Origin of the sequence: Jiangella alkaliphila, from assembly GCF_900105925.1 — a bacterium.
In the GTDB taxonomy this organism is placed as follows: Bacteria; Actinomycetota; Actinomycetes; order Jiangellales; family Jiangellaceae; genus Jiangella; species Jiangella alkaliphila.
The window spans coordinates 2025343-2940864 of the sequence record NZ_LT629791.1 but is presented as its reverse complement, the minus strand read 5'-3'; the positions used below and the strand labels follow the sequence as shown (position 1 = coordinate 2940864).

Genomic DNA, 915522 nt, shown 5'->3' with positions numbered 1-915522 from the left:
TGACGGCGTCGATGAGGCCGCCGGAGTCGTCGCGCGCGGCGATGGCGAGGTCCCACGACGCCGGGTTGCCGATGCGGATGGCGCTGGCCACCGTCTCGGGCGCGGACACCGGGCCGCCGTGCACGAACGGCGCGGCGCCGGCGGCCTGGAAGCCCCACATGCGCGGACGTCGCTGGGCCGGGCCGTCGGCCGCGTACTCGGAGTAGCCGAGCCAGTAGGCGGAGATGTTGCCGGCGTTGCCGACCGGCAGGACGTGCAGGTCGGGAGCGTCGCCGAGGTCGTCGACCACCTCGAACGCGGCGGTCTTCTGCCCGGCCAGGCGGTACGGGTTGACCGAGTTGACCAGCGCGACGGGGTACGTCTCCGCCAGCTCGCGGGCCAGCCGCAGGCAGTCGTCGAAGTTGCCCTGCACCGACGCGATGACGCCGCCGTGCACGACCGCCTGGGCCAGCTTCGGGCCGGAGATCTTGCCGTCGGGCAGCAGCACGACGGGGCGCATGCCGGCCCGGACGGCGTACGCGGCGGCCGACGCGCTGGTGTTGCCGGTGGACGCGCAGACGACGGCCTCGGCGCCCTCCTCGGCGGCCTTCGAGATGGCCACCGTCATGCCGCGGTCCTTGAACGAGCCGGTCGGGTTGACGCCCTCGACCTTGAGGTACACCTCGCAGGACGTCTGCTCGGACAGCCACGGAGCCGGGACCAGCGGCGTCCCGCCCTCGCGCAGCGTCACGACCGGCGTCGCCGGGTTGACCGGCAACCGGTCGCGGTACTCCTCGATGACTCCACGCCACAGCCGAGACTGAGTCACGACAGCCATGGTCACTCGCCTTCCACCCGCATCACCGACAGGACAGCACGAACGGTATCGAGTCGCGTGAGCCCGTCGACAGTCGCCGCCAGTGCGTCGTCCGTGGCCTGGTGCGTGACGATGACCAGTTCGGCGTCGTCGGGGCCCTCGGCGCGCTGCCGGACGGTCTCGATGGACACGTCGTGCTCGGCGAACACCGCGGCGACGGCGGCGAGGACGCCCGGCCGGTCGTCGACGTCGAGGCTGATGTGGTAGCGGGTGACCGTCGCGCCCATCGGTCGCACCGGGCGGTCGGCGTACCACGAGCCGCGCGGCCCGACGGCGTCGCCGAGGCGGTTGCGGGCGGCGGTGACGAGGTCGCCGAGGACGGCGCTCGCGGTGGGCACGCCGCCGGCGCCGGGGCCGTAGAACATCAGCCGGCCGGCCGCCTCGGCCTCGACGAACACCGCGTTGTAGGCGCCGCGGACGCTGGCCAGCGGGTGGGTGCGCGGCAGCATCGCCGGGTGGACGCGGACGCCCACGCCCTGGCCGTCGGGCGACAGCTCGCAGATGGCCAGCAGCTTCACCACGGCGTTCATTGCCTGCGCCGACGCGACGTCGGCGGAGCTGACGTCGGCGATGCCCTCGCGGTGCACGTCGGCGGCGACGACCGGCGAGTGGAACGCGATGCCGGCCAGGATGGCGGCCTTCGCGGCGGCGTCGAAGCCCTCGATGTCGGCGGTGGGGTCGGCCTCGGCGTACCCGAGCGACTGCGCCTCCTCCAGCGCCTCGGCGAAGCTGCTGCCCTCGCTGTCCATGCGGTCGAGGACGTAGTTGGTGGTGCCGTTGACGATGCCGAGCACGCGCTTGATGCGGTCGCCGGCCAGCGACTCGCGCAGCGGCCGCAGCAGCGGGATCGCGCCGGCGACGGCGGCCTCGTAATAGAGGTCGACGCCGTGCTTCTCGGCGGCGGTGTGCAGCGTGACGCCGTCCTCGGCGAGCAGCGCCTTGTTCGCCGTCACGACGGAGGCGCCCCGCTCCATGGCGGCCAGCAGCAGCCCACGGGCCGGCTCGATGCCGCCGATGACCTCGACGACGAGGTCGACGTCGTCGCGCTCGGCCAGCGCGCGGGCGTCGGTGGTGAACAGGCCGGGGTCGACACCGGTGATGGACCGGTCGCGGCCGAGGCGGCGGACGGCGATGCCGGCGAGCTCCAGCCGGGCGCCGGCCCGGGCGGCGAGGTCGTCGGCGTGCTCGTGCAGGAGGCGGGCGACCTCCGTGCCCACCACACCGCATCCGAGCAGTGCCACGCGCAGGCTGGCCATCAGTCCCCCTCCTTCACCCAGTGGACCTTTAGTCTCTGGGAGCCCCGGACGATCTCGCGCCGTCCATCCATGATGCGAGACATCCGTCTCACCATACGTGGCGACACCGCAAGTCCTTCGTTGTCCCGAACGGGCCTCCCTACCCCGTATCATTCCGCGCGTGAGTGTGCTGCAGGTCACCGTCGGCGGGGTGACCCAGCACTTCCCGCCGTCGGCCGGCGAGGTCCGCATCGGTCGCTCGGCCGCCTCCAACGTCGTCGTGCCCGAGTCCAGGGTGTCACGCCGGCACCTGGTCGTGTCGTATGACGGCGGCTGGACCGCCCGCGACCAGGAGAGCTCCGGCGGCACCTGGCGCGCCGGCGTCCAGGTCGGCGAGGTGCCGGTCAACGGAGCCGTCGAGCTGACGCTGGGCGGGCCGTCCGGGCCGGCGGTGTCGCTGTCGGTGCCGCCGCCACAGGCCGCGCCGCCGCGGCCGCCGGGCACGATCCGGATCGGCCGCGCGCCTGACAACGACCTCGTCATCGACGACCTCCTCACCGCCCGCTACCACGCGCGGCTGACGCCGAACGCCGACGGCTGGTACCTCGAGGACCTCGACAAGCACCACCAGACGTTCGTCCGCGGCGCCGACGTCGAGACCGCGCAACTGCACGAGGGCGACGTCGTCACGTTCGGCAAGGTCCGCTTCGTCGTCACGCGCGACGGCGTGCTGCCGGTGCCGGACTCCCCGTCCAGCGGCGGGCTGGACGTCGCCGACGTGCACTACGCACTGCCCGGCGGCAAGGTGCTGACGTCGGGCGTCTCGCTGGACATCGCGGGGCAGCGGCTGGTCGCGCTGATCGGGCCGTCCGGGTCGGGGAAGTCGACGCTGCTGCGGCTGATCAGCGGTGAGCTGGAGCCGTCGCAGGGGTCGGTGCACTACCAGGGCATCAACCCGCACCGGCAGCAGGAGGAGGTGCACGGCCGCATCGGCGTGGTGCCGCAGCACACCATCGCGCACGCCCAGCTGACCGCCCGCAAGGCGCTGCAGTACGCCGCCGAGTTGCGGCTGTCGCAGGACACCACGGCGGCCGAGCGGCGCCAGCGGGTCGACGACGTGCTGGCCGAGCTGTCGCTGTCCGAGCACGCCGACATCCCCGTGCGCCGGATGTCCGGCGGCCAGCAGCGCCGGCTGGCGATCGCGTTCGAGCTGCTGACCAGCCCGTCGCTGCTGATCCTCGACGAGCCCACCGCCGGCCTGGACCCCGCGCTGGTCCGGCAGATCATGACCGGGCTGCGCGAACTGGCCGACGCCGGCCGGCAGATCATCGTCACCACGCACGACCTCGCCCACCTCGACCTGTGCGACGACGTCCTCATCATGCTCCCGGGAGGGCGGGTCGAGTACTTCGGCCCGCCGGCCGGCATCTCGGCGCACTTCGGGACCGCCGACTGGGCGGACATCTTCGAACGGCTCAACGCGGCGACGCCGCCACCACCTCCGCCGGCCGCGGCCGGTCCCGGCCTGGGCGAGTCGCTGCGCCGGCTGAACCCGCTGACCTGGCTGGACCGGCTGAGCGGCTTCGGGCGCCCGGACGCCGGGGACCCGTCGGCCAGCGCGCGCCGGCTGGCCCGCCTGGGCGCGGCCGCCGGACCACTCACGGCCGGCGCCGCGCCGGAGATCGTCGGACCGCAGGCCATCGACCAGCGCCGCCGCCGGCAGCAGTCCTGGGTGCTGATCCGCCGCCAGCTCCGCCTCATCTGGGCCGACCGCGGCTACGCCGGCTTCCTGCTGGCGCTGCCGATGGTGCTCGCCCTGCTGACCTTCGCGATCCCGGACGAGACCGGGCTGGGCCGGCCGACCAGCCCGGGCAGCACCGAGGCGATGCGGCTGCTGGTCGTCATGGTCGTCGGCGCCGCGTTCATGGGCATGGCCGCGACCGTCCGCGACCTCGTCGCCGAGCGGCGCATCTTCCGGCACGAACGCGCCGCCGGCCTGATGCCCGACGCGTACCTGGCGGCGAAGATCGCGGTGTTCTGCGGGGTCGTCGTCGTGCAGACGCTGATCCTGCTGCGGCTGGTCTACTGGTTCCGCGCCGGGCCCGAGGACGGCGTGCTGTTCGGCACCGGCAAGGTCGAGGTCGGCATCGCGCTCGCGGCGACGGCAATCGTGTCGGCGCTGCTCGGCCTGCTGATCTCGTCGCTGGTCGCGACGCCGGAACAGACCATGCCGCCCCTGGTCGTCGCGATCATGGCGCAGCTGGTGCTGTGCGGCGGGCTGATCGAGGTCACCGGCCAGGCCGTCGTGTCGCAGCTGTCCTGGCTGGTCCCGGCCCGCTGGGGCTACGCCGCGGCCGCGTCGACGGTGGACGTCACCGAGCTGATCCCCAGCGCCCCCGACGACGCCCTGTGGAGTCACAACGCGGCGGCCTGGCTGGGCGCGCTGCTGGCGCTGACGGTGCTCGGGACGGCGTACGCCTGGCTGACCCGCCGCCGCCTGCGCGCCACCTGACCGTCGGCGCCCCCATGATCATCGGCTATCCCCCACGTCAGAGCGGGGTGGACCGCCGATGATCATGGAGAAGGTCGGGGTTCCGGGGCGCTGGGAGCCCCCTTTTTCCATGATCAACAGCGGTTCCGGGGGGTGTTCATGCTCATCGGCGGGGAGGAGGCGGACGCGCACGGTGAGCAGGTCGGCGCCGAGGACGCGGACGTTCATGGCGTTGAGCATGCGCAGCGGATGCCACCGGACGATCGAGCGTTGCCGCGCCAGGACGTCGTCGGCGGGGAGGATCTCGGCGACGCCGCTGACCCAGCGGTAGCGCCAGCCCACGCGCAGCCGGATCCGCACGTGCGGATCGCGCTGGATGTTGCGGACGTAGCCGGCCCGCAGACCGTGCTCGGCGATGATCCAGAAGTCGTCGCCGACTCGGCCGTTGCCGACCGGGGTGCGGCGCGGCTGACCGCTCACCCGGCCGCGGGTCTCCAGGATCGCCAGGCCCAGCGGGTTCAACCCGACCCGGAACAGCAGGCGGACCAGCGGGTTGATCAGCCATCGCTGCAGCGTCCGCACGACGGCGACCTTCGTGCGCCGGCTTCGCGCGGTCACCACCAGGTTGGCCACGAAGAGGGCGGTCTGCGTCAGCGCTCCGGCCAGGCCGGGCCATGCTCCGGGGTCCAGCGCGTACAGCCCCCACACCAGCGCGAGCGCCACGGCAGTACCCACCACCAGGCCTCGCGGTGCCGTCATACGATCGTATGGTCTCATACGACTGTATGATGGCACGCATGGCTCAGGTGTCAACCCCCCGGCCGACGAAGGACGTCATCACCGAGGCGCTGCTCGACATCACGGCCGAGCGCGGCCTCGACCAGGTCAGCGTCCGGCAGGTCGCCGCGGCGGCCGGCGTCGCCATCGGCACGGTCCAGCACTACTTCCCCACCAAGGACGCCATGCTGACGGCGGCGTTCACCGAGGTCGTCCTCCGCATCCGCGAGCGCGTCGCGGCCACCGTGCTCGGGCCGGACGTCCGGCGCAACCTGGCCGCCGTGCTGCGGGAGCTGCTGCCGCTGGACGACCACCGGACGGCGGAGGTGCGCATCCAGGTCGCGTTCGCCGCCCGCGCGGCGACGTCGCCCGCGTTGGCCGAGATGCAGGGCGTCATCCTCCGCGACGTCACCGACGCCATCGCCACGGCGTTCACGCTCGCCGGTCACGGCACGACGACGGCCGAGCGGGCCAGCGTCCAGGCCCAGGTGGCCCTGGCTACCGTCGACGGGCTGGCGCTGCACGCCGTCAGCTCGGGCGACTGGCTCGACGCGGAGGCGCAGACGGCGGCGCTGGACCACCTGCTCGACGCGCTGGTGAGGCGGTGAGGGCGGCGAGCGGTCAGAGCCAGCCGTTCCCCTCGGCCACCCGCACGGCCTCGACCCGGTTGCGGGTGCCCGTCTTGCCGATCGCGCTGGACAGGTAGTTCCGCACCGTCCCCTCGGACAGGTAGAGCCGCCCGGCGACGTCGGCGACGCTGGAGCCGTCGCGGGACGCGCGGAGGACGTCGGCCTCGCGCGGGGTGAGCGGCGACGGGCCGGCGGCCAGCGACTCGACCGCCAGCGCGGGGTCGACGACGCGCAGGCCGGCGTGGATGCGGCGGATCGCGTCGGCCAGCTGCTCAGCCGGGCTGTCCTTGACGACGAAGCCGCCGGCCCCGGCCTCGACCGCCCGGCGCAGGTAGCCGGGCCGGCCGAACGTCGTCACGATGAGCACGCGGCAGGTCGGCAGCTGCTCGCGCAGCACCGCCGTCGCCGCGATGCCGTCCAGGCCCGGCATCTCCACGTCGAGCAGCGCGACGTCGGGGCGGTGCGCCAGCGCGGCCGCCACCACCTCGTCGCCGCGGTCGACCTGGGCGACGACCTCGAGGTCGGGCTCCAGCGACAGCAGCGCCGCCATCGCACCGCGGACCAGCGCCTGGTCGTCGGCGAGCAGCAGTCGGATCACGTCACCATCATCGCGGCCGTCGTCCACCCGCCGGAGCCGTCCGGCCCGGCCTGCAACGTCCCGCCGGCCGCCTCGACCCGTTCCCGCAGCCCGACCAGGCCGGACGAGGCCGGCCCCGGCGCCGTCCCGTCGGCGTCGTCGTTCCAGACCTCGATCCGGTCAGGCGTGACGGTGACCCGGGCGTGCCGCGCATGGCTGTGCCGGACGACGTTGGTGACGGACTCGCGCAGCACCCAGCCGAAGATCTCGCGACGTCCGGCCGGGACGTGGTCGACGCCGCCGGGCAGCTCGGCCGCGATGCCGGCCGCCTCGAGCACCGTCGCCGCGCGGACCAGCTCCGACGTCAGCGTGACGTCGCGATAGCCGGCGACGGTGCCGCGGACGTCCTTGAGCGCGTCGCGCAGCAGGCCCTCGACCTCGCGCAGCTCGCCCCGGGCGCGGTCGTCGTCGCCGCCGACCATGCGTCGGGCCAGCTGCGTCTTCACCGTCGCCGCGGTGAGGCTGTGGCCCAGGACGTCGTGCAGGTCGCGCGCGAAGCGCAGCCGCTCCTGCTCGACCGCCATCGTCGCGATCTGCTCCTGCGCCCGCACGAGCTGCCGGTTGCTGTCGCGCAGCCGGAAGATCGCGTCGGTCGCCCACGCCGACCCGAGGATCGCCACCAGGAACCAGACGTTGACCTCCCAGTCCAGCCCGAGCGACCACGGCACGAAGAGCACGGCGACGCAGATGCTGCCGATGGTGGACCACGCCTCGCGCCGCGGCATGACCACGAGCGCGATCTGGCTCAGCGCGAACCAGACGACCACGCCGTTCTCGCCGGCGAACCCGACCACCAGGGCGCCGAGCACGCACAGCGCCGCGAAGCCGAACCGCCCGACCGCGCACGGCGGCAGCTCACCGCGCCGCCGGGCCACGGCCGCCCGGGTGAAGACGTAGAAGAACGCCACGAGGAACGCTGCCAGCACGACGTAGCCGAGGATCTCCCAGCCCAGGGAGTCCTGCTGCTGGTGGACGCCGACGGCGGTCGGAGTCAGCACGACGGCCCACACCAGGGCGACGACCAGCGGCATCCGCCGCTCGCCGTCGCGCGCGACGGGCGCCGCCGTCTCGGCCGGTGTCGTGGGAGCCATCGGCGCCAACCTAGCGCGGACGGTCACCGGTCGGCCCGGCCGTAGCGCCAGCGGACCAGCGCCGCCAGGACCAGCGTCCACGCCGCGAGCGTCGCCACCGCCCGCACGACGTCGACGGACTCGCCGAACGGCGCCTGCGCGAGCGCGTTGAGCCAGTACGACGGGTACCACTGGGCGACCGCCTCCATACCGCTGGGCAGTTGGTCGATCGGCACGAACACGCCGCCGAGGAACGCGCTGCCGAGCAGCACGACCATGCCGCGCGGCTGCGCCGAGCTCGCCGACCCGATCTGCCCGATCAACACGCCGATCAGCGCGAACGGGATGCTGCCGAGCCACAGCAGCAGGAGCGACTCGACCATGGCCGGCAGGTCCGCGCCGCCGCCCTGCACGGCCAGCCCGACGGCGAACACCAGCGTGCCGGCCAGCATGCCCAGCACCAGCGCGACGATGCTCTTGGTCAGCGCGTACGAGAGCGGCCGCAGCGGCGACAGCCGCAGCTGCTTGGTCCAGCCGGCGTGACGTTCGAGCGAGACGCGGCCGCCGGCGGAGATCGTCGCGGCCAGCCCGGCGAACACGCCCATCATCACCATCAGCGACGTCGTGGCGCCGGTGTCGTCGCCCCACATCGTGTTGTACAGCAGGAACAGCCCGGTCGGCAGGCCGGCGGTGAGGATCAGCGCCGCGCGGTCGCGCAGCAGCCGGCGCACCTCGAGGATCGTGTAGGTGGCGTTCATCGGACGGAGCCTCCGGTCCGGGTCGTGAGCGACAGGAACGCCTCCTCCAGGTCGGCGCCGGTCACCTCGATGTCGTGCGCCTCGGGCGAGTGCGCGAGCAGCGTGCGCAGGACGCCGTCGCCGTCGTTGGTGCGGATCCGCACGCCGCCGCCGTCGCCGTCGACCGTCACGCCGTCGGTGCCGAACAGGGCGCGGAGGGCGTCCGCGGACAGGTCCGGCACGGTGGCCCGGACGGTGCGGACGGCGACGATCGACTTGATGTGCCGCGGCGTGCCGTCGGCGACGATGCGCCCGTCGCGCAGCAGCACGATGCGGTCGGCGAACCCGTCGGCCTCGTCGAGGTAGTGGGTCGCGAACAGCACGGTCCGGCCGGCGGCGACGAACCGGCGCATGGCCGCCCAGAACTCGCGGCGGGTGGCGACGTCCATCGCGACGGTCGGCTCGTCGAGGACGACGAGGTCCGGGTCGGGGACCAGCGCGAGGGCGAACCGGACTCGCTGGGTCTGCCCGCCGGACAGCTCGGTGGCGCGGCGGCAGGCGAGGTCGGCGATGCCGGCCCGCTCGAGCACGTCGGCGACCGGCAGCGGGTGCCGGTGGACCGACGCGAACAGCGCGACCAGCTCGCCGACGGTGGCGTCCTCGAGCATCGCGCCGTCCTGCAGCATGGCGCCGACCAGGCCGTCGTCGACCGCCTCGCGCGGGGTACGGCCGAAGACGGCGACGGTGCCGGCGTCGGGGCGGCTCAGGCCGAGGATCAGCTCGACGGTCGTGGACTTCCCGGCGCCGTTCGGGCCGAGCAGCGCGACGATCTCACCGGGAGCGATCTCCAGGTCGACGCCGTCGACGGCGAGCGTGTCGCCGTAGGACTTGCGCAGCCCGGCCAGCCGGACCGCGTGCGGTGTGGGGTGTTCGGTCATGCCTCCAGCGTGCGGCGGCGACGCCCCGGGCGGACGTCACCGCCGTCCGGTCCTGGGCATGACAGTTGTCATGCCTGGTCGGCCAGCTCCACCGGCCGGGCGATGACGTCGACCATGGCACCGTTGCGGAACGTGGTGATCGGCAGCGGCACGTCGATGGCGTCGGCGAACATCCGCCGCTGCAGCGCCTGCGCGTCGTCGACCGGCTCGCCGGCGACCGTCACGACCAGGTCGCCGGGGCGCAGGCCGGCCACCTCCGCCGGGCTGCCCGGCTCGACGTGGACGATGCGGACGCCCTTGGCGCGGCCGATGCGCTCGGCCAGGGCGGGCGGCACCGGCGCGGGCGACGTCGCGACCCCGAGGAACGCCCGGCGCACCCGGCCGTCACGCAGCAGCGTCGTGACGATGCGGTTCGTGGTCGCGTTGATCGGCACGGCCAGGCCCAGCCCGACCCCGGCGACGGCGGTGTTGACGCCCACGACCTTGGCGTTCGCGTCGGCCAGCGCGCCGCCGGAGTTGCCCGGGTTCAGCGCGGCGTCGGTCTGGATGACGTCCTCGATGATGCGGACGGTGCGGCCGCTCTGCGCCGGCATCGACCGGCCCAGTGCGCTGACCACGCCCGCCGTCACCGACCCGGTCAGCCCCAGCGGGCTGCCCACGGCGACCACGAGCTGCCCGACCACCAGCTCGTCGGCGTCGCCCAGCGTCGCAGGTGGCGGCGTCTCGCCGTCGGCCCGGACGACGGCGAGATCGGACAGCCGGTCCCGCCCGATGACGGTGTAGCCGACCTCGGTGCCGTCGGCGAACGCGGCCACGCCCCGGGACGAGGCGCCCACGACGTGCGCGTTCGTCAGCAGGAACCCGTCGCCGGTGAACACCACCGCCGACCCGGTGCCGACGATGCCGGTGCGGCCGCGCCGCTCCCCCTGGACCGCCAGGCTCGCGACCGACGGCAGCAGCGTGCGCGCCACCCCGGTGACCACCTGCGAATACGCGTCGAGCTCATCAGCCACGGCGCACCTCCTGACCTTCGAAGATGCACGGTCAACGCCGGGCCCTCGGCACGCTACTCCCGTGTCCGCCCTGGGCGGACAGCCGTGGCCGCCGGCAGCCGGAAATGCCCGGCCAGGTCCGCGGCGAGTTCGCCGGCGCTCCGGCTCCCGTCCACCTCGACGACCCGCAGCCCGGCCGCCGCGGCCTGCTGCCGCACCTCGGCGTCCCACAGCGCGTCGCGATCCAGTCGCTTGGCCAGCATCGCGGCCGGGTCGTGGTCGCCCCAGTTAGCGCGGGCTCGCTCGGGGTCGGCGTACCGGTCGGTCAGCATGCGACGGCGGAAGTCGGGCCTGGGCAGCAGGAACACCGCCTGCCACGGCTCCAGCAGCAGCGGCGCGACGTCGCGCGGCGGGTTGCCGAACCAGTCCACCAGCACCGGCCGGTCGCCCGGCAGCGCGAGCAGGTCCTCCGTCACGAAGCCGATCGTCTCGCCGTGCCGGCTCGCCATCGCGTCGAAGATCTCGGCCGCCGTGCGACGCGCCCACGACGCGCCGGCCGACCCGGCGTGGACCATCGCGTGGAACCGCGGATGCTCGTCCGCGGTGGCCCGGTCCAGCCAGCCGTGCTCGGCACGGTCACCGTCGTAGACGAGGGCGTCGTGGGTGGCGGCGAGCGCCCGCGCCACAGTGCTCTTTCCCGCCCCGGTGCCGCCGCCGATCCAGCGCACGTGCGCCAACCTCCGGGCGAGTTCCTCGTCGGCCACGGCGGCCAGGCTACCCGGGCGCGTACGAGAGGATCGGTGGCATGAACCCTCGATTCGACGACGTCGCCGACGACCTCCGGGCCGCGTACGCCGGCGGGGTGGGGTGGCGCGAATCGACGCCCAAGGCGGCGTGGAAGCTGGCCGAACGGGCCGCGTTCCGCGACCGGCTGCGGGCCGCCGGTGCGCGGTCGCTGGTCGAGATCGGCGCCGGCACCGGCCAGGACGCGCTGTTCTTCCAGGAGCACGGGTTGGACGTCGTCGCGACCGACTTCACGGCCGAGATGGTGGCCGCCTGCGCGGCGAAGGGCCTGGAGGCGCAGGTGATGGACGTGCTGGCGCCGGACCTGCCGCCGGAGTCGTTCGACGCGGCGTACTCGCTGAACTGCCTGCTGCACGTGCCCAACGCCGACCTGCCCACGGCGCTGGCGTCGGTGCGCACGCTGCTGCGGCCGGGCGGGCTGTTCTTCCTTGGCGTCTACGGCGGCGACGGATCGGAGGGCGTGCACGAGAACGACCGGCACGACCCGCCCCGGTTCTTCTCCTGGCGCACCGACGAGCAGCTGCTCGCCTACGCCGGCGAGCACTTCGAGGTCGTCGACTTCCACGTGCTCGACGGCGACAGCCACCCGTTCCAGTCGCTGACGCTGCGTCGATGATCTTGACGTTCCCTCGGCGCACGTCGGCCCAGCGAGGGCTGGGCCGGGTGCGATCGCGGAGGACCCGCCGGCCGCCTGGTCGGGGCGGCGCCGCGGTGTCTCCGGATCGTGGAGTCGGCTATCCGCCCGCCCTGAGGGCGAGCAGGACCGCGAGGCACAGCACCAGGCCGAGTGCCAGACCGGCCACCTGATACTGGCCACGCGGGCTCACCAGCCACCTGCGCAGGCGAGCTGGCGCGCGTCGCGTACCGGAGCAATACACCACCGGGTTCCTGCCCTTCTGAAATAAGGGCTCCCAGGGGTGAAACCGCTGCTACGGCCGACCGGGAGCCATGTGATGGCGGTCCCGGCCGGGACTCCAGATATTGTGTTGTTCCCATATGCTCGGCGCGCATCGACAACCGGTCAACCCCGCAGTTACAGTGATTTTCACTGGGCGAGGTGCTGCTACACCGACGACCCCGGCGGCGGGTCGCGGCGCGTTTCCGACACCGGGTTTCCGCGCCGCGGCTCAGCCGACGTCGAGGGCGAGCATGTCGTCCTCGGTCTCGCGGCGCATAATCAGCCGGGCGTCGCCGTCGCGGACGGCGACGACCGCGGCGCGCGGGATGAGGTTGTAGTTGCTGGCCATGCTCCGGCCGTAGGCCCCGGTGCCGGGGACGGCGATGAGGTCGCCCGCCGCGATGTCGTCGGGGAGGAACTCGTCCTTGACGACGATGTCGCCGCTCTCGCAGTGCTTGCCGACCACGCGCGCCAGCACCGGCGCGGCCGAGGACCCGCGCGAGGCCAGCGTGCAGGAGTAGTCGGCGTCGTACAGGGCGGTGCGGATGTTGTCGGTCATGCCGCCGTCGACGGCCACGTACCGGCGCGAGTGCCCGCCGTCGAGCGGGACCGACTTGACGGTGCCGACCTCGTAGAGCGTGAAGGTGGACGGGCCGGCGACGGAACGGCCGGGCTCGACGCTCAGCCGCGGCACCGCCAGGCCGTAGCCGGCGCACTCGTGCGCGATGATCTCGGCCATGTTCGCGGCCAGGACGGCGGGCGGCTGCGGGTGGTCCTGGCTGGTGTAGGCGATGCCGAAGCCGCCGCCGAGGTCCAGCTCGGGAAGCTCGACCCGGTGCTCGTCGCGGACCTCGGCCTGCAGCCGCAGGACCCGGCGGGCGGCCACCTCGAAGCCGGCGGTGTCGTAGATCTGCGAGCCGATGTGCGAGTGCAGGCCGAGCAGCCGCAGCGACGAGGCCTTCAGCACGGCCCGGATCGCCCCGGCGGCCTCGCCCGACGCGATGGAGAAGCCGAACTTCTGGTCCTCGTGCGCGGTGGCGATGTACTCGTGGGTGTGCGCCTCGACGCCGACCTTGGTGCGGATGAGGACGTCGGCGCGCAGCCCACGCGCGGTGGCCAGCGCCGCCAGCCGTTCGATCTCTTCGAACGAGTCGACGATGATGCGCCCGACGCCGGCCTCGAGCGCCCGCGCCAGCTCGGCGACGGACTTGTTGTTGCCGTGCAGGCCGATGCGCTCGGGCGGGAACCCGGCCCGCAGCGCCACCGCCAGCTCGCCGCCGGAGCACACGTCGAGGCTGAGCCCCTCGTCGGCGATCCAGCGCGCGACGGCGACGGAGAGAAACGCCTTGCCGGCGTAGTAGACGTCGGCACCGCCCAGGACCGCGCCGAAGGCGTCGCGGAACGTCCGGGCCCGCGACCGGAAGTCGTTCTCGTCGACGACGAACAGCGGCGTGCCGAACTCGGTCGCCAGCTCCTTCACCGACAGGCCGCCGACCCGCAGGACGCCGTCGTCGTCGCGTTCCACCCCGGCGGCCCACAGGCCCGGGTAGAGGGCGTTGACGTCATCGGGCTCGCGCAGCCAGGTCGGCCCGGCTTCGTGTGTGCGCATGGGTTACATCCGATCCGGTGCATCGACGCCGAGCAGGCCCAGGCCGTTGGCGACGACCACCTTGGTGGCCTCGACCAGCCAGATGCGCGCGCGGTGCACGTCGGTGGCCTCGTCGTCACCGATCGGCAGCACCCGGCAGGCGTCGTAGAACTTGTGGAACGTGGACGCGGTCTCCTCGAGGTAGCGGGCCACGCGGTGCGGCTCGCGCAGCTCGGCCGCCGTGGCGACGACGCGCGGGAACTCGGCCAGCGCCGCCAGCAGCAGCGACTCGCGCTCGTGGTCGAGCAGCTCGGGCCGCAGCTCACCCTTGTCGATGCCCAGCTCGGCGGCGTTGCGCAGGATCGACGCCAGCCGCGCATGCGCGTACTGCACGTAGAAGACCGGGTTGTCCGACGTCTGTTTGGTGATCTGCGCGACGTCGAGGGTCAGCGGGGAGTCGGCCGGGTAGCGGCACAGCGAGTAGCGCAGCGCGTCGACGCCGGCCGCCTCGACCACCTGGCCGAGCGTGAGCATGGTGCCGGCCCGCTTGGACAGCCGCAGCTCCTGGCCGTCCTGGACGATCTTGACCAGCTGGCCGATCGGGATCTCGATGTTCTTCTCGGGGTCGTCGCCCGCGCAGGCGGCCAGCGCCTTGAGCCGGCCGATGTAGCCGTGGTGGTCGGCGCCGAGCAGGTAGACGCAGACGTCGAAGCCGCGCTCGCGCTTGTCGACGTAGTACGCGGCGTCGGCGGCGAAGTAGGTGAACTCGCCGTTGCCGCGCCGCAGCACGCGGTCCTTGTCGTCGCCGAAGCCGGTGGTGCGCATCCACAGCGCGCCGTCGGCCTCGAACAGGTGGCCCTGCTGGCGCAGCACGTCGAGGGCGTGCTCGACCCGGCCCCGCTCGTACAGGCTGCGCTCGGAGTACCAGACGTCGAAGTGGGTGCGGAACTCGTCGAGCTGGCGCTGCTGCTCGGCCAGCTGCAGGCGGTAGCCCTCTTCGCGGAACGTGACCAGCTGCTCGTCGCGGGGCCGCTCGAGCAGGCCGGGGTCGGCGGCGACGATGACCCGGGCGAGGTCGTTGACGTACTCGCCGTGGTAGCCGTCCTCGGGCACCGTCTCGCCGTGCGCCCGGGCCATGATGGACGCGCCGAACTTGTCCATCTGGGCGCCGCGGTCGTTGATGTAGAACTCACGGGTGACGGCGGCGCCGGCGGCCTCGAGCACGCGCGCCAGGGCGTCGCCGACGGCGGCCCAGCGGACGTGGCCGAGGTGCAGCGGGCCGGTCGGGTTGGCGGAGATGAACTCGACGTTCATGGTGGTGCCGGCCAGCGCCTCGCCGCGCCCGTAGGACTCCCCCGCCTCGACGACGACGCGGGCGAGCTCGCCCTGCGCGGCGGCGGAGACGGTGATGTTGAGGAAGCCCGGCCCGGCGATGTCGACCGCCTCGACGCCGCCGGCCTGACGCAGGCGGGCGGCCAGCAGCTCGGCCAGCGCCCGCGGGTTGGTGCCCGCCTTCTTCGCCAACTGGAGCGCGACGTTCGTGGCGTAGTCGCCGTGGTCGCGGTTGCGCGGTCGCTCGACGCTCACCTGGGCCGGCACGCCGTCGGGCAGGGCGAGGTCACCTGCGTCGACGGCGGCGGTGAGGACGTCACGTACCGCGGCGGAGAGCTGTTCGGGGGTCACCGGCCAAGGGTAGCCATTTCCGCGGCGTCGCCGGAGGCCAGCCCGGAGAGCAGGTCGTCGACGGACAGGCCGAGCACGTCGGCGACCGCCACGACGGTGAAGAACGCCGGGGTAGGGATGCGGCCGCGCTCGATCTTGCGCAGCGTCTCGGGCGAGATGCCCGCCTGCGTCGCGACCTCGACGATGCTCCGCGCGCCGCGCGCGGTGCGCAGGGCCAGGCCCAGCCGCTCGCCGCGCTCGCGCTCGGAGATGGTCAACGGGACTCGCACCATGACACCGATACTAATACCGGTCGCCCGCAGCCAAGACCTGGCCGCCGTAGCCGATGGTCGCGGCGCGCTCGACTTTGGTCCGATGCGCACACCGCCGCCGCCCGCGAGGCTCGTCACCATGGCCACGACCCCGCAGACCCGGCCCGCCGGACCCACCGCGACGTCCGAGCGGGCACTCGGACCGGACCTCGCGCGCGGCTTCATGCTGCTGTTCATCGCGCTGGCCAACTCGCACTACTTCTTGCGCGGCGACACGGTGCGCGGCGGCTTCCCGATGGACGGGACGTGGCTGGACTCCGCGGTCACCTGGCTGATCGCGACGTTCGTCGACGGCCGGGCGTTCCCGATGTTCGGGCTACTGTTCGGCTACGGCGTCGCGCACATCGTGCGGCGCAACGAGGCGCTCGGCCCGCGCGGCGTGCGGCACCTGCTGTGGCGGCGCAGCCTGGTGCTGATCGTGGTGGGCTTCCTGCACGCGATGCTGCTGTACGTCGGCGACATCCTGGCCGCGTACGGGGTCCTGCTGCTGCTCGGAGCCTGGACGGTGCGCTGGCGGGCCCGCTGGCTGGTGCTGGTGGCGGTCGCGTTCTTCGCGCTGGGGCTGGCGCCGTCGGCCGACTCCCTGTCGGTCTCCGCCGAGCCGCCGGACGCGTCGATGCTTCCGCCGGACCTGGCGGCGATGTTCTCCGAGCGGATCGTGGTGCAGCCGATCATCATGCTGTTCGGGCCGATCGGGTTCGCCTGCCCGTTCCTCATCGGGCTGCTGGCCGGGCGGGCCCGGGTCCTGGAGCAGCCGGAGCGGCACCGGCGGCTGCTCATCGTCACCGCGGTCGCCGGCATCGGGGTGGCCGTGCTCGGCGCCCAGCCGGCGGCGCTCATGCTGGCCGGCGTCACCGACGTGCCGGGCGAGGCCACGCTGGAGCTGATCGGGCCGCTGCACGACGCGGCCGGCGTGCTCGGCGGGTTCGGCTACGCGGCGCTGATAGCGCTGGTCGCGGCGCGGCTCACCGGGCGCACCGGCCGCATCACCGAGGCGATCCGGGCGACCGGCCAGCGGTCGATGACCTGCTATCTGATGCAGTCGGTGGTGTGGGCGGCGGTGTTCACGCCGTTCCTGCTCGACCTGTCCGGCACGCTCACCGTCACCACCACTGCGCTGCTGGCCACCGCGACGTGGCTGGGCACCGTCGCCGCGGCCGACTGGATGCGGCGGACCGGCCGGCGCGGCCCGTTCGAGGTGCTGGTCCGCCGGGTCACCTACGGCCCGCGGCGCACCTAGCACCGTCGAGCGTGCGGAACGACCCCTGTTGATCATGGCGAAGGTCGGGTCCCGAGCGCGGCGGGAGCCGACCTATTCCGTGATCAACAGGGGGTGGGGCGGGAGTGCTGGGGCGCCAATGAGCCGCGACTAGAGGTCGAGGCGGCCGAGCTCGGCCCGCCGGGCGACGCCGAGTTTCGGGTAGGCCTTGTAGAGGTGGTGGCCGATGGTGCGCGGGCTGAGGAACAGCTGGCCGGCGATCTCGCGGTTGGTCAGCCCGCGCGCCGCCAGCCGGACCACCTGCAGCTCCTGCGGGGTCAGCCGGCCGGTGTGGCGCGGTTCCGGCCGCCGCTGCGGTACGGCGCCGCCCAGCGCGTCGAGTTCGGCCCGGGCACGGGGCTTCCAGGCGTGCGCGGCGATGCGGTCGAACGTCTCCAGCGCCCGGGTCAGCTGGTCGCGAGCGGTCGTCGGCCGGCGGTGCCGGCGCAGCCACTCGCCGTAGGCCAGCCGGGTGCGGGCCTCGTCGTACGGCCCGGCGCCGGCGCGCAGCGACGCCTCGAACCGATCGGCCGCGGCCGCGCCGTCGTCGAGCAGGGCGGCGCAGCGCAACGCGAGCGCCGTCGCGGCCGGGCCGGCGGTGCGCGCGGCCCAGCGGTCGAGGTCGGGCAGCCAGGTGCCGGCCCGGTCGCGGTCACCGGCGCGGATCGCGGCCTCGACGTGGTCCGGGATCGCGCGGACATTCACGTCGAAGCGGGCCGGGCCGGTGCAGGCGTCCTCGAGGCGGTCGAGCGCGGCGGCGGGCTCGGCTCGGGCGAGCAGGGCGACGCCGTCGGCCCAGGCGAGCGTCGCGGCGGCCATCCGGTGCCCGCGGGTGTCGCCGACGACGACGGGCGGGTCGCCCCGGACGGCGGCCAGCCAGGCGGCGATCGAGGTGAGGACGGTGACCTCCAGGTGCTGGCCCAGCTCGGTGGCCAGGGCGACCGCCTCCGTGACCGTGACCTCGGCGTCGCGGAACCGCCCGGACACCAGGTGCGCGAGGGCCAGCGTCTCCTGCACGTACGGCAGCCAGCCGATCGCGCCGTCGTCGCGCAGCCCCGCCACCTGCGCCGTCAGCGCCTCCAGGGCGACGTCGTCGGCGCCGATCAGCAGGCCGGCGAAGCCGCCGAGCAGCCGCTCGACGTTGTCCTCGACCCGGCCGTCGCGGGTCGCCAGCAGCAGCGCCCGCAGCGGCTCCGTGGTCGCGGCCGGCTCGCCGCGCAGCAGCGACGCGACGCCGATCAGGCAGTCGCGCACCTCGTCGCGGCCGGCCGGCAGCTCCCGGGCCAGCTCGGCGCAGCGGGCCAGCAGGACGGGGCTGGCGGCGTCACGGGCGCACCAGGCCGCCTCGGTGAGCACGGCCGTCGCGCGGTCCGGGTCGGTGGTGACGATCGGCGCGGCGACCTCCAGCGCGAGCCCGCAGGCCCGGGCCGGCGACTCGCGCTCGTACGCCACTTGGGCGCGGACCCAGGCCGCCTCGGCCGCCTGGCCGGCCGGCAGTCCAGGCGCGTCGGCCGCCGTGGCCAGCGCCTGGGCCCGGTCCAGCTCGCCGGCGTCGTAGGCGGCGCGGGCGGCGTCGACGAGGCGGCCCTCCGGGGTGCCGCCGCTCAGCGCCGCGGCCCGCTCCCAGGCGCGCGACGCGGCCGCGGGCGCGCCCCGCGCCAGGGCCCGCTCGGCCGCCCGGTCCAGGGCGGCCGCGGCGATCTCGTCGGCGCCGGTGGCGGCCGCGGCGAGATGCCAGGCGCGGCGGTCGGCGTCGCGCGCGTCGTCCAGGACGGCGGCCAGCGCCTGGTGCGCGGCCAGCCGGCGGGCGAGCGGGACGTCCTGGTAGGCGGCCGCGCGGACCAGCGGGTGCCGGAACTCCAGCCCGCCGGCCGTCACCCGCACCAGCCGCTGCAGCTCGGCCGGCTCGAGGTCGGCGACGCCCAGGCCGAGCCGCTCCGCGGCCGCCGCGAACGCCGTCAGGTCGGACCGGTCGTCGGCCGCGGCCAGCAGCAGCGCCCACCGCGTCCGCTCGGGCAGCGCCAGCAGCCGGCCGCGGAAGTGCTCCTCCATCCGGCCGGCCGCAGGGAGCGGCGCGACCGGCGCCGGCAGCACACCCTTGGGCCGGTCGGCGGCCAGCTCGACGATGGCCAGCGGGTTGCCGCCGGACTCCCTGATCACACGGCCAGCAACGTCGTGCGGCAGCGTCCGCAGCCCGGCCAGCAGCAGGGCCGCGCTCTCGTCGTCGAACCGGGGCAGTGTCAGGCTCTCGACGCCGTCGGCCGGGAACGGGCGGTCGCCGTCGCGGGCGGCGAGGATCACGACGACCGGGTCGGACCGCAGCCGGCGGGCCGCGAACAACAGCGCGGCCGCCGACGACCGGTCGAACCAGTGTGCGTCGTCGAGCAGGCACAGCACCGGCGCCTCGTCGGCCAGCTCCGACAGCAGCAACAGCGTCGCCGCGCCCACCATCAGCGGCTCGGTCGGCGCCGCCACCGTCCCGAACGCGGCCCGCAGCGCGCGGGCCTGCGGCGCGGGGAGGTCGTCGACGCGCTCGGCGAACGGCGCGAGCAGCAGGTGCAGGGCCGCGAACGGGATCTCCGCCTCAGACTCGACCCCGGACGCGCGCAGCACCCGGAACCCGCCGGCGATCGCGGCCGCGTGGTCGAGCAGCGAGGTCTTCCCGATGCCCGCCTCACCGCGCAGGACGAGCGCGTACCCGCGCCCGTCCTTGGCGTCGGCCAGCGCCCGACTCAGCCGGGAGCGCTCGCTCGCGCGGCCCACGATCGCCGGTGCGGTGCCGGTGCCGTCCTGGTGCACAGGGCGACGGTAGCCGAGGACGGGTTACTCGCCGGTCCAGCCGTCGATGGATTCGCGGACGAGGTCGGCGTGGCCGTTGTGCCGGGCGTACTCGCCGGTCAGCTTCTGCAGGTTCCACCGCAGGCTGCGGCCGTTGCCGGCGCCGACGGAATCGAGCGTGGCGTGCGCGGCGATGCGCTCGTCGGCCAGCGCCTTCTTCTGCTCCCACGCCGCCAGCGACTCGTCCACCACGGAGGCGTCGACGTCGAAGTCCCACTCGGGGCCGTCGTCGGTGTAGTCGCCCCACACGCCGCGCCACGGCCCGCCCGGCCCGAGCGCCCAGGCCGCGTAGGCGTCCTCCATCTCGGTGAGGTGCCGCACCAGGCCGATCAGCGACAACGACGACGGCGGCACCGATCGGGTGGCCAACTGCCCGGCGTCGAGCCCGGCGCAGTTGGCCCGCAACGCGTCGCGGTGGAACGCGAGCCACCCCAGCAGGATGCTCCGCTCGTCGCCGTCAGCCGGCTCCGGCACTCGATCGACCATCGGCACAAGGTAACAGGGCTATGCAGGGCGGCTGCTATTCAGCTAGCCTGCCTAGCGTGGACGACGGTATCCCCTCTCACTGGTTGCACGGTTTCCTCGATCTCGCCCTGCTCAGCCTGCTCGCGGCCGGGCGCGACTACGGCTACGGCCTGACGCAGCGGCTCGCGGCCGCGGGGCTCGGCGAGGTTCCGGGCGGGACGATCTATCCGGCGCTGCTGCGCCTGGAACGGCAGGGCCTGGCCGCGGCGACGTGGGAGTCGTCGGCAAGCGGCCCGCGGCGCAAGTACTTCGAGCTGACGGCGGCCGGCGTGACGGCGCTGGCCGGGCTGGCCGAGCAGTGGCGCGGGTTCAGTGCCAGCATCACCGGCCTGGCCGAGTCGGCGCGGGACCCGCTCCGATGAGCGCCGATCAGCACTGGGCCGACGAGCTGCGCGCGGCGCTGCTCGACCTCGGCGTGCCGTCGGCCGAGGCTGGACAGCTGGCTCAGGACAGCGAGCTGGAAGCGGCGGGTACGGGCACGCCGCCGCGGCAGCTCTACGGACCGGCGCACGCCTATGCCCGCGAGTTGGCCGGCGCGCTGCGGGTCGAGCCGCCCGCGCTCGACCCGGACGACGCCGGCGCGGTGCTGCTCGAGGTCGACGCCGTGACGAAGACCTACCGCGGCCGGACCGTCCTGGACGGCGTCTCGTTCACCGCCCGCGCGGGCGAGATCGTCGCCGTCATCGGGGCGAACGGGTCGGGCAAGTCGACACTGCTGCAGATCTGCGCGGGACTGGTCCGGCCCAGCTCCGGCTCCGTGCGGCGGACCGCGCGCATCGGCTACGTCCCGCAGGCGAACGGCCTGGCCGACAAGCTCACCGCGGCCGAGCACTTCGACCTGATCGGCGCCGGACTGGGCCAACCGCGGCGCAAGGCCCGCGCGGCCGGCGAGCATCTGGCCGGGCGGCTGTCGTGGCGGCCGACCGGCGAGCTGGCCGAGCACCTGTCCGGCGGCACCCGGCAGAAGCTCAACGTCGTGCTCGGCGAGCTGGGCGACCCCGAGCTGATGCTGCTCGACGAGCCGTACCAGGGCTTCGACCAGACGTCCTACGTCGACCTGTGGCGGCAGGTCCGGCAGTGGCGGGCCGCCGGGCGCGGGATCGTGCTGGTCACGCACCTGTTGTACGAGCTCGACGCGGTCGACCGCGTCGTGGAGCTGGGCACGAGGGAGGACCGGTGAACCGGCTGGCCGCGGTGGCGCGAGGCTGCCTGCGGGAGGTGTCGCGGCGACGCGGCGTGATCGTGCTGCTGGTGCTGCTGCCGCTGGTGTTCTACCTGGTCCGCCGCGATCTGCAGGGCCAGTCGATCCGGATGCTTGCGCTCGGCCTGGGCTGGACGGTGTCGACGCTCGCGCTGTTCGTGACGGTGTCCGCGCGCGGCGTCGACCAGCGGCTCCGGCTGGCCGGCTACAGCGCCCAGCAGCTGGTGGTCGGACGCACCCTCGCCATCACGCTCTGCGGGCTGCCGCTCGCCGCGCTGTATGGGCTGCTCATCGCCGTCGACCAGGACGTCAACCGGCTGTGGGCGGCGATGCTCCTGCTGGCGACGACCACGGTGATCGCCGCGCCGCTGGGCGCCGTCATCGCGGCGGTGCTGCCGCGCGACCTGGAGGGCGCACTGGCGCTGCTGGCCATCCTGTCGACGCAGCTGCTGGCCGACCCGGGCGATCGGATCGCGGTCATGCTGCCGTTCTGGTCGACCCGGGAGATCGGGACGTACGCCATCGACGGCACCGGCGACGACTATCTCGGCCGCGGGCTCACGCACTTCGCCGTGACGTGGGTGACGCTGTTCGCCGTGGCGATGGCGGTCAGCGCCGTGCGGCTGCGGCTGGCCCGGATCCCCGTGCCCGGGCCGCTGCCGAACTGAGGACTTGTCTCCTACGTCCGCCCGCCGGATCGCGGCTCGACGGCGGGCGGCGGCGTCGCGTACCGTCTCGGCGCAGCGATGAGGAGGACAGCGAGATGGCCGTCTGCGACGCGTGCGGGAACCGCGTCTCCGAACTGGCCCGGGAGTGCCCCCGGTGCCGCGCCGCGATCGTGACGACCCCGGCGCCGGTGGCGGTCTCGGTCCCGCCGCCACCACCGTCGTCGGCGATCAGGCCGTCGCCGCCGGTCAGGCCGGCGGAACCGCCGCCGCCACGGCAGGGCACCCAGCCGATCGGCATCGCCCCGCCGCCGCCACCACCGCCCGCCGGCCCGGTGCCGCCGCCTCCGGAGCACGACCGGGCGCCGGTGTCGCGGGGCGTCTTGGCCATCGCCGCGGCGGCCGCCGCGATCGTCGTCGTGATGATCGTGGTCATCCTGGTCGGACGCGAGCCGGCCGGCGACGACACCGGCGACGCCGCGCCCCCGGCCGAGGTCGCAGCGCAGGCGGACGTCGACGTGCCCGGCACCGCGCCCGAAGGCGTCGACAGCGCCGGCAACACCATCGGCTACGCCGCAGCCAACCTCGTCGACGGCGACCCGAGCACGGCCTGGCGGGTCGAGGGCGACGCCGAGGACGAGGAGATCGTCCTCACGCTGCCGTCGGCCCGGACCATCACCGAGGTCGGCATGGTCAACGGCTACGCGAAGGTCGACGAGGAGAGCGGCGACCGCCGGTACGGCCAGAACCGCCGCGTCCTCGCCGCCACCTGGATCTTCGACGACGGCACCGAGGCGTCCTTCGAGCTGGAGGAGACGGTCGAGCCGCAGGTCTTCACGCTCGACGCGCCGGTCGAGACGACGACGGTGCGCATCCGCCTCGACGAGGTGTCCGACCCCGGCGGCCGCGACTTCACCGCGATCGGCGAGCTCAGCCTGGTCGGCCGGTAGATGATCAGGTGACGGACGTCGTCTGGCGGCGGCCGCACGCTGCGCGCCGGTAGCCGGCGACACACGCGGACCGTGCCGGGTGAAGCAGTTCCGACGCTGAAATGAAGCAACGAGGGGGTTGGCTGGTCTCGTCAGACCAGTCGACCGATGGGACCGCTCCTTGCCACGCCGGATCAACCTCCACGTCACCCTGACCGGGGACGGCGATCTGAGCGGTCAGATCCACCGGCGCATCCGGCAGGTGATCCTCGACGGCCTGATGGAGCACGGCGAGCTGCTGCCGTCGACCCGCGACCTCGCCGCCCGGCTCTGCGTCTCCCGCACCACCGTGGGCACGGCCTACGACCGGCTGATGGCGGAGGGCCTGGTGAAGGGGCGGGTGGGGGTGGGGACGTTCGTGACCGGGAGCCCGGCGGGCGCCCGGGCCCGGCCGTCCGCCGCGACGTCGCCGCTGCGGCCGGCGCCGCTGTGGCCGGCTCTGCCCGCCTCCTGCGATGCCGCCGCCGGCGACGTCCGGTTCGACCTGCGGCCGGGGCGGCCGGACCCGCGGCAGTTCCCGTTCTCGACCTGGCGCTCGGAGCTGTCGCGGCACACGAACGCCGAGGCGCTCAGCGCCACTTCGTCCGACGTGGCCGGGCCGGTCGCGCTGCGGTCCGCGCTGGCCCAGCACCTCGGCCTCTTCCATGGCGTACCGGCCGAGCCGGACGACGTCGTCGTCACCACCGGCGCGCGGCAGGCGGTGGAGCTGGCCGCGCGGGTGCTGCTCGAGCCCGGCGACCTGGTGGCGGTCGAGGAACCGGGCCATCGCGACCTCGCGGCACTGTTCACGAGCCTCGGGCTGCACGTCGTCCCTGTCCGTGTCGACGCCGAGGGGCTGGTGGTCGACGCGATCCCTTCCGGCGTGCGCTGCGTCTACACCCGCGCGGCCCGGCACTTCCCGCTGGGCCGGCCGCTCTCCGCCGACCGGCGCGTGGCGCTGCTGGACTGGGCCGGCCGCGTCGACGGCGTGATCGTCGAGGACGGCCACGACGGCGAGTTCCGCCACACCGGCCGCCCGATCGACCCGCTGCGCGGTCTCGACCGGTCCGGCCGCGTGCTCTACGCCGGCTCGCTGGCCCGTCTGCTCCGCCCCGACGTGCGCATCGGCTACCTCGTCGCGCCGGCGCCCCTGCACGCCGTCCTGCACAAGGCCAAGCAGGTCCTCGACCCCGAGCCGGCCACGCCCGTGCAGCTCGCGGCGGCCGCCTTCCTCCGCGACGGGCACCTGTCCCGGCACGTGCGGCGGATGCGAGCGGTCTACACCGAACGGCGCGAACGCCTGATCACGGCGGCGACCTGGACGCTCGGTGAGCACGCGACGCTCCAGCCCTCCCCCACCGGCCTGGACGTCCCCGCCCTCTTCCGCGACCCACACCTGGACGACGTCGAGGTCGCCCGGCAGGCCGCCTCCGCAGGCGTCGCCGTCGCGGCCATCTCCGACCGCACCGTCACCGGCCGCCACCGCGGCCTCCTCCTCGGCTTCGGCGCCCTCCCCACCGACCACGTCGAGGAGAGCCTCACCCTCCTGCGCACCGCGATCGAGTCGGTCGCGACCGGCGAACCGGTATAGTTATCGGCGTTCGCTGAACGTAGGGCTCCAACCGCGAGGGTGCCGCATGATCGAGTTGAAGACCGCCGCCGAGATCGAGGCGATGCGGGCGGCCGGCCGCGTCGTCGCCGCCGTCCATGCGGAGATGCGCGCGCAGGCCGTGCCCGGCGTGTCGCTGGCGGAACTGGACGAGCTCGCCCGCAAGGTCATCGACGGCGCGGGGGCGGTGTCGTCGTTCCTGGGGTACCACCCGCGGTTCGGCGCGACGCCGTATCCGGGCGTCATCTGCACGTCGGTGAACGACATCATGCTGCACGGCCTGCCGACGCCGTACCTGCTGCGCGACGGCGACCTCCTCAGCGTCGACTGCGGCGCGCACGTCGACGGCTGGCACGCCGACGCCGCCATCAGCTTCGTCGTCGGGACGCCCGCGCCCGCGGACGTCGCGCTGGTCGAGACCGCCGAGCGGACCCTCGCCGCCGGCATCGCGGCAGCCCAGCCCGGCGCCCACCTGGGTGACGTCGGTCACGCGATGTCCGCGGTCGGGCGCTCCGCGGGCTATGGCATGCAGAACGACTTCGGCGGCCACGGCATCGGCCGGGCCATGCACGAGGAGCCGTTCGTGCCCAACGAGGGCGAGCCGGGCCGCGGCCTGCGGCTGCGCCCGGGGCTGGTCATCGCCATCGAGCCCAGCCTCATGGCCGGCGGCCACGACGGCTACCACACGGCCGACGACGGGTGGTCGCTCGTCACCGACGACGGCAGCCGCAGCGCCCACGTCGAGCACACCGTCGCCATCACCGCCGACGGGCCGCGCATCCTCACGCTGCCGTGAGCTGAACAGGTTCGCCCGGCCCTGCGGAGGGCTGATACCCTTCTCAAGCCCGAGCCCGCGTAGCTCAGGGGATAGAGCGTCTGCCTCCGGAGCAGAAGGCCGTAGGTTCGAATCCTACCGCGGGCACCAGCAGGTCAGCGGTCATGTCGATCACGATCGAACGACCACGTACGCCGGCCCTGCGCTCGCAGCTCATGCGAGCAGCCGCCGGAACGCGCCCGGTGGCATACCCACGACGCCGCCGAAGACCCGGGTGAAATGGGCCTGGTCGGCGAAGCCGAGCAACACGGCCGCCTGGGCGAGCGACACGTCGCCGCGGCGCAGCAGCAGCGCCGCCTGCCGGACGCGCATCGTCCGCACGTACTCGCCGACACTCTGCCTGTGGAACCGGCGGAACACCGCGGCGAGATGGACGGGATGCACGCCGGCCTCGCGCGCCAGCGCCGCCGTGGAGTGCCGCCGGTGCGGCTCGTCGTGCAGCTGCTGCACGACTCGGGCCAGCCAGCCGGGCGGCGACGACGGCGGCCGTTCGGCGTGCCGCAGCGCGCACCCGGCCAGCTCCAGCGCCAGGCTCTCGGCGACCAAGGTGGAGCAGGGCCGCCACTGCCGCAGCTCACGCAGCAGCCGGCAGGCCAGCCAGACGACCCGGGTCCGCTCCTCGTGGAAGTCGCGCCGCGACGGCCCGGCCTGCGCCAGCAGCTGTGTGCCCCCGGCGGTGAGCTCGACGTTGAAGAACCGGCCGCCACCGGTGCCGACCGCGTCGTCGTGCACGACCCCCGGACGGTGCCACCAGACGGTCAGCGGTTCGTACTCGTGGCACCGGCCGTCGTAACGCTCGGCGTAGCGCCCGTCGACGAGCAGGCTGAAGTACGCGGCCCTGTGCGCGTGGGTCGGCAGTGCCCGGCCGCGCGCATGGCTGATCTCGGACAGCACAAACTGCGACGCGGCCTGAGTGCGCAGTACCTCGCCGTAGAACTCGCCGGCGGAGAGATCGCGGCCGCCTGCGGGCACCTTGTGTTCGTTCAAGACCGGCACCCCCGCACAGTGCCAGGCTGGGTGGCCATGGACGCCATGGTATTCGCGCCGGCTGACTCGACCCTGCACTCCGTCCAGCAGGCACGCGCCGTGCTGGAACGGGCGATCGCCGTCGCCGGCGGGGAGGATCGCCTCCGCCGTCTGCGCACCGTCACGCTGCACTACACCGGCCACCGCACCATGATCAACCAGAGTCGGCAGGCGTACCCGCCGTGGGACCGTGAACCCGCCAGCGGCAGCGTCGTCGTCGACCGCGAGGGCGAGCGGATGTTCGCCGAGAACTACACGTCCTACCCGGGGATCGGCCGGTTCGGCGCCGCCTGGGCGGTCCGCGGCGACCAGGGCGTGCACTGGGAGCCCGACCGCAACCACTACGGCAGCGAGGTCATCGCCACCTACTCCGGGCGCGAGACCGCCGGACCCTGGGCGCTGGCCACGCGCTGGATCCCGCCGCTCATCCTGATCGACGCGTGGGACTGCGGCACCAACCTGCGCCGGCTGGGCCGCGTCACGCGCGACGACCTGCCCATGGACGCTGTGGCCTGGACCCAGCGCGACGGCGGCACCGTCACGCTGCTCGTCGAGACGGGCACCGGTGTCGTCCACGGGTTCGAGTCGGTCCGCGGCGACGGCGTGTACGGCGACGTCACCGACCGTGTCGCGTACTCGGACTGGCGCCGGGTCGGCGGGGTGGTCCTCCCCGCCAAGCGCACGGACCGGTGCAACGACGAGGTCGTGCGCGAGCTGGACCTCGAGTACGGCGTCGACCTTGCGGTCGAAGACGACCGGTTCGAGCTGCCGCCCGGCTACACCCGTCCAAGGCCCGCACCGGACCGGCCGGATGAGCGCCTCCGCGAGGTCGCCGACGGCGTGTACCTCGACCCCGACGGCGTCATGGTCGTCGAGTTCGGCGACTTCCTCGCCGTCGCCGACTGCCCCGACGATTACCACCGCTCCCGCTCGACCATTGCCGCGCTGCGCGAGCGGTTCCCGGACAAGCCGGTGCGCTACGTGGTGCCGAGCCACACCCACGGCGACCACGGCGGCGGCGCCAGGGCGTACTTCGAGATCGGCGCCACGGTGCTCACGACGCCAGGCCACGTCGAGTTCTACCGCACGCTGGCCCGGCCCGCGCCGCGGACCATCTCGCCGGACCCTTACGTCGCCACGGACGACGGCCCGCCGATCGAGGCCTTCCGCGGCACGCACGTGATCTCCGACAACGTCCGGACCATGGTGCTCCACGACGTCGGCCCGAACGCGCACTCGGAGGAGCTCACGATCGTTCACCTCCCCGACCAGGGCGTCGTCTGGCAGGCGGACATCTTCTTCTCGCCGGCCACCGGCGGGGGTCTGAACCCGGCGATGCCAATCACCGTCGACTTCGCCGAGAAGCTGGCGGCGCTCGGCATCACCACCTTCACCGCACTGCTCGAAGCGCACCACGGCCGCGTCGTCTCCGTCGAGGAGTTCCGGCAGGCGCTGGCGCTGGCGGACTACCGAGGCTACTGACGCCGTCGCCCCATCCACCAGGGCGCCGCCGTCGTGCGTGCGATGAGGCATCGATCACGCTCACTCATCGAATCGTCGGCGCCGCGTCATGGGTCGGCCGAGGTGCGGACGCTCATTCCGGGACCGTCACGCCGAGGGTCGCCGCTTGGACAGGCGGTCGGGGCGAGGTGTCCACGAGGAGGCGGAAGACGTCGGGCCGGTTGTAGTGCCCGGTCGGATCCATGAGGCGGCGGGCCGACGCGACCTGGCCGAGGTCCAGCTCGGCCAGGAGTGTCTGCTCTCGCTCCCGCACCGGACCGGCGAGGATGCTGCCGCCGGGTCCGACGATGGCGCTGTTGCCCTCCTCGACCCACGGCCCGCTCGATGCGAGGAAGCTCTCCGGCAGGAGGCGGTCCCGGTGCGGAAAGTCGGCGGGCACCATGCCCTCGTGCAGCACCGGGTTGACACCGACGACGTACATCCGGTTCTCCCGTGCCAGGTGCTGCAACGTGGCGATCCATGCGTCGCCGACGGCCAACGTCGGCGCCAGCCAGACGTCCACGCCCTGCGCGTACAGGTGGAACCGCGCGAGCGGCATGTAGTTCTCCCAGCAGATCAGTCCACTGATGCGTGCCGTGCCGGTGTCGACAACCGGAAGCGTCGAGCCGTCCCCCGGTGCCCAGACTGTCCGTTCCGACCCTGTGGGCACCAGCTTGCGGTGCCGCCCGACCAGCTGGCCCGCCGGCGAGAAGTACAGCACCGTGTTGTAGATCGAGGCCCCGGCCGGCTCCCGCTCCTGTATCCCGATCACGAGCCAGACGGCGTAGGTCGCCGCGATCCGCGCCAGGCGATCGCAGTGCGGCGAGCCGACCACGACGGCGTTGGCCACCAGGAGGCGGAACCACTCGTCGTCGCCGTCCCAGATCGGGCGCGTGTCGATCCAGATCGGGGTGCCGGGCACGAATGCCTCGGGAAAGACCACGAGCTGGGCGCCGTGGCTCGCGGCGTCCGCGGTGAGCGCCTCGACGCGGTCGAGGTTCGCCTCGCGGTCCATCAGAACGTACGCGGCTTGGACGGCGGCCACGGTCAAGGTTTCCATCGGAGTCGGCTCCTTGTACTTCGGGGAGGTCGGACGACGATCAGGTCTCGCGCCGCCCGACGCGCCCGGCTCTGGTTCCCTAGCTCTTGGTGCCGATCGACAGCAGGTACTCCTTCTCGAAGCGCGCCCGCTCGTGCGTGCCGCGGTTCCACTTGTCGCAGAAGGCCTCGAGCGCCGCATCGAACTCGTCGGCCCGTCCGTTCTTCTCCGCGTTGTTGCGCGCTGCGATGGTCGGCCCGTAGAAGGCCTTGAAGTGCTCGCCGTAGCCATGGGCGCGGGCGAACGCCGTGATCTCCAACGTGGCCCGTTCGCGCCTGCCGAAGGTCACCCGGTCGCCGAAGAGCTCATCCAGGTGAATCTCGCTGCCCCACAATGGCGGGGACGACACCCCGGCCGGCGGCGGCGGCGCGAACGGCTTCATCGTCGCGAACAGGTCACCGATCATGCCCTCCGGAGTCCAGCTCAGCAGTCCGATCGTCCCGCCCGTCCGGCAGACCCGCACCAATTCGTCGGCGGCCGCTTGGTGGTGCGGCGCGAACATGACACCGATCGAGGACATCACGACGTCGAACTGGTCATCGGCGAACGGCAGGTGCTCGGCATCGGCGGGGACCCAGGTCAGCTGCAGGCCATCCGTCTCGGCCACCGCGCGGCCGGCATCGAGGAGCTCAGGCGTGAGATCGCTGGCCGTCACATCCGCGCCCTTGCGTGCCGCCGGAATGGCCGCGTTGCCGGTGCCGGACGCGACGTCGAGCACGCGGTCGCCTGCCCCGATGCCGCACGCGTCGACCAGGCGTGGGCCGAGCGGAAGCAGGAAGGTGGTGACCATCTGCGGGTAGTCGCCGGAGGCCCACATGGCGCGATGGCGGCTCTTCAATTCCTGGTCGCTGACAGTGCTGGACATGATCGTCTCCCCCTGGGTCGGTGCTGATGAGGCCGACACTAGGCCCGGAACCGGCTCGCGTACGTCGGGGACGCTTCCCTATCTTTCGCCCAAGCCGCGCCGCACGGCCTCGGCGGCGGCCTGGGCGCGCGTGCTCACGTCCAGCTTGCGCAGGACGGCCGAGACATGGTGGTCGACCCCTTCTACGAGCAGACCGAGGTGCTCGCCCCCGACGGCGTCGCCTCCATGGTCACCCGCCCCCGCCACGCCGCCGTCGGCGAACTGTGGATCATGCCCACCGACCAGGCACGACAGTCTCCGCCGCCCGCCGAAGCAACGGTCACCGCGACCTCGGTGGAGCGCTCGAGCCGCGGACCACCAGGCTCGGCGCTGGGTCGCGAACCACCAGGCCACGGGCCTGCTCGCCGTCCGCGTCAGCGTCCAGCCGTTGCAGCAGCAAGGTGACGGCCGCCGATCCGAGCTCGCGCAGGGGCATGGTGACGGTGGTGAGTGGCGGGGTCACGTGCTCGGCGAAGACGACGTGGTGCAGGGCCACCAAGGAGAGGTCGTCCGGTACCGACAGGCCCGCCGCGCGAACCGCGGTGAGCGCCCCGATCGCCGCGAGGACGTTGCCCACCACGAACGCGGTCGGCCGGTGCGCCGCGGGGACGCCGGCGAGCATGGCGGCCATCCCGTCGTGTCCCAGCGAGACCGTGTGTCCGCCGTCGACCAGCCGGTCGGGGTCCGCGGCCAGCCCGGCCCGGGTCAGGGCGGCGCGCCACCCCCGGACCCGGGCGCTGGAGCGGCTGGTCCCGCCGACGGTGAGGTGACCGATGCGGGTGTGTCCCAGCTCGATCAGGTGCTGAGTGGCGAGGTCCGTGCCGGCGGCGTCGTCGAGGGCGACGCTGGGGAGGGTGGTGGAGCGATCGTTCAGCAGCACTGTCGGCACCCGGGCCTTGGCCGCGCGGACGATCTTCTGGTCGGCGGCGGTGCCGGCCCGTTGCAGCAGCAGCCCGTCGATGGCCCCGCCGTGCAGGACGCCACGGAATGCCTCGTCGCCCCTGGCCAGCGCCTCGATGTCGGCCAGCAGCAGCACGTAGCCGGCATCGGTGGCGGCCTTCTGGGCACCCGCGATGATCTCCCCGTACACCGGGTTGGCCATGTCATGGACGGCCAGGCCGAGCGCGTTCGACCGGCTGCGCCGCAGCGCCCGGGCGGCGTGGCTCGGCGTGTAGTCAAGCTCGAGCGCCGCGGCCAGCACGCGTTCTCGCGTCGCGGCGCGCACCTTCAGGGTCGGGTCGCCGTTGAGGACCCGCGAGACCACGGCCGGCGTGACGGCGGCGGCCAGCGCGACGTCGGTGATGCTGGTCTTCACCCCGCGACCCTAGACGCCGAGGCGCGCCAGCAGGCCACCGTCGACCAGGTAGGGGGCGCCGGTGATGGTGGCGGCGTCGTCGCTGGCGAGGAACGCGACGAGGCCGGCGACGTCGGAGGGCTGGATGAGCCGGCCGATCGGGTGCTGGCGGCCCCAGTCGTGCATGGTGGCGCCGGCGTCGCCCTCGCCGAGCAGCTCGGCGCCGTAGCGCAGCATGGGCGTCTCGACCGAGCCCGGGCAGACGCAGTTGACCCGGATGCCGTCGGCGGCGTGGTCGACGGCGAGGGAGCGGGTCATCGCCACGACGGCGCCCTTGGACGCCGCGTACGCCGCGACCAGCGGCTGGCTGGCGAACGCCTGCGCGGAGGCGGTGTTGACGATCGCGCCGCCGCCCCGGGCGCGCATGGCGGGGATGGCGTACTTGCAGGTGAGGAAGGTTCCGGTGAGGTTGGTGCCGACGACCAGGTGCCAGTCCTCGACGGACATCTCGGGCACGGTGCCGTAGCGGACCACGCCGGCGTTGTTGACCAGCACGTCGATGCCGCCGAACGCCGAGACGACGTCCGCGAGGCCGTCGCGCACCTGATCGGGCGAGGCGACGTCGACGACGACCGGCCGGGCGTGGGCGCCGGTCTCGGTGATCGCCGCGACGGTGTCGGCGGCGGCGTCCGCGGCCAGATCGAGGACGGCGACGGACGCGCCCTCGGCCGCCAAGCGGAGCGCGACCGCGCGGCCGATGCCCGCGCCGGCTCCGGTGACGACCGCGACCTTGCCGGCGAACCGTGGCGTCATGGGGTCAGACCTCCTCGTCGAGGGCGGGCAGGATCTCGTCGGTGTGCTGTCCGGCGCGGGGCACGCCGCGGCGCAGCGCCGGTGGGGTGCGCGAGAACGTGAACGGCGAGCCGACGGTGCGGAACGTGGCGCCGTCGTCGCCGACGGGGACGTCCCAGAGCAGGCCCGCGTGCCGGACCTGCGGGTCACGCTCCAGCGCACGATAGTCCTGGACCGGCGCGCACCACACGTCGTGCGCGTCGAGCAGCGCCAGCCAGGCGGCGGTCGTGCCGGTGGCGAAGTGCGCGGCCAGCCGCCGGTGGATGACGTCGCGCCCGGCGAACATCTTCTCGTTGGTGTCGAACTCCTCCAGCCAGTCGACGCCGAGGATCTTCCCCAGCTGAGGGCAGGGCATCATCGCCAGCGCGAGGTGGCCGTCGCTGGTCGGATAGGTGCCGAACGGTGCGGTGGCGCCGACGTGGCCGACGTTCTCCTCGGCGCGCGGCATGGGCCGGCGGTGGTTCAGCCACACCGTCAGCTCCTGCTGCTGGGCGGCGATCGTGCAGGAGAACAGGTCGACGGCGACGCGCTGGCCGATGCCCGTGGCCTGACGGTGGCTGAGTGCGGCCAGGATCGCGACCGCGAGGTGCAGGCCGGTGTACTCGTCGCTGATCCCGATGCCGCTGGGCGTCGGCGGGTCCTCCCGGCGCCCGGTCAGGTGCAGGGCGCCGGCCAGCGCCTGGACCAGCAAGTCCTGGCCGGGCCGTTCCCGGTACGGGCCGGTCTGCCCGTACCCGCTGGAGCTGGCGTAGACGATGGCCGGGTTCACCGCGGCGAAGTCGTCGTAGCCCAGGCCGAGGCGGTCCATGACGCCGGGACGGAAGTTCTCGACGACGACGTCGAACTCGCGGCTGAGGTCGAGCAGCCGGTCGCGCACCGCCGGGTCCTTGAGGTCGGCGGCGACGCTGCGCTTGTTCCGGTTGAAGGCCAGGAAGCTGTCCATCTCGCCGGCGGTGGTGCTGGCCAGGATGCCCCACGAGCGCATCCACTCGCCGTGCGGTTTCTCCAGCTTGACGACGTCGGCGCCGAGGTCGCCGAGGATCTGGGTGGCCAGCGGGCCCTGCAGCAGCTGGGTGAAGTCGAGCACCCGCACGTGGGACAGGGGCCCGGCGGTGTCAGTGGACGGCATCGGCGCTCCGGCGGGTCGGTGGGTCGAGGACGGTCTCCTCCAGGTCGAGGAGCTGGTCGACAAGCTGCTGGCGGTCGGCGGCGCCGACGAGGTCGAGCCGCCGCACGCCGAGCGGGTCGACGACGGTGCGCAGCGCGTGCAGCTCGTCCGGCGTGGGCGGCTCGGTCGTGCCGGCACTCGGCGGGACGACGACGTCGAACCCGGTCCGCGCGCGCAGCTCGTCGACGCTGACGCCGGGGTGCAGGCTGCGCACCCGCAGCGTCCCGGTCGCCGGATCGTCCTCGAAGACAGCGAGGTCGGTGACGACGAGCGTGCGGCCGGGCCGCAGGCCGTACCGGCGGCGCAGGTCGGGGTCGGCCCAGGCGCGCCGCGCGCTCACCGTCTCGACCCCGTCCGGGGTGTTCCGGGTGCTCTGCCGCGGCAGGTAGATCATGAAGTTCGCGTGCAGGTTCGCGACGTCGGCCATGCCGCCCTGCCCGGGCAGCCGCACCCGCGTGCCGTCGCCCTTGCGCACCCACAGGTTGTTGGTCGCGCCCCGCGCGTCGACCTGCGCCGACCCGACCACCTCGTGGGTCACCAGGCCGCGCTGGTAGTACCAGTGGTAGGTCTCGTCGCCGCCGGTGTGCGCGGCGGCCAGCTCGTGGTCGAGCTGCTCCGACGCCGCCAGCGCGAGCGGGCGCACCGGCACGTCGACCAGGCCGCCGTTGTGCGACATCAGCACCACGTCCGGCGCCCACAGGTGCTTGGCCAGGACGTACGCGGCCGTCGGCAGCGGGCTGGCGGAGCCGAACGAGCAGACGTCGCCCGGCCCGATCGTCCGCGCCAGCACCGCCACCATCAGCTCGTCGACGGTGTACGGGGCCGCGGCGTCGACGGTGGTCAGCGCCCGGAAGCCGGTGGCGATCGAGGTCGCCGGGACAGCCGCCCGCCGGGCCAGCGCGGCCTGCGCGTCGGGCGGCGGGCGGAGCGCGGACTCGGGCACCGGCCCGGCCGGGTCGGCGCCGACGACGGCCCGAAGCGCCCGGTAGTCGGCCGGGTAGAACGGCAGACACGACGTCGGATAGGCGCCGAACGGGGCGACCGCCAGGCGGCTGACGAACGTCCGCGGCAGCACGAATGAGCGGGCCGCGCCCAGCGCGCCGCGCGGCACCCGCTCCTCGACGGTGACGAGGACCCGGCGGGCGGCGAAGATCGCGGACATGTCCAGGCCGCGGGCACCGGCGATCTCGACGTTGCCGTCGTCGTCGGCGCGCTGCGCGTGCAGCAGCAGCACGTCCAGCGGCAGCGGCCGGACCGCCCGCAGCGGCGTGCCGTCCGGCCCGTACGGGGACGGCGCAGGCACGCTGAACCCGTCGGTCAGCGACGAGCCGGCCGGCTCGTGGAACACCTCGTACGGCAGGTTCTCGCCGGCCGCGCGCAGCCCGCTGATCAGGCCGAGCGCCGTCCACTCGTCCAGCGCGAGGGCGCCGGACTCCACCGCGCGGCGGAACCGCGGCGCCGGCCCGAGCACGTCGAGGCTGGAGAAGCACAGCGTGGCCCGGGCGACCGCGCCGCGGCCGAGCAGGATCTCCAGCGGCAGCCCGCCGCCCCACGCCACGTAGTGCAAGTCGCGAATGCCGGCGTCGGCCAGCGCCAGCAGCGCCGCGACCGGGGCCCGGGTGAAGTGGAAGCCGCTGACGCCGACGCGCGCGCCCGGCGCGACCTCCGCGACGAGGTCGTCGACGTCGACGGCCCAGCGCGCGGTCACTGTGACATCAGTCGATCGGCCCATGCAGCGATGTCTCCTTCCCACCAGTCGGCGTTCGGTCTCGACCGACGACTCGGCGGGACCTTCGGCCCCGCCTCGCCGTCGGTGCCGCATGAGCCTCACTGGGCACCCCCTCGCGGTGCCGGTCGGCCAGATCGGCCAGCCGGCGGTGGATCGACGCGGCACCGTCGCCGTCCCGCAGCGCCTCGGCCAGCAGCCCGCCGGCCACCCGGTGATAGGCCGGCCACCAGGGGTCGCGCGGCCGGACGTACGCCTGCGCCAGGCTGCGGCGGATGTCGCGGAAGAACGCGCCCGACGCGGGGTCGTCCCAGACCGCCCCGTGCCCCGGCTGCCCGCCCGCCGTCAGCAGCACCGTCCGCTGGACGTCGGCGCTCATGCACCAGGCCGCGAACGCCGCCGCCTCCGCGACGTGGCGCCCGCCCGGCAGCACGGCCAGGCCGGCGCCGCCGAGGATCGCGCCGCGCGGGTGCCCGTCGACACCCGGGACGTCGGTGAATACCAGCGGGCCGCGGGCCGCGACGGCGTAGCCGAAGACGAACGGCGCGTAGACGATGCCGCCGTCGCCGGCCAGGTGCTCGAGCAGCCGCGGCGGCGTCAGCCCGATCGACACCGGGTGCGCCAGCCGGGCCAGCTCGACGAGGAACTCCACGGCCTCCGGACGCAGCCAGGTGGCCGGCTCGCCCGCGGCGAGCGCCGCGTTGGCCGACAGCGACACCAGCGTGCACAGCGCGTCCGCCGGGGCCAGCGTCAGCGCGACCGCACCGGCCGTCCGCCCGGCCAGCGCCAGCACGTCGTCCCAGGTCCGGGGCACGACCTCGAGCCGGTCGGCCCGCACCACGGCGACCTGGCACGCGACGTCGACGCTCAGCGCCCACTGGCGCCCGCCCCACGCGTAGGCGTCGTGCCCGAGCGAGTCCGCGGCGATGCGGGCCAGCCGCTCCGCCGGCAGGACGGCGTCCAGCGGCACCAGGGCGCCCCGTTCGGCCGCCGCGCCGGTCATCGGATGGTCCACGAACGCCAGGTCGTAGCCGTCGCCGAGCTCCCACGGCGGCTGGTCGTTGAACAGCGCCAGCGGCCGGGCCTCGCACCGCACCACGACGTCCGGACGCACCGCCCGGTAGGCGGCCGCGGCCGCCGCCATCGGCCCGGTGCACCGGGGATGGTCCCAGCACAGGACCCGCAAGGTGGTCGTCACACGCCGAAGTAAAACCTTTTACCAACGCGCCGTCAAGAGCCGACCAGGCCGGGCGACCCGGGTCATTCCAGCGGGACGGCAGGGTCGAACGTGACGGCGAGGTCGAGGTGGCTGGTCTCCGGATCGCCGCTGTCGGTGACGCCCAGGACCTCGTAGGTGAGCGGCCCGTGCGTGACGATGTCGCCGGCCGTGATCTCGTCGGCGAAGTCCTGTTCGACGCGGTCGTCGGTGGAGGCGCCTTCGGCGTACCAGAACAGCGTGTACGCGAAGGTGGCGGTCTCGCCGTCGATGGTCGTCGCGCCGGTGCCGGCGTCGGGCCACAGGCCGGTCGCCTGCAGGGTGACGCGCGGTGTCTCGTCGTCGTCGGCCGCGGACCGGGCCTGGACGGAGATGTCCTGGCCGGCCGGCGGGGTGACGTGGACGATGGAGAGGTTGCTGCCCGCGGGGGCGTCGCAGGCGATCAACGCGAAGTCGGAGCGGTCGAGGATCGTGTCGCCCTCGACGTCGGGTTCGCACAGCTCGATGGCGGTCGTCGGCGACGTCGGCTCGCCGTCGGGGATCTCACCCTCGCCCAGGGTCGGGCTCGCGCTCGGATCGGGCCCGTCGCCCTGGTCGTCGTCACCGCACCCGGCGAGGCCGAGCGCGAGCACCGTCACGGCTGCCGCCGCGATGGTCCGGCGGTGTGCCGAGCTCAGGGGGTGTCCTCGGTGAGCGGGACCGACGGGTCGAACCGGACCGCGAGGTCGACGTGGCTGGTGGTGACGTCACCGGTGTCGCTGATGCCGAGCACCTCGTAGCTGAGCGGTCCGTGGGTGACGGTGTCGCCCACCGCGACGTCGTCGGTGTAGACGACGGCGACCTTGGTCCCGTTCTGCAGCGACCGCTTCGGCGTCGGGCTCCAGGCCAGGCGGTAGGTCAGCCTCGCCCGCTGGCCGTCGACCGTGACGTCCTTCCACAGCCCCGTCGTCGTCAGGTGCGCCCACGGCGCGGTCTCGCGGTCGGGCGCGGAGCCCACCTGGATCGACGGCCGCTGGCTGGTCGGCGGCGTGATGTGGATGAGCGACAGGTTCGTGCCCGCGGGCGCGCCGGCGACGACGCGAGCCTTGGCCGTGCGGGTGTGCACGGTCGGGTCGTCCGCCGGCGGTTCGACGAGGTCGACGGCCACGGAGGCGAGCCCGCCGCCGTCCAACGGTCGTGCGCTCATTCGGTCACCGCCACGTAGGTGAAGTCGGGCCAGTCGTCGGCCGGCGGGGGAACTGCCCGGAGTTGAACTGCTCGGGCGTCATCGCGACGACGCTGCCGTCGCCGCCCCAGGGATTCATCACCAGAACCTGTCCGTTCTCGAATCCGACCACAGAATACGCGTGGCCGCCGCCGCCCATGATGATCGGCCGGCCGTCCTCGAACGCCTGCTGCATCTGGGCGAGCAGCAGCTCCGGCGGGATGATCGAGCTCAGCGGCAGCTCGGTGTTGTTGCTGCCGGTGCCGATCGTCGTGGCCAGCCGGTCCGGGGTGTAGGCGCCGTCGATCTCGACGTAGTTGCCGCCCTGGTACTGCGCCATGGCCTTCTCGTAGATGGACGCCCAGGTCAGCTCGCCGTCGAGCTCGTCGCCGTTGTACACCGGGTTGCCGTCGTCGGCCGGGATGTAGCCGTTGACGGTCACCTCGACGGGGTTGCCGGCCTCGTCGTACAGGGTGACGGTGTAGGTGCCGTTCGGGTTCTCCTGGATGTGGCGCTCGAGGAAGGTCGGGTCGGCGGCCTGGGCGGCGGCGATGGAGGCCAGCGTGGCGCAGTCGCCGAGACCGCCCTGGTCGATGTCGGTGAAGCCGTTGCCGCCGTTGGTGAAGTCGGTGTCCGCCGACATGTCGACGTCGCCGTCGACCCAGCCGTCGGCGTCGCCGTGCAGCGTCGGCTCGAGGTTGGGCACGTCCTCGTGGAACTCCGCGATCTGCTCCGTGCTCATGTTCCGCGTGAGGAACGAGCTGAGCCCGAGGGCCGGCTGGCCGGGGTCGGGCTGCTCGTTGTCGGGGTCGCCCTTGTTGTCGCCGAGCCACTGGTCGAGGGCGGCGCGCTCGTCGGCGTCGAGGTTGTCGAGGGCGGCCTGCACCTCGTCGGGCGAGTAGCCGTTGGTCCGGGCCCACTCGTTCCAGTCCGCCGGCGGGTCCTGCCCGTCGGAGAGGCCGGTGATGGTGGTCTCGATCTCCTCGACCTGGGCCGGGTCGATGAGCTTGCCGGTCTCGAAGTACTCGCCGGCGGCCTCGGCGTCGAGCTGTTCGCCGAGGTCCGGCCCGCCGTGGGTCTGGATGGGGCTGAACAGGTAGTCCAGCGGGTCGCCGGCGTCGATCACCGGTTGCAGCTGGTCGGCGAGGTCGACGAGCGAGGTGCGCGCGGTGGAGGTCCGCTCGGCGAACTCGCCGCGGACGGCGTCGGCCTCACCCTCGGAACCGGCGCGGTCGAACAGCGTGCCCTCGTCCCACTCGCGCCGGATCTCGTTGATGGCGGTCGTCGCGCTATCCGCCTCACCGGCGATGGTGCGGCACGCGTCGGCCATGTTCGCCAGCGCGTCGGCCGTTCGCCCCGCGTCCTGCGCCTGCTGGAGCATGCGGTTCAGCCGCTCCTCGGGCATCGGGCCCTTCCAGACCGCCTCGGTGGCCGCGGTGCCGGTGTCGTCGGCGATGGACCTTGCGGCCGCGGCGGCGTTGTCGAACCCGGTCGCCTGCTCGGTCCAGACATCGGCGTCGTGGTCGAACGGGTCGGGCTTCTCGAACCACACGGCGTCAGATGTCCTTGTACTCGTTGTAGGCGGCCAGATCGAGGCGGCCCTGGTGGTCGGCGCGGTCGCGGAGGACGTGCAACACCTCGACGGCCTTGACGCGGGCGTCGGTGACCGACTCCTCGCTGCGCATGCCGTCCAGATCGGGCCCGTAGACATCGGGCAAGGCGTAGTCGGCTTCGGGCGCGACCGCGACCAGACGGTCGCCGGCGGCCTGCACGGTCGGCGGATCGATCTCGTTCGGCGGCACGATCCGCATCGTACGGGGTCGAATCATGCCAACTCAACGCGACATAACCGGCAGTCACGACAGAATTCAGCGCCGGTCCCAGGTGCGGTTGACCTGGCGGACGACCAGGCGGACGAGGAGGGCCAGGGCGACGATTCCGGCCAGGATGCCGGCGACGACGGCCGCGACGGTGCCGGCGCCGAACGCGTCGGCGATCAGGCCGGCCAGCGCGCCGATCAGCACGGACACGATGACGCTGACGAGCAGCGCGATGCTGGAGAGGTACTGGCCGGCCGGGACGCGGCTGTGGCGTCCGCCGTAGGTCTGCATGATCCCGGCGACGTCCTCGCGGTGGCCGGTGATGAAGTACTCCTCCAGCTCCGGTGCGAGGTCGAGGTAACCGCGCCGCAGCCGGTTCATGCCGGCGACCAGCTCGACGTCCTCGCTGTTGAGCTGGACGAGGCGGATGACGGTGGCGACGCCGATGACGACCAGGAGCGGCATCAGCACGAGCGCGAACAGGCGGAACCCGGCGCCGAAGTCGGTGCTGTCGGCGACCAGCGCCAGGGCGACGACGGTCGCCGACACGACGGTCAGGAACCAACTGGCCCGGCTGAAGCTCTCACTCCACGCCAGCCCCCGGGTGGCCAGCAGGCTCCAGTGCTCTGTCGACAGGATCTGCGCGCGGACGGGGATCGGCGCCGGCTCGCGGACGGGGGCGGGGACGGGGGCGGCGGGCTGCTCGTCGGCGGAGGGGTCGGGCACGTCGCGCTCCTGTTCTGCCGCCCCGAGGACCGGCGGCGGACTCCGCAATACCTTATGGTGCGGCCCGGAACGAAAGCGTCGTCTCACCCATTGAGCCGTTCGGCGCGCGCGCCGGCGCCACCGCAGCTAACGTCTTGCTGCGTGGACGCCGCTCGTTATCGTGCTCACTGTCCCAGCTGCCCGTGGACCAGCCGCGATTTCTCCCGCTACACCACCGCCGAGAACGCTGCCCGCACGCATGCGGACGAGAAGGATCACGCCTGTCACGTGATCGACCAGTACGGCTTGCGGGTCACGGGATCGACGGTGCGGCCCGGCGAGGAGATCTGACCGCAAACACACAGGTCAGGCCATCTTTCCGACCCTTCGCCTACGCTGGAGGCATGGCCGTCACGCGCACGGCCGGCCAAGACCTCGCCGGCCTGGTGCTCCCGCTCGCCAAGGCGCTCGCCGCGTTGGAGTCCTCCGTAGCGCGTCGTCACGGCATGACGTCGTGGCAGTGCGCCGTCCTGCGCGCCGCCGCCGAGCCGCCGGGCCGCACGCAGCGCGAGATCGTCGGCGCCATCGGCTACGACCGCAACCGCATCGTCGCCGACCTCGACGACCTCGAGCGGCGGGCGCTGCTGTTCCGCCGCGTCGACGATCTCGACCGCCGGTCCAACCGCGTCGAGGTGACGGCGGCCGGACGGCGTCTGGCGCGGGCCGCGACCCGCGACCTGCGGGCCGGGACCGAGGACCTGCTGGTGGCCGTCGAGCCGGGCGGCGAGCGCGAGACGATGCTCCGCGCGCTCACCGCGCTACGCGACCGGTGCGCCGACGACGCCTGGTCCAGGGCGTGGCTGCGGCCGTGACGATCATGTTCCGGCCGCTGACCCGCGCCGACTTCCCGCTGCTGCACCGCTGGCTGGACCGGCCGCACGTCGCCCGGTGGTGGAACCACGAGACCACGCCCGAGGCACTGGAACGCGACTTCGGCGGCACCACCGACGGCACCGAGCCGGGCGAGGACCTGCTCGCCCTGGTCGACGGCGCGCCGGTCGGGCTGGTGCAGCGGTCGCGGCTGGCCGACTTCGCAGAATATGAGGACGAGTTCGCCGCGCTGACCGAAGTGCCGGACGGCGCGGTCACCATCGACTACCTGGTCGGCGACCCCGCGCGCGTCGGCCGCGGCCTAGGCACAGAGATGATCCGCGCGGTCGTGGTCGACACCTGGGCCATCCGTTCGGACGTGCCGGCCGTCCTCGTCGCCGTCGTCGCCGCCAACACCGCGTCGTGGCGGGCGCTGGAGAAGGCCGGCTTCGGCCGGGTCGCCGAGGGCCCGATGGAGCCGGACAACCCCGCCGACGACCCGCTCCACTTCGTCTACCGCATCGATCGCCCCGCTACGGGCAGCGGATGACCAGGCCCGCATAGGACAGCCCGCCGCCGAACCCGAACAGCAGGACCGGCGCGCCGGCCGGCACCTCGCGCCGCTCGACCAGCTTGGACAGCGCGATCGGGATGCTCGCCGCCGACGTGTTGCCCGACTCGACGACGTCGCGGGCGACGACGGCGTTCACCGCGCCGAGGCGCTTGGCCAGCGGCTCGATGATGCGCAGGTTGGCCTGGTGCAGGACCACGCCGCCGAGGTCCTCGGGCGCGACGCCACTGCGCTCGCAGACCAGCCGGGCGATGCGCGGCAGCTCGGTGGTGGCCCAGCGGAACACCGCCTGGCCCTCCTGGCCGAACGTGCCGGGCCGGCCCTCGATGCGCACCGCGTTCGACATCTCCGGCACCGAGCCCCACGTCACGGGGCCGACCTCGGCCTCGTCGGCGGCCACCAGCACGACCGCGCCGGCGCCGTCGCCGACCAGCACGCAGGTCGAGCGGTCGGTCCAGTCGGTGAAGTCGGTCAGCTTCTCCGACCCGATCACCAGCGCGCGGGTGGCGGCGCCGGCCCGGATCGCGTGGTCGGCGGTGGCCAGCGCGTGGGTGAACCCGGAGCAGGCCGTGTTGACGTCGATGGCGGCCGGCGTCGTCATGCCCAGCCGCTGCGCGACCCGGGCGGCCATGTTCGGCGACCGGTCGATGGCGGTGCAGGTCGCGACGACGAGGTAGTCGATGTCGGTGGGCGCGAGGCCGGCGTTGGCCAGCGCCTTCGCCGCCGCTTGGGCGGCCATGGCGTCGACGGTCTCGTCGTCGGCGGCGATGTGGCGGGTCTCGATGCCCACCCGGGAGCGGATCCACTCGTCGCTGGTGTCGACCATGGTGGCCAGCTCGGCATTGGTGAGCACGCGGTCGGGCTGGTGGTGGCCGACGGCGACCACGCGGGAGCCTGTCATGCTCGCAGCGTAGTCACCCTTCGAGGAGCGCCGATGACAAGGCACCAGTACACGACCACCGTCCGCTGGACCGGGAACCAGGGCACCGGCACCGCGTCGTACCGCGGCTACTCCCGCTCGCACGACCTCGTGGCCGACGGACGGCCGGTGCTCGCGGCCAGCTCGGACCCGGCGTTCCGCGGCGAGGCGGACCGCTGGAACCCGGAGCTGCTGTTCGTCGCCGCGCTCTCGGAGTGCCACCTGCTGCAGTACCTGCACCTGTGCGCCGTGGCCGGCGTGGTCGTGACCGGCTACGAGGACACCGCCGGCGGCACGATGGAGACGACGCCCGACGGCGGCGGCGCGTTCACCGAGGTCGTGCTGCGTCCGGTCGTCACTGTCGCCGACGCCTCGATGGTCGAGCAGGCCGTGGCGCTGCACGAGCGGGCGCACGAGCTGTGCTTCCTGGCGTCGTCGGTGCGGATGCCGGTCCGGCACGAGCCGACGGTGGTCGCCGGTTGACGGCCGCCGAGCTGCGCGACTGGATCGTTGCCGACTTCGGTGTCGTGCCCGGCGAGGTGACGCCGGTCGGCCACGGCGCCGACGCGGCGGCCGCGGTCTGGATGGTCCGCGCCGGCGACACGCGGTACGCGGTGAAGTGGAGCGGCGGCGGCTCGGCGGCCGGCCTGCTGCTGCCCGACCGGCTGGCGTCGCTGGGCGTCGACGGGGTGCCGGCTCCGGTCCGCGCGCTCGACGGCGGGCTCTGGTCCGAGCGCGACGGGCGCCGGCTGTCGCTGCAGCCGTGGGTGTCCGACGTCCGCGCCGTCGACGCCGGCCTGTCGCCGGGGCAGTGGACGGCGTTCGGCGCACTGCTCGCGCGCGTGCACGCGGTGTCGGCGGCGGACGTCGTCGCGCGCGAGCTGCCGGTCGAGGAGCACCGGCCGGACGCGGTGCTGGCGGCCACGGCGGCGGTGACCGCGCGACTGGCCGGCGACGGCTCCGGCGATGACCTGGTCCGCGGGCTGGCCGCCGCCTGGCGCGACGGCGTGGAGCTGCTCGGCGCACTGACCGTCCAGGCCGCCGTGCTGGGCGCCCGGCTGCGCGACCGGCCGGCCCGCGCGGTCGTCTGCCACACCGACGCCCACCTGGGCAACGTGCTGGCCGGCGACGACGACGCGGTCTGGCTGATCGACTGGGACGACGCGACGCTGGCCCCGCCAGAGCGCGACCTGATGTTCGTCGTCGGCGGGCTACCGGGCTACGCGCCGGTCGGCGAGTGGGAGCTGGGCCGGTTCGCCGAGGGGTACGGCGCGGTCGACGTCGATCCGGACCGGCTGTCCTATTACCGCACCGTCCGGGCGCTGGCCGACCTCACCGAGTTCGCCGCGGAGCTCCTCGATCCCGCGGGCGATCGCGCGGACCGGGAGTTCGCGCTGCGCATCGTCCGGGCCGAGCTGACCGGCGCCGGACTGGCCGCCCTCGCCGTCGGTGCCGCGTGAGAACATGACCGCCATGAGGACCTGCACGCACCTGGACACCGTCGCCGAGGTGACGCCGTCGGGCGCCGGCTGCGACGAGTGCCTGCGCGACGGCGGCCGCTGGGTGCATCTGCGGCTCTGCATGGCCTGCGGCCACGTGGGCTGCTGCAACAGCTCGCCGGGCAAGCACGCCACGGCGCACGCGCACGACCACGCCGACCACCCGATCATCCGCTCGTACGAGCCGGGCGAGGACTGGTGGTACTGCTACGCCGACGAGCTGACGTTCGAGCTCGAGGGCCAGCAGCCGGCGCCGTCACACCCGTGAACCGTCGTTGACGATCACCCCGTCGGACCCGGACGGCTCCGCGGCCAGGAAGAACGGCACGTGCACGGTGGTGGCCTCGACAGTTTGCCCGCGGCGAACGCCGCCAGCGCGGCGAACACCACGAAGAGCGCGAGCCCGGCGATCAGCGTCCGCTTGGCGCCGATGCGGCTGGACACCCAGTTCGCGACCAGCATCGCCACCGCGGTGACCACGAGATAGCTGGTGAACAGCAGCGTTACCTGGCTCGGCGTGGCGTCCAGGTCGCTGGAGATGGCCGGCAGGATCGGGTCGACCAGGCCGATGCCGGGTCGCCCGTACGGGTGATTCCTGACACATCAACAGCGCTGCTGGGTTTCCCGTGGGTAACCTCGACCGGCGAAGCGGCCGAACGGCCGCTGATCAGCGATTCGACCGGTTCATCCGGTCTGGGGACTTCGGTCGGAGGGGAAGCGGGACGCCGGTGAACACATCGTTCGGCCGCCGGCTGCGTTGCACCCTCGGCACCGTCGCCGCGCTCGCGGCCGCCGGTGGCGCGCTCGCCGTGCCCGCATCGGGCCTCGAGGTCGACACCACCCCCGTCGCGCCCGACGTCCGGATGCGCGCCTTCGACCCGTCCGACTTCGCCGACCGCGCCGCACAGTTGCCGGCCGGCCTGACCGAGGCGGTCCGCCGCGACCTGGGCCAGTCGCCCGAGGAGTACCTCGCGACGGCGGCGGCCGCGCGGCTGGCCGGCGAGGTCGTCGGCTCGCTCGGCGACGTCGTCCGTTCGGCCTGGCTGGACGGCCAGACGCTGCACGTCGCCGTCACCGACCGCGGCGCGGCGATCGTCGCCCGCACGGCCGGCGCGCAGGTGCAGGTCGGCGACGTCCTGACCGACGCGCTGTCCGCCGCCCGCGCGCAGGACAAGCTCGCCTACATCGACCGCGAGGACGAGCGGGTCGTCGCCGTCGGCGCGGAGGTCCGCGGCGAGCCGGTCGGCCAGGTGCGGCTCTCGGCGCGCAGCGACGACGACCACCGCGGCGGCGCCGGTGCCGCCGTCCGCGGCCCGCTCGCCGACTACCACTGTTCCACCGCCTTCGCGGGCGCCGACGCCGATGGCGAGCCGCTGCTGCTCACCGCCGGGCACTGCGGCACCCAGGGGTCCGGCGTCGACGAGCTCGCGCCGGACGCCCCGCTGTCCGGCGGCCCGGTGATGTGGCCCGGCCTGATCGGCGACCCGCTCGGCGAGTACGTCCCCGACAGCGTCACCTTCGGCGACGGGCACGACGCCGCGCTGATCTCCGTCGACGGTGACGTGCGGCCCGAGGTGGCCGGCTGGAGCCCGGGCGCCGGCGACGAGCCCGCGCTCGCCGTCCACGACTCGATCGGCGCCGTCACCGGCGCGCCGGTCTGCGCGGCCGGCGTCGCGTCGGGCTGGACCTGCGGGCACGTCCTCGACGCCCAGACCACCGTGCCGGTGAGCGGCCAGTCCGTGACCGGCTTCCTGTTCGACGCCTGCGTGCTGCCCGGCGACAGCGGCGGCGCCGTCACCGTCGGGACGTACGCGCTCGGGCTGAGCTCCGGCTCGACCTGGCCCGGCCCGTCCTGCGCCGACGGCGACCCGGCCGCGGCCGGCGACGACCTCAGCGTCGGGTACGCGCTCACCGGCGCCGCCTCCGTCGAGTCGCTCTACGGCTCGGACTGGGAGCTGGCCGTCAGGGTCGGCGAGCCGGAGGTCACCGCGCCCGCCGACGACGCCACCACCGGCCCCACGCCGACCATCACCGGGACGGCCGACGCCGCGGCCGGCGCCACCGTGACCGTCCGGATCGAGGACGGGCCGGAGCTGGCGGCGCCGGTCGGCCCGACCGGCCGCTGGAGCGTGCCGGTCGCGGAGCCGCTCGAACCCGGCCACCATTCCTATACGGCGACCACCTCGCTCCGGCCGGCGACCGGCGACCGCGCCGTCACCTCCGACGAGGCCACCGGCGAGTTCGAGGTCGCCGAGCAGGCCGGCCTCGGCGTGAGCTGGCCCGCGCCCGGCCACGTCAGCCCGGACGGGCGGCTCGCCTTCGAGGGCACCGGCCAGCCCGGCGCCGGCGTCTCGCTCACCGTCGGCGGCGAGGAGCTGGCCCGCACCACCGTCGGCGACGACGGCACGTGGTCGCTGCGCGCCGAACCGGCCCGCCCGGCCGGCCGGTTCGACGCGGTGCTGACGCAAGAGCTCGACGCCGCCGCCGACATGGACTCGGCCGGGACGGCCGCGGCGTCGCCCGGCGCCGGGACCGGGGAGTCCGGCGGATCCGAGACCGGAGCCGGCTCCGACGCGGAGGCCGCCGCCTCCGTCACGGTCGCCGACGTGGGCGTCGCGCCGAGGGCGCCGGTGGTGAGCGCGCCGCTCGGCCGGATCTCCGTCACCGACGCCGGCACGCTCAGCGGCGCCGGCATCCCGGGCGCCGCCGTGACGGTGCGCGTCGCGGACGCCGAGGCGGACGTCACCGCCGCGCCGGAGCTGCACGCCGAGGCCGGCGCCGACGGCGCGTGGACGCTCCGGCTGGACGCCCCGCTGCCCGCCGGCCGCCACGTCGTCGTCGCCACCCAGGCGGTGGACGACCTCACCTCCGAGCCGTCCGACCCCGTCGTCCTCGACGTCGCCGCGACCGCCCGCACCTCCGGCGGCATCGACGGCGGCACCGCCCCGAGCGACGACGACGGCCTGCCCGGCGGCGTCCTCGCCGCGGCCGCCGGGATCCTGGTCGCCGGTGCGGCGGTCGCGGGCGCCATCGCCTGGCGCCGCCGCCGCACCGCAGCCTGACGCCCGCACCGCCGCCTGACGTCCGCCGCACCACCTGCGGCGCCCCGGGCGGCCGGCCCCACTGGCCCCACTCGTCACAGTGGCACCACTCGCACCAGCGGTCGCTATACGCGCGCCATATAACCGCCGACAAGATCGCCGCCAGCGCCCTCTGCAGGCCGCTCGAATGCCTGCCGGGACGGCCGCACCCACCGACGCGACCATGCCCGCCGGCCAGTCCCGAGCCCCGCAACGAGTCCTGCGACACGCGGTGCGACCTTCGCATCTCCTGGTGACACCACCGGTCAACGACCCGGTTGTGTCCGATTCGCACTATTCACCACTTGAGCATTCAATTTTGTCGTCACTCACCGTGATGTCGGACATTCGCCCTGATAGGTGCCGAGTACTTGAATATGGGCCTGAACGGTGCTGTAGGGTGACACAGGTTCCGGAGGTGCCGACGGCAGTTCCACCCCGCCGGCGGTGCACCGGATCCATTCCATGTCAATGACATTTCATTTTGGAGTAACTGTGAGCACAGCCCTGCTGCGCCGTCGCGGCGTCGCACGGGTCTCCGGTGTGCTGGGCGTCTGCGCTCTCGTGAGCACAGGCGTCGTCATCTCTTCCACGGCAGCTTCGGCCGAGGAGGAGACCGTCACCGGGTCCCTGCAGACGTTCGCTGCGGAGGCGTTTGCCCCCCAGGCCGACGAGCTCCCCACCGGCCTCGTTGAGGCCATCCAGCGTGACCTCGGCATCTCCGCCGAGGAGTACCTCGCCAACGCGGCGGCCGCCAAGGTCGCCGCTGACGTGTCTGCTGAGCTCGTCGACGCCGGCGTGAACGTCAACGCCACCGTCATCGACGGCCAGGACGTCACCCTGTACGTCGAGGCCGAGGCCGACGTCGCCGCCGCTGAGGCGGTCGGCGCCAAGGTCGAGATCGGCGAGCCGGAGCAGCACGACTACTCCGACTACGACTTCGAGCCGAAGATCGACCACAAGGGCGGTTACGGCTTCTTCACGCAGGCCAGCCCGGACGGCAGCGGCTACCGCTGCTCGGTCGGCTTCAGCGGCTACACGCCCGACGGCGCCGACCGCTACCTGACCGCCGGTCACTGCGGCCTGGACGGCGAGACCTACGAGCAGCTCGCCGGCCCGGTCTCGCACCTGCCGCTGGACGCTCCGATCGGCCCGCCGCAGGACCCGCCGCCGCCGCTCAACGTCGGCGACGAGATCGGCGACCTCACCGACGGCTCGTTCCACTTCGGCCCGGACTTCGACAACTACGACGCCGGCCTGGTCGACATCACCAACCCCGACTACACCGGTGTCCCCCAGGTCGCCGGCTGGGGTGGCGGCGAAGGCGCTCCGGACGAGAACTCGGTCACCGTCTACGGCACCATCGACGCCGTCCAGGGCGCCGAGGCCTGCAAGTCGGGTTCCACCTCGGGCTGGACCTGCGGCACCATCCAGACCCCTGAGCAGTCCGTCACGTTCGGCACCGGCGAGACCGTCACCGGCTTCATCTTCGACGCCTGCATGTTGGGCGGCGACTCCGGCGGCTCGATCGTCGTCGGCAACTACGCCCTGGGCGTGAACTCGGGCTCGGACTTCGGCCCCGACTGCAACACCGGCAGCTTCGGCATCGGCTTCGCGGTGTCCGGTGGCCAGTACAACGCGCTGGACGTCCTGGGCGACCAGTGGGAGCTCAACGTCGCGGTCAACGCGCCGGCCGTCTCCACCCCAGAGGACGGCGGCGAGACCGGCCAGTCCGTGACCTTCGAGGGCACGGTCGAGGGCGGCACCGCCGACCACCGCGTCTCGGTCTCCGTCGACGGCGGCGACGCTGTCGAGGGCGACGTCGCGGCCGACGGCTCGTTCTCGGTCCCGCTCGAGGGTGACCTCGAGCCGGGCGAGCACAGCTACGCGGTCCAGGCGTTCTACGGCAACCACTCGCAGTCCGAGGTCACCGAGGGCTCGTGGACGGTCACCGAGGCCCCGCCGGTCGAGGAGCTCGCTGTCGACTCCCCGTCCGAGGGCCAGACCACCGGCAACGCCCGTCCGGAGTTCTCCGGCACCGGCCAGCCCGGCGCCACGGTCGCTCTGACGGTCGGCGACGCCGAGTTCGGCTCGGCCGAGGTCGGCGAGGACGGCTCCTGGGCGATCGCCCCGGAGAGCGACCTGCCGGTCGGCGTGCGGTTCGACGCCGTCGTGACGCAGACCTTCGAGGAGGACACCCAGAAGGTCACCGTCGCGGGTCTCGGCATCGAGGCCGCGGACGTCACGATCACGGCGCCCGAGGACGGCTCGTCCGTCGCCGGTGACACGAACTTCGAGGGCACCTCGTTCGGTGGCGCCACGGTCGGTCTGCTCCTCGAGCAGGCTGCCGCCGACGCCGCTGGCGACGACGCTCAGCCGCGCCTGGGCCTGCGGGCCGAGGGCGACGACGACGTCGAGGAGTGGGCCGGCGAGTTCGAGATCGACGACGCCGGCAACTGGACGTTCGACCCGGCCGAGGACCTGCCCGAGGGTGAGTACACCATCACCGCTCAGGCGACCCTCGAGGGCGGCGACCCCGAGCTGGCCGACTCCGAGGCCGTGGCCACCTTCACCGTGGCGAACGGCGGCGGTGACGACGACGGCGACGACGACCTGCCCGACACCGGTTCGTCCGGCACCACCTGGATGATCGTCGGCGGCGTCGCGCTGCTGCTGGCCGGCGGCGCTGCGGTGGCCGTCCGAGCCCGTCGCAACGCTGGCAGCACCACTGCCTGATCACTAGGTAGACGCACCACCAGCTGAACCGAGTGGCCCCGGCCCCGCCTCGTGCGGGGACCGGGGCCACTCGGCGTTACGGAATCGTGATGAGGCCGTCCCCGTCACTCTGGGTGACCGCCGCGGCCCGCCTAGGCTGGACGGTGTGACCTCGCCCACGCCGCGGCCCGACGCCACCGGTCTGCTCCGCCACGACGTGCTGCTCGAGTGGTACCGCTACCCGCCCGGCCCGCCGGTCACCATCCCTCGGCACACGCACGACGGCTACCAGCTCAATCTCAACCTCGACCTGCCCGGCGGCATCCGCTACCGCGGCGAGTACCACGTCGTGCCGGCCCGGCGGCTCACCGTCGTCATGCCCGGCGAGGCACACACGGGGATCGACCCGGACCACCGCGACAGCGACTCCGAGCACCTCGTCCTGTACGTGGCGCCGGACGCCCTCGCCGCCGCGGCCGCCGAGATCGCCGGCCGGCCGGCCGGGCTGCCGTTCTTCCGCGATGTCGCCATCGCCGACGCCCACACCGTCGCCCGGTTCGCCCGTGCCCACGCCGCGCTGTCCGGCGGCCCGGCCACGGCGTCGGTGCTCGACCAGGACGTGCGGCTGCTCGGCTTCGTGCACGGGCTCCTGCACCGGTACGCCCGCGTCCCCGCCGGCCGCCCGCTCCCACCCGCCCACCGCGCCGTCCGCCGGGCCCGCGAGTACCTGCACGAGCACAGCGCCGCCCCGGTCACGCTGGCCGACCTCGCCCGCGTCAGTGAGCTGAGCCCGTACCACCTGACCCGGCTGTTCACGGCGAGCGTCGGGATGCCACCGCACGCCTACCAGCTCCAGTTGCGCGTCGAGCACGCCAAACGCCTGCTGCTGACCGGCCGCCCGGTGAGCGACGCCGGCCACGAGGCGGGGTTCTTCGACCTCAGCCACTTCACCCGGCACTTCCGGCGGTTCGTCGGCGTCCCGCCCGGCACGTATGCCCGCAAGAACGTACATCCCCCGGCCAGGAGCGCTCCGTAGGGTCGGCTGCGTGAACACGAACCACACCACGCGGGTCTGGCTGGTCACCGGCGCGTCGTCCGGACTCGGCCGCGCCGTCGCCCAGGCCGCCCTCGACGCCGGCGACTCCGTCGTCGCGACCGCCCGCAAGGCCGGCGCGCTGGACGACCTCGTGGACCGCCACCCGGACCGCGTCGCCGTCGTCGAGCTGGACGTCGCCGACCTGCCCCCCATCCCGTCCGCCGTCGCCGCCGCGACCGACGCGTTCGGCCGTATCGACGTCCTCGTGAACAGCGCCGGCCGGGCGCTGATCGGCGCGGCCGAGGAGACCACTGACGAGGAGCTGCGCGACCTGATGGAGGTGCACTTCCTCGGCCCGGCAGCACTCGTCCGCGCGGTCCTGCCCGGCATGCGGGCGCGCGGGTCGGGCGCGATCGTGCAGATCAGCAGCATGGGCGGGCGCCTGTCGTTCGCCGCGGTGTCGGCGTACTCGGCGACGAAGTTCGCGCTGGAGGGCTACTCGGAGGCGCTGGCGGCGGAGCTGGCGCCGTTCGGGATCCGGGTGCTCATCGTCGAGCCGGGCGCGTTCCGCACCGGCCTGCACGGCGCGGCGATGCGGATGACCACCCCCATCCCCGCCTACGACGCCGTAGTCGGGCCGATCCGGGCCATGCAGGCCGGGTTCGACGGCGCCCAGCCCGGCGACCCGGCCAAGGCGGCCGCCGCCATCCGCGCCGCCCTCGACGCCGCCGAGCCGCCGCTGCGGCTGCCCTTGGGCAACGACGCCGCCGACGCGGTGGCGGACAGCCTGGACCGCCTGCGCGCGGAGTTCCTGGCTTGGGAGCCCGTGTCGCGGGGCACCGACCTCGACCCCGCCTGACCCTCGGGCGGCGCGATGGCGCGCTCGCCGGCGACCTGGCGCGATGCCGGCACCGGCGCACTGCAAGGATGTCCAGGTGCGCCGGCTGCTGTTGGACCTTACGCCGCTCAAGGTCAGCGTCCCGTACCGCCGGCTCTGGATCGGCATCTCGCTGTCCGGCATCGGCACCCACCTGACCACGGTCGCGGTCGGGTTGCAGGTGTACGACCTGACCGGGTCGACGTTCAACGTCGGGCTGGTGGGGCTGTTCGCGCTGGCGCCGCTGGTGGCGCTCGGCCTGTACGGCGGCGCGATCGTCGACGCGTACGACCGGCGGCGGGTGGTGATCGTCAGCTCGGCGGGGTTGCTGCTGGTGGCGACCGGGTTCGCGGTGCAGGCGTGGCTGGACCTCGGCCAGGTGTGGCTGCTGTACGGGCTGGTCGCGGTGCAGAACGGGTTCTTCGCGGTGAACTCCCCCGCGCGGACGGCGATCATCCCGCGGCTGCTGCCCGGCCCGCTGCTGCCGGCGGCGAACGCGCTGGGCAGCATGTCGATGAGCCTCGGCCTGACCATCGGGCCGCTGCTGGCCGGCGTGCTGATCGACTCGGTCGGCTACGGGTGGACGTACAGCATCGAGGCGGTGCTGCTGACGTTCGCGCTGACGACCCTCCTGGCGCTGCCGCCGATGCCGCCGCAGCGGGGCGTCCGCCGGGCCGGGCTGCGCTCGGTGCTGGAGGGCCTGTCGTACCTGCGCACCCGGCCGAACGTGCGCATGACGTTCATCGTGGACCTGTGCGCGATGGTGCTGGCGATGCCACGGGTGCTGTTCCCGGCGGTCGCGGCGGCGGTGCTGGGCGGCGGCTCGACGACGGTGGGCATCCTGGTGGCCGGGATGGCGGTCGGCGCGTTCCTGGCCGGCCTGTTCTCCGGGCCGCTGGGGCACGTGCGCCGGCAGGGCCTCGCGGTCGTGGTCGCGATCATCGCGTGGGCGCTGTCGGTGATCGCGTTCGGCCTGGTGCTGCTGGTCGTCACCGGACCGGAGGACGGCGTCGTGCACTGGGCGCTGTGGCCGGCGGTGTTCTGCATGGTGCTGGCCGGCGCCGCCGACACCGTCAGCGCGGTGTTCCGGATGACGATCCTGCAGGCGGCCACGCCCGACGAGCTGCGGGGGCGGCTGCAGGGCGTGTTCATCGTCGTCGTGGCGGGCGGGCCGCGGCTGGGCGACCTGGCGCTCGGCTCGCTGGCCGAGCTGAGCACCGAGGCGTGGGCGGCCATCATCGGTGGCCTGGCCTGCATCGTCATCGTGAGCATGCTGGCGGTCACGCAGCGGCGGTTCCTGCGCTATGACGCCCGGCACCCGGAACCCTAGGGTGTGTGCCGTGACCGAACCGAGCGTGTCCGCACACCGCGGCTGGGAGATCGTCCACCTCACGTCCGACGAGCTGAGCGTCGACGTCGTCCCCGGCAAGGGCGGCGACGTGACGTCGGTGCGCTGGCGCCCGATCGACGTCGACGTCATGTGGCGTACGCGGTGGGGGCTGCGCCCGCACGGCGAGCACGTCACCGTGGGCAGCAGCGAGGCGCTGCTGATGCAGGCCTACCCCGGCGGCTGGCAGACGGTGTTCCCGAACGCCGGCGCGCCGAGCCAGGAGCACGGCGTCGAGTGGGGCATGCACGGCGAGGCGTGGCTGGCCTCGTACGACTGGACCGCGACGGGTCCGAGCGCCGTCGAGCTGCGCACCGACCTCGTCCGCAGCCCGTTCTCCATCGTCAAGCGCATCGAGGTCGACGGCCCCGCGGTCACGGTGACGGAGACCGCACGCAACGACGGCGCCGAGCCGGTCGAGGTGATGTGGAGCCAGCACCCGGCGTTCGGCGCTCCGCTGGTCGGCCCGGCGGCGCGCATCGAGACCGCGGCGCGGACCGTCTGGCTGGACCCTGCGACGCCGGCGGCCTGGCCCGGCGACGGGTTCGACCGCGTCCCGGCGCCGGGGTCCGGGGTCAGCCGGCTGGCGTTCCTGGACGGCTTCGCCGAGGGCCGGGCCGGCATCGTCAACGACGAGCTGGGGCTGCGGGCCGACCTCACCTGGGACACGTCGCTGATGCCGCACGCGTGGTACTGGCTGGAGGCCGGAGGGCGGGCCGGCTTCCCGTGGTACTCCGGTGCGTACGTGCTCGCGCTGGAGCCCGCGACCAGCTGGCCCGACGCCGGCGTGGCGGGCGTGCGGTCGACGACAGGCACCCAGGTCACCATCGCGCCGGGCGAGGAGCGCACGGCCACGGTGACGCTGACGCTGGCCGCCACGACGCCGTGACCGATACTGGCGGCATGCCGCACTCCCCCATCACCCGCGTCGTGACCGCCGGCCGTCCCGAGCGTGCGGCCGACGCGCCGCTGAACGAGCCGGTGACCTTCGCATCGACCTTCCACGCCGGCGGCGAGGTCGGCTACGGCCGCTACGGCAACCCGTCCTGGGCGGCGCTGGAGTCGGCCCTCGGCGACCTCGAGGGCGGCCGCGCGCTGGCCTACGCGTCCGGTCTGGCCGCCTCCGACGCGGTCATGTCGCTGCTGCCGGAGGGCGCCGTCGTCGTCGCGCCCGACTGCGCCTACCTGGGTGTGCTGGACCTGCTGCGCGAGCGGGCCGCCCAGGGCCGGCTGACGCTGCGGCAGCTGCCGGTCACCGACACCGACGGCATCGCGGCCGCGGCGAAGGGTGCGGCGATGGTGTGGCTGGAGTCGCCGACCAACCCGAACCTCGACGTCGCCGACATCGCGGCGGTGGCCACGGCGGCCCGCGCGGCCGGCGCGCTCACCGTCGTCGACAACACGTTCGCGACGCCGCTGCTGCAGCGGCCGCTGGAGCTGGGCGCCGATATCGTCGTACACAGCGTCACCAAGCTGCTGGCCGGCCACTCCGACGTCGTCCTCGGCGCCGTCGTCACCAACGTCGACGACGCGTACGAGCGGCTCGACGCGCACCGCCGGCTGCACGGCGCGATCCCCGGCCCGATGGAGGCCTACCTCGCCGTGCGCGGCCTGCGGACGCTGTCGGTGCGGCTGGAGCGGGCCCAGGCGAACGCGACGGAGCTGGCCTCGCGGCTGCGCGCCCACCCGGCGGTGAACGTCGTGCGCTACCCCGGCTCGGGGACGATGTGCTCCATCGAGGTGGCCGGCGGCGCGGCCGGCGCCGACGCGGTCGTGGCGGCGGTCGACCTGTGGGTGCACTCGACCAGCCTCGGCGGCGTCGAGTCGTCGCTGGAGCGGCGGCGGAGCTGGCCCACCGAGAGCACGTCGGTGGACGAGTCGCTGCTGCGGCTCTCCGTCGGCATCGAGGACGTCGAGGACCTCTGGGCCGACCTCTCCCGCGCGCTCAAGACGACGAGCTGACCCGCCGCGTCACCGGAGGCCGGAAGCCGTCTTCAGCCCGCTTTGCAATGAGCACCTATACGCACCACCGGCGGGGTGGTGTTATGCCGGGGTGGTGCGTATTGGTGCTCATTGCAAAGGGCACCGTCACCGCATCCCGCCCGGCGCTACTCCGCCAGCGCGGGCCGCGACGCCCACCAGAGGTCCTGGTAGGCGCCGTCGGCGGCGACCAGCTCGGCGTGGGTGCCGCGCTGCACGACCCGCCCGGCGTCCATCACCACGATCTCGTCGACGGCGTCCAGCCCGGCCAGGCGGTGCGTGACGACGACCGTCGTCCGGCCGCGGGTGGAGGCGAGCAGGTCGGCCATGAGGTCGTCGGCCGTCTGCGGGTCCAGGCCCTCGGTCGGCTCGTCCAGCAGCACGACCGGCGGGTCGGCCAGCAGCGCCCGGGCCAGCGCCAGGCGCTGCCGCTGCCCGCCGGAGACCTGGCCGCCGGACTCGCCGACCATGGTGTCGAGCCCGGCGGGCAGCGACTCGACCCAGTCGCGCAGCCGGGCCGTCCCGAGCGCGGCCAGCAAGGTGTCATCGGAGGCGGACGGCCGGGCGAGGCGCAGGTTCTCGCGGATCGACGTGTGGAACAGGTGCGCGTCCTGTGTCACGCCGGTCACGACGGCGCGCACGTCGTCGCCGTCGTAGCGGCGCACGTCCTCGCCGTTGAGCATGACGGTGCCGGCCGACGGCTCGATGAAGCGCATCAGGCAGGCCAGCAGGGTGCTCTTGCCGGACCCGCTGGCCCCGACGACGGCCACCCGCTTCCCGGGCGTCAGCGCGAGGTCCACCCCGTCGACCGCGTCCACGGTCGCCCCCGGGTAGCGCACGGAGACCGACCGCAGCGTCACCGTCACCGTCACCGGGCCCGACGGCGCCGGCAGGGCGTCGGCGCCGGGCTCGGCCACCGGCGCCGGGGTGTCCAGCACCGCCAGAACCCGGCGCAGCGACGACCGCGACTCCAGCAGCTTCTGCACCGCCGGCACCAGCGGCAGCACCGGCTCGAACGAGATCAGCGCGACCAGAGCGACCACCGGCACCATGACCCCGGCCAGCCCGCCGTCGGAGCGCGCGCCCAGCGCCAGAACCGTCACCGCGACCGTCGTCACGCCCTGGACCAGCATCGACGCCGCACCGCCGAGCGCCGTCGCCAGCGCCGTGCGTCGCTCCAGCCGGGCCAGCCGCTCGCTCGCGGCCTCCGCATCGGCCAGGGCGGCGGCCGTCGCGCCGAACACGGCCAGATCGGCGCTGCCCTGCAAGAGATCGGTGTGGTGCGCGGCCAGCTCGGCCCTGGCCGGCGCCAGCCGCCGAGCGGTGTGTCGTGCCGTCGCCACCATGAGCAGCGGCACGACCAGCCCGGCCAGCGCCAGTCCGGCCGCCAGCACGACAGCCGCGGACGGCAGCACGGCGGCGGTGACCCCGACCGCGACGGCGGCCACCACGACCGCCGTGCTCACCGGCACCAGCACCCGCACGACGAGGTCCTGGACGGCCTCGACGTCGGAGACCATGCGGCTGAGCAGGTCGGAGCTGCGGTAGGCGGGCAGGCCGGACGGCGCCAGCGGCACCAGCGCGTCGTAGACCCGGCCACGCAGCGTGGCCAGCGCCCGCAGCGCGGCGTCGTGGCTGGCCAGCCGCTCGGCATAGCGGAAGACGCCGCGACCGGTCGCGAACGCCCGCACCCCGACGATGGCCAGCGACAAGGCTGCCAGCGGGGGCTGCTCGGCGGCGCGGGCCAGCAGCCAGGCGGCGGTGCCCATCAGCGCCAGCGCGGCCAACTCGGTGGCGACCGACGCGGACACCGCGACGAGCAGCCGCCCCACGTGGGCGCGGAGCAGGCCGGCCAGCCGCCGCACCATCAGCTCACCTCCGCGGCCAGTGGCCCGGCGACGCGGCCGTGCTCCAGCGTCACGACCCGGCCGGCGTCGAGCACCATGGCCGGCCGGTGCGCGACCACCAGCACCGTCCGGCCCGCCATCAGCCGCGCGGTCGCCTCGACGACGACCGCCTCGCTGCCGGCGTCGAGCCCGGCCGTCGGCTCGTCCAGCAGCAGCAGCGGGGCGTCGCGCAGGAACGCGCGGGCCAGGGCGATGCGCTGGCGCTGCCCCGCGGACAGCCCGGCGCCGCGCTCGCCCAGCGGCGTCTCGTAGCCGAGCGGCAACCGGTCGACGAACTCGTCGGCGTGCGCCAGCGTCGCGGCCCTGACGACCTCGTCGTCGGTCGCGCCGGGCCGGCCGAGCCGGATGTTCTCGGCGACGGTGCGGGCGAACAGGTGCGGCCGCTGCGGCACCCAGGCCAGCTGCCGCCGCCACTCGTCCGGGTCGGTGGCGGCGAGGTCGGTCTCGCCGACGAGCACCCGCCCGGACGTCGGCGTGACGAGGCCGAGCAGCACGCCGAGCAGCGTCGACTTCCCGGCGCCGCTGGGCCCGACCAGCGCGACCCGCTCCCCCGCGGCGACGGTGAGCGAGACGCCGTCGAGCGCCGCCTCCGACCGCCCCGGATACCGCACGGTGACGTTCTCGAACCGCACGGCCGCGCGGGCGTCGGGCGCCGGCGTCGGCCCCGCCGGCCGCGGGCTGCCGCCCTCGGCGTCGACCACCGAGAAGCACCGTTCCGCGACGGCCAGCCCCTCGGTGCTCGCGTGGAACTGCGACCCGAGCGCCCGCAGCGGCAGGTACGCCTCCGGCGCGAGCAGCAACACCAGCAGCGCGGTCTCGAGGCCCAGCCCGCCGTCGAGCGTCCGCAGCCCGACCGGCACCGCGACCAGCGCCACCGACAGCGTCGCGACCAGCTCCAGGACCAGCGCGGACAGGAACGCGATGCGCAGCGTGCGCATGGTGGCCGAGCGGTGCTCGTCGGCGATGCGCCGCACCTGCTCGGCCTGCGACTTCGCCCGGCCGAACGCCCGCAGCGTCGGCAGCCCGGCCACGACGTCGAGGAAGTGCCCGCCCAGCCGCTCGAGCGCCCGCCACTGCCGTTCGGTTGCCCGTTTGGCCGACATGCCCACCAGCGCGCCGAAGACCGGGATCAGCGGCAGCGTGACCACGATGATCACCGCCGACGCGAGGTCGGCGACGGCGATGCGCACCAGCACCGCGAACGGGATCACCGCGGCGAGGAACAGCTGCGGGAAGTAGCCGGTGAACCACGGGTCGAGGGCGTCCAGCCCGCGCCCGAGCGTCGTCGTCAGCCCGCCGGTGTGCTGCCCGGACAGCCAGCCCGGGCCGAGCTCCTGGGTGCGCCGCAGCACCTGCCGCCGCAGCGACGCCTTGACCGAGGCCGCGGACCGCTGGGCCAGCGCCTGCTGCGCCCACGACAGCCCGGCCCGGACGGCGAACACGCCGGCCAGCAGCCCCAGCAAGCCCGCGACCGAGCCCGCCGACCGCCCGTCGAGGACGCCGTCGGCGAGCAGCCGTGCCAGCAGCTCGGCCTGCACGAGGATGGCGACGGCCGCGGCCACCGCCAGCAGGGTGAAGACCAGGGCGACGACGCGGTAGGCGGGCAGTGCGGCGAGCAGCCGGCGGGCGAGACGGTTCAGAAGAACACCGCCGATCCGACGCCGACGCGGTGCCGGAACGTCCACCACATCCACGCCTGGACGGCGAGCAGCACCGGGAGCAGCGGCACGACGACGGCGCCCAGCAGGTCGAGCGTGCCCGAGGCGGCGAGGCCGTCCATCAGCCGTGGCGTCGTCGCGAGCCCGGCGGCGAGCACCGGCGCGGCCGCGGCGACGGCGGTGCAGGCGTACGCCCAGCCGTCGCGCTCGCGGTCGAACAGCCGGGTCGCCAGCACCACGGCCGCGACGGCGACGACGCCCAGCACGGCGGCCGGCAGCGGCCGGGCCAGCTCGACGCTGAACGCGGGCGTGGCGGCTCCTGTGGCGGCCAGCAGCGCCAGCGCGGCGGCGGCCGCCTTGCGGACGGTACCGGCGGCGCGCGTGCGGCGGCCACGCGGCAGCTTCAGCGCGGCGAACACCGCGCCGTGCAGCGTGAACACGGCGACCACGACGGCCCCCCACAACAGTGAATACGGCCCGAACAGTGTCTCAACCCCCGGCCGGCCGTCGGTCGGCACCCCCTGGACGACGTTGCCCAGCAGCAGGCCCCAGGCGAACGGCATGACCGTGCTGGCCGCGACGACCACGGTCTCCCAGCCGGTCTGCCAGCCCTTCGAGCGTCGCCGGCTACGGAACCAGACCCCGATGTCGCGCAGCACCCAGGCCACCACCAGGCCGACGACCAGTGGGTAGTAGGCCGACAACAGGTCCTTCTCCAGCCCGGGGAACGCGCCGATCAGGATGCCGGCCGCTGCGACCAGCCAGACCTCGCCGCCGAGCAGGAACGGCCCCATCGCGGTCAGCAGCAGCCGCCGCTCCGGCCCGCTGCGCCCGATGCGCCGCAGCGACGCGCCGAGGCCCAGGTTGGCGCCGTCGAGCACGGACCAGCCGGCCAGCAGCAGCCCCAGCAGCCCGAGCCAGAGGACGTCCACGTCAGCTCCTTTCCGCGAGCACGAGCTCGGGTTCGGCATCCTCGCGGCCGGCGCCGTCGGAGCCCAGCACGAGGTCGTGCGGGCCGCGGCGGGCCAGCCGGGCGATCAGCCACCAGTCCAGCACGGCGAGCGTCGCGAACAGCGTGCCGAACACCACCAGGCTGGCCAGCACGGTGCCGGCCGAGTGCGACGAGACGGCCTCGGCCGTGGTCAATTCACCGTAGACGACCCACGGCTGCCGGCCGACCTCGCGCAGCAGCCAGCCACAGGCCACGACGACGAACGGCCACGGCAGCGTCCACACGTAGAACCGGTGCCAGAACCGGCGCAGCCAGGCCGGGCGGGCGCGGTCGAAGGCGTTCTTGATCAGGAACGGCAGCAGACCGAAGAAGACCAGCATGTACATGATCCCGCTGATCTCCATCAGCGGCCAGGTGAACGAGACCCACGTCGGCGGCGTCCAGTCGCCCGGCCCGTGCAGCGCCTCCATCTCGACCTGGAACTCCGCCCGCTCCACCGCCGACCCGCCGAGCGCCAGCTCCTTGCCCTCGGTCAGGTGGCCGAACTGCGCGAACCCGTTGCCGACGGCGAACAGGGCGGCCACCGCGCCCACGACGACCGCGACCCGCAGCGAGCGGCGGAAGAAGTCGACGTCGGGGGTGCCGCGCAGGAAGTGCCACGAGCAGATGCCGACCATGACGACGCTCCCGGTCAGCAGGCAGACCGGGACGATGTGCAGCAGCGCCCCGACGGCCTGCGGGTTGGTCAGCAGCGCCCCGACGTCGTCGATGCGCGCGACGCCGTCCTCGATCACGTGCCCGACCGGGTCCTGCAGGAACCCGTTGGCGACCATCACCCAGTACGCCGACAGATACGCCGTCAGCACCACCAGCCAGATCAGCGTCGTGTGCACCCAGCGGTTCAGCCGGCCCCAGCCGAAGATCCACATGCCGAGGAAGGTCGACTCCAGGAAGAACGCGACCAGTGTCTCGATGGCCAGCGGCGCGCCGAACACGTCGCCGGCGAAGGTCATCAGCCCGCTCCAGTGCAGGCCGAACTGGAACTCCATGCCCAGCCCGACGACGATGCCCATCGCGTAGTTGACGATGTAGAGCTGGCCCCAGTAGCGGGTCAGGCGCTCGTGGATCTCCTTCCCGGTGATCGCCCAGCGGGTCTGGAGAAACGCCACGACCGGCGCGAGCCCGAGCGTGAGCACCACGAACAGGAAGTGGAAGATCGCCGTCAGCGCGAACTGCAGCCGCGACACGTCCAGCACGCTCATCCTCGCCCCTCCCGCGGGTAGATCTGACTGTCTACCTGTAGTCAGGCTACATGGTGATGCGTAGACTACCGACATGAAGGCCGACGCCCTCCGCGGCAACCTCGACGCGCTGATCCTCGCCGTCGTCCGCGACCGGCCGCTGCACGGCTACGGCGTCTCCGAGGCGCTGCACGCACGCAGCGACGGCGCCGTCGACCTCCCCACCGGCACGCTCTACCCCGCGCTGCGGCGGCTGGAGCGGCTGGGCTACCTGCGCAGCTCCTGGGACACCGTCGGCGGCCGCAAGCGGCGCACGTACGAGATCACCCGCGACGGCAAGGGTTACCTAGCCGCGCAGCAGCAGGCCTGGAGCGAGATGAGCAGCGTCATGAACGCCATCCTCGGCCCGGCGTGACGTCAGCCGCAGGCAGCTCACCGCCAGCCAGGTGATCCACAGGGTCGACCCCACCGAGAGCAGCGACATCGCCACCAGCTCCGGCCCGTTCCACTCGTTCACGCTGGCCGGCGCGTACGCGCTCAGCACGGCGCCGCTGACGACGTGCAGCACGACGTCGACCAGCGTCACCACGGCGATCACCCGCACCACCCGGCGGGTCGGCAGCCGCCGGGCGCCGCGTCCGAGCGCCAGCACCGCGAGCGCGGCCAGCCCGATGAACGCGAAGCTGGAGACGTCGACGGCGCGCGACAGCAGGCCGTACCACGGCGCCGGCTCCGGCCAGCCCTGCGCCGCGGCCGCCGTCGTCCACGTGTAGGTCGACAGCGCGAACTGCGCCGACCCGAGGACGGCGATCAGCCCGGCCAGGTAGCGCGCCGCCACGGCCGCCAGCTCCTCGCGTAGGCCGGCGGCGACCACCTGGACCGGACCGAACTCCTCGACGGCGAGCCGTTCGGCCTCGGCGGCGCCGGCGCCGTCGGACCGGTGCGCGTCGGCGGCGTCGCGCAGGCCGTCGCGCAGCTCGCGGATCATGCTGCGCCGGGGCAGCAGTGGTCCGCGCACCTCGCGGCGCAGCTGAGCCACGTACTGGTCGATCACGACGCCTCCGGATGGCTGGTTCGCCGCCAGCGTAACGGCCGCGCTGACGCGGGCAGAAGGCCCGCTCGCGCATCTCCGGGACCGGTCAGGGATGCCCCCGACCCGCCGCGGCGGGCGGACCGGATGTCGACTTGAGCCACCGCGTGATCTAGGCCACGATGGCGCCGATGCGCGGAGTCGGGGAGCGCGACTAATCTGTACCAGAGCAGCCGCGCAGATTCGAACGGAAGAAGGCGAACGCGACAGTGGCCCCTACCGGCCCGGAATCGGGATTCGGACCGAACGAGTGGCTCGTCGAGGAGTTCTACGAGAGCTGGCTCGAGGACCCCTCCAGTGTCGACCCCCAGTGGGCGGAGTATTTCGCCGAGCGCAAGGCCGCCGGCGCCGCTCCCACCGCGCCGCCGGGTACCGCCACCGCCACGAAGCCCGCCTCCGCACCGACCGCCACTGCCACGTCCCCCGCGAGGACCACCGTGACTTCCACGCCCGCCGCCGCGCCGGCGCAGCCCGCGGCGAAGCAGGCCGCCCCGGCCCCGGCCAGCACCCCGACCAGCACCAAGGCCGCCACCGCGACCACCACCAAGGCCGCGGCCAAGCCCGCGCCCGCCCAGCCGCAGGACACGTCGGCCGACCAGCCCGAGATCGTCCCGCTGCGCGGCGCGCCGGCCCGCACGGTTACCAACATGGAGACCAGCCTCGAGGTCCCGACGGCCACCAGCGTGCGGGCCGTCCCGGCCAAGCTGCTGGTCGACAACCGCATCGTCATCAACAACCACCTCGCCCGGTCCCGCGGCGGCAAGGTGTCGTTCACGCACGTCATCGGGTTCGCGCTGGTCAAAGCTCTGCACCAGATGCCCGACATGAACCAGGCCTACGCCGACATCGACGGCAAGCCCGCGCTGGCCAAGCCGCGACACGTCAACCTCGGCCTGGCCATCGACACCAAGAAGTCCGACGGCACCCGGCAGCTGCTGGTCCCCAGCATCAAGCGCGCCGAGGGCATGACCTTCGCCGAGTTCTGGGCCGCGTACGAGGACGTCGTCCGCCGGGCGCGCGACAACAAGCTGACGGTCGCCGACTTCCAGGGCACCACCATCACGCTGACCAACCCCGGCACCATCGGCACGGTCCACTCGGTGCCGCGGCTGATGAAGGGCCAGGGCACCATCATCGGCGTCGGCGCCATGGAGTACCCCGCCGAGTACCAGGGCGCGGCGCCCGAGACGGTGGCCCGGCTGGGCGTCTCCAAGACCATGACGCTCACCAGCACCTACGACCACCGCATCATCCAGGGCGCCCAGAGCGGCGACTTCCTGCGCATCGTGCACGGGCTGCTGCTGGGCCAGGACGGCTTCTACGACGAGATCTTCCGCGCGCTGCGCATCCCGTACGAGCCGATCCGCTGGGCCACCGACGTCCCGCACAGCCACGAGGACGAGGTCAGCAAGCAGGCCCGGGTGCTGGAGCTGATCCACGCCTACCGCGTGCGCGGCCACCTCATGGCCGACACCGACCCGCTGGAGTACAAGCAGCGCACCCACCCCGACCTCGACGTCAGCACCCACGGCCTCACCCTGTGGGACCTCGACCGCGAGTTCGCCACCGGCTCGTTCGGTGGCAGCAAGCGGTTCATGCTGCTGCGCGACATCCTCGGCGTGCTGCGCAACGCCTACTGCCGCACCGTCGGCATCGAGTACATGCACATCCAGGAGCCCGAGCAGCGGCGCTGGATCCAGGAGCGGGTCGAGAAGCCGGTCGACCTCACCGCCCGCGAGGACCAGCTGCGCATCCTGCTCAAGCTCAACCAGGCCGAGGCGTTCGAGACCTTCCTGCAGACCAAGTACGTCGGGCAGAAGCGGTTCTCGCTCGAGGGCGGCGAGTCGCTCATCCCGGTGCTCGACGAGGTGGTCGAGGCCGCCGCCGAGGCCGGGCTGCTCGAGGCCTGCATCGGCATGGCCCACCGCGGCCGGCTCAACGTGCTGGCGAACATCGTCGGCAAGAGCTACGCGCAGATCTTCGGCGAGTTCCAGGGCAACATCGACCCCCGCACCGTCCAGGGCTCCGGCGACGTCAAGTACCACCTGGGCGCCGACGGCGAGTTCACCGCGCTCGACGGCTCGAAGATCAAGGTGTCGCTGACGGCCAACCCGAGCCACCTCGAGGCGGTCAACCCGGTGCTCGAGGGCATCGCGCGGGCCAAGCAGGACATCCTCGACCGCGGCGAGGAGTTCCCGGTGCTGCCGATCCTGGTGCACGGCGACGCCGCGTTCGCCGGCCAGGGCGTGGTCGCCGAGACGCTGAACCTCTCGCAGCTGCGCGGCTACCGCACCGGCGGCACCGTCCACGTCGTCGTCAACAACCAGGTCGGCTACACCACCTCGCCCGACCAGTCGCGCTCGTCGATGTACTCCACCGACGTCGCGCGCATGGTGCAGGCGCCGATCTTCCACGTCAACGGCGACGACCCCGAGGCGTGCACGCGGGTGGCCCGGCTGGCCTTCGAGTTCCGGCAGGCGTTCAAGAAGGACGTCGTCATCGACATGGTCTGCTACCGCCGGCGCGGCCACAACGAGGGCGACGACCCCAGCTACACCCAGCCGCTCATGTACGACCTCATCGAGGCCAAGCGGCCGGTGCGCAAGCTGTACACCGAGGCGCTGATCGGCCGCGGCGACATCACCATCGAAGAGGCCGAGCAGGTCCTGCTCGACTACCAGAAGCAGCTCGAGCGGGTGTTCGCCGAGACCCGGCAGACCGCGCCCACCAGCGTCACCACGGTCCCGAGCTACCCCGACAAGCCGGCGCCCGAGGGCGAGGTCGTCACGGCCACGACGCCCGAGGTCCTCAAGCGGGTGGCCGACGCCTACCTCACGGTGCCCGACGGCTTCACCGTCCACCCGAAGGTGCTGCCGCAGGTGCAGCGCCGGGCGCAGGCGCTCACCGAGGGCGGCATCGACTGGGCCACGGCCGAGATCACCGCGTTCGGGGCGCTGCTGCTCGACGGCCGCCCGGTGCGGCTGGCCGGCCAGGACTCCCGCCGCGGCACGTTCGTCCAGCGGTTCGCGTCGCTCGTCGACCGCAAGACCGGCGAGTCGTACCTCCCGCTGCAGCACCTCGACGACACGCAGGCGAAGTTCTACGCCTACGACTCCCTGCTGTCCGAGTTCGCGGCCATGGGCTTCGAGTACGGCTACTCCGTCGCCCGGCCCGAGTCGCTGGTGCTCTGGGAGGCGCAGTTCGGCGACTTCGTCAACGGCGCGCAGACGATCATCGACGAGTTCATCAGCGCCGGCGAGGCCAAGTGGGGCCAGTATTCCGGAGTCGTGCTGCTGCTCCCGCACGGCTACGAGGGCCAGGGCGCCGACCACTCGTCGGCGCGCATGGAGCGGTTCCTGCTCATGGGCGCCGAGGAGGCGTTCCGGGTGGCGCAGCCGTCCAGCCCGGCGTCGTACTTCCACCTGCTGCGCTCGCAGGCGCTGGGCGGCAGCCACCGCCCGCTGATCGTCTTCACGCCGAAGTCCATGCTGCGCAACAAGCGGGCGGTGTCCGTGCCCGACGACCTCACCGGCACCACGACGTTCCGGCCGGTGCTGCCCGACCCCGAGCCGCTCGACGCCGCGAAGGTCGACCGCGTGCTGCTGTGCAGCGGAAAGATCACCTGGGAGCTGCTGGCCGAGCGCGGAAAGCGCTCCGACGACCACACCGCGATCCTCCCGGTCGAACAGCTCTACCCGCTGCCGGCGCGCGAGATCGCGGCCGAGGTGGCCAAGTACCCCAACGTGCGCGAGATCCGCTGGGTGCAGGACGAGCCCGAGAACATGGGCCCGTGGCCGTTCATGGCGCTGCATCTCGCGCCGCGGCTGCCCGACGGCATCGTCTTCCAGCCGGTCACCCGGCCGGCCAGCACGTCCCCCGCGGTGGGCAACCACAGCGTCCACCTCGACCAGCAGAAGGCCCTGCACGACGGCGCCTTCGCCTGATCGCCCGACCCATCTCGCCGGGAGCTCGAGGATGTACTTCACCGACCGCGGCATCGAGGAGCTGGACGAGCGCCGGGGTGACGAACAGGTCACCCTGGGCTGGCTGTCCGAGCGGCTGCGCGACTTCGTCGACCAGAACCCCGAGTTCGAGACCGCCGTCGAGCGGCTGGCCACCTGGCTGGCCCGCGCCGACGACGAGGCCGACGACGACGCCGCTGTCGGCGGGGGCGGCTGAATGGCCGGCCGCCGAGACGTCCGGGTCTGCGTCTTCGGCGACTCCTTCGTCGCCGGCGTCGGTGACCCGAAGTCGCTCGGCTGGGTCGGCCGGGTGGCCGCCCGCACGCCGCCGTCCACCGGTGTCGAGCTGACGGCGTACCCGCTGGGGGTGCGCGGCGAGGCCACCGAGGAGGTGGTCGTGCGGATGCCGATGGAGTCCGCGCCCCGCTTCGCCCGCGGCGACGAGCACCGCGTCGTGCTGGCGCCCGGCGTGGCCGACGCCCACCGCGGCGTCGCCGTGGCGCGGTCGGTGGCGGCGCTGGAGTTCGGGCTCTCGTCGCTCAGCGTGCCGGCGCTGGTGGTCGGGCCGCCGCCGGTCGGCGACGACGCGATGGTGGCGCGCATCGGCGAGCTGGACGCCGCCTGGGCCGACCTGTGCGAGCGCCGCGACGTCCCGTACATCGCCACGTTCGGCCCGCTGAGCGCGAAGGACGCCTGGCGGACCGCCCGCGCCGACGACGGCCTGCACCCCGACCAGACCGGCTACGGCCTGCTCGCCTATCTCGTCCTCAACGGCGGCTGGTACCCCTGGCTGGGCGTCGAGGCGCCGCTGACGCCGGTGAAGGACCGCCGGGCGCCCCGCGCCACGTCGTGAGCGCCCGGTGAACCTGCTCGACCGGCGGCCGGTGCGCCGGGTGGAGTTCGACCCGACAGCCGACCCGCCGCTCGACCTCGATCGCTGGCCGTGGACGCTGCCGCCGGTGCGCCAGCTGGTGTCCGGCGGCCTCGACCTCCCGCCGCTCACCGTGCTCGTCGGCGAGAACGGCAGCGGCAAGTCGACACTGGTCGAGGGGGTCGCGCTGGCGTACGGGTTCTCGCCCGAGGGCGGCTCGACCGGGGCCCAGCACTCCACCCGCGTCAGCGAGTCCGAGCTGTGGCGCGGGGCGCTGGTGGCGACCCACTCACCGCTGGTCGCCTCGCTGCCCGGCGCCACCGTCCTCGAGGTCGGCGAGTGGGGCCTGCGCGAGACGGCCTGGGCCGACCTCGACCTCGTCCGCCACTGGCGCGCCTTCCTCGACGCCCCCGCCCGCTACCTCCGCCACGTCACCTGACCCCGCCCCCAAGTTGATCTTGGAGTTGTTCGGGTAACTACCGGACATTTCACCCCGCAATTGCCGAACTACTCCAAGATCAACTTGGGCTTGGGGGTCGATCAGGGGGTGAGGACGACCTTGCCGAAGACGTCGCCGTTGTCGAGGGCCGCGAAGCCTTCGCGGGCGTCCGCCAGCGGTAGGACGCGGTCGACGACCGGCCGCAGCCCGGTCCGCTCGCAGAACGCCAGCAGCCGGACCAGTTCGTCGCGTGTGCCCATCGTCGAGCCCAGTAGCCGCAGCTGCAGGAAGAACACCCGGTTCAGCTCGGTCTCGGCCACGTATCCCGACGTCGCGCCGGAGACGACGAGCGTCCCGCCCGGCCGCAGGCACCGCACCGAGTGCTTCCACGTCGCCGCGCCCACCGTCTCCATGACGGCGTCGACCCGGGCCGGCAGCCGCGCGCCGCTCTCGAAGAGCTGGTCGGCGCCGAGGTCGAGCACCCGGGCCGCCTTCTCCGGATCGCGCGACGTCACCCAGACCCGCGCGCCGGCCGCCGCGCCCAGCGCCACCAGCGCCGTCGACACCCCGCCGCCGGCGCCCTGCACCAGCACCGTCTGCCCGGGCGTGACCCGCGCCTGCGTGAACAGCATGCGGTACGCCGTCAGCCAGGCGGTCGGCAGGCAGGCGGCCTCCTCGAACGACAGCGCCGCCGGCTTGGGCACCAGGTTCCGCGACGGCACCGCGACCCGCTCGGCGAACGTGCCCGGGTGCAGCTCGGACAGCAGCGTGCGCTTCGGGTCGAGCGTCTCGTCGTCGCGCCACTCGGGGTCGGAGACGACGGCGTGGACGACCACCTCACGGCCGTCCTCGGTGACGCCCGCGGCGTCGCAGCCGAGGATCATCGGCAGCCGGCTCGCGTCGAGGCCCACGCCGCGCAGGGACCACAGGTCGTGACGGTTGAGCGCGGCCGCCCGCACCGTCACCGTCGTCCAGCCGTCGGGGACCGATGGCTCCGGCCGGTCGCCCAGGGTCAGTCCGGCGAGCGGGTCGTCGGCGTCCATCGTCGAGGCGTAGGCGGCGAACATCCCCCGAGCCTAAATGAGCGAGTCTGTGAGGCGGACCATCCGCCAACTCGGGTGGCGGACCTGCTGCCGTCGCTGGACGCGATCGTCGTCCACGAGGCCGTCGACATCGTCTCCGAGGGAACGTGGCGACGGCTGGCGTAGGCGGCGAACATCCCCGAGCCCAACGAGTTGATCCGGCCGCACCGGTTCACGCCGACCGGCTCGGATGGCAGGATGCGTCGGGGCGTACGTGGCCGGGGTGTGACACTCTGGTCGGGGGAGCAAGACACACGAGGAGGTTTGGTGAGCGAGTCCGGTTCGTCGTTCGGTGACCTGGTGGAGCTGCAGGTACCGGCGTCCAGCGCTTACCTCACTGTGCTGCGGACCACCGCCGCCCGGCTGGCCGCGAGGCTCGGGTTCACGCTCGACGAGATCGAGGACCTGCGCATCGCGGTCGACGAGGCCGGCGCCATGCTGCTCCCGCTCGCCGTCCCCGGCTCGAACATGCACTGCAGCTTCCAGCTGCACACCGACATCCTCGACGTGGTGGTGTCCGTACCGGCCGCGCAGACCGACCTCCCCAGCCGCGACAGCTTCGCGTGGACGGTCCTGTCCGCGCTGGCCGGCGAGGTGGCCTCGCGGGCCGAGGACGGCCGGGTGTCCATCATGCTGCGCAAGAAGCGAGGTTGAGACAGGCGGTGGGAGCTGCCGAGGCGCGGCTGACCAGCGAGGCCACGGACGAGCCCGCCGGTCCGGTCGTCGACGTCGTCCGGCCGGTGGTGGCGGTCGGGCCGCTCGAGTCCGACACCCCCGAGGGTGAGACCCAGCGCGGCACCGTCGACCGCGTCACCAGCCGGGCGCTGCTCGAGCGGCTGTCCCGCCTCGACGCCGACGACCCCGAGCGGGCCGAGGTCCGCAACCGGCTGGCGACCCTGCACCTGCCGCTGGCCGAGCACCTGGCCCGCCGGTTCGCCGGCCGCGGCGAGCCGTACGAGGACCTCGTCCAGGTCGCCACCATCGGGCTGATCAAGGCGATCGACCGCTACGACCCCGGCCGCGGCGCCGAGTTCTCGACGTACGCCACCCCGACCATCCTCGGCGAGATCAAGCGCTGGTTCCGCGACAAGGGCTGGGCCATCCGGGTGCCCCGGCGGCTACAGGAGCTGCGGCTGTCCATCAGCACGGCCACGACGGAGCTGTTGCAGCAGCTGGGCCGGTCGCCGACCATCGCCGAGCTGGCCCAGGCCACCCGCACCACCGAGGACGAGGTGCTCGAGGCGCTGGAGACGGCGGCCGCCTACAGCACCGTCTCGCTCGACTCCCCTGAGCCGGGCGACAACGCGCCCAGCACCATCGAGACCATCGGCAAGGACGACGAGGCGCTCGAGGGCGTCGAGAACCGCGAGACGCTGGCCCGCATGCTCGACGGCCTGCCCGACCGCGAACGGCGCATCATCGTGCTGCGGTTCTTCCGCGGCATGACGCAGTCGCAGATCGCCGGCGAGATCGGCATCTCGCAGATGCACGTGTCCCGGCTGCTGGCGCGCACCTTGATCCAACTGCGCGAGGGCATGTTCCGCTGACCGGCGGCGGAACCGCGGACCGTAGGCTGTCAACCATGCGCGCCCTCGTCGTCCTGAACCCGAACGCCACGACGACGTCCCTACGCACGCGCGACGTGCTGCTCTCGGCGCTGAGCAACGACCTCGACATCCAGGTCGCCGAGACCACCCACCGGGGCCACGCCACGGAGCTGACCAGGAAGGCCCGCGCCGACGGCGTCGGCCTGGTCGTGTCGGTCGGCGGCGACGGCACGGTGAACGAGGTCGTCAACGGCCTGCTCGACCCCGCGCCGGCCGCCGGCGAGACCATCCCCGACGTCGCGATCATCCCGGGCGGCAGCACCAACGTGCTGGCCCGCAACCTCGGCATCCCCGAGAACGCCATCGAGGCGACCGGACTGCTGCTGGACGCGCTGCGTACCGGCCGGCGGCAGAGCATCGGCCTGGGCCGGCTCGACGACCGCTACTTCACCTTCACCGCGGGGTTCGGGCTCGACGCCGACGTCATCAAGGCCGTCGAGGCCGAGCGCGAACGCGGCCGGGTGTCCACCGTCCAGTTGTACGTCCGCACCGCCATCCGCCGGTTCTTCGCCCAGCCCGAGCGGCGGCACGGCGTCATCGAGCTCACCGCCGACGGCGGGCTGCCGGTGCGTGAGCTGGCGGTCGTCATCGTCACCAACTGCACGCCGTGGACATATCTCGGCGCCCGGCCGCTGCGCCCGACGCCGTTCTCCGACCTCAACGCCGGTCTCGACGTGTTCGGGCTGACCAGCCTGCGGCTGGCGCCGACACTGGTGCACCTGGCCCAGCTGACGACGCGGCGCGGGCCGCGCGGGCGGGCCGTCGTGTCGTTGCACGACCGCAAGGAGATCGTGCTGCGCGCGCCCGAGCCGCTGCCGGTGCAGGTCGACGGCGACTACATCGGCGAGCGGACCGAGGTCACGCTGACGTCGGTGCCGCGAGCGGTGCGCATCGCCTACTGAGCGGAACTCCGTCGATCCGAAGCCGGCGAGCAGGTCGAACCTGCCAGATGCAGGTGCGCAGGACCCTTGCCAGGGCTAGAGGTGCCGGTTATGGTCCCATCTTGGCTGTTTTGAACCGATGCTGTGACCGACGCTACACCGACCTTCATGAGACGGATTACACAAAGCCCTTGTAGATGCATCACGAACTTGTCACCCTGGTAGGGCGACGCGGTCACCCGCGCGCCACGAGCGCGCAGTAGATCGCCGCAAGACTTCGCGTCATCCCCCTCGGCCCCACGGAGCCACAGGGCCGGGCAGGGATTCGTGAACGAATTCACGTACTGCAACGTGGCTGGACGGCCGAGCCGTCCGGCACGACACCATAAGGAGCTGTGAGAACCATGGATTGGCGCCACCGTGCCGCCTGTCGCGACGAGGACCCAGAGCTGTTCTTCCCGATCGGGAACACCGGGCCCGCGCTGCTCCAGATCGAGGAGGCCAAGACCGTCTGCCGCCGTTGCGACGTCCGCGAGTCCTGCCTGAGCTGGGCACTCGAGAGCGGTCAGGACGCCGGCGTGTGGGGTGGGCTGTCCGAGGACGAGCGCCGCGCCCTCAAGCGCCGCAACGCCCGAGCCCGCGCCCGAGCCTACTGACGCCGGAACCCACCCGGCACCTGCGCTGAAACGCTACGCCCCGCCAGAACCCCGGAATGGCGGGGCGTCGGTATGTCCGGACCCGGCTCGCGCCGCCCCGCCAGCGCGCCCTGGTCAGCGCGGCGAGTCGGCCTTGACCGGGAGGTCCAGCACCACCCGGGTGCCGCCGCCGGTCCGCGGCCCGATCTCCAGCGTCCCGCTCAGCTCCCCGACCACCAGGCTCCGGACGATCTGCAGCCCCAGGTTCCCGGTGGTCGTCGCGTCGAAGCCGGGCGGCAGGCCGACGCCGTCGTCCTCGACCGTCAGCAGCAGCCGCCCGTCCGACCGCTCCGCCGTCAGCAGCACCGCGCCGCCGCGGCGGCCGAGGCCGTGCTCGACGGCGTTCTGCAGCACCTCGGTGAGCGTCATGGCCAGCGGCGTCGCCGTCTCGGCGGCCAGGATGCCGAACGTCCCCGACCGCGTGGCCCGCACGTCGGACGTCGTAGCGGCCACCTCGGCGACCATGCCCAGCAGCCGGTCGGCGACGTCGTCGAACGCGACGGTGTCGTCGACGGTCTGCGACAGGGTCTCGTGCACGATCGCGATGGAGCCGACCCGGCGGACCGCCTCGTCCAGCGCCGCCCGGCCCTCGGCCGACGCGATGCGCCGCGACTGCAGCCGCAGCAGCGCCGCCACCGTCTGCAGGTTGTTCTTGACCCGGTGGTGGATCTCGCGGATGGTCGCGTCCTTGGTCAGCAGCTCCCGCTCGCGCCGCCGCACCTCCGTGACGTCGCGGCACAGCGCCAGCGCGCCGACGTGCTGACCGCCCGGGTCGAGCGGGATGATCCGCAACGTCATGACCGTGCCGTTGCCCTCGATCTCGGTGCGGATGTGCTGCCTGCCGCCCAGCACGTCCTCCAGCGGCTCGTCGCGCGCACCCGGCGGCGGCGCCAGGGCTGCGGTGGCCTTGCCCAGGTGCTGGCCGACGAGGTCCGCGGCGAGCCCGAGCCGCCGGTAGACGGAGACGGCGTTGGGGCTGGCGTAGAGCGCGAGGCCGTCGGCGTCCATGCGGACCAGGCCATCGCCGACCCGGGGGGCTCCGCGCCGGCCCATGTCGGTGCGCGTGGTGTGCGGGAAGCGGCCCTCGGTGATCAGCGTGGCCAGCTGGCTGCCGCACTCGAGGTAGGACAGCTCCAGGCGGCTGGGCGTGCGGACCGCGATGAGGTTGGTGTGCCGGCCGATGACGGCGATCACCCGGCCGTCGTGGCGCACCGGGATGGCCTCGACCCGCACCGGGACGTCGTCCCACCACTCGGGGTCGCCCTCGCGGCGGATGACGCCCTCGGTGTAGGCGGTGTCGATGAGCGGACGCCGGCCCTTCACGAGGTACGTACCGACCAGGTCCTCGACGTAGGCCGTCGGGCCGGTGGTCGGGCGCATCTGGGCCACGGCCCGGTAGCCCTCGCCGTCGCGGTCGGGCACCCAGAGCACGAGGTCGGCGAAGGAGAGGTCGGCCAGCAGCTGCCAGTCGGCGATGAGGGCATGCAACCAGTCGAGGTCGGCCTCGGAGAGATCGGTGTGACGCTGGACAACGTCGTTGAGCGACGGCACGTCACCGAGCGTAGCTCTCGTCACGTCGCTTCCCTCCACGGAGGTGGTTCTGCGAGGATTGCTCCGTGCAGCAGTCCTACTGGGAGCAGGTCGTCGCCGACGGCTTCCGGCTACCCCAGGGTGCTGCCCTCGACGAGCTCACGATCGAGCTGGTCACCATGCTCGGCGACACCGACCCGCACGTGCGCGAGGACATCGCCCGGTCGGTCCTGCAGACCTGGATCCGCGAAGGCGTCTACGACGATCTGCTCATCGGGCTCGGCGACGGGCTGGCGCTCGGGCTGAAGAAGGGCCTCGGCGAGGAGGGCACCGACTCCGTCCTGCGCCGCTCCTTCTCGGCGAGCGTCCTGGCCGAGGTCATCGCCCGCGACAACGTCACCCACGGGCTGCACCCCGCCGCGGTGCTCACCTGGGCCGACCAAGCGGTCGGCTGGATCCTCGGCGAGCGCGACCTGCGCGGCTGGACGCCCAGCCAGGGCTGGGCCAACGCCGTCGTGCACGGCGCCGACGTGCTCGGTGCGCTGAGCGCGTCGCGGCACCTGGGCGCCGACGAGCTGCGCGTCCTGCTCGACGTCGTGGCCGAGCGGCTGACCACGCCGACCCGGCACCGCTTCTCCGCCGGCGAGGAGCTGCGGCTGGCGTACGCGACGATGTCGGTGCTGCACCGCGACCTCGTCACCATCGAGCCGCTGGAGGGCTGGCTGGACCGGCTGGCCAAGGCCTGGCGCGACGACGCCCGCCCGCCGTCGTCGCGTGCCGCCGCTCGCGAGAACACCCTCGACTACCTGCGGGCGCTGCACCTGCAGCTGCTGCTGGGCGTCCAGGGCACGCCGGCGCAGAACGTCGCCAGCACCGTCCGGCCGATGCCCGCCGTACGCTCCGACCTGCTGCTGGCCCTGCAGGCGACGCTGCGCTCCAGCGCGACCTGGCTGTACCGCCAGCCGTAGTCACGCGAGAACGGAGAGCGATGTCCGACGACATACCCAACCCGTATCTCGCGGCGTTGCGCGACGCCCGCATCGACGCCGACCGCCTCGCCGGGCACATGCGCGACCACCTGAAGGACGTCAAGACCGCGATGGACAACGGCGCGTGGGTCAGCACCACGGCCGACGAGTTCTACACCGCGCTCGGCCAGCAGAACACCGCGCTCGACACCACCGCCGACGAGGCCGTGGCCGAGGTCGACGACGCGATCCGCGGCCGGCCCGAGATGGTCCCGCCCGACTCCCCCGACGGACGCTGGACGCCCTGATGGCCACCGCATCCATCGACATCGCGCAGATGTCCTCGCTCGTCTCCGCCATGGAGACCGCCAGCAGCACCGTCGGGCAGAGCAAGACCTCCATGTCCGGCGTCCTCGAGGGCGTCGACCTCGACACGTCGTCGGTGAGCCGGCTCGACGGCGTCGACACCTGGGTCGCCGACCAGCTGCCCGGCGTGCGCCGGCGGCTGGCCATGGCCGAAGCCATCGAGGCGCAGACGCCCGGCCAGCAGTTCATCGTCACCATCGACGAGAGCCTGCTCTCGACCCTCACGCCCGAGGAGGCGCGCGAGGCCGCGCGCCGCGCCGCCGAGCTGATCGAGGAGAACGGCCTCGACCCCACCGTCTCCGACGAGGTCCTCGACCAGTACGGCATCCCGCAGGAGCTGCTGGACCTGCTGGAGGCCAACTCCACCGACCCGTACTTCGCTCAGGAGCTGGCCCGCACGACCGACCCCAAGGCCGTCGCGATCCTGGTCTCGGAGGTGTCGGCGTACCGGCAGCGCGCGGTCGACAACCCGCTGGTCGACCACGAGGACGTCGACGCCCAGTACGAGTCGCTGCTGTCCGGGCTGGGCGGCGCCCTGGGCCTGGCCACCCGCACCGACGCCGACCTGCGCCTGCCCAACGACATCCGCGACCGGTGGGTCGAGGCCGTGGCCACCCCGTACACCGGCCTCGACGACGACGCGTTCCCCGGGCAGGCCTCGGCGCTCGCGCTGGTGATCTCGCGCGGCCAGTTCAGCACGCCGTTCCTCTTCTACGCGGCGGAGCAGCTCTACGGCGGCGAACAGCTCATGGGCCGTGAGGCGTGGGGCAACGAGATCCCGCTGGTCGCGCCCGGTGGCGACAGCTTCGGCGACCCGCTGGCCGGCGTCCTGGCCGCGATGGGCACGAACCCCGAGGCCGCGCAGTGGGTCTTCGACGACTCCACCACCGGCACCGTCGAGATCGAGGGCGTCGAGGTCGACACCTCCGGGTTCCTCGAGTACTGCTTGCGCCGCGGCTGGCAGAGCGACGGCGGCGCCGGGTTCCAGGCAGCTCTGCAGGCGGCGGTGACGCCGTTCGAGGGCGGCAGCACCGTCAGCGCCGACATCGCCGCCCATGCCGGCGAGCTGATCGAGACCATCACGACCGAGCAGGAAGAGGCGCAGGCGGAGTACGACCGCAACTGGCTCTCCCGGCTCGGGCACACCATCCTCGACGTCGTCGGCCTGATCCCGCTGCTGGGCGAGCCGGCCGACGCCGTCAACGCGGCCTGGTACACAGCCGAGGGCGACTACGTCAACGCCGGGCTGTCCGCGGCCGGCGTGATCCCCGTCATCGGCTGGACGGCGGTCGGCGGCAAGTGGGTGCGCCGGGCGCTCAGCGCCGACGAGCTCGCCGCCATCAGCCGTCAGCTCGACGGCGCCCGGGTGGTCAACGCCAACCCGGGCGCCGGCGTCCGCATCGCCACCAGCGGCGCGCCGGTCGGCGGCGTGTACCGGCGCGAGATGCCCGAGTGGCTGCGCAACATCATCCGCGGCAACGAGTTCGAGCGGGCCCAGACGCCGGTCATCGAGGGCGCGGGCGGCACCACCCAGCTACGGGTCCAGCAGCGGGCGATCGACCCCGAGACCGGCCGGCCGATGGTCGACGAGGCCGGCAACCCCGTCTACCGCGACAGCTACCCGTACAACATCGTCGACGGCTACATCGACGGCGATGAGATCATCGAGATCAAGTCCACCCAGCTCGCCGAGGTCACCGAGCAGCACGCGCTCACCGAGATCCGGTCGCTCGGGAACAAGTACCCGCCCGGGACGCCGATCGCCGACGTCCCGTCCACCCCCGAGGCCATGCGCGGGGCGACGCTGGACGGCCGGCCCGTCCTGCTCGTCCCCGTGCAGAATGCGCCGATACCGGAGAACATCCTGGCCGAGGCGCGCAGACTGGGTGTCGAGATCCGGGACGACACTGGAAGGGTCTACACCTGATGACCGACGCCATCTCGTACGGCAACCTCTGGAACCGCTCCACGCACAGTTTCGGAGAGAGCCTGACCGAGGACGAGGCCCGCCGGCGGCACGAGGCGCGCGAGCGCTACGCCGTCCTCCTCGAGGACGACGGCCGGCCGGTCGTCGCGCTGGACCTCAACTTCCGGCCGCCGGTCGTCGACGTCTTCCTGCTCGACGAGGAGCGCCGCCCGGCCGGGCAGTACAAATTCGTCGCCGACCCGGGCGGCGACGGCCTGTGGCTCGAGCAGACCCGTCGACGCCAGTTCGAGGGCCCGCGCGACATCACCAGCCAGGAGTCGACGTGGACGCGGCCGAACGGCCTGCTGCGCACCGAGGTGCGGGCGAAGGGCCAGCCCACCGCCGAGGTCATCGAGGCGACGTTCGACCCCGCCGACCACCCCGAGCTGCGTGAGCCGATGCCGGAGTTCGGGGCGTACGACTCCATCGCGCGCTGGCAACGCGGCTGACGCCTGGCCGTTTCGTTCAATCGGGGCGTGCCGGGCGGCCGTAGCGTCGGCGGCATGATCGCTGCGGCCCTCGACGGTGAGGTGTACGAGCCCGGCTCCCCCGGCTACGAGGCGGCCTACCGCCCGGCCGACGTGCGGTTCGCGCACGTGCGGCCCCGGCTCGTGGTGCGCTGCCGCTCGGCCGAGGACGTCGCGCGGACACTGGAGCACGCGCGGGCGACCGGGACACCCGTCGTGCCGCGTGGTGGTGGCCACTGCTTCGCCGGCCGGTCGTCCACCGAGGGCATCCTGCTGGACCTCGGCCTGCTCGACGACGTGTCCGTGGCCGACGGCGGGGTGGCGACGATCGGCGCCGGGGCGCGGCTGGCCGGGGTGTACGGCGCGCTGGCGCGGCACGGGCGGACGCTGCCGGCCGGCTGCGGCCCGACGGTGGGTATCGCCGGGCTGACGCTGGGCGGGGGCATCGGGCTGCTCGGACGGCGCTACGGGCTGACCTGCGACCGGCTGGCCGGCGCGCGGGTCGTGCTGGCGGGCGGCGCCGTCGTCGACTGCGACCGGGACCGCGAGCCGGAGCTGTTCTGGGCGCTGAGGGGCGCGGGCGGCGGCCAGGTCGGCGTCGTCACCTCGCTGGTCTTCGACACCGTGCCGGAGCCCGTGACGACGCGGGTCGGGTTCGGAGCGCCGCGGGCGCCGCTGGCGGAGGTGATCGAGGCGTGGCAGGACTGGGCCCCGGACGCGCCTGACGAGGTCACCGTCGGCCTGGAGGTGCTGGCGTTGCCGGGGCGGCCGGTCGAGGTGCGTCTCGGCGGCGCCTCGCTGCTGCCTGAGGCGCCGACCCACGCGCTGCTCGACGGGTTCCGCGCGGCCGTCGGCGCGCCGCTCGACCTGCACGGCGGGTTGCCGTACTCGCGGCTCAAGACGGTCCTCGCCGGGCCGGACCCGCTGGACGCCGCGCCCGGGGGCCGGCGGATCCGGTCGGAGTTCTTCGCAGGACCGCTGCGGCGGTCGACGGTCGACGCGCTGTGCGCTTCGCTCACCGCCCGGGCCGGCGACGATGACGACGGGCCGCGACGGCTCGCGTTCACCCCGATGGGCGGCGCCTACAACCGCGTCCTCGCCGACGCGACGGCGTTCGCCCACCGTGGCGAGCGGTTCCTGCTCGAGCACGGCGCCGCCGCGTCATCGGCCTGGGCGGACACGTCGTGGGCGATCGCGCACGCCGACGGCTCCGGCCACGTCTACCCGAACTTCCCCGACCTCGCCCTGCCCGACAGCCCGGCCGCCTACCACGGCGCGAACCTGCCCCGGCTGGCCGCCGTCAAGCGCCGGTACGATCCGGCCCGAGTGTTCGGCTTCCCGCCGTCCCTGTGATCCGGATGGAGCACCGATGACCCAGACCGCGCCGATCCGCCTCTACATGTCAATGTCCCTGGACGGCTTCATCGCCGGCCCGGACGACCGCCCCGGGCAGGAGTTGGGGCGAGGTGGCGGGCGGCTGTTCGACTGGCTCGACGACCGCCTGGGCCCGGGCATCAACGGGCAGGTGTACAGCGAGGCGTTGGCCACCGGCGCCGTGATCTCCGGGCGGCGCACGTTCGAACTGGCCGGACGCTGGCAGGGCGACCACCACGACGGCGTCCCGATCAACGTGCTCACCCACCACGTCGACGACGGTGACGTGGCGCCCGGCAGCGCCCGCTTCTACACCGACGTGCTCGCCTGCGCCGCCGACGCCCGGGCCGCGGCCGGCGACCGCGCCGTCATGGTGCACGGCGCGGGCGCGGCCCAGTCGCTGCTGCGGGCCGGCCAGCTGGACGAACTGGAGCTGCACGTGGTCCCGGTGCTGCTCGGCGGCGGCCGCCCGCTGTTCGACAGCGCCGCCGGGGAGCGCGTCGAGCTCGAACTCGTCCGCAGTCTCGAGGGCCGCGAGGCCACCCACCTCCGCTACCGGGTACATCACTGACTTATCCAAGGTAAGTCGCTTATCGTCATGTCGCCTTCGGTGCCTCGGGCGCCGATGATGAGAGGGTGACTGACTACGGACGTCCCCTCACCTTCGGGGTCAGCCTCGACCCCACCGCCGCGGACTTCGGGTCCGCGCTCGACCTCGCCCGGCAGGCCGACCGCGCCGGGCTGGAGTACCTCGCCGTCCAGGACCACGCCTACCTGCCCGGCTACCTGGACGTCTGGACGATGCTCAGCGTCCTGGCCGCCCGCACCGAGCGCGTCGCCGTCGTCCCCGACGTCGCCGACCTGCAGCTGCGCCCGCCCGCCATGCTGGCCAAGGCGGCTGCGTCGCTGGCCACGATCGTGCCCGGACGGGTCGCACTCGGCGTCGGCGGCGGGCCCAGCGCTGCCGCCGTGGCGTCGATGGGCGCGACGCCGCACCACGGCGACGACATGGTGCGATACACCGAGGAGGGCATCGGCATCGTCCGCGCCGCCCTCGCCGGCGAGGCGATCCGCACGAACACCGCCCAGCACCGCATCGCCGGCTACCAGGCCGGCCCCGTGCCGCCGCAGCCGGTCGAGATCTGGGTCGGCAGCCAACGTCCGAAGATGCTCGGCGTCACCGGCCGAGTGGGCGACGGATGGGTGTCGCCGCTGAACATCTACGTGCCGCCGGAGCAGGTCCTCGAGCGGCAGACCCTGGTCGACGACGCGGCTCGTGCGGCCGGACGCGACCCGCGCGACGTGCGCCGGCTGTACAACGTCCTCGGCGCGATTGGCCCGTACAGCGGCGGCCAGGGGCTGGTCGGCCCGGTCGAGCTGTGGGTCGAGTCGCTCACGGAGTGGGCGGTCGAGCTGGGCTTCGACACGTTCGTGCTGTGGACGATCACCGACCCGGCCGCCCAGCTCGAGCTGTTCACGTCCGAGGTGGTCCCGGCGGTGCGCGAACGGGTGGCGAAGATACGGGGAGGTTCGCCGGGGAGTTCGCCGGCGTAGTGCGGACGTTGGCCGAGGGTGTGCCGAGTTGGGCGTTCCCCCTGCTGCCCATTGTCTTAGCCGCGCACCCGCGCCTCAAGCGGACTATTGGCGCTTCGCGCGACGATGACGGGCGTGTTGAATCTTTCGTGTAAGGCCGGGTGGGCCAGGATTGGTCCGGGCGTGTTTGCGTCGTGGCCGCGAGAGGATTCTTTGTGTCGGAGCAGGAGAAGGTTGTCGATTCCTCGGATGAGGCAGCTCGTCGGTTGGCGGCGGTGTTGTCGGATGAGGCGATTGACAATCTGTTGGCGGATGCCGAGTCGTCCGGGACACCGGTTGATGGTGTTCATGGGTTGTTGAATCGGTTGACGTCGAGAGTTCTGGAGCGGGCGTTGGAGACCGAGATGACCGATCATCTCGGTTATGAGCCCGGCGATCCGGCTGGGCGCGGATCGGGGAACTCCCGGAATGGGCGTTCGGCCAAGACGGTCGCGACGACGGCCGGCCCGGTGAACGTGACCGTGCCACGAGACCGGAATTCGACATTCGCCCCGCAGATCGTGCCGAAACACTCCCGGCGTGTCGGCGCGATCGAGGACATCATTCTGTCGTTGTATGCGCGCGGGCTATCGACCCGGGAGATCGAGGCGCACCTGAAGGAGATCTACGACATCAACACGTCGCCGGCGCTGATCTCCAAGATCACCGACGTGGTCGTGGACGAGATCACACTGTGGCAGAACCGGCCGGTCGACGAGGTCTACCCGATCGTCTACGTCGACGCCATCCGGATCCGGGTCCGCGACCGCGGCTCGGTCACGCTGAAGTCCGCACACCTGGTCGTGGGCGTCGACGTCGACGGGTTGAAGGACGTGCTGGGGATCTGGATCGCCGCGGAGGAGGGCGCGAAGTTCTGGGCGCACGTGCTCACGCAGCTGCGCAACCGGGGCCTGCGCGACGTCCTCATCCTGTGCTGCGACGGGCTGACCGGGCTGCCTGACGCCGCGCGCAGCGTGTTCGACAAGGTCACCGTGCAAACCTGTGTGGTGCACGTGATCCGCAATACGATGCGGTTCATCTCCTACGGCGACCGGAAAAAGGTCGCCACGGCGATGCGTCACATCTACACCGCTCCCGGCGTCGCCGCGGCCGAGATCGCGTTGAAAGAATTCGAGCAGAATTTCGGGCAGCAGTATCCCGGCGCGATCGAGGTGTGGAAGAATGCGTGGAACGAGTTCATCCCGTTCCTGGATTACCCGGCCGAGCTACGCCGAATCGTCTACACGACGAACCTGATCGAATCAATCAACTACCAGCTACGGAAGATCACCAAGACCCGCGGCCACTTCCCCGACGATGACGCCGCCATGAAGCTGCTCTTTCTCGGGATCCGTAACATCAGCCGGAAACGAGGAGGAGCATCAGGCACCGGAACCCACGGATGGAAGAAAGCACTCAACTTCCTGGTCGTGGAATTCCCCGGAAGACTCACCTAGAAAAGTCACATCAAGGTAAAGGTTTGCCCTGTCTTACACGAAAAACTTGACAGGCCCACGATGACCGCTTGACCCGCGGCCACGCGGCCTAAGAACTGGCAGCTATCAGGGGGACTGGGAAGAACCGGGCACAGCCCGCCCCGATATGCACCGTTCGCCGGACTCTGCAGCGTTGGCCTCCTGGGTGTGAGGCGCGTCCTGGGTCTCACGCGCGCCGAACACTCGTTTCGAGCCCGAAACCGCGCCTCACACCCAGGACGCGCGTCAGACCCAGGTTGGTGAGTGCCGGGGTCCTGGTCTGCCGTTACGTCCAGGTCTCCAGTCACGCCACCAGCCCCGAATCCACCGTTTCGCGTAACGGCAGACCACGACGTAACGCCAGACCAGGACCCGCACCGCCGTTGGCGTGCCTCCCACTTTCCGGACTGCGGACCTCATAAGGTCCGATCCGGAAAGGAGAAGTGTTCGTGGCGAGGAAGAAGGCAACATTCACGCCTGAGTTCCGCGAAGAGGCTGCTCGACTGGTGGTCGAGAATGACCGTCGTATTGCCGATGTGGCGCGTGAGATCGGCGTGGGTGAGACCACTCTCGGCAATTGGGTGAAGAAGTACCGAGAGGACCACGTCGGCGACGAGCCGCCGCTGGGGTTGTCCGAACGTGCGGAGTTGGCCGAACTGCGACGGCGGACGCGAGACCAGGAGATGGAGCTCGCGTTCCTGAAAAAAGCTGCCGCGTACTTCGCGAAGGAGCAGCGGTGAGCGAGAAGTACGAGTTCATCGCCGCCGAGTACGCGCACAATAGCGCCGACAATGTCAACGACGCTCCGTCTCTCAAGCAGATGTTCACCTGGCTGGGTGTGTCCAGGTCCGGCTACTACGACTGGCGGGACCGGCCACCGTCGGCGACCACGCGGCGGCGTGAGGAGTTGAAGCTCAAGATCGAGGCGTTGTTCGACCACAACGACCGCACCTACGGGTACCGGCGCATCCACGCCGAGCTGCTCCGCGGCGGCGAGCAGACCGGGCCCGAGCTGGTCCGTGACCTGATGCGTGAGCTGGGCCTGGTGCCGTGCCAGCCGCGCCCGTACAAGATCACCACTATCCAGGGCGACGACCGGCCGGCCACCCCAGACCTGGTGCGCCGCGACTTCACCGCCGACGCGCCGGGAACGAAGCTGGTCGGCGACATCACCTACATCCACACCTGGGAGGGATGGCTGTACCTGGCGACCGTGATCGACTGCTTCAACAAAGAAGTCATCGGGTACGCACTCGCCGACCACATGCGCACCGAACTCGTCACCGACGCGCTCGACATGGCCGCCAGGAATCACGATCTCGCCGACCGCTGCATCCTTCACTCAGATCGCGGGACGCAGTACACATCGACTGACTTCTCAGCGAAGATCAAGCAGCTCGGGATGCGCGCTTCGCTCGGCAGGACCGGCATTTGCTACGACAACGCTCTGGCCGAATCGTTCAATTCCATGTTGAAGGTCGAGCGCGTCTACCGCACCGTGTACCCGACACGGAAGAAAGCCCGCGAGGATGTTGCGAACTACATCGAACTCTTCTACAATCGCAGACGAATCCATTCAGGGCTCGGCTACCGGACCCCGCACGAAGTCCGCAACGAACACCTGAATGGCCAGCTCGCAGCATAAGAGACCGCAAACGAAGCGGTCCGGAAAGCTCGGGGCAGCCCACGTCCTCGATGGTCAGGACCGTCCTCGATGGCAGAAACCGTCCTCGACACACGCAGACCACGGCCCCCAACATCGAAGACGACCGGCGCCATCGAAGACGGCCGCCACCATTACGGACCGTCGCCACACCTCCCCCGTCCCCCTGATAGCTGCCGAGTTCTTAAGACCGGGGACGCGCGGGTCAAGTCCAAGCCCGGAAGCACAGCGAAGAGACACCACAGAGGCGCGGACTTGAGGCGCGCGTTCCCGGCTAAGAAAATGGGCAGCAGGGGGACGGCCAACTCGGCAACACCTACGCGAACTCCCGTCAGGCGCCGTCGACCGCCGCGGCGACCGTGGCGACGGTCTCCTCGGTCCAGGGCGTGCCGCGGGTGATGAGGCCGACGTGGTCGAAGCCGCGCTCGCGGGCGACCCGGCAGCGCTGCACGAACGAGTCGGCCGACTCGCCCGGCGCGAGCGCCATGGCCAGCGTCTTCTCGATCTCGTCGAACGGCCTCCCGACAGCGTCGCAGTGCCGGGCCAGCACGTCGAGCTTGTGCCGGACCGTCTGCCCGTCGTCGGGGATGTCGGGCAGGTTGCAGGCGTCGGCGTACTGGGCGACCAGGCGCAGCGTGATCTTCTCGCCGGCGCCGCCGATGAGGATCGGCGGGTGCGGGCGGGTGACGGAGTTGGGGTTGTTGAGCGGCCGCTCGAGCCGGTAGTGCGCGGTCTCGAACGCGGCGTCGTCGCCGGCCCACATCTGCTTCGCGAGCCGCAGGACCTCTTCCAGCCGCGCGAACCGCTCGGCCGTGGGCGGCAGGAACAGGCCCATCATCGCGGCCTCGTCGCCGTGGTAGCCGGCGCCGACGCCGAACCAGGCACGACCGCGCGACAGCACGTCGAGGCTGGTGACGGCCTTGATGAGCAGCGCCGGCGCCCGGAACGTCGCCGCCGACACCATGGTGCCCAGCCGGACGCGCTCGGTCTGCCCGGCCAGGTAGCCGAGCGTGGTGTACGCCTCGAGCATGTCGTCCTCGAGGCGGCAGGTCGGGTCGCCCTGCAGCAGGTGGTCGGCGACCCAGACGGTGTCGATGCCGGCCTGGTCGGCGGCCCGCACCACGCGCGTCAGCTCGTCGGTGAGCCCGCCGCCGGGCCACGTGTAGTTGGTGATACTGATGCTGACCTTCATGCCGCCGACGATAGACATATTTACTTGGATTAGTCAAACTATTGGAGTTATCCAAGCAGTATGCTCGACCCATGGGCACCGACGACCACGCGCGCCTCGCCGCCGACACCTGGCGGGTGATGTTCGACCTCCTCATCCGATCGCGGCCGGAGCGCGACGCCGTCCTGGCGCATCTCGGCCTGACGGCGAACGAGTACAAGGCGCTGCACTCGCTGAACGCCGAGGACGGCCGGACGATGAAGGAGCTGGCCGCCGAGTGGCAGTGCGACGCGTCCACCGCCACCTGGACGGTTGACCGGCTGCAGCGACTCGACCTCGCCGAACGGCGGGTGCACCCGACCGACCGCCGGGCCCGGCTCGTCGTCCTGACGCCCCAGGGCGCACGGATGCGGGCCGAGCTGATCCGGGCCATGTACGCGCCCCCGGCGGAGGTGCTCGCACTCGACGACGCCCAGCTGCGGGCGCTGTCGGCGGCGGTATCGCCGCTACGCCATGATCGGCACATGGATTCCGGTACGGTGACCGCGTGAGTATTTCGCAGCGCAAAGACCTCACCTTGAACGGGCACGCCGGCCAGCACGCCCTGGCCGTCGCCGAGGCGCACGGCGTCGGGACCATGTGGACGCTGTCCGGCGCTCACGTCTTCCCGCTCTACGACGCCGTGGTCAAGGCCGAGTCGCCCACCCGCATCGTCGACGTGCGGCACGAGCAGACCGCCGTCTTCGGCGCCGAGGCGACCGCGAAGCTCACCCGCGAGCCGGGCCTGGTCGTACTCACCGCGGGCCCGGGCGTCACCAACGGCGTCAGCGGCATCGCCCAGGCCTACTTCAGCGGCGTCCCGCTGCTGGCCGTCGGCGGCCGCGCCCCGGCCTGGCGCTGGGGCACCGGCGCGCTGCAGGAGCTGGACCACCCGCCGCTGCTGGCGCCGATCACCAAGCTGGCCACGACGGCGCACAAGGCCGCCGACGTCGGCCCGGTGATCGACGACGCGCTCAGCGTGGCGCGGTCGGCGCACCGCGGGCCGGTCTTCGTCGACGTCCCGATGGACGAGCTGTACAGCTTCGCCGACGTCACGCTCGAGGTCACGCCGCCGGCGCACCGCCCGGAGCCCGACCCCGACAGCCTCACCGCCATCGCCACGCTCATCGGCGAGGCCCGGCACCCGGTGGTCGTGCTCGGCTCGGACGTCTGGATGGACGGCGCCGAACAGGCCGCGCTGCACTTCGCCGACGAGTCCGGCATCCCCGTGGTGGCCAACGGCATGGGCCGCGGCGTGCTGCCGCGCGGGCACCGGCTGCTGGTCAACCGGGCCCGATCGGCCGCGTTCAAGAACGCCGACCTCGTCGTCGTGGTCGGCACGCCGCTGGACTTCCGGCTCGGCTTCGGCACGTTCGGCGGTTCCGACGGCACCGCACCGGCCAAGGTCGTGCACGTCGCCGACTCCCCCGAGGGTCTGGCCACGCACGTCGACCTGGCGGCGAGCGCGGCCGGCGACCTCACGCTGGTGCTCGAAGGCATCCTGACGGCGATGCGCGCGACCCGCCGCTGGGACGACTGGGCGAATGACCTCCGCGACCAGGCGGCGGCCGCCGTCGAGCGCGACGCCCCGCTGCTGGCCTCGGAGGCCGAGCCGATCCACCCGGCGCGCATCTACGGCGAGCTGAACCGCATCCTCGAGGACGACGCCGTGGTCGTCGGCGACGGCGGCGACTTCGTGTCGTGGGCCGGCAAGCTGATCGAGCCCGGCCGGCCCGGCTGCTGGCTCGACCCCGGCCCGTACGGCTGCCTCGGCGCCGGCGCGGGAGCAGCAGCGGCCGCCCGGCTGGCCCGTCCGGACAGCCAGGTCGTGCTGCTGTACGGCGACGGCGCCGCCGGCATGTCGCTGATGGACGTCGACACCCTGGTCCGGCACGACCTGCCGGTCGTCATGGTGGTCGGCAACAACGGCGCGTGGGGCCTCGAGAAGCACCCGATGCGGTTCCTGTACGGCTACGACGTCGCCGCCGACCTGCGCCCCGAGACCGGCTACGACGCCGTCGTCGAGGCCCTGGGCGGCGCCGGCGAGACCGTCACCGAGCCCGGCGACGTCGGCGCGGCGCTGCGCCGCGCGTTCGACGCCGGCGTGCCGTACCTCGTCAACGTGCAGTGCGACCCGAAGGTCGCCTACCCCCGCTCGACGACCGGCGTCTGACCGCGGGTCAGGCGCGCGCCTCGCCCGGGTGGCGGTGGAAGAACGCCGCCCGGTAGGCCTGCGGCGTGGTGCCCAGGCGCTTGGCGAAGTGGTGCCGCATGGCCGCCGCCGTGCCGAAACCGGCCCGTGCGGCCACCGTCTCGACGACGTCGTCGCCGCGCTCGAGCATGCGCTGCGCCGCCGCCAGCCGCGCCGTCAGCAACCATTCGTACGGCGTGGTGCCGGTCTCGGCCCGGAACCGGCGGGCGAACGTGCGCGGCGACATGTTGGCCAGCGCCGCGAGGTCGTCGACGGTGAGGTCCTGGTCGAGGTGGGCGGCCATGTAGTCGACGACGCCGGCCAGCGTGCGGGCCGGCGTGGCGCGGATCGGTGCCTCGATGAACTGCGCCTGGCCGCCGTCGCGATGCGGCGGGACGACCATGCGCCGGGCCACCATGGCCGCGGCGTCGGCGCCGAACTCCTTGCGCCAGATGTGCAGGCTGGCGTCGAGCCCGGCGGCCGTGCCGGCGCTGGTGATGATGGGGTCGTCGTCGACGTAGAGCACACCGGGGTCGACCTTGGCCTCGGGGAACCGGGCGGCCAGCTCGGTGCTGTACATCCAGTGCGTGGTGCAGCGGCGGCCGTCGAGCAGGCCGGCGGCGCCCAGCACGAACGCGCCTGAGCAGACCGACAGCACCCGCGCCCCGCGGTCGACGGCGGACCGCAGCGCCTCGAGCAGGTCGGCGGGGTAGGCGTCGCCCCGCGGCATGGCGGGCACGCCGATGAGGTCGGCCGACTCGAGCCGCTCGAGGCCGTGCTCGATGATCAGCCCGAACCCCATGGACGTCTTGACCTGCTGGGATGGGCCGCACAGGTCGAAGTCCATAGTCGGCAGGCCCTGGTCGGACCGGTCGACGCCGAAGGCCTCGCAGAGCACACCGAGCTCGAACGGGGCGACCCCGTCGAGCACGACGACAGCAACATTTCGCAGCATTCAGACAGTCTGCCAGACAACTGGCAGGAAGTCGATGGCTACTGGCAGTCCTGCCACTCGTGGCAGGATCCCAAGGAGAGTAGATTTACTGCCATGAACACAGTCATCGTTCTTCTCGTCCTGGCACTCGCGATCGCCGCCGCGGTCTCCGCGGCTCGGTGGGCGGTCTCGGGTGGCGGCCCCCGGCTCGACCCGCCCAAGCGGGCCGATGACGACTGGTCGCTGACCCTGCCCACCCACCCCTACGCCCGCTGACCCCAGCGGGCCAGGAACCGCTCGCGCCCCACGACGGCGCGGGTGATGGTCCCACGACCCACCGGCTCGCCGTCGCCGTCCAGCGCGACGACGTAGAACCGCAGGGTCCGCCCGTCGACGGCGGTCAGCTCGCCGCGCACCTCCACGAGGGCGCCCAGCGGACTCGCCGCGACGTGGTCCACCTCGACCCGGGTGCCCACCGTGGTGTCGCCGTCGGCAAGCACGTCGTCGACGGCGGCCACGGTCACGGCCTCCATCCACGCCAGCAGCCGTGGCGTGGCCAGCACCGGGACGTCGCCGGAGCCCACCGCCAGCGCGGTGTCGACCTCGGTGACCGTGTGCGGCTCACGCGCCGACAGGCCCGGCCCGAGCGCCGTCACGAGAGGACGACCAGCACGTCGCCCTCTTGAACGACGTCGCCGGGGCCGACCTTGACCTCGGACACCAGCCCGGCGTCCTCGGACAGCACCGGGATCTCCATCTTCATGGACTCCAGGATCAGCAGGGTCGCCCCCGCATCGACCTGATCACCCACGGATACCGCCACGGAGTGGACATTGGCCACCATCTCGGCGGCAACCAGCTCAGCCACGCGCTGACTCCTCTCGGCTGCTCGCAGCATTCCACCACGAAGCCGCGGGCTCCCGGGCGTGGCATCCCCGGGTTCGGCGCCGGTCCAGGTCAGGATGATGATATGGCGCTCCTCCTGCTCGCCCTGGCCGCCGGCCTGGCGGCAGGGTACGCACGCGGCGGGCGGCTGCACCGGCTGGGCGATCGGCCGCCGGTGCGCAGCCGGCTCATCCTCACCGCGCTGGGCGCGTACGCCCTCGGCGTCGCCGGCAGCTGGGTCTGGGAGCCGCTGCTGCCGGTCATGACGGCGCTGTGCTGGTTCACGCTCGGCTTCTACGCCTGGCTCAACCGCTCCTACTTCGGCGCGTCGCTGATCGCGCTCGGCCTGGCCGCGAACGGCCTGGTCATCCTGCTCAACGGCGGCATGCCGGTGTCCACGTCCGCCGAGCAGCGGGCCGGCGTCGAGACGACGGTCGCGGAGCGGCCCGACGAGGGCGTCGTCACCGTCGCCGGCGACGACAGCCGGCTGCCGTGGCTGGGCAAGACCATCCCGGTCGCGTTCCCGCCCCTCCCCGGCGCGGTCAGCCCGGGCGACGTCGCGGTCGCCGCGGGGGTCGCGGCCGCACTGGCCACGGCGTTGACCGGACGGCGTACGGCGCCGGCCGCCGAGCGCACCGAGGCGCCGCGACGACCCCAGCGGCGGCCCGTGCCGCGGCCGCGGCAGTCCACCCAGCCGCCACCGCCGCCGGAACCGGCCGCCGGTCGTGCGACAATGGACGACGACGCGACCGCCGGTACCGCGCCGGAAACGCCGCGCGTCACCGCCTGACGGCCTCGCCGTCACCCGCGGATCCCGGCGGTTCGCCCGCCAGCAGCACCGAACCCGGAGAGGAGTCAGCTCGCCATGGGCAAGAAGGCACGCAAGCGCCGTTCGCGCAAGAAGAGCAACGCCAACCACGGCAAGCGCCCCAACTCCTGAGGCGCCCCGTAAGACGAGCCCCGGCACCTGCGATGCAGGGCCGGGGCTCTGGTCTGTGCGAAGTCGGTGGTCAGGGCGTCCGGGTCATCTGCACCCGGACCTCCTGGATGCGAGCGCGGATCTTCAGCCGCAGCTCGTCGGGCGCGTGGTCGCAGGCGCACGCACGGGCCAGCGTCTCGCGGATGACCCGCTCGATGTCGTACGTCGACAGGCACGGCTCACAGTCGTCGAGATGAGCCTTGATCTCGTCGTAGGTCAGGGTGCGGTCGTCGAGCTCGCGGTCGAAGAACACGTAGACCCGATCGAGAACCTCAGCGCAGTCGACGTCGTCGTCGTTGCAGCTCATCCTCCGACCTCCTGAGTGACCTTCGGCACCAGCCCACGCTCGCGGGCGTAGTCCTCGAGCAACCCGCGCAGCTGACGGCGGCCCCGGTGCAGCCTCGACATCACCGTGCCGATGGGTGTGCCCATGATGTCGGCGATCTCCTTGTACGGGAACCCCTCGACATCGGCGAGGTAGACCGCGATGCGGAACTCCTCGGGGATCTCCTGCAGGGCGTTCTTCACGTCGGAGTCGGGCAGGTGCGCCAGCGCCTCGGCCTCGGCCGAGAGCAGGCCGGACGAGGTGTGCGCCTCGGCCCGCGCCATCTGCCAGTCCTCGATCTCTTCAGTGGCGCTCTGCTGCGGCTCGCGCTGCTTCTTGCGGTACGTGTTGATGAACGTGTTGGTCAGGATGCGGTAGAGCCACGCCTTGAGGTTCGTTCCCTCCCTGAACTGGTGGAACGAGGCATAGGCCTTCGCGAACGTCTCCTGGACCAGGTCCTCGGCATCGCTGGCGTTGCGCGTCATGCGCAGCGCCGCCGAGTACAACTGGTCGAGGTACGGCAACGCATCGCGCTCGAAACGCTGCGTGCGCTGCTCGTCACTCTCCTGATCTGCCATCACCGACAAGTCTACCGGCGACATGGCCTCCCACGTCTCACGGCTCTCGCTTCCCGCGCCCGCGGACACCGGTCGCTCCAAGCACGTCGCACTCACAGTCAGCTGAACCTCCATGACTCGGTTGTTCCGCTGGCGTCAACGGCGACGGCGCCCGGTTCATTCCCCGACGGTGCCCAGGAAGGCCCCTACAGCAGCCACGACGGCGTCGATCGCCTCGCGCTGCGAATGGCCCTTGAGCACCCGCATCCCGTGGTCGGCGCCGGGGATCGTGACCAGCTGATGCGGGCCGGGCGGGAACTCGTCCGGGCCGCCGAAGGTGTCGCGCTCACCCTGCACGACCAGCACCGGCAGCTTCTCGGCGGCGCCGGTCAGCTCGGGCAGCCGCGACGCCTGAGGCTTGCCGGGCAGGTGCAGCGGGAACGCCAGGCAGACGACGGCGGCGGCGTCCAGCTCGGCGGCCGTGCGGCAGGCCACGCGGGCGCCGGAGCTGCGTCCGCCGAGCACCAGCGGCACGTCGCGCGGCAGCGTCGCGAGCGCCGCCAGCCAGCCCTCGTCGAGCACCGGCGGGCGCGGCGCGACCTTCTTGCCTGCCAGCCGCCAGGGCTGCTCGAACCGGACGACGGTGACGCCCTCGGCCGGCAGCGTGCGCGACAGCGCCTCGAGGTCGGCCGCGTTCGGCCCGCCGCCGGCGCCGTGCCCCAGCACCAGCCGCAGCCGGGGCTCGTCGGCGGCGTCGGTCCAGAAGGCCGCCTCGCCGATCGGGGTGGCGGCCGTGGTCCGGACCGGCGCCATCAGAGCTCCACCGGCTCGACGAGGTGCGGCCCGTTGTTGCCGACCTTGTTGACGTCGGTGGACACCGGGTAGGCGTCGAGGATGCCCGGGACCGCCGGGGTCAGCAGCCGCGTGACGTCGTCGGGCTCGGTGGTGGCGGGGTCGAGCCAGCGCTCCCAGTGGTCGGCCTCGACCAGCATGGGCATGCGGTCGTGGATCTGGCCGACGTCGTCGGTGGCGTCGGTGGTGAGAATGACCACCGACCACACGAACGCGTCGTCGGCGTCCTCGGGCTTGCTCTTGTCGCGCCAGATCTCGTACAGCCCGGCCATGGCCAGCGAACCGTCCTTCGGGTGGATGTAGAACGGCTGCTTGTCGCCCTTCTCGCCGCGCCACTCGTAGAAGCCGTCGGCCGGGAGGATGCAGCGGCGTAGGGCGAACGCCTTGCGGAACGCCGGCTTCTCCGCCGCGGTCTCGACCCTGGCGTTGATCAGGCGGTTCCCGATGGCGATGTCCTTGGCCCACGAGGGCACCAGGCCCCAGCGGAACGTCCGCAGCCGGCGCACCGGCGCGACGTCGGGCTCGTCCTTCTTGCCGCGGGTCATCACCGCGTAGACCTTCTTCGTCGGCGCGACGTTCCAGTCGGGGTCGAGGCGCTCGCGCACCTCGTCCCGCTCGACGCCGAACTCGTCGGCGAGGTCGTCGGCGCTCTGGCTGACCGCGTACCGTCCGCACATACGTCCATCCTCGCACCGGCACGCGCGGGTTTCGTGGTAGGCAAGGGGTATGAGCCTCGTCCGTATGATCGCCCGCCCGATGCTCGCGTCGATCTTCGTCGTCCAGGGCGCGCAGCGCCTGCGCGACCCGGAGCCGGGCCTCGCGGCGGCCACGACGTTCGCCGACCGTTTCGGCCCCACGCTGCAGAAGCGGGCGCCGCAGCTGCCGACGGACCCGAAGACGCTCGTGCGCCTCAACGCCGGCGTGCAGATCGGGGCCGGGCTGGCGCTGGCCACCGGCCGGGTCCCCCGGCTGGCGTCGGTGGCGCTGCTCGCCTCACTGGTCCCGACCACCTGGGCGGGACACCCGTTCTGGACGATCGAGGACCCCGACCTTCGCAACGCCCAGCGGGTCCAGGCGCTGAAGAACGTCGGCCTCGCCGGTGGGCTGCTGCTGGCCAGCGTCGACACCGAGGGCAAGCCGGGGCTGTCGTGGCGGGCGCGGCGCGCGGCCAAGGACGCGAAGCGGGCGACGAAGACGGCCAAGCGCGAGGCCAAGCTGGCCGCCAAGGCCACCGCCGGCCAGGCCAAGGCCGGCCTGCGCTCGGTGCAGCACCGCGTCACGTCCTGACGCGGAGCGTCAGCGCAGGGCGGCGGCCAGCAGGTCGGCGGCGGCCGCGCGGGCGTGCGTCAGGGCGTCGCGCTGCCCGCCGGCGGTCATCGTCACCAGGCCGCCCTCGTGCAGCAGCGCCAGCCGCAGCCCCAGCTCGGTGGCCGCGGCGGGCGGCACGCCGGCCTCGGTGACCAGGCGGACGTAGAGCTCGCGGACGGTCTCCTTCTCCGTCCGGATCACCGCGACGCCCGGGTGGTCGGTGCCGCCGATCTCGGCGTAGGCGTTGACGAACGCGCACCCGCGCTCGGCGTCGCGCTGCCATTCCGCGAGCGCGTCGAACACCGCCAGCACCCGGTCCGGGCCCGGCCGAGGCGCGTGTTCGTCGAGGTAGCCGGCGAGAAACGCGCTCCACCGCTCGAACCGGCGGCGCAGGTACAGCGCGACCAGCGCATCCTTCGAACCGAACCGGTCGTACAGCGTCTTCTTCGTGGTGCCGGCCGCCGCCGCGATGGCGTCGACGCCGACCGCGCGGATGCCGTGCCGATAGAACAGCGCGCTCGCGGTGTCGAGCAGCCGCTGCCCCGCCGGGGTGAGCACACCCGGTTGCCGCTGTGCCATCGCCGCCCTCCTTCCGGACACTGACAGTATACCGACCGGTATGTTTACATCGACAGTATGACGACCACGACGCTCCCCCCACGCACGTCCGCCATGGACGCCGCGGCGGCCGCCGCCCTCGTCGTCTTCTGGAGCTCCGGGTTCATCGGCGCTCGGCTCGGCACCGAGCATGCGCCCGCCGACACCATGCTGGCGTGGCGTTACCTCATCGCCGCCGCGATCCTGCTGCCGGTCGTCGGCCCGCGGCTGGTCCGCCTCGCCCGCCGCGACCTCGGCCGGCACGCCGTCGTCGGGCTGCTGGCGCAGACGCTCTACCTCGGCGGCGTCGTCACCGGCATCGGCCTCGGCGTCCCGGCCGGCACGACCGCGCTGATCGCGGCCCTGCAGCCGCTGGTCGTCGCCACCGCGGCCCGCCGGCTGCTCGGCGAGGCGGTCAGCGTGCGCGCCCGGCTGGGACTGTGGCTCGGCCTGGCCGGCGTCGGCATCGTCGTCGCGGACGACATCGGCGCCGGCGGGTCGGCGTGGACGTACCTGCTGCCGGTCGGCGGGATGCTGGCGCTGTCGGCCGGGACGGTGCTGGAGCAGCGGTGGCGGCCCGGTGGCGGCATCGCCGCCTCGCTGACCACCCACGTCGTGATCGCGGCCGTCGCCTTCACCGCGGAGGCGGCTGTGTTCGGGCGGCTGACCGTGCCGCAGTCCGGCGGGTTCTGGTGGGCCGTCGTGTGGGTGCTGGCGCTGTCGACCGCCGGCGGCTACGGGGCGTACCTGGTGGTGCTGCGCCGCAGCGGGGCGACGCGGGTGAGCAGTCTGCTCTACCTGACGCCGCCGACGACCGCGGTGTGGGCGTGGCTCATGTTCGGTGACGAGCTCGGCATGCTCACACTGACCGGGTTCGCCGTGTGTGCTGCCGCCGTGTGGCTGGTGCTGGGTCGCCGGCCGCTCCCCTGACTCAGACGACGGGTTCGGCGACGCCGGGGCGGAACTCGGGGGCGGACGACCGGACGCCGTCGGCCGCTTGATCGTCGGGCTCGGTCTGCGATGCGCGCTCGGCCTCGACGCGCTTGCGGTAGACGTCGACCTCGCGGGCGATGGTCGCCGCGTCCCAGCCGAGGGTCTCGGCCATCAGCCGGGCGACCGCCTCGGAGGAGTCGAGGCCACGGTGCGGGTACTCGATGCTGATGCGCGTGCGCCGGGTCAGCACGTCGCTGACGTGCAGGGCGGCCTCGTGCGTGACCGCGTAGACGACCTCGACCTGGAGGTAGTCGGCGGCGCCGGGGATCGGCTGCAGCAGTTCCGGGCGGCCGTCGGCGAGCGCGAGCACCTCGTGCACCATCGAGCCGTAGCGGTCGAGCAGGTGCCGCAGGCGGTGCGGGTGGACGCCGTGCTCCTCGCCCAGCCGGTCGACCTGGTTGACGAGGGCGTGGTAGCCGTCGGCGCCGACGAGCGGCACCTTGTCGGTGATGGACGGGCGGATCCAGCCGCGCAGGTCGGTGCGGGCGGCGTCGATGGCGTCCTTGGCCATGACCCGGTACGTCGTGTACTTGCCGCCGGCGATGGCGACCATGCCGGGCGCCGGCCGGGCCACCGCGTGCTCGCGCGACAGCTTCGAGCTCTGCTCGCTCTCACCGGCCAGCAGCGGCCGCAGCCCCGCGAACACGCCCTCGATGTCGTCGTGGGTGATCGGCGTGGCCAGGACGGAGTTGACGTGCTCGAGGATGTAGTCGATGTCGGCCTTCGTGGCCGCCGGGTGGGCGAGGTCGAACGTCCAGTCGGTGTCGGTGGTGCCGATGACCCAGTGGTTGCGCCACGGGATGACGAACAGCACCGACTTCTCCGTGCGCAGGATCAACCCGCTCTCGGCGGCGATGCGGTCGCGCGGGACGACGATGTGCACGCCCTTGCTGGAGCGCACCCGGAACCGGCCGCGGGTGCCGGCCAGCCGCTGCATCTCGTCGGTCCAGACGCCGGTGGCGTTGACGACGACGTCGGCGGGGACCTCTTGCTCGGCGCCGGTCTCGACGTCGCGGACACGGACGCCGGTGATGCGGTCGGCCTCGCGCAGGAACGCGATGACCTGCGTCGACGACCGTACGACGGCGCCGTAGTGGGCGGCGGTGCGGGCGACGGTGAGGGTGTGGCGGGCGTCGTCGGCCTGGGCGTCGTAGTAGCGGACGCCGCCGATCAGCGCGTCGTGGCGCAGGCCGGGGAACAGCCGCAGCGCGCCGGCCCGGGTGAGGTGCTTCTGGCCCGGCACCGAGCGGGCGCCGCCCATGGTGTCGTACATGAGCAGGCCGGCCGCGGTGTACGGGCGCTCCCACCAGCGGTGCTTGAGCGGGTAGAGGAAGCTCACCGGCTTGACCAGGTGCGGCGCGATGCGGGTGAGCATGAGCTCGCGCTCGTGCAGCGCCTCGCGCACCAGGCCGAACTCGAACTGCTCGAGGTAGCGCAGGCCGCCGTGGAACAGCTTGCTCGACCGGCTGGACGTGCCGGCGGCGAAGTCGCGCGCCTCGACCAGCGCCACCCGCAGCCCGCGGGTGACGGCGTCGAGCGCGGCGCCGGTGCCCACCACGCCGCCGCCGATGACGACGACGTCGAAGTGCTCGGAGCCGAGCCGGTCCCAGTTGTCCTGCCGGGCCTGCGGCCCCAGCCGGCTGCTCAGGCCGGCGGTCTCGGGCCGCGCGCTGTCACCGGTCACGTCGATCACGTCTCCTTGCAGCTCAGAGCGCATAAAGCGGTCGAATGCCGCCAAGGCTCGACATGTCGGCACGACCCGTCAGCGGCACCCCGCAACACGCTACCCGCTCAGGTCGCGGAGAACGTAGACAGTTGCTCTACGCACCAGTAAGTTCCGAAGAGACCCTTGGCAACGTTGCCGAGACCAGCCGGGACACCGGGGACGCCACGGCCGTTGTCGTCAACGGAAGCGGAGGTTCACATGGACCTGAGTTTCGGCGACATCTTCCAGCCCGAGTTCCTCGGCACCGCCATGCTGACCCTGTTGGGTTGCGGCGTGGTGGCGACCGCGATCCTCACGCAGAGCAAGGGACTCGGCGGCGGCTGGTTGCTCATCAACTTCGGCTGGGGCCTCGCGGTCTTCGCCGGCGTGTACGTGGCGTTCGACTCCGGCGCCCACATCAACCCCGCCGTGACGATCGGCATGGCGGTCGAAGGCACCACCGAGTGGTCCGACGTGCCGGCCTACCTGCTCGCGCAGTTCGCCGGAGCGTTCGTCGGTGCCGTGGTCTGCTGGCTGGCGTTCAAGCAGCACTTCGACGCCGAAGAGGACAAGGGCAAGCAGCTCGGCGTGTTCTCGACCGGCCCGCAGATCCGCAACCCGCTGTGGAACACCATCACCGAGGTCGTCGGCACCTTCGTCCTGCTGTTCGTCATCTTCTCGTTCGGCAACTCGCCGGCCGACCTCGGCCCGCTGCCCGTCGCCCTCCTGGTCGTCGGCATCGGCGCCTCTCTCGGTGGCCCGACCGGCTACGCCATCAACCCGGCCCGTGACCTCGGCCCCCGCATCGCGCACTTCCTGCTGCCGATCAGGGGCAAGGGCCCGAGCGACTGGGGCTACGCCTGGGTGCCGATCGTGGGCCCGATCATCGGCGGCATCCTCGGCGCCCTGCTCGCCAGGGCGATCTACTGATCGCCTGTCCCCGGATACTGCCTGCCCCCGAACGACGATGTGAGGAGAAGGGATGACTCAGTACGTAGCCGCCATCGATCAGGGGACCACATCCACCCGGTGCATGATCTTCGATCACTCCGGGCGGGTGGTCTCCGTCGACCAGCGGGAGCATCGGCAGATCTTCCCGCAGGCCGGCTGGGTGGAGCACGATCCGGAAGAGGTCTGGCAGAACACCCGTGAGGTCTGCGCGGGCGCACTGGCCAAGCGGGACCTCGTCACCAACGACATCGTGGCCGTCGGCATCACGAACCAGCGCGAGACGGCCGTCGTCTGGGACCGCACGACCGGCAAGCCGGTCTACAACGCGATCGTGTGGCAGGACACCCGCACCGATCGCATCGTCGACGAGCTGGGCAAGGACGGCGGACCGGACCGGTATCGCGCCCGGACCGGCCTGCCGCTCGCGACGTACTTCTCCGGCCCGAAGGTGAACTGGATCCTCGACAACGTCGAGGGCGCCCGGGCCAAGGCCGAGGCCGGCGACCTGCTGTTCGGCAACATGGACACCTGGGTGTTGTGGAACGCCACGGGCGGTCCGGACGGCGGGCTGCACTACACCGACCCGACCAACGCCTCGCGCACCATGCTGATGGACCTCGACACCTTGTCGTGGGCCGAGGACCATGCGGCCGACATGGGCATCCCGCTGTCGATGCTGCCGGAGATCCGGTCGTCGTCGGAGGTGTACGGCAACATCCGCGAGCGCGGCGCGCTGGGCGGCGTCCCGGTCGCCGGGATCCTCGGCGACCAGCAGGCGGCCACGTTCGGCCAGGCCTGCCTGTCGCCGGGCGAGGCGAAGAACACCTACGGCACCGGCAACTTCGTCCTGCTGAACACCGGGACGGAGAAGGTGATGAGCGAGAACGGCCTGCTCACCACCGTCTGCTACAAGATCGGCGACAACGCCGCCGTCTACGCGCTGGAGGGCTCCATCGCGGTCACCGGCTCGCTGGTGCAGTGGTTGCGCGACAACCTCGGCATCATCGGCGCGGCGCCCGAGATCGAGCCGCTGGCGCGCAGCGTCGACGACAACGGCGGGGCGTACTTCGTCCCGGCGTTCTCCGGTCTGTTCGCGCCGTACTGGCGCTCCGACGCCCGGGGGGCGATCGTCGGGCTCACCCGATTCGTCAACAAGGGACACATCGCCCGCGCGGTCCTGGAGGCCACGGCCTTCCAGTCCCGCGAGGTCATCGACGCCATGAACGCCGACTCCGGCGTGGCGCTGACGTCGCTGAAGGTCGACGGCGGCATGGTCGCCAACGAGTTGCTCATGCAGTTCCAGGCCGACATCCTCGGCGTCCCGGTCATCAGGCCGGTCGTCGCGGAGACGACGGCGCTCGGCGCGGCGTACGCGGCGGGCCTCGCGACCGGGTTCTGGGGCAGCGAGGACGACATCCGCACCAACTGGGCGCAGGACAAGCAGTGGGACCCCGACATGGACGACGCCCACCGCGAGAAGATCTACCGCACCTGGAAGAAGGCCGTCACGAAGACCTTCGACTGGGTCGACAACAGCTAGATCTCGGAGGTCGGTCGTCGGGGCACCCGATAGGCTGGGTGCCCGATGACCGACACCACCGCCCCGCTCTGGCCTGCACCGACCGCCGTCACGCCGGTCGACGCGACCATCGAGCTGCCCGGGTCCAAATCCATCACCAACCGCGCGCTCGTGCTCGCCGCGCTCGCCGACGCCCCGTCGCTGGTGCGGCACCCGCTGCTGGCGCGCGACACCCGGCTGATGATCGACGCGCTGCACGCGCTGGGCACCGGCATCGTGGCCGACGGTGACGACGTGCGCGTCACGCCCGCGCCGTTCCGCGGCGACACCGCCGTCGACACCGGCCTGGCCGGCACCGTCATGCGGTTCGTCCCGCCGGTCGCGGCGCTGGCCGCCGGTGACGTCCGGTTCGACGGCGACCCGCACGCCCGCAAGCGGCCCATGGGCACCGTGCTCGACGCGCTGCGGGCGCTCGGCGTCAGCATCGACGACGACGGCCGCGGCCTGCTGCCGTTCACCGTCGCCGGCGCCGGCGCGGTCCCCGGCGGCGACGTCACCATCGACGCGTCGGCGTCGTCACAGTTCGTCAGCGGGCTGCTGCTGTCCGCGCCGCGCTACGACAAGGGCGTCACCGTCCACCACGACGGCAAGCCGGTCCCGTCGCAGCCGCACATCGACATGACGGTGGGCCTGCTGCGCGAGCGCGGCGTCGAGGTCGACGACGCCACGGCGAACACCTGGCGGGTCGAGCCGGGCGTCGTCCGGGCCGTCGACACCGTGGTCGAGCCCGACCTCTCCAACGCAGCGCCGTTCCTGGCCGCCGCCGTGCTGACCGGCGGGACGGTCCGGGTGCCGCGCTGGCCCGCGTCGACCACGCAGCCGGGTGCGGAGCTGCGCGACCTGCTGGCTCAGATGGGCGCCGACGTGTCGCTGTCCGGCAACGGCGTGCTGACAGTGCGCGGCGGCGGCACGGTGCTCGGCCTCGACGCCGACCTGCACGACGTCGGCGAGCTGACCCCCGTCCTGGCGGCACTGGCCGCCGTCGCCACCACGCCGTCGCACCTGCGCGGCATCGCCCACCTGCGCGGGCACGAGACCGACCGGCTGGCGGCGCTGGCCGCGGAGATCAACGGGCTGGGCGGCGACGTCACCGAGACCGCCGACGGCCTCGACATCCGGCCGGTGCCGCTGCACGCGGGCGTGTTCCACAGCTACGCCGACCACCGCATGGCGCAGGCCGGCGCCGTCCTCGGGCTGGTCGTGCCGGGCGTCGAGGTCGAGGACATCGCGACCACCGCCAAGACGCTGGCCGACTTCCCCGGCATGTGGGCCGCCCTGCTCGGCGAGCCGACGGCGTGATGGCCCGGCGGACCGCCGCCTCGTCCTACGACGAGCGCGACGTCAAGGTCCGCCCCGGCCGCGGCTCGCGCCCGCGCAGCAAGCTCCGGCCGGCTCATGCCGACGCCAGGTCGGGCCTGGTCATCGCCGTCGACCGCGGCCGCTACACCTGCGTCGTCGAGCCCGACGGGCACACCGTCACGGCCATGACCGCACGCGAGCTGGGCCGCAAGGCCGTCGTGGTCGGCGACCATGTCGGCCTGGTCGGCGACGTGTCCGGCCAGACCGGCGCGCTGGCCCGCATCGTCCGGGTCGAGAAGCGCACGACAGTGCTGCGGCGCAGCGCCGACGACGACGATCCGGTCGAGCGGGTCATCGTCGCCAACGCCGACCAGCTCCTCATCGTCACCGCCGTCGCCGACCCCGAACCCCGGCCGCGGCTGATCGACCGCGCCCTGGTCGCCGCGTTCGACGCCGGCATCGAGCCGCTGCTTTGCATCACCAAGGCCGACCTCGCCGACCCCGCGCCACTGGTCGACGCGTACGCACCGCTGCAGGTCCCCGCCGTCGTGGCGCGCCGGTCGCCGGGCACCGAGGCGACAGACGTCCGCGAGGTGGCCGAGTACCTGCGCGACCACGTCACCGTCCTGATCGGCCACTCCGGCGTCGGCAAGTCGACACTGGTGAACGCGCTGGTCCCGGGTGCCGACCGCGCCACCGGGCGGGTCAACGTCGTCACCGGGCGAGGCCGGCACACGTCGACCAGCGCGGTCGCGCTGCCGCTGCCGGGCGGCGGCTGGGTCATCGACACCCCGGGCATCCGTTCGTTCGGGCTCGCTCACGTCGACCCGGACCGGCTCATCCTCGCCTTCCCCGACCTCGCCGCCGAGACCGAGGACTGCCCCCGCGGCTGCACCCACGCCGACGGCGCACCGGAGTGCGGGCTCGACGCCGCGCTGGCGGCCGGCCGCGTCGACCCGGACCGCCTGGCGTCGTACCGCCGCCTGCTGGCCAGCCGTGACCGTCAGGTCGGGGATTGACGGGTGTCCGACGGTCCATGGACCCGTCAGACACCCCTCAGCGTGTAGGTTGGCCGATCGTGGCCCACGACGACGACATCCGCTTCGCTCACGTCCTGGCCGACGACGCCGACTCGCAGACGATGTCCCGCTATCGGGCTCCCGACCTGCGGGTCGAGACCAAGGCCGACCAGTCCCCCGTCACCGACGCGGACAAGGCGACCGAGGAGGCGATCCGCCGCACCCTCGGGCGGGCGCGCCCCCGCGACGCCGTCGTCGGCGAGGAGTTCGGCGCCGGCGGCTACGGTGCGCGCCGCTGGGTCATCGACCCGATCGACGGCACCAAGAACTACCTGCGCGGCGTGCCGGTCTGGGCCACCCTGATCGCGCTGATGGTCGAGGACCAGGTCGTCGCCGGCGTCGTGTCGGCGCCCGCGCTGGGCCGGCGCTGGTGGGCGGCGCGCGGGACCGGCTCGTACACCGGCCGGTCGCTGTCATCGGCGACCCGCTGCCGGGTGTCGGACGTGTCGACGCTGGAGCGGGCGTCGCTCTCGTTCTCGTCGCTCGGCGGCTGGGAAGAGCGCGGCCTGCTGCCGAACCTGCTGGACCTCACCCGCGCCTGCTGGCGCACCCGCGCCTACGGCGACTTCTGGTCGTACATGCTGCTCGCCGACGGTGCCGTCGACATCGCGACCGAGCCGCAGCTGGCCCTGCACGACATGGCCGCCCCCTCGATCGTCGTCGAGGAGGCCGGCGGCCGCTTCACCAGCCTCGCCGGCGACCCCGGCCCGCTCGGCACCGACGCCCTGGCCACCAACGGCCCCCTCCACGACGACGTCCTCGCCCGCCTGGGCGCGGCGGGCTGAATCACTCCGGAACGGCGACGGCGACCGGCCGGCGCCGCAGCGCGACCGTGGCGGTCAGCGCGACGATCGCCAGCACGACCGCCCCGACGGCGGCCGTGACGGTGAACCCCTCGGTGAACGCCACCCGAGCCGCCTCCAGCAGCGCCTCCGCCTCGCCCGCGGGCAGCGTGTCGGCCACCGCGACCGCCCCGCCCAGCGACCCGGTCGCCGCTTCCGTCGCGCCGTCGACGGACTGACGCAACGAGTCGCCGTACACCGCCACCGCGACGCTGCCGAGGACCGCGATGCCGGTGGCGGCGCCCAGCTCGCCGGCGGTCTCCGAGGTGGCCGCGGCCGAACCGGAGCGCTCGGGCGGCGCCGACCCGAGGATCAGGTCGATGACCAGGCTGGCCGCCATGCCGACACCGGACACGAGGACCGTGTAGCAGGCGATGACGACACCCACGGCGGAGTCGACCTCGACGGTCATGGCCACCAGCGCGAAGCCCAGCGCGGCCACCGCGGCCCCGATGCCGACGACGACGCCCGGCGCGATGCGGCGCGCCAGCAGGTTCGCCACGGCGATGCCGACGATGGTGCCGCCGACGGTCGGCAGCATCCACAGTGCCGCGGTGAACGGCCGGATGCCGAGCACCACCTGCACGTACTGGACGGCGATCGCCCCCATGCCCGCGGTGCCGAACGTCACGGCGGCGTTGGTCACGACGGCGGCGCTGAAGGCCGGGCTGCGGAACAGCCGGACGTCGATCATCGGGTCGTCCAGGGACCGCTGGCGCCGGACGAAGACGACGCCGAGGACCACGCCCGCGACGATCGCGGCCACGGCGAGCGCCGAGACGGCCGCGTCGGCCGCGATCTCCTTGATGCCGTAGATCACCGGGAGCACCGCGGCCAGTGACAGCACGGCGCTGGCGACGTCGATGCCGCCGTGCCCGGGGTTGCGCGACTCCGGCAGCAGCAGCGGCCCCACGATCAGCAGGAGCACCATGACGGGCAGGTTGATCAGGAACACCGAACCCCACCAGAAGTGCTCGAGCAGCAGCCCGCCGATGATCGGCCCGACGGCCACGCCGCCGGTGAAGGCCGCGGTCCACACCCCGATGGCGGCCCGCCGCTGGTTCGGGTCGTGGAACATGCCGCGGATCAGCGACAGGGTCGACGGCGCCAGCGTCGCGCCACCGATCCCGAGCAGCGCCCGGGCCGCGATCAGCGTCTCCGGGGTGGTCGCGTAGGCCGCCAGCAGTGACGCCGCGCCGAACGCCACGGCGCCGGCAAGCAGCAGCCGGCGGCGCCCGATGCGGTCGCCCAGCGAGCCCATGGTGATGAGCAGCCCGGCCATCAGGAAGCCATAGACGTCCATGATCCACAGGAGCTGCGTGCCGCTGGGCTCCAGATCGGCACTCAGCCAGGGCGCCGCCATGAACAGCACGGACAGGTCCATCGACGCCAGCAGCGCCGGGATGGTGAGGACGACGAGGCCCACCCACTCCCGGCGGCCGGCCCGCTCAGCGATCTCGGTCATGATCGGGACTATACAAATGTCTTATACATATGTCTATGACGGGCGTATAGATTTCCGTCTACACTGGGCCCATGGGACACCGCGAGGAGCTGCTCGCCGCGGCGCAACGGCTGCTGGCGGAGAAGGGCTTCGCCCACATCACCGCCCGCGACCTGGTGGCCGAGTCCGGCACCAACCTGGCCTCCATCGGCTACCACTTCGGCTCGAAGGACGCCCTGCTCAACGCCGCGATCATCGACTCGTTCGACCACTGGGACAACCACATCGAGGCGGCCATGCAGGCGCGCTCCGGTGACACCCCGCTGGACCGGCTGGAGGCGTTCCTCGCCGGGCTGCAGAGCGGGCAGGACGGCAACCGCCCGATGATGGTGGCCAGCCTGCAGGCCATCGCCCAGTTCGAGTACGCACCCCAGCTGCGCGACGACCTCGCCCGCACGTACGCGGAGACGCGGCGCGAGCTCGCGGCGCTGGTGTACGAGCGGGACCCTTCGGCCATCGACGACGAGACGGCGCGCACCGTCGGCTCGATGGCACTGTGCCTGATCAACGGCATGGTGCTGCAGTGGCTGATCGATCCCGCGGCGGCGCCGTCGGCGGCCGACCTCGCCGCCGCGCTGCGCGCGCTGGCTCAGCCCGGCGCGACCGGTGGTGGCCGTTCCCGGGTCGACGCCAGGTAGCTGCCGACGGTGTTGACCAGCGCGATGATCGGCACCGCGATGATCGCGCCGATGATCGAGCCGGCCAGCGTCCCGATGGCGACGGCGACCGCCACGGCCAGCGGGTGGACGCGCACCATGCGGCCGAGGATGAACGGCTGGAACACGTTGCTCTCGACCTGCTGCACGACGATGAGGCCGGCCAGCACGACGATGGCGATCAGCAGCCCTTGCGTCACCAACGCCACCAGCACGGCCACCGTCCCGGTGACGAATGCGCCGATCAGCGGCACGAACGCGCCGAAGAACACCAGTACGCCGAGCGGCAGCGCCAGCGGCACCTGCAGGATGAACAGCAGGACCGTGATGGCGACGGCGTCGAACAGCGCCACCAGCACCGTGCCGCGGATGTACTGCCCGAGCGTCAGCCAGGCGACGTCGCCGGCGGCCGCCGCGCGCGCCCGGGTCCGCGCCGGGAACAGCCGCACGACCCACGTCCAGATGCGCTCGCCGTCGTACAGGAAGAAGATCAGCGCGAACAGCGCCAGTGCCAGCCCGACCAGGATCTCGATGGCGACGGTGGCGGCGGTGGCGGCCTGCTCGGTGACGGAGCTGTCGTCCTGGAAGACGTTGACGGCGCGGTCGATGTAGCTGTCGAGCTGTGCCTCGTCGATGCTGAACGGCGGCCCGGACAACCAGTTGCGGATCTCTTGCAGGCCCTCCTCGGCCTGGTCGACGACGTCCTGGAACTGGCCGCCGACGGCGTTGCCGACCAGTGTCAGCGACCCGACCACGACGAGCAGGAACCCGACGAAGACGACGGCGGCCGCGGGGCCGCGCGCCCAGCCAGCCATGCGCAGCCGGCGGACCAGCGGCTGCAGCCCGGCGGCCAGCAGCAGGCCGGCCACCAGCGGGAAGATCACGACCCGCAGCTCCCACGCGAGCCAGCCCACGCCGGCGACCGCCGCGGCGATGAGGATCAGCCGCCAGCTCCACTCGGCGGCGTCGCGGACCACCTTCGGCACCGGGTGGGTCTCGGGAGGCCGCGGCGCGGGCTCTGACGAGGGCGGCGGCGGAACGGGGCCGGGCTCGGACGCCGCGGCGGACGCGACCGCCTCACCCAGCGAACGCGGTGCGCCGTCGGGCGGCGGGGCCTGCTGACCGGCCGCGGCTTGCGCGAAGCGCTGGCGGACGTCGGTCAGCCAGCGGGTCATTCGCACCATGCGGTCAGGCACAAGGGTCAGCCTGACATACCGATCCGACAGCCTGGGCGGTGCGGTCGGGGGCGGCGGAGAAATTCTTCCCGATCCCGCGTCATGATCCGGCCCGGCCGCCGTCGTGGTGGGAGAAGGGTCGGACGAAGCCTGCGCGAGAACGGGGAGTTCCGAGGATGACGATGTTCAACCACGACGAGGTTCCGGTGACATCGTTGCTGGCAGCCTGGCTGGAGCGGCCGGTGCCGGCGAGCGCGGGCGACGACGGACCCACATCTGCGAGCCGGGCGGAGGAGACGACCGGGGAGTCGCCTCCGCCCGGCGTCGAAGCGGTGGTGGACGCGTTGACGGCCGACGTGCCCAACGCGGACGACATCGCGCACGGCCTGACGGTGTTCGCCTGGGAGCGCGCCACCACGACCCACGACCTCACCTGTCTGCTGGACGAGGTGGACGAGTTGTGGGACGTGCTCGAGACGTCGGCCGGCGCCCCACTCGCACGGCTGACGGCGCGGCACCGGCTGGTCGACGCCTGGGTCGACGCGGTGGCCGCCGAGCGGGGCTCGCCCGGCCTCGATCCGCTCTCCGGGCTGCACACCGCCGGCTATCTCTACGGGCGCGTGCACGAGCTCGACCGGCTGTCCGGGATCGAGCCCATGGCCCTGGTCCTGCTCGTCATGCGGTGGGATCCGGCGGACGGCCCATGGCGGCGGATAGCCCGCGTGCTGCAGGCGGCGTCGGCGCTGCGGTCGCGCGTCCGGCCCACCGCGACGCTGAGCCAGGTCGGCACGACGATGGCCGTGGCCCTCGTACCAGACGATGCGCAGGCACGGGTCGAGCGGATCACCTTGACGAAGGCGGTCGAAACCGGTGAACTGAGCACAGCACATGTGCGGGTCGACGTCTTCGCTGTCCCGGACTCCAGGGCACGATTGCCTGAACTCGTGACTGGGCTGCTTGGGGGGGCTAGTGTCGATCATGAGAGCAGGCCGTCCGGGTTGCGTCATTCAGGGAGTGGTTCCCTGGACTGAGCTGCCTGGGTGTAACCGGGATAGCGAGATCAGGTGACGATTCCAGCAGACGCCGCCAGCGACGAACAGCTCATAGCGCGCACGCGCGAAGGCGACATGGGCGCCTACGACGAGCTGTACCGTCGGCATGTCGACGATGCGTCGAAGGTCGCCCGAATCGTCACGAACAACAGCGACGAGGCGCAGGACGTCGTCGCCGAGGCGTTCACCCGCTGCCTCACCCGGCTGCGCGAGGGCGGCGGTCCCGACCTCGAGTTCGCCCCGTACCTCAAGACGGTGGTGCGGCGGCTGGCCATCGACCGCCACCGCAGCTCGCAGCGCGACGGCTCGCAGACCGACCCGTCCATCCTCGACATACTGCCGCACACCGACGACGCGATGGCCCGCTCGACCGACCGCCGGCTGGTCCGCGACGCGTTCGAGACGCTGCCCGAGCGGTGGCAGCAGGTGCTGTGGCACACCGAGATCGAGGGCCGCTCGCCGGCGTCGCTGGCGCCCGCGCTGGGCAGCTCCGCCAACGCCGTCGCCGCCCTGGCCTACCGCGCCCGCGAGGGCCTGCGGCAGGCCTACCTGGCGGTGAACCTGTCCGCGGAGGTCCAGCCCGACTGCCGGCCGTACGCGCCGAAGATCGCGTCGTACGTCCGCGGCACGCTGTCGGCGCACGACACCCGCGAGATGAGCGCCCACCTCTCCACCTGCACGCACTGCCGCGAGCGGCGCGACGAGCTGTTGCTCCTCGTGTCCGACATGCGCGGCATCCTTTGGCCCGCCCTGCTGCTGCCGGCCGCCGGCGTCGCCGCCGGTGCGGTGGCGGCCGGTGCCGGCGCCGCGGGCGGCGGCGTGCTGGCGTTCCTGTCGCCGGCCACCTGGGGCAAGCAGGCCCGGCAGTTCGCGGCCGCCGGTGGCGCCGTCGCGGCCGCCGCCGCCATCATCGTCGCGGCGTTGGCGCTGACCGGCAACGACGACCCCGCCGACCCGCCGGCCGCCGCGCCGTCCGTCAGCGCCGAGCCGGACCCGCCGGCCGAGGACCCGCCCGCCGAGGACCCACCGGCCGAGGACCCACCGGCCGAGGACCCGCCCGCCGAGGACCCGCCCGCCGAGGACCCGCCCGCCGACCAGCCGGTCGCCGACACTCCCGAGGACGAGCCGGAGCCGCCGGCCGAGGACGACCCGCCGGCCGACCAGCCCGAGGTCGAGCCGTCGCAGCCGTCCGAGACGCCGACCAGCGAGCCCACGGAAGAGCCGACCCAGGAGCCGACGCCCGACCCCACCGAGACGCCGGCCGAGCAGCCGCCGGCCGTCGAGCAGCAGCCGCCGTCGAACCCGGTCGTCGTGGCGGGCGAGCCGGTGGTGCTGACGGTCGAGGTGTCCGGCAACCCGCCGCCCGACCTGCAGTGGCAGTACGCCGAACCGCCGTCCGAGACGTCCGGCGAGCAGCCGGCGTCGACGGCGGTCGCGCAGAAGTCCGCGCCGAGGTTCATGTTCGCGCCGACGACGGGCGGTACGCCGTACGCCGACTCCGGCGAGAACCGCGCCGACGACGAGGTCACCGACGAGCAGGACGTGCCCGACGTCCCGGCCGAGGAAGACTGGGTCGACGTCGCCGGCGCCACCACCGACACGCTGGTCATCGAGGAGCCCGGCCGCGACATCGACGGCCGCCTGTACCGCGTCAAGGCGACGAACCCGCTCGGCACCATCACCACCGAGCCGGCCGTCATCACGGTGCAGTACCCGCCGGCCATCGAGGGGCAGCCCGAGAACGTCACGGTCGTCGAGGGCGGCACCGCCGTGTTCGAGGCGACCGCCGTCGCCAACCCGGCCGCCATGACCATCACCTGGCAGGTGCGCGCGCCGGGCGGCGAGTGGGGCGCGCCCGACCCGACGCTCGCGATGGACCGCCAGGAGGGCGTCACGTCGACGCTCGAGCTGACCGGCGTCGGCTCCGACCGCGACGGCTATCAGTACCGCGCGGTGTTCACCAACGAGGTCGGCGAGGCGACGTCCGAGCCGGCCACGCTCACCGTGCACTGGGAGCCGGAGATCACCGAGCAGCCCGAGTCGGTCGAGGCCGGCCCCGGCGACGACGTCGAGTTCACCGCCAGCGCGTCGGCCAACCCCGAGGCCACCTGGGCCTGGGAGAGCGCCACGTCCGCCGACGGCCCGTGGACCCCGGTCCCCGACGCCACCGGCACCGGCCCCGACGCCACGCTGACCCGCACCGGCGTCACGCTCGAGGACGACCACACGCGCTACCGCGCCGTCTTCACCAACGAGATCGGCACGGTGACCACCGACGCCGCCACGCTCGAGGTCGTGCGGGCCGGCCGGTTCGAGATCGACCTCGGCGAGGCCGGCACCCGCTGCATCGTCGTCGACGGCGGCGTGCCCCGGGCCGGCGACTGCGCCGACGCGCCCAGCCGCGGCTGGGAGGTCCCCGGCGATGGCACGATCATCTGGCGCGCGACCGGCCAGTGCCTCGACGGCGTCCACCCCATCGACGCGGTCGTCCTCACCGAGTGCGACGACAGCAACAGCCAGCAGTGGAACCTCGACCCCGAGACGTCGGCGGCCCAGCAGATCAAGAGCGTGAAGTACCACAACTTCGTGCTCGACATCGAGCAGGTCGCCCCTGACGGCCGGGTGATCCTCTTCCCGTCCCACAACGGCATCAACCAGCAGTTCCGGTACATCCAGCCGTAGCGACGCGCAGCCCGGCACCGGCCCGGTGAGCCCCTGAATGGGAGCTCACCGGGCCGGTCCTATTTCCGGCGTTCCCGACCGGTTCGCACGGCCCTTTCATCCGGTTCGTCCGCGGCGCAGAAATTCCTCGAGAAATTCTTCGTCAGGCGCGTCATAGCCGACCCCGATCTCTGTCTTGTCGATCAAAGGCCCTGATCCACTCGACACGACGGCGAAGGGGGAACTGGCCGCATGACCGCATTGGCCGACCACATGAACACGTACGCAGAGGACTGGTTCGAGCTGCGGGACGCATGGCGGGCGTACGCCGCCTGCCGGGGCATGGACACCGACCTCTTCTACCCCGAGGGCCGCGGCAGCACGCTGCGGGCCAGGGAGCAGATCGCCAAGAACATCTGCACGTCCTGCCCGGTCGCACAGCAGTGCCGGGAGGCCGCCTCGGCCCTCCCGGAGCGGTACGGCATCTGGGGCGGCCTGACCGAGGCGGAGCGGGGCTGGTCGCGCCGCTGACGCGCGCGACCACCCGCCACCCCTCACCCCGGCCCACCCCGGATTCACCGCCCGCACGACGCCCTGAATTGGGTGAAGTCACGCGAACCGCGAAGTCGCGATGAACGTGACACGCACCACAAAAGCATTCCATCGATCTTCGGCTCCCGCCGCATTCCGCGGACCAGGCGGGAGCGCCGTCAGAACAATCGTCACCAGAGAGTTACCACCGGAGTTACCGGTCGGTCCTCCCCGCGCCGCCCCAGTTGGCTACCGTCGGATCATGTTCGCTGCGCTGGGCCGTTATGTCGCCCGTCATCCGTGGCAGGTCATCATCGGGTGGGTGGTGCTGGCGGCCGCGGTGATCGCCACCGCCCCCGCCCTCACCTCCACCACCGACGAGGCAGAGTTCCTGCCCGACCATTACGAGTCGATCCAGGCCGCCGAGCTGCAGTCCGATGCCTTCCCGGACCGCACCGAGACGGCCGCGATCATGGTGTTCGACCGCGACGACGGCGAGCCGCTGACCGACGACGACGTCGCGAACGTCGAGCGGATCACGAGCGAGCTGGGCGACCTCGGGCTGCCCGAGCTCGGCGCGTTCACCGCGAACGACCCGTCGGAGAACCGGCTGGTCCAGACCTCGACCATCAGCCTGGCCCAGGACGCCGACCCGTTCGGCGAAGAGATCCTCGACAGCGTCCGTGACCTGCGTGACGAGGCCGAACCGCTGCTGGACGGCACCGGCCTGCGCATGGGCGTTACCGGGTCGGCCGCGCAGAACCTGGACTCCCAGGAAGCGGCCTCGAACGCCGAGGCGATCGTCGGCGCCGTGACGGTGCTGCTCATCCTGGGCCTGCTGCTGATCATCTTCCGCAGCCCGATCATCGCGTTGATGCCGATCGTCGTGGTCGCGGTCATCTCGCAGGTGGCGACCGGGCTGATCGGCTGGGCCAACGAGGCCTTCGACCTGCAGGCCGACTCGTCCATCACGGTGATCCTGATCGTGGTGCTCTACGGCATCGGCACCGACTACATCCTGTTCTTCCTGTTCCGCTACCGCGAAGCACTCAGGCAGGGCCTGGACAGCAAGACCGCCGTCAGCCACGCCATCGAACGCGCCGGCGAGGCCATCGCCTCGGCCGGCGGCGCCGTCATCGTCGCGTTCATGGCGCTGGTCCTGTCCACCCTGGGCATCTTCCGCTCGATCGGGCCGGCCCTGGCCATCGCCGTCGCGGTGACGGTGCTGGCGGCGTTGACGCTGGTGCCGGCGATCGTGTCGCTGCTGGGCACCAAGGTGTTCTGGCCCTCGAAGGCGTGGAAGACCGAGCCGAAGGCCGCCCGGTTCGGCGCCGTCGGCGACTCCCTGGGCCGCCACCCGGTCCGCTTCGCCGTCGTGTCCGGCCTCGTCCTCGCCGGCCTCACCGTGCTCGCGTTCGGGTTCAAGCCCACGTTCGACCTGTCCGACACCGGCGTCCCCGCCGACGCCGAGTCCTCCGTCGCGCTGGAGACCCTGCAGACCGGCCTCCCACCGGGCGCGACCGACCCCACGTCGGTACTGCTGCACTCCACCACCGGCGATCCCATCGACGCGGCCGATCAGGCGGCGTTCGGCACCGCCCTCGGCCAGGCCACGGGCGTGGCGCAGGTGTCAGAGCCCACCGCGACGCCCGACCAGACCACGGCCATCTACAGCGTCGTGCTGGACTCCGACCCGACCTCCGACGCGTCCATGCAGAACGTCGAAGGACCCATCCGCGACACCGCCCACAACGCCGCACCCAACGGCACCGAAGCACTCGTCGGCGGCACCACCTCAGTGTTCGTCGACCTCCAAGACGCGATGAACCGCGACTACTCCGTCGTCTTCCCCGTCGCCGCCCTCATCATCATGATCATCCTCGCCGTGCTGCTGCGCAGCCTCGTCGCACCCTGGTACCTCATGGCCTCGGTCGGGCTCGGCTTCGGCGCCACCCTCGGCGCCACCGTGCTGCTGTTCCAGACCATCCAAGGCGACGACGGACTCATCTTCATGCTGCCCATCTACATCTACCTCTTCGTCGTCGCCCTCGGCACCGACTACAACATCCTCATGGTCGCCCGCCTACGCGAAGAAGCCCGCAACGGCCTCGAACCACGCCAAGCCGCCGCCATGGCCGTCAGACACGCCGGACCCACCGTCGCCGCCGCCGGCGTCATCCTCGCCGGCACCTTCGCCTCACTCATGCTCGGAGGCAACGCCCTCCTCGTCTCCATGGGCTTCGCCATCTCCTTCGGCATCGCCGTCGCCGCCTTCATCATGGCCATGTTCTTCACCCCAGCACTCACCGCACTCATCGGGCACGCCGCCTGGTGGCCCGGCCACGGCGACCGGCGCGACGAGCCGGCGCCCGGCGGAGGCGAGGACCAGCTGGTCAGGTCCGCGGACTGAGCTCGCGCAGCCGCCCGCGCAGATGCCGCTGCTCGGCCGGGTTGGTGGTGAGCCGGAGCGCCCGTTCGAATCCCGCGCGGGCGCGCTCCGGCTCACCGGCCCGGGCCAGCAGCTCGGCGCGGGCGGCGTGCCAGAGGTGGTAGCGGTCGAGCCCGGCGACGCCGTCGAGCACGGCCAGCCCGGCCCGCGGCCCGTCGGCCATCGCGATCGCCACGGCCCGGTTCAGCGTCACGACGGGTGACGGCGCCAGCTCCTCCAGGCGGGTGTAGGCGCGGGCGACGGCCGGCCAGTCGGTGTCGGCCGCCGTCGGCGCGTTGGCGTGCAGCGACGCGATGAACGCCTGCACCTGGAACGGGCCGGGAACGTCACGGCCCAGGGCCCGCGCCAGCAGCGCGTTGGCCCGGCCGATCAGCGCGCCGTCCCACGCCGTGCGGTCCTGCCGCTCGAGCAGCACGAGGTCGCCCGCGCCGTCCAGCCGGCCGGCCAGCCGGGCCCGGTGGTACAGCTGGAGCGCCAGCAGGCCCTCCACCTCCGGGTGGCCGGGCAGCAGGCCCAGCGTCCGCTCGGTGAGCCGCACCGCGGTGTCCGCCAGATCGGCGCGGACGGCATCGGCGTGCCCGCCACGGGACAGATAGCCCTCGTTGAAGATCAATGACAGCACGGCCAGCAGGACGCCGACCCGCTCGTCCAGCCGGGCCGGCACCCGCAGCGGGATGCCGGCGGCACGGATCTTGCGCTTGGCGCGGACGATCCGCTGCGCCAGGGTCGGCTCCGGCACCAGGTAGGCCGACGCGATCTCCGCCGTCGTGAGCCCGCCTACCAGCCGCAGCGTCAGCGCCACCTGGGTGTCGCGGTCGAGCGCCGGGTGGCAGCACAGCAGCATGAGGCGCAGCTGCTCGTCACCCACCTCACGCTCGTCCACCACGAGCTCCTCCCGCTCCGCGTCGTCCGGCGATTCCGGCGACGGTGTCAGCTGCGGCGCCGCGGCCCGCAGCCGCCGGTCCGCCGCCGCCGCGCGCCGGAGCCGGTCGACGGCGCGGTTGTGGGCGACGGTGTACAGCCAGCCCGGCGGGTTCGCCGGGATGCCCTGCGCGGTCCACGTCTCGACCGCCTGCACCAGGGCGTCCTGCACGCAGTCGTCGGCGAGGTCCAGATCGCCGAACCGCGTGGCGAGCAGGGCGAGCACGTGCCCGCCCTGCTCGCGCATCAGCCGCGTGACGGCGGCGTCGACCTCGTTCAGCCGGCACCGCCCGGTTCGGCGTCGGGCCGGTAGCCGAGCGGCCGCACCTCGACCGTCCCGGCCGGGATCGGGATGGCGGCGGCCAGCTCCAGCGCCTCGTCCAGGTCGGCGGCGCGGACGACGTAGTAGCCGCCGAGCTGCTCCTTGGTCTCCATGAACGGCCCGTCGACGACGGCCGGCTCGGCGCCGAACGCCTTGCGCACCGTCGTGGCCGTCGAGCTCGGCGCCAGCGAGGCGCCGGAGATCCAGTGGCCGCCGTCCATGAGCCGCTTCGCGTAGTCCAGCCAGGGCTGCAGGTACTCGTCGAAGCCAGGCTCTCCGGGTGCGGGCGCGGGGTACTCCTCGCCGGCGATGACGAACATGTACTCCATCATGGTTCCCTTCTCTCCCGGGCCGGTCAGCCCAGCAGTCCGATGATGACAGCCATCACGAGCACCGTGGCGAGCTCGTAGCCGGCGTCGAGCAGCCAGATCCGCGGGTCGCGGCTGGCGAAGAGGTCGTGGACGACCATCCGGGCGGCCGTGAACCCGAGCCACAGCACGCCTGCGGCCAGCAACGCGGCCGGCAGCGCGTCGAGGTCCTGGTCGCGGGCGAGCACGTCCGTGGCGGCGGCGAGCACCACCGCCGTCACGGCCGAGGCCGCGAACGAGCCGCCGTAGGCCAGCGCGCGGTTGGCCGGCGCGTTGGGATCCTTGCCGGTGAGCGCCTGCCACCGCCGCCCGAACACCTCGGGGCGGTACCAGACGGTGCCCACCACCATGGTGCTGAGCGTGGCGAGCACGACGGCCGGCCAGTCGAGCGAGATGTCCATGTCGACGCCTTCCGGCGGGGACCGTCCCCGCCCTCTCGCCCCCATGACGCAGCGGCAGGTCCGGATCGACAGGCTTTCGCCGGAATTTGTTCGGAACGAAAATCCGCAGGTCAGTAGCGGCACGCCGAGGTTTGCGCCACAGTACGAACTATGAAGTGGGGAATCCGCCTGGTACTCGCCGCCGCGGCGCACGGTGTGCTGTTCATGGTCGCCGCCGCGCTGTTCGACAAGTTCAACCTGTCCTTCACCGGCTGGCTGATCGGCACTGCCCTGTTCACCGTCTTCACGATGCTGCTACGCGGGGTCATGTCCTCGCTGGCGCGCAAGTACGCCTCCAGCGCGACGTTCCTCGGCGGCCTGGTGCTGACCTGGGTCGGGCTGCTGCTGACCGACCTGTTCACGCCGCGCGACGACTTCTATCTCGAGGGCTCCGGCACCTGGATCTTCGTCACGCTGATCGTCTGGGCCGGCACCGTCCTCTACGACCAGATCGACGACCGGCTCATCGACGCCGTCCACGCCCGGTCGAAGGGCAACACTGCCAGCGCCTGAGTAAATCGGTCCGGTATCGTGCGGGTCGATTGGCCCTCACGACCGGACCGATCTCTCAATAGCGTCGTGGCATGACCACCGCCACGATCGCCCTCGCACCCGCCACCGCCGCCCTCGACGCACCGCTGATCAGCCGGGCGCTGCTGCTCCGGTTCGTCACCATCATCGGCTCGTCGCTCGGCTTCTACCTGCCGCTCTCGGTCGTCCCGATGGTCGCCGAGGCGGCCGGGTCGGCCGGCACCGCGGGCCTGGCCACCGGCGCGCTGCTGGTCGCGTCCATCGCCGGCGAGGTCGCCACGCCGCGGCTGGTCGCCCGGTTCGGGTACCGGTTCGCGCTGACCGCCGGCCTGGTGCTGCTCGGCGCGCCCACGCTGCTGCTCCTGGCGTCGTCGGACCTGGCGGTCATCGTCGGCGTGAACCTCGTGCGCGGTCTCGGCTTCGGCGTCACCATCGTCGCGGGCGGCGCACTGACGGCGGCGCTGCTGCCCGAGCACCGCCGCGGCGAGGGGCTGGCGCTGGTCGGCGTCGTCGGTGGCGTTCCGGCGCTGGTCGCGCTGCCGTTCGGGGTCTGGGCGGCCGGGCAGTGGGGCGCCGGGACGGTGTTCGCCATCACCGCCGCCGCGACCCTGCTGTGCCTCGTGGCCGTCCCCGGGCTGCCCCGCCGGACGGGCTCGGGCGGCGGGTCGCACGGCGTGCTGGCGGGGCTGCGCGACGCGGGCCTGGTCCGGCCTGCGGCGGTCTTCGCGGCGTCGACGGTCGCGATCGGCGTGCTGGTGACGTTCCTGCCGCTGGCCACGGGCTCGGCGTCGGTGGCGGCGGCCGCGCTGCTGGTCCAGCCGGCGACGTCGACGGCCACGCGGTGGGTCGCGGGCCGGCTCGGCGACCGCTACGGCCAGGGCCGGCTGCTGGTCCCGGGGCTGGTGCTGTCGGGGCTCGGCCTGCTCGGCGTCACCGCGACCGGCGTACCGGCCGCCGTCATCGCCGGCGCCGGGGTCTTCGGCGCCGGGTTCGGGGTGCTGCAGAACGCGACTCTGGCGCTCATGTACACGCGGGTGCGGCCTGAGGGCTACGGCACCGTCAGCGCCATCTGGAACGCCGCCTACGACATCGGCATGGCCGTCGGCGCCACCGGCGCCGGGCTGATCGCGGCCGGGGCCGGCTACCCGGTCGTCTTCGCGCTGACCGCCGCCCTGCTGATCCCCGCGCTGCTGCCGGCCCGGCGCGAGAGCAGCGTCAGGGCGTGACCTGCGCCATCAGGGCCAGCAGCTGATCGTCGACGTCGGTGAAGAGGGCCATCCACTCCTCCATGCCCGAGTCGTGGCGGTGGATCAGGTGCGGCGCCGAGGTGAACACGACGCCGCGCGCGGTCAGCTCGCGGTGGGCCGCCTGGATGTCGCCGACCCGGAAGTAGAGCAGCGACGGCTCAGCACCCGCGCCCTCGTCGCCCGCGCTGAGGAACAGCCGCGTGCCGCCGCAGTCGAAGAACGCGAGATCGCCGAACGTGTAGAGGTGCGGTAGCCCGAGCACGTCGCGGTACCAGGCCACGGCCCGCTCGATGTCCTTCGTGGGCCGGGCGATCTGCCCGATGGGCCCGAGGCGCAGGTCGGTGGTGGTCATGGTGTCCTCACCCTCGTTGGTGACCGCCAGCGCGCTGCCGGCGGGAACGCCGTCCCAGTGGCGCAATGCCCGGCGGTCGGGCAGGCCGAGCTTCGCCAGCGCGTTCGAGACGTGGTACTTCACCGCTTCGACGCTGGTGCCGCGCCGGTCGGCGATCTGCCTGTTGGTCATCCCGTGCCGGACGGCGTCGACCACCCGCCACTCGGCGGGCGTCAGCACGTCTGCGTACCGTGGCCGCCCTCGCGACCTGCTCATGCGTTCACCGTAGCGGCGCGGACCCCCGAATTACCCTCCCCTCACGGCCCCGGCGAGGACGGCGCGCATGTGCCGCAGCCGCGCCGACGACGTCATGCCCATGAAGTGCAGCGCATGCGGGCGCGGCACCGCCGGCCGGTCGGCGTAGGAGGCGACGGCGCTGTTGTAGCACTCCGCGGTGGTCCGCCCGGCGACGTAGGGCTGGTTCCAGCCGGGCGGCAGCCAGGAGGTGCCATCGAGGAACGGAGTGCCGCGGCCCGGCCGGGCCCAGTGGTAGCGCTCGTCGCCGCGATTCCAGCCCAGGGCCAGGAGGACGGCGCCCTGGTCGGCCCACGGCCCAGGCTGGGGACCGGCCGCCTCCACCGCGTCGAGGAGCGCCGTCGCCGCCGGTCCGGCGCGCAGCAGCCAGACCCCGGTGTTGGGGTTGAGCCGGTGCTCGTACGGCACCTGCTCCAGGACCAGCGCCTGGAAGGCGTCGGGGTGCAGGTGGGCGACGACGTCCTCGTCGTCGCGCAGCACCAGGACGTCGGCGTCGAGCCAGAGGGCAATGTCATAGCGCTCCAGCGCGGCACGCAGCAGCGTGATCTTCGCCCACTTGGCCCGCTGCGCCGCCGCGTCGGCCTCGGCGCCGTCGGCGGGCAGCCGCACGGCGTGGACGTCGAAGCCCCAGCGGACGGCGTAGCGGCGGAACGACGGCAGCGCGCACTCCTCGAGCACCGGCCACATCCGTGGCCCGGCCGCCGTCACTATCACCCGGCATCGCGGCGCAACTCCCGCCATGACCGGAAGATGCCCGATTCGTCCGATTTCAACCAGTGCGGCGGGCGCCGGACCCGTCCTCGACGGCGGCGGTCAGCGCCTCGCGGCAGGCGAGGATGGACGGCCGCTGGGCCATGGACCGGCGGGCGGCGGTGAACACCGTCCGGTGCGGGACGCCGTCGAGGTCGACCAGCCGCACGGACGGCGGCCGCCGGGCCCACATGAGGTCGGGGATCAGCGCGACCGCGTTGCCGGTCTCGATCAGCTCGATCTGCGCGGTCAGGTCGGCGGTCTCGAACCGCACATCCGGCTCGAACCCGGCCTGCCGGCAGGCCTGCTCGGCGAAGTGCCGCGACGCCGCGCCGTGCGGCTCGACCACCCACGGCAGCCCGGCGGTGTCGGCCAGCTGGGTGATGTGCGCCCACGCCGCGCCGGGCGGGACGGCCAGCCGGATGGCGTCGTGGGTGAGTCCGACGCGGTCCAGTTCGGGGTGCCACGGCGCGGCGTGGTTCGGGTACTGCTCCGCGACCACCAGGTCGAAGTCGCGGGCGAACGTCTCCATCAGCGCGGTCTCCGGCTCGCGCTGCGTCATCGTGACGCGCAGCCGCGGATGCCGGTCGGCCAGGGTGTGCAGCAGGTCCGGCATCAGCGCCAGCGCGGCGGACTGGAAGACGGCGATGCGGACGGTCCCGGTGGCCTCCTGCAGCGACGCGCGCAGGTCGGACTCGGCCTCCTCCAGCCGCTGCAGGACGGCGGCGGTGTGCTCGACCAGGATCTCCGCCTGCGGCGTGAGCTGCAGCCGCCGGCCGACCTTGCGCAGCAGCGGCACGCCGGCCTCCTTCTCCAGCAGCGTGAGCTGCTGCGACACCGACGACGGGCTCTGGTGCAGGGCCGCGGCGACGTCGGCGACGGTGCCGCGGACGGCCAGCTCGCGCAACAGCCGCAACCGGCGGACGTCCAGCACGGAGCCTCCCTACACTCATAAGTAGATCTGACGAGTACTCGTCAGAAAACATCGCTTTACCTTATGCCAGTAGGTGACCAGACTGTGGACATGGCCGTGACCTGGAACGACACCGACGCACGAGCGGACGGGCTGAACGACCTGCTGGCGCTCTCCGACGAGGTCGTGGCGACCGTCCGCCGCTGGCTGGACGAGGCCGCGCGGCATCCCGCGAGCGCCGCCGCCCAGCGGCTCTCCCAGGTGCTGGCCGACCCCAAGGGGTTGCCGTTCGCGGTCGGCTTCGTCGACGGCGTCATCCGGCCGGAGGACCCGAAGGTCGCCGCCCAGGCGTTGCGCGACCTCGCCGCGGACGTCCCGGCGTTCCTGCCCGCGCACCTGCGCCTCGCCGTCCGCGCCGGCGGGCTGGCCGGACGGGTCGCGCCCGGGCTGGTCGTGCCGATCGCCCGGCGGGTGCTGCGCGAGATGGTCGGCCACCTGGTCGTCGACGCGCGGCCGGCCAAGCTCGGCAAGGCGATCGCCCGCATCCGCCGTGACGGCGCCCGGCTCAACGTCAACCTGCTGGGCGAGGCGGTGCTCGGCGAGCGCGAGGCGCGCCGGCGGCTCGACGGCACGCTGCGGCTGCTGGACCGCCCCGACGTCGACTACGTGTCGGTGAAGGTGTCGTCGACGGTGGCGCCGCACTCGGCATGGGCGTTCGACGACACCGTCGCGCACGTCGTCGAGGCGCTCACCCCGCTGTACCGGCGGGCCGCGGCGGCGTCGACGTTCGTCAACCTCGACATGGAGGAGTACCGCGACCTCGAGCTGACGACGGCGGTCTTCACCACGCTGCTGGGTCGGCCCGAGTTCCAGGACCTCGAGGCCGGCATCGTCCTGCAGGCCTACCTGCCCGACACGCTCGCGACGATGATCCGGCTGCAGGAGTGGGCGGCCGCGCGCCGCGGCCGCGGTGGCGCGCCGGTCAAGGTGCGCGTCGTCAAGGGCGCGAACCTGCCGATGGAGCGGGTCGAGGCGTCGCTGCGCGGCTGGCCGCTGGCCACCTGGCACAGCAAGCAGGACACCGACACCAACTACAAGCGGCTGCTCGACTACGCGCTGCGGCCCGAGCACGTCGCCAACGTGCACGTCGGCGTCGCCGGGCACAACCTGTTCGACCTCGCGTTCGCCTGGCTGCTGGCCGGCCGGCGCGGAGTCCGCGACGGCGTCGAGGTCGAGATGCTGCTGGGCATGGCCCAGGGCCAGGCCGAGGTGGTCCGCCGCGAGGTCGGCAAGGTCCGCCTGTACACGCCCGTCGTGCACCCGCGCGAGTTCGACGTCGCGATCGCCTACCTGGTCCGGCGGCTGGAGGAGGGCGCGAGCGAGGAGAACTTCCTGTCCGCGCTGGCCGGGCTGCACGACCACGAGGAGCTGTTCGTCCGCGAGCGCGACCGGTTCCTCGCCTCGCTGGCGGCGCTCGACCGCGCGGTGCCGCGTCCGCACCGGAACCAGGACCGCCGCGACCCCGTCGGCGACGCCGTCCAGGCCGAGTTCGCGAACGTGCCCGACACCGACCCCGCGCTGCCGGGCAACGTCGCGTGGAGCCGCGACATCCTCGCCCGCGCCGCCGCCAGCACGGCCGGCGTGGCCACGGCCGACGCCGCCGTCGTGCGGTCCGAGGAGGCGCTCGACGAGATCCTGGGCGCCGCCGCCGAGGCGGGACGGGGCTGGGGCGCGCTGACCGGCGCGCAGCGGGCCGCGGTGCTGCGCCGCGCGGCGGTCGAGCTGGAGCGGCACCGGGCCGAGCTGCTGGAGGTCATGGCGGCCGAGGCCGGCAAGACGCTGGACCAGGGCGACCCCGAGGTGTCCGAGGCGATCGACTTCGCGAACTTCTACGCCGGCCTGGCCGAGCGGCTCGACGACGTCGACGGCGCGGTCCGCCGGCCGGTGCCGCTGACCGTCGTGACGCCGCCGTGGAACTTCCCGGTCGCGATCCCGGCCGGGTCGACGCTGGCCGCGCTGGCCGCCGGGTCGGCCGTAGCGCTCAAGCCGGCGTCCCAGGCCGTGCGCTGCGGCGCGGTGCTGGCCGAGGCGCTCTGGGCGGCCGGGGTGCCGCGCGACGTGCTGCGGCTGGTCCGGGCCGGCGAGTCGCGGCTGGGCCGCCGGCTGGTGTCCGACCCGCGGGTCGGCCGGGTCATCCTCACCGGCGCCTTCGAGACCGCCGAGCTGTTCCGGTCGTTCCGCACCGACCTCCCGCTGCTGGCCGAGACCAGCGGCAAGAACGCGATCGTCGTGACCCCGAGCGCCGACATGGACCTCGCGGTCCGTGACGTCGTCCAGTCCGCGTTCGGCCACGCCGGGCAGAAGTGCTCCGCCGCGTCGCTGGTGATCCTGGTCGGCTCGGTGGCGCGGTCGCGCCGGTTCCGCGACCAGCTCGTCGACGCCGTCGCGTCGCTGGTGGTGGGGCCTCCGACGGACCCGACCGCCCAGATGGGCCCGCTCATCGGCCCGGCCGACGGCAAGCTGCTGCGGGCACTGACGACGCTAGGCCCGGGCGAGTCGTGGGTGGTCCGGCCGCGGCAGCTCGACGACGACGGGCGGCTGTGGTCGCCCGGCGTCAAGGTCGGCGTCGCCGACGGCTCGGAGTACCACCTGACGGAGTACTTCGGCCCGGTCCTCGGCATCATGACCGCCGGCACGCTGGACGAGGCGATCTCCCTGCAGAACCGGGTGCCCTTTGGGCTCACCGCCGGCCTGCACACCCGCGACGCTTCTGAGCTGGCGACGTGGCTGGACCGCGTCGAGGCCGGCAACCTCTACGTCAACCGCGGCACCACCGGCGCCATCGTCCGGCGGCAGCCGTTCGGCGGCTGGAAGCGCTCGGCCGTCGGCGCCGGGACCAAGGCGGGCGGGCCGAACTACCTGGTCGGCCTGACCGACTGGACGCCCGCGCCGTCCACCGCCCCTGCGTCGCCGCTGGCCGCCGGGCCGGCCGCGCTGCTGGCCGCCGCGCACGCCGCCGGGCTGGCCGGCACCGACGGTCTGGAGCGGGCGCTGCGCAGCGACGCCGCCGCCTGGCGCGACGAGTTCGGCGTCGCCCGCGACGTGTCTGGGCTGACCGCCGAGCGCAACGTGTTCCGCTACCTGCCGTACCCGGTCACCGTCCGGCACGAGTCCGGGGCGCCGGTGGCGGACCTGCTGCGGGTGGTCGCGGCCGGCGTGCTCGCGGGTGCCCCGGTGACGGTGTCGGCGGCCGGCGAGCTGCCCGCCGTCGTGACATCCGCGATGACGGCGCTCGGCGTCGCGGTGAGTGTCGAGGCCGCGGCCGACTGGCAGCGCCGGGCCGCCCGGCTGACCGGCCGCGTCCGGCTGGTCGGCGGCGACCCGGTGGCGCTGTACGAGGCGGCCGGCGGCCGTCCCGACCTCGCCGTCCACGCCCAGCCGGTGACCGAGGCGGGCCGCGTCGAGCTGCTGCCGTTCCTGCGCGAGCAGGCGGTCAGCGTCACCGCGCACCGGTTCGGCTCGCCCGACCCGCTGGCGTCTACGCTCGCGGGATGACGCAGCGCAACGCCGACGTCCGGGCCGCTCTCGACTTCCACGCCGCGACGCGGTACCTGCGGGTCGGCGACGAGCTGCTCATGGGCACGCCGCCGGACGCCGAGAGCGCGATCTGGGAAGAGGACCGCTCGCTCGAGCCGTACCCGTTCAAGGTGTACGAGACGCTCGAGCCGATCGCGATCCCGCGCGAGTTCGCGCCGTCGTCGGTCCCGGCCCTTCGCGCCGTGTCGGCGTCCGGACACGATGGCGCGGCGGTGCCCGACCTCGCGCTGCTGGCCCGGATCGCGCGGCTGAGCAACGGCCTGCTGGACCGCACCGTCACCGTCCGCGGCACGGTCCTCACCTACCGGACCGCCGGCGGCACCGGCGCCCGTTACCACCTGGAGCTGTACTTCGCCTGCGCGGACCTGCCCGACCTGGCCGCGGGCCTCTACCAGTACGCGGCGCACGACCACAGCCTGCGGCGAGTGCGCGCCGGCGACGTCCGGGCCGCGCTGGCGGCGGCCACCGGTGCCGAGCCCGCGGTGGCGGCCGCTCCGGTCATCATGGCGGTGACCAGCACGTTCTGGCGCAACGCCTGGCGCTACAAGGCGCGCGCGTACCGGCACGCGTTCTGGGACGCCGGCACCTCGCTGTCGCAGGCGCTGGCGGTCGCGGCGTCGGCCGGGGTCCCGGCGGAGCTGGTGCTGGGCTTCGCCGACGACGAGGTCAACGCCGTCCTCGGCGTCGACGGCGTGCGCGAGGCGACGCTCGCGCTGTGCGCGCTCGGCGCCGGCGGCCCGGCCGCGCCGGACGTCGCTGCGCTGCCGCCGGCGGACCTGCCGGTGCGGCCGGTCTCGCCGCGCGAGGTGAACTTCCCCGCGATCGGCGCGATGCACCGGGCGTCGACGCTGACGACCGGCGCCGAGGCGGCGGCCTGGCGCTCCGCTGCGCCACCGGCCGGTGCGCCGGAGCCGGCCGGGCCGCTCACCGCGCTGGACCCGCTGCCGGACGACGCGCTGCCGCCGGAGCCGGTCGAGGACGTGATCCTGCGGCGACGCTCGACCCGCAACTACGACACCGGCGCCGAGCTGGGGTTCCGCGACTTCTCCACGCTGCTGGACCGCTCGTCGCGGGCCTACGCCGCAGACGTCCGGCCGCCGCTGGACTGCTACCTCATCGTCAACGCCGTCGAGGGCCTGACCCCCGGCGTCTACCTGCACCACCCGGCCCGCGGCGGCGTCGAGCTGCTGCGGGGCGGCGACTTCCGCGCCGACGCCGCGCGCATCGCCGTCGGCCAGGAGTACTGCGCCGACGCGCACGTCAACGCGTACTGGCTGGCCGACCTCGGGCCGCTGTTGGACACGTACGGCAACCGCGGCTACCGCGCCGCGCAGCTGACCAGCGCGCTGCAGGCCGGGCGGCTGCACCTCGGTACTCACGCGCTCGGCCTCGGCGCCGTCGGCTCCACGTCGGCCGACGACGAGGTGGTCGAGTTCTTCTCGCCGCACGCAGCCGGCAAGACCTACCTGTTCGTGACGGTGTTCGGCGTCAGGCGTCCGCGAACCGCTTCCCCGCGTCGGTGAGCACCTCGCGCAGGCCGTCGACGATCTCGTCGAGGACCGCGCGGTCGCTGATCAGCGGCGGCGCGATCTGCAGCACGGCGTCGCCGCGGTCGTCGGCGCGGGCGATCAGCCCCGCTTCGAGCAGCCGGCCGGGCAGGAACCCGCGCAGCAGCGCGTCGCGCGCGGCCTGGTCGAAGCGGGTGTTCGCGGCGTCCTTCACCAGCTCGATCGCCCAGAAGAAGCCGGCGCCGCGGACGTCGCCGACGATCGGCAGCGCGAGCAGCTCGCCGAGCCGGTCGCGCAGGTAGGGCTCCTGCGCGCGGACGTTCTCGAGGACGCCGTCGCGGGCCACGATGTCGATGGTGCGCAGCGCGATGGCGGCGCTGGCCGGGTGGCCGCCGAAGGTGATGCCGTGGCGCAGCACCCGGCCGCCGTCGACCAGCGGCTGGACGACGCGGTCGGTGGTGAGCACGGCGCCCATCGGCGCGTAGGCCGCGGTGATGCCCTTGGCCAGGCTGACGAGGTCGGGAGTGACGCCCTCGCGCGCGACGCCGAACCACTCGCCCAGCCGGCCGCAGCCGGTGATGACCTCGTCGGCCATGAGCAGGATGCCGTAGCGGTCGGCGAGCTCGCGCAGCCCGCGCCAGTAGCCGGGCGGCGGGGTCAGGCAGCCGCCGGCGTTCTGCACCGGCTCGGCGATGATCAGCGCGACCTCGTCCGGCCCGGCCGCGACAACGGCCGCCTCGACCTCGGCCAGCAGCCGGGCACAGTACGCGGCCGGATCGGCGCCGTCGGGCGCGCGGAACGCGTTGGTGTTCGACACATGCGTGACGTCGATCGGCGGCGGGCCGAAGTCGTCCTTGAACCGCGGGACGCCGGTGAACGCCAGCGCGCCGAGCGTCACGCCGTGGTACGCGACGTCGCGGGCGATCGCCTTGGTGCGCTGCGGCTGGCCGATGGCCAGGAAGTGCTCGCGGACCAGCTTCCACGCCGCCTCGACCGCCTCGGAGCCGCCGTTGGTGAAGAACGCGCGGGTCAGCCCGGGCGGCGCGAGGCCGGTGAGGCGCTCGGCCAGCTCGATGGCCGGCGGGTGCGCCGTCGCCCAGTTCGTGTTGAACGGCAGCCGCGTGAGCTGCTCGGTGGCCGCGGCCGCCAGTTCGGCGCCGTAGGAGTAGCCGAGCTGGGCGCAGAACAGGCTCGACAGCGCGTCGACGTAGCGCCGTCCGCGGGTGTCGAACACGTACGGTCCCTCGCCCCGCTCGAGCACGAGCAGGTCGTCGGGCCGTTGCTTGGAAAAGTGGAGCAGCAGGTGGTCCGCCGCGGACCGCTGCAGCTCCTCGTGGTTCAGAGTCATGTCGCCTCACCGCCTTGGTGCATAGTCTGGCCTACCCGGGTGACGAGGACGGCGGAGGCCGCGACGCTGACGAGCGCCACGACGAACAGCGCGCGGTAGCCGTCGAAGACGTTGATCACCAGTGCGGCCACCGGCGGGGCGATCGTCTGCGGCACGTTGACGGCGACGTTGAACAGGCCGAGGTCCTTGCCGGCGGCCGCCTCGCGGTCCGGCAGCACGTCGATCGCCAGCGCGTTGCCGCAGGCCAGGTACAGTCCGCCGGCCACGCCCTGGACCGCCGCGAACACCGCCACCGCCGTCGTCGTCGCGGACACGAGTGGTGCGGCCAACGCGAGTCCCAGGATGCCGGCCGCCGCCACCAGGAAGACCGTCCGCCGGCCGGTGCGGTCGCTCCACCAGCCGCCCACCACGATCCCGACCACCGTCGTCGCGAAGCCGAGCACCGTGAGCAGCCCGATCAGCCGGTTGGCGTCGTCGCGCGTCAGCCCCACGTAGTCCGTCAGGATGTACAGCTGGTAGGTCAGCACCAGTTGGTAGCCGAGCACGAAGAGCAGCCGCGACCCGAACACCCGCAGGAAGTCGGCGTGCTCGCGCGGCCGCAGCCAGAACCCGCGCAGCAGGTCCCGCGTTGTCCCACCCGTGGGCGCCTTCGCCGGTGCGTCGTCCCGCAGCGCCCGGCGGTTCACCAGCACGAACGCCGCTGCCGCCGCGACGACCGCCAGCCCGAGCCCGGTGTAGGCGACCGGCCGGTGGTCGGCGGCCAGCGGACCGGCGAACGCCGTCCCCGCCGCCGCTCCGGCCATGCCGCCACCGGCCAGCAGCGCCGACGCGCGGCCGCGGCGGGCCGGTGGCACGCGGTCGGCCACCGTCGCCGCCACCGCGACGTCGGTGCCGTTGAGCGCGAACTGGATGACGACCCAGAACACGCAGATCCACGCCACCGACCCGAGGCCGCCGAGACCCAGCAGGAACCCGGCGGCCACGACCGCCCCGGCCAGCAGCCACGGCGCCCGGCGGCCCAGCCGGCTGTGCGTGCGGTCGCTCAGCGCACCGACCAGCGGCTGGGCCAGGATCGTGAACGCGAACGACACCGACGTCACGATGGCCAGGTTGGTGACCTTGTTGTCCGGGTCGATCGCCTCGACCTGGTTCGGCAGCAGCACCGACAGCAGCGCCGCGTAGTTCGCGACGACGGCGAACATGACGACGGCCAGCGACGGCAGCAGGGCCCGCGCCGTGGCCGGCGGGCGGGCGAGGGTCTCGGGCGCGACCACGTCGGCTCGTCTCGTCCAGGGGTGGGGTCCGGACGATCATGGACGCCGCCGCCCGCCCCCGCAACCCGAACCCCGCGCCCCATGATCATCGGGGCAGGAGGCCGAGCCGGCGGGCCCGCAGCAGCGCAGCGTCCCGCCCACTCGCACCGAGCGCCGCGTACAGCGACCGGAGCTGCTCCTCGACCAGGCTGGGCGCCATGACCAGCGCGTACGAGATCGACTCCGCGTCCTCGTGCCGGGTGAGGGCCTGCAGCACCGCCTGCTGGCGCTCGGTCAGCGTCACCAGCTCGGCCCGCGCCGGGTACGCCGGACGCGCGGCCAGCACGGCCGGGTCCAGCGCGACCCCCGACCGCCGTGCCAGCACGTCGCGGACCTCAGCGGGCAGCAGCGTGTACGGGCGCAGCACCCCGGCGCGGTCGGCGAGCGCAGCGGCCCGGGCGAACGAGCGGTCCGCCGTCTCCCCCGCGTCGAGCGCCTCGGCGGCCGCGGCCTTGATCAGCAGCAGGTCGATCCGGTCCCGCGGCGTCGTGTCCGGCTCCCAGGCCGCCGATTCGGCCACGTGCTCGGCCTGCGCCGGTTCGCCGCGCAGCAGGTGGAACCGCGCCAGCGGCACCCGGGTCCAGGCCGCCTCCGGCCCGGCGGCCCGAAGCAGCGTGTCCACGCGGTTCAGCTCGCCCAGCGCGAGCAGCAGCTCGGCCCGGCACCGGTCGACGATCCGCGCCGCGAGGCCACCGGGCTGCTGCGGGTTCCGAGCCGCGTACCGGTCGGCGTCGGCCAGCGCGAGCAGCGGGTCGCCGAAGCTGAGCGCGTACTGGGTCCGCGCGGCGACGATGAACGGCCACAGCTCAGCCTGCCCGGTGTCGTCCTCGGCCCGCTCCAGGTGCGCGCCGGCGGTCTCGCCGTCCAGCCGGTCCGCGGCGACGAACGCGGCGGCGAGATGCGCGGGCAGCCGCACCAGGTACTCCAGCCAGCGCGCCGGAGCGGCATGCCGCTCGTACACGTCCAGCCAGTACCGGGCATCGACGGTCGCACCGGTGGCGGCATGCAGCAGCGCGAGGTCGGCGGCGATGTGCGCGGTGACGGGGTGCGCGGCGCGGTCGTGCGCCGCGGCGTAGGCCTGCGTCCCGGCGCCGACGGCGCGCGGCCCGTTCCCGCTCAGCAGCAGCGCCTGGGCGGACTGGTGCAGCGCCCACGCCCGATGCATCGGCCAGACGTCGCCGTCGCGGCCGGTGAGCTCGCGGTCCAGCCGGGCGGCTCCGGCGACGGCGCGCTCGTAGCGGCCGTCCATGCGATCGGCGACGATCGCGATCGACAGCAGCTGCAGCTGCCGGTCGCTGGGCCGCCCGGGCGTCGCCTCCTCGGCCCGCAGCACCTGCTCGCCGTCCGCACGGAACGCACTGACCAGCGCCTGCAGCGTGCGAACGCCCGGCGGGTAGGACGTCAGGATGCGGGCGGCCGCGGCCGGCAGCCGCAGGTCCGGCCGGCCGCGCAGCACCGACGCGGGCAGGCCGGCGAACCCGGCGGCGAGGTCGTCGTCGCGCTCGGTGAGCAGGCTCAGCCCGGCCGCGTTCCACGCCTGGGCGAGCAGCGGCCAGTCCTCCGCCGCACGGGCATGCCGGACGGCCGGGCCGGCCGCGCCCGCGTCCAGCAGCGCACGGGCATAGCGGCGGTGCCAGGCGGCCGGCTGCTCGGGTTCGGTGGCGACCAGCTCGGCCCGCAGCGCGTCGCGGAGCACCGGAGGCATCGACCACCCGCCGTCATCGGCCGCCGCCCCTCGCGGCTCCGCAGCCGCAGCTCGCGGGTCGGTCGCCGCCGGCGCCGCTGCTGCTCGGAGGCCCGCCCCTCCCGGCTGGGTGGGCCTCAACTCTACGGCTGCGGACTGACAACCGTCGCCGGCGACCGCCCGCAGCTCGTCCGCCAGGTCGTCGCTCACGCCGGCCGCCCGCAAGTGCACGGACGTGATCGGATCGGCCAGCGCCAGCCGCAGCGCGGCCGCGCGGAGCACGTCGGACAGCCCGTCCAGCGCAACCGCGCGCACGTACTCCGCGGCCGCCCGCCGGCCGTCCTCCGCCGTCGGCGCGTCGATCATCAGGCGGGCCGGGAGCAGCCAGCCACGCGTGTGGTCGTGGACGGCGGCCAGCCCGCGCCCGCCCCAGGCCGCGGCCAGCTCGTCCGGCGTGGCCAGCAGCTCCGGCCCGGTGAGCTGCGTGACCGCCAGCCCGGCCCGGTACGCGGCGGCGACCAGCGGCAGCGGACGGCGGGCGCACACCACCAGCCGCACCTGTGGCACGCGGGCCAGCGCGGCGGCGACGGCGTCCGGCTCGACCAGGCCGTCGACCAGGTCGTTGCCCAAGTCGTTCCCCCGGTCGACGACGAGGACGGCCTCGCCCGCCATGCCCGGCCGGGCGCCGGCCGCGGCGACCAGCCCACCCAGCAGGTCGTCGTCGAGCCATGTCACCGTCGCGCCGGCCGCCGCGCGGCGCCGCGCCCACTCGTCCACCAGCGCGGTCTTGCCCGTGCCCGGCAGACCGACGATCGCGGTGAGCGCCGCCGGGCGGTCCAAGCGATCGAGCAACCGGGTACGCGGCACCCGGCCGTCCGTCCGTCGTTCCACCCGTCCCCCGCGCTCGCTGCTCCCGTTGGGTTCCAGGGCACCAGAGGTCGTGGGTGCGGCCGGATGCGGTCTCGCGGATATCCCCCCGGTTCTTACCCCTCCCCGGACGGCTCAGAGCAGGCCGCGGCGGCGGGCCTCGGCCACGGCGTCGTCGCGGCCGGACACGCCGAGCTTGCGGTAGATCGCACGGCACTGGCTCTTCACGGTGCCCGCCGCCACCCCGAGCCGGCCGGCTATGACCGGCAGCGTGTCCGGCGTCGCCAGCTCGGCCAGTACGGCCGACTCGCGCCGGGTCAGCGACACCAGCGCGTCAGGCTCCGGGAACAGCGCCGGGAAGCGGCCGACGTCGGCGCGCAGCTCGGCGCCGTCCGGGACCGCCGCCACCAACGTCCGGAAGTCCGCCTGCGGCATGGCGGCGAACGGGCTGCGCAGGCCGGTGTCGCGGGACCGCGCGACGGCGCCGGCGAACGCCCGCGCGGCGGCGGCCGGGTCGCCGGAGCGCAGCCGCGCCGAGGCGGCGATCAGGCCGAGGTGCAGACGGTCGCGCGGGGTGCCGCGGTGCTCGTGCTCCGGCGCGACGGTGATCGCCAGGGCCCGCGCGTGGTCGCCGTCGAGCAGCAGGCCGCGCGCCTTGGCGACGGCCAGCCGCGGGTAGGGGCGGATGCGTCGTGACGGGATCAGCCGGCGGGCCTCGGCCGGTCGCCCGGCGGCCAGCAGCAGCTCGGCCCGCACCGCCGTCAACATGGCCCGCATCGCGGCGCCGAGCGGCTTGCGACTCTTCTCCGCGAGGCCGGTCTCCAGCAGGTGCAGCGCCTCCGCCGGCCCCGCGGCGTGCCAGCGCTGCAGCGTCCGGGCGTGCAGCACCATGGGCCACCACTCCACCGTCGGCCAGTGCGGCAACGTCTGGGCGAGCTCGTCGTCGGCGGCGTCCGGCCGGTGGTCCTCCAGGTGCACGTACGCGGCGCCGATGTGCTTGGGGATCGCGTAGAACCCGGCGTTGAAGAACCGCGGCAGGCGAGGGTCGACCAGCTCGGCCAGCGCCGCGCGGGCCTGCGTGATGCGTCCGGCCGAGGCGTGCGCGAGCACCGCCAGCGACTCCGCGTGCAGTGCGCCGCTCCCACCGGCCGCCCTGGACGGCGGTGGCTCGGCCAGCGTGCGGACGGCGTCGTCGACGCGGTCCAGCAGCAGGTGGGTCGAGGCGGTCTGGGTGACGATGATCGGCCGGAGGTGGTCGAGCTCGCCGGCCGGATCGGCGGCCCGCGGCAGCATGGCGTGCAGCCGGCGTAGGGCGGGCTGGACCAGCTCGTCGCGGCCGGCGAACCGCAGCCCGAGCGTGAGCATGCCCTGGATCCAGACGTGGTCGACGCTCACCCGGCCGTGCCTGGACAACCGCTGCCACTCCGCCGTCGCGACGCCGGCGGTGAGCAGCCGGACCGCCTTGGCGACGTCGCCCAGCGCGTAGTGGCCCACCGCGACGAACAGCGCGAGCAGCGGCTGCGCCCGCAGCACCGGCTTGGGCACGTCGACGCGGCGCAGCCACTGCCGGTCCAGCCCGCCCGCGACCTCGCGGAACGCCTGGCCGAGGTGGGTGCGGGCGCGCTGCCACTCCTGCGCGATCAGCGCGGACTCGAACGCCCCGGCGCGGTCGCCGCGGTCCTCGTACCAGTCCACCAGCCGCCGGTGCGCGGCCCGCAGGCGGTCGTCGTCGAGGCGCCCGCGCACGGCGTCGCGGACCAGCGGCTGCAGCCGGAACCGCGGCTCGCCGAGGCCGTCCTCCCAGCCGCCCAGCCCGCGTGCCTCGACGGCGGCGACGATCGGGTGGCCGTCGAGGTGGACGCCGAGCAGCTCCGCCTGCCGCACGCTGACGCCGTCGACCACCGACAGCAGCACGAGATCGGCGAAGCCGGGCAGCTCCTCCAGGTCGCCGACGAGCATCCACTGCAGCCGCGAGAGCGTGTCGACCTCGTGCGCCGCCGGCCACGGGTGCTCGTGCGCCAGCCGCACCCCGGCCCGAACCGCCAGCGGCCAGCCGGCGCTTGCGTCGTGCAGCGCGCCGACCTGCTCGGCGGTCAGTGGGCTGTCGACCTGAGCGGCGAGGCGAGCGGCTTCCTCGGCGGTGAACGCGAGTTGCCGCGGCCCGACGGTGACGGCGTCGATGCTCAGTGCGGTCGCGGGGTCGGTGAGCTCGCCGTCGCGCCGGGTGCCGACGGCCAGCTCGAGGCGCGCGGTGTGCGTGACGAGGCGCAGCAGATCGCCCTCGATCTTCGGGTCGGCCAGCCGCTCGGCGGCGTCGACGACCAGCGTCAGCGGCCGCTCACCCGCGTCGAGCAGCGGCGGCAGCAGGGCCGGCAGGTGGCCGACGGCGTCCGCGCTCACCTCCACGTCGGCCAGCGCGGGGTGGACCGTCCCCAGCAGCGCCACGACCCGCGACCAGAACCCCAGCCGCGTCGCGCACTCGTCGTCGACGGTGATCCAGACGGTCGCCGGGCGGCTGCGCGCCCACTCCGCCAGCAAGGCCGTCTTGCCATAGCCGGCCGGCGCCCGGACCACCCGCAGCGGCAGCTCCCCGTCGCCGAGCGCGGCCAGCAGCCGCGGCCGGCTCAGGTGGTCGCGCGATGGCCGCGGCACGCCGACGGTCGTGGGGTCGTTCATGCCGGCTGCTGGAAGGTGTGCCGGTAACGCAGCGGGCTGGTGCCGAGCCGGCGGGCGAAGTGCTGGCGCAGCGAGGCCGACGTCCCGAAGCCGGTGCGCCGGGCCACCTCCTCGACCGGGAGGTCGGTCGTCTCCAGCAACTCGCGGGCGACGTCCACCCGCTGGCGGATCAGCCACTGCAACGGCGTCGTCCCGCACTCCTGGCGGAACCGGCGGACCAGGGTGCGAGTGCTCATGGCCGCGTGCCGGGCGATATCGACGAGCTGGTGGTCGTCGGCGAGATGGTCGCGCAGCCAGGTGAGGGTCGGCGCGAGTGTGCTGGCGGCGTGCGCGACCGGATCGACGGCCGTGAGGTACTGGGCCTGGCCGCCCTCGCGATGCGGCGGCATCACGATGCGGCGTGCGACGTAGCCGGCGGCCGCCGCGCCGTGGTCGCGGCGGACCAGGTACAGGCACAGGTCGAGGCCGGCCGCGACCCCCGCGGCCGTGAGCACGTCGCCGTCGTCGACGAACAGCACCGACGGGTCGACGTCCACGTCCGGATGGCGCGCGGCGAGCTCGTCGGCGTGCGCCCAGTGCGTCGTCGCCCGGCGGCCGTCCAGCAAGCCGGCGGCGGCGAGCAGGTAGGCACCGGTGCAGATCGACGCGATGCGGGCGCCGCGGGCGTGCGCTCGGCGGAGCGCGGCCAGGACGGTCGCCGGCGGCGTGGTCGCCGACTCCGCCGCCGGCACGATCACGGTGTCAGCGGTGTCGACGACGTCCAGCGGCTCCAGTCCCGCGATCGCGAACGCGGCCCCGCCGGACGCCGTCGTCGCCAGTTCCGGGTGCGGCGCGCCGACCCTGACGTCGTACAGCCGGCCGTCCTCGGTCAGCCGCGGGGTCTGATGGCCGGCCGCCCGCGCCGTCGCGAAGACCTGGAACGGGATGGCCAGCTCGAGCGCCACCACGCCCGGCAATGCGAGCACGACCACCGTGTGCATGGCGTGAATCTATCGAAGATCTGCAATCCTGCCATGGCGGTTCGCGCGCGTCGCCGCGGAGACTGACCGGATGCAGGCCGAGGTGTTGATGTATGACGGCATCGCCGAGATGGACGCGCTACTGACGTTCGATGTGCTGGCGCGCGCCCGGCTGATGGGCGTGGACGTGTCGCCGGCGCTGGTGAGTGTTGACGGGCGGCCCGAGGTAACCGGGTGCTACGGGACCCGGTTCGGCGGCCTGCGGCAGTGGGACGCGGACCGCGCCGATGCGTTGCTGGTCGCCGGTGGGTGGGATGTGGACGTGATCGAGGCCAGCTCGCTGCCGGCGCAGATCCGCGCCTTCAAGGAGCGGGCCGGCTCGCGGCTGCTGCTGGGTGGGATCGACTCGGGGGCGCTGCTGTTCGGCGCGGCCGGCCTGCTCGCCGGCCGCCCGGCGACGACATACCGCCCCGACTTCGGCTACCTGGCCAAGTGGGCTGATGTCATCGACGCCCACATCGTCGACGATGGCGACCTCGTGACGTCGGGCAGCGGCTGGCTGGCCGGCCTGGACCTCGGGCTGTACCTGGTCGCGGAGCGGCTCGGCGCCCCGCACGTCGCGGTGGAGATCGAGCGCTTCATCGGCCACGATCGCCGCGGCACCGTCTGGCGCCGCTGACCGACGACTGCGCCCCACGGTGCGGACTCACCTGCCAAGCCCCAGCAGCCGACCACGCCTCGACATGCAGAAGGCCCGGACCGCGTGGTCCGGGCCTTCATCTGGTAGCGGGGGCAGGATTTGAACCTGCGGCCTCTGGGTTATGAGCCCAGCGAGCTACCGAGCTGCTCCACCCCGCGTCGTGTGAGTTCAGTCTACGCGATCGGTATCGGTGCGCCAAATCGCGCGGACGGCCGTGTCCGGCGCCGGTGGCCGGCAGGCAGAATGTCCGACATGACGGACTTCGAGGTGCGCTCCGTCCGGCCCGGCGACTACGCCGCGGTCGCGGCCATCACGGTCGCGGCCTACGACGCCGACGGGTTCCTGGATGGTGACGAGGAGTACGCCGACGAGCTGTCGGACATCGCTCACCGCTCGGAGCAGGCGACGTTGCTGGTGGCGGCGGACGACGACGGGACGGTGCTGGGAGCGGTGACGTTCTGCCGCCCGCCGAGCCCGTACGCCGAGGTGGCCAAGCCGGCGAGGCCGAATTCCGCATGCTGGCCGTCGACCCGGCGACGCGGGGGCGTGGGGTGGGCGCGGCGCTGGTGCAGGCGTGCCTCGACCTCGCCCGCCAGCACGGCGACGCGACCCTGGTGCTGTCGTCGCTGCCGACCATGCACACCGCGCACCGGCTGTACGAGCGGCTCGGGTTCGTCCGGACGCCCGAGCGCGACTTCGAGCCGATCCCGGACTTCCCGCTGATCGCCTACCGGCGCGCCGTCTGACCCGGAACGCGAACGGAGCCGCCACCCCTTTCGGGTGACGGCTCCGTCGCGGTAGGCGTTACTCGCCGGGCGTGGCCCCGCCGGCGCCCTCGCCGCCGGTCAGCGCCTCGGCCGCAGCGATGGCCGCGTCGAGCCGCTCCAGCGCCGCGCCGTACGCCGCCCAGTCGCCGGTGGCCTGCGCGTCGCGCGCCTCCTGCCAGGCGACCCGGATGGCCTCGAGCGCCGCGGTGAGGTCGGCCGGCTGCTCCGCCGGCGGGGTCGTCGGCGTCTCAGTCGCCGGCGGCGTCTCTTCGTCGGTGGGCGGCGTCTCCTCGTCCGTCGGCGGCGGCTCCTCGGTGACCGGCGGCTCATCGGTGGGGGCACCGGCGTCGCCCTCGAAGATCTGGTCGAGCGCGCCCTGCAGGGTGTCGTCGAAGCCGATGCTGTCGCCGAACTGGACGAGCACGCGGCGCAGCAGCGGGTAGGCCGCCTCGCCGGTGGCCCGGGCGACGTAGACCGGCTGGACGTACAGCAGGCCGCCGCCGACCGGCAGCGTCAGCAGGTTGCCCAGCTGGGTCTCGGCGTCGCCGGACCGCAGCAGCGTCAGCTCCTGCGCGACGTCGGCGTTCGACTCGAAGTCGTTGGCGACCTGGCCTGGACCGTCGATCTGCGTGTTGCTCGGCAGTCTCAGGATCTGCAGCTGTCCGTACTCTTCACTGCGCGTGTCGGCGTTGACCGCCATGAACGCGGCCAGGTTCGGCCGGCCTCGCGGCGTGTACGTCGTGGTGAGCGAGTACATCGGCTGCTCGGCGCCGGGCAGCTGGATGGTCTGGTAGTACGGCGGCTGCTTGACGTCGACGTTCGAGGACGGGTCGGCCGGCACCACCCAGCGGTCCTGGCCGCCGTAGAACGTCGAGGGGTCGGTGACGTGGTACTGCTCGAGCATGTTGCGCTGCAGCTTGAACAGGTCCTCGGGGTAGCGCAGGTGGTCCATGAGCGGCGTCGGGATCTCCGAGCGCGGCTGCACGGAGTCGGGGAACGCGTTCATCCACGCCTGCAGCACCGGGTCGTCCTCGTCCCAGGCGTAGAGAGTGACCGTGCCGTCGTACGCGTCGACCGTCGCCTTCACCGAGTTGCGGACGTAGTTGATGAAGTCGTCGGGCTGCGCGGCCAGCGCCGGCCGGGCGGTCCGCGAGTCGCTGGTGGCCTCGCTCAGCGACACCCGCTGGCTGTACGGCAGCGAGTTCAGCGTCGTGTAGCCGTCGAGGATCCAGACGACGCGGCCGTCGACCACCGCGGGGAACGGGTTCGCGTCGACGGTGAGCCACGGCGCGACCTTCTCGACCCGCTCGCGCGGGTTGCGGTCGTACAGCAGCCGCGACTCGTCGTTGATGCGGTCGGACAGCAGGAAGTTGGCCTCCTGGAACCGGGTGGCGTAGAGCATCCGGTTCCAGAACGAGCCGATCGGCACGCCGCCATCGCCGTCGTAGGTGTTACGCCGCTCCTGGCCGGTGTCGGGGTCCTCCGGGATGTCGTACTCGACGTCGTCGGTGCCTTCGGGCGCGCCGACGATGGAGTAGCTGGGCGAGTTCTCGCCGAAGTAGATGCGCGGCTCGTAGTCGCCGAGGACGCCCTGGGTCGGGATGTCCTCTTCGGCGAAGTTCGGTGACCCGTCGGACTCGCGGGTGTTGCCGTAGGCGGCGACGACGCCGAACCCGTGCGTGTAGACGGTGTGCTCGTTGATCCAGTTGCGCTGTTCGGCGGGAATGCCTTCGGAGGCGACCTCGCGGACCGCGACCACCATGTCCTGCTCGGCCACGACGCCGTCGTCGCCGGCGACGGTGTAGCGGTCGACGTCGAGCGGGTCGCTGAACGTGTAGAAACCGCGGACCTGCTGCAGCTGCTGGAAGGCCGGCGGGATGACGCTGGGGTCCATCAGCCGGATGCCGGGGATGGTGGCCGAGTCCTCGGCCAACTGGCCCTCCTCGACCGACGTCGTGGCCCGGTACTCCTCGGTCGCGACGTCCTCGATGTCGTAGGCGGTGCGAGTGGCCTCGATGTTGCGCTCGATGTACGGCTGCTCGCGGCTCGCCTCGCTCGGGCGCACCTGGAACTGCTGGACGAGGAACGGCCACAGCCCGCCGAGCAGGACGGCCGACAGCACCAGCAGGCCCAGCCCGATGCCCGGCAGCGTCCAGCTGCGCTGCCAGACGTTGACGAAGAACAGGATCGCGCAGATGGACGCGACGAAGATCAGGATCGTCTTGGCCGGCAGCACCGCGTTGATGTCGGTGTAGGAGGCGCCGGTGAAGCGGTCGTTGTCCTCCATGACCAGCGCGTACCGGTCCAGCCAGTAGGCGACGGCCTTGAGCAGCACGAACAGCCCGATCAGCACCGACAGGTGGGCCGTGGTGGCCGGGCTGACCTTCTGTCCGGCGGTCTGCAGCCGGATGCCGCCGTAGACGTAGTGGGTGATGGCGGCGACGACGAGGCCCAGCACCACCACCGCGAACCCGAAGCTGACGATGTAGCGCCACCACGGGTAGTCGAACGCGAAGAAGCCGAGGTCGACGCCGAACTGGGCGTCGGTCTGGCCGAACTCGCCGCCGTTGCGCCACAGCAGGAACGTCTGCCACTGCCCGGCCGCACTGGCGCCGGCCATGATCGCGAGCAGGATCGCGGCCGCCGTCAGCACCCACTTGCGGACCGGGTCGATGGCGTCGCGGTAGCGGTCGAGGCTCTGCTGCTCGACGCTCATCGGCCGGTACCGCGGCCGGACGCGGTAGGCGACCATACCGTTGACGACGACGGACGCGGCCATGAGCAGACCGAAGACCAGGAACAGCCCGATGCGCGTGATCAGCTGCGTCGTGAACACCTGGGTGAAGTCGACCGACTGGTACCACAGCCGGTCGGTCCAGAACGTCACGAGCAGCACGTACGCCGCGATGAGCACGCCGAGCACGATGAGCGTGGGCAAGAGCGCGCGCGATCGTCGTTGGGGCGCGCCGCGGAATGGTCCGGCGGGTCGGGGCATGTCCTGGCTCACCCCTGGAAAACTATCTCACTGGCCATCGCGATTCCGAACCGCGGTCGGAACATCGCTGTCAGCGGACGGTCAATGACGAACCGTGACCCGTTCGACGCCGGGCCGTGACCGGTTTCCCGGGACGTCGCCGCGCATGCGACGATTCCGCCATGAGCACGACGGACGACCAGCCGAGCGCCCTGGTCCGCGCGATCGCGGAGATCGAACAGCACGTCCGCGACGACGGGTGGGACCAGCCGGCCCGGCTGTACGCGCTGGCGCCGACCGCCGACCTGCTGTCGCGCGAGCCCGCGCTGGCCGCCGACATCGGCATCGAGCCGGGCGCGTCCCCCGACTCGCTCACCCCGATCGAACAGGATGTCGCCGGCCGGCCGATCGAGGACCTCCTGCTCGAGATCACCTGGCCCGAGACCGTCACCGGCTGCGCACTGGTGCTCGAGCGCATCGTGCTGCCGCCCGGCGCCGAGGAGCAGATGCCCGACGAGGACGGCGCGGCCGCTCGCTGGGCGGCGCAGCACCCCGACCGCTCCGACGTCCGCGTCGTGGTCGGCGTCCTCCGGGATGGACGCCGGGCCTCGGCGCTGCGCATCCGCGGGCACGAGGCGGACGACGAGCTGGTCCTGGGTGCGGAGTTGTCGCCCGAGTTGGGCAACGCGTTGGCGGAGACGTTCCAGTAAGCCGGTGGGCCGGGGTTCGCCGGGAGTCTGCCTAGTTGGGCGTCCCCCTGCTGCCCATTCTCTTAGCCGCGCACCCGCGCCTCAAGCGGACTATGGGGCGCTTCGCGCCGACGGGACCGCTTGACCCGCGGGCGCCCGGCCTAAGAACTGGCAGCTATCAGGGGGACGGGGAAGAACCGGGCACACCCCGCCCGATATGCACCGTTGGCTTCCTGGGCGTGAGGCGCGTCCTGGGTCTCAGGCGCACCGAACACCCGTTTCGGGCCCGAATTCGCGCCTCACAGCCAGGACGCGCTCCACACCCAGGTTGGTGAGTGCCGGGGTCCTGGTCTGCCGTTACGTCCTGATCCGCAGTCACGCCTCGAGCCCAGAATCCGCCATTTCGCGTAACGGCAGACCACGACGTAACGCCAGACCACGACCCGCCCGTCGCCACACTCCCCCGTCCCCCTGATGGCTGCCCGTTCTTAGACCGGGGACGCGCGGGTCAAGTCCAGAGCCCCCAACCACAGACCACCGCAACCAGCAAAGGCGCCGGGCTTGAGGCGCGCGTTCACGGCTAAGAAAATGGGCAGCAGGGGGACGGCCAACTCGGCAACACCCCCGGCCAACCCCGCAGACCCGATCAGCTGGGGCAACTGGCCAAGTCGTCGGTGTCGCCGGCGACGAACGACTCGATGGTGCTGACGGCGTCGTCGAGGGTTTCGATGGGGACCACCCGCATGTCGCCGTTGTTGCCGCCGACCGCCTCGTCGCAGTTGCTGGCCGGCGCCAGGAACAGTTCGGCGCCGTCGTGGTTGGCGGCGGCGATCTTCTGCTGGATGCCGCCGATCGCGCCGACCTCGCCGTCGGGGCTGATCTCGCCGGTGCCGGCGACGTGGGTGCCGTCGAGGAGCGCGCCCGGGGTCAGCGTGTCGTAGATGGCGACGGCGAAGATCATGCCGGCGCTGGGGCCGCCGATGCGCTCGTCGATGCCGATGGCGATGTCGACCGGCAGGTCGAAGCCGAGCGTCGGGCTGAACCCGACCAGCGCCCGGCCGTCGTCCTCGGCGGCGATGGTCTCGATGTCCTCGGTGAGCTGCTCGCCGTCGCGGTCGATGACGAACGAGACGGTCTCGCCGGGCTCGTGCGCCGTGACGGCGTCGACGACGTCCTCGGGCGCGGCGACCGCGGTGCCGTCGACGGACACCACGATGTCGCCCGGCTCGAGGACGCCGTCAGCCGGTGCGTCGGCGACGACGGCGTCGACGACCACGCTCGCGGGCACGTCGTAGCCGAGCTTGCGCAGCGCGGCGACCTCGGCGTTCTGCTGCGAGTTGGCCAGCATCGCGGCGTTCTGCTGCCGCGACTGCTCGGCCGTCGTGCCCTCGGGGTACACCAGCTCACGCGGGACGACCGCGCGGTCGGGGTCGATCCACGCCCGCAGCGCCGTCAGCAGGTCGAGGTCGGCGTCAGCGGACGTGACGCCGACCGTCGTCAGGTCGAGGACGCCCTCGGTCGGGTAGACGTCGGCGCCCTCGATCTGGATGACCTGCTGGCCGTTCCACTCCCCCAGCGTGTCCTCGACCGGGCCGGGCGAGTACACGACGTAGGGCAGGTTGAACATGGACGCGACCGCGACGAGCGCGACGATCAGGGCACCGGCGACGGCCAGCGTCGCGGATCGGCGGGTCATCGGTCTGGGCGGTCCTCACGGTGAACGGGGCACGGACACCGTAAGAGTACGTGGTCAGCCCCGCTGTTCGGCGGCAGCGGCGGTCACCGCGCGGGCGAGGCCGTCGACCCGCTGCTCCAGCCAGGCGCGGGCTTCGGCCCGACGCTGCGGGGTCGAGACCTCGGCGGGCTCGGCGACCCAGATGCTCGCTCGCAGCAGCAACCCGGCGTCGTCGGCGACGAGGACGCTGACCCTGTCTTCGAGCGACTCCTGGGCGTAGGGGCCGTCCGGCACCGTGCCTCCCCACTGGACGTGCACCGGCTCGCCGCCCGGCGCCGTGTCCGCGACGCAGCCCTCGTTGACGGAGCCCTTCTCCTCGCCGGCGACGCAGAGCTCCGCCAGGGTCAGGCCGGAGCTGAGGTCGTCGACGATCGCCGGACCCGCCGTGTACCCGGAGGGCAACCCCTCCAGCGCCGCCGGGCCAGGCTCGGCGAACCCGTCCGGAGTGGGCACCCAGTCGGGACCGAGGGACGCGGCCAGTGCCTGCGCCGCCACAGACGCCTCGAGCTCGGCGGCTTCCGCGGCGGCAGCCTCCTCCGCGGCGTCCTCCGCGGCGCGCTGCTCGGCCGAATCGGCCGGCACCCCCGCGGTGAGCTCGGCCCAGACGCCGTCGGTGACGACCGCGGCGAGCTGGTCCAGCGACAACGGCGGCTCGTCGCGGGTCGGCTCGGAATCCTTCTCGGTCGGCGTATTCATCTCGCCGAGGGACACGCGCAAGCCGCTCGGCGCCACGGCGGTCGCGCTCCAGAGCAGACGGTCGGGCTCGCGGTCGGGCTGCGGGTAGTACGGCCCCGCCGTGAGCATGAGCACCGTGCCGTCGTCGAGCGTCTGCACCTCGCACGAGCTCCCGTTGACGATCACCGGGCACTCCGGGATCTCCCAGCCCGGGGCAGCCACGACAGCCGACCCCATCATCCAGCTGGCGCCGTCGCCGTCGTCGTAGCGGAACTGGTACCAGGCCGACGCCGGTTCGAGCGTCTCAGCGCTGGCCTCGGTGACCTCGCCGGGCGGCAGCAACGCCACGACGGCGTCGAGGACGGCGTCGGCGTCGATCTCGGCGACCTCGGCGGCCGGCGGCGCCGCGTCAGCGCCGGACGCGACCGGAGCGTCGTCCGTCGTGGCGGGATCGTCGTCGGCGCCGATGAGGGGGGCCGCGACGAGGCCGCCGACACTGGCCGCCACGACCAGGGCGGCTCCGCCCACGGCCAGCCGGGACCGGCGCCGGCGCCGCAACTCGCGGCCACGCGCCACGCCGCCGTCGACGAGGATCTGGACGGGCGGGTCGAGTCGCAGTGCCTCGGCCCGCAGGGCGAGCTCGAGCTCGTCTTCGATGGTCATCGTGCTACTCCGCTCATGGTCGGGTCGTCGGTGCCGAGGACGTCGCGCAGGCGGTCGAGCGCGCGGAAGCAGCGCGACCGCACCGCGCCGGCCGACAGGCCCAGGTCGGCTGCGGTCTGCTCGACGCTGCGGTCCTCCCAGTAGCGCAGCACCAGGACCGCCCGGTCCTTCGCGTCGAGCCGGCCGAGCGCGTCGATGAGCGTGACCCTCAGCGCGACGTCCGTCTCGCCGGCCGGCCGCTCCGGCAGCGAGTCGGACGGCCGCTCGGCCGACCCGCGCCTGCGCCGGTGCGTGAAGAACGTGCGCATCAGCGTCGTGCGGGCGTACGCGGCCGGGTCGTCGGGCCGGGCGCGCTTCGTCCACGCGCCGTACACCTTGCCGAGAGTCTCTTGCACGAGATCCTCGGCCAAGTGCCAGTCGCCGGTCATCAGCCAGGCGGTCCGGAACAGCCGCCCGCTGCTGGACGCGGCGAACTCGGTGAAGCCCTGTGGGTCGCCGGCCACGGCCAGCCTCCGTTCGTCGTCCTCACCATGAAGACGCGACGGGGAGCGGTGCGCGTTTCACCTGAGTTTTCAGGGCGAGCCGACCCACTCCTCGCTGCCGTCGTCGAAGCGCTGATGCTTCCAGATCGGGACCTCGCGCTTGAGGTCGTCGATCAGCTGACGGCAGGCGGCGAAGGCCTCCTGACGGTGGGCCGCGGCGGCCGCGACCACGACGGCGAGGTCGCCGATCTCGAGATGGCCGACGCGGTGGACGGCGGCCAGTGCGCGCAGCGGGTGCTCGGCGGCGACCTTCTCGGCGACCGTCCGCAACACCTCGCCGACAGAGGGGTGCGCCTCGTAGTCGAGGCTCGTGACGCCCCGGCCGCCGTCGGCCTCGCGGACCGTCCCGACGAAGACGACGGTGCCGCCGGCGCCGCGGTCGGACACGGCGGCCAGCACCTCGTCGACGGAGAGCGGACCGGGCCGCACATCGAGCAGCCGGATGACGTCCATCGCTCAGCTCCGCTTCCGGCGGCGCGCCTTGCGGATCACGACCGCCGTCCCGAGGATCGCGACGGTGGCGCCGGCGGCGCCGATGGTGGCCGCGGTGGCGGCGTCGCGCTTGCCGATGCGCCGCGACGCCAGCGCGTGCCGGCCGCCGACCTCCTCCATCAGCGCCCGCAGCGCGCCGGCGTTGTCGTGCTCGGGCTGCCAGCCGGCCTTGCGCAGCCGGTCGCCCGCGACCACCCACGGCCGGGTGACGTAGTGCAGCTCGCTGGCCGGCGCCGGCGTGACGCCGAGGCGGTGCAGCCGCTGCGCGGTGCCGAACGCGAACGACGCGGGCAGCTCGATGCGGCTGCGGCCGGACAGCTCCTCGACGCTCGCCTGGTCGAGGTGACCCTCGCTGGCGACGGCGACCGGGCCGGCGACGCCGTGCAGCACGACGTACTCCAGCGCGGACGCGAGGTCGTCGACGTGGCAGAACTGCCAGGCCGGCTCGCTGCCGCGCACCACCAGCAGCCGGGGCGCCTCGAAGTGCCGGGTCAGGACGGTGTCGATGCCCGGGCCGACCACGGCGGCCGGGCGGACCACCGTCACCGACATGCCCGGGTGCGACCGCGGTGCCCGCGCGCTGAGGTCCTCGATCTCGAGCAGGTCACTGATGACCGAGCCGTCGGGCTCCGCCCGCAGCGGCGCGTCCTCGTCCAGTGGGACGGGGTTGTCGGCCTGCGCGCCATAGACCATCGCGCTGGTGAGGACGGCGACGTGCTTGACGCCGGCCGCCGCGGACGCCGTGAGGATCGTCTGGGTGCCGCGCACGTTGCGGTGCGAGCGGACGGCGGTGTCGTCGGTGATGCCGATGTCGACCGCGGCGTGCACGACGGCGTCGACGCCGGCGAGCCGCGTGACGATGGCGGGATCGGTGAGATCCATCACGCGCCAGGTGACGCCGTCGACGTCGCCGCGCGAGTCGTCGAGGCCCACCACCTCGGCGACGTCGTCGCTGGCGGCCAGCCGTGCGGCCAGCAGGCGCCCGACGCCGGAGGCGGCGCCGGTGACCGCGATCACCAAGCCGTCGCCGCCGTTGCGCCCAGCGCGAACCCGGCCCGACTGTCTGCCCACGAAATCCCCTTCAACGACTACCGTGGAACGCATGAGGCGCTCCCGAACGCTTCCCATCCTGCCCGAGGCGCTGCCATGAATGATGTCCCCTTCGGTTTCAATTCCGAGGACGACCCGGACGACAACCGGCCCGAGAAGCCCGGTCCAGGCTCCGGCGGGGCCGGCGGCTCCGGCCCGAACGATCCGTTCGGCGGCCTCTTCGGCATGTTCGGCGCGGGTGGTCCGGGCGGTCCCGGCGGCAGCCCCGACCTCGGCGCCATGTTCCAGCAGCTGGGCCAGATGTTCTCCTGGTCCGGCGGTCCGGTGAACTGGGACCTCGCCAACCAGGCCGCGCGCGAGGTCGTCTCGGCCTCCGGCGACCGCTCGGTCAGCGGCACCGACCGGCGCGAGGTCGACGACGCGTTCCGGCTGGCCGACACCTGGCTCGACGACGCCACCTCGTTCCCGTCCACCGGCGGGTCGCCGCGCACGTGGAGCCGGGCCGAGTGGGTCGAGGGCACCCAGGCCGCTTGGAAGGACCTCGTCGAGCCGCTGGCCGCCCGGGTCTCCGAGGCGATGAGCAAGTCGCTGCCGCCCGAGGTCGCGCAGGCCGCCGGCCCGCTGGTCGGCATGATGCAGCAGGTCGGCGTCTCCATGTGGGGCGCGCAGGTGGGCCAGAGCATCGGCAAGCTGGCCGCCGAGGTGGTCGGCTCGGCCGACATCGGCGTGCCGCTGGCCGCCGGGCACCCGGCGCTGCTGCCGGCCAACGTCCGCGCCTTCGGCGAGGGCCTCGGGGTCGAGCCGCGCGACGTCACGCTGTACCTCGCGCTGCGCGAGGCCGCCTACGTGCGGCTCTACAGCCACGCGCCGTGGCTGCGCGCACACGTCATCGCGCTGGTCGAGGAGTACGCCCGCAACGTCAGCGTCGACACCAGCGCCATCGAGGAGAAGATGCGCGAGATCGACCCGCAGCGTCCCGAGGCGATCCAGGAGGCGCTCGAGGGCGGGCTGTTCGACGTGCCGACGACGCCCGAGCAGCAGGCCGCGCTCGACCGCCTCGAGCTGGCGCTGGCCCTGGTCGAGGGCTGGGTCGACGACGTCGTCACGCAGGCGACGGCCGACCGGCTGCCGTCCGCGGCGGCGCTGCGCGAGACCGTCCGCCGCCGGCGCGCGTCCGGCGGCCCGGCCGAGCAGACCTTCGCGACGCTGGTCGGGCTGCAGCTGCGCCCGCGCAAGCTGCGCGAGGCGGCCGCGTTCTGGGCCGAGGTCCGCGAGGCGCGCAGCGCCGACGGCCGCGACGCCGTCTGGGCGCACCCCGACCTCATGCCGTCGGCCGACGACCTCGCCGACCCGGCCGCGTTCCTCACACCGGTCGACTTCGACATGTCCGGCCTCGACGACACCCCGGCGCCGCCCGAGGAAGAGAACGGCGGCAGCCCGTCCTGATGACCGACCCGCTGCACGCCGACGCCGTCGCCGTGCTGAGGGGGTGGGCCGCGCCGTCGCCTGAGCAGGACCGGCTACGGACGGGGTACCTCGACGTCCTGAGCGCCCAGCCGCGGGCCATGCGGCGCGACTGCGTCCCCGCCCACCTCACCGGCAGCGCGCTGATCGTCGACCCTGTCGCCGAGCGGGTGCTGCTGCTCCTGCACGGCCGCGCGAACGTCTGGCTGCAGGCCGGCGGGCACTGCGAGGACGGCGACGGCTCGCTCGCGGCGACGGCGCTGCGCGAGGCGACCGAGGAGAGCGGCATCGCCGGGCTGACGCTCGGCGCCGGCGGGCGGCCGATCAAGCTGGACCGCCACCCGGCGCCGTGCCGGCCGGGCGTCGTCGAGGAACACCTGGACGTCCAGTACCTGGCCCTGGCGCCGGCCGGAGCGGTGCCGGCGGTCAGCGACGAGTCGCACGACCTCGGCTGGTTCGGCTACGACGACCTCCCGGAACCGCTCGGTGGCGGCGTCGTGGCGCTGATCGAGGCCGCCCGGGCCGCCCTCTGACCCCAGAGCCGCCCGCGACTCCGTTGATCTTGGAGTTCTTCGGCAATTCCGTGGCGAAATGTCCGATAGATGGCCGAACAACTCCAAGATCAACTCGGGGCGGTTCGGGGGCGGAGCGACGGCGGGTCAGGAGCGGGCCGGCACCTTCTCCTCCGTCGTCCGGCGGCGGGGACGCAGCGCGTCGATGGTGATCCGGCCGCGCCGCACGCCGCTGCGGGAGTCCAGCCAGGCGTCGAGGAACCGCCAGACGGCGGCGGCGTCGGCGGTCTCGCCGCTGACGACGGCCTCGATGACGCTGACGTGCGCGTCGCGCAAGCCGGCGGCCAACGCGCGGTCGCGCCGACCACACCGCGAGCGCACCCGGGCGATCCGCTCGCCGAGGTCGACGAACAGCCGCGCCTCGGCCTCGGTCAGCCGGCGCGCCCCGCCAGGCACCCACGGGCCGTCGGCCGGGGCCGGCGACGAGGCCACGCGCATGACCAGCTCACGCAGCGACTCGACCGCCTCGACGAGCCCCTGCCGCGCGGTGTTACGGGACTGCAGCCAGAACGCCAGCAGCGCCGCGGCGAACGTCGCCGGGACGACGAGCGCACCGGTCAGCAACCCGTCCCAGGTGATGGTGCCCGCGGGGATGCCCCCGAACGCCTGCGTCATCGTCACTGCTGGACGTTACCCAGGATGACCGGCGAATCCACCTCGAAGGCCGTCAGGTCGCGGCGACCTCGGCGGCGCCGTCCTCGTCGTCGCTGTCGGTGACGTCCTCGTCGTCGGCCTCGGACGGGACCGCGCCGGCCGCGTGGCTGTAGCCGTCGAGGAAGCCGCGCGCCCGCTCGGCCCGCGGGTAGCGCCCGACCAGCGCCCAGAACTCCGGGCCGTGGTCGTTGACCAGCAGGTGGGTCAGCTCGTGCACCAGCACGTAGTCGATGACCCAGGTGGGCAGCCCCTGCAGCCGGCTGGAGAGGCGGATCGAGCCGTCGCTGGGGGTGCACGAGCCCCAGCGGGCCCGCTGGGTCGAGCTCCACCGCACGCTGCTGGGCGTCGCCCGGCCGTCGAGGTACTTGCGCGACAGGTCACCGGCCCGGGCCAGCAGCCCTTCGTCGCTGGGGCGGCGGCGTCGCTCCTGCGCCGCCAGCCGGTCGAGCATGACCTGGACCCAGCGCCGCTCCTCGGCCTTGCTGAGCCGTGACGGGAGGCACACCACGATGCGGCCGTTCTCGCGGAACGCCGTGACGGTACGCCGGCGGCGCAGCGAGCGCCGTATCTCGACGTCCGGTGCCTCCATGGATGCACCGTAAACCCATCCGCCGGTGAATGCGTGGATGCAATGTGGATAACTGGCCGAGAATGCCGCCTACGAGGCCAATGCCCGGCTCGATCGCCTTCATCGGCACAGCCTCGGCCACACTTTCTTCGTGCACATGTGGTGGACGGTGTCTCTGCAGGTCAGAGCCGCTGACGATGTGGAGCCGCCAGGTTGTCAACACGCTGCGCACCGGTGGTCCACAAGCACCACGGGAGTCCTGCACAAGTCATCCACAGAGTTATCCACAGCCTTGGGACGGTCCATCGCCGTTCCCGTTGCCGCCACCCGGGGATCGCCGTACGTTCACTGACATGTCCGGCGGCTCGAATCCCTTGCACACCACACTTCGCACGGGCCGCCCGATCTCGCTCGGCGGGATCTCGGAAAACGATGACACCTCCGCGCGTCCGGGGAAGGCGCGCGCACGTCAGCGGAACTGAGATCCCGCCGAGCGCATTCTCGCTCGCCATTTCTGCCTCGCACGATCCGCCGGCTGGCGTAGTGTGTCGGCTCAACTACACGGGGGACGCGGCTGACCTGCTGCTTCCACTCCTGCAACGAAGGAAAGGGAGGCCACGAATGGCTGAGACGTACACGGGGGAGTTCTACTGCGTGAAGTGCAAGGAGAAGCGCGAGGCGACCGGCGACATCGTCGTCAACGACAAGGGCACGCGCATGGCAAAGGCCACCTGCCCGGTCTGTTCCACCAATCTGAACCGGATCCTCGGCCGCGTCTGAGGCCTGATCCAGGAGTCCGGCGCCCGCCGAGGCGGGCCTGTGGACAGTGGAACGCACGGCGGCGCCGAACGGGGCAGGATGCCGCTGTGCGTCCCATCCTCCATCCCGCTCTGAGCCGCACCTGGCGCGACGAGTCCACCTTGCAGGTGGGCGCGACGCCGGGGCTGGCGTTGGTCGTCGGCGGGCTCAGCCGGCCGGAACGAGCCGTCGTCGACGCGATGACCGGCGCCGCCGACCTGGCGGCGCTGCGCGAGCTGGCGGCGGAACTCGGTCTCGGCCGGTCCGCCGCCGATCGCCTCACCGCCCTGCTGGTGGCGGCCGGCGCCGTCGTCGACGGCGACCGGCTCGCCCCGGCGGACCCGCCGGCCGATCCACGGCGGCTGCCGGACCGCTCCAGCGCCGCCCTGCTCACCCGATCAGCCGACGGCGGCGGCGACGTGCTCGCCGCCCGGGGCCGGTCGCGGGTCGACGTGCAGGGCGCGGGCCGGGTCGGCGCCCAGATCGCCCGGCTGCTGGCCGCGGCCGGCGTCGGCACGGTCGCGGTGCTCGACGGCGAACCCGTCCGGCCCGCCGACGTCAGCCCCGGCGGCCACCCGCCCGATGCCGTCGGCGCGTCCCGGCGGCGCTCGCTCGACCCGCTGCTGCGGGCCGACGCCGGGGAGGCCGACGACGGCGGCCGGCCGGAGGCGCCCGGCCTCGTCGTCCTCGCGCCGACCGCCGACACCGGCCGCGCGGAGGCCGCCGAGCTGGTCCGTCAGGGCATCCCGCACCTGTTCGCCCAGGTCGTCGAGGTCACCGGGGTGGTCGGGCCGCTGGTGCTGCCGGGCCGCTCGTCCTGCCTGCGTTGCCACGACCTGCACCGCACCGCCCGCGATCCGCACTGGCCGCTGGTGCTCGACCAGGCGCTGCGCCGGCCGCCGCCGGAGCCGGCTTGCGACGCCGCGCTGGCCGCCGTCGTCGCCGGACTGGCCGCCACGCAGGTGCTGGCGCACCTCGACGGCTTCACTCCGGCCGCGGTCGACGGCACCATGGAGGTCACGCTGCCGTCGGGGTTGCCGCGGCGGCGCGGCTGGACCCGTCATCCGCGTTGTGGGTGCGGCTGGTCGACCCGCGAGGACGAGGCGGCACAATGGGAGATGTGAGCGATCTGCCACGCAATGCCGTCAACCGCGCCATCAAGCTCGCGTCGCTGCCGCTGGGGTTCGCCGGGCGGGCCACGCTGGGCCTGGGCAAGCGGCTGGGCGGCGCGTCGGCCGAGTCCGTCAGCGCCGAGGTGCAGCAGCGCACCGCCGAGCACGTCTTCCGGGTGCTGGGCGGGCTCAAGGGCGGCGCCATGAAGTTCGGGCAGACGCTGTCCGTGCTCGAGGCCGGCATCCCGGAGGAGCTGGCCGCGCCGTACCGCGCCACGCTCACCAAGCTGCAGGAGTCGGCGCCGCCGATGAAGGCCGCGACGGTGCACCGCGTGCTCGCCGCCGACCTCGGACCCGACTGGCGCGACCGGTTCCGGTCCTTCGACGACGCGCCGGCCGCGTCGGCGTCCATCGGCCAGGTACACAAGGCCGTCTGGCACGACGGCCGCACGGTCGCCGTCAAGATCCAGTACCCCGGCGCCGGCGACGCGCTGCGCTCCGACCTGCGCCAGGTCGCGCGGCTGGGCCGCTCCATCGGCGCACTGGTGCCCGGCATGGACGCGAAGGCGCTGGTCGAGGAGCTGCATGACCGCATGGTCGAAGAGCTCGACTACCGCATGGAGGCCGACGCGCAGGACGGCTTCGCCCTCGCCTACGACGGCGATCCCCAGTTCGCCGTGCCCAAGCTGGTCGAGGGCGCCGAGCACGTCCTGGTGTCCGAGTGGCTCGACGGCCTGCCGCTGTCGAAGGTCATCGCCGACGGCACCAAGGAAGAGCGCGACCACGCCGGCCTGCTCTACGTCCGGTTCCTGTTCTCCGGCCCGGCCCGGGCCGGCCTGCTGCACGCCGACCCGCACCCGGGCAACTACCGCATCACGGCCGACGGCAAGCTCGGCGTGCTCGACTACGGCGCCGTCGCGCGGCTGCCGGAGGGGCTGCCGCCGTCGATCGGGCAGCTCATGAGCCGAGCGCTGGCCGGCCAGGCCGACGCGATGCTCGACGGCCTGCGCGAGGAGGGCTTCGTCAAGTCGCACATCGACCTCGACCCCGAGGCCCTCTACGACTACCTGTCGCCGTTCCTCGAGCCGGCCATGGTCGACCGGTTCCACTTCAACCGGCCGTGGATGCGCGAGCAGTTCGCCCGCATCAACGACCCCCGCCGGCCCGGCTACTCCATCGGCCTCAAGCTCAACCTGCCGCCGTCGTACCTGCTCATCCACCGGGTCTGGATCGGTGGCATCGGCGTACTGTCGCAACTGGACTGCGAGGCTCCGTTCCGCGACGAGCTGGAGCGCTGGCTGCCCGGCTTCACGACCTGAGCCACCCGGCGGCCGTCACCACCAAGAATCGTCGAGGCGGGCCTCGATGGCGCGCAGGTTGTCGCGAGCGCACCGGTCGCAGTAGTACAGGGTCCGGCCCCGCTCCACGCTGCTGACCCACGTGAGCGGCAGCTCCGCCGCGGTCGTCCCGCACAGTGCGCACGTCACCGCTTCGGACACACGGCTCTCCCCGGTCGTCGTCATGAGAATCCCCCCACCCATTGCCCCGAGGTACGAGAACCCCGGCCCGACATCGTCGAACTCCGCACCGGCCGACCGCAACGACTGGTCCCGACCACCTGTGCACGCGGCCCGACCCTGTACATGACGAGACCCCGCGCCGTCCGTGGTGGACGGCGCGGGGTCGCTGGGTGTCGGCTACTGCGTGGACGGCGCGCTCACGACCCGGCTCGGGCCGATCAGTAGGCGCGGCTGCGCAGGGCGACCGCCGCGGCGGCCAGGTTCCTGGCTCGCTGCGCCGCCCGGGCGGCCCGCCGGTCCATCCGGCGGGCGGCCAGCACGCGTCGTACTCGCTGTTCCTCCATCGCCCGTTCGCGCTGCTCCGTACAGTGTGCGCGCGCGAGGGCTTCGTTCATGAGATGCATCTCGGTGCTCCTGAAGTCTCGGTTCATGCTGGTGGTCTCGGCCTTCGGGTCGTCTGGGGTGGCCGCATCGGGCCGGAGCGTCGTGGTCATGTCGTGGTCCGTCCATCGGGGTCATCGGTCATCGGCAGGTGCCGTTGGTGCCCAGTTCCGGCGTGTGCTGGTCTCACTACGCCGCGATCTCGTTCTTACGGGGCCGGCCACGCGGCCGCTTGCGCGCCACGATGACCCCGGAGACGAAGAGCTCTCCGCCCCACACGCCCCAGGGCTCGGCCCGGTCCATCGCGCCGGCGAGGCACTGCTCCCGCACGGGGCACTCCCGGCACAGTTGCTTGGCGTCTTCGACGTCAGCCGGCGACTCGGCGAACCACAGCTCCGGGTCCTTCCGGCACGGAATGGACTCGTCGGCCACTACGGCCCGGTCGAGAACGCTGGTCAGCATCATGAGTTCGGTCACCTCCCTTCCTCCATCGGTTCTGGCAAACAAAAAGGCCGCGGATCCCTGTGTGGGGTCCGCGGCCTCGGAGGCGCCGGTCTTGTCATGGCTAGACCGGTGGACCCCAAGTGCGGACACGCACGTCCTGCTTGACCCCATCGACGAGGTGCGTCGTCGCGCCAGTACCTGCCTGCGGACGCACTTCTCCCGTCTGCGGGGCGGTGACGGGCGCGATCATGCGCTCACGGGAGCTCAGGGAGACACCACGCAGAGCAGGCGCATAGGCGAAGCCGACACCGCACTGAGACGGGTTAACAGTCGTGATCTTCATCAGCGTCCTCCTCTCGGGGTCATCCCGAGCCGGGCCTTCCGACTCAAGGGCGCGTCGCATCGCAGCGCGCTCGGACATGCTATTCCGGCCCGCATGTAAGGGGCAACCTATTTTAACGGTGATTCTTTCTGGACTTCCCGGCACAGCTCCAAGACGTCGTCGCCGTAGCGGTCCAGCTTCGTGCGCCCGACCCCCGGAATGGCCGCGAGCTGGGTCTCGTTGACCGGCGTGGTCTCGGCGATGGCGATCAGCGTGGCGTCGGTGAACACGACGTAGGCCGGCACCTTCTGCTCCTGCGACCGCTCCAGCCGCCACGCGCGCAGCCGTTCGAACAACGCGTCGTCCATCGACGACGGGCAGCTGCCGCACCGGCCGAGCTTGCGGTCGACGGCGTCGGCCAGCGGCGCGCCGCAGACCCGGCAGCGAGCCTGCGCGCCGGAGCGGCGGCTCTTCCCGCCCGGCCCGCGCTCGGCCCGCTGGTCGCTGCGCGCGCCGCCACCGGGCCGGACGCCGTCGAGGAACCGGCTGGGCCGGCGGTTGCCGCGGCCGCCGGGCTGGCGGGCCAGCGACCACGACACGGACAGGTGCTCGCGGGCACGGGTGACGCCGACGTAGAGCAGCCGGCGCTCTTCCTCGATCTGCGCGGGCGTCTCGGCGTAGCTCAGCGGCAGCGTGCCCTCGTGGCAGCCGACGACGAAGACGGCGTCCCACTCGAGGCCCTTGGCGGAGTGCAGCGACGAGAGCGTGACGCCGTCGGCGACCGGGGCGTGCTGGGCCGTGGCCCGCGCCTCGAGCTCGTCGACGACGTCGGTCAGCCCGGCGCCGGGCTTGGCCGCGACGACCTCCTCGGCCAGCGACACCAGTGCCGCCAGCGACTCCCAGCGCTCGCGGGCGGCGCCGCCACCGGCCGGCGGCGTGGCCGACCAGCCGACCGTGCTGAGGATGGCGGACGTGGCCGCGGCGGCGTCGGGGGCGTCGGGCGCGCCGTCGGCCGTGCGGATGGCGGCGCGCAGCAGCATGGCCGCCTGGCGCACCTCGCCGCGGTCGAAGAACCGCTCGGCGCCGCGGACGACGTAGGCGACGCCGGCATCGGCCAGCGCCTGCTCGTACGCCTCGGACTGCGCGTTGACCCGGAACAGCACGGCGATCTCGCGTTGCGGCGTGCCGTTGGCGACCAGCTTGGCGATCTGGCCGGCCACCCACGCGGCCTCGGCCAGCTCGTCGGGGTGCTCGACGAACGCCGGCTTCGGGCCGGCCGGGCGCTGCGCCTCGAGGACGACGCCCTGGTGCGCCTCGCGCGCGGCGCGCAGCACCGCGTTGGCGACGCCGACCACCTCGGGCGTGGACCGGTAGTCGCGGAACAGCCGCACGACGGTGGCGCCGGGGAAGCGCTGCGGGAACCCGACGAGGTAGTCGGGCTGAGCGCCGGCGAAGGAGTAGATGGTCTGGGCGGGGTCGCCGACGACGCAGACGTCGTTGCGGTCGCCCATCCACAGGTCGAGCAGCTTCTGCTGGACCGGCGAGACGTCCTGGTACTCGTCGACGACGAAGTGGTGGTACTGCGACCGGATCTGCTGGGCCACGCCTGGCTGCCCGGCCAGCAGACCCACGGCGGCCAGCAGGATGTCCTCCATGTCGAGGACGTTGCGGTCGGTCTTGAGGTCCTCGTACGCGGCGTAGACCTTGGAGACGGACTCGGGGTCGACGTTGCCGACCTCGCGATGCGCGGCCGCGGCGGCTGTGACGTACGCCTCGGGCAGCACGTTGCTGACCTTCGCCCACTCGATCTCGGACGCGAGGTCGCGCAGCACCGTGCGGTCGGTGGGCACCCGGCAGCGCGACGCGGCCGAGCCGACGATGGGCAGCTTGCTGCGGCTGATCTCGGGCAGGTCGACGCCGGTGATCTGCGGCCAGAAGTACCGGGCCTGACGCAGCGCCGCGGAGTGGAACGTGCGCGCCTGGACGCCCTCGGCGCCGAGCGCGCGCAGCCGGCCGCGCATCTCGCCCGCCGCCCGGGTGGTGAACGTGACGGCGAGCGTGCGGCGCGGGTCGAACGCGCCGGTGTGCACGCCGTGGGCGATGCGGTGGGTGATGGCGCGGGTCTTCCCGGTGCCCGCGCCGGCGATGACGCAGACCGGCCCACTGAGCGCGGAGGCGACCGCTCGCTGCTCGGGATCGAGGCCGGCGAGGACGTCGGATGCGCGCATCGCCCCATCCTCGCAGCCGCCACCGACATGATGCGAGGCGCCACGGAACAATCCGGGCGAGCGTCCGTGTTCAAGTACCTGTCACGGCAACCAAGCCAGAGGAGCGCGAGCGTCGATGTCGCAGTTCACGATGTACAGCACCAGTTGGTGCGGCTACTGCCGTCGGCTCAAGTCGTCGCTGAACCGCGAGGGCATCATGTTCGACGAGATCGACATCGAGTCCCACCCGGCCTCCGCCGACCTCGTCATGAGCCTCAACGGCGGCAACGCGGTGGTGCCGACGCTCGTGTTCGCCGACGGCAGCTCGCTGACCAACCCGAGCCCGACGCAGGTCAAGGAGAAGCTGGCCGCCATCACCAGCTGACGTCGACCGGCAGCGGCCGGCCGTACCAGCCCTCGACCAGCTTCCGGGCGATCGAGATGCCGCTCGGCGGGAGCACGTCGCCGCTCTCCATCGCCGCGGTCAGCTCGTCGCGGCTGAACCAGCGCGCCTCGGCGATCTCCTCGCCGTCGGGCGTCGGCTCCTCGCCGCCGGCCGTCGCGTAGTAGCCGAGCATGAGGCTGGACGGGAACGGCCACGGCTGCGCGCCCGCGTAGGCGCACGAGGTCACCAGGACGCCCACCTCCTCGAACAGCTCGCGGACGACGGCGTGCTCCGGCGTCTCCCCCGGCTCGACGAAGCCGGCCAGCGTCGAGAACCGGCGGCCCGGCCAGGCCGCCGAGCGGCCCAGCAGGCAGCGCTCGTCCTGGTCGACGACGAGCACGATGATCGCGGGGTCGGTACGCGGGAAGTGCTGCGACCCCTCGACCTCGCAGACCCTGACGTGCCCGCCCTGCTCAGACCGCGTACGGCCGCCGCAGCGCGGGCAGAACGGGTGGCTCGCGTGCCAGTTCGCCAGCGCGATCGCGTGCACCGCCAGCCCGGCGTCGCGGTCGCCCAGCACGGCGCCGACCTCGCGCAGCGTCGCGGCGCCATCCGGCTTCTCCCCCACGTGGACGGCGACGTAGGCGACGCCGTCGTCGAGGCCGAGCAGGAAGCGGTCGCCGTCAGGCGCGTCGGCCGGCGCTACGAACCGCAGCGCGGCGCCGTCGACCGGCACGGTGCCGTCGCCGACCAGCAGCACGCGGGTGCCGCCGTCGGCCCACAGCGAGTCGAGCCAGGCGGCGTCGGCACGGCGGTCCGCGGCGCGGTCGACGGTGGAGCGGGAGAGGGCAAGGGGTCCGGGCAAGACGTAGGCCTCGTGCACGAGCCACGACCCTACGCCGGATACCGTGTGCACTCGTGAGCACCCACATTGCCGCCGCGCCCGGCGAGATCGCCGAGACCGTCCTGCTGCCGGGCGACCCGCTCCGCGCCGAGTGGATCGCCAAGACGTACCTCGACGACGTCACCTGCTACACGCAGGTGCGCAACATGCTCGGCTTCACCGGCACGTACCGGGGCCGGCGCATCTCCGTCCAGGGCACCGGCATGGGCCAGCCGTCGATCTCCATCTACGTGCACGAGCTGCTCGCCGAGTACGGCGCGAAGACGCTCGTGCGGGTCGGGTCGTGCGGCGGGCTGCTGGCCGACGTCGCCATCCGCGACCTCGTCATCGGCATCTCCGCGGCGACCGACTCCTCGATCAACGCGCTGGCCTTCGACGGCTTCCACTACGCCCCGGCGGCGGACTTCTCGCTGGTCCGGGCCTACGTCGAGAAGGCCGAGGCGGCCGGCGCGAGGTACCACGTCGGGCAGCTGTTCAGCACCGACTCCTTCTACCACGCCCGCCCCGAACTGCGGGACCGGCTGACCGAGTACGGCGTCATGGCGGTCGAGATGGAGGCGGCGGCGCTCTACACGCTGGCCGCGAAGTTCGGCGCGCGGGCCATGGCGGTCTGCACGGTCAGCGACAACCTCGTCACCGGCGAGGAGACGTCGGCCGATGAGCGCGAGCGGACGTTCGCGCAGATGGTCGAGCTGGCGCTGGACGCCGTCGCGGCGTGAGCCCCCGCCGCTGGGCGTGGCTCGCGGCGTCGGCGGTGCTCGCCGCGCTGCTGGCGGTCGTCGTCGTGTGGCCGCAGGCGCTCGGCCTGGCCGGCAGCTACGGCCCTGCCCAAGTGGTGGCGCTGCGCGGCCTGACGGTGGCCGGCGGCGCCGTCGCGCCGGTGCTGATCGTGGCGCTGGCGCTGGCGATCCGGCCGGCGCGGTGGCCGCTGGTCGCCGTCGCGGGCGTGACCGCCGCGGCGACGGTGTTCTCGGGCGTCGTGCTGCTGTCGCGCGGGCTCTCGTCCGACTCCGTCCCGGTGGCGGACGCGCCGGGCGAGGTGCGGGTGCTGGCGTTCAACACGCTGTTCGACGGCGCCGGCCCAGCGGTGGTCGCGGACCTGGTGACGGCCACCGGCGCCGACGTCGTCGTGCTGCCCGAGACCTCCGCGGCGACGACGCAACAGGCGGCCGCGCTGACCGGCGGCGACTTCCAGGTCTTCCATCACCAGGCCGGCACCGGCATCACGTCGGCGACGGGCCTGCTGGTGGCGTCGTCGCTGGGGACCTACGGCGACCCGCAGCCGGACCCGTCAGGCGGGCTCGGCTCGTTCACCGTGCGGCCGGCGCCGGGGTCGGACGGCCCGCCGATCACCGCCGTGCACGCCTGGCCACCCACGGCCGACGCGATGGCCCGCTGGCGCGACGACACCGTCTGGGCCGTGCGCCGGTGCAGGGGCACGGAGGGCGCGATCGTCGCCGGCGACTTCAACGCGACGCTGGACCACCCGGCGCTGCGGTCGCTGACACCGTGCGCCGACGCCGCCGCGTCTCGCGATGCGGCGGGTGCCGGCACCTGGCCGGCCGGCTGGCCGACGTGGGCCGGCGCGCCGATCGACCACGTCCTGGCCGACGCCCGCGCCTGGGACGTCGTGGCGTTCAGCGTCCTCGACGCCGCCGGCGGCAGCGACCACCGGCCCGTGCTGGCGGTCCTGCGTCCGGCCGGATGATGGACTTTCACTCGCGTCTTCGAACAAGTGTACGATAGGCTGCCGGGATGAACCGCCCCGGAGATCACCCCAGCGCGGCGTGGGCGAGCCTGGCCCCCGGCACCGTGCTCAACGCCGTGCTCGAGACGTTCGACGCGCCCGCATTGTCGCGCCGCGACCTCCCCCGTGTCGCGGCCGCCCATCAGCGTCAGGGCGCTCATCTCGACGCCATGCAGGCCCGCGTCATCGCCGAGCTGGCCGGCCGCACCGAACCGCCCGGCGGCCCGGCGACCGCCGTCACCATCGCCGAGACGCTGCACGTCGAGCTCGACGCCGCCACCGAGCTGGTCTCGCTGGCCGTCGACCTCGTCACCGGCCTGCCCGCCACGCTCACTGCTCTCGACGACGGCAGCATCACGCTGCCGAAGGCCCGGCTCATCGCCCACCGCACCCGCCGGCTCGGCCCGGCCACCCGCGCCGCGGTCGAGGCGGTCGCGCTGGCCCGCGCGCCCGAGCTCACCGAGACCCAGCTGCGCCGCTGGCTCGACGACGCCATGACACCCAGCAACGGCGAGAACGGTGAGAACGGCGAGGACCGCGCCTCGTCCTGACCCGTCCGCGGTCAGGAGGCGGCGCGCAGGGCGTCGGTCGTGACGGCGGTGAGCGCCAGCGTGGCGACGTCGGCCGGGTCGAACCAGCGGGCGCCAACCGTCGAGCCGCCGACGTCGGCCAGCACCAGCGCGGCAGGCTCGTCGACCACGACGTCGTAGTAGGGGCGCACGCCGTGCCAGTCGATGGCGAAGCCCTCGGGGCCGACCTGCGCCGGCTCGCGGTGGCTGGCGACGCCGAGCAGCCGCCGGACCCGGCCGACCTGCCCGGTCTCCTCGTGCAGCTCGCGCAGCAGCGCCTGGGCCGGCTGCTCGCCGAAGTCGGTGCCGCCGCCGGGCAGGTGCCAGCAGCCCGCGTCGGGGTAGCCGTCGGCGACCTGGGTGAGCAGGATGCGCCCACGCGGGTCGCGGACCAGTCCGTACGCGGCGAACCGCTGCACGGTGTGCCGGCCGTCAGGCGCCTGCTGGATGTGGAAGCCGGGCAGTTCGGGCATCTGCTCGGGCGGCAGGTCGACCGTCGACAGCGGCAGCTTGAGGATCTGCGCGACGAACGGCCGCAGCTGCAGGGTTGCGGCCGCGTCGAGGCTGACCCAGCGGACGTCGTCGACCATCGGCGAGAGCGGCTCGGGCTCGCCGCTGATCACCTCGGCCTCGAACAGGATGCGGTCGGTGTGCAGGGTGACCTCGCGGTGCGGCCGCGCCCGGGTGTCGGCGAGGACGTCGATGGGTGCGACCGCGCGCAGCAGCAGCCCGGACTCCGCGGCCGCCTCACGGACGACGGCGTCGCGCGGGTGCTCGCCGTGCAGCACGCTGCCGCCCGGCAACGTCCACACGCCCGGCGTGCCCGACCGCACGGACTCGCGGATCAGCAGCACGCGCTTGGTCGCGTCGAGGCAGACGGCGTATGCGGCGATACGGCGCAGCGGTTTGAGCGCGGGGGTCACGAGACAGGAGTCTCACCCGGCGAGCCATGCCGATCAAGGGCTATCTCCGGGACCGAGACAATGAGTCATTTCTGGTGCCAAACGCCGCGCGAGCAGGTATGATGCGCACTTCGACGCTCACCGGACGGCCTCGCGGCCCGGCAGGTCCACCGGGCCTGACGCGTCGCGCCGACGTGCGGCGATCGCCCGTTCCCGCAGCATCGTCTCGCCGCGACGTCACAGAATGCGGCCGATCGTCACAGATCGTCGCGTGACCTGGAGGATTACCCCCGAATTGACCACAGTGGTGGGCATAGGTCCCGTGGCCGCGACTCTCGCGCCGCGGCCGGGACGCGCCTCCCGCGAGTGCTCGACGGGGACGGAGCGGCGGGAGCGCGATGGTTGCCGGACCGGCGCCTAGCAGGGCAGCGCGGTCCGGCGACCATCGTGAGTCACTCATCGGCCGCAGGGACGGCCGCCACCAGCGCCGTCAGCCGCGCCTCGTCCATCAGATCGGCCGGCCGGACGGTGACGTCGTGGCGCACGTGGTGGAACGCGGCGCCGACGTGGTCGAGCGGCAGGTCGTAGAGCCGGGCGAAGGCCAGCCGGTACGCCGCCAGCTGCACGGTGCGCGTGGCGGCCTCCTCGTCGTTCGCCGGCGGCCGCCCGGTCTTCCAGTCGACGACGTCGATGCCGCCGTCGTCGGTGGTGAAGACGGCGTCGACGCGGCCACGCAGCAGCACGCCGGCGACCAGCAGCTCGAACGGCGCCTCGACCTCGACCGGCGTCCGCGCGGCCCACGCGCTGCGCAGGAACGCCTCTTGCAGCGACGCCAGCTCGCGGTCGGGCGCGGCGCCGTCGTCGGCGTAGCCGGGCAGCTCGTCGACGTCGACCAGCCGCAGGGCACCCCACCGCGACTCGAGCCAGGCGTGGAAGAGCGTGCCCCGGCGGGCCAGCGGCGCCGGCGGCCGCGGCACCGGCCGGCGCAGTGCCCGGGCCAGTGACTCGGGGCTCTCGCGTAGCGCCACCAGCTGCGACACCGACAGGTGCTCGGGCAGCGCGACGTCGATGGGCCGCAGCGAGGAGTGGCGTTCCCGCTCGGCCAGCAGCCGCTCGACCTCGGCGTCCCACTCGGTGACCGGCTGCGCGAGGTCGAACAGCACGCCGTCGACGGATCCCTGCGCGGCCCGAACCAGCGCGGCGCCGTCCTCGAGCAACGAACGCCGCTGCCCGAGCGGGTCGTACGGCCAGCGCAGCTCGCGGACCTGCTGCGCCAGCGGGTTGGTGTCGTCGTCCTCGGGCGCCCGCACCCACACGCCGATCTCGCCGGCGCCGTCCTCGCAGGCCACCTTGATCTCGTGCAGGAACATCGACAGTTCGCGCGGCCGGACGCCGTCGTCCCAGCAGAAGCCGGAGCAGACCAGCAGCCGCCGGGCCCGGGTGACGGCGACGTAGGCCAGCCGGCGCTCCTCCAGCCGGGCCGCCGCGGCGGCGTCGCCGTAGAACGCGTCGACGGCGTCGCGGACGCCCACCTGGTCGGCCACGCCGGCGAGGTCGAGCGGCGGCAGCGACCCGGCGTCGCCGCGCAGCGCGTACGGCAGTTCGCCCGGGTCACCCAGCCAGGCCCGCTGCTTCTCGCCGCCGGACGGGAACACCTTGTCGACCAGGCCGGTGACGAAGACGGCGTCCCACTCCAGGCCCTTGGCGCCGTGGACCGTCAGCACCTGGACGCGGTCGCCGGACACCTCGACCTCGCCCGGCGCCAGGCCGCGCTCGGCGGTCTCGGCGGCGTCGAGGTAGGCCAGGAACCCAGAGAGATTGCCAGCGTGGCCATTGTTCTCGAACTCGGCCGCGACGTCGAGGAAGCGGTCGAGGTTGGCCCGGCCGCCGGGCCCGCGGCGCGCGGCCAGCTCGACGTCGAGGCCGAGCGTGCGCTGGACGTCGTGCACCAGCTCGGTGAGCGACTGGCCGGTGCGGCTGCGCAGCTCGCGCAGCTCGGCCGAGAGCGCGCGCAGCCGGCGGTCGCCCTCGGCGGAGAACCAGTCGCCGCCCTTCGGCAGCGCGTCGAGGGCGTCGACGATGCTCAGCTCGTCGACCTCGTCGAGTGTGATGCCCTCGGCGGCCGCCTCGCGCATGGTCGGAGGCCGGCGCGCGCCGCCGGAGTCGTCGTCAGGACGGCCGAGCCGCCGCGCCCAGCGGGCCAGCGCGTCGAGGTCGCGCGGCCCGATGCGCCAGCGCGACCCGGTGAGCAGCCGCATCAGCGCGTCGCCGCGGGACGGGTCGTTGACCACCCGCAACGTGGCCACGACGTCGCCGACCTCGGCCGTGGCCAGCAGCCCGCCGACGCCGACGACCTCGACCGGGAGGTCGGCGGCTCGCAGCGCGGACTCCAGCCGCGGGATCAGGCTGCGGTTGCGCACCAGCACCGCGACCGTGCGGCCGTCGTCGGACGCGTCCCAGAACGCCCGCGCCCGGCGCGCGACGTCGGCGGCCTCGTCGTCGGCGGTGAGGTGCAGCGACGCGACGACGGTGGACGGCGGCAGCCCCGGGAACGCGGTCAGCTCGGGGACGTCGAGGCCCTGGGCCCGCAGCGGCTGCGACAGCCGGTTCGCGACCTGCAGGATCTCGGCGCCGTTGCGGAAGCTGGTGGTCAGCGAGTCGAGCCGGGCGAGGGTATCGCCGTCCCCGTCGTCGGAGGCCTGGAACTCGCGGCGGAACGACGTCAGCGTGCCGGCGCTGGCGCCGCGCCAGCCGTAGATGGACTGGCAGGGGTCGCCGACGGCCGTGACCGGGTGCCCGCCGCCGAACAGTGATCGCAGCAGCACCAGCTGGGCGTGGCTGGTGTCCTGGTACTCGTCCAGCAGCACCACGCCGTACGCCGCCCGCTCGGCCACGCCGACCTCGGGGAACCGGGCGGCCAGGGTGGCGGCCAGCTCGGCCTGGTCGGCGAAGTCGAGCACCTCGTCGGTCTGCTTGCGGGCCCGGAACTCCTCGACCACGGGCAGCAGCGCCACCCGGGCGTCCTGCACGGCCAGGCCCTTGGCGACGTCGGCGTAGAGGAGGTCCTTGGTGCGCTGGCCCGTCGCCTTGGGCAGCGCCTCGACGCCCGCGCGCAGCTCGCGTGCGTACTGCTGGACCTGCGCCGGTGTGACCAGGTGCCCGGCCAGCTCGTTGTGGAGGTCGAGCACCTTCTGCACGACGGTCGACGGCGCATAGCCGACGGCGTCCATGTCGCCGTCGTAGGACGACACGACGCGCTGGGAGTACTGCCAGGTCACCGCCTCGGTGACGAGCCGCGCGCCGGGTTCGCGGCCCAGTCGCAGGGCGTGCTCGGCGACGATGCGCCCGGCGTAGGCGTCGTAGGTGAGGACGGTCGGCTCGCCGTCGAGGACGTCGGGCGGCACCAGCCCGCGGGCGGCCAGCTGGGCCAGCCGGCGGCGGATGCGGGCGGCCAGCTCGCGCGCGGCCTTGCGGGTGAACGTCAGGCCGAGCACGTCCTCGGGCCGGACCAGGCCGGACGCGACCAGCCAGACCACCCGGGCGGCCATGGTCTCGGTCTTGCCGGACCCGGCGCCGGCGACGACGACGCCGGGCGCGAGCGGCGCGGCGATGGCCGCCGCCTGCTCGGGCGTGGGGTCGGGCTGGCCGAGGCGGCGGGCCAGCTCGGCCGGCGCGATGGACGCCCCACCTATGACTTGTGTCACGGCGTCACCTGCTCGCCCTCGGGCCAGACCGGGCAGGACGGCCGGGCCGGGCAGAACCCGCACCAGCCGCCTTTCTCGGCCCGGAACGCCGGCTGCCGCATGCCCTCGGCGGTGTGCTGCATCAGCTCGTGCGCCCAGGTCGGCTCGCCGTCGTCGGGGAGCGCGCCCTGCAGCTGTTCTTTCGCCTGGCCCTTGGCGTCCTTGCCGAGCTGGACCAGGCTCGCTCCCCCGCTGCGCCGCTCGCCGTCGGTGTGCACGTCGAACCCGCCGTGCAGGATGGCCAGCTGGTACGCCGCCAGCTGCGCGTGCTCGGTGACCTCGGCCGTCGTGGGTGCGGAGACCCCGGTCTTGTAGTCGACGACCACCAGCCGGCCGTCGGCGTCGGCGTCGAGGCGGTCGACCCGGCCGACCAGCCGGGCATCGCCCACCCGGACGTCGAAGTCGAGCTCGGCGCCGACCATGCTGCGCGGGTTGTCGCGCAGCCAGCGGCCCAGCCGCTGCACCATGTCGCGGACCCGGCCGTACTCGCGCGCGGCCACCCAGCCCTCGCCGGCGTCGATGCCCGGCCAGGAGTTGTCGAGCTCGGTGAGCAACTTGTCGTCGGACCAGCCCTCGACGGCGGCCCGCTCGGCGAGGTCGTGCAGCAGCGAGCCGATGCCGGCCCGGCGCAGGTCGGAGTCTGTGGCGCCGCACGCCTTGAGCAGCCAGCGCAGCTCGCACCGGTTGAACTCCTCGACCTTCGACGGCGACACCCGCACCGGCCGGTCGGGGTGGCCGAGCGGGTCGGTGACGGAGACCGGGCGCAGGCCGTACCACTCGTCGGGGTCGGCCTGCTGCACGCCGGCCGCGGCCAACCGGGCCAGCTGGTGCGCGGCGCCGTGGCGTCGCGCCTCCGGCTGGGCCGGGTCGCTGACGACGCCCCGCAACTCGGCGACGACGGCGGGGAGGTCGAGCCCGCGCCCCGGCGCCTGCACCAGCCGCTCGACGTCGCCGCCGGCCGGCAGCGGGTCGATGTCGTCGAGGAACCGCGACGGCTGCGACTCCTCGTTGGAGACCGCGGTGACGTACAGGCGCTGCCGAGCGCGGGTGACGGCGACGTAGAACAGCCGCCGCTCCTCGGCCAGCCGGGCGCTGGCCCGGGTGACGGCGGAGTCGTCGCGGTGCGCGACGAGGTCGACCAGCGACTCGGTGCCCAGCAGGCTGCCGCGCTCGCGGACGTCGGGCCAGACGCCCTCCTGGACCCCGGCCGCCACGACGACGTCCCACTCGAGGCCCTTGGCGGCGTGGGCGGTGAGGATGCTGACGCTGGCCGTGGCCGGGCCGCCGGGCTTGTAGGTGTCGGCGGGCAGCTGCTGGTCGCGCAGGTGCTCGGCGAACCCCTCGGGCCGGGCGCCGGGCATGCGGTCGACGAACCTCGCGACCGCGTCGAACAGCGCGACGACGGCGTCGAGGTCGGCGTCGGCGGCCGGTGCGCCCCGGCCGCGGGACAGCGCGGCGCGGGTCCAGCGGGCCTCCAGCCCGGACCGCGTCCACACCGCCCACAGAACGTCCTCGGCGGTGGCGCCGTCGGCGTGGGCCGCCTCGCGCGCGGCAGTGAGCAGGCCGGCGACGCGGGTGGCCGGCGCGACCGCGTGGTCGTCGAGGAACCGCAGCTCGTCGGGGGTGGTCAGGGCCTCGACCAGCAGCTCGCCGGAGGCCCTTCCACCGCCGGCCGTGAGCTCATGGGCGCGCAGTTCCTGCCGCAGCCGCCGCACCGCCAGCGCGTCGGCGCCGCCCAGCGGCCCGGTGATGAGGTCGAGCGCGGTCTCGACGTCCAGCTCGCGCAGCCCGGTGACCAGCTCGAGCACCGTCAGCAGCGCCCGGACCGGCGGCTGGTCGACCAGTGGGACGTCCTCGATGCGCACGCTCACCGGCACGCCGGCGCCGGCCAGCGCGCGGCGCAGCACCGGGATGGCCGGTGCGCTGCGCACCAGCACCGCCATGCGGTCCCACGGCACGTCGTCGAGCAGGTGCGCCGCCCGCAGCCGCCCGGCGACGAACGCGGCCTCCTGGCTGGCGCTGGCCAGCAGGTGGACGGACGCGCGGTCGGCGCCGTGGTCGGCGCCGCCGTCCTGGTGCCCGGCCGGGTGGAGGTCGCGGTGCCGGCTCAGCCCGCCGAGCCGCGCCGCGACCCGGCGCGACGCCGTCAGCAGCCGCGGCCCGCAGCGCCGCGACGTCGTCAGCGCCATCACCGCGCCAGGTGAGCCGTCGGCGGCCGGGAAGCGGTCGGCGAACCGGCGGATCGCCTCGGGCTCGGCGCCGCGGAAGCCGTAGATCGACTGGTCGGGGTCGCCGACCACCAGCAGCTCGCGGCCGCCGCCCGCGAGCAGCCGCAGCAGGTCCTCCTGCGCGGGGTCGCTGTCCTGGTACTCGTCGACGACGACGAACGAGCGCGCCTGCCGCTCGCGCTCCAGCAGCGCGGGGTCGTCGCGGAGCAGCCCGGCCGCGGCGCGCACGAGCTCGGCCTGGTCGAAGGTGGGCGGGTAGCGGAACGCCGTGACGCCGGCGTACTGCCGGGCGAACCGGGCCGCGGCCAGCCAGTCGTCGCGGCCGTGCAGCTTGCCCAGCTCGAGCAGTTCCTCGGGACCGAGGCCGCGTTCGACCGCCCGCATGAGGAAGTCGCGGAGCTCGGCGGCGAACCCGCGGGTCAGTAGCGCCGGGCGCAGGTGGTCGGGCCAGTAGTCGGCGCCCAGCTGCTCGACGTCGCCGCGGAGCAGCTCGCGGATGAGGACGTCCTGCTCGGCCCCGCCCAGCAGCCGCGGCGACGGCTCACCCTGCGCGATCGCCTCGCGCCGGAGCAGGCCGAAGGCATAGGAGTGGAACGTGCGGGCCAGCGGTTCGCGGATCGTCCGGCCCAGTCGTCTCGCGATGCGTTCGCGCAGTTCGCCGGCGGCCCGCCGGCTGAACGTCAGTACCAGCACCCGGCCGGGGTCGAGGTCGTACTTCGAGACCCGATGCGCGACCGCCTCGACCAGCGTGGTGGTCTTGCCGGTCCCCGGGCCGGCCAGCAGCAACAACGGGCCGCCGCGGTGCTGAACGGCCGCTCGCTGGGCGTCGTCGAGGCGGACCGGCGGTGGCGCGGGCCGGACGGTGCGCACCAGACGCACGGCTGCGGGACGCCTCACCGAATGCCGCTCCTTTCGTGTGCTTTCGACGACTGATCTCATCCCACCACGCCGGTCCGACAGGGTCGTGATCCCGCGCCGTTCGCCGGGGTGTGGTCGCTACGTCCGGCGCCGGGTTGATCATGCGGTCCTCACTCGGGTAGGCAGCACCTCACTCGCGTGAGGACCGGATGGCGGCCGGATCGGTGCCGGGTGCGGTCCTGCGGCGGGTGAGGTGCCTCGGTGACGGGTGAGGACACGCCGTCGTGCTGAAGAAACGGGCGGATACTCGAATTTCCGGCGCGTACGGCCCGGATCAGGCCCGCACTCGCCGGAAATTCGAGTAACTGTCGGTTCCGTGCACACCGGTGGAGCGGTGCGACGGCCGCGAACCCAGAGGTGTGCCCGGTTCTTCCCCGTCCCCCTGATAGCTGCCAGTTCTTAGCCGCGAGGGTGCGGGTCAAGTCCAAGCCCGGAAGCACGGCGAAGAGACACCACAGAGGCGCGGACTTGAGGCGCACCCTCGCGGCTAAGACCATGGGCAGCAGGGGGACGTCCAACTAGGCAAACCCCCCGGCGAACCTCACTCCGGATACCACGCAGCACGTCTCAGATCGACCCGCTCACCGTCACGCGTCAACGGCGTCCCCTCAGCCGCGAACTCGGTCAACGCCCGCACCTCGTGCCCCCGCGGCGGCCGGCCGGCCGCCGTCACGACCCGCCACCAGGCCACCGTCCCACCCACCGTCGACATGACCGTGCCGACCTGGCGCGGCCCGCCTCGACCGAGCGACAGTCCAACGACATCCGCGATGGCGCCGTAGGACATGGCGCGGCCCGGCGGGATGCGCTCGACCACACTCAGCACCGCCTCGGCGTACTCGTCGTCCATCCGCCCATGGTGCCTGACCGCCGGACGCCCTCCGGCGTGCGACGATGCTCCTTCGATGAGCGAGCCCATGGACGCAGCCAGCACGTCGGCCGACGAGATCGTGGTCGACGAGCCGCCGCTGCCTCCCCGGACGCGGCGACCGGCCGACGTGTTGTCGCTGCTCATCGTGAGCGGCGTGCTGACGGGCCTGGTCGCGATGTCGATCATCGCCGAGCGGACGATGACGTCGATCACCCAGGACCTCGCCGACCTCCGCACGCGGGTGCCGGGCAGCATCGTCGGAATCATCGACTTCACCGCGAACCTGGCCGGGGTCGTCCTCCCGATCGTGCTGGTCGCCGTGCTGATGATCCGCGGCCGGGTCCGTACCACCGTCGAGCTGCTGCTGGCCGGCGTCGCCGCGTCCATCGCCGCTGCACTGACGTCGGAGTGGCTGACCGGACCGGCGCCGCAGCGGCTGCAGGACAGCCTGGTCCCGTTCGTCGACGGCGCCGAGGGCACGCCGGTGCCGGCCTACCCGGCGCTGCTGGTCGCCGTCGTCACCGTCGTGTCGCAGCTGGACGTGAAGCGCATGCGGCAGGTCGCGCTGTTCGCCATCGCCGGCACCTACGCCGTCCAGCTGCTGCAAGGCGACGCGACGGTGGGCGGCCTGCTCATCGCCACCAGCATCGGCGTCGCGGCGGGGCTGCTGGTGCGCATCGTCGGCGGGCAGCCGTCGATGGCGCCGAGCGGGCAGCACATCGCCGCGACCCTCGAGGCCGCCGGCTACCAGCTGAAGGCGCTGCGCGCCGACCCGTCCGGCGAGCTCCGCCGGCTCACCGCCGAGACGCCCGAGGCGAAGTACAGCGTGCTGGTACTGGACCGCGACCACGAGGGCGCCGGCACCATCGCCCGGGCGGTCGACCGGCTGCGCACCCGCGAGGAGGTGCTGCCCCGGCAGACGCTGACCCTGCGCGACGCGATCGACCGCATCGCGCTGCAGTCGTTCGCGGTGGCCCGGGCCGGCGCCCGCACGCCTGAGCTGCGCACCGTCCTGCGCATCAACGGCGACTCCGCCGCGCTCGTCTACGACTACGTGCACGGCACCGCGCTGGGCGACCTCGACGGCGACCAGGTCACCGACGACATGCTGACCGACCTGTGGCACCAGCTCGGCGACCTGCGCCGCAACCACGTCGCGCACCGGCGGCTGTCCGGCCGCACGATCATGATCGACGACGACGGCCACATCTGGCTGCTCAGCCCGTCCGGCGGCGAGCTGGCCGCCACCGACGTCGCGATGCGCACCGACCTCGCGCAGGCGCTCACCGCCACCAGCATCGTCGCCGGCCCGGACCGCGTCGTCGACACCGCGCTCGACGTGCTGGGCCCGGACGTCGTGCGCGCGGCCATCCCGCTGCTGCAGCCGATCGCGCTGACGCCGGGCACCCGGCAGCACGTGAAGGGCCACCGCGAGGTGCTGATCAGGCTGCGCGACCGGCTGGTCGACCGGCTGGGCGCGCCTGCCGAACCGGTACGGCTGCAGCGGATCCGGCCGTTGTCGCTGCTCACCGGCGTCGGCACGGTGGTCGCGGTCTACCTGGTCGGCACCCAGCTGTCCGATGTGTCGTTCGGTGAGTTGTGGGACCGCACCGACTGGCGGTGGCTGATCCTCGCGGTCGGCCTGATGTTCGCCAACTACATCACCATGGCCATCGGCCTGCTGGGCTTCGTGCCGGAACGGGTGCCGTTCTGGCGGGTCGTCGGCGCGCAGGTGGCGCTGAGCTTCCTGCGGCTCATGGCGCCGACGACGGTGGGCAACGTCGCGATGAACATCCGGCTGCTGACGCGCTCCGGCGTCGCGGCGCCACTGGCGGCAGCCAGCGTCGCGGCCAACCAGGTCGCGCAGGTCGCCATCACGTTCCCGCTGCTGGCCGTGCTGGCGGTCGTCTCCGGCTACACGTCGCTGCCGGGGCTCCCGTCGTCGAGCACGCTGATCGTGGTGCTCGGGCTGCTGCTGGCGGCCGCGGTCGTCGGGATCATCCCGCCGGTGCGGTCGCGGCTGCGCGCGCTGTGGAGCGACTTCGCCGAGCGCGGCCTGCCCCGGCTGCTCGACGTCCTGACGAACCCGCGGAAGCTGACCATGGCGGTCGGCGGCATCCTCGGCCAGACGATCAGCCTGGTGCTGTGCTTCTACGCCTGTCTGCTGGCGGTCGGCGAGATGGTGAACGTGGCCGGCCTGGCCGTCGTCCAGCTGGTCGGCAACACGCTCGGCATGGCCGTGCCGACGCCCGGTGGCCTCGGCGCCGTCGAGGCGGCGCTCACCGCCGGCGTCAGCACCCTGGGCGTCCCGACCTCGGCCGCGGTGACGGCGGTGCTGGTCTTCCGCATCGTCTCGTTCTGGCTGCCGATCCTGCCCGGCTGGGTGCTGTGGACGCAGATGCGGCGTCGCGACCTGCTCTGACTCGCGGGTCGTCGCCATGAGCGACCCGGCAGCATGCGACGATCGGTCTGCGATGACGGAGACGACCGAGGCGACACGCGCGCGGCGGGTTCCGGCCGGGAAGATCATGGTCGAGGAGCCACCGCTGCCCCGCCGTACCCGGCGCCCGATCGACGGCCTGCGCCTGGTGTTCGTCCTCGTCCTCATGACGGCGCTGGCGGCACTCGCCGTCGTGGCCGAGCGGACGCTCACCGGCCTGACCGCCGACCTCGCCGACGTCAACCGGGTCGTGCCGAGCGGCCCGGTCGACTTCATCGCGCTGGCGTCCGAGCTGGCCAGCCTGCTGCTGCCACCGGTACTGGTGTTCATGCTGATGGTCCGCGGCCGCATGCGGACGACCGTCGAGTTGCTGGCCGCGGGCGCGGTGGCCTCGCTCTCGGCGGCGCTGCTGTCGAACTGGCTGGCCGGGCCGGCGCCGGAGCGGCTGCACGACACCTTCGTCCCCGTGGTCGACGGGTTCGACGGGACGGCCGTGCCCGCCATGCCGACGCTGCTGGTCGCGATGATGACGGTCGTGTCGCGGCTGCAACTGCCGCGCACCCGGCAGGTCGCCACGTTCGCGATCGCCGGCAGCTTCGCTGTCTGGCTGTTCCAGGGCGAGGTCACCGTCGGCGGCCTGCTGGTGTCGCTGGGCCTCGGCCGGGCGGTCGGCCTGCTGGTCCGGCTGATCAGCGGGCAGCCGTCGCTCGCGCCCAACGGGCACAAGGTGGCCGCCGTCATGCGCGACAACGGCTACGACGTCACCACGCTGCGCGCCGACCCGGTCGACAAGTACCGCCGCTACATCGCCGAGAGCACCCAGGGCTCGCTCGGCGTCCTCGTCCTCGACCGCGACAACGACGGCGCCGGCGTCGTGGTTCGCGCGGCTGACCAGATCCGCACCCGCGAAGAGGTGCTGCCGCGGCAGATGGTGACGATGCGCAACGCCGTCAACCAGATCACGCTGCAGGCCCTCGCCGTGTCGCGGGCCGGCGCCCGCACACCGAAGCTGCGCAACGTCCTGCGCATCGGGTCGGACGCCGCCGCCATCATCTACGACCACGTGCCCGGCACCATCCTCTCCAAGATGACCGCCGACCAGGTCAGCGACGCCATGCTCGAGGACCTGTGGCGGCAGCTGGGCCGGCTGCGGCGCAACGAGGTGGCGCACCGGCGCATCTCCGGACGCACGATCCTCGTCTCCGAGGCCGGCAAGGTCTGGCTGCTCGACCCGTCCGGCGGCGAGGTGGCCGCGCCGGAGCTGGCGATCCGGGCCGACCTCGCCCAGGCCCTCGTCGGCTGCGCGCTGGTCGTCGGCGTCGACCGCACCATCGAGACCGCCATCCGGGTGCTCGGCCGCGACGTCGTCAGCGCGGCCATCCCGCTGCTGCAGCCGGTGGCGCTGGCCCGCTCGACCCGGCTGGACCTCAAGGGCCGCCGCGACGTGCTCACCAAGCTGCGCGACGGCCTGGTCAGCAGCACCGGCCAGGAGCCCGACGAGCCGGTGCGGCTGCAGCGGCTGCGGCCGTTGTCGCTGCTCACCGGCGTGGGCGCCGTGTTCGCCGTCTACCTCGTCGGCACCCAGCTGTCCGACGTGTCGCTCACCCAGCTGTGGTCGCAGACCGACTGGCGGTGGCTGTTCATCGCGATCGTGCTGATGTTCACCAGCTACATCGGTGCGACGTTCGCGCTGCTGGGGTTCGTGCCCGAGAAGGTGCCGTTCTGGCGGGTCGTCGGTGCCCAGGTGTCGCTGGGGTTCCTGCGGCTGTTCGCGCCCGCCACCGTCGGCGTCGTCGCGATCAACATCCGGGTCCTGACCAAGGCCGGCGTCGCGGCCCCGCTGGCCGCGGCGAGCGTCGCCGCGAACCAGGTCGCCAACGTGTCCATCACGTTCCCGGTCATCGGCATCCTGGGCGTCGTGTCCGGGTCGTCGGCCGCGCCTGACATCGACCCGTCGCTGAACACGCTGATCATCGTGCTGATCGTGCTGGCAGCCGCGGCCGTGCTGGCGCTGATCCCGCCCGTGCGAGTGCGGCTGCGGGCGCTGTGGAGCGACTTCGCCGAACGCGGCCTGCCCCGGCTGCTGGACGTGCTCAGCAACCCGCGCAAGCTCCTGGTGGCGCTGGCCGGCATCGTGCTGCAGTCGGCCAGCCTGATCTTCTGCTTCTACGTCTGCCTGAAGGCGGTCGGCGGCGCGGCGAACCTCGCCGCCATGGCCGTCGTCCAGCTGGTCGGCAACACGCTCGGCATGGCCGTCCCCACGCCCGGTGGCCTGGGCGCCGTCGAGGCCGCCCTCACCGCGGGCGTCAGCACCCTCGGCGTCGGCGCGACGACGGCCGTCACGGCGGTGCTGGTCTTCCGGCTGGTGTCGTTCTGGCTGCCGATCCTGCCCGGCTGGGTGCTCTGGACCTGGATGCAGCGCCGCGACCTGCTCTGAGGTCAGAGCCGGCCGACGGGGACGGCCGGGCCGGCTCGGAGCGGCAGTTCAGCCCTCGGTCTCGCGGACCACGGCCTCGTAGCGGGCGATCGGGTCAAGGTCGAAGTACCGGGCTGCGACAGGGTCCGCCGCGGTCGCGGCCAACTCGGCCGCGATGGCCGCCGGCGACTCGCCGACGAGCGCCGCGCGAGCGGGGGTGTCGGGACCGGTGCCCTCAGGGACGCCGTCGCCGTCCACGGTGAAGAGGGCGTCGGCGGCCAGCGGATACCAGACCGGCCCGGTGCGGTCGTCCGCCGGCGCCTGCATGAGTACCGCGAGATACCGCTCCCCCACCTCGACCCGCACGCCGTAGACCAGCGGCAGGCGTTTGCCGTCCTCGATCGCCCAGCCATCGGCACCCCAGGTGAGCTCGGCGGGCAGGGCCGGGGCGCCGTCGCGGGTCCAGAGCACGTCGCCGGTCTCGGCCGTCACCTCGCGCGGGACGTACCCGTTGCCCTCCGGATCGCCCTCGAGCTGCTCGAACGGCAGCTCGCGCTCGAACGTCACATCGATGTAGGCGACGTGGTCGGCGTAAGAGACCCAGTCGGTCACCGTCTCGCACGGCACCCGGCATTCGATCGACTCGGAGAGGTCGGGCAGCCCGGGGTCGGAACCGCAGCCGGCCGCCACCGCCACGAGGGCGAGGACGGCCGGAAGGCGTCGCATGGGGCCAGGGTGTCACCCCGGCCGGACGGAACTCAGTACGAGGGCTGGGACGGGTCGATCTGGTTGACCCAGGCGGCGACCCCGCCACCGACGTGGACGGCGTCGGCGAGGCCGGCGCCCTTGACGACCGCGAGCGCCTCGGCCGAGCGCATGCCCGACTTGCAGTGCAGCACGACCTGCTTGTCCTGCGGCAGCTTCTCCAGCGCCTCGCCGGTGAGGAACTCGCCCTTCGGGATGAGCACCGCGCCGGGGATGCGGTTGATCTCGTACTCGTTCGGCTCGCGCACGTCGACGAGGAGGAAGTCACGCTGGCCGGCCGCACGCTCGTCGAGCCAGTTCTTGAGCTTGACGACGGAGATGGTGGCGTCGGCGGCGGCCTCGGCGGCCTCGTCGCTGAGCGTGCCGCAGAACGCCTCGTAGTCGATCAGCTCGGTGATCGGCTCGGCGGTCGGGTCCTTGCGGATCTTCAGCGTCGTGTAGTTCATCTCGAGCGCGTCGTAGATCATCAGACGGCCCAGCAGCGGGTCGCCGATGCCGGTGATCAGCTTGATCGCCTCGGTGACCATGATCGAGCCGATCGACGCGCACAGCACGCCGAGCACGCCGCCCTCGGCGCACGACGGCACCATGCCGGGCGGCGGCGGCTCGGGGTAGAGGTCGCGGTAGTTCGGGCCCTGCTCGGCCCAGAACACGCTGACCTGGCCCTCGAACCGGTAGATCGAGCCCCAGACGTACGGCTTGCCCAGCAGGACGGCGGCGTCGTTCACCAGGTAGCGGGTGGCGAAGTTGTCGGTGCCGTCGAGGACGAGGTCGTAGCCGGCGAAGATGTCCAGCACATTGTCGTTGTCGAGCCGCGTCTCGTGCAGCACGACGTTGACGTACGGGTTGACCTCCTTGACGGAGTCGCGCGCCGACTGCGCCTTCGACCGGCCGACGTCGGACTGCCCGTGGATGATCTGGCGCTGCAGGTTGGACTCGTCGACCTCGTCGAACTCGACGATGCCCAGCGTGCCGACGCCGGCGGCGGCGAGGTACAGCAGGGCCGGCGAGCCGAGCCCGCCCGCACCGACGACCAGCACCTTCGCGTTCTTCAGCCGCTTCTGGCCGTCCATGCCGACGTCGGGGATGATGAGGTGCCGGGAGTAGCGGCGGACCTCATCGACAGTGAGCTCAGTTGCGGGCTCCACCAGAGGCGGCAGGGACACGATCGGCTCCGTCAGTTCGAGGCGTGGGTTCTTTCCTCTGCCAACGGTGCCACGGGGTGCCGCATTCCCTGCTCGAGCGTTCGCCTGGTGGACGCCGATGTCCGGATCCTGGACGTGTCGTGGATGAACTCGCGGATGACGCCGGCGACGGCGCGCGGGTGCTCCATCATCGCGACGTGCCCGGTGTTGGGCATGTAGACGAGCCGGGCGTAGCGCAGCGCCCGCCGCCACTTGGTGCGGCCCCAGGCGCCCACCAGCGCGTCGCGCGCGCCCATGATCACCAGCGTCGGCCGCAGGATGTGGCTGGCCGCGTGCCAGGCCGACTGCCGTCCGGGCCGGGTGTACTGCGCGACGATCGAGCGCAGCGCGGCCAGCAGGACGGCGTCGGCGTGCGGCTGGGCGGTCCAGCGGTCGCGCTGCTCGGCGGCGAACGTCAGCTCCGCCACCGGGATCGTCGCCGCGTTGGCGAACAGCATCGCGGTCAGGCGCTCGGCCTGCTTCTCGGCCGGGATCGCCGCCGCAGCGCGCAGGATCCGCTCGCCCAGCCACGGCACCGCCATGACGGCGGACGCCTGGGCCGCCCACGGCAACCGGTACTGCGGCATCGCCGGCGACACCAGGCTCAGCGTCAGCACGAGGTCGGGCCGCCGCGAGGCGACGTGCACGCAGATCAGGCCGCCGAGGGAGTTCGCGACCAGGTGCACCGGCCGGTCGAACGTCGCGAGCAGCGCGATGACGTCGGCGACGTACTCGGCGACGGTGTGGTGGTCGCCGCGGGGCGACTCGCCGAACCCCGGGAGATCGACGGCCCACTGCTCGGCGTCGTCGTGCAGCTCGCGCATGAGCGACGTCCAGTTCGTGGACGAGCCGCCCAGCCCGTGGACGTACACCAGGGGCGTGCGGCCGCCGGCGCCGTCGCCGGACGGCGTGGTGTGGCGGACGAAGACGCGCCGCCCGGTCGAGAGCGTCCGCAGCTCCCCCGGCCAGGCCTCGATCGGTTCCACACTGAGATGTTGGCACACCAACGCCTGTGGGAACGCTGAGCGGGTACCGTCGATGAGAGGACCGGGTCCGGGAGGTGCACTGTGGCCGAGCGTTGGAGCGACGACGATCCCGAGGTCGCCGAGGGCGATCTCAGCGAGCAGCTCCGCGACCTGCTGGACGATCCGGACGACTCCGGCGATGACCCAGCGGCGGGCGTCCCCGACGGCGTCGACCCCGCCGATGCGCAGGAACAACGCCAGCCGGTCGGGTTCGACGACGACGACTATCGCTGAGGGTCCGATGCCGGGAACGATACGATCCGGGCATATATCCAATCCGAGGAGTGCCGTGACGACCGTGCCCGCCATCCCGGCCCGCGGCATCCGCATGCCCCGGGACCAGCGCCGCACCCAGTTGCTCGGCGCCGCCCGCGAGGTGTTCGTCGCGCAAGGCTTCCACGCCGCGGCCATGGACGACATCGCCGACCGCGCCGGCGTCAGCAAGCCGGTCCTGTACCAGCACTTCCCCGGCAAGCTGGAGCTGTACATCGCGTTGCTCGACGCCAGCAAGAACGAGTTGCTGGCGATCCTGCACCGGGCCATGGCGTCCACCGACGACAACAAGCAGCGCGTCATCGCCACCGTCAACGCCTACTTCGAGTTCGTCGACAACGACTCCGGCGGCTACCGGCTGCTGTTCGAGTCGGACCTGCCGAACGAGCCGGCCGTCCGCGAGCGTCTGGACCGCCTGACCGAGCTGTGCGCTCAGGAGGTCAGCCAGATCATCGCCGACGACACCGGCCTGCCGCCCGAGGAGTCGAACCTGCTCGCCGTCGGCATGGTCGGCATCGCCCAGGTCACGGCCCGGTACTGGCTGTCCTCCGGCGGCAGCATCCCGCGCGAGGCGGCCGCCGAGCTCGTCGCGACACTCGGGTGGCGGGGCATCCGCGGTTTCCCCAAGCGCGACGGCTGAAGCGCCGGCCCGATTACGCTGGCGGCGCACACGGCGACGACGGCGGAATCGGCTCGACTAGCCTGAGGTTGACCACATCGACGACACAGGTCCTTGGGCCCGAGGGGAGAAGAGGGTGGCCGTGGAGGTCAAGATCGGCGTGCACAACGCCACGCGAGAACTGGTGCTCGAGAGCAGCGACACACCGAAGGACATCGAGAGCACGGTTCGTTCGGCCATGAGCGACCCCAATGGCCTGCTCGACCTCACCGACGAGCGCGGCCGCCGGCTGCTGGTGCGCACCGAGCACCTGACATACGTCGAGATCGGCGAGCCGGTCGAGCGACGGGTCGGGTTCGGCACCGTCTGAGCGTCACCCCGGAGGGCTGCGGTTCAGCCGCACCCCTCCGGGGCATCAGCGCAGCGGCTGCGCCCCGATGACCGACAGCAGGCTCAGCTTCTCCTGGCTCTCGCTGCCCGGGGCGGCGGTGTAGACCAGCAGGTAGTGCGACTGATCCGGGTCGAGCAGCGTCTGGCAGTTCAGCTCCAGCGCGCCGACCTCAGGGTGGACGTAGCGCTTGACCTCCTGGGGGCGTACGCCGACCTCGTGCTCGTCCCACACCCGCCGGAACTCCTCGCTCTCGGCGAGGAGGAGGTCGGCGTAGTGCGCCGCCCGCGAGCCGGGACCGCGCAGCGTGACGACCTGGCGCAGGCCGGAGGCGAACATCCGGGAGAGGAACCGATGGTCCTCGGGCGCGTAGAGCCGCCGGGTGGCGGGGTCGGTGAACCACCGGTAGCCGAGGCTGCGGGCCGGGCCGCTGTAGTCGGTGGCGTCGCCGGTGAGCGCGACGCCGAGCGGGGTCTGCCGTAGCGTCTCGCCGAGTTCGGTGACGATCTCCGCGGGCGTGTCCTGCAGCCGGTCGAAGATGCGCAGCAGGCCGGGGCCGATGTGCTCACCGGGCGCGCTCCTCGTGGGCGGCTGGTGCCCGGCGAGCAGGAACAGGTGGTCGCGCTCGTCGAGCGTGAGGTGCAGCCCCTGCGCGATGGACGCGAGCATCTGCTCCGACGGCCGCGGCCCGACCTCGCGCTCGAGTCGCGCGTAGTAGTCGGCCGACATGTGGCACAGCGCCGCGACCTCCTCGCGCCGCAGCCCGTCGGTCCGGCGGCGCCGTCCCCACGGGAGGCCGACGTCCTCGGGTTGCAGCGACTTCCGGCGGCGTCGGAGGAACTCCGCCAGCCCGGTCCGATCGATCGTCATGCGTGTTCTCCCTCGTCGCTGCCTCCTTCCTACCGTGAGCACGCCCGGCGTAGCCACGGCTTGGCGATCAGTGGATCAGCGGGCCCTGAATCCGCTCGCCCGCTTCCGCGACGGTGGAGACAACGACGCCATCACCGGGAGTGAACATGCCACGCAAACCCATCGACATCACCGTCCCCCAGCTGTCCGGGAAGCGCGCCGTCGTCACCGGGGGCAGCGACGGCATCGGGCTCGGCATCGCCACGAGGCTCGCCGCGGCCGGGGCCGACGTGCTGCTGCCCGTCCGGAACCCGCGCAAGGGCGAGGCGGCGATCGCCACGATCAGGCGGGCGACCCCCAACGGGACGGTGTCGCTGCACGCCCTCGACCTGTCGTCGCTGGAGTCCGTCGCGGCCCTGGGCGAGACGCTGCGGTCCGATGGCCGCCCGATCCACCTCCTCGTCAGCAACGCCGGCGTCATGACGCCGCCCGACCGGCAGGCGACCGCCGACGGGTTCGAGTTGCAGTTCGGCACCAACCACCTCGGGCACTTCGCCATGGTGGGCCACCTGCTGCCGCTGCTGCGCGCCGGCCGTGCCCGCGTGACGTCGCAGATCAGCGTCGCGGCGAACCGGAACTCGATCAACTGGGACGACCTGAACTGGGAGCGCTCGTACCACGGCATGCGCGCCTACAGTCAGTCGAAGATCGCCTTCGGGCTGGCCGGACTCGAGCTCGACCGGCGCAGCCGGGCCAGCGGCTGGGGCATCACGAGCAACCTCTCCCATCCGGGGGTCGCTCCGACCAGCCTGCTCGCCGCCCGCCCCGAGCTCGGCCGCGCCCGGGAGACCCCCGGCCGGCGGTTGATCCGCGTGCTGTCCGCCCGCGGCATCCTGCTCGGCACCGTCGAAACCGCGAAGCTCCCAGCCCTCTATGCTGCGACGTCCGCCGACGCGCAGAGCGGCCGGTTCTACGGGCCGAGTGGGCCTGGACGCCTCGGTGGCCCGCCCGCCGAGCAGCAGCTCTACTCACGCCTCCGCAGCGCCGGGGACGCTCAGCGCATCTGGCAGGTTTCCGAGGAGCTGACGAAGGTGACGTTCCCCGCGGTTGACGTCTAGGTCGAGGGTTTCGTTGCCGAGTTGGCCTGCCCCCTGCTGCTTTCGATTGTCGGGGGCGCGTCAGGGGGCCGCCCCAAGAATGGGCTCGGCTCCTATGCCCGCTGTGCTTCTGGTCCGCTGGCCGCCTTTGGCCGTGGGTGGCGTTCCGGTGACCGACTCCGCTGTGCGTTGCAGCCCGCTGGCCGCTGTCTGGCCGCACCGCGCGCTCCCATGATCATCGGCGATCGACCACGTGATGGAGCCTGTTGCTTTTTGTCTCGGCGTGGCGTCTGGCCTGGTTGATCATGGTTTGGAATGGTGCGGGTCATGGCGAAGGGATACCGGCCGGTCGATCGTGACCAGGCGTTTCTGTTGCCGCCGTCGATGACGGACTGGCTGCCCGGTGATCATCTGGTGTGGTTCGTGATCGCGGCGGTGAAGCGGATGGACACGACCGCGTTCCACGCCCGGGCCAGGCTCGGCTCGGTGGGCCGGCGGGGCTTCGACCCGGACATGCTGCTCACCTTGTTCATCTACGCGATGGCGCACGGGGTGTCCTCGTCGCGGCAGATCGAACGGTTGTGCGGCACCGATGTGGCGTTCCGGATCATCTGCGCCTCCGATGTGCCCGACCACACGGTGCTGGCCCGGTTCCGCCGCGACCACGGGCAGGCGCTGGAAGACCTGCTGACCGCGTCGCTGCTGCTGGCCACGGAACTGGGCATGGTCCGGCTCGGGACGGTGGCCTTCGACGGCACCAAGATCGCCGCGAACGCGTCGATGGGAGCGAACCGGTCCGAGGCGCACCTGCGCAAACTCGCCCGGCAGTATCTGGGTCGGGCCGCGGCCACCGATGACGCCGAAGATGAGCTGTTCGGCGAGGACCAGCGCGGGGACGAGCTGCCCGAGGACCTGACCGACCACACCCGCCGCGGTGAGCGGATCAGCCAGGCGCTGGCCGAGATCGAACGACGCCGGGCCGCCGAGCAGGCCGGGACCGAGGCCGAGCGGGCCGCGGCGGCGGAATACGTCGCGAAGGCCGGTGACCCGGCCGGCCGGGCTCCGACGGGGCAGGCACCGAAGGCCGCGGACCCGGTGGCGGTGGCTCGGGCCCGCTGGCAGCGTGAACACGACCGCGCGGGCGTGTTGAATCTTTCGTGTAAGGCCGGGTGGGCCAGGATTGGTCCGGGCGTGTTTGCGTCGTGGCCGCGAGAGGATTCTTTGTGTCGGAGCAGGAGAAGGTTGTCGATTCCTCGGATGAGGCAGCTCGTCGGTTGGCGGCGGTGTTGTCGGATGAGGCGATTGATAATCTGTTGGCGGATGCCGAGTCGTCCGGGACACCGGTGGATGGTGTTCATGGGTTGTTGAATCGGTTGACGTCGAGAGTTCTGGAGCGGGCGTTGGAGACCGAGATGACCGATCATCTCGGTTATGAGCCCGGCGATCCGGCTGGGCGCGGATCGGGGAACTCCCGGAATGGGCGTTCGGCCAAGACGGTCGCGACGACGGCCGGCCCGGTGAACGTGACCGTGCCACGAGACCGGAATTCGACATTCGCCCCGCAGATCGTGCCGAAACACTCCCGGCGTGTCGGCGCGATCGAGGACATCATTCTGTCGTTGTATGCGCGCGGGCTATCGACCCGGGAGATCGAGGCGCACCTGAAGGAGATCTACGACATCAACACGTCGCCGGCGCTGATCTCCAAGATCACCGACGTGGTCGTGGACGAGATCACACTGTGGCAGAACCGGCCGGTCGACGAGGTCTACCCGATCGTCTACGTCGACGCCATCCGGATCCGGGTCCGCGACCGCGGCTCGGTCACGCTGAAGTCCGCACACCTGGTCGTGGGCGTCGACGTCGACGGGTTGAAGGACGTGCTGGGGATCTGGATCGCCGCGGAGGAGGGCGCGAAGTTCTGGGCGCACGTGCTCACGCAGCTGCGCAACCGGGGCCTGCGCGACGTCCTCATCCTGGGGCGTGTTGAATCTTTCGTGTAAGGCCGGGTGGGCCAGGATTGGTCCGGGCGTGTTTGCGTCGTGGCCGCGAGAGGATTCTTTGTGTCGGAGCAGGAGAAGGTTGTCGATTCCTCGGATGAGGCAGCTCGTCGGTTGGCGGCGGTGTTGCCGGATGAGGCGATTGATAATCTGTTGGCGGATGCCGAGTCGTCCGGGACACCGGTTGATGGTGTTCATGGGTTGTTGAATCGGTTGACGTCGAGAGTTCTGGAGCGGGCGTTGGAGACCGAGATGACCGATCATCTCGGTTATGAGCCCGGTGATCCGGCTGGGCGCGGATCGGGGAACTCCCGGAATGGGCGTTCGGCCAAAACGGTCGCGACGACGGCCGGCCCGGTGAACGTGACCGTGCCACGAGACCGGAATTCGACATTCGCCCCGCAGATCGTGCCGAAACACTCCCGGCGTGTCGGCGCGATCGAGGACATCATTCTGTCGTTGTATGCGCGCGGGCTATCGACCCGGGAGATCGAGGCGCACCTGAAGGAGATCTACGACATCAACACGTCGCCGGCGCTGATCTCCAAGATCACCGACGTGGTCGTGGACGAGATCACACTGTGGCAGAACCGGCCGGTCGACGAGGTCTACCCGATCGTCTACGTCGACGCCATCCGGATCCGGGTCCGCGACCGCGGCTCGGTCACGCTGAAGTCCGCACACCTGGTCGTGGGCGTCGACGTCGACGGGTTGAAGGACGTGCTGGGGATCTGGATCGCCGCGGAGGAGGGCGCGAAGTTCTGGGCGCACGTGCTCACGCAGCTGCGCAACCGGGGCCTGCGCGACGTCCTCATCCTGTGCTGCGACGGGCTCACCGGGCTGCCTGACGCCGCGCGCAGCGTGTTCGACAAGGTCACCGTGCAAACCTGTGTCGTGCACGTCATCCGCAACACGATGCGATTCATCTCCTACGGCGACCGGAAAAAGGTCGCCACGGCGATGCGTCACATCTACACCGCTCCCGGCGTCGCGGCGGCCGAGATCGCGTTGAAAGAATTCGAGCAGAATTTCGGGCAGCAGTATCCCGGCGCGATCGAGGTGTGGAAGAATGCGTGGAACGAGTTCATCCCGTTCCTGGATTACCCGGCCGAGCTACGCCGAATCGTCTACACGACGAACCTGATCGAATCAATCAACTACCAGCTGCGGAAGATCACCAAGACTCGCGGCCACTTCCCCGACGATGACGCCGCCATGAAGCTGCTCTTTCTCGGGATCCGTAACATCAGCCGGAAACGAGGAGGAGCATCAGGCACCGGAACCCATGGATGGAAGAAAGCACTCAACTTCCTGGTCGTGGAATTCCCAGGACGACTCACCTAGAAAAGTCACATCAAGGTAAAGGTTTGCCCTGTCTTACACGAAAAACTTGACAGGCCCTCATCCTGTGCTGCGACGGGCTGACCGGGCTGCCTGACGCCGCGCGCAGCGTGTTCGACAAGGTCACCGTGCAAACCTGTGTCGTGCACGTGATCCGCAACACGATGCGATTCATCTCCTACGGCGACCGGAAAAAGGTCGCCACGGCGATGCGCGCCATCTACACCGCTCCCGGCGTCGCCGCGGCCGAGATCGCGTTGAAAGAATTCGAGCAGAACTTCGGGCAGCAATATCCCGGCGCCGTCGAGGTGTGGAAGAACGCGTGGAACGAGTTCATCCCGTTCCTGGATTACCCGGCCGAGCTACGCCGAATCGTCTACACGACGAACCTGATCGAATCAATCAACTACCAGCTGCGGAAGATCACCAAGACTCGCGGCCACTTCCCCGACGATGACGCCGCCATGAAGCTGCTCTTTCTCGGGATCCGTAACATCAGCCGGAAACGAGGAGGAGCATCAGGCACCGGAACCCATGGATGGAAGAAAGCACTCAACTTCCTGGTCGTGGAATTCCCAGGACGACTCACCTAGAAAAGTCACATCAAGGTAAAGGTTTGCCCTGTCTTACACGAAAAACTTGACAGGCCCGACCGCGCCCAGGCCCGCTTCGACGCCTACCAGGTCAAGGCCGCCGCCGCGGCCGCACGAGGACACCGGCTGCCCGGCACCCCGGCCGCGGCACCGGACGACCACCCCACGGTGATGCGGCTGCGAGCGGCCTACGACCAGGCACGCACCGCCGCCGAGCACCCCGACACCAGCAGCGGCCCGGACACCACCACCAGCGCTCACCGGGCGAACCTGACCGACCCGGACTCCCGGCTGCTCAAGACCCGCAACGGCTGGATGCAGGGCTACAACTGCCAGACCGCGACCAGCGCCGACGGGTTCATCATCTCCGCCCGCGCGACCCAGGACGCCAACGACGTGCACCAGTTCGTCCCGACCATGAACGACGTCACCGCCACCGCCGGCATGCTGGCCGAGCACACCGGCCGTGACGACCTCGCCGTGGGCACCATGATCGGCGACGCCGGCTACGACAGCCACGCCAACCTGACCGCGCCCGGCCCGGACCGGCTCATCGCCAACGCCACCCGACGCGACCTGAACCAGGCCGCCGCCACCGACCCGGCCACCGGCCCACCACCACCCGACGCCACCACCCGCGAACAGATGGACCACCGGCTGCGCACCGACGACGGGCACGCCCTCTACGCCCGCCGCGCCCCGATGGTCGAAGCCCCCAACGGCTGGCTCAAAGACCGCCGCGGACTACGACGTGGCTTCGCCCGCCGCGGCATCGACGCCGTCCAAGCCGAACTCTCCCTCGCCGCAGCCGTCACCAACCTGCTCAAGATCGCCACCAACGGCATCACCACCACCCAGCTTGCCACCGCCTGACAGGCCACCAGCACCGACCCGACACGCCCACGAAGCCGCGCCCATCAGCCAGAACCACGCCCGCCACCCACAACCCGCAAAGAGCAACGGGCTCGATGGTGGGGGCGATCGTGGATGATCCTGCTAGGCCGAGAGGCCGAGCTTGGTCATGCGGTCGGTGTGCTTCTTCGTGATGCGGGTGAACAGCTGTCCGAGCTCGGCGAGGTCCATGCCCGGGCGATCGACCCCGCCGACGAGCAGGGCGGCCAGGGTGTCCCGGTCGACGGCGACGCGCTGGGCCTGGGCGAGCGCCTCGCCGACCAGGCGGCGGGCCCACAGCGCGAGCCGTCCGGCCAGGCGAGGGTCGGCGGCGACCGCGTCGCGCACCCGGCCGACGGCGAAGTCGGCGTGCCCGGCGTCGGCCAGGACGTCGATGACCAACTGACGCGTCAGCGGGTCGACGGTCTCGGCCACCTCGCGGTAGAAGTCGGCCGCGATGCCGTCGCCCACGTACGCCTTGACCAGCCCTTCCAGCCAGTCGGCCGGCGCGGTGTTGGCGTGGAACTGCTCCAGCGGCTCCCGGAACGGCGCCATCGCCTCGTCGACCGACGCGCCCAGCTCCTCGATGCGGTCGCGGATGCGCTCGAAATGATGGAACTCGGTGACCGCCATGCCGGCCAGCGCGGCCTTGTCGGCCAGCGACGGCGCCAGCCCCGCGTCGGCGGCCATGCGCTCGAACCCCGTCAGCTCTCCCAGCCCCAGCAGGCCGAGCAGGTCGACGACGCCGGAGCGGTAGGCAGGGTCGTCGAAGGCGTCGCTCGCGCTCACGTTCGCAACCATAACGGCGTGGCGCCGATGACGGTGAACAGCACTCCAACCGACTTGCCGTTACACTGGGCGATGGTATAGATGGCGTCCGGGCGAAACGGGCGCCCCCTGGGGACGAACCGGACGTCCGTACGCGTACCACGCGGCCTCTGGGCCCGCCGGCGATGACTGCCGGCGCGCGGCCCGGTTGGCGCGTCGCGTACACGCCGTCTCGCGGCCCTGGGGTCCTGCGACGAATGAGGCGAGACGCCCTGACAACCTTCACCGACTTGGGTGTGTTCCCACCCATCGCCGAGGCGCTCGAGCGCGTCGGCATCACCGAGGCCTTCCCCATCCAAGAGATGGCCATCCCGGTGGCCCTGACCGGCAACGACCTCATCGGTCAGGCCCGGACGGGCACCGGCAAGACGTTCGCGTTCGGCATTCCGCTGCTGCAGCGCATCGTCGCCCCCGGCGACCGCGACTACGGCCTGGCCAACGAGCCGGGCAAGCCGCAGGCGCTTGTGGTCGCCCCCACCCGCGAGCTGGCCGTGCAGGTCAACGGCGACCTCACCACCGCCGCGGCGGTGCGCAAGGTCCGCATCGTCACCCTCTACGGCGGCCGCGCCTACGAGCCCCAGGTCAGCGCGCTCACCAAGGGCGTCGAGGTCGTCGTCGGCACTCCCGGCCGGCTGCTCGACCTCGCCGCGCAGGGCCACCTCGACCTCAGCCACGTCAAGGTGCTCGTCCTCGACGAGGCCGACGAGATGCTCGACCTCGGTTTCCTGCCCGACGTCGAGAAGCTGATCGCGCTGACGTCGGAACTGCGCCAGACCATGCTGTTCTCGGCCACCATGCCGGGGGCGGTCATCAGTCTGGCCCGCCGGTACATGCGGCACCCAATCAACATCCGGGCCGAATCCCCCGACCAGACCCAGACGGTGCCCGCCACGGCCCAGTTCGTGTACCGGGCGCACCAGCTCGACAAGGACGAGATGGTCGCCCGGCTGCTGCAGGCCGAGGGCCGCGGGCTGGCCATGATCTTCAGCCAGACCAAGCGGGCCGCCCAGCGCATGGCCGACGAGCTGCGCGACCGCGGGTTCGCCGTGGCCGCCGTGCACGGCGACCTCGGCCAGGGGGCCCGCGAGCAGGCGCTGCGGGCGTTCCGCAGCGGCAAGGTCGACGTGCTCGTGGCCACTGACGTCGCCGCCCGCGGCATCGACGTCGAGGGCATCACCCACGTCGTCAACCTCACCTGCCCCGAGGACGAGAAGGCCTATCTGCACCGCATCGGCCGCACCGGCCGGGCCGGCGCGTCGGGCGTTGCCGTCACGTTCGTCGACTGGGACGACCTCGCCCGCTGGAAGATGATCAACGAGGCGCTCGACCTCCCCTACCCTGAGCCGGTCGAGACGTACTCCAGCAGCGAGCACTTCTTCCACGACCTCGGCATTCCGCCGGGCACGAAGGGCACGCTGCCGCGGTCCGAGCGCACCCGCGCCGGCCTGGAGGCCGAGCAGCTCGAAGACCTCGGCGAGACCGGCAAGACCCGCACCCGGCAGCCGCGCCGGCGCGGTGGTGGCGGCCGGCGGCGCACCCGCGGCGGTGAGCCGGCCGCGTCCGGCCACAGCCGCTCCGAACCCCGCGACGGCCACCGTGCCGACGAGGAGGCGCGGCCGCGCCGGCAGCGCTCCCGGCGCCGCACCCGCGGCGGCCAGGCCGTCGACGAGGGCGGCAGTGCGGGCCACGCGCCCGAGGCCGATCCCACCGCCACGCCCTGACGGACATGGCGAAGGGATCCGGTGACCCCACGGGGGAGGGAGTCGCCGGATCCCTTCGGTCCGGTGTGCGCCTTCCGATGACCGCCAGCGCAGGGGTGGTGTGACCTCGGGGTGGAGGGTGCCGACGGTCACCGGAAGGCAGCGCGGCCGGTGTCGCAGGCGCCCCCTGCTGATCCGGCCGTGCAGCGGGAGTCCGACGCGGTACCAGCCCGCCGTATCCCGAGCCTGTCTCGCCCGTTGAACGGGGTGACAAGCTGGGCTCAACGCTACGAAGACGGCCACCTCGGCGGCATCCGTAGTCATTACGTAAATTCTTCCGCGCGGATCCCCGCGAACAGGCCCAACTGCCCCTACCGTTGGCGTGCATGCACGCCACTCACGCGCTCAGTCACTGGCCGCTCGTCGGCCGGTACGACGAGTACGCGGCCGCGCTGCAGGTCCTGACCGGCGACGACTCGTCGACGGGGTATGGGGCGCTGCTGATCGGCGAGTCGGGTGTGGGCAAGTCGACACTGGCGAGCCGGCTCGAGGACGCGGTCGCCGACACCGCATATGTGGTGACCGTCACATCGCCCAGCCGAGCGCAGCCGGTCATGCTCGGCGCGCTGGCGCCACTGCTCACCGACGTCGCCGCGCACGCCGACACCAGCCCGATCTCGGTGTTCCAGGCGGCCGCGGACCGGCTCGGCCGTGACGCCGGCGGCCGGCCGGTGGTGCTGCGGGTCGAGGACGGTCACCTGCTCGACGGCGCCAGCGCGGGCGTGCTGCGCATGCTGGCCACGTCGAAGAAGGCCAGGCTCCTGGTCACCAGCCGGCCGAACCCCGCCATCCCGGACGATCTGCTCGCGCTGTGGAAGGACGGCGGGCTGCGCTGGATCGACGTCGCGCCGCTGGACCGGGCCGAGACGACGTTGCTGTTGCGCGAGGCGCTCGGCGGAGTCGTCGGCCGCGACACCGACCGGCGCATGTGGGAGGCGAGTCTCGGCAACCCGCTCTACCTGCGCGAGCTGGTCCGCTCCGCGCTCAGCCGGGAGGAGCTGCTGAACAACCACGGTGTGTGGACGTGGACCGGGCCGGTCGTGCCGGGCCGGCTGATCGAGCTGGTCACCGCGGAGCTGCGCCGCCGCCCGGACGGCGAGCGCGAGGTGCTGGAGATCGTGTCGCTGGCCGAGTCGCTGCCGCTGCCGCTGCTGTTCGAGCTGGCCGACACCGGCGCGGTCGACTCGCTGGTCGAGGCCGGCATGCTGGTCGTCGACAACGCCGCCGCACCGCCGTCGGCGCGGCTGTCGCACCCGGTGTACGGCGAGGCGATCCGCAGCCTGGTCCCGCCCGGACGGCGCCGGGTGCTGCGCGAGCGCGTGGTCCGGCACCTGCCCGCCCCGCACGACGCGTCGCTGCCGGACCTGATGCGGTGGGTGTCGTGGGCGCTCGAAGCGGGATCGGTGCCCGAGCCGGGGCTGTTGGTCGAGGCCGCCGCGCTGGCCAACCGGCTGCAACAGCCCGCCGACGCGCGCCGGTTCGCCGACCTCGCGCTGCTGGCCGACCCCGACGACGGCGTGGTCGCCGCCGCGCTGGCCGAGCGGGCCCGGGCGCACCGGGTGCTCGGCGCCGTCGACCGCGCCCAGGCCGACCTCGTCCAGCTGCACGCGCTGCCCGCCGAGGTGCTCACCCCGCCGCTGGAGGCGCACGCGGCCATCACCGGCGCCGACGTGCTGTTCCACGGGCAGGCCGACCCCGTGGCCGCGGTCCGGCTGCTGGACGAGGCGCTGCCGCGGGTCTCCGCCTGCCCGCAGTCGTCCGCCGTCCTGCGCGGGCACCGGCTGGCGGTGCTGATGAACGCCGGAGGCACCGGCGACGCGCTGGACGAGGCGGTCGAGTTCCTCAGCGACAACACGCTGCCGCTGCTGGCCCGCATCCAGCTGGCCGCGCCGGTGCAGCTGTCGCTGGCCCGGGCCGGCCGGGTGGCCGAGGCGCTCCGGCTGGGCGAGCGGTACATGGACGCCGCCCGCGAGTCGCAGTCCGAGGCGACCGCGTTCCTCATGCCGCTGCGCGCCGCCATGGAGGTCATCAGGCTGTTCGCCGGCGACGTCGACACCGCCGAGCGGATGCACGCCGACGAGTCCGACCTCGACATCGGGCACGTGCACCACCACCGCAACGTGCCGGGGCTGGTCGAGGGGCAGATCGCGATGGCCCGCGGCCGCTGGTCCGAGGCGTCCGGCCATCTGAGCGGGGCCATCGCCGCGCTGCGCGAGGCCGATCCGCGCGGGCTGCTGCCGGCCGTCCTGGCACTGGCGGCGGAGTCCGCCGTCTGGGTCGGCGACCTCGACGAGGCGGCCCGGTTCCGCGAGGAGGCGCTGCGCCAGCCGGTGCACGAGTCGTCCACGATGTTCGGACGGCGCCGCCGCACGCTGCTGTGGGTCGGGCTGGCCCGCCGCGAGAGCGATGCCGTCGACCGCGCCATGGACGCCGCCGACGCCGCGGCCAAGGCGCACCTGCCGCCGGCCGAGCTGGACTCGCTGCACGTCGCCCTGCTCGGGCTGGCGGACGGGTTGCCGACGGCGCGCGAGCTGACGCTGGCCGCCGTCGCCGACCGCATGTCCGCCTCCGCCAAGCAGTGCGACGGCCTGACCCGGGCCGACGCGATGGCCGGCTACGCCCGCGCGCTGGCCGACGGCGACGCCGAGCTGGTGCCGGCGTTCGAGGCGACGCTGGCCGGCTTCGGCATCTGGACCAACCCGCCGCGGCAGCAGACGATCGCCTTGACGCGGCGCGAACAGGAGATCGCGCCGCTGGCCGCCGCGGGCATCTCCTCGCGCGACATCGCCCGCCGGCTCACCATCTCCACCCGCACCGTCGAGAGCCACCTGGCCCGCATCTACGCCAAGCTCGGCATCACCAGCCGCGCGGAGCTGCCCGCCGCCCTGAGCGGCCGCTGACCCACCTCACGGCCGCGGCGCGACCGCGTTGATCATGGAAAAGGTCGGGCTTCCCGGCGGAAACCCGACTTTCGCCATGATCAACTTCGGTGGGGTGGGACGAGGCGGGGAGTGCGGGCGGGTTCAGGTGCGGACGACGACCACGGGGGTGCCGACCTCGGTGTGCTCCCAGAGCGCGACGGCATCCTCGAGGTCCTGGCGGATGCAGCCGTCGGAGAGCGGCAGGCCGAGCTGCGAGAGCGTCTGCACCTCGGCGCCGGTGGCGGTGGAGACCGGGAGGTCGTGGAAGCCGATGTTGGAGTTCTCGCCGCGGAAGAACCGCACCATGTACTCCATGGTCTCGGTGCCGTGCCAGCTGACGGTGTCGCGGGACTTGGAGAACACGTCGAAGGTGCCGGTGGGCAGCTGGTCGTAGCGGCTGCCGGAGACGAAATAGGTGCGCACGACGGCGTCGTCGGCGTCGACCAGCCAGACCTGCTGCTGGGTGATGTCGAACACGACGCGGTGGCCGGTGCCGCTGCCGGCCGGGAGCGCCGCGTCGGCGACCGGCTTCACGTTCGGGTCGACGGGCGCCTCGACCGGGGGCTCGACGACCACCTTGACCATGACCGGCCCGGCGGTCTTGGTGCCGGGGACGCGGTCGGTGCCGCGGGAGGCGTCGTCGCCGTCGCGCTCGGACAGCGGCGGCAGGACGCCCGCGCTGGCCGGGACGTCAGGCCCGGTGGCGGTGCCCGCGAGCGCGAAAACGCCGGCGGTGACCGCGAGGGAACAACTGAGGACCGTGACCCGCACGCCGTGAAAACGCGACCGGCGGCGGACACGGGAACGGCGACGGGACGAGTGCCGCGTGGCCGATCCGGACGAGACGCCGTAGCGCCCTGCCATCCGCGCTCCTTCGGTTCGGGGGTAACCGTCACTCAGCGTACGCCACCCGATCTCTCCCCGATGGCCGCGCCCGCATGATCATGCTCTCGGGCGCGCCCGGATAAACGTGACCGACGGGACAAACCTGATCAGGCCCGTGTCAAGGCCGCGTGGTCACGACGCCTCGAGGCCGGCCCAGGACGCCCGGGTGGACGTCGACGCCCGGCCCTCGGGGCAGTGCTGCTGGAAGTCGCACCAGCCGCACAGTGACGACGGCCGCGGCGGGAACCGGGCGTCGCCGGTGTCGCCGGACTTGAACGCGGCGTCGGCGTCGGCGCACTCGGCGGCGATGCCGTCGGCGCGGTCGAGGTGGCGGGTGAGCGTGCGCTCGTCGTGCTCCCACACCGCGACGGTGCCGGACGGCAGGTGGTGCAGCTCGACCCGGCGGCACGGCGTGCGCAGGGTTCGCGCGGCCGCCGCGGCGTAGACGGCCAGCGCCAGCGAGCTGCGGGCGTCGTCGGTGGTGAGGACGTGCCGGCCGGTCTTGTAGTCGACGACGACCAGCTCGTCGCCGCGCTGGTCGATGCGGTCGATGCGGCCGGTCAGCGACGTGCCGCCGTGGATCAGCCCGGCCGTGCGCTCGACCCCGCGCGGTTCGTCGTCGGGGTCGAGCCGGGCGACGTAGCCGGTCACCATGTCGCGGGCCCGCACCCGCCAGAGGTCGGCCTGCTCGGCGTCGCGGAAGCCCTCGGCCGTCCAGTACTCGTCGACGATGACGCCGACCCGGTGCACCGTTCGGGCGTCGCGGGGCAGCCGCCACCAGCCGGCCAGCGCGTTGTGTACGACCGCGCCCAGCGTGTTGTGCGCCCACGGCGGGCCCTTGGGCGGCGGCGGGCGGTCGAGGTAGGTGAAGCGGTAGCGGCGGGGGCAGTCGAGCCAGGTGTTCAGCCGCGTGGGCGTGGCGCTGTACAGGCGCCGCGGCATGCCGTCGAGGATGGGCTGGCTCATGCGGTCATTCTTCCGCGCCGCACCGACAGGGTCGCTCACCCCGCGCCCGCGATGAACGCCCGGACCGAGTCGGCCACCAGCTGGACGGCGATGGCCGACAGCAGCAGACCGGCGATCCGGGTGACCAGCAGGATGCCCGACTCCTTCAGCACCCGCAGCAGCAGCACGCTGAACCGCATCGACGCCCAGATCGACAGCAGCACCACCACGACGCCAAGTCCTAGCGCCAGGTAGTCCCAGCCGCCGTCGGAGTCCTGCACGAACACCATCGTCGCGACGATCGCGCCCGGCCCGGCCAGCAGCGGCGTGCCGAGCGGCACCATCGCGACGTTGCCGGCGGCCGCGGTGTCCGGCTGGTCCGCCTTGCCGGTCAGCAGCTCCAGCGCGACCAGCAGCAACAGCAGCCCTCCGGCGCCCTGCAGCGCGGGCAGGCTGATGTGCATGTAGTCGAGGATCGTGCGGCCGAACAGCGCGAAGACGGTGATGACGCCGCCGGCGACAGCGACCGCCTGCCAGGCGGCCCGCTTGCGCTCGGCCGGCCGCCGGTTGCCGGTCAGGGCGAGGAAGACCGGCACCGTCCCCGGCGGGTCCATGATCACGAACAGCGTGACGACGACCTCGCCGAACAACTGCCAGTTCATCGAGGCACTCCGGAGGGTCGCGTGGTCGCAGGTCGGCGGTCAGTGCCCGCCGGCCAGCGATCGTAGCCGCTCCCACTCCTCCGGTGCGGTGGTGTTGACGCCCAGGTCGTGATCGAGCTTGCCGGTGCCGTGGTAGTCGCTGGAGCCGGTGACGGCCAGCCCGAGCTCGCGCGCGATGCGGCGCAGCGTCCGCCGGCTGGCGTCGTCGTGGTCCTGGTGGTCGACCTCGATGCCGTCGAGCCCGGCCTCGCGCAGCGCCGCGACCGCCGACGGCGTCAGCGCGCGGCGGGCGCCCTCGCGGCCCCACGGGTGCGCGAGCACGCACACCCCGCCGGCCGCGTGCACGAGGTGGATGGCCTCCTCGATGTCGGGCGCGTACTTCGCCGCCCAGCCCGGCCGGCCCTGGCCGAGCCACCAGGAGAACGCCTCTTCGCGGTCGCGCACGTAGCCCTTGGCGATCATCGCGTCGGCGACGTGCGGGCGGCCGACGGTGGCGGCCTCGGGCGAGTGGGTCAGGATGTCGGCGACGTCCATCGGCAGCCCGGCGGCCGTCAGCGCGGCGGCGATGCGGCCCAGCCGGGTGCGGCGGTCGTGCCTGACCCGGCCCAGCTCGGCGGCCAGCGGTTCGTACTGCGGGTCGACCAGGTACGCCAGCAGGTGCACGCCGTGACCGCGCAGGTCCGTCGAGATCTCCGCGCCGGGCACGACGTCGACGCCGGTCTCGGCGCCGGCCGCGAGCGCCGCCGTCCAGCCGTCGAAGGTGTCGTGGTCGGTCAACGCGACGACGTCGAGGCCGACTTCCTTGGCCCGCCGGACGACGTCCTCCGGGCGGTCAGTGCCGTCGGAGACGCTGCTGTGCGTGTGCAGATCGATGCGCAACCGGGGCACCCTCGATGTGATCGCCGAACGTCCGACCTCACTGATCGTAGCCTTGCACCAGCCACGGCGGGGGCGTTCCGTACGGCAAGAGGTCCGCCTCGTGGCCGAGATCACGTAGATCGACCACCTCGACGTCCTCCAGCAACAGCACGCCGGCCGACTGCGGGTAGAGGATCGCCCACAGCCAGCTGCCGCTCCAGTGCCCCACGTAGACGGCGCGGTCGGCCGGTCCCTCGACGAACCACATCGGCACCGCGCGGCCGTGCACCTGCACCTTGGCCTGCGGCTCGCCCTCGACCGCCTTGCCCGGGTCGGCGCCCTCCAGCCCGGCCAGCCCGGCGCCGAGCCCGACGCCCTGCTCCTCGGCGACGAGCAGGAGGTCACCCGGCCCGCCCATCGGGTTCGGCCCGCTGATCCCGATGCCACTGGCCCGCACCCCGCTTGCGTCGTCGCCGGCGTGGATGACGGCGCCGACGACCCAGCCCCGCGGCAGCGGCCACGGCAGCCACAGCGGCACGTGCGAGTCGCGGGCCAGCTGATGCACCAGGGCCGCACTCGGCGTCGTCACCGGCGCCAGCGGGTACACCTCGCCGTGCACCGAGCAGACCCAGCGGCTGGACCACGCGCCCGGCGGACGGGCCGGCGCGCCACACCGCGGACAGGTTCGTTCGCCTTTCACACGACGACGCTGACGGCTCGCGTCCGGCCCGTCAAGCACCTCCCGCCAACGCGCCCCACCCAACCGAAGTTGATCTTGGAGAAAGTACGGTATCCATCGGACAAATGGGACCGCAATTGCGTCTTTACTCCAAGATCAACTTGGGCGGGGCGGCGGGGCGGAGGCCGGTGGCGGGGCGGATGTGGCGGCGGCGGCCGTCAGGGGGCGTTCCAGCGGCCGATGGCCGGCGTCTCACGTTCCCAGCCGAGGACGGACACCGTGGCGGTGTCCAGGCGCAGGTGCGCGCCGGCGGCGACCGGCCAGTCGCACCACCGCGCGCCGACCACCCGCAGGACGTGCCCGTGCGCGAACACCAGAACCCGCTCCCCCGGCGCCGACCGCAGCCGGACGATCAGCCGGTCCACGCGCGCCTCGACGTCCGCCGGACGCTCGCCGCCGGGCGCGCCGTCGGTCCACAGCGACCAGTCGGGGTCGGTCTCGCGGATCTGCGGCGTCGTGACGCCCTCGTACTCGCCGTAGTCCCATTCGCGCAGGTCGTCGTCGATCTCCGGGTTCGGGAAACCGGCCAGCTCGGCCGTCGCCCGGGCGCGCTGCCGCGGGCTGGCCAGCACCAGGCCGAACTCCGTGCCGTCGAGCCGGGACTTCAGCGACCGGGCGGCCCGTTCACCGTCCGGCGTCAGGGGCAGGTCGGTGCTGCTGGTGTGCTTGCCGTCGCGGCTCCACTCGGTCTGGCCGTGACGGACCAGCCAGACCTCGGGACGGTGCGCCTGCCGATCCGGCTGCCGGGACGTCGCCATGCTGTAACGCTAGCGCTGGGGACGCGCTCGGCGAGGAGGAACCATGACGGTGACGGACTGGACGTTCTACCGCGACGGCCGGCGGCAGACGAGCCAGGAGTACGACGACGCCGTCACCGCGGCGCGGGAGGGGCCGGGGTTCGTCTGGATCAAGCTGCACGAGCCGGGCGAGGACGACCTGAACCACATCGCGGCAGACTTCGGCCTGCACCCGCTCGCCGTCCAGGACGCGCTGGACCCGCGCCAGGGGACCAAGATCGGCCACTACGACGGCCTGGTCTACCTGGTGCTGCGCCGGGTCCGGTACCACGGCGGCGTGCGCGACGCGGGCCGCCTGACGCTGCTGGCCGGGCCGGACGTCGTCGTCACCGTCAGCGAGGGCGACCCGGACCCCGTCGCGGCGGTCGCGGAGCGGCTGGAGGCACAGCCGAAGCTGATCGGTCACGGCCCGGCCGCCGTGCTGTATGCCGCCGCCGACGTGACGGTCGACGAGTACACCGAGACCGCGGAGGCGTTCGAGGCCTACCTCACCGAGATCGAGGCGGCCGTGTTCGACGACGTCAGCGGCAACCAGGCGGGCCGGATCTACCACGCCAAGCGGGAGCTGCTGAAGCTGCAGCGCGCGATCGCTCCGCTGGGGCTGCCGGTGCGGTCACTGGCCCAGCGCGTGCCGGACCTGATCCCGGCGAAGGTGCAGACGTACTTCCGCGGCATCGGCGACCACGTCGACCGGCTGCGCACCCAGCTGAACGGCTACGACGAGATCATCAGCTCGATGCTGCAGGCGAACCTGGCGCAGCTGTCGGTGGCGCAGAACAACGACATGCGCAAGATCACGTCGTGGGCGGCGATCATCGCCGTGCCGACGGCGATCGCCGGCATCTACGGCATGAACTTCCGGGACATGCCCGAACTGGACTGGACCTTCGGTTATCCCGCGGTGATGCTGCTGATGGCCGGGCTGTGCTGGATGCTCTACGTCAACTTCAAGCGGCGCAACTGGCTCTAGGGTTGCGGCGTGCCGGTGCCGGTCTGCAGCGACAGGCGGGCCAGCAGGTTGCGCGCCTCGTCGGCGTGCTGGTGCTGGCAGTAGACCTCGTACCGGCCGGCCACGGTGACGCTCTGGGACGTGAAGTCGCGGCGGCCGCCGGTGAACCAGTACCCGGCCAGCCCGAAGATCATGAAGAACAGGGCGCCCCAGAGCACGCTGAGCAGGATGATCGCCAGCCAGCCCTCGTCGGTGAACAGGCCGAGCAGCAGGCCGATGAGCAGACCGAACCAGGCACCGGTCGCCAGCCCGCCGAGCGCCGCCTTGCCCCACGTCAGCCGGCCGGTGACGCGTTCCACCTGGCGGAGGTCGCTGCCGACGATGGCCAGGTTCTCGACCGGGAACTTCTGGTCGGAGAGGAAGTCGACCGCCTTCTGTGCTGCGGGGTAGTCGTCGTACGTACCCACGACGATGCCGGTCGGAAGACCGGGAACAGGACTCACCATGACGCACCTCCTATGGGCCGACAGTACTCGCGCCGACGATCATCGGACGGTTCATTCGCGCGCGACATGACGGGGAACGTTGCTGCTGAGGGGGCGAATGGGACGAAGACGCAGTGCGGCTATGCCGTCGAGGCGATGAGCCACTCGGGCAAAGACTCGGCCGCGGTGACGCCGAGCGCCAGCACCAGGGCGCGGTGCGCCTTGGGCTCGAACGGGTCGATGAGCAGCGACATGCCCGCCTCGTTCGGCGTGCGGTCGGCCTTGAGCTGGTTGCACGAGACGCACGCCGCGACGGTGTTCAGCCAGCTGCGCTGGGCACCGCCGCGGGAGGTGGGCACGATGTGGTCGATGGAGTTGGCCCGGCCGGCGCAGTAGGCGCAGCGCCGTCCGTCGCGCTCCAGGACCCCGCCACGTGACCACGGCACTTTGCGGCGGTACGGCACCCGGACGAACCGGAGCAGCCGGACCACCAGCGGGGTCGGCAGCTCACGGGTGGCCGACCGGATGAGCTTCTCGGTGTCGGCGTGCTCGACGACGGCCTTCTCGGTGAGGATCAGGATGACGGCCCGGCGCACCGACACCACGGCGAGCGGTTCATAGGAGGCGTTGAGAACGAGTGTGTTCATCGCGCACACGCCTCCTTCCCGAGCCCGTGTCAGGGCTCGCCGCTCTGACTCTAGTGTGGCCTATTCGCTCGGCAAGGAACGGAACGGCAAAATCTGGACCAATCGCTGGCGGTGTCCGCGCGCGCGGACCCGCCTCTACAGTGCAACGACGCCGCCGCGTTCACAACGGTTTTTCCTTCTGGTCCAGGTCGAGCCGTGGCAGCGACTCGCCCGAGACGGAGCGCCACACGTCGGTGACGCGGTCCTGGATGACCTCGACGACGTCGCGCAGCGGGAGGCCGGTGAACTCGTCGGGCAGGATCGGCTTGCCGACCCGCAGCTTGATGGTCGGACGGCGGACGACGGAGCTGAGCGCGCCGCCGAGGCTGCGCGCGATGGACCCGGACCCGATGCGCCGGGCGTCGTGGTGCGCGACGGGCACGACCGGCGCCTTCGCGTCGGCGGCCAGCCGGCCCACGCCGAAGCGGAACCGCCGCGGCGAGCCGTCGTCGGTGGCCGAGACGTCGCCCTCGGGGTAGATGCCGACGACCTCGCCGCGGGCCAGTGCGTCGTGCGCCGCCTTGAGTGCGGCCGCGCCGGCCTGGCGGCCGCCGACCTCGATCATGCCGGCCTGCCGCGCGAGCGGGCCGATGAACGGGTTCGCGAACACCAGCGACGACGCCATGAAGCGGACGTGGCCGTGGGTGACGCCGCAGCCGTCGCGGTGACACGGGACGCTGGGCCGCAGGCCGGCCTTGTAGAGCGTGGCCAGCACCGGCGGCACGTCGGCGATGGTGGTGTGGTTGACGGCGACGATGGCCGGCCCCTGCAAGGGCAGGTGCGACAGGCCGTCGGGATCGACTTGACCAAACCATTTGGTCAGACCCACGGCAACCGCACCCACGAGTTCCACGGGGGAAGATTAACCCATCGGTACGACCGGCCGGTGACGGCGCGGCGTCACGGCGTGGGCGTGGGTGTCGCGGTGGGCACCGGGATCTTGGTGAGGTCGACCACGGCGTCCTCGGCCGGCGGCGTCACGGCGACCTCCGTCCCGTAGTCGGAGAAGGCGATGACGCCGGTCCCGGCCGACGCGCCCTTCTCCTCCAGCCGCAGCGGCAGCGGCTCGCCGGTGGCGGCGACCCAGAGCGTGCCGCCGGTCTCGGGGAAGATCAGGCCGACCGCCGGCTGGCCGTCGACCTCGCGGACCGCGGTGAGCCCCTCGGGGTCGTCGGCGCCGAGCACCGCGGCCGCGAAGGTGGACCCGTCGGAGAAGATCGCGAAGCTGGACGCCGCCTCGGGCGAGATCAGCAGCCACTTGCCGGCCAGCGTGGTGCCGACGTCGGCGCCGACGACCTCGCCCAGCGACTCGTCGCCGGTGACGTAGACCGCACCCGGCGTGGCGACCAGCTGGACGGGGTTCTCGGCGCCGACCGAGCCGACCGAGCCGACGCCGTCCTTGAAGGCGATGTCGATGGTGTTGCCGCTCACGGTGGTGCCGCTGACGCGGTAGGAGCCGGTGGCGCGCATGGCGGCCAGTGACTGCTCGAGCACGTCGGCGGGTGCCATCTCGTCGATGCCGTTGGGTGCCTCGTCGAGGCCTTCCTCGACGCTGAGCTGCGCCAGCGGCGAGACGGCCTGGTGTTCCGGGCCGGATGCACATGCCGTCAAGGCGACGGTCACAAGCGCGACGGAACCGGCTGCAGCCAGTCGGCGAACGACCAGTTGCATGTGCGGCTGACCTCTTCGGTTCAAGGGTCGGCTCGGTGTGAGCGCGAGGCGGCTCCGGCTGGAGCGCCTGATGGAGCATACCCACGGTCGGGCCGGGTCGTCACCGAAACGTGACCTGGCCGGGGCCTGGCGGATACCAGTTTCCGGACGTTACCGCTGATCAACGCCGTTGTGACCAAAGGGTGTAATCTCTTTCACCAGACAACTGAATACCCACGACAGGGGAGCGCTGCAGCGCTGAGAGTGCGGGACATGCCCGCAGACCCTCGAACCTGATCCGGGTAATGCCGGCGCAGGAAGTCGAAACCTCGACCGCAGCAGCGCGTCCCACGGGCAGGGTCCCGTGGCGGCGCGCTGTGTCACGTCTTCGAGGCCCCTCGTCGTACACCGTACGAGAGGAGCTGTCCGATGAGCGAGACGGAAACCGCCCAGCTGCGACGGCACCGGTGGCGCACCGTCGACATCGTCGTCGCGTCCGTCATCGGCGTCGTGTTCGGCGTGGTCTTCGCCGTCTGGAACAACCTGCTGTACTCCGTGATCAACGCACCGCTGGGCGCGCTGCCGATCGCGCCGCTGGCCTCCGGCGTCTGGCTGATCCCGGCCGTGCTGGGGGCGCTGGTGGTCCGGCGGCCCGGCGCCGCGCTGTACACGGAGGTGCTGGCCGCCACCGTGTCGATGTTCTTCGGCTCGGCGTGGGGGCTGTCGGTGTTCCTGTCCGGCGTGTGGCAGGGGCTCGGCGCGGAGGTCGTTCTGGCTCTGCTGGTCTATCGCCGCTGGGGGCTCGGCGCGGCGGTGCTGGCCGGCGGCGGCGCCGGGCTCGCGATGGGGCTCTACGAGATCGTCACCTATGTCCCCACGTACTCCTGGGACTGGAAGGTCGTCTACACCGGGTGCGCGGTGGTGGCCGGGGTGGCCGCCGGCGTGCTGGCCTGGCTGCTGGTGCGGGCGCTGGCCCGCACGGGCGCACTCGCGCCGTTCGCCGCCGGCCGCGCGCAGAACGAGATCTGATGACGCCGTCAGACGGCGGCGCCGCGGTCCGGATCCGCGGGTTCGGCTGGCGCTACGCCGGCCGGAAGGCGTGGGCCTGCCGCGGCGTCGACCTGGACGTCGCCGCCGGTGAGCGCGTGCTGCTGGTCGGCCCTTCGGGCGCCGGCAAGTCGACGCTGCTGCGCGCGGTCGCCGGGCTGCTCGACCCGGAGACGGCGGCCGAGGTCGAAGGGTCGATCGAGGTCGACGGGGCGCCCGCGGCGGCCGCACGGGACCGCGTCGGGATGCTGCTGCAGGACCCGGAGGCGTCGCTGGTGATGTCGCGCTCCGGCGACGACGTCGCGTTCGGCCTCGAGAACGCCGGCGTGCCGGCCGAGGAGATCTGGCCGCGGGTGGACGCGGCGCTCGCGCGGGTCGGGTTCGAGCATGGCCGCGACCGCCCGACGGCGGCGCTGTCCGGCGGCGAGCAGCAGCGGCTGGCGCTGGCCGGCGCGCTGGTCCGGCGCCCGTCCGTGCTCGTGCTGGACGAGCCGACGGCGAACCTCGACCCGGCGGGGACGGCGACCGTGCTGGGCGCCGTCTCGTCCGCCCTGGCCGGAGCCGGGACGACGCTGCTGATGGTCGAGCACCGGGTCGACGCCGCCGCCGGACTGGTCGACCGCGTCGTCGTGCTGGAGCCGGGCGGCGGAGTGGCCGACGACGGGCCGCCGGCCGACGTGTTCGGCCGGCGTGGCGCGTCGCTGGCCGCGGCCGGGGTGTGGGTGCCGGCGCCGTGGGGCCCGGCCGCTCCCCCGTTCCGGCCCGGCCCCGGCGGCGACGTCGTGCTGACCGCGCGCGACCTGAGCCTGACGTATCCGCGCACGCGGCGGCCGGCGCTGTCGTCGGCGTCGCTGTCGGTGCGGCGCGGCACCGCGGTCGCCGTCACCGGGCCGAACGGCAGCGGCAAGTCGACGCTCGCGATGCTGCTGGCCGGCCTGCTGCCGCCGGACAGCGGCGACGTGCGGGTCGCCGGCGGCCCGGACCGGCCGCTGCACCGCTGGCGGCCGCGGGACCTGTGCCGCCGCGTCGGGACGGTCTTCCAGGACCCCGAGCACCAGTTCGTCACGCGCACCGCCCGCGACGAGCTGCTGGTCGGGCCGCGGCGGGCCGGGGTCCCCGCGGACGAGGCGGCGCGGCGGGCCGACGAGCTGCTGGCGCGGCTGCGGCTCACGCGGCTGGCCGGTGCGAACCCGTTCACGCTGTCAGGCGGCGAGAAACGGCGGCTGTCGGTGGCGGCGATGCTGGCGACCGCGCCGGACCTGCTGGTGATGGACGAGCCGACGTTCGGCCAGGACGCGCGGACGTGGGCGGAGCTGCTCGAGCTGTGTGTGGGGTTGCGGGCGGGTGGGACGGCGATCGTGGCGGTGACGCACGACGAGGCGTTCGCCGGTGCACTGGCCGACGTGCGGGTGTCGGTGTCCGGCGGCGCTCTGGTGGCCGGGACGTCGGAGGTGGTGTCGTGACGCTGCTGCAGACCCACCTGACCACCGACCCGGCCGCCCTGCTGGCCCGCCGGAACTCGGTCGCGAAGCTGGCGGCCGCCGTCGTCCCGTCGCTGGCGCTACTGGTCAGCGTCGACCCGGTGTCGTCGGGGCTGCTGCTGACCGCCTGGCTGGTCTCGGTGCCGGCGTGGGGCGTCGGCTGGCCTGGGCTGCTGCGCCGGCTGTGGCCGCTCGGGCTGGCGGTCGTCATGGTGACGCTCGGGAACGCGGTGTTCACCGAGCGCAAGGGCGGCGAGACGCTGCTCGACGCCGGGTCGCTGCTGGTGACGACCGAGAGCCTGGCGACCGGCGCGACGGCCGGCCTGCGGGTCGCGGCGATCGCGCTGCCCGGCGTGCTGGCGGTGCTGACCATCGACCCGGTCGACCTCGCCGACTCGCTGGTCCGGCACCTGCGCGTGCCGGCCCGGTTCGCCTACGGGTCGCTGGCCGCGTTCCGGCTGGCGCCGCTGCTGGCCGCCGAGTGGGAGGTGCTCGGACGAGCCCGGCGGGCGCGCGGCCTGGGCGGCGACCGCAACCCGCTGCGTGCGCTGACGGTGCTCGGCGGCCGGCTGTTCGCGCTGCTGGTCGGAGCGGTGCGACGTGGGACGCACCTGGCCGTCGCCATGGACGCCCGCGGGTTCGCGGCGTCGGCGCACCGCACGAGCGCCCGCCGGCCGGTGTTCGGCCGCGCGGACGCGGCGCTGGTGGCCGCGTCCGCCCTGCTGACGGCGCTCGCCGTCACCGCCGCCGTCGCCGTCGGCGCCTGGTCCCCCGTCCTGTCCTGACCGGCCCGGGTCCGCCACCCCGGCAGGCGGCGGACCCGGGCCGGTGGTTCAGGACGAGCCGACGTCACTCCCGGCGGCGGCCCGGACGATGGCGCCGCGCTCCCGCGGCGTGATCAGCGCCGCGACGTCGGGCTGGTCGAGCACCTCGCCGACGTGGCGGACGAACTCGCCGCTGGCGGCCCACTGCTCGTCGTCGAGGATGCGGTCGCCGATGGTGCAGCCGTCGGGCAGCGTCCGGTTCGGCACCCCGCTGTCGACCCCGCCGACCACCACGGTGGCCCGCGCGTCGGGCGTCGGGCAGGCGGCCGGCTCGTCCTCCGGGTTCACCTTGAAGTGGTCGAAGCCGACCTCGACCGGCGCCGTCTGCGTCCGGCCCTGGTGCAGCGGACCGATCCCGCCATCGGTGATCGCGGTGTTCTGCACCGTCCCCGGCATCTCGATCCACGTGACGCCGTCGACGCTGACCCAGCCGGTGTACGTCGTGCCGGACTTCTGCAGCCGGAACCACCACTCGTCGCCGGGGTTGGCCGGCGCCGGCTGCAGGTTCGGCTGCGTCGTCGACGGCACGTCGCCGGTCTCCGAGCGCAGCTCCACCCGCAGCGTCCGCGGCTGGCCGGGCTGGTTGTCGGCGACGAGGTCCAGCTTCACGTAGTCGCCGTCGTCCTCGTAGTACTGCAGCCCGACCTGCTGGAACCGGTGCGCCAGCGGCGCGTGCACCTTGGTCTGGATCAGCCAGTCCTCGTCCGGGTCGACCGGCTGGAGGAACTGGTTCTGCACGGGCGGGTTGTTGTTGGCGCCGAAGTTGCCGCCCGACGTCGTCCGCACCCAGAGCCGGCCGCCGGCGACGCGGTAGTCGGCGGCCGCCTCACGGACGATCCGCGACCACCGGCAGGTGTCCAGCGCGGCGCCGTCGAACTCGTCGTCGCGGACCGGGCACTCCGATGGCGGCTCCTCGACCTCGACGGCCACCTCGGCCCGGCCGACGCTGCCGGCGCTGTCGGTCGCCGTCAGCACCGCCTCGTACGAGCCCGGCGCCGCGTAGGTGTGCGTCGCCGTCGTACCGGTGGCCGTCCCGCCGTCGCCGAAGTCCCACGCGTACGACACGATCTCGCGGCCGGCCGGGCTGGTCGCGCTGCCGGTGAAGGTCACCTCCAGCGGCGCCGGCCCGGCGGCGGGCGACGCCGACGCCGTCACCACCGGCGCGGACGGGTCCGCCACGCCCATGCCGTTGAACCGCAGCCAGTCGACGGAGAGCAGGTCCGGGCCGCTGGGCGTGTAGCCGGCGCGGGCCTGGAAGACCATGAACAGCTCGAACGAGCCGCCCGGGTCGGCCAGCTCGGCGTCCAGCTCCTGGACGACCTCCCAGCTGCCGTTGCTGAGCACCTCGACGCTGCCGAGCACCTCGCCGTCGGGCGCGTCCTTGCGGAACTCGATGACGCCGCCCTGGCCGCCCGACGACGCGCCGACGGTGACTGAGTCGATGCCGTGGAAGCTCACCGGGTCGTACGACACCCAGTCGCCCGGCCGGATCTCGCCCAGCCGGACGCCGGCACTGGCGCCGGCCCGGGCCAGTGGCGTGACGCCGTTGTTGCCGTCGACGTACTCGGCCTCGGTGCGCTTGGTGCGCAGCTGCACGCCCGACGCGCCGGTCAGCGTGCCGACGCCCTCGCCGCCGCGGTCGACGTAGACGCCCTCGAGTACGTAGTACAGGTTGACGTCGCCGCCGTGGCCGCCGTCGGTCATGGTCGGGACGACGCCCTCGCAACCCTCGACGGTGTCCAGCGGATGCGCGTGCTCGTCGTGGCCGAGCAGCGTCTGCACCAGTACGTCCTCGCAGGCGATGCCGCCGTCGGCGATCGACCCGTCCTCGGCGTCCTCGACCGACACCTCGTACGGCACGAGGTCGCCGAATTCGAAGAACCCGCCGTCGGGTGGCAGCTCGACCGTCACCACGGGCCGGGTGTTGCCGACCACGACCTGCACCGCGGCCAGCGCCTCGCGGCCCTCGTCGTCGGTGACGGTGAGCCGGGCCTGGTAGGTGCCGTTGGCGGTGTAGACGTGCGACGGGTTCGGCTCGGTGGAGCTGCCGCCGTCGCCGAAGTCCCACGCGTAGGTCACCGGCAGGCCCTGCGGGTGACCGCTGCCGTCGCTGGAGAACTGGACGGTCAGCGGCGCCTGGCCGTCGGACGGGGTGGCCGCCGCGTGCGCCGTCGGTGGCCGGTCGCCGGCGACGTAGTCGATGCGGTAGATGCCGGAGTCGTCGTTCGGCTCGCCGCGCAGGGCGCCGCCGAAGTTGCTGCCCCACTCGATGACGTAGAGCGAGCCGTCCGGGCCGAAGTCCATGTCCATCGGCCGGATCCACGTCTGGTCGATGCCCCACGGGTCGACGGAGTAGACGTCGCCCGCCGACGCCGACGGGTAGCGATCGCCCTGGTGGTCCTCCTGCAGGACGGAGACCGTCTTGATCCAGCGCCGGTCCCACTCGGCGATGAACCACCTGCCGTCGTAGGAGGCGGGGAACTTGGTGTCGGAGTCCAGCTCCGCGTCGTAGTTGTAGACCGGGCCGCCGTGCGGTGCGACGCCGCCGGTGCCGAACTCCGGCCAGGCCGGCGTGGCGCCGTAGTTCTCGTACATCGTCGCGCCGACGACCGGCGGCAGCTCGCGCAGGCCGGTGTTGTTCGGCGAGTCGTTCACCGGGTTCGCGCAGTCGAAGGCGGCGCCGGGCGTCGCCGTCGCGAAGTTGTAGTCGTGGAACGGCCGGTTGGGCCCGATGCAGTACGGCCAGCCGTAGTTCCCGGCCTCGGTGATGAGGTTCCACTCGCCGTGCGCCTGCGGGCCGCGGGTCGCGCTGTCGCTGCGGGCGTCGGGCGAGTGCTCACCGAGCAGGACGTCGCCGGTGGCGTCGTCGACGCGGAACCGGAACGGGTTGCGGAAGCCCATCGCGTAGATCTCCGGGCGCGCGTTCGCCGTCCCCGGCGCGAACAGGTTGCCGTCCGGGACGGTGTAGCCGCCGTCGTCGGTGGGCGTGATCCGGATCAGCTTGCCGCGCAGGTCGTTGGTGTTCGCCGACGTCGACTGCGCGTCGAAGTGCGCCCTGCCGCCGCGCTCGTCGATCGGCGCGTAACCGCCCGACTCGAACGGGTCGATGTTGTCGCCGATCGAGACGTACAGGTTGCCGGCCGCGTCGAAGTCCATCGCGCCGCCCATGTGCACGCCGGACCGGTTCAGCTGCCGGTACGTCGGGATCTCCAGCAGCACCTGCTCGGAGGCGAGGTCCAGCTGGTTCTGTGGCGTCAGGGTGAAGCGGGAGATCTGGATCTTGGGTTGCGTGGCGTGCGAATACGTGAGGTAGATCCACCGGTTCGTCGCGAAGTCCGGGTCGACGGCGATGCCCAGCATGCCGTCGGAGTCGGGCGTGTAGACGGGGACCGTGCCCGCCGTCGTCACCCCGAGCGTCGACTGGTCGATGACCTTCACCGCGCCGCCCCGCTCGACGAAGACGACCTCGTTCTCGTTCAGGAAGCCCAGCGCCATCGGGTCGGCCGGGTTGGACGCGATCTGCACCTTGTCGAAACTGTCCTCGACGGTGCCGCCGCAGTCGCCGTCCGCGACACCGGCGGCCCACTCGATGCCGCCCTTGAGGTGCTCGACGAACTGCTCGTCCTGGAAGGCGGCGGCGGAGTGGCCGCCCGCGGTGTACCAGGACCGGCCGCCGTCGTAGATCTGGCACCAGGAGAACGGGTGGTTCGGGCCCTCGGTCAGCCCGGAGACGCCGACCTTGGTGTCGACCCAGGTCAGGACGTGGACGTCACCGACGACGCGCTGGTTCCAGTTGTACCACTCCTCCTCGAACTCCCAGAGCTCCGGCAGGTTCGCCGTCGACGGGTGCACGCGGTCGGTCACCTTCACCCGGCCGTTGATCGTCCCGTCGGGGTTGGTGCCCGGCGGGTGGTTGGTGAAGATCGATCCCACCAGCCCCTCGTACCACTCCCAGTCGCGTTCGGCCGCCGTCGCCGCGTGCAGGCCGGTGAAGCCGCCGCCGGCCTGGATGTAGCGCTGGAACGCCGCCCGCTGGTCCGCGTTGAGCAGGTCGCCGCTCTCCGGGGTCGAGTTCGTGTTGTTGAAGACCACGACGTCGAACGTCGCCAGGTCCGCATCGTTGAAGATCGCAGCGTCGTCGGTGGTGACGACTTCGAAGTCGTGCTCCGCACCCAGCTGCTCGATGAGCGCCTGACCTGCGGGGATCGACTGATGGTAGAAGTTCGTGACCTTGGAGAACACGAGCGCGCGGAACCGTGGTGCGTCCGGTTCCTCGTGCGCGGCGGCGGTGGTCGCGGCCGTGGCGGCGCCGACCAGCGCGGTCAGCAGCAACGCCAGCGCGGTGACGATCGACGTGAGGCGGCGGGTGCTCCGGGACATCGGGCCTCCTTGACCGGAAAGCGCCTTCCCACGAGCCGGAGAGCGGCAGGTGGATGGGATGGTAAGGGCTTTCCGGCGTACGCTAGGGGCTTTCGCCGCTCGCCGTCAATAGGTGCTCACCGCTCGGCGAATCGGGTGAGCTGCGTAGCGTTGCCGGGGAGTTTGCCGAGTTGGGCGTCCCCCTGCTGCCCATTCTCTTGGCCGCACAGCCCGGACCATTTGCGCCGTTCGCCGGAATTCGCCCGGTCGGCCTCGACACCGACAGTCGTCCTCGATGGCAAAAGACGTCCTCGAGCCCCGCAGACCACGGCTCCCGACATCGAGGACGACCACCCCCATCAACGACGGCGTGACCTCACCCGCCACCGAGGCACCTCACCCGCCAAACGACCACACCCGGCGCCGAACCGGCCGCTATCCGGTCCTCACGCGAGTGAGGTACTCCGTACGCGAGTGAGGACCGGCGCCACACTCCCCCCGTCCCCCTGATAGCTGCCCGTTCTTACGACGTTGTGCGCAATAGGGATCGGGGCGTCCTCGGCTGAGGTGTCGGCTGTTTCGGCTACCGGGCGGCGGCGCGGTCGGAGACCAGCGATGCGACGGCGGCGATCGTCTCGGGTAGGTCGTCGCGGCGGCCGATCCAGCGTTGCAGGGGGCGCCAGTGCTTGAGTTCGCCGATGCCGTGCTCGACACAGATCCGGGTCGATGACTGGGCGTGGCGGGCTGCTCGCCAGGCGGCGAGGTCGTTCTCGGTGGCGTCGCCGCCAGGCTTCTTCGGTGGGATGCGCACCTGGCCAGGGTGGGCCTTGGCCAGGCCTTTGTAGCCATCGTCGAGTTCGGCTTCGACCCCCGGGTACAGGTCGAGCAGCTCGTCGATGCCGTCGGTTTTGACCGCGGTCTGGTCATGCATCCGGCCCGGCCGATACCCGCCGGCGAACAAGGTCCGCCCATGGGCGTCGGTGATCTGGCGTGAACTTGATCGTGTTCTGCCGCTTCTTCCCGGACACGAACGCCCGCCGCCCGGGCCGGTTCGCTCTCGGGCGGCGGACCTGGATCTCCGAGCCGTCGATTCGCAGCGTGACCCCGTGATGGGCGGCGTAGGCGAACACGTCGGCCAGGGTGCGCAGCCGGACCCCGGCCGGGGCGGCGTACCCGCGACCGGCCAGCAGCGGACGGACCTGACGCACCGCCCGGGTGATCGTGGACCGGTCGACCCCATACAGCCGGGCCAGCGCGGCATGCGGCAGCTGCAGCCGCAGCACGACCAGCGTGACGATCACCCGGTCGACGAAGACCAGCTCGTGCTTGCGCCCAGCCCCTTCGGCGCGGCCACGGCGTTGTCGGCCACGGCGCTGGGCCAGCTCAGACTCCCGCCGGCCCGCCCATGGCCCGGCCAGCTCGGCCACGAGGCGACCCAGGTGGTGACGGGAGATCCCGATGAAGGCAGAATGAACCAAGGCCGCACGAGCCCATGATCGACTAGACACCGCTTCATGATCTTGTGCGGCCGCCCATCAGCTCCGCAGCGACGCGCCGTGACCAGCAATCACCTGCCGTCACCTCTATTGCGCACCAAGTCGTAAAGACCGGGGACCCGCGGGTCAAGTCCAAGCCCGCAAGCACAGCGAACAATGAACAGCAGAGGCGCGGACTTGAGGCGCGCGTCCCCGGCTAAGAAAATGGGCAGCAGGGGGACGGCCCACTAGGCAACACCCCCGGCAAAACCCCGATCACGGCTCGATGCGCCGCAGCAACTCCGTCAACGTGGCCAACTCGGCATCATCGAACCGACCCACCACGTAATCGTGCACCCCGCGCAGATGCGTCCCGCTGGCCTCTCGCAACCGCTCGTATCCCGCATCGGTCAGGACCGCGTAGAACCCGCGCCCATCCCGCTCCGCCTGGGTACGTTCGAGCAGGCCCTCCTCGACCATCCGGTCCACCAGCCGGGTGAGTCCACTCGGCGAGAGCATGACCCGCTCGGCCAGCTCACTCATGCGCAGCCGCCGGCCGTCGGCCTCCAGCAGCCGCACGAGAACGTCGTACCAGGCGAGCGGGAGGTCGTGCACAGCGAGCAGATCGGCCTCGAGCCGCCGCATGACCCGGGACTGGGCGCGGATGAACAGCCGCCACACCTCGAGCTGCTCGGGTGTGATCCACTGATCGGTGTCCTTGCTGGCCGTCATTCGTCCAGATCCTAGACGCCACCGCCCACGAGGCGGCGCAGAAGCGCGGCGGACGTAGCATCGACCATATGAGTGCGCTCCCGACCGTCGACGACGTCACCGCGGCCCTGGCCGGGGTCAAGGACCCCGAGATCAAGCGGCCGATCACCGAGCTGAACATGGTGAAATCCGTGGACGTGGCCGCCGACGGGCGGGTGCGGGTCGAGGTGTACCTGACGGTGGCCGGCTGCCCGCTGCGCGACACCATCACCCGCGACGTCACCGCGGCGGTCATGGCGCTGCAGGGCAGCACGTCGGCCGAGGTGGTGCTCGACGTCATGTCGGCGGAGCAGCGCAAGGAGCTGTCCCAGCAGCTGCGTGGCGGCGCGCCCGAGCGGGAGATCCCGTTCACCAAGCCCGACTCGCTGACCCGCATCTACGCGGTCGCGTCGGGCAAGGGCGGGGTGGGCAAGTCGTCGGTGACGGCGAACCTGGCCGCCTCGATGGCCGCCGACGGCGTCACCGTCGGGCTGGTCGACGCCGACATCTACGGGCACTCGATCCCACGCATGTTCGGCGTCGAGGGTTCGCAGCCGACCGTCGTCGAGCGGATGATCATGCCGGTGCCGGCGCACGGCGTGAAGCTCATCTCGACGGAGATGTTCAAGCCCGACCGCGACATCCCGGTCGCCTGGCGCGGGCCCATGCTGCACCGCGCGCTGCAGCAGTTCCTCACCGACGTCTACTGGGGCGACCTCGACGTCCTGCTGCTCGACCTCCCGCCCGGCACCGGCGACGTCGCCATCTCGCTGGCGCAGCTGCTGCCCAACGCCGAGATCGTGGTCGTGACGACGCCGCAGCTGGCCGCCGCCGAGGTCGCCGAGCGGGCCGGGTCGATCGCCATGCAGACGCACCAGCAGGTCGCCGGCGTCATCGAGAACATGTCGTTCCTGCCGTGCCCGCACTGCGGGCCGGAGCACCGCCTCGAGCTGTTCGGCAGCGGCGGCGGCCAGCGGGTCGCCGACGGGCTGTCGAAGCGGCTCGGCGCCTCGGTGCCGCTGCTCGGCGAGATCCCGATCGACACCCGGCTGCGCGAGGGCGGCGACTCCGGTGTGCCGCTGGTGCTGAGCGAGGCGGACGCCCCGGCGTCGGCCACGCTGCGCCAGGTGGCCAAACGGCTCTCGCACCGCCAGCGCGGGCTGGCCGGCATGTCGCTCAGCCTCTCCCCCGCCGGCTGATGGCAGGGTCGGCGGCATGTGTCGCGTCGCCGCCCCGCTCGGCCTCCTGCTCTTGACCGGCTGTGGGGACGACGGTGACAGCGACGGCTCGGCGCCCACCGGCGCACCGCCGGGCAGCCCGATCACTGCGGACCTGACCGTCCCGCGGGGTGCCGTGCTGCTGGGCGGGCCGTTCCCACACGAGGGCGGGACGGAGGCGCTGCTGCTGGTCGACGGCGACCCGGTCGCGGCGTTCGCCGACCTCGTCGACCAGGTCCGCGCCGCCGGACTGGAGCCGCTGACCTACCACCCCGACGATGACGCCGAGCCGTCCGCCTGCCTCGTCGCGGACGTCGAGTACCCGGAGGCGACCGGCGAGCGCTGGCCACTCGGCAGCGACGACGTCCCGTCCGGCGACGATCCGCTGGCGCTGGAGTGCGAGACGCACGCGTTCGGCCCGGACGGCTACCGGCTCGACGTGAAGCTGCTGGTCAGCGAGCGCGCCGACCCGTATCTGTCGTTCGTCCGCATCGCCGAGGTCGAAGACAGCCCGTCGTCGCCGCTACCCGACCTGGAGACCGAGGCGCCGACGCCGGAGGGCGACTCGCCGGTCACGCCGCCGCCGGTCCCGGACGACCTCCCCGGTCCGGGCGACCCGATCGGCGCGCCGTTCGCCCCGTCCGGCGAGGAGCACCTCCTGCTGAACGGCTATGAGCTGCTCGCACCGCCGGTCCTGCCGGCCTGCGCCACCGGCGGCTTCGTCGCCGTCGTCCGCGGCACCGAGGGCCAGCGCACCGGCGACGCCGTCTCCGCGTGGGTCGAGCAGCTGGGCCTGGAGTCGTTCGCCGAGGTCCCGGCCGTGGACAGCGATGTCACGACCACGCACGACGGCGTCCAGTCGCGGCGCGTGGTGCTGAGCGGTCCCGGCGCCGGCACGGTGACCGTCACCGGCGCCGGCGAATACGTGCTGCTGGACCGCTGCAACGACTGATCACACGCCCAGGTTGGTGTACCCGAGCCAGCCGTCGCCGTCGGCCACGACGGTGAGCAGCCCGGCGTCGGTGTAGATCGAGTCGCCGTCGTTGTAGGTGTCGCGGCCGGAGTGCTCGCTGTACGGCGACGCGGCGTAGACCTGGTCGCTGAGCTCGTCGTCGAAGAACAGCTGGCTGGTCAGGACGGTCTGCTGGTCGACGTGCACGCGGACGTGGATGTGCACCGTCCGCCCGCGGTACCAGCCCGGGTAGATCGTGGTGAACCGGACGATGCCGTCGGCGCCGGCCACCTGGGCGCCGCGCAGGTACGTGCCGTCGTCGGTCGGCTCGGACTCGACGTCGCCCTGGCTGTACGAGCCGTCGGACGTCGACTGCCCGCCACCACCGGGCGGGCCACCGGACGCGACCTCGAACCCGGAGTACTCCCCGCCGGCGTCACAGTGCCAGATCTCGACGACGCTGTCCGGCAGCGGCGTGTTCTGCGCGTCCTGCACCCGCAGCGCCAGCGTCAGTGTGGCGCCGGGCCGGTCCTCGCGCAGGTCCGAGCGGATCGAGTCGACGTCGAACCAGTACGGTCCCTCGGTGGCCTCCGGCGACGTCCCGGCCACGTCGACCGCGTCGAGCATCGCCACCAGGTCGTTGTCCGTACCGGCCGACGGCGTGGTGGACGGTGTCGACGTCGCGCTCGGCGCCGTGCCCGACGCCGACGCCCCGCAGGCGGCCAGCACCGCGCCCAGTCCGACGGTCCCGCCCATTCCCAGCGCCCGCCGCCGCGCGATCAGGCGGCGGCTGGCGCGTACCTCGTCATGCATCGTTCGTCTCCCCTCCGGTGAGGTCGTACAAGGTGACGCCGTCGACGGTGACGGCGGTGAAGTTCTCGGCCACCCAGTCGGCTATCTCCGAACCACCGCCGGGGCCGGAGCCGCCGATGAAGTAGTGGATCTCGCCGTCGGCGACGTCCTGCTGGAACTGCGCCAGCGTCGGGGCCGGGTCGCTGCCGTTGAAGCCGCCGATCGGCATGACCGACTCCTCGGTGGCCAGTTGGTAGCTCGCGGCGTTCTGCGCGCCGACCGTCGCCGCGATCCACGTGTAGTCGGCCGCGTCCTCCAGCAGCAGGGCGGTGACCTCGGCGCTCGCGGTGCCGCCGCCGAGCAGCCCGCCCATCGCGCCGCCGCCACCTCCGCCACCGCCGCCACCGCCCGGTGGCGCCCCGCCCTGGCCGCGCGGCCCGCCGCCGAACTGCTGCCCACCGCCCTGGCCACCGCCGCCGGGCGGTCCGCCGCGCACGGCCATGCCGCCCGGACCGGAGGACGTGGTCACCGCCGGGCCGGCCGTGACGATCGACCCGGTGTGCGGCGTCGCGACGGTCTGCAGCGTGTAGGCGGCCGGCCCGAGCAGCCCGGCGACCACCGCGAACGCGACGCCGCCCCGGGCCAGCGCACCGCCGCCCCACCGCGCGGCCAGCAGCAGCGCCGCCGCGGCCACACCGGCGACCACGACGACCGGCCGCAGCCACGGCTGCCAGTCGGCGCTGCGGCTCAGCAGCGCGTACGCCCACACCGTCGTCATCAGCGTGGTGCCGGCGAGCAGCGGCAGCGCCCACGTCCGCTCGGCCCGGGCCCGCCACACCAGCCCGCCACCCAGCCCCGCGAGGACGGCGATCGCCGGGGCCAGGGCGACCGTGTAGTACTCGTGGAAGATGCCGGCCATCAGGCTGAACGTCAGCCAGGTCACGACCAGCCAAGCCGCCCACAGCAGCAGCACGGCCCGGATGGCGTCGGTGCGCGGCCGGCCGCGGCGCAGCCACAGCCCGGCCAGACCCAGCACGACGGCGGCCGGCGCGAGCCAGGCGATCTGGCCGCCGAACTGCCCGTCCAGCAGCCGCGTCAGCCCGGTGGAGCCCCAGCCGCCACCCCCGCCGACCGAGCCGACCTCGTCGCCGGTGAGCCGGCCGAACCCGTTGTAGCCGAAGGTCAGTTCCAGGAACGAGTTGTCCTGCGAGCCGCCGATGTACGGCCGGGCCGACGCGGGCACCAGCTCGGCCAGCGCGACCCACCAGCCGGCCGCGACCACCAGCGCGCCCAGCGCCACGGCCCCGTCGCGCAGCCGCCGCGCCAACGGGACCGGCGCGGCCAGCAGGTACGCGGCCGCGAAGCCGGGCAGCACGAGGAACGCCTGGAGCTGCTTGGTGAGGAAGCCGAACCCGATCAGCGCGCCCATGAGCGCCATCCAGCCCATCCGCCGGCGGTCCGACGGCGACTCGATCGCCCGCTGCACCGCGTACGCGGCCGCCGTCATCAGCAGCACGAGCAGCGCGTCGGGGTTGTCGAACCGGAACATCAGCGCCGCGACCGGCGTCAGCGCGAGGACGGCGCCGGCCAGCAGCGCCGGGCCGGCCCCGAGCAGCCGCCGCACCGAGGCGAACACCAGCCCGACCGAGCCGATCCCCATGAGCACCTGCGGCAGCAGGATCGCGAAGGACGAGAGCCCGAACACCCGCACAGACAGCCCCATCGCCCAGAGCGCGGCCGGCGGCTTGTCGACGGTGATCGACCCGGCCGCGTCGGAGGCGCCCCAGAGGAACGCGGTCCAGCTCTGCGAGCCGGCCTGGGCGGCCGCCGCGTAGAACTCGTTGGCGTACCCCGACGCGGTCAGGTTCCAGAAGTACAGCACCGCGGTGCCGGCCAGCAGCGCGCCGAGCACGACGCGGTCGCGCCGCACGACGCTCACCACGGTCGTGATCCGGGCGGCCGGAGCCCAGGTCGTCGTGGTCATCGGAACACCCATCCCCGCAGCAGGACGAACCGCAGCGCGGTCGCCATCAGGTTCGCGACGGTGACGGCGGCCAGCTCCGCGGTGTGCGACACGGCGGCGCCGCCGAGGTCCAGCAGCGCCAGCGCGCCGGCGGTCAGCGCCCAGCACAGCCCGAACACCACCAGGCCCTGGCCGTGGTGGCGGGCCAGCCCGCTCCGGCCCCGCACGCCGAACGTGAGCCGCCGGTTCAGCGCCGTGTTGACCAGCGTGGTGACGAGCAGCGCGGCGAGGTTGGCGGCCTGCGCGCCCAGCGACGGGCGGGCCGCGAGGAACAGCACGGCGTAGAGCACCGTGCAGACAGCGCCGACGACGGCGAACCGCAGCATCTGGGCGGCCAGCGGCACCGGAGTGTCGGCGGTGGACGGCGGCAGCGCGCCGTTGCGGTCCAGCCGCGGCGCCGGCAGCGCCGCCCGGACCCGGTCCAGCGGCACCGTGCCGGTCACCAGGTCGCGGCCGAGGCGGACGATCCCGCGCAGGTCGGCGACGGCGGTGGCGACGAGGTCGACCCGGCTGTCCGGGTCGTCGACCCAGTCGACCGGGACCTCGTGGATGCGCAGCCCGGCCCGCTCGGCCAGCACCAGCAGCTCGGTGTCGAAGAACCAGGCGCCGTCGGCGACCAGCGGCAGCAGCTCGGCGGCCGCGTCGGCGCGGATCGCCTTGAAGCCGCACTGGGCGTCTGAGAACCGGGCCGCGAGCACGCCGTGCAGCAGCAGGTTGTAGGCCCGGGAGATCAGCTCCCGCTTCGGGCCGCGGACCACCCGGGCGCCGCGCGCCAGCCGGGTGCCGACCGCGACCTCGGAGTGCCCCGACACCAGCGGCGCGACCAGCGGCAGCAGTGCCGACAGGTCGGTGGACAGGTCGACGTCCATGTAGGCCAGCACGGCGGCGTCGGACCGGCCCCACGCCTCCCGCAGCGCGCGGCCGCGGCCCTTGCCGTCCAGGTGCAGCACCCGGACGCCGTCCAGCTCGGCCGCGACCCGCTGCGCGACGGCGAGGGTGTCGTCGGTGCTGGCGTTGTCGGCGATAGTGATCCGGGCGCTGAACGGCAGCTTCCGGATGAGGTGGTCATGGGTGCGGCGGACCGCCTCGTCGAGCGTCGCCCCCTCGTTGTGGACCGGGATCACCAGATCCAGGACCGGTGGCCCGGCGGCCGGGACCGCGGGCGCGGCCGGTGCCGGGCGAGTGTTCGTCGTCGTCATACCGCCACGGTCGGCGACCCGGCTCGGGCCGGGCTGTGCTCCACCTGTGCGCCGGCTGTGAGTGCCGGCAGCCGCACGGTGAACGTCGTGCCCTCCCGGCTGTTCCTCCTTTCCCTTGTGGGACTCGCCGCCGCCTGGAACGTCCACGTCGGCGCCCAGCTCTCGGCGGCGATAGTGCCGCCGTGCGCGTGCACGATCGCCTCGGCGATGGCCAGGCCCAGCCCGGTCGAGCCGCCGGTGCGGTTGCGCGCGGTGTCGGCGCGGCTGAACCGCTGGAACAGGCCGGGGAGCTGGTCCGCCGCGATGCCGGGTCCGTCGTCGGCGACGCTCAGCACGACGTCGCCCCCGCGGCGGCGGCCGGACACCGTCACCGTCGTGCCGGCCGGCGTATGCACCCGAGCATTGCCCAGCAGATTGGCGAGCACCTGCCGCAGCCGGGCGTCGTCGCCGTCGACCAGCAGCGGCCGCGGCCGGGCGCCGAGGTCGAGCCGCCAGACGTGGTCCGGGCCGGCGGCGTGCGCGTCGGCGATCGCGTCGACCGCGAGGCCGGCGAGGTCCACCGGCGCCCGCTCCAGCGGCCGGCCGGCATCCAGGCGGGCGAGCAGCAGCAGGTCGTCGACCAACCCGGTCATCCGGCGCGCCTCCGACTCGACCCGGCCGATGGCGTGCGTCGCCGCGGGCGGGACCTCGTCCGGCGAGCGGCGCACCAGCTCCGCGTAGCCGCGGATGGACGCCAGCGGTGTGCGCAGCTCGTGGCTGGCGTCGGCGACGAACCGGCGGACCTGCTGCTCGGACTCGTGCCGCGCCGACAGCGCCGTCTCGACGTGGGCGATCATCCGGTTGAACGCCGCGCCGACGGCGCCGACCTCGCCGCGCTCGGCCGCCAGCGCCGGCGGCACCCGCGGGATGTGCCCGACGGCGCCGCTGTCCAGCGGCAGCTCGGACACCTGGCGGGCGGTGACGGCGACCCGGTCAAGCGGCCGCAGCGCCCGGCGCACCAGCACCGTCGCCGCGACGCCGGCCAGCACGACACCCGCACCGGCCAGCGCGACCTCGACCGTCACGTACGAGCCGACGGTGCCGGTGATGCCGTCGTCGCTCAGCGCCGTGATGACGGCGTCGCCGTGCGGCGCGTGTGCGGTGACGGCGCGGAAGGTGCCCAGGCCGGGCAGCTCGACGGTGTGGATCTTGCCGTCCTGCGGCAGGTCCTCGAGCGCGGCCAGCTGCTCGGCGTCCAGCGGCTGGAACTTGCCGGCGTCGTCGACGTACCCGGCGTCGACCACTTCGCCGTCGTCGTAGTAGACGCCGACGGTGCCGGCGGCCTGGCCGAGCGGGACGTGCTCGCCGCCGGAGCCGGGCGGGCCCTGCGGCGTGGTCGCCGCCCGCTCCGAGGCCAGCTCGAGCTGCTGGTCGAGCTCGTCGGACAGCGTCGAGCGGAGCGCGACGGCCGACACGACGGCCAGCGCCGCGGTGACGCCGAACACCAGCGCGACGACGATCCAGACCAGCCGGCGCCGCAGCGGGTGCCCGGTCACGGCCCGGCCTCGGCGGCGGGTTTGAGCAGGTAGCCGACGCCGCGGACGGTGTGGATCATCGGCTCGCGGCCCTTGTCGATCTTGCGCCGCAGGTACGAGACGTACAGCTCGACGATGTTCTCCTGGCCGCCGAAGTCGTACTGCCAGACGCGGTCCAGGATCTGCGCCTTGGACAGCACTCGGCGCGGGTTGCGCATGAGGAACCGGAGCAGCTCGAACTCGGTCGCGGTCAGCCTGATCGGCTCGCCGGCCCGCTCGACCTCGTGCGCGTCCTCGTCCATCAGCAGGTCGCCGACGGCGAGCACGGACTGCTCGGCCGGGCGCTCGGCCCCAGCCCGGCGGAGCAGTCCGCGCAGCCGAGCCACCAGCTCCTCCAGGCTGAACGGCTTGGTGACGTAGTCGTCGCCGCCGGCGGTGAGGCCGGCCACCCGGTCCTCGACGGCGTCGCGGGCGGTGAGGAACAGCACCGGCACGCCCGGGTGGTGCGCCCGGATCCGCCGCATGACGCCGAGCCCGTCGACGTCGGGCAGCATCACGTCGAGCACGACGGCGTCCGGCGCGTCCTCGATCGCGGCCCGGATGGCGTCCTGGCCGGTGAGCGCCGTCGACGTCGCCCAGCCCTCGTAGCGGAGCGCGGCCGTGAGCAGTTCGGCCAGGTTGGGTTCGTCGTCGACCACGAGGATCCGGGGGGCCTGATCGAGAGTCATGGCTCCGGTCTATCCGGGCAGGTTGAGGAACCGCTGAGAGGTTCCCATGAAGTTCCTGTGAGAGGCGGAGCCGCCGGGACGGCTCCGCCTCGCCGGTCAGGTCGTCGCGGACGACTCCGCCTGGCCGCCGTCCGGGGCCTCGTCACAGCCCTCGCCGCCCTCGCCGCCCGGACCGCCCGGCTGGGGCCGCTCCGCGTCCGGCGCCTCGGGCGTCGTGGTGTCCGGCGCCTCCGGCGTACCGGACTCGGTGTCGGGCGCCGCCGGCTCGCTGGTGTCCGGCGTCGGCGCCGACTCGGTCGCCGACGCGATGCCGTAGCCGCCGAGCAGCAGCCCGCCGGCGACAGCGGCGGACACGATCGGCGTGCGCCATCGACGCAGGCGGTCGCGGGTGTCTGTCGTGGTCATCGAACCTCCCCGTGGTGGGTGGAGCGCGCACCGGGTGGTGCACGTCCTCCCGACCTTCGGCGCGGATCCTGTGCTCAGCCCACGCCGGAGCTGTGCGACCCCTGTGAATCGGTGACGCCGTGAGCGTCGACGTCGACCAACCGGCCGCCGGCCCGCAGACCGCGCAGCCGCGCCCCCGGGTCGACCGCGGCCAGCCGCGACCGCACCGCCAGCGACCCGTCGACGTCGGGCGTGACGCCGAAGAACCCCTCGACCACCAGCGCCGACCACGCGCCGGCCGACGAGCAGGACCAGTCGATGAGGTACGGGAACTGCGGTGGCGACTTCACCGCTCCGCCGTTCAGCGGCTCGGCGGCCTCCTCGACGAAGTGCGCCTGGCCGGGCGGGCCCTGGTTGGCGGTCCGGGCCAGGCCGGGCAGCCAGCCGGCGGCGACGTCGGGCCGGCCCAGCTCGATCAGCGACCGCGCGGCGTCGGCCGGCCAGGCCGGGTAGGCGCCGTTCCACTGGTGGTCCGGGCGGAGGCTGAACGCGGCGTCGTCGTCGTACGGTGACAGCGCCCGCATCCACGACGGCGTCTGCAGCTCGCGGACGAAGAACGCCACCATCTCCTCGCGCCGCCGCTCCGCCAGGTCGGCGGCGATGGTCATGCCGACCGTCGTGAAGTCGTAGCAGTGCCGCACCGGCAGCAGGCGCCCGTCGGGCTGCCGGGCGTGCCAGAACCCCTGGCCCTCGACGTACAGCTCGCCGACGTGCGACACCAGGGCGTCGGCCTTCTTGCGCAGGTCGTCGGCCGGCCCGTCGTCGCCGCGCAGCTCCGCGATGCGGGCCGCGGCCCGCATGCACCACACGTTGGCGGCGTTGAGGCTGGCCACCTCGTGCACGTACGAGCTGACGCACTCGAGCAGGTTGTCGATGCCGCCGTAGTCGGCCAGCGCGTGCTCCTTGCGGAACCCCTCCCAGGCCGTCGCCCAGTCGGCGACGTGCTCGGCCACCGGCTTGGCCGGTACGTCGTGGGCGGCCAGCTCGACGTCCAGGAAGCCGGGCTCGCCGTTCCACCGGACGTAGTCGCGGACCAGCCGGATCATCGCGTAGTCGTTGACGGAGTACCAGTAGCCGGCCGGGCCGCCGGTCTGCCACTCGGTGCCGAAATGCCGGTGGATGTCGAGGGAGATCCAGTGCTCGATCTGCCGGCGCATCGGCACCGGGTCCAGCAGCGCGTGGATCATCGAGCTGAGGCTGAAGTCCCAGATGAACGTGGTGGCCTGCCAGTACCGCGGCATCAGCGTGTCGTAGACGCGGCCGAGGTGGCTGGCCGGGCTGTCGCGGCGGAACCAGATGACGCCCAGCACGCCCCACCAGTACAGCCGGCGCAGCGCGTCGTTCGACGTCTCCAGCGTCGGCACGTGCCCGCTGAACTGGTCGTTCCCGGGCGTGAACGCCGCCTCGATGGTGTCGTTCCAGAGGGTGCGGGCGGCGGCGACCTGCCCGGGCACGTCGGCGACGACGGTGTCGTACGCGGCCAGCGCGCCCTCGGCGTCGGTGCCGACCACGTGCACGTAGCCGAACCGGTACCGCTCGCCGGGCGCCAGTGAGACGTCGACCTCCAGCGACCGGTCGCCGGCCCGGGCGCCGGCGGCGTCCAGGCCCTGCACGCTCACCGCCGCGGTGGTCGTCGCCCGGCCCAGGATCGCTGCCCGGCCCGGCAGCGGGGCCAGCGCGTTCGGCTCGGACGGCGGCTCCGGCACGCGCCACGGCCCGGCCTGCGTCACCGTCGACGCGACCGACAGGCCCAGCCGGACCGCCCGCTCGGCCTCCGACGTGTTCGTCACCACGATGTCGACGACGACGCCGTCGACGCCCGGCGGGGTCACCGTCGTCGACTCGACGGTGAGGTCGCCCAGCCGGGCGGAGCGGACGACGCGGTCCGGCCGCCACTGGATCGTCACCGGCTGGCCGTAGGACCGGAACAGCCGGCCGTCGATCCACAGCGCCCCGGTGACGGTGTCGCCGTGCGAGACCGGCGCGAAGTTCACGCTGCGCACCGCGGTGATGTCGTGGTCGACCTGCACGGCGCCGAGGAAGTTCGTCAGGCCGGGCGGGTTGACCATGTCGTCGTAGGCCTGCACGACGGGGTCGGAGGTGAAGTCGTCGACGGTGGGGATGAGCCGCATCGGTCAGCGTCCTCCGAGGTCCACGGGGCCGGTCACTGCCGGGTCGGCCCAGTCGGCGTTGGGCAGCAACGGGTACCAGCCGGGCCGGCCGGGGTCGCGGTCGTACGGGTAGCCGCCCAGCTCGCGGTAGAGCTCGGCGTACTCGGCGACCTTGTCGCGGTCCAGGTCGACGCCCAGCCCGGGCGCGTCGGGCACGTCGATGCCGCCGTCGCGGTACCGGAACGGCCCGCCGGCGATGACGTCGCCGGTCAGGTGGTGGTAGTGCGCGTCGGCCGCGAACGACAGGTTCGGCACCACGGCGCCGAGGTGCAGCATGGTGGCCAGCTGGATGCCCAGCTCGCCCGACGAGTGCACCGCGACGCCCAGCTGGAACGTCTCGCACACGCCGGCCGCCTTCACGCACGGGCGGATGCCGCCCCAGAACGTGGTGTCGAGCAGGACGACGTCGACGGCGGGGTCGCGGACGTTCGCGGCCAGCTGCTCGAAGTTCACCACGACGGTGTTGGTGGCGATCGGGATGGCGGTGCGCTCGCGGACCCGGCGCAGGCCGTTCATCCCCCACGTCGGGTCCTCGAGGTAGTCGTTGCGCAGGTCCTCGATGGCGGCGGCGAACCGGATCGACTCCTCGGGCGACCACGCGCCGTTGGGGTCGTGGCGCAGCGGGTCGTCGGGGAACGCCTCGGCCAGTGCCCGGTAACACTCCAGCTCGTAGTCGGGCGGGAAGACGCCGCCCTTGAGCTTGTGCACGGTGAAGCCGTGCGCCTCCTTCAGCTCGCGGGCGTGCGCGACCAGCTGCTCGGGGGTGCGCACCTCGCCGCTGCCGTCGGCGGCCGGGTAGCGGAAGAACAGGTAGCTGGCGAACTCGACGTGGTCGCGGACCTTGCCGCCGAGCAGCTCGTGCACCGGCACGCCGAGGTGCCGGCCCTGCAGGTCCAGGCAGGCGAACTCGATCGCGGCGAGCAGCTGGGTGCGGTTGTTGTAGAGGCTGGCCGTCGGGTTGGCCAGCATGAACCGCAGCGCCTCGGTGCGGGCGGGGTCGTGGCCGACGAGGTAGTCGCGCAGGGCGCGGACGGCGTCCTCGGCGCTCTGCCCGCCGCCGCCCATCTCGCCGAGGCCGACCAGGCCGTTGTCGGCCTCGACCTCGACGATGGTGCGGACGAACCGGCCCCAGTGCGCGCCGTTGCTGTGCCGCAGCGGCGCCTCCAGCGGAACCGACACGGTGGTGGCGCGCACATCGACGATCTTCACGAACTCAGTTCTCCTTCGCGGACTCGGGCAGCGCCACCGGCAGGCCGGCCCGCAGGCCGCCGTCGACCACGAGGTCGGTGCCTGTGACGAAGCTGGCCTGTGGCCCGGCCAGATAGGCGACGGCGTCGGCCACCTCGGACGGCCGCGCGACGCGGCCCAGCGGGTGGGAGCGGCCCCACTCGGCGACGACGTCGTCGGCCGGGCGGCCACCGGCGTGCAGGCCGGCGGCCCAGCGCAGCATCGGGGTGTCGACCGAGCCCGGCAGGACGGCGTTGACGCGCACGCCGTCGGGCGCGTGGTCCAGCGCCATCGACCGGACCAGCGCGACCAGGGCGCCCTTCGACGCCGCGTACGCCGCGACCCGGGTCTGCGACTGGTACGACTGCACCGACGCGACGACCACGACGGCACCGCCGCCGCCGGCCCGCAGCAGCGGCATCAGGGAGTGGCAGACGGCGAAGACGCCGCGCACGTTCACGCTGAAAACCTCGTCGAACAGCTCCATGCTGGTCTCTTCGACGGTGCCGTAGCGCTGGATGCCGGCGGCGCAGACCAGGGTGTCGATGCTGCCGAACTCCTCGGTCAGCTCCGCCGCGCACCGCTCGACGTCGGCGGCGTCGGCGACGTCGAGCCGGCGGGTGCGCAGCTGCCAGCCGTGGCGCGCGGCGTCGGCGGCCAGCTGCTCGAGCGCGGCGGGGTCGCGGTCCAGCGCCACCACCAGCTCGCCGTCGTTCGCCAGCCGCTCCACGACGGCCCGGCCGATGCCCGCGCCGCCGCCGGTGACCACGGCCACTCTCATCGCCATGCCTCCTAGAACTGGCCGAGGTTGAGGCCCCGGCTGAAGATCCGCTGGGTGGACAGGAACAGCACCACCGTCGGCAGCGACACCAGCAGCCCGCCGGCGAGCACCGCCGTCAGCTGCAGCCCGCCGTAGGTGTCCTGGAGCGCGGCCGCGGCCGTCATCAGCGGCCTGACCTCCTCGGACTGGCTCAGCGCCAGCCCCAGCAGCAGGTCGTTCCAGACGAACGTGGCCTGCAGGATGAACACGGCCACCAGGGCAGGGATCGACATCGGCAGGTAGATGCGCCAGAAGATCCGCCAGGTGCTGGCGCCGTCCATGACCGCCGCCTCGAACACCGAGTGTGCGACGCCGCCGAGGAAGTTGCGCATGACCAGCGCGGCGAACGGCACGGTGATGGCGGTGTAGATGGCGATCATGCCGAGCCGGGTGTCGTAGATCTCGGTCTCGACGTAACCGACGAACAGCGGCATCAGGATCATCTGCAGCGGGAAGACCGTGCCGCCGAACACCAGCACGAACCAGAAGAAGCCGTGCCTGAGCCGCAGCGCGACGATGGCGAAGCCGAGGGCGGCGCCGAACAGCACCGCCAGCGCGGGCCCGACGACGCTGTAGACGAGCGTGCTGGTGACGGCGTCGCCCAGGCCGCCGATCTCCCAGGCCTCGCGCATGTTGTCGAACAGCGCGAAGTCGCCGATCGGCCGCCACACCTGGTCGGCCGCGTACTGCGCGGGGTCCTTGCTGGCGTTGACCAGCAGCAGGTAGATCGGGGCCAGCCAGATGAGGCCGAGGATGACCAGGACTGCAGGACGGAGGATGCGCGCGGTCATCGGGTCACACCGCCCGCTCAGGCGACAGCTGACGGCGCAGGTAGGTGATCGCCGCGAGGAACGTCACCACGCTGAGGAACACCGCGACCGCGGAACCGGTGCCATAGGCGCTGTTCACGAACGTCTCCTCGTACATGGTCACCGCGAGCGTCTCGGCGTTGCCGCCAGGACCGCCCTTCGTCATGACCCAGACGATGTCGAACGTCTTCAGGCTGGCCACCAGGCTGAGCCCGACGACCACCGTCGTCAGCGGGCGCAGCATCGGCCAGTGCATGTGCCGGAACATCCGCCAGCCGGACGCGCCGTCGAGCCGGGCCGCCTCGATCGGCTCCCGCGGGATCGACTGCAGCCCGATGACGAACAGCAGCGCGTTCACGCCGCTCTGCTGCCAGGCCGCCGCCCCGATCATCACGATCGTGTTCAGCGGTGCGTCGTTCAGCCAGCCGAGGCCCGCGCCCGGCAGGCCGAGTGCGTCGAGCGCCTGGCTCAGACCGCCGTCGTTCTGCAGCACGAACCGCCAGACCACGCCGACCGCGACGCCGGAGATCGCGTACGGGATGAGGAACGGCAGCCGCAACCAGCTGCCGAACCGCATCCCGTGCGACAGGACCGCGATCAGCAGGCCCAGCCCGACCGGGACCGTGATGCTGCCCACCACCCAGAGCAGGGTGTTGCGCAGCGACGTCGCGAAGTTCGGGTCGTCGAACATCGCCCGGTAGTTGTCCAGGCCGACCCACGACGGCGAGCCGAGCCCGTTGTACTCGGTGAAGCTGATCCAGGTGGTCCAGAGGAACGGCAGGTACAGCAGGACCGCGACCACCAGGACCGCGGGGACGCTGAAGCCCCGCGCCGGCCAGCCGTACGTGTTCCGGCGGCTCCCTCGCGGCTTCGGCGGAGCCGAGCCGCTGGGAGGCGTCGTGGGTGCGGCCGTGGCCGGCGCGGACATCGTTCGTTCCTCTCTTACGTGCCGGACGCGGGCGTCAGCCCTGCTCGGCCCAGTAGGCCTCGGCCTCGGCCTCGATGGTCTCGAGGATCGGCATCGGGTCGCCCGGGTTCGTGACGAACGCGCTGAAGCCGTCCAGCGCTGCCGTGAGCACCGGCGTCGGCGTCGCCTCGAAGTACCGCTCGAGCAGCCGGTAGTCGCCGGACGCGGACTGCTCGTTCAGCTCGGCCAGCAGCCGGTCCTGCACCAGCGCCTTCGGGTTGAACGACACGTCGCCGCGGGCGTTCGCCCACGCCGTCTGCGCCTCGTCGGTCATCCACCACTCGGCGTACTGCAGCGCGGAGGTCTCGTTCTCGGCGTCCATGGCGGTGCACATGGGGCCGGTCTCGAAGATCAGCGACGTAGTCGGCAGGTCCGGGTTGACGTTGGGGATGAGGAAGAAGTCGTAGTCGGTGCCGGAGACCATGTCGACGGCGTTGAGCTGCCCGCTGAGGAACGTGCCGAAGTTGATCATGGCGACCGTGCCGGCCTTCAGCTGGTCCTGCGGCGCGGTCTGGTCGCCCGGGTCACCGAAGTAGCCGGCCTCGAGCATGCCGCGCCACTGCTCCATCACCGCGACGACGCCCGGGTCGGTGTAGCTGGCCTCGCCCGAGGACAGCGCGTTGTACAGCTCGGGGTCGGTGCCGGCCAGCAGCGTCTGGAACCAGACGAAGGAGAACAGGATGTTGGTCTCGTAGAACGGCGTGACGCCGGCCGCCACCAGCGTGTCGGCGGCGGCGATCAGCTCCGTCCAGCTGGTGGGCTCCGCGATGCCGTGCTCGTCGAAGACCGCCTTGTTGTAGTACATCACCCAGTAGGCGGCGTTCATCGGCACGCAGTACTGCTCCTCGCCGACGGTGAAGTGCTCGGCCATCGCCTCGGGCACGTCGCCGTTGTCGATCGCCGCGTCCCAGATGTCCGACGTCGGCGCCAGCAGGTCCTCGGCGACGAGGTCCTCCAGCTCGCTGCCGGTGTGCCAGGTGAACAGGTCGGGCTTCTCGTCGGTGCGGAAGGACTGCCGGATGAACGCCGAGTACTGCTCGGCGTCGGAGTATCCGGTGAACTCCAGCCCCATCCCCAGGCTGGTCTCCGACACGTCGGACACCTCCAGGAACTGTGGCTCCCAGGCACCCTTGTCGGTGTAGAAGTTGATCATTCCCGGGCCGCTGGCGCCTTCGGCGTCATCGTCGTCGCCGCCGCCGCACGCGGCCAGGACGAGCGCCGACGCCGCCAGCGCCGCCACCCCAGTTAGACGCAATCTCACGTGAACTCACCTCTTAGCATTCATGTATGACATCGGGTGTAACCGATCGGCAGGTGCCCATGACAGGGCAGTATGCCGCATTCGGGGGTTACCGCCCGGAATCGGGTCTCCTGCTGCGAATGGCCTCGATGACGTGTTCGAGGTGCTCCTTGCTGGCACGGAACGCCTCGTCGGCGTCGCCGTCGAGCACCGCTCTCGCGATGCGCCGATGCTCCTCGAAGTCCTCGCCCTCGTCCCCGTGCAACCGCAGGATCTCGCGCTGTTCCTGGGCATGTACGAGCACGATCGAGTCGACCACCTCGGTCAGGACAGTGTTGCCGGACGCCTGCGCGACCGCCCGGTGAAAGTCGAGGTTGACGACCCAGAGCCGCTCGTTGCGCTCGATGAGACAGCGCTCCGCCTCCCGCAGCGTCTCGGTGATCCGCTCGACGCCGTCGGGGTCACGGACGGTGGCGCCCATGGCCGCGATCGGCGGTTCGATAGTGCTGCGCGCCAGCAACAGGTCGACCAGACTCTCGCTGGTCAGCAGCGGTCCGTGCGGATTCGGGAGCACCGAGCGACGTACGTTCTCCCCCACGTACACCCCGGACCCGTGCCGCAGTACCACCACGCCCATCGCTTCGAGCCGGCGCAACGCCTCGCGCATGGTCGGGACCGCGACGGCGAACCGCTCTGCCATCGACCGGACCGTGTCCATCTGCGCGCCCGCCTCGAGGCGACGCTCCCGGATCAGCGCGACGACACCGGCAGCCAGCTCATCGGCCAGCGTCCGGCGGCTCGCTTCCCCGGCAGTCACAGCCCCGTCCCCTTCGACGTCCTTGCGGCGTTAGAGTGATTAGATCACTTAATCACTTTTCTGTCGATACCCGTGACCGTGCCGTGACCCTGGAGTCACCGATCGTCGCACCCTACTCCTGCCCCACCACAAGCCCGTGGGACAGCCGTTGATCATGGAGAAGGTCGGCTCCCCAGCGCTCGGGAAGCCGACCTTCTCCATGATCAACTCGGGTCAGGGCGCGGCGCCCGGCGAACGTGACGTCAGGTCGCGTCGGGATCGAACCGCGGCGAACGGGCCTCGACGGCCACAGGCTCCGGCTCATCGGCCGGGGAGTCGTCGGCGGAGGCCGGCGAAGACTCGGCTGCGGGGGCGGCCGGCGTCTCTTCCATCGGCGGCGGAGGAACGTCCTCCTCCGGGGCCGGCGGCACCTCGGCCGACGGGGGCGGGACGTCGACGGTCTCGCCGACGCGCTCGCCACTGGTCGCCGCCGAGCGGGCCGAGGGACGGTCGGCGGGCCGGGTGCCGTTCGTGCGCCGGGTCGGCGCGGCGTCATCGTCGTCGTCGAGACCGAGGTCGACGCCGTCGAGGACCTTCTGGCGGACGAAGGACTTCGGGTTGCGGAGGTCGGAGAGGGTCTTCAGATCCTCTTTGTCGATGCCGAGGTCGCCGACGCTGCCGGAGAGGTCCTTGCGGGCGTTGGCCACCATGGCGCGCAGGTCGCGGACGAAGCCGGCGGCCTGCCGGGCCATCTCGGGCAGCCGGTCGGGGCCGAAGACGAGCAGGGCGACGACGAGTAGGACGAACACCTCGCCGATACCTATGTCGAACACTGCCGGCCCCCACGTCCGTTACGTACGTGCATCCGTCCCCGCAAGACTACGTGCCGCGTCAACCGACGGCCGAGCCGAGGGTGAGCGTGAATTCCAGCTCTTCGCCGTCGCGATCGATGACGACCGTGATGTCGTCGCCGGGCTCGTGGGCGCGCAGCCGGACGATCAGTTCGGCCGGCGTGCGGACCTGCTCGCCGTCGATCTCGACGACGACGTCGCCGGACTCGATGCCGACCTCGTCGGCCGGGCCGCCGGGGGTGACGCCGGGACCGTTGTCGCCGTCGTCGGCGACCCGCGCGCCGGTGCCGACGAAGGCGTTGTCGAGCAGCACGCCCATGACCGGGTAGAGCGCCTCGCCGTCGGCGATCAGCTGCTGCGCGGTGCGCTGCACCTGCTCGATCGGGATGGCGAAGCCGAGGCCGATGGACCCGGCCTGCTGGCCCATGCCGAGGCTGGCGATGGCGGAGTTGACGCCGATGACCCGGCCGGAGGAGTCGACCAGCGGGCCGCCGGAGTTGCCCGGGTTGATCGCGGCATCGGTCTGCAGGGCGTTGATGTAGGACTGGTCGTCCTCGCCGCCGGCGGTGACCGGACGCTCCAGCGCGGACACGATGCCGGCGGTGACGGTGGCGTCGAGGCCCAGCGGGCTGCCGATGGCGACGACGGGGTCGCCGACCGCCACGGAGCCGGAGTCGCCGAAGACGACCGGCTGGAGGTCGTCGGCCTCGACGCGCAGGACGGCGATGTCGTAGCTGGGGCTGGTGCCGACGAGCTCGGCGTCGAGCCGGCGGCCGTCGAAGAACGCCAGCTCGATGCCGGCGTCGCCGGCGGTCGCGATGACGTGGTTGTTCGTGATGACGTAGCCGTCCTCGGAGATGACGAAGCCCGACCCGCCGGCGTCGGCCACGCTCACCGAGACGACGCTGGGCAGCACGCTCGCGGCGACCCCCGCGATGGACTCGGGCGGCCGCTCGACCAGCCCGGCGGGGTCGGCCCCGATGACGGTGACCGAGCCGCCGCTGCCCTGGTCGTCGTCGTCGATGGCCTCGGCGACGACGCCACCGGCGCCACCCGCGGCGAGGGCCAGCACGAGGATGCCCAGCGCGGCCAGGCCGCGACGCTTCTTCGGCGGCTTCCGGTACCCGGTGCCGTCGGGCGCCAGAGCCGTCACCCCGGCGACGCCCACACCGGCCGCCGCCACGGCCGACGGCGTGCCGTCGGGGCCGGTCGCGAGGAACCGGGTCGTGCCGTCGGAGACCGCCACCCGGGGCGCACCCGTCCCGTTGCCGGTGACGAGGGGCCGCGTGGCCGCGGCCGGACCGGCCGCCGGAGCGGGCCGGCTGGTCTCGTCGGAGTACTGCCACGCACCGCCCGCCCAGGGGTCGGCGCCCGGGCGCTGCACCGGGGACGCCTCCTGCCCGAGACTGGTCCAGCCTGCCTTCATGGCGCCATTCTCCCAGGCGACGGCGCAGGACGCACCGTCCGGTGGTCGGTGAAAGAGATCAGTCGAACGGGTTGAACCACGAGCCCACCCGCTCCGCGCCCCGGCCGATGCGGTCGAGGAACCCGTCCTGCTTCTCCTCGTGCGTCGCCGCGGGGTCTGGCGGCAGGTGTTCCAGCAGGTCACCGACGCTGTCGAGCGGCGCCTCGGCGACCACGGTGATGACCCGGCCGCCGCTGGACCAGGTGAGCCGGGCCGGCGGACCGGGCCGGGTGTAGACGACGCCGTCCTCGTAGTCGGCGGTGTCGTAGCCGTCGAGCTGGTCGGGGTCGAGCCAGCCGGACTGCTCGAACACCGACACCGTCATGACGCCGTCGGAGTAGCTGAGCTGGATGGCCTCGCCGACCCGCCGCGCCTCGTAGAGGTCCATGCCCTCGCCGAGCGAGCCCGGGCAGTGCCAGCCGTCCTCGCGCAGCTCCTCGATGTCGTCCCAGCGCAGCATCGCGTCGTCGCCGTCGTGGGTGGCCGCGGTGTCGGCGCCGTCGCCGGTCTTGCAGCAGGTGCTCGTGCCGCCGACGACGATGGTGACGAACGCGCTGGCCGACAACGTGTAGCCGTCGCTGGTGTACGACTCGCGGCGCAGCGGCAGCGCGGTCTCGCGGTCGAGCCACAGCTTGGCGGCGATGGAGCCGTCGCCGCGGTAGGCCACGACGACGTCGGTGTAGCGGCCGGCGACGGCGTCCTCGCCGGCCATCCGGACGGTGTACGCACCGAGCAGGAGGTCGGCGGGGTCCTCGCCGGCCAGCCACCGCGACGCGGTGCGGCCGTCGAGGATGGCCGACTGGCGGTCGTGCAGGCGGATCGACGTCTGGCCGCCGGCGGCGTGCTGCACCTGGACGACGGCGCTGGTCGACGCGGCCGACTGGGTCAGCGCGGACCAGGTGGAGACGTACTGCGTGCCGGTGTAGGAGACGTGCTCGCCCGCCGCGGCGGACTGCCGCAGCAGTTGGACCGCCCGCGGGTCGTCGCCGAGGTCGCGCGACGAGGCGGGGACCGCCTGCACGAAGACCGCAAGCGCGCCCATGAGCAGGGGCATGGCCAGGACCGGCACGACCAAGGCGGCCAACCCGCCGGTCCTGCCGTGCCCGACGCGGTTGCCCAAGATCACCAGCCGTCTCCAGTGGACCGGTCGGTGGTGACGAGCAGCGAGGCCGGCTCGGCGAACGGCAGCCCGCCGGTGGAGCGGGCGTGCTCGACGGTGAACTCCTCGAGCGGCGGCACCACGCTCACCGGGGTGTCGGGCGTGCCGGGCGAGTTCGCGCCGGTGCCGCCGAGCGAGGCCAGCAGGATGAGCATGGCGCCGGTGGTACACATGCCCAGCGCGACCACCCGCACGGCGCGGACGCGGCGGCCGGAACGACCACTCGGACGGGAGCCGGACGGGCCGGACGGCGGCCGGGAGTCGCGCGGGCGCCAGCCGGCGACCGGGGCCGGCGTGACGGCCGACCTGGACGGAACGGGCGGCAGCGGCTCGCCGGGCTCGGCCAGCGCCAGCAGGCTGGCGACCAGCTTGTCCGACGGCGCGACGTCAGGCAGCGAGCGCAGCGCGTTGCGGGCGTCGCGCTCGACGTCGACGGCCTCGCGGCAGTGCTCGCAGACCGTCAGGTGGACCAGGGCGCGGTCGCGCTCGTCGTGTTCGAGGCGGTCATCGACGAGATCGCTGATCCGCTCGTCGAGGTGTCTCATGCGGAATCTCCGGGTTCACGCGGCGCCTCGGCCTGGTGGTCGTCGACGACGAGCGCACTGGCGTCGTCGGGCGCACGGTGGTCGAGCGCGGCCCGCAGCTGGGCGCGGCCACGGTGGATGCGGCTGCGGACGGTACCGAGCTTGATGCCCAGCGTGGCCGCGATCTCCTCGTAGGACAGGCCCTCGATGTCGCACAGCACGACGGCCGCGCGGAAGTCGGGCGGCAGCGCCTCGAGGGCACGCTGGATGTCGGCTTCCAGCATGTTGTCGGTGATGACGCGCTCGGGCGTGGGCTCGCGGCCGTGCAGCCGTTCGGCGGCGTCGTCGGCCAGGGCGTCGAACCGGATGCGCTGCTTGCGGCGGACGGAGTCGAGGAACAGGTTCGTCGTGATGCGGTGCAGCCAGCCCTCGAACGTGCCGGGCGTGTAGGACGACAGCGAGCGGAAGACGCGGACGAAGACGTCCTGAGTGAGGTCTTCGGCGTCGTGCGCGTTCCCGGTCAGACGGTACGCCAGCCGGTAGACGCGTCCCGAGTGCTCGCGGACGATCTCTTCCCAGCTCGGCGGCGTCCAGGTCTCAACGTCGGCCACCCGGGATCCTTCCTCGACACGGCTCGCAGGCACGAGCACTAGGTCCATGGTCACCCATTGCCCCTTTCGTGGCCAATCAGGGAAGCCCCCCATCTATTCCCGACGTTCCCTGTCCTCCAGAACGATCCGGGACGCCGATGGGGTTCCGGATCCCACGATGCGGATGCTTGACGGCCTAAGCTCGGGACTGACACAGTTCGCGCGCCAGGCTGCATGTTCCTGACCAGGAGGCCGTCATTTCCACGGGTAGCACCGCGATCACACCGGAGTCGTGGGCCTACGCGGAGGCCTACCTCGACGAGGACCACATCGTCGGGCGGGCCAGGCAGCGCGCCGCCGAGGTCGGCGCCGTCCCCGTCGGCTCGGGCGCCGGGGCCGCGCTGCGCGTGCTGGCCGCCGCGCTCGACGCCCGCACCGTCGTCGAGGTCGGCACCGGCTGCGGCGTCTCGGGCCTCTACCTGCTGTCGGGCATGCGCCTCGACGGCGTCCTCACCAGCGTCGACATCGAGTCCGAACACCAGCGGCTGGCTCGCGAGGCGTTCAGCGAGGCGAGCGTGCCGGCCAACCGCACCCGCCTCATCGCCGGCGCGGCCCTCGAGGTGCTGCCCCGGCTCACCGACGGCGCCTACGACCTCGTCTTCTGCGACGGCGACAAGACCGAGTACAGCGACTACCTGCAGCAGGCGCTGCGGCTGCTGCGCCCGGGCGGCGTGGTGGCCTTCGACAACGCGCTCTGGCACGACCGCGTCGCCGACTCCGCCCAGCGCGACCCCGAGACGGTCGCGATCCGCGAACTGGTCCGCCTCGTCCGCGAGGACGACCACCTGGTGCCGGCGCTGCTCCCGGTCGGCGATGGCCTGCTCGTCGCGGTGAAGCGCGCCGACTGACCCGTCCGGTGGGACCTGAATCGTCCCAATAGTTCACCGCGCCGACCGAGCCTGGTCACCTGGCCGCCCAGCGCGGGTCGACGACGGCCGCCAGGCTCGGCACCTGATGGCAGCCCGGGACCGCCGGGCCGCCCCAGGACCCCGCGGGAGGCCGGACCGTGGCACCAGGTCGCCGCCTGCGTGCCGGCGCCGTCCTCCTGGCCGTGGCCGCCGCGGTCCCGCTGACGACCCTGACGGGCGGCGTCGCGCAGGCGCATCCGTTCGGCGATCCCCAGACCGCTCTGATCAGCGCCGACGGCGAGACCGTCCAGGTCACCTGGCAGGCGGCCGTCGACGACCTGTCGGCGCTGGCGATCGAACTGCAGGTGGTCGAGTCGGGCCGGACGTTCGTCTACCAGGACGGCGCGCTGGTGCCGGAGGAGTCGGACCCGACCGACATCGACGCGCTCGTCGCTGCCCCTGAGTTCGCCGACTACCTGCTGCGCCACATCAGGGTGAGCGCCGCCGGCCAGGACTGCGTCGGCACCGCCGGGGCGTTCGACGGGCTCGGCGACGACGGCGCCGAGCTCTCCTTCGCCTGCGCCGGCCCGGTGCGGACCGCCGAGGTGTCGATCTCGACGCTGACCGACCTGCACGAGTCGTACCGCACGCTCGCGACCGGCTCCGGCGACCAGGGGCACGTCTACACGCTGGCCGACGACACGGCCGAGTGGACGTTCGACCCGGACGCCGCGCCCGCGGCCGCTGGCGGCGCCGGCCTCGCCCGGCAGGCGTTGCCACAGGTGGCCGTCGTCCTCGCCGCGCTGGCCGCCGTTGCCGTCGTCGTGACACTTCGAGCACGCCGCCGGAGGCCGAAGCCGTCCGCCGAGCGCGTCAGCACGACCCATCCGCAGAGCTGAGGAGCGCACACCCGTGAGATCGCATCCCCATCATCATCGACGGCGCCGGACCACGGCGGCCGTCGCCGGGCTCGGCCTGCTGCTGGCCGGCCTGTTCGTGCCGCCCGGCCAGGCCACCCAGGACGTGACGGTCTCGGGCCCGGTGACCACGGCCGCGCCGGTCGTCGTGCCGGAGGCGGACGTCCTCGACGTCGACTTCGAGGACGGCACCCCAGTCGAGCACACCCAGAACCTGCCCGCACGCACGGTCGGCGCGCCGGTCTACGGCACCGACCCGGGGGTGCCCGGCACGGTCGCGACGTTCGACGGCGACGACGCGCTGGTCTACCCGTTCACCGCGCAGTGGAGCAAGCTGACCACGTCGTTCAGCGTGGAGTGCGTCTTCCGGTTCAACGGCAACAGCCCTGACCAGCACGGCAACATCTGCTCCGACGCGGAGGGCGGCGGCGTTGCGATCGACGTCGGCGGCGGCGTGATGGAGGTGTGGGCGCACATCGGCGGCGCCTACAAGCGGATCAACGCCCGGCTGGAGCCGGGCCGCTGGTACCACGCGATGGCGGTGTGGGACGGCTCCACGCTGTTCCTGTACGTCAACGGCCAGGTCGCGTCGCAGATCGCCGCGACCGGCGCGCTGCGGCTGCCGCCGGCGCACGCGCAGAACTGGGTCGTCGGCGCCGACGCCGCCGGCAACGGCGCCGTCCAGTCGTACAGCCTGTCCTCGGTGGAGACCTCGCGGGTCTACAGCCAGGCGCTGACCGCCGAGCAGGTCGCGGTCTCCGCCGACGCCGCCTTCGAGGACGAGGACTCGGTGGTGACGCTGCTGTCGCCGCGCGCCGGTGAGCAGATCGGCGGCGGCACGGTCGCGCTGACCGGTGTCGTCAGCGCGCCGGCGGAGGTGACGTACCGGCTCGACGGCGGCGGCCCGGTGTCGCTCGGCCGGGTCGACGGCACGTTCGACGCCCAGCTCACCGAGGTCCCGACGGGGACGCACACGCTCGAGGTCACCGCGGCGGCGGAAGGCGGCGCGACGGAGACCGAGACGGTCGAGTTCAGCGTCGACGCCACCGGTCCGGAGATCACCGTGCGCTCGCCGCTGGACGGCGAGACCTACGACGGCGTCACCGTCACCGTCGACGTGGTGGCCGACGACCCGGCCGGCGTCGACTCGCTGGAGCTGGAGCTGGACGGCGAGCCGATCGAGAACGGCGCCGTCATCGACCCCGAGACGGTGAACGACGGCGAGCACACGCTGGTCGCCACCGCCGCCGACGGGCTGCTGAACACCAGCACGAAGACGGTCACGTTCAGCACCGCGGGCAACCAGCCGGACGCCCCGGCCGGCCCGTCGCCCGCCGACGGCGCGACCGACGTGCCGGCCGCCACCGAACTGTCCGTCACCGCGACCGACCCGAAGGGCGACGTCCTGGACGTCGAGTTCAAGCGCGGCTACGAGGCGGACGGCGCCGCCGTCGTCCGCGAGGGCTCGTCCACCAACGCCGAGCCGGGCCGCGGCACCGGCGACCCGGCGGCCGACGCGGACGCCGTCGACGAGGCGGACGGCGAGTCCGTGACGACCAGCGCCGAGGGCGCCTACCCGTTCCAGCAGTTCGAGGTCGCCGTCCCCTCGGACGTCGGCGCGTCCCGGTTCACCGTCGAGTGGTCCGGCGAGGTCCCGAAGGGGCACCGCGCGGAGCTGTCGGTGTGGAACCACACCACGCGGTCCTGGCAGCTGCTCGCCGACGGCGACGGCGGCGAGGCCGTGACACTGAGCGGCGAGGCGCGGGCCGACGAGACCGTCCGCGACGGCGTGGCCCAGGTGCTGATCCAGGACGCCGGCGCGGCCGTCATCGACGATGACGACGTCGTCTCGTTCGCGTGGATGAGCGACACCCAGTGGTACTCCAACAAGGAGCCCGAGACCTACCAGAAGATGGTCGACTGGGTCGTCACCAACCGGGCGGCGAAGGACCTCGGCTACGGCGTCCACACCGGCGACATCGTCCAGACCCCCAACGCCGCCATCGAGTGGTCGCGGGCGTCGGACATCATGGCGACCTGGGACGACGCCCGCTTCCCGTACGGCCTGGTGCCGGGCAACCACGACGACGTCGGCGGCGGCGAGTACGGGCCCTACCGCCAGCACTTCGGCGCGGACCGCTACGAGGACAACCCCTGGTACGGCGGCACGGTGGCCGACAACGTCCAGCACTACGACCTGCTGTCGACGCCCGGCGCCGACTTCCTCGTCATGTACCTCGTCTGGACGCTGGACGACGCCGAGATCGCCTGGGCGAACGAGGTGATCCAGGACCACCCGGACCACAACGTGATCATCGCGACGCACTGGTACATCGGCGGCGGCGGTGTCTTCACCGGTCCCGGCCAGCGGATCTTCGACGAGGTCGTCGTGCCGAACGAGAACGTCGACCTGGTGCTGTGCGGCCACATCCACAACACGGCGTACAACATCAAGCACCTCGAGGACGGCCGGGTCGTGGTCGAGGTCCTCTACGACACCCAGGAGCTGCCGACCGCCGGCGGTGGCTGGATGCGGACCATCGACTTCGACACCGTCGAGGGCACGATGACGCACGACTCGTTCTCGGTGCTCACGCCCGAGGCGGACAGCGCGTTCGGCGACCCGGCGGCGGAGAACTTCACCACGCCGCTGCAGCTGGACACGCCCACGCGCAGCATCGCGACCGACCGCGTCGGCGTCAGCGCCTGGGGCGACGCGCGGATCGGCCTGGCGGCGGACGTCGCCTCCGGCTCGCGCGCGACCGTCGACGTCGAGGGCCTGGCGCCGAACACCACCTACCAGTGGTACGCCCAGGCGACCGACGCGGACGGCTTCTACGCCAGGTCGCCGATCTGGGAGTTCACCACCGCCGCGGGCGTCGGCTCGACGCCGGCCGAGGTCACCGTGCCGGCGGTGACGGCGACGTACGGGACGCCCGTGCAGGTGTCGGCGACCGTGTCGCCGGCCGACGCGACCGGGACGATCACGTTCGGCACGGCCGGCGGGGCGCAGTGCACGGCGACGGTGTCGGGCGGCGCGGCGAGCTGCGCGCTGGGCGTCCTGGACGCGGGCACGCACCAGGTGTCCGCCGAGTACTCCGGCGACGCCGAGTACGCGCCGTCCACCCGCACCGCGCGGGTGACGGTCCGGCGGGCGTCGGCCGGCTTCGCGGCGGCCGCGGAGGCCGACCCCGTCCCGTCCGGTGAGCCCGCGGTGCTGACGGCGACCCTGTCGCGGGCGGCGACCGGCGAGGTGCGGTTCACCTCGCGCGGCACGACGCTGTGCGTCGCGGTCGTCGAGGACGGCACGGCGAGCTGCGAGACCGGCGCCGACCTCAAGGCCGGCCCGTACAGCGTCGTCGCGTACTACGACGGCGACCCGAACCACCTGCCGGAGCAGGCGCGGTTCGTCTTCCGCGTCCAGCGGTAGTCCTGGTGCCGGCCGCTCCGCCCGCGCAGGGCGGAGCGGCCGGTCCCGTCCCCAGGGACGCTGTGAATCGGCCCGATTCCGCGGTTCGGGGCGAATGACCGGCTGGTAACCGGGCACGATAGGTCTCGTGCCGGAACTGGTTCGCCCCACAGTCGAGGTCCACGAATCGTGGCTCGAGGCCGTCGGCGAGCCCGGTTACGAGCCGCGCTGGGCCGACGACCTGCAGCTCGCCGACATGGTCCGGCCCGAGGGGTTCGCCGCCTACGTCCGCCGGCAGATCGACGACGAGCGCGACGACGCCCCGCGCTCGCGCGGCATGGTCCCCTCGACCCACCTCTGGTACGTCGACGGCCCACTCTTCCTCGGCCGGCTGTCGATCCGGCACCACCTGACCCCGTGGCTGCGCGACTACGGCGGCCACATCGGCTACGACGTCCGCCCGTCGGCGCGGCGCCGCGGCCACGCGACCGCGATGCTGCAGCAGGCGATGCCCTGGACGGCCAAGCTGGGCATCGACCCCGTCCTCGTCACCTGCGACGTCGACAACGTCGCGTCCCGCAAGGTCATCGAGGCCGCAGACGGCGTCTTCGAGGACGAGCGGCACGGCAAGCTGCGCTACTGGGTCCCCGCGAGCTGACCGCCGATCCCGCTCGATGTGGCCGTTCGACCACATCGCACGATGTTGTCGTTCGACGACATCTGCTAATGTTGCCGAACGACCACATCAGAGGAGGCGTGCCATGCGAGCCCGCACCGTTCGCGACCTGGGCGCCGTGGCCCGCGAGGCCCGGCGCCGCCGCGGCATGACCCAGGCCGAACTGGCCCAGGTGGTCGGCATCTCCCGCGACTGGGTGGTCCGGCTGGAGCGCGGCCACCCCCGGCTAGAGGCGCAACTCGTCCTCGACGCACTCGCGGCGGCCGGAGTCGCCGTCGAGGTCTCCGACGCTGACGGCGGGCCGACGGCCGACGACGATCCGTTCGGCCAGGTGCTCGGCGGCCTGGTGGAGGGGCCTGACCATGGCTGATCGACGACTGGCCGTCTACCTCGACGGCACACCGGTCGGCACACTGGTCCAGAACGGGAACGGCCGCCTCGGCTTCTCCTACCACGACGACTACGCGTCGCCTGCGGCGATCCCGCTGTCCCTGTCGATGCCCATCGGCCGATCCAGCCATCCACCCAAGGCGGTCGGCGCCTATCTCGCCGGCCTGCTGCCGGACAGCGAGCCCACCCTCGAGCGGTGGGGGCGCGAGTACGGCGTGTCACCGCGCAACCCCTTCGCGCTCCTCGCCCACGTCGGCATGGATGCGGCTGGCTCCGTGCAGGTGCTCCCGGAAGGCACGGCGTCTACAGACGCGGCCACTGGACAGGGCGACATCCGGTGGCTGACCGACGACGACGCTCACGCCGTCCTGGCCGGCCTCGCCGAGCATCCGGCCGACTGGAATCCCGGCCGCGACACCGGTCGCTGGAGCCTCGCGGGTGCGCAGACCAAGGTCGCACTGTTCCGTGGCCCGGACGGCCACTGGGGCATCCCGGCCGACTCCACACCCACCACTCATATCCTCAAGCCGTCGATCCCCGGGCTCCGCCACCATCACCTGAACGAGCACTTGTGCCTGCGGGCGGCTCGCCTGAGCGGGCTCCCAGCGGCCGAGACCGAGCTCATCACCAGCGGTGACCTCGAGGTCCTGGTGTCCCATCGCTACGACCGGACGCGGGCGGACGGACGCTGGGTGCGGCTGCACCAAGAGGATCTGTGCCAGGCACTGGCAGTGCACCCGAGCCGGAAGTACCAGAGCGACGGCGGGCCGGGTGTCGCAGACATCGCCAAGCTGTTCCGGAGCCTCGCAGCCGCCGATCGGCAGGCCAGCGCACGCCGGTTCTTCGACGCACTCGTCTTCAACGTGCTCATCGGTGCCACCGACGCGCACGCCAAGAACTACTCCCTGCTGCTCGGCGCGGGGTCGCGGGCACAGCTCGGCCCGCTCTACGACGTCGCCACCGTGCTGCCGTACGGCGACCGCTACGGTCACCGGTCCGCCATGAAGATCGGCGACACCTGGGAGCTGGACCTGGTGTCGCGCAAGGACTGGATCCAGGTCGCCGGGAAGCTCGGCATCGCCGCCGACGAGGCTCTCAGCAGGTTCGAGCACCTGCACGACACCGTTCCCGCGGCCTTCGATCGAGCGGCGCGCGAGTCGGCCGTGCCACCCTCGTTGCGCGAACCCGCGACATACCTCGCTGACCTGGTGTCCGGCCACGCCGAGAAGCGTCGTCTCATCTGATCAGCGGCAAGCTGCGCGACCGGGTCCCCTGACCGCTGGGCTTGGCCCAGACGGAGACATGGGCGCGGCTGTCGCCGGTGAACGGGGTGCGCTGCCAGTCGCTCCACCGATCCGACAGCGTCAGGCCGGCCAGCCGGGCCATGAGGTCCAGCTCCGACGGCCAGACGTAGCGGTGCGGCGACGAGAACGTCCGCAGCTCGCCGTCGACGGTCCAGTAGTGGTGCGAGACCGCGACCTGGGCGACATGGTCGCCGTACTCCTCGAAGCCGAGGTGGTCCGGCGTCCGGGCGAACACATGGATGGTCTCGCCCGGCGGCAACCGGCGCAGCTCGGGCACGTAGTTCTCGACCACGAACCGGCCGCCGGGCGCCAAGTGCGCGGCCGCGGTGCGGAAGCACTCGACCTGCTCGTCCTGCGTGGTCAGGTTGGTGATCGTGTTGCGCAGCAGGTAGACCAGCGCGAACGTGCGACCCGTCGTCACGCGGGCGAAGTCGCCGACCGTGACGCCGACGGCGTCCGCGCCGGGCTGCGCGCGCAGCCGCTCGACCATGGCGGGCGACAGCTCGACGCCGTGCACGTCGACGCCGCGGCGGCTCAGGGGCAGCGCGATGCGCCCGGTCCCGACGCCGAGCTCCAGCGCCGGGCCGTCGCCGGCCAGGCCGGCCAGCACGTCGACGACCGGCTCGATCGCCCCGGGCTCGAACAGCTCGGGCCACAGCCGCTCGTACCGCAGCGCCACCCAGTCGTCGAAGTGCGTCTCCGCCACGTGCGGGCTCAGACGGCGACGCGGACGCGGTCGGCGTGGGTGTAGACGTTCATGCCGCCGCCGCGGACGAAGCCCACCAGGGTGAGGCCGCACTCGTCGGCGAGGTCGACGGCGAGGCTGGACGGTGCCGAGACGGCGGCCAGGACGGGGATGCCGGCAGCGGCCGCCTTCTGGACCAGCTCGAACGACGCCCGGCCGCTGACCTGCAGCACGTGCCCCGCCAGCGGCAGCAGCCCGGCCATCAGCGCCGAGCCGATGACCTTGTCGACCGCGTTGTGGCGGCCGACGTCCTCGCGGACCGTCACCACCGTGCCGGTGGCGGTGAACAGGCCGGCCGCGTGCAGGCCACCTGTGCGGTCGAACACCCGCTGCTCGCCGCGCATGCGGTCGGGCAGCGCGGACAGGACCGCGACGTCGACACGGGTGGGGTCGTCGGTGAGCCGCCAGCGCAGCGAGGCGCGGACGTCGACCACGCGGTCGGCGCCGCAGACGCCGCAGGCGCTGGTGGTCTCGAACGCCCGGGGGCGCGGTGGCTCGACGCCGTGGGCGAGGGTCACCTCGATGGTGTTCGGCTCGTCGACGCACTCCTTCATGCCGGCGACGTCGGTGCGGTCGCCGATGGCGCCCTCGGCGTTGAGCCAGCCGGCGATGAGGTCGAAGTCGTGCCCGGGGGTGCGCATGGTCGACGTGAGGATGTGGTCGCTGACGCGGACCAGCAGCGGCTCCTCGACCGCCAGCGTGTCGGGGCGCTCGGCCGACCGGCCTGGCCGCAACCGGAGGACCGGCCGTCGCGTCGTCATCTGGCCCATGACACCACCGTAAGGTCCGGAGTCGGCCCCCGTCCCCCTCTTTCTTACCCACTTATCGCCATCCGATAAGCACCGTTCCCAATCTGACGCCGGAGACGGCAGATTGCCTGGCACCGGCGCAACGCAGCGACGAGGGAGAGGGTGCCGATGCGAGCGGTCCGCGTCCACGGATACGGCAAGGAGCCATCGATCGACGACGTGCCCGAGCCGGCGCCGAGCGAGCCGTTCGACGTGCTGGTCCGGGTCGACGCGGCCGGCGTCTGCCGCACCGACCTGCACATCGTCGAGGGCCAGTGGGCGGAGAAGAGCGGTGTCGCGCTGCCCTACACGATCGGGCACGAGAACGCCGGCACCGTCGTGGACATCGGGCCCGCCGTCACCAACGTCAGCGCGGGCGACCGCGTCATCCTGCACCCGCTGGTCACCTGCGGGCTGTGCCGCGCCTGCCGCGGCGGCGACGACGTGCACTGCGAGAGCTCGCGCTTCCCCGGCATCGACTGCGACGGCGGCATGGCCGAGCTGCTGCTCACCGGCGCCCGGTCGGTGGTGCGGCTGGACGCGAGCCTGGCGCCGCGCGACGTCGCGGCGCTGGCCGACGCGGGCCTGACGGCGTACCACGCGGTGCGCAAGGCGTGGCCGCTGCTGCACCCGGGCACGCACGCCGTCGTCGTCGGCGCGGGCGGGCTCGGCCACATCGGGCTGCAGACGCTGCTCGCCACGACGGCGGCCGAGGTCACCGTCGTCGACCTGTCGCCGGAGGCTCTGGAGCTGGCCGCCGCGCTGGGCGCGCACCACACCGTCCGATCCGGCGGCGACCACGTCGCCGAGGTGCTCGAGCTCACCGGCGGCGGCGCCCACGTCGTGTTCGACTTCGTCGGCGAGAAGGGCACGGAGGCCGCCGGCGTCGCGATGACCCGGCGGGCCGGCTCGTACTTCGTCATCGGCTACGGCGGGCACGTCGACGTCCCGACGATCGAGCTGATCTCGCGGGAGATCAACGTGATCGGCAACCTCGTCGGCTCCTACAACGACCTCGACGAACTGATGGTGCTGGCCGCCCGGGGGAAGGTCAGGCTGCACACAAAGCTCTACGCGTTCGACGACGTACTGCGAGCGCTGTCGGACCTCGACAACGGCCTGGTCCCCGGCGGCCGGGCCATCCTCGTCCCGGCGCTGTGAGGAGACAGGCATGTACAGCAAGGACGGCCACGACTACTTCGTCGTCGACAGCCACATCCACTTCTGGGACGGCACCCCGGCCAACCAGGCCAACCGGTACGGCGAGGGCTTCCTCAACTGCTTCTACGACTACCACCGCAACCTCAGCCCCGAGGACCAGGTGTGGTCGCTGGAGCACTTCCAGCGCCAGACCGAGGACCAGGTGATGCACGACCTGTTCGACGAGGGCTACGTCGACAAGGCGATCTTCCAGCCGACCTACCTCACCGACTTCTTCGTCAACGGGTTCAACACCACCGAGCAGGACGGCGCGCTGGCCGAACGGCACCCGGGCCGGTTCATCGTCAACGGCTCGTGGGACCCGCGCGACGGCGAGGCCGGACTGGCCCGGCTGGAGCAGCTGGCCGAGCGCTGGCAGCTCCAGGGCGTCAAGCTCTACACCGCCGAGTGGAAGGGCGACTCGAAGGGCTGGAAGCTGTCCGACCCGTGGTCGTACCGGTACCTCGAACGCTGCCAGCAGCTGGGCATCCGCAACATCCACGTGCACAAGGGCCCGACGATCTACCCGCTCAACCGCGACGCGTTCGACGTCGCCGACGTGGACGACGTCGCCTCGGCCTTCCCGGAGCTGCGGTTCATCGTCGAGCACTGCGGGCTGCCGCGGCTGGAGGACTTCTGCTGGATCGCCACGCAGGAGCCGAACGTGTACGGCGGGCTGGCGGTCGCGATGCCGTTCATCCACTCGCGGCCGCGGTACTTCGCCCAGGTGCTGGGCGAGCTGCTCTACTGGATCGGCGCCGACCGCATCACGTTCGCCAGCGACTACGCCATCTGGACGCCGAGGTGGCTGATCGAGCGGTTCGTCGACTTCCAGATCCCCGACGACCTGCAGTCCGAGTACGGCATGCTGACCCCGGAGATCAAGAAGAAGATCCTCGGCCTGAACGCCGCCCGGCTCTACGACATCGACGTCCCAGCCGAGCTGCGGCTGCCCGACGCCGTGGAGTCGGACGAGGCGATCGGTTCCGAACCGGCGCCGGTCGCCCCGGTCGCGCCGTGAACACCACCACCGCGTCGCGTGCTGCCAGCCCCCCGGCGGCCGCCGACGCCGCCCGGGCCGGCGGTCACATCGCCGCCGGCCCGGAGCCGGCGGTCTGGCGCGCGCTGGACACCGTCGTCGACCCGGAGCTGGACGAGCCGGTGACCGAGCTCGGCTTCGTCTCGGCGGTGAGCGTCGAGGACGGCGTCGCCCACATCAGGCTGCGGCTGCCGACGTACTTCTGCGCGCCGAACTTCGCCTACTTGATGGTCGCCGACGCCTACGAGGCCGCCCGCGCGGTGCCCGGCGTCGACGCAGTCGACGTGCGGCTGGAGGACCATTTCGCGGCGGACGAGATCAACGGCGGGGTGGCCGTCGGCGACGGGTTCGCCGCCGCGTTCGAGGGCCAGGTGGGGCCGGGCGAGACCGACCGGCGAGAGGGGGCCGGAGGTCCCTTCGAGTCGTCGGTGCAGGGAGCAGATCAGCAGAATGGTCCAGGACAGCATCGCCCAGACCCACCTTCGAATGTCATGGCCGACGGGGAGCTGCAGGAGCTGCGGGTCACCTTCTGGCGCAAGGCGCACGCCGCGGAACAGGAGCGGGTCGCGTCGCGGCTGGCGAGCGCCGGCACCGACCTCGCCGCCGCGCGGCTGGGCGACGCCGGCGACGTCACCCGGCTGCGCCGGCGGCGGTCCCGGCTGGGTCTTCCGGACGGCGACGACGCGCCGCTGCTGGTCGACGACGAGGGTGCGCCGATCCCGGCCGATGCGCTGCCGCTACGGCTGCGGCTGGCCCGCACCACCCGGATCAGCATCGAGGGGAACGCCGGGTTCTGCCGCGGTCTCCTCAGCACGCGATATGGCCGTTAGGCTGGGTGAATGGGACAGGCAATGGTGCGGTCCTCACCGGGAACCATCGCCTCGGTGGCGAAGGCGCTGCGGGTCCTCGAGGTGGTGGCCTCCGACCCGCGGGGCGTCACGGCCCGCGACATCGCCGGCGAGCTGGGGCTCGCCCTCCCGACCACCTACCACCTGCTCAGCACCCTGATCGACAGCGGTTACGTCGTCCACCTCGCCAGCGAGCACCGCTACGCGCTCGGCTACGGCGTGCGCCGGCTGGACCGCGCGCTGCACCGTCAGCTGGCCGTCGAGGATGACGTCGCGGCGGCGGTTCGGGCGCTGCACCACGAGGCCGACGCCGCCGCCTACTACGCGGTGTTCCGCGAGGCCGGCATCGTCATCGCGCACGTCGCCGACTCCCAGCGCCGCCGCCGGGTGCAGCTGCTCGACGTCGGGTTCGACGAGTCCGCGCACGCCACGGCGTTCGGCAAGGTCATGCTGGCCGGCATGGACCGCGACCAGCTGCACGGCTATCTCGACCAAGCCGGCATGGCCGGCCTGACGCGCTCCACGATCGTCCAGCCCGACCAGCTGGAACGGCATCTGTCGCACGTGCGCGAGGCCAACGTCGCGCTCGAGATCGGCGAGCTGCAGGCCGGGCTGTCGTGCATGGCGGCGCCGGTGCGCTCCCCCGGCGGCGAGGTCATCGGCTCGGTCGCGGTCTCGCTGCCGTCGCCGGAGTTCCAGGCCCGGCGCTGGGACATCGAGCGGGCCATCCGCACCGGCGCCGGCCGGGTCACGAGGGCGCTGCGGGCTGCCCACCGGCGGGCGCCGAGCGCTACCGTCGGTTCATGACCACACCGGCGCCCAACGACGACCACGACGAGGCCGGACTCCGGGTCGGCCCGCCGGCCAAGAGCGCGGCCGGGCTCCCCGGCGTCGTGCACGGGCTGGCCTCGGTGCTCGAGCAGGCCGGCGTCCGCCGCGGCGTGAAGACGCTGCGGCTGGTCAACCAGCAGCGCGGCTTCGACTGCCCCGGGTGTGCCTGGCCCGAGCCGGGCAAGCCGCACCTGGTGGAGTTCTGCGAGAACGGCGCGAAGGCGGTCGCCGAGGAGAGCACGGTCCGCCGGGTCGACGCCGCGTTCTTCGCCGCGCACCCCATCGCCGAGCTGGCCAGGCACTCCGACCACTGGCTGGGCCAGCAGGGCCGGCTGACCCAGCCGATGCTGCGCGACGCCGGCGACGCCCACTACCGGCCGATCGGCTGGGACGCCGCGTTCGGCATCGTCGCCGACGCGCTCACCGGCCTCGACAGCCCCGACGACGCCGTCTTCTACACGTCCGGGCGCACCAGCAACGAGGCCGCGTTCCTCTACCAGCTGTTCGCCCGCACGCTCGGCACGAACAACCTGCCCGACTGCTCCAACATGTGTCACGAGTCGTCCGGCGCGGCGCTGTCCGAGACGATCGGCGTCGGCAAGGGCAGCGTCTCGCTCACCGACATCACCGACCACGCCGACCTCATCGTCATCGTCGGGCAGAACCCGGGCACCAACCACCCGCGCATGCTCACGTCGCTCGAGGAGGCCAAGCGGCGCGGCGCCCGCATCGTCGCGATCAACCCGCTGCCCGAGGCCGGCCTGCACACGTTCAAGAACCCGCAGAAGGTGCGCGGCGTCGTCGGCCGCGGCACGCTGCTGTCCGACCTGTTCCTGCAGGTCCGGCTCGGTGGCGACCTCGCGTTCTTCCAGGCGGTCAACCGCCTGCTGGTCGACGCCGGCGCCGTCGACCACGCGTTCGTCGACGAGTACACGACCGGCTACGACGACGCCGCCGTGGCCTGGCAGAAGCTGGACTGGGACGACGTCGCGGCGGCGACCGGCCTGCCGAAACAGGGCCTGGAGGCGTTCGTCGCCGAGGTGCAGCGAGCCGAGAGCGTCATCGTCTGCTGGGCGATGGGCCTGACGCAGCACAAGAAGGCCGTCCCGACCATCCGCGAGATCGTCAACTTCCTGCTGCTGCGCGGCAACATCGGCCGCCCGGGCGCCGGCGCGTGCCCCGTCCGCGGGCACAGCAACGTGCAGGGCGACCGCACGATGGGCATCTGGGAGAAGCCGCCGGCCACGTTCCTCGACGCGCTCGAGACCGAGTTCGGCATCACCGCGCCGCGGCGGCCCGGCCACGACACCGTCGACTCCATCCGGGCGATGCGCGACGGCCGGGTCGAGGTGTTCATGGCCATGGGCGGCAACTTCGCCGCGGCCACGCCCGACAGCGAGCTGACGGCGGCCGCGCTGCAGTCGGTGCCGCTGACGGTGCACGTGTCGACCAAGCTGAACCGGTCGCACACGCTGCCCGGACGGCGCTCGCTCATCCTGCCGTGCCTGGGCCGGACCGAGCGCGACGTCCAGGCCGGCGGCGAGCAGTTCGTCACCGTCGAGGACTCGATGAGCGCGGTGCACGCGTCGCGCGGCACGCTGAAGCCCGCGTCTGACCAGCTGCGCAGCGAGGTGGCGATCGTCACCGGGCTGGCCCGGCGGGTGTTCGGCGACTCCGGCCCGGTCCCGTGGGTGTCATTCGCGGCCGACTACGCGACGGTGCGGTCGCGGATCGCCCGCGTGATCCCGGGGTTCGACGACTACGAGGCGCGCGTCGCCGTCCCCGGCGGATTCGTGCTGCCGCACCCGCCGCGCGACTCCCGGTCCTTCCCGACGGCCAGCGGCAAGGCACAGTTCAGCGTCAACGAGCTGGAGGTGCTGCGGGTGCCGCCGGGCCGGCTGATCCTGCAGACGGTCCGCTCGCACGACCAGTTCAACACCACCATCTACGGCCTCGACGACCGCTACCGCGGCATCCGCGACGGCCGCCGGGTGGTGTTCGTGAACCCGGCCGACCTCGCCGAGCTCGGTATCGCCGACGGCGCCATGGTCGACCTCGTCAGCGAGTGGACCGACGGCGACCGCCGCGCGGCGTCGTTCCGGGTGGTGTCCTACCCGACGGCGCCGGGCTGCGCGGCCGCGTACTTCCCGGAGACCAACGTGCTGGTACCGCTGGACCACACCGCCGAGGTCAGCAACACGCCGGCGTCGAAGTCGGTGGTCATCCGGCTGGAGCCGGCGTCGGCCTGATCTTCCGCGGAGCGTCGGCCAGCCGCCGCAGCGCGTCGTGGTCGCCGGTCACCGTCAGCCGGCCGGCGGCGACGGCGTCGGCCAGCGGCTCCTCGCCGTCGAGCACCGCCTGCCAGGCCGCCTTCGTCGTCCGGACGACGACGTCGGGCGCGGCGGCCGCGGTGCCGCGGGCCAGCTCGGTCAGCCGGCCGTCCTCGACCCGCAGCCGGTAGACGTCGCGGTCCAGCGTGATCTCGTAGCTCGCCGTCCACGGCTCGCGCGGCCCGCCGTCGCCGTCGAAGAAGGTGCGCAGGCCGAGCATGACGGAGTCGGCGCTGACCTCGCCGGTCAGCGGTAGCACCGGCGACCGGACGCCCCAGCGGGCCAGCGCCTGGAACACCGGCTCCAGCCCGGCGCCCCACTCCGTCAGCTCGTACGCTCGGCCGGCGGCCGGCGGCTGCAGCTCGCGGCGGCGCAGCACGCCGTACTCCTCCAGCTCCTTGAGCCGCTTCGACAGCACCGCCGGCGTGATGCCGGGCAGCGCCTGCTGCAGATCGGTGTAGCGACGCGGGCCGAGCCGCAGCTCACGAACGACGAGCAGGGCCCAGCGCTCGCCGACGATGTCGAGCGAGAGGGCGATGGGACAGCCCTCGCCGTAAGTCCGGGTCACTTGCGCCTCCTCTGAAACTATGGAAAGAATAGTACTCGCTATCTTTTCCATAGTTCAAGGGAGCGGACGATGACCGAGCGGATGATCCCGGCCGGCGACGCACAGGTGTGCGCCGAGGCCTTCGGCTCGCCGGACCACCCGGCGATCCTGCTGATCGGCGGCGCGGCCGCGTCCATGGACTACTGGGAGGGAGAGTTCTGCGCGCGGCTGGCCGACGCCGGCCGGTTCGTCATCCGGTACGACTTCCGCGACACCGGCCGGTCGACGGCGTATCCGGCCGGCGCGCCGGGCTACACGGGTGACGACCTGGTGAGCGACGCACTGGCCGTGCTGGACGGGTACGGCGTGGCGTCCGCGCACCTCTACGCCATCTCGATGGGCGCCGGCATCGCCCAGCAGATCGCCGTCGACCACCCCGGGCGGGTGCTGTCGCTGACCCTGCAGTCGACCAGCCCCACCGGCCCGGGCGGGCCGGGCCGCGACGACCTGCCGCCCATGTCGCCCCAGCTCGCCGCGATGTTCGCGTCGGAGGAGCCCGGCCCGGACTGGTCCGACCGCGGCGCTTCTATCGAGGCGCTGCTCGAAGGTCTGCGGCTGTTCGACGGCGACCTCCCGCCCGACCTCGCGGGGGAACGCGACGTCGCCACCCGCATGTACGACCGCACCACCGACGTCGCCGCCAGCCAGACCAACCACTGGATCCTCGAGGGCGGCGGGCTCGAGCGCCACCAGCTGGCCGACATCACCGCGCCGACGCTGGTCCTGCACGGCACCGCCGACCCGCTGCTGCCGTTCCCGCACGGCGAGGCGCTGGCCCGCGAGATCCCCGGTGCGCGGCTGGTCCCGCTGACCGGCATGGGTCACCAGTACCCGCCGCGGGCCGTCTGGGACACCGTCATCGCCGAGGTCGTCGCCCACACCAATCGCGGGTGAGGTTCGCCGCTGGCCTGCCGAGTTGGCCGTCCCCGGCGTCGAGTTGATCATGGAGAAGGTCGGCTTCCGAGCGCTACCAGGGCCGACCTTCTCCATGATCAACTCGGGTCAGGGACGCCAATGTCACACCGAAACCACGCCAGGCGTCATCGAGGTGTGCCCAGACTCGACCCGCGCGTCCCCGGCCTGAGAACGGGCAGCTGTCAGGGGACCCCCGGGGGGTGTGGCGACGGTCCTCACTCGTGTGGGGAGTACCTCACTCGTGTGAGGACCGGATGGTGGCCGGATTTGGTGCTGGGTGTGGCCTTGTGGCGGGTGAGGTGTCTCGGTGACGGGTGAGGACGCACGCTCGTGCTGGTGAAACGGGCGGGGAGCAGGGGGACGGCCAACGTGGCAACCCCCGGCCAACTCGGCGAACGCGTCTATGCAGGCCCCGGGCCGGCGGCGAAGCCGGAGCCGCCCTCAGCGACCGCGACGACGTCGAACGGCTCCTGCAGGACCGGCGCCGAGCCGATCAGCTTCGAGCCGGGCGACTCCGCGGCGACCTCGGCGAACGACGCGGCGAAGGCGTCACGGGCGGCGGCGGTCTCGAAGACGTAGGTGCCCTCGAACCACTCGCCCGGCCGTGTACGCCAGGTCTTGAACCGCAGCCCGTCCATGCCGGTGAACCGGGCCAGCGAGGTGTCGTGGACGTACTCGCGCAGCGCCGCGTCGACGCCGTCGGGCGCCTCGGCCAGCGACCAGCGCACACTCAGTCCGTACATGGGTCCTCCCGGAGGTGTCAGGCGACCGGCGCGCCGGCCTCGAGCCAGTACAGCAGCGCCCGCACGCCGAACCCCGTCCCGCCCTTGGTCAGCTCGAGCTTGTCGGACTCGGCGCGGGCCGGGCCGGCGATGTCGAGGTGCGCCCACGGCAGGTCGCCGACGAAGCGTTGCAGGAACAGCGCCGCGATGATCGACCCGCCGCCGAGGTGTTCGGTGTCGATGTGCGAGACGTCGGCGATCGAGGACTCCAGCCCGAACCGGTAGTCCTCGACCAGCGGCAGCCGCCACAGCCGCTCCCCCGCGGCCTCGCCGGCCGAGCGCAGCGCGGCGGCCAGCTCGTCCGACGGCGAGTACAGCGCGCCGAGGCCGCGGCCGAGCGCCGTCGTGGCGGCGCCGGTGAGGGTGGCGACGTCGACGATGACCGTCGGCTCCAGCTCGGCGACGGCATAGCCGATGCCGTCGGCCAGCACCAGGCGGCCCTCGGCGTCGGTGTTGCGCACCTCCACCGTGGTGCCGTCGTACTGGCGGATGACGTCGCTGGGCCGCTGCGCTCCCGCGCCGGGCATGTTCTCGGCGGCGGCGACCAGTCCGGTGACGCGGACGGCGACGCCCAGCTCGCGGACGGCCGAGAGCACACCCATGACGACGGCGCCGCCGGTCATGTCCGTCTTCATCGGGACCATGCCCTCACGCGGCTTCAGCGACAGGCCGCCGGAGTCGTAGGTGATGCCCTTGCCGACGAGCACGACGTGCGGCGTGCCGCGGCCGGCCTTCGGCGGCTCGTACCGCAGCGCGATGAGCCGCGGCGGCCGCTCGGACCCCTGGCCGACCGCCAGGATGCCGCCGAAGCCCTCGTCGGCCAGCGCCTTCTCGTCGCGCACCCTGACGTCGAGGCGGTGCTCGGCGCCGATGCGGCGGGCCTGCTCTGCCAGCCACTCCGGGTCCTTGACGTTCGACGGGGTCTGCGCGAGGTCGCGGGCGGTCCAGCTCCCCCCGGCGACCGCGACAGCCGCGGCGACGACGTCCGCGCGGGCGCCGTCGCCGGCCAGCACCAGCGTGCCGAGCGGCCGCTTCGCCGCCGGGGCGGGCTTGTCGCGGAAGCCGCCGAGCGCGTACGTGGCCAGGACGGCGCCCTCGACGAAGGCGCGGGTGGTGGCGTCGTCGGCGGTCGCGGTGACGGCGGAGGCCAGCCGGTCGGTGCCGCGCGCGGCGCGGGCCAGCGCAGCGCCGGCCTTCCGGTACGCCGCCGCCGACCCGTCGCCCAGGCCCACCAGCAGCACCCGGACGACGTCGACCTCGCCGTCGACGCTGCCGGCGCCGCGGCCTTCGGCGTACACCGGGACGGACACGACCTCGCCGGCCTTGCCGGAGCCGCGGTCGCGTTCGAGCGCGGCGAACAGGTCGAGCCCGAGCGCGTCGGCCACCTCGGCGCCGCCGGGACCGATCCACGGCGAGCCGTCGCCGTCGCCGCCGTCCGGGCCAGGTGCGTCGTCGGGCCACACGGCCAGCGCCAGCACGCCGGCCTCGGCGTCCAGCAGCGGCCGGGCGTCGACCATGACCTCGGTGGGGCGAACAGTGCTCTCAGCCGACACGCCTACTCCTCGTCCTGTCTCCCGGTCCTCGGGGCAGAGTAATGCCCCCGCCCAGCGCCACAGGCGCCGGACGAGGGCACCTATTCAATGCTCACGGTAACGACACGTCAGCCGACGACATCCTTCAACGCATCACCAAGCGCGCCGGCCTCGTCAGCAGTGAGCTCGACGACCAGACGACCGCCACCCTCGATCGGGACACGCATGACAATGCCGCGACCCTCCTTGGTGACCTCGAGCGGCCCATCGCCAGTCCGCGGCTTCATCGCCGCCATCCGCGCACCCCTTCCTTCTTCAGGCGCACACCCAAACCCCCTGATGGCCAGGGAGCACCAGCCGTGTGCGTCACGATGGAGGTCATTATCCCGCATGTTGGTCGTCGCGGGGAGACCGCGGTCGGTATGTCCTCACCTGGCGATCCAGGATCGGCCGACGTGGCTGTCGGTGCGGGCTGGCAGGATGGTGAGCTGTGAACGCCAGATCCGCCCTGTTCGACCTCTATGGCGATCACGTGCGCTCGCGCGGCGGCGAGGCCCGGGTCGCCGCACTGGTGCGGCTGCTCGCCCCGCTCGGCATCGCCGCGCCGGCGGTGCGCACGGCCGTGTCGCGCATGGTCAAACAGGGCTGGCTGCGCCCGGTGCGCATCGACGGCTCGCCCGGCTACGAGCTGACCGAGCGGGCCGACCACCGCCTCGAGGACGCCGCCGCACGCATCTACCGCACCAACGGCCGTGGCGACTGGGACGGCCGCTGGCACGTCGTCGTGCCCGAACGGTCCGCGCAACGCGCCGCCCGCGAGCGGCTGCGCAACGGGCTGGCCTACCTCGGCTACGCGCCGGTCGGCGACGGCACCTGGATCGCCGCCCGCCCGTCGCCCGAGCTGGCGTCGCTGCTCGACGCCGAGGAGCTGCGGGCCGAGCGGTTCAGCGCCCGCCACCAGGGCGACGACGCCGAGCTGGTGCGCCGCGCGTGGGACCTCGACGCCGTCGGCCGGTCCTACCTGCGCTGGCTGGCCGACGCCCGCGGGCTGCTCGAGTCGCTGCCCGCCCGGCCCAGCGACGAGCAGGCGTTCGCCGCCCGCAGCCGGCTCGTGCACGAGTGGCGCAAGTTCCTGTTCACCGACCCCGGCCTGCCGCGCGAGCTGCTGCCCGCCGTCTGGCCGGGCGACGACGCAGCCGCGTTCTTCGACCAGCACGCCGCGCGGTTGCAGCCCGCCGCCGGCCGGTTCGTCGACGCGTGCCTCTCCGCCGGATCCCCCAAGGAAGGTGACCAGTGAGCCCCGTGCGCTACGAGGTCGACGACGGCGTCGGCGTCATCACGCTCGACCGGCCCGAGGCCATGAACAGCCTCGACACCGTCACGAAGGTCGCGCTCCGCGACGTCGTGCTGGCCGCCGCCTCCGACGACGCCGTCCGCGCCGTCATCCTCACCGGCGCCGGCCGCGCGTTCTGCGTCGGGCAGGACCTCAAGGAGCACGCGCAGGCGCTCCAGTCCGGCGACTCCGGCCTCGACGCCACCGTGCGCGAGCACTACAACCCGACCGTCAAGGCGCTGCTCACCATGCCCAAGCCGGTGCTCGCCGCCGTCAACGGCGTCGCGGCCGGCGCGGGCGCGTCGTACGCGTTCGCCTGCGACCTTCGCATCGTCGCCGACTCCGCGGGCTTCAACCTCGCGTTCGCGGCCATCGGGCTGTCGTCCGACACCGGGTCGTCGTGGACGCTGCCCCGGCTGGTGGGCTGGGCGAAGGCGCGCGAGCTGCTGTTCCTGCCGCGCACCGTGCCGGCCGGCGAGGCCCTGACGCTGGGGCTGGCGACGGAGGTCGTCGCCGCCGCCGAGGTGCTGCCGCGGGCGATGGAGCTGGCCCGCGGGTTCGCCGCCGGCCCCACGCTGGCCTACGCGGCGCTGCGGCGAGCGCTGGAGTTCTCGGCCACGCACGGCCTCGACGAGTCGCTCGACCACGAGGCCGACATGATGCGCTGGACCGGCGAGTCCGACGACCACCGCGCCGCCGTCGAGGCGTTCCTGGCCAAGCGGCCGGCGGTGTTCCGTGGCAAGTGACCTCGTCGAGGGTCCCGACGGCAAGGCGCGCTGCCCCTGGGGCCTGAGCACGCCCGACTACCTCGCCTACCACGACGACGAGTGGGGCCGCCCGGTCCGCGGCGACGCCGCCCTCTACGAGCGGCTCACGCTGGAGGCGTTCCAGTCCGGGCTGTCGTGGCTGACGATCCTGCGCAAGCGCGACGGCTTCCGCGCGGCGTTCGCCGACTTCGACGCCACCGCCGTGGCCGCCTTCGGCGCCGACGACGAGGCTCGCCTCATGCAGGACACCGGCATCGTCCGCAACCGCGCCAAGGTGGCCGCGGCCATCGCCAACGCCCGCGCCCTGGTCGCGCTCCAGGACACCGACGGCGACGGCGGGCTGGACCGGCTCATCTGGTCGTTCGCCCCCGATCCCGACGGCCGCCCCGTGCCCACGTCCCTGGCCGACGTCCCCGCGGTCACCCCCGAGTCCACGGCGCTGGCGAAGGCCCTGAAGAAGAACGGCTTCGTCTTCGTCGGCCCGACCACGGCGTACGCCGCCATGCAGGCGTGCGGTCTGGTCAATGACCACCTCGCCGGCTGCGTCGCCCGCTGACCCCCGGGTCAGGCGCGTTCGACGAAGCGGGCGAAGCGGCGCAGGGCCACGCCGAGACCGAACCGCACCAGGGGCCGCACGATCAGCCAGCCCACCCGCCCGGCCGCGCCGAACGGCAGGTCCAGCCGCTCCTCCCAGGTCACCGCACACGCGTCCGGGCCGAGCGGGCGCACGGCGAAGATGCCCGGCCCGCGCACCAGCCGGCCGGTGTGCAGCACCTCGCACCGGTGCGGCGGGTCCCAGGAGGTCACGACCATCGTGTCCAGGAACCCGGCCCGCCCGAGACCGGTCCAGGCCTCCAGCCGCGCACCCACCTCGCGGCCGTCGCCGGCGCCCAGCACGCGGACCCGGGTCAGCGGCATCCACGCGCCCTGCCCGGCCCAGTCGGTGAGGACGTGCCAGGCGACGTCGGCGGGGACGGCGACCCGGCGGGACACCGCGAGGTCGGCGGTCATCGCGGGCGCCGCCGGTCGTGCCCTGCTCCACCCTTCACCGCGCACCGCCCAGCTCGCGCAGGCTCAGCCACCGTCGGCGACGTCGCCGGGGTGGGCGGGACGGCGGCGCGGGAGCGGCTCGGCCTCGGCGGCGGGCCGCATCGGGGCCGCGCCACCCAGGCCGGGGACCCGCGACTCCAGCTCGCCCAGCCGGTGGTCGCGCCAGGCCAGTTCGCGCTGCAGCCGGTCGAGCACGGTGTCGACCTGGTCCATGCGGTAGCCGCGTTGGACCACGGAGAAGCGCAGCTCGGCGACGTCGTCGGAGCCGACGGCGCCGTCGGGTAGCAGGTGGGCCGTGCCGCCGGTCACCTCGACCTGCAGCACGTCGCCGCGGCCGAGCACCAGCAGGACCGCGCCGAACAGCACGGCCGCGGCCACGATCACGAAGACGACGAACACGCCTCAAGGGTGCCACGTCCGGCGTTCCGCCTCCGCGCCACACCTGGCGACACGGCGTGCGAGGCTTACTGGCGACCTGTCGCGACCCGATCCGAGGAGTCCTGTGGGTGACCTGCGCCTGGGCCGGTTGACGTTCCCGGCCGGACGGTTCGCCGTCATGGCGATCGTCAACCGCACCCCCGACTCGTTCTACGACCAGGGTGCGACGTTCGCGTTCGACCGCGCGTGGCGGCGGGTGGAGCAGGTGGTGGCCGAGGGCGCGGACATCGTCGACGTCGGCGGGGTGAAGGCCGGCGCGGGCGAGCCGGTCAGCGAGGACGAGGAGATCGACCGCGTCGCGGGTCTGGTCGGCGCGATCCGCGAGACCTACCCGCAGGTCGTCGTCAGCGTCGACACCTACCGGGCCCGGACAGCGGACGCGCTGTGCGAGGCGGGCGCGGACCTCGTGAACGACACCTGGGCCGGCGCCGACCCCGACGTCGCCACCGTCGCCGCGCGGCACGGCGCCGGGCTGGTCTGCAGCCACACCGGCGGCCTGCGCCCACGCAGCCTGCCGCACCGGGTCCGGTACGACGACGTCGTCGCGGACGTGGTCGCGCACACCGTCGCGCAGGCGGAGCGGGCCGCGGCGCTGGGCGTCCCGCGCGAGAGCATCCTCATCGACCCGACGCACGACTTCGGCAAGAACACCTTCCACTCCCTGGAGCTGACCCGCCGGCTGGACGCGCTGGTGGCGACCGGCTGGCCGGTGCTGGTCAGCCTGTCGCGCAAGGACTTCGTCGGCGAGACGCTGGACCTGCCGGTCGACGAGCGGCTGGCCGGCACGCTCGCGGCCACCGCCGTCTCGGCCTGGCACGGCGCCCGGGTGTTCCGCGCCCACGACGTCGCCGCGACCCGGCAGGTGCTCGACATGGTCGCGTCGATCCGCGGCGACCGGCCGCCGTCGGCCCCGCTGCGCGGCCTCACCTGAGGCCTGAGGGCACCTCAGGGCACCGAACCGGCCCCTCAGGCCCCCTCAGACGGCCCTCAGGCACCGAGTAAGGCCCCATTCACCTGGGAAGATGCGGCAGACGCCGCATGCGGCGACCACCCCTTACGGACCAGACTCGTCAGTGTCAGCAAGAGGAAGCACCAACGAGAGGTCCGGTCATGAACGACACGTATGTCGCCCAGCTCGTCCACGAGGAGCGCGCGGGTCGGCTGCGGGCCGAGGCCGACGCAGATCGCCTCGCCCGTACCGCCCGCCGCGGCACCAAGCGCCCGGCCCGCCGGTCGACGTGGGTGGTCCGCCACCTGCCCGGCCGCCACGCGGTCTGACCACAGCATCCCACCACTCCGGCCCCGGTGTCCGCCCAGGACACCGGGGCCGCACTCGTCCCCGGGCGCCCCGGCGTAGCAGGATGGAACCATGGCACTGGCAGCGACGAGTCCCGCGATGGTCGGCCGGAGCGACCAGCTCGACGGCCTGCGGTCGGCGCTGGCCTCTGCCACCGGCGGCGTCCCGGTCACCGTGGTGCTGGGCGGTGAGGCCGGCGTCGGCAAGACCCGGCTGGTGACGGAGTTCGCGGCCGAGGCCGAACGCGGCGGCGCCCGGGTGATCGTCGGCCAGTGCGTGAACCTCGGCGGCGACGGGCTGGCGTACGCGCCGATCACCGGCGCGCTGCGCGAGCTGGCCGGTCAGCTCGGCGCCGACGCGCTGCTGGCCGCCGCCGGCCCGGGACGGGCCGCGCTGACCAGCCTGCTGCCCGACCTCCCCCACGACGGCGACCAGCCGGCCGGCACCAGCCAGGGCCGCGTCTTCGAGGCGGTCACTGGGCTGCTCGAGCACGTCGCCGCCGACCGCCCGCTGGTGCTGGTGCTCGAGGACCTGCACTGGGCCGACCGCGCCACCCGCCAGCTGCTCGGGTTCGCGGTCCGCGCGCTGGGCAGCGCCCGCGTGCTCATCGTCGGCACCTACCGCAGCGACGAGCTGTCCCGCGACCATCCGCTCCGGCAGCTGCTGGCCGAGCTGGAACGGGTCCGGACGGTGCACCGCATCGACCTGCCGCGGCTGACCGAGCACGAGGTCGCCGAGCAGCTCACCGGTCTGGCCGGAGCGCCGCCGCCGGTCGACGCCGTCCGCCGCATCCACGCCCGCAGCGAGGGCGTGCCGTTCTTCGTCGAGCAGCTGTCCGACCTCGACGACGGCACGTCGCTGCCGGAGTCGCTGCGCGACCTGCTGCTCGTCCGGGTCGAGCAGCTGTCCGACGAGTCTCAGCGGCTGGTGCGGCTGCTCGCGGTCGGCAACGACCGGGTCGGGCACGACCTGCTGGCCGCCGTCGCGGCGGTCGACGCGGACGCGCTGGACCGCACGCTGCGCGAGGCGGTGTCGGCGAACGTACTGCGGGTCGACGGCGACGGCTACGCGTTCCGGCACGCGCTGGTCCGCGAGGCCGTCCACGCCGACCTGCTGCCTGGCGAGCACGCCCGGCTGCACGCGCTCTACGCGGCCACGCTGGAACGTCAGCTGGAGTCCGGCGCCGTGCCGCGCCGGGCGGTCACCGCCGAGGCGGCGCACCACTGGTTCTGCGCCCACGAGCACGAGAAGTCGTTCGCGGCCTCGCTCCAGGCGGCCGCCGAGGCGCGCTCGCTGTCCGCATACGGCGAGGCGCAGCGCAACTTCGAACGCGCGCTGGAGCTGTGGGACCAGATCCCCGAGGCCGCGGCGAAGGCCGGCTTCGACCACGCCGAACTGCTGGCCCGCACCGCCGCCGCCGCGAACAACGCCGGCGAGCTGGACCGCGCCCTCGCGCTGGTCGACGCCGCCCTGGCCGAGGTCCGGGCCGCCGCCGACGCCGTCGACCCCGGCCGCATCGCCCGGCTGCTGGGGTTCCGCGGCAGCCTGCTCAGCGAGCTGGGGCGGCCCGGCGCCACCGCGGAGGTCGAGCGGGCGCTGGCGCTGATCCCGGCCGACCCGCCCACGCCGCGGCGGGCCCGGCTGCTGCAGAAGTACGTCTCACGGCTGATGATGGACGGCCGGCAGGCGAACGCCGTCGCACTGGGCCGCGAGGCCGCCGCGCTGGCCCACCAGACCGGCGAGGCCGAGTCGGAGTTCCGCGCGTACGTCGTGCTCGGCCCGTGCCTGGTGCACTCCGGCCACGTCGACGAGGGCATGGAGGCGCTGGAGACGGCGCAGCGGCTGGCCGGCGAGCGGCCGGAGTGGCTGGTCAGCTACCACATCAACATGTCCGACTCGCTGCACCTGCTCGGCCGGTACGGCGAGGCCGAGGAGGTCGCGGAGCAGGGCATCGACCGCGCCGGGGCGGTCGGCCTGGCCCGCACGCTCGGGACCATGCTGGCCGGCAACGCCGCCGAGCCGCTGCTCGCGCTGGGCCGCTGGGACGAGGCCGACAAGGTCATCGTCCGAGCCCTCGAGCTCGATCCGCCCGGTCGGCACGTCTGGCACCTGTCCGTGCTGCGGTCGTGGCTGGCGCTGTGGCGCGGCGACGCCGAGGCCGCGTCGCGGTTCGCGGCGCTGGTGCACGACCGGCTGGCCGGCCACGACCCCGGGCCCCAGTACGTGCTGCCGGCGACCCGCGCGGCCGCCGAGGCGGCGCTCGGCCGCGGCGAGCCGGACCTCGCCTGGCAGCTCATCCGCGCCGCCGTCGACGCGTCGCCCGGCCAGCAGTACGGCTACGAGCTGCCGCTGCTCGGGGCGGCCGGCTGGGCGCTGGAGGCGCGCGCCCGCGCCGACGTCGAGGCTGACGTCGAGGCCGATGCCGACTGGCTGCGCGGCCGGTTGGAGCCGATCGGCGACTGGGGACCGGCGCCGGCCTGGACGCCGATGGTCCGCGCCCATCTCAGCAGCCTGGACGGACCGGCGCCGGACGCCTGGCGCGCCGCGCTGGACGCGGTCGAGGCCGCCGAGGGCCCGGCGCACCTGCGGCCATTCGCCGGCTACCGGCTGGGCGAGGCGTACGTCCTGCTCGGCGACCGCACCGCCGCCGCGGAGCCGCTGCGCCGGGCGGCCGACGAGGCCGACCGGCTCGGGGCCGGGCTGATCCGGCGTTGGATCGACGACCTCGTGCGCCGCGCCCGGCTGGGCCTGGCGCCGTCCACGCCCGACGGCCAGGCCGCCGCGTCGTTCCCGGCGCTGACCGACCGCGAGCGCGAGGTGCTGCGCCTGGTCGCGGCCGGGCGCAGCAACCGGCAGATCGGCGAGGAGCTGTTCATCAGCACCAAGACCGCCAGCGTGCACGTGTCGAACATCCTGGCCAAGCTGAGCGTGTCGGGCCGCGGCGAGGCCGCGGCCCGCGCGCACCGCGAGGGACTGCTGGACGATCCAGCCGCTCGTAGCGTCAGTTGACCGGGCCACCGATGCCCAGGTTCTCGGGGTCTTCCATATCGCCCTGCGACCGGTGCAGCCGCCGGTTGACCAGCCACGTGACGAACCACAGCACGACGCCGATGGCCAGCAGGATGCCGGCGATGCGGTACTGCTCGTTGTCGCGGCCGGTGAGCGGCGTGGCCAGGTAGGCGCAGGTGATGGCGCCGATGATCGGGATGACCGTCGGCGTGCGGAAGTGCTTGTGCTCGACCGGGTTGCGCCGCAGCACCAGCACGGCGACGTTGACGACCGAGAAGACCGCGAGCAGCAGCAGCGCCGTCGTGCCGCCGAGCGCGGGGACCTCGCCGACGAACGTGATGAGGCCGACCGCCAGCACCGTCGTGAAGATGATCGCCACCCACGGCGTGCGCCGGCCCGGATGCACCCGGCCCAGCGGCCCGGGCAGCACCCGTTCGCGGCTCATGCCGTAGACGAGCCGGCTGGCCATCAGCATGTTGATCAGCGCGGAGTTGGCGACGGCGAACATCGTGATGAAGGCGAAGATCTTCAACGGGAAGCCGGGCGCGCCGGCCTCGACCACCTGGAGCAGCGGGGTGTCGCCCTCGCCGAGCTGGTCGACCGGGACCAGCGCGACCGAGGAGATCGCGACCAGCACGTAGATGATGCCGGTGATGATCAGGCCGGTCAGCATGACCTTGGGGAAGATCCGCACCGGATCCTTGCACTCCTCGGCCATGTTGACGGAGTCCTCGAACCCGACCATGGCGAAGAAGGCCAGCGCCGTCGCCGCGGTGACCGCGCCGAACACGCCCTGGCCCTGGGTGTCGAACTCGGTGACGCGCGACAGGTCGGCGTCGCCGCCGCCGATGGCCCACAGGCCGATCATGATGATGATCAGCAGGCCGGTCAGCTCGACGCAGGTGAGCACGACGTTGGCCTTGACGCTCTCGCCGACGCCGCGGAAGTTCACCGCCGCGACCAGCAGGATGAACAGCAGCGCGACGCCGGTGATGCCGACGCCGGTGCTCAGCTCGACGTCGAAGGCCTCGGACAGGTTCGACGCGAACGCGCGCGACGCCGTCGACGCCGACGTGATGCCCGAGCACATGACCGTGAACGCGACGATGAACGTCACGAAGTGGATGCCGAACGCTTTGTGTGTATAGAGGGCGGCGCCGGCGGCCTGCGGGTACTTCGTCACCAGCTCGAGGTAGCTGAACGCGGTGAGGATGGCCACGATGAACGCGACCAGGAACGGCAGCCAGGCCGCCCCGCCCACCTCGGCGGCCACCTGGCCGGTGAGCGCGTAGACCCCGGTGCCGAGGATGTCGCCGACGACGAACAACAGCAGCAGGCTCGGGCCCATCACCCGTTTCAGGCTGGGCTGTTCCGCGGGTTGGCGAGGAGCCTCTCCGGTCTGCACGGGCGCATCTGCCATGTGCCGCCTCCAATCGGTTGCCTTGGTCTACCTCTTGGAGGGTGTGCGGCGCAAGCATCGACGCGGCAACTCAGTGCCCGGAATGTGGGAATTCCGGCGCTATTAGCGGCCCGCCGCCCGGCGCGTCTCCTCGGCCCTGGCCAGCACGGACATCACCTGGTCGAGGTCGTCGGTGACGGTGAGAAGGTCGGTGTCGACAGCCGAGATCTTCTTCTCCGCGACCAGCGTGTCACGAAGCCAGTCGACGAGCCCTTTCCAGTACGACTCACCGACCAGAATGATGGGGAATGCGGTCACCTTGTGCGTCTGGACGAGCGTCATCGCCTCGAACAGTTCGTCGAGCGTGCCGTAGCCGCCGGGGAACACCACGAAGCCCTGCGCGTACTTGACGAACATGGTCTTGCGGGCGAAGAAGTAGCGGAAGTTCACCGCGAGGTCGACGTACTCGTTGATGCCCTGCTCGAACGGCAGCTCGATGCCCAGCCCGACGGAGGTGCCGCCGGCCTCGTGGGCGCCCTTGTTGGCGGCCTCCATGATGCCCGGGCCGCCGCCGGTGATGACGGCGTAGTCGGCGCCCACCAGCCGGGCGCCGAGCTCGACGGCCAGCTCGTAGTACGGGTCGTCGGGCAGCGTTCGGGCCGAGCCGAACACGCTGATGGCCGAGCCGAGCTCGGCGAGCGCGCCGAAGCCCTCGATGAACTCGGACTGGATGCGCAGGACGCGCCAGGGGTCGGTGTGCACCCAGTCGGTGGGGCCGGCGGTGTCGAGCAGCCGCTGGTCGGTCGTCGTCACGTCGTACTGTTTCCCTCGCTTGATCACCGGCCCGGAGTGCTGCTCCGGCGGCCGTTCGAACTCCTCTTGTCCCGTCATCAGCGACACCACACCGGTCGGGCCACGCACGCCATGCTCACTCGCTCCAGTCCCTCTCGCTCTCGACCGACGACTCGTGGGAGCCTCCGGCCCCCAGTCCTCGCCGGTGTGCGCGGCCCTCCACTGGCGCCAGGGTAGTCAGCCACGCCCGCAGCCGTGTCTCACAGGTGACGATCTCAGCCACGTCGACGCGCTCGTCGTCGGCGTGCGCGAGCTGCGGGTCGCCGGGGCCGTAGTTGACCGCCGGGACGCCGAGCGCGTCGAACCGGGCGACGTCGGTCCAGCCGACCTTGGCCCGCGGCTCGCCGCCGACGGCCGCGACGAACGCGGCGGCGACCGGGCGGTCCAGGCCGGGCCGGGCGCCGGGCGCGGTGTCGAGCAGCCGCACGTCGTAGCCGTCGAGCACCTGCCGCACGTGGTCGAACGCCTCGGCCTCGGTCTTCGCGGGCGCGAAGCGGTAGTTGACGGTGACCTCGCAGCGGTCCGGGATGACGTTGCCGGCGATGCCGCCGCTGATGCCGACGGCGTTGAGCCCCTCGCGGTAGTCGAGGCCGTCGACGGTGACCGTGGCCGGCTGGTGGTCGGCCAGCCGCCGCAGCACCGGACCGGCCGCGTGGATGGCGTTGCTGCCCATCCACCAGCGGGCGCTGTGGGCGGCGGTGCCGGTGAGCTCGACGGCGACCCGCAGCGTGCCGTTGCAGCCGCCCTCGACGGCCGCCGACGTCGGCTCCATGAGCACCGCGAAGTCGGCCGCCAGCCAGTCGGGGTGCTCCCGCGCGACGCGGCCGAGGCCGTTGCGCTCGGCCTCGACCTCCTCGTTGTCGTAGAAGACGTAGGTGACGTCGCTGACCGGCGCCGGGACGTGCGCGGCCAGCCGCAGCCCGACCGCGACCCCGCCCTTCATGTCGACGGTGCCGCGGCCCCAGAGCACGCCGCCGTCGAGCCGGGTGGGCTGGTTGCCGGCGACCGGCACGGTGTCGAGGTGACCGGCCAGGACGACGCGGGTCGGCCGGCCCAGCGCCGTGCGGGCGACGACGGTGTCGCCGTGGCGGTCGACCCTGAGATGCCCGACGGAGCGCAGCGCGGCCTCGACGGCGTCGGCCAGCGGACCCTCCTCGCCGCTCGGGGACGCGAGGTCGCACAGGTGCGCCGTCAGCTCCGGCGCGGGGAGGTCGAGGTCCAGGAGAGTGCCCACAATCGCCTTAGCCTAGGCCGTGAAGGCGCAGAACTCGTTGCCCTCGGGGTCGGCCATGACGTGCCAGCCGATGTCGCCGCCGCGCGGCCGCAGCACCGTGGCGCCGCGCTCGGTCAGCAGGGCGATGTCGGGGACCTCGATGTCCCAGTGGATGCGGTTCTTCACCGTCTTCGGCTCGGGCACCGGGACGAAGCACAGGTAGTCGAACGGCAGCCGGCCGTCGCTCTCGAGCGCCGCGAAGTGCTCCTTCGGCTCGCGCTCGGGCACCAGGCCGAGCAGTTCGCCCCACCACGCCGACTGCGCATACGGGTCGGCGCAGTCGACCACCACTTCGTACAGCCGGCCGGGCAGTGAGCCCCGCTCGGGCCGCAGGAACGCGCAGAACTCGCCGCCCTCGGGATCGGCCATGACGTACCAGGAGATCTCGCCGTCGGGCTCACGCAGGACGGTGGCGCCGAGGATGAGCAGGCCGTCGAGGTCACCCACCTCGACGTCGAGGTGCACGCGGTTCTTCGCCGTCCTGGCCTCGGGCACGGCGTCGACCCAGACCTGCTCGCCTTCTTCTTCGCCCAGCAGATGCGTAGGATCGTGTGGGTCTGGCCGGCGGTGCAGCGCCGCCGCCCAGAACCCGGCGAGCCGGGGCTGGTCGCTGGCGTCGAGGCAGAGGGCCTGCCACGTGGCGAGGGGCGAGGTCTGGCTCATGGCGGCAACGTTAGCCGGGCACACCGAGACCCTGACCGCACGATACCCAAGCCTGGTGGACCCTGACGATCATGAGCTCCCTGCCGGCCGCTCCGCCCGACGACCAGCACCTGTGGTCGCGGGCGCGCCAGGGCGACCCGGCCGCGTTCGGTGAGCTGTTCACCCGGCACTCGACGGTGGTCTACAACCACTGCTTCCGGCTCACCGGCAGTTGGAAGATCGCCGAGGACCTCACCTCGGTCGTCTTCCTCGAGGCCTGGCGCAAGCGCGACGACGTCGTCGCCGAGGCCGGGTTCGTGCCGTGGCTGCTGAGCCTGGCCGGCCGGGTGGCGGGCAACAGCACGCGCGCCGTCCGCCGGCACCGCCGGCTGCTGGCCAAGCTGCCACCCGCGGTCATCGCGGGCGGCGCCGCCGACGCCGCGCCGCGGCATGACCCCGCCGACGCCGCGGCCCGGGCCGACGACGAACGGCACATGAAGCAGGTCCTGCGGGTCTTCCGGCGGCTGCCGAAGCAGGAGCAGGAGGTGCTCGCCCTGTGCGTCTGGGGCGAACGCACCTACGCCGAGGCCGCCGTCGCCCTCGGAATCCCCGTCGGCACAGTACGCTCGCGTCTGGCGCGAGCCCGAGCTCACATGGAGCGGCTCACCGAGGCCGCGGCCACGAAGACAGCCGAGCCGCGACCCGGCTCGCGCCCCGAAGGAGCGCACCACACATGAGTTCCACCGGCCTGAACCTCGCGTTCGACCTGCCGCAGCGGCGGGAGCTGCCCGCCGACCGGCGCGACGCCATGCGCCGCCTGCTCGAGGACGCCGTCGCCGCCCGGCCGCGGCCCCGCCTGCGGCCCGCGCTGCGGCGTCCGCAGGTCCGGCCGGTGCTGTGGCCCGCGGCCGGCCTGGTCGCGGCGTCCGCGGTGGCCGCGGCGGTCCTCGTCGTGAGCAACCTGGGGTCCGACGGCGCCGACACCGCCTACGCGGCCACGCCGCCGGTGCTGGCCGCCGAGCTGGCCATGGGGCAGCCGGCCGCGACGGAGCTCCGCTCGCTGGCCACGACGGCCGCGCAGCCGCAGGTGTCGGCCTACGCCGCCGCCGACACCGTCACCACCGAGAGCTGGCTGCTGACGGTCACCGAGACGGGCGCCGCCGACGCACCGCCGGCCGAGGGCCGCGCGCCGGTCGAGGGCGCCGCTGCGAGCCTGGCGCTGGGCGCGCCGGCCGTCACCTCCGCCGTCGTGCCGGTGCTGCGTGAGCAGCGGTTCCTGGCCGACGGCTCGGTGCACGTCCGCGAGACGCAGGGCGAGGCGCGGTTCCCGACCGCGGAGTGGAGCGAGGCCGACGCCGCCGCGACCCCCGGCACCCTCCTGCTCGACGAGACCATCCCGGCCGGCGGCCTGGCCTCGGCCTACCCGGAGCTGCTGGCCACCGACCCCGCCGCGCTGCGGGCGCAGCTGCTCGCCGTCTGGCCGCAGGCCGGCGACCCCGCCGCGGCGCTGTTCCAGGCGCTGCACGAGGTCGCCTCGACCCGGGTGGTGGACGCCTCGGTGCAGGCCGCGGCGCTGACCATGCTCGCCGACGAGCCCGGCGTCGTGGCGCTCGGCGAGACCACCGACCGCCGCGGCCGGGTGGCCGTCGCGTTCGGCACCGACAGCGACGACACCGGGCTGGACCGCCGCCACGTGCTCATGCTCGACCCCCAGACGGGCCGGCTGCTCGGCTACGAGGAGGTCCTCACCGGCGACACCGGCGGCCTCGACGTCGAGGCGCCGGTGGTCGCCACGTACACCGTCTTCCTCTGACGGTCTCTGACGGCGGGCGCCCGGTCAGGCGCTGGTGCAGCTCCAGTAGCTCATCCGGTTGTCGGCGGAGGCGCCGACGTAGGTGTCGCTGGCGCCCGGCGTCATCGTCCACAGCCGGGACCCGCCGAGGTAGTCGTAGGCGTGGTAGTTGCGGCCGGAGTTGCGGTTGACCCACGACGTCGCGGTGTTGTCGAACCCGTACGTGCTGGCGTAGGCCGAGCAGGTGCTGGAGAACTGGTACCGGGCGCCGTCGAAGTTGGTCGCCGTGTAGAAGCAGTAGTAGCCGGACGGGCAGCTCGACGCGCTGCCGCGGGCCTCCGCCGCGCCCGCCGGCCCGGCCAGGCCGGCCAGCTCCGTCACGCCGAGCGCCTCGACCACATCGGAGCGCACGTTGTCGCCCAGCCCGTGCGGCGCCGCGTCGTCGCCGGGGCTCGGCCATACCGCGATGACCCCGCCGTCGTCCCAGGCCATGGCGTTGTCCGAAAGCTGCACGCCGCCCGGCTGCTGCTCCAGAGCGGCCGCCATCTCGGCCGCGAGCGGCCCCGTGGGCGCCGCCTCGCCGGCGACCGCGCCGCCGTGGGCACCGCCCGCCACCAGTACCGTCGTCGCTATCACCGCAAGGGTGCCCAGCAGCCGTCGTCGCACCATCCGGTGCCTCCCAGCTCTCGTGTTCCCATCGGCTCGCGACGCGGCGACCGCCACGCTCGCGCAGCCCCCGTGTTCCGTAGGCTGAGCCCATGACCGACGAGCGACGGGCATGGGGCTTCGGCCTGGCCACCATAGCCGCAGATGGAACGATCTTGGATGTTTGGTACCCATCGCCGGCTCTCGGCAAACCGCCCATCTCGTCCGACGACGCCCTCGTCGAGCTGCGTGACCTGGAGGGCGACGACCGCGACCGTGAGGTCCGCCGGGCCGTCGTCGAGACCGAGATCGACCTCGACGCGCCGCCCGCCGACGCCCAGGACGCCTACCTCCGGCTGCACCTGCTGTCGCACCGCCTGGTCGCGCCGCACGGGCAGAACCTCGACGGCTTGTTCGCCGTGCTCAGCAACGTCGTGTGGACCAACGACGGCCCGTGCGTGGTCGAGGGGTTCGAGCGGACCCGGCTGCGGCTGCTGCGGCGCGGACCGGTCACGGTCTACGGCATCGACAAGTTCCCGCGCATGGTCGACTACGTCGTGCCCGCGGGGGTGCGCATCGCCGACGCCGACCGCGTCCGGCTCGGCGCCCACCTCGCCGCCGGCACCACCGTCATGCACGAGGGGTTCGTGAACTTCAACGCCGGCACGCTCGGCTCGTCCATGGTCGAGGGGCGCATCTCCTCCGGCGTGGTGGTCGGCGACGGCTCCGACGTCGGCGGCGGCGCGTCGATCATGGGGACGCTGTCCGGCGGCGGCAAGCAGGTCATCAGCGTCGGGAAAGGCTGCCTCATCGGCGCCAACGCGGGCATCGGCATCTCGCTCGGCGACGGCTGCGTCGTCGAGGCCGGCTGCTACGTCACCGCCGGCACGAAGGTCGGGCTGCCCGACGGCCGGGTCGTCAAGGCGGTGGAGCTGTCCGGACGCGACGGCCTGCTGCTGCGCCGCAACAGCGTGACGGGCGCCGTCGAGGCCCTGGCCCGGTCCGGCGACTGGGGCGGGCTGAACGCCGTCCTGCACGCCAATTAGCGGCCGGACCACCCGGAACCGCGGGCCCGGCCACGGACGTTCTTCCAGTCAAATGAGTCGTGCTGCCCGCCTGACGGCCACCATCGGGACCCTGCTCGCCCTCGGCGGCTGCGTCGCCGCGCTGCTCATCTGGTGGGTGGGCGGCGACAACAACCCCCTGGTGCGCCGCAACGACTGCCGGGTCACCGTCGACGGCCGCACCGTGGCGCTGGCGCCCGAACAGGCCCGCCATGCCGCCACCATCGCCGCGGTGGCGCTGGAGCGCGAGCTGCCGGCGCGCGCCGTCACCATCGCGCTGGCCACGGCGTACCAGGAATCCGACATCTACAACATCGACTACGGCGACCGCGACTCCCTCGGGCTGTTCCAGCAGCGGCCGTCGCAGGGCTGGGGCACGCCTGAGCAGGTGCAGGACCCCGTCTACGCCGCGGGCGCCTTCTACGACGCGCTGGTCGACATCCCGAACTACCGCGACCTCGAGATCACCGTCGCCGCCCAGGAGGTGCAGCGCAGCGCGTTCCCCGACGCCTACGCCGACCACGAGGACGACGCGCGGGTGCTGGCGTCGGCGCTGACCGGCAACTCCGAGGCGGCGTTCTCCTGCGCGTTCCGGGCCGCCGACTACTCGGCGCAGGCCGAGGGCGAGGACGGGCTCACCGACCGCGCCCGGGCCGTCCGCGACCAGCTGGCCGGCAGGTTCGACGACCTCGACATCGGCGGCTTCGAGCCCGGCGGCGTCGACTCCGGTCACATCGAGGGGTCCGCGCACTACGACGGCCGCGCCCTGGACGTCATGTTCGAGCCGTACGACAACGCCGACGTGAACCGCCGCGGCTGGGCGGTGGCCCACTGGGCCGTCGCGAACGCACAGGAACTGGGCATAGCGACCGTGATCTACGACGACAGGATATGGTCGGCGCGCCGGTCCGACGAAGGTTGGCGCGAGTACACCCACCCGTCCGGTGCCACCACTGACGTCACCCTTCGCCACCTGGACCACGTCCACATCGACGTCGCGGAAGGGTCGTGAGCATGACGGGCAGTCCAGGCGGTGTCGTCGCGACGTCGCACACGCTGAGCACGCGCGCCGGCGTCCAGATCCTGCAGGCCGGCGGCAACGCCGTCGACGCCGCCATCGCCGCGTGCGCCGTCCAGGGCGTCGTCGCGCCGGAGACCTGCGGCGTCGGCGGCGACCTGTTCGCGCTGGTGCACCTGCCCGGCCACAGCACGCCACTGGCGCTGAACTCATCCGGCCGGGCGGGTTCCGGCGTCGACGCGGCGGCGCTGCGGGCGGCCGGGCTGGACGAGATCCCGCGCGCCCACCCGGCCGCGATCCCGGTGCCGGGCTGCGTCGACGGCTGGGCCACGCTGTCGTCGCGGCTGGGCAAGCTGGGGCTGGCGGCCGTGCTCGAGCCGGCCGTGCGGCTGGCGTCCGAGGGCTTCCCGGCCAACGACGAGCTGGTCGCGGCGTTCCGGGCCAGTGCCGCGTCGCTCGCCGGGGTCGAGGCCGCGGCACCGATGCTGGCGGCGTCGCGCGGCGCGACGGTGGTCCGGTCGCAGCTGGCCGCGACGTTGCGGCTGGTGGCCGACGGCGGCCGCGCGGCGTTCTACGAGGGCGCACCCGGCCGGGCCATCAGCGCCGCCGTCGACGGCGTCATCACCGCCGACGACCTGCGCCACGACCAGGCCGACTGGGTCGACCCGCTGTCCGTGGACGTGTGGGGCAGCACCGGCTGGACCGTCCCGCCGAACTCGCAGGGCTACCTCGGCATCGGCGGCTGCGCCGTGCTGGAGCGGCTCGGCTGGGCCGACGACCCCGCCGACCCGCAGTCCTGGCACCTGCAGATCGAGGCGCAGCGGGCGCTGGCCGCCGACCGCGACGACCTCGCCGTCGACCCCGGCCGGGTCCCGGTGCCGCTCGACCGCCTCCTCGACGCCGCCCGCCTGGACACCGTCGCCGCCTCCGTCGACCCCGGCGCGGCCCGCGAGCGGCACTCGGCCGCGCCGGCCGCCGGCGGCACCGCCTACCTGTGCGTCGTCGACGGCGACGGCATGGCCGTCTCGCTGATCCAGTCCAACTTCCACGGCATCGGGTCGCTGGTCGGCGCCGGAGCGGCCGGGTTCCTGCTGCACGACCGCGGCCGCGGCTTCTCGCTGATCCCGGACCACCCGGGCGAACTGGCGCCGGGCCGGCGGCCACTGCACACGCTGTCGCCGTCGCTGTGGACCCGCGGCGAGCGGCTGGCGATGGTCCTCGGCGCCCGCGGCGGCCACGTGCAGCCGCAGCTGGTGCAGCAGGTCGCCGCGTTCGTGCTGGGCGCCGGGCTGGACCCGGACGAGGCCCAGGCGCGGCCGCGGTGGACGATCGAGCCGCCCGAGGGCCCGACCGGCGCGCCGGTGCCGTCCGGTTCGCGGGTGCGGGTCGAGCCCGACGTGCCCGCCCGAGTCGTCGACGGCCTGCGCCGACGCGGCCACGAGGTCGTCCCGGTCGACGGCCCGCAGCCCGGCTGGGGCCCGGTCTCCGTCATCCAGGTCGACGACGCCGGCTGGCGGCTGTCCGCCCGCGATCCCCGGGTCGCGACGACGGCGGTCGCGACGGCCTGACCCCGCGGACGATTTTCCCCTCTCCCTTCTGGGCCTCGTCGCTCGCTGGGACCGTGCGGTCGGTCTCCAGTAGGTTAGGGAGATCATGAGCGACCCCACCCCGCCGCCTCCGCCCCCGCCGTCGTCCTCCAGCAACGGTGGCCCGCGAACCGCGCTCTGGCAGGTCGCCACGGCCATCGCGCTCGCCGTCGGACTGGTGCTTGCCGGCGTCACGTACCTGGTCATGGACCAGCGGGTCGACGACGCGCGGGCCGAGCGCGACGCCGCGCGCGAGGAGCTGGCCGCGGCGGAGGAGTCGTCGGAGTCGTCCGGGCTCGGCGGCCTCGAGGACCTGCTCGGCGGGTCCGAGGAGGGCGGCCTCGGCGGGCTGGAGGACCTGCTCGGCGAGGGCGGTCTGGAAGGGCTGCTCGGCGACATGGGCGGCATGGGCGAGTTCGACCCGATCCTGCTGCAGTGCCTCGGCTCCGGCGGGCTCGGCCTCGGCGGCTCCGACTCCATCCCCGACGCCGACGTCGAGACGCAGGTCGCCGCCATCGCGCAACTGGTCGAGGAGGAGCGCGGGCTGCCCGCCGGCGACGACGTCGACATCGAGTTCGTCAGCCTCGACGAGGTGCAGCGGCGGGCGGTCGAGATCACCCAGGAGGAGCTCGACCCCGAGCGGGCCGCCGTCGACTCCCGGCTGCTGGCCGCACTGGGCGCCGTCGAGCCCGGCACCGACCTCGCGCAGGCCCAGCTCGACGCGCTCGACGCCGGCGTGGGCGGGTTCTACGACCCCGAGACGGGGCAGCTGGTCATCGGCTCGGAGGAGATGGACGGCCTCGGCGCGCTGATCACCGCTCACGAGCTGGTGCACGCGCAGGCCGACGCCGCCATGGGGCTGCCCGACCAGGAGGCCATCGCCACCGAGTCCGGGTCCGACGCCGCCTACGCCGCGCTCAACGCCGTCGAGGGCGACGCCTCGCTGTACAGCCAGCAGTTCGTCGGCCAGCACCTGCCGCTGGACGAGCTGCTCGCACTGCAGGAGGCGTCCGGCCAGACCACGGCCGACCTCGACGGGCTACCGCACTTCATCGCCCGCCAGCTGGAGTTCCCGTACGTCGAGGGCATGACGTTCACCTGCGACGTCTTCCTCGACGGCGGCTGGGAGGCGGTCGACGCCACCTACTCCGAGGTGCCGACGACGACGGCACAGATCCTCTTCCCGGATCGCTACGACGCCGGAGAGGCCGCCGTCGACGTCCGCGCCCCGGTCGGGCCGGGCTGGCAGCAACTGCGCACCGACACGTTCGGCGCGGCCGACCTGCTGTTCCTCCTCGAGGCCCCGGGCGACGACGAGGCCGCGGCGCTGTCCGACCCGAAGGACCGCGTCGCCGCGTGGGCCGGCGGCGAGGTCACCGTCTGGGGCGACGGCGACGCCACGGCGGTCGGGCTGATGCTCGCCGACCGTGGCGACGAGGGCGCCACGCCGCTGTGCGAGACCATCACCGACTTCTACGCGGCCGCCTTCCCCGACGCGACCGCCACCGAGGACGGCGGCCGGACCATCTTCGCCGGGACGGACCAGTCCGCCGTGGTGGCGTGCTCCGGCTCCGAGGTCGCGCTGGGCATCGGCCCGGACGCGGCGACCGCGTCGGCCGCCGTCAGCTGACCCCGTCGTCGAGCCCCTTTGCAATGAGCACCTATACGCACCATCGCCGCGTGGTGCGTATAGGTGCTCATTGCAAGGGCGGTCCGACAGGCTCCGCCACTGCCCCGCGGCGTGCCGCAGGCGGGCGGACTGGCGGCCGTCAGCTGAGCAGGCGCTTGACGGCGGCGTCGACGCGCTCGTCGGTCGCCGTCAGGGCGATGCGGACGTGCGAGCCGCCGGTGGCGCCGTAGAACGAGCCCGGCGCGACCAGGATGCCGCGGCCGGCCAGCCGGTCGACGGTGTCCCAGCACGGCTCGTCGAGGGTCGCCCACAGGTACAGGCCGGCGGTGGAGTCGTCGATGCGGAACCCGGCCTCGACCAGCGCCGCCCGCAGCACGTCGCGGCGGCGGGCGTAGCGTTCGCGCTGCACGTCGACGTGGGCGTCGTCGTCGAGGGCGGCCACCATGGCGGCCTGCACCGGCGTCGGCACCATGAACCCGCCCTGCTTGCGCACCTCGAGCACCTGACGGACCAGCGCGGGGTCACCCGCGACGAACCCGGCCCGGTACCCGGCCAGGTTGGACCGCTTCGACAGCGAGTGCACCGCCAGCAGGCCGTCGAGCGAGCCGCCGTTGACGGCGGGGTCGAGGACCGAGACCGGCCGCTCCTCCCAGCCCAGCTCGAGATAGCACTCGTCGGAGGCGACGACGGCGCCGCGCTCGCGCGCCCACTCGACCACCTTGGCCAGATGCGCCGCCGGCAGAACCCGGCCGTGCGGGTTGGCCGGCGAGTTCACCCAGATCAGCCCCACCCGGCGCGGCCCGAGCGCCGTGACGGAGTCGCTGGCGACCGGGTCGGCCCCCGCCAGCCGGGCGCCGATGTCGTACGTCGGGTAGGCGAGCTCCGGGAACACGACGGCGTCGCCCGGGCCCAGGCCGAGCAGCGTCGGCAGCCAGGCCACCAGTTCCTTCGAGCCGATGCTCGGGATGACGGCGCCGGGGTCGAGGCCCTGGGCGCCGGCCCGCCGGCCGAGCCAGCGCACGGCCGCCTCACGCAGCGCGGGCGTGCCCTGCGTCGTCGGGTAGCCCGGGGCGTCCGCCGCCGCGGCGAGCGCGCGACGGACCACCTCGGGCGTCGGGTCGACCGGCGTGCCGATGGAGAGGTCGACGATGCCGTCGGGATGCGCCGCCGCGCGCATCGCGTACGGGACGAGGGCGTCCCAGGGGAAGGCGGGCAGCTGAAGCCGCTGAGGCACCGGCTCAGGTCTCCTCGTGCTCCTGCGGGGGCAGTGCGGCGATCAGCGCATGGTCCTTGGCGATGGCGCCCAGCTTGGCAGCGCCGCCCGGCGAGCCGAGGTCGTCGAAGAACTCGACGTTGGCGGTGTAGTAACTCTTCCACTCACCGGGGACGTCGTCTTCGTAGAAGATCGCCTCGACGGGGCAGACCGGTTCGCACGCACCGCAATCGACGCACTCATCCGGGTGGATGTAGAGCATCCGCTCGCCCTCGTAGATGCAGTCGACCGGACACTCCTCGACGCAGGCGAGGTCCTTGAGGTCGACGCAAGGCTGCGCGATGACGTACGTCACGGCGGTGTCCTCCTATCGCAAGCCCATCCGGCGCACCGGTTCGGCTACTCATTCGTGCTCAGCCCTAGTATCGCGGTGCCCGTAATCCATCGTGCACCAAGGTCAGCCTATGAGACAGCCCAGTTCGAGTCAGAACCCGTCCGACCTGGTCGGACGGCGTGTCGTGGTCCGGTACCGCCTGCACGGCGACGAGTTCGGCGCCACGGACGTGCTCGGCGTGCTCGAAGCCGCGGGCGACGTCCTGCGCGTACGGCCCTCGCGTGGCGGCGACGTGGTCGCGGTGCCGGCGGGCGACGTCGTCGCCGTCAAGGAGATCCCGGAGCTGACGGTGACCCGCCGCGACGTCCGCGACCTCGAGGCCGCGGCGCTGCGCGGCTGGCGGGCGCTGGAGTCGGAGTGGAGCGGCGGCTGGCTGCTGCGCGCCGCCGGCGGGTTCACCGGCCGGGCCAACTCGTGCCTGCCGCTGGACGACCCCGGGCGGCCGCCGGCCGACGCCGTCGAACTGGTCGAGCGGTGGTACCGGTCGCGCGGGCTGATGCCGGCCTTCCAGGTGCCCGAGCCGCTCGGCCGGGCGCTCGGACCGGTCCTGGACGCGCGCGGCTGGCCGGCGCTGGAGGACCGGACGTTCGTCATGGTGGCGCCGGTGTCCGTCGTGCGCGGCTCGGAGCGGGCCGGGCTGCCGCCGGTCCGGGTCGACGACCGCCCCGACGACGACTGGCTGGCCGGCTACCACTACCGGGGCGGCGAGCTGCCGGCACACGCCGTCGACGTGCTGGTCAACACCGACACCGCCGGGTTCGCGTCGGTGGACGACGACGACGGCGTGCGGGTCGCGATCGCGCGGGGCGCGGTCACCGACGCGCCGAGCGGACGACGCTGGCTCGGGGTGACGGCGGTCGAGGTGGCGCCGTCGGCCCGGCGGCGCGGGCTGGGCGGGCACATCGTCGCCGGGCTGGCGGCGTGGGCCGACCGGCTCGGCGCCACCGACGTGTACCTGCAGGTCGCCGAGCCGAACGGGGCCGCCCGGGCGACGTACCGCAAGGCCGGCTTCGCCGAGCACCACGCGTACCACTACCGCCGGCTGCGCTGAGCCGGCGGGCAGTGGTCGCGCGTCACTCCTCGTCGCTGTCGCCGCCGCCCTGGCCGTTGTCCTCGCCCGGGTCCGGCCCGCAGATGACCCGGTGGTTCGGGTTGTACGTCCACGGGTCGGCCTCGTCCTTGACGAGGTTGCCGTCGGGGTCGAGCACCTGCCGGTACGACGTGATGCTGAAGCCCTGGCTGCCGCCCTGCGCGGAGCAGTTGTCGGACGTGTCGTAGATCGTCTGCGGCGACGTGTAGTTGGAGCGTTCCGACACCGACGTCTCGACCTGGAAGTACTCCGTGCTCCAGATCTTCACGTTGAGCGTGCCCTGGTTGCCGGACGTGCTCGGCGTGAAGGTGGTGTCGACGACGACGCCGTACGGGGTGTCGTTGGCGAAGCGCATGTCCTTCGACCCCCAGGCGACCGTGGCCTCCTGGCCGATCGGGTAGCGGTCGAAGTAGATCGAGTGCGGCCAGTGCTCGACGTCCTCGAGACCGGCCAGGAAGGCCGCGTGGAACGTCGTCGTCGCCACCTGCGAGACGCCGCCGCCGAGGGACTCCTCCAGCCGGCCGCCGTCGATGATGGTGCCGGTGGTGAAGCCGTTGGCCTCGGTGCGCTCGCCGACGATGCCGTTGAGGCTGAACTCGTCGCCGGGCAGCAGCAGCGTGTTGTCGATGCGCTCGGCCGCCGTGCCGATGTTGACGTTGCGGTAGTCGGCGTGCGGGAACCGGGTGGTGAATTCCGCGACCACCTCGGTGACGCCGAGCTCCTCGGCCGCGGCCGTCGTCAGCTCGGGGTCGACCTCGGTCAGCTCGACGGCGGCCTCGCGCGCGTCGCCCTCGGCCGTCAGCACCGGAAGCACCGCGGCGCTCAGCGTCTCGGGCGCGATGCCCATGCCGCGCTCGGCCGGCACGACGACCGGCTCGCCGCCCTCGATGGTGACGGTGGCGTCGCGGCCCTCCTGGCCCACCTCGGTCAGCAGGTCGCGCGCGACCTCCGTCAGCAGCGCGCCGTCGATGGCGGGCTGCAGCGTGCCGGCGTCGTCGGGGGCCATGGTGAGCGCCTGGCCGACGAGCTCGGCCGGCAGCTCGACGCTCTCCTCGCCCGCGACGACCGTCACTGGGGCGGACATCGCCGGCTCGGCGAACTCGGCGACGGCGCGCTGCACCTCGTCGGTGCTGACGGCCGGCTGCACCTCGTCGATGGCCAGCTGAACGTCGCCGACGGGCAGGCTGGACTCGGCGCCGAAGAACGCGCCCTGGAGCCGCTCGATGGTGGCGTCGAGGTTGACCGCGCGGCCCGGCTGCGGCTCGCTGGTGACGACCTCGCCGCCGTCGAACGCGACCGCGCCGTTCACCGGCTCGATGTCGGCCTGCGCGGCGATCTCGGTGAGCGCGGCCTCGAGCGTAGGCCGGTCGATGGCCGGGACCGGCGTGGTCTCGTCGCCGCCGAGCAGCGCCCGGAACAGCGAGACCGGGTTGGCGCTGCCGCCCGGCACCTCGTCGATCGTCGCCGCGACGTCGACCGTCATGCCCGCCGCCGACGGGACCACCTCGAACGAGGTCTCCTCGTCGCCGATGATCAGATGGAAGGGCTGGTCGACGAGGGCCGGCAGCTGCGCGGTGAGCGCCTCCTCGGCCTCCTCCGGCGACATGCCGCCGACCTCGATGCCCGCGACCGTCGCGCCCCGGGCCAGCGAGCCGCCGGCCACGGCGTAGGCGATGCCGTAGCCGATGCCCAGCACCACGACGACGCCGGCCACGACGAGCGCCGCCAGCTTGACCTTGTTGCGGCCGCCGGAGCCCGCGCCGTCGTCGTCGTTGCCGCCGCTGTCGTCGCCGCCGTTGCCGTTGCCGTCGCCGCGCTTGCCGGCGTTCTCCTTCAAGGCGGCCGCGGTGGCGGCCTGGCCGAAGGAACGCTGCTGCTGCCGCCTGGAGGCCCGGCCGGCCGTCGGGTCGGCTTCGGGGGCGGATGTGTCGGGGGTGGACGTGGGCGTGGCCGCGGCGCCGTCGGCGGCCAGGGCCGCGGCGAGGATCGCGGGCATGGCCGAGCCCGGCAACGTCGGGGCGTCGCCGAAGCCGAGCGCCTGGGTCGGCTGGTCGGCGTCGCCGCGGCCCGGAGCGGTGTAGATGCCGGCCGCACGCACGCCGGGCTCCGGCCGCGGCCGGGCCGGCTCGGCGGCAGGGGCGGCCTCGGTCGCCTCCGTGGCGTCGGCGGTGTCGGCGGCCTCGGGGGCTCGCTCGGCGGTGCGGTTGCTCTCGGAGCGGCCCTGCTCCGTGGCACCGGCACCCTCAGCGCTGCCCTGCGCGGCGGCGCCGGCGCCCTCAGCACGGTTCTGCTCGGCGGCACGGGCGGCCTCGGAGCGGCTCGGCTCGGTTGTCGCCGGCCGATCCTGCTCGCCGGTATCCGGCCGGCTCGGCTCGGGCGTCTCCGCACGGCCCCGCTCGGCCGCGTCCGGCGGTCCCCACTGCGCCCGGCGAGCGTCGTCGGCCGGTCGGGAGTCGACGGGCCGGCTCGGCTCGGGCGTCTCCGCACGGCCCCGCTCGGCCGCATCCGGCGGACCCCACTGCGCCCGGCGAGCGTCGTCGGCCTGCGCCGCCTCGGGCCGGGCCGAGTCGGCCGGCCGATCGGCGCTGGGCCGGTCCGCGGCGGACCGGGACCCGCCGTCGTCGGCGCCACCACCAGCGCCGCCACCACCAACACCACTACCAGCGGCAGCGGCCGCGGCGACCCCAGCCGTGGCGGCCGTCGCGGCAGCAGTGGAGCCGCCGCGGGTCTTGGCCGCACGGGCGTCCTGCACGACGCGGGGCTCCTCGTAGCGCTGGCCGTCCTCCTCGGCAGAGGCCTGACCGTCGCGGTCCTTGACGTTCGAGCGGCCGGGCGCGGGACGCTGCGCCGCGGCGGATCCGTTCGCCGGGGCACCCGCCCGCTGCTCCTCCGCGTCGCGGCGGGTGGCGGCCTCGGCCTGCTCGGCGGCGCGGGCCCGGGCACGGGCAGCCTGGGCGCCGGAGAACGCCTGCGCCGTGGCGGCGAACCGCGCTTCGTCGGCGGCGGGGCGGGCCTGCATCGCACCGGCGGCACGTGGCTCGGCCTGGATCGGCGGCAGCATCGACGGCTGCAGCGAGGCCGCGCCGAGCGGCGCCGACGTCGGGCGCTGGCGGGCGGGCAACGACGGAGCGTCGTCGCCGGCAGCGGGAGGCGCCTCAGCCTGGCGGGTCGGCGTCGCATCGCGGGGAGTCTCGGTACGACGGTCGTCGAGCGGACGGCGGCTGGTCTCCGGCCGCTGGGGCTCGCCGGACGGACGGGCGTCGGCGGAGCGCATCGCGCTCGGGCGCGCGTCGATGACCCGCGGCGGCGGCGTGACGGCCCTGACGCCCGGATCCGCCGCAGGGGCGTCCCCGGCGGGCCGAGCCGTCTTACGGGCCTGAGCCGCCGCCTCACGAGCCTGAGCCTCGGCCGTCTCGCGGGCCCGAGCCTCGGCGGCGGCCCGAGCCTCCGCGGCCGCCTGAGCCGCCGCGGCGGTCTGAGCAGCAGCGGCGGTCTGGGCGTCCGCCGCCGCGCGAGCCTTGGCCGCCCGCTTCTCGGCGAGCGCGGCCGCCGACGCGGCGATCTGGGTGCGCCGCACCGGCGCACCACCCCCGCCCGCGGCAGCGCCGGAACGCTCACCCTCGGCGGAGGCCGGTCGGGCGGGTGTGCCGTTCGTCTCAGTGGCGGGGTCGGCCGATGCGTTGCCGGACGGCTCGATAGGGTCGGCCGCAGACGTCACCGCCGACCCGTCGGCGGGCCGGCCGGGCTCGGCGCCGACCGCGTCGCCACGGTCAGTGGATGCGGCCGCGGCACCGCCCCGGCCAGGTGGGTTGTCGGTCACGCTTGGGCACCTATCGGTTTGAATATGCGCAATTCGTCAGTAGTCAGGTCTTGCCCCGCGCATCCTACGTCACTCGTCGAGTCGATCTCGCCTCGACGCCGCGACCGAGTACCACGGCCAGACCGACCGTACCGCCGAAGAGGAACACCAGGCCGTGCTCGTCGTTCAGGATGACGCGGTCGGCGCCCGCCGGCTGCCCCGACAGCACGAGAACCGGCACCAGCCACAGCATCGCGATGACGGCCAGCCCGAAGCGGCTGCGCGCGCACACCCGCGCCAGGATCCCGACGCCCACCGCCCCGCCGACGGCCAGCACGATGCCGGCCGGGCTGGCCCATCGATGCAGGTACGACCCGGCGACGGCGACCGCCACAGCGACCAGGCCGAGGCCCGCGACGGCGAGGGCGGAGAGCACCCGGCCGCGCCGCGACGGACCAGCGGCCCGGCTGGACGGCGTGACGGACGGCGCCGCACCGGGTGCGACGGTCACGGCCCGACGCCGGCGAAGAGGTCGGTCTCGACGGCGGTGCCGGGGTCGGCCGGCCCGCGGCGGCCGTGCGCCAGCCGGAAGTACTCCTGCGCCCAGATGGGCTGCCCGACGTTGTCGGAGAGGGTGAAGTACGGCCAATGCACGTCGATCTGCGTGGCGTGCGCCCGCATGGCCGCCATTTTCGCGTCCAGGTGATCGGAGCCGTCGATGACGGCGTCGACATCGGCGAGGTCGACGACATAGCCGAAGTCGTCGGCCGAGGCGAGGTTATCGAAGCCGGCGCCGCCGCGCTCGCGCAGCGCCGTCAGCGCCTCCTGCAGCACCTCGCGGGGCGTGGCCGTCCAGTACACCTTTGGGACATCCCAGGCAGGGCCGAGGTCGGTGCGGTAGGAGCGGACGGCGGCGAGGTCGCGCGCGTAGGTGGCCACCCGGTGCGCCTGGATGTGATCGGGATGCCCGTAGCCGCCGTGCTCGTCGTAGGTGACCAGCACCTGCGGCCGGACCTCGCGGATGACAGCGACGAGGTGGTCGGCCGCCTCGCGGAGGTCGGCGGACCAGAAGGCCCGCGCGTCGAGCTGGTCGGGCGCCACCGCGCGGCGGCCGTCCGCGCCCCACACCATGCCGGAGTCGCGGTACCGGCCCGGACCACCCAGGAACCGGTGATCGGCCACCTTCAGCTGCGCCATGGCGTCGGCGAGCTCGCCGGCCCGGTGCGGCCCCAGAGCGTCGTCGTGCTCGGGCGCGAGGTGCGCCAGCTCGGGCAGCACGATCTCGCCCTGCTCGCCCTGTGTGCAGGTGACGAGCGTGACGTGGGCGCCTTCGGCGGCGTAGCGGGCCATGGTGGCGCCGGTGCCGATGGACTCGTCGTCGGGGTGGGCGTGCACCAGCAACATCCGGCGGTCGGGAAGCTCGACGGGCATGTCCCCAGCCTATGCAGCCGCTCGGACAGCGCACCGATCGCCGAGGTTCGGCCGTCCCCGGTCGCCGGACGGCCTACTCTAGGCGTGTCCCGCGGACCACCTCCCCAGGAGGAGTGACGTGCCCAGCCTCCAGCTCGCGCTCCCGAACGGCGTCGACCCGGTCAGCCGCTGGCGCCTCACGGCCCAGGCCCACGAGAACTTCCTGCAGTCCGGCCCCGGCGGCGACTCCGAGGTCCGGCCGGTCGTCCTGGAGTCGTGGCGGCGCTCCGCCGCGCTGCACGTCGACCCCGACCGCCGCGACTCCCCCGTCACGCTGATCGACGACGCGCTGCACGAGGCGCGGGCCACGCACCCGCTGCGGCACGCCATGCCGATCGTGCGCCGGCTGCTGGTCGACGACGCCGCCGACGCCGGCGTGCTGGTCATCGTCGGCGACGCCCGCGGCCGCATCCTGTGGGCCGAGGGCGACGACGACCTGCGCCGCCGGGCCGAACGGCTGCATCTGCAGGCCGGCGCCGACTGGTGCGAGGACGCCATGGGCACCAACGCCATCGGCACGGCGCTCGCGGTCGGCGAGACCGTGCAGGTCTTCGGCAGCGAGCACTACGCCCGCAGCGTCCAGCCGTGGAGCTGCACCGCGGCGCCGATCCGCGACCCGCGCACCGGCCACGTCCTCGGCGTCCTCGACATCACCGGCGGCGCCTCGGTCGTGGCGCCGCAGTCGGCGTTCCTGGTCCGGTCCGCCATCGCGGCGGTCGAGGCGGAGCTGCGGCTGCTCGGCGGCGCCGTCGCCGCCACGCCGGGCAGCCGGCTGGAGGTCCTCGGCCGCTCCCGCGGGCTGCTGGTGCACCACGGCCGCAGCCTCGAGCTGAGCCTGCGGCACACCGAACTGCTGCTCCTGCTCGCCGAGCACCCCGACGGCCTGTCCGCCGGCGACCTCGCCTGGCAGCTGTACGAGCACGACGCCGCCGAGGTCACCGTCCGCGCCGAGATGTCGCGGCTGCGCAAGGCGGTGCCCGACCTGGTGTCGCCGGCCGGCCAATACCGCCTGCGCACGGAGCTGCGCACCGACGCCATGGACGTCGCCGACCGCCTCACCCGCGGCGACCAGAGGGGCGCCGTCGAGCTGTACCGGGGCGACCTGCTGCCGCGGTCGGCCGCGCCGGGGGTCGTCGCGCTGCGGTACCGGCTGCACGGCTGGCTGCGCAACGTGCTGCTGCAGTCCGGCGACGCCGATGCGCTGCGGCACTACGCGATGTCGCCGTCGGGCCGCGACGACGCCCAGATCTGGCAGGCCCGGCTGGACGGCCTGGCGCCGGGCTCCCCGCAGCGAGCAGAGGCGGCCGCCGTCCTGGCCGGCTTGGACGACGACCTCGGCCACACCGGCTGATCGAGCAATAGAGTTCGACCGGGCGGGCGCCCATGGACCAGCCGGGCTCGTCGAGTGCTAGAGAGTTCGACCGGGCGGGCGATGGGCGGGCTGGGTTTATGGGCGGCCCGCCCGGTCGTGAGACGAGGGTAGGCGACGACACGTTGCAGTCGCGTTGCGAGCGCGGCCGCCCTGGTCAGCCCCTCAGTGCTGGACGATGACGTCCTCGCGTACGGCGGCGTAGTGGCAGGCGGACTCGTGGTCGCTGCCGGGCCGCACCGTCAGCTCCGGGTCCTCCTGGGCGCACTTGTCGGTGGCCTTCCAGCAGCGGGTCCGGAACCGGCAGCCGCTGGGCGGGTTGGCCGGGCTGGGGACGTCGCCGGAGAGGATGATCTGCTGCCGCTGGCCGCGCACGGACGGGTCCGGGACGGGGACGGCGGACAGCAGCGCCTGGGTGTAGGGGTGGGTCGGCTTCTCGTAGATCTGGCTCTCGCTGCCGATCTCGACGATGCGGCCGAGATACATGACGGCGACGCGGTCGGCGATGTGCCGGACGACGGAGAGGTCGTGCGCGATGAAGATGTACGAGAGCCCGAACTCGTCCTGCAGCTTCTCCAGCAGGTTGATGACCTGCGCCTGGACGGACACGTCGAGGGCCGACACCGGCTCGTCGCAGATGATGATCTCGGGCCGCAGCGCCAGGCCGCGGGCGATGCCGATGCGCTGGCGCTGGCCGCCGGAGAACTGGTGCGGGTAGCGGTTGATGTGCTCAGGGTTGAGCCCGACGACATCGAGCAGCTCCTGGACCCGCTTGCGACGCTGGCCGCGCGGCGCCACCTCGGGGTGGATGTCGAACGGCTCGCCGACGATGTCGCCGACGGTCATGCGCGGGTTCAGCGACGAGTAGGGGTCCTGGAACACGATCTGGATGTTCCGGCGCAGTTCGCGCAGGGCCCGGCCGCGCAGGTCGTAGATGTTCTGGCCGTGGAAGTGCGTCGTGCCGCTGCTGGGTTCTTCGAGCCGCATGAGCAGCTTGGCCAGCGTCGACTTGCCGCTGCCGGACTCGCCGACGATGCCGAGCGTCTCGCCCTTGTGCAGCTGCAGCGAGACACCGTCGACGGCCTGCACGGCGCCGATCTGGCGCCGGAAGAGGACGCCGGTGGTCAGCGGGAAGTGCTTGACCAGGTTGTCGACCTCGAGGACGACGTCACTGCTGGGCGGGTTCGATGTCACCCTCGAGCACCTCCTGTGCGAAGTGGCACGCGCTGAACCGGCCGGGAACGACCTCGGCCAGCGCCGGCCGCTGCTCCTTGCAGATGTCGCGCGCGTAGGGGCAGCGCGGCCGGAACTCGCAGCCGGCCGGGATGTTCGTGAGGTTCGGCGGCAGCCCCTTGATCGCCGACAGTTCCTGGCCCTTGAGGTCGACCCGCGGGATCGACTCGAGCAGCCCCTTGGTGTACGGGTGGGCCGGCGTGGCGTAGATGTCGTGCACCGGCGCCTGCTCCATGATGCGCCCGGAGTACATGACCTCGATCTTGTCCGCGACGTCGGCGACGACGCCGAGGTCGTGGGTGATGAGGATGAGGCCCATGTTGCGCTCGCGCTGCAGATCGGCCAGCAGCTGCATGATCTGCGCCTGGACGGTGACGTCGAGCGCCGTGGTGGGCTCGTCGGCGATGAGGACGTCGGGGTCGAGCGCGATCGCCATGGCGATCATGATGCGCTGGCGCATGCCGCCGGAGAACTGGTGCGGATAGTCGCCGACGCGCTCGCGGGCGGCCGGGATGTGCACCTGCTCCATCAGCTCGACGGCGCGCTTCTTCGCGTCCTTCTTCGACAGGCCCTCGTGGACGCGGAACATCTCGGCGATCTGCCAGCCGACCGGGAACACCGGGTTCAGCGCCGACAGCGCGTCCTGGAAGATCATCGCGATGCTGCGGCCGCGGTAGGCGCGCCGCTCGTCCTCGGGCAGCGTCAGCAGGTCCTGGCCGCGGAAGCGCACCGAGCCGCCCGTGACGTACCCGGGCGGGGTGTCGAGGATGCCCATGATGGCCTGGGCCGTGACGCTCTTGCCGGAGCCGGACTCGCCCAGCACGGCGAGCGTCTCGCCCTCGTGCAGCGTGTAGGACACACCGTTGACGGCCTTGGCCACACCGTCGCGGGTGCGGAACTCCACCCGGAGGTCCTCGACCTCCAGCAGCGGAGTCAGCTCGGCCTGGTCCGGCCGCGGTGCGATGCCGGCTTGCGTGGTCGCCACTCGTCGCCCTCCTCCTGTGATGTCGCTCAACGCAGCTTCGGATCGAGCGCGTCACGTATGGCATCACCGAGCATGATGAAGGCCAGCACGCACAACGACAGCGCTGACGCTGGGAACAACAGCATATGCGGCGACGTCCGGACGTAGTCCTGCGCCCGGCTGATGGCCAGCCCCCACGACACCACCGGCGGCTGCAGCCCGACGCCGAGGAACGACAGCGTCGCCTCGGCCGCGATGTATCCGCCGATGGCGATGGTCGCCACGACGATGACCGGTGCGATCGAGTTCGGCACGATGTGCTTGAGGATCATCCGGGTGCCGCCGGCGCCGAGCGCACGGGCCGCCTGGACGTAGTCGGCCGAGCGCACCTGCAGCACCGACGACCGCATGATGCGCATGATCTGCGGCCAGCCCAGCGCGGCCAGTGCCAGCACGACCTTCGAGATCGTGACCAGCTCCGGCGTCTCGGCGTTACCCGGGAACGAGACCAGCACGATCAGCGCGCCGAGCAGCAGCGGGATGCCGAAGAAGATGTCGCCCAGCCGCGACACGACGGTGTCGGTCGCACGACCGTAGAAGCCCGCGATGGTGCCGGCGATACCGCCGATGACCAGCACACCGATCGCCGTCAGCACGCCCACCATGATCGAGGCCCGGGCGCCGTAGATGGTCTGCGTGTAGACGTCGCAGCCGTTGTTGTCGTAGCCGAACCAGGCCGACCCGCTGGGTCCCTGGCGGGTCAGCGCGAGGTCGCAGTCGGTGGGGCTCAGCGACGTGAACAGGCCAGGGGCGATGGCGATGGTCACGAAGAACACGAACAGCACGCTGGAGATGATGAACGTCGGCTTGCGGACGAGGTCGTGCCAGGCGTCGCGGCCGAGGCTGCGGACGGCCGTCGACGCGGGCGCCTCGGCCTCGGCGACGACGGGAGGGATGGGGTCAGCCATGACTGATCCTCGGGTCGAGCCAGCCGTAGATGAGATCGACCAGCAGGTTCACCAGCAGGAAGACGAGCACGAGCACGGTCACCGCGCCGGTGACCATGACGCCGTCCCTGGAGGTGATGGAGCGGAAGATGAGGTTCCCCACGCCGGGGACGTTGAAGATGCCCTCGGTGACGATGGCGCCGCCGAGCAGCGCGCCGAAGTCGGCGCCGATGAACGTGATGACCGGGATCAGCGAGTTGCGCATCGTGTGGATGCCGATGACCCGGCGCTGCGGCAGGCCCTTGGCGACCGCTGTGCGCACGTAGTCGGCGCGGCGGTTCTCGGCCAGGCTGGTCCGCGTGAGTCTCGCGACGTAGGCGAGTGAGAGTGAGGCGAGGACGAACCCCGGCAGGATCAGGTTGTAGAGGCTGGCGTCACCCCCCACGGTCGCGGGGAAGATCCCCCACCGCATGCCCAGGAACAGCTGCAGCACCGAGCCGATGACGAACACCGGGATGGACACGACGACCAGCGTCGACACCAGCACCAGGTTGTCGATGAAGCTGCCGCGGCGAAGGCCGGCCATGATGCCGGCGCCGATGCCGATGAGGATCTCGAAGACGATCGCGACCAGGGCCAGCTTCAGCGTCGTCGGGTAGGCCCGCACCAGCTCCTCGGCGACCGACAGGCCCTGGAACGTCTCGCCGAAGTCCCCACGGATGAGGTTGCCCAGGTACTTCACGTACGCGATCGGCAGCGGGTCGTCGAGGTTGTACTTGTCCGTCATCTCCGCCACGTAGGCGGCCGGACAGGGCCGGGCGCCGCACCGGCCGGCGAACGGATCGCCCGGCAGCGCCCACACCAGGGCGTAGATGATGAACGTCGTGCCGATGACCACCGGGATCATCTGGAGCATGCGGCGGGCGACGTACCGGCCCATGACCAACCTTTCCGTGCGCAGCGGGGTCTTGCGCCAGCGTGCGGGGCGTCCACCTCGGTGAGGAGGTGGACGCCCCGCAACCGGCCGCTGCGACTCTAGATCATCAGTTCTTCACCGAGATCGACAGCGGGTCGACGTAACCCTTCCAGGTGAACTGCGGCTCGTTGACGTTCTCGGACCACCCGCGCTGGCCGTTGTCGTACCAGAGCGGGATGATCGCCATGTCGTCGGCGAGCAGCGTCTCGGCCTGGTTGTACAGGTCGAGCGCCTCGTCGCCCTCGAGGCCGGCCGCCTCCTGGATCAGCGTGTCGAACTCGGGGTTGGAGTACCCGCCGTCGTTGGCCGAGCCGTTCGTCGTGTAGAGCGGCGCCAGGAAGTTCTGGATCGACGGGTAGTCGGCGACCCAGCCCGTGCGGAACGGGTTGGTGATCTCGTTGGCGTTGACCCGGGCCCGGAACGAGCCGAAGTCGGGGTTGTAGTCGCCCTGGCACTCGATGCCCAGCGTCTCGCGGATCGAGGTGCAGGCAGCCTCGACCCACTCGCGGTGACCACCGTCGGAGTTGCTGGAGATCAGCAGCGTGCCCTCGACGCCGGGCGTCTGCGCGTACAGCTCCTGCGCCGCCGTGGCGTCGAACTCGCACCACTCGCCGCAGGTGCCCTCGACGTAGCCGTCGTTGCCCGGCGGCACCCAGCTGTTGGCCGGGACGTAGTTGCCGGGGCCGTAGGCGGCCGCGATGACGGCCTCACGGTCGATGGCCATGGAGATGGCCTTGCGCAGGTTGGCGTCGGCCCAGGCCTCGGTGTTCGTCAGCGGGAACGTGAGGCTGGTGAACCGGGTGGTCAGCGGCTCCGAAGCGGACCGGCCCTCGAGGTCAGTCTGCCAGACGTCGCCGGCCAGACCCACCGGCGGGATCTTGTCGAGGATGTCGAGCTGGTTCGAGACGACGTCCGCGTAGGCCGCGTCGAGGTCGGCGTAGATGCGGTACTCGATGTTCTCGACCTGCGGCTGCACCTCGCCCGGGTAGTCGGCGTAGGCCCGCAGGTTGATCGAGGTGTTCGGGACCTCCTCGACGAACTCGAACGGGCCGTTGCCGATCGGGTGCTCGATGAACGCCGCCTGGTCGGTGAAGAAGCTCTCCGGCATCGGGTAGAACGCCGAGTAGCCGATGATCGTCTCGAACAGGGAGTTCGGCGACCCCAGCGTGACGGTGAACGACGTCTCGTCGACGACCACGAGGCCGCTCATGGTCTCGGACGTCGCCGAGCCCTCGACGAACGCGCCGGCGTCGTCGGTCGTGCCGGCCACCGTGTCGTAGCCGGCGATGTTGGCGCCGTCGGGGCCGAAGAAGTACTGGTTCAGCTGGGCGTTCGCGCCGTAGGCACCGAAGTTCCAGGCGTCGACGTAGCTCTGCGCGGTGACCGGCGAGCCGTCGTGGAACGTCCAGCCGTCGTGGATGGTGATGGTGAACTCGGTGAAGTCCTCGTTCGGCTCGATCGACTCGGCCATGGCCAGGCCGGGCTCGCCGGTCGCGGAGTCGTAGGAGACCAGGCCGGTCCACATGGCGTCGACGATGTTGCCGCCGCCCACCTCGTTCGTGGTGGTCGGGATCAGCGGGTTCTCGGGCTGGGTGCTGTTGATCGACACCGTGCCGGTAGGACCATCGCTGGAACCGGTGCCCTCGTCGCTCGAACCGCTGTCGTCGCCGCCGTCGTCGTCGCCGCCGCACGCGGCGAGCACGAGCGTCAGGCCGACGGCTGCTGCCACCACGGCTCCTCTGCGAGTAGAGCCTCGCATGGAATCCTCCTCAAACGGGCCTGCGCCCGGTGGTTATCGGGCGTGGCCGATCGGCCTCGCCACCATGGGTGCGGATCTGCGCATAGCCGGGTAGGGTCGCGATCCTGATCCGCGCCCTCATTTCTAAACCCGCGCATCTCTGCGGGCAAGTCTGACCGGACTACCGTCGCACAACGCAACCGGACTGTGACCATACCGGCTGATTGCTGTGATCCTGCCGTGTGAGCTGCGAATTCTTCGACTGAATCGGTCCGATCGCGACGTGTTTGCGGCACTTCGGGTGGTGACGGTCACACGTCACCGCAGCCTGGGATCGAACGCGTCACGGACGGCGTCACCCAGCATGATGAAGGCGAGCACCGTCACCGAGAGGAAGGCGCCGGGGAAGAACAGCATGTGCGGCGACTGCCTGATGTAGGCGCGCGCCTCGCTGATCGCGATACCCCACGAGATCACCGGCGCCTGCAGCCCGATGCCCAGGAACGACAGCGTCGCCTCCAGCACGACGAACACACCCAGGATGATCGTCGAGTACACGATGACCGGGGCCAGCGCGTTGGGCAGGATGTGCCGCAGCATGATGCGCCGGGTTCCGGCGCCGAGACCGCGGGCGGCGTGCACGTAGTCGGCCTGCTTGACCTGGATCACCGACGAGCGCATCAGCCGGGCCACCGTCGTCCAGCCCAGCACGCCCAGCGCCAGCACGACCTTGCCGATGGTCTGCCAGGCGGGGGTGCCGACCGTCGCCGGGAACGTCGCCAGCACGATGACCGCGCCGAGCAGCATCGGCACCGCGAAGAACATGTCGGTGAGCCGCGACAGCAGCGTGTCGACGCGGCCGCCGTGGTAGCCGGCCAGCATGCCGACCACGCTGCCGACGACGGCGATGCCGAGGGTCGTCAGCACCCCGACCAGGATCGACGCCCGCGCACCGTAGATGGTCCGCGCGAACATGTCGCAGCCCTGCAGGTCGTAGCCGAACCAGGCGCTGCCGCTCGGGGGCTGCCGGGAGTTGGCGAGGTCACAGGCGCCCGGGTCGGCGTTGGTGAACAGCCCCGGGACGGCGGCCATCGCGACCAGCAGCACGATGATCCCCGCCGAGATCAGGAAGATCGGGCTGCGGCGCAGGTCGCGCCAGGCGTCGCCGGCCAGCGAGCGCGGGACGGCCGCCCGGTGCCCGCCGCCACGCCGGCGCGTGACCGGGCTAGACATGGCGGATCCTCGGGTCCAGCACCGCGTACAACAGGTCGACCAGCAGGTTCACCAGCAGGAAGACCAGGACGAGCACGGTGACGGCGGCGGTCACGGTCGCACCCTCGTGGGCGTTGATGCCCCGGAAGATCATGTTGCCGACGCCGGGGATGTTGAAGATGCCCTCGACGACGACGGCCCCGCCGAGCAGCCCGCCGAAGTCGGCGCCGACGAACGTCACCACCGGGATCAGCGAGTTGCGCAACGTGTGCACGCCGATGACCCGCTGCCGCGTCAGGCCCTTGGCGATCGCTGTGCGGACGTAGTCGGTGCGCAGGTTCTCGACCAGGTTGGCCCGCACCAGCCGGGCGACGAACGCCAGCGACAGGCTGCCCAGCACGATCGCGGGCAGCACCAGCGAGTACAACGAGCCGTCGGAGGTCACCGGGAACCAGCCGAGCCGCACGCCGAACATCACCTGCGCCAGCAGCCCCAGCACGAACACCGGGATCGATACCACGACCAGCGTGCTGACCAGCACCAGGTTGTCGAGGAAGCCGCCGCGGCGGATACCGGCCAGCACCCCGGCGGCGATGCCGATGACCACCTCGACGAGGATCGCGAGCAGCGTCAGCTGCAGCGTGATCGGGTACCGCTGCAGCAGCTCGTCGGCGATCGACACGCCCGCGAACGTCTCGCCGAAGTCGCCGGTCAGCAGCTTGCCCATGTACTGCAGGTAGGCCAGCGGTAGCGGGTCGTCGAGGTTGTACTCGGCCGTCATGCGGGCGACGTAGTTCGCCGGGCAGGGCCGATCGCCGCACTTCGCCGCGAACGGGTCGCCCGGCAGCGCCCAGACCAGGGCGTAGATGAGGAACGTGGTCCCGATGACCACAGGCACCATCTGGCCGAGGCGCTGGACGACGTACCGAGTCATACCTTCCCTCAGCGGTCAGCGACACGCCGGTGCGCGCCGGAGTCAGACTGTACGGCGCGCGTCCGGCCCGCCGCACGCGAGGTGCTGTGCGGCGGGCGGGACGAAGCGGCGTCAGCCGGTGGTCGTGACGCTGAGCAGGTCGACGGTCTGGAAGATGGTGATCCGCACGTTCTCGACGTGGGTCGAGTAGCCGGCGATGTTCACCCGGTGCCACAGCGGGATGGCCGGCATGTCCTCGGCGAGCAACCGCTCGGCCTGGTGATAGAGCTCGACACCGGTCGCGGCGTCCGGAGCGGCGGCCGCCTGTCCGACGAGCGAATCGAACTCGTCGTCGCTGTAGTCGCCGTCGTTCGCCGAGGCGCCGGTGGCGAAGATCGGCACCAGGAAGTTCTCCAGCGACGGGTAGTCCATCTGCCAGCCGGTGCGGAAGATGCCGCTCATCTCGCGGTTGGTGATCTGGTCGCGGAACGTGGCGAGGTCGACGACGGGCGTGCCGATGCACGGGATCCCCAGGGCGTCGTCGATGTCCTGGCAGACCGCGTCGACCCAGGCCTTGTGGTCGGAGTCGCCGTTGTAGGAGAGTGCCAGCGTCTCGCCATCGGGGAAGCCGTCGGTCTCGGCGTACAGCGCCGCCGCCGCGGTCGGGTCGTAGGTGCAGAAGTCGCCGCACGCGCCGTCCACGTTGTCGGCGACGACGGGCGAGACCCAGCCGGTCGCCGGCGTCCGGGCGCCTGCGAAGATCTGCTCCACGATCTCCGGCCGGTTGATCGACATCGAGATGGCCTGCCGCAGCCGCGGATCGTCGAAGCGGGCGTCCACAGACGAGGGCGCGAACGTGATGGTCTCGAAGACGCCCGTCTCGCGCGAGAGGAACCGGTCGCCGAGGTCGATCTTGTAGGTCTCGCCGGCCAGCGCCGACGTCGGCAGCAGCGGCATGATGTCGAGCTGGTCGGCCTGCAGCGCGTTGTACGCGGCGTCGTCGTTCTCGTAGATGCGGTAGACAGCGCCGTCGATGCTCGGTTTGACGTCGCCGTTGTAGTCCTCGTACGCGGAGATGCGGACGTCGATGTTCGGGTCCCAGGAGTCGAACTGGAACGGGCCGGTGCCGATGGGGTGCTGACCGTACGCTTCGGGGTCGTCGTAGAACGACTCCGGCAGCGGGGCGAACGCCGTGTAGCCCAGGCGCATCGGGAACTGCGACTCGGCGGCGCTGAGCGCGACGGTGAAGGTGAGCTCGTCGACCACCTGCAGGCCGGACATCGTCTCGGCGGCCGCGGACCCCTCGATCGGGTTGCCCTCGTCGTCGACGTCGTTCTGCACGTCGGCGTAGCCCGCGATCGGCTCGAAGAAGTAGCTGTTCAGCGTGGCGTTGTCGCCCAGCGCCGCCCAGTTCCAGGCGTCGACGAAGCTCTGCGCCGTGACCGGGGAGCCGTCGTGGAACGTCCAGCCGTCCTCGAGCGTGATGGTCCAGTTCACGCTGTCCTCGGTCGTGATGTCGGCCGCGATCTCGTTCGTCGGCTGCCCGGTCTCGGGGTCATAGGTGACCAGATACGAGAAGATCTGGTCGAGGATGTCGCCGCTGCAGACCTCGTTGCTGTTGGCCGGCACGAACGCTGCCTGGGGGTTGCAACCGCGGACCGTGACGGTGTTGGCGCTCTCGCCGGCCGCGTCGCCGGTGTCGTCACCGCCGCCGCACGCGCCCAGCGCGAGCGTGACCGCGATGGCCCCCAGCACCACCGACCTGCGTGGCGAGACTGGCATGGAATTCCTCCTGGGTTGTGCCCGAGGCGAGGCTGCGGTAACCCGTCGCCAGCGCCACCCTCGGCCGTTTTGGCCGATTTGGGCACATACGTGCCCGTCACTTTCTATGTGCCGTCCTCGTCCCAGGGCAAGTCCTGTGGATCGCCGCCGTCTTACTCGCAACACGAATGTGACCTCCCCCCGGACGAGCGCCATCATCGCTCACCAGTACTGACGGCGTGCGACCGGGTGGGGCCGGCGGACTTTCGAGCGGATTATCGATCGTGCTTGCGACGGGCCGCCGCGCGGCCGCGGGTGGCGGCGTCGAGCACGACTTTGCGGATGCGGACGGCCTTGGGCGTCACCTCGACGCACTCGTCGTCGCGGCAGAACTCCAGCGCCTGCTCGAGCGACAGCTTGCGCGCCGGCACGAGCTTCTCGAACTCGTCGGCGTTGGAGCGGACGTTGGTGAGCTTCTTCTCCTTGGTGATGTTGACATCCATGTCGTCGGCCCGGGAGTTCTCGCCGACGATCATGCCCTCGTACACCTCGGTGGTCGGCTCGACGAACAGCGTGCCGCGCTCCTGCAGGTTGATCATCGCGTACGACGTGGCCGCGCCGGACCGGTCGGCGACCAGCGAGCCGCTGGGCCGAGTGCGGAGGTCGCCGAACCACGGCTCGTAACTCTCGAAGACCTGGTGCGCCAGGCCGGTGCCGCGGGTCTCGGTGAGGAACTCGGTGCGGAAGCCGATGAGGCCGCGGGCCGGCACGACGAACTCCATGCGGATCCAGCCGGTGCCGTGGTTGGTCATCTGCTCCATGCGGCCCTTGCGGGCGGCCAGCAGCTGGGTGATGGCGCCGAGGTACTCCTCGGGGCAGTCGATGGTGAGCCGCTCGACCGGCTCGTGCACCTTGCCGTCGATCTCGCGGGTGACGACCTGGGGCTTGCCGACGGTCAGCTCGAAACCCTCACGGCGCATCTGCTCGACCAGGATGGCCAGCGCCAGCTCGCCGCGGCCCTGCACCTCCCAGGCGTCGGGCCGCTCGGTCGGGAGCACCCGAAGCGAGACGTTGCCGACCAGCTCGGTCTCGAGCCGGTCCTTGACCAGCCGGGCCGTGACCTTCGTGCCGCCGGACCGGCCGGACAGCGGCGACGTGTTGGCGCCGATGGTCATCGACAGCGCCGGCTCGTCGACGGTGATCAGCGGCAGCGGCCGCGGGTCGTCGATGTCGGCCAGCGTCTCGCCGATGGTGATCTCCGGGATGCCGGCGACGGCGATGATGTCGCCCGGGCCGGCCTTCTCGGCGGGAACCCGCTCCAGCGCCTCGGTCATCAGCAGCTCGGTGACCTTGACCCGCTCGATGGTGCCGTCCTTGCGGCACCACGCGACCTGCGTTCCCTTGGCGATCTCGCCCTCGCGGACTCGGCACAGGGCCAGCCGGCCCAAGAACGGCGACGCGTCGAGGTTGGTGACGTGCGCCTGCAGCGGCGCGCCCTCGGTGTACGTCGGCGCCGGAATGGTCTCGAGGATGGTGGTGACCATCGGCGCGAGGTTCTCGGAGTCGGGCACGGTGCCGTCGGCCGGCCGCTCGAGCGACGCCTTGCCGTCGCGGGCGCAGGCGTAGACGATCGGGAAGTCGAGCGCACCCTGGTCACTGGTGTCGTCGAGCAGGTCGAGGAACAGCTCGTAGGTCTCGTCGACCACCTCGGCGATGCGCGCGTCGGGCCGGTCGGTCTTGTTCACCACCACGACGATCGGCAGCCGCCCCTGCAGGGCCTTGCGCAGCACGAACCGCGTCTGCGGCAGCGGCCCCTCACTGGCGTCGACCAGCAACACCACGCCGTCGACCATGGACAGGCCGCGCTCGACCTCGCCGCCGAAGTCGGCGTGCCCCGGTGTGTCGATGATGTTGATGGTGTTGTCGCCCCAGCGGACGGCGGTGTTCTTGGCGAGAATGGTGATGCCCTTCTCCCGCTCCAGATCACCGGAGTCCATCACCCGGTCGGCGACGTCCTGGTTGGCGCGGAACACCCCTGACTGCCACAGCAGCGCATCGACGAGGGTGGTCTTGCCGTGGTCGACATGGGCCACGATGGCGACGTTGCGGAGGTCGTCGCGGCTGCGCACGGACATGCGGAGAACTCGTTCCTGAATGGGGGGAGATGACAGCCCATCCTACGGCGTGCCGCCCCGCCGACCCGCATCGCGGCGGGTCACCCCGGCTCCCGAGGGGGAACGGTGTGAGATCTCTGCGAGAACAATGTGGCATCGGTGCTGCCCCAGGCGCAGCGAGCTCACATCGATTTCGCAGCGATCCCACATCGTTTCCTCGGCGGAACTCAGCCCGAGCGGCGACGCAGGGCAACGTGGACAGCGGCTTCAATCTCGGCGAGCACGGCCGCTGGCTCCTGGCGCAGCCGCCATGGCGATACCGGCACGACGACCCAGCCGAGTGCCGCATACAGCGCCCGCCGCTGTTCGGTCCGTTCCGCGCCGCCCCGCCGATGCCATTCGGCTGAGTCGACCTCGACCACGACACGCGCGTCGCGCCAGTGTGCGTCGGGAATCAGCGAGCCGGCGGTCGTCGCCGGCAGTGGGCCGTTCCACACCGGTTCGTCCAGGACAAGCGACGTCCGCAGGAGGGCGCGCAGCTCGCACTCCGGCGCCGACCGGCACCCCGCCTGCACATCGCGGAGTGCCAGCCGGACCAGTCCAGACCCGTTCCACTTGGCGTCACCCACGGCGTCGACGATCAGTGCGTGCGTGGTGAGGCCGATCTGCACCGCCTCGCAGAGCAGTGCCCGCACCGTCCGCAACGAGTGCCGGCCGCGGCAGGTGTCGACGACCGCCCGAGCCGGCGACGCCACCGGGATGCCGTCGATCAATCGAGGCGTCGGCAGGGCCGAGGTGCGGCGGTACTCCGCGAAGGCGAGCGGCACCGGCTGCGCACCCACCGGCACCAGGCAGACCAGTGGCGCATCGTCCGGCACGTAGCGCATCCCGTAGGCCCGGCAGGCATGACCTCCGCTGATCATCGAGCCGGCCCCGCCGCGGAGCAGTGCGGCACGCAGCCGATGCCGTGGCGTCAGAGGCCCGGTGAACGTGGCGTAGATGCCTGCGGCCAACCGCTGCCATTGCCCGCCCGGACCCAGCGCATGCCGGATGGCAGCCGTCGACATGCCACAGCGGACGGCTTGCCGGCGGGTCACGATGCCGTCCTGGACCTCGGCCAGGGACGCCAGCTCGTCGGGGACACCCATGCCGATCATCGTGTGGTGGCGGCGTCGACGGCGCCACTGGACAGTCGGCGATTGTGGACGACCCGAGGTGTCGCCGAACACTGTGGAAACCCACCGGGTGGGCAACGACGTGAGAAGGCCGCGGGCCTCAGACGACGCGGGTGTCGATCTCGGCGAAGTGGCAGGCGACGGGGTGGCCGACGCCGGTGTCGATGAGGGGCGGCTCCTTGACGGCGCAGATGTCCTGGGCCTTCCAGCAGCGGGTCCGGAACCGGCAGCCGCTGGGCGGGTCGAGCGGGCTGGGGACGTCGCCGGCGAGGATGATGCGCTCGCGGCGGCGTTCTTCGACCGGGTCAGCGGTCGGCGCGGCCGACAGCAGGGCCTGGGTGTACGGGTGCGCCGGCCGTTCGTACACCTCCTCGCGGGCGCCGGTCTCGACGACCTTGCCGAGGTACATGACGGCGACGCGGTCGGAGATGTGCCGGACCACGGAGAGGTCGTGGGCGATGAAGATGTACGCCAGCCCGAGCTCGTCCTGCAGGTCCTCGAGCAGGTTCACGACGCCGGCCTGCACCGAGACGTCCAGCGCGGAGACCGGCTCGTCGAGCACCAGCAGCCGCGGCTGGAGGGCCAGCGCGCGGGCGATGCCGATGCGCTGGCGCTGGCCGCCGGAGAACTCGTGCGGGTAGCGGTTGCCGTGCTCGGGGTTGAGGCCGACCAGCTCGAGCAGCTCGGCGACCCGCTTCTTGCCGCCGCCGCGCCACTTGCCGTGCACCTTGAGCGGCTCGGCGATGATGTCGTTGACCGGCATCTTCGGGTTCAGCGACGCGTAGGGGTCCTGGAACACGATCTGCAGGTCGCGGCGCACCTCGTTCATGCCGCGCGCGTCGAGGCGGGTGAGCTCCTTGCCCTGGAACACGACCGAGCCCGACGTCGGCTTGTGCAGCTGCAGGATGGCCCGGCCGGTGGTCGACTTGCCGCAGCCGGACTCGCCGACGACGCCCAGGGTCTCGCGGGCGTCGACGTGCAGGGAGACGCCCGTGACGGCCTGGACGTGGCCGACGACGCGGCGCAGCAGGCCGCCGCCGTAGACCGGGAAGTGCATGACGAGGTCGGTGACGTCGAGCAGGTGCTGGCCGGTGCCGGCCTCGGACGCCGCCTGTGGGGAGGTCTCGGTGGAGGTCACCATGTCAGACCGCCTCGCTCTCCGTGCGGAAGTACACCGTCGGGTCGTCGACCTCGGCGAGCTTGTCCCAATGGTGGCACGCCGCGACGTGGCCGAGCTCGTCGGTGGCGGCCAGCGGCGGCTCCGACTCGTGGCAGATGTCCGTCGCCACCGGGCAGCGCGGCGAGAACGGGCAGCCCTTCGGCAGGTTGATCAGCGACGGCGGGGTGCCGACGATCGGGCGCAGCCGCGACCCCTCGCCGCCGCTCTCCAGCGCCGGGATCGAGCCGAGCAGGCCGGCGGTGTACGGCATCCGCGGGTTGTAGAAGATGCGGTCGGTCTCGGCGATCTCGACCGGCTTGCCCGCGTACATGACGAGCACCCGGTGCGCCATGCCGGCCACCACGCCGAGGTCGTGCGTGATGAGCACGATGGCCGCGTTGACCTCGTCCTTCACCTGCACCAGCGTCTCCAGGATCTGCGCCTGGACGGTGACGTCGAGGGCCGTGGTCGGCTCGTCGGCGATGATGACGTCGGGGTTGTTGATGACCGCCATCGCGATCATCGCGCGCTGGCGCATGCCGCCGGAGAACTCGTGCGGGTAGTTGTCCAGCCGCTTCTTCGGCTGCGGGATGCCGACCAGCGCCAGCATCTCTTCGGCCCGGGCCAGCGCCCGCCTGCGCGGCATGATCTCGTGCGAGAGGACCGCCTCGGCCAGCTGGTCGCCGATCGAGTAGACCGGGTTCAGCGCCGTCATCGGGTCCTGGAAGATCATCGCGATCTTCTTGCCGCGCAGCGCCCGCTGCTGCTTCTGCGTCTTCTTCAGCAGGTCGTCGCCGCGGTACAGGATCTGCCCGGCGATGCGCGCGGACTTGGGCAGCAGCCCCATGACCGCCATCGACGACACCGACTTGCCCGACCCGGACTCCCCCACGATGCCCAGGACCTCGCGCTCGTGGACGGTGTACGAGACACCGCGCACCGCGCGGACCAGGCCGTCGTCGGTGGGGAACGAGACGGTGAGGTCCTCGACCCGCAGGACCTCGGTGTCGCCGGGGCCGGCGGTCTCCTCCAGCTTGGTGGCGACGTGCACCTCGGCGGCGGACTCGGTGACGGCGGGCTGGTCCAGCCCGGCGCTCGCCGCGGGGTCGGGCAGCGGGGCGCCGACCGGCATGCTCGGATTCGTCATCAGTCACGCACCCGGTTCTGTCGAGGGTCGAAGGCGTCGCGCAAGCCGTCGCCGATGAAGTTCACCGCCAACGCGATCGCGATGATGAACACGCCCGGGAACCAGAACAGCCACGGTCTCGTGGAGAACGCGGACTGGTAGGTGTTGATCAGCTTGCCCAGCGACGTGTCCGGGTCCTGCACGCCGAAGCCCAGGAACGACAGCGCCGCCTCCAGTAGGATCGCCGCCGCGATGGCCAGCGTCGCGGCGACGATGATGACGCCGACGATGTTCGGCAGCATGTGCTTGACGATGATCCGCCGGGCCGACGTTCCGGCGGCGCGGGCGGCCTCGACGAACTCCTTCTCGCGCAGCGACAGGAACTCGCCGCGCACCAGCCGGGCCAGGCCGGTCCACGTGACCAGGCCGATGACGAGGCCCAGCACGACGATGCCGGAGTCGCCATAGCGGCGGCCGAGGACGGCGGCGACGACCAGCAGCGGGATGGTGATCATGACGTCGGTGAAGCGCATCAGGATGGCCTCGACCCGGCCGCGGAAGTAGCCGGCGGTGGCGCCGATCAGCGTGCCGATGACCGTGCCGACGAGGCCGACGGTGAACGCGATCGTGAGCGACTGCTGCACGCCCCGCATGGTCAGCGCGAAGTAGTCCTTGCCGACGTTGTCCTGGCCGAACGGGTGCTCGCCGAGGTGGATGCCGTCGCCGCCGAGCCAGGACGGCACGACGCTGAGCGTGGGCCGGCCGCCGTTCTCGACGGTGGCGATGGAGAAGTAGTCCTTGTCCCACCAGCCCGGCACGCTGGCGAAGCCGATGGAGCTGAACGCCAGCACGACGATCAGCAGCAGCCCGACCAGGCCGCCCATGGCGGCACGGTGCCGGAAGAACCGGCGCCGGACCATCTGCCCCTGGGTGCGGGCGACGACGGTCATGCCCTGGGCGTCGGTGGCCGCGGGGGTGGTGGGGTCGGGAGTCGTGGGGTCGCTCATCGTGTCATCCTCCTCACGACAACCGGATGCGCGGGTCGAGGAACGCGTACGCGATATCGGCCAGCATGTTGAACAGCACGGCAGCGGTGCCGGCGAGCAGGAAGAACCCCATGACGGGGTTCGGATCGACCCGGGTCAGAGCGTCGGTGAACAGTTTGCCCAGCCCGGTCCAGCCGAAGACGTTCTCGGTGATGACGGCGCCGCTGAGCACGCCGGCGAAGTCGAACGCCATGAGCGTCGTGATCGGGATCATCGCGTTGCGGAACGCGTGCTTGACGACGACGCCGCGCTCGGCGAGGCCCTTCGACCGCGCGGTGCGCACGTAGTCCTGGTTCAGCACCTCGAGCATGCTCGACCGGGTGTACCGGGTGTAGGTGGCGAACGAGATCAGCACGATCGCGATGGTGGGCAGGATCAGGTGGGTGACGCGGTCCAGGCCCGACTCCCAGAACGTGCCCTCGAAGTTCGGGGTGCGCGCGCCGATGGTGGCGATGACACGGCCGCCGACGCGGTCGGAGTAGGTGTCCCAGGCGCCGAGCAGGCGGTCCAGGAACAGCAGCGCACCGGTGCCGAGGCCGGTGAGCACGGCGGCCTGCATGGCCTGCCGGCGCTGCATCCCGCCGAGGGCGTAGCCGATGCCCAGCCCGACGGCGATGGTGACCAGCGCCAGCCCGACGATGGTCAGGCCGCTGGGGTCCTCGAGCACGGAGTCCAGTGCGAAATGGCAAATGATGCCGACGCCGGCCGCCGCGAGCGCGGCGTAGAGGACGTTGCGATAGGTGAAGCCCGCCACGACGGCGGTGGTCAGGAACGCCAGCCCGGCGGCGGTGATGGCGATGACGATGATGCCCAGGCCCGGGTCGGCGAACCACTGGGTCTCCGACAGCAGCCACAACGCGCCCGCGGAGGCGACGAACGCCGCGGCGAACGTCGTGAGGCGTCTACTCCGGTCGCCGGCGACCACCATCATCCAGAACAGGCCGCTGATGATGCCGAGGACCACGGCCACCACGATGGGAATGGACGGATCGGCGAGCCAGTCGTTGAACCGGATCGCGCCGTACTCCTTGAGCAGCACCGCGACCCAGAAGATCGGCAGCGAGAAGAAGAGGAAGGCGCTGAACGTGACGGTGTAGTCGAGGCCGCTGTACTGGCGCAGCGCGGTGACGATGCCGACGGTGATGCCCAGGATCATCGCCAGCACGGTGGCGGCGATGACCAGCTGCAGGGTCTGCGTCAACGCGACGCTGAGCAGCGCGCTGACGTCCTGGCCCTGGATGCTCTGGCCGAGGTCGCACTCGAAGACGAACGGCGCGAGGCAGCCGGCCGCGCCCTTGAGCCAGATGAAGTACCGCAGCGGCGCCGGTGTGTCGAGATTCAGCAGCCTGATGCGGGCCTCGATCAGGGCATCCCGGTTCGGCGCCCGGGACTCCTGCAGGTCCTGCAGCGGATTGCCGGCGTTGGCCGTGAGCATGTACATCACGAACGTCGCGGCGAGCAGGATGAAGAACGAGATGATCACCCTGCGAACGATGAAGACCAGCATGGCTACACCAGCCCGTCGACAGTCATCAAATGAGATCCAACCCTCGTCAGGTCCGCACCACCGCCCGCCCGGTCAGGACGAGACCTCGGCGCAAGGTTCGGGCCAGGAGCGAAGAAGCCCCTGGCCCGAACCATCGGGCCGGTCCGGCCGGGATTCCCGGCCGGACCGGCGAACGGTCAGGACGTACGCGCCCACTCTTCCACGTTGAACGACACCTGGGTCTGGGCGGCATTCTGCTGGACGCCCTCGATGTCCGGCGCGTGCGCCGTGACACCCGGGTGCGCGTACAGCGGGATGCTGAACAGGTCAGCCCAGAGGTTGGTCTCGATCTCGGTCAGCAGCTCCACCTGCCGGGCCTCGTCGGTCGTGACGACCAGCTCGTCCCAGGCCGCGTCGACGTCCGGGTTGGAGTAGCCGTACGGGTTCTGGCCCTCGGCGGTGCGGTAGAGCGAGGCGCCGGAGGTCAGGACACCGGAGCCGGCCCACGCGAACAGTGCGACCTCGTAGCTGGTGACGTCGGTGATGCCGGCGCCCAGGTCAGGGGTCGGGGTGTCGATGATCTCGAAACCGGCCTGGTCGCAGGACGCCTTGATGGCGGCCACCGTGTCGGCACGACGCGGGTTCGGGTCGGACCGGAGGATGCGGATCTGGGTGCCGGTGGCACCGGCCGCGTCGATCAGAGCCGCCGCGCCGTCGATGTCGGGCTCGTCGTACTCGCCGCCGTAGGCCTCGCCCACGACCTGGTCGTACTCCGGGTCCCACGGGAAGAACTCGCGCAGGTTCATGACGACCGCTTCGGGGTTGGCCGGGGCGATCAGGTTCTCGACGATCTGCTGGCGCGGCACGCACATCGCGAACGCCTGGCGCAGAGTCGGGTCGGCCATCACCGCACCCGGAGTCTGGTTGAAGTCCAGGTGCTCCCACGTCATCTCGTCACCGGTGATCATGGTGATCTGGTCGCCCAGCGCCTCGAGCGAGGCCACGAGGTCGACGTTGACCTGCGGCGCGATGACGTCGACCTCGCCGTTGGCCAGCGCCTGGACCTGCTGGTCCTGCGGGATGAACCGGATGACGATGGTGTCGGTGGCCGGCGCGTCGCCGTAGTAGCTCTCGTTGGCGACCAGCGTCAGCGACTGGCCGGCCTCCCAGCTGTCGATCGTGTACGGACCCGAGGACGGGATCTGCGCGGGGTCGAGCAGCGCGCCCGGACCCATGTCCCAGCCGGTGTTCCAGAACTCCGCGACCGGCGCCAGGGCCGCGAGGTCGTCGTTCTGGATCGCGGTCACGAGATCCTCCGCCGTGATGCCGGCCTGCTCGGCCACGATGTGGGCCGGAAGCATGTTCGTGTTCGTCAGTTGCTGCCAGTCGGCGAACGGCTCGGAGTAGACGTAATCGACTTCCTTGTCACCGGGCTGGCAGGTCGGCTTGGCCACCAGGTCGTAGCCGGTGGTACCCGGGACGCGGAACAGCGGGATCGGGTTGCCGTCCTCGCCGATCTCCGCGGTCTCGTAGCCGGCGCCCTGGGTCGCCCACTCCAGCAGGAGGTCGTCACAGTCGATCGGCTCGCCGTCGGACCACACGGCGTCCTCGGCAAAGGTGTAGTGGACCGTCAGGGGGTCCTCGGACGTGACGTCGTAGGTGCCGAACGCCTCGTTGCGGACGACCTCACCCTGCGGACCGTAGTCCCAGAAGCCGTCCAGAACGCCGTTGAGCACGAACGCGTTCCACGTGCCGTTGCCGGTCTCGGAGTTGCCGTTGTAGGACGTGAACTCGGCGTCGGACGCGACCGTGATGGGGCCGCCGCCGCCCGACGAGTCACCCGGGGATTCGGTGTCGCCGCTCCCGGAGCCGTTGCTGTCGTCGTCGTCTCCGCCACATGCAGAGAGCGCCAGCGCCCCTGCCGTGAGGACGGCGAAGAACGCCATACCCCTGCGCTTCGTGGTCAAGGTCTGACTCCTCGTGTGTCGGATCGCAAGGATCGCAGAATGAGTGTGGCTAAGACCATCACCGCTACTGACGTACACACAAGGTGGCAGGGCGCGCTGTTACTGACCTGCAACCCAACTAGGGCGGCAGGATACGAAATCACAACGGATCGGACACGAACCTTCCCGGAAATTCTCCTGTTCAATCGGTATCAGACAGGACAAGAAGGGTTCGGTGCACGACCAATCCTGCGGCCGCGATTCCGATTCCGCCGACGATGAATGGCAGTCTCAGATCGACCGCGCCGAGCAGTCCGCCCGCGAATGTCCCGACCGGCATCAGCCCCCAGCCGAAGGTCCGCCACGCCCCGTGCACGCGGCCGAGCAACCGGCTCGGCACCAGTTCCTGGCGGACGGTGATGCTGACGACGTTCCACGCCGCGACGCTGCCGCCGACGGTGACCATGCCCGCGGCCGCGGCGACGGGGTGTGGCACGAACCCGCAGAGCGCGTAGGACGTGCCCGTGACCAGAACCGCGGCGAGCATGACCGGGCCGCGACGGAACCGCCGGGCCAGCCGGGGCACGATCAGCGCGCCGAGCACCGCACCAACCGCCGCGGCCATGGCGAACACGCCGAACACGGCGGGAGCGAGGTCGAGGCGCTCCAATACATAGAGGACGAACACCGCCTGGGCCAGTGCGTTGAACATCGCCAGCACGACGTTGATCGCCCACAGACGGCTGAGCAGCGGATGCCCGGCCAGGAACCGGATCCCCTCGGCCAGCGACCGACGGGTCAGCGGCTCCTTCGCCTCGCCGTCGGCCCGGGGCGCCCGGGCGGCGCTGAGCGGCAGGGTGAGGACGAGGACGGCGGCCACCAGGTAACCGGCGGAGTGCACGACGAACGGCAGCGCCGCCGCCACCGCGAACAGCACGCCGGCCAGCGGCGCGGCGACGAAGTTCTGCGCGACGGTGTCGGTGGCCTGGAACCGGCTGTTCGCCCGCACCAGGCCGTCGCGCCCGGCCACCGCCGGCACCATGGCCTGCAGCGACCCGTCGGCCACCGTCTCGAACGCGCCGAACACGAACACCGCGGCGATGAGCACGGCGATGACCATGGTGTCGGTCGCGACCAGCAGGCACAGCGTGGCGGCGACCACGGCACGCACCCCGCACGCGACCGCCGCGACGCGGCGCCGGTCGAACCGGTCGACGACGCTGCCTGACAGCACGCCGAACAGCAGCCACGGCAGGAACTGCGCGACGCCGACCAGAGAGATGACGACGGGGTCGCGGGTCAGCGAGGCCGCGAGCAGCGGTGCGGCCGTCGCCGCGAACCCGTCGGAGAGGTTGCTGCCGACGGCGGCGCCCCACAGCCGGGTGAACGCCGGGCCGAGCCCGCGCGCCGGCGCCGCGACCGTCACGGCCCGTCCTGGTGCGCGACCGGGAACGTGTGCAGCTGGACCTCGACGATGCGGGCGTCGTCGGGGGCGGGCTCGCGGCCGGCGACACGCTCGCGCCAGGCGTCGAGGACCGCCATCAGCTCGGCGCCGAGCCGCTCGAACTCGTCCGGGAGCAGCCGCAGGTGCGACGTCGAGTTGACGGCGGCCTGACCCCACTCCTGCGGGACCTGGTGGTAGCCCTCGGCGATCCAGTACTCCAACCGCGCCGACTGCGCCCGCTGGAACTCGTCGACGACCAGCCGGGCGGCCTCGCCGAGGGCGCCCTCGGACAGTTCCTCCCGGTCGAGCTGGCTGCCGCCGGGATAGGCGCGCCAGTACCGCTCGCGGCCGGCGCCGCGGGCCGGGTCCTCCTCGACGAACCCGTGCTTGGCGAGCTGGCGCAGGTGGTAGCTGGTCGACCCGGTGCTCTCGCCGAACCGCTCGGCCAGCAGGGTCGCGGTGGCCGGGCCGTACGTCACCAGCGCGTCGTAGAGCTGGACGCGCAGCGGATGGGCCAGACCACGCAGCGTGGTCGCGTCGATGCGGCGTCGCGGCTGCTCCGGCATGGCGGCAAAATAGCGCGTGCCAACACTTCTTTGCAAGCATCCCTTTGCATAGTGGCACGAATTTGACAACAAGATCGTCCAGAAAATCAAGGGCGGTGCCATGTGATGTTCATCCCATCGCAGACAACCCCTGGATTCGGAGCCTCACCCGTGCCAGGCTGCGGCCTATCGCGACCGCCGACGCTCGCGGGAGGCAGTGATGGGAGTGTCCGAGAGCCGGGCCGCAGTGGCCGAGGCCGTGTCCGCGCTCGACGCGGCGGTGGCCACTCTGCGCCTCCATTACGGCGACACCCTGGGCGTCCGGCGGCTGGTCAGCGACGTGGCACGGCTCGGCGACGATCTCGTCGAACTCGGTGACCCCCAGCCCGGCCATCGGCCGCATCCGGTCCGGCAGCTGGAGATCGTGCCCGACGAGCCGTACGACCCGAGCATGTGGGCCGGCGCCGAGGACGAGGGCCTGGGCGCCCCCGACCGGCGGGCTCCATGACCGGTCGCTCCGCCGCCACGTGAGACCGCCGCGCGAGACCGTCCGTCCCCGTCCCCCGTTCTCTGAAAAGAGCACTTAGAAGACATGGCCGCCCCCACGGGAATCAAGTCTCCGACCCGGGCCCGCATCGCCGCCCGCACCCTGCGAACGGACCGCTGGTGGCTCTATCCCTCGTTCACCGCGCTGGTGCTGCTCGCCTTCGTGGTCTACGCGACCTACCGGGCCTTCGTCGGCGAGCACTACTTCGCCGAGCCGTACCTGACGCCGTTCTACTCGCCGTGCGTCACCACTGAATGCGTCGACGGCTCCCGCCACCTGGGCACCTGGGTGGGCGACTGGTGGCCGTTCTCGCCGGCGGTGCTGATCCTCGTGATCCCGCTGAGCCTGCGGCTGACCTGCTACTACTACCGCAAGGCGTACTACCGGTCGTTCTGGATGTCGCCGCCGGCCTGCGCCGTCGGCGAGCCGCACCGACGCTACAGCGGCGAGACGCAGTTCCCGCTGATCCTGCAGAACATCCACCGCTACGCGCTGTACGTCGCGCTGGCCTACAACGTGCTGCTCACCTACGACGCGGTGATGGCGTTCAAGTCGCCAGAGGGCGAGTGGGGCCATATGGGCCTGGGGACGCTGATCCTCGTGGTGAACGCGGTTCTGCTGGGCCTGTACAGCCTGTCGTGCCACTCGTGCCGGCACATCATCGGTGGCCGCCTGCGCAACTTCTCCAAGCATCCGGTGCGGTACCGGCTCTGGGGCGGGGTGTCGGTGCTCAACGGCCGGCATGCGCAGCTGGCGTGGGCGTCCCTGGTCTGGGTCGGCTTCACCGACTTCTACATCTGGATGGTCGCGTCCGGCACCTGGTCCGACCCGCGGTTCTTCTGAGGAGCAGAGCAGCACCATGGCTGAAATCGAACGGCACAGCTTCGACGTGCTCGTGGTCGGCGCCGGGGGCGCCGGACTGCGGGCCGCCATCGCCGCGCACGACGCGGGCGCGAAGGTCGGCATCGTCTGCAAGTCGCTGCTGGGCAAGGCGCACACCGTCATGGCGGAGGGCGGCATCGCCGCCGCCATGGCGAACGTGTGGAAAGAGGACAACTGGCAGGTGCACTTCCGCGACACCATGCGTGGCGGGAAGATGCTCAACCACTGGCGGATGGCGCAGTTGCACGCGCAGGAGGCGCCCGACCGCGTCCGCGAGCTGGAGGAGTGGGGCGCGCTGTTCGACCGCACCCCCGACGGCCTGATCTCCCAGCGCGACTTCGGCGGCCACCGCTACGCCCGGCTGGCGCACGTCGGCGACCGCACCGGCCTCGAGCTGATCCGCACGCTGCAGCAGCGCGCCGTGGCCCTCGGTATCGAGGTGTTCATGGAGTGCACCGTCACCAAGCTGGTCAAGACATCTCCGTCCTCGACGGAGAAGCGTGTCTCGGCCGAGAGCGAGGGCCGCATCGCCGGCGCGTTCGGGTACTGGCGCGAGTCGGGCCGGTTCATCGCGTTCGAGGCGCCGTCGGTCGTGCTGGCCACCGGCGGCATCGGCAAGTCGTACAAGGTGACGTCGAACTCGTGGGAGTACACCGGCGACGGCCACGCGCTGGCGCTGGAGGCCGGCGCGAGCCTGGTGAACATGGAGTTCGTCCAGTTCCACCCGACCGGCATGGTCTGGCCGCCGTCGGTGAAGGGGATCCTGGTCACCGAGTCGGTCCGCGGCGACGGCGGCGTGCTGCGCAACAGCGAAGGCCGCCGGTTCATGTTCGACTACATCCCCGAGTTCTTCAAGGCCGAGACGGCGGACTCCGAGGAGGAGGCCGACCGCTGGTACGAGGACAAGACGAACAACCGCCGGCCACCGGAGCTGCTGCCCCGCGACGAGGTCGCCCGGGCCATCAACGCCGAGGTCAAGGCCGGTCGCGGGTCACCGCACGGCGGGGTGTTCCTCGACATCGCCGCGCGCCGGACGCCTGAGTACATCCGCCGCCGGCTGCCGTCGATGTACCACCAGTTCAAGGAACTGGCCGACGTCGACATCACGGCCGAGCCGATGGAGGTCGGCCCGACCTGCCACTACGTCATGGGCGGCGTGGCCGTCGACCCGGACACCGGCGAGTCCGTGGTGCCGGGCCTGTACGCAGCGGGCGAGGTGGCCGGCGGCATGCACGGCGCCAACCGCCTGGGCGGCAACTCGCTGTCCGACCTGCTGGTCTTCGGCCGGCGGACGGGGCTCAACGCGGCCTACGCGGCGGGCCGGCGGCGCGAGGAACGGGCGTCGATCACCGACGAGGAGATCCGCGCGGCGTCGGAGCACGCGCTGGCGCCGTTCGGCATCGAGGGCGGCGAGAACCCGTACACCGTCCAGCACGACCTCCAGGAGGTCATGCACAACCTGGTCGGCATCATCCGGACCGCCGACGAGATGGAGCGGGCGCTGACCGACCTCGCGAGCCTGCGCGAGCGGATCACCCGGCTCAGCGTCGAGGGGCACCGTCAGTACAACCCGGGCTGGCACCTGGCCCTTGACCTGCACAACATGCTGCGGGTCTCAGAGTGCATCGCGCGGGCGGCGCTCGAGCGCACGGAGAGCCGCGGCGGGCACACCCGCGACGACTTCCCCGCCACCGACGACACGTGGGGCACGTTGAACCTGCATTGCCGCCTCGACGGCGAGACCGTCGGCGTCACCCGCGAGCCGCTGCCCCAGATGCCCGACGACCTGCGCGAGCTGTTCAACTAGAGATGTGACCGCCGAGGAGGCGTCAAGTGGGATATGACCTGCACATGAAGGTGTGGCGTGGCGACGCCACCGGCGGGGACCTGGTGGAGTACACCGTCCCCGTCGAAGAGGGCGAGGTGGTCCTCGACGCGTTGCACCGCATCCAGGCCACGCAGTCCGGCGACCTCGCGGTGCGGTGGAACTGCAAGGCCGGCAAGTGCGGCTCGTGCAGCACCGAGATCAACGGCCGGCCGCGGCTGGCCTGCATGACCCGGCTGTCGACGTTCGAGGAGGGCGAGACGGTGACGGTGACGCCGCTGCGCACGTTCCCCGTCGTCCGCGACCTCGTCACCGACGTCTCCTACAACTACAAGGTCGCCGAGACGGTGCCGCCGTTCGCGCCGGAGCCGCGGCCCGCCGACGGCCAGTACCGCATGCAGCAGGTCGACGTCGAGCGCGGCCAGGAGTTCCGCAAGTGCATCGAGTGCTTCCTGTGCCAGGACGTGTGCCACGTCATCCGTGACCACGAGGAGAACAAGCAGTCGTTCTCCGGCCCGCGGTTCTTCCTGCGCTACGCCGAGCTGGAGATGCACCCGCTGGACACCAACGACCGCCGCGCGCTGGCCCGCGAGCAGGCCGGCATCGGGCTGTGCAACATCACCAAGTGCTGCACCGAGGTGTGCCCCGAGGGCATCCACATCACCGACAACGCGATCATCCCGATGAAGGAGCGCGTCGTCGACCGGTCCTTCGACCCGGTCACCTGGCTCGGCCGGAAGATCTTCCGCCGCGACCAGCTGCCCGAGGCACAGGTGCCGCAGCCACAGACGGAGTAGTTTCCGGAAGATGGACGTCATCGAGTACACGCCCACCCGCGATCAGTACGCCTACACCTTCGGCGGCGCGGCTCCGGCGATGCGGGTCGCGCCGGGCACGGCGTTGCGGCTGTGGTCCGACGACGCGTTCGGTGGCGTCCTACGCACGACCGACGACCTGTCCAGCGCCAAGGTCGACCTCCGGTTCGTCAACCCGCAGACCGGGCCGTTCTACGTCGAGGGCGCCGAGCCCGGTGACACCCTGGTGCTGCACCTGGCGGCGCTGGAGCCGGCCCGCGACTGGGGAGCGTCGGCGGCCATCCCGTTCTTCGGCGGCATGACCAGCACGGACCGCGTCGTCACGTTGCAGGATCCGCTGGCCGACACCACGTGGATCTACGAGCTGGACCGCGACCGCAACACGGTCGCCTTCGCGGCCCGGCACAGCGACCACCGCATCGAGCTGCCCGTCGCCCCGATGCTCGGCACGGTCGGGGTGGCGCCCGCCGGCGGCGAGGTGCGCTCGTCCCTGGTGCCCGACCGCTTCGGCGGCAACATGGACACCCCGCAGATGCGCGCCGGGACGACGGTCTTCCTCGGCGTCAACGTCGAGGGGGCGCTGTTCTCCGTCGGCGACGGCCACTACCGCCAGGGCGAGGGCGAGGCCTGCGGCACCGCCGTCGAGGGCGCTATGACCACCACGCTCATCGTCGACCTCGTCAAGGGCGGGGCTCCGGGCTGGCCCCGCCTCGAGGACGACTCGCACTGGATGACGGTCGGTTCGAGCCGCCCGATGGAGGACTCCTGGCGCATCGGCAACGCCGAGCTCGTCCATTGGGTCGCCGAGCTCTACGGCCTGCACACGATGGACGCGTATCAGCTGTGCTCGCAGATCGCCGAGGTACCGGTCGCGAACGTCGTCGACGCCAACTACAGCGTCGTGGTCAAGGCGGCGAAGTCGCTGCTCCCGGCCGCCGACGCGTTCGGCGGCATCCACGCCGACCTGCGCGCCCGGGCCGCCACGATCTGACCCTGCTCTCCCTTCACTCCCCTTGGAAAGGGCCGGCCATGGACCTGCAGCTCAGCGGCACCCGCGTCCTCGTCACCGGCGGCACCCGCGGCATCGGACGGGCCATCGTCGAGGCGTTCCTCGACGAGGGAGCCACGGTCGGCTTCTGCGCGCGCAACGCCGACGCGGTCAGCGCGACCCAGGACGCGCTCAGCCAGCGCGGCGCCGTCACCGGCACGGTGGTCGACGTCGGCGACGGCGACGCCATCGCCGCCTGGGTGGACCGGTCGGCCGCATCGTTCGGCGGCCTCGACACGGTGGTGGCCAGCGTCAGCGCTCTGGCGATCCCGGACACCGAGGAGAACTGGCTGGCGAGCCTGAACGTCGACCTCATGCACACCGTCCGGCTGGTCCGCGCCGCCCTCCCGCACCTCGAGCAGGCCCCGGCGCCGTCGATCATCGCGATCTCGAGCGTGTCCGGACGCGAGTCCGACTTCGCCTCCGGGCCGTACGGGACGGCCAAGACCGCCATCATCGGGTACATCAACGGGCTGGCCATGCAGCTGGCCGAGAAGGGCATCCGCGCCAACACCGTGTCGCCGGGCAACACCTACTTCGAGGGCGGCGTCTGGGCGAGCATCGAGAGCGGCGACCCCGACCTGTACCGGACCGCGGTGGACCTCAACCCCACCGGCCACATGGGCACGCCCCAGGAGGTCGCGGCTCCCGTCGTCTTCCTCGCCAGCCCCGTGGCCAGCCGCATCAGCGGCACCAATCTCGTCGTGGACGGCGCGCTGACCCGCGGCGTCCAGGTGTGACGGAGGTAGATCATGACCCTGCTCGACGACGACGGCGTCCGTACCGCACTCGCGGGGCTGCCCGGCTGGTCGGGTGACACGTCGGCCATCACCCGCAGCGTCGAGGCGCCGGACTTCCCCACCGGCATCCGCATCGTCGACGACGTCGCGGAGGCGGCCGAGGCGGCCGATCACCACCCGGACATCGACATCCGCTGGACCAAGGTGACGTTCACGCTGCTCACGTACTCCGAGGGTGGCGTCACGCAGAAGGACATCGACCTCGCCGGCACCATCGACGAGATCGCCGGCCGGCACGCGGCGGGCTGAGCGAGCGCTCAGGCGTTGTCGCCGGCCACCAGGACCTTGACCCCGGCCTCCTCGAGCACACGGCCGAGCGCCGCCGGCGGCGCGGCGTCGGTGACGAGGTAGTGGGCCCGGCCCAGCTCGGCCACCCGGGCGAACAGCCGGCGGTCGAACTTGGACGAGTCGGCCAGCACCGCGACCTGCGTGGCGCGGTCCATCATCTCGGCCATCATGGTGGCCTCGCCGAGGTTGCTGGTGGTGTAACCGCTGGCCGCGTCGACCGCGCCGACGGCGATCAGCGCGAGGTCGCACTGGATCTGCAGGTCGTCGCCGGGTGACATGCGATGGAAGCTGACCGGCCCGACGGTGGCCTGCGCGCTGAAGCGCACCTGGCCGCCGAACACGTAGAGGTCGCGGACGACGTCAGGCGAGATCTCCGCCGGTAGCTGCAGGCTGTTCGTGGCGATCGTGAGGTCGCGCTGGTCGCGCAAGTGCCGGACGACGGCCAGCGTCGTGGTGCCGGCGTTGACGATGATCGCGGCGCCGTCGGTGACCAGCCCGGCGGCCAGCGCGCCGATCTGCTCCTTGGCCGACGCCTGCATGCGCATGCGCACGTCCAGGCCGGTGTCGGGCCGCGGGACGGCGGACAGGCCGACCGCGCCGCCGTGCGTCCGGATGAGCACGCCCTCGGAGTCGAGCTGGTCGAGGTCGCGCCGGATGGTGTCGAGGGAGACGTCGAAGCGTTCGGCCAGCTGGGCGACCGTGACCTGCCCGAGCTCGGTCACGTATGACGCCAGCTCGGCCTTCCGCCCGGCCGGCAGCCGGCGGGGCTGACCGATCGCGTCGCCGCCGGTGGGTGTCTGCGCGGCCATGCGAGATTTCTAGCACAGAACCGCACAACGCGCGAGATCCGGCGTCTTGACGTGCAGCGCAGTGCCGACTATCGTCCGAGCACCAGCATAAAGCTGCACTAAGTCGCACTATCTCGCATACAGAGCTCTGAAGGAGAGTGACGAGATGAGCAACGGCGCCATCGCGAGACGACGAGTCGTCGCCGTCCTCGGTGCATCGGCCATCGCGCTGACCGCCGCGTGCGGTGGCGGCGACTCCGGCGACGACTCCGCCGGCGGCGAGGTGACCCTGGAGTTCAGCCAGTGGTGGGAGCCCGAGCTGCCCGACGGGTCGCTCCGCGCGCTCATGGACCAGTTCGAGGAGGAGAACCCCGGCATCCGGGTCGAGCTGCTCAGCGGGCCGTACGCGTCGACGAAGGAACAGGTCGTCGCCGGTGCGGCCGCCGGCACGATGTCCGACGTCGTCGGCCTCGACGGTGCCTGGGTGAGCGACTTCGTCGACCAGGGCTCCATCGCCAGCCTCACCGACCTCATGGACGACGCCGGCTTCGACGACAGCGCGCTCGCCTCGCAGGTCGAGCTCGAGGGCGCCACGTACATGATCCCGGTGGTCAACTTCGTCTATCCGCTCTTCACCAACGACGACCTGCTCGCGCAGGCCGGCGTCACCGCGCCGCCCACGAACCGCACCGAGTTCGAGGCCGCCGCCACGGCGCTGTCCGGCCTGGGCGAGAACGTCAGCGGCTGGGCGCTCCCGCTCTCGCTGGAGACGCCGAACGGCGTCCAGAACGACGTCATGTCGTGGGTCTGGGCCTCCGGCGGCAGCATGCTCGCCGACGGCCAGCCCGACGTCACCAACGACGACGTCAAGAGCGCGGTCGAGTACATCAAGGGACTCTGGGACGACGGCGCCATCGCGCCGGGCTCGTTCACGATGAAAGAGCAGGACAAGGTCGAAGAGTTCACCAATGGCCGGGTCGGCATGGTGATCAGCTCGCTCGCCCACGTCAACACGATCCGCGAGGCGAACCCGGAGCTGAGCTTCAGCATCTCCGCCATCCCCGCCGAGGACTCCTACACCGGCGATCGCGGCATCCCCTACGCCTCCTGGGGCATCGGCGTCGCCGAGAACAGCGAGCACAAGGAAGAGGCCTGGAAGCTGGTCGAGTTCCTGCTCGGCCAGGACGTCAACGCCGAACTGTCGACGCTGGCCAACGCGTTCCCCGGCAACACCGCGTCGGTGCCCGACTTCGTCGAGGGCGACGAGTTGTTCTCGGCGGCCTTCGACATCTACCAGAGCGGCTACCCGGCCAACGAGTTCACCGGCCTCCCGGTCGCCGAGGAGCTGATGCGCATGTTCAGCGAGGAGCTGCAGCGGGCCCTCGACGGCGACCAGTCCGTCGACGACGCCCTCGACACAGCACAGAACCGCTGGCTCGAGGAGTTCTGACACCTTGTCCCAGCTGACGCTACGACCGGCCGAGGCCGGCGACGGCGGGCCCGACGCCCGCCGTCCCGGCCCCCGGCCCGGACGCCTGCGGCGGTCGCTGACGCCCTACCTGTACCTGCTGCCGACCGTGCTGCTGCTGGTCGCGCTCATGGTGCTGCCGATCGTCATGGTCATCGGCTACTCGCTGATGGACAACGTCATCACCACGCGCAGCTCCGAGACGGTCGGGCTGGACAACTACGTCGAGGTCGTCACCGACCCGGTGTTCCACACGGCGATCCGCAACACGCTGTACTTCACCGTCGTCAGCGTGCTCGCCCACCTCGTGCTGGGGCTGGCGTTCGCGCTGATGCTGAACAGCGCGTTCGTGGGCCGGTGGGCCAAGGCGCTGTTCCGGGCGATCTACGTGCTGCCGTGGCTGTTCACCATCGCCGTCGTGGCCGTGCTGTGGCGGCTGCTGCTCAACCCGAACGGCGTGGTCAATTACCTGCTCGACGTCACCGGCTTCATCGACGGCAACGTCGAGTGGCTGGCCGACCCGGACACCGCGCTGCACGCCGTCACGTTCATCAACATCTGGTGCGGCTACCCGTTCTTCATGATCAGCCTGCTGGCCGGGTTGCAGGGCATCCCGAAGGACCTCTACGAGGCGGCGAGGGTCGACGGCGCCGGCGCGATCAAGCAGTTCTGGCACGTCACCATCCCCCAGCTGAAGCCGATCATCATCGCCATGGCGCTGCTCGACTTCATCTGGACGACGCAGCAGTTCGCGCTGATCTGGATGACCACCGGCGGCGGCCCGATCAACGTCACCGAGATGCTCAGCACGTTCACCTACAAGCTGGCGTTCAGCAAGTACGAGTTCTCGATGGCCTCCACCAGCGCGGTCATCATCCTCGTCCTGTCCATGGTGCTGGCGTTCTTCTACGTCAGGCACCAGAGAGTGCGGGACTGAATGAACCTGCCCAACGTCCGCCATCGCGGCCTCAAGCGGACCGGCGTCTATGCCGGCCTCGTGCTCGGCGCGCTGTTCGCCGGGCTCCCGGTGCTCTGGATGGCACTGAGCTCGTTCAAGTCGAACAGCGAGATCTTCGAGTACCCGCCGCGGCTCATCACCGACAACTTCTCCTTCGACGCCTACACGACCATCCTCACCGACCCGGCCAAGCTGCGGTTCTTCGTCAACAGCTACGTCATCGGCCTGTCGGTGGTGGCGCTGACGCTGGTGGTGGCGATCTTCGCCGCGTACGCGTTCAGCCGGTACGACTTCCCGTTGAAGCGGGTGCTCAACGTGGTGGTCATCAGCGTGCAGGCGGTGCCGCCGATCACGTTGCTGATCCCCTATTTCGGGCTGATGGTGACGCTCGGCCTCTACAACACGTATCCGGGGCTGATCCTCACCTATCTGGTGTTCACCCTGCCCTACGCGATCATCATGATGACCGGCTACTTCAACACGCTGCCGAAGGAGCTCGACGAGGCCGTCAAGGTCGACGGCGCCGGGCCGCTCACCGCGTTGTGGCGCATTCTGGTGCCGATCTCGGTGCCCGGACTGGTGTCGGTGGGCCTCTACACGTTCATGATCGCGTGGAACGAGTTCCTGTTCGCCTTGACGCTGACCCGCACCGAGGACATGCGCACGGTCCCCATCGGCATCCAGTTGCTCATGGGCCAGCACTCGTACGAATGGAACGAGATGATGGCGATGAGCGTCCTGGGCTGCGTCCCCATTCTCGTGCTCTTCCTCTTCTTCCAGCGGTTCTTCATCGGAGGTATGAGTGCCGGCGCCGTGAAGATCTGATCCCTTTCCGACGAACACGCACACCCCCGAACGACCGAGGAGACCTGGAACATGCTGGTGAATGGCCGAGACCTGCTCGCCGTCGCACACGACAACGACTTCGCCGTGCCCGCGTTCAACATCAGTGACCACGCGATGCTGAACGGCATCGTCGAGATCAGCGAGGAGCTGCAGGCACCGCTCATCGTCGCGATCCACCCGGACGAGCTGCGCCACACCGGGGTGGACATGATGGAGTCGGTCATCGCCCGGGCGCACCGGGCGACGGTGCCGGTGGCGGTCCACTTCGACCACGGGGCCACGTTCGAGCAGATCCTGCTGGCCATCCGCACCGGGTTCACGTCGGTGATGATCGACGGCTCGACGCTGCCGTTCGCCGAGAACGTCGCCATCACCCAGCGGGTCGTCGAGGCGGCGCACACGCTCGGTATCTCCGTCGAGGGCGAGCTGGGCACCATCGGCAAGACCGATTCCGAGGCCGAGGACGGCACCGACGCGATCATCTACACCGTCCCCGACGACGCCGTCACGTTCGTCGCCGAGACCGGCGTCGACTCCCTCGCCATCGCCATCGGCACCAGCCACGGCATCTACCCGGCGCACATGAAGCCCGAACTGAAGCTGGACCTGCTGCAGGACATCGCCGCAAAGGTCGACGTGCCGCTGGTGCTGCACGGCGGCTCCGGCAACCCCGACGACGAGATCGCCCGCTCGGTGAAGCTGGGCATCAACAAGATCAACATCTCCTCCGACATCAAGGTCGCCTACCACCTGAAGCTGCGCGAGGTGCTGGCCGACACGTCGCTGCGCGAGCCGAACACCATCCAGCCGCCGGCCGTCGACGCGATGAAGCTGACGGCGGCGCAGAAGATCGAGCTGTTCGACGCCGCCGGCAAGGCCGCGCTCTACTGAGGACGTCGTTCATGACCGGACGGCTGGTACTGGGCCTGGGCGGGACCGTCGACTACGAGATCAGCTGGGACGCCGCGACCATCGAGCGGCTGGTCGTCGAGCACGACATCCGCGCCGCGGAGCTGTCCACCGGCATCCCGGTGGACAGTGAGCGGTCGCTGCTGGTCACGCTGCTGGCGTTCGTCCGCGACGGTGCGGGCGGGGAGCGCTTCGTCGCCTCCTCCGACGTCGTCACCGGCCTCGCGGCGCGATTCGACACCCGGGTCACCCTGGGCGGCACCTGCGTGCGCGCCGCGCTGGGTCTGGCGGCTGTCGGCGTCGGCAGCACGGTGCACCTGGTCAGCATCGACGACCACGTGCGCCGGCTGCTGCCGCCGTCGGTCGACTACCTGTGCAGTGCCGACGCCGACTCACTCGACCCGCACCTGATCGTCCAGTACCCGGCCGGCACGCGCATCCGGGCCGGCGACCTGGACCTGCACGCGCCGCACGCCAACCGGCTCATCTACGTGCACGACCCGCCGAACCGGGAGCTGCGGCTGCACCCCGGTCTCGGCGAGGCGCTGAGCCGGGCGGACGTGTTCCTGGTGTCCGGCCTGAACTCGATCCAGTCCCCGGCCGTCCTGGCGCGGCGGCTGGGCGAGTTGCGTGCGGCCGTCGACCGGCTGCCGGCCGGTGCGCTGACGTTCTACGAGGACGCCGGCTACCACGTGCCGTCGATCGCGGCGGCCGCCCGGGCCGGCGTGCTGGAGCTGGCCGACGTCTACTCGATGAACGAGGACGAGCTGGGCGAGCGCCTCGGCCGGAGCGTCGACCTGCTGGACCCGACGGCGGTGGTGTCCGCCTTGCGCGCGCTGACCGGGCTGGTGCCCGCACCGGTCGTCGTCGTGCACACGAAGTACTGGTCGGTGGCGCTGGGCGCCGACGCCGGCCGGTTCGAGGACGCGCTGAGTGGCGGCATAGCGCTGGCCAGCGCCCGCTACCTGGCCGGCGACGGGCTGACGGCCGACTCGGTGCGAGCGGTGGCGACGCGGCCGGTGCACCCGGGCGGCGCCGCCGTGGTCGCGGCGGTGCGGACGGCGTTCGGCGCGCGCGCCGCCGGGGTGCCGGCGTACGTCCTGGACACCTCGGTTCCGACCAGTATCGGCCTCGGCGACACCTTCGTCGGCGGCTTCCTCGCCGCCACCACCCAGAAGTTGATCTTGGAGTAAAGCCGGAATTGCGGGGTGAAATGTCCGATAGATGGCCGCACTACTCCAAGATCAACTTCGGAGGAGGGCGGGTCAGCGGTGGCGGAGCACGCTGACGGCGAAGTCGGCGTCGTCGTGCCAGCGGCGCAGGTCCCAGGTGGCGAACCGGTGCTCCAGCCGCAGGCCGGCCTCGGCCACGGAGCGGTCGAAGTCGTCGAGGACGAGGTGGCGGTTCGTGTGGAAGCCGACGACCACGAAGCCGTCCGGCACGACGTGCGCCGCCACCCGCCGCAGTACCTCGGTCTCCGTACCGGGCGCCACGAACACCATGACGTTGCCGGCCAGCACCGCGGCGTCGAACGTCTCGCCGAGGTCCACCTCGGACAGGTCGGCGACGACGAACCGCGGGCCGGGGTGGTCGGCGCGGGCGGCCGCGATCAGCTCCGGGTCGGCATCGACGCCGACGGCGGTGTGGCCGCGCTCGTGCAGGACGGCGGCCACCCGGCCGGTGCCGCACCCGGCGTCGAGGACCCTCGACCCCGGCGCGACCATGGCGTCGACCAGCCGGGCCTCGCCGCCGAGGTCGGTGCCGTCGGCCGCCATGGTCCGGAACCGCTCGATGTACCACTGCGAGTGACCGGCCTTGGTGTCGGTCACCCAGCGCGTCGGCTTCGCCACCCGACCATCACATCACGCGAGCACCAGCCCGATGAGGTCCGGGCTGAACCGGACCCCGGTCGAGTCGACCTGCTTGTCGACGACGGTGAAGCGGACGGTGTGCCGGCCGCGGCCGAGCGCCACCCGGCCGACGAGCTCGGTCCGGAACGACCGCACCGACAGCGTCGACGTGTCGAACTGACCGCCCAGCCGCGACCCGTCGACGTCAATGGCGACGACGCCGCCGTTGGGCAGGTGCCGGAACCGCGCGTACAGGTCGTACTGGCCGCCACGGGTGATCTCGATCGTCGCCTCGAGGTACTGGCCGTAGTCGGTCGCCAGCACCTCGACGCGGGCGCCGCCGCTGGCCGCGGCGTCGGCCGGGCGGTTCACCGTCACGCCGGCCGTCGACGTCACCGGCAGCGACTCGACCTCGAAGGACAGCCGGGTGGCCGGACCGCGGCGGCCGGTGTCGGCGCCGGACGTCAGCCAGGCGAGGTCGAACGTCGCGAACACGATGTCGCGGGAGAAGCTCGTCGTGACGCCCGGCACGTGCTCGCGGCCGTACAGCACGCCGATCCGGCCGTCCGGCAGGGCGACGGTGTCGGAGTACGACGCCGGGCCCTCGGTGAGGACCCGGCTGTACGGCCAGCTCATGCCCTCGTCGTAGGAGATCGAGACGGTCATGTTCCGGCGGGTCGGCGAGTCGGTGCGCGAGAACACCAGCCGGCTGTCCTCGCGCTCCCCCAGGCCGGTGAGCCTGACGATGCCGGTGTCGATCGCGTTGACCGGCCGGGCCGCCGCGTCCAGCACCGGCGGCGACCAGGTGGCGCCGCGGTCGGTGCTGACGGAGACGATCCGCGGGTGGGTGCCGCCGGACGCGTACCGGCCGAGCACGACCAGCGCGCCGTCCGGCCGCTCGACCAGCCGGGCCTCGTTCAGCGGGTAGGCGCCGTCCAGCGGGACGCCGCCGCCCGCCTGCCACGTCGCGCCGCCGTCGTCGCTGTGGATGACGGTGACGCCGTAGCGCCGCTCGGCGACCGGGAACGCGATCGCCCGGCGGTGCCAGACCTGCAGCACGAGCCGGCCGTCGGCGAGCTGCAGGCCGTGCCCCGGCCCGGGCATGTGCAGCGTCTGCCCGTTCGGGTCGCCGTCGAACAGCTGGGTCAGATCCTGCGGTTCGGACCAGGTCTGGCCGTCGTCGTCGCTGGTGACGACGTACAACCGGGAGCTGTCCGGCGAGCCGCCGGTGTTGCCCGCGTCGCGGAAGCACTCGGCGTGGAACAGGAAGATCCGGCCGGACTCCCGGTCGACCAGGGGCGTCGGGTTGATGAACGACTGGACGCCGTCGGAGCGGCGCACGTAGCGCAGCGGCTCCCAGGTGCGCCCGCCGTCGCGGCTGCGGCGGACGGCGAGGTGGTGCGGGTCGGCGTCGTGCTGGGTGATGCGGGCCTCGGCGAACGCCAGCACCGAGCCGGCCACTGTCGTCGTCAGGCCGAAGACATGGAAGACCGCCAGGCCGTCATCGCCGGCGCGGAACACCAGCGACTCCTGGAAGTCGCCCTCGGCCGAGTCGGCGGCGAACACCGGCGTGGCCGAGGCCAGCACACCGACGGCGGCGCTGCCGAGAACGAGGGTGCGACGACTGATCGAGGTGCCTTCCACGAGCTCTCCTTAGATCAATGGGGGGTGATCAGGTGCGCGTCGAGCGGGCGGAGCAGGTCCAGCAGCGCGATCCGCTCGGCCGGGGTGACCGGCGCGAACGGGGCGGCGACGTGCGGCGGGCAGAGCCCGCGGGAGTCGAGGACGGCCTTGACCGACGGCACGCCGGGCCGGACGGTGTGCAGCTTGACCACCTGGTCGGCGATCTCCTGCGCGGCGTCGGCGTCGGCCAGCCGCCCGGACCGGAACGCGTCGTACAGTTCCACGCTCGGCACCGGGGCGAGGTTCGCGATGCCCGGCACGATGCCGTCGGCGCCCGCCTCCAGCCCGGCCACCAGCTGCGTCTCCGAGCCTTGGCTGACGCCGACGTCGTCGCGGCGCCGGGCGGCGGCCACCACCTCGCCGAACAGCGCGAGGTCGCCGGAGCTGTCCTTGAGGCCCACGACGTGCGGCATCGCCAGCACCTCGTCGAGCACCGCCGGCGTCATCGGCACGCTGTAGCGCGGGACGTTGTAGGCGACCACCGGCACGCCCGCGGCGGCGAACGCGGCGAAGTGCGCGACCACCTCATCGTCGCGGTGCCGGTAGTAGATCGGCGGGCTGACGACGACGGCGTCGGGCTCGGCCAGGCGGACGGCCGCGGCCCGCTCCAGCGCCTCCGCGGTACCGGCGGCCGTGACGTTGACCAGCACCGGCCCGTCGCCGGTGAGCTGGCGCCACTGGGCCGCGACGCCGGCCGCGAACTCCGTCAGTGCCCCCGTCGGCAGCAGCGGGCCCTCGCCGTTGCTGCCGAACAACATGAGGCTGCGCACACCGGCCTGCGCCAGCGCCGCCAGCAGGTCCTCCGCGGCGCCGGCCGACGGGACCCCGGGCCTGCTCATCGGCGTCACCAGCGGCACCATGACCCCGCTCAGCAGGGCGCGACCGTCCGTCATCAGTACCCCCTGATCTCCGGCCAGGCCAGCTCGACGCCGTCCGCGGCCAGCTCGTCCTGGAACGCCGTCAGCCGAGCGCCGTCCTCGTGCACCTGCCCCGGCTCCAGCCCGCCGGCGAGGCAGTGCGCCGCCAGCGCGCCCGCGACCTCGCCGACGTTCCACTCCACCGGGTGCAGCCGGTAGCAGCCGTTGGTGATGTGCGTCGTCCCGATGTTCTTGCCGGCCGGCAGCAGGTTGCGCAGCCGCACCGGCAGCAGCGCGCCGAGCGGGATCTGGAACGGGCTGCTGGCGACGTCGATATAGGTGTCGCCGCCGGTCGAGGGGTGCAGGTCGATGCGGTACATGCCGACGCCGACGCTGTCCGAGTACTGCACCGCGCCGGCGTCGCCGCGGACCGCCAGCGACAGGTCCTGCTCGACGACGCGGCGGCGGGCCACGATGCGGCGTGACTCGCGGATGTAGGGCGCCTTCGCCAGCCCGTCGGTGGTGCCCATGACGTCGCCGCGCAGCCGCAGCCCGGGCCAGCCGGTGCCGCCGTCGGGCCGCGGCGCCTCGGTCTGCAGCCAGTACAGCATCGACATGGACAGCTCGCGGGCGCCGGCGAGGTGCTTCTCGCGCTCCTCGTTGCTGACGCCGATCAACGGTCCGGGCAGGTAGTCGATCATCGGCCAGTTGACGACGGTGACGTCGCTGTCGGCGAACCCGGGCCGGAACACCGACCGCGCGACGATGCGCCGGAACGCCCACAGCTCGCGGTCGCCGGGATCCTTGCTCTGGTCGGCCACGACCGGGCCGGCGTCGCCGTTGGGCAGGAACGCCCGCTCGAACGTCTCCAGCGTCCGCGGGTCCGGGCCGCTGAGGCTGATCAGCGGGTTCGGCCACTTCGGCGGCTGGTAGTCGCGCCAGGCGGCGTAGCCGGCCGGGCGGTCGACGGTGTGGTCCTCGCCCGCCCGGTGGTCGACGGCGAACACCCACGAGAACGCCTGCATGTTGTCCGGCTGCGCCTCGTCCGGAGCGCTCGGCTCGCCGGTGTCGTGCCGCGACTCGAACCCGGTGACGTGCTCGGTGCCGGTGAGCGGCAGCAGGTCGCCCAGCTCGGTGGCGTCGAGGACGTACGGCGCGCGGACCTCCAGCCGGTCGCCGTCCGGGCCCTCGACCACCACGGCGGTGACGCGGTCGCCGTCGACGCTCGCGGCCACCGGGCGGTGCCGGTACACGACGCGCAGCCGGCCGGCCGCGATCCAGGGCGCCACCATCGCCTCGAGCACGGCGGCGCCGACCCGCGGCTCGAGGCAGAGCCGGCTGACCCGACCCTGGCCGGGGTTGAGGTCACGGGCCTCGCGGGCCCAGTCGGCCAGCGGGTACCACGTGCGGTAGTAGGCACGGACGTTCTCGCGCAGCTCGCGGTAGTTGCGGGTGCTGCCGAACTGCTCGATCCAGGCGTGCTCGTCGGGCGGGACGCCCTGGCTGGTCAGCTGGCCGCCGATCCAGTCGGTCTCCTCGGTGAGCAGGACCGACCGGCCCCGCCGCAGCGCCGCGAGGGCCGCGGCGACGCCGCCCAGCCCGCCGCCCACCACGAGGATGTCGGTCGTCGTTGCCGTCTCACTGCTCACGCGGGGGATCCCTCTCTGACGAACTGGACGTGCCGGGTGCCGCCGTCGACGGTGACGGCTTCCGGCTCGCCTTGAGTGCCTGTGATGCGAACGTCACCCGTGCCGGTGACGGTGCAGCTGACGGCGTCGGCGGTGCGCCGGTACGCGGTGACGACGACGCCCGGCGCGGCGTCCAGCAGGACGGCGCCGTCCAGCGTCACGACCAGCCGGTCGCCCGCCGTCACCGTCAGCCGGCCGTCGCCGAGCGGCAGGTTGCGCAGCTCGGCCGGTTGCCCCGGGTGGGCGAACCGCCAGCCGTCGGCGCGGGCCTCGGCCAGCTCGCCGAACGCGAGGTGGGCCAGCAGCCCGCCCCACGCCATCAGCCCGTCCGACCGCTGCTGGAACCCGGTGAGGTCCTCGCCGTCGAACGCCGGGTAGTTCTCCCGGACCGCGCTGTGCGTCTCCCACTCGGCGAGGAACAGCTCCAGCAGCGCGCCACTGACGGCCAGGCTGTGGGCGCGCAGGTCGTAGCGGCGCAGCCCCTGGACCGCGAGGTAGGCCATCGGCGCCCAGATGCGGCCGCGCCAGTAGGTGGCGGCGAACCCGGCGTCGTTGCGGGCGACGCTGGGCAGCGGGCGTTCGCCGCCGAGCACGCCGGGCGCGAGCAGCGCGTCGGCGATGTCTCGGGCGGCGTCGGCCGTGGGGAAGCCGCCGAGCAGCGGGTAGAGCAGCGTCGGCGAGACGTGCGGGTCGTGGCTGCCGTCGGCGCGGACATTGCGGTAGCCGTGGGCGTCGTCGTCCCAGAACAGCTTCGCCGCCGTGGCCCGGGCCTGCTCGGCCTCGTCGGTCAGCCGGGCGGCGGTGGCGTCGTCGCGCAGGATGCTCGCCATGGTGGCCAGCGCCTCGGCGTCGGCGACGTGCAGCGCGTTGAGGCCGGCGTCGGCGAGGTCCATCGTGTGCGTCGCCGGGTCGTACCTGGCCTCGTCGTACATCGGCGAGTCGTCGAGGCCGGACTCGCGCTTGGTGCGGTCCAGCGTGGCCGACTCGGCGTCGCCGTCGACCGGGTCCGACCCCCAGGTCAGCACGCCGTGCGGCCCGGTGCGGTGCTCGGGCCACCAGTCGTGCCAGGCCAGCAGGGCGGGGAAGGTCTCCTCCAGCAGCCGCCGGTCGCGGGTGTCGTCGGACAGCCCGCCGGCGAGGTACGCCGACAGCACCGTCATCGCGCCCACCGGCGGCTGCGACCGGTCCCACGTGGTGCCGCGCTCATCGCTGACCCGGTTCGGGATCATCCCGGCTGCGTCGGCGAACGGCAGGATCTGGCCCAGGATGCCGCGCGCGTAGTCGCGGTCGACGACGCTCGCGACCAGCCCGGTGAAGAACGTGTCCCACGCGTGCAGCGCCCAGCTGCCGTAGAACCCCTGCCGCTCGACGGAGACGAAGTCGCGCGACGTCGGGGTGAGGACCCGGTCCAGGTCGGGCGCGTGGATGGTGTTCCAGGTGACGGCCCGGCTCAGCGCGTCGGCGGCGTCGCGGTACCAGCCGCCGGACCGGGGACGGACGGCGTCCGCGGTGGCCCGGTGCTCCTCGACCACGGCGCCGACGTCGGCTGCCGTCGCGGTCGAGCCGGCCGGGGCGATCAGGAAGTCGTCGCCGTCGCGGTTGAGCCGCCAGCCGGTCTCCCCCGGCCAGTCGACCACGACGGTGCCGGCCGACTCCGCGCGCACGTACAGCTCGTCGCCGGGGCCTCCGGCCATCGTCAGCCGCAGCTCGACGCCGTCGACCTGCACCGTGACCTCGGCGAACGCGCCGTCGACAGTGTGGTGCCCGAGCCGGACCAGCCCGTGCCGCCAGGTGAACCCGTCGAGCACGGGCGCCCCGGCGGCGTCGAGCAGGCCGAACCGGACCCGCAGCCCGGACGGCAGGTGCGTCATGCCGGTGTGGGTGCGGACGTCCCAGGTGTTCCAGCCTCGTGGTTCGGGGACGGTCATGCCGTCACCGCCGGGCCGGCGTCGTCGAGGTCGAGGGCGGCGTCAAGCAGCGCCTGCGTGTATTCGTGCCGCGGGCTGCCGAGGACGTCGGTGGCCAGGCCCTCCTCCACAACCTCGCCGCGACGCATGACGGCGACGCGGTCGGCGATCTGGTGCACGACGCCGAGGTCGTGCGAGATGAACAGCATGGCCAGGTGGTGCGTACTGCGCAGGTCGACGAGCAGCCGCAGGATCTGTGCCTGCACGCTCACGTCCAGCGCCGACACCGCCTCGTCGCAGACCAGCAGCCGCGGCCGGACCGCCAGCGCGCGGGCGATGCTGACCCGCTGGCACTGCCCGCCGGACAGGTCGCCGGGCCGCCGGTCGGCGACGTCGGCGTCCATGCCCACGTCGGCCAGCAGCGCGTGCAGCGCCTGGGTGCGATCGCCGTCCGGCGCGGTGGACGGGTGGGTGCGCCACGCCTCGCCGATGATCCCGGCGACGCTCATCCGCGGGTTCAGCGACGAGCGCGGGTCCTGGAACACCATCTGGACGGCCCGCTGCAGCTCGGCCGGGCGACGGCCGGCCCGCTCCAGCGGCCGGCCCTCGAACGTGACGGTGCCCGCGTCGGGCCGCTGCAAGCCGGCGACGCACCGCGCCACGGTGGTCTTGCCCGACCCCGACTCGCCGACCAGCCCGACGGTCTCCTCGGCGCCGACGTCGAGACTGACCCCGTCGACGGCCACGAACGGGTCGCGCCGCCGGCCGAACGTCACCCGCAGGTCGCGGATCTCCAGCAACGCCCCGGTCACGACCGTCCTCCTCTGCACGACGCGGCGGCGCGACGACGATCAGGTGACGAACCCACCCGCTGCACCGCGCCTTTGTCACCTGATCGTTTCCGGTCCACATGCTGGAGATGATCAGGTGACCAAACGCCCGCCGCCGGGCTCCACGTCACCTGATCGTTTTCGAGAAGATGATCAGGTGACACAACGGCGCCGGGGCGACGTTCTCGCGCTGGACGGGTCACGGGGCGAGCACCTCCTCGGCGAAGTGGCAGGCGCTGAACCGGCCCGGCGCCACCTCGCGGACGGGCGGGACGTCCACCCGGCAGCGGTCCTGGGCGATCGGGCAGCGCGGGTGGAACGGGCAGCCGGCCGGCCGGTTCGCGGGGGTGGCCGGAGCGCCGGGCAGCGGGTCGGCCAGGGCGGTCTTCGTCCGGACCGCCGGCACGCTGCGGACCAGCGCCTTCGTATACGGGTGCGCCGGGCGGCGCAGCACCTGCGGGGCCGGGCCGCGCTCGGCGACCCGGCCGGCGTACATGACGACGACCTGCTGCGCGACGTTCGCGACCACGCGCAGGTCGTGGCTGACCAGTAGGACCGAGAGACCGTCGGACTCCTGGATGGACCGCAGCAGCCGCAGGATCCGGCCCTGGACGGTGACGTCCAGCGCCGTCGTCGGCTCGTCGGCGAGCAGCAGCGACGGGTTGCCGGCCAGCGCCAGCGCGATCATCGCCCGCTGCCGCAGGCCACCGGAGAACTCGTGCGGGTAGCGGTTCGCCCGCTCGGCCGGGTCCGGCACGCCGGCACGGTCCAGCAGCTCGACCACGCGACGGCGCACCTCGGCCCGGCCGACACCGTCGCGGCGGAGGATCTCGCCGACCTGGCGGCCGATCCGCTGCGTGGGATTCAGCGCGGCCAGCGGGTCCTGGAAGATCATCGAGATCTCGTGGCCGCGGGCCTTCCGCCGGCGGGCGACGTCGGCGTGCAGCAGGTCCTCGCCCCGCCACAGCAGCCGGCCGCCGGTGCGGGCGCCGTCCGGCAGCAGCCCGATGATCGCGTTGGCGGTCATCGTCTTGCCGCTGCCGGACTCCCCGATCAACCCGACCGTGCTGCCGGCCGGGACGTCGAACGACACGCCGTCGACCACCCGCACGTCGCCCCGCGTCCCCGGCAGGTCGACGGTCAGCCCGTCGACCTGCAGCAACGCCTCGTGCTGGGCCACCGGGGAGCCGCCGGTTCGCGCCGTCCGTACCTCGCTCACGAGCCCGAGACCGTCACCGTCGAGAAGTCGGGCAGGCCGCTCGGGTCGGGGGTGAAGCCGGCCAGGTCGCTGTTCCAGGCGTAGGCCAGGCTGACCGCCATCGGGTACATGCCGACGGCGTCGCGCCAGATGATCTCGCTGGCCTGGCCGTACAGCTCGGTCCGCTCGGCCTCGTCGCTGGTGGCGCTCGCCGCGGCGAGCAGGGCGTCCAGCTCCGGGTTGCAGTAGCCGTTGCGGCCGGCCGCGCAGGTGTAGAGGCGGCCGAGGTTGCTGGCCGCGTCGTACGTCGGGGTGGCCAGCTGCTGGAAGTTGACGTCCCAGTTCAGCGCCAGCAGGTCCTCGGTGAAGACGGCCTGCTCCTTCTCCAGCGGCTCGACGGTGACGCCGATCTCGGCGAGGTCGGACACGACGGCCTGGATGAACGGGCGGAACTCGGCGTTGGCGAACTGCAGCCGCAGCGTCTGCGAGAAGTCGAAGCCGGCCGCCGTCAGTGCCGCCTGGGCCGCGTCGGGGTCGTAGCCGACCGGCTCCTGCGGCGAGTACCCGAGCACCAGCGGCGAGACGGGCGCGTCGGCCAGCTCACCGGTCTCCGGGTAGAGCGTGGAGATGATCGTCTCGAAGTCGACCGCCTGCCACAGCGCCCGGCGGACCTCCGGCGTCGACAGCGCCGGGATCGACGAGTTGAACCACATCGTGTAGACGGCCGTGCTGGCCACCGTCTCGACCGTCAGCGAGTCCTCGCCCTGCAGCGCGCCGAGCTGGTCGTCCGGGATGCCCCAGACGACGTCGACCTCGCCGGTGCGCAGCGCGGTGAGGCGCGCGGACAGCTCCGGGATGTTGCGGACGGTGACGCTGTCGACCTGCGGCACGTCGCCCCAGTAGCTCTCGTTCGGCACCAGCTCGAGCGAGTCGCCCGGCGTGAACGCGCCGACGGTGAACGGGCCGGAGCCGACCGGCTCGGCGAAGAACGCGGTGTCGTCGGGCGCGACGCCGGCCGGGATCACGTAGAAGATCAGCAGCTTGCCCGGCACGGCGGCGTCCGGCGCGGGCGAGGTGATGGTCACCTCGGTGTCCGACGCGGCGGTCATCGTGTACTCGGGGAAGTTGCCGGCGTTGGGTCCGTCCAGCGCGATCATCCGGTCGAACGAGGCGACGACGTCCTCGGCCGTCACCGGCTCGCCGTCGCTGAACGTGGCGTCGGCGCGCAGCGTGAACGTCCACTGTGTGACGTCGGCGCTGGCCTCCCACGACTCCGCGAGGTCGCCGACCAGCGAGCCGTCGGGTGCCGGGCGGACCAGGCGGCTGAAGATCGCCTGACCGGCGAACTGGGTGCCGGTCGAGGCGCCTTGGGCGCCGTGCGGGTCGAGGCTCTCGATCGGGTACGTCCCGGCCGCGACGACGTCGCCGCCGGTCGCCTCGCCGGACTCACCGGCGTCGGCCGTGTCGTCACCGCCGGACGTCGTCGAACACGCCGCCAGCAGCAGCGCGGCGGCCGCGGCGACGGTCGTCGCGAGGCGGCGGCCCCTGAATCGGGTCATGGATGGCTCCTTCATGTGCCTCATGGGTCACGGCGGCCGCGCCCGTACCGGGCGGTCAGCTGGTCGCCGAGGATCCCGACGTTGATGATCAGCAGGGACAGCGCGATGCCCGGGAGGGTGGAGATCCACCACGCGGTCTCGAGATAGGCCTTGCCGTTCGCGATGGTCTGCCCCCACGACACCGTCGACGAGGGCAGTCCGATGCCGAGGAAGCTCAGGCCCGCCTCGGCCAGCACGACCAGGGCGAACTCGAGCGTGGCCAGCGCCACGATCGGTCCGGCGGTGAAGGGGAGGATGTGCCGCCACAGGATGGAGCGCTGCGGCACGCCGAGCACCCGGGCCGCGTCGACCCAGGCCCGTTCCCGCAGCGACAGGGCCACGCTGCGGGTGACCCGGGCGAACGAGATCCACGCGGTGGCCGACAGCGCGACCACCACCAGCAGGACGCTGCGCTGGAACGCCCCGGCGATGACGATGGCCAGCAGGATCGCGGGGAACGCCAGGAGCACGTCGAAGATGCGGGCCAGGACGGCGTCGAGCCAGCCGCGTGCGTAGCCGGCGACGGCGCCGAGCAGCAGCCCGACGACACTGGACACGCCCACCGTCGCGACGCCGATGAGCACCGACGTGCGGGCGCCGTAGACGATCTGGGCCAGGATGTCGCGGCCGAGGTCGTCGGTGCCGAGCCAGGCGGTGCCGCCGTCCGCCGTCGTCGAGCCCGGCGAGAGCAGCCGGTCCTCCAGCGGCGTGTGCACCGGGTCGTAGTCGATCAGCAGCGGGCCGACCAGCCCGACCAGCACGTACAGCCCGATGACGACGTAGGGCACCCTGCTCAGCCAGCCGCCGCGGCGGCGCCGGGTGGTCGCCAGCGGCGTGTCCAGGGTGACGGCGGCCGTCATGACACCCCCTCCATCCGGATGCGCGGATCGAGCTGGGTGTACAGCAGGTCCGCGACGAGGTTGAGCACCATGACGATGCCGGCGATCAGCAGCGTCACGGCCTGGACGACGGCGTAGTCGCGGTTGGCTACGGCGTCGACCACGAGCGACCCGAGACCGGGCCAGGCGAACACGTTCTCGACGATGACGGCGCCGCCCATGAGCGCACCCATCTGCAGCCCGACCACCGTCACGACCGGGATCAGCGAGTTGCGCAGCGCGTGGCCGAGCAGCACCTGCGGCTCGGTCAGCCCCTTGGACCGCGCGGTCTGGACGTACGGCTCGCGCATCGCCTCGGCGACGGAGCTGCGGGTCAGCCGGGCGACGATCGCCGTGAACGGCAGCGCCAGCGTCACCGCGGGCAGGATCATGTGCTGCGGCGTGCCGACCCCGGCGCTGGGCAGCAGCCGCAGCCCGAGCGCGAACACCAGGATCAGCATGATGCCGACCCAGAACGTCGGGAACGACTGCAGCGCGATGGTGGCCGCCGACACGACCCTGTCGACCACGCCGCCCGGCTTGCCGCCGGCCACCAGGCCGAGCGTCAGGCCGACGACGACGGCGATCGCGGTGGCCGCGAGGGTCAGCTCGAGGGTCGCCGGCAGCCGGTCGAACACCGCGTCCATCGCGGGCCGGCCGAGCCGGTGCGAGTCGCCGAAGTCCAGCCGGACCGCGTCGCCGAGGAAGCTCAGGTACTGCGCGAACATCGGCCGGTCCAGGCCGAGGGTCTCGTGCAGCCGGGCGATCTGCTCCGGGTCGGCGTCCGGCCCGAGCATGACGGTGGCCGGGTCGCCCGGCGCGACGCGGACGATGACGAAGATCAGCGAGGCGGCGCCCCACATGACGAACAGGCCGATGAGCAGGCGGCGCAGGATGATCTTGATCATGTCCGCCCGCCTCGGGGCGCCGGGCCGATGGAGTCGCCCGGCACGAACGTGCACGGCAGGGTGACCTGCCGCGCGGCCGGCTGGGCGTCGCCGAGCAGGTCGACCAGCATCCGCACCGCCTCGCGGCCCATCTCGGCGCGCGGCAGCGAGAACCGGGACCAGTCGCGCAGCTCAGGCGTCCACGACGGCGGCTCGCCGAGCAGCGCGATCGAGCAGTCCTCCGGGAACCGCACCCGCTCGTTGTCGGTCATCGCCGTCAGCGCGTCGACCAGCCGGTTGTCCTCGGTCGGCTCGACCAGGATCGCGGTGACGCCGTAGGAGCCGATCCAGTGCTGGACGTGCTCGGCGGACAGGTCGGCGGGGTCGGCCAGGCCCTGGATGAGCCGCTCGTCGACCTCGAGCCCGGCGGCGGCCAGGCCCTCGCGGTAGCCCTGCTCGCGGTCGCGGGTCGGCTCGGTGTCCTCGATGGCGCGCAGGTACAGGATGCGCTGGTGCCCCTGCCGGTGCAGCTCGGCGACCATGGCACTGGTGGCGGCGACGTAGTCCGCCCCGACGTAGCTGACCTCACCCTGGTCGACCTCGCGGCGGCCGATGAAGACGAACGGGAAGTCCTCCTGGACCAGCGCGTTCAGCTCCTCGCGGCGGACGTTGCGGCCGAGCAGCACGCAGCCGTCGGCGAGCTTGAGCCGGTTGGCGCCGCCGCCGTAGATCGACCGGTCGGCCGCCGAGGTGACCGAGCTGAACAGCAGCAGGTCGTAGCCCTGGGCCGCGGTCTCCTCCTCGACGCCGAGCAGGAACGGGTAGTAGAAGTCGCGCTGGTCGGTCGGGAAGACCGGCTCGAACGTGTAGAGCCCGAGCAGGTGGTTGCGCCCGCCCTTGAGGCTGCGCGCCGCCACGTTGGCCGAGTAGCCCAGCTCCGCGGCCGCGGCGAGGACGGCCTGCCGCGTCGTCTCGGCGATCTGGTCGCTGGCCGCGCCGCCGCTGATGACCAGCGAGACGGTGGCCTGCGAGACGCCGGCGCGCCGGGCGATGTCCACCTGGGTGGGGCGCCGGCGCCGCGGTCGATCGGTCACGAGAGGCTCCACTAATACGTATAAGTGCCTGACGAAGCACGACTGTAAGGCCGAGGTTTCGGCGGCGTCAACCCCAGATTTCCCGACCATGATCATCAACCTTTTGCGCTGGCATGATGACGCAAAAGGTTGATGATCATGGGAAGGCCAGCGACCAGCCGACGACGGCGGGTGCGTCGTCGGTGGTGTCCATGCCCAGGACGACCACCTGTTCGCCCAGCTCGGCGGCGCCGACGGCGGCGGTCTCGCGCTCGTCGAGGAGGTCGCCGTCGACCGGGAACAGCGCGCCCTCGCGCTCGACCGCGATCAGCGGGTCCTGCCCGGCCCCGCCCCGCCACCACTCCCCGACGACGACGGTGCCGGCGGTGGTGCTCGGCACGGCGGCCCGGACCACCGGGCGGCTCCGGAACCGCTGCTCGGAGACCGCCCAGTCGTCACCGTCGCCGTCGGCGCGCGCGGCGCCGGACGTCGACACCGTGTCGTCCTCGTTCGGCAGGTCCAGCGGCAGACCGGCGGTGCCGGCGACCAGGAAGTCGTCGCCGATCCGCTGGGCCAGGTACAGCTCGGCGAAGTCGGCGCCGTCGAACGGCGCCGGCACCGTCTCCCACGTCTGGCCGTCGGCGGACTCCAGCGCATACGCCTGCGGCGAGTACGAGTAGCCCCCGCCCGGAGACTGCAGGGGTTCACCGGTGTGCCCGACCGCGACGATGGTGCCGTCCAAGCGCACGCCGACGCCGAACAGCACCTCGATCTCCTGGGCCCGGAACGGCTCCTCGGCGGTCGGGACGGCGGCCCAGGTCGCGCCCAGGTCCGTGGAGCGCCAGATGCCCACGTCGCGGTAGCCGCGGCCCTCGGGCTCGCTGGTGCCGACGGCCACGATCGCGTCGCCGGCCTGGGTGACGGAGTAGCCGACGGCGCCCGCGTAGACCAGGTCGGTGAGGTCGACGCGGGCCCATTCGGCGCCGTCGGGCGAGGTCCAGACGCCGAGCCGGTCGTCGGCGTCGTCATCGGGATCCGGGCCGGTCACCTGGCCGACGGCGACCACGCCGCCGTCCTCGGTGACCGTGAGGCCCTCGATCGTGCCGGTGACGTCCTGGAGCGCCGGCGCCTCGACGGGCGTCCAGGCGACACCGTCGGGCGAGGTCCAGACCGCGGGCACGTCGTGGTCGTCGCCGGTGCTCGTGGAGCCGGCGGCGATGAGGCCGTCAGCGGCCGCGACGACCCTCGTGACAGTGGCGCCGGCGGCGAACCCGGTGACCTCGAGCGGTGTGACCTCGACCGGCGGCTCGGCGGGGCCGTCGGCGATGACGACGATCCAGCTCGCGCCGTGCGTGGCCAATGGCGCGGCCGCGACCTCCGCCTCGTCGTCCGCCGGCCGGCGCTGGTCGCTCCCCACGACGACCACCTCGTCGCCGACCGCGGCCAGCCCGGCCGTCTGCTGGCGTCCGCCGCCGGCCAGCTCCGGGTCGTCGAGCGAGCGCCGCCACGTCTCCAGGTCGTCGGTCACCCAGAGCTCGAGGGCGCTGGGGCGACGACCGTTGAACACCTCTCCCTCGGTCCGGCCGGCGACCACCAGAACGCCGGACTCCAGGGTGACCGCGGCGTCGACGATCTGCCGGCCGCCACCGCCGAACGCCGCCGGGCCGGCGTCGACCCGAGCGAACGTGCCGCCGCCGTCGTCGCTGCGCCACGCCGACGCGTCGGTGCCGGCACGGGTGAAGGCCAGCAGCGTGTCGCCATGGCCGTGCAGCAGGTCGAGAGCCTCGCCCTCGAAGAGGTCGGCGGCCGTGCCGAGCGACGTCCACTCCGCGCCGGCCTCGTCGCCCCGCCAGAGGGTCGTGACGACGCCGTCGGCGCCGGGCAGACCGACCGACAGCACCGGGGCGCCGTCGTAGGCGGCCAGCCCGATCTCGCCGGGCGTCGCCTGCTCGAGCATGGCCGGGCCGGTGCCGACGACCCGCAATTCGTCCGGCAGCTCCAGTGCGGTCCAGGTCGCCCCGTCGTCCTCCGACGCCAGGACGTGCAGCACGGCGGACGCGTTCTGCGGATCGTCGCCGCCCTCGACGCTCACGGCGGCGAGGACGACGCGGTCGCCGGTGGTGACGGCGGCGCGAACCCGGGCCGGCCGGTCCCCGTCCTCCGTCGCCGGCAACGGCAGCTCGACCGGTTCGGCCGGTTCGGCCGCGTCGGCGGTGACCCGCACGGCGACCGGCGCGCCGTCGGCGTCGTTGCCGAACGCCAGGACGTCGTCACCGGCCGGCGCGACGGCGGCGAGCGTGCCGCCGGCGACTGGGCCGGGCAGGTAGGTTGCGGTCCACTCGCGGCCGTCGGCGGAGCGCAGCAGCGCCGCCTCGGACTGGTCGCCAGCGTCACGGCGCCGGCCGACCGCGACGACCTCGCCACCGGCCGAGGTGGCGGCGGCGAGCTCCAGCCGCTCGTCGCCCGGGCCGGGGATCAGCGGGCTGCCGTCGGCCGGGAGCACCCGTTCGACGTTGGCCGTGAGGACGCGCGGCACATCGTTCGGATCCGGCGAACAGCAGTCCTCCTGCTCGCCCGAGCAGGCGACCAACGGCAGCATGACAAGACCGGCGACAATCGGTCGCAACGCTCGACGCATGGTGCCCGATCCTGTCAGCTCTGCGCACGATTCGGTGAGACGTGACAGGATTCGCCATCATGCTGCATCGTGAAGCCATGGCGCGCCGGGGCGGGCGGCAGCACGCTGGTGGGTGTTCGCTCGTCGCCGCCTGGAGGTTGCCGTGACCGTCACGCCCGTCGCACCGTCCGCCACCGATGTCTCCACCCCAGGATTCCTCGAAGACCGCTTCGAGCAGGACGGATTCGTCATCCTGAAGGACGCCCTGAACCGCGCGGAGCTCGACGCGCTGCTCGCGGAGACGGCCCGGATCTGCCGCGGCGAGCTGGGCGAGATCGAGGGCGCGGTCGCGTCGTCGCCGGACGAGACCGACGACGAGGTGATCCGCCGGTTCCTCTGCATCCACTACCCGCACAAGCTGTCGTCGCTGATGCTCGACACGATGCGCCATCCCGCGATCGTCGAGCCGCTCACCCGCATCATCGGGGCGAACGTCAAGGCGATGCAGTCCATGCTGTTCGTCAAGGCCGAGGGGAAGCCCGGCCAGGCCTGGCACCAGGACGAGATGTTCATCCCGACCCGCGACCGCTCGCTCACCGCCGCGTGGATCGCGCTCGACGACGCCACCGTCGAGAACGGCTGCCTCTGGGTGCTGCCCGGCTCGCACCGCGACGGCGTCGTCTACCCCAACCGCGAGCACGAGGACCCGCGCTACGACTGCACCGTCGAGTCCTACGACTTCCCCTGGACCGACGCCGACGCCCTCCCCGTCGAGCTGACCGCCGGGTCGGTGCTGCTGTTCAACGGCTATCTGCTGCACAAGTCGCTGCCGAACACCGGACAGCACGGCTACCGGCGGGCGCTGGCCAACCACTACATGAGCGCGGAATCGCTGCTGCCCTGGGCGCTGCCGTACGAGGGCCAGAACATGGCGCAGGCCGACTTCCGCGACGTCGTCCTGGTGGCAGGGCGCGACCCGTACGCCTACAAGGGCGTCGAGCAGCTGCGGACGCCTCGGATCCGGCCCGATCGCGACGGCGGCTGTGACCGCTGAGGTCGCGATGCCGACGGCTGCGTTCGAGGTGGAGCTGATGCCCCGCCTCGGGCCGGCCGTCGCCGACTACCCGCCGGGCTCCACGTTCGGGCCACGCGACGCCCGCACCTACGAGTTCGTCTGGCTGCTGTCCGGCAGCGCGACCTGGCTCTGGGACGACCTGCGCGTGCCGTTGACGCCGGGGACGTTGCTGCTGGTCCGGCCGGGCATGCGCGACTCGTTCCACTGGGACCCGCGCCGGTCCACGCGGCATGCATACGTGCACTTCACGCTCCGCGGCGGGGGCGACGGCGGGGGCGACGGCGGCGCCGCCGCGGGCGGGGTCGCCGCCGCGAGCGGGGCGGCCTGGCCGATCGTGCGGGATCTCGGCGGGCGCCCGGACCCGATGGGCGCGCTGTGCCAGTACCTGCTGTGGCTCGGCGCGAGCTGCCCGCCGGGGTGGCGCGAGCAGGCGGCCGAGACGCTGCGGCTCCTGGTGCTGACGTTCCTCGCCCCGCCGCCGGCGTCGCCGGGCGACGCATCCGGCGGGCTGCCGGAGCCCGTCGTCGCCGCGATGTCCGCCGTCCGCTCCGCCTGGTCCGACGGCGTCGCCCGGCCGGTCGGCCTGGAGCGGCTGGCGGCCACGGCCGGGGTGTCGGTGTCGACGCTGTGCCGCGCTTTCCAGCGCCGGTTCGGGCTCGGGCCGGTGGCCGCGCTGGAGCGGCTGCGACTGGCCCGGGCCGAGCCGCTGCTGTGGATGAGCAACCTGTCGCTGCAGGCCATCGCCGTGCAGTGCGGCTTCGCCGACGCGTACCACTTCTCCCGGCGGTTCCGCGCGGTGTACGGCGTGGCGCCGAGCGCCTTCCGCGCTACTCCGCCGCAGACCGCTCCCCCGTCGCCGCTGGTCGCCTCCGGCCTGGCCGCGCTGGAGCCGCTGACGCCGTCGCTCTAGGGGTCGACCTGCTCGACCTCGTGGTGCGGCTTGATCTCCTCGTTGAGGTAGGCGCCCATGCTGTCGGCCGCCATCATCGCCTCGACGTCCAGCGGGTCGACGTCGAGGTAGCGGTAGACCGCGCCGGACTCGAACTCGACCTCGAGCGTCCACGTCTGCGGGTCATAGCCGACGGAACGCAGCGCGGACGACGACACCGGCCAGCGTCTGATCCTGCCCATCGAGTCGATCGTCGGCGCCACGGCGGGGGCCGGTCAAGAGACCGCTGAATAATACCGCTGCCGTTCAGCGGTCCGGCGCGAGCCCAGTCCAAAATAGATTGCCGCCGAGCGCCGCGGGCGGCTAAGGTCCCGTGTCTTGTGCGGCGCTTTCCCGATGCGGATCCCGGTGAGCCGCGCCAGCTAGCGCCCGGCCGCTACCTGCTCTGGCTGGTCCGCACCCAGCTGCCCATGGTTCTGCTCGGGGCGTTCTACGGCATCCTCTGGCCGACCTCTCAGGCACTCATGCCGTTCGGCGTGGGCCGGGCCATCGACGACGGGCTGACTGGGCACGACCGCGGCGACCTGCTGTTCTGGGCCGGCGTTGTGCTGGCGCTCGGCGTCGTCCAGGCGGCCGCCGCCATCCTGCAGGACCGGTGCGCGCTGACGAACGCGCTCGGGGCGCGGTACCGAACGTTGCAGCTGGTCACGCGGCAGGCGGCCCGGCTCGGCGCGACGCTGCCGCGCAAGACGTCGGCCGGCGAGGTGCTGAGCGTGGGCGTCGCCGACGTCACGCAGATCGGGCGGGCGCTGGATCTGAGCTCGCGGACGATCGGCGCGGCCGCGTCGATCGCCGTGATCGCGGCGATCATGCTGGCGACGTCGTGGCAGCTCGGGTTGGTCGTGCTGGCCGGCGTGCCGGTGATGGTGTGGGCGGTCGCGCTGCTGCTGCGGCCGCTGCACGACCGTCAGGCGCGGTTGCGCGACCAGCAGGCGGAACTGACCGCCCAGGCGGTCGACATCGTGGGCGGGCTGCGGGTGCTGCGCGGGATCGGCGGCGAGGAGCTGTTCGGCCGCCGCTACGACGCCGAGTCGCAGCGGGTCCGGCGCGGCGGCGTGCACCTGGCCGCGACGGAGGCCGCGCTGGAGGCCGCCCGCATGCTGCTCCCCGGCCTGCTGGTCGCGCTGATCGTGTTCCTCGGCGCCCGTCAGGTGCTGGCCGGCGAGCTCACCGGCGGCCAGCTGGTCGCGTTCTACGGGTACGCGGTGTTCCTGGGCACGCCGGTGCGACGGCTGGTCGTCGGCACCGGCGCGATCATGAAGGCGTACGTCGCGGCCCGGCGGGTGGTGACGCTGCTGGCGTTGGAGCCGGAGATCGATCCGGGCGGGTCGGCGCGGCTGGACGGGCGTCTGGGTGCGCTCGCGGATCCGGCGTCGGGGCTGGTCGCCGCCGGCGGCCGGTTCACCGCCGTCGCGTGCGCGTCGCCCGGTGACGCCGCCGTGCTGGCCGACCGGCTGGGCCGGTACGCCGAGTCTGATGTCACGTATGGCGGGGTGCCGCTGCGCTCGGCCGACGTGGACGACGTGCGGCGGGGCATCCTCGTGGCCGGCAACGACGCGCGGCTGTTCGCCGGTCCGCTGCGGACGGAACTGGCGGCCGACGGGGTGGTCGACGACGCCCGGCTGCTGGCGGCGCTGGAGGTCGCGTCGGCCGCCGACGTCCTGGAAGCGCTACCCGACGGGCTGGACACCGTCGTGACCTCGGGCGGCAAGGAGTTCTCCGGCGGCCAGCTGCAGCGGCTCCGGCTGGCCCGGGCCGTGCTGGCGGCGCCGGACGTGCTGATGCTGGTGGAGCCGACCAGCGCCGTCGACGCGCACACCGAGGCCCGGATCGCCGAGCGCCTCGCCACCGCCCGAGCCGGCCGGACCACCGTCGTGTTCGCGACCAGCCCGATCCTGCTGGACCACGCCGACCAGGTCGTGCTGGTCGACGACGGCGCCGTCGTCGCCACCGGCACGCACGCGTCGCTGCTGGACGATCCGCGCTACCGGGCGCTGGTCGCCCGCGAGGAGGGTGGTGCGGCATGACCGGGCTGGGTGAGCCGTCCGCCGGGCTGCCGGATGGGTTGCCGGGTGGGTTGCCGGTCGCGTCGGTGCGCGAGGTGCGCCGGCACGCCCGGAGGCTCGCGCTGGGGCACCGCCGCGAGGTGGCCGGCGCCGTCGCATTGCACGCGCTCGGCGCGGCGTCCGGTCTGGCCGGGCCCTGGCTGATCGGCCGGCTGGTCGAGGACGTCAACGCCGGCGTCGACCACGTCACCCGCGTCACGCTGCTGATCTGCCTGTTCATCGTGGTGCAGGCCGGGCTGACCGCGCTGGCGATGTTCGTGTCGGCGCGGCTCGGCGAGAAGGTGCTGGCCCAGCTGCGCGAGGAGTTCGTCGACAGCGTGCTGGCGCTGCCCCTCGGTACCGTCGAGGAGGCCGGCACCGGCGACCTCATCACCCGCACCACCCGCGACGTCGACCTGCTGGCCCGGGCGGTGCGGTACGCGATCCCGGACACGCTGATCAGCTCCGTCACCATCGTGCTGACGTTCGGCGGGCTGATGCTGCTCGGGCCGTTGCTGGCGCTGCCGGCGCTGGTCGGCGTGCCGGTGCTGTGGGTGGCGTCGCGCTGGTACCTGCGCCGGGCCCGCGACGCCTACCTGCGGGAGAACGCGTCGTACTCGCAGCTCGCCGAGGGTCTGGCCGAGACGGTCGACGGCGCGCGGACGGTCGAGGCGCTGCGGCTGGGCGGACGTCGCTTCGAGCGGGTCAACCGGGACATCGCGACGTCGTACGCCGCGGAGCGGGCGACGATGCGGCTGCGCACGGTGTACCTGCCGACGATCGACGTGGCGTTCGTGCTGCCGGTGTTCGCGACGCTGGTCATCGGCGGGCTGTTGTACCTCGACGGCATGGCGTCGCTGGCCGCGGTGACGGCGGCGACGCTGTACACGCAGCAACTACTGATCCCGGTCGACACGCTGCTGTTCTGGCTGAACGAACTGCAGATCGGCGGGGCGGCGATGGCACGGTTGCGGGGAGTACGGCGCGATCCGGCTGTCTTCGAGGGTGAGCGGGCAGCGCCTCGCGCCGATACCGTCAATTCCGGAGGGTTCGAGGTGCGCGGGGTGAGCCATGCCTACCGGCCCGGCCACGACGTCCTCCATGACGTCTCCCTGACGATCGCGCCCGGTGAGCGGCTGGCCGTCGTCGGGCCGTCCGGCGCCGGCAAGTCCACCCTCGGCAAGCTGCTCGCCGGCATCCACGCCCCGCGCGCCGGCGCCATCACCGTCGGCGGCATCCCCGTGGCCGACCTGCCGCTGGACCGGCTGCGCACCGAGGTCGCCCTGGTCACCCAGGAGCACCACGTCTTCCGTGGCACGCTGCGCGACAACGTCGTCCTCGGCCGTCCGTCCGCCGACGACGCCGCGGTCGAGGCCGCGCTGCGAGCGGTCGACGCCTGGGCGTGGGCGTCGTCGCTGGGGCTGGCGGCCGCGGTCGGGTCGGGTGGCGCGGAGCTGTCGCCGGCGCAGGCGCAGCAGCTCGCGCTGGCCCGGCTGGTGCTGGCCGACCCGCACACGCTGATCCTCGACGAGGCGACGTCGCTGCTCGACCCGAGCGCGGCCCGGCATCTGGAGCGGTCGCTGGCCGCCGTGCTGGCCGGCCGGACGGTCGTCGCGATCGCGCACCGGCTGCACACCGCCCACGACGCCGACCGGATCGCCGTCATGGAGGCCGGTCGAATCATCGAGCTCGGCTCGCACGACGAGCTGGTCGCGGCGGGCGGGGCGTACGCGTCGCTCTGGCGGTCGTGGCACGGCCAGAGCGGCTGAGGCTTCGTCAGCCGCGCGTGTCGGCCTCGTCGGCGGTGCGCTTGAGCCGGTCGACGTAGTCGGCCCACCACCGGGCGTCCTCGTCGGGCAGGTTGCTGTTGCCCGGGCGGAGGCCGGCCGCGCCATCGGTCAGCTCGCGGACGATGTCGGCGTGGCCGGCGTGCCGGGCGGTCTCGGCGATCATGTGCACGAGGATCTGGTGCAGCGTGACCGGATTCCGCTCCGGCGGCCACCACGGCACGGTGCCGGTGTCGTCCAGCCCGAGTGCGTCGATGGTGGCGTCGGCGTGCGCGGTGGCCCGGCGGTAGAAGGCGGTCACCCACTCGAGCGACTGGTCCGCCGTCGCCCACAGGTCGGCATTCATCTCCGCGTCCTCGTCGAGCCACGGCATCGGCTCCGGTTTCGGCCGGTCGAACACCAGCCCGAAGTAGTCGTACTCCATGCTGCCGACGTGCTTGATCAGGCCGAGCAGGTTGGTGCCCGTCGGCGTCATCGGCCACCGGGCGTCGCGTTCGCCCAGCCCGTCCAGCTTCCACAGCAGCCCGTCGCGCTGGGCCTGCAGGTAGCGCTTGAGGGTGTCCTTCTCGTCCGGCATGGTCGCGACGCTACCCGCCGGCGCCGACAGGGTCGCCGTCAGCCGGCGGGCGGCACCGCGGCGACGGCCTCGATCTCGACGAGGGCGCCCGGGACCGCGAGACCGGAGACGAACGCCCCCGTGATGGCCGGCGGGTTCGGCCGCTGCCCCCAGACCTCGCCGAACGCGGCGAAGCCCTCCTGCAGCGACGCACCCTCCTTGATGAGGATCGTCCACTTCACGACGTCCTCGGGCTGGGCGCCGGCCGCGTCGAGCACCGTCAGCAGGTTCGTGAGCGCCTGGCGGGTCTGGCTCGCGATGTCGTCGCCGACCACCTCGCCGCTCGCGTCGACGCCGTTCTGGCCGCCGACGAAGACGAGGTCGGAGCCCGCGGCGACCCGGACGGCCCAGGTGAACGCGGGGTTGCTGTGCATGGACTCGGGGTTGATGTGCGTGAGTGTCATGCGTCTTACCGTAACCAGTTATAGTAGTTTCATGCAACGCCGCGAGGACCTCCCCTTCTCCGATCGCATCCGGTTCCTCACCGGGCGCGTCTCGCTCGACTTCACCCACACCGGCGGCGAGGGCGAGTCCGCGCGGTGGGAGATCGTCCACACGCCGGCCGACCTCGCGCGCTGGCTCGGCGTCATCCTGTCCGTCGACGGGTTGTCCGCCGGGCCGGCCGATCTGGCGGCGATGCGCCCGCTGCGCACCGCGATCACCACGGCCGCCCGGTCGCTGGCCGTGGGCGGCGGAGTTCGGGCCGCCGACGTCGCGACGATCAACGCCGCGGCGGAGGTGCCCCCGCTGGTGCCCCGGCTGGGCGCCGCCGGAGCGGGCGTCGGGTTCGCCGCGCCGACCCCGGCCGCCGCGCTGTCGACCATCGCCCGCGACGCGATCGACCTGTTCGGCGGCCCGCTGGCCGAGCGGATCCGCATCTGCGCCTCCGAGACCTGCGGCCTGCTGCTCGTCGACACCTCCCGTCCCGGCAAGCGGCGGTGGTGCTCGATGCAGCGGTGCGGCAACATCGCGAAGGTGCGCGCCCATCGTCAGCGCGCGTGACGGCGGATCGCGGCGCGCCATGGCATGCCGTTGGGGCTATGCTGGGTGCTGCCGGCGGAGGTGCTTCCACCACCAGTGATGCCGGTCGGCCGCGACGCAGTCCCACACCGGTGCTGTGTCGCGGTCCTTTCTCTGCTCAGGCAGCCGTCAGCGCGTGCTCCCAGGTCGAGGCGGTCTCCGGCCGTACGCTCGGATCGTGCCGTCCCGCAGCCGAGCCGCGACCTATGCGCGTCGCCGGAAGCGTCGCATGGGCGAGGTCGAGCACGACCTGACCGACACCCAGTGGGCGGCGCTCATCGAGGCCTGGGGCGGCTGCGCCTACTGCGGCGCCGACCCGCCGGACCTGCAGAAGGACTGCATGCTCCCCATCTCCCGCGGCGGCCGCTACACCCTGGCCAACGTCGTGCCGGCCTGCCGCTCGTGCAACGCCAGCAAGTGCAATGCCGAGGTCACCACCTGGATGCGGCGCAAGAAGCTGGACGAGCAGGCCTTCCTCGTCCGCCAGGCCGAGATCGCCGGAGCTACGGCTTCGCTCTGACCAGCCCGGCGTCGTACGCCATGATCACGGCCCGGATGCGGTCGCGAGCGCCGATCTTGGCGAGGACACGGCCGACGTGCTTCTTGACGGTCGACTCGGTGAGGACGAGGTGATCGGCGATCTCCGTGTTCGTCCAGCCTTGGGCGATCGCGACCAGCACCTCGCGTTCGCGGTCGCTGAGGGTCCGCAGCAGCGGATCGTCCGGGCCGGGCGGGCCGGCCGGCGCGAGGACCTGGTGGGCGTAGGCGTCCAGCAGGCGGCGGGTCAGCCGCGGGGCCACGACGGCGTCGCCGGTGGCGACTGCGCGGATGCCGGCGACGAGTTCCTCGGGGCGGGCGTCCTTGAGCAGGAAGCCGCTGGCGCCGGCTCGCAGACCTTCGTAGGCGTACTCGTCGAGGTCGAAGGTGGTCACGATGAGCACGCGCGTGCGACCGCCGGCGGCGACGATGCGGCGCGTGGCCTCCAGGCCGTCCATGCCGGGCATGCGGATGTCCATGAGGACGACGTCCGGGCGGAGCTCGGCGGACATCCGGACGGCCTCGGCGCCGTGCTCGGACTCGCCGACCGCGCGCAGGCCCGGCGTCCCCTCGATGAGCATGCGCACGCCCATGCGTTGGAGCGGCTGGTCGTCGGCGATGAGCACGGTGGTCATGGCAGCTGCTCTCCTGGCGGTACGTCGAGCACGACGTCCACCGTCCAGCCATGGCCCGTGTCGCCCGGACCCAGGACGACGGTCCCGCCGTACATGGCGGCCCGCTGACGGATGCCGACGAGGCCGTGGCCGGGAGCGTCGTCGGGTCCTCCCGGCCTCGCGCGTGGAGGTGAGCCCGGCGGAACGCCGGTGTCGGCGGTCCTGATCCGGACCCGTCCTTCCTCGACCACGATGGTGACCTCGGCGGACGTGCCGATCCCCGCGTGTTTGAGGGTGTTGGTCAGCGACTCCTGGACGACGCGGTACACGGTGAGCTGCACGCCGTCACCCAGGGCGTCGAGGTCACCCACCGTCCGGTAGGTCACGGGCAGTCCGGCCGTGCGCACGCGTGAGATGAGCGGGTCCAGGTCCCGGATCCTGGGCTGCGGGCCGAGCAGGCGTTCGTCCTCCTGCTCCTCGCGCAACACGCCCAGCACCCGGCGCAGTTCGCTCATGGCCTGGCGGCCGGTGTCGCCGAGGACGCGCAGCGCCTCGACGGACCGCTCGCTGCGGTTGGCGGCGAGCGTCGCGGCGCCGTCGGCGACGCTGACCATGACCGAGAGGTTGTGGCCGACGATGTCGTGCATCTCCCGGGCGACCCGGGACCGCTCGGCGGCGGCGGTGAGCCGGACCCGCTGCTCCTGCTCGATCTCCATTCGTCTGGCCCGGTCCTCCAGCGCCTCCTGGTACATCCGGAGGATCCGTAGCGCCAGGCCCACGGCGACGGCCGCCGTCGCGGCGCCCAGCAGGAAGAAGCCGCCGATCACGGGGTGATCCGCGGAACCGGGCGCCAGCACGAAGGCGGCCAGCAGCAGTACGGCGGCCGCCAGGGCAACGACCCAGCCCAGCACCCGCAGCGACCCGTAGCGGGCCACGGTGTAGAGGGCGACGAGCCCGGCGATCCCGGTGGGAAGCCACACCCCCAACGACCACTGCACGACGGACACCACCGCGATCACGAGGAACGTGATCGTCGGGGCCTTGCGGCGCCACCACAGAGGAACGAGGTACGCGGCGACCAGTAGCCAGAGGATGCCGGTCGACAGCTCGGGACCGGGTTCGGTGTCGCCGAAGGGGGAGGTCGGGGCCGTGTCGTCCTGGAGCAGCCTGGGCAGGGAGATGGCCAGGATGCCCAGCACCACCGCGGTGTCGAGCAGCCACGGGTACCGGCCGCCCAGCCGCGGCCGCCCGTCGCCCAGCAGCCGGTTCAGGAACGGCTGCGCCCACACGGCGTCGGACCCGGAGAGCGGCGTCTGCGCCGCCCTCCGGCCGGTGTCCGCGGCGGCTGCCGCGTGGTGCGCGCTCATACCACCAGTGTCCAGTACCCGATCAGGCGTCGGTTCTGACGAGCCGCCAAGCCGCCCCGGCCAGGGCCAGGGCCACCCAGCCGGCGAAGACGGCGAGCCCCGCCCCCGGCGAGAGGGAACCGGAGGACTGGTCCAGGGCGTAGACGGCCTGACCCGCGGTACTGGGGAAGTACGGGCTGAGCGTGTCGTTCAGCGATTCGGGCAGCAGGCCGGCCAGGCCGGGCAGGATCAGCAGGACGCCCACCAGGGTCGCGATGGCCCCGGCGGTGGAGCGGATCAGCATGCCCAGGGCGACGCCGAACACGGCGACCAGCGCGAGATACCCGCCCGCGCCGGCCAGGCTGCGCAGCACGCCGTCGTCGCTCAGAGACAGGGCGAACTGCTCGCCGTCCAGGCCCGGTGCCCCGAGCAGGAACGCGGCCAGGACGCCCATGGTGGTGAGGACCAGGGCGACCGGCCCGATCACGGCGACCTTGGCCCACAGGACCGGCAGCCGGCGGGGTACCGCGGTGAGCGTGGAGCGGATCAGGCCGGTGCTGTACTCGCCCGCGGAGAGCAGCACGCCGAGCACGCCGATGGCCAGCGACCCGAAGGTCACACCGGTCAGGGCCAGGCTCACGGCGTCGGAGCCGCCCTCGGCGCCGAGCGGTCCCCCGCCGTCGCCGGCCTGCTCGGGACTGTAGGCGTAGGCGGCGATCGTCCCGAGGAGGAGCAGCAGGAACACCGCGACGCCCAGAGTGATCCAGCTGGAGCGCAGGGTCCAGAACTTGGCCCACTCCGAGCGCAGGACACGCGCGCCGGTCACCTTGTGCACGATCGTGGGGGCCGGGGCCGGGGACAGGTCGATGGCGGTCATCATGCCGCCTTTCGCGTGGTGCCGGCCTGCGCGCTGTGGTACTCGACGGCATCGCGGGTGAGGTCCATGAACGCCTCCTCCAGCGAGACGGCCTGCGGGGTGAGTTCGTAGAGCGCCACCCCGTGCCTGGCCGCGATGGCGCCGATCTCCCGGGCATCGCGGCCGCGAACCATGAGCTCGTCGGCGGAGGAGGACGTGATCGTGACATCGGGGCCGACCAGCAGGGGGCGCAGCCCGGCGGCGTCGGCAGTGGCCACCTTCACGGCCCCGCTGCCGGCGTCGCTGATGAAGTCGTCGACCGTGGTGTCGGCGAGCAGCCGGCCGCGTCCGATGATCACCAGATGGTCGGCGATCTGCGCGGTCTCGCTCATCAGATGCGAGGAGAGCATGACGGCGCGGCCCTCGTCGGCCAGCTGACGCAGCAGGTTGCGCACCCACAGCACGCCCTCGGGGTCGAGTCCGTTGACCGGTTCGTCGAGCATGACGATCGCCGGGTCACCGAGCAGGGCCGCGGCGATGCCGAGCCGCTGGCCCATGCCGAGGGAGAAGGCACCCACCCGCTGGCCGGCCACGCTGGCCAGCCCCGCCAGCTCGATGACCTCGTCCACCCGGCTACGGGCGATGCCGTGGGTGTACGCGAGCGCCATCAGGTGGTTGAACGCGGTGCGCCCGGGATGGACGGACTTGGCCTCCAGCAGGCTGCCGATCTCGTGCAGGGGCGCCTCGTGCCGGGCGTAGGGGCGGCCGTTCACGGTGACCGAGCCTTCGTCGGCCGCGTCCAGGCCGACGACCATGCGCATGGTGGTGGACTTGCCCGCGCCGTTGGGTCCGAGGAAGCCTGTCACCTCACCGGGCTTCACAGTGAAGCTCAGATGGTCGACGACCGTCTTGTCGCCGTACCGCTTCGTCAGCTGACGTGCCTCGATCATGGGGCCTCCCGCGTGGAGCTCGGCCGCGGATACGCCGCGGTGTCTGCTTCCGACGCTAGGAGCGGCGCGGACCCGGACCGTGGGCCCCAGGGGGAATCATCGGCTGGTGAGTGGTACGGCGGTACCACTCACCCAGCACGGCCTGCTCAGACGTTGAAGCGGAACTCGACGACGTCGCCGTCGGCCATGACGTAGTCCTTGCCCTCCATGCGGACGAGGCCCTTCGCGCGTGCCTCCGTCATCGAGCCGGTCGCGACGAGGTCGTCGAAGGAGACGACCTCGGCCTTGATGAAGCCCTTCTGGAAGTCGGTGTGGATGACGCCGGCCGCTTCGGGTGCCGTGGCGCCCTTGCGGATGGTCCAGGCGCGCGCCTCTTTGGGGCCGGCCGTGAGGTAGGTCTGCAGGCCCAGCGTGTCGAAGCCGACCCGGGCGAGCATGTCGAGGCCGGACTCCTCCTGGCCCATCGACTGCAGCAGCTCCAGCGCCTCGGCCTCGTCCAGCTCGGAGAGCTCGGCCTCGATCTGGGCGTCGAGGAAGATCGCCTCGGCGGGCGCGACCAGGGCGCGCAGCTCGGTCTTGAGGGCGTCGTCGGAGAGCTCCTCGTCGTCCATGTTGAAGACGTAGAGGAACGGCTTGGCGGTGAGGAGGTGCAGCTCGCGCAGCGGCTCGAGGTCGAGGCGGGCGGCGAAGACGGTCTGACCGCCGTCGAGGATCTCCTTGGCGCGCTCGACGGCGGCGACGGTGTCCTGCTTCTCCTTGGCCATCCGCGCCTCCTTGACCAGGCGCGGCAGGGCGTTCTCGATGGTCTGCAGGTCGGCGAGGATCAGCTCGGTGTTGATCGTCTCGATGTCGGCCTTCGGCTCGATGCGGCCGTCGACGTGGACGACGTCAGGGTCATTGAAGACGCGGATGACCTGGCAGATCGCGTCGGCCTCGCGGATGTTGGCGAGGAACTTGTTGCCCAGGCCCTGCCCCTCGGAAGCGCCCTTCACGATGCCGGCGATGTCGACGAAGCTGACAGTGGCAGGCACCTGGCGGGCGGAGTCGAAGATCTCGGCCAGCTTCGCGAGCCGCGGATCGGGCACGCCGACGACGCCGACGTTGGGCTCGATGGTGGCGAACGGGTAGTTCGCGGCCAGCACGTCGTTCTTCGTCAGGGCGTTGAACAGCGTGGACTTGCCGACGTTGGGCAGGCCGACGATGCCGATGGTGAGACTCACAGGTGAAGGGTACGTGGCCCGGCGGCCGCCGACGAAGCGGATCTTGATTTGGGACGAAACACCTGTTCCGGGCCTGTTCTCGCCGCGCCTCCCCGACTTTGTCGGAGGTCCCCGGCAAAGTAGCCCCCATGAACGTCTCCACCGTCCTCGCCGCCCTCGTCGCCCTGCTTCTGGGCGGCGTCGTGGGCGCACTGCTCGTCCGCGTCCGCACGGCCGGCCTCGCCGCCACGGTGGCCGCCGAGCGCGACGCCGCGCGAGCCGAGCTCGACACCGTCCGGCGCGAGCGGCAGGACCTGCAGAGCGAGCGTGAGGTCGACCGCGAGCGCATGCTCGACGCCCAGGCCGAGCAGTCCAGGCTGGAGACCGAGCTGTCCCACGCACGCACGAGCGGCGAGGAGAAGCTGGCCATGCTCCGCGCCGAGCAGGAGCGGCTGACGCAGGAGTTCCAGCGGCTGTCCGCCGACGCGCTGCGACAGAACCGCGCCGAGTTCCTCGAGCTGGCCACCGAGCAGTTCAAGGGCTCCGAAGAGCGGGTGAAGACCGAGCTCGAACACCGCCGCCTGGCCGTCGAGGCCATGGTCAAGCCGCTGAACGACCAGCTCGAGAAGGTCACCGACCACGCCAACCAGCTGGAGAAGGCGCGCGCGACGGCATACGGCGAGATACGAACCACGCTCGAGACCATGGGCAAAAGCTCCGAGCAGCTGCGCGTCGAGACCCAGCAGCTGGTCACGGCGTTGCGGGCGCCTCAGGTGCGCGGCCGGTGGGGCGAGCTGCAGCTGCGCCGGGTGGTCGAGGCGGCCGGCATGGTCGAGCACGTCGACTTCGCCGAGCAGGCCAGCGCCGACACCTCCGACGGCAAGCTCCGGCCCGACCTCGTCGTCAGCCTCGCGGGCGGCAAGAAGGTGGTCGTCGACGCGAAGGTGTCGTTCAACGGCTACCTCGAGGCGATGGAGGCCCGCGACGATGCGACGCGCGACAAGCGGCTGGCGGCGCACGCCCGGCACCTCAAGACGCACATCGACCAGCTGGCCGGCAAGCAGTACTGGGAGCAGTTCGCCCCGACGCCCGAGTTCGTGGTCATGTTCGTGCCGTCCGACGTGTTCCTGAACGCCGCCATGGAGCAGGACCCCACGCTGTTCGAGCACGCCTTCGAGCGCAACGTCGTCATCGCGACGCCGTCGACGCTGGTCGCGCTGTTGCGGACGGTCGGCTACACCTGGCGGCAGGAGGCGCTGGCGCAGAACGCGCAGGAGGTGCTCACGCTCGGCCGCGAGCTGCACTCGCGCCTGTCCACCATGGGCGGTCACCTCGGCCGACTCGGCCGCCAGCTCGACGGCGCGGTCAAGGCCTACAACGACGGCGTCAGCTCACTGGAGAGCCGGGTCCTGGTCAGCGCCCGCAAGATGGCCGACCTCAAGGTGGTCGACGAAGAGATCGAGGCCCCGCCGCAGGTCGAACGGGCCGCCCGGCAGCTCCAAGCCCCTGAGATGGTCGACGACGCCCTCATCGCGCTCGAGGACATCCAGGTCGATCCACGGTTCGGCATCGGCCCGGGCAAGGGCCCCGGCGGCGGCTCCCGGCGGCGGCGCAGCGGCACCGACGGCTGAGACTCGACGGCGGGCCGAGGCGCGGGCGGAGGACGGGCAGCGGCATGGGTGAGGTCGCGCTGATCCTGCTCGGCGTGGTCCTCGGCATCGCCGGCGACGAGGGCTACTCGTACGTCAAGTCGCGCGTGGCCGCCCGCCGGACGGGACGGCTGCGCCAGCGGCTCGAGCAGGCCGCCGACCCGGTCCGGCATACGGCGCACCTGCTCGAGATCTTCCGCGCGAACGACCTGTCCGACCAGCTCGTCCGCACCACGACGACGCGCGTGCCGGCCCTACTGCCGCTGGTCGTCGACCGCGACGACCGGTTCGTCGGCGACCGGATCCTGCACGAGTCCGACGCCGCCGACGGCGACAAGCCACTGCTGCTCGGCACGTTCCGCGGCTTCGACGAGGCCGTCGCCGGTCCGCTGCGCCCGGTCGTGATCTCCGCGACCGCCGCCTGCGTCTTCGAGCACGCCGACGGTGGCCGCGAGGTTGCGCTCCAACGCCGGTCCGACCGCGTCGTCACCCCGCGCGGTATGTACGCCGTCGCCCCTGTGTTCGGGCTCGAGCCAAACGTGCTCGGCTGGTCGCGCAGTCGGTTCGGGCTGGTCACGTACAACGTGCTCAAGGAGATCCTGGAGGAGTTCTTCGACGAGGAGGAGTTGTCGCGGGCCGCCGACCAGCCAGTCGCCGCGCACCCCGACTGGGTCTTCCACAGTGAACACGGCCGCCGCCTTGTCGCCGAGCTCGACGCCGGCCGGTTGCGGCTGCGCTGCACGGGTGCGGCCATCGACATCAGCGACGGCAGCGTCGTCCTGGCGGTTCTCACCCACTTCACCTCGCCCGCCTACGCCGACGAGCTCAAGCTGACCGCGCGCGGCAGTTGGGAGTCGGCCACCGCCGGCGGACCGCGCATCGAGTTCGCCCCGCTCGACGGGCGCGAGCTGACCGCGCTGATGACGGCCGACACCATGACAGCGTCGAGCATCTTCTCGCTCGACTGGGCGCCGAGCCGAGCCTGTGAGGTGAGAGCCACCGGCGACGGCGATGGGTGAGCGTCTGGTGTGGCTATAGCGACAGCAGACGCTCACCCATCCCGTGACCGGGTCAGCCGGTCCCGAGATAGGCGCCCAGCGTGTTCGCGAACTGGTAGCCGTTCGTCGCGTCCCAGTTGACCGACCAGGTCATCGCCCCGCCGATCGGTCCCCAGGGATCTGACGGGACGAAGCTGCCGCACCGTGTCGCGGTCGCCAGGCAGTCCAGGGCGGCCGTGACGTTCGACGGCGACTGGTAGCCGCCGCCAGCGGCCTGCGAGGTCGCCGGCAGGCCGAGCCCGACCTGGTGCGGCGCCAGTCCGGCCTCGAGCTGGATACAGGCGAGCGCGGTCAGGAAGTCGACCGTGCCCTGGGCGTAGACCTGCTGGTTGCAACCCAGCATCGTGCCGGAGTTGTAGTACTGCATGTTGACGATCGTGAGGATGTCCCGGATCGCCAGCGCCAGCTTGTAGTACTCGAACGTCGGCGCCTGGAAGTCGATCGTCTGCGGCGCCATGGTGATGATCAGCCCCGGCCCGGCCAGGTTGCGCAGTTGCCGTAGCGCCTGCTCCATGTACGTCGCGTTGATCCCGTGCTCCAGGTCGATGTCGACGCCGTCGAAGCCGTACTCCTGCATCAGCGCGTGGGTGCTCTGCGCGAAGTTGGCCGCCTCGGTCGCGTTGGTGACGCTGACGTTGCCGTTCTGGCCGCCGACCGAGATGACGACGGTGCCGCCGGCGGCCTGCCGGGCGGCGACGTCGGCCTTGAACTGGGCGACGGTGTAGCCGCCGAGCCCGCCGGAGTCGAGGTTGAACGTGATGCCGCCCGGGGTGCCCGCCAGGTTGTCGGCGAACGCGATGGCCAGCAGGTTGTACGCCGCCGGCACCTGCGACACCCGCAGCACGGTCGAGCCGTTGTTGAAGTTGTGCCAGTAGCCGGTCAGCCAGCGGTCACCGGGATCGCCCGGGTCGCCGGGATCGCCGTCCTCGGTGCCGGTGTCGGAGCCGGCCTCGGCCCCCGTGTCGGTGCCGGTGTCGGTGCCCGTGTCCGAGCCGGTATCTGTCCCGGTGTCCGTGCCACCGGAGCAGGGGCCGTCGTCGCGCCAGGGTCCCCACTCGCTGGGTGCGGGCGTGTCGCCCTGGGTCCAGTGCCGGGCGGTCCAGTGGTGGCCACCGTGCGAGACCTGGTTGCCGCCGACGTAGACGGTGGAGGCGTTCCAGGCCGGCGCCGTGCATGCCGTCGTCGGCCCCCCGTTGTCGCCTCCGGTCTCCGTGCCGGTCGCCGTGCCCACGTCGGTGCCGTCGTCCGAGCCGGACGCGTTGCCCGTCGTGCCGCCCTCACCGGAGCACGCTCCGTCGTCGCGCCACGGACCCCACTCGCTGGCCGCGGGCGTGTCGCCCTGGGTCCAGTGCCGCGCGGTCCAGTGGTGCCCGTTGTGCGACACCTGGTTGCCGCCGACGTAGACCGTGGACGCGCTCCAGGCCGGCGCCGTGCAGTCGCCCGGCCCGCCGTCGTCGCCGCCGGTCACGTCGCCGCCTGACTCGTCGCCGCCAGACACGTCACCACCGGAGACGTCGCCGTTCTCGTCGCCGCCGCCCGGATCGCCGCCGGTCGCCAGCCGCGACCCCATCAGGCCGACCAGCTCGTTCTGATAGTCGCCGGCGAGGTCCCACCACATCGCGCCGCCGAAGCCGCCGGCGGTGACGTAGTCGGCCTTCTTGTCCACCAGCCACGGGTCGTCGAAGGACCAGAACTCGGTGCCGTCGTACGACCACGACGCCAGGACGTCCTCGTCGTGGTAGATCTGGCCGCCGCGCAGGTTGCGGTAGCGGTCGGTCCCCGGCTCCTCGGGGAACTCGCCCGGCGCCGCGCCCGTCGCCGGCTGCCACGCTCCGTGTGTCCCGCCGTCCGTGACCCCGGTCCAGCCACGGCCGTACAGCGGGATGCCCATGGTGAGCTGCGCCGGCGGCACGCCACGGTCGACGTAGTAGCTCATCGCCGCGTCGACGCTGAACCGCTGGCCGTCCGGGAGCGGGTTCGCCGGGTCGTCGTTGGTGTTGGCCTGGTGACCGGCAAGGTCCGGCCGCCAGGTGCCGTGCAGGTCGTAGCCCTGCACGTTGCCGAAGTCGAGGTAGTCGAAGATCTGGGTGACGTCCCAGCCCGCGTCGATGAGGACGGGGTTGGCCGGCAGGAAGGCACTCAGTTCGTACGTCTCGCCGGTCTGGCCGCCCAGCGCGTCGAGCTGACGGCGGAACTCGGCCAGCAGCGCGGTGAAGTTCTCCTTGTCGTTCGGCGACCAGTGGTTGCCGGGGTGCTGAAGCTCCTCCGGCACGCCGGGCCACTCCCAGTCGATGTCGAACCCGTCGAAGACGCCGGCGGCCGAGCCCGGCCCGCCCCGTCCGTCGATCACCGGCAGGTTGCCGCGCAGGAAGGTGTCGATACAGGACGACACGAACCGCTGCCGGCTCTCGGGCGTGGCGGCGGCCCGGGAGAAGTGCCGCGACCAGGTCCAGCCGCCGATCGAGACCAGCGCCTTGAGGTGCGGGTACTTCGCCTTCAGTTCCTTGATCTGGTTGAAGTTCCCGGCCAGCGGCTGGTCCCAGGTATCACCGACCCCGTCGACGGAGTCGCCGGCGGCGAACCCGCGGCCGTAGTCGGCCCAGGCGTCACCGGCGTAGTCGCCTTCGGCCGGCGAGTCCTTCGGCCCGTTCGGCCGGTTGGCCTCGAAACAGGTGAGCGTGTCCGGGTGGATGTTCGCGAACGCGTAGTTGATGTGGGTGAGGTCTGACGCCGCGCCGCTGAGGTCGAGATCCTGGACCAGGAAGTCGCGGCCGTAGATTCCCCATTGGGTGAAGTAGCCGACGTTGCGGTAGCCGTTCTCGGCCGCGGCGGCGGCGCGCACCTGCGGCGCCGGATCCGACGCCGCGACCGGATCGCCGGCCCCTTCCGGTGCCTGGCCCGCGAACGCCGCTGCGACGCTCGTGACCAGCAGACCTGCGGCGGCGCCATACGCCACCGCGGTACGCCATCGAGTCTTCATGGGCTGACTCCTTGCGAGAGGTGTCCGTGACAGTGCCTCGGATCCCGCGATCGGCTCGCGGTGACACATCACCTCCACGAGGGCGCACGCAGGCCTGCGCGCATCGGTGACTAGGGGGATGACTCGCCGACGCGGCTGGTGAATCGGCTGATTCACAGCCTTCGGAACATTGCGCCGGAATGACCTCGAATCGAATTGGAAAGAAAGTTAGCAGAAGCGTTGTGGTCTGCCAAGGGGGCCGTGACCGGTTGTCAGGACCACGTCACGGCGGCGGCCGTCCGCCGGGGCCATGACATGAGTCCGCACCGAGCCCTCAGCGGGACCCGGCGCGGACGTGACGGCCGGCGGCTCAGACGAGCCAGCGGTGCTTCTGAACGAGGGGGATCCGCTCCCAGAGGCGGCCCAGCCCGAGGTACCGGCCCGAGGAGGTCAGCGCCAGCACGATCAGCATGAGCGCCTCGGTGAGGTGCTCATCGAGGAACGGGTTGGTGTCCAGCGGCAGCGACGCCAGGTACATCATGGCGAGCATCAGCACACCGGCGACCGCGGCGATCCGCATCCCGATGCCCAGGATCAGTGCCAGCCCGATCCCGAGCAGGCCGATCATGAACAGCCAGTCCACCCAGGTGGTGCCGGCGAGGTCGTTGAAGACGTCCTCGAACGGACCCTCGACGCCGGACAGATAGCCGGTGGTGGGGCTGCCGCCGTCGATCCAGGCGCTCTCGCTCGGGGTCGAATAGCCGAGGCCGAACGTCTTGTCCAGGAACGCCCACAGGAAGGTCCAGCCGAGCGCCAGTCGCAGGAGGCCCAGGACGTACTGGAGCGCGACAGGACGGACGTCGGGGGTTCCGATGCCGACGGCGGCGGGCTCGGCGACGTCAGGCCCGGTGCTCCTGATCGGCACGTCATGGCTGCTGGACGTGGTCATCGTTCCGCCCTTTCTGGAGTCTCGCCGGCTTCTCCGGCGCTGACTCCAGTCCATCGCGGCGGGGTTCCTGGGCGCTGCTGCCCAAGGTCGCCAGAGGGCGGGACGTTGGTCCTCACTCCGGCGAAACGGACAGGTCAGAGCGTGGCCGGACGGCGGATCCGGCGGCCGCGGACGATCTCGGGCCGGACGCGGATGTAGTGCGGCCGGTCCCCCAGCGCCCACGGCGTCAGCCCGAGCCGGGCCAGGCGCCGCCGCTCGGCGTCGTCAGCGACCGCCTCGGCCCGGCCGACCAGCACCACCGACCAGCCGGCCAGCGCGTCCTCGTCGTACTGGTCCGCCTCGAACGCCACGACCGCGGACCGCGTCGCGGCGGCCAGCTTCGAGCCCATGCCGGTCCGGATGATCACGTCGTCGCCGTCGAGGACGAAGTTCACCGGCTGGATCGCCGGCAGCGCGGCCTCGGTGAAGACGATGCGGCCGATCGGCACCGTCCGCAGCAGCATGTAGCAGTCCGAGCGGCCCAGGGTCTCGAGGCCGGCCGGGTCGGCCGGGGCGATCGCGTCCACACCCTTCAGGTTCCACACCCGGCACCGGGGCGGCCAGGGACCAAGGTCCCGCCGCGTGGGCCGGAAGTCCGCCGCGGGCGTTCCACGTGACCGGTCCGGCCCGCCGTCGGTCGTATTCTTGCTCGCACACGCGAAGGGAGAGGCCGAGATGAGCGATCTGCCCGCGCGGCGGCCGGAACAGAGGGCGAGCGACGTCGATCGGGACCTGGTCGCCGAGGATCTGCGCGACGCCTTCGGGGAGGGCCGGCTCGACAACGACGAGTACGAGCGCCGCCTCCAGGCGGTGTGGGAGGCGCGCACCTACGGCGAGCTGGACCGCCTCACCGCCGACCTGCCGCAGCCGTTGCAGCGCGAGCGGCGTCAGGCCGAGGAGAAGCAGCAGAAGGTCGTCGAGGAGCGGAAGAAGCGCGAGTGGCGCGAGTACCTCGACGAGTGGCAGGCGTGGGCCGGCGCGGCGGTTATCATGATCGGCATCTGGGGCATCAGCAGCATCGCGTCGAATGAGGCGCAGAACTTCTGGCCGGTCTGGCCGCTCGGCATCTGGGGGCTGATCCTGCTGGTCGGCGCGCTCGGCGGCAGCAAGGCCGACAAGGACAAGCCCAAGAGCGACTGACGGGGTCAGTCGGCCGACGGCGCCGCCGACGCCTTGAGGTCGCGGCGCAGCTCGCGCGGCAGCGAGAAGATCAGCGACTCCTCGGTGGTGCGGTGCTCCTCGACAGTGGGGAAGCCGCGCTCCCCCAGCCATGCGACGACGTCGGCCACCAGCTCTTCGGGGACCGACGCGCCGCTGGTCACGCCGACCGTCGAGACGCCGGAGAGCCAGCCCTCGTCGATCTCGGACGCGTTGTCGATGCGGTAGGACGCGTCGGCTCCGGCGTCGAGGGCGACCTCGACCAGCCGCACCGAGTTGGAGGAGTTGGCCGAGCCGACCACCAGCACCAGCTCTGCCTCGGCGGCGATCTCCTTGACCGCGACCTGACGGTTCTGCGTGGCGTAGCAGATGTCGTCGCTGGGCGGGCTGATCAGCGCCGGGAACCGTTCGCGCAGCTTGCCCACGGTCTCGTAGGTCTCGTCGACCGACAGCGTGGTCTGCGACAGCCACACCACCCGGGACGGGTCGCGGACCTGCACCTTGTCGACGTCGGCGGGGCTCTCGACCAGCTGGATGTGCTCGGGCGCCTCGCCCGCGGTGCCCTCGACCTCCTCGTGCCCGTTGTGGCCGATGAGCACGATGTCGAGGTCGTCCTTGGCGAATCGGCGGGCCTCGTTGTGCACCTTGGTGACCAGCGGGCACGTCGCGTCGATGGTGCGCAGGCCGCGGTCGGCGGCCTCGGTGTGCACCATGGGCGACACGCCGTGCGCGGAGAACACGACCAGCGCACCCTCGGGCACCTCGGACAGCTCCTCGACGAAGATCGCGCCGCGCTGCTCGAGCGTCTCGACGACATGCTTGTTGTGCACGATCTGCTTGCGGACGTAGACCGGCGGGCCGTAGTGGTCCAGCGCCTTCTCGACCGTGACCACGGCGCGGTCGACGCCCGCGCAGTAGCCCCGGGGTGCGGCGAGCAGGACTCGGCCATCAGCAGTCATGTCTCCCATGGTAGGTGCCGCGACCGTCGGTCCCACCGGGTACGGTGCCCATCGTGGCCCTCGACACATCCCCGGAGAAGCCCGCCCCGGTCCGCGTCATCTCGCAGCTGATCGGCCAGTGGGTGGCCCGGCTCGGCCCGGTCTGGGTCGAGGGGCAGGTGGCGCAGTACTCCCGCCGTCCGGGCACGTCGACGGCGTTCCTCACGCTGCGCGACCCGCACGCCGAGGTGTCGGTGACGGTGACCTGCCCGGTCGGGCTGCTGGACACGCTGGACGCCCCGCTGGCCGACGGCGCCCGCGTCGTCGTGCACGCGAAACCGTCCTGGTACTTCACCCGCGGGACGCTGTCGCTGGCCGCCGACCAGCTACGCACCGTCGGGCTGGGCGACCTGCTGGCCCGTATCGAGCGGCTGCGGAAGATCCTGGCCACCGAGGGCGTCTTCGCCGACGCGCGCAAGCGGCCGCTGCCGTTCCTGCCGCGCGTGGTCGGGCTGATCTGCGGGCGCGACTCCAAGGCCGAGCACGACGTGCTCGAGAACGCCCGGCGGCGCTGGCCCGGCGTCCGGTTCCGGGTCGAGCCGGTCGCCGTGCAGGGGCTGAACGCCGTCAGCCAGGTCATGGACGCGCTGCGGGTGCTCGACCGCGACCCGGAGGTCGACGTCGTCATCATCGCCCGCGGCGGCGGGTCGGTCGAGGACCTGCTGCCGTTCTCCGACGAGGCGCTGGTGCGCGCGGTCGCCGCGGCCGCGACGCCGGTGGTCAGCGCGATCGGGCACGAGGCCGACACGCCGCTACTGGACCTGGTGGCCGACGTCCGCGCGTCGACGCCGACCGACGCGGCCAAGCGGGTGGTGCCCGACGTCCTGGAGGAGGCCGAGCGGATCCGGCGCGCCCGCGAGCGCATCCGCTCCGCCGTCAGGCACCGGCTCGACCGCGAGCGGCACGGCCTGGAGTCGCTGCGGTCCCGTCCCGCGCTGGCCGACCCGCAGCACGGCCTGCGGCTGCGCGCGTCTGAGCTGGACGCCCTCGTGCAACGAGCCCGGCGCACGGTCCGGCACGCGCTCGACCGCGCCGCCGTCGAGGTCGACCACACCCAGGCCCGCATCCGGGCGCTCTCCCCCGCCGCGACGCTGGAGCGCGGCTACGCCGTCGTGCAGAAGGACGACGGCACCGTCGTGCGGCAACCCGCCGACGTCGCGACCGGCGACCACGTGCGGCTGCTGGTCGCGGGCGGCGAGATCGCCGCCGAGATCCGGTAGGTTGGCTTCCCATGCAGGCCGCCGAACCCACCTACGAACAGGCCCGCGACGAGCTCATCCAGATCGTCGCGAAGCTCGAGGCCGGCGGCACCACGCTGGAGGAGTCGCTGGCCCTGTGGCAGCGCGGTGAAGAGCTGGCCGCCCTGTGCGAGCGCTACCTCGACGGCGCCCGCGCCAAGCTCGACGCCGCGAGCGCGGCCGGCACGACCGACGCCGAGGGCTGACTACACCTCGCCCTCGTACGACGTACGCTTGCCCTCGGCGGTGAGCCGGGCAAGCCGGTCGCGATAGTCCTCAGGCGGACGCAGGCGCCATGAGTAGCCGCGCCGGATCTCGGCGTGCGTCAGGCCGCGCTGGGCCAGCCAGGCCCGCTCGGCCTCGGTGCTGTCGGCCTCGTCCCCGACGGCGTACTCGAGGTACGGCGTCTCGCGCGGGTGCCCCCACTCCTCGGGCGGGACGGGGTACGGGTCGCCCGGCGCCGGGTCGGGCCCGAAGAGGTCGTACCAGAGGTTGCGCAACCATTCGTCGTTGAGCCACTGGTCCTCACTCTCGCCCTTCGGCCTCAGTGACGAGTCGCGGACATGCGCCGCCAACTCCTCCTTGAAGGCGGCGAAGCTGTCGGTCCGGTCCGGATCGCTCTCCCACTGCGCGACCGACTCGCAGCCTTCGGTGTAGCTGTCGGGATAGCTGTCAACACCGACAAACCAGTTGCCGTACCAGCGCCTGAAGTTCGCGGTCCGCTCGGTCACGCCTCGGCTCCCATTCGGGTGAAGTCGTTGCCCTGGGCACTCTCGGGAAAGCAGGTGATGAGTACCCACTCTCCGTCGATCTTCCGGAGAATCATCGCAGCCCCTGGACGGTCGTTGTCGGCGATCTGGTCAGTGCGGACGATCGGCATCGGTCCGCCGCCGTTCGCCATGGAGTCGCGCCGCGCGTGCGTCCAGTGTTGTGCCATCCTCGCGGTCGAGGTGCCCGCACCCCGGAACCCGGTCGCGTCGCCCGGCACCAACCTGGCGTCCTCCGCTGCGACGAAGATGAGCGCGAGGCCGTCAGGATAGTGACGATCCAGATGATCGTGCAGGCTCTCGATGGTGCCGCCGGTGTGGGCGAGCAGCGCCTGGAGCGGCTTGGCCAGCGCTTCCACGGTGGTGAACCTCCCGGCGACATGGCCGATGCCGTGCTTGGAGTGGACCGTGCCGTCGTCGGGGTCGCGGCGCCAGGAGTTCTTCGTGTCCGTGCGACCCATCGGGTCCTTCTTCCAGCTCACTCGGGCCATCAACGCCTCGTCGGAGACGTCCGGACCGTGCAGCTGGACGGCGTGGCCGCGGGGATGGCAGACCATGGCCAGGACGTCCTCGCGCACGGACTCGTCGAAGGCCGCGCGTAGCCCGGCGGCCACCGAGAGCGGGATCGCGTTGACAGCCGGCGCCCGCTCGGCCGCCTCGGACGGCTGCCGCTCGTCGACGGCGGCGTCGGCGACCAGGTCGGCGACGTAGGCGCGGCCGTCGCCCGCGGGGAACGCCTCGACGATGGCGTCCGGCCCCGAACCCAGGCCGACCGGCGCGACAGATCCGGCGACGCCGGTGAGCAGCTGCACCAGCGCCCGGCACTCGTCGGCCAGTACGGCGGCGAGCCCGGCCAGCTCGCGCTCGGCGACGGCCACGCCGGCGTCGGCGTGCTCGACCACCTGCCCGGCGGCAGCCGCCCCGCCGACGCGCGCACCGCCGGCGGCCCGAGCGACGTCCATGGCGTCGGCGCGAGCCTGGGCCAGCGCCTCCGCCCCGCGCCGGTCGAGGTCGAGCCAGGCGTCGAGCAGGCCGGTCAGTGCCCGCCTGGTCGGCCCGCTGCCGTCGTTGCCCGCCACACCACCGAAGGTGCGTACAGACCGCCCGCTGTGACGATCAGCGCAGCAGCCGCACGAACTCCTCGAGTCGCTCGTAGGAGACGGTGCCGCGCACGATCGTCAGCGCGCCGCCGTCGATGCGCACCAGGACGCGGTCGGGCTGGTCGTCGTCCTCGAGGAGGCGCTCCCAGCCGGCGCCGTCGATGGTGCTCTCGCCGTCGGGGGCGAAGTCGGCCAGCCTGTCCTCGCGGTAGCTCTCGATCTCGCCGTCGGTCTGTTCCAGGCCGATGAACTGCTCGCCGTCGATGAGGAAACCGAGCCGCCAGAGGTCGCCACTCGCCTCCTGCGCGAAGTCGACGCTGGTGGCGCGCCAGCCGTCCGGGACCGGCTCGGGCGCGAGCACGTCGTAGCCGAACTCCTCACGGGCGACGGCGAGCGCCGGCTCGTAGTCGACGGGGTCGGGCAGCCGCGGCTCGGAGTCGTTGAGCAGGTTGAACACGAGCGCGATCGCGGCGATGACGCCGGCCAGCACGCCGACGCTGCGCAGGATGTCGCCCAGCGAGGGGTTGCCGCGGGTCGAGGTTGCCACCCCAGCATGGTGTCACGCGGGATAGACGCTGATCTCGCTGGCCTTGACCGACGCCCACACCTCGCCGCCCGGCTCCAGGCCGAGATCCGCGACGGCCAGTGGCGTGACGTCCGCGAGCACCGGCACCGCGCCGTCCGCCGTCACCCGAACGAGGTCGCCGTGCGCCTCGAGGTCGACGATGACCAGCGGCCAGGCGTTGCGGGCCGAGCCCTCCGGCCGGCGCGGGCTCAGCGTCACAGCGACCGGCGAGAACGCGATGTGCACCGGCCCGCTCGCGTCGTGGGCCAGCGCGACGACGGCGCCGGACGGCAGCTCGGCGCTGCGGCCCGTCGCAGTGCCCGTCAGCAGGTTCAGGCCGACCAGGCGGGCCACGTAGTCGGTGCGCGGCCGCCGCGCGACCTCGGCCGGCGCGCCGTGCTGGACGACGCGGCCGCGCTCCAGCACGACGACGCGGTCGCCGAGCACCATCGCCTCCAATGGGTCATGGGTGACGACGAGCGTGCAGCCCTCGTAGCCGGCGAGGTGGCGGCGCAGCTCGGCCCGGACCGCCGGGCGGGTGCCGGCGTCGAGCGCGGCCAGCGGCTCGTCGAGCAGCAGCAGCCGCGGCTCGACGATCAGCGCGCGGGCCAGCGCGACCCGCTGCGCCTGGCCGCCGGAGAGCTCGCCCGGACGCCGCCGCTCGTACTCGGCCAGCCCCATGCGGCCGAGCCAGTCGCGGGCCTCCGCTCGCGCGCGGTCGCGGTGCAGGCCGCGCGAGCGCAGCCCGAACGCGACGTTCTCCAGCACGCTCATCTTCGGGAACAGCAGGTAGTCCTGGACGACCATGCCGACGCGGCGGTCGCGCGGCCGGACGTGCACACCCGCGGCGGGGTCGTCGAGCGTGACGCCGTCCAGCTCGATCCGGCCGGCGTCCAGCGGCAGGATCCCGGCCAGCAGCTGCAGTGCGGTCGACTTGCCCGCGCCGTTCGGGCCGAGCAGCGCCACCACCTCGCCGGGCGCCACGGCGAGCCCGGCGTGCAGCTCGAGGTCGCCGCGGCGCAGCGCGAGGTCGGCGTAGAGGCTCATGTGGCCCCGATCCAGCGGTCGCGCAGCCCGATCAGGACCGTCACCGACACGGCGATCATCAGCAGGCTCAGCACGATGGCGACGTCGCTGTCGCCGGCGTTGATCGCGACGTACGCCTCCAGCGGCAGCGTGCGGGTGGTGCCGGGGAAGCTGCCGGCGAACGTCACTGTCGCGCCGAACTCGCCGAGCGCCCGCGCCCAGCACAGCACCGCCCCGGCCAGCACGCCCGGCGCGACGGCCGGCAGCGTGACCCGGCGGAACGTCGTCCAGGAGGTGGCGCCGAGCGTGGCCGCGACGTCGTCGTAGCGGCGGTCGGCGGTGCGCAGCGCCCCCTCGACCGCGACGATGAGGAACGGCATCGCGACGAACACCTGCGCCAGCACGACCGCCTCGGTGGTGAACGGCAGGCTGATCCCGAACGTGTCGTAGAGCCAGCCGCCGACCAGCCCGCGCCGGCCGAACACCATGAGCAGTGCGACGCCGCCGACCACCGGCGGCAGCACCAGCGGCACCGTCACCAGGCCGCGCAGCACCGACCGGCCGGGCAGGGCCGTCCGGGCCAGCAGCCACGCGACCGGAACCCCGCACACCAGCGCCACCCCGGTCGCGATCGTGGCCGTGACCAGCGACAACCGCAGCGCCGTCAGGACCTCGTCGGAGGAGAGGATGGACGGCAGGTCTCCCCACGGCGCCCGCGCGATCAGGCCCACCATCGGCAGGACCAGGATCGCGACGCCGAGCGCCGCGGGGATCAGCAGCCCCGCCGGAACCCGCAGGTCGTCGGTCCGACGGGAGCGGCTCACGGTTCCAGGAAACCAGCCTCGCCGAGGATCGTCTGGCCCGGCTCGCCGGTGATCGCGTCGACGACCGCCTGGGCGCCCTCCGGGTTCGGCGCGTCCGTCAGCACGGCGACCGGGTAGTCGTTGACCACGTCGTCCGACTCGGGGACCGGAACGACCTCGACGGCATCGCCCTCGGCCGCGGCGTCGGTCAGGTAGATCAGCGCCGCGTCGGCCTCACCCAGCGCGATCAGCGACGCCGCCTCCTTCACGTCCGTGGTCAGGGTGTCCGGCGCCGCCACCACCCCGGCGGCGTCGAGGAGGCGCTGGGCCGCGCCGCCGCACGGGACCTGCGGCTCGCAGATCGCGACCCGCAGCTCCTCGTTCGCCAAGTCGGCGAGGCCGGTGACGTTGCCCGGGTTGCCCGCCGGGACCGCGAGGGCCAGCGTGTTGCGGGCGAAGATCCGCGGCTCGCCGTCGACGACCCCGCCGGCGACCGCGTCGTCCATCGTGTTCGTGTCGGCCGTCGCGAGGACGTCGGCGGGCGCGCCGGACAGCAGCTGCTCGACCAGGCCGGAGCTGGGGCCGAACGAGTAGACGATCTCGAGGTCGGGGTACTCGTCGCCGAGCTGGTCGGCCAGCGTCTCGAACGACTCCGTCAGCGACGCCGCCGCGAGCACCGTCACCGTCCCGGCGGGCGCGTCGTCGGCCGGCTCGGTGGTCTCCTGCGTCGCCTCGCCGGACGGGGCCGCCGAGTCGTCGCCGTCGTCGCCCCCGCAGGCGATGGTGAGCAGCGCGGCCGCCGCGACCGCGAGTGCGAGCCGGGCCCGCCTCATGCCCGGGCCGCCGGCAGGTCGACGACGACGGTGGTGGCCTTGACCGACGCGATGGCCGCGACACCGACGTCCAGCCCGAGCTCGTCGGCGGCCTCGCGGCTCATCAGCGACACGACACGGTGCGGACCTGCCTGGATCTCCACCTGAGCCATCACTCCGTCCTTCTTCACCGAGATGACGATGCCGGGGAAGTGGTTGCGCGCGGACTCCCGCGGCGTGGGCAGTGCCGCCTCGTCGGGGCCGATCTCGCGCGCCACCCGCGCCAGCTCGACACCGTCGACGACCATGCGCCCGGCGTCGTCGCGGTCGAGCCGCAACCGCCCGGCGTCGGCCCACCGTCGCAACGAGTCGTCGCTCACCCCCAAGAGGCGAGCGGCGTCAGCGATCCGAAACTGCGGCACATCGGACAGTATAGACCCGCAACTGCGGCGTAGGTGTCTCGTTGCGACCGCGACAGCGAACTCGGCCCTGCGTCGCTAGGCGCGGGTCGAGACACGCTCGCCGGCCTGCCGGCGGCCCTGGACTCCGAGTTGCGGGCCGGACACCTGTTCGATAAGATCATCTTCAGTTGTTCGAGCCGTCACCGGGAGCGGTAGCAGTGGGTTCCCGGGCGTTGAAGCAGGGCATCACGCCAGGTGCTCTCACCTCGTCCACGGTCGCAGGCCGGTCAGTGTGCCTGCGGTCGTCCATCCCAGCCCGACCGGGCCCACGGGGTGACACGCGCCCTTCACACAGGGGCGCCGCATCGTGGACGAGAAGGTGATGGGTGATGTCCGATCCGATCGACCGGCTGGCCACCGCACCACCGGGTGCCGAGCTGGCGGCCCTGCTCGCCCGGGTCGACCTCACCCGGCTGTCCCCGCACGAGCTGATCGTGGTGGCGCTGGCGCGGCAACGTCAACTCGCCCACGAGGAGGCCGCACTGTTGCGGGTGTTCGCCGAGCTGGCCGCCCGGCCGCCCTACCAGCGCTGCGGCGCCCCTGACGAGCTGTCTGGCGGGCATGTGCATCGGGCGGTCGAGGCCGCCGGTGACGAGGTGTCGCTGGCATTGCGGTGGACGCCGGGCCGTGCGACCGGGCGGGTCGCGCTCGCCGTCGAACTGCTCGAGGACCTCCCCGACACCTTCACCGCCCTCGCGACAGGCCTGATCGACGCGGACAAGGCACGGCTGATCGCCGAGCGCACCCGCTGCCTCACCGACCCCGCACTGCGGCGGCGGGTCGAGGCCACCGTGCTGCCCGACGCCGCCACCCGCACCCGCTGGGCGCTGGACCAGCGGCTGCGTCGCGAGGTCATCGCCGCCGACCCCGCCGCCGCGGAAACCCGCCGCACCCGAGCCGCCGACCGCCGCTACGTGTCCCGGCCCGAGCCGGCCGCGCCCGGCGGCGACGACGGCATGGCCACCCTCACCCTGTGCGGGCCGGCTGAGGACCTGACCGCGCTGTGGGTCGCCACCGACGCCGCCGCCCGCCACACCCGCACCAGCGGCGACCAGCGCACCCTCGACCAACTCCGCTTCGACCTGCTCACCGGCCTGGCCTGGACCGCGCTGGACACCGGCCACCTCGGCTGCTGCAACCCCACCTGCACCAACACCCCCGCCGCCGTCGCACCCCCGGCCAGCTCGCCCGCACGCCCGCCCGACCCCGACGCACACGGCACCGATCGCCAACCAGACAGCCTCAACGGATCCACCCCCACCGGCCCGCCAGGCCACGCCCACCCCACCGTGCCGATCCAGCACCCTCCCGCAAGCAGACCCGCCGCCCCCGACAGACCGACCAGCCCAGCCGGGCACGGCGACACCACCGGGCTGAGGTTCCCCCCGAAGTGTGGAGGCATCGGCTATAAGGAGTGGCGATGCCTGAGACGAGACGAAAGTTCGATCCGGAGTTCCGTGAGGGAGCTGTTCGGATCGTTCGGGAGACGAACAAGCCGATCGCGCAGGTCGCTCGTGACCTGGGGATCGGGTCGGAGACGCTGCGTAACTGGGTGAAGAAGGACCGGGTCGAGCGCGGCGAGGCCGATGGCCTGACCAGCGACGATCGGGCCGAGCTGGCCCGGTTGCGCAGCGAGGTCGCGGAGTTGCGGATGGAGCGTGACGTGCTCAAGCGATCCGTGGTCCTGTGGGTGAAGGAGGCGACGCGGTGAGCCTGGCTGCGTTCATCGCCGACCAGAGGACCAGCCACCAGGTACCGCACGCGGTGACGTGCCGGGCGTTGGAGGTGTCGCAGTCGTGGTTCTACAAGTGGCACGACCGGCCACCCACACCCAGGCAGCAGCGCCGCGACGAGCTCGACGCCGCCGTGAAGAAGGCGTTCACCGAGTCGCGTGAATTGCACGGATCGCCGCGTATTCACGCCGATCTGCGTGAGGCCGGCTGGACGGTGGGTGAGAAGACGGTCGCCGATTCGATGAAACGACAGAGCCTGGTCGCGCGGGCGAAGAAACGGCGGAAGAACACCACCCGCCCGGATAAGCGGGCGATCCCGTTCGCTGATCTGGTGAATCGTGACTTCACCGCCGAAGCACCGAACTGTCGGTGGGTCGGCGACATGACCGAGATACCCACCGACGAGGGCAAGTTGTATCTGTCCACGGCGATCGACCTGTTCTCCCGGCGGCTGCTCGGCTACGCCACCAGCCCGCACCCGGATGCCGTCCTGGCAGCTGACACCATCAAGATGGCCGTCGCTGCCCGTGGCGGGGTCGTGGCCGGGGTGGTCTTCCACACCGACCGCGGGTCCACCTACACCGCGCACGACTTCACCGAACTCTGCCGTGATCTGAAGATCACCCAGTCGATGGGAAGGGTCGGGTCGTGTTTCGACAACGCCGCCGCGGAATCGTTCTTCTCCACCCTGGAACACGAGGTATTGTCGCGGCACCACTTTACGACCCGCGACGAAGCGAAACGCGTCATTATCGACTGGGTCGTAGATTTCTATAATTGTCGTCGGCGTCACAGTTCGTGCGGCATGAAATCGCCCATCGACTACGAGAACTCCGCTATGCTGGAAGCAGCGTAAAGGGAAACCCTCCACGATTTGGGGGGAAGCTCAGGGCCGGACCACCTCGCACGACCGGTCAGCCCAGCCGGGCACGGCGACACCGCCGCGCCGGACCACGCCACCCGGCCAGCTCGTTCTGGCGGACCGGTGGTCCTCGGGCGACGCCGAGGACGCGCCGCCACGGTGCACATCACCATGCCGATCACCGCGCTGCTCGGCGACGACGACACGCCCGGCGAGCTCGACGGATACGGACCCATCACCGCCGCCACCGCCCGCCGCATCACCGCCGACGCCACCCTGCGCCGGCTGCTCACCGACCCCGCCGACGGCCGCCTACTCGAATACGGGCACACCACCTACACCCCACCAGCCGCCCTGGCCGCACACGTCATCACCCGCGACCGCACCTGCCGGTTCCCCACCTGCCACCGCACCGCCACCGAAGCCGAAATCGACCACCAGACCCCCTACGCCCACGGCGGCACCACCGCCCCCGACAACACCTGGGCACTGCACACCGGCCACCACCAGGCCAAAACCTGGCACCGCTTCACCATCACCACCGACCCACACGGCACCACCTGGTGGACCACCCCCGCCGGCCACCGATACCCGGTCGAACCCGAAGCCATCGGACCCATCCGCACCCCAGCAGAGCACCATGCGCACCAGGTGCACCCCGCCCCGGCTGGCGACCCGCGCCTCGAGGCGGTGCCCTTCTGATCCGGGGAGTCAGGCGGCGCTGAGAGTAGGCGCTGACCGATGGCCGTCACGTCGCCCATCACGGGGCCTCGGGTGAGCGGAGCAGCGCCAGGCCGGACCTCAGGCTGGTCAGCGGCGGCGGGAGGCTTGGCGGCGCAGCAGGACGGCCGTCACCAGCACGAGGCCGAGCCAACCGAAGCCGCCCCAGACGATGCGCGACGGGCCCCAGCCGAAGTCACCGTCGTGGTCGTCGGCGCCGTCCGGCGAGACGGCGGGGGCACCGGCGGGATCGGCGGGTTCCGACGTCGCGACCGGCACGGGAACGGTTGCCGGCGTAGCGGCGGACGCGGACGCGCCTAGCGTGAGGACGGCAAGCAGCACGAGCACCGGCAACAGCCGGCGTAATGGGCTGGACGCGCTCACCGGCGAATGATCACTCACGTCGGTGAATCCCGTGACGCTGGTCAGTGGCCGAGAAGCGAACGGCGCTTGTCGCGCGGCGGGCGCACGGTGACCTCGCCCAGCAGCACGAAGCCGCGCACCCGATAGACCGGGGCGCCGGGGGTGACCGGCTCGCGCAGCTTCATCTTCCGCTCGCCGAGGATGTTCGTGCCCTCGTCGAGTCGTACGTCGATGCCCTCGGGCACGATCAGCGTGAGGCTGCCCAGCACGATCGCGGTCTGGATCTCGACCTCTGGGGTGCGCACGACGGCCTCGGTGAAGTCGAGCACGACCTCGCCCAGGATCGACGTGACGTCCATGCGGGCGGGCACCTCCCACCGGCCCAGGCGCTTCTCGTTGCTGAGCACGCTGGTGATGCGCTCGGCCGGCCGGACCGGGCCGTCGGACGGCGGCAGTGGCGGCTGGGCGCCCGCGGGCGCGACCCGAGCAGGACCCGCCGCCGGCCGGCCCTGCTGCCAGTTCGCCACCGGGTTACCGCCGGGCAGCGGGTACGGCCCCTGCGGGAGGTCGCGGGTGATCGGCTGCAGCTCGCCGTAGGTGCGCGCCTTGAAGGTCGCCTCCAGCCGCTCTTCCAGCTCGGTGAGCGTGAGCCGGCCGTCGCCGGCGGCCTGGCGCAGCGCCTCGGCCACGCGGTCGCGGTCGACGTCGGAGCAGCGCAGGTCGGCCGGGCTGCGGACGTCGGGGAAGTCGGCGCCAGGCGCCGGCGCCGGCTTGGGCTGGTCGGGGACCTCGCTCATTTCTCGCCTGCCGCCTTGCGCTGGACGTTGACCCCGCCGAAGACGGCCTTGCCGGTGATGCGGACGAGCGGCGCGTCCGGGCCCGGCTGGCCGCGGTGGCTGGCGTCGTCGTTGAACGCGCCGAAGATGCCGTCGCCGTCGACGCTCACGCGGATGTCGGGCGGCACGACGATGTTCACGCCGCCGAAGACCGCCCTGATGTCGATCTCGACCTCGGCCGCCTCGAGCGAGGCGTCGCGCAGGTCGAGGTCGGCGCCGCCGAAGACGGCCTTGATGCGGTAGTGCTGCGGCACGACCCAGTCGCCGCGGCGCTGGATGCCGCTGAACACGACCTTCGCGCTGCGCGACGTGGGAACGCCGCCGACCCGGGCCGGCGACGACGCCGACGGCGCGGGCATCGGCGCCGCGGCGGGCCGGCGCGCGATGACGGCCGACGGCGGCAGCGGGAGGTCGCCGGGGAGGTCGCGGATGACCGGCTCGAAGTCGGCGTACGTCTTGGCGGCGTACAGCGCCTCGATACGATCTTCCAGCTCGGTGAGGCTCAGCCGGCCGTCGGAGGCCGCCTGACGCAGGACGTCGGCGACCTGTTCACGGTCGGCGTCGGACGCCCGCATCGCCCGCTGGTCGCGTGTCTCGTCCACAACTGACGACCTTAGCAACCACCCGGCCGTCCGGATGGAGGAGAATTCCCGGAGATCTACCCCTGAAGAAGGATCAGGGAAGTGTCGGGGCCTCCCCGGTTTCGGACGCCGCCGGCGACGGCTGGTCGCCGTTGCCCGCCGCGTCGGGCGCTTGCTCGCCACGCTCCTGCATCGCCTGGACGGTGAGGTTCGTCTCGGACTCCGGGTCGAAGACGTGCACCCGGCGCAGGTCCAGCCAGAGGCTGGCCGGCGTCCCCTCGGCGATGCGGCTGCTGGCGTCCAGCGAGACCACCAGCTGCGTGCGCATGGCCTCGCTGTCGAGCTCGCGTTCCAGGTCGGCCAGCCGGTTGCGGATGTCCTCGGGCGCCTCGTACGGCACGTAGGCGTACTGCTCGTTGCCGAGCCACTCGGTGACGTCGATGGTCGCGTCGAACACGACGCCGTGGTCGCGGACGGTGTCGGACACCACGGAGGCGTCCTCGAACGCCTCCGGCCGGGCGCCCAGCAGCACGACGTCGTGGCCGCTCAGGTCGAGCGAGCGCGACGGCGGCAGCGTCCACTCGCCGAACGGGGTGTGCAGGCGATCGCCGACGACCGTCGCGGAGATGAAGTTCATCGGCGGCGAGCCGATGAACCCGGCGACGAACAGGTTGACGGGGTTCTCGTACAGCTCGCGCGGGCTGGCGACCTGCTGCACGACGCCGCGGCGCAGCACGACGACGCGGTCGCCGAGCGTCATGGCCTCGACCTGGTCGTGCGTGACGTACACCGTCGTGATGCCCAGCCGCTTCTGCAGCCGCGAGATCTCGGTGCGCATCTGGCCGCGCAGCTTCGCGTCGAGGTTGGACAGCGGCTCGTCGAACAGGAACGCCTGCGCCTCGCGGACGATGGCCCGGCCCATGGCGACGCGCTGGCGCTGGCCGCCGGAGAGGTTGGCCGGCTTGCGGTCGAGGTGCTCGTTCAGCTCCAGCAGGTCCGAGGCCCGCCGGACCCGCTCGTCGACCTCCTTGTCCGGCGTCTTGGCCAGCCGGAGCGGGAAGGCGATGTTCTCGTAGACGGTGAGGTGCGGGTAGAGCGCGTAGTTCTGGAACACCATCGACAGGTTGCGGTCGCGCGGTGCCTTCTCGTTGACCCGCTCGTCGCCGATGCGCAGCTCGCCGCTGCTGATGTCCTCGAGCCCGACGATCATCCGCAGCAGCGTCGACTTCCCGCAGCCGGACGGCCCGACCAGGATGACGAACTCGCCGTCGGCGATGTCGAGGCTCACGTCCTTGACCGCGTGGAAACCGTCGCCGTAACGCTTGTTGATGTCTTTCATCGTGATGGCAGCCATGGGATCTCCTCCAGTCGCAGCGGGGTCAGCCCTTGACGGCGCCCTGAGTCAGGCCGGACACGATCCGGCGTTGGAACAGCAGAACGAGGATGACGACCGGGATGGTGACGACCACGGCGGCCGCCGCGATCGCCCCGGTGGGCTCTTCGAACTGCGAAGCGCCGGTGAAGAACGCCAGCGCCGCGGGGACCGGCCGAGCCGCCTCGGTCGAGGTCAGCGAGATGCCGTACACGAAGTCGTTCCACGCGATGAAGAACGAGATGATCGCTGTCGTGAACACGCCGGGCGTGGCCAACGGGACGATCACCTTGCGGAAGGCCTGCCAGGTGGTGGCGCCGTCGACCTGAGCGGCCTGCTCCAGCTCCCATGGGATCTGCCGGAAGAACGCCGACAGCGTCCAGATCGAGATCGGCAGCGTCAGCGAGAGGTACGGGATGATCAGGCCCGGCCAGGTGTCGTACAGGCCGATGTTGCGCCACAGGTTGAACAGCGGCGTGACGATCGAGATGACCGGGAAGATCGCCACCGCGAGCGCCGTCGTCAGGATCAGCCGCTTGCCCGGGAAGTCGAGCCTGGCGATGGCGTACGCGCAGAACGTCGCCAGCACCACCGAGATGAACGTGGCGATCAGCGAGATGCCGATGGAGTTGCGCAGCGCCGACAGGAACAGGTCCTGAGCGTCGCCGGCGAGGATGTTGTCGTAGTTGTCCCAGACCCAGTTCGTCGGCAGGAACTGCAGGTTCGCGAGGTCGCTGGGCGTCTTGAACGACAGCGACACGATCCACGCGACCGGGAACAGCGCGTAGACGATCACGACGATGCCGGCGACCCACCACCACGCCTTGGTGCCGCGCGAGAGCTCCTGTTCGTCCATCACCGTTCCCCTCTCGCGCTGGCCAGATCGACCTTGAACAACTTGATGAAGAGGAAGCTGATCAGCACGACACACAGGAACAGCAGCACGGAGACCGCAGAGCCGAGGCCGATCTCTAGCCGGCTGATCGTCTGTCTATAGGCGAGGAACGAGACGACCTCGGTGTTGTTGGCGCCCTGGGTCATGATGAAGACGTTGTCGAAGATGCGGAACGCGTCGAGGGTCCGGAACAGCAGCGCCACCATGATGGCGGCCTTCATGTTCGGGATGGTCACCTTGTACAACCGCTGCCACCAAGTGGCGCCGTCGACCTTGGCCGCCTCCTGCAGGTCCTCCGGCACCTGCGCGAGGCCGGCCAGGAGCAGCAGCGAGATGAACGGCGTCGTCTTCCAGATCTCCGACGCGATGATGACGAACACCGACGTGCCGAACTCGCCGAACCAGTTGGTGTTCTCGCTGATGCCTGGCGCCCAGTTGAACCAGGAGTTCACGAACCCGGAGTCGATGCTGAAGGCGTAGAACCACGCGAACGCCGAGACGACGGTGATGATCGCATACGGGACGAGGATGGCCGTGCGCAGGATCGGCCGCAGCGTCGTCAGCGCCCGGTGCATGACCAGCGCCAGCGCGAAGCCCAGCACCGCCTCGATGGCGACCGTGATGACGGTGATGAGCACCGTCACGCCGACCGCCCGCCACCAGACGCCGTCGGTCAGCACCACCACGTAGTTGTTCAGCCAGGTGAACTCGCGGGCATCGGGATCGGTGAGGCGGAACTTGAACAGCGACTCGTAGAACGCCTGCAGGATCGGGTACGCGGTGACCAGCAGCATCACCACGAACGCCGGGCCGGCCAGCCACCAGCCCAGCCGCCGCTCGGCCCGCGCCCGGTCGCTGAGCGGGATCTTGCCGCCACGCCCGTGCCGGCCGCCTTCGGCCGACCGGCCGGTGTCGCCCGCGGTCTCCGTCACGCTCATAGCAGCCTCTCCCCCTTCAAGACCTCAGTGATGAGCGTCGTGGCGTCCTCGGGTGAGGAGTCGGGTGTGACGGAGTTCGGTGGATGCCAGGTGTTCTGCAGGCCGGTCGAGACCTCGTTGTAGTACGGGGTCTGCGGCCGCGGCGCCGCCGCCTCCAGCGACTCGCGGATGAGGTCGGCCATCGGGAAGGCCTCCTGGACGTCCGGGTCGTCGTAGGCCTCGGTGTTCGACGCCGGGTTGCCGTTGGTGACCATGTAGTACGCCTGGTTGTCAGGCTGGACGATGCACTGGGCGGCCTCGATGGCGAGGTCGGGGTGGTCGCTGAACGCGCCGATGCCGAGGTTGATGCCGCCGTACGGTGGACGAGAGTCCTCACCCTCGGTGACCTCGGGGTAGAGCGCCCAGCCGATGTCGTCGACCAGCGCCTGGTCGAGGTTGCCGCCTTCGACGCCGGCCAGCGTGGCGGCCCACACGAACGGCCAGTTGACCATGAACGAGCCGCGGTCGCCCTGGAACTGCAGCATCGACGCGTTCTCGTCCTCGTTCGCCAGCCCTGGCCCGCCCAGCCCGTTGCGGGCGATGTCCTCGATGATCTGAGCGGCGGAGCGGCCGGCGTCGGTGTCGAGCCCCAGCTGGACCTCGTCGGCCGGCGCCTCGGGGTTCTCGAGGATCTCGCCGCCGGCCGACGTGACCAGCGCGTTGATCCACACCGTCAGCGCCTCGGCCCGGATGCCCTGGACGCCGAGGTACTTGTCCTGCGACTGGGCGGCGTCGATGATCTGCTGCCAGGTGACCGGCTCGTTCTCGGGGTCGAGGCCGGCGGCCTCGGCGACCGACCTGCGATACCAGAGCAGCTGGGTGTTGGCCCAGAACGGGACCGCGACCAGCTCGTCGCGCCAGGTGGCGCCGTCGATGGCGCCCTGCACGACGTTCTCGGTGACCGACTCGGCGACGTCGTCGGGGATCTCGGCGAGGAACCCGGCCTCGGCCAGCTCCGGGATGAACGGCGGGTCGAGGCTGATGATGTCGATGGACGAGTCACTCGCCGCGAGCCGCCGGGCCAGCTGCTCACGCTGCGAGGACGCCTCGCGGGGCAGCAGCGACGTCTCGATGCGGTAGGCGCCGTCGGCGGCTTCGGTACATCGGCTGGCCAGCTCGGCCTGTCCGCCGTTGTCGGGATTGATGTACCACGTGAGTGTCGGGGTGGAGTCGTCACTGCCACACGCGGTCAGCCCAGCCAATAGGGCGGTGGCGGCCGCGACGCTGACGGTCCTTCTGACCACATCGCCTCCCTGGAGCGGGTGTCGCTCCAGTGACCGCTACGGCATCGGAGCGTCAGGGTGTGAGTCGAACCTACGACATCGAGTGCCGTGGGTCGAGGACATACGGTGTTCTCGTGTTCGACACCCCTCAGACACTGGTCCGCCACGACGGCGTCGACGGCGAGGTGGTGGTCCGCCGCCGGGCGGCGTCCGGCGGCCCGGTCTACGAGCTGATCGTCAACGGCACGTTCCTCATGGACACCGCCGAGACGTCGACGGAGCGGCTGCTGGGCGAGCTGCTGCTGGACCGGCATCCGGAGCCGGCGACGGTGCTGGTGGCCGGGCTCGGCTTCGGGTTCACCGTCGGGTCGCTGCTGGCCGACGCCCGGGTGCGGCGGGTCGACGTCGTCGAGATCGAGCCCACGCTGGTCGACGTGCTGCGGCGCGGCGTCGTGCCGGGCCTGGAGGCCGTCGTCGGCGATCCGCGCGTGCGGACGGTGGTCGACGACGTCCGCGCCATGCTGCCGTCGGTGCCGCCGTCGACGTACGACGGCATCCTGCTCGACGTCGACAACGGGCCGCACTTCCTCGTCCACGAGGCCAACGCCGAAGTGTACGAGCGGCCGCTGCTCGCCGTCGCCGCCCGGGCGCTGCGCCCGGGCGGCCTGCTGGCGGTCTGGTCGGCGGCGCCGGCGCCGGTCCTGGCCGGCGTGCTGGCCGACGCCGTCGGCTCGGTCGAACAAGTGGTGCGGACGGTCCGGCGCGGGAACCGCGACGTCGACTACCACGTCTACGTCGCCCGCCGCCCCTGAGCCGAAGGGGCGACGGCGTCAGGCCGGGATACCGCGGGCGTCCAGCGCGTCCTCGACGATGTGCAGGCCGGCCAGGCCCGGCATCTTGGCGATGTGGCCGTCGATGGTGCGAGCCGCGTGCCGTCCGTCCGGGCCACTCATGAGGTGGCGCAGCACGTGCCGCACCTCGGTCTCGGCCATGACGCCGGTGCCGACCGGGCCCCAGTACTTGCGCAGCGCGAACCGGGCGATCTTCTGCGCCTTCTTGCTACGGGCCAGCCGGTCGCGGGCTTGGGTGGCGTAGAAGGCGACGTGCCGCGCCTCCTGCTTGGCGATGCGCTGCAGCAGTTCGGCGAGGACGGGGTGCTGCTCCAGCTGGGCCAGCCGGTTGTACGCGGTGATCGCCGACCACTCGTTCGCCGCGCCCCAGATCATGTGCACGGCGACGAAGTCCTGGCCGATCACGTTGGCCAGCACCGACTGCTTGATCGGATCGAGCTTGTCGCGCCAGCCCATGCGCAGCCGGGTCGCCTTGAGGTGGTCGTAGTCGATCTGCAGGCCGTGGAGGTTCAGCACCTCGGCGAGCGCCTCGCCGTGCCAGAACTCCTCCATGTTCCACATCGTCATGAACGCTGTGACCTGCGGGTCCTTGTGTGACGGCGTCACGAGCATGTCGCGCAGGTAGCAGACGGTGTGGTACTCGACGTCGCACATGTAGCGGAGGCTGCGCAACGTGTCGGGCGGAAGCGGGTTGGTCCGGAACTCGTCAAGCGGCAGATCCTGCCACTCCACGGCTCGGGACGTTCGGGTGTAGTCGCGGATGTCGAAGGCCATGTCGTGCCGGGGCGACGTCCGGAGTGGGTGTGCCCGCCCCGTCCCTCCCTCGGTCCTCGTAAAACGAAGGCTCATTCTTTATAGTCCGATTATGCCTGCTTCACATAGTGCCCGGCAATGTGCCCTCGATCACCCGGATTTCCCCTGACAGGACCCTGAGATCTGGGCCGCCGGCGGGAGTACCCCGGCGGGCCGGGAGGGCTGCCGGTCGACGATGATGGGAGCATGAGCGACCAGGAGTACCGCATCGAACACGACACCATGGGCGAGGTCCGGGTTCCCGCGGCGGCGAAGTACCGCGCGCAGACCCAGCGCGCCGTCGAGAACTTCCCGATCTCCGGCACGCCGATCGAGGGCGCGCTGATCCGCGCGCTGGCCTCCATCAAGGGCGCGGCGGCGCAGGTCAACGCCGAGCTGGGGGTCCTCGACAGCGACATCGCGAAGGCCGTCCAGGACGCCGCAGCCGACGTCGCGAACGGCGACCACGACGCCCACTTCCCGATCGACGTGTTCCAGACCGGGTCCGGCACGTCCAGCAACATGAACACCAACGAGGTCATCGCCACCCTCGCCACCGAGCGCCTGGGCCGGCCAGTGCACCCGAACGACCACGTCAACGCGTCGCAGTCGAGCAACGACGTGTTCCCGACGGCCATCCACATCGCCGCTACGCGCGCGGTCGTCGAGGACCTCATCCCGGCGCTGCGCCACCTCGAGGGCGAGCTGTCGCGCAAGTCCGTCGAGTTCGCCTCCGTCGTCAAGAGCGGCCGCACGCACCTGATGGACGCCACCCCGGTCACGCTCGGCCAGGAGTTCGGCGGCTACGCGGCCCAGGTCTCCTACGGCGTCGAGCGGCTCGAGGCCGTGCTGCCGCGGGTCGCCGAGGTCCCGCTGGGCGGCACCGCCGTCGGCACCGGCATCAACACGCCGCCCGGGTTCGCGTCCGCCGTCATCGGCCGCATCGCCACCGACTCCGGGCTGCCGTTCACCGAGGCGCGCAACCACTTCGAGGCCCAGGGCGCCCGCGACGGCCTGGTCGAGCTGTCCGGCCAGCTGCGCACCATCGCCGTGTCGCTCTACAAGATCTCCAACGACGTCCGCTGGATGGGCTCCGGCCCGCGGGCCGGCCTGGCCGAGATCGCCCTGCCCGACCTCCAGCCCGGCTCGTCGATCATGCCGGGCAAGGTCAACCCCGTCATCCCCGAGGCGCTGTGCATGGTGTCGGCGCAGGTCGTCGGCAACGACGCGACGGTGGCGTTCGCGGGCGCGGCCGGCAACTTCGAGCTCAACGTCATGCTGCCGGTCATCGCCCGCAACGTGCTCGAGTCGATCCGGCTGCTGGCGAACATCTCGCGGCTGTTCGCCGACCGCTGCGTCGCCGGCATCGAGGCGAACGAGGAGCGCAACCGCGAGTACGCCGAGTCGTCGCCGTCCATCGTCACGCCGCTGAACCGCTACATCGGCTACGAAGAGGCGGCCAAGGTCGCGAAGCAGGCGCTGGCCGAGCGGAAGACCATCCGCGAGGTCGTCGTCGAGCGCGGCTACGTCGCCGGCGGCAAGCTCACCGAGGAGCAGCTCGACCGGGCCCTCGACGTGCTGAGCATGACCCGCCCGCCGACTGTTTGACCAAGATGCACGTCGCCCCCGTCACCGGAACTCGGTGGCGGGGGCGAGGCGTGTATTGCGCTGGACTCAGTACCAGCCGACGGACTCCGAGTGCGCCCATGCGCCGCACGGGTCGCCGTAGCGGCCCTCGATGTACCAGAGGCCCCACTCGATCTGGGTGACCGGGTTGGTGCGGTAGTCGTCGCCGAACCGGGCCATCTTGTTCGCGGGCAGCGACTGCGGGATGCCGTACGCGCCGGACGACGGGTTCTCGGCCGTGTGCCGCCAGTTCGACTCGCGGGTCCACAGGTTGTCCAGGCACTGGAACTGGTCGTCGCCCCAGCCGTAGTCGGCCATCAGGGTGCGGGCGGCGGACTGGGGGTCCTCGACGGCCCGCTCCAGCGACCGGGCGGCCTCCTCGGCCGCTGCCTGACGTTCGGCCTCCGCGGCGGCGGCCGCCTCGGCCTCAGCCTGCGCCTGGGCTTCGGCCTCCGCCTGAGCCTGAGCGGCCGCTGCCTCGGCCTGCACCTGTGCCTCGGCCGCGGCCGCGAGGTCGCGTTCGAGGGACGGCGGCGCGGGCTCCTGGGCCTTGGCGCCGACCTCGGGGAGCGTCACCTGCTGCGTGCTCGCCACGGTGCTGCTGCTTCCGGAGCCGGCTGAATCGACGAGCCACCCCGTGAAGAGGGTGGCGAGGAGAGCGATCGATGCGACGAGGCCGAGTCCTGCGGCGACTCGGCGCAGACGTCTGCGTCTTCGATGCACGAGTGGGTGAACCTTCCTGTAGGGCCCCACCACATTGCAATGGAAACGTGATCGTTGCCAACTCCATCGCGTGTCACACGGCCCATCGTGACGCTCGGTGGCTAGGTAGGGACCCGGCACGCCGGCCGACGCGGACGCCGTCGCGCCCCGTCCGTCCCATGCGGCTGACCAGCGGCGACGCCCGCGCTACCGCACCGGCGGGTGCGGTAGCACGGGCGTCGCGGAAATAGCTGACGAATCAACGGAATGAGACTTCGCTCACCCGGGCATCCGCTCCAGCATCTCGGTGACCAGAGCGGCGATCGGCGAGCGCTCCGACCGGGTCAGCGTCACGTGCGCGAACAGCGGGTGCCCCTTGAGCTTCTCGGCCACCGCGACGACGCCGTCGTGCCGGCCCACGCGCAGGTTGTCGCGCTGCCCGACGTCGTGCGTCAGGACGACGCGCGAGTTGCTGCCGATGCGCGACAGCACCGTCAGCAGCACGTTGCGCTCCAGCGACTGCGCCTCGTCGACGATCACGAAGGAGTCGTGCAGCGACCGGCCACGGATGTGGGTGAGCGGCAGCACCTCGAGCATGCCCCGCTCGACCACCTCGTCGATGACGTCCTGCGTGGTCAGCGCGCCGAGCGTGTCGAAGACCGCCTGAGCCCAGGGGTTCATCTTCTCCGACTCGCTGCCCGGCAGGTAGCCGAGATCCTGCCCGCCGACCGCGTACAACGGCCGGAACACGACCACCTTCTTGTGCAGCCGGCGCTCCATGACCGCCTCGAGCCCGGCGCACAGCGCCAGCGCCGACTTGCCGGTGCCGGCCCGCCCGCCCAGCGAGACGATGCCGACCTCCTCGTCGAGCAGCAGGTCCAGCGCGATGCGCTGCTCGGCGGACCGGCCGTGCAGCCCGAACGCCTCACGATCGCCACGCACCAGCCGGATCCGCTTGTCCGCCGTCATGCGGCCCAGACCGCTGCCGCGCTCGCTGTGCAGCACCAGGCCGGTGTGGCAGGGCAGATCGCGCGCCTGCTCGAAGTCGGCCGACCCGTTCTCGTACAACTCGTCCAGCAGGCTGCCGGGCACCTCCAGCTCCGCCATGCCCGTCCAGCCCGACTCGACGACGGTCTCGGCGCGGTACTCCTCGGCGTGCAGGCCGACCGAGGACGCCTTGACCCGCATCGGCAGGTCCTTCGACACCAGCGTGACGTCGTTCCCCTCGGCGGCCAGGTTGCGGGCCACCGCCAGGATGCGGGAGTCGTTGTCGCCAAGCCGGAAACCGGCCGGCAGCACTTCGGGATCGGTGTGGTTCAGCTCCACCCGGACCGTGCCGTCGTCGTCACCCACTGGTATGGGATCGTCGAGGCGGCCGTGCTCCACCCGGAGCTCGTCGAGCAGCCGCAGTGCCGCCCGCGCGAAGTACCCCAGCTCTGGATGGTGGCGCTTGGCCTCGAGTTCGGTGATCACCACGATCGGCAGGACGACCTCGTGCTCCGCGAAGCGGAGGATCGCGTACGGGTCGGCCAGCAGCACGCTCGTATCGAGGACGTATGTGCGGCGAGCCGGCTCCTGCCGGATGGTGCGACGACGGGTCTGAGTCTTGGAAGCGGCCACGTCCGTCTCCCTCACGCCTGAGTGCACCCTGACGAATCAGGCGTCTGTGTCGCGCGGAGTGCCGGGACCGAGCCCACTGGGCCGGGTGCCGGCCCTCCGTTCGCGCCATGTGTCAGCACGTAGGACGGGCCTCCCGAGCGGCCGGCTACCCACCGTCCGCCACTACCAAGATTACTGCCAAGCATGATGCCGGCGATAGGACACGCCTGAACGGCCCGTGAACGATGTGTTTCGCCGGTGCGCGTCCTGCACGGTCGGGTCAGCGGGCGCTGTCGCGTTCGGCGTCGCGCTGGCGCTTATACGCCTCCCAATCGGCGGACATCTTCTGGTGGTAGGTCTCAAGCCACTCGAAGTAGGCGTACATATTCTCCATCCGCGTCCGGACCACGTCGTCCGGGGACTCCAGCGCGGCGAGCACCGACGTCGCCAGGCGGCGGCGGGTGGCGAACCACCGGTGTTCCGTTGCGAGGAAGGCGCCCCAGACATCCTCGTCCGCGCGGTAGAAGTGGCCACGCGAGCCTGGCACCGACACCCGGCGGATGAAGCCAGGCTCCGCAAGCGCCCGGGTCGCCGTCGAGATGGAGCCTGCGCTGGCGTTCAGCTCACGCATGAGCTCGGCAGTGGAGACCTGCGGAGTCGTGCTGAGCATGAGGTATCCCAGCACCCGGCCGTTCATCCGGCCTTGCCCCATCTCTTCGAAGAGCAGCCCGAGCTCCTCGACGAAGAACTCGAGCTTGGCCCGGTCGTCCGCCATGAAACCTCCTTTGGCCCACATGGTGGGCCATGACCACCGAGGTCCGCCAGTACGCGGCGCCGGTGGCGTCTGTGGCGTTCCGGGCATGTTCCGCCCTCGACACCAACGATTAAGTCTCAGTAACTTCTGAAAGTTCGATCAGAATATCTCTTGCTTGAAAGTTCAGCGTGTCACTAGATTCACCCACACTTCAAGTGAACGGGCACCCACACTGCCCGCGGCCCACCCCGAGAGGTGACCATGCGCACGTGGCAACGGCTCGCAGCACTCGCTGTCGGTGCTGCTCTCTTCACCGTCACCGCATGTGGCGGCGGCTCCGACGACGACAGCTCCAGCACGGGCGGCGACGGCGGCGAGAGCACCGGCGGCACGTTCTCCGTCGGCATCGACGAACCCGACTTCCTCATCCCGGGCCGAGCCCAGGGCGCGTTCGACGAGATGCACGCGCTCTTCTCCGGCCTGATCAAGTTCGGCGACCAGAGCGAGCCGCAGATGCTGCACGCGGAGTCGATCGAGAGTGACGACAACGTCGTCTGGACCATCGCGCTCAAGCCGGGCTGGACGTTCCACGACGGCACGCCGGTGACGGCGCAGAGCTACGCCGACGCGTGGAACGCGACCGCCTACGGGCCGAACGCCTGGTCCAACAACGCCCAGCTGTCCGGCATCGTCGGCTGGGCCGAACTGAACCCGGCCCAGGGCGAGCCGGCCACCGACACGCTGTCCGGCGTCGAGGTGGTCGACGAGAACACGCTGCGGGTCACGCTGGTCGCGGCCGACAGCCAGTTCCCCTACAAGCTCGGCCAGCCGGGCTTCTACCCGCTGCCCGCCGTCGCGTTCGAGGACTTCGACGCGTTCAACGAGGCGCCGATCGGCAACGGGCCGTACATGATGGACGGCACGTGGGAGCACGACGTCCAGCTGTCGGTGACGCGGTACGAGGACTACCAGGGCCCGCAGCCGAACGCCGACGGCATCACGTTCCGCATCTACAGCGACACCACCACGGCGTACACCGACGCCATCGGCGGCGCGGTCGACATCGTGTCGGTGCCGCAGGAGAAGTACAAGCAGGTCACCACCGACTTCCCGGACAGCTTCGTCGCGTTCAATGCGATCCGGCTGGACTGGCTGGGCTTCCCGCTGTGGGACCCGCGCTTCCAGGACCCGCGGCTGCGGCAGGCGGTCTCGATGGCGATCGACCGGGACGCCGTGAACGAGGCGATCTTCGGCGGCCTGTACACGCCGGCCACGTCGTATCACGGCCCGTCCGCGCCGGGCGGCGGCACCGAGGGCATGTGCGGCGAGTTCTGCGAGTTCGACCCCGACCGGGCCAAGGAGTTGCTGGCCGAGGCCGGCGGCTGGGAGGGCCCGATGGAGATCTGGTTCCCGGGCGGCGTCGGCTACGACCAGACGTTCGAGGCGCTGGCCAACCAGATCCGGCAGAACCTCGGCATCGAGGAGGTCGTCACGCAGAGCCAGCCGGGCTTCGTCCAGTTCCTCGACGCCCTGCGCACCGAGCAGGCCACCGGCCCGTTCCGCGGCGGCTGGGGCTCGCTGTACCCGAGCATGCAGAGCCAGCTGCGCTCGGTGTTCAGCACCACGGGTGACGCCCGCGAAGGCGCCGGCAAGTACAGCAACCCCGAGGTCGACGCGCTGATCGCGGAGGCCGACGCGGCGCCGTCGCTGGACGAGGCCACCGAGCTGTACAAGGCGGCCGAGCAGCGGATCATCGAGGACTTCCCGATCGTCCCGCTGTTCTACGCCAAGTACGTCTACGCGCACAGCAGCAACGTCTCCAACGTGATCATCGGCTTCGACCAGATCGAGCTCAACGAGGTCGTCGTCAACTGATCGCGGCACGCCGCGAACGTCAGCACGCAGAGAAGGGCAGAGAGTGACGATCCCGACGTCCCACCTGGTCGACGAGGCACTACGGGTGCAGCCGCAGGCCGACGCGTTCCCCACGGTCGACGAGTTGGCCGCCGCGCTGGAGCGCACGCACGCGGCCCACCCGGACGTGACGCGGGTTCGCCGGGTGGGCACGTCGCGGCTCGGTGAGCCGATCGAGGCGATCACGATCGGCTCCGCGGACCGGCACGCCGTCGTCTTCGGCGGCGTGCACCCGAACGAGCCGATCGGCAACATCACCGCGCTGCACCTGATCGAGCGGCTGACGTCCGACCGCGAGCTGCTGGACCGCATGGGCTACACCTGGCACGTCGTCCCGTGCATCGACCCCGACGGCATGCGGCTCAACGAGGGCTGGTTCCGCGGCCCGCTGACGAGGGCGGCGTACGGCCGGCGCTTCTACCGTCCGGCCCCGGACGAGCAGGTCGAGTGGACGTTCCCGTTCGAGTACAAGCGGGGCTACTTCGACCGGATGCTGCCGGAGACGGTCGCGCTGATGCGGCTGATCGACGACACCAAGCCGGCGTTCATGTGCTCGCTGCACAACGGCGAGTACGGCGGCGTCTACTACTACCTGTCCCGCCCGGAGCCCGAGCTCTACCCGCTGCTGCACGACATCGCCGCGGGCGTCGGGCTGCCGCTGGACACCGGCGAGCCGGAGGCGCCGTACGTCGAGCGATACGCGCCGGCGATCTTCGGGATGATCCGCACCGAGGACCAGTACGACTTCGTCGAGGCGGCCGGCCTGGACCCGACGGAGCGGCAGGCGGGCGACTCCAGCGCCGCGTACGCCGCCAAGTACGGCACGCTGACGCTGGTCACCGAGATGCCGTACTGGACCCACCCCGACGCCGACGACGACACCCTGCTCACCCGGACGTACGCGGACGTGCTGCGGGAGCAGGCCGAGGGGCTGCGCGACATCCACGTCCGGCTGGACCGCATCCTCGCCGCGGCCCGCCCCGACCTCACCGCGCAGTCGCCGTTCCTGCGCTCGTCCGAGGCGTTCGTCCCGATGCTGGCCAAGGCGGCGCTGCAGAGCGACCACCGGGCCGGCCACCCCGACTCGCAGCGGCCGGCGACGGTGTCGGAGCGGTTCGGCTGCCTCGACATGGTGCACATGTTCCGGCTGCGCTGGGGCGGGACCCTGCTGCGGGCGCTGGACGGCGAGCTGGCGATCGGCAACGGCACGCCGGTCATCCGCGAGCAGCGGGCCGCCATGGACGCGCTCTACGAGACCTGGGCCGCCGAAGCCACCGAAGTGACCCCCGCGCAGGCCATCCCGTACGGCAAGCTGGCGGCCGTGCAGTACGCCGCCATCATCGTCACCGCGGCCCACGCGGCGCGGCGCGGCTGAGGTCGTCAGGCATGGGCAAGTACGTCGTCGCGCGCCTGCTGCAGCTGGTGCTGGTGTTCTTCGGCGTCACCCTGCTCATCTACCTCGCGGTCTACGCGCTGCCAGGCGACCCGATCCGCGCTCTGGGCGGCGACCGGCAGCTGCCGGACAGCGTCGTCAACGCGCTGCGGGCCCAGTTCAACCTCGACGACCCGGTGCTGCTGCAGTACCTGAAGTACCTCGGGAACCTGTTCACCGGCGACCTCGGCACCGACTTCAACGGGCGCCCGGTGGCCGACCTCATGGGGCAGCGCTGGCCGGTCACGATCAAGCTCGCGCTGACGGCGTGGGTGATCCAGGTGGTCGTGGGCGTCGGGCTGGGCGTGCTGACGGCGCTGCGCAAGGGCACCTGGCTGGACCACACGGTGCTGTTCTTCACCGTCGCCGTCATCTCGGTCCCGGTGTTCGTGCTCGCGTACACCGCGCAGATCGTGTTCGGCGTCAGGCTCGGCATCGTGCCGGTGTCCGGCATCGACGACGGCTGGCCGGTGAGCTACCTGCTGCCGTCGATCATCCTGGCGATCTTCGGCCTGGCCTCGGTGGCCCGGCTGGTGCGCGCCAGCATGCTGGAGAACCTGCGCGCCGACTACGTCAAGACGGCGGTGGCGAAGGGCCTGAGCCGGCGCCGGGTCGTGGTGCGGCACGTGCTGCGGAACTCGCTGATCCCGGCCGTGACGTTCCTAGGCATCGACCTGGGCTACCTGCTCGGCGGCACGGTGATCATCGAGGGCGTGTTCAACCTGCCGGGCGTCGGCCAGCTGCTGTTCTCGTCCATCGCGTCGCAGCAGGGACCGGTCGTCGTCGGCGTCGCCACCGTCCTGGTCGTGATCTTCCTCCTGGCCAACCTCGTCGTGGACCTGCTCTACGGCGTGCTCGACCCGAGGATCCGTCATGAGTGACCCCACGTCCGCCATCACGACCGCCGAGCCGGCCTCGCCCGGCGGTGCCGACGCGCCGGCCGCCGGTGGTTCGGGCAGTTCGTCGACGCTGGTCGGCGACGCCTGGCGGGAGCTGCGCCGGCGCCCGCTGTTCATCATCGCGTCGCTGCTGGTGATCCTGCTCATGGTGATGGCGATCGCGCCGCAGCTGTTCGCCGGCTGGTTCGGCAACGGCGACCCGCGCGTGTGCGACCTGTCGCGCAGCATCGAGGGCCCGGCGTCCGGCCACCCGTTCGGCTTCGACAAGCAGGGCTGCGACGTCTACGCGAACGTCGTGCACGGCGCCAGGGCCTCGATCAGCGTCGGCGTGCTGGTGACAGCGTTGACGCTGGTGCTCGCGCTGGTGCTGGGCAGCCTGGCCGGGTTCTTCGGCCGGGTCGTGGACGCCGTCGTGTCGCGGTTCGCGGACGTGTTCTTCGGGTTCCCGTTCCTGCTCGGCGCGCTGGTCGTGCTGACGGCGTTCGAGGCGCGCAGCATCCTGGTGGTCGCGTTGGTGCTGGCCATGTTCCGCTGGCCGTCGATGACCCGGGTGATGCGCTCGAGCGTCATCCAGGTGCGCGACATGGATTACGTGCGCGCGTCGGTCGGGCTGGGCGGCAGCAAGGTGTGGCTGCTGCGCCGGCACGTGCTGCCGAACGCGATCACGCCGATCATGGTCATGGTGACGCTCGACATCGGCACGGTCATCGTCGTCGAGTCCACCCTCACCTTCCTCGGCGTCGGCCTGCAGGCGCCCGCGATCTCGTGGGGGCTGCAGCTGTCGAACGCGTCGACGGACTTCGCGGCCGCCCCGCACCTGCTGATCTTCCCGTCGCTGTTCCTGAGCTTGACGGTGCTCAGCTTCATCGTGCTCGGCGACCTCATCCGCGACGCCCTGGACCCGCGGCTGCGCTGAGCCGGGCGGACGACGCTCGGGTCTCGCGCAGCCGCGGCGCGGGCATGGCTCAGTCGCTCCACGCGCCGGCGGCGGCCGCACCGGCGGCGTACGTCTCGAACGACAGCGGCAGGCGGCCGGTGAGGCGGCGCACGTCGTCGCTGGGTTCGGCGTCGCCGGTCTCGGCGAGGGCGGTGAACGCGGCCGCGGCGCCCTCGGCCGCTTCGGGTGGCACGCCGATCGCCTGCTGCTGCGCGAGGTAGTCGTCGACGGTGCCCAGGTATCGCACCGGCCGCCCGGCCACCCGCGCGATGATCTCGACGGCCGCGGCGAACGACAGCGGCCGCGGGCCGGTGACGTCGTAGCGCCGGCCACCGTGACCCTCCGAGGTGAGCACCGCGGCGGCCGCGGCGGCGATGTCGCCCGCGTCGACGAAGGCCTGGCGGAGGTCGCCGAGCGGCAGCGCCAGCTCACCGGCCATGACAGCCCGCTGGAAGAAGCCCTCGTCGAAGTTCTGGTCGAACCAGTCGGCGCGCAGGATGGTCCAGTCGGCACCGGACCCGCGCACCGTCGCCTCGGCGGCGAGCAACCGCTCGTCGCCCATGGCCTCGATGCCACGGCTGGACAGCAGCACGACGCGGCGCACGCCGGACTCCACCGCCAGCTCGACGAACGCGGGCTCGACCGCGATGCCGTCGGGCGCCATGAGGAACAGCCGATCGGCACCGGCCAGCGCCGGCTCCCACGTCGGCGGCGCGGACCAGTCGAAGCGCACGTCGCCGTGGCGTGACGCCGCCCGCACCGGCGCGCCGGCGTCGCGCAGCCGGGCGACCAGCCGCCGCCCCACGGTGCCGGTGCCACCCAGGACCAGGATCGCTCGCTCGTTCATGATCACAGTCAAGCAGCGGGCACCGACAAGGTCGGCCGCGATGACTTTCCGCGCCGCCGGCGGTCTACCCGAATACGAGACCCGCACGACAAGGAGACCCCCATGAGTGGCGCCACCCTCGCGAGCATCCTGCTGTCCAGCACCGACCCGGACCGCCTGGCCACGTGGTACGCCGCGGCGCTCGCCCCGGCCGACGACGCGCGCGTCGGCGACTACCGCATCCTGCGCTACGGCGACTTCCACCTGATGATCGACCGGCGCGACGACGTCGGGCCGGCCAACCCGGAGCCGGGCCGGGTGATCCTCAACTTCGACGTCGAGGACGCCCGCTCCGTGGCCGGGCGGCTGGACGAGATGAGCGTGCGCTGGCTGGCCCCGCTGGAGGACCGCGACGGCAGTCTGTTCGCCACCGCGATCGACCCGGACGGCAACTACGTCCAGATCATCCAGATCAGCCCCGAGCACCAAGCCCAGATGGCCGCGAACCGCGCATGACGGCAGCGCTCACCGCGCTCCCGTCCATCGCCGACGATCGCCGGCCGGTCCCGTCGGCGGCGTATCGTCGGCAGGTGACGAGGGAGGCGACGGTGCACACCACGACCGACGAGAGCACGGGCGACTTCCAGCAGCTCGCCCAGCCGTACCGGCGCGAGCTGCTGGCGCACTGCTACCGCATGCTCGGGTCGGTCCACGACGCCGAGGACCTGGTGCAGGAGACGTACCTGCGCGCCTGGCGGGCCTACGACCGGTTCGAGGACCGCTCGTCGTTGCGCACCTGGCTGTACCGCATCGCGACCAACGCCTGCCTCACGGCGCTGGAGAGCCGCAACCGCCGGCCGATGCCGACCGGGCTGGGCGGTCCGAGCACCGAGCCGAGTGGCGACCTGCTCGAACGGTCCGAGGTGCCGTGGCTGGAGCCGCTGCCCGACGTCGCGATCGGGGCCGGCAGCACCGACGGCGCCGACCCCGCCGCCGTCGTCACCTCGCGCGAGAGCGTCCGGCTGGCGCTGATCGCGGCGCTGCAGCACCTGCCGCCGCGGCAGCGTGCCGTGCTCGTCCTGCGCGACGTGCTCAGGTGGAAGGCCGCGGAGGTCGCCGACCTGCTCGAGACGTCGACCGCTGCGGTCAACAGCATGCTGCAACGGGCGCACGCCCAGCTGGGCAAGGTCGCGCCGTCCGAGGACGACGCCGTCGAGCCGCTGCCGCCGGAGCACGAGGACCTGCTGGCGCGATACGTCACCGCGTTCGAGGCCTACGACATCGACGCGCTGGTCCGGGTGCTCACCGCCGACGCGGCCTGGGAGATGCCGCCGTTCGCCGCCTGGTTCGTCGGCCCGGCCGACATCCGCGAGCTGATCCTCGTCCAGTGCCCGATGAAGCGCGCCGGCGACCTGCGCATCGTCCGCACGTCCGCCAACGGCCAGCCTGCGCTGGCGCAGTACCTGCGCGACGACGAGGGCGTCTATCGTCCGTTCGCGGTCCAGGTCGTGTCGATCGGTGCGGCCGGCATCACGCACGTGGCGCAGTTCTTCGACGTCGGCCTGTTCCCGGCGTTCGGGCTGCCGGACGTCCTGCCATGACCGAGCCGCCGGCCGACGCGCCCGAGCTGCTCGAACGGGCGCTCGCCTACACGACGGTCAGCCTCGGGCTGGTCCGGCCGGCGCTGCTGTCGCGGCCCACGCCGTGCGCGGGCTGGGACCTGCGCGCGCTGCTGCGGCACATGAACGACTCGCTGCTGGCGCTGCTGGAGGCCACGGGGGCCGGCCGGGTCGCCGCGCCGCGCGCCGGCGACGCCGCGGCGGAGGCCGATCCGGTCGGCACGCTGCGGCACCGCGCCTGTCGACTGCTCGCCCGGTGCGCCGCCGGCGCCGGGCCGGACATCGTCGCGGTCGGGGACCGGTGGCTCGCCGCCCGCGCGGTCGCCGCGGCCGGAGCGCTGGAGATCGCCGTGCACGGCTGGGACGTCGCCCGCGCCTGCGGCGCCGACCGGCCGCTGCCGCCGCCGTTCGCGCTGCGCCTGCTAGGGGTGTCGAACCTGCTGGTCGACGACGCTGACCGGCCGGTGCGGTTCGCGCCGCCGCTGCCCGGGCACGACGCCGACGAGGCCGGCGTGCGGCTGCTCGCCTTCCTCGGCCGCGACGCGCTGGCCGCTTAGATGAATGAATCCGGTTCTTGGTGTGGTCGGCGGCAGTGCGCGCCAGGAAGTGGGGCACGCACTCGGTGAGAACCATGATCATGGCGCGCTTTGTGTCGCCAGGGCAGCAACAACAGCGCCATGATCATGGTCCTCATGGGTGGTAGAGGTGATGTTCGCCGTACCTCACTGCGTGAGTTCGCTGCGTTGGGTGGGGTGGATCACTGTTGCTCTGGCGACAGCGACGCCGCCCGGCAAGCACAGCGATCCCCAAGCGATTTCACCGAGTGATCTCATCCAATGGCTCGACGCGGGTGGGCGCACTGTCGACGCGGTCGTGATCAATGTGAGATCGCCGCGGAAACGATGCGGCATCACGGTGGCGGACACGACAGTGTTCTCACATCGATCGCGCAGCGATCCCACATCGTTGCGCCGAGCCGGCGTGCGGCTGCTCGCCTTCCTCGGCCGCGACGCGCTGGCCGCCTAGAACGGCGTGGTCACGGCTCCGGCGTGAGGACGATCCGCCCGTCGACGGCGCGGCTCTCCATCCGCTCGTGCGCGCGGGCGGCGGCGCTGAACGGGAGCACGTCGACGTCCACCTGGCCCAGCCCGGCGGCGACGACGTCCAGCGCGGCCTCGAGCGCGGGGCGGACCCCCTGCGGGTGGGCCGGCAGGTAGGCACCGGCGTTGAACCCGGCGATGGTGACGCTGCCCAGCCAGAGCTGGTTGCTCGCGACCTGGTGGTCCCAGTCGCCGCTGGCGTTGCCCGCCGCCAGGAGACGGCCGCCCGGCGGCATCAGATCCAAGCTCTGGCTCCGGACCGCCCCGCCGACCGGGTCGATGACCACGTCGAACCTCTCGTCGCCCAGAGCGTCCGGCAGCTCGGCGGAGTCGACGATCAGGTCGTACGGCAGCTTGGTGGCGGCGGCCGCGGCCAGCCTGCTCGCCCGGACCGTCCCCACCACCCGCGACGCGCCCAGCCGCTTGGCCATGCCGGGGAAGGCGGCGGAGAAGCCGCCCAGGGCACCGTGGACCAGCACGGACTCGCCCTCGGACAGGTGCACCACCCGGGTGAGAGCGACGTGCGCCATCGCCGCGTTGGGGACGACCGAGACGGCGAGGGCGGGGTCGAGGTCGTGGCCCTCGGTCGAGACGACGACGGAGGCCGGCGCGACGAACACCGACGCATAGCCGCCGGTCCCGCCGCCCGCCGACATCGAGACGACCCGCTCGCCGACGGCGAGTCCGGTCACGCCGGCACCGAGTGCGCGCACCGTGCCGGCGACCTCGAGGCCCGGGATGAACGGCGGCTGCGGCATGCCGGGCCGGTCCTTGTACCGCCCCTGCCGGAAGAACAGGTCGATGAGGCCGACGGCGGCGTGCGTCACGTCGATCGCGACCTGGCCCGGCCCTGGCGCCGGATCCGGCAGGTCGACGACCGTCAGTACGGCCGGGTCTCCGAATCGGGTGGCCTGGACAGCCTTCATGAGGTGCTCCCCTGCTTCGCTTTACGCATCACGTGATGCGTTAACTCGACGCTAGCACGCGCTCACGCCGTAGCGCACCCCATGACGCGTTAAGCTCCGCCACATGCGCGAGCGAGCCAGGTCGACCGAGGACAAGCGGCAACGCTCCGCGGACCTGCTCGACGCCGCCGAGTCGCTGGCCCTCGAACAGGGCGGCGTGCGGTTCGTGACGGTGGCCGCTGTCACCGAGCGCGCGGGGCTGCACCGGACGGGCGCGCGCCGGTACTACGCCAGCAAGGAGGAACTGCTGCTCGAGCTGGCCGAGCGGGGCTGGAACCGGTGGCGCGACGCGATCGGCGCCGCGGCCGGCGACCGGACCGGCCTGGGACCGGCCGACGTCGCGGCGGTCATCGTCGACACGATCGCCACCCTCCCGGTCTTCTGCGACCTGCTCTCCCATGTCGCGATGAGCCTCGAGGGCGACGTCGACCTCGAGCGCGCTCGCCGCTACAAGACGAACGCCTTCGCCGCGCACGACGAGATCGTCGGCACGCTCGATCGCGCCAGCACCATGACCGCCGGCCAGCTCCAGGGGCTGATGGCCGCGACGATCGCGCTCGCGGCGAGCTTCTGGCAGGTGTCGCACCCGACGCCCACCCTGGCGCGGCTGTACGAGGAGGTGCCGCGCTGGGGGCACGTCGCCCTCGACTTCGAACCCAAGCTCAGGCGGCTGCTCCAGGCGACGGCGACGGGCCTGGCTGCGGCGGTCTAGCGGCCGTAACGGCGTTCGCGCTCGCTGTAGGACCGCAGCGCGCGGAGGAAGTCGACCCGGCGGAAGTCGGGCCAGAGCGCCTCACAGAAGTAGAACTCGGAGTTCGCGCTCTGCCACAGCATGAACCCGGACAGCCGCTGCTCGCCGCTGGCCCTGATGACGAGGTCGGGGTCGGGCTGGCCCTTGGTGTAGAGGTGCTCGGCGATGCCCTCGACGGTGACCACCTCGGCCACCTCCTCGAGCGAGGCGCCCTTCGCGGCGTGCTCGTGCAGCAGCGCGCGGACGGCGTCGGCGATCTCGCGCCGGCCGCCGTATCCGACCGCGACGTTGACGTGCATGCCGTCGAGGTCGCGGGTGCGGTCGGCCGCCTCCTTGATGACCGTGGCGGTGCGCGGCGGCAGCAGGTCGAGCGCGCCCATCGGGTACACGCGCCAGCGCCCAGAGGCGGCGATGTCCTGGATGAGGCTCTCGATGATCCCGAGCAGCGGAACGAGCTCGTCCTCGGGCCGGTTGAGGTTGTCCGTCGACAGCATCCAGAGCGTCACGACGTTGACATCGAGCTCGTCGCACCAGCCGAGGAACTCACGGGCCTTCTCGGCACCGGCCTGGTGGCCGCTCGACGTGGGTGCGCTGAGCGCGCGCGCCCAGCGGCGGTTGCCGTCCATGAGCACCGCGACGTGCTGCGGCAGGCGGCCGCGGTCGAGGTGCCGCTGGATGCGCTTCTCGTAGATGCGGTAAGGGAGGTCGGACAGACCCATCGACCGAGACACCTCCAGCATCGTGGCCGTTCGCCGAACGTCTTTCTCCCCGCCAGAGAGTACTCTCCTGCGCCGCATGTGCGGTGAATTCCCAGGTACGGTGGGGTTCATGACGTTCGACGAGCAGGTGCGCGACGCCGTCGCCGCGGTGAAGCCGCGGCTGCGTGGCTGGCTGCACGCCGGCACGTTCCCCGTCGCGGTGCTGGCCGGCTTGGCGCTGGTCATCGTCGCGCCGACCACGCAGGTGCGGGTCAGTGCGTCCATCTACACCTTCACCGCCGCGCTGCTGTTCGGCATCAGCGGCGTCTACCACCGCGGCCGCTGGTCACCGCGGGTGCACGCGGTGCTGCGCCGGTTCGACCACGCCAACATCTTCCTGATCATCGCCGGCACGTACACGCCGTTCACGCTGCTCGTCCTGCCGCCGAGCCAGGGGACGGTGCTGCTCTGGCTGGTGTGGGCGGGCGCGCTGCTCGGTGTGGCGTTCCGGGTGTTCTGGGACGGTGCGCCGCGCTGGCTGTACGTGCCCATCTACGTGGCGCTCGGCTGGGCCGCCGTGTTCTGGCTGCCGTCGTTCGCCTCGCACGGCGGGGCCGCTGTCGCCACGCTGATCATCGTCGGCGGGCTCATGTACACGCTGGGCGCGGTCGTCTACGGCACGAAGCGGCCGAACCCGTCGCCGCGCTGGTTCGGCTTCCACGAGGTGTTCCACGCGTTCACGCTGGCCGGCTTCATCAGCCACCACGTCGGCATCTGGCTCGCCGCCTTCGGCGTGGGCGCCGTCGCCGCCACCTGACCGACGGCGGCCGGCCGGCCGGCCGGCCGATCATGCGGCGGTGGTCGGGCCGGTGGCGCGGACCTCCTCGACGTGGGTCAGCGCCTCGCGCAGGTCGGCCAGCCAGGTGTCGGCGTTCTTCGCGACCAGCTTGACGCACCAGGCCAGCGCCTCGGATCGGGATCGCGCCACCCCGGCGTCGACCAGGGTGTCGAGGACCTGACGCTCCGGCTGGCGCAGCCGGGTCATGACGGGTGCGGCCAGCCGGGTGAACAGGTCGCGCCGGTCGCCGCAGTCGATGCCCCAGGCGACCTTGCGGCCGCTGCGGTGCTCCAGCTCGCGGGCGATCTCGATGCGCCGCTCGCGGGTGCTCTCACGGAACGCGCTGACGCGGCCGGCCAGCGCCGCGTCGCGCTCGACGTCGGAGACGTCCTCGGTGTTCGGGGCCGGGATGCGGCCGACGACGGTGATCTCCTCACGATCGACGGTCACCTCGACCGAGCCCTCGAACCAGTCGTCCGGCAGCCGGCCGGTGAGCCAGCCCCGGATCCGCTCGACGGTGTCTGTGTCGCTACTCATGTTGCGATGATTACAGAATTACACAGCAACGGACCAGGGCTGTCCGCTCACGGCGTAGCAGCGGCCAGCAGCGCCCGCGACAACCCGCGCCAGCGCGGCTGGAACGCGTACTCCCCGGCGAGCCGGAGCCGCGCCGCCCGCTCGTACGCCGGCACCCGGGCCAGCGTCGCCTCGTCCGGTCGCAGCCCGGCCAGCACCGCCGTCCGCGCCGTCCTCGCCCGCGACGGGGTCAGCTCGCCCTGGGCGACCCGCAGCTCGAGGCCGACCAGCAGGGACGCGAAGCCGCGGGCCAGTTCGCCGACGGTGACCGTCTCGAGCCCGAACAGGCCGATGCCACCGTCAGGCCCGGCCACGACCTGCGCGTCGGTGAGGTCCGGGCACCCGAGCCCGGCCGGCCCAGGAGCACCGGACCGCAGGTCGGCCAGCAGAGACGCCACGTCGACCGGCGGCAGCAGCCCGTACTCCGCGGCCGGGCCGAGCCAGCGCGCCACGAGCGTCACCTCGGCCACGGCGTCGTGCTGGCCGGCGCCGCTCAGCACGGGTACCCGGGGCGCGTCGTGCAGCAGGCGCAGTGCCGAGCCGACCCGTTGCCACGCCGCCGCCAGCTCGCCGGCGCCCACGGACCGATCCGCGCCCAGGGCGGCCAACGTCGGCCCGGGCAGCTCGGACAGCACCAGGACGCCGTCGCCGAGCGGCCAGTCCTGCACCGCCGGCACGGTCGCCGTGCCGTGCAGAAGGGCGGCCAGCCCAGCGAGCCGGCGGCCGAGGTCGGCGTCGAGGCCGGGCCGGACCACCGTCGCGTAGTAGGTGTCGCCGTCGCCGGTGAGCCGCACGACCGCCCGCTGCTCCGGCCGGTGCGCCAGCAGCCGGCTGCCCGGCCACGACACCAGCCCGGCCAGCGCGGTGAGCCGCCGGTCGGCGCCGTCGGGATGCAGCACGATCCCGTGTCGGGGCACGTCCAGTGCGCCGCGGGTCGCCGCGAACACCTCGGCCCGCCGGATGGCGTCGGCGAACCACTGCCCCGCCAGCCGCTGGCCGTCCGGCGTCTCCAGCTCCAGCAGCACGTGCCAGTCGTCGTGCGGCCAGGCGCGGCGCAGGGCGAGCTCGGCGCCGGTGCCGGGATGGGTCAGCCGGTCCGGGTGCCTGACCCGGTCGGCCGGGCGGGCGTGGTACGGATGCCTCACACCGGCACCGCCGTGATCCGCTTCATCCGGCCCACGCTCCCCGCCGGCCGTGGCGTCCGGATGAGCCCGAGATGAGCGTCTTCTCATCAACCGCCGAGCTGGCGGGCCAATGCGACGGGGTCGGTGACCGGCAGCTCGCACACGAAGCCGCGGCAGACGTACGCCGCCGGAACGCCCCCGACCTCATGACGGTCGCGCAGCAGCGGCACCTCGGCGGACGCGGGGTCGGCGGGGTCGCCGGCGACCACGACGGCGCCGGGCGAGCCCGACCGCAGCGCCACCGCATACAGCGCGGCGGTCCGGGGATCGCCGGCCGAACCCACGACCGCGACCTCGGCCGGGCCGGCCAGCCACGCCTCGGCGACCGCCAGTCCCCAGCCGGCGAACCGCGGCGCCCGGACGGCCAGCGCGTCGTAGCCGCGCAGCGCGTCGCCGGCGGCCGTGCGGTGCCGGTCCGATCCGGTGTACGCCGCGAACCCGAGCAGCGCGCCGGCCGCGGCCGACCAGCCGGACGGCGTCGCGTTGTCGGTCGGGTCCTGCGGCCGCCGGAGTCCGGCCAGCCGGACGTCGGTGGTGTCGTCGCCGGTGTCGAAGAAGCCGCCGGCGGGATCGGCGAACCGCGCCAGCACGACGTCGAGGAGCTGCTCGGCGAACGACAGCCAGACCGGGTCGCCGGTGACCGCGACCAGCGTCAGGAACCCCTCGGCGACGTCGGCGTAGTCCTCCAGCACCCCGGCGTGCCCGCCGATCACGCCGTCGCGGGACACCCGGCGCAGGCGGCCGCGCTCGTCGAGGTGCAGGCGGACCAGCAGGTCCGCGCAGTCGACGGCGGCCGCCACCCAGGCCGGCTGGTCGAACAGCGCGCCGGCCTCGGCCAGCGCGGCGATCGCCAGCCCGTTCCACGCCGCCACGACCTTGTCGTCGCGGCCCGGCGCCGGGCGCGGCAGCCGCGCGTCGAACAGCTGACCGCGCACCCGCTCCCACCGGCCGGCCTCACCGGCGGGATCCGGGTCGCGCAGCAGCTGCAGCGTCGACGCGCCGTGCTCGAACGTGCCGGCCTCGGTGACGCCGAGCAGCGCCGCTGCCCACTCGCCGTCCTCGTCGCCGAGGACGTCGCGCAGCTGGGCCGGCGTCCACACGTAGAACGCGCCCTCGACAGGCGCCGCACCCTCGACCGGCGGCGAGTCGGCGTCCAGCGAGCTGGCGAAGCCGCCCTCGGCCGTGCGCAGCTCGCGCAGCAGGAACCCGGCCGTCTCGCGGACCACCCGCGCGGCCAGCGCGGACCCCGTCATCCGCCACAGGTGCGTGTAGACGCGCAGCAGCAGCGCGTTGTCGTAGAGCATCTTTTCGAAGTGCGGCACCACCCAGCCGGCGTCGACGCTGTAGCGCGCGAACCCGCCGCCGAGCTGGTCGTACAGGCCGCCGCGGGCCATCCGCTCGCAGGTCTCCTCGGCCATGGAGAGCGCCCGGCGGTCGCCGGTGCGCGCGTGGTGGCGCAGCAGGAACTCGAGCACCATCGACGGCGGGAACTTGGGCGCGCCGCCGAACCCGCCCGCGGCCGGGTCGAACTCCCCGGTCAAGCGGGCGACGGCGGCATCGAGCCGGTCCGCTGCCGGCGGTTGGCTGCCGGCCGGGCCGGCACCGCCGGCGCCACCGGCACCGCCGAGCGCCGCGCCGATGCGGTCGGCCGACTCCGTGACGTCGCCGCGCCGCTGCGTCCACGCCTCGTCGACCGCCTGCAGCAGCTGGCCGAACGACGGCAGGCCGTGCCGCGGCTGCGGCGGGAAGTAGGTGCCCGCGTAGAACGGCTTGCCGCCGGGCGTGAGGAACGCGGTCATCGGCCAGCCGCCCTGCCCGGTGAGCGCCTGCACCGCCTCCATGTAGACGGCGTCGACGTCGGGCCGCTCCTCGCGGTCGACCTTGATCGCGACGAAGTGCTCGTTGAGGTACCCGGCGACCCGCTCGTCCTCGAACGACTCGTGCGCCATGACGTGGCACCAGTGGCAGGCGGCGTACCCGACGCTCAGCAGGACGGGGACGTCGCGGCGGCGCGCCTCCGCGAACGCGTCGTCGCCCCACTCCCACCAGTCGACGGGGTTGTCCGCGTGCTGCAGGAGGTACGGGCTACGAGCGTCGCGGAGGCGGTTGGGCATCGGGATCCTCTCGGGCCGGTGCCCCAAGCCTAGGCGTCGCGGTCAGGCCCGCCGCGACCGCCAGCGCAGCGCCGCGCCCACGGCCAGCCCGGCTGCCGCGACCATCGCCACCAGGCCCAGCGGCCCGCCGAGACCGGTGTCGGGCAGGTCCGGCTCGCCCGGCGTGGGCGACGGGGAACCGCTCGGCTCCGGCGACGACGGCGGCTCCGACGGCGTGGGCGTCGGTGTCGGCGTGCCCGGCTCCTCGGCCGGCGGGTCGACGAACGTCACCGCGGCGATGTCGGTGCCGGCGTTCTCGGCCGTGATCGACACGATCTCGCTGGTGACGTCGTCGGGCAGCAGGTACCCCTCGGGCGCGGTGATCTCGACCCAGTAGTAGTCGCCGAAGTCGAGGTCGCCGACGGAGCACAGGCCGTCGTCGCCGGTGGTGCAGGTGCCGACCACGAGGTCGCCGTCGGCGAGCACCAGGTCGAAGACGGCGCCGGGCAGCGACTCGCCGGTGTCCTCGGCGACCTTGTGCGCGCTCAGCTCCGACAGCAGCCGCGGGTCGTGGACGACCACCTGGGTGAGCTCGCCGCCGGCGTTCGAGGCGTCGATGACGACCGGCTCGCTGACGGTGTCGTCGGGCAGCGCGTAGCCCTGCGGCGCCGCGATCTCGACCCAGACGTAGGTGCCGAAATCGAGGTCGCCGATGGTGCAGGTGCCGTCGTCGCCGGTGGTGCACTCGCCCACGACCGCGCCGTCGGCGTCGTCGGCGCGCAGCTCGAACTCGGCGCCGGCCAGCGCCGTCCCGTCGACCGCGTCGACCTTCAGCACGGACAGCTCGGACCACAGCCGCGGGTCGCGGAACTCGAACGGTGTCGGGTCGTCGCCGGCGGTGGACTCGTCGACCACGAGCGGGTCGCTGGTGACGTCGTCGGGCAGCGCGTAGCCCTCCGGCGCGGCGGTCTCGACCCACACGTACGTGCCGAAGCCGAGGTCGCCGAGGGTGCAGGTGCCGTCGTCGGCGGTGGTGCAGGTGCCCACGACCGCGCCGTCGGCGTCGTCGGCGTGCAGCTCGAACGTGGCGCCGGCCAGCGGCGCGTCGTCGGTGTCGTCGACCTTGAGCACCGCGAGGCTGCCCGGCTTGCGCGGGTTGTAGAACGTCAGCGGCTCCAGCTCGGTGCCGGCGTTCTCGGCGGTGATGGTGACGGGCGCGCTGTACGGGTCGTCGGGCAGGTCGTAGCCCTGCGGCGCGGCGGTCTCGAGCCAGTAGTACGTCCCGAAGCCCAGGCCGGTGACCGTGCAGAGGCCGTCGTCGCCGGTGGTGCAGTCGCCGACGAGCACGTCGCCGTCGTCGAGGTACAGCTCGAACGTCGCGCCGGCCAGCGGCCCGGCGCTGTCGGACCCGCCGTCCAGCTTGAGCACCGACAGGTCGGTGAGCAGCTGCTCGTCCTCGAACGTCACCGCGACGGTGTCGCCGGCGTTGTCCGGGCCGATCGTGACCGGCCCCTGAACCGCGTCGTCGGGCAGCTCGTAGCCGGTGGGCGCGCCGGTCTCTTCTACCCAGTAGTCGCCGAACAGCAGGCCGCCGACCGTGACCGTGCCGGTCGCGTCGGTGGTCACCTCGCCTGGCGGGTCGACGACGGTGTCGTCGCCGGGGTCGAACTCGCCGTCGCCGTCGTCGAGCCGGACCACGAACGTCGCGCCGGCCAGTTCCTCGCCCGTGCTGGCGTCGGTCTTGACGATCTCGATGGACGAGCGGATCTGCCGGTCGGTCAGGGTCGCCACCGGCAGCTCGCCGCCGGCGTTGTCGCGGCCGATCGTGGTCATGCCGCTGAACCGGTCGGCCGGCAGCTCGTACCCGGCCGGCGCCTCGGCCTCGTACCAGTAGTAGGTGCCCCAGCCGAGGTCGCCGATGGCGCAGGTGCCGTCGTCGCCGGTGGTGCACTCGCCGATCAGCGTGTCGCCGCCGGGCGCGTCCTGCACGCCGTCGGCCGGGTCGTCCAGGTACAGCTCGAACGTGGCGCCGGCCAGCGGCTCCTGGGTGTCGGCGTCGAGCTTGCGCACGGTCAGCTCCGACGGCAGCCGCGGGTCCTCGAACGCGTTCTCGACGACGACGTCGGGGTTCTCGGCGTCGATGACGATGCCGTCGCGGACGGAGTCGGCGGCCAGGTCGTAGCCGGTCGGCGCGACGGTCTCGGTGACGGTGTACGTGCCGGTCGGCAGGTCCTCGACCAGGACGGCGCCCTCGGCCGGGTCGGCGTCGTTCTCACCGTTGTCAACGACGGTGATCGACACGCCCTCGGCGGCGCCGCCGGTGCCGACGACGGTGAACGTCGCGCAGCAGAGCGGGTCGCCGGACTCCGCGTCGAGCTTGCTCCAGGCCAGCGAGCCGAGCCGGTTGACGAACGTGACGGTGGCGGCGCCGAACTCGTCCAGCGTGACGTCCTGCGGCTCGTCGTCGAGCAGGTAGCCGGGCGGCGGCGCGGTCTCGGTGATCGTGTACTCGCCGGGCAGGGCCGGGTCGATGGTGATGACGCCGTCGGCCGGGTCGGCGTCGTTCTCGTCGTTGTCGGCGATGGTCAGGCTGTCCGGGTCGGCCGCGCCGGGGACCGGGTTCGGCTCGACGGTGAACGTCGCGCCGCCCAGCGGCTCACCCTCGGCGTCGTGCTTCTCGATGGTCAGCGGGCCGCATCGAGCCGGGGTGTCGACCGCGCCGGTGACGTAGTCCTTCAGCTCCGCGCTCGGGCTGGCGCCGGGCGCGCTGCGGATCCACAGCGACGAGAAGCCGGCGAACCCGCAGTCGTCGGTGTCGCCGAGCAGCGCGGTGAGGTCGAAGGCGATCTCGACGAACTGCTCGCGGCCCAGCGGCGACTCGTCGCTCGGCGTGGTGACGGCGGAGTCGTTGACGGCAAGCGCGAAGTCGTCGACGTCGCCGGTGGCCACCCACGCGGTGCCGTTCCACCGCTGCACCGCCTCCAGCTCCAACGGCCGGCTGCCCAGGTTGAACAGGCTCAGGCGCAGGTCGCCGACGCTGCGGTCGGGCACCACGGTGTCCTCGCCGTTGACGGTGTTGGGCAGCTGGTTCAGCTCGACGTACCAGCGGACCGAGCCGTTGTCGGAGCCGCGCTCCCACCCGACGTACAGGTACTCGTCGCCCTCGTGGACGCGGTCGTAGAGGTACGCGTCGCCGATGTCGCCCTTGCCGGGCGCGGCCGCGGACCCGTCGTCGTTCCAGGTCGAGGTGTTGGCTTCCTTGCTGCCGCGGTCGAAGACCGTCGCGTCGGTGCCGCCCAGCGGATCGTGGACGACGTCGACCTGCGCCGGGAAGATCGCCTCGCTGCCCCAGTCGACCGGGTCGCCGCCCGGGCCGGTGGCCGTCGTGGCGTTGTCGAAGCCCTCGTAGACATTGCCGTCGATCTCGAAGCCGCCCACGAGCTCGTTGCCGCTCTGGTTCGCGACCGCACCGCCGCCAGCAGCCGTCACCGAACCGGCCACCAGCAGCAGACCCACCACAGCCCGCGCAAACGGACGTCGCACACCGGACATAGCGCCCCTGCCCCCAAGAAAACAATGCCCGGCGCCGAAAGCCCGGGGAACATCAGTAAAAAGGTCAATCGCCCTTCGGCGTCGTACCGCCACGAGAATATCGTGGACCCGACGCCGAAGGGCGAGTGCCCCCCGGCCTTGGAGAATTCTCCGCAGTATGGAAGTCGACCCGGCGAACCCACGGATCACGCGTGTGGACTCGGCCAACGCAGAGCATGCACCCATCAATGCATGGCTGTCAACGCGAACTCACGAGTCACCGTCACGCCGTTCGACGTGACGGTGATCGTGACGAGAATTCACGTACCCATCATGCAAATCCAGGTGATTACCGACCGGTAATGAATTCACCCGATCCGCATGAGCGAGCCCGGCCCGAATACCGGCCCGGTCACATAGAGCCGCCCGTGCGCGCCGGCGTCGACACCGCCGGGCAGGATCAGCTGTCCGTCCGCCAGTTCGGTGCGCGAGCCGCCGGGCCGCACCCGGAACAGCGAGCCGACCGGCGGGTCGGCCAGGCCCAGCTCCCACTGCAGCCAGCTCTGCTTCACCAGCTCGACGGCGTAGACGCTGCCGTGGCTGCCCGGACCGAGGTCGACGATCGAGGTGAAGCCGTCGGCGAAGCGCCGGCAGTCACCCTTGTTCGGCCGCTCCGGGTCGCACACCGCGTTCCGGCTGCCGGGCTTGATCCGCCAGATCTGCGACGTGCCCGGCGTCGCCGGGAAACCGCGCAGCTCGCCGACGTACCAGTAGCCGTCCGACCCGACGGTGACCGACGTGGCGACCGCCTCGGCCAGGATCGGCGTGCCGGCCGGCGGCAGCGGCTCGCCCTCCATCTCGTCGGGCAGTTCCTCCGGCACCTCGACCACGCGCGGCTTCAGCCGGGCGACCGTGACGATGTGGCCGTTCGGGTAGACGCGGAGCAGGTCGTTGCCGGCGGCGTCGGCCACCAGCACGCTGCCGTCCTTCAGCGCCGCGACACCGTACGGGTTCGACTCCTCCGGGACCCCTTCCTGGTTGTACGGGTCCGGATCGCTCACCTGGTAGGCGGCGATGTCCGCGATCGGCTTCGCCGCTCTGCGGTGGCGGAGCAGGTAGAGCGTGGCCGCCCCGGTGCCCGGCGCGCCGGCGGACGTCAGGGCGTAGACCTGGCCGGGCCGGCCGGCGGCGACCGCCGGTGCGATGAAGCCGGCCGGTACCGAGCCGATCTCGTGCACCTTCGGATGGCGGCCGCGGTCGGTGACCAGGCTGACCGTGCCGTCGGCCGCGCCGACGACGATGCGGCCGGCCTGGTCGACGTCAACGCCCCGTGGCCCGTCGAACTGCGCCACCGGCGACGGCCCGGACGAGCCCTTCGCGCCGGCGGCCGGTGCGGCGGCGACGGCCGAGACCGCCAGTGCCCCCGTGGCCAGGAGTGCTGCTGCTGTTCGTGCATGCGATGAACGCACCATGAGAAACCCCCCAGTTTCTCCGTCGCCCGCGTCCCCCGTGAGGCTGATCCTCTGACGCGAGCCCACAGAGAATGACAGCGTGGTCACGGGAGGGGGTCAAGGGGTGCTAGCACGAGGATCAGGGCCGGCCGGGCTCGAACGCCTCCGACATCGCCTCCTGGTCCAGTGCCTTGTCGTTGAGCTCGTTGAGGCTGTACCAGTTGCCGAAGTCGTCGCGGAACACCGCCTCGACGCCGTACGGGCGGTCGGCCGGCTCCTGGATGAACTCCACGCCGCGGGCGGAGTACTCCGCGAACGTCGCGCGGCAGTCGTCGGTGTTCCACGCCCCGGCGCTGAGCGCGCCCTTCGCCATCAGCTCGCGCAGCGCGGCCGCGGTCTGCTCGTCGTGCATCGGCGGCCCGGGCACGGTGAGGTTCAGCTGGAACTCCGGGCTGGCCGGCGGGCCCACCGTCAGCCAGCGGAAGCCGTTCTCCATGGTGACGTCGGTGCGCAGCTCGAAGCCGAGCTTGCCGATGAAGAAGTCCAGCGCCTGGTCGTAGTCGCTCACGTATGCGGTCGCGACGCCCAGTTTGGTGATCATGAGGTTCCTTCCCTTCCGTCGGTGCTTCGACGTTAGGAGGGCTGGGCCGCTGCGGGCTTCTCCGCCGTTGCTGTGTTCGGGCCCTTCGGCAGCGGGCGGCCCCACATGAGGATGTAGCAGCCGGGGATCAGCCGCGGCCTGGACGCGTGCGCGTCGCGCTGGAACCGCGACGGCGACACCCCGACCAGCTCGGAGAACAGGCTGCTGAACGAGCCGAGGCTGGTGAAGCCGACCAGGTGGCAGATCTCGGTGACGTTGAGGTCGGCGACGCGGAGCAGTTCCTGCGCACGCTCGACCCGGCGGCGCTGCAGGTAGCGGCCCGGCGTCTCGCCGTACGCCGCCTTGAACGCGCGGACCAGGTGGTAGCGGGAGTAGCCGGCGGCGGCCGCGATGTCGGCGAGGTCGATCGGGTCGGCGTAATACCTGTCGACGAAGTCGCGGGCACGCCGCACCGCGGCCAGCGTCTCGACGGCGGCCGACCCGTAGGGCCGCCGCGCACCCGCCGGCCGGTCCGGACCGGTGGTCATCGGTCCGGCGGCTCCTGGTGCCCGTGCATGCGCTCGGAGTCGTTGGCGCCGTCGGGATCGAAGTCGACCCTGCGGATCTGCTTGCGCATGCTCCGGTACAGCACGACCAGCGCGACGATCAGGAAGACCATCACCAGGAAGCCGTACAGGCCGGGGCCGACGCCGGAGTCGTCCGCGTCAGACTCCGCCGCGGTGAGCGCCACCGCCTGCACGATGCCCATCAGAAACCTGTCTTCTCCTCGCGTGTCCCCCGCCGCCCCATTGTGGCACCGCACACGGGCACCGTGCTCACCGCAGTCCCGCGAAGAGGTCGTCCTCGGGGGTCTGAGTGGACACGTGCGACGTCACGAGCTCGTAGTCCTCGGTGGGCCAGGCCTGCTGGGCCAGCTCGAGCGGGACGGCGAACCAGGAGCCGTCGGGGTCGATCTGGGTGGCGTGCGCCAGCAGCGCGCGGTCGCGCACCGAGAAGTACTCGGCGCACTCGACCCGGGTGGTGACGCGGTCGTCCCAGTTCTCGTCGCCGTCCCACTCGGCCAGCCACTCGGTGTACGGCGAGGTGAGACCGCGCTTCTCCATGGCGTCGCCGAGCGCCTGCAGGCGCATGCGGCTGAAGGAGTGGTGGTAGTACAGCTTGAGCGGCTGCCACGGGTCGCCGCTGCCGACGTAGCGCGTGGGGTCGGCGGCCGCCTCGAACGCCGCGACGGTGATCTTGTGACACATGATGTGGTCGGGGTGCGGGTAGCCGCCGTTCTCGTCGTAGGTGGTGACGACGTGCGGGCGGAACCGGCGCATGATCTCGACCAGCGGCTCGGCCGCCTTCTCCACCGACATGAGCCCGAAGCAGCCGTCGGGCAGCGGCGGCAGCGGGTCGCCCTCGGGCAGCCCGGAGTCGACGAAGCCCAGCCACTCCTGCTCGACGCCGAGGATCTCGCGCGCGGAGTTCATCTCCTTGCGGCGGATCTCGGAGATGTTGGCCAGCACTTCGGGGCGGTCCATCTTCGGATTGAGGATGGAGCCGCGCTCGCCGCCGGTGCACGTGACGACGAGCACCTCGACGCCCTCGGCGACGTAACGGGCCGTCGACGCCGCACCCTTGCTGGACTCGTCGTCGGGATGAGCGTGGACGTGCATCAGCCGCAGCTGCTCGGACACCGGATACCCCATCGGTCGAACGGAACTCGTCAGGCGTGACGGCGCCCACCGGCCGGTTCGCCCCCGCTGCCCGAGGCGGCACGATCCTGGTGGGGCGGGCGCACCGCGTCCGCCGCCTCCGGAGATAATGGTGCCGCACGCCACTGACAACAACGCCCGCAGCCCCTGGGGACATCCCGCATGAGCGACCACGAGACCGCCGAGAGCGACCTGTTGGCGCAACGCTACGGCCGGTCGGCGGGCGGCGGCGCACCCGGCGCGCGCAGCGGCCGGGGCGTGCTCGTGGCGGTGGTGGCCGGGGTGGTGCTGGTGGCCGCCGTGGTGGCTCTGCTGATCGTGCGCTCGGCCAGCGGTCCGACCGTCGACGCCGAGCTGCTCTCGTGGGACGAGCCGCGCGACGGCGTCCTGACCGCCCGCGTCGAGATCCGCCGCGACGCCGGCCTCGCCGTCACCTGCGACCTCGTCGCCGTCGACCTGCGGCGCATCATCGTCGGCCAGGTCGACCTCGAGGTCCCCGCCGGCCCCGACGAGCACCTGGTCGTCCCCGCCGACATCCCGCTCGAGGGCGACGGCATCGTCCCCGAACTGCGCGGCTGCCACCCCGCCTCCGAGTAGCGCCCGGACGCCCCCCGGCCGCCGCCTTGTGCCCGGCGGCAGATCGCTGACCTGCGACAATCGTCGGCGCGGCGCATTGCTTGTATTCTTGTTCTTTCCCCGTCACCACCTTGACCGGGCGAACCGCCCGGCGGCGAAGCACACCCACACAGCGTGCGGCCGAACCGATAGACACCCGAGGAGCAGTTGCCGTGACCGCTACCAGCGACAACGTTGCTTGGCTCACCCAAGAGGCGTACGACCGCCTCAAGCAGGAGCTCGAGCACCTGATGGGGCCGGCTCGACTCGAGATCGCGCGACAGATCGAAGAGGCGCGCTCCGAGGGCGACCTGTCCGAGAACGGCGGGTACCACGCGGCCAAGGACGAGCAGGGCAAGCAGGAGGCCCGCATCCACGCCCTGCAGCAGCTGCTCCAGCGCGCCCAGGTGGGCGAGCCGCCGGACGACGGGGTCGTCGAGCCCGGCATGATCATCGAGGTCAAGTTCGAAGGCGACGACGACGCCGAGCGGTTCCTGCTCGGCTCGCGCGAGCTGGCGACCCTGGACGACTCCGTCGACATCGACGTGTACTCGCTGAAGTCGCCGCTCGGCGCGGCCATCAGCGGCAAGAAGGTCGGCGACAAGGCGTCCTACCAGGCGCCCAACGGGGCCACCATCAAGGTCAAGGTCGTCAGCGCCAAGCCGTACGGCGCCTGACCCAGCGCCCCGCAGACACCGACGCCGCCCGTCCGGTCCTCGCGACCGCGCGGGCGGCGTCGTTCATGACGTGGCTGCCCTCGTTCCATGATCATCAACCTATTGTGTCGTCATAGAGCCTGTTGCTGAATGAGGCTCCGTCCAGGCGAGGTGGGGGGAACAACGCGAAAACGGGCTGAAAATAGGCCCAAGTGGAGGGCCCTTGATCAAATGGCGAAAGCCCACCTCGCTGACCAGCGCCTTTGCAGCGGCCAAGTTGCCCCGTGGATGAACATCGTTCTCATCTTTCAAAAAGCAACAGGCTCCATAGCAGCCCAGAAGGTTGATGATCATGTTGGGAGGGGGTCGCGCCTGGGGATGCGTGATCATCGGCGATCGCCGGGGCCAGGGAGCCTGTTGCGGAATGGCGTGCGGCGCGGGCGTTGCCGAAGAATCTTCGGCGGCCGCCGTTCCCGCCCCGACGCCCGACCGCCTTGGCTAGGCTGGTCGTCGAACGAGGCCGGGCATATCGGGCGCAATCACGACGACCAGCCTTGCCAAGGGCGGCACCTGGCCGACAGTGCGAGACGCGCACAGGAAGATCTCCCGGCCCATCGCGGCGACAGCCGAAAGCGCAACAGGCTCCAGGACACCGTGATCGCCGATGATCACGGAATCCCCAGCTGCTGACCGGGCCACGGCTGCGAACATTGAGGTGTGCCCAGACTCGCCCCGTCCCCTGATAGCTGCCAGTCCTTTAGACCGGGGACGGCGAACGGTACGCCCCGGCGAACGTCCGCCCGGACAACCGAACCGCCCGCCCGGTCCTCGCGACCGGGCGGGCGGCGTCGTTGCGGCGGCCTCGTTACTTGCTGGACGCCTTCTTGTACTTGCGCACCGCCAGCGGCGCGAAGACGGCGATGATGAGCAGGCACCACAGCAGCGAGGCGAGCACCGGGTTCTGCATGGGCCAGGCGTCGGAGTCGACCAGGCTCTGGTTGCCGAACAGCTCACGCGCGCCGGACGCGATGGCGCTGACCGGGTTCCATTCGGCGATGGCCTGGACCACCGACGGCATGGTCGACGGGTCGACGAACACGTTGGACATGAAGACGACCGGGAACAGCCAGATGAGCCCGGCCGAGGCGGCGACCTGGGGGCTGCCGACCGACAGGCCGATGTAGGCGCCGACCCAGAGCATGGCGAACGCGAACAGCATGAGCAGTCCGACGGCCGCCAGGAACTGGCCGAACCCGTTGTGGAACGTCCAGCCCACGATGAAGCCACAGACGATCATGATGACCAGCACGATGAGCTGGTTCACCAGGTCGGCGATGACCCGCCCGGCGATGACCGCGGACCGCGCCATGGGCAGCGAGCGGAACCGGTCGATGAGGCCCTTCTGCATGTCGTCGGCGAGACCGACGCTGGCCGGCGCACAGGCGAACGCCATGGTCTGCACGAAGATGCCGGCCATGAGGAAGTCGACGTAGTCGACGCCCGGCACGTTGATGGCGCCGCCGAACACGTACGCGAAAAGCAGCACGAACATGATCGGCTGGATGAACATGTAGATCTGGTTGTCCGGGACCCGCCAGCCGGCCCGGATGTTGCGCCACGTCATGGTCATGGCGTCGGTGAACGCCTGGTTGAGGCCGACGCGGCTGGGCGCGGCGGCGGTCGGCATGGCGTCGGTGATCACGATGCCCTCCCCTTGGCCGTCTCGGCCTGCGTGTCCTCGTCCTCTGCGTGCCGGCCGGTGAGCTTGACGAACACGTCGTCGAGCGTGGGCCGGCGCAGCGCGATGTCGTCGATGGCGACCCCGGCCTCGTCGAGGTCGCGGATGACCTGGATGAGGCCCTTGGAGCCGGTGTGCGTGGGCACGGTGAGCTTGCGGGTGTGGTCGTCGCGGAGGCACTGGCCGCCGCTGCCGAGGTTGAGCACCTGCTCGGCCTTCCCGAGCGCCTCGGGGTCGTGCACGATGACCTCGATGCGCTCGCCGCCGATCTGGGCCTTGAGCTGGTCGGCCGTGCCCTGAGCGATGATGACGCCGTGGTCGATGACCACGATGTTGTCGGCCAGCGCGTCGGCTTCTTCGAGGTACTGCGTGGTCAGCAGGATGGTCGAGCCCTCGGCCACCCGCTCGCGGATGACGTCCCAGAGGTCAAGCCGGCTGCTGGGGTCGAGACCGGTGGTGGGCTCGTCGAGGAACAGCAGCTGCGGCCGGACGATGAGGCTGCCGGCGAGGTCGAGCCGGCGCCGCATGCCACCGGAGTAGGTCTTGAGCGTGCGGTCGGCCGCGTCGGTGAGGTTGAACTGCTCGAGCAGCTCGGCCGCCCGCTTCGACGCGTCCTTGCTGGACAGCTGGTAGAGGCGCCCGAACAGCCAGAGGTTCTCGCGTCCGGTGAGGTTCTCGTCGACCGCCGCGTACTGGCCGGACAGGCCGATCTTCGACCGCACCGCCTGCGGTTCGCGGACGACGTCGTGACCGGCGACGACGGCGCGCCCGGAGTCGGGCGCGAGCAGCGTCGTGAGCATGCGGACCGTGGTGGTCTTGCCGGCGCCGTTCGGCCCGAGCAGACCGACCACGGTGCCCTCGGGCACGACGAGGTCGACGCCCCCGACGGCCTTCACGGCCTTCTCCCCGGAGCCGAAGGTCTTGACCAGACCCTCGGCGGTGATGGCGTTCACGGTGGTGTCCTCTCGTGTTGGATGGAGGCATCGTGGCAGGTGCCCCCGACAAGGTCGGGCCGCGATCGGACCGGCCTCGGCGGCTACCAGCGCCAGTGATTACTTATATAAGCGAAGCCTTCTATTATCAAGCGATCAGCCCAGCAGCGTGGTCGCCTCGTCCAGGTCGAGCTCGCCGGCGGCCAGCCGGCGCAGGACGTCTTCGCGGTCGACGGAACCGGCGCGCTCGGCACCGGTCTCGGCCGGCGTCTCGAGGCCGAGCCGCTCGAGCAGCTCGGTGAAGCGCTGCCGGGCGGTCGGGTAGCTGACCCCCAGCTCGCGCGCGAGCTCCCTCATATTGCCTCTCGACACCAGGAAGGTGCCAAGGATTTTCTGGTCCTGCGGGGTGAGCGAGCAGTACGGGCAGGACGCGAACCGGCCGGACAGCTCGGTGCCGCAGGACTCGCAGCCGAGCCGGGTGACGTGCAGCTTCACGCCGCAGACCGGGCAGTCGGACGGCGGCTGGTGCAGGTGTTGGGGCTGCGGGAAGCCGCCGATCATCGCTGCGCCCCTTCGGGCAGCCGGACCGTGATGTCGCCCATGACGACCTCGGCCTGGATCTCCGCGGCGCCGGTGCCGAGGACGACGTCGCGGTCGCGGTCGCGCCCGGTGCGCTCGGGCACCGTGCGGAACCGGCCGAGCTGGACGTCGGAGCGGATGCGGACGTCGGACCCGTCGAGCAGCGTCAGCTGCAGCGACCCGGACTCGCAGCGCATGCGCGAGTGCCCGGCCAGCTGGCGGGTCTCGACCTGCGCGGAGCCGGCCTGGACCAGGAGGTCGACCGGGCTCTCCAGCCCGCGCACCCGCAGCGACCCGGCCGTCACCCTGAGGTGGTCGAGCGCCGGCAGGTGGTCGACCTGCAGCGAGCCGGCGATGACCTCGGCGCCGACCGCGAGGTCGGGGTTGACGCGGACGTGGAGGTCGAGCAGCTGGCCGGGGTTCTGGAACCGGCTGGCGAAGTCGCGCCAGCCGCCGGCCAGCAGCACGAACGCGCCGTCGCCGGGGACCAGCTCGGACTCTCCGGTGACGTGCAGCATGGCGCCGTCGCGCCGCACCGTGTGCTGGCCGTTGACGGCGACCGTGGCGACGCTGGGGTCGCCGACGATGACCACCCGCCGTGAGGTGGCCCGCACCTGCACCCGGGTGATCTTCTGCGGCGTGACCGGGCCGCTCGCTCCGGCCGGGCCGGACCACCCGGTGGGGCCGGCGCCCGCTCCGGCCGCGGCCCCAGCAGCCCCGGCCGGCGCGTCGACGGGTTCGGCCGTCTCGGCATCGGCGGGCTCGACGGTCTCGGCGCCGGTGGGCGCGTCCGCCGTCTCGTCCGCGATCTGGTCGAGCAGGACGGCCGCCCGGGTGGGGTCGAGCCGCCCGTCGGCGACCTGCTCGAGGATCTCACGCACGCTGAGGGTGTCCATGCGCCCATGGTGGAACCTGAACTATCAAAACGTCAAGTGCATCTACCAGATCGGCAAGTCAATCTCCTGAAATGGAAACCGGATAGCCGGACTCGCGCAGCTTGGCCAGCACCCGCTCGCAGTGCTCGGGCCCACGCGTCTCCAGCTGCAGCGCGATCTCGACCTCCTCGATCGACAGCGTCGAGCCGGTGCGCTCGTGCACGACGTCGAGCACGTTGGCGTTGACGGCGGCGAGCTCGGACAGCAGCTGCGCCAGCCCGCCGGGCGCGTCGGGCACCCGGACCCGCAGCGCGAGGTAGCGGCCGGCGGCGGCCATGCCGTGCCGGATGACCCGCAACAGCAGCAGCGGGTCGATGTTGCCGCCGGACAGGACGGCGACGACCGGCGGCTCGTATGCACCGGGGTCGTCCAGCAGCGCCGCGACGGCGGCGCCGCCGGCCGGCTCGACGACCAGCTTGGCCCGCTCGAGCAGCAGCACCAGCGCCCGCGACAGCGACTCCTCGGACACGGTGACGACGGAGTCGACGTACTCCTGGATCATCGCGAACGGGACGTCGCCGGGACAGCCGACCGCGATGCCGTCGGCCATCGTCGACATCCGCTCCAGCGCGACCGGCTTGCCCGCCGCGAGCGACGTCGGGTACGCCGCGGCGCCCTCGGCCTGCACGCCCACGACCCGCACGCCGGGCTTGAGGTGGTGCACGGCCAGCGAGATGCCCGCCGTCAGCCCGCCCCCGCCGGTGCCGACGACGATCGTCCGCACGTCGGGGCACTGCTCCAGGATCTCCATGCCGACGGTGGCCTGACCGGCCACGATGTCGGGGTGGTCGAACGGGTGGATGAGCACGGCGCCGGTCTCGGCCGCGAACGCGCGCGCCTCGAGCAGGGCGTCGTCGATGCTGGTGCCGGCGAACCGCACGTCGGCGCCGTAGGCCCGGGTGGCCTTCTCCTTGACGATGGCAGCGCCCTCGGGCATGAACACCGTCGCCTTCGTGTGCAGCATGCTGGCCGCGAGCGCGACACCCTGGGCGTGGTTGCCGGCACTGGCCGCCACCACGCCGCGGGCGCGGTCCTGCTCGGACAGCCGGGCGATGCGCACGTAGGCGCCCCGGATCTTGAACGACCCGGCGCGCTGCAGGTTCTCGCACTTCAGATGGACCCGGCCGCCGACCCGTCCGGCCAGCCAGCGGGAGTCCTCGAGCGGAGTGGGTCGCACGACGTCGCGCAGCAACTCGCGCGCGGCTTCCACGTCCGCCATGGAGACAGTACTCATACGACGATCCTGTCACCCGGCTGCCTATGATCGCTTCACGACCGGTACGGCTCTAGCCGTAATCAGATACAAGATATAGAGTGAGACAGTGAAACTAGCCTGGTTGTGCAGTCACGAGTCCTACCAGCCCGAGGTCCTGCTGGACCACGCCGTCCTCGCCGAAGAGGTGGGATTCGACGTGGTCACCGGGGCCGATCACTTCCACCCGTGGGTCGACGACGTCTCGGCCGCCAGCTACGTGTGGTCCTGGTTCGGCGCCGTCGCGCAGGCCACCTCCCGCGTCGAGCTGGCCACCAGCGTCACCGCCCCGCTGTTCCGATACCACCCGGCGCTGATCGCGCAGGCCGCCGCGACCGTCGACCGGCTCTCCAACGGCCGGTTCATCCTGGGCGTCGGCACCGGCGAGGCCATCAACGAGGCGCCGCTGGGGTACGCGTTCCCCGGCTACACCGAGCGGATCGCCCGCATGCGCGAGGCGCTGACGATCATGCACGGCCTGCTCGCCGGCGAGAAGCTCGACTTCGACGGCGAGTACTACCAGGCCCGGACGGCGAAGCTGTACAGCCCGCCGATCGGGCGCGCGCCGGTCTGGATGGCGGCCGGCGGCCCGAAGTCCGCGACCTTCGCCGGCGAGACCTGCGAGGGCCTCATCACCAGCGTCAAGGACCCGGCCGAGACCGTCGCGAACATCATCGCGCCGTACCGCGAGGCCGCCGCGGCCCGTGGCGCCGGCACGACGGTCATGGCGACCCGCTGGGTCGTCCTCGCCGGCAGCGACGACGAGGCCTGGGAGGCGCTGGTCTCGATGCGTGGCCTGCGGGCGCCCGGACGGCTCGAGGTGGCCGACCCCATGGTGCTGCGCGAGCGCGCCGACGCCATGGACCGGCAGGAGATCCTCAGCAAGTACACGATCGTCCGCGACCTCGACCAGCTCACCGAGGCGTACCTGCCGCTGGTGACCGACGTCGGGGCCGACTACGTGGCGGTGCAGGTGGCCAGCGCCGACCCGGCCGGCACCATCCGCCGCATCGGTGCCGAGGTGCTGCCGGTGCTGCGCGAGGGCGCCTCGTCCTGACGCGCGACCGGACGGGTCAGGACGGCGGCACCGGCGGCGGTGCGGGCGGTCCCTGCGGGGCGTCGGGGTCCGACGGGGCCGGCTCGTCCGGTGTCGCGCTCGCCCGCTGGGCGAACGGCGACGGCGGCGCGGACTGGTCGGGCTGGGCGGGTTGCTGCGGCGACCAGCCGGCCGGCGTCGCCGACGGCGGACTGGAGGGCTGGGCGTACGGGTCACCGGCCGGCGGCTGCTCGTACGGCGACGGCGGCGGGCCGTAGGACGGCTGACCGTAGGACGGCTGCGCCGGGCCGGCCTGGCCGTACGGAGCCTGACCGTACGGCGCCTGCCCGTACGGCGACCCGGGCGGGGCGGCCGGCCAGGAGCCGTACGGCTGCGCCTGCCCGCCGATCATGGCCAGCCGGGCCCGCAGCGCCGCCTCCTGCCGTGACGTCAGCGTCCGCACCATGACGATGGCCAGCACGGCCGCCGCGACGTAGCCGAGGTTGGCGGCCAGCGAGAGACCGTCGGCGTTCTGCAGCCGGTCGAGGTAGTCGGCGTCCACCTCGTCGGGTGCGCCGGCCGCGGCGCCACGGTCGAGGATCGCGGCCAGCGCGAAGCAGACCGCCCACACGACGACGATCGCCGGGCCGCGTCCGCCGGTGGCGGCGTGCTGGCCGTCGAGGTCGGAGCGGCGGGCGTTGAGGAAGAGGTTGCGCGCCGGGATGATCAAGTTGGCCAGCGGGATGAACCAGCCGCCGACGGCCCAGCCGGGGCTGGTGACATGGCCCTGGGCGCCGAGCACGCGGGCGTTCTTCGCGTGCCGGTACTGCCACACGATGAACACCGCCGCGATGGCGAGGAACACCACGAACCACAAAATCACGGACCCGGCCACGAACGCGTCGGCGTCCTCGGCGCGCTGCCGGTCGATGCTGCCGCTCTCGATGACCTCGTCGACGTAGCCGATGCGGCCGGCGTACGCGGCGACCGAGAGCAGGCTGAACAGCGAGCTGACCACGAACAGCACGGTCAGCGCGGTGCGCAGGCCGCCCAGTGAGGACGGCTCACCGGCCGGCGGCGGGGGCGCCCACTGGGCGTTGCCCCACTGCTGCTCCGGGTGGTCGTTGTAGCTCATGCATCTCCCCGATCCGTGCGGCGTCGGCACACCCTAACGGGCGCCGTGCGGCACGGGGAAGGGTCAGCCCAGCGCCTGGCTGAGGTCGGCGAGGATGTCGTCGACGGTCTCGATGCCGACCGAGAGCCGCACGAGGTCGCCGGGCACCTCGAGCTGGCTGCCGGCGGCACTGGCGTGGGTCATGCGGGCCGGGTGCTCGATCAGCGACTCGATGCCGCCGAGCGACTCGCCCAGCGTGAACAGCTTCGTCCGGTTGCAGACGTCGACCGCGGCCTGCTCACCGTCGCCCAGCCGGAAGGACACCATGCCGCCGAACCGGCTCATCTGCTTGACGGCGACGTCGTGGCCGGGGTGCCCGGGCAGCCCCGGGTAGAGCACCTGCGAGACCCGCGGGTGCCGTTCCAGCAGCTGCACGACCCGCTCGGCGTTGTCGCTGTGGCGGTCCATGCGAACGGCGAGCGTCTTCAGGCCGCGCAGCACGAGCCACGCGTCGAACGGGCCGGCGACGGCGCCCATGGCGTTCTGGTGGTAGGCCAGTTCGTCGCCGAGGGCGGTGTCGGCGACGACCAGCACACCGCCGATGACGTCGGAGTGACCACCGCAGTACTTGGTGGTCGAGTGGACGACGACGTCGGCGCCGAGCGCCAGCGGCTGCTGCAGGTACGGCGTCGCGAACGTGTTGTCGACGACGAACAGCGCGCCGGCGTCGCGCGCGACGGCGGCGAGGCCGGCGATGTCGGCGACGCTGAGCAGCGGGTTGGTCGGCGTCTCGACCCAGATGATCTTCGTCTCGGGGCGGACCGCGGCCCGCACGGCCGCGGCGTCGGTGACCGGCGCCGCGGTCCAGTCGACGCCCCACTTCTGCGCGATCTTGCTGACCAGCCGGAACGTGCCGCCGTAGGCGTCGTCGGGGATGACGATGTGGTCGCCGGGCTTCAGGACGGCCCGCAGCAGGGTGTCCTCGGCCGCCATGCCACTGGCGAACGCGAGCCCCCGGGCGCCGCCCTCGAGCGCGGCGATGCACTCCTCCAGCGCGGTGCGCGTCGGGTTGGCGGTGCGGCTGTACTCGTACCCCTCGCGCAGCCCGCCGACGCCGTCCTGGGCGTAAGTGCTGGTGGCGTAGATGGGGGTGATGACCGCCCCGGTCCGGGGGTCGGGCGCCTGGCCCGCGTGGATGGCTCGCGTCTCGAATCCGTGCACGAGATGCGACTCTAACTCGCCGAGGTCACGGCGGCGACGCGAATCGGCTCACGGACCTGCAACTTCGGCAGCAGCAGGTGTACCAGCGGGCCGATCGACAGCGCATAGACCACGGTCCCGGCGCCGACGGTGCCGCCGAGCAGCCAGCCGGTGGCCAGCACGACCACCTCGATGGAGGTCCGGACCAGTCGCACCGAACGACCGGTCCGCCGGACCAGTCCGGTCATCAGGCCGTCGCGCGGGCCGGGGCCGAGCCGGGCGCCGATGTAGGCCGCGGTGGCGACAGCGTTCAGCATGACGCCGGACACCATGAACACGATGCGCACCGCCAGCGGCTCCGGCGCGGGCAGCAGCCAGATCGACGCGTCGGCGGCCAGCCCGATCAGCAGCGCGTTGGCGATGGTGCCGACGCCGGGCTTCTGCCGCAGCGGGATCCACAACAGCAGCACCAGCACGCCGACCACGATGACCACGGTGCCGATGGTCAGGCCGGTCCGCTCGGCGATGCCCTGGTGCAGGACGTCCCACGGGTCCAGGCCGAGGCCGGCCTCGATGAGCAAGGCCATGCTGAAGCCGTAGAGCAGCAGGCCGGCGAAGAGCTGGGACAGGCGGCGGGTCATCACGCGACCATTCTCACCGACGAGTGGCCTGTTCTTCCATAGCCAATCGTGCCAGAGTGGACTGGTGCGCACCGTCACAGGCTCCCAACTGGCGACGTTGATCGGCGACCGGTCCGAGGCCGGCGGACCGGCGTACGCCCGCGTCGCGGCGGCGATCCGGCGCCTGGTCCTCGACGGACGGCTGCCGCTGGAGACCCGGCTGCCCGGCGAGCGCGAGCTGGCGGCCGCGCTGGGCGTCAGCCGGACCACCGTCACCGCGGCCTACGACGAGCTGCGCGGCGGCGGGTACGCCGTCAGCCGGCAGGGCTCGGGCACCCGGACCGCGCTGCCGCCGTCGCGAACCTCCCGGCCGGGCGGCTCACGGGTGGGCGGCAGCGGCACGGGTCCGGCGTGGACACCGTGGGCGGCCGACGGCTCGGACCTGCTGGACCTCGCGCACGCCGCGCCGGAGGCCCCGGCCGAGGTGCGCCGGGCCTACGACGCCGCGCTCGAGCAGCTGCCGCTGCACCTGCCGGGCTCGGGTTACCACCTGTTCGGGCTGCCCGACCTGCGCGCGGCTGTCGCTGACCGGCTGACGGCGCGCGGCCTGCCCACCCTGCCCGGCCAGGTGCTCGTCACGTCCGGAGCGCAGCACGCGTTCACGCTGGTCCTGCAGCTGGTCACCGGGCCGGGCGACCGCGTGCTCGTGGAGCAGCCGACCTACCCGAACGCGCTGGACGCGATCGGCCGACACGGCGCCACCGCGGTCCCGGTCGCGCTGGCCGGCGACGGCTGGGACCTCGGCGCCGTCGCGGCCGCCGTCCGGCAGACCGCGCCCCGGCTGGCGTACCTGATGCCCGACTTCCACAACCCCACCGGGCTGCTGGCCACCGAGGCTGAACGGCGCGAGCTGGGCGCCGTCCTGACCCGCAGCCGCACCCTCACCGTCGTCGACGAGACGCTGGTCGAGCTGGCGCTGGACGGGCCGGTGCCGCCGCCGCTGGCGACCTTCCTGCCTGACGACCTGACGGTGACGGTCGGCAGCGCGAGCAAGACGCTCTGGGGTGGGCTGCGGATCGGCTGGGCGCGGGCCGGCACCGCGCTGATCCGCCGGCTGGCCGCCGTCCGCGCCAGTGTCGACATGGGCTCGCCGGTGGTCGAGCAGCTGGCGGTCGCGGAGCTGCTGCGCGGCCTCGACGCGGCCCTGCCGGCCCGTCACGCGGAGCTGCGCATCCGCCGCGACGCCCTGGTGGCGGCGCTGGCGCAGCGGCTGCCGTCGTGGCGGGCGCGGGTGCCGGCCGGCGGGCTGGTGCTGTGGTGCGAACTCGGCGCGCCGGTGTCCAGCCGGCTGGTGGTGGCCGCGGAGCGGCACGGCATCAGGCTGGCGGCCGGCCCGCGGTTCGGCGTCGACGGCACGTTCGAGCGGCGGCTGCGGCTGCCGTTCACCTATCCCGCCGACGTGCTGGGGTCCGCGGTCGGCGCGCTGGAGCAGGCCTTCGGGGCGGTGACGGCCGAAGGCGGGGCGGCCGCCGAGCCCGTCCACGCCGTGGCCTGACGACCACGGGGACGCCACGTGCGGCGCTAGCAGACGCGGCAGGTCCAGTCGAAGGCCCAGTAGCCGCCGGTCGAATCGACGTACGGGTAGCAGGTGCTGACCCAGGCCCAGCTGCTGTACTGGCGGCGCACATGCTGACACTTGTCCAGGTTCAGCGCGACGTACGTGTGGTCGTAGGCCATGGCCGCCGTGGCGGGCGCGGGCGTGGCCTGAGCCGGGCCGGACGCGGCGAACAGTGTCGTGGCGGTCAGCCCGGCCGCGAACGCCGCACCGGCCAGCCGTCCCATCGTCCGGCGGCGCGCTCGCGAGTGTGTCGTCAGCATGTGCCGATCCTCCCGTTGGTGTCACCACGACCGTAGGGAGACCGGTCCGGAGCCGTGAAGGTCCGGTTGACCCCCAGTCGGCCGGGACGGTCACGACGGGGTCACGGCCCGTCAGGGATGCGGCCAGGCGTTCGGGAGGCAGCCGTCCAGGCTGTAGGTCTGCTGGAGCATGACCGGCGCGACCTGGCCCGGCGCCGGGCAGTCGACGTGGCCTTCGCCCAGTGCGTGGCCGACCTCGTGGTTGACCACGTACTGGCGGTAGCCGGCGACGTCGCCGTTGTAGTGGGGGACGGCGACCGCCCAGCGCAGCGCGTTCAGCACGACGTTGTCGCCGTTGCGGCAGGACACCTCGCCGTTGGTGCGCAGCGGCGCGCACAGCTGATCGGTGGTGCCCGGGGTGGCGATCAGGATCCGCAGGTCGCCGCCGGCCGGCACTCGCTGGAACGAGAAGTCGCCGCCGGCGATCCAGCTGCGCGGGTCGGCCAGCGTGGTGTCGACGACGGCGGCCACTTCGATCGGGTCGAACGGCAGCCCGGTCTCGACCTCGACGGTGTAGGTGAGCAGCGTGCCCTCGGTGCCGGCCCGGCCGCTCTGGCCGGGCGTGACGGTGAACGTGCCCGGCCCGGTGGCGGGGATCTGCGGGGCCGACGGAGTCGGCGGCGACGTTGGACGCGCGGCCGGCATGACGACGAGGGTCTTGGGCGGGCGGGCCTGCGGGTCGGCCGGCTGGCCGGCGAGCGGCGCGGCGGCCCGCTGGGGCGCCGGCTCGCCGGAGGGCGCCACCGCCCAGCCGACGACGGCGAGCGCCGCCAGGCACGGAACCAGGAGGCCGAGCCCGCGGCCGCGGCGGCCTGACGAACGCTCCGGCGTCCGGTTGCGTCCCCGATCGGGGAGACCGGCACGACGCGCTCCGGAGGCCATGCCGATCATGCTCTCACACGGTTCTCAGAGCGCTCTCAGTCGCCGGCCCGGCCGCCGCCGGCTCAGCCGACCGGCGCGCACTCCCCCGGCTGCGCCGGTGTCCACACCTGGGCGATCTCGTCGCCGCCGGCGTCGTAGCCGCGCACGACGTAGCCCGGGGAGAGCTCGTCGCCGGCAATCGGGTCGTCGGCCGGGCAGCTCGGGCCGCCGAGGATCCACCGCTGCGAGGGGTAGAACCAGAAGTCGCCCCACAGGGCGGCGTCGCGCTCCGGCTCGCCGGGCGGCTGCACCGTCACCCGGGTCACCGGATCGGTGAACCGGCCCCCGCTGAGAGACGGGTCGAGCACGCGCAGGTGCTCCGCCTCCTCGGCGGCCATCGCGACGGGGTAGACGGCGGGGTCGCCGTCGGCGGTCAGCGCGCACTCGATGACGTCCTCGCCGCCGGACCGGGTGATCACCCAGGTCGCCACCGCCTCGGGGGCGGGCGGGTCCTGCACCTGGACGCCGTGGATCGGCTCGCCCGTGGGAGCCGGCGGCAGCCCCGGCCCGCCGAAGCAGTGGTCCAGGGCGGCGGCCAGCTCGTCGTCGGTCAGCTCGCGAACCTCGGGCGCGGGCAGGATGTCCGCGTCGCCGCTCGCCACCGCCGAGGAGTCGCGGCCGGACGCGGCCAGGCCGGCCGGCACCGCGACCGCGGCCACCGCCCCGGCCGCCACCGCGCTCCGTGCCGCCGTACGCCGGCGACGGGCCTGGCGCAGCGCGGCGGCCGCCAGCCCGGGGACCGGCGCGGCGTCGGCGGCCGCGTCCTGGAACGCCTCACGCAGGATCGTCTCGATGCTCATCGTCGCAGCTCCTCCACGTCGTCGATCCGTTCGTCCAGCTCCGGCACGAGGGTGCGCAACCGGGCCAGCGCGCGGTGCGCCTGGCTGCGCACCGTGCCGACCGAGCAGCCCATGATCTGGGCGACCTCGGCCTCGGGCAGGTCTTCCAGGTAGCGCAGCACCAGCACCGCCCGTTGCCGCGGCCCGAGCTGTTGCAGCGCGGAGCGCAGGTCCAGGCGCCGGACGGCGTCGGCGGAGCGGTCGGCCTCCGGCCGCTCCGGCACGGCCGGACCGAGCACCTCGGACCGGGCCGAGCGACGGCGCCACCAGCGGGCGTGGTCGTGATAGATGATGCGCCGCGTGTAGGCCTCCGGGTCGTCGACCTTCCGCCAGCGGCCGGCCAGCTTGGCCAGCGCGCCCTGCACGAGGTCTTCGGCCCGGTGCCGGTCGCCGGTCAGCACCACGGCGGTCCGCAGCAGCGCCATCGACCGCGCCGCCACGAACTCCGTGAACTCGCGTTCCGCCGTTGCGTCCACGCTCACACCTCTCGCGCCCGTCGTCTCTCCTCTGAAGAGGACGCGGCAGCGACACCACTATGCATGCCGGCAGACGACGACGGCGGCGCCGCCCGCGAGTGGGGCGGCGCCGCCGTCGTTCGTGCAGCGCGTGGTGCGGTGCGTCAGCTCCCTGCCATCAGCCGCTGCCGGGCGAGGAACGCCACGGCGGCGCCGCCGGCCAGCAGCAGCGCCAGCGCGACGCCGGTGCCCGTGCCGGCGCCGGTGTCGGGCAGCTCCTCGCCGTCGCCTGGGTCGTCGGTCGGGGTGGACGTCGGCTGCTCGGTCGGCTCCGGCGTCGGCTCCTCGGTGGGCGTCGGGGTCGGCGTCGGCGCCTCGCCCTCGACGGTCACCGTCACCGCGGCCGGCGCGGAGTCGATCTTGCCGTCGTTGGCGACGACGTGGAACGTGTCCTCGCCCTCGAAGCCGGCCGCCGGGGTGTAGGTGAGCACGCTCGGGTCGTCCTCGTCCTGGGTCAGCTCGCCGAACTCGGGCGCGTAGACCTTGAACTCCAGGTCGTCGCCCTCGGGGTCGCTGCCGGCCAGCTCGATGGTCACCGGGGTGTCGATGGTCGTCTCGGCCGCGGTGGTCTCGACGACCGGCTCGGTACGGACCTCGGCGGTCTCGGCGATGGCCGCCGCGACGGCGCTCACCTGCGTGTAGATGCCCGGGTAGTTCGGCCGGGCGCAGCCGTTGCCCCAGCTGACGATGCCGACCTGGACGGGCTCGCCGTTCTCGTCGTCACGGAACAGCGGGCCACCGGAGTCGCCCTGGCAGCTGTCGATGCCGCCCTCGGCGTACCCGGCGCACAGCTCGACGTCGGCGGCGAAGCCCCAGCCCTCGTCGTCGGGGTAGGAGGCCAGGCACTCGTCGTCCGGGACGAACGGCACGTCGGCCTCGAGCAGGAACTGCTGCTGGTCGCCGCCCTCGGCGTCGGCGCCCCAGCCGGCCACCGTGAACATGCCCTCGTCGTACTCGTCGCTGGTCGCCAGGGCGAGCGTCGGCACGTCCTCGACCGGCTCCTCGAGCTGGATCAGCGCCCAGTCCGGGAACCCGCCGCCGATGCCCTCGGCGTTGGCCGACCAGACGTACTCGCCGCCGACCTCGACGATGTCCTCGCTGGCGAGGTCGACCGAGCCGATCAGCGCGGTGATGTCGGTGTTCGGGCCGGTGCCGGGCGCGACGCAGTGCGCCGCCGTCAGCACCAGGTCCGGCTCGTACAGGGCGCCGCCGCACAGCCCGCCGCCGATGTCGAGGCGGACCATCCAGGGATAGTCGCCCTCGGCCGCCGGCTCACCGCCGATGATCCGCGGCAGCACGTCGAGGGTCTCGAAGGTCTGGTCGAGCAGGGTGACCGCGGGGTCTGGCGTCTCGTCGGACGACGCGACTCCGGCGGTGCCGAGCAGGCCGGCCCCCGCCAGTGCGGTGGCCAGCAGCGCGCCCGCGACGCGGGCACCGTGACGCAGGTGGTAACGCAACGATTCTCTCCGATTCGGCACGTGGATTCGCATTCGATGATCACTGTTCGCCCAGGGGCGGAGGCGAAATTCGTCCGGCCCCGGAACCGCGGGGAACGGTACCGGAAGCCGGCACCTCGTCCACCCCGACAACCCGCTTCCGACCAGGAATTTCACCGCGCCGGACCGGCTCGTGGGGCAATGCCCGGATTCGTCCGCGACTGAGCGCGCGACACGTTGCCATCGCGTCAATAGACACAAAAGCGGCGCTGGTCAATAAACTTCGGCCATGCAGTCGTTGTGGGACTGGTTCAGTGACCACGCCTGGGTGCTGGGATGGGCCGGCACCGCCCTCGTCCTGGGCACGATCGAACTGACGACGCTCGACTTCTTCTTCCTCATGCTGTCCATCGGCGCGGCCAGCGGCGCCGTCGCCGCCGGCATGGGCGCGGAGTTCATCGTGCAGCTGCTCGTGGCGGTCGGCGTCAGCGTGGCCCTGCTCGGCGTCGTCCGGCCGATCGCGAAGAAGCGGCTGCTGAAACCGACGCCGTCCTCGTTCGGCGCCGCGGCCCTGGTCGGGCTGAACGGCGTGGTGATCGAGCGGGTCGACGCGCACCGAGGGCTGATCAAGCTGGCCGGCGAGGTGTGGTCGGCGCGCAGCTACGACGGCCGGTCGACGTTCGAGGAGGGCACGACCGTCGGCGTGGTCGAGATCCGCGGCGCCACCGCGCTGGTCCTGGAGGAGAGCTGATGTCGCTGGCCGGCAAGGCGGCGCTCGTCACCGGCCAGAACCTCCGGGTGACCGGCGGCTACCTGATCTGACCGCCGTCAGGTCGTGGCGACGTAGCCCAGCAGGTCGGTGCGGGTCAGCACGCCCACCGGCTTGCCGTCGCCGACCACCAGCAGCGCGTCGGCCGTGCGCAGCGCCTCGACGGCGGCGGCGACCGCCTCGCCGGCGCCGACCATCGGCAGCGGCTTGGACATGTGCTGCTCGACCCGGTCGGTCAGGTGCGCGGCGCCGGTGAACAGCGCGTCGAGGAGGTCGCGCTCGACGACGGCGCCGGCCACCTCCGCGGCCATGACCGGGGGCTCGGCGCGCACGACCGGCATCTGCGACACGTTGTACTCGCGCAGGATGTGGACGGCGTCGGCGACGCTCTCGGCCGGGTGGGTGTGGACGAGCGCCGGCATCTCGCCGGACTTGCGGCGCAGGACGTCGCCGACCGTGACGCCCTCGACCGGCGGCAGGAAGCCGTACGACGTCATCCAGGCGTCGTCGAACACCTTGGAGAGGTAGCCGCGGCCGCCGTCGGGCAGCAGCACGACGATGACGTCGTCGGGCCTGGCCCGCTCGGCCACCCGCAGCGCCGCCACGACGGCCAGCCCGCAGGAACCGCCGACCAGCAGACCCTCTTCGCGGGCCAGCCGGCGGGTCATCTCGAAGGAGTCGTTGTCGGAGGCCGCGATGATCTCGTCGCAGATGTCCGCGTCGTAGGTCTGCGGCCAGAAGTCCTCGCCGACGCCCTCGACGAGGTACGGCCGGCCGGTGCCGCCGGAGTACACCGAGCCCTCCGGGTCGGCGCCGATGATCTTCACCTTGCCGCCGGAGACCTCTTTGAGGTAGCGGCCGACACCGGTGATGGTCCCGCCGGTGCCGATGCCCGCGACGAAGTGCGTGATGCGGCCGTCGGTCTGCTTCCACAGCTCCGGGCCGGTGGTCTCGTAGTGCGAGCGCGGGTTGGCCGGGTTGGAGTACTGGTCGGGCTTCCAGGCGCCGGGCGTCTCGCGGACCAGGCGGTCGGAGACGGAGTAGTACGAGTCGGGGTCCTCGGGCGCGACCGCGGTCGGGCAGACGACGACCTCGGCGCCGTAGGCCTTGAGCACGTTGCGCTTGTCTTCGCTCACCTTGTCGGGGCAGACGAAGATGCAGCGGTAGCCCTTGCGCTGCGCGACCAGCGCCAGCCCGACGCCGGTGTTGCCGCTCGTCGGCTCGACGATCGTCCCGCCGGGGCCGATGAGACCGGCCTTCTCGGCGTCCTCGATCATCCGGGTGGCGATGCGGTCCTTCACCGAGCCGCCCGGGTTCAGGTACTCGACCTTGGCGAGCACCGTGGCCGGCAGGCCTTCGGCGACCGTGCCCAGTCGGACCAGCGGGGTATCGCCGATGAGGTCGAGGACGTTCTCGTAGTACTCCACGATGCCGAGATTAGCCGAGGGCGCGGCTGACCTGGGCCGGGCCTCGGGTTCGTCTGAGGTCGGCCGGCAGACGACATCCAACGACTAGAGTCGAACGGTGGTCGGCATGGTCAGCGCTCAGACGGCACGTCGTCTCGCCGCGTACGGGGGTGGTGGCCTCAGCCTGCTGGGCGCGGCCGGCTACGGACTCCTGCGGCTGCAGGCGAAGCTGGCTCGGCGCAGTATCACCGGCCGCCCGCTCGGCGGCCCGCCCGACCCCGACGGCGTCTACGGCACCGGCGACGACCCGCCGCTCTCGTTCATCGTCGCCGGTGACTCCGCGGCGGCCGGCTACGGCGTCCGTCATTCCGACGAGACGCCCGGCGCGCTGCTCGCCGCCGGGCTGGCCGAGGTGGCGCACCGCCCGGTCGCCCTCACCACCGTCGCGCAGGTCGGCGCGCAGACGGCCGACCTCGCCGACCAGCTCGACCGCGCGACGGCCGCCGCACCCGACGTCGCGCTGCTGATCGTGGGCGGCAACGACATCACCCACCAGGTGAAGCTGACCGAGTCGGTCCGGCTGCTCGACGAGGCCGTGCGGCGGCTGCGCGCGTCCGGCTGCCAGGTGGTCGTCGGGACGTGTCCCGACCTCGGCACCATCCGCCCGATCCGGCCGCCGCTGCGCTGGCTGGCCCGGCGGGCGAGCCGGCAGCTGGCCGCCGCCCAGACCATCGCGGTCGTCGCGGCCGGCGGCCGCTCGGTGTCGCTGGGCTCGATCCTGGGCCCCGAGTTCGAGGCGGCGCCGGGCGAACTGTTCAGCGAGGACCAGTTCCACCCGTCGTCGGCCGGCTACGCGCACGCGGCCGCCGCCGTCCTGCCGTCGCTGATCGGCTCGCTCGGCCTCTGGGCGCCCGGCGACGAGACGCCGGAACTCGGCCGCGGCGACGGCGTGCTGCCGGTGTCGCTCGCCGCGGTGGCCGCGGCGGACCATGCCGGCACCGAGGTCGCGGCGGCGACGGTCGAGGGCCGGACCCGCGGACCGCGCGGCCCCTGGGCGCAGCTGCGCCACCGCCGCCGGCGGCCACTGCCCGACGCGCCCGAGCGGGTCTGACCCGCCCACCGGCGGGTATCGTAGAGTTACCAGCGAGTAACCCCCGGTCGAAGGAGCCCGCCATGCCCGAGGCAGTCATCGTCGCCACCGCGCGGTCGCCGATCGGGCGGGCGTACAAGGGGTCGCTGATCGACGTGCGGCCGGACGACCTCGCTGTCGCGACGATCCGCGCGGCGCTCGACCAGGTGCCGGCGCTCGACCCCGCCACCATCGACGACCTCTACGTGGGGTGTGCGGAGCCGCGCGACGAGCAGGGCGGCAACGTCGCCCGCCGCATCGCCGTACAGCTCGGGCTGGACGAGCTGCCGGCGGCGACGATCAACCGGTTCTGCGCCTCGTCGGTGCAGACGGCGCGCATGGCGTTCCACGCGATCAAGGCCGGCGAGGGCGACTTGTTCGTGTCGGCAGGCGTCGAGTGCGTCTCGCGCTACGTCGGCTTCGGCGGCGCCGGCGTCGACCCGGTCGAGACGCAGAACCCGCTGTTCGCCGACGCGCAGGCGCGCACCGTCCGGTATGCGGAGACGAACGAGACGTGGCACGACCCGCGGGCCGGCGGCGGGCTGCCCGACGTGTACATCCAGATGGGCCAGACCGCCGAGAACGTCGCCACCTACGCCGGCGTCACCCGCGCCGACCAGGACGAGTTCGCCGTCCTCTCGCAGTCGCGGGCCGAGCAGGCGGCGAAGGACGGGTTCTTCGCCCGCGAGATCGTCCCGATCACCCGGCCCGACGGCCAGGTCGTCGACAACGACGACAGCCCGCGCCCGGGCACCACGCTGGACAAACTGGCCGCGCTGCAGCCGGTGTTCCGGCCGGACGGGACGGTGACGGCGGGCAACTGCACGCCGCTCAACGACGGCGCGGCGGCGGTCGTCATCATGTCCGACACCCGCGCCCGCGAGCTCGGGCTGACGCCCCTGGCCCGCATCGTCGCGACGGCGGCGTCGGCGCTGTCGCCGGAGATCATGGGCCTCGGCCCGGTCGAGTCCTCGCGGCGGGCGCTGCAGCGAGCCGGCATGACCATCGACGACGTCGACCTGGTCGAGATCAACGAGGCGTTCGCCGCCCAGGTGGTGCCCAGCGCCCGGCAGCTCGGCATCGACTACGCGAAGCTCAACGTGCACGGCGGCGCCATCGCGCTCGGCCACCCGTTCGGCTCCACCGGCGCGCGGATCATGACGACGCTGGTGAACGGCCTGCGCACCCGCGACGCGTCGATCGGGCTGGAGACGATGTGCGTCGGCGGCGGTCAGGGCATGGCGATCATCCTCGAGCGCCTCGGCTGACGCGCGGCGGCCGGCCGGAGGGCCGGCCTGGGGCCGCCCCGATCCGGAGTTGGTCTTGGGGAAAGGGTTGTGTCACCCGGGGTCGTGCGGCACAGTCGATATACGGAGACCTCGACAGCCTCGGAGGCAGCCATGAGCCTGAATCACTCCGACGAGACCCATCGCAACCTTCTCGCCCGTGTTCCCGGCGTCACCGGGCGAGAACTCCCGGAGTGGTTCGCGGCCTTGGAGGCCGGACCTGCCTTCCTGCGGTTCGACGACCGCGTCAGGTGGCTCCGCGACGAGCACGGCCTGGCTCATGGCCACGCGACGGCCATCGTGCACGAGGCCGACCTGCGCCGCGCCGCCCGCAACTTCGGCTGAGCCGCGCCCGAGCCGCGCCCCGCGGCCCCACCGCACACCTGAGGCGGACACCCCACAGTCGTCCGTCCGCGACCGAACGACACGGTCCCCGGGCCGCAGGCCGGACGGACACCAACGAAGAACGGCCCGTCCCGTGAGCTCACGGGACGGGCCGTCTGTGTCAGACGCTGCCTACTGCGGCGCGCTCATTCACCCCGGAGGATGGCGAGCAGGCGCAGGATCTCGAGGTAGAGCCAGACCAGCGTGACGGTGAGACCGAACGCCGCCGTCCAGGCGTACTTGGCCGGCAGGCCGCCCTTGACGCCCTTGTCGATGAAGTCGAAGTCGAGGATGAGGCAGAACGCCGCCAGGCCGACCGCGAACACGCCGATCAGGATGCCGAACCAGCCGTCGCGGAAGCCGAACGCGCTGTCGGACGAGCCGAACCACATGAACGTCAGGTTGACCAGGCTGAAGATGCCGTAGCCGATCAGCGCGATCATGACGCCACGCTGGAACTTCGGCGTCACCCGGATGCGGCCGCTGCGGTACGCGAACAGCGTGGCCGCGAACACACCCAGCGTGCCGAGGACCGCCTGCGCGACGATGCCGTCGAGCGGCTGCCCCGAGACGGCGTAGTTCTCGAAGACCTGGCTGATGCCGCCGACGAACAGCCCCTCGAAGCCCGCGTAGAGCAGGATGAGAACCGGCGACGGGTTGCGCTTGAATGCGTTGACCAGGCCGAGCACCAGACCCACGATGAGGCCGATGAAGGCCAGGCCCGGGTTCAGCCAGCCGACGACCGCGCCGGCGAGCAGCACCGCGAAGGTGATGCCGGTCTTCATGATGACGTCGTCGTACGTCATCCGCCCGGTCTGCGCGGGCGACGCCGACGGAGCGGCGTACATGTCCTGCAGTTCTTCAGCGCTCGGCGCGGCGGCGTCATAGGTCGCGTGCCGTCCGTTGAAGCCCTCAGCCCGGCTGAAGATCGGGTTGTTTCCCTGCATCGTTCTCCTCCAACGCCCCACGGCGGGGCGAATCAGATTCGTTCGACAAGTCTACTGATCACCTGCGGTGCGGACGAGTCCAGGGCGCATTGCCGCAACACTTCTCATCGTCGGCCGGGCGGACCCGGCCGCGGGGCCCGTCGCCGGGCACCATACCGCCGCATCCACGACATCGCGTGTACACGTTGCCACAACCCATGAATCCGGACTTTCCGCTACCCTGAGCGCGTTCGGCGCGAGCCGACGCTACGGGGGAAGGCGAGGTCAGCATGGTGTACCCAGGGTCGCCCACGGGCCCGGACGAGCAGCCCGGCGAGCAGCCGCACGGCGCCGGCCCCGGCCCCGTCCCACCGCCGCCTCCGCCGGCCACCCAGCCGCTGGCCTACCTCGACGACGCGGAGGCCGGACCGGCCATCGTGCCGCGCAAGCGCCGCGGCCTGCTCGCCGGCGGCATCGCGGCGGCTGTGCTGCTGGCCGGATCCGGCGGGGTGTTCGCCTGGCAGGCTCTCGACGGCGGCGGCACGCAGCCGCACGACGTGCTCCCGGCCGACGCCATCGGCTACGTCCGGCTCGACCTCGACCCGTCCGCCGGGCAGAAGATCGAGGCGTTCCGGTTCCTGCAGAACTTCCCGCTGTTCACCGAGGCCACCGGCATCACCGACGAGAACGTCGACCTGCGCGAGCGGTTCATCGACGAGCTGGCGTCGGCCACCGGCTGCGACATCGACTTCGCCACCGACGTCGAGCCGTGGGCCGGCGAGCGGGTCGGCGCCGCCATGACCCCGGCGGCGGGCGACAGCGGCCAGCCCGGCTACGTCGTCGCACTCCAGACCGGCGACGAAGAGGCCGCAACCGCGGCGATCGACCGCATCCTCGGCTGCGGTGGCGCCGAAGCCGAGTCCGAGGGCCTCGGCCACGCCTACGTCGACGGCTACCTGCTGGTCACCGACACCCAGGAGAACGCCGACACCTACGCGGACGCCGCCGCCGACTCGTCGCTGGCCGACAACCCCGAGTTCGCCTTGGCGATGGACCAGCTCGGCGAGCAGGGCATCGCGTCGGCGTGGTTCTCCGGCGCCGCCATGTTCGACGCCTTCGACGGCTCGGCCAGTGCATTCGGCATCGGCGCCGGCGCGTCCGGCAACGACGTGCCGACGATGGACGACGCCCGCGAGCTGATCGACGAGACCTACCGCAGCGTCGCGCTGTCCGTCCGCTTCGACGACCGGTACGCCGAGCTGGCCGGCGTCGTCACCGGCAGCTCGTACCACGCCCTCGACGGCGGCGGCGTCAATGCCTCCGTGCCCGACGACACCAGCTTCTTCCTCGGCGCGCACGACGCGGGCCAGTACGTGCGCGACAACTGGGACGCCTCCTTGGAGTCGCTGCCCGGCGGCGGGGACATGCTGGCCGAGCTGGAGGCGCAGACCGGCCTCGTCCTGCCCGACGACCTCGCCACCCTGCTCGGCGACGAACTCCTCGTCGCCGCCGACGCGGGCTCCGCCGACATCGACGCGCTCGCCGAGAGCGGCGACTTCTCCTCCATCGACATCGGCGCCCGCGTCGTCACCGACCCCGACGCCTTCGCCGACCTGTGGGAGCGGCTCCAGGGCCTGGCCGCCGACGCCGGCGCCCCGCTGGACGAGCTGCCGCTGCAGACCACCGACGACGGCTTCGTGCTGGCCACGTCCGAGGACTACGCGGCGCAGCTGCTCGACGGCGGCGGCCTCGGCGACACCGACGCCTACCGCACCGCGGTGGCCGACGCCGCCGACGCCGACTCCGTCTTCTTCCTCAACATCGACACCCTCGAGCACCTCCTCGACGGCGCCGGCGACTCGCTCGGCGAGGCCGAGCGGCAGTCGATCGAGGCGGTCCAGGCCATCGGCATGGCGATGCACTACAACGAGGGCAACATGGAGCTGAGCCTGCGCGTCACGACCGACTGACGGGGGACGTCGCCGCCCGGTTTCGCGGCATTCCGGTGTCGCGTACACCGCGGCGACGCCACCTCGCCGCCTCGCGTTAAACCAGTTCTCACCTGCGACGCAGCAGGACGCCTGGCTGTTACGGGACCGTCACGTCGCGATGGTTCCGCCGTTCACCGCGGCAATGCTGACATCGAGTCACGCCCACCTGAAAGGTGCCGCCGTGACCGAACGACCGTCGCTCAGCCGCCGCCATTTCCTGGCGAGTACGGGAGCCGCCGCCGGGCTGGTCGCGTTGCCGCAGGCCGTGACCACGCTGTGGCGCCCGGCTACGTCCGCCGCCGCCGACACGTACCCGTTCACGCTGGGCGTCGCGTCGGGCGACCCGCTGCCCGACGCCGTGGTGATCTGGACCCGGCTGGCGCCCCAGCCGCTGGAGCGGGCCGGCGGCATGACCGACGAGCCGGTGCCGGTGCGCTGGGAGGTGTCGGCCACCGAGGACTTCCGCCGCCCACTGCGCCGCGGCACGACGCTGGCCGTGGCGGCCGAGGCGCACACCGTCCACGTCGACGTCCGAGGGCTGGACCCGCACACGTGGTACTGGTACCGCTTCCAGGCTCAGGGCGAGGTCTCCGCCGTCGGACGGACGCGGACGGCGCCGGCCCGCGGCAGCATCGCGCCGGTCGCGTTCGCGTTCGCCTCGTGCGCGCAGTACGAGCACGGCTGGTTCACCGCGTACCGGCGCATCGCCGAGGAGGACCTGGACGTCGTCTTCCACCTGGGTGACTACGTCTACGAGTTCGCCGGCGGCGACTACCAGGCGCCCGCCGGCAACGTCCGCACCCATGCCGGCGGCGAGCTGGTCACGCTGGACGACTACCGGCGCCGCTACGCGCAGTACAGCACCGACGCGGACCTGCAGGCCGCGCACGCCGCCGCGCCGTGGATCGTCACCTGGGACGACCACGAGGTCGACAACAACTACGCCGCCGCCGTCCCGGAGTTCACCGACGCCGCCCAGGGCAACGGCGACGAGGCGAGCTTCCTGGCCCGCCGGGCGGCCGCCTACCAGGCGTACTGGGAGCACATGCCGCTGCGCCCGGAGAACCGCGCCGTCGGGCCGGACCTGCAGCTCTACCGCGGCTTCACCTACGGCGACACCGCCTCGTTCAGCGTGCTGGACACCCGGCAGTACCGCACCGACCAGCCGTGCGGCGACCCCGGACCGGCGGCCGGCTGCGGCGAGGAGTCCGACCCGCAGGCGACGCTGCTCGGACAGGTGCAGGCGGGCTGGCTGGAGGATCGGCTGGCGGCGTCGGCGGCCACCTGGAACGTGCTGCCGCAGCAGGTCTTCATGGCCGGGACGGACGCCGAGCCGGGCGGCGCTCTGCCGGACGACCCGCGCGACGCCGGCGGGAGCGACAGCTGGGACGGCTACCGGGCGTCGCGGCACCGGCTGCTGGACTTCGTCGCCGGCCGGGGCATCGAGAACCTCGTGGTGCTGACCGGCGACGTGCACAACCACTGCCTCGCCGACCTGCGCCGCGACTTCGAGGACGAGATGTCGCCGGTGCTCGGCACCGAGCTGGTGTGCACGTCGATCGCGTCCGGCGGCGACGGCACCGACCGCTCTGCGGGCTTCGAGCGGCTGCTGCCGGAGAACCCGCACCTGCGCTACAACAGCAACCGCCGCGGCTACGTGTCCTGCCGGGCCGACCGCGAGACGCTGCGCGCGGAGTTCCGCGTGCTGGACCACGTCTCGACGCCGGGCGCGCCCGTGCGCACCGACGCGGCGTTCGTCATCGAGGCCGGGACCGCGCGGGCGGAGCCGGCCTGAAGCAGCTTGCGTGTGCCCGGCAATGGGGGTTCTTGGGAGGGACAACACACCCCATTGCCGGGCACGACCTGAGGGCGCCGGCTACGCGGCGCCGATCCGCCAGGCGCGGTCGATCTCCTGCCTGACGGTGTTGCCGGCGGCGTCGGTGACGGTCACCCGCAGCGAGGCGAACCCGTCGCCGGCGGCCGGGACGGCGGCACGCAGCACCCCGTCGCCCGCCGGCGTCACCGGCGCGGGCTGCCAGCTGGCGCCGTCGTCGAAGGACACCTCGGCGGTCGCGGTGAACCCGCCCGGCGCCTCGACGCCGGCCGGGTAGGACGGGCGCAGCTCCAGCGGGTACGACGCACCGGCCGGGACCTCGTTGTACAGCCCGGTGTCGAGCCCGTACGCCAGCTGGATCAGCGGCAGCACCTCGCGGTCCGCCGCCGGCCGCGCGGACCGGAAGCCCCACGTCGTCGCGGTGTGCGTCCACAGGTCGGAGAAGTTGCCCCGCCCGGCGGTGGTCTCCAGCGACAGCTCGAAGTCCGCCGCCGCTCCCGGCACGGTGAACTGCCCCTCCGACCACGAGGCCCGGCCGACCTCGACGCCCTCGCGACGCAGCACCAGCTCCGTCGAGTCGCCCAGCTGCTCCTGGTTGAACCCGTACGTCGACGGGCCGTAGAGGTACTGCGGCAGCGAGACGCGGATCGCGTCGCGGAACCGGGCCGCCGGCAAGCCGTACTCCTCCGACCCGGTCAGCGCCGGCATGCCCGGCGCGATGAGCGGACCCCACCACACCTGCTCGGTGCTGGTCCCCACCGCGTACGGCTCGATGCTGGACCACGTCCAGTACATGTTCGGGAACTCCGGGTGCGGCTGGGCGAAGCGCTGCCAGTCGACGCCGTCGGCGCTGAGGTACTCGGTGCGGTGGACCGGCCCGTTGCGGCTGATCGACAGGCTCGACCCGAGGGCGGACGCGCCGGTGTACGGGATCCACGCCTCGCGCCGGCCCATCCGCTCCGACGCCTGCCGGTAGTCGGACTCGACGACGGCGAGGTCGTCGTGGTCGGCCACGTACGTGACGCCGCCGGGCAGACCGTCCTCGGTGAACGCGAGCTGGTAGCTGTACTCCGAGTCGCGCCGGCTGGTGAGGTCGAGCTCCAGGTCCGGGTCGGCCGCCAGCGCGGCCCGCAGCTGCTCGCCGAAGGCACGGTCGACGGTGTACGTGGGCAGCGCGGCGTTCCAGAACGACTCCGACCACTCCTCGTCGGCGTCGTTGGCCATGAGCAGCAGCGCGGCGCCGGCCTCCGTCGCCAGCCGCTGCTGCTCCCCCGGCGTCTCCCAGTCGCCGTGGCGGCTCACCAGCACCGCCTTGCCGGCGACATCGGCGGCGGCGAACTCGTCAGGCGTGCCGGTGCCGACGTCGACCAGCGGCAGCCCGTCCGGGCCGGCGTACACCGTCGGCGCGGAGGCCAGCCGCGGCGACGGCAGCAGCCGCTCCCCCGCGGCGCGCACCTCGAGCAGCGGCTGGGGTCGCTGCCACGTGGTGGAGAACTCGAACGTGCCGTTCTTCGGCCGGCTGCTGGGCAGGGTGTAGAGGTCGGCGCCGTCGTAGCCCTGCGCGATGATCATCCGCATCGACTGCTCGCCGACGGTGCGCTCCCACACGGCGTCGAACCCCCCGTCGTCGGCCTCGCGCGGCGTCGTCACCGTGACCGGCTCGGCGTCGCGCGCGTCGTAGGCCAGCGTGAGGTCGTCGTCGACGCGCAGGTCGGGCTCGGCGGCCAGCGCGAAGCTCGCGGTCGTGTCGCGTCCGGCGGTCTCGACGTTGGTGACGACGGTGTACGTCCCCTCGGGGATCTCGGCCGTCGTGGTGCCGCCGGACATGAACGCCCGGGTCCACTCGCCGGTCTCGGTGTTCCAGAGGTCGACCTCGCCACGCGCGGGCGCTCCGTCGCGGCCGACGGCGTCGACGGTGACGGTGTGCACCGGACGCTCGATGGTGAACGTCGTGACGCTGTTGATCGCGGCGTCGCGGTCGCGCGGGTCCTGCGCCGTGATGTGCCCGCTGTAGCTGCCGCCGGTGCTCGCCTCGGCCGACACCTCGACCCGGGTGCTGGCGCTGCCGCCCGGCGGGATGCTCAGGACCGGGTTGCGCACCCGCATGGCCGGCGTGTTGCGGCCGTCGCCGCCGGGCCGGGTGACGTCGGCGCTGATCCGCAGCGTGACGCGGCGATCCGTCGGGTTGTGGTAGGTCAGCGTGCGGCTGACGGCGGGCGCGTCCATGGCCAGCTGCCCGAAGTCGACCACGCCCTGGTCGACGGCGACCGACTCGCCCACCGCGGCGGCGACGTCGACCCGCCCGGCGCCCTGGAACGACACCGCCTCGTCCAGCGGCGTGCTCGACGACACCAGGCGCTGCTTGAGCCGCTCGTCGGTCCAGTCCGGGTGCTGCTGGGCCAGGATCGCGGCCGCGCCGGCGACGTGCGGCGTCGCCATCGAGGTGCCGTTCAGCGAGGTGTAGTGCTCGTCCAGCAGGCTGCCCAGCGCGGTGCCGGCGGCCCGGGCCGCGACGATGCCGACGCCCGGCGCGACCACCTCGGGCTTCACCGCGCCGTCGCCGACCCGCGGCCCGCGAGACGAGAAGGAGGCCGGCTGGTCCTGCTTGTCGACGGCGCCGACGGTGAGCGCGGACGTCGCCGCCCCCGGCGAGCCGACGGTGCCCTCGTCCGGCCCCATGTTGCCGGCCGCGACGACGAACAGCGTGTCCGACTCCGCGCTCAGGCGGTCGACGGCCTGGCTCATCGGGTCCGTGCCGTCGCTGGCCCAGTCGGTGCCCAGGCTCATGCTGACGACGTCCGCGCCCTGCTCGACCGCCCACTCCATGCCGGCGATGATCCAGTCCTCGTAGCCGGAGCCGTCGTCGCCGAGCACCTTGCCGATCAGTAGGTCGGCACCCGGCGCGACGCCGCGGTGCGTGCCGCCGGACGCGGCGCCGGTCCCGGCGACCGTCGCCGCCACGTGCGTGCCGTGGCCCTGTCGGTCGACCGCGGCCTGGCCCTCGGGGTCGGCGTCCTCGGTGAAGTTGCGGGCGCCCGAGACCTGGCCGGCGAGGTCGGGGTGGGCGGGGTCCCAGCCGGTGTCGAGCACGGCGACCGTGCTGCCGGTGCCGTCGAGGCCCTGCTCCCACGCCTCCGGCGCGCCGATCTGCGGCACTGACTCCGCCAGCGTCGCCTCGACCCGGCCGTTGAGCCAGACCCGGCCGATCGTGCCTGCCTGCACGTCGTCCCAGACCGAGCTCAGCTCGTCCTTCGTCGCGGTGACGGACAGCGCGCCGATGCTGGGCAGCGACCGTTCGGCCCGGGTGCCCGAGGGCGCCTCGGGCACGCTGCGGATCCCGGGACCGTCCGGCGCGGCCACCAGCAGCGGCAGGTCGGCGCGGGCGACGTCGTGGTAGCCGGACTCGGCGAGGTAGGTGAGGTCGAACAGCCGCTCGTCCAGCACACCGGACTGCACGTACGGCACGGCCGCATCCGGCAGCGCCAGCACGTGGCCGTCGCGCTCGACGAACGCCGGCGGGTTGCCGCTGGGCGTCGTCTGCGCCCAGGCCGCCTGGCGGCCGTCCGGCGCGACGTGCAGGATCACGACGTCGCCGGTGAGCAGGGTCAGCTGGTAGCTGTGCCCGGTGGCAGCCGATCCGGTGGCCGGGACCTGTGCGGCGGCTGCACCCGCTGGGTCGGCGGCGGGCGCGGTCCCTCCGGCGCCGATCAGCAGGGCGGTGGCCGCGGCCGGGACCAGCAGCCGGGCGCGGCTGCGATGCCAGGACAGGATCGTGCGGGGCATGGGACCTCGTCTCCTCGGGCCGCGGCCCCGCCGCCCGACGGGGGTGGCGGGCGGCGGGGTCACCGCGGCGGGGGATCGCCGTGTGCCCACCGTTCCGTAGTGCGCCATCCGTTGCGATTGGGCGAATCACCCATTTATGTGCCCCGCCGCGTCAGAGCGGCTCCCAGCGCTCCCCGTCGGCGGGCTCGGGCTCCTCGGCGGACGCGGCCTCGTCGGCGTCGTCGGGGTCGGACGGATCGGTGACGTGCATGACGTCACCGTCGGTCACGCCGAGCCGGGTTCGCGAGTGGGCAGATCACCCATCTTTTCCGCCACCGCGACCGCGAGCGCCGTGCGCGACGCGACGCCGAGCTTGCGCATCGCGGCGCTGAGGTGCCGGTCGACGGTGCGCGGGGACAGGAACAGCGCCTCGGCGACCTGCCGGTTCGTCAGGCCCTGCGTGACCAGCCGGGCGACCTCCAGCTCACGCGGCGACAACTGGTCGCCGTAGCCGCGCCGGCCGCCGCGCCAGGCCCGGGCGACGTCGACGCCGTGGGCGCGCAGCACCTGGGCGACGCGGTCGGCGTCCCACCGGGCGCCGAGGTCGCTCAGCCGCCGCTGCACCGTGCCGAGCAGCTCCAGCGCGGCGGCGCCCGGCAGCAGCGCCAGCGCCTGACGTTCCAGCGCGAGCAGCTCCTGATAAGGACGGGGCAGCTCGGCCCACGCCGCGGCGGCCGCGCCGAACAGCTCCGCGGCGTCCTGGGCGGAGCCGGCGACGATGCCCCGGCAGACCAGCAGCGCCGCCTGCGGGGCCGGCGAGGCGAGGTCCCCCAGCCCGGCGGCGAACCGCTCGGTCAGCTCCGCCGCCTCGTCGCCGCGTCCGGCCCGCACCAGCGCGTCCGCGTGCACCGGCGCCAGCTCGGTCGCCCATAGCCAGATGCCCTTGCGCACGACCATCGTCATCGCCGGCTCGGTGACCCGCAGCGCGTCGGCGACGGCGTCGTCGGCGAGGAACAGCCGGCCCAGCGCCCCGGCCGGCCCCGTCTGAACGTCGACCAGCCCGCGCCGCACCGCTTCGGCGACGACCACCCGGAACTGGTCGGCGGCGTCGTCGCGGCGGCCGGCGGCGAGGTCCAGCAGGCCGAGGATCATCCGCGCCTCGAGCAGCGCCTCCGGCAGCGTGTCGGCGGACCCGGCCAGTTCGGTGACCCGCACCGCCAGCCCGTCCCAGACGCCGCCGTGCCAGTCGAGGTTGGCCCGGGTGATCAGGGCGGAGTTCACCAGCCGCTGGTACCCGGTCGCGGCGAGCAGGTCGACGGCGCCGTCCAGCTGCCGCCCGGCGACCGCGTCGCGGCCCCATCCGATGGCGGTGTGCCCGACGTTCATCCGGCAGCGGCCCAGCTGGCGGCGCTCGAACAGGCTGTCCGCCGCGGCGGCGTCGACCTCCTCGGCCGCGGCCCAGCCGGCCTCGTCGCCCATCATCAGCAGCGCGCTGGCGCGATCGACCGCGAGCCAGGTCTGCTCCTCGGCCGGGACCTGCGGGAACAGTGCGGTGGCGCGGTCGAGCCAGTCGCGGTGCCGGCCGACCGGCCAGACCTGCCCGCGCGGGTGCGACAGTGAGATCATCGCCCGCACCGCCAGCTCCGGCCGGCCGGCCAGCTCACCGGCCGCGGTCTCGACGTGCTCGATGCCGGTGTCGAAGTCGCCGAGCTGCAGCCACAGCCGTCCGACCAGCAGCCGGATCTCGCCGCGACGGTCGGCCGGCAGCTCCGGCCGGGCGAGTGCCGCCGCCAGTGTCTCGGCGACCACCAGCGCCAGCTCGCCGAGCGCGGCGACGCCCCAGGTGGCGGCCTGGCCGAGCTTGTGCGCCAGCCGGGCCTCCCGGTCCGGCGGGTGGGCGGCGGCCGTGAGCAGGTCGTTCAGCAGGACAACGGCGGCGCGGTCCTCGCCGGCCTCCAGCGCGAGGTCGGCGGCGGCCTCGGCGTGCTTGCTCCACGCGGGGACGTCGCCGGCCTCGCGGAAGTGCCGGCTCAGCCGCAGCACGGGCGGGGTCGGCAGCTCCTGCAGCGCCGCGGCGGCCTGGCCGTGCAGCAGCCGCCGCTCGGACACCGGCAGCGCCTCCTCCACCGCCCGCGACGCCAGCACGTGCCGGCAGACGAACCGGCCCGGCGACGCCTCGCGCAGCAGGCCCGACGTCAGCGCCGCGGCCAGCCCCGCCCGCGCGTCGTCGCCGGCCAGCCCCGCGACGCGGGCAAGCAGGACGCCGTCGGCCGGCTCGGTCAGGACGGCGGCGGCCTCGAGGAGGCGCCGGGCCGAGGGCGGCAGCCGCTCGACCCGCTCCAGCACGGAGTCGCGCACCGTCGGCGGCACCTGCAGGTCGTCGACAGCGCGGCGGGACCACTCGCCGCCGCGCCGGACGATGTCGCCGCGTTCGCGCAGCAGCGACAGGCTCTCCTCCAGGGCGAGCGGCACGCCCTCGGTGCGGCGGTGCAGGAACGAGACGAACTCGGCCGAGATGTCGTCGGTGGCGAACATCGACGCGACCAGCGCGGTGGTCTCGCCGACCGTCAGCGGCTCCAGCGCCAGCTCGAGCCGGCGCAGGCCGGCCGGCGGGCGCGCGGTGAGCCGCAGCAGCGGCGACGCGGCCGGGACGTCGGTGCCGCGGTAGGTGACGACCAGGCTGAGGTCGTGCTCCGTCGCCCCGACCAGCAGCGGCAGGAACTCCAGCGTCGCGGCGTCGGCCCAGTGCGCGTCCTCCAGCACCAGCACCTCGATGCCGGACCGCTCGACCAGCTCGGCCAGTGCGCGGAACAGCCGGTGCCGGGTCGAGCTGGGGTCCTCCAGCGGCGCCAGCGCCGGCGGCAGGTGCTCGGCCCACTCCGGGAACAGCGGCCGCAGCGCCCCCGCCAGCGGGCTCAGCGCCACCCCGTCGACCGGCAGCCGATGCAGCGCGTCGACCAGTGGTCCCAGCGGGAACGGCTCGGCCAGCGGCGGGCAGGCCGCCACCAGCGTCGTCGACGGGTCCAGCGCGGCCAGCGCCTCCTGCACCAGGCGGGTCTTGCCGATGCCGGCCTCGCCCTCGACCAGTACGAACGCCGGCTCCCGCGATCCGGCGAGAGCGGTCGTCAGCGCGGACAGCTCGCGCTCGCGTCCGACGAAGGCGACGAGCGGCGCGGCGGTGTCGGTGTGCTGACCTACCACCGATCCTCCCGCCGCCGGCCACCGCTGCTCGTCCGCCCCACCGCTTCCAGTCAGCGTAGAGCAGCGGCGGCCGCGCGCGGCGCGGGGTCGAGAGGACGCGACGAGGGGCCGGCACTGGTGTGTGCCGGCCCCTCTGGGCGTTCAGCGGTTCGCAGGCGTCGCCTGCGGCGGGATCAGAGCGCGCGGACGCGCGTGGCCTGCGGGCCCTTCGGACCCTGCGCCAGCTCGAACTCCACCCGCTGGTTCTCCTCGAGGCTGCGGAAGCCCTCGCTGTCGATCTCGGAGTGGTGGACGAACACGTCAGGCCCGTCCTCGCGAGCGATGAAGCCGAAGCCCTTCTCCGCGTTGAACCACTTGACAGTTCCCTGAGTCATTTCTGCTCCTTGCAGGGCTGGATCTGGGCACCGCACCGTGCGGTAGGCCCTGGCCGGTCATCGACGACGCAACTTCTCCAGCAAACCTGAAGGCAGTAGCGCGCCCGCAACAGAAGTCCTTGCGAGCGTGCGGACACACGAACACAAAACTGCGGCCGAGCGTTACAACCCGCCCGGGGTCGAATCCATTCCCGCCGTTCGTCACTGGTGGTTTCATGGTCCGGAGGAGGTCCAGGAAGGGGGGATCGTGACCGAGCAGACCAACACCAGCGGTGCGCTGGGCCGCAGCGTCCACGCCGTCGAGCCGGCCGGCACGCAGGCGCTCGAGTTCGCCGACGCGCTCATGGCGTTCCTGTCGGCGTCGCGGCGCACGCGAGGGCGGCTGCAGCCGCTGTTCGACGACATCACCGTGCCGCAGCTGGTCCTCCTCGACGCCATCGAGGAGTGCGGCGCGGACGGCGTCGGCGCGGTGGCGGAACTGACCGGCCTCAGCCAGCCGACGGTCACCCGCAGCGCCGGCGCCCTCGTCCGCGACGGCCTCGTCCGATACAGCCAGGCCGACGGCGACGGCCGTCGCCGGGTGCTCGAACTCACCGAGCGCGGCAGCACCCTGCTGACCGCCAAACGCGCCGTCGTCGCCGGTCATCTGGCCGGTGCCTGGGACAACCTCTCCCCCGCCGAGCAGGCCCTCGTGGTGCCGCTGCTCCGCCACCTCACCGAACTCGTCGACAAGCTGTTCTGACACACGCCGTGCCCCCGGCCCGGTTGGTGTCCTGGGTGTGAGGCGCGTCCTGGCTGTGACGCGCGCTTGCGGGCTCGGATTGGCCGTTCGGCGCGCCTCAGACCCAGGACGCGCGTCAGACCCAGGACCACGCGGCTGGCGTCTGGTCTGGTGTCACGTCCTGGTCCTGTGTCACGCGTGGATGCCTGGTAAGCGTTTGCCGGCGTAACGGTGGACCAGGACGTCACCTGAGACCAGCACGCGCCGAGATTGGTGGTGGGCTGTGCCTGCTCTTCCCCCATCCCCTGATGGCTGCCAGTTCTTAGGCCGCGGGCCTGCGGGTCAAGCGGTCATCGTCGCGCGAAGCGCTCCGTAGTCCGCTTGAGGCGCGGGTGCGCGGCTAAGAGAAGGGGCAGCAGGGGGACGCCCCGCTGGGCAACTCCCCGGCGAACCTCCCACCTCGGACACTCGATCTGCGTGAGTGACTAGTCACAGAGCTGTTCCTGCTATATAAATCGGCGTAACCTAGAAGTGACGAGCCGTTCGCTCTGGGTAAGACGGATGGTGAGTACCGCAGCCGCAATGACGCGGAGGTGAGCAACATGAGCTACGGGTCCGCACACCTCATGACTGCGATGCTCGACGGGTTGCGCTATGTCCTGTGGGTCGTCGTCAGCGGGTTCGCCGTGGTCGGCGCCGCATTCTATGGCGGGGCCGGGGTGGCGTCCGTCTGGCAGAAGGCGGGTCCACCGGCCCGCCGGCGCAAGGACGAGGTGGCCCGCGAGGCCGCCGAGGGCATCGCCGAGATCGAGGCCTACCTGGCCGGGCAGGAGCCCGGCGCCGAGCCGCCGGAACCGCCACCGGCGCCACGCCGGAAACGCCCACCGGCCTCGGGCGAGGCCGCTTGATGCGACCATTCGGCCATGACCGAGGAGTATCGGTTCTACGGTGACCTCGCCGGCTGGTGGCCGCTGATCTCGCCGCCCGGCGAGTACGCCGACGACGCCGCGTTCGCGGCGAGCGCGCTGGAGTCCGCCAGCGTCCCCGTCCGGGACGTGCTCGAGCTGGGCAGCGGCGGCGGGCACAACGCCGTCCACCTCAAGCGCCGGTTCGCGCTGACGCTGGTCGACCTGTCGCCGCCGATGCTCGACGTGTCGCGCCGGCTGAACCCGGAGTGCGAGCACGTCGAGGGCGACATGCGCGAGCTGCGCCTGGGCCGCGCGTTCGACGCGGTGTTCGTGCACGACGCCGTCGACTACATGCTGACCGAGGACGACCTGGGGCGGACGGTCGAGACGGCGTTCGCGCACTGCCGGCCGGGCGGCGCCGCGGTGTTCGTCCCGGACCACACCGCGGAGACGTTCGAGGAGAGCACCGAGCACGGCGGTGCCGACGGCGACGACGGGCGCGGCGCGCGGTTCCTCGGGTGGACGTGGGACCCGGACCCGGACGACACGTGGGTGCGGACGGAGTACGTGCTGCTGCTGCGCGAGCCTGACGGCAGCACTCAGACGGTGCACGAGACGCACCGCACCGGCATCTTCAGCCGCGACGTGTGGCACCGGCTGCTGACCGGCGCCGGGTTCGAGCCGCTGGTGCTGACCCGCAGCGACGGCGCTGACGACGCGCCGCGCGACCTGTTCATCGGCCACCGTCCGGCCTGACCAGCGCCCGCTCGTAGGCCGCGACGGAGCGCCGGACGTGCGCCCGCGACGCCCGCTCGGCCGCGACCGGGTCGCCGGCGGCGATGGCGGCCGTGATCGCCTCGTGCTCGCGCAGCGTCCGCCCGATCCCGCCGGACGGCCGGCCCGACCACGCGAGCCGGACCTGGCCGCTGAGGTTGTCGGCCACCCGGGCCAGCCGCCCGTTGCCGGACGCGTGCCAGATGGCCCGGTGGAACTCGGCGTCGAGGTCGCGCAGGCCGGCGAGGTCGCCGCTGCCGCCGTGCTCGCGCTGCTTCGCCAGCAGCGGGTCGAGCACGGTCCGGACGAACTCGGCGGCGGACGGCGACCGGGCCACCCGCCGCGCGGCGACGCCGTCGAGCATCTCGCGCAGCTCGTAGATCTCCAGCATGTCCCGCAGGCCGACCTGCGGCACGTGGAAGCCGCGGTGCGGGATCGCGACGAGGAAGCCGTCGCGCTCGAGCGCGGCCAACGCGGACTTGATCGGCGTGGCGGACAGCCCGAGCCGCTCGGACAGCAGCCGCACGATCAGCTTCGTCCCGGGCGGCAGCTCGCCGTCCACGATCAGGGCGCGGATGTCACCGTAGGCGGACTGCGCCAGGGTCCGCTCGTCGTTGGGCACACGGCATGATGGCACCGGGGCCGGACACTGGCCGCCGTCACGACCGCGCGGCCGGCGCGATGTTGTGGTTGAGGTGGAAGACGTTCTCCGGGTCGTAGGCCGTCTTCACCGTCGTCAGCCGGTCCAGCTTCGCCGGCCGGTACGCGCGGCGCACACCGGCGGCGCCCTCGTCGCTGAGCGCGTTGACGTACGCGCCGCTGGAGAACGGCTCGATCGCGGCGGCGGTCCGGCGCGCGACGGCCATCCGCTCGGCGTCCTCGGCGGGGTCGTCCCACCGGGAGGCGGCGACGTACTCGAAGGCGGCGTCGCGCTGGCTGAAGGCGGCGTCGTCGTCGGGCACGTCGGCGATGGCGCCGCCGTAGGCCTGCAGGCTGATGCCCATGTCGACGCCGCCGTGCTCGACCATCGCGTCGATCGCCTCGTCGGGCAGCCCGCGCACGTAGTGGCCCTTCCAGTAGCGGCGGAACGCGTGCCCCTCCGGGGAGTCCTCGCGGGTCTGCAGCTCGACGTAGGACAGCTCGCCGACGTTCTCCGTCACCGGCACGCCCAGCGAGCGCAGCGGCGGCAGCAGGTCCGCCGCGTGCTCGGTGTCCCCCGCCCACACGTAGCCGACGGTGGCCAGCCCGCGGCCCATCGACGCGGTGAAGGTCGCCTGACGGGGCGCCTCGGCGCTGAGGTCGCGCCAGCCGCGCAGCACCGCGGCGGCGGCGTCCAGCGGGTAGGTCAGTTCGGCGACGTACGCGCGGGTGCCGACGGGGTGCAGCTGGAACTCGAACTCGGTGACGATGCCGAAGTTGCCGCCGCCGCCGCGCAGCCCCCAGTACAGGTCGGGGTGCTCGTCGCGGCTGGCCCGCAGCCGCTCGCCGGACGCCGTCACCACCTCGTAGGACACGACGTTGTCGCAGCTCAGGCCGTACTGACGGGCGAGCCAGCCCATGCCGCCGCCGAGCGTGAGCCCGCCGACGCCGGTGTGCGAGACGTTGCCGGCGGTGGTGGCGAGGCCGTGCTGCTGTGCCGCGATGTCCAGCGCGCCGAGCAGGGCGCCACCTTGCACACGGGCCCGCCGGGTGGCCGGGTCGACCGTGACCGCGCCCATCGGCGTCAGGTCGATCATCAGGCCGTCGTCCGGCACCGAGATGCCCAGCACGCTGTGACCGCCGCAGCGGACGCCAATCTCGAGGCCCTGTTCGCGGGCCAGCCGGATCGCGGCGGCGACGTCGTCGGGGCCGGCGCAGCGGACGATCATCCGCGGCCGGCGGTCGACCATGGCGTTCCAGACCGTCCGCATGCGGTCGTAGTGCTCGTCGCCCGGCAGCACCAGGCGGTCGCCGAGCTCATCACGGAGTCGCGCTGTCGTCGTCATGTGCCGAGCATCACAGTGACCGGTCCGCGCGATAAGGTCCAATAGCATGGCGGGACTCCAGACCAATTCCGCCGGCGAGAGCCTGCTCGTGACGCTCGACCGCGACAGCGGCGAGCCGCTGCACCGGCAGCTCGCGGCGGCCGTACGCGACGGCGTCCGGTCCGGCCGGCTGCGCCGCGGCACCACACTTCCACCCACCCGCCGCCTGGCCGGCGAGCTGGGCGTGTCCCGCGGCGTCGTCGTCGAGGCGTACCAGCAGCTGGTCTCAGAGGGCTACCTGACCAGCCGGACCGGCGGGTACACCGAGGTCGCCGCGACGCCGGCCGCCCAGCCCGTGCCGTCCGCACCGGCCGCGCCTGCCGCGCCCGCCGTCGACTTCGGCTACGGCCGCTACGACGTCTCGAACTTCCCGCGGGCCGCGTGGCTGCGGTCGATCCGCCGGGCCTACGCCCAGGCGCCGAACGAACGGTTCGGGTACCTCACCGGCCGCGGCGTGCCGGAGCTGCACGAGGCGCTGGCCGACTATCTCAACCGGGTCCGCGGCACCGCGGCGTTCCCCGACACCGTCGTCGTCAGCAACGGCTACGCCCAGGGCATCGCGCTGACGGCCCAGGTGCTGGCCGCCCGCGGCGCCCGCCGCATCGCGGTCGAGGACCCGTCCGCCGACGACGACCTGCGCCCGCTGGCCCGGACCATGGGGCTGGACGTGGTCGGCGTGCCGGTCGACGACGACGGTGTGCGCATCGACGTGCTCGACGGCGTCGACGCCGACGCGCTGGTCCTGACGCCGACGCACCAGTGGCCGACCGGCGCGGTGCTGTCGGCGCCGCGCCGGGCCGCCGTGCTGCGCTGGGCGGCCGCGCGAGGTGCGCTGGTCGTCGAGGACGACTACGACGCCGAGTACCGCTACGACCGCTCCCCTGTCGGCACGATGCAGGGCCTGGCGCCCGACCTCGTCGCCTACTCCGGGACGGCAAGCAAGACGCTGGCGCCCGGGCTGCGGCTCGGCTGGCTGGTGCTGCCGCGGTCGCTGGTCGACGAGGTCGCCGAGGCGAAGCTGCTGGCCGACCGCGGCTCGCCGGTGCTCGACCAGCTGGCCTTCGCCGACTTCCTGGCGCACGGCGAGTTCGACCGGCACCTGCGCCGCATGCGGCCGATCTACCGGCGCCGGCGCGACGTGCTGCTGGCGGCGCTGGCCGCCCTGCTGCCGGAGCTGGAGCCCGCGGGGATCTCCGCCGGGCTGCACCTGGTCGCCTGGTTGCCCGACGGCGTCGACGAGGCGACGGTCGTGGCGGCGGCCGCCCGGCGTGGCGTGCGGGTGAACGGAGTGACGCCATACCGGCTTTCTCCGGCGGAGCGCGGCGGTTTGATCTTCGGCTATTCCGCCCTGAACGAACGCGTAGTCGCAGACGGAGTCGCGAGGCTGGCCACCGCGTTTGCGGACGTTCGCCGGAAATGATCTCCGCGGGCGCGGCCGACGCACGAGGCGGCGAGCCGTCAACGGGCGCCCGACGGCAGACCCGCTGGTCCAGGACGCGCGCCCATGATTTTCTGGATCCAGATGCGCGAAGGGCATCTATGGGTTATCGTTGATTCCCGAGCCGCCCTGCCGTTTTGCCCCCCAAATTGGCAGGGTGGCCCTTTTTATGCCTCGAGCATTTCGCCGGGCACCTAAACCTCTCTATGCCGTGACATCTGTCACACCATTCTCCGACCCTTTCCCGGGCCTAATTCGGTCGTTTGATCACCAGGCCGCCGTGCGCTACTCTTGAAGCATCGACACAGTGAAGGCGCATCACGAAATGACGAGTCTGCAGAAGCACACCGAGGCGCTCGGGCGCATCCTCGAGCTGGTCATCGTCGTCAGCGACGACATGACCCGCACGCTGGCCGCACAGGGCCTCAGCGACGCCCGGGCGCACCTGCTCTGGGAGCTGCACGAGCGCGGCCCGTCGACCCAGCGGGTGCTCGCCGACGCACTGCGGGTCAGCGCGCGCAACATCACCGGGCTGGTCGACGCGCTGGTCGCCACGGGCTTCGTCACCCGCGAGCCGCACCCCACCGACCGCCGGGCCACGCTCGTGACGTTCACCGAGCACGGTGCCGCCATGACCGCCGCCATGGAGCGCGACCAGCACGAGTTCGCCCGCATCCTCTTCGCCGACATGCCCGACGAACGCCTGGCCGCGCTGGTCGACGGGCTCGACGACGTGCTGGCGCGGCTGCGGGCCCACGGCGTGTCCGTCGAGGCCGCCCGCAAGGCCACCGACCCCGAGAGCGAGGCCGGCCCATGACCGAGACGACCAAGCCCGCCGAGGGCGCCACCCTCTTCCAGAAGGCGGCCGCCTTCGAGGCGGGCGTGTGGCGCAGCCTCTACGTCTGGCTGGCCCGGCGCCCGCGGGTGCCCGAGCCCGGCGCCACGCCGTTCGGCTACCTCGAGCCGGTCTCGCTGATCCTCTGGGTGTTCATCATCGGGTCCGCGATCGAGGTGCTGGTCGTCCACTTCATCATCCCGTGGCCGGTCGTGCAGATCATCGCTCTGGTCCTCGGCCTGTGGGGGCTGATCTGGATGCTCGGCTACGCCGCCGCGCTGCTGGTGCACCCGCACGCTGCCGGCCCGACCGGGCTGTGGGTGCGCAACGGGTCGACGGTCGACATCGCGCTGCGCTGGTCCGACATCGACGCCATCCGCATCCAGAAGCGCACGCTGCCCGAGTCGAAGACCGTCCAGGTCGCCGACGGCGACGACGGCGATGTCCTGCAGATCGCGGTGTCCAGCCAGCTCAACGTGCACCTCGTGCTGTTCGAGCCGATGACGGTCCAGTTGCTGAACGGGCCGGTGACCTTCACCGAGCTGCGCTTCTACGCCGACGACCCGAAGGGCCTGGTCGTCCTGGCCCGCGAGCACCTCAGAGCGTGACGACGACCTTGCCGCGGGCGTGCCCCTCCTCGGAGTACCGCAGCGCGTCCGGGAGCTCGGCGTACGGGTAGCTGCGGTCGATGACGGGGACCACCCGCCCGTCGTCCAGGTACTCCGTCAGCGTCAGCAGGTTCGCCCGCCGGTGCCGGCCGCCGACGACGTCGGTCACGACGATCCGCTGCGATACGACGGCGCCGAGCGCGACCGCGGCGAATGTCCGCCCGGCCGGCGACAGCCAGCGCCCGGCCGGCCCGCCGACGACGACCAGCGCGCCGTCGTGCGTCAGGACCCGCCGGAACGCCCGGACCGGGTGCCCGCCGGCGATGTCGACGACGAGGTCGAAGGTGCGCCCGCCGCTGGTGACGTCGGTCGTGGTGTGGTCGACGACGTCGGCGGCGCCGAGCTCCCGGACGAGGCCGGCGTTGCGGCCGCTGCACACGCCGGTGACCTCGGCGCCCATCGCCACCGCCAGCTGGACCGCGAACGTGCCGACGCCGCCCGACGCGCCGTTGACCAGCACTCGCTGCCCGGACCGCAGCCGGCCGTCGTCGCGGACCGCCAGCAGCGCCGTGACGGCCGCCAGCGGGACCGCGGCCGCCTGCTCGAACGACAGCGTGCCAGGCAGTGGCGCGAGGTCGGCGGCCGGGACGCACGCGTACTCGCCGAAACCGCCGCCGGCGACCAGGGCGAACACCGCGTCGCCGGGCGCGAAGCCGGTGACGTCGCGGCCGACGGCGGCCACCTCGCCCGCGATGTCGGCACCGAGGATCTCGATGCCCGGCCGGCGCAACCCGAGCAAGCCCGGAATGAGCCGGGCGATCCGCGGCTCGCCGCGGAGGAGGTGCCAGTCGTAGGGCTGTACGGACGTGGCGCGGACCCGGACCAGCACCTCGTCGTCGCCGGGGACCGGCGTCGCGACGTCGGCCAGCTCGAGGTCGTCGGGGGAACCGTACGCACGAACGACGAACGCCTTCATCGCGCTCTCCTGACCAGCGTTTCTTACGCCGTAAGGTGACCTTACGACGTAAGGTAGCGGCCGCGCACGAGCGTGTAAAGACCACGGACGGGATGGCTGAGGGATCGGTGCTGCTCTGACAACTGTCCAGCCCTGGCGACCCGGATCCCTCAACCATCGGACCGCCGGCTACGAGGTGGTGGGCAGTTTGGTGGGGCCAGGGCACCACCAAACTGCCACCACGGGGACCACCTCGCCGCGGCGGACGAACGGGCCGATCGCGTCGTACAGCACGAGATCGTCGTCGTAGTCGGCGGCCGCTGTGGCGGCGTCCCGGCGGCCGAACGCCCGGGTTCGGGTCTCCAGCAGCTCCCGGATCTGCCGGTCGCTGTCGGCCGTCATCGCTGGGCCACCTGACGACCGAGGGCGTCCAGCCAGTCGCCGGTGCCCTGCTCGCGCCACTCGGGCTGTTCCTGGTCGTCCAGGAAGGTGCCCTGTTCGGTGAGCACCAGGCGGGTCCCGTCGCCGTCACGGACGAACCGCACGGTGGTCAGCGACACGGTCGTCGGGGACGATGTGTGGTGTTCGCTCCTCGCGACGAGATCGGCCCCGTCGCCGCCGTGTACGGCCTCGGTGCCGCCGACCCGGAAGTCCAGCGAGTAGCGGCCGTCCTCGGCCGCGAACCACTTCGCCTTCGTGTCGCGGTCGGACCACGCCGCGAAGACCGCGGCAGGCGTTGCGGCGTAGGTCCGCTCCAGCGTGAACGTGCTGTGCTTCACCGAATGGTCGGTCATGATCCTGGCTCCTTCGTCTGGTCGTCGAGGACCGCGCCGAGGCGGTCCAGGCGGTGCTCCCACGCCGTGCGCTGACGCTGCAACCACGCCTCGGCGTTGCGGAGGCCGGCCGGATCGATCTGGCAGGTACGGACCCGGCCGACCTTCTCCGACCGCACCAGCTCGCTGTCCTGCAGCACCTGGAGGTGCTGGACTGTCGCGGCGACGGTCACCCCGAGCTGGGCTGCCAACTCGCTCACGGTGGCCGGTCCGCGGGTCAGACGCTCGATGACGGCCCGCCGGTTACCGTCCGCAAGTGCGTGGAACACTCGGTCCGTCGCCTCACGCTTAAGCATGCACTTAACTTTAATCGCCGAGCCTGGAAAGTCAAGTGCTCACTTAAGTGAGTGCCAGGGGGAGCTCTCGCGCAGCCGGTCGAGACCGTCGAGCAGGAGGTCGAGGCCGAACTCGAACTCCGCCTGGTCGTCGCACCAGCCCAGCGTGGAGCCGGGGTCGTCGTGCGTGATCTCGGACAGCATGCCCACCAGGTGCGGCAGCCGCTCGGCGAACCCGGCCAGCTCGTCGCCCGCGCCGGACCCGTCGCCGGGGTCGAACAGCTCCTGGCTGAACCCGAGTGCCCGGCTGCCCAGGGCGTGCAGCGCGTGGTGGCCGAGGTCGTAGGAGAACCCGCCGTCGCGCATCAGCCCGAGCAGGCGGTCGTGGTAGACCAGGATCTCCGGGCTCATGGCCGCGCGGGTCTCGAACACGGCCGGCGCCCAGGGATGACGCAGCAGCACCTGGCGGGCGGCGAGGATGCGGCGGCGGACGGCGTTCTTCCACCGCGCGCCCGCCGACGGCACGTTCAGCGCGTCGACCACCTCGTTGATCTCGCGCGCGACGACGTCGGCGATGCCGTCGAGGACCTCGTCCTTGTTGGCCACGTGGTAGTAGAGCGACATGGCCTCGGCGCCGAGATCCTCGGCGAGGCGCCGCATGGTCAGCGCCGCGATGCCGCCCTCGTCGGCGATGCGGACGGCGGCCCGCAGCACGCGGTCGCGGCTCAGCGGGGCCCGGACCGGACCCGCCTCGGCGTCGGCCGCCACGAGCATCACCTCAGTCGAAATCGTACTCAGCCGAGCTCGATGATCCGGCGCAGGTCGGCTCGCAGCTCCTGCAGCCGGGCCGCGCCCAGCTCGCGGGCCAGCCGCAGCTCGATCTCGGGCACGGCACCCTGCGCGATCGCCACGACCTCGCGGCCCTTCGCCGTGGGCAGGACGAGCTTCGCCCGCCGGTCGGACGGGTCCGGCTCGCGCACCACGTAGCCGTGCGCCTCCAGGTGCTGGACGAGCTCGGCGGCGGCCTGCTTGGTGATCTGCGCCCGCTCGGCCAGCCGGCTCACCGTCGTGCCAGTGTCGTCGAGGTGCTGGAAGTGCGCTCAGACCGGCGGCCCGATCTTCGCCGTCGAGACCCGGATGCCGCCCGGCGGCGGCCCGCCCATCATGCACCGGCACGAGCCGGGCGAGATCTACCACGTCCTCTCGGGCGAGTTCAGTGGTGCACTCCCCGGCGCCCCGATGGAGGGCTTCATCCGCGCGGCCGCAGCCCTGGCCGCCGGCGGCGCCGAGCCGAGCATGGCCGACGTCCTCGACCTCGCACATCGCCACGGCATCGAGATGCTGGGCCCGTACGCCGAGGTCAGCGCGGCACCGTGAGCACGACCTTGCCGAACCGGTCGCCAGAGTCGAGGTAGCGGTGTGCCGCGACGACGTCGGCCAGCGGGAACAGGCGGTCGACGACGGCGCGGAAGGCGCCGTCGCGCAGGCCGGACGCGACGAAGGCGACCGCCCGGCGCAGCCGTTCGGCATCGCGGGTGATCTCGTGCACCGTGTAGGTGCGCACGTTCAGCGCCGGCATGCCCAGCTCGAACCCCGGGTACGGCGTCGGCCGGCCGCTCTGCGCGCCCCAGAGCAGCAGCGTCCCGCCGGCCGCGACGGCGCGGGCGAGGTCGACGACGCCCGGCCCGGCGACGGCGTCGAACACGGCCGCCGCGCCGCGCCCGCCGGTCAGCTCCAGCACGCGAGCGGCGACGTCCTCCTCGTCCGAGACGACGACTTCGGCCGCGCCCTCGGCCAGCAGCCGGCCGGCCTTGGCCCGGGTGCGGGTGACGGCGACGGGCGTGGCGCCCAGCCGCGCCGCGGTGTGCAGGGCGGCCAGCCCGATGCTGCTGGAGGCGGCCGTGACGACCGCGACGTCGCCCGGCCGCAGCCCGGTGACCTCGGCCATCGCGCCGTACGTCGTGAGGTACGGCATCCAGACCGCCGCGCCGGACACCGCGTCGACGCCGTCGGGGCGCGGCACCAGCGCCCGCGCCGGGACCACCGCACGCTCCGCGTAGACCCCGTAGTCGTTCTGCGAGAACGCCGGCACGACGCTCACCGCCTGCCCGGACGCGAGCCCCTCGACGCCCGGGCCGAGCCGCTCGACGACGCCGGAGGCCTCGGCGCCGAGCCGGGCCGGGAACGCCGCGGCCGCCTCGATGTACTGACCGCCGCGGAACAGCGCCTCGGCCCGGTTGACCCCGACGGCGTCGACGCGCACCAGCACCTCCCCCGGTCCCGGTTCACCGGCGTCGACGTGGTCGAGGCGGAGCACCTCGGGACCGCCGTACTCGTGGAACCGCACCGTCAGTGCCATGGCTCCCACTCTGCGCGCATTATTCGACGCGTGTCAAACTTCGACGGCCGTCGTACTATGGACCGCGTGAGCCGGACCCCGCCGCACCCCGAGGTGTCGCAGATCGCGCTGCAGCAGGTGCTCGAGGCCGTCGTCGACCCGGTCCGGCGCAGCATCGTCGCGCAGCTCGACGCCGCCGGCCACGACATCAAGTGCGGCGACTTCGACCTCCCGGTCAGCAAGTCGACCGCGACGCACCACTTCACCGTGCTGCGCGAGGCCGGGCTGATCCGCCAGTACTACGTCGGCACGGCCCGCCTGAACGCCCTGCGCCGCGCAGACCTCGACGAGGCGCTGCCCGGCCTGCTCGCCGCGATCACCCGCTGAACGCGTCGGCGACCAGCCGGTCGACGGTGGCCGCGGCGGTCCAGTCGACGCTGAACAGGTTGCGCAGGACGGCGACCGCGACGCCGGAGTCGATGTCGGCGTAGGCGGCCGACCCGTTCGCGCCGAGCGTGCCGAACACCGAGCCGGGTCGACTCGGCGCGCCGCCGGGCGGCCGGTGCGGGCCGAACCCGAACGCCCAGGCCGACGGCACATTCATCACCTCGTCCAGCCCTTCGTATGTGACCGCGGCGATCGTCGCCAGCCGCTCCGGCTCGACCAGCCGGACACCGTCGACCGGGCCGAGCAGCGCGCCGTACACGCGGGCCGCGCCGCCAGCGCTCATCGTGCCGATGGAGGGGATGTCCGAGGTCAGGACGTCGCGGCGGTTGGCGGCGTCGGCGTCGAAGAACAGGCCGGGCGGCAGGGCGCGGTCGGCCGGCGAGCCCGGCTTCGGCCGCGGCCGCGGGGTGGGCGGCCGGTGCTGGTGTGCCACCCGGCCCAGCAGCGGCTCGGGCACGCCGAAGTGCACGTCGCCGGCGACGCCGAGCGGCTCGGTCACCGCCTCGCGCAGCCACCACCTGATCGTCCGGCCGGTGGCGCGGCGCACGATCTCGCCGAGCAGGAAGCCGAAGGTCTGCGCGTGGTACCCGAACCGTGTCCCAGCCGGCCACCACGGCTCGGCGTCGGCGAGCACGGCGCACATGTGCTCCCAGTCGCACAGCTGCTCGACGGTGGTGTCGTACGGCGGCGCCGGCACGCCCGCGGTGTGCAGCAGCACGTGCCGCAACGTGATGTCGTCCTTGCCGTGCCGGGCGAACTCCGGCCAGACATCGGCGGCGCGCAGGTCGTACGTCAGCTCGCCGCGCTCGGCCAGCACATGCGCCACCGTGGACGCGATGCCCTTCACCGCCGACGCGGACCAGAACAGTGTGTCCGGCTCGACCGGCTCGGACCGCGCGGCGTCGCGCGTCCCCGCGACGGCGTCGACGACCAGTTCGCCGCGGTGCAGGACGGCCACCTGCAGGCCGACCTCGGCGCCGTCGCGCACGAGCCCGTCGATCGCCGCCTGGACGCGGTCCTGCAGCTCAGCCGTCATTCTGAGCGGGTTCCCTGGCCGCCCGGACAACGGCGACGGCGATCGCGCGGCAGCCGCCGGCCAGCGCCAGCCCGAGCCCGGCCGCCAGCAGCGGCAGGCCGAACCCGAACGGCATGCTGGCCAGGTAGTTCAGCGCCGACCCCTCGCTGACGTGCGAGAAGCTCGCCGCGACGACCGCCAGCGTGAAGACGCCCGCTCCCACCGTGCCGACAACGGCCCACATGGCGGCGGTGAGGCTGCGCGCGGCCCAGAGGCTCGCCACCACGGCAACCGCCAGGAAGGCAAGCGTCAGCAGCGTCCAGCCGCCGCCGGAGCTGAGGCTCGCGTACGCCCACCCGGAGTACGACCACGAGTAGCCGTCCTGGTGGAACCACGGCACCAGATAGCCCAGCACCGCCAGCAGCGACCCGCCCAGCAGCGCCGCGTCGGGCGCCGGGCGCAGGCTCTCGTCGGACTCCATGGGTCGGCAGCGTAGCGACGCCGGGCGAACACCAGGTGACGCCGCTTCAGCCGCCTGGAGCGAGGCGCTCGAACCGGAGCCGGGCGGTGAGCCAGTCGGGGTCCGTGGCGTCGGCGGCGATCTCCTCGTCGGCCAGCCGGTAGGGGTGGCCGGCGAAGAGCTCCTTCATCGCCCGGACCCACTCGTCGAGCAGCTGTCGCTTGGACCGTGGCGCCGAGAACCGCGGCAGGTAGACCGGCAGCCGCCGGTCCAGCTCGGCCCGGTGGTGGGTGAGCGACTCCGCCAGCAGCACGACGTCCCGGTGCGGCGGGTCCCACGGGCCGAACCCCGGGCTGGGAGGGCGCCGGTGGTCGGCGTCGCCCCGGCCGCCGCCACCTCGTCCGCCGGGCCGGCGCCGGCGAGCGAGGTCGGCGCGGAGCTGGTCGATGTCGGTCCGTTCGAACCTCAGCCGGGCGACGAGCCGGCGCGCGTCCTCAGGATCGGGGCCGACGTACTCCTCGACCAGCCGGTAGGGCAGGGCGGCGTAGAACTCCGTGATGCCGCGGATCCACGGCTCGAGGTCGTCCGGCCGGGTCGACGGCACGCCGGCGCCGAAGCTGCTGCGCCAGGCCATCACCCCGTCCGCCAGGTGCGCCCTGGTGCGCGCCAGCGACCGCTCCGGGTCCGGCACGCCGCCGTGGTCGTCGCCGTCCCACCCGGCCATCCGCATGTCAGGACTGTCCTCGCCCCGGGCGGGGCGAGGCAAGACCCGGGTGGCCGCTGTTCACGGCGCCGATGTCCGGCGTTACCGCAGCACGGGCCGGCCCTTGGTGGCGTCGAAGGTCCAGACGGTGGCGAAGTCCCAGCCCATGGCCTCGTAGGTCGCCTGGCTGGCCGCCTCGGCGGCGGTGCGGGTGGCGCCGTTCAGGGTGTCCGGGCCGGTCGCCGGGACCGACTGCGTCCCCGCGACGACCGCCTCGGACGCGGCGTTGCCGGCCAGCGTCGCCGTGTTGCCGGCCAGCACCCGGGCCACGACGCGGTGGGCGTAGCCGGTGGCGACGACCCGGGAGTTGAGCGCCATGCTGTCGCGCAGCGTCGTGCCGGTGTAGGCGTAGCCGCTGATGCCGCCGGCGTTCGCGTCGCCGACGACCTCGACGTGGCCGGTGGCGTAGACGCGCTCGGTGAGCGAGCCGACGCCGGTGATGCCGGCGACGCCGCCGGCCTGCCGGGTGTCGACGGCGTAGACGTCGGCCGTGGAGTAGCTGTCGCGCAGCTGTCCGTACGAGTACCCCACCACCCCGCCGACGGTGGAGCCGCCGACGATCAGGCCGGACGTCGTGACGCGCTCGACGACGCCGTGGCTGGTGTTGACGAGGATGCCGACGTTCGCCGCGGCGGTCTCGACGGCGGCACCGTCCACGGACACCGAGTGCACCCGGCCGCCGGCCGCCACCAGCGGGAACAGCCCGCCCGACGGCGACGTGAACCCGGTCAGCCGGTGGCCGGCGCCGTCGAGCTCGCCGGTGAACCCGGTCCGCGCGACGGTGAGCCCGGGGCGCCCGCTCAGGTCGAGGTCGGCCGCCAGCCGGAACCGCTGCGCTGGGAACGCGGTGAGCTGTCCGAGGTCCGCGACCGACGACACCAGGTAGGCGCCGTCGTCATCCTGGGGCAGCGACGGCGTCCCCGGCTCCCCGGTCCCGGGCGGCACGTCCTCGGGGACGGCGCGCAGCACCGGCCGACGCCCCTCGGCGGACCAGGTCCAGACGGCGTCGAGGTCCCAGCCGAGCGTGTCGCGGTAGAACGCCGGGTCCTGGGTCTGCGCGACGGTCGCGGTGGCCCCCGCGAGGTTGGTCGCGGCCGGCGGGTCGAGGACCGTCTGCTTGGTGGCGACGACGCCCTCGGACGCCCAGTTGTTCTCCAGCGTCGCCGTGTTCCCGGCGAGCACCCGGCCCAGCACGCGGTGGGCGTAGTCGGGCGCGGTCACCGTCGGGTTCAGCGCGATGCTGTCGCGCAGCACGGTCCCCGTGTAGCCGTAGCCGGCCACGCCACCGGTGTTCCGGGTGGACGCGCCGACCGGCCCGCCCGCGTAGACCCGCTCGGTCGTCGACCCGGCCAGCGCGACGCCCACGGCGCCGCCGGCCTCGGTGCCGTAGCTCTGCACGCGGGCGGTCGAGTAGGCGTCGCGGAGCACCCCGGCGTTGTCGCCGACGATGCCGCCGGCCCGCGAGCCGGCCGTGACCAGGCCGGTCGTGTAGACCCGCTCGACGGTGCCGGCGTTGGTGTCGGCCAGGATGCCGCCCCGCGCGGTCGCGGTGGCGACGTCGGCGCCGACGATCGCGAGGTCGCGGACGGTGCCCTCGTTGACGCCGATCAGCCCGCCGGTCGTGCTGGTCAAGCCGGTCAGCGTGTGCCCGGCGCCGTCGAGGTCGCCGCTGAACTCGGCGATCCGCTCGACGGCGAGGCCGGTGAGGTCGACGTCGGCGGTCAGGCGGTACGACGCGTCCGGGTCGGTCTCGACCTTGCCGAGGTCGTCGGCGGAGTCGAGCAGGTATGGGTCGTCGGCGGTGCCGCTGCCGGCCAGCCCTTCCTGCAGGACCAGCGCAGGCCGCAGCTCCTCGTCCTTCCCCGGGCCGTCCCAGAAGTGCACCTTGACGGTGTCGTGCGCGCCCGCCGTCAGCTCCGGCTCGAACGCCACCCATTGCTCGGCGCCGCGCTCGTCCAGGTCCACCTCGACCAGGCGCGAGTCGAGCACCTGCTCACCGGCGGCGTCGTAGCGGACCGCCTCGACGGAGACGGAGCGCGGTGCGCCCGGGTGGCTGATCAGCCCGACGCCGTCCAGGACCCCGCCGTCGAGGGCCGCGTGGCTCACGTCCCACGTCCCCGACGGCCGCGTCAGGACGGTCTGGTCGACCAGCCGGCCGCCGACGGTGTACGTGCTCAGCTCCAGGCCGCGGCGGGTCACCCGCAGCGCCGTGCCCATCTGGGTGTCCTCGTCGTCGACGACGTCGGCCCACGGCTTCTCGGTGGCCGCGCCGAACGACGGGCCGGCCGGGCCGAGCGTCACGAACGTGGTCCCGCCGACCTCGGTCCGCGCGTAGACGTCGTCGTGGCCGCCGGCGTACACATCGACGCCCAGCCGCTCGAACAGCGCCGCGACCTCCTGCCGCCGCTCGCTCTGGCCCGGGCCGTCGGCGCCGGCGCTGCCGAAGAACGCCTCGTGCCCGACGACGACGTTCCACGGCCGGTCGGCGGCGTGGATGTCGTCGACCAGCCAGTCCAGCTGGGCCTCGAGGTCCTGGGCGGTGTTCAGCACGGCCACGTGCACGTCGCCGCGGTCGAACGAGTACGCCGTCTCGCCGATCGGGCCGCCGCCGGGCAGCGCGTACATGCTCGACGTGATCGCGTTGCGGTCCGGCGAGACCAGGTTGTACTCCAGGTCGCCGTCGCTCTCGGCGTCGCCGACGACCGGCGCGACCTGCAGGTCCAGGCCCGCGTAGACGTGGTCGAAGACGTCCTCCCAGTGCTCCCGGTGCACACCGCTCGCCACGAGGTCGCCGGTCTGCACGACGGTGTCGCCACCCGGCACCTGCGCGCGGACGGCGTCCAGCGCGCCGCGGAACAGCCCGAGCTCCTCCGGCGACCGGGACGCCGCGGCGAGGTCGCCGAGCAGGTAGATCGGCCGGTTCTGCCCGCCACCGGCGACGAACGAGCCGCGCACGTCCGACCAGGCCGCCTCGTCCAGAGCGCTCGGTGCCTCGCCGTCCACCGCGATACCGAAGCGGTACTCGTAGCGGGTGGTGTCGCGCAGCCCGGTCAGCTCGAACTCGTGGCTGCGCAGTGGCTGCCCGGTGACGGTGTCCTGGTAGACGCCGCCCGGCTTGCCGATCGTGTTGAGCTCGTAGGTCGTGTCGCCGGTGGACGTGAGCACCGGCGCGCTGCGCCAGATGCGGTGTCCAACTGGGCGGACCTGCGCGTACACCGTGCCGACCGTGGCGTCGGTGCTGACGCTGAGGCCGGCGGTCCCGGCCTCGGCGCCGACGGTCGCGACGCTGCCGAAGAACTGGAACACGCCGGCCGGGTCGGCGCCGTCCTGGCCGACCTGGAGGCGCAGCAGCTGCGCGCCGACGTTGCCGGCGGCGTCGGTCGCCTTCACGACGACGACGTGGTCGGAGAAGCCGCGCACGGTGAAGGCGCCGCCCTCGACCGGGACCAGGCCGTTGTCGTCCCACACCTCGTAGGTGACGGCGGGCTGCTCGCCGCTCTCGTCGGTCGCGCTCACCGGCGGCAGCGCGACGGTGTCGCCGTAGGCCACGGTCGTGGGCGCCGCCGGGTTGCACGACCAGGCGCTGCTGACCCCGCTGTACGTGGAGAACTTCCGCTTCGCCTACCGCGGCGACCGGTTCACCGGCTTCGACCCGTCGCCGTCGGACCTGCTCGGCATGGTCACCGGCTACTCGCTGTCCCAGGTCACGACGGTCGACTAGATGACCTATTCCAAGGGGTCAGTGGTCGTATGCGAGAAGGGATCGTTTGATCGGTTGGCCGGTGCGGTCGTTGTGCCAGATCGCCGCGGTCAGTGCCAGGACGCGTTGCGCGACGCGGACCCAGACCCCGGTCGGGGTGTGCCCGCCGTGTCGTTCCAGGTCCAGTTGGCCCTTGAACGTGTCGTTGATCGACTCGATGACCTGCCGCAACGGTTTGAAGAAGCGGACTCCGGCGCGTGGGCGTTCGCCCTTGCGGGCCGGGCGCAGCAGGTCCAGGCCGGCCTCGGCAAGCGCTGCTTCGAACTGGCGGCCGTAGTAGTTCTTGTCCGCGATCACGACCTGCCCGACGCGGGCGGTGCTCAGGTCGGGATCGGCGCCGAGCATGCCCAGCAGGGTCTGGCGTTCGTCGGCCTTCGCGCCGGTCAGGGCGAACCCGACCGGCAGCCCGTGCAGCGTGCACAGCAGGTGCAGCCGCAGTCCCCAGAAGAACCTGGAATGGGAGGCGCAGTAGCCGTACTCTGCCCACCCGGCCAGGTCCGAACGCTGCACCGTCTCCTTCGACCGGCCGCATTCGACCGGGGTGGAATCGACCACCCAGACGTCATCGGTCCACAAGCTGGTGTCGCGGGCCAGCGCCCCGACCAGCCAGCCGATCGTGTCGGCCAGCCGCCGCAGCCGCTTGTTGTAGCCGGGCTGCTGCGGCAAACACGGGAACAAATGCCGCAGGTGAGCGCGCGCATGACGCAGCCAGCGCGCTTCGGAGGTGAAGCCCAGCAGCGCCTGCATCACCGCCAACGTGACCAGCTCAGCGTCGCTGATCTTCGGTTCGATCCCCACCCGCGGCCGCCACGGCAACCGGTGCGGAGATTCGATCAACAGGTCATCGACCGTCACGTACAGTGCAGTCGCGAGGGTGTCCAGGTCTGTCTTCACAAACCGATCTTGGACACCCTCGCCCATGCCACTGCCTCACGACACGCACCCGACCCCTTGGAATAGGTCATCTAGCCGCCGTGTTGAGGTATGCCGCGAGTCGGCTGTTCCGCGCGATCCTGACCATCTGGATCGCCGTGACGGTGACGTTCTTCCTGCTGCGGCTGCTGCCGGCGGACCCCACCCTCCTGGTGGTGGAGGGCGACATGACTCCGGAGATGCAGGACGCGCTCCGGAGTCAGTACGGCCTGGACCAGCCGATCCTCCAGCAGTACGTGCTCTACCTGGGTCAGCTGGTCCAGGGCAACCTCGGCGTCTCGTTCCGGCAACTGGTCCCGGTCAGCGAGCTGCTGCTGGACCGGCTGCCGTGGACGCTGCTGCTGGCCGGCTCCGCGTTCGTGCTGACGTTGCTGATCGGCATCCCGCTCGGGGTGCAGGCGGCCGTCGGCCGGGGCGGGCTGGTCGACCGCGGCGTGCAGTTCTTCGGCATCACGTCGAACGCGCTGTTCATCCCCAGCGTCGCGATCCTGCTGCTGGTGGTGTTCGGCTCGAACCTGGGTTGGTTCCCGATCGGGCAGGCGATCGACCCGGACACCCGGGGGCTCGCGGCGTACGTGTCGCTGCTGCACCATCTGGCGCTGCCGCTGTTCTCGCTGGTGCTGGTGCAGCTCGGCCCTTACGCGTTGACGCTGCGGACGAACATGGTCGAGGTGCTGGGCGAGGACTACATCACCAGCGCGCGGTCGCGCGGGCTCACGCACCGGCGGGTGGTGTGGCGGCACGCGCTGCGCAACGCGGTGCTGCCGGCGCTGATGCTGATGGGCCTGCAGCTCGGGACGTTGATCGGCGGCGCCGTGCTGACCGAGACGGTGTTCGCCTACCCGGGCGTGGGCCGGCTGATCTTCGAGTCGGTGCAGCAGCTGGACTTCCCGGTGCTGCAGGGCGCCTTCGTCATCCTGGCGGTCACCGTCGTGCTGGCCAACCTGCTCACCGACCTGCTCTCGATGGTTCTCAACCCAAGGATCCGCACATGAGCACCGAGCCGCAGTCCTTGAAGGCCGACACCCCGTCGGCGGCGCTGACCAGTGGCCGGCGCCGCCGCTCCGGCGGCTACTTCGCCGCGCCGTCCGGCTGGCTGTCGGTCGGCGTGCTCGGCCTGTTCGCGCTCGTCGCGATCTTCGGGCCGCTGGTCGTCGACTCCCCCAGCGGCCTGGGCACCGACATCCTGCAGTCGCCGTCCGCCGACCACTGGTTCGGCACCGACGACCTCGGGCAGGACGTGTTCGCGCAGGTCGTGTGGGGCACCCGGATCAGCCTGCTGGTCGGCGCCGTCGCATCGCTGATCGCCATCTGCATCGGCACGCTGCTCGGCCTGGCCGCCGCCTACGTCAAGCTGCTGGACCCGGTGGTCACCACCGCCACCGACGTCATGCTGTCGCTGCCGATGCTGCCGCTGATGATCCTGGTGACGGCGCTGGCCGGGCCGAGCGTCGTCACGCTGATCACCGTCATCGGGCTGCTGTCCTGGCCCGAGGTGACCCGGATGATCCGGGCGAACGGGCTGGTCGTCGCGGCGATGCCGTACATCGACGGCGCCCGGGTGCTCGGCGCCGGCGCGACCCGGATCATCTCCCGCGAGATCCTGCCCGCGGTCATGCCGCTGGTGGTCGTCAACGTGCTGCTCACCGCCGCTCGCGCGGTGATCGCCGAGGCCGGCCTGTCGTTCCTCGGCATGGGCGACCCGTCCTCATGGTCGTGGGGCCGCATCCTGCTCAACGCGCAGCGCTCCGGCACCATCGCGTCGGCCTGGTGGCAGACGCTGTTCCCGTCGCTGGCGATCCTGCTGCTCGTGCTGGCCGCGACCATCGCCGGCATCCGCTACAACGACTCGCGCGACCCGCGCACCCGAGGAGTGTGACCCGTGCAGCTGCCCGACTCCTTCTACCTCGGCGCGCTCGACCGTGTGGTCGAGCGGCTCGGCGCCGACGGCGACGACGGCCTCCTGGTCACCCATCCCGCCGACGTCGCCTACCTCGTGGGGTTCTGCTACGCGGTCACCGAGCACCCGGTGTACCTGTGGATCGGCGCCGACCACGACCGGTTCGTGCTCGTCCCCGAACTGGACCGCGAGTACGCCGAGCAGCAGCGCATCCACGCGCCGGTCCAGACCTACTTCGAGTACCCGGGCGTCACCAGCCCCGAGGAGCACCTGGCCGGGCTGCTGCGCCGTCGCGGCCTCGGCGCCGGCCGCATCGCGTACACGTCGTCGGTCTCGGTGGGGACGTTCGACCGGCTGCGCGCGGTGCTGCCGGAGGCCACCTGGGCGACGTCGGACGTCGTCGCGGGGCTGCGGCTGACCAAGGCGCCGGAGGAGATCGAGCTGCACCGGCAGGCCGCGGACATCTGCGACTCGATGCTGGCGGCCGGCCGCACGTACATCGAGGACGCCATCGCCGCGGCCGGGGAGCTGCCGCGCGAGGGCGAGATCGCCCGTCACGTCATCGGCCACGGCACTGACCTGGTGTACCAGCGCTACGACCGTGTGGTGTTCACGACGAAGCTGGCCGGCGGCCTGGTCTACGCCGGGCCGAACGCGGCCAACCCGCACGGCCTGCCCAGCAGCCGCCGGGTCCAGCGCGGCGACACGCTGATCCTGTCGCTCGGCGCGGCCGTGCTGAGCCGGTTCGTGGAGAGCGAGCGGACGTTCGTCATCGGCGAGCCGAGCGCGGAGCAGCGCCGCTACTTCGAGACCGCCCGCACCGCGCAGCACATCGGCACCGAGGCGATGCGAGTCGGCCGGACCTGCGCCGACGTCAACGCCGAGTGCCTCGACGTCATCCGCGACGCCGGCTTCGGCGAGTACCTGCGGCACCGTCAGGGCCACGGCATCGGCGTGCAGAACCACGAGGCGCCGTGGGTCGAGGACGGCGACCCCACGCCGCTGGCCGCCGGCATGGTGCTGTCCAGCGAGCCGGGCGTCTACGTCCCGGGGCACGGCGGCTACCGCATCTCCGACACCGTGCTGGTCACCGCCGAAGGGCCCGAGCGGCTGACCACCTACCCGCGCAGCCTCGAGGAGAACGTGATCGCGGCATGACGACCTCCCGTACGTACACCGAGACGATCAACGGCGCGCGCCTCGTCATCGAGGAGCTCGGGCCGCAGGACGCCCCCGCGATCGTCGTCCACCACGGCGCGCCGGGCCTGGGGTCGCGGGCGGAGCCGCTGCGCTCGTTCGGCCCGTTCGCCGACGCCTACCGGATCGTGACGTTCGACGCGCGCGGCTCCGGCGCCTCCTCCGACGACGGCCCGTTCAGCCACGAGCAGTGGGTCGCCGACATCGAGGAGATCCGCCGCCGGTTCGGCCTCGGCGACATCGTCATGGCCGGCGGGTCCTACGGCGGCTTCCTCGCGATGGAGTACACGCTGGCGCACCCGGACCGCGTCCGTGCGCTGGTGCTGCGCGACACCGCGGCCGACACCTCGCACGACCACCTCGCCGTCGAGCGGGCCAGCGACTTCGACGTCGTCCCGATCGATCCGTGGGCGATCGAGCGCATCGGCACCGGCGGGTTCGCCGACAACACCGAGTTCGAGCGGTACTGGCGGGCCATCCTCCCGCTCTACGACCACCACTACGACCCCGCGGCGGTCGAGCGGAAGGCCGCGAGCACGCAATACCACTACGCGACGCACAACGCGGCGTTCGGCGTGAACATGCCGGCCTACGACCTCACCGGCCGGCTGGCGGAGATCGCCTGCCCGGTGCTCGTCACCGTCGGACGGCACGACTGGCGCACGCCGGTGCCGGCGTCGGAGCTGATCGCCGAGCGCGTCGTCGACGGCCGGCTGGTCGTGTTCGAGCACTCCGGCCACTCGCCGCAGCTGGAGGAGCCGGAGCTGTTCCAGGCGACGGTGCGGGAGTTCCTGCGCGACGTCCAGGCCACTCCTTTTGGGAGGCCTCATGGCTGAGACGCTGGTCGCCGCGCCACGGCCGCCCGCCACGGGCGCGCCGGTGCTCAGCGTGCGCGACCTGTGCGTGGAGTTCGACACCCGCGACGGCGTGCGGCCGGTCGTGCAGGACGTCAGCCTCGACGTGTACGCCGGGCGGACGCTGGCCGTGCTCGGCGAGTCGGGCTCGGGCAAGTCCGTCACGGCCCGGTCGATCATGGGGCTGATCGACTCGCCCGGGCGCATCACCGGCGGTCAGGTGCTGTTCGAGGGCAAGGACCTCGTCCGGGCCTCCGCCGAGGAGCGGCGGCTGATCAGCGGCGAGCGCATCGCGATCGTCTTCCAGGACGCGCTCTCCGCGCTCAACCCGGTGTTCTCCGTCGGCGAGCAGATCGCCGAGCTGCTGCGCACCCGGCGCGGCCTGAACCGGCGCGCGGCCGCCGCCGGCGCCGTCGAGCTGATGGCGCGGGTACGCATCCCGGCGGCGCGGCAGCGGGCGAAGGAGTACCCGCACCAGTTCTCCGGCGGCATGCGGCAGCGCGCGATGATCGCGATGGCACTGGCCCTCGACCCCACCGTTCTCATCGCCGACGAGCCGACGACGGCGCTCGACGTCACCGTCCAGGCGCAGATCATGGACCTGCTGCTGGACCTGCAGGACGAGACCGGCATGGGGATGATGCTCATCACCCACGACCTCGGCGTCGTGGCCGAGGCCGCCGACACGCTGGCGGTCATGTACGCCGGGCGGATCGTGGAGCGCGGGCGGGTCGACGACGTGTTCGCCCGGCCCGGGCACCCGTACACACGCGGCCTGCTGCACTCGATCCCGCGGCTGGACCGCGAGGAGGAGTCGCTGTGGGCGATCCCAGGCTCGCCGCCGACCGTGCTCAACCGGGTGGCCGGGTGCGCGTTCGCCGGCCGCTGCGACGTCGCGATCGACCTGTGCACGACGTCGCGTCCGGACCTGACGGAGCTGCGCCCGGCCGGCCGGGCCAGCGCCTGCCACCGTCACGAGGAGGTGCTCCATGGCCGCGTCTGAGCCGGTGCTCTCGGTCGAGAACCTGACCCGGCACTTCGCCGCGCGCCGCGCGGTCCTGCCCGGACGCCCGGCGCCCGCCGTCCGCGCCGTCGACGGCGTCAGCTTCGAGCTGCACGCCGGCGAGACGCTCGGCATCGTCGGCGAATCCGGCTGCGGCAAGACCACGCTGGCCCGGATGATCGTCGGGCTGGAGACGCCGACGTCCGGCGTCGTCCGGTTCCGCGGCACCGACGTGCACGCCGTCCGCGGCCGCCAGGCCCGTGAGCTGCGCCGTCGCGTGCAGATCGTGCTGCAGGACCCGTACACGTCGCTCAACCCGCGCCGCACCGTCCGCGAGCTGCTGCGCCAGCCGTTCGAGATCCACCGCGAGCTGCTGCCGCGCGGGCAGCAGGCGGCCCGCATCGCCGAGCTGGTCGAGCTGGTGGGCCTCGACCCGGACCACCTCGACCGGTATCCGTTCCAGTTCTCGGGCGGCCAGCGCCAGCGCATCGGCATCGCCCGCGCGCTCGCGCTCTCGCCCGACGTCATCGTCTGCGACGAGCCGGTCTCCGCGCTCGACGTGTCGATCCAGGCGCAGGTCGTGAACCTGTTCCAGCGCCTGCAGCGCGAGCTGGGTCTGGCCTACGTGTTCATCGCGCACGACCTGTCCGTCGTCAGGCACATCTCCGACCGGGTCGGCGTGATGTACCTCGGCAAGCTGGCCGAGCTGGGCGCGCGCCGCGACGTCTACGACCACCCCCGGCACCCCTACACGTCGGCGCTGCTGTCCGCGGTGCCGATGGCGGACCCGCAGCTGCGCGGACGGCGCACCCGCCGGTTGCTCGAGGGCGACCCCCCGAGCCCGATGGACCCGCCGTCCGGCTGCCGGTTCCGCACCCGCTGCTGGAAGGCGACCGACGAGTGCGCGACGGTCGAGCCGCTGCTCGCCGGCGACGACCGGCACCGCCAGGCGTTCGCCTGCCACCACCCCATGCCCGTCCAAGCCGATCCCGCGACCGCATGACCCCGAGGAGCACAGTGACCACGTCCCCCGCCCCCGCGTACGACGGCTACCGCGCCTACTCGTACCTCAAGGCCGGCGTCGACTACCAGGACTTCCGGCTGGCCGCCGAGCTCGGCCGCGTCCCCGCCTACGACGGCGGGCTGACCGACGACGAGCGGGCCCGGGTGGCCCGGCTGCTGGCCGAGAACGTCGTGATCTCGCTGCACGAGCACGCCGTCGTCCTGCCGGAGGACCCGGACGAGATCCGCCGCTACAACCGCACCGGCCGGCAGCGCACCGCCTACGAGGGACTGGCGCACTCGGGCCTGACCGCGGTGGTCGACAACTTCATGGCCGGCGCGTCCTGCGTCACCAGCCAGCACGGCTGGAAGTGGGACGACCTGATCTACGCGCTCGGCTTCCGGCTGGCCGACCTCGCCAAGCAGGACTTCGTCGTCCACGCCACGACGGTGCGGGACATCCGCGACGCCAAGGCGGCCGGCCGGGTCGCGCTCATCGCCGGGCTCGAGTGCGCCACGATGATCGAGAACGAGCTGGACCGCATCGACATGCTCTACGGGTTCGGCGTGCGCCAGCTCGGCATCGCCTACTCGCAGGCCAACCTGCTGGGCTCCGGGCTGTCCGAACGCTCCGACGCCGGCCTGACGCACTTCGGCCGGCGCGCCGTCGAACGGATGAACAAGCTCGGCATGGCCATCGACATCTCGCACTGCGGCGACCGCACCAGCCTCGACGTCATCGAGACGTCGTCGGTGCCGGTGATGATCACGCACGCCGGCGCACGCGCCGTCTGGCCGATCGCCCGGCTCAAGCCCGACGACGTCATCCGCGCGTGCGCGGAGCGCGGCGGCGTCATCGGCATCGAGGCGGCGCCGCACACCACGCTCTCCGAGGCGCACCCGGAGCACTCGCTGGAGTCGTTCATGGACCACTTCCAGTACTGCGTCGACCTGGTCGGCATCGACCACGTGACGTTCGGCCCGGACACCATGTTCGGCGATCATGTGGCGGTGCACCGGACCTACGCGGGCAACTACGCGCACAAGGACGAGGGCCGCCTCGAGCACCCGCGGGTCGACTACGTCGCGGGGGTGGAGAACCCGGGCGAGAGCTTCCATCACATCACCGGCTGGCTGGTGCGGCACGGCTACGCTGATGCAGACATCGCGAAGGTGCTCGGGGGCAACACCATGCGGGTGCTGGAGACGGTGTGGCGGTCCACCGATGACACCGATGACGTCGCGCAAGGACGGTAACCGAGCATGAGGCGGGACTCGGCGGCGCAGAGCGCCCTGTTGCGGTTGCGTCACCTCATCGCGACCGAGTTCGTCCCGGGTGACCGGCTGCCGCCGGAGAAGGAGCTGGCCGAGACGCTGGAGGTGTCGCGGACGACCGTCCGCGAGGCGCTGGTGGTCCTGGCCGCCGAGGACATCGTCACCCGCCAGTGGGGCGCCGGCACGTTCGTCAGCGAGCCGTCCAAGGTGGCGTCGCTGAACATGTCCACGATCGAGTCGTACCGCGACCGCGTCGGGTCCGGCGGCCGCGGCGTCACCATGCTCGACGCGGCCTGTGAGCTGGTGCCGCCGCCGGCCGCTGCGGCCGCGGCGCTGCAGCTGGAGGCCGGCGCCAAGGCCTGGCACGTGCGCCGCCTGTTCGCCGTCGACGGCGCGCCGTCGGCGCTGATGCGCGAGATCGTCCCGGCCCGCCTGTACGGGCGGCCGCTCGACCCCAGCCCGATGCTGCACATCGAGACGTCGCTGTACCAGCTGCTCAACCGGCACGCCGCCGGCGCCGCCATGCACGCGTCAACCGAGCTCGAGGCGGTCTGCGTGAACGGCGACGACGCCCGCGCTCTCGACCTCGACGACGGCGCCCCGGTGCTGCGGGCCACGCAGACCACGTTCGCCCGCCGCGGCGAGCCGGTCGCCCACGGCGTGTCCCTGCAGCGCACCGACCTCGTGCGCATGCGCATCACTCGGTGAGAATGGCTAGTTGGGCATCCCCCTGCTGCCCATTTTCTTAGCCGCGCACCCGCGCCTCAAGCGGACTGATGGGCGCTTCGCGCCGACGATGACCGCTTGACCCGCAAGCACGCGGCCTAAGAGGGCGTCTGATCCGTTGATGTTCTGGTTGTGAGGTTGGCTGGTGTTCGGGTCCTCGTTCTTGGGCGGGTGGTGTGGTAGGGCTCGTCGTTGTGATGTCCAGGGCGCCGTACCGTAGCGATCTGTCCGATGCCCGGTGGGCGCTGATCGAGCCGGTCATGTCCGGGTGGCGTGCGGCCCGGCGCGGGCTGGGGATCAGTGAGCCCGTCCATGACCTGCGAGAGATCGTCAACGCGATCTTGTACGTGAACCGGACCGGCATCGCCTGGGAGTACTTGCCGCACGATTTCCCGCCGTTCAAGACCGTCTATGACTACTACGCCAAGTGGGAGAAGGACGGGACGACGGAGAAGATCCATGACCTGCTGCGCGGCACGGCGCGCGCAGCGGCCGGGCGGGCCAGTGAGCCCAGCGCGGCGATCCTGGACGCGCAGTCGGTGAAGACGTCGTCGAATGTGGCCGAGTCCGATCAGGGCATCGATGCGGGCAAGAAGATCAAGGGACGCAAGCGGCATATCGCCACCGACACGCTGGGGCTGCTGCTGGTGGTGTTGATCACCGCGGCCAGCGTGCACGACACCGCAGGTGGGCGTGACCTGGTTGATCGCCTCGCCGATCGCCACGCGGGCGTGTCCAAGGCTTGGGTGGACCGCGGCTACCGCGCCAGCGTCGCCCAGCGTGGGGCGTGTTGAATCTTTCGTGTAAGGCCGGGTGGGCCAGGATTGGTCCGGGCGTGTTTGCGTCGTGGCCGCGAGAGGATTCTTTGTGTCGGAGCAGGAGAAGGTTGTCGATTCCTCGGATGAGGCAGCTCGTCGGTTGGCGGCGGTGTTGCCGGATGAGGCGATTGATAATCTGTTGGCGGATGCCGAGTCGTCCGGGACACCGGTTGATGGTGTTCATGGGTTGTTGAATCGGTTGACGTCGAGAGTTCTGGAGCGGGCGTTGGAGACCGAGATGACCGATCATCTCGGTTATGAGCCCGGTGATCCGGCTGGGCGCGGATCGGGGAACTCCCGGAATGGGCGTTCGGCCAAAACGGTCGCGACGACGGCCGGCCCGGTGAACGTGACCGTGCCACGAGACCGGAATTCGACATTCGCCCCGCAGATCGTGCCGAAACACTCCCGGCGTGTCGGCGCGATCGAGGACATCATTCTGTCGTTGTATGCGCGCGGGCTATCGACCCGGGAGATCGAGGCGCACCTGAAGGAGATCTACGACATCAACACGTCGCCGGCGCTGATCTCCAAGATCACCGACGTGGTCGTGGACGAGATCACACTGTGGCAGAACCGGCCGGTCGACGAGGTCTACCCGATCGTCTACGTCGACGCCATCCGGATCCGGGTCCGCGACCGCGGCTCGGTCACGCTGAAGTCCGCACACCTGGTCGTGGGCGTCGACGTCGACGGGTTGAAGGACGTGCTGGGGATCTGGATCGCCGCGGAGGAGGGCGCGAAGTTCTGGGCGCACGTGCTCACGCAGCTGCGCAACCGGGGCCTGCGCGACGTCCTCATCCTGTGCTGCGACGGGCTCACCGGGCTGCCTGACGCCGCGCGCAGCGTGTTCGACAAGGTCACCGTGCAAACCTGTGTCGTGCACGTCATCCGCAACACGATGCGATTCATCTCCTACGGCGACCGGAAAAAGGTCGCCACGGCGATGCGTCACATCTACACCGCTCCCGGCGTCGCGGCGGCCGAGATCGCGTTGAAAGAATTCGAGCAGAATTTCGGGCAGCAGTATCCCGGCGCGATCGAGGTGTGGAAGAATGCGTGGAACGAGTTCATCCCGTTCCTGGATTACCCGGCCGAGCTACGCCGAATCGTCTACACGACGAACCTGATCGAATCAATCAACTACCAGCTGCGGAAGATCACCAAGACTCGCGGCCACTTCCCCGACGATGACGCCGCCATGAAGCTGCTCTTTCTCGGGATCCGTAACATCAGCCGGAAACGAGGAGGAGCATCAGGCACCGGAACCCATGGATGGAAGAAAGCACTCAACTTGACAGGCCCCGACGCGTGGACACCGGTGCACTACCCCGGCGCGGTCGTCGACCCGGACACCGGGCAGTTGATCTCCGACGCCCACGTCGCCGAAGTACCGTTCACCGCGTTCGGCTCCAAGGCCAAGAAGCACCAGGTCACCGCCCGGCTGATCGTGCGCCGGGTCCGCGACCGCGCCAAGACCGATGAACTGTTCCCGGTCTGGCGGCACCACCCGTTCTTCACCGACAACACCGAACCGACCGCCGACGCGGACATCACCCACCGCGCGCACGCGATCATCGAGACCGTGTTCGCCGACCTCATCGACGGGCCGCTGGCCCACCTGCCGTCTGGCCGGTTCGCCGCGAACGCCGCCTGGGCGACCTGCGCCGCGATGACCCACAACCTGCTCCGCGCCGCCGGCACCCTGACCAGTCCGCGGCATGCCGTCGCGCGCGGCGCGACACTGCGCCGACAGATCGTCACCGTGCCCGCCCGGCTGGCCCGCCCGCAACGCCGCCGCGTGTTGCACCTGCCCACGCACTGGCCCTGGGCCCAGCAGTGGACCCGCCTCTGGAACCACGTGCTCGCCACCGGGCCACCCGCCGCGGCGGCCTGACCGTCGACCACCGCCCGCACCGGGCCCCGACCGGACACCGACACGTGGAAGAGCTGGGCAGACCAGCCGACCAGCCCTGCCCACGACCCCGATCAAGATCAACAGTCAGGAGCGAAGATCACCCGATAGCCCTTCCACGGATCGAGGCTAAGAAAATGGGCAGCAGGGGGACGGCCAACTCGGCAATCTCCACCGCAAAACCCCCGGCGAGCACGAACTTCCCGCTACGACAGGCGTACCTCGCGCCTTGGCCCTATGCTCATCCCCGCCATCTCACGCGGGAGGATCATCGTGGCTGGACGCAGCAGGAAGAAGAAGGAGGTCGTCCGGGTCGAGTCCGCCCCGGAAGCCACGACCGAGCGCACTGCCGACGAGCCGACCTGGACGCCGACGCCCGAGGCGAAGCAGCAGGCCACGAAGTTCCGGTTGATCGCCGGCGGGCTGTGGCTGCTGGCCATCGCCGGCGAGGCGTTCGCCATCTTCTGGGTGCTCCGGCAGGACCCCGTCAACATGGTCCTGCTGATCGCGATGATCGTCGTCATCGGCGCGCTCGCCATCGGCGGGTCGCTGCTGTGGAAGCGGGCCAACCGGCTGGACCCGGCGCGCAAGAGCGAGCCGACGCGGTTCTTCATCCAGAACCAGCTCGGCGCGATCATCACCGTCATCGCGTTCCTGCCGCTGATCGTCCTGATCTTCACCAACAAGGACATGGACGGCCGGCAGAAGGGCATCGCCGGCGGCATCGCGGTCGCCGTCGCCGCGGTCGCGGTGTTCTTCGGCATCGACTTCGACTCGCCGTCGGTCGAGCAGTACTCCGAGGAGACGAACATCGTCGAGCAGCTGACCGGCGAGAACCTCGTCTATTGGACCCGGTCCGGCTCGGTCTTCCACGTGTGCGAAGAGGTCCCCGACGTCAACCGCGAGTCGCAGGACGGCCGCATCTACGAAGGCACCGTCGCCGACGCCCACGCGGCAGGCAAGTCCCGGCTGGTCAGCTACTGGCAGCGCGAGGCGGTCAACTACTGCGGCTACACCCAGGAGCAGGTCGACGCGGTCGAGGCCGGCGGCTCCGGCGACGACGCGACGCCACCCGCCGACGACGACGCGACGGCGCCCGCGGAGGACGCCGCCACGCCGTAGCGGCAGGACGAACACCGGGTCAGGACGGCGCCGGCTCAGCCTGGGCGGGCGGCGCCGCGGGGACGCTCTCCGCGGCGGCCGGCAGCGGACCCCGTCGCAGCAGCAGTCCGCAGGCGACCGCGCCGGCGGCGAACAGGCTGGCGCACCACCAGAACACCCTGGTGTAGCCGTCGATCGCGGCGAGGTGCAGAAGCTCCGGCGCCGGCGGCCCGTCCGCGTGGGCGGCCAGGTAGTCGGCGGTGGCGTTGGCCGCGAGCGTGTTGAACAACGCCGTGCCGACGGCGCCGCCGAGCTGCTGCCCGATCTGCAGGGTCGCCGACGCGACCCCGGCGTCCTGAGGCGCGACGCCGAAGGTGCCGCTCTGCAGCGCCGCGGCGTAGATGAGGCCCATGCCGGCGCCGACGACCGCGAGCGGGCCGAGCAGTTCGGCGACGTAGTTCGACTCGGCGCCGATGCCGGTCAGCCAGGCCGACCCGGCCCCGCTGAGCAGCAGCCCGGCGACGGCCGGCACGCGCGGGCCGAACCGCGGCATCAGCGCGACGTTGCCCCAGTTCGCCGCCACGGCGGTGACCGCCACCATCGGCAGCAGCGCGAGCCCCGACCTGATCGCCGAGTACCCGAGCGTCGTCTGCAGGTAGTAGACGAGGAACAGGAACAGGCCGAAGATGCCCGCGCCCACGACCAGCAGGCTGACGTTCGCGCCCGCGCGGGTGCGGTCCAGCAGGATCCGCGGCGGCAGCAGCGGCTGGGCCGCCCGCGTCTGCCAGAGCACGAAGACGGCCAGCAGCACGCCACCGGCGGCGAGGAAGCCCCACGTCCCCGGCGTCCCCCAGCCGTCCGTCGCCGCATTGGAGAAGCCGTAGACCAGGAAGAACATCCCGCCCGACACCGACAGCACGCCCGGGACGTCCAGCCGGGCGCCGGACGTCCGGGCCGGCCGGTCCAGGTACAGCAGGCCGCCGACGATCGCGACCGCGGCGAAGACGACGTTGATGTACATGCACCAGCGCCAGGACAGGCCGGAGGTCAGCGCGCCGCCGATGAGCAGGCCGAGGCCCGAGCCGCTGGCGGCGACCGCGCCGAAGGCGCCGAACGCCTTGCCCTTCTCCGCCGGGTCGGTGAACGTCGTGGCCAGCAGGGAGAGCGCGGCCGGCGCCAGCAGCGCGGCGAACACGCCCTGGCCGGTGCGCGCCGCGACCAGCAGCTCGAAGCTGTTCGCGGCGCCACCGACGGCCGAGGCGGCAGCGAAGCCGCCGAGCCCGACCAGGAACGTCACTCGGCGCCCGATCAGGTCGGCCAGCCGGCCGCAGAACAGCAGCAGGCTCCCGAACGCCAGCAGGTAGGAGGTGAGGACCCATTGCCGGTCGGCGTCGGAGAAGCCGAGGTCCTCCTGGGCCGGCGGCAGCGCGAGGTTCATCACGGTGGCGTCGAGGACCACCATGAGCTGGGCGACGCAGATGACCGCCAGGATCAGCCAGCGCCGCGGGTGCGCGTCGGTCATGGCGTCGCCTCGGGTGGGATGTTGAAGTTCTGGCGGAACAGGTTCTCCGGGTCATAGGTCCGCTTGGCCTCGACCAGCCGCCGGCGCGTCTCGGGCGGGTAGAGCTCGGCCACGTCCTCGGGGTCGAGCGAGCTCATCAGGTTCCCGTAGGCGCCGCGGGTGTGCGGGGCGAGCGTGGCCCAGTACGCGTCGAACGCCGCGCGCGCCTCCGGTGCGGGCGACAGCGACACGGCCGACAGCATCGCCTCGCTGTCGCGGTAGGCGAACGCGGTCGCGGTGCCGGGCACCCGGGCGACGGCGCCGCCCAGGGCGCGCACCTGCCCGACCACCGGCGGGCCGCCGGCGAGGCCGGCCAGGTAGAGGTCGATCAGCTCGTCGCTGAGCACGCTGGTCAGACGGTTCTTGGCCAGCACCGGCACGCCGGCCGGCGGCGCCGGGGGCGGCGGGGCGAGGACGTCGCCGTACGGCCGCACCTTGAGGTCCAGCGGGGTCGCCGCGCCGAGCCGGAGCAGCGGCTCGACCACCTTCTCGGCCGCGGCGGCGTCGCCGTGCGCGACGCAGACGCCGATCATCAGCGCCTGCGGCGCCATGCCCTCCGGCAGCAGCACCAGCATCGAGGTGAGCTCGTCCGGCGCCGCCCGCATGACGTCGCGCCAGCCCCTGAGGACGGCGGCCGCGTCGGAGCGCGGGTAGGCGATCGTCCCGGAGTACACCTCGGGCACCGGCTGGGCGACCACCTCGAAGCGGGTGACGACGCCGAAGTTGCCGCCACCGCCGCGCAGGGCCCAGAACAGGTCCGGGTGCTCGGCGGCGCTGGCCCGCAGCACGCGGCCGTCGGCGGTGACGACCTCGGCCGCGACCAAGGCGTCGATGGTGAGGCCGACCTGGCGCACCAGCCAGCCCATGCCGCCGCCGAGGATCAGCCCGCCGACGCCGACCTCGGTGGTGTCGCCGGAGGAGATGGACCAGCCGTGCGGGGCCAGCGCCTGCGTGACACCGGCCCACCGTGCGCCAGCGCCGATGCGGACCAGGCGGCGGCCGGCGTCGAGGACCTCGACGTCGTCCAGCGGGCCGAGGTCGAGCACGATGCCGCCGTCGTTGGTGGCGAAGCCGGGACCGCCGTGGCCGCCGCTGCGCACCGAGAGGACGAGGTCGTGCTCCCGGGCCGCGATGACGGCCCGGCGGACGTCGTCGGTGCTGCCGGCCCGCACGATCAGGGCCGGGTGACCGTGCCGCTGGTAGGCGTTGCGGTACGCGTCGTAGGAGTCGTCGCCGGGCCGGACGAGCTCACCGTCGACCGGGGGCGAGAGATACAGGGTGGATGTGTCGCTCATACCCAGGCGACGAACGAGCGGCCGCCCAGGGGACGGCTGATCTTCGGAGACTGACGTCAGACCCTGCGGTCGGCAGTAAGCGCCTTAGAGTTCTTCCAGCCGCCGGGTGAGGAACCGCCGCTCGGGTGTCGTGGTGGCCAGGCCGAGCGCACGGCGGTACGCCGCCTCGGCCTCGGCGTCGCGGCCGAGCCGGCGCAGCAGCTCGCCCCGGGTGGAGTGGAAGTACAGGTAGCCGTCGAGGGCGAGGCGGTCGACGGCGCGCAGCGCGGTCGCGGGGTCGCCGGCCTGGGCCAGCGCCACGGCCCGGTTCAGCTCGACCACCGGCGAGCCGGTCAGCTCGGCCAGCCGGCGGTACAGCCCGGCCACCCGGTGCCAGTCGATCCGCTCGCGCGTCTGCTGTGACGCGATCGCCGCCTGCAGCACGTACGGCCCGCGCCCGCCCAGCTCGACCGCACGGTCCAGCGCCGCCCGGCCCGCGGCCAGCAGCGACTGGTCCCACAGCGAGCGGTCCTGGTCCTCCAGCAGCACGAGGTCGTCGCCGTCGAACCGGGCCGCCTGGCGGGCGTGGTGGATCAGCATCAGCGCCAGCAGCCCGTGCGGCTCGGGCTGGTCGGCCATCAGCGCCGCCAGCACGCGGCCCAGCCGGATCGCCTCTGCGCCGAGGTCGACCCGGCCGCTGTAGCCCTCGTTGTAGATCAGGTAGACGATCGCCAGCACCGCGTCGAGGCGGTCCGGCAGCAGCCGCTCGTCGGGCACCGCGAACGGGATGCCGGCCGCCTTGATCTTCGCCTTCGCCCTGGTCAGCCGGCGCTTCATCGTCTCCTCGGAGACCAGGAACGCCCGGGCGATCTCGGCGGTCTCGAGGCCGCCGAGCGCCCGTAGCGTGAGCGCGACCTGACCCTCCAGCGCCAGCGCCGGGTGGCAGCAGGTGAAGATCAGCTCGAGCCGCTCGTCCTTGATCACGGCGTCGTCGAACTCCTCCATGGTGACCTCCGGCGCCGGCAGGAGGTGGATCTTCTCCGCCAGCGTGCGCTCGCGGCGGATGCGGTCGATGGCCCGGTTGCGCGCCGTCGTCACCAGCCAGGCGCCCGGCTTGTCCGGCACGCCAGACTCCGGCCAGCGCGCTGCGGCGATCGCGAACGCCTCCTGCGCGGCCTCCTCGGCCCGGTCGAAGTCGCCGAGAAACCCGACCAGCGAGGCCAGCACCCGGCCCCACTCGTCGCGGAAGACCTCCTCCAGGCCGCTCAGCGCAGCGCCACCAGCGGACGGACCTCGACGACACCGCCGTAGCGGGCGGCCGGGACGCGCGCCGCCACCTCGATGGCCTCGTCGAGGTCGGCGGCCTCGATGAGGCAGATGCCGCCGAGCACCTCTTTGGTGTCGGCGAACGGGCCGTCGGTCAGCAGCGTCCGGCCACCGGCGACGCGCACGCTGGTCGCGGTCTCGGCCGGCTGCAACTGCGCGCCGCTGAGGAAGCGGGGATCGTTGCCGAGGGCCTCGTACTCGGCCTGGACGGCGACCCGCTCGGCCTCGGGCCGGTCGTCGTCGTGGCCGGGCTCCGCATAGAACATCAGGGCGTACCGCATGGGTTACCTCCGCTCTCATCCTTATGACGAGACAGGGTCCCGAAATGGGACGCGTCAGAATAAACTTCTGACATCTGTCGAATCACAGTATTTACTGCTAGCCTCCTGATCATCTGCCGGCCGCAGAGATCGACCATCCAGACGCGCAGCTGCCACCCCTTCCAGCGAAGCATGGAGCCGCCAACGATGGACGCACCACGCCTCGCCCGGCCGCCCGCCGTCATCGGCGTACTGGTCGCGGCACTCTCCCTCCTGCTCTCCGTTCTGGTCCCCATGGCACCGGCGCGCGCCGAGGGCTTCACGCCCGAGGTCACCGTGCACTCCGACCTCACCCTGCTCGACGGCGACGGCATCCGCACCCCCGACATCATCTCCACCAGCGAGAACAACGTCGTGACCGCCTGGCGCGAGGGCAACACCGCCGGCCAGTTCGACAACGGCGCCATCAAGTACTCGTACTCGACCGACGGCGGCGCGACCTGGAGCGCGCCGCAGACCCTCGCCGCCAAGGACGCCACCTACGGCTGGCACTACGTGATCTTCTACCGCGACGGCACCGACCTGTACGCGTTCCTCGGCCGCGCACCCACCAGCTCCCACAACGGCCAGCCGGTCACCAACTTCATGAAGAAGAGCACCGACGGCGGCCACACCTGGACCGACCACACCGTGAACTTCAGCGGGGTCCCGTCGAGCTTCGTCGTCGCCGGCCGGCCCCTGAAGTACGGCAACTACCACATCGCACCGTTCTGGAAGGGCGGCCAGGTCGCGGTCATGCGCTCGACCGACCTGGTCAACTGGACGGCGGGCGCGTTCGCCCCGGACCCGCTGAGCACCGGGTCGGGCGAGAACCAGCTGGTGGTGAACCCGGAGAACCCGAATCAGCTGATGATGTTCAACCGGGTCGCCGCCACCGAGCAGGCCTACCTCGACGGCTCGGTCTACATGTCGCGGACCACGAGCAACGACGGCGGCCTGACGTGGTCGCCGCTGGCGTTCGACACCAACATCCCGAACATGGGCACCAAGGGCTACGTGACGGTCGACTCGAACGGGCAGTTCCTGGCCATCTACAACACGATGGGCGGCAAGTTCCCGAGTCCGGTCGAGACCCGCCCGCCGCACTGGCGCTCGATCCTCAACTACAAGGTGAAGAAGCCGGGCCAGCCGTGGGGCCCGGGCCGGTTCTTCGCCGACGGGCCACCGGTCGTCGCCCGGCCGCACAGCGCCGGCTGGGACACCTACACGATGGCCGACGAGTACGCGCCGGGGAAGTTCTTCGTGGTGTGGGAGCACGACACGTCGGCGATCAAGGTGGTGAAGCTGGACATCTCCGACTCGTTCACCGGCATCAACGAGAACTGGGACGCCACCGGGCCGTGGACCACCACCGCGAACGGCGGCACCGCGGCGGTCACCGGCGGCCGTCTCAACCTCGGCAACGCCGCCGGCACCACGACGACGGTGCACCAGAACCACGCCTACCAAGGCAGCTTCATCGCCGCGATGAGCGGACGGGTCACCACCGCGTCGACGCTGAACACCACCACCGGGGTCGGCGCGAACCTGCAGCTGCGGGTGGCCAACGGCAGCCGGGAGCTGGCCTTCACCGTCCAGCCCGACGGCGTGTATGCCCGGGTGTCCGGCCAGGCGACCTGGCAACGGGTGTTCACCCAGACCATCGACGCCAACGACCACCAGTACCGGGTGATCGTCGACGCCGACGGCACGGCGCGGCTGTTCTACGACTCCACCGACACCGGGGTGGAGTGGACGGTCCCGGCCAGTGCTGCGCCGGTCCGCACGACGGTGTCGGCGTCGGGCACCAGCGGGCAGCCGGCGGCGTCGTCAGTGAACTGGGTCAGCGTCGAGGAGAACCTCGTCTCGACCCCGTTCGACGACCTCACCGGCTGGGAGCCGTTCGGCACCGGCGGCACCATCGCGCCGGCCGGCGAGCTGCGCGTGCAGAGCGGCACCACCACCCAGAACGCGGTGACAAAGGCGCTGCCGGACCGGTGCGACTTCTCGGTGGACTTCCGTGCCCAGGTCACCGACTACGCCGCGCTGAACACGTCCAACGGTCACGGCACCAGCCTGGCCGTCAGCGTGACGAACCGCAGCCGCCGGCTGATGCTGTCGATCCAGCAGGACGGCGTCTACACGATCAAGAAGGGCGACACCGCCTGGACCCGCGTCTACGCGCTCAGCAACGCCGGAGCGCTGGCGTCGTGGCGGGTCGACACCGACGGCGGCGAGGCCCGGCTGTACCGCAACGGCGTCGACACCGGCGCGAGCTGGACGATCCAGGACCGCGACACCGATCCCGCGGTGCGGCTCTGGTCGGCCGGCAACAACGGTGACACCGCCGCCTTCCAGATGGACTGGCTGCGGGTGACCTGCGAGATCCGCTGACAGACGGTCCGCCCGCCCGGCCTCGCGTGGCTGGGCGGGCGGGCCGCGTCCGTCACCAGTCGTGCACGGTGCCGTCGGCCAGCCGGTTCACCGGCAGGTAGCCGGGCTCGTACGGGAACGCGGCGGCGGCCTCCTCGTCGACGTGCACGCCGAGGCCGGGCTCGTCGCCGGGGTGCAGGCCGCCGTCGGCGAACGTGTACGTCGAGCGGAACACCTCGTCGGCCAGCGGGTGGTGCCGCATGTACTCCATGATGCCGAAGTTGTGGACGGCCAGGCCGAGGTGCAGCGACGCGGCCAGCCCGACCGGCGACACGTCGACCGGCCCGTGCATGCCGGAGCGGACCTGGTACATCGCGGCGTAGTCGAGGATGCGGCGCAGCCCGGTGATGCCGCCGGCGTGCGAGACGGGCGACCGGACGAAGTCGATCAGCTGCTCGCGGATCAGCAGCTGGTAGTCGACGACGCTGTTGAACACCTCGCCGATCGCCAGCGGCGTCGTCGATGCCGCGCGGACCAGCCGCAGCGCCTCCTGGTTCTCCGCCGGTGTCACGTCCTCCAGCCAGAACAGGTCATACGGCTCCAGCGAGCGGGCCAGCCGGGCCGCCTGGATCGGCGTGAGCCGGTGGTGCGCGTCGTGCAGCAGCGGCAGCTCCGGCCCGAACTCGGCCCGGACCGCCTCGAACACGCCCGGGATGTGCCGCAGGTAGGCGGGGCTGTCCCACGTCTCGACGTTGGGCAGCCCGCCCGCGCTGGTCGGCTCGTACCGGCCGAGGCGGTCGTCGGCCGGCGGGATGCCGTAGATCGAGCCGAGCCCGGGCACCGCCGACTGGATCCGAATCGCCCGGTAACCCAGCGCCAGGTGCGCCCGCACCGAGTCCAGCAGTTCCTCGGTGTCGCGACCGTTGGCGTGCCCGTAGACCAGGCAGCGGTCCCGGCTGGCGCCGCCGAGCAGCTGGTACAGCGGCAGCCCGGCGACCTTGGCCTTGAGGTCCCACAGCGCGACGTCGACGGCGGCGATCGACGCCATCGTCACCGGGCCGCGCCGCCAGTACGCGCCGCGGTACAGCAGCTGCCAGGTGTCCTCGATGCGGTGCGCGTCGATGCCCACGAGCATCGGCGCGACGTGCTCGCGCAGGTACGCGGCGACCGCGAGCTCGCGACCGTTCAGGGTGGCGTCGCCCCAGCCGACCAGGCCGTCCTCCGTGGTGAGCTTCAGCGTGACGAAGTTGCGGCCGGGGTGGGTGACGATGACGTCGGCGGCCTTGATCAGCATCGGTGTCCTCTCTCAGGGGTGTCTCCCGAGTCACCGCTAGGCGGCGGTGTCGTAGGCCGCGCGGGTGATCTCGTGCTCGAGCGGCCGTCCGGCCAGGAACCGCAGCACCTCGTCGACCGTCACCGCGCCCTGCTCGCGCAGGGTCTCGGCGGTCAGGGCCGCGATGTGCGGGGTGGCCACGACGCCGTCGGCGCGGCGCCACGGGTCGTCGGCGGGCAACGGCTCGGTGTCGAAGACGTCGGTGACGACGCGGACCCGGCCACGGGCGGCGGCGGCCAGCAGCGCGGCGCCGTCGACCAGGGCGGAGCGGGCGGTGTTGACGACGAGCGCGCCCGGCCGCAGCGCGGCGACCTCGGCGGCGCCGATCATCCCGCGGGTCGACGGCAGCACCGGCGCGTGCAGCGTCACGACGTCCGCCTCGCGCAGCAGCCGCGGCAGGTCGGCCGGCTCGGCGCCCAGCGCGGTCGCGTCGGCGGCGGACAGGTACGGGTCGTACACCAGGCAGCGGCAGCCGAACGGGCGCAGCCGGTGCAGCGTCGCCCGGCCGGTGCGACTGGCCCCGACGATGCCGACCGTCTGGTCGCGTAGCAGCCGGCCCGGCGGGCGTGCGGCGAGGTCCGCCCACGGCTCGCCGGACCGCAGCGCGGTCGCGAACCCGACCGCGTCGCGCAGCCCGGCGATGATCGACATCACCGCGAACTCGGCCACGGCCTCGGCCAGCACCGCGGCGACCTGGGTGACCCGCAGGCCGCGGTCCAGGGCGGCCGCCGGCACCAGGTGGCGCACCGATCCGCCGGTGTGCGCGACCAGCCGCAGCCGGGCGCCGTCCATGTACGACGACGGCGGCAGCGGCGGCGTGTCCCAGCCGGTGACGCAAATGTCCGCGGCGTCCAAGGCGGCCGGGTCGCGCGTCAGCACGACGTCGGCGGCCGCGGCCAGCCGGTCCAGGTCGGTGTCCCTGAGGATCCGCCGGCGCAGGTCATCGCCCAGCGCGACGACGACGCGGGCGCTCACCGGGCGCCGTCGACGATGGTCGTGGCCAGCGGGCCGATCCCCTCGACCTGCGCGACCACCTCGTCGCCGGGCACGAGGTACTCCGGCGGCGTGCGGGCGTCGCCGACCCCCGACGGCGTGCCGGTGAGCAGCACGTCGCCCGGGTGCAGCGTCACGAAGCGGGACAGCTCCGCCAGCAGCGCGGGCACGTCGAACACCATGTCCGCGGTCGTGGAGTCCTGCTTCACGACGCCGTTGACCGTCAGCGTCAGGCGCAGCGCGCCCGGGTCGGGCAGCTCGTCCTTCGTCACCAGCCACGGGCCGAGCGGGCAGAAGCCGTCCAGGCTCTTGCCCAGGAACCACTGGCCCTCGGGCCGGCCGTGCTGCTGGTCGCGGGCGGACAGGTCGTTGGCGGTCGTGTAGCCGAAGACGGCGTCGGCGGCATCCTCGCGGGACAGGTGCCGGCCGCCGGAGCCGAGCACGACGGCCAGCTCGACCTCCCAGTCCACCCGCGTGGTCAGGCCTGCGTCGACGGCGACCGGTCCCGGCCCGGTGACCGTGGTGGTGGCCTTGGTGAAGAAGATCGGGCTGGCCGGCGGGCCGGCCGAGTGCTCGGACTCCTCCACGTGGCCGCGGTAGTTGGCGCCGACGGCGAAGACGTTGCGGCGCGGCCGCGGGATCGGCGCCAGCAGCTCCACCTCGTCCAGCGCGACGCCGTCGCCGGCGCGGGCGGCCAGCGCCGCGAGGACGGCGTCGCGCTCGGCGGCCGGCAGCTCCAGCAGCGTCGCGACGTCCGGTGGCGCGGTGTCGCCGGCGACGGCGACCCGGCCGCCGTCGCGGACGCCCCAGGCCGGGCCCGATCCGGGCAGGCGGAAGCTGAGCAGATGCATGGGAGGACCTCGTTCCGGTGATCGGTCAGGAGAGGGAGCGCAGCAGTTCGAGGTCGGCGGCCAGGCCGACGGCGGCCGGCGGCAGCACGTCCGGGTACCAGCGCCGCTCGTACTCCAGCGTCAGCGCGCCGGTGTACCCGTCCAGCAGCCGCAGCGTCGCCGGCCAGTCCACCTCGCCGCCGGCCAGGCCGACGGGGGTGCGGCCCTCGAAGCCGCCGGAGCGGACGAAGTTCTTCACGTGCACGTGCCTGATCAGCTCCCGCTGCAGGCCGACGGCGACGGCGGCCGGCTCGGCGCCCATGATGGCGAGGTTGGCCTGGTCGTACAGGACGCCGACGGCCGGCGCGGCCGCGGCGTCGACCAGCTCCCGGGTGGCGGCGGCGCTGGTGGCCAGGGTGTCCATGTGGTTCTCGACGTTCAGGCTCACCCCGGCCTGGTCGGCGTGGCCGGCGACGTCGTGCAGCGTCGCGGCGGCGCGCCGGACCGCGGCCGGCCGGTCGGGCGGCGGACGGTCGCGGCCGGCCAGCACGCGGACGTGCCCCGCCCCGGCGGCCACGGCCAGGTCGACCGCCCGGCGCAGCGCGTCCGCCGTCGCCCGCCGGGTCGCCGCCGACTCGTCATCGAGGTCGCGGGCGTACGAGCACAGCGCGCCGACCCGAAGGCCGAGCCCGTCCGCCACCCGTGCGACGGCGGCCGCCTCGGCCGTGCCCGCACCGGCCGGCAGCGCCGCCGGGTAGCCGTCGGCGACGATCAGCTCGACGCCGTCCAGCCCCAGCCGGTGGGCGACCCCCAGGCAGCCGGCGGCGTCGGTCTCGGGCGTGGCCATCGAGTGCAGCCACAGCGGCCACCGGGCGGTGGCGTTCATCCCTTCACCGCGCCGCCGGTCAGCCCGCCGGTGATGCGCCGCTGCACCAGCAGGAACAGCACCAGCGTCGGCAGCACCGCCAAGGTCGTGGCGGCCATCAGCGGGCCCCAGTCGGCCACCTCACTGCCGATGAAGTTGTAGATGCCGACCGGCAGCGTCCGCCGTTCCCCGCTGCCGAGGATCACGAACGACAGCAGGAACTCGTTCCAGCTGTTGACGAAGCCGAAGATCGCGGTCGTCGCGAGGCCCGGCGCCGCCAGCGGCACCGCGATGCGCACGAACACCCCCGCGTGGCTGAGCCCGTCGACCCGACCGGCCTCCTCGACCTCGAGCGGCAGCGTGCGGAAGTACTGCATCATCAGCCACACGCAGAACGGGAAGTTGAACACCACGTGCACCAGCACGATGCCCGGGTAGGTGCCGGCCAGGCCGAGGTCGGAGACCAGCGTGAACAGCGGCATCACGAACAGGATGGTCGGGAAGACGTAGGCGACCAGCACGCCGCGCGACAGCAGCGTCCGGCCACGGAACCGCCCGCGGGCCAGCCCGTAGCCGGCCATCGCCGCCAGCACGACGACGATCGCCGTCGACGCCAGCCCCACCACCAGGCTGTTGGTCAGGAACGTCGTGAACGGCGTGCCGTCGAGCACCCGCCGGTAGAAGCCCCAGTCGATGCCGTCGGGCAGCCAGCCGGGGTCGCCGGAGTACAGCTGCTCCGGCGTCTTCACCGACGACAGCGCCATCCAGAGCAGTGGGAACACCGCGAACGCGACCAGCGGCACCAGCACCACGGCCGCGCCGACGCGGGTGGTCCGGCTCCGGCCGCCGCTGCCGCGCGTGAGCATCGTCGCCATCTACGCCTCCTCGTCCCGGTCCGGCCGCAGCACCCGCAGGTAGACCGCGACGATGACGGCCAGCACGGCGAGCATCGCCACCGAGACCGCGGCCATCCGGCCGATCTCGAAGCTGCTCCAGCCGACCCGGAACGCGTAGACCGCCAGCGTCTCCGTCGCGCCGGCCGGACCGCCCGCCGTCGCCAGGTACACGAAGTCGAAGTTGTTGAACACCCAGATGGTGCGCAGCACGACCAGCGCGCCGATCAGCGCCCGCAGCGCCGGGACCACGATGTGGCGCAGCTCCTGCCAGAAGTTCGCGCCGTCGACCCTTGCTGACTCGTAGTGCTCTGCCGGGATCGTCTGCAGCCCGGCCAGCAGCGCCACCATCATGAACGGGAAGCCGAACCAGATGTTCATCGCGACGATCGCCGGCATCGCGGTCGTCTCGTTGCCGAACCACGCCACCGGCTCGTCGATGACGCCGACCGCCAGCAGCGCGTCGTTGACCACGCCGACGATCGGGTCGAGCATGAACCGCCAGCTGAACGCCAGCACGATCGACGGGAACGCCCACGGGACGATCAGCCCGAGCCGCAGCGGTGTCTGCGCCCGCCGGACGTTCTGCAGCGCCACGGCGCCGGCGAACCCCAGCAGCAGCTGGCCGGCGACCGAGGCGAACGTCCACACCAGCGTCTTGCCGATGGCGGAGTAGAACGCCGGGTCGTCGAGCACCCGCTGGTAGTTGTCCAGGCCGACCCAGCTGGTGACCGGGAAGCTGAGGTTACGGTTGGTGAAGCTGTTCCAGAGGTTGAAGCCGATCGGGTACGCGACGACGGCCAGCAGCAACAGCACGCCGGGCAGCACCAGCAGCAGGTGCGTGCGCCGGTCCGCCCAGCCGCCGAGCCGGGCCAGCGGGTCGCGCCCCGGCGGGCCCGCGACCGGCGGCGAGGGGTCCCGCCGCCGGTCCGCGGCCGGCTCAGCCGAGGCGAGACGAGACATCGTCGAGGGTGGACTGGAGCGTCTGGTTGGCCGCGCCCAGCGCGCCCTCGACGCTCGCGCCACCGGCCAGGATCGACTGCAGCGCCTGCTCGATCACGTGGCTGGAGAAAACCGGGCCGGCATAGGGCGACGGGCCGTCCTCGAAGCCGGGCGCGGAGCCCTCCTCGATGCCGGTCATGGTCTGCTGCGCGGTCGCCTGGTACTGGGCGATGGTCGGGTGGTCGAAGAACGCCGGACCGTTCGCCGCGGCCAGCGACGGGAACATGAACAGCGGGATGGTGTGCAGGAACGGCACGTAGTTGTCCTCCGCGTAGAGGAACGCGGCGAACTCCTGCGCCAGAGTGGGGTTGCGGCCCTTCGGCAGCGCCAGCGAGATCGCGCCGATGAGGTGGCCGGGCACGACGTCGGTCGGCATGAACGTGGTCGCGAGCTGCGCGGCGATGTCCGGCGCCTCGATCGCGGCGGTCCCGATCTCCGCGCCGGAGACCTCCGCGAGCACCGTCGTGCCGGCGTTGATCAGCGAGAAGTTGTCGTTGATGTTGTAGTTGACCTGGCCCGGCCCGCTGGCCGTGCGGCCGATCTCGGTCAGGAACTCGGTCGCCCGGCGCACCTCCGGGGTGTCCAGCATCGCCTTCCCGTCGGCGTCGAACAGCCGACCGCCGGCGGAGTGGGTGAGCATGTAGAGCAGGTAGCCGCCGCCGGTGTCGGCCGCCGACAGCTTCAGCATCCAGCCGAACTGGTCCGGCTCGCGCGTGGCCGCCTGCGCCGCCGTCAGCACCTGGTCCCAGGTCGGGCGCTCGGGCAGGCTCGCCCCGGCCGCGCTGAGCAGGTCGGTGCGGTGCGCGAGCAGCCGGTTGTGCACGTAGTGCGGCAGCAGGATGTACTCGTCCCGGTACAGCCCGATCTTGTCGACCAGGCCGGGCACGAACGCCGACCCGCCGCCCAGCTCGTCGAGCACCGGGCCCATCGGGTTCAGCGCCCCGGCGTGCCACATCGAGACCGCCTGCTCGGGCAGCACGGTGGTGACGTCGGGCAGCGACCCGGCCGCCTGGGCGGCCGGCCACTTCGTCGGGAACTGCGGGAACGGGACGACCTCGATCTCGACCGTGGTGCCCGGGTGGCTCTCCTCGAACCGGTCGGCCACCTGGCGCATGAACTCGACCCGCGCCTCCTGCGTGTAGTTGTGCCAGAAGACCAGCCGGCCGCCGCCGTCGCCGGACGACGTGTCGTCAGAGCCGCAGCCGGACAGCGCCGCGCCGACCGTGCCTGCCGCTGCCGCGCCGAGCACGCCGCGGACGAAGGTACGTCTGCTCAGGGGCGCACCGTTGACACTCCCGATCATGGGACCTCTCCTTCGAATGAGCCGTGGGCTGCCACGACCGGAGTTCCGGCCGCGGCGTAGATGCGATCGATCACGTCCAGTGCCTGGCAGGCGGCGCGCAGTGTCACCGGCGCCGGCCGCCCGTCCCGCAGCCGCTCGACGACGTCGGCGGCGAAGATCCGGTAGCGCTGCGACACCGACGGCGAGGCGACGGTGGTGCTGCCGCCGGCCGTGCTGACCTCGACGACGTCGTGCAGCTCGCGGACCGAGGAGCCGGCGCCGGTGAGCGCCCACTCGTGGTCGGTGCCGTCGCGGTCCGGGCCGCTGTAGCCGACCTCGACCAGCCCGATCAGGCCGGTCTCGTCGCGCAGGATGGCCATCGCGTGCTCCTCGACCGGCAGACCGTGCTGCCGATGCGAAAGTGCCGCGCCGAGCACGCTGACCTCGCCGACGGCCAGCGACAGGAACGCGTCGACGGCGTGCGGGCCGAGGTTGCGCAGCGCGCCCCCGCCGCTGACCGCGGGGTCCAGCACCCAGGCGACGTCGTCCTCGACGTAGCGCTCCGGCGAGCCGTTGACGATGCGGAACCGGGCCACCGTGGTCGGGTCGAGCAGGCCGTCGGAGCGCAGCCGCCCGACCTGATCCCAGAACGCGCTGTAGCGGTTGATCAGGGGTACGGCGGCGAACCGGCCACGAGCCTCGGCGGCGTGCACCAGCGGCCACAGGTCAGCCGCGTGCGCGGCGGCCGGCTTCTCGACCACGAACGGCGTGCCGTGCTCGACCAGCCGCGCGATCACCTCGGGCGCCGTCCGGTGCCGGGGCATCGCCAGCACGAGGTCCGCCTCGTGGGCGAGCAGGCCGTCGAGCGTCGGCTCGGCCGGGCAGCCCAGCCGGGCCGCCCACCGGTGGGCGGCCGCTGCGCTGTCGTCCTGCACCGCGACGACGGTGGCGCCGGCGGCCACGAACGCCTCGACGTGCCGAGGCGCGTGCCAGTGCCCTGCCCCGGCGATGCTCAGCCGCACCCCGTCCGTCACGAGCCGCTCCGCCAGTCCGGCGGGAGGTCGTTGAACCGGGCCTGGGTGGCGCCCAGGTCCTCCAGGCCCGTCGTCGAGCCGCCGCCCTTCTCCTCCGACACCGCCGTCGCGATCGCCTCGAGCAGCGCCAGCCCGGCGACCCGGGCGCCGAACTGCGCCGTGCCGCGCGAGACGGCCTCGCTGAAGATCGTCAACGACGCGTCGGACACGTCGCCGATCGGCGACTGCGGGTTCGCCGTCAGCCCCACGGTCTCGACGCCGCGCTCCTTCGCGTACGTCAGCGCCTGGACGGAGTCGCGGGACCGGCCCGAGTAGGAGATGGCGAACACCAGGTCGCCCGGGCTGAGCCGGGAGACGTGCGCGAGCATCATCATCGGGTCCGCGGTCCAGGTCACCGGCACGCCGACGCTGGCCAGCCGGTAGGAGAACATGTGGCACAGCGGCGCCGCGGTGCCGGTGCCCAGCAGGAGGACGGCCGGCGCACCCGCCAGGCGATGCACCACGTGGCGCAGCGCCGGCTCGGACAGGTTGGCCAGCGTGTCCTGCATGCACTCGACCTCGAGTGCCATGACCCGCTGCACGAGGTCCAGCGGCCCGCCGAGCCCGGCCCGCGACTCCAGCACCAGCTCGACCGGGTGAGAGTGGTAGAGCCCGAGCGCCTTGCCGAGGTCCAGCGACAGCGCCTGGGCGAACTCGCGGTAGCCGCTGTAGCCGAGCGCGTGGGTGAACCGGCTGACGGCGTTCTCGGAGACGCCGGCCATCTGCGCCAGCACCTGGATCGAGGCGCCGCGGACCTTCCACGGGTCGGTCAGCACGGTGTCGGCCACCCGGGCGCGGGCGCCGCTGAGCTCCGGCCTTGCCTGGCGCAGCCGGTCCAGGCAGGACGGCTCGGAACGCGCTCCGGCCTCGCCGGACCCGCCCGGCTCAGGCGGCGGGGTGGTGGGTGTCTCGGTCACGGGAAGCTCCTCTGGATCTGCAGTCGATGGGCCGGCGATCGGTGGGTGCCGGCATCATGGCGCGGCCACGGGTGGCGCCGGGTGTGACGGGCCGGCGCGGATGGCCTCGGCCCAGGGCGCGCCGGCGGCGACCAGCTCGCGGGCCTGCCGCAGCGCCTTCGGCAGCCGCCGGCCGACGGCGCCGGTGACGCGTCCGTCACGGCCGTAGAGCGCGACGAACCGGCGCTCCTCGATGCTGCCCTCGACGACGGCGACGTCGTGGCTGCCGCTCGTGACGCCCCAGGCCTGCAGGCGGACGCCGTACTGGTCGCTCCACACGTACGGCACCGGGCGGAACGGCGCGGGCGCACCCAGGATCGCGGCGGCGACATGTTCGGCCTGCTCGGTGGCGTTGGTGCGGTGCTCCACCCGGAGCCGGCCGTGACTCGCGTGCCGCCACGAGGCGACGTCGCCAGCGGCGTAGACGTCCGGCGCGACCCGGCAGGTGGCGTCGCCCTCGACCCCGTCGCCGAGCGGGAGGCCGCTGCCGGCCAGCCAGTCCGTCGCGGGGCGGCAGCCGATCGCCACCAGCACGACGTCGGCGGCCACCCGTGCGCCGTCGGTGAGCGTCACGCCGGTGACCCGACCGGCGTCGTGCTCGAGGCGCCGCACGCCGGTGCCCAGCCGCAGGTCGACGCCGTTCTCGGCGTGCACCGCGGCCAGCACGCCGCCGACGACGGCGCCCAGAGCAGCCTCCGCCGGCACCGGCCGCGGGTCGACCAGGGTCACGTCGAGGCCGAGCCCCCGGCAGGTGGCCGCGGCCTCCGAGCCGAGGAATCCGGCGCCGACGACGATGATCCGGCGGGCCACAACAAGGTCGGCTCGCAGCGCGAGCGCGTCGTCGAGGGTGCGCAGCACGTGCACGCCGGCGAGGCCGTCGGTCCCGGTCAGCCGGCGCGGGGTCACGCCGGTCGCGATCACCAGGGCGTCGTACGGCAGCCGGCGGCCGTCGGCCAGCGCGACCGTCCGCTCGGCCCGGTCCAGCGCGACGGCCGGGGTGCCGAGCAGCAGCTCGATGCCGCTCCCCGCATAGTGCCCGGCGTCGCGCAGCGCCGTCGCGGCCGGCTCACGGGTGCCCGCCAGCACCTCCTTCGACAGCGGCGGCCGGTCGTACGGCAGGTGCCGCTCGGCGCCGGCCAACGTCAGCTCGCCCTGGTAGCCGCCGTGCCGCAGCGCGTCGGCCACCGTCACGCCCGCCGCGGACGCACCCACCACGACGACCCGCGCCGGCAGCCCGGTCACGGCGTCGCCACCGTGATCGCGACCGCGGGGCACAGCCGGGCGGCCTGCCGCACGTCGTCGTCGTACTCAGGTCCGGGCTCGGGGTCGAGCAGCACCACCGTGCCGGTGTCGTCGTCCTGGTCGAACACCGCAGGAGCGGCCATGACGCACTGCCCGCCGCCGACGCACTTCTCCTCGTCGACGAGGATGCGGGTCACGGGGTCACCTGCCAGGTCACCGGCAGCTCGCCGAGGCTGGACAGCAGGTACTGCCGCACCACGATCCGGTCCGTGTCGACGGCCAGCGCCAGGCCGGGCAGCCGGCGGAACAGCGTTTCGTACACGACGTTCAGCTCGAGCCGGGCCAGCGGCTGGCCGAGGCACTGGTGGACGCCGTAAGCGAAGGCGACGTGGTGCCGCGCCTCGCGGTGGATGTCGAGCGTGTCGGGGTCGGGGAACGCCCGCGCGTCGCGGTTGGCGGCGGCCAGCGGCGTGATGATGCCCTCGCCCGCCGCGATGACGACGCCGCCGACCTCGAGGTCCTCGGTGGCGACCCGGTTGGGCGAGATCTGGAAGACGCTGACGTAGCGCAGCAGCTCCTCGACGGCGTTGGGCCACAAGTCCGGCCGCCGCTTCAGCTCGTCCAGCTGGTCCGGGTGGCGCAGCAGCTCCAGCACGCCGAGCGCGATCATGTTCGCCGTCGTGTCGTGGCCGGCCGCCAGCAGGTGCCGCACGATCGCCACCAGCTGGTCGCGCTCGACGGCGCCGGTGTGCAGCTGGTCGCGCACCAGCTCGCTCACGATGCCGTCGTCGGGGGTGTGCTCCTTGCGAGCCACCAGCTCCGCCGCGTACCCCAGCATCTCCGCCGTCGCGGCCTCGACCTCCGCCGGCGTGGAGTCCAGCGCGTTGCGGGCGTGGTCGCGGCTCTGGAAGAAGAACCGCTCCTCGGGCGGGATGCCGAACAGGTGGCAGATGGTCCGGGCCGGCACCTCCAGCGCGACCTCCCGCACCAGGTCGATCGGCGGCCCCGCCGCGGCCGCCCGCCCGATGACGTCGTCGGCGATGCCCTGCACCACCGGCCGCAGCGTCTCGATGCGCCGCACCGTGAAGTACTTCGTCACCAGCTTCCGCAGCCGGCCGTGGTCGGGCGGATCCTGCGAGATGAACGCCCGCTCGCCCCGCTCGGCGGCCGCCCGCGCGGGCGTCGCGAACGGGTAGCCGGCGTGCTGCCGCCGCGAGCTCACCCGCGGGTCGGCCAGCACCGCCCGCGCCTCCTCATACCCCGTGACCAGCCACGCCGTGCGCCCGTCCCACAGCTGGACGAGGGTCACCGGCGCGGTTGAGCGGAGCCGCGCGTAGGCGGCCGGCGGGTGGAACGGCGTCTCTCGCGGCATCGGGAACCGCGGCAGACTCCCCGCCTCATCCCGCACGCTCGTCACGTCCACCGGGTGCCCTCCCTGTCGTCGAGTGGGCACAGTTTAGAAATAAATGATGGCGAGACGCAAGAGTGAGAAGAAACTTCTTCTACGTTGCGGGATTGACGGCTCAACTGTTTGGGTGTTGTATAACACCATGACAGCGCCTCAGGCCGCCGCAGACGCACCCGAGCCATGGGCGCGCCTGCGCGTCGACCACGGTTCCGGCGTCCCGATGTGGGTTCAGCTGAAGACCCAGCTCGAATACGTCATCGCCACCGGAGCGGTGCCCACCGGCACCCGGCTGCCGTCGGTCCGCGCTCTGTCCGGGCAGCTCGGCGTCGCCGTCGACACGATCCGCCAGGCCTACGACGAGCTCGGCAAGACGGGGCTGGTGGCGACCCAGCGGGGCGCCGGGACGTTCACCACGCTCCCCGAGTCTGCCGGCAGCGACGCCGCCAGGCCGGACATGACGTGGGCACGCGCCGACACCGCGGTAGCCGATCTCATCCGCACCGGCGAACCGCCGCACGAGGCGGCCCGGGCGATGGCGCAGCGGCTGGCGCTGCTGCAGCGCGGCATCGACGTGGTGTTCGTCGGCGTCGCCGCGTCGTCGGCGAGGTACGCGTCGCTGATCTCGGCACAGGCCGCGACGGACTTCGGCCCGGTCCGGCCGGTCGTGCTCGAAGAGCTGCGCAGCCGGCCGCACTCGCCGGCCCTCGACGCGGCGACCTACGCGATCAGCCTGGCCTTCCATGCCCGCGAGGTCGAACGGCTCCTCGCCGACCGTGCGGTGCGGGTCCTGACACTGATGTCCAGGCTCGAGGAGGGCCTGCTGACCGTCCTCCCCCACCATGACGGACGACCGCCGGTCATGGTCGCTCGCCCCGAGACGCGCCCGATCTACGCCGACCTGCTGACGGCGCAGCGGCCCGACCTCGCCGACCTGCCGTTCGCCAGCGACTCCGACCCGGAGGCGGTCGCCGCCGCACTCCAGCACACCAGCGTGGTGCTCCACACCTCGGCAGCGGCCGGCCTGGTGCGCTCGCTCGCGCAGCCCGGCCACACCCTGGTCGAGCTGACGCACGTCCCACACGAGAAGTCGCTGCACCAGCTGATCCAGATCCTGCGCACCGACCGCGAACTGATGCTCGACCTGCAACGCCTGCACATCGCCTCGTCCTGACGCATCGGAACCCTGCCGCCCCCGTCCGTACGGGTCGCGGCCCGGTCGACGCTGCCCGCGAGCAGTGAGAACGGAGCACACATGCGCGCCACCCCAGTCCTTGCCGTCGCCGCCGTCCTGGCCCTGAGCGCCTGCGGCTCGTCCGACGACTCCGGCGACTCCGGCGACGACGGAGCCAGCACCTCCGACGAGATCACCCTCTCGCTCACCTGGTGGGGCAACCCGGCCCGTGCCGAGGCCACCCAGGAGGCGGTCGCCCTCTTCGAGGAGCGCAACCCGAACGTCACCGTCGAGGTCAGCCCGGCGTCGTTCTCCGGCTACTACGACAAGCTGAACACCCAGTTCGCATCCGGCGCCGCGCCGGACGTCTTCCAGGACGACCAGGTCACGACCTACGTCGACCAGGGCCTGCTGCTCGACCTCGGCGAGTACGACGACGTCCTCGACACCGCTCAGATCGACGACGGGTTCCTCGAGCAGGCCAGGGTCGACGGGCAGCTCTACGAGGTGCCCGCAGGCAGCAGTCCGATGGCCCTGGTCCTCCGGCCGGCCGCGTTCGACGCCGCCGGCCTCGAGCCGCCGACCGCCGAGACGAGCTGGGACGAGTTCGCCGACCTCGCCGTCGACCTGCAGGCGACGCTCGACGACGGCACCTGGGCGCTCGCCGACAGCAGCTCGCTGCCCAACCACTTCCAGGTCTTCCTCGGCCAGCGCGAGCGCGACTGGTTCAGCGAGGACGGCACCGAGTTGGGCTTCGCCGCGGACGACCTCGCCGAGTGGTGGACCTACTGGGCCGAGCTCCGATCGGCAGGTGCGGTGCCGCCGGCGGACGTCACGGTGGCCAGCGCCGGCGGCGACGTCACCGAGTCGCCCGTAGCGAAGAACCAGGTCGCCATGAGCATCTACGGCACCAGCATCACGCTGCCGAGCGACGAGTGGACCTACGGCGCATTGCCCGACGAGGCCGGCCACCCCGGCGTGTACCTGATGCGCTCGAACAGCTGGGCGGTCAACGCCGAGACCGAACACCCCGACGAGGCCGTCGCGCTCGTCGACTTCCTCGTCAACGACCCCGACGCCGGCGAGATCCTCGGCCTCACCCGCGGGGTGCCGCCGAACCAGTCGATCGCCGCCGCGATCAAGGACGGCCTCGACGGCAAGGAGCAGCAGATCGTCGAGTACGTCGAGTACCTGGGCCAGGACGGCAACAGCCGCCCGGCGCCGGCTCCAGACCCGGCCGGCACCCGCAACGTCCGCTCGGAGATGTTCGACCGCTACTCGCAGGAGGTGCTGTTCGGCCAGCGCGACCCGGCGGAGGCGGCCGAGGCGTTCGTCGCGGAAGCCCAGCAGCTCATCGACTCGACCCGCTGAGCCATGCCGGACCTCCACCTGCTCTCCCGCCCGGACGCCGGCGAGGCGCCCGTCCGGGCGGGGGATCCGCACTCGCCGTCGGGGCGCCGGCGGCCGGGGCGGGACTTCACCTGGTCCCGGTCCGGCTACCTGTTCCTGACGCCGTGGCTGGTCGGCGTCATCGGGCTGGTGCTGGTGCCGCTGGCGTTCTCGCTCTACCTGTCGTTCACCGACTACAACCTGCTCAGCTCGCCCGAGTGGGTCGGCCTGGACAACTACCGCCAGCTGTTCGGCGACGACGACCGGTACCTGCACTCGCTGCGCCTGACCGTCGGCTACGTCGTCCTGGCGGTGCCGCTGCAACTCGCCGCGGCGCTCGCGGCGGCGCTGCTGCTGGCACCGCGACGGCGCGGGCAGGGCGCCTACCGTGCGCTCTTCTACCTGCCCTCGCTGCTGGGCGCCAGCGTCGCGGTGTCGATCACCTGGCGCGCGCTGTTCGACTACGGCGGCGGCGTCACCGGCTTCCTGGCGAGCTTCGGCATCGAGGAGCGCTCGTGGGTGAACAACCCGTCCTCGGTGCTCTGGGTGATCATCGCCCTGGAGATCTGGCGATTCGGCGCGCCGATGGTCATCTTCATCGCCGGACTGCAGCAGATACCGGCCGAGCTGTACGAGGCCGCCGCCCTGGACGGGGCCGGCCGGCTGCGCACGTTCGCCAGCATCACCGTGCCGATGCTCAGCCCGATCATCTTCTTCAACCTGGTGCTCGGCGTGATCTCCGCGTTCCAGACGTTCACGCCGGCGCAGCTGGTCGGCGACGGACGCGGCGGACCGGCCGACTCGACCCTGTTCTACGCGGTCAACCTGTACCAGCAGGCGTTCGAGTACCAGCGGATGGGCTACGCCTCGGCCATCGCGTGGGTGATGCTCGCGCTGCTCGGCGTCGTCGCCGGCCTGCTGTTCTGGACCTCGCGCAAGTGGGTGCACTATGGCCGCTGACCAGACGATCGCCCGGCCGGCGCGCAGCCGGCGCCGGCCCCGCGCGGGAGCGCTGTGGCCGCACGCCGTCGCCGGACTGTGCCTCGCGGCGCTGCTCTACCCCGTGCTGTGGCTGGTCCTCACGTCGTTCAAGCCGACCAGCGAGATCATCGAGGGCGCGTCGTTCTGGCCGCGGACGTGGACGCTGGACAACTTCGTGCAGAGCTGGGACGGCGCCGGCGTCGAGTCGTTCGGCACGTTCTTCCTGAACTCGGCCATCATCGCGACGGCGGCGGTCGTCGGCAACGTCATCAGCTGCACCCTGGTGGCCTACGCGTTCAGCCGGCTGGCCTTCCCCGGACGGGCGGCGCTGTTCGCCGTCGTCATCGCGATCCTGTTCCTGCCCAAGGAAGTGCTGCTGATCCCTCAGTACACGATCTTCCACACCCTCGGCTGGACCGACAGCTTCCTGCCGCTGATCGTGCCGCAGTTCCTGGCCCTGGACGCGTTCTTCGTCTTCCTCTCGGTCCAGTTCCTGCGCGGGCTCCCCCGTGAGCTCGACGAGGCCGCCGTCCTGGACGGGTGCGGGCCGTGGCGCCGGCTGTGGCACGTCACGCTGCCGCTGATCAGGCCGGCGATCGCCACCACGGCGATCTTCACCTTCATCTGGACGTGGAACGACTACATGCCGCAGCTGATCTACCTGAACAGCCCGGAGAACTACACCCTCTCCGTCGGGTTGCGGATGTTCCTCGACGCCACGTCCGGCTCGGAGCTCGGGCCGATGTCGGCCATGTCGCTGGTCTCGCTGCTGCCGCTGTTCGTCCTGTTCGTCGTGTTCCAACGCCGCCTGGTCTCCGGCATCACCATGACCGGGCTCAAGTGACCGGGAGGTCTCGCCGATGCCCGCACCCCTGATCGTCGTCACCGCAGGCCACAAGACCCCGCCGGGACCCTACGAAGAGGCGGTCCGGCGGGCCGGCGGACGGCCGCGCGTCCTGCTGCCCGCCGACACCGTCGCGCCGCTGCCCGACGACGCCGCCGGGCTGATCCTGGCGGGGGGCGCGTCCGTCGAGCCGGCCCGGTACCGCTCCGGCATCGAGCCGGGGGTGACGCCCACCATGGACCCGCCGAGGGACGAGCTGGAGTGGGCGATGATCGGCCAGGCGCTGGACCGCGGCCTGCCGATCCTGGGCATCTGCCGCGGGCTGCAGGTGATCAACGTCTACTACGGCGGCACGCTGCACCAGGAGCTCGCCACCACCTCGTACGCGCCGTTCCACCGTCCCGACCAGCATCGCGCCCACCTCGCCCACCCGGTGCGGGCGCACGGAGGCCGGCTCGAAGGGCTGCTGGGGCCGGGTCAGCTCTGGGTCAACAGCATCCACCGGCAGGGCGTCAAGCGCATCGGCGCCGGCCTGCTCGCCACCGTCTTCGCCGACGACGGCCTGATCGAGGGCGTCGAGACCCCCGACGGCCAGGTGCTGGCCGTCCAGTGGCACCCCGAGGAGCTGGTCGCGCACGACCCCGCGGCCCGCGTGCTGTTCGCCGATCTGCTCGAACGTTCCCGCCGCTTCACCACGATCGGAGTGACGTCATGACCGCACGACGCACCGTCGCCGCCGGACTGGCCGCCGCCTCGCTGACCATCGGCTGCCTCGCCGCCGCCGTCCCCTCACAGGCCTCCAGCTCCGGGACCGCCACCGGCCCGTCCACGGTCGACGGCCGGCCGGTGATCTGGAAGAACCGCGACCACTGGTCCACCCCGGACGGCTGGAAGGTCCTCCCCTACGCCTACGCCGCCGACGGCGCCACCTTCGGCTCCGGCGACCGCTACACGTCCCGGTTCGACTACACCGGCATCACCGCGCTGGGATCATCCGGACTCGACGCAATCACCGGCGAGCAGATCCCGTGGGCCGGCAGCAACGACCGGGGGCTCGGCCTCGTGCAGGTCTCCGGGCACACCCTCACGTCCGCCTTCGCCACCGCCCACGGCTTCCCGGTCTCGCAGGACCTCGCGGCCGGCATGACCGGCGGCTACCTCAACCACGTCCTGCTCTCGCGGGCCGAGCACGTCGACGAGGTCGAGCAGATCCTGCGCGACACCAACGACGGCGGCGGCTTCAACGCCAGCACCGCCCGCAACACCTCGACGATCATCACCGTCTTCGACCGGTGGGGCAACGTCGCGACCTTCGAGCTCGACGGCGACAGCTTCACTCGCGACAACGTCACCCAGGAGCACCTGCCCGACGCCGCCGGCAACTACACGTCGCCGCACGACGATGACAAGGACCAGCCGAACCCGGCCGACGGCGGCTACGGCGGCTTCGACTGGCGCACCAACTTCGGCAAGGTCGACTGGACGAAGCCGAGCGGCTTCCCGTACTTCCTCGACGAGCAGGTCACGTCGGTCGACGCGAACGGCGACGTCGTCAACTCGGGCGACACCCCCGACGGCATCCACGACTGGGAGGACTCCTCCAGCGCCGTCTACCGGCACGACCGCGTGGGCATCCGCATGGACGACCCGCACGACAAGAGCTACCGGTACTTCATCCAGCAGCAGGTGCCGTCGCACGGCATTCCCACCGAGCACTCCATCGAGTCGCTGTCGCGCGGCATCGGCGACCTGCCGTACAGCGGCGAGAAGCCGCTCGGCTGGCACGTCAACCGGTTCGTCTCGACCTTCGGCTTCGTCAGCGTGGGCTCGAAGCCCGGCGATCCCTACGACGGGAAGCTGACCACGATCTGGGTCGCGCTGGGCGAGCCCGCCGTCAGTGTCTTCGTGCCGATCTTCCCCTACGCCGGCACCGTCCCCGACGCCCTCGACGACATGTACCTCGCCAGCAACGACAAGCGGCACCTCGTGTACGACTACACCGACGACGCCGCGTGCGGCTACAGCTGCGGCCGCAACGTCGACCACTCCATCGACGTCGATGCCCTGGTGGGGCCCGGCGGGTACTACGGCGAGGGCGGCATCCAGGGCTACACCTTCGGGATCGAGGACTGGGCCTTCGAGCAGTACGAGACGTTCATGGCCGACCTGCGCACCGGCGACCGCACCGACGCCGAGCTGCGAGCGGACATGATCGCCTGGCAGGAGGACATGGCGACCACGATGAAGGCCCACTACGTCGCCGGCACCGTGCCAGCCCCATGATCGAGGGCCGGACGTAGAACCTCGCGTGAACCCTCGACGAACAGTGGCCATGACGGCCGGTGGAAGGTCCCGCGGCGTGGTTAGCCTGCTCCCGGCTTTCCCCTGCAGTCCCCGCGCGAGGATGTCATGAAGCTGTACGTCCAGATCCCGTGCCTCAACGAAGAGCAGACACTCCCCCTGGTGCTGGAGTCGATCCCGAGCACGATCCCCGGCGTGGACGAGATCCGCGTGCTGGTGGTCGACGACGGCTCCACCGACCGCACCGCCGAGGTGGCCCGCTCCTACGGCGCCGAGGTGCTCCGTCACCCCCGCACGATGGGCCTGGCCCGGTCCTTCCGCGACGGTGTCGACCACGCCCTGGCGCACGGTGCGGACATCGTCGTGAACACCGACGGCGACAACCAGTACCCGCAGGACCGCATCCCCGACCTCGTCTGGCCGGTGATCGCCGGTCAGGCGGACGTCGTGATCGGCGACCGGCAGACCAGCACGATCGCTCACTTCTCGCCGTTCAAGAAGGCGATGCAGCGGTTCGGCTCGCGCGTGGTGAGCTTCGCGGCGGGCACCGACCTGCCCGACGCCGCCAGCGGGTTCCGGGCCTACTCGCGGGCGGCGCTGCTGCGGCTCAACGTGGTCACGCAGTTCAGCTACTGCATGGAGACGATCATCCAGGCCGGCAACAAGCGCCTGGCGATCACGTCGCTGCAGATCGTCACCAACGCGAAGACCCGCGAGTCGCGGCTGTTCAAGAACCAGTGGCAGCACATGTACCTGTCCGGACGGGCGATCTCCCGGTCGTATCTCATGTACCGGCCGAACGTGATCCTCGGCTGGATCGGCGTGCCGATGCTGCTGGCCGGCCTGGTGCCGTTCGTGCGGTTCCTCGTCTACTGGTTCATGGGCGACGGCGACGGCCACGTCCAGTCGCTGATCTTCGGCAGCGCGATGCTCGTGGGCGCGCTGCTGACCTTCGCGCTGCTGGTCATCGTCGACCTGCAACGGACGAACCGCATCCTGCTGGAGGAGTCGCTCGAGCGGATCAAGTCGATGCAGTACGAGGACGCCCGGCGCGAACCGGCGACCGCCGCCGACCTCGCCGGTGAGCTGCCCGACGAACTGGCCGGCGAGACGGCGCTCGCGTCGTGAAGGTCGTGGCGTTCGGGACGTACGACGCCACGGCGCACCCCAGGATCCAGGTCCTCGTCGACGGGCTGCGTGAGCGCGGCATCGACGTGCTGGAGATCGACGAGCCGCTCGGCCTCGACACCGCGCAGCGGGTCGGCATGCTCCGTCAGCCGTGGCGGCTGCCGCTGCTGGCCGCGAAGCTGGGCCGCCGCTGGCTGAGCCTGGCCCGGCGCTCCCGCCGGCTCGGCCGCGACGAGTGGCCGAGCCACGTGCTGGTCGGGTACCTCGGCCACTTCGACGTACTGCTCGCGCGGGTGCTGTTCCCGTCCGCCACGATCGTGCTGGACCACCTGATCTTCGCCGCCGGCACCGCCCGCGACCGGGGTGTGGACGGCGGTGTCCGGACGGTGCTGCTGTCCGGCCTCGACCGGCTGGCCATCGCCGCGGCGGACGTCGTCGTCACCGATACCGAGGAGCACGCCGCGCAGGTGCCGGAGCGGCGGCGCAAGGACACCGTCGTCGTCCCGGTCGGCGCGACGCGGGCCTGGTTCGACGCAGGCGCCCGCGCGACGGCCGGTGCGGACGGCGACCCGCTCGGCGTGGTCTTCTTCGGGCTGTTCACGCCGCTCCAGGGCGCCCCGGTGATCGCCGAGACGCTGCGGCTGCTCGACCGCCGAGGCGTGCGGGTGCGTGCGACGCTGGCGGGGTCGGGCCAGGACGCCGTGGCGGTCCGGGAGATCCTGGCCGCGATCCCGCCCGGCGGCACGGTCGACGTGACCTGGCGCGACTGGGTCGAGTCCGCGGAGCTGCCCGGCCTGGTCGCCGCGCACGACGTCTGCCTCGGCATCTTCGGCGCGACCGCCAAGGCGCTCGCCGTGGTCCCGAACAAGGTCTACCAGGGCGCGGCGGCCGGCTGCGCCGTCGTGACCAGCGACACCGAGCCGCAGCGGCGCGCGTTCGGCGACGCCGCGGTGTTCGTGCCGCCCGGCGACGCGGCCGCGCTCGCCGAGGCGATCGCGACCGTCGCCGACCGCGCCGTGCTCGTACGGACGCGGGCGGCCGGCCGCGCGGCGGCGCAGCGGTTCACCGCCGGCGCCGTCGTGGCGCCGCTCGTCGACGCCCTGGACTCCGCATCAGCGACGTCACGACGATGAGGCGGCTGCTCGCGCTCACCCGCGACCCGTGGGTGCGGCGGGCGTTCCTCGTCCTGGCGCTCGCCGCGGCGACGTGGGCGATCGCGAGCCGCTGGGACGAGGTCCGCGACGCGTGGTCGGCGCTGCCGCCGCTGACGGTGCTCGCCGCGTTCGCGCTGGCGCTGGTGTACGTCCTCGTGACGATGGCGTCCTGGCGCGCGGTGCTGACCGACCTCGGCTCGGCGGTGCCGATCGGGCCGGCGGCGCGGATGTTCCTGCTGTCCCAGCTCGGCAAGTACCTGCCCGGCGGGGTGTGGAACCTCGTCGCCGCCGCCGAGATCGGCGCCGACCTGCGGATACCGCGGCGCCGGTCGGTGACCGTCATGGCGGTGGCGCTGCTGGTCTCGATCGTGACCGGGCTGCTGGTCGCCGTCGTCGCGGTGCTCGCCGGGCCGCCGGACGTGCGGGACAGGTACGGCCTGGCGCTGCTGGCGCTGCCGCTGCTCGCCGTGCTGCTGCTGCCGCCCGTGCTGAACCGGCTGCTCGGGTTCCTGCTGCGCCGGTTCGGCCGCCCGCCGCTCGAGCACCCGCTGAGCGCGGCCGGCGTCGCCACGGCGTCCGCCTGGGCGCTGCTGGCGTGGCTGCTGGCCGGCCTGCACCTGTTCCTCATCGTCACCGCGCTCGGCGCCGAGGCGACGCTCGCGACGGCGGCCCTGACGACCGGGGCGTACGCGCTGGCCTGGACGGTGGGCTTCCTCGTCGTGGTGGTGCCCGCCGGGGTGGGCGTGCGCGAGGCCGTGCTGGCCGTCGTCCTCGCCGACCAGGTGTCGAGCGGGGCCGCCGTCGTGGCCGTGCTCGCGTCGCGGGTGCTGATGACCGTCGCGGACCTCTCGCTCGGCCTCGCCGCGGCCCGGCGGAGGCGAGCGGCCCATGCGTGACGCCACCGGCTACCGCGCCGCGCTCGGCGCGATCACGCTGCTGGTGGTGACGGTCGCCGCGAGCTGGGCGGTGCTCACGCCCGCGTTCCGCGCGCCGGACGAGCCGCAGCACCTCAACAGCGTGCTCCGGCTCGCCTACGGCGGCGGCTGGCCGGCCCCCGGCGAGGCGCTCATCGGCCCCGCGGTGGACGGCGCGCGGGGGCAGGCCGCCCTCGACTCGGACCTGCCCGGGCGGCACTGGAACCGTGACGACGTCGTCCAGTACACCGACGTCGAGCCGCTCCCGGACGACCGGCGGCTCGAGGTCTCGGCGGACAACGCGCTCCCTGCGCCCGGGGGCGGCGGGTGGCGCCTCGACGCCGTCGACCAGATGACCCAGCACCCGCCGCTCTACTACGCGGCCGCGGCGGCCTGGCTCAAGGCGACCGGCACGGCGGAGGCCCGCTGGGACCACCTGCTGCTGTCGCTGCGGCTGTTCGACGTGCTGCTGCTCGCGCCGTTGCCACTACTCGCCGCCGCGACGGTGCGCAGCCTGCTCGGCGACCGCCCGGACGCGCGGCCGGCGGCGCTGGTCGCCGCCGCGGGCGTGCTGTTCGTGCCGATGTCCGCGCACATCCTCACCGCCGTCACGAACGACGCGCTGGTCACGCTCTCGGGCGCGGTGATCGTGTGGCTGACGGCCAGGGTGCTCGCGGGCGACCTGCGGTGGCGGACCGCGGCCGGGCTCGGCCTCGCGGTCGGCGTCGGGCTGTTCACCAAGGTGATGGCGGCGTTCGCCGTCCCGATGATCGTCGTGGCGTTCATCCTGGCCGGGACCACCGGCCGGCCGGTGCTCGCGGACCTGCGCCGGACGTGGTGGCCACGGGCGTCGCGGCTGGGCGTCGCTGGCCTGGTCGCGTTCGCCGCCGGCGGCTGGTGGTGGCTGCGGAACCTCCTCGTGTACGGCGCCGTCCAGCCCGTCGGGATCCCCGAGCGGTGGGAGCCGGTGCCGAACGCCGGGCTCAGCCACTTCGTCACGACCGTCGTCACCGCGTTCACCCGGTCCTTCTTCGGCGACTTCGGCTGGCTGGAGCTGCGGGTGGCGCCCGTGGTGTTCTGGGGCGGCGCGACGATCGTGGCGGCGCTGTGCGTGGCGGCGCTGGTCCGGCCGGACTCCCGCCGCGACGCCGCGGTGCTGCTGCTCTTCCCGGTCGCGCTCTGGGCCAGCGTGGTGGCGAACGCGTGGCAGCACTACGTCGAGACCGGCTGGATCACCGCGGTGCAGGGCCGGTACCTGTTCGCCGGGCTCGCGGCGCTGGCCGCGGTGACGGCGCTCGGGATCCGGCCGCGTGCTGTCGCGGTGCCGTGGATCGTCGGCGGCGCCGGTGTGGTCGCGGCGGTGTCGCTGGTCTACGGCTTCCGCGGCATGTACTGGGGGCATCTGGAGGGCGTCTCCGACGCCGCGGCGCTGCTGGCCGCGTGGAGCCCGCTCTCGCCGGGTCAGCTGGTCGCGGTCGGCACGCTGACCTGCGTGGCCGGCGCTGCTGCCGTCGGCGCCTGCGTGCGGTTCGCCGTCGTCGTCTCGGCCACCAGCCGGGCCGTCGCGATGACGGCGGCGCCGGCCAGCACCGCGGCCACGACGGACGGGACCGGCGCGTCCGTGTAGTACCACGGCTCGGCCGGCGCGGTGCTGAGCTCCCGCGCCACCCAGCCGGCCAGGTCGGCGAGCGTGACGGCCGTCCACACCGGGAGCAGCAGACGTGGCCGGGTGGCGAGCCCGGCGGCGATCGCCAGGCAGAGCGGCAGCGCCACCGGCAGCAGGTAGCGCGGGTACACGCCGCCGCTGTTCGAGGCGAACACCACCTGGATGGCCACCAGCACCAGGAGCGGCAGGACCAGCAGGGCGAGCAGCAGCAGCCGGTCGGTGTCGTCGACCCGGCGGCGGATCAGCCGGGCGACGGCGATCGCGATCGGGACCCACACCAGCACGATGCCGGTGACGATCATCGTCGCCCAGACGTAGGTGGTGCGGGGCGGCTGCTGACCGGACCACCAGAACAGGTTCGGCAGCCGCAGCCAGGTGACGTACTCGACCAGCACCAGCCAGAGCGGCTTCGGCGACCGGCCCTGGTTCTCGATCGACCAGTCGAAGTGCGACCCGGTCACGGTGCCGGTCAGCTCGACGTTGCGGACGTAGAACCAGCCGGCCGCGGCCAGGACGATCGCCGGGCCGCCGAGTGCAAGGCCGGCCACCGGCGCCCACCGTCCGCGGCCCTGGCGTGCCCGGACGATCCCCGCGAGCCCGGCCACGCCCACCACGACGACGGCCACGATGCCGGCCGAGAGCCGGGTCAGCGCCGCGCCGCTGGCGAGCAGCGACAGCGTCAGAACCAGCCGAGTGTCCAGGCCGCGCCTGATCGCCGTGCCTGCGACGCCGAACGTCGCCGTCACGAAGACGGCCGCGAGCAGGTCGTTGTAGCCGGAGCCGCCCATGAGCGACTTCGCGGCCATCGCCGCGACGACGAACGCGACCATCAGCGGGACGGCGCTGCCCGGCCGGCAGATCCGCCGCGCGGCACCGTGCGCGACCAGCACCAGGACGCTGGACAGCAGCACGTTGACGGCCCGGGCGGCGTACACGGCCGCGACCGGGTGCCCGGCCTCCGCCAACGGGCCGACGACCGGCGCCACCAGCAGGTAGAACAGCGGCGGATGCTGCGCCGTCCACTGCACCGGCGCGAGCCAGGCGCCCTCCGGGCGGTGCTCGAGCCCGTCCTCGAAGACCGGCAGCTCGCCCTGCCACACCTGGTACGCGTAGTCGATGTGCGGCGCCTCGTCGCCGGTCACGTACGGCGCCTGCACCAGCGCGGCCACGGCCGAGAGCAGCAGCGCCGCGAGCACGGCGAGCGGGAGCGCGGCGCGGGTCGCGAGCCTCACGCCACGAGTTCCTTCTCGCGCTCGACCGGCGCGGCCGGCGCAGCCGCCTCGCGGACCGTCCAGCGGACGAGGAAGCCCGCCGCGACCAGTCCCGCCACCAGCACCACCCCCAGTAGCACCGGCGGGAACGGGTACCAGAACGCGATCGCCTCGACGGCCCGCCAGAGGCCGCCGATCCCGTCCGCGGGCAGCCAGTAGAGCGTCCACACGTCGTGCCAGAACGCGGCGTGCATCGCGACCGCGAGCGCCAGGAGACCCGGCAGCAGCCACCGCCGCCAGGCCACCGGGAGCGCCACGGCCCCCGCGACGGCCACGACCATCAGCCCGACGAAGCCGGGGAACAGGTAGCGGCCCTGCTGCGCCGCCGCGGTGTCGCCGAACGCGGCGAACTGCTCCCACGAGCCGCGCGCGACGATGCCGGCGAGCGCCGGGATCGGGAACAGCAGGACCAGCGCGGCCGGACGGGGCAGGCCGCGGCGGGCCAGCGCGACGGCGATGCCGGCCAGCAGCACGACCAGCGCGACCCGGGCCATCCACCACGACGGGTCCAGGGAGCGGGAGGAGTCGTGGTCGTTGACGAAGAACAGCGTCACCATCCGCTCGGCGAAGCGGGACAGCCAGTCCCAGCCGCCGTCGGACCAGCCGTAGACCGCGGTGAGGTCGGGCGGTTCGGCGTGCGTGCCGTGCGGCTGGATCGTGCCGTACTCGAGCTTGTTCCGCAGCCACCAGAGCGCACCCGGCACGCTGGCCGCGCCGGCCACCAGCAGGCCGCGGACCGCGTCGGCCCGCCGTCGCTCCCGGACCCCGGCGACCACGTAGGCCAGCACGATCCACGCGGGCATCAGCAGTGCGAAGCCCTTGGTGAGCAGCGCCAGGCTGGTGACGGCGCCGAGCGCGGCGCCGGTGCGCCAGCGCAGGTCGCCGGTGAGCACTCTGGCCACCAGGTAGGTGGCCGCCGCGAACAGCACGATCAGCAGGTTGTCGTTGTTGACCGACGACTCGATGTGCATCAGCTCGGGCACGACCAGCGGCGTCGCGGCCGCCACGACCGGCAGCGGCGACGCCAGCCCGAGGCGGCGCGCGGTGAGGAAGAGCAGGATCGGCAGCACGGCCGTGAGCAGCGCGTTGCCCCAGCGCAGCACCATCCACACGGCGTCGAGCGGCTGGTCCGCCCAGCCGGGGATCAGGCTGACGACCGCGCCGCCGAGCAGGTAGTACAGCGGCGGGTGCTGGATGAGCTGGTTGTACACCGGCTCGTCGACCGGCCCGTCCAGCGGCGTCGCGCCGCCGGCGTCGGCGTAGCTCGGGCGCTCGCCGCGCGCCGGGACGTCGTCGCGGTCGGCCAGGTGCTGCCGCTCGGGCAGCCGGTCGGTCGGGACGAAGAACCCGGCGTCGACGCCCTCCGTGACGAACGCGGTCCCGGGGTCCGGCCACGGCCACGCGTCGCCCTGGGCGACCTGCAGCACGAGGTCGACCTGCTGCCGCTCGTCGGGCGAGCGCGCGTTCGGGAAGACCGCTGTCTGTGCGAGCGCAACGACCAGGTGCACCGCGGCGATCAGCCACACCACCGTGGGCACCGCACGCCTCATGGGCAGGAGGGTAGACGGCCCGCTACCCCGCTGCGGCCGCATCCGGGCGCATGGCGGATGAACACTCGATGTCACAGATCGCCGCCGTCAGGCGTCGTATGAGCATGAAGGCTGAACTCGGTGCGGAACCGCACCACGTGCTCGGGGTACGGCGGGGCGCGACTCCGCAACAGGTCGCTCAGGCGTTCCGGCGCGAGGTGCTGCGGGGCGGCCACCCAGACACCGGCGGCGACGCGCGAGCCTTCCGGCGGCTGGTCGCCGCGCGCGACGCCCTGCTCGAGCCGCCGCCCTCTCCGTCGCCGTCACCGGCACCGCCGCGACCCGCACCGGCCGCGGCCGCCGCGCCGCGTCAGCCCCGTCCGGCACCGCCTCGAGGGTCCGACTCCAGCGCGCTGCCGCTGATCGTCCTGCTCTTCCTCGCCTTCGTCGCGATCCCGCACGTGCTGCTCGCGATCGTCATCACGGTCGTGCCTTGAAGTGGCGAGGCCGATACAGGGCGAGTGCATCGTGAATGGTTGCGGGATCCGGGTCGCCATGGCTGCACCGATCCCTCATCCACACCGCCGTGGCCGCCGGGGTGACCGACTGCCCGTTCGCCGGCTTTGCAATGAGCACCAATACGCACCACTGGCCGGGCGTGGACCTGGCCGCCTTGGCTCGGCTAACGGTCGCCTTGGCTACTCTGGCCGCCGCCTTGGCGACCGATGTGCCCGGTCCCGAGCGACGACCAGCTCCGCCAAGGCCGCAGCCGGGGCGGGTCGTGCGTATAGGTGCGCATTACAGAGGCAGCCGGCGCCGTGCCCTCGGCTCCCCCGCACCGGACCGATGCCCGTCGCGCCCATCCACGTCGAACAGGCTCGGACCCCACCCACGGCAGCAACCGGAGAGCCTCATTTTGCGGGCTCTGCTGCCCCGGCGTGTACGTTGTTGATCATGGGGAAATTGGGGTCTCGGGGCCCCGGGAGGCCGCGCTTCTCCATGATCAACGCGACGGTGTGAGCCTGCAGGCTGTGCCCACCGACCGCCGACCCACGGAGCGAGCAGGAGAGCCTCACTTGCGCCGCCTATGGCGCGTCGGGCGCGCTGAAGTGCTGGTAGTCGGGGTCGGAGAACAGGCCGCCCCACTCCCAGCCGATCCGCTCGAACGCCTGGCGCACGACGTCGCCGTCGCGGATGACGCCGGGCAGCGCCGGGGCGTCGGACGAGCGATCGACGTCCAGGAACGGCGCCCCGGCCGGCGGCAGCACCACGTCGCCGAGGACGTACGGGTTCTGCACGGGGTTGATGTCGATGGCGCGTCCGTAGGCGTGGTTGGACCACGTCGACTGGCCGGCGACGCGGCGGCAGTTGTAGCCGGAGGTGTTGTTGGCCGCCATGGACGCGTTGTCGTCGCCGCCGTACTCGTCGACCAGCAGCATCCGCTCGATCGGGAACCGGGCGGAGTAGAGCGTGGCGAACACGTCGACGACATCGGCGGCGACGTCGGCGTGCACCACCAGCTCGCCGCGGCGGGCGCGGCCGTCGAACCCGACATGGGTGACGACGAGGTGGCGCAGGTCCGCGAGCGGGACGGGGCACGTCCCCTCGGTGTGGCTCACCATGCCGGCGCTCACCGACGGGCCGATCGGCTCGATGGAGGAGGCGAACGCGGGCAGCTCGGGGGCGACCGGATCGGGCGGCGGGCCGGGGGCGACACCGGCCGCCGCCGGGTCGGGGCCAGGCCCGGGGGCGAGGCTCGTGCAGCCGCGCAGGTCATGCCACTCCCGCACCGCCTCGGTGCGGACGCTGCCGGTCAGCGGGATCGCGCCGCCGCCCTCGGGGACGAACCGCGCCGGCAGCCACTCGTCGCCCACGACGACGCCGCCGCTGACGTCGAGCTGGAGCACCCCGGTCTCGGACTCGCGGCCGTGGTACCAGTAGAAGTTGCCGAGACCGTAGGCGACGTAGGTGGAGCCCTGCAGCCCGGCACCGAGCGGGATGTGCGCGTGGGTCCCGACGACGATGTCGGCGCCGGCCTCGGCCAGCTGCCCGGCCAGAACCTGCTGGCTCTCGATCGGGCAGGCGTTCTGTTCTTCGCCCCAGTGCAGGTAGACGACGACCAGGTCGTCCGTCTGCGCCGACACGCGGACGGCGGCGGCGAGCGCGTCGGCCCCCGGACCGCGCGCGGACGCGAGGCCCGGCCCGGTCCCCGGCGCGGCCGCCCAGATGGGGTCGGCGCTCTCGGCCCGCGAGGCGTCGGCGGCATGGACGGCGATGTCGGTGCCCTTGACGCTGACCCGGTAGGGCGCGTACGCCTGCCGCTCGTTCCGGCCGGCGCCGACGACGGCCACGCTGCCGGTCTCGACGGCCGCGATGGTCTCGATGAAGCCGGCCGGGCCGAAGTCGGCGCCGTGGTTGTTGGCGACCGACACGACGTCGACGCCGGACCGGGCCAGGACGTCGAGAGCGGCCGGGCCGGTGCGGAACCAGAACCGGTTGGCCGGGTCCTCGAGCTCCTTGGCGGCCGGCATGCCGCCGACGGCCAGCGCCGACTCGAGGTTGACGATGGCCAGGTCGGCCGCGCTCAGCACGTCCGACATCGGGCCGAGGGTGCTGGCGGGATCGGCCGGCACGTCGCGGTAGTCGCCCTCGAAGTGGATGTCGCCGGCGAAGGCCAGCCGCACCGTCTCGTCGCCGGCGGCCGCGGGCGGCGTCGTCGCGGTGGCGTCCGGGGCCGGGTCGGCGGGTGCGGGTTCGGGCATGCCGGTCGTCGGAACCGATCCGGCCGGCGGCTCGGGCAGCGGCGCGCCCACGATCACCGCGGCCGCGGCGAGGCCCGCCACGAGAACGAGCCGGCGACGTCTCGGCATGATCACGATGATAAACGCGGCTTTATCAGAGAACTCTGAGATCTGCCCCCCGGTTCGGGTATTGACGGGCCCCGAGGCGCGGTCTAATCTCCCGGACAGCTTGGTGAAATGGTTCACTTCCTCGTGACCAGGGAGATCGATGATGCTCAGACCAGGCAAGCCCCTCGCCGCGCTGCTGTCCGCCGCCCTGGCGATCGCGGCGGTCGTGCTCGCGTACGCCCCGGCGGACGCCGCGCCACCCGACCGCACCGGACCGGCCCAGACCGCCGAGCGTTGGATCACGACCGAGCTCGCGCTGCAGAGCACGCAGTCCTACCCGAACCCGTTCCTCGACGTCGAGGTCATGGCGACGTTCGCGGGACCCGGCGGCGAGGTGATCAGACGGCCGGGCTTCTGGGACGGCGGCGACACCTGGAAGGTGCGGTTCGCACCGCCCACGGTCGGCACGTGGACGTACCAGATCGCCAGCAGCGACCCTGACAACAGCGGCCTGCGGCGCACCGGCACGATCCAGGCCGTCCCCTACACCGGCGACCAGGAGATCTACCAGCGCGGCTTCCTGACCGCGGGCGACGGCGGACGCCAGCTCGCGTACGCCGACGGCACGCCGTTCTTCTGGCTCGGCGACACCCACTGGTTCTTCGACCGCAAGGAGTCCTGGGACACCTCGAACAAGCCCGGCGTCGACTCGCAGTTCCGGAGCATGGTCGACCGGCGCGCCGAGCAGCGGTTCACCGTCTACCAGAGCGTCGTCTTCGGCCCGGAGTCGAGCTACTGGCGCGACGGCCGGCAGGGCGTGGAGATCGACCCGGCCTACTTCCGCGATCAGCTGGACCGCAAGATGGCCTACGTCGCCGACGCCGGCCTGGTCAACGCGTTCGGCGTCGGGTTCCACTCGAACATCGACGGCTTCGTCGAGGGCGAGCAGCGGCTGGCCGAGTACGTCGTCGCGCGCTACGGCGCCTACCCCATGGTCTGGACGACCGCCGGCGAGGGCGCCGGCTACGACGTCGGCACCCGCGAGGCGCGCATCGACGGGTGGCGCGACGTCGCGCGGACGATCCACCAGTACGACGACTACGACCACCCGCAGACGGCGCACACCACGGCGCTGACGGAGAAGCAGACCTTCGGCCTGCCGCAGTACTACGAGGGCGAGGGCTGGTTCGACTTCGAGATGCTCCAGGGCGGCCACCGCAAGGTCGTCCCGACCGGCGACTACGACTACTACGCGGAGCAGTACGGCGCCCCCTTCTTCGAGTCGGAGGCGAACTACGAGCAGATCCTCGACGGGTTCGCGACCGACACCGTCGTCCGGCAGTCGGCCTACCGCTCGATCCAGGCCGGCGGGTTCGGCTACGGGTATGGCGCGCACGGCATCTGGAACGCGGCCTGGGACGACCAGGACACCGCCGACGACTACGGCTACGGGCACCGGAACTGGTTCGACGCGATCGACTTCCCCGGCGGGGACCAGATGACCCACCTCGCCGACTTCTACCGCTCGCTCCCGCTGTCGACGATGAGCTACCGGCCGGACGGCTGGGCCGTCTGGGACGGGGAGTACAGCGCCGAGCTGACCGACCCGACCCTGCGGGCCGACGACGCCGCCAACGTGGTGACCGTGTACTTCCTCGCGGACACCTCCTCGCGGGGCGCGCTCGTGCTGCCCGACGCGGCGTACGAGGCGCAGTGGTACGACCCGCGCACCGGCGAGTACCAGCTCATCGACGACTCGCTGACGCCCGTCGCCGGCCGGTGGACGGTGCCGGAGAAGCCGACCGGCGCGGACTGGCTGCTGCTGGTGCGCAAGCTCCAGCCGACGGCCCTTCCCGCGGCCGGCGCGACCGCGTCAGCGGGCCTGACGGTGGTCTCCGACGGCGCGGTCGTCACCCGGCTGGGCGAGCGGCGGCCGCGCGCCCTTCAGGTCGACCTCGGCGAGCCATACGAGCTCGCCCGGGTCGGGCTCGACTTCCCGGCCGGCCTGCTGCGCCACCAGTACCTGCTGGAGGGCTCCGTCGACGGGCAGACCTGGACCACGCTGCAGGACCACACCGGTGCGCCGGTGTTCGGCGCGGAACAGACCGAGCGGGTCTCCGGGACGGCCCGCCATCTACGGCTGACGCTCAGCGGGCCGTCGAGGGTGGCGCTGGTCAACGGGTCGGACGTGACGGTGACGGCGTACGCGAAGGTCGGCACGGCCGCGACCGTCCGGTCCACCGCCTACCTCGTCGGCGACCGCGAGCGGACGATCGGCGGCGTGACGAACGGCACCGACCGGGCCGCGTTGCTCGCCGCCCTGACGCCGACGGTCGGCGCGTCGACGAAGGTGTGGCTCGCGGACGGGACGACCGAGGTGACCAGCGGCGGCATCGAGGACGGCATGCTGCTGTCGGTCACCTCCCAGGACGGCCTGCGGACCCGCTTCTACACCATCGACACCGTCGCCGACCTGGGCGAGAACCTCGCGCTGACGGCTGTCGCCACGGCGTCGTCGGTCGAGAGCACGAACTACTCCCCGGCCGCCGTGAACGACGGCAACAACAGCACCGAGACGTGGTCCGGCTGGGCGGCGGTCGTCTTCCCCGCGTGGCTCGAGCTGGACTTCGGGCGCGACCGCACGTTCGACCGCGTCGAGGTGTACACGAAGAAGGACTACGAGCAGAAGGGCTACACGCTGCAGTACTGGGACGGCGCGGGGTGGGTCGATCTCGTGACGGTGACCGGCAACACCACCGACCACCTGACGCACACCTTCGCACCGTCACGGCGTCGCGGCTACGGGTCTGGACGACGGAGGGCAACGTCCAGCAGGACGGTCCGCCGCCCGGCGAGAAGGTGGCCCGCCTCAGCGAGGTCGAGGTGTACCTGTCGACTCCCTGACGACCAGCTGCGGCCCGAGCACGATCTGCTCGTGGCGGTGCTCGGGCTGCAGCTCGTCCAGCAGGAGCCGCGCGGCGGACTCGCCCAGCGCGTACTGGGGCACGGCGATCGTGGTGAGCGGCACGACCGCCAGCTGAGCGGCGACGACGTCGTTGAACCCGACGATGGAGATGTCGCCGGGCACCTGGACGCCCTGGCGCAGCAGCCCGTTCATCATCGCCAGCGCCAGGCTGTCGCTCGCACAGAAGGCCGCCGTCGGCCGCGGGTCGAGGGCGAGGACCTGGTCGGCCAGCGCGACGCGGTCGCGGACGGTCGCGCTCGCCGCGTCGATGCGCCGCAGCGACTCCGGATCGAGCCCCGCGTCGCGCAGCGCCGCCTTGGCGCCGGCGAAGCGGTGCTCGATCTGGTGCTCGCCGCCGGGGCCGCCGAGGAAGACGAGGTCGCGGTGGCCGAGCTCGATCAGGTGCGCGGCGGCGAGCCGGCCGCCCTCGTCGTCGTCGAAGGTGATCGAGCACGTGTCGTCGTCCCAGTCGCGCAGCACGACCACCCCGGCCCCGGAGGCGCGCAGCGCCCGGAACGGCAGGTCGCGCCGCTCGAACGACGGCATGACGATCGCGCCGGCGACGCGCATCTCGGCGAGCGCGGTGATGTAGCTGCGCTCGTACTCGCGCGAGCCCTCGGTGTTGCACGAGACGACGACCAGCCCGTGCTCGCGCGCGACGTCCTCGATGCCCCGTCCGACCTCGACGAAGAACGGGTCCGGCGAGTCGGACACGACGTAGCCGATGGCGGGTGCGCGGGCGCCGCGCATCACCTTGACGGCCCGGTTCGGCACGAACTCGAGGTCGGCGATGGCCTGCTCGATGCGCTCGCGGGTGGCCGGGGCGATCGGCTTGACGTCGTTGAGGTAGTTGGACACCGTCCCGATCGAGACGGCGGCGGCCTCCGCGACGTCTCGGATGGTGGGACGAGTGGTCACGTGGGTCCTCGGTCGTCGCTGGGTCTGCGGATCACCACACCATAGTGCTCGGACGGCGACGTGCGGCCATCCGACCAGGCGATTCCGCTCTTGACAACTCCTGGGGCGACGCTAGAGTAACCGCTCGGTGAAATGGTTCACCGAGCGGCCAGAGAGTCAGGGAGGACTCACATGGCGATGAGATCCCACGTCGCGCTCGGCGCGGTGGTCGCGGCGAGCGTGCTCCTGAGCGCCGGCTGTGCCGGCGACGACGCGCCCGCGGCGCAGCAGTCGGAGTCCGAGGGCGGCACCTGGTCCGCCGAGGAGGTCGCGGAGGCGACCGGCACGCGCGCGGTCGTCCCGCTGTTCGCGGTGCCGAAGGACCTGCCCGATCTGCAGCTCGGTTTCGCGAACCCGGGCCTGAGCTACCCGTTCTTCGCCGAGTGGTCGACCGGCATGCACGACGCCGCCGAGTTCTACGGCGTCGCCCTCGACGAGGTCGACCTCGCGTTCAAGTACGAGACCGCGATGTCAGCGTACGAGCAGATGTCGGTGAAGCAGCCCGCGGTGATCGGCAGCGGCGGCGGGGCCATGAACGCCGCCGTCGTGGCCGCCGCCGCGGCGAACGGAACGGATGCCGTCGTGATCGACGGCGCCGTCGATGGTGCGGCGGACTTCGGCGTCTCCGACGCCGAGGTCGGCTCGCTGGCCATCACCACACTCGCAGAAGCCGTCGACGCGAAGCTGGCCACCGAGTGGGCCGGCAAGGAGCTGTACATCGCCGGGATCTCGGCGGCGAACTGCCCGCCGTGCGACGCGCGCGTGCGCCAGTCCTTCGCCGACGCCGCGGCCGCGTGGGACATCCCCGAGGACCGCCAGGTCCGGCTGGAGCCCGTCGGCACCGACCCGACGAACAACGCCGCCGACACCTTCACCGACTTCCTGACCGCGCACCCCGACGCCGCCACCATCGTCGTGTCCTACGGCGACGCCCCGGTCGTCGGCGCGCTCAACGCGGCCAAGTCCGCCGACCGCACCGGCGACATCCTCGCGGTCGCGAGCGGCGGCGACTCGGCCGGCCGGACCGCCCTGCGCGACCCCGACAACGCGGGCGTCCTGCTGGGCGCCATCGACTTCCAGCCCTACTCCGCGGGGTGGAACTGGGTCGAGGCCGCCATCGCCACGCACCTGGGCGAGAGCTTCGACGAGTACGCGGTCACCCGGGTGCTGACGGCCGAGAACGTCGACGAGTTCTACCCGGACGACGACCGGTGAACGTGACGACGCAGCCGGTCGTCACGCTCGAGGAGCCGCGGGTCCGGCGCCGTCCCGCCGACGTCGCGCTCGACTACGGCCTCTACGCCGCGCTGGTGGCGCTGATCGTGTACTTCTCGGTCGCGTCGCCGTACTTCTGGACGCAGGCGAACCTGCTCAACATCGGCCTCGCCGTGTCGCTGAACGGGATCATGGCGGCGGCGATGACGGTCGCGCTGATCGCCGGGCAGCTGGACCTCAGCATCGGCGCGTGCCTGGCGCTGAGCGCGGTGATCACGGCGATGGCGATCCAGGACCTGCAGCTGCCCGCGCTGGTCGCGGTGCTGCTGGCGGTCGGCGCCGCGCTCGTGGTCGGCCTGCTCAACAGCGCACTGGTGATCCAGGTCGGCATCAACAGCATCATCGTCACGATCGCGGTGGCGCTCACGGTCCGCGGCGTCGCGCAGATCCTCACCGACGGCCAAGCGGTCGCGATCACCGACCTCAGCCTGCAGCGGTTCGTGAACTCGCGGCCGCTGGGCATCCCGACCCCGCTGATCCTGCTCGTGGTCGTGTTCGCGGTGCTCTTCGTCCTGCTCCAGTACACACGGACGGGCTGGCACGTGTACGCCGTCGGCGGCAACGTCATCGCGGCGATCCGCAATGGCGTCGCGGCCAAGCGGATCTACTTCGGCGTCTTCCTGCTCACCGCCGGCGCGGCCGGGCTGTGCGGCGCGCTCTCCGCGGGCCGCGCCGCGTCGGGCGGGCCGTTCTTCGGCGCGACGACCGAGTTCGACGTGCTGACGGCGGTGCTGCTCGGCGGCGTCGGGTTGAGCGGCGGCGCCGGGCGGATCGAACGCACGCTCGCCGGCGTGCTGCTGATCGGAGTCCTCAACAACGGGCTCACGCTGCTGTCCGTCGACACCTACGTGCAGGCGACGGTGCGCGGCGCGGTCTTCCTGCTGGCGGTCGTGCTCGGCGCGATCGCGGCGAAGCGGATGACCCGATGAGCGCCCCGCTGCTGCAGGCGCGCGAGCTGCGCAAGACGTTCGGCCACGTCCAGGCGGTGCGCGGCGTCGACCTGGAGGTCTCGGCCGGCGAGGTGCTGTCGATCGTCGGCGACAACGGCGCGGGCAAGTCCACGCTGATCAAGCTGCTCGCCGGCGTCTACGCGCCGGACCCCGGCGGCGAGATCGTGGTCGGCGGCGAGGTCCAGCAGTGGGCCGGGCCGAAGGACGCGATCGACGCGGGCATCGCCACCGTGTACCAGGACCTCTCGCTGGTCGACACCCGCAGCGTCGCGGCCAACCTGTTCCTCGGCCGCGAGCTGCGCCGCGGCCCGTTCGTCGACCACCGGGCGATGATCGCCGAGGCGGAACGGATCCTGCACGAGTTCACCTTCCGGCTCCCGAGCGTGAAGGTGCCGGTGAGCATGCTGTCCGGCGGCCAGCGGCAGTCGGTCGCCATCGGCCGCGTCCTCCTGCAGGGCGCCCAGCTGGTCATCCTCGACGAGCCGACCGCGGCCCTCGGCGTGCAGGAGTCGCGCCGCGTCATCGACGTGATCGCCCGGCTGCGCGACGCGGGCAAGGCGGTGATCGTCATCAGCCACAACCTCGAGCAGGTGTGGGACGTCACCGACCGCTTCCTCGCCCTGCGCCTGGGCCGCGTCGCCGGCATCCGCGCGAAGGAGGACACCACGGTGGACGAGATCGTCCGCCTCAACGTCTACGGCGAGTGACGCCGCCGCACCCGATCCCCGTCCCCGAGCCGAACGACGAGGCCATGAACCGACCCCAGATCCTCTGCTACTACTTCCCCAACTGGCACGTCGACGAGCGCACCAGCGCGTACTTCGGCACCGGCTGGACCGAGTGGGACCTGCTCAAGGCCGCCACGCCGCGGTTCCCCGGCCACCGTCAGCCGCGCGAGCCCGCCCTCGGCTACTTCGACGAGGCGGACCCGCAGGTGTTCCAGACGCAGATCGACCTGGCCGTCTCGCACGGCGTCGACGGGTTCCTGTTCGACTACTACTGGTACGACGACGGGCCGTTCCTGCAGCGCGCGCTCGACGAGGGGTTCCTGAAGGCGGAGTCGCGCTCGAGCATGACGTTCGCGCTCATGTGGGCCAACCACGCGCTCACCGACATCTTCCCGTCGCGCTCGGCCGACGGGACCGCCACCGTCCTCAAGGACGGCGCCATCGACCGGCCGGCGTTCGAGGCGATGGCCCGCCACATCACCGACCGCTACTTCACCGAGCCGAATTACCTGACCGTCGACGGCCGCCCGTGGTTCTCGGTCTACGAGATCGGCTCGCTGGTCGCCGGGCTCGGCGGCGTCGACGCCACGATGGACGCGCTGGAGTGGTTCGACGCGCACGTGCGGTCGCGCGGGTTCGAGGGCGTCCACCTGGATGGCATCGTCAGCTCGGTCAACGAGCTGCCGGGGTCGACCGACTGGGAGCAGTCGCTGACGGCGCTGCCCACCCTGGGCTTCCGGTCGGCGACCGCCTACGTGTGGATCCACCACGCGCCGGCCGACGCCATCGGCTTCCCGGCCGCCGACTGGGACCACACCCGCCGGCTCGCCTTCGAGTCCTTCGAGCGCATCACCGGCTACCTCGACCTCCCCTTCTACCCGAACGTCACGGTCGGCTGGGACTCCAGCCCCCGCACCGACCAGGACGTGCCGTTCGTCGAGGGCGCGTACCCGTGGATCCCGACCTCGGACCCCGAGCCCGAGCAGTTCGCCCAAGGACTGCGCGACGCCCTCGACTTCCTCCGCAGGCACCGGCCGCCGCACTCGATCGTCACCGTCAACGCGTGGAACGAGTGGACCGAGGGGTCGGCGCTGCTGCCCGACACCGTCCGCGGGATGCGCTACCTGGAGGCGCTGCGCGACGTCCTGGCCGAGGACTAGGCCCTGGTCGCGATCCGCCTCAGGCCAGCCCGCGGCGGATCGCGGCGATGATCTTCGGCCGCAGCTCGGCGACGGAGACGACCTCGTCGACCGAACCGACCTCGACCGCCCGCCGGATGCTGTGGATGCGGTCGAACTCGGCCGCCACCTCGGAGATCTTCTCGGCCCTCAGCTCCGCCCGGAGGTCGGCCAGCTGGACCAGCAGCGGCCCGCGCTCGCCGTTCGTCGCGGCCTCGATCTTCCGTTCCAACGCCATCACCGCGGGGTCGGCGGCGGCCCGCTTGTCGACCTCGGCCGAGAACACGACGGCCGCGGCCGGGGCGCCGCCGAGCACCGAGGCGTAGGAGCCCTCCAGCGCCAGCACCGTCATCCGCGGGTTGAGCCGCTTGGAGAACACCACGAAGGCGCCGCCGTGGTAGCGGGAGATCACGCAGAACACGATCGGCCCCTGGAAGTTGACCACCGCCCGGCCGATCTCCGCGCCGTACTCCAGCTGCAGGTTCCGCATCGACTCCGGCGATCCGTCGAAGCCGGACAGGTTCGCCAGCACCACCATCGGCCGGTTGCCCGACGCCGCGTTGATGGCGCGGGCGATCTTCTTCGACGACCGCGGGAACAGCGTCCCCGCGGTGTAGGTGTCCGGGCCGTCGGTGGGCGGGAATCCGCGCCGCGGCACCGGCTTGGACTCGATCCCGATGAGGCTGACCGACTGCCCGCCGAGCCGGGTGTCGGTGACCACGGCCGTCTCGGCGTCGGCCATGCCGGCCCACCGCTCGCGCAGGCCCGCGTCGGCGTCGGCGACGGCGCGCATCACCGTGCGGATGTCGAACGGCTTCTTCCGGTCCGGGTTCGCGGCCGCGGAGAACACGTCGCCGACCGTGGCGAACTCGCCGCCGTGCGGGTACGGCGAGATGTCGCGGTTGTCGGGGTCGGTGCTGACGGCGACCCGCGGCCCGCGCTCGCCCGGCAGCACGTAGGTCTGCTCGTAGTGCGCCATCAGGACGCCGAGCGCCTCGGCCAGGTTCGCCACCCAGTACTGCGCCTGCCCGTTCGGGCCCATGACGCGGTCGTAGCCGCCGATGCCGAAGTTGTCCTCGGCGGACACGCTGCCGGAGAAGTCCAGCGTCTGCTTGCCGGTGAGCACCATCGCCGAGTCCGGCGTCATGATCAGCACGCCGCGGGTGTGCATCAGCATGGTCGCCTCGGCGTTCCAGTACGGCTGCGCGCCCACGTTGATGCCGGCCACGACGACGTTGATCTCGCCGCCGCGCTGGGTGAACTCGACGATGCGCCGCAGCGCCGCGGCGACCCAGTCCATGTTCTCGGTGCCGGAGTCCATCGCGACGCGGGCGCCGGCCGACAGCGCGAACCACTCCAGCGGCACGCCGAGGTCCTCGGCGAGGTCGAGCGCGGCGATCACCCGCGCGCACTCGGCCTCGGCCAGCGCGCCGAGCGACATCGTCGGGTCGCCGCAGAGCACGATGCGGGTGACGCCCTCGGGATAGAGCTTGGTCGGCGTCGTCACCTTCGCGACGATGATCCCGGCGGTGTTGCGCCCGCGCGGGCGGAGCACCTCCACCAGCGCGCCGTCGTCGTCGAGGTCGAGCTCGGTCAGCGTGCCGCCGCCGGCCAGCACGGCCTCCAGCTCGTACGGATAGACCAGGCCGCGGCGTCGGGCCCGCAGCACCTTGGCGGCGTAGTCGTCCAGCGGCGCCAGCGGCTTCGTCGGCGGCGCGATGATGTCGGCGACGGTGCCGGCGCCGGGCTGGGCGTGGAACCGGATGGCGATCGGGTGCACCTTGCCGTCCTGGTCGGCGATCTGGCCCTGGGCCAGCACCTCCTCGAGCCCGGCGCCCTCGCTCAGCGGCGTGATCTTGGCCTGCAGCGCGGCCAGCTGCTCGACGTCGGCCTCGACCACCGGCCAGACGGTGACCCAGACGTGGTTGAGGTCCAGCCGCGTGCCCGCGCGGCCGCGGGCGGTCCGGACCCGGCGGATCGCCTCCAGGCACTGCTCGACCGCCCGTTCGGCGTGCGGCAGGCCGACCACCCGGCCGGCGTCGTCGCGGACCACCGCCAGCTGCCGCACCTGGGCGCAGGCGACCAGCCGCCGGTCGGCCGGGTTGGTCTTGGCGACGGCCTCGTAGAGGATCACGTCGCCCGGCGCCTCCAGCCGCGTCACGTCGAAATTGATCAGCCGCCACAGGTTGAGCCGGCGGCCGACCATCGGGTGCATGCCGCGCACGAGGTCGTCCTCGACCAGGGCCGGCGGCGCCGCGTCCGGATCGGGCCGGAAGGTGAAGTAGTCGACCGCCCGGCCGAGCTCCGGGCAGGTCGCCACGCAGATCCGGCGCACGCGGGTGGCGAACGGCTGGGCCGCGATCAGCTCGTTCAGCCGAGCCGACGTGTCCTGCGGGTCGTCCGGCATCCCGTCCCAGCGCAGATAGACCTCGACGACGTTCTCGTGGTCGTCGGCCAGCGCGCCGCCGATCACCGCGGCCAGGCCGGTGCCGTCAGACGGCGCGGTCAGGTCGGCGATGTCGGCGATGGTGGAGATCACCCGGGTCGAGCCGTGCTCGTCTGAGTGGTACTCGGCCCGCACGAGGGGGCGGCCGGCCACGTCCGTCACGGCGACGTCGTGCAGCGCGTACTCGCGGTAGTGCCGGCGGATCAGCACCTCCAGCAGCGGCTCCGTCGCCGGGAACTGCTCGAACATCCGGTCGCGGAGGAAGCCGACCAGCTGCTCCGGGATCTGCGTCAGCGCGTCGATCCGATGCTCCCGATCGGGCGCGTCGGCGGAGGTCAGCGCCCGCACCTCGGCGGCGACGCCGTCCAGCACCGCCCGCCGCTCGGCGTCCACCAGCGGCTGGTCGAACCAGCGGAACCGGATCGACCGGGCCAGGTCGCCCACCACGGGAAAGCGCAGCTGGGTCGCCCGGACCAGCCGCTCCAGCTCGCCCCGCGCGGCCCGGGCCAGCCCCGTCGCCGGCCGCGGCTCGGCCAGCCAGCGCTGCAGGATCGACGTCGCGATCTCCACGTCGGTGTCGGTCTGCTGCTGGGCGAGGAAGATCCGGAACAGCGCCTCGCCCAGCTCCGGCGTGCGGTCCAGGCCGGTGACGCGGTAGTGCCGCAGCACGCGCAGCAGCCGCTCGCGGAACTGGTCCGGCAGGCCGCCGCGCTCGGGGTCGAGCGACAGCAGGAACGTGTGGAAGTGCTCACGGGTGCTGTGCACGCGCAGCTCGGTGTTGCCCTCGTCGCGCGCCGGCCGGTTGCGGCTCAGCTCGGCGAAGTCGGTGATCAGCCAGAGCAGCCGCATCTCCGCCCGCAGCACCGCGGGCCGGTCGTCGGCGAGGTGCTCGCGCAGCCGCAGGTGGTCGGCGATCGCCTCGCGGCGCCGGCCCGGGTCGACGTCGTAGCCCATCACCAGGCCGCGCAGCAGGTCGAGGGCCGCGACCGCCTGGGCCCGTTCGGTCCGGACCGGCCGGAGCGCGGCCACCTCGGCCGCCGGGTCGTCGCCGGCCGGCCGGGCGTCCCGCGGCGCCGCGGACGGGTCGCCGATCGGTTCCAGCCGGGCCAGCGGCGCGCCCGTCTCGACCTGGCTCCCGGCGCGGACGACCAGCTCCTTGACCCGTCCGGCGAACGGCGCCGGCACCACGGTCTCCATCTTCATCGACTCGAGCACCAGCACCGGCGCACCGGCCGCGACCTCGGCGCCGACGGCGACCGGGGTGGCGACGACCAGCGCGGGCGCCGGGGCGCGCAGCATGCCGCCCTCGGCGCGGCTGATCCGGTGCGTGACGCCGTCGACCTCGACCAGGTGTACCGGCGGATGGGTGGCCGTGACCAGCCGGAACGTGTGGTCGCCGATCCGCAGCCGGCCGTGGACCTCGTCCAGCCGGTCCAGCCGCGCTTCGACCACCTGCTCGACGCCGGCCGCGTCGACCAGCCCGACCTGGTAGCTGCCGGCCGCGCACTGCCGCACCGTCATCGTCGACGTCGCGCCGCGCAGCTCGAGCTCGATCACCCGGCCGGGTTCGTGCTGGGTCTGCGGCCGGCCGCCGCGGGCGGTCTCGAGGAAGCGGGCGACCTCGACCCGCTCGGACTCCTCGTACGCCTCGATCGCGGCCGCGACCAGCGCCACCCCGGCGTGCCGCCGTGACACCAGCCGGCCCTCCGACCGGACCCGGTCGATCCAGCCGGTGTCCGCGCATGTCACCCCTTGCGCCCCCAGGACGCGGCCGTCCTCGTCGAACGGGCCGATGACCTCGGGCTGGTCCAGCAGGTCGAGCGCGAAGCTCTTGTTCGTCGCACCGCCGTCGATCACCACCGTGGTCTCGGCCAGCGCGCGGCGCAGCCGGGCCAGCGCCTCGGCGCGGTCCGCGCCGTGGGCGATGATCTTGGCGATCATCGAGTCGAAGTCGGACGGGATCGTGTCGCCCTCGGCGACGCCGGTGTCGACCCGGATCCCGGGCCCGGTGGGGAACTCGAGCCGGCCGATCCGGCCCGGCGCCGGGGCGAAGTCGCGGTCGGGGTCCTCGGCGTTCAGCCGGGCCTCGACGGCGTGCCCGCGCTCGGCCGGGCGCTCGCCCGTCAGCGCCTCCCCGGCGGCGATGCGCAGCTGCAGCAGGACGAGGTCCAGCCCGGTCACCGCCTCGGTGATCGGGTGCTCGACCTGCAGCCGCGTGTTCACCTCCAGGAACGCGAACGAGCGCTCCCCCGGGTGGTACAGGAACTCGACCGTGCCGGCGCCGGCGTACCCGACGGCGATCGCCAGCCGCTCGGCCGCCGCCTTCACCTCGGCGACGCCGTCGGGCGGCAGCAGCGGCGACGCGGACTCCTCGATCACCTTCTGGTTGCGGCGCTGGATCGTGCAGTCGCGGACGCCGACCGCCCACGCCGTCCCCTGCCCGTCGGCGATGATCTGCACCTCGACGTGCCGTGCGCCGGTGACCAGCCGCTCCAGGAACACGACGCCGCTGCCGAAGGCGCGCTGGGCCTCGTCCCGGGTGCGCTGGTAGGCCTCGGTGAGCTCGGCCGGCGATCCGATCCGGCGGATGCCGCGGCCGCCGCCGCCCGCGCTGGCCTTGAGCATCAGCGGGTAGCCGATCCGCTCGGCTGCGGCCAGCGCGTCCTGGAGGGTGTCGACGCCGCCGCGGCTCCACGGCGCGACCGGGACGCCGACCTCCTCGGCGATCAGCTTGGACCCGATCTTGTCGCCCAGCCGGCGCATCGCCTCCGCGCTCGGCCCGATGAACGTGATGCCGAGCCGCTGGCACAGGTCGGCGAAGTTCGGGTCCTCGGCGACGAACCCCCACCCCACCCAGACGGCGTCGGCGCGGACGTCCGTCAGCGCGCGCTCCAGCCTGGCCAGGTCGAGGTACGGCCGCTGTGCGGCCGGGCCCAGCAGGTACGCCTCGTCGGCCTGCCGGACGAACGCCGCCGCCGCGTCGACGTCTGTATACAGCGCGATCGTCCGGACCTTCGCGCCCCCGCCCGCGGGTCCCGGCCTGGCGTTGAGGTCGCGGACGGCGTGGATGAGCCGCATGGCGGCCTCTCCCCGGTTGACGATCGCGATGCGGGAGATGTCGGGCACCTTTCGACCTTGTCAGGCGAAGGCCGCCCCGCGGGTGGCCCTTCCGTCACAAGGTCGCGGCCCGTCGTTGTGCGGTCCCCACAACCCGGCGTCCCGGATATGACACGGGACTTTACAGGAAGGAAGCTTTCCAATAGCGTCCGGGTCACCCATCCGGAGGAGGCCATCGGTGTCCGCCATCAGGAGACTCGCCGGCACACTCGCCGCACTCGCCCTCGTCGCGTCCGGATCGGCGGCCGCCGCGCCGGCGGCCGCGGCCGTCCCCGCCACGATCCCGCTCACCATCACCAACGACTCCGGCCGCGGCGACCCCGTCCACATCTACGTCCTCGGCGAGCGCGACGGCCGGCTCGGATACGCCGACGCCGCCGGCACCTTCCATCCGTGGCCCACGGTCGGCTCGGTCCCGGTCGACGCGCCCGACGCCTCCATCGCGGGCCCGGCCGACAGGCAGTCGCTCACGATCCAGCTGCCCCAACTCTCCGGCCGGGTCTACTTCTCCTACGGCAGCAAGCTCGTCTTCAAGATCGTCAACGACGGCCGGCTGGTGCAGCCGGCGGTCCAGAACCCCAGCGACCCGAACCGGAACCTCCTGTTCAACTGGACCGAGTACACCCTCAACGGCTCCGGCCTGTGGATCAACAGCACCCAGGTCGACTTCTTCTCCGCGCCCTACCAGACCGGTCTGCGCCGCGCCGACGGGTCGGTCGCCGGCACCGGCATGCTCCAGCCTGACGGCTTCGGCGCCGTGGTCGCGGCCCTCGACGCGACACCCGGCTGGGACGGCCTCGTCCAGACCGCACCGGACGGCTCCGTGCTGCGCGTGCTGTCGCCCGGGCACGCGGTCGGGACCGGACAGCTCGACCCGAACGTGTTCGCCGGCTACGTCGACCGGGTCTGGGCCAAGTACCGCGCCGAGACCCTCACCGTCCGGCCCTACGCCAACGAGCCGGGCCGGGTGTTCCACGGCCGCGTGTCCGGCGACGTCATGACGTTCACGAACGCGGCCGGCGCGGTGGTCACCACGTTCCCGAAGCCGTCGAGCGACTCGATCCTCGGCTGCCACCGCGACCTCGCCGCCCCGAACGACGACGTGGGCGCGATCGCGCGGACCCTGTGCGCGGGGTTCAACCGGTCGACGCTGCTGGTGAACTCGCAGCAGCCTGACTCGGGCAGCGGCGCGTTCTACCAGGACGCGGTGACCAACCACTACGCGAAGCACATCCACGCGCAGATGGCCGACGGCCGGGCCTACGCCTTCGCCTTCGACGACGTCGGCCAGCACGAGTCGCTCGTGCACGACGGCGACCCTGCGGCGGCGTACATCCAGCTGGACCCGTTCTCCGGCGCGGCCACCCCGATCGGCGGCGGCTAGGCCTGTTCTGCGGGTGGCCGCGGCCCTAGGATGACCTCGCCCCGGGAGCTACGGCGGAGGGTCGATCATGCCGCGCATTGGTCCGCTGGTGACACTGCTCACGGGTGCCGCGCTGGGCGCCGGCCTGCTCATCGCGAGCATGGCGGCGACGCCGGAGGAGCCCGCGGCCGACGACGAACCGGCGGCCGCGGCGACCGAGACGGAGACGCCGACGCCGGCCGCCGAGGCCACCACACCACCGCCGACGACCGAGCCGCCCGAGGCGACGACGCCGCCACCGGCGCCGGCCGAGCCGGTGACGTACGTCGGCTACACCGGCGACGGCGGCGCATCGGTGGCGGTGATCATCGACGGGACCGAGGCGATCGCCTACGTGTGCGACGGCGCGAGCCGCGAGGCGTGGCTGACCGGGACGGCCGCCGACGGCCGCCTCGAGCTGACCGGAGACCGCGGGACGCTGTCCGCCACGTACGACGGTTCGGTCGTCGAGGGCGAGACGACGGTCGACGGCCAGACCTGGACGTTCACCATCGAGCAGGTCGCACCGCCGGACGGGCTGTACCGGTTCGCCGACACGATCTCCGGCGGCGCCGAGGTGGTAGGCGGCTGGATCGTCCTCCCCGACGGCAACCAGGTCGGCGCCGTCAGCGTCGACGGCCAGACGCAGCCGGCCGCACCGATCGACGTCGGCACCGGTCAGGTCACGGTCGACGGCGAGATCGTGGAGCCCGAACTCCAGACCGACGGGAGCATCGAATGAGCCCCGGGGAGCCGCTGTTCGTCGAGCCGGAGCGGCGAGCGACGCTGCTGCTGGTGCCGTTCCTCGTCGGTGCCGCCGTCGCCGTCGTGCTCGGCGTGTACGCGAACGTGCACGAGCCGACCGGCATCGCCGTCAACGTCGCCGGTTTCTCCGGGCCGCTGGAGGCGAAGGTCTGGATGACGTCGGCGGCGGCCCTGCTGGCGGTCGTGCAGGTGGTGTCGGCGCTGGCGATGTACGGAAGGCTGGGCCGGTTCGAGCCGCCGTCCTGGATCGGCGCGCTGCATCGCTGGTCGGGCCGGGCGGCGTTCCTGCTCACCGTGCCGATCGCCGTCCACTGCCTGTACGCGCTCGGCTACCAGACCGCGACTCCGCGCGTACTCGTCCACTCGGCGGCCGGGACATTGTTCTTCGGCGTCTTCACCGTCAAGATGCTCGGGCTGCGCCGCGACGGGCTGCCGGGCTGGGCGCTGCCGCTGCTCGGCGGCGCGGCGTTCACCCTGCTGGTGGCGCTGTGGTGGACGTCGTCCCTGTGGTTCTTCACGACCTTCGGCGTGCGGTTCTAGGAGGAGATGTGACGGCGGGAACCCCGAGGCGGCAGGTGCTCGTGCTGGGCGCCGCCGGCGTCGTGACCGCGGCGACCGGATGCACGGTCTACGGCGACGAGAACGACCCGCCGGACCCGCCCGACTCGCCCGACTCGCCCGACCAGCCCGACGCCAGTGACGGCGGCGGGGCGAGCGGCGGGGGCGCCGTCGTCGCCACGACCGGCGACGTCGAGGTCGGCGGCGGCCTGATCCTCGCCGAGCAGCAGGTCGTCATCACGCAGCCGGCCGAGGGCGACTTCAGGGCCTTCTCCGCCGTCTGCACGCACCAGGGCTGCACGGTGAGCTCCGTCGGCGACGGCACCATCGACTGCGCCTGCCACGGCAGCCGCTTCTCGATCGAGGACGGCTCGGTGGTGCAGGCAGCGTCGGGCCTCTCACCGGACGATCAGGACCCGCTGCCGCCGGTGGACGTGACGGTCGACGGCGACCAGATCAGCCTCGCGTCCGGGTGAGGCCGGAGCTCATCCCTTCAGCCCGGAGTGGGCGAGTCCCTCGACGAACTGGCGCTGGGCGATCACGAACACGATGAGCACCGGCACCACGGTCATCGTCGCCGCGGCGAGCTGGGTGTTCCACATCTCGCCGCCGTAGGCGTCGGTGTAGCGGGTCAGCGCCTGCGGCAGCGTGAACAGCTCCGGCGAGGTCAGGTAGACGGTGGGCTCGAGGTAGAGGTTCCACGACGCCAGGAACGTGAGGATCGTGACGGCCGAGAGCGCCGGCTTCGCCAGCGGCAGGGCGATGCGCGCCCAGATCGCCGGCCGGCCGAGGCCGTCGAGCCGGGCCGCCTCCTCGAGCTCGCCGGGAAGCGCGAGGAAGAACTGCCGCATGATGAACGTCGCCAGCACGCACGGTGCGGCGAGCGCCGTGACGAGGATCAGCGGCCAGTGGGTGTTCACGAGGCCGACCTGCTTGAACATCTGGAACAGCGGCACGATGGTGACCTCGCTCGGCACGAGCAGGCCGACCAGCACGACCAGGAACAGCGCGTTGCTGCCCGGGAACCGCACTCGGGCGAAGGCGTACCCGGCCATGCTCGACACCACCAGCGTCACGATCGTCACCACGACGGCGATGTAGACGCTGTTGACGTACTGCCGGGCGAACGGCTGGAAGCTGAACGCCTCGACGTAGGCGTCGAGCGTCGGCGAGTCCGTGAACAGCGTCGGCGGCGACTGGAAGATCTCGGCCAGCGGCTTGAACGACGACGCGATCATCCAGACCGTGGGCACCACGAAGGGCACCGCCAGCACCGTCAACGCGACGACCAGCCCGATGCGGCGCGCGAGGTCAGGCCTCATGGAACACCCACTTCCGGCGCAGCTGCCACTGCAGCAGCGTCAGCAGCAGGACGAACGTCAGCAGCATGAGCGCGAGGGTCGAGCCGTAGCCGATGTCGTTGAACTCGAACGCCTGCTGGAAGACGTAGAAGACGAGCACGGTCGTGGACAGGCCCGGTCCGCCCTGGGTGAGCACGGCGATCTGCGCGAACGCCTGCAGTGCGCCCACGATGGTGATGATGGCCGTGAGCAGGACCGTCGGCGAGATCAGCGGCAGCGTGATGCGGCGGAAGATCGCGGCGTCGCTCGCGCCGTCGATGCGGGCCGCCTCGTAGAGCTCGCTCGGCACACCCTGCAGGGCGGCGAGGAAGAGCACCATGTTGACGCCGACGGAGCGGATCACCTGCGTGACGATGACCGCGGCCATGGCGGTGTCGCCCTGCTGCAGCCAGTTGGCGCCGTCGAGGCCGACGACGTCCAGGGCGGCGTTGATGCCGCCGTTGTCCTGCAGCAGGAATCCCCAGACGAGCGTCCAGGCCACGACCGACACGACGACCGGCGAGAAGAACAGGGTCCGGAAGACGGTCACGCCGCGGAACCGCCGGTTGAGCATGACGGCGAGCGCGAGACCGAGGGTGATGTTCAGGACGACGACGCCGCCCGAGAACACCGCGGTGGACGTGAGGACGGCCGGGAGCTGCGGGTCGTCCAGCAACGCCGCGTAGTTGTCCCCGCCCACGAAGGTGAGGTCGCCGCGGAAGATGTTCCAGTCGTTGAGGCTGTACCAGATGGCGAGGCCGACCGGCAGCAGGACGAACACCGCGACGCCGGCCAGCTGCGGCGTGATGAAGAGGTAGCCGGTGAGCGCGTCGCGTCGCCTGGTGGTCCAGAACGGACGGCGCCCGGGCGAGGGCGGCCGGCCCCGGGAGGCGGCTGCGGCCGCCTCCCGGGTCGCCTGGCTCGTTGTCGTGTTCATCAATGCGCGAGCAGCGGCTGGATCGCGTCACAGACCGAGCCGAGCACCGCTTCGACGTCGGCGCCGGCCGTCCACAGCGCGTCCAGCGCGGTCTTGCCGGTCTGGGCGATCTCGGCCGGGTTGGCGTGGTTCGGCAGTGTGACGGCGTCGGGGATGCGGTCGACCACCACCGTCTGGAGCTGCTCGGCCGTCAGCATCGGGTTGTTCGCGGCCAGCGCCTCACCGGTCAGCAGCGACTCGCGCGGCGGCGGGAAGTACTGCGCGAGCAGGGCCGCGTTGTCCGGGTTCGTCAGATAGGCGAGGAACTCCGTCGCCTCGTCCACGTGGGCGCTGGACGAGAGCACGCCGACACCGGCCTGGCCGATGACGGAGTACTCGCCCGCCGGGCCCGCGGGCAGCGGGATCACGTCGTAGCCGAACGATCCGTCCAGCAGCGAGGCGCGGGAGACCTGGGCGACGGTGAAGGCGGCGTCGCCGGCGAAGAAGTCCGCGGTCGTCCCCGGGCCGGGCATCGAGCCGTCGACGAAGGCCGCGTCGTGGAGGAACCGGAACGCGTCGGCCATCTCCGGGCTGTCGAACGTGCACTCGGTGCCGTCCTCGGACCAGGCCGCGGCGCCCCAGGCCGGCCACACCGTGCCGAGCACGTTCCAGGACGAGTAGTCGAAGTCGCGGATGACGAAGCCGCCCTTGCCGGTCGCCGTGTGCACCGCGGCGCCGGCGGCCGAGACGTCGTCCCAGGTGAGCCCGTCGGCGGGGAGCGTCTGGCCGGCCTGCGCGAGCAGGTCGGTGTTCACGTACAGCGCGAACGGCGAGTTCGAGAACGGATAGGCGAACAGCTCGCCGTCGGCGGAGAACTCCGCCGTCACGCTCTCGAGCAGGTCGTCGTACTCCCAGCCGTCCGTGCCCTCGAGCGTCTCGGTGAGCGGCACCAGCGCGTCCGCGGTGATGAGGTCCTCGGACAGGTCGCCCATCCAGGCGAGGTCAGGGGCGTTCCCGCCGGCGATCTGGGTGGTGAGCGTGGTGTTGTAGTCGGCGAACGGCAGGCTCTCGAAGGTGATCGATCTCGGGATGCTCGCTCCGGTACGCCTCGGCGATCGAGTCGAACAGGGCGAGGTGGTCCTCGTTCGACGTCCACACCGTCATGCGCAGGTCGACGCTGCCGGCCGCGGCGGGGGTGGACGACGTCTCGTCGTCGCTCGCGTCGGCGGAGCATCCGGCGACGACGAGCACGGCCGCGGCCGCCAGTGCGGCGGTGCGGCCCAGCCTCGTTGCTGTGATCATGTGTGTCTCTTCCCCTAATAGCCGATGATCTCGGGCCAGTGGATGTCGACGCCCGCCTCGACGAGCCGGGCTTGGAACCGGTCGACCAGTCGCGGATCCGACACGACGTCGCCCGGGCTGACGGAGCCTTCGAGGCAGAACGCCGCGAGCTCGCCCGCCGACTCGCCCACGTTCCACTCGACGGGGTGCAGCCGGTAGGCGCCGTTCGTGATGTGCGTCGTGCCGATGTTCTTCGCCGCGGGCAGCAGGTTGACGGTGCGCAGCGGCACGAGCGCGCCGAGCGGGATCTCGAACGGCGCGCACTCGACGTCGATGTAGTTGTCGCCGCCGGTGGACGGGTGCAGGTCGATGCGGTACATGCCGACACCGACGGAGTCGGCGAACCGCGCCGGTCCCGCGTGCCCGCGAACGGCGACCGACACGTCCTGCTCGACGATGGTGCGGCGGGCGCGGATCCGCCGTGACTCCCGGATGTAGGGCGCCTGGGCGAAGCCGTCGTCGGTGCCGAGGACGTCGCCGCGCAGCCGCAGGCCGGGCCACCCGGCCCCGCCGTCGGGGCGCGGCGCCTCGGTCTGCAGCCAGTAGAAGTACGCCCGCGACTGAGCCTTCGCCGCGGCGAGATGGGCCTTGCGGTCGGCGGTGTCGATGATCGAGCCGCCGACGTAGTCCAGCTGCGGCCAGTTGGCCAGCACGATGTCGCTGTCGTAGAACCCGGCGCGGAACGTCTGGCGGGCCGCGATGCGCCGGAACTCCCAGAGGTCCTGGTCGCCGGCGTCGACGCGGGGGTCTCCGCTGCGCTCGGTCGTGGGGTTGACGTCGAGGGTGCGCGTCTCGGGCTCGAGCGTGCGCGGGTTCGGTGCGACGAACGACAGCATCGGTGCGCCCCAGAACGGCAGTTCGACGGCGCGCCACTCGTCGTAGTCGGCCGGCCGCTCGATCGTGTGGTCGCCGTCGACGTGGTCGAAGGCGAAGCACCAGGCGATCGACTGGACGTTCCCCGGGTCGCCGTCGACGGGCGCACTGGGCTCGAGCGTCTCCTCCCGCGACTCCGCCCCGACGACGTAGTCGGTGCCGGTGAGCGGCAGCAGGTCGCCGGTCTCGGTGGCGTCCAGCACGTACGAGGCGTGGATCGTGGTGCGGGCGCCGTCGGCCAGCCGTTCGACCGTGACCGAGCGCACGCGGTCGTCGTCGACGTCAGCCGCGACGGGCACCGTGCGCCGCAGGACGACGAGGCGGCCGCTCGCCTCGTACGGGCCGAGCAGCTCGGCGACGACGGCCGCGGCGACCCTCGGCTCGTGGCAGAGCCGGCTGACGCGACCGCGGCCGGGGTTCAGCTCCCGGTCGGCCCGGGCCGTGTCCGACAGCGGGTAACTGCGCCGGTAGTGGTCGCGGATGCCGTCGCGCAGCGCTCGGTACCGGGCGGTGACGCCGAACCGCTCGACCCAGATGTGCTCGTCCGGCGGCACGCCCTGCGACGTCAGCTGACCGCCCAGCCACGGGTGCTCCTCCGTGAGCACGACCCGCAGGCCGCGGTCGAGCACCGCGAGCGCGGCCGCGACGCCGCCGAGCCCGCCGCCGATGACCGCGATGTCGGTGTGGATCGCCGTCATCGGGTCGCCCGCTCGACGATCGTCTCGCCGGGCTCGACCTCGGCGCCGAGGAGGCGCTGCGTGTCGAGGGAGTCCCAGTCCTCGACCGGGGAGGCGATCAGCTCGTGCAGCACCTCCAGCGCCTCCGCGGCGACCTCGTCGCGCGGCACGTGGAACCCGGTGAGCACGCGGCCGTCGCTACGGTGCCCGCGGACCTCGGCCAGCGCGGCGACGGAGACGTCCGCCGGCGTCCGCACGCCCGCGCCCGTGAGTGCGTGGATCGCGTCCTCGGCCAGGAACGCGTCCTCGGCGAACAGCACCGTCGCACGGTGGTCCCGAACGAGGCCGGCCAGGCCGGCGAGGTCCTCGGCGCCGCTCAGGGCGAACGTCAGCCGGCCTTCGGCGCCGGCGGACTCGATCGCGGCGCGCCGGTCGCGAGCGGTCGGGCTCGGCCGGTCGCGGTGCAGGTAGACGGCGCGCTCGTGGTCGAGGGCCACGGCGCGGTCGATGAGCGCCCGGGTGGGCGTCACGTAGTCGAGTCCGACGTACGGGACCTTGGCCTCGGTCTCGTCCCGGCGTCCGACGGCGACGAACGGGAACCGCTCGTCGACCAGCCGCTCGAGCTCGGCGCCGTCCATCTGCTGCCCGAGCAGGATGCATCCGTCGGCCAGCCGCAGCCGCGTCTTGCGGTGGAACAGCCGCCGGGTGCCGTCCTCGACCGGCGAGCTGGTGAAGAACAGCAGGTCGCAGCCGACCTGCTCGGCCGCGCGCTCGATGCCGTTGAGCAGCGGGCCGTAGAAGTCCATGCTCTCGGGCGACAGAGCCGGCTCGTAGGTGAACACGCCGACGATCTGGTTGTCGAGGCCCGCGAGCCGGCGGGCGGCCGGGTCGGCCACGTACGTCGCCGCCTCGATCGCCTCACGCACCCGCTCCCTGGTCTCCTCGGGGATGCGGATGTTCGAGCCGTCGCGGTCGTTGAGGACCAGCGAGACCGTCGTCTGGCTCACTCCCGCGATCCGGGCGATCTCCCGCTGGGTGACCCGGCGAGGCTTCGGTGCCATCTGAGCTCCTGAACTTGATAATGCCTATCTTCACGAGGTGTCGGCGACGATAATGCGTAACACCAGATCGCGCAACCCTCCTTGACAGCGCTTCGGCGCAGCGCTCAGGATGAGGTCGCCCAGGATGCTAATAGGCATTAGCAGGCTCGCGATGAAGCGAGCGGAAACGGAGCGACGATGACGTCGGCACGCACCCCTTCGCGCGATCTGAGCCGCCGCGGATTCCTCGGAGCGACCTTCGCGGCGGGCGTGCTGCTCGTCGCCGAACGCTCACCGGTCACCGCCTCCGCCGCCGCGGGCGACGTCACGCTGTCGGCGGCCGGGATCAGTGTCGTCGCCAGTGTCGGCGGGCGGATCGCCATCCGCGACGGCGCGGGCGTCGTCCGTTCCCAGGGCTCGCGCTTCCAGGTGAAGGACTCCCGCACCGGCGTCCACGTCTCGACCGGCGGCCAGCCGACCCTCGTCACGACCGCCGACGGCGCGCCCGCGATCCGCATGGCGTACACCTTCGACGCGGCCGCCGGCCCCACGACGGTCGTCGGCACGGTGACGGTGGCGACCGGCCACGCGCACCTCGAGTGGCGGGTCGACGGCGCACCGACGCTGCTCCCGGACGGGTTCCTCTTCAGCCGGGCGATCCTGTCCGCCTCCGAGGCGGACGACTACATCGCAGTCACCGAATGGGTCCGCGACGCCGGCGGCGGCATCCCGTACGAGCGGATGGTCGGCGTGGCGCATACCTCGGCCTGGGGCGCCCTGCACGGGATGTTCCTCCTCGAGCGGTCCCGGCAGGCTTGGTCGAACAGCACCTGGATCCACTCCCCCGGCGTCGCGCTGCCGGGCGGCGGCCACCTGAGCCGGGCCGACTTCTTCTTCAGCTCGACCCGCCCCTCGGCGACGGCGTCGATCGGCCTCGGCCGGGAGCTCGGCGTCGAGGTGTGGACCGACCGCGACTTCATCCTCTGGGCGCAGGCGGGCGAGACGATGTCCGTGACCGCGCTCGTCGCGAACGGGAGCGACGCGGACAAGACGGTCGACCTCGGCTGGTGGGTCCGTGACTACGACGGCGCCCAGCTGGCGAACGACACCCGCCCGGTCACGATCGCGGCCCGCTCGACCCTGGAGCGCACCTTCACCGTGGCCGCTCCGGCGCAGGGGATTCTCGTGGCCGAGGTGTTCGCCCGATCCGGCGACGACGAGGCCTTCGCCCGCACCACGCTCGCCGTCCTGCCGAGCGAGCCCGCCGCCGGCCCGTCGGCGCAGAGCATGTTCGGCATCGCCAACTACCCCTGGCTGCAGCGCCCCTCGGCCGACGCGCTGCTCGACCTCTGGCAGCGCGTCGGCGTCAGCCGGGTCCGGATCGCCTACGACGGCGGCCCCGGCCTGCCGCCCGCGGCGTACGACGAGCGCGGCATGCCGCACAACATCGAGCTGCAGCCCTCTCTCGACGCGACGCCCGAGGCCGCTGCCGCCTGGGCGGCGGCGAACCTCGGCACCGCGATCGCCGCCGGCGCCGAGTACTTCGAGGTCGGCAACGAGCTCAACCGCCCGTTCAACACCGGCGTGGCCGCTCAGAGCTACATCGACAAGGCATTGCGCCCGGTCGTCGACCGGGCCGCCGCCGTCCGGGCGACGGTGAAGATCATGAACAACGGGCTGGCCGGCATGGACGAGCCCTGGGTGCGGAACTTCCACGCGGGCGGGGGCTGGGACCTCATCGACGCGTTCGCCTTCCATCCCGGCCGGGGGAACTTCACCCCCGACTACGTGCCCGACGACGAGTCGGACCCCTCGGCCCACGGCGGCTACTGGAACTTCTACGGCGGGCTGCTCCGGCTGAAGGCGCTGATGGCCGAGTACGGCGAGAAGGAGATCTGGCTGACCGAGGCGTACGCGTGCACCCGTCCGAACGCGTGGTGGAACGACACCTACCGGCACGCCGCCGAGAACGTCTTCCTCACCCTCGCTCTTGCCAAGGCCGAAGGCGTTCGCGGCGTGAACTGGTACCAGTTCCACGACAGCGTGCTCGGCAACGCGCAGGTGGCCGACCCCGGCAACGTCGAGTACCACTTCGGCCTGATGAACCGCGACCTCAGCGCGAAGCCGTCACTGCTGGCCTACGCGAACGCCGCCCGCCTGCTCGACGACGCCGTCTTCGGCGGCTGGCTGGAGTTCGGCAACCCGCAGACGAAGGGGCTCTACTTCGAGTCGCCGGGCGGCGACCTCGCGGTGCTCTGGAACCGTGCCGACGGCTACCTCCTCAACGCCGGCCATCCCGACGAGGGCGACTACTTCCCCGCCCCGGAGGTCTGGGTCGACCCCTGGCCGACGAAGACCACCCTGTCGGTCACCACCAGCGGTGACACCGCCGTCGCCGTCGACGCCATCGGGCGCCGCACCGACCTGACGGTCACCGGACGCACCACCCGGCTCGTCCTCGACGGCGCGCCCCGCGTGTACCGCGGCCTCACGATCATCCCGGGCCGCGCGGCCGGCCGGACCACCCCGGCCAGGCGCCCTCGCCTCGGCGGCGCGCATCGCGTCTGAGCCCTACATCCGCGATCTCAGCACGTCGATCTCGCCGCCCGGCATCGACGGGTCGAAGCCGTGCTCGGCCAGCCAGCGGACGTTCAGCAGGCTGCGGATCGACCACCATGCCCGGATCACGTCGCGGTCGACGTCGCCTCCGTAGCCGGCGACGACGTCGGCCAGGTGCTCCTCGTGTCCGAGCGTCAGGGTCGCGAGATCGAACATTCCGTCGCCCCGGCTGGCCTCGGACCAGTCGAGCACGCCGGTGACCTCGTCGCCGTCGACGAACACGTGGGTGATCTGGAAGTCGCCATGAATGAACACCGGCGTCCACGGCCGCAGCGCGGCCTCGGCGACCTCACGGTTGCGCGCGACCAGGTCGGCGGGAAGGACGCCGTCGGCGACGAGCCGCTCACACTCGGTCTCGAGCTCCGCCACCAGGGTGTCGCGGCTCCGCCACGGCCAGGGCGGCAGCGGCGCCTCGTGCAGCTTCCGCGCGGCGGCGCCGGCCGCGGCCCACGCCGCCGGCGACGCGGGCGACGGCTCGCCCAGGCGGCCGAGCGCCGTCCCCGGGAGGGCGGCGAGCGCGAGCACGGGCGGCCGGCACCACAGGACGTCCGCGGTCGGGATCGGCGCCATGGCCATCGCCTCGACCTCGACCTCGGCGTGCGCCGGATCGGCGTCGATCTTCAGGAACACGTCACCGACCCGCAGCGTCGCCCGCTCCTGATGAGCGACGACGACCTCGACCTCGTCCACGCCGGCCATTCTCGAAGGACGATCACCGACGCGGCAACGGGTTTGTCTGCCGCCCCAGGCGGACGGCGGAGATCAGGAAGAAGATCCCGCCGAGGACGGCGTAGCCGCCCACTCCGGAGATGCTGTCCGGGTCCTGGAACGACTGCGCCAGGAAGGCGAGCCCGGCCACGATCGAGAGGGCGCCGCTCAGGATCTGCGGCACCTGGCCACCGGAGCTCCGGCGCCGTACCGCGGTGACGAGCTGCGCGACTCCGGCGGCCGCGGCCCACGCGCCCCAGACCCCGAGGGCGGCGGCGACGGACCCGGACGACACCCAGCCGAGCACGATGGCGACGACGACGCTGACCACCACGTTGGCCCACTCCGCCACCCGCGGGCCCGCCGTGTGGTGGTCCGATCGCAGCTGCCAGAGAACGGCGGCCGCGTCGGCCAGCGGATAGACGACCAGGAGGACGGTCAGCAGCGGCCCGGTGCCGTCCGGCGTCAGGAACAGCAACACCGCCCAGACGACCGCGAAGGCGAAACGGACGACGTACAGGCGGCGAAGCGTCGCGGTGAACGTCGACGGGGACGTCGATTCGAGCGTGGTCACGATGGTCCTCATTCGTGTGCTGGCTGGGCGACGGTGGTGGTGAGCGTGACGGGCACGTTGCCCCGCGTGGCGGCCGAGTAGGGGCACACCTCGTGCGCCGCGGCGGTGAGGCTCTCGGCGAGCTCCTGGGCGATCCCGCCGCCGACGTGCACGCGCAGCGCGGCGGTCAGCGTGAATCCGCCGGCCCCGGCCGGGACGATCGACACCTCGGCGACGACGGTGGAATCGGCCAGCGACACCTTGCGCCGCGAGGCCACGAGCTTCAGGGCCGAGTGGAAGCACGATGCCCAGCCCGCCGCGAACAGCTGCTCCGGGTTGGTCGCCCCGCCCGGGCCGCCCATGTCCTTCGGGACGGCGAGCGTCACGTCGAGCAGGCCGTCGTCGGTCACCGCGCGGCCTCCGGCTCGGCCGTCGCCGGTCGAGGTCGCGATGGCGGTGTACAGGGGTGCGGACATCAGATCTCCCAGTTCGTCGGCATGTAGAGTTACTAGTACGTCTACATAAACGACTCTAGACTGTCCGCAGCGCTGGCGCAATCGGCCCCGGCCGGGAGGGGAGCACACATGCACGCCGACGTCACCGAACCGGCGACGCGCACCCCCTCGGGGCCGGCCACCAGAACGCGCATCCTCACCGCGGCGAACGAGCTGTTCTACGCCCACGGCATCCGCGCCACCAGCGCCGACCGCATCATCGAGCAGGTCGGCATCACGAAGGTCACGTTCTACCGGCACTTCCGCACCAAGAGTGAGCTGGTGGTGGCCTACCTGGAGCAGCAGGCGGCCGCCGAGCGCGCGTGGATGCAGAGCGTCCGCCGCAAGGGCGACGCCGTGGGGTCGCTGCGCGCCCTCGCCACCGACATCGGCGCCGCGAGCTGCCGTCCGGGGTTCCGGGGCTGCGCGTTCATCAACGCGGCGGCGGAGTACGCCGACCCCGGCGACCCGGTCCGGGTCGCGGTGGCCGCGCACCGCCGCTGGATGCTCGACGAGTTCGCCGGCATCGCCGCGGAGGCCGGCGTCGACGACGTCGACTCCGCCGCAAGGCAGCTGATGATCCTCCGGGACGGCGCGATGGTGAACGGCTACCTCGGCGAGGCGTCGTCAGTGGCCGATGCCCTCGGCGCCGCGTTCGCCTCGGTCGTCACGACGGCCGCGCCTGGGCCGTCGGTCAACGGATCACCCTGAACCGCAGGTGAGTGGCGTTCGGCGTCTCGATCACCATGGTGCGCTCGAGCTGGAACCGGCCGCCCAGATGCTCGAACAGCCGGGTGCCGCCGCCGAGCAGGACCGGGGCCAGATGGAGCTGGATCTCGTCCATGAGACCGGCGGCGAGGCACTGCTGGGTGGCGCTGGCGCCGTGCACTCCGACCACCTTGTCGCCGGCGGCCGCCTTGGCCTGCTTCACGGCACTGTGGATGCCGTCAGCGACGAACGTGAAGACCGACGGTGCCCGGACCGTCGCCGGCGCCGGCGGGTTGTGGGTGAGCACGAAGCACGGCGCCGGGCCGGCCGGTCCGCCGTCACCCCAGCCGCCGTCGCCCTCGGCCAGGTCGTAGGACCGCCGGCCCATCAGGATCGATCCGAGCCCTTCGCCCATCGCCGCCAGCAGCTCGGTGTCGCGCGGGTCCGGATGACGCAGCCACGCGTGCAGGACCTCGCCGCCGTCGCCGAGCTGCTGGTCGCGGGTGACGTCCGGCGCGGTGATGAACCCGTCCAGCGACATCGAGATTCCTGCGATGACCTTGCCCATGACGTCTCCTTCTCGCGCGTCTCAGCCGACGGTGTGCTTGTCCGCGTGCCCGCGAGCTAACTGTGTCCTATGGACACTGTTTTCGCAAGAGCCCGGTTCACGACGACTGGTCCATGCCGCCGTTCGCGCCGTAGGCCAGGCCCGACTGGTAGGCGATGACGACGAGCTGCGCGCGATCGCGGGCCTGCAGCTTCGTCATGGCGCGCTGCACGTGGGCCCGGACGGTGAAGGGGCTGAGGTACATCCGCTCGGCGATCTCCTGGTTGGACAGGCCGGTCGCGACCAGGGCCACCATCTCGCGTTCGCGCGGGGTGAGGGCGTCGAGCTGCTCGGGCCGGTGCGCGGGCGCGTTGTCGGCCGGTGTGGCCAGGAAGCGGGCGATCAGTGCGCGGGTCGCGGCCGGCGAGAGCAGCGTCTCGCCGTCGGCGATCGTGCGGACGGCGTCCAGCAGCTCGGCCGCCCCGATGCCCTTGCCGATGAAGCCGCTCGCGCCCGCACGGAGCGCCTGGGCGACGTGCTCGTCGGTCTCGTAGGTCGTGAGGATCAGGATGCGGGTGGCCTGCAGCTCCGCGTCGGCGCAGATCTCGGCCGTGGCGGTGAGGCCGTCCACGTCGGGCATCCGGATGTCCATGACCACCACGTCCGGGTGCAGCTCGCGGGTGAGACTCACCGCTTCCCTGCCGTCGGCGGCCTCGCCGACGACGGTGAGGTCGTCGGCGGTGTCGAACAGGGTCCGGAACGCCTGGCGCAGCAGGGCCTGGTCGTCGGCGAGGAGCACGCGGACCGTCATCGCGTGCTCCTGACGGCCGGGAGCGGCAGGTCGGTGGAGACGAGGAAGCCACCCTCCGGGCGCCGGCGCGCGGAGAGCTGCCCGCCGACCGCGGCGGCTCGTTCGCGCATCCCGATCAGGCCGAAGCCGGGTGGCCGGTCCGGGGCCGGACGAACGTTCGTCCCGTCGTCGGCGACCGTGATGGTCAGCCGGTCGCGGCTCCAGACCAGGCCCACCTGGGCGTCGCCGGAGCCCGCATGCTTGGTCACGTTCGTCAACGCCTCCTGGATGATGCGGTAGGCGGTGAGGTCCACCCCCGGTGGCAGCGGCCTGGCCGTGCCCTCCTCGTGCACCGAGACCTCCAGGCCCGCGCGGCGGAACGACTCGAGCAGGGTGGGGAGCCGGGACAGCCCGGGCACCGGTTCGGCGGGCGCGACCGCGTCGCCTGACTGACGCAGCAGGCCGACCGTGGCGCGCAGGTCGTCGAGGGCGTTTCTGGTGGTCTCGATGACGTCCTCCAGGCTCTCGCGGGTCTGCTCGGGACGGACGTCGAACACCTGGGCGGCGACCATGGCCTGGGCGTTGGCCAGGGTGATCTGGTGGGCCACGAGGTCGTGCAGCTCACGGGCGATGCGCACCCGTTCCTCGGCGACCCTCCGGCGCGCCTCGCTCTCACGGCTCTTCTCGGCCCGGCGGGCCCGCTCCTCGACGGCGCCCAGGTAGGCCCGCCGGTTCTGCACCGACCACCCGAGCACCCCGGCCACCAACGGGACCGCGACCACCGTGCCCAGCCGCGTCACGTCCTGCCACGACAGCGTCTCGGCGAAGGGCGTCGTCGAGACCAGCAGCGCCGCCGACACCGGGATCGCGGCCGCCGCCCGCCTCTCGTCGCGCACCGCGAGGGCGTAGGCGGCGACCGCGGCCGGGGCCACCACGAGCGGCGTCAGCAGCAGACCCACCGGGGCCACCAGCAGGCCGCCCGCGGTCGTGAGGGCCAGGGCGGCCAGCGGCGCGCGGTGCCGCAGCGGCAGCACGGCGCACATCAGGACCGCGACGACGTACGCCGCGGCCGGCGGCGGCCCGAACGTGCCGTCGGCGTGCGCGACGCCGCCGGAGAGACAGAGCACGAACGTGGTGGCGAGGATCGCCGCCTCACGCCACCACGGTGCGCCTGGTCGCATGTCCCCGTTGGCCAGCACACGGCCCACGATACGAGGCGGCGACCCGGCGGGCATCGTCCTCAGCAACCGTCTGTCCTAGTGCACACGCACCAGACGAAGTCGGTTGCGAGGGACGACGACCGGCGGCTCGTCCGTGGGGAGCATGGGTTGCTGAATCGTCCGGCGCGAGCCGGACAGGAAGGCGGCATGAGGAATGTCCCACGACAGCGACAACACGACCGACGCGGTCCGGCTGACGGCCGTCCACAAGGTCTACGGCAAGCGCGACAACCAGGTGGTGGCGCTCGACGGCGTGACGACGCGGTTCGGCCGGGGCACGTTCACGGCGATCATGGGCCCGTCGGGATCCGGCAAGAGCACGCTGCTCCAGTGCGCGGCCGGGCTCGACCAGCCGACGTCGGGTTCGGTGCTCCTCGAGGACCACGAGCTCAGCGAGCTGGACGAGACCGAGCTGACGAAGCTGCGGCGCGACCGCATCGGCTTCGTCTTCCAGGCGTTCAACCTGCTCCCGGTCCTGACGGTGCGGCAGAACGTGACGTTGCCGCTGCGGCTCGCCGGGCGCAAGCCGGCCAGAGGCCGGGTGACGAGCGTGCTCGAACAGGTCGGCCTGGCCGAGCGGAGCAGGCATCGTCCGGCGGAGCTGTCCGGCGGGCAGCAACAGCGGGTCGCCATCGCGCGGGCGTTGATCACCGAGCCCGCGGTCATCTTCGCCGACGAGCCGACGGGCGCGCTGGACACGGGGACCGCGCGGGGCGTTCTCGGGTTGCTGCGGCACTCGGCGCGGACCGCCGGCCAGACGATCGTGATGGTGACGCACGATCCGGTCGCGGCGTCCTACGCCGATCGGGTCGTGTTCCTCGCCGACGGGCGTCTGGTGGGCGAGCTGCACTCGCCGACGGCGGCCGCCGTGGCCGAGCGGATGACCCGCCTGGGCGCCTTCGCCGACGACGTACCCCTCCCGTCCTCGGCGACGGTGGCGGGAGGGCGGCGCTGATGTTGCGACTGGCGCTTCGCACGCTGCGGTTCCGGATGGGCACGTTCGTGGCGGCGTTCCTCGCCATGTTCTTCGCCGCGGCCATCGTGATGGCCTGTGGCGGGCTGATCGAGACGGGCATCCGCACGGCTGTTCCTCCGCAGCAGCTCGCCTCGGCCGACATCGTCGTCGCCGGCAACCAGGAGTACGACGCTCGCGGCGGCGACCCGGACGAACCGGCGATCCTGCCCGAGCGGGTCCGCATCGACGCCGGGCTGGAGGACACGATCTCGGACCTGCCGGGTGTGCAGGAGACGACGACCTACGTCTTCGACGGCGACCCGCCCGCGGGGACCGTCGACGCGATCGGCGTGGTGACCGAGCCCGGCGCGGACGTGGGCGAGGTCCGGGAGCGCATCGACGCCGACCTGGACGGCACCACCACCACCCTGGTGGGCGACCAGCGGGGGCAGGCGGAACTGCGCGAGGCCAAGGGCACCAGTGTGAACATCGTCGCCCTGGCCGGCGTCTTCACCGCCTTCGCGATCATGGTGTCGGTCTTCGGAGTGGCGTCGATGCTGGCCCTGTCGATCACTCAGCGCCAGCAGGAGCTCGCGCTGTTGCGGGCCATCGGATCCACGCCCCGTCAGGTGCGCCGGCTGATCCTCCGTGAGACCTTGGCACTGTCGTTGGTCGCCACCGCGCTGGCCATCGCCCCGGGCCGGTTCCTGGGCGAGTTCGTGTTCGACCAGCTGGCCGATCGCGGCATCGCCACCGAAGGGGTGGCCTTCCACCAGGGCTGGATACCGACGGTGGCCGCGATGGGGATCGCGGTGATCGCGGCGCTCGCCGGTGCCCTGGGTGCCGGGCGGAGAGCCGCGCGCATCAAGCCCACCCAGGCCCTCGCCGAAGCCTCTCTCGAAGGCAGGCTGATCGGCGGGTGGCGAGCCTTCATCGCACTGCTCCTGATCGGTGGCGGGGTCGCCCTGACCTTCGTCAGCATCGCGGTGATGAGCGGACCGCTCACTCCGGCCACGGCTGCGCCCGCGGTCATCGTCTTCGCCATCGGATTCGCCCTGCTGGCCCCCGTCCTGGCGAAGGTCATGACCTTCGTCCTCCAGTGGCCCGTGCGCGCGCTGGGCGGCGTGACCGGCCAGCTCGCCGTGCTCAACGCCCGCGGCCGGACCGGCCGGATGGCGGCGGTGATGGCACCGGTCGTCCTGCTGACCGGCGTGGCGACCGGCATGCTGTACCTGCAGACGACCAACGACGACGCCGACCGGCAGATCTTCGCGGACAGCCTCATCGCCGACGCGGTCGTGACCGCCGAGGACGGGCTCGACCCGGACCTGGTCGAGCGGATCGACGAGCTGCCCGGCGTGGCCGGCGCGTCGGAGTACGTCAGCAGCACCGGGTTCATCGAGAACCCCGACGACAGCTCACCGGCGGGTGAGGGCTGGAACCTCCAGGGCGTCACCGCCGGCGGCGCGGACGCCACCACACCCGTCGACGTCACCGCCGGCGACTTCGCCGACCTGCGCGGTGACACGGTCGCGCTCGAAGACCAGCACGCCGGCAGGCTGGGCGTCGACGTCGGCGACACGATCTCGCTGCGGATGGGCGACAACACCACGATCGACGCTCAGGTGGCCGCGCTGTTCTCCGCCCCGGACGACTACGACACGCTGCTGCTGCCGACCGAGACCCTGGCCGCGCACACCACCGACGGGTTCGCGACGCGGATCCTGGTCACCGCCGACGCGGACACCGACCCCGGCGCCCTCAGGGCCGATCTGACGGACTTGCTCGCCGGCCAGGACGGACTGACGGTGAGCGGCCGCGACGTCCTGTTCAGCGAGTACGACGAACAGCGGACGACCGCCACCTTCGCGATCTACATCATGGTGATCATGATCGCCGGGTATGCGGCCATCACGGTGATCAACACCCTGGCGTCGAGCACGACCGCGCGGCGGCGGGAGTTCGGGCTGCAGCGGCTCGCGGGCTCGACCCGCGGTCAGGTGCTGCGGATGGTCGGGATCGAAGGCGCGATCGTCGCCGTCAGCGGCGTAGCGCTGGGCACCATGGCCTCGATCGCGATCCTGGTCCCGGTCAGCCTCAAGCGCCTCGACTCGGTGCTGCCGTCGGGTTCCCCGTTCATCTACGCGGCGACGGCCGGCCTGGCCGTTCTGCTGACCCTCGGCGCCACGCTGCTACCCGCCTGGCGGGCGACGCGTGGCCGGCCCGCCGAGTCGGCACTCGCCATCGAATAGTCGCGAGCGTCGCCGAAGCACTCAGACCACGGTGGGCCCGAGGTCGTGTTCGGGTCTGCCGTGGGCTTCGACGGAGAGATCCTGCCAGTCCGCCCAGGTCTTGAGCCGGTCGGCGTAGACCTTCTGGATGATCTGATAGCCCTGGGGGCCGAAGAACACTCGCAGGGGCGGGTTCTCGGAGTCGACGATCTTGAGCAGGGCCTGGGCCGCGGCCGCCGGGTCGCCGCCGGGCGACTTGCCCATGAACGCGGCGATGCGCTGGCGGAGGCCGTCGTAGATCGGATTGCGGCCGGCCTGGTCGCCGTCGGTGAGTGGATCGGGCTTCTCCCCGCCGCGCCTGGTGGCGAAGCCGCCGGGTGCGACCACCGTCACCTTGATGCCGAACTCGCCGACCTCTTGCGCGAGCGAGTCGTTCAGGACCTCGAGAGCCCACTTCGATGCGTGGTACCCGCCACCGAGTGGTGCCGCGAACAGGCCCGCCATGGACGACATCTGGATGAGGTGCCCGCTGCCCTGCACGCGCAGGTACGGCAGCGCGGCCTGGACGACCCGCAGCGCGCCGAACACGTTGGTCTCCAGTACGTCTCGCAACTGCTGCTCGGCCAGTTCCTCGACCGCGCCGATCAGGGCGTAGCCCGCGTTGTTGACGACGACGTCGAGACGGCCGAAGTGCTCCTCGGCTCGCCGCACACTCTCGAACACCACGGCTCTGTCGGTGACGTCCATGTCGAGCGGGAGCACCGCATCGCCATAGGTGCCGACCAGATCCTTCAGGGTTGCGCTGTTCCTGGCGGTCGCCGCCACCTTGTCGCCGCGAGACAGGGCGGCCTCCACGAACTGGCGACCCAAGCCGCGGGATGAACCGGTGACGAACCACACCTTGCTCATGAATTCTCCGAATCTCTGGGGTCGGCTCTCAAACCCCAGACGAGATGGACCGGCAAGGATGTGACATCGCCACGAGGACGGCCTCGCGGCGCTCCAGGAGCGCAGTGTGTGCAAACTTGGTGTGCCCCCGGTCGGACTCGAACCGACACTGTTCAGCTTTTAAGGCTGATGCCTCTGCCGATTGGGCTACGGGGGCCGGATTCAGTATCGCGTCCGGCAGGTCGCCTGTCTCCTGACGAAACCTCCCATTCCGGACACGATCGGGTCACGTGTCAGGCGGGTGTGAGACCCCGGCGCCCAGGCCGGCGGCTACAGGTAGGTCTGCCGCGGGAAGACGGCGTGGGCGCCGGCGACGCGGTCGAGGAAGAGGAAGCCGGCGCAGTGGTCGATCTCGTGCTGCAACGCTCTGGCCTCGAACGCGTCGGTCTCGACGGTTAACTCCTCGCCGCTGCCGGGCAGCAGGCCGCGGACCGTCAGCCGGGTGGCGCGCTTGACGTCGCCGGTGAGGTCGGGGACGGACATGCAGCCCTCGCGGCCCTTCTCCTTGCGGGTCGCTTCGACCACCTCGGCGTTGCAGAGCGCGAAGGTGCCGTGGCCGGTGCGGGTCTTCGGGTGCTGGCTGACGTCGACGGCGAAGAGGTGGGCGGCGACGCCGACCTGGCAGGCGGCGAGGCCGACACAGCCGGGCGAGACGCGCATGGTGGCGACGAGGTCGGCGGCGAGCTGCACGACCTTCGGGTCGGCGGGGTCGACCAGCGGGGACGGCGCGGCGAGGACGGGGTCGGGGGCGCGGACCACGGTGAGGACGCGGCCCGGCACCCCGAGGTCGGCCTCGGTCCAGTCGGCGATGCTCACAGGACGTCGGTCTCCTGCGGCCGCAGGGTGACGCCGACACCCAGCTCGGCGCCGGCGTCGCGGAGCCGGCCGCCCACCGCGTCGGCGTCGGCGTCGGCGGGCAGGTCGACCTCGGCGATGGCGACGTAGAGGTCGCCGGTCAGCCGGGTCGTGAGGTCGGTGATGTTGCCGCCGGCCTCGGCCAGCACGCCGGTGACGGCGGACACGATGCCGGGGCGGTCGCCGCCGTGCACCGTCAGCACGTACGGCCGCAGCGACCGCGAGCCGGCGCCATCCTCGTCGGGCACGGCGGCAGCCGACACCTGGAGCCGTCCGTCGGCGGCCAGCCCGGCCAGCGCCTGCTGGACCTCCGCCGGCGACCGGTCGCCGGAGCAGATCAGCATCATGGCGAAGTGACCGCGCAGCAGGGTCATGGTGGAGTCTTCGAGGTTCAGGCCGAGTCCGGCCAGGCCGGCGGTGGCGTCGGCGATGATGCCGGGGCGGTCGTGTCCGATGACGGTGACGGCGATGAGGCTCACAGGCTCCATCCAACCGGACGCACCATCGGCAGGTCACTTCGGCCGTCGCGATGTGGGCGCACGGCCAGCACCTGGTCGACGCCGATGCGGGCGGCGTCGAACGAGACGGCCGACGCGGTCATGTAGAGCCGCCACACGCGGGCCCGGCCCTCGCCGGCCAGCTCGACGGCGCGCCGCCAGCCGCGTTCCAGGTTCGCGACCCACGCGCGCAGCGTCCGCGCGTAGTGCTCGCGCAGCGCCTGGACGTCGCGCACCTCGAACCCACCCGCCTCCAGCCGCTGCACGACGTCGCCGATCGGGATCAGCTCCCCGTCGGGGAACACGTACGCGTCGATGAACGTCCGCCGCGGCCGGGCCAGCCCGTGCGCCCGCGGCCGCCCGGACCGCACGATCTGGTGGTTGAGCAGCCGGCCGCCGGGCCGCAGCAGGCTGTACAAGCGGGCGGAGTACTCCGGCCACGTCGCCGCGCCCAGGTGCTCGGCCATGCCGACGCTGGCGATGGCGTCGAACGGGCCGTCGGCGACGTCGCGCCAGTCCTGCACGCGGATCTCGACCGCGTCGGACCGGCCGGCGTCGGCGACTCGCTGCTTGGCGTACTCGGCCTGCGGCACCGACAGTGTGACGCCGACGGCCTCGACGCCGTGGTGCTCGGCGGCGTGCAGCACCAGCGAGCCCCAGCCGGAGCCGACGTCGAGCAGCCGCATGCCGGGCCGGAGCCCGAGCTTCTGGCAGATCAGCTCGTTCTTGGCCCGCTGGGCCTCCTCGAGCGTGGCGGCGTCGCCGGTCCAGTAGGCGCACGAGTAGACCATCGACGGGCCGAGGACCAGCTCGTAGAAGTCGTTGCCGACGTCGTAGTGGTGGCTGATGGCGGCTTGGTCGCGGCCCTTGGAGTGGCGGTCGCCGGCCAGCACGACCTCCTCGGGCGGCGGCTTCAGCGGCGGCCCGACGGCGCCGAGCATGACCCCCAGCCGGATGACCTCGGCGCGGTCGGCGGCACTGAACCGGCCGCGGCGGCCGAGCTCCCGCAGGGTGTCGTCGAGCCTGGTCAGCGCCTCGTCGAGGTCGCCTTCGACGTCCAGCTCACCGGCCACCCAGCCGCGGGCCAGGCCGATCTCGTCGGGCTGCCACAGCAACCGGCGCAGTGCCCGGCGGGACCGGATGACCAGCACCGGGCCGTCCTGCGGGCCGGCGTGCGCGCCGTCCCAGGTGCGGATGCCCAGCGGCAGCGGCCGCCCCAGCAGCCGTTCGACCAGCCCGGCGATGCGTCCCGCCGCTCCCCCAGTGGACATGGCGACCTCCCAGTCCGTGCCCCTCCCCTGCCACGCTAGCGAGACGGCGGGGTCGCTGCCACGGCTTTCGGCAGGGGCCGCCCACGGCGAGCGGAGCGTCCGCGCGGTGGCTCAGCCGCGCGGAAGCCGGCCGCCCGCCGTGGTGGCTGTCTCCGCCTGGCGGGGAGCGCTCGGTTGCGCGGCCCGCGGCGCGCCCGGTTGCGCGGCCCGGCGGAAGTCCTCGCGTGGCATCCGCATGCGGCCGAGCGTGACGACCTCGCGCTTGAACAGCAGCGCCAGGGTCCAGTCGACCACCACGCGGAACTTGCGGTTGAACGTCGGCATCTTGCTCATGTGGTACGTGCGGTGCATGAACCAGGCCGGGAAGCCGCGGACCTTGATGCCGTAGGTGTGCGCGACGCCCTTGTAGAGGCCGAGGCTGGCGACCGAGCCGATGTACTTGTGCTTGTACGGCTTCGGCAGCCCACCCTCGAGGTCGGCGACGATGTTCTTGGCCAGCAGCTTCGCCTGCCGCACGGCGTGCTGGGCGTTAGGCGCCGTCCACACGTTCGGTTGCCCCGCACTGAGGTCCGGGATGGCGGCGTTGTCGCCGGCCGCCCACGCGTCGTCGAGACCGTCGATGCGCATCTCGGGCAGGCAGCGCAGCCGGCCGCGCTCGTCCAGCGGCAGGTCGGTGTTGGCGAGGACGGGGTTGGCCTTGACGCCCGCGGTCCACACGATGGTGTCGGCGTCGAACGGCCTGCCCTTGGACAGCACGACGTGGCCGTCGACGCAGGACTCGAGCAGCGTCTCGAGGCGGATCTCGATGTCGCGCTTGCTCAGCTCGACGACGGTGTATTCGCCCATCTCCGGGCCGACCTCGGGCAGGATGCGCCCAGCGGCCTCGACCAGCACCCAGCGCATGTCACCGGGCTTGAGCTGCGGGTAGTACCGCAGCGCGTAGCGGGCCATGTCCTCCAGCTCACCGAGCGCCTCGACGCCGGCGAACCCGCCGCCCACGAAGACGAACGTCAGTGCCCGCTTGCGCACCTCGGGGTCGGTGGTCGACGCGGCGACGTCGAGCCGGTCGAGGACGTGGTTGCGCAGGGCGATCGCCTCTTCGATCTGCTTGAAGCCGATGCCGACCTCGGCGAGGCCGGGGATCGGCAGCGTCCGCGAGATCGACCCGAGCGCCACGACGAGGATGTCGTAGCCAAGCTGGTAGTCGTTGCCGATCTCCGGCTTGACGGTCACGGTCTTGGCGGCGTGGCTGATCGCGGTGACCTCGCCGGTGATGACGTTGCTGCGCTTCAGGACCCGGCGAAGGGGCACGACGACGTGCCGCGGCTCCAGCGAACCGGCCGCCGCCTCGGGCAGGAACGGCTGGTAGGTCATATAGGAACGCGGGTCGATGACGGTGATGCGGGCCTGGCTCCGCTTCAGGGACCGCTGCAGCCCGAGCGCGGTGTACATGCCGACGTACCCGCCGCCGACGATGAGGATGTGCGGGGTTCCGGTGCGTCCGACTCTCCCGTTCATACCCCTAGCCTAGGGGCTTGTGAATGCGTTCACAAGCCATTTCAAGGTGCGCTCGACCACATCCGCGGCGTCTCGGAGCGGAAGCTGTGCCCCAGCTCGCCGCCGAGCCCGAAGTAGTGCCGGAAGTTGTAGATCAACGGGGTCCACCGCGCCGGGTCGACGTGCTGCGTACCGGGCACGACGATGTCCGGGTCGGCGTGCACGCGCAGCACCCGGGCCTCGACGACGACGAACGTGCTGTCGGCGCCCGGGCGAACCTCGGCCGTCGCCTCGAGCCACAGCGGACACTCGGCCACCCCCGGCGGGCCGACCAGCTCGGACGGCGCGGGCGTCAGGCCGGCGGCGGCGAACTTGTCCGGTTCGTACCGGAACCCGGGCTTGCTCGCCGGCACCGGATCGCGGCCGGTGAGCGGGGCCAGCCGCTCGACCGCCGGCCAGAGCTCCGGGGCCGGGAAGCTGATCGTCAGGTCCGGCCGGACGGCGAGGTTGGCCGCGGTCTGCCCCTCGGTGCCGAGCCCGAGCACCATCACCTGGCCGAGTGCCCAGGCCGACGACATCGGCGCCAGGTTGGCCGTGCCGTCCGGGTTCTCGGACGCCAGCAGCGCCACCGGAGTGCCGACGTACAGGATGCTGGGGGCGATCGTCACGTGGTCCACGCCGGTCGACGCTAGGCCCGTGACGGTTCGGCGCCGGCCGAACCGTCACGGGGCGATGATGGTGGACATGACCGACACCGCACTGGCGGGAACGGCCCTGGCCGGCCTGGCCGGGCTGCTCGCCGACCGCACCCGGGCGACGGTATGTCTGGCGCTCATGGACGGCCGGGCCTGGACCGCCGCCGAACTGGCCCGGACCGCCGGCGTCGCGCGGTCGACGGCCACCGAGCACCTGAACCTGCTGGTGTCCGGCGGCCTGCTCACCGAGGTGCGGCAGGGCCGGCACCGCTGTCTGCGGCTGGCCGACCACGCCGCCGAGCTGGTCGAGCGGCTGGCCGCCGCCGCTCCTCCCGGTGCGGCCGCGCCGGTGCGTTCGCTGACGACGGCACACCGCCGGCGGGCGCTGGCCGCCGCCCGGACCTGCTACGACCACCTGGCCGGCACCCTCGGCGTCGCGGTGACCGACGCGATGACGGCGCGCGGCCTGCTCTCCTGGGACCGCGGCCTCACCCTCACCGACGACGGCGACCGCTGGTTGGCCGCACTGGTCGGCGCCTGGCCACCCGCGTCGCGGCGGCCGCTGGTCCGCTCGTGCCTGGACTGGACCGAGCGGCGGCCGCACCTCGGCGGCGCCACCGGAGCGGCGCTGTGCTCCCACGCCGTCGAGGCGGGTTGGGTCGTGCGGTCGAGGCAGTCCCGTGCATTGCGGATCACCGACGCCGGGCGTTCGGAGCTGCGCGACCACCTGGGACTGGAGCTGCCCGCCGACGTCGGCGCCCGCCCGTAGGGTGGGAGGCCCCCCGGCGGGCGGGGACCACCTGGCACACCGGCCAACTCCCGACCGGGCGGCGACTGAGAATTCTCTCGTCGCGGTTGTCGATTCCGCCGGCCGCCGCGTGACGGACTCGGTGAAGGCACCGACCAGAGAGAGGACCCTCATGTCGCACTACGCGATCCTGATCTACGCACCTGGAGAGCCGGCAGACGCGGCGGCGGACGAGCGCGGCGTGCACGACCGGCACGCCGACGAGCTGGCGGGCGCCGGCTCGATGGTCGCGGCGTACGCGCTGCAGCCCGGCGCGCAGGCCCGGTCGGTGCGGGCCGGCGGCGTCACCGACGGCCCGTTCCTGGAGACCAAGGAGGTCGTCGCGGGCATCTACGTCGTCGCGGCGCCCGACCTCGAGACCGCCGTCGCGATCGCCGGGCAGAACCCCGTCGTGCGGCAGGGCGGCGGCGTCGAGGTGCGCGAGATCGAGAGCGGCACCCTCCCGGCCTGACGTTAGGTCGCGGCGGCCCGGCCGAACACGTCGTCGAGCATGGGCTCGGTGAGCCTGCCGGTGAAGGTGTTCTGCTGGCTCGGGTGGTAGCTGCCGATCAGCCGCACCGGCGCCGTCGCCGGCGACCCGTCCGCCGGGTCCAGCGTCACGTCGGCGCCGTGCCCGAACACCGGCCGCGGCCGGGGCACGGTCAGCCCGGCCCGGCCGAGCGTTCGCAGCGCGGCGGCCCACGCGAACGACCCGAGCGCGACCGCGGCGCGCACCGTCGGCAGCACCAGCTCGACCTCGCGGTCCAGCCACGGCACGCAGGCGTCGCGCTCCCCCGGCGTCGGCTTGTTGTCAGGGGGTGCACAGCGGACGGCGGCGGCGATGCGGGCGCCGATCAGCTCCAGGCCGTCACCGGCGTGCGTCGCGGTCGGCTGGCTGGCCAGGCCGGCGCGGTACAGCGCGGCGTAGAGCCAGTCGCCGCTGCGATCGCCGGTGAAGACGCGGCCGGTGCGGTTGCCGCCGTTGGCCGCGGGCGCCAGCCCGAAGACCAGCACCCGCGGCCGCGGGTCGCCCCAGCCCGGCGTCGGCCGGCCCCAGTACGGCTGGTCCGCGAACGACTTGCGCTTCTCCCGGGCGACGTCCTCGCGCCAGGTCACCAGCCGCGGGCAGGCCCGGCACACCGAGGAGCGCGCGACCACCTCGGCCAGCGACGCGCCAGCCGCCAGCCGCGCGACGTCGGCGGCCGACCTCGCCACCGGGGTGTCCGGCCCGGCCGGGTCGCCGGGCCAGCCGGTCCCCGGCGGAACGGGGCTGGGGAACGGCTGGCCGGTGAGCGGATGGGGCAGCAGCACGCCCCATATTGTGCCTATCGAGTGATGACGCCGGTGAGGCGGTCGTAGCGGAGCACCCGCGACACGCTCTCGCTCGGGTCGGCCAGGCCGGTCACCTCGAACGCGGTGACGCCGAACTTCACCCGGTCGACGGTGGCGATACGCAGCCACGGCGCATTGTCGCGCAGCACCGTGACCTCCTCGAGCAGCGTGCCGTCGCGGCCGGCGGCGATCGCGTACGTCGGGCCGGTCGGCGCGGCGAGGTCGATGCCGCCGTCCTCGCGCAGCGTCATCGTGCAGGTGAGGTTGCCGCGCCCGCCGTTGTCCGTCCCGATGAAGTCGTACAGCGGCGCGGGGTCGCCGACGTAGTAGCGCAGCCGGCCGAGGCCGGTGACGTCCATGCCGTTGTAGAAATTCTTGCCCTCGCGGTCGAGCCAGAGATGCGGGTTGTGCGTCTTGGCGTTGAAGTCACGGCCGGAGTTGTAGGAGATGTGCCAGTGCGGCGGGTTGTCGGCGTGCAGCGTGTTGTTGGTCTCGAAGCCCATCAGCACCCACCGGTGACCCTTCGCGGCCGCCGTCGCGACCAGGCCCGACGCGTGGCAGATGTAGTTCGCGGCGACCAGCTGGTGCACGACCGACTTCACCTCGCCGGCCGGCCACGGCACCGTCGTCCACGGGCCGGCGACGCGGTCGGCGTCGTTGTGCTCGATGCGCCAGTTCATCCCCGACACGTTCTCGGGGAAGCTCCACACCTGCAGCGTCGGCTGGTTCGCGTCGGCCGACGTCTGGGTGACGGGGAGCGTGAACGTGAACCGGTCGCCGTCGGCGGGGTCGGGGCGCAGCGCCAGTCGGGTGTCCTGGTGGACGACCGTCTCGACCGCGACGTCCGGCCAGCGCACGGCGATCTCGATGCCGGTGGAGCGCGGGCCGACCACGAACGTGTAGTACTCCGCTCGGCTGGCGACGGAGTAGCGGGTCCCGGCCAGGATGCTGTAGCCGGCCGGCAGCGTGATCTCCGGGACGCTGGGGGTGTCGGGCCGGGTACGGACGACGCGGAAGGCGGCGTACGCGGTGGGTTCGGCGCCGCTGGCGGCGCGCGGGACAGTCAGGGCGAGACCCGCTGCGGAGGCACCCGCGATGAGCGTGCGCCGGGTCAGTGCTCCGGACATGTGAAGGCCCTTCTCTCGTCGAGTCGGCGAATCGGTCCAGTCCGAATCGTCGCGGTATGCCTGAACCGACACACGGCCGGGAGCTGAACGGCAGTTGAAGACCGTCGCTGCTACCGTTCGCGGCATGACCGGGGCGCAGCACGATCTGACCGGCACCTTGCACGTCGCCCTGCCGCCGGCCGAGGCGTTCGTGCTGTTCACACCGCGCGGCGAGATCGCCTGGGCGCCCGGCTGGGAGCCGCGGTTCGCCGGGCCCACGGACGACGACGCCGCGCCCGGCACGGTGTTCGAGACCGACGCGCACGGCGCACCCACGATCTGGGTCGTGCTGCACCGCGACCCCGGCCGGAGCGTCTCCTACGCCCGCGTGACGCCGGGCGAGCGGGCCGGGACGGTGCACGTGGCGCTGCGGCCGGGCGACGGCGGCGGCAGCGACGTCACCGTCACGTACGCGATGACGGCGCTCACCGACGCCGCCGCGGCGGAGCTGGACCGGTTCGCCGCCGGGTTCGCCGGCTACCTGCGGAGCTGGGAAGAAGCGATCGCCGCGCTGTCCTGAGGCCGCGGCCTCAGACGACGCTCCAGGCGATGCCGTCGAGGATGTCGTGCTCGCTGACCAGCACGTGGTCGACGGCGGCGCGGTCGACCACGCAGCGCAGCACCAGCGCACCGGCGGCGATGACGTCGGCCCGGCCGGGGTGCATCGGCCCGATCGCCAGCCGCTCGTCGTGGGTCAGCGTCAGCAGCCGGTCGCTGATCGCCCGCACCTGCGCCGCCGGGATGCGGCTGTGGTGGATCGCCGTGGAGTCGTACTCCGCCAGCCCCAGGTGGATCGCGGCGACCGTCGTCACCGAGCCGGCGAGCCCGACCAGCGTCCGAGCGTCGCTGATTGGCACGACGGCGGCGGCCTCGTCCAGCCCGGCCTCGATGTCGGCCCGGGCCGACGCGACCTGATCGGGCGTGGGCGGGTCGGCCTGGAACCGCCGTTCGGTCAGCCGGACGCAGCCGATGTCGACGCTGCGGGCGGCGATGACGCCGTGGTCGCCGCCGAGGGCCAGCTCGGTCGAGCCGCCGCCGATGTCGACGACGAGGTACGGCGCGTCGCCGTCGCCGGCCAACCCGCGCACCGCGCCGTCGAACGAGAGTCCGGCCTCGGCCGCGCCCGACACGACCTCCGGCTCGACCCCGAGGACATCGACGACGCCGGCGACGAACTCGTCGCGGTTGGCGGCGTCGCGGGTGGCGCTGGTGGCGACCATGCGGACGTGGTCGGCGCCGAGCTCGGCGATGACGGCGGCGTACTCATGCAGCGTCTCGAACGTGCGGGCCAGCGCCTCGGGGGCGAGCACACCGGTGCGGTCGACGTCCTTGCCGAGCCGGACGATGCGCAGCCGGCGGTCGAGGTCGTGCTGGAGGTTCGCCGCCGGGTCGAGGTCGGTGACGAGCAGGCGGATCGAGTTGGTGCCGCAGTCGATGGCGGCGACGCGCGTCACGCGGGGCTCCAGTCGCAGGCCGCCGGGGTCCACGTCGGCGCCATCAGCTCCAGGGCGCGGTCGCCGAACGGGTTGACGCCCGGCCCGGCGGCGAGGCTGTGCGCAACGAGGACGTGCAGGCACTTGACGCGGTCGGGCATGCCACCAGCGGTGACGCCGGCGATCTCGTCGACGTGGCCGATCGCCTCGCGCCGGGCCAGGTACGACTCGTGCGCGGCGCGGTAGGCGGCGGCCAGGTCGGCGTCGCCGGCCAGCTCGTCGGTCCACTCGCGCATGACGCCGACGGACTCCAGCGTCGACGTCGCGGCGACGGCGCGCGGGCAGGTCAGGTAGTAGAGCGTCGGGAACGGCGTGCCGTCGGGCAGCCGCGGCTCGGTCTCGACGACGGACGGGTGCCCGCCGGCGCACCGTGCGGCAACGGCGCGGACGCCCCGGACCGGGCGGCCGAGCTGCTGGGTGACGGTGTCGAGGTCGGCGGGGGTGGGCGGGGCGGCGGTCATTCGTCGACGGGTGCCTCGGGATCGGGCGGCGGGCTGTCGGCGAACGTCACCGACGCCCAGAGCCGCTCGTACCAGGTGCCCTGACCGGACGGCGGCAGCCCGCCGGCCTCGGCGGCGGTGTCGTCCGGCGCGTCCGGGTCGGGCAGCACGATGTAGCTCTGCTCGCCCGGCAGCACGAAGCCGAGCCGCTCGCGCGCCTGGGCGGCCACGTAAGCGGGGTCCTCCCACAGCCGCAGCTCCTGCTCGAGGTCGTCGACCGACGCCGTCAGCTCGTCCTGCTCGCGCTGCAGCTCGACCCGTTCGCGGTGCTGGTCGAACCAGGTCCGCAGCGGGTAGGCGTACGACACCAGCAGCACCGCCAGCACCAGCGCGAGCACCGCGGCCCGGCCGGTGACCGAAGGGCGGCCGCCCTTCGGCTGCGGCCGCCGCGGTGGTGGCGGAGGAGGCGGCCCGTCGCCGGCGTCGGCCCCGGTGCGGGGCCGTGCCGCGGCGGTGCCGCCCTTGGGCGCGCGGGCCGACGGACGGCCGGCGCGGCCCGCGCTGGGACGTCGCGCCGTGCCTGCGCCCGCCGCGGGGCGGGCGCTGGGCGAACGGCGCGACGTGGGCACGGCCCGCTCCTACGCCTGGAACCGCGGGAAGGCCGACGCGCCGGCGTAGCGGGCGGCGTCGTCGAGCTCCTCCTCGATGCGCAGCAGCTGGTTGTACTTCGCGACCCGCTCGGACCGGGCCGGTGCGCCGGTCTTGATCTGGCCGGCGTTGGTGGCGACGGCGAGGTCGGCGATGGTGGTGTCTTCGGTCTCGCCGGACCGGTGGCTGATCATGCAGGTGAACCCGGACCGCTGCGCCAGCGAGACCGCGTCGAACGTCTCCGTCAGCGAGCCGATCTGGTTGACCTTGACCAGCAGCGAGTTGGCGGCGTGGTCCTTGATACCGCGCTCGAGCCTCTCGGGGTTGGTGACGAACAGGTCGTCGCCGACGATCTGCACCTTGCTGCCCAGCACGTCGGTGAGCGCGGCCCAGCCGGACCAGTCGTCCTCGGACAGCGGGTCCTCGATGGAGACGAGCGGGTAGGCGCCGGCCAGCTCCTCGTAGTACTTCGTCAGCTCCGCAGCCGAGATGCTCTTGCCCTCGAAGGTGTACTTGCCGTCGTCGTAGAACTCCGTGGACGCGACGTCGAGGGCCAGCGCGATCTGCGCGCCCGGCGTGTAGCCGGCCTTCTCGATGGCGGTGACGATGATGTCGAGCGCGTCGCGGTTGCTCGGCAGGTTCGGCGCGAAGCCGCCCTCGTCGCCCAGCCCCGTCGACAGGCCGCGTTCCTTCAGCACGCCCTTGAGCGTGTGGTAGACCTCGACGCCCCACCGCAGCGCCTCGCGGTAGGTCTCGGCGCCGATCGGCGCGATCATGAACTCCTGGATGTCGACGTTGCTGTCGGCGTGCGCGCCGCCGTTCAGGATGTTCATCATCGGCACCGGCAGCAGGTGCGCGTTGGGCCCGCCGAGGTAGCGGAAGAGCGGCAGCTCGGCGGAGTCGGCGGCGGCCTTGGCTACCGCCAGCGAGACGCCGAGGATGGCGTTGGCGCCCAGCTTGCCCTTGTTCGGCGTCCCGTCCAGGTCGATCAGCGCCTGGTCGACGAGGCGCTGGTCGCTGGCCTCGAAGCCGAGCAGTTCAGGGGCGATCTCGTCCATGATGGCCGTGACGGCCTTCTCGACGCCCTTGCCGGCGTAGCGGGCGGCGTCGCCGTCGCGCAGCTCGACCGCCTCGAACGCGCCGGTGGAGGCGCCGGACGGAACGGCCGCGCGGGTGATGGTGCTGTCGTCGAGCGCCACTTCGACCTCGACCGTCGGGTTGCCCCGGGAGTCGAGGATCTCGCGTGCTCCGATTGCTTCGATCGTGGCCACGTATCGTCTCCTGCGGTGTGTCGCTGTCGTCGTCGTACGTGGGCGCAGAGACGACGGCGGCGCTGCACGCTCGTACGACCGCAGCCTACCCGGACCAAGTACCCGAACCCGGACCGACGGGCCGGGCGCCGCTCGACGGGTGTCTGAACGGCGCGGCCCCGGCTCTCGACAGTTGCACGGTGACGCGCGCCCGCCCCGATGCCTACCGTGGCGCACCGCAGGCGCGTCGAGAGGGGCAGCGATGAGGATCACGGGCCGGAGGCTCGGCATGCTGCCAGTGCTGGTGCTGCCGGCGGTGCTGCTGCCGGCCACGACGGTGCCGGCGACCGCGGAGCCGGACGAGCCCGGCAGCATCGTGGTCGAGGACGGCGTGACCCAGCCGGTGTTCTCCTACGACGACGCGATCCGGGAGGTCGTCCGTGTCCAGTCGCCGGTGATCAGCCAGGACAGCGGCGAGCCGGACCTGATCTACGTCGACATCATCCGCCCGGCCGCCTCCGACGGTGACCTGAAGGTACCGACGATCATCCACACCAGCCCGTATTTCATGGGCTGGCAGGACTTCAGCAACAACCGGCACGGCGAGATCAAGCCGCCGCCCGGCGCCCCGCTCGACTTCTTCCCGCGGTTCTACGACAACTACTTCGTGCCGCGCGGGTACGCGGTCGCGCTGGTGGACCTGACCGGCAGCCGCGCGTCGACGGGGTGCGCCGACGTCGGCGGCCCGGCCGAGACCGAGGGCCTGGCCGCCGTCGTGGAGTGGCTGGCCGGCGAGGGGCACGCGGTCGACCTGGACGGCGACGAGGTCACCGCGGACTGGGCGAACGGTCTGTCCGGGATGATCGGGAAGTCGTGGGACGGCACGGTGCCGAACGCCGTGGCGGCCCGCGGCACCGAGGGGCTGGCCACCATCGTGCCGCTGGTCGCGCTGAGCGACTGGCACACCGACTTCTGGGCCAACGGCGCGCGCCATGGCGGCACGCCGACGCTGTGGCACGACCGGCACAGCGACAACCCCGCGATGGCGACGGAGTGCGACACCGTACGGGCCGAGCTGGCCGCGGGCCAGGAGGACCCGGACCCGGGCACGGACTTCTGGCGGCAGCGCACCTTCGTCCCGGACGCCGACAAGGTCGAGGCCAGCGTGTTCGTCGTCAGCGCGATGAACGACTACACGGTGCCGCCGGTCAACTTCGGCCGCTGGTGGGAGGCGCTCGGGGACGCGGACGTGCCGCGCAAGCTGTGGCTGTCGCAGACCGCGCACGAAGAGCCGTTCGACTTCCGGCGCACGGAGTGGGTGAGCACCCTGCACCGCTGGTTCGACCACTGGCTGCAGGGGGTCGACAACGGGATCATGGACGAGCCCATGGTCGAGATCGAGCGCGCGCCGGGCGAGTGGACCGCTCACGACGACTGGCCCTCCGGCGCCACCGCCCCGGTCTGGCTCGGCACGCCGCGCGACGCCGGCGATCCGCGGCTGGGGACCCTGCGAACGGACCCGCGCGACGCCGTCCGCGACCGCACCGCCACCTTCACCGAGACGCGGCGCAGCGTCAGCCAGCTCGCGGCCGCGCCGACGACCGTGGACCCCCGCCGCCTGGTCTTCCAGAGCCCCGTGCTGTCCGAGCCGGTGCGGATCAGCGGCTCGGCCGACGTGACCGTCGACGCCCGCTTCGCCGGCCCGAACGCGACGCTCACCGTGCTGCTGGTGGACTACGGCGAGGCCGAACGGCTGCAGCACGCCACCGACGGCGGGCTGGCCAACCTGCCGACCAGGACCTGCTTCGGCGCGGGCAACGCCGCCGACACCGGCTGCTACGCCGACGTCGGGCTGCGCACCCACATCGCCCCGTTCGAGGTGGTCACGCGCGGCTGGTCGTACCCGGCGTTCCAGACCGGCGTGGACGCGTTGGAACCCGGCACGGACTACCGGCTGACGATCGACCTGCAGCACCACGACTACGTGTACGAGGCGGGCCACCGGATCGGCGTCGTGATCGCCGGAGCGGAGACCGGTCTCGTGTCCAACCGGCACCCGACCACCGGCAACCCCATCGAGATCGACCTCCTGGGCAGCCGCGTCGAGCTCCCCGTCGTCGGCGGGCCGAGCGCGCTGCGCGCCGCTTTCGAGTGAGTCGCGCGGGACGTTTCCTCGTTCCCTCACAGCGCCGCCGGTGACATCGTGGTTCCCGGCCGGTCAAAGCTCGTGACACCCGAGGAAAGGAACCGCCATGTCGGAGCTTCTCGTCGACTTCATCACCTCCCTCGACGGCTACGCATCAGGCGAGGGATGGCCCGGGTTCTGGGGCCTCGAGGGCCCGGAATACCTCGCATGGCTCGGTGAGCAGCCCGAGGTCACCTACCTGATGGGCGCGAACACCTACCGCCTGATGTCGGGCTTCGCCGCCGGCGACGTCCCGAGTGGCCAGGACGAGTTCAGGCCCGAGGAAGAGGCGTCCGTCGACGAGCTCACCCAGGCGTCCAAGGTGGTGTTCTCCTCCTCACTCGAGGAGCCCATGACCTGGGCCAACTCCACGCTGGTCCGCGGCGACGCCGTCGAGGCGGTCCGCGCCATGAAGTCGAGTGGCTCGGGGCTCCTCAGCACGATCGGCAGCCTCAGCCTGTGCCGGTCCCTGCTACGCGCCGGACTCGTCGACCGCTTCCGGGTCGGGATGTTCCCGGTGATCACCGGGGCCACGGGCGCAGAACGCATCTATGACGGCTATCCGGACGTCGCCCTCGAGATGATCGAGCACCGCACCTTCGACGGCCGCATCCAGCTGGTCGAGTACAAGCCCACCGTGCTCGAGCACCCGCCGCTCGGCGCCCCTGCGTGACGTCGCCCCCTCTGAGGCCCGGGTTCCGGACGCGGATCGTCCGGAACCCGGCCTACAGTGCGACGCATGGCTATCGCACGCTTCCCGAGCCTCGTGATCGACTGTCCCGACGCGAGCGTCCTCGCCACCTTCTACGGCACGCTGCTGGACTGGAAGATCGAGACCTCCCCCGGCTGGGCGGAGATCCGCGCCGACTACGGCCAGTGCATCTGCTTCCAGCAGGTCGAGGACTACACCCCGCCGCAGTGGCCGGCTCAGACCGTGCCGCAGCAGATGCACCTGGACGTCAACGTCGACAACCTGGACGCCGCCGAGGCGGCGGTGCTCGAACTCGGTGCGACCAAGCACGAGCACCAGCCCGGCACGTCGTTCCGGGTGTTCCTCGACCCCGCGGGGCACCCGTTCTGTCTCTGCGTGGACTGACCCAGGTCACAGCGGCGAACGATGTGCCGCAAATCGACTAGTGGCTAGTCGGAAAATCGACTACTCTGTAGTTTGAAATTCGACTAGTCGGAGTCAGGATGGACGATCTGATCCCTCGAGCCGCGTTCGGACGGCTCACGGAGCTCGTGCAGCACCTGCGCATCGTCATGGTGAGCGGCCCGCGCCAGTCCGGCAAGACCACGCTGCTCCGCGAGCAACTCGCCGGCTCGGGCGGGACGTTCCGTTCACTCGACCGGCCGGAAACCCTCGCAGCGGCACGCGACGACCCGGCCGCCTTCGCGGCGTTCGGCACGACTCCCCGTGTCATCGACGAGGTGCAGCTCGGCGGCGACGATCTCGTCCGCGCCATCAAGGCCGAGGTCGACGCCGATGCGCGGCCGGGCCGGTTCGTGCTCTCCGGCTCCAGCCGGTTCCTGACCATCCCCACACTGTCGGAGTCGCTGGCCGGGCGGATCGCGTTCGTCGACCTCTGGCCGCTGAGCATGGCCGAGCGCACCCGCGCCAGGACCGACAACGTCGCGCGATGGTTCGGCGACACCGGCGCCGTCTTGCGCGACTCCACCTGGAACAGGTCCGACTACCTGTCTGCCGTCACCTCAGGTGGCTATCCGGAGGCGCTGGCGATCACGTCGCCGCTCGCCCGGCGCGCCTGGTTCGACGGCTACCTGAGCACGGTCATCACTCGCGACATCCGTGACTTCGCCACCGTCGCCCGCGGCGACGCCGTCGCGACTCTGCTGGGGCTGGTTGCCGCGCGGGCCGGCGGCACCGCTGTCCTCGCCGACCTGGCGCAGGCCGCAGACCTGGCCAGGGACACCGCTCGCAACTATCTCTCCTACCTCGACATGGTGTACCTGACCATGACGGTGCCTGCGTGGTCCGCGAACCTCTCGTCGCGACTCAGCAAAACGCCGAAGCTGTACCCCACCGACTCGGGTCTCGCGACCCACCTCCTCGACGTCGACGCGGAGCAGCTGGCCGAGCCCGGGCATCCGGCGCTCGGCCCGCTGCTGGAGACGTTCGTCGCGACAGAGCTGCTCAAGGCACTCGCGGTCACCGACGAACGGATCTCGCTGTTCCATCTGCGCACCGCGGACCGGCACGAGGTCGACTTCGTCCTCGAAGGCCCGCGCGGACGCATCGTCGCCGTCGAGGTCAAGGCGTCGACCTCACCCGGAGCGGGGGCGTTGAAAGGGCTCCGCTGGCTGCGCGACCGACTGGGCGACCGCCTGCACGCGGGCATCCTGCTGCACCTCGGTACCGAGGCCGCCTCACGTGGTGACGGTCTCTATGCGCTGCCGCTGTCCGCGCTCTGGGACCACCAGCCGCTGCCAGAATGATCAGCAGTCTCCTGACCCGGGTCAGCCCGCGGCCGGCACCAGCTCCACCAGGGACATCGACGGGTTGGGGAGGTCGAAGTCGACCTCCACCACCCCGCCGGCGGCGGTGACGGCGCGGGGCGGGTGGAGTTGGTCCAGCCGGTCCGCGGCGCGCAGCTCGGCCCACTGCGCGTCGCTGGGCCAGGCCGCGCCGCCGCCGATGCGCCGCCAGAGCGCGGGGACGCATGAGTGGTCGTCGTCGACGCGGTGGTGGCGCAGCTCGTAGTCGCCGTCGGGCAGGCCGGTGAATCGCAGCGACACCCGGCGGGCCAGCTCCACCGACCCGGCCGCCTTGGACTGGTCCAGCGTCCCGTTCCACACCAGCGCCGCCACCCGCCCGGACGACGGGTCGGCGGCGGCCAGCGACTCCACCAGCGAGTCCGCACCGTCGCCGGACGCCCGCACCGTCAGACGCCGCGACGGCAGCGCCGCCAGCATCGCGAGCGCCCACCACCGGGGTTTGCGCAGCTCACCGACGGTGCGCAGGCCGAACCCGCCGTGGAACAGCGACGGCGGCCGGCCCAGCTCCTCGAAGTGGTCGGACACCACCCAGTACGACAGCGCCTCCAGCCGGCCCATCGACGACCGCATGCCGCGCAGCAGGAACACCGCCGCGAACACCGACTCGCTGACCTCGTTGAAGTGCGTCGGGGTGACGCCCCACTCCGTCCACCAGATCGGCGTCCCGGCCCGGCCGTGCCGCGCGAGCACCGGCCGCAGGTCCAGCGGCGGCGAGCCGTAGGTGTGCGTCGAGACGAAGTCCAGCGGTTCCTTCGTGGCGGCGAGCAGCTGGTCGATCCAGCCGGCCGCCGCCGACGCGGGACCGCCGACCCGCAGGCCCTCGTCGACGTCCTTGACGGCGCGCGCGGCGACGTCGTGCAGCCGGAAGAACTCCTCCGGCGTCCCGGACCAGAACACCTCGAGGTTGGCCTCATTCCACACCTCGAACGCCCACCGGTCGCGGACCTCCTCGAGGCCGTACCGCGAGACCAGGTGCGCGACGAACGCCCGCACCAGGTCGTACCAGCGGTCCCAGTCCTTCGGCGGCGAGATGATCGCGCCGTACTCGAACACCGTCGACGACGGGTCGGAGGCCAGGTCGCGCGGCATGAACGAGATCTCCACGATCGGCGTGAGGCCGAGCGACAGCACCATGTCGTACACGCGGTCGACGCCGGTGAAGTCGTACACCGGCTCGCCGTCGACCTCGCGGTAGACGCCGAGGTCGTCGCAGAGGATGCCGTGCGCCCGCACGGTCTCGACGCCCAGCTCGTCGTGCGCCGCCTTCAGCGCGGCCCGCAGCTCGGCGCCGATCTCCTGCCCGCCCGTGCGCTCGGCCGACAGCGCGTGCGAGAGGTGCTCGCTGCCGATCATCGGCCGCCACGGCCGGTCCAGCTCGCCCTCGTCAGAGGCGGCGTCGACGACGACGGCGACCGGCTCGCCGTCGCCGGCGGTCGAGGCCGACGAGACCGCGGCGCTCAGCTCGCCGACGTCGTCGACGGACGCCACGGCGGCGACGGCGTACCAGCGCCGCACGCCCGGCGTGCCCGTGGTGTCGGCGTACGGCCCGTGCGGGACGGAGAGCACGTCGCGGCCCTGGTGATCCAGCGGTTCGAACGGGCCGTCCGGCGACTCGGCCACGTGCACCAGGTACCCCGCGGCGCCGTCGACCGGATCCCACGACAGCGTGACCTGCGCCCGCCCCGGTCTCGCCGTCAGGCCGCCGGGCGGCGGCAGCGCCACCGCGGCGCCGCCGGCCTCCCCGCTGGCCCGGCCGAGCCTGGTCTCGAAGTCGGTACGGGCGTCGATCTCACTGCTCACGCGTCTGTCCTTCCGCAAATTTCACTTGATGCCGGTCATCGCGATGCCCTGGACGAAGTACCGCTGCACCGCGAGGAACAGCACGATCACCGGCACGACCACCACGACGGCCCCGGCCAGCAGCAGCCCGTACTGCGTGGCGTTCTGGCCGACCGAGTACAGCGCGAGCGCGACCGGCAGGGTGTACATGTCCTCCGTCTGCGCCACGACCAGCGGCCAGAGGAAGTTGTTCCACGACGACAGGAACGTCAGGATGCCCAGCGTCGCCAGGGCCGGCCCGGTCAGCGGCAGCATGACGCTCCAGAAGATCCGCAGCTCGCCGGCGCCGTCGACCCGGGCGGCCTGGATCAGCTCGTCCGGCAGCCCTAGGAAGTACTGCCGCATCAGGAACACGCCCAGCGGCGCGACCAGGTACGGCAGGATCAGCCCGGGGAAGGTGTTCGTCAGTCCCATGTTGCTGACCAGCACGAACAGCGGCACGAACGTCACCATGCCGGGCACCATCAGGGTGCCGAGCACGATCACGAACACCAGCCGCTTGCCGCGGAAGTCCAGCTTGGCCAGGGCGTAGCCGAGCATCGAGCCGAACAGCAGGTTCCCGAGCGTCACGACGACGGCGACGATCGCCGAGTTGAGGAAGTACGTCGGGAAGTTCAGCCGGTCGAACAGCTCGCGGTAGTTCTCCAGGGTGAACGTCTCGGGCAGCCAGGTCGGCGGGATCGACCGCACCTCCGCCTCCGGCTTCACCGACGACAGCAGCATCCAGAGGAACGGCAGCGCCATGACGATCACGCCGATCGTCAGCACGACGTAGAGCCAGCGCGACGGGGCGCGCTCGGCGTCGCGGCGCGGCGGGCCCACGGCCGGCATCGCGTCGACGGCGTCGTCGACCCTGGACGGGGGCGGGGTGTAGGTGGTCATCGCGGGCCCCTCACGCCTTCGGCCGCAGCAGGCGGAACTGCAGCGCCGTCATGACGACGATGGCCACGAACAGCACGTAGCTGGCCGCCGCGGCGTACCCGTAGTTGCCGAAGCTGAACTGGTCGTAGATGTAGAACGAGACGGTCCGTGTCGCGTTGAGCGGCCCGCCGTTGGTCATGACGAACGGCTCCTCGAAGACCTGCAGGTAGCCGATGCCGGTGATGACGGCGCCGAACAGCAGCACGGGTCGCAACAGCGGCAGCGTCACGTGCCGGAACCGCTGCCAGCGGCCGGCGCCGTCGACCTCGGCCGCCTCGAGCAGCTCGCGCGGCACCGTCTGCAGCCCGGCCAGGAAGATCACCATCAACGTGCCGAGGTTGCGCCACGTGGCCATGACGATCAGCGACGGCAGCGCCAGCGACGGATCGCCCAGCCAGTCGGGCCCGTCGATGCCGACGACGCTCAGCAGCTGGTTGATCGGCCCCGTGTCGGGCTGCAGCAGGAACCGCCAGACGACGGCGACGGCGACGATGCTGGTGACGACCGGCAGGTAGTAGCCGAGCCGGAAGAACGCCTTCAGCCGGGTGATGCGGTTCAGCCCGACCGCCGCCGCCAGCGCCAGCACCATGGTCAGCGGCACGCCGACCACCACGAAGATCGCCGTGTTGACCGCGACCTTGCGGAACATCTCGTCCTGGAACAGCGCCGTGTAGTTGTCGAACGCGGCGAGGTCGACGGCGAACGGCGAGCGCACGTCGGTGCTGCGCATGTCGGTGAAGCTCATGAGCAGCGACGCGAACACCGGACCGGCGGTGAACGCCGCGAACAGCAGCAGGAACGGCACCGAGAGCAGCCAGGCGGTGCGGGCCTGCCGCCGTTGCAGCAGGGACCGGCGCCGGCGCGGCGGCAAGCCGCCCGCGGGGGTCGGGCGGCTCGCCGCGGCCGTGGTGGCGGTCGTCATCGGCTACTGCAGCCCGGTCCCGATGGACGAGGCCTGCGACTGCATGTCCGCGACGGCGTCGGCGGCGGGCATGGTGCCGCGCACGGCGGCCTCGACGTCGCCGTCGATGACGGTCGCGACCTGCTCCCACGTCGGGACGGCGGGCGGCGCCTCGGTGCTCTCCAGCTGCTCGCCGAACACCGCGACCAGCGGGTCGGCGACCACGGGCCCGCCCTCCCACGCGTCGGGCCGCGACGGCAGGCCGGTCGCGGTCTCGTACCAGCTCTGCTGCACTGCGCTCTGCGTGAGGTACTCGATCAGCTTCCAGGCGCCGTCCTTGTTGTCGGAGTCGGTGAAGACGGCCAGGTTGCCGCCGCCGACGAACGACGTGCCGGGACCCTCGTCCTTACCGGGCAGCGGGACGACGTCGAAGTTGTCCGTCGCGCCGGCGTCGCGGACCAGGCCGATGTGCCAGGGGCCGGAGATGAACGAGCCGATCGTGCCGTCGGCGAACATCTGCTCCAGCGCGCCCGGCTGCAGGACGGTGTCCTGCGACAGACCCTCGGAGAAGTAGGACATGTAGTACTCGAGCGCCTCGGTCATCTCCGGGCTGTCCAGCGTGTACGCGTCGCCGTCGGTGAGCGTGGCGCCGTTCTGCCAGGCGAACGGCATGAACGTCTGCCACGATCCGCCCTGGCCGGGCTGCAGGTAGATGCCCTGCTGGGCGCCGGCCTGCTGCAGGCCCTGCGCGAACGCCTTGAGGTCGTCCCAGCTCTGCGGCGGCTCCAGGCCGGCCGCGTCGGCGAGGTCGGTGCGGTAGAACAGCGCACGGGTCTCGACGTACCAGGGGACGCCGAAGGACGTGCCGTCGACGACGGTGGACGCCCACGGGCCGGGGAAGAAGTCGTCCTCGTTGAACAGGTCGGTCGGCGTCGCCTCGAGGCCGCCGGTCTGGGCGAACTCGCCCATCCACGTCGTGCCGATGAGGCTGATGTCGGGTGTCTCGCCGGCCGCGATGGCGGTGGCGATGCGGTCGTGCGCGCCCTCCCACGGCACCGGCGTCACCTCGACGGTGACGTCCGGGTTCTCCTCCTCGAAGTCGGCCAGGAAGTCACCGAGCAGCTCACCTTCGGTGCCCATCGCCCAGACCTCGATGGAGCCGGTGGCCGGGCCGTCGGTGATGTCGGCGGACGGTGCCGCGTTGCCGTCGCCGGATCCGGCGTCGGTGTCGTCGTCGCGGCCGCAGGCGCTGAGGGCCAGTGCGGTCGCCGCGGCCAGGGCGGTCGCGGCGTAGATGGGTCGTCGACTCATCGATGAGCCTCCTTCGAGTGCGGCCCGCAACTGCGGCGGACCACGAGCTGGGTGGTCAGGACGTCGTGACGTGGTTCGGAACGGTCTCCGCTGATCCGGGCGTCCATGAGCCGGGCCGCCCGGGCCCCCATCTCGCGCATCGGCTGACGGACCGTCGTCAGCCCGGCGTAGCGTGCCGCCATGACGTCGTCCCACCCCGTGACGGCGACGTCCCCCGGTACTTCCACCCCCTGCTCGGCCAGCGCCACGGTGAGACCGAGCGCCAGCTCGTCGTTCGCGCAGACGACCACGTCGGGCAGTCCGTCGGCGACCAGCTCGGCGGCGACCCGCGCGCCGTCGTCCTCCTTGAAGCCGGCCGGGATGGTGCGCTCCGGGACCTCCGCGCCGGCCTGCGCGAGCGCGCCGCGGAACCCGGCCCAGCGCTCGGCGACGTCGGTGGAGTCGACCGGGTCGCCGAGGAAGGCCATGCGCCGGTACCCGTGCGTCAGCAGGTGATCGACGACGGAGGACGCGGCGACGACGTTCTCGGTGCGGACGGAGTCGGCCCCCTCGATCTCGGTCCGCGCCATCAGCACGACCGGGACGCCGCGCTGCACGACCTCGGCGACGACGTCGTCGTGCACCGTCCGGCCGAACACCGCCAGGCCGTCGACCCGGCCGGCGAGCTCGAGCACCATCTCGTCCGCCGACTCGCGGTTGTGCGTGCTGAGGATCAGCACCGAGCGGCCGAGCGTCGCGGCGACCTCCTCGTAGCCCAGCACGACCTCGGCGTAGAACGGGCCGGACAGGTCGGGGAAGACGATGCCGTTGGCCGCGTGCCGCCGTTCGGCCAGCGAGCGGCCGAGCTGGCTCGGGGTGAACCGGAGCGCCTCGATGGCGGCGTCGACGCGTTCGCGGGTGGCCGGGTGGACGAGGTCGCTGCCGCGGAGGGCGCGCGAGACCGTCGCCACCGACACGCCCGCGTGCCGCGCCACGTCGCGGATGGTCACGCTGGCGCGGCCGGTCGTGCGGCGTCGCTGGGGGCTCTTCGGCTCCGCGTCGTCCATCGTCGGGTCGCTCCTTTGGTACCGGTTACATAAACCGGTTACATCGGCTACATTCGGGCATCATGGCCGAGCCTGTCAACCCATTGTCTGAAGCCGGCGGCACTGACCTGCGGCGACTCGCTGACGTCAGCGTCGCGGTGATCGCGCGGTCCCAGGATCCGTCCGGCGCCTACCCGGCGGCGGCCGGCTTCGCGCCGTACGGCTTCTGCTGATTCCGCGACGGCGCGTTCGTCGCCGAGGGGATGAGCCGCGCGGGCTCCGCCGACTCCGCCACCGCCTTCCACGACTGGTGCGCACGGGTGCTGGCGCGGGAGGCGCCGGTCGTGTCGTCGCTGGTCGAGCGGGTGGCGGCGGGTGAGCAGCCGGCCGACTTTGAGCTGCTGCCGGCCCGGTACACGCTGAGCGGCGAACGGCACGACGACGACTGGTGGAACTACCAGGTCGACGGCTACGGGACGTGGCTGTGGGCGCTGCGGTCGCACCTGTCCCGCTGGGAGCTGCCGGTCGCGCCGTACGTCGATGCCGCCGAGACGGCGGTGCGCTACCTGGTCGCCGTCGGGGACCGGACCTGCCGCGACTGGTGGGAGGAGCACCGCGACGAGACGCACGTGTCGACGCTGGCGTCGGTGTACGGCGGGCTGCGCGCGGCCGCGTCGCTCGGCGTGCTGGCGGCGACCGCCGACATGGCGGCCGACCGCATCGCGGACCTGGTCCAGCGCGAGGGCCTGCACGACGGCGCGCTGCGCAAGTGGCTCGGGTCGACGGCGGTCGACGCGAGCCTGGTGGTCGCCGGGGCGCCGTTCGAGCTGGTCCCGCCGTCGGGTGACGTCATGGCGGCGACGGTCGCGCGCGTGACGTCGGAGCTGACGACGCCGGGCGGCGGCGTGCACCGCTACGTCGGCGACACCTTCTACGGCGGCGGGCAGTGGCCGATCCTGGCGGCGTTCCTCGGCTGGCACCACGCCGTCACGGGATCGCGCGACCGGGCCACCGACCTGCTGCACTGGATCGCGTCGACCGCCGACGGCGACGGTCTGCTGCCCGAGCAGGTGCCGCCGTTGCTGGCGCCGGACCAGCTGGAGGAGTGGACCGGGCGCTGGGGCCCCAGCGCCCGGCCGCTGCTGTGGTCACACGGCATGTACCTCGTCCTGGCGGACGAGCTCGGCCTGCTGGGCCCGGCCGGCTGAGCGCTCCCGGCCGAGCAGCACCGTCATCGCGAGACTGCCCAGCGCTCCGGCGAGGCTCGGGATGCCGACCTCGCCGTCGACGGCGTACGACGACACGGACGTGACGAACACGCCCGCGGCCAGCGCGAACCCGGCCAGCAGCACCGTGCCTGCCCAGGCCGCCGGCAGGACGGCGCCGGCCAGCAGCACCGCGCACAGGACGAGGTCGGGCACCAGGAAGACGTTGTCCGCCTGCCAGGAGTCGTGCAGGAACATGAAGACGAGCGTGACGAGGCTCGTCCCGGCCGCGATGAGGCGGGCGACGGTGATCACGATGGCTCCTTCTCCACAGGGGTCTACAGCGTAGACTTCGGCGCGCCCGGGTGTCTACGCCGTAGACCTGTCGGCGTTCGCGGGAGGATGGCGGCGTGGCCCGCACCCCGTTCCTCACGCCGTCGACGATCGCCGACGCCGCCCTGCGGCTGGGCGACCGTGAGGGCGGCGAGGCGATGACCATGCGCCGCATCGCCGGCGAGCTGGGCTGCGACCCGATGGCGCTCTACCGGCACTTCCCCGACCGGATGGCGCTCCTCGACGCGGTCGCCGACCTCGCACTGACCGCCGTCCCGTCGCCCGACCCGGCGCTGCCGTGGGACGAGCGGCTGCGGCGGGTGGCCGACGACATCCGCGCGGCGGCGCTGGCCCACCCGGGGATCGCCGGTCATGTCGCGGCCCGGCCGCCGCTGGCCGAGCAGGGTCAGCGCATCGGCGCCGGTGTCTTCGCCGCCCTGGGCGACGCGGGGTTGGCGCCGGCCGAGGCGACCCGCGCGGCGCAGGCGCTGGTGGCGACCATCGCGGCCGGGCTGGCGATGGCAGTACGGGCCGGCACGCGCGACGCGCGGTGGCATCAGGTGAGCGACGTGCTCGGCGGGCTGCCGTCGGCCCCGCCCGGAGGCGAGCTGCACACCGTCGGCTCCGAGGAGCAGTTCAGCTACACGGTGCGGCTGCTGGTGGCCGGCATCAGGGCCGAGGCGGCAGGGTCGGCGTGAGCGCCCCGGCCCGCTGATCCAGCCAGGCGGCGACGGCCCGCGCCGTCTGCTCCACCGGCACGCCGGTGGTGTCGAGCAACGTCATCGGGGGGTCCATGGTGGCAGCGGCGGCGTCGATCCAGGCGGCGTACTCGAGCATCTCGGCGATCCGCGGCTCGTCCCACTCCCGCCACGTCGGCCGGTCCCGCAGCCGCGCCGCCAGCACGTCCGGGTCGCACGTCAGGCACAGGTAGTCGATGCGCTCGAACAGCGCCCGCTCGGGCAGCGACTCGAACTCCGGCGGCACGACCGTCCCGCACAGCACCACCGGGCGACGACTCTGGTTGACCATGGCGGCCATGCGTAGCCAGACCGACCGGAACGGCCGGTGCTCCGCCCCGTCGTCGCGCAGCCCGGCGACCCACAACACGTCCTGCTCGAGAACGACGAACCGGTCGGCCAGCTCGGTTGCCAGCAGCCGCTGGATCGTCGACTTGCCGGTGCCGCTGGGGCCGGTCAGGCAGAACAGCGGGAGGCGAAGGAACGGCCATCGGTGGCCGCAGTGGGCGCACCGGATGACCGCCTCGGGCTCGATCTGCGGGCGGTCGGCGCGTTCACCGCACCGCTCGCAGATCAGCAGGTTCACGCGTACGGGTCAGTCGAAGAGCTGATCGAGGAAGCTCTTGCGCCGCTTCTTGCCGTAGCCGTACGGGCCGGGCGAGTCGGAGTAGCCGCGGCCGCGGCCGTACGGGGCCGGGCTGTCGCGGTACGGCTGCTGATAAGGCTCCTGGTACGGCTGCTGCTGCGGCGGAGGTACCTGGCGGCGGCTGGTCTCCAGCGGGGGCGGCGGCGCATTGAACTGCTCCTCGGCGGCGACGATCTGCTCGAGCTCGCCCTTGTCGAGGAAGATGCCCTTGCAGCTGTCGCACTGCTCGACGTGCACGCCCAACCGGTCATACGTCTTCATCTGACCGCTGCACTTCGGACAGGTCACGGAGTTTCCCTTCGTCGTTGTCTGGTCACAACGTTACCGGTGACCACCCGGGTTCCGGGCGGACGGCCTGCATAGTGGCCACGCAGCCGGTACCGTGCCAGGGGTGACGCAGCCCTCGGCGCCACCCGACCGCGGCGCCGTCCGCTCCGCCGTCGAAGCCCTCCTCCGCACCTGCGTCGACCTCGACCGCCGGGCCGAGGCCGTGGCCGGCGAGTCGAACGCGCGGGCCCAGCGGGTGACCGGCGAGCTGGCCCCAGTGCGCCTGCCGGCGGACGTCGCCGCTCTCACGCAGGAGATCGACCGCCTCGGCCGCGAGCTCGACGCCGACCTCCGCGGGCGGCTCGCCGAGGCGCGGCAGCCCTACGTGACGGAGATCCACGCGCTGCTGGCCCTGCTCGCGCCCTGGCACGGCCTGGCGGCGCTGCCGCCGCTGGTGCCGGCCGCGCCCGCCGGCGCCCTTCGCGACCGCTTCCCCACCGGCTTCGCCCAGGACTACGTGGACGATCTCCTCGGCTCGGTGGACGACAGCCGCACGCTCACGACCCAGACGGCCGATGGCGCGGGGGTGCGAACGCCAGACGAGTCCGACGTTGCCAAGGTGCTGGTCGGCGACCTGCTGCCTGAGGATCTCCGGGACGAGGCTCTGCGTCTACTCCAGGACGACACGTGCCACGCCATGGAACGGCACGGGCACCACATCGACCCCGAGACGCAGCTCGCGCGGCTCGTCTGGCTGAAGGATCCGGCTGGCGAGGAGGTCTGGCGCCTCCAACCGAACGGTTCAGTCGAGTCCGAGCATTGGTGCGGCCCGATGAGTGGTGGCTTCACGTCGCCGGAGGCGATGGCCAAGCCGCTCGCCGTCTTCCTCAGGTGGGCGCACGATCGCGCCGGCGGCGTGAACGAGCTGATCGAGAAGCACACGACGTCGACGACGAACCGACTGGGCATCCATATCAGCGCGGAACTGGCTGGTCTGGTGGCGGGCGACGCGGCCGGCTACCGAGGTACCGCTACGGGGAGCCCTGAGCAGATCGCCGACTGGCGGGCCGCACGTCGTCACGCGATGAGGAACGGGGCACCGCCGGTCTACGGCGTGCCGTACGACCCGATCGCCGCCGGCCAGCAAGCTGGCGTGGTTCTCGCCTTCAAACGGGCCGGGCCGACAGACTGGCACTTGGTCACCTGCTACCCCGTCGAGGACTTCAACCCGAAGAACGAACGTCTGGAGGACCTGACGTGATCCCGGAGAGCAAGAACTTCAAGACGTACTTCGGCACCGGCTTCCACATGGCAGACGAGTTGCCGGAGTTCTACGTCGATGCTTGCGAAGAGGTCCCACAGATGCTCGCTGCCGACGAGGACGGGAGCTACGGCGCCTTCCGCGACGAGTTCGCCGTTCATCTCCGTGACTCGTCCTTTCCGCCGCTGCGGAGGTCGTCGCAGTGGATCACGGACGAGTGGTTGCGCAACGTCTGGTTCGACGCGTTCGGGCCGGAGCCGGCACCGGGCGATCCGTACCCGGTCCCGCGAGAGGACTGGGGCCGCCGGCGGCTCACCGACTACATGCTGCACGCCGTGAACCAGACGCCCGAGCTCAGTTCGCCGGGGGCGCGGGCGTGGCTGGAGGCGCGTGGGCTGACGTTCGAGGACGTGGCGGCTGGGGTGGAGTGGTCGGCGACGGCGCAGTCGCCGAGTTTCCGGCCGGCGCCGGAGGGGTGGCTGGAGCGGCTGCACGACCTCACCGAACGCGGGCTGCGCGCGGAGCAGCCGGGCGAGCGGTAGACCCGCCCACCCGGCCGCCGCGCGGGGATCAGCCGCGGAAGGCGGGCGGCCGGGCGCCGCCACCGCCACCGCCACCGCCACCGAAGCCGCCACCACCGAAGGTGCCGCCGTCCATGAAGGACCCGCCGCCGGTGGGTCCGGCGTCGGAGGAGGGGAGGTCGGCGCCGAGGTCGGCGAGGACCACCTGGTCGCCGGCGGACAGGCCGTCGACGATCTCGGTGCGCTCGGATCCGACGACGCCGACGGTGACCTGGGTGACCTCGACCTCGCCGCCGGAGAAGACGCGGACCGCGCCGCCGTCCGCGGTCAGCGTGATCGCCGAGTTCGGCACGGTCAGCACCTCCGCCGCCTCGCCGAGCAGGAACGACACCTCGGCCTCGGAACCGCTCGCCGCGGTCGCCGGCGGTTCGGCCACCCCGACGACGACGGGGTACTGGGGGCTGCCGCTCGACGTGTCGGGGACGAGGCCGATCGAGACGACCTCGCCGTCGACGCTCTCCGCGGCGCCGGCCGGCCGGACCTCGGCCGCCGTCCCGACCTGGAGGGTGCGCACGTCGCTCTCCGACACCGTCGCCGTCACGGTGATCGCGCCGGGCGCGACGACGGTGATGGTGGCGGACGTGTCGGCGGCGGCGCCGGCGGTCAGGCCCACCGCGGCGACCGTCCCGTCGATCGGCGCCACCATCGTCGCCGCGTCCAGCGCCTGCTCGGCCTGCAGCACCCGCAGCTCCGCCTCGGTCACCGCCGCCTGGTCGCTGGCCAGCTGCGCCGCCTCGGACAGCGCGCTCGCACCGCCCGGGCTCTCCGACGACGGCGGCTCCTGCGGCGCGCCCTCGCCCTGCGGGACGTCGCCCTGCGGCACGTCACCCTGCGGGACGTCACCGCCCTCCGGCGCGCTGCCACCCTGCGGCACATCGCCGCCGGCCGAGGGCTCCTCCCCCGACGGCACACTCGCCGTCGCGAGCAGGTCGGCCAGCGCGGCGATCGCCTGCTGCAATGCCTGCTGATCCCCCGCCGCCTGCTGCTGCGCCGCCTGCGCGGCCTCCAACGCCGCGACGCACGGCTCGAGGTCGGGCGCCGGCGGCTCCGGTTCCGGCTCCGAGGGCGACGGACTCGGCGTCGGCGACTCTGACGGCGACGGGGACGGCGTCCGCGTCGGCGTCTCGGACGGGGTCGGGCTCGGCGACTCCGACGGCGACGACGTGGGCGACGGCGACGGGCTGGTCGTGATCGCAGCCGTCGTCCAGCTGACCGAGTCCGCCGAGACCCCCGACATCGCCGTCGAGCACACCTCCTGCTGCTCCTCCAGGGCAGCGGCGGCCTGGGCCAGGCTCCGGTCGGCCGCCTTCTGCGCCGCCAGCACGGCCTGCTGCAGCGCCGCCAACTGCTCGGCCGCGCCACCACCCTGAGCCGCCGGCGCCTCCCCGACCGGCTGGACGTACGCCACCGCCGTCGCGGCCGCCCCGGACGTCGACGACGAGACAGCCGAAGCCCCGGCCACCGAGTCGGTCTGCCCGTTCAGAGTCGCCTCGAGCGCCGCCTCCGCCTGGGCCAGCTCGGCCTGGGCGTCGGCGAGGTCGGCGGCCAGGTCGGCGGTGTCCAGCGCGGCCAGCTGCTGACCGACCGTCACCGTGTCGCCGACGGCCACGTCGACCGACGCCACGGTGCCGGAGGTGCCGAAGGCGGCGTCGGCGGACGAGGCCGCCTCGGTCGTCCCGGTGGTGTCCAGGGTCTCCGCGACCGACGCGGCCTCCGCCGCCACCGTCCGGTAGGACGCCTCCTCACCAGCGACCGCGACGGCCCAGACCCCGGCCGCGCCGCCCGCGACCAGCACGGTCAGCCCGCCGGCGACGACCAGCCGCAGCTTCCGGCGCCGCCGCGGCCGGCGGCGCAGCGCGAACGCCTCAGGCATCGGGGCCACCCCCGCCCGGCCCCTGGCAGGCGCCGTCGACGGCGGGCGAGACCGCGATCGACGCCGCGGTGACCGCGCCGGTGGAGTCGGGCTCGCCGGCCGCGACGACACAGGTCCCCTCGACCAGCGCCTCCGGCCCGGCGGCCACCTGGGTGGTCCACGTGGTGCCGGCCGACGTGGTGACTGTGACGGCGGTGGGCGCGGCGGTGGTCTCCTCGCCGCGGCTCGGCCGGGTGACCTCGACGGTGAAGCCGTCGGCGCCGACCTCGGTGACGACGCCGACGGTCGGCCCGGCGAACGCGACGTCACCACCGGTGCCCGGCGAGCGGGACGGCCGGTCCGTCGGCGCGCCGTCCGGCAGCTCGGTCGGCCGGCCACCTCCGCCGCCGGCACCCCCGCCACCGCCACCCGCGAACCCGCCGCCGAGCCCGCCTCCACACGAGCCGTCCTCGGCCGGCTGGGTGACGGCGACGCTGGTCGCGGTCACCTCGGTGGCCTCCGGATCGGCGCCCTCGGACTGCACGAGCACGCAGACGCCGGCCGCGACGTCCGCAGCCGTGCCGTCGACCGTCGCCGTGATCGCCGTCGTGTCGGTGTAGGTGACGGCCACCTGCCCGGCCATGCCCTGGACCTGCAACGTCGTCCCGTCGATCACGGCGACCAGCCCGGCCGCGCCGGGGGAGCCGCCGCCCCCGCCGTCCGCGCCGGCCGGACCGCTGGGCTCGGGGCCGCTCAGGTCGGCCTCTGCCTCGGACGTGGTCGCCGGGTCCTCGGAATCGGAGCCGCAGCCGCCGATCACCACCGCGGTGGTGACGGCGAGGGTCAGCAGCACCCGGCGCGGACGCGGAAGGGTCGAGATCATGGTGTGGTCACTCCTGGGTCGGTTCGGGGTCGGTCATTCACTGCGCAGCGCGTCGATGGGGGCGAGCTGCGCGGCGCGGCCGGCGGGGTAGACGCCGAAACCGACGCCGACCGCCAGGGCCATGGCGATCGCTCCGGCGGTCGCGGGGATGGAGATCTCGACCGGCTGGTCGACGAGCCGGGGCAGCAGCTCGGCGCCGAGGACGCCGAGTCCGGCGCCGAGCAGCCCGCCGGCCAGCCCGAGGACGGACGCCTCGAGCAGGAACTGCCGCCGGATCACGGCCGGGGTGGCGCCGAGCGCCTTGCGCAGCCCGATCTCGCGGATCCGCTCGGTGACGGAGACGAGCATGATGTTCATGACGCCGATCCCGCCCACGACCAGGGAGATCCCGGCGATGCCGGCGAGCAGGATGGTGAGCGTCCGGTCGGTCTCGGTGGCGGTCTCCAGCAGCGACTCCTGCGTGGAGATGGTGTAGTCGGCCTCGTCGTCGGACGTGAGGCCGTGCGCGGTGGCCAGCGCCGCGTCGACCTCCTGGTAGGCGGCGGACAGCTGGTCCGCAGACGCCGCCTCGACGTAGATGGTCGAGACCGAGGTCGAACCGGCAGCTAGCCGCGCCGATGCCGTCGACGCGGGAACGATGGCCAGGTCGTCCTCATCGGCCGCGGACGACGAGCCCACCGAGTCGAGCACGCCGACGACGGTGAACGCGGCGCCGCCGGCCATCACCGTCTGACCGACGGGGTCCAGCGGGCCGAACAGCTCGCTCGCGGTGTCCGGCCCGAGCACGATGACGGCGGCCTCGTTCTCGAGGTCCTGGTCGGTGAGGAACCGGCCCGAGCTCAGGCTCCGGTTCCGCACGTCCAGCCAGGCCGGCGTGGCGCCGTTGACGGTGGTGGTCCAGTTGGTGCTGCCGGCGGTGAGCGACTGGGGTCCGCCGCTCACCGGTGCGACGCCGGCGACGTCGGGCGCGACCACCTCCGACTCCAGCAGCTCGGCGTCGTCCATGGTGAGGGTGGTGGCCGAGCCGGTGCCGCCGCGCAGGCCGGACGCGTCGGTACTGCTGCCCGGTGTGACGATCAGCAGGTTGCTGCCGAGCGCGCTGATCTGCGCCCGGACCTCCGCCTGCGCTCCCTGCCCGAAGCCGATGGTGAGGATCACCGAGGCGATGCCGATGAGGATGCCGACGATCGTCAGCAGCGAGCGCAGCCGGTGCGTGCGGACGGCCTCCCAGCCGGTGCGCAGCGTGTCGAGCCAGTTCATCGGCGCACCGCCGGCGCCGTGACCCGCAGCTCGCCGTCGTGGATGCGCACGACCCGCTGGGCCGCCCTGGCGACCTCCTCCTCGTGCGTGATCAGCACGATCGTCCGGCCCTGGTCGTGCAGTTCCTCGAGGAGCGCGAGCACGTCACGGGTCGAGCGCGAGTCCAGGTTGCCGGTCGGCTCATCGGCCAGGATCAGCGCGGGGTCGGTGACCAGCGCCCGGGCGATCGCGACCCGCTGCTGCTGGCCGCCGGACAGCTCCCGCGGCCGGTGGTCCACCCGGTCGGACAGGCCGACGCGGCCCAGCGCGGCCAGCGCCCGCCGGCGCCGCTCGTCGCCCGGCACACCCGCGTAGGCGAGCGGCAGTTCGACGTTGCGCAGCGCCGTCAGGTGCGCCAGCAGGTTGAACTGCTGGAACACGAAGCCGATGAGCCGGTTGCGGACCTCCGCGAGTTCGTTCTCGCTCAGCTCGCCGACGTCGACGCCGACCAGCCGATAGGTCCCCGACGTCGGCGTGTCGAGGCAGCCGAGGATGTTCATCAGCGTGGACTTGCCGGAGCCGGACGGGCCCATGATCGCGACGTAGTCGCCCTCGTCGATCCCCAGGTCGATGCCGCGCAGGGCGTCGACGTGCAGCGTTCCGGTCTGGTAGGACTTGCGGACGCCATCGAGGTGCAGAACCACGCCGGTCACCCCTGCCCGCCGTTGGGTGCGCCGCCGCCGGGGAAGCCGCCACCACCGGGGAACTCGCCGCCGGGGAACCGACTGCCGGGCGGCAGCTCCTCACCGTCCTCGCCGCCGCCCCCACCCCCTCCGCCGCCGCGAATGGCCATCGGGACGACGACCTCCGCGCCGGCCTCCAGGCCACTGACGATCTCCGTCTGGATGCCGAAGCTGGTGCCGATCTCGACCGGCGTCTCGACCTGCGAGCCGTCCTCCGACACGACGGTGACCGTGGTCGCGCCGTCGGTCGTGGCGACCGCCGCGGTCGGCACGGTCAGGACGTCGGCGCGCTGCTCGACGATGATCGACACGTCGGCGCTGCCGCCCGCGTAGACGCCGTCGACCGCGCCGGTCACCGCGATCTCCACCGGGAACGTGGCGGCGCCGGAGGTCGAGCTGGAGGCCACCAGGCCGACCGAGCTGACGGTGCCGTAGACGACCTCGCCGCCGTCGGACGGCGTCAGCTCGGCCTGCAGGCCCTCCTGCAGGCGGCTCAGGTCGGCGCTGCCCACGCTGGTCTCCACCACGAACGCGTCGGTGGTGATCACCGTGATCTGCGCGCCCGTGCCGGTCGACGGCGTCGTACTGGAGGCGCCGGTCGCGCCGGTCGCCCCCGCCGAACCGGTTGAACCCGTCGAACCGGACGACGCCGACGACCCACTGACCTCGTCACCGACGGCGACGTCCACCGACGCCACCGTGCCGGCGATGGTCGACGTCAGCGTGGCGTCGTCCAGCGCCTCCGTGGCCTGCGCGACCCGGGACTCCGCGGCCGCGACGGACGCCTCGTCCGCGGCCAGCTGGGTGTCCGTCGCACCGGCGTCGGTGTCGGAGTCGAGCCGTTCCAGCGCCGCGTCCAGGGCCGCCTCGGCCGCCGTCAGCTCCGCGTCCAGCGTCTCGGTGCCGACGGTGGCCAGCGCCTGGCCGGCCACGACCACATCGCCGACGGCGACGTCGACGGAGAGCACCTCGCCGCTCACGGCGAACGACAGCTCGGCGGTCTCGGCCGGCTGGAAGGTGCCGGTGCTGGCCACCGTCTCCTCGTAGGTGCCGACGGCGGCCTCGGCGGTGGTCGTCGACGCCGTGGCGGCCGGGTCGTCCTGCGTCACCGCCCAGGCGGCACCGGCCGCGCCGACCGCGGCGGCCATCGTCCCCAGCAGCACAATCGCCCGTCGCGCACGACGGGACTTCGGTAGCAGTCGCACCCGAACACGATCGGGGTTCTTCCTGGCACCGCCCTGGGACGAACCTGGCAACCGCCTGTGAACGGCATTCACAGCAAACTCCCAGCCTGCTGCCAGGAAGCTCTCAGCCGGGACCGGCAAGGTGCGGCCCATGGCCGCACCGGAACCGGACGGGCGGCTCGTCGTCGTGGACGACGAGCCGAACATCGTCGAGCTGCTCGCCGCCAGCCTGCGCTACGCCGGGTTCGAGGTCACGACCGCGCGCAGCGGCCGCCAGGCGCTGGACCTCGTCCTCGCCGAGCAGCCCGACCTCGTCGTGCTCGACGTCCTGATGCCGGACATGGACGGCTTCGCGGTCGTGCGCCAGCTGCGCAGCCACCGGGTGGACGTGCCGGTGCTGTTCCTCACCGCGAGGGACGCCAGCGAGGACCGCGTCATGGGCCTCACGATCGGCGCGGACGACTACGTGACCAAGCCGTTCAGCCTGGAGGAGGTGGTGGCCCGGATCCGGGCCATCCTGCGCCGCTCCCGCGGCAGCGGCCGCGACGAGACGACGGCCCGGCTGTCCTACGCCGACCTGGAGCTGGACGACGACCGGCACGAGGTGTGGAAGGCCGGCCGCGCCGTGGACCTGTCGCCGACGGAGTTCAAGCTGCTGCGCTACTTCCTGGCCAACCAGGGCCGGGTGCTCAGCAAGGCGCAGATCCTCGACCACGTCTGGTCCTACGACTTCGGCGGCGACGCGAGCGTCGTCGAGTCCTACATGTCGTACCTGCGCCGCAAGCTCGACCAGGGCACGCCCAAGCTGCTGCACACGGTGCGCGGCGTCGGCTACGTCCTGCGGCAGCCGCGCGAGAGCCCGTGAGGACGCGGCTGGCCCGGGCGTGGCAGGCCCGGCGCGACCGCACGCCGTTGCGGACCCAGTTGCTGCTGGTGGTCGTGGCCTTGGCCGCCGTGACGGTCCTGGCCACCAGCGTCGTCGCGGCGGCCGTGCTGCAGGGCTACCTGATGGACCGCACCGACGACCAGCTGCGGCAGGCGGCCCGCCCGTTCGAAGGGCAGTTCCGGCCCGGCCCGATCGATGCCGACCCGCGCCCGTTCCGGCCGCTCGCCGACTACAGCATCACCGTCTTCGCCCCGGACGGCGCCCCCGTCTCGACCACCGACGACGCGGACTCGGACCGGCCGGGCCCGCAGCTGCCGACGATGGACACCGCGACGGCGACGGAGCTGAGCGGCGTCCCGTTCACCGTCGACGCCGTCGAGGGCGACGGGACCTGGCGGGTCCTGGTGCTGGTCACGGAGGACGGCGGGTCGGCCGCGCTGGGCCGGCCGCTGAACGACGTCGACGCGACCGTCGACCAGCTGCTGCTGATCGACGGCGTCGTCGCCGTGCTCGCGCTGGCGGCGCTGGCCGGGCTGGCCTGGTGGACGGTGCGCACCCGGCTGCGGCCGCTGGAGGAGGTCGAGCACACCGCCGAGGCGATCGCGGCCGGCGACCTGAGCCGCCGCATCCCGCCGCGCGACCCGCGCACCGAGGTGGGCCGGCTGTCCGCCTCGCTCAACACGATGCTCGGCCAGATCGAGTCGGCATTCCTCGCCCGCCGGATCTCCGAGCGGGAGGCGCGCGAGTCCGAGCAGCGCATGCGCCGCTTCATCGGCGACGCCAGCCACGAGCTGCGCACCCCGCTCACCTCGATCCGCGGCTTCGCCGAGCTGTACCGGCAGGGTGTCGTGCACGACGAGGCCGAGGTGCGCCGGCTGCTGCGCCGGGTCGAGGACGAGGCGGCCCGCATGGGGCTGCTCGTCGACGACCTCCTGCTGCTCGCCCGGCTGGACCAGCAGCCGGTGATCGCCCGGGCGCCGGTGGACCTGATCGAGATCGTCGTCGAGTCGGTCCTGCACGCCCGCGTCGTGGCCCGCGACCACGACCTCCGGCTGCGCGTCGACGCCCGGCCGGTGCCGCCGCTCATCGGCGACGCGCTGCGGCTGCGGCAGGTCGTGGACAACCTGGTGCGCAACGCGACCGTCCACACGCCGCCCGGCACCGTGGTCGACGTCAGCGTCGGCGGCACCGCGGAGGGCTGGGCCGTGCTGGAGGTGCGCGACGACGGGCCGGGCCTGGCCGGCGAGGACGCCGCGCACGTGTTCGAGCGGTTCTACCGCGCCGACCCGTCCCGGTCGCGGTCCGACGGCGCCCGGTACAGCGGCAGCGGCCTCGGCCTGTCGATCGTGTCCGCGCTGGTGGCCGCGCACGGCGGCCGGGTCGAGCTGCGGTCCGTGCCGGGCGAGGGCGCGACGTTCCGGGTGCTGCTCCCGCCGGCCGGCGGCGACGCGGCCGCGGCCACGACCTGGCTGACGCTGGAGGCCGCGCCGGAGGTGTGACCGATCAGCGGGTGGCCTCGGCGGCCTTGACGGCGGCGACGTAGCGGCGGGCGGCATCGCGCAGCGCCTGCTCAGGGTCGATGCCACGGTCGCGGGCGGCCGCGGCCAGCGCGAACAGCGCGTCGCCGACCTCCTCGGCGGACTCCGGCGCGCGCCCGGGCGGTGCCGGCGCCGGGACCGGCACGCCGGCCTTCTCGACCCGGTGGACGAGCTTGGCGGCCAGCGACAGCGCCGGCTGGGCGAGCGGCACGCCGTCGACGGCGGAGGAGCGGTTCTTCTCCTCGCGCTTCAGCCGCTCCCACCGCTCCCCGACGTCGGACGCGGACGACGCCTGGACGTCGCCGAAGACGTGCGGATGCCGGCGGACCAGCTTGTCCTCGATGCCGGCCGCGACCTCGTCGATCCCCCACGGCTGCGTCGCGCGCTCCTGCGCCAGCCGGGCGTGGAAGATCACCTGCAGCAGCAGGTCGCCGAGCTCTTCGCGCAGATCGTCGTCGTTGTCCGACTCGATCGCCTCGAGCGTCTCGTAGGTCTCCTCCAGCAGGTACGTCGCCAGGCTGCGGTGGGTCTGCTCTGCGTCCCACGGGCAGCCGCCGGGCGAGCGGAGCCGGTCCATGACGGCGACGAGGTCGAGCAGCCGCGCGCCGGGCAGGTCGGCCGAGCCGACGACGACACGGGCGTCCGGGAACCCTGCGCCGTCGTCGCCGGGCGGCAGCAGCCAAACGACGTCACCGCCTGGCGGCGAGGACACCACGGAGACGTCGATGCCGGCCGCGCGCACCGGGGCCACCTGCGGGTGCGCCTCGTCGTCGACGTACACGGAGCCCGCCCGCAGCGCGTCCCACGCGGCGGCGGAGAGCAGCCCGGGGGCGACCCGCGGGCTGGTGGCGAGCAGGACCAGGCTCACTCGACCGGCGGGAGCGGCTGCTCCTCGGCCGCGTCGGAGCCGCCGGCGGGCTCGGAGATCGAGCCGGTGTCGGCGCTGACGGCGAGGTCCTCGCCCCAGGCGCCGTACCGCGGATTGACCTCGACGCCCAGTTCGTCGCCGAGTTCGACGAGGGTCTGGGTGAGCGCGGCGGCGTCGGCGCCGGTCTCCTCGGAGTAGGCCTGCGCGATCAGCTGGTCGGCGACGCCGGCACGGAACGCCTGCTCGGTGAAGCCGGCCTGCGCGAGCGCCGAGGTGAGGTCGCCGCCGGGCGCCTGGCCGGAGATCTCGTCGATGGCGACGTCGATGTCGGCCTCGCTGACCTGGAGACCCTCGTCGTCGGCCAGCCGCACGAAGATCTCGTGCTGGATGTGCCGGGTCAGGACGGTCCGCTGGAACGCCGGCATGCCGCCGGCCGCCTCGACGTCGAAGCCGTCGAGCCGCTGGGCGTGGTCGACCGCGTTCTGCAGGTCGTCGACGGTGAACCGGTCGCCGTCGACGACGACGGCGGCGCCGATCTGCTCGGAGTCGCACGCGGCCAGCGCGACGGCGCTGGCCGCGGCGAGGGACGCGATGACGATGCGTCGGATGGTCGACACGGTGATCCTCTTCGTCGGTTCGGCCTGCGGTGGGACGATGCCCGGCCGCATCTTATCCAGCCCGGGTGCCGGCCACGTCGGGCTGGTGGGCGATGACGTCGTCGATGACGGTCTTCGCCCAGGCCAGCAGCTCGACGCCGCGCAGCTGCGGCCCGCCGATCTGGGTCGGCCGGGGCCGGGGCACCAGCATCGTCCCGACGGCGTCCTTGACCAGTGACTTCGGGTAGAGCCGGCCGAGCCGGACCCGCTGCCAGTCGGCCAGCTCGACGTGCGCGAACCGGATGTAGGTGCCTTGGACGGTGACCTCGGACAGCCCCGCGCGCCGGGCGTGCGCCCGGAACCGGGCCACCGCCAGCAGGTTCTCGACCGGCTCGGGCGGCGCGCCGTAGCGGTCGGTCAGCTCCTCGAGCACGGCGTCAACGGCGGCGTCGTCGACCGCCTCGGACAGCCGCCGATACGCCTCGAGCCGCAGCCGCTCGCTGGCGACGTAGTCGTGCGGGATGTGCGCGTCGACCGGCAGCTCGATGCGGACCTCGGGCTGTGCCTCGGCGCCGTCGCCGCGGTACTCCGACACCGCCTCGCCGACCAGCCGCACGTAGAGGTCGAACCCGACGTCGGCGATGTGGCCGGACTGCTCGCCGCCGAGCAGGTTGCCCGCGCCGCGGATCTCGAGGTCCTTCATCGCGACCTGCATGCCGGCGCCGAGGTCGGAGTGCTGGGCGATGGTGGCCAGCCGCTCGTGCGCCTCCTCGGTCAGCGGGGTCTCGCGCGGGTAGAAGAAATACGCGTACGCCCGCTCGCGGCCACGGCCGACCCGGCCGCGCAACTGGTGCAGCTGCGACAGGCCGAGCCGCTCGGACCGGTCGACGACCAGCGTGTTGGCGTTGGAGATGTCGAGGCCGGTCTCGACGATCGTCGTGCACACCAGCACGTCGACTTCGCGCTGCCAGAACGCGTTGATGACCTGTTCGAGGACGTGCTCGCCCATCTGGCCGTGTGCCGTGGCGATGCGGGCCTCGGGCACCAGCTGGCGCAGGTGCGCCGCGGTCTTCTCGATGGTGTCGACCCGGTTGTGCACGAAGAACACCTGGCCGTCGCGCATCAGCTCGCGCCGGAGCGCAGCGCCGACCTGCTTCTCGTCGTACCCGCCGACGTAGGTGAGGACGGGGTGGCGCTCCTCAGGCGGGGTGGTGATGACGCTCATGTCGCGGATGCCGGTGATCGACATCTCCAGCGTCCGCGGGATCGGCGTCGCCGACATCGTCAGCACGTCGACGTTCGCGCGCAGGTGCTTCAGCTTCTCCTTGTGCTCGACGCCGAAGCGCTGCTCTTCGTCGACGATCAGCAGGCCGAGGTCCTTGAACCGGACGTCGCCGGTGATCAGCCGGTGGGTGCCGATGACGACGTCGACCGTGCCGTCGTGCAACCCCTCGATGGTGTCGGCGGCCTCCGCGTCGGCCTGGAACCGCGACAGCGCCCGGATCGTCACCGGGAACGGCGCGAACCGCTCCGAGAAGGTGGAGAAGTGCTGGCCCACCAGCAGCGTCGTGGGCACCAGCACACCGACCTGCTTGCCGTCCTGGACCGCCTTGAACGCCGCCCGCACGGCGATCTCGGTCTTGCCGTAGCCGACGTCGCCGGCGATGACGCGGTCCATCGGGATCTCGCGCTCCATGTCGCGCTTGACCTCGTCGATGGTGGACAGCTGGTCGGTGGTCTCAACGTACGGAAACGCGTCCTCCAGCTCACTCTGCCAGGGCGTGTCCTGGCCGAAGGCGTGGCCCGGCGCGGCCTGGCGGGCGGCGTACAGCTTGATCAGCTCGGCGGCGATCTCCTTGACCGCCTTGCGGGCCCGGCCCTTGCGCTTGGCCCAGTCGCTGCCGCCGATGCGGTCGAGGCCGGGCGCGTCGCCGCCGACGTACTTGGTGACCTGCTCGAGCTGGTCGGTCGGGACGTACAGGCGGTCGCCCGGCTGGCCGCGCTTGGACGGCGCGTACTCGACGACGAGGTACTCGCGGGTGGCGCCCTGCACCGTCCGGCTGGTCATCTCGACGTAGCGGCCGACGCCGTGCTGGTCGTGCACGACGTAGTCGCCGAGCTTGAGCTGGAGCGGGTCGACCTGGTTGCGCCGACGGCTGGGCATGCGGGTGGTGCCCTTGGTGGACACCCGCTGGCCGGTGAGGTCGTCCTCGGTCAGGACGGCGAGGCCGGCGGCCTGCGCGATGAACCCGTGGGTGAGCCCGCCGGTGGTGACCAGGACGACGCCCGGCGCCGGCGCGGTGTCGACGTGCTCGACGTAGCGCGCGGGCACCTCGGACTCGCCCAGGACCTCGACGACCCGCTCGGCGGTGCCGTGGCCACCTGTGACGAACACGGCGCGGCCGCCGGTGGCCAGCCAGCCGGAGATGTCGGCGATGGCCCGCTGGGTGTCGCCGCGGTACGTCTCGGCCGGGCGGACGTCCAGCTCGCGGGTGTCGACGGCGCCCGCCGTCACCATGTCGTCGCCGAGGTCGACGGCGTACAGGTCGGCGTCGAGGTCGACGGGCTGCGGCCGCTCCGGGACGTCGTCGGTGCTGCCGAGGCCGAAGGAGCTGAGGCTCCACCAGGGCAGGCCCTGCCGGATCGCCTGCGCCCGGACGTCGCCGAGCGTGTGGTACGCCGCCGCGCCGAGGTCGATCGGCGCCGTGCCGCCGCCGGCCGCCGCGGCCCACGACGCGTCGAGGAACTCCTGGCTGGTGGCGACCATGTCGTGCGCCCGGGTGCGGACCCGCTCGGGGTCGCAGACCAGCACGTGGGTGCCGGCGGGCAGCAGGTCGATCAGCATCTCCATGCGGTCGACCAGCACCGGCGCCAGCGACTCCATGCCCTCGACGGCGATGCCGGCGGCGATCTTCTCCAGCATCTCGCCCAGTTCGGGGTGCTCGTGCGCGAGCGCGGCCGCCCGCGTGCGGACGTCGTCGGTGAGCAGCAGCTCGCGGCACGGCGGCGCCCACAGCCCGTGCTCGGCTGCGTCGGTGGAGCGCTGGTCGGCGACGGTGAAGTAGCGGATCTCCTCGACGGTGTCGCCCCAGAAGTCGACCCGTACCGGGTGCTCCTCAGTCGGCGGGAAGACGTCGACGATGCCGCCGCGGACGGCGAACTCGCCCCGTCGCTCCACGAGGTCGACGCGGACGTACGCGGCGGCGGCCAGCTGCTCGACGACGGCGTCGAGCGCGACGTCGTCGCCCGGCTTCAGCGCGACCGGGCGCAGGTCGGCCAGCCCGGCGACCTGCGGCTGCAGCACACTGCGCACCGGCGCGACGACGACCTTGACCGGTCCGCCGGACTCGAGGTCGGGGTGAACCAGCCGGCGCAGCACGGCCAGCCGCCGGCCGACCGTGTCGCTGCGCGGCGACAGGCGCTCGTGCGGCAGCGTCTCCCAGGCCGGGTACTCGACGACCGACTCGGGCGGCAGCAGGCAGCGCAGCTCGGTGGCGAGGTCCTCGGCCTCGCGTCCGGTGGCGGTGACGGCGAGCACCGTCCGGCCAGCACCGGCCTCGTCGGCGGCGATGGCACCCGCCACGAACGGGCGCAACGCCGGCGGCGCGGTGAGGTCGAGGGCGGTGACCGCACCCGTGCGCGCGTCGGCGACGGCCGAGCGCAGGGTGGGATCGCCGTCGCTGCCGAGGAGGGCGGACAGCAGACCGCTGAGACTCATGTTGACCTTCCGGGCACGCAGACATGCCCCCACACCGGCTGGGGTGGGGGGTCGCTACGAGCTTACGACGTTCCGCCGACAGAGTCGCGGCGCTCGCCGCGGAGTGACGAGGTCGCCGCCCTTGGCAAGGCTGGTCGTCGTGACAGCGCCCGATTTGCCCGGCCTCCCGCGACGACCAGGCTTGCCAAGGCAGTCGAGCGCGCCGTGGTAATTGGGTTCGCGCAGCGGACGCACGCGACTATGCGTTGAGCGGGAGTATCAGGCTCGACGCCGAACCCGCCCTTGTCAGTCGGGCATCGGTCGTCACCAGGCCGAGGCCGAGACGCTCTGCTAGTGCGAGATAGAGGGCGTCGGTCAGTCGCGTGTCGTGCCTGTGCGCCCACGCGAGATCCAGCAGATCAGGCAGACCATGCCGGACGACCGGCATCGTCTCGAGGAGATCGAGCAGATCCGTCACGTCCGGGTCGGACAGGACGCCGGCACGCTGGAGCCGGCCGAAGGCACTCAGCAACTCCGCGTCGACATGTGCGGGAGCGTGAAGCGCCCGCCCTTCGATGGTCTTCGCCACGACCTCCGCTCGATCGGTCGGAACGATGAGATCGACAAGGGCTGAGGCATCGACGACCACGGCTTCGAGGTTCACGTCGCGCCGAACTCTTCCCGAGCGGCGTCGAGGGCTTCCATGGCGTGATCGTGCGTGACTCCGGCGTATCGGCGACGGCGCACGCGGTCGAGCCACGTCTCCGCCTTGCGCCGGTCGAGTTCTTGCCGCAACGCCTGCTGCGTCAGTTGGGACACATTGAGATCCGACGCCCTGGCCTCTTCGGCCAGGTCATCGGGGAGGTACACGTTCAGGCGAGCCATACACACATGGTATGTACACGGCGTCCTGTCCGGCAAGCGCGAGTGGCATGCCTGGTCCCCGACTTGTTCTACAAGTGGACACCTCGCGTCCGTTCTGGCGTCGGCTGCGACTGATCTGCTGACCTGTCATGACCGGCGACCGCACCCCCTTCAGAGGGCTCAGGCTGGACGCGGTCGATGCCACTCGGCGCAGGTTCCTCACCGTCACGGGCGCGGCCATGGGCCTCGCCGTGGTGGGGTCGCTGCCCGGCCTGGCGTCGGCCGACGGTTCGGCCGTCGAGCTCACCCAGTTGCCCGAGGACCCGTTCGCGCTGGGCGTCGCGTCGGGCGACCCGCTCAGCGACTCCGTCGTGCTGTGGACCCGGCTGGCGCCGCGGCCGCTGGAGCCGTTCGGCGGCCTCGGCCCGCGCCCCGTCATGGTGCTGTGGGAGATCGCGGAGGACCCGGCTTTCCGCCGCGTCGTCCGCAAGGGCACCGCCCGGGCCCGGCGCGTGGAGTCGTACAGCGTCCACATCGACGTGCAGGGGCTGCGGCCGTGGCGGGAGTACTGGTACCGCTTCCGCGTCGGCCGGCACGTGAGCCCGGCCGGCCGCACCCGCACCGCGCCGGCCGCCGGTGACTCCCCCGCCGCCCTGCGGTTCGCGTTCGCCTCCTGCCAGGCCTACTACGAGGGCTTCTACACCGCCTACGCCGACATGGCGGCGCGCCAGCACGACGTCGTCTTCCACCTGGGCGACTACCTGTACGAGTACGGCGTGACGGCGGGCGCGGGCGTCCGTCAGCAGCAGCTCCCGGCCGACCAGCTGCGCGAGACGATGACGCTGGACGAGTACCGCGGCCGCTACGCGCTGTACAAGTCCGACCCCGACCTGCAGGCCGCCCACGCCGCCGCGCCGTGGATCGTCACGATGGACGACCACGAGGTCGAGAACAACTGGGCGGACGAGATCTCGGAGACCAACGCGCCGCGCAACGAGTTCGTGGTCCGCCGCGCGAACGCGTTCCGTGCCTGGTGGGAGCACATGCCGGTGCGGCTGTCGCAGCAGCCGATCGGCCCGGACCTGCAGCTGTACCGCCGGTTCCAGTACGGCGACCTCGTCCGGTTCAACCTGCTCGACACCCGCCAGTACCGCGACGACCAGGCGGCCGGCGACGGGTCGGACCCGCCGAACCCCGGCTCGCTGGACCCGAACCGCACCATCACGGGCGCGGAGCAGGAGCGGTGGCTGCTGGACGGGTTCGCCGAGCGGTCCGCGCGGTGGGAGGTGCTGGCCCACCAGACGGCGATCGCGCAGCTGGACACTCGCGCCGGCGCCGAGGTGATCGTGCCGATGGACACCTGGGACGGGTACGTGGCGTCGCGGCAGCGGGTGATCGGCGGCGCGGCCGAGCGGGGCGTGCGCAACCTCGTCAGCATCGCCGGCGACCTGCATCGCAGCGTCGTGTCCGAGCTGAAGGCCGACTACGCCGACCCGGCCGCTCCGGTGGTCGGGACGGAGTTCGTGGGCACGTCGATCACGTCCGGCCGCGACGGCATGGATATCGACCCCGGCGGCCAGACCATCCTGGACGAGAACCCGCACGTGAAGTTCGGCAACTTCCAGCGCGGCTACGTGCACGTCGACGTCACGCCGGAGCAGTGGCTGACCGACTACCGCGTGGCCGACCGCGTCACCGTCCCCGGCGGCGTCATGAGCACACGGGCGCGCATCGCGGTCGCCGACGGCGACCCCAGCATCCACATCGAGGGAGGTCAGGCATGAGGCGGCAGCTCGCGGTCGTCCTGGTGTCGGCGACGGCGCTCGGCCTGCTCACCGCCGTGGTCAGCACCGCGGCGCGGCCGGACCGCGACCCCGTCCGACTCAGCGCGACGCCGGAGCGGGTCGAGGTGGTCGGGCTGCCGTGCCTGCCCACCGCGTTCCAGGCCGGCATGACGAACGCCGGCTCGGCCGACCTCTACGCGGACCTGGAGCTGACGCCGTCCGGCCCGGTGACGCTGGACCGCCGGATCGTCTCGTCGTGGCTGCCCGCGTGGGACCCGGACCATACGGTGAACACCCGCGTCGGCGTGACGGTGCCGCGCGACGCCGCGCCGGGCTCGTACGACGTGCGGCTGACCACGCCGGAGGGCAAGGGCCTGACCGTCCCGGTCGAGGTGCTGCCGCTGCCGACGAAGGGCGCCGGCGACAACCAGGCGCTCGGCGAGCAGGCGGCGGCGTCCTCGACGCACGCGAACTTCGAGGTCTGCGGCGCGGTCGACGGCAACACCGACTCCGAGGAGTGGGACACGCTGACCGGCTGGAACGACGGCACCAGCCGCGTCTTCCCGGACACCTACGACGTCGCCCTGGCCGGTCCGACGACCGTCGCGCGGGTCGAGACCTGGACGCTGGACTCGACGCGGTACCCGGCGGCCCGCTACGGCCTGCGCGACTTCGACGTCCAGGTGCGGGTGGGCGGTGCGTGGCAGACCGTGCACGAGGTGCGCGGCAGCACCGCCGGCCGGGTGACGTCGACGTTCGCCCCGGTGACCGCGGACGCCGTCCGGATCGTCGGCCTGGCGTCCAACAGCGCCGACTACTCGCGGCTCGTCGAGGTCCAGGTCTTCACCGGCTGAGACGCGCGACCGGGGCCGCCCCCGTGGACGGCCCCGGTCGCGCGTCAGTGCGTCAGTGCTCGAGCCGCGGCAGCCGGTTCAGCGGCTTGGGCAGCCACCAGTTGCGCTCCCCCAGCAGCGCCATGATCGACGGCAGCAGCACGGCCCGGACGATGGTCGCGTCGATGAGGATCGCCGCGGCCAACCCCACGCCCATCTGCTTGAAGTCGATGGCGCCGAGCGTCGCGAAGATCGAGAACACGGCCACCATGACCACGGCGGCGCTGGTGACGACGCCGGCGGAGCGGATGATGCCGGTGCGCACCGCCTCGGGCGTCGACATGCCGGCCTTGGCGCCCTCGCGGATCCGGCTGACGACGAACACGTGGTAGTCCATCGACAGGCCGAACAGGATCACGAAGAGGAACAGCGGCAGCCAGGTGATGATCGCGCCGGTGGACTCGAAGCCGAGGATCCCTTCGGCCCAGCTGTTCTGGAAGACCAGGGTCAGCAGGCCGTAGGAGGCGGCGACGGAGAGCAGGTTCAGCCCCGCGGCGGTCAGCGCCACGGCCAGCGACCGGAACGCCATCACCAGGACGATGATGGTCATCAGCAGGACGAACCCGATGACGATCGGCATCCGGTCGGCCAGCAGGCCGCGGAAGTCGACGTTGCCGGCGGTCATCCCCGTGACGCCGCTCTCGACACCGTCGATGCCGTCGAACGCCGCCGGGACGAGGTCGTCGCGCAGGGTCTGCAGCGAGTCCTCGGCGCGGTCGTCGTCGTGCTCGTACGGGACGGGGACGGTGATCTCGGCGACCGAGCCGTCGGTCGAGTACTCCGCCGTCAGCCCCTCGCCGGCGGCGAACTCGGGGTCGGTGCCGACCGCGTCGTTCAGCTGGGCGACGCCCCCGTCGACGGCGGCGGTGTCCAGCGGCGAGCCGTCGGTCGTCCAGACGGCGATGTCGTGCGCGGCGCCCTCGGACGGGAACGCCGTCGTGATGGCCTCGTAGGTCTGCACCTCGGGCACGTCGTTGGACAGGTCGGAGATGCCGGGCTGCGAGAGCTTCATGCCGAGCGCCGGTGCGGCCAGCGCGAGCAGCGCCAGCAGGCCGGCGACCAGCGCGGTCTTCGGGTGCCGCAGCACCGGGCCGAGGATGGCCCGCCACACGCGGGGCTCGCCGCCGTCGCGCTTGCGCAGCCGCCACAGCAGCGGGATGCGCGGGCGGTCGATCCAGCGGCCGAAGATCGCCAGCAGCGCCGGCAGCGCCGTCACGGACCCGACGACGGCGACCGCGACGACCAGGATGGTGCCCACAGCCAGCGACTGGAACGTCGCCTCACCGGCGAAGAACATGCCGGCCATCGCGATGATGACGGCAAGGCCGGAGACCACGACGGCCCGGCCGGACGTGGCGGCGGCGACCGCGACGGCGTCCATCGTGCCGCGGCCCTTCTCCCGCTCCTCGCGCTCGCGGCGGACGTAGAACAGCGAGTAGTCGACGCCGACGGCCATGCCGACCAGCAGCACGACCGAGGCCAGGATGTCGGTGGACGGGACGACGTACGACGCGAACGCCGACAGCCCCATGGCCGCGACCACCGACGACAGCGCCAGCAGCACCGGCACGGCGGCGGCGATGAGCGCGCCGAACACGACCAGCATGATCAGCAGGCTGACCGGCAGGGACAGGTACTCGGCGCGCTGCAGGTCGTCCTCGTAGACCTGGTCCAGCGCCTCGCCCAGCGACGCGTCGCCGACCTGCCCGACGTCCAGCGACCCGTCGGCGCCGTCGACGACCTGCCCGATCTCGGCGGCGGCCGCACTGGCGGCGTCCTCCTCCTCGGAGTCGGTGCCCTCGGGGATGTCGAGCGTCACCTCGTAGAGCGCGGCGGTGCCGTCCTCGGTCACCTGCGGCTCCGCCACCGAGGCCACGCCCGGCGCGGCGGCGATGTTCGCAGCGAGTGTCGTGACGGCCCCCGAGCCGGTGTCGACGGCACCGCCGTCTGCGGCCCGGACCAGCACGGACTCGGTGTACGGGTCGTCGAAGTCGGCCTGGAGGAGCGCCTTGTCGGCACCGGCGGAAGCGCCGACGCCCTGGTCGCCGTCCTCCACCTCCTTCGTGCCGACGGCGCCGCCGCCCACGATCGCGGCGGCGACGAACGCCAGCCAGAGGACGAGGGCGAGCCACTTGTGCGTCGAGCTCCAGCGGGCGACGCGGACCACCAGGCCGCGGCGCGGCGGCGGTGGCAAGGGCGGGGTCGGTGCGGGCGGTCGGTCCAGAGGCAGGGTGGTGGTCATGGTGCGTCCCGTCGGCAGATGTCGGTGAGGTCGGTCTCACTCTCGCCGCGCGGGAACTCCGCGGTAACCCGGAAAGCCCCCGATTCACCCTGGGGGAAGCCCCCGGTTCCATGCTGGGGACGTCCAGGGGTCAGGCCCTGAGTTCGGCCGTCCGCACCTCGCTGGCCTGCACGAACGCCTCATCCACCGCGTGGCCGAGGCCGGGGCCGGTGGGCACGTCGACCACACCGCCGGACGCGGTGATGGAGGGCGTGACGACGTCGCGTTGGTAGTACTTGTCCGACGCGGAGACGTCGGAGGGGAGGGTGAAGCCGGGGAGGCTGGACAGCGCGACGTTGGCGGCACGGCCGACGCCGAACTCGTGCATGCCGCCGCACCAGACCGGGATGTCGTGCTCGGCCGCGAGGTCGTGCGCGGCCACCGCCGGGCCGAGCCCGCCCAGCCGCGACACCTTGATGTTGAGCACCTTCAGCGCCCCGAGCACGACAGCCGTACGCAGGTCGTCCAGGGTCTCGATCGACTCATCCAGGCACACCGGCGTCGAGATGTCGCGCTGGAGGGCGGCGTGGGCGAGCAGGTTCCGCGGCCCGAAGGGCTGCTCGATCATCGACAGCCCGAACCCGTCCAGCGCCCGCAGCGACCGCACCTCGTCCTCGGACTCGCCGTAGACGCCGTTCGCGTCGACGTGCAGCAGCAACTCCGGGAAGGACGACCGCACCGCCCGCACCGGCTCGACGTCCCAGCCGGGGGCGATCTTCAGCTTCGCCCGCGGGTACCCGGCGTCGACGTGCTTGGCGACCTCGGCCAGCAGGTCGTCGATGGTCGGCTCGATGCCCAGCGAGACGCCCGCGACGACCGTCGGCCGCGTCCCGCCCAGCGCGGTCGCCAGCGACACCCCGCCGGACAGCGACCACAGCGTCCACGCCGCCATGTCGACGCCGGCCTTGGCGAACTGATGGCCGCGCACCTTCGCCCACAGCCCGGCCACCTCGGCGGGGTCGTCCCAGCGCGCGCCGACGACGGACGGCAGCAGGTACCGCTCGGCGACCAGCCAGCACGTGTCCACCGTCTCGGGCGAGTAGAACGGGTCGCTGGCCGACGCGATCTCGCCCCACCCGACGGCGCCGGACTCGTCGGTCAGCCGGACGAGGATGTGGTCGAGGTGGTCCTTGGCGTGCGAGCTGGTGCGGAAGCGGTGCACCAGTGGCAGCCTGACCAGGTGCAGGGACGCATGGGTGACGCGCACGGTCAGTCCTCCCAGTAGAGGTCGAGGTCGTGCGCCAGCCGGTCGCGCTCGGCCAGCCGGCGGCGGGCGCCCTTCGCGCTGGCGGTCGTGAGCGTAGCGAGCAGGTGCACGACGGCGGCGACGGCGGTCGGCGAGTCGGCGAACGAGGCGCTCGCGGTCGGCACCACGATCGACTGTCCCGCGACGGACACCAGCGGCGACTCCGCGGTGTCGGTGACGGCGACGACGGCGCCACCGGCGGCCGCGAACCGCCCGGCCAGCGCGACCGTCTCGCGCCGGTACCGCCGCAGCGACACCGCCACCAGCACGTCGGTGTCGCGGACGTCGGCGAGCACGTCGACGTGGCGGACCAGGGTGCCGTCGACCAGCGTGACGTTGGACAGACCGGCGGACAGGTCGACGGCGAGCAGCGAGGCGTACGCGAAGGACTTGCCGGTGCCGGCGACGAACCGGCGCCGGGCCGCGACGACCGTCGCCGCCGCGGCCGCCACCGACCCGTCGGCCGCGACCCGCTCGAACGCCTCGGCCAGCGTGCGGGTCTCCTGCTCGATCACCCGCGCCTGCAGCGACGCCGCCGACGACGGCCGCTGCAGCCGGGCGCCGAAGCGTTGCGACGGACTGGTCAGCTCGGTCATGGCGAGGTCCGGGCGAAGCGGTAGGCGCCGGTGTCGGGCGAGACCAGGACGCACGACGTCGCGACCGAGCCGCCGGCGATCAGCGACCCGATGACGACGCCCAGCTCGCGCCGCTGCTCGGTGGTGGACGTCAGCGGCAGCGGCAGCCAGGTGTCCGGGCCGGACGGACGGGGCCGCAGCCAGCCGGCCGGGTCGGCGAGGTCGGCCGGCAGCCCGGCCGGCGCCGGCGCCTGGCCCGCGCGCCGTTCGTCGTCAAGGTCCCAGTCGACGATCATCCGGTCGGTGTCGGGCTGACCGAAGAACTCCGGCCGGAACCACCGCCCGGTCGCGCCGAGCACGTCGAGGTTGAAGTGCGCGTTGCGGACCACCGACGGGTCGAACGACCAGCGCATGCGGGTCTGCCCGCCGGCCAGGGCGACCTCGCGCTGGCCACGCTTGAGCGCCCGCCCGAGACCGCGGCCCTGCTGCCCGGCGGCGACGACGGCGGCCTGCGAGTAGTGGTAGACCTCGCCGCGGTCGGTGCCGACGAAGCCGTACGCGAACGCGACCAGCTCGCCGCCGGCACCGCGGACGCCGACCACCGAGCCGCCGTTGGCCGCCAGCGACGCGAGCAGCCGCGGGTTCACCGAGTGCGCGGGGTCCTCGTAGCCGAACACCTCGCGGTAGAGGCGCGCGGCAGACGCGAGATCGGCGGCGGACGTGAGTCGCTCGACGCGCGGGTTCATGGCCCTCCTCGGTGGAGATACGGACCGCAAATAGCCCGCATCAATCCGTCAACAGACCAAAGCGGCGATGATACGAATCGTATAGTGGCGAGATGAACGGTACCGCACCGGACCTCGACGCGATGCTCGCCCGCCTGGAGAGCTACGTCCGGCACGAGACGCCCACCGGCGACGCCGCCCGGCTGGACGCGCTCGGCGAGGTCCTGCTGGCGCGGCACCGCGAGCTCGGCGGCACCGCCCGCCGGGTGCCGTCTCCGACCGGCGACCACCTGGTCATGGAGCACCCGGGACGCGGCGCGAAGGCCGGCGCGGCGCCGGTGCTGTTCCTCGGTCACCACGACACCGTGTGGCCGGCCGGGCAGCTGGCCGGCCCGATGCCGTGGCGGGTCGAGGACGGCGTCGCGCACGGGCCGGGCGCCTACGACATGAAGAGCGGGCTGGTGGTCATGGAGACCGCGCTCGAGCTGGCCCGCGCCGCCCACGAGGCCGGTGGCGCCGGCCACCCGCCGGTGCGCGTCGTCGTCGTGGCCGACGAGGAGGTCGGCTCGCCGACGGCGGGCGCGCTGGTCTGCGACGCCGCGCGCGACGCCGTCGCCGCCCTGGGGTTCGAGTCGCCGCACCCCGACGGGTCGCTGAAGGCCGGGCGGCGCGGCAGCACCCGGCTCCGGCTGGGCGTCGAGGGGGTCGAGGCGCACGCGGCACTCGACCCGGACGCCGGCACCTCCGCCGTCGACGAGCTGGTCGACCAGCTGATCCTGGTCCGCTCGATCGTCCGGCACGCACCGGGCGACGTGCTGTGCAACGTCGGCACCGTCGCCGGCGGCGGCCGCACCAACGTCGTGCCCGCGGCCGCGCACGCCGACCTCGGGCTGCGGTTCGCCGACGCCGAGTCCGAGCGGGTGGTGCTGGACGGGCTGACGTCGCTGCGGGCGATCCGGGCCGGCGCGACGGTGACCGCGGAGGTGATGTCGCGGCGGCCGACGTGGGCGCCCGGCGACACGACCGCCGGGTTGCTCGGCACCGTGCGGCGCGCGGCGGCGAGCATCGGCCAGCGCATCGACGGCGCGCCTGCGGCCGGCGGCGCCGACACCAACACCACCGGCTCGCTCGGCGTCGCGACGCTCGACGGCTTCGGCCCGCTCGGCGCCGGCGCGCACGCCGTCCACGAGCAGGTGGTCGTCGCGTCGCTGGCCGAGCGGGCCCGGCTGGTCGCCGCGCTGCTGCCCTTGCTCTAGCCTGGCGGCGCTCTAGCCGGCGGCCTTCTTCACCAGCGAGACCAGCAGCTTCTCGTCCTCGGCGGTCAGCTTCTTCAGGCCGAACGCGGTCGGCCACATGGTGCCGTTGTCGAGCAGCGGCGCGTCGTTGAAGCCGAACGTCGCGTACTCGGTGCCGAACTTCGCCGCGGCCTGGAAGAAGCAGATGACCTTGCCGCCCTTGGAGTAGGCGGGCTGTCCGTACCAGGTGCGAGGCGACAGCTCGGGCACCTCGGCGCTGATGAGGGCGTGCAGCCGCTCGGCGAGCACGCGGTCGGCCTCGGGCATCTCGGCGATCTTCTCCAACAGCTCGGCCTCGGGGTTCGCCTTGGGCTTCTTGCTCTTCTTGAGCTCACTGGCCCGCTCCTTCATCGCGGCGCGCTCGGCCTCGTCGAACCCGTCGTACGACTTCTTCTCGGTGGTCATCTCTGGTTCTCCTTCCCCCTGGCGTCTGCACTGACCCGTTCAGGCTAGGGAGCGACCGGCCGCCGGCGCTTCTCGAATCCTGACCACTCTTGTGCGAAGCGCAATCTGACAGTTACTCTCAGAATATAGAGACGTTCTACACCGAGTGACTGTCGGAGGCTGTCGTGGCAACCCTGCTGTACCGGATCGGGCGGTTCTCGTACCGCAGCCGTCGCCTGGTCGGAGCCGTCTGGCTGGCGGTGATCGTGCTGGCCGGGGTGGCCGCCGCGACGCTGTCCAACCCGACGGCGGACTCGTTCGCGATCCCGGGCACCGAGTCACAGGAGGCGTTCGACCTGCTGGAGGAGCGGTTCCCGGGCTCCTCGCCAGACGGCGCGGCGGCGCGGCTGGTGTTCGCGGCACCCGACGGCGACACCGTCAGCGACGCCGCCCACCAGCAGGCCATCGCCGACGCCGTCGCGGAGATCGACGCCGGGCCGCAGGTCGCCGAGATCGTCGACCCGTTCACCGCCGGCCTGGTGTCCGAGGACGGCCGGGTCGCGCTGGCCGAGGTCACCTACACCGTCGACTTCTTCTCCCTGGAGGCGCAGACCCGCGAGACGCTCGACGACGCCGTCGAGACCGCGGGCGAGTCCGGCCTGCGGGTCGAGCTGGCCGGCACCGCGGCCGAGCCCGAGCCCGAGCCCGAGCTGGGCAGCGAGCTGCTCGGCATCGCCGTCGCCGCGCTGGTCCTGGTCATCACGTTCGGTTCGCTGCTCGCGGCCGGCATGCCGCTGCTCACCGGCATCGTCGGCGTGGGCGTCGGCGTCGCGCTGGTCACCGCGGCCACCGCGTTCGTCGACCTCAGCACGATCACGCCGATCCTCGCCACCATGCTCGGGCTGGCCGTCGGCATCGACTACGCGCTGTTCATCGCCTCGCGGTACCGGCACGAGCTGGCCACCGGCGCGCCCGGCGACGAGGCGGCCGGCCGGGCCATCGGCACCGCCGGCACCGCGGTCGTGTTCGCCGGGCTCACCGTCGTGATCGCGCTGGCCGGGCTGTCCGTCGTCGGCATCCCGATGCTGACGGAGATGGGCCTGGCCGCCGCGGTCACCGTCGCCATCGCCGTCGTCATCGCGCTGACCCTGCTGCCGGCGCTGTTCGGGTTCGCCGGACGGCGCATGCTGGCGCGCCTGCCGGGGCTGCGGTCCCGGTCCGCCGACCCGGAGGACGACGACACACCGCGACTGAGCCACCGGTGGGCCGGGCTGGTCACCCGGCACCCCGTCGTCGCGCTGACGGCGAGTGTCGCCGGGCTCGCCGTGCTCGCGCTGCCGGTGCTGGACGCCCGGTTCGGGCTGCCCGACGAGGGCACGTACCCCGCCGACACCACGCAGCGGCAGGCCTACGACCTCACGGTCGAGGGATTCGGGCCTGGCTTCAACGGGCCGCTGCTGGTGATCGTCGACGGTGACGGCGCCGAGGCCGCGGCCACCGAGGTCGCGTCCGGGCTGCAGGAGCTGGACGGCGTCGCGATGGTCACGCCGCCGGAGCCGGACGCGGCCGGCGAGACCGCCGTCATCACCGTCGTCCCCACCAGCGGGCCGTCCAGCCCGGAGACCGAGCGGCTGGTCGAGACGATCCGCGCCGAGCTCGCCGGGAGGAACGCGCCCGCCGGGACGGCCGTTCTGGTCACCGGCCTGACCGCGCTGTACATCGACTTCTCCGAGCGGATGTCGCAGGCGCTGCTGCCGTACCTGCTGGTCGTCGTCGGACTGTCGTTCGTGCTGCTGATGCTGGCGTTCCGCTCGCTGGTCGTGCCGGTGAAGGCGACGCTCGGGTTCCTGCTGACGATGGCGGCGACGTTCGGCGCGATGGTCGCGGCGTTCCAGTGGGGCTGGCTGACCGGCCTCGGCGTCGACGAGGTCGGCATGATCAACAGCATGCTGCCGATCATCGTCATCGGCATCGTGTTCGGCCTGGCCATGGACTACGAGGTGTTCCTGGTGACGCGGATGCGCGAGGCGTACGTGCACGGCGAGCCGGCCGTCCGCGCCGTCACGACGGGCTTCGGCCACGGCGCCCGGGTGGTCACCGCGGCGGCGATCATCATGATCAGCGTGTTCGGCGGGTTCGTGCTCAACGAGGCGGCCGACATCCGCCAGATGGGCTTCGCGCTGGCCGTCGCGATCGCCGTCGACGCGTTCGTGGTGCGGATGACCATCGTGCCGGCGGTCCTGACGCTGGTCGGCGAGCGCGCGTGGTGGCTGCCGCGCTGGCTGGACCGGCTGCTGCCGAACGTCGACATCGAGGGCGCCCGGCTCACCGGCGCCCTCGAGGATCAGAACCGCCAGCGGGTCGCGGTCAGCCCGTCGGGGCCGTAGCCGAACGCCTTCACCGGCGCGATCTCGAAGAACGCGTACTCCGGCGAACCGGGCAGGCTGTCCTCGTAGATGCGGCCGTCGCGCAGGCCGAAGCGCCAGTCGTACTTCGCGACGAACGCGGCGGCCAGCTCGCGCTGCCGGGCGACGTCGGTCACGTGGCCGGCGTCGCCCTCGACGACGAGGTCGCCGAGCTCGATCGTCGCCGTCACGACGCACTGGCCGTCGCGGAGCAGGTTGCGGCCCTTCACCGAGCCCGGCCGGCTGCTGACGGTGAGCGTGCCGCCCAGCCAGACGCCCATCACGGGCATCACGTGCGGCCGGCCGCTCGCGCGCCCCGTCGCCAGCCAGTACTTGGGCAGGGCGGCCAGCTGTTCGGCCGCCGCGGACCAGGGCATGAGGTCGGCCTCGTCGGTGCTCATCGGGGTGGCGTCGCCGGGTCCGAACAGCAGCTCGGCCCGGGGCTGTGTGGTCGCGTTCATGGCGCCTCCTCGGTAGTGAGTTCCTTGAGGGAACGCACGCTAACGTAGTAAGTTCCTTCAAGCAACTGACTGAGGAGGCGGCGGGATGCAGCGGACCGACTTCGGCGACATGGCCTGTTCGATCGCGCGGACGCTCGATGTCGCGGGCGAGCCCTGGTCGCCGCTGATCATCCGGGACGTGTGGACCGGGATCGTCCGCTTCGACGAGCTGCAGCGCGACCTCGGCATCTCACGGAAGGTGCTGACGGAGCGGCTGGCCTGGCTGGTCGGGCACGGTGTGCTGGAACGGCGGCAGTACTCAGAGCGCCCGCCGCGCTACGAGTACGGGTTGACGGCGAAGGGGCTGGAGCTGACCGAGGTGCTGATGGCGATCAGCGCCTGGGGCGACCGCTGGACCGCGGGCGAGGCCGGACCGCCGGTGCTGCTGCGGCACCGAGCCTGCGGGGAGCACGTCCACGCGGAGATCCGCTGCTCACACTGCGGCGAGCTCCTGCACGGCGACGAGGTCGACGTCGTGGAGGGTCCGGGCGCTCGCCCCTGACACCGCTCGCTCAGCCGAGAGCGGCACGGGCGCGGACGAAGGCCTGGGTGGCCTCGCGCAGGTCGTCGAGGGTGTGCGCCGCCGACACCTGGGTGCGGATGCGGGCCGCGCCGTGCGGGACGACCGGGTAGCTGAAGCTGACCGCGTAGACCCCCTCGGCGAACAGCAGCTCCGACAGCCGGGCCGCCCGCGATGCGTCGCCGATCATGACGGGGACGATCGGGTGGGTGCCGGGTAGCACGTCGAAGCCGAGCGCCGTCATCTCGGCGCGGAAGTACTCGGTGTTCTCGCGCAGCCGGGCGCGCAGCTCGCCGCCGGAGACGAGCCGCTCGAGGACGGCGTGCGCGGCAGTGACGATCGACGGCGCGACGGAGTTGGAGAACAGGTACGGGCGCGAGCGCTGCCGCAGGTACTCCACGATCTCGGCCCGGCCGGACGTGTAGCCGCCGCTGGCCCCGCCCAGCGCCTTGCCGAGCGTGCCGGTGACGATGTCGACGCGGTCGGCGACGCCGAAGTGGTCGGGCGTGCCGCCGCCGTTCTCGCCGATGAACCCCACCGCGTGCGAGTCGTCGACCATGACCAGCGCGTCGTGCTGCTCGGCGAGGTCGCAGATCTTGTCCAGCGGCGCGAGGTAACCGTCCATCGAGAACACGCCGTCGGTGGCGATCAGCCGGAACCGCGCGTCCTGCGACTCCTTCAGCCGCGCCTCCAGCTCGGCCATGTCGGCGTTGGCGTAGCGCAGCCGCCGCGCCTTCGACAGCCGGATGCCGTCGATGATGCTGGCGTGGTTGAGCGCGTCGGAGATGACGGCGTCCTCGGGGCCGAGCAGCGTCTCGAACAGGCCGCCGTTGGCGTCGAAGCAGGAGCCGTACAGGATCGTGTCCTCGGTGCCGAGGAAGTCGGAGATGCTGCGCTCCAGCTCGGTGTGGATGAGCTGGGTGCCGCAGATGAACCGCACCGACGCCATGCCGAAGCCCCACTCGTCGAGGCCGCGCTTGGCCGCCGCGATCAGGCCGGGGTCGTCGGCCAGGCCGAGGTAGTTGTTGGCGCACAGGTTGAGGACGCTGCGGCCGTCGGCCAGCGTGACCCGCGCGCTCTGCGGGCTGCCGATGACGTGCTCGGGCTTGTAGAGGCCGGCCGTCCGGATCTCGTCGAGGTTCTTGCGCAGCTCGTCGCGCATCGCTCCGTACATCGCGTCCTCCCTGGTTACCGCTGCGCCCACTCGATGATGACCTTGCCACTGTGCCCGCTGGCCGCCGCCTCGAACGCCGCCTCGTGCTCGGTGCTGGCGAACCGGTGCGTGACGACGCGGGCGATGTCGACGCCGGCAGCGACCAGGACGGACGCCTGGTACCACGTCTCGTACATCTCGCGGCCGTAGATGCCACTGATGGTGAGCATCCGCAGCACGATGCGGGACCAGTCGACGCTGCTCTCCTTCGACGGCAGGCCGAGCATGGCGATGCGCCCGCCGTTGGCCATCGACTCGATCATGTCGTGCAGCGCCGTCGGGTCGCCGGACATCTCCATGCCGACGTCGAACCCCTCGGCCATGCCGAGCTGCTGGCGGACCTCTTCGAGCGACGTGCTGCGGACGTCGACGGAGGTGCCGGCGCCCAGGCGGTCGGCCAGCTGGAGGCGGTAGGGGTTGACGTCGGTGATGACGACGTTGCGCGCGCCGGCGTGCTTGGCGACCAGCGCGGCCATGATGCCGATCGGCCCGGCGCCGGCCACCAGCACGTCCTCACCATGGACCGGGAACTTCAGCGCGGTGTGGACGGCGTTGCCGAACGGGTCGAAGATCGCGGCGGCGTCGAGGTCGATGCCGTCGGGGTGCCGCCACAGGTTGCCGGCCGGCATGACGATGAACTCCGCGAACGCGCCGTCGCGGTGCACGCCGATGCCCTCGGTGTTCGGGCACAGGTGCCGCTGGCCGGCCCGGCAGTGCCGGCACCGCTCGCACACGATGTGACCCTCGCCGCTGACGAGGTCGCCCACCTGCACGCCGCGGCTGCCCGGCCCGACCTCGACCACCTCGCCGACGAATTCGTGCCCGACGACCAGCGGCGGGCGGATGTTCGCCTGCGCCCACGGGTCCCAGTTCACGATGTGCAGGTCGGTGCCGCAGATGCCGGTGCGCAGGACGCGGACCAGCGCCTCGCCCGCCCCGGCCACGGGCATCGCGACGTCCGTCAGCTCCAGCCCGGCGCCGGGTCCGGCCTTGACCAGTGCTCTCACTCGCGCGAGCGTAACGCACCGCCCGGCGGCGTCCCCACCCCGCGTCGGCCACAACGCCGCTGGTCGGAGAGCTCTTCGACCACCCTTTGCAATGAGCACCTATACGCACCACTGCCCACCACCGGGCGGGGTGGTGCGTATAGGTGCTCATTGCAAAGCGCCCCGGACAACGTCCCCCCGGGCGACGAGGTCGGCTAACGTACGCCGAATGCAGGTGGTCATCGCTGGCGGGCACGGTCAGATCGCACTTCGGCTGGAACGACTGCTCACTTTGCGCGGCGACAGCGCGGTGGGCCTCATCCGCAACCCCGACCAAGCCGGCGACCTCGCGTCGGCCGGCGCGACGGCGGTCGTCATCGACCTGGAGCGGGCGACGGCGGAGGAGCTGGCCGACGAGATCCGCGGCGCCGACGCCGTCGTGTTCGCGGCCGGCGCCGGCCCGGGCAGCGGCCCGGCCCGCAAGGACACCGTCGACCGAGGCGCGGCCGCGCTGCTGGCCGACGCCGCCGAGCTGGCCGGGGTGCGCCGCTACCTGCTGGTGTCGTCCATCAACGCGACCACGCAGCCGCCCACTGACCCGGACGACGCCTTCCAGGTCTACCTGAAGGCCAAGGGCGACAGCGAGGCCGACCTGCGCCGCCGCGACCTCGACTGGACGGTGCTGCGTCCCGGCGGCCTGACCAACGACGCCGGGACCGGGCGCGTGACGCTGGCGCCGTCGGTCCCGCGGGGCCGGGTCACCCGCGACGACGTCGCGGCCGTGCTGCTGGCGATGCTGGACGAGCCGGGCACCGCGCGGCTCACGCTGGAGCTGGTCGGCGGCGACGTCCCGGTCGGCGACGCGGTGCGGTCGCTGGCGGTCTGAGACGGGTTCCGGCTCGGGCCGCCGGCGGCCCTAAGCTGGGCGCCGTGGCCGCCGAATCGACCCCCGGTCCTGCTCTGACCCCCGATCCGATCACCCTCACCACCCTCGAGCTCGCGCTGCTGGGCATCGCCGTGCCCGGCTCCGCCGCGCCGCCGCCCGCGGTCGCCGTCGAGCTCGATCCGCTGCCCGGCAAGAAGCCCGCGCCGGGCACCGAGCTGACCCTCACCGACGCCGAGGGGGCGCCAGTCGCCGTCGTCACCGTCGAGTCCGCGATCACCCGCAAGCGCCGGCTGACGGTGAAGGGGACGGTTCGCCGCGCTGCGCCCGTCGCCGACGACGAGCCGCGCGGGGCGTATGCGGCACTGCGGCGCGCGCCCGGGCGGATGAAGCTGCCCAACGCCGCGGCCGTCGTGACCCGCGACCCGGTCGACCTGCGCACGCTAGAGGCGGCCACGGTCAAGGCGGGGCAGCCGGTGCTGCTGATCGTGCTGGACGGGCCGCGCTCCGTCCCGGGACCCGACGCGGCCGACGTCATCTCCGCGACGCTGACGCTGCGCGACCGGCTGCGCCGCGACGGCCGCCGGTCCGAGCTGATCGTCGTCCCGGCCCCGCAGTACGGCGACGACCGCGACGACGAGCTGGCCGAGCGCATCGCCGTCGCCTACGGCGGCACGCTCGTCGTGCCGGCCACCCCGCCGTCCGCGGAGGCGCTACAGCACTGGCTCGACGGCACCGCGGCCGAGCCGGCCGACTGGCCGTCGGCGAGCCGGCACGCGTGGCGCCGGTGGCGGCCGCTGCCGCACGAGCGCGGGCTGGTGCTGTTGTTCACCGGGCTGTCCGGGTCGGGCAAGTCGACGATCGCGCGGGCGGTCACCGACCGCATCGCCGAGATCGGCACCCGCACCGTCACCCTCCTCGACGGCGACGTCGTCCGGCGCAGCCTGTCCGCCGGGCTCGGGTTCTCCAAGGAGGACCGCGACCGCAACGTCGAGCGCATCGGGTTCGTCGCGGCCGAGATCGCCAAGCACGGCGGCGTGGCGGTATGCGCGCCGATCGCCCCGTTCGCCGCCACCCGGGCGCGGGTCAGGGCGCTGGCCGAAGCCCACGGCGACTTCCTGCTGATCCACGTCGCCACCCCGCTGGCGGAGTGCGAGCGGCGCGACCGCAAGGGCCTCTACGCGCGCGCCCGGGCCGGCGAGATCGCGGAGTTCACCGGCATCTCCAGCCCGTACGAAGAACCCGACGACGCCGACCTCGTCCTCGACACCACCGGCCTGTCGGTCACCGCGGCACGCGACACCGTCATCACCCTGCTCGACCAAGGTGGACGGCTCTGACCGACCCGTTCGTGGGACGGGGGTTTGCCGAGTTGGGCGTCCCCCTGCTGCCCATTCTCTTTAGGCCGCAGTTATCAGGGGGACGGGGAAGAACCGGGCACAGCCCGATCTAGGTCATCGTCGTCCCGGCCGCCGGATGCTCAAAGAACCGGCGGATAGTGTGACCTCACCCGCCACCGAGGCACCTCACCCGCCAAACGACCACACCCGGCGCCGAACCGGCCACCATCCGGTCCCCACGCGAGTGAGGTACTCCCCACGCGAGTGAGGACCGTCGCCACACTCCCCCAACTAGGCACCCCCCGGCAACCCTTGTGGCGTGCCTCCCACTTTCCGGACTGCGGACCTCATAAGGTCCGATCCGGAAAGGAGAAGTGTTCGTGGCGAGGAAGAAGGCAACATTCACGCCTGAGTTCCGCGAAGAGGCTGCTCGACTGGTGGTCGAGAATGACCGTCGTATTGCCGATGTGGCGCGTGAGATCGGCGTGGGTGAGACCACTCTCGGCAATTGGGTGAAGAAGTACCGAGAGGACCACGTCGGCGACGAGCCGCCGCTGGGGTTGTCCGAACGTGCGGAGTTGGCCGAACTGCGACGGCGGACGCGAGACCAGGAGATGGAGCTCGCGTTCCTGAAAAAAGCTGCCGCGTACTTCGCGAAGGAGCAGCGGTGAGCGAGAAGTACGAGTTCATCGCCGCCGAGTACGCGCACAATAGCGCCGACAATGTCAACGACGCTCCGTCTCTCAAGCAGATGTTCACCTGGCTGGGTGTGTCCAGGTCCGGCTACTACGACTGGCGGGACCGGCCACCGTCGGCGACCACGCGGCGGCGTGAGGAGTTGAAGCTCAAGATCGAGGCGTTGTTCGACCACAACGACCGCACCTACGGGTACCGGCGCATCCACGCCGAGCTGCTCCGCGGCGGCGAGCAGGCCGGGCCCGAGCTGGTCCGTGACCTGATGCGTGAGCTGGGCCTGGTGCCGTGCCAGCCGCGCCCGTACAAGATCACCACTATCCAGGGCGACGACCGGCCGGCCACCCCAGACCTGGTGCGCCGCGACTTCACCGCCGACGCGCCGGGAACGAAGCTGGTCGGCGACATCACCTACATCCACACCTGGGAGGGATGGCTGTACCTGGCGACCGTGATCGACTGCTTCAACAAAGAAGTCATCGGGTACGCACTCGCCGACCACATGCGCACCGAACTCGTCACCGACGCGCTCGACATGGCCGCCAGGAATCACGATCTCGCCGACCGCTGCATCCTTCACTCAGATCGCGGGACGCAGTACACATCGACTGACTTCTCAGCGAAGATCAAGCAGCTCGGGATGCGCGCTTCGCTCGGCAGGACCGGCATTTGCTACGACAACGCTCTGGCCGAATCGTTCAATTCCATGTTGAAGGTCGAGCGCGTCTACCGCACCGTGTACCCGACACGGAAGAAAGCCCGCGAGGATGTTGCGAACTACATCGAACTCTTCTACAATCGCAGACGAATCCATTCAGGGCTCGGCTACCGGACCCCGCACGAAGTCCGCAACGAACACCTGAATGGCCAGCTCGCAGCATAAGAGACCGCAAACGAAGCGGTCCGGAAAGCTCGGGGCAGCCCACTTGCCCCACTGGTCAGGAACGTGCGGGCAAGCTTGCGGGCAAGTCCGCAGGCAAGGGTCGCCGCCCAGCGTTGGACGCATGGGCGTCACCATCACGGGAGCGCGGCGACAGACCGGGACCGGCGTGGCCGGCCGGCTCAACGACGAGTGGGACCGGCTCAGCGCCGACGGGAGGGCCGACGCGGTCGGACGCTGGGCGGCGGCCGAGCCCGCGCTGACCGGCTGTCAGGACCTCGGCGATGTGGAGGCCGCGGTCGCGGCCGGCCGGCAGCGCGCCGACGCCGTCCTGATCGCGTTGCTGCGGCTGGCCCATGACGGCGACGCGCTGGCGGGGCGGACGGTGCTGCAGCTGATGCTCGGCAAGGCGATCCGGATCGCCGCCGGCCACGCGGGCCGAGACAGCCGCGAGAGCCTGGAGCACACCGCCGTCGCCGCGCTGTGGACGGTCATCGCGACCTATCCGGCCGAGCGCCGCCCGACGAAGGTGGCGGCGAACATCGCGATGGACACGCTCGGGATGGTCAGCCGCGAGCTGGCGCACCGCCGGACCGAGACGCCGGCCGAGCCAGGCACGCTGGCCGCCGTCCTCGTCAGCGATCCGGAGCCGGACGCCGACATCGACCTCTCCGAACTGCTCGCGTGGGCGGCCGAGTCCGGCACCATCACCGCCGCCGACGCCGAGCTGCTGCTGGACATCTACGCGCCCGCGCCCGGTCTCGAGGGCGGCGCCGCCGCGGCCGAACGCGCCGGCATCAGCTGGGCCGCCGCCCGGCAACGGGCCAGCCGCGCGGTCCGCCGGATCACCCTCGCCATCCGCGCCGACGCCGCCCACGCCGCCGCCGCTTGACCGCACCACCCGGCCGGCGCGATTGACCGCACCCCGGGGGCCGGGTCTACGGTGGAATTCCGGGCGAGAGAACCGCTCACCGCTACGACGGTGACCGCCTCGTCCGTGCCGTCCGCCCTGACTCCCAGGGGGCACGGTGACGAGTTCGGACGGCCCCGCCACCGTGGCCGGGGAGAGCCAGCCGAATTCCGTCACATCCGTACCCACAGGAGGGACGCAGGGTCGTGCCTGGAAACCGAGCAGTCATCTACCGCGGACCCGGCCACGTCGAGGTCGAGTCCATCGACTATCCGACCTTCGAGCTCAAGGACGGCCCCGGGGTCAACCCGGCGAACGTGGGCCGTCAACTGAACCACGCGGCGATCCTCAAGGTCGTCGCCACCAACATCTGCGGCAGCGACCAGCACATGGTCCGCGGCCGCACCACGGCGCCCGAGGGCCTGGCCCTGGGACACGAGATCACCGGCGAGGTGGTCGAGACCGGGCCGGGCGTCGAGTTCATCAAGGTCGGCGACCTGGTCTCCGTACCGTTCAACATCGCCTGCGGGCGGTGCCGCAACTGCAAGGAGGGCAAGACCGGCGTCTGCCTGAACGTCAACCCGGACCGGCCGGGCTCGGCGTACGGGTACGTCGACATGGGCGGCTGGGTCGGCGGGCAGGCCGAGTACGTGCTGACGCCGTACGCCGACTGGAACCTGCTGAAGTTCCCCGACCGCGACCGTGCGATGGCGAAGATCCTCGACCTCGCGATGCTGGCCGACATCTTCCCGACCGGCTTCCATGGCTGCGTGACGGCCGGGGTGAAGCCGGGCACGTCGGTGTACGTCGCCGGCGCCGGGCCGGTCGGGCTGGCCGCGGCGACGTCGGCGTTCTTGCTCGGCGCGTCCGTCGTCATCGTCGCGGACCTGCAGCCGGAGCGGCTGGCGCAGGCCCGCTCGTTCGGCTGCGAGACCATCGACGTGTCGCAGGGTGACCCGGCGGAGCAGATCGCCGGGCTGCTGGGCGAGCCCGAGGTCGACTGCGCGGTCGACGCGGTCGGGTTCGAGGCCCGTGGTCACGGGGCCGACGCCGAGGCTGAGCGGCCGGCGACGGTGCTCAACACCGTCATGAACGTCACCCGGGCCGGCGGCGCCGTCGGCATCCCCGGGCTGTACGTGACGGGCGACCCGGGCGCCGGCGACGCGGCGGCCAAGATCGGCTCGCTGTCGATCAGGCTGGGTCTGGGCTGGGCGAAGTCGCTGTCGTTCACGACTGGTCAGTGCCCGGTGATGAAGTACAACAACTACCTGATGGAGGCGATCCTGCACGACCGGACGCCGATCGCGAAGAACGTGAACGCCACGGTCATCCCGCTGGACCGGGCTCCGGACGGCTACATGGAGTTCGACCGCGGCGCGGCCCGCAAGTACGTCATCGACCCGCACGGAATGCTGGGCTCGGCGACGTCCTGAGTGCTCGTGTGATACTGGATCCGTCGCAACGGGGCGGCACGTCACACCCCGACCCTCTGGCGTGGTGATCCCCCATGAGCATCGACGAACGGCTCGACCTGGAGTTCGCGTACACCTCGTACGCCGACTCCTGCCGAGATCTCTACTCACTGACGTACCGGTGCCGGCGGCCGCACGGCCACGACGGCGTGCACGCCGCCGGCTTCGGCACGCACCGCGTGCGCTGGGCGCACGACCCCGACCACGGGCTCGACGCGCCGCCGGTCAACCCGTAGTCGGCGCGCTCCCCTCGACGTACACCGCCAGGCCGTCGAGGATCGTCTTCAGGCCGAACGCGAAGATGTCCTCGTAGGTGAAGGTGAACGTGTCCTCGTCCATCGCGGCGAGCGTCGGGTAGCGCCCGGTCTCCATCATCTTGACGAGCACCGGCTCCTGCGCCTCCCAGAACTCCTCTTCGGAGATGCCGGTGCGCTGCTCGGCCTGCATCGCGTTGACGTGCGAGCGCGCCACCGTCGTGACGAAGCCGTCGACCACCGAGACCATCAGCACCAGCTGGCGGTCGGGCAGCCCGGTCGGCTGCAGCCGGCGGATGAGCTGATCCATACCGGCGATGTTGTTCGGACCGAGCAGCGGCCGCACCTGGTCGACCAGCGGGTACCAGGGATGGTCCAGGCACATCTGCCAGATGCCGCGGGCCATCTCTTCCAGCGCCTCGCGCCAGCCGACCGGCTCATCGACGGCGTCGGGGTCCACCGGGTCGACCGGGCCGGCGACGCGGTCGAGCATGAGGTCGAGCAGTTCGCCCTTGCCCGGCACGTAGCGGTAGAGCGACATGGTGCCCACGCCGAGGTGCGCCGCCACCCGCCGCATGGAGAGTGCGGCCAGGCCGTCGGCATCGGCGACCTCGATCGCGGCGGCGACGATGCGCTCGAGCGTGAGCCCCGGCTTGGGCCCGCGGGTCGGACGCTGCTGCATCCCCCACAGGAGCTCGAGGCTCTTCGAGACGTCGCCGCTACCGCTGCTGTAGTCCGTTGTCATCAGGGCAAACACTAACTCCGGAATAAACTGCGCAGGGTGTACGCTTAAGTGCGTACAACGTACCCGGTTCAGCGGAAGGGACTCCCTTGAGCACCACCAGCCACGCGATCCGAGCCGAAGGACTACAGAAGCGCTACGGCGAGAAACACGCCCTCGACGGTTTCGACCTGGCCGTCCCGCAGGGCACGGTCTACGGCCTGCTGGGCCCCAACGGTGCCGGCAAGACCACCGCGGTGCGCATCCTGGCCACGCTCGTCCGGCTCGACGGCGGCCGCGCCGAGGTCGCCGGTCTCGACGTCGTCCGCGACCCGCGCAAGGTTCGCCGGCGCATCGGTTTCACCGGCCAGTTCACGGCGGTGGACGAGATCCTGACCGGCCGGCAGAACCTGCAGATGTTCGGCCGGCTGTTCCACCTCGGCTCGGCCCGCGCTGCTGCCCGGGCCGACGAGCTGCTCGAACAGTTCGACCTCGCCGACGCCGCCGACAAGGGCACCAAGGAGTACAGCGGCGGCATGCGGCGGCGCCTCGACCTCGCCGCCAGCATGATCCTCGCCCCGAAGGTGATGTTCCTCGACGAGCCGACGACGGGCCTCGACCCGCGCGGGCGCAACGAGGTGTGGACGGCGGTCCGCTCGCTGGTGTCGGGCGGCACCACCGTGCTGCTGACCACGCAGTACCTCGACGAGGCCGACCAGCTAGCCGCACGGGTCGCCGTCATCGACCACGGGAAGGTGATCGCCGACGACACCCCCGCCGCGCTCAAGCAGCGCATCGGCGGCGACCAGCTGGAGGTCGTCCTGGAGGAGGCGGTCGACCTGCCGGTGGCCGTGCAGGCGGTCGCGCGGGTCGCGGCCGGCGAGCCGGAGGTCGACACGGAGCACCGCAAGGTCACCGCGCCGGTCGAGCACCGGGTCGCCGCGCTCACCGACGTGGCCCGGCGGCTGCAGGACGAGGGCATCGGCGTCGAGGACATCGGGCTGCGCCGGCCCACCCTGGACGAGGTGTTCCTGCGGCTCACCGGGCACAAGGCGGAGCCGGAGACCACTGAGACGACGCAGCGGACGGAGGTCCCGGCATGAGCACGGCCATCCTCGACGACGACCTGGACGCCCCCGAGCGGCGGATGTACTGGGCCATGACCGACGGCTGGACGGTCGCCCGGCGCACGCTGACCCACCTGGTCAGGCAGCCGGCCAACATCGCCTGGCAGCTCGGCTTCCCGATCGTCTCGGTGCTGCTGTTCGGGTACGTGTTCGGTAGCGCGATGAGCGTGCCCGGCGGCGGCGACTACCGCGAGTACCTCATGCCGGGCATGTTCGGCATGACCATGGCGATGGGGTTCATGAACACCGCCTACGCCGTCGTGCTCGACACCACCAAGGGCGTCACCGACCGGTTCCGCTCCATGCCGATGGCGCCGTCGGCCCCGGTGACCGGCCGCGGGGTCGCCGACATCGTCAGCGCTGGACTCGACCTGCTGGTGCTGGCCGTGACGGCGCTGGTGATCGGCTGGCGCTCCGACGGCGGGCTCTGGGCGACGGTGGCCGCGTTCGGGCTGTTCCTGTGGCTGCGGTTCGCGCTGATCTGGATCGGCATCTGGATCGGCCTGCTGACGCCGAACGAGGAGGCGGCCGGCAGCCTGTTCGCTGTCGCGTTCCCGTTCGCGATGATCTCCAGCGTGTTCGTGGCGCCGTCGCAGATGCCCGACTGGCTGGGCGCCATCGCGGCGTGGAACCCGGTGTCGTCGACGGTGACGGCGGCGCGCGAGCTGTTCGGCAACCCCGCGGCCGTGGGCGACAGCTGGATCGAGCAGAACGCGCTGCTCGGCGCGATCGTCTGGCCGCTGGTCGTCACGCTGGTGTTCGTGCCGCTGGCGGTCCGCCGGTTCCAGCGGCTGAGCCGGTGACCACCTAGCCGACGCCCCTTCTCTCGTGAGTGCGCCCCCGGTGCGACGGCACCGGGGGCGCATTCGGGTCTCCCGCGGGTCAGCCGGCCGGACGGGTCCGGTGACGGGCGACGAGGGCCGCGGCCCCGCCGAGCACCAGCAGCGCGATGCCGGCCCAGAGCAGCGTGCTCCCGGCGCCGGAGCCGGTGTCGGGGAGGTTGCCGTCGTCGTCGCCGGTGCCGTCGTCGTCCCCGGTGCCGTCGTCGTCAGGTCCCTCGCAGCCGACGCCGTCGTCGTCGCTGTCGAGCAGGAACGGGTCGGTGCCGGCGTCGACGAGCTGGACCGGCGTGTGCGCGTCGTCGATCTCCGAGCAGTCGTAGTCACCGTGCGCGGGGTCGCACCAGGCGGCCGAGTCCACGTAGGCGTCGCAGTCGTCGGCGGACGGGGTCGGGCTCGGCGAGCCGTCGTCGTCGCCGCTGCCGTCATCGGCCCCGGCTTCCGCGCCGCCGTCTTCGGTGCCGCCGTCGTCGGTGCCGGCCTCGGCGCCACCGTCTTCGGCGCCATCGTCCGAGCCACCGTCTTCGGCGCCATCGTCCGAGCCACCGTCTTCGGCGCCGTCATCCGTACCGTCGTCGGTGCCGTCTTCGGCGCCGTCGTCGTCACCCTGGCAGCCGGTCGGCGCGGTGAGGGTCAGCGTCCACGTGTAGGCGACGAGGCCGGTGAACTTCGCCGTCACCACGTAGTCGCCCGGGGCCCTCGCGTAGCCACCGGCGTCGACCGGCATGCCGTCGACCTCGTACGCGTAGCCGGCCCCCTCCGGAATGGTGATCGAGCCGGACTCGGTGCAGGTCGGCTGCTTGAGCGTCGGGTCTGCCGGCGGGACGAACAGGACGGACTCGCCGGCGACCGAGAGGTCGCTGAACCGGACGGTGCCTTCGACGCCGCCGTTGCTGGTGTCGTAGACGAGGCCCACGTGGCCGACGGTCCCGGTCGTGGGGAGCTCGAGGACCAGCGTGCCGGAGTCGTCGCCGACCGGCGCGGCCGCGAACACGATCGGCTCGTCGTCCACCTGGGCGAACACCCGGACCGCGGTGGCGGCGGGACTCGCGCCGTCGATCAGCTCGTAGCCGACGACGATCTCGTCGGTCGCATTGACCGCGACGCCCAGGTCGGTGGTCTCGGCCGACGTGCCGAGGTCCGATTCGGGGTTGCCCTCGGCCCAGGTGAGCTCGACGCTCCTCGGGCCGGTGAACGTCGAGAGCTCGGACGGGTCTTCCAGCCCAGGTTCCCAGCCAGGCCAAGGCCCGGTGTCGAGCGTCTCCCATGGGCTCTCCGCGAAGATGAAGCCCTCACCTGGAACTTCTTCAGCAAATGCCGCCGGTGCTAGCCCCCCGACTGCGAGGGCCACCGCGCCGGCCGCGGCGCAGATGATCTTGCGCACGGTCGATCCTTTCGTTGGCCATGCCGCGGCAGTGCCCTGCCGCCGACGCGCGGACCGTACCGCACTAGTCGGACACAAGGTGATGAGAGTCACATGAGAGAACGATCATGACAGGTTTCACCAACGGGACCCGGGGTGCAAACCGCGGCATTCGGCCGCCGTAGGATTCAGTACGTCGTGGTCGGACCGGGCATCGGGTGGGGGTCAGCATCGACGTTCTCTTCGTCTGCACCGCCGGCCGCTGCCGTTCGCCCATCGCCGCCGCCATGCTCGACGCCTACGCGCCGCGGGCCGGGTCGCCGCTGGTAGGCCGGTCCGGCGCACTGGTCGGCGCGCACGGATCGGTGCCGCCGGTCGGCATCACGGTCATGCGCGAGCGCGGGCTGGAACTGGGCGGACACCGCAGCCTCCCCGTCTCCGCCGCCTCCGTCGGCAAGGCGGCCCTGGTGCTCTGCATGGAGCGCGAGCACGTCCGCTCCGTCGTCGACGAGCACCCGGACGCCTGGGCGAAGACGTTCACGCTCAAGGACTTCGTCCGCCGGGTGGAGAAGTCCGCCGTCCGCGGCCGGCACCAGCGCTTCGCGGACTGGCTCGAGCACGTCGGCGAGGGCCGCACGCGCGACGACGTCGCCGGTGAGAGCGCCGAGGACGACATCGTCGACCCCTACGGCCAGCGTGCCTCCGTGTGGCGCGAGGTGGTCGAGGAGCTCGACGACCTGGTGCGGCGGCTCATCCCAAATGTCACCTGAAATACCTTTTGCCGTACATTTTCACCAGCTACTCTGCCCCAATGCAGTGGGACTATGCGATGCCGCCCGACGCTCCCCCGCCGCCGGCCGGCCTGCGGATCGTCCGCGACGCGCTGCTGAGCGGCTGGAGCAGCGTCCGTCTCGACGGCGGCCCGAAGCGTCACTCGCGCGGCGCCGTCTATGAGGACGGACGACTCGTGCCGGAGTCGCTGCGCGCCGGCGGCTACGACGGCGACCACGTCGTCCCCGATGACCCGGCGCACTGCGCCGAGCCGCCCGCCGACCGCCTCGACGGCCGCTGGCTCTACGGCGGGCACTGGATGGGCCGGTTCGGGCACTTCGTCACCGAGACGCTGACCAGCCTATGGCCGATCGGCCAGGAGGTCGACGGCCTGGTGTTCCACCGGTTCATCTTCCCCGGCACCCAGCTGGACTATCAGACCGCGCTGGTGCGGCGCAGCGGCTGGGACGTCCCGATCCGGGTCGTCGCACAGCCCACGGAGGTCGAGGAGCTGGTCGTGCCGGCCCGCCCCTACCACCCCGGCCGGCGCACCAGCGCCGAGGCGGTCGCCGTCTGGGAACGGGCCGCCGTCGCCGCCGCGCCCGGCCCGCCGGCGTTCGTCTCGCGGACCCGGCTGCCCAACGACCGGCGGCGCAGCGACGGCGACGAGCTCCTCGACGCCCTCATGGAACGGCTCGGCTTCCACGTGCTGCACCCGCAGGAGCTGCCGATCACCGAGCAGCTCGCGGCGGTCGCCGCAGCACCCGTCCTCGCCGGCATCTCCGGGTCGGCGCTGCACCTGTCCGCGTTCGCGCCCCGCGCCACCCGGGTGCTCGAGATCGGCGACATCCGCACCCGCACGCGGCCGCTGGGCAACCAGCAGGTCATCGACGCCGCCTGCGGCCGCCAGACGGCGTTCGTCCCCCACCTCGGCCGCGGCAACGTCCGCGACGTCGGCGCCACCATGAGCGCCGTCACCGCCCTGCTGGCCCGCTGAGCCCGCCACCTCCCGGCGGTACGTCACAGTCGACGGCCGGATGTCACGGGATCGAGCTTCGGGCTGACGGCGCGGCGGCGGAATCGGTAGACAGACGGGCGGGCCGGATCGGGCCGCAGTCCGACCGCCGCACATCGCCGCAGACCACGCACGGTTTCGATCAGTGAACCGCCGCGCCCGGACGCCACGACGCCGACTCCGCACCCGCAACCCGATTCGCAACTGATGTCGCGAATGTCGTTTTTCGCCGCGCGTCTTGTGTCCGCCGATGTTTCAACGTGTCACACGTGGCGCGGTGACGCTGCACGATCGTGTGGGGAGTGTCACTCTGGTGACATCTCCTAGAGAGTGCGGAGGGACGGCCATGGCGATCGGGGTGCGCCGAACGGCCGTCGACCGCGCACCACAGGCCGGCGTGGCGGCCGGTCGGACCAGCCAGGTCCCGGCCGCCACGCCTGATCAACGGAACGGGGAACGAGTCACGTGAGCCAGCCCGCTCAACTTCCGCGCCGCTTCGCCCTGCACCGCCGCTACGACGTCACGGGCGTCTCCGGCACCGGCATCGTCGCGTACGGCACGCAGTACCCCACCGGCCGCACGACGCTGGCCTGGTGTTGCTCCGACGTCCAGTCGGTCGCCGTCTACGACGACATCGAGCACGTCGAGGCCATCCACGGTCACGGCGGCCTCACCGAGATCCGGTGGATCGACCCGCCGCCCGCCCCGGAGCCCACGGGCAGCGCCCACCCCACGGGCGTCACGGTCATCAACGGCCGGGCCCGCTGCGCCACCGCCGCACAGCAGACCGCGTAGTCCGTTACGGCGCGGTCAGCGCGACCGGTTCGCCGGCGGCGGCCGACCGGTACGCCGCCAGCGCGACCCGCGTCGCCGCCAGTCCGTCCTCACCCGTGACGGTGGGGCGGCGCCGATGACGGGCCGCGTCGAGGAACTCCTCGATCATGCCCTGGTTGGCATCGGACCCCCACGCCGGCCAGTCCAGCTGCCCGTGTGATCCGCCATGCACGGTGAGGTGCTGGCTGAAGGCGTCGACGGCGACGGTGCCGTGCTCGCCCACCAGCTCCAGGCTGAGCCCGCCCCACGTCGGATAGTTCCCCGGACGACTCCAGCTCGCGTCGATGGTCGCGAACACGCCGTCGGGATAGCCGAGCATGACCAGCCCGCCGGTCTCGACGGTGACGGTGTCGCGGTGCAGGACGCGGTTGGTGGCCGCGTACACCTCGACGGGATCCTGGCCCAGGTACCAGCGCAGGATGTCGGCCAGATGCACCACGTGATCCATGATCGCGCCGCCGCCGGCCAGCACGGGGTCGGCGAACCAGGCGCCGTGCCTCGTCGGCAGCACGCTCTGGTTCGTGCCCGTGCACGCGTAGACCCGGCCGAGCGCGCCGCCGGCCAGCAGCGCCGCGGACTCGCGCAGCGGCGGACTGAACCGCATCGGGAACGCCGTCATCAGCGGGACGCCCGCGGCGGCGCACGCGTCGACGATGGCACGCGCGTCGTCGTCGTTCGTGGCGAGCGGCTTCTCGCAGAGCACGGCGACACCGGCCGCCGCCGCCTGTTCGACCAAGCGGCGATGGTGCACCGTCTCCGAGCCGACGACGACCGCGTCCACCCCCGCGTCCAGCAGCCGATCCGCCGAGGCGAACCACGGCACCGCGTGCGTGCTCGCCCACCGGGTGCCCCGCTCGGCGTCGTCGTCGGTGACGCCGGCCACCTCCGCTCCGGCGGCCCGGACGTTGTGGACGTAGGCGTCGACGTGCACGTGCGCGGTGGACAGGAACCCGACCCTCACGCCACCACCTCCAGGTCCGCGGGCCGGCCGGTGGCGATCGACCGGCCGACGGCTGTCGCGATGCGCACCGCGGCGAGGGCGTCCTCGGCCGTGACGATCGGCTCCGCCACGCCGCGGACGACGTCGAGGAAGTGCCGCAGCTGGGTCGCGTACGGCGACTCGGCGAGCGGACTGGACGGCAGCGGCATGTCCCCCGCCCGGGTGCCGGCCCGCAGCGTCGGGCGCACCGGCGCGCTGCGGTCGGAGTCGAGGTCGAGCACGCCCGTCGTCCCGGAGATCTCCGCGCGGGTGCGAAACGTCGGCGGCGGGTGCGCCCACGATGCCTCGACATGGCTGATCGCGCCCGACGCGTGCCGCAGGATGGCCAGGACGTGGTCGGTGCCGGCGTCCGGGCGGACGGCCCGGAGGCTGCGCGCGTGCACGCCGACGACCTCGCCGGCGACCCAGCGGGCGTAGTCGAGGTCGTGCACCATCAGGTCGAAATGGAGTCCGCCCGAGCGTGCCTCGTCGAGGTACCAGTTGTCCGCGGGCTTCGCCGGCTGGAACGTCGACCGGGTCAGCCGGACCACCGCCGGCTCGCCGATCACGCCGGCGTCGACGGCCGCCTTCGCCGCCGCGTACTCGGGGAAGAACCGCACGACGTGGGCGGGCAGCAGCGGCACGCCGGCCTCCCGGCAGGCCGCGATCATCTCCGCCGCTTCGTCGGGCGTTCGAGCCAGCGGCTTCTCGCAGACCACGGCCCGGCCGGCCCGGGCCGCGCGGACGGTGATCTCGTGGTGCAGGTCGGTGGGCACGCAGACGTCGACGAGATCGACCCGGCCGAGCAGCTCGTCCAGATCGGCGCACACCCGCATGCCGTACTCCTGGGCCAGCCGCTCGGGCGGGCCACCCGGTCCGGACGCGAGTGCGGTCAGCCGCGCGTCCGGGCAGGCGGCCCACGCCGCCGCGTGCACCGACCCCATGAAGCCCGCCCCGACGATGCCGATGCGCGTCCGGCTCATTTGACCGCTCCCGATGTCAGACCGCGGACGAACTGCCGCGAGAAGATGACGAACAGGGCCAGCATCGGCAGCGCCGCCAACGTCAGCACCGCGAGCACGGCGTTCCAGTCGCTGACGAACTGCCCGAGGAACAGCTGGGTGCCGAGCGTGACCGTGCGGACGCTCTCGCCCGGGGTGAGGATCAGCGGGAACCACAGGTCGTTCCAGATCGGCAGCATGGTGTAGATGCCGATGGCCGCGAGCCCCGGCCGCACGAGCGGAAGGGCGAGGGAGTACACCCGGTACTCGCTCGCACCGTCGATCCGGGCCGCGTCCTTCAGGTCGCCGGGCACCTGTTTGAAGAACGCGGTCAGGACGAACACGGCCAGTGGCAGGCCCATCGCGGTGTACACCAGCACCAGGCCGGCCAGCGAGTTCACCATGCCCAGCCGGACCATGAGGTCGAGGATCCCGACCGTGCCGAGACGGATGGGGATCATGATGCCCACGGCCAGATAGAGCGACACGATCGTGATGCCCGCGAAACGGTACTCGGCCAGGGCGAACGCGGCCATCGACCCGAGCAGCAGCACCAGGACCACGGTACCGACGGTGACGATGAAGCTGTTGAGGAAGTACAGCTCGAACCGGGAGCGGGCGAAGACCGTCTCGAAGCCGCCCAGGTCCACCGTGCTGGGCGTCGGAAAGGCGAACGGCTCCTCGAAGATCGCCTGGCGGGACTTGAAGGCGTTCATGACGATCAGCGCGATCGGCCCGCACGCCACGACGACGTAGGCGATCAGGATGAGGTGCGGCACGGCCACACCGGCGCGCGCCCGCCACGTCCGGCCTGCCCTCGGCGACCGCGCGACATCGCGGACCGGGGTGCTCACAGCGCTCACTCTCGGCTCCTCACAGTTGGTAGCTCTCGACGCGCCGCTGCCAGCCGTAGAAGTACAGCAACACGCCGGCGAGGATGAGCAGGAACATCATGGTGGCGACCGTGGCGCCCATGGTGCTGGAGCCCTGCTGCAGCTGGAAGCCGAAGAACGTGCGGAAGAACAGCGTCCCCATGATGTCCGAGGTGAAGTCCGGCCCGGCCAGGGCACCTTTGACCGTGTAGATCAGGTCGAACGCGTTCAGGTTGGCCACATAGGTGATGACGGAGACGATGCCGACGGTCGGCAGGATCAGCGGGAACTTGACCCGCCAGAACGTCGCCCAGGCGCCGGCGCCGTCGACGGTCGCGGCCTCGGTGAGCTCGTCCGGGATGCTGATGAGTACGGCGTAGAAGAGGATCATCGGGATGCCGATGTACTGCCAGACCGACATCAGCGCGAGCGTCACCAAGGCGGTGCTCGACTGACCGAGCAGCGGGGTCTCGACGAACCCCCACACCGGGCTGATGATCAACTGCCAGATGAAGCCGACGATGACCACGCTCAGCGTCGTCGGCAGGAACAGCAGGGTGCGATAGGTGCTTCGCCCCTTCAGCGTGGGCGCGGCCAGCAGCGCCGCGAGCAGCAGCCCGATCGGGTTCTGGACGAAGAAGTGCACGGCGAAGAACATCAGGTTGTTCCACACCGCGTTCCAGAACGCGTCGGAGAGCAGGTCGTCGGTGAGCAGGTGGACGAAGTTGTCCAGGCCGACGAACGTCTGCACGCCGTCCACCGGGGCGTAGAGGCTGAGCCGCAGCGAGTCGAGCAGCGGGTAGACCATGAAGATCGTGTAGATCGCCGCCGCTGGGGCGATGAAGACGACGAGGTGGGTACGGAACCGGCGGCGCGGGCGGGCGGCGGGCGCCGGCGCCACGGCCGGTTCGCTCCCGGCCGTGGCGTCGATACCGATCCCCTCGGGTGGCGCCGAGGTCATCCGTTCTCCTTACCGCTGCTGCGGCTCGTACCAGCGTTCCAGGCCCGCCTGGGCCTGGCCGGCGGCATCGGCCGGTTGGACCGTGCCGTTGAGCAGTTGCGCGCTGAGGTCCCACAGCTGGTTCTCGAGGTTGGGCTCGCCGCGCGAGAGGATCTGGTACGAGTTGCGGATGGTCGACTCGCACCGGTCGCGCCAGCTGAGGAACTCCTGCGCCAGCGGGTCGTCGACCTCGACGTCGTGGTCGGACATCGGGAAGAACCCCGGCAGCGCGTTGGCGTACAGGTCGGCGAACTCGGCCGTGGTCGTCCACTCGAGGAAGGTCCTGACCTCCTCCGGGTGCTCGGTGGCCGCGTTCATGCCGACGCCGATGTCGGTGTGGTCGCTGATGAAGCAGGTGTCCTGACCCTCCGGCAGCGGCGGCGCGAACGCTCCCATCTCGAAGTCCGCCTGCTCGTTGAACAGCGCGATCTCCCAGGAACCGGCCGGGAAGACCGCACCGCGGCCGAGGGTGAACATGTTCTGCGCGTCGGGGTAGGTCAGCGACTGGTAGCCGTCGGGCAGGTACTCCGCCCAGGAGGCGAGCTCGGTGAACGCCGCCACGTACTGCTCGTCGTCGAACCGCTCGGTGCCGTCGATCAGCGCCTGACGACCCTCCTCGCCGTTCCAGTAGTTCGGCCCGAGGTTCTGCAGGCCCATGGTCGCCGCCTCCCACTGGTCCGCGGTGCCCATCACCAGCGGGGCGTACGAGCCGTCGGCGGCGATCTGGCCGAGCATGTCGTGGAACTGTTCCTGCGTCTCCGGAGGCGTGAGGCCCAGCTGGTCGAACGCCTCGGTGTTGTAGAGGAACCCGTGGATCACCGAGGCCATCGGGACGCAGAACGCCTCCGAGCCGTCGTCGGTCGACCACGCCGCGCGGGCGACGTCGCCGAAGGACTCCATGCCCGGCAGGTCGGTCAGCGAGGCGAGATGGCCCTCCTCGAAGAGGCGCAGCGACACGTCGAACGGGCGGCAGGTGATCAGGTCGCCCGCGGTGCCGCCCGAGAGCTTCGCGTCCAGCGCGGCGTCGTACTCGTCCGGCGCCGTCGGCTGGAAGGTCACCCGGATGTCCGGGTACTGCTCGTGGAAGGCGGGCAGGATGACGTCCTCCCAGATCGCGAGGTCGTCGTTGCGCCAGCTCTCCATGACCAGCGTGACCTGATCGCCGCTGCCGCCGGTGTCGTCGCCACCGTTGGCCTCGGTGTCCTCTCGCGGATCGGCGCTCTCGCCACAGGCGGCCAGCACCAGGGCGACACCCACGGCCGGTGCGAGCCGGCCGAGTCGGTTCGACATGAGATCTCCCATGATGTTCGAGGCTGAACGGTCCCCGTCCGGCGCCGGCCTGCGGACCGGCGCCGGACGGGGGTTCAGCGGTGTGTTCAGGACATGGACCACGACATCCGGCGCGAAGCTCCCTGGTGTCCGATGTCGCTCCCTGCGGCGGCGCGGACGATGGCGCCTCGTTCCCTGCCGCTGAGCACGCCGTCGGTCACCAGTTGGTCGGTCACCTCCCCGACGTGTCGCACGAAGGCCCCGTGACTGTTCCACTCGCCCTCGTCGAGGATGAGGTCGTTGACCGTGCACCCGTCGTCGAGTGCATAGCTGGGCACGCCGCTGTCGTGCTCGCCGATCATGACGGTCTCCCGCGGGTCCGGGGCCGGGCAGGCGCTCGGACCGCCGTCGTCGATGGTGAACTCGACCGTCTGCCAGTCCTCGGCGTTGCCGGCCACGTCCACCGACCGGAACTCGACGGCGTAGTCGCCGGGTTCGGTCACGGTGATCGGTTCGTCGTAGACCGCCGGCTCCTCCTCACCGGCCATCCGGTGCTGCGTCTCCGCGACACCGGAGGTGGCGTCCTGCGCGGCCAGGGTCACCGTGACCGGACCGGTGTAGACGTCGCCGCTCTGCTCCCCCGCCAGCGAGGCCGTGGTGGCCGGCCCCGTCTGGTCGACCAGGAACTCGATCTCCTCGATCCCGGTCTCCACCGGCGGCTCGCCGGTGGACGGCGTCACCTCGAACGTCGCGACCATGCCGGCCCACGTCGTCGGATCGTCCGGGTCGGGCCGGTTCGAGTGCGGCGTGCAGTAGACGTAGTACGTGCCCACGTCGGCCGCGTCGAAGAAGAACGGGTCGTCCTCCCAGTCGTCGCCGAGCGGACGCGACGCCAGCACCTCGCCGTTCTCGTCGGTGATCACGACGTCGTGTGCGTACCCGGGGACGTACTGGAACTTGACGGTGTCGCCCTGGCGCACGCTGAAGTCGGTCTCGCTGAACCCGAATCCGCCCGAGCCGACGAGGATCTCCTTCTCGGCCGGCTCGCCGCCGTCGCCGGGGACGACCGCCTTGTAGTCGATGTTGTAGACGCCGTCCTGGTCGAAGACGACCGGCTCGGTCCACGTGCGCCACTCGGTCTCGTCCGTCCGCGGCCGCCAGTACAGCTCCGCGTCCGGGTCGTTGGACTCCAGGCCGAGCGTGACCGGCGAGACGTACCAGCCGCCGGCGCCGTCGGGCTCGGCCGGGTCGACCGTGGCGTCGACCGTCAGCTCGTCCTCGATCTCGTTGATCCAGACGTTGCGGAACTCCACGCTCTCACCGGCCGCCTGGCCCGCCGAGTGGTTCTGCAGGCCGACGAAGCCCTCGAGAGGACGGGTGCCGTCGCCGGTGAACGTGGTGACCTCGACGCCGTTGAGCGTGACGCGGTACTCCTGGCCGATCACCTCGATCTCCATCGTGTTCCACTCGCCGATCGGGTTCGTGGCCAGCGGATCCGCCGGTGCGAAGTTGTAGATCGCGCCGGTGCGGGTCATCGGGTCGTCGGTGCCGTCGTAGATCTGGACCTCGTGGCCCTCGTTCACCGGCCGGCCCGGATCGCCCTGCGGATCGGGGAAGCGGACGAACACGCCGGAGTTGTCCGTCGGCGCCTTGACCCGGAAGTCGACCCGCATGACGTAGTCGGAGAACGTCTGCTCGTCGTACCAGAGCAGGCCCATGCCGCCGAACGGCTCGAGCAGCCCGCACTCGTCGATCTCGAAGCCGCCCGGACCGGCCATCGTCCAGCCGTCCAGCGTCTCGCCGTCGTACAGCGGCGCGAAGCCTGCCGGCGGCGCCTGCGGCTCGGGGCACTGCGTGTCGCCGAGCTCCTTGATCCAGATGTCGCGGAAGAACACGTTGTCCGACACGCGGTTGTTCTGGATGCCCACGAAGCCGGAGGCCAGGTCCCGTCCGGAGCCCTCCGGATTCTCGTACTCGTTGACCAGCACGTCGTTGATCCAGACCCGGACCATCGGGTCCTCGACCTCGATCTCCATCTCGTTCCACTCACCGGCGACGGTCGGGAACGACGTCGGTGCCTGGAAGGTGTAGACCGAGCCGGTCTTGGAGCTGTCCGCGGCGCCGGGCGAGCCGCCGGTGTCGTCGATCTGGATCTCGTAGCCCTGGCGCACGGCGACGTACGGGTCGTCACCGGGGTCGGGGAACCCGAAGAACACGCCGGAGTTGTCGTCCTCGGCGACCGCCTTGAAGTCGAGGTGCAGCCGGTAGGACTCGAACTCCTCTTCGTGCCACAGCATCCCCAGGCCGGCCGGGTCGCCGACCGACTCCAGGGCGCACGAGCCGGCCCGCTCCCCGTCCGGCACGATCGCGAACCCACCCGGGCCGGACTGGTTCCAGCCGGTCAGCGTGGCGCCGTCCCACAGCGGCCGGTAGCCCTCGTCGGGCTGCGGCGCCGCACACGCGGGCTCCTCCGGGACGCACAGCGAGTAGTCGGAGAACGTCGCGGTCAGCGGGGTCTCGATCGCGTTCGGGCCATGGGCGGCGAAGAAGCCGAACTGGGGCGCTTCGTACTGCGAGATCGGCGCCGGTCGCCCGACGTTGACCCAGGTCACGCCGTCGCGGGAGTAGGCGGCCCGCACGTTCTCACCGTCACCGCTCAACCGGAGGTGCAGCGTCCGCGGTGCGTTGGTGATGGTGGGGTTGTCGACCCCGCCTTGGTAGCGGATCTCTCCGTTCTGGTGGAAGAGGTACTCCATCCGCCCGTCGACCGCGCTGCCGTACGGCGGGAAGTAGGCCGCCTTGGTGAAGTTCTGGTCGTCGGCGTAGATGATGAACCCGGCCTGGTCATGGCTGACCGACTCCGCCGGCAGGTCGACGGTGACCGTGGCCTCCCAGTTCCCGTCCGGCACCGGCGTCATGATCAGGTTCTGCGCGGTGGTGTTGATGTTGCCGCTCAGGTGGTTGCTGATCATGTCGCCCTGCAGCATGTCGATCTCGAGGGCGCCGTCGGTCTGCCGGTAGCCGTCCGGGTTCTCACGCACGATCGTCGGCCAGCGCTCGCGGTCGAGCTCGGTCCCGGCGAAGTCGTCGGTCACGCACTGGCCGGGACCGGTGTCGGGCACGTAGTCGACGCGGTACAGGCCGGCGTTCGGGCTGTTGCCGAACGCGCCGCCCTCCAGCACGTACAGCGAGCCGTCCGGGCCGAACTCACCGTCCATCAGGCCGGACCAGGTCTGGCCGGGCATGAAGTCGTCGATGGCCTCGACCTGCTCGTTCTCGTCCAGGTCGGCCGTCTTGACGTGGCCGCGGTGGAAGTCGAGCAGGAACCAGCGCCCGTCGTAGTGCTCGGGGAACTTGGTGTCGGACTGCAGCGCCGCGTCGTAGCGGTAGACGGGGCCGGACATCGGGCCGCCCGCACCGGAGCCCATGTTGAGGAACGGCTCCGGGATCGGGTTGAGCTCCTGCGCCGGCCAGCCGACCCACGACTCGGGCCAGCCCGCCCAGCTGCGCGGGTAGTAGATCGTCGCCGGCGTCACCGGCGGGAGCTGGTCGAGACCGGTGTTGTTCGGCGAGTCGTTGACCGGGCCGTTCTCGCAGTCGTAGAAGTCACCGAGCGGCTGGTTCGTCGCGTAGTCCCACGGCCGGTACGGGTAGTTGTTCCCGATGCAGAACGGGTAGCCGAAGTTGGCCGCCTCGGACGTCGCCATGTACTGGTCGAAGCCCCACGGCCCGCGCTCGGTCCAGTCACCCAGCCGGTCCGGCCCGTAGTTGCCGATGTGCAGCCGGTCGGTCGCGGGGTCCAGCGAGATGCGGAACGGGTTGCGGAACCCCATCGCGAAGATCTCCGCCCGGGTCTTGCCGCCGCCCTCCTCGTCGCCGGTGAACAGGTTCCCGTCCGGGATCGCGTAGGTGCCGTCGTCCTGCGGGGTGATCCGCAGCACCTTGCCGCGCAGGTCGTTCGTGTTGCCCGAAGTCCGGCGGTCGTCGTTGTACCAGTGCGTCGGACGGCTGTCGAGCGGCGAGTACTGCTGGTTCAGGTCCGGCGGCGACTCGTCGCCGGTGCTCAGGTACAGGTTGCCGGCGGAGTCGAAGTCGACGTCCCCGGCGACGTGGCAGCAGTTCGTCTTGTTGTACGGGACCTTCAGCATGACGATCTCGGACTCGACGTCGAGCTGGTCGTTCTCGATGACGAACCGGGAGAGGTAGTGCGCGTTCTCGGCGCGGGTCGTGTAGTACACGTACACCCAGCCGTTCGTCGCGAAGCCCGGGTCCAGGGCCAGGCCCAGCAGGCCGCCCTCCTGGTTCTTCGACCCTTCGAAGTCGGGGTTCTGCGGCAGCGGGTGGTCGTCGAACACGTCGAGCTCGCCCACCACACCCACGTGCCCCATGTGCGGGTGGTAGACGCGGATGACGCCGTCGCGGCTGGTCATGTACACGCGGCCGTCGTCGGCGATGTCCATGTTCATCGGCTGGGAGATGCCGGGTGCGACCAGCGTCTTCTCGAACTGGTCGGCCGCGGACAGTTCCGCGAACGTGCCGCCTGGTTCGGCCGGAGCCTCGGCTGTCTGTGCAGTGGCCGGCGCGCTGACCAGGACCGATAACAGCAGCGCCAGGAACAACAGTAACGATGTGGATCGCTTGCCCACCATGGCTTCCTCCGGGGGGACGGGTGCTGACGTGAACGAACGCCGTGTTGATGTGCTGCGTAGGGACTTCGTCAGTAGCGCCCTGCAGGTGCCGGCAAGCAGAGCCTGGCTATCGGGTGGACGAGCTGCCGTGATCGCGGTGCCCCGACGACGGAGGGCCAGGACGCTCCGAATCGTCGACACGAACGCGGCAGCCGCTGAGAGCGGTCGAAGAGCATCACCTAGACTTAGTAAGGAAACTTCCCTAACTATGTGTGTGACGATCACTATGTTGGTACGAGACGTCGGGTGTCAAGGGGTACTAGTGACTCAAACCGGACATGGCAGCGGACCTCAGGTGCTACGGCTGATGAACTGCGCCGCGGTGCTCAGCGCCATCCGTGCCGCGGGTACGGCACGGGTGACCGACCTCATCCACGCGACCGGCCTGTCCCGTCCCACGGTGAGCGCGGCGGTGTCGACGCTCATGACCGACGGATGGGTCGAGGAGACCGAGGCGCCCGACCTCGACCTGCCGCGCATGGGCCGGCCGGCCCGCGTGCTGAGATTCCGCGCCGACGCGCGGTACGTGCTCGGCATCGACGTCGGACCGCACAAGATCTACTGCGCCGTCGCCGACCTCAGCGGCACCGTCGTCTCCCACGTCCGCCGTGACGTCGAGGAGGCCAGCACCCACGCCCAGCTGCTCGAGCAGGTGACGGCCACGATGCGGCAGGCACTCGACGCGGTGCCCGTCCCGTCGTCCGCGCTCGCGGCGGTGGGCATCGGCACGCCTGGCGTGGTGGACGAGCAGCGCGGCGCCGTCGTGCAGGCGCCGTCGATACCCGGATGGAGCTCGCTGGAGCTGGGCGGCCTGTTCCGGCGCAGCGTCGAGTGCTCCGTCCGGGTCGAGAACGACGTCAACCTCGCCGTGATGGCCGAGCGCTGGAACGGCGTCGGCGGTGCCGCCGAGAACCTGATCCTCGTGCAGTGGGGCGCCCGGGTCGGTGCGGCCGTGCTGGTGCACGGAGAGCTGCACCGCGGTGCCCACGGCGCGGCCGGCGAGATCGGGTTCCTCGAGCTCGAGGAGGAGCCGCAGGGCGTCCAGCCCGACGGGCTCGGCCCGCTCGAGTCCGCGGCCGGAACCGCCTGGATCCTGAGCCGGGCCCGCAGCCTCGGTTTCGACGGCGCCGACGCCTCCGCCGTCCTCACCGCGGCAGCCGGCGGCGAGGCTCGGGCGCTGCAGGCGGTGGACGAGGCCTGCGCCCGGCTGTCACGGGGCCTCGCCTCGTTCGTGTCCGCGATCGACCCGGAGCTGGTCATCATCGGCGGCAGTGTCGCCCTGGCCGGCGACGCGATACTGGCCAGCCTGCGCCGGCATCTCACCCGGCGTGCGCTGGTGACACCTCGGCTCGAGCTCTCGCAGCTCGGTGACGACGCCGTCGCGCTCGGCGCCGTGCGGCTCGCGCTCTCCGATGCCGAGCGGCGCCTCCTGGACGTCTACACGGCAGCCCCCCAGGCCGACCTGCCGTAGCAACCCTTGCCTTGACGCACGCGTCAAGGAATACCGTCGAGGCATGCGAATCGGCGACCTCGCCCAGCGCACCGGCACCACCACGCGGGCGCTGCGGTTCTACGAGTCCCAGGGCCTGCTGATGGCGCAACGCGCCCCGAACGGCTACCGCGAGTACGACGAGGACGACCTGCGGCTGGTCACCGAGATCCAGACGCTGCAGGGCATCGGGTTCAGCCTCGACGACACCCGCCCGTTCGTCGAGTGCCTGCGCTCCGGCCACGAGTCCGGCGACTCCTGCGCCGACTCGATCGAGACGTACCGGCGCAAGCTCGCCGAGGTCGACGGCTATCTCGATCGGCTGACGGCGATCCGCGCCGGCATCCAGACCAAGCTCGACGACGCCCAGGCGCGGCGGCAGGGGGACCCGCGATGACGCACACCGTCACCGACGAGACGTTCGACCGCGAGGTGCTGAGCAGCGACATCCCGGTCCTGGTGGATTTCTGGGCCGAGTGGTGCCCGCCGTGCCACCTGATCGCGCCGATGCTGGAGCAGCTGTCCGGCGAGCTCGAGGGCACCATCGCGATCCGCAAGGTGAACACCGACGAGCACCCCGAACTGGGCGCCCGCTACCGCGTCATGTCGCTGCCCACGCTCATGCTGTTCGTCGACGGCGAGCCGGTGCAGGCGCTGATCGGCGCGCGGCCGAAGGCGCGGCTGCTCAAGGAGCTCGAGGACGCGCTGGCCCGCTAGCCGATGTACGGGTCCCACCAGCCGGGCTCCGGCTGGATCTGCTCGACGACGTCGACCCACTGGCCGGCGGGGTCGACCAGCCCGAAGCGACGCTGGCCCCAGGGCTCGTCGGTCAGCGGCAGCGCGATCTCCACGCCGGCCGCCAGCAGCGTCGCGTACTCCGCGGCGGCGTCGGTCACCTGGAGCGTGAGGAACGCGCCGTCGCCGGTGTGCGGGCCGGGCGACGGCGGCGCCGACGGGTGCTCCGGCAGCATGAACGCGACCGCGACGCCGCCGCCGTCGAGGAGCACGAACCAGTCGGCCTCGAACACCACCGCGAAACCGAGGCGGCCGACGTAGAAGTCGCGGCACTCGCGCAGCCGCTCGGTGATGACGACCGGGTACCCGCCGGCCAGCCGCATGACGTCCTCCTCAGGGCCGCAGTCCCCGGACCGCCCAGGCGCGGGCGGTCAGCGCGATCGAGCCGTCCGCCGCGACCGGCAGCCGCACCCGCACCGCGTGGCGGATCGCCTCCTGCCGCGACCGCGGCAGCGTGGCCAGGTAGCCGGGCGCTGCGCCCTGCCCGCCGAGGAACGGCCGCCAGTAGTCGTCGAACGACGCGAACGCCGTCGGGACGTCGATCGGCCGGACCGTGACGTCCGCCAGCCCGGCCGCCTGCCACAGCCGGCGCAGCGGCTCGGGCCGGCACAGCGGGAACCGGGTGCCCTCGTCGAGGTCGGCGCCGGCCGGGTCGACGTCGGCGGCGGCCGCCCAGAAGTGCCGCATGAGCTGCATGCCCTCGGCGTAGTCCCACACGTACGCGGCGACGACGGCGCCACGCGCCGCCACCCGGACGCCCTCCGTGACCGCGGCGGACGCGTCCGGCACGAAGTTGAGCGCCAGCCCGCTGACGACGGCGTCGGCGGCGCCGTCGGCGACCGGCAGCTCCGCGGCGGAGCCAGCCTCGAACGTCGCGCCCGCGACGCGCTCGCGGGCGGTGCCGAGGAATCCGTCGGACGGGTCGACGCCGACGACGGAGGCCGGCGCGGCCATCGTCACCACGGCCTCGGTCAGCGCGCCGGTGCCGCAGCCGACGTCCACCCACCGCGCACCCCCGGGCACGTCCAGCCAGGGCACGAACTCGGCGGCGACGCGGCGGCTCCATCGCCCGACGTACGCCTCGTAGGCGTCACCCTGGGCCCAGACGTCCGGTGCCATGCCCTGACGATACGGCCCTCCGGCCGGTTATCGTGACGGGACGAAGCGGGCGATTCAGGGGGATGATCCATGCGGCGTCGCATCATCGTCACCGTCTCGGCGGTGGTGGTCGTGGCGCTGGGGCTGGGCGCCGTCATCTGGTTCTGGGCCGTCCCCCACTGGCGGCCGGCGCTCCAGGACGGCGAACGCTACGGCATCGACGTCTCGGCGCACCAGGACGAGATCGACTGGGAGGCCGTGGCCGACGACGGCATCCAGTTCGCCTACATCAAGGCCAGCGAGGGCGAGGGCTGGGTCGACGAGTGGTTCGAGGAGAACTGGGCCGGCGCCGCCGCAGCCGGGCTGGACCGCGGCGCCTACCACTTCTTCACCCTCTGCGCGCCGGGCGAGGCGCAGGCCGAGAACTTCCTGTCCGTCGCGCCGCCCGACGCCGACGCGCTGCCGCCGGTCATCGACCTGGAGCTGACCGGCAACTGCAGCGAGCGGCCGCCGGCGGACCAGGTGGCCGCCGAGGTCGACGCGTTCGTCGAGCTGGTCGAGCAGGCGTGGGATCGCGACCTGCTGTTCTACGTCCGCCCCGACTGGGACGACGCCTACCCGGTCCGCGACGGCCTGGACCGGCGGCTCTGGGACTACCGCTTCTTCCGCCGCCCCACCGACGAGCGCTGGCACGTCTGGCAGGTCAACACGTTCGCGCGGGTCGACGGCATCGACGGCCCGGTCGACCTCGACATCATGCGCAACGGCGAGTAGCGGTCAGGAGGTGAACCTCCCGGGCCGGCGAACCATCCGTTCGGACAGCTCCCACAGCGCCCGCCTGGCGTCGGCATCGTGCGCGAGCCGGTTCGCCCGGCCCGGCTTCGGCGCCTTGCCGGGCCGGTTCACAAGGTAGCCACCGGTGCCGCCGGCCTCCGGCGCGGTCGCGAGCCGCACCGTGCCGTGAGCCGCCGCCTCCGGGCTCCGGCTCAGCAGCCAGGTCAGCCGCGCGCCCCACGCGGCCGGCCCGCGAGCGTCGAGCTGGCCGCCCATGTTCGTCCGCGCGCCGCCCGGGTGCACGCTGGTGACGGTGACGCCGGTGCCGTCGAGCCGGCCGGCCAGCTCGACCGTGAACAGCACCAGCGCCAGCTTCGCCTGGGCGTAGGCGGCGAACGGCCGGTACCGCCGCCGGACGAACTCGACGTCGTCGAGGTCGAGCCGGCCCATGGCCTGAGCCGCCGACGTGACGTTGACGACGCGCGCAGGCGCACTCGCCGTCAGCATGTCGATGAGCAGGGTCGTGAGCAGGAACGGCGCCAGGTAGCTCACCGCCCAGGTGCGCTCGACGCCGTCGGCGGTCAGCTCCCGCCGCGCACCGCCCGCCGCGGCGTTGTTGATCAGCACCTCGAGGTGGCCATGCTGCTCCCGGAGCCGGCTCGCGAGTGCGCGGACGTCACGTTGGCCCTTGGTGCACTGCGAGGGGCTGCCCGATCACGAGTGGATCGGGCAGCCCCCTCTGTCGTATGGTCGTTATGCAAGGTAGTCGCCGATCTGCTGCAGTAGCGTGGAGAGACCTAGGCCGCCAGCAAGGAGGAGTCCGGGCGCCACCGGGCTCCTCAGCAACTTCAGACGAAGCGTTGGTCCCCATCCTGCGTTGGCGATGTCGCGGTTCGTCTTCTCGCGCTCGAGAAGTACGTCGGGGGGCGCGTTGATCTTTGGCATGTATCACCTCCTCCTCACCGGTAGCGATCGTGGGTCCGCGGGGCGTGACGCGCTACGTTGTCGGCTGCAGTTGCACGGCTACCGAAGTGGCTGCGGCCGCCGACCCGGCCGCGCGTGCTGCCTTGGTTGCGCTGCCCTGTAGCCTCTGGCGCGTCATGGTGTCGAACGGCGACTTCAGTGCTCGCCAGTAGACATCGCGCCTACCCACCGGGTGACGGTCGTCGTTCACCTTCTGCACCTTGACCTTCATGAAGCCCGCCTTGCCGATCTCTTGGTATCCGCGCTCGGCGGTGCGCTCGCTGATGCCGTACCACTCGCTCGCCCGCTCGACGGCCATCGCGAAGGCTGGCGTCTTGGGGTTCTGTGTCTCGGAAAGTAGGATGAGAAGCATGGCTTTCCCAGGCAGGGAAAGCCGCTCGGACAGGCCCCTCGTCCAATAGTCGTGAGGGATGACGAAGTAGCCGGGTCCTTCTTCGACTGTCGAGCCAGGCTTGTGCCATGGCTTCCCCGAACCGTCCTCGAGGAGGAGTCGGAGCGTCGGCGTCCGGCTATCGTCCTCTCGGACAACAAGATGGAGATCTTCGAGTGTCTCGATCGCCCGTGAGACCGCGGTGGCGTCGACGCGAGACTTCACCGACAGGATGTTGGCCCAAGTACCGAGCAGCAGAGGTGTCCCATCGAGAATCGGCTGCAGCGCGTGCATGAGCAGAAAGACGTCAAGGGCTCGCTGGTTCCGTCTGTGCACGAGATCGTAGAGAACCGAGGCGCGGGCCGAAGGTCGACCCGCGACCGGCGCACTGTCCTGCGGTCGCTGGACGAACGCCTTGCGCAGCGGGACGTAGCCACGCCTTGCGGCCTCGAGGAGCCCGGCGCGAGCGCCATCTGGCCCGGCGTCCTGCTCGTCTTCGATACCCGCGAAGGGATCGAACTCGTGGTTGTTGGACATGCGCATCAGAGTACGCGAATCGGTCAGGAGAAGCCGCATACCGACCGCTCTGCAACTGACGTCTCAGGTGCCAGTATGGGACATCAATGCGACGACCCTGGAACGCTCATGGGAAGCCACTGGGAAACCTACAATCTCGGGCCGGCTGAGGGTCGCGCAGGTGCGAAGCTGGCCTGGCGGTGATCCCCAGACAGGAGATGGAATCTCGAAGTCTGGGCGTCGCTCGCACGCTGCCCGCGGCCACGCCGCCCGGAGGCCCACTGGCCTGACTATCGTCACGCTCATCACCCCCGGCCGTCGCGGACCTCGCCGCCCGGATCGCCGACGCCAAGCCGGACACCGTCGACGTCCACGAGGCGCTGCTGCGGGTGACGCGCGCGACGTTCGCCGCGGCTGCCAAGTACCGCGCGCTCAGTCACACCGCCAAGGACCCGGCCGCCGCCGACGCCGTCGACCGGCAGCTCGGTGCACCCGTGCGCGAGCTGTTCAGCCGCGGCCGCGCCGACGGCACCCTGCGTGCGGACCTCGCCGCGGAGACGCTGTTCGAGCTCTACGTCGGCCTGCTGCAGGGCGCGCTGGACCGGCGACTCGCCGACACTCTGGGCGTCGAGCAGGCCGGCGCCGCCGTCGTGACGGTGTTCCTCTCCGGCGCCGGGTCCGGCCCGGCAGCGGCCCGTTGACCACGCATGGGGAGTGACACGTCGGGTTTGCCCCGATGTGGGCGCGGGAAGAGATGTTTATTGACGCGTCGCCTGCCACCCGAAAGGACCCGGCATGATCGTGCTCGGACTGCTCCTCCTCGTCGCTGCAGCGGCAGCGGTCGTCATCGCCGTGATCGCGGGCGGTGACAGCGTCACGCTCAGCGCGTTCGACGTCGACCTCGACTCGCCGGTCTGGGGTGTCTTCGCCGCGGGGGTCGCGGCCGGCCTGCTCCTGCTGCTGGGCATCCTGGCGATCGTCGCCGGGGTGAACCGCTCACGGTCCCGGCGCGAGGAGATCGAGTACCTGCGCGAGCAGGTCGCGCGGCACGAGCGCAAGACCGGCCGGGAGGCCGACGAGCCGGAGGTGGGCGACTGGCTCGGCCAGGCGCACACCCGCGCTAGGACCGAGACCTCGCCGTCCGAGCCGGTCGCCCGGACCGGCGCGACGTCAGGCGCCGCCCCGCTCTACCGGCAGGGTTGACGGCGCACGGCCCCACCGACCGGCCACGACGCCGGCCAGCAGCACCCAGGCCAGGAACAGCAGCGCCGGGGCGACGGCCTCGCCGACGGTGTGCCAGCCGCTGATCACCACCTCCGCCAGCGTCGCGGCGACCGCCAGGACGACCAGGGCGATCACCCAGCGGCGCGCCGCCGCCGGCGCCACCAGCACGGCCAGCAGCGCGCCTGACAGCACCAGCGGCACGTGCCCGCTGAGCATCGCCTCCCCCGACGAGCGCGCACTGGCCGGGAACGGCAGCGCACCCGCCTTGATCGCCTGCACCGTGCCGTTGGCGCCGACGGCGGCCACGGCCGCGAACAGCGCCGTCCGGGGGTCGCGCCGGTAGGCCACGACGATCAGCACGGCCATCAGCGCCAGGACGAACGCCGGCACGATCCGGCCGAAGCCACCGCGCAGCAGCCGCCACCCGCCGTCGCGCCAGCCGGCGACGGCGTCGGCGACCGACCTCTCGACCCCGGTCCCCCACGACGTGCTGCCCAGCACGTACGCGACGGCGGCTGCGGCGCCCAGCGACGCCGCGGCGGCGAACAGGGTGAGCACCTGCCGGGTGGTCCGGCCGGTCATCCCGCCTCGGCCGCCGCCACCAGCGCATGGTTCTGCGTCCTGCACGCCACTCGATCCCCCCGAATCAGAGCCGTAGGCGCGGCCGGCCTGCCCCGCCGGGCCGCCGGGCCGCCGCGCCGGGCACCCCGCCTTCGCGTGGCGGATATGCGAGGGATGACGCTACAGTGATGAATCGCCTGTGACGAGCCGCGGGGAGGGCTGTTCGTCGGTATGCGGGCGTTCACACGGGTGGGGGGCCGCCGTGAAACACATTCCAGCCATGGCCGTTGCCGTGGTGCTCGCGTGCGCCGTCGCCGGGTGTTCCGGCGACGAGTCGCCCGGCGCCGCGGATCAGCCGCCGGGCGCCACCGAGTCGGCTGCCGCGCCGGGCACCTCGGGCATGGTGCCCGGCCCGCAGCCGACCGACGAGGCGAGCCCGGGCGACCCCGCGACCGGTGACACCGACGCGCAGCCGGCCCCCGACGCCACCGGCAGCGGCGGCGTGACCGAGGGCGACGGCAGCGAGGTCATCCCGCAGCCACAGGGCACGGCGCCGCCCCGGCTCGACGAGCTGTACGGCGACGCGCCCGCGGCCGAGCCGCTGGCGGAGGTCCCGGCCGACGGCAGCGCCAGCGGCGAGCTGGTCGACGGGTTCCCGGTCGGCGTCATCGACCTCGTGCCCGACGCGACCGTCACGTCCAGTGCGGTGTCGGCCGAGGGCTCGCGCGTCCAGGTCTCGCTGGAGGCGACAGTGGCGGTGTCGCCGGAAGAGGTGCTCGGGCACTACCGCGCCCGGTTCGTCGCCGGCGGGTTCGCCGAGGACCCGGTGCCGGCGGTCGCCGGTACCAGCGCCGCCGCGTTCTCGCGGTCCGCCGACGCCCTGGTGGTGAGCTCGCGGACCTCGGGCGACGAGACCGTGTTCAGCGTGACCGGCGTGCTGGTCGCCCAGGGCTGACGCATGTACATCAGCCTGCGCGATCGGCCGAAGACCGGCGCCCCGGCGCCGCCTCGCACGAAGCACAAGGTCTCGTCGGTGGTCGTGACGCTCGGTGTCGTCAGCCTGATGACCGACATCTCGTCCGAGGCGGTCGCGGCCATTCTGCCGCTCTACGTCACCGCCGCCCTGGGCCTGACCACCATCGCCTACGGCTTCATCGACGGGCTGATGCAGGGCGCCAGCGCGCTGGTCCGCATCGCCGGCGGCTGGGCCGCCGACCGCGGCGACCACCCGAAGTGGGTCGCCGTCGCCGGCTACGGCCTGTCGATGGTCACCCGGGCCGGCCTGCTGATCGCCTCCGGCTTCGCCGCCATCACCGCCCTCGTCGCGATCGACCGCGTCGGCAAGGGCATCCGGACCGCGCCACGCGACGCGATGATCACGACGGCGTCCGACCCCGCGCACCTCGGCCGCTCGTTCGGGGTGCACCGCACCCTCGACACCATCGGCGCCGCGCTCGGCCCGCTGCTCGCCTTCGTCGTGCTGTGGGCGATCCCGGACGGCTACACCACCGTCTTCGTCCTGTCGCTGGGCTGCGCGGTCATCGGGTTCGCACTGCTGGCCCTGCTGGTGCCCGACCTGCGGCCGCGACGTCAGGCCGCCGCGTCCGCACCCGCGGACGGCAGCAAGCCCGCCGGCCGCCCGTTCAGCTGGCGCTCGGTCGCCGAGCCGAAGCTGCGCCGCCTGCTCGTCGTCGCGGGCGTCCTGGGGCTGCTCACCATCGGCGACGGCTTCATCTACCTCGCGCTGCAGTCGCGCGACGGGTTCGCCACCAAGTGGTTCCCGTTGCTGTACGTCGGCACCAACCTGGTGTACCTGGCGCTGGCCATCCCGGTCGGGCGGCTCGCCGACCGCGTCGGCCGCGCCCGGGTGCTGGTGCTGGGCCACCTCTCGTTGCTCGCCGCCTACCTGTGCGCCGGGACGGCCAGCGGCATGGCCGGGCTGACCATCGCGACGCTGGTCCTGCTCGGCGTGTTCTACGCCGCCACCGACGGCGTCCTGGCTGCGCTGGCCGGTCAGCTGGCCGACACCTCGGTGCGGGCGGCAGCCATCGGCACGGCGCAGACCGTGGTCGCCGTGACCCGCATGGTCGCGTCGGCCGCGTTCGGGGTGCTCTGGTACGGCCTGGGCCGCAGCCCGGCGATGCTGCTGGTCGCGGCGCTGCTCGCGGTCGCGGTGCCGGTGTGCTTCCTGGCCCTGCGCGGCCTCGACACCGCGCGGCCGGTCCCTGGTGGCGTCGGGGCATGACCACGCGCAACCGGCGGGTCGCCGGCTTCGTCCTCGTCGTCCTCGTGGTCGTCGTGGCGGCCGGCGGCTACGGCTGGTCCGAGTACGTCCGCAGCCGCGACGCGCAGACGACCGCGACCGACGTCGACCTGGTGCCGGCGGACGTGACGGTGTCCGGCGATCGCATCGTGTTCCGCAGCACGGCGCCGGGCGACCTCTACGGCCGGGTCGCCACCGTCACCACCGACGACCCGGGCGGGCCGCGGTCGGTGGCCCCGGTCGCCTGCGACCGCGTCGACACCACCGGCGGCCGCTCCGTATGCCTGCGCACCGACCGCGGCGTCCTCACGACGTTCGAGGCGGTATTGCTGGACGCGAACTGGCAACAACTCGAATCGTGGGCGTTGCCGGGAATTCCCAGCCGTACCCGCATGTCGCCCGACGGCACTCTCGTGGCGACAACGTCATTCGTCACCGGACATTCCTATGCGACGACCGGATTCTCCACCGAGACGGCGATCCACGAGATCGGCGGCCGCGACTACGGCAACATCGAGGAATTCGATCTTCTCGTCGACGGCGAGGAGATCGCGCCGGTCGACCGCAATATCTGGGGCGTCACGTTCGTCGACGACACCACGTTCTACGCGACCGCCCAGTCGCGGGCGCTCGGGCACACGTGGCTGGTCGAGGGCGACCTCGAGGCGCGGACGCTCAGCACCGTGCGCGACGGCGTCGAGTGTCCGGCGCTCTCCCCCGACGGCACCCGCGTCGCGTTCAAGAAGGACGTCGACGACGGGCCGGGGGTGCACTGGTCGATCGCCGTACTGGACCTCGCCAGCGGCGACGAGACCCTGCTCGGCGAGCAGCGCAACGTCGACGACCAGGTCGAATGGCTCGACGACGACACCGTCCTCTACGGCCTCCCGCGCGAGGACGAGCCCGGCGTCAGCGACGTGTGGGCGGCCCCGGCCGCCGGCGGCGACGCGGCGGTGCTGATCCCGGAGGCGTGGTCGCCCGCGGTGGTGCGGCCATGACCGCGGCGCACCGCCCGGCGGCGTGGTCCTGTGAGACACTGCAGGTCAGATACCCATCGATGGGCGGGGCCGACGACACGTGATCCTCAGTGACCTCCTGAACGCACTGCTGCGACGCTGGTACGTGGTGCTCGTGGGCGTGGCCGGCACGGCGCTGCTCTGCTTCCTGGTGGCCGCGCGCATGGCGCCCACCTACGAGTCGACGGCCACCGCGACGCTCGTGCCCGGAGAGTCCACCATCGCCCAGCGGGGCAACCCGCTCATGTACCTCGACGGCCTCATCCTGGCCCGCGACGTCCTGGTCCGCTCGCTGGGCTCCGACGACGTGCGCGAACCGATCCTCGCCGAGTTCCCCGGCGCCGACTTCGCCGCCGACGCCGACCCCACGACCAGCGGCCCGATGATCCTCGTCCAGTCGACCGCACCGACCCCCGAGCTGGCCGGCGCCGTCCTCACCCGGGTCCTCGACGAGCTGCCCGTGCGGCTCGAGGTGCTCCAGGACGAGGTCGAGTCACCCGACGCCGATCGCATCTCGGTGCTGCGCCTGGCCGGGCCGGCCGCGCCCGAGACCGTGAACACCGCGATCATCCGCGCCATCGCCGCGGTCGCCGGCGCCGGCGTCGTGGCCACCCTGCTGGTCACCGGACTGGTCGACGGCGTGATCGGCGGGCGCCGGCAGCGCCGGTCGTCCCGCGGCCGGGACCGCGCCGGGCCGAAGGCGAAGGCCGAAGCCCCGCACGCGCCCGTGCACCCCCTGGAGCCGCCCGAGCGGCCGGAAACGGCCGCACGCGAGGCGCCGGAATCACAGCGGGAGAATTCGTCACCGCACCGGTCCGGCCCGGAGAATCGCAATGATCTGCAGCCGGCAAGAAATGCACCAGAGGTCTAACAAAAACGCTACAGGTCCATGAGATCTGTACCGAAAACAGACGAATGTTTTTGGTTTTCGGTGCATGAGTTCGCCGAATCATGGGCAGACTGTGCTGTGGTTCTGCCCCCGGAATTTGGACGATGATGACTCAGCCGCCGCTCCGCAGCCGTGCCAGTAGACGCATTCGCCGAGTCCGCCGTCGTCGTATCAGAATCCGCCTCTCCACCGCGATCGTCACGCTCGTCGCGGTGGTGAGTGGCGTCACCGTCGCCTGGGCGCTGGGCGACGGGCCGTCGTCCACGAACGGCATCTTCCCCGACGACCTGAAGCCGCGGGTCGCGGCCGATCCGGACCGCCGGGCGGTGGAGCTGGGCGTGCGGTTCGCGCCGCAGGAGGACGGCAGTGTCACGGCGCTGCAGTACTACCAGGGTGCGCGGACCCGCGACGTCACCACGGCTACGCTGTGGTCGGCCGACGGCGAGGTCCTGGCGCGGACCACCTTCGCGGCCAGCAGGTCGGTGGGCTGGCGGACCGTCCCGCTCGAGAGTCCGGTGCAGCTCACCGCCGGCGAGACCTACGTCGCGTCGTACCACGCGCCGCGGGGCGGCTACGCGGTGACCGAGCGCGACCTCGGCCGGCGGCAGGTCCGCAACGGCTTCGCGCTGCCCGCCGGCGCTGGTGTGTACCACTACGGCGGCCGCAGCCGCTTCCCCGACGACACCTATCGGGGCTCGAACTACCTCGTCGACGTCGTCTACGAGACGTCTGACAGCCCGCTCCCGCCGGTGCCTCCGGTGCCGCCGGGCGAGGAGTCGCCGACGGCGACCCCGACACCCACACGTACCCCCACAGCGACCCCGACACCCACGCGCACCCCCACGCCGACCCCGACACCGACCCGCACCCCCACGCCGACCCCAACACCGACCCCAACACCGACCCGCACCCCCACGCCGACCCCGTCGGACACCCCGACGCCGTCGGAGCCCGGACTGTTCCCGACCAGGGAGTCCGCGGGTCTGCCGGACGGCTGGACGCCGGAGCGCGAGGTGCAGGGCGACCTGCGCATCACCGAGGCCGGCGCCGTCGTCGAGGACCTGCGCGTCACCAACGGCACCATCTACGTCGACGCCCCGAACGTGACGCTGCGGCGCATCGACGCCGTCGGCACCGGCGTGGTCAACGACCCGCGCAACGTCTGCCGCAACGGCCTGGTCATCGAGGACTCCACCTTCACGCCCCGCGATCGCACGTCCGACCAGGACATCTTCGTCATCGGCCCGGGCGGCTACACCGTGCGGAACGTTGTCATCGACGGCGTGCCCGAGGGGCTGCGCGCCGCCGGCGACGACTACGGCTGCGAAGGCGTCACCGTCGAGGACTCCTACATCCGCGTCTCGCCGCCGACCGAGTGCGGCGACTGGCACGGCGACGGCATCCAGGGCTACTACGGCGGCCACCTGAAGGTCCGCAACAGCACCGTCATCCTCGAGGAGGAGCAGGGCTGCTGGGGCACGGCCGCGTTCTTCTACCCGCACAGCCAGGGCAACACCTCGCTCGACGTCGACGGCCTGCTGGTCGCCGGTGGCGGCTACCCGTTCCGCAACGGCATGCCCGCCTCGATCCGCAACCTCAACGTCGTCGAGGGCAGCTGGGGCTACGGGCCGATCGACGTGAAGTGCTCGGTGGTCGACACGTGGGAGGCCCAGGTGGTTCGGCTGGACAGCGCCGGCCAGCCGGTGCCGGTGAAGCCGATCAGCTGCTCGATGGAGGGCGGTCAGTGACCGACGCGTAGAGCTCGCTCATGCGGTCGAGCCGGTGCTGCCACAGGTGCGTGATGGAGACGTGCTCACGCGCGGCGGCGCCCATCCGCAGCCTCAGCTCGCGATCCTCGGCGAGCTTGCGGATGGCCGCCGCGCAGTCCGCGGCGAGCTGAGCTGGTGAGACGGCGGCCAGCCGGAAGCCGCACGCGTCGCTGACGTTCGCGCCCGGCCCGCCACGCTCGCAGACGACCACCGGCAGGCCGTAGGACATCGCCTCGAGGCTCACATTGCCGCCGGGCTCGCGGTAGCTCGGGAACACGAAGGCGTCGGCCCGCTCGTAGAACCCGTCCACCTCGGCCCGCGGCACCACGCCGTGGAAAACGACGCGGTCGCCCAGGCCGAGCTCGCGCGCGAGCTCCTCGCAGGCGGCGCGGTCGTTGCCGTCGCCCAGCACGTCGAGGACGACGTCGAGGTCGCGCAGGTCGGCCAGCGCGCGGATGACGTCGCGCAGCCCCTTGGTGCGGATGGTCCGGCCCACGTGCAGCAGCCGGACCGGGCCGGTGCGCGCCGTCCGGTCGACCGGCGGCGGGACGTCGTGCACCGCGGTCTCACTCATGACCTCGAACCGCCGCAGCGTCAGGTCACCGAGGAACTCCTGGACGTACGGCGCCACCCCGACCACGCAGGCGGCCGACTCGTAGGTCGAGCGCAGCAGCGGGTCACGCCGGATCCGCCAGCCGTCGAGGGCGCGCAGCCGCTGGTACCAGGGCGTGGCGCCCTCCTCGGCGACGAACCCCGGCGGCGACTCCAAACTGCCGCCGACCGGCCCCACGACGAGCGGCAGGCCGAGCCCGCGGGCCGGCGACGGGTAGCGCATCGCGACGGGGACGCTCTGGTGCGCGACGTCGAAGCGCTCGCCGGCGCGCAGCCGGCCGCGGATCCAGCCGCGCGCCCGCCGGTAGAACGGTGCGTAGGCCGGCTGCATCAGGCTGTTGAGCCGTTCGACCCGGCCGACCAGCGGCGGCTCACTCCACTCCACGACCCGCACGCCGGGCAACTGCTGCGACGTCGGCACGTGGCCCCGCTTGTAGGTGGTCAGGAGCGTCAGGTCGAACCGCTGCGCGACCAGTGATGCCCACTGGTACGCCACCCACGACTCCCCGACGTCCTGCCCGTCGCAGGCCGGCGCGATCATCAGGACCTTCATCTCGTCATTCCCCCCTGGAGACGATCAGTGTTCGGGTGTCACCGCGGCAGGAACGCCTCGCTCGCTCCGAGCATCGGCGGCCGGGCCGACGGCCGCAGCAGCGCCCGCACCGTCGGCCACGACTTCCGATGGCCGAGGACGCCGCGCCGGACCTCGGTGAGGACGGTGAGCACGAAGAACACCCAAGCACGGGTGTCGTCAGTGCGCCGCCGATACAGCCGGACCCGGTTGACGATCTTCATCGTGTGGGTCGTCGCGCTCTCACCCGAGCCGCCGCCGACGTGCATGGCCCCGGGAGCCGGCGTGTACACCGTCGCCCAGCCCTGATCGCGGGCGCGCAGGCTGAAGTCGGTCTCCTCGGAGTAGAGGAAGTACGACTCGTCCAGCCCACCGAGCGCGTCGTAGCACTCGCGGTCGATCAGCAGGATCGCGCCGACCGCCCAGTCGACCTCGTGTTCGGCCTCGTACTCGGCCGGGTCCTCGATGCGCTCGGTGAACGCCGCGAGCCCGGTGAAGCTCAGCCCGCCGACGCGGCCCATCGTCGGACCTCGGCGCAGCGTCGGCGACAGGCTGCCGTCGGCCTCGCGCACCCGCGGCGCCACGACGCCGATGCCCGGCTTGCGCAGCACGTCGAGCATCAGCGGCACGGCGCCGGGGTCGACGGTGGCGTCCGGGTTGAGGACGAGCAGCGCGCCGGCCGGCGGCGACGACCGCACCGCCCGGTTGATGCCCGCGGCGTAGCCGTCGTTGGACGAGCGGACGACCACGCAGTCGTCGCGCCGGTCGAGCAGCGCGAGGGTGCCGTCGGCCGAGCCGTTGTCGACCACCACCACGGAGTAGCTGAGCCCGTCCAGCGCCGCGGGCAGGCTGTCGAGCAGCTCGGCGACGTGCCCTTCGCTGTTGTACGTCACGACGAGCGCGGCGACGTCGACCGCTCCACCACTCATGGTCCCCCATGGGCATGGCGCCCACCCGATCTTCGGTTCGGCGTAGCGCGCCTGCTGTTCCGAGCAGCAGGAAGAGCGTACCCATGGTCATCGGGAATGCGAACGCGTCGAACATGACCAGGCACACGAATCCGACGGCGAGCGCGGCCACGAGCGACATGGCCAGATCGCGGGTCGACTCGTCCGGCACGACCCGCCGCAGCCGCAGCAGCACGACGACGGCGACGACGCCGAGCGCGACGAACAGGATGGTGCCGACCACCCCCACGGTCACCAGCAGCCCCAGGTACTGGTTGTCGAAGATGCGGTACTTCGGCAGGAACGTCCCGAGCCCGCGGCCGAACCACGGATGTTCGGCGATGAACGACGACGCGAGCGAGAAGCTGTCGGTGCGCGACGCGATGCTCGGGTCCTCGGCCGCCCCGGTGAACAGCCCGACGATCGAGTTCAGCAGCGTGGGTGTCACGAACGTCATCGCGACCACACCGGCCACGCCGACGCCCAGGACCAGCCGCCGGCGCACCGTGGGCCAGCCGATGGCGCAGATCACCACGCCGATGATCGCCCCGACGTAGGCCGACCGCGACGACGTCACCGGGATGACCGCGGCGATGGCCGCCGCGGGGATCCACCGGCCGACGCGGTGACGCCAGGTCTGGTGGAAGCCGACGTGCAGCGCGAGCGGCAGCAGCATCGTCACCACGACGCCGTACTCGATCGGGTGGATGGCGGTGCCGGCCGGCCGGAGGAACGCGCCACGCAGGTAGGTGCCGGCCGTGTCGGAAGCGGTCAGCCCGGGGATCGAGATGCGGTCGACCCAGATCTGGTTCGTGAGCACCTGCACGATGCCGAGCAGCGCGATGACGCCGCCGCAGACCGCAACGCGCCAGATCAGGGTGTCCAGGCGGGACCGGTCGCGAACGCCGTCGTGTGCGACCAGCAGGGTGCCGGCCCAGGACGCCAGCGCGAGCAGGGCGACGTCGGCCGGGCTGATCTCGTCGGAGTTGATCGGCCCCGACATCGCCAGCACGTAGGTCACGCCGACGCTGAAGAGGAACCCGCACAGCGCGATCCGGACCGGCTGCACGCGCACCTGGACCGGCTTCGTGGCGCCGACGTAGAAGAAGGTCCACAACAGCAGGCTGCCCAGCCCGAACACCATGGACGGCGCGCCGGCGCTGCCGAGCGGGCCGACGATCAGCTTGGACGGGACAAAGAACAGCAGGCCGACGTACACGGTGAGCCAGGCGACCGCGTCGATCCTCGTCCGCGTTCGCGCGCCGGTGCCGGCCGGCGAGGTCACCGTGCCCGCCTCCGGGCGCCTCCGACGGCTCTGGGCTCGGGACGCGTGTCGTCGCCCGGGTCGTCGTCGAGGACCCGCGCCGGGGCGGCCGGCGCGCCGTCGCCGCGCGACCGGGGCTCGGCCCGCCGGCGCACGGCCGTACGGAGCATCAGGCGGTCTATCAGGACGGTGGCCGCCAGAGCGCCGACCAGTCCGGCGCCGGCCGCGACCACCGCCGCCCGGATGGTGCCGGCGTTGCTCCTCTCGGCCTCGCCGGCCATGGTCAGCGGCATGGACGTGACGACGGACTCGGCGGGGACGTCGAGCTCCACCTGGAGCCGGGCCAGCGTGGCCGGCACGGCCTCGGCGATGTCCTGCAGGGTGGTCAGGGCGCCGTCGGCTGTGGCGTCGGTGACCTCGATGGCGATGACCGGTCCGCGAGTCGCCTCTTCCATGGCCACCTCGTAGCCGGCGGTCGGCACCGCGTCCTCGAACCCCGCGCGGGCGGACGGGCTGTCGAGGTAGGACACGATGATCCGTGCCGGCATGTCGAGCGCGCCGAGGGCGAGGAACGGGTTGCCGCCCTCACCGACGGCCTCCTCGGGCGGCAGCAGCAGCACGAGCCCGCGAGCGGAGTAGGTCGGCGGCGACAACGAGGCCGCGCCGGCGCCCAGGCCGGCGGCCACCAGCACGCCGAGCAGCAGGACGTACCACCGGCGCCCGGCAGCGGCGCGCAGGTCGGACGGCATCGCCGGCCCCTAGTCGGGGCGGCCGGCGCTCAGCCGGACCGCCGTGCCATCGGCATGCATGAACACGCCGCACCCACCGCCATCGACCCCCAGACGCTCGGTGACCCGGCGACCATCCCCACCCCCGGGCTCACCTGGGGGACTCTCCCCTTGGCTCGGCAGACGGCCGAGCCGCGATCGCCGCGATCGTGCTGGTTACTATAGCTTGGGACGGGGCCGGGGGTGGCCGCCGCGACCCGGGGGCACGGGGGGTGCACCGATGACGCCGTGGGAACTGATTCTCACCATGATCCGCCGGTGGCCGGTCGTGCTGGCCGGCGTGCTGTGCACCGGTGCGCTCGCGTTCGTCCTGGTGTCCGACGACCGCGTCTACTGGTCGCGCACCGAGGTGGTCTTCCTCGCACCCACCAGCCAGCTGTACCCGAACTCGCTCAACGCGGCGTCCGAGGACCTCATCATCACCGCGGGGGTGGTCGCGAAGCTGGTCACCGGTCCCGACGCCATCGTGAAGTACGCGTCGCCCGACGCCAACCTGGTGGGCATCGGCGTGCTCGACGGCTGGTCGGTGAAGCTGCCCGACACCGGCGGCCAGTGGGCCCCGAACTTCGCCAGCCAGGTGCTCTCCGTCGAGGTCGTGGCGCCCGACCGCGAGACGCTCGTGGCACGGCAGCAGGAGCTCATCGCCCGCATCTCGCAGGAGCTGGACACCCTGCAGCGCGAGGCCGGTGTCCACCCGGTCAACGACATCACCGTGACGGTGAACCCGGAGACTTCGGCCGTCTACGAGATCGGCGGCAGCAGCATCCGCACGCTGGCGATGACGGCCATCCTCGGCGGCGGCGCGACGCTGTCGGCGATCGTCCTGCTGGAGTACCGCGCCCGGCGACGCGGCCACCCCATCCCGCGCGACTTCAGCGCCACCGCTTGATCGTGCTCACCACGGCGTTGCGGACGTCGCGCGGCCCCGGCCGGTGGGTCATCACCGACCGGACCGACGCGACGGTGTCCGCCGCGGTCACGCTGTAGCGCGCCTGCAGCCAGGACCCGGGCCGGGCCGGGAAGCGGTCGCTGGTGTAGACGGCGTCGTAGCCGGCGCCGCGCAGCCGCCCGAGCAACCGGCGGTCGTAGCGACCCAGCGGCAGCGCCGCCTCCGTGACCGGCGCCCCGCTGGCCGCGGCGAGCGCTTCGCGCGCGTCGATCAGCTCGCGGCGGGCGTCGGCGGGCGACAGGCCGCGCCAGGGCACGTGCGCCCAGCCGTGGCTGCCGATCGTCATCCCGGCGGCGCGCAGCTCCTCGAGCTCGGCGGCGCTCAGGCTCACCGGGTCGTCCAGGCGCCCGGCGAGGGCGAAGAAGGTGGCCCGCAGCCCGCGCTCGCGCAGCGCGGGCAGGGCGACCGCGGCGTCGGAGGCGTTGCCGTCGTCGAAGCTGAGCCGAACGTGCGGGTGCGCGGCGGCCTCGTCGAGCAGGCGGTGGAAGGTCGGCTCGGTGATCCAGTACCGGGCCTCGCCGGGCTCGCGCTCCCGCTCGCAGGTCCCGATGCCGTGGAAGCACAGGTGGATGATCACGTGGACGTCCCTTCCGCTGCCGACGGGCCGCGGGTGCTGTCGTCGCGGCCCCAGCCGTCGCCCGCCTTGACCGGACGGCGGGCGAGCAGGGCGGCGACGATGGTAATGACGAGGTAGGGGATCGCGGCCGGCGCGCGGCGTGGCTCGCGCACGACGACGTCGCGCAGCCAGGCCCAGCGGTCGGCCGGGCGCACCGGCAGGTCCACCTGACCGGCGGCCGCGGCGGCGCGCAGCTGGGCGTTGCCCCGACGGACCCGGACCAGCCGGTGCACCAGGTCGCGGGTGGTGCGCGGCGCCTCGACGACCACCTCCACGTCGCTCACCTCGGCCTTCTCCGCGGCCGTGAACCTGGAGTCGAGGAAGAGGTCGTCGGCGATCAGCATGGGGAAGTCGTCGAACCGCGCTCGGCCGGCCTCGGACAGCGCGATCATCCCCCGGCCGAACAGCCCGGTCCGGAAGGCCGGGTGCAGGGCGTTGATCGAGAAGTACGCCCGCACCGGCCACGGCCGGCCGGCGGTGTCCACCCGCCGCCGGGGCACCACGGCCAGCGGCCGGGGCAGCACGTCGAAACGCGCCTCCAGCGTGGCGAGGCCGTGCGGCGGCACGACGATGTCGGCGTCGAGGTAGATGCGCGGGAAGCCGGTCGCCGCCCGGTCGCCCGCGTTGAGAGCCGCGGCCTTGCCGGCCTCCGCGCGGTCGACCACCGTGACGCCGGCGCGGGCGGCCACCGCCGCCGTGTCGTCGGTGCAGCCGTTGGCGCTCACGACGATGTCGACCGGGCCGGAGAACCGCTGCGCGGCCAGCGCGTCGAGGCAGCTCCCGATGACGTTCGCCTCGTTGTGTGCCGCGATCACGACGCTGGTCATCGGCCCTCCTCCCCCGGCTCGAGCTGCGCTAAGGTGATCGAATGGCAGCGCCGAGCGTGACCGTGCGGCCGATCTCGGCCGCCGACGCCACCGCCGTCAGCCGCTTCCTCCACCAGCACCTCAACCAGCGAGTCCCGGCCGCCGCGTGGAGCCGGCTCGTCACGCCGCCGTGGAAGAGCGACGCGCCCAACCACGGCTTCGAGCTGCTCAGCGACGACGGCGCCCTCGTCGGCGTGTACGCCGCCGTCTACTCCGAGCGCGAGATCGGCGGCGAGCGGGTCGCGTTCTGCAACCTCGCCGCGTTCTGCGTGCTGGAGGAGTTCCGCTCCCACTCGCTGCGGCTGGTCCGCGCGCTGCTGGGCCAGCGGGGCTACGTCTTCACCGACCTCTCGCCCAGCGGCAACGTCATCGCGCTGAACGAGCGGCTCGGCTTCCACCGCCTCGACACCGCGACGAAGCTGGTCGCCAACCTGCCCCGCCCGCCCCGCCGCGGCGCGCAGGTGACGACCGACCCGGCGGCGCTCGACCGCGTGCTCACCGGCCGCGACGCCGAGGTCTACCGCGACCACCGCGACGCGCCGGCGGCCCAGCACCTGCTGGTCGAGCGCAACGGCGCGCACGGCTACCTCATGTTCCGGCGCGACCGCCGCAAGCGGCTGCCGCTGTTCGCCACGCCGCTGTACGCCGGCGGCGACCCCGGCGGCCTGGAGGCCGCGTGGCCCGCGGTGGGCGCGCACCTGCTGCGGCACGGGCTGCCGCTGACGCTCGCGGAGCGGCGCGTCCTGGGGTTCACGCCCGGCGGTCCGGGCCGGGAGCTGGGCAGTCCGCGGCCGAAGATGTTCCGGTCCAAGGACGTCGGTCCCGAGTCGATCGATCATCTCTACAGTGAGCTGACGCTGGTCCGCTGGTAGCCGCAAGGGGGTGTCTGACGGATCTTCGGCGGCGCGGATCGACGCCCAGACGCCGACCAGCTGCGTTGTCGTCGTCGGCCGATGGCACCGCATCGAACTCCTCCTCCGCCTTGCTGGACCGACGACTGGACGCCGCCCGCATCCGCCAATATCCGTCAGACACCCCCTAGGCCGCGGCGAGCTTGGAGTCGACGAACGCCGTCAGCGAGCCGAGCGTCTCGAACAGGTCGGCGTCGAACTCCTCGTCGTCGATGGTGATGTCGAACCGCTCCTCGATGGCCGACACCAGCTGCAGCACCCCCAGCGAGTCCAGCTCCGGCAGCGAGCCGAACAGCGCCGTCTCGACCTGGAGGTCCTCGGGACGCTGCGGCAGGTCCAGCGCCGCGATCAGCACCGCGCGCAGGGTGTCGAGGGTGTCGCTCATGTGCACTCCTTGGGTCAGACGAGGACTTCGAGCGGGGCGGGGTGGCCGAGGAAGGCGGTCGGGCTGGCGGTGAGGCCGTAGGCGCCGGCCTGGAAGATCACGATGAGGTCGCCGATCTCCGCGGCGGGCAGCTCGACGTCGTCGCCGAGCAGGTCCAGTGGGGTGCAGAGGCAGCCGACGACGGTGGCGGTCTCGGCGCCGCTCTTCTCCACCCGGTTGCCCACTACGAGCGGGTAGTTGCGCCGGATGACCTGGCCGAAGTTGCCCGACGCCGCGAGCTGATGGTGCATGCCGCCGTCGACGACGAGGTAGGTCTTGCCCCGCGAGACCTTGCGGTCCAGGACGCGGGTGACGTAGACACCGCACTCGCCGACGATGTAGCGGCCCAGCTCGATGACGGGCACCGAGTCAGGCAGCCGCTGCGCCAGCGGGCCGGTGACGAGATCGGCCAGTCCGGCCGCCACGAGGTCGAGGTCGAGCGGGCGGTCCTTCTCGACGTAGGGGATGCCGAACCCGCCGCCGAGGTTGACGTAGCGCACCGGCGCGGGCAGGTGCTCCGCGAGCGACGCGACGAGATCGACGGTGCGCCGCTGCGCCTCGGCGATGATCTCGGCGTTGAGGTTCTGCGACCCGGCGAAGACATGGAAGCCGAGCCAGTTCAGCCCGGCCGCGGCGAACTCGCGCAGGACGCCGGGCACCTGCTCGGCGTCGATGCCGAACTGCTGCGGGCCGCCGCCCATCCGCATGCCCGAGCCCTTCACCGCGAAGTCCGGGTTGACCCGCACGGCGACGTTCGGCGTCAGACCGAGGTCGTCGCCGGCCGTGACCACCCGGGCCAGCTCGGTGGGCGACTCGACCTCGACGATGATGCCGGCCGCGACCGCCTGCCGGATCTCGGCCGGCGTCTTGCCCGGGCCGGCGAAGCTGACCCGGTCCGCGGCGATGACGGTGTCGAGCGCGGCGTGCAGCTCCAGCCCCGACGCGACGTCGATGCGGTCGACCCGGTGCGCCAGGTGCTGCACGACGGCCGGCATCGGGTTGGCCTTCATGGCGTAGCTGAGATGCACCGACGTCGGCAGCGCCGAGCGCAGCCGGTCGATCCGGGCGTCCAGCAGCCCGCGGTCGTAGGCGAAGAACGGCGTCGACCCGACGCGGTCGGCCAGCCGGCTCAGCGCCAGCCCGCCGACCCGCAGCTCGCCGTCGGCCGTGCCGAACGCGGTGACGTGCTCATGCGGCTTCACCGGACTCCCTCCGCCTTGATCAGGCCACGGTCGAACTTGCCGTTGGGCGAGCGTGGCAGCTCGGCGCGCACCTCGACCTCGGCCGGGACCATGTACAGCGGCAGCACCTGGCGCAGCGCGGCGAGCAGCGCCGCGACGTCCAGCTCCGCCTCCGCCGGGGTGGCGACCAGGACGATCCGCTGGCCCAGCGCCGGGTCGTCGACCCCGAGGGCGACCGCGTCGCGCACCAGCCCGGTACCGTACGCGGCCTCCTCGACCTCGGTCGGGCTGACCCGGTAGCCGGACGTCTTGATCATGTCGTCCTTGCGACCCACGAAGTAGAGGTAGCCCTCCTCGTCGGCCACGACGGTGTCGCCGGACCACACCGCGAGCTCCGGCGTGCGCCATTCCTCGCCCGGCCGGGACAGCGGCTTGTACCGCTCCGCCGTCCGGACCGGGTCGTTCCAGTAGCCCAGCGCCACCAGCGCGCCGCGGTGCACCAGCTCGCCCTCCTCGCCAGGCGCGCACGGCGTGCCGTCGGGGCGCACAACCAGGATCTCCGCGTTCGGGATCGCCTTGCCGATGGAGTCGGGCCGGCGGTCCACCTCCGCGGGGTCGAGGTAGGTGGAGCGGAACGCCTCGGTGAGCCCGTACATCAGGTAGGGCCGGGCCTCGGTGAAGATGCCGCGCAGCCGGTCCAGCGTCACCCGCGGCATCCGCCCGCCGGTGTTGGCCCAGTAGCGCAGCTTCCGCGCGGCCGCCTCGGGCCACGGCACGTCGGCCAGCTGCAGCCACAGCGGCGGGACGCAGGTCAGGCCGGTGACGCCGTACCGCTCGCACAGCTTCGGCACCTCGCGCGGCAGCAGGTAGTTCATCAGCACGCAGTGCGCGCCCACCGAGAACGCCGTGGTGACCTGGCTCAGCCCGGCGTCGAAGCTGAGCGGCAGCACGCTGAGGATGACGTCGTGGGCGCTGTTCTCGAGGTAGCTGCTGACGCTCTCGGCACCGACGATGAGGTTGCGATGGCTCAGCACCACGCCCTTGGGCTTGCCGGTGCTGCCGGACGTGTACAGGATCGCCGCCGGGTCGACGTCGATGGCCGGCGAGGGCTCTGGCTCGCCGCCGGCCTCCTGCCCGTCCTCCCAGCCATGGACGGCGTACCCGGCGGGAACGCTCGACGGGGTGGCGCCGACGGTGACGACGTGCGCGACCGCCGTCTCCGGCAGGACGCCCTCGAGCTGGCCCAGCCGGTCGGCCGAGGTGACGAGCACGGTCGCGCCGCTGTCGGCCAGGATGTGCCCGACCTGGGTGGCCTTGAGCACGTGGTTGACCGGCACGAACACGCCACCGGCGGCCGAGACGGCGAAGAACGCCGCCACCGTATCGATGCGCTTCTCCAGGTAGATCGCCACCCGGTCGCCCCGGCGCAGGCCGAGCCTGGCCAGCTGGGCCGCGGCGGCCTGCGCGGTCCGCCAGACGTCGCCGTAGCCAGCGGTGTGGTGGCGGTAGGTCAGCGCCGGCGCGTCGGGCCGGGCGGCGGCGGCCTGGGCGAGCAGGTGGTGGAACTGCGTCCGGATCGCGCTCACGGCGCCCTCCTCTCCCTGAGGTAGCGGTCGAACTCGGCGGTGTCGTCGAGGTCGACGTAGCGGCGGCCCTGCGGGTCGGCGACGCGGCCGGGCTCGCCCGGCGGCACGGCCGGCCCCGGCCGCGAGAACCGGGCCAGCTCGTCGTACACCGCCACGTACGCCTCGGCCTGCGCGCGCCAGTCCAGCTCCGCGGCAACCCGGGCCCGCGCACCGCGGCCGAGGTCGGCCCGCGCACCGGGGTCGTCGATCAGCTTCTCGACGGCGTCGGCGAACGCGTGGATGTCGCCGGACGGCACGTAGAGGACGCTGCCGGCGCCGGACACCCGGGTCTCGGCCAGGTCGAACGCCACCGACGGCAACCCGTAGGCCATGTACTCCATCGTCTTGTTCATCGTCGAGACGTCGTTGAGCGGCGTCTTGAGGTCCGGGCCGATCCCGATGTCGGCGCGGCTCAGGTACTCCGCGATCTGCACGCGGTCAACGCGGCCGGTGAACGTCACGTACGGGTTCAGCCCCAGCGCCGCGGACTGCGCCTTGAGGTCCTCCAGGCAGTCGCCGAACCCGAGCAGCGTCGCCTTGACGTTGGTGCGTCCGCGCCGGTGCACCAGCTCGTCCATGACCAGGAGCACCTGGTCGACCCCGTCCTGCGGGCCCATGATGCCGAGGTAGACCAGCACCACCTCATCGGCCGGGCGCGGGTGCTCCGGGTAGACCGGCCGCATCTGCTCGGTGTCGGGCCCGCTGCGCACGACGGTGACGTGCTCGGGCCGCTTGCCGCCGCGGCGGATGGCGATCGCCCGGTACGACTCGTTGGTGGAGATGACCCGGTGCGCGGCCCGGAACGTGCGCCGCTCCAGCCAGACCAGCGCCTTGTACTGGGCCTGCTGCGCGCCGCCGCTCGGTTCGCCGAACCGGGACAGGAACAGCTCCGGGTTGAGGTCGTGGTGGTCGAAGACGAACCGCACCCCGAACGGGCGCCACAGTAGCGCCAGCAGCCAGTAGGTGTCCGGCGGGTTGCACGCCTGCAGGAGGTGGAACCGGCCGGACCGCCGCACCCGCAGCGTGAGCCAGGCGGCGCGCAGCCAGCTGTAGGCGAACTCCCAGACGAATCCGAGCAGGCCCTTGGCCTCGGGCGCGGGCTTGTATTTGTGGAGGTCGACGCCCTCGACGACCTCGTGGCCGGGATCTCCGGGACCCTTGGGACATATCACGCTCACGCGGTAGCCGCGGGCGAGCAGCGCCTGGCACTCCAGCCAGACCCGCCGGTCCAGCGGCACGGGCAGGTTCTGCACGATGATGAGGACGTGCGGGCGACCGGTCATGGGTGCTCCATCGAGTTGACCAGAATGTTGACACGGGCGGCCCGGGTGTGGCGAGGCAGATAGTCGGTCCGGACGTGCCGTCCGAGGTAGTCGATCCCGTTCTGTCCGGGAAGGAACCGGGCGACGTCGGTGACGACCCGGTGCGCCAGCCAGATCGTCACGGCGCCGTAGGCCGCCAGGATCGCGATCCCGATCAGCCCGACCCGGACGACCGGCGGCAGCCCGGCCGACGCCGTCATGACCAGCCAGCCGGTGGCGGCGCCCACGGGCACCGCGGCGGCGAGGAAGCCGAACGGCCCGGCCAGCGCCCACGGCCGCGCCTGCAGCAGCCGCGCGACCAGGAACCAGCGCGACACCGTGGCGACGGCGGCCACGCCGAGGAAGCCGGTCGCCACGCCGACCAGCCCCCACCGCACGGTGACCGCCGTGACCGCCACCGTGAGCACGTCGATGGCCAGCGCGTACCCGAACCAGCGGCCGGGCCGGCCGAGGCCGTAGAACAGCCCGTGGTCGAGCGTCGCGCCGACCACCAGGATCCCCGCGAAGGCCAGGATCCGGGCCACCGGCACGCTCTCGTCCCAGCCGTCGCCGAAGACCAGCGGCAGGATCAGCGGGGCCGCTACGGCAAGCAGGGTCAGCGGCGGCGCCAGCAGCGCGTACGTCATGCGCAGCGCCCGCAGGTACGCGTCGCGCAGCCGTTCGGCGGAGTCGCGGATCTTCGCGAACGCGACCATGGTCACCGGGAGCAGCGCCGCACCGGTCAGCTCTTGGACGATCTGCACCAGCCGCTGCGCGATGTTGAGGTACCCGAGCGCCGCCATGCCGAGGCCGACGGAGACGATCGCCGTCTCGGCCCACTGGCGGCTGACCGCGACGCACTCGACACCGAGCACCTGACTGCCGAACCGGGCCATGACCACGAACTGGTCGCGCGAGAACGCGAACGACGGCCGCCAGCGCGCGGCCGTCCAGGCCAGCAACGCGGTCACCCCCTGGACGGTCAGCACCTGGCCGACCAGCGCCCAGACGCCCGCCCCGCCGAGCACCATCGCGACGGCGACGACCTGCGCGACGACGGACGCGACGGTGCCCTGGATGGCCAGCGTCCGAAACCGCATCTCGCGGCGCAGGATCGCCGTCGGCACCGACCCGAGCGCCGTCGCCAGCACGGCCAGCGCCAGCACCTGCAGCACCGGCACGACATCGTCGGAATCGAAGGCCAGCCCGAACAGCGGTGCGGCCGCGACGACGGCGCCGCCGAGCAGCACCCCGGCGAGGGCGGAGAACCAGAACGCCGTGCTCAGCAGCCGCCGGCCGGCGTGGTCGACCTGGACGATGTAGGCGGCGAACCCGAGGTCGGCGAGCAGGTAGAAGAACGGCAGCACCGTCGACGCCGCGGCGACGACGCCGAAGTCCTCCGGGCTGAGGAACCGGGTGAGGACGGCGATCGTCACCAGGCCGGAGAGCCGGACCGCCCACTTCTGGACGGTCAGCCAGAGCACGCCCGCGGCGGCCTGCCGGCCGACGGACGTGTCTGGCGCCTCACTCGCCTGCGGCTGCTGGTCAATCATCTCGACACCGGATCAGTCGCTGGTCCGCCGCGTCATGACCCGTACACCTCGTCCTCGAGGACGCGCAGCACGTCGGCCTGGGCGCGGGTCCAGCCGAACTGCCGCACCGACGCCGCGGCGGCCTTCGCGGCGGTGTCCCCGTCGGGGCGCGTGACGACGGCGCTCAGCGCGGCCGCGATGCCCAGCGGCGTCGGGGCAGCCCAGGCGACGTGCTCGTTGACCAGGTCCGCCCGCGAGTGCACGGAGTCGTTGACGACGGGGACGGTGCCGGCCGCGAGCATCTCCTCGGCGACCAGCGAGATGTTGGTGAAGGACATCGCGAGGCCCGCGATGCTGGAGTTGTACAGCTCGTTCAGCTCGGCCGGGGTGAGCCGGCCGTGCTGCACCGCCGGGAACGGCAGGTTCTTGACCTCGGTTCCGTAGAAGTGGATCGGGACCTCGGGGTGGTGCTCGTGGAAGCGCTGCAGCGCGAGCCGGGCCAGCCAGTAGCCGCGCCGCGGCACGTTCGGCCGGGCGTACAGGACCACGCCGGTGCGTTCCCCGTCCTCGAGCGGCCGGTACACCGACGTGTCGCAGCCGAACTCCGTCACGTCCGGGGCCAGGCCGAGCTCCGACCGCAACGCCCGCGCGACCATCTCGCCCAGCGCGATGTTGCGGAAGCCGAACCGGTAGGTGTCCTCGGCCAGCGAGTACAGCGAGCCGCGCGGGTAGAAGTACGGCTCGAAGTCCTGGATGAAGTAGGCCCGCCGCATCGGCGCCGTGCCCCGCCGGGCCAGCACGTGCGCGGTGTCCCACGACGACGCGACGCACGCGTCGACGCCGGTGATGCCCGCCGACGCGTCGCGCACCTCGGCGCGGATGTCCGGCCACCAGCCGCGGATGACCCGTTCCTGCTCGCGCAGGTCGCCGCCGTAGCGGTCGTACAGGAACAGCACGCACCGGTGGCCGGCCTTCTCGACCGCCTCGACCATGCGGAACAACGTGGTGTGGCCGCCCGACCCGGCCCGCGGCGGCACCGTCACCCAGCCGACGGTCATGGGCTGCGAGTGCGACGGCCGCTGCTCGGGCACGGCGAGGTCGAGCCGCGTGGAGTCGGCGATGTCGTCGTACAGCAGCGGCTCGTCCAGGCTGGCGGCGTCGAGCCGGTCGTAGGCGACCCGGGTGAGCCGCTGCGCCAGCCCTCGCGGGCCGTCCTGGCGGAGGATGCCGGCGGCCTTGGCGAGCTTCGCGCCCAACTGGCGGCCGGAGCCGGCGGCGTTCATCGCACCACCCCTTCCGGTGCGGGCTCGCGCGTGGCCACGTCGGCGTCGCGCTGCTTCCACTCCAGGGCGCCGGGCACCCGTCGGCCGGTCAGGCGGCCCAGCTTGGCGGCCAGGATGCGGCGCTCGGTGCCCAGGTCGCGCAGCCACTGGCGGCTCGACGCGGTGCGCAGCGCCTCGTCGTACACCCCGGCGAGGCGCAGCGCCATCGCGTCGAGGCCGAAGTTCGTCTCCGCGAACGCCCGCGCGGCCGCCCCGAGCCGGTCCCGCTCGGCGGCATCGCCGACCAGCCCGCGCAGGTGCCCGGTCAGCAGCTCGACGCCGCCGGCGACCTCGCGCGGGCTCCAGAAGCTGCTCCGGAAGATCGCCTCGGTATCGGGCGCCCGGAAGACCCCGCTCCAGCCACGCTCACCGAGCACGACCAGCGGCTTGCCGAAGGCCAGCCCGCGCGCGGCGGAGCTGCCCATGCCCAGCGCGACGTCCGCGCCGTCGTAGGCCGGCCGCGGGTCGGCCAGCGGGCCGGTGAACACCACCGCCGTGCGGCCCAGCCGCAGGTTGACGCCGTCGGCGATGGCCCGCAGCCGCGCCTCGGCGTCGCCGGTGCCGACGACGACCAGGTACACCCGCGGGTCGCCGAGCCACTCGACGGCGTCGATGGCGTCCTCGATGCCGTGCGCCTTCATCTCCTCCGACAGCCGGCTGACGATGGCCAGCACGACGGCGTCGCCGGGCAGGCCGAGGCCGCGGCGGAAGGCGGCTCGGTCGGTGACCCCGGGCGCGTCCCTGGTCATGTCGACCGGCGGGCTGATCAGCGTTGTGCCGCCGCGCCGGCCGGCCAGTTCGTCACGCAGGTACCCGGTGCCGATGACCAGCGGGATCGACGGGTGGGTCCGCGGGTCGAAGGACATCTCGTAGATGGTGCGCACCAGCGCGCGCCGGCCCAGCAGCCCCGCGCCCCAATAGGCGGCCCGCTCCGAGGTGCTGAAGGCGTGGACGACCTGCGCCTTCGCGCCGCGAGCGTGCCGCGTCAGCACCCGGGCGTGGCCCAGCAGCGACGACGGCCGGTCGTAGGCCTGCGCGCGCACCCCGTACTCGGCACTGACGTCCAGCACCGACGGCCCGCCGGCGGGCAGCGTGTCGCGCGGGCCGATGAGCAGGCTGTCGTACCCGTGCTCGGCCACGGCCGCGGACAGCTGCACGGCGTTGATCTGCGCTCCCCCGAGCTCGAGGTTGTCCAGCTGCACGAGGACCCGGCGCCGTTCCATGGTCACGGCCCGCCGAGCGCCTTGACGAGAGCGGTGGCGACCTGCTCCTGCTGTCCGGCGGTGAGATGCGGGTAGAGCGGCAGCGAGAGGATCTCGCCGGCCGCCGCCTCGGCCACCGGGCACGTGCCGGCCGCATGGCCGAGACCGGCGTACGCGGGCGTCAGGTACCACGGATCCGGGTAGTGCAGCGCGGCGCCCACGCCGGCGGCGTTCAGCTCCGCCAGCACCCGGTCGCGGTCCTCGACCCGCACCACGTACAGGTGCCAGACGTCGCTGTTGCCGGGCATCGACCGCGGGAGCCGCAGGCCCGGAACGCCGTCCAGCAGCGCGGCGTACCGGTCTGCGGCCTGCCGCCGCCGCTCGTTCCAGTCCTCAAGCCGGGCCAGCTTCGCGTTCAGCGTGACCGCGTGGATCGCGTCGAGCCGGGAGTTCATCCCGATCGCCTCGTGCTGGTACTTGACCGCGGAGCCGTGGTTGGCCAGCAGGCGCACCTCGGCGGCCAGGCCGGCGTCGTTCGTCGTGACGCCGCCGCCGTCGCCGGAGGCGCCGAGGTTCTTCCCGGGGTAGAACGACGTGGCCGCGACGGCGCCGAGGGCGCCGGCCGCCCGGCCGTGCCGCCGGGCGCCCTGGGACTGGGCGGCGTCCTCGACGATCGGGACGCCGGCCGCGGCGGCGATCGGCTCCAGCGCCTCGACCGGCGCCACCTGCCCGTAGAGGTGGACGGGGACGATCGCGCGGGTCTTCTCGGTGATCGCGGCGGCCACGGCGTCCGGCGCGATCAGCAGGTGCTCGGGGTCGACGTCGACCGGCACCGGGACGGCGCCGATACGCGAGGCCGCCTCGGCGGTCGCGATGAACGTGTTGCCCGGCATGATCACCTCGTCGTCGGCGCCGACCCCCACGACCCGCAGCGCGAGCTCGATGGCGTCGGTCCCGTTGGCGACGCCGACGCAGTGGCCGGCCCCGACGTACTCGGCGTAGGCGGTCTCGAAGGCCGCGACGTGCGGCCCGCCGACGAACCAGGCGCTGCGGAGCACGTCGAGGACCAGCGGCTCCACCTCGGCCGCGATCTCGGCCTGCTGCGCCCGCAGGTCGACCAGAGGGATGTTCGTCACGTCGGCTCCTCCTGCCGCCTCAGCGGCCGTGCGGGCACACCGGCCCAGGTCGTCCGCGCCGGCTGGTCCTCGACCAGCGCGGCGCCCATCCCGAGGACGGCGTCGTCCCCCACCCGGCGCCGCTCGCGGACCGAGGAGTTCATCCCCAGGTACGCGGCCGCGCCGACGGTCACGCCGCCGCCGAGGGCGACCCCGGCGGCCAGCGTGGCGTAGTCCTCCACCACGTCGTCGTGGGTGAAGGTGACGTGCGGCATGCACACCACGTGCCGGCCCACGGTGACGGCCGCGGTCAGCACCACTCCGGCCAGCAGGATGCTGCCGCCACCCACCACGCAGCCCGCCGGGACCGGCGTGGACGGGTGGACGACGCGGGCGTACCGGGTGTCGTCGACGCCGAGCTTGGCCAGCCGGGCGGCGAGGTCGCGCCGGGCGGCGCCACGGCCGGCGCAGAGCACCAGGTCGGCATCGGGGTGCCCGGTGACGTCGTCGAGCGTGCCCAGCACGGGCACGCCGTCGACGCTGGTCCCCGCCTTGCTGAGGTCGTCGTCGAGGAACCCGGCCACCTCGTGGTCCGGCGCGGCGCCGGCGCGGACGGCCGAGAGCACCTCCCGGGCCAGGCCGCCGGCCGCGACGAGCAACAGTGCCCTGCTCACACAGGCCCTCGCAATGCGGCGATGACGCGCTCCTGGTCGCTCTCGGTGAGCTCATGGAACAGCGGCAGGATCAGCGTGTGGTCGGTGAGCCGGTCCGTCACCGGCAGGCCCGCCGCCGGCGTCAGATGCCGGTACGGCGGCTGGTGGTGCGCCGCCATGATGCCGCGGCGGGCGGAGATGTCCGCGGCGGCCAGGTGGGCGAGCAACGACTCGCGGCCCAGCGGGTACTCCGGCTCCACCTCGACCCAGAAGGACTGGAAGTTGCCGGTTCCCCACGCGGGGTCGGCGACCGGGCGCAGGCCCGGGATGTCGGCGAGCTGCTTGGCGTAGACGTCGGCCAGCGCGCGGCGGCGGGCGACGATCTCGGGCAGCCGGTCCAGCTGGACCAGGCCCATCGCGGCCTGCAGGTCGGTCATCCGGTAGTTGAAGCCGACCTCGGCGTACTCCTCGGCCGGGGCCAGCACGCTGGCGTGCCGGTCGGCCGCCGAGACGCTCATCGCGTGCTCGCGCAGCCGCCGCGCCCGGCCGGCCCAGTCGTCGCGGCCGGTGGTGACCATGCCGCCCTCACCGGTGGTGATGATCTTGCGCGGGTGGAACGACCACGCCGTGATCTCCGCCGTGGCGCCGACCGGCCGGCCCCGGTACGTCGAGCCGGCACCGCACGCGGCGTCCTCGATGACGACGATGCCGCGCGGGTCGCACAGGTCGCGGATCGGGTCGAGGTCGACGGGAACGCCGCCCTGGTCGACCACGATGACGGCGCGGGTGGCCGGCGTGAGCGCGGCCTCGACGGTGTCGCGGGTGAGGTTGCCGGTGGCGAGGTCGACGTCGGCGAACACCGGCCGCGCGTCGACGTAGACCGCCGCGTTGGCCGTCGCGATGAACGAGAACGAGGGCACGACGACGTCGTCGCCCGGACCCACCCCGGCCACGACGAGCGCCAGGTGCAGCGCCGTCGTGCACGACGACGTCGCGATCGCGTGCGGCACCTCCATGGCCGCGGCGAACCGCGCCTCGAAGGCTGCGACCCGCGGACCCTGGGCGACCCAGCCGGACCGGATCGCCTCGGCGACCGCGGCCACCTCCTCGTCGCCCAGCCAGGGGCGCATCACGTTGACCCGGTTCATCGCGCTCCCGCCAGCGACCGGCCGGCCGCGATCTCGTCGCGCAGCGGCCGCCACCACTCGACCAGCTGGCGCAGCCCGTCCTCCAGCCCGATGGTGGCCTCGAAGCCGAGGTCGCGCCGGGCCGCCGACGTGTCGGCCAGCCGCCGGGTCACGCCGTTGACCGCCCGCTCCGGGCCGTGCTCGACGCCCAGGTCGGAGTCCATGGCCCGCAGCAGCGCCGTCGCGAGGTCCAGCAGCGACGTCTCGGTGCCGCTGGCGACGTTGTAGACGCCCTCGGTGATGTCGCTGGCGGCCGCCAGCACGTTCGCGCGGGCGATGTCGGGCACGCAGACGAAGTCCATCGTCTGCAGCCCGTCCCCGAAGATCAGCGGCGGCTTGCCGTCGGCGATGCGCTCCATCCAGCGCACCAGCACCTCTGTGTAGAGACCGTGGACGTCCATCCGCGGGCCGTAGACGTTGAAGTAGCGCAGGATGACGTGGTCGAGGCCGTACATCGCCCGGAAGCTGCGCAGCATGCCCTCGTTGAACGACTTCGCCGCGCCGTAGAACGTGTCGTTGTTGTGGTGGTGGTGCCGCTCGCCGGTCGGGAACTCCTCGGCCAGGCCGTACACGGAGGCGCTGGACGCGGAGACGACCTTGTCGACGCCGTGCTCGGCGGCCGCCTCGAAGACGGTGAAGGTGGCGTCGACCAGCACCTCGAGCGCCAGCCGCGGCTCCTCGGCGCACTGGGTGATCCGGATGGCGGCCTGGTGGAAGACCAGGTCCTTGCCGCGGGTGAGGTCGTGGACGGCGTCGCGGTTGCGCAGGTCATCCTCGACCAGCGTCACGCGGCCGCTGGCCAGGGCGTCGGCGAGGTTCTCGCGCCGGCCCCGCACCAGGTTGTCCAGGACGTCGACGTGCGCGACGCCGGCGTCGAGCAGCTGGTCGACGAGCGTGGAGCCGATCGTGCCGGCGCCGCCCGTGACGAGAACGCGGGCGCCTTCGAGCTGGGTCATGCAAGGACCTCCGTGTGGGTACCGGCCGTCGTGCTGGTGAACATGCCGCCGGCCGTCAGGCTCGCCGACGCGGCCTCGAGCACGCCCAGCACGCGCAGCCCGGCGGTGCCGTCGGTGCGCGGCGCCCGGCGCTCGCGGATGCTGGCGGCGAACTCCCCGACCATGAGGCCGAGCGCCTCCTTCTCCGGCAGCGCGGGCGACCAGGTGTCGCCGAGCCGGTAGGAGACGGTCGCCGCGGCGCGGTCCGGCGCCGTGGCCGCCGTCTGGGCGAGGTCGACGCCGCGGTCGTAGACGCTGAGCCGCTGCTGCGGGTTGAGGTCGTCCCAGACCAGCGTGCGCCGGCTCCCGCCGATGACCATCTGCCGGATCTTGGTCGGGCTGAGCCAGTTGACGTGCACGTGCGCCATGCCGCCGTTCTCCAGCGGCATCGACAGGTACGCCAGGCACGCCTTGCCGGCGCCGAGCGGGTCGGCGCCGTGCGCGGACACCCCGACCGGGCGCAGCCCGCCCGGCAGGACGGCGTCGAGGATGGACAGGTCGTGCGGCGCGAGGTCCCACAGCACGTCGACGTCGGGCTGGACCAGCCCGAGGTTGATCCGGATGGAGTCGACGAACAGGATGTCGCCCAGCGCGCCCTCGGCCACCAGCTCGGCGATCTTCAGCACCGCCGGGGTATAGCAGTAGGTGTGGTCGGTCATCAGCACGAGGCCGCGCTCGGCCGCGAGGTCCACTATCTCGGCGGCCCGCTCGCCGGTGTCGGCCAGCGGCTTCTCGACCACCACGTGCTTGCCCGCCCGCAGCGCGGCCGTCGCGATCGGGTGGTGGGTGCGGGCCGGCGTCGCGACGGCCACCGCGTCGACGTCGTCGCGGGCCAGCAGGCGGTCGAGCGATGTCTCGACGTCGGCGCCGCCCGAGGCTCGCGCCACCTTCGCGGCGCGGGCCTCGTCGAGGTCGCACACCGCCACCAGCTCCCAGTCCGGCGCCATCGCGAAGTTGCGGGCCAGGTTCGGCCCCCAGTACCCCGCGCCGACCACCGCGACGTTCAGCGGCGCGCTGACGTGATCACTCATCTCGAGCGTTCCCCCCTCGTGCTGTTTCACGAACCCGATCGGTAGATCACGTCGACCCAGTAGTTGTGCGGCGCCGACCCGGACGGGAAGCCCGTGCCGTAGACGTAGGCGCCGCCGTTGGCCGGCACGGTGAGTGGCCCGCGCGTCAGCGGCGAGGCGAAGGCGCTGCCGGTGACGGCGTACCGGCCCACCGTGGTGTAGTAGGACGCGGTGTAGGTTTCGCCGGCCGTCACGTCGATGGGCGTGGCGAACCGCATGGTCTGCCAGCCCGAGGCCGTCTCGCCGGTGAACGTCACCTCGCCGAGCTTCTGCCCCGACGACGACCACAGGTACCCGGTGTGGGTGCCGGTGTTCTGCGGGCCCTTGTAGAACCGGACGCCGGTGATGACGCCGTCGGCCGACGGCGTCACCCGCACGCCCACCTGGACGGCGTCGGGGTCGTTCCAGTTCGGGCTGGCGGGCGTGTCGGTGTCGGCGAAGATGCTGCACGGGCAGCCGTCCGCCCCGGGCGGCGCCTCGGCGGTGGTAAAGCTCCACGTGCCGTCGCCGAGCGCGGTGCCGCCGACTGACACGACCGCCGTCAGCCCGGTCTCATAGGGCAGCGCGGCGCTGGGCGTGAACGTCACCGTCCGGGTGCTCGCCGAGTAGGAGCTCTGCCCGGCGATGGCGCCGTTCGGCCCGGTCAGCGTCATCGTCGGCGTCCCCGCCACCGACTCGTGCAGCACGCCACGGACCGTCGTGTTGACGCCCACATCGGTGGCGCCGTCGGCCGGTGTCTGCCCGGTGACCAACGTGGCCGACGGCACGAACACGACGTCGACGTAGTAGTTCGTGCTCTCGTAGGAGAACTGCGGGAAGCCGCCGTCGTAGCGGTAACGCCCGTTGTTGCCGGCCGGCGCGGTCAGCGGCCCTTGGGTGCGGGCGTTGACGAAGAACCCGCCGTCGGCGGCGTAGCGGCCCCTGGGCGCGAAGTACGACACGACGTACGTCTGCCCTGCCTGGACGTTCACCGGTTGCGCGAACGTCGCCGTCTGCCAGCCGGTCGCGGTCTCGTCGGTGAACGTCACCTGCGCGATGCGCTCGCCGGCGGAGTTCCAGATCGAGCCGGTGTGCGTGCCGGTGTTGCCCTGGCCCTTGTAGAACCGCACCGCCGTCACCGCGCCGCTGCGCGACGGTGTGAAGGCCGTGCCCAGCTCGACGGGGGCGGCGTCAGAAGCGCTGGGCGTCGCCGGCACCGTGCTGCCGAGCAGCGTGCACGGGCAGCCTCCGTCGGCCGGCGCCGTCGAGAAGGTCCACGTGCTGGTCGGCACGGTCGCGCCCTCGGCGGTGCGCGCCCCGGTGTGCCGCGCGGTGTAGGTCGTGCCGGCGGCGAGCGCCGACGTCGGGTCGAACGTCACCGTGAGGTTGTCGGCGGACCGGGTGGTCGTGCCGGTGACGGCTTGGCCGCCGGCGGGCGTGACGGTGATCGTGCCGGTGGTACTCAGCGGCTCGGTCCAGGTGACGCCGACGTTGGTGTTCGTGGCTACGCCCACCGAACCGCCCGCGGGCAGGTGCTGGGTGACCGTGGGCACCGTCGGTGTCGGGTCGAACACGACGTCGACCAGGTAGGCGCTGGTCCACGACTCGTTCGGGAAGCCGTTGCCGTAGGTGTAGGCGCCCGCGCGCACCGGTGCGATCAGCGGCGTCCGGTCGCGCCCCTGCGTGGTGAACGCGTCGAGTGTGGCCGAGTAGCGGCCGTTGGGCGCGCGGTAGGCGACGGTGTACTGCTGGTCATTGAGCACCCGGATCGGCTGCGCGAACGTGGCCTCCTGCCAGCCGCTGCCGGTCTCGTCGGTGAACGTCACCGAGCCGAGCTGCGCGCCGTCGGGGCCCCACAGGGTGCCGACGTGCGTGCCGGTGTTGTTCGGCCCCTTGTAGAACTGCACGCCGGTGACGTCGCCGTCGCGGGTCGGCGTGAAGCGGACGCCGAGCGTCACCGGGCCGGGGTCGTTGATCTCGAGGATCCCCGGCACCTCGGTCTCGTCGTAGAGGCCGCACGGGCAGGCGCCGGGTGCCGACGGCGGCCGCGCGGTCCGGAACGTCCACGTGCCGCCCTCGGCCACCGGCTCGTTCGCCGTCACCGTGACGGTGTACTCGACGAAGCCCTCGAGGTCGTTGGTCGGTGTGAAGGTGGCTGTCCGGGTGGCGGAGTCGTAGGACGTGCTGCCCGCGACCTGGTTGCCCAGAGCGTCCTTGACATTCATCGTCACCGACGCCGCCGGGACGATCTTCGACAGCGACGCCCTGATGACGGTGTCCTGGGGCACGCTGGCCGCGTCGACCAGCGGCCACTGGTCGAAGACGGCCAGCGGCGAGTTGTCGACCAGCGAGAACTCGACGTCGACGAAGTAGGACGTGTTGTTCCAGCTCTGGTTCGGGAACGTGGCCGGCGAGCCGAAGACGCCGGCCGGCGCGGTACCGAACCCGCCGGCGACCCGCAGCGGCTTCGCCTCGAGGCTGCTCGCCGTGAACGCGAACGCCTGACTGGCGTAGCGCCCGGCCGGCGCGAGGTACGACACGACGTACGTCTGCCCCGCGGTGACGGCGACCGGCCGGTTGAACCGGGCCAGCTGCCAGCCGCTGGCGGTCTCGTTCTGGAAGGTCACGTTGCGCAGCAGCTCACCGGTCGAGCTCCACAGCGACCCGACGTGCGTGCCGGTGTTGCCCTGGCCCTTGTAGAAGCGGACGCCGGTGACATAGCCGTCGGTGGTCGGCTGGAACCTCAGGCCCAGCTCGGCCGACGAGCCGTCGTCGGTGCTGGTGACCGGCGGCACCGTGGGCCCGTAGATGGAGCACGGGCAGTTCACCGTGACCGCGCGGGTGACGGCGGTGCCGATGTTGGCGCTGTCGTCGATGGCCCGCGCCCGCAGGTCGCCCGGGCCGGAGCCCTTCTGGACGTACGTGTACGACCACGAGGTGGTGCCGGTGGCCGGGTGCCAGGTGGCGCCGCCGTCGGTCGACACCTCGACACCAGCCACGACGCCGCCGACGTCGGCCGCGGTGCCGCTGACCGTGACGTTGGCGCCGTTGTTCAGCTGGACGCCGGCCGCCGGCGACGTGATGGCGGCCGTCGGCAGCGTGGTGTCGGTGGTCTTGGCGGCCGCGACCAGCAGCGGGTCGAGCGAGGCCGGCTGGGCGTCGAGGTCGGCCAGCAGGTTCACCGTCGCCTGGCGCATCCGCTTGTCCGCCGGGACAGCCCAGCCGTCGTGGACGCTGTCGAGCCCCCACGACCACTGCACGGAGCCGGCCGAGAACACCCGCGCGCCGCTCGGCGCCTTGTACATGGTGATGTGGTGCGTGGTCTCACCCGGCGCGACGCTGTTGCCGAAGTCCTGCAGGTACTCCGCGACCGCGCCTTGCGTGGTCGACATGCGGATGAGTCCGGCGGGCCGGAACCCGTTGTCGACGTCCTCGTTCGACTCGTAGCCGACGGTGCTCTCGGCGAGCGCGACCTTGGTGCCGGACGCCAGGTTGTTCAACCCGGTGTTGCGCCACATGCGCAGCTTGCCCTCGGCAGAGTTCACCGTGACCGGCAGGTCGGAGTAGTTGACCATGTACGCCGTGCCGATGAGGGCGTTCTCGGGCCGGCCGGCGCCCGTCGACGGCGCCGCGTATCGCGGGTCGCGCCACGTGCCGGTCCACTCCGTCTGGACCGGGTCGATCTTGTTGTAGCTCCAGGTCTCCTTGTACGAGACCAGGGTCCGGTAGTTGGTGGCCGGTCCGGCGATCGACGGCTCCCACCGGGTCCGCCAGTACATCTCGTTGCCGCTGAAGAACGCCAGGTTGACCCCGGCGTCACGGGCGGCCTCGACGTTCGTCCGCTGGCGGCCGGACCAGTACTCGTCGTGGCCGACGGACAGGAACGTCTCGTGGTTGGTCAGCAGGTTGCCGCGGCGGTCGGTGTCGACGCCGGCGATGTAGCTGACGTCGTAGCCGTTCTGCTCGAGGAACCGGACCATCGGGTACTCGGCGCCGAAGTAGAAGTCGCGCGCCTCGATGCCGCCGCGGGTGGCGAACGGCCGGTTGTAGCTGATCTTGTACGCGCGGCCGTTGGCGGCGCCGCGGTAGAAGTCGGACCCGCCGTAGGAGTTGTATGCGTGCCAGGTCGTGTCGGAGGTCTGGAAGACGATGTCCGAGGTGCTGGCGTCGTTGCGCACGATGAAGGTGATGTGGCTCGACTCGTCGCGGTCGGGGCGGTTCAGCCGGGCGATGTAGACGCCCGACACCGCGGTCGACGGCACGTTCCACGACGCCGACACGCCCCAGTTGCCGCAGTCGAACAGCTCCGTCGTCGCGTCGCGCATGCACTCGGGCTGGATCTGCGGCAGCGTCGCCGACGGGTTGACCCGTTGGATCCAGCGGGCGCCGTCGCCGCCGTAGTACCCGGTCCGGTAGATGTCGATCGTGTACGCCCGGGCGTCGGTGTCGATCTTGAAATCGATGCGGCTGCCGACGTTCACGCTGATGTCGGTGGCGAAACCCTGAATGCCCTCGTCGCCGGCTCCGTCGATTTCCCATTCGTCCGGATCGGCGCCCGGCTTGGAGTTCTCGCAGACGATCGGATTACCGCCGGGCCCACATGGGTCGACAGCGGCATTCGCCGTCACGGGTACAAGTGCAGTGGCCGCGACAGCGGCAGACGAAAGCCAGACAACGGCCCAACGCGCGAAATTCCAGCGCGAACTGGACGCAGGACGGTGCACCCGCATTTCTCGGCCCCCCCGGGCGAATCACCACACGCGCGGCGTAGCCCCCCACGACGCGCGAATCGGAACGAGCATAGCCGTCATGGGACATTCCCGCATCCCCAGCGGCGATCTTGTCCGTGCGGAAACCTCAGCTCGCCGAGGTGATCATGCCGGCGCCCACCGTGCGGTTCGTGGCCTCGTCGATGAGGATGAATCCGCCGGTCTGCCGGTTGCGGCGGTACTCGTCGGCGAGCAGCGGGACGGTGGTGCGCAGCCGCACCCGGCCGATGTCGTTGAGGCCGAGCTGCGTGGCGCTGTCGTCGCGGTGCAGGGAGTTGACGTCGAGGCGGTACTGCAGCTCCTTGACCAGCGCCCGCGCCGACCGCGTCGTGTGCTTGATCGCCAGCTTCTGGCCCGGCGCCAGCGGCGTCTCGGCCATCCAGCAGACCATGGCGTCGATGTCCTGGGCGACCGCCGGCTGGTTGTGCGGGCGGCAGATCATGTCGCCGCGGGAGATGTCGATCTCGTCCTCGAGCCGGATGGTCACCGACATCGGCGCGAACGCCTCGCCGACCGGGCCGTCGGCGGTCTCGATGGCGGCGATGCGGGTGGTGAACCCGCTCGGCAGCACCATGATCTCGTCGCCGGCCTTGAGCACGCCGCCGGCCACCTGGCCGGCGTAGGCGCGGTAGTCGGTGCGCTGCAGCGACTGCGGCCGGATGACGTACTGCACCGGGAACCGGACGTCGACCAGGTTGCGGTCGCTGGCGATGTGCACGTGCTCGAGGTGGTGCAGCAGCGACGGCCCCTCGTACCACGGCATGTTCGGCGACCGGCTGACGATGTTGTCGCCGTGCAGCGCGGAGATCGGGACGACGGTGAGGTCGGGCACCTCGAGCTTGGTCGCGAACGACGAGAACTCACGCTCGATGGACTCGAAGACCTCCTGCGACCAGTCGACGAGGTCCATCTTGTTCACCGCGAGCACCAGGTGCGGCACCCGCAGCAGCGACACCAGGAACGCGTGCCGGCGGCTCTGCTCGACCATCCCCTTGCGGGCGTCGACCAGCACGATCGCGAGGTCGGCGGTCGAGGCGCCGGTGACCATGTTGCGGGTGTACTGGATGTGCCCGGGGGTGTCGGCGATGATGAACTTGCGCCGCGGCGTCGCGAAGTAGCGGTAGGCCACGTCGATGGTGATGCCCTGCTCGCGCTCGGCGCGCAGGCCGTCGGTCAGCAGCGACAGGTCGGTGTACTCGTCGCCGCGCTGCTGGCTGGTGCGCTCGACGCTCTCCAGCTGGTCGGTGAAGATCGCCTTCGAGTCGAACAGCAGCCGCCCGATCAGCGTGCTCTTGCCGTCGTCGACGGAGCCGGCGGTGGCGAACCTGAGCAGATCCATCTCAGAAGTAGCCTTCCTTCTTCCGGTCCTCCATCGCGGCCTCGCTGACGCGGTCGTCCCCGCGGGTGGCGCCGCGCTCGGTGAGCCGGGTGGCGGCGATCTCCTCGATCACCTGCTCGACGGTGGCGGCGCCGGAGCGCACCGCGGCGGTCAGCGACGCGTCGCCGACGGTGCGGTAGCGGACCGTCGCGACGAACGTCGTTTCGCCCTCGCGCGGGCGGCAGAACTCGTTGTTCGCGAACAGCATGCCGTCGCGCTCGAACACCTCGCGCTCGTGCGCGTAGTAGATGGACGGGACGGCGATCTGCTCGCGCTGGATGTAGTGCCAGACGTCCAGCTCGGTCCAGTTCGACAGCGGGAACACCCGGATGCTCTCGCCCAGGTGGATGCGGCCGTTGTACAGGTTCCACAGCTCAGGGCGCTGGTTCTTCGGGTCCCACTGGCCGAAGTCGTCGCGGAAGGAGAACACCCGCTCCTTGGCCCGGGCCTTCTCCTCGTCGCGGCGGGCACCGCCGAACAGCGCGCTGAACCGGTGCTTCTCGACCGCCTCGAGCAGCACCGGCGTCTGGATGCGGTTGCGCGAGCCGTTCGGCTCCTCGGCCACCAGCCCCCGCTCGATGGCGTCGGGCACCGACGCGACGACGAGGTTGACGCCCAGCTCGGCGACGCGGCGGTCGCGGAACTCCAGCACCTCGGGGAAGTTGTGCCCGGTGTCGACGTGCATGACGGGGAACGGCATCGGCGCCGGCCAGAACGCCTTCTCGGCCAGCCGGAGCATGACGATGGAGTCCTTGCCGCCGGAGAACAGCAGCACCGGCCGCTCCAGCTCGGCGGCGACCTCGCGGAAGACGTGCACGGCCTCGGCCTCGAGCAGGTCGAGCTGCGAGAGCTGGTACTCGTGCATGGTCATGCGGACCTCGCGGGTTCGGCGACGGCCGCGAGGAGCGCGTCGGCGAGCTCCGGGCGGGCGACAAGCAGGTCGGGGAGGTACGGGTCGGCCCGGTTGTACACCAGCGGCGACCCGTCGAGCCGGCTGGCGTGCAGCCCGGCGGCGCGGGCGACGGCCACCGGCGCGGCAGAGTCCCACTCGAACTGGCCGCCGGAGTGGACGTACGCGTCGGCCTCGCCGCGCACGACGGCGCCGACCTTGACGCCGGCCGAGCCCATGGGCAGCAGCTCGGCGCCCAGGACGCGGGCAGCGCGCTGTGCGGCGGCCGGCGGACGACTGCGGCTGACGGCGACGCGCGGCCGCGCGGCCGGGGCACGGCCCGGCACGACGGCGGCGGGATCGCTGGTCAGCGTGGTGCCGAGGCCGGGCAGCGCGACGGCGCCCGCCGTCAGCTCGCCGTCCTCCCACAGCGCGACGTGCACGGCCCAGTCGTCGCGGCCGTCGCCGAACTCGCGGGTGCCGTCGAGGGGGTCGATGATCCACACCCGCCGCGCGTCGAGCCGCGCGTCGGTGTCGGGTGCCTCCTCGCTGAGGACGGCGTCGCCGGGGCGATGCTCGGCCAGCGCGGCGGCCAGAAGTCGTTGGGCTGCGCGATCCCCCGCATCGCGCAGCGCCTGAGTGCCCGTCACCGGATCGTGGTCGCGGCGCAGCGCGAGCAGCAGCGCGCCCGCCTCGGTGGCGAGGCGGGCGGCCAGGATCGCGTCGGTGGATGCCACGGAACTCCTCGAAGCCGGTCTCGAACGTCCCAGCCTAAGGCGAACCGGTGGCGGATCACGCCCTCGCCCAATATCCGAGACACCGCGTCCAGTATCCGGTAACGCCACCAACGCGCAGTCGCCGAACGCCAGGCAGCCGCAGTCCGCGCAGGCGTTGAACACCTCGCGGCGCCGCTCCAGCGCCGCGATGCGCTCGTCGATCGCCCGGCCCCAGCAGTGCGCCGCCCGCGCCCAGAACTCCGGCGTCGGCGCGGTGTCCTCGGGCAGGAATCCCAGCACCCCGCCGATCTCGGCCAGCGAGATCCCGACCCGCTGCGACGCCCGGATGAACGCCACCTGCCGCAGCATGCCCTCGGCGTAACGCCGCTGGTTGCCCGTCGTGCGACAGCTGCGGAGCAGACCGTGCCGCTCGTAGTAGCGCAGCGTGGACGCCGGTACGCCGCTGCGCTCGGCCAGCTCGCCGATGGTCAACTCGATCGGGGCAGCGCTCACCCGATCCACCCTAGCTTGACCTGAACCTTGGTTTAAGTCCGAGCCTGGGGACATGGACACCACGAACCCCCTCACGCTGGTCATCGGCGCCACCGGCAACGTCGGCCGCCACGTCGTCCGCACCCTGGCCGGCCGCGGCCACCCGGTCCGGGCGCTCACCCGCGATCCCGAGCGCGCCCGCGCCGGCCTGCCCTCCGGCGTCGATGTCGTCACCGGCGACCTCACCCGGCCGGAGACTCTCGCCGCGGCGCTCGACGGCGTCGGGCGGGTCTTCCTGCTCTGGCCGTCGTTCTCGGCCGACGGGGTCCCGGCGGTCGCCGCCGCGCTGGCCACGGCGCCCCGGCACGTCGTCTACCTCTCCGCACGGAACGTCCGCGACGACCGGCCCGTGGCCGAGAACGGCATCTGGGGCGCCGTCGAGGACGCGCTGCGCGGCTCCGGGGTGAGCTGGACGATGCTGCGCGCCGGAGGGTTCGCCACCAACACGCTGGCCTGGGCCGGGCAGGCGCACACCGGCGTGGTCCGCGCACCGTTCGGCGCGGCCGCGCGGTCGCTGATCCACGAGCGCGACCTCGCCGACGTCGCCGTCGCCGCGCTCACCGACCCGGACCGGCACGCCGGCGCCGTCCACGACCTCACCGGGCCGGAGACGATCGCCCAGGCCGAGCAGGCCCGGCTGATCGGCGAGGCGATCGGCCGGCCGGTGCGCTGGGAGGAGCAGCCGCCGGACCAGGCCCTGGCCGAGCTGTCCGAGGAGTACGGCGACGCGGAGATGGCGGCGGCCTCGCTGGCGTACTGGGCGACGCTGGCCGATCAGCCGGAGCCGGTGACGGACGCCGTCGAGCGGATCACCGGCCACCCGGCCCGCCGCTACCGCGACTGGGCGGCCGACCACGCCGCCGACTTCCTGCCCGCGGCCGGCGTTCGGCGGGTCGCCGACCAGTACGTCACGCTGATGCGGGCGGGCCGGCTGGACGCACTGGATGCCCTGATGGCGCCCGACGTCGTGCGAGTCGCGCCGCTGGAGACCGGTGGCGACCCGGTCGAGCGGCGCGGGACGGCGCAGATCGTCGCCAACGCCGACCGGCTGCTCGCCGACGTCGAGATCAACGCCGTCGACGTCGACCCGCCGCTCCTGGACGACGACCGGTTCGCCGTCCGCTTCCGGTTCGACCAGACGCACACCCCGACCGGCGCCCGCTCCAGCACCACCAAGCTGTCGCTCTACACCGTCACCGATGGGCTGATCAGCCGCGAGGAGGTGTTCTACTACGACGCCCCGCAGGCGGTGTCCACCTGACTCACTCGACGCCCAGGACGCTGGGCGCCGCCTCCGCCAGGGCCTCCCGCCACGGCCGCAAGGGCGCGAGCCCGAACTGCGTCCACCGTTCCTGCGACAGCACCGGGTGCGCAGGCCGCGCGACGATCCGCGGCAGCTGGCCGGCCGAGACCGGCCGCACCCGCTCCTCGTCCAGCCCCAGCTCGGCGAAGACCGCGCGGGCCAGGCCGTACCAGGTGGTGGAGCCGGAGTTCACCGCGTGCAGGACACCGGACACACCGGACGCCCGGCCGAGGTCGACGATGCGGTCGGCGACGTCCATCGCCCACGTCGGCTGTCCCCACTGGTCGTCGATGACCTCGCAGAACTCCTGCTCGGCGGCCCGGGCCGTGATCGTCTTGACGAAGTTGCGACCGAACTCGCCGTAGAGCCAGCCGGTGCGCAGCACGATGCCGGCCTCGGGCAGCGTCTCGAGCACCGCCCGCTCGCCCTCGGCCATGGTCTGCCCGAACACGGTGGCCGGGCGGACCGGTGCGTCCTCGGCGTACGGCTCCGCGGCGTCGCCGTCGAACACGTAGCTGGTGGAGACGTGGATCAGCCGCATTTCCGCGCGGGCGCAGGCGTGGGCGAGGTTCGCGGTTCCGACGGTGTTGACGGCCCGGGCGCCGGCCTCGTCCACCTCGGCCGCGTCGACGTCGAGCCAGCCGTCGAGGTTCACGACGATCGCACCGCCACGGGCGCCGATGCGGGCGACGGTCGACGCCGCGGCCTCGACGGCGTGCTCATCGGTGAGATCGAGCACGGCCCGGGTGACGGGGATGACCCGTTCGCGCACCGCTCGCAGCATGATCACCAGATCTCTGCCGAGCATGCCGTCGGCGCCGGTGACCAGCCACGTCGCCACACCGACTCCCCTCACAGGCCGTTCGGGCCGGCGCTCCGGCCGTCTGACCGGAGCGCCGCCCTGCTGGCCGGAGGTCAATACGCGCCGGTGCTGCGCACCACCGCGCGCGCTGTGCGGCCCAGGAGCTGCAGGTCTTCAGCGTAGGACCAATTGTCGACGTAGCGCAGGTCCAGCCGCACCGTCTCACCCCATGACAGGTTCGACCGGCCGCTCACCTGCCACAGCCCGGTCATGCCGGGGATCGCGGCCAGCCGCCGCCGCGCGGTGCCATCGTACGTCGCCACCTCTTCGGGCAGCGCCGGACGCGGACCGACCAGCGACATCTCGCCGCGCAGCACGTTGATCAGCTGCGGCAGCTCGTCGAGGGAGTACTTGCGCAGGACCCGGCCGATGCGGGTGATGCGCGGATCCTCGCGCATCTTGAACATCGGCCCGTCGCCGTCGGCGGCGTCCAGCAACTCGGCCCGGCGCAGGTCGGCGTCGACGTACATCGTCCGGAACTTGAACATGGTGAAGAACAGGCCGTCGCGGCCGACCCGCACCTGCCGGTAGATGGCCGGACCGCGGTCGGTGAGCCGCACCCCGAGGCCGATGGTCAGCAGCAGTGGCAGCAGCGCGAACAGGATCAGCCCGGCCAGCACCCGGTCGGTGGCGAGCTTCGCCGCCCGCCGCCACCCCGTCGGACGCGCCTGCTTGACGTGCACCAGCACGCTGGACCCCATGCTGCCCAGGCCCATGCGGTGCGATGCGACGTCGGACAGCCCGAGGTCGGTGACGAGGTCGATGCCGAGGTCGCCCAGCATCCAGCTCAACGCCCGCAGCCGGTCACCGGTGAACTCCGAACCGGGCGCGATGCAGACGGTGCGGGCGCGGACGCGCTGCGCCGCCTGCCGTACCGCGTGGACGAGCTCCTCGTTGCGCACCGCGTCGTCGTGCCCCGGCGCGGCGCCCCCGAACGTGCCGACGACCGGGACCGCCGCGGGCGGTGCCGTGCCGTCGTCCTCGATGCAGGCCGCGACGACGGCCAGCGGACGTTCACCGTCGCGCGAGAAGCGCTCGAGGCTGGCGGTCACGGCGGCGGCCGGTCCCACCAGCAGGGTGCGCCGCGTGGCCCGGCCGCGCATGCGCAGCCGCCGCAAGCGGTAGCGCACGGCGAGCCGTACTGCGATCGACCCGCCGGCCAGGACGGCCACCGCCGCGAGGAACGACCGGCCGAGCAGCGGGATCGACAGCGCCGCTGCGGCCACCGCCACGACCGCGACGACCACGGCCAGCGCCTGCAGCACGTCGCGGTAGGTGCTCTTCGCGCCGAACAGGCGGTCCGCCCGGCCGGTTCTGGCGGTCAGTACCAGCGGCCACCCGACCGCCATGGCGCTGACGGCCAGCGCGACGTCGACGGCGGGTCTGAGCGCCACCGTCAGCGCCACCGCCGCGGCGGCGATCAGCAGATCGCCGGCGGCCGTGATACGTCGAAAACGAAAAGGACGACTGACGGGCTGAGAATGCGCACCGCCGCCACCGGAATGTAATTCCGGAGACTGCCTTCCCACCTGCGTGCGCGCACCAGCCGACGACAAACCGACCGTAGCCATGGCCCCCCCAAGGCTCCGATATCCCCCCATCGGCTCAATCTCCAAGCCGACGAACTGGGACGGACTATACGCTGAACGGGCGGAAGTGGACCAGCCGAACGAAAAGATTCGAGACCGTAACCGATCGGACTACCGTCGGCCCGCGCGATTCACCCGTTGTAATGATTCTGGGCGTAGACGAGACCGTCGACCACGACCGCCTCGGCGGCGTCGGCGGCGCGGTCGACCTCGAGCTCGAGGTCGCGCTTCTCAACTGTGGAGAAGGGCTTCAGCACGAACGCCGCCGGGTCCATGCGCCCGGGCGGGCGTCCGATGCCGAACCGCAGCCGGCCGTAGTCGCCAGTGCCGATGCGGGCGCGCACGGACCGCAGCCCGTTGTGACCGTTGTCACCCCCGCCGACCTTCAGCCGGATGGTGCCGAACGGCAGGTCGAGCTCGTCGTGCATCACCAGCAGACGATCGGGCTCGATCTTGTAGAACTCTGTCAGCAGCGCGACCGGCCCGCCGGACTCGTTCATGTACGTGTGCGGCTTGGCCAGCACGGCGCGCGACCCGGGCACGCCGCCGAGGCGGACCTCGGCGACGTCGGCCCGGAGCTTGCGCTGGGACTTGAGCGGCGAGCCGGCCCGCTCGGCGAGCAGGTCGACGACCATGGCGCCGGCGTTGTGCCGGGTGCCGGCATACGTGGGGCCGGGGTTGCCCAGCCCGACCACCAACCACGCATCGGACATCGGCAGGCTCCCCGGCCCGGCGGACGTGAACTCAGGACTCGTCGGCAGGCGCCTCGGTCGAAGCCTCCGCGGCGGCGGCCTCGCCCTCGGGGGCCTCACCCTCGGCCGCGGTCTCCTCGGCCTCGCCTTCGAGCTGCTCGGCGGTCGGGGCGGCGGTGACGTTGACGACCAGCTGCTCGGGGTCGCCGGCCAGCGACGAGCCGCGCGCCAGCACGAGGTCCTTGGCCAGGATCTGGGTGCCCTCGGCGAGGCCCTCGATGGAGACCTCGATGCTCTCGGGCAGGTGCGTCGCCTCGGCCTCGATCGACACCGTCGGCTGGTCGAGGTTGACCAGCGTGCCCGGCGCCGCCTCGCCCGTCACGTGCACGGCCACCTCGACGGTGACCTTCTCGCCGCGCTTCACCAGCAGCAGGTCGACGTGCTCGATGAAGCCCTTGAGCGGGTCGCGCTGCACGTGCTTCGGCAGCGCCAGCTCGCTGCCGCGGCCCTCGATGTCGAGCGTGAGGAGGACGTTCGCGGTCTTCAGCGCGAGCATGGTGTCGTGGCCCGGCAGCGCGAGGTGAACGGGGTCGGTCCCGTGCCCGTAGAGGACCGCGGGAACCTTGGCAGCGCGGCGAAGGCGGCGCGCGGCGCCCTTGCCGAACTCGGTACGCAGCTCGGCGGCGATCTTGACGTCGGACACGGTGAAAACTCCTCGGGGGATGCACGGTGGGCGGTCAGCGGCACGTCGGGCTCGGGCAAGGGCGCGCACCGACTGCGCACCGCGTCGATCACGGTGACAGTAGAAGACTGCACCCTCGCCGAGGCAACCCTCGAAGTCTAGCCCTGGAGCAGCCTCGATGTGAAACCGGCACCGTACCTTGCTGAGCTCCTACGCGTTGCCGTTGAAGAGGCTGGTGACCGAACCCTCTTCGAACACCTCGTGAATGGCCCGGGCGATCAGCGGCGCGATGGACAGCACCGTCAGCTTGTCGAAGCGGCGCTCCTGCGGAATCGGCAGCGTGTTGGTGACGATGACTTCCTTGATGCCGGCCGAGTTCTTCAGCCGATCGACCGCCGGGCCGGAGAGGACGGCGTGCGTGGCGGCGACGACGACGCCCTCGGCGCCGGCGTCGAGCAGCGCCTCGGCGGCCTGGGTGATGGTGCCGGCAGTGTCGATCATGTCGTCGACCAGCAGGCAGGTGCGGCCCTGGACGTCACCGACGACCTCGTGCACCTTCACCTCGTTGGCGATGTCGGGGTTGCGCCGCTTGTGGATGATGGCCAGCGGCGTACCCAGGCGGTCGGCCCACACGTCGGCGACCCGCACCCGGCCGGCGTCGGGCGACACCACGGTCATGTTCTCGGGCGCGTAGTTCTGCTGCACGTGGCCGGCCAGCGTCGGCAGCGCCCACAGGTGGTCGACCGGGCCGTCGAAGAACCCCTGGATCTGTGCGGTGTGCAGGTCGACGGCCATGAGGCGGTCGGCGCCGGCGGTCTTGAACATGTCCGCGACCAGGCGCGCCGAGATCGGCTCGCGGCCGCGGTGCTTCTTGTCCTGGCGTGCGTACCCGTAGAACGGCATGACCACGGTGATCTGCTTCGCCGACGCCCGCTTGAGCGCGTCGACCATGATCAGCTGCTCCATGATCCACTCGTTGATCGGGGCGGTGTGGCTCTGGATGACGAAGGCGTCGCTGCCGCGCACGCTCTCTTCGAACCGCACGTAGATCTCGCCGTTGGCGAAGTTGAAGGTCTTGCTCGGCACCAGGCTGACGCCCAGGTGCTCGGCGACCTCCTCGTTCAGCTCCGGGTGCGCACGGCCCCCGAACAGCATGAGCGTCTTGGTGCCGGTGGCCCGGATGCCCGTCACTGCGCGTCCCCCTCGTTGTCCCCCGTGCTGTCCCCAGCCGTCTCGCCGGCCGCGGCCTCCGCCGCGGCGGCGGTCTTCGTGCCGGCCCGCTTACGGGCCACCCAGCCGGCGATGTTGCGCTGCCGACCGCGCGCGACGGCCAGCTCGCCCGGCTCGGTGCCCGACACGACGGTCGACCCGGCCGCGACGTAGCTGCCGTCGGCCAGCTCGAGCGGTGCCACCAGCACCGAGTCGCTGCCGACGAACACGTGCTTGCCGACCGTGGTCTGGTGCTTCGCGACGCCGTCGTAGTTGGCGAAGATGGTGCCCGCGCCGATGTTGGCGCCCTCGCCGATGGTGGCGTCGCCGACGTAGGTCAGGTGCGGCACCTTCGCGCCCGGCCCGACCGTCGACTTCTTGATCTCGACGTACGCGCCGGCCTTGGCCTTCTGCTCCAGCACCGCGCCCGGCCGCAGATAGGTGTACGGGCCGACGGTGGCGTCGGCGCCGATCTGCGCGCCGTCGGAGTGGGTGCGCACGACGCTGGCGCCCGGGCCGACGACGGTGTCGATGAGCGTGCTGTCGGGGCCGACCTCGGCGCCGGCGGCGACCTCGGTGGCGCCGCGCAGCTGCACGCCCGGGCGCAGCACGACGTCGCGCTCGAGCACCACGGTGACGTCGATGAACGTCGTGGCGGGGTCGATCATGGTGACGCCGGCGCGCATCCACTTCTCGGTGATGCGGCGGTTGAGCTCGCGGTTCATGGCGGCCAGCTGGACGCGGTCGTTGACGCCCTCGGTCTGCCACGGGTCGTCGGTGACGACGGCGCCGACCCGGCGGCCGTCCTGCCGCGCCAGCCTCAGCACGTCGGTGAGGTACAGCTCGCCCTGCGCGTTCTGGGTGGTGATGCGGCCCAGCCCGGCGCGCAGCACGGCGGCGTCGAAGGCGTAGATGCCGGAGTTGATCTCGGTGATCGCGCGGATCGCCTCGTCGGCATCCTTGTGCTCGACGATGGCTCGCACCCCGCCGTCGGCCTCGCGCACGATGCGGCCGTACCCGGTGGGGTCGGCGACGTGCGCGGTGAGCACGGTGACCGCGTTGCCGCCGGCCACGTGCTGGTCGACCAGCTCGTGCAGGGTGTCGCCGGTGAGCAGCGGCACATCGCCGTACGTCACCACGACGACGCCGTCGAGCTCGGGCAGCTGCTCCAGCGCGACGCCGACGGCGTGGCCGGTACCGAGCTGCTGCTCCTGCACGGCGGTGGTGACCCCGGGCGCGACCTCGGCCAGGTGCGCGGCGACGAGGTCGCGGCCGTGCCCGATGACCACGCTCAGATGGTCGGGCTTCAGCTCCTGCGCGACAGCGACGGCATGCCCGACCAGGCTGCGGCCGGCCACATCGTGCAGGACCTTCGGGGTGGACGACTTCATCCGGGTGCCCTCGCCGGCGGCGAGAACGACAACGGCTGCCGGGCGCGTAGTCACGCGTTCGTGCTCCTCGGCTTCGGTGGCGGGCTCTGCTCCGACACTACCTGCCCGCTGTCGCCGACGAGAACTCGATCAGCGACCCGACCAGGATTGGAACCAAGCTCCCGGGAGAGGATTCGAACCCCTACTAACTGGACCAAAACCAGCTGTGCTGCCCTTACACAACCCGGGACGGTTTGCGTTCGGCTGTCACATCGCCGCCCGCACGCCTCTACGCTATCGCCTCGATCGCACCACCCCCGCGACGGCCGACCACAGTCCATCCATCATCCGGTACTCCGGTGCGCTCTTGGCCACGGTGACGACGAGGCAGCCCCTGTAGGTCTCGCCGGTGTTCTTCCGCACCGTCGTCGGGTTGTGCCGCTTGAGCGTCGCGCGGTCGAACCGTTCGACCGCGACGCCGGCGACGTCGGCCCAGAACGTCTCGGCCGCCGGGACGTCCGCGGACTCGTGGATGTTGACCCGGTACTTGAGCCGAGCCTGATCAACCCCGAGGAGGCTCAGCCAGCGAAGGTACAGGCGGATCATGTCCGGGTCGCTGTTGGTGAACGTCAGCCGCTCACGTGGATTCCAAGGCTTGGACTTCGTGCCCTCGGCCCAGTAGGCCACGGCTCCGGCGATCAGCAGCTCACGGTCGGTCAGCTCGCCGAACGACTCCATGATGCCGCTCGTGATCTGTTCTCGCTCGGCCTCGGTCGCCGCCTTCTTCTTCCGCCAGTACGCGAAGGCGACCTCGGATCGCGAGCCGCTACTTCGTGGCTCAGCGGTCCAGGGGATGTCCTTGGTGATCAGCCAGACCGTGCTCTTCGCCATCCCCAGTTCGGCGGCGATCTCGGGCACGGACCGCCCGTCCGCCCGCAGCGTCCGCGCCTGACCGCGCAACGCGTCCGTCACCCGAGGCCGGGCCCGGCCCTTGCCGTACACGCCGAGGATGCGGCTAATGGTGCTGGCGCCGACCTTCAGCTCGGCCTTGATCTGGACGTAGGACTTCCCGTCCGCGCGCATGTCGTGCACGCGAGCCACCAATTCTGTGTCATCGATGAGGCGCTCGACCATGCCCTAGAGCTTGGCATTGCTACACATAGTGTGCAACTCGCGGTCACTCCAGCTTGGCGTGCTCCACGGCCCGCTTCAGCACCGACTCGAGCACGCCGGTGTCGACGTCGGCGAGGCGCTTCACATACAGGCAGCCCTTGCCGACCTTGTGCTGCCCGAGCCGGGCGAACAGGTCGGCGTAAGCGTCCAGCTCGCCGGGCAGGTACAGCGTCAGCGCCTGCTTGCGCGGCGAGAAGCCGATGTCGAACCAGTCCAGTTCGCGGCCGGTCTCGTAGCGCAGCCGCCGCGTGCCGAAGCCGACGATACCGACGCCCCACATGGCCGGCTCGGCGCCGCTGACGGCGCCCATCAGCGAGCAGACGGCGACGGCGTCGGCGCGGCGGCCGGCGTCGGGGACGGCGTCGAGGAACGCCTCGACGTCGTCGTCGTTGCGTGAGGTCTTCAGCTCCGCCATGTCACACATCTTGGCCGCGTCACCGACGCACCACCAGGGGCGGAGTGGGTACAGATCGGGAGATCCGGACTATACGACCTACGGCATCGTAGGTTACGGTGCCGTAAGGAAGGTTCCCCTTACACACGGAGACTCCATGGCTTCCACGGACACGGCGAACGGCCCGCAGTCCCCGCCGGCGCAGAGCGACCTCCCTCGCGGCACGCTGTCGGGCGACAATCAGACGCTCGGCGAGCGCATCACGATCGGCGTCTTCATCGCCGTACCGTTCCTCGCCATCGTCGCCGCCATCCCGATCGCGTGGATGGGCGGCTATCTGAGCTGGCTCGACGTCGTGCTCGCCGTGGCCTTCTACGCCTTCACCGGGCACGGGGTCACCGTCGGCTTCCACCGTTACTTCACCCACCGCGCGTTCAAGGCGAACCGCGGGGTCAAGAGCACGCTGGCCATCGCCGGCAGCATGGCCGTCGAAGGTCCGGTCATCCGCTGGGTCGCCGACCACCGCCGGCACCACAAGTTCGCCGACAAAGAGGGCGACCCGCACTCCCCGTGGCGCTACGGCGAGACCGTCCCCGCGCTGATCAAGGGCATGTTCTTCGCGCACATGGGCTGGCTGTTCGACGTCGAGCAGACCGACCAGCGCAAGTTCGCGCCCGACCTGATCAAGGACCGCGACATCCGGACGATCAGCCGGCTGTTCCCGCTGTGGGTGGCGCTGTCGATCCTGCTGCCGCCGATCATCGGCGGACTGGCCACGTGGTCCTGGCACGGCGCGCTGACGGCGTTCTTCTGGGCCACGCTGGTCCGCATCGGGCTGTTGCACCACGTCACGTGGTCGATCAACTCCATCTGCCACGCCATCGGCGAGCGGCCGTTCGAGAGCCGCGACAAGTCCGGCAACGTGTGGTGGCTGGCGTTCCTGTCGATGGGCGAGTCGTGGCACAACCTGCACCACGCCGACCCGACCTGCGCCCGGCACGGCGTGCTCAAGGGCCAGATCGACTCCAGCGCGCGGGTCATCTGGGCGTTCGAGAAGGCCGGCTGGGTGTGGGACGTGCGCTGGCCGAGTCCCGAGCGCATCCAGTCCAAGCGGGTCGACGACTACGGCGGCGAGTCCACGCTGATCGCGCCGTGACACGGTGGCCCGCCACGGGAGCATGATGGGGCGCGTGACCGACGACGTCGTGACAAGGCCGCGCGCCACGCCCAGCAGGATCCGGATGACCGGCAAGCAGCGGCGCGAGCAACTGCTCGACGTCGGCCGCGCACTGTTCGCGGAGCGCGGCTACGACGGCACTTCCATCGAGGAGATCTCCGCCCGGGCGGGGGTCTCGAAGCCGGTGGTCTACGAGCACTTCGGCGGCAAAGAGGGGCTGTACGCCGTGGTCGTGGACCGCGAGATGGAACTGCTGCTCGACCGCATCACCACGGCGCTCGCGTCGGACGCGCACCCGCGGGTCATCCTGGAGCGGGCCGCGCTGGCGCTGCTCGACTACATCGAGACGTCGACGGACGGCTTCCGCATCCTGGTCCGCGACTCCCCGGTCGCGCACTCGACCGGCGGCTTCGCCAGCCTCATCTCCGACGCCGCCAGCCAGGTCGAGCACCTCCTGGCCGCGCAGTTCAAGGCCCGCGGGTTCGCGACGAAGCACGCGCCGATGTACGCGCAGATGCTGGTCGGCATGGTCGCGCTGACCGGCCAGTGGTGGCTGGAGGTGCGCTCGCCGAAGAAGGCCGAGGTCGCGGCGCACCTGGTCAACCTCGCGTGGAACGGGCTGTCCGGGCTGGAGCACAAGCCCCGGCTCACCGACGGCTGACCCCGCCCTCACAGGCAATTCACCAGGGACTGACGTCAGACCCAGCGGTCGGCTACAAGCATATCTGGATCCCGAGCACCTCGATACAGACCAGCGAGCCGTCGTCATCGTCCGGCGGCTCCTCCGTCGGCGCGGACGGCTTCGGCGTCTCCGACGGCTCCGGCGGTTCCTGGGTCGGCTGCGGCGGGGTGATCGGCGGCTCCGGCGTCGGCGACGGCTCGTGCGACGGCGGAGGCTGGTGGGTCGGCTGCGGGGTCGACGACGGCGACGGCTGCGGCTCGTGCGTCCCGTCGTCCGGCGGCGACGACGGCTGTGGCCCGGCGGTCTCGCCGTCCGGCCGGTCGGACGGCCGCGGCCCGGTGGTCTCACCGTCCGGCCCGTCCTGGACGACGTCCGCCTGCGGCTCGTCGGTCCCGGCGCCCGGCCGCGGCGACGCTCCGGGGTCCGGCGACGAGCCGCCCGCATCGGGGCGGCCCGCCGTCGGCAGGGGTGACGGCGTGGCCGACGCCGGCTGCGATGCCGTCGACGTCGGCGTCTGCGTGGACTCGCCCGATTCCAGGACCTCCGGATGCTGCCCCTCCAACGCATCCGGAGACCGGTCGCGCCCCGAGGCCGCCGGTCCGCCCTGGTCGGCGACGACGGCGACGACCGGGACGGTGAGCGCGGCGAGCGCCACGAACCGCACGGAGTACCGGCGGACGTGACGCAGCGCCATGGCGGCGCCGCTGGGCGCCCGTTTGTGTCCCCCCACGAGAGGAGAAGCTATCGTCCCGCGATCACTCTCCGTGGCGATTTGGCGGAACTCGTGCCGTTCCGGTGCCGTTTGGCCCGGTGAGCATCACTGCGCGTGGCTTCGCAGCGGCTCGCCGACGTCGTGCATGTGCCGCAGCGCGATGCGGTACGACCCGATCAGCGTGGTCTCCGCGTACGACACACCGAGGGCCGCGCAGTACTGCCGGACGATCGGCTTGGCCTTGCGCAGGTTCGGCGTCGGCATGTTCGGGAACAGATGGTGCTCGATCTGGTGGTTGAGGCCGCCGAGCGCGACGTCCATCAGCGCGCCGCCGCTGACGTTGCGCGAGGTGAGCACCTGCTTGCGCAGGTAGTCCAGCTCGTCCTCGGCCGTCAGGGTCGGCATGCCCTTGTGGTTCGGCGCGAACGTGCAGCCGAGGTAGATGCCGAACAGCGCCTGGTGCAAGACGATGAACGCGATCGCCTTGCCGGGCGACAGCACGGAGAAGACGATGGCCAGGTAGCCGGCGAAGTGGGCGAGCAGCAGGCCCAGCTCCAGCCTCCGCTGCTTCAGCCGCGGGTCGAGCGTCGCCCGGACACCGGCGACGTGCAGGTTGAAGCCCTCGAGCGTGAGCAGCGGGAAGAACAGGAACGCCTGCCGCGCGGCGATGACCCGGGTGAGCCCGCCGGCCTTGCCGGCCTGCCGCTCGGACCACACGAGGATGTCCGGTGAGACGTCGGGGTCGAGGTCTTCGTGGTTGGGGTTGGCGTGGTGGCGGGTGTGCTTGTCCTGCCACCAGCCGTAGCTCATGCCGATGCCGAGGTTGCCGGCCAGCCGTCCGGCGATCTCGCTCGGCCGCCGGCGGCGGAACACCTGCCGGTGCGCGAGGTCGTGCGCCACCAGCGCCACCTGCGCGAACACGACGGCCAGCAGCGCCGCGACGGCCAGCGTCCACCACGAGTCGCCGACGGCGGCGAAGATGCTCCAGGACGCCGCGTAGGCGGCGACGACGATGCCGATCCGGACGGCGTAGTAGCCCGGCCGGCGGTCCAGCAGCCCGGCGTCGGCGATCTTCCGGGAGAGCCGCGCGAAGTCGCTTCCGGGCCGTGGGGCAGCGGGGATGTCCGTCTCAGAGGTCATGCTTCGATCCTCGAAGCGACGGGTGCTCCGGGGACATCCCGGCACCACCCGTCTCGCCCTGGGGACAGCCCTACCTTGTGGCGGCCTTGCGGCCGACGGCGAAGATGCGGCGGTACGGCAGCACCGTCCCGTACCGGCCCGGCGGGTAGGCGGCGCGCAACCGGTCTCGATACTCCTCGACGAACGCGCCCCGCGCGCCGTCGTCGACCGCGGCGAGGTACGGGCGCAGCCCCGTCCCGCTCATCCACTCCAGCACGGCGTCGTCACCCTGCAGCAGCTGGACGTACGTGGTCTCCCAGACGTCGGCGGCGAGCCCGAGGTCGAGCAGCGCGCCGAGGTACGTCGCGGGCTCGTGCGCGGCCGGCCGCTCGAGATCGTGCAGCTCCGGCCAGCGGTCGTCGGCGGCGAGGTCGCGCAGCTCGGCATGCGCCGGCTCGGCGAAGTTGCCCGGCACCTGGAAGGCCAGCCAGCCGCCGTCGGCGACGTGCCCGGCCAGCCGTGGCAGCAGGTCGAGGTGACCGGGCACCCACTGCAGCGTCGCGTTGCTCAGCAGTACGTCGACCGGCCGCTCCGGCGCCCAGTCGCGGAGGTCGGCGTGGACGAAATCGACGCCGTCGGGCGGCGGGGCCGGCGTCGCGGCGATCATCTCCGCCGACGAGTCGACGCCGACGACGTGCGCACCCGGCCAGCGCTGGGCCAGGCCGACGGTGAGCGTGCCCGGCCCGCAGCCGAGGTCGGCGACCTCCGTCACGCCGGTGGCCGGCACCTGGGCCAGCAGGTCGGCGAACGGCCGCGCGCGCTGGCCGGCGAAGGTCAGGTAGCGGTCCGGATCCCACATCGCGCCCTCCCAAAATATCTTGACTCCAAGATAACAGACACGGACCGCTCTCTCGACGTCAAGAAGCTTGGGCTGCGACATTATTGCGCCGTAGAGTCTGAGCATGGCTCAGGACGAGGTCGATCGGCTGACCGAGGCGTGGCGGCACGAGCGGCCCGACCTCGACGTCGGCCCCATGGAGGTGCTGTCGCGCGTCAGCCGGCTGGCGCGCCATCTCGACCGCGAACGGCGGGCCGCGTTCACCGAGCACGGGCTCGAGCCGTGGGAGTTCGACGTCCTCGCGGCGCTGCGCCGGGCCGGCGAGCCGTACGAGCTGTCGCCCGGCGTCCTGCTCGGCCAGACCCTGGTCACCAGCGGCACCATGACGGCGCGGGTCGACAAGCTCACCGCCCGCGGCCTGGTCAGCCGGCGCCGCGACGACGACGACCGCCGCGCCGTCCGGGTCAAGCTCACCGACTTCGGCAAGAAGTCCGTCGACGCCGCGCTGGAAGGCCTGCTGGCGAACGAGCGGCGGCTGCTGGCCGGGCTCGGCGACGAGGAGCGCAAGCGGCTAGCCGACCTGCTCCGTGCCCTTGTCCTGCCGTTCGACGACGCACCGAGCTGACTGCTCGTCCCCGCGACTGGTTAGTCTGACCTCGACCATGGGCCCCGCACTGCGCTCCCACCGCAGCCACCGCGCCTGGATCGTGCCGGTGGCGGCCCTCGTCATGCTCGGGTCCGGCGCGCTGCTGCCGGCGCACGCCGAGACGCCGGCGGCGACCGCGCCGGCCACGCCGCCGTCCACCATCCTGGAGCCGCCGGCCGACTCCCCCGTCGACGAGATCGTCGGCGGCGAGGAGCTGGCCGCCACCGGGGTGCCGCTGGTGTCGACGACGGCGCCGCCGCTGCCCGTCGTCGACGGGCAGTCCTGGCTGATCGCCGACGCCGAGACCGGCGACGTCCTGGCCGCGTACAGCCCGCACGAGCGCCGCCCGCCGGCCAGCACGATCAAGCTGCTGACGGCGCTGGCCACCGGCTCCGCGCTGGAGCCCGACGAGACCTACGTCGCCACCGAGGAGGACGCGTCGGTCGAGGGCAGCCGCGTCGGCATCGTCGCCACCCAGACGTACACCGTCGACCAGCTCCTGCACGGCCTGATGCTCGCGTCCGGCAACGACGCCGCGCACGCCATCGCCGAGGCGGCCGGCGGCCAGGACGTCACCGTCGACAAGATGAACGACGAGGCCCGCCGGCTCGGCGCGTTCGACACCAAGGCCGTCACTCCGCACGGCCTGGACTCCCCCGGCCAGCTGTCGTCGGCCTACGACCTCGCGCTGATCGGCCGCGAGGCCCTCGACGACGAGACGATCGCCGCGCTGGCCGCCACCCCTGCCTACGACTTCCCCGGCACCGACGGCGCGACGTTCCAGATCCAGAACCAGAACCGGCTGCTCGGCTCCTACGAGGGCACCATCGGCCTGAAGACCGGGTTCACGACGCTCGCCGGCCACACCTTCGTCGGCGCGGTCGAGCGCGACGGCCGCACCCTCATCGCGACCGTCCTCGGCGCCGAGGGCCGGGCCGAGGACACCGCCGCCGCCCTGTTCGACTGGGCGCTGGCCGCGCCGAAGACCCAGCCGATCGGCCACCTCGTCGCGCCCGACGAGGTCGAGGCGATGGTCACCGACGCCGCCGACGAGGGCGACATCCTCGGGCGCAACCCGCTCGAGGACTACGGCGACGCGCTGACCAGCCCTGGCGGCAGCTCCGACGACGTGCCGCCGGTGGTCTGGCTCAGCCTCGCGGCGGCCGCGCTGGCCGGCGGGCTCGGCTTCGCCCTGCGCCGGCGCCGCCCCAAGTCGTCCGGCCGCTACTCGTCTCGCTGACGCCGGAGCGCGGAGCGGACGGTGCGGGCGGCGCGGGCCGCGAGGAGGGCCAGCGCCAGGCCCGAGGCGCCGAGCACCGCGCCGGCGGCGACCCCGGTCGCCCGGATCTGCCCCGGCGACAGCAGGTCCGCCGGCGCGACCCCGTCAGGAACCGCGCCCCGTGTCTGCGACTGCAGCGTCGCCGCGGTCTCGGCGCGCTCGGCCGCCTCGAGCTGGTCGATGGCGCTCTCGGCCGTCAGCGCCGCGGCGACCATGAGCAGCCGGGTCACCAGGTAGATCCAAGCCAGCATGGCCAGTGGCGCGGCGAAGGCGGCGTACGAGTTCTGCGTGGCCGTGCCGACCACGTACTGCACCAGGAACTGCTTGAGGATCTCGAAGACGACGGCGCCCAGCAGCGACACGACGACCAGGTTGCGGAACGGGACCACGATGCGCGGCAACCCGGCCAGCAGGTAGGCGAACAGCGCCGTGCTGACGCCGACCGACACGAGGCCGCTGAACAGCCGGATCAGCCAGCCGCCGCTGCCGAGCCCGAGCCAGTCGAGAACGTCGCCGGCGAACGAGACGACCACGACGCTGGCGCCGGTGGACACCAGGATGAGCAGGCCGAGCCCGGCCAGCGACACGATGTCGAGGCCCTTGCGCACCACGATGTTGCCGGGCTGGTCGTCGAGGCCCCACATGGAGCGGACGGCGGCGCGGACGGAGTCGACCCAGCCGAGGCCGGTGAACAGCAGCGTCACGGCGCCGATGAGCCCGACGGTGCCGGCATTGCTGTGGAACGTGCTCACATCGACGTCGAGCCCGGGCAGGTTGTCGTCGACGATCTCCTGCACGGTCTCGACGCCGGACGGTCCGGCGATGGCGCTGACGATCGCCGCCGACAGCACGAGCAGCGGGAACAGCGACACGAACCCGTAGAAGCTGGACGCGCCGGCCAGCCGGTTGCCGCGCAGGTCGCCGTAGCGTTTCCAGGCGCGCAGCGGGAGGGTCAGCTGCAGCCGGTCCCAGACCGCGCGGAGCCGGGCGATCACACGCGCGCTGCCTCTCCCGTCAGGACGAAGTCGCGCTCGCGCCGCCAGTAGCCGTCGTCGCCGTGCTCGTAGAGGCTGAACGCCGCGACGTCGAAGCCGGCGTCGTAGCCGGCCAGGGTGTCGAAGGCGTTGTCCATCGCCTCCTCGGACACGTGGTGGGCGACGGTGACGTGCGGGTGGTACGGGAAGGACAGGTCGACCGCGAGCGGGCCGGTGCGGATGGCGTCGGACAGCCGCTCGCACGCCGAGATGCCCTGCGCGAGCGCCACGAACACCACCGGCGACACCGGCAGGAACGTCGCCGTGCCGCGCAGGTGCACCCGGAACGGCGCGAACCGCGCGGCGACCTTGTCGAGGTGCTCGTACACGCCGTCGCGGTCGGCGGCGGTGAGGGCCGTCGGCGGCAGCAGCGTGATGTGCGCCGGGATGGCGTCGGCCAGCGGGTCGCCGAACGAGCGGCGCCAGTCCTGCAGCTCGCGGCCGTAGGGCTCCGGGATCGGGACGGCCAGCCCGATCGTCTGGCCGCTGGGCTCAGGTGCGTCTGTCACCGGGTCACCGCGCGGCGAGGAACCCGACGCGCTCATACACCGTGGCGAGCGTCGGCGCGGCCACCTCGCGGGCCTTCTGCGCACCTCGGGCGAGGACGGCGTCCAGCTCGGCGGGGTCGTCGAGGAGCTGCTGGACCCGCTGCTGGAATGGAACGACGACGTCGAGCACCGCCGCCGCCACCTCCTTCTTCAGGTCGCCGTACCCCCGCCCGGCGAAGTCCTGCTCGATCTGCGCGACCGAGCGACCGCTGAATGCAGACAGGATAGTGATGAGGTTGGTGATTCCGGGCTTGTTCTGCGCATCGGCCACAACCTCGCGTCCGGTGTCGGTGACGGCGCTCTTGATGCGCTTCTCGATGGTCTTGGGCGCGTCGAGCAGCTCGATGAGGCCGGATCCGGCCACGCTCTTGCTCATCTTCGCGGTGGGGTCCTGCAGGTCGTAGATCTTCGCCGTCGCCTCGGGGATGTAGGCCTTGGGCAGCACGAACGTCTCGCCGAACCGGGTGTTGAACCGGCCGCCGAGGTCGCGGGTGAGCTCGATGTGCTGACGCTGGTCCTCGCCCACGGGCACCTGGTCGGCGCTGTAGAGCAGGATGTCGGCGGCCTGCAGGATCGGGTAGGTGAACAGCCCGACGGTGGTGCTGTCGGCGCCGGCGCGGGCGGACTTGTCCTTGAACTGGGTCATCCGGCTGGCCTCGCCGAAGCCGGTGATGCAGCTGAGCACCCAGGACAGCTGGGGGTGCTCGGGCACGTGGCTCTGCACGAACAGGGTGCTGCGCTCGGGGTCGACGCCGCCGGCGAGGTACTGGGCGGCGGTGACGCGGGTGCGCTGGCGCAGCTGGGCGGGGTCGTGTCCGGCGGTGATGGCGTGGAGGTCGACGACGCAGTAAAAGGCGTCGTGGTCGTCCTGCAGGGCCACCCATTGCCGCAGCGCCCCGAGGTAGTTGCCCAGGTGCAGCGACGCGTTGGTCGGCTGCATCCCGGAGAGCACACGCGGGCGGCGACTGTTGGTCATGCGGTCATTCTGTCAGTCACTTCGCGGCGGGACACGCCGGTGCGCCGTTCGGCCCGCCCGGCGCAGTCCCTAGCATGCACGCATGACGAGCATCGAGACGGCCGAGGTCGTGGTGACCAGCCCGGACCGGAACTTCGTGACGTTGCGGCTGACCACCGACGACGGCCTCACCGGGCTCGGCGACGCGACGCTGAACGGCCGCGAGCTGGCCGTCGTGTCGTACCTGCGCGACCACGTCGCGCCGCTGCTGATCGGCCGCGACCCGCACCGCATCGAGGACACCTGGCAGTTCCTGTACCGCAGCGCCTACTGGCGCCGCGGCCCCGTCACCATGGCCGCGATCGCCGCCGTCGACGTCGCCCTGTGGGACCTCAAGGCCAGGGCCGCCGGGATGCCGCTCTACCAGCTGCTCGGCGGCGCGTCGCGGACCGGGCTGCTCGCCTACGGGCACGCCAGCGGCCGCGACCTGCCGGAGCTGTTCGACAGCGTCCGCGACCACCTCGAGCAGGGCTACCGCGCCATCCGGATCCAGACCGGCGTGCCCGGGCTGAAGGCGGTCTACGGGGTCGCGGCGACCCAGCGCGCTGACGTCACCGTCGGCGACCGGTATGACTACGAGCCGGCCAGCCGCGGCGTGTTCCCGCAGGAGGAGGACTGGGACACCCGCGCCTACCTGCGGCACCTACCCGGTGTGTTCGAGGCCGTGCGGGGCGAGTTCGGGCCGGAGCTGCCGCTGCTGCACGACGGCCACCACCGGATGACGCCGATCCAGGCGGGCAGGCTCGGCAAGGCGCTGGAGCCGTACGACCTGTTCTGGCTGGAGGACTGCACGCCGGCCGAGAACCAGCAGGGCCTGCGGCTGGTCCGCCAGCACACCACGACGCCGCTGGCCATCGGCGAGGTCTTCAACACCGTCTGGGACTACCAGACCCTCGTCACCGAGCAGCTGATCGACTACGTGCGCTCGGCGGTGACGCACACCGGCGGCATCACGCACCTGCGGAAGATCCTCGACTTCGCCGCGCAGTACCAGATCAGGTCCGGCATGCACGGGCCCACCGACATCTCTCCGGTCGGCATGGCCGCCGCACTGCACCTGGGCCTGGCGATCCACAACTTCGGCATCCAGGAGTACATGAAGCACGGCGCGAGGACCGACGAGGTCTTCCACCAGACCTTCACCTGGAAGGACGGCCGGCTGCACCCCGGCGACGAGCCCGGCCTCGGCGTCACCCTCGACACCGACGAGGCCGGCAAGTATCCGTACCAGCGGGCCTACCTGCCCTACAACCGGCTCACCGACGGCACCGTGCACGACTGGTGACGGGAGCGGCCCGGGCGGCCGGTCAGCCGTTCACCGGCGGGATCACCTCGGCCGTCGGCGGCCCCGGCCGGGGGTGGACGCGCAGCCGCGAGGCCCGCCGTCCGTCCAGCGACAAGACCTCGATCCGCACCCCGTCGTAGTCGACGACGTCGCCGACCGACGGCAGCCGGCCGAGCCGGGCGACCACGAAGCCGGCCACCGTCTCGTACGGGCCGTCGGGCAGGTCGACGCCGGTGCGCTCGGCGAAGTCGCCGACGTTGAACATGCCGTCGACGTCGACCACGCCGCCGGCCGCGGCGGCCACGGGCAGCTCGTCGGTGTCGTACTCGTCCCGGATCTCGCCGACCAGCTCCTCGACGAGGTCCTCGAGCGTGACGATGCCGGCGGTGCCGCCGTACTCGTCGACGACGACGGCCAGGTGCGAGCCCTGCCGGCGCATCTCCGTCATCGCCGGCAGCACCCGTTTCGTGCCCGGCAGCACGAGCACGTCGCGGACCAGCTCGCCGACCCGGATGCTGCGCCCGGACATCTCCGGGTCGAACAGGTCGCGCACGTGCACGAAGCCGACGACGTCGTCGGTGGACGTGCCGACCACCGGGTAGCGCGAGTGCGGCATCGTCGACGCCAGCTTGACCGCCTTGAACACCGGCATGTCCGCGTCGAGGAAGTCGACCTCGGTACGCGGGCGCATGACCTCGCGGACCTGCCGGTCGCCGACGTCGAGCACGTCGCCGACGATGCGCCGCTCCTCCTCGCTGAGGCCCCCGTGGCCGGAGACCAGCTCGCGCAGCTCGTCCTCGCTCATCTCCTCGCGCTGGGCGGAGGGATCGCCGCCGAGGCCACGGACGACGAGGTCGGTGGACTTGGACAGGAACCAGATGACCGGGCGCATCATCGTCGCGAACCGGTCCAGCGGCGGCGCGACCGCCAGCGAGACGCCGGCCGCCCGCTGCAACGCGATGCGTTTGGGTACGAGCTCACCCAGCACCAGCGAGAGGTAGGCGACGAACAGCGTGAGCACGATGAAGGCGAGGGTGTCGGCCGCGCCCTCGGGCAGCCCCCAGTCCTGCAGGACCGGGGAGAGGTCGGGCGCGAGGGTCGAGGCGCCGTAGGCGGCGGAGAAGAAGCCGGCGAGGGTGACGCCGATCTGCACGGCGGAGAGGAAGCGGTTGGGGTTGCGGGCCAACTCGGAGACCCGCTCGCCGCGGCGGCCCTGCTGGGCCATCTGGGCCAGCTGGCTCTCCCGCAGCGAGACGAGTGCGAGCTCCGTCGCGGCGAAGACGCCGCCGACGAGGATGAAGACGAGGACGAGACCGAGGTTCAGCAGGGTGCCCTGGTTCACGGCTGGGACCCCTGCACGCTATGTCGGCCAGGAGAGCTGTCATTCATCGGCGAATTGTATGGCGCGCGCACGGTACAGACGTACCCGAGGCGAGAGAGGATGACACGGTGACGAACCACCCCCGTGCGGGCCAGCCCGCCACCCCTGAGGATCTGGTCGACGTCCCGCAGCTGGTCCGGGCCTACTACACCACCCATCCCGATCCGGGAGACGCCGGTCAGCGGGTCGCGTTCGGCACGTCCGGGCACCGCGGCTCGTCGCTGGCCGCGGCGTTCAACGACGACCACATCGCCGCCACGTCGCAGGCGATCTGCGACTACCGGGCCGCCAACGGCATCGACGGGCCGCTGTTCCTCGGCAAGGACACCCATGCGCTGTCCGAGCCGGCCTGGGCGACGGCGGTCGAGGTGTTCGCCGCCAACGAGGTGACGCTGCTGGTCGACGGCGACGAGCGGTACACGCCGACGCCGGCGGTGTCGCACGCGATCCTCACGTACAACTCGGTGCCGGGGGCGCGCCGGGCCGACGGCGTCGTCGTCACCCCGTCGCACAACCCGCCCTGGGACGGCGGCTTCAAGTACAACCCACCGGACGGCGGGCCGGCCGGGTCGGAGATCACCGGCGCCATCCAGGACGCCGCCAACCGGTATCTGGAGCACGGCCTGCACGGCGTGCGGCGCATGCACCTGGCGTCGGCGCGGGCCGCCGACACGACGTCGACGTACGACTTCCTCGGCGCCTACGTCGACGACCTGCCGTCGGTCGTGGACATCGAGGCGATCCGCAACGCCGGGGTGCGCATCGGCGCCGACCCGCTGGGCGGCGCGTCGGTGGACTACTGGGCGGCCATCGCCGAGCGGCACGGCCTGGACCTCACCGTCGTCAACCCGCTGGTCGACCCGACGTGGCGGTTCATGACGCTGGACTGGGACGGCAAGATCCGCATGGACTGCTCGTCGCCATACGCGATGGCGTCGCTGATCTCGCGGCTGGCCGAGGGGTCCGAGTTCGCCGTCGCGACCGGCAACGACGCCGACGCCGACCGGCACGGCATCGTCACCCCCGACGGCGGGCTGCTGAACCCGAACCACTACCTCGCCGTCGCCATCGACTACCTCTACCGGCACCGCGCCGACTGGCCGTCGGCGGCCGCCGTCGGGAAGACGCTGGTCAGCTCGTCCATGATCGACAACGTCGCGGCGTCGCTGGGCCGGCCGCTGCTGGAGGTGCCGGTCGGGTTCAAGTGGTTCGTGCCGGGCCTGGTCGACTCCTCCGTCGGCTTCGGCGGCGAGGAGTCCGCAGGCGCGTCCTTCCTGCGCCGCGACGGCCGGGTCTGGACCACCGACAAGGACGGCATCATCGCCTGCCTGCTGGCCGCTGAGATCATCGCCGTGACGGGGTCGACGCCGAGCGAGCACTACCGCCGGCTGACGGCGCAGTTCGGCGATCCGGTCTACGCGCGCGTCGACGCGCCCGCGTCGCGCTCGCAGAAGGCGGCGCTCGGCAAGCTGTCGCCGGAGCAGGTGACGGCGACCGAGCTGGCCGGCGAGCCGATCACGGCGAAGCTGACGACGGCGCCGGGCAACGACGCCCCGATCGGCGGGCTCAAGGTCGTGACCAAGTCCGGCTGGTTCGCGGCGCGCCCGTCCGGCACCGAGGACGTCTACAAGATCTACGCGGAGAGCTTCCAGGGCGCGGACCACCTGGCCCGCATCCAGGCCGAGGCCCGCGCCGTCGTCGACGACGTGCTGGCCGCCGCCGGGTGACCGGCGCCGACTTCGCCCGTGTGCTGCGCTCGTGGCGGCAGCGGGTGACGCCGGCCGCGGCCGGTCTGCCCGACGCCGGGCCGCGTCGCGCGCCGGGTCTGCGCCGGGAGGAACTGGCCGTGCTGGCCGGGATCTCGGTCGACTACCTCGTCCAGCTCGAGCAGGGACGCGCCCGGAACCCGTCGCCGCAGGTCCTGGGTGCTCTCGCCCGAGCGCTCCACCTGACGGTCGAGGAGCGCGAGACGCTCTATCGCCTGGCCGGCGTGCAGCCGCCGCCGGCCGGCGGAGCGGTCCCGCGCCAGCTCAGCCCAGGCACCGGCCGCGTTCTCGACCGGCTCCAGGACACACCCACGGCGGTCTTCACCGCGAGCTGGGACCTCGTGCTCGCCAATGGGTTGTGGGTCGCGCTCATCGGCATCACGACGGACGCGTCCGGGCGCGAGGCGAATCTCGCGTGGCATCACTTCACCGGCCGGCCCAGCCCCGTGGCGCACACGGCCGAGGAGCACGAGCGGCTCGGCCGCGAACTCGTGGCCGACCTGCGGCGAGCGGTCGCTACGTACCCCGAGGACGTTGACCTCGCGGCGCTCGTGGCCGAGCTGCGGTCCGTGAGCCCCGCCTTCGCCGGGCTGTGGGACGACTTCGCCATGCCCCATCGGGTGGCCGAGCGCAAGACCGTCGACCACCCGGAGATCGGCCCGCTCACACTCGACTGCGACGTGTTCTCCGCGCTGGACTCCGACCTCCGGATCGTGGTCTACAGCGCGCCGCCCGGCAGTGAGGACGCGGCCAAGCTCGACCAGCTGCGCGCCGGCGCGAGCACCCGGTCAGGCCGGTAGCCCGACCAGCCGGGCGCTCTCGCGCCAGAGCCGTTCGACGCGGTCCGGATCGGTGGTGTGGCCGGCTGTCTCCACGGCCTTGCGCTTGACGTAGAACCGCCCGGACACGCCGTCGACCTCGGGGGCCGTCGCCAGCCAGAGCGGGGTGTCAGCGCCGGTCTCGGTGCCCGGCGAGAACACACCGACCACCGAGCCGAACACCCGCAAGGCCCCGCGGTCGTGGCGGTTCAGGCGCCCGCCCTTGATGATGCCCGGGTGGGCGCCGTTCACCGTCGAGCCGGTGCCGCGCAGCCGCCGCGCGAGGCCGTACACGAACATCGTGTTCATGTTCTTCGTGCGGGCGTAGGCGGCGAACGGGCGGAAGCTCGGCGGCCAGGCCAATCCCCGGCCGGTCTCGAGGTTGAGGTCGTCCAGGTCGACGGGGGTCCGTCGCAGTCCGCTCGGTGAGCCGCCGACCACGACGAACCGGCGACTCCGCGGGCTCGGTCGCTCCGCGATCGTGCGCAGCAGCAGGTACGGCGCGAGGTGGTTCGTCGCCAGCGACCGATGCAGTCCCTCGGGAGTCCGATCGTCGAGCGGGGCGATGACCGCGGCGTTGCTCACCACGATCGACGGGTCCCGCCCGGCCAGCCGTTCGGCCAGGGTACGGACCCCGTCCAGGTCCGAGAGGTCGACCGGCTCCACCTCCAGGTCCACCCCGGGTGCGACCTGCGCGATGCGGCGCCGGGCCGCCTCGAGCCGCTCCCGATTCCGCGCGACGAGGACCACGGACGCTCCGTGCCGGGCCAAGCCCGTCGCGATCTGTTCGCCGATGCCCGAGTTCGCCCCCGTGACCACCGCATGCTCCATGCGTCCAGGCTCGGGCCACGCGGCCTCGGTTCCCAGGTACCGCCAGTACCACCGGCAAGGGTCAGGACGTGAGTCAGTAGCGCGAGCCGTCGGCGGCCCGGCCGACCAGGCGCAGGTCGACCAGCAGCCGGCGCAGCGCGACCGGCTCGTCGCCCAGGGCGGCCAGCTCGGCGGTGAGCTCCTTCTCGGTGTACGCGTCGCGCTGCGGCAGGGCGGCCACGACCAGCCGGCCCAGCTCGGCCTTGAGCCCGTTGCCGGCCGGTATGGTGGCGATGCGGCCGTTCTTCAGGCAGCCGTCCAGCCGCGGGAAGTCCGCCGCCACCCGGCCGACCGGTGTCGCCGCCACGGCAGCGGCGGCGGCTGCCCGGATCGGCTCGAGGTCGGCGCTCAGCCCGGCGTCGTCGCGGCGGACCAGTCCGGCCCCGCCGAGCACCGCCAGCGCCCGCTGCACGTCGCGCTCGGACAACCCGGCCCGCGCCCCGACCTCCGCGACGGTGCTGACCTCCGGCCGCGCGCACAGGGCGCCGAGCACGGCCACCCGCTTCGGGTCACCGAGGGCGCTGAGCAATTCCGTGGTCATGGCCGCACGCTAGGCGGCCCGGCGGTCGCGCCGCACCTCGATTTCCGCCCCACGGCACACCCCCCCTTGCCGAGTTGATCATGGAGAAGGTCGCCTCTCGACGGCCGCGGAGCCCGACCTTCTCCATGATCAACTCGGCGGAAACAAGGGTGCAGAATCACCCGCCCGCCGCTGCAGTGCTAACGTAAGAGCACAGAGTCGAACAGGTTCGCACAGAAGGGCACGGCTTCGATGCTGGCCGCCGAACGGCAGGCGCTCATCCTGGACGAGGTCCAGCGACGCGGCGCCGCCACGGTCAGCGACCTCGCCGGCCGGTTCGGCGTCTCGGACATGACGATCCGCCGCGACCTCGACACGCTGGTCGCCCGCGGTGAGCTGGACAAGGTGCACGGCGGCGCCACGTCGAAGCGCTCTCCCAGTACCGACGAGCCCGGCTTCCGGACCAAGCAGCTGCGTCAGCAGGCGGAGAAGGAGGCCATCGCACGGGCCGCCGCCGAGCTGGTCGAGCCGGGGTCGGCCGTCGGGCTGTCGGCCGGGACGACGACGTGGACGCTGGCCCGGCGGCTGCGCGAGATCCCGCGGCTCACCGTCGTCACGAACTCGATCCGCATCGCCGACGAGCTGCACGACGACGACCGCACCGACCTCGACGTCGTGCTGACCGGCGGGGTGCGCACGCCGTCCGACGCCCTGGTCGGGCCGGTCGCGGTCTCGTCGCTGCACCAGCTGCACCTCGACGTCGTGTTCCTGGGCGTGCACGGCATGGACGCCGGCGCCGGGTTCACCACGCCGAACCTGCTGGAGGCCGACACCGACCGCGCGCTGGTCGCCGCCGGGCGCCGGCTGGTCGTCGTCGCCGACCACACGAAGTGGGGCACCGTGGGCATCAGCACGATCGCCGGGCTGGCCGGCGCGGACGTGCTGGTCACCGACGACGGCCTGCCTGCCGACGCCCGCGAAGCCCTCGCCGACCAGGTCGGCGAGCTGATCCTCGCTCCGACGCACCCGATGGATGGACACCGATGAAACGCACGACGGCGCGGCTGGCGGACGGCCGCGAGATCATCTACTTCGACCGCCACGACGACGCCACGCACCGGCTGGACGACCCGCGCGACCTGCCGCCGGTGAGTACCACGTCGCAGCTGCGCTACGACCCCGTGCTTGCGGAGTGGGTGGCGATGGCCGGGCACCGGCAGACCCGCACGTTCCTGCCGCCGAAGGACCTGTGCCCGCTGTGCGCCTCGACCGCGGACCGGCCGACGGAGATCCCGTCCAGCGAGTACGACGTCGTCGCGTTCGAGAACCGCTTCCCCAGCCTGTCGACGCACGCGACGACCACCGAGACGGGCACCGAGCTGGTCCCCGTCCGCCCCGGCATCGGCCGCTGCGAGGTGCTCGTCTTCAGCAGCGACCACAACGCGTCCTTCGCCACCCTCGAGCCCGAGCACGCCCGGCTGGTCGTCGAGGCCTGGGCCGACCGGACGACCGAGCTGTCCGCCGTCCCCGGCGTCGAGCAGGTGTTCTGCTTCGAGAACCGCGGCCAGGAGATCGGCGTCACGCTGTCGCACCCGCACGGCCAGATCTACGCTTACCCGTACGTCACGCCGCGCACCGCCCGGATGATGCAGTCCGCGCGCGAGCACCGCGACCGCACCGGCCGCAACCTGTTCGCCGACCTGCTCGCCGAGGAGCGGGCGTCCGGCGTCCGCGTCGTCGGCCGAACGGAGCACTGGACGGCGTTCGTGCCGGCCGCCGCGCGCTGGCCGGTCGAGGTGCACCTGTACCCGCACCGTCAGCTGGCCGAGATCGGCGACCTCGACGACGCCGAGCGGGACGAGTTCGTCACCCTGTATCTTGACGTGCTGCGCCGGTTCGACGCGCTCTTTGACGCGCCGCTGCCCTACATCGCCGCCTGGCACCAGGCGCCGGTGCGGGCCGACCGCGACCTCGGCTACCTGCACCTGCAGGTGTTCTCGGTGAAGCGGGCGGCGGACAAACTGAAGTACCTGGCCGGCTCGGAGTCGGGCATGGGTGCGTTCATCACCGACGTGCTGCCCGAGGACGTCGCGGCCCGACTGCGGGAGGCTCGATGAAGCTGCTGGTCACCGGCGGAGCCGGGTACATCGGCTCGGTGGTGGGGTCGCAGCTGGTCGCGGCCGGCCACGAGGTCGTGGTGGTCGACAGCCTGCTCACCGGCCACGAGGAGGCGGTGCCCGACAGCGCCCGGTTCGTGCACGCGGGCATCGACGAAGCCGCCGACGTCGTCGATTCCAGCTTCGACGCCGTCCTGCACTTCGCCGCCCGGTCGCTGGTCGGCCAGTCGGTCGCGGAGCCGGAGCTGTACTGGTGGAACAACGTCGTCGGCACGCTGCGCCTGCTCGACGCGATGCGCGCGGCGGACGTGCGGCGGCTGGTGTTCTCGTCGACGGCTGCGACGTACGGCCGGCCCGAGGTCAGCCCGATCACCGAGGACACCCCGGCGGTGCCGATCAACCCGTACGGCCAGAGCAAGCTCGCCGTCGACCACGCCCTGGCCGGCGAGGCGGTGGCGCACGGCCTGGCCGCGGTCAGCCTGCGCTACTTCAACGTCGGGGGCGCTCTGGGCCGGCACGGCGAGCGGCACGACCCCGAGACGCACCTCATCCCCAACGTGCTGATGGTCCCGGCCGGCCGGCGCGCCGCCGTCGACGTGTTCGGCACCGACTACCCGACGCCCGACGGCACCGCCGTCCGCGACTACCTGCACGTCGAGGACCTCGGCCGGGCGCACCTGCTGGCGCTGGACTGGACCGGCACCGGCGCGGCGTCCGGCGAGCACCGCGTCTACAACCTGGGCTCCGGCACCGGGTACTCGGTCCGCGAGGTCGTCGAGGCCGTGCGACGGGTCACCGGGCACCCGGTGCCCACCACCGACAGGGAACGGCGGGCCGGCGACCCGCCGGTGCTGGTCGCGTCGGCCGATCGCATCGCCGCCGACCTCGGCTGGCGGCCGGAGCACGGCCTGGAGCAGATCGTGGAGGACGCGTGGACGTTCATGCAGCGGTGAGCGAGCGGACGGGCTCCGCGCCCGGCCGGGTCAACCTCATCGGCGAGCACACCGACTACAACGGCGGGTTCGCGCTGCCGCTGGCCATCCCGGACCGGACGACGGCCCGGGTGCGCACGCGCGACGACGGCGTGGTCACGGCCGCCTCCACCGCGCCCGGCACCGAGCCGGCCTCGTTCGCCGTCGACAGCTCCCCCGGCGACGTCACCGGCTGGGCCGCGTACGTGGCCGGCGTGTTCTGGGCGCTGCGCGACGCCGGGCACGACGTCCCTGGGGCGTTTGTCTCTATAGAGAGCGATGTGCCGACGGGAGCTGGGCTGTCGTCGTCGCACGCGCTGGAGTGCGCCGTCGCCGTCACCCTGAACGACCTGCACGGGCTCGGCCTCGACCGCACGACGCTGGCGCTGCTCGTGCAGCGGGCCGAGAACCGCTACGTCGGCGCGCCCACCGGTGCGATGGACCAGATGGCGTCGCTGTACGGGCAGGACGGCCACGTCATCCTGTTCGACGCGCGGGCCATGACGGCGCAGCCGGTGCCGTGCGACCTCGCCGCGGCCGGGCTGAGCCTGGTTGTCGTCGACACCCGCGTGCACCACGAGCACGTCGACGGCGGCTACGGGGCCCGCCGCGCGACGTGTGAGGCGGCGGCCGCGCTGCTCGGCGTCGAGACGCTGCGCGAGGTGCAGGACTCGCCGGCCGACGAGGTCCTGGGTCAGCTCGACGACGACATCATGGTGCGGCGGGTGCGGCACGTGCTCACCGAGAACGCACGGGTGCTCGACACCGTCGCGCTGCTGCGGGCCGGCCGGGCCGCCGACATCGGGCCGCTGCTGACCGCGTCGCACGCCTCGATGCGCGACGACTACGAGATCACCGTCGCCGAGGTCGACACCGCGGTGGACGCGGCGCTGGCCGCCGGCGCGCTGGGTGCGAGGATGACCGGCGGCGGCTTCGGCGGCTCGGTCATCGCGCTGACCGCCGCGGCCGACGCGGCGCGGGTCGGTGACGCCGTCCGGGCCGCGTTCGACCAGCACGGCTACGTGTCACCGTCAGTCTTCACCGTCCGCCCGGCCGCGGGCGCAGGCATCGAGGAGAGCCAGTGAGCCCCAGCGGGACCCAGGTCGAACTGCGCCACGGCGACTACTCCGCCGTCGTCACCGAGGTCGGCGCCACCCTGCGCGAGCTGCGCCACGGCGATCGGCCGCTGGTCGCCGGGTTCGGCGCCGACGAGATCCGGCCGAACTTCCGCGGCGCGGTGCTGGCGCCGTGGCCGAACCGCATCGCCGACGGCGTCTACACGTTCGACGGCCAGGAGCGGCAGCTACCGCTCACCGAGCCGACCCGCGGCAACGCGCTGCACGGCCTGGTCGCCTGGGTCCGCTGGGACGTGCTCGAGCAGGACGCCGCCGCGGCGACGTTCGGGCACTCGCTGGTGCCGTTCACCGGATACCCGCACCCCTTGGACCTGCGGGTTCGCTACGCCCTGGACGACGCCGGCCTGCACTGGACCGTCACGGCCACCAACACCGGCTCCGGCCCGGCGCCGTACGGCACCGGCCCGCACCCCTACCTCGTCGCCGGCGCCGGCCGCGTCGACGACTGGTCGCTGGAGCTGCCCGCCGCCGAGTACCTGGCCGTCACGCCGGACCGGCTGCTCCCGGTCGACGTCGAGAAGGTCGAGTCCGCCGGGTTCGACTTCCGGTCGCCGCGGGTGCTGGGCGACCTCTTCATCGACCACGCCTTCACCTCGCTGGCCACCGACGCCGACGGGGTCGCGCGGGTGCTCGTCCGCGCCGCCGGCGGTGGCGGCGTGGAGTGCTCCTGGGTCGCGGCCGAGTGCCCGTGGGTGCAGATCCACACCGCCGACCGCCCCGGCGAGCCCGGCGACCGCATCGGCCTCGCGGTCGAGCCCATGACCTGCCCGCCCGACGCCTTCAACTCCGGCACCGACCTCGTCGTGCTGGCGCCGGGCCAGACCCACCAGACCACCTGGACCATCGCCGCCCTCTGACCGCCCACCACGCCCGCCAAAGTTGATCTTGGAGTTCTTCGCCGATTACGGTCCGAAATGCCCGATAGATGGCCGAACAACTCCAAGATCAACTTGGCGTCGGGCGGGCGACGGCGCGGGTGGCGAAAGATTGGCCGACGCGGAAGCCGAGGCGTTCGTACATGCGGCGGGCGACGTGGTTGTCGGCGTACATGCCCAGCGTCACGGACGTCGCGCCCGATGTCAGCCCGGCGCGGGTGGCAGCGGCGGTGACATCGGCGCCGAGACCCCGGCCGCGGAACGACGGATGCGTCGCGATCGCCCGCAGGTGCCAGACGCCCGGCGACTCCTCGTGCTCGGCGGCGCACGCCACCAGCCGGCCCGACCCGGCCGCCTCGTCCCGCACACCGAACCACGTGCGCACGCTCGCGTCGTCGGCCCGGGCGGACGTCCGCGGCGACGACACGTGCAGCAGCTCGACCAGGTCGTTCTGGTCACCCGGACCCAGCCGAACGACGGCGGCCTCGCCCGGCCGCGGCGGTGTGGGCACGGACGTCGTCCAGAACCAGTCCCAGTCGTCGCCCTCGCCGAGCGGCGCGTCGACATGCGGCAACGCGTCGACCGCGACCACGATCCGCGCCACCGCCGGCACCAGCGACAGCGCCGCCGTCGTCAGCAGGCCCGCGTCGGCGCCGTCGCCGACCGCGACCAGCACGGGACCGTACCGCCCGTTCACCGTCCAGCCGGCCGCCCCGCCGAGCACCCACGCGCGCTCGAACGTCGCCGCCGAGTGGTGCCAGCGGACGAACGGGTGGCCGGCGCTGCGGGCGACGAGCGCGGCGTGATCCGGCAGCTCGACGAGCGTGGGACTCAACACCGAATCAGGGTAACGAAGCTGTCGGTGAGAGGATCGCGGGCATGTCGACACCCGACCCGCATGCCTTCGCCCGCGACTGGCTCGCCGCCTGGAACGCCCACGACGTCGAGGCGGTGCTCAGGCACTTCCACGACGACGTCGTGTTCACGTCGCCGGTGGCCGCGCGGGTGCTGCCGGAGTCGGGCGGCGTGCTGCGCGGCAAGGACGAGCTGCGCCGGTACTGGACCGAGGGTCTGCGGCTCATCCCGGATCTGCGGTTCACCGTCGAGGCCGTCTACGCGGGCGTCACCGCCATCGTCATCACCTACCGGAACCAGCAGGACGTGCTGGTGAACGAGGTGCTGATCTTCGACGGCGACCGCGTGCGCGAGGGCCACGGCACCTATCCGGGCGACGACCCGAACCCGGCCGGCGCGCGCGACTGACGCCGAAACTCGGGGGTCGGGGGTGCGATCAAGGAATCCATCGGTTAGCCTCCCCTAAGTAAGGCGAAGCAACCTTCACACGGGGACTCGATGACCACCGCGACCACCGAGCGTGCCGTCCGGCGCGCTGCCGACGTGCCGGCCTGGCGCCCGTTCCGGGTGACCGTGGCGCGCGTCCAGCAGCTCACGCCGTGCTTCCTGCGCATCACCTTCACCGGCGGCGACCTCGACGAGTTCGGTCACGACGGACCCGACCAGCGCATCAAGCTCTACCTGCCGCGCGCCGGCCAGGACCTGCCCGACGCGCCGGCCGGCGACTGGTTCGCCCAGTACCGCGCCATGGACCCGGAGGTCCGCGGCACGCTGCGCACGTACACCATCCGCGCCGTGCGCCCGGCCCAGCGCGAGGTCGACGTCGACTTCGCGCTGCACGGCGACGCCGGCCCGGCGTCGGCCTGGGCGGTCGCGGCGACGGTCGGCCAGGAGGTCGCGCTGATCGGCCCGAACCGGCTCTACGGCGCCGACTGCCAGGGCCACGAGTGGAGCCCGCCGGTCGACGTCCGCGACGTGCTCATCGCGGGCGACGAGACCGCGGTCCCGGCGGTGTGCGGTGTGCTCGAGCGGCTGAGGGGCACGCTCGATCCCGGCGTCCGGATCCAGGTGTTCCTCGAGGTCCCCGACGCCGCCGACGTGCTGCCGCTGCTGGCGCCGGACCAGGCCGAGATCACCTGGCTGACCCGCAACCGCCCCGACGGCACCGTCGCGGCCAACGGCGAACTGCTGCTCGACGCGGTGTGCGCGGCCGAGTTCGGCCGAGGCGCCCGGGCCGCCGCGCTGGACGCGAGCACCGTCGACACCGTCGACATCGACCTCGAGGTGCTGTGGGAGGTCGCCGCGGCGGCCGGCAGCAGCGCCTACGCCTGGATCGCGGGCGAGGCCGGCGCCGTCAAGACCATCCGGCGGCACCTCGTCCGTGAGCGCGGCATCGACAAGGGCGCCGTCTCCTTCATGGGCTACTGGCGCGCCGGCCGGTCCGAGAACTGATCAGCGCAGCCGCACCACGCTGCCGGTCAGCAGCCGGGCCTCGTCGGACACCACCCAGGCGATGACGTCGCCCACCTCTTCGGGGGTGGCGACGTGGCTGAGCTCGCGGCTGGCCTCGACAGCGGCGCGCACCTCATCGGTGACCCAGCCGGTGTCGGTGACCGGCGGGTAGACGATGTTGGCCGTGACGCCGTACGCGGCCAGCTCGACCGACGCGGACATCGTGTAGTTCTCCTGCGCCGCCTTGGCCGCGCCGTAGGACACCTCCTCGGGGAAGCCGTGCTGGCCGCCCGACGTCAGCCCGACGATGCGGCCCCAGGTGCCGCCGCGGGCGACGTGGCGGCGGGCGAACTCGGCGATCAGCAGCGCCGGCGCCATGGCGTCGACGCCGAACTGCTGCCGGAACGTCGCCTCGGTGACCTGTGTCATCGGCCGGCCGAACCGGTCGGTGCTGGCCGGCGCGAAGGTGTCCTGGACCCAGCCGCTGGCATTGTTGACGAGGACGTCGACCGGCCCGAGGTGCTGCTCGGCGAGGTCGAACAGCCGGGCGGGCGCGGCCGGGTCGGTGAGGTCGGCTTCGACGGCGTACGCGCGGGCGCCCGCGGCCTCGACCGCGGCGACGACGTCGGTGGCGTCGCCGCGCCGGGCCCGGTTGTACGCCTCCTCCTGCCCCTCGGCGTCGCCCGGGCGGAAGAACGCCACCAGCACGGACACCCCGCGGCGGGCGAGGGCGACCGCGGTGGCGGCGCCGATGCCGGCGTTGGCTCCGGTGACGACGGCGACGTGCGGCACGGTGGTCTCACTCATGCCGCCCATCCTCACGTCGTATTGCGGACCAGCGCGACCAGTTTCTTCGGCGCCAGGACGCAGTAGCTCTCGGTGACCAGTTCGGCGATCTCGGACCAGTCGTTGTCGCCGTCGGACAACACCAGCACCACGACGTCGCGGCCCCACCGGCCGCGGAAGAACGGCGGCCCGCTCGACACCAGTGCGTGGAGGTCTTCCGGTGGCGCGCGGAACGTCAGCAGCGGCACCGGCCGGTCGGCGCCGCTGACCGCGGTGTAGACGGCGTGGTACTCGGGATCGACGGTGAGCACGTGGGCGAACGTGCGCCCGCGCACCCGCCACCGCGTGCCGACCCAGGCCAGTTCCTCGTAGGCGTCGGGCAGGCTCATGCAGATCTCACGCAGCGGCTCGACGATCTCGTCGGGGACGTCGTCGTCGTGGTACACCATCCGCCGAGGCTATCGGCGGGCTCCGACAGCCAGCGCGTGCTGGACGTCCGCCGTCCGCTCGTGCAGCTCGCGGTAGAGCGGGAACAACCGGTCGTACACGGCAGCGTCGGCGGGGTCGGGCGCGACGGTGACGCCGCCGCCGTTCCAGTCCGCGTCGCGGTCTGCCGCGCCGATCGCGACCGCGGCGAACTTCGCGTCGCCATAGGCCGCGCCGACCGTCACCCGAGGCACCTCCTGCGTCACCCCGGCGGCGCTGCTGACGATCGTGGTCCACAGGTCGCCCTGGGTGCCGCCGCCGACGGCGACCACGCGCGAGGCCGTGACACCCGCGGCGGCGAACTCGGCCAGGTTGTGCCGCACGCCGAACGCGGTCGCCTCGAGCAGCGCCCGGTAGACGTGGCCGGTGCTGTGGCGCAGGGTCAGCCCGGCCAGCACGCCGCGCGCGTCCGGGTCGGCGAACGGGGTCCGCTCGCCGTCGAAGTAGGGCAGCGCGAGCAGGCCGTCCGAGCCGGCCGGCACAGCGGCAGCGTCCGCCAGCAGCGACGGGTACGGCCGGCCGCCGGTGAGGTCGCGGAACCAGCCGGTGATCGACCCGGAGCTGGCCATGCCGCCGGCCAGCGTGTGCAGGCCCGGGTGCTGGCCGACGGTCCCCCACAGCTGCGGATGCGCGACCGGCGTCGACGTCACGGCGATGAAGAACATCGTCGAGCCGTACATGATCATCACGTCGCCGGGCCGCCCGACGTCGACGCTCTCGGCCTCGGCCCAGGCGTCGATGGTTCCGACGACGACCGGCGTGCCGGCCGGCAGCCCGGTCGCGGCGGCCGCCTCCGCCGTCACGTGACCGGCGACGTCGGTCGGCCAGCGCAGCGACGGCAGCGCCAGCCCGGGCGCGACGACCTCGGCCCACTCGGCGATCCACTCGCCCCGGCGCCGGTCGTACAGCGGCTGGGCCTGGTTCGCCGAGTGGTGGTCGAGCACGTACGCGCCGGTCAGCCGGTACACGACATACGAGTTGGCCATGAAGAAGTACCGGGTCCGGGCCCACACGTCCGGCTCGTTCTCGCGGATCCACGCCAGCTTCGGGCCGGCCGACTGCGACGACAGCCGCGACCCGCACCGCTCCAGCACGGCGTCCTCGCCCAGCCGCGACGACAAAGCCGCGGCCTGCCCGACGGCGCGGGTGTCCACGCCGTAGAGGATCGCCGGCCGCAGCGGCGCCCCGTCGGCGCCGGCCACCAGCGCCGTCGGCCCGATGCCGCTGACGCACACCGCGCCGATCGAACCCGCCGGGAACCGCTCCGTCATCCGCCGGCTCAGCTCGCACACGTCGGCCCACCAGACGGCGTCGGCGTCCTGCTCGACCCAGCCCGGCCGCGGCCGCGAGGTGTCGTGCTCGACGACCTCGACGGCCACCACCTCGCCGCCGGTCGACGCCAGGACGGCCTTGCTGCTGGCCGTCCCGATGTCGATCCCGAGGACGAACTCGGGCACGCGCTACCCGCCCAGCCGCTGGAAGTCGACGTCCAGCTGCCGGCAGACCTGCTCGAGCTCGGCCACGTAGTCGCCGGGGACGGCGTGGATGTGGTTGGCGCCGAACCGGGACAGGAACTCGTCGGCCGGGACGTCCATGCGGGTGAACGCGTGCGGCCACTCGAACGTCGACTGCCGGGCCAGCTGCTCGTTGACCTCGTCGCCGTAGTCCTCGAACGCGCCGCGCACCACCTGCATGCGGTAGCGGCCGCTGTGCCGGGTGAGCCGGGCCAGCGTCATGTCGCCGGGTGCGGCGATGTGGTGCACCGACGCGCCGCCGGCCGGGAAGAAGAACACCTCCGGGTACAGGTGGACGCGGCGCAGGTTCTCCGCCGGGTCGTCGCTGCGGGCGGCGTACCAGGTGGCGTGCTGGCCGGAGTTGGCCATGTCCCAGATGTCGCGGTCGGCGTGGTAGTGCCGGACGTCGGCGAAGAGCACCGGGTCGCCGGAGATCAGCTTGAGGATCTGCATGGTCAGCGCGGCGTCCATGTCAGACTCCGTCGCGGTGACGTGGCTGGGCTTCGGGCCCTCCCAGTCGTACGGGTCGTTGAGGAACGCCTCGGTGATGTCCATCGTGGTGAAGTGCGTCGTCAGCTCCGGCTGGCCCTTGATGCCGGAGAAGTCGAGGTTCCACTCGTCGATCAGCTCACGCACCGCGTGGTACGAGCGGATCTGCCGCTCCAGCAGCTCGGGCGTGAGCTGCTTGCCGTCGTAGTGGACGTTGGCGTGCTTCTCCAGCCACTCCCGGCCTTCCTTGGCCCGGGCGGGCGACACCAGCTCGGACCGGCGGACGATCTCCCACTGGTCGATCTCCTCGACGTCGACGCCGAAGGTCGCCAGCCACTGGTCGGTGTTCGCGACGGCGGTGTACATACCCATCGGGCGGCCGCCGAACCGGCCGAACGTGCTCCCCCGCAGCCCGCCGACCGCCTGCGCCGCCCGGACGTGCACCAGCAGCCGCTCCAGCGTCACCGGGTCGGCGACGTCGCCCCAGACCCGGCCGTGCACGCGGCCGATCTGGTCCAGCCCGCCACCCGCGGCCAGCATGCCGACCATGCCGGGCTGCACCGGGTCGATGTTCGACAGCAGCACCAGCGGTCCCGGCGTCGCGTCGGCGGCGAGCATGGAGAAGTGCGGGAACGCCCACACCGAGTAGTTGAAGATCGTGAGGTCGGGCCGCGCCTCGGCGACCAGCCGGGCCTGGCTGGACGCCAGTTCGTTGGTCCACACCAGCTCGGGGGCCCGGACCACCTCGTGCCCGGCGCCCTCCAGCGCCGCGGCGATCGCGTCCTCGGACGAGCGGGCCCAGTCCGCGATGTCGCGGTGCACGAAGTCGCGTCCGTCGGAGATCGTCAACAGGCCGATACGTGCCACAGTGCACTCCTCGCGTCGGCGGGAACGGTAAGAAATCGATTGCGCGCCACGGTAGGATGACGGCGCAGCGAATGTCAACGGGCTCGCGGTCGAGCACGGAACGGGGGCACGGTGGTCACCATCTACGACGTTGCACGCCAGGCGGGCGTGTCGGCCGCCACCGTGTCGCGCGTGCTCAACGGCCACGTCAAGGTCGATCCGGTGCTGGCGGGACGGGTCACCGACGCGGTCGCGCAACTCGGCTACCGCCGCAACGCCGTCGCCCGCAACCTGCGCATCAGCCAGACCACGCTGTGGGCAGTCATCGTCTCCGACGTCCAGAACCCTTTCTTCACCTCGATGGTCCGCGGCATCGAGGACGTCGCGCTCTCCGCCGGGTACTCCGTCGTGCTCTGCAACAGCGACGAGAACCCGGAAAAGGAGTCGAACTACATCACGGCGGCGCTGGCCGAGCGCATGGCCGGGGTCGTCATCTCGCCGTCGTCGAACCGCGTCGACGACGTCGAGCTGCTGCTCCAGGCCGGCTGCCCGGTGGTCGTCATCGACCGCGAACTGGACGGCCTCAGCACCGACACCGTCCTGGTCGACAACGAGCACGGCGCTCAGCTGGGCACCGCGCACCTCGTCGAGCAAGGCTTTCGCCGCATCGCGTGCATCGCTGGGCCACGCTGGCTCAGCACCGCCACCCAGCGGCTCGACGGCTACGGCCGCGCGCTGCGCGAGGCCGGGCAGCCGGTCGACCCCGCCCTCGTGCGGCACGCCGACTTCCGCGAGCGCGGCGGGTACGAGGCCATGGCGTCGCTGCTCGACGACAACGCCGCGGCGCCGCCCGACGCCGTCTTCGCGGCCAACAACCTCATGACCATCGGCGCCATGGAGTGCCTGGTCGAGCGCGGAGTGACGGTGCCATCTGACGTCGCCATCGTGGGGTTCGACGCCATCCCGTGGGCCGACCTCATCCGGCCCACCCTGACCACGGTCGCCCAGCCGACCTACGAGGTCGGCCGGCGGGCGGCGCAGCTGCTGACAAAGCGCTTGGCCAGCCCAGCCGCCGAGCCCACCCGCATCGTGCTGCCCACGGCGCTGCAGATCCGGGCCAGCTCGATCCGCGCCACCGCCTGACCTCGCCGACCCAGCCCTTGACAGTGGGTGGAGCCCGCGCCTAGCGTCATCGAAATCGATTTCTCGGTCGACATCGGAGTCGACGAGAGAGGGAGACGCGAGATGGCCGGTTACCGCCCACCAGTGCTCACCCGCCGTCAGTTCACGACCAGGATGCTCGCCGCGGGCGCCTCTGCCGGTGTTCTCGCGCCGCTGCTCTCCTCCTGCGGAGGCGACGACAGCAGTGGCAGCAGCGGGGGCGGGCCGATCCAGTTCTGGAAGTTCGTCGCCGACGGCGACGATCCGCAGATCGAGGCCGCCATCAAGCGCTGGAACGCCGAGAACGCGGACATGCAGGTGAAGTTCCAGACCTTCCCGTTCGCCGACTACACCGGCACCAAGCTGACCACAGCGTTCGCCGCCGGCAACGGCCCGGACGTGTTCTGGATCAGCCCCGGCGCGTTCCTCAACTACGTCAACACCGGAGTGTCCGCGCCGGTCGACGACCTCGTCGACAAGAGCGGGTACAACCCCGCCTCCGTCGCCGCCGTCACCGTCGAGGGGGCGATGCAGGCGCTGCCGTTCGAGATCGAACCGGTGGCCCTGTTCTACCGCGAGGACCACCTGGCCGACGCCGGCATCGAACCACCCACCACCTGGGACGGGCTGTTCTCCGCCGCACAGGAGCTCACCGCCGCCGAGCGCAAGGGCATCATCATCGAGGTCGCCCCCGGGCCGTACCAGAACTTCACCTGGTACCCGTTCCTGTGGAGCGCCGGCGGCGAGGTGGTCAACGAGGACTCGACGGAGTCGGCGCTGCGCACCCCGGAGGCGGCCGCGGCGTTCGACCTGTGGGGGCGCCTCGTCACCGAGGGCTACGCGCCCAACGACAACGCGACGTCGACCACCGACATCGGCACGCTCGGCCGGGGCGAGACGTCCATGCAGGTGTGCGGGTTCTGGGCGATCGCCGCGCTGCAGGAGGAATTCGCCGACCAGCCGATCAACGTCATCCCGATTCCCGCGCCCGACGGCGGCACTCCGGTCTCCGTCTACGGCGGCTGGACACAGATGCTCAACGCCGAGAGCCCGCGGCTGGACGCGGCCAAGGCGTTCACGAAGTGGCTGTGGGTCGACGACGACGTGTTCGCCGAGGAGTGGGCCTGCCGAGCCGGCTCGAAGTTCTCGCCGCGCGAAGCCGTCAACGAGGCCTGCGGCGACGTGTTCGGCGGCGACCCGCACAGCGTGTTCACCGAGCAGATCCTGCCCATCGCCCGGGCTGAGCCGCGCTACCCCGACCAGGTGGTCAAGGCGGTCGGCGACGGCCTCCAGGCGGCGATGTTCCGCGGCGCGAGCGGCGAGGACGCGGCGGCGGTGGCAGCCGACGCCATCGACAGGTTCCTCTCTTCGTACCAGGGCGCGCCGCTCAATCCCGAGAGCACGTGAGCAGCGCCGTCGACACCGCGCCGCCGCGCTGGTGGCGAACCCGGCGCGGCGAGCAGCGGCTGGTCGGGTACGCGTTCTTGCTGCCGGACCTGCTGGGCCTGGCGGTGTTCGTGGCGCTGCCGATCCTGGGCGCGTTCTACATCTCGTTCCACGACTGGACCGGCATCGGGGCGCGGGAGTGGTCCGGAACGGCCAACTACGAGACGCTGCTGCAGGACCAGGCGTTCCGCGACTCGCTCAGGATCACCGCCGTCTACACGGTCACGTTCGTGCCGCTGTTGTTCGTGCTGTCTCTTGCGCTGGCGCTGCTGGTCAACCGCGGCCTGGCACTGAGCGGGTTCTTCCGGTCGGCCTACTTCGCGCCGTTCATGGTGTCGCTGGTGGTGGCCTCGGTCATCTGGGGGTTCATGCTGCAGGACCCCGGCGGCGTGCTGAACGCGATCATCGGGCTCTTCGGCATCGACCCGCAGCCGTGGCTCGGCTCGACCCGGCTGGCGCTGGTGTCGGTGATCCTGGTGACGCTCTGGCAAGGCGTCGGCTACAGCATGATCATCTTCCTGACCGGGCTGCAGGACATCCCGAAGGTCTACTACGAGGCGGCGGTGGTCGACGGCGCCGGCGCGTGGCGGCGCTTCCGCGGCATCACGCTGCCGCTGCTGCGCCCCACCAGCGTGTTCGTCCTGCTCATCACGTTCATCAGCGCGCTGCAGCTGTTCGACCCGATCTATGTGCTGACGCAGGGCGGCCCGGCCGGCGCGACTCGCACCACCGTCGTCTACATCTACGAGACCGCCTTCCAGTTCCTGCAGCTGGGCTATGCGTCGGCGCTGTCGGTGGCGCTGTTCGTGATCATCCTGGTCTTCTCCCTCCTCCAGCTACGGATCTTCCGCCATGAGTCATACGACTGAGGCCGCGCCGGTCCGGGAGCTCACCGCCCGCCCGCCGGTCCCCCGTCGCCGGCGCCGGCTGGCCGACCGGCTGGTGCTGTACACGCTGGCGATCCTGGCGTTCGTCGTATTGGCCGGGCCACTGCTGTGGATGCTGTCCAGCTCGCTCAAGGACGGCTCCGAGGTGCTGGCCAACCCGCCGACGGTGCTGCCGCGCGAGCTGCATTTCCAGAACTACATCGACGTGTTCGAGCAGGTGCCGTTCGCGCGGTACCTGCTGAACTCGCTGTTCGTCGCGACCGTCGTCACGGCGGTGTCGTTGCTGTTCCACTCGATGGCGGCGTACTCGCTGGCCCGGCTGCGCTTCCCCGGCCGCAACGCGATCTTCCTGGCCATCCTGTCGACGCTGATGGTGCCGTTCACCGTCATCGTGATCCCGCTGTTCATCATCGTCGACTGGCTGGGCTGGGTAGACACCTACCAGGGCCTGATCATCCCGATGATCCCGCACGCGTTCGGCATCTTCCTGCTGCGGCAGTTCTACCTGTCGCTACCTCGGGAGCTCGAGGAGGCGGCGATCGTCGACGGCGCCGGCCTGGTCAAGGTGTACTGGCACATCGTGCTGCCGTTGTCGCGGCCGATCCTGGCGGCGCTGGGCATCTTCTTCTTCCTGGCCAACTGGAACAATTTCCTGTGGCCGCTCATCGTCACGCAGTCGCAGGACCTGTGGGTGGTGCAGCTGGGCATGCAGCAGTTCACCGGCCAGCACGGCACCCAGTACCACCTGATCATGGCCGCCTCGACGCTGGCGGCGCTGCCGACGCTCATCCTGTTCTTCGTCCTCCAGCGCCGGCTCGTGGAGGGCATCAAACTGACCGGCCTCAAGGGCTGAGGAGCAGATCGCCGATGACCGGACCCCTGTCGAACCTGCCGCAGCTGACCGGGACCAGGAGCGCCCGCGCCTCCAGCTGGGACCGGACCGGCGGCAACGACGACCGCCTGACCATCGCGCCTGGCGACACGGCGCAGCTCGCGGCCATCGACGAACCGGGCGTGGTGCGGCACATCTGGGTGACGATCGCCTGCGACGACGAGCACTACCTGCGCAAGATCGTGCTGCGGATGTACTGGGACGGCGCCGACAGCCCGTGCGTCGAGGCGCCGGTGGGCGACTTCTTCGGGCTCGGGCACGCACAGCACCGCAACTTCGTGTCCATGCCACTGCAGATGAGCCCGCAGGACGGCAAGGCGTTCAACTGCTGGTTCCCGATGCCGTTCGACTCCGCCCGCATCGAGGTGGCCAACGAGTGCGCCACCGACGTCGTCTTCTACTACTACGTCGACTACGACCTCACCGGCGCCCCGGACCCGCGGGCCGGCCGGTTCCACGCCCGATGGCAGCGGCAGAACCCGACCGACGGACTGGCCGACGAGTCCGGGCTGACGAACAGCGAGTTCCAGTTCGGCGGCGCCAACACCGACGGCGCCGGCAACTACGTGCTGCTCGACGCCGTGGGCGAGGGCCACTACGTCGGCTGCCATGTCGACATCGAGAACCTGCGCCAGGTCGGGCCCGCGCAGTTCAACTGGTACGGCGAGGGCGACGACATGATCTTCGTCGACGGCGAGCCGTTCCCGCCGTCGTTGCACGGCACCGGCACCGAGGACTACTTCAACACCGCCTGGTGCCCGGCCGAGGAGTACAACGCGCCCTACCACGGCATCGTGCTGCCGGGCGGGCAGAACTGGTCCGGGAAGATCTCGCTGTATCGCTACCACATCGAGGACCCGGTCCGGTTCCAGCGGTCGATCAAGGTGACCATCGAGCACGGGCACAACAATCATCGCTCGGACGACTGGTCGAGCACGGCGTACTGGTACCAGACCGAGCCGCACGCACAGGTCCCGCCGCTGCCGCCGGTGACCGACCGGCTGCCGCGCCCGGACGAACGGCTGTTCTGACGATCCGCTCCCCGGAGGTGTCGTATGAGAACCCTGTTGCCGACGGCGACCATCGCCGGTCTGCTGCTAGCGACCGCCCTCGCCGCGGACGGTGGACCGGCGCCGTCGGACGGCGTCACCGTCACCCGCGGCGTGCCGGTGGCTCGGCTGACCGGCGCCGGCTCGATCAACGAGACCGCGGCGAACTATCAGGTGTACGGCACCGACCTCGGCATCATGTGGGACAACGGCGCCGGCGACGTGCTGATGGCCTTCGGCGACACCTATGGCGAGGGCTGGGGCGGCAACGGCGCCGGGCCGCGCGAGGCGGACTGGCGGTGCAACGTGCTGGCGACGTCCTCGGACCGCGACCTGGCCGACGGCATGACGTTCGACTCGATGGTGCAGGACCGGCCCGGCCACGCCGGGCAGCTGCTGGACTGCCTCAAGCAGAACGAGGTGGAAGAGACGGTGATCCCGACGGCCGGCATCGCGGTCGGCGGGCGCAGCTACATCCACTACATGTCGGTGAACCACTGGGGCCCGGCCGGCACCTGGTTCACCAACCACTCCGGCATCGCCTGGTCCGACGACGACGGCCAGACGTGGACGAAGGACCCGGACGCGGTCTGGGCGAACACGCCTGAGTGGGACAGTAGTTTCCAGATGACCGCGTACGCCCGCCACCGCGGCCACGTCTACCTGTTCGGCACGCCCAACGGCCGGTGGGGCGACGCGCACGTGGCGCGCGTCCCAGCCGGCCGGGTGCAGGACAAGGACGCGTACCGGTACTGGGACGGCGCCGGTTGGTCCCGCGACGAGGCGGCCGCCGCGCCCGTCGCCGACGGGCCGATCGGCGAGCTGTCCGTGCAGTACAACGAGTACACCGGCCGCTGGCTGATGACGTACCTCGACGAGTCGCGGGCGCAGATCGTGCTGCGCGACGCGCCACGGCCGACCGGGCCGTGGGGTGAGGAGCAGGTCATCGTCGACGGCGCGGAGTATCCGGCGCTGTACGGCGGGTACCTGCACCCGTGGTCCAGCGGCCCGGACCTCTACTTCGCGCTGACCCAGTGGGGCCCGTACAACGTGACGCTGATGCGCTCGACGCTCACCCGGGAGTGACGGCGGGGCGACTCAACGGCTACGAGCCTTGAACGCGGCCTTCCGGGCGGCCTTCGACACCGCCTTGTCAGTCACGATGCGGGAGATCGCCTCCAGGACGTCTCCCGCTCGCGGGTGGTCGGTACGTGACAGCCCGTCGAAGAAGGGTGCTGGGTTCGCCTCGGCGATCTCCCCGGGCATGGCTTCCCGAAGCTCGTCCGTCTCAGTGCCCAGCGCATCGATCATCGGAGCGAGCTGCTCGGCCGCCATCCAGGCGCGATCAGTATCGGACATCGGCCGGGGACCGGACTCACCGCGCAGCTCGAACCACGTCGCCGCGTAGCGCCACCATGGTGTGTCGATCAGCCGGGCAACGGCCGGGCGCGCTGCCGGCCCGATGCGATTGAGCAGGTCGAACACGACCGGCCGGATGTGGGGGTCCGCCTCGCTGATCGCATTGGCCAGCTCGCCGGCCAGCGTCTCGTGGTCGGCGGCGTCGAGCCAGGCCGCGAGCTCGGCCTCCGCGTCGTCATCGGTCAGCTGCGACAGACCTGTAAGCCTGGTGATCGTGTCCGCGCCGGAGAGGTCGCCCACGCTCGGCGCGTCCCAGCCGAACGAGGTGTACAGCGTGTTGAGCTTCCACACGCCGAGCGGCGTCAATCGGACGGCGTCGCCGACGAGCGTCACCGCTCCGAGCCGCTCCAGCCGGCTCAACCCGCCATCGAGAGCCTCCGCCACCTCGGTTCTCGGGTCGAAGCTCGGCAGAGTGAAGACCTGGTGCCCGGCGATCTGCTCGGCATGGCTCTCGACGACGCGCTCCCGCGAGATCTCCCCGTCGGCATAGGCGGTGAACAGCATCGGGGGGAGGTCGGCGTGGACGTCCGCCTGATAGGTCATGGCGGCCATGTCGCCCTCAACGAGTGCGGCCAGGACGGCATCGAAGAGGTCGCCCCACGCCGAGAGCACCGCGTCGCCGTCGCCCGACTGCCAGGCGTCCATCGCCTCGCCCGGATAGGCCCGGCTGGCGGTGAGGCGGACGAAGCCCGACCCGGCCGCGTAACTCCACAACTCGTCGAGATCCCGCAGGTCCGCGCTGCTGCGGAGGGGCCACATCAGCTCGCGGCGGGCGAGCTCCGCCGGATCGACCAAGCCGAGGTCGAGGGCCGCCTGCCTGCCGTCCTTGACACGGAGCGCACCCGTGGCCGTGACTTCCCGGCGATCGCCGAGCCAGCGCACCAGAGATAGGACATCGGCGACCAGCGGTGCCGACCGAGCCGCATCGACGAGCTCGGCGACCGGCGCCACCCGCACGGCCGGCAATGGCACCGGTGGCTGCGGCGGCGGGCCGGCGGGCGGCACCGCGCCGAGGATGCGGTCGCGCTCCTCGAAGGGCAGTGCGTTGAACTCGGCAGTCAGCTCGTCCAGTGTGGCCTGGTCCGGTATGCCCTCCGCGCCCATGGCGGACAGCAGCCGCTTGCCCATGCCCCACCGTTCGGGGTCGTTCACCGCGGCGGCGAATGCCGACACCGCGGACTCGGCCTCCGCCCTGAGCCGCCGAATGGCGTAGGGCCGCTTCTGGTCGGCCAGGAACTCGACGAAGAGCGGGACCGTGCGGACCAGCGCCTCGGTCCATTCCTGGTCCGCGATCACCTTCCGCGGGACGATGTCGACCAGGATCTCGGTCATCTCGCCGGCCCGCCATGAGGCCGGGTCCGTGGAGTCGAAGTAACTCGCCTTGAACTCCAGAATGGTCTCGACGACGTCAGGCTCGACCTGGACCCCCGGATGGTTGCCCTCCGCCCAGGCGACGAACTCCGCAAGGACCTGACGATGCGCGCTTTCGCTCACGGCCACACCGTACGCCGGACAGCAGACCACAGAGGATCCCACATCGCCGACTAGGCAGATTCCGCGTCGCTCACTAGCAGGATTCCGCAGTAGCCTCGCGCAGCCGCACGCAGATGCTCCGCGCCTTGGCAAGGCTGGTCGCTCCACGAGCCGGACATTTCACGCAGGCCCTGCGACGACCAGCCTTGCCAAGAGGATGGCCAGACGCGCCAAGGCGGAAGCCGACCGAGCGTACGCCGCCCGGCCACTCCCCAGGAGCGACCGGGCACACGACGTCGCGGGCCGAGAACCCCGGTCAGACGAGCCGCTTGGCGAGGTTCTCGTCGAGCGCGCCGAGGAAGTCCTCGGTGGTCTTCCACTCCTGGTCCGGGCCGACCAGCAGCGCGAGGTCCTTCGTCATGACGCCGGACTCGACCGTCTTGATGATGACGTCCTCGAGGGTCTCGGCGAAGCCGGTGACCTCGGGAGTGTTGTCGAGCTTGCCGCGGTGCTTGAGGCCGCCGGTCCAGGCGTAGATGGACGCGATCGGGTTGGTCGACGTCGGCTTGCCGGCCTGGTGCTGGCGGTAGTGCCGGGTGACGGTGCCGTGCGCGGCCTCGGCCTCGACGGTCTTGCCGTCGGGCGTCATGAGCACCGACGTCATCAGGCCGAGCGAGCCGAAGCCCTGCGCGACGGTGTCGGACTGGACGTCGCCGTCGTAGTTCTTGCAGGCCCAGACGTAGCCGCCCTCCCACTTCAGCGCGGCCGCGACCATGTCGTCGATGAGCCGGTGCTCGTAGGTCAGGCCGGCCGCCTCGAACTCGGCCTTGAACTCCCGCTCGAAGACGTCGGCGAAGATGTCCTTGAAGGCGCCGTCGTAGGCCTTGAGGATGGTGTTCTTCGTCGACATGTAGACCGGGTAGTTGCGCTGCAGGCCGTACGAGAACGAGGCGCGGGCGAAGTCCTCGATGGACTTGTTGAAGTTGTACATGCCCATGGCCACGCCGCCGTCGTCGCCGTAGTTGGCGACCACGTGCTGGATCGGCTCGGAGCCGTCGGCCGGGGTGAACGTGATGGTCAGCTCGCCGGCGCCGGGCACCTTGAAGTTGGTCGCCTTGTACTGGTCGCCGTGCGCGTGACGGCCGATGATGATCGGCTTGGTCCAGCCCGGCACCAGCCGCGGGATGTTCGAGATGATGATCGGCTCGCGGAACACCACGCCGCCGAGGATGTTGCGGATCGTGCCGTTGGGCGAGACCCACATCTTCTTCAGGCCGAACTCCTCGACCCGCGCCTCGTCGGGCGTGATGGTGGCGCACTTGACGCCGACGCCGTGCTCCTTGATGGCGTTGGCGGCGTCGATGGTCACCTGGTCGTCGGTGGCATCGCGGTGCTCGATGCCGAGGTCGTAGTAGCGCAGGTCGATGTCGAGGTACGGGTGGATCAGCCGCTCTTTGATGAACGACCAGATGATCCGCGTCATCTCGTCGCCGTCGAGCTCGACGACGGGCCCGGCTACCTTGATCTTCGCCATGGTGTCAGCAACTCCTGGATGAGAATGTTTGTCTCGACGTCAAGATAACAGACGATCAGATGAGGCCCAGCGCCGCCACCGCGTCGCGCTCCTCGGTCAGCTCCTGGACCGACGCGTCGATGCGCGCCCGCGAGAAGTCACTGACCTCGAGGCCCTGGACGATCTCCCAGGCGCCGTCGCGCGAGACCACCGGGAACGACGAGATCAGCCCTTCGGCCACGCCGTACGAGCCGTCGGAGACGATGGCGGCCGACGTCCAGTCGCCCTCGGGGGTGCCGTTGACCCAGTCGTAGACGTGGTCGATGGCCGCATTGGCCGCCGACGCCGCCGACGACGCGCCGCGCGCCTCGATGATCGCGGCGCCGCGCTTGGCCACCGTCGGGATGAAGTCGTCGCTCAGCCACGACTCGTCGACCAGCTCGGACGCCGGCTTCCCGGCGATCTCGGCGTGGAAGATGTCGGGGTACTGGGTGGCGGAGTGGTTGCCCCAGATGGTCAGCTTGCTGATGTCGGCGACGCCGACGCCCAGCTTCGCCGACAGCTGCGACAGCGCGCGGTTGTGGTCGAGGCGGGTCATCGCGGTGAAGCGGTCGGCCGGCACGTCCGGCGCGTGCGAGCGGGCGATCAGCGCGTTGGTGTTGGCCGGGTTGCCGACCACCAGCACGCGGACGTCGGACGCCGCGCCGGCATTGATCGCCTCGCCCTGCGGCTTGAAGATGCCGCCATTGGCCTCGAGCAGGTCGCCGCGCTCCATGCCCTTCGTCCGCGGCCGCGCACCCACCAGCAGGGCGACGTTGACGCCGTCGAACGCCTGACGCGGGTCGTCGTAGATGTCGATGCCGCTGAGCAGCGGGAACGCGCAGTCGTCCAGCTCCATGGCGGTGCCCTCGGCCGCCTTCACCGCCGGCGGGATCTCCAGCAGCTTCAACCGCACCGGGGTGTCGGCGCCCAGCAGCTGCCCGGACGCCACCCGGAACAGCAGGGCGTAGCCGATCTGACCGGCCGCGCCGGTGACGGTGACGTTGACGGGCGCCTGGACCATGGTGATTCTCTCCTCGATGAGCTGCGACGTGGTCGGTCGGGGTTCAGGACGGGGGCGGGACGATGAGCGACGCGATCAGGGTCCCCGCCCCCAGGAACCCCAGCGTCAGCAGGTCGAGCGCGCGCGAGCGCACCTTGAGCAGGCCGGCGACGCTGCTGGGCAGCACCGCCCGCAGGGCGACGGCCAGGCAGATGCCGCCGGCGATGAGGACCGTGCCCCGGCGGAAGTGGTTGTCGGCGACGATGACGGTGCCGACCGCGACGACGGCGAGCACCAGCAGCAGCGGCCACTGCCGGAACACCGCGCGCAACCAGCTCGCAGGCATCAGCCGCCGCTCGGCGGCCGCGGCCCAGCGGCTGCTGGCCGCCGCGCGATGGGAACCGGCTCGTGTACTCACCGCTTCGAGATCTCCACCCACTGCTGGTCGTGCGGCCCGGTGTAGTCGCTGTCGGGCCGGATGAGTCGATTGTCCTCGTGCTGCTCGATGACGTGCGCCGTCCAGCCGCTCATCCGCGAGATCGCGAACACCGGCGTGAACAGGTCGGTCGGGATGCCCAGCGCGTGGTAGACGCTGGCGGCGAAGAAGTCGACGTTCGGGTACAGGCCCTTCTCGTCGAGCACCACCTGCTCCATGCGGCGGGAGAACTCGTAGTAGCGGCCGTTGCCGGTGAGCTCGGCCAGCTCCTCGCTCATGCGGCGCAGGTGCGTGGCGCGCGGGTCCTCGGTCTTGTAGACCCGGTGGCCGAACCCCATGAGCTTGCGGCCGGCGGCGAGCTCGTCGCGGACGAACTGGTCGACGGCGTCGGCTTCGCCGTCGATGGACGTCAGCGTCTTCATGACCGCCTCGTTCGCGCCGCCGTGCAGCGGGCCGCGCAGCGCGCCCATGGCGCCGGTGATGGCCGAGTGCATGTCGGACAGCGTGGCGGCGATGACCCGCGCGGTGAACGTCGACGCGTTCATCGTGTGGTCGGCGTGCAGCACCAGGCACTCGTCGAACAGCTCCGCGGCCCGCGGCGCCGGCCGCTCACCGGTGATCTGCAGCAGGAAGTTGCCGGCGATGCCCAGCTCGGGGTCGGCCTCGGGGACCTCGCGGCCGGACCGCTGCGCCTCGTACGACGCCACCAGCACCGGCATCTGCGCGACCAGCCGGGTCGCCTTGCGGCGATCGGCCTCGATGGACGCGTCGGCGGCGTCGGGGTCGTCGATGGCCAGCGACGACACCAGCGTGCGCAGGGCCTCCATGGGGGTGCCGCTCTTGACGACGTACGGCAGCAGCGTGGTGGCGACCGAGCCGTACCGGCGGCCGTCGGCCAGTTCGGCCATCAGGCCGTCCAGCTCGGCCTGGGTGGGCAGCGTGCCCCGCTGCAGCAGATGGACGCACTCCTCGAAGGAGATGCGCCCGGCGATGTCGTGGATGTCGTAGCCGCGATAGGAGAGCCGACCCGCCCGCCCGTCGATGTCGGAGATCGACGTGGACGCGGCCACGACGTCGGCGAGGCCGCGCGGAGACTTCTCGGCCATGAAATGGATCCTCCTCGAGGGGCAAGAACGAACCGGCGTCGAGACGCCGGCCCGCTCGCCGGGCGTGGGTCCGGCCTAGGCGCGGACGGCGGACTCGGCCGCCTCCACGACGTTGGCCAACAGCATTGCACGAGTCATGGGGCCGATGCCGCCGGGCATCGGGGCGAGATATCCGGCGACCTCGCGCACCTCGGGCGCGATGTCACCGGTGTAGCGGCCCTTGCCGTCAGGACCGACGACGCGGGTGATGCCGACGTCGAGGACGGCCGCCCCCGGCTTGATCATGTCGGCGGTGACGAGCCCCGGCACACCGGCCGCGGCGATGACGATGTCGGCCCGCCGCACCGTGCCCGCGAGGTCGCGGGTACCGGTGTGGCAGATCGTGACGGTGGCGTTCTCGCTGCGCCGGGAGAACAGCAGGCCCATCGGACGGCCCGCGGTGACACCGCGCCCGACGACCACCAGCTCGGCGCCGTCGGTCGGGACGTCGTAGCGACGCAGCAGCTCGAGGCAGCCGCGGGGCGTGCAGGGCAGCGGCGCCGGCTGCATGAGCACCAGCTTGCCGAGGTTCTGCGGGTGCAGGCCGTCGGCGTCCTTGGCGGGGTCGATGGCCGACAGCACCCGCTCTTCGTCCAGGCCCTTCGGCAGCGGCAGCTGGACGATGAAGCCGTGGCACGCGGGGTTCGCGTTCATCTCGGCGATGGCCGCCTCGACCTCGGCCTGCGTGGCCGTGGCGGGCAGCTCGATCTGGAGCGACTCGATGCCGACCTCGGCGCAGTCGCGGTGCTTGCCGACGACGTAGGCGTGGCTGCCGGGGTCGTCGCCGACGAGGACGGTGCCCAGGCCCGGGACCATGCCCCGTTCGCCCAGGGCCTTGACCCGGGCGGTGAGCTCGGACCGGATGGTGGCCGCCGTGTTCTTGCCGTCGAGAATCTTCGCGCTCACGTATCTGATTCTCGCATGGTCCGAACCGGCGGCCGACCGGTGCTCAGCCGCTCTTGCGGCGGAACATCCGCTGGGTCTTCGCGGCGTCCTCGTGCGCGGGTCCGGTGCCGGACACTTGGTCGTCCGGGTGCTCGTGGTCGGCGGTCTTCTTCCGCTCCAAGGCCTCACGCATCTTGGCCTTGAGATCGTCGTTGCCGCCGGACTTCTTGGCTGCCATAGTCGTCACCCTACCTCGCCAACTCCCCTGATCATCACCGATTCCGGCGCCCCTCACCGCCACCTCCGCCCCCGAAATGAGGCTCGTCGACCCGTTCCGTGGGCCGGGCGCCATAGGTAGGCCAGGCGACCTGGGTCGCTCGGCGAACTGGCTCGCCGGGCTCACGTGCGTCTGGGGTTGCCGCGTTCGCCGTCCCCCTGCTGCCCCATTCTCTTGGCCGCTATCAGAGGACGGGGAAAGACCGGGCGCAGCTCGGATGTGTGCCGTCGCCCCGTCCGATGGGAGTTTTCCCCGCCATAGCGAGGAAGACTCCCTCCCGACGCCGTCAAGACCGAGTTACTACGGCCAGAGCACCAGTAACTCGGTCTTGACAGCACGGACGTGACACCAGACCGGGACGCCCGTCGCCAGACTCCCCCGTCCCCCTGATAACTGCCCGCACTTGGCCGCAGACCCGCGGGTCAAGCGGTCATCGCCGGCGCGAAGCGCCCCACAGTCCGCTTGAGGCGCGGGTCCGCGGCTAAGACCATGGGCAGCAGGGGGACGGCCAACGTGGCCTCCCCCGTCCGACGCGGCGACCCCCGACGAACCGGGCCGCGGTCGTCAGTGGAAGAAGTGCCGCGTACCGGTGAAGTACATCGTGATGCCGGCCTCACGGGCGGCGGCCACGACCTCCTCGTCGCGCACCGAGCCGCCCGGCTGGACGACGGCGCGGACGCCGGCCTCGGCGAGCACCTGCAGGCCGTCGGGGAACGGGAAGAACGCGTCGGAGGCGCCGACGGAGCCTGCGGCGCGCTCGGCGGCGCGGGTGACCGCGAGCCGGGCGGAGTCGACGCGGTTGACCTGGCCCATGCCGACGCCGACCGCGGCGCCGCCGCTGGCCAGCAGGATCGCGTTGCTCTTCACCGACCGCACGGCCCGCCACGCGAACACGAGGTCGGCCAGCGTCGCCTCGTCGACGGCGTCGCCCGCGGCCAGCGTCCAGGTGGCGGGGTCGTCGCCCTCGGCGTCGACGCGATCGACCTGCTGCACGAGCAGGCCGCCGGAGATCGCCCGCGACTCGACCGGCCGGGCGTCGGCGCCGGCGACCCGCAGCAGCCGCACGTTCTTCTTCTGCGTCAGCAGGTCCAGCGCGCCCGGCTCGAAGTCGGGCGCCACGACGACCTCGGTGAAGATCGTCGAGATCAGCTCCGCCGCCTCGGCCGTGACCGGGCGGTTCGCCGCGATGACGCCGCCGTACGCCGACACCGGGTCGGTCGCGTTGGCCTTGCGGTGCGCGTCGGCGATGTCGGCGCCGACGGCGATGCCGCACGGGTTCGCGTGCTTGATGATCGCGACGGCCGGCTCGGCGAAGTCGTGCGCCGAGCGCCACGCGGCGTCGGCGTCGACGTAGTTGTTGTACGACATCTCCTTGCCGTGCAGCTGCTCCGCGCCGGCCAGCCCGGGCGCGCCGAAGCCGCTGCGGTACAGCGCCGCGGCCTGGTGGGGGTTCTCGCCATAGCGCAGGACGGCGCTGCGATCCCAGCTGCCGCCGACCCACTCGGGGAAGACGGTGCCGTCGGCCGGCGGCGCGACGACGCTGCCCAGCCACGACGCGACGTGCACGTCGTAGGTGGCCGTGTGGGTGAACGCCTGTAGCGCCAGCCGCTGCCGCTCGCCCAGCTTGAACCCGCCGGCCTCGACGGCGGCCAGCACCTCGCCGTAGCGGGCGGGGTCGACGACGACGGCGACGTTCGCGTGGTTCTTCGCCGCGCCGCGGACCATCGACGGCCCGCCGATGTCGATCTGCTCGATCACCTCGTCCGGCCCGGCGCCCGACGCGACCGTCTGCGCGAACGGGTACAGGTTGCTCACCAGCAGCTGGAACGGCTCGATGCCGAGTTCCTCGAGCTGCCCGCGGTGGCTCTCCAGCCGGACGTCGGCGAGCAGGCCCGCGTGCACGTTCGGGTGCAGCGTCTTGACCCGTCCGTCGAGGCACTCGGGGAACCCGGTGAGCTCCTCGACCGCCGTCACCGGCACCCCGGCGGCGGCGATGCGGGCCGCCGTCGACCCCGTCGAGACGATGGCGACGCCGGCGGCGTGCAGGCCGCGGGCGAGATCCTCCAGCCCCGTCTTGTCGTAGACGCTGATCAGCGCGCGCCGGATCGGCGTACGGGCCTCGCTCACGGGATGGTGACCTTTCTCTCGTTGATGGTCCAGCCCTCGCGGGCCAGCCGCCCGATGTAGTCGACCAGCTGGGCGCGCTCGGCGACCTTGATCCGCTCGGTCAGCGTGTCCTCGGTGTCGTCGTCGTGCACCGGGACGGCGACCTGCGCGACGATCGGGCCGGTGTCGACGCCCTCGTCGACGAAGAACAGCGTGGCGCCGGTGACCTTGACGCCGTACGCGAGCGCGTCGCGGGGGCCGTGGATGCCCGGGAACGACGGCAGCAGCGCGTTGTGGGTGTTGAGATAGCGGTCGCCGAAGCGGCGCAGGAATGCCGGGCCGACCAGTTTCAGGAACCCCGCCGAGACGACGAGGTCAGGCGAGTGCTCGGCGGTCCGCTCGGCCAGCGCGCTGTCCCAGCCGGCGCGTTCGGGGTGGTCCTTCACCCGCTCGACGAACGTCGGCACGCCGGCCTCGGCGGCGAGGTCGAGCGCGCGGATGCCGTCACGGTCGGCGCCGACGGCCACGACCGACGCACCGTAGGACGGGTCGGCGCAGGCATCGAGCAGAGCGGCGAGGTTGCTGCCGGCACCCGATACCAGCACCACGATCCGGCAGGTCACCCGGCGACAATACCCGGACCTATTGTTCTGGTGGCGGAGGTGGTGGTTCCTCTTCTTTGACGGAGATCGGCTCACCCTCCGCTGTGTCTTCTGCCCGGTCCGCCGGGTCGACGTCCGCCGCATGCGCCGCATCGTCTGCCGGGGCGTCCACCGGGGCGTCCACCGGGGCGTCCACCGGAGCAGCAGGGCGGCGGCGGAACCGGAGCGCCAGGACGACCACGACCGCCGGCACCGCGACCAGGCCGAACGTCGCGGCGGCGACCTCCCACGGCACCGGGCCCAGAGCCGTCAGCCGCTCCGCGCCCACCGAACCGCCGGACAGCAGCGCCAGCACGGCCATCGCGACCGCCGCGATCGCCGCGGCGCCGGCCGCCACCCCGGCCGCCGGCCACAGCGGCACCACCGGCTGCTCCTCGACGTCCGCCCCTTCGACGTCCTCCCCGCCCGGTTCCTCGTCGCTCTCGTCCACCTCCGCACCGGCTGGGACCGGGACCGAGCCGAGCCGCCGATGCACGATCAGCCCGGCCAGCACGCCGGCCACGACCGGCCCGGCGACCACGAGCCACGTCACCGAGCCGGGCAGGTCCGACGGCAGCGCACCGAACACCGGGACGGCGGGCAGCAGGCCGAGCGTGACCCCGTCGGGCGCCACCGAGGTCGCCGTCCCGACCGCGAAGCCGGGTCCGAGCGCGAACGCCGCGGACCACACCACCAGGTTCGGCACCAGCAGCGCGCAGCCGGCGACGAGCAGCGTCGCGCCGAGCGGGCCGGCGTCCAGGGCGGTGGCGAGGTCCCCGATGCGGCCGGTGTGCGCGAGCAGGCTGACCCCCAGCAGCGTCGCGCCCACTCCGACCAGCCCCGCCACCGCCGCGGCCGCGCCGGCCAGTGCCGCGCGCATCAGAGGTGGCACCCGCCACCACCAGTCGGCCAGCAGTCCGGATTCGTGCGCCACCCCGGTCGTCGCGGCGGCGCCGGACCACAGCGCCGCCCACAGCATCGCCTCGAACGGGTCGCCCGCGACGTCGGAGGTGGCCGTGGACGCGGCGATGATCCCGGCGCCCACGACGTACGTGACCACGACCGGCACGACGACGGCGGCCGCGCCGCGCGTCGTCGCCACCCCGGCCGAGTGCGCCGCCCACCGGGCCGACCGGTGCAGCAGCAGCACGAACAACACGGTGAGGCCGAGCGGGGCGAGCGTGAACGACCCCTCGCCGACCTCGAGACCGGCATGATGCGCGGTCAGCCAGACGCGCGAGGCGAACCGCAGCGGGTCGCCCAGCGGCCCGACCGCGCCCTCGGCGATCCAGACCGCCACCCCCGGCAGCACGCACAGCGCGAACCCGGCCAGCAGCGCCCACGCCGTCGCCACGATGGCCGCCAGCCACGGGACCCGCGACCCCCACGCCGGCTCGTCGCGCCGGAGCAGCGGTCGGGTCAGCAGGTCGGCCACGTCTCCATGGTCACCGGAAAGGCCGCGGGAAACCGCGGCACCACGCCGGGGATGCCCTGATCGACTGCCTTTCCCGCGAGCGGATTACGAGGAAACGCGCCCGATCACCGAATAAGTCGTGCAACCGTGGGGCGCACTCACGGGTCCTCCTGGGTGTAAGCGGAGAACGATAGGCACAGGGGAGGTTTTCGGCATGCGCGAACCCGCGGACTTCGACGCGTTCTACGACGCCACGAGCCGCCGCGTGTTGCATCAGCTCTACGCGCTGACCGGAGACCTCGGCCGGGCCCGCGACTGCACCCAGGAGGCGTACGCGCGGGCCTGGCGCCACTGGCCCGCCGTCACCGCTGCCACCAGCCCGGAAGCGTGGGTTCGCGGCACCGCGTGGCGGCTGGCGTCCGGCCCGTTGCGGCGGGGCGTGAAGCGGGGCCCGAAGCAACCCGCGGCGCCGCCCGGCGCCGAGTCCGCGGACCTCGTCGCGGCGCTGCTGCGGCTGCCGGAAAGACAGCGTTACGCGTTCGTCGTCCGGTATCTCGCCGGTGCGGCCGTCGCCGACATCGCGGCCGAGACCGGAACGTCCGTCGCGACCGTCGAGAACCGGCTTGCGAAGGCCCACACCACCCTGGCTCGTATTCTCCCCGGCGACATCGCCGCTCTCACCGGAGGCCACCGTGTCTGACAGCCACGACGACAGCCTTTCCCGGCGCTTGTCGTCGCTCGAATCGGACCTTGCGGGCATGTCGCTCGCCGGTCCGGCCGCCGCCCGGCGCCGTGCCGCGCAGCGGACCAGGCACCAGGTGACCGGCGGCGTACTGGCGGGCGTCACGGCGGTCGCGCTCGGCGTGCTCGCGGTCAGCCCGCCCGAGTTCATCGCGTCGCCGGAGCCGGTCGACTCGCCGAGCGAGACCGGCACGCCGACGGCCGTCCCCACGCCGGAGCCGACCCCGTCCACCACGACGCCGGTCGAGCCCACCCCGGACCCGACCGGCACCGAGACCCCCGGCGGCGACGACGGCCAGGACGGCGGCACCGGTGGCGATGACGGCGGCGGCGGGACGAGCTCGCTGGCCGTTCCGCCGGGCGCGCTGATCGACCTCGAGTACCTCACCCGCGGCGAGGAGTTCCCGTCCGACTGGGTCGAGGTCCCGGCGGGCGACAGCTGGCTGCCGTGCATGCCGGTGGCTGGTGACGGTGCCGCGGCGGCGGCGTTCGCCGTCGAGCCCTACTACCGCGTCGAGCACATCGTCGAGCCGGCCGGAGCCGGCGCCGAGGCCCGGCTCGCGGAGCTGCGCGACCAGATCACCTCGTGCGCGAACGGCGACGACCACAACCTCATCCAGGAGTGGCAGGTCGGCGGCGTCGGCGACGAGACGTACCTGCTGGTCTGGCGGGGGCCGCCGTCCACCGCCGACACCCAGACCTACGTCGAGGCGAGCCTCACGCGCGCCGGCGGCTTCGTCGACATCGTCGTCAGGGGCGGCGAGGGCCAGGACTACAACGGCGTGGCCCAGCCGAACGACGCGGTCGAGGCGACCAGCCGGCTGTGCGCGGTCGCTGACACCGAGTGCCCGTCGGAGCCGGAGCGCGAGCAGCTCTACCCCGAGCCGGCCGGCGACGTCGACGGGTGGCTCACCGCCGACGACCTCTCCGAGGCCGGGCTCGAAGCGCTCAGCCAGGGCAGTGACGTCCTCAGCAGCAACGACGAGGGCGGACCCGCCGCTTACGGCTACGTCGCGTTCACCCGCGACCCGTTCGCCGACGGCGCCGAGGTCATGGAGCAGCGCTACTACAGCGACCCCCTGGAACCCGGCGGGCCGAACATCAACCAGGAACGCGCCACGTTCCCCAACGCCGAGGCCGCCCGCGCCCACTACGCGGAGCTGATGGCCGCGGTCGACCAGTTCACCCAGCCCGGCGACGTGATGGAGAACACCGGGTCGGTCTCCACCGACGGCTACGAGGCCACCACCTGGCGCTCGGAGAACGCCGAGTTCGGGTCGGTGTTCCTCTCCGGCGCCGCGGTCAGCGGCAACGTCGTCACCGTCGTCTACTACGGCGTCGACCAGGTCGACCTCTCGCCCGAGCAGATGCAGCGGCTGATGGAACTCGCCGCGCAGCGGATCGGGGGGTGAGGACGATGGCCGCGAACACCAACGACTTCGACGAGTTCTACAACGCCACCCACCGCCGCGTCCTGCACCAGATGTACGCGATGACCGGCAACCTCGCCGACGCGCAGGAGTGCACGCAGGAGGCGTATGCCCGAGCCTGGCAGCGCTGGAAGACCGTCAGCCAGGCCAGCAGCCCGGAGGCCTGGATCCGCACCGTCGCCTGGCGCATCGCCGCCAGCCGCTGGCGCAAGGCGAAGAACGGCGTCACCGCGCTGGTCAAGCACGGTGTGCCCGACCACTCGCCGTCGCCGGACCCGGACCACGTCGCGCTGGTCACGGCGCTCAAGCAGATCCCGGAGAGCCAGCGGCAGGCGATCGTGCTGCACCACCTGGTCGGGATGAGCGTCGACGACATCGCGGCCGAGACCGGGACACCGTCGGGGACCATCAAGGCACGCCTGTCGCGGGGGCGGGCGGCGCTGGCACAACTGCTCACCGACAGCGGCGACACCGCGGGGCTCCCGGCGGGAGGTGAGGCGTCGTGACGGATCCCCTGGACGACGAGCTGCGGCGCCGCCTCACAGGGCTGTCGGCCGACCTCGACGGCGTCTCACTGCCGGGACCGTCGGCGGCCCGCCGGCGGGCGGCGAAGCGGACCCGCCACCAGGTCACCGGCGGGGTGCTGGCCGGGGTCGCGGTGGTCGCGGGCGGCGTATTCGCCGTCGGCCCGTCCGACCTCACGGCGACGCCCGAGCCGGCGCCGCCGGCCAGCCTGTCCACCTTGAACCCCGAGCCCACGACGACGCCGCCCGAGCTGGACGCCGCGCTGTTCACCCCCGCGGACGTCGCCGGCGACACCGGGATCGAGTGGACCGCCGCGTCCGAGCCCGGCCCCGAGATCGCCTGCGACCCGGCCGCGACCATCGACACCATGAGCTCGATCCTCGACCGTGCCCAGGTGGGCTTCGCCGCCGAGGTGGGCGAGGTCCGGCAGGATCTCGTGCGGTTCGCCGACGGCGGCAGCGCCACCGGCGTGGCCGACACCCTCGTCACGTGCCTGGACGAAGAGAGCGCCGACGACGGCGTGCCGTACGTCAGCGACACCCTGGCGCTCACCGGCGTCGGCGACGAGGGCTGGCTGACCCGCTACTACCTGGACCCGGCCGACCAGCAGGCCACCGTCGCCGTGGTCGCGATCGTGCGCAGCGGCGACGTCGTCAGCGTCACCGTCCAGACCGAGACCACGGCCGACACGGTGGGTGACGTCGAGCTGGACCTCGCGGTGCCGGCCGCGGCGGCGGCGCGGCTGTGCGACGTGCTGTTCGGCACCACCTGCGTGGCCGAGCCCGGCACCGAGGACCTCGCCGGGGCCGACCTCCAACCCGAGAGCTCCGCCGACGCGCCGGAGGGCGACCCGACCGGCGACCCCACCGGTGAACCGAGCGACGGCCCGGCCGAAGAGGCGCCTGACGACGAGCCCACGACGCCGGCCGAGGAGCTGCTCGAGCTCGCCGACGACCCGTTCCTCACCGAGGCGGACGTCGCCGCGATCGGCACGGCCACCGGCTTCGTCCGACAGCCGGAGATGGACGTCGACTTCGGGTCGGCGCCCTGCCTGCAGGACCCGATGGGCTTCGGCGCCGTCACCGTCGCCGGTCTCGGCTACAACCACGACCTCGACGCCAGCCTCTACGAGTGGGTGGGGCAACTGCCCGACGCCGACTCGGCCTTCCAGGTGGTCGCCGCGCACACCTCGCTGCCCGACGTCTGCGGCGAGGTGGACGCCGACCGGGAGCAGACGGTGGGCGAGCCGGTCGCCGTCGAGGTCGAGGGCGCCGACGACGCCGTCGCGTGGACCGTCGAGAGCGTCCCGACCGCGGACAACCCCGGCTCGGAGACCTCGTTCGCCGGCCTCGGGGTCGCCCGCGTCGGCAACCTCGTCGTCGCGGTCGCGTTCAACGCGATGGGCGACCCGTCCGGCGGCGACTGGCCGGGCGTCGCGACCGGGCTGCTGGCCAGCGCGGTCGCGCGGGTGGCCGGCTGAGGCGTCGTACGCTGCGGGTCATGGAGCGCACCGACGCCGAGGCCCTGGACCGCGACGACCCGCTGGCGCACCTGCGCGACCGGTTCGACCTGCCGGACGGGCTGATCTATCTGGACGGCAACTCGCTCGGCCCGCTGCCGCGCGGCGTGGCCGAGCGGGTCGGCCGGCTGGTCGGCGCCGAATGGCGCGACGACCTCATCACGTCGTGGAACACGCACGGCTGGTACGACCTGCCGGCGACGGTCGGGGCGAAGCTGGAGCCGCTGCTCGGCGCCGAGCCCGGCACCGTCACCGTCGGCGACTCCACCAGCGTCCAGCTGTTCAAGCTGCTGGTGGCCGGCGCCCGGCTGCGGCCGGACCGGCGGGTCGTCGTCACCGAGCCGGGCAACTTCCCCACCGACTCCTACGTCATCGACGGCGTCGCGCGGCTGCTCGGGCTGACGGTGCGGTGGTGGTCCGCCGACGACGAACCGCTGAGCGCGGTGCTGGACGACGACGTCGCCGTGGTCTCGCTGTGCCACGTCGACTACCGGCTCGGGCGCATGCACGACGGCGCCGCCGTCACCCGCGCGGTGCACGACGCCGGCGCCGTCGTGCTGTGGGACCTGTGCCATTCGGCCGGTGCCGTCGCCGTCGACCTCGCCGGCTGGGGCGCCGACCTCGCGGCAGGCTGCGGCTACAAGTACCTCAACGGCGGCCCCGGCGCGCCCGCGTTCGGCTACGTCGCGCCGCGCTGGCTGGACACCGTCGACCAGCCGATCACCGGCTGGTTCGGGCACGCGGCGCCGTTCGCGCTGGAGCGCGACTACCGGCCGGCCGACGGCGTGCGGCGGCTGCTCAGCGGCACCACGCCGGTCATCGGGACGGCGGTGCTGGACGCCGCGCTGGACGCGTTCGACGGCGTCGACATCGCGGCGGTGCGCCGCAAGTCGCTGGCGCTCACCGACCTGTTCCTCACCCTCGCCGCCGACCGGCTGAGCGCCTACGGCGTCGAGGCCGAGGTGCCGCGCGACCACGCCGCCCGCGGCTCGCAGCTGTGCCTGCGGCTGCCCGAGGCGTACGGGTTCGTGCAGGCGCTGATCGCCCGCCGCGTCGTCGGCGACTTCCGCGAGCCCGACCTCGCCCGGTTCGGCGTCGCGCCGCTCTACACCCGCTTCGCCGACGTGTACGACGCGGTCGAGCACATGGCCGCCATCCTGGCCGCTGACGAGCACCGCCGCCCCGAGAACGCCGCCCGCGCCGCCGTCACCTGACCGTTCAGGGCCCTTTGCAATGAGCACCTATACGCACCGGTGCGTATAGGTGCTCATTGCAAAGCGTCCGGTCAGCGGTCCCGGTCATAGGTCGCGATGATGACGCCGGTCGTGGTCGGGACCGACTTCACCAGCCGGAACGCCGCCAGCTGAGAGCCGTCGCGGAACAGCCGGGTGCCCTCGCCGAGCACCAGCGGATGGATCGACAGCACGAACTGGTCGACGAGGTCGTCGCGCAGCAGCGTCTGCACCAGCTCGCCGCTGCCCAGCACGCCGATGTCGCCGGGCTCGCGCTCCTTGACGGCGGCCAGCTCGCCGCCGTCGCGAACGAGGACGGAGTTCTCCCAGGTCAGCGGCTCGGTGAGGCTGGTCGACACGACGTACTTGGTGGCGGCGTTCAGCACCGGCGTGAACGGGTTGCCGTCGGTCTGCTTCGGCCAGAACCCCTCGAAGTTCTGGTACGTGACGCGGCCGAACAGCAGCGGGCCACCCGCCGAGCCCTGCGCCATGCCCGCGCTCATCTCTCGCATCGCGACCTCGTCGGCGTACGGCGCGCCCCAGCCGCCGTGCCGGAAGCCGCCGCGGGTGTCCTCGTCAGGCCCGCCCGGCGCCTGCATGACGCCGTCGAGGCTGACGTTCTCGATGACCACGATCTTGCCCATGACTGCCTCCTCGAGCATGGATCTAAACCGGCACCACCATCGACCAGATCGCGGCCACCGCCGCCGTCTCGAAGCCGACCGTCTACGCGCACTTCCCCGGCAAGCAGGCGCTGTTCACCGCGATCGTGACGCACACGGTCGACGAGGCGGCCGAGCCGGTGCACGCCGAGGTCGCGAGCCTGCGCGACACCGGCGACGTCGCGGCCGACCTGCGCGACCTCGCCCGCCGCCAGCTGACCATGGTGATGCGGCCGCGGCTGCGGCGGCTGGTCATCGGCGAGGCCGGCCGCTTCCCCGAGCTGGGCCGGCTGTTCGCCGAGCGCGGCCCGGCGCGGACCATGGCCGACCTCTCGGCGGCGTTCCGCGGGCTCACCGAGCGCGGCCTGCTCGCCGCCGACGACCCCGACCTCGCGGCCGCGCACTTCAACTGGCTGGTGATGTCCATTCCGCTGAACCGGGCCATGCTCACCGGCGACGACGCTCCCCCGCCGGCCGCGGAGCTGCGCCGCTACGCCGACGAGGGCGTCCGCGTCTTCCTGGCGGCGTACGGCCCGCGCTGACCGGAGTCAGCGCAGCGTGTCGAAGTACTCGCCGAACGCGGCGGCCTCGTCGCGCTGCTCGACGTCCAGGACGTAGGCGGCCTGCAGCAGCCGCGGCACCTTCGGCAGCACCGTGAACCGCACCTTGGCGCCGTCGGTGGTCCGGATGACGTAGCGGCGCTGCAGGTCCTTCTTCGCCGACTTCAGCGTGTCAGCGGTGACGTACAGCGGCTGGCCGGCCGCGAGCGCGCCCGGATCGCCGTCGACCTCGACGATCGCGAGGTCCTTCGTGCCCGGCACGTAGCCGACCACGAACGAGTGGATGATCGTCCGCTTCACCACGACGTAGTTCTTCTCGACCGCGTCGTAGCCGTAGACGATCCGGTAGCCGTCGGGGTCCTTCACCGCGCCGTCGAACACGTGCCGCAGTTCGGCCAGGACGTCGCTCACGTGCGCCTCACTTCCTGGAACGGGAATCGGCCGGGCCGCCCGCGAGGACGGCCCGGCCGAGTCTCTCCCGATCCCCGATGGTCTCAGAGCTTCTGGTAGATCTCCCGCATCAACCGGGCGGTCTCGCTCGGGGTCTTGCCGACGGCGACGCCGGCGGCCTCGAGCGCCTCCTTCTTGGCCTGCGCCGTGCCGGACGAGCCGGACACGATGGCGCCGGCGTGGCCCATGGTCTTGCCCTCAGGCGCGGTGAAGCCGGCGACATAGCCGACGACCGGCTTGGTGACGTGCTCCTTGATGTAGGCCGCGGCCCGCTCCTCGGCGTCGCCGCCGATCTCGCCGATCATCACGATCGCCTTGGTCTCGGGGTCGGCCTCGAACGCCTCGAGCGCGTCGATGTGCGTCGTGCCGATGACCGGGTCGCCGCCGATGCCGACGGCGGTGGAGAAGCCGATGTCGCGCAGCTCGTACATCATCTGGTACGTCAACGTGCCGGACTTGCTGACCAGGCCGATCGGACCGGCGCCGGTGATGTCGGCCGGGATGATGCCGGCGTTGGACCGGCCGGGGCTGATGACGCCGGGGCAGTTCGGCCCGACGATGCGGGTCTTGTTGCCCTTCGACTGGGCGTACGCCCAGAACTCGGCGGTGTCGTGCACCGGGATCCCCTCGGTGATGACGATCAACAGGCCGACGGCCGCATCTACTGCTTCGACGACGGCGTCCTTGGTGAACTTCGGCGGGACGAACGCGACCGACACGTTGGCGCCGGTCTTGTCCATCGCCTCGGCGACGGTGCCGTACACGGTGAGGACGGCGTCGGGGCTGAACTCGGTGAAGTCGAGCTCCTGGCCGGCCTTGCGGGCGTTGACGCCGCCGACGATCTTGGCGCCGGCCTTGAGCATCCGCTGCGTGTGCTTGGTGCCCTCGGCGCCGGTGATGCCCTGGACGATGATCCTGCTGTTCTCGTCGAGGAAGATTGCCATGACTCTCGTCGCCCCTACTTCGCTGCCGCGAGCTCGGCCGCGCGTCGCGCGGCGCCGTCCATGGTGTCGACCTGCTCGATCAGGCCCGCGGGCGCCTGCGCGGCGAACTCCGACAGGATGCGCCGGCCCTCGACCGCGTTGTTGCCGTCGAGACGGACGACCAGCGGCTTGGTGACCTGGTCGCCGCGGCTCTCGAGCAGCCCGAACGCGTGCACGATGCCGTTGGCGACGGCGTCGCAGGCGGTGATGCCGCCGAACACGTTGACGAAGACGCTCTTGACCTCGTCGTCGGACAGGATGATCTCGAGGCCGTTCGCCATCACCTCGGCCGACGCGCCACCGCCGATGTCGAGGAAGTTGGCCGGCTTGACGCCGCCGAACTCCTCACCCGCGTACGCGACGACGTCGAGCGTCGACATGACCAGGCCGGCGCCGTTGCCGATGATGCCGACCTCGCCGGACAGCTTGACGTAGTTGAGGTCCTTCTCCTTGGCGCGCGCCTCGAGCGGGTCGGCGGCGGCCTTGTCCTCGAACTGCGCGTGCTCCTCGTGGCGGAACTCGGCGTTGTCGTCGAGGCTGACCTTGCCGTCGAGCGCGACGACCTTGCCGTCGGGCGTCTTCACCAGCGGGTTGACCTCGACCAGCGTGGCGTCCTCGCTGATGAACACCGTCCACAGCTGCTGCAGGATGGCGACGACCTGGTCGCGGACGTCGGCGGGGAACCCGGCGGCGTCGGCGATCTCGGCTGCCTTCGCCGCGTCGACGCCGGCGATGGCGTCGACCGGGATGCGGGCCAGCGCCTCGGGCCGCTCGACCGCCAGCTGCTCGATGTCGATGCCGCCCTCGACACTGGCCATGGCCAGGAAGGTGCGGTTGGCGCGGTCGAGCAGGTAGGAGACGTAGTACTCCTGGTCGATGTCGCTGGCCTGGGTGACCAGCACCCGGTGGACCGTGTGGCCCTTGATGTCCATGCCCAGGATCGCCCGGGCCTTCTCTTCGGCCTCGACCTCGTTCTCGGCCAGCTTGACGCCACCGGCCTTGCCGCGGCCGCCCGTCTTCACCTGTGCCTTGATGACGACCTGGCCGCCGATCTCAGCAGCGGCCCTGCGGGCCTCGTCCACCGTCTCGGCCACGGACCCCGGCAGTACCGGGACCTTGTGCTTGGCGAAGAGCTCCTTCGCCTGGTACTCCATCAGGTCCACGCGAATCCATCCTTCAGAGTCTCGGTCGAGCGCAGCCTATCCGCGCGGCCCCCGTGCCGCAGCGAGAGGGGTGCGCTCAGCCGACGGTGACCGCCTGGCTCGCGGTCTCGCCGTTCACGGTGACGGTGACGGTGGCGGCGCCGGCCCGCAGGCCCTGGATCGTGCCGGCCGCGGGGTCGACCGCGACGACGGCCCAGCGCGGCGCCTTGTCGGCCGGGCCGACGTAGACGCCGGTGCCGCCCCACTGCGCCGACACCGGCCACTGGACCGGGACGGTGCGCACGCCGTCCTGCGCGACGGTGGCCGAGACCGCGCCGGTCGCGCCGGGCGCCAGCGTCGCCGGGGCCTGCAGCGTGATCGCGTCGACCCGGGCCCGGACCTCGGCCCGCAGCCAGCCGTCGTCGTCGTTCTTGTCCCCGCGCGACGGCTCCAGGCCGAGCAGCGTCCAGCCGGTGAAGCCGCCGTTGTCCGGGGTCGAGGACGGCGCCTTGCCGGAGTTGCCGTTGACGAGGAACGGCACGCCGTCGACCGAGCCGGCGTCGAACACGCCCACGTGGGCGCCGACGAACGCCGCCGACTTGTCGCTCTCGGCCTCGAAGTCGGCCAGCCAGGTCTCCAGCATGGCCGCCTCGCGCCGGTCGGCCAGCTGGCTGTTGTCCGTCGGCAGCGGGTCGTTCGGCGGGTGGTGGGCGAAGACCAGCACGCCGGTGATCTCGTCGTCCGCGGCGGCCTCGTCCAGCGCGGAGCGCAGCTCGGCGATCTGGGCGAACCCGCCGCCGCGCAGCGTGCCAAAGGCGGAGTTCAGCGTGATGATGCGGGTCGTGCCCTCGTCGGTGGGCAGGTCGACGGTGTGCTGGGTGGCGCCGAACTCCTCGATGAAGTTGCCGATCGGGCCGCCCTGAACCTCATGGTTGCCGGGCACGTAGTACCAGGGGAAGTCGACGCCGGCCAGCTCCTCGTCCAGCACCCGGCGGGCGAGGTCGAAGTCGATCGGTGCCGCCTCGTCGACCAGGTCGCCGTTGATGACCAGCGCGTCCGGGTCCTCGGCGACGATCTCCTGGAGCGTGCGGCGGGCGGCCGCGACGATGTCGCTGTCGGGGTTGCGCCCGACGAACTGCGAGTCGCTCATGACGGCGATCCGCTGGCCGGCGTCGTCAGCCGTGCCGTTGGTGACGATGACGGGGTCGGCGAACCGCCCGGCGTCGGGCAGCTCCACCGGCGGCGCGATCTCGACGCTGATGTCGCTGAACGACGTCTCGCCGTGGTAGTTGCGCGCGCCGGAGGCCTCGACGGCGTAGATGTCGCGGAACCGCAGCGGGTACTCCGTACCGGCTGGGACCGGGAAGGTGAGCTGCTGCCAGCCGGTGAACGTGGTGTAACCGCCGTTCAGCGTGAGCAGCGTGCCGTTGGGGTCGTAGACGCGCATCCGGATCCAGGTGCCCTGACCGTCGCCCTTCACCCATGCCTTGATGTTCTGCGGCTGCCCCGGCATGGAGAACTGCGTCGGCGGCGTGGCGTAGGCGGCGCGGGTGTTGCCGCCGGTGAAGTCGTACGTGAGCCGCACCCCGTCGCGGCCGTCCGGGCCCTCCGTCGGGGCGATGGCGCCGGTGGCCCGGGCGAACAGGACGGTCCAGCTCGCGGCGTCGTCGAACGTCGCCACCGGGACCTCGGCCAGGCCGATCGTCACGGCGACGCTCGTCTCTACGCCACCGGCCTCGAGGGTGACCAGGGCCGAACCGGTGTCGACCAGCGGGTCGATGGCGAACCCGTCGCCGTCGGGCACCAGTTCGACCACGCCGTCGCCGCCAGTGACGGTGATGTCGGCGGTCTCGATCGGCGCACGGTAGCCGTCGATGTCGTATCCGGTGAGCGCGACGGACCCGGCGTCGGCGGCGTCGGCCAGCGGGATCAGCGTGGCGGTCGGCTCCAGCCGCTGCAGCGCGCCGAGGACGGTGATGCCGAACGCGCCCGTCTCGCCGCGCAGGTCCGCCTGCACGTCCGTCGTGCCGGGCCGGATGCCGGTGACGACGGCCGTCTCCGGGGTGGCGCCGCGCAGCACCGAGGCGACCCGCCGGTCCGCCGTCGTCCACCGCGGCCGCGCCTCGACGGGAGCGAACGTCTCGTCGTGGCCGCGCGACTCGACGGTGCGGGTGAGGCCGGGGAAGACCCGGTCGGTGTTCTCGGCCGCGCCGGCCAGGACGCGGAAGCCGTCCAGCTCGCCGGAGCCCTCGGCCGCGAAGAACGCCAGGCCGTTGGCGACCGACCGCTCGGCGCCGTCGGACGGGGTGTTGACGACGGTGCGGTCGTCGGTGCCGGGGTCGCGGACCACGAGCGTGGACGAGCCGCCCCCGTCGATGTTCAGCGCGTCGTAGGCGCCGAGGTCGTACATCAGCTCGGCGAACTCGGTGAGCGTCATGCCGCGCGAGTGCGCCTGCTTGCCGTCGAGCGACACCAGATACATGGTGCGGCCGTCCTCGGAGAGGCCGATCGACGTGCGCGCGGCCGGCTCGGTGTCGGCGAACGTGCGCTGGACGCCGTCGTCGACCAGCACGTCGCCGCCGACCGCGACCGCGATCTCGCCGAGGTCCGAGCGCGGTGCGTAGGAGACGTCGACGGTGTCGCCGGGCTGCAGCGCCAAGAGAGAGGTGGCGCCGGCGTCGCGGCCGACGAGGATCACCGTGTTCGCGGCGATCGGGCCGGTGCCGAGCGTCGTGCCCACCGCGGTGACGACGCCGTCGACGACGGTGACCTCGGCCCGGTTCGCGGCGGTGCCGACGGCGTTCGCACGGGTGTAGTCGCCCCAGGCCGACGTGAAGACGCCGATGCCGCTCGCCGGCAGGCGGTGGGTGTTGACCCCCGCGAGCGGCAGGCTGACGCCGTCGCCGGTGACCGCGGTGCCCTCCAGGAAGACCTGCGCCATGGCGACCGCGCCGGCGGCGTCGACCGCGATGGCGTTCTCGTGGCCCGCGGTCGGGGCGGTGACCAGGCCCTCGTCGCGGCCGACCCCGACGCCGAGCGGGGCGTCGGAGTTGTTGATGTCGTAGAAGTCGCCGTTGATCGCGGCCGTCGCGCCGCTCGCCTCGGCCAGCGACCGGACGGTGGCGGTCTTCGTCACCTCGCCGGAGTACTGGTAGTCCAGCGTGACGCCGGCGTCGAGGTCGACCTCGAGGATGCTGCCGGCGTTCCAGCCGCCGTCCTCGAGCCGATTGAACGTCGTCAGCTCCATCCCCGGTGCGATGGTCTGCCGGTCGGAGCCGACCAGGACCGACTCGCCGGGGCGGGTGAGGTCGTCCGGTTCGACGGCGGCAGCCGCCGGGACGACGAGCAGGCCGCCGGCGAGCAGAACGGCGGCGGAGAGGGCGGCGGTGCGCGCGCGATCACGTCGATTCAGCACGGAGTTCACCCCATCGATGCCGAACGACCCGCCATCGAGCGGCGGGCCGCAACACGGTGAATTTCCGGCAAACCTTACCGAGTCAGGGCATAGTCGTGCTATCGGCGGAAACCATTTTCATTCTGGCTCGGGTCAGGACGCCTGCGCGCGGTCACGCAGCGTGTCGACCCACGCGACGATGTCCTGCGTCGACGCCCCGGGCGTGAACACCTGGGCGACGCCGAGCTCCGTCAGCAGCGGGATGTCCGCGTCGGGGATGATGCCGCCCCCGAACACCACGATGTCCGTGGCTTCGCGCTCGGCCAGCAGCTCGAGCACGCGCTTGAACAGTGTCATGTGCGCGCCGGAAAGGATGGACAGCCCGACGGCGTCGGCGTCCTCCTGGATGGCCGCCTCGACGATCTGCTCCGGCGTCTGGTGCAGCCCGGTGTAGACGACCTCCACGCCGGCGTCACGCAGCGCACGCGCCACCACCTTGGCGCCGCGGTCGTGCCCGTCCAGACCGGGCTTCGCGACCACGACCCGCAGGGGACGTCCCTCCGCCATGACTACCTCCAGGGAACAACGCTGATCCGACGGATGTTGCCGACAGTACCTGGAGACGAGGGCGCCGCCCTCCGTTCGGTGGACCCCGACTCGTCAGGTCGGATGAAGGTTGCTCAATGTGATGCAGATCACATGTCACAGAGCGTCACGAACCTTGCGCCGACAAGGTTGATCAAGGCATACCCGTCGGTCGAGGTCACGACCCGATTACGGGCTACTCAGCGTTGCTTCCAGCGTCACAGTGCGTGATCACCATGCCAAACGCTGGGGTGGAGGCGTTTGGCAGGACCCCTAGGGGGCGGTTAGTGTCCTGCGAGTCCTTGTCCCCGGCGAAAGGTCCTGGCGTGTCGCAACGCTCCGGCAGCGGGCGTCACCGTAGCCGCCGCAGGCACGTCAGTGTCCCGTCGGTGGTCGGTTCCGTAGCGGTAGCAGCAGCGGCTTCCGGGGCTCTGGCCATGCCTCACGCGGTCGGGTCCACCGACAGCCAGGACGGGCTCAACGCCATCGCGCAGCGCCCCCAGGAGTCGGGGCATCCGACCGAGGGCGGCGCGCTCGACACCCTGGTCGCCGCTGAGCAGTCGCTCGCGGCCGAGACCGGCGAGGTCGCCCAGGAGGCGCACACTCGCATCGTCGAGCAGCAGCGCATCGAGGCCGCCGAAGAGGCCGCCCGCGCCGAGCGCGAATCCAAGCGCTGGCTGCTCCCTCTCGACGACTACCGCATCACCGCCGGCTTCGGCGCCGGCGGGTCCATGTGGTCCAACCGGCACACCGGCCTCGACTTCGCCGCACCGACCGGCACCGAGGTACGGTCGATCTCGTCCGGCGAGATCATCTTCGCCGGCTACGACGGCCCGTACGGCAACAAGATCATCGTTCAGCACTGGGACGGCACCGAAACCTGGTACTGCCACCTCTCCCGCTTCGTCCTTCGCTCCGGCGAGGTCGCCCCCGGTGAGGTCATCGGCCGTGTCGGCTCCACCGGCAACTCCACCGGGCCGCACCTCCACCTCGAGGTCCACCCCGGCGGCGGCGACCCGGTCAACCCCCGCTCGTGGCTCGAGGAGCAGGGCGTCGACGTCTGACGTTCCTTCGTACTACCCGCTTCGTTCGCTCCTATGCGCCCAGTCAGCCGGGGTTTGCCTAGTTGGGCGTCGTCCCCCTGCTGCCCATTCTCTTAGCCGCGCACCCGCGCCTCAAGCGGACTGATGGGCGCTTCGCGCGACGATGACCGCTTGACCCGCGCGCACGCGGCCAAGAACTGGCAGCTATCAGGGGGACGGGGAAGAACCGGGCACAGCCGCGCCCGATATGCACCGTTGGCTTCCTGGGTGTGACGCGCGTCCTGGGTGTGAGTCGCGCCGAACCGGCGAAACGGGCCCGGAAACGCGACTCACACCCAGGACGCGCTCCACACCCAGGTTGGTAAGGCCGGGGTCCTGGTCTGCCGTCACGTCCTTGTCCCCAGTCACGCCACCAGCCCCGAATCCGCCATTCCGCGTAACGGCAGACCACGACGTAACGCCAGACCAGGACCCGCCCCGTCGCCACACCTCCCCCGTCCCCCTGATAGCTGCCGAGTTCTTACGACTTGGTGCGCAATAGAGGTGACGGCAGGTGATTGCTGGTCACGGCGCGTCGCTGCGGAGCTGATGGGCGGCCGCACAAGATCATGAAGCGGTGTCTAGTCGATCATGGGCTCGTGCGGCCTTGGTTCATTCTGCCTTCATCGGGATCTCCCGTCACCACCTGGGTCGCCTCGTGGCCGAGCTGGCCGGGCCATGGGCGGGCCGGCGGGAGTCTGAGCTGGCCCAGCGCCGTGGCCGACAACGCCGTGGCCGCGCCGAAGGGGCTGGGCGCAAGCACGAGCTGGTCTTCGTCGACCGGGTGATCGTCACGCTGGTCGTGCTGCGGCTGCAGCTGCCGCATGCCGCGCTGGCCCGGCTGTATGGGGTCGACCGGTCCACGATCACCCGGGCGGTGCGTCAGGTCCGTCCGCTGCTGGCCGGTCGCGGGTACGCCGCCCCGGCCGGGGTCCGGCTGCGCACCCTGGCCGACGTGTTCGCCTACGCCGCCCATCACGGGGTCACGCTGCGAATCGACGGCTCGGAGATCCAGGTCCGCCGCCCGAGAGCGAACCGGCCCGGGCGGCGGGCGTTCGTGTCCGGGAAGAAGCGGCAGAACACGATCAAGTTCACGCCAGATCACCGACGCCCATGGGCGGACCTTGTTCGCCGGCGGGTATCGGCCGGGCCGGATGCATGACCAGACCGCGGTCAAAACCGACGGCATCGACGAGCTGCTCGACCTGTACCCGGGGGTCGAAGCCGAACTCGACGATGGCTACAAAGGCCTGGCCAAGGCCCACCCTGGCCAGGTGCGCATCCCACCGAAGAAGCCTGGCGGCGACGCCACCGAGAACGACCTCGCCGCCTGGCGAGCAGCCCGCCACGCCCAGTCATCGACCCGGATCTGTGTCGAGCACGGCATCGGCGAACTCAAGCACTGGCGCCCCCTGCAACGCTGGATCGGCCGCCGCGACGACCTACCCGAGACGATCGCCGCCGTCGCATCGCTGGTCTCCGACCGCGCCGCCGCCCGGTAGCCGAAACAGCCGACACCTCAGCCGAGGACGCCCCGATCCCTATTGCGCACAACGTCGTTAGACCGGGGACGCGCGGGTCAAGTCCAGAGCCCCCAACCACAGACCACCGCAACCAGCAGCGGCGTCGGACTTGAGGCGCGCGTTCACGGCTAAGAGAATGGGCAGCAGGGGGACGGCCACTAACCCAACTCGTCCGCCAACTCCAGCCAGCGCTCCTCGAGCGACTCCCGCTCCCCGTGCACCGACCGCAGCTCCGTGTCCAGCGCCAGTACCTTCTCGTGGTCCGTGGCGTTGTCCGCGATCTGCTCGTGCAGCCTCTTCTCGCGCCGCTCCAGCTTCTCCAGGTCGCGCTCGATCCGGGCGACCTCCTTGCGCACCGCCCGCGTGTCCCCCGACCGCGCCCGCGCACCCCCCGCCGCTGCGGCCGCCTCGGCCGAGGCGGCCTGATCCCGCCGCAGCTCGAGGTACTGGTCGACCCCACGGGGAAGCTGGACGATCCGGCCGTCGCCCAGGAGCGCCCACACCGCGTCGGTGACGCGCTCGAGGAACCAGCGGTCGTGGCTGACGACGACGAGCGAGCCCGCCCAGCCGTCGAGGACGTCCTCCAGGACGTTCAGGGTCTCGACATCGAGGTCGTTGGTCGGCTCGTCGAGCAGCAGGACGTTGGGCTCGCCCATCAGCAGCCGCAGCAACTGCAACCGCCGCCGCTCGCCACCGGACAGGTCGCCGACGACCGACCACTGGCGCTGGCCGGCGAACCCGAACCGTTCGAGCATCTGCCCGGCCGTGACGGTGTCGCCACCGCCCAGCTGGACCTCGCGGCGGACCTCCTCGACGGTCTCGAGCACCCGCTTCCCCGGTTCCAGGCCGACGACCTCCTGGTCGAGGTGGGCGGCGGCGACCGTGCGGCCGACCTTCACCCGTCCCGAGTCGGGCGCGAGCGTGCCGTCGAGCAGCCGCAGCAGCGTCGTCTTGCCGGCGCCGTTGACACCGACGATGCCGGCGCGGTCGCCGGGGCCGAGCCGCCACGTGACGTGGTCGAGCAGGGTGCGGCCGCCGAGCGACACGGTGACGTCCTCGGCGTCGAACACGCTCTTGCCCAGACGGGTCGTCGCCATCTTGGCCAGCTCGTACCGGTCGCGGGGCGGCGGTTCGTTCTCGATCAGGGCGTTGGCGGCGGTGATGCGGAAGCGCGGCTTCGACGTCCGCGCCGGCGGCCCGCGGCGCAGCCAGGCCAGCTCTTTGCGCAGCAGGTTCTGCCGCCGCGACTCGTCGGCGGCGGCCAGCCGGACCCGTTCGGCCCGGGCCAGGACGTACTCGGCGTAGCCGCCCTCATAGGAGTGGACGGCGCCGTCGGTGACCTCCCACGTGGTGGTCGCGACGGTGTCCAGCAGCCACCGGTCATGCGTCACCATGACGAGAGATCGATTTCCCGCCGCCAGGTGCCGCGACAGCCAGTCGATCGCTTCGACGTCGAGATGGTTGGTCGGCTCGTCCAGCAGCACGAGGTCGTCGTCGCCGATCAGCAGGCGGGCCAGCGCGACCCGGCGGCGCTCGCCACCGGACAGCGGCCCGACCAGCGCGTCCGTCGACAACCCCGGCACCAGATGCGCCAGCACGTCGCGGATGCGCGCGTCGCCGGCCCACTCGTGCGTCGCTCGGTCGCCGATGACCACTTGGCCGACCGTCGCCGCGGGATCGAGTTCGTCGCTCTGGCCGAGCCGGCCGATGCGCAGCCCGCCGGTACGGCTGACCCGGCCGGTGTCGACCTGCTCGAGCCCGGCCAGCACCCGCAGCAGCGTGGACTTGCCGCTGCCGTTGCGTCCCACGACGCCGATGCGATCGCCCTCGGCGACCCCGAGCGAGACGCCGTCGAGGATGAACCGGGTGCCGTAGGCCAGCGAGGCCGACTCGAGGTTGATGAGGTTACGGGGCGCCATGTCACGCCCAGTTTCTCACGCCGGGCAGTAGTGCCTGTTCTTCCCACCCACCTGCTCGAGCCGGTGCTCGGACATCGGGTGGTGGCACAGCGGGCACTCGATCTCACGCACCGGATGCGGCGGCGGCGCGTCGTCCTGCCGGCCCAGGTCGGCCGGGCCGAGCAACGGCATCAGCACCTCGGTGAGCCGGCCGTACCACGGCAGCTTTCTCTTCATGTCTTAACAGTTAGCACACTAATCAATCGCGTGCGATAGAGTGTGACCATGACGACAGACCTCGGCGACGATCCGCTGGCCCTCGACCGGCAGGTCTGCTTCGCCCTCGCCGTCGCCGCCCGCAGCGTCATCGGGCTGTACCGGCCGCTGCTCGAGCCGATGGGCCTGACGCACCCGCAGTACCTCGTCCTGCTCGCTCTGTGGGAGCGCGAGCCGCGCTCGGTCAAGGACCTCAGCGGCACCCTGCAGCTGGAGTCGGCGACGCTGTCGCCGCTGCTCAAGCGCCTGGAGGCGGCCCGGTACATCTCGCGGCGGCGCAGCACCGACGACGAGCGGCTGCTGGTCGTCGAGCTGACCGACGCCGGCCGGGCGCTGCGCGACGACGCCGAGAAGATCCCCTACGCCGTCGTCGAGCGGCTGGGCCTGCCGGTCGCCGAACTGGAGGCCCTGAACGCCTCGCTCGCGCGCGTGATCACCGCGGCGACGTCTCCGGAGTGAGGTCGACGGCGTCCAGGTGCGCCCGCTGCCCGTCGCGGTCGAGGATGGTGAGCAGCTCCGCCGGCTTCTCGTGCGCGACGACCGCGTGCGGCGCCATGGTCGAGAACTGCGCCGCCTGACCGGCCGCCACCAGGATCACCCGGTCGCCGAGGTACAGCCGGATCGTCCCCGACAGCACGGTGAACCAGTCGCGGCCCGGGTGGACGCGCAGCTGCTTCGGCCGCGTCAGCCGGGTGATCCGCATCTTGGCGACGGTGAGCCCGTGCGGCCCGTCGTCGCGCGACAGCTGCCAGATCGTCGCGCCGTGCTGGCGGTCGTGCCGCGGCCGGATGACGACGTCGGCGTCCTCGACCGGCTCGACCAGCTGGTCGAGGGTGGTGTCGAGGGCGCGGGCGATCGGCACCAGCTGGTCGATCGAGATGCGCCGCGCGCCGGTCTCGATGCGGCTCAGGGTCGACGGACTCAGGTGGCAGCGGGCGGCCAGCGCGTCCAGCGACCAGCCCTTGGCCTGCCGGAGCCCACGGATCCGGGCCCGGATCACCGCGTCGACGTCCACCTCGCCTTGCTCCATTGGCAAGACTCTATGCGATCGGCGCATCGGTCGCCTACCGTCGCCCTATGAGCGACCACCACCACGACCACGGCGGCGAGGACAGCTCGTTCGGCGACCTGCTCGACCTCGACGGCGACGTGCTGCACGAGTACTGGGCCGACGCGCTGAGCTTCGTGCGCCGCGCGGCCGGCGGCGACCGGCGACGGCGCATCGTCGACCTCGGCGCCGGGACCGGCACCGGCACGCTGCGGCTGGCGCACCGGTTCGCCGGCGCCGAGATCATCGCCGTCGACGCGGACGCCGCGCTGCTGCACCGCGTCCGCACGAAGGCGCTGGACCAGGGGCTGGCCGACCGCATCACGACGGTCCACGCCGACCTCGACGAGACCTGGCCGGTGCCCGGCCCGGTGGACCTCACGTGGGCATCGCTGTCGCTGCACCACCTGGCCGACCCCGACCGCGTCCTGCGCGACGTCCATGCCGCGACCCGCGACGGCGGGCTGATCGCCGTCGCGGAGTTCCCGGTCCAGATCCGGTTCCTGCCGGACGAGGCCGGCTCCGGGCTGGAGACGCGGCTGCTGGAGGGCCTGGAACAGCATCAGGCGGAGCGGCTGCCGGAGCTCGGCACGGACTGGCCGGCCCGGCTGGCGGCGGCCGGGTTCACGCTGGTCGACGAGCGGACGTTCGACATCGACCTCTCGCCCGCGCCGCCGGCCACCGCCGCCTACGCCGCCATCTGGTTCGGCCGGATGGCACGGCACGTGGACGACCTCGACCCCGCCGACGCCAGCGCCCTGGAGGAGCTGCTGGACGGCGACGGCCCTGGCTCACTGCACCGCCGCGACGACCTGCGGGTGCGCGGCACCCGGACGGTCATGCTGGCCCGCCGCTGACCGACCACCCAGCGAAGTTGATCTTGGAAAAAGTGGGCCATCTATCGGGCATTTCGGACCGCAATTGCCGAACAACTCCAAGATCAACTTCGGGTCGGAGGACGGGCGAGCGCGGTCCGCCAGGGGTGGTCCGGCAGCGTCAGCGCGAGCGCGTCGTCCAGCCAGGCCCGCGCCGCCGGGTCGAGCAGCGGCAGGACGACGGCGGCATCGGTCTCGTCCTTCGGCCGCGGCCGCTTCGCCTTGTAGAACAGCTGGATCTCCGGGCGCAGGTACGGCAGCCCATCAGCGCTCCGCTGCCCGATCGACGCCACCGGCGCACGCACCCGGGCGTCACGGCGGGACGTCCACACCGCGCCGTCCGCGTCGTCGACCATGAACTGCAGCTCCCAGGCCGGCGAGGACGGGCGCCGGCACCAGATGTCGTGGACGTGGCCGGGCAGCGGCTCGTCCGCCGGCCACGGCCGCAACGCCCCCGGCGGGTCGGCGGCCCACAGCTGCCAGCCGGGCAGGACATCGTGCAGTTCGCCGGCCGACGGGCGCAGCACGAGCACGTCGACGTCGGCGTGCGCCCGCCAGGACCGGCCCACGGCCAGCTCGAGCGCGTACCCACCGGCGATCCACCACGGCGCGGCCCAGCCGTCCAGCACCGCGGCGACGGCGGACGGGGTCAGCGGCACCCAGCGGTCCAGCGGCGGATGGCCGGGCACGACCGCGGCCTCAGGTGCCGACGGCGGCGGGACCGGTGACGGCCAGGGCGCTGGCGCAGGTGCCCGACGCGGCGAGGCCGACGGCCAGGGCGCCGGCAGACATGCCGTCGCGGGCCAGGAAGATGCACGTGGGCCCGGAGCCGGACACGATGCCCGCCAGCGCGCCGAGCTCGCGCCCGGCCCGCAGCGTGTCACCCAGCGCCGGCCGCAGGGCCAGCGCGGCCTCCTGAAGGTCGTTGTGCAGCAGCGCGGCCAGCGCGTCGACGTCGCCGGACGCGAGCGCCGCCAGCAGCTCGCCCGGGACCGCCGGCGCGGGCACCTTGCGGTCGGAGCGGAGGTCGTCGAGGCGGCGGTAGACCTCGGGCGTCGACAGGCCGCCGTCGGCCGTCGCGAGGACCCAGTGCAGCGGGGCGCCGACCGGCACCGGGCGCAGCCGCTCGCCGCGCCCCGTCCCGACGGCCGTGCCGCCGGTGAGCGCGAACGGCACGTCGCTGCCGAGCCCGGCGGCGACGGCGGACAGCCGCGACTCGGGCAGCTTCAGCCCCCAGAGGCGGTCACAGGCGAGCAGCGCCCCCGCGGCGTCGGCGCTGCCGCCGGCCAGCCCGGCGGCGACCGGGATCTCCTTGTGCACGCGCAGCTGCGCACCGCTGCGCAGCCGGGCCCGGCGGGCCAGCGCCCGGGCGGCACGGACGGCGAGGTTGGACTCGTCGGCGGGAGTGTGACCCGCGTACGGACCGGTGACGTGGACGGTGACGGCGTCGGCGTGGACGGCGGCGACCTCGTCGTAGAGCGAGACGGCGTGGAAGACGGTCGCGAGCTCGTGGAAACCGTCGGAGCGGACCGGACCGACGGACAGCATCAGATTGATCTTCGCCGGGACGCGGGCGATCACCTGCAGCACCAGCGAGACCTTACCGGAGATACCAGCTCAAGAGTCGCCAGAGATGTCTATTTTCGGGCGTGCCGCGGCGATCCGGGCGAAGTCGTCCACGGTGAGCTGTTCGCCGCGTGCGCGGGGGTCGACGCCGGCCGCCGCGAGCACCGTCTCGGCGGCCGTAGCGGAGCCGGCCCAGCCGCTCAGTGCGGCCCGCAGCCCCTTGCGCCGCTGGGCGAACGCGGCGTCGACGACGGCGAAGACGGCGGCCCGCTCGGCCGGGTCGCGGCCGGACGGGCGCCGCTGCAGCAGCACCAGCCCGGAGTCGACGTTCGGCGCCGGCCAGAACACGTTGCGGCCCACGGACCCGGCCGGCGACACCGTCGCATACCAGGCCGCCTTGACCGACGGGACGCCGTACGTGCGCGACCCCGGCGGGGCGGCCAGCCGGTCGGCGACCTCCTTCTGCACCATGACCAGAGCGCGCCGAAGGCTCGGGAACGTCTGCAGCAGGTGCAGCAGCACCGGCACGGACACGTTGTACGGCAGGTTGGCCACCAGCGCCGTCGGCGCCGGCCCGGGCAGGGCGGACACCCGCAGCGCGTCGCCCGGCACCACCTCGAGCCGGTCGGCCACGCCCGGCGCGTACTCGGCCACCGTCGCGGGCAGCCGCGCCGCCAGCGCGGGGTCGACCTCGACCGCCGCCACCCGGGCCACGACCGGCAGCAGCGCCAGCGTCAGCGAGCCCAGCCCGGGGCCGACCTCGACCACGACGTCGTCGGCGCCGACACCGGCCACCCGGACGATGCGCCGCACCGTGTTGGGGTCGATGACGAAGTTCTGCCCCAGCGTCTTGGTCGGCCGCAGGTCGAGCTCGGCCGCCAGACGGCGAACGTCCGCCGGCCCCAGGAGTCTGGGACCGGCGGACGTCTCGTCGTTCTGCACCGCCCCGAGCCTACCGGCCCGGTCGCGGAACCGGTGTCAGCCGAGCGGCAGGCCGAGCGACCGGGCGCAGGCCGGCCAGTCGCCGTACCCGCCGCGGTTGTCGCGGACCTTCGTGGCAATGCGGATCTGCTCGGCCTTGCTGTTCTCGTGCGGGTAGCCCGAGCCGCCGAAGGCGCGCCAGGTGCCGACCGAGAACTGCAGGCCGCCGTAGTAGCCGTTGCCGGTGTTGATGGACCAGTTGCCACCGGACTCGCACTGTGCGAGGTCGTCCCAGACGCCGCCGTCGACGTCGTCACCACCGCCGCCGCCCTCGTCCTCGGCGGGCGGAGCCGGCGGCTCCATGGTGCCGATCAGTACGAGCTCGTCGACCGGGGCCGCGAGGACGGTCTCGGACAGGACCTCCTGCTCGGAGACCTCACCGTCGATGTAGGTGGTCTGCACCACCTTCTCGACCGAGCCCTCCTGGCCCTCGGTCTCGACCGACTCGGTGCCCTCTTCGAGGGTGTCGTCCTCTTGCTCGGTCACCTCGAACGGCAGCTCCTCGGTGACCGTCGCGGTCTCGACGGTGACCCGCCGGACGGTGACGGCCAGCGCGTCGGCCAGGACGGTGTCGGCCGCGGGCTCCACGAGGTCGAGCTCGCCGAGCGTGATGCCGGCCTCGGTCAGCGCCTCGGCGACGGTCAGCCCGGTCGTGGTGAGCGGGTTCGTCGCACCGTCGGCGGTGACGGTGATCTCCTTCGGCGTGCGGACCTCGAAGTCGATGCCGCCGCGGCCGATGGGCTGCGAGCGGTCCACGGAGAGGTCGAGGCCGGCGGCACGGATGTTGAGGTCGCCCAGCGCCTCGTCGACGGACAGCGCCGTCGTCCAGATCTGCTGCTCCTCGCCGTCGACGGTCACGGTGACCTGACGGGCGTAGCGGACGCTGATCTCGGTGCCGTCCTCGATGTCGCTGTCCAGCGAGGGGATGACCTCGTCGCGCGCACTCAGTTCGATGTCCCGCTCTTCCAGGACGTCTTCGACGTCGCCGCCGAAGGTGTGCACGGTCTCGGTCTGGCCGTCGACGGTGAGGGTGACGGCGTTGTCGAGCGTGATGTAGGCGACGCCGCCGCCTACCAGAGCAGTGACGACGGTGGCGTTGATCGCCAACGTCTTCGCGGACAGGCGCACTGTGCTCCTTGGTCGTACCGTCCGGGCACGGGACCGCGCGGCACGGCCGCTCACCCGGCTCGCCAAGCTACCGCACGCCAGTTCGGCGCGCTGCTGGGCGGACGGTGTGTCCGGCCGTTCATCTGCCACCCGAAGTTTCCCCGACCCCGGCTAACAATCTCGGGACGGTAACGTATCGCGGCCTGCCGGACAACTGACGTGGGGGTCGAAACCGAACATTTCGCCTCGGCTGGCGGAGTTGTGACGCTGTGACGCGCCCACGCGGGACGCCCTCGCCCACGCGCCGGCGGCACCCCTCCGCAGCAGCCGCGTGACCAGCGCAAATGACGTCCTGTCACCATGGGCCGAAAGCACGGTCGGTGTTCGCCTGGAGGGTGTGACACACGGTCTCGAGGTCCTGCCCGAGCGCCTCGGCGATGTACCGGACGGTAACCGGGACCAGGTACGACGCGTTCGGCCGGCCCCGATAGGGGTGCGGGGTCAGGAATGGCGCGTCGGTCTCGACAAGCAGATTCTCCGGCGGCGTGACGGCGAGAGCGGCACGCAGCTCGGCCGCGTTCTTGAACGTGACCGGGCCGGCGAAGGACAGGTACCAGCCTCGTGCTGCGACGTCGCGAGCGAAGGTCTCGTTCCCGGAGAAACAGTGAAATACGACACAATCGGGCGTTTCGGCGTCGTCGAGGACCCGCAGGACGTCGTCGTGGGCGTCGCGGTCGTGGATGGTCAGCGCCAGTCCGCGGCGCCGGGCGATCTCGATGTGCGCCCGCAGCGAGTACTCCTGCGCGGCCCGCCCCTCGGGCCCGGTCCGGAAGTGGTCCAGGCCGGTCTCGCCGATGGCGCGCACCCGCGCGCTGGAGCCCGCCAGCCGGTCGATCTCGGCCAGCGCATCGTCCAGCTCACCGGCCGCGGCCAGCCCTGGCGCCTCGTTCGGGTGCAGCGCGACGGTCGCGACGACCGACGGGTACCGCTCGGCGACGTCGACGGCCCAGGCCGCGCCCGGAAGGTCGCAGCCGACCTGCACGACGCGCGTCACGTTCACCTTCGCGGCGGCGTCCAGCGCCTCCGTCACCCCGAACGCGTCGTCGTCGCCGTCGGCGATGTCCATGTGACAGTGCGTGTCGGTGACCGGCAGCGGGAGCGGCTCGGGCAGCGGCGGCCGGGATCGGTCGCGCTTGCGGCCGGCCTCGTCCGTCGCCGACCGCCGCTCCCGGGGAGCGTCAGTCACGAGGCGGCGGGGTCCAGCCGCGGGAACAGCGCGTCGCCCTTGGTGACCTCGGCGCCCGGGGCCAGCTGGCCCCAGCGGCCAGCGTCGGCGACCGGCTGCGCCGCCAGCGCGCCGAGCGCCTTCTCGGCGCCCAACGAGTCCCAGAGCTTCGCCGTCGCCTTCGGCATGACCGGGTTGAGCAGCACCGCCAGCGCCCGCAGCGCCTCGGCCGAGGCGTACAGGATGGTGGCCAGCCGCTCCCGCTGTGCCTCGTCCTTGGCGACGGCCCACGGCTGCTGCTCGGTGATGTAGCCGTTGGCGGCGTCGACCAGCGTCCACACGGCGGCCAGCGCCTCGTGCGGCGCGACGCGGTCGACGGCGGCGTCGGCGTCGGCCGCCGCCGTCGCGGCCACGGCGGCCAGCGCGTCCTCAGCGTCGGTCGCCGGACCGGGGGCGGGCAGGGCGCCGTCGAAGTAGCGGCCGACCATGGCCGCCACCCGCGAGGCGAGGTTGCCCAGCCCGTTGGCCAGCTCGGCCTGGTAGCGCGCGGCGATGTCCTCCCACGAGAACGAGCCGTCGTTGCCGAACGCGATGGCGCGCAGGAAGTAGTAGCGGAACGCGTCGGAGCCGAACGTGTCGGTGATCTGGTCCGGCGCGATGCCGGTGAGCTTGGACTTGCTCATCTTCTCGCCGCCGACCAGCAGCCAGCCGTGCGCGAACACCTTCTTCGGCAGCGGCTCGCCGGCGGCCATCAGCATGGCCGGCCAGATGACCGCGTGGAAGCGCAGGATGTCCTTGCCGACGAAGTGGATGTCGGCAGGCCAGGTGCGCTCGTACTTCTCCGGGTCGGCCCCGTATCCGGCGGCGGTCGCGTAGTTCAGCAGCGCGTCGAACCAGACGTAGATGACGTGCGACTGGTCCCACGGCACCGGGACGCCCCAGTCGAACGTCGACCGCGAGATGGAGAGGTCCTGCAGCCCCTGCCGCACGAAGCCGAGCACCTCGTTGCGGGCGCTCTCGGGCTGCACGAAGCCGGGGTTCTGCTCGTAGAACTCCAGCAGCCGCTCGGTGTAGGCGGACATGCGGAAGAAGTAGTTCGTCTCGGACAGCTTCTCGACCGGCCGGCCGTGGATGGAGCAGACCAGCTGGCCGGCGTACTCGCCGGTGCCCTCGACGAGGTCGCCGGGCAGCTTGAACTCCTCGCAGGCGACGCAGTAGTAGCCCTCGTAGGTGCCCTCGAAGATCTCACCGGCGTCGTAGAGGTGCTGGATGAACTCCTGCACCCGGGCCACGTGCCGCGGCTCGGTGGTGCGGATGAAGTCGTCGTTCGACGCGTCGATGGTCTGCAGCACGGGCTTCCAGGCGGTCTCGACCAGCCGGTCGGCCCACTCCTGCGGCGTGACGCCGTTGGCCTGCGCGGTCCGCAGCACCTTCTCGCCGTGCTCGTCGGTGCCGGTGAGGAACCAGACGTCCTCCTGGCGCTGGCGGTGCCAGCGGGCGATGAAGTCGGTGGCGACCGTGGTGTACGCGTGGCCGATGTGCGGTGCGTCGTTGACGTAGTAGATCGGAGTGGTGACGTAGAACGCCTTGGGCATGCGCCCGATGGTAGTCCCCGCGTCACCACGGCAGCGTGCCGCCGTCGGTGAAGAACGCGCCGGTCGGGCCGTCGGCCGGGACCAGCGCGGCGCGGACGACGACGCGGGCGCCGTCGGCGGCGGACAGGTGCCCGGAATGCCCGTTGAGGTCGGTCGCGCAGTAGCCGGGGTTGACGGCGTTGACCTTGATCCCCGCGGCGGCCAGCTCCTGGGCGTACGCGACGGTGACGCCGTTGACGGCGGTCTTCGAGGACGAGTACGCGACCAGCGGCAGCTGGCCGTAGAACGGCGACGCCGGGTCCTGCTGGCGGGTCAGCGAGCCGAGGTCGCTGGAGACGTTGACGATGCGCCCGGCGGCGGACCGGCGCAGCAGCGGCAGCAGCGCGTTCGTCACGGCGACCAGCCCGAAGACGTTGACCGCGTAGGTGCCGCGCACGTCGTCGACGGAGGTCTCGCTCGGCGTCGCCCAGCCCAGTGCGATGCCGGCGTTGTTGACCAGCACGTCCAGCCGGCCGAACCGGCCGTCGACGGTCTTGGCGGCGGCCGCGACGGACGCGTCGTCGGTGACGTCGAGCTCGACGACGTGGACGTCGCCGGCCAGGCCGGTCAGCTCCTCCGCCGCCGCCGCCCGGCCGCGTCCGGCGTCGCGCGCGCCGAGCACGACGGTGTGCCCGGCCGCCGCGAGCTGCCGCGCGGTCTCCTTGCCGATTCCCTTGTTGGCCCCGGTGACCAGGGCGATCGTGGTGTCGTTCATGCTTCGACCCTCGCCGCGACGGGCGCGGAGCGGGAGAGCACGGGTGAGGCTGGGACCGGCGGTCCCTCCCACCCGGCGATCCGGCGAGGGACTATGGACGCATGGACCGCACCGAGCTGGCCGCCTTCCTGCGCAGCCGGCGGGCGCACGTCCGGCCGGTGGACGTCGGGCTGACGGCCGGACGGAACCGGCGCACGCCCGGCCTGCGGCGCGAGGAGGTCGCTCAGCTGACCGGCATCTCCGCCGACTACTACATCCGGCTCGAGCAGGCCCGCGGCCCACACCCGTCGGCCCAGGTGGTCGAGGCGCTGGCCCGGGCGCTGCGGCTGACCGGCGACGAGCGGGCGCACCTGTTCCACCTGACCGGCCGGGCGCCGCTGCCGTCGACCGGCCCGCGGCGCGACGTGCCGGCCGGCATCCTGCACCTGCTGGAGCGGCTGGACGACTCGCCCGCCGTCGTCATCGACGCCAAGTACGACGTGCTCGCGTGGAACCCGATGTGGGCGGCGCTGATGGCCGTCGACCCGGCCGGTCTGCCGCTGGAGCAGCTCAACTCGCTGCGCGGGTTCTTCTCGCCCGCGGCGGCCGCGTTCGCGGCGGAGCACACGCAGTTCGCCCGCGAGGCGGTCGCCGACCTGCGCGCAGCGGCCGCCCGCTACCCCCGCGACGCCGAGCTGCGGCGGCTGATCGGCGACCTCACCGCCGGCAGCGCGCTGTTCCGCGACCTGTGGGACCGGCACGAGGTCGACGTGCGCCGGTCGACGCACAAGCGGGTCGTGCACCCCGTCGTCGGCGTGCTGGAGCTGGACTGCGAGACGCTGCTGATCCCGGACCGCGACCAGCGGCTGGTCCTCTACACCGCCGCGCCCGGCACGCCGTCGCACCAGGCGCTGCAGCTGCTCAAGGTCGTCGGGCTGCAGGACCTCAGAGCTTAGGGTGTGTCTCCCGGGTCTCGGGCGTAGCGAGCGGCGTTCAGGTGGATGCCTCGCAAGGCCGAGGAAGGAGGCATAGCGGGAGGTTCTACGTCGACTGACGAGAACGCAGCGAGGCGCCGCCTGGGCGTCGCGCAGTAGGCCACGGACCCGGGAGACGCACCCTGGGAACGACGGACTGGAAGAACAGCTCGACCTGGCGCCTCGTGTCGCCGTGCACCGGCCAGAACACGAACGTCTCGAAGCCGAGCCGCTCGCGGTAGTCGGTCAGCGCCTCGGCCCAGTGCCCGGCCGGCCCGATGAGCAGCTGGTCGTTGCGCCGCGGCCGCTCGTCGTCGATGACCCCCATGACGTTGAAGACGCGGCGTACGGCGGACGGCTCGCGCCCGGCGGCGACGGCGGCCTCGTCGACGGCGCGCTGCATCGCCGGGACCTCGTCCAGCGACAAGTACGCGTTGGTAGGCAGCCAGCCGTCGGCGTGCCGGCCGGTGATCGCGAGCATCCGCGGCTTGAACGAGCCGACCCACACCGGCGGGACGGGGTCGGCGGCGGCTCCCGCTACGGCGACGGCGTCGTGCAGCCGGTAGTACTCGCCGTCGTGGGTCACCGGCCGGCCGGACCAGAGCCGCCGCAGCAGCGGGATCGCCTCGTCCAGCGCGCCGATCGACTCGCCGAGCGTCGGCCACTGCGCACCCCAGCCGGGCAGTCCGTCGTACGGGCCGCCGGCGCCGAGGCCGAGCACGAACCGTCCGCCGCTGGTGTGCTGGAGCGTGGCCGCGCCCTTCGCGATGACGGTGGGCGTCCGGAACGGCAGCGCCGTCACGTTCGTCGCCACCCGGACCCGCCGCGTCCGGGCCAGCAGCAGCGGGACCAGCGTCCACGCGTCCAGCTCGGACGGCAGGTACGGGTGGTCGGCGACGGTCACGAGGTCGGCGCCGAGCTCCTCCGCGATCGCGGCCGCCTCGAGCAGTTCCGGGAGCCGCTTCGCCGATGCTGGGAGCGCCGCGCCGTACAGGATCGAGTTAGCCATGACCCCAGTCCACTACCTCAACCAACCTTGAGGTCAACCCTGACCCAAGTTGATCTTGGAGTTGTTCGCCAGTTACTGGGCGAATTGTCCGATAGATGGCCGAACTACTCCAAGATCAACTCGGGCTCGGGGTCAGGCGGGGGCGGCAGTCAGGCGGGCGCGGAGGAACGCGCCGGTTCGCGACTCCGGGGCCGCCGCGATCGCGGACGGCGTGCCCGCCGCGACGACCTGCCCACCCGCCGCTCCCCCGGCCGGGCCGAGGTCGACCACCCAGTCCGCGGTCCGGACGACGTCGAGGTCGTGCTCGATCGCGATGACGGTGTTGCCGGCGCCGACCAGCCGCCGCAGCACGCCGAGCAGCCGCGCGACGTCGTCGACGTGCAGGCCGGTGGTGGGCTCGTCGAGCAGGTAGAGCGTGCGGCCGGTGGACCGGCGGGCCAGCTCCTTCGCCAGCTTGATCCGCTGCGCCTCGCCGCCGGACAGGGTCGTCGTCGGCTGGCCGAGCTGCAGGTAGCCCAGGCCGACGTCGTCGAGCAGCCGCAGCCGCGACACCGCACCGGGCACGTCGGCGAACAGCTCGACCGCCTCGGCGACGGTCATCGACAGCGCCTGCGCGATGTCGTGGCCGCGGTACTTCGCCCGCAGCACGTCGCGGGTGAACCGGCGGCCGCGGCAGACCGGGCAGCGCACCTGGACGTCGGGCAGGAAGTGCATCGACACGTTCAGCACCCCGGCGCCGGTGCACCGCTCGCACCGTCCGCCGGGCACGTTGAAGGAGAAGTGCCCGGCCGTCAGTCCCTGCTCGCGGGCGCCCTCGGTCGCGGCGAACGCCTCGCGGATCGGGGTGAACGCGTCGGAGTAGGTGGCCGCGTTGGACCGCGGCATCCGCCCGGCCGCCTGCTGGTCGATCGTCACGACCTTGTCCAGGTGCGTCCAGCCGTCGATGCCGTCGTGCTCGCCGGGCGGGTCGCCGGCGCCGTGGAACCGCTGCCGTCCCGCCTTGTCGACGATGTCGAGCACCAGCGACGACTTCCCCGACCCGGACGGCCCGGTGACGGCGACCAGCCGGCCCAGCGGCAGCGTGACGGTGACGTCCTTGAGGTTGTGCGCGCGGGCGCCGCGGACGACGAGCGCCGGGCCGTCACTGTCCGGCCGCGTCGTCGTCGCCAGGCCGGGCACCCGCGACCGGCCGGACAGGTACGCCCCGGTGACCGACCCCTCCGCCGCCGCGACCTCGTCCGGTGTGCCCGCCGCGACCACCCGGCCGCCGTCGCGACCCGCGCCGGGACCGATGTCGATGACGTGGTCGGCGGCCCGCAGCACCTCGAGGTCGTGCTCGATGACCAGCACGGTGTTGCCGAGGTCGCGCAGCCGGCGCAGCACGTCGACCAGCCGGGCGACGTCGGAGGGGTGCAGCCCGATGGTCGGCTCGTCCAGCACGTACAGCACGCCGGTGAGCCCGGACCCGAGCAGCGACGCCAGCCGCAGCCGCTGCGCCTCGCCGGCGGACAGGCTCGGCGTCGACCGCTCCAGCGTCAGGTACTCGACGCCGACGTCGACCAAGCGGCGGACGCGTTCGTGCAGGTCGGCGACGACCGGCTCGGCGAACGTCCACTCCTCGGCGGCGACCCGCTCGCGCAGCGCGGCGATCCAGGCGGCCAGCTCGCGGAGCGGCAGCCTGGCGGCGTCGACGACGGTCAGCCCGGCGACGGTGACCCGGCGGCTCTCCGGGCGCAGCCGGGTGCCGTCGCAACCGGGGCAGGTCTCCTGGCGCAGCAGCCGCTCGGTCTTCTCGCGGTAGCCGGCGTCCTCGATGCGGTCGGCGTAGCGGCGCAGCACGCCGGTCGCGACGCCCTCGAACCGGCCGGCGGCGACGGTGCGCGGCGGCGCGGCGACGGTGACGTGGCGCTGGAACTCCGGGCTCTCGACGCCGTGCAGCAGCAGGTCGCGCTGGACGTCGTCGAGCTCGCGGACCGGCGCGTACGCGTCGAACTCGAACCCGTAGTGCCGTCCGGCGGCCTGCAGCACCTGGATGTTGCGGTCGGTCGTCACCGGGTGCCAGCCCAGCACCGCGCCCTCGGCGACGCTGACGCCGTCGTCGATCAGCCGGGCGGTGTCGGGCCGCATGACCACACCCAGGCCGGTGCACGTCGGGCAGGCGCCGGACGGCTTGTTGAAGGAGAAGTCGCCCATGACGAGGTCGGGGACCTCGGCGCCGCAGTGCGCGCAGCCGACCGTCTCGGCGTCGCGCGGCTCGCCGGACTCGTCGTCCCACGGGTCGTCGTCGCCGGCCTGGTAGCTGGGCGGCAGCAGCGAGCCGCAGGACGGGCAGGGACGGTGGCCGACGCGGGCCCACAGCAGCCGCAGGTAGGTGAACACCTCGGTGGCGGTGCCGACGGTGGACCGCGGGCTGCGGTTGGTCAGGTGCTGGTCGATGCTGATGGACGGCGACAGGCCGGTGATGGAGTCGACCGGCGCCTTGCTCACCCACGCGGTGACCAGCCCCAGCGACTCCATGTACTGACGCTGGCCCTCGCGGTGCAGCAGGTCGAAGGCCAGAGTGGACTTGCCGGAGCCGGACCGGCCGGTCAGCACGACCAGCCGGTGGCGCGGGATGCCGACGGTGACGTTCTTCAGGTTGTGCAGCCGGGCATTGTTGACCCTGATCTCACCGAAATCCATCCTTCAATTCTCTCATTCAACTGCTTCTTGAAGGTTTGCCGCGAACGGCGCAGCGAGCGTCCGGATAAGCTTCAAGTACGGCGTTCAAGGGGAGGCGAACGGATGGCGCTGCGGCCGGTCGATCTCGCGCGGACGGTGGGCGTCTCGGCGCAGCAGGTCCGCAACTACGAGGAGGCCGGCGTGCTGCCGCCGGTGCCGCGGTCGGAGTCGGGCTACCGGCAGTTCTCCGAGCGGCACCGCCAGGCGCTGCTCACCTACCGGGCGCTGCTGGCGGGCTACGGCGTCGTCGCGGCGCGCTCGATCATGCTGACGGTGCACGACGGCGACGTCGCCGCTGCGCTCGCGCAGGTCGACGCCGTCCACGCGGAGCTGCACGACCAGCGCCGGCAGCTGCGCGAGACCGCCGCCGCCGTCGAGACCCTCGCGGCCGGTCCCACGCAGCCTGCGCCCTCGACGCGGGGCGAGCCCGGCCTTCGCGTCGGCGACGTCGCCCGGCGGATCGGCGTGCGGCCGTCGGCGCTGCGCACGTGGGAGGCGTACGGCCTGCTCACGCCCGCGCGCGAGCCGGGCACGTCGTACCGCAGCTATGGCCCCGACGACGTCCGCGACGCGCAACTGGTCAACCTGCTGCGGCAGAGCCGGTACGGGCTGCCGCAGGTGCGCCTGGTGCTCGGCGAACTGCGCCGCACGGCCAGCACCGAGGCGCTGCGCGCCGTCCTCGCCCAGCGGCGGGAGCAGCAGACCGCGCGGGCGCTGGCCATGCTGGACGGCGCCGGCCGGCTGCACGCCTACCTGACCAGCTGAGACCGCGGGGTCAGTCGGACGCGGAGTCGCGAGCGGCCTCCCGCGCCTCCCGGACCGCCTCGCCGGCGTTCGACCACGGGGTGCCCGCCCACGGGTCGTAGTCGACCTCGAGCGGCTCCTGCTCGGGTCGGCGGTCCTCGGGCACGTGCTGCAGGTTGAGCCGGATGCGGTACCAGAGCGAGCTGCGCCCGCGCATGCCGTCGACCAGGATGTCGGCCGGCTCGAGATGCGGCACGACGTCGGTGTGCCGCTGCTTCCAGCGCTCCAGCCCGGCCAGCGCCTCGTCCTTGGTCTTGGCGCGGGCGATCTCGATCAGCGGCATCGTCTGGGTGCGCCGCCCGGTGCCCTTCGGCGGCTTCTCCGCCGGGCCGAGCCGCTCGGCCAGCTCGAGCAGCGGCTCCAGCGAGCCGGCCGAGGTCTCGATGCCCGCCCACGGGTCGCCGATGTCGGCGAACCGCCGCGGCGCGGTGGCCAGCGTGTAGTCCTCGGCCCGGCAGTGCGGGACCTCGTCCCACGTCAGCGGCATCGACACCCGGGCGTCGGCCTTGGCGCGGACGGAGTAGGCGGAGGCGACGGTGCGGTCCTTGGCGTTCTGGTTGAAGTCGACGAAGACGCCTTCGCGCTCTTCCTTCCACCACTTGGCGGTCGCGATGTCCGGCGCGCGGTTCTCGACCTCGCGGGCGACGGTCTCGGCCGCCAGCCGGACCTGGCGGTACGACCAGTGCGGGTCGATGCGGGTGTAGATGTGGAAGCCGCGCGAGCCCGACGTCTTCGGCCAGGCGGCGAGGCCGTGGTCCTCGAGCACCTCGCGCGCCACCTGCGCGACGTCGAGGATCTGCGGCCACTCGATGCCCGGGTTGGGGTCGAGGTCGATGCGCAGCTCGTCGGGACGGTCGAGGTCCTCGGCGCGGACGGGGTGCGGGTTGAGGTCGATGCAGCCGAGGTTGACCACCCAGGCCAGCGCCGCGGCGTCGCGCACGACGACCTCGTCGGCGGACGTGCCGGAGCGGTAGCGCAGCGTGGCGACCTCGATCCAGTCGGGCCGCTTGTCGGGAGCGCGCTTCTGGAAGAACGCCTCCTGGTCGATGCCCTTGACGAACCGCTTGAGGATCATCGGCCGGCCCTCGACGCCGCGCAGGGCACCCTCGGCCACGGCCAGGTAGTAGCGGACGAGGTCCAGCTTGGTGTGGCCGTCGTCGGGGAAGACCACCTTGTCAGGATGGGTGATGGTCACCTCATGCCCGGCGACCTCGAGCACCTGCGAGGACGACATGACACCACCATAAACGGCGTCACGACGGCTCGGGCGGCGACGGCTCCTGGGCCAGCGCCGCCTCGGCGACCGGGTGCTCCACCAGCGCGAGCACCCGACTGGACATGAACCGGGCCATGCGCACCGGCGTCCCGGACCGCGTCACCTCCGCCACCACGACCACACCGCGGCCGATCGTGACGTCGACCCGGCGGCCGGCCTTCGTGGCCACCACCTCGTAGCTGCGCGTGGTGTCGCCGGCGTCGATGACGATCTCGACCCTGTCGCCCCGCATGGCACCCTCCCACGGCCGCCGTGCCTCCACGATCCCACGGCGACAGCCCCGATGTGCGTCCTGAGGCGGGTGGGGTACAGGACGAGGAGAGAGGGGAGTTCACCATGACTACTGACACTCCGCGCACGCTGGTACATCTGGCCGACTCCGACCTGACTGTGAAGACCGAGGACGATGTCCGTGGCAAGGAGGTCGTGGACCGCAACGACGACGAGGTCGGCACCGTCGACGACCTCGTCATCGACCCCCAGGGGTTGAAGGTGCGGTTCCTCCAGGTCGGCTCCGGCGGCTTCCTCGGCCTGGGCGAGAAGAAGCAGCTGATCCCCGTCGACGCGGTCGTGAAGATCGACGAGAAGGTGCACATCGGCCAGGACCGCGGCCACGTGGCCGGCGCGCCGGCCTACGACCCCGACCTGGTGTCGGCCGCGGACTACTACGAGGAGCTGTACGGCTACTACGGCTACCCGCCGTTCTGGGCGGCCGGCTACGCGTACCCGGCATATCCCTTCTATCTGTGACCGTCAGTCCGCCGCGGCGGCCGCCTCCTCGTAGTCCAGCCGCTCCAGCTCGCGGCGCATCACCTCGTCGTCCAGCTCGCCGGCGTCGCGCGCGTCCGTGAGCGCGCGACGCTGGGCGGCGAGCAGCTCGCGGCGGACGGCCAGCATGGTCTCGCGCACGACAGGGGCGTGTTCGGCCTCCTCGACCTCGGCGTCCAGGTCGTCGGCGGACTGCCGGGCCCGCATCGCCTCGGCGAAGCGGTCGCGCATGGTGGCGAGCACGGCCGGGTCCGCGCCCGGCGGCGGGTGGTCGATCATGTCGCGCAGCGCCTGCTCGGCCGCCGACCGGGCGATCCGCCGGGCCCGGCGCACCTCCTCGGCCTCCGCCTCCTCCTCGGCGTCGGCGCTGATGTTCAGGCGGCGGACCAGGAACGGCAGCGTCGGCGCCTGGATGAGCAGGCTGCCGACGGCGACGACGAACGCGAGCGCCTGGATGGCCGTGCGGCCGGGGAACGGCTCGCCCGACGCCGTCACGGCCGGCACACCGGCGGCCGCGGCCAGCGTGACCACGCCGCGCATGCCCGACCACGAGAGGATCAGCAGCTGGTTCCGCGGCAGCGGCCGGTGGTCGCCCAGGAGGCCCTGGCGCCGTCGCCGTCGCCGCAGGAACGGCAGGTACCGACGCCGCAGCACCCGCTGGCCGTAGGTGAGGAACACCCAGAACGGCCGGATCAGCAACACCGTCAACAGCACGACGACGGCGGACAGCGCGAACTGGGCCCACTGGCCGCCGTGCAGCGGCAGGTCGGCGAAGACGAAACTGCACTGCAGGCCCATGTAGGCGAAGACGAACGCCTCGAGGAGCGTGTCCAGGCTGCGCCAGACCTGCCGGCCCTGCAGCCGCGTCTCGAAGCCGGCGTTGGCGTCGTGGTGGCCGAGCCAGAACCCGGCGGCGACGACGGCAAGGACGCCCGACCCGTGCAGCTCCTCGGCGAACAGGTACGCCGCGAACGGCACGACCAGCCCGAGCGCCGTCTCCAGGCCGCTCTCCCCCAGCCGCTGCCGGGTCCAGTGCACCCCGGCGGCCAGTATCAGGCCGACGCCGCAGCCGACCACCGACGCGTATAGGAACAGCAGGACGGCGTTGTCGATGAACGGGTGGCTGCCGGTCGCCGCGGCCACCGCCAGCGTGAAGATGGTCAGCGCGGTGGCGTCGTTGACCAGGCTCTCGCCGGTCAGGATCGTCATCAGCCGTTTCGGCAGCCCCAGTTTCCGCCCGATCGCGACCGCGCTGACGGCGTCTGGCGGCGCCACGACCGCGCCCAGCACCAGCGCCGCCACGAGACCGAACTGGGGCACGATCCAGTTCGCCACCACGGCGGTCACCAGCGTCGACACGACCACCATGCCGACGCCGAGGGACAGGATCGGGCGCAGGTTGCGGGCCAGGCTGTAGACGGAGAAGTCCAGCGCCGCGGAGTACAACAGTGGCGGCAGCACGACGCTGAGGATCAGCTCCGGCTCCAGCTCGAACCGCGGCAGTCCGGGCACGAACGACACCGCCGAGGCCAGCACCACGACCACGATCGACGGCTGCAACCCGCGCCGGTTGGCGACCGCGGTGACCGCGATCGCGCCCACCACCACGAGCAGCAACTGCATCGTCTGGCAGGTTAGCCCGGGATGTGCTGCACGCCGATCCGTTTGCGGAACATCCAGTAGACCCAGCTCTGGTACGCGAGCACGGCCGGCACGAACGGCACGGCCACCCACGTCATCACCGTGAGGGTGTAGTCCGACGACGACGCGTTGGCGGTGGTCAGCCCGTCGGCGGCGTCGAGGGTCGACGGCAGCACGTCCGGGTAGAGCGCGGCGAACAGCGTCGCGCCCGTGGCCGCCACGGTGGCGAACGTCGCGACGAACGCCCAGCCCTCGCGGCCGCGCGCCGTCGCCGTCGCACCGGCCGCGATCGCGGCCACCGCGACCAGCGCCGCGGCCGCCGCGAGCCACGAGCGGGTGTCGTCGCGCAACACCGTCCATGCCAGGAACCCGGCCAGCACGACGGCGACCGGGACCGCGAGCCGTCCGGCCAGCCGCCGCGCGCGGTCGCGGAGGTCGCCGACGGTCTTCAGCGCGAGGTAGTGCGCGCCGTGCAGCAGCGCCAGCCCCAGCGTCACGAGGCCGCCGAGCAGCGTGTACGGCGTGGCGACGTCGCCGAGGTCGCCGACGAAGTCGTGGCTCTCATCCAGCGGCAGGCCCTGCACGAACGCGGCCAGCAGGACGCCCCACAGGAACGCCGGCACCACAGACCCGGCGAAGATCACCAGATCCCAGCGCCGCCGCCAGCTCTCGGTGTCGCCCTTGGCGCGGTACTCGAAGGCCAGGCCGCGGCCGATCAGCGTCAGCAGGATCAGCACCAGCGGCAGGTAGTACGCCGACCATGCCGTCGCGTACCACTCCGGGAACGCGGCGAACGTCGCGCCGACCGCCGTGATGACCCAGACCTCGTTGCCGTCCCAGACCGGGCCGATCGTGTTGATGAGGACGCGGCGCTCGATGTCGTCGCGGGCGAACCGGCGGGTCAGCATGCCGACGCCGAAGTCGAAGCCCTCGAGCGCGAGGTAGCCGATCCACAGGACCGCGATGAGCAGGAACCACAGCGTGTTCAACTCCATGATCGCCACTCCTCTCAATACGCGAAGCTCAGCGGCTTGTCGGCGTCGTCGGTGTCGTCGTCCTTCTCGTCCTCCGCCGGTGGCGAGACGTCGGGCAGGCCGGGCCGCGCGTGCTTGACCAGCAGGTGCACCCAGAGCCAGGTCAGGCCGGCGTACAGGATGGTGAACGCGGCCAGTGAGATGAATACGGTCGTGGCCGTGGTGCTGGGGCTGACCCCGGACGCCGTCGGCATCAGGCCGAACACCAGCCACGGCTGCCGGCCCATCTCGGTGAAGATCCAGCCGAACGCGTTGCCGGCCAGCGGCAACACCGGCAGGACGGCGGCCGCGCGCAGTGCCCAGGGCGAGGTCGGGGCTCGTCCGCGTCTGGTCGCCCACAGCTGCCAGAGCGCGATCAGCCCGGCCAGCCCGCCCATCGTGATCATCATCCGGAACGTCCAGTACGTGACCGGGATGTTCGGGCTGTAGTCACCCGGGCCGAACTCCTCCTCGTACTGCGCCTGGAGGTCGTTGATGCCCTCGACCTCGCCGTCGAACGAGCCGGTCGCGAGCCACGACAACAGGCGTGGCACCTCGATCGAGTACAGCGCCTCGCTGCCGTCGAGCGTGCCGACGGTGAACAGCGAGAACGGCGCCGGTTGCCGGGTCTCGTAGAGCGCCTCGGCGGCGGCCATCTTCATCGGCTGCACCTCGGTCATGATCTTGCCCTGGGTGTCGCCGGTGACCGCGACGCCGATGCCGCCGACGAGGACGGTGACGGCGCCGATGCGCAGCGCGGTGCGGAAGGCGCCCTGGTCGGACGGTTTGCCGGGCGCCGCGTCGTCCGGGTTGCGGGCCCCGCGGACAAGGTGCCACATCGCGACCGCCGCGACCACGCCGCCGCCGACCATGAACGCCGCGAAGATCGTGTGCGGGAACGTGATGAGCAGCACCTTGTTCGTCAGCACCGCCCAGATGTCGGTGAGCTCGGCTCGTCCGGCCTCCTCGTTGATCTCGTAGCCGACCGGGTTCTGCATGAACGAGTTCGCGGCCAGGATGAAGTACGCCGACAGCAGCGTCCCGCAGGCCGTGATCCAGATCGTCGCCAGGTGGATCTTCGGCGGGATGCGGCCCCAGCCGAAGATCCAGACGCCGACGAAGACCGACTCCAGGTAGAACGCGAGCAGCGCCTCCATCGCCAGCGGCGCGCCGAACACGTCGCCGACGAACCGGCTGAAGTCGCTCCAGTTCATGCCGAACTGGAACTCCTGCACCAGGCCCGTCACCACGCCGACGGCGAGGTTGATGAGCAGCAGCTTCCCGAAGAACTTGGTCAGCCGCAGCCACCGCTCGCTCTTCGTGCGCATCCAGACCGACTGCATGATCGCGACGAGGAACGCCATCGAGATGGTGAACGGGACGAAGAAGAAGTGCACCACCGTCGTGATGCCGAACTGCCAGCGGGCGAGGTCCAGCACGTCCATCGTCGAGCACCCTCCCGTGCGTACTACATTCCGTCGTAGATGCTACGACATACTGTAGTACTACGAGCGGTCGGTAGACTGGGGAACGTGCCAGGACGCGCCCGACTCGGTGAGCTCGAACGCGCCGTCATGGAGCAGCTGTGGGCGCTCGGCGCGCCGGCCACCGTGCGTCAGGTGCACGAGGCGCTGGCCGGGTCGCGCGACATCGCCTACACGACGGTCATGACGGTGCTCGACCGGCTGGCCCGCAAGGGGTCGGCCGAGCAGCTGCGCGACGGCCGCGCCTACCGCTACCACGCCGCCGTCTCCCGCGACGAGCTGACCGCCGAGCTCATGCACGAGGCGCTCGACACCGTCGACGGCTCGGACCGGACGGCGGCGCTGCTGCGCTTCGTCGGGTCCGCCTCCACCGACGACGCGCGGGCGCTGCGTGAAGCGTTGGAGGCGGTCGAGCGGTCGGCGGACGCGTCGTGACCGAGACGACCCCCGTGGTCCTGCTCGTCCTCGCGCTGCTGCTCACCGGCCCGGTGCCGGCGCTGCTGGCCCGGGCCTCGTGGCCGGCGCGGGTGCCGCGGGCGGCGCTGGTGCTCTGGCAGGCGGTCGCGCTGGCCGCCGTGCTGTCCGCGCTCGGCGCCGGTGCGTCAGCGGGGACCCTGGTCATGACGCACCCGTCGCCGTCGGGGTGGCTGGTGGTGCTGCACGCCGTCTCGCTGGTCCTCACGCTGGTGGTGACGGCGCGGCTGCTGTGGTCGGCGCACACGCTCGGCATGGCGCTGCGGGCCCGCCGGCGCCGGCACCGCCACGTCGTCGACCTCGTCGGACGGTCCGACCGCCGGGCGCCGGGCGCGCTGGTCGTCGACGTCGAGCGGCCGGTGGCGTACTGCATCCCGGGCGTCCGGTCGCGGGTGGTCGTGTCGGCGCCGGCGCTGGATGCACTGGGCTCGGACGAGACCGCCGCCGTACTGGCGCACGAGCGGGCGCACGCCCGGGCCCGCCACGACCTCGTGCTGGAGGGCTTCGGCGTGCTCCACGACGCGTTCCCGCGGCTGGCGCGCAGCTCGGTCGCGCTGGAGTCGGCGGCAGGCCTCGTCGAGATGCTCGCCGACGACGCCGCGCGGCGGCACAGCGGCGCGGTGCCGCTGGCCCGGGCGCTGGCCCGGATGGCCGACGCGCCCGTCCCGGCCGGCGCGCTGGGGTCCGGATCGGTCACGCCCGCGGTCCGCATCCGCCGTCTGGCCGCCGCCCCGGGTGCGGCCGCGGGCGGCGTCCCGGCGTGGCTGATCGCGGGACTGGCCTACACGCTCGCCGCGGCGCTGGTGGCGGTGCCGACCATCGCGGTCGCGGTGCCCTGGCTGACGGCGTTGTCGCACGCGCTCCTGCCCTGACGGCCGACCCTGGCGGTCCGGTCGCGATTCCGAGGGTTGACCTGAGCGCCAACTGTTGGCGCTGATGTCAACACGCGGAGTCGGCATACCTGCTCCGGGTCCTCCCCTTCGCGCATAGGTTGGCTCGTGACGGCCCACGTTCGAACCGAAGGAGCCGGGATGATCCCCGCCGCGGAGCTCACCGATCCCACCGTCCGTTCCCTCGTCACCGCCATCGACGACGGCGACCGCGCCGCCTTCCTCGCGGTGCTCACGCCGGACGCCGTCCTGACCGACGACGGCTCGCAGCGCGACCTCGAGGACTGGATCGACCGCGAGATCTTCACCGTCAACGGCCACATGGACGTCGAGTCCCAGTCGGCGGACGGGCGGTCGCTGGTCGCGGGGTTCCGCAACGACACCTGGGGCCAGATGCGCACCACCTGGTCCTTCACCGTCGTCGACGGGAAGATCAGCAGGCTCGAGACCGGCCAGGCCTGACCGCCGCCGCGGTGCCGGGCGCGCTACTCGGCGGCGTCCTTGGCCGCCACCACCGCGGCGTAGACCTCGCGCTTGGGCAGCCCCAGGTCACGAGCGACGTCGGCGATCGCGTCCTTGCGGCGCACGCCGGCCGCCTCGCGCTCGAACACCAGCTCCACCGCGTCGGCGGGTGTCGCGGTCGCCGAACGGGGCGGTGCGCCCTGCACCACCAGCGTGATCTCGCCGAGCGGCCCGTCGCTCTCCGCCCACGAGGCGAGGTCGCCCAGCGGCCCGCGCCGGACCTCCTCGTGCGTCTTGGTCAGCTCGCGGCACACGGCCGCCGCGCGGTCCGCCCCGAACGCCGCCGCCATCGACGTCAGCGTGTCGGCCAGCCGGTGCCGCGACTCGAAGAAGACCATCGTCCGCGGCTCGTCCGCCAGCGCCGCGAAGGTCCGCGACCGCTCCCCCGGCCGCCGCGGCGGGAAGCCCTCGAAGCAGAACCGGTCGACCGGCAGCCCGCTGACCGCCAGCGCCGTCAACACCGCCGACGGCCCGGGCACCGACGTCACCCGCACGCCCGCCTCGACCGCGGCCGCCACCAGCCGGTACCCGGGGTCGGACACCGACGGCATGCCGGCGTCGGTGACCAGCACCACGCGCGCGCCGTCCGTCAGCGCCGTCAGCAGCTCCGGCGTCCGCGCGGACTCGTTGCCCTCGAAGTACGACACCAGCCGCCCGGGGATCGTCACACCCAGCGACGACGTCAGCCTGAGCAGCCGCCGGGTGTCCTCGGCGGCCACCACATCGGCGGCCGCCAGCTCCGCCGCCAGCCGGGGCGGAGCGTCGCCGACGTCGCCGATCGGGGTGCCGGCCAGCACCAGGACACCGTCCGCCGTCGAGTTCGCCACCCGCCCATCCTCGCGCAACGGTGCGGCGGACTTCACAGCGAGCACTCGTAGGATGACCCGGTGACCCAGACGGTTGACGCCCCCGAGGCATCCGCGACGGCGAGGTCCGCGACCGAGATCCGGTCCCGCCTCGTCCGGCAGCTGCCGACCGACCGCGTCTGGGGCTGGATCGGCCCGCTGCTGGTCGGAGTGGTCGCGGCGGTGCTGCGGCTGATCGACCTCGGCCGGCCGAACAAGATCATCTTTGACGAGACGTACTACGCCAAGGACGCCTACTCGCAGCTGCTGTTCGGCTACTCGCGCAAGTTCACCGAGGACGCCAACGAGCGGATTCTCGACGGCGATCTCGACGTCTTCCTCGGCGAGCCGTCGTTCGTCGTGCATCCGCCGGTCGGCAAGTTCCTCATCGGCCAGGGCATCCGCGTGTTCGGCATGGACCCGTTCGGCTGGCGCATCGCGGTCGCGCTGTGCGGCGTGGCGATGGTGGTCATGGTCGCCCGCATCGGCCGGCGGCTGTTCCGGTCGACGCTGCTCGGGTGCGTGGCCGGCCTGCTGCTCGCCGTCGACGGCCTGTCGATCGTGATGAGCCGGACGGCGGTGCTCGACGGCATCCTGGCGATGTTCGTCGTCGCGGCGTTCGGCTGTCTGCTGGTCGATCGCGACTGGTCACGGGCCAGATATGCGGACTGGGTCGAGGCCCGGATGGCCCGCGGGCTGACCGACGCCGGCGACGGCCCGCTGTTCTGGTGGCGGCCGTGGCGGCTGGCGGCCGGCCTCATGCTGGGGCTGGCCTGCGGCACCAAGTGGAGCGGCCTGTATGCCGTCGCCGTGTTCGGGCTGATGACGGTGATCTGGGAGATGGGCACCCGGCGTGCGGCCGGCCTGCGCAGCCCGGTGCTGAACTCGCTGCTGCGCGACGGCCCGGTGGCGTTCGTGACGATGGTCGGCACGACGTTCGTCGTGTACGTGGCGTCGTGGTGGGGCTGGATCTTCTCCGAGAACGGGTGGGGCCGGCAGTGGGCAGCGGAGAACTCCCCGTCCGCGCTCGGCCAGCTGTTCCCGGGCTGGGTGCGCAGCCTCTGGCACTACCACTGGGACATGTGGGTGTTCCACCGCGACCTGGACACCCCGCACGACTACCAGTCCAACGCCTGGGAGTGGCTCTACCTCGGCCGGCCGGTGTCGTTCGACTACGAGGGCTACGACCTCGGCGAGGGCGGCTGCCAGGTCGAACGGTGCAGTCAGGCGGTGCTCGCGCTGGGCACGCCGCCGCTGTGGTGGGGCGCCTGCGCGGCGCTGCTGGTGTGCCTGTGGTGGTGGTTCTTCCGCCGCGACTGGCGGGCCGGCGCCATCCTGGCCGGCGTCATCGCGACCTGGGTGCCGTGGCTGCTGTTCACCGACCGCACCATCTTCTACTTCTACGCGGTCGCCATCGTGCCGTTCCTGGTGCTGGCCGTGACGTTCGCGCTGGGACTGATCATCGGGCCGCCGGACGCCTCACCGCGACGGCGCGCCGTCGGGGTGGCGATCGCCGGCGGCTACATCCTGGTGGTGGTCGCGGTGGCCGCCTGGTTCTACCCGATCCACGTCGACCAGCTGATCTCGTACGACGACTGGCGCTCCCGGATGTGGTTCAGCAGCTGGATCTAGGTGAGCTCGGCGATCCCCTCGATCAGCAGCCAGACGCCGAACAGGACGAACAGCGTGGCGGCACCGATCTGGATCAGCCGCGCCGGCAGCCGTTGCCCCAGATAGCGCCCGACGACGATGGCCAGGGCGTCGGCGGCGACCATGCCGACCGTCGACCCGATCCAGACGCCGGCCCAGTCGTGGTCGGCGGCCAGCGTGATGGTGGCGAGCATGGTCTTGTCGCCCAGCTCGGCCAGGAAGAACGCGGTGCCGACGGCGATGATGGCCGCCCGCGTCGCGCGTTCGGCCTTGCTCTTCTCGTCGTCGGTCAGCGTGTCGCCGCGCCACGTCCAGGCCGCGAAGCCGAAGAACGCGACCGCCGCGACGAGGTTGATCCAGCCGGTCGGGAGCGCCTCGCCCAGGCCGAAGCCGATCGCGACCGACGCCAGGTGCACGACGGTGGTGGCGATCGTGATGCCGGCGATGACGTGCCACGCCTTGAAGCGGGTGGCGAACGTCAGCGCCATCAGCTGGGACTTGTCGCCGAGCTCCGCCACGAAGATGACGCCGAAGCTCACGAGGAACGCGGCCCACAGGTCGGCCATCGGATCCCTTCCGGTCACGCCTGGCCGGAAGGTGCGAGACTCCGACCCGGCAGTTACTGCCATGGGTCGAAGGTCTCGCCCGCCTCGAGGACGAGGCCGCGCGGCCGGACGCCGGAGCGTCAGTGTGTCGACCGCGACATTGGGGGCTACTCCCCTTCGCTGCGAGGAGCTTACCGGCATCGCGGATCAGGAATCCAGCCGACGTGCGCAGCTTCACACCCCGCGGTTCACCCGCCGGCCATGGCACGGTCGGCGCGGAGGACGACCAGGGCCGAGGCCGCCATGACCGCCGCACCCACGAGCGCGGGCACGTTGACCTCGGTGACCTCGGCCAGCGCGCCGAACAGCAGCGCACCGGCCGGAGCGCCGACGATGCCGACGGTCCGCGAGGCGGAGCTGACCCGGCCGAGCAGCTCGACCGGGATGCGCTGCTGGGTCAGCGAGACCATGTGGACGTTGACGACCATGCCGGCGACCCCGAAGACCGCCAGCGCGGCCGCCGTGGCCGCCGGGTGCGGCACCGAGCCGATGACGAGCAGGCAGCCGACCTGCGCCACGAGCGCCAGGACCATGGCCCGGGCGGCTCCGGCCCAGCGTCCGATGCGCGTCGCGACCAGCCCGCCGAGGACGCCGCCGGCGCCGTACGTCGCCAGGACCAGGCCGAACACGATGTCGGAGGCGCCGGCCCAGCGGGTGATGATCAGCACCATGATCGCCTGGAGCCCGCCGATGACCAGGTTGCCGAGCAGGTTGGCCAGGCAGATGCCGCGCAGCAGCCGATCGGCCCAGAGCCGGCGCAGTCCGGTGCCGATCTCGGCCCGCAGGGTGGAACCGGGCGGTCGCGGCGGCAGCGGCGCCGACCGTGGCAGCGACGCGATCAGCGCCGCCGCCACCAGATACGTCGCCGCGTCCACCGCGAACGGCAGCGCGAGACCGGCCGTCACCAGCAGCCCGGCCGCCGGCGCGCCGAGGAACGAGCCCGCCAGTGCCTGCCCGGTCATCAGCCGGGCGTTGGCCGACGGCAGCGCGCCGCGCGGGACGATGCCCGGGAGAATGGCCGTGGCCGCGTTGTCGAACAGCGTCTGCATCGTGGTCAGCGCGAACGCGAGGATCGCGAGCACCGCGATGTGCGCGTGGCCGAGCGCCAGGGCGATGGCGAACGCCGCCACCAGCGCGCCGCGCACGACGTCGACCATCCACATCGCCCGGCGGCGGTCGACGCGGTCGGCCAGCGCGCCGCCGAGCAGCCCGAACACCAGCCACGGCAGGAAACCGGCGGCGGAGACCATCGACAGCACGAACGGCGAGCTGGTGAGCCCGACGGCGACCAGCGGCAGCGCGACGTTGCGGACGGAGTCGCCGAACCGCGACAGCACCGCCGCCGTCCAGAGCCGCCCGTACCCACCGCGCCACCGAACCGCCTCGGCGGCGTCGTCCACGATCACCATGCGCCGAACGCTAGTTCGAGGGTCCGACAAGGTCCGCTGCCCCGATGATCATGGGACCGCGCGGTCGCCAGCCGGCTGGTATCAGCCCTGCTGCGGCGCCTCTTCGCCGGTGTAGAAGGCGGTCGTCCGGTCCGCCGCGCCCTGGGCGGCCTCGGGGGTGGCGAACCCGGAGGCGATGTTGGCGTCGCGCCAGCGCTCGCTGGCCTGGGCGACGAACCGCCGGCCGTCGTCGCTCATGGTCCAGGCCTCGACCGCCGTCGGGTCGACGGCCTCGCCACCGGAGGCGAGGTGGAGGGCGAGTCCGACGAACGCGAGGTCCCAGCCGAGGCCGACGGCGCCGGGGCCGTAGAGGTCCCAGAACTCGAGTCCGGCGCTGTCGACCAGGGCGATGTGCTCAAGCTCGAACCGGGTCCGCTCGTCGCCGTCAGAGGAAAGCCGGACCTCGACCCAGCTGGTCTGGCCGTTGAACTCCCAGGTCACGGCGAAGCTCTCGGGCGGGTCGCAGCGCTCGACGGTGCCGCCGGCGTTGCCCTCGACCTGGTACCGCCCGCCGAGCTTCAGTTCGCCGCTGACCGGCGAGAACCAGCGCGGGATGCGCTCCTGGTTGGTCACCGCGTCCCAGACGTCCTCGACCGCGGCCGGGTAGGTCTGGCTGACGGTGACGGTGCGGGCCTCGCCGGCCTCGATGGTGCGCGAGCCGACGGTGCGGCGCACGGCGTTGACCTGCTGGACGACCTCGATCATGGGGAGTTCTCCTGGTTCGGGTCCGGCCCGGCCTGCTCCTGCAGCCGGCGTTGGCGCTTGCCCCTGGCCAGCTCGGTGGCCAGTGCATCCAGAGGAGGGGTCCAGAATCGCCGGAAGCGGTCGAGCCACGCGTCGACGTCGCGCAGCGGCTCGGTGCTGACGGCGTACAGCCGGCGGGCGCCGTCGGGCCGCACGGTGGCGAACCCGGCCTCGCGCAGCACCTTGAGGTGCTGCGACACCGCCGGCTGCGAGATGCCGAACTCCTGCTGGATGACCGACGTGACGGCGCCGGAGGTCAGCTCGCCGTCGGCGAGCAGCTCCAGGATCCGGCGGCGAACCGGGTCGCCGAGCACGTCGAACGCATGCACATCCGCAACCTATCGTCTCGCGCTTATATAAGTCAACGCTTCAATTCCTCGTCCGGCGGCTCGACGGTGTCCGCTACCGGCGAACCGGGCACGGTGACGGCGGTGTCGGCCGGCGAGTGCTGCCGGCGGCTGCCGATCAGGAACGGTGCGGCCAGCAGCTGGATCGCGCCGCCGATCGCCAGCGACGTGCCGTAGCTGTACACGTCCGCGGTCCGGCCCAGCGCCGGCTGGATGACCACACCGCCCGCGTTGCCCATCAGCGAGTCGAACGACAACACCGTCGCCCGCTGCTTCGACGGGATCATGTCGTTGAGGTACGCCTGCCGGATCGGCATCTCCGCCGCCCCGATCAGCGACCAGACGACCAGCAGCACCATCGCCGCCCAGAACGCGTCGGTGATGCCGAGCAGCAGGAGCACGACGGCGCTGATCACCGTCCCACCGATCAGTGCGGTCGTCCGCTTGTGGAACAGCTTGCGGACGTGCGGGGCGACGTACCCGCCGACGACCTGTGCACCGGCCATGACCGCCGCCGCGAGCCCGGCGATCGAGTAGGCGTCCGGATCGCCGTACAGCTCCAGCAGGTACGGCTGCAGCGCGTAGAACGTGTAGAAGCCGACGCCGGAGGCGAACGGCGCGGCCAGCATGACCCAGCGCACAGGCGGGTTGCGCAGGCCGTGCTCGATCGACGACGTCCAGATGCCGCGCACGACCTTGCCGGGGCTGGTGGTCCGGTCGGGCGTGAAGCCGAGGTCCTTCATCAGCAGGTACGCGACGACGAACATCGCGACCAGCACGCCGGCCCGCAGCAGCATCGGCACGCCCAGCGTCGTGGCCTGCGCGATCACGCCGCCGGCGACCGAGCCGCCGAGCATCGCGACGCCGGAGACCATCTGGCCGCGGCCGAACACCGCCTCGAGCGTGCCGTCGTACCCGGCGAAGTGCAGCGCATCGACCAGCCACGCCTCGACTGCGCCGGAGAAGAACGTGAACCCCAGCCCCAGCAGCGCCGACACCACGGCCCACGCCCAGAACGGCGCGCTGATCTGCCACATCAGGTAGTACAGCGCGGTCGACCCGGCCAGCGTCAACGTGCCGAGCAGGTACGACGCCCGCCGCCCGACGGTGTCGGCGACGACCCCGGTCGGGACCTCGAAGAGCACCATGCCGACGGTGAAGAAGGCGTTGGCGGCGAACGCCTCCAGGTTGCTCAGCCCGGCGTCGAGCAGGAACAGCGTGTTGATGCCCCAGATGAACGAGGCGGCCAGCGTGTTGCCGAGCATGAGCGTGATGTAGATGCTCTGGATGCGGCGGGCCTGCGAGTTCATCGGCGCGGGGTCCTCTCGTCCAGTCGCCTCGTCGCGACTGCCAAGGTACAAGCGCTCATGGCCCCGAACTATGCCCGGTGGTCCGCCCGCCGCATCCAGCGACATCCTGGTGACGGGTCAGGCGGTGCACACCACCCCCGAGCACTGGGCCGCTTCGTCGTTGCCGCTGGCCCGGTTGCCGCCGCCGTCGGTGTTGCCCGCGACCGCGTAGATGCCCCAGCCGCCATTGAGCCGGGCGATGTTGCGGCGCAGCGTGTTGCCGGCGTTGGCGACGTGGATGCCGTCGCCCTCGTTGCTGCTCGCGGTGTTGGCCTCCAGCAGGTTCGCCGCGACGCCGGCCGACCCGGACACGTAGATGCCGGAACTGTTGTTGCTGTTCGCGGTGTTGCTCAGCAGCCGGTTCGACGCCGAGTTCTGCAGCTCGATGCCGTGGCTGAGCTGCGAGTTCGCGGCGTTGGACTGCACGGTGTTCGAGTTCGACGACACCACCTCGATGCCGGCGGCGTTGGGCCCGCTGACGTTGAGGTTGTTCGAGCGGACGGTGTTGCCGTTCGACGACGTGAGCATGATGCCGGAGTCGCTACTGCCGGAGACCCGGTTGTTGATCACCTGGTTGCTCGGCGCGGTCATCAGCTCGATGCCGGAGTCACCGCTGGCGGTGACGGTGTTGTTGTCGACGACATTCAGGGTCGTGCTGGTCAGGCGGATGGCGCCGTCGCCGCCGGTCGAGATGGTGTTCTGCCGCAGCGTGTTGCTGCGCCCGCCCTCGACCTGGACGCTCTGGTCGCTGGTGCCGCTGACGTTGTTCAGCTCGACGAGGTTGCTCTGCGAGCCGCCGACGTAGATGCCGTCGGAGTTGTTGCGCACCGTGTTGCTGCGTACGACGTTGCCGTTGGAGTCGTTGATCACGGCGATGCCGCGCTGCGACAGGTGCTCGACAGTGTTGCTGATGACGCGGTTGTTGGTGTCGGCGTTGGACAGTTGGACGCCGGCCACCTCGTTGTCGCGGACGGTCAGGACGGTGACCAGGTTGCCGAGGGTGCCCGGGTTGAGCGCGACGCCGTAGTCGAACCCGGTGATCGTGCCGTTGCGGATGGTGACGTTGTCGAAGCCGTTGTTGCGGATGCCGACGCCGAGCCCGACGCCGTCGATCGTCCGCCCGTTGAGGTTGAGGGTGATGTTGTGCGCGCCGATGATCAGTCCGTCGCCGGGGCAGTCGGTGAGGTTGGCCGTGACGGTCGTGTTGGTCGTGACGACGGCGCCGCAGTTGGGCGCCGCATGGGCGGAGCCCGGGACGAACACTGTCGCCATGAGAATCAGGATCGCGGCCGCAGCCGCCGTTCTGAGGGGGGTTCTCATGGCCTTGACGCTGTCGACCATTCAGGAGGAGACGGTCAAGATTGGGTGAGAATTCGGTTATGTCCCGAGTTATCCCGAGATGTCGCGCTCCTGCAGCACCTGCTCCAGCAGGGTCGGCCGGTCGGTCATGATGCCGTCGACGCCGAGGTCGATGAGCCGCTCCATCTGGGCGCGGTCGTTGATGGTCCAGACGTGGACGGCGAGGCCGCGGCGGTGCGCGTCGGCCACGAAGTCGGCGGTCACCACCGGGATGCCCGACTGCGACGGCGGCACCTGCAGCGCGTGGTGCCCGTGCAGCGTGATGCCGGTCAGCGGGCCGAGCGTGTTCAGCCAGAACGCCGTGGCCTGCGCGGTGCCCGGTGACGTGCTGACGTCGCGGTTGTACAGCTTGAACCGGGTCACCGCGCTGTCGGAGAACGACGCGACGACGGTGTCGGTGCCACGGCCGAACTCGCGCAGGAGGTCGGCCATGGTTCGCTCGTACGGCGACGTCTCGGGCCGGGTCCGCTTGATCTCGACGTTGATCAGCACGCCCGGGAACGCCTCGAGCACCTCGCGCAGCGTCGGGATGCGGAAGTCCTCGGCGGTGTAGCCCGCCGGGGCCGGCCGTTCGCCCGTCGCGACGCCGCGGAACACGTAGTCGCCGGGCGCGCCGTCGTGGCAGGTGCCGCAGCCGGGCACGAACCAGTACGACGCGTCGAGCGCGCGGATCTGCGCCAGCGTCAGCCCGTCGACCCGCCCGGTGCCGTTCGTCGTGCGGTCGACGGTGGTGTCGTGCAGCACGACCAGCTCGCCGTCGGCCGTCGCGTGGACGTCCAGCTCGAGCACGTCTGCGCCCTTGTCGAGCGCCGTCTTGAACGCATAGAGGGTGTCGGACGGCGCCTCGAGCTCGCCGCCCTGGTGCGCGATGTTGAGGACGCGCCGCTCCAGCCACGGGTTGTCCGCGGCCGACGCGACCGGTGCGGCCGCAGCCGCCGTCGTCGGGATGAGGACCGCGGCGACGGCGCCGGCGGCCAGAAGACCGGTGAGCCTGCTCATGGGCGAACGGTAGTGCCCGCCGGTGACAGTCGCGCCGACGGCAGGTGAACGTCGGACCCGGCGGGTACGGTCGCCGGCATGACGACGTACCCCAGCGTGTTGCAGACCGTTCTGGACACCACCGACGCGCGTGGGCTGGCGGAGTTCTACCGGCAGCTCCTCGGCTACGTGTACCGGCCCGGCCACGAGACCGTCGACCCCGCCGGCGACGACTGGCTCGTCCTGCTCGACGAGGACGGCGGCCGCCGGTTGGCCTTCCAGCAGGTCGACCAGCTGACGCCGTCGACCTGGCCGGACGACGCCGTCCCGCAGCAGCTGCACCTGGACATGACGGTGCCGTCGATGGAGGAGCTGCTGGTCCAGCACGACCGCGTGCTGGAGCTGGGCGGCCGGATGATCTTCGACCGCACCGACGACCCGGACGAGCCGCTGCGCGTCTACGCCGACCTCTCCGGCCACCCGTTCTGCATCTTCGTGGCCTGACGGTCGCGGTCGCGGCGGATCGTCCGCGCTGTCGCGAGCAGGCCGCCGCCCACCATCGTGGCGAGCACGAGATGGCCCGGTGTCCTGCCGGCGTAGAACAGCAGCGCGACCCCTAGCATCACGGCGATCTCGGTGACGGCGTACCGGCGCTGGCCGTGCCGCATGGCCCTGGAGACCACTCCGGCGCCGGCCAGTGTCGTGACGACCAGCAGCGGCACCGCGACCGCCAGCCCGAACGGCTCCGCGCGGTAGCGGGCCACGGACAGGCCCATGCCGGCGAGGACCAGGACCACACCACCGGCGGTCGCGGCCGGCAGTGCCCACGCCGGCCAGCGGTGGTCGGCAGGAGCAGGCGCGTCCGGGACGTCCGTCATGTCCGCAGTGTGGCAGGCGCGTGGGACTCTCAGGCGGCCGGCGACGGCTGGCCGAGCCGCTCGGCGAGGAAGTCCTCCCAGCTCCGCGTGCCGAGGTCGGCGTCGAGCGTGAGGTTGGCTCCGTCGCGGTAGGCGCGGCCGACCTTGCCGGGCAGCGGCACCGGCAGCAACGCCCGCCGCTTGCCGGCCGCCGTCAGGTACGAGCGCACCAGGTCGCGCAGCGGCGTGACCTGCGGCCCGGCGAGGTCGGCGACCAGCCCGGCCGGCTCGCCGAGAGTCAGCTCGGTCAGCCGCGCGGCCACGTCGCGGGCGTCGACGGGCTGGAAGCGGATGACGCCGGGGACCGGGATCACCGGCGACTTCGCCATCGCGGTCGCGGTCTTCAGGACGAGGTCGTGGAACTGGGCGGCGCGCAGGATGGTCCACGGCACGCCCGCGCCGGTCACGGCCTCCTCGGCGGCCAGCTTCATCCGGAACCACGCGATCGGGACGCGGTCCGCGCCGATCGCCGAGATGTGCACCAGATGCCGCACGCCGGCGCGCGCCGCCGCCCGGGCCAGCCGCGCCGTCGCCTCGCCGTCCCCCTTGGGCCCGCCGGCCAGGTGCAGGACCGCGCCGACGCCGTCGACGGCCGCGGCGACGGCGTCGTCGGCGTCGTCCGAGCGCAGGTCGGCCGCCACGTACTCGACGCCGCCGGCCGGCTCGTGCGGTGTGCGGCTGAGCACCCGGACGGTCCGGCCGGCCTCGACCAGCCGTGGCACGATGAGACGTCCGAGGGTGCCGGTGCCGCCGGTCACCAGAAGGGGTGTGGTCACTGTCTGCTCCAGATCTCTGCCGAAGTGGTTCGCTAACACGCCGACCCGCGGGGGCGGGGAGATGTGACGGGATGAGTGACGACGATTTCGAGCGTCACCGGCCGCAGCTGCGCGCGCTGGCGTACCGGATGCTGGGGTCGCTCAGCGAGGCCGACGACGCGGTGCAGGAGACGTGGCTGCGCTACCAGCGCACCGACACCTCCGACGTCGAGAACCTGGGCGCCTGGCTGACGACGGTCGCCGGGCGGGTGTGCCTGAACCTGCTGCGGTCGCGGACCACCCGCGGTGAGGTGCCGCTGGACGAGAACGACCCCGAGGTGCGGCTGCCCGATCCGGTCGTCAGCCCGCTGAGCGGCCCCGATCCGGAGCAGGAGGCGCTGCTGGCCGACTCCGTCGGGCTGGCGCTGCAGGTCGTCCTGGACACGCTGACCCCGGCCGAGCGGCTGGCGTTCGTGCTGCACGACCTGTTCGCCGTCCCGTTCGACGACATCGCCCCGCTGGTCGAGCGGAGCCCGGCCGCGGCCCGGCAGCTGGCCAGCCGGGGCCGGCGCCGGGTCCAGGAGGCCGCGCCCGCGCCCGACGCCGATCTCGCGAAGCAGCGGGTCGCGGTCGACGCGTTCTATGCGGCCGCCCGCGACGGCGACTTCGACGCGCTGGTGACGGTGCTCGCCCCCGAGGTCGTGCTGCGCGCCGACGGTGGTGCGTCGCGGACCCGGCCGACGGTGCTGCTGCGCGGCGCCCGGACGGTCGCCGGCCAGGCGACGATGGCGCGGCGACTGTCGCGGTTCGCGCGGCCGGCGCTGGTCAACGGCGCGGCGGGCGCGGTGGTCGTCATCGGCGAGCGGGTGTTCGCGGTGATGGCCTTCACCGTCACCGACGGCCGGATCGCCGCGATCGACGTCCTGTACGACCCGGACCGGCTGGCCGGCCTCGACCCGGTCGCCTTCGCCACCTGAGCCCCGAACCCCCACCGTCCACGTCTCCGCCTCTGTCCTGGCCGGCGTCCGCGCCCGGTTCGCCGTTGTCTCGAACGCGATGACGTGGGCCTTTCGGCCCTGCTGGAACGGCGCCGGCGGGTCGAGAGTGGGTGTGTGGCGCGGGGCACGCGGGCCGGACCAGCGTGGCCGGGGGTCGCGCTGGTGCTGGTCACCGCTGTGTCCTCGGCCGCGGTGGCGTCTGCCGTGTGGTCGACCCACGACCACGGCACGCACTGGGCGGTGAGCGATCCCGCACAGCGGGTCGCCGCGGTCCAGCAGGCCTGCGAGCAGTGGACGGAGGCCGAGCCGCCGGACCGTTCGGAGCTCGGCGACGAGGACCGGTGCGCGTCGCTGGCGAACTGGCTGACCGACTCGCTGTCGACCGTCGGCCGGAGTCCGTGGACGACCTGGGCCACGCCGCAGCGGCTGCTTCTCACCTGCCGAAGCTGGCTCACCCAGACCGCACCGGACGACACCACGACCTGGTGCGACGACTTCGTCGACTGGGTGTCCACCAACCTGCCCGACTGGGACGGCTGGCTGCCCAGCGATCCGATGGCAGGGCCCTGAGGAGCTGTCGCGTCCGGCTCGGCGGCTGTTCGCTTCGCCGCGCCCCGGACCCCTCCCGTCCGGGTGGGAGTCCCACCCTACGGGCGGGCACCGACAACGCCCGCACCGGCGGCCGCCCGCAGACCGGGGATCAGCACCAGGCCGACGGCCAGGTGGATCAGCGTCAGGTAGACCTTGGCGTCGGTGTCCGCCTCGGCGACCAGCGGGCCGCTCAGCGAGAGCACCAGGACGGTCGCCGCGACGATGGTCCACACCCGCCGCGCGTCGCTCCTGCGCCGTTGCAGGACGGTCAGCAGCCACCACCCGGCCAGCGACATCGCCAGCGCCGTGCCCACCACGAGCAGCACGCCGACGTCGATCGTGAGGCCGGCAGAGGTCACCTCGAGGTCCACCCCGGCGATCTCCGCGACGGCCCACGGCACGGCTCCCGCGACCGTCGCACCCGCCACCGCCAGCACGGCCCGTCGCCGCATCGTCGTCTCCTGCGTCGTCATGTGTCCTCCTGCTGTCACTCTGGTGGCGATGCCTCGACAGCGGTACGACGACGCGGCCCGCCGAAACGTCAGGCCGCACACGTCGGGCCGCTGTCTCGTCGGAGAGTGAGGAGGTGTGGACCATGACCGATCCGGGCCTGGCCGCGATCATGAGCGAGCGCCGGCAGCTGATCAACGTCGCGTACCGGCTGCTCGGCTCGCTGGCCGACGCCGAGGACGTCGTACAGGAGACGTACGCGCGCTGGTATGCGATGTCGCCGGAGCAGCGGGAGGCGATCGAGACCCCCGGCGCGTGGCTGACCACGGTCGCGAGCCGCATCTGCCTCGACCTGCTGCGCTCGGCGCGCAGCCGCCGGGAGCGGTACGTCGGCGAGTGGATCCCGGAGCCGCTGCCCGACCGCACCGAGTGGATCAGCACCCCGCCGACCGGCAGCGCCGACCCGGCCGACCGCGTCACGCTGGACGAGTCGGTCAGCATGGCGTTCCTCGTCGTGCTCGAGTCGATGACGCCGGCCGAGCGGGTCGCGTTCGTCCTGCACGACGTCTTCGGCTACCCGTTCGCCGAGGTCGCCCGCGTCGTCGGCCGCACACCCGCCGCCTGCCGCCAGCTGGCGTCGTCCGCCCGCCGCAGGCTCCGCGCCGCGCAGCCGCCGTCGGCGCCGGCCACCTCGTCCGCCCGCCGCGCCGATCTCGTCCGCGAGTTCAAGCAGGCGTGGGCGGCCAAGGACATCCAGGCGCTCGTCGGACTGCTCGACCCGCACGCCACGGCGGTCGCCGACGGCGGCGGCCTCGCCACCGCGCTCGCCCCGCTCCAGGGCGGCGAGCCGATCGCCCGCGCCCTCGTCGAGATCGCGGCGGCCGCGCCCGATCTGATCTTCCTGGAGCGGACGGTGAACGGCCAGCCGGGCCTGGTGCTGCAGCAGGACGGGGTCACCGGGACGGTGCTGGCCTTCGACGTGGCCGGCGGCAAGATCAGCCGCGTGTGGGCGGTGCGGAACCCGGAGAAGCTGCGCCCCTGGACGGCCTGATCTCCCCTTCCACGGTACCGCGCGGCAGGGGCCTTGCGGCAAGACACCTGGAGTGGCGCAGAATCACCCGCTGACCAGGCATTTTCCTGCGGGACGGAGCCTCATGATCGACGTCATCGTCGCCGGCGGCGGGCCGACCGGCCACATGCTGGCCGCCGAGCTGCGCCTGCGCGGCGTCCAGGTGCTCGTGGTGGAGAAGGACGCGGAGCCGACCCCGGTGGTCCGCTCGCTCGGCCTGCACGTGCGCAGCATCGAGCTGATGGACCAGCGCGGCCTGCTGGACCGGTTTCTCGCGGGGGCACGAAATACCCGCTCGGCAGCCACTTCGCCGGCATCGACCGGCCGCTGCCCGAGCGGCTGGACACCGCGCACGCGTACATCCTGGGCATCCGGCAGACGGTCACCGACCGCCTGCTGGCCGCGCACGCCGAGGAGCTGGGCGCGCAGGTCCGGCGCGGCAGCGCGCTGACCGGGCTCGGCCAGGACGACGACGGTGTCACCGCCGAACTGGCCGACGGGACGCGGCTGCGCTCGCGCTGGCTGGTCGGCTGTGACGGCGGCCGCAGCACCGTGCGCAAGCTGCTCGGCGTCGACTTCCCCGGCGAGCCGGCCGGCACCGAGTGGCTGACCGGCGAGATGGACATCGGCGTGCCGCCGGACGAGCTGGCCGCCGTCGTCGCCGAGGTGCGCAAGGAACACCGCACGTTCGGCGTCGGGCCGAGCGGCGAGGGGACGTTCCGTGTCGTCGTGCCCGCCGCGGACGTGACCGAGGACCGCTCCGAGCCGACGCTCGACGAGGTCAAGGTGCGGCTGCGGGCGTTCGCGGGCACCGACTTCGGCGTTCACTCGCCGCGCTGGCTGTCCCGCTTCGGCGACGCCACGCGGCTGGCCTCGCGCTACCGCGTGGGCCGGGTCCTGCTGGCCGGCGACGCGGCGCACGTCCACCCGCCGCTGGGCGGGCAGGGGCTCAACCTCAGCGTCCAGGACGCGTTCAACCTGGGCTGGAAGCTGGCCGCCGAGGTCGCGGGCTGGGCGCCGGACGGGCTGCTGGACAGCTACGAGACCGAGCGCCGCCCGGTGGCCGCGGACGTGCTCGACAACACCCGCGCAGTCGGAACTGCTGTCGCCGCGGCCGGGAGCGCGGGCGCTGCGCCGGTTGCTGGCCGAGCTGATGGACTTCGACGAGGTGACCCGGCACCTGGTCGAGAAGATCACCGCGATCGGGGTCCGCTACGACCTCGGCGCCGGACCGGCGCTGGTCGGCCGGCGGCTGCGGGACCTGACGCTGACGCGGGGCCGCCTGTACGAGCTGATGCGCGGCGGGCGCGGGCTGCTGCTGGACCAGACCGGACGGCTCTCGGTGGCGGGCTGGGCCGATCGCGTCGACCACGTCGTCGACGTTGTTGCCGGCCTGGACGTGCCCGCGGTGCTGCTGCGCCCGGACGGGCACGTGGCCTGGGCCGGCGACGATCGGGACGAGTTGCGCGGCCGGCTGCCGCGGTGGTTCGGCGCGGCCGTCTGAGCGCACCCTCCGTGACCGATCGGCCACGGAGGGCGACGAACTACCGATCATGCGAACATATGTTCGATACTGGCAACATGACGTCTGCTCGCTGGCTGGAAGATCCTCCGCTCGACCTCCTCGAGCTCGACCCGGGGCGGCTGGAGATCAAGCTCCGGGCCTACACCGAGCCGTCCGGCCTCTACACCGCCGTTCCTATCGTCATGGGCGACCGGTCGAGCCGGCGGGTGCAGGGGCGCCTGGTCGCGTGGGGGCGGCGGCGGGGCGAGTACCGGTGGCGCTACCTGCTGGTCGTCTGGCCCGACCGGCAGGCCGACGCGCGCGGCCGGCTGGCCTGGGGCTGGCGCTCCGGCTGGTGCGTCTTCGACCCGCGGCGGGTCCGGCCGGCGCACCGGTCGGAGGTGGTGCGCGCCAACGCGACCGACGCCGCGGACCTCTCCGCCGCCATCCGCCGGGCCATGCCGCCTGGGGTCGAGCCGTCGCCGTCATCGTCGTCGGAGCCGTGACCCGTCTTCCGCAGGGGTTCGCCGATTCCTTTCCGGGCCGGCGCCGGTCAGTACCAGGATGAGCGGAGACGGGAGGACCATGCGCGAGGACGAGTTCATGCGGCGGGCCGAGGGGTTCCGGCGCGAGCTGCTCGCGCACTGCTACCGGATGATGGGCTCCGTCGACGACGCCGAGGACCTGGTGCAGGAGACCTACCTGCGGGCCTGGCGCTCGTACGACGGGTTCGAGGAGCGGTCGTCGCTGCGGACGTGGCTGTACCGCATCGCGACGAACGCCTGCCTGAACGCGTTGCAGCGCAGCGACCGGCGCGCCGTCCCCGTGGGACTCGGGACCGGGCCGTCCGGCGGGCCGGAGAGCCCCGCCGCCGGGGTCGGCTGGCTGCAGCCGCTGCCCGACGCCCTGGTCACGCCGGAGTCCGCCGACCCCGCCGCCGTCGCCGTCGTGCGTGACGGGGTGCGGCTCGCGCTGATCGTCGGTCTGCAGTACCTCACGCCGGGCCAGCGGGCCGTCCTCATCTTGAGGGACGTGCTCGCGTGGCCGGCCGCTGAGGTCGCGACGGCGCTGGCGTTGGACGTCGGTGCGGTGAAGTCGCTGTTGCAGCGGGCCCGGGGGCGGCTGCGCGAGGTGACACCGTCGATGGACGACGTCCTCGAACCGGAGCATCCGCGGGCTCGTGAGCTGCTGGACCGGTACATGACGGCGTTCGCGACGGCTGACGCGCGCCTGTTCGAGGAGGCGCTGCGGGCCGACGCCGTCCTCGAGTCGCCGGCCGGGGCGACCTGGTTCGCCGGCAAGGTCGCCTGCGTGGAGTACCTGATGAGCGAGGTCGTCGGCGCGCCCGGCGACTGGCACAAGCTGCCGACGGTGGCCAATGGCCAGCCCGCCTTCGGTGCGTACCACCGCGGCGGGTCGGCGTTCGGGATGGCCGTGCTGACGGTGACCCCGGCGGGCATCTCGCGGGTCACCGTCTTCGCCGGGCAGGACCTGCTCGCCCGCTTCGGCCTCCCCGCGTCGCTCCCCTGACCCTGTTCCGGACGGCGGGCCGGCCGGCGCCCGGGGTGGGCGCCGGGGTGGGCGCCGGCCCGCCGCTGTACCCGTCAGTCGATGAACTCCTTGGCGAACCGCCGGATCGCCTCCGGGTCGGTGGCCTCGTGGAAGCCGACGATCAGCTGCTGGACGCCCGCCTCCTCGTACGCCGCGATGCGCCGCCGCACGGTGTCGGCCGTCCCGTAGAGCAGGTACGACGCGAAGTCGCCCGGGTAGAACGCGCCCATCCCCGGCGACAGCGCCGCCTGCGCCTCCTCGTCCGACCCGGCGATGAGGCAGGCGGTCGTCGCGGTGCGCCGGATGGCGGCGTAGTCGCGGCCGGCCGCCTCGCAGTGCTCCCGCAGCACGGCGTACTTCCGCGCCGCCTCCGCGGGCGACACCATCACGTTGCAGGCGTCCGCGTACTCCGCGACGAGCTTGAGCGTCACCCGTTCGCCGCCGCCGGCGATCAGCAGCGGGATCGTGGGCTGCTGCGCGCCACGCGGAAACGTCGTCGGATGCTCCCAGATCTCCTTGATGACCCGCACGCCGTCGCGCAGCGCCCGGAGCCGGCCGGGTGCGTCGCCGAACTCGTAGCCGAACACCTCGTAGTCGGGCTCGTACCAGCCGGCGCCGAGCCCCAGCGTCAGCCGGCCATTCGACAGGACATCGACCGTCGACGCGATCTTGGCCTGCAGCGCCGGGTTCCGGTAGCTGTTGGAGCTGACCAGCGGGCCGATCCGGATCCGGTCGGTGTCGCGGGCCAGCGCCGCCAGCAGCGACCACGACTCGAACACCGGCGCCGGTGACGGCGGGATGGTCTGCAGGTGGTCGGGCAGCCAGGCCGCCGCGAAGCCGCACTCCTCCGCCGTCCGGGCCAGCTCGATCACTCGCTCGGCCGCCTCGGCCGGGTCGTCGAACGCGCCCAGTTCGCCGGCGAAACCGACCGGCAGGAAGATGCCGAATTCCAGAGACATGCCGATTCCTTCCGTTCGCGCCGCCGTGTTGCGGCCGCTGTGCGGACAGACCGGACGGAGGCGCCGGAGGAATCGTGTGGCCGTCGGACGCACGAAGGGGCCGGCCTCAGCCGACCCCGTTCGCTCCCTGCGGCTCGACCTCAGCCGAGCTGGTGCAGGGCAACACCCAGAATCGAGGAGATCACCACGACCAACGGCCACAGATCCCTCAGGATCTGGCCGATGACCTCGGTGTGCTGACGCAACTTCCGTAGCCTGCTCAGCATCGTTCCTCGCCTGTACCTATGGCTCACGAGATACCTTCCCTCGCGGGGGCACCGAGTGAACCGCTGGTAACAGTCCGCCCGGTAGCCCGTCTCCGGACTACGTCGGGCGGATTCCCGATGTAGTTAGCCGACCAGAATGACAGGAAGACAAGTGTCCCGTCAACGGGTAGCCTTGAGGTTGGCCGGATGAGGTGCTGGTAACACCGATGATCCCGGCTGAGCCCCGGCGCGTGGACTATGGCTCCGCGTCGGGGCTTCTTGCGCCCTACCATTGGTCGTGGCCGGATGAGGTGCTCTAACACCGTTGATCCCTGCTAAGCCCCGGCGCGTCCTCCACTTAGTGGTTCACTCCGCGCCGGGGGCTTCTTGCGTCCTGGCTGGTGCGACGGAATGCGGCCGGTGCGCGGCGGGTTGCCGTATCGAAGGCACCGTCCGTTGAAGGGATGCGACACCCCGATGAAGTCGATCGTGCACGACGAGTCCGGCTCCGCCGACGTCCTCAGGCTCACCGAACGCCCCGTCCCCGAGCCCGGCCCCGGCGAGGTGCGCATCCGGGTCGTCGTCTCCGCGGTGAACCCGACCGACTGGAAGTCGCGCAGCGGCGGCATGGGCGCCGCCTCCGGGACCGAGATGGTGCCGAACCAAGACGGTTCCGGCGTGATCGACGCGGTCGGCGACGGCGTCGGCGGGCTGGCTGTGGGCGACCGGGTGTGGGTGACGCTCGCGGCGTACCAGCGTCCGGACAGCGGGACGGCGCAGGAGTACACCGTCGTGCCGGTGGAACGGGTGTTCGTGCTGCCCGACGGCGCCGGCTTCGCGCTGGGCGCGGCGGTCGGCATCCCGGCGATCACGGCGCACCGGGCGCTGACGGTCGCCGAGGACGGGCCGACGCGGCTGGGTCCCGGCGCGCTGGACGGTCGCGTGGTGCTGGTGGCGGGTGGGGCGGGTGCGGTGGGGAACGCCGCGATCCAGCTGGCCCGCTGGTCCGGCGCGACGGTCATCGCGACGGTGAGTTCTGACGCGAAGGGCGCGCTGGCCACGTCCGCCGGCGCCCACCACGTCGTGACGTACGGCGGGTCGGCTAACGTCGCGGCCGCCGTCCGCGCGATCGTCCCCGACGGCGTCGACCTCGTCGTCGAGGTGGCGGCCGGCGCCAACGCCGCGACGAATGCCGCGGTCCTGAAGCCGCGTGGCGTGGTCGCGATTTACGCCAACAACGGCGACCACCCGTTCGACCTCGACGTGCGCCAGCACATGGTCCTGAACGCGCGGTTGCAGTTCGTGCTGCTCTACACGCTCCCCTCAAGACAGCTCCGCACCGCCGGCGACGACATCAACGCCGCGATCGTCGCTGGTGCCTACCGCGTCGGCGACGACGCCGGCCTGCCGCTGCACGACTTCGCCCTCGACCGGACGGCCGACGCCCACCGCGCCGTCGAGGACGGCGCCACCGGCAAGGTCATCATCACCGTCGCCGACGACTGAGTGCTCTCCGGCTCGGGCCACCGGAACTGTCGCACCGACCCATTATCGTAGGGCGCATGCCGGATGCGCCCAGCCACGAGCCCGGCCGCCAGGCCGCGTCCGGCGGCCACGCCGAGCAAGTGACGTCGGCTGCCCAGCCCTTCACCTATCTCGGTACGCCGAACGCGGCGCTGTACCGCGACGTGATGTGCACGTTCGCCCGCGCCAAGGAAAGGTTCATCGTTCACCTGCGGCCCGAAGACGTGGCCGCGGAGCTGACGCGTGACAGCGACGAGCAGCTTGCCCAGGCGCTGGAGCAACTGGTCGGGTGGGGCAACCTGCGGGCCGATCCGGACACCAGCCGCGCCACCTCGCCCGAGGACTTCCACCGCAAACGGTTCCTGTACCAGCTCACCACCGCCGGGCATGCGGCGGAGGAGGCGATCGCGTTCTACGAGCAGGCCATCGGCCGGCGCGGCGCGCTGCAGTCGGTGGCGCTGGAGGACATCGCCGAGCAGCTCGCGGCGCTGTTGGTCGTCGCCGAGGAGCCCGAGCCCGACCCTGCCAAGACGCACCGGCTGTTGTTGTCGCTGGCCGAGCGCTTCACGTCGCTCGCCGACAACGCGCAGGCATTCATGGCGTCGCTGCGCCGGGCCATCGACTTCTCCGACGGCGACGTGGAGGGCTTCCTCGCCTACAAGGAACGGCTGATCGACTACATCAACCGGTTCATCGCCGACCTCGCGAACTCGGGAGCCCGCATCGCCACGCTGCTTGCCGACCTGGAGGCCCGCGATCATGATCGCCTGCTACGGCTGGCGGCCCGGCGAGAGGCGCTCGACTCCGTCCCCGACGGCCCGGACGGCACCGACGCGTACACCCGCGCCGAGGCGGCAGCGCTCGGCGCTTGGCGCAACCGGTGGCGCGGGCTGCGCGACTGGTTCATCTCAGCCGACACCGGTCACCCCTCTCAGGCCCGGCTGCTGCGGCAGGCCGCCGTGACGGCCATCAAGCAGCTCATCGACACCGTCGGCATGCTCAACGAGCGCCGTTCGGGCCGGTCCGACCGTTCGGCCGATTTCCGCGCCCTGGCCCGCTGGTTCGCCGAGGCGCCCGACGAGGCGGCCATGCACCGGCTGTGGCGCGCGGCGTTCGGGCTCTCGCCGGCTCGCCACCTCAGTGTCACGAGCACCACGCTGACCGAATGGGAGGAGCAGGAGCCGCCGTCGTCCACGCCGTGGTCGCAGGCACCGCCGATCCGGATCTCGCCTCAGCTGCGGAAGACCGGCTCGTACGAGCGGCGCGGCCGGCCCAACCGGGTGGAGGACCGCTCGGCCGCACGCGAGCTGCTCCGGAGGCAGGCCGAGCAAGAAGCGACCGAGCTCGCGGCCGCCCGCCGTCGGCTCGCTACCAGCGGCCCGATCCTGCTGTCCCAGCTCGGCGAGCTCGACGCCCGGGCGTTCCGGCTCTTCCTCGGCCTGCTCGGCGACGCGCTCGCGACCCGGCTGCCGGGCGAGACCGAGGTGAAGACGACCACCAGCGACGGGTCCATGGAGGTCAGGCTGTCGCTGGTTCAGGACGGTCCCGACGCCTGCGCCGAGGTGTCCATTCACACCGAGGACGGCGTCCTCCGTGGTCCGGAGCACCTGATCGAGATCACCGACCTGGCGGGCGCGACATGATCCTCGACGAGGAGACGGCTCAGCGGCGCGCCGCGATGCGCGCCCTGCTCGCCAAGCCACTGCTGACGGCCGAACACGACGCGGACGCCTTCGTCACCGTCCGACGGCAGCTGCGGTATCTGCGCGAGTGGCTCACCCGGGAGACCGGCTGGCGGCTGCAGGCCGATCCGGAGTCGGCCAGGTTGTTCGTGACGACGCCGAACACCACCGACCCGACGCATCCGGCCCGTGGCCGGTCGAACGAGCCGTTCGGGCGACGGCGCTACGTGTTGCTGTGCCTGGCGCTCGCGGTGCTCGAGCGTGCCGACGCCCAGACCACGCTCGGGACGCTGGCCGATCAACTGCTCGACGTAGCGGCCGAACCGGAGCTGACCGCGGCGGGCGTGGAGTTCACGATGGACAACCGCGCCGAGCGGTCCGACCTCGTGGCGATCGTCCGGACGCTGCTCGAGTGGGGCGTACTGGCCAAGGTGGCCGGCGACGAAGACGCTTATCTGTCGGCATCGGGCGACGTGCTCTACGACATCCAGCGCCCGGTACTGGCCGCGCTGCTCACCGGCAACCGCGGGCCGTCCACCGTCACCGCCGGGTCGTTCGAAGAACGGCTGGCCGAGCTGACCGCCGAACCCGTTCCCGACACCGACGACCTTCGCAATCAGGCCATGCGCCGGCGGCTGACCCGCCGGCTGTTGCTGGACCCCGTCGTCTACTACGCCGAGCTCGACCCCGCGGAGCGGGCGTACCTGCTGTCCCAACGGCAGGCGATCACGCGCCGCATCCACGAAGCCACCGGGCTGTGGCCCGAGATGCGCGCCGAGGGCATCGCGATGGTCGACCCAGACGACCAGCTCACCGACGTGCGCATGCCCGAGCAGCGCACCGACGGCCACGTCACCCTCCTCGTGGCGGAGTACCTCGCCGCGAGGAAGGAGGCCACCGTCGATGAGCTGCACGAGTTCGTCCGCCGAGCCGCCCGGGAGCACACCGCGTACTGGCGCAAGGGCGTGACCGATCCGGGTGCGGAGAAGCAGCTGCTCGCCGTCGCACTGGAGAAGCTGACCGCGCTGCGGCTGGTCGATGCCGATTCCCAGCGGGTGTTCAGCCTGGCCGCCATCGGCAGGTTCGCCATCGGCGAACCCACCATCCGCGCGTCCGAGGTACTGGAGTCACGATGACCGCGCCCACAGTGACGACGGCGGCACTGCCAACTCCTACCTCGCGACGGTGGAAACCGCTGCGCGCCGGGCTGGTCGACATCTTCTATTACGACGTCGAGGAGTTCCACTTCCACGACGGCCGCCTCCTGCTGCGCGGCAACAACGGCACGGGGAAGTCGAAGGTGCTGGCGCTCACGCTGCCGTTCCTGCTCGACGGGGAGCTGTCGCCACACCGCGTCGAACCGGACGGCGACCGGCAGAAGCGGATGGAGTGGAACTTGCTGCTCGGCGGCAAGCACCCGCATCCGGAGCGCGTGGGCTACACCTGGTTGGAGTTCGGCCGCATCGGGCCCGACGGCACGCCCGAGTTCAAGACCATCGGCTGCGGCCTCAAGGCCGTCAAGGACCGCGGCATCGCCCGGCACTGGTACGTCGTTACTCCACAGCGGGTCGGCGACGACTTGTTGCTGCTCGGCCCCGGCCGGGTGCCACTCACCCGCGAGCGGCTCCGCGACGCCGTCGAGGGACGCGGCATGGTCTACGACCGCGCTTCGGACTATCGGCGGGCCGTGGACGAAGCCCTGTTCGGGCTGGGCGAGCGGCGCTACGAGGCGCTGGTCAACCTGCTGATCCAGCTCCGTCAGCCGCAGCTGTCCAAGAAGCCGGACGAGAAGCGGTTGTCAACGGCGCTCACCGAGGCACTGCCACCGGTCAGCCCAGCGCTGATCCGCACGGTGGCGGACGCGTTCCGAGGGCTGGACGAGGAGCGGCACGCCATCGACGGGCTGCGCGAGGCGGAGCAGGCAGCCGCCGAGTTCCTGCGGCACTACCGCCGGTACGCCGAGCTAGCGGCAAGGCGCATGGCTCGCGGGCCGCGTGAGACGCACAGCCGCTACGAATGGCTGGGCCGTGACCTGGCCGAGGCCGAGCGCCGCTACGCCGAGGCCCAGGGCGAGCTGGACGCCGCGGAGGAGCTGCTGGCCGAGCTCGCCGACGCGAAAGGCACGTTGGAAGCGCAACGCGACGCGCTCCAGCAGAGCCCGGAGATGCGCGACGCCGAGCGCTTACAGCATCTGGAGGCCGACGCCGACCGGCTGGAGGCCTATGCCCGGAGGGTGGAGGGCGACCGCGAACGGCTCGACGACGAGCTCAGGCGGCGGCGGGTGGCCGCCGAGCGCGCGGCCGGCCGCGAGCGACAGGCAGCTGCGACGTTCGAGGCCGCCGACGGGACGGCGACGGAGTCGGCCGAGCGTGCCCGATGCGCGGCCGAGCACCAGGACGTGGCCGGCCGCTGGGAGACCGACCTCGCCGCGGCCCGCCGGGAGACCGCCGCCCTGGCGGATCGGCGGACGCGCGCCGTCGAAGAGCTCGAACGACTGCTGGCCGCGGTGGCGGCGGAGTCGGCTCGGCTGGAGCAGGCCCGCCGCGAGGTCGACCGGCTGACCGCGCAGCTGCAGGCCGACGCCGAGCGTGTCACCCACGCTGAGCAGGCCATTCACGACGAGACCGCCGGCCTGTCCGCGCGCTACAGCGCCTACCTGGGCGGCGTGTCCGAGTTCCGCGTGACCGATGCCGACGCGGTGTTGTCCCTGCTCGAGACCTGGGCGGTCAACGTCGACGGCGTCAACCCTGCGGCCGAGGCCGTCGACCAGGCGGTGCGGACAGCGACCACAGAGCTGGGGCGTCAGGAGGCGGGGCTGGAGGCCGAGCGGCAGGACCGCAGGGCCGCCACAGGTGAGATCACCGACGAGATCCAGCGGCTGGAGGCCGGCGGGCACGACGCTCCACCGGTGCCCTACACCCGCGACCCCAGCGGTCGAGTCGACCGGCCGGGCGCGCCGTTCTGGAAGGTCGTCGACTTCGCCGACGACGTCCCCAGCGATCACCGCGCCGGGGTGGAGGCCGCGCTGGAGGCGGCCGGGATCCTGGACGCGTGGTTGTCGCCGGACGGGACGCTTCGTGGCGCCGACGACACCGTCGTCGTTGCCGCGGCGGATGGTGCGGGGACGGAGACCGGTGCCCGGCGGGGGAGCTGCCGAGACGTGCTGCGCCCCGCTGTCGACCGGGCCGACGTTCATGCGGCGGCGCTGTCCGACGACCTGGTCGATGCCGTACTCGGCGCGATCGGTCTGGATGCCGACGACGGCGGCGATCACCACACGTGGGTCACCGTCGACGGGCGCTGGGCCAACGGCGTCCTCACCGGCTCCTGGCACAAGCCCGACGCGGTGTTCATCGGCGATGGCGCCCGCGAGCGGGCCCGCCGCGCCCGGCTGGAGCGGCTGCGTGCCGAACTGGCCGAGCTGGAGTCGCGGCTGGCCGAGCTGGCCGCCGCGCTGGAGGAGGTCGCCGCTCGACGCCGCGGCCTCGACGAGGAGCGTCGCGCCCGACCGGACGATCAGGCACTGCGTGAGGCGCACGTGAAACTGACCGGCGAGCACGAACGCCGGCGCAGCCACCAGGAAGAGCATTCGGCTGCTGAAGAGGCGGCGCGCGAGCAGGAGGCGCAGCTGGTCGCGGTCCGGCACCGAGCGGCCGAGTTCGCCGCGGACGTCGGCCTGCCCGTCGACACCGACGAGCTGGCGACGGTCCGCGCCGCCCTGGGCGACTACCGGGTCGCGCTGGCCGGGCTGTGGCCGGCGGCCGAGGCGCTGCTCGACGCGCGCGAGACGGCACGAATCGTGGCCGAGGAGCTGGCCGGTACCGCCGAACGGCTCGAGGAGGCTTCGTCGTCGGCCGTCGAGGCGCGCGAACGGGCGGCGGCGGCGGCCGAGACCTACCGGGTGTTGCACGAGACCGTCGGCGACGCGATCGAGGAGCTGCGCCGGAAGCTCGCCGCCGTAGCCGAGGAGCTGCGCCAGCGTGACGAGAACGAGCGCGCCACTCGTGACGTCGCGAACCAGGCGCGGGAGAACCGCGGCCGGGCTGAGGGTGCGCGGGAGAAGTTGACCGAGGAGATCACGGAGGCGGAGACCAAGCGCGATGCCGCAGTCGAAGAGTTCCGGCAGTTCGCCGCGACCGGTCTGCTCCGCGTCGCACTGCCCGAGCTGGAGATTCCCGGCGCCGACGAGTCGTGGGCGGCGACCCCGGCCGTGCATCTGGCCCGGTCGGTCAACGCCGCGCTCGAGAGTGCCGATGACAGCGACGGGCCCTGGGACCGGGTGCAGAAACGGGTGTCCGAGGAGCACAAGTTGCTGTCGGACGCGATGGCGCGGCACGGGCACTCCGTCGGCCTCACTCTGCGCGCCGGCGTGATGGTCGTCGACGTCGTCTTCCAAGGCCGCACCCGGGAGATCCCGGAGCTCACGATGGCCCTGCGGACCGAGATCGACGACCGCGCCCAGCTGCTCTCGGCACGCGAGCGGGAGATCCTGGAGAACCACCTGCTCAACGAGGTCGCCGGTACGCTGCACGAGCTCATCGCCGCCGCTGAGGACGAGGTGCGGGCGATGAACGACGAGCTCGCCGCCCGGCCGACGTCGACGGGGATGCGGCTGCGGCTGATCTGGCGCAGCGCCCGTCATGCTCCCGACGGCCTGGACCGGGTACGCGACAAGCTGCGGCAGACCGTCGACGCCTGGTCAGAGGCCGACCGGAGCGCCGTCGGCGAGTTCCTGCAACGGCAGATCGCCCGCGAGCATGCCGAGAACCCCGCGGTGGGCTGGTACGACCAACTGACGACCGCGCTGGACTACCGCACGTGGCACGAGTTCACCATCCAGCGGTATCAGGACGGCCAGTGGCGACCCGCGACCGGCCCGGCGTCCGGCGGCGAGCGTGCGCTCGTGGCGTCGGTGCCGCTGTTCGCCGCGGCATCCGCGCACTACAAGTCCGCCGCCAATCCGTACGCACCGCGGTTGGTGGCGCTCGACGAGGCGTTCGCCGGTGTCGACGACGACTCGCGGGCCAAGTGCCTTGGACTGCTGGCCACGTTCGACATGGACGTCGTGATGACAAGCGAACGCGAGTGGGGCTGCTACCCGGAGGTGCCCGGCTTGGCGATCAGCCACCTGGCCCGACGCGACGGCATCGACGCCGTGCTGGTGACGCCGTGGCGGTGGGACGGGCGGGATCGGCGCCGGGTGGAGCGGCCCGTGCCGGTGCTGCCGCCGGCCGAGCCGGCACCGCGCGCCGGCGGTGCTGAGCAAGCGGACCTGTTCGGTCAGGGCTGAGGCGGGCCGGGGCCGATGGAACAGTCGTCCCGCGACGATCGGCTGCATCGTCTTCTCGGCGGGCCGCACACGACCTGGCTCGTCGAGCGGATGCGGCGCCGATTGGAGCTCGGTAAGCCTCTGACCGGGTCCGTCACGTTGTTCAGCGTTTCGGCGGAGCAGCGTCGCGCCGTGGAGCTGCTCCTGGGACGGCGGCCGGGCGGCGGTGCCTCCCTCAGCGTGTCGCTGGACGAGCTGGACCGGACGTTGCGCGCATCGCGGGCCGCACCGGACGGCCTGGCCGCCGCGGTCGAGCAACTGGCCGGACCCATCCGGAACCGCTCAGCGGAGGCCGCAAGCGTCGCCGCAGCCTGGGCTTCGGCGTTTCGCGAACTCGACGCGACGGTTGCCGACCGCCCGGAGCTGATCGAGTGGCGAGCCTGGCTGGACACCACCGGCGTGGTCCGGCGACTGGTCGCCGACCCGAGCGCGGCGCGGCTCGTCCTGGACGCGGTGGCGGGCGTGGTGCAGCGGCTTCCGTCGACTGGCGTGCCGCTCGGACGGCTCGCCGCCGAGGTCTGCGGCGACGCTCATGCCCTCGACGAAGGACGGCCGGTCGCCACACTGGCGCTGTCCGCCGCCCGCGCGATGACGAGCGACTCATCGCTCGGCGAGGCGTTGACCGGCCGCCGAGAGATCTGGGCTGCGGTCGGCGTCCACCTCGACGAACTCTCGTCGACGGTGCTCTGCCTCGGCCTGCCCGGTGAATCGCGGACACCGCTTGGACTGACGCTGGCCGCGATGCGTGCGGTCGGCGAGCCGAGCGTGCTGACGCTACGACAGCTACGTCGGCACGATGGTCCGGTTCTGGCACCCCAGGGTCTGGTGCGGCTCTGCGAGAATCCGGTCGTCGTCGCGGCGGCGGCCGAAGAACTCGGCGCTGCCTGCCCGCCGCTCGTGTGCGTCAACGGCCGGCCATCTGCCGCAGTGTGGCGTCTGCTCGACCTGCTGGCATCAGGCGGCGCACGGTTCGCGTATCACGGCGACTTCGACTGGGGCGGGGTGGCGATCGCTGCTGCGGTGTACGAGAGGGTGCGATGGGAGCCGTGGCGGTTCGACGCAGCCGCGTACGAGTCCGCGGCCGGGTCGTCGCCGCTCAGCGGCACACCCCTGCCAACCCCCTGGGATCCGGCGCTGCAGTCGGCCATGGTGCGCCGTGGCGTGCGGATCGAGGAGGAGCTGGCCATCGACGACCTGCTGCGCGATCTCGCACGTTGAGCGAGGGTGCCTCCCACAGGCGAGTCAGCGTTCGCCGGGCTGCTCCTCCCGCAGCCCGCGCTCCACCAGATCGCGCAGCCGTTCGAGCCACCCCTCCGGTGCCGACCGGAAGCCGACGGAACGAGTCTCGGAGGACTCGACGGCAGCCTCGATGTCGTCGAAGGTCAGCCCACGCGCTTCCAGCCAATCCGGCGCACTCGGCGAGCTGAGTTCACGCGTCTGATTGACGGCGTGCAGCATGTAGTCGGTGACCCGACGATGACCCCAGTCCTCCTGCGGCACCGGATAGGCGTCACCTGGCGCCGGCTCGGGACCGAACGCGTCATACCAGATGTCGCGCAACCACTCGTCGGTCATCCACTGTGACGACCTGGGTAGCGGGGTGAACGAAGAGTCCCGAATGTGGGCAGCGAACTCCTCCCGGAAGGCATGAACGTGGCCGCCCTCGTCATTGGCGAGCATCCCCCGGAGATCCTCGATCGCCTGGATATAGAGATCTGGCTCGTGGTCGGCTATCCCAAACCCGCCGCTGAAGAAGGTCTTGAAGTTGCTGCTCTCAGGTATCACGCAAGGTCCTCCAACCGAGAGTTTCTTGGATCCGGTTCATCGACCGGATAGCACGTCACAAGCCGCCAACTCCCGCCGGACTTCCTGAAGACCAGAGTCGCACCCGGGTCGGAGCCCTCGGCAAGTGGATCGTGGGGAACGCCATGTACCTGCCCGCTACCTCGCTTCAGCGCCAGCCGTCTAGCTGCCAGCCAATCACGTCGGGTCTCTGGCATACCAGTCCCGGCTCCCTGATATCCACGGGCATCACCCTCGGCCAAACCTGCCAGCTCGGCGCTGACGTGGATGCCGATCGACGGGAATACGCCGGCGTTTCTCGTGAGAAAGGCGTCCAAGCCACCTACAACCCTGTGTGCCGTTCGCAGGCGCCTCAATAGGCTTGGCAAGGGCTTCCGGTGAGGTGAATCCGCCCGCGGAGACGCCGCAGCGATGGCTAGTCTGGACAGCGCCGTCGGGCGCAATCTGCCAAGCGTCCGCGCCAGATGGATCCTTCAGCCAGATCAGTCGCGCCAACTGGGCTTCATCGGGCATCTGCGGTCCATGTCGCTCGACTGCATGGCAGATCGGGTCTTGGAGCAATCCGACTCCCACATCGCGGTGGTCGTCGGAGTACTCCGCACCGGTACTGACCTTGGCCCCGTCGGTGTCGAGCTGGGGCACCGTCGGGACCAACCGGGCCGCCTCGGCGTCGACCGTGACGCTACGGTCCATACCGGTCAGCAAGTCGCCCACGTAGTCGCGGGCGAACCCAGCCGGAAAGGCGGCTTGCAACCCAACCGCCGCCGTCCCCGACGGGCTCAGCACAGGCACCGCCGCCACACCGTGCAACGGCGCCAGCAGTCCCAGCAGTTGATGCACCTCCACCACATACGGTGCACGAGCCTCGCGCAACGTCTTCGACACGTCCGCGCTCATGAACTTCCCGATGTCCGCGATCTCACCAGACAGATCCGACACGCCCGGCGCACGCAACCCGACGAGTCCGCGAGCCACTCGACTCACCTGCTCGCGCGACGCCCGCGCCGCCCCGTCAGCATGCCGCTCCAGCTCTACGCACGTGCGCAGCAGTCCTTCGATCGCGGCACGCAGCGCACCCCGCTCGCCCGACCCTGCCATCGCCACGCCATACCTCCTGCAAAGGCATGGCCGACGATACCGGTGCGCTCCGCTGGTTCGACGAGCATGTGGTGACTCCGCCGACCACATGGACGGGGGTCACGCGCACCGGCCGGGTGCGCGGCTGCGCTCCTGGCGCGTCAGTGCCTCAAGACCTGGCACAACGCCCGGTGCAGGCGGATGTCCTGCTGGATCTGACGGGGCACCGGCCAGCGCCGCCGTTCTAACGCCTCGGCGTAGGCCTCCAGAGCGCGGAGGCTCTCCCGGAGCGCCGCGCCCTGTGCGCCTGGGTCGAACACCTTCTGCGCCGCCTGCCTGCGCCGTTCCGCACGCGCGGCGAGGATGTCCGCGAACAACGTGCCCAGCGGATGCGGCAGAGCGTCGGGGGTGCTCACGGCGGTCCGCTCGCGGAGGCGATGGCCGCCAGAACCTGCCCTCCGTCGAACGTCGGCCCGACGATGAGCCGCAGCACCGCGTGCCTGATCTCGACAGTCTCGACGAACCGCGCGGTGCCATCGGGCGTGGACTCGAAGTGCCCGGCTTCGGACAGCACGACGATGACCGGATCATCGCCAGCCAGTTGCTCCGCACGCTGGGCCGCGTCCAGCAACGTCATGCCCGCATGAGCCGTTTCGGGCGAGTCGAGGGCGTCCGCGGAGAAGGAGAACGCACCCGCCCAACGCCGGAGGAAGATGGCCAGCGCCAGCGCCCGAGCGTCGGGCCGGCGCGTTAGCATCGACGACACACAACTGGCCGGCCCCCACCGGTCGGCGTCCGGCCCGGGCGGCTCACGACGCCACGGCCTGGAGCATCGGCCACGACACGAGCGCGTCCGGTTGGACGGCTCGATCGGCCTCGACGGCTGCCAGTACCTCGCTCGCGGTGAGGCGGTTGTCCCAGTCGACGACGCGCGCGAACGCCCGCGCCGCAGCCGTCGGATCCACGTCGGGCGGCACGACCAGCAGATCGATGCGTGCGCGGCCGTCACGCCCGCTCAGGCTCACCATGTTCGGGTCGATGGTGCGGTACGAGGCCGTCCGGATGACCCGGCCGGCGATCAGCAGCTGCCGCCCCGCGTTGCCCCACGTCTTCCGGCTGAACGAGACCCACTCGGTCATGAATCCCCTGCGGTCCAGGGACTCGATGACCGTGGGCAGCTCCGCGCCGAGGTCGTTGGACCGCGGCCACCACACACCATGAAGACTCGGGTCCCGGCCCGGCTGGGTCACGCGGTAGGCGACTCGCGTCGCTGAGTCGTCGAGCAGATGTGAGCTGAGGAACTGGCGCATCAGCGCGGCCAATCTCCGGCCTTTGCGGCCGACATCCATAGTGCCGACGCAGCTGGGGACCGACCTGCCCGCATATCAACGCCTTGAACTTCCACCGTACACCCGGTCATGACGGGCAGTGGCCGCCTGACCTGACGGGTTGCCGCGTGGTCCACTCGGCGAACTGGCGGCCGGACCTGCGGAATCGTCAGGGCGTATCCAGGCGGAAGAGCTCGAGGACCGCCCGCTGTTCGGCCGTCACGACGAGCTGTCCGTTGGTGCCGGCCGGGAAGATCTCCGCAGCTTCCCAGAGCGCCTTGGGGACGCTGGACGCGACGCCGACCGCGACTCCCCGCGCCCGCTGCACGTCGAGCAGTCGCCGCGCGTCGAAGAGGTAGACGCGGTGGATGCACCAGGGCCGCACACCGCCTCGCGACGACGCCGCGGCGGCCGGCGGGCCGGTCATGACCAAGTAGAAGTCCAGGGCGTCGGACACGGTCATGTCCAGGATGCCCTCGCGCTTGAGATACCACTTGACGTTCACCGTGCGCCCCTCGAGCGGCCCGGTACGGAACCGCCCGTCGATGGCCGTCGCCGACGCCGACGGTTCGAGCTGGAGGTCGAAGACCTGCGCGGCGATCCATTCGCCGAGGTGCCCCGCGCTCATCGGCCGGTTGATCAGCCCCGCGATCTCCGCGTCGATGAGGTTGCGCCGGCGAAGCAGCTCGCCCAGGACGCGGGCGTTCTCAGGGGACATCGTGCTCACCCGCGATCAGTCCGCCGCCCGCCGACGACCGCCCACCCAAGCTCACCTCACCCTCCCGCACCACGCCCAGCTCACCCTCCCGCGCCGCGCTACTCGAGGAGGTTCCGGATGTCGTCGACGTCGAGGCGGCCGCCGAAGGCGTTGCCGTCGTCCATGACGCTGGCGGACAGCTTGGCCTTGCGATCCTTGAGCGCCATGACCTTCTGCTCGATGGTGTCGGCGGCGATCAGCCGGTACACCATGACGTTGCGGGTCTGGCCGATGCGGTGCGTGCGGTCGACCGCCTGCGCCTCCGTCGCCGGGTTCCACCACGGGTCGAGGATGAAGCAGTAGTCGGCCTCGGTGAGGTTGAGCCCGAACCCGCCGGCCTTGAGGCTGATCAGGAAGACCGGCGCAACCCCCTCCTTGAACTGCGCGATCACCTGCTCACGGTGCCGGGTTGAACCGTCCAGGTAGCAGTACTCGATGCCGGCCGCCTCGAGCCGTTCGCGCACCAGGCCGAGGAAGCCGGTGAACTGGCTGAACACCAGCGCCCGGTGCCCGCCGTCGATGACGTCGCCGAGTTGCTCGATCAGCAGGTCGATCTTGGCGCTGGCGAGGTCGCCGTGCTCGTCGTCGACCAGGCCGGCGTGCAGGCTGAGCTGCCGCAGCAACGTGAGCGAGCGCAGGATCGTGAGCCGGTTCTTGTCGACGTCGTCGAGCAGCCCGAGCACGCGTTGCCGCTCGCGCTGCAGGTGCTTGTCGTAGACCTTGCGGTGCTTCGGGTGCAGCTCGACCTCGAGCACCTGTTCCTGCTTCGCCGGGAGGTCGGCGGCCACCTGCTCCTTCGTCCGCCGCAGCACCAGCGGCTTGATGCGGCGCCGGAACTGCGCCAGCCGGTCGGCGTCGCCCTGCCGCTCGATGGGCCGCCCGTAGTACTCCTCGAACCGGCGCGGGTGCGGGAACAGGCCGGGTGCCGCGATGGACAGCTGCGACCACAGCTCCATGAGGTTGTTCTCCACCGGCGTGCCGGTGACGGCCAGCTTGAACGGCACCGGCAGCCTCCGCGCCGCCTGGTACGTCTTGGACTGGTGGTTCTTCACGTGCTGCGCCTCGTCGAGCACCAGCCCGGACCACCGCGCCTGCCCGTACGCGTCGGCGTCGAGCCGCATCAACGTGTACGTGGTGACGACGACGTCCGCGCCGGCCACGACCTCGTCGAGCGACTGGCCGCGACGCCGCAGCGTGTCACTGACCGGCACGACGGTGAGCCCGGGCGCGAAGCGGGCCGCTTCCGTCACCCAGTTCGACACCACGCTGGTCGGCGCGACGACGAGGAACGGCGGCATGTCAGGGTCGGCCTGCTTGGCGTGGCAGATCAGCGCCAGCGTCTGCAGCGTCTTGCCCAGCCCCATGTCGTCGGCCAGGATGCCGCCGAGCCCGTTCTCCCACAGGAACGTCAGCCAGCGATAGCCGTCGAGCTGGTACGGACGCAGCTGCGCCCGCAGTGTGGTGGGAGGCACGGCGTCGTCGTCGAGTGTGCCGAGCGCCAGGAGTCCGTTCACCTGACGCTGCCAGGCGTCGGCCTGGTGCGTCACGACGCCCAGCTCCGCGAGCTCTTCCCAGAGTCCGGCCTGGAACCGGCTGATCCGGGTACCGTCGCCGGTGTGGTCGCCGAGCGCCCGCGCCTCGTCGATGAGCCGGCGCAGCGCCTGCAGCTCGGGCTTCTCGAGCGAGAAGTACCCGCCGTCCGGGAGCAGCAGGTACGGCTCGTCGCGCGCCAGCGCCGTGAACAGGTCGGTGAACGGGACGTCCTGCCCGTCGGCGGTGATGCTGACGCCGAGGTCGAACCAGTCGGTCTCGCCCTTCTCGGCCTCCGTAGACACCCCGATGACCAGGGAGTCGCCGACCTCGCGGTAGTCGGCCGGCTCACCCATCACCTCGACCTCGACGTCGTCCAGATCACGCAGCCGCGGCAGCGACTCGGTGCTGAACCGCATGGTGTCGAGCCCGTCGAAGTGCCGACGGTCGACCGGCGAACGCCCCCGCGACGGCCGCGACCCCGCGCCGTTGCCGCCGCTGTCGGACGGCGGGCCGAGGTCGAGCAGCCCCGGGTCGAGGCCGGCCAGCAACGCCCGCTCCGCCGCGGGATCGCGGAACCCGTCGTCGGCGCCGTCGGGGAACGGATCGTCCAGCGGCACCCGCCGCGCCGCGTCGCCGACCTGGTAGTGCCACTCCCAGTCCAGCTCCAGCCCGTGACCACTGCCGTAGTCGGCCCGGGCGACCAGCGTCGGCCCGGAGACCTCCGGCGGCACGAACGACCCGTCGGACGAGACGACTGTCGCCAGCCGTTGCAGCCGCGGGACGTACTCGTCGCGGAACCTAGCGGCGTCGGCCGCCGGCACCGTCAGCCGCATGTCGTCGAGCACGAGTTGTTGCAGCTCGCGGCCCGCGGGCGGCTCGAGCTTGGCCAGGCCGAACCGCCAGTTCTGCGGGTCGTTCGTCGTCTCGGGGTTGTCGCGGGGCACGTAGACCACGCCGTGCCCGTCGTCGCCGATGAACCGCACCGGCACGACGTCGCCCTCCACGCCCGCGACCGTCAGGACCGGGATGATGACGAGCTCGCCGGTCCTCCCGTCCGTCGTGACGTCGAGCTCCAGCCGCGCCACGCGATAGCCGTCGACGTCGCCGGAACGCTTCTTGCCGTACACGAACCGGACGCCGAGCCGCGCGGCCTCGTCCAACAGCGGCCACAGCTGGCTGGACTCGAACGCCGTCAGGTCGACGTGCTTCTCGTCCGGGCCGTACGGCGAGTAGGTGGTGTCGCGCCGTCCGGCCTCGTAGAGCAGGAGGAACTGGCGCAGCCAGCGCAACTGATCGATCGGGCCGGCGACGAGCTCAGGCCGCAGCCGCAGTCGCGACCAGGTGAGCTCACCGGCGACCCAGCCGCCGCGTCCGGGTCGCACCAGCCTCGCCAGCAGCCGCGGCGACGTCCCGGCCGCGTCGTCCCACCGCCCCGTCGCGCGCGGCCGGCTGGACAGCGTCAACTCGACGGCGATCTCGACCGACGAATCGCGGCTTGGCCCGCCTCCGCCGAGCAGCGAGTCGAGCGACTGTTTCCAGTCGGCCACGGGCTCCGGCCGGCGGCCCCGCACCGGGCCGCCGTCACTCAGTGCCGTCGCCACCAAAGCGACGACGTGCTTGCAGTCGAACCCGACCGGGCAGGTGCATCGTCCCTCGACGAACACGTAGTTGTCCGGTCCGGCCGGCCGGACGAACGCGACCGTGGAGTACGGCTGACGCGCGCTGCCCACCACCGCGCCGGTGATGATGCCCTCGTTCGCCTCCCACGCGATGTCCATGACCGCGCCGTGCTGGGCGTACATCAGGCCGCGCACGTACGCGGACGGGTCCACCGCCTTCAGCAGACCCGCGTCGTCGTTCGCTTGGATACCCGGCCACATGAAGATCACGCTAGCCGGACCCACCGACAGCCTCCGGCCGACGCGCTCGTCTCCCCGTAGACCGCCGCGCGTTCCCGGGTCGTTCATGGCCCGGCTGTCGGGAGGTTCACCTCGCGCTGGGACCGTCGTCGCAGCTCATGTCGCTGTCGTCGGTCGGCAAAGGGGTCCACGATGATCGAGGTCGAGTTCCGCGCGAGGCGCTTCGGGCGAGTGGTACCAGCACTCGCGGCCGTGCTGCTCGCCGTCGCGATACCCGGGACCGCGGCGGGCGCCGATCCGGCGCCACCCGACGTCCCCCAGGTCCTGACCACGGCCGACGACCACAGCTGCGGGATCACCGAAGGGGTCGTGTTCTGCTTCGGCATCGACAACTTCGGCCAGCTGGGCAACGGTCCGGCGCTGACCGGCAACCAGCCGGCGCCGACCCGCGTCGATGTCAGCGCCCTGCCCGAGGACACCTGGTTCACCGAGGTCAACGCCGCGGACCGGCACAGTTGCGCCGTCACGCGTGGCGGCGACATCTACTGCTGGGGCAACGACAGCACGGGCGCGCTCGGCGACGGACCCGACCGGCCCGAGATCCGCGAGACCCCGACCCGCGTCGACAGGTCGGGCCTGCCCGACGGCGCCGGCTTCGCCTCCGTCACGGCGGGCGAGCACCACACCTGCGGCCTCGCGTCGACCGGCGCCGCCTACTGCTGGGGCGCCGACGGCGCCGCGCCGCTCGGCAACGGCCCCGGCCTGACCGAGCTGCAGCCGACCCCGAGTCCCATCGACACCTCCACGACCGACACCGTCACCTGGCGGTCGATCGACGCCGGAGCCATCCACACCTGCGGCGTCACCACGACGGGCACTGGTTATTGCTGGGGCAATGACGCCTACGGCCAGGTCGGCAACGGCTTCGACCGGTGGGACAACGAGGAGAGCCCGTACCCCGTCGTCATGACCGACCTGCCCGCGGCGACCACGTGGGCGACCGTTCAGGCGGGCGACAACCACACCTGCGGCCGACGACCGACGGCGACGCCTACTGCTGGGGCCGGGACAACCGCGGCCAGCTCGGCAACGGCACCGCGCACTCGGGCAACCAGAACCACGTCCCGCTCCCGGTCGACACGTCCCAGCTGCCGGCCGACACGACCTGGCGCTGGATCTCCGCCGGCGACGAGCTCAGCTGCGCGATCAGCACCGCCGGCGCCCTCTACTGCTGGGGCAGCTTCGTCGGCAACAGCTGGCTGAGCCCGGTCGCCATCGACACGTCCGGCCTGCGCTCGGGGACGACCTTCCGCTACGTCGACGTCGCGACCTCGGGCACGCACATCTGCGCCGAGTCGACGGCCGGGGTCGCGTACTGCTGGGGCGTGGACGTCTTCGGCCAACTCGGCGACGACCCGGTGTTCCGCGACCGGTACCTGCCGCAGGCGCCGGTGGCCTACGCGCCGTGCCCCCGCCCGGACCGCTCGGCCACGGTGATCGTCGGCACCGTCGACACCGGCGTCCCGAACCGCGCTGACGCCCTGGGTTGCACCATCAACGACCTGCTCAACGACGACGCCCCCACCGGCTCTGCCGCCTTCCTCCGCCACGTCGGCGCCGTCACCGACCAACTCGTCGGGGATGGGCTCCTCACCGTCCGGGAGCAAGGCACAATCGTCCGCGCCAGCATCCGCATCGGCTGACCTCCGGTCCACGTCGGTTTCCCGGCGCCTCAGCTGCCGACACCAGCACGCTGCCTCAGAGCGTGTCGGGCGGGCGACTTCGCCCGGGTAGCTGTGGCGCCGAGCCGTGGCCCGTATGGCATGACGGGACGATTAAGCCTCGATCCACCGACGATTGGTGCGGTGGTCGGGCGTGGGAGCGCGGGAATCAGGTGAGCTGATCGCCTGGGGTGGCTGTGGCGCCTAGCCGGGCGACGGGCTTGCGGCCTGCAGAGCTCGTGTCCGGATACAAGTAGAGCCACCGTGTTCACTACTACCCCTCTTTTGTGGCGTCCTTAGCTCCTAACCCCCTAATCTCTGTGGCATGAAGGCTCAAGAACCCCCTAGCTTTTGTGGCGCCTGTGTAGGATCATCCAGATGAGAGACGATGAGCTGCGCCGCTTGCTCAACGATGCCAATCCGTGGTGGTCCAGTTCGGCGTCGGGGGCCGACAGCCTTGCCTGGACCTCCGACAATCGGGTGCTCCGCGACCGATCCGCTTACGACCTCGGCTACCGCGCCCAGATCCTCAGCGACGTCGCGCACTCCGAACCGGATGGCAAGCTCATCGTCCTCACCGGACCTCGGCGGGCCGGCAAGACGGTTGCCTTGTTGGACACCGCAGCAGCCCTGGGTTCGCAGCCTGGTGTGGATGCTCGCCAGATCGTGCACGTGCCTTGCGACGGCATGACTGCGCGAGACCTACGACGCGTCATCACGCTGGGACGCGCACTCACTCGATCCGTTGACGAGCCGGCAGCTCGACGGCGGGTCTGGCTCTTCGATGAGACCTCCGCCATCTCAGGGTGGACGGCCGCGCTCAAGGGTGCTCGCGACAACACCGCCTTCGGAGACGACACCGTCGTAGCGACCGGGAGTCGATGGATCAGCAGCGAGGACGTTCAAGGCAACCTCCTCGCCGGACGCGCCGGCACCGGGACCGGTCACCGCATTCGGCAGCTGATGCCGATGAGCTTCCGCGACTTCCTGGTCGCCACTCGACCAGACCTGCCCGTGCCCGATCGGATACACCCAGCTCGGCTCATCGACGCCGCGACGAAGTCGGCTGTGCAGGATCTCGCGTTCAGCGTGGACGACTTCGACCTTGCTTGGCAGGACTACCTCACTTGTGGTGGGTTTCCGCGAGCCGTGGCCGAGCATCACCGAACCGGCTTCGTCAGCGATGCGTACGTCCGCGACTTGCTCGCCTGGCTACGTGCAGACGTCGACCCCGATGCCCCAACTGAGTCTGTTCCGCTCCTGCTGGCCGGTATCAGCCAGCGCATGACGAGCCCACTGAACGCAGCGGCCACGACACGAGAGCTCGGCTATCCCAACCGAGATGCCTTCGAGCGTCGCCTCGTCCGGCTGCTCAACTCGCACGCACTCTTGCGCAGCCGTCAACGCCGAGACAACGGCGTGGTCGTAGCCGGCGCCCAATACAAGCTGTATCTCACCGACCCGGTGCTCGCGTGGCTCCCGTCGCGTTTGAGCCCAGGCCTGCCCATGCCAGACTTCACGGCTCTCAGCGAAATGACGCTCGCAGTGACTCTCGCTCGAACAATCGATGGACTCGACGAGGGACGCTGGATCGCCGACGACACGATCGGCTATCTGCGCACCGACTCGGGCAACGAAATCGACCTGAGCCCAGTTCGTGTGCCAACCGCCGACGGTGCGAACGCGACCGTGCCCATCGAGTCGAAGTGGGTGGACGCAGGCTGGAGAGGCGAAGCGCGAACCATCGAAGGGCGATTCGGTCGCGGTGTCGTCGCCACCAAGTCCATTCTCGATCTTGACCATCCGAGTTGGGCAGTCCCAGCGCCTATCGTTGCCGCGCTCCTCGGCTGATCATTGACGAGACGAGACCGGCTGACGGACCGATCACTGCTAGGCGGCAGACCCGTGGCGCGGATCGGGCGCGACCGGAACGTCGGCGCGAGCGCCGGCCCATCACTACGCATAAGCCGGCGATATCGCCCGGATATGCGTAGCGTCCCTTCGCGAGGCGAAGATCTCCGTTGCGCATGGGTGTGTGGCGACGGTCAGCCTTCGCGATCCTGCCGCCCGAGGTGCGGCGCGTGCCACTCTTGTGACGTCCGGCTGAGCGCCGCTGCCGCGATCTGCTGGGCCGACGGCGTGTCGAGCGCGGCCAGCATGCTGTCGATGAACTGCTGCGTGTTCTGGTTGCCCTGCTCTCGGTATTCGATGGCTTGGAACAGGCAGTCCAGCTTGTCGGCGTCGTGAGCCACGACCACCTCGAGCGAATCGCCGCTCTCGTAGTCGTCGACGATCCGCTGGATCCCGTCGCGCACGACCTCGGGAGCCGCGGCCACCTGGTCGGCAGTGACCTCCTGATTGCTGGCCGCCTTGAGGTAGCGCCGCCCGAGGTACGGGATGTCGCCGACGCGTGTCTCCTGCGTGTCATGAATGACGGCGAGCAACGCCACCCTGGCCGGCTCGGCACCTTCCATCAAGGCCAGCACGGCGCCGATGAGTGCCGTGCGGTGCGAGTGTTCGGCGATGCTCTCAGGGTCCTTGACGCCGGCGATCCACCACCCGGTTCGCTTGGCGCGCTTCAGCAGGCCGGCCTCGAAGATGTAGTCGACCACACCCTCGATCTGACCCTGGTCAGCCATCAGGCGTCCTCTCTCGCTGGATGCTCGCATCCAGGGCGAGTGTAGGGGCAGACCGTAGACCTGCAGATCCGTACAGGCCAGTGCTGGCCCGCATTCGCCAACCCGACCTCGACAAGGCTCCTTTCAGCGCCTCGGCCGAATTATTCGGCCACGTTGCGGTCGTGGTCTGACGATGTCCTCCGGACCACCGGCCGCGAGTCGATCGACAGGTAGTCTGTGGCTGACCATGGGAGATCGGCTGCCACATGAGCGTCGAAGGGCCGCTGTATGATCGCGATCCCAACGCGTGGTACGCCCACATCGCCGAAGGGAACGCGCGACAAGCTCGTAAACGGGTGTGCGCCGACGTCCTGATCCGCGACACCGCTGGCCGGATGCTCCTGGTAGATCCGCGGTACAAGCCCGGCTGGGATCTCCCCGGCGGAATGGCCGAGGCCAACGAGCCACCGCACATGACTGCGCGACGCGAAGTGCATGAGGAACTCGGCATCGACCTTGAGCTCGGCCGTCTGTTGTGTGTCGACTGGGTGGCACCGCACGGCCCTTGGGACGACCTGCTCGCGTTCGTCTTCGACGGCGGCCGGCTCGTCGCGGACAGGGTGGATCGTATTCGCCTCCAGGACGAAGAACTGGCGGCCTTCGACTTCTGCGACGACGAGCTTGCACGCGACCGCCTCCCACCCTCCATGTCGCGTCGAGTCGCCGCTGCGTCGTCGGCGCTGAGCAGCGGCGAGGTCCAGTACCTGCACGACGGGCGCACGACGCGTTGATCACCTGACGGTGATCGTCATGGCTCCGACATCGGCGCGAAACGGACCACGTGGACATTTGATCCGCTATGTCACATTGGCCCGGTTCTGCTTCCCCTCGAGGAGTCGCGGTGCATCGGTCGGTCATCGTTCGGAGGTTGCTCTCCCTCGCCGTCGCTGCGGCGCTCGCCGCGCCCATCCTTGCGGCGACGCCCAGCTCGCCGCCGGTCAACGCGGCCCCGCCCCCGCCCGTACTCGACCTGGAGACGCTCGACGGCGTCACGGCCGAGCGCATGCTGGAGTCCGGCGAGCTCACGTCCGTCGAGCTCGTGCAGGCGTACCTGGATCGCATCGAGGCGCTCAACAAGAGCGGCCCCGGCCTGAATGCCGTCACACAGATCAACCCGGCCGTCATGGCCGAGGCGCGACGTGCTGACGAGCTGCGCGCCCAGGGCGTCGTACTCGGCCCTGCGCACGGCCTGCCCGTGCTGCTCAAGGACCTCATCGACGTGAAGGGCATGTACACGTCGAACGGCAACTACTCGCTGCGCAACTCCTACCCCGAGGACGATGCCGGCATCGTCAAGAAGCTGCGTGAGAGCGGCGTCATCATCCTCGGCAAGGTGGGCCTGTCGGAGTGGGCGAACAGCTTCGGCAGCCAGCCGTCCGGGTTCGGCAACCTCACCGGCCAGGTGCTCAACGCCAACGACGCCGACCAGAACCCGAGCGGGTCGTCGTCAGGCACGGGAGCCGCCGGCGCCGCCGCTCTGTCGATGCTCACCGTCGGCACCGAGACGTCCGGCTCGATCATCAGCCCGTCGGGCGCGCAGAGCCTGGTCGGCATCCGCCCGACGGTCGGCATCGTGCCTGCCTACGGCATCGGCCCGATCTCGTCGTCGCAGGACACCGCCGGGCCGATGGATCGCACGGTCGCCAACGCGGCCATGCACCTGCAGTCGATGGTCGGCCGCGACCCGAAGAACGAGGCCGGCTACGCCGCCGTCTTCGGGCCGAACTGGCAGGCGTCCATCAAGCGGGCGCCTGAGGAGGCGCCGGACTACATGTCCGCGCTGGACCTCGACTTCGTCCGCGGCCAGCGAATCGGCTACAACGGCACCTTCGAGCCGGGCACACCGGCCGGGCTGGCGTTCGACGCGCTGGTCGCCGCCGGCGCGATCATGGTCGAGCGCCCGTCGATCCCCGTCGGTGACGTGCCCGCGCTGCCGAGCGGCTACCAGCAGCACAAGGCGATCGACGAGTACTACCTGGGCCTCGGCGCTTCCGCTCCGATCAACTCGCTGGAGGAAGAGGTCGCCGTCAACGCGGCCCTGGCCGAGACGGCGCCGGGCGGGCCGAACGAGACGGCGTACCGCGCGGCCATGCCGATCCGGCGAGCTGCGCAGTGGGCCGCCATCGACAGCATGATGAACAACCAGACGCCGGACGACCCGAGCGACGACTTCCTCGCGATCCTGGGCAGCGTGCCGAGCGGAGCGACCGCCGGAACGCCGCAGATCACGATCCCGATGGGGTATTCGACGACCCATCGGCGGGCTCAGAGCGTGTCCATTCACGGGAACGCCTACAGCGAGCGCAACCTGATCGGCGTCGCGTACGTCATCGAGCAGGCCACGCAGTTGCGGCAGCCCGTCTCGGAGCTGAACCCGAGCATGTATCGGTGCGCCCGACACCGTCCCCGCGCCGGCGTTCTCCTCGCGTGGCGGGTGCAACCCTGACTACTCGTCTGCGATGGCCTTGGCCGGGTCGGTGCCGCAGCTGCCGTTCTCGCTCGAGACGGAGACGGCGCAGAGCCTGCAGGCGCAGCAGACGGCCGGGACACTGACGGCAGAGACGTTGACGCGGGCGTACCTGGCCCGGATCGCGGCCGCCAACGCCGAGGGTCCGGCCGTGCAGGCGGTGCGTTCGCTGAACGCCTCGGCTGTCACGGAGGCGCGAGCTCTGGACCAGGAGCGCCGACGGAGTGGGCCGCGCGGTCCGCTGCACGGCATCCCTGTTCTGCTGGACGATTCCTTCGACGTTGAAGGTCTGCCGACGACGGCGGGATCGATCGCTTTGCAGTCGTCCATGCCGTCGGACGATGCCGCTGTGGTCGCGCAGCTGCGGGCGGCTGGGGCGATCATCCTGGGCAAGACCAACGTGACGGAACTCAACGGCGTGTTCGACGCGAACCTGCCCGAGGGCTACTCGTCGCTCGGTGGCCAGGTGCTGCTGCCGTCGGACACCGACAAGACGGTTGCCGGCTCGTCGGCGGGTTCTGCGGCGGCAACGTCCTCCGGTCTGGCCGCGCTCACCATTGGAATGGAGACAGGCACGGACGTGGGCGCACAGCTCATCGCCCCTGCGGGTGTCGCGGGTGTGGTCGGTCTCAAGCCCACGGTCGGCCTGGTCGACGGTGACGGCGTCCTGCCCGCCGCGTCGTCGCAGGACTCGTTCGGTCCACTGACGCGGTCCGTGTACGACGCGGCCGTGGCCCTGGACGCCGTCGACACTGCGTCGGTCGACTACACGGCCGGGCTGTCGCCCTCTGCGTTGGTAGGCGAGAAGGTCGCCGTCGTCGCCGGCGGGACCGGTCCCTACCCGTCCGCCGTGGCGTCGGTCCAGGCCCTCGGCGCGACGACGAGTGAGGTGGCACTCGGTGCGCCGACGACTCGGCCGAGCATCGTGCTGCGGGAGTTCGGGCAGGATCTCGACACGTACCTGACGGGCGCTTCGGGCGGGGCGTCGTCGCTGGACGAGGTCATCGAGTACAACGCCGCCAACCCGGTCGAGGGCCTGAAGTACCAGCAGAACGAGCTGCTCGCGGCGTCTTCGGCGACGATGGAGACGTACGAGTCGGACCTGACCGTGGGGCGCGCCGAGAGCGCGGCGGTCATCGACTCGGTCCTCTCGTCGGGCCACGACGTGATCATGGTGCCGAGCAACAGCACCCTGGTCGGGATCGCCGACCGCGCCGGCTACCCCGTCCTCACCGTTCCCGCGGGCGAGGGCACGGGCAACGCCGGCCGCAACCCCATCGGCGTCACCTTCGTCGGGACGGCGGGCAGCGAGGCATCGCTGCTGGCGGCGGGGTACGCGTTCGAGCAGGGCCACTCGTACGACCGGCGCGCTCCGGGCGTTACGAACCCCTCGATGTGGCGCTGCACCCCCGGCGGCTCGTTCTTCACCGGCGAGCTCTGCAACCCCGGCGACGAGGGCGAAGCCCTCGCTGAACTCGTCGACGGCGTCGGCCCCGGCCGCAGCTGGGCCACGCTGGTCAGCCAGATCCAGTCCGCCAAGTCCGACGACCGCCCGGCCATCGCCTGCTCCCTAATCGACGCCCTGGTGTCCAACGTCGGCAGGTCCGGTAGGGGCGTCCCCGCCACAACAGCTGCGCCGATCACCACCGAGGCGTCCCGCCTCGGTGCGGTCACCGGCTGCGCCCCGCGGTAGCTAGAACCGACGCTGGGTGGGCTCCGAAAGGCGAGACCCGCCCAGCATCACCCTCTTCAACCGACCATGGAGGTTTCCGCCTACCACCGCTCGCTCGCTTCTGGGCACGCTTCAAGCCAGACGGCCTCGGAGCGATCGAGGATGACTTCAACGATTATAGAAACGTCCCTCAGAACTGTCGCACGGTCGCCGGACCGTCCAGAACCTCCATTCATGAAGTGGAGGTCCTGGATGACCTTGGACTCCCAGATCCCCGTCTCCCTCTCTAACGTCTATTGCTGGGCCGGACAAACCGCCTAACACTTCACGGATCGACCGAGCCACCCGACACTTGTAGCCCGGCCGTACTTGAGGTCAGCCCTGAGCCACAGTCGGCGGCATGTGCGGCATGCACGAAAGACTCTCGGCGCGCACCGCACGGTAACCCGACTTCAGTCCAGTCTTCGCTTCGCCGCAGGAACGACACTTCTTGGTCTTTGCCTCGATCAACGCCAGCTCACGCCGTCGAGCAACTCGTCAACCGATGCTGGCTTAGCACCACCATCGGTGGTGAATGCCTCTGCGACAAGGTCTATGATCGCCAGCGCCGCCGGCTGGTGGCGGACATTGACCTGCTCCTGAATGTATTCCAGGCCACCGTTGGCGTACTCCCCGAAGATGTTGATCCGTTCCTCTACGCGAGTCGAGTCCATGACCTCCGGGTCGTCTGGGACGACATTCGCCGCGATCATATTTATCAAAGCTTCGCTGAAGGGCGGCGCCGTAAGGGTGTCGTAGCGGATCGCATCACCGACTCCAGTAGTGAACGGCACGCGGCGATCGTGACGGAACCCTACGGCGGCTGCGAACAGGAGGACGTCGCGGAAGGTGGGGAAGTGTGCATCCTCCTGGAGCTCCACCATGAGCGCCTCGTGCTGCTGCGGACGCCGAATAGTGCGGAGGTCTGCTGGGATGGTCACTTGATCACCTTCAACTCGGAGTGGTCCGACTCGGCGGACCGGATGTACGGGTAGGACCTGCCCTCGAGCTCGATGTCGTCGGCCACGCTTCCCGGTGCGGTCGTATGAGTCTCGATGACACCGAGGTGACTGACAAAGGGCATCAGCTCGGTCACGACCTTGCCCAGGCCCTGACTCTTGCTGACCAGGACCACCAGCTGAGGCGCCATCTTCGCCAACGCCCGTGAGACGGCCTCCTGGTAGTCCTGGTCGAGCGACCCAAAGGCGGCATCCATGACGATGGGATAGGTGCCGGCGTCCTCGGCTGAGTCACCCTCCGCCCGACGCTCCTTCCGGATCTCGCGGGCGAGCTTGGATACGGCCGCTACGAAGCTCAGACTCAGAATCTGGTTTTCGCCCGTCGACTTCGGCACGGGCAGTTCGACGCCGTTGACGTTCTTGTGGAGCGTCAGCTCGAAGCCGGTGCTGAGCGTCGGCACGTGGTTCTGGTGCGTGATGCTGCGGAACACGGCCTTGAGCTCAGCGTCAAGGCGCTTGCGCATGTCCTCCTCGCGGATCGCGAGTATCTCCTCTAGCGCCCGCTTCACGGACTGCACAAGGTCGGAGCGAGATCGCGCTTTGGCAGCCAATTCGTCGGTTACCTCGGCCCTTGAACGCTCCTTGGTCTTCTGCTCGATCTCCTTGGCGATGTTCTTCAACTCGGACTCGATCGCGCCCTTCCGCTGGTCCTTGGCGCTGATCCGGTTCTCCAGATCCATGCGTTTGGTCTCAAGTGCTTGGACGTCCTCCATACGGCTGTCCCGCAACTTGCCGTCGAGCTCGGACTTCCGCTCTTCTAGCCGCGCAACGCGGTCGCGCTCGGCGCCGATCCGCTTCATGAGCGTGGCCAACGACTCGCGCAGCTCGTCGCGGGCGCCGGACAGGGGCGCGATTTGACCACGGAGCCGTTGCCACGCGGTCTCGACCGCCTGCAGCCCGGCCCGTTGGCGCCAATCCTGGACATGCTCTCGTGGTGCGCTGTGCTCGGCTAACGGTGTGCCACAGATACACGAGCCGTCCTCCAGCAGTTGGTCGACGAACTCGCGCTTGAGCGGCGCAGGCAGCGCTCCCTTCTGGTAGAGACCTTCCGCCATCGCCTCGGTCGCCTGGCCGAGGGTGTCGGTAAACGCCTGGAAGCCGCGGGTCGCAACCAGCAGGCCACGCTCAGAGATGGCGCCTTTGAGCGCAGCCCGCGCTTCAGTCAACTCATTCGTCACTGCGTCGCGCTCGGCCTGGATTGGAGCCGCCTCAGCGTCCTTGCGGAGGAGCTCCGTGACGCCATCACGCTCCTCGATAAGGGTTGCCAGGTCGCCTTCGAGTAGCTTTTGCTCTTCCCGTGCCGCGATCTGCCGCTCGGTCAGGACGTCGATCGCCTCTTGGATCTCGCTGGCCTTGGCGCCGCCGTGCTTCTTCAGCTCGGCGGTCAGCTTGCGGTCGGCCTTGGGGAGGTGAGCGATAGCGCGCTCCACCTGCTCGAGGTCGAGCAGCACCTTGATGTCCTTCTGAACTTCGGCGTAGGCACCCTTCTTGACCAGGTTCTCGATGCGCTCCCCGTTGAAGAAGAAGAACCGGCTGACCCCGCGCGGCAGGATGCTGTAAATCGTCTCCTGCGGCGCGCCGACGATCTCCGACGAGCCGTCCGGCTTGGTCATCCACAATTGGACCTCGGGTGATGGGACGCCCTGCTGGTCGGATTCCTTGCGCAGGATTGCGCTCCGCAGGAGGCGGTAATCCCTACCCTCATGGTCGAAGCGCACGTCGACGGCAACGTCGGCGGTGTTGCCCATCGGCAGAGCTCGCCAGACGCTGTCGGTGATCATGCGGTCCTGCTGCTCAACGTCGTCTGACATCGTGCCGTAGAGCGCCCACGTGAAGGCGTTCAGGAAAGTGGTCTTGCCGGCTCCGTTCGCGCCAAACAAGAGCGAGACCGCCTTGAACTCGTCCGAGGTCAAGTCGAACGACTGGGCGCCCTGGAACTGGCGGAAGTTGGTCAGCGTGATGGACTGTAGCTTCACGGGATGATCTCCTTCACCGCCGCCAGCAGGTCTTCGGTGGCGTCATAGGCGGTCAGATGGAGCTTGCCTCGTTCGATTTCCAGCACACGCTTGAGAAGTGCGCGCTCTTCGTCGCTCAACTCTTCAAGCACCTGCTTCTCGGTCCGTCCCGCAGTGACCATGCCGCCCTCCCCTTGACGTGCGTTATTCGTTCTTACATGTCCATGAGCTGGTAGCGCTCCTTTAGCGGGCGCAGCGCATCAAGCGTCGTTTCGTAGTTCTCTGCTAATTTGCCGAACTCGTTGGTCCTCTGAAGCTCTCGGGTGAGCAGGGCGCGTTCGACGTCGAAGTTGATCGGAGCCCCCGAGGGCGGCACCGCCACGTAGTCCAAGATCTCAGCGCGCTCCTTGCCTTCGGCCCGCCGCAGGAGCCGACCTCGTCGCTGGATGAACTGCCGCGGGTTGCTGCTGCTGGCCAACAGATAACCGGTCCGCGCATCCGGGATGTCCACGCCCTCGTCCAAGCAGCGCATCGCCACGAGCACCCGCAGGTCGTTGCCTGTGCCGAAGCGGCGAAGCAGCACCTTCCGCTCTGCCCGCGGGGTTTCGGAGATGTAGGAATGGGCGGAGAGGTGCAACTGATTGCCGACCAGGTCCATGACGTCTCTGAGCTGGTTCGGTCCTGATGGCTCGCCCGGCTCCGTCGGTCGGTTGCCTTCGGCGCAGTAGATCAGTTGGAACCAGGAATCGCTACGGACGCTGAGGTCCCCCCGCAATGCGGCGAACTTTCCTTCGGCGTGCCCGAGCACGCCCGCCCGCTGGCGCAGCAGGAAGCCCAAAGGTGAGGTTGGATCGGCATTCCCGAGCTCATCACCAGCTGCAATCCGCGTCGCGATCTGGGCCGTCAGGGCGACGTAGAGGTTGGTCTCGTCATCGTTGAGCTCGACAAGCCGCGGGACGTACAGGTAGCGCGTGAGCGCGCCAATCCGGATGGCGTCGCCAAGACCGAGTTCGAACACGATCGGGCCGAAGTAGTCGATCAGCGCATCGGTGCCCTCATCGTCGAACCAGCGCTCGGGGGTTGCGGACAATGCCAGCCGGTAGGTGGCGTTCGGGGGGAGAGACGCTCGATACCTTGACGAACCGAGGTTGTGTGCTTCGTCAGCGATGATCAGCAGGGGCTGGGTGATCCGCGACAGCACTGACTGGAACTTCTCACCCGCGAACGAGGTGTTGGTGGCGACGATGGCAACAACTGGCCGCTGGCCCAACCGCGCCTCGACCAACTGCTCTTCCACGACCGGCTGCCATTTCTGGCTCGATTCGTACACCGCCACGGGCCGAACGCCGAAGCCCTCGACCTCGGTGATCCACTGATCGACGAGGTGCTGGAGCGGAGCCAGAATGAGGACGACCATGGGTTGCTCGCGCTGCCGGAGCACGTTCGCAAGCTGTGCGGCGGCGATCATGGCGGTCTTCGTCTTACCGGTGCCTGTGGCCATCTTGAGGATGCCACGCCCCTGGTGGCGCAGCCACGACTCGATTGCTCTGCGCTGGTAGTCGCGAACTTCCAGCCAACCAGGGATCGTAAGCCGACTCGGCTCGGAGAGCACTACTGGCGCGGGAGTGAGAGCGTCGTCTCGCCCGGGCAAGGGACGGTACGGGCGCTCCGCGCCCAGCTTGACCAGGCGGTCGCGCGCCAGGTCTGGGAAGCACTCGATACTGAGTTTCGGCGTTTGGTTTGACCACAGTGCCTGGAAGTCGGCTTCAAGGCGGAGGGCCCGAGCACCGTCGCCGGCTACCCAGCCGCGGTAGATCTCCACCGACTCGAAGTTGGCCATCAGGCCGCCATACGTCTCGTTGCTGCTGCCGGTGAAACCGACCAGATCGCCGTCCTCGTCGCGGAACACGCCGATCTTCTCGTGGTAGATGCCCACGCGGCCCTCGTGCTCGACGAAGGCCAGCTTGATGTCCAACCGGCCCTCAGCGATTAGTCGGCCGACCATACCGAGCCCGTCGAGCACGGTCTCTCGAGACTCTTGCTCGAGCTCGCGAATTGTTGCCCGCTCGATGACCTGCCGCAGATCGTAACCACGCTCGATGTCAACGATGTCGTCCTCATTGAGGTGCGGAGAAGCGATCAGTCGCATGGAGCCACCCCGCTCGGCAAAAGCCTCGATGCCGCGGGCGTACAGAGCCAGGCTTGTCGACGTGAAGTAGCCAACCGCTCGCCCATAGCTCGTGGCGACGGTGAAGGCCGGCACGAAGAAGCTCGCGACCACGTCTTCCTTGTCGCTCCGGTAACGGTCAATCAGGTCGAGCGAGCGGAGCCCGCGTGGTTGTCCCGTCATAGCAAGTTCAGGATCTCGTCGACATCGGCGCGGCGCGTGGGCCGCTCGCCAACCTGTCCCGCCTCCAGGTCCTGGCGAACGCTCGTTAGCAGGTCCGCAATATCGCCGTCGCCCCGTTCGCGATACCCCCCGATGATGCTGCTGACTGGCGATGCCTCGGGCAGACTGATTGCTGCTGTCAGTGCGGCACGTGCCGCGTCGAGATCGACCGTCATCGGCGCACCCACCAAGCTCAGCGCATCGAGCAGCGGGTTGCCGGTAAGTTCGCGGGCAGCCTCGAAACTGAAGGTTGCGTCGTCGTGCATGACCAGGAAGCTCTCCGCACCGACCGCGACGTCCTGGTCCATGAGGAAACGTCGGATGGTGCCGAATTGCGGCTGTGTCCCCGACCATGCGATGGTCTGCGGACCGAGCGGCGACTCAAGGTAGCGAGTCTGGCCGAACTGCATGTCGAGGATGGTAGCGATCGCGACCGGCGCAACCGAGCCGCTGCCCCGAAGGTGATCAGGCGTGATGCGGACACGGTAAGCCCAGCCGTCCGGGCGCCGGAACAAGCGCCGTGTCCGTTCCGGAGTCTTGCGGATCGAGCGGTCGCCCGCCGCCATCCGGACAACACCATCGCTGCTGGAGAACGGCGGGGTGCTTGCGTACGCGATGACGCTGCTTGCCGTCACGCTGTACTGGCCCGTGATGTACTCGATCAGTTCATTGAGGTCAGCGTGCCCTCCTCGACGCGCTACCTGCTCTCGGAGCACCGACCGGATGCCGGCGTAGGTCTCCAGCCCCCATTCCTTGAGGGCCCAGCGGTCGCGGTCGACGCGGTCGAAGCGGTCGTCTGAACTCATGGCGTTGCGCAGCGAACCAGGACTGCGCTCGAAGATGAAGCGATCGACGATCTCCTGAGCGCTGAGGGGCGAGCCGACGATCGCCAGGACCGCGGCGCCGTAGTCGCCCACCGAGTGTGTGCGCATGATCACGTGGCCTTCGTCGACAACGTAGCCGCAGTACGTGAGCCAAGCGGCCGTCAGCTCCGCCTTGTGGTCGGGCTCAGTGGTCTGGACAAGATCGAGTTCGTCGAGACGCACAACGCCGTAGGGGTCGGCACACTCCTGTAGCTGGGTCTGCGTCGCGGCCTGTGCCGCGGTCATGGTGGGGACGACGCACCAGCCATCCTCGATCTCGTAGGCGTCATCGAGCCGGTCTAGGACGCGCCAGGCAGGCTGTCCGACCGATTCAACTCGATTGCCGAGTGCCGGGACCAGCGCCAAGAGCTCGTCGAGCGGGCGGATCGTACCGATGAGGGTGCGGGCTGTGCTCGCAATCAGCTTCAGGGCGCTGCCGTCCGAGATGTTGCTAAGCATTGCGCCGCGAGCCTTGCCCTCGATCTGGCGGACCCGCTCACGGGTCACGCCTAGCGCCTGTCCGATCTCGTCGAGAGTGGCCGGCTGGTCGGCAAAGAGGCGATCGGCCAGGACGCGCGCTGCCCGTGGATCGAGGCCCGCCAGGACGTCGTCGAACAGCGCTGCGGCGTCCTGTCCTGTGCCTGCCTTGTCGACGACGTCGTCGGTCCGCAGCCGCTCCAGGCGTTCGCGCGCCTTCACGACCTCGTCGGGAGCGCCCGGCGCGATTGGCTCGCCCAGCAGCGGCCGATCGGTGAGCCCGGCGGTAGCGTACCAACTCGCGATCTTGGTGAGGTCATATAGAGCATCCCAGCTCCAATCCGTGAGGTGACCTGGCTCGCCAGCCGTTCTTGGCACCGTGCTGGTCGCGGTCTGTGTCACTACGGTTGGGGTTGCGAGCGAGCTTGAGACGTCGGCGAGCGCCTGAAGAATGGCGTCGATCGTCCCGACGCCTACCTGGCGCCATTCCATCATCGAGCCGAGCGTGGTGCCGAGCAGGTCTCCGGCTCGACGGCAGCCTTCGCGGGTCAACGCGTTGGCGGCGCGAACCGGGAGCTCCAGATGCAAAAGATCAACGCTGGCCGGCAGACCGGGGAGGATCTGGCTGATGGTCCAGCGACTCAGGTGTGCCATCGCGAGTTCCGAGATGGCAGCCAGCCGCCGGCGATGGGTTACCCGATCGGTGTCGTCCATCGGTTCGATCCACCAGGTCTCGTCGGCGTCGCCGACGACGCCCTTGAGCCACGGGAATGCGTCGAGCCAGGTGCTGGGACGCATGTCGTCGAACAAGGCGTCCTCGGTCATGTTGGGTCCTCTCCTTCCGATGCGGCTCCTTATAGCGCGTACCTCGGACACTTCGCCTGGCCCGAATCCTGACCGGCGCGACTCACAAGTAGACAGTAACGACACGCACCAACACCTGGCCCGTCTCCGTTCGCAGCCGCCTTGGGCGTAGCCACACCGCCGCAGCGCTGGGAGCGATGGGCGCTAGGACAGACTGTCTGAGTAAGTGTTGGGAAAGGTGCTATCTGGGGTGCGCGGGTTGCCATGGGCGTCGTCCGGGCGCGGGTGCCAGGCGTCGGGTCATGAGGCCGATCATCGCCCACTTGATCATCGCTTCGGAGTGTTCGGGGAGGCGTTCGTAGTCGCGTGCCAGGCGTCGGGTTCGCATCAGCCAGGACAGTGTTCGTTCGACCACCCAGCGGCGCGGGAGGACTTCGAAGGTGTGCCGGCCCTCGGGTTTGCGCACGATGTCGACCAGGATGCGGCAGTGCTGCTGGGCCCAGGCGATCAGCTTGCCGACGTAGCCGCCATCGGCCCAGACCAGCGCGATCGAGGGCATGGCCATCTTCGCCCGCGCCAGCACCGGGCGGGCGCCGACGCGGTCTTGCAGGCCGGCCGTGGTGACCAGCACCACGATGAGCAGCCCGAGGGTGTCGGTGACGATGTGGCGTTTGCGGCCGTTCACCTTCTTACCAGCGTCGTAGCCCCGACTGTCGCGCCCGACGGTGTCCGCGCCCTTCACCGACTGGGCGTCCACGATCCCTGCGCTGGCCATCGGGTCACGCCCGTTCCCATCACGAACCTGAGCGCGCAGCGCGTCGTGGATCCGGTCGGTCACCCCGGCCTCGTTCCAGGTCTTGAAGTACCAGTACACCGTGTCCCACGGCGCGAAGTCGTGCGGCAACTGCCGCCACGAACAACCCGTCCGATTCACGTACAAGATCGCGTCCACGATCCGGCGCCGGGCATGCTTGGCCGGACGCCCACCCGGCTTCACCGGCACCATCGGCGCGATCAACTCCCACTGCGCATCGGTCAGGTCCGACGGGTACCGCGGTGTCGACAACGTGTCCATGAACCACCACAATCACCACGTCCGTCACATCAGTCACGCAGGCACGCCGAACCACTTTCCCAACACGCACTAAGGGAGGACTCGTATCGAGTCTGCTATGGCAAACTGCACCTGCCGCCCCTGGGTCATCGACAGAACGATCGACGTTACCCTTGCCTAGCAGGGACGTATGAGCCGCGCACGGCATCCAGCAACCAAGGCTCGCCCACGCTGACGCAACCACGAACGGAGTCTCATGTCTGCACCGCTAAACGCGTCCGCCACGACTGTCGGCGCTCTGCTCTCCGGCTCGACATTTGAGATTCCCGCATATCAGCGTGAGTACGCTTGGGAAACCAGCGAGGTTCAGGACTTCTGGCGCGATCTCTCTGGAGCTCTCGAAGAAGACGAGTACTTTCTAGGGCTGATCATAATAACGGGAGAAGAGAAGCGTAAACACGTCGTCGACGGCCAACAGCGGCTGCTCACGGTCGAATTGCTGGCCGCCGCCCTGCGCCACAAGGCGATCGAAATTGGACGATCGGCGCTGGCCGATAGAATCGCAGCCACTCTCCTTCGATCGATGGATTACACAACCGATGATGTCGTCGCTCGAATTCGCTTGACCGACGATCGAGCTGACAAGACTCTTCAGGCAATCATCGATGTGGGCCGCATTGACCCCGCATCGCTCGAGAAAAGATCTTCATCTGAGCGTCTCTGGAAGGCCTACGAGTACCTCGCCGCTCAGATCGCACAGGGCAGTGAGGTGGAAACATTCAGAACGCTTGGACTGTGGGCAGAGTTCATCAGTGAGAGGCTCTACGTGGCCGTCTTCGAGCATCCCGACGAAGCCACAGCCTATAGCGTGTTCGAAGTCGTTAACACGCGTGGGCGCGAGCTGACCACCGCGGATCTGCTTAAGAACTACGTCCTGCGTCACACAGAACCTGCGGCTAGGATGGACCGCTACTTGCAATGGTCAGCGATAGCCCGCGAATTTGAACAGGTCGGCGGCGGCCAAGGGTTCGTCCCGTACATTCGGCATGTCGTCAACCTGAGCGCTGGCTATGTACTGCCGAAAGACCTCTATAGGCACATCGCTCAAGTCAGCGATCGCAATCCCGACACGACGGTCAATGATTTAATGGCAGCCCTTGACGCTTACCTGCCACTCTACCTGCAGCTTCTCGACCCGACCTTCGATGGTCCCGCCGATCCTGAGGCGCTTGGCATCTTCGTTGCCCTCAATGAACTCGGGATCGCAGCGGTCCGCCCGCTTATGCTAGCGATTGAATCGACGCCAGATCCCGTCGTCGGAATGACCGAGGTTCTTCGCTTGATCGTTAAGCGGATGGCCGTAGGCAACCTCGGTGCTGGAAGCGTCGAGCGCAGGTTTGCAGATGCAGCTGCCACTGTCCAAGCCGCCGGCTCGTGGCAACCGGGCGTCGACATGTTGAGAGACATGGATCACCCGCGCCAAGATTTCGTGGACCAGCTTGTTCGCCGCAGCTACAACCGTGCGGTCCTCACCTTTATCCGTCGGTCGATCGTTACCAGGTCCATTACACCGGCGTCTATCGGGACCCTCCAATATATCCGCCCGCGCAAGGCGGAGAGCGCAGCATGGTCCTCATTCACCGACGAAGAGGCAACATTCTGGGCCTCCACGCTAGGAAATACAATTCTAGTTGACGTCGATAGACGTCCACCTGGGGCGGGATCGTGGACCGGCGCGAAGGAGCGCCTCCTACTGCCTCACGCTATACCCGGTGAGTTCACCGACCTGCTGAGCGCTGAGCCGGAATGGACAGCCGAAGTTGTGGCTCGCGTTGGCGGACTGCTTGCTGAGGCGGCGGCTGATGTCTGGTACTGAGCCCGAGCCTGCCGCCGAAGCCCTCGACCGCCTGCAGGCGGTGCTCGATCGAACTGTTCCGATCGCACCTCTCGACGAGTTACGTCGAAGCCTTGACCGTCGGCCCGCGCCGCAAGCCGTTCTCGGTCAAATAGCTTTCGGCTTCGACTCAAGTGTATTTATGCGCTTGGCGGTCCATCGCCGTAGCGCCGACATTCTCGACTATCTTCCACGCCATGAGGCGCCACTGATAATTCCAGGGCAGGCGATCCAAGAGTTCTGGAACAATCACTTCAAGGTAATCGACACGGTGGCCACGTCACTGAAAAAGAGATTTGAGCAGCTCGCTCAGGACGTCCATAAGTTAGATCCTGAGTTCGGTGATTTCGAGGCGCAGATGCAGTCGCTTTTGGATCGTTTCCAGGAAAGCTATGGGCATGTATACGACGAGAACACGCTAAAGAACGTCGGGGGGATGCTGACGATCCTTCAGGAGCGGGCCACCTGCCCCTTTGCGCCCAGAGTTCGCTTTAGCAAGCTCGTGGCGATACGCCATACCACAAAAACACCTCCGGGCTTCAAAGACCCAGGTGACGGCGACTTCTTCATCTGGGTCGACTTCCTCTTTGGGCTATTGGTCTCCGTACTTGAGGGAGAAAAGACGTTCAGGTCTATCGTGTTGCTAACGAATGACCAGAAGCCCGATTGGAGCACAGGTGGCGTGCCGCACCCGGTTCTTTCTGCCGAGGTAGGTGCGCTATTTGGCGTGCCTTTCGACGTATGGGATCTTGAAAGATTTGCCACCGAAGTCGTTCGCGCGTTGGAGACACCGAGCGATGATGCGGCCCGCGACGTTGAAGAGCAGCGAATTGATGCGTCTCCTCCAGCCGCAGAACCAGGTTAATAGCGTGCGGTGGGTTTGGAGTAGGCCGGGCGAAGCGACCTCGGCACATTGGAGGGGGCTGTCGTAGGGAATCGATAGCCATCGCCGCCGGAATGAGCTCCTACAGCGACCCAGCCATCCGCTGGAGGCGGTGACCTCGGACCTCGTACCCAGACTCCTCCAGAGTGGTCAACCATCCAACAAGGGTCCCGATCCGTTCGGGCGCTCGATAGAGACCCGCACGTTGCTCGGCCCGAGTGAGCCGTTCGTAGAGCGCGCGGCGCGGGTGGTCTAGGCCCAGGAACTCTTCCTTGCGATGTAGGAGGGGCGGGTTCGCGGAACGCCCGTAGCCTCGATGCTCGACAGTGAGGCGCCGGAGGTTGACCGTGATCGCAGTGTCCAACGTCGGGTGCGCGTCGTGGTCGAAGCTTGGATAGGAGAGATACGAGACCTGCGGCTGGGCGACAGATAGCTTGATCATGTTCGCCTGCACGACGGTGCCGGCTAGGGCGCGGGCGCAGCCCTCATAGACCTGGAGGACTGGCGGCAGCTCAGCCAACGCCGACCGATGAACATAGAGCGCACTCGGGGTCTGCTTGCCGATCTTGGAGCTCCGGGCGGTGACGAGCACGATGGCCGGGTCGCCACAGGCGAGCAGTAGGCGGTCTGCCTGGGTGCAGGCTTTCCTGTACGTGCCGAAGAGCGCGCGGATGTCGCGCGCGAGCGGGGTCGGCAGCTCGCCGAGCCGTGGGCGTCCCCCAAATCTCGACAGAGCGACGTAGATCAGCAGCTCCGCGCGCCGCTGGACCGACACCCGATCCCAGTGAGCGTCATCGGTCACCTGTCGTATGAGGCGATGTCCGCGGCTCAGGCTGCCGAAGACCTGCCTGACGGTGTCCTCAGTGGAGTCCCCCAGCTCGCCGGGTCGGGGCGGTCGCGCATGCTCGGTGACGAAGGCAAACAGCGGGGCGAGAAGCTCCCGATGAGCTTCGTATGTCTGATGGGGGTCGACGTGCACCCGTGGGCGGTATGTGTAGACGCGGGTCGCCAGGAACTGCTGAGCATCGACGGGGTCACGGAACACGTAGAAGATGCCGGGCGCCGCGGCAAGGGGCCTCACGCCGATGGTGTCCTCGATCCAGATGGCCAGCTCGTTCTGGTCGTAGAACCGCTGAAAGGTACCCGCCCGAGTGATCATGCCGTCGGCATGCGGAACGCCAATGAGGTCTCGCGCCTCCCATGTCAGCCGGGCTGAGACGATCAGAAGCCGTCGCGCGAGCTTCCACGCGGACCGTAGTGTGTCGGCTCGCTCGGTAGGGTGTTCTATGACGTTGACGACGTAGCCGAGGTTAACGACTTCTGCTGGAGTGCGCGTCACCTCCGGGTTGTGATTCGGATCCCAGCCGTCAGCCGCATAGCCCAGATCGCGAAGGCTGCGGACATCGTCTCCCCGCCCGCAGCCGTAATCGAAGATGCTTTGCGCCGGGTCCAGTAGCCCGTCCACGAGTGCCGTCGAGATCGGGCGAGACAGGTCGGACCGCGTCATAGCGGTGCGATGCCGGGCGACTTCCATCGTCAGATTGCAGGTGGCTCGTCGAGCGCAAGGCTGGCGAGGCCACTGATGTCGGACACGCGAGGGTCACCGACGACGTATCCGATACCGCGGTGGAGGTGAAGGCGAAACTGTTGGGCAAGGGTTTCGTCGTCGAGCGGCAACCCATCCTGGTGGCAGCGATAGCGCAGCAACGCCCAGAGCTCCTCATCGAGCGGTCCGGCAAAGACACGCCAGGTCATCTCAACATTGCTGTCGAGCACGAGCTTGGCTGCGGGCGGGGGCGCCGGTTCTGCCAGGGACCGGCAGAACGCCCAACGGCACAACACGTTCCAATGGGCGACGCCCGTCCGGCGCTTTAGGGTGACTAACTGGTCGCGTGCAGTCTGGGACAGACTGATGTGTTCGACGGGCATGTCGTTACTCCCAGAAGTAGCCGGCGCTAACGGATGTCGAGTTCGCGGCGCGATCGAAGTCGAGGCGGTACGAGCGGCCGACGTGCGGGCGAATCCGTTTGTAGGCTTCCTCGTCGATCTCGGTGTCGGTCGAGAGCAGGATGACCTGGTGGCTGGCGTGGGGGAAGTACCGGTCCAGGAGATGCTCCCGATGCGAGCCGTCCAGACGGCCCAGCGGGGTATCGATGATCACGGGCAGCGGCCGCGCCGCAGCCCTGGCGAGGCCCCACAGCAGCGCGACCGCGAGCAGCTGCCGTTCACCGGCCGACAACAGCTGCGCTTGGAGCGCCTGTCCGTTACGTCCAGTGAGCTCAACGGTCTGTGTTGTCGCATCAATCTTGACAGCGGTGATAAGCCGGTCCTTGCGAAGGAGCCGCGTGAGGGCCTCGTGGATGAGGTCCGAGATCCGATCAACATGGCGTCGTGCCGCCGCGGCACGCAGTGCATCAAGCGTTCGTTGGACACGATCCACGTGCTCGACGAGGCGCCGATCGTCATCCGCCGCCAGGTTGGCGTCTGCCGCCTTGTCCATGGCCGCCTCGTAGGCGGTGTCGGCTTTCGCGCGTTCGTGGCGCAGCGCGGCGAGGCGTTCTTCAGCTTGCGCAAGCGCGGCGCGCGTATGGTTGGTGCGCGTGGCGGCTGCGTCAAGCTCCGCCCGGAGTGTCGCCAAGGACTCGGGATCTGGGATGGCGATCAGGAGGCGCTCTGCTTGATCGAGAGCGCTGTGCAGAGCCTGACGCCGCTCAAGCACACTGGCCAATCGACGCTGGGCAGTCGGTAAAGCTGAACTGTGTAGGAACTCAACGTGCGCGTTGTCGCGAACAGCGACAATGGACGGAGCTTCAGTGGATGATTGCCAGTCCATTCGGTCCCGGGTCAGGAACTGCTCGACGGCCTCTACCGTTCTGGCGTTCGCGAGCGTCGACTTCAGTACATCCAGCAAGGCTTGATCGCGCTTAGCGACGACATCTGCGAGCAAGCGCGCCTGCTGCGCCTTCGTCTCACGGCCTGCCTGGGTCACCAGCCCGGCCAGCAGAGTCTGAGCCTGCAGGAGAGGCGCGATACCCGCAGCCTCCTCACGTAGCTCGTCCTCGAGTTCCGTCAGCTGGCCACGAAGCAGGTTGACCTTAGTCTCTGCGGCCTCTCGTTGATCTAGAAGATCACCGCCAGCGGAGCGATAGCGCTCCCTCACCTCGAACAGCCGCTTGCTGGCCCGTTCGTCCTCAACCCGCGTGGCCGCCACGCCCCCGGCGGCGCTTTCCTCTGCCTGACGAGCCGACGTAGCCACGCGCTGACGGTCCTCGATGGCTTTTCGGAGCTCTTCGGGCACCTGCCTGCCACGGTGCCGTCGGCGAAGAACGGACAGGTCGGTCGCCAAGCGATCGATGAGGTCAAGCCCGAGCAAGGCGGCCAGCGCAGAGCTAAGCACTTGCTGTGACCGATCCATGTCCGCGAGCGCCTCGATTTGCTCACCGTCGAAGAAGAACAGACCGGCGATGCCACGTGGCAGGAAGGTCTCGACGTATTGACCCCAGGTGGAAGTCAGGGCGTCGTCGGGCTGTCCGTCGAGCCAAACTTGCAGATCCTCGCGGGTGGAGCTGCCAGCGCTGCGCCAGCTGCGGCGAACCCGGTATTCATGCACGTCCCCATGCTGATGTGTGTGGAACGTGAGCTCAACCATGGCGCCCTCGTTGCGGGGTACGCCATTGTGGATAAGACTTCTAAGGTACCATTCGTAACCACCTGATCGACGAGTGGACGATCGGGCCAGTGAGCCGTAAAGGGCAAGGTGGATGGTCTCGAGGACGGTGGTCTTGCCCGCGCCGTTGAGGCCGCCGATGAGCACGATCGGTCCTCGCGTCGAGTCTGGTGTCAACACCAACTCATGACGACCCGCGAACGTGCCGACGTTGTTGAGTACGAGCTTGTCAAGAATCACGTGTTGGCTCCTGCATCAACTCGCCTGACGTAGCCGTCTGCGAGATCGATGGGGTCTGGTTCGTCCTCCGCTGGGGTGCGTTCCATTGCAGCCTTGCGCTGCTCTGCGCGTGCGGTGGCGTCGGCCTCATCCTCGAAGAAGCCTCGCCGCATCGCCTTCTCCAGCGATTCAAAGAGGCCAGCCCTACGGGCCTGGGTTCGGTGACGCTGCTCGACGTCCAAGAGCTCGCGCACCATCTCGAAGTGCAACCGATCATCACCGATCACCTCACGCAGCACGTCGACCGTTTCCGGTCCCAGCGGCATGTGCTCGTCGAGCGGGCGGCCGGGATACGGTTCGCCGATGGCCGCCTCGTAGAGGCTGGGAAGGTTGTCTTCGAACTCGTGCTTCTCCACCACCCAGAGCCGGCGAATTTCCTCGAGCTCGGCGACCGTGACCAGGTGGAGGGAACGCACATAGTCCGGGCCATTCCGGCGAATCCATGCCTGCGCCTCCAGCAACCGCCGCAGCCAGCGCTCACGTGACTCCTGGGTGTAGGGGCCGGGAATGGACTTGCCGTTGAAGAGCTGGACCGAGCCGTTCATGCGACGGAAGTCGCGCAGGTGCCGGTCGTCGGCGACATCAAGCTCGTTGCGCAGCTCCAGCAGCGGCAGCATCCACTCTTTCTCGTCGTCGTTCTGGATCATGGCAGCCATGGACTTGTCCTGCTCAACGAGCGTACAGGTCCAGCAGCCGAAGCGGCTGTCGCCGCAGCTCGGTGTGCTGGCGTCGACGACCAAGGGGCATTCACCGTCAGGAGAGGCACCCTGGTACATCGTGAGCAGCTCCTTGTTGGAGTACCCCCACGGGTTGGGGCGCTGCATCAAGAACGTCCAGACGTCGTCGTTCGACCAGTTCTCAACTGGGGAGTAGACCAGGCAGTTCGGCAGCGAGCCGTTCGGGCTGAGTAGGTCCCTGACACGGCGAGCCTCCAATGCAGTCATGCGATGGGATCGTCCCGAACTCTCAGCCTTCCGGGTGCCGAGCACGAGGATGGCTTCGCCGTGGGCGCGGACCATGTCACGGATGAAGGCGTTAGATGGCTTGATCTTCAGGCGCTCGGTGCACCAGCGGAATTTCGGCCGAGGCGCCGGGTAGCCGCGACCGATGAGATTGACCCAGAAAGTGTCGGCAACCGCCGGCGTAAGGCGGTGTGGCCGGATCGGCAGGCCTTCGCGTTCCGCCGCCCCCTGGAGCACCTCAAGGGAGTGTGCGACCCAAGCCGCTACCACCGGGTTCTCGACCAGTGTGTCGGTGCTGATGACATGAACGGGTTTGATCCGCTCCTCCGGTGCCAGTCCGGCCAGTGCCATCCAGACCAGCTGCAGTACCGCGGTCGAGTCCTTGCCGCCCGAGTAACCGACTACCCACGGGACTTGGTCAGCGAGGTAGAGCCGTTGGGTCTGAGCGACGAGCGCTTCGATGGTGCCGGCGAAGCCCTGCTCATCAAAGGCGGACCGCGTCACCGGTCGGATCGGAAGATTGCGCGTCATTTGTTTCCCCCAGTAAATGCGTCTTCGGCCCGTTGCTCATCGGGCGGCAACGGCAAGTTGAGCGCGGTGCGGATGGCGGCGGTAGTGAGTAGGACATGGGATGAGGACTTCGACACCCGGCCGCCCGTCATCGCCCTCCCCTCCCACAGCGCATCGTTCGACCGATGCCAGTCGATCTGTTTCAGCAGGCGCAGCTTCGCGGCCCACTTCCCTTGGCTCTTCGACTCCGCAATCAGGCTGCGCCCAACCCTGCCCAGAGCCTGGAGCACCAGACCGTAGGTGTGGATGAAGTCGCTGCGGATGTCGCCCGCCGTCGTCTCGCGGTTGTAAACCTGTTCCCACTCTGGAAACTGCTCCGCGACGAGTTGCCAGTACGCGGCAGCAAGGTCGACCTGTCGTTCCAGCGATTGGTCATTGAGGCCGTCGAGTAAGGTCTTGGTCGCGTTATACAGAGCCGACAGGGTGAATAGCTTGCGCGAGCGCTGCGCAAGGTTGCTCGTTTCCATCTCGGTCAGGTCGCGTAGGAGCGGCGAGCGCGACACCACGAGCCTGGTGACGGCCGACATATCGTCGCGGTAGTCGTAGAGGACACCGATGGACTTGGCCGGCCGGATCGCGTATCGGTTCAGGTCCGCGAACATCTGCTGGCAACGTTCGAGGCCGACGTCGAGAAACATGACGATGGCGATGCTCTCGTCGCCGAGCTCGGGGTTCTCCGACAGCGCCTGCTGGATGCCGGCCCGACGATGCTGTCCGTCGTTGATCACAAACTTGGCTGACATGGGGATGGTGAGCGTGCCTACTCGCTCGTTTGGCCCGCCCATCTCGATCGGCGTAAAGGTCACGTCCGCGTCCACAGACGCTGTCAGCGCGGAGAAGACGTAGCTGTCGACGTTGTCGAGCACGTACCGGGCGATCTCGGGCACGCGCGCCTTGTTGAGACTGCGCTGGGCGCGCATCTCTAGCGGCAGCTCCTCCTCATCAAAAACAAAGAGGCGCGGGATGAGTCTCAGAGGGCACATGGTGACGTAGTACTCGCGCCCGGCCTGGACGCCCCGGATCGATGGGAAGACGTACTCGAAGCCGGTCTGTACGGACCGTGCCGGAGGCCGCGCCACAGGCGCATCTTTGATCTTGTCCCGTCCCACCGTCCACCCTTACCGCTGAATCGGCCCCGCACGGGAGCGGAGCTTGTACGGACCGATCGATCCGTACAAGCGTCGCCCTCATAACGAACGTTCGTCAAATCTACGTGTACGATCACGTACATGACGGTAGGCGCGCCCACCGACAAGGTCGGGTCCTCAGACGCTGCGGTCCGCTCTGACCAGCCGGTTTATCTCGACTCCAACGCGACAACGCCCGTCGATCCGCGCATCCGGGCTGAAGTTCTTACGTACATGGAGCACGAGTTCGGCAATGCGGGCAGTCGCACCCATAGCTACGGCCAAGTAGCCAAGGAGCGGGTGAACCGAGCGCGGCAGGAAGTCGCCGCTGCGGTGGCTGCCGCGCCCGACGAGATCATCTTTACGAGCGGCGCGACCGAGAGCAACAACATCTCGATACTTGGTCTTGAGGCGCATGGTCGCGAGACCGGCAGGAAGCACATCATCTCCACGCAGATCGAGCACAAGGCTGTCCTCGAACCTCTAGAGCAGCTCGCGCACGGCGGCTTCGACGTGACGCTGGTTCCGCCTACACCAGGCGGCTGGATAGATCCGGACGAGATCCGACGCGCGCTCCGGCCAGACACGCTGCTCGTATCAGCGATGGCAGTCAACAACGAGACCGGCGTCATCCAACCGATTGACGAGATCGCCCAGGTGCTGGCTAAGCACGATGCCTACTTCCACGTCGACGCCGCTCAGGCGTTCGGCAAGGTCCTCGAGCCCTTACGGAACATTCGCATCGACTTGCTAAGCGCATCAGGACACAAGATCTTCGCCCCGAAAGGCATCGGCGCGCTCGTCACCCGCCGGCGGCGGTACAGCCGACCGCCACTCAGCCCGATCATGTTCGGGGGCGGCCAAGAGCGAGGGCTTCGACCTGGCACGCTTCCTGTCGCCCTCATCGCAGGGCTGGGGCTCGCATCGTCCATCGCCATTCGCGAGCATGAGGATTGGCGGCGGCAATGTGAGGCGATCCGGAAGGAGGCGCTGAGCGCCCTCGAGCCCCTTGGCGTGGTGATGAACGGCGACCTTGAGCGAGCGGTGCCGCACACGCTGAACTTCACTGTGCCCGGCGTTGACTCCGAGGCAGCGATCGTCGCTCTCAAGGACGTCGTCGCGATCTCCAACGGGTCGGCGTGCACCTCACAGAGCTACGATCCGAGCCATGTGCTGGCAGCGGCGAATCTGCCCGACGCTCAGATTGCCGGCGCCATCCGAGTGTCATGGAGTCACCTCACGCCAGAGGTGCCATGGGCTGAGGTCGCCGGACGGTTGGGCCGTTTGGCACGGTAGATCTGAACCCGCGTTCAGGTAGACCCTGACGTGCCGGATGCCACTGAGGCAGGTGCGCCACATCGCGGGGGTGTGCGGTGGTCCTCAAGGAGGTGTTCGCGCGAAGCGCTGCCGTCGTTGCTCGGGTCGCCCGCCATGCCCTCGAAGGGCCGACTGTCGTAATCGAAGGTGGCGTCGAGTTTGCCTCCGTCGCTGACGATGAGGGTGCCGTTGTACCAGGTGCCCTTGCCCTCTTGGTACATGGAGTCGCGCGGGACAGCGATGGTGTCGTCGGCCACGTCGTCGAGCATGACCCGCTGGTCATGAGTGCCGTCGGCCATTTCGGCGAGGTTTGGTTGTCGCGCGCCAGAGGCATCGTTGATAGCCCTGCGTGCCGCAGCCATCGCCGACCTGGCGGGCCGGACGGTTCGGGCATGTCGAAGATCAAGGTCATCGCGCTGTCCGTCCTGGAGCACGGCTTGACCAAGGCAGAAGCGGACCGCCGGTTCAATGTGTCGTGGCGGTGGGTGCACACCCTCGTGGCCGATGCGGGACCGACGGCCTGGATCAGGCGGTGGGCGTGTTGAATCTTTCGTGTAAGGCCGGGTGGGCCAGGATTGGTCCGGGCGTGTTTGCGTCGTGGCCGCGAGAGGATTCTTTGTGTCGGAGCAGGAGAAGGTTGTCGATTCCTCGGATGAGGCAGCTCGTCGGTTGGCGGCGGTGTTGTCGGATGAGGCGATTGATAATCTGTTGGCGGATGCCGAGTCGTCCGGGACACCGGTTGATGGTGTTCATGGGTTGTTGAATCGGTTGACGTCGAGAGTTCTGGAGCGGGCGTTGGAGACCGAGATGACCGATCATCTCGGTTATGAGCCCGGTGATCCGGCTGGGCGCGGATCGGGGAACTCCCGGAATGGGCGTTCGGCCAAGACGGTCGCGACGACGGCCGGCCCGGTGAACGTGACCGTGCCACGAGACCGGAATTCGACATTCGCCCCGCAGATCGTGCCGAAACACTCCCGGCGTGTCGGCGCGATCGAGGACATCATTCTGTCGTTGTATGCGCGCGGGCTATCGACCCGGGAGATCGAGGCGCACCTGAAGGAGATCTACGACATCAACACGTCGCCGGCGCTGATCTCCAAGATCACCGACGTGGTCGTGGACGAGATCACACTGTGGCAGAACCGGCCGGTCGACGAGGTCTACCCGATCGTCTACGTCGACGCCATCCGGATCCGGGTCCGCGACCGCGGCTCGGTCACGCTGAAGTCCGCACACCTGGTCGTGGGCGTCGACGTCGACGGGTTGAAGGACGTGCTGGGGATCTGGATCGCCGCGGAGGAGGGCGCGAAGTTCTGGGCGCACGTGCTCACGCAGCTGCGCAACCGGGGCCTGCGCGACGTCCTCATCCTGTGCTGCGACGGGCTGACCGGGCTGCCTGACGCCGCGCGCAGCGTGTTCGACAAGGTCACCGTGCAAACCTGTGTGGTGCACGTGATCCGCAATACGATGCGGTTCATCTCCTACGGCGACCGGAAAAAGGTCGCCACGGCGATGCGTCACATCTACACCGCTCCCGGCGTCGCGGCGGCCGAGATCGCGTTGAAAGAATTCGAGCAGAATTTCGGGCAGCAGTATCCCGGCGCGATCGAGGTGTGGAAGAATGCGTGGAACGAGTTCATCCCGTTCCTGGATTACCCGGCCGAGCTACGCCGAATCGTCTACACGACGAACCTGATCGAATCAATCAACTACCAGCTACGGAAGATCACCAAGACCCGCGGCCACTTCCCCGACGATGACGCCGCCATGAAGCTGCTCTTTCTCGGGATCCGTAACATCAGCCGGAAACGAGGAGGAGCATCAGGCACCGGAACCCATGGATGGAAGAAAGCACTAAACTTCCTGGTCGTGGAATTCCCCGGAAGACTCACCTAGAAAAGTCACATCAAGGTAAAGGTTTGCCCTGTCTTACACGAAAAACTTGACAGGCCCCAGGCGGTACGGGAGACGACGACGTCGGCGTCGCTGGAGGTGACGACGAGCGGCTCGACGGCTTCCCGGTCGGGTCGGCAGCGTCGCCGTACCGACCGACGGGCTTGGTACCGGCGTGGCACCGCCATGTATCGGCGAGTACCCGCCGCCGCAGTCGCGGCTAGCGTCGCTGCCTGGTTCGTCTTGGGGAACCGCAAACAGGGCATTCCCGGCGCGACACGTGACCTCCAGCGAGCCAGGCGGGACACGCAGACGTGCCAAGCGCGGCGGCACTGCCACCGCCCCTACGGCACTCGGCCACCCCGACCATGCATCATCGGCATCCTCGGTGAGGCCAACGTCGCAATCTCCAGCGGCGGCTGACATCCTGGACGGGCTCGAGCCGCGGTCGCGACGGCCCCGCAACGCCCACGGACGCCCCCGAGCCGCTGCAGGCCCGGACCCTCGAGCTGCGCGAGAAGCTCATCATCGAAGGGCGTTGGACGCCGCGGGCGGCCCCCATCGCGTGACACCTGGTCGCCGAGGGCATCGACCCGCCCCCAGCCATCTTGACCATCCGACGGATCATCACCGCCGCCGGCCTCGTGCTCCCCGAACCGCGGAAGCGCTCTTGGCGCGAAACGCAACGAGAGCCCGGCCCCTGGCCGAGCTCTCGCCTCGCATGAACGATGTCCCGACTCATCACATAGTGGAGCTGAGGGTGGAGCTGAGGGGACTCGAACCCCTGACCCCCTCGTTGCGAACGAGGTGCGCTACCAGCTGCGCCACAGCCCCTGGAACCCCCGCGACTTTACCATCCGGACCGGCCCGCGACCCAATCGGTCGCTAGTCGCCGACGGCGCGGCGGCGCTCCTCGACCACGTCCTCGGCGTCCGTGGCGTCGACAGGTTCCGACGACGCGGCAGGGCGCTCCGCAGGGTCACGGCGGGGCAGTTCGATGGAGCTGGCGGGGTCGAGGCGGCCGGAGGTCCAGGCGCCCGGCTGGCCGAGGTCGATCTTCCGGGCCGCGGGGCGGGTGGCCTTGGCCTTGGTGAGATAGGTCGGCAGCGGCACCGAGACGGGCGACCAGGCGTTGGGATCCTCAACCGGCGCTTCGGCCACGAGCTCATCCGGCAGGACGAGGCGGCGGGGTGTCCCTTCCTCAGCCTCGGACGACTCTGTGTCCGAGGCCCAGACGACGGCGGCCTGACGGGCCTCTCGCTGACGCGAGGAGGCGCGGCGGCGAGCCTCGACCCGTCGGCGGCGGGCTTGGAGAACAGCGGCGCGGCGGGCGACGAACAGGAAGAGGAACAGCAGCACTCCGGGGCCGGCGGGCGCCCAGGCGGGCGCTCGGCCCATGACGACCAGGGCCACCGACACGATCAATAGGACCAGGAGAAGGCTCAGCATGCGCCGGCGGCGCTGGGCGGCGACGGCGAAGACGTCGGGCTCGGCGGGGCGGGCTGCGGGCGACGACACAGCGGGCGCGCCTGAGGTCGCGGGCACCGTTACAACGCCGTGCGGAGCCTGCGGCGGGCCGGCGCGGCGCGACAGGACGCGCACTCGGCGCTCCATGTCGGTTTCGCGAGCGTGCTCGACCTCTTCATTGCGGCGGACCCACTTGGGCACGAGAAAAGCGGCCCACGCTGCGACGATCGCCGCATAGATGAGACCGCTGTACCCCATGCCACAAAACGCTACGGTGCAAGGCAACTCACTCGTTGGACCCTGCCCCGGTGTGTCGCCCGCAACAGGCGTGACGGGTGTGACGAGAGGGGCGTCAGGTCATCCTGATCGCTTGTGCCCGGATCTCCAGTTGCACCTTCTGCGACACCAGCCAGCCGCCGGCCTCGAGCGCCACGTTCCAGGTCATCCCATACGCCTCGCGGTCGATCTCACCCGTCGCGGACAGGGCGAGCCGCTCGCCACCCCAGGGGTCGCCCTTGACACCGTCGATCGAGACATCCAGCTCGATCGGCCGCGTCACCCCGCGGATCGTCAAATCGCCGACACACACGAACTTGCCGGCGCCGCCGCGGCGACGGCGGACCATCTGGCCGTTGACGACGGACCACTTGGGGCCGGAGTCGCCACCGTGGACCTCGCGGGACAGGAAGCTCATCTGCGGGAACGCCTCGACGTCCAGGAAGTCGGCGCTGCGCAGGTGAGCGTCGCGTTCGGCGGCGCCCGTGGTGATCGAGCCGGTGTCGATGACGGCGTTCGCGGACGAGTCCAGCGGGTCGTCGGCAATATGAACGGTGCCCTCGACCTGCTCGAACCGGCCACGGACCTGCGTGACCATGAGGTGCCGGGCGACGAAACCGGCGGTGGTGTGGGCGGGATCGATCTGGAAGACGCCGGGCGTCGGAAGCATCGCCCCGTTCCACAGCCGCACACCAGCAGAGTCGTTCATGCAATCCCCCGAAAGCATCGATTCGACGCCGCCCCATTGCGGTACTCATCAATAGTCGCACAATCAACCAACCACAGACCGTGACGAACACCGTCAAACGGTCGCTCAGGGTCATCGCCGCAGCTCAGCGACGCGAGCTCGACAGAAGTCAGGGCGCCAGACGCGACGAACGCCACCGTCGCAGCAGGCCCTCGGGGACGTCCTCGGCGGTGAGAGCGAACGAGCGGTGGTCGCGCCATTCGCCGTCGATGTGCAGCAGCTTCGGCCGCAGCCCCTCCTCGCGGAAGCCGAGCTTCTCGACGACGCGGAGGGAGGCGCGATTCTCGGGCCGGATGTTCACCTCGAGCCGGTGCAACCCACACACGAAGAAGCAGTAGTCGACCGCCATCGCGACGGCGGTGGGCATGATGCCGTGGCCGGCGAGGTCGACGTCGAGCCAGTAGCCGACGGTGCCCATGCGGGCCGAGCCCCAGATGATGTTCGAGACGTTGAGCTGCCCGGCCAGCCGCCCGTGGTACGTGACGGCCCACGGCAGCGACTCGTCGGAGCGGCCCTGGGCGGCGTGCAGGCGCACCATCTGCCGGAACGACATGGTGTACGGGTCGGCCGGCGGCGGGGGCGTCGCCTCCCACGGCCGCAGCCACGACTCGCTGCGCTGCCGCACCTCGGACCACACGCGCAGGTCGCGGGCGTGCAGCGGCCGCAGCCCGACGGGGCCTTCGTGCAGCTCGACCGGCCAGCCGAGCCGGGTCGACCGCGCCCTCACGACGCACCTCCCGGACGGGGATGGTCGCCGCCGCGGAGCTGGTCGACCGCGTGCGGGAGGACCGGCGCGAGGACGGCGAGACCGTCGCGCACCCCGCCGGGCGAGCCCGGGAGGTTGACGATGAGCGTGCGGCCCGCCCGGCCGGCCACCCCGCGCGACAGGGCGGCGGTCGGCACCCCGGCGGCCACGCCGTAGGCGCGGATCGCCTCCGCCAGCCCGGGCACCTCGGCGTCGAGGACGCGACGGGTCTGCTCGGGCGTGTGGTCGGTGGGGCTGAGGCCCGTGCCGCCGGTGGTGACGACGACGTCGTAGTCGTCGGCGACCGCGGATCGCAGCACCGCCTCGACCTCGTCGCCGTCGGGCACGACGGTCGGGTCGGCCACGTCGAACCCCAGAGCGGCCAGCCCGGCCACGATCAGCGGCCCGCCGCGGTCCTCGTACACCCCCGTGGCCGCGCGCGTCGACACCGTCACGACCAGCGCTTTCATGCTCGCCGCCAGGTTCCGGACTTGCCCCCGGTCTTCTCCTCGAGCCGGACGTCGGAGATGACGGCGCCCTTGTCGATCGACTTCACCATGTCGACGACGGTGAGCGCGGCGGTCGCGACGGCGGTCAGCGCCTCCATCTCGACGCCGGTCCGGTCGGCCGTCCGCACCACAGCGACCACACCCACGGCGTCATCGAGAACCGTCAACGACACGTCCACCCCGTGCAGCGCCAGCGGGTGACACAGCGGAATGAGGTCAGGCGTCTTCTTCGCGCCCATGATGCCGGCCAGCCGCGCGACGGCGAGCGCGTCGCCCTTCGGCACGTCCCCGGCCCGTAACGCCGCCACAACCCGGGCAGACACCAGCACGCGGCCCGACGCCGTCGCCGTCCGGACCGTCACGTCCTTCGCCGACACGTCCACCATGCGCGCCGCACCCTGGTCGTCCAGGTGCGTGAAGCCAGAGCTCATTCCCGCCGCCGTTCGAGCAGGACGGTGTCGACGACCTGGCCCGCCGCGACCTCGGTGACGTGCTCGGGCACGACGATCAGCGCGTTGGCGTAGGCGAGGTCGCCCATGAGGTGCGAGTGCTGCGCGCCGACGGGACGCACCTGGTGCGAGCCGTCCTGCGCCGTTTGGACGCGGGCCCGGGCGAACTGCCGCCGGCCCTCGGGCGAGCGCAGCCGCTCTTGCAGCACGGCCTTGACGCTGGGCCGGTGCAGCCGCGGCGAGCCGAGCATCTTGCGGATGGCCGGCCGCACGAACACCTCGAACGAGACGAACGCGCTGACCGGGTTGCCGGGGAGCGCGAAGATCGGCGTCTGGTCGTCGCCGATGGTGCCGAAGCCCTGCGGTTTGCCCGGCTGCATGGCGACGCTGTCGAACTTCACTGTGCCGAGGCCGGAGAGCACCTCTTTGACGATGTCGTACGCGCCCGCACTGACGCCGCCGGTGGTGATGACCATGTCGGCGCGGATCAGCTGGTCCTCGATCAGCCCGAGCAGCCGGTCCTTGTCGTCGGGGACGGGCGGGACGCGGTAGGCGACGGCGCCGGCCTCGCGCGCGGCGGCGGTCAGCGTGAACGAGTTGGAGTCGGAGATCTGCCCGGTGGTCAGCGGGTATCCGGGCTCGACCAGCTCGCTGCCGGTGGAGATGACGACGACGCGCGGCCGCGGCCGGACGACGATGCGGTCGCGGCCGACGGCGGCGAGCAGCCCGATCTGCGCGGCGCCGAGGTACGTCCCGGCGCCCAGCACGACGTCGCCCACCTGGACGTCGCCGCCCGTGCGCCTGATGTGCGCGCCCGGCTTGGCCGGGACGGTGATGCGGACCCGCGCGGTGCCGCCGTCGGTGTCCTCGACCGGCACAATGGCGTCGGCGCCGGACGGCATCGGCGCACCGGTCATGATGCGCGCGGCCAGCCCCGGCCCGATGGAGTTGAGCCGGGTGTCGCCGGCCGGGATGTCCACGACGACGGGCAGCTCGACCGGCTCGTCCGCGGACGCGGCGGCGACGTCATCGGCCACGACCGCGTAGCCGTCCATGGCGGTGTTGTCGAACTGCGGCAGAGACCATGGCGCGATCACGTCCTCGGTGAGGACGCAGCCGTGCGCGTCGAGCAGCTGGAAGTCCAGCTCGCTCAGCGGCCGGACCGCAGCGAGGATGTCCGAGAGATGGTCAGCGACACGCTTCACTCAGTCATCCTCGACCTCGGGCGGAAGCTGCGCAACGAACTCTCGCAGGAAGGCCCGGAAGTCCTTGCCGAGGTCGTCGCGCTCGCTGGCCAGGCTGACGATGGTGCGCAGGTAGTCGAGGCGGTCGCCGGTGTCGTAGCGGCGGCCGCGGAACACGACCGCGTGCACGCCGCCGCCCTGGTCAGCAGGCATGCCGGCGAGCGTCTTGAGCGCGTCGGTGAGCTGGATCTCGTTGCCGCGGCCCGGCTCGGTGTGCCGCAGCACCTCGAAGACGGCCGGGTTCAGCACGTAGCGGCCGATGACGGCGAGGTTGCTGGGTGCGGTGCCGGGTTCGGGCTTCTCGACGAGGTCGGTGACCCGCATGACGTCGTCCTCGGCCGGCTCGACCGACGCGCAGCCGTAGAGGTGGGCCAGCTCGGGCGGGACCTCGATGAGCGCGATGACGCTGCCGCCGTAGCGCTTCTGGACGTCGAGCATGTGCGGCAACAGGGGGTCGCGCGGGTCGATGAGGTCGTCGCCGAGCATGACGGCGAACGGCTCGTCGCCGACGTGCAGCGCGCCACAGAGGACGGCGTGGCCGAGGCCGCGCGGGTCGCCCTGGCGGACGTAGTGGATGTCACCGAGGATCTGCGACTTCATGACCCGTCGCAGCCGCTCCTGGTCGCCCTTCGCCTCGAGCGCCTTCTCCAGCTCCCAGGCGCGGTCGAAGTGGTTCTCGATGGCGTCCTTGTTGCGCCCGGTGACCAGCAGCACGTCGGACAGCCCGGCCGCGACCGCCTCTTCGACGACGTACTGGATGGCCGGTTTGTCGACGACCGGCAGCATCTCCTTCGGCGTCGCCTTGGTGGCCGGCAGGAACCTCGTGCCGAGGCCCGCGACCGGGATGACGACCTTCGTCACCGCGCCGTCCTGTGCCGTTCCCGCTGCAGTCATGGGCGTCACCCTACAAAGACGGGCGGACAGGCAGAAGGGCGACGTGCGGTCGGCCGTACGTTTGCGGTATGCCGACCACTGTGCGAGAGGCCAAGCGGGCCTTGCGGGACCGCATCCAGGCCCGCCGCCGCGAGCTCGACGCGACGGCGCTCGCCCACGCGGCGGGCGGGTTGCGCGACGTCGTCCGGGCGCTGCCCGAGGTGGCCGCCGCCTCGACCGTCGCCGCCTATGTCGCAGTCGGCCGCGAGCCCGGCACCGGCCCGCTGGTCGAGGCGCTCAGCGACGACGGCGTCGACGTGCTGCTGCCGGTGCTGCTGCCCGGCGGCGACCTGGACTGGGCGCGTTACACCGGACCGCAGCACCTGGTGCCGGCCACGCGCGGGCTGCTGGAGCCCGACGGCGACCGGCTCGGCCAGGCGGCGGTGACGGCGGCGACGGTGCTGCTGGTGCCCGGTCTGGCGGTCGACCGGCGCGGGCACCGGCTGGGCCGGGGCGGCGGATCCTACGACCGCGTGCTGGCCCGGCAGCTCGCGGTGTCACCGCCGTCGTTCACCTGTGTGCTGCTGCACGACGGCGAGGTGCTGGACATCCCCGTCCCCACCGAGCCGCACGATGTCCCCGTCGACGCCGCCGCGACGCCGGGCGGGGTGCACCGGCTGCGCTGAGCCGGCCGGCTACGGCGACGCCGACGGCTCCGGCGGCCGGAACGTGAACGTGTGCTCGCCGGCCTCGCGGACGGAGTCCTCGTCCGAGCGCATCGGCAGCGTCTCGCCGTCGCGCCAGAGCTCGGTCTGGTCCCAGTAGTGGTCGTGGAACGGGTGGCCGCTGACGCCGGTGAGGTCGATCCAGCGCGACGCGTCGAGGTCGCCGAGGTCGGCGATCATCCGCATGGACGGCGACCACACCGTCTCGTAGCCCTCGGCGGCGTCCCAGGCGTTGGCCAGCACGATCGAGCCGCCGCCGCCGACCTCGACCGGGCCGCGGTTGAACATCCACTCGACCAGCCCGATGCCGGACGTGCCGAACGTCTGCTCGGTCAGCTCCAGCTCGTGCAGCCGGCCCCACTCCCACTTCGACGCGTCCTTGCCCTGCTCCATCGTCATCTCGTCGCGGGCGTCGCGGGCCGCCTCGACCAGGATGATGTCGCGCGACTCGGTACCGCCCTCGCTGTCGACGTCGTCCCAGAACGGGTCGTCGGTGTCCTCGAGCAGGTTGCGCACGACCTCGAACCAGCGGCCACCGCCGTCGGGCCACTCGTCCTCGGGCAGCTCGTCGTGGAAGGTCAGCTCGAGCAGGTTGCGCCAGACGGCGTTGAAGTACGCGGCCGCCGCGGAGTCCGCCGTCATCGACCGGTCCCAGCCGCGCAGCAGCCGCAGCCCGTCACCGTAGTAGCCGTCGGGCGCGTCCAGCTCCAGCAGATACGGCACCAGGATGTCGGCGGCGTCGCTGTGCGCGTCCAGCTGGATCTGCGCCATGTCGTCGACGTTCAACGGCTCGGCGCTGTCGATCCGCTCGGCCAGCAGGTCGTTGATGCGCCCGGCCCGGTGCCCGGGGTCGAAATCGCCGGTGAGCAGGAACGGGTAGCGGTCGCTGGTGACCGGCTGATTCGCCGTGACGACGTACCCCTGGGCCGGGTTGAGGACGCTGGGCATGCTGGCGAACGGGATGTAGCCGGCCCACTCGTAGGTGCCGGTCCAGCCGGGGACCGGGTAGCGGCCGTCGTACGTCGTCCGGACGGGGACGCGCCCGGGCGCCTGGTAGCCGATGTTGCCCTCGGTGTCGGCGTAGACGAGGTTCTGCGACGGGACGTCGAACAGCGCCGCGGCGGCCCGGAAGGTGTCCCAGTCGGTGGCCCGGTTCAGCGCGAAGATCGCGTCCGCCGTGCGGCCCGGGTCGAGCGCCGTCCAGCGCAGCGCGACCTCGTACCCGTCGTCGGGTGGCGGCTCCTCCTCGACCTGGGCCTCCTCGCCGAGGTCCTCGAGGTCGTCGTCGTGTTCGGACAGCAGTGGGCCGTGGTGCGTGCTGCGGACCATGATGGTGACGTCGTCGCCGCCGGCCACCCGGATGGTCTCTTCGCGGACCTCCAGCGGCACCCAGTCGTCGCCGACGCGGTAGGAGTTGCCGCGGACCTGCTCGACGTAGAGGTCGGTGACGTCCGGGCTCAGGTTGGTGAACCCCCAAGCGACGTCCTGGTTGTGGCCGATGATCACGCCCGGCAGGCCGGCGAACGAGTAGCCGGTGACGTCGAACGGGCAGGCCGGGCCGACGTCGCGGCAGTGCAAGCCGACCTGGTACCAGATGGACGGCATCGACGGCGCCAGGTGCGGGTCGTTGGCCAGCAGCGGCGCACCCGACTCGGTGTGGTCGCCGGCGACCACCCACGAGTTCGAGCCGACGCCGTCACCGTCGCCGAACGTGACCGGCGCGGCGTCGAGGCCGTCGGCGGCGGCCTGGATCGCCTCGGCCGCGGCCGGCGGCAGCGGCACCTGAGCGCCGTCCGTCCCGGTCAACGCGTCGGGCAGCCGTGGCGACACGTACTCGTCGGGGACGATGGGCGGCGTGAGGTCGGCCGGCGAGTCGGGCCAGAGCTGCTCGACCTGGTCCGTCGTCAGCCCACTGGCCGCGATCAGCGACCGGCTGAGCTCGTCCTGCATGTTGCCGCGCAGGTCCCACGCCATCGCCTTCAGCCAGCTCAGCGAGTCGACCGGCGTCCAGCGGCTCGGCGCGTCGTCGCCGCCGGTCAGGCCGAGCAGCGTGTAGGCGAGGCCGCGGTCGCCGCCGTCGGTCTGATCCATCCAGGCGTTGACGCCGTCGGCGTAGGCGTCGAAGTAGCGGCGGCTCTCCGGGCTGAGCAGCGGCAGTTCGGCCCGTGCGACCTCGGTCCAGCCGAGGGTCCGGACGAACGCGTCGGTCTCGACCTGGTCCTCGCCGAACAGCTCCGACAGTCGGCCCGACGTGACGTGCCGGCGGAAGTCCATCTGCCAGAACCGGTCCTGCGCGTGCACGTACGCCTGGGCCCGGAACAGGTCCTCGGGGGTGTCGGCGTAGATGTGCGGGATGCCGTTCTCGTCGCGGATCACCTCGACGCCGGCCGTCAGGCGCGGGATCTCGGCGGTGCCGTCGTAGTCGGGGTAGGCGCGGCGCACGGACCAGACGCCGACGGAGGCCGAAGCGACGAGCGCCAGCACGACCAGACCGGCCAGGACGGCGAGTCCTGCGGCGATGCGGCGACGAGTCACCGGGACAGCGTAGGCGACCGATCAAGGACACCCGACTGCCCTAGTCCCGTTCCGTCCGGACGTCCGATCTCCGCTCTGTCACCTGATCGTTTTCGTGGGAACGATCAGGTGACATCAGGGCGCCTCCGGCCGGGTGGTTCGTCACCTGATCATCTCCAGCATGTGGACCAGCATCTGAACGGGCCGGGCAATCCACTGGCCTTTCCTTGGCACTGCGCAAGGTTTCAGGCTTGCACGGGTGGACGCCAGGCCGTAGCCTTGCAGAGTGCCTTTCGTCCTGACCGTCGACCAGCGCGGCAGCCGCCGCAGCCGCGACCTGGTCGAGGATGCCCTGTCCACCTTGAAGCAGCTGGTCCACGAGCCGCTGCTGCCGTTCGAGCGCACCGCCGGCGACGAGTTCCAGGGCGTGCTCGCCGAGTCCGACGCGGTCGTCGACGCGGCGCGGCTCCTGCTGCGGATCGACGCATGGCGCATCGGCATCGGCGCGGGGCCGGTCGAAGAGCCACTGCCCGGCAGCACCCGGTCGGCGCGCGGTCCCGCCTTCGTCTACGCCCGTGAGGCGCTCGACGCCGCCAAACTGCGGCCGCAGCACGTCGCCGTCGCCGCGCCGCACCCCGAGCGCGCGCGTGAGGCCGACGCCGTCCTGACGCTGATCGCGGCCGTCATCGCGCGGCGCAGCACCGCCGGCTGGGCCGCCATCGACCTCGTCGAGGCCGGGCACACGTTCGCCGAGGCCGCCGACATCCTGGGCGTCAGCCGGCAGGCCGTCGGGCAGCGGCTGACCGTCGCGCTCTGGCAGCAAGAACGCGACGCCCGGCCGGTCGTGGCGCGGCTGCTGCAGGAGGCCGCGTGACTGTGGTGGCGGTAGTCCTGCTCGCCGTGGCGGGCGTGGGCGGCGGCATCGCCTGGTATCTCGTCGAACGTGGTCGCTCCCGGGCCACCATGCGCACCTGGCTGCTGGCCGCCGCGATCCCGGTGACGCTCGTCGGCGCGGCGGCCGTGTTCGGGCTCGCCGGCGATCCCGCGGGCGAGGCGCTGCTGACGGTCGCGCGGGCCGCGGCCGTCGTCGCCGCGATCACCGGCGGCAGCCTGGTCGCGACCGCGCTGCTCTTCGTCGCCGACCCCAACGAGGGCGTCCTCGATGACGACGACACCACCGGCGACGCGTCCGCGCACGTGTCCGACCCGCAGACCCTGCGCGGCGGCACGTCCATCGGAGCGCTGGAGCGGCTGGGCGTCGCGATCACGCTGCTGGCGGGCTGGCCGGAGGGGGTCGCGGTCGTGCTGGGCATCAAGGGCATCGGCCGTTACCCGGCGCTGCGCCGGCCGGTCGCGGCTGAGCGCTTCATCATCGGCAGCCTGGCCAGCATCCTCTGGGCGGCGTGCGTCGTCGGCGTGGTCTACACGATCCAGCCGTGACGTGGCCGGGCCGGCTTCGCGCGGGGCCGCCGCGGCGGGCCCGCGTGGACAAACGCCGCGCTGAGCGGGCATTATTCTTGGCAGTCGAGGGTTGAGAGTGCTAAGAGCCGTCGACCTTCGACGGTGACCAGGAGGATTCACGCGTGCCCACCTATCAATACGTCTGCACTGACTGCGGCGAGCCCTTGGAAGCCGTGCAGAAGTTCAGCGACGACGCGCTCACCGAGTGCCCCGTGTGCGGCGGCCGCCTGCGCAAGGTGTTCTCCGCCGTCGGCGTCGTGTTCAAGGGCTCGGGGTTCTACCGCAACGACAGCCGCTCCACCACGACGTCCAGCACGCCGGCGGCCAGCAAGGACTCGTCGTCGAGCGAGTCCAGCAAGAGCAACGGCGACTCGTCGGCGAAGACCTCGAAGGACTCCTCCAGCTCCGGTTCGAAGGACTCGTCCGGCTCGAAGGCCTCCTCCCCCGCGGCCTGATCCGTCCACAGGCCGCGGTTCCTCGAAGTCGGCCTGTGGACAACCCGCTCGGCGGCTTGCGGAGCACTTAGCGTCGTCGGCATGGACGACCCCCGCTCCGCACTCCAGCGCCTGATCCGCGCGGCCGGCTGGCATCGCCGGCTGCTCGCCGGTGGGCTGGCGGCTGCCGCCGTCGCGTTCGCCATCCAGGCCGCGTCACCCGCCGCGCCGGCCACCGTCGACGTTGTCGTCGCCGCGCGCGACCTCGCCGGCGGCGCCGTCCTCACCGACGACGACGTGAGGGTCGCGGCGTTGCCACCCGACGCGGTCCCGGCCGGCGTGGTGCCGCGGGCCGAGGCCGCGGGAGCGCTGCTCGCGGCGCCCGTCCGGGCCGGCGAGCCGATCACCGACCGGCGATTACTCGGCCCCGGCCTGCTCGAGGGCTGGGGGCCCGACGTGGTCGCGGCGCCGGTGCGGGTGGCCGACGCGGGCGCGGCCGGCTACCTGCGTCCCGGCGACCGGATCGACCTGCTGGCGACGGCGCTCGACGGCGCTGCGCGAACGGACGTCGTCGCTTCTGAGGTCCCGGTGCTGGCGGTGCCGTCGGCGGCCGACGCCGCGCTCGCCGAGGGCGCGTTGGTCCTCGTCGCCGCGAGCCCCGACCAGGCCGCCGGGCTGGCCGCCGCCGCCGTCACGTCGCGGCTGTCGTTCACCGTCGGTGTGTCGTGATGTCCCCTGATCACGGCGTTTGAGCGGCTAAGGTGTGCCCGGCCAAGCGTCCTCGCACGGAGAAGAGATAGCCGATGCTCAAGGGTTTCAGAGACTTCATCAGCAGAGGGAACGTCGTCGACCTCGCCGTCGCGGTGGTCATCGGCGCGGCGTTCACGTTGGTCATCAACGCGCTCGTCGAGGGGTTCGTCAGCCCGCTGATCGCGGCGATCTTCGGCGAGCCCGATCTCTCCCGGGTGATGACGTTCACCATCAACGAGGCCGAGTTCTCGATCGGGCTGATCCTCGACGCGCTGTTCAACTTCCTCTGCGTCGCGGCGGCCGTCTACTTCTTCATCGTCACGCCGATCAACAAGCTGCGCGAGCTGAAGGCCAGGGAACCGGAGTCCGAGGAAGAGGCCGTGCCGGCCGAGGAGATCCTGCTGCTCCGCGAGATCCGCGACGCACTGCGCGACCGCGTCTGACCAGCGATCGTCAGGGGCTCCGTCGCTCGCTCGCGGCGGCGGCCCCTGACGACCAGGCGACCACGGCGCTCACCAGTGCGGCGGGCGCTCCTCGACCAGCCGCGCGTCGTTGGAGGCGTCGTCGTCGCCCCAGCCGGTGGGGCGTTCGTCGGTGGTGGTGTCGGGCAGGACCTCGAGGTCGTCCTCCCACCCGGATGCGCTGCTCATGCGCGTCGTTCCTCTCGCTCGAAACCTCCGGGCCGGCGCCGCTGCCGGCCGTTCGATCTGCCTGTCAGTCCAGGTCGCCCGCCTCGACGCGGGCCAGTCGGCGCTGCCGGACCAGGTTGTCGACGTCGATCTCCGGCACGCCGGTCTCGTACCAGAGCGCCGCGAAGACGCCGATGACGTCGCGCTGGCTCAGGATGCCGGCCAGCTTGCCGTCGTCGACGATCGGCAGGTGCCGGATCCAGTGCTGCGCCATCAGCCGCGCCGCCTCGCGCACGTGCGTGTCAGGCTCGGCGGTGACGACGTCGCGGGTCATGACCTCGGCGATCAAGGCCTCGTCGGGATCGGCGCCCCGCCCGACCGCCCGCATGACGTCGCGCTCGGTGACGATGCCGACGATCGTGTCGCCCTCGACGATGACCACCGACCCGGTCTGCTGCTTCCACATCTGCTCGGCGGCGCTGCGCAGCGTCCCCGTCGTGGAATCGGTGATGGTGGCACTGGTCATGATCTCGGCGACGCGCACTGTTCTCGGCTCCCCCTGAACGACTCTTCTGCTGGAAGATCACCAGCGTAGAACACGTTCCTGTGAGCCCGGCGACGGATTTCCGGATCCGGCGGTCAGCGGCCGGGTCGCGCTTGGCCGCTACCTCGAAAGGACTCTTGCGAAAGGATTCCTTCGACGGCTAGCTGCGCGCGCTCGCGCATCCGCTGCGGCTGGCGCTGCTGGACCTGCTGGCCGAGCTCGGGACGGCGACGGCGACCGAGGTGTCCGCGCGCCTGAACGAGTCGCCGGCGAACTGCTCGTGGCATCTGCGGCAGCTGGCCCGGTACGGCTACGTCGAGGAGGCCGGCACCGGCCCCGGGCGCACCCGGCGCTGGCGACTCGTCCTCGAGTCTCGCCGGATCGAGGGCATGACGGCCGAACTGGAGCGCGCCCTCGACGCCGTCCACGACGTGCAGTTGGATCGCCAGGCCTGGACGATCCGCACCTGGCGAGCCGGCCGTCACGACGAACCGCCGGCCTGGGCCGAGGCGAGCCTCGAGAGCGACTGCTGGACCTGGCTCACGGCCGAGGAGGCCGCGGAGTTCCAGGCGGCCTACCTGCAGCTCCTGGACGAGCACATACTCCCCCGTTCCCAGCGCGCGCACGCCCCGGACCGGCCCGCCGGCAGCCGTCCGGTCCGGGTGCTGACCTGGTTCTTCCCCACGGACCGGCCGCCTCATGACGCCGGCGGATGACCTGGCCGCCGTCCTGGCCCGGTCCGGCTGGAGCCGCGTGGCCGCCCGGGTGCTGGCCGTCCTCATGCTGACGGACGAGCCGCTGTCCAGCGCCGATCTGGCCGCGGAGCTGCGCGCCAGCGCCGGGTCCGTGTCGACGGCGATCCGCGAGCTGACCGGTCGCGGCGACGTCCGGGAGCTGCGGGTGCCGGGGTCGCGGCGGCACTGGTTCCGGGCGGCGGACGATCTCGGCGACGGCGCGGTCGTGCATGACGGGGCGCAGCTGCTCCGGTCGGCCGCGATCGTCGCCGAACTGCTGGCCGGCCTCGGCCCGGACGAGGACGGACCGCGCCGGCGACTCACGCGGTTGCAGGATCGGCTCGTCTGGCTGGACGGCCACCTGCAGCGGATGGACTCCGCCTGGGCCGACCACGTCCGGCACCGCGATCACGCCTCATGATCATCAAACCGTTGGCGACGTCATAGAGCCTGTTGCGCTTCGGCGGTCGCCGCGCCGGAGCGGGAGATCTTCCTGCCCGCGTTACGCGCTGACAGCTCGGCGCCGCCTTGGCAAGGCTGGTCGTCGCGACAGCGCCCGATATGCCCGGCCTCCTGCGACGACCAGGCTAGCCAAGGCGATCGAGCGTCGCGGTGAGAACGGCGGCTGCCGAAGATTCTTCGGCAACGCACGCACCGCACGCCATTCCGCAACGGGCGCCATAGAGTCGCCAACGGTTGATGATCATGAGAGGCAGCTACGCGGCGGGTGAACCGGCGCGTGCGACCCGGACGGCGTGGCGGAGGACGTCGGAGGTGCGGGCGTCGGTGGTGTCGAGGTGGAGGTCCGTGGCGAGCATCGCGACCACGTCGTCCACACGACGGGCGATGCCGTCGGACTCGGTCCAGCGAGCCAGGGCGGCCAGTTCGCGGCCGGTGTAGTCGCTGACCGAGCGCCCGCTGACGATCAGCGGGCGGTTGCCCTGACGCTCCGGCTCGGGCTCCGCCTCGTCAGCCGCCGCGACGAGCGGCGAGCCGGCGTCCGTGGGGGCGTCCGCAGCGGCGTCGTCGCTGGACGGAGCGCCAGCCGCCGATTCCGCGGCCTCGGCACGGCCGGACGCCGGGTCCTGCCCAGCCGGCGACGTCCCCTGGCCGGAGGCCGAGGCCTGCGCCGTTGACGAGCCCGCAGCCGCGGCCTTGCCGGACGCTGCCGACCCCTGAGCAGCCGACGAGCCCGCGGTCAGTGGCTCGACCTGGCCGGACGCCTGCGAGCCCGGCGAGCCCTTGCCCTTCGACCCTCGGCCGGCGACCGAGCGCTGACCGACCGGCGGCCGCTGAGCGCCGACCGCGCCCTGGGCGGGCACCGGCTCGTCCTCAGGCATCCCGGCGACGATGTCGGCCTCGGCCGCCGCGACCGCCCAGTCGTAGGCGTCGGCGTCCTTGACGGCCTGCTCGTAGGCGGCCAGCAGCCGCTCAGTCTCGGCATCCGGGTCGGCCGCCCACGCCGCCGACCAGATGCGGTGCACCGCCCAGCCCAGCCGCGTCAACTGCTCCTGCCGCAGCCGCTCCCGCTCGCGCGCACCCTGCCGGGCCGCGTAGGTCTCGCCGTCGGTGTCGATCGCCAGCACGAACCGCGACCGCCTCGTGGGGTGCCGGACGGCGACGGCGACACCGCCGGGCCCGCCGTGGCCGAGCACGATCTCGCCCTCGACGCCGGCCTCCTGGAGGCGTTCGGCAACGGTCTCGGCCAGCACGCCGGAGCGGCCGGGCGCCGCCGTCGCCCCCTCGACCCAGTCGGGCTGCGGACCCTGCTGCACGTACGCCAGGAACTGCCCCAGCGCCTGCGCGCCGGGCGTCGTCAGCCGCCGCGGGCTGAGGTCGTCGGCGCCGAAGGTCGCGACGACGGTGAGCCGCTCGCGCGAGCACAACGTCGCCGCGCTCAGCCGCCGCTCGCCGCCGGGACGGCCCAGCGCCCCGAACCGGTACAGGATGCGGCCGTCGACCGACCGCCCGTATCCCAGCGTCAGGATGATCGCGTCGCGCACGTCGCCGGAGACCCGCTCGACGTCCTTGATGAAGAACGGTTCGGCGCGGTCGCCGCGCAGGTGGGGCGCGACCTCGGGGGCGCGGATCAGCGCGTGCCGCAGCGCGACGTCCAGCCGCTCGGCGTGCCGCGGCCCGAGCGTCACGACGCCGAGACTCTCGTGCGGGCGCTTGCGGACGTGGTCGAGGATCAGCTCGACGACCCGGCTGACCTCGTCGGACGAGCTGTCGACGGGGTCGTCGGCGATCGGGTCGGAGTCGACGAGCTCCATGGTGACGCGGTCCGCGCCGCCGACGCCGGGGACGGTCGTGAGCCGGGCGGCGTGCGTCGTGCGGGCGGCGAAGCCGACGAGGCGGTCGTCGCGCACCCGGTGCTGCCCGGTGAGCAGCCGTTCCGGCAGCGCGTCACGGAGCAGGTCGACGACGGAGCGCGGTGGGTCCTGCGCCCACGGGCCTTCCTGCGAGTCGGGGTCAGGCGCGGGCTCGACGGCGGTCGTGAACGGCGGCCGCGCGATGTCGTCGTCGCCGACGAGCACGATGCGCGCGCCGCGGGCCAGCGCCGGGACGGCCTCGGCGACGGCGAGCCGGCCGGCGTCCTCGACGACGACCACGTCGAACAGCGGCCGCGGCGGCAGCAGGTCGGCGACGGACAGCGGCGACGTCACCCAGCACGGCACCGTCGCCAGAGCCAGCTCCGGCGCCTCTTCGACCAGCGCGCGCGGCGTGGCCGGCAGCGCGCTGTCGGACGACTCCGTGAGGACGGCGGCCTGGCCCTCGTGCTGCCCGGCGGCGGCGGCGAACCGGGCCCGCCGCGCCTCGAGCACCCGGCCGGCGGCGGAGCGCACCTCGACCATGTCGGCGGCGCGGAACTCCTCCAGCCGCCGCTCGTGCGCGTACCGGTCGAACCGGCCGAGCGCGGGGTCGGTGGAGCGCCACAGGTCCAGCAGCGAGGAGTACCACGCGTAGTCGAAGACCGCCTCGACCTGGTCCGCGCCCATGCCGCGACGCCGCAGCTCGGCGATCAGGTCGTCGAGCCCGGCCGCGGACAGCTCCGCCTGCAGCTCGTACAGCCGCGGCAGCGAGCGCAGGTGACCGCTGTCGGCGATCAGCTCGTCCAGCCGCTTCGCGACGTCGGCGAAGGACAGGTGCTCGAGGTCGGCGGTGCGCGGGTTGCCGTCGGCCAGCGTGGCCAGCGCGTGCCGGACGCCCTTCGCGGCGTCGACGGCGTTGGCCAGGTGCGGCCCGGTGCGCGGCGGCTTGCCGTCGCGGGACCGCTCGCGCCACGTCGCCAGCTGCTGCCGCGCGGCGATCAGGCCCTCGTGCTGCCGCGGACGGTGCTGGCGGCCGGCCTTGCCGGTCAGGTCGGCGAGCCGTTTGCGCAGCTTGCGGCGGGCGAAGAAGCCGGTCGCGGAGTCGTGCGACGTGCGGTAGGCGCGGTCGCCGGTGGCGGCGGCCAGCTCGTCGAGCGGCTCGTCCCAGATCTGCGCGCCGAGCGTCTCGACGGTCCGCCCGACCGACGCGAGCAGCTCGACGGTCTCGAGGCATTCCGCGACGGTGCCCGGCCCGGCCAGGCCGACCTCGACGGCGGCCCGGGTGGCGGCGTTCTTCAGCCGCGGCAGCGCCCGTTCACGCAGCTCGGTGACGGTGCCGAGCAGCGCGTCGGCGGCCCGGATGTCGGGGACGTCGGAGCCGAACCACGGCGAGCCGGTCTCGGTCAGCGTCAGGCCTTCGATGTTGGCGAAGTCGCGCAACTGCAGCCGGACGTGCGCCGTGCTGCCCGCCCGGCCGAGCACGTCGGGGTCGACCCGGGCGGGGGTCCGGGCGAACTCCTGTGCCGTCGCGACCAGCACCATCGCCTCGTGCGCCGTCGACCCCCACGGCTGGCGGATCGCGTGGATCGCGTCGCGATAGGCGTCGAGGTCCGCGGCCAGCGTGGCGGCCGTGCCGGGCGTGATGTGCTCGAACTCGCCGGCCCGCGCCTGCCGCAGCCGGCGGGCGGTCTCGGCGATCTGCTGGACGGCGACAGAGGGGGCCGTGCGCCCCGCGTCCAGCACGACATCGCGCAGGCCGACGGAGTCGAGCCGCGCGACGAGGTCGTCGAGGACGGCCCGCTTCTCGCCCACGACGAGCACCCGCTGACCCCGTCCGACCAGCTCGGACACCAGCGCCGCAACGGTCTGCGTGCGGCCGGTGCCGGGTGCGGCGGCGACCCGCAGGTGACCGTCGCCGACGGCGGCCGCGACCACTTCGTCCTGCTCGCTGTCGGTGTCGAAGACGCGATAGCGCGGCTCGGCGGGCGCGCCGGTGCGCGCGACGGCGGACAGTGCGGCGGAGTCGCCGGCCAGCGCGGCGACGACGTCGTTGGCCTGCAGGTCGACGCCGAGCGCGGCGAGGTCGCGGGTGAGCGCCAGCGGGACCGTGGTGAACGTCGCGAGCACCGCCCGGTGCGCGATGGCGAACCCGTCGACGACGTGCGGCGGGGCGAACTCGCGCAGCCGCTCGACCACCGTCGCGTACCGCATCCGGCCGGCCGGGTCACGCAGGTCGTCGGTAGCGAAGCGCAGCCCGAGCTGGGAGTCCAGCGCCCACAGCAGGACCGGGTTGACCAGGGGGTCGTCGGCGATGGTGATGGCGAAGTCGGTCTCGGCCGGGTCGCGCGCCTCGACGACCGCCGAGCGCAGCATGACCGGCGCGGTCGGCCGGCGCGCCGCGAACGGGTTCGCCCAGGTCGCGATGCCGACGGCGAGGTAGCAGACCGCGATGCCGCGATCTTCGGCCAGTTCGCGGGTCTTGTCGCGGATGGCCCGCACCGACCGCAGCGCCGACGTCCGCAGCGGCTCGTACGGGAACAGCTTGGAGACCAGGACCGGTTCGCCCTCGAGCAGCAGCTTGCGCGCCTCCGGCTCGGCCGCCGCGAGGTCGAGCGTCCCGACCTTGAGGTCGCGATAGGACAGCAGCGGGTCGCGCCCGCCGAGCGCGGCGAGCTCGCCACTCCACCGTTCGACGGCGTGAGCGACCAGCTCCGCCCGGGTCGGAACGGGGCCGGCGACGGCGTCGCTGCGCATCGCGCTCACGTGATCGGGAGCAGGGGAACCGGATGCCTCACACCTCGGAGGTTAGTTCCCGAAACCCGCCCGCGTGGGGAGGCAAGCCGAACACGTCGGCAGGTTTAACCGCAGGCTGTCCGGTTTGTCCCGCCCCGATGCGCTGCGCACAAACGGGTATCTGCCATGCCAGCCGGCCGCATGGCCTAAAGTGGCGCCGGTCCACGGGGGGCGAGGGGTTCCGGCACGAGTGATGGCCCGGAACCACGTCAGCTCGAAAGGTGTGAGAGTGAAGCTGCTCGAGGACGTCCCCTCGGCTGTCGCCCACCGCCCGCCGCCGCGCCGCACCAAGCTCACCCTCGCGGTGGCCGCGGCGTTCCTGCTGGTGGCGGCGGTTGCCGGCGCGATGCTCGTCGCGTCCAGCAGCGGCGGGTCGGGGGACTCGGCCGCCGACCGCGACCCGCGGCCGTCCGGGACGCTCGCGGACTGGGCCACCGGCATCACCGACGCCTGCACGACGGTGGCGGCGGAGCAGCCGATCATGGCGCAGGGCGCCGAGGCCCGGCTGGACGTCGTCAACCTCGACGCGGTTCAGGCGGGGACGAGCGCGCTGGTCGCGGCCGTCCACGACGTGCCGCTGCCGGCCGAGGAGGCGGAGCAGGCGCAGGCCAGCGCCACCGTCGCCGTCGGGGACCAGGCCACTCAGGCGTGGACGGCGCTGACGGACAGCTCCGCCGAGGCGACGCCCGAGCAGGTCGCCCAGGCCGCCGAGCTGACCGCCGGCTTCGTCGCCGGCATGACGCAGCTCGGGGCGAACTGCGCTCCGATCGGCTGACCCCGGCACGGTAGGCTGGAGGGGTGAAGTCCCTCGTGCTGGTGTGGTGGCTGCCTTCGTAGGCGGCCCCCTTCAGCATGCTCATCGGCCGCCGCGACGGCGGCCGATCAGGTGACAGCTCTCGCGGTGGCTCTGCCCACCGAACGGAGAGCGTCATGACCCTCACCACTCTCGACGTCCCGCTGCTGGCCGATCCCGCCCAGGTGGCGGCCCAGCCGGCGCGGTACCGCGTCCTCACCGGCGACCGGCCGACCGGTCCGCTGCATCTCGGCCACTACTTCGGGACGTTGCTCAACCGCGTCCGCCTGCAGCGTCAGGGCGTGGAGACCTTCCTCGTGGTCGGCGACTACCAGGTGATCACCGACCGGCTGTCGCCCGGCGAGATCGCCGCCAACGTGCGCGAGGTGGTCCTCGACAACCTCGCCGCCGGCATCGACCCGGACCGGACGACGATATTCGCGCACAGCGCGGTTCCGGCGCTGAACCAGCTGCTGCTGCCGTTCCTCTCACTGACGACGGTGGCCGAACTGCAGCGCAACCCGACGGTGAAGGACGAGGCGGCGGCGTCGGGCCTGGCGTCGGTCAGCGGGCTGCTGCTGACGTACCCCGTCCACCAGGCGGCGGACATCCTGTTCTGCCACGGGAACCTGGTCCCCGTCGGCGAGGACCAGCTGCCGCACGTCGAGCAGACCCGGGTGATCGCGCGGCGGTTCAACGAGCGGTACGCCGGCGGACGGGCGGTGTTCCGCGAGCCGCAGGCGCTGCTGTCCCCCACCCCGCGGCTGCTCGGCGTCGACGGCCGGAAGATGAGCAAGAGCCGCGGCAACGCGATCGCGCTGAAGGCGACCGCGGACGAGACGGCGCGGCTGATCCGGCGCGCCGTCACCGATCCTCGTCGCGACATCACCTACGACCCGGCCGGGCGGCCGGGGGTGTCGTCGCTGGTCGAGATCGCGGCGCTCTGCCTGGGCGTCGCGCCGGAGGAGGTCGCGGCGCAGGTCGGCGGCGGCGGGTCGGCGCTGCTGAAGGCGCTGGTCATCGACGTCGTGAACGAGGAGCTGCGGCCGGTGCGGGAGCGGCGGGCGGCGTTCGCGGCCGACGCCGGGATCGTGGGGTCGCTGCTGTCCGCGGGCGCCGCGCGGGCGTCGTCGATCGCGGAGTCGACGCTGGCGGACGTGCAGGAGACGCTCGGGATGACCGCCTATTGAAGAGGCGGTCATCCCGTGCCGAGGGTGTGCGCGTCTGGTGAGGGGTGGGATCACCAGACGCGCCCCCGGCGCGGCCGACAGATCGTCAGGGCCGCTGCTCACCCGGCTCGGGCAGCTCGGCGCGCCGCTGATCCTCCGCTCCGGACGGCGGATCAGCAGGATCGGCGGGCCGCTCGTCAGGGGTCACGGGCGGGTCCGCGTGGTCGGCGGACGGATCGGTGGGTCGCTGCTCCGGCACCGTGGGGTCGGTGCCGGGAACGTCGTCGGGCTTGCCCGGATCGTCCGGCCGGTGCTCGCCTGGCGTCGTCGGAACGGTGGTCGGAAGGCCGGGCAGCCCCGGTTCGTGGCCCTCGCCCGGGCCGTCGGGCTTGTTCCCCAGGTCCTGCGCGTCGTCGCTGACCTCCTGGCCATCGACGCCGCCGTCCTGGGCGTCCTCGGCGACGTCCTGACCGAACTCGTCGGGTTCGTCGAACGTGATCGGCGTCACCGTCTCGATCACCGACTCGACGCGCTGCTGGGCGGTGTCGGGAAGGGCACCAGCGGCGGCCACGCCGGTGAAGCCGGTGAAGATCGCCGCGAGCCCGACGACCGCCCTGGTACGCAGGCTCATCGCTGCCACCCTCCTGCGGAGACGGACACGGACGGTGTGATGGCGCGGTGGGGGCGTCGGCGCGATACCGGCGAAGTCGCCCAGCACGATACGGCGGGCGAGTTCGGCCGTGGGGGGAACGGCCTCATCGGCACTCCCTCGGATGGCGTCGACCGCTTCCGACAGCGCCGTCAGCTCCGCCAGGTCGTGCCCGCCGGGCAGGATCCGCACACCGCGCAGGATCGCTTCGACCGTCGCGTCGTCAGTAACGGTGGTTCGGTTCATGTCAGTCCTGCCATCGCCGGCGCCGCTCACGTGGATACGCCTTCCCGGTCGAGTTGTCGCCGCAACGCGTTCAGTCCCAGGCGCTGCAGCGCCTTGACCGCTCCCGCGGTCTTGCCCACGATGGCGGCCGCCTCCTCGACGCTCAGGTCGCCGAGGACGCGCAGGAGCACCACCTCGCGTTGGTCGTCCGACAGACCCGCGCACAGCTCGTGCACCCGGCGCCGGCCCAGCTCGGCCAGGGCGTCGTGTTCGGCGTCACCGCCAAGGACCTGCTTGAGATCTCCGGGTCGGCGTCCATCGTCGCCGGACGCCGGGACCGCCGCCGATCGTCGGTCACCCGCCGGTACGCGATGGTGAAGACCCAGGACCCGAAACTGCTGCTCGGAGCCGGCGAACGACGACAGGCCGGCGAAGACGCCCAGAAACACCTCACTGGCGACGTCGTCGGGCTCCAGCGATCCCTGCAGGCGCGCGTAGCCGGCGACGACCGGCGCGAGGTCGGCGTACAGGCGCTCGAACGCCCACGGCGCACCTTCGCGCGCAGCCGCGAGGACGCCGTCGAAGTCGGCTCCGATGGACAGTTGCCCCTCCCGGATGTGCACGGGGCCTCACCCGCGTCATCGCACGGAGCGGCGGGAAGGGTACGGCCGATGCTCAGCCGGTGGACGGACGGCGGCGCCGGGGGGTGAGGCGCAGTGGCGGCAGCGGCGGAGCGGGGATGCGGTCGGTGCCGTGCCCGCTGACGGTGCCGAACCGCTCCTGGCCGGGCCGCTCCCACTCCTCCCGCGCGGCGACGATGTCCTCGTGGCTGCGGCCGACGAAGTTCCACCACATCACCAGATCGTCGGGGAACGGTTCGCCGCCGAGCAGGAACAGCGTCGTGTCGTCGTCGTGCGCTCGCAGCGTGAGTTCGGAGCGTCCGGTGCCGAGGTACAGCAGTGGCCCCGGCTCCAGCGGCGTCCCGGCGACCGTCGCCCGACCGGTCAGTACCAGGACGGCGTGCTCGAAGTCGGGCCGCAGCGGCACCGTCGCCGCGCCGTCCACGTCGAGCTGGGCGCCGAGCAGCGGGCTGTACGTCGTCGCCGGCGACGTCGTCCCGGCCAGCTCCCCGACGACCACCGTGGCCCGCACGCCGTCGCCGTCGTATATCGGCAGGTCGGTGTGCTGCTCGAACCCAGGCGTCGCGGTGCCGGCCGCGGCCTCCGGGAGCGCGACCCACAGCTGCAATCCGTGCAGCAACGGCGCGTCGCCGAGCGAGATCTCCGAGTGCGCGATGCCCGGCCCGCTCGTCATCAGGTTCAGCTGCCCCGGCCGCACGACGACGTCGCTGCCGACGCTGTCGCGGTGGTGGATCTCGCCCTGGACCGGCCAGGTCACCGTCTGCAGGCCGGTGTGCGGATGCGGCAGCACCACCATGTCGGTGTGCTGCGGCCCGAACTGGTCGAGGAAGCACCAGGCTCCGACGGTCGGCAGCTCGCGGTGCGGCAGCGTGCGGCTGACCCGCATCGCCCGGATCCCGCCCAACGGCACGTCACGCGGCTCCAGCAGCCGGCTCGCCGGCCCGCCCTGCCCGGCCGCATGACACCGCGTCTCCGCCGGCCGCGCGTCGAGGTTGCTCACCCTGCCGAGCGTAGACGCCATCCCCCGGCGCCCGCCCGAGCGCGGCCGATAGAATGACCCAGCCCGCCCTCGTAGCTCAGGGGATAGAGCATCCGCCTCCTAAGCGGAGGGTCGCAGGTTCGAATCCTGCCGGGGGCACTCTCTGACCAGCGTGAATCTCACCCGCTGGTCGCCATGGCTGACCGTGGCTTTCCTTACAGCCCGAATGCCTGGGTCACGCGGAGGGCACGGCGACTGCGCTGGTCGCGGCGCTTGAAGCGGCCTGCGGGCCTCGTCCACGGGTCACGCCGCATCGCGGTCGTGGTGCGGCGGGCGCGCGGCCCTCCTTGAGCCGGGATCGGCCTCATCCCGTAGTCGCCCCCGGCCGGTGCTGGACACACCGGGCCGGGGACTTGATCCCAACCTGACAACACCAGGGAGAGACCCATGGTCACCGTACCGAAGCCGAAACAGCGGGAGATCATCACCCGCGCTCCGTTCGTCCATCACGAGGTCGGGGAGGTCGTCGTCTACCACGACGAGGAAGGCCCGACGATCGACATCACGATCGAGCTGGAGGACACCAAGCAGCGCGCGCAGTTTGCCATCACGCCGCGCGAGGCGCACCAGCTGGCCGACGACATGCACCGCATCGCCGACCTGGCGCAGCGGGCCGGCTGGACCCCGACCATCCTCACGGATGCCCGGAGATACCTGCCCGGCATGACCGACGAGCAGATCATCGAGCGGCTTGACCGGCTCTACCGCCGGTGGGGTGGGCTCGTGATCGGGTTCCGCGGTCGGCTGGATCGTGCCGCCGGTCGTGCGCTCGCGGTCGAGGTCCACATGGAGACTCTGGATCGCTCGGTCGCGCTGGTCGAGGAGTACGCCGAGCCGCTGTCCGGGATCCCGGAGATGGCGGACCGGCTGGACGAGCTGCGTTCGTCGTTGGAGGACGTGCGCCAGCTCTACGTCGCTGAGCAGGAGCGCTAGCCGTGACCGGCGTTGAGAGCCGCAACGCGGGGTGTCCGGTGAAGTGGTGCGACGAGACCGGCACCCACGCCGTGCACCGCAAGTACCTGGCATCGGTGCCCGGCGCGATCCGTGGGGCCGGCCTGGTCGGCGTGAACCTCGCCCAACGCAAGCAGCCGCGGGCGTCGGTGTGTGTCGAGCTGACGGTCACCACCCCGTGGGCGTCCACGGCCGGGCACCTGTTCGCGGCTGCGTCGGTGCCTGAGATCGCGGCGGCGCTGACCGAGGCCGCCGAACGCGCGACGGAGCTGGACGCGGCACGGCATCGGAACGGTGAATGACGACTGTCACTACTCGTAGTAGGGTTGTAGTAGATGAATGTGGACTGGAAGCACGGTGCCGCGCACATGTGGGACCGCCACCAGGTCAGTGTTCAGGAGGCAAACGAAGCGCTGGCCGACCCGCTGGCGTGGGTGCTGGACCCGGACCCGAAGAGCAAGTCCGGCGACAGCATCCGGGTCATCGGGTTGTGCCGGTCACGAGAGGAGCTGTTGACGGTGATCCTGGTCCGCGACCCGGCCGTGTCCTGGTTGTGGGGTGCGAACGGGTGGCCGTCGAACAGCAGCGACCGGCGTGAGTACATGCGAAGGAGGCGAGCATGAGCAGGATCGAAGACAAGATCAAGGAGATCCAGACCGAGTCCGAGGCGACCAGGGACGATCCCTATCCCGAAGGGACGGTGGGGACGCAGCCGAACCTTGCCGGGTCGGTGGTGCAGTCGGTGCGGTTGCCGGCGGCGGAGTTCGCGAAGATCGAGCAGATCGCTCGTGAGGCTGAGCTGCCGGTGTCGGCGCTGATCCGGGGATGGGTGCTGAACACGCTGGCGGCTCGGGAGAACGCCACGTTGAAGGACGCGGTGAACCGGCTGATCTCCGACGCCGACGAGCTGCGCCGCTTCATCGAGCACGACGGCGCCGCATGACCGGGCGCTCGTCTAGCGGCGGTTCCCACACCCCGCCGTTCCCCTCATAACTGCCCACCCCAAGGCCGAAGCGGGGCGGGTCAAGAGTCGGCGAAGCCGATCACGTAGTGACGCCAACGGCGCTCTTGACGCGTCCCGTGGAGGCCGGACAATCACGGCAGAGGGGAACGGCCGCCAGTAGCAGCCGCAACCACGCCAGCAGGCGCGCCGGTGGTTGTCATCCGCACCAGCGGGTGTCGAGCGTGCCGCCGACCCACGTCCCCGGTCGGGTCGGCGGCACACGTCTCACCAACGACGACGGAGCCTGCTTCGGCACTTCGTGCACTGCGGCACCCCGCAACGCGGTTCTTTGATAGCTGATGCGGTGAGCGGCGTTCCATCATCACGTCGTCGCAACACGACGGTCGAGACCGAGCGACACAGCGCCGACCCCTGGCCGTCGCGCGAGGCTCGGCCCGCCGGCATCGCGTGCGTGCGACCCGAGCTGTCCACGGCGATCGCCGGCCGGTCGAGGGCGATCAAGAGATCGTCCAGGCTCACCGGGCCGTCATCGATCTGAAAGCGTTCCAGGTGGCTGATCATCTCTTCGCCCCGGAACGCGTGGGCCGTCTCGATGTGCTTGCAGAGCTGGCGGGCCATCTCCGCGGGCTCAAGATCGTTCGAGAGGCGGAACCAGCAGCGTTCCATCGTACAGATAACGCGTACCATACCTCCGATTCTAGAACGTATGTTCGAACCGGGCAAGCCTCGTCCGCACCCGGCGACGCTCCCGCCGGCCGCCGCGCCCGGAACGGCCGCCAGGCCGCATGCCCGGCGCAAGGTCGAAGCGGGAGCGCGGGCCGCGAAGCGGCCCGCCTTGACGGAGTACAGAAAGTTCTCACCGATCCTAGGCACCTGGCATGTGCTCCGTCGGTTGATGTGCGACAGGCGTCCGTCAGTTGATCTGCGACATCGGTCGTGATCGGTACCCTGATTTGGGGCGTCTCCGTGGGGCGTCCCGGACTCGGGGAGGCCGGGATTGGCATTGGTTGTCTTGTCGGTGGTCGAGCAGCGCCTGGACGCTGTGCGGGCACCCCGGCGACCAGCCCGGTCTCGGCGTCACCCTCGCGCGAGGGCTGGCGAGCACGCGGTGGCGTGACTTCGGCGACCTCGACGCCGCCGCGAAGTACCGCTACGAGCAGGCCTACCTGCCCTACAGCCGACTCACCGACGGCACCGTCCACGACTGGTGACGACCGACGCCGCACTGTTGATCCTGCGCGGGTTCGTAGTCCACTCCCGGGGCCGACCTGGGGTTCTCCAGCTGGGCGTGTCAGTCACCGGGCCGTTGGTCCGGGACGGAGCCAAGCCGGCGTACGGTGTCGCGGGGCACGGTCCTCCACAGCAGCCAGATCGTCACCAGGTAGAGGACCCAGACGAGCGCCACGAACGTCGCCAGGCTGAATACACCGCTGCGTGCCTCTGCGGTCCATCCACCTTCCTCGGCTACCCCGATGACGGATCCGAACAGGCTAACGACAGTCAGGAGCACCGCCACGCCCATCAGCGCGTAGCGGACGCGCGGCTTCCAGCGCTGTGGCGCCTCGACATCGACGCCGTGATCGGCAAAGAGCCGCAGCCAGCGGAGCCCTTCGGGGTCGACCTGCTTCTCCCGGCGAGCCATCCCCCAACCGGCGACGGCGCTTCCTGCGAGCATGCCTGCTCCGGTTGCCGCCCCGCCGCCGGCCGCCTGCCGAAACGCCGACAGGCCTATCGTCGTCATGCCCAGTCGAGTGGCAGCACTCGGCGTCGCCAGTGTGACGTGATAGCTGCGGCCACCGACCACGACCGTCAGCTGACCGACACGCAGACGGGCGTGCTCGACCTCCACGATCGGCACGTCGAAGACGGTCTTCTCCTGTCCCGACTTGTCCAGTACGACCAAGCGGCAACGCCGATCGACTGTAGCGTCCAGCCGACAGGGCGGTTGGCGGCCGATGGGGATCCGTACATACACGCCGAAGGAACTGAATTCGTCCGACGATGGGGGGCTTCCGGTCTCCATAGGTGGACAGACTATCGACATGGCGGAGCCCTCGGCCGACGTGCCGGTACGACTGTCACGCCCGCCACCGCCCCGATGCGTTGATAGGTGGGTGGCCCTGGAAGGACGCGAGCGGGATCTGCGGGACGTGCGGCACCTAACCCCAGCCGTCCGGGTCTCGCAAGTTGTCGACCAGCTCGTTGATCGGCCGCGACATGCGGCGCGTACGGCCGTGCGCAGCATCAAGGGCCAGCGGCCACGGACCGCGCATAGCGCAGTTCACTAGGCCGACTGTCGCAGATCACCCGACGGAGATCTGTCGCACATCAGGCATCGGATCACACTAGGCACCTGGCATTGTCCTGTCGCGGGTGATGCTTGACAGTCGCGTATCAGCTGATGCTTGACCCCGGCCGCTGTCGGGCCGTCGTTGTCGACGATGTTCCGCGGGCATCGTCATGGCGGGAGGAAAGAAGCTGCCTAATCTCTTCGCCAACTGCCTTGCGCAGTGCGCTCGGGCATTGTGGTTGGATGCGAAAGCGTTCCTTGTGCCGCTTCCGCAAACCAGGTTGACCAGCGATCTAGGAATTCGTCCAGTTCACCAACCACAAGGGGTGTGAACGGCCACGCGGCCTGATACTCGGCCATGCCTGCCCAGAGAGCCTTTGCTGACTCTTCCCCGTCGTTGAGGGCGAATGGATTCTCAGCTGAGGTCGACGCACGCATAAGCGGCGAAACCATAAAGGCCGTCTCAAACCACCTATACTCGCCGTCGCTCTGAGCGTCACAGAACCAGATGGAATGAGATCTGCCGTCATATCCGTATGAAGTCCTCGGGATAGAGAGTCGCATCTGCGCCGTGGCAATCAAATCAAATGCTGGCGACTCCCAGCCACCCCAGGTTGGGCGGACTGGCGCGGACCGACGTAGGAAGCTCAACGTCGCGGGACCTAGCTCTAGATGCCAATCACCTCCGGGCCGTCCGGTTTGATGTGCTGCTGCCGCCGCCTCAACGATCGCTACTCGCAGCGCCTCTGAGATTCGCGTGAGGCTGGAGTTTGCGCTCGCAGCCAGGTCGGCCCGCCGCTCTTCTTCGGATCTCTGTGCGCTCGTCTGCCGCTCACGTTCCGCCTGGCGGCGGACCTCAGCTCTGTTTGCGTCCTGGAGTCGCTGGAGGCCCTGCAGGGGAGGTGACTCCAAGACCCTTGCCAGTCTTGCTTGCAGGTTTGAGGGCGCGGGCCGGGCGCCAGCGGCCTTGAAGAGCATCTCTTCGATCAGTGCAGACAGCGAGGCTGGGACGCCATCTAGCGCGGGAGGCTGATCGTGAAGATGCTGGTTCCTATAATCGTGAACGTCCGGCCCTGGGAACGGCCGAGATCCGGTGAGCATTTCAAACGCGATCACGCCTAGGGCGTAGACATCAGTCGCCGCGCTAGCTCGTTCAGCTCGCCATTGCTCGGGCGCCGCATACTGAGGTGTCCACGCGTACTTTCGAGTATCGTCTCCGGTGGTCGCTTCTGCGTACCTTGAGATTCCGAAATCTGCAAGTTGCCAATCCCCGTCAAGTAGCAATATGTTCTCGGGCTTAATGTCCCGATGGACAATTCTGCCACCGATATCAGCGAGGGCTATCGCCACGTCATTAAGGATCGCCACTATGTCCCCGGCGTCGAGGACTTCGCCACGCGAATTTAGGAACTCTCGCAACGATTGCGACGCCCTAGGCATGATAATTATGTAGTGGCGATCAGTTTCGCTCGAATCGATAATGGGGATGACGTTGCGGCAGTCGCTCAGTTCCTCGAATAGCAGCTCCCGCTGAGCTCCAGGGGCCTTAGGAACGAACTTTGCGGCGCCGTCGCCCCACTCGCTCGAAACTGCGATGACGCGACCGAAACCGCCGCCGCCGAGGTGTTCCCCCGGGCGCCACTCGTACTTGCTGCCTCGGATCAATTCTTCGCCGCTCATCAGCCCTCCAGATGCGTGGTTCGGCGCGCGCCAAATGCGGAACACATCCTCGCTCGATGCTGCCACACAGCACGGACAGTTGGATGGCTTGGGAACCCCACGGGGTGGCGACGCCACGCCGACCTACCGAGGCTCAGGGCCCCGTCCAGCGAGGAGGAGCCGGCCAAGCCTCGAAGTCGCACGGAACTCGCATCGTGCGCGGCACCATCCCCGCGATGCGCAGGATCAAGGGCCAACGGCCGCGGCCAGAACCACAAGCACCTCGGCCGAGCGTCAAGGATCAGCCGACACAGATCCGTCAATCATCAACTGCGCCTAGGGCATCCATCCCCGCACCTGCATCAAGGCTCGCCAAGGTCGCGCCTCGGGCCACCTAGGCGCAGCCTTCGTATCCCGCTACTCTCTTACCGTGCGAATAGCCTCGTTGAGCGCAGTGAACATAGGCGGCCTTACGGACTGCGAGATTCAGTTGCCCGACCGCCAACTACTTGCCGTTGCTGGGGCGAATGGGACCGGTAAGTCCAAGCTTCTCGCATGCATAATCAGCCCCTGGACAAGAACGATCCCTGAGCCGCGGGATCCAACACGCGAGGCGCATGTGGTCGTCACGGTAATGTTCGATGACGACGATATCGCGGCGCTCATGCATTTCTCGCGAGAGTCACGGTCGGCCTACACGGGCCATAAGGAAGCGCGGTTCAATACTACGCGAACCCCGTTCTCAGGCGCAGTAACTAGAACCGATCCCCCGGATACGACAATCATGAGCGCCATGCAGAATCGCCAATTTCTGCAGCAGTACCCGTCGCTCAGCCTGGTATATCTCCCCGCCGAACGCCGTCTAGTTCAGCCGCGTAGCATGGAGATCGATCTCAATAAGCTCAGCGACGATGCGTCCTTTAGGGCGCTTGCTGAAGCGCGGAACTCAGGCCTTAGCAGCGGCCAGCTCGACGACCGCGAATTTGAACAGTACGCTATAGCACTTTGCATACAGGGGACGCTGCCATCCGAGGCAGGCGATGATGACGGCGCCAGCCGAAGTCGCTGGGAACAGTTCAAAGAGTCCGTCGACGACCTCCTCTTTCCGAAGGCGCTTGCCCCTCTAACGCGTGAGCACTCCAATGAATTGCGCGTTAGCCTTCCGGACGGCAGCTTCCACCCAGTCAGCCAGTTGTCCAGTGGCGAGCGCCAAGCGCTCATTATTATAAGCCGCGTTTTTCGTGCAGGTGAAGGGCAGAGCCTCATCGCAATCGACGAACCGGACGCGTACCTACATCCTTCACTTAGTTCTCGGCTCATGCTTGCCCTGCGGCCAGGGTTGCAGGACTCCAGTCGAATGATCGTCGCTACGCACAGTCCTGCGATCCTCGATTCCCTGTCACCAGACTCAATTCTCAAGCTCTCACACGACTCTGCGCCTGTGATCACTCAATCGGAGGGCGACCGCCTGCGCCTTTATCGGGACGCAGGGTTTCGAGCAAGTGCACTTACGCAATCCGACCTCCTCGTGATCACTGAAGGCGCATTTGATTCAACAATGCTGCCGCAGTTGGTCCCAGAGCTTGGCGTGGCCAGCATAACGGCAGTTGGCGGTCGCGACCAGGTGCTCAAGACAGTGCAATCGCTAGCGCCGTATGATCTTCCAGTAATCGGCATCGTCGACGGCGATGTGCTTGCGGACGAACCAGGTGTCGAAATAGGCGAGTCTTGCATCGTCTGGCCAGCCGCTGACCTAGAGGGGGTCATCCTCAGCGACGACACGGCTCTACAAGAAATGATTGACGGGAGACTATCCAAGAGCAGCTACGGCGATGCCCACTCTCTCCGGGAAGTGCTGGATCGCCTGTTGCTCGAATTCCGTGAGAGCGCAATATCCGAGGCGGCGCAGAGAGTCTTGCGAAGAAGTCTGCGGGTCGCTTGGCCCAGCCCGAGGGGCGATGATCCGATTGGCCGCCTACGGCACCTCAGTGGAGCATCCACTAGTCTGTCGGCCGAGGCAATAGAAGCTGCGATTTCCGATGCCGCTGCCCTTTGGGAAGCTTCTTCATCGAATCTTTGGAAGATGGTCCGAGGAAAGTGGCTCGTGAATCGGTTCGCGGTCGAGGTGAGCAACTTCAATAACGGTGAATCGCTTCTTCAGGCAGTTGCTGCTCGTCAACCTGCGCTTAGCGGGATATCGCCACTTCGCGTACTCGCATCATCTAGAATTCCAGCCGTCAAGCAGCTGACAGCTGATTGAGCGCTCGTGACCTACAGCGTGTTTGCTCGCACGTCAGAATGGCCAGTCCTTTACGATTTGCACAATTACTCCACCGATTACAGCCACGCCAACAATGGCCGCGCCAATTCGTCGTGGCCACGTCCACCATCCGTCGCCTTGTTGTCCAGTGGAGGTGGACGTGGTGCTTGACACCTGATTGGCGCCCGAAATCGAGGCCGGGCTGTCACTTGTGAAGGTAACGACGTTGCGTTTCCCTTCTACATGAAAATGAACCGCAGCGTCGACTTGCTCAGTGGACGGCAGCTCATCGAGCGTGACATTCGAAACAAGGTCACCGACCAGTTCGACCAGCACCGTGCGCACGCGTCCCACCATTCCGGCGACGGTTACCGGCATTACCTGGTAATAAATGCGTTCGATGCTTTGAAAAGCGCCTAGCTCGTTTGTCCAGAGTGCTGCTAGCTCAGCAAAACCCGGAATGCCCAGCGAGATACTATCCGACCTTCCGGCCATAAGTTCCAGCTCTTCAATCGGCTGCCGGAATTGAAGGTCTTCGGGCAGCTTGCCCTGCGCGAACTTGGGCAACTGCAGATGGCTAATCTGCTGTCCTCTCATCCAGTTGTTGCCAGAGATGCTATCGATGAAAAGAGGTGCGCCCTCAACAATTCGATATTTCGGCAACTCGTCGTCGACGTCATAACCATTCAGTTCCCGATTGGCCCAAGCCTTGAGGTCTGACGAGCCGGTTTCGGCTCCAAGCATGAGGCACGCGCGCAGCAATCCTCCCAACGACTCGGATTCATCGAGCACGCGACGTCGGAGGAGTCGCAGGGCGTTCTCGTCAGACATGCCGCCATCGTACGACCAACCTCGGACACATCGCTCTCAACTAGGGCGAAGATGTCGCGTTCTCACCAGTGCCCGCGTACACGAAGGGCAGTGGATCGCCGGACGCCTCGTCCGCATCTACACCCCACCCCCCGATGACCATCGCTCCGCCGGCTGCACCGTCGTGCGGGAGGTTCGCTCCACGTACGCGAAAGCCAAAGTGCAATGGTCCCTCCATACCTGGTCTTCTCATGGTGATCGTGATGTGGTCACCGGCAACTCTAGATGCATCGGCCGATACGAATACGGCCACCACGACAGTTGGATACTCATCACGCTGGACGAGGACAATGTCGACGTCGGGCGGACCCTTTGGTTCTCCCCCTAACAGGGGCAGCGATTGCACATCGAAACACTGCACGGTGGCGACATGAGAGCGCTGTGTAGAGAAGAGCGACGGGCCGGCGATGTCCGGTGTTCGCCAGGAAGGGCGCCTGCATGAAGCATGAGTTGCCCCGCTCGCGTGTAGCGAGAGGTAGGCCTCGGCGCCAGAACCTTGTGCAGTAAGGTCGACCTGGCCCACTTCGGTGCTTGATACTCCGGCATATGCTCGCCCCCTTGAGGTTGGGGCGTACGGCTGGATGTACAAGCTGGCGTCTCTGGATGTCCAGTAAATGCGCGCTAGCTTTCTGAACGAACCGTCAGACCTCCGCACGACCAGCCGCATGCTCCGAACGGGGTAGTGCTCGCCGGAGCCTCGCGAAACGACCATCGCTCCACAATACAGGTTCGCCGCGCTTCTACTTCCCGCGTGCTTCATCAGGCCGGTTCGCGAGCGCACGACCTATATCAGCCATACTTGTGACAAGTGCATAGGCCCCGGCTCCCATCAGCCGAGCGACTTTACCTGGCTTGTTGGCATAGCCGATGGCCCGCACCCCGGCTCTTCGTGCGGCTTCAATATCGGTCACTGAGTCGCCCACTAGAACGCACCTTGCTGCAGGGACACCAAGCTCGGTTGCGGTCTCAATCAGGTAGGCGGGGTTGGGCTTCATGAGTCTGGGCTCAGGCGAGCGTCGCGCGGCCACGTAGTCGATCAACCCCTCTAGGTCGTGCTCGACTAAGTAGCTCTCCACGGCGGCGGCGGCGTTGTTGCTCACGACAGCCGTTTTCAAACCAGTCGCCCGTGCAGCCTTGACGACGTCGATTGCGCCTGGTGTGGGGACGGCCGAGGCGATGGCGCCGACCTCGGCCGCAACCAGTCGTGCGAAGAGTTCTGCTGTGACCGCTGGCCCATAGTTCGCGCCTTTGCGGTAGATGGAAAGTGGGTCGTCGTCGCGTTCAAGCTGAGCGGTGATCTCCACACCGAGCCGACGGAGTGACTCCCGGAGCCGGTTTGCGACCTCGGGTGCCGGGACGCCGGCGAAGACGCTGCAAATGGGGCCGTCGAAGTCGAGCATCAAGAGTTCGACACCGGCCATGAGCTTGGCGAGTTGTTCGCTGGTGCTGGCGGTCATTGGGTCTTCTCGCGGCCGACGGTGGTCCAGATGCTGTCGAACCAGCGGCGGGCCTGGGCGACGTACTGGGATCCCATGGATTCGTCGTCGTCGGTGGCGGCGTGATGGAACAGGACGGCGTCCTTGCCGCCGAGGTCGAGGATGGTCGTCGGCTCGTCGGCAAGGCTGACCTGGTGCTCGTAGACGGGGTAGAAGCCGAAGAACACCTGGGCGTCGTTGATGATGTACAGCTTGAACATCGGTGGCGTGCCGTGCACACGCATCTCGACGCTGGCCTTCTTGACGAGGCCGATCTCGGCCAGCTCGTTGACCGAGTGGCGTAGCGCCTCGATGTGGCGCACGGCGATGTCGGCCATCCGCTCGCGGATCGGCGGATAGTCGCCCGGTTCGTCGACCCGGCGCGGCAGCGTCCACTGCATGGTGGTGTCGGCGACCAGGATGCGGATGCTGATCTCCTGGGGCGTGAGCCGGCCGGACCTGATGTTGTCCAACGGCTCCTGCATCGCCCCGTGCAGCGTCTCCGCCGTGTAGCCCGAGAAGTCGACCCGGACAGTGCCGCCTTCGAACGCCTGCTCCAGGTGCGGGCGCAGGCCGACCGGCTTCTCGGTGCGCTCGCGCACGAACACCCCGCTCCCCTGACGGGACACGATCAGCTTCTCGTCGCGCAGGATGTCCAACGCGTTCTGCACCGTCTGGCGGGCCACGCCGTAGGTCTCGGCGAGCTTGCTCCCGGACGGCAGCTTCTCGCCGGGCGCGTACTTGCGGGTCAAGATCGCCGCACGCAGCGCGTTCGCGACCTGGATGTACGGCGGGCGCGGGTCGTCCGGGTCAAGTGCCATGCCTTTCAGGATATCGGTAAGTCAGCCAACCTAGACAAATACCTTGACTTGCCTAACCTGCCTAGTTAGCCTGGCCATGTTGGTTGTGTCGTAGAGCGCGGCGCACGGAGCCCAGGGAGGCCAAGAGGTCATGGCGACCTATGCAGTGGACAGCAAGCGGCAGAGGATGACGGCGACCGGTGTGGTCAACGCGGTGCATGAGTGGGAGGACACCGCGGAGGGACGTCGGCAGTCGGAGCGGCAGGCGCTCGATGAGGAGACGCGGATGCCGTTGTGGGGTGTGGAGGTCATCTACCGGACGGTGTCGTTCGGGAACGAGCTGTCGGCTCGGGCGCAGGTGATCGTGCCAGCGCCGTTGAAGCCGGAGATCGCCGAGTTCTCCTCGATCGAGTTCGGCGACCTGGTGGCGTCGCCGCGGGCGACGAAGGCCGGCCAGCTGGTCGAGTCGTGGCGGGCCGGCGGCATCGCGTCGCACACGCCGCCGCGCAAGGACGCCGGCAAGACCACCTCCGGCAGCGGCGACAAGGCGGCCTGACCATGACCGTCATCGAGATCCCCACCGACGCCTACGCGGCCGCCGACTGGCTCGCGGCCCGGCATCCGTGGGTGCGGGAGCTGGTCGAACGGATCGCCGGCCAGATTGACCGGCGGGAGGACTGGCTCGACGTCCTCACCCAGGCCGTGAATGAGAGTGACGGCGATAGTGCCGCGTGGGTGGAGTACGAGCGCCGGCACCCGGCACCGGCCGACGATGAGGCGTTCTGGGAGTGGCACGCGCAGGGTCCGCAGCCCGCACCGCCCGTCCGAGCGTTCGGCGTCATGTCCGGCGGCGAGAAGAGGCTGATCCGTCTGGTCGCCACCCTCGGCAGCCGGGTGCCCTGGTCACCGGCCGAGGTGTCCTTCGACCAGCGCGGCGCAGCGGTGCTCGCGGACTGGCTCGCGATCGTGCACGCCCAGCTCCCGGCGTCGGCGTATCCGGCGGCCAGTGATGACGCGCTGATCGTGCGGCTGGCCGCGGTGAGCGACGCGACGAACGGCGAGGTTCGCGCCGTCTCGCGATGAGACCCCACCGGGGACGGGTCATGGCCTAGGAAACCGCCCGTCCCCGGTGGCCCCAATCAACACCCCCGAATGGAGGGGATCGGTGTGTCCAACCCTACGACCTGGCGGCTCCCGCTCGCCGCTCTCGGCGTCGTCCTCGCGCAACTGCTGACCGTCGCCGTCCTCATGATCGGCGCCGACGAGGTCAAGGCCGAACGGTTAGACACCGTCCGCGACGCTGCGGTGACCCGTTGCGGTGATCGCCCGTGACCGCGCACCCGGCCGCCGCGATGGTTGCGTGTTCCGGCTGCGGACGATCGGTGGCCGCTGTTGCCGCGTGGTTCCACCCCGGTACCGGCGACACCATCTGCGACCTCTGCCACATCGCCGCCCACTTGCGGCACGCGGCCCTGACAGCTTCCCAAGGACTGGTTCGATGACGCCCCGACCCCTGCTGACCGCGAAGAACGTCAAGACCCTCGCGACGTTCGTACAGAACCTGTTCGACCACGACTCGCTGATCCGGAAGCTGCTGCGCGGCCTCGGCTGGGTGACGCTGACGCCGCTGATGCTGCTGCGTAAGCTCCCCCTGGTATTCGCTGCCGGCTGCGTCCTGCTGCTCGCCTACGGCGCGCTGGGCACGGGCGGCCTGGTCCTGCTCGTGGTGCTGCCGCTCATCACGTGGGTCATGTGGCGGCTCGGCCACCCCGAGTCCGCCGAACGGGTCGCCGCGCAGGTGCGGGGACGGTGGCGGTACCGGCGGATCTACCGCAAGCACTGGCCCACCGTCGCCGCCGGCTGCGGCCTCACGGTCCCTGGCTCGTTCGGCCGCCAGGTCGCGCCCGAGCTGATCGGCGTGACGGCGCATCCGGCCGCCGACGCCGTGGTCGTGCGGCTGTTCGCCGGCCAGTCGCCCGCCGACTACGCGGACCGCGCCGACGCCATCGCCCACGCGTTCGGCACGACGCAGGTGCGCGTCCGCTCCGACCAGCCCGGCACAGTCACGTTGCTGTTCAGCACTGGCGACATGCTCACCGACCCGATCCCGGCGATGACACTGGATGCGCAGGACGTGGACTTCGAGGCGCTACCGGTCGGGTTCACCGAGGACGGCAGCCCGTATCGGCTACGGCTGCTCTACAGCCACGTGCTGACGGCCGGCGCGACCGGGTCCGGGAAGGGCTCTGCGCTGTGGTCGACCGTGCGTGCCCTCGCGCCTGCCGTCCCGTCCGGTGTCGTCGAGCTGTGGGGTGCGGACCCGAAGGGCGGGATCGAGCTGGCGATGGGTCGGGCGCTGTTCTCCCGGTTCACCGCCGACGACGAGCCCGGCGACATGGTCGGCCTCCTCACCGACGCCGCCGAGCTGGTCCGCGAACGCTCGAAGCGACTGCGCGGGCACAGCCGCAAACACGTCCCGACCGCGGAGGAGCCTTTCGTCGTGCTGATCATCGACGAGCTGGCCTACCTGACGGAGTACCAGGACGACACCAAGCTCAAGCACCAGTTCAACAAGGCGCTCAAGGTCGTCCTGTCTCAGGGCCGCGCCGCCGGGGTCTCGGTGCTGGCGTTCGTGCAGGACCCGCGCAAGTCCGTGGTCGACGCCCGCAACCTGTTCCCCACCAAGGTCGCACTCCGGCTGGACACCGCGTCCGAGGTCGAGATGGTCCTCGGTAAGGACGCCTGGGAACGCGGCGCGCACGCTGAGTCGATTCCCGAGGCTCTGCCCGGCACCGGGTATGTGCTCGTCGACGGCGACCCCACGCCGGTCCGGATCCGGTTCACGTGGGTCACCGACGACGACATCCGCGCCATGGCCCGCGATTGCCCGGCCGCGCCGCCGGCCCCGCCGCGTCACGGGTTCACCGTCGTCACCGACACCGACGACCAGGACGGCGATGCCTCAGGGGTGGTCGCGTGAGCATGCGGACCCTCGACCACACGGAGTTGGTGTTCCAGCTGGCATCGCTGTCCCACGCTCGCGCGGCCGAGCTGGCCCGTGGCTGCGTCAACCCGATCCGGCTCACCGGCTCGTCGACCACCGTCCACGCGGCCACGGGTGAGGTCGTGCGCAGCTACTCCTCGAACGACGAACCGGATGGGCACATCTACGTGCGCTGCGGGAATCGCCGCGCCGCCGTCTGCCCGTCCTGCTCGCGGGAGTACAAGGGCGACGCGTGGCACCTGCTGTCCTGCGGGCTGGCCGGCGGCAAGACGGTCCCGGAGACGGTGGCCGAGCATCCGGCGACGTTCGCCACCTTCACCGCGCCGTCGTTCGGGGCCGTGCACCGCCACACCCGGCCCACCAACGGCCGCACCGCGCCGTGCCGGGCCAGGCGGGACAGGCCGCGCTGCCCGCACAGCCGGCCGCTGTCATGTGTGCGGCGGCATGACGCCGATGACCCGCAGGTAGGGCAGCCGCTGTGCTTCGAGTGCTACGACTACACCGCGCACGCCGCGTGGCAGTGGTGGGCGCCGCAGCTGTGGCGCTACTTCACCATGGCGCTGCGCCGCCGCCTCGCCCGCGCTGTCGGCCTGTCGATGAAGGCGTTCACGAAGGCGGTCAAGGTCTCCTACACGAAGGTGACCGAGTTCCAGGCCCGTGGCGTCGTGCACTTCCACGTCGTCATCCGTCTCGACGGCCCCGACGGCCCGGCCACGCCGCCGCAGCTGGGCCTCTCGGTGACGGACCTCGAGGACGCGGTACGGCATGCCGCCGCCCAGGCGCACAAGGACGTGCCGATCATCGGCGGGCAGACGCTACGGCTGCGGTGGGGGAAGCAGCTCGACCTGCGCACCATCACCCCCGGCGCCGGGCGCGACAACTCCGACGGGCCAGCACATCCGCACCAGGTCGCCGCCTACCTCGCGAAGTACTTGACGAAGTCGACCGAGGACTTCGGGCTGCCCGTCGCCGGTAAGCTCTACAGCGCCGGTCACGCGGCCAAACGCGGCGCGACCCCGCACGCCGTCCGGCTCATCAAGGCGGCACAGCAGTTGGTTCCCGTCGACGAGGACTACGCCCGGCTCAGGGACCGCTACGCCACCCTCGGCTACCGCGGCCACCCCATCACCAAGAGCCGCGCCTACAGCGTGACCTTCGGCGCACTCCGCTCCGCCCGCCGGCACTGGCGACAGAAGCGCGCCCAACTCCCCGCCGACGCCGACGTACGAGACGTCCTCGACCTCGACCAGGAGGCGGCCGACGACACCACCACGCTCATCGTCGTCGGCGACTGGCACTACGCCGGACGCGGCTACCTCGACACCGCAGCCGCCGCCAACGCCACCCGCTCAGCCAACCTCGCCCGCATCCGCCGTGCCGATGAGGCCACGACGGTATGAGCGAGGCCACCACACCGGGCAAGAGATCCGCAGTCTCACGGAAGGACACACTCATGGATCGGCTGTTGACCGTCGATGAGGCCGCCGAAGTTCTCGGCACCACATCCAGGTTCCCCCGGCGGCTGATCGCCGAACGGCGCATCCGCTTCGTCAAGGTCGGCCGGCACGTCCGGATCCCCTCATCCGTGCTCGCCGCGTTCATCGCCGACTCCACCGTCGAGCCAATGGAGATTCGCTGGCATGGCGGCCAGGTGGTGCGCTGATGGCCGGCCGTCGCCGGTTCGGCAAGATCCGCAAGCTGCCGTCCGGTCGCTATCAGGCGTCGTTCATCGGCCCGAACGGCCAGCGGCAGAACGCGCCCGACACGTTCCGCACCAAGACCGACGCCGGCCAGTGGTTGGCGCGCGTCGAGGCCGACCTCAGCCGCGGTACCTGGCTGGATCAGCACCTCGGCCGGCAGACGTTCGGCGAGTACGCCGAGAGCTACCTCGACGAGAACCCGGATGTCGGGCGGCGCTGGGCAGAGACGTGCCGGCGGAATATGCGACTGCACCTGAGCAAGCTGCTCGACGTACCGTTGGTCGCGATCACGCCGCCGGTCGTGCGGTCGTGGTACGCGGATGCCCTCCGGGGCACGGGCGGCAAGACCTCAATCGCGCAGTCGTACCGGTTCCTTCGTACGGTCATGAACGCGGCCGTCCGAGATGAGGCGATCACGCGTAACCCGTGCATGATCCCCGGAGCCGGCTCCGTCAAGGCCCGCGAGCGCAAGATCGCCACGCCCCAGCAGGTGGCCGAGCTGATCACCACGATCACTCCGGAGCGCTACCGCGCCGCCGTGGTACTCGCCGCCTGGTGTGCGCTGCGGCGCGGTGAGGTCTGTGGCCTGCGTCGGGAGGACGTCGACTTGGAGAAGGGCACGGTGTGGGTGCGGAACAACCACGTCGAGCTGCTGGAGTCGAGGGTCCGCTACGACAAGGACCCCAAGACCGAGGCTGGCAAGCGTGAGATCTCGGTGCCCCCGCACGTCCTGGTCTTCCTGGTCGAGCACGCCGAGAAGTGGTCTGGCCCTGAGTTCTTCTTCGTCGGCCGCGATGGTTCGCGGATGCGCGGGAACGCCGTGTACCTGGCGTTCAAGCGTGCCCGCATCAAGGTGGGCGTCGACATCGCCTTTCACGACCTGCGCCACACCGGGCAGAGTCTGGCGGCGGCCGCCGGCGCTACGCTCGCGGACCTCAAGAAGCGGCTCGGCCACTCGTCGACGGCGGCGGCCAACCGGTACCTTCACGCTTTGGACGGTCGTGACGCCGAAGTCGCCAAGGCTCTGAGCGACCTTGCTCGACGGGCAGCGATCGGCCAGGATGCCCCGGAGGATCAAGCATCGTGAGACACGCGAAGGGCGCGATGACCCTGATCATGGTCATCTACCTGCGGTTTCGGATGCGTCTCCTAAGCGGAGGGTCGCAGGTTCGAATCCTGCCGGGGGCACCCACTGACCAGCGCATTCACTCCGCGCTGGTTGACCGTGGGATACCGGCAATGACCGGGAATCGCCATCCGAAGTTGCTCGTATATTGCACGACTGCCGCCACGCTCACCCGTCCGCCCACTCCCGCCGTCGGCCTCGGTGGTGGAGGTGGCACCTCTGTGGGTAGCTTCACCCTCGATTGCGCCCGGGGCGCGCGATGCTCGAAGGCTGGCTTCGTCGCCACTCAGATTCATGAAGGACTCCGCGACGGCAAATCTAAGACGCTTCCCTACTCATATGGAACAGCAACATTAGTGCGGCCGCAGTGTTGGCGGCAGGAATTTCGCCCTTGCGTACGAGTTCGGGAACTTGTGTGAGAGAGACCCACTCGCGCCGCGAGGACTCGAAGTCATCCTCGGGGTGGCCGACGTACTCTGCGCCCTCGGCCCAGTAGACGTGGTGAAGCGAGTCGGATAGGCCGTTGGCAGGCTCAAGAGTCATCAGGTGGTGGAGTGGCCCTGGCTGCCACCCAGTCTCTTCGAGGGCCTCACGTGCGGCAGCTTCCTCGAGTGTCTCGCCGTCGTCGACGACGCCCGCGGGCAGCTCCCACCCCCACGTGTCGGTGATGAAGCGGTGCCGCCAGAGGAGCAGGGCCTCGCCGTCGGCAACCGCGGCAGTGAGGACGACCGGGCGTTGCCGGATCAGGTAGTGGTCCAGGTGCCGGCCGTCTGGAAGCTCGACGTCCGCGAGGTTCACGGGTGAACCAGCGGTTCTCGTAGACCGTGTGTTCGCCGAGATTCTTCCATTGCATGGTGCGAGCCTTCCATAGGGAGCCGGTGTCAGGCGAGCAGCTCTAGTGTCCGGTCGAGTCGGTCGATGGCATCACGAGTGGCCACCGACTGGTGGTCGGCCAACGCGTGGCGCAGCTTGCGGAACCGGTGAGTCAGCCGTCCGGATTCCATGCCCTGAGCGTGGTCGAGCATATCGACGACTAGACCCGCCGCTCGGTCTGCGTCGCCGGCCCGGAGCGCCAAGGTGGCGGCTGTCGCGAGACGGTTCACACGGCCTCGTGCGTGCGTCGGCGCGTCGAGCGATGCCGCAGAGAGCCCAGATGCTGCCTTGAGGTCGCCGAGGCTGATCAGGGCCTCAGTCATCTGCGCTTCGATCAGGCCAGGCTGCACGTAGCTCGTCTCGGCCAGCTCGAATCCGCTGCCGATGAGGCCGGTGGCACGTTCTGCCTCGTGCATCGCTAGGCGCGCCGCCGACGCATCACCGATGAGCGCGTAGCCCTTGGCCTGCATCACGTGGAGATCGGCGTTGAGCGCGGGCGAGACGGCCCCGCCCGCCGTGCGCAGAGCGGCCTGCGCAAGGGCGATGGCCTGTCGCGGGTCAGCGAGCGCGAGCGAACAACGGTGAGAGTGATTCCTCAGGCTGAAGGCATGCGCGTCGTCCATCTGCCGGCGCGCACACCGTATGCGTGGAAGCTGCAGAGCCGTGAGTTCCGCATCCTGAACGGGACCGAGATTCCGAGCGGCGACACGCTGCCTGCAGCGGTCGACGCCGCCTGGCTTCTCGAGCACCGCCCTCTCACATGGCTTGATGTCCTACACCTGCACCACATCGACTTCGAGAACCTCGCCACCCTGGAGCGCCTTCTCGACGCGTGCCTCGGCAACGGAGTCACCGTGGTCTTCACCGCCCACGATACGCGGCACATGATCGGCAACTCCGAAGACTTCACCGCGCGCCTGCGGATGCTCCACTCGGCCGAGATCAGCTGGGTCTGTCTCACCGAAGGCTCAGTAGCCCAGCTGACCGAGGTCCTCGCCGAGCGCCCCCACGCAGCGGTCATTCCCCACGGGTATGTGGCTGCCCCGGAGATGCTGGCCGGCCTGGAGCGCGAGACGAGCTACTCGCCCCGGTACCTCATGTTCGGGGCTTCACGGGCCAGCCGGGACCAGCTGTCCACCATGGCCAACTGGAGTCTGGGGATCACGGATCCCCAGAGCACCCTCCACCTCCTTCTGCGCGCGTTCAGCCCTGCCGACTTCGCCGACGGAGGGCGCGCTCCGCTGCTGCTGGAGACGGCCCGGCGCGATCCCCGTATCCGCCTGACCATGCGCCCGTATCCCACGGACGAGGAAGTGGTCCGAGCCGGTCTGGCTACGGACGCGCTGCTGCTCCCCTACCTCTGGAGCAGCCACTCCGGCCAGCTGGAGCTGGCTTTCGATCTGAACCTGCTTCCGATCTGCTCCCGCACGGGGCACCTGCCCGAGCAGTACGAACTACACAAAGGGCTCGTTGAGGAACCCGAGTGGTTCGACTGGTCGCAGGGGCACCCCAACCTCTTCGGAGAGAGATTCCTGACCGCACTGGAGAACGCGGTTGCACGGCTGGGCTCCAGGGCCGGCCCCCTGGACCGTGAGTTCCTCGACTACAGGGCTCAGGAACACCAGGTGATTCTGGAGCAATACGCTCACGTGTACGGAGGTGACCGGTGAGCGGCTCCCCTCGTATTTCGTGCGTGATCCTGTGCCACAACTACGGCCGCTATCTCGACCGGGCCATAACCAGTTGCCTGGAACAGGAACCCGGAAACTACTCCCTTCATGAAGTGATCGTCATCAACGACGGTTCCAGCGACGAAACCGAAGAGGTGTGCCTGCGCCACAAGGGCAACATCAAGGTCATCCGCAGGAATCAGCAGGGTTTCGGACAAACCCTGACCGACGCTTTTCTCGTCAGCACCGGTGACTGGGTGACTCCGCTCGACGCCGACGACTGGTTCCACCCGTCAAAGCTACGTACCTGCGCCGAGGCGATAACGGGTGAGACGCTGTTCATCGAGCACTGGGAAAACGTGGTCGACTCCAACGGGAACCTGATGTTGAAGGAGCCGCATCCGGGTGGAAACACGAGCACGCTGGCGGTCCACCACGATGCCGCCCTCAGCCTCCTTCCGGCGAGCAACGAGATCTTCTTCCACGCGTTGCGTGAGGCCGGCCGAGGGGTTGCCCTCCGGGACCCGCTGACCTTCTATCGGGTCCATCCCCGCAGCATGACCGATCGCAGTACGCCGGGTGTCTCCCAGGACTATCGGGCTGAAGTGTGCATCGCGATCTCGGATCATCTCCGCGCAATGCGTGAAAATCCTCCCGGCTGGGCCACCACTCGCCAGCTCCAGAAGATCTCCTGGCACTTCCGCACACTCGCTTTCGGCCACCGGGTGGAATCTGCCTTACAGCGGAAGAAGCGCCTCTCCGAGATGCTCCTGATCCCAGGAATGCTCATGGGCACGCTCCGTGCCCGTGACCCAATAGCGGCGTGGCGCCGATCCCTCTCCAGCACGGTCGCGGGACGGCCGCTGGTGCGGCTGACGAGGGGTGAGGGACAACAGGCTCATTCATGATCAATCCGACGATGCAACGGGGCGGCGATGATAAAATGGCCGCTCCCAATCCCTACTGGTCAGGCCAGTTGCCCGACCCTTGGAGCGTATAGGCGCCATGAGCCGTTTGAGCGAGTCTGTCACCCGTGTCATGCACCTCCTCGAGGGCGCTGACCTGGGTGCGGACTATACGGTCGCGCAGCTCCTCGGCGAGACAACAGCTAGGCGTTCTCTAGACCTCTCCGACCTCTCGCCCCTTGAGCAGGCCGCGCTGGTCGAGGGTCGCGCGAATCACCTGATTCCCTCGGCCGCGGTGCTCGCCGAGAAGATCGAAGCCGCGCAGGCCGCGGGACGTCCGTTCGTTGTCAAGTACGGCATCGACCCGACCTCGCCCGACGTCCACCTCGGCCACGCGGTGCCGATCATCATCGCCAGCAGGTTCCAGCGGATGGGCCACCACGTGGTTTTCATCATCGGCGACGTCACGGCCAAGATCGGCGACCCGTCCGGACGCTCCTCCGAGCGCCCGTCCCTCACTGACGACGACATCGCGCGCAACCTGAGCGGCTACCAGCAGCAGGTCACGCCGTTCATCGACTTCGAGCGCGCCGACCTGCGTTTCAACGGCGAGTGGCTGAACAAGGTCACACTGCCGGAGCTCGTCGGTGTCCTTGCCCGGGTACCGGTCTCCATGTCGCTCCAGCGCGAGGACTTCCGCACCCGACTCGCCGAGGGTCATGGCCTGTCCGTCGCCGAGTTCGTGTACTCCGTCGTCATGGCGTGGGACTCGGTGGCCATCGACGCCGATGTCGAGCTCGGAGGCGTGGATCAGCTGCTGAACCTCCAGATGTGCCGCAAGGTCATGGAGATCTCGGACCAGGCCCCCGAGGTCGTCATCACCACCCCGCTCATCGAGGGCACCGACGGCACGGGCGCCAAGATGAGCAAGAGCAAGGGTAACTACGTGGGCCTGACAGCCTCGCCAGACGAGGTCTACGGCCGGCTGATGTCCATCCCCGATCACCTGACCGAGCCGTACCTCCAATTGCTCACTGAATGGACGGACGCCGAGATCCGAGTTGTCACCAAGCTCCTGGAGGCAGGCACCGCGCACCCAATGGCAATCAAGCGGATCCTGGCCGGCGAGGTGGTGGCCACTCTCCACGGCCTCGACGCTGCCGCCGCCGCCCGCGCGGAGTTCACGGCGCGCTTCTCCAAGCGCTCCTTCGCGGACACCCTTAACCTCCCCGCAGTCTCCCTGAAGGACCACGCCGAAGACACAATTGGAGCCTTGGTCAGCCACACCTTGGACTTCGCTCCCAGCATCTCCGCGGTGCGTCGTGTGGCCCAGCAGAAGGGCCTCCGCCTGATCCGCGAATGGAACGGAGGCCAGCAACCGATGCCCCTCACGGAGGCCGCTGTTCAGCAAACGCTCGGCGCAATCGTCAGCGAGATCGGCGCGCTGGACGGTGCCGACCTGTATCTCAAGGTGGGTCGTAGGGTCGCCCGCATTGACACCTGAGATCGAGCTGGTCAACGCGGACCTCTTCCACGCGGAAGCCGTAGCACGTTCCCGACGTTGAAGCAGTGCTTCGGCATGCGCGTCGAGCCCCGTCCCGGGCGCGCGTGAGTATATCCAGCGCGTAACGCCCCACCACACCCTGCTTGACCTGCCGCGTGAGAATGCTCGTCGGATCAATCAATACACCCGGACGAACGTTGATCCGCTCATCAGCCGTCCATGACGCGCCACGCGGCGGGCTGCAGTTCAAGCTCGATCAGTGTCCCGTAGTACGTGTGCCGAGCGATGCGGTCGATCTGCTCGCAGATCGACCGCATCGGACCGCCGTTCCGGTTCCCCGCCGCCGGGGATATCAGAACAACCGTCGCGTGACAATGTCAGCCGTCGTAGGGGAGAAGATTGTGTGCGTAGGTCGACGATACGACGGCCGACGCTGCCCAGGCATCACGATCGATCGAGCCGCATGTTCTGCTCGACGACTAATCCGCCACCAAGAAACCGGTGGTCACGATGATTCCCATCTGCATCGAAACCCGGCCGGGGGCACCACGTGAGGTCTCAGGGCTCTCCTGGACGACGTCGTCCGGTATCCTCTCTCAGACCTACGTCGATGGACCGGCGCCGCCGCTGAAGGGCGCCAACCGCATGACCGTTTCCGGAGGACTCGCCACGCGCCCATGAGCGGCGCGAAGACCAAGCCCCGCGAGCTACGGGCCCAACGCCGTCAATCCCGGCACGGGTGCTGGGACCACCTCATCATCGCTCCCCTGTGGGTGGCCTACGACGCCAACCTCGGCACCTTGCTACGGACCTGCGACGCGATCGGTGCGTGCCTCGCGGCGCCCCGCACCAGGCACTACCGGGATGCGCTGCAGATCGGTGACACGCTGCGCGGCCGGCGGCCCTGCGTCCACTGGGTCGCACCCAGCAAGGAGGCGTGGCTCGATGAGCAACGCGCGGCGGGCAAGCGCATCGTCGCGGTCGAGCTCGCTGACGGTGCGACATCGCTAGCCCGGCTCGCACCAGCCCGCGAGCCCACCGTGCTCCTGCTCGGCCACGAGCACAACGGCGTGCCCGACGAGGTGCTCGCCGGTGTGGACGAGTGCGTCGAGATCCCCATGATTGGCTGGGGCGCCAGCCTCAACGTCGCTGTGGCGGCCAGCCTCGTCGCCTACCGGCTCGCGGGACTCTCATGACCGGGGGACTCAGCGGACGATCACGCGAACCCACGCGGACCCCACCCTGGCCTCAGCGATCGCCTCCGTCCCGGCCATGTGCCTCAGCCTGACTCCGCACCCAGCCGCGCCGACCTTCCCGCTGACCTCCGCTGGGCACATAAGCAGCAGCTCAGGTGGACACGCCAGCCCGGACCAGCAACGCTTCCCGGTTGGCCAGAATGAACTCCTTCAACGGGGCCGGCCTCAAGTCGATCGCTACTAGATCATCTCCGAGAAGGTCGACCCGGTCCAGGTCGTACGTGCCCCGCGACGGATCGCTGAACTCCGGACCGCTACGGGCCGACTCGTCCAGGCCGGCCAGCCGCGCAACGAAGAAATACTGCACCGTGACCCCGGCATCCGACGGAGAGCTGAACAGAAACACCTGTGAGGCGTCCGTGGCCAGTGCGCCCAACTCCTCCGCCAGCTCCCGATACAGCGCCACCTCCACCGAGGCGTCCGTGTCCTCGACGCCGCCACCCGGCGCGGTCCAGTACGGTGCCTGCCCCGGCTTCGATCGCTTGATCAACACCAACCGACCGCGATCATCGATCAGGATCGCCCGTGCCGCGCGCCGTCCCACTGTCACCGTCACGCCATCCAGCCTAGAGCCAGCGCCACGTTCGTCAGGTGAGGCGCTTTGGGTCGTTGTCCGAGCGGCCGCCAGTGAGGATCTCGGCCGGGTGCCGAACCGCCGCCCGCTGGGCCGGCCGGCCTTGCTGGGTCCGCAGGTGATACAGGGTGGGTTCGCTGTCGCATTGAACCGTCCTGGGTCGGTCAATCGACCGCCCGCTTGACCGCAGCCAGCACCCTCAGGTGTCAACTGTCACTCGTCCAACAGCACTGGCCTCGCGACTTCGAACGCGCCATCAGGAACGGCGCGAAACGGCCGCCGCCTCCGACTCTCGGTCCAGCCGCACGATCGTACGTACGTGCCAGGCTGTGGTCGTCGTCTTTCCGCACGCCCGGGAACCCACGACCAGAACAGCTGGGAACCCAGCCGAAAGCTGCTCGATCAAGGGGTCGACGAGCCGAGGTAGGTATGCGTCCACGACAGTGCGATACCTCTCTCCCACACCGTCCAGTACCGACGTACCGCACGATCGAATGCCGCTGAACGCGTACCCGCACACGCGCCGTCTGACCGACCGTGTGCCGATCAACGCGGACGATGTCGGATGCTGCACTATCGGGCCTCGCGGCTGTCAGTAGCCAGACCAACTCGGCACTCAACGACCAGCCTGTTCAGCGAGAACCCGCTGGTCGTCCCGATTCCCATCTGCGTTGAACCCTGCCGGGGGCACCCGCTGAACAGCGCATTCGCCGGCGCCGGTTAACCCGCGAGGTGCCGAGTTTCGCCGTCGCAAGTTGTACGTATGTTGCACGCCAGGCGGCGAGAGACACCGTCGGCTGGTGGTGATCCTTCTCGGCCCGAGCCCACACGCACTACGGGTCCTGCGACGAATCTGACGCGCGACATACGCGAGTCCGAACGAGGGCGGACCCCTGCCAGACAGATCCTTCAGCTACCCAGACGGACGATCGCGATCGCGAGCTCGACCAGTGTCCGTGCTCGGCGGACGAGCGGTTCTGCTCTGGTTGCGGTCACCACGTTGGTCCCATACTCGACGTCGCCTTTGGCCGCGATCAACTCGCGTAGCGCCCGCTCAGCTGTGGCCGCTTCTGATCGCCTCGCCAGCGCCTGCCGCAGTTCCTTGGCGGCCGCCGCGTGGTCTCTGCTCTTGCCCGTCGACCCGGTCAGCACTGTGACGATGGCGTCCTTCGCGCTGATGCCGGCGTGGATCGCATCGCCGGCTGCCGGTGTGTAGCGCTCGGCGACCACGTTGGCTTCGGCGGATTCGAGGTACTCCATCGATTTCTTGAGGTAGCTCCTCGCGTGGTTGCGCTGCTCAGCCGTCGCCATCAGACCACTCCGCGCTTGCCCCGCGGCATCGCGCCGATCAGGGCGACGCCGTCACGGAGGATGTCGCTGACAACGGGCTCACCGTCGGCGGCAAGCTGGTCGAACTCGGCCCTGGTGAACACGAGCACATCGCAGTCGTTGCCGAGCCGCGCGCGGACGCTGTCCTCGAGCTCGACACGCTTGTCCCAGCCCCGGGGAGCGATCACTGCCAGATCGACGTCACTGTCGTCCATCGCCTCACCGCGTCCGATCGACCCGAACAGGATCACCGCCGACACGTCCGAACCGGTGATCGCCGTGACGGCCTCCCGCAGAACCGCGATCGGGTCGAGGAGCATGCGCAACGGACCCACCGCCACGTGGTCCTCATTAATGATGTGCACGCCAGCCCGACCAATCGTCTGCGTCTCGACCAGACCAAGCTTGACCAGTACCTTCAACGCCTCCTGGACCGTCCAGAGGCTGTAGTCGTCGCTGACCAGCCCGTGGATCTGTCGCCCGGTCAGAGGCATGCCGGTGCGCAGTAGCGTCGCCAGCACCGCACCGCGAGCGCCTGGGACGACCCCGCCGAACGGCTCATTGAAGAACATGGTGACCAGAATACCAGTCATATGATCGGCGAGCCAGTCACATGACTGGTAGCACTGTCATACGGGAGGCGCGGCTCGTGGCGGGCGACGTCACATAGCGAGGCAGGCTTGGCGCTCGATGACCAGTCTTCCCTCAAGAACCTGCTGGTTGGCAGATTCCCACCTGCATCGAATCCTGCCGGGGCGCCAAGCAGGAAACACACCGCCGCCGTTGATCGTCATCGAAGGTGCCGCTCACGGACCTTCCTCCTCGGGGTACCAGAGACTCTCGACCAGGCGGTTGTTGCCTTGGAGGAAGTACTTCGGACCGACGCCGGTGGACGACGTGGCGAAGAGGCTGGGCTGGGCGCGGACGCCTGGTGCCGTGTTGACCAAAGTTTCGGGGTCGATGCGCACGAACCTGCTCGCGACGGTGCCGTAGAGGAAACCGTCGTGTGGATCGAAGACGAGGTTGACGGCGCGCGGTTGGAATCCGACCGTCGGCGGCCAGTTCCACGCGACGTATTCGGCCGAGCGGGTGACCTGGTGGGTGGTCAGGTCGAGCTCGAAGCTCTTGCCGGCGGTGAGACCGAACAGCCGGCCCTGGTCGTCGAACGCGAGCCCGTTGACGCCGTGTTCACCGGGCATCGGAACGGTGTCCCAGAGTTTCTCGCCGGTGGCCGCGTCGAGCGCGAACACCCGTCCGTCCTGTTTCGACGGGCAGCAGCCCAGCGAACCGCCGTAGACGACGCCGTCGCGGTAGGTCAGGGCGCTGATCTCCTGCGGGCCGGCGATCCCCTTGAAGACGCGATGCGTGCCGCTCCCGGGGTCGTAGAGGGCGAGCGCCCCCTCGGTCTCGCTGTTCTTCGGCGACGTGCCGATGGCCAGGTAGTCGCCCGCGGAGACCAGCGTCCACGGCCGTTCCTGTCCGTAGGCCTTGAGATCGAACACCAGCTTCGGGTTGGTGTCGCTGAACGGCTGGGCGGGGTCGTAGGCGTAGATCTCGGCGTTCGGGTACACGCCCAGATAGAGGATGCCGTCGTGCGTGGCCATGCCCTCGATCTGGTGGTGGAACTCGTACACCGACCACTCGGTGGTGTCCGGGTCCCACGCGACGAGACCGCCGGAGAAGTAGCCGCCTCCGTAGACCCGGTCGTCCGGCCCGACGGCGAGCGACCGAGGAGCGGTCGGCGTGCCGGTCAGCCCGTCGACGGGGCCGATGGACCCCTCGCCGGTCACGAGGTCGTACTGGAAGACCAGGCCGGTGGGCTGTCCGCCGACGATCATCTCGTGGCCGGTGGCGGGGTCGACCACCCGCTCGATGCCCTTGGCCGCACCGAGCCCGCCGAGGTCGGCGTTGCCGACGAACCCGGTCGGCCGGAACCGCCCGCCGTGCGGCTGGTACGCCGTCAGCTCGCCGTTCCGCACCATGTACACCTCGCCGTTGCGAGCCGCGCTGGTCACGGACTGGCCCGCGTAGGCGCCCAGGCTGCCGTGCCGGCTCCACTGCTGGCGTCCGACGTCGTAGACCCAGCCGACGGCCGGTTCCACGCCACCGGCGAACAGCACGTAGAGGTAGCCGCCCGCGTCGTCGAGCTGATAGGTGTACTTGTCGCCCGACACCCCCGGCGGCAGGGCGATCTCCGTCTTGTCGCCCGTCACCGGGTCGACACGGTAGAACGCGGTGAACGGCCCGACCCCGACGTACAGCTGCCCGTCGACGTACTCGACCGACCGGACGTAGGTGTACCGGTCGCCGAACGTGCCGTAGTCGCGGTACTGCCGGGTGTCCGGGTCCCAGCTCACGAGGTGCGCCGGCGGCAGTCCACCCGTCGCGTACCCGTGATACGTGCCGATGTAGTACGTCCCGTTCTCGTCGGTGTCGCCTTCCCAGAGGAAGCTCACGTCGGGGAGTGGGCGGCCGAGGTTCTCGATGTCGGCGCTGCCCCACGGCAACCGGAACAGGTCACCGTCGACGCTGGTGGCGACGTACACGTCACCGTTGTCGGCGACGGACACGCCCCAAGCGCCGGACGCGTTCTCCATGGGGAGCTTGCGCACCACCGTCCGGGTGAACGGGTCGATCTCGGCCAGGTACGCGGGCACGCCGGCGGCGGGCAGGCCCGTCACGGCGAGCCAGGTCCGGTACGTGCCGTCGGGCATGCGGGCCGTCTCGCCGCCCGAGGTCGTGGTCGCCGTCAGCGGCACGGTGCCGCGGTCGGTGTACTGCGGATAGGTGGTCTGCGCGGTGGCAGCCGTGGCCGGAGCGAGGGTGAGCGCGGCGATCACGGCCGAGACCACCAGCAGCCACGAGGAGCGGTTCCGTACAGGCATGCGCGTGCACCCTTCCTCTGGGACGATCACGACGGCAGGACGAAGGCGTGGCTCATGTCGGAGTCGTGCGTGCTGCTCGAGCCGCGGGAGTCGGGCAGGTCGAGCGCCGTCCCCTGGATGCCGGCGGTCTCACCGCCCAGCCATTCGGCCTTCACATAGGCGTTGAAGCGGGGAATGCACCCGGGTGCGTCGCTGACGGTGAAGTCGGCCTTGTTCAACGGCACGTACTTGTGGTGCACCCAGTACGGCACGTCGTGCGTGACCTGGATGCTGGCGTCGGTCTTGCACAAGGTGCCGTCCGACCTCCACTGGTTGATGAACAGAGTGAACTTCACCTGCGCGGACTGGTACCGGTCGCACGGCGTGCTCGGCACGCACACCATCAGCTCGGCGTCGCCCACCACGTTCAGGTTCGTCACTCCGGACGGCATGGTGAAGTCGTCGAGCGCGGGCAGCCGCTGTACGGGGGTGCCGGCGTTGAGGCGGTGCACCCCGGCGCTGACACTGCCCTGCACCGGCTTGCCGTTGAGCGGGTTGTTGATGACCGACGTGTCGGCGAACTGGATGTAGCCGCTGACCAAGCGGTACGTGGCGTCGTCGTTGCTGAGCGAGTTGCCGCGCACGTTGGCGGTGCAGGTGACGGTGCCGGCGACCCCGGGGTGGATGAGGAACCGGGTGTAGAGCGTCACGTCCTGGTTCGGCGAGCCCGAATGGATGTCGTACACGTTCTGGCCGATCACCATGTTCTTGCTCCAGGCTCCCCGTCCGGAGCAGACGACCTCGTTGTCGAACAGGCTGCGGATGGTCGCGCTGTTGACGCGCATCTTCGAGACGACGTACGCGGACTGCGACGCGGTCATGGTCAGCGAGATGGTGCCCACGGGCGTGACGTTCTGGTCGACGCCACCGCCTTCCTCCGCGGTCGGCAGGCCGGGCGCGAGGATCGTGCGCGGAGTGAAGGTGACGGACGTGGCCGCGTGGGCGGCGACGGGTTGGAGGAGACCGGCGGCCAGCACGAGGACTGACGCCGCGGCCAACGAACGAACGTTCATGGATGCCTCCATGGATGGTTCGATTCCGGTCTAGACCGGAATGCTAGGGTCTCGCCGCTCGGCTGGCAAGACCTGGCGTGAGGTTCGATTGCGGTCACGGCCGCAATGGAGCGTTCGGGCGAAGGCCCGGCAGTTCGGCTACGTCGTCACACTCGGGTCAGGGCTCGATCGATGACGAGTGGGCTGTCGGGTCGCCGGCAGCCGCAGTCGTCGCCGGCGTCGAGACGGGCGAGGTGGGCGGCGACCCGCGCGGCCTCGGGCAGCGAGGCGGCCCGGTACCGGTCACCGGCGCGCGTCCACAGGTCGTGGGCAGTGTCGCGGTCGCCGCGGGCGCACGCGACGGCGGCGAGCCCTTCGTCGGCGGCGGCGACGCTGAGCTGGTCGGACAGCTCCGCGGCGATGTCCCGGGCGGTCGTGAACGCCCGTTCGGCGTCGTCGAGATCGCCGCGGTAGCAGTCGGCCACGCCGGCCGTCCGGTGCAGGTGCACCTCCAGCCCGCGGTCGCCGAGCTCCTGCGCGAGCTCGAACGCGGCCCCAAGCCGACGGGCGGCTTCGTCGACGTCGCCGGAGGCCGCAAGCGCCTCCGCCAGGTTCTGCTCGAGGTAGGCCTCGCCGATCCGATCGCCGAGCTGCCGGCACAACGCCAGGCCGCGCTCGGCGTGGTCGCGGGCTTCGGCGAATCGGCCGAGCTGCAGGCAGAACGATGCCGCGTTGGTGCGGGCGATGATCTCCCGGTCGTGCTCGCTCTTCTCGAGGCAGGTGGCGATCTCGCGCTCGAAATGTGCGAGACGTTCGGCCAGCTCACCGGTGTGGACCTGGGCCACCGCCAGGTTGTTCGCGACGACCCGCACCGCGCGCTCCAGACCGTGGCGCTGATAGATCCGCTGGGCCGCACGGAACCCGTCGACCGCCTTGCGATGATCTCCGCCCTCGGCGTCGACGATCGCCAGCGAGCTGATCGCCTGGGCCAGCCCGAGGTCGTGATCGGTCGCGGCGAACAGGTCGGCCGCCGCGGTGAGGTGCTGACGGCCGGCGGCGAGGTCACCGATCCGCAGCCAGGTCCCGCCGATCTGCCGCTCGGTCAACGCGATCACGACGGGGTCGCCGTGCCGCTCAGCGGCATCGCGCGCACGCAGGTGCAGGTCGAGCACGACTTGAAGGTCCGCCCGCAGCCGCAGATACGGCGCGAGCACCAGGACCAGCGCCACCGTCGCCTTGGCGTGCTCGTAAGCGTGCTCGCTCTGGATCAGCGCGACGAACGTGGCAGCCTTGGCGTCCAACCATGCCAGGGCGGCGACGCGGCCGGCCGGCGTCCGGGCAGCGTCGGACAGCCATGGGCGAGCGGACGGGTCGCCCGTGAGCAGCGGCAGATCGGCCATCTCGGGATCGGGTGGGCCGAGTTCGGCGATCATGATGAGAGCCGCGTTCCGGTAGTGATCGAGGAGCCGCGCCACGGCCGCCGACCGGTCCGTGGGCCGGTCCTCGTCGACGGACGCGGCGATGAGCTGGGCCCGGACGAGGTCGTGCAGGCCGTAGGTCTCCGGACCACTGCGCTGCAGCAGATGACGGTCGGCGAGGAAGGCCAGTCGCTCGCCGGCCGAGGCGACGTCCTGACCCGCCAGCGCCGCAGCCGCCGGCGCGTCGAGCAGATGGGCCGGATGCAGGGCGAGCAGGCGCAGGAACCGCTGATCGTCAACGGACAGCCCCTGGTAGGACAGCGCCAGCGACGCGTCGACGTCCGGTTCCAGCCGCAGTCCCGCGAGCCGCTGCCGCAGCTGATCGGCCAGCTCGGCGAGCGTCCAGTCGGTGCGCTCGGCGATGCGCCGGGCGGTGATGCCCAGCGACAGCGGCAACCGCCCGTGCGCCCGGACGATCTCCAGCGCCGACTCGCGCTCGCCGTCGATCCGCGCGGCGCCGGCCGTCCGCCGGAACAGCTCCAGGGCTTCGGCCTCGGTGAACGGCTCGAGCTCGATCCGCTGTACGGCCCGGCCGGCGTCGACGCCGGGCATGGTCAGCCGGCTCGTCACCAGCACCCGCGCGCGCGTCGTCGCGGCGAGCAGCGGCGCCACCTGCCGTTCATCGCCGGCGTTGTCGAACACGACGAGGTACGGCCGGGCCGCGAACCGCTGCCGGCACTCCCCGATCAGCGCGTCGACGTCGTCCGCATGCCAGCGATGATCCCGCTCGCCGAGCAGCCGAAGGATGCTCACCAGCACCGCACCCGGAGCCAGCGGTGGAGCGCCGTCCGGCTCGAAGCCGCGGAGATTGACGAACAGCGCGCTCAGCCCGGCCCGGTCCGACCGCAACGGAGCGGCCGACCGGAGGGCCAGCTCGGTCTTGCCGACCCCCGCCATGCCCGTGATGAGGGTCGCCGCGTTCCATGCCGCGGATCTGACGGCGGCCAGCTCGCGTCCGCGTCCGGTGAACTCGGTCACCGCGTCGGCGACGGTCTCGGCGACGAGCGCCAGCTGGTCCGGCGCCGAACCCATCGCCCGGCCGGCGGCCAGCCGCCACGTCAGCGCCTCCCCCTCCGCCAGCCCGAGCGCGCTGACGATGTCGCCGACGAGCTCGGCGTCGACGCGCCGGCGGCCTGGCTGGAAGGCGTCGTAGACGGTGACGCGGCCCGGGCGCGCCGCCCCCGCGAGCCTCCCGGAGCTCCGCGATGCGCCGCGTGATCTGCGCGTAGGACGGCGACCCCGCCCAGACCCGCAGCCGGGCCATCCCGGCGGCCAGATCGTCGAGACTCCACAGGCCCACCGCCTGCGGGCGGCCGTCGCCCATCGATGCTCCCCTCGGCGCCGCCACGATCCTAACGACACCGGCGTTCGGGGTCGTTCGGGTTCGGCCCGGAGTGGGCCATCCGGCCGCCGGGCGCCGCTAGCTTCGTCACGTCCGATGTCGGAAAACACGGAGGTCAAGTGATGCGTCGAGTGATCGTGAGCGGCCTGGTGGGTATCAGCGTCGCGGTGGCAGGAATGGTGGCCGCCACGGTTCCCGCGAACGCCGTCCAAGCAGGCACGTGCGTCGGCCACGACTACTTCATGATCGACACCGAGACCGGCGGCTACGGCTGGTGGTACAACTCGAGCCGGTGCGACTACTGGCCCTGATCCGCGAGGTCGGCGCCTAGGGTGTGTCTCCCAAGTCCATGGCCTACTGCGCGACGCCCAGGCGGCGCCTCGCTGCGTTCTCGTCAGTCGCCATAGGCACCGCTATGACTCCCTCCTCGGCCTTGCGAGGCATCCACCTGGACGCCGCTCGCTACGGCCGAGACTCGGGAGACACACCCTAGGGGGTGGCCCACGAGCCGAGCTCCTCCTCCAAGGCGCGCACCATCGCCTGCGCGGCTGCGCTGGGGTCCGGCTTCGTCGCGGTCCACGCGGTGCGTCCGAGGCCGTCGCCGCGGACGGGGACCCAGCGCACGCCGCGTGGCATCGCCGGGGCGGCGAGGCCGGGCACGAGCGCGATCCCGAGACCCGCGGCGACGAGCCCCAGCCGGGTGGGCCAGTCGCGGGCGGCGAAGGAGATCACCGGTTCGGCGATGCCGGGCCAGGCGCCGAACTCCGGCGCGTCGCCCACACGCGCGCCGACCACCCACGCCTGGTCGGCCAGCTCGGCCGGCTCGACCCGGTCGCGTACCGCGAAGGGGTGGGTGTCGGCGACGGCGACCCCGGCACCGCCTCCGCCGCGCAGCTCGGTGAGCCGCAGCCCGTCCAGGTCGTACTCCGGGAGGCCGTCGCCGGTCGCGAGGACGGCCACCTCGAGGCGTCCGCGACGCAGCGCCAGGAGCTGCGCCGGGGTCGACGCCTCGGTGAGCCGCACCTGGAGTCCGGGATGGGCCGCGGTCAGCCTGGCGATGGCACGCGGCAGCAGCACCGCGGCGGCCGTGGGGAAGCCGCCGATGACGAGGCGGTCGCGCATGCCCGCCAGCTCCTGGGTCGCCGTCGCGACGCCGTCGAGCACCCGGCTCGCGTGCCGGACCAACGCCTCGCCGGCCGCGGTCGGACGAACGCCGCGGGCGTGCCGCTCGAACAGCGGCGTCTCCGCGACCTTCTCGGTGACCGCCACCTGCCGCGACACCGCCGACTGGGTGTACCCCAGCCTCGCCGCGGCCGCGCTGAAGGAGCCCGCCCGCGCGACCTCGACGACGACGCGCAGGCCGACCAGGGTCAGTTCCGCCACCCCGGCAGCCTAGCCGCAGGTATGCGCGTTCAGCATGGCTGGTGTCGAGAATCCTCGCTTGTGTGATACCTCGGCCGGACGCAGGCTGGAGGTGACACCAACGAGAAGGATCCGACATGACGCACCACTTCACCCGGGACGAACTCGTCGCGCGCCTCGTCCGCGCCGGAGAGCTGGAGGTCGCCGGCGCGAGCCAGGAGGAGATCGACTCCTACTTCGACACCGAGAACTTCGCGTTCCACGGACCGGACGGCTTCGACACCGACTACGCGGGCCTCACCGACTTCTTCCGGTCGCTCCGATCGGCCTTCGACGACCGGAGCATCCGCCGCGGGATCGTCATCGCCGAGGGCGACCAGATCGCCTGCCAGACGTGGATCGAAGGGACCTTCGTGCGCCCGTTCACCCACTCGCCGGCCGGCCGCCTGGAGCCCACCGGCGCCCGCGTGGTGATGGACCTCATCAACATCTTCCGGTTCGACGACCGGGGCCGGCTCGTCGAGGAGTTCGTCCGCACCGACAACCGCAACTTCCTGCGTCAGCTGGGCGTCGCAGCCGCCTGACCACGGCGAAGCTGCTGGTCAGCGCCACCACGAACTAGTTCTGGCCAATATCCAGAATTCTGGATAGTATGCCCGCCATGTCGCGCATCCAGATGCTGATGTCGAAGGTGGGCACGGTGGCCCACCTGCTGGCCGTCGAGCTGTCGACGGCGTCGGCGGGCGACCGGATGGCGACCGTCCAGGAGCTCAGCGACAGGTTCCAGGTCGGCAAGGGCACCGTCCAGGCGGCGCTGGCACTACTGGAAGAGGCCGGCGCGGTCGAGATCCGCCCGCGCGGCAAGCTGGGCACCTTCGTCTCGGCCATCGACCACGGGTTGATCTGGGAGTTCGCGGGCAGCCGATCGATCTCGGTCGCCATGCCGCTGCCGTACTCGCGCCGCTACGAGGGCCTCGCGACGGGGATGCATGCGGCGTTCCAGCAGGCCGGCGTGCCGCTGACGTTGATGTTCGTGCGCGGGTCGACCGACCGCATGCGCGCGCTGCGGGAGGAGCGGGCCGACTTCGCGGTGATGTCGCGGTTCGCCGCGCTCTCCGACCCGGAGCTGGACGTCGTCCGCGACTTCGGCCCGCACACCTACGTCGGTGCGCACGGCCTCGTCGTGGCCCAGGGCCGGACGCCGGACGACCCGCAGCTGCGGGTGGCCGTCGACCCGGCGTCGGTCGACCAGGCCGAGCTGACCGCCGCCGTGTTCCCCGGGCTGCCGCCACAGCGGCGGGTCGAGGTGTCCTACAACCAGCTGAACAGGTACTTCGCCGACGGCCTCGTCGATGCCACCGTCTGGAACCTCGACGAGATCGACACGCACATCTCGAGTCCGGTCACGGTCCATCCGGTCGAGGGGCTCGCGGACGACGCGACCACGTCGGCCGTCATCGTCGCGCGCCGCGACGCCGAGGCGCTGCCGACCGCGGTCAAGGCCGCGCTCGTGGACGACCTCGTGCGGACGGCTGCGGACGACGTCGTGGGCGGCCGGCGGATCCCCACCTACTGACCGACCATCCCACCTACCGACGGAGCGATGCATGGACGACCGCCTCCGCCTGCGCCTCGACCTGTTCCGCGAGATGGCGCAGACCCCTCCGGGTGTCGTCGAGTTCGTGACCAGCGAGCTCGCCCGGCTCGAACCGGACTTCGAGGTCACCGACGACACCGCGGGCTCGCTCACCTCGCACCTCGTCGCCGCGCTCGGGCGGCTGCTGCGCGGCGAGCCGGACGTCGAGCCGCCGGCCGACGCCGTCTACCAGCAGGTCGTCGACGAGGCCCCGGCCGCCGTGGACGCCGCCGCCGGCGTGTCCGGCCGTGCGCAAGCCGCGCTCGGCGTCGCCCTGTCCGCCGTCGAGCAGCAATACCTCAGCCTCCATCTCGGCGCCCTCGCGCTGACCGCAACCAAGGAGAACCGATGAAGATCATCGCTGGTGGAGTTGCGAAGACCGAGGTCGCGGAGGTGCTGCGACCACTGCTCGGACCGGACGACAGCGTCGTCATCGGCACGGACATGGACGCGGCCATCCAGCTGCGCACCGGCGAGGCGGACTACTACCTCGGCACCTGCCACACCGGCGCCGGCGCGAGCCTCGGGGTGCTCGTGGGGCTGCTCGGCTCGGACAAGACGCACACGTTCGGCCGGTCGATCCCCTCCGCCGAGGCGATCGAGGCCGCCGTCGACGCGGGCAACCTCGCCTTCGGCTTCGCCCTGGACCAGGTCCAGGACGTCGTGCCGGCGCTCTGGGCGGTACTGGACGCGAGACGACAGGGGGCGGACGCATGACGCTCCTCGCCGCCACCGACACGGCGTCGGTCTCGTTCGACGCCTGGCAGAGCGTGCTGGTCATCGTGCTGTGCGCGTTCGCGGCGCTGATCGCGAACGCCGCGCTCGCGGTCTTCAACGACGGCGCCCGGCCGTTCCTGCTCGACTACATCCAGGGCCGGTCCACCCGGCTGGCCACCGCGACGATCGTCACCGGGCTCTCGGCCGGGTTCATCTTCGGGCTCGGCGCGCCGATGGCGCTGTCGACCGGAGTGCTCAACCCGTGGCTGGTGTTCCTGCCGGTGGAGATCATCGGCCTGATCGCGCCGTGGCGGTGGCTCGCGGCCACCGGCGGCGCGGCGTGGGGCGCCGTCTGCGTCTTCGGCCTCAACGCCGCCAACTCGGCCGCGACGTCGCTGCCGATCGACTTCGTCACGGCCCTGCAACAGATCTCGACCCCGATCCTCTGGCTGTTCACGCTGTTCCCGGTGCTGGCGATCACCCGCCAGTTCGGCCGCGCGAAGGGCCTGATCACGTTCGGCGCCGAGGTCGCGATGATCCTGCTGTCGATGAACGTCTGGCCGGACCTGTTCCCGGGGTCGCTGGCCATGGCGCTCGGCGTGATCATGCTGCTCGGGTTCGCGCTGACCCAGGACCGGACCGCCCGGCGGGTCGAGCAGCTGGTGCTGGCCGGCGGTTCCGCGGCCGACCGGGCCGAGCACGAGGAGCGGCAGGCCGCGACCGCCGCGGCGTCGGACCAGCTGTTCGGGCCTAACGCGGAGCGGCTGCGCAGGAACGTGATCCCGCTGGGCATCCTCGGCGGCATGGTCGCGGCGCTGGCCGCCAGCGGCATCTTCGGCGGCGGCGAGGCCACCAGCTTCCTCGTCGCCGACGGCACCTACGGCGAGGCCGCCCAGGTCGACTTCCTGCGCGCCTTCGGCTTCGTGCCGCTCATCGCCACGACGGCGCTGGCCTCGGGCGCGTACGCGATGGCCGGGTTCACCTTCGTCTACCCGATCGGCTATCTCGCCCACATCTGGGTGGACGCCTGGCCGCTGGCGCTCGCGATCGCGTTCGTGCTAGGCGCGCTGGTCATGTCGGCCGAGGTGCTGCTGCTCAGCGCCGTCGGCCGGTGGTTGCAGCACTGGCCGAGCGTGCGCGAGTCGGCCGACCACATCAGGCACGCGATCACTGAGTCGCTGTCGCTGGCGATCCTGGTCGGCTCACTGATGGCCGGCCTGGCCATGGGCGGCGGCCTCGGCATCGCGCTGGTCGGCGGCCTGTACCTGCTCAACGAGTCGATGGGACGTCCGATCGTGCGGATGGCGGCCGGCCCGACCGCGGTCATCGTCGGCGGCATCGTGCTCAACCTGCTGCATCTGGTCGACCTCGTGCAGCCGGTGGCGGGCTGATGCCGATCCGGACGGCCGGCGGCCGGGTGCTCGCGCCGGCGGACGTGCCCGGCACGGTCCTCGCGCACGAGCACCTGGTCGTGGACCTCACTCGGTTCGGCGACGCCGAGGCGCGGGTCAGCGACGACGCCGCGGTGGCGGCCGAGCTGGCCGCGGCCCGGAGCACGGGCGGGCTGGGCCTCGTCGTCGACCTGACCGGCCGCGCGATGGGCGGCGACCCGGCGCGGGCCCGCGCCATCGCCGAGCGGGCCGGCGTCGAGGTGGTGCTCGCGACCGGCTGGTACTACGAGCGGTTCCACCCCGACGGCGAGCCCGGCGACTCCGTCGAGCAGGCGACGCGACTGCTGGTGGACGACATCGGCGGCGGGCTCGGCGGCGGGATCCGCCCCGGCGTGATCGGCGAGATCGGCAGCAGCGGCGAGCGGGCCACTCCGGCCGAACGGGTCGGCCTGCTGGCCGCCGCCGGTGCCGCGTTGCGGACCGGCCTGTCCGTCGCGACCCACGCCCACCTCGGGCGCGGCGGGCTGGAACAGCTCGACCTGCTCACGTCCGCGGGCCTCCCGCCGCACCGCATCTCGATCGGCCACCAGGACCTCATCGACGACCCCGGGCAGCACCGGGCCATCGCGGCCGCCGGCGCGTACGTCGCGTTCGACACCGTCGGCAAGGCGTCGTACCAGCCGGACGAGAAGCGGATCGAGCTGCTGCTCGCCCTGCTGGAGGCCGGCCACGCCCGGCACGTGCTGCTCAGCAACGACATCTCCCGCGACGCCTACCTGACCAGCCGCGGCGGGCCGGGCTTCGGCCACGTGCTCGGCCCGTTCCGCGCCGAGCTGGCCGCCCGCGGCATCGACCCCACGGACCTCGACTTGCTGTACCGAGAAAACGCGCTGCGCTGGCTGGACGGAACGGAGCACCCATGAGCCCTACGCTGCCCGAGACCACCCCGCTGCCCATCGCGACCGCCGACGACGCCCTGGCCGCGCAGCAGCGGCTGGTCGCCGCGATCGCGACCCACTTCACCGACGGCGCGCTGTTCCGCGCCGACGTCGGCGTCGTCGCGGGCCTCGGCCGGCCGGACACGACGGCGCGTGCGGAGGCGGCGCTGGCCCAGGCGTTCGGCGCCGAGGACGCCTGCCTGGTCCAGGGCGCGGGGACCGGCGCGATCCGGGCCGCGCTCTCGGCCGGGCCGTGGTCGGAGGGGCAACGCCGGATCGTCGCCCACGACGCTCCGGACTATTCGACGACAGCGACGACGTTCCGCGACGGCCTGGCCGACGTGGCGCGGGTCGACTTCGACGACGACGCGGCCCTCGACACCGTCCTCGCCGAGGACCCGGCGCGCTGGGTCTACGTCCAGCACTCGCGCCAGCGGCTGGCCGACCGGCACCAGCCCGCCGACGTCATCGCCCGGGCGGTCGCGGCCGGCCGCAAGGTCGTCGTGGACGACAACTACGCGGTCTACCGCACCCCGCGGACCGGCGTCGAGCACGGCGCGACCGCCTCGGCGTTCTCCCTGTTCAAGCTGCACGGCCCCGAGGGCGTCGGTGTGGTCGTCGGCGACGGCGAGCTGGTCGGCCGGGCGCGGGCGGCGAACTACTCCGGCGGCGGCCAGGTCCAGGGCGGCCAGGCGCTCGCGGCCCTGCAGGCGCTGGTGATGGTGCCGCTGAACTGGGCCGCGCAGGCCGGTGCGGTGACGGAGCTGGCCGGCCGGCTGGCGGGCGGCGAGGTGCCCGGCGTCGTCGACGTCAGGCTGGCCAACGCGCAGGACCTGTGTGTCGTCGCGCTGCTGGACCGGCCGGTGGCGGCACAGCTGCCGGCGTGGGCCGCGCGGCACGGCGCGGCGCCGTTCCCCGTCGGGTCCAACTCACGGCACGAGATCACCCCGCTGGTCTACCGGCTGTCGTCGTCGACGCTCACCGCGCAGCCGGAGCTGGCCGACTGGGCGGTCCGGGTGAACCCGATGCGCGCCGGCGCCGAGCTGACCGCCCGGATGCTGCGGTCGGCGCTGGCCGAAGGGGATCGTTGATGTTCCTGGCGATGACCGAGCGGCGCAACCCGGCGCTCGTCGAGGCCGCGATCGACCTGCACCGCTCCGGCGCCATCGAACCGGACACGTACGTGATCGACCTCGACGCCGTGGACCACAACGCGGCCGCGCTGGCGGCGACCGGCGCGCGGCACGGCGTCGAGCTGTGGTTCGTCGCCAAGCAGTACGGCCGCAACCCGCTCGTCACCTCGACCGTCGCCCAGCACCTCCCGCTGGCCGCCGCGATCGACCACCGAGAGGCCGCCGCGCTGATCGGCGCGGGCGCCCGGCTGGGCAACCTGGGTCACCTGGTCCAGGTGCCGCGGCGCCGGCTGCCCGGCCTGCTGGCGGAACGGCCCGCCTACGTCACCGCGGCGGACGAGCAGAACCTGGCCGCCATCGCCGCAGCCGCGCACGAACTCGGCCGGGTCCAGCCGGTGCTGCTGAAGATCCGCGGCGCGGCGGAGTCGACGTTCCCCGGCCAGGACGGCGGCTTCGAACCCGGCGACGTCGCCGGCGTGCTCGACTACGCCGCGCGGCTGGACGGGGTGCGCGTCGCCGGCGCGACCGGCTTCCCCTGCCTGAGCTTCGACGTCGACGCCGGCCGGCCCCGGCCCACGGGCACGCTGGACCGGGTGCTCGCCGCCGCCGCGACGATGCGCGCGGCCGGCCTCGAGCCCGTGCTGTCGCTGCCCAGCCACACCAGCGTCAGCACGATCCCGCAGATCCAGCGGCTCGGCGGCACCGTCGGCGAGCCCGGCCACGCGCTCACCGGCACGACGCCCGAGCACGCCGTCGACGCCGGCCTCACCGAGCGGCCGGCGCTGGTGTACGTCTCGGAGATCGCCCAGCTCGGCTCCGCGCCGAGCGTCTTCGGCGGCGGCTTCTACAGCCGCGGCCGGGCCCGCGACCTGCTCGTCGCCACCGGTGGCGGCCGCCGCCGGGCGACGCTGCACGACACACCGGCGGGCAGCATCGACTACTACCGGCGGTTCGACTGGACCGGCGGCGGCGACGGCGCGCGCGTCGGCGACACGGCGGTCATGGCGTTCCGCACGCAGATCTTCGTCACCCGCTCCCGGGTGGCCGTCGTCGCCGGGATCGGCTCGGAGCGTCCCCGGCTGGACGGCGTGTTCGACGCGCTCGGGAGCCGGGTCGCGTGAGCCCGTCGGCCACCGTCCTCGTCCTCGACGGCTTCGGCACCGGCGCGATGCCCGACGCGGCTGCCGTCCGGGCGGCCGACGCCGCGGCGGACACCGTCGGCGCCGTCGCCGCCTGGTCGGTGCGCGAGCGGGGCCGCCCGCTGCGGGTGCCGCACCTGGCCGGGCTGGGGCTGGCGGCGCTGCGGCCGGACCTGGGCGACCTGCTCGCCGCGCCCGTCCCGCTGCTGCGGGCGGCCGGCGCCCGGGCCGGGCTTGGCTACCCCGGCGCGGACTCCTTCGCCGGCCACCAGACGCTCATGGGCGCCGACATGTCCCACGTCGTCCTGTGCCGGCTGGCCGACCGGATCGACGTGGTGACGGCGGCGCTGCGGGCCCGCGGGCACCGGGTGCGGACGCTCGACGACGGCCCCGTCCTCGTCGTCGACGACGCCGCGCTCGTCCACGACAATCTGGAGGCCGACCCCGGCCTGAACTGGAACGTCTCCGCCCGCTTGGACGACCTCGACTTCGCCGCGATCCTCGACATCGCGCGGGTCGTGCGCGACGTGGCGCCGGTCGCCCGCGTCATCGCCGTCGGCGGCCACTCCGACCGGCCGCTGACCGACGCCGTCCGTCCCGGCCCCGGCGGCACCGTTGGGCTGGACACCCCGGCCAGCGGCTTCTACCGCAACGGCGGGCTGCGGGTGCAGCACCTCGGCGCCAGGGTCGACCACGCCCACCAGCTACCCGAGGCGGCCGCCCGGGCCGGCCACCGGGTGGTGCTGATCGGGAAGGCCGCGGACCTGCTGGTGACCGACTCGCCGGTGGACCGGCGACCGGGCGTGGACACCCCCGCCGTCCTGGCCGACGTCGCCGCGACCGCGGGGCACGGGCTGGTCGTGGCGAACGTCCAGCAGACCGACCTCGCCGGGCACTCGCAGGACCCGGCCGCGTTCGCCGGGCAGTTGGAGGCGGTCGATCGCGCGCTGCCCCGGATCGTGGCGCGGCTCGGCCCGGAGGACCTGCTGGTCGTCACCGGCGACCACGGCAACGACCCGACGATCGGTCACCCGTTCCACACCCGCGAGTGGGTCCCCGTCCTGGCGGGGACGGGGTCCGGCGCGTCGGCACGGCGAGGGCACGACCTGGCCTCGCTGGCCGACGTCGGCGCCTCGGTCGCGCGGTGGCTGGGCCTGCCCGCCCACGCGACCGCCCGCGGCGTCGAGTCGGAGCTGAGCGCGTCTCAGCCCATGTAGGCGGCGATCACCTCGGGGTCGACCGGGACGTCGGCGATGCGGTAGGACGGCGGCGTCTCGCCCATCAGGTGGCGCACGAAGTAGTCCCAGCGGCGCCTGAGCCAGTAGGCCTGCTGATGGAACATGCTGTGGTCGGCGTTCGGCACGATGAACAGGTCGAAGTCCTTGTTGGCGTCGATCAGCGCGTCCACCAGGCGCATCGTCAGGTGCGGCGTGACGTTGTCGTCCATCGCGCCGTGCGCCAGCAGCAGCTTGCCCTGGAGGTTGCCGACGTCCGCGGCGTTGGCGTGCGGACCGTAGTCGAACTCGTCGGGCAGCCCGAAGAACCGCTCGCCCCACCAGGCGTGGTACGTGGCGTCGTCGTGGTCACCCGCGGACGACACCGCGACCTTGAAGAAGTCCGGAGCCAGCAGCATGCTCCGGGTCGAGGCGTAGCCACCGCCGGAGTGGCCGTAGATGCCGACCCGGTCGAGGTCCAGCCATGGCCGGGTCTGCCCGAGCTGCTTGATCGCCGCGACGTGGTCGGCCACGAACTCGCCGTCGCCGCCCAGCCGCGCGTGGTCCTGGAAGGCCCGGTGCCGCATCGCCGTCCCCCGCGCGTCGACCGCCACGACGACGAATCCCAGGGCGGCGAACGGCGCCGCGTGCCGCTCGGCGGTCAGAACGCCGCCGGACAGCGGGAAGCGGATCGGCGTGGTGGAGACCTGCGGGCCGGGGTAGATCTCGTCGAGCACCGGGTACGTCTTAGACGGGTCGAAGTCGTGCGGCTTGTAGATCGCGCAGTAGAGGTCCGTCACGCCGTCGGCCGCCTTCACGACGACCCGCTCCGGCGGCGACCAGCCGGCCGCGTAGAGCGCGGTGGCGTCGGCCCGCTCGAGCTCCAGGACGACCGCTCCGGTCGCGTCGCGCAGCACCGAGACCGCCGGGACGTCGACCCGGGACATGACGTCGACGAAGAACCGCCCCGACCTCGACGGCCGCGGGTCGTGGTCGAGGCCGTCGGACGCGATGGCCGTGATCTCGCCGCCGTCGAGCGACACCGAGTAGAGCCCCTGCACGTACAGGTCCGCACCCGGCTCTCGCCCGGCCGCCGTGAAGACGACGCGACGGTTCTGCTCGTCCACGCCGACGACCGTGCGCGCCAGCCAGTCGCCGGAGGTGACGGTGCTGACGGTGCCGTCGGCGGCGTACCGGTAGAGCTGGCCCCAGCCGGTGCGCTCGGACCACCAGAGCACCTCGCCGGAGTCCAGGACCTTGACGTTGCGGTCGTAGAACTGCGGGCCGTGCAGGACGTTCGTGTCGCTGGTCTCCTCGACCAGCACGGTGACCTCGCCGGTCGCGGGGTCGAACTCGTGCAGCCGAGCGGTCCGGCCACCCCGGCCGGCCGAGAGCCAGTACACCGTCGTCGAGCCGGCGTTCCACCACACGTGGCCGATCGCGATGGCCGAGAGGTAGTCCATCCGCACCGGCTCGGACTTCGCCTGGGTGGCCTGCCCGGTCCGCGCGTCGAAGACGAAGAAGTCCGCGGTCGCGACGTTCTCCTCGCCGACCATGGCGTAGCGATAGGTCATCGGCGTCGGCCGGCCACCGCCCGCCGGCGCCGACCGCACCAGGTGCATGAGCTCGAGATCGCGCTGGTCGAGCCGGTGGGTGACGAAACGGGTGGAGTCGGGCGACCACACGACCAGCGGCGGCGTGGTGAAGCCGAGGTTCTCCTGCATCACACGGTTCGCGGTGGAGTCCGGCGGCGTCCCGTACGAGTACGCCTCGGCGCCGTCGGAGGTGAGCTGCCGTTCCTCGTTCGTCGCGGTGTCGCGGAGGTAGAGGTTGTGGTCGCGGACCCCCACCGACCAGCGGCCGTCCGGTGAGCGCGTCTCGGAGCCGTGGGCCGGGCCGAGGATCGTCGCGGCATAGGTGTCGAGCGAGATCTCGATCCGCTGCTCCCCGTCGACGACCCGGACCACGTCGTCGGTCAGCTCGATCCCGAAGAACGGCAGCTGCGCCGGATCTACCTCCTTGTCGAGGACGGCGCCGAGCGCCTGGGCCAGGCGTTCGTGGTCGAACGCCGGCCGCTGCGTGCCCGCCTCGGCGTCGACGAGGACGAACCGCACCCCTTCGGCCGTCTGGTTGCGGTACCAGAACGTCTCGGTGTCGCGGATCCAGTTCGGCCGCACCTGCTGGGAGTGGACCAGCTTCTTGAGGTTGTGCGCCAGCAGTGCCTCGGCCTTGGCGTAGCGGCCGGCCAGATCGGTGCTCATACGTTTCGCTCCTCGGGTGACGTCGGGTGATGGAGCCGTCAGGGCGCCAGCAGTTCCGGATCGATCGGGATGTCGGCGATCTGGTACGCGGGCGGCGGCTCGCCCATCAGGTGCTGGACGAAGTAGTCCCAGCGCCGCCGCAGCCAGTACGCGGTGCCGATCATCAGGCGGTGGTCGGCGTTGGGGACGATCAGGAGGTCGAAGTCCTTGTTCGCCTTGATCAGGGCGTCGACCAGGCGCATCGTCAGGTGCGGCGTGGCGTTGTCGTCCATCTCGCCGTGCACCAGCAGCAGCTTGCCCCTCAGCTTCGCGGCGTGTTCGGGGTTGGACTGAGCGGCGAAGTCGAACTCGTCGGGCGAGCCGAAGAACTTCTCCGCCCACCACACGTGGTTCGGGCGGTTGTCGTGGCTGCCGGCCGAGGAGACCGCGACCTTGTAGAACTCGGGTGCGAGCAGCATGCATCTGGTCGAGGCGTAGCCGCCCGCGGAGTGGCCGTAGATGCCGACCCGATCCAGGTCCATCCACGGCCGGGTCGCGCCCAGCTGCTTGATCGCCGCGACGTGGTCGCCGACGAACTCGCCCTCTGGCCCGCGGCGGCCGAAGTCCTGGAAGTCCTTGCCGCGCAGGGCGGAACCCCGGCCGTCGACCGCCACGACGACGAACCCGAGCGCCGCGAAGCCCGCGGCGTTGCGCTCGCCGGTCAGCACGCCTCCGGACAGCGGGAAGCGCAGCGGCGCGGTGGAGATCTGCGGGCCGGGATAGATCTCCTCGACCACGGGATACGTCGCCGACGGGTCGAAGTCGTGCGGCTTGTAGATGGCGCAGTAGAGGTCCGTCTCGCCGTCGGCGGCCTTCACCACGACGCGCTCCGGGGGCGTCCAGCCGGCCGCGTAGAGGGCGGCGGCGTCGGCCCGCTCGAGGTCCAGCACCACAGCGCCGGAGCGGTCGCGCAGCACCGACACGGTCTCGACGTCGTACCGCGACGTGTTGTCGACGAAGAACCGTCCCGACGGCGACGCGGCGCAGGCGTGGTCGCGGCCGTCGGACGTGATCGCGGTGAGCTCACCGCCGTCCAGCGACACCGAGTACAGCTCCTGCAGGTACGGGTCTGAGCCCGGCTCGCGCCCGCCGCCGGTGAACACGACCCGGCGGGCGTCCTCGTCGATCGACACGACGTGGCGGACCGACCAGTCGCCCGCGGTCAGGGTCGTGACGGAGCCGTCGCGGCCGTACCGGTAGAGGTGGCCGTGGCCGCTGCGCCGCGACCACCACAGCGCCTCGCCAGACGACGTGACCCGGACGTTGCTGTCCTGCTGCTGGGGACCGTGCAGGATGTGCGACGTGCTCGTCTCCTCGACCAGGACCGTGACCGCGCCGGTCCCGGGATCGAGTTCGTTCAGCCGGGCGGTGTGGTCGCCGAGGTCGCTGGAGAGGAAGTAGACGGTCGCCCCGTCCGCGCTCCACCACAGGAAGCCGTAGGCGATGGTGGGGACGAACGGGGTGAGGAACGGCTCGCCGGCGGCCCGCGTCACCGCGCCCGTCGCCGCCTCGAATACGAAGTACTCCGAGGTCGCGAGGTTCTCCGTCGTGTCGCCCACGACGGCGTAGCGATAGGCCATCGGCTTCGGCCGGAAGCCGCCCTCCGGCGGCGCGGAGCGCAGCAGGTGCATGAGCCCGACGCGGCGCTGGTCGAGCCGGTGCGTGACGAACCGGGTCGAGTCCGGCGACCACACGACCAGCGGCGGCATGGTGAAGCCGAGGTTCTCCTGCATCACCAGGTTGGCACAGGAGTCCGCCATCGTCGCGTAGTCGTACGACTCGACGCCGTCGGTGGTGAGCTGGCGCTCCTCGTCGGTGGCGGTGTCGCGCAGGTAGAGGTTGTGGTCGCGCATCCCCACGGCCCAGCGCCCGTCCGGCGACGGCGACTCGGCCGGGTGGGCGGGGCCGAGGACCGTCGCGCCGTAGTCGTCGAGGGCGATCTCGATCCGCCGCTCCCCGACGACCACGCGCACCGCGCCGTCCTCGAGCAGGTCGATGGAGAAGAACGGCAGCGCCGCCGGATCGACCTCCTCCCCCAGGACGTCACCGAGCGCGCGGGCGAGCCGCTCGTGGTCGAACGCCGGCCGCTTCGTGCCGGCTTCGGCGTCGACGACCACGAACCGCACACCCTCGGCCGTCCTGGTCCGGTACCAGAACGTCTCGGTGCGGCCGATCCACTGGGGCGTCACGCGTGGGGTGCGGACCAGTTCCTTCAGGTGGTGCGGCAGCAGGGCCTCGGCCTTGGCGTAGCGGGCGGTCAGGTCGGCGGTCATGGCGATCGCTCCTCGGGAGACGGCGGCTACAGACAGGCGCGGCGGAACCACTCCCGCTGGAGGGGGTGCAGGACGTCTCTCTCGACGAGCGCCCTGCGGCCGGAGTACAGGACGACGAAGCCGACCCCGGCGCGGTCGTCCACACCGGCGCCGGCGAGGTAGAACAACGTCGTCCCCGGGTGCCACCAGGCCAGTCCGTCCGGCCGGTCCAGCCCACGCCAGGCCAGGCCCTGGACGAAGTCGGGCGGCTCGCTCCCGTCGGGCATGGCGAACCCGTCGGGGACGGCGAAGTACTGCTCGCGGGCGGTGCGCATGGCCCGCGACAGCGGCGACCCGTCCGCGGCCGCACCGGCCGCGAGGTTCGCCTCGACGAACGCGAGCAGGTCGGTCATCGTGGAGCGCAGTCCGCCCTGCGGGAGCAGCACGTCGTGGTACCAGTTCGGGCACGGCTGCCCGCCGCCGTCGTACGCGTACACCACCCGGCCCTGCTGCTCCTCGGACAGCGCGTAGCCGGTGTCCGCGAGGCCCAGCGGGGCGCAGACCGTCTCCTTCAGCAGCTGCTCGTACGGCTTCCCGGTCACCAGTTCCAGCAGGTGGCCGAGCGTCCCCATGCCGATGATCGAGTACGTCCAGCCCTGCCCGGTCGGGTACACCAGCTCGGCGTCCTCGAGGTCGGCGTAGAGGTGTTCCTTCCGGTACCGCAGGTAGTGGGTGTACGCGCCGAACGGCGGCTCGGTGCCGCGGAGCTCCTCGTCGATGAAGGCCTGGTGGCGCCGGCCGACCGAGCCGAGCCCGGAACTGTGCGTGGCGAGCTGCCGGACGGTGATCGACGCGATCCGCTCCGGCAGCCGGAGGTCCTTCGGCAGGTGCGCGCCGATCGGGTCGTCGAGCCCGATCAGCCCCTCGGCCTCCAGCACGGCCAGCACGGTCGTCGAGAAGACCTTCGAGACCGAGCCGATCTCGTAGATCGTCCGCTCGTCGGGCAGCGGGGCGTGCTGGGCGCCCGGTGACCGGAAGCTCCGGACATGACGTTCGCCCCGCACGGACAGCCCGATCATGAGCGTCGCCTCGTCGCGGGTGACGAGGTAGTCCTCGGCCTCCCGATCGAGGTCGGAGAGCAGGCGGGGAAGGTCGGCTGAGGTCAACATCTCGACGCCCTTTCACCTAGCTGAATAGGCGCAGATTACCCCACCATTGGTGCACTACACCAGGGCATCATTGACGTCATCCTCTGGGTAGTGAATCATCCACACAGATCGGCTGTTCTTCTAGGCACTAGGACGGCCGCACCGTCTCGCGAGGAGGAAGAGTGACCCCCGCCCCGACCCGTGACATCACCACCCCCGGCCACGGTCCCGTCGAGCTCGCCGGCGCGTCCGCGCTGGTCACCGGCGCCGCCTCCGGCATCGGCGCGGCCGCCGCCCGGCGGCTCGCCGCGGCCGGCGCGGCGGTCGTCGTCGCCGACCTCCAGGCCGGCCCGGGTGGCGCGCTGGCCGACGAGATCGGCGGAGTCTTCGTCGAGACCGACGTGACCCGCACCGAGCAGCTCCAGGCCGCGGTCGAACGGGCCGTCGCGCTGGGTCCGCTCCGCGCGGTCGTCTGCTCGGCCGGCTTCGCACCGGCGCAGCGGACCATCGGCCGCGACGGCGAGTTCGCCTCGGCGCACGATCTCGCGATGTACAGGAAGGTGCTCGAGGTCAACCTGATCGGCACCTTCGACACGATCCGCCTCGCCGCCACCGCGATGAGCCGCAACGAGACCGACGCCGACGGCGCGCGCGGCGCGATCGTGGCGTTCGCGAGCGTGGCCGCGTTCGACGGCCAGATCGGCCAGGCCGCGTACTCCTCCTCCAAGGGCGGCATCGTGGGCCTCACCCTGCCCGTCGCCCGCGACCTGTCGGTCAGCGGGATCCGGCTCAACACCGTCGCGCCGGGCCTCGTCGACACCCCGATCTACGGCGTGGGCGAGCAGGCCGAGGAGTTCAAGGCGCGGCTGGGCCGGTCTGTGCTCTTCCCCTCGCGTCTCGGCCTTCCCGACGAGGTCGCCCGCATGGTCATGGAGTGCCTCACCAACCCCTACCTGAACGGGGCGGTGGTCCGCGTCGACGGAGGCGTCCGGCTGCCCCCGAAGTAGCCGTGTCATGACGTCCACGCCGGCGTTCACCGAGATCCCCAAGCGGGAGGGCCTGCGCGTGCGCGTCGCCCAGGCCCTGCGGGCGGCCATCGTCTCCGGCGAGATGGAGCCCGGCGACGTGTACTCCGCGCCGAGTCTCGGGCAGCACTTCGGCATCTCCGCGACGCCGGTCCGCGAGGCGCTGCTCGACCTGGTCGGCGAGGGACTCATGTCGACGGTGCCGAACAAGGGGTTCCGCGTCACCGAGGTGTCGGAGCGGGACCTCGCCGAGATCACCGAGCTGCTCCTGCTGGTCGAGCCACCCGCCGTCCGCCGCGCGATCGCGTCGATCCTCGGCCGCGACATCCCCGCCCTGCGCGAGCTCGCCCGGAGCATCGTCGACCGGGCGAGCGCCGGCGACTTGATCGGCTACAACGAGGCCGAGCGGCGCTTCCACCTCGAGCTGCTCGGCCACGCGGGGAACCAGCGCGTCGTCGACCTCGTCGCCGGCCTGCGCGACCAGACGCGGCTTCACGGCCTGGCGCCGCTCGTGGAGCAGGGCGCGCTCGCGAACGCCGCGGCCGAGCATCTCGAGCTCGTCGACCTCATCGTGGCCGGCGACGGCGCGGCCGCCGAGGCCCTGATGCGGCGCCACCTCAGACCGTGATCATCGCGCCGCCCTTGGCAAGGCTGATCGTCGTGACGGCGCCCGATATGCCGGTTCTTGTGCGACGACCAGCCTGGCCAAGGCGGTCGGGCCCACCGCAGGTTGATGCGATGGGCGGTCGCTACTCCAGGCACTCATATCTGCAAGGGCTAGCGCCACATCTCCATGCTCAGCCGACGAAGCGGGCTCCGGTGAAGAAGGCCGGCCCCTGCCAGGTGCCCAGCTCGCCGAGGCCGCTGACCCCCCACATGCTCGCCACCGGGTCGGCGTCGGGCGGTCCGTAGGCCGAGTTCAGCCGGACCAGGCCGGCGCGCAGCCGCCGGCCCACCGCACGGGCGGCCTCCCGGTCGGTGCCGAACACGTAGCCGCCCAGCCCGTACGGATGGTCGTTGGCGGTCGTGATCGCGTCGTCGAGCTCCCGGTAGGTCCGCACCTGCAGCACCGGGCCGAAGATCTCCTCTCTGAGCTCCGGCGCCGGGTCGGTCAGCACGACCGCCGGAGCCACGAAGTGCCCGGAGGCATCCGGGAGCCGCCCATACCGGCGCACCTCGCAGCCACGCGCGGCGAACTCCGCGAGCTGGTCGTCGATGCGGCGGCGGTGCGGTTCGTGCGAGAGCGGACCCAGTTGGGCGTCCGGATCGGTGGTGCGGCCGATGCGCACGGCGTCGAGGACGGGCCCGAGGGCGGCCAGGTAGTCCTCGACCTCCGCCTCCGGGACGATGAGCCGCCGCGGCCCGATGCAGTACTGCCCGTTCAGCGTCAGCATCGCCGTCACGACCTGCTCGACGACCGCCTTCGGCTCCTCGCCGGGGAGCACGACGACCGGGTTGTTGCCGGACAGCTCCAGGTCGACCGGCTTGAGCAGCCGCCCGCACGCCTCGGCCACGGCCATGCCGCCCGCGACGCCGCCCGTGTACGAGACGGCGGCGATCCGCTCGTCGCCGACGATCGCCTCGCCGACTGTGCGGTCGCCGTGCACGATCTGGACGACGCCGGGTGGCAGCGCCGCCCGCACGGCGTCGGCGAACACGCCGGAGAAGTGCGGTGCCCACTCCGACGGTTTGACGATGACCGGGCACCCGGCGACCAGGGCGTAGGAGGTCTTGACGATCGCCAGGTGGCTCGGCGCGTTCCAGGGGATGAAGACCGCCGCCGGACCCCAGGGCAGTCGCCACTGGTCGCATGCCCCGGCCGACGAGAGCTGCTCGGTGTGCTCGAACCCGTCCTCGATCTGGGTCGCGCCGAGGTCCAGCAGCTGGGCCACCGCGCCGATGAGGGCGGCGGTCGTCGCCCGCGGCACGCCCGTGTCCAGGCTGTCCGCGCGCGCCAGCTCCTCCGTGCGCGAGGCCAGCTCCGTGTGCAGACGGCGCAGCGCGGCCGCGCGTTCGCCGCGTGGGAGGTCGGACCAGACGCCGCCGGCGTGAGCGGCCCACGCGGTCGCGACCGCCGTCTCCACGCTCTCGGGCGCGCTGGCCCGCTGCGGATGCAGCCGCTGCCCGGTGTCCGGGTCGGTCAGGACCGGGTCCAGCTCCCCGGCCGGTACCGCGGCCGTCGTGCCCACCAGTTCCCGGATCGTGCAGTCGTGATCACTCATGTCGTGGCCTCCGCGCGCATCGATGCCGCGACCTTCTCGCCGACGAGGATCGCGGTCAGGTTGGTGTTCGCCCGGGTCACCCACGGGAGGATGCTCGCGTCGGCCACGCGCAGGCCGTCTATGCCGAGCACCCGCCCGGCCGGATCGACGACGACGTCCGGGTCACCCGGATCGCCCATGCGGCAGGTTCCGCTCGCGTGGACGGTGTCGCTCACGGCGGCGAGGGCGAACCGCGCGAACTCGTCGTCGCTCATGGTCTCGGCCGGATCGGCGGCGACCGCGCCGAGGCCGCTGAGGCTCATCTCGGGCGCGATCTCCTTGAGCTCCGGCTGTGCCGCGAACGTCCGCAGCTCGTCGACGACGGCCCGGAATCGCCGCAGGTCGTCGGGGTGGGACAGCAGGTCGAAGTCGACCACCGGATCGGCGGCCGGATCGGTGCCGGCCAGCCGGATGCGTCCGGTCGACGTCACTCGGTTGACCCAGCCGACGACGCCGGCGGCCGGCACACCGAGGCCCAGCGCACCGGTCACCGCGATCATGGCGTCGTTGACCTCGTCGCCGACGCCGGTGGTGAACCGCACGCAGACCTGGCCACGCATGGGCACGCCGCGGTAGTCGATCTCCTGGTGCAGGCCGAGGCCCAGCGCGATGCTCGGGTGGTCCTGCAGGTTGCGCCCGACCGGAAGGTCCGCGACCGGGTCGACGCCGGCGTCGCACAGTTCGCCGGCCGGGCCGACGCCCGAGCGCAGCAGGACCGCCGGCGAGTGGATGGCGCCGGCGGACACCACGACCTCGGCGGCGCGGAACTCGACCGGCGCACCGGCGACGATCGCACGCACGCCGGTCACGCGGTTCCCGGTGAACAGGATGCGCTCGACCAGCGCGTCGCCCACGACGCGCAGGCCGGGACGGTCGCGGGCCGGCTGGAGGTACCCGTCGTTGGTCGAGACCCGGACGGTGCCGAAGCTGTTGAGCGCGTACGGCGACACCCCGGTCGAGCCCGGCGCGTTGTGGTCCGGCGCCCACGGGTGACCCAGCCGCCGGGCGGCCTGGTCGACGGCGGCGTCGACGGCGGCGAAGTCCTCGTGCCGCGGACGGGTGATCGGGATCGGCCCGTCGTCGCCGTGGTACGTCTCGTCGCCGAAGTCGAGGTCGTTCTCGAGCCGGCGCAGCAGCGGCAGGACGTCGTCGTAGCCCCAGCCGGCGCAGCCCTGGGCGGCCCAGCCGTCGAGGTCCTCGACCGTCGCCCGGATCGCGAACAGCCCGTTGACCGCGGAGCTGCCGCCGACGCCGCGTCCGCGCGCATACGGCAGCCGGTCCTGCGCGGACGTCCGTGCCGCCAGCAGCCCCGGGAACATGTGCGTGTTCAGCAGCGTCGCGGTCGGCTGGACGATCATCGGCTCGATGCTGCGGATCTCCGGGAGCGCGTCGGCCGAGCGATAGTCGGGTCCGGCCTCCAGGACCAGCACCCGGCGGCCGTCGTCCTCGGTCAGCCGGGCGGCCAGCGCCGCGCCCGCGGAACCGGCGCCGACGACGATGACGTCGTACCCGGGATCGTTCACCGCTGCTCCTCACTGAGGCCGCCGAGGTGGGCGGCGAAGTGGCGTTCGACGGTGCGGAACATCGTCATGACGTTCTCGGGGTTCTGGAAGCCGTGCCCCTCGTCGTCGGCGACGAGGTACTCGACGGCGACGCCGCGGGCTCGCAGCGCCTCGACGATGGCGTCGGACTCCGCCTTGACGACGCGGACGTCGTTGGCGCCCTGGACGACCAGCAGCGGCGTCCGGATCCGGTCGACCATGGTGATGGGCGAGCGGGCCAGCAGATCGGCTTCCTGCTCGGGGTCGGCCGGGTCGCCGCAGTAGAGCAGGAAGTTGTTCACCATCTGCGGACGCAGGAACTCCGGCAGCGTGCGCATGAAGTTCGGCAGGCTGGAGATCCCGCAGTAGTCGACGGCCGCGGCGAAGTAGTCCGGGGTGACGGTGACCCCGACCAGCGCCGCGTACCCGCCGTACGAGCCGCCGTGGATGCCGATGCGCGCCGGGTCGGCGTAGCCCTGTTTCACCGCCCAGTCCGCGGCGTCGATGACGTCGTCGTGCATCGTCCCGGCGAACTCCCTGATCGCCGCCGTGGTGTGCCGCCGGCCGTAGCCCGACGACCCGCGGAAGTTCACCTGCAGGACGGCGTAGCCGCGGTTGGCCAGGAACTGGGCGGTGGGGTTGTACCCCCACACGTCGTGGAACCACGGGCCGCCGTGCAGGAACAGGACCAGCGGCAGGCCGGCCGGCTCGACGCCGACCGGCAGGGTGAGGAAGCCGTGCAGCGGCAGCCCGTCCCGCGCCGCGAAGGCGACCGGCGTCATCGGCGCCAGCGCGTCCGGGTCCAGCCGCGGATACGGCCGGAACAGCAGCCGGCTCTCGCCGGTGCCGTGGTCGTAGAGATAGGTGAGCCCGGGCTCGCGGTCGTGCGCGAACGTCGCCACCCACAGCCGCTCCGAGTCGTCCGACGACAGCCCCGCCAGCACCCCGTCCGAGAGCCGCGACAGTGCCGCGTACACCTCCGCGAACCCCGGGTCCACCACGTGGATCACGGGCCGGTCGCCCACGAACCGCGCCGCCAGCACCGCGCCGGTGCGCCGGCTGGTGAACAGGGTCGGGGGCGCCGCCGGCAAGACGGCCTCGGCGATGCACAGGCTGTGCCCGGGCAGGTCCGCGACGACGCTCTGCTCGCCGGTCGCGATGTCGACGCGGACCAGCCGGAGGTCGTCGGAGTCCTGGTACGACCCGACGAGCAGCCCGGCGCCGTCGGGGGTGATCCGGGCCGGGTGGACGCCGAGCGGATGCTCCGGGCCGCCCTGCCGGTGGAACAGGCGCCGCCGGCCGGACGCGTCGTCGACGGCGTGGTACTCGAACGTCCCGTCGTCGGCCTGCGAGTGGGCGACGACCTCGCCGCCGGGTCCGAAGACGAAGCCGCCTCGGCGGTCCGGGTTCTCCCGGTGCAGGACGATCTCGCCGGTGGCGACGTCGATCCGGAACACGTCGACGTCCAGCGGCCGGCGGTTCATCGAGACGAGAACGCTGCCGGGCACGGCCTTGAACGGCTCGACGTCCATCACCCGCGACCCGCGCGGCATAGGCGTCAGGTCGACGGCGGGTTCGCCCGGCGCGCCGAGGTCGACGCGGTACAGGTGCCAGTCCTCGTTCCCGTCGGTGTCCTGCAGATACAGCAGCCACCGCGGGTCGTCGGTCCAGAAGTAGCGCCGGATGCCGCGCCGGCCGTCGCGCGTCACACACACCGCGTCGGCGTGCTCCTCGTCGATGCCGCAGACCCAGACGTTGGTCCGTCCGCTCCACGGCGCCAGGTAGCCGATGCGCGTCCCGTCGGGCGAGATCGACGCGCCGGAGAACTCCGGGTCGGCGAACAGCTCCTCGACCTGGATCAGCCCCGGGGCGCTCATGCCGACCGCCCGCCGAGGTGCTCGGCGAGGAAGCGGTCCATCGCGCGGAACATGGCGACGAGGTTCTCGGGGTTCTGGAACCCGTGGCCCTCGTCGTCGGCGACGAGATACTCGACCGCGACGGCTCGCTCACGGAGCGCGGCGACGATGTTGTCGGCCTCCGCCTTGACGACCCTGGAGTCGTTCGCGCCCTGGACGACGAGCAGCGGGGTGCGGATGCGGTCGACCATGGTGATCGGCGACCGCGTGAGCATGTCGGCCTCGTCGGCCGGGTCCTCGGGGTCGCCGACGTAGCGGTACCAGCTGTTGCCGATGAGCGGCTTCAGGAACTCCGGCAGCGTGCGCATGAAGTTCGGCAGGCTGGAGATGCCGACGTAGTCGACCGCCGCGGCGAAGAAGTCCGGGGTGACCGTGACCCCGACCAGCGACGAGTAGCCGCCGTAGGACCCGCCGTAGATCCCGATGCGGGCCGGGTCGGCATAGCCCTGCTCGACGGCCCAGTTCGCCGCGTCGATCAGGTCGTCGTGCATCGCGCCGGCGAACTCCTTGATCGCGGCGGTGAGGTGCTTCGCGCCGTACCCGGACGAGCCGCGGAAGTTGACCTGGAGCACGGCGTAGCCGCGGTTGGCCAGGAACTGGATCTGCGGGTCGAACCCCCACGAGTCGTGGCACCACGGCCCGCCGTGCACCTTCACGATCAACGGCAGCCCGGTGGGCGCGACGCCGGCGGGCAGGGTGAGGAACGCGTGTAGCGGCAGCCCGTCCCGCGCCGCGAACGCGACCGGCGTCATCGGCGCCAGCTCCGCCGGGTCCAGCCGCGGGTAGGGCCGGAACAGCAGCCGGCTCTCGCGCGTGCCGTGGTCGTAGTAGTAGGTCAGGCCCGGCTCGCGGTCGTGCGCGAACGTCGCGACCCACCGCTGTTCGGACTCGTCCGACGAGACCGCCGCCAGCACGCCGTCGGACAGTTTGGACAGCTCCGCGTACACCTCCGCGAAGTGCGGGTCGAGCACCAGGAGCTCCGGCCGCTCGCCCACGAACCGCGCGGCCAGGACCTCGCCGGTGCGCCGGCTGGTGAACAGGGTGGGCGGGAGGGTGCGCGAGACGTAGCCCATGGTGCAGAGGCTGTGCCCGTCCATCGCGGCGACCACGGTCTCGGCGCCGGTGTGGGCGTCGACACGGACCAGGCGCAGGTCGTCGGTGCCCTGATAGACGCCGACGAGCAGGCCCTTCCCGTCGGCCGCGACGTGCGCCGGGTAGACCCCCATCGGATACTCCGGGCCGCCGATCCGGTGGAACGGGCGCAGCTCGCCCGTCTGCTCGTCGGCCGCGGAGAACTCCCACACGCCGACCTCGGCGATCCGCGAGTAGAAGACCTCGCCCGCCCGGCCGAACAGGAAGTGCCCCGCGGACTCGGGGTTCTCCCGGTGCAGGGTCGTCTCACCGGTGGCGATGTCGACGCGGAAGGCGTCGACGAACATGTGCCGGCGGTTCATCGACACCACGACCGTGCCCGGCAGCGACGACAGCGGCGACACGTCCATGACCCGGGAGCCGGGCGGCAGCGGCGTCAGGTCGACGGCGGGCTGGTCCGGCGCGTCGAGGTCCACGCGGTACAGGTGCCAGTCCTCGTTACCGTCGGTGTCCTGCAGATACAGCAGCCTCCGCGGGTCGTCGGTCCAGTAGTACGTCTTGATGCCGCGTCGCGCGTCGTGCGTCACGCACACCGCGTCGGTGTGCTCCTCGTCGACGCCGCGGACCCAGACGTTGGTCCGTCCGCTCCACGGCGCCAGGTAGGCCAGGCGCTTCCCGTCGGGCGAGATCGACGCACCGGAGAACTCCGGGTCGGCGAACAGCTCCTCGACGTCGATCACCCTCGGCGTGGCCATGACGCGCCTACCTCGCCGTCGCGGGCCGGGCCCGCTCCAGCATGGCCAGATAAGAACCGCCGGTGACGAGGTCGAGCTCGTCCTGGCTCAGGCCGCGCTCGGCGAGGCCGCTGACGAGGCTGCCCAGGCGGCTGGCGTCCTCCATGCCCTCGGGCCCGACGGCGTAGATGTCCGCGCCGAGCTCGTTCAACCCGTAGGCGTTGTCCGGGTCGGCCTGCTTGAGGGCGCCCGAGATCATCTCGATGGAAGACCCGGAGTAGTCCGCCCCGATCGCCAGGTGCTCGGCGCCGACGAGGTCGTAGATGTGCATGGCGTGGTCGAGCACGTCCGAGAGCGTCGCCCGGAAGGGGTCCTCGGTCACGTAGCCCCGGTAGGTGGTGATGCCGATGACGCCGTTGCGCGCGGCGACGGCCTTGAGCTGCTCGTCGGTCAGGTTGCGCCGGTGCGGCGAGACCGCGTCGGCGTTGGCATGGGAGACGAAGATGTCGCCGTCGTAGATGTCCAGTGCGTCCCAGAACGACGCCCGCGACATGTGCACGAGGTCCACCATGAGCGGCAGCGACTCCAGCTCCTTGAGCACCTGCTTGCCGAGGTGGCTGAACCCGCCCTCGCCGAACCGCTCGTTGCAGCCGGTGCACAGCAGGTTCTGCATGTTGTGCGAGAACGTGAACGTGGTGACGCCCAACTGGGACATCGTCTCCAGCGCCTCGAAGTCACCGACCAGCGGGCCGTACCCCTCGAACGACATGAACAGGCCGAACGACCCCTCGGGACGGTTGTCGAAGTCCGCCCTCGACGTACAGAACGTGATCTCGCCCTCCGAGCCGCGGACCTCGGACAGCAGCATGCCGACCGTGGGCCAGTCGGAGATCTGCATGACGGCACCGGTCAGGCCGCCGGCCCGCCACGACTCCAGATAGTGCTCGCGCAGGATCTGGGCGTGCGGGTCGGCCTTGTGGCCCGACATCACGTGCGCGATGGTGGGACCGACGTAGATGTTGATCATCTCGCTCCTCCTTCTGGCGCTGACGAGCCCGCCGCGGCCAGGACGCGGGCGTAGAAGTCCTGCTCGGCTTCGAGGGCATGGACGAGGTTCTCCGCCTTCGCGAACAGGTGCCCCTCGCCCTCGTACACGTGGTGCTCGTGCTCGATGCCGCGATCGCGCAGCACCGTCGCGATCGCCTCCGCCTGGTCCGCGGGCACGACGTCGTCGGCCTCGCCCTGGAGGAGGACGAGCGGCGCGGTGATCCGGTCCGCCGCCGTGACCGGCGAGCGCTCGGCGTACAGGTCCTTCGCCTCCGGCAGCGGGCCGATCAGCGAGTCGAGGTAGCGCGACTCGAACTTGTGCGTGTCCGTCGCCATCTTGTAGGCGTCGGCGACGCCGTTCATGCTGCCGCCGGCCGCGAACACGTCGCGGAACGCCAGCGCGCACAAGGTCAGCCAGCCGCCGCCGCTGAGGCCGCGGACGACCAGCCTGGATACGTCGGCCAGCCCCTTGGCCACGAGGTACTCGGCTCCCGCCACGGCGTCGTCGACGTCGACGACGCCCCAGTTGCCCTTGAGGGCGTCGCGATAGGCGCGTCCGTAGCCGCTGCTGCCGCGAAAGTTGAGCTCCAGGTAGCCGTACCCGCGGCTGGTCCAGTACTGCTGACGCAGGTCCAGCACCGGCACGACGTGGCCGGTGGGTCCGCCGTGGCAGTTGACGATGAGCGGCGGCGGGCCGTCGACCGGCACGGTCGGCGGGTACCAGAAGGCGTGGGCGACGGCGCCGTCCGTGGTCGGGTAGGTGATGGCCTCCGGCAGCGAGATCGTCTCGGGCGCGACGGTGCCGTTGTCGCGCACCACCTCACCCGTGCCGCCGGCGGCGGGGTCCAGCAGGACGACGGCCGGGGCATGACGGTGCCCCGCGGCCACGACGGCGATCCGGTCGCCCACGACCGTCGGCGAGCCGAACTGCGTGTACGGCGTCGCGATCTCGTCCAGGCGGCCGTCGGGGTGCCGGACGCCCAGGTGCTCGACGCCGTCGATCGTCCACTTCACCACCAGCCGCCCGTCGGCGAAGACGTCGAGGCTGCGCAGGCCGAGGAACCACACGGGGCCGCCCAGGTCGGCCTCCATGCCGACCAGCGGTGCCGCGGCGCCGGCCCGGTAGAGGTTCCACCAGCCGGTGCGGTCGCTGAGGAAGAGCAGCTCGCCGTCCGGCGTCCAGGTGGGTTCGAGGACGGACTCGGCGGCGGACCCGGCGAGGCAGGTCGCCGAGACGAGGCCCGCGGACGTCAGCTCGGCGACCCACAGCTGGGTGCCGTCCCACGGCATCCGCGGGTGGTCCCAGGTGATCCAGGCGATCCTGGTGCCGTCGGGCGACACCCGCGGCGAGCCGGCGAAGTCGTGGCCGCCGTCGAGGACGACCGCGTCCCCCGTGCCGTCCAGCCGGACCCGAACCAGCTCGTTGGCGATACGGCCGTTGCCGTGGTGCTGCTCGCGGACGGCGTAGACGTGCTCGCCGCTCACCACGAAGTCGCTCCACCGGACGGTCCTGCCCGGCGCCTCCGGTGTCACCGCGACACCGCGCCGCACGCTGTGGATGCGCTGGTCCTCGCTGTCGCACACCAGGACGTCGCCGTCGGGCGCGACGCCGTACGGGATGCCGCCGTAGCCGACGATGTTGCTGCTCGACCGCCCCGGCGGGGTGAGGTCGACCGGCTCCGCGCCCGGTTCCCAGCGGACGACCACCGTGCGGGCCTCCGCGGGCCTCGTCTCGGTCCACAGCAGGGCGTCACCGTCGCGGCGCAGCCAGTTGAACGCCCGGGCCGGCGCGAACACGTCCGCCGCGGAGAGCGCGCCGGTCGTCATGCACAGATGCCCGTGCGGACGGAGGTCAGGAACTCGGCCAGGTCGGCACGGGTCTGCGCCAGCGAGGGCTCGTGCAGGTAGATCATGTGCCCGGACTCGTAGCGGGTCTTGGTGACGTTGCGCGCGATGTCCGGGTCGAGGTGCAGGTGGTCGAAGGTCAGCTCGGCCGGGAAGAACGGCGTGCCGAGGTCGTAGTAGCCGCTGAGCAGGAGCACCTTGAGGTGCGGTGAGCGATACATGGCTCCGCGCAGCAGGGTGGCAACCTCGAGCTGGGGCGTCCAGATGCCCATCTGCTCGCTCTCGCGGTGCTTCCACTCGAAGCGCGGGCGGATGTGCCGGTACAGCAGCGGCCGGTCGGCCTCCCAGCCGAGGTCGGCCCGCAGGTACTTGGTCAGCGCGGCCGTCGCCGCGCCGGTCGGCGCCGTGTAGCTGGGGTCGTTCTCGAACGCCTCGCCGGCGGAGTCGGAGTCGACGCCGGTGAAGCGGGTGTCGAGGCGCCCGACGGTGCGTCGCCGGTCGCGCAGCAGCTCCTTCATGAACCGCCAGAGCGTCACCCGCAGGTTCGCCCGGAGGATGTACTCGGCCGAGATGCCGGTCAGTTCGGAGAGCCGCTTGGCGATGCGCTCCTCCTCCGCGGCGGTCAGCCGGCTGCCCTTCAGCAGGGCCACCGAGTACTCGTTCAGAGCGAAGTCCTCAGCCTCCGCGACGACCGTCGTCAGGTCGCCGGAGATGACGCCGTGGTACAGGGCGGTCGCGGCGTAGCTGGGCAGCTGGCCCACCGGGCCGTTGTTGACGCCGACGCCGAAGGTCGTGCCCGCGACGTCCATGAGCGAGGACAGCAGGATGACGCCGTCGACGAACAGCCCCGGTGTCTGCTGCAGGTAGTCGGCCACCGCCGGCGCCCGGAGGGTCCCGTAGCTCTCGCCGAACAGCACGATCGGGCTGTCGCCGCGGCTCTCGCGCGCGATGAACTCCAGCACGAAGTCCCCGACCACGGCGGCGTCGACCTCGATGCCGTAGAACTCCTTGGCGTCCACCCCGGGGGCGGTCCGGCTGAAGCCGGTGCTCGGCGGGTCGACGAACACCAGGTCGGCCACGTCCAGGAGCGAGTGCTCGTTCTCGCGCAGCTCCCACCGCGAGACGTCGACCAGCGGGTCGCCCTCGAACACGACGCGGCGCGGGCCGTAGCTGTACATGTGCAGCCAGATCGTCGACGATCCCGGGCCACCGTTCCAGATGAACACCAACGGCCGGTTCCGCGTCGACGTCACGCCGTCGCGCAGGTAGGCGGTGTAGAAGATGGCGACCTTCGGCGCGCCCTGCTCGGCGTCGTCGTGCATGACGATGCGGCCGGTCTTGGCGGTGTACTGGATCCGCTCACCGCCGATCGTGACCGCGTGCTGCGTGGTGAACTGCTGGTCCTCCAGCGGCTTGGCCTCCGGGGCCTTGTCGGCGTCGGCGGCGGTGGACTCGCTGGTCGCGGCTTCCGGCATCAATGACTCCCAGAGATCGGCGGTGTTTGGACTGTACGACTATGTCAATAGAGCGTCAATAGCATGTGCTTTAGATTGAGCTAGTTGAGCGGGCTAGGAGGGCGCAGATGGGCGACATGGACGCAGCGCTGCGACGAGTCGTCGACCGCACGCCGTACTACGCCGTCCGGATCGGCGCCGCCGCCGGTGGCCGTCCGGCCGCGGACCTGCGCCGCCCGGACGTCACCACCGCGCTGATCGGCGAGATGGGACGCCGCATCGGCACCGACGAGGCCCGGGTCGCGGTGTCGACGCTCTTCCTCGGCTACGCCGCCCGGCTGTGGTGCCTCGCGCTCGGCACCGCCCAGCTCACCGGCCGCAGTCTCGACCTGGCGCCCGAGACCCTGGGCTGGTCCAGCGCCGCCGGGACGCTGACGCTGCACTGCCCGGCGCCGAGCCCCGGCGGAACCCCTGCCGAGGAGGTGGTCGACCGGCAGCTGACGCCCCTGGTCGAGGCCTGGAGCCGTTGGATCGCACCCGGCGCCCTGTGGGGCAACGCCGCGTCGGCCGTGCGAGGCGCGGGCATCGTCCTGGGTGCTCCGGCGACGCCGCTGATCGAGCAGGCGCTCGCCCATCCGCTGCTCGCCGACCGGCTCGAGCCGGTGACCCACCGCCGGCGCAGCTGCTGCCTCTTCTACCGCGCCCGCGCCGGCGGCTACTGCGGCGACTGCTCCCTGACGCCGCATTAGGGCTTGGACGGACGGGACCGTTCGAGCATCCGCAGGTACGACTCGCCGCAGACGAGGTCGACCTCGTCCGGGGTCAGGCCCCGCTCCGCGAGGCCGGTGGCGATCGCTCCGAGGTTGCTGGCGTCCTCCAGCCCCTCCGGCCCGTACGTGTACAGCTCGCGGCCGCGGCCCTTGATGCCGTGGGCGCCGTCGGGGTCGATCATGTCCAGGACCGGCAGCAGCATCTCGACGGGCGACTCGCAGTAGTCGGCGCCGATGCTCAGGTGCTCAGGACCGACCAGGTCGTACATGTACATCGCGTGGTCCAGCAGGTCCGACAGCGTCGCCGTCATCGGGTCCGGCGACACGTAGCCGCGGAACGTGTTGAGCCCGATCGTGCCGTTGCGCTCGGCGACCGCCTTGATCTGGTCGTCGGTCAGGTTGCGCTGGTGCGGGCAGAGCGCGTCGGCGTTGGAGTGCGACACGAACAGGTCGCCGTCGTAGAGGTCGAGCGCGTCCCAGAACGACGCCCGCGACATGTGCACCAGGTCGATCATCAACGGCAGCGACTCGAGCTCCTTCAGCGTCTGCTTGCCGAGGTGGCTGAACCCGCCCTCGCCGAAGCGCTCGTTGCTGCCGGTGCACAGCAGGTTCTGCAGGTTGTGCGAGAACGTGAACGTCGTGATGCCGAGCTCGGCCAGCGTGTGCAGCGCCTCGAGGTCGCCGGCGAACGGCCCGTGGCCCTCCAGCGACAGGAAGATCCCGAACGATCCCTCGGGACGGTTGTCGAAGTCGGCCCGCGTCTTGCAGTACGTGATCTCGCCTTCGGACCGGGTGATCTCCGCGAAGTACGCGTTGATGGACGTCCAGTTCGAGACCTGGACCACGGCGGCGTCCAGCCCGCCGGCCCGCCACCGCGGGAGGTAGGTGGAGCGCAGCACCTCCGCCTTGTTGCCCGGGATGCCGTGGTGGGCCATGACGTCGTAGATGACGCCACCGACGTAGCTGTTGATCACGATGCTTCCTCCATTCGATCGGCGTACGGGGTCAGGACGCGCCCCTACCCACGCGTCGCTGCCATCTCGTCGGCGTCGCCGGTGGCAAGCCACTGGCCCTCCGGGCGCGGGACGGAGTTGAGCAGTTGGGCGGTGTACTCGTCCGCCGGGTTGTCGAGCACCGACTCGGTCGGCCCGGACTCGACGACCTTGCCGTGGTGCATGACGTAGAGGTACTCCGAGGCGTGCCGCACGATGGACAGGTCGTGGGTGATGAACAGGCAGCTGATCCCGCGCTGGGTGCGCACCTCCTGCAGCAGGTTCAGGATCTGCGCCTGAACCGACATGTCCAGCGCCGACACCGGCTCGTCGCAGATCAGCACCTGGGGCTCCACCGCCAGTGCCCGGGCGATCGCGACGCGTTGCCGCTCGCCTCCGGACAGTGCCGACGGACGCCGCTGGGCGTAGCCCGCCGACAGGCCGACGGACTCCAGGAGCTCGGCGACCCGGCCCTCGACGTTGCCGCCGCCGCGGTCGTGGGTGGTGATCGCCTCCTTGAGCGTCCAGCCGATGGTCCGCATCGGATTGAGGCTCGAATACGGATCCTGGAACACCGTCTGCACCGTCTGCCGGAGCCTGCGGCGGTCGCGCGTGGTCAGAGCGCTCCAGCTGCGGACCGGGATGCCGTCGATCACGATCTCGCCGCCGGACGGCGACTCGAGCCCGACCAGCATCCGGGCGATCGTGGTCTTCCCCGACCCGGACTCCCCGACGATCCCGACGCTCTCGCCCTCGCGGACCGAGATCGACACGTTGTCGACGGCGGTGACGGTGCGGCCGCCGCTCTCGAAGACCTTCTCGATGTTCACGACCTCGATCAGCGCACCGTCGGAGCGGCCCTCGGCCGGCACGGTCGCGCGCTCCTCGCTCCTGCTGAGCAACGCGGCCATGTCGGCCCCGATCTCCGGCAGCCGGACACAGCGTGAGTGGCGGTCGTCGCTCACCTCGGCCAGGGGCGGCACCCCGTCCCGGCACACGTCCTCGGCCCAGCGGCACCGGGACGCGAAGGCGCAGCGGTCCTGCACGTCGGCCGCCGACGGGACCGAGCCCGGGATGGCGACGAGCTGGCGCACCCGGCGGTCGGCCGGCGGTTCGGACAGCAGCAGTCCCTGCGTGTACGGATGCAGCGGCCGCTCGCGCACGTCGTCCGCGCGGCCCGTCTCGACCAGCGATCCGGCGTAGAGGACCTGGATCCGGTCACAGGTGGCGAACGCGACCCGCAGGTCGTGGGTGATGAGGATCAGGGCCATGCCTCGCGCCGCCTGGATCCTCTTGATCAGGGCCAGGACCTCGCGCTGCGTGACCACGTCCAGCGCCGTCGAGGGTTCGTCGGCGATCAGGACCTGGGGGTCGCGGGCCAGCGCCGCGGCGATCGCGACGCGCTGGCGCATGCCGCCGGAGAGCTGGAACGGGTAGCGCTCGACGACCGACTCGTCGGTGATGCCCACCTCGGCGAGCCGCCGGATCGCCTCGGCTCGCCGCTCGGCGCGGCTCAGCCGCCGTTCGGGGAGCAGCGACTCCTCCAGGATCCGGCCGCAGCGCATGACCGGGTTCAGCATCGTGAACGGGTCCTGCATGATCATGCCGATCCGGCGGCCGCGGACGCCGCGCCACTGCCGTTCGGACAGCTCGAGGAGGTTCTGGCCGTCGAACCGGGCGGTCCCGCTCGCGACGACACCCTCGGGCAGGAGGCCGATGAGGGCCTTCGCGCTCATCGACTTCCCGCTGCCGGACTCGCCGACGATGCCGATGCTCTCCCCCGCTGCGAGCCGCAGGTCCAGCGAGCTGACGATCGGGGCGCCGATGTCGGTGCGCTCGATCCGCATGCCCTCGACCTCGAGGACGGGACGGCCGGAGGTGGGCGTGGGCTCGGTGTGGGGGCTCAACGGGCTGCTCCTCGCCTCGACATCTTCTCGTACACCCAGTCGCCGATCAGGTTCACCGCCGTGGCGGTGAACGCGATGGCGATACCGGGCGCGATGCTCGCGACCGGGTTGCTGAACAGCAGCGGCTGGTTCTCCGACAGCATCTGGCCCCAGTCGGGGGTACCCGGCTCGGCGCCGAGGCCGAGGAAGGACAGGCCGGCGATGGCCACGAGCGACCCGGCGAAGATGATGACCGAGTTCGCGACGGCGGTCGCGGCGATGTTCGGCCAGATGTGCCGCACCATGATCCGGCCGTTCGAGACACCCAGCGTCTTCGCCGCCTCGACGTACGGACGCGGGACCTGCTCGAGCGTGGCGGCGCGCATGACGCGGGCGTCGGTGGGGATCGTGAGCACGGTCAGCAACGCGACGGCCAGCCAGTAGCCCCCGCCCAGCGCACCGGCCACCACGATGATGATCAGCAGCGACGGGATGGCCACCATCAGGTCGACCCAGCGCATCAACAACGAGTCGACGAGCCCGGCGCGGTAGCCGGCCAGGAGTCCGAGCAGGTTGCCGCAGACCATGGCGACGACGGCGATGAACAGCGGCCCCAAGATCGCGGACCGCGCACCGGCCAGCAACCGGGAGAACACGTCGCGGCCCAGGCCGTCGGTGCCCAGCCAGTGGTCCGCGCTCGGCGGCGCCAGGCTGCCGAGCACGTCCTGCTGGGCCGGGTCGTGCGGCGCCAGGGCCGCACCGAAGAGTGCCACGATCAGGACCAGCCCCATGAACCCGAGGCACAGGCCGATCAGGAGCGGCGGACGGCTCTTCACCCGGCGCCTGGTCAGCTGCTGCGGCGCCGTGACGGCGGCTTCGGTCATGCCGACCTCCCTTCGAAGCGGATCCGCGGGTCGATCGCCACGTAGGCGAGGTCCGCGAGCAGGTTGGCCAGCACGATCAACACGGCGATGAGGATCGACAGGGCCTGGATCATCGGCATGTCGCTGGTCTGGGCGGACTGCACCAGAAGCTCACCGATGCCACCCAGTGAGAACGTCGCCTCCACGAACACCGCCCCGGCGAAGAAGAACGCGAGCAGGGCCCCGGAGACCGTCACCACGGGGATCAGCGCGTTCCGGAACGCGTACCGGACCAGCACATGTGCCCAGCTCAGGCCCCGGGCCCGGGCGAACGTGATGTAGTCCTGATCCAGCACGTTGATCATCGAGGCCCGGGTGTGCCGCAGCAGGAACGCGGCGACGCACAGGGCGAGGGCCAGCGCCGGCAGGGTCAGGTGCCACAGCTGGTCGAAGAACCCCTCGCCGCGGCCGGCGGCCGGGAAGATCGGTACCAGGACGGCGAACAGGTACAGGAGCAGGATCCCCATCACGAACGGCGGCGTGCTCAGCGCCACGACCGCCCCCGCCACCAGGCCGCGGTCGAGCAGCTTCCGCTGGCGCAGCGCGGCGATGATCCCGGGGACGACGCCGAGGATCACCGTCAGGAGGTAGGCGTAGACGGCGAGGAACGCCGACGGTCCCAGCCTGATCCCGATCTCGTCCGTGACCGGGAGCGTGGTCAGCGTGGACTCGCCGAAGTCGAACACCAGCGCGTCCTTCAGCCACAACCAGTACTGGGTGAAGAACGGTTCGTCGAGGTGGTACCGCTCCGTCAGCAGCTGCACCAGCTCCGGCGTGGCCGGCTTGCCGCCCAGATAGGCGTCGACCGCGGTGCCCGGGGCGATGTGCACCAGGGAGAAGACGAGGAACGACAGGATCGCGACCAGGACCACCAGCGCGACCAGGCGCTTGCCGATCATCAGCAGGACGGCGCGGGCGGTCATCGCGCCACCACGTTCAGCAGCCAGGGGAAGCTCATCCAGAAGCTGTCGTACTCGACGATGTCGTACTCGGCCGAGGCGTAGGTGTTGCCCTCGGCGTACACCGGCACGTAGGGAACGTCCTCGGCGACCTTCTTCGACAGCTCCGTGTAGATCCGCAACCGCTCGGCCGGGTCCTGCTCGAGCAGCCCTTCCGCGAGCAGCTCCTTGACCTCCGGCGGCGTGTACTGGGCCAGGTTCAGCGAGATCGGCTCACCCGCGTCGTCGGTGCGCAGGAAGATCGAGTCCCAGTCCGGGTCCGGTGTGCAGGCGCCGGTCTCGGTGAAGGTGAGCATCGGGTCGCCCTCGGAGATCATCCCGAACCACGCGGTGTCCGGGACGACCGTGACCGTGGCGTCGATGCCGATCTCGGCCAACTGGGCCGAGACCACCTGGGCGGTGGCGGAGGAGCTGCCGGGGATGGTGAGGTCGTAGCTGAACCCGTCCGGGACCGACGACTGCGCCAGCTCGGCCCTGGCGGCGTCCAGGTCGAACGGATAGGTCTCGACCTGGTCCAGCGCCGCTTCGACCTCGTCGGCGGACCCGAGCGACGCGAAGAGCTGCGGGGAGATCAGGGTGTGCAGCGGCGCCCCCGCGCGTCCCTGGGTGGAGGCGATGATGTCCTCCCGGTTGATCGCGTGCGCCACCGCTCGGCGGACGTGGATGTCGTCCCACGGCGCGGTCCGCGTCGGCATGCTCACCAGTGACGTCGCGCAGGTGGCCGTCGTGTACGTACTCGCCGTGCCGGCGGCGGCGACGAAGCCCTCGGGCTGGGAGATTCCCGGCGCGATGTCGATCTCACCGGCCCGCATCGCCAGGGCCATGCTGTTGTCGTCGGTGAAGAACTTGACCGAGACCCGGTCGATCGGCGGCTTCCCGCCCCAGTAGTCCTCGTGCGCCGACAGCTCCATCCCGCTGGTGGGGTTGAGGCTGTCGAACTTCCACGGGCCGGTGCCCACCGCCAGCGTGGCCGGGCGCCCGAACTCCTCGCCGGTCTGCTCGGCCTGCGCCTTCTGGTAGATGACGCCGTAGTACATCGCGGGCACGTACTGCCACGACGCGTCCGGCTGCTGCAGCGTCACCCGGACCGTGTACTCGTCCGGCGCCTCGATGCTCGCGACGGCGGCGAACATCGTGCTGGTCCCGCCGGCCGCCGGCGCCATCCGGTCCCAGGAGTACTTCACGTCCTCCGACGTCAGCTCGGTGCCGTCCCAGAACCTGACGCCCTCGCGCAGCGTGTACTCGTAGACGGTGTCGCTGACCCGCTCCCACTCCGAGGCCAGCCACGGCTCGAGGTTCCCGTCCACGCCGACCTGCAGCAGCGGCTCCAGCGCGTTCATGTTGACGGACAGGCCCGACATCACGTTCTGCGACGGGTCGACCAGCGGCACCTGGCCCGCGATGCCGACGGTGAGGTGCGCGATGTGCTCGTCCGACACCGGCTGGCCGGCGTCCACGTTCCTGGCCGTGGCCCCGGGATGCTCGCTCTCGCCGCTGGACGGGTCGTCGTCGTCCGCCGGTGCGTTGCCGGCACAAGCTGCCAGCAAGGTGGCGCCGAGCAGGCAGGACACGACCCGCGCCCGCCGCCACCCCCTGTTCCTGGTCGATCCGGACATGCGCTCACTCCTCGTCTGAGCACGCCGCGCGGCGCGGTCATTTCGGCACCAGGTTCAGCGCCCAGGGAAGGTTCATCCAGAAGTAGCTGTGGTATTCGACGAGGTCGTACGTGGTGGAGGCGTACGTCGTCCCCTCGGCGAACAGGGAGATGTAGGGGACGTCCTCGGCGACCTGCTTCTGCAGGTCCGTGTAGATCCGCAACCGCTGCGCCGGGTCCTGCTCCAGCAGGCCCTCGGCCCACAGGCCGGTGACCTCCGGCGAGGAGTACTGGGCCATGTTCAGCCCGATCGGCTCACCGGCCTCGTCGGTGTCGAAGAAGATCGAGTCCCAGTCCGGGTCCGGCGTGCAGGCGCCCGTCGCGGAGAACGTCAGCGGCCGGACGTCCTCGCGGAGGGCGGCGTACCAGGCCGTGTCCGGGAGCACCTCGACGGAGATGTCGATCCCGATCTCGCCCAGCTGAGCGGCGATCACCTCGGCGATGGCGGCGGAGGACGGAGGAATGGTGAGGTCGAAGCTGAACCCGTCCGGGACCGACGACTGGGCCAGCTCGGCCCGGGCCGCGTCGAGGTCGAACGGATAGGTCTCGATCTCCTCCAGCGCGGCCTGGACCTCCTCCTCGCTGCCGAGCGTCCGGAACAACTGCGGGGCGATCGCGTACACCGCGGGTCCGGCCGCGGAGCCCTGGGCGGCGGCGACGATGTCGTCCCGGTTGATCGCGTACGCGACCGCCCGGCGCACGTGCACGTCGTCCCACGGCGCCCGCCGCGTCGGCAGGCTCATCCTGGCGGTGCCGCAGGTCTCCACCGTCGTCACCGTGTTGCCGCCGGCGGCGGCGTCGAAGCCGGTCGGCCCGCCGACGACGGGTGCGAGGTCGATCTCACCGGCCCGCAGCGCCAGCGCCATGCTGTTGTCGTCGGCGAACGACCTCACCGAGATCCGGTCGATCGGCGGGGTGCCGCCCCAGTAGTCGTCGTACGCGGACAGCTCCATCCCGCTGGCCGGGTTGACGCTGTCGAACTTCCACGGACCGGTCGCCACCAGGAGGGTGCCCGGCTGGCCGAACGCCTCCCCGGTCTCCTCGGCGAACTTCTTCTGGAAGATCACCGAGTACCACATGGCCGGTGTGTACTGCCATGACGCGTCCGGCTGCTTCAGGGTCACCCGCACCGTGTCGGCGTCGACGGCCTCGACGGTGTCGACCGCGGCGAAGTACGTCGCGCGCCGGCTCTCTGGCGCCCGCAGGTGGTCCCAGGAGTACTTGACGTCCTCGGCGGTCAGCTCGGTGCCGTCCCAGAACGTGACGCCGTCGCGCAGCGTGTACTCGTAGACGGTGTCGCTGACCTGTTCCCACTCGGTGGCCAGCCACGGCTGCAGGCTCCCGTCCGGTGCGATCCGCAGCAGCGGCTCCAGGCCGAGCTGGTTGACGTTGAGGCCCGCTTCCATGTTGTCCGCCGGGTCGACCAGCGTCACCTTGCCGGGGATGCCCACCGTGAGCAGCTCGATGTGCTCGTCGGAGACCGGTGCGCCCGGAGCCACCGTCCGCGCCGTGTCCGCCGGCCGCTCACCGTCCCCGGCCGCCCCGTCGCGGCCACCCGCGGAGTCGTTCCCCGCACAGGCCGTGACCAGCGCCGTGGTGAGCAGACCGGCCACGAGCCACGCCCGGCGTCCGTGCCGTCCCCTGGTTCTCGTCGCATCGGACATGCGTTCACTCCTCTACTTGGGGACGAGGCTCAGCACCCAGGGCAGGTTCGACCAGAAGCTGCTGAACTCGACCAGGTCGTACTCGGTCGAGCCGTAGGTGTTGCCCTCGGCGTAGAGCGGCACGTAGGGAACGTCCTCGCCCAGGTGTCCGAGGACCTCCGCGTAGATCCCCAGCCGCTCCTTCGGGTCCTGCTCCAGCAACCCGTCGGCGAGCAGCTGCGTCACCTCCGGCGGCGCGTACTCGGCGAAGTTCAGCCCGACCGGCTGCCCGGCCGCGTCGGTGTCCATGAACAGGGCGGCCCAGCTCGGGTCGGGTGAGCAGGGACCGGTCTGGAAGAACGTCAGCGGCTTCTCGTCCTCGCCGAGGGCGGCGTAGTACGCGGTGTCCGGGAGCACCGCGACGGTGAGGTCGATGCCGATCTCGCCCAGCTGTGCCGCGATCACCTCGGCCATCGGGGCGGAGGTGGCGGTGACCGTGAGGTCGTAGGCGAACCCGTCCGGGACCGACGACTGGGCCAGCTCGCCCTCGGCGGCCTCCACGTCGAACGCATAGGTCCGTACCCTGTCCAGCGCCGCGTCGACCTCCTCGTCGGAGCCGAGTGTCCGCAGCAGCTGGTCCGAGATCAGGTGCTCGGCCGGCCCGGCCGCGGCGCCCTGGGCCGCCGCGATGATGTCGTCCTGGTTGATCGCGTACGCGACCGCCCGGCGCACGTGGACGTCGGTCCACGGCTCGCTCTGGGTCGGAATGCTGAGCAGCGTGTTGGCACAGGTCTGCACCGTCGTGACGGAGTTGCCGCCGGCGGCGGCGTCGAAGCCTGTGGGTCCCGCCACCGTCGGGGTGATGTCGATCTCGCCGGCCCGCAGCGCCAGCGCCATGCTGTTGTCGTCGGCGAAGGCCTTGATGGAGATCCGGTCGACCGGGGGCTTGCCGCCCCAGTAGTCCTCGTGGGCCGACAGCTCCATGCCGGTGGCCGGGTTGACGCTGTCGAACTTCCACGGACCGGTCGCCACGAGCAGCGTGCCCGGCTGGCCGAAGGAGTCTCCGGCCTCTTCGGCGAACGTCTTCTGGAAGATCACCGAGTACCACATGGCCGGTGTGTACTGCCATGACGCGTCCGGCTGCGTCAGCGTGACCCGCACCGTGTACGGGTCCACGGCCTCGACGGTATCCACCGTGGCGAAGTAGTTGGCCCGCCGACTCTCCGGCGCCCGCAGGTGGTCCCAGGAGTACTTGACGTCCTCCGCGGTCAGCTCGGTGCCGTCCCAGAACGTCACGCCCTCGCGCAGCGTGTACTCGTAGACGGTGTCGCTGACCTGCTCCCACTCCGTGGCCAGCCACGGCTGCAGCTGACCCTCCGGGTCGATGCGCAGCAGCGGTTCCAGGCCGAGCTGGTTGACGAAGAGGCCCGACTCCATGTTGTCCGCCGGGTCGACGAGCGTCACCTTGCCGGCCAGACCCACGTTCAGGTGCGGGACCTGCTGGTCCGAGACCGGCTGGCCCGGCTCCACCGTTCTGGCCATCGAGGCCGGCCCGGCCCTGCCGCTGGCCGGAGTCTGCTCGGTGTCGCCGCCGCCGGCACACGCCGCGAGCAGTGCCACGCCGAGAACGCAGGACACGATCGGCGTACGGCGCCGCCGTCGCCTCGGAGCACAGTTCGTCTCGGACATCTCAACACCATTCGGTTGTCGTGGCAGAGAATCCGCGTCCCGTCTCGGGACTCAGCGAAGAGCCCGGCCTCCGCTTCAGGCCCTGCGTCTAGCTGGCCCATGTCGTGACGTGGAGCACAGCATTGTCTGATTGCTTATGCCTGTCAAGACCTAATCGACTGGTTCAAGCGCGCGGCGGCGAGGCTTGACCGATCGGGTCGATACCTGTCTACTTTCCTAGGCTGAATCGTTGCGGAAGGAGCCGGAGTGACCGATCCGCTCACGCCCGAAGACCTGGTCTCGGTCCGCACGATCACGGATGCCCAGGTGTCCGCGGACGGGCGGATCCGCGCCTGCATCGTCTACGACCCGCCGCCGCCTCGCGGTGAGTCGCCGCGGGCCGACATCTGGGTCGAGGCCGGCGACGCACCGATCCGGGCCGTGACGTCAGGCCCCGGCGTCGACCTCCTGCCGCGGCTGTCGCCCAGCGGGCGCTCCCTCGCCTTCGCCTCGGACCGCGAACAGACCGGACTCTGGCGGTTGTACGTCCTCGCGCTCGGCGGTTCCGGGCAGCCGGAGGGTCCACGCAGGATCGACGCCCTGACCGGGGTCGTCGAGGACATCGTCTGGGCCTCCGACGAGTCCGGGCTGCTGGTCCGCACGGCCGACGACGGCGCTGACACGGGGAACATCGGCGGCGGCCTGCGCTTCGTCACGGCCGAGGAGCAGCAGGCCGCCTTCACGGTGCGCCGCCCCGCCACGGCCTGGCGCCGCCTGCAGTGGGTCGACCCCGCCTCGGGTGCGGCCCGGGAGGTGGGCCCCGAGGGCCTGGCGATCTGGGACGTCGGATGGGCCGGCCACGGCCCGGTGGCCGCCGTGGTCTCCGCGGACCCGAGCGAGAACGCCTGGTACGACGCCGAGCTGGCGGTCCTGGACCTCGAGGCCCGCACGGCGCGCACCGTCCACACGCCGAGGTGGCAGCTGCAGTCGCCGGCGGTGTCCGAGGACGGGCGGACGCTGGCCTTCGTCGAGGCGCCGCAGAGCGACCGCGCCCTGCTCGCGGGACCCGTCACGATCCTGGATCTGGACAGCGGGCAGGTGAGCCGCCCAGGCCTCGACGTCGACCTCACACAGCTGCGGTGGACGCGCGACGGCCGGCTGTTCTGGGTGGGCGTCGCCTCGGTCGGGACCGCGTGCGGGTTCCTCCGGCGCGACGGTGCGCACTGGCGCGTCGAGGAGATCTGGCGGGACCGGGCGACCCTCGGCAGCGGCTACCTCGTCCGGGCGAGCTGCAGCCTCGACGGCGGCACCGTCGTGGCCGCCTACCAGGCCCACGACCAGCCGCACGAGCTCATGGAGCTGGCCACCGCCGGCGACCGGCCGGAGTGGCGGGCGATCACCGAGGTCAACGCCGCGCTGGCCGGCCGCTCAGTCGGCCGGGAGACGGTGCATCGCTGGACCTCGCGGGACGGCACAGAGATCGAAGGTCTGCTCCTGCTGCCCGGCGACGGGTCGCCGAACGCCGGGCTCCCCCTCGTCGTCGTGGCACACGGCGGCCCCACGAACGCCTCGACGTCGGTCTTCCTCCAGGGCGCCCACCGAGGCGACGCCCGGCTGCTCGTCCAGGCCGGCTGCGCGGTGCTGCTGCCCAACCCCCGCGGGTCCACCGGCCGCGGCCTGGAGTTCATGGCCGCCAACATCGGCGACCTCGGCGGCGGGGACCTGGCCGACCTCGAAACAGGGGTGGAGTCGCTGGCCCGATCGGGTCTGGTCGATCCGGCGCGGGTGGGGATCGTCGGCCTGTCCTACGGCGGGTACATGTCGGCCTGGGCCGCCGTGCGTAGCCCGGTGTTCGCCGCGTCCGTGCCGGTCTCCGGACTGATGAACTGGCTGAGCTTCCACAACACGTCCAACGTCGGCCGCTTCGACGAGATCTTCCTCGACGGCGACCCGTACAACCCCCAGGGCCCGCACCTCGAGCGCTCGCCGGTGATGTACGTCCGCGGCTGCCGCACCCCCACGCTCCTGCTGCACGGCGACGCCGATCTCGCCTGCCCGATCAGTCAGGCTCAGGAGTTCTACCAGGGGCTCGCGTCCGCCGGCTGCGAGACCGAGCTCGTCGTCTACAAGGACGCCGGCCACGGCATGACCCAGCGGGAGCAGGCGATCGACGTCAGCCACCGCATCGTCGGCTGGTTCACCCGTCACCTCGGCCTGACCTGCGCCTAGGTGCGAATCCCCAACTGCCGACCGGGCCGTCCCCCTGCTGCCGAGTGGGCCGTCCCCCTGCTGCCCATTCTCTTAGCCGCGCACCCGCGCCTCAAGCGGACTGATGGGCGCTTCGCGCCGACGGGACCGCTTGACCCGCGGCCACGCGGCCTAAGAACTGGCAGCTACCAGGGGGACGGGGAAGAACCGGGCACAGCCTGCCCGAAATGCACCGTTGGCTTCCTGGGTGTGAGGCGCGTCCTGGGTCTGAGTCGCGCTGAACCGCCGAAAGAGGCCCGGAAACGCGACTCACACCCAGGACGCGCTCCACACCCAGGTTGGTGAGCACCCGGCGTCCTGGTCTGCCGTCACGTCCTGGTCCCCAGTCACGCCACCAGCCCCGAATCCTCCGTTTCGCGTCACGGCAGACCACGACGTAACGCCAGACCAGGACCCGCCCGTCGCCACACGTCCCCCGTCCCCCTGATAGCTGCCGAGTTCTTAAGACCGGGGACGTGCGGGTCAAGTCCAAGCCCGGAAGCACAGCGAAGAAGCACCACAGAGGCGCGGACTTGAGGCGCGCGTCCACGGCCTAAGAAAATGGGCAGCAGGGGGACGGTCAACTCGGCAATCTCCCCCGCAGAACGTGTGGCGTCAGGCCGCGAGGACGGCGCGAAGCGCCGACTCGAACAGGTCGATCCCGGCGTGCAGGTCGTCGGCCGCGATCGTGAGCGGCGGCGCCATCCGGACGATGCCGCCCATGCCGGGCAGCTGCACGATGTTGACGTGCAGCCCGCGGTCCAGGCAGGCGGCCGTGACCGCGCGGCCGAGCCCGTCGGCCGGGGCCTTGCTGGCCTTGTCCGTCACCAGCTCCACCCCCTGCAGCAGGCCGCGGCCCCGCACGTCGCCGACGACGTCGAACCGGTCCTCCAGGTCCAGCAGGCGCTCGGACAGCTGCTTCCCCAGCAACTGCGCCTGGGACACCAGCTCGTCGCGCTCGATGACGTCGATCACGGTCAGCCCGACGGCGGCCGCCAGCGGGTCCGAGACGTGCGTGGTGAAGAACAGGAAGCCACGGTCGTGGCAGACCTCCTCGATCGCCGGCGAGGTCAGCACCGCCGAGACCGGCAGGCCGGCACCAAGCGTCTTCGACAGCGTCAGCAGGTCCGGGACGACGCCGTCGCGTTCGAAGGCGTACATGGTCCCGGTGCGCCCCAGCCCGGTCTGCGCCTCGTCCAGGATCAGCAGCATCCCCCGGGCCTCGCAGTGCTCCTTGAGCCGGGCGAGGTAGCCCTCCGGCAGCTCGATGACGCCGCCGGAGGACAGGATCGGCTCGGCGATGCAGGCCGCGAGGCTGCCGGAGGACTGCTGGTCGACCAGGCCGAACCCGTAGTCGAGCTCGGCCGCCCAGTCGTGGCCGCCGTCGGCCCGCCGGAACGGCGAGCGATAGGCGTTGGGGGTGGGCAGCACGAAGGTGCCCGGAACCGGCGGGCCGTAGCCGTGGCGGCCCGCCGAGAAGGTCGCCGCCGCCGCGCCCGACGTCATGCCGTGCCAGGACCGGTCGAAGGCCACGATCTCGTGCTTGCCGGTGTAGAGCTTGGCCAGCTTGAGCGCGGCCTCGTTCGACTCCGCACCGGTGCTGAGCAGCAACATCCGGCTCAGTCCGGCCGGCAGGGTGGCGGCGAGCCGGCCGGCGAGATCGACCACGGGCCGGCTCAGCATCCCGGAGTACAGGTGGTCCAGCGTCGCCGCAGCGTCGGTGATCGTGCGCACGACGTCGGGATGGGAGTGGCCGAGGACGGCGCTCATCTGGCCGGAGGTGAAGTCGAGGATCGCGGTCCCGGCGGAGTCGTACATCCGTGACCCCGACGCGCGCTCGATGATGCGCGGCGTGAAGGCGCCGCTGTACCGGATCAGGTGGTCGGCCGCGGCCTGCCAGAACGTCTCCTCGTCCACGGACTGCTCCCCTTGCTCGACAGGTTTGACCTAATCGACTGTGTCATAACTGCGGCCGCTTAGACCTATGACGTTCGCCTCAGCCTGATAGGTTCGACTGGACACCATCAACAGTGGTGTACTTGTGCTGCGTGTACCTGTAGAGGGGGAACGAGCAGTGGTCGACAAGATCCAGGTGAGCCTGTACTCCGATGTGCCGATCTACCGGCAGATCGTCACGCAGCTGTCCTTCATGATCGAGACCGGCGACCTCGGGCCCGGCCAGGCCCTGCCCAGTGCCCGCCTGCTCGCCGACAACCTGCACATCAACCGCAACACCGTGGCCCGGGCCTATGCCGAACTCGGTGAGATCGGCCTGGTCGAGGGGCGCGGTCGCAGCGGGACCATCGTCGTCGGACCCGGGCCCGAGCGCGAGGGCTCGCTGGCCCGCGACCAGGCCCGGCAGGTGCTGGAGGCGGCCACCCGCGAGTGCATCGAGCTCGGCCTGTCCGCCGCCGAGATCCAGTCGCTGGTGATGAGCCTGGCGCTGCGCGCCGAGGACGACCTGTTGAAGGTCTCGTTCGTCGAGTGCAACGTCGATCGCGCCAAGTACTTCGCCAACGAGCTCGAGGACAAGATCGGCGTCAAGGTCAAGCCGCTGGTCATCGGCACGTTCGAGCCCGAGGAAGAGCGCGCCGACCTCGTACTCACGACGTTCTTCCACCTTGCCGAGGTGCGCGGGCTCATGCGCCAGCCGAAGACCGAGGTCGTCGCCATCGTCGTCGCCCCGCACGTCCAGACGCTCGTGCAGATCGCGTCCGTGGCGAAGAACGGGACGGTCGGCATCTGGTACCGCACCGACGAGCAGGCCATCACGGTCAGGGACTCCCTGCGCGACTCGGGCATCAAGAACATCGAGGTGCTCGACGGCATCGAGGACAAGGACCTCGAGGGCGTCGACCTGGTCGTGATCCCCGACGAGATGACCGACCTCGAGGCACAGCTCGACGGCAAGGTCGAGGTCATGCGGTTCGGCAACGTGCTCGACGCCGCGTCGATCCGCATGGTCAGCGACGTCGTGCGCGACATGCAGCAGCTCAAGCGCGGCACGGCACCGTCGCCCGGCCAGGCGCCGGCGGCCGGTGTGCCGACGCCCGTCCACACAGCCTGACCGTCGTCAGGCGCTGACGAGGTCGATCCGCCCCTCGGCGATCAGCCGCTTCACCGCGGCCTTGTCGCCCTTGCCGATCCCGGTGGTCGGCAGGCTGGGCACCAACGCGGCCGCCGACGGCCGTTTGAAGCTCGGCAACGCGTCGCGGCAGAACGTGAGCAGACCCTCGGCGGTGACGTCGCTGCCCGGCTTCGGCACCGCCACGACCACCGGGGTCTCGCCCCACCGGGCGCTCGGGATCCCGACGACGATGGCCTCCTGGACGCCGCCGTGCCGGAACGCCACCGCCTCGATCTCCGCCGGTGCGACGTTGAAGCCGCCCGAGATGATGATGTCCTTGAGCCGGCCGGTCAGGAAGACGAGTCCGCGGTCGTCGACCCGGCCGATGTCCCCGGTCCGCAACGCGCCCGTCGCCGTCAGCGCGCCGTTCGTGGCCGTGACGTCGCCGAAGTAGCCGCGCATGCGGCTGGGGCCGGCGGCGAGGATCTCACCACCGTCGCCATGGCCCTCGAGCGGGTCGAGGCGCAGGTCGGTCGTCGGGAAGGCGCGTCCGACGGTCGCCGGCTCGGCCCGCAGCATGGCGTGCGACGCGACGGAGACGCTGACCAGCTCGGTCAGTCCGTAGAACTGGTGCGTCTCCACCCGGGGCAGAACGTCCCACCACGTCTCCAGCAGCCGCACCGGCATCGGCTCGGAGGCGAACAGGATCCACCGGAGCCCGGCGAGCTTGTGCAACGGCGCGTGCTCGACCAGCCGGCTGAGGATCGTCGGCACCGCGTCGAACGTCGTCGCCCGGGTGCAGGCGTCGGCAACCCGGTCGACGTCGAAGCCGGGCAGGATCTCCAGGCACCCGCCGGTGCTCAGCGCGGGGAGGACGTGTTCGGGGATACAGGTGTAGAGCGGCAGGAAGACCAGGCCGCGGTCGGTCCGGTCGAACGGGAGGGCCGCGGCCATCTGCAGCGCGGTGTGGAAGATCGACCCGTGCGTGTGCTCGACGCCCTTCGGCCGCCCGGTCGAGCCGCTGGTGAGCATGATCTTGCAGACGCTGTCCGGCGCGATCCGGGGCAGCGCCGGGCGCGACGGCCCGCGTGGCGGCGCCGCCAGCTCCAGCAGCCGGTAGTCCTGCTCGAGTCCGTCCCGGAGCCCGTCGGGCAGCCGCCCGGCGAAGATCGTCCGCACGCCGACCAACTCGAGCTGGTCGCGGATCGCCGCGAGATCGAGCATCGTGTTGACGGGCACCGCGACGCAGCCGGCCCGCATGATGCCCAGATAGGCGGCGACGTAGGCCGACTCGTTCCGGCCGATGATCCCCACCGGCTGCCCCGGCCGCAGTCCGAGGCCGAGCAGCCCCCGGGCGATCTGCTCGGTCCGGGACCAGAGCTGCGCGTACGTCCAGAGCTCACCGTCGAAGATCAGCGCCGGATCGTTCGGGTGCGCACGCGCCACGGCGCCGACCTGCGCCACCACGGTGTCCACCATGCGCTAGCCCTCCCGATCGGCCCGGCCCGACAACCACGTCCGTTCCGCCTCGTCCCAGGCGGCGAGCGCGTGGTACTCCGGCACCAGGGCGAGGCCGCTCCTGGTGTCCGGCGAGACCGGTTCGCGGGAGACGCTGACGGCGACCAGGGCGGGCGCGTGGGCGAAGGCCTCCTCGAGCGCCGCGCTCAGCTCGTCCGCGGTGCCGGCGCGGTATCCGGCGACGCCGAGGCTCTCGGCCAGCCGGTCCCAGGCGCAGGGCCCGAGCTCCGTGCCCAGGACGTTGCCCTGGTAGTGCTGGAGCTGGTCGGCGCGTTCGATGTTCCACGCGTTGTTGTCGGCCACCACCACGACGAAGCGCGCGCCTTCGCGGACCGCCGTCTCCAGTTCCATGACGTTGAAGCCCAGGGCGCCGTCCCCGACGAGCGCGACGACCGTGCGATCGGGATGGTTGAGCGACGCCGAGACCGCGAACGGCACACCCACGCCGAGGCAGCCGAACGGGCCGAGGTCCAGATAGGTCGGCGTCTTGAGGCTCGATCGCGACCACGACAGGATGTCGCCGCCGTCGACGATCACGATCGCGGCGTCGTCGAGGTGCTCGTTGAGCGCACGGATGACCTGGTACGGATGGAGCCCGCCGGCCGCGGCCGGCTGGGTCCGCATCGTCTCGGCCAGACGCCGCCGCTTGCCGGCGTTGGTCCGCACGAGGTCGTCGCGCCAGTGGTGGTCCGGTGCGGCCGGTGTGGCGCCGGCCGTCAGGAGGGCCTCCAGCGCGGAGCGCGGATCGGCGCGCAGCTCGACGTCGCCGCGGCGGTTGGCCAGCACCTCCTCGGAGTTCCGGCCGATCCGCAGGAAGCCCTCGGCGGCCCGGAACACCGCCGGGGAACCGTAGGCCACCTCGAAGTCCAGCTGCCGGCCGATCGTGATCACCAGGTCCGCCTCGGCCATCGCCCGGGCGCGGGCCGCGGGCACGAACGAGGCGAGGCTCTCGGACATCGCTCCCCGGCTCGCCCGGGTGTCCAGATACACGGCCCCGGTCGCGCGCACGAACTGCGCCAGCAGGCCGGGCACGGTGAGCGCCTCGCGGCCGGCCAGCACCAGCGGCCGCGTGCTCGCCGCGATCGCATCGGCGGCCCGCTCGACGGCGCCGGGCTCGGGCGGTCGCGGCGCCCGCGTCCGGCGCGGATACGCCGTGTACGGCGGGGCGGCCGGCCGGCGCAACAGCTCGGTGCCGAACTCCACGTACACCGGGCCGCCGGGTCCGTCGTCGCCCAGCGCGGCGCTCACGGCGCGGTCCAGGCGATCGACGACGTGGCGGGGCGAGCGGACGACCTCCACCGAGCGGCAGACCGGCGCGACGATCGCGGCCTGGTCGATCTCCTCCAGGGCGCCCATGCCGGCCTGCTCGTCCGGCGGCCGGGTCGAGATCACCAGCACGGGCGAGCCGGCGAGGAAGGCGCAGCCGATCCCGGTCACCGCGTTGGTGAGACCGGGCCCGGTGGTCACGATCGCGACGGCCAGCCGGTGGCGCAGGTCCGCCTCCGCCTGGGCCATGTGCACGGCGGCCACCTCGTGCCGCGCCGTCACGACGCGCACGCCCCGGCCGGCCAGCTCCGCCCAGATCGGCTTCATGTGCGACCCGGGCAGGCTGAACACCCGCTCGACGCCCTGACCGCTCAGGTAGTCGGCGATCGCAGCGGCCACGGTGTGCGACGCGGCGTCCTCGTCGGGCGTCACCGGGCGTATGCCTCGCGGAGCAGGGCGTGGTCCAGGGCGGCCGCGGTGATGCCGTCGCGGCCAACACACGTCGTCGCGGCCACGATGGCGTTCAGGATCGCCTCCTCGGTCGCGTCGATGACCGCGTCGAACAGGCCGTTGACCACCGCGTTGCTGACCATCCGCAGCTCGATCTCGTCCGGGCCCGGCTCGATCAGCCCGACCCGTGGCAGGCCGTCGTTGCCGGTCGCGAACGCCAGGATCAGGTCGCCGCTGCCGTTCTCGCCGGATCCTCCGGTGCGGCCGATCCCGAGGGCGGCGCGCTGGGCCAACCGGTCGCACTGGTGCGGCAGCAGCGGCGCGTCCGTCGCGATCAGCACGATGATCGACCCACTGCCGCGGGCCGCACGGATGGCCGCGTCGAACGGCGAGGGGACGACGTCGGCAGGGATCCGCTCGCCCACCGGCACGCCGTTCACGCGCAGCCGCCCACGCCGGCCGTGGTTGGCCTGTACGAGGACGCCGACGGTGTAGACCTGCCCGCCGCCGGCGGTGACCAGCCGCGACGACGTGCCGATGCCGCCCTTGAACTCGTGGCAGATCATGCCGGTCCCGCTGCCCACCGACCCCTCCGGCACGGCGCCGCCGGACAGCGCGTCGAAGGCCGCGTCCACGTGCTCGGCCGTGACGTGCTGTCCGTTGATGTCGCTGAGGATGCCGTCGTAGGTCTCCGCCACGACGGGCAGGTGGAAGTAGAGCTCGTCGTCGCCCCGCTCGCGGTGCAGTCGGGCGACGATCGCGTCGCGGACGACGCCCACCGAGTGGGTGTTGGTGAGACCGATCGCGGTCGTGAGCTGTCCGTTCTCCTGGATCCACGGCAGCCCGGTCATCTCGCCGTTGCCGTTGAGCCGGTGGAGTCCGGCGAAGACCGGCGACCGCCAGACCGCCGGCCGGGGTTCGACGATGGTCACCCCGGTGCGCACCGGCCCCTCGCCCACGACCAGCGCTCCCTCACCGGCCACCAGCGAGTGGTGCCCCACCCGGACGCCGCCGACGTCGGTGATCGCGTTGTGCCGGCCGGTCGGCAGAGCACCGACGACGATCCCGAGGTCGCGGGATCGCGCCGTCACGCGAGCCGTGCCCGCCGCGCGTTGCCGGCGATGTACGCGACCAGCTCCGCCGTCGGCGTGCCGGGCCCGAACACCTCGTGGACGCCGAAGCCCTTGAGCTTCTCGGCGTCCTCGGGCGGGACCGTGCCGCCCACCACGAACAGGACGTCGGTGCGGTCGTTCTTGCGCAGCAGCTCGCACAGCTCCTCGGCGTACTCGAGGTGGGCGCCGGACAGGCTGGACAGGCCGAGGACGTCGGCGTCCTCCTGCACGACCGCGCGCAGGATCGACTCCGGCGTCTGGTAGATGCCGGTGTAGACGACCTCCATGCCCGAGTCGCGCAGCGCCCGCGCCACGACCTTGGCGCCTCGGTCGTGCCCGTCGAGACCCGGTTTGGCGATGACGACCTTCAGCGGTGCCTGACGGCCGGTGGCGGATGTCATGGTCATTCGTCCTTTCCTCAGAACACGGTCGACGGCTGGTGGTGACCCCACACGCCGCGCAACACGTCACAGATCTCGCCGACCGTGGCCCGTGCCCGCACGGCGTCCTCGATCAACGGCATGAGGTTGTGGTGCAGGTCGGGCGCGGCCTTCTCGATCGCCCGGAGCGTCGCGGTGACCTGGCGGTCCTCACGCGACCGCTTCACCTCGGCCAGCCGCGTCATCTGGCGTTCCATGACGCCCGGCACCGGCCGGTCGATCTCGAGGTCCTGGGTCTCGTTCTCGTCGACGTAGTCGTTGACGCCCACGGTGATCGTGTCGTTGCTCTCGACCTTGACCTGCTGCTCCCAGGCCGAGTCGGAGATCAACTGCACCGCGTAGCCCGACTGCACCGCCTCGATCATGCCGCCCATGCCGTCGATGCGCTCGATCAGCTCGCGGGCGTCCTGCTCGATCTGGGACGTGAGCGACTCCACGTAGTACGAGCCGGCCAGCGGGTCGACGATGTCGGCGACGCCGGTCTCGTGCAGGATGATCGCCTGGGTCCGGACCGCGATCTTGATGGCGCTCTCCGACGGGATCGACAGCGCCTCGTCCAGCGAGTTCGTGTGCAGCGACTGCGTGCCGCCCAAGACCGCCGCGAGGGCCTGGATCGCCGTCCGCGCGACGTTGTTGTACGGCTGCTGCGCGGTGAGCGAGACGCCGGCGGTCTGGCAGTGCGCCCGCATCAGCCACGACCGGGGGTCCTTCGCGCCCAGACGTTCGCGGGTGAGCCGAGCCCACAGCCGGCGGGCCGCCCGGAGCTTGGCGGCCTCCTCGAAGAAGTTGTTGTGCACGTCCCAGAAGAACGACACCCGCGGCGCCAGCCGGTCGACGTCGATGCCCCGCTCGATCGCATGCTCCAGGTAGCACAGCGCGTTGCTGATGGTGAGCCCGACCTCTTCGACGGCCGTCGCCCCCGCGTCGCGGATGTGGTAGCCGCAGACGTTGAGCGGGTTGAACCGCGGCATGACGTCGGCGCCGTACTCCATCGTGTCGACCACCAGCTGCACGGAGGGCAGCGGCGGGAAGATGAACTCGTTCTGGGCGATGTACTCCTTGAGGATGTCGTTCTGGGTGGTCCCGGTGAGCACCTTCCCCGAGATGCCCCGTTCGTCGGCCACCACGCGGTACATGGCGAGGAGCACGGCCGCCGACGGGTTGATCGTCATCGACGTGGAGATCTGGTCCAGCGGGATGCCGTCGAAGAGGGCGTGCATGTCGACGACGGTGTCGACGGCGACACCGATGCGGCCGACCTCACGCCGGTAGACCTCGTGGTCGGAGTCGTAGCCCAGCAGCGTCGGCAGGTCGAAGTCCGTCGACAGACCGGTCTGGCCGGTCTCCAGCAAGTACTTGTACCGGTTGTTGGTGTCCTCGGCCTGGCCGAAGCCGGCCACCTGCCGGATCGTCCACGGCCGGCCGCGATACATGGTGGCGTGCACGCCGCGGGTGTAGGGGTACTCGCCCGGCAGCCCGATGTCCTCGGCGGGATCCAGGTCCCGGAGGTCCGCGTGCGTGTAGACGTCCTTGACCGGCGCGCCCGACAAGGTCGTGTACTCCGCGCGCCGCGGCGGGACCCGTCCGTAGTCGGCGGCGACCCGGTCGCGCGTCCAGGCGTCGACGCGCTCGTCCCAGCGCTTGTCGTTCTCGGTCATCGGGTCCATCGGCTCGACGCCTCCTTCAAGATCTGGTCGACGGAATGCTGCATGGTGGCGTGCGGATCCAGGGCCATCGAGCCCGCACAGTCGGCGACAAACGCCTCCGCCACGAGCGCCGCGTCGGAGCCCCATTTCTCCAGGCGCCGTGCCTCGAGCCGGCCGTCGTCGCGCAGCGATCGCCACCGGCCGTAGAGCCCGTCGCGGAGCTTGTCGATGCCGGTGCCCTCGGTGGCGACGGTCTTGTAGACGGCGTCGACCCGCCCGGCGGCCAGCCGCAGGTGCCGGGCCGTCTCGGCGGCGCCCGGCCGGTCGGCCATGTTGACGATGAACGCGTCGGCGACCTCCATCAGGCCGGCCTTGATCGTCTGCACGGCGTCGCCGAGACCGGGGACGGTGACCAGCAGCACGGTGTCGGCGACCTCGACGATCGCGACCTCGGTCTGCCCCGCGCCCACGGTCTCGATGAGCACGATGTCGAACAGGCCCGACAGCTCCAGCAACCGGGCGATGTTCCGGGTGGAGCCGGCCACCGCGCCATGGGATCCGCGGCTGGCCAGGCTGCGGACGAACACGCCCGGCCGGCCGTTCAGGTAGGTCTCCATCCGCACCCGGTCACCGAGGACGGCGCCACCGGTGAGCGGGCTGGACGGGTCGATGGCGAGCACCGCCACGCGTTGCCCGTCGTCGGCGAAGGACTCGATCAGCCGGCCGGTGAGGGTGCTCTTGCCGGCGCCCGGCGGTCCGGTGATCCCCACGATGTGGCAGGGCTGCGCCGCGCGTGGGATCGACACCTCCCACGGCGGGCTGTTCTCGACGACCGTCACCGCCCGGGCCAGCGGCGCCCAGTAGCCATGGCGGGCCTTCGCGACCAGCGCGTCGATCTCGTCAGATTCGAACAAGGTCGATCTCCCCGTTCACGATCATCTTCTTCACCGCGTCCTTGGCGGTCTTCCCGA

Annotated in this window: 824 protein-coding genes, 6 tRNA genes, 19 pseudogenes and 1 riboswitch (2 of these 850 cut by a window edge); of the genes and pseudogenes, 365 read left to right on the top strand and 484 right to left on the bottom strand. The window is 72.0% G+C overall.

The window, feature by feature from the left end; translation table 11 throughout:
- Positions 1-808, bottom strand: partial view of a threonine synthase gene (thrC, locus tag BLV05_RS13690; RefSeq protein WP_231948815.1) — the 5' portion only. Its footprint begins 263 nt before the window's first position; 808 of the gene's 1071 nt are visible here — the first part of the coding sequence; its start codon is at positions 806-808; its stop codon lies off the left edge, out of view.
- An 11-nt stretch (positions 809-819) separates the two neighbouring features.
- Positions 820-2112 (bottom strand): homoserine dehydrogenase, encoded by a 1293-nt coding sequence (locus tag BLV05_RS13685; RefSeq protein ID WP_063932620.1) that lies wholly within the window; start codon positions 2110-2112, stop codon positions 820-822.
- Positions 2113-2272: 160 nt separating this feature from the next.
- On the opposite strand from BLV05_RS13685, the gene BLV05_RS13680 reads away from it, so the two are divergent.
- Positions 2273-4603: an ATP-binding cassette domain-containing protein gene (locus BLV05_RS13680; RefSeq protein WP_160312798.1), complete on the top strand. Its 2331-nt coding sequence runs from the start codon at positions 2273-2275 to the stop codon at positions 4601-4603.
- An 18-nt stretch (positions 4604-4621) separates the two neighbouring features.
- On the opposite strand, the gene BLV05_RS13675 is transcribed toward BLV05_RS13680, so the two are convergent.
- A complete protein-coding gene (locus tag BLV05_RS13675; protein ID WP_082155623.1) occupies positions 4622-5341 on the bottom strand; it encodes a nitroreductase/quinone reductase family protein in 720 nt (239 codons plus the stop codon).
- Positions 5342-5379: 38 nt separating this feature from the next.
- Between BLV05_RS13675 and BLV05_RS13670 the strand changes: the two genes are divergently transcribed.
- Positions 5380-5967: a TetR/AcrR family transcriptional regulator gene (locus BLV05_RS13670; protein ID WP_046771378.1), complete on the top strand. Its 588-nt coding sequence runs from the start codon at positions 5380-5382 to the stop codon at positions 5965-5967.
- A gap of 13 nt (positions 5968-5980) precedes the next feature.
- Here BLV05_RS13670 and BLV05_RS13665 read toward each other — a convergent pair whose 3' ends face one another.
- From BLV05_RS13665 to BLV05_RS13640, 6 genes are all read right to left on the bottom strand, one after another.
- Positions 5981-6586, bottom strand: a complete 606-nt coding sequence (locus BLV05_RS13665) for a response regulator transcription factor (protein WP_046771340.1) — start codon at positions 6584-6586, stop codon at positions 5981-5983.
- Positions 6583-7716 carry a sensor histidine kinase gene (locus BLV05_RS13660; protein ID WP_052762907.1) on the bottom strand — a complete coding sequence of 378 codons (1134 nt, stop codon included), beginning with the start codon at positions 7714-7716 and terminating at the stop codon, positions 6583-6585. The genes BLV05_RS13665 and BLV05_RS13660 overlap by 4 nt, the downstream gene beginning before the upstream one ends.
- 23 nt (positions 7717-7739) lie before the next feature.
- Positions 7740-8453, bottom strand: coding sequence for an ABC transporter permease (locus BLV05_RS13655; protein WP_046771339.1), 714 nt, complete (start codon positions 8451-8453; stop codon positions 7740-7742).
- Entirely contained in the window at positions 8450-9370 is a 921-nt protein-coding gene (locus tag BLV05_RS13650; RefSeq protein WP_046771338.1) for an ABC transporter ATP-binding protein, read from the bottom strand. The genes BLV05_RS13655 and BLV05_RS13650 overlap by 4 nt, the downstream gene beginning before the upstream one ends.
- Positions 9371-9438: 68 nt before the next feature.
- Positions 9439-10383, bottom strand: a complete 945-nt coding sequence (locus tag BLV05_RS13645; RefSeq protein ID WP_046771337.1) for a S1C family serine protease — start codon at positions 10381-10383, stop codon at positions 9439-9441.
- A gap of 53 nt (positions 10384-10436) precedes the next feature.
- Positions 10437-11126 (bottom strand): hypothetical protein, encoded by a 690-nt coding sequence (locus BLV05_RS13640; protein ID WP_052762906.1) that lies wholly within the window; start codon positions 11124-11126, stop codon positions 10437-10439.
- Between the two features lie 32 nt (positions 11127-11158).
- Here BLV05_RS13640 and BLV05_RS13635 point away from each other — a divergent pair, with 32 nt between their 5' ends.
- Complete coding sequence (locus BLV05_RS13635; RefSeq protein WP_152690961.1) at positions 11159-11782, top strand: class I SAM-dependent methyltransferase; 624 nt, start codon at positions 11159-11161, stop codon at positions 11780-11782.
- A 511-nt stretch (positions 11783-12293) separates the two neighbouring features.
- Here the strand turns inward: BLV05_RS13635 and lysA are convergent.
- From lysA to BLV05_RS13620, 3 genes are read right to left on the bottom strand one after another with little or no spacing between them, the layout of a single operon-like run.
- A complete protein-coding gene (gene lysA / locus BLV05_RS13630) occupies positions 12294-13673 on the bottom strand; it encodes a diaminopimelate decarboxylase (RefSeq protein ID WP_046771335.1) in 1380 nt (459 codons plus the stop codon).
- Positions 13674-13676: 3 nt separating this feature from the next.
- The gene (argS, locus tag BLV05_RS13625) at positions 13677-15335 is read right to left on the bottom strand and encodes an arginine--tRNA ligase (protein ID WP_046771334.1); all 1659 of its coding nucleotides are present in this window, start codon (positions 15333-15335) and stop codon (positions 13677-13679) included.
- Positions 15332-15607: a helix-turn-helix domain-containing protein gene (locus BLV05_RS13620; RefSeq protein WP_046771333.1), complete on the bottom strand. Its 276-nt coding sequence runs from the start codon at positions 15605-15607 to the stop codon at positions 15332-15334. Before BLV05_RS13620 ends, argS begins: the two co-directional genes overlap by 4 nt.
- Before the next feature lie 118 nt (positions 15608-15725).
- On the opposite strand from BLV05_RS13620, the gene BLV05_RS13615 reads away from it, so the two are divergent.
- Positions 15726-16886: a DUF418 domain-containing protein gene (locus BLV05_RS13615; protein WP_046771375.1), complete on the top strand. Its 1161-nt coding sequence runs from the start codon at positions 15726-15728 to the stop codon at positions 16884-16886.
- 129 nt (positions 16887-17015) lie between these two features.
- Here the strand turns inward: BLV05_RS13615 and BLV05_RS13610 are convergent, their stop codons facing one another.
- Positions 17016-19703 (bottom strand): ATP-binding protein, encoded by a 2688-nt coding sequence (locus BLV05_RS13610; protein WP_046771332.1) that lies wholly within the window; start codon positions 19701-19703, stop codon positions 17016-17018.
- 24 nt (positions 19704-19727) lie between these two features.
- Complete coding sequence (locus BLV05_RS13605; protein ID WP_046771331.1) at positions 19728-20228, bottom strand: mycothiol transferase; 501 nt, start codon at positions 20226-20228, stop codon at positions 19728-19730.
- Positions 20229-20284: 56 nt separating this feature from the next.
- On the opposite strand from BLV05_RS13605, the gene BLV05_RS13600 reads away from it, so the two are divergent.
- The 7 genes from BLV05_RS13600 (at position 20285) to BLV05_RS13565 (ending at position 25635) form a co-directional block, all read left to right on the top strand.
- Positions 20285-20629 carry a PadR family transcriptional regulator gene (locus tag BLV05_RS13600; protein WP_197683643.1) on the top strand — a complete coding sequence of 115 codons (345 nt, stop codon included), beginning with the start codon at positions 20285-20287 and terminating at the stop codon, positions 20627-20629.
- On the top strand, positions 20626-21447 hold the full coding sequence (locus BLV05_RS13595) for an ABC transporter ATP-binding protein (RefSeq protein ID WP_046771329.1): 822 nt from the start codon (positions 20626-20628) through the stop codon (positions 21445-21447). The genes BLV05_RS13600 and BLV05_RS13595 overlap by 4 nt, the downstream gene beginning before the upstream one ends.
- Entirely contained in the window at positions 21444-22136 is a 693-nt protein-coding gene (locus BLV05_RS13590) for a hypothetical protein (RefSeq protein WP_046771328.1), read from the top strand. The genes BLV05_RS13595 and BLV05_RS13590 overlap by 4 nt, the downstream gene beginning before the upstream one ends.
- Before the next feature lie 95 nt (positions 22137-22231).
- Positions 22232-23083: a discoidin domain-containing protein gene (locus BLV05_RS13580; protein WP_046771327.1), complete on the top strand. Its 852-nt coding sequence runs from the start codon at positions 22232-22234 to the stop codon at positions 23081-23083.
- A gap of 160 nt (positions 23084-23243) precedes the next feature.
- On the top strand, positions 23244-24692 hold the full coding sequence (pdxR, locus tag BLV05_RS13575) for a MocR-like pyridoxine biosynthesis transcription factor PdxR (RefSeq protein WP_052762904.1): 1449 nt from the start codon (positions 23244-23246) through the stop codon (positions 24690-24692).
- A gap of 46 nt (positions 24693-24738) precedes the next feature.
- Positions 24739-25506, top strand: a complete 768-nt coding sequence (gene map / locus BLV05_RS13570; RefSeq protein ID WP_046771326.1) for a type I methionyl aminopeptidase — start codon at positions 24739-24741, stop codon at positions 25504-25506.
- A 53-nt stretch (positions 25507-25559) separates the two neighbouring features.
- Positions 25560-25635 (top strand) — tRNA-Arg (locus tag BLV05_RS13565).
- Positions 25636-25698: 63 nt separating this feature from the next.
- Here BLV05_RS13565 and BLV05_RS36555 read toward each other — a convergent pair.
- A complete protein-coding gene (locus tag BLV05_RS36555; protein WP_160312797.1) occupies positions 25699-26532 on the bottom strand; it encodes a helix-turn-helix transcriptional regulator in 834 nt (277 codons plus the stop codon).
- Positions 26533-26568: 36 nt separating this feature from the next.
- Between BLV05_RS36555 and BLV05_RS36550 the strand changes: the two genes are divergently transcribed.
- A complete protein-coding gene (locus BLV05_RS36550) occupies positions 26569-28053 on the top strand; it encodes an MBL fold metallo-hydrolase (protein WP_160312796.1) in 1485 nt (494 codons plus the stop codon).
- Positions 28054-28165: 112 nt separating this feature from the next.
- On the opposite strand, the gene BLV05_RS13555 is transcribed toward BLV05_RS36550, so the two are convergent.
- The 12 genes from BLV05_RS13555 to BLV05_RS13500 form a co-directional block, all read right to left on the bottom strand.
- The gene (locus tag BLV05_RS13555) at positions 28166-29131 is read right to left on the bottom strand and encodes a carbon-nitrogen hydrolase family protein (protein WP_046771324.1); all 966 of its coding nucleotides are present in this window, start codon (positions 29129-29131) and stop codon (positions 28166-28168) included.
- Positions 29132-29210: 79 nt separating this feature from the next.
- Entirely contained in the window at positions 29211-30035 is an 825-nt protein-coding gene (locus BLV05_RS13550) for a class I SAM-dependent methyltransferase (protein WP_046771323.1), read from the bottom strand.
- A gap of 319 nt (positions 30036-30354) precedes the next feature.
- Complete coding sequence (locus BLV05_RS13545) at positions 30355-31389, bottom strand: LacI family DNA-binding transcriptional regulator (RefSeq protein WP_046771322.1); 1035 nt, start codon at positions 31387-31389, stop codon at positions 30355-30357.
- 9 nt (positions 31390-31398) lie between these two features.
- Entirely contained in the window at positions 31399-32181 is a 783-nt protein-coding gene (locus tag BLV05_RS13540; RefSeq protein ID WP_046771321.1) for an SDR family NAD(P)-dependent oxidoreductase, read from the bottom strand.
- A 4-nt stretch (positions 32182-32185) separates the two neighbouring features.
- The gene (locus tag BLV05_RS13535) at positions 32186-33349 is read right to left on the bottom strand and encodes a CaiB/BaiF CoA transferase family protein (protein ID WP_046771320.1); all 1164 of its coding nucleotides are present in this window, start codon (positions 33347-33349) and stop codon (positions 32186-32188) included.
- Positions 33336-35120 carry a CoA-transferase gene (locus tag BLV05_RS13530; RefSeq protein WP_046771319.1) on the bottom strand — a complete coding sequence of 595 codons (1785 nt, stop codon included), beginning with the start codon at positions 35118-35120 and terminating at the stop codon, positions 33336-33338. Before BLV05_RS13530 ends, BLV05_RS13535 begins: the two co-directional genes overlap by 14 nt.
- On the bottom strand, positions 35104-36312 hold the full coding sequence (locus BLV05_RS13525) for an extracellular solute-binding protein (RefSeq protein WP_052762901.1): 1209 nt from the start codon (positions 36310-36312) through the stop codon (positions 35104-35106). The genes BLV05_RS13530 and BLV05_RS13525 overlap by 17 nt, the downstream gene beginning before the upstream one ends.
- Positions 36313-36374: 62 nt before the next feature.
- The gene (locus BLV05_RS13520; RefSeq protein ID WP_046771318.1) at positions 36375-36968 is read right to left on the bottom strand and encodes a hypothetical protein; all 594 of its coding nucleotides are present in this window, start codon (positions 36966-36968) and stop codon (positions 36375-36377) included.
- A gap of 35 nt (positions 36969-37003) precedes the next feature.
- Entirely contained in the window at positions 37004-37516 is a 513-nt protein-coding gene (locus BLV05_RS13515; RefSeq protein WP_152690960.1) for a hypothetical protein, read from the bottom strand.
- Positions 37517-37520: 4 nt separating this feature from the next.
- Positions 37521-39086 (bottom strand): C2 family cysteine protease, encoded by a 1566-nt coding sequence (locus tag BLV05_RS13510; protein ID WP_083421318.1) that lies wholly within the window; start codon positions 39084-39086, stop codon positions 37521-37523.
- 4 nt (positions 39087-39090) lie between these two features.
- Entirely contained in the window at positions 39091-39336 is a 246-nt protein-coding gene (locus tag BLV05_RS13505; RefSeq protein WP_152690959.1) for a hypothetical protein, read from the bottom strand.
- Positions 39337-39402: 66 nt separating this feature from the next.
- On the bottom strand, positions 39403-40080 hold the full coding sequence (locus BLV05_RS13500) for a hypothetical protein (RefSeq protein WP_052762900.1): 678 nt from the start codon (positions 40078-40080) through the stop codon (positions 39403-39405).
- A 141-nt stretch (positions 40081-40221) separates the two neighbouring features.
- Here BLV05_RS13500 and BLV05_RS13495 point away from each other — a divergent pair, with 141 nt between their 5' ends.
- The 3 genes from BLV05_RS13495 to BLV05_RS13485 are packed head-to-tail and all read left to right on the top strand — an operon-like array spanning position 40222 to position 41479.
- Complete coding sequence (locus BLV05_RS13495) at positions 40222-40410, top strand: hypothetical protein (RefSeq protein WP_046771314.1); 189 nt, start codon at positions 40222-40224, stop codon at positions 40408-40410.
- Between the two features lie 53 nt (positions 40411-40463).
- Complete coding sequence (locus BLV05_RS13490; protein WP_046771313.1) at positions 40464-40931, top strand: MarR family transcriptional regulator; 468 nt, start codon at positions 40464-40466, stop codon at positions 40929-40931.
- Positions 40932-40936: 5 nt separating this feature from the next.
- Positions 40937-41479 carry a GNAT family N-acetyltransferase gene (locus BLV05_RS13485; protein WP_046771370.1) on the top strand — a complete coding sequence of 181 codons (543 nt, stop codon included), beginning with the start codon at positions 40937-40939 and terminating at the stop codon, positions 41477-41479.
- On the opposite strand, the gene BLV05_RS13480 is transcribed toward BLV05_RS13485, so the two are convergent.
- A complete protein-coding gene (locus tag BLV05_RS13480) occupies positions 41463-42401 on the bottom strand; it encodes a beta-ketoacyl-ACP synthase III (protein ID WP_046771312.1) in 939 nt (312 codons plus the stop codon). The two genes, BLV05_RS13485 and BLV05_RS13480, sit on opposite strands and share 17 nt — an antisense overlap.
- 33 nt (positions 42402-42434) lie before the next feature.
- On the opposite strand from BLV05_RS13480, the gene BLV05_RS13475 reads away from it, so the two are divergent.
- From BLV05_RS13475 to BLV05_RS13465, 3 genes are read left to right on the top strand one after another with little or no spacing between them, the layout of a single operon-like run.
- Entirely contained in the window at positions 42435-42902 is a 468-nt protein-coding gene (locus tag BLV05_RS13475) for an OsmC family protein (RefSeq protein ID WP_046771311.1), read from the top strand.
- Positions 42899-43879, top strand: a complete 981-nt coding sequence (locus BLV05_RS13470) for an aminoglycoside phosphotransferase family protein (protein ID WP_046771310.1) — start codon at positions 42899-42901, stop codon at positions 43877-43879. The genes BLV05_RS13475 and BLV05_RS13470 overlap by 4 nt, the downstream gene beginning before the upstream one ends.
- A gap of 13 nt (positions 43880-43892) precedes the next feature.
- A complete protein-coding gene (locus tag BLV05_RS13465; RefSeq protein ID WP_046771369.1) occupies positions 43893-44186 on the top strand; it encodes a UBP-type zinc finger domain-containing protein in 294 nt (97 codons plus the stop codon).
- Between the two features lie 89 nt (positions 44187-44275).
- Here the strand turns inward: BLV05_RS13465 and BLV05_RS13460 are convergent.
- Positions 44276-44491: pseudogene (locus BLV05_RS13460) on the bottom strand (MFS transporter); the annotation flags it as partial.
- Between the two features lie 155 nt (positions 44492-44646).
- Between BLV05_RS13460 and BLV05_RS13455 the strand changes: the two are divergent.
- The 7 genes from BLV05_RS13455 (at position 44647) to BLV05_RS13425 (ending at position 54975) form a co-directional block, all read left to right on the top strand.
- Positions 44647-46980 carry a carboxypeptidase regulatory-like domain-containing protein gene (locus tag BLV05_RS13455; protein WP_046771308.1) on the top strand — a complete coding sequence of 778 codons (2334 nt, stop codon included), beginning with the start codon at positions 44647-44649 and terminating at the stop codon, positions 46978-46980.
- 513 nt (positions 46981-47493) lie between these two features.
- On the top strand, positions 47494-49734 hold the full coding sequence (locus tag BLV05_RS13450) for a S1 family peptidase (RefSeq protein WP_046771307.1): 2241 nt from the start codon (positions 47494-47496) through the stop codon (positions 49732-49734).
- Positions 49735-49879: 145 nt separating this feature from the next.
- Positions 49880-50749, top strand: coding sequence for an AraC family transcriptional regulator (locus tag BLV05_RS13445; RefSeq protein WP_052762899.1), 870 nt, complete (start codon positions 49880-49882; stop codon positions 50747-50749).
- Between the two features lie 10 nt (positions 50750-50759).
- The gene (locus BLV05_RS13440; protein WP_046771306.1) at positions 50760-51608 is read left to right on the top strand and encodes an oxidoreductase; all 849 of its coding nucleotides are present in this window, start codon (positions 50760-50762) and stop codon (positions 51606-51608) included.
- Positions 51609-51684: 76 nt separating this feature from the next.
- Entirely contained in the window at positions 51685-52956 is a 1272-nt protein-coding gene (locus tag BLV05_RS13435; RefSeq protein WP_046771305.1) for an MFS transporter, read from the top strand.
- A gap of 10 nt (positions 52957-52966) precedes the next feature.
- On the top strand, positions 52967-53902 hold the full coding sequence (locus BLV05_RS13430; protein WP_160312795.1) for an aldose 1-epimerase: 936 nt from the start codon (positions 52967-52969) through the stop codon (positions 53900-53902).
- A 14-nt stretch (positions 53903-53916) separates the two neighbouring features.
- Positions 53917-54975 carry a trans-sulfuration enzyme family protein gene (locus BLV05_RS13425; protein ID WP_046771303.1) on the top strand — a complete coding sequence of 353 codons (1059 nt, stop codon included), beginning with the start codon at positions 53917-53919 and terminating at the stop codon, positions 54973-54975.
- Positions 54976-55121: 146 nt separating this feature from the next.
- Here the strand turns inward: BLV05_RS13425 and cydD are convergent.
- The 3 genes and pseudogenes from cydD to BLV05_RS13405 all read right to left on the bottom strand — a co-directional run bounded on the left by cydD (position 55122) and on the right by BLV05_RS13405 (position 60772).
- Positions 55122-58540 (bottom strand): annotated as a pseudogene (cydD, locus tag BLV05_RS38965) (thiol reductant ABC exporter subunit CydD).
- Complete coding sequence (locus BLV05_RS13410) at positions 58537-59490, bottom strand: cytochrome d ubiquinol oxidase subunit II (protein WP_046771301.1); 954 nt, start codon at positions 59488-59490, stop codon at positions 58537-58539. Before BLV05_RS13410 ends, cydD begins: the two are co-directional and overlap by 4 nt.
- A 1-nt stretch (position 59491) precedes the next feature.
- Positions 59492-60772, bottom strand: a complete 1281-nt coding sequence (locus tag BLV05_RS13405) for a cytochrome ubiquinol oxidase subunit I (RefSeq protein WP_046771300.1) — start codon at positions 60770-60772, stop codon at positions 59492-59494.
- A 73-nt stretch (positions 60773-60845) separates the two neighbouring features.
- Here BLV05_RS13405 and BLV05_RS13400 point away from each other — a divergent pair, with 73 nt between their 5' ends.
- A complete protein-coding gene (locus tag BLV05_RS13400; RefSeq protein WP_046771299.1) occupies positions 60846-61166 on the top strand; it encodes a PadR family transcriptional regulator in 321 nt (106 codons plus the stop codon).
- Here the strand turns inward: BLV05_RS13400 and BLV05_RS35770 are convergent.
- Positions 61098-61805, bottom strand: coding sequence for a permease prefix domain 1-containing protein (locus tag BLV05_RS35770; RefSeq protein WP_052762898.1), 708 nt, complete (start codon positions 61803-61805; stop codon positions 61098-61100). The genes BLV05_RS13400 and BLV05_RS35770 overlap by 69 nt on opposite strands.
- 245 nt (positions 61806-62050) lie before the next feature.
- On the opposite strand from BLV05_RS35770, the gene BLV05_RS13390 reads away from it, so the two are divergent.
- From BLV05_RS13390 to BLV05_RS13375, 4 genes are read left to right on the top strand one after another with little or no spacing between them, the layout of a single operon-like run.
- Complete coding sequence (locus BLV05_RS13390) at positions 62051-65785, top strand: multifunctional oxoglutarate decarboxylase/oxoglutarate dehydrogenase thiamine pyrophosphate-binding subunit/dihydrolipoyllysine-residue succinyltransferase subunit (RefSeq protein ID WP_046771298.1); 3735 nt, start codon at positions 62051-62053, stop codon at positions 65783-65785.
- 31 nt (positions 65786-65816) lie between these two features.
- Positions 65817-66020 (top strand): DUF6104 family protein, encoded by a 204-nt coding sequence (locus BLV05_RS13385; protein ID WP_046771297.1) that lies wholly within the window; start codon positions 65817-65819, stop codon positions 66018-66020.
- On the top strand, positions 66021-66656 hold the full coding sequence (locus BLV05_RS13380; RefSeq protein WP_046771296.1) for a GDSL-type esterase/lipase family protein: 636 nt from the start codon (positions 66021-66023) through the stop codon (positions 66654-66656).
- Positions 66657-66663: 7 nt separating this feature from the next.
- The gene (locus tag BLV05_RS13375) at positions 66664-67113 is read left to right on the top strand and encodes an AAA family ATPase (RefSeq protein ID WP_052762897.1); all 450 of its coding nucleotides are present in this window, start codon (positions 66664-66666) and stop codon (positions 67111-67113) included.
- 101 nt (positions 67114-67214) lie between these two features.
- On the opposite strand, the gene BLV05_RS13370 is transcribed toward BLV05_RS13375, so the two are convergent.
- The gene (locus tag BLV05_RS13370) at positions 67215-68180 is read right to left on the bottom strand and encodes a zinc-binding dehydrogenase (RefSeq protein WP_046771295.1); all 966 of its coding nucleotides are present in this window, start codon (positions 68178-68180) and stop codon (positions 67215-67217) included.
- 279 nt (positions 68181-68459) lie between these two features.
- Here BLV05_RS13370 and BLV05_RS13365 point away from each other — a divergent pair, with 279 nt between their 5' ends.
- From BLV05_RS13365 to BLV05_RS13350, 4 genes are all read left to right on the top strand, one after another.
- The gene (locus BLV05_RS13365) at positions 68460-68849 is read left to right on the top strand and encodes an ATP-binding protein (RefSeq protein WP_046771294.1); all 390 of its coding nucleotides are present in this window, start codon (positions 68460-68462) and stop codon (positions 68847-68849) included.
- Positions 68759-69742 (top strand): RNA polymerase sigma factor SigF, encoded by a 984-nt coding sequence (locus BLV05_RS13360; RefSeq protein ID WP_063932618.1) that lies wholly within the window; start codon positions 68759-68761, stop codon positions 69740-69742. Before BLV05_RS13365 ends, BLV05_RS13360 begins: the two co-directional genes overlap by 91 nt.
- A gap of 35 nt (positions 69743-69777) precedes the next feature.
- The gene (locus BLV05_RS13355; RefSeq protein WP_046771292.1) at positions 69778-70704 is read left to right on the top strand and encodes a diacylglycerol/lipid kinase family protein; all 927 of its coding nucleotides are present in this window, start codon (positions 69778-69780) and stop codon (positions 70702-70704) included.
- 383 nt (positions 70705-71087) lie between these two features.
- Complete coding sequence (locus BLV05_RS13350) at positions 71088-71339, top strand: WhiB family transcriptional regulator (RefSeq protein ID WP_026875155.1); 252 nt, start codon at positions 71088-71090, stop codon at positions 71337-71339.
- A 114-nt stretch (positions 71340-71453) separates the two neighbouring features.
- Here the strand turns inward: BLV05_RS13350 and BLV05_RS13345 are convergent, their stop codons facing one another.
- A complete protein-coding gene (locus BLV05_RS13345; RefSeq protein ID WP_046771291.1) occupies positions 71454-72929 on the bottom strand; it encodes a sensor histidine kinase in 1476 nt (491 codons plus the stop codon).
- Between the two features lie 65 nt (positions 72930-72994).
- Between BLV05_RS13345 and BLV05_RS13340 the strand changes: the two genes are divergently transcribed.
- The 9 genes from BLV05_RS13340 to BLV05_RS13300 all read left to right on the top strand — a co-directional run bounded on the left by BLV05_RS13340 (position 72995) and on the right by BLV05_RS13300 (position 82741).
- Complete coding sequence (locus tag BLV05_RS13340; RefSeq protein ID WP_046771290.1) at positions 72995-73876, top strand: DUF2785 domain-containing protein; 882 nt, start codon at positions 72995-72997, stop codon at positions 73874-73876.
- 20 nt (positions 73877-73896) lie between these two features.
- Positions 73897-74184: a hypothetical protein gene (locus tag BLV05_RS13335; protein ID WP_046771289.1), complete on the top strand. Its 288-nt coding sequence runs from the start codon at positions 73897-73899 to the stop codon at positions 74182-74184.
- Positions 74184-76169, top strand: a complete 1986-nt coding sequence (locus tag BLV05_RS13330; RefSeq protein ID WP_052762896.1) for a DUF6571 family protein — start codon at positions 74184-74186, stop codon at positions 76167-76169. The genes BLV05_RS13335 and BLV05_RS13330 overlap by 1 nt, the downstream gene beginning before the upstream one ends.
- Positions 76169-76657, top strand: a complete 489-nt coding sequence (locus tag BLV05_RS13325) for a hypothetical protein (protein WP_046771288.1) — start codon at positions 76169-76171, stop codon at positions 76655-76657. Before BLV05_RS13330 ends, BLV05_RS13325 begins: the two co-directional genes overlap by 1 nt.
- Before the next feature lie 54 nt (positions 76658-76711).
- A complete protein-coding gene (locus BLV05_RS13320; protein WP_046771363.1) occupies positions 76712-78028 on the top strand; it encodes an FAD-binding oxidoreductase in 1317 nt (438 codons plus the stop codon).
- 16 nt (positions 78029-78044) lie between these two features.
- Complete coding sequence (locus BLV05_RS13315) at positions 78045-78620, top strand: dihydrofolate reductase family protein (protein WP_046771287.1); 576 nt, start codon at positions 78045-78047, stop codon at positions 78618-78620.
- Between the two features lie 65 nt (positions 78621-78685).
- Positions 78686-79603: an LLM class flavin-dependent oxidoreductase gene (locus tag BLV05_RS13310; RefSeq protein WP_046771286.1), complete on the top strand. Its 918-nt coding sequence runs from the start codon at positions 78686-78688 to the stop codon at positions 79601-79603.
- A 245-nt stretch (positions 79604-79848) separates the two neighbouring features.
- Entirely contained in the window at positions 79849-81078 is a 1230-nt protein-coding gene (locus tag BLV05_RS13305) for an IS256 family transposase (protein WP_083421479.1), read from the top strand.
- Between the two features lie 467 nt (positions 81079-81545).
- Positions 81546-82741, top strand: a protein-coding gene (locus BLV05_RS13300; RefSeq protein ID WP_407717070.1) for an IS3 family transposase whose coding sequence is annotated in 2 segments (ribosomal slippage) — positions 81546-81807 and positions 81807-82741 — 1197 coding nt in all. Because the reading frame shifts where the segments join, the coding sequence is not laid out codon by codon here.
- 349 nt (positions 82742-83090) lie between these two features.
- Here the strand turns inward: BLV05_RS13300 and BLV05_RS13295 are convergent.
- Positions 83091-83951 (bottom strand): TIGR03560 family F420-dependent LLM class oxidoreductase, encoded by an 861-nt coding sequence (locus BLV05_RS13295; RefSeq protein ID WP_046769717.1) that lies wholly within the window; start codon positions 83949-83951, stop codon positions 83091-83093.
- 71 nt (positions 83952-84022) lie between these two features.
- Between BLV05_RS13295 and BLV05_RS13290 the strand changes: the two genes are divergently transcribed.
- Together BLV05_RS13290 and BLV05_RS13285 are read left to right on the top strand one after the other, a co-directional pair.
- A complete protein-coding gene (locus tag BLV05_RS13290; protein WP_046769718.1) occupies positions 84023-84481 on the top strand; it encodes a MarR family winged helix-turn-helix transcriptional regulator in 459 nt (152 codons plus the stop codon).
- The gene (locus BLV05_RS13285; protein ID WP_197683638.1) at positions 84478-86142 is read left to right on the top strand and encodes an acetolactate synthase; all 1665 of its coding nucleotides are present in this window, start codon (positions 84478-84480) and stop codon (positions 86140-86142) included. The genes BLV05_RS13290 and BLV05_RS13285 overlap by 4 nt, the downstream gene beginning before the upstream one ends.
- A 7-nt stretch (positions 86143-86149) precedes the next feature.
- Here the strand turns inward: BLV05_RS13285 and BLV05_RS13280 are convergent, their stop codons facing one another.
- On the bottom strand, positions 86150-87115 hold the full coding sequence (locus tag BLV05_RS13280; protein WP_046769719.1) for a GlxA family transcriptional regulator: 966 nt from the start codon (positions 87113-87115) through the stop codon (positions 86150-86152).
- 93 nt (positions 87116-87208) lie between these two features.
- On the opposite strand from BLV05_RS13280, the gene BLV05_RS35765 reads away from it, so the two are divergent.
- On the top strand, positions 87209-87370 hold the full coding sequence (locus BLV05_RS35765) for a hypothetical protein (protein ID WP_157524249.1): 162 nt from the start codon (positions 87209-87211) through the stop codon (positions 87368-87370).
- Here the strand turns inward: BLV05_RS35765 and BLV05_RS13275 are convergent.
- Together BLV05_RS13275 and BLV05_RS13270 are read right to left on the bottom strand one after the other, a co-directional pair.
- Positions 87358-87750, bottom strand: coding sequence for a thioesterase family protein (locus BLV05_RS13275; protein WP_046769720.1), 393 nt, complete (start codon positions 87748-87750; stop codon positions 87358-87360). The two genes, BLV05_RS35765 and BLV05_RS13275, sit on opposite strands and share 13 nt — an antisense overlap.
- Entirely contained in the window at positions 87747-87992 is a 246-nt protein-coding gene (locus tag BLV05_RS13270) for a biotin/lipoyl-binding carrier protein (protein WP_046769721.1), read from the bottom strand. Before BLV05_RS13270 ends, BLV05_RS13275 begins: the two co-directional genes overlap by 4 nt.
- A 72-nt stretch (positions 87993-88064) precedes the next feature.
- Between BLV05_RS13270 and BLV05_RS13265 the strand changes: the two genes are divergently transcribed.
- Both BLV05_RS13265 and BLV05_RS38600 read left to right on the top strand, forming a co-directional pair.
- Positions 88065-88769: a DUF5317 family protein gene (locus tag BLV05_RS13265; RefSeq protein WP_052762621.1), complete on the top strand. Its 705-nt coding sequence runs from the start codon at positions 88065-88067 to the stop codon at positions 88767-88769.
- Positions 88770-88844: 75 nt separating this feature from the next.
- A complete protein-coding gene (locus BLV05_RS38600) occupies positions 88845-88919 on the top strand; it encodes a 50S ribosomal protein bL37 (RefSeq protein ID WP_407717019.1) in 75 nt (24 codons plus the stop codon).
- Positions 88920-88989: 70 nt separating this feature from the next.
- Here the strand turns inward: BLV05_RS38600 and rsrA are convergent, their stop codons facing one another.
- From rsrA to BLV05_RS13245, 4 genes are all read right to left on the bottom strand, one after another.
- On the bottom strand, positions 88990-89265 hold the full coding sequence (gene rsrA / locus BLV05_RS13260) for a mycothiol system anti-sigma-R factor (protein ID WP_046769722.1): 276 nt from the start codon (positions 89263-89265) through the stop codon (positions 88990-88992).
- Positions 89262-89885: a sigma-70 family RNA polymerase sigma factor gene (locus tag BLV05_RS13255; protein WP_046769739.1), complete on the bottom strand. Its 624-nt coding sequence runs from the start codon at positions 89883-89885 to the stop codon at positions 89262-89264. The genes rsrA and BLV05_RS13255 overlap by 4 nt, the downstream gene beginning before the upstream one ends.
- 132 nt (positions 89886-90017) lie before the next feature.
- Positions 90018-90653: an alpha/beta hydrolase family protein gene (locus BLV05_RS13250; protein ID WP_052762622.1), complete on the bottom strand. Its 636-nt coding sequence runs from the start codon at positions 90651-90653 to the stop codon at positions 90018-90020.
- A complete protein-coding gene (locus BLV05_RS13245; protein ID WP_046769723.1) occupies positions 90653-91369 on the bottom strand; it encodes an SOS response-associated peptidase in 717 nt (238 codons plus the stop codon). The genes BLV05_RS13250 and BLV05_RS13245 overlap by 1 nt, the downstream gene beginning before the upstream one ends.
- Positions 91370-91418: 49 nt before the next feature.
- On the opposite strand from BLV05_RS13245, the gene BLV05_RS13240 reads away from it, so the two are divergent.
- The gene (locus BLV05_RS13240; protein ID WP_046769724.1) at positions 91419-91979 is read left to right on the top strand and encodes a DoxX family protein; all 561 of its coding nucleotides are present in this window, start codon (positions 91419-91421) and stop codon (positions 91977-91979) included.
- Positions 91980-91988: 9 nt separating this feature from the next.
- Here BLV05_RS13240 and BLV05_RS13235 read toward each other — a convergent pair whose 3' ends face one another.
- Positions 91989-92579 carry a TetR/AcrR family transcriptional regulator gene (locus BLV05_RS13235; protein ID WP_046769725.1) on the bottom strand — a complete coding sequence of 197 codons (591 nt, stop codon included), beginning with the start codon at positions 92577-92579 and terminating at the stop codon, positions 91989-91991.
- Positions 92580-92636: 57 nt separating this feature from the next.
- On the opposite strand from BLV05_RS13235, the gene BLV05_RS13230 reads away from it, so the two are divergent.
- Positions 92637-93527, top strand: a complete 891-nt coding sequence (locus tag BLV05_RS13230; protein WP_063932575.1) for a DMT family transporter — start codon at positions 92637-92639, stop codon at positions 93525-93527.
- A 1-nt stretch (position 93528) separates the two neighbouring features.
- On the opposite strand, the gene BLV05_RS13225 is transcribed toward BLV05_RS13230, so the two are convergent.
- A complete protein-coding gene (locus tag BLV05_RS13225; protein ID WP_046769727.1) occupies positions 93529-95283 on the bottom strand; it encodes a glycerol-3-phosphate dehydrogenase/oxidase in 1755 nt (584 codons plus the stop codon).
- A 231-nt stretch (positions 95284-95514) separates the two neighbouring features.
- Between BLV05_RS13225 and BLV05_RS13220 the strand changes: the two genes are divergently transcribed.
- Genes BLV05_RS13220 through BLV05_RS13200 form a run of 5 tightly spaced genes read left to right on the top strand, consistent with a single transcriptional unit; the run spans position 95515 to position 100988 of the window.
- A complete protein-coding gene (locus BLV05_RS13220) occupies positions 95515-96225 on the top strand; it encodes an MIP/aquaporin family protein (RefSeq protein ID WP_172860645.1) in 711 nt (236 codons plus the stop codon).
- Positions 96226-96277: 52 nt separating this feature from the next.
- The gene (gene glpK / locus BLV05_RS13215) at positions 96278-97786 is read left to right on the top strand and encodes a glycerol kinase GlpK (RefSeq protein WP_046769728.1); all 1509 of its coding nucleotides are present in this window, start codon (positions 96278-96280) and stop codon (positions 97784-97786) included.
- Positions 97787-97831: 45 nt separating this feature from the next.
- Entirely contained in the window at positions 97832-99124 is a 1293-nt protein-coding gene (aroA, locus tag BLV05_RS13210) for a 3-phosphoshikimate 1-carboxyvinyltransferase (RefSeq protein ID WP_046769729.1), read from the top strand.
- Entirely contained in the window at positions 99124-100143 is a 1020-nt protein-coding gene (gene rsgA, locus BLV05_RS13205; RefSeq protein WP_046769730.1) for a ribosome small subunit-dependent GTPase A, read from the top strand. Before aroA ends, rsgA begins: the two co-directional genes overlap by 1 nt.
- A 17-nt stretch (positions 100144-100160) precedes the next feature.
- Positions 100161-100988: an inositol monophosphatase family protein gene (locus tag BLV05_RS13200; protein ID WP_046769731.1), complete on the top strand. Its 828-nt coding sequence runs from the start codon at positions 100161-100163 to the stop codon at positions 100986-100988.
- A gap of 1 nt (position 100989) precedes the next feature.
- Here the strand turns inward: BLV05_RS13200 and BLV05_RS13195 are convergent, their stop codons facing one another.
- On the bottom strand, positions 100990-102510 hold the full coding sequence (locus BLV05_RS13195) for an MFS transporter (protein ID WP_046769732.1): 1521 nt from the start codon (positions 102508-102510) through the stop codon (positions 100990-100992).
- 71 nt (positions 102511-102581) lie between these two features.
- Between BLV05_RS13195 and BLV05_RS13190 the strand changes: the two genes are divergently transcribed.
- Positions 102582-103187 (top strand): TetR/AcrR family transcriptional regulator, encoded by a 606-nt coding sequence (locus tag BLV05_RS13190; protein ID WP_046769733.1) that lies wholly within the window; start codon positions 102582-102584, stop codon positions 103185-103187.
- On the opposite strand, the gene BLV05_RS13185 is transcribed toward BLV05_RS13190, so the two are convergent.
- Entirely contained in the window at positions 103139-104380 is a 1242-nt protein-coding gene (locus tag BLV05_RS13185) for an AI-2E family transporter (protein WP_052762623.1), read from the bottom strand. The two genes, BLV05_RS13190 and BLV05_RS13185, sit on opposite strands and share 49 nt — an antisense overlap.
- Before the next feature lie 176 nt (positions 104381-104556).
- Between BLV05_RS13185 and BLV05_RS13180 the strand changes: the two genes are divergently transcribed.
- The 4 genes from BLV05_RS13180 (at position 104557) to BLV05_RS13165 (ending at position 111034) form a co-directional block, all read left to right on the top strand.
- Positions 104557-105411 carry a hypothetical protein gene (locus tag BLV05_RS13180; protein ID WP_046769735.1) on the top strand — a complete coding sequence of 285 codons (855 nt, stop codon included), beginning with the start codon at positions 104557-104559 and terminating at the stop codon, positions 105409-105411.
- A gap of 33 nt (positions 105412-105444) precedes the next feature.
- On the top strand, positions 105445-108114 hold the full coding sequence (locus tag BLV05_RS13175; RefSeq protein WP_152690831.1) for a sigma-70 family RNA polymerase sigma factor: 2670 nt from the start codon (positions 105445-105447) through the stop codon (positions 108112-108114).
- A 252-nt stretch (positions 108115-108366) separates the two neighbouring features.
- Entirely contained in the window at positions 108367-108624 is a 258-nt protein-coding gene (locus BLV05_RS13170; protein ID WP_111256804.1) for a WhiB family transcriptional regulator, read from the top strand.
- A 262-nt stretch (positions 108625-108886) separates the two neighbouring features.
- Positions 108887-111034 (top strand): MMPL family transporter, encoded by a 2148-nt coding sequence (locus BLV05_RS13165; protein ID WP_083421316.1) that lies wholly within the window; start codon positions 108887-108889, stop codon positions 111032-111034.
- Here BLV05_RS13165 and BLV05_RS13160 read toward each other — a convergent pair.
- The 3 genes from BLV05_RS13160 to BLV05_RS13150 are packed head-to-tail and all read right to left on the bottom strand — an operon-like array spanning position 111018 to position 113085.
- Positions 111018-112241 carry an RNA polymerase sigma factor gene (locus tag BLV05_RS13160; RefSeq protein WP_046772151.1) on the bottom strand — a complete coding sequence of 408 codons (1224 nt, stop codon included), beginning with the start codon at positions 112239-112241 and terminating at the stop codon, positions 111018-111020. The genes BLV05_RS13165 and BLV05_RS13160 overlap by 17 nt on opposite strands.
- Positions 112242-112270: 29 nt before the next feature.
- Entirely contained in the window at positions 112271-112648 is a 378-nt protein-coding gene (locus BLV05_RS13155; RefSeq protein WP_231948813.1) for a YciI family protein, read from the bottom strand.
- 23 nt (positions 112649-112671) lie between these two features.
- On the bottom strand, positions 112672-113085 hold the full coding sequence (locus BLV05_RS13150) for a DUF1761 domain-containing protein (RefSeq protein WP_046772153.1): 414 nt from the start codon (positions 113083-113085) through the stop codon (positions 112672-112674).
- Positions 113086-113235: 150 nt separating this feature from the next.
- On the opposite strand from BLV05_RS13150, the gene BLV05_RS13145 reads away from it, so the two are divergent.
- Positions 113236-113637: a hypothetical protein gene (locus BLV05_RS13145; protein WP_046772154.1), complete on the top strand. Its 402-nt coding sequence runs from the start codon at positions 113236-113238 to the stop codon at positions 113635-113637.
- A gap of 71 nt (positions 113638-113708) precedes the next feature.
- Positions 113709-114881, top strand: a complete 1173-nt coding sequence (locus BLV05_RS13140) for an MFS transporter (RefSeq protein WP_046772155.1) — start codon at positions 113709-113711, stop codon at positions 114879-114881.
- Here BLV05_RS13140 and BLV05_RS13135 read toward each other — a convergent pair.
- From BLV05_RS13135 to BLV05_RS13125, 3 genes are all read right to left on the bottom strand, one after another.
- A complete protein-coding gene (locus BLV05_RS13135; RefSeq protein ID WP_082155751.1) occupies positions 114871-115509 on the bottom strand; it encodes a VOC family protein in 639 nt (212 codons plus the stop codon). The two genes, BLV05_RS13140 and BLV05_RS13135, sit on opposite strands and share 11 nt — an antisense overlap.
- 30 nt (positions 115510-115539) lie before the next feature.
- Positions 115540-116226 (bottom strand): hypothetical protein, encoded by a 687-nt coding sequence (locus BLV05_RS13130; RefSeq protein WP_152691062.1) that lies wholly within the window; start codon positions 116224-116226, stop codon positions 115540-115542.
- A gap of 91 nt (positions 116227-116317) precedes the next feature.
- On the bottom strand, positions 116318-117232 hold the full coding sequence (locus BLV05_RS13125) for a LysR substrate-binding domain-containing protein (RefSeq protein ID WP_046772157.1): 915 nt from the start codon (positions 117230-117232) through the stop codon (positions 116318-116320).
- Between the two features lie 90 nt (positions 117233-117322).
- Here BLV05_RS13125 and BLV05_RS13120 point away from each other — a divergent pair, with 90 nt between their 5' ends.
- Together BLV05_RS13120 and BLV05_RS13115 are read left to right on the top strand one after the other, a co-directional pair.
- The gene (locus BLV05_RS13120) at positions 117323-120766 is read left to right on the top strand and encodes a bifunctional proline dehydrogenase/L-glutamate gamma-semialdehyde dehydrogenase (protein ID WP_046772158.1); all 3444 of its coding nucleotides are present in this window, start codon (positions 117323-117325) and stop codon (positions 120764-120766) included.
- A complete protein-coding gene (locus BLV05_RS13115) occupies positions 120763-122331 on the top strand; it encodes a SagB/ThcOx family dehydrogenase (protein WP_052763071.1) in 1569 nt (522 codons plus the stop codon). Before BLV05_RS13120 ends, BLV05_RS13115 begins: the two co-directional genes overlap by 4 nt.
- Here the strand turns inward: BLV05_RS13115 and BLV05_RS13110 are convergent.
- From BLV05_RS13110 to BLV05_RS13090, 5 genes are all read right to left on the bottom strand, one after another.
- A complete protein-coding gene (locus BLV05_RS13110) occupies positions 122297-123664 on the bottom strand; it encodes an aspartate aminotransferase family protein (RefSeq protein ID WP_046772159.1) in 1368 nt (455 codons plus the stop codon). The genes BLV05_RS13115 and BLV05_RS13110 overlap by 35 nt on opposite strands.
- Positions 123661-124938, bottom strand: a complete 1278-nt coding sequence (locus tag BLV05_RS13105) for an MFS transporter (protein ID WP_046772160.1) — start codon at positions 124936-124938, stop codon at positions 123661-123663. Before BLV05_RS13105 ends, BLV05_RS13110 begins: the two co-directional genes overlap by 4 nt.
- Positions 124939-125023: 85 nt before the next feature.
- Positions 125024-127552 (bottom strand): hypothetical protein, encoded by a 2529-nt coding sequence (locus BLV05_RS13100; protein WP_152691063.1) that lies wholly within the window; start codon positions 127550-127552, stop codon positions 125024-125026.
- 111 nt (positions 127553-127663) lie between these two features.
- On the bottom strand, positions 127664-130204 hold the full coding sequence (locus BLV05_RS13095; protein ID WP_046772162.1) for a LuxR C-terminal-related transcriptional regulator: 2541 nt from the start codon (positions 130202-130204) through the stop codon (positions 127664-127666).
- Positions 130201-131184: a GlxA family transcriptional regulator gene (locus BLV05_RS13090; RefSeq protein WP_046772163.1), complete on the bottom strand. Its 984-nt coding sequence runs from the start codon at positions 131182-131184 to the stop codon at positions 130201-130203. The genes BLV05_RS13095 and BLV05_RS13090 overlap by 4 nt, the downstream gene beginning before the upstream one ends.
- A 70-nt stretch (positions 131185-131254) precedes the next feature.
- Here BLV05_RS13090 and BLV05_RS13085 point away from each other — a divergent pair, with 70 nt between their 5' ends.
- On the top strand, positions 131255-131842 hold the full coding sequence (locus BLV05_RS13085; protein WP_046772164.1) for a DJ-1/PfpI family protein: 588 nt from the start codon (positions 131255-131257) through the stop codon (positions 131840-131842).
- 102 nt (positions 131843-131944) lie between these two features.
- On the opposite strand, the gene BLV05_RS13080 is transcribed toward BLV05_RS13085, so the two are convergent.
- A tRNA-Met gene (locus BLV05_RS13080) sits at positions 131945-132021 on the bottom strand.
- Between the two features lie 357 nt (positions 132022-132378).
- Between BLV05_RS13080 and BLV05_RS37665 the strand changes: the two genes are divergently transcribed.
- Positions 132379-132609: a GNAT family N-acetyltransferase gene (locus BLV05_RS37665; protein ID WP_201778018.1), complete on the top strand. Its 231-nt coding sequence runs from the start codon at positions 132379-132381 to the stop codon at positions 132607-132609.
- Between the two features lie 58 nt (positions 132610-132667).
- Here the strand turns inward: BLV05_RS37665 and BLV05_RS13070 are convergent, their stop codons facing one another.
- On the bottom strand, positions 132668-135568 hold the full coding sequence (locus tag BLV05_RS13070; protein WP_197683636.1) for a UPF0182 family membrane protein: 2901 nt from the start codon (positions 135566-135568) through the stop codon (positions 132668-132670).
- A 218-nt stretch (positions 135569-135786) separates the two neighbouring features.
- Between BLV05_RS13070 and BLV05_RS13065 the strand changes: the two genes are divergently transcribed.
- Entirely contained in the window at positions 135787-136314 is a 528-nt protein-coding gene (locus BLV05_RS13065; RefSeq protein WP_046772166.1) for a PPA1309 family protein, read from the top strand.
- Positions 136315-136939: 625 nt separating this feature from the next.
- Here the strand turns inward: BLV05_RS13065 and BLV05_RS13060 are convergent.
- The 5 genes from BLV05_RS13060 to BLV05_RS13040 form a co-directional block, all read right to left on the bottom strand.
- Complete coding sequence (locus tag BLV05_RS13060) at positions 136940-137989, bottom strand: YlbL family protein (RefSeq protein WP_046772167.1); 1050 nt, start codon at positions 137987-137989, stop codon at positions 136940-136942.
- Between the two features lie 54 nt (positions 137990-138043).
- Positions 138044-139366 carry a hypothetical protein gene (locus BLV05_RS13055; RefSeq protein WP_046772168.1) on the bottom strand — a complete coding sequence of 441 codons (1323 nt, stop codon included), beginning with the start codon at positions 139364-139366 and terminating at the stop codon, positions 138044-138046.
- Positions 139363-139869 (bottom strand): SigE family RNA polymerase sigma factor, encoded by a 507-nt coding sequence (locus BLV05_RS13050; protein WP_046772169.1) that lies wholly within the window; start codon positions 139867-139869, stop codon positions 139363-139365. Before BLV05_RS13050 ends, BLV05_RS13055 begins: the two co-directional genes overlap by 4 nt.
- Before the next feature lie 69 nt (positions 139870-139938).
- Positions 139939-140361: a molybdenum cofactor biosynthesis protein MoaE gene (locus BLV05_RS13045; RefSeq protein WP_046772170.1), complete on the bottom strand. Its 423-nt coding sequence runs from the start codon at positions 140359-140361 to the stop codon at positions 139939-139941.
- Positions 140362-140364: 3 nt separating this feature from the next.
- The gene (locus BLV05_RS13040; protein ID WP_046772171.1) at positions 140365-141471 is read right to left on the bottom strand and encodes an NAD-dependent epimerase/dehydratase family protein; all 1107 of its coding nucleotides are present in this window, start codon (positions 141469-141471) and stop codon (positions 140365-140367) included.
- A 75-nt stretch (positions 141472-141546) separates the two neighbouring features.
- Between BLV05_RS13040 and BLV05_RS13035 the strand changes: the two genes are divergently transcribed.
- A complete protein-coding gene (locus tag BLV05_RS13035; protein ID WP_052763073.1) occupies positions 141547-142896 on the top strand; it encodes a zinc-dependent metalloprotease in 1350 nt (449 codons plus the stop codon).
- Complete coding sequence (locus BLV05_RS13030) at positions 142896-143447, top strand: NUDIX hydrolase (RefSeq protein WP_046772172.1); 552 nt, start codon at positions 142896-142898, stop codon at positions 143445-143447. Before BLV05_RS13035 ends, BLV05_RS13030 begins: the two co-directional genes overlap by 1 nt.
- Positions 143448-143573: 126 nt before the next feature.
- Here the strand turns inward: BLV05_RS13030 and BLV05_RS13025 are convergent, their stop codons facing one another.
- Both BLV05_RS13025 and BLV05_RS13020 read right to left on the bottom strand, forming a co-directional pair.
- A complete protein-coding gene (locus tag BLV05_RS13025) occupies positions 143574-144107 on the bottom strand; it encodes a hypothetical protein (protein ID WP_046772173.1) in 534 nt (177 codons plus the stop codon).
- A 46-nt stretch (positions 144108-144153) separates the two neighbouring features.
- Positions 144154-144729 (bottom strand): M48 metallopeptidase family protein, encoded by a 576-nt coding sequence (locus BLV05_RS13020; RefSeq protein WP_172860643.1) that lies wholly within the window; start codon positions 144727-144729, stop codon positions 144154-144156.
- Positions 144730-145329: 600 nt separating this feature from the next.
- On the opposite strand from BLV05_RS13020, the gene BLV05_RS36545 reads away from it, so the two are divergent.
- The 3 genes from BLV05_RS36545 (at position 145330) to BLV05_RS13010 (ending at position 147937) form a co-directional block, all read left to right on the top strand.
- The gene (locus tag BLV05_RS36545) at positions 145330-145488 is read left to right on the top strand and encodes a DUF5679 domain-containing protein (protein WP_092623275.1); all 159 of its coding nucleotides are present in this window, start codon (positions 145330-145332) and stop codon (positions 145486-145488) included.
- Between the two features lie 86 nt (positions 145489-145574).
- Complete coding sequence (locus tag BLV05_RS13015; RefSeq protein WP_046772174.1) at positions 145575-146630, top strand: hypothetical protein; 1056 nt, start codon at positions 145575-145577, stop codon at positions 146628-146630.
- Positions 146627-147937 carry an ABC1 kinase family protein gene (locus BLV05_RS13010; protein WP_046772175.1) on the top strand — a complete coding sequence of 437 codons (1311 nt, stop codon included), beginning with the start codon at positions 146627-146629 and terminating at the stop codon, positions 147935-147937. Before BLV05_RS13015 ends, BLV05_RS13010 begins: the two co-directional genes overlap by 4 nt.
- Positions 147938-147952: 15 nt before the next feature.
- Here BLV05_RS13010 and BLV05_RS13005 read toward each other — a convergent pair whose 3' ends face one another.
- The 5 genes from BLV05_RS13005 to BLV05_RS12990 all read right to left on the bottom strand — a co-directional run bounded on the left by BLV05_RS13005 (position 147953) and on the right by BLV05_RS12990 (position 151513).
- Positions 147953-148117: a hypothetical protein gene (locus tag BLV05_RS13005; protein ID WP_197683635.1), complete on the bottom strand. Its 165-nt coding sequence runs from the start codon at positions 148115-148117 to the stop codon at positions 147953-147955.
- Positions 148118-148356: 239 nt separating this feature from the next.
- On the bottom strand, positions 148357-148632 hold the full coding sequence (locus BLV05_RS13000) for a hypothetical protein (RefSeq protein ID WP_046772176.1): 276 nt from the start codon (positions 148630-148632) through the stop codon (positions 148357-148359).
- 76 nt (positions 148633-148708) lie between these two features.
- A complete protein-coding gene (locus tag BLV05_RS12995) occupies positions 148709-148984 on the bottom strand; it encodes a WhiB family transcriptional regulator (protein ID WP_197683751.1) in 276 nt (91 codons plus the stop codon).
- 100 nt (positions 148985-149084) lie between these two features.
- Entirely contained in the window at positions 149085-149306 is a 222-nt protein-coding gene (locus BLV05_RS35760) for a hypothetical protein (protein WP_152691064.1), read from the bottom strand.
- Positions 149307-149413: 107 nt separating this feature from the next.
- Complete coding sequence (locus BLV05_RS12990) at positions 149414-151513, bottom strand: ATP-dependent DNA helicase UvrD2 (RefSeq protein ID WP_046772177.1); 2100 nt, start codon at positions 151511-151513, stop codon at positions 149414-149416.
- A gap of 115 nt (positions 151514-151628) precedes the next feature.
- On the opposite strand from BLV05_RS12990, the gene BLV05_RS12985 reads away from it, so the two are divergent.
- On the top strand, positions 151629-151877 hold the full coding sequence (locus tag BLV05_RS12985) for a mycoredoxin (RefSeq protein ID WP_046772178.1): 249 nt from the start codon (positions 151629-151631) through the stop codon (positions 151875-151877).
- Here the strand turns inward: BLV05_RS12985 and nudC are convergent.
- Complete coding sequence (gene nudC, locus BLV05_RS12980; protein WP_197683634.1) at positions 151867-152760, bottom strand: NAD(+) diphosphatase; 894 nt, start codon at positions 152758-152760, stop codon at positions 151867-151869. The two genes, BLV05_RS12985 and nudC, sit on opposite strands and share 11 nt — an antisense overlap.
- Positions 152761-152795: 35 nt before the next feature.
- Here nudC and deoD point away from each other — a divergent pair, with 35 nt between their 5' ends.
- From deoD to BLV05_RS12965, 3 genes are read left to right on the top strand one after another with little or no spacing between them, the layout of a single operon-like run.
- The gene (gene deoD / locus BLV05_RS12975; protein ID WP_046772179.1) at positions 152796-153500 is read left to right on the top strand and encodes a purine-nucleoside phosphorylase; all 705 of its coding nucleotides are present in this window, start codon (positions 152796-152798) and stop codon (positions 153498-153500) included.
- Positions 153497-154489: an endonuclease/exonuclease/phosphatase family protein gene (locus BLV05_RS12970; protein ID WP_046772180.1), complete on the top strand. Its 993-nt coding sequence runs from the start codon at positions 153497-153499 to the stop codon at positions 154487-154489. The genes deoD and BLV05_RS12970 overlap by 4 nt, the downstream gene beginning before the upstream one ends.
- 47 nt (positions 154490-154536) lie before the next feature.
- A complete protein-coding gene (locus BLV05_RS12965) occupies positions 154537-155079 on the top strand; it encodes a DUF222 domain-containing protein (protein WP_046772181.1) in 543 nt (180 codons plus the stop codon).
- An 11-nt stretch (positions 155080-155090) separates the two neighbouring features.
- Here the strand turns inward: BLV05_RS12965 and BLV05_RS12960 are convergent, their stop codons facing one another.
- The 4 genes from BLV05_RS12960 to BLV05_RS12945 all read right to left on the bottom strand — a co-directional run bounded on the left by BLV05_RS12960 (position 155091) and on the right by BLV05_RS12945 (position 163738).
- Positions 155091-156020, bottom strand: coding sequence for an NUDIX hydrolase (locus BLV05_RS12960; protein WP_046772182.1), 930 nt, complete (start codon positions 156018-156020; stop codon positions 155091-155093).
- Between the two features lie 431 nt (positions 156021-156451).
- Positions 156452-159703: an ATP-dependent helicase gene (locus tag BLV05_RS12955; RefSeq protein ID WP_197683633.1), complete on the bottom strand. Its 3252-nt coding sequence runs from the start codon at positions 159701-159703 to the stop codon at positions 156452-156454.
- Positions 159700-162909 (bottom strand): ATP-dependent helicase, encoded by a 3210-nt coding sequence (locus tag BLV05_RS12950; protein WP_082155753.1) that lies wholly within the window; start codon positions 162907-162909, stop codon positions 159700-159702. The genes BLV05_RS12955 and BLV05_RS12950 overlap by 4 nt, the downstream gene beginning before the upstream one ends.
- Before the next feature lie 520 nt (positions 162910-163429).
- On the bottom strand, positions 163430-163738 hold the full coding sequence (locus tag BLV05_RS12945) for an MGMT family protein (protein WP_046772184.1): 309 nt from the start codon (positions 163736-163738) through the stop codon (positions 163430-163432).
- A 55-nt stretch (positions 163739-163793) separates the two neighbouring features.
- Between BLV05_RS12945 and BLV05_RS12940 the strand changes: the two genes are divergently transcribed.
- Positions 163794-166181: a lysylphosphatidylglycerol synthase transmembrane domain-containing protein gene (locus tag BLV05_RS12940; RefSeq protein ID WP_152691065.1), complete on the top strand. Its 2388-nt coding sequence runs from the start codon at positions 163794-163796 to the stop codon at positions 166179-166181.
- A 52-nt stretch (positions 166182-166233) separates the two neighbouring features.
- On the top strand, positions 166234-168636 hold the full coding sequence (locus BLV05_RS12935) for a lysylphosphatidylglycerol synthase transmembrane domain-containing protein (RefSeq protein ID WP_046772186.1): 2403 nt from the start codon (positions 166234-166236) through the stop codon (positions 168634-168636).
- 48 nt (positions 168637-168684) lie between these two features.
- On the opposite strand, the gene BLV05_RS12930 is transcribed toward BLV05_RS12935, so the two are convergent.
- The 3 genes from BLV05_RS12930 to BLV05_RS12920 are packed head-to-tail and all read right to left on the bottom strand — an operon-like array spanning position 168685 to position 171550.
- Entirely contained in the window at positions 168685-169341 is a 657-nt protein-coding gene (locus BLV05_RS12930) for a hypothetical protein (RefSeq protein WP_046772187.1), read from the bottom strand.
- 32 nt (positions 169342-169373) lie between these two features.
- Positions 169374-170546 carry an adenylyltransferase/sulfurtransferase MoeZ gene (gene moeZ / locus BLV05_RS12925; protein WP_046772188.1) on the bottom strand — a complete coding sequence of 391 codons (1173 nt, stop codon included), beginning with the start codon at positions 170544-170546 and terminating at the stop codon, positions 169374-169376.
- An 11-nt stretch (positions 170547-170557) separates the two neighbouring features.
- Positions 170558-171550, bottom strand: coding sequence for an alpha/beta fold hydrolase (locus BLV05_RS12920; RefSeq protein WP_052763077.1), 993 nt, complete (start codon positions 171548-171550; stop codon positions 170558-170560).
- 81 nt (positions 171551-171631) lie between these two features.
- Here BLV05_RS12920 and BLV05_RS36540 point away from each other — a divergent pair, with 81 nt between their 5' ends.
- The 3 genes from BLV05_RS36540 to BLV05_RS12910 all read left to right on the top strand — a co-directional run bounded on the left by BLV05_RS36540 (position 171632) and on the right by BLV05_RS12910 (position 172851).
- Positions 171632-171823, top strand: a complete 192-nt coding sequence (locus tag BLV05_RS36540; protein WP_172860641.1) for a hypothetical protein — start codon at positions 171632-171634, stop codon at positions 171821-171823.
- A gap of 94 nt (positions 171824-171917) precedes the next feature.
- A complete protein-coding gene (locus tag BLV05_RS12915) occupies positions 171918-172502 on the top strand; it encodes a TetR/AcrR family transcriptional regulator (protein WP_046772200.1) in 585 nt (194 codons plus the stop codon).
- A gap of 115 nt (positions 172503-172617) precedes the next feature.
- Complete coding sequence (locus tag BLV05_RS12910; protein WP_231948810.1) at positions 172618-172851, top strand: DUF3107 domain-containing protein; 234 nt, start codon at positions 172618-172620, stop codon at positions 172849-172851.
- 45 nt (positions 172852-172896) lie between these two features.
- Here BLV05_RS12910 and BLV05_RS12905 read toward each other — a convergent pair whose 3' ends face one another.
- Positions 172897-173739 carry a helix-turn-helix transcriptional regulator gene (locus BLV05_RS12905; RefSeq protein WP_046772190.1) on the bottom strand — a complete coding sequence of 281 codons (843 nt, stop codon included), beginning with the start codon at positions 173737-173739 and terminating at the stop codon, positions 172897-172899.
- Positions 173740-173885: 146 nt separating this feature from the next.
- Here BLV05_RS12905 and BLV05_RS12900 point away from each other — a divergent pair, with 146 nt between their 5' ends.
- The 6 genes and pseudogenes from BLV05_RS12900 (at position 173886) to BLV05_RS12875 (ending at position 179622) form a co-directional block, all read left to right on the top strand.
- Positions 173886-174836 carry an SDR family oxidoreductase gene (locus tag BLV05_RS12900; protein ID WP_046772202.1) on the top strand — a complete coding sequence of 317 codons (951 nt, stop codon included), beginning with the start codon at positions 173886-173888 and terminating at the stop codon, positions 174834-174836.
- A gap of 402 nt (positions 174837-175238) precedes the next feature.
- Positions 175239-176183: a transposase gene (locus BLV05_RS12895; RefSeq protein WP_172860638.1), complete on the top strand. Its 945-nt coding sequence runs from the start codon at positions 175239-175241 to the stop codon at positions 176181-176183.
- Positions 176090-176794 (top strand): annotated as a pseudogene (locus BLV05_RS12890) (IS256 family transposase); the annotation flags it as partial. The gene BLV05_RS12895 and the pseudogene BLV05_RS12890, both read left to right, overlap by 94 nt.
- Positions 176795-176929: 135 nt before the next feature.
- A complete protein-coding gene (locus BLV05_RS12885; RefSeq protein ID WP_083421475.1) occupies positions 176930-178159 on the top strand; it encodes an IS256 family transposase in 1230 nt (409 codons plus the stop codon).
- A gap of 56 nt (positions 178160-178215) precedes the next feature.
- Positions 178216-178749: pseudogene (locus BLV05_RS12880) on the top strand (IS256 family transposase); the annotation flags it as partial.
- Positions 178750-178920: 171 nt separating this feature from the next.
- Positions 178921-179622 carry a transposase gene (locus BLV05_RS12875; RefSeq protein ID WP_083421311.1) on the top strand — a complete coding sequence of 234 codons (702 nt, stop codon included), beginning with the start codon at positions 178921-178923 and terminating at the stop codon, positions 179620-179622.
- Positions 179623-179745: 123 nt separating this feature from the next.
- Here BLV05_RS12875 and BLV05_RS12870 read toward each other — a convergent pair whose 3' ends face one another.
- A complete protein-coding gene (locus BLV05_RS12870; RefSeq protein WP_046772980.1) occupies positions 179746-180441 on the bottom strand; it encodes a ferritin-like fold-containing protein in 696 nt (231 codons plus the stop codon).
- A gap of 152 nt (positions 180442-180593) precedes the next feature.
- Between BLV05_RS12870 and BLV05_RS12865 the strand changes: the two genes are divergently transcribed.
- Positions 180594-182189: a DEAD/DEAH box helicase gene (locus BLV05_RS12865; protein ID WP_082155859.1), complete on the top strand. Its 1596-nt coding sequence runs from the start codon at positions 180594-180596 to the stop codon at positions 182187-182189.
- 365 nt (positions 182190-182554) lie between these two features.
- Positions 182555-185128, top strand: a complete 2574-nt coding sequence (locus BLV05_RS12860; RefSeq protein WP_046772978.1) for a helix-turn-helix transcriptional regulator — start codon at positions 182555-182557, stop codon at positions 185126-185128.
- Positions 185129-185251: 123 nt separating this feature from the next.
- Here the strand turns inward: BLV05_RS12860 and BLV05_RS12855 are convergent, their stop codons facing one another.
- The 6 genes from BLV05_RS12855 to BLV05_RS12830 form a co-directional block, all read right to left on the bottom strand.
- Positions 185252-185920 (bottom strand): L,D-transpeptidase, encoded by a 669-nt coding sequence (locus BLV05_RS12855; RefSeq protein ID WP_052763211.1) that lies wholly within the window; start codon positions 185918-185920, stop codon positions 185252-185254.
- A 246-nt stretch (positions 185921-186166) separates the two neighbouring features.
- Positions 186167-187000: a RecB family exonuclease gene (locus BLV05_RS12850; protein ID WP_046772977.1), complete on the bottom strand. Its 834-nt coding sequence runs from the start codon at positions 186998-187000 to the stop codon at positions 186167-186169.
- A 35-nt stretch (positions 187001-187035) separates the two neighbouring features.
- The gene (locus BLV05_RS12845; protein WP_046772976.1) at positions 187036-187641 is read right to left on the bottom strand and encodes a MarC family protein; all 606 of its coding nucleotides are present in this window, start codon (positions 187639-187641) and stop codon (positions 187036-187038) included.
- A gap of 39 nt (positions 187642-187680) precedes the next feature.
- Positions 187681-188520: a PHP domain-containing protein gene (locus BLV05_RS12840; RefSeq protein ID WP_046772975.1), complete on the bottom strand. Its 840-nt coding sequence runs from the start codon at positions 188518-188520 to the stop codon at positions 187681-187683.
- Between the two features lie 37 nt (positions 188521-188557).
- Entirely contained in the window at positions 188558-189199 is a 642-nt protein-coding gene (locus BLV05_RS12835) for a DUF6758 family protein (RefSeq protein WP_046772974.1), read from the bottom strand.
- A gap of 197 nt (positions 189200-189396) precedes the next feature.
- Entirely contained in the window at positions 189397-189996 is a 600-nt protein-coding gene (locus BLV05_RS12830; RefSeq protein WP_046772973.1) for a histidine phosphatase family protein, read from the bottom strand.
- Between the two features lie 43 nt (positions 189997-190039).
- On the opposite strand from BLV05_RS12830, the gene BLV05_RS12825 reads away from it, so the two are divergent.
- The gene (locus tag BLV05_RS12825) at positions 190040-191005 is read left to right on the top strand and encodes a magnesium and cobalt transport protein CorA (RefSeq protein ID WP_046772972.1); all 966 of its coding nucleotides are present in this window, start codon (positions 190040-190042) and stop codon (positions 191003-191005) included.
- Here BLV05_RS12825 and BLV05_RS12820 read toward each other — a convergent pair.
- The 4 genes from BLV05_RS12820 to BLV05_RS12805 form a co-directional block, all read right to left on the bottom strand.
- Complete coding sequence (locus BLV05_RS12820; protein WP_046772971.1) at positions 191002-191490, bottom strand: general stress protein; 489 nt, start codon at positions 191488-191490, stop codon at positions 191002-191004. The genes BLV05_RS12825 and BLV05_RS12820 overlap by 4 nt on opposite strands.
- Positions 191491-191609: 119 nt before the next feature.
- Positions 191610-192116, bottom strand: coding sequence for an HNH endonuclease (locus BLV05_RS12815; protein ID WP_046772970.1), 507 nt, complete (start codon positions 192114-192116; stop codon positions 191610-191612).
- A gap of 160 nt (positions 192117-192276) precedes the next feature.
- Entirely contained in the window at positions 192277-192984 is a 708-nt protein-coding gene (locus tag BLV05_RS12810; RefSeq protein WP_160312844.1) for a lysophospholipid acyltransferase family protein, read from the bottom strand.
- 71 nt (positions 192985-193055) lie between these two features.
- On the bottom strand, positions 193056-193778 hold the full coding sequence (locus tag BLV05_RS12805) for a hypothetical protein (protein WP_046772969.1): 723 nt from the start codon (positions 193776-193778) through the stop codon (positions 193056-193058).
- Between the two features lie 258 nt (positions 193779-194036).
- A riboswitch (TPP riboswitch) is annotated at positions 194037-194142 on the top strand.
- A 92-nt stretch (positions 194143-194234) separates the two neighbouring features.
- Here BLV05_RS12805 and BLV05_RS12800 point away from each other — a divergent pair.
- From BLV05_RS12800 to BLV05_RS12790, 3 genes are read left to right on the top strand one after another with little or no spacing between them, the layout of a single operon-like run.
- Entirely contained in the window at positions 194235-194834 is a 600-nt protein-coding gene (locus BLV05_RS12800; RefSeq protein ID WP_046772968.1) for an ECF transporter S component, read from the top strand.
- A complete protein-coding gene (locus tag BLV05_RS12795; protein WP_046772967.1) occupies positions 194834-196315 on the top strand; it encodes an ABC transporter ATP-binding protein in 1482 nt (493 codons plus the stop codon). The genes BLV05_RS12800 and BLV05_RS12795 overlap by 1 nt, the downstream gene beginning before the upstream one ends.
- On the top strand, positions 196312-197118 hold the full coding sequence (locus tag BLV05_RS12790; protein WP_197683629.1) for an energy-coupling factor transporter transmembrane component T family protein: 807 nt from the start codon (positions 196312-196314) through the stop codon (positions 197116-197118). Before BLV05_RS12795 ends, BLV05_RS12790 begins: the two co-directional genes overlap by 4 nt.
- Before the next feature lie 48 nt (positions 197119-197166).
- On the opposite strand, the gene BLV05_RS12785 is transcribed toward BLV05_RS12790, so the two are convergent.
- The 3 genes and pseudogenes from BLV05_RS12785 to BLV05_RS12775 form a co-directional block, all read right to left on the bottom strand.
- The gene (locus tag BLV05_RS12785; protein ID WP_063932663.1) at positions 197167-201537 is read right to left on the bottom strand and encodes a ThuA domain-containing protein; all 4371 of its coding nucleotides are present in this window, start codon (positions 201535-201537) and stop codon (positions 197167-197169) included.
- Between the two features lie 562 nt (positions 201538-202099).
- Positions 202100-203024: pseudogene (locus BLV05_RS38595) on the bottom strand (transposase family protein).
- Between the two features lie 243 nt (positions 203025-203267).
- Complete coding sequence (locus BLV05_RS12775) at positions 203268-203723, bottom strand: MarR family winged helix-turn-helix transcriptional regulator (protein ID WP_046769050.1); 456 nt, start codon at positions 203721-203723, stop codon at positions 203268-203270.
- Between the two features lie 68 nt (positions 203724-203791).
- On the opposite strand from BLV05_RS12775, the gene BLV05_RS12770 reads away from it, so the two are divergent.
- Entirely contained in the window at positions 203792-204940 is a 1149-nt protein-coding gene (locus tag BLV05_RS12770) for an Mrp/NBP35 family ATP-binding protein (protein ID WP_046769051.1), read from the top strand.
- 16 nt (positions 204941-204956) lie between these two features.
- Positions 204957-205910 (top strand): hypothetical protein, encoded by a 954-nt coding sequence (locus tag BLV05_RS12765; protein ID WP_046769052.1) that lies wholly within the window; start codon positions 204957-204959, stop codon positions 205908-205910.
- Here the strand turns inward: BLV05_RS12765 and BLV05_RS12760 are convergent, their stop codons facing one another.
- From BLV05_RS12760 to sigE, 18 genes are all read right to left on the bottom strand, one after another.
- Positions 205911-206723, bottom strand: coding sequence for an intradiol ring-cleavage dioxygenase (locus BLV05_RS12760; RefSeq protein ID WP_046769053.1), 813 nt, complete (start codon positions 206721-206723; stop codon positions 205911-205913).
- Entirely contained in the window at positions 206716-208686 is a 1971-nt protein-coding gene (locus BLV05_RS12755; protein ID WP_046769054.1) for a mannosyltransferase YkcB-related protein, read from the bottom strand. The genes BLV05_RS12760 and BLV05_RS12755 overlap by 8 nt, the downstream gene beginning before the upstream one ends.
- Entirely contained in the window at positions 208683-209924 is a 1242-nt protein-coding gene (locus BLV05_RS12750; protein ID WP_046769055.1) for a glycosyltransferase, read from the bottom strand. Before BLV05_RS12750 ends, BLV05_RS12755 begins: the two co-directional genes overlap by 4 nt.
- Complete coding sequence (locus tag BLV05_RS12745; protein ID WP_046769056.1) at positions 209921-211459, bottom strand: sensor histidine kinase; 1539 nt, start codon at positions 211457-211459, stop codon at positions 209921-209923. The genes BLV05_RS12750 and BLV05_RS12745 overlap by 4 nt, the downstream gene beginning before the upstream one ends.
- Positions 211456-212166, bottom strand: a complete 711-nt coding sequence (locus BLV05_RS12740) for a response regulator transcription factor (protein ID WP_046769057.1) — start codon at positions 212164-212166, stop codon at positions 211456-211458. Before BLV05_RS12740 ends, BLV05_RS12745 begins: the two co-directional genes overlap by 4 nt.
- Before the next feature lie 96 nt (positions 212167-212262).
- Entirely contained in the window at positions 212263-212571 is a 309-nt protein-coding gene (locus BLV05_RS12735) for a hypothetical protein (RefSeq protein WP_046769058.1), read from the bottom strand.
- Positions 212572-212645: 74 nt separating this feature from the next.
- Positions 212646-214742, bottom strand: a complete 2097-nt coding sequence (locus BLV05_RS12730) for an MGH1-like glycoside hydrolase domain-containing protein (RefSeq protein WP_046769059.1) — start codon at positions 214740-214742, stop codon at positions 212646-212648.
- 3 nt (positions 214743-214745) lie between these two features.
- A complete protein-coding gene (locus BLV05_RS12725) occupies positions 214746-215990 on the bottom strand; it encodes an enolase C-terminal domain-like protein (RefSeq protein WP_046769060.1) in 1245 nt (414 codons plus the stop codon).
- 4 nt (positions 215991-215994) lie between these two features.
- Positions 215995-216795 carry an SDR family NAD(P)-dependent oxidoreductase gene (locus BLV05_RS12720; protein WP_046769061.1) on the bottom strand — a complete coding sequence of 267 codons (801 nt, stop codon included), beginning with the start codon at positions 216793-216795 and terminating at the stop codon, positions 215995-215997.
- A 5-nt stretch (positions 216796-216800) separates the two neighbouring features.
- Entirely contained in the window at positions 216801-217619 is an 819-nt protein-coding gene (locus tag BLV05_RS12715) for a carbohydrate ABC transporter permease (protein WP_046769062.1), read from the bottom strand.
- Positions 217620-217623: 4 nt separating this feature from the next.
- Positions 217624-218565: a carbohydrate ABC transporter permease gene (locus BLV05_RS12710; RefSeq protein ID WP_046769063.1), complete on the bottom strand. Its 942-nt coding sequence runs from the start codon at positions 218563-218565 to the stop codon at positions 217624-217626.
- 34 nt (positions 218566-218599) lie between these two features.
- Positions 218600-219865, bottom strand: a complete 1266-nt coding sequence (locus tag BLV05_RS12705; protein WP_046769064.1) for an ABC transporter substrate-binding protein — start codon at positions 219863-219865, stop codon at positions 218600-218602.
- 88 nt (positions 219866-219953) lie between these two features.
- On the bottom strand, positions 219954-220661 hold the full coding sequence (locus BLV05_RS12700) for a FadR/GntR family transcriptional regulator (RefSeq protein WP_046769065.1): 708 nt from the start codon (positions 220659-220661) through the stop codon (positions 219954-219956).
- A gap of 242 nt (positions 220662-220903) precedes the next feature.
- Entirely contained in the window at positions 220904-221473 is a 570-nt protein-coding gene (gene tatB / locus BLV05_RS12695) for a Sec-independent protein translocase protein TatB (RefSeq protein ID WP_052762508.1), read from the bottom strand.
- A gap of 58 nt (positions 221474-221531) precedes the next feature.
- Complete coding sequence (locus BLV05_RS12690) at positions 221532-222917, bottom strand: S1C family serine protease (protein ID WP_052762509.1); 1386 nt, start codon at positions 222915-222917, stop codon at positions 221532-221534.
- Positions 222918-222975: 58 nt separating this feature from the next.
- Positions 222976-224082: a sigma-E factor regulatory protein RseB domain-containing protein gene (locus tag BLV05_RS12685; protein ID WP_046769066.1), complete on the bottom strand. Its 1107-nt coding sequence runs from the start codon at positions 224080-224082 to the stop codon at positions 222976-222978.
- A complete protein-coding gene (locus BLV05_RS12680) occupies positions 224079-224660 on the bottom strand; it encodes an anti-sigma factor family protein (protein ID WP_046769067.1) in 582 nt (193 codons plus the stop codon). Before BLV05_RS12680 ends, BLV05_RS12685 begins: the two co-directional genes overlap by 4 nt.
- Positions 224657-225298 (bottom strand): RNA polymerase sigma factor SigE, encoded by a 642-nt coding sequence (gene sigE / locus BLV05_RS12675; RefSeq protein ID WP_046769068.1) that lies wholly within the window; start codon positions 225296-225298, stop codon positions 224657-224659. The genes BLV05_RS12680 and sigE overlap by 4 nt, the downstream gene beginning before the upstream one ends.
- Positions 225299-225486: 188 nt before the next feature.
- Here sigE and BLV05_RS12670 point away from each other — a divergent pair, with 188 nt between their 5' ends.
- From BLV05_RS12670 to BLV05_RS12645, 6 genes are all read left to right on the top strand, one after another.
- Positions 225487-226137 carry an O-methyltransferase gene (locus tag BLV05_RS12670; RefSeq protein ID WP_197683748.1) on the top strand — a complete coding sequence of 217 codons (651 nt, stop codon included), beginning with the start codon at positions 225487-225489 and terminating at the stop codon, positions 226135-226137.
- Between the two features lie 158 nt (positions 226138-226295).
- Positions 226296-227036, top strand: coding sequence for a hypothetical protein (locus tag BLV05_RS12665; protein ID WP_083421310.1), 741 nt, complete (start codon positions 226296-226298; stop codon positions 227034-227036).
- 13 nt (positions 227037-227049) lie between these two features.
- The gene (locus BLV05_RS12660) at positions 227050-230484 is read left to right on the top strand and encodes an Ig-like domain repeat protein (protein WP_046769071.1); all 3435 of its coding nucleotides are present in this window, start codon (positions 227050-227052) and stop codon (positions 230482-230484) included.
- Between the two features lie 127 nt (positions 230485-230611).
- A complete protein-coding gene (locus BLV05_RS12655) occupies positions 230612-231121 on the top strand; it encodes a GNAT family N-acetyltransferase (RefSeq protein WP_046769072.1) in 510 nt (169 codons plus the stop codon).
- 103 nt (positions 231122-231224) lie between these two features.
- Entirely contained in the window at positions 231225-231509 is a 285-nt protein-coding gene (locus BLV05_RS12650) for a helix-turn-helix transcriptional regulator (RefSeq protein ID WP_046769073.1), read from the top strand.
- Positions 231502-232773 (top strand): type II toxin-antitoxin system HipA family toxin, encoded by a 1272-nt coding sequence (locus tag BLV05_RS12645; protein ID WP_046769074.1) that lies wholly within the window; start codon positions 231502-231504, stop codon positions 232771-232773. Before BLV05_RS12650 ends, BLV05_RS12645 begins: the two co-directional genes overlap by 8 nt.
- Here BLV05_RS12645 and BLV05_RS12640 read toward each other — a convergent pair.
- Together BLV05_RS12640 and fdhD are read right to left on the bottom strand one after the other, a co-directional pair.
- Positions 232766-233539 (bottom strand): class I SAM-dependent DNA methyltransferase, encoded by a 774-nt coding sequence (locus tag BLV05_RS12640; protein ID WP_046769075.1) that lies wholly within the window; start codon positions 233537-233539, stop codon positions 232766-232768. The genes BLV05_RS12645 and BLV05_RS12640 overlap by 8 nt on opposite strands.
- 8 nt (positions 233540-233547) lie before the next feature.
- Positions 233548-234348, bottom strand: coding sequence for a formate dehydrogenase accessory sulfurtransferase FdhD (fdhD, locus tag BLV05_RS12635; protein ID WP_172860634.1), 801 nt, complete (start codon positions 234346-234348; stop codon positions 233548-233550).
- A gap of 147 nt (positions 234349-234495) precedes the next feature.
- Between fdhD and BLV05_RS12630 the strand changes: the two genes are divergently transcribed.
- From BLV05_RS12630 to BLV05_RS12610, 5 genes are all read left to right on the top strand, one after another.
- On the top strand, positions 234496-235527 hold the full coding sequence (locus BLV05_RS12630; protein ID WP_046769076.1) for an NAD(P)-dependent alcohol dehydrogenase: 1032 nt from the start codon (positions 234496-234498) through the stop codon (positions 235525-235527).
- Between the two features lie 10 nt (positions 235528-235537).
- Positions 235538-236587 carry an amidohydrolase family protein gene (locus BLV05_RS12625; protein WP_046769077.1) on the top strand — a complete coding sequence of 350 codons (1050 nt, stop codon included), beginning with the start codon at positions 235538-235540 and terminating at the stop codon, positions 236585-236587.
- A 68-nt stretch (positions 236588-236655) separates the two neighbouring features.
- Entirely contained in the window at positions 236656-237435 is a 780-nt protein-coding gene (locus tag BLV05_RS12620) for an iron-sulfur cluster assembly protein (RefSeq protein WP_046769165.1), read from the top strand.
- Positions 237436-237444: 9 nt separating this feature from the next.
- On the top strand, positions 237445-238260 hold the full coding sequence (locus tag BLV05_RS12615; RefSeq protein WP_052762510.1) for an IclR family transcriptional regulator: 816 nt from the start codon (positions 237445-237447) through the stop codon (positions 238258-238260).
- Positions 238257-240533 carry an FdhF/YdeP family oxidoreductase gene (locus BLV05_RS12610; protein WP_046769079.1) on the top strand — a complete coding sequence of 759 codons (2277 nt, stop codon included), beginning with the start codon at positions 238257-238259 and terminating at the stop codon, positions 240531-240533. The genes BLV05_RS12615 and BLV05_RS12610 overlap by 4 nt, the downstream gene beginning before the upstream one ends.
- On the opposite strand, the gene BLV05_RS12605 is transcribed toward BLV05_RS12610, so the two are convergent.
- The gene (locus tag BLV05_RS12605; protein ID WP_197683627.1) at positions 240505-241182 is read right to left on the bottom strand and encodes a winged helix-turn-helix transcriptional regulator; all 678 of its coding nucleotides are present in this window, start codon (positions 241180-241182) and stop codon (positions 240505-240507) included. The genes BLV05_RS12610 and BLV05_RS12605 overlap by 29 nt on opposite strands.
- Before the next feature lie 69 nt (positions 241183-241251).
- Here BLV05_RS12605 and BLV05_RS12600 point away from each other — a divergent pair, with 69 nt between their 5' ends.
- On the top strand, positions 241252-242115 hold the full coding sequence (locus BLV05_RS12600) for an alpha/beta fold hydrolase (RefSeq protein WP_046769081.1): 864 nt from the start codon (positions 241252-241254) through the stop codon (positions 242113-242115).
- Between the two features lie 422 nt (positions 242116-242537).
- Here the strand turns inward: BLV05_RS12600 and BLV05_RS12595 are convergent, their stop codons facing one another.
- From BLV05_RS12595 to BLV05_RS12585, 3 genes are all read right to left on the bottom strand, one after another.
- Positions 242538-242879 carry a hypothetical protein gene (locus tag BLV05_RS12595; RefSeq protein ID WP_046769082.1) on the bottom strand — a complete coding sequence of 114 codons (342 nt, stop codon included), beginning with the start codon at positions 242877-242879 and terminating at the stop codon, positions 242538-242540.
- 17 nt (positions 242880-242896) lie between these two features.
- Positions 242897-244471 carry a leucyl aminopeptidase family protein gene (locus BLV05_RS12590; RefSeq protein WP_046769083.1) on the bottom strand — a complete coding sequence of 525 codons (1575 nt, stop codon included), beginning with the start codon at positions 244469-244471 and terminating at the stop codon, positions 242897-242899.
- A gap of 107 nt (positions 244472-244578) precedes the next feature.
- Positions 244579-244746, bottom strand: a complete 168-nt coding sequence (locus BLV05_RS12585; RefSeq protein ID WP_069114398.1) for a DUF3117 domain-containing protein — start codon at positions 244744-244746, stop codon at positions 244579-244581.
- A 194-nt stretch (positions 244747-244940) separates the two neighbouring features.
- On the opposite strand from BLV05_RS12585, the gene BLV05_RS12580 reads away from it, so the two are divergent.
- Genes BLV05_RS12580 through BLV05_RS12570 form a run of 3 tightly spaced genes read left to right on the top strand, consistent with a single transcriptional unit; the run spans position 244941 to position 247106 of the window.
- On the top strand, positions 244941-245747 hold the full coding sequence (locus BLV05_RS12580; protein WP_046769084.1) for a PaaX family transcriptional regulator: 807 nt from the start codon (positions 244941-244943) through the stop codon (positions 245745-245747).
- Positions 245744-246529 carry an enoyl-CoA hydratase-related protein gene (locus BLV05_RS12575; protein ID WP_046769085.1) on the top strand — a complete coding sequence of 262 codons (786 nt, stop codon included), beginning with the start codon at positions 245744-245746 and terminating at the stop codon, positions 246527-246529. Before BLV05_RS12580 ends, BLV05_RS12575 begins: the two co-directional genes overlap by 4 nt.
- Positions 246519-247106: a DNA-3-methyladenine glycosylase I gene (locus tag BLV05_RS12570; RefSeq protein WP_046769086.1), complete on the top strand. Its 588-nt coding sequence runs from the start codon at positions 246519-246521 to the stop codon at positions 247104-247106. The genes BLV05_RS12575 and BLV05_RS12570 overlap by 11 nt, the downstream gene beginning before the upstream one ends.
- Before the next feature lie 8 nt (positions 247107-247114).
- Here the strand turns inward: BLV05_RS12570 and BLV05_RS12565 are convergent, their stop codons facing one another.
- Positions 247115-247561, bottom strand: a complete 447-nt coding sequence (locus BLV05_RS12565) for an SRPBCC family protein (protein WP_046769087.1) — start codon at positions 247559-247561, stop codon at positions 247115-247117.
- Between the two features lie 63 nt (positions 247562-247624).
- Positions 247625-247999 carry a DivIVA domain-containing protein gene (locus tag BLV05_RS12560; protein ID WP_046769088.1) on the bottom strand — a complete coding sequence of 125 codons (375 nt, stop codon included), beginning with the start codon at positions 247997-247999 and terminating at the stop codon, positions 247625-247627.
- A 157-nt stretch (positions 248000-248156) separates the two neighbouring features.
- Between BLV05_RS12560 and folP the strand changes: the two genes are divergently transcribed.
- From folP to BLV05_RS38190, 3 genes are all read left to right on the top strand, one after another.
- On the top strand, positions 248157-248969 hold the full coding sequence (folP, locus tag BLV05_RS12555) for a dihydropteroate synthase (protein ID WP_046769166.1): 813 nt from the start codon (positions 248157-248159) through the stop codon (positions 248967-248969).
- A 179-nt stretch (positions 248970-249148) separates the two neighbouring features.
- Complete coding sequence (locus tag BLV05_RS35755) at positions 249149-249316, top strand: hypothetical protein (RefSeq protein ID WP_157524245.1); 168 nt, start codon at positions 249149-249151, stop codon at positions 249314-249316.
- Positions 249317-249407: 91 nt separating this feature from the next.
- Positions 249408-252344, top strand: a complete 2937-nt coding sequence (locus BLV05_RS38190; protein ID WP_046769089.1) for a helix-turn-helix transcriptional regulator — start codon at positions 249408-249410, stop codon at positions 252342-252344.
- Here the strand turns inward: BLV05_RS38190 and BLV05_RS12545 are convergent.
- The 4 genes from BLV05_RS12545 to BLV05_RS12530 form a co-directional block, all read right to left on the bottom strand.
- On the bottom strand, positions 252337-253764 hold the full coding sequence (locus tag BLV05_RS12545) for an APC family permease (protein WP_046769090.1): 1428 nt from the start codon (positions 253762-253764) through the stop codon (positions 252337-252339). The two genes, BLV05_RS38190 and BLV05_RS12545, sit on opposite strands and share 8 nt — an antisense overlap.
- A gap of 102 nt (positions 253765-253866) precedes the next feature.
- The gene (locus BLV05_RS12540) at positions 253867-254634 is read right to left on the bottom strand and encodes an LOG family protein (RefSeq protein ID WP_046769167.1); all 768 of its coding nucleotides are present in this window, start codon (positions 254632-254634) and stop codon (positions 253867-253869) included.
- A 37-nt stretch (positions 254635-254671) separates the two neighbouring features.
- Positions 254672-255832 carry a succinyl-diaminopimelate desuccinylase gene (gene dapE / locus BLV05_RS12535; protein ID WP_082155263.1) on the bottom strand — a complete coding sequence of 387 codons (1161 nt, stop codon included), beginning with the start codon at positions 255830-255832 and terminating at the stop codon, positions 254672-254674.
- 9 nt (positions 255833-255841) lie between these two features.
- Complete coding sequence (locus BLV05_RS12530; protein ID WP_046769091.1) at positions 255842-256531, bottom strand: VOC family protein; 690 nt, start codon at positions 256529-256531, stop codon at positions 255842-255844.
- A 71-nt stretch (positions 256532-256602) separates the two neighbouring features.
- On the opposite strand from BLV05_RS12530, the gene BLV05_RS12525 reads away from it, so the two are divergent.
- Positions 256603-257247, top strand: coding sequence for an RNA polymerase sigma factor (locus BLV05_RS12525; RefSeq protein ID WP_046769092.1), 645 nt, complete (start codon positions 256603-256605; stop codon positions 257245-257247).
- Complete coding sequence (locus BLV05_RS12520) at positions 257244-258323, top strand: hypothetical protein (RefSeq protein WP_046769093.1); 1080 nt, start codon at positions 257244-257246, stop codon at positions 258321-258323. The genes BLV05_RS12525 and BLV05_RS12520 overlap by 4 nt, the downstream gene beginning before the upstream one ends.
- A gap of 24 nt (positions 258324-258347) precedes the next feature.
- On the opposite strand, the gene BLV05_RS12515 is transcribed toward BLV05_RS12520, so the two are convergent.
- Positions 258348-258971: a peptidase inhibitor family I36 protein gene (locus BLV05_RS12515; protein WP_152690773.1), complete on the bottom strand. Its 624-nt coding sequence runs from the start codon at positions 258969-258971 to the stop codon at positions 258348-258350.
- 89 nt (positions 258972-259060) lie between these two features.
- Here BLV05_RS12515 and dapD point away from each other — a divergent pair, with 89 nt between their 5' ends.
- The 4 genes from dapD (at position 259061) to BLV05_RS12495 (ending at position 264245) form a co-directional block, all read left to right on the top strand.
- Positions 259061-259993, top strand: a complete 933-nt coding sequence (dapD, locus tag BLV05_RS12510) for a 2,3,4,5-tetrahydropyridine-2,6-dicarboxylate N-succinyltransferase (RefSeq protein ID WP_046769095.1) — start codon at positions 259061-259063, stop codon at positions 259991-259993.
- A gap of 52 nt (positions 259994-260045) precedes the next feature.
- Complete coding sequence (locus BLV05_RS12505; RefSeq protein ID WP_046769096.1) at positions 260046-261023, top strand: hypothetical protein; 978 nt, start codon at positions 260046-260048, stop codon at positions 261021-261023.
- Between the two features lie 2 nt (positions 261024-261025).
- On the top strand, positions 261026-262597 hold the full coding sequence (locus BLV05_RS12500) for a gamma-glutamyltransferase family protein (RefSeq protein WP_046769097.1): 1572 nt from the start codon (positions 261026-261028) through the stop codon (positions 262595-262597).
- An 85-nt stretch (positions 262598-262682) separates the two neighbouring features.
- Positions 262683-264245 (top strand): hypothetical protein, encoded by a 1563-nt coding sequence (locus BLV05_RS12495; RefSeq protein WP_046769098.1) that lies wholly within the window; start codon positions 262683-262685, stop codon positions 264243-264245.
- A gap of 139 nt (positions 264246-264384) precedes the next feature.
- Here BLV05_RS12495 and dapC read toward each other — a convergent pair whose 3' ends face one another.
- Entirely contained in the window at positions 264385-265479 is a 1095-nt protein-coding gene (gene dapC / locus BLV05_RS12490; protein WP_267884870.1) for a succinyldiaminopimelate transaminase, read from the bottom strand.
- 4 nt (positions 265480-265483) lie between these two features.
- Entirely contained in the window at positions 265484-265813 is a 330-nt protein-coding gene (fdxA, locus tag BLV05_RS12485; protein ID WP_046769099.1) for a ferredoxin, read from the bottom strand.
- A 109-nt stretch (positions 265814-265922) separates the two neighbouring features.
- Between fdxA and BLV05_RS12480 the strand changes: the two genes are divergently transcribed.
- Positions 265923-266903: a GNAT family N-acetyltransferase gene (locus tag BLV05_RS12480; RefSeq protein ID WP_046769100.1), complete on the top strand. Its 981-nt coding sequence runs from the start codon at positions 265923-265925 to the stop codon at positions 266901-266903.
- Positions 266904-266925: 22 nt separating this feature from the next.
- On the opposite strand, the gene BLV05_RS12475 is transcribed toward BLV05_RS12480, so the two are convergent.
- From BLV05_RS12475 to mshB, 3 genes are all read right to left on the bottom strand, one after another.
- A complete protein-coding gene (locus tag BLV05_RS12475) occupies positions 266926-270762 on the bottom strand; it encodes a VanW family protein (RefSeq protein WP_052762513.1) in 3837 nt (1278 codons plus the stop codon).
- 64 nt (positions 270763-270826) lie between these two features.
- Positions 270827-271252, bottom strand: coding sequence for a DUF6113 family protein (locus BLV05_RS12470; RefSeq protein WP_052762514.1), 426 nt, complete (start codon positions 271250-271252; stop codon positions 270827-270829).
- Complete coding sequence (mshB, locus tag BLV05_RS12465) at positions 271249-272172, bottom strand: N-acetyl-1-D-myo-inositol-2-amino-2-deoxy-alpha-D-glucopyranoside deacetylase (RefSeq protein ID WP_046769101.1); 924 nt, start codon at positions 272170-272172, stop codon at positions 271249-271251. Before mshB ends, BLV05_RS12470 begins: the two co-directional genes overlap by 4 nt.
- 118 nt (positions 272173-272290) lie before the next feature.
- On the opposite strand from mshB, the gene BLV05_RS12460 reads away from it, so the two are divergent.
- Positions 272291-273562: a sigma-54-dependent transcriptional regulator family protein gene (locus BLV05_RS12460; RefSeq protein WP_046769102.1), complete on the top strand. Its 1272-nt coding sequence runs from the start codon at positions 272291-272293 to the stop codon at positions 273560-273562.
- 183 nt (positions 273563-273745) lie between these two features.
- Here the strand turns inward: BLV05_RS12460 and BLV05_RS12455 are convergent, their stop codons facing one another.
- The 17 genes from BLV05_RS12455 to BLV05_RS12375 all read right to left on the bottom strand — a co-directional run bounded on the left by BLV05_RS12455 (position 273746) and on the right by BLV05_RS12375 (position 295386).
- Positions 273746-274774: an ABC transporter ATP-binding protein gene (locus BLV05_RS12455; protein ID WP_046769103.1), complete on the bottom strand. Its 1029-nt coding sequence runs from the start codon at positions 274772-274774 to the stop codon at positions 273746-273748.
- Positions 274749-275798 carry an ABC transporter ATP-binding protein gene (locus BLV05_RS12450; RefSeq protein ID WP_046769104.1) on the bottom strand — a complete coding sequence of 350 codons (1050 nt, stop codon included), beginning with the start codon at positions 275796-275798 and terminating at the stop codon, positions 274749-274751. Before BLV05_RS12450 ends, BLV05_RS12455 begins: the two co-directional genes overlap by 26 nt.
- 26 nt (positions 275799-275824) lie before the next feature.
- A complete protein-coding gene (locus BLV05_RS12445; protein WP_046769105.1) occupies positions 275825-276745 on the bottom strand; it encodes an ABC transporter permease in 921 nt (306 codons plus the stop codon).
- Positions 276738-277664 carry an ABC transporter permease gene (locus tag BLV05_RS12440; RefSeq protein ID WP_046769106.1) on the bottom strand — a complete coding sequence of 309 codons (927 nt, stop codon included), beginning with the start codon at positions 277662-277664 and terminating at the stop codon, positions 276738-276740. Before BLV05_RS12440 ends, BLV05_RS12445 begins: the two co-directional genes overlap by 8 nt.
- A 103-nt stretch (positions 277665-277767) precedes the next feature.
- Positions 277768-279429: a peptide ABC transporter substrate-binding protein gene (locus BLV05_RS12435; RefSeq protein WP_160312748.1), complete on the bottom strand. Its 1662-nt coding sequence runs from the start codon at positions 279427-279429 to the stop codon at positions 277768-277770.
- A 327-nt stretch (positions 279430-279756) separates the two neighbouring features.
- Positions 279757-280671 carry an ABC transporter permease gene (locus tag BLV05_RS12430; protein ID WP_046769108.1) on the bottom strand — a complete coding sequence of 305 codons (915 nt, stop codon included), beginning with the start codon at positions 280669-280671 and terminating at the stop codon, positions 279757-279759.
- On the bottom strand, positions 280664-281584 hold the full coding sequence (locus tag BLV05_RS12425; RefSeq protein WP_046769109.1) for an ABC transporter permease: 921 nt from the start codon (positions 281582-281584) through the stop codon (positions 280664-280666). Before BLV05_RS12425 ends, BLV05_RS12430 begins: the two co-directional genes overlap by 8 nt.
- Before the next feature lie 111 nt (positions 281585-281695).
- Positions 281696-283345 (bottom strand): peptide ABC transporter substrate-binding protein, encoded by a 1650-nt coding sequence (locus tag BLV05_RS12420; RefSeq protein ID WP_046769110.1) that lies wholly within the window; start codon positions 283343-283345, stop codon positions 281696-281698.
- Between the two features lie 254 nt (positions 283346-283599).
- Entirely contained in the window at positions 283600-285459 is a 1860-nt protein-coding gene (typA, locus tag BLV05_RS12415) for a translational GTPase TypA (protein ID WP_046769111.1), read from the bottom strand.
- Positions 285460-285665: 206 nt separating this feature from the next.
- The gene (locus tag BLV05_RS12410; protein ID WP_157524243.1) at positions 285666-286667 is read right to left on the bottom strand and encodes a type IV toxin-antitoxin system AbiEi family antitoxin domain-containing protein; all 1002 of its coding nucleotides are present in this window, start codon (positions 286665-286667) and stop codon (positions 285666-285668) included.
- 46 nt (positions 286668-286713) lie between these two features.
- Entirely contained in the window at positions 286714-287754 is a 1041-nt protein-coding gene (locus BLV05_RS12405) for an ABC transporter ATP-binding protein (protein ID WP_046769113.1), read from the bottom strand.
- A 1-nt stretch (position 287755) separates the two neighbouring features.
- On the bottom strand, positions 287756-288919 hold the full coding sequence (locus BLV05_RS12400; protein WP_046769114.1) for an ABC transporter ATP-binding protein: 1164 nt from the start codon (positions 288917-288919) through the stop codon (positions 287756-287758).
- Positions 288919-289905, bottom strand: a complete 987-nt coding sequence (locus BLV05_RS12395) for an ABC transporter permease (RefSeq protein ID WP_046769115.1) — start codon at positions 289903-289905, stop codon at positions 288919-288921. The genes BLV05_RS12400 and BLV05_RS12395 overlap by 1 nt, the downstream gene beginning before the upstream one ends.
- A 13-nt stretch (positions 289906-289918) precedes the next feature.
- Positions 289919-291451 carry an ABC transporter permease gene (locus tag BLV05_RS12390; RefSeq protein ID WP_046769116.1) on the bottom strand — a complete coding sequence of 511 codons (1533 nt, stop codon included), beginning with the start codon at positions 291449-291451 and terminating at the stop codon, positions 289919-289921.
- Between the two features lie 176 nt (positions 291452-291627).
- Positions 291628-293397, bottom strand: coding sequence for an ABC transporter family substrate-binding protein (locus BLV05_RS12385; protein WP_197683626.1), 1770 nt, complete (start codon positions 293395-293397; stop codon positions 291628-291630).
- A 181-nt stretch (positions 293398-293578) separates the two neighbouring features.
- Positions 293579-294802, bottom strand: coding sequence for an MFS transporter (locus BLV05_RS12380; RefSeq protein ID WP_046769118.1), 1224 nt, complete (start codon positions 294800-294802; stop codon positions 293579-293581).
- Positions 294799-295386 carry an ArsR/SmtB family transcription factor gene (locus BLV05_RS12375; protein ID WP_046769119.1) on the bottom strand — a complete coding sequence of 196 codons (588 nt, stop codon included), beginning with the start codon at positions 295384-295386 and terminating at the stop codon, positions 294799-294801. Before BLV05_RS12375 ends, BLV05_RS12380 begins: the two co-directional genes overlap by 4 nt.
- A 199-nt stretch (positions 295387-295585) precedes the next feature.
- Between BLV05_RS12375 and BLV05_RS12370 the strand changes: the two genes are divergently transcribed.
- The 7 genes from BLV05_RS12370 (at position 295586) to BLV05_RS12340 (ending at position 301531) form a co-directional block, all read left to right on the top strand.
- A complete protein-coding gene (locus BLV05_RS12370) occupies positions 295586-295873 on the top strand; it encodes a hypothetical protein (RefSeq protein WP_046769120.1) in 288 nt (95 codons plus the stop codon).
- 84 nt (positions 295874-295957) lie between these two features.
- A complete protein-coding gene (locus tag BLV05_RS12365) occupies positions 295958-296755 on the top strand; it encodes a hypothetical protein (RefSeq protein ID WP_046769121.1) in 798 nt (265 codons plus the stop codon).
- A gap of 16 nt (positions 296756-296771) precedes the next feature.
- Positions 296772-298601 carry a fumarate reductase/succinate dehydrogenase flavoprotein subunit gene (locus BLV05_RS12360; RefSeq protein ID WP_046769122.1) on the top strand — a complete coding sequence of 610 codons (1830 nt, stop codon included), beginning with the start codon at positions 296772-296774 and terminating at the stop codon, positions 298599-298601.
- 26 nt (positions 298602-298627) lie between these two features.
- Positions 298628-299416, top strand: coding sequence for a succinate dehydrogenase/fumarate reductase iron-sulfur subunit (locus BLV05_RS12355; RefSeq protein WP_046769123.1), 789 nt, complete (start codon positions 298628-298630; stop codon positions 299414-299416).
- A gap of 10 nt (positions 299417-299426) precedes the next feature.
- The gene (locus BLV05_RS12350; protein WP_046769124.1) at positions 299427-300425 is read left to right on the top strand and encodes an acetamidase/formamidase family protein; all 999 of its coding nucleotides are present in this window, start codon (positions 299427-299429) and stop codon (positions 300423-300425) included.
- A gap of 38 nt (positions 300426-300463) precedes the next feature.
- The gene (locus BLV05_RS12345; protein ID WP_046769125.1) at positions 300464-301222 is read left to right on the top strand and encodes an SDR family NAD(P)-dependent oxidoreductase; all 759 of its coding nucleotides are present in this window, start codon (positions 300464-300466) and stop codon (positions 301220-301222) included.
- A 12-nt stretch (positions 301223-301234) separates the two neighbouring features.
- Positions 301235-301531 carry a 4a-hydroxytetrahydrobiopterin dehydratase gene (locus tag BLV05_RS12340; RefSeq protein WP_046769126.1) on the top strand — a complete coding sequence of 99 codons (297 nt, stop codon included), beginning with the start codon at positions 301235-301237 and terminating at the stop codon, positions 301529-301531.
- An 8-nt stretch (positions 301532-301539) separates the two neighbouring features.
- Here BLV05_RS12340 and BLV05_RS12335 read toward each other — a convergent pair whose 3' ends face one another.
- Positions 301540-302379, bottom strand: coding sequence for a DeoR/GlpR family DNA-binding transcription regulator (locus BLV05_RS12335; RefSeq protein WP_046769127.1), 840 nt, complete (start codon positions 302377-302379; stop codon positions 301540-301542).
- A 145-nt stretch (positions 302380-302524) separates the two neighbouring features.
- Between BLV05_RS12335 and BLV05_RS12330 the strand changes: the two genes are divergently transcribed.
- The 5 genes from BLV05_RS12330 to BLV05_RS12310 are packed head-to-tail and all read left to right on the top strand — an operon-like array spanning position 302525 to position 307732.
- On the top strand, positions 302525-303808 hold the full coding sequence (locus BLV05_RS12330) for an ABC transporter substrate-binding protein (protein WP_046769128.1): 1284 nt from the start codon (positions 302525-302527) through the stop codon (positions 303806-303808).
- 4 nt (positions 303809-303812) lie between these two features.
- Entirely contained in the window at positions 303813-304763 is a 951-nt protein-coding gene (locus BLV05_RS12325; RefSeq protein ID WP_197683625.1) for a carbohydrate ABC transporter permease, read from the top strand.
- Positions 304764-305609 (top strand): carbohydrate ABC transporter permease, encoded by an 846-nt coding sequence (locus tag BLV05_RS12320; protein ID WP_046769129.1) that lies wholly within the window; start codon positions 304764-304766, stop codon positions 305607-305609.
- A gap of 51 nt (positions 305610-305660) precedes the next feature.
- Complete coding sequence (locus BLV05_RS12315) at positions 305661-306521, top strand: ketose-bisphosphate aldolase (RefSeq protein WP_046769130.1); 861 nt, start codon at positions 305661-305663, stop codon at positions 306519-306521.
- Positions 306522-306532: 11 nt separating this feature from the next.
- The gene (locus BLV05_RS12310; protein ID WP_046769131.1) at positions 306533-307732 is read left to right on the top strand and encodes an ADP-dependent glucokinase/phosphofructokinase; all 1200 of its coding nucleotides are present in this window, start codon (positions 306533-306535) and stop codon (positions 307730-307732) included.
- 72 nt (positions 307733-307804) lie between these two features.
- Here BLV05_RS12310 and BLV05_RS12305 read toward each other — a convergent pair whose 3' ends face one another.
- The 12 genes from BLV05_RS12305 to BLV05_RS12250 form a co-directional block, all read right to left on the bottom strand.
- Positions 307805-308389, bottom strand: coding sequence for a class I SAM-dependent methyltransferase (locus tag BLV05_RS12305; RefSeq protein ID WP_046769132.1), 585 nt, complete (start codon positions 308387-308389; stop codon positions 307805-307807).
- A gap of 12 nt (positions 308390-308401) precedes the next feature.
- The gene (locus BLV05_RS12300) at positions 308402-310033 is read right to left on the bottom strand and encodes an exo-alpha-sialidase (protein WP_046769133.1); all 1632 of its coding nucleotides are present in this window, start codon (positions 310031-310033) and stop codon (positions 308402-308404) included.
- A gap of 14 nt (positions 310034-310047) precedes the next feature.
- Entirely contained in the window at positions 310048-310965 is a 918-nt protein-coding gene (locus BLV05_RS12295) for a dihydrodipicolinate synthase family protein (protein WP_046769134.1), read from the bottom strand.
- On the bottom strand, positions 310965-312578 hold the full coding sequence (locus tag BLV05_RS12290; protein ID WP_046769135.1) for an FAD-dependent oxidoreductase: 1614 nt from the start codon (positions 312576-312578) through the stop codon (positions 310965-310967). The genes BLV05_RS12295 and BLV05_RS12290 overlap by 1 nt, the downstream gene beginning before the upstream one ends.
- Complete coding sequence (locus BLV05_RS12285; RefSeq protein WP_046769136.1) at positions 312575-314545, bottom strand: MGH1-like glycoside hydrolase domain-containing protein; 1971 nt, start codon at positions 314543-314545, stop codon at positions 312575-312577. The genes BLV05_RS12290 and BLV05_RS12285 overlap by 4 nt, the downstream gene beginning before the upstream one ends.
- Positions 314542-315336 carry an ABC transporter ATP-binding protein gene (locus BLV05_RS12280; RefSeq protein ID WP_052762517.1) on the bottom strand — a complete coding sequence of 265 codons (795 nt, stop codon included), beginning with the start codon at positions 315334-315336 and terminating at the stop codon, positions 314542-314544. Before BLV05_RS12280 ends, BLV05_RS12285 begins: the two co-directional genes overlap by 4 nt.
- Before the next feature lie 217 nt (positions 315337-315553).
- Entirely contained in the window at positions 315554-316573 is a 1020-nt protein-coding gene (locus tag BLV05_RS12275) for an ABC transporter ATP-binding protein (RefSeq protein WP_197683624.1), read from the bottom strand.
- On the bottom strand, positions 316570-318111 hold the full coding sequence (locus BLV05_RS12270) for an ABC transporter substrate-binding protein (RefSeq protein WP_052762518.1): 1542 nt from the start codon (positions 318109-318111) through the stop codon (positions 316570-316572). Before BLV05_RS12270 ends, BLV05_RS12275 begins: the two co-directional genes overlap by 4 nt.
- 20 nt (positions 318112-318131) lie before the next feature.
- Positions 318132-319010: an ABC transporter permease gene (locus BLV05_RS12265; protein WP_052762519.1), complete on the bottom strand. Its 879-nt coding sequence runs from the start codon at positions 319008-319010 to the stop codon at positions 318132-318134.
- Positions 319007-319936: an ABC transporter permease gene (locus tag BLV05_RS12260; RefSeq protein ID WP_046769137.1), complete on the bottom strand. Its 930-nt coding sequence runs from the start codon at positions 319934-319936 to the stop codon at positions 319007-319009. The genes BLV05_RS12265 and BLV05_RS12260 overlap by 4 nt, the downstream gene beginning before the upstream one ends.
- On the bottom strand, positions 319933-321009 hold the full coding sequence (locus tag BLV05_RS12255; protein WP_046769138.1) for a LacI family DNA-binding transcriptional regulator: 1077 nt from the start codon (positions 321007-321009) through the stop codon (positions 319933-319935). The genes BLV05_RS12260 and BLV05_RS12255 overlap by 4 nt, the downstream gene beginning before the upstream one ends.
- A gap of 136 nt (positions 321010-321145) precedes the next feature.
- The gene (locus BLV05_RS12250) at positions 321146-323587 is read right to left on the bottom strand and encodes a sialidase family protein (protein ID WP_046769139.1); all 2442 of its coding nucleotides are present in this window, start codon (positions 323585-323587) and stop codon (positions 321146-321148) included.
- Positions 323588-323768: 181 nt separating this feature from the next.
- Here BLV05_RS12250 and BLV05_RS12245 point away from each other — a divergent pair, with 181 nt between their 5' ends.
- The gene (locus tag BLV05_RS12245) at positions 323769-324659 is read left to right on the top strand and encodes a phytanoyl-CoA dioxygenase family protein (RefSeq protein WP_046769140.1); all 891 of its coding nucleotides are present in this window, start codon (positions 323769-323771) and stop codon (positions 324657-324659) included.
- A gap of 7 nt (positions 324660-324666) precedes the next feature.
- Positions 324667-325590, top strand: coding sequence for a helix-turn-helix transcriptional regulator (locus BLV05_RS12240; RefSeq protein WP_152690775.1), 924 nt, complete (start codon positions 324667-324669; stop codon positions 325588-325590).
- On the opposite strand, the gene BLV05_RS12235 is transcribed toward BLV05_RS12240, so the two are convergent.
- Positions 325587-325811, bottom strand: coding sequence for a KTSC domain-containing protein (locus BLV05_RS12235; protein ID WP_197683623.1), 225 nt, complete (start codon positions 325809-325811; stop codon positions 325587-325589). The two genes, BLV05_RS12240 and BLV05_RS12235, sit on opposite strands and share 4 nt — an antisense overlap.
- Before the next feature lie 138 nt (positions 325812-325949).
- Between BLV05_RS12235 and BLV05_RS12230 the strand changes: the two genes are divergently transcribed.
- Both BLV05_RS12230 and BLV05_RS12225 read left to right on the top strand, forming a co-directional pair.
- Positions 325950-327656 carry an ABC transporter ATP-binding protein gene (locus BLV05_RS12230; RefSeq protein WP_046769141.1) on the top strand — a complete coding sequence of 569 codons (1707 nt, stop codon included), beginning with the start codon at positions 325950-325952 and terminating at the stop codon, positions 327654-327656.
- Positions 327653-329443: an ABC transporter ATP-binding protein gene (locus tag BLV05_RS12225; protein WP_046769142.1), complete on the top strand. Its 1791-nt coding sequence runs from the start codon at positions 327653-327655 to the stop codon at positions 329441-329443. Before BLV05_RS12230 ends, BLV05_RS12225 begins: the two co-directional genes overlap by 4 nt.
- A gap of 7 nt (positions 329444-329450) precedes the next feature.
- Here the strand turns inward: BLV05_RS12225 and BLV05_RS12220 are convergent, their stop codons facing one another.
- On the bottom strand, positions 329451-330038 hold the full coding sequence (locus BLV05_RS12220) for a DinB family protein (protein WP_046769143.1): 588 nt from the start codon (positions 330036-330038) through the stop codon (positions 329451-329453).
- A 38-nt stretch (positions 330039-330076) separates the two neighbouring features.
- Positions 330077-330481 (bottom strand): RidA family protein, encoded by a 405-nt coding sequence (locus BLV05_RS12215; protein ID WP_046769144.1) that lies wholly within the window; start codon positions 330479-330481, stop codon positions 330077-330079.
- A 31-nt stretch (positions 330482-330512) separates the two neighbouring features.
- On the opposite strand from BLV05_RS12215, the gene BLV05_RS12210 reads away from it, so the two are divergent.
- Both BLV05_RS12210 and BLV05_RS12205 read left to right on the top strand, forming a co-directional pair.
- Positions 330513-331079, top strand: coding sequence for a CGNR zinc finger domain-containing protein (locus BLV05_RS12210; RefSeq protein WP_046769145.1), 567 nt, complete (start codon positions 330513-330515; stop codon positions 331077-331079).
- Between the two features lie 247 nt (positions 331080-331326).
- The gene (locus tag BLV05_RS12205; protein WP_046769146.1) at positions 331327-331617 is read left to right on the top strand and encodes an HNH endonuclease; all 291 of its coding nucleotides are present in this window, start codon (positions 331327-331329) and stop codon (positions 331615-331617) included.
- Here BLV05_RS12205 and BLV05_RS12200 read toward each other — a convergent pair.
- From BLV05_RS12200 to ychF, 5 genes are all read right to left on the bottom strand, one after another.
- A complete protein-coding gene (locus BLV05_RS12200) occupies positions 331601-332269 on the bottom strand; it encodes a response regulator (RefSeq protein WP_046769147.1) in 669 nt (222 codons plus the stop codon). The two genes, BLV05_RS12205 and BLV05_RS12200, sit on opposite strands and share 17 nt — an antisense overlap.
- Entirely contained in the window at positions 332266-333615 is a 1350-nt protein-coding gene (locus tag BLV05_RS12195) for a sensor histidine kinase (RefSeq protein ID WP_052762522.1), read from the bottom strand. The genes BLV05_RS12200 and BLV05_RS12195 overlap by 4 nt, the downstream gene beginning before the upstream one ends.
- 22 nt (positions 333616-333637) lie before the next feature.
- Positions 333638-334471, bottom strand: coding sequence for an ABC transporter permease subunit (locus BLV05_RS12190; RefSeq protein ID WP_046769148.1), 834 nt, complete (start codon positions 334469-334471; stop codon positions 333638-333640).
- Positions 334471-335400 carry an ABC transporter ATP-binding protein gene (locus BLV05_RS12185; RefSeq protein WP_046769149.1) on the bottom strand — a complete coding sequence of 310 codons (930 nt, stop codon included), beginning with the start codon at positions 335398-335400 and terminating at the stop codon, positions 334471-334473. Before BLV05_RS12185 ends, BLV05_RS12190 begins: the two co-directional genes overlap by 1 nt.
- A 146-nt stretch (positions 335401-335546) precedes the next feature.
- Positions 335547-336620, bottom strand: a complete 1074-nt coding sequence (gene ychF / locus BLV05_RS12180) for a redox-regulated ATPase YchF (RefSeq protein WP_046769150.1) — start codon at positions 336618-336620, stop codon at positions 335547-335549.
- Between the two features lie 128 nt (positions 336621-336748).
- On the opposite strand from ychF, the gene rmuC reads away from it, so the two are divergent.
- Both rmuC and BLV05_RS12170 read left to right on the top strand, forming a co-directional pair.
- On the top strand, positions 336749-338230 hold the full coding sequence (gene rmuC, locus BLV05_RS12175; protein ID WP_063932555.1) for a DNA recombination protein RmuC: 1482 nt from the start codon (positions 336749-336751) through the stop codon (positions 338228-338230).
- Between the two features lie 44 nt (positions 338231-338274).
- A complete protein-coding gene (locus tag BLV05_RS12170; RefSeq protein WP_046769151.1) occupies positions 338275-339267 on the top strand; it encodes a hypothetical protein in 993 nt (330 codons plus the stop codon).
- A 52-nt stretch (positions 339268-339319) separates the two neighbouring features.
- On the opposite strand, the gene BLV05_RS36985 is transcribed toward BLV05_RS12170, so the two are convergent.
- The 3 genes from BLV05_RS36985 to BLV05_RS12150 form a co-directional block, all read right to left on the bottom strand.
- Positions 339320-342286 (bottom strand): glycosyl hydrolase family 18 protein, encoded by a 2967-nt coding sequence (locus BLV05_RS36985; protein ID WP_082155267.1) that lies wholly within the window; start codon positions 342284-342286, stop codon positions 339320-339322.
- Positions 342287-342635: 349 nt separating this feature from the next.
- Positions 342636-343214, bottom strand: coding sequence for a DoxX family membrane protein (locus BLV05_RS12155; RefSeq protein WP_082155268.1), 579 nt, complete (start codon positions 343212-343214; stop codon positions 342636-342638).
- Between the two features lie 134 nt (positions 343215-343348).
- Entirely contained in the window at positions 343349-343780 is a 432-nt protein-coding gene (locus BLV05_RS12150) for a pyridoxamine 5'-phosphate oxidase family protein (RefSeq protein ID WP_197683622.1), read from the bottom strand.
- A gap of 148 nt (positions 343781-343928) precedes the next feature.
- Between BLV05_RS12150 and BLV05_RS12145 the strand changes: the two genes are divergently transcribed.
- A complete protein-coding gene (locus BLV05_RS12145) occupies positions 343929-344393 on the top strand; it encodes a DUF1707 SHOCT-like domain-containing protein (RefSeq protein ID WP_046769185.1) in 465 nt (154 codons plus the stop codon).
- Positions 344394-344398: 5 nt separating this feature from the next.
- On the opposite strand, the gene BLV05_RS12140 is transcribed toward BLV05_RS12145, so the two are convergent.
- A complete protein-coding gene (locus BLV05_RS12140) occupies positions 344399-345370 on the bottom strand; it encodes a 4-hydroxy-3-methylbut-2-enyl diphosphate reductase (protein ID WP_201777978.1) in 972 nt (323 codons plus the stop codon).
- A 53-nt stretch (positions 345371-345423) separates the two neighbouring features.
- Here BLV05_RS12140 and xseA point away from each other — a divergent pair, with 53 nt between their 5' ends.
- Positions 345424-346629 carry an exodeoxyribonuclease VII large subunit gene (xseA, locus tag BLV05_RS12135; RefSeq protein ID WP_046769186.1) on the top strand — a complete coding sequence of 402 codons (1206 nt, stop codon included), beginning with the start codon at positions 345424-345426 and terminating at the stop codon, positions 346627-346629.
- Between the two features lie 11 nt (positions 346630-346640).
- Positions 346641-346853 (top strand): exodeoxyribonuclease VII small subunit, encoded by a 213-nt coding sequence (locus BLV05_RS12130; protein WP_046769153.1) that lies wholly within the window; start codon positions 346641-346643, stop codon positions 346851-346853.
- On the opposite strand, the gene BLV05_RS12125 is transcribed toward BLV05_RS12130, so the two are convergent.
- Genes BLV05_RS12125 through BLV05_RS12095 form a run of 7 tightly spaced genes read right to left on the bottom strand, consistent with a single transcriptional unit; the run spans position 346854 to position 352142 of the window.
- A complete protein-coding gene (locus BLV05_RS12125; RefSeq protein ID WP_046769154.1) occupies positions 346854-347378 on the bottom strand; it encodes a hypothetical protein in 525 nt (174 codons plus the stop codon).
- Positions 347375-348493 carry a hypothetical protein gene (locus BLV05_RS12120; RefSeq protein WP_046769155.1) on the bottom strand — a complete coding sequence of 373 codons (1119 nt, stop codon included), beginning with the start codon at positions 348491-348493 and terminating at the stop codon, positions 347375-347377. The genes BLV05_RS12125 and BLV05_RS12120 overlap by 4 nt, the downstream gene beginning before the upstream one ends.
- Positions 348494-348530: 37 nt before the next feature.
- Positions 348531-349061 carry a DUF4245 domain-containing protein gene (locus tag BLV05_RS12115; RefSeq protein WP_046769156.1) on the bottom strand — a complete coding sequence of 177 codons (531 nt, stop codon included), beginning with the start codon at positions 349059-349061 and terminating at the stop codon, positions 348531-348533.
- Positions 349062-349073: 12 nt separating this feature from the next.
- Positions 349074-350126 (bottom strand): ABC transporter ATP-binding protein, encoded by a 1053-nt coding sequence (locus BLV05_RS12110; RefSeq protein ID WP_046769157.1) that lies wholly within the window; start codon positions 350124-350126, stop codon positions 349074-349076.
- Entirely contained in the window at positions 350123-350929 is an 807-nt protein-coding gene (locus tag BLV05_RS12105; protein ID WP_046769158.1) for an ABC transporter permease, read from the bottom strand. Before BLV05_RS12105 ends, BLV05_RS12110 begins: the two co-directional genes overlap by 4 nt.
- A complete protein-coding gene (modA, locus tag BLV05_RS12100) occupies positions 350926-351741 on the bottom strand; it encodes a molybdate ABC transporter substrate-binding protein (protein WP_046769159.1) in 816 nt (271 codons plus the stop codon). The genes BLV05_RS12105 and modA overlap by 4 nt, the downstream gene beginning before the upstream one ends.
- Entirely contained in the window at positions 351738-352142 is a 405-nt protein-coding gene (locus BLV05_RS12095) for a TOBE domain-containing protein (RefSeq protein WP_046769160.1), read from the bottom strand. Before BLV05_RS12095 ends, modA begins: the two co-directional genes overlap by 4 nt.
- A 368-nt stretch (positions 352143-352510) precedes the next feature.
- Between BLV05_RS12095 and BLV05_RS36980 the strand changes: the two genes are divergently transcribed.
- From BLV05_RS36980 to BLV05_RS12075, 4 genes are all read left to right on the top strand, one after another.
- A complete protein-coding gene (locus BLV05_RS36980) occupies positions 352511-353737 on the top strand; it encodes a DUF222 domain-containing protein (protein ID WP_083421309.1) in 1227 nt (408 codons plus the stop codon).
- A complete protein-coding gene (locus BLV05_RS36975) occupies positions 353656-353892 on the top strand; it encodes a transposase (RefSeq protein WP_231948848.1) in 237 nt (78 codons plus the stop codon). Before BLV05_RS36980 ends, BLV05_RS36975 begins: the two co-directional genes overlap by 82 nt.
- Positions 353889-354770 carry an IS3 family transposase gene (locus BLV05_RS12080; RefSeq protein ID WP_083421307.1) on the top strand — a complete coding sequence of 294 codons (882 nt, stop codon included), beginning with the start codon at positions 353889-353891 and terminating at the stop codon, positions 354768-354770. Before BLV05_RS36975 ends, BLV05_RS12080 begins: the two co-directional genes overlap by 4 nt.
- Positions 354771-354899: 129 nt before the next feature.
- The gene (locus BLV05_RS12075; RefSeq protein ID WP_269149048.1) at positions 354900-355478 is read left to right on the top strand and encodes an HNH endonuclease; all 579 of its coding nucleotides are present in this window, start codon (positions 354900-354902) and stop codon (positions 355476-355478) included.
- A gap of 108 nt (positions 355479-355586) precedes the next feature.
- On the opposite strand, the gene BLV05_RS35750 is transcribed toward BLV05_RS12075, so the two are convergent.
- The 7 genes from BLV05_RS35750 to BLV05_RS12040 form a co-directional block, all read right to left on the bottom strand.
- Positions 355587-355880 (bottom strand): hypothetical protein, encoded by a 294-nt coding sequence (locus tag BLV05_RS35750; protein ID WP_152690717.1) that lies wholly within the window; start codon positions 355878-355880, stop codon positions 355587-355589.
- Positions 355881-355921: 41 nt separating this feature from the next.
- Positions 355922-356656 carry a DUF1707 SHOCT-like domain-containing protein gene (locus BLV05_RS12065; protein WP_046768498.1) on the bottom strand — a complete coding sequence of 245 codons (735 nt, stop codon included), beginning with the start codon at positions 356654-356656 and terminating at the stop codon, positions 355922-355924.
- Complete coding sequence (locus tag BLV05_RS12060) at positions 356653-357297, bottom strand: DUF1707 SHOCT-like domain-containing protein (protein ID WP_082155187.1); 645 nt, start codon at positions 357295-357297, stop codon at positions 356653-356655. Before BLV05_RS12060 ends, BLV05_RS12065 begins: the two co-directional genes overlap by 4 nt.
- A gap of 73 nt (positions 357298-357370) precedes the next feature.
- Positions 357371-358630 carry an ABC transporter ATP-binding protein gene (locus BLV05_RS12055; RefSeq protein WP_046768499.1) on the bottom strand — a complete coding sequence of 420 codons (1260 nt, stop codon included), beginning with the start codon at positions 358628-358630 and terminating at the stop codon, positions 357371-357373.
- 25 nt (positions 358631-358655) lie between these two features.
- A complete protein-coding gene (locus BLV05_RS12050) occupies positions 358656-359504 on the bottom strand; it encodes a carbohydrate ABC transporter permease (RefSeq protein WP_046768500.1) in 849 nt (282 codons plus the stop codon).
- Positions 359504-360481, bottom strand: coding sequence for a carbohydrate ABC transporter permease (locus BLV05_RS12045; RefSeq protein WP_082155188.1), 978 nt, complete (start codon positions 360479-360481; stop codon positions 359504-359506). The genes BLV05_RS12050 and BLV05_RS12045 overlap by 1 nt, the downstream gene beginning before the upstream one ends.
- Entirely contained in the window at positions 360478-361764 is a 1287-nt protein-coding gene (locus BLV05_RS12040) for an extracellular solute-binding protein (protein ID WP_046768501.1), read from the bottom strand. The genes BLV05_RS12045 and BLV05_RS12040 overlap by 4 nt, the downstream gene beginning before the upstream one ends.
- 113 nt (positions 361765-361877) lie before the next feature.
- Between BLV05_RS12040 and BLV05_RS12035 the strand changes: the two genes are divergently transcribed.
- Positions 361878-362555, top strand: coding sequence for a spermine/spermidine synthase domain-containing protein (locus BLV05_RS12035; RefSeq protein WP_046768502.1), 678 nt, complete (start codon positions 361878-361880; stop codon positions 362553-362555).
- Positions 362556-362573: 18 nt separating this feature from the next.
- On the opposite strand, the gene BLV05_RS12030 is transcribed toward BLV05_RS12035, so the two are convergent.
- Positions 362574-363368, bottom strand: a complete 795-nt coding sequence (locus BLV05_RS12030) for a hypothetical protein (RefSeq protein ID WP_046768503.1) — start codon at positions 363366-363368, stop codon at positions 362574-362576.
- Positions 363369-363593: 225 nt separating this feature from the next.
- Here BLV05_RS12030 and BLV05_RS12025 point away from each other — a divergent pair, with 225 nt between their 5' ends.
- Positions 363594-364994, top strand: a complete 1401-nt coding sequence (locus BLV05_RS12025; protein ID WP_046768504.1) for a class II fumarate hydratase — start codon at positions 363594-363596, stop codon at positions 364992-364994.
- A 66-nt stretch (positions 364995-365060) separates the two neighbouring features.
- Here the strand turns inward: BLV05_RS12025 and BLV05_RS36970 are convergent, their stop codons facing one another.
- The 3 genes from BLV05_RS36970 to BLV05_RS12005 all read right to left on the bottom strand — a co-directional run bounded on the left by BLV05_RS36970 (position 365061) and on the right by BLV05_RS12005 (position 368088).
- Complete coding sequence (locus tag BLV05_RS36970) at positions 365061-365606, bottom strand: aggregation-promoting factor C-terminal-like domain-containing protein (protein ID WP_052762394.1); 546 nt, start codon at positions 365604-365606, stop codon at positions 365061-365063.
- A 387-nt stretch (positions 365607-365993) separates the two neighbouring features.
- Positions 365994-367334, bottom strand: coding sequence for a PhoH family protein (locus tag BLV05_RS12010; protein ID WP_046768506.1), 1341 nt, complete (start codon positions 367332-367334; stop codon positions 365994-365996).
- A 259-nt stretch (positions 367335-367593) separates the two neighbouring features.
- On the bottom strand, positions 367594-368088 hold the full coding sequence (locus BLV05_RS12005; RefSeq protein WP_046768507.1) for a GbsR/MarR family transcriptional regulator: 495 nt from the start codon (positions 368086-368088) through the stop codon (positions 367594-367596).
- A gap of 240 nt (positions 368089-368328) precedes the next feature.
- On the opposite strand from BLV05_RS12005, the gene BLV05_RS12000 reads away from it, so the two are divergent.
- From BLV05_RS12000 to BLV05_RS11985, 4 genes are read left to right on the top strand one after another with little or no spacing between them, the layout of a single operon-like run.
- A complete protein-coding gene (locus BLV05_RS12000) occupies positions 368329-369942 on the top strand; it encodes a peptide ABC transporter substrate-binding protein (protein ID WP_046768584.1) in 1614 nt (537 codons plus the stop codon).
- 43 nt (positions 369943-369985) lie between these two features.
- The gene (locus BLV05_RS11995; protein WP_046768508.1) at positions 369986-371356 is read left to right on the top strand and encodes a M14 family zinc carboxypeptidase; all 1371 of its coding nucleotides are present in this window, start codon (positions 369986-369988) and stop codon (positions 371354-371356) included.
- A gap of 11 nt (positions 371357-371367) precedes the next feature.
- The gene (locus tag BLV05_RS11990) at positions 371368-372294 is read left to right on the top strand and encodes an ABC transporter permease (protein ID WP_046768509.1); all 927 of its coding nucleotides are present in this window, start codon (positions 371368-371370) and stop codon (positions 372292-372294) included.
- Positions 372287-373228: an ABC transporter permease gene (locus tag BLV05_RS11985; protein ID WP_046768510.1), complete on the top strand. Its 942-nt coding sequence runs from the start codon at positions 372287-372289 to the stop codon at positions 373226-373228. The genes BLV05_RS11990 and BLV05_RS11985 overlap by 8 nt, the downstream gene beginning before the upstream one ends.
- Positions 373229-373277: 49 nt before the next feature.
- Here BLV05_RS11985 and BLV05_RS11980 read toward each other — a convergent pair whose 3' ends face one another.
- Entirely contained in the window at positions 373278-374096 is an 819-nt protein-coding gene (locus BLV05_RS11980; protein WP_046768585.1) for an NAD(P)H-binding protein, read from the bottom strand.
- Positions 374097-374198: 102 nt separating this feature from the next.
- Between BLV05_RS11980 and BLV05_RS11975 the strand changes: the two genes are divergently transcribed.
- From BLV05_RS11975 to BLV05_RS35745, 4 genes are all read left to right on the top strand, one after another.
- The gene (locus BLV05_RS11975) at positions 374199-374591 is read left to right on the top strand and encodes a VOC family protein (RefSeq protein ID WP_046768511.1); all 393 of its coding nucleotides are present in this window, start codon (positions 374199-374201) and stop codon (positions 374589-374591) included.
- Positions 374588-375676 (top strand): sigma-70 family RNA polymerase sigma factor, encoded by a 1089-nt coding sequence (locus tag BLV05_RS11970; protein ID WP_082155189.1) that lies wholly within the window; start codon positions 374588-374590, stop codon positions 375674-375676. Before BLV05_RS11975 ends, BLV05_RS11970 begins: the two co-directional genes overlap by 4 nt.
- Complete coding sequence (locus BLV05_RS11965; RefSeq protein ID WP_046768512.1) at positions 375673-376251, top strand: TIGR03086 family metal-binding protein; 579 nt, start codon at positions 375673-375675, stop codon at positions 376249-376251. The genes BLV05_RS11970 and BLV05_RS11965 overlap by 4 nt, the downstream gene beginning before the upstream one ends.
- Before the next feature lie 139 nt (positions 376252-376390).
- Positions 376391-376720 carry a hypothetical protein gene (locus BLV05_RS35745; protein ID WP_152690718.1) on the top strand — a complete coding sequence of 110 codons (330 nt, stop codon included), beginning with the start codon at positions 376391-376393 and terminating at the stop codon, positions 376718-376720.
- Positions 376721-376730: 10 nt separating this feature from the next.
- Here the strand turns inward: BLV05_RS35745 and BLV05_RS11960 are convergent, their stop codons facing one another.
- On the bottom strand, positions 376731-377720 hold the full coding sequence (locus BLV05_RS11960) for a quinone oxidoreductase family protein (RefSeq protein ID WP_046768513.1): 990 nt from the start codon (positions 377718-377720) through the stop codon (positions 376731-376733).
- 103 nt (positions 377721-377823) lie between these two features.
- On the opposite strand from BLV05_RS11960, the gene BLV05_RS11955 reads away from it, so the two are divergent.
- Complete coding sequence (locus BLV05_RS11955) at positions 377824-378471, top strand: TetR family transcriptional regulator (protein WP_082155190.1); 648 nt, start codon at positions 377824-377826, stop codon at positions 378469-378471.
- Here BLV05_RS11955 and BLV05_RS11950 read toward each other — a convergent pair.
- Complete coding sequence (locus BLV05_RS11950; RefSeq protein ID WP_046768588.1) at positions 378468-379229, bottom strand: isoprenyl transferase; 762 nt, start codon at positions 379227-379229, stop codon at positions 378468-378470. The genes BLV05_RS11955 and BLV05_RS11950 overlap by 4 nt on opposite strands.
- 109 nt (positions 379230-379338) lie before the next feature.
- Here BLV05_RS11950 and trhA point away from each other — a divergent pair, with 109 nt between their 5' ends.
- Positions 379339-380025: a PAQR family membrane homeostasis protein TrhA gene (gene trhA, locus BLV05_RS11945; RefSeq protein WP_046768589.1), complete on the top strand. Its 687-nt coding sequence runs from the start codon at positions 379339-379341 to the stop codon at positions 380023-380025.
- Between the two features lie 30 nt (positions 380026-380055).
- On the opposite strand, the gene BLV05_RS11940 is transcribed toward trhA, so the two are convergent.
- The 9 genes from BLV05_RS11940 to mca form a co-directional block, all read right to left on the bottom strand.
- Positions 380056-380583: a hypothetical protein gene (locus BLV05_RS11940; RefSeq protein ID WP_046768514.1), complete on the bottom strand. Its 528-nt coding sequence runs from the start codon at positions 380581-380583 to the stop codon at positions 380056-380058.
- 47 nt (positions 380584-380630) lie between these two features.
- Positions 380631-381767, bottom strand: coding sequence for a protein kinase family protein (locus BLV05_RS11935; RefSeq protein WP_046768515.1), 1137 nt, complete (start codon positions 381765-381767; stop codon positions 380631-380633).
- 86 nt (positions 381768-381853) lie between these two features.
- Positions 381854-383920, bottom strand: coding sequence for a thioredoxin domain-containing protein (locus BLV05_RS11930; RefSeq protein WP_046768516.1), 2067 nt, complete (start codon positions 383918-383920; stop codon positions 381854-381856).
- 42 nt (positions 383921-383962) lie between these two features.
- A complete protein-coding gene (locus BLV05_RS11925; RefSeq protein WP_152690719.1) occupies positions 383963-387442 on the bottom strand; it encodes a SpaA isopeptide-forming pilin-related protein in 3480 nt (1159 codons plus the stop codon).
- A 356-nt stretch (positions 387443-387798) separates the two neighbouring features.
- Positions 387799-388902 (bottom strand): ScyD/ScyE family protein, encoded by a 1104-nt coding sequence (locus BLV05_RS11920; protein WP_152690720.1) that lies wholly within the window; start codon positions 388900-388902, stop codon positions 387799-387801.
- Positions 388903-389020: 118 nt separating this feature from the next.
- A complete protein-coding gene (locus BLV05_RS11915) occupies positions 389021-389482 on the bottom strand; it encodes a VOC family protein (RefSeq protein WP_046768519.1) in 462 nt (153 codons plus the stop codon).
- A 32-nt stretch (positions 389483-389514) separates the two neighbouring features.
- The gene (locus BLV05_RS11910; protein WP_046768520.1) at positions 389515-390009 is read right to left on the bottom strand and encodes a helix-turn-helix transcriptional regulator; all 495 of its coding nucleotides are present in this window, start codon (positions 390007-390009) and stop codon (positions 389515-389517) included.
- Positions 390006-390230 carry a hypothetical protein gene (locus tag BLV05_RS11905; protein WP_046768521.1) on the bottom strand — a complete coding sequence of 75 codons (225 nt, stop codon included), beginning with the start codon at positions 390228-390230 and terminating at the stop codon, positions 390006-390008. Before BLV05_RS11905 ends, BLV05_RS11910 begins: the two co-directional genes overlap by 4 nt.
- A gap of 67 nt (positions 390231-390297) precedes the next feature.
- Positions 390298-391173 carry a mycothiol conjugate amidase Mca gene (mca, locus tag BLV05_RS11900; RefSeq protein ID WP_046768522.1) on the bottom strand — a complete coding sequence of 292 codons (876 nt, stop codon included), beginning with the start codon at positions 391171-391173 and terminating at the stop codon, positions 390298-390300.
- A gap of 168 nt (positions 391174-391341) precedes the next feature.
- Here mca and BLV05_RS11895 point away from each other — a divergent pair, with 168 nt between their 5' ends.
- Positions 391342-391776 carry a DUF4307 domain-containing protein gene (locus BLV05_RS11895; RefSeq protein WP_046768523.1) on the top strand — a complete coding sequence of 145 codons (435 nt, stop codon included), beginning with the start codon at positions 391342-391344 and terminating at the stop codon, positions 391774-391776.
- A 191-nt stretch (positions 391777-391967) separates the two neighbouring features.
- A complete protein-coding gene (greA, locus tag BLV05_RS11890) occupies positions 391968-392471 on the top strand; it encodes a transcription elongation factor GreA (protein ID WP_046768524.1) in 504 nt (167 codons plus the stop codon).
- An 844-nt stretch (positions 392472-393315) separates the two neighbouring features.
- Here greA and BLV05_RS11885 read toward each other — a convergent pair.
- From BLV05_RS11885 to ilvA, 5 genes are all read right to left on the bottom strand, one after another.
- On the bottom strand, positions 393316-394152 hold the full coding sequence (locus tag BLV05_RS11885; protein ID WP_231948802.1) for an ABC transporter permease: 837 nt from the start codon (positions 394150-394152) through the stop codon (positions 393316-393318).
- Entirely contained in the window at positions 394149-395141 is a 993-nt protein-coding gene (locus tag BLV05_RS11880; protein WP_046768525.1) for an ATP-binding cassette domain-containing protein, read from the bottom strand. Before BLV05_RS11880 ends, BLV05_RS11885 begins: the two co-directional genes overlap by 4 nt.
- A 135-nt stretch (positions 395142-395276) precedes the next feature.
- Positions 395277-395681, bottom strand: a complete 405-nt coding sequence (locus BLV05_RS11875; protein ID WP_052762396.1) for a DUF2089 domain-containing protein — start codon at positions 395679-395681, stop codon at positions 395277-395279.
- Positions 395678-396595: a hypothetical protein gene (locus tag BLV05_RS11870; protein WP_046768526.1), complete on the bottom strand. Its 918-nt coding sequence runs from the start codon at positions 396593-396595 to the stop codon at positions 395678-395680. Before BLV05_RS11870 ends, BLV05_RS11875 begins: the two co-directional genes overlap by 4 nt.
- A gap of 58 nt (positions 396596-396653) precedes the next feature.
- Positions 396654-397868: a threonine ammonia-lyase gene (ilvA, locus tag BLV05_RS11865; protein ID WP_046768527.1), complete on the bottom strand. Its 1215-nt coding sequence runs from the start codon at positions 397866-397868 to the stop codon at positions 396654-396656.
- Positions 397869-397971: 103 nt separating this feature from the next.
- On the opposite strand from ilvA, the gene BLV05_RS11860 reads away from it, so the two are divergent.
- A complete protein-coding gene (locus tag BLV05_RS11860) occupies positions 397972-398943 on the top strand; it encodes a TIGR03557 family F420-dependent LLM class oxidoreductase (protein ID WP_197683620.1) in 972 nt (323 codons plus the stop codon).
- A 16-nt stretch (positions 398944-398959) separates the two neighbouring features.
- On the opposite strand, the gene BLV05_RS11855 is transcribed toward BLV05_RS11860, so the two are convergent.
- The 3 genes from BLV05_RS11855 to yczE all read right to left on the bottom strand — a co-directional run bounded on the left by BLV05_RS11855 (position 398960) and on the right by yczE (position 401877).
- Positions 398960-400057, bottom strand: coding sequence for a DUF4328 domain-containing protein (locus tag BLV05_RS11855; protein WP_052762397.1), 1098 nt, complete (start codon positions 400055-400057; stop codon positions 398960-398962).
- Positions 400058-400120: 63 nt separating this feature from the next.
- On the bottom strand, positions 400121-401257 hold the full coding sequence (locus BLV05_RS11850; protein ID WP_046768529.1) for a cystathionine gamma-synthase: 1137 nt from the start codon (positions 401255-401257) through the stop codon (positions 400121-400123).
- A gap of 11 nt (positions 401258-401268) precedes the next feature.
- Entirely contained in the window at positions 401269-401877 is a 609-nt protein-coding gene (gene yczE / locus BLV05_RS11845) for a membrane protein YczE (protein ID WP_407716996.1), read from the bottom strand.
- Between the two features lie 64 nt (positions 401878-401941).
- On the opposite strand from yczE, the gene yczR reads away from it, so the two are divergent.
- The gene (yczR, locus tag BLV05_RS11840) at positions 401942-403411 is read left to right on the top strand and encodes a MocR-like transcription factor YczR (protein WP_152690722.1); all 1470 of its coding nucleotides are present in this window, start codon (positions 401942-401944) and stop codon (positions 403409-403411) included.
- A gap of 26 nt (positions 403412-403437) precedes the next feature.
- Here yczR and BLV05_RS11835 read toward each other — a convergent pair whose 3' ends face one another.
- From BLV05_RS11835 to BLV05_RS36535, 5 genes are all read right to left on the bottom strand, one after another.
- Complete coding sequence (locus BLV05_RS11835; RefSeq protein ID WP_152690723.1) at positions 403438-403734, bottom strand: hypothetical protein; 297 nt, start codon at positions 403732-403734, stop codon at positions 403438-403440.
- Between the two features lie 111 nt (positions 403735-403845).
- A complete protein-coding gene (locus tag BLV05_RS11830; RefSeq protein WP_046768593.1) occupies positions 403846-404655 on the bottom strand; it encodes a DUF3152 domain-containing protein in 810 nt (269 codons plus the stop codon).
- 62 nt (positions 404656-404717) lie between these two features.
- Positions 404718-405494, bottom strand: coding sequence for a hypothetical protein (locus BLV05_RS11825; protein WP_046768533.1), 777 nt, complete (start codon positions 405492-405494; stop codon positions 404718-404720).
- Positions 405491-406009 carry a SigE family RNA polymerase sigma factor gene (locus BLV05_RS11820; RefSeq protein WP_046768534.1) on the bottom strand — a complete coding sequence of 173 codons (519 nt, stop codon included), beginning with the start codon at positions 406007-406009 and terminating at the stop codon, positions 405491-405493. Before BLV05_RS11820 ends, BLV05_RS11825 begins: the two co-directional genes overlap by 4 nt.
- A gap of 143 nt (positions 406010-406152) precedes the next feature.
- Positions 406153-407505 carry a trypsin-like serine protease gene (locus BLV05_RS36535; protein ID WP_063932535.1) on the bottom strand — a complete coding sequence of 451 codons (1353 nt, stop codon included), beginning with the start codon at positions 407503-407505 and terminating at the stop codon, positions 406153-406155.
- A gap of 268 nt (positions 407506-407773) precedes the next feature.
- Here BLV05_RS36535 and BLV05_RS11810 point away from each other — a divergent pair, with 268 nt between their 5' ends.
- Positions 407774-408235, top strand: coding sequence for an NfeD family protein (locus BLV05_RS11810; RefSeq protein WP_052762399.1), 462 nt, complete (start codon positions 407774-407776; stop codon positions 408233-408235).
- Between the two features lie 77 nt (positions 408236-408312).
- Here BLV05_RS11810 and BLV05_RS11805 read toward each other — a convergent pair whose 3' ends face one another.
- The gene (locus tag BLV05_RS11805; RefSeq protein WP_046768535.1) at positions 408313-409680 is read right to left on the bottom strand and encodes a cystathionine beta-synthase; all 1368 of its coding nucleotides are present in this window, start codon (positions 409678-409680) and stop codon (positions 408313-408315) included.
- A gap of 106 nt (positions 409681-409786) precedes the next feature.
- On the opposite strand from BLV05_RS11805, the gene BLV05_RS11800 reads away from it, so the two are divergent.
- The 3 genes from BLV05_RS11800 (at position 409787) to BLV05_RS11790 (ending at position 412419) form a co-directional block, all read left to right on the top strand.
- The gene (locus BLV05_RS11800; protein ID WP_046768596.1) at positions 409787-410770 is read left to right on the top strand and encodes an SGNH/GDSL hydrolase family protein; all 984 of its coding nucleotides are present in this window, start codon (positions 409787-409789) and stop codon (positions 410768-410770) included.
- A 62-nt stretch (positions 410771-410832) separates the two neighbouring features.
- A complete protein-coding gene (locus BLV05_RS11795; protein ID WP_046768536.1) occupies positions 410833-412056 on the top strand; it encodes an acetyl-CoA C-acetyltransferase in 1224 nt (407 codons plus the stop codon).
- 132 nt (positions 412057-412188) lie between these two features.
- Positions 412189-412419, top strand: coding sequence for a DUF4287 domain-containing protein (locus BLV05_RS11790; protein WP_046768537.1), 231 nt, complete (start codon positions 412189-412191; stop codon positions 412417-412419).
- Positions 412420-412604: 185 nt separating this feature from the next.
- Here the strand turns inward: BLV05_RS11790 and BLV05_RS11785 are convergent, their stop codons facing one another.
- A complete protein-coding gene (locus BLV05_RS11785; protein WP_052762400.1) occupies positions 412605-413405 on the bottom strand; it encodes a Bax inhibitor-1/YccA family protein in 801 nt (266 codons plus the stop codon).
- 269 nt (positions 413406-413674) lie between these two features.
- Between BLV05_RS11785 and BLV05_RS11780 the strand changes: the two genes are divergently transcribed.
- Positions 413675-415354 carry a DUF3352 domain-containing protein gene (locus BLV05_RS11780; protein ID WP_046768538.1) on the top strand — a complete coding sequence of 560 codons (1680 nt, stop codon included), beginning with the start codon at positions 413675-413677 and terminating at the stop codon, positions 415352-415354.
- Positions 415355-415556: 202 nt separating this feature from the next.
- Positions 415557-417170, top strand: a complete 1614-nt coding sequence (locus BLV05_RS11775; protein WP_052762401.1) for an alkaline phosphatase D family protein — start codon at positions 415557-415559, stop codon at positions 417168-417170.
- Positions 417171-417251: 81 nt separating this feature from the next.
- On the opposite strand, the gene BLV05_RS11770 is transcribed toward BLV05_RS11775, so the two are convergent.
- From BLV05_RS11770 to BLV05_RS11760, 3 genes are all read right to left on the bottom strand, one after another.
- Positions 417252-420992: a S8 family serine peptidase gene (locus BLV05_RS11770; protein ID WP_046768539.1), complete on the bottom strand. Its 3741-nt coding sequence runs from the start codon at positions 420990-420992 to the stop codon at positions 417252-417254.
- A gap of 264 nt (positions 420993-421256) precedes the next feature.
- Positions 421257-424172: an ATP-binding protein gene (locus BLV05_RS11765; protein ID WP_046768540.1), complete on the bottom strand. Its 2916-nt coding sequence runs from the start codon at positions 424170-424172 to the stop codon at positions 421257-421259.
- Positions 424173-424345: 173 nt separating this feature from the next.
- Positions 424346-424546, bottom strand: coding sequence for a cold-shock protein (locus BLV05_RS11760; RefSeq protein WP_046768541.1), 201 nt, complete (start codon positions 424544-424546; stop codon positions 424346-424348).
- 247 nt (positions 424547-424793) lie between these two features.
- On the opposite strand from BLV05_RS11760, the gene BLV05_RS11755 reads away from it, so the two are divergent.
- The 3 genes from BLV05_RS11755 to BLV05_RS11745 all read left to right on the top strand — a co-directional run bounded on the left by BLV05_RS11755 (position 424794) and on the right by BLV05_RS11745 (position 426931).
- On the top strand, positions 424794-425288 hold the full coding sequence (locus BLV05_RS11755) for a MarR family winged helix-turn-helix transcriptional regulator (protein WP_046768542.1): 495 nt from the start codon (positions 424794-424796) through the stop codon (positions 425286-425288).
- Positions 425289-425869: 581 nt separating this feature from the next.
- A complete protein-coding gene (locus BLV05_RS11750) occupies positions 425870-426175 on the top strand; it encodes a hypothetical protein (RefSeq protein WP_157524241.1) in 306 nt (101 codons plus the stop codon).
- A 15-nt stretch (positions 426176-426190) separates the two neighbouring features.
- On the top strand, positions 426191-426931 hold the full coding sequence (locus BLV05_RS11745) for a class I SAM-dependent methyltransferase (protein ID WP_046768544.1): 741 nt from the start codon (positions 426191-426193) through the stop codon (positions 426929-426931).
- On the opposite strand, the gene BLV05_RS11740 is transcribed toward BLV05_RS11745, so the two are convergent.
- Positions 426909-427571 carry a GntR family transcriptional regulator gene (locus BLV05_RS11740; RefSeq protein ID WP_046768545.1) on the bottom strand — a complete coding sequence of 221 codons (663 nt, stop codon included), beginning with the start codon at positions 427569-427571 and terminating at the stop codon, positions 426909-426911. The genes BLV05_RS11745 and BLV05_RS11740 overlap by 23 nt on opposite strands.
- A 37-nt stretch (positions 427572-427608) precedes the next feature.
- Positions 427609-428934, bottom strand: coding sequence for an FAD-binding oxidoreductase (locus tag BLV05_RS11735; RefSeq protein ID WP_046768546.1), 1326 nt, complete (start codon positions 428932-428934; stop codon positions 427609-427611).
- 46 nt (positions 428935-428980) lie between these two features.
- Here BLV05_RS11735 and pdxR (BLV05_RS11730) point away from each other — a divergent pair, with 46 nt between their 5' ends.
- The 3 genes from pdxR (BLV05_RS11730) (at position 428981) to BLV05_RS11720 (ending at position 431854) form a co-directional block, all read left to right on the top strand.
- Positions 428981-430393 (top strand): MocR-like pyridoxine biosynthesis transcription factor PdxR, encoded by a 1413-nt coding sequence (gene pdxR / locus BLV05_RS11730; RefSeq protein WP_046768547.1) that lies wholly within the window; start codon positions 428981-428983, stop codon positions 430391-430393.
- 343 nt (positions 430394-430736) lie between these two features.
- Positions 430737-431228, top strand: a complete 492-nt coding sequence (locus BLV05_RS11725) for a MarR family winged helix-turn-helix transcriptional regulator (RefSeq protein ID WP_046768548.1) — start codon at positions 430737-430739, stop codon at positions 431226-431228.
- Positions 431225-431854 (top strand): hypothetical protein, encoded by a 630-nt coding sequence (locus tag BLV05_RS11720; protein ID WP_046768549.1) that lies wholly within the window; start codon positions 431225-431227, stop codon positions 431852-431854. The genes BLV05_RS11725 and BLV05_RS11720 overlap by 4 nt, the downstream gene beginning before the upstream one ends.
- On the opposite strand, the gene BLV05_RS11715 is transcribed toward BLV05_RS11720, so the two are convergent.
- The 6 genes from BLV05_RS11715 to BLV05_RS11690 form a co-directional block, all read right to left on the bottom strand.
- Positions 431844-432830 (bottom strand): NAD(P)-dependent alcohol dehydrogenase, encoded by a 987-nt coding sequence (locus BLV05_RS11715; protein ID WP_046768550.1) that lies wholly within the window; start codon positions 432828-432830, stop codon positions 431844-431846. The genes BLV05_RS11720 and BLV05_RS11715 overlap by 11 nt on opposite strands.
- Positions 432831-432998: 168 nt before the next feature.
- Positions 432999-433211: a hypothetical protein gene (locus BLV05_RS11710; RefSeq protein ID WP_046768551.1), complete on the bottom strand. Its 213-nt coding sequence runs from the start codon at positions 433209-433211 to the stop codon at positions 432999-433001.
- Positions 433208-433603 (bottom strand): SRPBCC family protein, encoded by a 396-nt coding sequence (locus BLV05_RS11705; RefSeq protein WP_046768552.1) that lies wholly within the window; start codon positions 433601-433603, stop codon positions 433208-433210. Before BLV05_RS11705 ends, BLV05_RS11710 begins: the two co-directional genes overlap by 4 nt.
- Positions 433600-433938, bottom strand: coding sequence for an ArsR/SmtB family transcription factor (locus tag BLV05_RS11700; RefSeq protein ID WP_046768553.1), 339 nt, complete (start codon positions 433936-433938; stop codon positions 433600-433602). Before BLV05_RS11700 ends, BLV05_RS11705 begins: the two co-directional genes overlap by 4 nt.
- A 39-nt stretch (positions 433939-433977) precedes the next feature.
- Positions 433978-434691 carry a TetR/AcrR family transcriptional regulator C-terminal domain-containing protein gene (locus BLV05_RS11695; protein ID WP_046768554.1) on the bottom strand — a complete coding sequence of 238 codons (714 nt, stop codon included), beginning with the start codon at positions 434689-434691 and terminating at the stop codon, positions 433978-433980.
- A gap of 20 nt (positions 434692-434711) precedes the next feature.
- The gene (locus tag BLV05_RS11690; RefSeq protein ID WP_052762402.1) at positions 434712-434981 is read right to left on the bottom strand and encodes a MarR family winged helix-turn-helix transcriptional regulator; all 270 of its coding nucleotides are present in this window, start codon (positions 434979-434981) and stop codon (positions 434712-434714) included.
- Positions 434982-434991: 10 nt separating this feature from the next.
- Between BLV05_RS11690 and BLV05_RS11685 the strand changes: the two genes are divergently transcribed.
- Positions 434992-435294: a cupin domain-containing protein gene (locus BLV05_RS11685; RefSeq protein WP_152690725.1), complete on the top strand. Its 303-nt coding sequence runs from the start codon at positions 434992-434994 to the stop codon at positions 435292-435294.
- On the opposite strand, the gene BLV05_RS11680 is transcribed toward BLV05_RS11685, so the two are convergent.
- Positions 435278-436276, bottom strand: coding sequence for a zinc-dependent alcohol dehydrogenase family protein (locus BLV05_RS11680; RefSeq protein WP_046768555.1), 999 nt, complete (start codon positions 436274-436276; stop codon positions 435278-435280). The two genes, BLV05_RS11685 and BLV05_RS11680, sit on opposite strands and share 17 nt — an antisense overlap.
- 57 nt (positions 436277-436333) lie before the next feature.
- Between BLV05_RS11680 and BLV05_RS11675 the strand changes: the two genes are divergently transcribed.
- On the top strand, positions 436334-436642 hold the full coding sequence (locus BLV05_RS11675; RefSeq protein WP_046768556.1) for an ArsR/SmtB family transcription factor: 309 nt from the start codon (positions 436334-436336) through the stop codon (positions 436640-436642).
- On the opposite strand, the gene BLV05_RS11670 is transcribed toward BLV05_RS11675, so the two are convergent.
- The 4 genes from BLV05_RS11670 to BLV05_RS11655 form a co-directional block, all read right to left on the bottom strand.
- Positions 436632-437738 (bottom strand): EstA family serine hydrolase, encoded by a 1107-nt coding sequence (locus BLV05_RS11670; RefSeq protein ID WP_046768557.1) that lies wholly within the window; start codon positions 437736-437738, stop codon positions 436632-436634. The genes BLV05_RS11675 and BLV05_RS11670 overlap by 11 nt on opposite strands.
- Positions 437728-438198, bottom strand: coding sequence for a hypothetical protein (locus BLV05_RS11665; RefSeq protein WP_046768558.1), 471 nt, complete (start codon positions 438196-438198; stop codon positions 437728-437730). The genes BLV05_RS11670 and BLV05_RS11665 overlap by 11 nt, the downstream gene beginning before the upstream one ends.
- 46 nt (positions 438199-438244) lie before the next feature.
- Positions 438245-438907 carry a hypothetical protein gene (locus tag BLV05_RS11660; RefSeq protein WP_052762404.1) on the bottom strand — a complete coding sequence of 221 codons (663 nt, stop codon included), beginning with the start codon at positions 438905-438907 and terminating at the stop codon, positions 438245-438247.
- A gap of 75 nt (positions 438908-438982) precedes the next feature.
- Complete coding sequence (locus BLV05_RS11655) at positions 438983-442489, bottom strand: metallophosphoesterase (RefSeq protein WP_046768561.1); 3507 nt, start codon at positions 442487-442489, stop codon at positions 438983-438985.
- Between the two features lie 4 nt (positions 442490-442493).
- On the opposite strand from BLV05_RS11655, the gene BLV05_RS35735 reads away from it, so the two are divergent.
- On the top strand, positions 442494-442661 hold the full coding sequence (locus BLV05_RS35735) for a hypothetical protein (protein ID WP_157524240.1): 168 nt from the start codon (positions 442494-442496) through the stop codon (positions 442659-442661).
- Between the two features lie 18 nt (positions 442662-442679).
- On the opposite strand, the gene BLV05_RS11650 is transcribed toward BLV05_RS35735, so the two are convergent.
- Positions 442680-443594, bottom strand: a complete 915-nt coding sequence (locus BLV05_RS11650; RefSeq protein ID WP_157524382.1) for an IS982 family transposase — start codon at positions 443592-443594, stop codon at positions 442680-442682.
- An 80-nt stretch (positions 443595-443674) separates the two neighbouring features.
- On the opposite strand from BLV05_RS11650, the gene BLV05_RS11645 reads away from it, so the two are divergent.
- The 11 genes and pseudogenes from BLV05_RS11645 to BLV05_RS11590 all read left to right on the top strand — a co-directional run bounded on the left by BLV05_RS11645 (position 443675) and on the right by BLV05_RS11590 (position 455445).
- Positions 443675-444628, top strand: coding sequence for an ABC transporter permease (locus tag BLV05_RS11645; protein ID WP_046773114.1), 954 nt, complete (start codon positions 443675-443677; stop codon positions 444626-444628).
- On the top strand, positions 444625-445512 hold the full coding sequence (locus BLV05_RS11640) for an ABC transporter permease (protein WP_052763240.1): 888 nt from the start codon (positions 444625-444627) through the stop codon (positions 445510-445512). The genes BLV05_RS11645 and BLV05_RS11640 overlap by 4 nt, the downstream gene beginning before the upstream one ends.
- A gap of 3 nt (positions 445513-445515) precedes the next feature.
- Complete coding sequence (locus tag BLV05_RS11635; protein WP_082155883.1) at positions 445516-446691, top strand: M24 family metallopeptidase; 1176 nt, start codon at positions 445516-445518, stop codon at positions 446689-446691.
- Positions 446688-447566, top strand: coding sequence for an alpha/beta fold hydrolase (locus tag BLV05_RS11630; protein WP_046773113.1), 879 nt, complete (start codon positions 446688-446690; stop codon positions 447564-447566). The genes BLV05_RS11635 and BLV05_RS11630 overlap by 4 nt, the downstream gene beginning before the upstream one ends.
- The gene (locus tag BLV05_RS11625) at positions 447559-448587 is read left to right on the top strand and encodes an ABC transporter ATP-binding protein (protein ID WP_046773112.1); all 1029 of its coding nucleotides are present in this window, start codon (positions 447559-447561) and stop codon (positions 448585-448587) included. The genes BLV05_RS11630 and BLV05_RS11625 overlap by 8 nt, the downstream gene beginning before the upstream one ends.
- Entirely contained in the window at positions 448574-449590 is a 1017-nt protein-coding gene (locus BLV05_RS11620) for an ABC transporter ATP-binding protein (RefSeq protein ID WP_046773111.1), read from the top strand. Before BLV05_RS11625 ends, BLV05_RS11620 begins: the two co-directional genes overlap by 14 nt.
- Positions 449587-450846, top strand: a complete 1260-nt coding sequence (locus BLV05_RS11615) for a dipeptidase (RefSeq protein ID WP_046773110.1) — start codon at positions 449587-449589, stop codon at positions 450844-450846. Before BLV05_RS11620 ends, BLV05_RS11615 begins: the two co-directional genes overlap by 4 nt.
- Before the next feature lie 6 nt (positions 450847-450852).
- Positions 450853-451572 (top strand): GntR family transcriptional regulator, encoded by a 720-nt coding sequence (locus tag BLV05_RS11610; RefSeq protein ID WP_052763239.1) that lies wholly within the window; start codon positions 450853-450855, stop codon positions 451570-451572.
- A gap of 215 nt (positions 451573-451787) precedes the next feature.
- Positions 451788-452378: pseudogene (locus tag BLV05_RS11605) on the top strand (IS5 family transposase); the annotation flags it as partial.
- Positions 452379-452508: 130 nt separating this feature from the next.
- Positions 452509-453702 (top strand): annotated as a pseudogene (locus BLV05_RS36965) (IS256 family transposase); the annotation flags it as partial.
- Positions 453703-454596: 894 nt separating this feature from the next.
- Entirely contained in the window at positions 454597-455445 is an 849-nt protein-coding gene (locus tag BLV05_RS11590) for a hypothetical protein (RefSeq protein WP_046770918.1), read from the top strand.
- Positions 455446-455464: 19 nt separating this feature from the next.
- On the opposite strand, the gene BLV05_RS11585 is transcribed toward BLV05_RS11590, so the two are convergent.
- From BLV05_RS11585 to BLV05_RS11570, 4 genes are all read right to left on the bottom strand, one after another.
- On the bottom strand, positions 455465-456946 hold the full coding sequence (locus BLV05_RS11585) for an MFS transporter (protein ID WP_197683616.1): 1482 nt from the start codon (positions 456944-456946) through the stop codon (positions 455465-455467).
- Positions 456943-458280 carry an FAD-binding oxidoreductase gene (locus BLV05_RS11580; RefSeq protein ID WP_046770917.1) on the bottom strand — a complete coding sequence of 446 codons (1338 nt, stop codon included), beginning with the start codon at positions 458278-458280 and terminating at the stop codon, positions 456943-456945. The genes BLV05_RS11585 and BLV05_RS11580 overlap by 4 nt, the downstream gene beginning before the upstream one ends.
- 84 nt (positions 458281-458364) lie before the next feature.
- Positions 458365-459486 carry an RNA polymerase sigma factor gene (locus BLV05_RS11575; RefSeq protein WP_046770916.1) on the bottom strand — a complete coding sequence of 374 codons (1122 nt, stop codon included), beginning with the start codon at positions 459484-459486 and terminating at the stop codon, positions 458365-458367.
- 38 nt (positions 459487-459524) lie between these two features.
- On the bottom strand, positions 459525-459866 hold the full coding sequence (locus BLV05_RS11570; RefSeq protein WP_046770915.1) for a YciI family protein: 342 nt from the start codon (positions 459864-459866) through the stop codon (positions 459525-459527).
- 186 nt (positions 459867-460052) lie between these two features.
- Here BLV05_RS11570 and BLV05_RS11565 point away from each other — a divergent pair, with 186 nt between their 5' ends.
- A complete protein-coding gene (locus BLV05_RS11565; RefSeq protein WP_046770914.1) occupies positions 460053-462278 on the top strand; it encodes a sialidase family protein in 2226 nt (741 codons plus the stop codon).
- 52 nt (positions 462279-462330) lie between these two features.
- Here the strand turns inward: BLV05_RS11565 and manD (BLV05_RS11560) are convergent, their stop codons facing one another.
- Genes manD (BLV05_RS11560) through BLV05_RS11505 form a run of 12 tightly spaced genes read right to left on the bottom strand, consistent with a single transcriptional unit; the run spans position 462331 to position 474149 of the window.
- Positions 462331-463551, bottom strand: a complete 1221-nt coding sequence (gene manD / locus BLV05_RS11560) for a D-mannonate dehydratase ManD (RefSeq protein ID WP_046770913.1) — start codon at positions 463549-463551, stop codon at positions 462331-462333.
- 36 nt (positions 463552-463587) lie between these two features.
- Positions 463588-464565 carry a hydroxyacid dehydrogenase gene (locus tag BLV05_RS11555; protein WP_046770912.1) on the bottom strand — a complete coding sequence of 326 codons (978 nt, stop codon included), beginning with the start codon at positions 464563-464565 and terminating at the stop codon, positions 463588-463590.
- On the bottom strand, positions 464562-465434 hold the full coding sequence (locus BLV05_RS11550; protein ID WP_046770911.1) for a fumarylacetoacetate hydrolase family protein: 873 nt from the start codon (positions 465432-465434) through the stop codon (positions 464562-464564). Before BLV05_RS11550 ends, BLV05_RS11555 begins: the two co-directional genes overlap by 4 nt.
- 25 nt (positions 465435-465459) lie before the next feature.
- A complete protein-coding gene (locus tag BLV05_RS11545; RefSeq protein ID WP_046770910.1) occupies positions 465460-466299 on the bottom strand; it encodes a sugar phosphate isomerase/epimerase family protein in 840 nt (279 codons plus the stop codon).
- The gene (locus BLV05_RS11540) at positions 466296-467153 is read right to left on the bottom strand and encodes a carbohydrate ABC transporter permease (RefSeq protein ID WP_052762818.1); all 858 of its coding nucleotides are present in this window, start codon (positions 467151-467153) and stop codon (positions 466296-466298) included. The genes BLV05_RS11545 and BLV05_RS11540 overlap by 4 nt, the downstream gene beginning before the upstream one ends.
- Positions 467154-468134, bottom strand: a complete 981-nt coding sequence (locus BLV05_RS11535; protein WP_052762817.1) for a carbohydrate ABC transporter permease — start codon at positions 468132-468134, stop codon at positions 467154-467156. It lies immediately after the preceding gene.
- Positions 468112-469476 (bottom strand): ABC transporter substrate-binding protein, encoded by a 1365-nt coding sequence (locus tag BLV05_RS11530; RefSeq protein ID WP_046770909.1) that lies wholly within the window; start codon positions 469474-469476, stop codon positions 468112-468114. The genes BLV05_RS11535 and BLV05_RS11530 overlap by 23 nt, the downstream gene beginning before the upstream one ends.
- Positions 469473-470489, bottom strand: a complete 1017-nt coding sequence (locus tag BLV05_RS11525) for a Gfo/Idh/MocA family protein (RefSeq protein ID WP_052762816.1) — start codon at positions 470487-470489, stop codon at positions 469473-469475. The genes BLV05_RS11530 and BLV05_RS11525 overlap by 4 nt, the downstream gene beginning before the upstream one ends.
- Positions 470486-471445: a MurR/RpiR family transcriptional regulator gene (locus BLV05_RS11520; protein ID WP_052762815.1), complete on the bottom strand. Its 960-nt coding sequence runs from the start codon at positions 471443-471445 to the stop codon at positions 470486-470488. The genes BLV05_RS11525 and BLV05_RS11520 overlap by 4 nt, the downstream gene beginning before the upstream one ends.
- 54 nt (positions 471446-471499) lie before the next feature.
- On the bottom strand, positions 471500-472726 hold the full coding sequence (locus BLV05_RS11515) for an NAD(P)/FAD-dependent oxidoreductase (RefSeq protein WP_052762824.1): 1227 nt from the start codon (positions 472724-472726) through the stop codon (positions 471500-471502).
- A complete protein-coding gene (locus BLV05_RS11510) occupies positions 472723-472923 on the bottom strand; it encodes a ferredoxin (RefSeq protein WP_046770907.1) in 201 nt (66 codons plus the stop codon). Before BLV05_RS11510 ends, BLV05_RS11515 begins: the two co-directional genes overlap by 4 nt.
- On the bottom strand, positions 472920-474149 hold the full coding sequence (locus tag BLV05_RS11505) for a cytochrome P450 (RefSeq protein ID WP_052762814.1): 1230 nt from the start codon (positions 474147-474149) through the stop codon (positions 472920-472922). The genes BLV05_RS11510 and BLV05_RS11505 overlap by 4 nt, the downstream gene beginning before the upstream one ends.
- A 127-nt stretch (positions 474150-474276) precedes the next feature.
- Between BLV05_RS11505 and BLV05_RS11500 the strand changes: the two genes are divergently transcribed.
- From BLV05_RS11500 to BLV05_RS11455, 10 genes are all read left to right on the top strand, one after another.
- The gene (locus BLV05_RS11500; protein ID WP_160312784.1) at positions 474277-475305 is read left to right on the top strand and encodes a GntR family transcriptional regulator; all 1029 of its coding nucleotides are present in this window, start codon (positions 474277-474279) and stop codon (positions 475303-475305) included.
- Between the two features lie 81 nt (positions 475306-475386).
- A complete protein-coding gene (locus tag BLV05_RS11495; RefSeq protein ID WP_046770906.1) occupies positions 475387-476676 on the top strand; it encodes an ABC transporter substrate-binding protein in 1290 nt (429 codons plus the stop codon).
- Positions 476677-476679: 3 nt separating this feature from the next.
- A complete protein-coding gene (locus BLV05_RS11490) occupies positions 476680-477654 on the top strand; it encodes a carbohydrate ABC transporter permease (RefSeq protein ID WP_082155562.1) in 975 nt (324 codons plus the stop codon).
- Positions 477644-478519 (top strand): carbohydrate ABC transporter permease, encoded by an 876-nt coding sequence (locus BLV05_RS11485; RefSeq protein WP_063932611.1) that lies wholly within the window; start codon positions 477644-477646, stop codon positions 478517-478519. The genes BLV05_RS11490 and BLV05_RS11485 overlap by 11 nt, the downstream gene beginning before the upstream one ends.
- A gap of 16 nt (positions 478520-478535) precedes the next feature.
- Complete coding sequence (locus BLV05_RS11480) at positions 478536-479234, top strand: gamma-glutamyl-gamma-aminobutyrate hydrolase family protein (protein WP_046770905.1); 699 nt, start codon at positions 478536-478538, stop codon at positions 479232-479234.
- Positions 479231-480802: a C45 family peptidase gene (locus BLV05_RS11475; protein ID WP_046770904.1), complete on the top strand. Its 1572-nt coding sequence runs from the start codon at positions 479231-479233 to the stop codon at positions 480800-480802. Before BLV05_RS11480 ends, BLV05_RS11475 begins: the two co-directional genes overlap by 4 nt.
- A gap of 126 nt (positions 480803-480928) precedes the next feature.
- Positions 480929-481948 carry a glycosyltransferase family 2 protein gene (locus tag BLV05_RS11470; protein ID WP_082155561.1) on the top strand — a complete coding sequence of 340 codons (1020 nt, stop codon included), beginning with the start codon at positions 480929-480931 and terminating at the stop codon, positions 481946-481948.
- Complete coding sequence (locus BLV05_RS11465) at positions 481945-483081, top strand: glycosyltransferase (protein ID WP_046770903.1); 1137 nt, start codon at positions 481945-481947, stop codon at positions 483079-483081. Before BLV05_RS11470 ends, BLV05_RS11465 begins: the two co-directional genes overlap by 4 nt.
- The gene (locus BLV05_RS11460) at positions 483078-483998 is read left to right on the top strand and encodes a lysylphosphatidylglycerol synthase domain-containing protein (protein WP_046770902.1); all 921 of its coding nucleotides are present in this window, start codon (positions 483078-483080) and stop codon (positions 483996-483998) included. The genes BLV05_RS11465 and BLV05_RS11460 overlap by 4 nt, the downstream gene beginning before the upstream one ends.
- On the top strand, positions 483991-485643 hold the full coding sequence (locus BLV05_RS11455) for a DUF2142 domain-containing protein (protein WP_046770901.1): 1653 nt from the start codon (positions 483991-483993) through the stop codon (positions 485641-485643). The genes BLV05_RS11460 and BLV05_RS11455 overlap by 8 nt, the downstream gene beginning before the upstream one ends.
- Positions 485644-486910: 1267 nt before the next feature.
- On the opposite strand, the gene BLV05_RS38185 is transcribed toward BLV05_RS11455, so the two are convergent.
- A complete protein-coding gene (locus tag BLV05_RS38185) occupies positions 486911-488503 on the bottom strand; it encodes an ArnT family glycosyltransferase (RefSeq protein ID WP_152690921.1) in 1593 nt (530 codons plus the stop codon).
- Between the two features lie 104 nt (positions 488504-488607).
- Between BLV05_RS38185 and BLV05_RS11445 the strand changes: the two genes are divergently transcribed.
- Positions 488608-488979: a J domain-containing protein gene (locus tag BLV05_RS11445; protein WP_152690920.1), complete on the top strand. Its 372-nt coding sequence runs from the start codon at positions 488608-488610 to the stop codon at positions 488977-488979.
- A 588-nt stretch (positions 488980-489567) separates the two neighbouring features.
- Here BLV05_RS11445 and BLV05_RS11440 read toward each other — a convergent pair.
- Positions 489568-491352 (bottom strand): CapA family protein, encoded by a 1785-nt coding sequence (locus tag BLV05_RS11440; RefSeq protein WP_082155559.1) that lies wholly within the window; start codon positions 491350-491352, stop codon positions 489568-489570.
- 139 nt (positions 491353-491491) lie between these two features.
- On the opposite strand from BLV05_RS11440, the pseudogene BLV05_RS11435 reads away from it, so the two are divergent.
- Positions 491492-494104 (top strand): annotated as a pseudogene (locus tag BLV05_RS11435) (apiosidase-like domain-containing protein); the annotation flags it as partial.
- A 96-nt stretch (positions 494105-494200) separates the two neighbouring features.
- Here the strand turns inward: BLV05_RS11435 and BLV05_RS38590 are convergent.
- Complete coding sequence (locus tag BLV05_RS38590) at positions 494201-495154, bottom strand: LacI family DNA-binding transcriptional regulator (RefSeq protein ID WP_407717041.1); 954 nt, start codon at positions 495152-495154, stop codon at positions 494201-494203.
- Positions 495155-495385: 231 nt separating this feature from the next.
- Here BLV05_RS38590 and BLV05_RS11430 point away from each other — a divergent pair, with 231 nt between their 5' ends.
- Genes BLV05_RS11430 through BLV05_RS11415 form a run of 4 tightly spaced genes read left to right on the top strand, consistent with a single transcriptional unit; the run spans position 495386 to position 499366 of the window.
- On the top strand, positions 495386-496468 hold the full coding sequence (locus tag BLV05_RS11430; RefSeq protein ID WP_046770898.1) for a substrate-binding domain-containing protein: 1083 nt from the start codon (positions 495386-495388) through the stop codon (positions 496466-496468).
- A gap of 2 nt (positions 496469-496470) precedes the next feature.
- Positions 496471-497457, top strand: a complete 987-nt coding sequence (locus BLV05_RS11425; protein WP_172860632.1) for an ABC transporter permease — start codon at positions 496471-496473, stop codon at positions 497455-497457.
- Positions 497454-498185 (top strand): ATP-binding cassette domain-containing protein, encoded by a 732-nt coding sequence (locus BLV05_RS11420; RefSeq protein WP_046770897.1) that lies wholly within the window; start codon positions 497454-497456, stop codon positions 498183-498185. The genes BLV05_RS11425 and BLV05_RS11420 overlap by 4 nt, the downstream gene beginning before the upstream one ends.
- 44 nt (positions 498186-498229) lie before the next feature.
- Positions 498230-499366: a glycoside hydrolase family 99-like domain-containing protein gene (locus tag BLV05_RS11415; protein ID WP_152690919.1), complete on the top strand. Its 1137-nt coding sequence runs from the start codon at positions 498230-498232 to the stop codon at positions 499364-499366.
- Between the two features lie 19 nt (positions 499367-499385).
- Here BLV05_RS11415 and BLV05_RS11410 read toward each other — a convergent pair whose 3' ends face one another.
- Positions 499386-504956, bottom strand: coding sequence for an ATP-binding protein (locus BLV05_RS11410; protein ID WP_082155556.1), 5571 nt, complete (start codon positions 504954-504956; stop codon positions 499386-499388).
- Positions 504957-505125: 169 nt separating this feature from the next.
- On the opposite strand from BLV05_RS11410, the gene BLV05_RS11405 reads away from it, so the two are divergent.
- The 4 genes from BLV05_RS11405 (at position 505126) to BLV05_RS11390 (ending at position 508148) form a co-directional block, all read left to right on the top strand.
- On the top strand, positions 505126-506331 hold the full coding sequence (locus BLV05_RS11405) for a beta-1,3-glucanase family protein (RefSeq protein WP_046770896.1): 1206 nt from the start codon (positions 505126-505128) through the stop codon (positions 506329-506331).
- Positions 506332-506398: 67 nt separating this feature from the next.
- Positions 506399-507091, top strand: a complete 693-nt coding sequence (locus tag BLV05_RS11400) for a hypothetical protein (RefSeq protein ID WP_046770895.1) — start codon at positions 506399-506401, stop codon at positions 507089-507091.
- A complete protein-coding gene (locus BLV05_RS11395) occupies positions 507088-507654 on the top strand; it encodes a DUF6529 family protein (protein ID WP_046770894.1) in 567 nt (188 codons plus the stop codon). Before BLV05_RS11400 ends, BLV05_RS11395 begins: the two co-directional genes overlap by 4 nt.
- A gap of 8 nt (positions 507655-507662) precedes the next feature.
- Positions 507663-508148 (top strand): Rieske (2Fe-2S) protein, encoded by a 486-nt coding sequence (locus tag BLV05_RS11390; RefSeq protein WP_046770893.1) that lies wholly within the window; start codon positions 507663-507665, stop codon positions 508146-508148.
- Positions 508149-508157: 9 nt separating this feature from the next.
- Here the strand turns inward: BLV05_RS11390 and BLV05_RS11385 are convergent, their stop codons facing one another.
- From BLV05_RS11385 to BLV05_RS11365, 5 genes and pseudogenes are all read right to left on the bottom strand, one after another.
- Complete coding sequence (locus tag BLV05_RS11385) at positions 508158-508994, bottom strand: carbohydrate ABC transporter permease (protein ID WP_046770892.1); 837 nt, start codon at positions 508992-508994, stop codon at positions 508158-508160.
- Complete coding sequence (locus BLV05_RS11380) at positions 508984-509949, bottom strand: carbohydrate ABC transporter permease (protein ID WP_046770891.1); 966 nt, start codon at positions 509947-509949, stop codon at positions 508984-508986. Before BLV05_RS11380 ends, BLV05_RS11385 begins: the two co-directional genes overlap by 11 nt.
- A pseudogene (locus BLV05_RS11375) lies at positions 509949-511230 on the bottom strand (ABC transporter substrate-binding protein). The gene BLV05_RS11380 and the pseudogene BLV05_RS11375 overlap by 1 nt, the downstream one beginning before the upstream one ends.
- 14 nt (positions 511231-511244) lie before the next feature.
- Positions 511245-512840, bottom strand: coding sequence for an FAD-dependent oxidoreductase (locus tag BLV05_RS11370; protein ID WP_152690918.1), 1596 nt, complete (start codon positions 512838-512840; stop codon positions 511245-511247).
- On the bottom strand, positions 512837-513880 hold the full coding sequence (locus BLV05_RS11365; RefSeq protein ID WP_046770890.1) for a LacI family DNA-binding transcriptional regulator: 1044 nt from the start codon (positions 513878-513880) through the stop codon (positions 512837-512839). The genes BLV05_RS11370 and BLV05_RS11365 overlap by 4 nt, the downstream gene beginning before the upstream one ends.
- 177 nt (positions 513881-514057) lie before the next feature.
- On the opposite strand from BLV05_RS11365, the gene BLV05_RS11360 reads away from it, so the two are divergent.
- Positions 514058-516427 carry a hypothetical protein gene (locus BLV05_RS11360; protein ID WP_063932610.1) on the top strand — a complete coding sequence of 790 codons (2370 nt, stop codon included), beginning with the start codon at positions 514058-514060 and terminating at the stop codon, positions 516425-516427.
- Between the two features lie 3 nt (positions 516428-516430).
- Here the strand turns inward: BLV05_RS11360 and BLV05_RS11355 are convergent, their stop codons facing one another.
- From BLV05_RS11355 to BLV05_RS11345, 3 genes are read right to left on the bottom strand one after another with little or no spacing between them, the layout of a single operon-like run.
- Positions 516431-517168, bottom strand: coding sequence for a phosphotransferase family protein (locus tag BLV05_RS11355; protein ID WP_046770929.1), 738 nt, complete (start codon positions 517166-517168; stop codon positions 516431-516433).
- A 22-nt stretch (positions 517169-517190) separates the two neighbouring features.
- Complete coding sequence (locus BLV05_RS11350) at positions 517191-517760, bottom strand: DUF308 domain-containing protein (RefSeq protein WP_052762822.1); 570 nt, start codon at positions 517758-517760, stop codon at positions 517191-517193.
- Between the two features lie 8 nt (positions 517761-517768).
- Entirely contained in the window at positions 517769-518215 is a 447-nt protein-coding gene (locus BLV05_RS11345) for an organic hydroperoxide resistance protein (RefSeq protein WP_046770888.1), read from the bottom strand.
- Between the two features lie 108 nt (positions 518216-518323).
- On the opposite strand from BLV05_RS11345, the gene BLV05_RS11340 reads away from it, so the two are divergent.
- Positions 518324-518944 (top strand): TetR/AcrR family transcriptional regulator, encoded by a 621-nt coding sequence (locus BLV05_RS11340; RefSeq protein WP_046770887.1) that lies wholly within the window; start codon positions 518324-518326, stop codon positions 518942-518944.
- Here the strand turns inward: BLV05_RS11340 and BLV05_RS11335 are convergent.
- From BLV05_RS11335 to BLV05_RS11325, 3 genes are all read right to left on the bottom strand, one after another.
- On the bottom strand, positions 518928-519509 hold the full coding sequence (locus BLV05_RS11335; protein WP_046770886.1) for a dihydrofolate reductase family protein: 582 nt from the start codon (positions 519507-519509) through the stop codon (positions 518928-518930). The two genes, BLV05_RS11340 and BLV05_RS11335, sit on opposite strands and share 17 nt — an antisense overlap.
- Positions 519510-519606: 97 nt before the next feature.
- Positions 519607-520299, bottom strand: a complete 693-nt coding sequence (locus BLV05_RS11330) for a response regulator transcription factor (protein WP_046770885.1) — start codon at positions 520297-520299, stop codon at positions 519607-519609.
- The gene (locus tag BLV05_RS11325; protein ID WP_052762807.1) at positions 520296-521513 is read right to left on the bottom strand and encodes a sensor histidine kinase; all 1218 of its coding nucleotides are present in this window, start codon (positions 521511-521513) and stop codon (positions 520296-520298) included. Before BLV05_RS11325 ends, BLV05_RS11330 begins: the two co-directional genes overlap by 4 nt.
- Before the next feature lie 139 nt (positions 521514-521652).
- Here BLV05_RS11325 and BLV05_RS11320 point away from each other — a divergent pair, with 139 nt between their 5' ends.
- Positions 521653-522453, top strand: coding sequence for an ABC transporter ATP-binding protein (locus BLV05_RS11320; RefSeq protein WP_046770884.1), 801 nt, complete (start codon positions 521653-521655; stop codon positions 522451-522453).
- Positions 522453-524705 carry an FtsX-like permease family protein gene (locus BLV05_RS11315; protein WP_046770883.1) on the top strand — a complete coding sequence of 751 codons (2253 nt, stop codon included), beginning with the start codon at positions 522453-522455 and terminating at the stop codon, positions 524703-524705. The genes BLV05_RS11320 and BLV05_RS11315 overlap by 1 nt, the downstream gene beginning before the upstream one ends.
- 21 nt (positions 524706-524726) lie before the next feature.
- Here the strand turns inward: BLV05_RS11315 and BLV05_RS11310 are convergent, their stop codons facing one another.
- The 7 genes from BLV05_RS11310 to BLV05_RS11280 all read right to left on the bottom strand — a co-directional run bounded on the left by BLV05_RS11310 (position 524727) and on the right by BLV05_RS11280 (position 530429).
- Entirely contained in the window at positions 524727-525593 is an 867-nt protein-coding gene (locus BLV05_RS11310; protein ID WP_046770882.1) for an SDR family NAD(P)-dependent oxidoreductase, read from the bottom strand.
- Between the two features lie 122 nt (positions 525594-525715).
- Positions 525716-525789: transfer RNA gene (locus BLV05_RS11305), tRNA-Leu, on the bottom strand.
- Between the two features lie 113 nt (positions 525790-525902).
- Positions 525903-526448 (bottom strand): peptide deformylase, encoded by a 546-nt coding sequence (locus BLV05_RS11300; protein ID WP_046770881.1) that lies wholly within the window; start codon positions 526446-526448, stop codon positions 525903-525905.
- Positions 526445-526966, bottom strand: a complete 522-nt coding sequence (locus BLV05_RS11295; RefSeq protein ID WP_046770880.1) for a glycine cleavage system protein R — start codon at positions 526964-526966, stop codon at positions 526445-526447. Before BLV05_RS11295 ends, BLV05_RS11300 begins: the two co-directional genes overlap by 4 nt.
- A complete protein-coding gene (locus BLV05_RS11290) occupies positions 526963-528255 on the bottom strand; it encodes an SAM-dependent methyltransferase (protein WP_046770879.1) in 1293 nt (430 codons plus the stop codon). The genes BLV05_RS11295 and BLV05_RS11290 overlap by 4 nt, the downstream gene beginning before the upstream one ends.
- Positions 528256-528366: 111 nt before the next feature.
- Positions 528367-529773 carry an NAD(P)/FAD-dependent oxidoreductase gene (locus tag BLV05_RS11285; protein ID WP_046770878.1) on the bottom strand — a complete coding sequence of 469 codons (1407 nt, stop codon included), beginning with the start codon at positions 529771-529773 and terminating at the stop codon, positions 528367-528369.
- A gap of 41 nt (positions 529774-529814) precedes the next feature.
- Positions 529815-530429, bottom strand: a complete 615-nt coding sequence (locus BLV05_RS11280) for a flavin reductase family protein (protein ID WP_046770877.1) — start codon at positions 530427-530429, stop codon at positions 529815-529817.
- A 58-nt stretch (positions 530430-530487) separates the two neighbouring features.
- Here BLV05_RS11280 and BLV05_RS11275 point away from each other — a divergent pair, with 58 nt between their 5' ends.
- Both BLV05_RS11275 and BLV05_RS11270 read left to right on the top strand, forming a co-directional pair.
- On the top strand, positions 530488-531216 hold the full coding sequence (locus tag BLV05_RS11275) for an ArsR/SmtB family transcription factor (RefSeq protein WP_046770927.1): 729 nt from the start codon (positions 530488-530490) through the stop codon (positions 531214-531216).
- A gap of 151 nt (positions 531217-531367) precedes the next feature.
- On the top strand, positions 531368-531706 hold the full coding sequence (locus BLV05_RS11270) for a YciI family protein (RefSeq protein WP_046770876.1): 339 nt from the start codon (positions 531368-531370) through the stop codon (positions 531704-531706).
- Positions 531707-531708: 2 nt separating this feature from the next.
- Here the strand turns inward: BLV05_RS11270 and BLV05_RS11265 are convergent, their stop codons facing one another.
- Both BLV05_RS11265 and BLV05_RS11260 read right to left on the bottom strand, forming a co-directional pair.
- Complete coding sequence (locus tag BLV05_RS11265) at positions 531709-532545, bottom strand: uracil-DNA glycosylase (protein ID WP_046770875.1); 837 nt, start codon at positions 532543-532545, stop codon at positions 531709-531711.
- 14 nt (positions 532546-532559) lie between these two features.
- Positions 532560-533693: a hypothetical protein gene (locus BLV05_RS11260; RefSeq protein WP_046770874.1), complete on the bottom strand. Its 1134-nt coding sequence runs from the start codon at positions 533691-533693 to the stop codon at positions 532560-532562.
- Between the two features lie 124 nt (positions 533694-533817).
- Here BLV05_RS11260 and BLV05_RS11255 point away from each other — a divergent pair, with 124 nt between their 5' ends.
- Complete coding sequence (locus tag BLV05_RS11255) at positions 533818-534252, top strand: SRPBCC family protein (RefSeq protein WP_046770873.1); 435 nt, start codon at positions 533818-533820, stop codon at positions 534250-534252.
- Between the two features lie 10 nt (positions 534253-534262).
- Here BLV05_RS11255 and BLV05_RS11250 read toward each other — a convergent pair whose 3' ends face one another.
- Genes BLV05_RS11250 through eno form a run of 4 tightly spaced genes read right to left on the bottom strand, consistent with a single transcriptional unit; the run spans position 534263 to position 537584 of the window.
- On the bottom strand, positions 534263-535186 hold the full coding sequence (locus BLV05_RS11250) for a Ppx/GppA phosphatase family protein (RefSeq protein WP_046770926.1): 924 nt from the start codon (positions 535184-535186) through the stop codon (positions 534263-534265).
- Positions 535183-535686 carry a DUF501 domain-containing protein gene (locus tag BLV05_RS11245; RefSeq protein ID WP_046770872.1) on the bottom strand — a complete coding sequence of 168 codons (504 nt, stop codon included), beginning with the start codon at positions 535684-535686 and terminating at the stop codon, positions 535183-535185. Before BLV05_RS11245 ends, BLV05_RS11250 begins: the two co-directional genes overlap by 4 nt.
- Positions 535683-536294 (bottom strand): FtsB family cell division protein, encoded by a 612-nt coding sequence (locus BLV05_RS11240; protein ID WP_082155555.1) that lies wholly within the window; start codon positions 536292-536294, stop codon positions 535683-535685. The genes BLV05_RS11245 and BLV05_RS11240 overlap by 4 nt, the downstream gene beginning before the upstream one ends.
- Positions 536295-536303: 9 nt before the next feature.
- A complete protein-coding gene (eno, locus tag BLV05_RS11235; RefSeq protein WP_046770870.1) occupies positions 536304-537584 on the bottom strand; it encodes a phosphopyruvate hydratase in 1281 nt (426 codons plus the stop codon).
- A 241-nt stretch (positions 537585-537825) separates the two neighbouring features.
- Here eno and BLV05_RS11230 point away from each other — a divergent pair, with 241 nt between their 5' ends.
- From BLV05_RS11230 to BLV05_RS11215, 4 genes are all read left to right on the top strand, one after another.
- Positions 537826-539718: a CocE/NonD family hydrolase gene (locus tag BLV05_RS11230; RefSeq protein ID WP_046770869.1), complete on the top strand. Its 1893-nt coding sequence runs from the start codon at positions 537826-537828 to the stop codon at positions 539716-539718.
- A 97-nt stretch (positions 539719-539815) separates the two neighbouring features.
- Complete coding sequence (locus BLV05_RS11225; protein WP_046770868.1) at positions 539816-540421, top strand: dihydrofolate reductase family protein; 606 nt, start codon at positions 539816-539818, stop codon at positions 540419-540421.
- 66 nt (positions 540422-540487) lie between these two features.
- Positions 540488-540844, top strand: coding sequence for a VOC family protein (locus tag BLV05_RS11220; RefSeq protein ID WP_046770867.1), 357 nt, complete (start codon positions 540488-540490; stop codon positions 540842-540844).
- Positions 540845-540942: 98 nt separating this feature from the next.
- Positions 540943-542205: an ATP-binding protein gene (locus BLV05_RS11215; RefSeq protein WP_046770866.1), complete on the top strand. Its 1263-nt coding sequence runs from the start codon at positions 540943-540945 to the stop codon at positions 542203-542205.
- A 21-nt stretch (positions 542206-542226) separates the two neighbouring features.
- Here BLV05_RS11215 and BLV05_RS11210 read toward each other — a convergent pair whose 3' ends face one another.
- The 5 genes from BLV05_RS11210 to BLV05_RS11190 are packed head-to-tail and all read right to left on the bottom strand — an operon-like array spanning position 542227 to position 548283.
- The gene (locus BLV05_RS11210; protein WP_052762805.1) at positions 542227-544065 is read right to left on the bottom strand and encodes a GH39 family glycosyl hydrolase; all 1839 of its coding nucleotides are present in this window, start codon (positions 544063-544065) and stop codon (positions 542227-542229) included.
- Between the two features lie 21 nt (positions 544066-544086).
- Positions 544087-544986, bottom strand: coding sequence for a carbohydrate ABC transporter permease (locus tag BLV05_RS11205; protein ID WP_082155554.1), 900 nt, complete (start codon positions 544984-544986; stop codon positions 544087-544089).
- Between the two features lie 10 nt (positions 544987-544996).
- Positions 544997-545947 carry a carbohydrate ABC transporter permease gene (locus BLV05_RS11200; RefSeq protein WP_082155553.1) on the bottom strand — a complete coding sequence of 317 codons (951 nt, stop codon included), beginning with the start codon at positions 545945-545947 and terminating at the stop codon, positions 544997-544999.
- Positions 545948-545950: 3 nt separating this feature from the next.
- On the bottom strand, positions 545951-547237 hold the full coding sequence (locus tag BLV05_RS11195; RefSeq protein WP_046770864.1) for an extracellular solute-binding protein: 1287 nt from the start codon (positions 547235-547237) through the stop codon (positions 545951-545953).
- Positions 547234-548283 (bottom strand): LacI family DNA-binding transcriptional regulator, encoded by a 1050-nt coding sequence (locus BLV05_RS11190; protein WP_046770863.1) that lies wholly within the window; start codon positions 548281-548283, stop codon positions 547234-547236. Before BLV05_RS11190 ends, BLV05_RS11195 begins: the two co-directional genes overlap by 4 nt.
- A 62-nt stretch (positions 548284-548345) precedes the next feature.
- On the opposite strand from BLV05_RS11190, the gene BLV05_RS36955 reads away from it, so the two are divergent.
- Both BLV05_RS36955 and BLV05_RS11185 read left to right on the top strand, forming a co-directional pair.
- The gene (locus BLV05_RS36955) at positions 548346-548495 is read left to right on the top strand and encodes a hypothetical protein (RefSeq protein ID WP_197683612.1); all 150 of its coding nucleotides are present in this window, start codon (positions 548346-548348) and stop codon (positions 548493-548495) included.
- A gap of 15 nt (positions 548496-548510) precedes the next feature.
- A pseudogene (locus BLV05_RS11185) lies at positions 548511-549470 on the top strand (glycoside hydrolase family 15 protein); the annotation flags it as partial.
- On the opposite strand, the gene BLV05_RS11180 reads toward BLV05_RS11185, so the two are convergent.
- On the bottom strand, positions 549411-549782 hold the full coding sequence (locus BLV05_RS11180) for a hypothetical protein (RefSeq protein ID WP_046770862.1): 372 nt from the start codon (positions 549780-549782) through the stop codon (positions 549411-549413). The pseudogene BLV05_RS11185 and the gene BLV05_RS11180 sit on opposite strands and share 60 nt — an antisense overlap.
- A gap of 95 nt (positions 549783-549877) precedes the next feature.
- Between BLV05_RS11180 and BLV05_RS11175 the strand changes: the two genes are divergently transcribed.
- Positions 549878-550498, top strand: coding sequence for a TetR/AcrR family transcriptional regulator (locus BLV05_RS11175; RefSeq protein WP_052762804.1), 621 nt, complete (start codon positions 549878-549880; stop codon positions 550496-550498).
- Here the strand turns inward: BLV05_RS11175 and BLV05_RS11170 are convergent.
- Together BLV05_RS11170 and BLV05_RS11165 are read right to left on the bottom strand one after the other, a co-directional pair.
- Entirely contained in the window at positions 550470-551123 is a 654-nt protein-coding gene (locus BLV05_RS11170; RefSeq protein ID WP_046770861.1) for an AAA family ATPase, read from the bottom strand. The two genes, BLV05_RS11175 and BLV05_RS11170, sit on opposite strands and share 29 nt — an antisense overlap.
- A gap of 9 nt (positions 551124-551132) precedes the next feature.
- Positions 551133-551444 carry a TFIIB-type zinc ribbon-containing protein gene (locus BLV05_RS11165; RefSeq protein ID WP_046770860.1) on the bottom strand — a complete coding sequence of 104 codons (312 nt, stop codon included), beginning with the start codon at positions 551442-551444 and terminating at the stop codon, positions 551133-551135.
- Positions 551445-551673: 229 nt separating this feature from the next.
- On the opposite strand from BLV05_RS11165, the gene BLV05_RS11160 reads away from it, so the two are divergent.
- Both BLV05_RS11160 and BLV05_RS11155 read left to right on the top strand, forming a co-directional pair.
- On the top strand, positions 551674-552711 hold the full coding sequence (locus tag BLV05_RS11160) for a hypothetical protein (RefSeq protein ID WP_152690917.1): 1038 nt from the start codon (positions 551674-551676) through the stop codon (positions 552709-552711).
- Positions 552708-553253 (top strand): hypothetical protein, encoded by a 546-nt coding sequence (locus tag BLV05_RS11155; RefSeq protein ID WP_046770858.1) that lies wholly within the window; start codon positions 552708-552710, stop codon positions 553251-553253. Before BLV05_RS11160 ends, BLV05_RS11155 begins: the two co-directional genes overlap by 4 nt.
- Positions 553254-553281: 28 nt before the next feature.
- On the opposite strand, the gene BLV05_RS11150 is transcribed toward BLV05_RS11155, so the two are convergent.
- From BLV05_RS11150 to BLV05_RS11130, 5 genes are read right to left on the bottom strand one after another with little or no spacing between them, the layout of a single operon-like run.
- A complete protein-coding gene (locus BLV05_RS11150; RefSeq protein WP_152690916.1) occupies positions 553282-555165 on the bottom strand; it encodes an efflux RND transporter periplasmic adaptor subunit in 1884 nt (627 codons plus the stop codon).
- Positions 555158-556027: a hypothetical protein gene (locus BLV05_RS11145; RefSeq protein ID WP_046770856.1), complete on the bottom strand. Its 870-nt coding sequence runs from the start codon at positions 556025-556027 to the stop codon at positions 555158-555160. Before BLV05_RS11145 ends, BLV05_RS11150 begins: the two co-directional genes overlap by 8 nt.
- A 33-nt stretch (positions 556028-556060) precedes the next feature.
- Positions 556061-557287: an ABC transporter permease gene (locus BLV05_RS11140; RefSeq protein WP_046770855.1), complete on the bottom strand. Its 1227-nt coding sequence runs from the start codon at positions 557285-557287 to the stop codon at positions 556061-556063.
- A complete protein-coding gene (locus BLV05_RS11135; RefSeq protein WP_169790509.1) occupies positions 557284-557970 on the bottom strand; it encodes an ABC transporter ATP-binding protein in 687 nt (228 codons plus the stop codon). The genes BLV05_RS11140 and BLV05_RS11135 overlap by 4 nt, the downstream gene beginning before the upstream one ends.
- A gap of 5 nt (positions 557971-557975) precedes the next feature.
- Entirely contained in the window at positions 557976-559214 is a 1239-nt protein-coding gene (locus BLV05_RS11130; protein WP_157524238.1) for an efflux RND transporter periplasmic adaptor subunit, read from the bottom strand.
- 130 nt (positions 559215-559344) lie between these two features.
- Here BLV05_RS11130 and BLV05_RS11125 point away from each other — a divergent pair, with 130 nt between their 5' ends.
- On the top strand, positions 559345-560058 hold the full coding sequence (locus BLV05_RS11125; RefSeq protein WP_046770853.1) for a response regulator transcription factor: 714 nt from the start codon (positions 559345-559347) through the stop codon (positions 560056-560058).
- Positions 560055-561578: a sensor histidine kinase gene (locus BLV05_RS11120; RefSeq protein ID WP_063932609.1), complete on the top strand. Its 1524-nt coding sequence runs from the start codon at positions 560055-560057 to the stop codon at positions 561576-561578. The genes BLV05_RS11125 and BLV05_RS11120 overlap by 4 nt, the downstream gene beginning before the upstream one ends.
- Before the next feature lie 4 nt (positions 561579-561582).
- Here the strand turns inward: BLV05_RS11120 and BLV05_RS11115 are convergent, their stop codons facing one another.
- From BLV05_RS11115 to BLV05_RS11095, 5 genes are all read right to left on the bottom strand, one after another.
- Complete coding sequence (locus BLV05_RS11115; protein ID WP_046770852.1) at positions 561583-562485, bottom strand: MazG family protein; 903 nt, start codon at positions 562483-562485, stop codon at positions 561583-561585.
- Positions 562482-563102: a SurA N-terminal domain-containing protein gene (locus BLV05_RS11110; RefSeq protein WP_160312783.1), complete on the bottom strand. Its 621-nt coding sequence runs from the start codon at positions 563100-563102 to the stop codon at positions 562482-562484. Before BLV05_RS11110 ends, BLV05_RS11115 begins: the two co-directional genes overlap by 4 nt.
- A gap of 52 nt (positions 563103-563154) precedes the next feature.
- Complete coding sequence (mfd, locus tag BLV05_RS11105; protein ID WP_046770850.1) at positions 563155-566799, bottom strand: transcription-repair coupling factor; 3645 nt, start codon at positions 566797-566799, stop codon at positions 563155-563157.
- Between the two features lie 238 nt (positions 566800-567037).
- Positions 567038-567442 (bottom strand): type II toxin-antitoxin system VapC family toxin, encoded by a 405-nt coding sequence (locus BLV05_RS11100; RefSeq protein ID WP_046770849.1) that lies wholly within the window; start codon positions 567440-567442, stop codon positions 567038-567040.
- Complete coding sequence (locus BLV05_RS11095) at positions 567439-567663, bottom strand: type II toxin-antitoxin system CcdA family antitoxin (protein WP_046770848.1); 225 nt, start codon at positions 567661-567663, stop codon at positions 567439-567441. Before BLV05_RS11095 ends, BLV05_RS11100 begins: the two co-directional genes overlap by 4 nt.
- A 128-nt stretch (positions 567664-567791) precedes the next feature.
- Between BLV05_RS11095 and BLV05_RS11090 the strand changes: the two genes are divergently transcribed.
- Together BLV05_RS11090 and BLV05_RS11085 are read left to right on the top strand one after the other, a co-directional pair.
- Positions 567792-569426, top strand: a complete 1635-nt coding sequence (locus BLV05_RS11090) for an alkaline phosphatase D family protein (RefSeq protein WP_046770847.1) — start codon at positions 567792-567794, stop codon at positions 569424-569426.
- Positions 569423-570280 carry a galactose-binding domain-containing protein gene (locus BLV05_RS11085; protein ID WP_046770846.1) on the top strand — a complete coding sequence of 286 codons (858 nt, stop codon included), beginning with the start codon at positions 569423-569425 and terminating at the stop codon, positions 570278-570280. Before BLV05_RS11090 ends, BLV05_RS11085 begins: the two co-directional genes overlap by 4 nt.
- A gap of 52 nt (positions 570281-570332) precedes the next feature.
- Here the strand turns inward: BLV05_RS11085 and BLV05_RS11080 are convergent, their stop codons facing one another.
- The 4 genes from BLV05_RS11080 to BLV05_RS11065 form a co-directional block, all read right to left on the bottom strand.
- Positions 570333-572561 (bottom strand): MMPL family transporter, encoded by a 2229-nt coding sequence (locus BLV05_RS11080; RefSeq protein ID WP_082155550.1) that lies wholly within the window; start codon positions 572559-572561, stop codon positions 570333-570335.
- 130 nt (positions 572562-572691) lie between these two features.
- Positions 572692-573807, bottom strand: a complete 1116-nt coding sequence (gene menC, locus BLV05_RS11075) for an o-succinylbenzoate synthase (RefSeq protein ID WP_046770844.1) — start codon at positions 573805-573807, stop codon at positions 572692-572694.
- 2 nt (positions 573808-573809) lie between these two features.
- Entirely contained in the window at positions 573810-574442 is a 633-nt protein-coding gene (locus BLV05_RS11070; RefSeq protein WP_046770843.1) for an SIS domain-containing protein, read from the bottom strand.
- On the bottom strand, positions 574439-575167 hold the full coding sequence (locus BLV05_RS11065) for a hypothetical protein (protein ID WP_052762801.1): 729 nt from the start codon (positions 575165-575167) through the stop codon (positions 574439-574441). The genes BLV05_RS11070 and BLV05_RS11065 overlap by 4 nt, the downstream gene beginning before the upstream one ends.
- 92 nt (positions 575168-575259) lie before the next feature.
- On the opposite strand from BLV05_RS11065, the gene BLV05_RS11060 reads away from it, so the two are divergent.
- Positions 575260-576402 (top strand): M20/M25/M40 family metallo-hydrolase, encoded by a 1143-nt coding sequence (locus BLV05_RS11060; protein WP_082155549.1) that lies wholly within the window; start codon positions 575260-575262, stop codon positions 576400-576402.
- 12 nt (positions 576403-576414) lie between these two features.
- Here BLV05_RS11060 and BLV05_RS11055 read toward each other — a convergent pair whose 3' ends face one another.
- Positions 576415-576846, bottom strand: coding sequence for an iron chaperone (locus BLV05_RS11055; protein ID WP_046770842.1), 432 nt, complete (start codon positions 576844-576846; stop codon positions 576415-576417).
- 164 nt (positions 576847-577010) lie between these two features.
- Here BLV05_RS11055 and BLV05_RS11050 point away from each other — a divergent pair, with 164 nt between their 5' ends.
- The gene (locus BLV05_RS11050; protein WP_046770841.1) at positions 577011-579212 is read left to right on the top strand and encodes an MMPL family transporter; all 2202 of its coding nucleotides are present in this window, start codon (positions 577011-577013) and stop codon (positions 579210-579212) included.
- On the opposite strand, the gene BLV05_RS11045 is transcribed toward BLV05_RS11050, so the two are convergent.
- Entirely contained in the window at positions 579170-579691 is a 522-nt protein-coding gene (locus BLV05_RS11045; RefSeq protein ID WP_046770840.1) for a pyridoxamine 5'-phosphate oxidase family protein, read from the bottom strand. The two genes, BLV05_RS11050 and BLV05_RS11045, sit on opposite strands and share 43 nt — an antisense overlap.
- Positions 579692-579776: 85 nt before the next feature.
- Here BLV05_RS11045 and BLV05_RS11040 point away from each other — a divergent pair, with 85 nt between their 5' ends.
- Positions 579777-580232 carry a winged helix-turn-helix transcriptional regulator gene (locus BLV05_RS11040; RefSeq protein ID WP_046770839.1) on the top strand — a complete coding sequence of 152 codons (456 nt, stop codon included), beginning with the start codon at positions 579777-579779 and terminating at the stop codon, positions 580230-580232.
- A gap of 10 nt (positions 580233-580242) precedes the next feature.
- Here BLV05_RS11040 and BLV05_RS11035 read toward each other — a convergent pair whose 3' ends face one another.
- On the bottom strand, positions 580243-581424 hold the full coding sequence (locus BLV05_RS11035) for a glycine C-acetyltransferase (RefSeq protein ID WP_046770838.1): 1182 nt from the start codon (positions 581422-581424) through the stop codon (positions 580243-580245).
- 14 nt (positions 581425-581438) lie between these two features.
- Positions 581439-582470, bottom strand: a complete 1032-nt coding sequence (gene tdh, locus BLV05_RS11030; protein ID WP_046770837.1) for an L-threonine 3-dehydrogenase — start codon at positions 582468-582470, stop codon at positions 581439-581441.
- 208 nt (positions 582471-582678) lie between these two features.
- On the opposite strand from tdh, the gene BLV05_RS11025 reads away from it, so the two are divergent.
- From BLV05_RS11025 to BLV05_RS11000, 6 genes are all read left to right on the top strand, one after another.
- The gene (locus BLV05_RS11025; protein WP_046770836.1) at positions 582679-583335 is read left to right on the top strand and encodes an NAD(P)H-binding protein; all 657 of its coding nucleotides are present in this window, start codon (positions 582679-582681) and stop codon (positions 583333-583335) included.
- 44 nt (positions 583336-583379) lie between these two features.
- The gene (cysC, locus tag BLV05_RS11020) at positions 583380-584672 is read left to right on the top strand and encodes an adenylyl-sulfate kinase (RefSeq protein ID WP_046770835.1); all 1293 of its coding nucleotides are present in this window, start codon (positions 583380-583382) and stop codon (positions 584670-584672) included.
- A 380-nt stretch (positions 584673-585052) separates the two neighbouring features.
- A protein-coding gene (locus BLV05_RS11015; protein WP_407929292.1) for an IS3 family transposase occupies positions 585053-586248 on the top strand; the annotation gives its coding sequence in 2 pieces (ribosomal slippage) (positions 585053-585314 and positions 585314-586248; 1197 coding nt in all).
- A 121-nt stretch (positions 586249-586369) separates the two neighbouring features.
- Positions 586370-587137: a hypothetical protein gene (locus BLV05_RS11010; protein ID WP_046769406.1), complete on the top strand. Its 768-nt coding sequence runs from the start codon at positions 586370-586372 to the stop codon at positions 587135-587137.
- Positions 587138-587361: 224 nt separating this feature from the next.
- Positions 587362-588588, top strand: a complete 1227-nt coding sequence (fdhA, locus tag BLV05_RS11005) for a formaldehyde dehydrogenase, glutathione-independent (protein WP_046769405.1) — start codon at positions 587362-587364, stop codon at positions 588586-588588.
- 74 nt (positions 588589-588662) lie between these two features.
- Positions 588663-588863 (top strand): hypothetical protein, encoded by a 201-nt coding sequence (locus BLV05_RS11000; RefSeq protein WP_046769404.1) that lies wholly within the window; start codon positions 588663-588665, stop codon positions 588861-588863.
- Here the strand turns inward: BLV05_RS11000 and BLV05_RS10995 are convergent.
- Positions 588853-589626: a TetR/AcrR family transcriptional regulator gene (locus BLV05_RS10995; RefSeq protein ID WP_046769403.1), complete on the bottom strand. Its 774-nt coding sequence runs from the start codon at positions 589624-589626 to the stop codon at positions 588853-588855. The two genes, BLV05_RS11000 and BLV05_RS10995, sit on opposite strands and share 11 nt — an antisense overlap.
- Positions 589627-589712: 86 nt before the next feature.
- Between BLV05_RS10995 and BLV05_RS10990 the strand changes: the two genes are divergently transcribed.
- Positions 589713-590705, top strand: coding sequence for an ATP-binding cassette domain-containing protein (locus tag BLV05_RS10990; protein ID WP_046769402.1), 993 nt, complete (start codon positions 589713-589715; stop codon positions 590703-590705).
- Positions 590702-591532: an ABC transporter permease gene (locus BLV05_RS10985; RefSeq protein WP_046769401.1), complete on the top strand. Its 831-nt coding sequence runs from the start codon at positions 590702-590704 to the stop codon at positions 591530-591532. Before BLV05_RS10990 ends, BLV05_RS10985 begins: the two co-directional genes overlap by 4 nt.
- Before the next feature lie 79 nt (positions 591533-591611).
- Here BLV05_RS10985 and BLV05_RS10980 read toward each other — a convergent pair whose 3' ends face one another.
- On the bottom strand, positions 591612-592952 hold the full coding sequence (locus BLV05_RS10980) for an LPXTG cell wall anchor domain-containing protein (protein ID WP_052762563.1): 1341 nt from the start codon (positions 592950-592952) through the stop codon (positions 591612-591614).
- A 197-nt stretch (positions 592953-593149) separates the two neighbouring features.
- On the opposite strand from BLV05_RS10980, the gene BLV05_RS10975 reads away from it, so the two are divergent.
- The 3 genes from BLV05_RS10975 (at position 593150) to BLV05_RS10965 (ending at position 595512) form a co-directional block, all read left to right on the top strand.
- Positions 593150-593701: an arsenate reductase/protein-tyrosine-phosphatase family protein gene (locus BLV05_RS10975; protein WP_052762562.1), complete on the top strand. Its 552-nt coding sequence runs from the start codon at positions 593150-593152 to the stop codon at positions 593699-593701.
- A gap of 41 nt (positions 593702-593742) precedes the next feature.
- A complete protein-coding gene (locus BLV05_RS10970) occupies positions 593743-594699 on the top strand; it encodes a glycosyltransferase 61 family protein (RefSeq protein WP_046769400.1) in 957 nt (318 codons plus the stop codon).
- A 483-nt stretch (positions 594700-595182) separates the two neighbouring features.
- The gene (locus BLV05_RS10965) at positions 595183-595512 is read left to right on the top strand and encodes a hypothetical protein (RefSeq protein ID WP_063932563.1); all 330 of its coding nucleotides are present in this window, start codon (positions 595183-595185) and stop codon (positions 595510-595512) included.
- Positions 595513-595516: 4 nt separating this feature from the next.
- On the opposite strand, the gene BLV05_RS10960 is transcribed toward BLV05_RS10965, so the two are convergent.
- From BLV05_RS10960 to BLV05_RS10935, 6 genes are all read right to left on the bottom strand, one after another.
- On the bottom strand, positions 595517-596512 hold the full coding sequence (locus BLV05_RS10960) for a Gfo/Idh/MocA family protein (RefSeq protein ID WP_046769399.1): 996 nt from the start codon (positions 596510-596512) through the stop codon (positions 595517-595519).
- The gene (locus BLV05_RS10955) at positions 596509-597513 is read right to left on the bottom strand and encodes a Gfo/Idh/MocA family protein (protein WP_046769398.1); all 1005 of its coding nucleotides are present in this window, start codon (positions 597511-597513) and stop codon (positions 596509-596511) included. Before BLV05_RS10955 ends, BLV05_RS10960 begins: the two co-directional genes overlap by 4 nt.
- Positions 597510-598394 carry a carbohydrate ABC transporter permease gene (locus tag BLV05_RS10950; protein WP_082155307.1) on the bottom strand — a complete coding sequence of 295 codons (885 nt, stop codon included), beginning with the start codon at positions 598392-598394 and terminating at the stop codon, positions 597510-597512. Before BLV05_RS10950 ends, BLV05_RS10955 begins: the two co-directional genes overlap by 4 nt.
- 10 nt (positions 598395-598404) lie before the next feature.
- A complete protein-coding gene (locus tag BLV05_RS10945) occupies positions 598405-599364 on the bottom strand; it encodes a carbohydrate ABC transporter permease (RefSeq protein WP_082155306.1) in 960 nt (319 codons plus the stop codon).
- Positions 599365-599373: 9 nt separating this feature from the next.
- Positions 599374-600693 carry an ABC transporter substrate-binding protein gene (locus tag BLV05_RS10940; protein ID WP_046769396.1) on the bottom strand — a complete coding sequence of 440 codons (1320 nt, stop codon included), beginning with the start codon at positions 600691-600693 and terminating at the stop codon, positions 599374-599376.
- Positions 600694-600779: 86 nt separating this feature from the next.
- Positions 600780-605321, bottom strand: a complete 4542-nt coding sequence (locus BLV05_RS10935) for a family 16 glycoside hydrolase (protein ID WP_046769395.1) — start codon at positions 605319-605321, stop codon at positions 600780-600782.
- A 346-nt stretch (positions 605322-605667) separates the two neighbouring features.
- Between BLV05_RS10935 and BLV05_RS10930 the strand changes: the two genes are divergently transcribed.
- From BLV05_RS10930 to trxA, 3 genes are read left to right on the top strand one after another with little or no spacing between them, the layout of a single operon-like run.
- Positions 605668-606831, top strand: a complete 1164-nt coding sequence (locus BLV05_RS10930) for an ROK family transcriptional regulator (protein ID WP_083421302.1) — start codon at positions 605668-605670, stop codon at positions 606829-606831.
- A 43-nt stretch (positions 606832-606874) separates the two neighbouring features.
- Entirely contained in the window at positions 606875-607246 is a 372-nt protein-coding gene (locus tag BLV05_RS10925; protein ID WP_046769394.1) for a MerR family transcriptional regulator, read from the top strand.
- Positions 607243-607566 carry a thioredoxin gene (trxA, locus tag BLV05_RS10920; protein ID WP_046769393.1) on the top strand — a complete coding sequence of 108 codons (324 nt, stop codon included), beginning with the start codon at positions 607243-607245 and terminating at the stop codon, positions 607564-607566. Before BLV05_RS10925 ends, trxA begins: the two co-directional genes overlap by 4 nt.
- On the opposite strand, the gene BLV05_RS10915 is transcribed toward trxA, so the two are convergent.
- Entirely contained in the window at positions 607563-607967 is a 405-nt protein-coding gene (locus tag BLV05_RS10915; protein ID WP_046769392.1) for a VOC family protein, read from the bottom strand. The two genes, trxA and BLV05_RS10915, sit on opposite strands and share 4 nt — an antisense overlap.
- 10 nt (positions 607968-607977) lie before the next feature.
- Positions 607978-608763 (bottom strand): class I SAM-dependent methyltransferase, encoded by a 786-nt coding sequence (locus tag BLV05_RS10910; RefSeq protein ID WP_046769391.1) that lies wholly within the window; start codon positions 608761-608763, stop codon positions 607978-607980.
- Between the two features lie 69 nt (positions 608764-608832).
- On the opposite strand from BLV05_RS10910, the gene BLV05_RS10905 reads away from it, so the two are divergent.
- Positions 608833-609516, top strand: a complete 684-nt coding sequence (locus tag BLV05_RS10905; protein WP_046769390.1) for a GH25 family lysozyme — start codon at positions 608833-608835, stop codon at positions 609514-609516.
- A gap of 3 nt (positions 609517-609519) precedes the next feature.
- On the opposite strand, the pseudogene BLV05_RS10900 reads toward BLV05_RS10905, so the two are convergent.
- Both BLV05_RS10900 and BLV05_RS10895 read right to left on the bottom strand, forming a co-directional pair.
- Positions 609520-610185: pseudogene (locus tag BLV05_RS10900) on the bottom strand (SDR family NAD(P)-dependent oxidoreductase); the annotation flags it as partial.
- Between the two features lie 328 nt (positions 610186-610513).
- Positions 610514-611407 carry a hypothetical protein gene (locus BLV05_RS10895; RefSeq protein WP_082155310.1) on the bottom strand — a complete coding sequence of 298 codons (894 nt, stop codon included), beginning with the start codon at positions 611405-611407 and terminating at the stop codon, positions 610514-610516.
- 368 nt (positions 611408-611775) lie between these two features.
- Here BLV05_RS10895 and BLV05_RS10890 point away from each other — a divergent pair, with 368 nt between their 5' ends.
- Both BLV05_RS10890 and BLV05_RS10885 read left to right on the top strand, forming a co-directional pair.
- Entirely contained in the window at positions 611776-612087 is a 312-nt protein-coding gene (locus tag BLV05_RS10890; protein ID WP_052762560.1) for a hypothetical protein, read from the top strand.
- Between the two features lie 94 nt (positions 612088-612181).
- Positions 612182-612589 carry a hypothetical protein gene (locus BLV05_RS10885; protein WP_046769388.1) on the top strand — a complete coding sequence of 136 codons (408 nt, stop codon included), beginning with the start codon at positions 612182-612184 and terminating at the stop codon, positions 612587-612589.
- Here the strand turns inward: BLV05_RS10885 and BLV05_RS10880 are convergent.
- Positions 612557-613192: a hypothetical protein gene (locus tag BLV05_RS10880; RefSeq protein WP_046769387.1), complete on the bottom strand. Its 636-nt coding sequence runs from the start codon at positions 613190-613192 to the stop codon at positions 612557-612559. The two genes, BLV05_RS10885 and BLV05_RS10880, sit on opposite strands and share 33 nt — an antisense overlap.
- Positions 613193-613451: 259 nt before the next feature.
- Here BLV05_RS10880 and BLV05_RS10875 point away from each other — a divergent pair, with 259 nt between their 5' ends.
- The 5 genes from BLV05_RS10875 to BLV05_RS10855 all read left to right on the top strand — a co-directional run bounded on the left by BLV05_RS10875 (position 613452) and on the right by BLV05_RS10855 (position 619087).
- On the top strand, positions 613452-614126 hold the full coding sequence (locus BLV05_RS10875) for a hypothetical protein (protein WP_046769386.1): 675 nt from the start codon (positions 613452-613454) through the stop codon (positions 614124-614126).
- A gap of 3 nt (positions 614127-614129) precedes the next feature.
- Complete coding sequence (locus BLV05_RS10870) at positions 614130-615416, top strand: MFS transporter (protein WP_052762559.1); 1287 nt, start codon at positions 614130-614132, stop codon at positions 615414-615416.
- The gene (locus tag BLV05_RS10865; protein WP_046769385.1) at positions 615413-616432 is read left to right on the top strand and encodes a TolB-like translocation protein; all 1020 of its coding nucleotides are present in this window, start codon (positions 615413-615415) and stop codon (positions 616430-616432) included. The genes BLV05_RS10870 and BLV05_RS10865 overlap by 4 nt, the downstream gene beginning before the upstream one ends.
- A gap of 79 nt (positions 616433-616511) precedes the next feature.
- Complete coding sequence (locus BLV05_RS10860) at positions 616512-617321, top strand: hypothetical protein (protein WP_046769384.1); 810 nt, start codon at positions 616512-616514, stop codon at positions 617319-617321.
- Positions 617322-617551: 230 nt separating this feature from the next.
- Entirely contained in the window at positions 617552-619087 is a 1536-nt protein-coding gene (locus BLV05_RS10855; RefSeq protein ID WP_052762558.1) for a DUF4082 domain-containing protein, read from the top strand.
- Here BLV05_RS10855 and BLV05_RS10850 read toward each other — a convergent pair.
- The 3 genes and pseudogenes from BLV05_RS10850 to BLV05_RS38585 form a co-directional block, all read right to left on the bottom strand.
- Positions 619059-620273, bottom strand: coding sequence for a glycosyltransferase family 4 protein (locus BLV05_RS10850; protein ID WP_046769383.1), 1215 nt, complete (start codon positions 620271-620273; stop codon positions 619059-619061). The two genes, BLV05_RS10855 and BLV05_RS10850, sit on opposite strands and share 29 nt — an antisense overlap.
- Positions 620274-620311: 38 nt before the next feature.
- Complete coding sequence (locus BLV05_RS10845) at positions 620312-621220, bottom strand: glycosyltransferase family 2 protein (protein ID WP_046769382.1); 909 nt, start codon at positions 621218-621220, stop codon at positions 620312-620314.
- Positions 621221-621518: 298 nt separating this feature from the next.
- Positions 621519-621914 (bottom strand): annotated as a pseudogene (locus BLV05_RS38585) (O-antigen ligase family protein); the annotation flags it as partial.
- A gap of 82 nt (positions 621915-621996) precedes the next feature.
- Between BLV05_RS38585 and BLV05_RS37640 the strand changes: the two are divergent.
- Positions 621997-622254: a hypothetical protein gene (locus BLV05_RS37640; protein WP_231948798.1), complete on the top strand. Its 258-nt coding sequence runs from the start codon at positions 621997-621999 to the stop codon at positions 622252-622254.
- Between the two features lie 265 nt (positions 622255-622519).
- On the opposite strand, the gene BLV05_RS10835 is transcribed toward BLV05_RS37640, so the two are convergent.
- On the bottom strand, positions 622520-623251 hold the full coding sequence (locus tag BLV05_RS10835; protein ID WP_046769380.1) for a hypothetical protein: 732 nt from the start codon (positions 623249-623251) through the stop codon (positions 622520-622522).
- Positions 623252-623510: 259 nt separating this feature from the next.
- On the opposite strand from BLV05_RS10835, the gene BLV05_RS10830 reads away from it, so the two are divergent.
- Entirely contained in the window at positions 623511-624179 is a 669-nt protein-coding gene (locus tag BLV05_RS10830; RefSeq protein WP_046769379.1) for a hypothetical protein, read from the top strand.
- On the opposite strand, the gene BLV05_RS10825 is transcribed toward BLV05_RS10830, so the two are convergent.
- Positions 624163-624816, bottom strand: coding sequence for a polysaccharide deacetylase family protein (locus tag BLV05_RS10825; RefSeq protein WP_197683610.1), 654 nt, complete (start codon positions 624814-624816; stop codon positions 624163-624165). The two genes, BLV05_RS10830 and BLV05_RS10825, sit on opposite strands and share 17 nt — an antisense overlap.
- A complete protein-coding gene (locus tag BLV05_RS10820) occupies positions 624813-625682 on the bottom strand; it encodes a glycosyltransferase (RefSeq protein WP_052762557.1) in 870 nt (289 codons plus the stop codon). Before BLV05_RS10820 ends, BLV05_RS10825 begins: the two co-directional genes overlap by 4 nt.
- A gap of 41 nt (positions 625683-625723) precedes the next feature.
- Between BLV05_RS10820 and BLV05_RS10815 the strand changes: the two genes are divergently transcribed.
- Complete coding sequence (locus BLV05_RS10815; RefSeq protein ID WP_046769377.1) at positions 625724-626593, top strand: GNAT family N-acetyltransferase; 870 nt, start codon at positions 625724-625726, stop codon at positions 626591-626593.
- A 166-nt stretch (positions 626594-626759) separates the two neighbouring features.
- Here BLV05_RS10815 and BLV05_RS10810 read toward each other — a convergent pair whose 3' ends face one another.
- From BLV05_RS10810 to soxR, 17 genes and pseudogenes are all read right to left on the bottom strand, one after another.
- Positions 626760-627017 (bottom strand): acyl carrier protein, encoded by a 258-nt coding sequence (locus BLV05_RS10810; RefSeq protein ID WP_046769376.1) that lies wholly within the window; start codon positions 627015-627017, stop codon positions 626760-626762.
- Positions 627018-627031: 14 nt separating this feature from the next.
- On the bottom strand, positions 627032-628258 hold the full coding sequence (locus BLV05_RS10805; RefSeq protein ID WP_046769375.1) for a pyridoxal-dependent decarboxylase, exosortase A system-associated: 1227 nt from the start codon (positions 628256-628258) through the stop codon (positions 627032-627034).
- Positions 628255-629823 carry an acyl-CoA ligase (AMP-forming), exosortase A system-associated gene (locus BLV05_RS10800; protein ID WP_197683609.1) on the bottom strand — a complete coding sequence of 523 codons (1569 nt, stop codon included), beginning with the start codon at positions 629821-629823 and terminating at the stop codon, positions 628255-628257. Before BLV05_RS10800 ends, BLV05_RS10805 begins: the two co-directional genes overlap by 4 nt.
- Complete coding sequence (locus tag BLV05_RS10795) at positions 629820-631145, bottom strand: glycosyltransferase family 4 protein (protein WP_046769374.1); 1326 nt, start codon at positions 631143-631145, stop codon at positions 629820-629822. The genes BLV05_RS10800 and BLV05_RS10795 overlap by 4 nt, the downstream gene beginning before the upstream one ends.
- A complete protein-coding gene (locus tag BLV05_RS10790) occupies positions 631142-632716 on the bottom strand; it encodes a lipopolysaccharide biosynthesis protein (RefSeq protein ID WP_052762556.1) in 1575 nt (524 codons plus the stop codon). Before BLV05_RS10790 ends, BLV05_RS10795 begins: the two co-directional genes overlap by 4 nt.
- Positions 632717-632748: 32 nt before the next feature.
- On the bottom strand, positions 632749-633978 hold the full coding sequence (locus tag BLV05_RS10785; protein ID WP_046769373.1) for a rhamnosyltransferase WsaF family glycosyltransferase: 1230 nt from the start codon (positions 633976-633978) through the stop codon (positions 632749-632751).
- A complete protein-coding gene (locus BLV05_RS10780; protein WP_152690795.1) occupies positions 633975-635246 on the bottom strand; it encodes a glycosyltransferase family 4 protein in 1272 nt (423 codons plus the stop codon). Before BLV05_RS10780 ends, BLV05_RS10785 begins: the two co-directional genes overlap by 4 nt.
- Positions 635243-636355 (bottom strand): DegT/DnrJ/EryC1/StrS family aminotransferase, encoded by a 1113-nt coding sequence (locus BLV05_RS35730; RefSeq protein WP_046769371.1) that lies wholly within the window; start codon positions 636353-636355, stop codon positions 635243-635245. Before BLV05_RS35730 ends, BLV05_RS10780 begins: the two co-directional genes overlap by 4 nt.
- Positions 636352-637008: a NeuD/PglB/VioB family sugar acetyltransferase gene (locus tag BLV05_RS35725; RefSeq protein ID WP_046769370.1), complete on the bottom strand. Its 657-nt coding sequence runs from the start codon at positions 637006-637008 to the stop codon at positions 636352-636354. The genes BLV05_RS35730 and BLV05_RS35725 overlap by 4 nt, the downstream gene beginning before the upstream one ends.
- Entirely contained in the window at positions 637005-638135 is a 1131-nt protein-coding gene (locus BLV05_RS10770) for a DegT/DnrJ/EryC1/StrS family aminotransferase (protein WP_046769369.1), read from the bottom strand. Before BLV05_RS10770 ends, BLV05_RS35725 begins: the two co-directional genes overlap by 4 nt.
- Positions 638132-639130: an NAD-dependent epimerase/dehydratase family protein gene (locus tag BLV05_RS10765; protein ID WP_046769368.1), complete on the bottom strand. Its 999-nt coding sequence runs from the start codon at positions 639128-639130 to the stop codon at positions 638132-638134. The genes BLV05_RS10770 and BLV05_RS10765 overlap by 4 nt, the downstream gene beginning before the upstream one ends.
- Positions 639127-640200: a Gfo/Idh/MocA family protein gene (locus tag BLV05_RS10760; RefSeq protein WP_046769367.1), complete on the bottom strand. Its 1074-nt coding sequence runs from the start codon at positions 640198-640200 to the stop codon at positions 639127-639129. The genes BLV05_RS10765 and BLV05_RS10760 overlap by 4 nt, the downstream gene beginning before the upstream one ends.
- Positions 640201-640226: 26 nt before the next feature.
- A complete protein-coding gene (locus BLV05_RS10755; RefSeq protein WP_197683608.1) occupies positions 640227-644846 on the bottom strand; it encodes a DUF4082 domain-containing protein in 4620 nt (1539 codons plus the stop codon).
- Positions 644847-645075: 229 nt separating this feature from the next.
- Positions 645076-646326: a sulfate adenylyltransferase subunit CysN gene (gene cysN, locus BLV05_RS10750; protein ID WP_046769365.1), complete on the bottom strand. Its 1251-nt coding sequence runs from the start codon at positions 646324-646326 to the stop codon at positions 645076-645078.
- Between the two features lies 1 nt (position 646327).
- Positions 646328-647236 (bottom strand): sulfate adenylyltransferase subunit CysD, encoded by a 909-nt coding sequence (gene cysD, locus BLV05_RS10745; protein ID WP_046769364.1) that lies wholly within the window; start codon positions 647234-647236, stop codon positions 646328-646330.
- On the bottom strand, positions 647233-647991 hold the full coding sequence (locus BLV05_RS38580) for a 3'(2'),5'-bisphosphate nucleotidase CysQ (protein ID WP_046769421.1): 759 nt from the start codon (positions 647989-647991) through the stop codon (positions 647233-647235). The genes cysD and BLV05_RS38580 overlap by 4 nt, the downstream gene beginning before the upstream one ends.
- Positions 647992-648105: 114 nt before the next feature.
- Positions 648106-648537, bottom strand: a pseudogene (gene soxR / locus BLV05_RS38575) (redox-sensitive transcriptional activator SoxR); the annotation flags it as partial.
- On the opposite strand from soxR, the pseudogene BLV05_RS10735 reads away from it, so the two are divergent.
- A pseudogene (locus BLV05_RS10735) lies at positions 648536-649390 on the top strand (SDR family oxidoreductase); the annotation flags it as partial. The pseudogenes soxR and BLV05_RS10735 sit on opposite strands and share 2 nt — an antisense overlap.
- Positions 649391-649783, top strand: a complete 393-nt coding sequence (locus tag BLV05_RS38570) for a nuclear transport factor 2 family protein (protein WP_407717010.1) — start codon at positions 649391-649393, stop codon at positions 649781-649783.
- A 1-nt stretch (position 649784) separates the two neighbouring features.
- Here the strand turns inward: BLV05_RS38570 and rfbD are convergent, their stop codons facing one another.
- From rfbD to BLV05_RS10690, 9 genes are all read right to left on the bottom strand, one after another.
- Positions 649785-650666 (bottom strand): dTDP-4-dehydrorhamnose reductase, encoded by an 882-nt coding sequence (gene rfbD, locus BLV05_RS10730; RefSeq protein WP_046769363.1) that lies wholly within the window; start codon positions 650664-650666, stop codon positions 649785-649787.
- 74 nt (positions 650667-650740) lie between these two features.
- Complete coding sequence (locus BLV05_RS10725; protein ID WP_267884872.1) at positions 650741-652258, bottom strand: exopolysaccharide biosynthesis polyprenyl glycosylphosphotransferase; 1518 nt, start codon at positions 652256-652258, stop codon at positions 650741-650743.
- 149 nt (positions 652259-652407) lie between these two features.
- Entirely contained in the window at positions 652408-652989 is a 582-nt protein-coding gene (gene pth, locus BLV05_RS10720) for an aminoacyl-tRNA hydrolase (protein ID WP_046769362.1), read from the bottom strand.
- A gap of 31 nt (positions 652990-653020) precedes the next feature.
- Positions 653021-653671, bottom strand: a complete 651-nt coding sequence (locus tag BLV05_RS10715; RefSeq protein WP_046769361.1) for a 50S ribosomal protein L25/general stress protein Ctc — start codon at positions 653669-653671, stop codon at positions 653021-653023.
- A 189-nt stretch (positions 653672-653860) separates the two neighbouring features.
- The gene (locus BLV05_RS10710; protein ID WP_046769360.1) at positions 653861-654841 is read right to left on the bottom strand and encodes a ribose-phosphate diphosphokinase; all 981 of its coding nucleotides are present in this window, start codon (positions 654839-654841) and stop codon (positions 653861-653863) included.
- Entirely contained in the window at positions 654838-656304 is a 1467-nt protein-coding gene (gene glmU, locus BLV05_RS10705) for a bifunctional UDP-N-acetylglucosamine diphosphorylase/glucosamine-1-phosphate N-acetyltransferase GlmU (protein WP_082155301.1), read from the bottom strand. Before glmU ends, BLV05_RS10710 begins: the two co-directional genes overlap by 4 nt.
- A 104-nt stretch (positions 656305-656408) precedes the next feature.
- Positions 656409-656479 (bottom strand) — tRNA-Gln (locus tag BLV05_RS10700).
- Positions 656480-656523: 44 nt separating this feature from the next.
- Positions 656524-657363, bottom strand: coding sequence for a helix-turn-helix domain-containing protein (locus BLV05_RS10695; RefSeq protein ID WP_046769358.1), 840 nt, complete (start codon positions 657361-657363; stop codon positions 656524-656526).
- Positions 657364-657406: 43 nt separating this feature from the next.
- Positions 657407-657817: a DUF1801 domain-containing protein gene (locus tag BLV05_RS10690; protein ID WP_046769357.1), complete on the bottom strand. Its 411-nt coding sequence runs from the start codon at positions 657815-657817 to the stop codon at positions 657407-657409.
- Between the two features lie 136 nt (positions 657818-657953).
- Here BLV05_RS10690 and BLV05_RS10685 point away from each other — a divergent pair, with 136 nt between their 5' ends.
- Together BLV05_RS10685 and BLV05_RS10680 are read left to right on the top strand one after the other, a co-directional pair.
- Positions 657954-658952: an acyl-CoA desaturase gene (locus BLV05_RS10685; protein ID WP_046769356.1), complete on the top strand. Its 999-nt coding sequence runs from the start codon at positions 657954-657956 to the stop codon at positions 658950-658952.
- A gap of 25 nt (positions 658953-658977) precedes the next feature.
- Complete coding sequence (locus BLV05_RS10680; protein ID WP_407717007.1) at positions 658978-659634, top strand: TetR/AcrR family transcriptional regulator; 657 nt, start codon at positions 658978-658980, stop codon at positions 659632-659634.
- A gap of 52 nt (positions 659635-659686) precedes the next feature.
- Here the strand turns inward: BLV05_RS10680 and BLV05_RS10675 are convergent, their stop codons facing one another.
- The 3 genes from BLV05_RS10675 to BLV05_RS10665 all read right to left on the bottom strand — a co-directional run bounded on the left by BLV05_RS10675 (position 659687) and on the right by BLV05_RS10665 (position 662345).
- Positions 659687-660349, bottom strand: coding sequence for a hypothetical protein (locus BLV05_RS10675; protein ID WP_046769354.1), 663 nt, complete (start codon positions 660347-660349; stop codon positions 659687-659689).
- A 123-nt stretch (positions 660350-660472) separates the two neighbouring features.
- Positions 660473-661507 (bottom strand): fatty acid desaturase family protein, encoded by a 1035-nt coding sequence (locus tag BLV05_RS10670; RefSeq protein ID WP_046769353.1) that lies wholly within the window; start codon positions 661505-661507, stop codon positions 660473-660475.
- Positions 661508-661577: 70 nt separating this feature from the next.
- Entirely contained in the window at positions 661578-662345 is a 768-nt protein-coding gene (locus BLV05_RS10665; RefSeq protein WP_046769352.1) for a methyltransferase domain-containing protein, read from the bottom strand.
- 103 nt (positions 662346-662448) lie between these two features.
- Here BLV05_RS10665 and BLV05_RS10660 point away from each other — a divergent pair, with 103 nt between their 5' ends.
- Both BLV05_RS10660 and BLV05_RS10655 read left to right on the top strand, forming a co-directional pair.
- Positions 662449-662949 carry a MarR family winged helix-turn-helix transcriptional regulator gene (locus BLV05_RS10660; RefSeq protein WP_046769351.1) on the top strand — a complete coding sequence of 167 codons (501 nt, stop codon included), beginning with the start codon at positions 662449-662451 and terminating at the stop codon, positions 662947-662949.
- A gap of 37 nt (positions 662950-662986) precedes the next feature.
- A complete protein-coding gene (locus tag BLV05_RS10655; RefSeq protein ID WP_046769350.1) occupies positions 662987-664210 on the top strand; it encodes a D-alanyl-D-alanine carboxypeptidase family protein in 1224 nt (407 codons plus the stop codon).
- Here BLV05_RS10655 and BLV05_RS10650 read toward each other — a convergent pair.
- From BLV05_RS10650 to trpS (BLV05_RS10640), 3 genes are read right to left on the bottom strand one after another with little or no spacing between them, the layout of a single operon-like run.
- The gene (locus tag BLV05_RS10650; protein WP_052762553.1) at positions 664195-665244 is read right to left on the bottom strand and encodes a YihY/virulence factor BrkB family protein; all 1050 of its coding nucleotides are present in this window, start codon (positions 665242-665244) and stop codon (positions 664195-664197) included. The genes BLV05_RS10655 and BLV05_RS10650 overlap by 16 nt on opposite strands.
- Entirely contained in the window at positions 665241-665792 is a 552-nt protein-coding gene (locus BLV05_RS10645; RefSeq protein WP_046769417.1) for a 2'-5' RNA ligase family protein, read from the bottom strand. Before BLV05_RS10645 ends, BLV05_RS10650 begins: the two co-directional genes overlap by 4 nt.
- 4 nt (positions 665793-665796) lie before the next feature.
- Positions 665797-666807, bottom strand: coding sequence for a tryptophan--tRNA ligase (gene trpS, locus BLV05_RS10640; protein ID WP_082155297.1), 1011 nt, complete (start codon positions 666805-666807; stop codon positions 665797-665799).
- Between the two features lie 82 nt (positions 666808-666889).
- Here trpS (BLV05_RS10640) and manD (BLV05_RS10635) point away from each other — a divergent pair, with 82 nt between their 5' ends.
- Positions 666890-668131, top strand: coding sequence for a D-mannonate dehydratase ManD (gene manD / locus BLV05_RS10635; protein WP_046769348.1), 1242 nt, complete (start codon positions 666890-666892; stop codon positions 668129-668131).
- A gap of 22 nt (positions 668132-668153) precedes the next feature.
- Here the strand turns inward: manD (BLV05_RS10635) and BLV05_RS10630 are convergent, their stop codons facing one another.
- On the bottom strand, positions 668154-669473 hold the full coding sequence (locus BLV05_RS10630) for a hemolysin family protein (RefSeq protein WP_046769347.1): 1320 nt from the start codon (positions 669471-669473) through the stop codon (positions 668154-668156).
- A 107-nt stretch (positions 669474-669580) separates the two neighbouring features.
- Between BLV05_RS10630 and pgm the strand changes: the two genes are divergently transcribed.
- Both pgm and BLV05_RS10620 read left to right on the top strand, forming a co-directional pair.
- Complete coding sequence (gene pgm / locus BLV05_RS10625) at positions 669581-671239, top strand: phosphoglucomutase (alpha-D-glucose-1,6-bisphosphate-dependent) (RefSeq protein ID WP_046769346.1); 1659 nt, start codon at positions 669581-669583, stop codon at positions 671237-671239.
- Complete coding sequence (locus BLV05_RS10620) at positions 671236-672078, top strand: helix-turn-helix domain-containing protein (protein ID WP_046769345.1); 843 nt, start codon at positions 671236-671238, stop codon at positions 672076-672078. The genes pgm and BLV05_RS10620 overlap by 4 nt, the downstream gene beginning before the upstream one ends.
- Here BLV05_RS10620 and BLV05_RS10615 read toward each other — a convergent pair.
- Both BLV05_RS10615 and BLV05_RS10610 read right to left on the bottom strand, forming a co-directional pair.
- Positions 672067-672927: an SDR family NAD(P)-dependent oxidoreductase gene (locus tag BLV05_RS10615; RefSeq protein ID WP_046769344.1), complete on the bottom strand. Its 861-nt coding sequence runs from the start codon at positions 672925-672927 to the stop codon at positions 672067-672069. The genes BLV05_RS10620 and BLV05_RS10615 overlap by 12 nt on opposite strands.
- A 73-nt stretch (positions 672928-673000) precedes the next feature.
- Positions 673001-673507: a DUF2087 domain-containing protein gene (locus BLV05_RS10610; protein WP_052762552.1), complete on the bottom strand. Its 507-nt coding sequence runs from the start codon at positions 673505-673507 to the stop codon at positions 673001-673003.
- A 231-nt stretch (positions 673508-673738) separates the two neighbouring features.
- Between BLV05_RS10610 and BLV05_RS10605 the strand changes: the two genes are divergently transcribed.
- Genes BLV05_RS10605 through BLV05_RS10585 form a run of 5 tightly spaced genes read left to right on the top strand, consistent with a single transcriptional unit; the run spans position 673739 to position 678567 of the window.
- Positions 673739-674533 (top strand): DeoR/GlpR family DNA-binding transcription regulator, encoded by a 795-nt coding sequence (locus BLV05_RS10605; protein WP_046769343.1) that lies wholly within the window; start codon positions 673739-673741, stop codon positions 674531-674533.
- A complete protein-coding gene (gene galT, locus BLV05_RS10600; protein WP_046769342.1) occupies positions 674530-675603 on the top strand; it encodes a galactose-1-phosphate uridylyltransferase in 1074 nt (357 codons plus the stop codon). Before BLV05_RS10605 ends, galT begins: the two co-directional genes overlap by 4 nt.
- Entirely contained in the window at positions 675600-676556 is a 957-nt protein-coding gene (galE, locus tag BLV05_RS10595; protein ID WP_046769341.1) for a UDP-glucose 4-epimerase GalE, read from the top strand. The genes galT and galE overlap by 4 nt, the downstream gene beginning before the upstream one ends.
- Entirely contained in the window at positions 676535-677659 is a 1125-nt protein-coding gene (galK, locus tag BLV05_RS10590; RefSeq protein ID WP_046769340.1) for a galactokinase, read from the top strand. The genes galE and galK overlap by 22 nt, the downstream gene beginning before the upstream one ends.
- Positions 677656-678567, top strand: a complete 912-nt coding sequence (locus tag BLV05_RS10585; RefSeq protein WP_046769339.1) for an aldose 1-epimerase family protein — start codon at positions 677656-677658, stop codon at positions 678565-678567. Before galK ends, BLV05_RS10585 begins: the two co-directional genes overlap by 4 nt.
- A gap of 88 nt (positions 678568-678655) precedes the next feature.
- On the opposite strand, the gene BLV05_RS10580 is transcribed toward BLV05_RS10585, so the two are convergent.
- Positions 678656-679423 (bottom strand): GNAT family N-acetyltransferase, encoded by a 768-nt coding sequence (locus BLV05_RS10580; RefSeq protein ID WP_160312752.1) that lies wholly within the window; start codon positions 679421-679423, stop codon positions 678656-678658.
- Positions 679424-679464: 41 nt separating this feature from the next.
- Between BLV05_RS10580 and BLV05_RS10575 the strand changes: the two genes are divergently transcribed.
- Both BLV05_RS10575 and BLV05_RS10570 read left to right on the top strand, forming a co-directional pair.
- Entirely contained in the window at positions 679465-679848 is a 384-nt protein-coding gene (locus BLV05_RS10575; protein ID WP_046769338.1) for a nuclear transport factor 2 family protein, read from the top strand.
- Between the two features lie 90 nt (positions 679849-679938).
- Positions 679939-680892: a siderophore-interacting protein gene (locus BLV05_RS10570; protein WP_046769337.1), complete on the top strand. Its 954-nt coding sequence runs from the start codon at positions 679939-679941 to the stop codon at positions 680890-680892.
- On the opposite strand, the gene BLV05_RS10565 is transcribed toward BLV05_RS10570, so the two are convergent.
- Genes BLV05_RS10565 through BLV05_RS10550 form a run of 4 tightly spaced genes read right to left on the bottom strand, consistent with a single transcriptional unit; the run spans position 680893 to position 685034 of the window.
- Positions 680893-681699: an SDR family NAD(P)-dependent oxidoreductase gene (locus BLV05_RS10565; RefSeq protein ID WP_046769414.1), complete on the bottom strand. Its 807-nt coding sequence runs from the start codon at positions 681697-681699 to the stop codon at positions 680893-680895.
- A gap of 11 nt (positions 681700-681710) precedes the next feature.
- On the bottom strand, positions 681711-682127 hold the full coding sequence (locus tag BLV05_RS10560; protein ID WP_046769336.1) for an MmcQ/YjbR family DNA-binding protein: 417 nt from the start codon (positions 682125-682127) through the stop codon (positions 681711-681713).
- Positions 682128-682136: 9 nt separating this feature from the next.
- Positions 682137-683621, bottom strand: a complete 1485-nt coding sequence (locus BLV05_RS10555; RefSeq protein WP_046769335.1) for an FGGY-family carbohydrate kinase — start codon at positions 683619-683621, stop codon at positions 682137-682139.
- Between the two features lie 3 nt (positions 683622-683624).
- Positions 683625-685034, bottom strand: coding sequence for an L-fucose/L-arabinose isomerase family protein (locus tag BLV05_RS10550; RefSeq protein WP_046769334.1), 1410 nt, complete (start codon positions 685032-685034; stop codon positions 683625-683627).
- Positions 685035-685145: 111 nt separating this feature from the next.
- Here BLV05_RS10550 and BLV05_RS10545 point away from each other — a divergent pair, with 111 nt between their 5' ends.
- From BLV05_RS10545 to BLV05_RS10520, 6 genes are all read left to right on the top strand, one after another.
- The gene (locus BLV05_RS10545) at positions 685146-686156 is read left to right on the top strand and encodes a LacI family DNA-binding transcriptional regulator (protein WP_046769333.1); all 1011 of its coding nucleotides are present in this window, start codon (positions 685146-685148) and stop codon (positions 686154-686156) included.
- A gap of 102 nt (positions 686157-686258) precedes the next feature.
- Positions 686259-687581: an ABC transporter substrate-binding protein gene (locus BLV05_RS10540; protein WP_082155295.1), complete on the top strand. Its 1323-nt coding sequence runs from the start codon at positions 686259-686261 to the stop codon at positions 687579-687581.
- The gene (locus BLV05_RS10535; protein ID WP_046769332.1) at positions 687578-688489 is read left to right on the top strand and encodes a carbohydrate ABC transporter permease; all 912 of its coding nucleotides are present in this window, start codon (positions 687578-687580) and stop codon (positions 688487-688489) included. Before BLV05_RS10540 ends, BLV05_RS10535 begins: the two co-directional genes overlap by 4 nt.
- On the top strand, positions 688473-689360 hold the full coding sequence (locus BLV05_RS10530) for a carbohydrate ABC transporter permease (protein ID WP_052762548.1): 888 nt from the start codon (positions 688473-688475) through the stop codon (positions 689358-689360). Before BLV05_RS10535 ends, BLV05_RS10530 begins: the two co-directional genes overlap by 17 nt.
- Before the next feature lie 14 nt (positions 689361-689374).
- On the top strand, positions 689375-690430 hold the full coding sequence (locus BLV05_RS10525) for a glycoside hydrolase family 172 protein (RefSeq protein ID WP_046769331.1): 1056 nt from the start codon (positions 689375-689377) through the stop codon (positions 690428-690430).
- A gap of 24 nt (positions 690431-690454) precedes the next feature.
- Entirely contained in the window at positions 690455-691534 is a 1080-nt protein-coding gene (locus BLV05_RS10520) for a DUF4185 domain-containing protein (protein ID WP_046769330.1), read from the top strand.
- Between the two features lie 12 nt (positions 691535-691546).
- On the opposite strand, the gene BLV05_RS10515 is transcribed toward BLV05_RS10520, so the two are convergent.
- From BLV05_RS10515 to BLV05_RS35720, 10 genes are all read right to left on the bottom strand, one after another.
- Entirely contained in the window at positions 691547-693508 is a 1962-nt protein-coding gene (locus BLV05_RS10515; RefSeq protein WP_152690791.1) for a hypothetical protein, read from the bottom strand.
- 148 nt (positions 693509-693656) lie between these two features.
- The gene (locus BLV05_RS10510; RefSeq protein ID WP_046769328.1) at positions 693657-694874 is read right to left on the bottom strand and encodes an NADP-dependent isocitrate dehydrogenase; all 1218 of its coding nucleotides are present in this window, start codon (positions 694872-694874) and stop codon (positions 693657-693659) included.
- Positions 694875-694929: 55 nt separating this feature from the next.
- Positions 694930-695916: a malate dehydrogenase gene (locus BLV05_RS10505; protein ID WP_046769327.1), complete on the bottom strand. Its 987-nt coding sequence runs from the start codon at positions 695914-695916 to the stop codon at positions 694930-694932.
- A gap of 43 nt (positions 695917-695959) precedes the next feature.
- Complete coding sequence (locus BLV05_RS10500) at positions 695960-696313, bottom strand: DUF3017 domain-containing protein (protein WP_152690790.1); 354 nt, start codon at positions 696311-696313, stop codon at positions 695960-695962.
- Positions 696310-697437 (bottom strand): citrate/2-methylcitrate synthase, encoded by a 1128-nt coding sequence (locus tag BLV05_RS10495; protein ID WP_046769325.1) that lies wholly within the window; start codon positions 697435-697437, stop codon positions 696310-696312. Before BLV05_RS10495 ends, BLV05_RS10500 begins: the two co-directional genes overlap by 4 nt.
- Before the next feature lie 75 nt (positions 697438-697512).
- Positions 697513-698382: a bifunctional methylenetetrahydrofolate dehydrogenase/methenyltetrahydrofolate cyclohydrolase gene (locus BLV05_RS10490; RefSeq protein ID WP_046769324.1), complete on the bottom strand. Its 870-nt coding sequence runs from the start codon at positions 698380-698382 to the stop codon at positions 697513-697515.
- 43 nt (positions 698383-698425) lie between these two features.
- On the bottom strand, positions 698426-698599 hold the full coding sequence (locus BLV05_RS36515; RefSeq protein WP_160312751.1) for a DUF5302 domain-containing protein: 174 nt from the start codon (positions 698597-698599) through the stop codon (positions 698426-698428).
- Positions 698600-699202: 603 nt separating this feature from the next.
- A complete protein-coding gene (gene purH / locus BLV05_RS10485) occupies positions 699203-700765 on the bottom strand; it encodes a bifunctional phosphoribosylaminoimidazolecarboxamide formyltransferase/IMP cyclohydrolase (RefSeq protein ID WP_046769323.1) in 1563 nt (520 codons plus the stop codon).
- Positions 700762-701367: a phosphoribosylglycinamide formyltransferase gene (purN, locus tag BLV05_RS10480; protein WP_046769322.1), complete on the bottom strand. Its 606-nt coding sequence runs from the start codon at positions 701365-701367 to the stop codon at positions 700762-700764. Before purN ends, purH begins: the two co-directional genes overlap by 4 nt.
- Before the next feature lie 19 nt (positions 701368-701386).
- A complete protein-coding gene (locus BLV05_RS35720) occupies positions 701387-702820 on the bottom strand; it encodes a cell division protein PerM (RefSeq protein WP_046769321.1) in 1434 nt (477 codons plus the stop codon).
- A gap of 193 nt (positions 702821-703013) precedes the next feature.
- Here BLV05_RS35720 and BLV05_RS10470 point away from each other — a divergent pair, with 193 nt between their 5' ends.
- From BLV05_RS10470 to kynU, 5 genes are read left to right on the top strand one after another with little or no spacing between them, the layout of a single operon-like run.
- The gene (locus BLV05_RS10470) at positions 703014-703499 is read left to right on the top strand and encodes a sigma factor-like helix-turn-helix DNA-binding protein (protein WP_046769320.1); all 486 of its coding nucleotides are present in this window, start codon (positions 703014-703016) and stop codon (positions 703497-703499) included.
- Between the two features lie 58 nt (positions 703500-703557).
- Positions 703558-704952: a hypothetical protein gene (locus tag BLV05_RS10465; RefSeq protein WP_052762547.1), complete on the top strand. Its 1395-nt coding sequence runs from the start codon at positions 703558-703560 to the stop codon at positions 704950-704952.
- A gap of 5 nt (positions 704953-704957) precedes the next feature.
- The gene (locus BLV05_RS10460) at positions 704958-705476 is read left to right on the top strand and encodes an RNA polymerase sigma factor (protein WP_046769319.1); all 519 of its coding nucleotides are present in this window, start codon (positions 704958-704960) and stop codon (positions 705474-705476) included.
- Positions 705473-706975, top strand: a complete 1503-nt coding sequence (locus BLV05_RS10455; protein ID WP_046769318.1) for a hypothetical protein — start codon at positions 705473-705475, stop codon at positions 706973-706975. Before BLV05_RS10460 ends, BLV05_RS10455 begins: the two co-directional genes overlap by 4 nt.
- Before the next feature lie 11 nt (positions 706976-706986).
- Positions 706987-708228: a kynureninase gene (gene kynU, locus BLV05_RS10450; RefSeq protein ID WP_172860792.1), complete on the top strand. Its 1242-nt coding sequence runs from the start codon at positions 706987-706989 to the stop codon at positions 708226-708228.
- 71 nt (positions 708229-708299) lie between these two features.
- Here kynU and BLV05_RS10445 read toward each other — a convergent pair whose 3' ends face one another.
- Positions 708300-708890, bottom strand: a complete 591-nt coding sequence (locus tag BLV05_RS10445; RefSeq protein WP_046769410.1) for a dihydrofolate reductase family protein — start codon at positions 708888-708890, stop codon at positions 708300-708302.
- Positions 708891-708928: 38 nt separating this feature from the next.
- Here BLV05_RS10445 and BLV05_RS38565 point away from each other — a divergent pair.
- Positions 708929-709003, top strand: a pseudogene (locus tag BLV05_RS38565) (TetR family transcriptional regulator); the annotation flags it as partial.
- 12 nt (positions 709004-709015) lie between these two features.
- Positions 709016-709450 carry a TetR/AcrR family transcriptional regulator C-terminal domain-containing protein gene (locus tag BLV05_RS10435; RefSeq protein WP_052762546.1) on the top strand — a complete coding sequence of 145 codons (435 nt, stop codon included), beginning with the start codon at positions 709016-709018 and terminating at the stop codon, positions 709448-709450.
- 6 nt (positions 709451-709456) lie between these two features.
- Here BLV05_RS10435 and BLV05_RS10430 read toward each other — a convergent pair whose 3' ends face one another.
- The 5 genes from BLV05_RS10430 to BLV05_RS10410 form a co-directional block, all read right to left on the bottom strand.
- Positions 709457-709879 carry a hypothetical protein gene (locus BLV05_RS10430; RefSeq protein ID WP_046769316.1) on the bottom strand — a complete coding sequence of 141 codons (423 nt, stop codon included), beginning with the start codon at positions 709877-709879 and terminating at the stop codon, positions 709457-709459.
- Positions 709880-709962: 83 nt separating this feature from the next.
- Positions 709963-710862 carry a succinate--CoA ligase subunit alpha gene (gene sucD / locus BLV05_RS10425; protein WP_046769315.1) on the bottom strand — a complete coding sequence of 300 codons (900 nt, stop codon included), beginning with the start codon at positions 710860-710862 and terminating at the stop codon, positions 709963-709965.
- 14 nt (positions 710863-710876) lie between these two features.
- The gene (gene sucC / locus BLV05_RS10420; RefSeq protein ID WP_046769314.1) at positions 710877-712064 is read right to left on the bottom strand and encodes an ADP-forming succinate--CoA ligase subunit beta; all 1188 of its coding nucleotides are present in this window, start codon (positions 712062-712064) and stop codon (positions 710877-710879) included.
- Positions 712065-712140: 76 nt separating this feature from the next.
- Positions 712141-715458 carry a phosphodiester glycosidase family protein gene (locus BLV05_RS10415; protein ID WP_152690788.1) on the bottom strand — a complete coding sequence of 1106 codons (3318 nt, stop codon included), beginning with the start codon at positions 715456-715458 and terminating at the stop codon, positions 712141-712143.
- Between the two features lie 132 nt (positions 715459-715590).
- On the bottom strand, positions 715591-716004 hold the full coding sequence (locus BLV05_RS10410; protein WP_046769313.1) for a cobalamin B12-binding domain-containing protein: 414 nt from the start codon (positions 716002-716004) through the stop codon (positions 715591-715593).
- Between the two features lie 455 nt (positions 716005-716459).
- Between BLV05_RS10410 and BLV05_RS10405 the strand changes: the two genes are divergently transcribed.
- Positions 716460-717086, top strand: coding sequence for a M23 family metallopeptidase (locus BLV05_RS10405; protein ID WP_052762544.1), 627 nt, complete (start codon positions 716460-716462; stop codon positions 717084-717086).
- 595 nt (positions 717087-717681) lie between these two features.
- Positions 717682-718606: pseudogene (locus BLV05_RS38560) on the top strand (transposase family protein).
- 179 nt (positions 718607-718785) lie between these two features.
- Here BLV05_RS38560 and BLV05_RS10395 read toward each other — a convergent pair.
- Together BLV05_RS10395 and BLV05_RS10390 are read right to left on the bottom strand one after the other, a co-directional pair.
- On the bottom strand, positions 718786-720546 hold the full coding sequence (locus BLV05_RS10395; protein ID WP_046771602.1) for an ABC-F family ATP-binding cassette domain-containing protein: 1761 nt from the start codon (positions 720544-720546) through the stop codon (positions 718786-718788).
- 15 nt (positions 720547-720561) lie between these two features.
- Positions 720562-720762: a hypothetical protein gene (locus BLV05_RS10390; RefSeq protein WP_046771603.1), complete on the bottom strand. Its 201-nt coding sequence runs from the start codon at positions 720760-720762 to the stop codon at positions 720562-720564.
- Positions 720763-720810: 48 nt separating this feature from the next.
- Between BLV05_RS10390 and BLV05_RS10385 the strand changes: the two genes are divergently transcribed.
- Entirely contained in the window at positions 720811-721260 is a 450-nt protein-coding gene (locus BLV05_RS10385; protein WP_046771655.1) for a MarR family winged helix-turn-helix transcriptional regulator, read from the top strand.
- Here BLV05_RS10385 and BLV05_RS10380 read toward each other — a convergent pair.
- Positions 721235-721831 carry a helix-turn-helix domain-containing protein gene (locus BLV05_RS10380; RefSeq protein ID WP_046771604.1) on the bottom strand — a complete coding sequence of 199 codons (597 nt, stop codon included), beginning with the start codon at positions 721829-721831 and terminating at the stop codon, positions 721235-721237. The genes BLV05_RS10385 and BLV05_RS10380 overlap by 26 nt on opposite strands.
- 47 nt (positions 721832-721878) lie before the next feature.
- On the opposite strand from BLV05_RS10380, the gene BLV05_RS10375 reads away from it, so the two are divergent.
- On the top strand, positions 721879-722706 hold the full coding sequence (locus BLV05_RS10375) for a class I SAM-dependent methyltransferase (RefSeq protein WP_046771605.1): 828 nt from the start codon (positions 721879-721881) through the stop codon (positions 722704-722706).
- Positions 722707-722789: 83 nt separating this feature from the next.
- Here the strand turns inward: BLV05_RS10375 and BLV05_RS10370 are convergent, their stop codons facing one another.
- The 7 genes from BLV05_RS10370 to BLV05_RS10340 form a co-directional block, all read right to left on the bottom strand.
- Entirely contained in the window at positions 722790-723413 is a 624-nt protein-coding gene (locus tag BLV05_RS10370; protein ID WP_046771606.1) for a nucleotidyltransferase domain-containing protein, read from the bottom strand.
- A 10-nt stretch (positions 723414-723423) separates the two neighbouring features.
- Positions 723424-724311 (bottom strand): 4-(cytidine 5'-diphospho)-2-C-methyl-D-erythritol kinase, encoded by an 888-nt coding sequence (locus BLV05_RS10365; RefSeq protein WP_046771656.1) that lies wholly within the window; start codon positions 724309-724311, stop codon positions 723424-723426.
- A gap of 30 nt (positions 724312-724341) precedes the next feature.
- Positions 724342-725232: a 16S rRNA (adenine(1518)-N(6)/adenine(1519)-N(6))-dimethyltransferase RsmA gene (rsmA, locus tag BLV05_RS10360; RefSeq protein WP_046771607.1), complete on the bottom strand. Its 891-nt coding sequence runs from the start codon at positions 725230-725232 to the stop codon at positions 724342-724344.
- Between the two features lie 36 nt (positions 725233-725268).
- Positions 725269-726399 carry a resuscitation-promoting factor gene (locus BLV05_RS38175; protein ID WP_052762957.1) on the bottom strand — a complete coding sequence of 377 codons (1131 nt, stop codon included), beginning with the start codon at positions 726397-726399 and terminating at the stop codon, positions 725269-725271.
- Positions 726400-726733: 334 nt separating this feature from the next.
- Positions 726734-727624, bottom strand: a complete 891-nt coding sequence (locus tag BLV05_RS10350; protein WP_046771608.1) for a TatD family hydrolase — start codon at positions 727622-727624, stop codon at positions 726734-726736.
- Positions 727621-729198 carry a methionine--tRNA ligase gene (gene metG / locus BLV05_RS10345; RefSeq protein WP_046771609.1) on the bottom strand — a complete coding sequence of 526 codons (1578 nt, stop codon included), beginning with the start codon at positions 729196-729198 and terminating at the stop codon, positions 727621-727623. The genes BLV05_RS10350 and metG overlap by 4 nt, the downstream gene beginning before the upstream one ends.
- A gap of 22 nt (positions 729199-729220) precedes the next feature.
- Positions 729221-729952, bottom strand: coding sequence for an SDR family NAD(P)-dependent oxidoreductase (locus tag BLV05_RS10340; protein WP_046771610.1), 732 nt, complete (start codon positions 729950-729952; stop codon positions 729221-729223).
- Positions 729953-730053: 101 nt separating this feature from the next.
- Between BLV05_RS10340 and BLV05_RS10335 the strand changes: the two genes are divergently transcribed.
- On the top strand, positions 730054-730887 hold the full coding sequence (locus tag BLV05_RS10335) for a helix-turn-helix transcriptional regulator (RefSeq protein ID WP_046771611.1): 834 nt from the start codon (positions 730054-730056) through the stop codon (positions 730885-730887).
- Positions 730888-730972: 85 nt separating this feature from the next.
- Here BLV05_RS10335 and BLV05_RS10330 read toward each other — a convergent pair whose 3' ends face one another.
- Both BLV05_RS10330 and uvrA read right to left on the bottom strand, forming a co-directional pair.
- On the bottom strand, positions 730973-731914 hold the full coding sequence (locus tag BLV05_RS10330) for an LLM class flavin-dependent oxidoreductase (protein WP_052762958.1): 942 nt from the start codon (positions 731912-731914) through the stop codon (positions 730973-730975).
- A gap of 132 nt (positions 731915-732046) precedes the next feature.
- Positions 732047-734596, bottom strand: coding sequence for an excinuclease ABC subunit UvrA (uvrA, locus tag BLV05_RS10325; RefSeq protein ID WP_046771612.1), 2550 nt, complete (start codon positions 734594-734596; stop codon positions 732047-732049).
- A 102-nt stretch (positions 734597-734698) separates the two neighbouring features.
- Between uvrA and BLV05_RS10320 the strand changes: the two genes are divergently transcribed.
- A complete protein-coding gene (locus tag BLV05_RS10320) occupies positions 734699-735400 on the top strand; it encodes a MerR family transcriptional regulator (protein ID WP_046771613.1) in 702 nt (233 codons plus the stop codon).
- A 10-nt stretch (positions 735401-735410) separates the two neighbouring features.
- Here the strand turns inward: BLV05_RS10320 and ligD are convergent, their stop codons facing one another.
- Both ligD and BLV05_RS10310 read right to left on the bottom strand, forming a co-directional pair.
- The gene (gene ligD, locus BLV05_RS10315) at positions 735411-736673 is read right to left on the bottom strand and encodes a non-homologous end-joining DNA ligase (protein WP_046771614.1); all 1263 of its coding nucleotides are present in this window, start codon (positions 736671-736673) and stop codon (positions 735411-735413) included.
- 19 nt (positions 736674-736692) lie between these two features.
- Positions 736693-736947 carry a hypothetical protein gene (locus BLV05_RS10310; RefSeq protein ID WP_046771615.1) on the bottom strand — a complete coding sequence of 85 codons (255 nt, stop codon included), beginning with the start codon at positions 736945-736947 and terminating at the stop codon, positions 736693-736695.
- Positions 736948-737051: 104 nt separating this feature from the next.
- On the opposite strand from BLV05_RS10310, the gene BLV05_RS10305 reads away from it, so the two are divergent.
- On the top strand, positions 737052-737465 hold the full coding sequence (locus BLV05_RS10305) for a PRC-barrel domain-containing protein (RefSeq protein WP_046771616.1): 414 nt from the start codon (positions 737052-737054) through the stop codon (positions 737463-737465).
- A 3-nt stretch (positions 737466-737468) separates the two neighbouring features.
- Here the strand turns inward: BLV05_RS10305 and BLV05_RS10300 are convergent, their stop codons facing one another.
- The 3 genes from BLV05_RS10300 to BLV05_RS10290 are packed head-to-tail and all read right to left on the bottom strand — an operon-like array spanning position 737469 to position 741582.
- A complete protein-coding gene (locus BLV05_RS10300; RefSeq protein ID WP_046771617.1) occupies positions 737469-739106 on the bottom strand; it encodes a Na+/H+ antiporter in 1638 nt (545 codons plus the stop codon).
- An 11-nt stretch (positions 739107-739117) separates the two neighbouring features.
- On the bottom strand, positions 739118-740119 hold the full coding sequence (cydB, locus tag BLV05_RS10295; RefSeq protein WP_046771659.1) for a cytochrome d ubiquinol oxidase subunit II: 1002 nt from the start codon (positions 740117-740119) through the stop codon (positions 739118-739120).
- A 14-nt stretch (positions 740120-740133) separates the two neighbouring features.
- Positions 740134-741582, bottom strand: a complete 1449-nt coding sequence (locus BLV05_RS10290) for a cytochrome ubiquinol oxidase subunit I (RefSeq protein ID WP_046771618.1) — start codon at positions 741580-741582, stop codon at positions 740134-740136.
- A gap of 87 nt (positions 741583-741669) precedes the next feature.
- On the opposite strand from BLV05_RS10290, the gene BLV05_RS10285 reads away from it, so the two are divergent.
- From BLV05_RS10285 to BLV05_RS10275, 3 genes are all read left to right on the top strand, one after another.
- Positions 741670-742056, top strand: coding sequence for a BlaI/MecI/CopY family transcriptional regulator (locus tag BLV05_RS10285; protein WP_231948792.1), 387 nt, complete (start codon positions 741670-741672; stop codon positions 742054-742056).
- Complete coding sequence (locus BLV05_RS10280) at positions 742053-742967, top strand: M56 family metallopeptidase (protein ID WP_046771620.1); 915 nt, start codon at positions 742053-742055, stop codon at positions 742965-742967. Before BLV05_RS10285 ends, BLV05_RS10280 begins: the two co-directional genes overlap by 4 nt.
- A 159-nt stretch (positions 742968-743126) precedes the next feature.
- A complete protein-coding gene (locus BLV05_RS10275; RefSeq protein ID WP_046771621.1) occupies positions 743127-743447 on the top strand; it encodes a nuclear transport factor 2-like protein in 321 nt (106 codons plus the stop codon).
- 23 nt (positions 743448-743470) lie between these two features.
- Here BLV05_RS10275 and rsmI read toward each other — a convergent pair whose 3' ends face one another.
- Entirely contained in the window at positions 743471-744334 is an 864-nt protein-coding gene (rsmI, locus tag BLV05_RS10270) for a 16S rRNA (cytidine(1402)-2'-O)-methyltransferase (protein WP_046771622.1), read from the bottom strand.
- Positions 744335-744394: 60 nt separating this feature from the next.
- Between rsmI and BLV05_RS10265 the strand changes: the two genes are divergently transcribed.
- Positions 744395-745984: a dolichyl-phosphate-mannose--protein mannosyltransferase gene (locus BLV05_RS10265; protein ID WP_052762959.1), complete on the top strand. Its 1590-nt coding sequence runs from the start codon at positions 744395-744397 to the stop codon at positions 745982-745984.
- Here BLV05_RS10265 and BLV05_RS10260 read toward each other — a convergent pair.
- The 7 genes from BLV05_RS10260 to BLV05_RS10230 all read right to left on the bottom strand — a co-directional run bounded on the left by BLV05_RS10260 (position 745981) and on the right by BLV05_RS10230 (position 752853).
- Complete coding sequence (locus tag BLV05_RS10260; RefSeq protein WP_046771623.1) at positions 745981-746568, bottom strand: TMEM165/GDT1 family protein; 588 nt, start codon at positions 746566-746568, stop codon at positions 745981-745983. The two genes, BLV05_RS10265 and BLV05_RS10260, sit on opposite strands and share 4 nt — an antisense overlap.
- Before the next feature lie 227 nt (positions 746569-746795).
- Positions 746796-748016 carry an MFS transporter gene (locus tag BLV05_RS10255; protein ID WP_046771624.1) on the bottom strand — a complete coding sequence of 407 codons (1221 nt, stop codon included), beginning with the start codon at positions 748014-748016 and terminating at the stop codon, positions 746796-746798.
- Positions 748017-748097: 81 nt separating this feature from the next.
- Positions 748098-748760: an SRPBCC family protein gene (locus tag BLV05_RS10250; protein WP_046771625.1), complete on the bottom strand. Its 663-nt coding sequence runs from the start codon at positions 748758-748760 to the stop codon at positions 748098-748100.
- A complete protein-coding gene (locus BLV05_RS10245; RefSeq protein WP_046771626.1) occupies positions 748757-749128 on the bottom strand; it encodes an ArsR/SmtB family transcription factor in 372 nt (123 codons plus the stop codon). Before BLV05_RS10245 ends, BLV05_RS10250 begins: the two co-directional genes overlap by 4 nt.
- A gap of 32 nt (positions 749129-749160) precedes the next feature.
- Positions 749161-750456 carry an MFS transporter gene (locus BLV05_RS10240; protein WP_046771627.1) on the bottom strand — a complete coding sequence of 432 codons (1296 nt, stop codon included), beginning with the start codon at positions 750454-750456 and terminating at the stop codon, positions 749161-749163.
- 117 nt (positions 750457-750573) lie between these two features.
- Positions 750574-751767 carry a right-handed parallel beta-helix repeat-containing protein gene (locus tag BLV05_RS10235; RefSeq protein WP_160312805.1) on the bottom strand — a complete coding sequence of 398 codons (1194 nt, stop codon included), beginning with the start codon at positions 751765-751767 and terminating at the stop codon, positions 750574-750576.
- Between the two features lie 117 nt (positions 751768-751884).
- A complete protein-coding gene (locus tag BLV05_RS10230) occupies positions 751885-752853 on the bottom strand; it encodes a glycerophosphodiester phosphodiesterase (protein WP_046771629.1) in 969 nt (322 codons plus the stop codon).
- Positions 752854-752931: 78 nt separating this feature from the next.
- Between BLV05_RS10230 and BLV05_RS10225 the strand changes: the two genes are divergently transcribed.
- Positions 752932-753336: a VOC family protein gene (locus tag BLV05_RS10225; RefSeq protein WP_046771630.1), complete on the top strand. Its 405-nt coding sequence runs from the start codon at positions 752932-752934 to the stop codon at positions 753334-753336.
- On the opposite strand, the gene BLV05_RS10220 is transcribed toward BLV05_RS10225, so the two are convergent.
- Both BLV05_RS10220 and BLV05_RS10215 read right to left on the bottom strand, forming a co-directional pair.
- Entirely contained in the window at positions 753291-753710 is a 420-nt protein-coding gene (locus BLV05_RS10220; RefSeq protein ID WP_046771631.1) for a hypothetical protein, read from the bottom strand. The genes BLV05_RS10225 and BLV05_RS10220 overlap by 46 nt on opposite strands.
- 29 nt (positions 753711-753739) lie before the next feature.
- Entirely contained in the window at positions 753740-754525 is a 786-nt protein-coding gene (locus BLV05_RS10215) for an SDR family oxidoreductase (protein ID WP_046771632.1), read from the bottom strand.
- Between the two features lie 71 nt (positions 754526-754596).
- On the opposite strand from BLV05_RS10215, the gene BLV05_RS10210 reads away from it, so the two are divergent.
- Both BLV05_RS10210 and BLV05_RS10205 read left to right on the top strand, forming a co-directional pair.
- Positions 754597-755481: a sigma-70 family RNA polymerase sigma factor gene (locus tag BLV05_RS10210; RefSeq protein ID WP_046771633.1), complete on the top strand. Its 885-nt coding sequence runs from the start codon at positions 754597-754599 to the stop codon at positions 755479-755481.
- Between the two features lie 135 nt (positions 755482-755616).
- The gene (locus tag BLV05_RS10205) at positions 755617-756072 is read left to right on the top strand and encodes a hypothetical protein (protein ID WP_046771634.1); all 456 of its coding nucleotides are present in this window, start codon (positions 755617-755619) and stop codon (positions 756070-756072) included.
- Between the two features lie 77 nt (positions 756073-756149).
- On the opposite strand, the gene BLV05_RS10200 is transcribed toward BLV05_RS10205, so the two are convergent.
- Complete coding sequence (locus BLV05_RS10200) at positions 756150-756566, bottom strand: DUF6069 family protein (RefSeq protein ID WP_046771635.1); 417 nt, start codon at positions 756564-756566, stop codon at positions 756150-756152.
- A 122-nt stretch (positions 756567-756688) separates the two neighbouring features.
- Here BLV05_RS10200 and sigJ point away from each other — a divergent pair, with 122 nt between their 5' ends.
- The 4 genes and pseudogenes from sigJ (at position 756689) to BLV05_RS10180 (ending at position 760646) form a co-directional block, all read left to right on the top strand.
- Entirely contained in the window at positions 756689-757594 is a 906-nt protein-coding gene (sigJ, locus tag BLV05_RS10195; protein WP_046771660.1) for an RNA polymerase sigma factor SigJ, read from the top strand.
- A 103-nt stretch (positions 757595-757697) separates the two neighbouring features.
- Positions 757698-759116, top strand: a pseudogene (gene rox, locus BLV05_RS38555) (rifampin monooxygenase).
- Positions 759117-759193: 77 nt separating this feature from the next.
- Complete coding sequence (locus BLV05_RS10185; protein WP_083421301.1) at positions 759194-759622, top strand: hypothetical protein; 429 nt, start codon at positions 759194-759196, stop codon at positions 759620-759622.
- Positions 759623-759680: 58 nt separating this feature from the next.
- On the top strand, positions 759681-760646 hold the full coding sequence (locus BLV05_RS10180; RefSeq protein WP_046771637.1) for an RNA polymerase subunit sigma-70: 966 nt from the start codon (positions 759681-759683) through the stop codon (positions 760644-760646).
- Between the two features lie 74 nt (positions 760647-760720).
- Here the strand turns inward: BLV05_RS10180 and BLV05_RS10175 are convergent, their stop codons facing one another.
- Positions 760721-761626: an LLM class flavin-dependent oxidoreductase gene (locus BLV05_RS10175; RefSeq protein ID WP_046771638.1), complete on the bottom strand. Its 906-nt coding sequence runs from the start codon at positions 761624-761626 to the stop codon at positions 760721-760723.
- A 722-nt stretch (positions 761627-762348) separates the two neighbouring features.
- On the opposite strand from BLV05_RS10175, the gene BLV05_RS10170 reads away from it, so the two are divergent.
- From BLV05_RS10170 to BLV05_RS10150, 5 genes are read left to right on the top strand one after another with little or no spacing between them, the layout of a single operon-like run.
- The gene (locus tag BLV05_RS10170; protein WP_046771639.1) at positions 762349-763377 is read left to right on the top strand and encodes an NADPH:quinone reductase; all 1029 of its coding nucleotides are present in this window, start codon (positions 762349-762351) and stop codon (positions 763375-763377) included.
- 56 nt (positions 763378-763433) lie between these two features.
- Entirely contained in the window at positions 763434-765038 is a 1605-nt protein-coding gene (locus BLV05_RS10165) for a TIGR02677 family protein (RefSeq protein WP_152690992.1), read from the top strand.
- Positions 765035-766213, top strand: coding sequence for a TIGR02678 family protein (locus BLV05_RS10160; protein WP_046771640.1), 1179 nt, complete (start codon positions 765035-765037; stop codon positions 766211-766213). The genes BLV05_RS10165 and BLV05_RS10160 overlap by 4 nt, the downstream gene beginning before the upstream one ends.
- The gene (locus BLV05_RS10155) at positions 766210-770367 is read left to right on the top strand and encodes a TIGR02680 family protein (protein ID WP_046771641.1); all 4158 of its coding nucleotides are present in this window, start codon (positions 766210-766212) and stop codon (positions 770365-770367) included. Before BLV05_RS10160 ends, BLV05_RS10155 begins: the two co-directional genes overlap by 4 nt.
- Before the next feature lie 15 nt (positions 770368-770382).
- Entirely contained in the window at positions 770383-771624 is a 1242-nt protein-coding gene (locus BLV05_RS10150) for a TIGR02679 family protein (protein WP_046771642.1), read from the top strand.
- A gap of 24 nt (positions 771625-771648) precedes the next feature.
- Here the strand turns inward: BLV05_RS10150 and BLV05_RS10145 are convergent, their stop codons facing one another.
- From BLV05_RS10145 to BLV05_RS10115, 7 genes are all read right to left on the bottom strand, one after another.
- Positions 771649-772191 (bottom strand): hypothetical protein, encoded by a 543-nt coding sequence (locus BLV05_RS10145; RefSeq protein ID WP_046771643.1) that lies wholly within the window; start codon positions 772189-772191, stop codon positions 771649-771651.
- A gap of 246 nt (positions 772192-772437) precedes the next feature.
- The gene (locus tag BLV05_RS10140; protein WP_046771644.1) at positions 772438-773313 is read right to left on the bottom strand and encodes a hypothetical protein; all 876 of its coding nucleotides are present in this window, start codon (positions 773311-773313) and stop codon (positions 772438-772440) included.
- A 134-nt stretch (positions 773314-773447) separates the two neighbouring features.
- On the bottom strand, positions 773448-773702 hold the full coding sequence (locus BLV05_RS10135; protein WP_046771645.1) for a hypothetical protein: 255 nt from the start codon (positions 773700-773702) through the stop codon (positions 773448-773450).
- Positions 773699-773923, bottom strand: a complete 225-nt coding sequence (locus tag BLV05_RS10130) for a hypothetical protein (RefSeq protein ID WP_152690993.1) — start codon at positions 773921-773923, stop codon at positions 773699-773701. Before BLV05_RS10130 ends, BLV05_RS10135 begins: the two co-directional genes overlap by 4 nt.
- A 172-nt stretch (positions 773924-774095) precedes the next feature.
- Positions 774096-774596: a DUF5994 family protein gene (locus BLV05_RS10125; protein WP_267884910.1), complete on the bottom strand. Its 501-nt coding sequence runs from the start codon at positions 774594-774596 to the stop codon at positions 774096-774098.
- A gap of 187 nt (positions 774597-774783) precedes the next feature.
- On the bottom strand, positions 774784-775332 hold the full coding sequence (locus BLV05_RS10120) for a hypothetical protein (protein ID WP_046771663.1): 549 nt from the start codon (positions 775330-775332) through the stop codon (positions 774784-774786).
- A 98-nt stretch (positions 775333-775430) separates the two neighbouring features.
- Positions 775431-778784, bottom strand: a complete 3354-nt coding sequence (locus tag BLV05_RS10115; RefSeq protein ID WP_046771664.1) for a DEAD/DEAH box helicase — start codon at positions 778782-778784, stop codon at positions 775431-775433.
- 171 nt (positions 778785-778955) lie between these two features.
- On the opposite strand from BLV05_RS10115, the pseudogene BLV05_RS38550 reads away from it, so the two are divergent.
- From BLV05_RS38550 to BLV05_RS10100, 3 genes and pseudogenes are all read left to right on the top strand, one after another.
- Positions 778956-779732, top strand: a pseudogene (locus BLV05_RS38550) (RCC1 domain-containing protein); the annotation flags it as partial.
- Between the two features lie 23 nt (positions 779733-779755).
- Entirely contained in the window at positions 779756-780466 is a 711-nt protein-coding gene (locus tag BLV05_RS37605; RefSeq protein ID WP_046771647.1) for an RCC1 domain-containing protein, read from the top strand.
- Between the two features lie 396 nt (positions 780467-780862).
- On the top strand, positions 780863-782335 hold the full coding sequence (locus BLV05_RS10100; protein WP_046771648.1) for an AAA family ATPase: 1473 nt from the start codon (positions 780863-780865) through the stop codon (positions 782333-782335).
- Positions 782336-782529: 194 nt separating this feature from the next.
- Here BLV05_RS10100 and BLV05_RS10095 read toward each other — a convergent pair whose 3' ends face one another.
- Positions 782530-783123: an HD domain-containing protein gene (locus tag BLV05_RS10095; RefSeq protein WP_046771649.1), complete on the bottom strand. Its 594-nt coding sequence runs from the start codon at positions 783121-783123 to the stop codon at positions 782530-782532.
- Between the two features lie 245 nt (positions 783124-783368).
- Here BLV05_RS10095 and BLV05_RS10090 point away from each other — a divergent pair, with 245 nt between their 5' ends.
- The 3 genes from BLV05_RS10090 to BLV05_RS10080 all read left to right on the top strand — a co-directional run bounded on the left by BLV05_RS10090 (position 783369) and on the right by BLV05_RS10080 (position 787322).
- Complete coding sequence (locus BLV05_RS10090) at positions 783369-783893, top strand: NUDIX domain-containing protein (protein ID WP_046771650.1); 525 nt, start codon at positions 783369-783371, stop codon at positions 783891-783893.
- Between the two features lie 110 nt (positions 783894-784003).
- Positions 784004-785608, top strand: a complete 1605-nt coding sequence (locus BLV05_RS10085) for an amidase family protein (protein ID WP_160312806.1) — start codon at positions 784004-784006, stop codon at positions 785606-785608.
- A gap of 13 nt (positions 785609-785621) precedes the next feature.
- Positions 785622-787322: an amidase family protein gene (locus BLV05_RS10080; protein ID WP_052762963.1), complete on the top strand. Its 1701-nt coding sequence runs from the start codon at positions 785622-785624 to the stop codon at positions 787320-787322.
- Positions 787323-787807: 485 nt separating this feature from the next.
- On the opposite strand, the gene BLV05_RS10075 is transcribed toward BLV05_RS10080, so the two are convergent.
- The 6 genes from BLV05_RS10075 to BLV05_RS10055 form a co-directional block, all read right to left on the bottom strand.
- Positions 787808-788281 carry a hypothetical protein gene (locus tag BLV05_RS10075; protein WP_046771651.1) on the bottom strand — a complete coding sequence of 158 codons (474 nt, stop codon included), beginning with the start codon at positions 788279-788281 and terminating at the stop codon, positions 787808-787810.
- A complete protein-coding gene (locus BLV05_RS10070) occupies positions 788278-790335 on the bottom strand; it encodes an AAA family ATPase (protein WP_046771652.1) in 2058 nt (685 codons plus the stop codon). The genes BLV05_RS10075 and BLV05_RS10070 overlap by 4 nt, the downstream gene beginning before the upstream one ends.
- Positions 790332-790496: a hypothetical protein gene (locus BLV05_RS35715; protein WP_157524234.1), complete on the bottom strand. Its 165-nt coding sequence runs from the start codon at positions 790494-790496 to the stop codon at positions 790332-790334. The genes BLV05_RS10070 and BLV05_RS35715 overlap by 4 nt, the downstream gene beginning before the upstream one ends.
- Positions 790497-790528: 32 nt before the next feature.
- Complete coding sequence (locus BLV05_RS10065; protein WP_046771653.1) at positions 790529-792664, bottom strand: DEAD/DEAH box helicase family protein; 2136 nt, start codon at positions 792662-792664, stop codon at positions 790529-790531.
- Complete coding sequence (locus BLV05_RS10060) at positions 792661-794868, bottom strand: sigma factor-like helix-turn-helix DNA-binding protein (RefSeq protein ID WP_046771654.1); 2208 nt, start codon at positions 794866-794868, stop codon at positions 792661-792663. The genes BLV05_RS10065 and BLV05_RS10060 overlap by 4 nt, the downstream gene beginning before the upstream one ends.
- Positions 794869-795088: 220 nt before the next feature.
- Complete coding sequence (locus BLV05_RS10055; RefSeq protein WP_083421299.1) at positions 795089-795922, bottom strand: IS5 family transposase; 834 nt, start codon at positions 795920-795922, stop codon at positions 795089-795091.
- Between the two features lie 235 nt (positions 795923-796157).
- Between BLV05_RS10055 and BLV05_RS10050 the strand changes: the two genes are divergently transcribed.
- Complete coding sequence (locus BLV05_RS10050; RefSeq protein ID WP_046773074.1) at positions 796158-797777, top strand: DUF262 domain-containing protein; 1620 nt, start codon at positions 796158-796160, stop codon at positions 797775-797777.
- The gene (locus BLV05_RS35710; RefSeq protein WP_152691154.1) at positions 797764-798660 is read left to right on the top strand and encodes a hypothetical protein; all 897 of its coding nucleotides are present in this window, start codon (positions 797764-797766) and stop codon (positions 798658-798660) included. Before BLV05_RS10050 ends, BLV05_RS35710 begins: the two co-directional genes overlap by 14 nt.
- 100 nt (positions 798661-798760) lie before the next feature.
- On the opposite strand, the gene BLV05_RS10045 is transcribed toward BLV05_RS35710, so the two are convergent.
- From BLV05_RS10045 to dndB, 5 genes are read right to left on the bottom strand one after another with little or no spacing between them, the layout of a single operon-like run.
- Positions 798761-800212 (bottom strand): DNA phosphorothioation-associated putative methyltransferase, encoded by a 1452-nt coding sequence (locus BLV05_RS10045; RefSeq protein WP_046773075.1) that lies wholly within the window; start codon positions 800210-800212, stop codon positions 798761-798763.
- 2 nt (positions 800213-800214) lie between these two features.
- A complete protein-coding gene (gene dndE, locus BLV05_RS10040; protein WP_046773076.1) occupies positions 800215-800607 on the bottom strand; it encodes a DNA sulfur modification protein DndE in 393 nt (130 codons plus the stop codon).
- Positions 800608-800611: 4 nt separating this feature from the next.
- Entirely contained in the window at positions 800612-802585 is a 1974-nt protein-coding gene (dndD, locus tag BLV05_RS10035) for a DNA sulfur modification protein DndD (protein ID WP_046773077.1), read from the bottom strand.
- Entirely contained in the window at positions 802582-804117 is a 1536-nt protein-coding gene (gene dndC / locus BLV05_RS10030; protein ID WP_046773078.1) for a DNA phosphorothioation system sulfurtransferase DndC, read from the bottom strand. Before dndC ends, dndD begins: the two co-directional genes overlap by 4 nt.
- Positions 804114-805265: a DNA sulfur modification protein DndB gene (gene dndB, locus BLV05_RS10025; RefSeq protein ID WP_197683604.1), complete on the bottom strand. Its 1152-nt coding sequence runs from the start codon at positions 805263-805265 to the stop codon at positions 804114-804116. Before dndB ends, dndC begins: the two co-directional genes overlap by 4 nt.
- Positions 805266-805385: 120 nt before the next feature.
- On the opposite strand from dndB, the gene dndA reads away from it, so the two are divergent.
- The gene (gene dndA / locus BLV05_RS10020; protein ID WP_046773079.1) at positions 805386-806579 is read left to right on the top strand and encodes a cysteine desulfurase DndA; all 1194 of its coding nucleotides are present in this window, start codon (positions 805386-805388) and stop codon (positions 806577-806579) included.
- Between the two features lie 14 nt (positions 806580-806593).
- On the opposite strand, the gene BLV05_RS10015 is transcribed toward dndA, so the two are convergent.
- The gene (locus tag BLV05_RS10015; protein WP_152691155.1) at positions 806594-806869 is read right to left on the bottom strand and encodes a hypothetical protein; all 276 of its coding nucleotides are present in this window, start codon (positions 806867-806869) and stop codon (positions 806594-806596) included.
- Positions 806870-806881: 12 nt separating this feature from the next.
- On the opposite strand from BLV05_RS10015, the gene BLV05_RS35705 reads away from it, so the two are divergent.
- Positions 806882-807145, top strand: a complete 264-nt coding sequence (locus tag BLV05_RS35705) for a hypothetical protein (RefSeq protein ID WP_152691156.1) — start codon at positions 806882-806884, stop codon at positions 807143-807145.
- 124 nt (positions 807146-807269) lie between these two features.
- On the top strand, positions 807270-808499 hold the full coding sequence (locus BLV05_RS10010) for an IS256 family transposase (protein WP_083421479.1): 1230 nt from the start codon (positions 807270-807272) through the stop codon (positions 808497-808499).
- 758 nt (positions 808500-809257) lie between these two features.
- Here BLV05_RS10010 and BLV05_RS10005 read toward each other — a convergent pair.
- The 8 genes from BLV05_RS10005 to galU form a co-directional block, all read right to left on the bottom strand.
- Positions 809258-809330 (bottom strand) — tRNA-Ala (locus BLV05_RS10005).
- Between the two features lie 51 nt (positions 809331-809381).
- On the bottom strand, positions 809382-810221 hold the full coding sequence (gene sepX / locus BLV05_RS10000; RefSeq protein WP_052763201.1) for a divisome protein SepX/GlpR: 840 nt from the start codon (positions 810219-810221) through the stop codon (positions 809382-809384).
- A gap of 94 nt (positions 810222-810315) precedes the next feature.
- Positions 810316-810948 (bottom strand): YceI family protein, encoded by a 633-nt coding sequence (locus tag BLV05_RS09995; RefSeq protein WP_046772941.1) that lies wholly within the window; start codon positions 810946-810948, stop codon positions 810316-810318.
- A gap of 148 nt (positions 810949-811096) precedes the next feature.
- Positions 811097-811714 (bottom strand): GNAT family N-acetyltransferase, encoded by a 618-nt coding sequence (locus BLV05_RS09990; RefSeq protein WP_052763202.1) that lies wholly within the window; start codon positions 811712-811714, stop codon positions 811097-811099.
- On the bottom strand, positions 811711-812202 hold the full coding sequence (locus tag BLV05_RS09985; RefSeq protein WP_046772942.1) for a MogA/MoaB family molybdenum cofactor biosynthesis protein: 492 nt from the start codon (positions 812200-812202) through the stop codon (positions 811711-811713). The genes BLV05_RS09990 and BLV05_RS09985 overlap by 4 nt, the downstream gene beginning before the upstream one ends.
- Positions 812199-812672 carry a cyclic pyranopterin monophosphate synthase MoaC gene (gene moaC / locus BLV05_RS09980; RefSeq protein ID WP_046772943.1) on the bottom strand — a complete coding sequence of 158 codons (474 nt, stop codon included), beginning with the start codon at positions 812670-812672 and terminating at the stop codon, positions 812199-812201. The genes BLV05_RS09985 and moaC overlap by 4 nt, the downstream gene beginning before the upstream one ends.
- A complete protein-coding gene (gene glp / locus BLV05_RS09975; RefSeq protein ID WP_046772944.1) occupies positions 812669-813895 on the bottom strand; it encodes a molybdotransferase-like divisome protein Glp in 1227 nt (408 codons plus the stop codon). The genes moaC and glp overlap by 4 nt, the downstream gene beginning before the upstream one ends.
- Positions 813896-814828 (bottom strand): UTP--glucose-1-phosphate uridylyltransferase GalU, encoded by a 933-nt coding sequence (galU, locus tag BLV05_RS09970; protein WP_046772945.1) that lies wholly within the window; start codon positions 814826-814828, stop codon positions 813896-813898. It lies immediately after the preceding gene.
- A gap of 68 nt (positions 814829-814896) precedes the next feature.
- Between galU and BLV05_RS09965 the strand changes: the two genes are divergently transcribed.
- Entirely contained in the window at positions 814897-815493 is a 597-nt protein-coding gene (locus BLV05_RS09965) for a 5-formyltetrahydrofolate cyclo-ligase (RefSeq protein WP_046772946.1), read from the top strand.
- A 9-nt stretch (positions 815494-815502) separates the two neighbouring features.
- Here BLV05_RS09965 and BLV05_RS09960 read toward each other — a convergent pair whose 3' ends face one another.
- A complete protein-coding gene (locus BLV05_RS09960) occupies positions 815503-818067 on the bottom strand; it encodes a penicillin acylase family protein (protein ID WP_046772947.1) in 2565 nt (854 codons plus the stop codon).
- Positions 818068-818332: 265 nt separating this feature from the next.
- Here BLV05_RS09960 and BLV05_RS09955 point away from each other — a divergent pair, with 265 nt between their 5' ends.
- From BLV05_RS09955 to mscL, 5 genes are all read left to right on the top strand, one after another.
- On the top strand, positions 818333-818920 hold the full coding sequence (locus tag BLV05_RS09955) for a hypothetical protein (RefSeq protein ID WP_046772948.1): 588 nt from the start codon (positions 818333-818335) through the stop codon (positions 818918-818920).
- Positions 818917-819486, top strand: a complete 570-nt coding sequence (locus tag BLV05_RS09950) for a hypothetical protein (protein WP_046772949.1) — start codon at positions 818917-818919, stop codon at positions 819484-819486. Before BLV05_RS09955 ends, BLV05_RS09950 begins: the two co-directional genes overlap by 4 nt.
- Before the next feature lie 143 nt (positions 819487-819629).
- A complete protein-coding gene (locus tag BLV05_RS09945) occupies positions 819630-819962 on the top strand; it encodes an FmdB family zinc ribbon protein (RefSeq protein WP_082155854.1) in 333 nt (110 codons plus the stop codon).
- Positions 819963-820043: 81 nt separating this feature from the next.
- On the top strand, positions 820044-820670 hold the full coding sequence (cpaB, locus tag BLV05_RS09940; protein WP_046772951.1) for a Flp pilus assembly protein CpaB: 627 nt from the start codon (positions 820044-820046) through the stop codon (positions 820668-820670).
- Positions 820671-820744: 74 nt separating this feature from the next.
- Positions 820745-821134, top strand: coding sequence for a large conductance mechanosensitive channel protein MscL (gene mscL, locus BLV05_RS09935; protein ID WP_046772952.1), 390 nt, complete (start codon positions 820745-820747; stop codon positions 821132-821134).
- A 69-nt stretch (positions 821135-821203) separates the two neighbouring features.
- Here the strand turns inward: mscL and BLV05_RS36510 are convergent, their stop codons facing one another.
- Both BLV05_RS36510 and BLV05_RS09930 read right to left on the bottom strand, forming a co-directional pair.
- On the bottom strand, positions 821204-821341 hold the full coding sequence (locus BLV05_RS36510) for a hypothetical protein (RefSeq protein WP_169790523.1): 138 nt from the start codon (positions 821339-821341) through the stop codon (positions 821204-821206).
- A 64-nt stretch (positions 821342-821405) separates the two neighbouring features.
- Positions 821406-821846: a CBS domain-containing protein gene (locus BLV05_RS09930; protein WP_152691138.1), complete on the bottom strand. Its 441-nt coding sequence runs from the start codon at positions 821844-821846 to the stop codon at positions 821406-821408.
- A gap of 182 nt (positions 821847-822028) precedes the next feature.
- Here BLV05_RS09930 and BLV05_RS37600 point away from each other — a divergent pair, with 182 nt between their 5' ends.
- Both BLV05_RS37600 and BLV05_RS09920 read left to right on the top strand, forming a co-directional pair.
- Positions 822029-822580 (top strand): winged helix-turn-helix domain-containing protein, encoded by a 552-nt coding sequence (locus BLV05_RS37600; protein WP_082155855.1) that lies wholly within the window; start codon positions 822029-822031, stop codon positions 822578-822580.
- On the top strand, positions 822564-823019 hold the full coding sequence (locus BLV05_RS09920; RefSeq protein ID WP_052763206.1) for a GbsR/MarR family transcriptional regulator: 456 nt from the start codon (positions 822564-822566) through the stop codon (positions 823017-823019). The genes BLV05_RS37600 and BLV05_RS09920 overlap by 17 nt, the downstream gene beginning before the upstream one ends.
- Positions 823020-823314: 295 nt before the next feature.
- Here BLV05_RS09920 and BLV05_RS09915 read toward each other — a convergent pair whose 3' ends face one another.
- A complete protein-coding gene (locus tag BLV05_RS09915) occupies positions 823315-827664 on the bottom strand; it encodes a DUF4011 domain-containing protein (protein ID WP_046772953.1) in 4350 nt (1449 codons plus the stop codon).
- Positions 827665-827932: 268 nt separating this feature from the next.
- Between BLV05_RS09915 and BLV05_RS09910 the strand changes: the two genes are divergently transcribed.
- Both BLV05_RS09910 and trpS (BLV05_RS09905) read left to right on the top strand, forming a co-directional pair.
- The gene (locus BLV05_RS09910; RefSeq protein ID WP_046772954.1) at positions 827933-828478 is read left to right on the top strand and encodes a hypothetical protein; all 546 of its coding nucleotides are present in this window, start codon (positions 827933-827935) and stop codon (positions 828476-828478) included.
- 155 nt (positions 828479-828633) lie between these two features.
- Positions 828634-829686: a tryptophan--tRNA ligase gene (gene trpS, locus BLV05_RS09905; protein WP_046772955.1), complete on the top strand. Its 1053-nt coding sequence runs from the start codon at positions 828634-828636 to the stop codon at positions 829684-829686.
- An 85-nt stretch (positions 829687-829771) separates the two neighbouring features.
- Here trpS (BLV05_RS09905) and BLV05_RS09900 read toward each other — a convergent pair whose 3' ends face one another.
- The 3 genes from BLV05_RS09900 to BLV05_RS09890 are packed head-to-tail and all read right to left on the bottom strand — an operon-like array spanning position 829772 to position 832180.
- A complete protein-coding gene (locus tag BLV05_RS09900) occupies positions 829772-830560 on the bottom strand; it encodes a hypothetical protein (RefSeq protein ID WP_046772956.1) in 789 nt (262 codons plus the stop codon).
- A gap of 26 nt (positions 830561-830586) precedes the next feature.
- Complete coding sequence (locus BLV05_RS09895) at positions 830587-831162, bottom strand: RNA polymerase sigma factor (RefSeq protein WP_046772957.1); 576 nt, start codon at positions 831160-831162, stop codon at positions 830587-830589.
- A 52-nt stretch (positions 831163-831214) separates the two neighbouring features.
- A complete protein-coding gene (locus tag BLV05_RS09890) occupies positions 831215-832180 on the bottom strand; it encodes a pirin family protein (protein WP_046772958.1) in 966 nt (321 codons plus the stop codon).
- Between the two features lie 65 nt (positions 832181-832245).
- On the opposite strand from BLV05_RS09890, the gene BLV05_RS09885 reads away from it, so the two are divergent.
- From BLV05_RS09885 to BLV05_RS09865, 5 genes are all read left to right on the top strand, one after another.
- Positions 832246-832318, top strand: a tRNA-Arg gene (locus BLV05_RS09885).
- 288 nt (positions 832319-832606) lie between these two features.
- Positions 832607-833152 carry a hypothetical protein gene (locus BLV05_RS09880; protein ID WP_046772959.1) on the top strand — a complete coding sequence of 182 codons (546 nt, stop codon included), beginning with the start codon at positions 832607-832609 and terminating at the stop codon, positions 833150-833152.
- Between the two features lie 2 nt (positions 833153-833154).
- A complete protein-coding gene (locus BLV05_RS09875; RefSeq protein ID WP_152691139.1) occupies positions 833155-833472 on the top strand; it encodes a hypothetical protein in 318 nt (105 codons plus the stop codon).
- Positions 833473-833505: 33 nt separating this feature from the next.
- A complete protein-coding gene (locus BLV05_RS09870) occupies positions 833506-833793 on the top strand; it encodes a hypothetical protein (RefSeq protein WP_052763207.1) in 288 nt (95 codons plus the stop codon).
- Positions 833790-834113 (top strand): hypothetical protein, encoded by a 324-nt coding sequence (locus BLV05_RS09865; protein WP_046772961.1) that lies wholly within the window; start codon positions 833790-833792, stop codon positions 834111-834113. Before BLV05_RS09870 ends, BLV05_RS09865 begins: the two co-directional genes overlap by 4 nt.
- 285 nt (positions 834114-834398) lie before the next feature.
- On the opposite strand, the gene BLV05_RS09860 is transcribed toward BLV05_RS09865, so the two are convergent.
- Positions 834399-834821, bottom strand: coding sequence for a hypothetical protein (locus BLV05_RS09860; RefSeq protein WP_046766700.1), 423 nt, complete (start codon positions 834819-834821; stop codon positions 834399-834401).
- A 320-nt stretch (positions 834822-835141) separates the two neighbouring features.
- On the opposite strand from BLV05_RS09860, the gene BLV05_RS09855 reads away from it, so the two are divergent.
- Complete coding sequence (locus BLV05_RS09855) at positions 835142-835345, top strand: hypothetical protein (RefSeq protein ID WP_046766701.1); 204 nt, start codon at positions 835142-835144, stop codon at positions 835343-835345.
- Positions 835346-835425: 80 nt separating this feature from the next.
- Here BLV05_RS09855 and BLV05_RS09850 read toward each other — a convergent pair whose 3' ends face one another.
- Positions 835426-836037 (bottom strand): hypothetical protein, encoded by a 612-nt coding sequence (locus tag BLV05_RS09850; RefSeq protein ID WP_046766702.1) that lies wholly within the window; start codon positions 836035-836037, stop codon positions 835426-835428.
- Between the two features lie 579 nt (positions 836038-836616).
- Positions 836617-838104 (bottom strand): serine/threonine protein kinase, encoded by a 1488-nt coding sequence (locus BLV05_RS09845; protein WP_046769574.1) that lies wholly within the window; start codon positions 838102-838104, stop codon positions 836617-836619.
- 763 nt (positions 838105-838867) lie between these two features.
- On the opposite strand from BLV05_RS09845, the gene BLV05_RS09840 reads away from it, so the two are divergent.
- Complete coding sequence (locus tag BLV05_RS09840) at positions 838868-840343, top strand: AAA family ATPase (protein WP_160312757.1); 1476 nt, start codon at positions 838868-838870, stop codon at positions 840341-840343.
- A 33-nt stretch (positions 840344-840376) separates the two neighbouring features.
- Here the strand turns inward: BLV05_RS09840 and BLV05_RS35700 are convergent, their stop codons facing one another.
- From BLV05_RS35700 to BLV05_RS09830, 3 genes are all read right to left on the bottom strand, one after another.
- Positions 840377-841174 carry an AbiTii domain-containing protein gene (locus tag BLV05_RS35700; RefSeq protein ID WP_152690812.1) on the bottom strand — a complete coding sequence of 266 codons (798 nt, stop codon included), beginning with the start codon at positions 841172-841174 and terminating at the stop codon, positions 840377-840379.
- 779 nt (positions 841175-841953) lie between these two features.
- Entirely contained in the window at positions 841954-842670 is a 717-nt protein-coding gene (locus tag BLV05_RS09835; RefSeq protein WP_046769575.1) for an HAD family hydrolase, read from the bottom strand.
- Positions 842667-843509: a GntR family transcriptional regulator gene (locus tag BLV05_RS09830; RefSeq protein WP_172860630.1), complete on the bottom strand. Its 843-nt coding sequence runs from the start codon at positions 843507-843509 to the stop codon at positions 842667-842669. The genes BLV05_RS09835 and BLV05_RS09830 overlap by 4 nt, the downstream gene beginning before the upstream one ends.
- A gap of 130 nt (positions 843510-843639) precedes the next feature.
- Here BLV05_RS09830 and BLV05_RS09825 point away from each other — a divergent pair, with 130 nt between their 5' ends.
- The 7 genes from BLV05_RS09825 to BLV05_RS09795 all read left to right on the top strand — a co-directional run bounded on the left by BLV05_RS09825 (position 843640) and on the right by BLV05_RS09795 (position 849279).
- Positions 843640-844044 carry a hypothetical protein gene (locus BLV05_RS09825; protein ID WP_152690813.1) on the top strand — a complete coding sequence of 135 codons (405 nt, stop codon included), beginning with the start codon at positions 843640-843642 and terminating at the stop codon, positions 844042-844044.
- 2 nt (positions 844045-844046) lie between these two features.
- Entirely contained in the window at positions 844047-844571 is a 525-nt protein-coding gene (locus BLV05_RS09820) for a hypothetical protein (protein WP_046769577.1), read from the top strand.
- Between the two features lie 84 nt (positions 844572-844655).
- The gene (locus tag BLV05_RS09815) at positions 844656-844820 is read left to right on the top strand and encodes a hypothetical protein (RefSeq protein ID WP_157524232.1); all 165 of its coding nucleotides are present in this window, start codon (positions 844656-844658) and stop codon (positions 844818-844820) included.
- A 166-nt stretch (positions 844821-844986) separates the two neighbouring features.
- Entirely contained in the window at positions 844987-846468 is a 1482-nt protein-coding gene (locus BLV05_RS09810) for an FtsK/SpoIIIE domain-containing protein (RefSeq protein ID WP_083421297.1), read from the top strand.
- A gap of 2 nt (positions 846469-846470) precedes the next feature.
- On the top strand, positions 846471-847892 hold the full coding sequence (locus BLV05_RS09805) for a replication initiator (RefSeq protein WP_083421296.1): 1422 nt from the start codon (positions 846471-846473) through the stop codon (positions 847890-847892).
- Between the two features lie 53 nt (positions 847893-847945).
- The gene (locus BLV05_RS09800; RefSeq protein WP_046770325.1) at positions 847946-848155 is read left to right on the top strand and encodes an excisionase family DNA-binding protein; all 210 of its coding nucleotides are present in this window, start codon (positions 847946-847948) and stop codon (positions 848153-848155) included.
- Positions 848155-849279 (top strand): site-specific integrase, encoded by a 1125-nt coding sequence (locus BLV05_RS09795; protein ID WP_046770324.1) that lies wholly within the window; start codon positions 848155-848157, stop codon positions 849277-849279. The genes BLV05_RS09800 and BLV05_RS09795 overlap by 1 nt, the downstream gene beginning before the upstream one ends.
- 357 nt (positions 849280-849636) lie before the next feature.
- On the opposite strand, the pseudogene BLV05_RS09790 reads toward BLV05_RS09795, so the two are convergent.
- A pseudogene (locus BLV05_RS09790) lies at positions 849637-850171 on the bottom strand (NUDIX domain-containing protein).
- A gap of 28 nt (positions 850172-850199) precedes the next feature.
- Positions 850200-850814, bottom strand: coding sequence for a hypothetical protein (locus BLV05_RS09785; RefSeq protein WP_152690880.1), 615 nt, complete (start codon positions 850812-850814; stop codon positions 850200-850202).
- Here BLV05_RS09785 and BLV05_RS09780 point away from each other — a divergent pair.
- The 4 genes from BLV05_RS09780 (at position 850800) to BLV05_RS09765 (ending at position 855466) form a co-directional block, all read left to right on the top strand.
- The gene (locus BLV05_RS09780; protein ID WP_046770323.1) at positions 850800-851861 is read left to right on the top strand and encodes a hypothetical protein; all 1062 of its coding nucleotides are present in this window, start codon (positions 850800-850802) and stop codon (positions 851859-851861) included. The two genes, BLV05_RS09785 and BLV05_RS09780, sit on opposite strands and share 15 nt — an antisense overlap.
- Positions 851858-852769 (top strand): glycosyltransferase family 2 protein, encoded by a 912-nt coding sequence (locus BLV05_RS09775; RefSeq protein WP_082155460.1) that lies wholly within the window; start codon positions 851858-851860, stop codon positions 852767-852769. The genes BLV05_RS09780 and BLV05_RS09775 overlap by 4 nt, the downstream gene beginning before the upstream one ends.
- 97 nt (positions 852770-852866) lie before the next feature.
- Positions 852867-854270, top strand: a complete 1404-nt coding sequence (tyrS, locus tag BLV05_RS09770) for a tyrosine--tRNA ligase (RefSeq protein WP_046770322.1) — start codon at positions 852867-852869, stop codon at positions 854268-854270.
- A gap of 677 nt (positions 854271-854947) precedes the next feature.
- A complete protein-coding gene (locus tag BLV05_RS09765) occupies positions 854948-855466 on the top strand; it encodes a TrmH family RNA methyltransferase (protein ID WP_046770321.1) in 519 nt (172 codons plus the stop codon).
- 151 nt (positions 855467-855617) lie between these two features.
- Here the strand turns inward: BLV05_RS09765 and BLV05_RS09760 are convergent, their stop codons facing one another.
- From BLV05_RS09760 to BLV05_RS09735, 6 genes are all read right to left on the bottom strand, one after another.
- Positions 855618-856082, bottom strand: a complete 465-nt coding sequence (locus BLV05_RS09760; RefSeq protein ID WP_152690879.1) for an NUDIX domain-containing protein — start codon at positions 856080-856082, stop codon at positions 855618-855620.
- 927 nt (positions 856083-857009) lie between these two features.
- Positions 857010-857411, bottom strand: coding sequence for a hypothetical protein (locus tag BLV05_RS09755; protein WP_046770320.1), 402 nt, complete (start codon positions 857409-857411; stop codon positions 857010-857012).
- Positions 857411-858001, bottom strand: a complete 591-nt coding sequence (locus tag BLV05_RS09750) for a nucleotidyltransferase domain-containing protein (protein ID WP_046770365.1) — start codon at positions 857999-858001, stop codon at positions 857411-857413. Before BLV05_RS09750 ends, BLV05_RS09755 begins: the two co-directional genes overlap by 1 nt.
- Before the next feature lie 234 nt (positions 858002-858235).
- Positions 858236-860314: a PQQ-binding-like beta-propeller repeat protein gene (locus BLV05_RS09745; protein WP_046770319.1), complete on the bottom strand. Its 2079-nt coding sequence runs from the start codon at positions 860312-860314 to the stop codon at positions 858236-858238.
- A 26-nt stretch (positions 860315-860340) separates the two neighbouring features.
- A complete protein-coding gene (locus BLV05_RS09740; protein ID WP_152690878.1) occupies positions 860341-861366 on the bottom strand; it encodes a hypothetical protein in 1026 nt (341 codons plus the stop codon).
- Positions 861367-861512: 146 nt separating this feature from the next.
- Complete coding sequence (locus BLV05_RS09735; protein ID WP_046770317.1) at positions 861513-863855, bottom strand: tetratricopeptide repeat protein; 2343 nt, start codon at positions 863853-863855, stop codon at positions 861513-861515.
- 432 nt (positions 863856-864287) lie between these two features.
- Between BLV05_RS09735 and BLV05_RS09730 the strand changes: the two genes are divergently transcribed.
- Positions 864288-864476: a hypothetical protein gene (locus BLV05_RS09730; RefSeq protein ID WP_152690877.1), complete on the top strand. Its 189-nt coding sequence runs from the start codon at positions 864288-864290 to the stop codon at positions 864474-864476.
- A gap of 178 nt (positions 864477-864654) precedes the next feature.
- Here BLV05_RS09730 and BLV05_RS09725 read toward each other — a convergent pair whose 3' ends face one another.
- Complete coding sequence (locus tag BLV05_RS09725) at positions 864655-865548, bottom strand: LysR family transcriptional regulator (protein ID WP_046770315.1); 894 nt, start codon at positions 865546-865548, stop codon at positions 864655-864657.
- Positions 865549-865664: 116 nt separating this feature from the next.
- Between BLV05_RS09725 and BLV05_RS09720 the strand changes: the two genes are divergently transcribed.
- From BLV05_RS09720 to BLV05_RS09680, 9 genes are all read left to right on the top strand, one after another.
- On the top strand, positions 865665-866111 hold the full coding sequence (locus tag BLV05_RS09720) for an ester cyclase (RefSeq protein WP_046770314.1): 447 nt from the start codon (positions 865665-865667) through the stop codon (positions 866109-866111).
- Positions 866112-866188: 77 nt separating this feature from the next.
- The gene (gene yhfZ / locus BLV05_RS09715) at positions 866189-867103 is read left to right on the top strand and encodes a GntR family transcriptional regulator YhfZ (protein WP_046770364.1); all 915 of its coding nucleotides are present in this window, start codon (positions 866189-866191) and stop codon (positions 867101-867103) included.
- 31 nt (positions 867104-867134) lie between these two features.
- Positions 867135-867515, top strand: coding sequence for a hypothetical protein (locus BLV05_RS09710; RefSeq protein WP_046770313.1), 381 nt, complete (start codon positions 867135-867137; stop codon positions 867513-867515).
- A complete protein-coding gene (locus BLV05_RS09705; protein WP_046770312.1) occupies positions 867512-867880 on the top strand; it encodes a DUF2620 family protein in 369 nt (122 codons plus the stop codon). The genes BLV05_RS09710 and BLV05_RS09705 overlap by 4 nt, the downstream gene beginning before the upstream one ends.
- Complete coding sequence (locus BLV05_RS09700; RefSeq protein ID WP_046770311.1) at positions 867877-869271, top strand: YhfT family protein; 1395 nt, start codon at positions 867877-867879, stop codon at positions 869269-869271. The genes BLV05_RS09705 and BLV05_RS09700 overlap by 4 nt, the downstream gene beginning before the upstream one ends.
- On the top strand, positions 869271-870194 hold the full coding sequence (locus BLV05_RS09695) for a phosphotriesterase family protein (RefSeq protein WP_046770310.1): 924 nt from the start codon (positions 869271-869273) through the stop codon (positions 870192-870194). Before BLV05_RS09700 ends, BLV05_RS09695 begins: the two co-directional genes overlap by 1 nt.
- Positions 870191-871300, top strand: coding sequence for an aminotransferase class V-fold PLP-dependent enzyme (locus BLV05_RS09690; protein WP_046770309.1), 1110 nt, complete (start codon positions 870191-870193; stop codon positions 871298-871300). Before BLV05_RS09695 ends, BLV05_RS09690 begins: the two co-directional genes overlap by 4 nt.
- Positions 871300-872463: an alanine racemase gene (locus BLV05_RS09685; RefSeq protein ID WP_046770308.1), complete on the top strand. Its 1164-nt coding sequence runs from the start codon at positions 871300-871302 to the stop codon at positions 872461-872463. Before BLV05_RS09690 ends, BLV05_RS09685 begins: the two co-directional genes overlap by 1 nt.
- The gene (locus tag BLV05_RS09680) at positions 872460-873698 is read left to right on the top strand and encodes a phosphopentomutase (protein ID WP_052762722.1); all 1239 of its coding nucleotides are present in this window, start codon (positions 872460-872462) and stop codon (positions 873696-873698) included. The genes BLV05_RS09685 and BLV05_RS09680 overlap by 4 nt, the downstream gene beginning before the upstream one ends.
- On the opposite strand, the gene BLV05_RS09675 is transcribed toward BLV05_RS09680, so the two are convergent.
- The 3 genes from BLV05_RS09675 to BLV05_RS09665 are packed head-to-tail and all read right to left on the bottom strand — an operon-like array spanning position 873686 to position 879416.
- Positions 873686-875956, bottom strand: coding sequence for a S9 family peptidase (locus tag BLV05_RS09675; protein WP_046770307.1), 2271 nt, complete (start codon positions 875954-875956; stop codon positions 873686-873688). The genes BLV05_RS09680 and BLV05_RS09675 overlap by 13 nt on opposite strands.
- A 38-nt stretch (positions 875957-875994) precedes the next feature.
- Complete coding sequence (locus BLV05_RS09670) at positions 875995-878268, bottom strand: S9 family peptidase (protein ID WP_046770306.1); 2274 nt, start codon at positions 878266-878268, stop codon at positions 875995-875997.
- Between the two features lie 26 nt (positions 878269-878294).
- Positions 878295-879416: a serine hydrolase domain-containing protein gene (locus tag BLV05_RS09665; RefSeq protein ID WP_046770305.1), complete on the bottom strand. Its 1122-nt coding sequence runs from the start codon at positions 879414-879416 to the stop codon at positions 878295-878297.
- Positions 879417-879577: 161 nt separating this feature from the next.
- Here BLV05_RS09665 and BLV05_RS09660 point away from each other — a divergent pair, with 161 nt between their 5' ends.
- Together BLV05_RS09660 and BLV05_RS09655 are read left to right on the top strand one after the other, a co-directional pair.
- Positions 879578-880402, top strand: a complete 825-nt coding sequence (locus tag BLV05_RS09660; RefSeq protein ID WP_231948789.1) for an SDR family NAD(P)-dependent oxidoreductase — start codon at positions 879578-879580, stop codon at positions 880400-880402.
- A 7-nt stretch (positions 880403-880409) separates the two neighbouring features.
- On the top strand, positions 880410-881048 hold the full coding sequence (locus BLV05_RS09655; RefSeq protein WP_046770304.1) for a GntR family transcriptional regulator: 639 nt from the start codon (positions 880410-880412) through the stop codon (positions 881046-881048).
- Between the two features lie 169 nt (positions 881049-881217).
- Here BLV05_RS09655 and BLV05_RS09650 read toward each other — a convergent pair whose 3' ends face one another.
- From BLV05_RS09650 to BLV05_RS09620, 7 genes are read right to left on the bottom strand one after another with little or no spacing between them, the layout of a single operon-like run.
- Positions 881218-882642 carry an aldehyde dehydrogenase family protein gene (locus tag BLV05_RS09650; protein WP_052762721.1) on the bottom strand — a complete coding sequence of 475 codons (1425 nt, stop codon included), beginning with the start codon at positions 882640-882642 and terminating at the stop codon, positions 881218-881220.
- Complete coding sequence (locus BLV05_RS09645) at positions 882639-884204, bottom strand: GMC family oxidoreductase (RefSeq protein ID WP_046770303.1); 1566 nt, start codon at positions 884202-884204, stop codon at positions 882639-882641. The genes BLV05_RS09650 and BLV05_RS09645 overlap by 4 nt, the downstream gene beginning before the upstream one ends.
- Positions 884201-886099 (bottom strand): S9 family peptidase, encoded by a 1899-nt coding sequence (locus BLV05_RS09640; protein ID WP_046770302.1) that lies wholly within the window; start codon positions 886097-886099, stop codon positions 884201-884203. Before BLV05_RS09640 ends, BLV05_RS09645 begins: the two co-directional genes overlap by 4 nt.
- On the bottom strand, positions 886096-887985 hold the full coding sequence (locus BLV05_RS09635; protein ID WP_046770301.1) for a S9 family peptidase: 1890 nt from the start codon (positions 887983-887985) through the stop codon (positions 886096-886098). Before BLV05_RS09635 ends, BLV05_RS09640 begins: the two co-directional genes overlap by 4 nt.
- A gap of 7 nt (positions 887986-887992) precedes the next feature.
- Positions 887993-888991 carry a dipeptidase gene (locus BLV05_RS09630; RefSeq protein WP_046770300.1) on the bottom strand — a complete coding sequence of 333 codons (999 nt, stop codon included), beginning with the start codon at positions 888989-888991 and terminating at the stop codon, positions 887993-887995.
- Entirely contained in the window at positions 888988-890838 is a 1851-nt protein-coding gene (locus tag BLV05_RS09625) for a S9 family peptidase (RefSeq protein WP_052762720.1), read from the bottom strand. The genes BLV05_RS09630 and BLV05_RS09625 overlap by 4 nt, the downstream gene beginning before the upstream one ends.
- Complete coding sequence (locus BLV05_RS09620; RefSeq protein WP_046770299.1) at positions 890835-892331, bottom strand: S10 family peptidase; 1497 nt, start codon at positions 892329-892331, stop codon at positions 890835-890837. The genes BLV05_RS09625 and BLV05_RS09620 overlap by 4 nt, the downstream gene beginning before the upstream one ends.
- 107 nt (positions 892332-892438) lie before the next feature.
- Between BLV05_RS09620 and BLV05_RS09615 the strand changes: the two genes are divergently transcribed.
- Positions 892439-893059, top strand: coding sequence for a (2Fe-2S)-binding protein (locus BLV05_RS09615; protein WP_046770298.1), 621 nt, complete (start codon positions 892439-892441; stop codon positions 893057-893059).
- On the opposite strand, the gene BLV05_RS09610 is transcribed toward BLV05_RS09615, so the two are convergent.
- From BLV05_RS09610 to BLV05_RS09580, 7 genes are read right to left on the bottom strand one after another with little or no spacing between them, the layout of a single operon-like run.
- A complete protein-coding gene (locus BLV05_RS09610) occupies positions 893056-894054 on the bottom strand; it encodes a dipeptidase (protein WP_046770297.1) in 999 nt (332 codons plus the stop codon). The genes BLV05_RS09615 and BLV05_RS09610 overlap by 4 nt on opposite strands.
- A gap of 44 nt (positions 894055-894098) precedes the next feature.
- Entirely contained in the window at positions 894099-895979 is a 1881-nt protein-coding gene (locus tag BLV05_RS09605; protein WP_197683601.1) for a dipeptide ABC transporter ATP-binding protein, read from the bottom strand.
- Entirely contained in the window at positions 895976-896842 is an 867-nt protein-coding gene (locus BLV05_RS09600) for an ABC transporter permease (RefSeq protein WP_152690876.1), read from the bottom strand. Before BLV05_RS09600 ends, BLV05_RS09605 begins: the two co-directional genes overlap by 4 nt.
- Positions 896839-897804 (bottom strand): ABC transporter permease, encoded by a 966-nt coding sequence (locus BLV05_RS09595; RefSeq protein ID WP_046770296.1) that lies wholly within the window; start codon positions 897802-897804, stop codon positions 896839-896841. Before BLV05_RS09595 ends, BLV05_RS09600 begins: the two co-directional genes overlap by 4 nt.
- A complete protein-coding gene (locus BLV05_RS09590; protein ID WP_082155459.1) occupies positions 897801-899456 on the bottom strand; it encodes an ABC transporter substrate-binding protein in 1656 nt (551 codons plus the stop codon). Before BLV05_RS09590 ends, BLV05_RS09595 begins: the two co-directional genes overlap by 4 nt.
- 37 nt (positions 899457-899493) lie before the next feature.
- Positions 899494-901158 (bottom strand): ABC transporter substrate-binding protein, encoded by a 1665-nt coding sequence (locus BLV05_RS09585; RefSeq protein WP_082155458.1) that lies wholly within the window; start codon positions 901156-901158, stop codon positions 899494-899496.
- Between the two features lie 12 nt (positions 901159-901170).
- Positions 901171-902757 carry an ABC transporter substrate-binding protein gene (locus BLV05_RS09580; RefSeq protein WP_046770293.1) on the bottom strand — a complete coding sequence of 529 codons (1587 nt, stop codon included), beginning with the start codon at positions 902755-902757 and terminating at the stop codon, positions 901171-901173.
- Positions 902758-903072: 315 nt separating this feature from the next.
- Here BLV05_RS09580 and BLV05_RS09575 point away from each other — a divergent pair, with 315 nt between their 5' ends.
- Positions 903073-905034, top strand: a complete 1962-nt coding sequence (locus BLV05_RS09575) for an alpha/beta hydrolase family protein (RefSeq protein WP_052762719.1) — start codon at positions 903073-903075, stop codon at positions 905032-905034.
- Between the two features lie 633 nt (positions 905035-905667).
- Here the strand turns inward: BLV05_RS09575 and BLV05_RS09570 are convergent.
- Positions 905668-906969 (bottom strand): aspartate aminotransferase family protein, encoded by a 1302-nt coding sequence (locus tag BLV05_RS09570; RefSeq protein WP_046770292.1) that lies wholly within the window; start codon positions 906967-906969, stop codon positions 905668-905670.
- Positions 906970-907126: 157 nt separating this feature from the next.
- Between BLV05_RS09570 and BLV05_RS09565 the strand changes: the two genes are divergently transcribed.
- A complete protein-coding gene (locus tag BLV05_RS09565; protein ID WP_046770291.1) occupies positions 907127-908119 on the top strand; it encodes a GntR family transcriptional regulator in 993 nt (330 codons plus the stop codon).
- Between the two features lie 6 nt (positions 908120-908125).
- Here the strand turns inward: BLV05_RS09565 and BLV05_RS09560 are convergent, their stop codons facing one another.
- The 7 genes in view from BLV05_RS09560 to BLV05_RS09530 are tightly spaced (at most 17 nt apart) and all read right to left on the bottom strand, a layout consistent with a single transcriptional unit that may run on beyond the window.
- Complete coding sequence (locus BLV05_RS09560; RefSeq protein WP_046770290.1) at positions 908126-909598, bottom strand: class I adenylate-forming enzyme family protein; 1473 nt, start codon at positions 909596-909598, stop codon at positions 908126-908128.
- 3 nt (positions 909599-909601) lie between these two features.
- Positions 909602-911335: a thiamine pyrophosphate-binding protein gene (locus tag BLV05_RS09555; RefSeq protein WP_046770289.1), complete on the bottom strand. Its 1734-nt coding sequence runs from the start codon at positions 911333-911335 to the stop codon at positions 909602-909604.
- Complete coding sequence (locus BLV05_RS09550; RefSeq protein ID WP_046770288.1) at positions 911332-912444, bottom strand: DmpA family aminopeptidase; 1113 nt, start codon at positions 912442-912444, stop codon at positions 911332-911334. Before BLV05_RS09550 ends, BLV05_RS09555 begins: the two co-directional genes overlap by 4 nt.
- On the bottom strand, positions 912441-912866 hold the full coding sequence (locus BLV05_RS09545; RefSeq protein ID WP_046770356.1) for a cobalamin B12-binding domain-containing protein: 426 nt from the start codon (positions 912864-912866) through the stop codon (positions 912441-912443). The genes BLV05_RS09550 and BLV05_RS09545 overlap by 4 nt, the downstream gene beginning before the upstream one ends.
- 17 nt (positions 912867-912883) lie before the next feature.
- A complete protein-coding gene (locus tag BLV05_RS09540; RefSeq protein WP_046770355.1) occupies positions 912884-914563 on the bottom strand; it encodes an acyl-CoA mutase large subunit family protein in 1680 nt (559 codons plus the stop codon).
- Positions 914560-915465: a methylmalonyl Co-A mutase-associated GTPase MeaB gene (meaB, locus tag BLV05_RS09535; RefSeq protein ID WP_052762718.1), complete on the bottom strand. Its 906-nt coding sequence runs from the start codon at positions 915463-915465 to the stop codon at positions 914560-914562. Before meaB ends, BLV05_RS09540 begins: the two co-directional genes overlap by 4 nt.
- Positions 915452-915522 carry the final stretch of a class I adenylate-forming enzyme family protein gene (locus BLV05_RS09530; RefSeq protein WP_046770287.1) on the bottom strand. The gene runs 1417 nt beyond the window's last position, so the window shows 71 of its 1488 coding nt (coding positions 1418-1488); its start codon lies off the right edge, out of view — the gene reads right to left on this strand; its stop codon occupies positions 915452-915454. The genes meaB and BLV05_RS09530 overlap by 14 nt, the downstream gene beginning before the upstream one ends.

Bases quoted from the DNA above. Each gene is read 5' to 3' on its own strand.
- mfd (WP_046770850.1), bottom strand. From the start codon at position 566,799: ATGAGTCTCAGCGGTCTGCTGTCCGCCCTCCTCGGCAGCGACGGCGAT.
- BLV05_RS12005 (WP_046768507.1), bottom strand. From the start codon at position 368,088: ATGGCGGACGACCGGGCCAAGCTCGAGTTCTTCGTCGAGGAGCTCGGG.
- trpS (WP_082155297.1), bottom strand. From the start codon at position 666,807: ATGACCAACAGTCGCCGCCCGCGTGTGCTCTCCGGGATGCAGCCGACC.
- BLV05_RS11550 (WP_046770911.1), bottom strand. From the start codon at position 465,434: ATGCATCTGCTCAGCTTCCGCCTGCCCGGATCGGGCCCGGCCTGGGGC.
- BLV05_RS10240 (WP_046771627.1), bottom strand. From the start codon at position 750,456: ATGAACTCGCAGGCCCGCCGCATCCAGAGCATCTACATCACGCTCATG.
- BLV05_RS13085 (WP_046772164.1), top strand. From the start codon at position 131,255: ATGCAGGCCGAGGTGTTGATGTATGACGGCATCGCCGAGATGGACGCG.
- BLV05_RS11980 (WP_046768585.1), bottom strand. From the start codon at position 374,096: ATGAACGAGCGAGCGATCCTGGTCCTGGGTGGCACCGGCACCGTGGGG.
- BLV05_RS11320 (WP_046770884.1), top strand. From the start codon at position 521,653: ATGTCCCACGACAGCGACAACACGACCGACGCGGTCCGGCTGACGGCC.
- BLV05_RS10510 (WP_046769328.1), bottom strand. From the start codon at position 694,874: ATGGCGAAGATCAAGGTAGCCGGGCCCGTCGTCGAGCTCGACGGCGAC.
- BLV05_RS13235 (WP_046769725.1), bottom strand. From the start codon at position 92,579: ATGGCACAGCGGCAACCGGGTGTGCTCACCCCGGCGGGGCAGCGGCTG.
- BLV05_RS13490 (WP_046771313.1), top strand. From the start codon at position 40,464: ATGGCCGTCACGCGCACGGCCGGCCAAGACCTCGCCGGCCTGGTGCTC.
- BLV05_RS13655 (WP_046771339.1), bottom strand. From the start codon at position 8,453: ATGAACGCCACCTACACGATCCTCGAGGTGCGCCGGCTGCTGCGCGAC.
- BLV05_RS11535 (WP_052762817.1), bottom strand. From the start codon at position 468,134: ATGTCTCGTCTCGCCTCGGCTGAGCCGGCCGCGGACCGGCGGCGGGAC.
- BLV05_RS10810 (WP_046769376.1), bottom strand. From the start codon at position 627,017: ATGAGCGACACCCTCGACACCCTGCGCGCGGTGCTGATCGCGGCGCTG.
- BLV05_RS09840 (WP_160312757.1), top strand. From the start codon at position 838,868: ATGAGCGCCATGCAGAATCGCCAATTTCTGCAGCAGTACCCGTCGCTC.
- BLV05_RS10275 (WP_046771621.1), top strand. From the start codon at position 743,127: ATGATCCCCGCCGCGGAGCTCACCGATCCCACCGTCCGTTCCCTCGTC.
- BLV05_RS11965 (WP_046768512.1), top strand. From the start codon at position 375,673: ATGACCGAGCCGCCGGCCGACGCGCCCGAGCTGCTCGAACGGGCGCTC.
- BLV05_RS11615 (WP_046773110.1), top strand. From the start codon at position 449,587: ATGACCCCGAGGAGCACAGTGACCACGTCCCCCGCCCCCGCGTACGAC.
- ilvA (WP_046768527.1), bottom strand. From the start codon at position 397,868: ATGAGTACTGTCTCCATGGCGGACGTGGAAGCCGCGCGCGAGTTGCTG.
- BLV05_RS09820 (WP_046769577.1), top strand. From the start codon at position 844,047: ATGACCGTCATCGAGATCCCCACCGACGCCTACGCGGCCGCCGACTGG.
- BLV05_RS12800 (WP_046772968.1), top strand. From the start codon at position 194,235: ATGAGCGAGACGGAAACCGCCCAGCTGCGACGGCACCGGTGGCGCACC.
- BLV05_RS12615 (WP_052762510.1), top strand. From the start codon at position 237,445: ATGGGACAGGCAATGGTGCGGTCCTCACCGGGAACCATCGCCTCGGTG.
- BLV05_RS10150 (WP_046771642.1), top strand. From the start codon at position 770,383: ATGGAACAGTCGTCCCGCGACGATCGGCTGCATCGTCTTCTCGGCGGG.
- BLV05_RS11920 (WP_152690720.1), bottom strand. From the start codon at position 388,902: ATGGTGCGTTCATCGCATGCACGAACAGCAGCAGCACTCCTGGCCACG.
- cysN (WP_046769365.1), bottom strand. From the start codon at position 646,326: ATGGATCTGCTCAGGTTCGCCACCGCCGGCTCCGTCGACGACGGCAAG.
- BLV05_RS11780 (WP_046768538.1), top strand. From the start codon at position 413,675: ATGGTGTACCCAGGGTCGCCCACGGGCCCGGACGAGCAGCCCGGCGAG.
- BLV05_RS13190 (WP_046769733.1), top strand. From the start codon at position 102,582: ATGGGACACCGCGAGGAGCTGCTCGCCGCGGCGCAACGGCTGCTGGCG.
- BLV05_RS12860 (WP_046772978.1), top strand. From the start codon at position 182,555: ATGCACGCCACTCACGCGCTCAGTCACTGGCCGCTCGTCGGCCGGTAC.
- BLV05_RS11770 (WP_046768539.1), bottom strand. From the start codon at position 420,992: ATGCCCCGCACGATCCTGTCCTGGCATCGCAGCCGCGCCCGGCTGCTG.
- BLV05_RS11165 (WP_046770860.1), bottom strand. From the start codon at position 551,444: ATGAAGACGTATGACCGGTTGGGCGTGCACGTCGAGCAGTGCGACAGC.
- BLV05_RS10165 (WP_152690992.1), top strand. From the start codon at position 763,434: ATGCCGGATGCGCCCAGCCACGAGCCCGGCCGCCAGGCCGCGTCCGGC.
- BLV05_RS12865 (WP_082155859.1), top strand. From the start codon at position 180,594: ATGACTGCCGGCGCGCGGCCCGGTTGGCGCGTCGCGTACACGCCGTCT.
- BLV05_RS12045 (WP_082155188.1), bottom strand. From the start codon at position 360,481: ATGAGCGTGACGGAGACCGCGGGCGACACCGGCCGGTCGGCCGAAGGC.
- BLV05_RS12690 (WP_052762509.1), bottom strand. From the start codon at position 222,917: ATGAAGGCAGGCTGGACCAGTCTCGGGCAGGAGGCGTCCCCGGTGCAG.
- BLV05_RS10175 (WP_046771638.1), bottom strand. From the start codon at position 761,626: ATGTCTCTGGAATTCGGCATCTTCCTGCCGGTCGGTTTCGCCGGCGAA.
- BLV05_RS11485 (WP_063932611.1), top strand. From the start codon at position 477,644: ATGGCCGCTGACCAGACGATCGCCCGGCCGGCGCGCAGCCGGCGCCGG.
- BLV05_RS13550 (WP_046771323.1), bottom strand. From the start codon at position 30,035: ATGTCCAGCACTGTCAGCGACCAGGAATTGAAGAGCCGCCATCGCGCC.
- BLV05_RS10310 (WP_046771615.1), bottom strand. From the start codon at position 736,947: ATGCGGGGCGACAGGGTCGAGATCGTCATCGACGCCGGCGACACCACG.
- BLV05_RS09655 (WP_046770304.1), top strand. From the start codon at position 880,410: ATGACGTCCACGCCGGCGTTCACCGAGATCCCCAAGCGGGAGGGCCTG.
- BLV05_RS11705 (WP_046768552.1), bottom strand. From the start codon at position 433,603: ATGACCGACCATTCGGTGAAGCACAGCACGTTCACGCTGGAGCGGACC.
- BLV05_RS13355 (WP_046771292.1), top strand. From the start codon at position 69,778: ATGCGCGCCCTCGTCGTCCTGAACCCGAACGCCACGACGACGTCCCTA.
- BLV05_RS10385 (WP_046771655.1), top strand. From the start codon at position 720,811: ATGACGACAGACCTCGGCGACGATCCGCTGGCCCTCGACCGGCAGGTC.
- BLV05_RS12825 (WP_046772972.1), top strand. From the start codon at position 190,040: ATGACGGTGACGGACTGGACGTTCTACCGCGACGGCCGGCGGCAGACG.
- BLV05_RS12830 (WP_046772973.1), bottom strand. From the start codon at position 189,996: ATGGCGACGTCCCGGCAGCCGGATCGGCAGGCGCACCGTCCCGAGGTC.
- BLV05_RS13140 (WP_046772155.1), top strand. From the start codon at position 113,709: ATGACCACCGCCACGATCGCCCTCGCACCCGCCACCGCCGCCCTCGAC.
- map (WP_046771326.1), top strand. From the start codon at position 24,739: ATGATCGAGTTGAAGACCGCCGCCGAGATCGAGGCGATGCGGGCGGCC.
- BLV05_RS11580 (WP_046770917.1), bottom strand. From the start codon at position 458,280: ATGAGCGACACATCCACCCTGTATCTCTCGCCCCCGGTCGACGGTGAG.
- BLV05_RS11260 (WP_046770874.1), bottom strand. From the start codon at position 533,693: ATGTCCGGAGCACTGACCCGGCGCACGCTCATCGCGGGTGCCTCCGCA.
- BLV05_RS10680 (WP_407717007.1), top strand. From the start codon at position 658,978: ATGGGGCGCGTGACCGACGACGTCGTGACAAGGCCGCGCGCCACGCCC.
- BLV05_RS11310 (WP_046770882.1), bottom strand. From the start codon at position 525,593: ATGAGCAAGGTGTGGTTCGTCACCGGTTCATCCCGCGGCTTGGGTCGC.
- BLV05_RS11700 (WP_046768553.1), bottom strand. From the start codon at position 433,938: ATGCTTAAGCGTGAGGCGACGGACCGAGTGTTCCACGCACTTGCGGAC.
- BLV05_RS12720 (WP_046769061.1), bottom strand. From the start codon at position 216,795: ATGGCGATGAGAGTGGCCGTGGTCACCGGCGGCGGCGCGGGCATCGGC.
- BLV05_RS13020 (WP_172860643.1), bottom strand. From the start codon at position 144,729: ATGGAGGCACCGGACGTCGAGATACGGCGCTCGCTGCGCCGCCGGCGT.
- BLV05_RS09845 (WP_046769574.1), bottom strand. From the start codon at position 838,104: ATGAGCGGCGAAGAATTGATCCGAGGCAGCAAGTACGAGTGGCGCCCG.
- BLV05_RS09545 (WP_046770356.1), bottom strand. From the start codon at position 912,866: ATGACATCCGCCACCGGCCGTCAGGCACCGCTGAAGGTCGTCATCGCC.
- BLV05_RS13330 (WP_052762896.1), top strand. From the start codon at position 74,184: ATGGCCACCGCATCCATCGACATCGCGCAGATGTCCTCGCTCGTCTCC.
- BLV05_RS10880 (WP_046769387.1), bottom strand. From the start codon at position 613,192: ATGACCGGCCGGACCACCCGGCAGGTGCTCACCCTGTTCGCCGCCGCG.
- BLV05_RS13155 (WP_231948813.1), bottom strand. From the start codon at position 112,648: ATGATGGAGTACATGTTCGTCATCGCCGGCGAGGAGTACCCCGCGCCC.
- BLV05_RS10130 (WP_152690993.1), bottom strand. From the start codon at position 773,923: ATGACGTTGCTGGACGCGGCCCAGCGTGCGGAGCAACTGGCTGGCGAT.
- BLV05_RS12540 (WP_046769167.1), bottom strand. From the start codon at position 254,634: ATGACGGGACAAGAGGAGTTCGAACGGCCGCCGGAGCAGCACTCCGGG.
- BLV05_RS12985 (WP_046772178.1), top strand. From the start codon at position 151,629: ATGTCGCAGTTCACGATGTACAGCACCAGTTGGTGCGGCTACTGCCGT.
- BLV05_RS09625 (WP_052762720.1), bottom strand. From the start codon at position 890,838: ATGACGACCGGCGCGCTCTCCGCGGCGGACGTGTTCGCGCCGGCCCGG.
- BLV05_RS11570 (WP_046770915.1), bottom strand. From the start codon at position 459,866: ATGCGGTACGCCCTGATGTTCTATGCGGAGCCCGGCCACGACGACGAC.
- pth (WP_046769362.1), bottom strand. From the start codon at position 652,989: ATGTCCGATGCGTGGTTGGTGGTCGGGCTGGGCAACCCCGGCCCCACG.
- ligD (WP_046771614.1), bottom strand. From the start codon at position 736,673: ATGTCGTCCTCGCAGGTGCTCGAGGTCGCCGGGCATGAGGTGACCATC.
- rsrA (WP_046769722.1), bottom strand. From the start codon at position 89,265: ATGAGCTGCAACGACGACGACGTCGACTGCGCTGAGGTTCTCGATCGG.
- BLV05_RS13165 (WP_083421316.1), top strand. From the start codon at position 108,887: ATGTTCGCTGCGCTGGGCCGTTATGTCGCCCGTCATCCGTGGCAGGTC.
- BLV05_RS10115 (WP_046771664.1), bottom strand. From the start codon at position 778,784: ATGTGGCCGGGTATCCAAGCGAACGACGACGCGGGTCTGCTGAAGGCG.
- dndC (WP_046773078.1), bottom strand. From the start codon at position 804,117: ATGACGCGCAATCTTCCGATCCGACCGGTGACGCGGTCCGCCTTTGAT.
- BLV05_RS11380 (WP_046770891.1), bottom strand. From the start codon at position 509,949: ATGAACACGACAACGAGCCAGGCGACCCGGGAGGCGGCCGCAGCCGCC.
- BLV05_RS10470 (WP_046769320.1), top strand. From the start codon at position 703,014: ATGCGCGAACCCGCGGACTTCGACGCGTTCTACGACGCCACGAGCCGC.
- BLV05_RS11190 (WP_046770863.1), bottom strand. From the start codon at position 548,283: ATGGACGACGCGGAGCCGAAGAGCCCCCAGCGACGCCGCACGACCGGC.
- BLV05_RS12205 (WP_046769146.1), top strand. From the start codon at position 331,327: ATGGGCGAGGTCGAGCACGACCTGACCGACACCCAGTGGGCGGCGCTC.
- BLV05_RS11785 (WP_052762400.1), bottom strand. From the start codon at position 413,405: ATGCAGGGAAACAACCCGATCTTCAGCCGGGCTGAGGGCTTCAACGGA.
- BLV05_RS12405 (WP_046769113.1), bottom strand. From the start codon at position 287,754: ATGGTGACCTCCACCGAGACCTCCCCACAGGCGGCGTCCGAGGCCGGC.
- BLV05_RS35700 (WP_152690812.1), bottom strand. From the start codon at position 841,174: ATGTCTGACGAGAACGCCCTGCGACTCCTCCGACGTCGCGTGCTCGAT.
- BLV05_RS13380 (WP_046771296.1), top strand. From the start codon at position 66,021: ATGGCCGGCCGCCGAGACGTCCGGGTCTGCGTCTTCGGCGACTCCTTC.
- fdhD (WP_172860634.1), bottom strand. From the start codon at position 234,348: ATGGGCCAGATGACGACGCGACGGCCGGTCCTCCGGTTGCGGCCAGGC.
- BLV05_RS12870 (WP_046772980.1), bottom strand. From the start codon at position 180,441: ATGGTTGCGAACGTGAGCGCGAGCGACGCCTTCGACGACCCTGCCTAC.
- BLV05_RS09880 (WP_046772959.1), top strand. From the start codon at position 832,607: ATGGTCACCGTACCGAAGCCGAAACAGCGGGAGATCATCACCCGCGCT.
- BLV05_RS11055 (WP_046770842.1), bottom strand. From the start codon at position 576,846: ATGACCACCGAGAAGAAGTCGTACGACGGGTTCGACGAGGCCGAGCGC.
- BLV05_RS09795 (WP_046770324.1), top strand. From the start codon at position 848,155: ATGGCCGGCCGTCGCCGGTTCGGCAAGATCCGCAAGCTGCCGTCCGGT.
- BLV05_RS11640 (WP_052763240.1), top strand. From the start codon at position 444,625: ATGAGCACCGAGCCGCAGTCCTTGAAGGCCGACACCCCGTCGGCGGCG.
- BLV05_RS12025 (WP_046768504.1), top strand. From the start codon at position 363,594: ATGAGCGACCAGGAGTACCGCATCGAACACGACACCATGGGCGAGGTC.
- BLV05_RS10760 (WP_046769367.1), bottom strand. From the start codon at position 640,200: ATGAGTGATCACGTCAGCGCGCCGCTGAACGTCGCGGTGGTCGGCGCG.
- BLV05_RS12295 (WP_046769134.1), bottom strand. From the start codon at position 310,965: ATGACGGACGGTCGCGCCCTGCTGAGCGGGGTCATGGTGCCGCTGGTG.
- BLV05_RS13110 (WP_046772159.1), bottom strand. From the start codon at position 123,664: ATGACTCTGAACCACGAGGAGCTGCAGCGGTCCGCGGCGGACCACCTG.
- BLV05_RS09675 (WP_046770307.1), bottom strand. From the start codon at position 875,956: ATGAGCACCGATCTGGCCGGCCGCTACGCCAAGGCCGAGGCACTGCTG.
- folP (WP_046769166.1), top strand. From the start codon at position 248,157: ATGGCGATCGTCAACCGCACCCCCGACTCGTTCTACGACCAGGGTGCG.
- dapD (WP_046769095.1), top strand. From the start codon at position 259,061: ATGACCGACGAGCGACGGGCATGGGGCTTCGGCCTGGCCACCATAGCC.
- BLV05_RS10160 (WP_046771640.1), top strand. From the start codon at position 765,035: ATGATCCTCGACGAGGAGACGGCTCAGCGGCGCGCCGCGATGCGCGCC.
- BLV05_RS11315 (WP_046770883.1), top strand. From the start codon at position 522,453: ATGTTGCGACTGGCGCTTCGCACGCTGCGGTTCCGGATGGGCACGTTC.
- BLV05_RS10915 (WP_046769392.1), bottom strand. From the start codon at position 607,967: ATGCGGCTGGCCGGCGGGTACCCGGTCGTCATCACCGAGCGGCTGCGC.
- BLV05_RS10910 (WP_046769391.1), bottom strand. From the start codon at position 608,763: ATGGCACCGGACGTCTGGGCCCAGGGTGACGCCTACGAGGCGTACGTC.
- BLV05_RS11610 (WP_052763239.1), top strand. From the start codon at position 450,853: ATGAGGCGGGACTCGGCGGCGCAGAGCGCCCTGTTGCGGTTGCGTCAC.
- BLV05_RS10505 (WP_046769327.1), bottom strand. From the start codon at position 695,916: ATGGTCCAGGCGCCCGTCAACGTCACCGTCACCGGCGCGGCCGGTCAG.
- BLV05_RS10655 (WP_046769350.1), top strand. From the start codon at position 662,987: ATGGGCCCCGCACTGCGCTCCCACCGCAGCCACCGCGCCTGGATCGTG.
- BLV05_RS12680 (WP_046769067.1), bottom strand. From the start codon at position 224,660: ATGAGACACCTCGACGAGCGGATCAGCGATCTCGTCGATGACCGCCTC.
- BLV05_RS13265 (WP_052762621.1), top strand. From the start codon at position 88,065: ATGGCGCTCCTCCTGCTCGCCCTGGCCGCCGGCCTGGCGGCAGGGTAC.
- BLV05_RS11495 (WP_046770906.1), top strand. From the start codon at position 475,387: ATGCGCGCCACCCCAGTCCTTGCCGTCGCCGCCGTCCTGGCCCTGAGC.
- BLV05_RS13580 (WP_046771327.1), top strand. From the start codon at position 22,232: ATGGCCGTCTGCGACGCGTGCGGGAACCGCGTCTCCGAACTGGCCCGG.
- BLV05_RS09585 (WP_082155458.1), bottom strand. From the start codon at position 901,158: ATGTCCGATGCGACGAGAACCAGGGGACGGCACGGACGCCGGGCGTGG.
- mscL (WP_046772952.1), top strand. From the start codon at position 820,745: ATGCTCAAGGGTTTCAGAGACTTCATCAGCAGAGGGAACGTCGTCGAC.
- BLV05_RS11070 (WP_046770843.1), bottom strand. From the start codon at position 574,442: ATGACCGAGCTGACCAGTCCGTCGCAACGCTTCGGCGCCCGGCTGCAG.
- BLV05_RS10985 (WP_046769401.1), top strand. From the start codon at position 590,702: ATGAGCACGGCCATCCTCGACGACGACCTGGACGCCCCCGAGCGGCGG.
- BLV05_RS11745 (WP_046768544.1), top strand. From the start codon at position 426,191: ATGACCGAGGAGTATCGGTTCTACGGTGACCTCGCCGGCTGGTGGCCG.
- BLV05_RS09995 (WP_046772941.1), bottom strand. From the start codon at position 810,948: ATGAACGACTCTGCTGGTGTGCGGCTGTGGAACGGGGCGATGCTTCCG.
- BLV05_RS36545 (WP_092623275.1), top strand. From the start codon at position 145,330: ATGGCTGAGACGTACACGGGGGAGTTCTACTGCGTGAAGTGCAAGGAG.
- BLV05_RS12050 (WP_046768500.1), bottom strand. From the start codon at position 359,504: ATGGACGAACAGGAGCTCTCGCGCGGCACCAAGGCGTGGTGGTGGGTC.
- BLV05_RS12425 (WP_046769109.1), bottom strand. From the start codon at position 281,584: ATGACTCGGTACGTCGTCCAGCGCCTCGGCCAGATGGTGCCTGTGGTC.
- BLV05_RS09705 (WP_046770312.1), top strand. From the start codon at position 867,512: ATGAAGATCATCGCTGGTGGAGTTGCGAAGACCGAGGTCGCGGAGGTG.
- lysA (WP_046771335.1), bottom strand. From the start codon at position 13,673: ATGCGCACACACGAAGCCGGGCCGACCTGGCTGCGCGAGCCCGATGAC.
- BLV05_RS13250 (WP_052762622.1), bottom strand. From the start codon at position 90,653: ATGGCGCCGGTCCGGACCACGGCCGCCACCCCGATCGGCGAGGCGGCC.
- BLV05_RS11870 (WP_046768526.1), bottom strand. From the start codon at position 396,595: ATGGACACCCTCAGCGTGCGTGAGATCCTCGAGCAGGTCGCCGACGGG.
- BLV05_RS35760 (WP_152691064.1), bottom strand. From the start codon at position 149,306: ATGAAGATCACGACTGTTAACCCGTCTCAGTGCGGTGTCGGCTTCGCC.
- BLV05_RS10050 (WP_046773074.1), top strand. From the start codon at position 796,158: ATGTCTGCACCGCTAAACGCGTCCGCCACGACTGTCGGCGCTCTGCTC.
- BLV05_RS11200 (WP_082155553.1), bottom strand. From the start codon at position 545,947: ATGACGACCGCCACCACGGCCGCGGCGAGCCGCCCGACCCCCGCGGGC.
- BLV05_RS11675 (WP_046768556.1), top strand. From the start codon at position 436,334: ATGGACCGCGTGAGCCGGACCCCGCCGCACCCCGAGGTGTCGCAGATC.
- BLV05_RS11095 (WP_046770848.1), bottom strand. From the start codon at position 567,663: ATGGCTCGCCTGAACGTGTACCTCCCCGATGACCTGGCCGAAGAGGCC.
- BLV05_RS13295 (WP_046769717.1), bottom strand. From the start codon at position 83,951: ATGAAGGTCAGCATCAGTATCACCAACTACACGTGGCCCGGCGGCGGG.
- BLV05_RS10375 (WP_046771605.1), top strand. From the start codon at position 721,879: ATGAGCGACCACCACCACGACCACGGCGGCGAGGACAGCTCGTTCGGC.
- BLV05_RS12565 (WP_046769087.1), bottom strand. From the start codon at position 247,561: ATGACCGCCGACCTCGCGGTGTCCCGCCGGGTCGCCGTCCCCGCCGAC.
- yhfZ (WP_046770364.1), top strand. From the start codon at position 866,189: ATGTCGCGCATCCAGATGCTGATGTCGAAGGTGGGCACGGTGGCCCAC.
- BLV05_RS09685 (WP_046770308.1), top strand. From the start codon at position 871,300: ATGTTCCTGGCGATGACCGAGCGGCGCAACCCGGCGCTCGTCGAGGCC.
- BLV05_RS11285 (WP_046770878.1), bottom strand. From the start codon at position 529,773: ATGAACGGGAGAGTCGGACGCACCGGAACCCCGCACATCCTCATCGTC.
- BLV05_RS10465 (WP_052762547.1), top strand. From the start codon at position 703,558: ATGTCGCTCGCCGGTCCGGCCGCCGCCCGGCGCCGTGCCGCGCAGCGG.
- BLV05_RS12250 (WP_046769139.1), bottom strand. From the start codon at position 323,587: ATGCTGCCGTTGGTCGCCTGCTCGGGCGAGCAGGAGGACTGCTGTTCG.
- BLV05_RS12310 (WP_046769131.1), top strand. From the start codon at position 306,533: ATGACCGGACGGCTGGTACTGGGCCTGGGCGGGACCGTCGACTACGAG.
- BLV05_RS10155 (WP_046771641.1), top strand. From the start codon at position 766,210: ATGACCGCGCCCACAGTGACGACGGCGGCACTGCCAACTCCTACCTCG.
- sigJ (WP_046771660.1), top strand. From the start codon at position 756,689: ATGACCGATCCGGGCCTGGCCGCGATCATGAGCGAGCGCCGGCAGCTG.
- BLV05_RS10015 (WP_152691155.1), bottom strand. From the start codon at position 806,869: ATGCTCGACGACGTGGCCGACGACACCATCGCTGTCCCGCGCGACTCC.
- BLV05_RS12735 (WP_046769058.1), bottom strand. From the start codon at position 212,571: ATGACCACGACAGACACCCGCGACCGCCTGCGTCGATGGCGCACGCCG.
- BLV05_RS10380 (WP_046771604.1), bottom strand. From the start codon at position 721,831: ATGGAGCAAGGCGAGGTGGACGTCGACGCGGTGATCCGGGCCCGGATC.
- moaC (WP_046772943.1), bottom strand. From the start codon at position 812,672: ATGAGCTCTGGCTTCACGCACCTGGACGACCAGGGTGCGGCGCGCATG.
- cysD (WP_046769364.1), bottom strand. From the start codon at position 647,236: ATGACCATGCACGAGTACCAGCTCTCGCAGCTCGACCTGCTCGAGGCC.
- BLV05_RS09755 (WP_046770320.1), bottom strand. From the start codon at position 857,411: ATGGCGACGGCTGAGCAGCGCAACCACGCGAGGAGCTACCTCAAGAAA.
- BLV05_RS09865 (WP_046772961.1), top strand. From the start codon at position 833,790: ATGAGCAGGATCGAAGACAAGATCAAGGAGATCCAGACCGAGTCCGAG.
- BLV05_RS11395 (WP_046770894.1), top strand. From the start codon at position 507,088: ATGAGCCCCGGGGAGCCGCTGTTCGTCGAGCCGGAGCGGCGAGCGACG.
- sucD (WP_046769315.1), bottom strand. From the start codon at position 710,862: ATGGCAATCTTCCTCGACGAGAACAGCAGGATCATCGTCCAGGGCATC.
- BLV05_RS12000 (WP_046768584.1), top strand. From the start codon at position 368,329: ATGCGCACGTGGCAACGGCTCGCAGCACTCGCTGTCGGTGCTGCTCTC.
- BLV05_RS12265 (WP_052762519.1), bottom strand. From the start codon at position 319,010: ATGACGGCCGCCGTCACCCTGGACACGCCGCTGGCGACCACCCGGCGC.
- BLV05_RS12595 (WP_046769082.1), bottom strand. From the start codon at position 242,879: ATGTACGGACTGAGTGTGCGCTGGTCGCTGGCCGAGGCGCCCGACGGC.
- BLV05_RS11275 (WP_046770927.1), top strand. From the start codon at position 530,488: ATGGTGGACATGACCGACACCGCACTGGCGGGAACGGCCCTGGCCGGC.
- BLV05_RS11080 (WP_082155550.1), bottom strand. From the start codon at position 572,561: ATGACCACCACCCTGCCTCTGGACCGACCGCCCGCACCGACCCCGCCC.
- BLV05_RS11620 (WP_046773111.1), top strand. From the start codon at position 448,574: ATGGCCGCGTCTGAGCCGGTGCTCTCGGTCGAGAACCTGACCCGGCAC.
- BLV05_RS11565 (WP_046770914.1), top strand. From the start codon at position 460,053: ATGGACGCACCACGCCTCGCCCGGCCGCCCGCCGTCATCGGCGTACTG.
- BLV05_RS10220 (WP_046771631.1), bottom strand. From the start codon at position 753,710: ATGACGGACGTCCCGGACGCGCCTGCTCCTGCCGACCACCGCTGGCCG.
- BLV05_RS10260 (WP_046771623.1), bottom strand. From the start codon at position 746,568: ATGGCCGACCTGTGGGCCGCGTTCCTCGTGAGCTTCGGCGTCATCTTC.
- BLV05_RS12185 (WP_046769149.1), bottom strand. From the start codon at position 335,400: ATGATCGAGGCACGTCAGCTGACGAAGCGGTACGGCGACAAGACGGTC.
- BLV05_RS11735 (WP_046768546.1), bottom strand. From the start codon at position 428,934: ATGACGACGACAGCGCGACTCCGTGATGAGCTCGGCGACCGCCTGGTG.
- BLV05_RS11420 (WP_046770897.1), top strand. From the start codon at position 497,454: ATGAGCGCCCCGCTGCTGCAGGCGCGCGAGCTGCGCAAGACGTTCGGC.
- BLV05_RS13120 (WP_046772158.1), top strand. From the start codon at position 117,323: ATGGCCGTGACCTGGAACGACACCGACGCACGAGCGGACGGGCTGAAC.
- BLV05_RS09720 (WP_046770314.1), top strand. From the start codon at position 865,665: ATGACGCACCACTTCACCCGGGACGAACTCGTCGCGCGCCTCGTCCGC.
- BLV05_RS12260 (WP_046769137.1), bottom strand. From the start codon at position 319,936: ATGATCAAGATCATCCTGCGCCGCCTGCTCATCGGCCTGTTCGTCATG.
- BLV05_RS10170 (WP_046771639.1), top strand. From the start codon at position 762,349: ATGAAGTCGATCGTGCACGACGAGTCCGGCTCCGCCGACGTCCTCAGG.
- BLV05_RS11445 (WP_152690920.1), top strand. From the start codon at position 488,608: ATGAAGGCTGAACTCGGTGCGGAACCGCACCACGTGCTCGGGGTACGG.
- BLV05_RS10870 (WP_052762559.1), top strand. From the start codon at position 614,130: ATGTACATCAGCCTGCGCGATCGGCCGAAGACCGGCGCCCCGGCGCCG.
- BLV05_RS13115 (WP_052763071.1), top strand. From the start codon at position 120,763: ATGACGCAGCGCAACGCCGACGTCCGGGCCGCTCTCGACTTCCACGCC.
- BLV05_RS10540 (WP_082155295.1), top strand. From the start codon at position 686,259: ATGGCCGGTTACCGCCCACCAGTGCTCACCCGCCGTCAGTTCACGACC.
- BLV05_RS09985 (WP_046772942.1), bottom strand. From the start codon at position 812,202: ATGAAAGCGCTGGTCGTGACGGTGTCGACGCGCGCGGCCACGGGGGTG.
- BLV05_RS11915 (WP_046768519.1), bottom strand. From the start codon at position 389,482: ATGATCACCAAACTGGGCGTCGCGACCGCATACGTGAGCGACTACGAC.
- BLV05_RS11895 (WP_046768523.1), top strand. From the start codon at position 391,342: ATGAGCGACCACGAGACCGCCGAGAGCGACCTGTTGGCGCAACGCTAC.
- BLV05_RS35755 (WP_157524245.1), top strand. From the start codon at position 249,149: ATGAACGACACGTATGTCGCCCAGCTCGTCCACGAGGAGCGCGCGGGT.
- BLV05_RS11910 (WP_046768520.1), bottom strand. From the start codon at position 390,009: ATGACCACCGGTCCGGACCGGCCGGCGGGTGCGCGGCGGCCCTACGGG.
- BLV05_RS12440 (WP_046769106.1), bottom strand. From the start codon at position 277,664: ATGGGCCGGTACGTCGCCCGCCGCATGCTCCAGATGATCCCGGTGGTC.
- BLV05_RS13605 (WP_046771331.1), bottom strand. From the start codon at position 20,228: ATGGTCGATCGAGTGCCGGAGCCGGCTGACGGCGACGAGCGGAGCATC.
- BLV05_RS11985 (WP_046768510.1), top strand. From the start codon at position 372,287: ATGAGTGACCCCACGTCCGCCATCACGACCGCCGAGCCGGCCTCGCCC.
- BLV05_RS09650 (WP_052762721.1), bottom strand. From the start codon at position 882,642: ATGAGTGATCACGACTGCACGATCCGGGAACTGGTGGGCACGACGGCC.
- BLV05_RS12430 (WP_046769108.1), bottom strand. From the start codon at position 280,671: ATGTCTAGCCCGGTCACGCGCCGGCGTGGCGGCGGGCACCGGGCGGCC.
- BLV05_RS11205 (WP_082155554.1), bottom strand. From the start codon at position 544,986: ATGACCACCTACACCCCGCCCCCGTCCAGGGTCGACGACGCCGTCGAC.
- BLV05_RS10390 (WP_046771603.1), bottom strand. From the start codon at position 720,762: ATGAAGAGAAAGCTGCCGTGGTACGGCCGGCTCACCGAGGTGCTGATG.
- BLV05_RS10570 (WP_046769337.1), top strand. From the start codon at position 679,939: ATGACCACCGCGACCACCGAGCGTGCCGTCCGGCGCGCTGCCGACGTG.
- BLV05_RS10200 (WP_046771635.1), bottom strand. From the start codon at position 756,566: ATGACGACGCAGGAGACGACGATGCGGCGACGGGCCGTGCTGGCGGTG.
- BLV05_RS11225 (WP_046770868.1), top strand. From the start codon at position 539,816: ATGTCGGAGCTTCTCGTCGACTTCATCACCTCCCTCGACGGCTACGCA.
- BLV05_RS36980 (WP_083421309.1), top strand. From the start codon at position 352,511: ATGTCCGATCCGATCGACCGGCTGGCCACCGCACCACCGGGTGCCGAG.
- BLV05_RS10690 (WP_046769357.1), bottom strand. From the start codon at position 657,817: ATGGCGGAGCTGAAGACCTCACGCAACGACGACGACGTCGAGGCGTTC.
- BLV05_RS11800 (WP_046768596.1), top strand. From the start codon at position 409,787: ATGGTCAGCGCTCAGACGGCACGTCGTCTCGCCGCGTACGGGGGTGGT.
- pdxR (WP_046768547.1), top strand. From the start codon at position 428,981: ATGGCGGGACTCCAGACCAATTCCGCCGGCGAGAGCCTGCTCGTGACG.
- BLV05_RS09860 (WP_046766700.1), bottom strand. From the start codon at position 834,821: ATGGTACGCGTTATCTGTACGATGGAACGCTGCTGGTTCCGCCTCTCG.
- BLV05_RS13515 (WP_152690960.1), bottom strand. From the start codon at position 37,516: ATGAGCGCACGACCGTTGGACGGCGGCGGGCTCGCCTCCGTGGCCGTC.
- yczE (WP_407716996.1), bottom strand. From the start codon at position 401,877: ATGACCCGCCGCCTGTCCCAGCTCTTCGCCGGCCTGCTGCTCTACGGC.
- BLV05_RS12905 (WP_046772190.1), bottom strand. From the start codon at position 173,739: ATGACGATCGATCGGACCGGGCTGGCGGAGTTCCTCCGACGCCGCCGG.
- BLV05_RS09630 (WP_046770300.1), bottom strand. From the start codon at position 888,991: ATGATCAACATCTACGTCGGTCCCACCATCGCGCACGTGATGTCGGGC.
- BLV05_RS09900 (WP_046772956.1), bottom strand. From the start codon at position 830,560: ATGAACCGAACCACCGTTACTGACGACGCGACGGTCGAAGCGATCCTG.
- BLV05_RS12845 (WP_046772976.1), bottom strand. From the start codon at position 187,641: ATGAACTGGCAGTTGTTCGGCGAGGTCGTCGTCACGCTGTTCGTGATC.
- BLV05_RS11430 (WP_046770898.1), top strand. From the start codon at position 495,386: ATGGCGATGAGATCCCACGTCGCGCTCGGCGCGGTGGTCGCGGCGAGC.
- BLV05_RS10290 (WP_046771618.1), bottom strand. From the start codon at position 741,582: ATGGACGTGCTGGACCTCGCCCGCTGGCAGTTCGGCATCACGACGGTG.
- BLV05_RS13660 (WP_052762907.1), bottom strand. From the start codon at position 7,716: ATGGCTCCCACGACACCGGCCGAGACGGCGGCGCCCGTCGCGCGCGAC.
- BLV05_RS10725 (WP_267884872.1), bottom strand. From the start codon at position 652,258: ATGGCTACGGTCGGTTTGTCGTCGGCTGGTGCGCGCACGCAGGTGGGA.
- BLV05_RS12360 (WP_046769122.1), top strand. From the start codon at position 296,772: ATGGCTGAAATCGAACGGCACAGCTTCGACGTGCTCGTGGTCGGCGCC.
- BLV05_RS13480 (WP_046771312.1), bottom strand. From the start codon at position 42,401: ATGACAGGCTCCCGCGTGGTCGCCGTCGGCCACCACCAGCCCGACCGC.
- BLV05_RS13335 (WP_046771289.1), top strand. From the start codon at position 73,897: ATGTCCGACGACATACCCAACCCGTATCTCGCGGCGTTGCGCGACGCC.
- BLV05_RS11810 (WP_052762399.1), top strand. From the start codon at position 407,774: ATGCAGTCGTTGTGGGACTGGTTCAGTGACCACGCCTGGGTGCTGGGA.
- BLV05_RS11680 (WP_046768555.1), bottom strand. From the start codon at position 436,276: ATGGCACTGACGGTGCGGTTCCACGAGTACGGCGGTCCCGAGGTGCTC.
- BLV05_RS10785 (WP_046769373.1), bottom strand. From the start codon at position 633,978: ATGAACGCCGCCGGCTCCGGCCGCCAGTTGGGCGCGAAGCTCGCCAAG.
- BLV05_RS10925 (WP_046769394.1), top strand. From the start codon at position 606,875: ATGCGAATCGGCGACCTCGCCCAGCGCACCGGCACCACCACGCGGGCG.
- BLV05_RS10865 (WP_046769385.1), top strand. From the start codon at position 615,413: ATGACCACGCGCAACCGGCGGGTCGCCGGCTTCGTCCTCGTCGTCCTC.
- BLV05_RS12630 (WP_046769076.1), top strand. From the start codon at position 234,496: ATGCGAGCGGTCCGCGTCCACGGATACGGCAAGGAGCCATCGATCGAC.
- modA (WP_046769159.1), bottom strand. From the start codon at position 351,741: ATGAGGCGGGCCCGGCTCGCACTCGCGGTCGCGGCGGCCGCGCTGCTC.
- BLV05_RS11855 (WP_052762397.1), bottom strand. From the start codon at position 400,057: ATGAGCTACAACGACCACCCGGAGCAGCAGTGGGGCAACGCCCAGTGG.
- glpK (WP_046769728.1), top strand. From the start codon at position 96,278: ATGACTCAGTACGTAGCCGCCATCGATCAGGGGACCACATCCACCCGG.
- BLV05_RS12055 (WP_046768499.1), bottom strand. From the start codon at position 358,630: ATGGCTGCCATCACGATGAAAGACATCAACAAGCGTTACGGCGACGGT.
- BLV05_RS12740 (WP_046769057.1), bottom strand. From the start codon at position 212,166: ATGACTCTCGATCAGGCCCCCCGGATCCTCGTGGTCGACGACGAACCC.
- BLV05_RS10830 (WP_046769379.1), top strand. From the start codon at position 623,511: ATGACGCCGTGGGAACTGATTCTCACCATGATCCGCCGGTGGCCGGTC.
- BLV05_RS10770 (WP_046769369.1), bottom strand. From the start codon at position 638,135: ATGAACCGGGTCAACGTGATGCGCCCCTGGCTGGGCGACGAGGAGGTG.
- BLV05_RS13065 (WP_046772166.1), top strand. From the start codon at position 135,787: ATGAGCACGACGGACGACCAGCCGAGCGCCCTGGTCCGCGCGATCGCG.
- BLV05_RS11500 (WP_160312784.1), top strand. From the start codon at position 474,277: ATGACAGCGCCTCAGGCCGCCGCAGACGCACCCGAGCCATGGGCGCGC.
- BLV05_RS09695 (WP_046770310.1), top strand. From the start codon at position 869,271: ATGCCGATCCGGACGGCCGGCGGCCGGGTGCTCGCGCCGGCGGACGTG.
- BLV05_RS12225 (WP_046769142.1), top strand. From the start codon at position 327,653: ATGACCGGGCTGGGTGAGCCGTCCGCCGGGCTGCCGGATGGGTTGCCG.
- BLV05_RS13465 (WP_046771369.1), top strand. From the start codon at position 43,893: ATGAGGACCTGCACGCACCTGGACACCGTCGCCGAGGTGACGCCGTCG.
- BLV05_RS12145 (WP_046769185.1), top strand. From the start codon at position 343,929: ATGAGCGATCTGCCCGCGCGGCGGCCGGAACAGAGGGCGAGCGACGTC.
- BLV05_RS10835 (WP_046769380.1), bottom strand. From the start codon at position 623,251: ATGCCGTCCGACCTGCGCGCCGCTGCCGGGCGCCGGTGGTACGTCCTG.
- BLV05_RS10850 (WP_046769383.1), bottom strand. From the start codon at position 620,273: ATGAAGGTCCTGATGATCGCGCCGGCCTGCGACGGGCAGGACGTCGGG.
- BLV05_RS12965 (WP_046772181.1), top strand. From the start codon at position 154,537: ATGAACCGCCCCGGAGATCACCCCAGCGCGGCGTGGGCGAGCCTGGCC.
- BLV05_RS10060 (WP_046771654.1), bottom strand. From the start codon at position 794,868: ATGACCGAGGACGCCTTGTTCGACGACATGCGTCCCAGCACCTGGCTC.
- BLV05_RS09600 (WP_152690876.1), bottom strand. From the start codon at position 896,842: ATGACCGAAGCCGCCGTCACGGCGCCGCAGCAGCTGACCAGGCGCCGG.
- BLV05_RS11150 (WP_152690916.1), bottom strand. From the start codon at position 555,165: ATGCCTGAGGCGTTCGCGCTGCGCCGCCGGCCGCGGCGGCGCCGGAAG.
- BLV05_RS12645 (WP_046769074.1), top strand. From the start codon at position 231,502: ATGGCTGATCGACGACTGGCCGTCTACCTCGACGGCACACCGGTCGGC.
- BLV05_RS10065 (WP_046771653.1), bottom strand. From the start codon at position 792,664: ATGACGGGACAACCACGCGGGCTCCGCTCGCTCGACCTGATTGACCGT.
- BLV05_RS11325 (WP_052762807.1), bottom strand. From the start codon at position 521,513: ATGCCCGCCGGGTCGCCGCCTCGTATCGTGGGCCGTGTGCTGGCCAAC.
- BLV05_RS10560 (WP_046769336.1), bottom strand. From the start codon at position 682,127: ATGGTGTACCACGACGACGACGTCCCCGACGAGATCGTCGAGCCGCTG.
- BLV05_RS09915 (WP_046772953.1), bottom strand. From the start codon at position 827,664: ATGCGCAGCGACGCCGTCGCCGGCCCCGTTCCGACCCGGGCGGAGCTG.
- BLV05_RS11950 (WP_046768588.1), bottom strand. From the start codon at position 379,229: ATGGGTCTGTCCGACCTCCCTTACCGCATCTACGAGAAGCGCATCCAG.
- BLV05_RS13615 (WP_046771375.1), top strand. From the start codon at position 15,726: ATGGCCACGACCCCGCAGACCCGGCCCGCCGGACCCACCGCGACGTCC.
- BLV05_RS09590 (WP_082155459.1), bottom strand. From the start codon at position 899,456: ATGTCCGGATCGACCAGGAACAGGGGGTGGCGGCGGGCGCGGGTCGTG.
- BLV05_RS10905 (WP_046769390.1), top strand. From the start codon at position 608,833: ATGCGGCGTCGCATCATCGTCACCGTCTCGGCGGTGGTGGTCGTGGCG.
- BLV05_RS12505 (WP_046769096.1), top strand. From the start codon at position 260,046: ATGAGTCGTGCTGCCCGCCTGACGGCCACCATCGGGACCCTGCTCGCC.
- BLV05_RS09635 (WP_046770301.1), bottom strand. From the start codon at position 887,985: ATGGCCACGCCGAGGGTGATCGACGTCGAGGAGCTGTTCGCCGACCCG.
- cydB (WP_046771659.1), bottom strand. From the start codon at position 740,119: ATGGAGTTGAACACGCTGTGGTTCCTGCTCATCGCGGTCCTGTGGATC.
- BLV05_RS12190 (WP_046769148.1), bottom strand. From the start codon at position 334,471: ATGACCGCCATCGACCTGTCCCCGGCCCCGGCCCCCACGATCGTGCAC.
- BLV05_RS10660 (WP_046769351.1), top strand. From the start codon at position 662,449: ATGGCTCAGGACGAGGTCGATCGGCTGACCGAGGCGTGGCGGCACGAG.
- galU (WP_046772945.1), bottom strand. From the start codon at position 814,828: ATGACTGCAGCGGGAACGGCACAGGACGGCGCGGTGACGAAGGTCGTC.
- BLV05_RS12395 (WP_046769115.1), bottom strand. From the start codon at position 289,905: ATGAGCGACCCCACGACTCCCGACCCCACCACCCCCGCGGCCACCGAC.
- BLV05_RS10795 (WP_046769374.1), bottom strand. From the start codon at position 631,145: ATGACCGGTCGCCCGCACGTCCTCATCATCGTGCAGAACCTGCCCGTG.
- BLV05_RS11720 (WP_046768549.1), top strand. From the start codon at position 431,225: ATGACCGAGACGACCAAGCCCGCCGAGGGCGCCACCCTCTTCCAGAAG.
- BLV05_RS12400 (WP_046769114.1), bottom strand. From the start codon at position 288,919: ATGACGAATCCGAGCATGCCGGTCGGCGCCCCGCTGCCCGACCCCGCG.
- BLV05_RS11145 (WP_046770856.1), bottom strand. From the start codon at position 556,027: ATGATCTCGACCCTTCCGCGTCCGCGCCGGGTGCTGCTGACCCTCGCC.
- BLV05_RS09640 (WP_046770302.1), bottom strand. From the start codon at position 886,099: ATGAGCGCCCCGGGGCTGATCCAGGTCGAGGAGCTGTTCGCCGACCCG.
- BLV05_RS11365 (WP_046770890.1), bottom strand. From the start codon at position 513,880: ATGGCACCGAAGCCTCGCCGGGTCACCCAGCGGGAGATCGCCCGGATC.
- BLV05_RS13145 (WP_046772154.1), top strand. From the start codon at position 113,236: ATGAAGTGGGGAATCCGCCTGGTACTCGCCGCCGCGGCGCACGGTGTG.
- BLV05_RS11035 (WP_046770838.1), bottom strand. From the start codon at position 581,424: ATGTACGGAGCGATGCGCGACGAGCTGCGCAAGAACCTCGACGAGATC.
- BLV05_RS11360 (WP_063932610.1), top strand. From the start codon at position 514,058: ATGACGTCGGCACGCACCCCTTCGCGCGATCTGAGCCGCCGCGGATTC.
- BLV05_RS10885 (WP_046769388.1), top strand. From the start codon at position 612,182: ATGATCGTGCTCGGACTGCTCCTCCTCGTCGCTGCAGCGGCAGCGGTC.
- BLV05_RS11930 (WP_046768516.1), bottom strand. From the start codon at position 383,920: ATGCCCAACCGCCTCCGCGACGCTCGTAGCCCGTACCTCCTGCAGCAC.
- BLV05_RS09740 (WP_152690878.1), bottom strand. From the start codon at position 861,366: ATGAACGTTCGTTCGTTGGCCGCGGCGTCAGTCCTCGTGCTGGCCGCC.
- BLV05_RS35765 (WP_157524249.1), top strand. From the start codon at position 87,209: ATGAACACAGTCATCGTTCTTCTCGTCCTGGCACTCGCGATCGCCGCC.
- BLV05_RS35715 (WP_157524234.1), bottom strand. From the start codon at position 790,496: ATGGTCACTGCGGGACGGACCGAGAAGCAGGTGCTTGAAGAGTTGAGC.
- BLV05_RS12900 (WP_046772202.1), top strand. From the start codon at position 173,886: ATGCCACGCAAACCCATCGACATCACCGTCCCCCAGCTGTCCGGGAAG.
- BLV05_RS12320 (WP_046769129.1), top strand. From the start codon at position 304,764: ATGAACCTGCCCAACGTCCGCCATCGCGGCCTCAAGCGGACCGGCGTC.
- BLV05_RS10100 (WP_046771648.1), top strand. From the start codon at position 780,863: ATGAGAGACGATGAGCTGCGCCGCTTGCTCAACGATGCCAATCCGTGG.
- BLV05_RS36510 (WP_169790523.1), bottom strand. From the start codon at position 821,341: ATGAGCAGCGCATCCGGGTGGGAGGACGACCTCGAGGTCCTGCCCGAC.
- BLV05_RS13220 (WP_172860645.1), top strand. From the start codon at position 95,515: ATGGACCTGAGTTTCGGCGACATCTTCCAGCCCGAGTTCCTCGGCACC.
- BLV05_RS36515 (WP_160312751.1), bottom strand. From the start codon at position 698,599: ATGGCAGCCAAGAAGTCCGGCGGCAACGACGATCTCAAGGCCAAGATG.
- BLV05_RS11725 (WP_046768548.1), top strand. From the start codon at position 430,737: ATGACGAGTCTGCAGAAGCACACCGAGGCGCTCGGGCGCATCCTCGAG.
- BLV05_RS13555 (WP_046771324.1), bottom strand. From the start codon at position 29,131: ATGGAAACCTTGACCGTGGCCGCCGTCCAAGCCGCGTACGTTCTGATG.
- BLV05_RS10670 (WP_046769353.1), bottom strand. From the start codon at position 661,507: ATGACCTCTGAGACGGACATCCCCGCTGCCCCACGGCCCGGAAGCGAC.
- BLV05_RS11830 (WP_046768593.1), bottom strand. From the start codon at position 404,655: ATGGCCTCCGGAGCGCGTCGTGCCGGTCTCCCCGATCGGGGACGCAAC.
- cpaB (WP_046772951.1), top strand. From the start codon at position 820,044: ATGGACGACCCCCGCTCCGCACTCCAGCGCCTGATCCGCGCGGCCGGC.
- BLV05_RS10300 (WP_046771617.1), bottom strand. From the start codon at position 739,106: ATGCAGTTGCTGCTCGTGGTGGTGGGCGCGATCGCGGTCACCGCGGTC.
- BLV05_RS09540 (WP_046770355.1), bottom strand. From the start codon at position 914,563: ATGACCGAGAACGACAAGCGCTGGGACGAGCGCGTCGACGCCTGGACG.
- rmuC (WP_063932555.1), top strand. From the start codon at position 336,749: ATGAACGTCTCCACCGTCCTCGCCGCCCTCGTCGCCCTGCTTCTGGGC.
- BLV05_RS10615 (WP_046769344.1), bottom strand. From the start codon at position 672,927: ATGGAGCATGCGGTGGTCACGGGGGCGAACTCGGGCATCGGCGAACAG.
- BLV05_RS10180 (WP_046771637.1), top strand. From the start codon at position 759,681: ATGAGCGGAGACGGGAGGACCATGCGCGAGGACGAGTTCATGCGGCGG.
- BLV05_RS11245 (WP_046770872.1), bottom strand. From the start codon at position 535,686: ATGACCGCCGCCCCGCCCACCCCCGCCGACCTCGACACCGTCACCCAG.
- BLV05_RS11970 (WP_082155189.1), top strand. From the start codon at position 374,588: ATGACGGCAGCGCTCACCGCGCTCCCGTCCATCGCCGACGATCGCCGG.
- metG (WP_046771609.1), bottom strand. From the start codon at position 729,198: ATGCCCAAGGCGTTCTACGTCACCACTCCGATCTACTACGTCAACGAC.
- BLV05_RS11290 (WP_046770879.1), bottom strand. From the start codon at position 528,255: ATGTCCACTGGGGGAGCGGCGGGACGCATCGCCGGGCTGGTCGAACGG.
- BLV05_RS11905 (WP_046768521.1), bottom strand. From the start codon at position 390,230: ATGGGCATCGTGCAGGCGGTGGCGCTCACCGCGGCGGAGTCTGACGCG.
- BLV05_RS12750 (WP_046769055.1), bottom strand. From the start codon at position 209,924: ATGACGACGACGAACACTCGCCCGGCACCGGCCGCGCCCGCGGTCCCG.
- BLV05_RS09615 (WP_046770298.1), top strand. From the start codon at position 892,439: ATGGGCGACATGGACGCAGCGCTGCGACGAGTCGTCGACCGCACGCCG.
- BLV05_RS12850 (WP_046772977.1), bottom strand. From the start codon at position 187,000: ATGAGCCAGCCCATCCTCGACGGCATGCCGCGGCGCCTGTACAGCGCC.
- BLV05_RS09965 (WP_046772946.1), top strand. From the start codon at position 814,897: ATGCCGACCACTGTGCGAGAGGCCAAGCGGGCCTTGCGGGACCGCATC.
- BLV05_RS13195 (WP_046769732.1), bottom strand. From the start codon at position 102,510: ATGACCGAGATCGCTGAGCGGGCCGGCCGCCGGGAGTGGGTGGGCCTC.
- BLV05_RS09920 (WP_052763206.1), top strand. From the start codon at position 822,564: ATGACGCCGGCGGATGACCTGGCCGCCGTCCTGGCCCGGTCCGGCTGG.
- BLV05_RS13270 (WP_046769721.1), bottom strand. From the start codon at position 87,992: ATGCTGCGAGCAGCCGAGAGGAGTCAGCGCGTGGCTGAGCTGGTTGCC.
- BLV05_RS12770 (WP_046769051.1), top strand. From the start codon at position 203,792: ATGAGTGCGCTCCCGACCGTCGACGACGTCACCGCGGCCCTGGCCGGG.
- BLV05_RS12915 (WP_046772200.1), top strand. From the start codon at position 171,918: ATGCCCCGGGACCAGCGCCGCACCCAGTTGCTCGGCGCCGCCCGCGAG.
- BLV05_RS10120 (WP_046771663.1), bottom strand. From the start codon at position 775,332: ATGTCCCCTGAGAACGCCCGCGTCCTGGGCGAGCTGCTTCGCCGGCGC.
- BLV05_RS09735 (WP_046770317.1), bottom strand. From the start codon at position 863,855: ATGGGTTCGGCGCCGGACCAGCTGGCGCTCGTCGCCGAGACCGTCGCC.
- BLV05_RS13035 (WP_052763073.1), top strand. From the start codon at position 141,547: ATGAATGATGTCCCCTTCGGTTTCAATTCCGAGGACGACCCGGACGAC.
- BLV05_RS10610 (WP_052762552.1), bottom strand. From the start codon at position 673,507: ATGACCACGGAATTGCTCAGCGCCCTCGGTGACCCGAAGCGGGTGGCC.
- BLV05_RS11760 (WP_046768541.1), bottom strand. From the start codon at position 424,546: ATGACTCAGGGAACTGTCAAGTGGTTCAACGCGGAGAAGGGCTTCGGC.
- BLV05_RS10575 (WP_046769338.1), top strand. From the start codon at position 679,465: ATGTCGACACCCGACCCGCATGCCTTCGCCCGCGACTGGCTCGCCGCC.
- BLV05_RS12500 (WP_046769097.1), top strand. From the start codon at position 261,026: ATGACGGGCAGTCCAGGCGGTGTCGTCGCGACGTCGCACACGCTGAGC.
- BLV05_RS11400 (WP_046770895.1), top strand. From the start codon at position 506,399: ATGCCGCGCATTGGTCCGCTGGTGACACTGCTCACGGGTGCCGCGCTG.
- BLV05_RS12110 (WP_046769157.1), bottom strand. From the start codon at position 350,126: ATGAGCCTCTACGCCGACCTCGCGCTGCGCCGCGGCGACCTCGAGCTG.
- BLV05_RS11790 (WP_046768537.1), top strand. From the start codon at position 412,189: ATGAGCCTGAATCACTCCGACGAGACCCATCGCAACCTTCTCGCCCGT.
- BLV05_RS13180 (WP_046769735.1), top strand. From the start codon at position 104,557: ATGACGATGTTCAACCACGACGAGGTTCCGGTGACATCGTTGCTGGCA.
- BLV05_RS11695 (WP_046768554.1), bottom strand. From the start codon at position 434,691: ATGCTCGTGGCGGCCGACGCCGAGGCGGGTCCGGTCCGGGCCCCGCTG.
- BLV05_RS09825 (WP_152690813.1), top strand. From the start codon at position 843,640: ATGGCGACCTATGCAGTGGACAGCAAGCGGCAGAGGATGACGGCGACC.
- BLV05_RS12515 (WP_152690773.1), bottom strand. From the start codon at position 258,971: ATGGTGCGACGACGGCTGCTGGGCACCCTTGCGGTGATAGCGACGACG.
- BLV05_RS12340 (WP_046769126.1), top strand. From the start codon at position 301,235: ATGACCCTGCTCGACGACGACGGCGTCCGTACCGCACTCGCGGGGCTG.
- BLV05_RS37665 (WP_201778018.1), top strand. From the start codon at position 132,379: ATGCTGGCCGTCGACCCGGCGACGCGGGGGCGTGGGGTGGGCGCGGCG.
- BLV05_RS35710 (WP_152691154.1), top strand. From the start codon at position 797,764: ATGTCTGGTACTGAGCCCGAGCCTGCCGCCGAAGCCCTCGACCGCCTG.
- BLV05_RS13000 (WP_046772176.1), bottom strand. From the start codon at position 148,632: ATGACCACGACGCTCCGGCCCGATGCGGCCACCCCAGACGACCCGAAG.
- BLV05_RS09800 (WP_046770325.1), top strand. From the start codon at position 847,946: ATGGATCGGCTGTTGACCGTCGATGAGGCCGCCGAAGTTCTCGGCACC.
- BLV05_RS10530 (WP_052762548.1), top strand. From the start codon at position 688,473: ATGAGTCATACGACTGAGGCCGCGCCGGTCCGGGAGCTCACCGCCCGC.
- BLV05_RS11665 (WP_046768558.1), bottom strand. From the start codon at position 438,198: ATGGAGTCCGACGAGAGCCTGCGCCCGGCGCCCGACGCGGCGCTGCTG.
- BLV05_RS11625 (WP_046773112.1), top strand. From the start codon at position 447,559: ATGGCTGAGACGCTGGTCGCCGCGCCACGGCCGCCCGCCACGGGCGCG.
- BLV05_RS12155 (WP_082155268.1), bottom strand. From the start codon at position 343,214: ATGACCACGTCCAGCAGCCATGACGTGCCGATCAGGAGCACCGGGCCT.
- BLV05_RS11255 (WP_046770873.1), top strand. From the start codon at position 533,818: ATGACCGGGGCGCAGCACGATCTGACCGGCACCTTGCACGTCGCCCTG.
- BLV05_RS10230 (WP_046771629.1), bottom strand. From the start codon at position 752,853: ATGAGCAGGCTCACCGGTCTTCTGGCCGCCGGCGCCGTCGCCGCGGTC.
- BLV05_RS11875 (WP_052762396.1), bottom strand. From the start codon at position 395,681: ATGATCGGCGGCTTCCCGCAGCCCCAACACCTGCACCAGCCGCCGTCC.
- BLV05_RS11975 (WP_046768511.1), top strand. From the start codon at position 374,199: ATGAGTGGCGCCACCCTCGCGAGCATCCTGCTGTCCAGCACCGACCCG.
- BLV05_RS13400 (WP_046771299.1), top strand. From the start codon at position 60,846: ATGAAGGCCGACGCCCTCCGCGGCAACCTCGACGCGCTGATCCTCGCC.
- BLV05_RS12200 (WP_046769147.1), bottom strand. From the start codon at position 332,269: ATGACCACCGTGCTCATCGCCGACGACCAGCCGCTCCAACGCATGGGC.
- BLV05_RS12730 (WP_046769059.1), bottom strand. From the start codon at position 214,742: ATGCGGCTCATCCCCACCGTCGACGACTTCACCTCCGACCCCGTCGTG.
- BLV05_RS11940 (WP_046768514.1), bottom strand. From the start codon at position 380,583: ATGAGTAGCGACACAGACACCGTCGAGCGGATCCGGGGCTGGCTCACC.
- BLV05_RS13240 (WP_046769724.1), top strand. From the start codon at position 91,419: ATGAGCCTCGTCCGTATGATCGCCCGCCCGATGCTCGCGTCGATCTTC.
- BLV05_RS10955 (WP_046769398.1), bottom strand. From the start codon at position 597,513: ATGAGCCGGACGCGCATCGGCATCGTCGGGGCGGGCTTCATGGGGTCG.
- BLV05_RS09665 (WP_046770305.1), bottom strand. From the start codon at position 879,416: ATGTTGACCTCAGCCGACCTTCCCCGCCTGCTCTCCGACCTCGATCGG.
- BLV05_RS09805 (WP_083421296.1), top strand. From the start codon at position 846,471: ATGCGGACCCTCGACCACACGGAGTTGGTGTTCCAGCTGGCATCGCTG.
- BLV05_RS11270 (WP_046770876.1), top strand. From the start codon at position 531,368: ATGTCGCACTACGCGATCCTGATCTACGCACCTGGAGAGCCGGCAGAC.
- BLV05_RS12345 (WP_046769125.1), top strand. From the start codon at position 300,464: ATGGACCTGCAGCTCAGCGGCACCCGCGTCCTCGTCACCGGCGGCACC.
- BLV05_RS13475 (WP_046771311.1), top strand. From the start codon at position 42,435: ATGACAAGGCACCAGTACACGACCACCGTCCGCTGGACCGGGAACCAG.
- BLV05_RS10305 (WP_046771616.1), top strand. From the start codon at position 737,052: ATGACTACTGACACTCCGCGCACGCTGGTACATCTGGCCGACTCCGAC.
- BLV05_RS12420 (WP_046769110.1), bottom strand. From the start codon at position 283,345: ATGCCAGTCTCGCCACGCAGGTCGGTGGTGCTGGGGGCCATCGCGGTC.
- BLV05_RS10330 (WP_052762958.1), bottom strand. From the start codon at position 731,914: ATGGCTAACTCGATCCTGTACGGCGCGGCGCTCCCAGCATCGGCGAAG.
- BLV05_RS13095 (WP_046772162.1), bottom strand. From the start codon at position 130,204: ATGAACGACCCCACGACCGTCGGCGTGCCGCGGCCATCGCGCGACCAC.
- trpS (WP_046772955.1), top strand. From the start codon at position 828,634: ATGACCCTCACCACTCTCGACGTCCCGCTGCTGGCCGATCCCGCCCAG.
- BLV05_RS09710 (WP_046770313.1), top strand. From the start codon at position 867,135: ATGGACGACCGCCTCCGCCTGCGCCTCGACCTGTTCCGCGAGATGGCG.
- tyrS (WP_046770322.1), top strand. From the start codon at position 852,867: ATGAGCCGTTTGAGCGAGTCTGTCACCCGTGTCATGCACCTCCTCGAG.
- BLV05_RS13255 (WP_046769739.1), bottom strand. From the start codon at position 89,885: ATGTCGCCGGTAGACTTGTCGGTGATGGCAGATCAGGAGAGTGACGAG.
- BLV05_RS35705 (WP_152691156.1), top strand. From the start codon at position 806,882: ATGAGTGCCGTCGGCCATTTCGGCGAGGTTTGGTTGTCGCGCGCCAGA.
- BLV05_RS13675 (WP_082155623.1), bottom strand. From the start codon at position 5,341: ATGACGGCACCGCGAGGCCTGGTGGTGGGTACTGCCGTGGCGCTCGCG.
- BLV05_RS09620 (WP_046770299.1), bottom strand. From the start codon at position 892,331: ATGCCGGAAGCCGCGACCAGCGAGTCCACCGCCGCCGACGCCGACAAG.
- BLV05_RS11955 (WP_082155190.1), top strand. From the start codon at position 377,824: ATGCGCGAGCGAGCCAGGTCGACCGAGGACAAGCGGCAACGCTCCGCG.
- BLV05_RS11220 (WP_046770867.1), top strand. From the start codon at position 540,488: ATGGCTATCGCACGCTTCCCGAGCCTCGTGATCGACTGTCCCGACGCG.
- BLV05_RS10675 (WP_046769354.1), bottom strand. From the start codon at position 660,349: ATGGCGCTGCGTCACGTCCGCCGGTACTCCGTGCGGTTCGTGGCGCTC.
- BLV05_RS11340 (WP_046770887.1), top strand. From the start codon at position 518,324: ATGCACGCCGACGTCACCGAACCGGCGACGCGCACCCCCTCGGGGCCG.
- BLV05_RS13090 (WP_046772163.1), bottom strand. From the start codon at position 131,184: ATGCACACGGTGGTCGTGCTCGCATTGCCGGGCGTGGTGGCGCTCGAG.
- trhA (WP_046768589.1), top strand. From the start codon at position 379,339: ATGACGTTCGACGAGCAGGTGCGCGACGCCGTCGCCGCGGTGAAGCCG.
- BLV05_RS13170 (WP_111256804.1), top strand. From the start codon at position 108,367: ATGAACACGTACGCAGAGGACTGGTTCGAGCTGCGGGACGCATGGCGG.
- BLV05_RS12945 (WP_046772184.1), bottom strand. From the start codon at position 163,738: ATGGACGACGAGTACGCCGAGGCGGTGCTGAGTGTGGTCGAGCGCATC.
- BLV05_RS10255 (WP_046771624.1), bottom strand. From the start codon at position 748,016: ATGGTGATCGTGGACGACGCCGCCGAGGCGGTTCGGTGGCGCGGTGGG.
- BLV05_RS12315 (WP_046769130.1), top strand. From the start codon at position 305,661: ATGCTGGTGAATGGCCGAGACCTGCTCGCCGTCGCACACGACAACGAC.
- BLV05_RS12240 (WP_152690775.1), top strand. From the start codon at position 324,667: ATGCCGACGGCTGCGTTCGAGGTGGAGCTGATGCCCCGCCTCGGGCCG.
- BLV05_RS12480 (WP_046769100.1), top strand. From the start codon at position 265,923: ATGAGACAGCCCAGTTCGAGTCAGAACCCGTCCGACCTGGTCGGACGG.
- BLV05_RS12215 (WP_046769144.1), bottom strand. From the start codon at position 330,481: ATGACACTCACGCACATCAACCCCGAGTCCATGCACAGCAACCCCGCG.
- BLV05_RS11825 (WP_046768533.1), bottom strand. From the start codon at position 405,494: ATGAGCATCGAGACGATCCTGCGTGAGGCGTTCCAGGACGCGGCCGCC.
- BLV05_RS10945 (WP_082155306.1), bottom strand. From the start codon at position 599,364: ATGACCTCGGCGCCACCCGAGGGGATCGGTATCGACGCCACGGCCGGG.
- BLV05_RS12875 (WP_083421311.1), top strand. From the start codon at position 178,921: ATGCGGCTGCGAGCGGCCTACGACCAGGCACGCACCGCCGCCGAGCAC.
- BLV05_RS11540 (WP_052762818.1), bottom strand. From the start codon at position 467,153: ATGGCGACGATGCTCACGCGCGGCAGCGGCGGCCGGAGCCGGACCACC.
- BLV05_RS11215 (WP_046770866.1), top strand. From the start codon at position 540,943: ATGGACGATCTGATCCCTCGAGCCGCGTTCGGACGGCTCACGGAGCTC.
- BLV05_RS12270 (WP_052762518.1), bottom strand. From the start codon at position 318,111: ATGACCCGATTCAGGGGCCGCCGCCTCGCGACGACCGTCGCCGCGGCC.
- BLV05_RS11440 (WP_082155559.1), bottom strand. From the start codon at position 491,352: ATGCCGAGACGTCGCCGGCTCGTTCTCGTGGCGGGCCTCGCCGCGGCC.
- BLV05_RS10995 (WP_046769403.1), bottom strand. From the start codon at position 589,626: ATGACAACGGACTACAGCAGCGGTAGCGGCGACGTCTCGAAGAGCCTC.
- BLV05_RS38185 (WP_152690921.1), bottom strand. From the start codon at position 488,503: ATGAGGCGTGCGGTGCCCACGGTGGTGTGGCTGATCGCCGCGGTGCAC.
- BLV05_RS13150 (WP_046772153.1), bottom strand. From the start codon at position 113,085: ATGGACATCTCGCTCGACTGGCCGGCCGTCGTGCTCGCCACGCTCAGC.
- BLV05_RS13185 (WP_052762623.1), bottom strand. From the start codon at position 104,380: ATGACCCGCTGGCTGACCGACGTCCGCCAGCGCTTCGCGCAAGCCGCG.
- BLV05_RS12545 (WP_046769090.1), bottom strand. From the start codon at position 253,764: ATGGCAGATGCGCCCGTGCAGACCGGAGAGGCTCCTCGCCAACCCGCG.
- BLV05_RS11710 (WP_046768551.1), bottom strand. From the start codon at position 433,211: ATGACGGCCGACAGCGACCGGCAGATCCGGGAGCTGCTGGAGACCCGA.
- BLV05_RS13650 (WP_046771338.1), bottom strand. From the start codon at position 9,370: ATGACCGAACACCCCACACCGCACGCGGTCCGGCTGGCCGGGCTGCGC.
- BLV05_RS10820 (WP_052762557.1), bottom strand. From the start codon at position 625,682: ATGACCAGCGTCGTGATCGCGGCACACAACGAGGCGAACGTCATCGGG.
- BLV05_RS13530 (WP_046771319.1), bottom strand. From the start codon at position 35,120: ATGGGCCGATCGACTGATGTCACAGTGACCGCGCGCTGGGCCGTCGAC.
- BLV05_RS12710 (WP_046769063.1), bottom strand. From the start codon at position 218,565: ATGTCCGCGCCGGCCACGGCCGCACCCACGACGCCTCCCAGCGGCTCG.
- BLV05_RS10685 (WP_046769356.1), top strand. From the start codon at position 657,954: ATGGCTTCCACGGACACGGCGAACGGCCCGCAGTCCCCGCCGGCGCAG.
- typA (WP_046769111.1), bottom strand. From the start codon at position 285,459: ATGTCCGTGCGCAGCCGCGACGACCTCCGCAACGTCGCCATCGTGGCC.
- BLV05_RS11750 (WP_157524241.1), top strand. From the start codon at position 425,870: ATGAGCTACGGGTCCGCACACCTCATGACTGCGATGCTCGACGGGTTG.
- BLV05_RS10045 (WP_046773075.1), bottom strand. From the start codon at position 800,212: ATGGAAGTCGCCCGGCATCGCACCGCTATGACGCGGTCCGACCTGTCT.
- BLV05_RS11345 (WP_046770888.1), bottom strand. From the start codon at position 518,215: ATGTCCGCACCCCTGTACACCGCCATCGCGACCTCGACCGGCGACGGC.
- BLV05_RS13620 (WP_046771333.1), bottom strand. From the start codon at position 15,607: ATGGTGCGAGTCCCGTTGACCATCTCCGAGCGCGAGCGCGGCGAGCGG.
- BLV05_RS11475 (WP_046770904.1), top strand. From the start codon at position 479,231: ATGACCGCACGACGCACCGTCGCCGCCGGACTGGCCGCCGCCTCGCTG.
- BLV05_RS12940 (WP_152691065.1), top strand. From the start codon at position 163,794: ATGAGCGAGCCCATGGACGCAGCCAGCACGTCGGCCGACGAGATCGTG.
- BLV05_RS09595 (WP_046770296.1), bottom strand. From the start codon at position 897,804: ATGACCGCCCGCGCCGTCCTGCTGATGATCGGCAAGCGCCTGGTCGCG.
- BLV05_RS13535 (WP_046771320.1), bottom strand. From the start codon at position 33,349: ATGCCGTCCACTGACACCGCCGGGCCCCTGTCCCACGTGCGGGTGCTC.
- BLV05_RS10695 (WP_046769358.1), bottom strand. From the start codon at position 657,363: ATGGTCGAGCGCCTCATCGATGACACAGAATTGGTGGCTCGCGTGCAC.
- BLV05_RS11010 (WP_046769406.1), top strand. From the start codon at position 586,370: ATGGGCGTCACCATCACGGGAGCGCGGCGACAGACCGGGACCGGCGTG.
- BLV05_RS10875 (WP_046769386.1), top strand. From the start codon at position 613,452: ATGGCCGTTGCCGTGGTGCTCGCGTGCGCCGTCGCCGGGTGTTCCGGC.
- BLV05_RS13200 (WP_046769731.1), top strand. From the start codon at position 100,161: ATGGACCCGTCAGACACCCCTCAGCGTGTAGGTTGGCCGATCGTGGCC.
- sepX (WP_052763201.1), bottom strand. From the start codon at position 810,221: ATGGGGTACAGCGGTCTCATCTATGCGGCGATCGTCGCAGCGTGGGCC.
- BLV05_RS11370 (WP_152690918.1), bottom strand. From the start codon at position 512,840: ATGACGGCGATCCACACCGACATCGCGGTCATCGGCGGCGGGCTCGGC.
- BLV05_RS09765 (WP_046770321.1), top strand. From the start codon at position 854,948: ATGAGCGGCGCGAAGACCAAGCCCCGCGAGCTACGGGCCCAACGCCGT.
- BLV05_RS12795 (WP_046772967.1), top strand. From the start codon at position 194,834: ATGACGCCGTCAGACGGCGGCGCCGCGGTCCGGATCCGCGGGTTCGGC.
- BLV05_RS13045 (WP_046772170.1), bottom strand. From the start codon at position 140,361: ATGGACGTCATCCGGCTGCTCGATGTGCGGCCCGGTCCGCTCTCCGTC.
- BLV05_RS36985 (WP_082155267.1), bottom strand. From the start codon at position 342,286: ATGAAGACTCGATGGCGTACCGCGGTGGCGTATGGCGCCGCCGCAGGT.
- BLV05_RS11040 (WP_046770839.1), top strand. From the start codon at position 579,777: ATGCAGCGGACCGACTTCGGCGACATGGCCTGTTCGATCGCGCGGACG.
- BLV05_RS38190 (WP_046769089.1), top strand. From the start codon at position 249,408: ATGGCACTGGCAGCGACGAGTCCCGCGATGGTCGGCCGGAGCGACCAG.
- galE (WP_046769341.1), top strand. From the start codon at position 675,600: ATGAAGCTGCTGGTCACCGGCGGAGCCGGGTACATCGGCTCGGTGGTG.
- BLV05_RS09730 (WP_152690877.1), top strand. From the start codon at position 864,288: ATGCGTCGAGTGATCGTGAGCGGCCTGGTGGGTATCAGCGTCGCGGTG.
- BLV05_RS13290 (WP_046769718.1), top strand. From the start codon at position 84,023: ATGGGCACCGACGACCACGCGCGCCTCGCCGCCGACACCTGGCGGGTG.
- BLV05_RS11045 (WP_046770840.1), bottom strand. From the start codon at position 579,691: ATGAACGCGACCACACAGCCCCGGGCCGAGCTGCTGTTCGGACCCGGC.
- BLV05_RS10095 (WP_046771649.1), bottom strand. From the start codon at position 783,123: ATGGCTGACCAGGGTCAGATCGAGGGTGTGGTCGACTACATCTTCGAG.
- BLV05_RS13485 (WP_046771370.1), top strand. From the start codon at position 40,937: ATGTTCCGGCCGCTGACCCGCGCCGACTTCCCGCTGCTGCACCGCTGG.
- BLV05_RS11065 (WP_052762801.1), bottom strand. From the start codon at position 575,167: ATGAACCCGCGCGTCGAGCGACTCACGTCCGCCGCCGATCTCGCGTCT.
- BLV05_RS11585 (WP_197683616.1), bottom strand. From the start codon at position 456,946: ATGACCGACGCGCACCCGCGGCGCTGGCTGATCCTGGCGGTCATCTGC.
- BLV05_RS13405 (WP_046771300.1), bottom strand. From the start codon at position 60,772: ATGAGCGTGCTGGACGTGTCGCGGCTGCAGTTCGCGCTGACGGCGATC.
- BLV05_RS11090 (WP_046770847.1), top strand. From the start codon at position 567,792: ATGACCGGCGACCGCACCCCCTTCAGAGGGCTCAGGCTGGACGCGGTC.
- BLV05_RS10460 (WP_046769319.1), top strand. From the start codon at position 704,958: ATGGCCGCGAACACCAACGACTTCGACGAGTTCTACAACGCCACCCAC.
- BLV05_RS11715 (WP_046768550.1), bottom strand. From the start codon at position 432,830: ATGAAGGCGTTCGTCGTTCGTGCGTACGGTTCCCCCGACGACCTCGAG.
- BLV05_RS12370 (WP_046769120.1), top strand. From the start codon at position 295,586: ATGGGAGTGTCCGAGAGCCGGGCCGCAGTGGCCGAGGCCGTGTCCGCG.
- BLV05_RS10940 (WP_046769396.1), bottom strand. From the start codon at position 600,693: ATGTCGAACCGACTCGGCCGGCTCGCACCGGCCGTGGGTGTCGCCCTG.
- BLV05_RS10335 (WP_046771611.1), top strand. From the start codon at position 730,054: ATGGACCGCACCGAGCTGGCCGCCTTCCTGCGCAGCCGGCGGGCGCAC.
- BLV05_RS09930 (WP_152691138.1), bottom strand. From the start codon at position 821,846: ATGACCAGTGCCACCATCACCGATTCCACGACGGGGACGCTGCGCAGC.
- BLV05_RS11125 (WP_046770853.1), top strand. From the start codon at position 559,345: ATGGCCGCACCGGAACCGGACGGGCGGCTCGTCGTCGTGGACGACGAG.
- BLV05_RS11835 (WP_152690723.1), bottom strand. From the start codon at position 403,734: ATGCTGACGACACACTCGCGAGCGCGCCGCCGGACGATGGGACGGCTG.
- BLV05_RS12765 (WP_046769052.1), top strand. From the start codon at position 204,957: ATGTGTCGCGTCGCCGCCCCGCTCGGCCTCCTGCTCTTGACCGGCTGT.
- BLV05_RS12375 (WP_046769119.1), bottom strand. From the start codon at position 295,386: ATGCCGGAGCAGCCGCGACGCCGCATCGACGCGACCACGCTGCGTGGT.
- BLV05_RS12775 (WP_046769050.1), bottom strand. From the start codon at position 203,723: ATGACGGCCAGCAAGGACACCGATCAGTGGATCACACCCGAGCAGCTC.
- BLV05_RS13385 (WP_046771297.1), top strand. From the start codon at position 65,817: ATGTACTTCACCGACCGCGGCATCGAGGAGCTGGACGAGCGCCGGGGT.
- BLV05_RS10235 (WP_160312805.1), bottom strand. From the start codon at position 751,767: ATGGCGACAGTGTTCGTCCCGGGCTCCGCCCATGCGGCGCCCAACTGC.
- BLV05_RS09700 (WP_046770311.1), top strand. From the start codon at position 867,877: ATGACGCTCCTCGCCGCCACCGACACGGCGTCGGTCTCGTTCGACGCC.
- BLV05_RS11025 (WP_046770836.1), top strand. From the start codon at position 582,679: ATGCAGGTGGTCATCGCTGGCGGGCACGGTCAGATCGCACTTCGGCTG.
- BLV05_RS12350 (WP_046769124.1), top strand. From the start codon at position 299,427: ATGGACGTCATCGAGTACACGCCCACCCGCGATCAGTACGCCTACACC.
- BLV05_RS10895 (WP_082155310.1), bottom strand. From the start codon at position 611,407: ATGTCCAACAACCACGAGTTCGATCCCTTCGCGGGTATCGAAGACGAG.
- BLV05_RS11085 (WP_046770846.1), top strand. From the start codon at position 569,423: ATGAGGCGGCAGCTCGCGGTCGTCCTGGTGTCGGCGACGGCGCTCGGC.
- BLV05_RS12995 (WP_197683751.1), bottom strand. From the start codon at position 148,984: ATGATGCTGACCAGCGTTCTCGACCGGGCCGTAGTGGCCGACGAGTCC.
- BLV05_RS11415 (WP_152690919.1), top strand. From the start codon at position 498,230: ATGAACCGACCCCAGATCCTCTGCTACTACTTCCCCAACTGGCACGTC.
- dndA (WP_046773079.1), top strand. From the start codon at position 805,386: ATGACGGTAGGCGCGCCCACCGACAAGGTCGGGTCCTCAGACGCTGCG.
- BLV05_RS13060 (WP_046772167.1), bottom strand. From the start codon at position 137,989: ATGACCCGCCGATCCGCGACGCTGGCCGTCGCCGGTGCCCTGATCGTC.
- BLV05_RS11480 (WP_046770905.1), top strand. From the start codon at position 478,536: ATGCCCGCACCCCTGATCGTCGTCACCGCAGGCCACAAGACCCCGCCG.
- BLV05_RS13030 (WP_046772172.1), top strand. From the start codon at position 142,896: ATGACCGACCCGCTGCACGCCGACGCCGTCGCCGTGCTGAGGGGGTGG.
- BLV05_RS11330 (WP_046770885.1), bottom strand. From the start codon at position 520,299: ATGACGGTCCGCGTGCTCCTCGCCGACGACCAGGCCCTGCTGCGCCAG.
- BLV05_RS13350 (WP_026875155.1), top strand. From the start codon at position 71,088: ATGGATTGGCGCCACCGTGCCGCCTGTCGCGACGAGGACCCAGAGCTG.
- sigE (WP_046769068.1), bottom strand. From the start codon at position 225,298: ATGGACCTAGTGCTCGTGCCTGCGAGCCGTGTCGAGGAAGGATCCCGG.
- BLV05_RS13230 (WP_063932575.1), top strand. From the start codon at position 92,637: ATGACGACCACGACGCTCCCCCCACGCACGTCCGCCATGGACGCCGCG.
- BLV05_RS11470 (WP_082155561.1), top strand. From the start codon at position 480,929: ATGAAGCTGTACGTCCAGATCCCGTGCCTCAACGAAGAGCAGACACTC.
- BLV05_RS09690 (WP_046770309.1), top strand. From the start codon at position 870,191: ATGAGCCCTACGCTGCCCGAGACCACCCCGCTGCCCATCGCGACCGCC.
- dndE (WP_046773076.1), bottom strand. From the start codon at position 800,607: ATGCCCGTCGAACACATCAGTCTGTCCCAGACTGCACGCGACCAGTTA.
- BLV05_RS11335 (WP_046770886.1), bottom strand. From the start codon at position 519,509: ATGGGCAAGGTCATCGCAGGAATCTCGATGTCGCTGGACGGGTTCATC.
- BLV05_RS09830 (WP_172860630.1), bottom strand. From the start codon at position 843,509: ATGGCACTTGACCCGGACGACCCGCGCCCGCCGTACATCCAGGTCGCG.
- trxA (WP_046769393.1), top strand. From the start codon at position 607,243: ATGACGCACACCGTCACCGACGAGACGTTCGACCGCGAGGTGCTGAGC.
- BLV05_RS11795 (WP_046768536.1), top strand. From the start codon at position 410,833: ATGCCCGAGGCAGTCATCGTCGCCACCGCGCGGTCGCCGATCGGGCGG.
- BLV05_RS12365 (WP_046769121.1), top strand. From the start codon at position 295,958: ATGGCCGCCCCCACGGGAATCAAGTCTCCGACCCGGGCCCGCATCGCC.
- BLV05_RS12950 (WP_082155753.1), bottom strand. From the start codon at position 162,909: ATGAGATCAGTCGTCGAAAGCACACGAAAGGAGCGGCATTCGGTGAGG.
- manD (WP_046769348.1), top strand. From the start codon at position 666,890: ATGACGAGCATCGAGACGGCCGAGGTCGTGGTGACCAGCCCGGACCGG.
- BLV05_RS13055 (WP_046772168.1), bottom strand. From the start codon at position 139,366: ATGACCATCGAAGACGAGCTCGAGCTCGCCCTGCGGGCCGAGGCACTG.
- BLV05_RS11140 (WP_046770855.1), bottom strand. From the start codon at position 557,287: ATGAACTGGCTCGACACGCTGCGCACCGGCTGGGAGGCCGTCCGCACG.
- BLV05_RS12935 (WP_046772186.1), top strand. From the start codon at position 166,234: ATGACGGAGACGACCGAGGCGACACGCGCGCGGCGGGTTCCGGCCGGG.
- BLV05_RS13425 (WP_046771303.1), top strand. From the start codon at position 53,917: ATGCCGCACTCCCCCATCACCCGCGTCGTGACCGCCGGCCGTCCCGAG.
- BLV05_RS12220 (WP_046769143.1), bottom strand. From the start codon at position 330,038: ATGCCGGACGAGAAGGACACCCTCAAGCGCTACCTGCAGGCCCAGCGC.
- BLV05_RS36955 (WP_197683612.1), top strand. From the start codon at position 548,346: ATGGCCGAGCCTGTCAACCCATTGTCTGAAGCCGGCGGCACTGACCTG.
- BLV05_RS12625 (WP_046769077.1), top strand. From the start codon at position 235,538: ATGTACAGCAAGGACGGCCACGACTACTTCGTCGTCGACAGCCACATC.
- BLV05_RS11530 (WP_046770909.1), bottom strand. From the start codon at position 469,476: ATGATCGGGAGTGTCAACGGTGCGCCCCTGAGCAGACGTACCTTCGTC.
- BLV05_RS12195 (WP_052762522.1), bottom strand. From the start codon at position 333,615: ATGAGCGCGCACCACGCGGCAGCCGCCGCGGACACCGGCCGGAGGGCG.
- BLV05_RS13370 (WP_046771295.1), bottom strand. From the start codon at position 68,180: ATGTTCGCCGCCTACGCCTCGACGATGGACGCCGACGACCCGCTCGCC.
- BLV05_RS09780 (WP_046770323.1), top strand. From the start codon at position 850,800: ATGCGCGTCGTCCATCTGCCGGCGCGCACACCGTATGCGTGGAAGCTG.
- BLV05_RS10125 (WP_267884910.1), bottom strand. From the start codon at position 774,596: ATGCGCCAGTTCCTCAGCTCACATCTGCTCGACGACTCAGCGACGCGA.
- BLV05_RS12815 (WP_046772970.1), bottom strand. From the start codon at position 192,116: ATGAACACACTCGTTCTCAACGCCTCCTATGAACCGCTCGCCGTGGTG.
- BLV05_RS10930 (WP_083421302.1), top strand. From the start codon at position 605,668: ATGAACTGCGCCGCGGTGCTCAGCGCCATCCGTGCCGCGGGTACGGCA.
- BLV05_RS12600 (WP_046769081.1), top strand. From the start codon at position 241,252: ATGACCGAGCGGATGATCCCGGCCGGCGACGCACAGGTGTGCGCCGAG.
- BLV05_RS10250 (WP_046771625.1), bottom strand. From the start codon at position 748,760: ATGATCGAGGTCGTCCAGCAGGTCAACGCCGTGCGCCGCACCGTCGGC.
- BLV05_RS13245 (WP_046769723.1), bottom strand. From the start codon at position 91,369: ATGTGCGGACGGTACGCGGTCAGCCAGAGCGCCGACGACCTCGCCGAC.
- BLV05_RS10790 (WP_052762556.1), bottom strand. From the start codon at position 632,716: ATGATTGACCAGCAGCCGCAGGCGAGTGAGGCGCCAGACACGTCCGTC.
- BLV05_RS12065 (WP_046768498.1), bottom strand. From the start codon at position 356,656: ATGAGCGAGGTCCCCGACCAGCCCAAGCCGGCGCCGGCGCCTGGCGCC.
- BLV05_RS11490 (WP_082155562.1), top strand. From the start codon at position 476,680: ATGCCGGACCTCCACCTGCTCTCCCGCCCGGACGCCGGCGAGGCGCCC.
- BLV05_RS12930 (WP_046772187.1), bottom strand. From the start codon at position 169,341: ATGCGACGCCTTCCGGCCGTCCTCGCCCTCGTGGCGGTGGCGGCCGGC.
- BLV05_RS10080 (WP_052762963.1), top strand. From the start codon at position 785,622: ATGGCCTTGGCCGGGTCGGTGCCGCAGCTGCCGTTCTCGCTCGAGACG.
- BLV05_RS09750 (WP_046770365.1), bottom strand. From the start codon at position 858,001: ATGTTCTTCAATGAGCCGTTCGGCGGGGTCGTCCCAGGCGCTCGCGGT.
- BLV05_RS13160 (WP_046772151.1), bottom strand. From the start codon at position 112,241: ATGCGCGAGCAGGGCGGGCACGTGCTCGCCCTGCTCGCCACGCGGTTC.
- BLV05_RS09560 (WP_046770290.1), bottom strand. From the start codon at position 909,598: ATGGTGGACACCGTGGTGGCGCAGGTCGGCGCCGTGGCGCGTGCGCAC.
- BLV05_RS12140 (WP_201777978.1), bottom strand. From the start codon at position 345,370: ATGACTGCTGATGGCCGAGTCCTGCTCGCCGCACCCCGGGGCTACTGC.
- BLV05_RS12330 (WP_046769128.1), top strand. From the start codon at position 302,525: ATGAGCAACGGCGCCATCGCGAGACGACGAGTCGTCGCCGTCCTCGGT.
- BLV05_RS10405 (WP_052762544.1), top strand. From the start codon at position 716,460: ATGCCTCACGCGGTCGGGTCCACCGACAGCCAGGACGGGCTCAACGCC.
- BLV05_RS10935 (WP_046769395.1), bottom strand. From the start codon at position 605,321: ATGGTGGGCAAGCGATCCACATCGTTACTGTTGTTCCTGGCGCTGCTG.
- BLV05_RS10765 (WP_046769368.1), bottom strand. From the start codon at position 639,130: ATGACCCAGCTCGAAGGCGCCCGCGTTCTCGTCACGGGCGGCGCCGGC.
- BLV05_RS12715 (WP_046769062.1), bottom strand. From the start codon at position 217,619: ATGACCGCGCGCATCCTCCGTCCTGCAGTCCTGGTCATCCTCGGCCTC.
- BLV05_RS09785 (WP_152690880.1), bottom strand. From the start codon at position 850,814: ATGGACGACGCGCATGCCTTCAGCCTGAGGAATCACTCTCACCGTTGT.
- BLV05_RS09870 (WP_052763207.1), top strand. From the start codon at position 833,506: ATGAATGTGGACTGGAAGCACGGTGCCGCGCACATGTGGGACCGCCAC.
- BLV05_RS12755 (WP_046769054.1), bottom strand. From the start codon at position 208,686: ATGACCACGACGACCTGGGCTCCGGCCGCCCGGATCACGACCGTGGTG.
- BLV05_RS12785 (WP_063932663.1), bottom strand. From the start codon at position 201,537: ATGTCCCGGAGCACCCGCCGCCTCACGTCGATCGTCACCGCGCTGGCG.
- BLV05_RS10090 (WP_046771650.1), top strand. From the start codon at position 783,369: ATGAGCGTCGAAGGGCCGCTGTATGATCGCGATCCCAACGCGTGGTAC.
- BLV05_RS11990 (WP_046768509.1), top strand. From the start codon at position 371,368: ATGGGCAAGTACGTCGTCGCGCGCCTGCTGCAGCTGGTGCTGGTGTTC.
- BLV05_RS13325 (WP_046771288.1), top strand. From the start codon at position 76,169: ATGACCGACGCCATCTCGTACGGCAACCTCTGGAACCGCTCCACGCAC.
- uvrA (WP_046771612.1), bottom strand. From the start codon at position 734,596: ATGGATTTCGGTGAGATCAGGGTCAACAATGCCCGGCTGCACAACCTG.
- BLV05_RS13670 (WP_046771378.1), top strand. From the start codon at position 5,380: ATGGCTCAGGTGTCAACCCCCCGGCCGACGAAGGACGTCATCACCGAG.
- BLV05_RS11455 (WP_046770901.1), top strand. From the start codon at position 483,991: ATGCGTGACGCCACCGGCTACCGCGCCGCGCTCGGCGCGATCACGCTG.
- BLV05_RS13320 (WP_046771363.1), top strand. From the start codon at position 76,712: ATGATCGCTGCGGCCCTCGACGGTGAGGTGTACGAGCCCGGCTCCCCC.
- mshB (WP_046769101.1), bottom strand. From the start codon at position 272,172: ATGCCCGTCGAGCTTCCCGACCGCCGGATGTTGCTGGTGCACGCCCAC.
- BLV05_RS10970 (WP_046769400.1), top strand. From the start codon at position 593,743: ATGCAGTGGGACTATGCGATGCCGCCCGACGCTCCCCCGCCGCCGGCC.
- BLV05_RS12390 (WP_046769116.1), bottom strand. From the start codon at position 291,451: ATGCTGGTCTTCATCGTTCGCAGGGTGATCATCTCGTTCTTCATCCTG.
- BLV05_RS12445 (WP_046769105.1), bottom strand. From the start codon at position 276,745: ATGGCTGACCCCATCCCTCCCGTCGTCGCCGAGGCCGAGGCGCCCGCG.
- manD (WP_046770913.1), bottom strand. From the start codon at position 463,551: ATGCTGATCAAGGCCGCCGACGTCATCGTCACCCACCCCGGCCGCAAC.
- BLV05_RS13685 (WP_063932620.1), bottom strand. From the start codon at position 2,112: ATGGCCAGCCTGCGCGTGGCACTGCTCGGATGCGGTGTGGTGGGCACG.
- BLV05_RS12760 (WP_046769053.1), bottom strand. From the start codon at position 206,723: ATGCATGACGAGGTACGCGCCAGCCGCCGCCTGATCGCGCGGCGGCGG.
- BLV05_RS09745 (WP_046770319.1), bottom strand. From the start codon at position 860,314: ATGCCTGTACGGAACCGCTCCTCGTGGCTGCTGGTGGTCTCGGCCGTG.
- BLV05_RS10565 (WP_046769414.1), bottom strand. From the start codon at position 681,699: ATGAGTGAGACCACCGTGCCGCACGTCGCCGTCGTCACCGGAGCCAAC.
- BLV05_RS12130 (WP_046769153.1), top strand. From the start codon at position 346,641: ATGCAGGCCGCCGAACCCACCTACGAACAGGCCCGCGACGAGCTCATC.
- BLV05_RS10340 (WP_046771610.1), bottom strand. From the start codon at position 729,952: ATGAACGACACCACGATCGCCCTGGTCACCGGGGCCAACAAGGGAATC.
- BLV05_RS10320 (WP_046771613.1), top strand. From the start codon at position 734,699: ATGGCGCTGCGGCCGGTCGATCTCGCGCGGACGGTGGGCGTCTCGGCG.
- BLV05_RS13280 (WP_046769719.1), bottom strand. From the start codon at position 87,115: ATGCTGCGAAATGTTGCTGTCGTCGTGCTCGACGGGGTCGCCCCGTTC.
- BLV05_RS12210 (WP_046769145.1), top strand. From the start codon at position 330,513: ATGCAACGCCGCGAGGACCTCCCCTTCTCCGATCGCATCCGGTTCCTC.
- mca (WP_046768522.1), bottom strand. From the start codon at position 391,173: ATGGGGTATCCGGTGTCCGAGCAGCTGCGGCTGATGCACGTCCACGCT.
- galT (WP_046769342.1), top strand. From the start codon at position 674,530: ATGAAACGCACGACGGCGCGGCTGGCGGACGGCCGCGAGATCATCTAC.
- BLV05_RS13135 (WP_082155751.1), bottom strand. From the start codon at position 115,509: ATGAGCAGGTCGCGAGGGCGGCCACGGTACGCAGACGTGCTGACGCCC.
- BLV05_RS10225 (WP_046771630.1), top strand. From the start codon at position 752,932: ATGACGACGTACCCCAGCGTGTTGCAGACCGTTCTGGACACCACCGAC.
- BLV05_RS10395 (WP_046771602.1), bottom strand. From the start codon at position 720,546: ATGGCGCCCCGTAACCTCATCAACCTCGAGTCGGCCTCGCTGGCCTAC.
- BLV05_RS12530 (WP_046769091.1), bottom strand. From the start codon at position 256,531: ATGAGCCAGACCTCGCCCCTCGCCACGTGGCAGGCCCTCTGCCTCGAC.
- BLV05_RS10055 (WP_083421299.1), bottom strand. From the start codon at position 795,922: ATGGACACGTTGTCGACACCGCGGTACCCGTCGGACCTGACCGATGCG.
- BLV05_RS10520 (WP_046769330.1), top strand. From the start codon at position 690,455: ATGAGAACCCTGTTGCCGACGGCGACCATCGCCGGTCTGCTGCTAGCG.
- BLV05_RS10815 (WP_046769377.1), top strand. From the start codon at position 625,724: ATGGCAGCGCCGAGCGTGACCGTGCGGCCGATCTCGGCCGCCGACGCC.
- aroA (WP_046769729.1), top strand. From the start codon at position 97,832: ATGACCGACACCACCGCCCCGCTCTGGCCTGCACCGACCGCCGTCACG.
- BLV05_RS12170 (WP_046769151.1), top strand. From the start codon at position 338,275: ATGGGTGAGGTCGCGCTGATCCTGCTCGGCGTGGTCCTCGGCATCGCC.
- BLV05_RS10665 (WP_046769352.1), bottom strand. From the start codon at position 662,345: ATGTGGGATCCGGACCGCTACCTGACCTTCGCCGGCCAGCGCGCGCGG.
- BLV05_RS11385 (WP_046770892.1), bottom strand. From the start codon at position 508,994: ATGAGGCCTGACCTCGCGCGCCGCATCGGGCTGGTCGTCGCGTTGACG.
- BLV05_RS12585 (WP_069114398.1), bottom strand. From the start codon at position 244,746: ATGGCGGCGATGAAGCCGCGGACTGGCGATGGGCCGCTCGAGGTCACC.
- BLV05_RS12030 (WP_046768503.1), bottom strand. From the start codon at position 363,368: ATGGCCTTCGACATCCGCGACTACACCCGAACGTCCCGAGCCGTGGAG.
- BLV05_RS12525 (WP_046769092.1), top strand. From the start codon at position 256,603: ATGAGCTCCCTGCCGGCCGCTCCGCCCGACGACCAGCACCTGTGGTCG.
- BLV05_RS12520 (WP_046769093.1), top strand. From the start codon at position 257,244: ATGAGTTCCACCGGCCTGAACCTCGCGTTCGACCTGCCGCAGCGGCGG.
- BLV05_RS09810 (WP_083421297.1), top strand. From the start codon at position 844,987: ATGACGCCCCGACCCCTGCTGACCGCGAAGAACGTCAAGACCCTCGCG.
- BLV05_RS09670 (WP_046770306.1), bottom strand. From the start codon at position 878,268: ATGACCGCCGACCTGACCGCCCGCTACGCCAAGGCCGAGGCCCTGCTG.
- BLV05_RS13315 (WP_046771287.1), top strand. From the start codon at position 78,045: ATGACCCAGACCGCGCCGATCCGCCTCTACATGTCAATGTCCCTGGAC.
- BLV05_RS11630 (WP_046773113.1), top strand. From the start codon at position 446,688: ATGACGACCTCCCGTACGTACACCGAGACGATCAACGGCGCGCGCCTC.
- BLV05_RS13540 (WP_046771321.1), bottom strand. From the start codon at position 32,181: ATGACGCCACGGTTCGCCGGCAAGGTCGCGGTCGTCACCGGAGCCGGC.
- BLV05_RS10445 (WP_046769410.1), bottom strand. From the start codon at position 708,890: ATGGGCAAGATCGTGGTCATCGAGAACGTCAGCCTCGACGGCGTCATG.
- BLV05_RS11195 (WP_046770864.1), bottom strand. From the start codon at position 547,237: ATGAGTCGACGACCCATCTACGCCGCGACCGCCCTGGCCGCGGCGACC.
- BLV05_RS12235 (WP_197683623.1), bottom strand. From the start codon at position 325,811: ATGGGCAGGATCAGACGCTGGCCGGTGTCGTCGTCCGCGCTGCGTTCC.
- BLV05_RS11670 (WP_046768557.1), bottom strand. From the start codon at position 437,738: ATGACGGCTGAGCTGCAGGACCGCGTCCAGGCGGCGATCGACGGGCTC.
- BLV05_RS12335 (WP_046769127.1), bottom strand. From the start codon at position 302,379: ATGGCCGCGCAGACACCCACCGGCGGCGACGCGATCGGTCAGCCCCGC.
- BLV05_RS12650 (WP_046769073.1), top strand. From the start codon at position 231,225: ATGCGAGCCCGCACCGTTCGCGACCTGGGCGCCGTGGCCCGCGAGGCC.
- BLV05_RS10185 (WP_083421301.1), top strand. From the start codon at position 759,194: ATGACGTCTGCTCGCTGGCTGGAAGATCCTCCGCTCGACCTCCTCGAG.
- BLV05_RS10845 (WP_046769382.1), bottom strand. From the start codon at position 621,220: ATGAGTGGTGGAGCGGTCGACGTCGCCGCGCTCGTCGTGACGTACAAC.
- BLV05_RS11960 (WP_046768513.1), bottom strand. From the start codon at position 377,720: ATGAAGGCTGTCCAGGCCACCCGATTCGGAGACCCGGCCGTACTGACG.
- BLV05_RS10495 (WP_046769325.1), bottom strand. From the start codon at position 697,437: ATGGCCGAGAAGTCTCCGCGCGGCCTCGCCGACGTCGTGGCCGCGTCC.
- BLV05_RS09835 (WP_046769575.1), bottom strand. From the start codon at position 842,670: ATGACCGCCAGCACCAGCGAACAACTCGCCAAGCTCATGGCCGGTGTC.
- BLV05_RS10410 (WP_046769313.1), bottom strand. From the start codon at position 716,004: ATGGCGGAGGGACGTCCCCTGCGGGTCGTGGTCGCGAAGCCCGGTCTG.
- BLV05_RS10525 (WP_046769331.1), top strand. From the start codon at position 689,375: ATGACCGGACCCCTGTCGAACCTGCCGCAGCTGACCGGGACCAGGAGC.
- BLV05_RS11660 (WP_052762404.1), bottom strand. From the start codon at position 438,907: ATGCGGATGGCCGGGTGGGACGGCGACGACCACGGCGGCGTGCCGGAC.
- BLV05_RS11060 (WP_082155549.1), top strand. From the start codon at position 575,260: ATGAACGGTACCGCACCGGACCTCGACGCGATGCTCGCCCGCCTGGAG.
- BLV05_RS11000 (WP_046769404.1), top strand. From the start codon at position 588,663: ATGAGCATCGACGAACGGCTCGACCTGGAGTTCGCGTACACCTCGTAC.
- BLV05_RS11460 (WP_046770902.1), top strand. From the start codon at position 483,078: ATGAGGCGGCTGCTCGCGCTCACCCGCGACCCGTGGGTGCGGCGGGCG.
- BLV05_RS10605 (WP_046769343.1), top strand. From the start codon at position 673,739: ATGCTGGCCGCCGAACGGCAGGCGCTCATCCTGGACGAGGTCCAGCGA.
- BLV05_RS12990 (WP_046772177.1), bottom strand. From the start codon at position 151,513: ATGCGCGCATCCGACGTCCTCGCCGGCCTCGATCCCGAGCAGCGAGCG.
- BLV05_RS12285 (WP_046769136.1), bottom strand. From the start codon at position 314,545: ATGACCGTCCCCGAACCACGAGGCTGGAACACCTGGGACGTCCGCACC.
- rsgA (WP_046769730.1), top strand. From the start codon at position 99,124: ATGGCCCGGCGGACCGCCGCCTCGTCCTACGACGAGCGCGACGTCAAG.
- BLV05_RS11545 (WP_046770910.1), bottom strand. From the start codon at position 466,299: ATGAACGCCACCGCCCGGTGGCCGCTGTGGCTGCACTCGATGGCCACG.
- BLV05_RS10210 (WP_046771633.1), top strand. From the start codon at position 754,597: ATGAGTGACGACGATTTCGAGCGTCACCGGCCGCAGCTGCGCGCGCTG.
- BLV05_RS12495 (WP_046769098.1), top strand. From the start codon at position 262,683: ATGAGCGACCCCACCCCGCCGCCTCCGCCCCCGCCGTCGTCCTCCAGC.
- BLV05_RS13595 (WP_046771329.1), top strand. From the start codon at position 20,626: ATGAGCGCCGATCAGCACTGGGCCGACGAGCTGCGCGCGGCGCTGCTC.
- BLV05_RS12610 (WP_046769079.1), top strand. From the start codon at position 238,257: ATGACCACACCGGCGCCCAACGACGACCACGACGAGGCCGGACTCCGG.
- BLV05_RS12820 (WP_046772971.1), bottom strand. From the start codon at position 191,490: ATGGTGAGTCCTGTTCCCGGTCTTCCGACCGGCATCGTCGTGGGTACG.
- BLV05_RS11230 (WP_046770869.1), top strand. From the start codon at position 537,826: ATGAGGATCACGGGCCGGAGGCTCGGCATGCTGCCAGTGCTGGTGCTG.
- BLV05_RS36550 (WP_160312796.1), top strand. From the start codon at position 26,569: ATGGACGCCATGGTATTCGCGCCGGCTGACTCGACCCTGCACTCCGTC.